We start from the raw sequence: 912,915 nt of genomic DNA, 5'->3' as shown, positions 1-912,915 counted from the left end.
GGTCAAGGACGGCCGACTCACCGCGCTGATGGCCATCCACGATAAAATGCCACGGCAGTGGACGGGCTACGAACAGGCGCTGATCGGGGAAGTGACAGAGCGTTGCTGGGCGCATATCCAGCGGGTCCAGTCCCACGCCGAAGTGCGGGAGGCGCTGGCTGCGCTCGAATCGCTCAACGCCACCCTGGAGCACCGCGTCGAAGAACGCACTACCCAACTGCTGCATACCGAGGCCGTGCTCCGCCAGGCCCAGAAGCTCGAAGCCATCGGCCAGTTGACCGGTGGCGTCGCCCATGACTTCAACAACCTGCTCACCATCATCCGCTCGTCGCTGCACTTTCTGCAGCGCCCCAACCTCGAGCAAAGCCGCCGCGAACGCTACCTCAAGACCATGGCCGACACTGTCGACCGCGGCGCCAAGCTGACAGGCCAGTTGCTGGCCTTTGCCCGCCGTCAGGCATTGAGCCCCCAGCTATTCGAAGCCGGGGCGCGCCTGCAGGCGATGGCCGACATGCTCGACACCGCCACGGGGGCGCGGATCCAGGTAGCACTGGAGTTGCCGCCGACGCCATGCCACATCCGCGCCGACCTCAGCCAACTGGAAACCGCGGTGATCAACCTGATGCTCAATGGCCGTGATGCCATGGCCGGCGAAGGCACCTTGCATTTGCGCCTGCTGCCCAACCAACGCATGCCTGGCCTGCGCGACCAGCAGGCACACGACGGGCCGTTCGCCGCCATCTCAGTGGTGGACAGCGGTGCTGGCATCCCGGATGAACTGCTCGAGCGCATCTTCGACCCGTTCTTCACCACCAAGGCACCCGGGGAAGGCACGGGGCTCGGGCTATCGCAGGTGTTCGGTTTTGCCAAGCAATCCGGGGGGGATGTGGAGGTTGCCAGCGTCCCGGGCCAGGGGACGACCTTTACCCTGTACCTGCCGCAAGAGGAACCGCCTGCCGAGCACGCCGATAGGGCCGCCGAGTTCAGCGCCCCTCAGGTGAACGGCGCGCGGCGGCGGATACTGGTGGTGGAAGACAACCCCGATCTGGGCAATTTCACCGCGCAGATCCTCGAAGACCACGGGTACCGAATCTGCTGGGTGAACTCAGCGGAACACGCCCTGGTGGAGCTGGCAGGGCCGGCAGGCGACTTCGATGCGGTATTTTCCGATGTGGTCATGCCCGGTATGGGCGGCCTGGCCCTGGCCCGCGAGCTACGCCGCCAGCGTCCGCAATTGCCGGTGATCCTCACCTCCGGCTACAGCGACGCGATTGCTGAAGGCGGCCACGAGGGGTTCACCTTTCTGGCAAAGCCGTACTCGGTCGAGCAAGTATGCCAGTTGCTTGGCAAGGTGCTGGCGCCTTGAAGGCCGTCAAGGCCTGCCGGTAAGCAGGCGCGCCACCCTCTGCGCCAGTTCTGCGCGCCGATACGGCTTGCGCAACACCTCGAAGCCCTTGAGTTCGCGCGGTGTCAGGTTGGCATAGCCGGTTATGATCAGCACGGGCAGGTCAGCCTGGCGCTCGCGCATCCGTTGAGCGAACCGCACCCCGGTCATATCCGCCATGACATGATCGGTCACCAGAACATCAGGCCACCAGCCCTTTTCTACCAACTGCCACGCTGCAGCGGCACTGGCCGCTTCGGTCACCTGATACCCCAGGTCGCGCAATTGCAAGGCTGTGGCATGGCGCACGATCTCTTCGTCGTCCACCAGCAGCACCCGACGCGTAGGGTCTGCCAGCGGCACCTCTGCCCGTTCACTGTCACGACACACCGCAACCCCATCGCTGCTCGGCAGCCACAACGTGGCAACCGTACCCTGCCCTTGCTGCGAGCGTATCTCGAAGCCGCCACCGGACTGTACGGCCAGCCCCTGAACCATCGGCAGGCCAAGGCCGGTGCCCTTGCCGACGCCTTTGGTGGAGTAGAACGGTTCGACGCAACGGCGCAACTGATCTTCATCCATGCCACTGCCACTGTCGCGAACCTGCAGCCACACCATCTGTCCCGCCGCCAGAGTCGCCGGCCTTTCGGGGCCCTCGCCCTCAAGCCCGGCGCAGATGCTCAGGGCGCCACCTTCGAGCATGGCGTCGCGTGCGTTGACCGCCAGGTTCAGCAGCGCCAGCTCAAGTTGATGAGGGTCTACGACCACCGCAGGCAAAGCCGGGTCAATCTGCACGCTCACCGCGATGGTCGGCCCCAGTGATCGGGCCAGCATCTCGTGCATGTCCTCTACCAGAGCGGCCAGCGAAACTGCCTGGGGCTTGAGGGTTTGCCGACGGGCGAAGCTGAGCAAGCGCGCGACCAGATTGCGTGCCCGTTCGGCAGCCTGCAGCCCCCCATCGATCAGGCGCGGGGCACGGTCGGACTGTGAGTGCCGGCGCAGCAGTTCGAAAGAGCCGATGATAGGCGTGAGCATGTTGTTCAAGTCATGGGCAATACCGCCCGTCAGTTGCCCGATCATTTCCAGCTTATGCGCTTCGTGCAACTGCAGCATCGCGGCCTCACGCTGGGCGAGTGCCGCCGTGACGCGCTCCTCCAGGCTGTCGTTGAGCAGGTGCAGGGCGCGTTCTGCGCGGGCATGGGTGATGGCCGCCCAGCCTTGCTTGGCCGTCTCCTCCACCAAGCGGCATTCCTCTTCAAGCCACTGGCGCGGGCCATGACAATGCACGCCGAGCATGGCTTCCAGGCGACCGCCACGCAGCACCGGCACATGCAACGTCGAGCAAAGGCCGCCCAGGGGTGACGTTGCACTGTCATACGCTTGCTGCACCACCTGCCCTGCCGCCAGTCGCTCATGCAGCGCAGCGCCGTAGCGCGCGTAGCGGTGTTGCCCGACCAGCGATGGCACGCCATCAGCCCAGTCGTGCGCAACCTTGAACCCTACGCCGTCGCCCTGATCCTCAGCGAAACAGACCTGCGTCGCACCCAGGTGCTCAGCCAGGCGGCTCACCACGTAGGCTTCGATGCGATCGGCTTCACCCAACCCAGGCAACGTGCGGCTCAACTCCAGCAAAAACGCCTGATTCTGCTGCAAGCGTACCCTCTCGGTGGTCTCGGTGACCAGGCACAGCACCCCGCCGACACTGCCATCGGCCTCACGCACTGCGGAATACGACACGTCGAAGTACACCGTTTCGCCCGATCCGTGGCGCTCTATATAAAAGGGGCGATCCTTGGCCGAAAAGGTCTGGCCAGTCTCTCGCACGCCACGCAGCAACGGTTCGAGGTCATGCCACAGTTCGCGCCAGTATTCCTGGGCTGGGCGCCCTAAAGCGTGGGGATGCTTGCTGCCAATGGTCGGCGCGTAGGCGTCGTTGTAAAGCGCTGCAAAAGCCTCCCCCCAGAACAGCACGAACTGGGCCTGGGCCGGCAGTAATGTGGCCATCACCGCCTGCAGGTGGGGCGACCAGGATTGCGGCGGGCCGAGCGGTGAATCGCTCCAGTCCATCGTCTGCAGCCGTGTGCCGATGGCACCGCCATTGAGCAGAAAGTGCGGTAGCGGCGTTGGGGTTTCGTGTCGTTGAAGCGGTTTCATCTCTGGGGAGTCCCGGGCACATTGCCATCCATCTGAGGATAAGAGATGTGCAATAAACAGTTCGTTCCCCGCTACTCGCCGTTAGTCACTGGCCCCTCAGCCGAATTGCCCCACCATCAACCCCAGCGCCACCAGGATCATCGCCGCTCCCGATAACCGCCCCACCCTCTTCGCCGCCTCCGGCCGGGTACTCAGGACGGCTTTGGCGCCATAACCTACCAGCAGATAGATCACCAGCGAGCTGCACAGGTGGACCAGCCCCAGCAGCAGGATCTGTACAGGTACCGGCCAACTCGACTGAGGGTCCGTGAATTGCGGCAGCAAGGCCAGGAACAACAGGAATACCTTGGGGTTGAGCCCGCTCACGCAAAAGCCTCTGAACGCCCAGCGCGAGCCGCTATCGCTTGAATCACTCGGCCCCCCTTGTGGCACCGCCGGGCTCAGCAACAGGTTGCCGCCCAGCCAGAGCAGGTAGGTGCAACCCGCCAAGGTCAGCAACAACAATGCCTGTGGGTGCCCGACAACCAGGCTCCCCACGCCAGCCGCAACGATCAGTGTTGCCAGAAAATGCCCGGACAGCATGCCGGCGACCGCTGGCATCACCCAGCGCCCGCGCATGCCGGCCGAGATAGCGTAAGCCCAGTCTGCACCGGGGGTGATCACGAACAGCAATGACACGGCCCAGAACGCCGCCAGCACATTGATTGACACGTCAGACTTCCTTCACTGAATTTGGAGTGAGGAAAGCGTACGGATTCCAGCGGGGCATTATCTTTCGTATATTCCCCCTCAACGCCTTATTAGTGGAAGAATTTTCCCCGTGGACAGGACAGACCGCAAGATACTTGCCGAGCTGCAAAAAGATGGTCGTTTGTCGGTTACCGAGTTGGCCGATCGCGTGGGGCTGAGCCTGTCACCTTGCCATCGGCGGCTAAAGGCGCTGGAGGAATCAGGGGCGATCCTCGGTTACCACGCACGCCTGGCACCCAGCGCGTTGGGGCTGAACTTCGCCGCGCTGGTGTTCGTCACGTTGCGCGAAGTCACCCGTCAGCCAGTGGCGGATTTTGAGGCGGCTCTGGGCGAAATACCGCAGATCGTCGAGGCGCAGCGGCTGTTCGGAGATCCGGACTACCTGCTGCATGTCGTGGCAAAAGACCTGCCGGCGTTTCAGAAACTGTATGACGAACAACTGACCAGCATCCCCAACGTCAAGCGCTTGAGTTCGACCCTGGTGATGAAAGAGGTGATTCAGGACCGGATACTGCCGATGTAACCGGGCGCACTGCAATCGGGCAGTTCGCACCAACACCGCCCACCCGTATGCACGCATGCCTGCCCGAACCGGCCAAGCCCGCGCCTTCCAGCCCGGTGGCGCGCTCTTTGCTACCACTGGCCTCTTAACCTTTTGTCAGCCTTAGGTTTTTTAAGGTTTATGGGCACATATTTACTAATTTCTCCTTCCCCCCGCTCCCCGCATCATCGCTCCAACAAGAACGCGTCGCCCTTCGCCGGCACGCACCCGGGCAGCACCCGATGCCCCACCTTGCCTTGGAGTCAGTCATGACCAGTGCAGCCAATTCGGCACCCCTCATAGAAAAACACACGATCGGCTACGTGCCGCCACAAGACCGCCATGGAAAGGTAAGGGATCTGTTCACGCTGTGGTTTGGCGGCAACATCGCGCCGCTGCCCATCGTCACCGGCGCGCTCGGCGTGCAGCTGTTTCACCTGAACCTGCTGTGGGGCATCGTCGCCATTCTGGTCGGCCACCTGGTCGGCGGCGTGTTGATGGCACTGCACTCGGCGCAGGGCCCGCAAATGGGCATCCCACAGATGATCCAGAGCCGCGCCCAGTTCGGCTCGCTCGGGGCACTGCTGGTGGTGGTGATCGCCGGGGTGATGTACATCGGCTTTTTCGCCTCCAACATCGTCCTGGCCGGCAAATCGCTGCATGGCGTGGTAGACAGCGTGCCGGTACCGGTGGGTATCGTCATCGGCGCGCTGGGCTCGGGAATCATCGGCATCATCGGCTATCGCTTCATCCACGTACTCAACCGCATCGGCACCTGGGTACTGGGCATCGGCATCGCGGTCGGCTTCGGCTACATCTTCAGCCACGTGCAGAGCGACGATTTCCTGACCCGCGGCGGCTTCAACCTGGCCGGCTGGCTGGCCACGGTGTCGCTGGCGGCGCTGTGGCAGATCGCCTTCGCCCCGTACGTGTCGGACTACTCGCGATACCTGCCGGCTGACGTGAAGGTATCTTCGACCTTCTGGACCACCTACCTGGGGTCGGCGCTGGGCTCGAGCCTATCGTTCATCTTCGGCGCCGTCGCGGTGCTGGCGATCCCCGCCGGCATGGACACCATGGATGCGGTCAAGCTCGCCACCGGCACCCTCGGCCCGATCATGCTGGTGCTGTTCCTGCTCAGCGTGATCAGCCACAACGCTCTCAACCTCTACGGCGCAGTGCTGTCGATCATCACCCTGATCCAGACCTTCGCCTACCGCTGGATCCCCACCGCCAAGAGCCGTGCGGTACTGTCGCTGATCGTGCTGGTGGCCTGCTGCGTAGTGGCAGTGTTTGCCTCAGCCGACTTCATCGGCCACTTCGTCGACATGGTGCTGGTGTTGCTGGTGGTGCTGGTGCCGTGGACTGCGATCAACCTGATCGACTTCTATGTGATTCACAAGGGCGACTACGACATCCAGTCGATCTTCAAGGTCGATGGCGGTATCTACGGGCGCTACAACCCGCAGGCGCTGGCCGCCTATGCCGTGGGTATCGTGGTGCAGATCCCGTTCATGAACACGCCGCTGTACGTGGGGCCGATCTCCGAGCACATCAACGGCGCCGACCTGTCCTGGCTGGTGGGCCTGCTGATCACTTCGCCGCTGTACTGGTGGCTGGCGAGCCGCGACAGTGCCTATCGCCGTCGCCAGACCAGCGCCAAGCTCGCCGCCGCTGTCTGACCTGGCAGAGGGCGCAACGATCACAATCGCCTGGAAACGGGCGGTTGTGGCAGCCTCAGGGCGCCGCCAGCCACTGCGCAGTGATGCTGTCGTAGCTGCCGTTGGCCACGCTCAGGTGCAACCACTGGTCGACGTAGCCTTTCCAGGCCACATCATCACGAGGCAGCAGGAAGGCTTTTTCGCTGTATTGCATGGCGCGCTCCGGGTTGACCGCGCACAACCCGGGTTTGAGCTTCTGCTGATAACGGGCTTCGCTGGCGTCAGTGATCATCACATCGGCCTTGCCCGACAGCAGCTCGTCGAAAATCGTCACGTTATCGTGCAGGCGTATGCTCGCCTGGCCCAGATGCGCCCGTGCGAACGCCTCGTTGGTGCCACCAGCGGGTTCGATCACGCTGACCTGGGGCTGGTTGATTTGCGCCACGGTCTGATAACGCTGCACATCGGCGCAGCGTACCAGCGGGATCTTGCCGTCGACGCCCAGTGACTCGCTGAAAAATGCCTTCCTCTGCCGCTCCAGTGACACCGAAATGCCCCCGACTGCAATGTCACAGCCTTGGCCCAGGAAGTCCGGCATCAGGGTTTTCCAGGTGGTGGGCACCCACTGAATGTTCACATCGAGGCTCTTGGCCAGGGACTGTGCCATGGCAATGTCGATGCCTTCATAGCTGCCGTCCGCACGCAGGGAAGAATAGGGCTTGTAGTCGCCCGTCGTGCAGACCTTGAGCGTACCGCGCTGAAGCACCTCATCGAGGCGCGAAACGGGGGGCGCGGCCAGGGCCGTGCCGGTCATGGCTGCCAGCAGGCAGAAGGTCAAGGGTGCTTTCATGCGGTCAGGTCCTTGTGAGCAGGGTTGATAAACGTCATCTGCGCCTCGCGCTCAAACCAGATACACCAGGTGCCTGGCTTTCGTGAAGATATCTTCACATTCCTTGTATCTGGCCTGCGCGGCCAATAGCATCAACGCAAATCCGAATCATTAACATCATGGGTAGTTCGATGTATCTGTGCGATTTGCCGCATCAGCAAAAAGCGTTCGTCACCGAGGTTCTGAAGGCGGACACCTCTGATTGCCTCAGCCAGCGCCTGCAGGATATCGGATTTGTCCCCGGTGAACCTGTAACGGTAGTGGCGCGCGCACCGTGGGGAGCAGACCCCATTCTGGTACAGGTTGCCGGCACCCGCTTCGCGCTGCGCCGTAATGAAGCCATGCGCATCGTGGTGGAGGTAGGCGTCTGATGTCCGGGACCCGCTTAGCCCTGGTCGGCAACCCGAATTGCGGAAAGACAGCCCTCTTCAACGTGCTCACCGGTGCGCGGCAAAAGGTGGCGAACTATGCTGGCGCGACGGTCGAGCGCAAAGAGGGCGTGCTTCGCACAGCGTCAGGCCGCGCATGCCGGGTTCTCGATTTGCCGGGCACCTACAGCCTGTCTGCCGTCAGCGACGATGAACGGGTGACACTGCGCGTGCTTCAGGGCGACTACCCCGGCGAGGCTCGCCCCGATTTGCTGCTGTGCGTCGTAGACGCCACCAACCTGCGTTTGCACCTGCGTTTCGTCCTTGAAGTCCAACGTTACGACATCCCCATCATCCTGGTCTTGAACATGGCCGATGCTGCGCGCAAGCGCGGTATATGCATCGACACCCGCAAGCTGTCAGCGGCGCTGAATGCGCCTGTCGTGCAAACCATCGCCGTTCGTCGCGACGGGGCTGACGAGCTGCTCAAGGCGCTCGATGCACCCTGCGAACACCAGGTTGCAGCGGTACCGATGGAAGAGGACCTGCACACCCGGGTTCGTCAGATTCTCGCCACCTGCGTGGTAACCCCGCAGGTGGGTGATACACGCGTAGATGCCATTGACCGATGGCTGATCCACCCCCTGGTGGGCCCTTTAGTGCTGTTGACGGTCATGCTGGTGGTTTTCCAAAGCGTCTACCTGGTGGGTAAACCCATCACTGACGCCATCGCTGACGGTTTCGACCTGCTGGCAACGCTGACCCGCACCCTTCTACCTGCCGGCCCGCTACAAGGGTTGCTGTGCGACGGGTTGATCGGTGGCCTGGGCACCGTGTTGGGTTTCATGCCGCAAATTCTGGTGCTGTTCTTCTGTATTTTCGTTCTGGAGGAATCCGGTTATCTGCCCCGCGCAGCGTTCATACTCGATCGACTGATGCGAGGGGTGGGCCTGTCGGGCCGCTCGTTCATCCCTTTGCTGTCGAGCTTTGCCTGCGCCATCCCGGGCATCATCGGGGCACGCAGCATCAGCGACCGCTACGACCGGCTCACAACCATACTGGTAGCGCCGCTGATGACGTGCTCGGCACGCTTGCCGGTGTATGCCCTTCTGATAGGCGCGGTGATACCCGACAAGACCATAGCAGGCGTGCTCGGCTTGCAGGGGCTGGTACTGCTTGCGCTGTATGTGCTGGGGATCGTCGGCGCCATGGCCGTAGGCTGGGTATGCAAGCGCCTGAGGCCCACGGCCATGGCGCAACCACTGCTACTGATGGAGCTGCCGGCCTACAGGATGCCCTGCGCAAGGGACCTGGCCCAGAGACTGTGGGAGCGTGGTTATCTGTTTCTGAAGAAACTCACCGGGGTGATCCTGGCCCTCACCGTCGTCATGTGGTTCATCTCGACATTCCCAGCGCCCCCCGCCGGTGCAGCCGGGGCCGCGATCGATTACAGCGTGGCGGGCTATCTGGGCAAAGCCCTGCAGCCGCTTTTTGCTCCGCTGGGTTTCAACTGGCAGATTACCCTGGCACTGATCCCGGCTTTCGCAGCCAGGGAAACGGCGGTGGCAACGCTGGCGACGGTGTATTCAGTGGCCAGCGCCGAGGATGTGTCGTCACTTGGCCACGTGTTGTCGGCGCAGATCTCGATGGCCAGCGCGCTGTCGCTGATGGTCTGGTTCGCATTCGCGCCTCAATGCATGTCGACCTTGGCGGTGATCCGCAAGGAGACTGCCAGCTGGCGGCAGGTGGGTTTGGCGTTTGGCTACATGTTCGTTGTGGCCTACGTCATGGCGTGGCTGACCTACAGCATCGTTCGGGCCGCCTCATGAGCCTCCTGGTGCAATACGCCATCGTAGCGCTCGTGCTGCTCGGCTGCGCGCGCAGCCTGTGGCGCCGTTTGAGATCGTCGGCAACTGGTGGTTGCGCAAGTGACGCGTGTGGCAGCTGCTCTGCAGGGTGTCAGCCAGCGCAAAGGATACCGGCTGAAAATCTGCCAACGCCGAGCAAGGGAAGCTCCGACCAAACGCCGTGACGGGCAGGCCTTCTACCACCCTGGGCGGCGCAGGCTGCTCAGGGTTTGTGTCGCTCTCCGCTGGCCATCGAGTGAAACGCGCGGGGGCTGAACACTATGAGCCCTCCGGCAGCAGGCTACGGTCGAACATGAACGGCCGGTCACCTTGTGGCGTATATTGATACAACTGCTGCGGCCGGCCGAGCCGTGGCTGATTCTTCTCCCCCGTATCGCGCACCCAACCCAGCTCGCGAAGTCGCTCCAGGCGCTTGCGCAGCGAGGTGTTGTTCACCGCCTGGCCCAGGCACGCCTGCATCGCGCCCAATGCATCGAGCACCGTGAACTTCTCGGCCAGCAGGTTCAGCGGCAGGCTGCTGTACACCGTCTTGCTCGCCAGCCGCTCGCGGGCACGTTCTACCAGCAGGTTGTGATCGAACGGCAGCAGCACCTTGCGGCCCAACACACTGTCCAGGTCAAAAAAGGCCAACTGGTCACCTTCGACCTGCTGCTGAGGCTCGAGCAAGGCCAGGTAATAGGTGCTCAACGACCAGCCACGCGGGTCCCGGAACGCGTTGCCTTCAGTACCGACCTGCTCCAGGTAGCGCGGCTGCACCCGGGCTTTTTCACCCAGTGCGCGCTCGGCAGCGGCCTGCAGGCTGGTGTCCGGGGTGCGGCCGTTGACCAGCACCCCGGGCAAAGCCCACTGAGCGGCATGGGGCTCGCGCTCGCGGCGATGCAACAACACTTGCAGATGCTGGGCTTCGTGGGCCAGACGCAGAGCGACGATATCGACGCTGGCCAGGACTTCGGCTGTACTCACCAAAAGACTCCACTGTTCAATGGTGCAATATTCCACCAGAGCACTTAACTAGAGCAAGCATCTTTCCAAGCAGGATATGCACTTGACATACTTACACCACCAGGTGGAATATATGACCAGCCCAGCGAGGAGAGCCCCATGAAAATCGCCAGTTTCGATGTCGACGCGCAAAACGGCTTCACCGCCAATGCCCCACAGGAATTGCCGGTGCCCGAAGGCAATGAAATTGCCGCCGACCTCAATGCAATGGCCCGACGCGCCGACCTGCGCCTGGGCAGCAAGGACGCGCACCCAGCCAATGCTGCGTGGGTGGTCACAGAACCTGGGCAAATGCTGCAACCCCTGGCGCTGGCCAATGCCGACCTGACCTGGGTCAGCCACTGCGTGCCAGGCACGCCGGGCTTCGAACTGTTGCCCGGCCTGCCCGCCCCCATCGATTACGACTACTTCGTGTGGAAAGGCGTCGAACCCGACCTGCATCCCTACGGTGCCTGCTACCACGACCTGGCCGAGCGGCGCTCCACAGGAGTCATCGAATACCTCAAAGTGCAGCAGGTTGGCGCGGTGATCGTCGGTGGCCTGGCCCTGGACTACTGCGTCAAGACCACCGCCCGGCAGCTACGCCAGGCAGGCTTTCAGGTGCTGCTGTACCTGCCGGCCTGCCGCGCCCTCACTCAGGAAGGCGCCATTACCGCCTGCGGCGCGCTGGCTGCAGAGGGCGTCATCCTCTGCGGCGACGAGGCCGCGCTCGACCATCAGCTCTCTCTGATCAAGGACGTCCACCCATGAGCGAAAGCGTTTTCGGCCCACGGATCATCCAGAACCTGCTGGATACCGACTTTTACAAGATCACCATGATGCAGGCGGTGCTGCACAACTACCCCAACGCCGAGGTGGAATGGGAGTTTCGCTGCCGTAACGGCGAGGACCTCGCCCCCTACCTGGCCGAGATTCGCTATCAGGTGGAGCAACTGGCCGACGTCACAGTCACCCACGACCAACTGGCCTATCTGGAGAAAATCCCGTTCATCAAGCCGGACTTCATCCGCTTCCTCAGCCTGTTCCGCTTCAACCTGCGCTATGTCCAGGTCGGCCTGGATGACGCTGGGCAACTGGCGATTCGCGTGCGCGGGCCCTGGTTGCACGTGATTCTCTACGAGATCCCGCTGCTGGCCATCATCAGCGAGGTGCGCAACCGCTACCGCTATCGCGAAGTGGTGATGGAACAGGTGGGCGAGCGGCTATACCAGAAACTGGACTGGCTCAAGGCGCAAGCCAGTGCCGACGAGTTGGCAGGCCTGCAGCTGGCCGATTTTGGTACGCGGCGGCGCTTTTCATACCGTGTGCAGGAAGCCGTGGTACATACACTCAAGCGCGATTTTCCGGGGCGTTTCGTTGGTACCAGTAATGTGCACCTGGCCCGCGAATATGAGCTCAAGCCCATCGGCACCATGGCCCACGAATGGTTCATGGCCCACCAGCAACTTGGCCCGCGCCTGGTCGACAGCCAGGCTGCCGCGCTCGAGTGCTGGGTGCGCGAATACCGTGGGCTGCTGGGCATCGCGCTGACCGATTGCATCACCATGGACGCGTTCCTGGGCGACTTCGACCTGTACTTCGCCAAGCTGTTCGATGGCCTGCGCCATGACTCGGGCGACCCACTGGCCTGGGCCGAAAAGGCCATCGCCCACTACGAGCAATTGGGCATCGACCCGCAAGGCAAGACGCTGATATTTTCCGATGGGCTCAACTTCGCCAAGACACTTGAGCTGTACCGGGCCTTGCACGGTCGCATCAATGTGAGCTTTGGCATTGGTACCAATCTGACCTGCGATATCCCCGGCGTCGAGCCAATGAACATGGTGATCAAGATGACGGCCTGCAACGGCGCGCCGGTGGCCAAGATCAGTGACAGCCCAGGCAAGACTCAATGCCGCGATGAGAACTTCGTGGCGTACCTGAGGCATGTCTTCAACGTCGCCTGAACACGCTCATGGCCACCGCCCGGCCTATTGGCCAAGCGGCTTTTACGGCGCAATACATCTAGCTTCACATTCATTCGCGCACCCCGTCGGTTAATACAAAAGTAGAGGGAGCGAGTGCCTTGCACCCAGCGTCGGAATTAAACACAGCCTTTTCTGTGTGAATTCACGAGGTGCAAGATCATGGCTAACGATCAAGGCAAAAGTGGACAACAAGGCGGCACTCCACAACACAACCCGGACCAGGTTTCCAACGACCCGAACAAAGCATGGGAAGAGGGACGTCAAGGCGGCCAGATGCCCGATGACAAGTGGGAAAACGATCCGCAGCGTTCAGGGGGTGGTGCACAGCAAGGAGCGACCGGCGGCCATGGCTCTGGTAGCCGCGCCGACACCGATGTTGAGAAAGGTATGGATTCCGACCCACAACTCGATGACGAAGAAGACAGCGGCATGAACAAGGACGATCGCTGATCCTCACAGGCCAGGGCGGAGGAAACGCCCTGGCCGTTAACCTGTACAGCGCGGTCGCATCCAGCCATTCAGCAATCCCGTATCGAAAACACCAGCTGACTGCCAACTCAGGCAACTTCAAGCAACCTTCACTACATGGGTGTCACGTACACAGCGACATGAACCGCGCCGCTGCCCGCGACGGCGTGGCCGCGTGTGGCAGCAGAATGGAAAAATGCCTGACCAACGGCTGTGGGCCAATGTGCAAGCGCTGCAAGGCGCCCCCCTCATGCCTGATCGACATCGCCGAAACGAAACCGATGCCCATCCCTGCCCGCACCGCCTCCTTCACCCCTTCGACGCCGGCGATTTCTAATGCTACGCGCATGGCCACGCCACTGCGCGCGAACGCCCGCTCGACAACCTGCCGGACCCCGGAGCCGCTTTCACGCAGCACCAACGGGAAGCTGCCCAGGGCCTCCAGTGTCTGGCGCGATTGTTTGGCCAACGGGTGACCGCTGGGCACGATGGCGACGATCTCGTCCTCGCGCCACGGCGTCACACTGGTGCCCAATGGCAACTCCTGCCCGGGCGGGCCTTCGATCAGGGCAATGTCCACACTGCCCAGCGCCGACACGATCTCTGCGGTGTTGCCGTGCAAGGTGCTTACCTGCACCTCGGGATACTGCGCGTGAAAGTCGGCGATCAAGTAAGGCAGCAGGTAGCTGGCGGGCGTAGTGCTGGCACCGATGCGCAAGGTGCCGCGCTCCAGCCCGCGCATGGCGTCGCGCAGTGCCTGGGCCTGGCGAAAGGTTTCGCGCAAGCGTTCGGCATGGGCCAGCAGCTGCTCGCCGGCCGCGGTAAGCCGCACACCGCGGCCGGCACGTTGGTATAAAGGCTCGCCGAATGCGTCCTGCAGCAGCTTGAGCTGGCCAGAGACAGCCGGCTGCGACAAGTGCAAAGCCAACGCCGCATGGCTGATATTGCCATGCTCGGCAACGGTGGCGAACGTTATCAGTTGTTCCGGGGTCATCCATGCAAAATATCAGCTATACGGATATTTGCCATCCTGAATTACGATTTTTTATAAGCTTATAACCAAATTAAAGTAGGCCTTGTCGATCCACTGTCCGGAGGACTCACATGGCCACGGTACCTTCCAACCCTGCCTTTGCCCCTACCCTCTCTACCCGAGGGCGGCTCAACGGCATCCTGTTCGTCGCATTGTTCGCATTCGCCGTCACCCAACTGGCGGCCCTGCCCTTCATCGCCAACCTGGGCATCAGCCCGCTCATCGTCGGCATCGTCGCCGGTGCCCTCTATGGCAACGCGCTGCGTGATGGCGTACCGGCCAGTTGGGCGGCGGGCATCAATTTTTCTGCCCGCGGGCTGCTGCGTATCGCGGTGGCGTTCTTTGGCCTGCGTGTCAGCCTGCAGGAAATCGCCGAAGTCGGCTGGGCAGGCCTCACAGTCTCGCTGCTGGTGGTGGTCAGCACCCTGCTGGTCGGCCTGTGGTGTGGCATGAAGCTGCTCAAACTGGACCGTGATACCGCCTTGTTGACCGCCGCCGGCAGCGCGATTTGCGGCGCCGCAGCAGTGCTGGCCTTCGAATCGGCGCTGCGCAGCGCGCCGCACAAGAGTGCCATGGCCGTGGGTAGCGTGGTGCTGTTCGGCACCCTGTCGATGTTCCTGTACCCACTACTGATCAACAGCGGCTGGTTGCACCTCGACACCCTGGGTGCCGGGCTGTTCCTGGGCGGCACCGTGCACGAGGTCGCCCAGGTGGTGGGCGCGGCAAGCAATATCAGCCCCGAGGCCACGCATGTCGCGACCATCGTCAAGATGACCCGGGTGATGCTGTTGGTGCCCGTGCTGCTGGTGGTGGGCGCCTGGATCAGCCGTACCCGCCTGCCGGGCCAGGCACAAGGCAACGGTCGCCTCGCCATGCCCTGGTTCGCCTTCGGCTTTCTCGCCCTGGTGCTGGTGAACTCGCTGCAGGTTTTGCCAGGCAGCGTTACGCAAGCGGTCAACAGCCTGGACACCTTCGCCCTGACCATGGCCATGACCGCATTGGGCATGGAGACACGCTTGAGCCAGATCCGCCAGGCCGGCCCTCGGGCGCTTGTGACCGGTGCGATTCTCAACCTGTGGCTGCTCGGTGGCGGGCTGGCGATTACGCTGGGTGTGCAAAAGCTCTTCGCATGACTTATGGTGTTGTCAAAGAAGGATGTTTTACCTGCACAGGAAAGACTTAGATGCCCCAACGCCATGTCATCAATGCATCCGTCAGCCCCAAAGGCAGCCTGGAGACGCTGTCGCAACGTGAAGTCCAGCAACTGAGTGAAGCCGGTACCGGAAGCCTCTACACCCTGTTTCGCCAGTGCGCCCTGGCCATCCTCAACACCGGCGCCCATGTCGACAATGCCAAGACCATCCTCGAGGCCTACAAGGACTTCGAGGTACGCATCCACCAGCAGGACCGCGGCGTGCGCCTGGAGCTGCTGAATGCGCCCGCCGATGCCTTCGTCGATGGCGAAATGATCGCCAGCACCCGCGAGATGCTGTTCAGCGCCCTGCGCGATATCGTCTACACCGAAAGCGAGCTGGCCAGCCAGCGCATCGACCTGGAAAGCTCCCAGGGCATCACCGACTACGTGTTCCACCTGCTGCGCAACGCCCGCACCCTGCGCCCGGGCGTCGAGCCGAAAATGGTGGTGTGCTGGGGCGGCCATTCGATCAGCAGCGAGGAGTACCAGTACACCAAGAAGGTCGGCCACGAACTGGGCCTGCGCAAGCTGGACATCTGCACCGGGTGCGGCCCGGGCGTGATGAAGGGGCCGATGAAAGGCGCCACCATCGCCCATGCCAAGCAACGCATGCACGGCAGCCGTTATCTGGGCCTGACCGAACCGGGCATCATCGCCGCCGAGGCGCCCAACCCGATCGTCAACGAACTGGTGATCCTGCCGGACATCGAGAAGCGCCTGGAAGCCTTCGTACGTGTCGGCCACGGCATCATCATCTTCCCCGGTGGCGCCGGTACTGCCGAGGAATTCCTCTACCTGCTCGGCATCCTGATGCACCCGGACAACCAAGACCTGCCGTTCCCGGTAGTGCTGACTGGGCCGCGCAGTGCCGAGGCGTTCCTGCTGCAACTGCATGCCTTCGTGGGGGCCACGCTGGGTGAGGCCGCCCAGCGCCACTATCAGATCATCATCGATGACCCGGCCGAGGTGGCGCGGCAGATGGTCGAGGGGCTGAAGGAGGTCAAGCAGTTCCGCCGAGAGCGCAACGACGCGTTCCACTTCAACTGGCTGCTGAAGATCGACGGCGGTTTCCAGCACCCGTTCGACCCGACCCACGCCAACATGGCCGAACTGGCCCTGCGCCGCGACCTGCCGCCGCATGAACTGGCCGCCAACCTGCGTCGGGCGTTTTCCGGCATCGTTGCCGGCAACGTCAAGGACAAGGGCATCCGCCTGATCGAGCAGCATGGGCCGTACCAGATCCGCGGCGACAGTGCGGTACTGGAGCCACTGGGGCACCTGTTGCAAGCGTTCGTCGACCAGCACCGGATGAAGCTGCCGGGTGGCGCGGAGTATGTGCCTTGCTATCAGGTGGTGACCTGAAGAAAAACGGGCCGCACTGCGGCCCATCGCCGGCAAGCCGGCTCCCACACTGATGTGGAATGCCTCCAGGAAGTTGGGCGCTAATCCAATGTATTGGGGCAGTCCAGTAAGTTGAAGCCCCCGCCGCACCGGTGGGAGCTGGCTTGCCAGCGATGGGCTGCGTAGCAGCCCTAATGAAGCTGACTCACTGGCATTGGGATGACTGCACTTGTAAGGGCCGGTTGACGCGCTAGCTGGCGGGGTTCATCTCGCTGCGGTCGAGCAGGCGAATACTGTTACGCCCGCCACGCTTGGACTGATACAGCGCCACATCACCCTGCTCGATCAACGCCGCCAGGCTCGCCGGTGGCTGGTCGAACAGGTTGGCGCCGATACTCAGGGTCACCGCCTGCGGGGTCGGCATTGCCTGCTCGGCAAATTGTTGGAACTGGCTACGCAAAACACCACCCAGCTCCACCACCCGCTCACTGCTGGTGTCGCTGAGCAGGATGACGAACTCATCCCCACCCAGCCGCGCCGCCAGTGACCGCTCTGGCAACACCGCACGGATCATCTCGCTGAGCGTGACCAGCAGCCGGTCGCCGGCCGCGTGGCCATGCAGGTCGTTGACCAGCTTGAAATTGTCGATATCGATCAGCAGCAGCGCCCCAGGCCGGGCTGGGCTCACGTCTTTGAACAGGGGCGTGGCACGTACCTCCAGCGCGCGGCGATTGTACAGCGCCGTCAACGGATCGCGGGCAGCAAGCCGGGCGATCCGCTCTTCACGTCGATAACGCACGGTACCGGTCATCGACAGAGCGATCAGCATGATTGCCATGGCCCCCTCGACCAGCGACACCTGGATGATCAGGCCGCCAAAGGTCGCCAGGTCGATCAGCGTGCCAGGCGTCACCGCGATCACAGCCTTGATCACATAGAACAGGCCATGGATGAGCAGCACATACCGCAACTGCACCGCCCCCACGCTCAGCGACTTGCCGTGCGGGCGCAACAGCAGGCTGGCCTTGAGTGTGAGCAGCGCCACCAACAGCGAGTTGACCATCAGCATGACCTTGGACCACTGAGGCCCTAGGGGCAGCAGCAGCAAGGCGAACCAGGCAACGACGATCAGTAGCCAGGCCCGCGACAGGCGGGTCTGGGTAAAGCGCAGCACCCCCAGCAGGAAGAACGCATGCGCTACCACCAGCAAACCGTTGGCGAACCAGATACCGATCAACAGCAGGCCGATCCCGCGCAGCAGGGCCAGGGTGGAGCCGACGGTGATGGTAGCGAAACCCGCGCTCCAGAACAGCAGCGAGGGTTCGCGGACGCTGCGCCACTCGATCGCCAGGTACAAGGCTGCAGCGGCAGCCAGGGCGATCGTGATGGTCAGCATCGTGGGTGGATCAAGCGCCATGAAAGTTTTGGCCTATCTGGTTAACGTGGAAAACGGCTGATTGTATTCGTTTGCCATGACTTTTCAGAGAGGTAAAAAACGCCTTACAACACCCGCTTGATCAACGGCTCCAGGCGGCTGTAACGCAAGCGGCGCAAGAACCTGCGCACCTCTTTGGGGTGTTCGGCCTTGACCCCCAATGCTTGCGCCGAGTCGATCTTCGGGGCATGCCGGCGAATACCCTCCAGCTCCACCTCCCGCGGCACCGTCCACTCGCCCAGCGGGTCGTCGATCAGCAGCCCGTTTTCCAGGTCCAGGTTGAACCCGCGTGGGTTGAGATTGTTGCCGGTCAGCAACGAGAAACGCTGATCGACCCAGACGCCTTTGGCATGAAAGGTGTGCCCAGGGTCGCTCCAGATCCGAACCACCAGTTGGCCGCTGACGATTCCGGCATGGCGCCGCCGGACGAACGCACGCAGGTTGTCCTCGTACAGGTAGGGCAAGGCGCCACTGGCGCTGAACGGCTCGCCCGGCGCGATATAAAAGTCATTAGCCGTCCGATGGCCGATGATCAGTTCCACCCGCACGCCACGCTCCAGGGCGTGGTCGATCTCACGCATCAATACTCGGGGCGGGTTGAAATAAGGCGTGCTGATGATGATCTGCGACCGCGCCGCGGCTAGCAGCGCGCACAGCGTGCGGTTGAGCGGGTTGCCGCGGCCAACCCCGAGCAACGGCATCACCCGCATGCCCTGCCCTGCAACGGCGGCCGGTGCGTCATACGCCATGCGCCGCAACCGTGCACGCAAGCGGCGAATATCGCCGCGCAGGCTGCGGTTGGTCGGTGGCGCCGGCAGGTCCAGGCGCGGCGTTGCAGTGTGGTGCAGCAGCCGGCGTACCAGGCCGACCATGGCATCGGCCAGCGCAGGCGACTGGAACAGGTGGTAACGGTCCAGCCGGTAGCGGTCGAAACGGTGCAGGTAGACGTTATTCAAGCTGGCGCCGGTATAGATCACGCAGTCATCGATGACGCTGCCCTTGAGGTGCAGTACGCCGAACAGCTCACGGGTTTGCACCGGCACGCCATGAATGACCACGTCCAGCCCACGCAACTGGCGCTGGGCCTGGTACCAGGCGGCATTGCCCGGCTGGCGCCCGGCGCCGAGCAGGCCACGGCGTGCGCGAAACCAGTCGACCACGATAAGGATCTCCAGGCTCGGCCGCGCCGCTTTGGCCTGGTACAGGGCATCCAGCACTTCCTGCCCTGCCTCGTCCTCCTGCAAGTACAAGGCGACGATGACGATGCGCCGGGTCGCGGCACCGATGCGCTCAAGCAAGCAGGTGCGATAGGCCGCGGCATCGGGCAACACCTGGATGGCCTGCGGCGCGATGGCGAAACCCGGCAGCGCCGCCAGCATGGATTCGGGGTTCAAATAGTTTCACCTTCTGTCTGCATTGAGGTCCATTCCTGGCTATCGCGCCGGGGTGTAAGATCGACCCGGCAACGATCCATAACAACAAGAAACATGCGAGGCCTGCTTTTCACTGCCCCCAACGAATCACGCCTCAGCTTGCACAGGAAGATCGCAATGGTCCACCCCGTATCTGCAATCGTATCGCCTTGCCCAGCCAAGACCTTCGGCTTTCTGGTGCTGCCCAACTTCACAACCATCGGCCTGGCGTCGGCAGTGGAAACTCTGCGCATGGCTAACCTGGCCGCCCGCCGGCCCCTCTACCGCACTGTATTGCTCGCTGCCAGCGAAGCGCCGGTGATGGCCAGTAACGGCATGCGCATCCTGCCTGACCATGCCATCGCGACCGCCCCGCCGCTGGATGCCCTGTTCGTGGTCGGGTCCAACCCGATCGACCGCAGCCGGGGTAACCGGCCCTTGATCGACTGGCTGCGCCAATTGGCCCGCCAGCACGTCCCGCTGGGGGGCATCTGTACGGGCAGCTACCTGCTGGCCAAATCCGATCTGCTCAAAGGCTATCGCTGCACTATCCACTGGGAGGACAGAGAGGCCCTGCAGGAACATTTCCCTGGGATCGTCATTTCCAGCCAGCTGTTCGAACTGGACCGCGACCGTTACACCTGCTCCGGTGGCATTGCGGCCATGGACATGATGTTGCAACTGGTCGCACGCGAAGTCGACGGCCCAGACATCGCTGCCAAGGCGGCCGAATTGCTGCTGTGCGACCGTGTGCGCGGCGAGCGCGAGCCCCAGCGCGTGCCGTTGCGCACCTTGCTGGGCAGCGCCCAGCCCAAGCTTAGCCAAGTGGTGGCGATCATGGAGGCCAACCTAGAGGAACCACTGGCACTGGAGGAACTGGCCAGCCTCAATGAGGTTACCGTGCGCCAGCTTGAACGGCTATTCCACAAGTATTTGCAGCGCACGCCCAGCCAGTATTACTTAGAGTTGCGGTTGTCACGGGCGCGGGAATTGCTGTTGCGCAGCGACGTGCAGGTGCGGGAGGTGGCGCTGGCATGCGGGTTCAGTTCGCCGGCGCATTTTTCCAAGAGCTACAGCCGTTTCTTTGGCCTATCGCCGCTGGGGGAGCGGCGACAGGCATCGTTGCACTGATACCTCAGTCCTTCAGTTCGCCATGGGCTGTTTCCCGGCACATCAACATGGCCACCAGCGCCACCAGAGCCGCCGCCAGCAGGTACCCGGCCGGCGCCAATTTGCTACCGGTCAGATGAATCAGCCAGGTAGCAATAAACGGTGCCGTCCCGCCAAACAAGGCGTTGGCCAGGTTGAAGCTCAAGGCAAAGCCACTGAAACGCACTCGGGTGGGGAATATTTCGGCCAGCAGGCACGGCAAGGTGCCGTCGTTCATCGCCAGCATCGCCCCGAAGGAAATCTGGATCGCCAGCACCACCAGCAGGGGCTGGCCATCGAGTAGCTTGAACAGCGGCACGGTCAACCCCAGGAACAGCAACGAAGCAACCACGAGCATGGTTTTGCGGCCAAAGTGGTCAGACAGGCGCCCCATCAGGAAAATCAGGCCAATGTATGTGGTCAGCGAAACCGTCGAGGCGATGAACGAGTCACGCTCGTTCATACCCATTTCGCTCGACAGGTAAGTGGGCATGTAACTGAGCAGCAGGTAGAACGCCACAGCGTTGAGGCAGGTAACTCCAATGCCGATCGCCAAACTACGGCGGTGATGGCTCAGCAGTTCCCGGATCGGCGCCGGGGTCATGCAGGCCTTACTTTCCAACCGCTGTTCCATTTCCAGGAACTTGGGTGTGTCCTGCAGGCTCATGCGGATATAACGCCCCACCAGTCCGAACGGTGCTGCTAGCAAAAACGGCAGACGCCAGCCCCAACTGTGCAAGTCTTCAGTACTGAGCAGTTCATGCAAGGCGGCGACGAATGCTGCACCGAACAACAGCCCGGCCGCGGTGCTGGCCGGCACGATGCTGGTGTACAGCCCCCGTCGGCCAGGCGGTGCATATTCGGCAAGAAAGGCCGCCGCCCCGGCATACTCGCCCGAAGCGGAAAAACCTTGCACCAGGCGGATCAACAACAACAGGCAAGGTGCCCACAGGCCGATTTGCGCATACCCCGGCAACAGGCCGATGCAGAAGGTGGAAATCGACATGATCAGTATCGACAGAGACAGGGCATTACGCCGGCCATAACGATCGCCAAAATGACCCCACACTATCCCGCCCAGCGGGCGTACGAGGAAGGACAGGGCGAATACCGCGAACGTCGCCAGCAGGCCGCTGGTCTTGTCCGTTTGCGCAAAGAAGGTGGCGGCGATGATGGTCGCCAGGTAGCCATAGGCGGCGTAATCGAACCATTCGACGAAGTTGCCCATGAAACTGGCACGGGCGGCCTTGCGCAGGGCCTGGCGTTCGGCGCCTTGGACGGCACCGGCGAGGGTGGGAGCATTCAGGGTGGTGCTGGACATGACGGATACCCTCTGATTCTTCTAATTGGAGGCAGGGTCTGAAGGTCATACAGTTGTTATTGTGTGGTTTGCGCCGGCCTGCGCACTCGCTGAGGCCGGCACATGCGGTCACTTGCGAATGATGTTGCGCTCCGGTCCATACGGGAACTTGGTGATGTTCTCGGCCCCCGTTTCATTGACGATCAGAATGTCATGCTCGCGGTAGCCCCCTGCCCCCGGTAGCCCTTCGGGCAGCATGATCATCGGCTCTATCGACACCACCATGCCGGGTTCCAGAACCGTATCGATATCCTCGCGCAGCTCCAGTCCTGCCTCGCGGCCGTAATAATGGCTGAGTGTGCCGAATGAGTGGCCATAACCGAAAGTGCGGTACTGCAGCAGGTCATGACGCAAGAAGATTTCGTTCAGCTCGCGGGCGATATCGCAGCAGCGCATGCCCGGGCGCACCAGCTTCAGCCCTGCCTCGTGCACCTCGACGTTGGCTTGCCAGAGGCGCAAGTGCTCGTCCGGGCAGTGGCCTAGGAACAACGTTCGCTCTAGCGCGGTGTAGTAGCCAGCGATCATGGGGAAACAGTTGAGGCTGAGGATGTCGCCCGGATTGACCTTGCGGCTGGTTACCGGGTTGTGCGCACCGTCAGTGTTGAGCCCGGACTGGAACCAGGTCCAGGTGTCCATCAACTCGCTGTCGGGGCAACTACGAGCGATCTCGCGGACCATCGCCTGGGTGGCATGCAGTGCCACTTCATATTCCGGCACCTGGTCCTGCAGCGCCTCGACCACCGCAGCACCGCCAATGTCGGCCACCCGGGCACCGTGGCGAATGAGCGCCTGTTCTTCGGCGGACTTGATCATGCGCATGCGCATGCAGGGGGCACCGATGTCCACCAGTTCGGCCCTTGGGTAACAGGCGGCGAGCTTGGCATGGTTCTGCAGGTTGAGGTGGTCGTACTCCACACCGACACGCGACGCCAGCGGCAGCGCCTGCTGGATCGCCACAAAATAGTTGTCGCGTTGCCAGTCGGTGTAGACGATATTGTCGGTGCCAACCGTACGACGCCAGGGTTGCCCACCGTCTATGTTGGCGCTGATCGACACCACCTTGTCGTGGGTCACCACCAGTGCATAGGGGCGGCCGAATGAGCAGTACAGGAAGTCGCTGTAGTAGTTGACGTTGTGGTACGAGGTGAAGATCGCCGCCTCGATATCCTGCTCGGCCATGTAGGCCCTCAGCCGGGCATGCCGGGCGGCGTACTCCTGTGCGGAAAATGTCGGCTTGACCTTGTTGCCGTTGTGGATTTTCAGGGTCTGGGGCATTTGCATAGTCGGTGTTCCTTGTCGTTGTGAGCACGCTGTTTCAGGCCGGCCGCCTGAGATGCATTGCAGCAGAACGAACGAGGACGCTTTTGTACCTACCCGACCTGGAATTGGCGCGATGGCCACTTCCCCATTTGCAAACAAGCCGGCCCCCACAAGCACTCCACCACCGTCAGGCTGGGTGGTGTACCTGTGGGGGCCGGCTTGCCGGCGCTTGGGCAGCAACGCAGCCCCAACCAGTACCTCTATTTCAAATCAAAACGGTCCAGCTCCATGACCTTCACCCAGGCCGCGACGAAGTCCTTGATGAACTTGTCCTTGCCGTCGCTGCTGCCATACACCTCGCTCAGCGCCCTTAGCTGCGCGTGCGAGCCGAACACCAGGTCCACACGGGTGCCGGTCCACTTCACCTGCCCGGTCTTGCGGTCGCGGGCTTCGAAGTTTTCGTTGTCGTCCGAGGTGGGCTTCCACTCTACCCCCATGTCCAGCAGGTTACGGAAGAAGTCGTTGCTCAGCGTGCCTGGCTGGTCGGTGAACACCCCGTCCTTGCTGCCGCCATGGTTGGCACCGAGCACCCGCAGGCCGCCGATCAGCACGGTCAGTTCCGGGGCGGTGAGGGTCAGCAACTGGGCTTTGTCCAGCAGCAACTTCTCGGCCTTGACGCTGTAGCGCGCCTTGCTGAAATTGCGGAAACCGTCAGCCAGTGGCTCCAGCACGGCAAAGGACTCGACATCGGTCTGTTCCTGAGAGGCGTCGACCCGGCCCGGGCGGAACGCCACGTTGCCCGTGTAGCCGGCATCCTTGGCGGCCTTTTCCACGGCGGCGGTACCGGCCAGAACGATCAGGTCAGCCAGCGAGATGTGCTTGCCAGCGTTATTGAACTCGCCCTGGATCTGCTCCAGTGCCGCCAGTACTTTGCCCGTGCCCTGGTTGGCCGGCCAATCCTTCTGCGGCGCCAGGCGCAGGCGGCCGCCATTGGCCCCACCCCGCTTGTCAGAGCCCCGGAATGTCGACGCGGCTGCCCAGGCGGTCGATACCAGCTCACCCACACTCAACCCTGATGCCAGGATTTTGCTCTTGAGCGCGGCAATGTCCTGCTCACTGGGTAACGGTTGAACGGCCTTGGGCAGCGGGTCTTGCCAGAGCAGTTCCTCATTGGGCATTTCCGGCCCGAGATAACGTGCCAGCGGCCCCATGTCACGGTGGATCAGCTTGTACCAGGCACGGGCGAAGGCGTCTGCCAGCTGGTCAGGGTTGTCCTTGAAACGCCGGGCTATCGGCTCGTAGATCGGGTCGAAGCGCAGGGCCAGGTCAGAGGTGAGCATGGACGGTGCGTGGCGTTTGCTCGGGTCATGGGCATCCGGCACGGTACCCGCGCCTTTGCCCTCCTTGGGCTGCCACTGGTGGGCACCGGCCGGGCTCTTGGTCAGCTCCCACTCGAAGTTGAACAGGTTGTTGAGGTACTCGTTGCTCCAACGCGTTGGCGTCGAGGTCCAGGTCACCTCCAAGCCGCTGGTGATGGTGTCGCCACCCTTGCCGGTGCCAAACGTGTTGGCCCAGCCCAGGCCTTGCAGTTCAAGGCCGGCAGCTTCCGGTTCGGCGCCGACGTTGTCGGCCGGCCCTGCGCCGTGGGTCTTGCCGAAAGCGTGGCCGCCGGCAATCAACGCCACGGTTTCTTCATCGTTCATGGCCATGCGGCCAAAGGTTTCGCGGATATCCTTGCCCGAAGCCACCGGGTCGGGGTTGCCTTCCGGGCCTTCCGGGTTGACATAGATCAGGCCCATCTGCACGGCGGCCAGCGGGTTTTCCAGGTTGCGTTCGGCGGCCAGGTCGCGGTTCTGTTCTTCACCGTGCTTGGCAGGTTCGGCCACCAGGTCACCCTGCCCCGGTGCCTGCGCCTTGACCTGGTCCTTGCCGTAACGGGTGTCGCCGCCCAGCCAGACCTTTTCCGAGCCCCAGTACACGTCTTCGTCCGGCTCCCACACATCTGCCCGGCCGCCGGAGAAGCCAAAGGTCTTGAAGCCCATCGATTCCAGGGCGACGTTGCCCGTGAGCACGATCAGGTCGGCCCAGGAAATCTTGTTGCCGTACTTCTGTTTTATCGGCCACAACAGGCGCCGGGCCTTGTCCAGGCTGACGTTGTCCGGCCAGCTGTTGAGCGGTGCGAAACGCTGCTGACCGGAGCCGGCACCGCCGCGCCCATCACCGATGCGGTAGGTGCCGGCGCTGTGCCAGGCCATGCGGATGAACAAGGGGCCATAGTGGCCGAAGTCGGCCGGCCACCAGTCCTGGGAGTCGGTCATCAAGGCGGTCAGGTCTTGCTTGAGCGCCTGGAAGTCGAGGCTCTTGAACGCCTTGGCGTAGTCAAAGTCCGGGTCCATCGGGTCGGACTTGGCGCCATGTTGGTGAAGAATTCTGAGGTTGAGCTGGTCAGGCCACCAGTCTCGGTTGGTGGTGCCGCCACCTGCGGTTTGATGGAACGGGCATTTCGATTCGTTCGACATCTGCTGTTACCTTTGGGTCGGTTATCCAGATTTCAGGTCTGTGCCAGTTGTTCTTCTGCGCTGAGCACATGGGCTCATGCCTACCCCTCATCAGGTCCGGTCGGTCACGTCCGACAGGGGCTTGCGAAACTGTCACGGCGTGGCGGCAAGGTCTTGCACCCAGGTGCTCTGACGCCGCCCGCAGGGGAATTCGCAGGGCCACGGACAAGACTAGTCGAGCTTGGGCAGACTTCTAATAGAGTGGCTATTGGGGGGTGATAGGTTGGCTCTGTCAGGTGCCCAGTACGGCCACCTGGCCGCACATCCCTACAAGGCGCGCGGGCCCGCGCCGTGCTTCAATACAGCGCTAACCAACCTTCTGCGTGAGCCAAGCCCCATGAACCGCAACGACCTGCGCCGCGTCGACATGAACCTGCTGGTGGTTTTCGAAGCGCTGATGATCGAGCGCAACCTGACCCGCGTCGGCGAAAAGCTGTTCATCACCCAGTCCACCGTCAGCGCCGGCCTGGCCCGCCTGCGCGAGCTGTTCGATGACCCGCTGCTGATTCGCAGCGGCCGGGCCATGGAACCAACCCCCCGGGCCATGCAGATCTTCGCCGAGCTGGGCCCGGCCATGGACGTCATCTCTTCAGCGATCAGCCGCGCCCGGGCGTTCGACCCAAGCAACAGCTGCAACGTCTTCCGCCTGGGGCTCTCGGATGACGCCGAATTCGGCCTGTTCCCCGCCCTGCTGCAAGCCCTGCGCGAAGAAGCACCCAACATCAGCGTAGTGGTGCGCCGGACCAACTTCCTGTTGATGCCTGGCCTGCTGGCCAGCGGCGAGATCTCGGTGGGCGTCAGCTATACCACCGACCTGCCAGCCACGGCCAAGCGCCGCAAGCTGCGTGACATCGGCGTGCGCGTATTGCGCGCTGACAGCCGCCCAGGCCCACTGAGCCTGGACGAATACTGCGCCAGGCCGCATGTGATGGTGTCGTTTTCAGGAGACATGAGTGGCAACATCGACCTTGATCTGGCGCGCATCGGCCGTTGCCGCAAGGTGGTGCTGGCCGTGCCACAGTTCGGCAGCCTGCGCGCGCTGCTGCGCAACACCGAGCTGATCGCTACCGTGCCGGACTACGCCGCCTGCGCCCTGGCTGACGACAGCAGCCTGCGCGCCGACCCGGCGCCGTTCGACATCACCGAGGCGGAACTGTCCATGGTATGGAGCGGCGCCCAGGACAATGACCCGGCCGAACGCTGGTTGCGCGAACGGATTCTGCAGTTCATGGCCAGGTAGTGCGGGCGTGGGCTCTGTTCACTTCCTGCGCTGCATCCAGGCAGCCCCAAGCCCACTCAGGCAGATGATGGCGATGCCCACAAGGGTGGTGCTATCGGGCACCTGCCCATAGATCAGCACCCCCAGCAAGCCGGCAAACACGATCTGGCAATAGCTGAACGGCGCCAGCAGAGCGGGCGCGGCATGGCGGAAGGCCTGGGTCAGCAGCAGGTGCGCACTCATGCCAAAACCACCCAATGCCAGCATCAGCAGCGCATGGTCCCAACGCGGCAGCTCCCAGAAGAACGGCACCAACGCACTCATCACCAGCGTGTTGCACAGCCCGGCGTAGAAGTTGCTGGTGGTGGGGCTGTCATAGGCGGCGAGTATGCGCGTGAGCAACTGGTAGAAGCAGAAGCCCAGCGCTGAGCCGAGGGGGAACAGGATCGCCGGGGTGAACATCGCGCCACCGGGGTGCACCACCACCAGCACGCCGACGAAGCCCAGCACCACTGCAACCCATTGCCCACGTGTGACCTGCTCCTTGAGCAGCGGCGCCGACAGCGCCGTGACCAGTACCGGGGCCAGGAAGTTGACGGAAGTCGCCTCGGCCAACGGCAGATACTGCAAGCCGGCAGTGAAGAACAGGCTGGTGCTGAGCAGGCTCAGCGCGCGCAAGGTCTGCAGCACCGGGCGCCGGGTGCGCAGCACATTGAGGCCGGACTTGGGCAGGAATATGCCGGCCATCAGCAGCGTGTGCACCACGTAGCGGGCCCACACCACCATGATGATCGGGTACAGGCCACCGAGGAATTTGGACAAGGCATCGTGGCTGGCGAACAGGAACGTGGCCACCACCACCAGGGCGATGCCGCGCAGGGGGTGGTTGACTCCGGACAACGGTGTGCTGGAACTCATGGCGTTCTCGATGGCGGCGTTGCGGCATGCAACGCCAGGTGAAGGCAGTGCGACTGCAAGGGATTCTAGAAGAGATACGACGACTTGAGGAAGGCCAATCGGCACGCGCGTGCAGAGCAATGTGTTTTTCGTTCGCTGATCGACCACTTTCTGGTGGCTACTCATGGTCCCTGACCGTCGAAACGCGCACCATCGCCGCTGGAACCTCAAACCCGGACAAGGAGTTTTCATGCATAGGCTCACCACCCGCAACGGCCTCGACCTGCCCAGCATTGGCCTGGGCACCTGGCCGATGACTGGCGCCGAGTGCACGCGTGCGGTGCACCAGGCACTGGAGCTGGGTTACCGGCACATCGATACCGCCACTGCCTACGACAACGAAGCCGCTGTCGGCCAGGCGCTGCGCGACAGCAGCGTGCCCCGCGAGCAGATTCACCTGACCACCAAGGTCTGGTGGGACAGCCTGGCGCCCGCGGCCATGCGCCAGTCCCTGGAAAACAGCCTGCGTGCCCTGGGCACCGAGCAGGTCGACCTGTTCCATATTCATTGGCCCGGCAAAGACTGGGACTTGGCCCGCAGCATCGAGACGCTGGTGGCCCTGCGCGACGAGGGCAAGGTACGCAGCATCGGCGTGGCCAACTTCCCACTCGGGCTGCTGCGCCAGGTGATCGAAGCGCTGGGCGCGCCACTGGCGGCGATCCAGGTGGAATACCACGTGCTGCTCAGCCAGCAACCGCTGCTCGACTACGCCCGTCAGCATGACCTGCTGCTCACGGCCTATACCCCGCTTGCCCGCGGGCGGGCGGCGGCGCAGCCGGTGATCCAGGACATCGCGCGCAAGCATGGCGTGTTGCCGAGCCAGGTGGCGCTCAAGTGGTTGCTGGACCAGGACGGCGTGGCGGTGATCCCCAAGGCCAGCAGCCGCGAGAACCAGCTGAGCAACCTGGCGGCGCTGGATGTGCACCTGGATGATCAGGACCGGGCACTGATTGCCGGTTTGCCGAAGGATCAGCGCGTGGTGAGCCCTGACTTCGCGCCAGACTGGAACAGCTGAATAGCGGGGCCGCTGTGCGGCCCTTTCACCCCACCGCCCCAGCTACCTGTTTCAACCGCTCCCCCGCCGGCACCGGCCGCCCGTACAGATACCCCTGAAAGTGCGAGCAGCCCTCTGCCGCCAAGCGCTGCATCTGCTCCTCGGACTCCACGCCTTCAGCCGTCGTCTTGATCATCAGGCTATTGGACAGCTCGGTGATCGCCCGGATGATCGACATCGCCTCGCGGCTGTCGCACATGTCATGCACGAACGACTTGTCGATCTTGATCCGGTCGAATGGGAACGAGCGCAGGTAACCCAACGACGAATAACCCGTGCCGAAGTCATCCAGCGATATCGACACCCCCAAGGCCTTCAGCGCGCGCAGGGTTCGCACGTTTTCCTCGCTGTTGCCCAGTAGTACCGATTCGGTGATTTCCAGCTCCAGGCGCTGGGGCGCCAGGCCTGAGTCGGCCAGGGCCAGCGCCACGGTATGCACCAGGTTGGCGTTCTTGAACTGCACCGGTGAAAGATTGACCGACACCGTCTGCTCACTGTCCCAGCTGGCCGCCTCCTGGCAAGCCAGGTTCAGTGCACGGGTGCCGAGTTCGTGGATCAGCCCGGTCTCTTCGGCAATGGGAATGAAGTCCATGGGCATCACCATGCCGCGGCTGGGGTGCTCCCAGCGCAACAGCGCCTCGTAGCCCGTCACGCTGCTGGTCTGCTGATCCACGATCGGCTGGTAGTGCAGGTGCAACTGCCCCAAGTGCAGCGCGGTACGCAAGTCGGTTTCGACCAGCCGGCGCTGGCGGGCGGCGACATCCAGTTCGACGTGGAAGCACTCGAAGCGGTTGCGGCCATTGCGTTTGGCTTCGTAGAGGGCCATGTCGGCGTAACCGAGCAGCTGTTCGGCCTGTTCATTGTCATCGGGGGCAATGGCAATGCCGATGCTCACCCCCACGGTGAACTGGTGCCCTTCGATCTGGAACGGCGGGCAAATCGCGTCAATCAGGCGCCGCGCCGTGTTGCAGGCAGCCTCGCGGCCATCCAGGCCAGCCAGCACCACGGCGAACTCGTCGCCGCCCAAACGGGCCAGGGTGTCTTGTTCTCGCAGTTCGCGGCGCAGGCGCTTGCCCAATGCACGCAGCAGCTTGTCGCCGAAGGCATGGCCGAGGGAATCGTTGATGTTCTTGAAGTTGTCCAGGTCCAGGCATAGCGCTGCGGTCAGCTTCTCGCTCTGGTGGCCGCGCACCAACGCCTGCTTGAGCCGCTCGTTGAACAGCGTGCGGTTGGGCAACCCGGTCAGCGCGTCGTGATGGGCCATGTGGTGGATCTGGGCGTGGGCGGCCAGTTCCTCGGTGGCGTCTTCAGCCACGAACAGCACATAGTCGGCCTGGCCCTCGCGGTTCTGGCTGAGCAAGGCGCGGCTGCGCAGGGTCCGCGGACCACAGGCGGTATCGACGCGGGTTTCAGCGGCATACCCTTTGGGGTTACGCGCGCCGCGGGCGAGCTGCTGTTCCAGGTAATCGGCTGCAGCCGGTGCCAGGCACTCACCTGGCAACTGGCCGATCATGCTGCGCCCGCCCCCACCGAACAGGCGTTCGGCCTGCTGGTTGGCCAACAGAATACGCTGGCTTTCCAGGTCCTGGACGATGACGCTGGCGGGAATGTTGGCGATCACCGAATCGAGGAACTGCGAAAGCTTGGTCATCTCCTGGCTGTACTGTTCAGCCAGCTCCTTGGCCTGCAGCAGCTCCAGCTCCTGCTGATGCCGCTCAGAAATGTCGCGAGTGACCTTGGCGAAGCCGACCACACGCCCGCTGTCATCGCGCACGGCCTCGATCACCACATGGGCATGAAAGGTCGTGCCGTCCTTGCGCAGGCGTGTGCCGATTTGTTCGAAGCGGCCAGTGTCACGCGCCTGTGCAAGGTTCTGCTCGGGCAGACCGGCGACGCGCTCGGCTTCGCTGTAGAACAGCGAGTAGTGCTTGCCGACGATCTCGTCGGCAAGGTAACCCTTGGCCCGCTGGGCGCCCGGGTTCCAGTTAGCGACGATACCGTCAGGGGTGAGCAGGTAGATGGCGTAGTCCACCACGCTCTGGATCAACAGCCGGTACATGACGTCGGGGCTTGCGACTAGCGACATGAAAATTTCCCTGAACCTGCAACGCGCACGAAAAGGACCCCCAGGCCAGAGCGACCGGGTCTTGAATACAAGGTAATGGCATTATGCCGCTTGGCGGGATTTTGTGAAGTAGATCACAATTTTTTGCCCACCCCGCTCAGTGGTAAGCGGACGTTACCTGATAGGTGAGCAGGTCCGGGTCATCACCCAGCATGATTGGCTGCACCGGCCGCGGCAGGTCGGCCACGACGGCTTTGCAGAAGGCGACAGCGATGGGGTCCGGCGCGTAGCAACGCAGCAGCCAGTCGCCGGCACCGCTCAGCAACTGCAGCGCGACCGCACGGCCAATACCCTGCCGGCGGTAGCGCTTGAGGATGAACAAGTCTGCCAGTTCACTGGCATCGATGCCCGGCAGCTCGCTGCGTTCGACCAGCACGAAGCCAGCAATGAAACCATCCACCAGCACCAGGTTGGCGCTCCAGCCGTCTGCAAGCCAATAGCGCTGCAGGTGCTCTTCGTGGATGTAGAAGCGCCCATCCACCTCAACGTCTTCCTGCTCCCAGTCGGAGGACTCGTAGGCATAGAACTGATAGAGATTGCGGATCAGGTCGGCCTGGTCGGGGGTAGTGGTCAGCAGTTCGATGGGCAGCATGGTGGGCTCGGGGCAAGAGAGTGTTCGAAGGCTTACATCAACAAAGTAGCGGCCCCCGAATTATGGCTCAACTCGCCACCACAAATGGCATCAGGCGCTGCGCACCTGACGCCGTGCCCCTCACTTTTCCTCCAGTACCGCCCTGCCCTTCACTGCCCGCGGCCCTCGCCAGGCCCAGAACAGTAACCCCGGGAACGGGGCGTAGACGACGAAGACGATCCATAACATCTTGCGCTCCGCGCGCCGTTCGCTGCCGATGATGTTCCAGATGGCGAAGATCTCCAGCAAGATGACCAAGGCCGCAACAATGATCCAGATCGTACCGATTTCCATGAGCACTCTCCCGTTGGCATGTAAAGGGTTGGGTTACTGCCAGCGGCAAGGGTTCATTCGGATTTGCTTGGCTGCGCCTTTTCCAGCGCAGCCTTCAGCGCTGGCGCATCCGCGAACTCCTGCTGGCTGACCAGCGCACCCTGCTCAAGCTGCAACCACAGCACCTTGCCTTCATGCCCAGGGTAACGGCTGGCGACCTGCCCTTCACGATCAAGCATAACCCGGTAGTTGTAATCACGCATGGCGGGGATGGCGAACAGCTTGCTGATCAGCGCAGGCATGCGCTGGATATCCGCCACGAACACCGCATGGCGCGACTCCAGGTAGCCCTTGGGCTGGTCGGCCAGAGCCGCCTTCACCAGCTTGGCGCCGTCCATATCGCGGGCCACCAGCAGCACCTGCGTGCCGGCCTCCAAGGTGTAGGGCTGGTCATGTTGATCGAGCAGCGTCCACGGGGCGAGCTTTTCCCCGGTTTGCAGGGCGTTCGCCACCAGCGGCAGCAGGCTGAACAACAGGGCGACGGCGTATTTCATCGAGGTTCTACAAGTGGGAGGCGCCAGCATAGCCCAGTTGCCTCAATACGACCTCCACTACCACAAGCCCACCCGGGCGATTGTCTTTCCACAGGCCACCGGCCACACTCTGCAGGCCAGTCAGGAAGCGGAGTCCAGAGTGCCCAGCCCACGCCAGTTCAGCAAGAAGACCAGCACCACCAACATGCTACGGCTCAAGTCCACCGCGGCCAGCCCCCAGGTGCCCTATCGCGTCGACTTCGTCCTGCTCAAGCACTTCTCCATGGCCAGTTTCACCGTGGCCATGGACGTGCTGGTCACCGCCAACCTGCTGCGCGCCGACAGCTTCAGCTTTACCCCGCTGTCGCTGGACGGTGACCGGGTGCTGAGCGACCTGGGCCTGGAACTGGTGGCCACTGACCTGGTTGCCAGCGAGCTGAAAGCACTCGACCTGCTTATCATCTGCGGCGGCTTGCGCACACCGCTCAAGTACCCCGAGCTGGACCGCCTGCTGGGTGACTGCGCCGCCCACGGCAAGGCCCTGGGCGGGCTGTGGAACGGCGCCTGGTTCCTTGGCCGCGCCGGGGTGCTGGATGACTACGGCTGCAGCATTCACCCCGAGCAGCGTGCCAGCCTGTCCGAGCGCAGCCCGCAGACACGCATCACCCCGGCCAGCTTTACACTGGACCGTGATCGGCTCAGCGCCGCCAGCCCCAACGGTGCCATGGAACTGATGCTCGGCCTGGTCCGCCGCCTGTACGGTGACGGCCTGGCAGAAGGCGTCGAGGAAATCCTCTCGTTCTCTGGTGCGCGCCACCGCCAGGTTGGGCCGGGGGCGAAAAAGTCGATGAGCCTGCACCTGCGTACCATCGTCGAGCTGATGGAGAACAACCTCGAGGAAACCCTCAGCCTCGACCAGTTGGCGGCCTACAGCGGCCGCTCCCGGCGGCAGATCGACCGCTTGTTCCAGGCCCAGCTGGGCACCTCGCCACGGCGCTATTACATGGAGCTGCGTATCACCAAGAGCCGCCGCTTGCTGCAGTACTCCGACCTGTCGGTGATGGAGGTTGCGGTGGCCTGCGGCTTTGTTTCGGTATCGCACTTCAGCAAGTGCTACGCGGCCTACTTCGGCTACCCGCCGTCACGTGAGCAACGGCTGGGCGAGTGAACGGCACTCAGGCCTGGATGTAACGCATCACCGCTTCGCAGATCATGGCCTTGTGACGCAGTTTTACCTGATCATCGAGCAGATCGATCTGGAAGATGTCGCCGAAGGTGTGGCGGTTCGATACCCGATAGAAGCAGAACGCGCTCATCAGCATGTGCAGGTCGATGACCTCGATGCCCGGGCGGAACACGCCCTCTTGCACGCCACGCTCCAGCGTGCGGCCCAGCGCCTGAAGGACCAGGCTGCTCATTTCGCGGATGGCCGGGGTTTTCTTCACGTACTCGCCGTAATGGATGTTTTCGGTGCAGACCATGCGCACGAAATCGACGTTGCGGTCGTGGTGATCGAAAGTGAACTCGGTCAGGCGCTGGATGGCCTGCTCGGCCGGCAGCGACTCCAGGTCCAGGCGGTGTTCGGTCTTGCGGATGTCACCGTACAGTTTGACCAGGCACTCGACGTACAGCTGCTCCTTGCTGCCGAAGTAGTAGTAGATCATGCGCTTGGAGGTAGCGGTGCGCTCGGCGATGGCATCCACCCGCGCGCCTGCCAGGCCTTGCTGGACGAACTCGTTGATGGCGGCCTGGAGGATGTCCTCGCGGGTTTTTTCAGGGTTGTTCTTGCGCGACTTGCGTGTCCCTTCGATCTCGGGCTGGCCGAGGGGGGCAACGGGATTGCTCATAGCTGCTCACGGGGTATTTATTGGGATTTGGACGGGATTATCCGTGAGTGGAGGGTTGGGGGGAAGCGCGCTGTTGATCGAGCGGGCAGGATTGGCGAGGGCCAGCCTGTGGCCAGGATCAGGCGCCGCGCGAGCAGCGCCCGATTTCACAGGCAGTGAACCCTGCGGGGGTTACAACACCGGCTTGCGCGCCGCCCCGCTGCGCCGCTTGGCCATCGCCGCCAAGCGCACAGGCACGTTGGCCGCGCCATAGCCGGCGTAGCCACCCTTGCGCTGGATGATTTCAAAGAAGAAGCGGTCTTCGAACGCCTCGGTGTACACGTGGAACAGCTCGCCACCCTGTGCGTCGCGGTCATACAGCACGTTGTAGTACGCCAGCTCGCTGAGAAACTCGTCGTCGAAATCGAAACGAGCCGCCAGATCGTCGTAGTAATTGAGCGGAATTTCCAGCAACGGCACACCGGCCTCCTTCGCCCGCGCCACTTCCTTGAAGATGTCGGCACAATCGAAGGCGATATGATGCACACCCGACCCGCGATAGCTCGACAGCGCGTGGGCGATAGCGGTGTTGCGGTTTTCCGAGATGTTCAGCGGCAGGCGCAGGCTGCCGCACTGGCTGCGCAGCGCACGGCTTTTGACCAGCCCGTATGGGTCGGGCAGCACCACTTCATCGTCTGCGGCAAAGTCGAACAGGCTCTTGTAGAACAGCACCCAGCTGTCCAGCGACTCGGCCGGCAAGGCCAGGGCCATGTGGTCGATGCGCTGCAGGCCACCGGTGCTGCTGGCACTGGGCTCCAGGCGGAAGTCGGTGTCGTACAGCGACGGGCCTTCCTTGCCCTGCTCCACCAGGTAGATCAGGCTGCCATCCGGGGCACGCACGGCAGGCACCTCACATTCGTTGGGGCCGACCAGCCCGCGGAACGGCTGGCCGCGGAAGTCGGTGGCGCGTTGCAGCGCCGCGTGCTCGTCCTTGACCCGCAGCGCGGTGGCGCACAGCGACGGGCCATGGGCTTCGAAGAAGTTGTGGCCAAAGGAATACGGCTCGGCATTGAGCACGATGTTGATGTCGTTCTGGCGCAGCAGGCGTACGTCCTTGCTGCGGTGCTTGCCCGCGTCGGCGAAGCCCAGGCGCTTGAGCCAGCTGCCCAGCCGCGCGCCGACCGCTTCGTCGACGGCAAATTCGAGGAACTCCACGCCGTTGTAGGCACTGGCGGCGGGCGGTGCGAACAGCACACCCGGCTCGATGGCGGTACCTTCCTGCTGCAGGCGCAGACGGGTCTGTTCCTCCAGGTACAACAAAGAACGCAGGCCATCGGCGGCGTTCTGGCGTGGCGGCGCCGCGCGGAAGCCGTCGTTGAAGATTTCCAGCGACAACGGGCCGCGATAACCGGTAGCCAGGATCGGCGCGAGGAAACCGGCCAGGTCCATTTCGCCCTGCCCCGGGAAGCAGCGGAAGTGGCGGCTCCACTCCAGTACATCCATGGCCAGGATCGGCGCATCGGCCATCTGCACAAAGAAGATCTTGTCGCCGGGGATATCGCGGATCGCAGCAGGGTCGCCCTTGAGCGACAGGGTGTGGAAGCTGTCGAGGATCACGCCCAGCGCCGGGTGGTCGGCCTGGCGCACCAGGTCCCACACTTGCTGGTAGGTGTTGACGTGACGGCCCCAGGCCAGGGCTTCGTAGCCGATGCGCATGCCGCGTTGGCCGGCATGCTCGGCGAGCAGGCGCAGGTCGTCCACCAGCAGTTGTTCGTCGCCCAGGGCGTCGGCCTGCACGTTGCTGCACACCAGCACCAGGTCGGTGCCCAGCTCTTGCATCAGGTCGAACTTGCGCTCGGCGCGGTCGATGTTCTTCTGCAGGCGGTCGCGGCGGCAGCCTTCAAAATCGCGGAACGGCTGGAACAGGGTGATGGCGATGCCGAGGTCGGCGCACATCTGCCGCACTTCGCGGGGGCTGCCGGCATAGTAGAGCAGATCATTTTCGAAGATCTCGACGCCGTCGAAACCGGCGGCGGCGATGGCTTCGAGCTTTTCCGGCAGTGTGCCGCTCAAGGACACGGTGGCTATCGAACGCTGCATGGTGGAATTCCTTGTTATGGGCTACAGGGCTGGAAGCGAGTGGTGCTGTGGGTACCGGCCGCTTGGGGCGAACCTGCGAAGGGCCGGGACCGGCAGCTCATCATCAGACTTCTTGGCATGATGAATTATTCGCAGGTAAAGTCATGGCAGCAATCACTTTGTACGGAATGGTTAGTTTTGCGTTCGATTATCGCACAAAACCCGTTTTGGCGAATTGATTCACTGCCACCCCTGCGCAACTATGAGACCAGACGCAGGCACACCGACCACCACTTTCTGCCCAGTGGCCGTTCGGCGCAACCTGCGCTCACAAGCCCAGCGCCACGACATAATAAGTTCAATAAAACGGGTACCGACCTATGCACATCTCCCTCGCCTTGCAACCCGCACCTGCTGGTTCGTCTTCACCTAGCAGACTTCGCCAGCGATCGCCGGCTTTATAAGCGCACCCCTTACTCCCGATAGCGATCGCACACCCACTGGCTGCCGCCTGACGGCGCCCGCTGTGCGGCGACAAACAAAAACAACGGAGACAACGATGGCTCACTCCAGCTCTCAAGCCAAGAAAGCGACCGCCAGCGGATGGATAGGCTCGGCACTCGAGTATTACGACTTTTTCATCTATGCCCAGGCTGCGGCACTGATCTTCCCGCAGATCTTCTTCCCCAACACCGACCCCAAGATGGCGATCATCGCCTCGCTGGCCACTTACGGCGTGGGTTATCTGGCCCGTCCGGTCGGCGCCTTCGTGCTCGGCCACTGGGGTGATACCCGCGGGCGCAAGAACGTACTGCTGCTGTGCATGTTCCTGATGGGCATTTCCACCATGGGCGTGGGCCTGCTGCCTACCTACCACGATATCGGCATGCTCGCCCCGGCCTTGCTGGTGCTGTTGCGCCTGGTCCAAGGCTTTGCGGTGGCCGGTGAAATCTCCGGCGCCAGTTCGATGATCATGGAACACGCGCCATTCGGGCGGCGCGGCTACTATGCCAGCTTCACCTTGCAGGGCGTGCAGGCCGGCCAGGTCATGGCGGCTGCCGTGTTCCTGCCACTGGCCTACTTCATGCCCAGCGAGGCGTTCAACGACTGGGGCTGGCGGATCCCGTTCCTGATGAGCGCCATCGTGCTGATCGCAGGCTTCATCATCCGTAAGGAAGTGCACGAAACCCCGGCCTTCGTGAAAGAAGAGAAACAGGCCAAGGTTGCCAAGTCGCCAATCAGCGAGGCCTTCCGCCACAGCTGGAAGCACATGGTGCTGGTGATGTTCATGGCGTTGATGAACGTGATCCCGGTGGTTGCCACCATCTTCGGCGCGGCTTACGCCGTACAGCCGGCCTACGGCATCGGCTTCGACAAGAGCGTGTACCTGTGGATCCCGGTAGTGGGCAACATCGTTGCAGTGCTGGTGATCCCGTTCGTGGGCAACCTTTCCGACAAGATCGGCCGTCGCCCGACCATGATCGCCGGCTGCCTGGGCTCTGGCCTGCTGGCCTTCGTGTACCTGTATGCAATCAGCATCCAGAACGTACCGCTGGCCTTCGCGACCTCGATCCTCATGTGGGGCATGGTTTACCAAGGCTACAACGCGGTGTTCCCAAGCTTCTTCCCTGAGCTTTTCAACACCCGCTACCGCGTCTCGGCCATGGCCATCGCCCAGAACATCGGCACCATGCTGACCGCCATGCTGCCGGCACTGTTCGCACTGGTGGCGCCACCAGGTTCGGACAACATCCCGCTGGTCGTTGGCGCCCTGGCGTTCTTCATCACCTGCATATGCGCCCTGGCAGCCTATATCGCACCGGAAACCCACCGCCTGGCGATGGAAGACCTGGGCAACCCGCAGGCCAAGCCGATGGACAAGCAAGCTTACGAGGCCAGCCGCAAGGACGGCCTGCAGACAGCAAGCCACTGACAGATGCACGGGGCCGCTCTGCGGCCCCACGCATTTCAGCCTTCAACCACCGCCTGCAAGCGCTGCCACAACTGCTCGACATGCTCACGCTCAGTGGGCAGCGCCCCCACCGAAACCCGCACCATCCAGCGCCCATTCAAGGTCGCCGGCGTAACATAAGCATCACCGCAGGCATTGAGCCGCTCAGCCCAGGCCTTGGTATGCGCATCCAGCGCTTGCCCCTCCAGCCCCGCAGGCCGGTGCACAATGCACAAGGTCTGCAACTGTACCGGCGCCAACAACGCCCACTCCCCTGCAGCCTCGATCTGCGCAGCCAGCCAGCGGGCATTGTCCATGTCGCGACGCAAGCGCTGCTGCAACGCCTCGACCCCTTCGCTACGCAACATGAACCATAGTTTCAGTGCCCGGAACCGGCGCCCCAGGGGGATGCCCCAGTCGCGCAGGTTCTTCACCTCGCCATCGACCGCTGACTGTAGGTAGCTGGGGTTGGTGCTCATCACCCGAATCAGGTGCTGCGGGTCACGCACGTAGTAGATCGAACAGTCGAACGCCACCCCTAACCATTTGTGCGCGTTGACCACCACGGAGTCGGCCAGCTCGATACCGTCCCACATCCAGCGGCATTCGGGCAGGATCATCGCCGAGCCGGCCATGGCAGAGTCGACGTGCAGCCACACCCCTTGGGCCTCGGCGATCTCGCCAATCTGGCGCAAGGGGTCCAGCGCCGTAGTGGTCGTTGTGCCGGTGGTGGCGACCACTGCGCAAGGCTGGTTGCCGTCGGCCAGGTCCTGTTCGATGGCCGCCAACAAGGCATCGGGGCGCATGGCGAACTGCTCGTCGGTGGCGATCAGGTGGATGTTGGCGCGGCCGAAGCCGGCCAGCAACGCGGCCTTGTCCACCGAACTGTGGGCGTGGGCACTGACGTAGACGATCAGCGGTTTGGCTTCGGCCTGCAGGCCGCCGCGCACCAGGGCGTAATCGGTGGCACGTTCACGGGCACAGATCAGCGCGACCAGCGTGCTGGTCGACGCGGTGTCCTGAATCACGCCGCTCCACTGCCCCGACAGGCCCAGCAACTGGCGCACCCAGTCCAGGGTGGTTTCCTCCAGCTCGCTCAGCGCCGGGCTCGATTGCCATGACAGGCCCAGTACCCCAAGGCCCGTGCTGAGAAAGTCGCCGAGCACCGAGGACAAGGTGCCATTGGACGGGAAGTAGCCATAGAAATCGGGGTGTTGCCAATGTGAAAGCCCAGGCATCACCAGGGTGTTGACGTCATCGAGGATCGCCTGGAACGGTTCGCCCTGCAGCGGGGCGCCGGCAGGCAAGGCAGATTTCAGGTAGCCGGGCTCGACCTGGGCCATCACCGGGCGTTCACCGACCGTCTGGCGGTAATCGGCAATCAGGTCGATCAATTGGTGGCCGTATTGACGGAATTGTTCTGGGGTCACGCGCGGTCTCCTGTGGGTTGTCCGCTGTCGGCGATGGGGCGTCACCAACAGCTCAAGGGCCCCAGTCTAGGCGCGTACCGCCACGCCTATAACCCCGCTTCGCGCATACCTGCTATGGCGAACCCGCATGCCCACCCTGCACGCCGAACTGTGATTGGCGCCACAGCTCGAACACCCGGTTGCGCAACCAGCGGTGCTCGGCCGACGCCTGCAGGCGCTGGTGCCACACCACCCAGTAGCGCTGGGTATGCTCCACAAACCCCAACGGGCGCCAGGCCAGGCCATGCAGCCGGCAGAGCTGGCGGGCAATGTGCTCGGGCAACGTCGCCAATGCCTGGCTGTTACCCACCACCTGCACGGTGGCCGAAAAGAACGGCACCTCCAGGCTGATGCGCCGTTGCAGCCCCTGGGCGCGCAGGTGGCGGTCGATGAAGCTGTCCTTGTCGCCACCGCCACAGATGCGCACGTGCTTGAAGGCCAGGTAGTCGTCCTGGCTCAGCACTTCGCAGGCCGCCAGCGGATGGTCGCGGCGCATCAGGCACACCGCACGGTCCTCGCCGAGCAGGCGGCCGTGCAGGTTGGCCGGCGACTCGTCGAACAGGGTGGTGGCAAGGTCGATCTCGCCGCTGGCCAGCAACGCGTATTGCCCGGCCTGCCAGGTGCGGTAGTCGATACTGACGCCGGGGGCTTCCTGCTCCAGCGCCGCCACCAGCAGCGGCAGCATGTGCTCGGCAACGTAATCGGACGCGGCCAGGCAGAAGCGCCGCTCGCAACGGGCCGGGTCGAACGCGGCGGGCTGGCGCAGGGCCTGGAGTTCTTCCAGCACCTGGCGCAGCGGTTCGACCAGGGCTTGGGCGTATTCGCTGAGCACGTAGCCGCGGCCCTGGCGCACCAGCAATGGGTCGTCGAAGGCTTCACGCAGGTGGGCCAGCTGGCGGCTCAACGCCGACTGGCTGACGCCCAGGCGCTCGGCGGCGTGGCTGAGGTTTTTCAGCTGCAGGAGGCAGTCAAGGGTACGCAGGTGGGCGAGGCTGAGGGAGGCGAAGGTTGGGTTCATACAGGCTTCCCTGTGCTGTATCACAGGCCCAATCGCCGGCAAGCCGGCCACAGGGACCACGCAGGCCCATGGCCCGCAGTGTGCCCGCAAGAACCCAGGGGGTGCGCTGCGCCCGCGGGAACCTGAGGCTTGCACCGTCCCTGTGGGAGCCGGCTTGCCGGCGATTGGGCCGCAAGGCGGCCCCGCTTTTTACTCGGTCAGGCCAACATAGACGTTCTGTACGTCATCGTTCTCGTCGATCGCTTCGAGGAACGCCTCGACTTCAGCCAGCGCCTCGGCACTGAGGCTGGCAGCGCTCACTGGGTTCTTCGGGGTATAGCCGATCTTGGCCGAGGAGACAGTGAAGCCATGCTCAGGCAGGGCTTTTTGCACTGCATCCAGGTCGGTGGTGTCGGTGATGAACAGGGTCGAGCCATCTTCCTCACCTTCTTCAAAGTCCTGGGCACCGGCCTCGATGGCGGCCATTTCCGGGTCGGCATCGCCGTCGGGCATGGCTTCGATCAGGCCCACATGGTTGAAGTCCCACGCCACCGAACCGCTGGCACCGAGTTGGCCCTTGCGGAACAGCACGCGAATCTGCGCGACGGTGCGGTTGACGTTGTCGGTCAGGCACTCGACGATCAGCGGCACCTGGTGCGGCGCAAAACCTTCGTACGTCACCGCCTGGTACTGCACGGCATCACCGTCCAGGCCCGCGCCCTTGCGGATCGCCCGGTCCAGGGTCTCGCGGGTCATGGAAGCCTTCTTGGCTTGCACGATGGCCAGGCGCAGGCGTGGGTTCATGTCGGGATCGGCGCCCGACCTGGCCGCGATCTGGATTTCCTTGGACAGCTTGCCCATGATCTTGCCCTTGGCATTGGCAGCTGTTTCTCTATGCTTGGCTTTCCACTGTGCGCCCATGTCGACTCTCTTGTTTCAGCGGCCGGTTCAGGAAGCGACCGGCCAAAAAGTGGGAGCAGTTTATACGCCCTCGGGCCAGTGTTCGACAAGAAATCTCATGCTTTGTCGGCCTTGCCCGCCGCCGCGGCGAAGCGGGCCAGCCGTACGTCCAGGTGGCGTGGCCGCAGCCCCCGGTCTTCGGCGCGCTCCTTGCGGCGAATGGCATTGCGCACCATCAGCGACCCCAGGTAGCGGATCGGCTCCGGCGGGAACAGCCCCAACGGGCCCTTGACCAGTGGCGAGCGGGTCCACGGGTTGTCCAGCCCCAGCGCCAGGGACGAGAGGATCTGCCCGCCCATGTGGCACGGCCCTACCCCGCTGCCAGAATAGCCGAAGCCATAGAACACGTTGCCCTGCCCGTCCAACCGCCCAAAGAACGGCAGCCCGGTCACCGAGCGGTCCGAGGGGCCGTTCCAGCTGGCCGCCAGCGGCACCTCGGCCAAGGCAGGGAAGAAATCGGCCAGGCTTTCACGCAGCAGCGGCCGGTACGGCGAGGGTTGATCGAACACCGGCAGCATGCGCCCGCCATAGGCGAAGGTGTTGCCACCCTTGCCGAGCATCAGCCGCCCATCAGAAGTGTTGTGGTAGTAATGCACGAAAATCCGTGAGTCCAGCACGCTGATGCCGTTGTTCAGGCCGATCTCGCGCAGCAGCTCGGGGCACGGCTCGGTGATCACCATGTCACTGGAAACGATCGCCACGCTGCGCTCGAACTGCGGGAAGGCTCGCGCCATCCAGGCATTGAGGCCGAGCACGACACGGTCGGCACGCACCGTGCCATGGGCCGTGCGCACCTGCACCGGAGCGCCGTGCTCCAGGCCGGTCATGGCTGTGCCTTCATGGATGCGCACGCCGCGCTGCAACGCCACCCGCCGCAGGCCGCGCACCAACCGGCCTGGCTGCACGGTGGCGGCGGCTGGCGAAAACCAGCCTTCCAGGTGCCGCGCTGAACCGGCCAAGCGCTGCACCTCGTCCAGTGGCAAACGCTCGAATGAATTGATCCCCTTGTGCTCCAGCGCAGCGATCACCGCATCGGTTGCGCCCACCTGGGCCTGGTTGGTGGCGGTGTACAGGGTGCCGTCCAGGCGGTAGTCGCAATCGATGCCATTGGCCGTGCAGAATGCGCCAATGGCACCGATGCTGCGCTCCGACTCGCTTACCAGGCGTACCGCTTCGGCCACCCCGAACAGACGTTCGAGGGTGAAGTACTTGGCCGACCACGACAACGCACACCCCCCATTGCGCCCACTGGCGCCCGCACCGCAGATGTCTGCCTCGATCAGCAGCACGTCCAGCGACGGTACTGCCTCCTTGAGCATCAGCGCGGTCCACAGGCCGGTGTAGCCGCCGCCTACGATGCACACGTCGCAGCGGGCATCGCCTTGCAGCGGCGGGCATACCGCGTCCTGCTCACAATCCAGGGCCTGTTGCAGCCAGAAGGGTCTCATTCGCTCGCTTTCCTTTAGGTACGCAGTGGCTTGATCGCCATGCTGGTGTTGGGAGCCACATCATTGGCCTGGGCTGCACTGGCCGGCCGGCTGTTCCAGTGCGGCAGCAGCACCAGGGCCGAGAACAGTGCGCAGCCAGCGAACACGATGAACACCGTGACGCTGTCGAAGTAACCGGGCAGCAGGCCGCCAAGCACCGCGCCCACCGAGCCGCAGCCGTTGACGAAACCGGCTGCCGTGGCACCGGCCTTGGCCGTGCCGAAGTCGATGGCCGCCGCGCCGCTGATCATCGAGTCCGGCCCATACAGGGTCAGGCCCATGAAAAACAGCAAACCCACCACCATGACGATGCTCCCGCTGTGCATGGCGGCCATGAACGCCGCCAGGGCCACGGTCAGCAGCACCAGGCTGATCACACAGGCCGGCATGCGCCGTGCGCCGAACAGCTTGTCCGAAGCCAGGCCAATGATGATCGGGCCCAGCAGCCCAGCCAGTTCAAAGGCCGTGGGGATGATCGCAGCGCCTACCTTGCCCACCGAGGGCATCTGCTCGAAGACGATCACCGGCCCCCAGAGCAGGATCGCGTAGCGCGCCGGTTTCAGAAGAAAGTACGCCAGGCCCAGGGTCAACACCGTGCGGTTGTGCAGGATCTCGCGCAGCGGCGCCCAGACACTGCACAGGCTACCGGCCGGCACCATGCTCTGCGGCTCAGGCTCGACCGCCGGCAAGCCTACATCTTCGGGTTTGTTGCGCTGCAGGAAGAAGAACAGCACCGCCACCGCAGCAACCACCGCGGCACTGGAGAAGAATGCCGCATGCCAGGTGCCGATCAGGGTGTAGGCCCACCAGCCGGCGAACGGCGAGGCGACCAGGCCGCCAAAGGCATAGCAGGAGCTCCACAACCCCAGTACCCGGCCGCGCTGCACGGCGGGGAAGAAGCTGCCGATGTTCTTGCACAGCCCGGCCCAGCCCGTGGACTGCGCCAGGCCTTGGATCAGCATGCAGGTGGCGAAGATCGGGAAGGTAGCGTAGCTGCCCATCACCACGGCTGCCGCCGCCGAAATCAACAGGCCCCCTAGCACCACCACGCGCGGGCCGAAACGGTCGGCCAGCATGCCCCAGGTGAACTGGCCGACCGCATAGGCGGCCAGGTAGATGGCGTCGAGGTTGGCCATCGATGCCTTGTCGAGCATGAATGTCGGGTCTTCACCAATGCCTAGCTTGGCCACCGAGAAGGCCTTGCGGGTGAAGTAGAAGGCGGCGTAGGCCAGCCAGGTGATCGCGAAAATCTGGATGCGCCAACGTTTCAACGCGGCTAGAGAGTGATTCATGTGCGTCTGACCTCTTGCTCAAGTGTGCCGGCAGAATGTGAATAAACGCCTGTCTTGTTTTTGTGTTGCGCACTGCATGACGTGGCTCGTCATCTGGTCAGAAGGCGCGGGGGTGCGCGCCATGTCCCACAGCTGCTCGTGGCAGCGCCGGGGTTGATGAATATGGAAACAGCTGGTGACTGATAAATAAAATCGATTTATCGTATTTCACACATAAGCTCAGCTTGTTACTGGAGTCGACATGTCGGTGTCCCACGCTCAACTCAAGGCCTTCCATGCAGTGGCCGTGCACGGCAGCTTCACCCGGGCGGCAGAAAAGCTGTTTCTGACCCAGCCGGCCGTCTCCGACCAGGTGCGCAAGCTCGAAGAGCGCTTCGGGGTGTTGCTGTTCCACCGCAACAAACGTTCGGTGCAGTTGACCGACCTGGGCGAGCGCCTGCTGGGCATCAGCAAGCGCCTGTTCGCCTGTGAGGCCGAAGCCCACGAACTGCTGCAAGACTCCCGTGCCCTGCACACCGGCAGCCTAGTGCTGGCGGTGGATGCGCCGGTGCACGTGCTGCCCCAGATCGCCCGCTTTTGTCAGCGCTACCCGGGCATTCAGGTCAAGGTCGAGACCGGCAACACCGATGAATCCCTGGCCCGGCTGTTCAGCTACCAGGCCGACCTGGCACTGTTGGGGCGCGATGTCGACGATGAGCGCCTGCACTGCGTGCCGCTGCGCCGCGACCCGATGGTGGCGTTCGTCTCGCACAACCACCCCTGGGCCAGCCGTGGCTCGATCAGCCTGGCAGACCTGGACGACACGCCGCTGGTACTACGCGAGCCTGGCTCGGTGACCAGGCAGACGCTTGAGGAAGAAATGCAGCGCGCTGGCTTGCGAATTCGCCCCGCCATTCAGGTCGAAGGCCGCGAGGCGGCGCGCGAGGCGGTGGTGGTCGGGATTGGCGTGGGGGTGGTGTCGGCCGCCGAGTTCGGCGCCGATGCGCGGGTGTGTGCACTGCCCATCGTCGATTGCCAGCGGCACCTCACCGAGACACTGGTGTGCTTGAGCGAGCAGCGTACCCGGCGGGTGGTGGCCACGTTCCTGCAGGTGGTACAGGAAAGCTTGTAGCGGCCTTGCGGGCGTCATCGCCGGCAAGCCGGCTCCCACTTGGATCGCACAGTGGTTGAGCTTGCGCTGTACCGGTAGGTCGGGGGGTTGCACAGTCCCTGTGGGAGCCGGCTTGCCGGCGATTGGGCCGGTAAATCCAATGCAAGACTCAAGAGAAAGCCCCGCAAAAGCCATCCTGGCTTGAAAACGCCCAGCACCTCCACTTTTGAGTGCCGTGTTCAATAGGCCAGTGAAGCCTTCATAACTATGCTGGGTATACATCCCTGTCAAAATGCATACCCCATGCTCTACCGTCTAGCCGCCGACACCCTGGTGCTGCTGCACCTGGCCTTCATCCTGCTGGTACTGTCAGGCGGCCTGCTGGTGCTCAAGTGGCGCCCCGCCCTGTTCATCCACCTGCCCGCCCTGGCCTGGGGCCTGGCGGTTGAGGGCCTGCACCTGGAATGCCCGCTGACCGACTGGGAAAACCGCATGCGCTTCGCCGCAGGCGGTGCCGGCTACCACGGCGGCTTCGTCGAGCACTACATCTGGCCGCTGATCTACCCTGCCGGGTTGACCCCGCAGATCCAATGGCTGCTGGGCGGCGTCGTGCTGCTGGTCAACCTCGTGATCTATGGCTGTGTGATCTGGCGCTGGCGCCGCTCACCTACCGGGTTGCGATGACGAACAGCCGCGGGAACGGCAGCAGCACCTTGCCGTCGGTGGCCGCCGGGTAGTCGTGCTGCATGGCCTGCAGGTACATCTGCAGGAAGTCCGCCTGCTCTTTCTCGTCCAGCCTGGCCAGATAAGGCCGCAGGGCCGACCCCTTGAACCACTCCACCACCGCCTCGGCGCCACCGGTCAACGGGTGATGGTAGGTCGTGCGCCATACGTCCACCCGCGTACACAGCGGGCTGAGCAGGTCGTAGTAGAACGCCGCGTTATGCCGGGGCGGCAAACTCAGGTCGGCGAATTTATCGGCCCAAGGGCCACGACCGGCAATCTCGCGCAACTGGCGGTGGGCCGGCTCGTCAAGGTTGTCCGGGGTTTGCACAGCCAGGCTTGCACCCTCACTGAGCTGGCGCACCAGGTGCGGGTAGAGCGAACCGTGGTCAGGCAGCCATTGCAGTGAAGCGTTGGCCAGGATCAGATCCTGCGGTTCGGGGGCGGCCCACTGGGCGATATCGGCGATTTCGCAACGCACCCTGGGGATGCGCAAGCGCTGGCGTGCACGGGCCTTGTCGATCATGTCCGGGTCGCTGTCCAGGGCCGTCACCTGGGCGTCGGGGTGGCGCTGCAACAGTATTTCGGTGGAATTGCCTGGGCCGCACCCCAGGTCGGTGGCATGGCGCACCGGGCGTGGCGGCACCGCGGCAAGCAGGTCGCGCACCGCACGGGTGCGTTCGTCTTCGAACAGGGAATACTGGGTGGCGGACCAAGCCATGAGGGGCTCCTTTTGGCGGGCAATGTGCTCAGCATAAGCCATCTGTCGCCTGTACGGGCCCTGTCGAGGGAACTGTTCGCGGATCCTTGAAGTCAGTCCTCTTATGCGTATGCCGATGAAACCCTTCCTGGCCCTGGCCCTTCTGGCCCTGATGGCTGCCGCCGCCCTGCTCGGCTCACCCTGGATGAACGGGCGCTTTCACATGCCGGATGAGAAAACCCCCGCCCATCAACGCGAAACGGCCGGGTCCACGAGGGAGCCGGCCGCTTCGGGCAAGCACTAGCGCTTAGTGCTTACGGGCGCTGCGCATCTGGTGCACCACACCCATGGCCACAACGACGGCCGCGGCAATACCGGTGGAGATCACCAGGATCTGGTAGTCAGGCATGAAAGCCATGGTCACCAGCGCGGCGACGATGAAGGCGATCACCAGGTAGGTCAGCCACGGGAACAGCCACATCTTCAAACGGACTTCCTTGCCCTCGGCAATCAGCTTGCGGCGCATGCGCAGCTGCGAGAAGGCAATGACCAGGTACACCAGCAAAGCGATCATGCCGGTGGTGTTCATCAGCGTATCGAGCACGTCTTTCGGGCGCAGGGTCTCGCTGAAGTTGATCAGCGCGCACACCACGGCCACGGCGCACGAACCGATGATCGCATTCACCGGTACGCCGGTACCGGGGCGGGTCGACTTGAAGAACGACGGCGCATCGCCACGCTGTGCCAGCGAGAACAGCATGCGTGAAGCGGTGTAGTGGCCCGAGATCAGGCAGCTGCTCACCGAGGTCAGCACCACGAAGTTCATCAACAGCTCGGCATACGGCACACCCAGCAGTTCCAGGGTGCGGCGATACGCGCCATAACCGGAAACGCCCAGGTGCGGATCGTTCCACGGCACGAGGCAGACGATCAGGAAGATCGAACCGACGTAGAACAGGCATACCCGCCACACCACAGAGTTGGTGGCCTTGACGATTTGAGTGGCCGGGTCCTTGGCTTCGGAGGCGGCGATGGTGACGATTTCGGCACCCAGGAAGGCGAACATCACGCCAAGCAACGCCCCGATCACCGTGGTGATGCCATTGGGCATGAAGCCTTCGGCGGTCAGGTGAGTGATGCCGCGCACTTCACCGAACTGCCAGATGTTCATCACCGCTGCGGTACACACGATCAGGAAGCAGACGATCGCGATCACCTTGATCAACGCGAACCAGAACTCGAACTCACCGTAGTGTTTGACGTTGAAGAAATTGACGGTGATCAGCACCAGGGTCGTGGCCAGCACGAACACGTTGACGCTCACATCAGGGAAGAAACCATGCAGGATCTTGCCCGCCACATAAGCTTCCCAAGCCATGAGGATGACCCAGTACCACCAGTACAGCCAGCCGATGGTGAAACCGGCCCAACGGCCGATGGCGCGGTCGGCGTAGGTGGAAAACGAACCGGTGTCGGGCGACGAAGTCGCCATTTCACCCAGCATGCGCATGATCAGTACCACCAGGATGCCGCCTGCCAGGTAGGCCAGGACAGCCGCCGGGCCGGCGCTGTGGATCACGCTGCCGGAGCCGACGAACAAGGCGCCGCCGATAACCCCGGCGATCGACATCATCGTCAGGTGGCGCGACTTGAGCGAGGCACTGAGTTTGCTCTCATGCCCGCTGTTCGCGGTGGTGGTTGTGGATGTTGCGTCCATCAGTTGTGTACCCCGTGCTTCTTTTTATCCAAGGAAAACTGTAAAGCCGCGATGGTCATCGGCCTCACCTGTACATCAGTGCTAATGCGGGCAGGAGGTGTGCGGTTACACACGCAGGCCTTCCATGGCGGCCTGCTGACGCGCCCCAGGGTTTGCCCCTTGGGCGAACTGAACATGCTTTATGTGGCGATATCTGACACCTAATGTAAAAATGTCCGACACATAGAGCCATGCACAGTGGCATGAAAGTCGCACTGCACTGTACAGGTCGCCGATGCAATACACCCTGCAGGCGCCTGCCGTTACGCACCCTCAAGGCCCCCGAATGCTTGAATTACACCCAGACTCCTCGACGCCGTTGGTCAACCAGATCATCGACGGGCTGCGTGAGCTGATCGACAACCAGACCCTCAAGCCCGGTGCCAAGGTCCCGTCGATCCGCGCGTTTGCCGCGACCTACTCGGTGAGCACCTTCACTGTGGTCGAGGCGTACGACCGCCTGGTTGCCCAGGGGCTGCTGGTGAGCAAGGGCAATGCCGGGTTCTTCGTCAACCGCGCGGCGGCGGAACTGCTGGAGAACCACGGCGCCGAGGCCGATGCCAGTCGGCCCTCGTTCAACTCCGAGTGGTACCTGCAGCAGATCTTCGAGACCCGCCAGTTGCCATTCAAGCCGGGCTGTGGCTGGCTGCCCAACGACTGGATGTACGAAGAAGGCCTGCGCCGCGGCCTGCGCCAGGTTGCCGGCAGCCCGCTGGAGCTGTCCGGCTATGGCGACCCGATGGGCCTGCCGGAACTGCGCGCGCTGACCGCGCAGAACCTGCAGCAGGAACTGTCGATCGTCGCCAACCCGGCGCAGCTGATGCTCACCCACGGTGCCAGCCAGGCCCTGGACCTTGCCGTGCGCACGCTGGTGCGCCCGGGCGACGTGGTGCTGGTGGACGATCCCGGCTACCCCAACCTGATGAGCATCCTGCGCACCCAGGGCGCCACCCTGATCGGAGTGCCACGCACCCCCAACGGCTACGACCTCAACCACCTCGAACAGCTGTTGGCGCACCATCGCCCGACGGCTTTCTTCACCCAGCCACACCTGCACAGCCCGACCTGCTCGCGCACCCCGCTGCCGCAGTTGCACCGCTTGCTGCAACTGGCCAGCCAGCATGGTTTTCGCCTGGTGGAAAACAACCTGTACGCCGACATGGTCGCCGAGCCACAGCCGTGCCTGGCAAGCCTCGACCACCTGCAACAGGTGGTGTACGTGGGCAGCTACTCCAAGAGCATTTCGCCCAACGTGCGGGTCGGCTACCTGTTGGCCAACCCGGAACTGGCGCAGAAGCTGCTGCACCTGAAGATGCGCTCGGGCCTGACCACCTCGCAGGTGATGGAGCGCGTGGTGTACGCCGCGATCATCGACGGCCGCTGGCGCAAGCACCTCAAGCGGCTGCGCCAGCGCCTGGCCGAGGCCCACCAGGACGTTGGCCGGCACCTGCACCGGCTGGGTTTCGAGCTGTTCATCGAGTCGGATGAAGGCATGTACATATGGACCCGTCACCCGGCGCTTCCCGACAGCGCTGCACTGCTCGATGATGCGCTGGAGAAAGGCATCATGCTCGGGCCCGGGCAGTTGTTCATGGTCGATGCCAAGCCGACCGGGTGGATGCGGTTCAATGTGGCGTTCAGTACCGACCCTGCGATGTGGGAGTTGTTGGAGAGGGTGCTGGTCAAGCACGTGCGCCGGGCGGGCATCTAGGGCTTACGGAGGGTGCTGCGGGCCTGCTGGCCGCGGCATTTTCAGCCTCTGCACCTCAAGCGCCGCGCGCGGCGCTCTATCCGATGGGTGCTATGAGCACGCAACCTCTATGCCGTAACCCCCGGCCCCGCTAACCACGGCACTGGCCATGCCACTGATCCTGCTGAACTTGGATCCGATCCAATGAACGGGTATGCTCGCGGCAATAGCCAATTGCCATCATTCAGGCACGCACCACGCCTGAACTTCAAGGACGAGCCCTTTGCCCAGCAACTCAACCCGCCATACGATCGCCCGCCAGTGGCAACTGCTCAAATTGCTGCCAGACCGCCATCCGGGCATGAGCTCCACACAGTTGCAGGCCGCATTGGCCAAGGTCGGCTTCAAGACCAGCAAACGGACAGTGGAAAGAGACCTCAACGAGCTTGCTTCGCTGTTCCATTTGCGCTGCAACAACAAGGGCATGCCCTACGGCTGGTACTGGCAGCCAGGCCGCAGCCCGGGTGCGGCTCAAGTGCTGCAGCCGGATGCGCTCTGCCCTGCCCGGCAGATCGAATTGCGCGCCTGGGTGGATGATGCCCTCGCACGGCGCCTGGAAGATGAGCCCTTGTCAGATGACATGCGCCTGGCCCCGCACGGCGACGGCGGCGCGACACTGGATGCCACCGTCGACGACAGCCGCGCGTTGATGGGCTGGCTGCTGTCCCAGGCGGGTTCGATACGTGTACAAGCGCCAGAGGCATTGCGCACAGCCGTGATCGAGCAGTTGCGCCAAAGCCTGGCCCTGCACGACACCGGCCACTAGGCGCCAGCTGGCACCCTCAGGAAGGCAATACGGGCTTGCGCGGCCGCGCCAGGCAGGCGTAGCCCAGGCCCAACACGCTGAGCACCAGCACACCAAGCAGCACCATCAACTCCCGGCTGTAGCGCGCCACCAGCGCCGGAAAACCGATGAACTCTCGGTACACCTGCACATCCGCCACACCCTCGGCATGGGTGATGCTGATACCACCCTGGCGGATCTGCGAGTAGTCGGCATCGAAGTAGACCCACACCTTGCACGCCCTGCCACGTTCGATTACAGGGATCTCGATCATGGCCGTGGGGGCCTCGTAGAGGGTGTCGTTCCCTGAGCCGTCGCGCACTTGCACCAGGCCCTTGGCCGGCAGCCGCACCTTCACCTCGCGCACCTCGGTGTCACCTGTGTTGCGCAGCTCGATGAGCAAGCCGGTACGGTGATCCACCAAGCCGGCCTCGAACGGTTTGGCGAACAGTTGCGCGTAGGGCGCCTGGGCAAGGTCGATCAGCCTGTCGACCTGATCCTGGCTCAACGCCCCCTGGCCGATGCTGGTGATGCGTGGCTGCAACCGCTCGTACTTGAGCTGGTCGTTGGTCTTGCTGATACGCTCGCTGAACTGGCTTGGGTAAGTGAGGTAGGCGTAGGTCAGGGAAGCTTCAAGGCGGGCGTCGCCCTTGAGCGCCACATAGGCCACCAGCCAGACCATCAGGCCAAGCAACAGGGCTACGAGAAGTTTCCCGATTTTGTCCCAACTCAAGGGTAAATTTCCTTCTGTCACGGCGTCGACGGTTCAGAGGCCACAAAGGGTGCCAAGTTCAACACCGCCAGGCAAGCACTCAGTGGCCCCTTAACCCTTCAGGCAAAGCGTTCGACCTGCGCCTGGGTGCGGCGCATCAGCACCTTGCCCTGCCGGATCGACACCAGCGCATGGCCCTGGCTGCGCACCATCTCATAGTCGTCCGGCGCCGACAGCAGCAACAAATTCGCCGGGCGCCCCACCTCGATGCCGTAGCGCTCGCCAAGGTTCAGGGTGCGCGCGCTGTTGTCGGTGATCAGGTCCAGGCAACGTTGCAAGTCCTCGTACCCCAGCATGTGACAGATGTGCAGCCCGGCCTCGAGGATGCGCAGGATGTTGCCATTGCCCAATGGGTACCAGGGGTCGACGATGGAATCCTGGCCGAAGCACACATTCATCCCTGCGCGGTCGATTTCGGCGACACGCGTCAGCCCGCGGCGTTTCGGGTAGCTGTCGAAGCGCCCTTGCAGGTGGATGCTTTCGGTCGGGCACGAAACGAAGTTGATGCCCGACATTTTCAACAGGCGGAACAGTTTGGAGCAGTAGGCATTGTCATACGAGCCCATGGCCGTGGTGTGGCTCGCGGTGACCCGTGCCCCCATCCCGCGTACCCGCGCCTCTTCGGCCAGCACTTCGAGGAAGCGCGACTGCGGGTCGTCGGTTTCGTCGCAATGCACGTCCACCAGGCAGCCCGTGCGCTCGGCCAGGTCCATGAGGAACTTGATCGACGACACGCCCTGATCGCGGGTGTTCTCGAAATGTGGAATGCCACCGACTACATCGGCGCCCATCGCCACCGCCTCGGTCATCAGCGCCCGCCCGTTGGCGTACGACTCGATGCCCTCCTGCGGAAACGCGACGATCTGCAGGTCGATCAGCTCGCGCACCTCTTCACGCACCTCGACCATCGCCTTGAGCGCGGTGAGCTTGGGGTCGGTCACATCCACATGGGTCCGCACATGCTGTATGCCATGGTCCACCAGCATGCCGATGGTCTTCTTGGCGCGGGCCTTGATGTCGTCGTGGGTGGTGATTGCCTTGCGCTCGGCCCAGCGCTCGATACCTTCGAACAGCGTGCCACTCATGTTCCAGTTCGGCTCGCCAGCGGTGAGGGTGGCATCGAGGTGAATGTGCGGCTCGACGAAAGGCGGCACCACCAGGTTCTGCTGGGCGTCCAGGTCATCGGGGCCGGCGGCCATGACGACATTGGCCTGGGGCACGATGGCGGCGATACGCTCGCCGTCCAGCTCGATGCGCACCAGGCCGGCCTTGCCGCGCAGACGTGCGTTGATGATGTTCATGGAGTTACTCCTTGCCTTGGGCTTCGGTCATGCGCCATATCAGCATAGCGACCGCAGCGTTCATACGGAAAAGCGGGTCGTCCAGCGACTGCCCGCTCAGTTGTTCGATGCGTTGCATTCTTTGATTGATGGTGTTGCGGTGCAAACCCAGGCGCTGACCAGCCTTGAGGCCATTGCCGTTTTCCTTGAGCAGCGCATCGAGGGTGTGCAGCAGTGCATTGGGTTGTTTACGGCCGGGGGCGCGCAGCGGGCCGAGCGTCTGGGCGACGAAGTCATCGAGCAGCGAACGGTCGCCAATGCCCTGCAACAGGCGCAATACCCCCAGCTCGCTGAAGTCGCACAGGCCGGTGGCTGGGCGCAGGTTTAGCGCCACCTCCAGGGCCTGGCGCGCCTGGTTGAGGGCCTGGCGGTATTGGCCGCAGTCCTCGGCAGGGCTCGACAGCCCCATGAACAGCCCCATCTCGCCTGCCTGCGCGGCCAGTTGCCGGTGCAGGGCAGCCAGGGCTGCACGCAAGTCCGGGGTATCGGGCAGCAGCAACACGAACAGGTCACCGGCCAGTTGCGCGGTGACCGCGCCGGCCCGGGCCCGGCACCAGGCTTCAAGCTGGTCTTCCAGGGTTTGGCGGGTGTCCTGCCACAGGCGTTCGCCTTTGGCCAGGCCATGCCGTTCGAACAGCCCATCGACCGCGGACAAGCGCAACGCCACCAGACGCCGTGGCCCGTCCAGGTCGAGCTGCAGGTGCGCGGCCCGCTGCCGGGCGATCGCCAGGCTTGGATAGTCACCGCTCAGCAGTTGCCCGAGGATGTCGTCGCGCGAGCGACGCACCTGGGCCATCTGTACCAGCGCGGTACCGATCAGGTGGGTGACCACCACCATTTTCAGGGCGTAGGGCTGTTCGATCAGTGGCAGCCCCAACTGCTCGGCGCGCTCGATTACCGCGGCCGGAATGCATTGGATGAAGGTGCCTCCCGTGAGGATCACCAGGCCGGCGATACCCACCGCATCGCCGTCTTCGACCAGGCTCAACAGGTTGCCCTCGCCGCGTGGGTGGTTGATGCCGGTGACGAACACCAGTTCGCCGCCCATCACCCATTCGGCGATGCCCTCGTTCTCCGCCACATAGGGCCAGCGCACCCGCCGCTGCAAATTGCGTGCGCCCGCCCGCACGCTCATCTCGTGCAGGCCGGGCAGGTGCAGGATCTCTTCCAGGGCCAGGCTCACGGCTCGACCCGCGCCTGGCCCAGGGCCCGGCGTCGGCCACCCAGCTCAAGCAGCACGATGTAGCACAGCGCCGACGTCCCGATGCCCACCAGTGGCGCCACCCAGGGCGAGGCATAGGCCGCCACCGCACCGACGCCATAGGCGCACAGCCCCAGCAGGTTGTAGCGCGGCAGGCTGACCGTGGCCAGGGCCGGATACTTGCCACGGTGGCGGTACCAGAAGTCGGCCATGATCACACCCCCCACCGGCGGGATGATCGAACCCAGCAGTACCAGGAAGGGAATCAGCAATTCGTACATGCCACCGATCGCCAGCACGATGCCCACCCCTGCCGCTACCAGCGTGGCCGTGCGCCGGCGTTCGCTGCGCACCAGGTGGCAAGCTGCGGCGGCAACGTTGTAGAGGGTCGGCCCCTGGATGGTCCACAGGTTGAGGCAGAGCATTACCACCGCTGCGAACGACAGCCCTTGCAGCATCATCACTTCGACGATGTCGGCCTGCTGATAGGCCATCGCGCACCAAGCGCCGGCCACGACCATCAGCCCATTGCCGAGCAAAAATGCCACCACGCTGGCCGTCACCGCCACCCGCCCACTGCGCGACAGGCGCGTCCAGTTGGTGGCCTGGGTGGCGCCGCTGGCAAAGGTGCCGAAGACCATGGTCACCGCCGCCGAGAAGGTCATGGTTTCATGCGGCACCAATGCCGCCAGTTGCTGCAGGCCACCCACGTCGCGGGTGGCGATTGCCATGGAGATGATCAGCAGGGCGAACATCAGCGGCACCGATACCCGCGACAACAGGTCCAGCCCCTTGAAGCCGACCATTGCCGTGATGCTGAAGCCCAACCCGAACAGCACCATCAACGGCACGGTGAACCCCTCGGCCAGCCCAAGCAGCTTGACCAGCACGATCGCCACAGTGGCCGTACCCCACGCATACCAGCCCAGTTCGGCGAAACCCAGCAGGAAGTCCGACAGCCGGCTGCCGGCCTCGCCGAAGCAGAAGCGCCCCATCAGTACAGTGTTCAGCCCGCTGCGCGAAGCGATGAACGCCAGCGCGGCGGCGTAAAGGGCCAGCAGGGTGTTGCCGAGGGTGGCGATCCAGAGCATGTCGACGAAGCCGAAGGCCATGCCCAGCTTGCCCCCGGCGAACATCGTGCCGGTGAAGAAGGTGAAACTGAACAGGACCATGGCGATTGGCAACAGGCCCTTGCGGGCATGCTGCGGCGCCTCGCAAAGCGGGAATTCTGAAGGGGAACTCATTGTCGGGTGCTCCGGGTTGAAGTTGGAGCAGGCAGAGCAATATGCGGGCCGCTTTCTGGCGGGCGGCTGTACCTCGAAATAGCGGGCGCACGGCATGGTAAATAGTGGGCAATGTGCACAGATGTGCACGTTCCTAATGGTTTTTTATGTGCCAGATGACTCAATTTGAGGCCGCCGCGCACCAAAGCGGGACGCGGCTGGGTAGTTTCCACCCGGCCGCCCCTGAAGGACGACGCGGCCGGTCAGGCCGAAGCGGTGCGTGGCATCAGTTCATAGGGATGCTTCCAGCCCGGCAGCGCCTGGATACGCGCTTTCCACGCCTCGATATGGGTGAACTGAGCCAACGGGATGCCGGTATCTTCCGGCATGAACACATAGCCGGCCAGCGACAGGTCGGCGATGGTCAGGCGCCCACCGACCATATAGGGCGTTTTCGCCAGGTGCGCATCGACTACTTGGTAAGCCGCCGTGGCGCGCTCTCGCAGAAACTGAGTCACCGGTGTTTCGCCAGCGTTCTTCAGGCAGAAGATGAAACGCAGCGCCGCGTAATAGGCAGTGAACTTGTGGTTGTCGAACAGCATCCAGCGCCAGATTTCGCGCTTTTCGTCGTCATCGCGCGGGCCGAACTGGCCGGTGCGTTCGGCGAGGTATTCGAGAATGAGCGCCGATTGGGTGATCGTCTTTCCCGCATGCTCCAGCACCGGCACTTCGCCCTGCTCGTTGACCTCATCCCGCCAGCGTTGGTCGCGGGTCTGGCCGTTGAAGAAATCGACGAACACCGGCTGCCAAGCCTGGCCGGTGAGCTCGAGCATGAGTGCGGCTTTATAGGCATTGCCGGATTCGGCGAAGCAATGGAGCGTGTAGTCGGGCATGGTGATCCTTCATTTTCCCAGGGGCGATAGCGCTGTTGGTCAGGGCCGTAAAGGGGCCGCCAGCCCGAGCAGACCACGCCGGCTCGACACGGTCAATGCAATACGCGCAAAGTAGAGCGCTACCCCCGCATGCCAGGACGGCCCCTATGCCCTACCCCACACTCCCTCGCACCCTGACCACCCCGCGCACCCGCCTGGTCCGCCCCGACCCTGCGCTTGCAGCGCAATTGCGCCAGGCCCTGCTCGATAGCTATACCCTGCACCAACCCTTCCTGGCCTGGGCCAAGCCAGACTGGACGCTGCCGGAAGTGCGCGAAAGCCTGCAGCTGAGTGCCCGTGAGTTTCTCGACCCCGCAGCCGAAAAGCGTTACTTCGTGCTGCACCTGGACAGTGACGCAGTCATTGGCTGCATCGGCCTGCGCCCGGGCAACGCTGAGTACGAGGTGGGTTACTGGGCCAGCCAGGCGTTCACTGGCAAGGGACTGATGCGCGAAGCATTGACTGGCTTGCTCGATGCCATCGCAACCCCGGTGTGGCTGACCACCGACATCGACAACCAGGCCAGCCAGCGGCTGGCGGAGCGTTCCGGCTTCGTCCGGGCCGGCGCCAAGCTCACCGAACTCGACCCGAGCACGCCGCGCCCGCTCTATCGACGCCCCTGAGCCCCGGTGCTGCTGGCTTTGCGAACGGTGCGCGACGGTATCGATGCATCAAGGGAACTACCGCCTCAGTTCTGCCATCTTACTCACTGAGTGGTATTTCCCTTGGGCTTCACGCTATTGGAGAACACGCTATGCGCCACCTATTGCTCGCCCCTGCGCTGCTGCTCCTGCTTCCAGCCGGTGCTGCCATGGCCCGCGTCGATGCGGGCGACGTCGCTACCTCGGCCGGTGTATCCGCCTCGCTGTATTCGACCTTCAAGGATGACAAACGGATCATCCCCGCCCGTGACGAGCTGTCTGCATTCGTCGCCAGCGGCGGTGCCATTCGCGGCGCCTATGTAGAGTCGGCGTTGGAACAGGCACGTAAGGACAATCCTGGCTTGCAGGCCAGCGATGAGGAGCTGGCTCGAGCCATCTTGTCCCAAGATGACCCAATGGCTCACCACTGAGGCCTGTATGGCCTCAGGGCCGCCCAGATACACGCGTGGGGGGGCTAGGTTCAGCGGTTCACCCTGCCCAGGTTGAACAGATGCCTATGCCCCGCCCTCTCTACGCCATTGCCTGACGTTCTCGATCGCCTGGGTCCAGGCAACCGCTGCCCAACCCCTTCCCTAAACTACAAGCGCCGTGTTCCGGTAGACACCTCAGGGCTACTTCACCCCCACCCGTCCATGCGCATCGTCGCCCGCACCAGCCGCTGCTCCTCCTGCTCGATCTCGCGCAAACTGTCACGAATTCCGTTGATGTGCTCACGCGCCGCCCGCTGCGCCTGCTCCGGCAACTGCTCCATCACGGCGTGATACAGCCGCGCATGCTGGCGGTCGATCTGGCGTTTCTGCGCGGGGCGGCAATACAGGTTGTTGACCGATGCGAACACCGTGCTCAAGGTCAGATCACTGAGCGACTGCAGGGTGTACACCAGCACCGGGTTGTGCGAGGCCTCGCTGATCGCCCGGTGGAAGGCGTGGTCGCGGAGGGCGTGCTCACGCGCATCCAGCCCTTCGGGCGCGGCGTGGGCGGCGAGCATGTCCTCATAGCGGCGGCGGATCAGCAGGCGGTCCACCTCGGTGGCCCGCAACGCCGCCAGGCGCGCCGACTCGGCCTCGAGCAGCGCGCGCACTTCCAGCAGGTCGAACAAGGTGCGCGGCTGCGAGCTGAACAGGTGCATCAGCGGCGTGATACCCACCTGCTGCCCGGTCAGGTCGGCGACGAACGAGCCGCGCCCCTGTTCGGTGTCGATGATGCCGCGCCCACGCAGGATGCGCAGGCCCTCACGCAGCGCAGAGCGCGAACAGCCAAGCTTTTCCACCAGACGCCGCTCCGAAGGCAGGGCCTGGCCCACCTTGAGCACACCCTCGACGATCAACCGTTCGACCCGCTCGGCAACCTGGTCGGCGACCTTGGCTTTGCCTTCAGCAACCATGCGCACCCCTCCACTGGTAGGACCACTTCCATAGCTTGCGCCAATCTATACGCCTGAACGGGTAAATAAACAGCAGCAGGCACAAAAACTGGTAGGACCAGTGTGCTTCGCACTCGACCTGGTGCGACCGGGCGCGCAGGCTGCGGGAGTAAGCGGTTTACCCACAACAACAAAAATTGCCGTTGAGTGAGCCTGATGAACATTCTCTACGACGAACGGGTCGATGGGGCGCTGCCTGCCGTTGACCAGCCTGCACTGCTGCAGGCCTTGCGCGAAGCGCTGCCCGACCTTGAGATCCTGCATCGCCGCGAAGACCTGGCACCTTACGAGTGCGACGGCCTCTCTGCATACCGCACCGTGCCCCTGCTGGTGGTGCTGCCCGAGCGTCTGGAGCAGGTGCAGACGTTGCTCAGGCTCTGCCACCTGCGCGGCGTCCCCGTCGTGGCTCGCGGGGCCGGCACGGGGCTGTCAGGCGGCGCATTGCCATTGGCCAAAGGCATCCTGCTGGTCATGGCACGCTTCAACCGCATTCTTGAAGTCAACCCGTTAGGCCGGTTCGCCAGGGTTCAGCCCGGGGTGCGCAACCTGGCCATTTCTCAGGCCGCGGCGCCACACGGCCTGTACTACGCGCCAGACCCTTCTTCGCAAATCGCCTGCTCCATCGGCGGCAACGTCGCGGAAAACGCCGGTGGCGTGCACTGCCTGAAGTACGGTTTGACCGTGCACAACCTGCTCAAAGTGGAGATCCTCACTGTCGAAGGCGAACGCCTGACCCTGGGCAGTGATGCCCTCGACAGCCCAGGTTTCGATATGCTGGCGCTGTTCACCGGTTCCGAAGGCATGCTCGGCATCGTCACTGAAGTGACCGTCAAGCTGCTGCCCAAGCCTCAGGTCGCCCGGGTCCTGCTGGCCAGTTTCGCCAGTGTGGAAGACGCCGGCCGCGCCGTGGCCGAAATCATCGCGGCCGGGATCATCCCCGGTGGCCTGGAAATGATGGACAACCTGGCGATCCGCGCCGCCGAAGACTTCATCCACGCCGGCTACCCGGTTGAGGCCGCGGCGATCCTGCTATGCGAACTCGATGGGGTGGAGGCCGACGTGCAGGACGACTGCGAACGCGTGGCAGCGGTACTGCAGCAGGCCGGTGCCGACGAGGTGCGCCTGGCCTGTGACGAGGCCGAGCGGGTGCGCTTCTGGGCAGGGCGCAAGAACGCATTCCCTGCCGTGGGGCGCCTCTCGCCAGATTATTACTGCATGGACGGCACCATCCCGCGTCGCGAACTGCCGCGCGTGCTCAAGGGCATCAGCGAACTGTCCGAACAGTATGGCCTGCGGGTGGCGAACGTGTTCCACGCCGGCGACGGCAACATGCACCCCCTGATCCTGTTCGATGCCAACCTGCCCGGGGAGCTGGAACGCGCCGAAGCCATCGGCGGGCGCATCCTGGAACTGTGCGTGGCAGTGGGCGGTAGCATCACCGGCGAACATGGCGTGGGCCGCGAGAAAATCAACCAGATGTGCGCGCAGTTCAACAGCGACGAAATCACCCTGTTCCATGCCGTGAAGGCAGCGTTCGATCCCCAAGGGCTGCTCAACCCAGGCAAGAACATCCCCACCCTGCACCGCTGCGCCGAGTTCGGCGCCATGCATGTGCATCACGGCCAACTGCCCTTTCCTGACCTGGAGCGCTTCTGATGAGCCTGGACCGTGACATGAGCCAGGACCTGCTCGAACAGGTCAACCAGGCCTTGAACCTGAACACCCCGCTGCGCATTCAGGGCAGCAACAGCAAAGCCATGCTGGGCCGCCCGGTGGCCGGGGAGATCGTCGATACCCGCCGCCACCGCGGCATCGTCAGTTACGACCCGACCGAGCTGGTGCTCACTGCTCGCGCCGGTACGCCCCTGCAGGAAATCGAAGCGACGCTGTTCGAGGCCGGGCAGATGCTGCCGTGCGAGCCGCCCCACTTCGGCGCCGGTGCGACCTTGGGTGGCGCGGTCGCGGCGGGGCTGTCCGGGCCGCGCCGGCCCTGGGCCGGTTCGGTACGCGACTATGTGCTCGGCACGCGGGTCATTACCGGCCACGGCAAACTGCTGCGCTTTGGCGGTGAGGTGATGAAAAATGTCGCAGGCTACGACGTGTCGCGGCTGATGGCCGGCAGCTTCGGCTGCCTGGGCCTGCTGACCGAGGTATCGCTGAAGGTGCTGCCACGGCCGCGCCAATGCCTGAGTCTGCGCCTGCCGATGGACCGCCATCAGGCCCTGGCCGAGCTGGTTGAATGGGGCCAGCAGCCATTGCCGATCAGCGCGGCCTGCCACGACGGCGAAGCGCTGTACCTGCGCCTGGAAGGCGGAGAGGGCTCGGTGCAATCGGCCCGTCAGCGCCTGGGCGGCGACGTGCTCGACAGCCGGTTCTGGAGCGAGCTGCGCGAGCAGCGCCTGGCCTTTTTCGACGGCGACGAACCGCTGTGGCGCCTGTCGGTACCGATCGATACCGCCGAACTGGACCTGCCGGGGCGCCAGTTGATCGATTGGGGCGGTGCGCAGCGCTGGCTGAAGTCCAGCGCGCCGGCATCGGTGATCCGCGAGCAGGTGGCCAAGGCCGGCGGCCACGCCACAGGCTTTACGCCAGGCGAGCACAGCAGCGCACCTCTGCCCGCCGCGTTGATGCGCTACCACCACGCCCTCAAGCGGCAACTCGACCCCCAGGGCCTGTTCAACCCTGGCCGCCTGTACCCGGACCTGTGAGGCCACAGCATGCAAACCAACCTGAGCGAAAGCGCCAAGCGCCTGGCCCGCGCTGAAGAGGCCCAAAGCATCCTGCGCGCGTGCGTGCACTGCGGCTTCTGCACGGCCACCTGCCCAACCTACCAGCTACTCGGCGATGAACTGGACGGACCGCGTGGGCGCATCTACCTGATCAAGCAAGTGCTCGAAGGTGCACCGGTCACCGCCAGCACCCAACTGCATCTGGACCGCTGCCTGAGCTGTCGCAACTGTGAGACCACCTGCCCGTCAGGGGTCAAATACCATGACCTGCTGGACATCGGCCGCGCCGTGGTCGAGCAGCAGGTGCCCCGCCCGCTCGGCGAGCGCCTGATGCGCCAGGGTTTGCGTGCAGTGGTGCCGCGCCCGGCGCTGTTCAAGGCGCTGACCCGCGCAGGCCAGGCCCTGCGCCCCGTCCTGCCGGCCACCCTCAAGAGCAAGTTGCCCGCCCAGGTGGCCGCCCCTGGCAAGCGCCCGGCGGTGCGCCACGCGCGCCGCGTGCTGCTGCTTGAAGGCTGCGTGCAGCCGGCCCTGTCGCCCAACACCAACGCCGCCACCGCGCGGTTGCTGGACCGCCTGGGCATCAGCGTCGAGCCAGCGTTCGAAGCCGGCTGCTGTGGCGCGGTGGATTACCACCTCAACGCCCAGGAGCAGGGCCTGCAGCGTGCCCGGCGCAACATCGATGCCTGGTGGCCCGCCATCGAAGCGGGCGCCGAAGCCATCGTGCAGACGGCCAGCGGCTGCGGCGCCTTCGTGCGTGACTACGGCCACCTGCTGGAAAAGGATCCGCTTTACGCGGCCAAGGCTGCACGGGTCAGCGCGCTGTCACGCGACCTGGTGGAAGTGCTGCGCGATGAACCGGTCGAGCAATTGGGCGTGTGCGCCGAACAACGCCTGGCGTTTCATTGCCCGTGCACCCTGCAGCACGCCCTCAAGCTCGGTGGCCAGGTGGAGCTCCTGCTGGCGCGGCTGGGCTTCACCCTCACCCCAGTGCCGGACAGCCATTTGTGCTGCGGCTCTGCCGGTACCTACTCGCTGACCCAGCCAGCGCTGTCGCGGCAACTGCGCGATAACCGGCTCAACGCGCTGGAAAGCGGCAAGCCGCAAGTCATCGCCACCGCCAACATTGGGTGCCAAACCCACCTCAATGGTGCCGGGCGCACACCGGTACGGCACTGGATCGAAATCGTCGAAGCAGCCCTGAACCCGGAGAACAGCCATGCATAGCAAGCCCGTGATAGGCCAGACCGAAGTTGCCCGCCTGCTCGCAGCCGCGCGCCAGGAGGCTCTGACGCATCAGTGGAATGTCACCATCGCGGTGGTCGACGACGGCGGCCATCCCCTTGGCCTGGAGCGCATGGATGGCTGCGCGGCGGCCAGCGCCTACATCGCCGTTGAAAAGGCCCGCAGCTCGGCCTTGGGGCGCAAGGAAACGCGTGATTACGAACAGATGGTCAACGGTGGGCGTACCGCGTTCGTCACAGCGCCGCTGCTGACCTGCCTGGAGGGCGGCGTGCCGTTGCGGGTGGATGGCCAGGTGGTTGGCGCCATCGGTGTGTCCGGGGTCAAGCCTGAGCAGGATGCCCAGGTGGCCAAGGCCGGGGCAGCGGCCATCACGTAACCCGCGCCTTGACGACTCACCACCACCAGAAGAGCCGGGCCGTGAATGGCTTTCGCAGGTCGACCGCTTGCAAACCACCCGGCCCTCCCTACATGTTCAGAAAATTCCTACCCAACCTCTCGGAAGCGTCCTACTTGCCGCCCACCACCATGGAAAACATGATCGGCTCTTGTGTCCCAGAGGAAGCAGCGCATGCATCCACACACCCGCACCACTGCCGAGCTGCGCAGTACCCTGCGCGAGCTGCTGGCTCATGATGTCAGCAACCCTGACGATGACCCGCACCTGTCGGGCGTACTGTTCTTCTGTGCCACCGACGAGCGCACGCGAGGGCTGATCGAACGCATCGAGTTGCTGGCCAGCGACTTGTTCTTCGACGCCTGCGGCCGCCTCATCGCCCACCGCATCCGCGCCATTGCCGTCGAGGGTGTGTCCATCAAGCAAAAACGCAAAGCCCCCGCCGACGAGACCGTGATCCGCATTTCGCTGCTAAACAAAGGGTACATCACGGTAAGTACCGCACGATTCTGAAGCCAACAGCCAACTGCGACACTGTCGCTCAATGCTTACTTTGCCTTTGCCTTTGCTTTTGCTTTTAAAGCGCGCGGTAGCTCAGTCACCGCAAATTGCGACTTCAGGAGGCCGAGCGCAGGTCTTGCGGAGGGAGGTGACGGGCATGGATGCCCGTCAAGCGCTTCGGCCCATGGATGGGCCGTGAGCGCGGTCCTCCCGGGAGCAAGGCCGGAGCGAGGGAACCCCGAAGCGAAGCGCAGGGGCCGGATGACGGGAGCCGGCGGTTTTTGGTCCCTTTTTGCCAAGACAAAAAGGGACCCGCCGTAAGGGCGGAAAGGTGAGTAAGCGCCACCATGGCAACCGGATATGCCCACCCGAATTAAAGCCCCCCCAACTTCTATCTTGCAGCTTGCAGCTTGCCGCTAACCTAGTGCCCAACCAACCTAGCCCGATACCGCCCCGGACTCTCCCCCGTCCACTTCTTGAACGCCCGATGAAACGCACTAGGTTCCTGAAACCCCGCCTGCTCGGCAATTTCAGCAATGCTCATCACCCCCTCGCGCAACCGCTCGAACGCCATGGCACGCCGCACCTCATCCTTGATCTGCTGGTACGAACGCCCTTCGCGCTCCAACTGCCGACGGAATGTACTGGCACTGATACCCTGCCACTGCGCCATGGCCGCCAGCGTCGGCCATTGCCCATAGCGCCGGGCACGCAGATGCCGGTACACCTGCGCCACCAACCCATTCTGATTGCGAAACCGGATGACCAACCCCTGCGGCGCACTCCGCAGGAAAGTTTTCAGACCCGCCAAGTCCTGGACCACCGGCAAACGCAAGTAGGCACTGTCGAACTCCACCTCGGTACGCCCGCTGCCCAGGCGCAAGTCCGGGCCCCACAGCAGCAAGTCGTCGTCCTGTGCCGGGCGCGCCACGGCAAGCTCAGTGCGGTCGATGGCCAGACGGCGCCCGGCCAACCAGCACAGCAGGCCCACCACCAGTACAAGATAGGTCTCCTCGGCATACACCCGGGTCAACGGGTCGGCAATGTCCGAATGCACACTGATCACCGCCCGCCCCGCGCGCACCGTCAGGTTGCCCCGCAGGTCACGCAGAAACAGGCTGAAATTGCCCAGGCATTGGCGCAGTGCCTTGTCCAGGTTCGGTTCCTGAATAAGGCCGCGGCAGATCAAGGCAAAGCTGCCCAGCGGCATGCCATGGCTGTCCAGGCGAAAGAACTCATCGTCCAGCAGCTGGATCTGCGTCAGCCATAACTGGGCGAACGCCTTGGCCGGTACCCGGGCCTGCGGCTGGTCGAGCACCGCCGGGTCGATGCCCACCGCACGCAAATGCGCATCACGCACCCCGGGCTGGTCGCGCAGGGCATGGAACATGGCATTGAGAAAGTACACCGCGACCGAATCGCTATCGCGCATGGCGTTATTCGCTGTCTATGCTGAGTGGCAAAAAGTGCCAGGTTGACTGAACAGATCCGGCATAGGCTGGCACAGGGCCTTTGCCTAGACTCGGACTCAACGAGGGAGCGCCAACCATTCTCGCAGAGCCTGGCCCGCTCCCGCCATGCCTTCGCAATCGGAGCCTCTATGAGCAGCGCAGAAATCTACGTCGTCAGTGCCGTCCGTTCCGCCATCGGTGGTTTTGGTGGCTCGCTCAAGGACCTGCCCCTGGCAGACCTCGCCACCGCCATCAGCCGCGCCGCCCTCGAGCGCTCGGGCGTAGCCCCTGAGCAGGTCGGCCATGTGGTGATGGGTAATGTCATCCCTACCGAACCACGCGATGCCTACCTGTCGCGGGTCGCCGCCATGAACGCGGGTATCCCCAAGGAAACCCCGGCGTTCAACGTCAACCGCCTGTGCGGTTCGGGCCTTCAGGCCATCGTTTCCGCCACCCAGTGCCTGCTGCTTGGTGATGCCGATGTGGCCATGGCCTGCGGTGCCGAGTCCATGAGCCGTGGCCCTTACCTGCTGCCGCAGGCCCGTTGGGGTGCGCGCATGGGCGACCTGCAAGGCATCGACTACACCGTCGGCGTGCTGCAGGACCCGTTCGAACACTTCCACATGGGCATCACCGCGGAAAATGTCGCCGCCAAGCATGGCATCACCCGCCAGATGCAGGATGAACTGGCCCTGACCAGCCAACGCCGCGCTGCCCGCGCCATTGCAGAAGGCCGCTTCGCCAGCCAGATCGTGCCGCTAGAGCTGAAAACCCGCAAAGGCAGCGTCGAATTTGCCATTGACGAACACGTGCGCGGCGATGTGACCGCCGAACAGCTGGCCGGCATGAAAACCGTGTTCAAGAAAGACGGTACCGTGACTGCCGGCAACGCCAGCGGCATCAACGACGGGGCTGCCGGCCTGGTGCTGGCCACCGGTGACGCCGTGCGCCGCCTGGGGCTCAAGCCGCTGGCGCGCCTGGTGGCCTATGCCCATGCCGGCGTCGAACCGGAGCTGATGGGCCTGGGCCCGATCCCGGCAACACGCAAGGCGCTGGAAAAGGCCGGCCTGAAGATCAGCGACCTGGACGTGATCGAGTCCAATGAAGCCTTCGCAGCCCAAGCCTGCGCCGTGGCCCAGGCGCTGGATTTCGACCCAGAGAAGGTCAACCCGAACGGGTCCGGCATTTCCCTCGGCCACCCCGTGGGTGCCACCGGGGCGATCATCGCCACCAAGGCCATCCATGAACTGCAACGCATCCAGGGCCGTTACGCGCTGGCCACCATGTGCATTGGCGGCGGCCAGGGCATCGCCGTCGTCTTCGAGCGCGTCTGAGGGACTTGCAACATGAGCATTGAACAGATCGCCGTGATCGGCGCCGGCACCATGGGCAACGGCATCGCGCAAGTCTGCGCGGTGGCCGGCTATCAGGTGCTGCTGGTGGATGTCGCTGAGGCCGCGCTGGCGCGCGGCGTAGCCACCCTGAGCAAAAACCTGGAGCGCCAGGTCAACAAGGGCACCCTCGATGCAGCGCGCGCCAGCGCAGCGCAAGCGCGCATCCACACAAGCACCGACTATGCCCGCTTGAGCACTGCGCAACTGGTGATCGAGGCGGCGACCGAAAACCTGCAGCTCAAGCAACGCATCCTCCAGCAAGTGGCTGCCAATGTGGCGCCCGATTGCCTGATCGCCACCAACACCTCGTCACTGTCGGTGACCGAACTGGCGGCCAGCATCGAGTACCCCGAACGGTTCATCGGCGTGCACTTCTTCAACCCGGTGCCGATGATGGCCCTGGTCGAGATCAGCCGTGGGCTGCAAACCAGCGATGGCACCTATGCCCAGGCGCTACTGGTCACCGAAAAGCTCGGCAAGACGCCGATCACTGCCGGTAACCGCCCGGGCTTCGTGGTCAACCGCATTCTGGTGCCGATGATCAACGAAGCGATCTTCGTGCGCCAGGAGGGCCTGGCCAGTGCCGAGGACATCGACACTGGCATGCGCCTGGGTTGCAACCAGCCTATCGGGCCCCTGGCACTGGCCGACCTGATTGGCCTGGACACCTTGCTGGCGATCATGGAAGCGTTCCATGAGGGCTTCAATGACAGCAAGTACCGCCCGGCACCGCTGCTCAAGGAAATGGTCGCGGCCGGCTGGCTGGGGCGCAAGAGCGGCCGCGGCTTCTTCACCTACTGAGGAGCGGACAGCATGCCCCCGGTCAACGCCGCGATGCGCTGTGCCAATTTTGAAGAGCGGCGTGACCGTGCCATGGCGCTGTTCGCCGAGAAAGGCTTCGGCCAGGTGAGCATGCGCGAACTGGCGGCACACATTGGCTTGACCGCAGGTTCGCTGTATCACCACTTCCCGAGCAAGCAGGACTTGCTGTACGACCTGATCGAAGAGTTGTACGAGGAGCTGCAGGCGACCCTGGAGCCTGGCCGCCGCGCCATGGCGAGCGGGCGGTCAGCGTTGGCCTGCCTGATTGCAGCGCACTGGCAACTGCATGCTGAACGCCCCCTGCAGTTTCGCCTGGCTGCCCGGGACTTCTGCTGCCTGAGCGAAGCGCAGCAAACACGCCTGGCGTTGTTGCGCAAGCGGTATGAGACCGGGTTGCTGCGGTTGATCGCACCACAGGCGAAACTCCCCGACGCGGCATTGGCGGCGACGGCGCAGGTGGTGGCGACCTTGCTCAACCAGCTGCCTGGGATGCTGAAGACGTTGCCTGAGGAACAGGGGTTGGGCTTGATGGAAAGCCTGCTGGTTGGGGGGATAGAGCGAGCATTGCGCTAGGCTTTGTACGAAAAGGGCCTGCGCGACGATCATGCTGCGTTGAAAGCAGGCTCGGAATGCTCATTTACACCCCGTAAACTCCGCTTCCTCGCCGGCTTTCGCCTTGCCGATCGCCTCTCGGCGACTTTTCGTACAAACCCAAGGCGCTACCTCTTCACCACCTCAGCACACGCGGACCAAGCACTGCTCCGATCAGGGTGGGCACCGACATCCCCAGCACGTACCAGGTCGCCCAGAACGGCACCTGCATTTCCGGGCAGTGCAGGCAGTAGACCACCGTTGCGGTCGAACCGGCGAGCAGGCCCGCTGCGGCGCCAGCCTGGCGCAACCGCGTCGGCGCCAGGCCACGCAATGCCCAGAACAGGGTGATGAACACCGGCACGCACAGCAGGGTGATATTCAGCGCACAGGTGCGCCAGGTACGCCCAAAAATCAAATCGGCACGGGCTTCGACCGGAGCCCCGAACAGGCTGATCGCCGCGCCCAGCCAGACCACCAGCAACGGCAGCCCGAGCAGCTGCCACGCTATCCCGCCGCGCACACCGGGCCTGGCCAGACGCTGGGTCAGCCACAGCCCGAGCAGCGCCAGGCTGGTGGGCAAGGCCAGCTTGGCCCAGTACAGCGGCGTACGCACCACTTCGCCAAGGTCGCTACGCACGCCATAGAGGGCGACCGTCATCAGCACCGCAGCCAGTGTGCCTGCAAGCAACGCCAGCGCCAGGCGCCGTGCCAGCGCGTGACGGTCCACCGGCCCTTCACCGGCGGCCAGCAGGGTAATCAGTTCTTCAGTCTTCATGCTCTTCACTGCCTCGAATCAGCCTGGCAAGCGCCTTGAGCCCCCGGTGTATCCCCACTTTGACCGCCGAACTGGACAGCCCGGTAATGCGCGCAGTCTCCTCCACCGACAACCCCTCTAACTTGACGTGGACGATCGGTAAACGCTGGCGCTCCGGCAACCGCCCCAGCAACTTGCCAAGGTCGCGACTGGCCTCGGCCGGCGCCTCCTCGCTGACGGCGAACAGGCCACTGTCGTCCTCCAGCAGGTCATGCAACGCGTCGTGGCGCGCATAACGGCGCAGGTAATCTGCCAGCTTGTAGCGGGCAATCGCCTGCACCCACGCCGTCAGCGGCTGTTGCGGCTGGTAGGTGTGACGTGCGTTATGCACGGCCAGCAACACTTCCTGCAGCACGTCTTCGATTTCGGCCGGGCGCTGGTACAGACGCCGCCGCAGAAACCCGCGCACATGCAGCGCCAATGCCGCAAGAAACTCGCGGTAAGCCTGCGCATCACCCGCCAGCCCGCGCAGCAGCAAAACCTGCAACTGCCTCTCGCGTGCGCCGAGCGTGTCTTGAGTGTTAGTTCGTTGCATGGGGCGCCAAGGTTACACCGTCTGAAGTTTTTTCTTTCATCGAACCTTAGCCGCTGCTGCGCTTTTCAGCGCCCCGCTCAGGTCAGATGCAGCACCCTGAAAATATTTTCGCGTGCCTGTAACCCAAGCAGCGGCCAGCGCGAACTAGTCCATGAGCCTGGTACATCACCACGGCCCCATCCTCTGGAGACACCCCCATGAATAGCCTCGCCCTCACCACTGCCGCCCTGGCCCTCGCTTCCATGGCCAGCGTCGCCACCGCTGCCGATACCACCAGCAATGGTGCGGCCATGGAGAAATGCTACGGCGTTGCCATGGCCGGCAAGAATGACTGTAAAGCCGGTGCCGGCACCAGTTGCGCAGGCAGCTCCAAAAAAGACTACGACGGCATGGCCTGGAAAAACGTGCCGGCAGGCACCTGCACCTCGATCAAGACGCCTAACGGCATGGGTTCACTGACCCCGATCAAGTCTTGAGCAGAGGCCGCCGACCATGAACTCGACTGCCTCTCTGGGCGCCGGGCTGGGGCTCAAGGCTGAACACTTTGCCCAAGCCCTGGCCTGCAACACCGATGGCCTGTGGTACGAGGTGCATCCAGAGAACTACATGGTCGGCGGGCCGCGCCTGGCGTGGCTGCAGCGCATGGCCGAACGCCATGCGCTGTCGCTGCACGGGGTGGCGCTGTCACTGGCAGCGGACGCCGAACCCGACCTGCCCCACCTGCGCCGGTTGCGCACGCTGATCGACCAGGTGAAACCGGTGCTGGTCTCGGAGCACCTGGCCTGGTCCACCTGGCGTGGTCAATATCACCCCGACCTGCTGCCGTTCCCCCGCAGCCACGAAGCCCTGGTACGCATCAGCGACAACATTCTGCGCACCCAGGATGCCTTGGGCCGTGGCATCGCCATCGAAAACCCCAGCCACTACCTGCACCTGCAGGGGCACGCGCTGGACGAAATCGACTTTCTCGGCGAACTGGTGCGCCGCACCGGTTGCACGCTGTTGCTGGACATCAACAATGTTCATGTCAGCGCCCACAATCTGGGCTTCGACGCCCAGGACTACCTCGACCGCTTCCCGGCCCATGCCATCAGCGAAGTGCACCTGGCCGGCCACAGTCACGACGACCAAGGCGCACTGCTCATCGACTCGCATGATGCAGCCATCGCCGAACCGGTCTGGGCGTTGTACCGCCGGCTGATCGCGCGCATCGGCGCGCGCCCGACATTGATCGAGCGCGACGGCAACCTGCCGGCCTTCGACGAACTGCTTGCCGAACGGGCCATTGCCCAGGCGGCACTTGACCACGCAGGGGCCTTGCCATGAACCTGCCCCTTGGCCAGTTCCAGGACGCCTTCATCGACGCCCTCTGCCAGCGCCCTGCCCCGCTGCTGCAGAGCCTGACCTGCCAGCCGGCGTTCGCGGTCTACCGCAATACCGTGATGGCCGGTTGCGTGGACGCATTGCGAGCCAACTTTCCCAGTGTCGAAACCTTGGTCGGTACCGACTGGATGCAGCAAGCGGCGGCGGCCTACGCCCAGCACACGCCACCCGACGACCCGCGGCTGATTCACTACGGCGCCACGTTCGCAGCCTTTTTGCAAGACAGGCAAGCCAGCCACGGGCTGCCGTACCTGGCTGACGTCGCGCGCCTGGACTGGCATTGGTGTGAAGTGTTCTGCGCCATCGAGCAACCTTGCCTGGCCCTGGCCGACCTGGCAGGCATGACGGCCAGTGACCTGGGCCGTAGCCACCTGCGGCCGCGCCAGAGCGTGCGCTGGCAATGGTTCGACGCGCACCCGGCACTGAGCCTGTGGCGCTGCAGCCGCGAAGGCCTGCCATGGCCCCAGTCACAACCCTGGGTGGCAGAAGGCGCACTGTTTAGCGCCGAACAGGATGGCGTGAACCATCAGCCTCTCGAAGCCGGTGGCTGTGCCTTCCTCGATGCCTGCGCGGCCGGTCACTCACTGGAAGGCGCCTCGCAGCTCGCCTTGCAACGCCAGCCTGACCTTGATTTCACCAGCCTGCTCGGTCGCCTGATGCAGGCCCGGGTCTTTCTCCCGCTTTCATTCGAATGAAGGAACGGCCATGGATACCCTACGCCCACCTGCTCCCCCCCTTGGCCTGCGCCAACGCTGGAACACCCTTGCCGACGGCCTGCAACGGCTGCTCAGCGACAGTGCTGTGTGCCTGATAGCGCGGCTGGGTATCGCCGCGATCTTCTTCCTGTCAGGCCGTACCAAGGTCGAAGGCTTGCTCAGCATCACCCCCAGTACGTACGACTTGTTCCACACCGAGTATGCCCTGCCGCTGCTTTCGCCCTGGCTCGCAGCCCACCTGGCGACCTACGCCGAACACGTGTTCCCACTGCTGTTGGTGCTGGGCCTGTTCACCCGGCTTTCGGCCCTTGCCCTGCTAGGCATGACGGCAGTCATCCAGGTATTCGTCTACCCGGATGCCTGGCCTACCCACCTGTCCTGGGCCGGCCTGCTGCTGTTGCTGGTAGCCCGGGGCGCCGGCGCTTTGTCACTGGACCGCTTGCTAAGGCTGCATTGAACCAGCCGGCCAGCTACCGTTGGGCGGCGGCAGGGTGTTGTGAGAAGCACACTCGCGTGGATTGCCCGTTAAACTCTTCGCAACCCACGTTGTCTTGGTACCGCACTATCGCACCGACCCTAGCGGTACATTCCCGATGAAGCCCCCCGCCACATTCACCCAAGGTTCATTGACCCACCACGTCCGGGTAATGGCGTTTACCAGCGGGCTGAGCCTGCTGGCGATTTTCCTGACCGACATCCTCACGCTCACATATGTCGCCATGCTGCATGACGAAGTGCTCATTGCCGCGGTCGGCATCGCCAAAATCCTGGCCTTCTTCAATTCAAGCCTGGTGGCAGGCATTGTCGTCGCTGCAGGCACCATGATCTCCCGCAGGGTCGGCCAGGGTTCGAGCGCGTCGGTGCCGGCACTGACCCGCCACATGCTGATCCTCGCCGCCATGGTCTCGGCCAGTGTGTCTGCGCTGCAATGGTACTTTCTGGACTTCTTCGCCAGCCTGGTGGGGGCCGGTGCGCCCGCCTCACCGCTGGCCCGCCAATTCATCGCCATGACGTTGGTGGCGTCGGTGCTGATGGCGCTCACGCAGGCCGCAGCCCAGGTGCTCCGTGCGCACGGTTTGAGCGGGCGCGCGCTCGCAGTGGTGTTGGCCGGTGCCGCTTGCCTGGCCATCGTCGACCCGATACTGATCTTTGGTCTGGACCTGAAACTGTCGGGCGCCGGCCTGTCTTGCCTGGTGGCAGCCATAACAGGCAGCCTGACGGGCCTGTACCAAGTCAGGGCCCATGTCGGCCTTGGCACACGTATACGCCTGCGCCTGCTGCGGCTGTACGGCGCACGCATCATGCGCATCGCCTTGCCTTACACCCTCGCGAACCTGGCGATGCCCGTTGCCCTGACCTACACCATGGCGCAACTGGCGCTGTTCGGGGTCTCGGTCATGGCCGGCATGGCGGTGATGGACAGGGTGCTGCAGATCACCTACTGCCTGTACTTCGCCTTGCCAGGCGCGCTGGTGCCGATCCTGGCACAGAACCTCGGCGCGCACCGCCACGCCCGTTCACAGGCAGCCTTGCACAGCGCCGCCAGGCTGGTGGTGGTCTACGGCCTGGTCGCCTGGGCAGTGCTGGCAAGCGCAGCGCCGTGGCTTGGCCACGCCTTCGCACTGTCCGGCCCAGGGCAAGTGCTGATCGAGGACCTGTGCCGGTACGGGCCGGGGCTGTGGGTCATCATAGGCCTGGACTTCATCGCCATTTCGGTGTTCATCTGCCGTGGCCAGGCGGGTTGGGTGGCCTTCTACGCCTGGCTTCGCGCCACCTTGGGCACCCTGCCCTTCGTCACCGCAGGTGCAGCCCTGCAGGGTGCCAGCGGCGTCATGCTGGGGCTGTGGGTCGGCAATGCACTGGTCGCATTGGCCAGCGTCGCCACCGCCATTCTGATCAACCGCCGTGGCGCATACTGGGCGCACGAGCCGTAGGCACGAATACGACCGAGCGCTGCACGTGGCAGGTTCATACTCATATGCGAAAAATGGGTGGGTACACCTATTATTTTTACCAGTTGTGATTTTTATTGAATACCCCAAATATGGGTCGCGTATGGGCTGGGAGAGTGAGCCGAACGACGAAAGCTTAAAAAGAGGTCTTTACTGATGGTGCGTTCCGTTCGGATTCGTTTGCGATAGCGTTCGTGACACTAGGAGTGTATCGAGGTAGCGCCAGCCAATACTCGGCCGCAGCGTGTTATTCATACGTGCAGCTTGCTGTTCGTGATGAAGTGTACCCTATGTAAAATTAACCGTATGAGTTGGCCAAATTTTCCATTCCGACTCATGCCCGTTTATTTAACCTCTGCTTGATAAGGTGCAATTATGAGTTGGCAAGCTTATGTTGACAACAACCTGGTAGGAACTGGTTTTGTGTCTCAAGGAGCAATCCTAGGTTTGGATGGAAGTACGTGGGCATCCTCGCCCGGACTATGTATCGCCCCCGACCAAATAAAGCCAGTAGCAGACGGACTCGCAGGGATTTTGGATTTGGGGGAGCTTTTGAAAAAAGGTCTTACTGTGAATTTCAAGAAATATCTTGTGGTATCGCCACCCGATTCAAAAATAATAACGGGACGAGGGTACGGCGACGGAATTGTTATTACAAAAACTAAACATTCGATTATTGTAGGTTTCCATTATGACTCGATGGCGCCAGGTAAGTGTGCATCTGCTGTCGAGAAACTAGCTGACGAGTTGATTGAGCTTGGTTATTGATTATGTTTCTTAAGTGAGGGGGTTGCTTTCGGTGAGTGATCGCAACCTTTTTTTCTGTTAATAGTATTGCCGAATGATGACACCCTGTACTACCAATCAAATCATCGCACATCTTGCACTTTGCTTGGCTTCACGCACAAAAATTGATGCGCTTTTTAATTTTTTACTGCTACACGTGCCGGCGCGTCATAACTGCTTTAAGCTCTGTCAGTACCACATCCCCATCAATCACACTCAACTGCTTTTCAGGCGCTCCTGCTGTTTGTGCTGATCCGGGCGGTCTCGACAAAGGAAGTCGGGAAAATTACTGTCCAACCATTCTTCGTCGGACGTAGAGGCCTTAGGCACTATACGAAATCAATGTCGTAAACACCGCCGCCAGCAAGCCAGCGCGACCATCGCAGCGAAGCTGTTGCCGGCGTGCAATGGCGTGTACCCAGGCGGTGCTCCTTAAACTAACCAAACAGCCGTTCGATAGAGTTCCGCTGCCGATAATTGGGCTCGGCGAAAAGGCGTAGAATCCCAGCTTCGGTTTGCGCTTCACGTCACGCAGCACCATGCCCCGCTGCCTCCGATAGCGGTCGCAGTGGTGTCGCAAGGATTCTGCGCCATAACCTTTGCCGGCCAGGCGTCAGCGGCAGCGCTTGCGTGGCCTACCTCGATCCGGAGTGATGTGGACACGGTCAAGGCAGATGTCGCTGGCATTACCACCAAGAGGGTGAAGTGGAGTTGGATGCCACAGGCGTCACTGACCATGTGAATTTCGTCGTCAAACCGAGTACGACCGAGCGTTGCACGTGGCGGGCTCAAACACCTATTCAGAAAAATCGGTGGTACACCTATTATTTTTACCAGTTGTGGTTTTTATTGAATACCCCAAATATGGGTCGCGTATGGGCTGGGAGAGTGAGCCGAACGATGAAAACTTACAAAGAGGTCTTTACTGATGGTGCGTTCCGTTCGGATTCGTTTTCGATAACGTTCGTGAAACTAGGAGTGCATCGAGGCAGCGCCAGCCAATACTCGGCCGCAGCGCGTTATTCATACGTGCAGCTTGCTGTTCGTAATGAAGCGAACCCTATGTAAAATTGACCGTATGAGTTGGCCACATCTTCCATTCCGACTCATGCCCGTTTATTAAACCACTGCTCGAAAGGTAAAATTATGAGTTTGCAACCTTATATTGACGACTACCTGGTGGGAACTGGCTTTGTGTCTCAAGGAGCAATCCTAGATTTGAATGGAAAGGCGTGGGTATCCTCGCCCGGACTAAGTATCGCCCCCGACCAAATAAAGCCAGCAGCCGACGTACTCGCAGGGATTTTGGATTCGGGGGAGCTTTTGAAAACAGGCATTACCGTGGATGGCAAGAAATATGTTGTGTTATCGATATCCGATAAAAAAATACTGGGACGACGGGGCGGTCACGGAATTGTTATTGCAAAAACTAAACAGTCGATTGTTGTTGGTTTTCATAATGACTCGATGTCCCTAGTTGAGTGTGCGTCTGCTGTCGAGAAATTAGCTGACGAGTTGATTGAGCTGGGTTATTGATTGTTTGCTTAAAGTGAGGTGGGTGCTTTCGGTAAATGATCGCACCTTTATCTATTAATGGTATTGCCGAATGATAGCACCCTGTGCCACCAATCAAATCATCGCACATCTTGCGTTTTGCTTGGCTTCACGCACTAAAATTGATGCGGTTTTTTAATTTTTTACTGCTACACGTGCCGGCGCGAAATAACTGCTTTAACCTCTGTCAGTACCACATCCCCATCAATCACACTCAACTGCTCTTCAGGCGCTCCTGCTGCTTGTGCTGATCCGGGCGGTCTCGACAAAGGAAGGCGGGAAAATTACTGTCCAACCATTCTTCGTCGAACGTAGAGGCTTTAGGCACTATACGAAATCAATGTCGTAAATACCGCCGCCAGCAAGCCAGCGCGACCATCGCAGCGAAGCGCTTGCCAGCGTGCAATGGCGTGTACCCTGGCGGTGCTCCTTACACCAACCAAACAGCCGTTCGATCGCGTTCCGCTGCCGATAATTGGGCTTGGCAAAAGACGCGGTAATCCCGGCTTCGGTTTGCGCTTCATGTCACGCAGTGCAATCACCGGCTGCATCCGCTAGCGATAGGGGTATTGCCGCAAGGATTCTGCGTCACAGCCTCTGTCGGCCAGGAACCAGCGGCAACGCTTGGGGTTCTTGTACATCGATGGGCGGTGAAGAGGTCTGCGGCTGTTTCCCATTCTGTGCCGGAAAATTCGTACCACTTGGACATGGCAGAATCCTTCGCCAAAAAAAGCGAAAACTCTAGGGAAAATCAGGCTTCCACAGGCTCTGAGTTCCAAAGGTTTTCAACAGAGCCTAGAACTTTTGCCATAATCGCCCTCGCCGCTTCAGCGGAACCGGCACACCACCCACCACAGCTTGAAGTTGGTTTATGTCAGGTCAGGATCACGAAACCGAGCCATCCAGCACACCGGTCACCAAACGCCGCCGTGCCCCCAAAGGTGAGATGCGCCGCACCGCGCTGCTGGATGCGGCCACTGCGGTGTTCGCCAAAGACGGTTATGCGGCGGCCTCCATGCGCGACGTGGCCGAGATCGCCGGCATCACCACGGTGGGGCTGCTGCACCACTTCCCCAACAAGGTGTCGTTGCTGCAGGCCTTGCTCGATCGGCGCGATCGGCGGGTAACGGAGAAGTTTGCCGAGCTGGAGATGGCGCCGACGCTGGAGAACTTTCTGGCGTTCCTGCGCATGAGCATGAGTTTCAGCGTGCAGAACCTGCTTGAATGCCAGGCTTCGATGATGATCAACGTCGAGAGCCTGGCCGAGCACCACCCGGCCTGGCCCTGGTACAAGGAAAAATTCGCGCTGATCCACGCCCACGCCCAGGCGCACATGGCGGCGTTGGTCGAGCATGGTGAGGTGCGCAAGGACATTGATGCGACGCTGTTGGCGACCGAGATCTTCGCCGTGATGGATGGCCTGCAGATCCAGTGGCTGCGCGCCCCGGACCAGGTCGACGTCGAAGCGGTCTTCGACGCCTACCTGCTACGCCTTGCCTCTCTCATCAAGGCCTAGCGCGACGGTCAGTAAGCCTGGCTGTCGCTGACCTGCACCGCCGCTTGCAGCGGTGCAGGTAGAGGGTTGCTGTCACGGGTGGTCAGGTGTTGCGGCATCAGCGTGACCAGGGTGCGCTGCAGCGTGAGGTGTTCCGAGTCGGGGCCGACCCACACCTTGAACTTGCCGGCATCGACGTCCCAACTGTCGGTACTCTGCACGAAGTACGCCAGCGAGCGCGAGTCGATCGGCAGGCTCACGGTCTTGCTCTGGCCCGGCTCCAGGTACACCTTGGTAAAGCCCTTGAGCTCCTTCTTCGGGCGGTCGACTTTGGGGGCGATCGGCTGAATGTACAGCTGCGCGACCTCAAAGCCCGCCTTGTCACCGGTGTTGGTCAAGGTGAACGTGACGTTCACGGTGTTGCCCGGGGTCATGACATTGGTCGAGAGCTTCAAGTCCGAATAGCCGAACGTGGTGTACGACAAGCCGAAGCCGAACGGATACAGCGGTTTGGCGTGCTTCTTGTCATAGCCGCGGTAACCCAGGTAAAGCCCCTCGCTGTATTCGATCTCGGTCAGCGGGTTGTCGCCACGGTAGGCTGCCGGGTCCGGGTAGGACGCGTAGCTTGGGTTGTCTTCGATCTTCTTGTCGATGGTCACCGGCAGCTTGCCCGACGGGTTCACCTTGCCATAGAGGATTTCAGCCAGTGCCTGGCCGCCCTGTTGCCCCGGGAACCAGGCGTGCAGCGCCGCGCCCACCTTCCTGGCCCACGGCTGCATGTCGGCCACGCCGCCGCCATGGGTGACCACGATGGTGTTCGGGTTGGCTTTGGTGACGAAGTTGATCAGCTCGGCCTGCTGGTCCGGCAGCGCGTAATCGTGGTCGGAGCCTTCGCCCTCGTTTTCGTAGTGGGTGCCCGCAGCGATCACCACGGCATCATAGCTGGCGATATCCTTCGGCGGTCGCAGGGACGCCCAGCTCATCTGAACGCCTGCCAGGCCGCCCAGCACCGGTGTGAAGTTGCCCTGCACCCGGCGGTACTCAAGCTTGACGGTGTAGGACTTGCCCGCCACCAGGGCAGCGCTCTTGCCCGAGGTGGTCAGCGCGTTGACCACGTCAGAGGAGTACGGCACGCCGTCGCTCTGCACCACCAGCTTGCCATCGACCCAAAGCTTGTAAGGGCCGTCGGCACGCACCTTGAACACATGCGCACCGGAGACGGTGGGCTTGATCGTGGCACTGAAGCGCGCGGAGAACGCACCCGCAGTCGGGCTGAAGCCTGACACGGCCGTGGTGCCGGTGTTGGTTTCATTGGTGCTGGTGGTCCAGTTCAGGTTCACCCCCGGCTCGATGCGGGTCAGTACAGGGTCGCCGCTGAGGGTGGTGTTGCTGAAGTACTCGGCCTTCACCCCGGCATTGCTGACACCACTGCCGGACGAAGTCGGCTGGTACCAGACGGCCGCCTTGGGGTTGAGGCTCAACGCCGACAGGTAAGTGACGTTGGCGCTGTTCGAAGCCAGCTGCTGCAGCCCGCTGAGTTCGGTGACGTAGCTGTTGGGTGGCGCGTTGGCGGTGCCGAATGGCGAGGCAGGCGCCTGCGCGGCCCAGTCGCCGATCACTGCGATCCTGGCGGTGCGCGCCAGAGGCAACAGCGGCTTGCCAGCAGCGGTATCGGCATTGCGCAGCAGCACGATGCCTTCACGTGCGGCGTTGAGCGCGGCACGCTGGCCGTACTCGGTGTGCTCCAGGGTTTTCGCCGTATTGAGGTTTTCCTGGAAGTCATAGCTGACCACGGCCCGCAGGTTGCGCTTGACCTTGTCATCGATGACGTTCTGAGTCAGCTGGCCGCTCCACAGGTAGGGCAGCAGGTTGGCCTCGGTGAACTGCAGGCCCGAGGGCATGTCCAGGTCGGTGCCGGCCCATGCGCCCTTGAACGGGTCGTGAATGGCATTGAAATCACTGATAACGGTGCCCTGGTAGCCCCACTCGCCTTTGAGCACCTCGGTGATCAGGTGATGGTTTTCGCAGGCATAGTCGCCGTTGACCTTGTTGAACCCGCACATGATCGACGCCACGTTGGCGTTCTTGACCATCGACTCGAAACCGGGCAAGTACAGCTCACGCAGCGTGCGCTCATCAGCCACGACATTGACCGCCTGGCGATTGGCTTCCTGCTCGTTGGCGAGGTAGTGCTTGCCACTGGCCTGGATGCCCTGGGCCTGGATGCCGTTGACGATGGCCGGTGCCAGCACCGCGCCCAGGAACGGGTCCTCGCCACTGACGTACTCGGCGGAACGCCCGTTGTACGGCGTGCGGTACAGGTTCACGCCGGGGGAGAGCATCTGCTGGCCGCCGGAAATACGCGTTTCATAGGCGATGGCCAGGCCGAACTCTTTGGCCCGATTGATGCTCCAGGTGGCGGCCAGGGCCGACTGCGACGGGTATTGCGCGCCAAAGGTGGCGTTATTGACGTGCACGCCCATGGACGAGTCGTAGGCCACCGTGCCCTGGATGCCCCACTTGAGCAGCGGCGGGATCATGTGGCCGTCATTGACCCGGGTGAAATTGATCTTCTCGGCCTGGTTCATGTTGTCCAGGATGGAGCTGACCCGGGCCTCCACCTCGTTGCCGGTGGCCGGCCCGGCCGCCATCGCGCCTGAGGCCTGCATGACGCCGAGCGCCATCAGGCTCAGGGCCTGTCTGAAATGTTTCACGGGTTGAATCCTCAAGAACGGAATGGGAGCAGGCAAACCTGCGGCCTCACGGCTGGCTGACCAACGCCGGCGCATCGGCGGTGTCTACCGGCGCGTCGACGAAGGCATTGGCGTCAGTGGCGCCTTTTGCAACATCGCTGACGCCGGACAGTTGTTCACGCTGGTTGTCCAGTTGCTCTCGTGCTTCATAGGCCGCTGAATCGGAAGTGGCGCTTTGGGTATCTGCAAAGGCACTTGGCGCCGTGGCCAGCAGCGCCGAACAGACGAACGGCAGCAATAGTCTATTCATCGAATAGTTCTCGAAAAAAGAATGCAGGAATTAGCGGACCGCAAAACAGGGCCCGGCCGGCGCGTAAGTCTGGGCAGTTCATTGAAAAGTTCAAGTGCTCGTGAAGTGCACGATCGGCAACGTATCAAAAACCAGAAAAAACCACGCCAAATAACAGGGCGGCACAAATCGCAAAATTACATTAAGCACATGACTACAGCATATATTCGACTTTTAAATCCAACTAAAGCCTTTAGTTTGGTTTTTTCATGCTTTTTTTAACCATTTATAGCAATTCCAAACCTCTCACTAAACCTAGTTGCAATTAGGTTTAGTGGAATGATATGCTTGCGAGCCCACTGAAAAAAGCCAGCTAATTCCCATTTAAAAACCCAAGAACATAGGCTGTTGCAGCGATTAAATTTCCAAAGTATTCTCCGGGCCACCTAAGGCCTGACAACTAGTAAAGTGCCGCTATATAGCCAGCACTTGCACTAAGCCATCATGATGAAATCAACTATCCCTTCTGCTGACGATATATGTGAGTGGCTGCTCGATGCTGGCGCATTGCAACCGGCTGATATGAATCGTGCTGCACGCCTGGGCGTGGCGCAGGCAATTGGCGAACATGAAAAGCTGCGCACTTTGCTGCGCCTGGGTGCTGTAAGAGAGCAACAGATGGCCGCGGCCTATGCCCAGTTGCTGGGCGTGCCCAGGCTTGAAGGGCAGCGTGTCGACACCCCGCCTGTGGCGACCGAACGCTTCGCCCGCCACTATGGCGTGGTCACCCTCAGCGAAAGCGCCAGCCACTTGCAGGTCGCCGCCGCCGTGCCGCTTTCGGACTATGCGCTGAAGGCACTCGGTTACCAGGCGGCAAAACAGGTAGAGCTGGTGGTGGGGACCCGCGATGAGATCACCGCGTTGATCGAACAGGCCTACGGCGAAGGCCGCTCGGCCATGGGCGCGCTGATCCAGACCCTGGACGACGACAGCATCGACGAAGGCGATATCGAACAGCTCAAGGACATGGCCTCCGAGGCGCCAGTGATCCGCCTGGTCAACCTGATGCTGCAACACGCCGTCGACCGCCGCGCTTCGGATATCCATGTAGAACCGTTCGAAACCCAGCTGAAAGTGCGCTACCGGGTCGACGGCGTGCTGGTCGAAGGCGAAGCCCCCCCGGCAGGCTACGCCGCAGCGGTCATCTCGCGGCTGAAGATCATGGCCCGGTTGGATATCGCCGAGCGCCGGCTGCCCCAGGATGGGCGGATCATGCTGCGCATTCAGGGCCGCGAACTGGACCTGCGGGTCTCCACCGTGCCGACCAGTTTCGGCGAGTCGGTGGTGATGCGCCTGCTGGACCGGCAGACCGTGCGTTTCGACTTCGCCAGCCTGGGTATCCATGGCCCCACCCTGCACAACATCGAGCAGCTGCTGGCGCGTCCCCACGGCATCTTCCTGGTCACCGGGCCCACCGGCTCGGGCAAGACCACTACCCTCTACACCGCGTTGTCGGGCCTGAACACCGCCGAGCGCAAGATCATCACCGTGGAAGACCCGGTCGAATACCAGCTCACCGGCATCAACCAGATCCAGGTCAAGCCTGCCATCGGCCTGGGGTTTGCCACGGCATTGCGCTCGATCGTGCGCCAGGACCCGGACGTGATCATGATCGGTGAAATGCGCGACCTCGAAACCTGCCGCATCGCCATCCAGTCATCGCTGACCGGGCACCTGGTGCTGTCGACGCTGCACACCAACAGCGCCGCCGCCAGCATCACCCGCTTGCTGGACATGGGCGTCGAAGGTTACCTGCTGGCCTCCACCTTGCAGGGCATCCTGGCCCAGCGCCTGGTGCGCCGTCTCGACCCAGCCACCCGTATCGCTTTCCAGGCACCCGCCGAGCTGGTCGAGCGCCACCAGTTGGCCCGCTTTACGCAGCAGCGGCCGATCATGCTGTACCGCCCCAACGAGCAGGCGCCTGGCGGCGGCTACCATGGGCGCAGCGCGATCACTGAACTGCTGGTCATGGACGAAGACCTGCGCGGCATGCTCATGCGCCAGACCGATGCGGCCACACTCGAGGCCCACGCCCGGCGCAACGGGCTGGTGACCCTGTACGAGGACGGCCTGCGCCAGGCCTTGGCCGGCGTCACTTCGCTTGAAGAAGTGCTGCGCGTCACAGGTGGTGATTGAGGTGCCGAGCTTTTCCTATACCACGCTCGACAGCGAAGGCCGCAAACAGCAAGGCGAACTGGACGCCAGTGACCGTGACCACGCCGCTCGCCAGTTGCAACGGCGCGGCCTGCTGATCCTCCAACTCAGGCAAGGCAGCCGTCTGCTGCGCTCGCGCAAGGCGCGTAGCGTGTTCCAGCCAGTGGAGCTGGTCACCATCACCCAGCAGCTCACGACCCTGCTCAGCGCCGGCCAACCGCTGGACCGGGCGCTGGGCACCGTGCTGAAAAACGTGCGCAGGCCCGCCGCCCAGGCCGTGCTGGAGCGGGTGCGCGAGCAGGTAAAGGCCGGCTTGCCGCTGTCCCAGGCGCTTGAAGAACACCCCGGCAGTTTCTCGCCGTTCTACACCAGCCTGGTGCGCGCCGGCGAGGCCGGTGGTGTGCTGGAAGTGACCCTGGCGCAGCTTGGCGGCTATCTGGAACAAAGCCACAAACTGCGTGGCGAAGTGATCAACGCGCTGATCTACCCGGCCTTCTTGGTGATCGGTGTGATCGGCTCACTGGCGCTGTTGCTGGCTTATGTGGTGCCGCAATTCGTACCGATCTTCCAGGACCTGGGCGTGCCCATCCCGCTGGTGACCCGCGGCGTGCTGGCCCTGGGCGAGTTCGTCAATGCCTGGGGGCTGGCCTGCCTGCTGATGCTGCTCGGCGCCAGCTGGCTTGGCCTGGCTGCACGGCGAGACCCGCGCCGGCGCGTGGCCCAGGACCTGCGCCTGTGGCGCAACCGCCTGTGCGGCCCGCTGCTGCAGCGCCTGGAAACCGCACGCCTGGCTCGCACGTTGGGCACGCTGTTGAGCAACAGCGTCACCCTGCTCGGTTCATTGGCGATCGGCCGTGAGGTCAGTGCCAACCATGCATTGCGCGAGCATGTGGGGCACGCCACCGAGCAGGTCAGGCAAGGCAGCAGCCTGAGCCTTGCGCTGTCGGCAGAGGCCCTGCTGCCAGAGCTCGCCCTGCAGATGATCGAAGTCGGCGAGCAGTCGGGCACCCTCGGCGCGATGCTGCTCAAAGTCGCCGATGTCTATGACCTTGAAGCCAAACGCACCATCGAACGCCTGCTCGCGGCGCTGGTGCCCACCCTGACCATCGTCATGGCAGTGATGGTGGCGGCGATCATGCTCGCCATCATGCTGCCGCTGATGAGCCTTACCAGCAATATCTAGGAAACCACCCATGCCCTCCAAGCAACGCTTCAACGCCCGCCAAGCGGGTTTCACCCTGCTCGAAATGCTCGCCGTGATCGTGCTGCTGGGCATTGTCGCCACCATCGTGGTGCGCCAGGTCGGCGGCAACGTGGACAAGGGCAAGTACGGTGCCGGCAAGGCGCAGTTGGCCAGCCTGAGCATGAAAGTCGAAAGCTATGCCCTGGACGTCGGCGCCCCGCCGGCCAACCTTGAACAGCTGCTTGAGAAACCGGCCAACGCCAGCCGCTGGGCCGGGCCCTATGCCAAGCCCTCGGACCTGGTCGACCCCTTTGGTCATGGCTTCGCGTACCACTTCCCGGGTAGCCACGCCAGCTTCGACCTGATCTTCCTCGGCCAGGATGGCGCGGTCGGCGGCGAAGGCTACAAGGCCGACGTGGGCAACTGGGAGTAACCATGGCAGCCCGCCCGCCTCGCGAACGCGGCTTTACCCTGTTCGAACTGCTGATCGTCATCGTGCTGGTCGGCGTTGCTACGTCGATCCTGGCCGTTGGCATTGGCCGAGGCATGCTGGTCGCCCATGAGCGCAGTGCCTTGGCGAACATGGTGTCGGCGCTGCGTGGTGCGCGCGTGCAAGCCATCGCCAGCGGGCAGCCCGTGCGAGCGAGCTTCGACCTGCAACGCCGGCAGGTGCACGCGCCCGGGCGCACGCCCCAGGGCTGGCCCAAGGACTTCACCGTGCGCCTGCAAACGGCCCGCGGCCTGGGTGCGGGTTTTGAGTTCTACCCCGACGGAGCGGCCAGCGGCGGCAACATCCTGATCAGCCGCGGCCAGGCGCGCTGGCGCATCGACGTCAGCTGGCTCACCGGCCGAGTGCAACTGCGGGAGTTGCCATGAGCGGTCAGCGTGGTTTCACCCTATTGGAGATGCTCGCAGCGATCGCCGTGCTGGTGGTGGCTTCGAGCATCCTGCTGGGCGCGTTCGCCCAGAGCAGCCGGTCACTGGCACAGGTGGCGCGCAGTGACCGCCACAATGCGGCGGCGCGTTCGCTGCTGGACGATTTCGACCTGAGCCCACTGGCCCCAGGCCAGCGACGGGGTAGCTGGCAGGGCATCGACTGGGTGCTGGACGTCACCCTCGAACAGTCATTGCCCGCACGCCTGGCACTGTACCGGCTGGACCTGACCCTGGTCGACGGCGTGCACACCTGGCGCTACAGCACGCTGCGCGCTCGCGCGCCAGGCAGTGGAACATGAAGCGCCAGGCAGGCTTCACCCTGCTGGAGATCCTGGTGGTCATCAGCCTGCTGGGACTGCTGCTGGGCCTGGTCGGCAGCGCCCTGGTGGCGGCCAACCGCGCTGTGGCCAAGGCCGAGCGCTACAGCGCCCGGCTCGATGAACTGCGTACGACCCAGCGGTTCCTGCGCCAGGCGCTGGGCCAGGTGCTGCCCTTGACCGCCGCGACCGGCCAGGGCGCCCACACTGCGACGTTCGAGGGACAAAGCGACGCGGTGGTGTTTTTCGCCCCGCTGCCAAGTTCTGTCGGGGGCGGTATCTACCGCCAGCGCCTGCAGCTGCGCCAAGGGCGCCTTCAGATCCAGTTGGCCAGGCTGCAAGGCCAACGCCTGCAGGCCTGGGGCGAGCCGCAGCGTTTGCTGGAGGGGGTGAAAAAGCTGCACCTGACTTACCGCGGCTACTCCCCGCTGGGCAAAGCCACCGGCTGGATGCCCCAGTGGCCGTGGCCGGAGCGCCTGCCCCAGGCCGCGCGCGTGGCGGTGCAACTGCAGGGCACTCAGGCCTGGCCGCTGCTGCAGGTCAACCTGCTGCTTGACCTGTCCGGCGACGGTGGCCGGCCATGAGCCGCCAGCGCGGCGCGGCCCTGTTGCTGGTGCTCTGGGTCGTCGGTTTGCTGAGCGTGCTGCTTGGCGGCTTGGCGCTGTCGGTGCAGCTGCAGCAGCGTCAGGCCCGCTGGCAAGGCAACCAGACCCAAGCCGGGCTCGCCGCCCAGGCAGGTTTCAACCTGGCCGTGGCCAACCTGCTGCGCGACGGCCAGGCGCGCTGGCTCGCCGATGGCCAGGTACACGAGGCTGACTTTGCAGGCAGTACGCTGCACATCAGCGTGGTCAGCGAGCGAGGCAAGCTGGACCTCAATGCAACACCGTCAACGAGCCTGGCAAAACTGCTGCGTGCCAGCGGCGCCACTGCCGAACGCTCGAAAATCATCACTCAAGCTTTAAGGACGAGGCGCAACCAGGTACCCCTGCGAATGCTCGAAGAATTTCGCGAACTGCCCGGCATGAGCTACGCCATCTATGACCGGGCCTTGCCTTTCATCACCGTCTGGTCGGGCAATGCCCAGCCCGACCCCAGCCTGGCATCAGCCACGCTGGCCAGTGTACTGGGCCTGCCCCGCTATCACGGGCCAGCAGCCGATGGCGGGCCGATTCTCACCGTCACCAGCCAGGCCACGTTGCCCGGCGGCTTTGCGTCACGCCTGACGGCCACCTTCGTACTGCTGCCGGCCTACGCCGGTGGCAAGCCTTACCGAGTACTGAGGTGGCAGGATTGATCCGCCTGGCAAAACACGCTGCGGCACGCTGGGGCAGCCTGCGCCAGCTTTACCAGGCGCGCTGGAGGGGCAGCCGTGCCCGGCGCTGGCTCAGCGCATGGCGGGCCGAGCTGCTGGGCATGCTCCCGCAGGCGATCGCCGCGCGCCTGGCCAATGGTAATACGCCACAGTTGCTGCCATGGCCTTTGCCTGCCGATTGCAAGCACGGCCAGCCTGCCGTTGTGCTGCTGCCTGCCTCGCACGTGCTGGCACAGCACATCGAGCTGCCCGTTGCGGCCACGCGCAACCTGATGCAGGTGCTGGCCTTCGAGATCGATCGATACACGCCGTATACCGCCGACCAGGTGCATTTTGTCGCCCGCGTGGCGCAACGCCGCGCACCCCAGGCCCAGGTTGAACTGGTGGCCATCGCACGTAGCGCCCTGGACACCCTGCTGGCTGCCTGTGGCGAACACGGGGTACACCTGGTCGGCATCGATGCACTGGACGCCCGCGGCGAGCGCCTGATGATCGACTTGCTACCGGCCGAAAGCGCTCGCACGCGTGCTCGCCCGGGCCAGCAGGCCCGCTGGCTGTGGCTTGGCTGCGTGGCCTGCTGCGTAATGCTCGCCGCAGCCTGGCTGCAGCGCCGCGAGGGCGAGGTCCAGGCCATGCAGCGTGAAGTGGCGGCACAACGCGTGGCAGCCCAGCAGGTGCAGCACGTGCGCCAGGCCCTGGACACCACACTGGGCGCCTCGACCTACCTGGCCAGCCTCAAGGCACAACGCCCCACCGTCACCGCCCTGCTGGCCGACCTCACCACCTGCGTGGGCGACGACACCTGGATAGAACAGCTGGAGGTGAGCGATGCCACGCAGGTGACATTCACCGGCCAAAGCGAACGCACCAGTGCCTTGCTGGCGCAGGTAAAGACCTGCACCACGCTTGAGCACGCGCAGTTCAAGGGCATCATCCAGGCCGACAAAAACACGGGCCGCGAGCGCTTCTCCATCACCGCGCAGCTCAGCCAGGAGGTGCCGCATGCGCCCACTCACTAGCAGGGAACGCAAGCTCTGCGCCCTGAGCGTGCTCGCGCTGTTGCTTTGGCTGGCCTGGTACCTGGTGTTCGAATGCCTGCTGCTCGCCCCCCTGCGCAGCCTGGACGCGCAAGCCCAGGCGCTGCGCGAGCAGCAACGGCGCTATGCCAGCCTCATGCTCCAGCAACCTGCACTGCAGGCCCAATTGCAGCGCAGCCGCAACGACGCTGCCCAGCGCAACAGCCTGCTGCCGGGCGAAGACCCCAACGCCGTTGCCGCCGACCTGATGCAGCATGCCGTCGATCAGGTCAAAGCGCAGGCACATCTGGGCCCCGGCTGCGACATCACCCAGCGCATGCCGATCGCCCCCGCCGATCAGCACCAGGCCGAGCCTTATCGCCCGGTCAAGGTCAGCCTGACGCTGGCCTGCGCCATCGAGCCGCTGGCGGCCCTGTTGCATGCGCTGGAGTACGGCCAGCCCAGCCTGTTCATCGACCAGCTGAGCATACGCCGCCGTTCTGCGGCGCCAGCCCAGGGGCCTGCCGGACGCCTGGACGTTCACCTGCTGATACGCGGTTACCTGCACGCTCAGCCAGCAGCAGGAAGCGACTCATGATGCGTGCCGCTAACCTGGTGCTGCTGGCTGCCAATGCCAGTGCCCTCGCCGTGGTCGCCTGGATGCTCGTCGCGCCAAACCCACCGCGGTGGCTGCCCGCGCCAAAGCCGTCAGCGACGCCCACCTACCAGCCACCTGCGCCACTGGCCGAGCTTGCCCAGCCAGTGCGAGCCGCCACCTGGACGCACCCGATCTTCAGCGTTGACCGTCAGCCCGACCCACCCGCGCAAGGCCAGCACAGCCCTGCATTGGCCAACCTGACGCTGAGCGGCGTGGTGCTTGACGGGCAGGCGCGCTGGGCCTACCTGCGCGAAGGCCGCAAACCGGCCAGCAAGGTGGCGCTGGGCAGCACCCTGGCAAGCGGCTGGACCCTCACCCGCCTGACCGCGCTGAGCGCTACCTTCACCCGTGCCGGGCAACAGCACACCCTGAGCATGCCACTGCTGCGCCTGCCGCCGCCGTCCAAGGCCTCCGCCATCACTCTTCCGCGTATTGAAACCCCATGACCATGCAAGCTTCTTCACGCCTCCCGTTCCCCACTCTGCGCGCGCCCCTGCTCGGCCTGAGTGTCGCCATCGCCCTGGCCGGTTGCGCCACGACGCAAGGTGACCTGCACACCGACCCGGCGCTGCTGCAGCAAGCCTTCAACGGCGCCGACGCCCCTGCACCTGCCCCCACCAGCCTGGAACCCGCCGCGCCCATGGCAACGGCACCTCGCACGGCGCCTGGCCGGCAGATCATTACCGGCAACCAGCGTTTCATCCGCAAAGCCCCGGCAACGCCACCGGCCCAGCAGGATGCGCAAGGCGACATCGTGTTCAACTTCACCGACCAGCCCATCGAGGCGGTGATCAACAGCGTCATGGGTGACCTGCTGCATGAAAACTACAGCATCAGCCAAGGCGTCAAAGGCAACGTCAGTTTTTCCACCTCAAAGCCGGTCACCAAGCAGCAGGCGCTGTCGATTCTGGAAACGCTGTTGTCGTGGACCGACAACGCCATGATCCGCCAGGGCGAGCGCTACGTGATCCTGCCCGCCGACAAGGCCATCGCCGGCAAACTGGTGCCACAGGTGCCGGTCGCCCAGCCGGCCACGGGCCTCGCAGCCCGGCTCTACCCGCTGCGCTATATCGGTGCGAGCGAAATGCAGAAGCTGCTCAAGCCCTTCGTGCGTGAAAACGCCTTCCTGCTGGTCGACCCGGCCCGCAACGTGATCAGCCTGGCGGGCACCCCCGATGAACTGGCCAACTACCAGGACACCATCGACACCTTCGATGTCGACTGGCTCAAGGGCATGTCGATCGGCGTCTACGGCCTGCAACGCGCTTCGGTGGCCGAACTCATGCCGCAGTTGCAGAAACTGTTCGGGCCCGACAGCGGCATGCCATTGTCGGACATGGTCAGGTTCATGCCCAACGAACGCACCAACTCGATCGTCGCCATCTCTGCGCAACCGGAGTATCTGCAGGAAGTCGGCGACTGGATCCGCACCATCGATGAAGGCGGTGGCAACGAACCGCAGCTGTTCGTGTACGACGTGCGCAACATGAAAGCGGCGGACCTTGCCCGTTATCTGCGCCAGATCTACGGCTCGGGGCAAATCGCCGACGACAAGGCAGCCAGCGTCGCGCCAGGGCTCAAGACCACCAACCTGACCTCGCTCAACGGCACCGGTAGCCAGTCGGGCCAAGGCCTGGGCAGTACGGGCATGAGCACCCAGGCCAGTATCCGCGAAGTGCCGTCGGAGGATGGCGACGAGGACACCGAGCAAGCCCTGGCCAGCAGCGCCGAGCCGGGCGACGGCTCGGCCAAAAGCCTTGAAGAGACGGTACGCATCACCGCGCAGAAAAGCAGCAACCAGTTGCTGGTACGCACGCGGCCTGCCCAGTGGAAAGAGATCGAATCGGCCATCAAGCGCCTCGACAGCCCGCCGCTGCAAGTGCAGATCGAAACCCGCATCCTTGAAGTCAAGCTCACCGGCGATCTGGACCTGGGCGTGCAGTGGTACCTGGGCCGCCTGGCCGGCAATTCGTCCAGCACCACCGTCGCCAACGAAAGCGGCAGCCAGGGCGCGCTCGGTGCCGGTGGCGTCGCACTGGGCAGCGCCTCGATGTTCTACTCCTTCGTCAGCAGCAACCTGCAGGTTGCCCTGCGCGCGCTGGAGACACGCGGCCTGACGCAGGTGCTTTCGGCCCCTTCGCTGGTGGTACTGAACAACCAGCAGGCGCAGATCCAGGTCGGCGACAACATTCCGATCAGCCAGACCACGGTCAATACCAGCAACTCCGATACCACCCTGAGCAGCGTCGAATACGTGCAGACCGGTGTCATTCTCGATGTCGTGCCACGGATCAACCCCGGTGGCCTGGTGTACATGGATATTCAGCAGCAAGTGAGCGACGCCGACGACAGCGCCGTCACCACCACGCAGCCCAATCCGCGGATTTCCAGCCGTGCGGTGTCGACCCAAGTGGCGGTGCAGAGCGGCCAGACCGTGCTGCTGGGGGGCCTGATCAAGCAAGACAACGGCCAATCCGATACCCGCGTACCGGCCCTGTCGAGCATACCCGGGCTGGGCTGGCTGTTCGGCAGCACCTCCAAGAGCCGTGACCGTACCGAGTTGATCGTGCTGATTACACCCAAGGTCGTGAACAACCCTGAACAGGCGCGCCAAGTGACCGCAGACTATCGCCAGCAGATGCAGATCCTCAGGGAGCAGGCAGCGCTGAACAGGTAAGGCACGAACCGCGCATGGCACGCTACGGCGCCCTTGCCGGTTGCATGTGACCGGGCATACGTGCAAGGGTAAAAAAGGAATACCCGTCAAAACAAAGGAAGCGAAGCCCCCCCATGCCAGGAATCACACGTATCCATCGCTATTTGCGCTCACTGTCTGCAAACCGATCTGCAGTCAGTGGGCGTGAAGTCAAACAAGGCGCCCGAGCTGCCTCGAAGCTCGCAGACATCCTCTGCACTCCCCGCTCTGTCCCCCCTTACTTCTACGTCGCGCCGGTGCGTGGCCCTGTCGATCGCCTGCCCCCTACCTGACAACTCAAGCCGCGTTTTTTCGCAGCGCTCGCTTGTACCCGTGTGCAAGCCGAGATGAATCACGACTCAACAAGGGGCAATAGCCAATGATCTTTTTTCAAGGCAAACGCATTTTCAGCGCCATCTTCGATATGGATGGCACCATGTTCGACACCGAGCGCCTGCGCTTCAAGACGCTCAAACAAGCGTCTCTGGAAATTTCCGGCAAGGCGCTGAGCGAGCAGACACTGATCGGTTCGCTGGGCCTGAGCGCGAAGAAGGCCGAGGCCCTGGCCAAGGCGCACAACGGTGACGACTTCCCGTACGCGCAGATCCGCCAGCGCGCCGATGAGCTTGAACTGGAGTACGTGCGCAACCACGGCGTGCCGATCAAAGCCGGCTTGCTGGAAGTGCTGGAGCGGCTGCGCAAGTCTGGCTTGACCATGGCGGTCGCCACCTCCAGCCGCCGGGCCATTGCCGAGGAGTACTTGATCAACGCCAATGTGCTCAAGTATTTCGACATCACCGTGTGTGGCGACGAAGTCAGCCAAGGCAAACCCCACCCCGAAATCTTCCTGCGCGCCGCCACCGCCCTCAACTGCGAGCCGAGCCAGTGCTTCATGGTCGAAGACTCGGAAAACGGCATGCTTTCGGCCATCCGTGCCGAAGGCCAGGCGATCCTGATCGAAGACATCAAGCCGCCGGCTCCTGAAGTCAAAGCCGGCGCGCTGAAAGCCTACCGCAGCATGACCGAATTCCTCGCCGACTTGAGCGAATGCGTGCCTGACTTGGGCATGCCGCAGCTTGAGGAGCCCTTTCCAGCGTCACTGAACCAGTTCCGTGTCGGTATTCACGGGTTCGGCGCCATCGGCGGCGGCTACCTGACGCAGGTGTTTTCCCATTGGGACGGCTACACCCGGCCGTGTGAAATCATCGCCGCCACCCGCTCGCGCATGCTCCGCGAAACCGTCTCTGCGTTTGGCCGCTACAGCGTGCGCTACGGCGCCACCTCGTTCGACCAGACCATCGAGAATGTACGCATGATCGACATGGACGATGCCGAGGCGGTGATCGACATGTACAACGCGGCAGAAATCATCGGCCTGAGCCTGCCGGAGCAGGCCATCCGCAAACAGGCCAAGGTGATTGCCCAAGGCCTGCTGCGCCGCTTCGAGCGCCGGGGCCGTGACCTCACCATCCTGATCGTGCTGAACAAGATCGGTGGCGCCGCGTTCGTACGCTTGCACGTACAGGCGGAGCTGGAATTGCTGTGCGCGCCAGACATCACCCAACAGATCCTGCAAAAAACCCATTTCGCGGAGACGGTGGTCAGCCGCATCGTGTCCAAACTCAGCAACGAGGCCCTGGTCCGTCAGTTGCGCATCAAGTCGCAGATGTTCCAGAACAGCCTTGACGACGAGCCTGCACCGGCCAGCAAACCCTCCGCACCCGTACCTGAATACGAGCGGCTGATCTGCCGCTTCCGGCCGTTCGCGCAGTCCAGCAACGCGATGAGCCAGTTGCACCTGATCCTGTTCAACAGCGAGCCAGACATGCCGTTGTACGTGGAGCGCGGCAGTGACCTGCTGGAACGTCTGCGCCAAGTGAAAACGGTCGCTGACATCGCCCAGATCCAGGTCATCAAGAACCGCCTGTGGAACGGCCCTCACGCCATCATTGCCTGGTATGCAAGCGTGCTGGGCTATGACTGGGTTGGCCAGGCCATGGGCGATGAGCGGGTCAGTGAACTGGCCGAGCGCTTGATCAGCCAGGAGGTCGCACCGGCACTGGTGGCTGAGAATGCCGACATGGCAGAGGCGGTTCGCGATTTTGCCAGCACCTTTCTGGAACGCTGCAAAACGTCGTTCAAAGACCCCTGCTCGCGTGTCGGGCGCGACCCACTGCGCAAACTTCAGCGCAACGAGCGCATCCTCAGCAGCATCGACCTTGCCCACAAGCACGGCATCGAAACCCCTGGCCTGGCGTTCGGGGCTGCGCTTGGCATTCACTATGCGTTGCGTTGCAGCGACAGCAAGGACCTCGAAGCGCAGACCATCAAACGCATCTACCAGCAGAACGGTGAACGCGTCGAGGCTGTGCTGACCCACAAGGGTGATTACAACGGCAAGCCTTACCCAGGGATGGATCCCGTTGCCGACGCGGTGCTGATCGAGGCCATTGCAGGGCATTTCAGGCAATTGCAGCAGGAAGAGAATGCGGTGCTGTCCGCGGTGAAGTAAGCCCAGGCTTGTGACGCCTGTGAGATCAGCGGTGCTTGATCTGACAGGCGTCCAGGCGCCCGGGGGCTGCAAACGCCGACAAAAAACCAAAATCCGATCGACCTCTCGCGCCCCCTGGGCGTCCGATGAACTGCACGTGCGAATTCACTCAAGGGCAACCAGGAGGCCAATCGCTCATGAACGATCGCATCATCGAGTTTTTCACCGACACCACTGTGTTCGGTATTTCCATCCTCAACCTGCTGCTGGCGGTCGCGGTCGCCGCACTGACCTTTGTGGCCGCACGGGCGGCCATCAGTTTTCTGCTCAGGCGGGTGCAACGCTGGTCCGAGCATGACGGTGCGCTGAGCCATGTCATGGCCAAAGTACTGTCCGGCACCAGCAACTCCCTGCTGTTCCTCGCTTCTGTGCTGGTGGGCCTGAGCATGCTCGACCTGCCCGAGCGCTGGCTGAGCCGGGTGGGCAGCCTCTGGTTCGTGGTGGCAGCCCTGCAGATCGGCCTGTGGGCCAACCGCGCCATCGGGCTGGGCCTGGGCCGCTACTTCGCCCGGCACGGCACCCCCGGCCTGAACCAGGGCAGCGCCCTGGCTACCCTGGCGGGCTGGGGCGCGCGCGTGCTGTTGTGGTCGGTGGTACTGCTGGCCATGCTATCGAACCTGGGCGTGAACATCACCGCCTTCGTCGCCAGCCTGGGCGTGGGCGGCATTGCCGTTGCGCTCGCTGTGCAGAACATCCTCGGCGACCTGTTCGCCTCGCTGGCGATTGCCGTGGACAAGCCATTCGAGGTGGGCGACTTCATCGTGATCGGCTCACTGTCCGGCACCGTCGAGCAAGTCGGGCTGAAGACGACGCGCATCCGCAGCCTGGGCGGTGAGCAGATCGTCATGGCCAACGCCAGCATGATCAGCAGTACCATCCAGAACTACAAACGCTTGCAGGAGCGGCGCATCGTCTTTGAGTTCGGGCTGTCTTACGACACCCCGACCGAGGCCGTGAAAAAAGCCCCGGCCATCGTCGAGGAGGCGATCAAGGCGCAGGACCAGGCGCGCTTCGACCGCGCCCACTTGCGCGGTTTCGGCAAGGAGGCATTGGAGTTCGAGTGCGTCTACATCGTCAAGGACCCAGGCTACAACCTCTACATGGACATTCAGCAGGCCATCAATTTCCGCTTGCTCGAACGGTTCTCCAGGATCGGCGCCAAGTTCGCCGTACCCGTGCGGGCCATCAAGGTCACAGCGCTGCCGCAAGGGGCCGAGACCTTTGGCCACAGTACCGAAGAGCGGGGTTTCAGAGAGGCCTGAGCTCCAGCCCCTATCGACCCAGCCCGCGCAGCGCTTCGACCAATTGTGCCTTGGTCATGCTGGAGCGCCCCTTGATGTCCTTGCTGCGGGCCTCTTTCATCAGGCTTTCCTTGGTCTGGGTCTCCAGGGAAGCGCCTGATGTGCGGGCATGGCCCTGACGGGTTTTGGCGGCACGCCTGGCAGAGTCGGAACGCGCGGTGCTTTTTTCGCCGGGCGTGGTCTTCTTGCCTGAGCCGCCAGCTTTCTCGCCACCCCCAGACTGCTTGTTGACGGTAGCCCAAGCACGCGCCTCGGCCTCATCCTTGGAGACCCCCTTATGCTCGTAGCTTTCTTCTATATGCTCAGCCTTGCGTTTCTGCTTTTCGGTGTATTTGGCTTTGTCTCCACGTGGCATGGCATTCACTCCTGCGGCAGTTTGCTAGGTGGGGTTGGGCGGGGAAGGCCCGTCATCCGTTTGGACGAGGCTTGCTGGCGGATGTTCAGCCTGATACGCCGCAGTGCCTCGGTTGCCTGCACAAAGCGAAGCCAATCAAACTTTTTCGTGCCCATGGGCTCTTTTGAAAGACATACCTTCACGCGGGAGCAAGCCATGAAGCACACCGATCGCAACAACGGCGACAGCGCGGATAAAGTCCCTCGCCCGATATCCTCGGAGCACGCCCAACAAGGCGAGCCATCGCCCGACCCTGTGCTGGAGCGGCCGGACCCCGACACCGAAGCCGTGGACAAAGTGATCACGCCGACGTCGATCAAGGAACAACAGGCGCAGACCGAGGCCATCAAGCGGCGCCTGGCTGAGGTCGAAGCCAAAAACCGGCGATAACGGAGCTGCCCACCCGCCAGCCGACAGGACGCGCCATGACGACCCACGCCCTGCAACCACCCGCCGGCGCCTGTGCGCAGGAGCGCTTCTACAGCACCGACATACCGGCCCGGCTCGACCGGCTGCCGTGGACGCGCTTTCATACCCTGCTGGTCATGGCGCTGGGCATCACCTGGCTGCTCGATGGCCTTGAAGTGACCTTGGCCGGTTCGGTGGCGGGCGCGCTCAAGGCCAGCCCGGCCCTGGCAATGACCAATACCCAGATCGGCCTGGCAGGGGCGGCCTACATCGCCGGTGCCGTATTGGGTGCATTGCTGTTCGGCTGGCTCACCGACCGCCTGGGGCGGCGCAAGCTGTTTTTCATTACGCTGTTGCTGTACATCGGCGCAACAGCGGCCACGGCCTTCGCCTGGGACCTGTGGAGTTTTCTGCTGTTTCGCTTTCTCACCGGGGCCGGCATCGGCGGTGAGTACACCGCCATCAATTCGACCATCCAGGAATTCACCCCGGCGCGCTATCGCGGCTGGGTCGACCTGACCATCAATGGTACGTTCTGGCTCGGTGCCGCACTGGGCGCGGTGGGCGCAGTGATCCTGCTCGACCCGGCGGTGCTTGGCGGCGAACTGGGCTGGCGCCTGTGTTTCGGCATCGGCGCCGCGCTGGGTTTGCTGATCCTGCTGATGCGCCTGTGGATACCCGAAAGCCCACGCTGGTTGATGATTCACAACCAGCCTGAAGAGGCCGAACGCATCGTCGCCAGCATCGAACGCCATTACCACCAGCGCGGCATCGCCATTCCCCCGCTGCAAACCCCTGCCCTGCGGCTGCGCGCGCGCGACCATACGCCACTGCGCGAGGTGTTCCACAGCCTGTTCAGGGTGCACCGGCGGCGGGCACTGGTGGGGCTGACGCTGCTGACCGCCCAGGCCTTTTTCTACAACGCGATCTTCTTCACCTATGCCTTGGTGCTGACCGACTTCTACGACGTGCCGTCTGCCCAGGTGGGCTGGTACATACTGCCGTTCGCCCTGGGCAATTTCTGCGGGCCGTTGCTGCTGGGCCGGCTGTTCGACGTGGTCGGGCGGCGCATCATGATCAGCTCCACGTACCTGCTTTCCGGCCTGTTGCTGGCGGTCAGCGGTTACCTGTTCCAGCAGCAACTGATCGATGTGACCGAGCAGACCATCGCCTGGATGGTGATTTTCTTTTTTGCCTCGGCAGCCGCCAGTTCGGCCTACCTGACCGTGGCTGAAACCTTCCCGCTGGAGATCCGTGCGCTGGCGATTGCCGTATTCTATGCCTTTGGCACGGGGCTTGGTGGCTTGATCGGCCCGACCTTGTTCGGCGCGCTGATCGAGACCGGCGAGCGCCTGAATGTCCTGTACGGCTACCTGATCGGCGCGGCGTTGATGATCGTCGCGGCACTGGCCCAGGCGCTGTGGGGTGTGGCGGCAGAGCGACAGCCACTTGAACACGTAGCCAGGCCCCTGTCGCAAGTGAGCGACACCTGACCATCCGGAGACTTTATGCTGCGCGCGTTTGAACAACGGCTCGACCCCTTCCCACCCGACGAGGCGCCCCCACCCCCGGTTGGCCTGCTGCGCTTCCTGTGGGCCTGCACGCGGGGCGCGCGCGGCTATGTGCTGGCCCTGGCGCTGCTCAGCGCCGGTGTGTCGATCTACGAAGCCTGGCTGTTTTCCTTTCTGGGGCAGGTCGTCGACCTGCTCTCGGCCTGGCAGGCGGGCGGCGCGGCCGAAGGGCAGGAAACCCGGGTGTTGTGGGGTATCGCCATCGTCTTGCTGACCAGCATCGGCCTGGTGGCGCTGCGCACGATGGTTCAGCATCAGGTACTGGCGATCAACCTGCCACTGCGACTGCGGTGGGACTTCCACCGGCTGATGCTGCGCCAGAGCCTGTCGTTCTTCTCTGACGAGTTTTCCGGCCGGGTCACCACCAAAGTGATGCAGACGGCGCTGGCGGTGCGCGAAGTGCTGTTCACCGTCATCGAGATCGCCCCGGGCATCGGCGTGTATTTCATCGCGATCATCGCCCTGGCCGGCGGCTTCGACCTGAAACTGATGCTGCCTTTCATTGCCTGGGTCGCGTTGTTCGGGCTGGCCCTGCTGTACTTCGTGCCGCGCCTGGGCCAAGTGGGGCAGGAGCAGGCCCACGCGCGTTCCTCGATGACCGGGCGAGTGTCGGACGCCTACACCAACATCACCACGGTCAAACTGTTTTCGCACTCCAAGCGTGAAGCGCATTTCGCGCGGGCCGCAATGGAAGACTTCAAGCTCACTGGCTTTCGCCAGATGCGCCTGGTCAGCCAGTTCGAGATCGTCAACCAGGCGCTGGTGGTCGGCCTGATCGCTGGCGCAGGTGGCTACGCCCTGTGGCTCTGGCACCAGGGCGAAGTCGGCACTGGCGCGGTTGCCGCGATCACCGCCATGGCACTGCGGGTCAACGGCATGTCGCACTGGATCATGTGGCAGATGACCTCGCTGTTCGAGAACATCGGCACCGTGCAGGATGGCATGGAGACCCTCACGCGCGGCCCGAAAGTGCAGGATGCGCCGAACGCCGGGGTGCTCAAGACCACGGGTGGTGCGGTGGACTTCGACAACGTCAGCTTCAACTACAACGGCGAACGCCAGGTGCTCGATGGCCTGACGCTGCACATTCGCCCAGGCGAAAAAGTCGGCCTGGTGGGGCGCTCCGGTGCGGGTAAATCCACGCTGATCAACTTGCTGCTGCGCTTCTACGACGTGGACAGCGGCGAAATTCGCATCGATGGACAGAACATTGCCAAGGTTACCCAGGACAGCCTGCGCAGCGCCATCGGCATGGTCACCCAGGACACCTCCCTGCTGCACCGCTCCATCCGCGACAACATCGCCTACGGTCGCCCCGATGCGACCGAGCAACAGATCCGCCACGCCGCGGCCAACGCCCAGGCCGATGCATTCATCGAGCAGCTCAGCGACCGGCAAGGCCACAGCGGCTACGACACCTTGGTGGGTGAACGCGGCATCAAGCTCTCGGGTGGCCAGCGTCAACGCATCGCCATCGCCCGGGTCATGCTCAAGAACGCCCCGATCCTGCTGCTCGATGAAGCCACCAGCGCGCTGGATTCGGAAGTCGAGGTCGCCATCCAGGAAAGCCTCAATGAAATGATGCAGGGCAAGACGGTCATCGCCATCGCCCACCGACTGTCGACGATCGCCGCCATGGACCGGCTCATCGTCATGGACCAGGGGCGCATCATCGAACAGGGAACCCACAGCGAACTGCTCGCCAGGAACGGCACCTATGCCCGGCTGTGGCAGCACCAGAGCGGTGGCTTCCTGGGTGAGGATCAGGGTGTGGCCGAGGCCATGGAGTAAGCCATGGGCCATTCACGCATTGCCCTTGCCCTGGCGCTGACGCTGGCGGCCAGTACCACTGCGCTCGCCGAGCAGCCGTTACGCCTGCAACAGCTCAAACGCTGCGGCGACTTGATGGACAGCCAGCAGCAAACCTGGTGCCTGCGCGTGCAGGGGCTTGGCCAGGCCACGCCGCAGCTGCTGCTCAACGGCAACGCAGTGGCTCCGGCGCGTATCCAGCGCCAGGGTGACACCCTGCGCCTGCAACTGGACAGCACGGCGGTGCGAAGCGGCCCGCTGTGGTTGCAGGACGGCCCGCGTGCCAGCAACGCCGCCTGGCTTACCCTGCGCAACAACCATGTGCTGGCCGCAGGGCCCAAGGAGGTGGCCAAGAACATGGATGGCCTGACCACCTATGTCGACCTGGTCAGCGTGTTGATCGAAGAGGACCACGACGGCCGCCAGGAGGCCGAACGCTTGGCGCGCAAATACGGGGCCACGGTGGTTGGCAGCATCGCTGCGCTGAACCTTTATCAGCTGCGCCTGCCCGCCCGGGACCTGGTGCAGCGCGACGCGCTGGTATTGCGCCTGGGTGGTGAAACCAGCGTGGATGCGGTGGTGGTGGAGGAATCAGCGGCTGAAGAGGCAGAGCACGCCGCCCGCGAGGCGCCGGGTACCCGCAAGCCTGCGCAAGACTCGGACGAGTGGGCTGCCAACCGCTTTCTCGATGCGGTGCACTACTACCAGCGGCGCATCCCGGGGCGCCAGGCACCGGTGCTGCCCACCCCCATCCGGGTCGGCGTGATCGAACGCAACGTCGACTTCGACAGCGCAGACTTCGCCGACTACCTGGGCGCCTGCGAGGGGCGCCGCACCTGCGTCTATGCCCAGGATGCCAGCAAGCCGGACAACCACGGCACGACCGTGGCCGGCATTCTCGCCGCCGCCTGGGATGACGGGGGCAATACCGGCTTCCTGAAGGGGCTGGACAAGGCGGCAGGTGGCTTCGAGGTGATCGTCGAGCGCAACTCCGATGCCGGCATCACCGCCAACATTGCCGCATCGGTGAACCTGGTCGAGGACGGCGTGCGCGTACTCAACTGGAGCTGGGGCATTCACCGCGTCGGCGCGCGCAATGTGCAAGGCGATGAGGTGGATTCCCTGCTGCGCTCCGGGATTGCCATGAGCGGCTATGAAGAGCTGCTCGAAGAGTTCTTTCTCTGGCTGCGCAAGGCCCATCCGGACGTGGTCGTGGTCAACTCGGCCGGCAACGGCGCCTCGTTCTCGGGCACCGACGAATACCGCCTGCCCTCCTCCTTCATCACCGAACAACTGCTGGTGGTGGGTGGCCATCAACGTAGCGGGCAGGCGTCAGTCCCCGTCGAGTCGCCAAACTATGCCGTCAAGCGCAGCACCTCGAACGTAGACATGCGCGTCGACATCACCGCCGCAGCCTGCACCCACGCCTCCACCCCACAGGCAGGCCAACCCGGCGCGGTGCATTGCGGCACGTCCTATGCAACCCCAATGGTCACAGGCCTGGTGGCGGCAATGCTGTCGATCAACCCGCAGTTGCAGCCCGAGCAGCTCCGCATGCTGCTGCGCCGCAGCGCCATGACCATCGGCGGCAACAACGACTTCGAACGAGAGGACGCCGAAGACCTCACCGCGCCAATCCTGCCTTCGGAGCGCAACTTTCAATTGCACGACAAGGACGTGGGGCGTTCGGCGCGGCTGGACATGCAAAAAGCCCTGCAGCTTTCGGTGCAAAGCCTTGAGCGGGTGCGCTGAACAGCGTCCAGAACCTCCGCGCTCACGGCCTCGATCAGCGTGCCTTTTTCTCCACATCCCTGGGGGGCTTGGCCGGCCCTTGGGGATCGACCTGCGGGTCGTCCAGGTCCGGTGAGTCCGGGTCGAAGCCCAGGTCATCCTGGCTGTCGGCGTGGTCGGACGAGTGCGGCCCCTTGTCTCGCGCGGTTCGTTGCGCGGTGGAATCATGCGCCGTACCGTTCGAGCCGTCTGGCCGATGGGCATCATTGTCCCGCTCGACTTCCCCTTGGCCCTTGGCCTGGCCTGCTTTCTCAGGCGCTTGCGTGGTGTGCGTCTTCATTGCCCCTCCTGAACCTTTGGCGTGATACAGCACTGGCTGCCCCACGGGGGCAGCTGCTGTAACAGAGGAAGCCTGGAGGCCTGATAAAGTTCACCTGGCCATCGCTGCGCCGGGATGGGCGGCCAGCACGGCGGCTGACAACCCGCCGGGCTAATCGAAGATGGCCACTGCCCGGACGAACCCCGCGGACGCCTGGCGGATCTTGTAGGGGAAACAACTGACCATGAAACCGTAGGCCGGGAGCTGATCCAGGTTGGCCAGTTTCTCCATCTGCCCATAGCCGATGTCACGGCCGGCCTTGTGGCCTTCCCAGATAATCGATGCATCGCCCGTGGCACTGAAACGTTCACGGGTGTACTTGAACGGCGCATCCCAGCTCCAGGCATCGGTGCCGACCACCCTTACCCCCCGCTCCAACAGGTAAAGCGTCGCTTCGCGGCCCATGCCCACCCCGGCTTCCAGGTAGCCCGGCTGGCCAAACAGGCTGCCTGCGCGGGTATTGACCAGCACGATGTCCAGCGGCTGCAGTTGATAGCCGATGCGGGCAAGTTCGGCTTCCACCTGCGTCGCCGTCACCACGTGCCCATCCGGCAGGTGGCGAAAATCCAGCTTCACACCCGGCTGCAAGCACCACTCCAACGGCAGCTCATCGATGCCGAAAGCCCGCTCACCGCCATTGGTGGTGGACGCATAATGCCAGGGCGCGTCCATGTGCGTGCCGCTGTGGGTCGTGATCTGCAGCCGTTCAGCTGCCCACGACTCATCACCGGGCAGGTCCTCCTTGCGCAGGCCCGGGAACATCGCGGCCATTTCCGGCCAGCCCTGCTGGTGGTCCATGTAGTCGATCTTTGGCAGCAAAGGCGGTGGGTCGGTGTAGGGGTTGTTGTCCAGGGTGACGGAAAGGTCCAGCAGGCGACGCTTGTTCACATTCATGCACAAATTCCTTTACGGGTTGCCGCGGTGCCGCGGCGCGGTGGCAGATCAAGGGCGTTGCGCAGCAGGCCAAGCACTGAGCCGTCATGGCAGAAACCCAGCTTGCGAGCTTGGGTTGTACGCAAGGCCGGATAACGGCCGAACAGCGCTTCGAGCTGTGGCTCGGGCTCGAAGCTGATGCAGGCGCGGTTCTCTTCGCCCAGGCTGGCCTGCAGCCCGGCAAGCACCTGGGCGATCGTCAGCTGCAGCACCGGTAGCTGCCAGACACGACGGTCACCCGGGGCTTGCAGTTCGGCGGCATGCAGCAGGTTGTCCACGCAGCAGCGGGCCGACATCCACCAGGCGCTGGCTTGAGGGGAAACCGGGCATGTGTAGGCCTCACCGGCTGCATAGGCGTGCAGCAAGTCACTCATGAACGCCGAGCGAAGGCCGTTCGGCTCGCGCGGCCGGGCGACGATGCCGGGCAGGCGCAGCGCGCGGCCATCCACCTCGCCGCGACGCGCGAGGTCCTGCAGTGCGATTTCCACCATGCGTTTGTGGGCCGCGTAGGACAGTTGCGGCGAACAGGGCTGGTCTTCATCCATGCGCAAGGGCAGATCGCCGCCGTACACCGCGACACTGCTGGCGTACACCAGCACGGGCGGTCGCCTTGGGTTGCGCAACTGGTCGAGCAGCTCCAGGCTGCCCTGCAGGTTGACCTGGTAACCCAGCTCGTACTGCGCCTCGGCGGCGCCCCCGGGCAGGCTGGCCAGGTGGAACACCACATCCACACCATCGGCCAGCGCCCGGCGCAACAAGGCAGGGTCGGTGACACTGCCGTAATGGCGGCGTAACCGCGCATCGTCGGGCAGCCCCTCCAGTTGCCGGTCCAGTATCAGTAACGCCTCGATGGGCCGCCCACGTATCTCGCCGGCCTCCAGCAGGCGCATTACCAGTTGGCGCCCGACAAAGCCGTTGGCCCCGGTGACCATTACGCGCATTGCCAACCTCCCGGCACCACACGCTGGTCGATGGCACCGAACAGCACCTCGCCTGCACGACTCCGGGCTTCCATGCGCACGCGGTCGCCAAAGCGCATGAAGGCCGTGCGCGGTGCACCGTGGGCGATGGTTTCAATGGCACGGCGCTCCGCGATGCACGCCGACCCTACAGAACGGTCCGCGTTGGACACGGTACCCGAGCCGATCAAGCTACCCGCGCTAAGGCGCCGGGTCAGCGCCGCATGAGCGATCAGTTGGTGGAAGCCGAAATGCATGGCCCCGCCATGTGGGTGGCCGAACCATTCGCCGTTCCACGCCACGTGCAGCGGCAGGTGCACGCGGCCGTCGCACCAGGCGCCGCCGAGTTCGTCCGGGGTCACCGCCACCGGAGCGAAGCTGGTGGCGGGCTTGGCCTGGACAAAGCCGAAGCCGGTCTTCATCTCCCTGGGCGCCAGGGCGCGCAAGCTGACGTCATTCAGTTGCAGTACCAGCCGCACATGCTGCAAGGCGCGTTCCGGCGGGCAGCCCATGGGCACGTCATCGACCAGCACCGCGAACTCGCCCTCGAAATCGATGCCGTGGGCCTCGCTGGGCAAGGGAATGTCCGCCCGCGGCCCCAAAAAGTCGTCGCTGGCCCCTTGGTAGATCAGCGGAATGTGCTCCACACCCTCGATGGGGTCCAGGTTGAAGGCTTTCTGCATCAGCTCGCCGTGGCTGAGGAACGATGAAGCGTCCAGCCACTGCCTGGCCTGGGGCAGCGGCGCGGCGAGCTGTGCCAGGTCAAGGTCGAACGCACCCGCGGCCTGGTCGGCGTTGAGCTGCGCATACAACTGCTGCAGGCCGCCCTCGACCTGCGCCCAGTTGTCCAGGGCAGCCTGCAACGTAGCGGCGATGGGGCTGGCCTGGACCGCCCGCTGCAGGTCGCGGGCAACCACCAGCAGGCGGCCATCGCGGCTACCGTCATTGAGTGTGGCCAGCTTCATGGCAGCACCTCCTTGAGCTGCTCGGCGTAACGGCCGTCGAGCAGGATGAATACCATGCGCGCCATCTGCTCGGTGCGGTTGCTCCAGGCGTGGTTGGTGCCGCGCTGCACGACGATGTCACCGCGCTTGAGGTGTACCTCGTCGCCGTCCAGCACCAGCCACACCTCACCTTCAGTGACGATCCCGTAATCCAGGGTCTCTGTGCGGTGCATCAGCTTGTGCTTTGAATCGGCGTTACCCGTGCCGGCATGCGCTTCGCCGATCTCGGCGAAGGCAGCCGCTGCCTGCTCAGCGCTGACCTGGTTCTGCAGGCTGTCCGGCGGGATATCCACCACGCGGATCACACTGCCCGATGGGGCGGGGCTCAATTGCAGGGGCCGGGCGGTCGGGTCGTCGCCATTGTCCAGCAGCGCGGGGCTGCCGGCACTGTTCCACACTTCATAGAACACCGTGCCTGGCACCGCTTTGAGCGCGAAGTCATGTGCCGTGGGGCCACAACTGGCCACCACCGCCTGGCCCTGAGGATCGTGGCCGGTGACGACGCGTTTGAAGGTTGGAAGTGACTGCATGTTGTCTCCTGTCAATTACAGTGGCCAGTGCCAGGGCCGGCACCTGGGCCTGTGTTGCAAAGCTGATCGTTCACAGTGCACCCACTGCGCCCGCGCCACGGGCGCGCCGCAACAACAGCAGGCACAGCGGCGCCAGGACCAGTTGGCTGAGCGCAACCAGCAGCAACGCCTGCGGCAGCTGCGGCGCCGCGCCGCCAGTCAGCGCGAGTACCAGCAGCGGGCTGATGAATTCACCGGCGAAGATCGCGGCGGTGAACCCGCCCGTGGCCCGGCCGCGCTGGTCGAAACCGACGTGCTGCATGACCTGGCTGATGAGGCAGGGCAGCAGCAGGCCAACGCCCAGGCCATTGATCAGCACGGCCACCACCACCACTGCGTGGCTGGTGGAAAGCGCCATCAGGCCACCGCCAAGCCCCGCCGTGGCAAACCCCAGCGCCAGCAGACGCCCCGCTGGCTGGCTGGCCAGCAAGCGGAAGGCCAGTGCCCCGGCCAGCACGCCGAGTTGGTTGGCGCCCATGGTCAGGCCCACCTGCTGCGGTGCATCCACATGCAGCAGTTGCAGCAGGTAGCCGACTTGCACCGGAACGATGAACAGGCTCACACCCGCCAGGCCTGTCAGCAGGTAGATCGGCGCCAGGGCGGCCCAGGGGAAGCGTGAAGCCCCGCCATGTCGAGGCTCGACACGGCGGGCCTGCGGTTCCCATAACAGCCAGGCCATCAGCGGCAGGCACAGCACGCCTACGGCATACAGCGCGAACGGCGTACGCCAACCGTTTTCACCCAGTGCTCCGCCCAGGCCCATGAACAAGGCGGCTGACAGCGACGTGGCCACCATTTGCAGGGCAAACAGCCGCTCCCGGCGTTGGCCCTCGAAGTAGTCCCCCATCAGTGTGGTGCAGCAGGTCATGATGCCGGCTTCGGCCAGGCCGATGCCGGCGCGGCTGGCGATAATCAGGCCAAGGGAGTCCAGCCACAGCGGCAGCACCCCGCAGACGCTGTAAAGCAGCATGCTGGCCAGCAGCAAGGCCCGCCGGCCGACACGGTCCGCCAGCATGCCGGCCCAAGGTGCCGCCAGGGCAATCACCAGTGCGGGCAAGGTCAGCACAATCGGTACCAGCACCGCCACGCCGGGCGCTGCGCTGAAATGCAGCTGCATGCGTGGCAGCACAGGGGCGATCAGCACGGCCCCCAGCACCGGCAGGCAGCTGCCGAACAGCAATAACAGCGCCTGCGCACTGCCGGGCGTACGTTCAGCGGCCATGGCTCACCTCCTCCAGCGAATGCAGTCGCGCGCCGCGCGGGGTCAATTCAGCACCTGATCGGCGCTGTTGCGACAAAGGCTCATGAGCGGGCAACACCGGCTCCACCGGCGAACGCACCTGGCCTTGCGGCAGCAGGAAGTAGGCCAGTGCCGGCAGCAGGACCAGCGCCCCGACCATGTTCCACACAAACATGAAGGCCAGCAGCACGCCCATGTCCGCCTGGAACTTGATCGGCGAGAAGATCCAGGTACCCACCGCGATGGCCAGGGTCACGCCCGTCAGCATCACCACCTTGCCGGTGAACAGCAGCGCGCGGTAATACGCCTGGGAAAGGCTCGCCCCTTGTCGCAGCTGCGCCAGCACGATGCTCATCACATACAGCGCGTAGTCCACACCGATGCCGACGCCGAGCGCGATCACCGGCAACGTCGCCACCTTCACGCCGATGCCCAACGCCACCATCAACGCCTCACACAGGATGGAGGTGAGCACCAGCGGCAACACCGCACAAAGCACCGCACGCCAGGAGCGGAAGGTCACCAGGCAAAGCAGGGTGACGGCCCCGTACACCCACCAGAGCATGTCGCGGTTGGCCTGTTTCACCACCTGGTTGGTGGCAGCCTCGATGCCGGCGCTCCCGGCAGCGAGCAGGAAGGTAGCCCGCTCGCTGTCGTTGCCCTGGGCAAAGGCCTGGACGCTGTCCACCACCCGCGCCAGGGTGTCGGCCTTGTGGTCGGTGAGGTAGGCGTAGAGTGTGAGCAGGCTGCAGTCATCGTTGTACAGGCCGCGCGGGGCGTTGGCGGTGACCATGTTCAGGGTCGCCTGGTTGTTCACCAGCTCGTACCATTTCGGGCTGCCCTCAGAGAGGCCAACCAGTACCCGGCGGTTGAGCAGCGCCAATGAGTTGGTCGAGTCGACGCTCGGCAGGCCACGCAACTGCCAGTCGAGGTCGTCCACGCGCTTGAGGGTATCGTAGGCCGAACAACCGCCAGCGGGCGTGCGCACCATCACCGCAAACACGTCACTGCTGGCACCGTAGTGCTCAGTGATGAACGCGTTGTCGCGGTTGTAACGCGAATCGGCACGCAACTCGGGGGCGCCAGCATCCAGGTCACCCACTTTCAGGTGCAGGCTCACGGCGAAACCGCCCGCGGCCATCAGTAGCGCCAGTGCAATGCACCACGCAGCCCAGCGGCGGCGGGTGAAGTGGTCCAGCAGGCGCCACATCGCGTGCTTCTGCGCCCCGCTCGCCTGCGCCTGTTCGGCGCGCAGGCTACGGCGCGCACCTCGGGCGCTGACCCCGACATAGGAAAGCAGCACCGGCAGCAGGATCAGGTTGGTGAAGATCAGCACCGCCACGCCGAGGCTGGCGATGACGGCAAGGTCCTGGATCACCTGGATACGGATGATCATCAGCACCGCGAAGCCCACCGCATCGCACAGCAGTGCAGTGAGCCCGGCCAGGAACAGCCGGCGGAAGGTGAAGCGCGCCGCCACCAAGCGGTGCATGCCGCGGCCGATGTCCTGCATGATGCCGTTCATCTTCTGTGCGCCATGGCTCATGCCGATGGCGAACACCAGAAACGGCACCAGCACCGAGTACGGGTCCAGTTCGTACCCCAGCAGCGGCAGCAGGCCCATTTGCCAGACCACTGCCACCAGTGAGCAGGTCACCACCAGCGCCGTGCTGCGCGCACACCGGGTGTACCAGTAGAGCACCACAGCGGTGATGGCGATGGCTGCGGCGAAGAACAGCAGGATCTGCCTCAAGCCATCGATCAGGTCGCCGACGACCTTGGCGAAGCCGGTGATGTGAATCTGCACGCCCTGCTGCTGGAAGCGTTCACGCAGGCTTTCCAGTTCGCTGGCGAAGGCGTTGTAGTCGAGCGCCTTGCCGTCCGGTGTCGTTTCCAGCAGCGGCACGTAGACGATGCTCGAACGCTGGTCGAAGGCCACCAACTGGCCGATCTCGTTGGAACGTTCGACGTTGCGCTTGAGCGCCTCGAGGCTCGCGGGGCCGCCGTCGTAGCCGTCGGGGATCACAGGGCCGCCTTCCAGGCCCTCCTCGGTCACCCCGGCCCAGCGGGTGGAGGGGGTCCAAAGCGACTTCATCGCCGCACGGTCGACGCCCGGCAGCAGGTACACCGCGTCGTTGAGTTGCTGCAGGCTGTGCAGGTAATCCTTGTCGTAGATGCTGCCACTGGGGTTGGCCACGGCGATGCGCACTGCGTTGCCCAGCCCGGCAAGTTCCTGGCGGTGTTCCAGGTAGTTGTGGACGAATGGATGGTCGCGGGCAATCGTCTTCTCGAAGCTGGCGTTGAGCGTCAGGCGCGTGGCCTGCCAGCCAAGCAGCAAGGTAGCGGCCAGGCACAGCAGCAGGACCAACGCACGATGGTTGAACAGTGCACGTTCCAGCAGCGACCCGGACATGTTGTCGAAGTCATCGAGACGGCCGCTGCAAGGCGCCGGCGGATTCATGGCATGCATGGCTCAGTCCTTCGTGAAAGAGGAAGAAGAAGGCGCCAGGCGGCGTGCACCGGCCATGCCGACGGCGACGATGGCACCGTCGGCGGCAGTGGTGGCGGCAGTCAGTGGCAGGCCATCGGAGACCGGCACAGGGTGCGCGGCAAAGTCGCTCAGGCTGCTGTGCAGCAACATCCCGGCCTGGTTGGCCAGCAATACCTGATCACCGGCGACGCGGATGGCGTTGAGCGAAGCAGCAATCGGGTTGACCAGCGCCTGGAAACTTGCACCGCCGTCATCGGAGGCGAACAACGAACCGCGCAACCCGCCGACCAGCAGCCGTCCGTTGGGCAGCACGCTGGCAGCGAAGTAGCTGCCCTCATAAGGGCCTTGCAAAGCCTCGAAGTGAGCGCCGCCATCACGCGAACGCAGCAACAGGCCCTGCTCGCCGGCGACGTACAGGTCAGCGCCCTGGCGGGCCAGGGCATACAGGTGCAGGCCGCGGCGGTTGGGCAGCAGGCCCATGGCGGACTGCCAACTACGCCCGCCGTCGGCCGTGATCATGGCCAGCCCGTAGGCACCCACCACCAGGCCGTGCTGCGCATCGGCGAAGCTCAGCGCCAGCAGGGGCTTGTCGGCGCCGTCGGCCAGCAGCCGCTGTGCGGCGGCCAGGCGGCGCTGATCCGCAGAGGCCTCGGCTGCCTGTAACTCCAGGGCCGCGGCGCGCTTGCCATCGAGCTGCAAGGCCCAGTGCTCGCCACCGTCCTCGCTGCGCAGCACGACGCCAGCGTGGCCAACCGCCCAGCCGTTGCGCGCATCGACGAACTGCACCGCGGTCAGGCTGACGCTCACTGGCACGGTCGTGGCCTGGCGCCAGGCCTTGCCATTGTCGTCCGAAAGCAGCACCACGCCACGTTCGCCCACCGCCACCAGGCGCGCGCCGGCACGGGCCACATCCTGCAGCACCGCTCGCAAGGCCTGGGGGCCATGCACTGCGGGCTGCGAGAGCACATCCACACTGCCGCCGGCGTAGGCCGGAGGCAGCGTGCAACAGGCGGCCAGCAGCCAGCCCTGGAGCATCTTGTTCATCGCACGCAACCTTTTGTTCTTGTAGTCGATACGGCCCAGGGGCAATGCGCCTGCTCAGCGCACGCCCTCACCCGCCATGGCATCGGCGGTGAACACCGAGTCCTTGTAGGGCGGCACGATGCGGTACTGCTCCTGCTTGCCGGCAAACAGGTCGCCAGCGAACCATGCGCCGGACAACAGGTCGTAGAAGCCGTTGGTCAGGGTCACCACGCCTGGCAGGTCAGGCAGTACCACCGGGGAGGTCCAGACCACCTTGGCCAACTGGTTGCGCGCGTCGTATCGCTCGCCCAGCACGGCTGCCCAGGTGTCTTCGTCCAGGTAGTAGGTGCTCTTGGGCATCACGTGGCGCTGGCCCTGCTTGAGCGTCGCCTCCACCACCCACACCCGGTGCAGTTCCCAGCGGATGGCTTGTGGTTTGAGGTGGTGCGGGTCGAGCAGCGCTTCAGCGTTGGCGGCGGTGAACACCTTGTTGGCGTTGTAGGGGATGTACATCTCTTTCTTGCCCACCAGCTTCCAGTCAAAGCGGTCCAGGCGGCCGTTGAACACGTACAGCTCATCGAAACTCATCACCCCTGCGGTGGCTGGGGTCGGTGTGTCGCAGCAGGCATTGGGCAGACGGCGGACCCGGCGCTGCCCGGGCAGGTAGGTCCACACCGCGGCTTTGTCGGCATTGAGGTTTTCAAGGCCGGTGATGGCCTCGCCCGCCCGCAGCGGCGGCCCATCGTTGGTCATGCGGATCGAGAAGAACACACCCTTGTCACCACTGCCCCCAGGCAGATACCAGGGCATCTGCAGATCGGCGCGCGAATCGTTGGTCAGCACGTGCTTGCCGTCGGCAGTGGTCAGGTACTGGTTGAAACTGGCGTGCCATGAAGCCCCGCGCCAGCGCAGCAAGTGGTTCCACATGGCTTCCACGCCATTGGCCGGGATCGGGAACGGAATACCCCCGGAGGCGCCTTCGGGCATGGCGCCGGCAGGGCCGTCCACCAGCTTGCCGCTGGTGGCATTGGCGAAGGTTGCGTCGTACACCGATTGCGGTGCGGCGGCGCTGCGGTGGGTCGGGTAGACCTCCAGCCGGTAGCTGTCGGGGTACTTCTTCAGCATCGCCTGGATGCCTGGGGTCAGCTTGTCAGCGTACTGCGTCATGTTCTGCGCCGTGATGGTCAGCAGCGGCTTTTCAGCGGCGAACGGGTCACTCCGCTTGCCGCCGTCCTGGTAAGCGCTGTCGACTTGGGTGTAGCCGCCGGTCCAGGCCGGGATGCTGCCGTCGGCGTTGCCGGCACGCTCCCCGCCCAGTGGCGTCAGGGTGGTCTTGAGCGTTGCCGCCTGCTCGGGGGGCACCGCGGCAAAAGCGCCGTGGGCGAGCAGCAGCGAGGCACTCAGGGCAGTGAACAGGGAAACGACGTTATTGTTGTGTTTCATCGGGTAGTCCTCGGTCAGAAGGTACGGCTGACGGTGAAGGCGATGAAGTCGCGGTCTTTGAGCGACTGTTCGAAGGTGTAGTTGTTGGCGGCATCGAGGAAGGTGTTTTCCGGGCCGTAGTAGTGCGTGTAGGTCAGGCCCAGGCTCCAGGTGTTGAGATAGTTGCCTTTCAGGCCGATGTTCAGGTCGCCGCCATGGTCGCTGCCAAAACCGGTACCCAAGGCCATCGAGGCACCGTTGGTGTAGCTCGCACCGATCGGCACGGAGAGGTCCAGGCCAGGGTAGATCTGCCGGTACATCGGCTCGAACACCAGGCGCAGGCTGGTGGCATCGCGGTCGGCGTTGGGGTCGACGGCGTCGGCGTTCTTGCTCACGCTCATCACCCGGTTCCAGGCTATCTCGCCCAGGAAACTCGACTCGGCGGCAATGAAGTTGGGCTCCAGGCTGGCCAGCCAGGAGACGTTGGCATGCAGGGTGCGGCCGGTGGCGTAAACCGGGTTGTCATCGTTGTCGATCGGCTCGTCCGTCGCCAGTGCATGCTGGTTCGTCGAGGCCAATGGCTGGTTCCAACGGGTGGACAGCTCGCCAGCGACGTTGAAGTTGCCCAGGGTGGTGGAAAAACTGCCGCCCAGTGCCTCGATGCCCTCCGGATAAACCCAGTAGAACTCGCCGGCCTTGCCACTGACCGGGTCGAGGTTGGCGAAGTCGGGGCGTACGTTGAGCTGCGGCGACTTGTCGTGGAAGCGAATGGCGTAGAGCCCCCAGTCCACGGTTTCGCTGCGCCAGCGCAACTGCACACCGCCCTGCCCCGAGTCTTTGGCTTCCTTGTCGTTGCCGTGGTAGAAGGCCAGCGGCTGGCCGCCCGGGAACACCGGCGCGCCAACGAACATGCGCTCTGCGCCGTCGCCAAAGAAGTCGTCGGTGGAGAAATAGCTGCCAGCTGCCGGCAGGCGGTTGGCCTCCCACTCGAACTGGTAGTAGGCGCCAAGGGAGACATCCGGCGTCAGCTGCAACTGCCCGGAAATCTGCTGCACCGGGCGGATCAGCTCCTTGAACTGGGTGTTGGGCACCGACAGGCCCTTGACCACATCCACCGGCGCCATGCCCCCGGCGATACCGTTCATGCCATAGAACAGGCTCTCGCCCCACTGCATGGCGTAACGGCCCAAACGGCCAGACACCGGCAGCCCACCGATCTCGGTCTTGCCAAAGATGAACGCGTCGAGCAACTCGCCTTTGCGCCCGTGCAAGGTGCGGGTGTCATCGGTGAACTCATCGTAATCGACCGAATAGCTGTTGGCGCGGCTGGGGTCGCCGTTGTCGGAACCCTGGTTGTAGACATCGTCATACCAGGCCGCACCACTGACCCGGGCGCCGACGTTGCCGTAGGTCACATCCAGCTCTGACAGCAGGTCCAGGCGGTTTGAAATCAGGCCTTTGTCGAAATTGCGGTCACCATCATCCAGGTTCAGGGCCGTCTGCCCTTCGGTGAGTTTGCTGCTGGCATCCTGGGTGCGCCAGGCGGCGCTGTACTTCAGGGTATTGTCCCAGCGCACCCGCAGGTCGGGGATGCCAGTGTCGAATTGCATGGCCTGGGCCTGGCTGGCCGCCAGGGCGAAAATCGCCAGGGTGATGGGTTTGAGCGGCGGCAACGGCCGGGCGGTTGCACCTTTGCGAGTCAACATCGGGGTTTCCTCTTTCTTGTTCTTGTGTCGGTGTTGGCATGCACCGCGGCGCGCCGGCAAGGCAGGGTGCGCCGGGCACAGGGATCAGATCGGCCGAGCGGTGACCTCGAGCATCTGCTTGACCAGGCCGATGCGGTCGAAGGACGGGTCCCGCTGGACCTCTTTCTCGCCCGCCAGCAGCGACATGTCGCTGATGTACTTGCAGCGCTCGAACCGGCGCCCCATGAAGCACTGCAACTGCTCCTCCAGGCTGCCGCCGGCGGTCAGCGCCTCGGCCAGCACCACGGCGTCTTCGATGGCCATGCCCGCGCCCTGCCCCAGGTGCGGCGTGGTGGCATGGGCCGCATCCCCGATCAGCAGCACGCGGCCGCGATACCAGGGCTCGTCGACGAACACCGCTTCCAGTGGCTTGTAGACGACCTCTGCGCTGTCACAGACCTGTTCGCGCAGCTCACCGATCAACCCGCCAAACCCCGCCAGGCGCTGGCGCAGGCCCGCGGCAAGCCCGGCCGGGTCCATCCACGGGTTGCCCGGTTCGTGGGAGGTGGTGAACAGGTACATCAGGTTGTCGGCCAGCGGTACCAGCCCAGCATTACCCGAGGGGCCCTGGAAGTTGGCCAGGTGGTCGATACCGGCTGCGCGCGGGAAGTTGTGGCGCCACACCGACTGGCCGGTGAATCGCGGCTGGTAGGCATCACCGAACAGCAAACCACGGATCTTCGAGTACAGCCCATCGGCGCCGACCATCAGCGCATAGCGCCCCTGGCGGCCATCGCTGAACAGCACGTCCACGCCAGTGGCATCCTGCTCGAAGCTCTCCACAGAGGTGCCCAGGCGTACCTGGGTACCGAGTTCGATGGCGGTTTCGCTCAGCACCTTGTGCAAGGCGCGGCGGGAGATGCCGACGTTGGCCGGGTACTGCGGGCCGGCCAGGCGCTGCCCCGGGATCCGCGCCAATGGGTGGCCTTCAGTGGTGTAGATGGCCACGTCTTCGAAGGCGTAGGCCGCGTTCAGGTAGGCGTCGAGCACCCCCAGGCGGTGCATCTCGCGCACCACGTTGCTCTGCTGGATGATGCCGACGCCGTAGACGGTCCACTCGGTCTTGAGTTCGACCAGGTCGACCGCTATCCCCTTGCGCCGCAGCGCGATGGCAGCGCACAGCCCGCCAATCCCGCCGCCCACGATCAGTACGTTGCTCACAGTATTCATGGCATCCCTCACGTCTTGTTCTTGTTGTTCGCCGCAGCGTGGGCGGCGGGCATGTCCTGTGCCTTGGGCACAGCTTCCCGGCAGCGCCGGGCTTTGACCAATCGAGTCCTGGGATGCGACCTATCACGCGGCGCGATACCTCAGGGGTGCAACTGTTCCAGCGGCACTACCAGCCAGCCGTCCACCTCACGGTGATCGAGCGCCTGCAGTGCATCGCCACGGCACGGGCCGTGCACGCAGGTGCCATCGTCAGGCCGAAAGCGCGCGCCATGGGCGTAGCAGACCACCCACTGGCCATCGGCACTGAGAAAGCGGTCCTTGCGGTACTCCAGCGGTACCCGCAGGTGCGGGCAAAGGTTGCGGTACACCCGCACGACCCCGCCGTGCCGGAGGGCGAACAGGCTGTCTGCCCCCCTGCTCTGCGGGTCGAAGCCGCGGGCCTTGCCCTCGACCAGCTCCGCGAGCGGGCACAGCGCCACACCCGCCATTGCTCAGGCCTGCTTTGGCGGTGGGCCACCGGGCGCCCACTTCTCCCGCGCAGCGAAGAGGAACAGCTGCGAGTTGTCGGCCGACATCGGCGCCTGGCGCGCCGCCCACTGGTCGTCATGCTTGTCCATGTCGGCGTCGTACTCGATGTGGCAGCCCAGCGGGCTGTTGAAGTACCAGAACCAGTTCGAGCCCAGCAGGTGACGGCCTGGGCCCCAGAAACTGGTCCAGCCTTTTTGCTGGAAGCGATTGCCGGCCAGCAGCACTTCCGTGCCACTGCCCATATGGAAGGTGAAATGCTCGCAGCCCTGCATGTGGGGCGGCGTCTGGATCATGAACAGGCAGTGGTGATCGTCCATGCCCGCGGTCCGCATGAACGGGCCGACGCCGATGAAGCTGTCGGTGGTGACGAAGCCCAGGCGGTCGCGATAAAAGGCTTCGCCTTTGGCCGCGTCCGGCACGAAGTACACCACATGGGACAGGGTGCGCGGCTGCGCTGGCATGTCCAGGGTGATGCCCAATTGGTTGAGTGGCCGCTGCGGCGTGCTGCCGGGCGCGTTGGTGAGGTCGGCCGGCGCCTGGAAGCTGCGCCTGCAGGTGACCTGGAAGGCGATGGCAAAGCCCAGGTCGTCGACACTGTGCAGCACGCCCTGCGCGTCGCTGCGCACCTCGCGGTCGCGCCCCAGCTCGTCGGCGATGGCCTCGAGGTCCTGCGCCGCGGCGACGCCATACACGGTTTCACGCAGCGATGGGGTCGGGCCCAGGGCCGGCGGCAGGTGGGGGTCATCGCCGCGACGGATGATGATCGCCGTGCCGTCGAGCGCTTCGAAACGGCCACCGTCGCCATCCAGTTGTACGGCTGACAGGCCGTAATCACGCAGGCAATCGGCGCAGGCCTGGATATCGTCGACGCCAAACACCAGTGCGTCGAGTCCAAGAATGTTCATGGCTACCACTCCATTGAAATTATTGTTCGGTGCCAGCCAGGGTCACCGGTAGCAGGTCGTGGCGGCGGGCTGGCCGCTCGACTGGAGGGCAGATTGCTGGCTGATCGGCCAGGCTGACCAATCGTGAGTCAGGATGCGAGGCATCGGTAAACGCGATACCTGTGCGCCAGCCCATGACGCCTGGCGTTGGCTCGGTTCAACGGCAGATTGGCCTTGACGTATCGGCGATGCGGCGGGAAGGTATCGCGAAAATAACTACAAGAACCGTGAGCTATCACCATGCGCTTTCACCACCTGGATCTGAACCTGTTGGTGGCACTGGATGTCCTGCTCGATGAGCAGAACATCACCCGTGCCGCTGAACGCCTGCACATGACGCAATCGGCCACCAGTGGCGTGCTGGGCCGCTTGCGAACGTTTTTCGAGGACGAACTGCTGGTGCAGGTTGGCCGCAAGATGCAGCCCACGCCCTATGCGCTGGAGCTGGCGCAGCCGGTGCGCGAGGTGCTGCTGACCATCCGCTCCTCGATTACCGCCAAGCCGGTGTTCGACCCGTCGAGCAGCAAACGGCACCTGCGCCTGGTGACCTCGGACTACCTGATCAGCGTGCTGTTCGCCCAGGTCATCCAGAAAATCCACCTTCAGGCGCCGCACATCACCTTCGAGATGATCAGCCCTGGGGACAACAGCGCCGAGCTTCTGATGCGCGGCGAAGTCGACATGATGATCGTGCCCGAGCGGTACCTCATCGAAGGCCACCCCTCCCAGCTGTTGTTCGAGGAAGATCACGTGTGCGTGGTCTGGCGCGACAACCCGCAGGTCGGCGACAGCCTGACGCTGGAGCAGTACATGCAGATGGGGCATATCTCGGTGGGCTTTGGCCGTAACCGGCACCTGAGCATCGAGGACTGGTTCATGAACCAGTACGGTTTCAATCGCCGCCTGGAAGTGATCACCAACGACTTCAACACCCTGCCGCAACTGCTGGTAGGCACCCCTCGTGTGGCCACCATGCACCGGCGCCTGGCGCAGCTGTATGCCCGCTATCTGCCCCTGCGGATCCTGCCACCACCGGTGAAGATCCCGGTGATGCGCGAGTTCATGCTCTGGCACCGCAGCATGGACGGTGACCCCATGCACCGCTGGCTGCGTGAGCGCATCAGCGATTTCATCCAGCACCTGGACCAGCGACCTGAAGCCCTGCGGGCCAGCGCCTGACCGGCAGCCATCGCCCCGGCCGGCGCCATGTCGCCGGGGCATCGCGTTTGGCGATACCTCGCATCCCTGTTCACGATTGGCCCCTCCTCGCCCTGTCTGCGTAACTTGCCTTCGGACATCGCCTTGTGTGCCTGGCGCGATGCTCAGGCACCGGACCCAACGACCGCAGAAGGACAACAACAATGTTCCGCTACTTCCCCACCAACTACGTCTGGAACCTCTCGGTGGACCTGGCCATCGAAATGGGCGCCCGCCTGGGCGAGATCGAAGCCATGTGCGCGCCGCTGCAAGAGGCGGCGCGGCAACCTGACGCCGCCGGCACCCAGGCCTTTCGCGAAACCTGGTCGAAGATGGCCGACAAGCTCTGCGCCTTGGCCGAGGAAGACGAGGCCGCTGGCCGATGCCTGTCCGCTGGCGAAAAATACAACCGCGCCGCCACCTACTACCTGACCTGCGAACGCCTGCAGGCCCATGGTGCGCCGGGGCGCGAGGCGCTGTACCAGCGTTTCCTGCAGACCTTCGCCCGCGGCATCGAGCTGTCGCGGGAAAACTGCGAGCGGGTGCAAATCCCCTACAAAGGCCAGTATCTGAGTGGCCTGCTGGTGCGCGCCGAAGGCACCACCGGCCCGGCGCCACTGCTGGTGCAGGTCAATGGGCTGGATTCGACCAAAGAAATGAAATATCGCGTCGGCCTGCCGGCGTGGCTGGCCAAACGCGGCGTTTCCTCGCTGATCATCGACCAACCCGGCACGGGCGAGGCGCTGCGCCTTCAAGGCCTGACCGCCCGTTACGACAGCGAACATTGGGCCAGCCGCGTGGTGGACTGGCTGGAAACCCGCCCGGAAGTCGACCCCAAGCGCATCGGTATGGAGGGGGTTTCGCTGGGGGGGTACTACTGCCCGCGAGCGGTGGCCTTCGAGCCGCGCTTTGCCTGCGGCGTGGTGTGGGGCGCCAACCACGACTGGCGCGACGTGCAGAAGCGGCGCCTGGAGAAGGAAGGCGACTTCCCGGTGCCGCATTACTGGGCGCACGTGTGCTGGGTCTGGGGCGCGAAGGACATGGACGAATTCATGACCATTGCCGAAAACGTGCACCTCGATGGCGTGCTCGACCGCATTCGCGTGCCCTTCCTGGTGACCCACGGTGAAAAGGACTCGCAGATTCCGCTCAAGTGGGCCCACCGCACCTACGAGCAACTGGTCAACAGCCCCAAGCGCGAACTGAAGATCTTCACTGAGCGCGAAGGCGGCGTGCAGCATTCAAGCTTCGACAACAGCATCAATGCCGGCCAGTACATCGCCGACTGGGTTGCCGAAACCCTTGGCGGGCATACCGCCTGAACCCTTGCGGGCGCGGGCGCCGGCGCAGGTATCGATGCCATCGATGGGTGGCCAACGACAGGATCTGATGGTGCCAGGCGCCGCAGGCACATAGCCTGCCGGAAACAACACGAGGAGTAGCATCCGACCATGAGCGCCTTGCACCTTCACTGCGCCACCCTGTTCGACGGCGCCAGCCTTCAGGCACGCCAGCAACAGACGCTGATCATCGAAAACGGCGTGATACGCCATGTTGGCGCGACCGCCCAGGCACCGCGCCCAGTGCCCGGTGACCGCGAAGTACGCGGCGACTTCGTCATGCCGGGGCTGGTCGATGTGCACACTCACCTGGCGTTCGGCAACGCCCAGAGCGAAGAAGACATCGACATCTGGACCAGTGATGAATTCCGCGCCTTGCGCGGTATGTTCTTTGCTCAGCACGTACTGGCTGCCGGGGTCACCTCGATGGTCTGCCCGGGTGACAGCGGCCAGCTCAGCATCGCCGTGCGCAATACGGTCAACGCCGGGCTCTTCGAAGGCCCGCGCATTGCCGCAAGCAGCCGTGTGATCACCAACCGGCAAAGCCTCAACGACTGGTTTCCCAGCCGCGTCGGCGCCCCTGAATACTTCACCGCTGCGCTGGTTACCAGCCGTACCGAAGCCATCGCGCAGATCCGCAAGCAGGCCAAGGATGGCGTCGACCTGATCAAGATCGCCATGGACGGCACACACCGCCGCCCCAACGGGGAGATCATCGCGGCCTTCACCGCCGATGAAACCCGCGAAATGGTCGACGAGGCGCATCGCCTCGGCTGCCGGGTAGCCACTCACGCCTACGGCCGCGAAGCCGTGATGTACGCGGCCAAGGCAGGCGTGGATCTGGTGTTCCATGCCTTCTACATGGACGACGCCTGCATCGAAGCGCTGCTGGAGGCAGGCAGTGTACTGGCGCCCACCATGACCTTCCCGCAGAACACCGTAGATTTCTGCCAGCCCCACGACCCGGCAGTGACCACAGGCTACGCCGGCTACTGCGCCCGTACCCTGGAACTGGGCACGCCGGTGCTCAAGCGCGCCAAGGCCGCCGGTGTGCCGTTCGCCTGCGGCAGCGACAGCGGTTTTGCCGTTACCCCTTACGGTGAGTGGCATGCGCGTGAACTGGAGTTGCTGGTCACGCGCCTGGGTTTCACCCCGGCCCAAGCGCTGCACGCGGCAACCAACGTCGGCGCACGCCTGATGCCGCGCGGTGAAACGCTCGGCACCCTGGAGCCAGGCAAGCTGGCCGACCTGTTGATCCTCGACGGCTCGCCGCTCGATGACATCCGCATCCTGCAAGACCGCAACCGCCTGCGAGCGGTGTACAAGGCAGGCCAACCGGTACGCCTGCAACGCACCCCTTACAACCCCAAACAGGTCTCGGACTTCAACTCCCTGAAATGGACCGACCTCTACACCCGCGACCGTGTCGCCGAGCTTGGCAAATGGAGCCAGTGATCATGCAGGTGCTCGATTTCGAAACCGCCACGCGGCTTGCCGCGTCCACGCTGCGACATGCCCGGGCCTTGGGCATGCGGCCCCTGGCCGCCGCCGTGCTCGATGCGGCAGGCCACCCACTGGCGCTGTTGCGCGATGAGCAGGCCAGCGCCTTGCGCCCGCAAATCGCCACCGCGAAAGCCAGCGGCTGCCTGGGCATGGGCTTCGGTGGCCGGGAGCTGGCACGCCGCGCTCAGGTGATGCCAGCGTTCTTCGACGCGATCAACAGCCTGACCCATGGCCACGTGATCCCGGTGCCCGGCGGTGTTCTGCTGCGCAATGCCGAAGGCGCCCTGCTGGGGGCCATCGGCGTCAGCGGTGACACCTCTGACAATGATGAACGCTGCGCCTTGCTGGCCATCGCAGAACTGGGCCTGGCCGCTGATACGGGCGACCCTCAGGCGTGATCGACCCCCGCCGCCTGCTCGGTGAGCACCTGCCGGAGCCAGCCCAGGGCCGGGTCGGATGCTTGCTGCGGGTGCCACTGCAGCACTTGCGCAACCATCGGGAAGGCGATGGGCGAAGGCAGTACCCGAAGCGCATGATGACGCGCCAGCGCTTGGGCCTGGCGCCGGAACAACGTCGCGATGCGCGGCGTACCGCTGACGAAGTCGCCCATCAGCGCGAAGCTTGGCACCGCCACGGCCACACGCCGCTCGATGCCGATATCGCGCAGGTGCTGGGTGTCGACCGAGAGGTTTTGGCCATCGGTGAACTCGCGCACGACATGCGCGGCCGCACAGAACTGAGCCAGGCCAAGGCCCGACTGGTAAGCCGCTTCGTGCGCACACACAACGCAGCACAGCTCATCTTCGAGCAACACTGAGTGGGGATAGCGCAGGTTGATGCGCCGCTGAGGCACGATCACCAGATCGCTACGGCGGTAGTCCAGGGCCTCGGCCACCACGTCACCGTCACGCGACACCGGCAGGTCGCGAACCACCAGCGAGATACCGGGGGCCACGCGGTCCAGCACACGGCTGAGGGCAGGCATGACAGTGGCCGCCACATAGTCCGATGCCACCAGGGTGAAGCGCCGCTCACAGCGGCCGGGATCGAAGCCCAGGGACGTCTCGACCACCTCCCCGACCAAGCTCAGCGCCTCGCGCACCTTGGGTGCCAACTGCCGCGCCAGGGCACTGGGCTCAAGGCCGCGCCCGAGGGGGATCAGCAGGGGGTCCTGAAAGTGCTCGCGCAGGCGCCCCAGCGCAGCGCTGGTGGCAGACTGGCCAAGGTTGAGGCGCTGCGCCGCCCGGCTGACGCTGCACTCATCGAGCAGCACATCCAGGGCGACCAGCAGGTTCAAATCGAGACGTCGGTAGCGCATGGGCAACTTATACCCGACAGCGGTGCGCTCACGGTGCGGGTTTCGCGCTACCAGGTATCGCCAACGGCGATACCTCAGGCCACACCGCAACTGACCCGCTCAGGCCTTGCCGATCTCCGGCGCCAGCATCCATTCGGCGCTGTCGTTCCACACATCCATGCGCACGATCTTGCCCGCCTTCACTTCGAAACGGTCCAGGTAACGGTTGCCGGAAAAGCTGCGGCCATCCGGCCACTGCCCGTACAGGGTGCCATTGGAATACACCACGGTGTGGTCCTCGCGCTCACACCAGTCGAACTGCCCCAGCTGCTTCTTCACCCAGGTGTAACGCGCGCCATTGAACGCGGTGATATCGGCCGGGGTGGGCATCGCGCGGCCGCCGGTAAAGGTAATGCGCACGTCGTCGCTCATGAACGTGGCAGCGCGCACCGGGTCGGGGGCCATGGAAGCAGCGAGGAAGTCGCGAACGATCTGTACGGCGCTGTTGCTTTCGGTCATTGCAAGTCTCCGAGGGTGTCCAGAACGGGGCGCAGGCCCCGAGCGATGCCTTGATCCAGTGCACGCGAGGGCGCTGAAGCCGAAGGCGCAAGCCCCAAAACACGGGGTGCCCGAAGTATTTTCCAAATGGCACCTGTTTTGCTAGCACATTTTTATAAATTGCTAGCAATCAGGAGTTCGAACCATGTTCAGCCGTTCCTTGCTACGTCGCTGGCTGCCCTGCGCAGCCTTTTCCCTGGCCTGCTGCACGGGCTGGGTACAGGCTGCAGAGCCGATCAAGGTGGGCCTGGTGGCCGCGTTGTCGGGGCAGTCCGCCAAGTCCGGCGAGGCCCTGACCCGGGGCCTGACCCTGGCCATCGATGAGATCAATGCCCAAGGCGGGCTGCTGGGCCGCCCGGTGGAACTGGTGCGCCGCGATGACGAGAGCAACCCGGCCAAGGGCATGCTGGCGGCGCGCGAGTTGATCCAGCGGGAAAAGGTCAGCGTGCTGTTCGGCGGCCTCGACACCCCGGTGTCGCTGGCCATCGTGCCGTTGGCCAACCAACTGAAAACGCCGTTCATGGGGATCTGGGCGGCAGGCACCAAAATCACCGAGAACGGCGCAAAGGACAACTACGTGTTCCGCGTGTCGGCGGTGGATGAACAGGTGGACGAAGCACTGGTCGCCTATGGCCTGCGCCAGGGCATGAAGCGCCCGGGCCTGATCCTGGCCAATAACCCTTGGGGCGAGTCGAACCTGGCAGGGCTAAACGCCGCTATGGCCCGCCGCGACATGGCCCAGGCGCCGGCCGAGCGCTTTGAGGACAGTGACCTGGACATGGTGCCGCAACTCACCCGCCTGAAAAACGCAGGCGTCGACACCCTGCTGCTGGTGGGCAACGTCGGGCCTTCGGCGCAGGTGGTCAAATCGCTCCAGCAGATGGGCTGGAACGTGCCGGTGGTGTCGCACTGGGGCCCGGCCGGCGGCCGCTTCGGCGAGCTGGCCGGGCCTGACGCCGGGCGCGTGCACTTCATCCAGACGTTTGTCTTCAGCGCCCACAACAGCGCCCGCGGCGATGCCTTGCTGGCCGCTCTCAAGCAGCGTTACCCGCAGGTCAAGACCCTGGCCGACGTGACCCCCGCCGTGGGCATCGCCAACGCCTACGACGCCATGCACCTGGTGGCCCTGGCGATCGACAAGGCCCAGGATACCCAAGGCACGAAGGTGCGTGACGGGTTCTATGCCATCAGCGACTACGAGGGGCTGATCAAACACTACCAGCAGCCGTTCAGTGTTGACCGCCACGACGCCCTGGGCCCTGAGGACTATGTCTTCAGCCGCTTCGATGGCGACACCATCGTACCCGTGACGCCCTGAGCGGAGGCCCTCGACATGATCACCACCGCACTGGTCAGCGGCCTGGGCCTGGGCAGCATGTATGCGCTGCTGGCGCTGGGCTTTCACCTCACCTATGCCGTGTCGCGCACGGTCAACTTCGCCCAGGGCAGCGCGATGATGGTCGGCGCCGTGCTTGGCTACAGCCTGGCCGTGACCTGGGGCTGGCCGTTGTGGCTGGCACTGCCCACTACCCTGCTGCTGTGCGCGGTGCTGGGCCTGGCCATCGAGCGCTTTCTGGTGCGCCCCTTCCATGCCCGTGGCTCGGACGCCTGGCTGATGGCGACCGTGGCGGGCGGGCTGCTGCTGGACAACCTGGCGATGTTCACCTTCGGCAAGGAGCCACGGCAGTTCGGCAGTGCCCTGACCAGCCTGCGCCTGGACCTGGGCGACAGCAGCCTGAATGCCGTGCAGTTGGCCATTCCGCTGGCCGGTGCGGCGGTGGCGGCCGCGCTTTACTGGGTGCGCCGACGCACACAGCTGGGCCTGCGCCTGGAAGCCTGCGTGCAGAACCCACGGGCAGCCCGGCTGATGGGCATCGACGTGAACCGCGTGGTGGCGGCGGCCTTCGCCCTGTCGACCGTGTTCGCGGCGCTGGCGGGCCTGCTGATCGCACCGCTGTACAACGTGCACGCCGACATGGGCACGTTGTTCGGCCTGAAGGCGTTCGCCGTGGCCATCCTCGGCGGCATCGCCAGTGCGGGTGGGGTGTTCGCGGCAGGCCTGCTGTTTGGCCTGCTCGAGGCGGTGGTCACGCTGTATTTCGGCTCTGCGTTCACGCAATTGCTGTGCTTTGCACTGGTGATCGTGGTACTCGCGGCACGTCCTGACGGCCTGTTCGGCCGCAAACTCTGGGTAAAGGTATGACCATGCGCGAGCGACTCGCCCCCCTCGGCCTGGCCCTGTTCGGGGTCGCCAGCCTTGGCCTGGCATTGGGCCTGGACAGCTACTGGCTGTTGATCCTGACCTTGTACGCGCTGGCGGTCACCGTCGGCGTGGGCCTGAACATCCTGATCGGTTTGTCCGGGCAGATGTCCTTCGGGCACATCGCGTTCTATGCCATCGGCGCCTACCTGTCGGCACTGCTGACACTTGCCGGCCTGCCGCTGTCGGGCGCCCTGCCCCTGGCCGGCCTTGGCTGCGCGCTGTTGGGCGGCTTGCTGGCGATCCCGGCGCTACGGGTCAGCGGGCCTTACCTGGCAATGATCACCATTGCCTTTGCCCTGGTGGTGCACAACGGCCTGATCGAGTGGCGCAGCATCACTGGCGGTGCCAACGGCCTGATGGGCATTCCACTGCCTGAAGTCGGCACGCTGGACCCGGCCCTGCTGCTGGCACTGGCTGCGGTGCTGCTGATGCTGGCGGCGCTGGCCTTCTACTGGAGCCTGCAGCGCAGCGGCTGGGGCCTGGCAATGCGGGCGGTGAAGGCGTCGGAGATCGCCGCCCGCTCATTGGGGGTCAACCCGGTGCAGACGCGGACCTTGGCCTTTGCCCTGTCGGCAGGCCTGGCGGGGGCGGCAGGGGCGCTGGTAGCGCCGGTGCTGATGTTCATCAACCCGGCAGCGTTCCCGTTCTCGCAGTCGATCCTGTTCGTCCTGGCGGTGATCGTCGGTGGCGCCGGCATGCTGTTCGGGCCGGTGCTCGGTGCACTGGTGATCGTGCTGCTGCCTGAACTGCTGGCCGACTTTGCCGAGTACCGGCTGCTGGCGTTCTCGGTTTTGCTGCTGGCGGTACTGTGGGCGGCACCACGCGGTGTGCTGGGCAGCCTCGCCAAGCGGTTTTGGCGGCCGCGGCACGAGCCGGTCACCGCACAGCCGGATGCGGCGGTGCTGCGGGCGTTCTTCACCGGTGGTGCGCGGCATGGGCTGAAGGTCGAGGGCATCGGCATCCGTTTCGGGGGTGTGCAGGCCGCGCAGCACGTCAGCCTGCAGGCCTTGCCAGGCAGCATCACCAGCCTGATCGGGCCCAATGGTGCGGGCAAATCCACGGTGCTCAACCTGATCAGTGGTTTCTACCGCCCCGACACCGGCTCGATACAGCTGGGCGCGGAGCTGGCCGGGCAGCCGGCCTGGCGCATCGCGCGCGCCGGTATCGCCCGTACGTACCAGACCACCCAGCTGTTCGGTGAGCTGAGCGTGCTCGAGAACCTGCTGCTGGCCTTTCAGCAAGGCGCCATCGAACGGCCCTGGCCGTGCCAGCAGGCCACACGCAAGGCCTTGGCCATCGCGTTGCTGGCGCTGGTCGGCTACCGCGGCAACCTGCACGTCGCCGCCGATGACCTGCCCCACGTCGACCGCCGCTTGGTCGAGATCGCCCGGGCCCTGGCCAGCCGCCCGCAGGTGTTGCTGCTCGACGAGCCGGCTGCGGGCCTTGGCCGGCAGGACACCGACCGCCTGGCCACGCTGCTGCAACGCCTGGCCACCTTCAACCTGGCGATCATCCTGGTCGAGCACGACATGCCGCTGGTGATGGCCGTGTCGCACAGGCTACTGGTGCTCGACGCCGGCAAACCGATCGCCTGGGGCACCCCTGAACAGGTGCGCTCGGACCCGCGGGTGATTGCGGCGTACCTGGGGGGCACCGAGTACCAGGCCCAGCCGCGCGCGCAGGCCTGGGCGGGCTCGCGTGACGCCGTGCTGCACGTGCGCGACCTGTGCATCGACTATGGCGCGGCGCCAGTGGTCGAAGCTGTCGACCTGGTGGTCAACCCGGGTGAGCTGATCGCCATCCTGGGCGCCAATGGCGCCGGCAAATCGAGCATCCTGCAGGCCCTTGCCGGCCTGCACCGGCCACGTGGCGGCAGCATCGTGCTGGACAACCGCAGCATCGAAAGCCTCGATGCAAGCCAGATCGCCCGCCTTGGCCTGGCCCTGGTCCCTGAAGGCCGGCAGCTGTTCGGCCAGTTGAGCGTGCGCGAGAACCTGCTGCTGGGGGCCAACGTGCGCCAGGATGCCGTCGATGCCGACGGCGAAATCGCCGCGATCCTCACGCGCTTCCCCCGCCTGCGCGAACGCATCCACAGCCCGGCCGGGCTGCTCTCGGGCGGTGAACAGCAGATGGTCGCGATTGGCCGCGCGCTGATGGCCAAGCCACGCATCCTGCTGCTGGACGAGCCGTCCCTGGGCCTCTCCCCGGCGATGATCGGCGAGCTGTACGACGCCCTTGCCGCCCTGCGCGACGAAGGCGTGACGTTACTGCTGGTCGATCAGATGGCTAACCTGGCACTGCAGGTGGCCGACCGCGCCTACGTGCTGGAAACCGGCCGCATCGTCAAACAGGGCAGCGCCGAGCAACTTCGCGGTGACCCACAACTGGAAGCCGCCTACCTGGGGGCAGGAGCCGCCGCATGAGCCATCTGGAACTGATCAATGTGCGCCTGGGCGACGGCCCGGCACTGAGCCGCCTGCTGATCGAAGACGGCCGCTTCGTGGCCCGGCTGAGCCGGCCGGCGCCCAAGCTCGACCTCGGCGGCCGGCTGGTGCTGCCGGGCCTGATCGAAACCCATATCCATCTGGACAAGGCCTGCATCCTTTCGCGCTGCCACCTGCGCGAAGGCACGCTGGCCGAAGCCATCGCCCAGACCCGCCTGGCCAAAGCCGCGTTCACCGAGGCCGATGTTTACGCCCGCGGCGCGGCTGTGCTGGAGCAAGCCATCGTACAAGGCACCACGCACATGCGTACCCATGTCGAGATCGACCCGGGTATCGGCCTGACCGGCCTGCGCGCCATCCGCAGGCTACAGGCGGATTACGCCTGGGCCGTGACCCTGGAGATCTGCGTGTTCCCGCAGGAAGGCATGCTCGACAACCCCGGGACCGAAGCGCTGTTGTGCCAGGCCCTGGACGAAGGCGCCGAAGTGCTGGGCGGCTGCCCTTACACCGACGCCGACCCTAAAGCGCAGATCCGCCGGCTGTTCGAACTGGCGGTGGCCTACGATCGCGACCTGGACCTGCACCTGGACTTCGACCTGCAAATCGCCGGCATGACCTTGGGCGAGGTGATTCGCTGCACCCACCAGCATGGCTGGCAAGGCCGGGTCACCGTCGGCCATGTGACCAAGCTCTCGGCGCTGCCGCAGGCCGAACTGCTGCGCATGGGCCAGGCGTTGGCCGAAGCCGGTGTGCACGTCACCTGCCTGCCGGCCACCGACCTGTTTCTCACCGGCCGTGACCGCTTCCATGACAAGCCCAGGGGGCTGGCACCGCTGGCACAACTGCATCAGTGCGGGGTGACCTGTTCGTTGTCCAGCAACAACATCGGTAACCCTTTCACGCCCTATGGCGATGCCTCCCTGGTGCGTCAGGCCAACCTGTACGCCAACGTCGCCCAACTGGGCACGCCGCAGGAACTGCTGCTGTGCCTGGGCTGGATCTCACGGCAGTCGGCGCGCCTGCTGCGCCTTGCCGACTATGGCCTGGAACCGGGTTGCCGGGCCGACTTCGTGGTGTTCGACGCGCCCTCGCCCGCCGAGGTGATCGGCCGTATCGCCGCGCCGCTGATGGGGTTCAAACAGGGCCGGCAGACCTTCAGCCGGCCACCGGCCGAGCTGTTCCCAGCACCGCTCACAGCCCTGACAGTGCCTGGCGCAGGTTGACCTCAGGCGCAGCCACATCCTCGAGGGCCAACTGGCCTTCGAGTTCGTCCAGGTGCGCGATCATTTCGTCCACCGCCGCCTGGGTATCGCCAGCGCGCAAGGCATCGATGATCGCCTGGTGCTCGTCCGAGGCACAGGGCGGGCTGTCACCGCGCTGATACAGGGCGACGATCAGCGAACTGCGCACCATCAGGTTGCCGAGGATGTCGGCCAGCACCTGGTTACCGCTCACCTCACCCAACAACAGGTGAAACTCACTGAGTTCGCGAACGATGGCGCGGCGATCGGTGCTGGCAGTGGCTGCACGCTCGTCGTGCATGTGCTGTTCGATGCGTACCTGATGCTCGGCGACATGCGCCGGGGTGATGGCCTCGACGATCGCCCGCTCCACGGCGCGGCGTGCGGCGAAGATTTCCCGTGCTTCGCGGGCACTTGGCTGGGCCACGGTGGCACCGCGGTTGGGCTCGATGTCGACGATGCGTTGCATGGCCAGGCGTTGCAGCGCAGCCTGCACGTGGTTGCGGTTGGCTTGCAGGGTCTCGACGATGTGCGCCTCGACCAGGCGCACGCCGGGGCGCAGGCGATGCTGGGCGATGGCCTTGGCGAGCATCTCGGCGATGCGCTGGACTTCCTGTTGCTTGCTGCTGACCGTCTTGCCTTTCATCGCGACCTCGAAACCCTCAAACGCTTTGGGCCGGCATTATCCGCCGGGCCACGCATTGCGGCAATCGGCGTGGTTCAGTCCTGCTGGCCAAGGGCGCTGCCCTGGCTGCGCGGGTCATAGGCAGCGGTGCGCTGACCGTCCAGGCCGATGGCAATCACGCCGGCCAGGCCCATCAACGGGCTCAACGCAGGCGTGGTCTCGACCTGGTGGCCACGGTCGGCCAGCCCCTGCACCACCGTTGCGCCGATATCGGCCTCCAGCTTGAGGTTGTCGGTGCTGTCGAAGAAGCTGCGCCCAAGCAGAAAGCGCGGTGCACGCAACGCCGCCTCGGCAGGCTGCTGGTAGTCGATCAACTGGGTGGCAAGCACCATCTGCGTCTGGGGCTGGCCGTCGCCCCCTTGGGTACCGAAAAACCAGCGGCGCCCATCATCGGCCAGGTAGGCCGACGGGTTGAGTGTATGCGCCGGCCGCTTGCCGGGCGCCCAGGCATTGCAGTGCCCCGGCTGGGGGCTGAAACCTGCCGCACGGTTGTGCCAAAGGATGCCGGTATCGCCCAGGATGCACCCGGAGCCGAAGTCATGGAACAGGCTTTGAATCAGGCAGGCACTGCGCCCGGCGCGGTCGGTGGCGGCCATCCATACCGTGTCGGCCGGTTGCCCGGGCTCTCGCCAGGGCGTCGCACGTTGCTCGTTGAGGGTTGCGGAAGGCAGAGCAAGCGCGTGCTCGAAGTCCCAACCCGTGGCGCGTGGATCATGGAGTTGAGTGTTGCGCTGCAGCAGGCCCTGCTTGATGGCTTCGACCAGCAGGTGGTAATAGCCCGGCGTGCCGTTCTCGCCCAGGTTCAGGGCCTGCAGCGCAGCCATGGCACGCAGCGTGTACAGGCCTTGGCTGGGAGGCGCGACATTGTACAGCCGGCCGTTGCGATAACGTACGCAGAGCGGCGCCGCCAGGTCTGCACGGGTGGCGCGCAGGTCTTCGACGGTCAGGCCGCAACCCAGGGCGTCGAACGCCACACCGAAGGCCTCCGCCAGTTCACCGTGGTAGAAGTCGCTTGGCCCACGCCGCGCCAGGTGCTCCAGGCTGTTGGCCAGCGCGGGTTGGCGCAGACGGCCACCTTGGGGCGTACACAATGCCTGCAGGTTGGGCAGTGTCTGGATGAGGCTGGCGCGCTGCCCTTGCCAGAACAGTTGCGAGGCGGATACCTCTACCCCGTCCCGGGCCAGCCCGGCGGCGCCTGTCAGCAGGTCGGCCCAGCCCAGCCGCGACCCCCACTGCTCGCTGATGGCCTTGGCCTGCGCCCAACTGGCCATGGCCCCGGCCGTGGTCGCGACCGAGGCAGGCCCACGCAGGCTGATCGCGCCCGCCGCAGGCAAGCGCCTGCCGGCCTGGCCGATCCCGATGATGGTGCGTACCTGGTCATCGTGGAGCAACCACAGTGCATCACCGCCCAGGCCCGTCATGTGTGGGTACACCGCTGCCAGCACGGCACTGGCGGTGAGCATGGCATCGATTGCGCTACCCCCGCCGTCGAGCACCTCCAGGCCCGCAGCGCTCGCCAAGGGGTGCGGGGTGCATAGCACGCCACCGCGGGAATGGGCGACCAGGGACTCGTTCATTGCTAGCTCCTTTATGGATATTGCTAGCAATCAGCAAGGATCGTTCCCAATCGCGTAAACCGCTTTGAACTAATCCACCCGCCCCGCTCCCTAACCTTGTGCGTTCCCATTGCCACTCACTAGGAAGGTTTGATCACTATGAAAAGCGAACAAGTTGAAGGTGTTGCACAGAAAGTCGCAGGCAAGGCGCAGAGCGCTGTGGGTCGGCTTTTCGAGGACCCGGCCCTGGAGGCAGAGGGCGATGGCCGCCAGGTCGCTGGCCAGCTGACCAAAACCTACGGTGACGCACTGAACAACGTCTCTGCCTTCGTGAAAGAGAAGCCCATCACCGCACTGGCAATCGGCGCCGCCCTCACCCTGGTGGTGAGCCGCCTACTGCGTCGCTGATAAGCAAAAGGTCGGTCCGAGGGCTTCAAAGACCATGAAGCCCTTTGGCGTCCAGCAGAGGCCTCGGCGAAGCAATAACGCCTACCTCCGATCACCCACTGGCGATAGCCCAGGCCCCTCCCCGGAACCTGTGCCTGAGCCAATCAATGCGTGAACAGGCGTCGCTCACGCGCCCAGACAATGGCCTCACTGCGGCTGTGAACATCGAGCTTGGAGTACACCGTTGCCACATGGTTGCGCACGGTATTGAGGGCCAGGTTCAACCGCGTGGCGATTTCCTTGTCGGCAAGGCCTTCGCAGATCAGCGCCAGCACATCGCGCTCGCGGCGGGTCAGGTCGGTCAATGAGGCGTCAGGCAAGCGGCCGGTGTTCAGGCGCTTGGCATTGGCCAGCTTCTCGATCAAGGTCTGGCTGAACCACGACGCATCCTGCATCACCGTTTCTATCGCCTCGACCAACTCCAGCTCGGAACGCTTGCGTTCGGTGATGTCCATCAGCACCAACAGGTAACACGGGGTGTCCTGCAAGCTCACGGTGTCCGCCTGCAGCACACAGTCGAGACGGTCATTGCCTTTTTTTCGCAGCTTGAGGTCCAGCCCCTCGATACGCCCGGTTTTTTCCAGCGCATCGAACACTTGAGCGACACGCCGATCATCCATGAAGTCGATTTCGGCCACGGTCTTGCCGATCAGCTCCTGGGCGGCGTAACCCAGGGTGTCGAGAAAGGCTTCGTTGGCATCGATCAACTGCTGCCTGTCGGCGCTGCACACCACGGTGGGCACTGGGCTGAGGCGAAAGGCCTTGGCAAAGCGTTCCTCACTCTGGCGCAGGGCATTTTCCGCCTTGCGCCGGGGCTCCAGGTCGGTGAAAGAAAACAGCATGCAATCTTCTTCGTGCATGTCCAGGGGTTGCCCGGCCACGATGACCAGCTTGGTGCCGCCATCGGGCAAGCGCAGTTCAGCCTGCATCTGCGGGATGGTGGCCCCTTCCATGAGCCGCTCGATAGCCAATTCCTTGCGTTCGGCGTTTTCCAGCACATCCACTTCATAGACAGAACGGCCGATGACGTTCTCCCGCACATGGCCGGTCATCTCCAGAAAGCCCTGGTTGACCTTGATGAAGCGCAAGTCGCTGAGCCTGCAGATGACCGCAGGGGCCGGGTTGGCATTGAAGGTCTTTTCGAAGCGCTGCTCGGCACTGGCCCATTCGGTGGCATCGGCCAGGATCAGCACCAGCGATTCGGCCTCACCCTTGCTGTCTTCCAGCACCATGCTGCGCACCCGGTGCACACGGCTGCGCGCTTCATCGTCGCCAACAGCTAGCACCTCCACCATCACGTCGCTGAACACCTCTCCTGCGGCCACCCGCGCGATCGGGTACTGCTCGGCTTCAAGGGGGTGATTGTTGCGGTAGCGCAGGGCAAAGCGTGCGCGATAGCCCTCAGCGTCGCTGCCCAGTTGTTCCAGGCTGTCGACCCCGTGCATGCGCAACGCCGCTTCGTTGGCCCAGATGATGGACTGGTCGACCTCCAGCAGGATCACGCCATCGGACAACCCGGCGATGATTTGCTGAAGTTGGCGGCGGTTGGTCTCGCGGGCAAGCACGGCGTCGCTCATAGAGGTTCTCCAATCGGCAGGTCTGCATGGCCTGGAGCTTAATCGCTGCAGGCTGGCCAGGGTTGGTGCGAATGCACTAATCGATCAGGTGCGGATGCGCCATCACAGCCCTGCATGTGACCTGCAAACTGGCCCTGACGTTGCACCAGGCCTGTGCCGGTGCTGCCGGATCTTACCCACGAGGATGCATAGATGACTGAATCGTACGTGACCACCCCAACGAACGCTGTCAGCCCGCTACGGGTATCGTGGAGCGCCGTGTTCGCAGGCGGCGCCATCGCCCTGGTCAGCTACCTGGTACTCAGCGTGCTGGGCACGGCCATTGGCGCCGGCGCCATGAACCCTATGGCTGACGGCAATCCGCTGCAGGGCTTCGGCACCGGTGCGGGGGTATGGCTGTTCATCAGCACCCTGCTCTCGGTCGCGGCAGGTGCCTGGGTCGCCGGGCGGACCGCGCCCACCCGGGGCGGCCTGCATGGTCTGCTGAGCTGGACAGTGACTACCCTGCTGGCTACCTGGTTGCTGGCGTCGTTGGCCGGCACCGTGGTTGGCACTGCCGGCAACATCGCTGGCAAGGGCCTGTCGCTGGCGGCCGACGGCGTCGCTGCCGCCGCGCCCAGTGTGAGCCAAGGCATCAAGGAGCAACTGAACAAGAAGGGTATTTCGCTGGACTGGGACAGCCTGGAAGCCGAGTTGAACAAGACCTTGGTGCAGTCTGGCAAGGCTGAACTGGCCCCCTCGACCCTGGAGCAGAAGGCCGAGCAGGCGCAGGCTCAGGGAGAGTCGGCAGGACGCATCGCGGCCGAGAACCCGACCCAGGCCATCGACCAGCTCAAAGCATGGTTCGAGCGCGTGCGCAAGGCCGGTGAACCTGCCCTGAGCGCGGCAGACAAGCAAGCGTTGGTCAACATCGTCGCTGCGCGCACCGGCAAGAGCCAGCAGGAGGCCCAGCAGGTGGTCGATAACTACGCCCGTGCCTATGAACAGGCTGCCGAGCAGGTGAAGGTGCTTAAAGAGCAGGCCGAGCAACAGGCTCGCGAGGCTGCCCAGGTCGCCGCCAGCAACGTCTCGAAAGCCGCCTGGGGCACCTTGGTAACCCTGCTGATCGGTGCCGCCTTGAGTTTTGGCGTAGGCCGCTTCGCGCTGTCGTCACGCAAGACGCGCGTTGCCACGGTGTGAGTCGCAACGCCAACGCTGCAGGTACGCTTCACCCAACCCACGTTTCACGGATGTCTGTCGAAGGAGAAAAACCATGAGCAGCACTTCGGACAAAGTAAAAGGCTTGGCCAACGAAGCCATCGGCAAGGTCAAGCAAGCCGTAGGCAGGGCCACTGGCAACACGGAACTGGAGGTCAAAGGCAAGGTGCAGGAGAAAAAAGGCGAAGCGCAGCAGGTAGTCGGTGACGTCAAGGACGCCGTCAGCAAGGATTGACCCTTGCGCATGAGCCATAACAAACGGCTGCCTGAGGGCGGCCGTTTGCCGTTTCTGGGGGTGTACGGTTCTCGGCTTGCGGCCCGGCCATGCCACACACCGCAGTCGGTAGGCATCGACCGGCCAGATACTGGCCGGGCAAGTATCCACGGTGGCTTGCCTGCCTGTATAACGATCAGGATGCACTCTCGCCCAAGGAGCAATGATGAACCGCTTCAACCCGGACAAATTGAAACTCTCGAAATGGACAGCGCGACACCCCACGAACCGTGAAAAACACTTCCTGGTGACCGACCTGGAACGGGATGAAGAGGGGCATGTACTGCGTGTGGAACTGGAAGCGGTGCACAGCAAGCGCAGCCAGTGGCTGGACTGGCAGGTGCTGCGTGACCCTGAGGTATGGCTGATGGGCTGGCAATGAAAACGGCCTGAGCTACCGCCCTCGTACCCACCCACGCTGCCCGGTCAGCCAAACACCGGTTTGAGCAGCGCCTGCGCCTCATACAGCGGTGGCAGGTAACGCAGGCGGATCTCATCCATGCTCAGCCGCGATGCATGGGTAGTGATGGTCAGCGTCGCCTTCAACTGCCCCGCCCGGTCCAATAACGGCACGCCGATTACGCGCATGCCGACTTCGAACTCTTGATCGACGATGCAGTAGCCCTGCTCGCGCACCTGCTGCAACGTCGCGTCCAGCAGCGCCCTGTCGGTCTGGGTGTAGGGCGTCAGCGGGTGTAGCGGATTGCGGGCGAAATAATCATCGCGCTGCGCCTGGCTCAGTGCCGCCAGCCAGACTCGCCCGCCGGCGGTGCAATACATCGGCACCCGCGAGCCGGGCCGTATCGACAACGAGGCGATGTGGCTGTAGCGGCTACGCACCAGGTGGATGATTTCGTCGTCGTCGCGTGTCCCCACCGAGACATGTTCCTGGGTCTGCCGGGCCACTTGCTCGACGACCGGGCGCAGCATGCGTGGCAACTGCGCCGAGTCCACATAGGCCTGGCCGATACGCAGGGCCTTGGGGGTCAGCCAGTAGTGGCGGTTGTCGGTTTCAGCGAAGCCTTCATGCACCAGGGTCAGCAGAAAACGCCGCGCCGCACTGGGCGTAAGGCCCGCTTGCCTGGCGGCCTGGGGCACCGTGAGGCGCGGCTGCTCGGCGTTGAACAGCTGCATGAGCGCCAGGCCTTTCTGTAAACCGGCAATCAGGTCGCGGGGGTGAATCAGGGGTTTGTCCATGTCTTGCACCCTCGAGTGGGGAATCGTGGCCGCCAGGCAAGCCGAATTGTGCAGTTGCCGCGATAAACGCGTTATGAGTGCGATTATCGCATCAAACCCCTGGCAAGCGTATTGTGACAACGCCGCCACCGCCTCACCCTGACTTCCACAACAACACCCATAACGGAAGTCACCATGATCAAAGGTTCGACAGCGCTGGTCGCCATCGTCGGTACGCCCATCGCCCAGGTGAAATCGCCTGAAAACTTCAATACCTGGTTCAGCAACAATGGCCATGACCTGGCCATGCTGCCCATCGACTTGCAGCATGCCGCGCTGGACGCGTTTATCGACACCTTGCGCGGCTGGCGCAACCTGCGCGGTTGCGTGGTGACCGTGCCTTACAAGCAGGCATTTGCCACCCGCCTGGACGGCCTGAGCGAACGCGCAGCGGCCCTGGGCTCGGTGAACGTGGTACGGCGTGAAAACGACGGCCGCCTGTATGGTGACAACGTGGACGGCGCGGGCTTTCTGGGCGCAGCACGCAAGCACGGCTTCGCCCCTGCGGGCAAGCGAGTGCTGATCGTCGGTTGCGGTGGCGTCGGCAGTGCCATCGCCTACGCACTGGGTGAGGCCGGGGTTGCCCAGATCACCCTCGCCGACCCCGAAACGCCTCGCGCCACAGCGCTTGCCGGCCTGCTGGGCAAGGCCTTCCCTGGCGTCGGCAGCACCACCGCATACAGCACGCTGGACGCCTTCGACCTGGTGGTCAACGCCTCGCCCGTGGGCATGGGCGGCACGGGCGAACTGCCGCTGCCCGCTGCACTGCTGGGCACGCTCAAAAGCACCACGCTGGTAGCCGACGTTGTCACTTCGCCCGAAATCACCCCGCTGCTGCAACACGCGCGTGAACGCGGCTGCGCGGTGCAGACGGGCGCGCAAATGGCCTTTGCGCAACTTGGCCACCTGGGCGCCTTCATGGGCGTAACGCCACTGGAGATCTGAGGCCATGCCCCCTATCGAAAACGCGCAAGCGGTGTACGACCTGGTGGTGCTTGGCAGTGGCGCCGGTGGCCTGGCTGCCGCCGCCACGGCATCGCGCCTGGGCCTGAAGGTGCTGGTGGTGGAAAAGGCCGAACACTTTGGCGGTACCTCGGCGATCTCCGGGGGTGCTGCGTGGTTGTATGGCTCGGATCAGGCGCGCACCGCCGGTGCGCAGGACTCACCCGAGGCCGTCACGACCTACCTGAAAAGCATCATCGGTGCCGGCTACAACGGCGAACTGGTGGACGCCTTCATCGCGCGCGGGCACCAGGCGCTGCGCTGGCTGGAACACAACACCGAACTGCGCTACGCCCTGCGCCCGCACTCGCCGGACTATTACCCGGACGCACCCGGCGCCACCGCGTTTGGCCGTGCGCTGGAAATGGTCGAGTACGACGGCCGCCGGCTCGGCCCACGCTTCAAGGACCTGAAAATGCCACCGCCGGGCATGCTGTTGTTCGGCGCGATGATGGTCAACCGCGAGGACATTCAGCACTTTTTGAGCCTGCGTCGCTCCCCGCGGTCACTGTGGCATTGCCTGAAACTGATGGCGCGCTACGCACTGGACCGGGTTCGCCATCACCGTGGCACGCGCCTGACCACGGGGAACGCACTGGTGGCGCGCCTGGCCAGCACCGCCTTCGCCCACGGCGCACAGCTGTGGTTGCGCAGCGAAGCGCAGGCACTGATCGTCGAACACGGCACGGTCACCGGCGTGGTGGTGCAGCATGAGGGCCGCCGCACGCAAGTCCATGCCCGCGGTGGGGTGGTCTGCGCCATGGGCGGGTTTGCTGCGGGTGCACTGGCGGCGGCCCACCGCCCGGACCCTGACGCGCCACACCTGACCATGTCCCCCGCTGGCAACGACGGTGCTGCGCTGCGCCTTGCCCAGGCGGTGGATGCCGCCCAGGGCGAGGGCTTGGCGGCCAATTTCTTCTGGGCGCCGGTTTCCGAGCGGCGCCATGCCAGTGGAGAGCGCGAGCGCTTCCCGCACCTGGTCACCGACCGCGCCAAGCCCGGCGTCATTGCGCTCGACCCGGCCGGGCGGCGCTTCGTCAACGAATCCAACTCCTATCACCACTTCGTACAGGCCATGTTCGCCAATGGCATCAGCAGCTGCTGGCTGGTCTGTGACGCCGAGGCCATGAACCGCTACGGCCTGGGCCTGGCACGGCCCAAGCCGGTGGACAACACGGCCCTGATCGAAGCCGGCTACCTGCACCGCGCCGGTTCAGTGCAAGGGCTGGCACAGGCCATCGGCGTGCCGGCGCAGGTGCTGCAGGAAACACTGGAGCGCTTCAACGCCGACGCCCGCAGCGGCATCGACCGGCAATTCGACAAGGGCGGCAACAGCTACAACCGTTACATGGGCGACCCGCAACACAAGCCCAACCCGTGCCTGGCGCCACTGGCCAAGGCCCCGTTCTACGCCATCCGCCTGCACACCGGCGACCTTGGCTCGGCGCGCGGCCTGGTGACCGATGCCAACGCCAATGCACTCAACCGCGCCGGTGCGCCGATCGTTGGCTTGTATGCCGTCGGCAACGACATGAACTCATTGATGAATGGCACCTATCCGGGCCCCGGGATCACTTTGGGCCCTGCCCTCACCTTCGGCTGGATCGCTGCCAGCCATATCGCTGAACGCCTGCAAGCCCACAGCCCTGAAACGGAGACGCGCCCATGTACTACGAAATGAGAACCTACACCCTCGACCCACTGAAAATGGCTGACTGGCTGGCCCTCTACCAAAGCCACGCCCTGGCGGTGCAACGCGAACACCTGGGCAACCTGGTCGGTTTCTTCACCAGCGAATTCGGTGAGGTGAACCAGGTGGTGCACATCTGGGGTTATGCCAGCCTGGACGAGCGCAGCGAACGGCGCGCGGCGATGGCAGCGGACCCACGCTGGGCCCAGTTCTCGCGGCTCAACCGTGAACTGGGCGCTGTACTGCGCCTGCAATCACGCCTGCTGCGGCCTACCGGCTTCTCGCCGCTGCAGTGACAACCGAACCGGAGTGCGCCCATGCAACCCCTTGAGTGTGACGTACTTGTCATCGGCTCCGGTGCCAGCGGCCTGGCTGCGGCGGTTACCGCCGCGCACCACGGCCTCAAGGTGATCGTGGCAGAAAAAGCCCCCCGGCTCGGCGGCACCAGCGCCTGGTCGGGCGGTTGGCTATGGATACCGAGCAACCCCCTGGCCGTGGCCGAAGGCCTGGTCGAAACCGCTGATGCAGCGCAGCGCTACCTGCGCGCCCAAACCCGCGTAGCGGAACTGGACGCACGTCAACTGGCGTTCCTGCGCCATGGCCCGGCGATGGTGGCGTTCTTCCAGCAGCACACATGCGTGCAATTTCAGTGCGGTGCGAAGCTGCCCGACATGCATGAAGGGGACGGCAGCGCGCGCGGTGGGCGTGCCCTGTGTGCACTGCCCTATGACGGCCACCTGCTCGGGCCCTGGATACACCGGCTGCGGCCACCGCTGGACATCGTCAGCCTGGGCGGCATGGGCATTGCCGGTGGCATGGACATGGCCGCTTTCTTCAATGCCCGGCAATCGCCCAGGGCGGCTTGGCATGTGGCCAAACGCCTGTTGCGTCACGGGCGCGATCTGTTGCTGCACCGGCGCGGTCTGCAACTGGTCAACGGCAACGCGCTGGTGGCCCGCCTGCTGCGCAGTGCCCTGGACCTGGGCGTCACGCTGCTGACCGACAAAGCGGCCATTGCCTTGCTGGGCGATGCACGCATCACCGGCGCGCACTGTGCCGATGGCCAGCGGATCCATGCGCGGCGTGGCGTGGTGCTGGCCTGTGGCGGTTTTGCCCATGACCGCCAGCGCATCGCGCAGCTGATACCGCACGCGCCCGACGGCGTTGGCCATTACTCTGCCGCGCCGCCGGAAAACAGCGGCGATGGCCTGCGCCTGGGCGAGCAGGCCGGCGCCCAGGTCGGCACCAACCTGGCCCTTGCCGGTGCCTGGGCGCCGGTCTCGCAAGTGCCGCGTAACGATGGCAGCGTTGGGCATTTCCCGCACCTGATAGACCGCGCCAAGCCTGGTTTCATCGCAGTGCGCAGTGACGGTCGACGCTTTGTCAACGAGGCGGACTGCTACCACGACTTCATGAATGCCCTGTTCGCCGCTACGCCAGAGGGCGAACCCTATGAGGCCTGGTTGATCTGCGACCATGCCGCGCAGCGTCGTTATGGCATCGGCTGGGCCAAGCCGTTTCCCTTTCCTGCCCGCTTCTATGAACGGCGTGGCTACCTGTTGCGTGGCAACGACCTGGCGCAACTGGCCGCGCGCTGTGGCATCGATGGCCAGCAGTTGCAGCGCACGGTGGCGCGCTTCAACCAGCAGGCGGCGCAGGGTGTGGACCCTGACTTTGGGCGCGGCGCCTCGGCATACAACCGGGCGCAGGGTGAGCCGCAGCAGGCCCCGAACCCTTCGCTGCGGCCCCTGCTGCACGGCCCTTTCTACGCAGTGAAGTTGCTGCCGGGCAGCCTCGGGACCTTTGCCGGGCTGGGCACCGATGCTTCGGCCAGGGTGCTCGATGATGCAGGGCAGGCCATACCGGGGTTGTTTGCGGTGGGTAATGACATGCACAGCATCATGGGCGGGCATTACCCCAGTGGCGGTATCACGCTGGGGCCAGGGATGACTTTCGGATACCTCGCAGGCCTGGCGCTATGCGGGTTGCCGCAGCCGGAGCGGGACTGTTCCGGGGTTGGTGCGGCTGCCTCAACCAGTCTCTAGAATTGAAGGCATTTGAGTGGGATCCGGCTTGCCGGCGATGCAGGTGCTGCGGTGCATGGCACCGGCTTCGCCGGTGATCGCCGGCAAGCCGGCTCCCACCGCGACCGCGCAGTTCTTTAGGTTTGCGTTTTACCTATGAGAGCAACCGCCTGACCCAATTTCTACAAGTCGACACAAGTCATGGGCAGCTGGCTTGCCGGCGATGCAGATGCTGCGGTGCATGGCACCGGCTTCGCCGGTGATCGCCGGCAAGCCGGCTCCCACCGCGACCGCGCAGTTCTTCAGGTCTGCGCTTTACCTTTGCGAGCAACCGCCTTACTCAATTTCTAGAAGTCGACACAAGTCAGGTGGGAGCTGGCTTGCCGGCGATGGGCCGCGAAGCGGCCCCTTGGCTCACATCGATGCCAGCACCGCCCGGGCCTTCTCCAGCGCCATCCGCGCACGCTGCTCGCCACTGACACCCTGCACCAGCAGTTGCCGCGTGGGAATCTCCAGGCTTAGCGGAACGCTCGCTGGCAACCCACGCAACAGGCCGGCCAGGTCGGCATCACCCTCCCCTGGGAAACGCCGCTCGTTACGGGCCTGGCGCAGGATTTCATCCATATCGGCCGGAACCGGCCCAGCCACGTCGCACAACTGGGCGTAGCGCATGCGCTGCGGGGCCAGCCGCGCCAGGTCGTCGAGCGACGACCCGGAGCGGTTGAAGTGAAAGGCATCCACCAGCACGCAACCGTTCGGGCGGTCTGCCTTGGCAACGATGCGCATGGCCTGTTGCAGGTCGCGGACGTCGGTCCAGGGCATGAACTCCAGATGCGGATGAATACCATAGCCGGCCGCCAGGTCGCACAGTTCAGCGAAGCGCTCGGTGAGGCGCGCCTCATTCGAGTCGTTACCGGCAACCAGCAGTTCGCTGCCGCCCAACTCGGCACCGACCGCCAGCATCGGCTCGAAATCGGCCACGCAGGTGTCGGGTTCAAGACGCAGGATTTCCAGATCCAGGACTCTGATGCCGGTGTCACGCAAGCGCGCCTGGGTCTGGCGGCGCAGCTCGGCGTCGCTCACCAACGGGAAGTGCTGCTCTTCGCGGGTCGCTGGCACCAGGCGCAGGCCAACGTGGCTGTAACCGGCACGGGCGGCGGCTTCGACCATCGCCGGGGGTGACAGCTCCAGTACGGTGAGCGCGGCCAGGGAAAAGATTCGATCAGTCATGGGGGTTACCTGCAGGCAAAGGGGTACGGGGAGGAAGAACGCACGCGCGGCTCACACGATGATCTCTGGCGTGCAAGCCCGGCCGCTGGCGGCTGCCTGGCGGATCGCCTCGATCAACGCCAGGGTGCGGCCACCGTCAGCGGCATCGGTCAGCGGCGCTTCCTGCCCACGGGCAACACGGACAAAGTGCTGCAACTGCAGGGTCAGTGCCGCACCCGCCGGGATACCCACATCACGCTGCAGCAGCGGTGTATGCCAGCCCGAGTTTGCCTCGGCGTATTGCCAGTGCTTGAGCTGGGGGATGCTCAGCGCCCCCCGGGTGCCGGCCAGCAAGTAACAGGGTTGGTCCGCCTGGCGCGGATAGACAGGGCTTTCACCCGAGCTCAGCTCCCAGCTCCACGGCGCTGCCACCGCGTCGGAGCCGGTCAAGCTGCCCAGGGCACCGTTGGCGAACTCCAGCAGCACTGCCGCGCTGTCCTCGTTGGCAAACCCGCGCACCTGGTTACGGGTGAACGCCTGCACCTTTACCACCTCACCGCACAGGTAGCGCAGCAGGTCCAGGTCGTGGATCAGGTTGGTCAGCAGAAAGCCGGCGCCGGGCTCGCGGCGCCACGGTGTGTCGAAATAGCTGTCGGGTTTTTGCAACTGCCACAGCGCGGTGACGTTGACCAACCGGCCCAAGGCCCCTTCGGCGATCACGCTGCGCGCGCTGGCAATCAGCGGGTTATGCCGCCGATGGTGGCCAACCAGCACCGGCACGCCGCAGCGGCGCGACGCCTCCACCAGCGCACGCACCTCATCCAGGTGCACCCCTACCGGCTTTTCCAGCAGCACCGGCACGCCGGCTTCAACACAATCGAGGGCAGTGGCCACGTGCAGGTTGTTCGGATTGGCCACGATCACGGCCTCGGGCCGCACAGCCTGCAGCATCTGCCGGTGATCGGCGAAATACGCCACCCCGCACTCGGCGGCAAAGGCTTCAGCCTGGGGGCCGGGGTCGGCCACCGCGCACAACTGGGCTTGCGGTACCTGGCTCAGGTGCTGGTAATGCTGGCGTCCCATGATACCGGCGCCAATCAGGGCGATGCGAAGGGGTGCGTTCAACGGGCAGTCCTCTAGCGGTTATCGTTGTTGTTGTGAATATTCCAGAACAGGGTTCCAGAATCATCTTTGGCTAATTTAGAACTGCGGTCCGTTTTGCAAAAGGACGCCCTGCATAGAGTGTGCGGTAATCGACCAGAGATTTAGACGCATCCCCCCGTTGCAGCCCATTCAAGCGAACAACTCGCTCGCCTGGCTGGCCACCGACAATTCCTCCACCGCCGCCAACAACAGCGGCGCCAGCTCCGGCAATCGCGCCTCGGATAGGCGCGCACTGGGGCCGGCAATGCTCAGCACACCAATGACGTCGTTGCCATGCGGCCGGCGCACCACTGCGGCCAGGGCCGAAGTGCCGACTGCCGAGGTTTGCTCGACCCAGGCATACCCGCGCTCACGGGCGCCAGCCAGGTAGCCCAGCAGCTGTTCAGTGGAGCGCGGGGCGTTGGGGCCGAACTGCTCGGGGTCGGCAATGCCCTGGCGCAGGACCATCTGCAGCGCCTCGTCATCACTGAGGCTGGCCAGCCAGGCATGCCCCGAGGCGGTGTAGAACAAGGGCGCATCGCGGCCCATGTCCGGGTCGTAACGCAACCCGGAACGGGCGCCCTGGGATTTGGCGATCCAGGTCTGGCGGGCGCCGTCGATAACGCCCAGGCGCACCAACTCTCCGCTGTCCTGAGCCAGGCGGTCGAGGATCGGCTGGATGATGTCAGCGCCGCTGCTGGACAGGTAGCGAAAGCCCAACGCCACCAGCTTGGCCGACAGTTGGTAGCGGTTGTTGTCACGGTTCTGGCGGACGTAGCCCAGGCGCGTAAGGTCGGCGAGCATGCGGTGGGCGGCGCTCTTGGGGATCTCCAGCCGGTCAGCGAGGGTTTGCAGGGCCAGCCCCTGGGGCTCGGCGGCAAGGCTTTCTACAAGACTGAAGGCGCGTTCGATCTGACTACCAGCCATGACAGGGTTTCCTGATGAAAAAGGCGAATTCTGGAAGATGATTCCATATCCTCGCCGGCCTCCGCAGGTCAGCACGCCTTAAGTGTCCGATTATCGACCATTACTTACCGGCATCACTTGCATACCGCTAGGTCAGGCAAGAAGAATATGGAACCTAGTTCCAATAATAATACCGGAGACCCGCGATGCCCACCGACAACTTGCAAGCCGAATGCGATGTACTGGTCATTGGCTCTGGCGCCGCCGGGCTGGCCGCGGCCGTCACGGCAGCCTGGCATGGGCAACGGGTTACCCTCGTGGAAAAAGACGCGGTGTTTGGCGGCGCCACTGCCTGGTCCGGCGGATGGGCCTGGGTGCCGCGCAACCCGCTGGCGCGTCGTGCCGGTATCGAGGAAGACATCGAGCAACCTCGCACGTACCTGCGCAACGAACTGGGCGCCCATTACGACGCGCAGCGCATCGACGCCTTCCTTGAAGCCTGTCCGCACATGGTCGCCTTTTTCGAGCAACATACGGCCCTGCAGTTCGCCGATGGCAACGCCATCCCCGACATGCACGGCGATACCCCTGGCGCCGCCATCGGTGGGCACCAGGTCATCGCCGCCCCCTACGACGCCCGCCAGCTGGGTGCGCTGTTGCCCCGCTTGCGCCGGACCCTGCGCGAAACCTCGTTCATGGGCATGCCGATCATGGCCGGCGCCGACCTCGCCGCCTTTTTGAACATGACCCGCTCCCCCCGCGCCTTCTGGCATGTGTGCAAACGCTTCGCTCGCCACCTGTACCACCTCGCCCGCCATGGCCGGGCCATGCACCTGGTCAACGGTGTGGCACTGGTGGCGCGCCTGGCCAAGTCGGCTGAAGACCTGGGCGTGCGCCTGCTCGAGTCTGCGCCGGCCAAACGCCTGCTGATGGAGGACGGTCATGTGCGTGGCGCGGTGATCGCCACCGCGCAGGGCGACCTCACCCTGCGCGCCAACGCCGTGGTGCTGGCGGCCGGTGGCTTCGCCCATGACCCCGAGCGGCGCCGGCAATTGTTCCCGCGCGATGCCAGTGGCCACGACAACCTCGCCCTGCCGCCGCGGTCGTGCTCCGGCGACGGCCTGCGCCTTGGTGAATCCGCCGGCGGCGTGGTGGCCACCGACCTGAAGTCGGCGGTCGCCTGGGCCCCGGTGTCCAAGGTCGCGCACCGTGATGGCAGCGTCGGCCACTTCCCGCACATCATCGAACGGGGCAAGCCCGGCATCATCGGTGTGCTGGCCAACGGCAAGCGCTTCGTCAACGAGGCGCACGGCTATTACGACTATGTCGCAGCCATGCTCGACGCCCTGCCGCAGGACGAGGAAGCCTGTTCGTGGCTGATCTGCGACCATCGCTTCCTGCGCCGCTACGGCCTTGGCCATGCCCGCCCCGCCCCGCTGCCAGTGGGGCCGCACCTGCGCAGCGGCTATCTCAAGCGCGGCGCCAGCCTGGAAATGCTGGCCCGCGCCTGCGGCATCGACCCTGCGGGGTTGAGCGCCACGGTCGCCGAGTACAACCGCCACGCACGCCAAGGCCAGGACCCTGAATTCGGGCGCGGCAGCACCCCGTTCAACCGCAAACAGGGCGACCCGCACCACAAGGGGCCCAACCCCTGCGTCGCGCCGATCGAGCACGGCCCGTTCTACGCGGTAAAGGTGCAGCCCGGCTGCTTTGGCACCTTCGCCGGCCTGCGCACCGACGGCCACGCACGTGTGCTGGATGAACAGGGTCAGCCCATCGGCGGCCTGTATGCCGCGGGCACCGACATGGCCAGCGTATTCGGCGGCTGGTACCCGTCCGGGGGTATCAACCTGGGGCCGGCGCTGACGTTCGGTTATGTGGCCGGCCGGCATATCGCCGGGGCCCAGGCGTATGAGTAAGCCAGCCCGGCGGTACTTCGCCGCCGCCGCCCTGCGCCGTTCAGCGCCCGGAGCAGGCGCCCCCGGGAAAACCGGCTAAGCTCGGGGCTGCGAGCCACAGCAGTGCTCGGCATAGCTTTGCAGGTCCATCGTCGCTCGGGCGATCCACACCGACGGGCCGTTACCGGCTCAAAGAGGGTGCAGCAATGGCGACAATCGAGACAACAGCGCTCGCTCAGGGGCTGCAGCAGGTGGAAAACAGCTGGCAGGCATATCTCGCTTCACAAAAGCGCACACAGGGGCTGACGGGCAAACAGCTCAGCTCAGCGCTCAAGGCCTGTACCCGCGATTACATCAGGTTCCAGAACCAGAGCCAGCAGTTCTACGCCGAAGTGCGCAAGCGCGTGGGGGATGCTGAAAAGCTGGAGCTGGACCGGGTGCTTTACCCTCACTACTTCACCGACAAACACTGAGCCGTCTACAGCCCAGGCACCTGGTTGCGCGAACCGGCGCAGCAGGTGCCGAGGCGGCGACGTTAATAAGACCCGCTAACGTAGCGCAGCAATTGATCGTGCAGCACCCAGGCAAAAACAACGGCGCCTGTAATGGCACCGACATCCAGCGCCCGGCTCGCTCCCCATTGCGGGGTGCGCAGGCGCAGCCTGATATACCAGGGGCCTGTGCAAGAAGCGACACCGACGCTCAGCAGGAGGATGGCACCGACAAAGTCCCAGGTACTGGCCACTTCAGCGCCACGGCCCGCCCATACGGCACGCAAGGGAACAACGATCAAGTAATAAAGCCATGCCAAGGCCAGCGCGACCAGCGACAAGCCGATCGGCCATAATGGCAACCCTTTGCTGGCGACCGGCTCGCCGCCCTGAGCCATATCGCATTGCAACAACTCGGCAATCCGTGGCCAGCCTGCTTCAGCTGCCAATGCCTGCGCACTCTGGCCTTGGCTGTTCGCTGCCCGAGGGTCAGCCCCGTGGCGCAGCAATGCATGTACCACCGGGTAGTTGCCAGCCAGCACCTCCCGGTGCAGCAGCAACCAGCCTCGGTCGTCGTAGTCGCTGATCATCTCGGGGTATTGCCGCAGGCCTTCTTCGACCTTTTCGCGCATGTTCACTGCCATCGGGTGGTCTGTACATTCCAGCGCTGCCAACATCTGCAGGTCTGCCGTGGTGCTCAGCGCGCGAGTGAGCAGCCAAGGCGCCTGGCCGTCCGCGGCAGGTGCCAGTTCGATGCTGCCAGGCTCACCAAAGTCCAGCCCCCAGGCGGCGTCATGCTCGGCACGTTCATCAGCCGCCATGCTGCTACGCAAGGCATCGACGGTGAAACCGCCGTAGACACGACCATCGCGGACGAACATCCAGTCATTGAGTGCGGCAAAAGGCAATGACACCGGGTCAGAGGCCTTGAACTCAGTTGCCCAGCGGGGCTCGTTCAGCAACACCCCGGTGATCGTCTGCCCATCGAAGTCAATGTCCGTCACCCACATGTTCTCGACTGCAGGTATGTCAGGGTTATCCGGATCAAGCACGAAGGACATTTTGACGGCGGCCATATCGAGGCACTTCACGATCCTGCGCGCCTCCCATGACAACTCCCGCCAGAAGAACTTGAAGGTTGCCTGGGCGCTGGCCACGGCTTCCTTGAGTGCCTGGCTTTCACCTTCAACGCTGTAGATAACGTGTTCCGTCATGACTTGCTCGTCCTTGTTGAAACTGCGTGGCTGGCGCCCCGCTGCTGATGAGATGCAGATCATAGCGCACAGGGACCTGTCGTTCCGTGCGCAGCGCACGCTGCATTGCATCAGAGGCGGCTGCCCGGCAAGGGCGCCTCATCAATCGCACTGATGATGACTATCGAAAGGCCCGCCTGTCGGCCCGGCAGACGGGCCCCGTATACTGCCCGCCGGATTCTCCCCCGCTCCACGCGCCTGCTCAAGGCGACACTCCCCCTCTGGAACCCCGCACCATGTCAAATACCAGCCCGGCCCCTGGTGGCCTGCCCGAACACAGTCAGCAAAGCGTCAAACAGCAGTGGCTGGCGATTCTATCGGTCGCCGTGGGCGCCTTCGCCCTGGTGACCAGCGAGTTTTTGCCGGTAGGCGTATTGAACGATGTCGCCAGTGACCTGGGCATCAGTGCTGGCCACGCCGGCCTGATGGTCACCCTGCCCGGCATCATGGCCGCCCTCGCCGCCCCCTTGCTGTCGGTGGGCATCGGCGCCCTGGACCGGCGCTATCTGTTGATCGGCCTGACTCTGATCATGATCATCGCCAACGCGGTGGTGGCCTATGCCAGCGACTTCAACCTGCTGCTGTTCGGCCGCGTGCTGCTGGGCATCAGCATCGGCGGTTTCTGGGCTACCGCCATTGCCCTGAGCGGCCGCCTGGCACCCAAGGGGGTGGGCGTTGCCCAGGCCACCTCGATCATCATGGTCGGTGTGACCCTGGCCACCGTGCTGGGCGTGCCGGTAGGCACCTGGCTCAGTGGCCTGCTGGGCTGGCGCATGACCTTCCTGGTCACGGCCCTGGTCGGCGTCCCGGTACTGCTGGCGCAGATCCTGCTGCTGCCGCGCCTGAACCCGGACAAGGCCATCCGCATCAGTGACCTGCCAGCGCTGTTCATCAACCCACAAGCCCGGGTTGGCCTGATTGCGGTGTTGCTGATTGGCCTGGCGCACTTTGCCGCCTACACCTACGTCGCGCCCTTCTTCAAGCAGCATTCCGGTTTCGATGGGCCGACCATCGGCTCGCTGTTGCTGCTGTATGGCGTAGCCGGGGTGATGGGCAATATCTTCGCCGGTTTCGCCGCCAACCAAAGCGTGCGTCACACCCTGTTGCTGGTCGCGTTGATGATCGGCGTCAGCACCGCCCTGTTCCCCCACTTCGCCACCGGCATGACCGGGGCGGCGATGCTGATCGCGCTCTGGGGCTTCGCCTTCGGTGCCTTCCCGGCCTGCGCCAGTATCTGGATGTTTGTCGTCGCGCCCAAGGACGTCGAACGAGGCATGCCACTGTTCGTTGCCATGTTCCAGGTGATCATCGCGCTGGGCTCGTTCTTCGGCGGGCAAATCGTCGACCAGCTGGGCAGCTCGGTGCTGCTGGGCCTGGCCACGGCATTGGTGGGCTGCGGTTTTGTCACGGTGCTGGTGCTGGGGCGCAGCGTCAGCAATAGCGCTGCGGTGCAGGCGTGCTGACAGGCAGGGTGTAATCACCGCACATTCAATGACCTGCAACTGGCCTGCCGCGTTACCATTGGCCCCTACCTGAAGCATGGAGCTACGCGATGACCCTGCATATCCACACCCCGCTGATCGAATCCCGCCCGCTGTCGCTGGCCGCTGGCCGCTCGATCTGGCTGAAGCTCGACGCACTTCAGCCCTGCGGCTCATTCAAGCTGCGTGGGGTGGGCCATGCCTGCGAAGTGCACCATGCCCGGGGCGCCCGCCATTTCGTGTCCTCATCCGGTGGCAATGCCGGCCTGGCCGTCGCCTACGCCGGGCGCCAGCTGGGTGTGCCGGTCACGGTGGTGGTGCCTGAGACCACCACCGAACGCGCCAAGGAACTGTTGCACCTGGAGGGTGCCAAGGTGGTGGTGCATGGCAGCTCGTGGCAGGAGGCCAACGCGTTGGCGCAAACCCTGGTCGGGCCGCACGATGCCTTCATTCACCCCTTCGATGACCCGCTGCTGTGGGCCGGCCATGCCAGCCTTGTGGATGAAGTGGCGGCAACCGGCTACAAGCCCGATGCGGTGGTGCTGTCGGTGGGCGGCGGCGGCCTGCTCAGTGGCGTGGTCGAAGGGCTCAAGCGCAACGGCTGGCACGATGTCCCTGTGCTGGCGGTGGAAACCGAGGGCGCGGCCTCGCTGCACGCGGCAGTGCAGGCAGGTCACCCGGTAGAGCTGCAGCGCCTCACATCGGTGGCGACTTCGCTGGGCGCCAAGCGTGTCGCCGACCAGGCCCTGGCGTGCGTGCAGGAACATCCGGTGCACAGCGTTCTGGTCAGCGATCGCGCGGCGCTTCAAGCCTGCGAGCGGTTTCTGGCGGACCACCGGGTGCTGGTGGAGCCTGCCTGCGGGGCGGCGTTGGCGTTGGCGTACGAGGCCGCGAAGCTGGACGGTTACCAGAACGTGCTGGTGGTCGTTTGTGGCGGGGCTACGGCTACGCTGCAACAGATTCAGGACTGGTTGAAGCAGGTCGCCTGAGGTAGCCCTCACGGCCCAGGTCGCCGGCAAGCCAGCGATCAGGCCGCAGGGTCACTCAAGCAACTGAATGATGCGCGGCTGCACGTGGCTGCGCTCGACTTCGATGACCGCCACCGTCACCGGCAACTTGAACCGCCGTGGCCCGGCACTGCCGGGGTTCAGGTACAACCGCCCTTCACGCCAGTCGATCAATGGCTTGTGCGAATGCCCAGTGATCACCACGCGCACCGCCTCATCCAGTTCGGCTGGCACATCGGCAATGTCGTGCACCAGCAGTGTCTGCCAGCCGTGCATGTCGAAACATCGCTGGTCGGCCAGGCCAGCTGCCCAGGGCAACTTCAGGTCGTTGTTGCCGCGCACCACCTCTAACGGCGCCAACGCCTGGAGTTCGTCAAGGATCTCTGGCTTGCCGATATCACCGGCGTGCACGATCAGATCGCAACCGGTCAGCGCCCTCACCGCCTCGGGCCGCAGCAAACCGTGGGTGTCGGAGATGATGCCAGCTTTCATTCATGGCTCCTGTGCGGCTCTGTCGCATTGCAGCACTTCATCGGATTCTCCTTGTACCGCGCAACCGGTGATTAGGATGGTCATACGGGCCTGTTCCAATGAGCTCGCTGCAGTCGGAAAAATTCCGGTCTATCGGCAACGACCTCGACGAAATGCATATCTCGCCCTTTCGGTATGCAGCAAGTGAAGGCACAATGCGTGTCCTTTTTTTGGCCGGCCTGGCCGGGGGCCTTTAAATGATCAAGACGCCGTATTACCTCATCGATAAAACCAAGCTGCTGAGCAACATGGAGAAGATCGCCTACGTGCGCGAACACTCCGGTGCCAAGGCGCTGCTCGCCCTCAAGTGCTTCGCCACCTGGTCGGTGTTCGACCTGATGCAGCAGTACATGGACGGCACTACATCCTCGTCGCTGTACGAGCTCAAGCTCGGCCGCCAGAAGTTCGCCGGCGAGACCCACGCCTACAGCGTGGCCTGGGCCGACGACGAGGTCGAGGAAATGCTCGAGAACTGCGACAAGATCATCTTCAACTCCATCGGCCAGCTGCAGCGCTTCGCCGAGCAGTCCGAAGGCAAGGTCCGCGGCCTGCGCGTCAACCCGCAGGTCAGCAGCTCCGACTACCTGCTGGCCGACCCGGCCCGCCCGTTCAGCCGCCTCGGTGAATGGGACCCGGAGAAGATCGAGAAGGTCATCTCGCAGATTTCCGGCTTCATGTTCCACAACAACTGCGAGAACGGTGACTTCGGCCTGTTCGACAAGATGCTGACGCACATCGAAGAGCGCTTCGGGCACCTGCTGCACAAGGTCGAGTGGGTCAGCCTGGGTGGCGGCATTCACTTCACCGGTGAAGACTATGCCGTCGATGCGTTCTGCGCGCGCCTGAAAGCCTTCTCGCAGACGTACGGCGTGCAGGTCTACCTGGAGCCGGGCGAAGCGGCCATCACCAACAGCGCCTCGCTGGAAGTGACCGTGCTCGACACCCTGTACAACGGCAAAAACCTGGCCGTGGTCGACAGTTCGATCGAGGCACACCTGCTCGACCTGCTGATCTACCGGCTGAACGCCAAGATGGCCCCCAACGACGGCGAGCACACCTACATGGTGTGCGGTAAATCGTGCCTGGCCGGCGACATCTTCGGCGAGTACCAATTCGATCGTCCGTTGGCCATCGGCGATCGCCTGTCGTTCATCGACACGGCGGGTTACACCATGGTCAAGAAAAACTGGTTCAACGGTTTGAAGATGCCATCCATCGCGGTCAAGCAGCTCGACGGCAGCGTCGAAGTGGTGCGCGAGTTCGGTTTCGACGACTACGTTTCCAGCCTGTCGTAAGACCGGCTATCAAGTAAGGAGCAAGGGATAAATTGAAGAAGAACGTTCTTATCATTGGTGCAGGAGGTGTCGCCAAGGTGGTGGCCCACAAGTGCGCGCAGCATAACGACGAACTCGGTCGTATTGCCATTGCGTCGCGGAACATCTCCAAATGCCAGGCCATCATCGACAGCGTCAAGGCCAAGGGTAGCCTCAAGGTACCCGCCGACATCCAGGCCTTCTCGCTCAACGCCCTCGATGTCGAGGCAACCAAGGCACTGATCCGCGAGACTGAATCGCAGATCGTGATCAACGTGGGCTCTGCCTTCCTCAACATGTCGGTGCTGCGTGCCTGCATCGATACCGGTGTCGCCTACCTGGACACCGCGATCCACGAAGAACCGGGCAAGATCTGCGAGACGCCGCCCTGGTACGGCAACTACGAGTGGAAACACCTCGAAGAATGCCAAGAGAAGAACATCACCGCCATTCTCGGCGTCGGTTTCGACCCGGGTGTGGTGAACAGCTACGCCAAACTGGCGCAGCAACAGTATTTCGACAGCATTGATTCGATCGACATTCTCGACGTCAATGCTGGGTCCCACGGCAAGTATTTCGCCACCAACTTCGACCCGGAAATCAACTTCCGCGAGTTCACCGGGCAAGTATGGAGCTGGCAGAACAGCCAGTGGACCAGCAACACCATGTTCGAGGTGAAACGTACCGACGACCTGCCGGTCGTGGGTTCGCAGAACCTGTACCTGACCGGTCATGACGAGGTCCACTCGATCTCGAAGAACCTCAACGTACCGAACGTGCGCTTCTGGATGAGCTTCGGCGAGCACTACATCAATGTGTTCACCGTGCTGAAGAACCTGGGCCTGCTTTCCGAGCAGCCGGTCAAGACCGCTGAAGGCCTGGAAGTGGTACCACTGAAAGTGGTCAAGGCCGTGCTGCCTGACCCCGCTTCGCTGGCGCCTGGCTATACCGGCAAGACCTGCATCGGTGACCTGGTCAAGGGCACCAAGGATGGTCAGCCGCGTGAGGTGTTCATCTACAACGTGGCTGATCACGAAGAGGCCTACGCCGAGACCGACAGCCAGGGTATCTCCTACACCGCCGGTGTACCGCCAGTGGCTGCCGCCCTGCTGGTTGCCCGTGGCGAATGGGATGCCAAGCGCATGGTCAACGTCGAGGAGCTGCCAGCCGAGCCGTTCCTCAAGGCGCTGGATGTGATGGGCCTGCCGACCCGTGTCAAAGATGAAAAAGGCGATCGTCCCTGGGACGCTGAAGCCTAAGCAGCAAGAGCAAGGGGCGCCAATCTGGCGCCCCTTCTTTTTGCCTGCACCGGCCTCATCGCCGGCAAGCCGGCTCCCACCGGGACCGCGCAGTTCTTCAAGCCTGCGCTTTACCTGCGCAAGCAACTGTCTTGCCCAATTTTTAAAAGCCGGCGCAATCCATGTGGGAGCCGGCTTGCCGGCGATGAGGCCGGCATTGGTGTGCACCTACTTCCTGGCTTCCAGTATCAGGTTGAACGGCGTCTGTGTCGCCCGCCGGAACTCGGTGAACCCCGCCTCTTCGAACACCGCCCGCAAGCGCGCCTCGCCCGCCTGTGCGCCCAGCCCCAAGCCCACCTCCTGGGACAGTGAATTCGGTGTACAGATGAACGTCGACGCGGCATAGAACAAGCGCCCGACCGGCGTCAGGTTGCCATCGAGCGTATCCTCGGCATAGGGTTCCACCAGCATCACCGTACCGTCGGGCTTCAACGCCTGATAGGCGTGCCGTGCAGCGCCGACCGGGTCGCCCATGTCGTGCAGGCAATCGAAGAAGCACACCAGGTCATGATCGTTGCCCGGGTAATCCTTGGCCGACGCCTGCTGGAAACTCACCTGCGGGGTCAACCCGGCCTCACCGGCGCGTTCGCGGGCCGTGGCGATGGAGGGCGCATGGTAGTCATAGCCGATGAAGGTCGATGCTGGAAACGCCTGGGCCATGACCAGCGTCGAAGCGCCATGCCCACACCCCACATCCGCGACCTTGGCGCCGGCCTGCAGCTTGGCCACCACACCGTCGAGCGCCGGCAGCCAGTCGGCCACCAGGAAGGTGCGATAGCCGGGCCGGAAGAAACGCTCGGTACCGCTGAACATGCAGGGGTGATGGTCGCCCCACGCCAACCCCCCGTCACCGCGCATCGCAGCCACCAGCTTGTCCTTGTCGTGAAACAGCGCGGCCACTACCGCCGCGCCGCCCGCCATATAGGCCGGTGAATCCTCCAGGGCCAGTGCCATGGCCTGTTCCTCGGGCAGCACGAAACTGCCCTGCTCATGGACCATATAGCCAGCCGCCGCCTGGGCGTTGAGCCATTCACGCACCAGCCGTGGATGGCAGCCGGTCCGTGCCGCCAGCACCTGGGGGGTGACCGGCTGGCTATCGGCCATGGCCCGGTACAACCCCAGTTCGTCGCCGAGTATCACATTGGCCAGGGTCGCCGCAGCGCCCATGTCACCCACCAGCTTGCCCATGAAATCGTGGAGCCTTGCCTCGTCCATGACCTGCCCTCCTCTGCAAGAAGGCCACCGTCAGCGAGGGATGTCCGGTCCGGGGTCGCGGTGGTCGGGTTAGGTGTTGAGGCTCGCCGTGGTGGGAGCCGCGGCGGGCTGTTTGTAAGTTTAGATGCCATGCCTGAACGGCACGACCGTCTGACACCACTTGCATTCCATCAATTCTCAAAATACTGTATGAATATTCAGTATCAAGAGACACCCTCATGCAGCTCATTGCCAAGCTTGGCATCCTTGCCGATGCCGCCAAGTACGATGCGTCCTGTGCCAGCAGTGGCGCGCCCAAACGCAGCTCGCGCGGCAGCAACGGCCTGGGCGCGACCAACGGCATGGGGATCTGCCACAGCTATACACCGGACGGGCGCTGCGTTTCGCTGCTAAAAGTGCTGTTGACCAACTTCTGCCTGTACGACTGCCAATACTGCGTCAATCGCCGATCCAGCAACGTGCCGCGGGCGCGTTTCACCCCCGAGGAAGTGGTGCGCCTGACCCTGGACTTCTACCGGCGCAACTGCATCAGCGGCCTGTTCCTCAGCTCCGGCATCATTCGTTCGGCCGACTACACCATGGAACAGTTAATCCGCGTGGCGCTCCTGCTGCGTGAGGAGCACAACTTCCGGGGTTACATCCACCTCAAGACCATTCCCGACGCCGACCCACTGCTGATCGAGGAAGCCGGGCGCCTGGCCGACCGCCTCAGCGTCAATATCGAACTGCCCACCGATGCCAGCCTCAAGCGCCTGGCCCCGGAAAAGCACGCCCATACCATTCGCCAGGCCATGGGCGTCATCCACCAGGGCCAGCAAGCCGTGGCGGGCGAACCCAAAGCACCGCGCTTCGCCCCGGCCGGGCAAAGCACCCAGGTCATCGTCGGCGCCGATGCCACTGACGACAGCACGCTGCTGCGCAACGCCGAGTCGCTGTACCAGGGTTACGGCCTCAAGCGCGTGTATTACTCAGCCTTCAGCCCGATACCCGACAGCCCCGGCAGCGTGCCGCTGGCAGCCCCACCGCTGCTGCGCGAGCACCGCCTGTACCAGGCAGATTTCCTGTTGCGCGGCTATGGCTACAAAGCGGGTGAGTTGCTCGGCCAGGCGGGTAACCTGGCCCTGGACATCGACCCCAAGCTTGCCTGGGCACTGGCCAACCGTGAGGTGTTCCCGCTGGATGTGAACCGTGCCGAGCCGGCGCTGCTGGCACGCATCCCCGGCATTGGCCTGCGCAGTGTGCAGCGGCTGGTGGCGCTGCGCCGTGAACGGCGGGTGCGCTATGACGACCTGATCCAGCTGCGCTGCGTGCTCGACAAGGCCCGGCCATTCATCATCACCAGCGACTACCGCCCAGGCCAGGCCGAGCTGCGCAGCGGCCTGCTGCGCGAGCGCCTGCGTGAGCCACAGGCACCCGTGCAGATGGGGTTGTGGGGGTGATCGCGCTCGATTGTGACGACTGCTTCAGCACCTGGCGCGCTCAGGCGCGCACGCTGCTCGGGCACGGTGTCGACCCGGCGCAAGTGACCTGGTCGCAAGGGCCGATCGATGACCTGCTGGCGGTGCCTGCTGCGCTGCCAGACGGGCCCGGCCCCTTTCACGCCAAGGTACCGGCGGCGCTGTTGGGCCTCCTGGAACAGGCATCGCGATACCGGGGCGAGCAACGCTGGGCGCTGCTGTACGAAGTGCTCTGGCGCGTGGCCCACGGTGACCGCACGGCAATGCTCGCCGGCGACCGCCTGGGCAGTGAACTGCACCGGCGTATCAAGCAAGTCAGCCGTGAAGCACATCACTTGCATGCATTCGTGCGTTTCGTGCCCTTGCCGCCAGTACTTGCCGAGCAACTGCAACTGGATCTGGTGGCCTATCACGAGCCGGCCCATGACATTCTGCACAGTGCCAGCGCGCACTTCGCCGACCGCCTGGGGCGCCAGCGCTGGTTGATCGCCACGCCGGCGGACGGTATCCGCTTCGACGGCCAGGGGTTCGATTATCAGCGGCACTGCCCGGACGCTTGGCGGCAGTGGGCGCGCAATGCCGATGACCCGGGTGCCGAGCTGTGGCGCACCTACTACCGCCACACCTTCAACCCCGCCCGCCTCAACCCGGATGCCTTGCGCCTGCACATGCCGGGGCGTTTCTGGCGGCATTTGCCCGAAGGCATGCTGATCCCGCAACTCGAAGGGCTGGCGCGCCAAGGCAAGCAACGTGATGGCCAGGCTGCGGAAGTGGCCGAGCAGCGGGGCAAGGCGATAAACCGCGCTGAACCCTGATCGCTCTGCACGGCGCCGTCTAGACAGCGCTACAAATGTGAAAAAAAGGTAAAAAATCCTACATCCCAATCTTTCACGGGCGGACAAATCCTGACAAACTTATTGTTAATCGTTCTCATACACGCTTTCAATAACGTTTAACAATGCACAGGAACCCACCCCACATGCCGTCGCCACTCGCGCCCACGCGCAATCTCCCTGCCCGCAACCTGCTCGCCATGGCCATCTGCATGGCCATCGTCACACCGGCCCTGGCCGAAGGCGATCAGCCCACTGCGCTGGTGCTGGGCGCCACCGAGATCAGCTCCGACAGGCTGGGCAGCACCACGGAGGGTTCGCAGTCCTACACCACAGGTTCCATGTCCACCGCCACCAAGCTGCCATTGAGCCTGCGTGAAACGCCGCAAGCGGTCACCGTGATCACCCGCCAGCGCATGGACGACCAGGCGATGACCAGCATCAACGACGTGGTCAAGGCCACGCCAGGGCTGTTCCTCGACTACTCCGGCGGGCCAGGTCGGCAAAGCTACACGTCACGGGGCTTTGACATCGACAACCTGATGTACGACGGCATTCCGAGCGGTTACAAGCCGTATACCGTGGGTTCCCAGCCTAACCTGGCCATGTTCGACCGCGTCGAGGTCGTGCGCGGCGCGACCGGCCTGATCACCGGCTCCGGCAACCCTTCGGCGGCCATCAACCTGGTGCGCAAGCGTCCGCTGGCCGAACAGAAGGTCACCCTGACCGGCGCCGCTGGCAGCTGGGACGACTACCGCGGCGAAGTCGATGCCTCCAGCCCGCTCAACGACAGCGGCACACTGCGCGGCCGCGTGGTGACGTCCTACCGGGGTGCCAACAGCTACATCGACGACGTCGAAGAAGACCACGGCCTGTTCTATGCGATCACCGAGGCGGACCTGTCCGAAGACACCACCCTGACCCTCGGTTTCTCTCACCAGAAAGACCAGACCAACAACTTCTGGGGCGCCATGCCAACCGCCCTGAACGGCCACCACGTGGGTTACTCGCGCTCCTACAACCCAGGCAGTGACTGGGAAAACAAGGACCAGGAGATCAACACCGTATTCGCCGAAGTGCAGCAGCGCCTGGCCAATGACTGGAAGCTGCAGGTCAACGCCAACTATTCCCAACAGGACGGCACCTTCACCGGCTCCTACCAGTCGCGTTGGGCAGGGCTCGACAAGCCGCTGTCCCGTACGGCCTACCAGTCCAAGCACCAGGAAAACCAGGCTGGCGTGGACGGCTTCGTCAGCGGCCCGTTCCAGGCGTTTGGCCGCACCCACGAGCTGGTGGTGGGCGCCAGCAAGCGCATCTATGACATGGACACGCGCAACTACAGCCCGTATGACACCAACTGGCCGCTCAATGGCGGCAAGCCGAGTTTCGTGCACACCAACAATGTACGCGAAGTCGCTACCCAGGAAGGTGTGTACATGACCACGCGCCTGAGCCTGGCCGACCCGCTGAAGCTGATCCTGGGCGGCCGCCTGGACTGGTACGACTACGACAACAAGGAAAGCTCCAGCGCCGATTACAAGGTCACGCGCAATGTCACCCGCTATGCCGGCCTGATCTACGACCTGGACGATCATCACTCGGTGTATGTCAGCTACAGCGACATCTTCAACCCACAGGATTACAAGGACGCTTCCGGCAGCCCGCTCAAGCCGGTGGACGGCAAGAACTATGAAATCGGCCTCAAGGGCGAGTACTTCGATGGCGCCCTCAATGCCAGCGTGGCGCTGTTCCGTATCGACCAGGAAAACCGTGCCGTTTCGCAGACCAACCTGACTGGCTGCAACGACCCTACCAACTGCTACGTCGCCTCTGGCGAGGTACGCAGCCAAGGTATCGACATGGAGCTGCAGGGTGCGCTGACCCGCAACTGGCAGGTCGGTGCAGGCTACACCTATGCCCGCGTCCACACCCTCAAAGACGCCGCCAACCCGGGCAACGTCAACCAGCGCTTCGACACCGATACCCCGGAGCACCTGTTCAAGCTGACCACCACCTACCGCTTCGAAGGCCCGCTGGAGAAGCTGCGCATCGGTGGCAACATCTCCTGGCAGAGCCGCATCTACAACGACTTCACCGTTGCCGATGGCAGCGAGTACCGTCTGGTCCAGGGTTCGTACGCGGTCACCGACCTGATGGCTGGCTACCAGGTCAACAAGCACCTCGACCTGCAGCTCAACGCCAACAACGTCTTCGACCGCAAGTACTACTCGGCCGTGGCCACCTCGGTCAACTATGCCGGCGACACCTGGGGCGCACCGCGCAACATGATGCTGACCGCCAAGTACAGCTTCTGACCTGAGGCTAGCCCGCCTGTACCGGACGCTTCGCAGCAACCCGCGAAGACGCCGGTACAGGCTGCGCACCGATCAGCTGAACAGCTTGCTCAGATACGCCAGCCTTTTCTTGTAGGACCGCCGCGCTTCAAGCGCCGCTTCCATGCTCACCGGCAAGAACCGCGCCTGCTGGTTCGGCTGCATCTGCCCGATCAGGTCCAGGTCGGCGCTGATCACCGTGCCGATCATGGCGTACCCACCACCCGACACCGCATCGCGGTGCAGAATGATCGGCTCCAGCCCGGCGGGTACTTGTATCGAGCCGATCGGGTAGCAACTATCGACGATATTGGAAGGATCCGAGCCAGCGCCGAATGGCTGCTCACGCGGCTGGAAACTCAGTGCGTTGCCGCCCTTGTAGCGGTAGCCGATACGGTCGGCCTCGGAGCCCACCGTCCAGGCATCGGTGAAGAAGCTTTTCGCGGCGGCTTCAGACAGGCGGTGGAAGTACAACCCCGGCACCACGCGCAACACCACTTCGCCACCCAGCGCCTGGCGCAGTGCCATTGGCAAACTGGCACCGGCACGGGCCTTGGCACTGGGAACACCGACCGGCAGTAAATCACCTGCCTGCAGCTTGCGACCCTGAAAACCGCCCAGCGCGCCCAGTGCGTAGGTGGACCGGCTGCCCAGCACTTCGGGTACATCAATGCCGCCCGCGACCGCCAAATAGGCACGCGCCCCGGCTGTGGGGAAGGCAAAGCGCAGCACCTGGCCTGCCCTGACTGCAAACGAAGTGTCCGGGCGCTGTTCACGGCCATCGAGCAGCACCGGCATCTGTGCGCCGCACACCGCCACCAGGGCATCCTGCAGAAACTCCAGCTCCGGCCCCACCAGTGCACATTCAAGGCCGGCAGTGCCCGCCGGGTTGCCGACCAGCTGGTTGGCGGCGCGCAACGCATATTGATCAAGCGCCCCTGACGGCGGGATGCCCAAGTGGTAATAGCCTTCACGGCCCAAGTCCTGCACCGAGGTAGCCAGGCCAGGTTTGAGTACCTTGATCATGCCAGCACCTCCTGCAACGACTTGGGATAGCCGACCGGGTCGGCCAGGAAAGCATCCAGCGAGAACTCAACAGGGCGAATGCGTAGGTCGAAACGGCCGTCCTCGACATCCGCCACCGCCTGGTCATAGGCCTGACGGTCGATGGGTTTGAACTGCACGATGTCCCCCGGGCGGAAGAACACCATGTGCTCCTTCAGATAGTTCAGGCCCTGCTGCGGGTCGTAGATCGGCGCCGGGGTAACGCCGAACATCTGGTAGCCCCCTGCCCCGCGCACCGAGTAGATGCACCCGAAACAGCCGCCGTGGCCCAGGGTCAGCTTCGGCGTGTCGGTGCGCGGGCGCAGGTACTTGGGCACCTGCAACTGGCGCTCGCGCTCGACCATCTGGAACATGAACGGCAGGCCTGCGACAAAGCCGACCATCGACACGAACCAAGGCGCGCCACTGTGCGCGGCGATGAACGCATCGACATCGGCCAGGCCATTGATACGCGCCGCGTATTCCAGGTCGGTGCTGCCCGGGTCCTGGTGGCGGTCGCGAAAGCGCATGAGGGTTTCATGGGTCCAGGGGTCGTTGTACAGCACTGGGATCTCGATGATCCGGGTGTGCAATGCGCGCTCGGCAACCGCCTCGGCCTCTGCACCGCGCACTGCTGCAAGCAGCACGTCGGGGGCGATGCGGTCGGGGTCGAAGCGGATCTGGAACGAGGCGTTGGCCAGGCAAATGTCCAGCACGCCCTCCAGCGCCAGGCGCTCCACCGCCCGGGTAACGGCCATGCCCTTGAAGAATGCCTCCAGCGACATGCTCTCGCTGACTTCGGCAAACAGGTGCTCGTCGGCACCAAAGCTGTAGCGGATCGGGGTACTGGCAAGCGGCTCGGCCATGTCTGCTCCTTTTTTGGAATCTTTATCGTAAGGCAGGCAAAAACAATGCTGTGCAGCGCACCGGTGTCTGAGCACCGTGTGCTTTGAACCTCAACGGGGCGTGCGCACTTCGATGCCGGCGGCGTCCAGCGCTGCACGGGTGGCTTCGACCAGGTCGAGCGCGCCGGGGGTATCGCTGTGCAGGCAGATCGAGTCGAATTCGATGGCCAGATCCTGGCCTTCGACCGTGCGTACAACGCCCTCGCGGCAGGCCCGCAGCACGCGCGCGGCGACCGCCTGCGGCTGATGGCCACGCACCGTGCGGGTGAACACGATGGAACCGCTCTGGTCGTACTCGCGGTCAGCGTAGAACTCACGCACCACCGGCTGGCCGAGTGCCTGGGCAACCCGGCAGATCACCGAGCCAGGCATGCAGTACAACAACAGTTGCGGCTCGATCACCTGCAGATTCTGCACCAGCAACCGGGCGGCTTCTTCATCACGGGCCAGGTGCATGTACAGCGCACCATGGGGCTTGATGTGTTGCAGCTTCACGCCCTGCGCCCGGGCGATTTCACGCAGCGCACCCAACTGGTACAGCATGTCGTCGACCAGCTCCTGAGCCGGCGCGTTGATGTGCCGGCGGCCGAACCCGACCAGGTCCCGAAAACCCGGGTGAGCGCCTACGGCCACGCCCAGCGCCTTGGCCCGCTCGACGGTGCGCCGCATGGTGCCTGGGTCACCGGCATGAAAGCCGGTGGCGATGTTGGCCGAACTGATGAAGGCCATCAGCTCGTTGTCGACACCATCGCCGATGGTCCAGGGGCCGAAGCCCTCACCCATGTCCGAATTGAAGTCTACTGCCTGCATGCCTACGCTCCCGGTGCTTGTGAGGGTGTGAAGGTCACGTTAGATTCTCTACCGCCCCCTTGGGAAGATCTATAAACAGATAGGGTGTCTTCGGAAAAACAGATACCCAGGAGCCTCCCGTGTCACTGACCTTGCGCCAGGTTCGCTACTTCGTCGCCACCGCCGAGATCGGCCAGATCTCCCAGGCCGCCCTCCACCTCAACATTTCCCAATCGGCGGTGACCACCGCGATCAAGGAGCTGGAGGCGATGCTCGGGGTGTTGCTGTTCCAGCGCTCCGCGCAAGGCATGAGCCTGACCGATGCGGGCCGGCATTTTCTCAACCGCGCCTATGTGATCCTGCGCAGTGTCGATGACGCACTCAACAGCCCGCTGCCGGACGTGCGCGCCAGTGGCCTGCTGCGCCTGGCGGCGAGCTACACGGTGATCGGCTATTTCCTGCCGCACCACTTGCAACGCCTGGAACACTGGCACCCGGGCGTAAACCTGCAGGTCCACGAGCAGGAGCGCAGTGCCATCGAGCAAGGGCTGCTGGAAGGCCACTTCGACATGGCCGTGGTGCTCACCGCCAACCTCACCCACCCCGATATCGTCTCTGAAACGTTGTTCAACTCCGAGCGCCGGCTGTGGCTGCCCAGCCACCATCCACTGTGCGAGCGCTCTACGGTAAGCCTGGCCGATGTTGCCCGTGAGCCGTTCATCCTGCTGACCGTGGACGAAGCCGAGCAGAGCGCCATGCGTTACTGGGAGCTGGCTGGGCAACGGCCCAGCGTGCGGGTGCGCACCAGCTCGGTGGAGGCGGTGCGCAGCATGGTGGCCAATGGCAGCGGTGTGGCTATCCTGTCTGACTTGGTGCACCGGCCCTGGTCGCTCGAAGGCAAGCGCATCGAGACCGTCACCATCAGCGACCCGGTCACGCCCATGAGCGTGGGCCTGGCCTGGCACCGCGAGCGGGCATTCAGCCCGGCGATGCAGGCCTTGCGCGACTACTTCCATGGTGCGTTCCTGGCGCCGCAGCAATTATCGGCGCGGCGCTGAATGGCCAGGGCGTGATACCTCAGCCGAACGTTCCGGCGCCGCCGCCGTCATAACTTGGCCGGTGCCGCCACGCAGAGAGGACGCGAAATGACCCAACCCGACCCGTCATACGTCAAATGGCTCGAAGAGCGCTCCATGCTCAAGGCCTCCCAGGAGCGGGCCCGGCTGTATTCCGGCCAGTCCCGCCTGTGGATGAACCCCTACGCCGAAACGCAGCCACGCCGCGCCACCGACATCGCATCGGTTTGGCTGACCGTCTACCCCGATGCGATCATCGCCCCTGAAGGCTGCTCGGTGCTTGGCGCGCTGGGCCACGAAGCCTTGTGGAAGCGCCTGTCGGAAATTGGCGTACAGGGCATTCACACCGGCCCCATCAAGCAGTCCGGGGGTGTCAGGGGGCGCGACTTCACCCCCAGCGTGGACGGCAACTTCGACCGCATCAGTTTCGATATCGACCCGCTCTACGGCACCGAGCAGGAGCTGGTGCAGATGAGCCGCATGGCGGCGGCGCACAACGCCGTGACCATCGATGACCTGATCCCCTCGCACACGGGCAAGGGCGCCGATTTCCGCCTGGCCGAGCTGGGGCACGGCGCCTATCCAGGGCTGTACCACATGGTCGAGGTGCGCGAGGAAGACTGGCCGCTGCTGCCAGACGTGCCCCCTGGCCGCGATTCGGTCAACCTGCTGCCTGCGCAGTGCGATGAGCTCAAGGCACACCACTACATCGTCGGCCAACTGCAACGGGTGATCTTCTTCGAGCCCGGCGTGAAGGAGACCGACTGGAGCGCAACACCACCGATCACCGGTGTCGATGGCAAGACGCGGCGCTGGGTCTACCTGCATTACTTCAAGGATGGCCAACCGTCGCTCAATTGGCTGGACCCAAGCTTTGCCGCGCAGCAGATGATCATCGGCGACGCCCTGCATGCGCTGGACTGCCTGGGCGCGCGTGGCCTGCGCCTGGATGCCAACGGTTTTCTCGGGGTCGAGACCTGCGCCAGTGGCACCGCCTGGTCGGAAAGCCACCCGCTGTCGATCGTCGGTAACCAACTGATCGGCGGCATGATCCGCAAGGCCGGCGGGTTCAGCTTCCAGGAGCTTAACCTGACGCTCGACGACATCGCGCAGATGTCCAAGGGCGGCGCCGACCTGTCGTATGACTTCATCACCCGCCCGGCGTACCAGCATGCACTGCTGACCGGCGATACCGAGTTCCTGCGCCTGATGCTCAAGGAAATGCACAGCTTCGGCATCGACCCGGCGTCGTTGATCCACGCCCTGCAGAACCACGACGAGCTCACCGTCGAGCTGGTGCACTTCTGGACCCTGCACGCCCATGACATGTACCTGTACCGGGGCCAGACCCTGCCCGGCAACATCCTGCGCGAACACATCCGCGAGGAAATCTACGAACGCCTCTCGGGCGAACATGCGCCCTACAACTTGCGCTTTGTCACCAACGGCATCTCCTGCACCACCGCCAGCCTGATCACTGCAGCGCTGGGCATTCGTGACCTGGACCAGATTGGCCCGGCTGATATCGAGCTGATCCAGAAGGTGCACCTGTTGCTGGTGATGTACAACGCCATGCAGCCCGGCGTGGTCGCACTGTCGGGCTGGGACCTGGTCGGCGCCCTGCCGTTGCCGGCCGAAGCGGTGGCGCAGAAGATGGCCGATGGCGATACCCGCTGGATACACCGTGGCGGCTACGACCTGGCCGGGCTCGATGAAGAGGCGCAAACGTCGGTGCGTGGCATGCCGCGCGCACGCGCACTGTACGGCAGCCTCGACCAGCAGCTGGAAAGCAGCGATTCGTTTGCCAGCAAGGTCAAGAAACTGCTCGCCGTGCGCCAGGCCTATGGTATTGCCAGCAGCCGCCAGGTACTGGTGCCCGAGGTGAGCAGCCCGGGGTTGCTGGTGATGGTGCACGAACTGCCCGCCGGGCGTGGCATCCAGATCAGCGCACTGAACTTCGGCCACGAGGTGATTGCCGAGGAGCTGCTTCTGGACGGCTTCACGCCCGGAACGGTCGTGGACATGATCAATGAGACGGTCGAGGGTGACCTGACCGAGGATGGGCGGTTGATGATCAACCTGGACCCCTATGAAGCCTTGTGCCTGAGAATAGTGAACAGCAGCGGGCATCTGTGAGACCCTAGCGGACTGCGCGGGCCAACGTGTGAACGTGCCCGCTCAGTCCGCTTGCCTTTACAGCGCCAAGGAGCACCTTCATGTACACCGGCATCGTCCAGGCCGTCCGCCCCCTGCTTGCGGTGACTAACTACCCGGGCCACAACCAGTTCACCATCGACCTCACCCCCGAACTGCTCGAGGACCTGAAGATCGGCGCCAGCGTCAGTGTCGAGGGCACTTGCCTGTCGGTCACCGAAATTGACGGCACCCAGGTGAAGTTCGACGCCATGACTGCCACCCTCGAGCGCACCAACCTGCGCTGCTTCAAGGCAGGCCAGGGCGTGAACATCGAGCGCTCGGCAAAAATGAACGCCGAAGTCGGCGGCCACCTGATGGCCGGCCACGTCGCTACCACCGCCGAGATCGTCGAGCTGTCGATCGAGGAAACCGGCGCCTTCATCACCTTCCGCATGCCGCCGCAGTGGGCCAAATACGTGTTCCCACGCGGGTTTCTCGGCGTCAACGGCTGCAGCCTGACCGTGGCCGACGTGGACGACACCTTGGTCACCATCAACCTGATCCCGGAAACCCTGCGCCAGACCACCTTCGCCCACTACAAGGCCGGTGAGCTGATCAACATCGAAGTGGACCACCAGACCATGGTCCTGGTCGATGTGGTGGAGCGCACACTCAAAGCCACCCTGGCCCGCGCCTGATCAGATGCTGCGGGTAATGCCGCCATCGACCCTGATGTTCTGCCCGGTGATGTACGCCGCGCCATCGCTGGCCAGGAAGGACACGGTGGCGGCGATTTCCTCGCTGCTGCCATAGCGCTTGAGCGGCACGCTGTCACGGCGCTGCTCAGTGGCCGGCAGGCTGTCGATCCAGCCCGGCAGGATGTTGTTGATGCGGATGTTGTCCGCAGCATAGGTGTCGGCGAAGATTTTGCTGAACGCCGCCAGGCCCGCCCGGAACACTGCCGAGGTGGGGAACAGGTCACTCGGCTCGAAGGCCCAGGCGGTGGAAATGTTGATCACCACCCCGCCCTGCTGGCGCTGCATGATTGGCGTGACCAGCCGCGTTGGGCGGATGACATTGAGCAGGTAGGTCTCCATGCCCTGGTGCCAGTCTTCGTCGCTGATTTCAAGGATCGGCGCACGCGGGCCGTGGCCGGCACTGTTGACCAGCACATCGATACGGCCCCATTCGGCGAGTACGGCATCGACCAGGCGCTGGATGTCGCCGTTGCACTGGTTGCTGCCGGTCACGCCAATCCCGCCCAGCGTCTCGGCCAGTGCCTGGCCTTTGCCAGAGGACGACAGGATACCGACCTTGAAGCCGTCGGCGGCCAGGCGCCTGGCTGCTGCGGCGCCCATACCGCTGCCGCCGGCGATCACGATTGCTACTTTTTGGTTGGACATGAAGCCTCCGGGTCAACCCTGCGATGTGCATGAGGGAGCGGCCCAGACTAGCACCCGACCTGCACAGCCAGAGAGCCAGCAACGCTTCGTTCAGACGATAGATTTTCTACTGCGTTAGCGCCCTCGCCTGCGCTAACAGCCAGGCCCGCACCATTGCCAGCGCCGGGGGTTGGTGGGCATTGCGCGGCCACACCAGGTAAAACGCCTGCCGCAACTCCAGCACCTGGTCGAAGGCAAGGGCCAGGCGCCCGGCGTGCAGGTCGCTGTGCACGAAAAACTCGCTGGCCAGCGCCAGGCCCTGCCCTGCAACCGCGGCATCGATGGCAAGTGACGTCTGGTTGAAGCGCATATGCTTGGCCCCGGGCGGTAACGGCCGTTGGAATACCTCGTTGATGAAGTCCGGCCAGACGTTGTGGGCATCGTGCAGCAACGGGTAACGCTGCAAATGCTCCAGATCCACGGGCTTACCCAGTTGCGCGAGCAGCGCCGGGCTGGCGACGGCCACCACGCGTTGCGCGAGCAACGGTTCGGTGTGCAGGCCCGGGCCGAACGGTGGCACGCCGTAACGCACGGCAATATCTACGCCCTCTGGGCGGAACTGGGAAAGCCGGTCGGTGGCCAGCACCTGCAGGTCGATGTCCGGGTGCGCCTGCGCGAAGGACGACAACCTGGGGATCAGCCATTTCGCCGCGAAGGTCGGTGTAACGCTCACCGTCAGGTGCGATGCATCCGGGCGCAGCGCCTGGGTGGCGCTGCCGATCAGGGCAAAGGCGCTGCGGATATCGACACTGTAGCGCTGGCCGGCGCCTGTCAGGCTCAGGCCCCTGGGCAAGCGCTCGAACAGCTTGATCCCCAGGTTCGCTTCAAGCCCGCGTATCTGCTGCGCCACGGCAGCCTGGGTTACCCCGAGTTCGTCTGCGGCCAGGCGAAAGTTGAGGTGGCGCGCCACCACCTCGAAAACACGTAGGCCATTTAGCGGCGGCAGCGCGCAGAACCCTTCGGCCATACACTTTATCTACTGAGTGAACAGGCCTGTAGCTTAATCGATACGCGGGTGTTGCTGTACCAGCAACTTGCGTTTGGCCTCAAGCTCGGCAATCTGCGCATCGATGTCTTCGATCTTGTGCTCGATATTGTCGTGGTGCTCCTGCAGCAGCTCTCGCGCCTCATCGATATCCGAGGCCGCCGGGGCAGCGCCACGCAGTGGCTTGTTGGCGGTTTCTTTCATGGTCAGGCCGGTGATCAGGCCAATGGCGGCAATCACCATCAGGTAGTACGCCGGCATGTACAGGTCGCCGGTGGTCTCTACCAGCCAGGCCGCCAGGGTCGGGGTCAGGCCGGCGATCAGCACCGAAATGTTGAAGGCACTGGCCAGGGCGCTGTAGCGAATATGGGTGGGGAACATCGCCGGCAGGGTCGAAGCCATCACGCCGATGAAGAAGTTGAGCAACACGGCAATGATCAGCAAGCCGGCGAAGATCACCCCGAGCACACCACTGTTGATGAGCATGAAGGCCGGGATGGCCAGGGCCAACAGGCCGACACTGCCGACGATGATGAATGGGCGGCGGCCCCACTTGTCGCTGAGCAGGCCGATGACCGGCTGCACGAACAGCATGCCGACCATGATCGCGATGATGATCAGTACACCGTGGTCTTCGCTGTAGTGCAGGTTGTGCGACAGGTAGCTGGGCATGTAGGTGAGCAGCATGTAGTAGGTCACGTTGGTGGCGATCACCACGCCAATGCACGTCACCAGGCTGCGCCAGTGCTTTGTGGCAACTTCCTTGAACGACACCTTGGGCCCCGAAGCCAGGCCCTCGCGGTCGCCCTGTTCAAGCTTATCGACATGCTGCTGGAACGCCGGGGTCTCCTCCAGCGCATGGCGCAGGTAGAGGCCGATGATGCCCAACGGCAAGGCAAGGAAGAACGGCAGGCGCCAGCCCCATTCGAGAAACTTTTCCTCGCCCAGGTAGGTGGAGATCAGCACCACGACCCCGGCGCCGAGGACAAAGCCGGCGATCGAGCCAAAATCCAGCCAGCTGCCGAGGAAGCCGCGCTTGCGGTCGGGTGCGTATTCGGCGACGAAGATCGAGGCGCCGGTGTATTCACCACCCACCGAGAAGCCTTGGGCCATTTTTGCCAGCAACAGCAAGATCGGCGCCCAGATGCCGATGGTGTCATAGGACGGTATCAGGCCGATGGCGAAGGTGCTGAGCGACATGATCACGATGGTCGCGGCAAGAATTTTCTGCCGGCCGAACTTGTCGCCCAGGGCACCGAAGAACAGCCCGCCCAGCGGGCGGATCAGGAACGGGACCGAGAAGGTGGCCAAGGCCGCGATCATCTGCACGCTGGGGTCGGCGTTGGGGAAGAACACCTTGCCCAGGGCATAGGCGACAAAGCCGTAAACGCCGAAGTCGAACCACTCCATGGCGTTGCCCAGCGCAGCGGCAGTGATCGCCTTGCGCATTTTCGCGTCGTCGACGATGGTGATGTCTTTCAAGCCGATCGGCTTGACAGCTTTTTTGCGTGATTTCATCCATGTGTCCCTGTTACTGAGGCTCTTTGGCATCAGATACACCGGGACACAAAATAATTCCACGCTCAGCGATTTCTCGCGTGCAGTGGCCTCAGATGCCTTCGCGGGCCAGGTCCATGGCGAAATAGGTCAGGATCAGGTCAGCACCGGCACGCTTGATCGCACCGATACTCTCACGCACCACTCGCCCCTCGTCGATGGCACCGGCCTGGCCGCCGAACTTGATCATCGCGTACTCACCACTGACCTGGTAAGCCGCCAGCGGCAGGCGCGATGCGGCGCGAATGTCGGCGATCACGTCCAGGTAGGCCCCGGCCGGTTTGACCATCAGTACATCGGCACCTTCCTGCTCGTCGAGCAGCGACTCGCGCACCGCTTCGCGGCGGTTCATCGGGTTCATCTGGTAGCTCTTGCGGTCGCCCTTGAGCGCTGTGCCGCCCGCTTCACGGAATGGACCATAGAGCGACGAGGCGAACTTGGTGGAGTAGGCCATGATCGCGGTGTCGTGGAAGCCCGCGGCATCCAGCGCACCACGGATCGCCTGGACCTGCCCGTCCATCGCCGCCGACGGCGCGATGAAGTCGGCCCCAGCCGCTGCAGCCACCACGGCCTGCCTGCCCAGGTTGGCCAGGGTGGCGTCGTTGTCCACGCCATGGTCGTGCAGCACGCCGCAATGGCCGTGGCTGGTGTACTCACAGAAGCAGGTGTCGGACATCACCACCATTTCCGGCACGCTGTCCTTGCAGATGCGGGCCATGCGCGCCACCAGGCCGTTCTCGTTCCAGGTATCGCTACCGGTGGCATCGAGGTTGTGCGAAACGCCGAAGGTCATCACCGACTTGATGCCGGCGCGGGCGTAGCGTTCGATTTCCTCGGCCAGCCGTTTTTCGGGAATACGGTTGACCCCCGGCATGCTGGTGATCGGCACGAAGTCGTCGATGCCCTCCTCGACGAAGATCGGCAGGATCAGGTCTTCAAGGCGGAATTCCGTCTCCTGGAAGAGCGTGCGCAGCGACTCGTTCTGACGCAGGCGACGGGGGCGGACGGAAGGGAAATGGTTGGCCATGACAGCTCCAGGGAATATGGACGGCGTACACCATATGCCTGTTGAGCTTCAGTGAAAAGGCTCAATGGCGAGATTGTGCCTTGCATCAGAGGCAATAACCGGGGCGACCAGCCCCGGCACAGCGGCTCAACGCAACAGGTCCTGGATCTGCTGGTGCAACGTGTCCAGGTCAAACGGTTTGGCCAGGATCGGCGCCTTGCGGGCGATGGGGCTGCCCGACTCGAGAATCTCCGCCGGGTAGCCACTGATGAAGATCACCTTGAGGTCCGGTCGCAGCTTCACCGCAGGCTCGGCGATCTCGACCCCGGAAATGCCGCCGGGCAAGCGAAAGTCGGTGACCATCAGGTCCAGGTGCGGCTTGCTCGCCAGGATCGCGAACGCCTGTTCACCGTCCTCGGCCACCAATACGTGGTAGCCCTCACCTGCCAGGTAGTCACGCAGGATCATCCGGATTGCCGGTTCATCCTCGACCACCAACACCACATCTTGTGCATCTTCACTCATGACAACAACGCCTTGAAATTACAGTTGGCCATCTGACCCCAGGCTCAGGCAGAGGTTGCCCGCACCTGATCGTTTTGTTCGGTCTGCCGCGTCAGCGGCAATTGCAGGGTGAACGTGGCGCCCTTGCCTTCCTCACTCTGCACCTGGATCTGCCCGCCATGGGCGCTGACGATCTGCTCCGAGATATACAGCCCCAGCCCCAGCCCGGCACTGGCCTGCTGAGTGGCAACGCGCTCGAACTGCTGGAAAATCCGTTGCTGGTTGACGCCACTGATGCCGATGCCGTGATCCTGCACCTGCACCCAGGCCATGCCCGCCTGCTCGAATACCCGCACCTCGACCGGCTGGCGTTCGCCATAACGCAACGCATTGGACAACAGGTTGGCCAGTACTTGTTCAATCCGGAATTCATCCCACTCACCCTGCAGGCGATCGCAGCGCTGCAGATCGATGTGCGTGCCCAGCGCGGTGGCCTGTGCAGTGAAGTTTTCCACCAGGCCACGCACCAGCTGGCCCAGGTCGAACAGCTTGGGCCGTAGCGACAGCTTGCCGGTGCGGATGCGCGACACATCGAGCATGTCTTCGATCAGGCGGATCAGGCTATTGATCTGCCGTTCGTCGCGCTCGACCATGGCTTGCAGCTTGTCAGGGCTGAACGCCTCGAGGCTGCCGCGGGCCAAGTGCATCTTGCGCAGCTGGGTCTCGAGGATAAGGCCGTTGAGCGGTGTACGCACCTCGTGGGCCACGATCGACATGAAGTCGTCGCGCATGCGTACGGCATGCTCCAGCTCACTGCGCGCCACCTGCAACTGCGTGAGCAGCAGTTCCTGCTCCTGGCGGCTGCGCTCAAGCGCCTGCAACTGGCTGTCGAGCCCCTTGCGCTGGCGGTACAGGTCGACGAACACCGTGACCTTGTTCTTCACCGCCAGGGTATCGAGCGGCTTATAGAGGAAGTCTACCGCGCCGCTTTCGTAGCCCTTGAAGGCGTAGTTCATCTCGCGCCCGGCAGCGGTGACGAAGACGATCGGGATATTGCGAGTCTTTTCCGTGCCGCGCATCAGTTCGGCCAGTTCAAAGCCATTCATGCCCGGCATCTGCACGTCGAGAATGGCCAGGGCGAATTCGTGCTCCAGCAACAACGACAATGCGGCTTCCGCAGATTGGGCCTGGTGCACCTCGCGGTCTTGGCCCTGAATCAGGGCGTCGAGGGCCAGGAGGTTTTCCGGCAGATCATCGACGATCAGCAGTTTGGCGGTGATGTGGCTTAGCATGCACTGGATTCCAGGTTGGCGAGCAATTGCCCGATACCGCTCAAAGAAAGAATCAGGTCGGGCTGGTGGAGCGCCAAAGCGGCCTCCGGCATCAGCGCTACCTGGGCGTCGCGGGGGTCCTGGACCACAGTCCGGCCGCCGCTGTTCTTGATGTAGGCAAGGCCTTTGGCGCCGTCCTCGTTGGCGCCGGTGAGCAATACACCCAGCAGGCCCGCGCCATAGGCATCGGCTGCCGAGATGAACAGGAAGTCGATGGCCGGGCGCGAGAAATGCACCGGCTCCTCCTGGCTCAGCGACAGGCTCAGATCCTGCTCGACCGACAGGTGATAACCGGGCGTCGCCACGTAGATCTGGCCAGGGGCGATGACCTCTTTGTCCCGCGCCTCGTGCACCGGCCTGTGCAGGCGCCGCTGCAGCACGTCGGCCAGATGGCTGTGACGGTCATCGGGCAGGTGCAGCACACACAGCACCGGCGTCGCGAATGCCGGCGGCAAGCCGCCGAGCACCTGAAACAGCGCCTGCACGCCGCCCGCCGAAGCACCGATCACCACCGCGCTTATGCCCTTCATGATTTGCGGTAGATCCGTTCGGGCTTGACCAGCGGCTCGAAACGGTCGCTATAAGCGGAAAAATCCACCGATTCCTTGCTGCCCAGCACCAGAAAGCCACGGTGACACAAGGACTCATGGAACAGCCCCAGGGCGCGGTCCTGCAGCTCTTTGTTGAAGTAGATCAGCACGTTGCGGCACGACACCAGCTGGGTTTCGGAGAACACGCTGTCGGTGGCCAGGCTGTGGTCGGCGAAGGTCACGTTGTCGCGCAGGCTGCTGTCCATAATGGCGTTGCCATAGGCGCTGGTGTAGTACTCGGCAAAGTCGCGCCGCCCGCCGGCCAGGCGGTAGTTTTCTTCGTACTCGCGCATGCTCTGCATCGAGTAGATACCCTGCTTGGCCCTGTCCAGGGAGCGCGGATTGATATCGGTGGCATACAGGATGGTGCGCTCCAGCAGGCCTTCCTCGCGCAAAAGGATGGCCATCGAATACACCTCTTCGCCGGTGCTGCAGCCCGCGATCCAGATCTTTATCGACGGCCAGGTGCGCAACAGCGGCACCACCTCGGTGCGCAGGGCAAGAAAGTGGCTCGGGTCGCGGAACATCTCGCTGACCGGGATCGTCAGGAACTGCAGCAACTGCATGAACATGCCCGGGTCGTGCAGCACCCGTTCCTGCAGGGACGACACCGTAGCGCAATCGAACTGGCGCAGGGCATGGAGTATCCGGCGCTTGATCGAAGCGCCGGAGTAGTTGCGAAAATCGTAGCTGTACTTGAGGTAGATCGCCTCGATCAGCAGCCTGATCTCGATGTCGGTGTTGCGCTCGCTAATCAAATTCGCTCCAGTTGCGGCAGCCACACACGGATCAACGAGAACAGGCGGTCCAGGTCGATCGGTTTGGCCAGGTAATCATTGGCGCCGGCCTGCAGGCAGCGGTGCTGGTCATCCTTCATCGCCTTGGCGGTCACGGCGATGATCGGCAACTTGCGCCAGCGCGGCTGCTGGCGGATCAGGCGGGTAGCCTCGAAGCCATCCATTTCCGGCATCATCACATCCATCAGCACCAGGTCGATGTCATCATGCTGCTCCAGCCGCTCGATGGCCTCACGCCCGTTGCGGCCGATCTCGACGATGGCGCCCTTGTGCTCCAGGGCACTGGTGAGGGCGAAGATATTACGCACATCGTCGTCCACCAGCAGCACCTTGCGCCCTTCGAAGACCTTGTCACGGCTGCGCGCGGTCTTGAGCATGCGCTGGCGCTCATGGGACAGCTGCGATTCGACTTTGTGCAGGAACAACGTCACCTCGTCGAGCAGACGCTCTGGCGAGCGTGCGCCCTTGATGATGATCGAACGCGAATACTTGAGCAGTTCGGCCTCTTCCTCACGGGTGAGGTTGCGCCCGGTATAGACGATCACCGGTGGGAATGACCGGATATCTTCTGCAGTCATGCGCTTGAGCAGCTCGTTGCCGAGCATGTCGGGCAGCTTGAGGTCGATGATCATACAGTCGTAGATGTTCTCGCGCAGCAACGCCAGGGCGTCCTGTGCCAGGGCGACGGCGGTGATCTCGACATCGTCGTCGCCGATCAGGCGAGCGATGCTCTCGCGCTGCAGGTCGTCATCCTCCACCAGCAGGATGTGCTTGAGCTTCTGCGTGAGCTTGGCTTCCAGGCGCGCGAACACTTCCTTGAGCTCTTCGCGGCTGGTCGGCTTGACCGCGTAGCCCACCGCCCCCATGTGCATGGCCGCCTCGACGCGGTCTTCCACGGAGATGATGTGCACCGGGATATGGCGGGTGCCAGCCAACTCTTTGAGGCGCTGCAACACGGTGAGGCCGGAGTGGTCGGGCAGGCGCATGTCCAGCAGGATCGCATCGGGAATGTACTGGGCGGCCAGTGCGAAGCCCTCATCGGCGGCCTGGGCCACCAGGCAGCTGTAGCCCAGTTCGTGCGCCAGGTCGAAGAGGATACGGGCGAAGTTCGGCTCGTCCTCGATCACCAGGATGCAGCGGTTGCCGAACGGGGCGTGCTCGCGGTCATCGGCGAAGGTCGGTGCGGGCAGTTTCGGCAACGCTGGCGTGGCGACCTGGGGTGCCGGCGGCAAGGTGTCGACTGCCGGACGCAGGCTGTGGGCCTCGACTTCCTCGGCCTCGGCTTCGTAGCGTTCGGGCATCGTCAGGCTGAACACACTGCCCTGGCCAGGGCTGCTGTCGACGCTGATCCGCCCACCGAGCAAATGCGCCAGGTCGCGGGAGATCGACAGGCCCAGCCCGGTGCCGCCATAGCGGCGGTTGCTGCTGCCATCCACCTGGTGGAAGGCGCCGAAGATCGCCTGCTGCTGGTCGGGAGCGATACCGATGCCCGAGTCGCGCACGGCAAAGACGATGCCCGCGTCTGCCTGATGGCTGATGGTCAGGCTGACCTGGCCGTGGTCGGTGAATTTGATGGCATTGGACAGCAGGTTCTTGAGAATCTGCTCCAGGCGCTGGCGGTCGGTGAACAGTGTCGCCGGTACAGGGGGCTCTACCTTGACCTGGAAAGCCAGGCCCTTGTGCTCGGCCAGCGGCAGGAACATGCCGCGCAGGCCTTCGACGAGGCGCTCCAGCTGAGTGGTCTCGGGGCGCACTTCAAGCTTGCCAGCCTCGACTTTGGCGATGTCGAGAATGTCGTTGATCAGGTTGAGCAGGTCATTGCCGGCCGAATAGATGGACTCGGCGAACTTGACCTGCTCTGCGCTGAGGTTGCCCTCGCCGTTCTCCGCCAGCAGCTTGGCCAGGATCAGCGAGCTGTTGAGCGGCGTGCGCAGCTCGTGGGACATGTTGGCGAGGAACTCGGACTTGTACTTGCTCGAACGCTGCAGGTCGTCGGCGCGGGCCTGCAGTTCTTGCTGGGCCTGAAGCAGCTCGTCGTTCTTGCGATCCAGGGCATCGGTGCGCTCGGACAGTTGCTCGTTGGTCTGCTCCAGCTCGGCCTGCTGGGTCTCAAGGTGAGCCTGGGACTCCTTGAGCACGCGGGACTGCTCTTCCAGCTCCTCGTTCGCAGTCTTGAGTTCTTCCTGCTGCACCTGCAGCTCTTCGTTGAGCTGCTGAGTCTCGGCCAGCACTTCCTGGAGGCGCTGGCGGTAGCGGGCGCTTTCTATGGACATGCCGAGGTTGCCAGCCACACGCTCCATCAGCTCGTCGTCACGCTCCTGCAAAGGCCGCAGGAAGCCCAGCTCGATCACGCCGTTGATCTGGCCATCGTCGATGGCCGGCATCAGCAAGGCACTGCGCGGCAAGCCGCTACCCAGGCCGGAGCTGAGACGGTAGTAGTCTTCGGGCAGGTCATCCAGGCGCAGCAGGCGGCCTTCGCGTACTGCCTGCGACAACAGGCCATCGTGGGCCGCCAGCACCTGTTCGCGGCCCTGCTCCTCAGCGTCCAGGCCATAGCTGGCCACGCGCACCAGGCGGCCGTGGCCGTCACGCACGTACAGCGCGCCGACCACGCTACCCAGGTAGCTGGCGAAGAAGCGCAGGATGTTTTCGCCGAGCATCGGCAGGGTCAGCTGCCCCAGCACCTGTTCGGCCAGCTGGGTCTGACCGTTGCGCAACCAGGCCTGCTGTTCCAGGCGCTCGGCCGAGCGCTGCTGAGCCTTGAGGTTGTCATCGTAGCTGGTAGACAGCGCCATCAGGTCGCGGCGGCCCAGGTAGGCCAGCAAGGCGCTCAGGCCAACGATCAACAGCACGAACGCCGAGATGGCGGTCACCGTAACGTTGCTGACCTTCTCGTTGCGGGCCATGCGCAGCTGCTGCTCAGTGTCGACCAGGTCATCGAATTCCTTGCGGATCTCGTCGGTGATGCGTTTACCGCGGCCGTTGGCGACCGACTGGCGATAATCTCCGCCATCGCGGCGCTGGGCGATCATCTCGCCACCGAAGTCATTCCAGGCGTCCTGCAGGGCGATCAGGCGGTCGATGCGGTCGACCTGCTGAGGGTTGTCCTCGACCATGCCGCGCAGGCTGGTGAGGCTGCCCTTGATCTTGGGTTTGGCAACCTCGTAGGGGTCCAGGAAGCGCTCGTCACCGGTGATGAGAAACCCGCGCATGCCGGTTTCCATGTCGATCGACAACTTGATCGCTTCATTGGCATTGCCGATCACCCGATCGGTATGCTCGACCCACTGCATGGCCGACAACAGGTAGTTGATGACCGCAACGAAAGCTACGGCACCGAGCAGGCCCACCCCAAGGGGCAGGCCGATGTTGCGGCTCAACAGCTTGCGGAAGCTTTGCTGGTCCATCGAGGCTGCTTGAATCATTTGAAGACGCCCGAGCGAAAAAGTCCATTGAACGGTGTGGCGGATAAAGCCTGTTCTTAGTATGCCGCCGCGCTCACCGGTTTATAGCGAGTCTAACCAGCTTTGCTGGCCGTGGCAGGGCATTTAGCCAGTATTTGAAGGTTACCTTCAGCAATCGTTCCATCCAATCGTAACGATCGGTATCCTCATGGAACTTCTGACGCTGGCCGGCGCACAGAATAAAGACATTCTTCTGGTACAGGATCACAAAATGCACCTCTTGGTAGTCGAAGATGACGACATCGTCCGGATGTTGATGGTCGATGTGCTCGACGAACTGGGCTCCGAACTGGGCTTCGAAACCCTCGAGGCGAGTTGCGCCCACGCCGCGCTGGCGATCCTTGAAAACCCAGACCAGTCGCTGGCCCTGCTGATGACCGATGTTGGCCTGCCGGACATGCGCGGTGAGGAACTGGCAGCAAGGGCCCGTGCTCTGCGGCCCACCCTGCCTGTGCTGTTTGCCAGCGGCTACGCCGAAAGCCTCGATGTCCCCGAGGGCATGCACATGATTGGCAAGCCGTTCAGCATCGATCAGTTGCGCGATAAAGTGTTCGGAATTTTGGGTCAGCGTTGACCTCGGTAGCGCCTCTTCGCGGTTTACCGTGAAGAGGCCGCCTCAAGCCATGCCTCGCGCCGCAACAAATACGTGTCCATGATCCACCCCTTGCGCGCCCTCGCCTCTTCGCGCACCTGCAAAATCTGCGCTTTCACCGCCTGCAAAGGCCCGGCGATCAACACTTCGTCCTCCGTACCCAGGTAAGCCCCCCAATAGATCACCAGCCCAGGGTCGTCGATGTGGGTAAAAGCGCATTGCCCGTCGAGCATCACCACCACATTGTCGATCTGCCCCTGTCGCGCCAGGCGCCGCCCCGGTAAAACCACCACGGGTTCGCCTATACGGTTGAGCGCAATCTGATGGCGCGCCGCCAGCGCCTGCACACTGCTGATGCCTGGAATGACCTGCAGGCGCAAAGCCACGCCACGTTCGCGAACCAACTGCAGAACGCGCAGGGTGCTGTCATACAAGCCCGGCTCGCCCCACAGCAAAAAGGCGCCGACATCCTCACTGCGCATTTCATCGGCTATCAGCCGGGCGTACAGGGCTGCGCGCTGGTGGTGCCAGTCCTGGACCGCAGTCACATAATCGTGCGCTTGAGCATCCCGCTGTGGGTCCGCTACCTGTACCCAGCGGTAGCCGCCCTGCGGCCTGTAACGATCGACAATGGCTTTGCGCAGGCTGACCAGCTCGTCTTTGTCCGAACCCTTGTCGAGCACGAAGAAGACGGTAGCGCGACGCAACGCCTCGACGGCCTCGAAGGTCACCTGGCGTGGGTCGCCCGGGCCGATACCGATCAACAACAGGTCTTTCATGGCATAGCCCTGAACATGCACCAGCAGTCATTGTCGGCCGGTAGCGAGTGTTTGGCAAAGTGCACTCAAAAGATCGAGAAGCTATAGCTGACGATGACCCGTGTTTCGTCCATGTCACGCGCCCACTTTTCGTAGTTGCTGCGGTAAGTGGAATTGCGCAGGCGCACGCTGACGTCTTTGAAAGTACCGCTCTGTACCTGGTACTTGAACTCGGTGTCGCGCTCCCACTCTTTGCCCTGGACATTACTGCCCGGGACCTTGATGTGGTCGCCATTGATGTAACGGGTGAAAAACGTCAGCCCCGGCACCCCCAGGGCCTTGAAGTCATAGTCGTAACGCAACTGCCATGAGCGCTCCTGCGCGGCGGCGAAGTCGTTGACCTGTGCATAGTTGACCAAGTACGGGTTGCTGCCATCGAGGTACGGCATGGCGTTTTCGCCATACATGCGCTGCCAGCCCGCACTGACCTTGTGGCCGCCCAGGCTGTACCCGAGCATCCCGCTGAAGGCGCGGTGATCGATCTGGCCTGCCCGGGCGTTACCGATGTCATCGCTCTTGATCAGGCGCAGGTCGGCCGACAGGCTGCCCACCGTAAGCGGCTGGCTGGCGACCAGGCCAAGAAAGTGCTGGCGGTAGATGTTTTCCAGCTTGGCTACTTGGTAGTGAGCACTGACCCGCTCATTGAGGCGGTAATCCAGCCCTGCCAGGTCGAAGTGGTCGGCTTCGATATCACAGGCATAGCGCTTGTTCTTGCAATGCACGCGAATGTCCTGGCGGTCGGTTGAATCGCGGGCGGTGTACTGGTTCAGGCGGGCCAGCGTGAACTTCATGTCGCGCACTTCTTCGGAAGTGAGCATGGCGCCGTGGAACATCGTCGGCAACAGGCGGCCATCGTTGTATTTCAACAGGGGAACATCGGGCATCAGCGAACCGTATTTGAGCACGGTAGCGGACACCTTGACCTTGGCGGCCAGGCCGATCTTCGCGTATTGATCAGCCGCGTGCCTTGGGTTATGACCCGAAGAAGGCAACAAACCGCTGTTACTGTCCGCCGGGCTGGAATCGAGCTTGATACCCAACAGGCCCACTGCATCCACACCGACGCCTACCGGGCCTTGGGTATAACCCGACTGCACATTGAGCATGAAGCCTTGCGCTGACTCTTCCCGCTTGGACGCGCCCTGGCTGGAAGTACTGTGGCCGTCACGAAAATCCCGGTTGAAATAAAGGGTGCGGGCTTCGACCTTGGCACGGGTGTCTTCAACAAATCCGGCGGCCTGGGCGTGCGCACCGGCACACATCAGCAACAGGCCGGCAACTCGGCGCCCAGGGGCGGGAGAAAAAGGGGCAAACATGCGAGGGAACATCCAGAGAAAGGCAGAAATCAATGCACGGCGAAGGCGCGCGGCGCAGACAAGACCCGGTCGAACAATGCCCGACCATCATGGCAAATGATTGCGTGAAGGCGCTGGCCCGCACCATTGGACCATGGTCTAGAAACGCTGCACTGGCAGCCTGTCGCACATCGCAATTACCGCACGAAACACTTGTAAAGTTCCCTGGTTAATTGGAAAAGTTTGCGGTTTACCCAATTGCCACAAGTGTCTACACTCGTTATCAGCGAACAGTTAAAACCCACCGCGTGGCCGGCGTTATTTCTCTTCAATGTTCGTCACGCCCTGCCACAGATGCCGTACAGGAGTGATTACAGTGTCCAGACTTGCAGAGTTTCGTGCTGCCGAAAAAGCGCTCCAGGAACAGATGGCTCAACTGGAGGCGCTGAAAAAGGATGCCGGCCTAAAACGTGAAATCGAATTCGAGCAGAAACTAGTCGGCCTGATGAAAAGCTACGACAAAAGTCTGCGCGACATCATCGCCATCCTCGATCCCAAGGCCGTCACCCGAGGCGCCGCACCCAGTGCGCCAAAGCAACAACGCCGCCCGCGCGTGGTGAAAGTGTATGAAAACCCGCACACCGGCGAGCTGATCGAAACCAAAGGTGGTAACCACCGCGGGTTGAAGGCGTGGAAAGAACAGTACGGGGCCGGCACGGTGGAAAGTTGGCTGCGCTGATGAAACGTCAACGCGTGCTTCACACTTTTTTCACAAGGGCAGGCTCAATATCGAGACAGCTAAAGGACTAGCGACCCCATCACGCGCCCGCACACGCGGGCCTCTAATTCCAGCGCCCTGCACTCGTGCAGGGCGCTTTCATTTGCGCAATCGGTTCACTGCCGTATCATGGCTCTCCTGTCTGTTCCGCTGGCCCCGCTGCCAGCCCCGTTCCTGGAGTACCCATGAGCCTGCACGATCTGCAAAACCTGCCTGGCGTCACCGCACAGCCCGACAACGCCACTGCTCAATTCGTCTTCAACCACACCATGCTGCGGGTCAAGGACATCGAGAAGTCGCTGGACTTCTACACCCGTGTCCTGGGCTTCCGCCTGGTGGACAAACGCGACTTCCCGGAAGCGGCTTTCAGCCTGTATTTCCTGGCCCTGGTCGACCCAGCGCAGATTCCGGCCGACGACGCCGAGCGTCATCAGTGGATGAAGTCGATCCCCGGCGTGCTCGAACTGACCCACAACCACGGTACTGAAAACGACCCGGCGTTCGCCTATCACAACGGCAACACCGACCCACGTGGCTTCGGCCATATCTGCATTTCGGTACCGGACGTTCGCACGGCCTGCGCCCGCTTCGAAGCGCTGAACGTACCGTTCCAGAAACGCCTGGAAGACGGCCGCATGAACCACCTGGCCTTCGTCAAGGACCCGGACGGTTACTGGGTCGAGGTGATTCAGCCCTCTGAACTCAAAGGCTGATCCAAACCGCGGAGCCTCGTCGGCGCGCGCTCGTCAGGCCGGGAACTCCCGGCCCCTCGCTGTGGTATATGAAGGTAACAGCTTCACTAGCCACAGCGAGGTAAGGACGATGCAATCTCTTCACTGTGAATACCGCGACCACACCATCACCGCCAGTGTGATGCCTCATCCCGACTCCCCTCTGCCCTACTCTGCGGGCTGCCTGATCACCGATCCGCAAGGCCACACCAGCAAGCGCCTGTCCATGCCGATGAAATTCTTCTCAGACCTTGAGAATGCTCAGCATGTGTCGCTGGCCCACGGCCGAGCCCTGGTGGACCAGCAGTTGGACAAGGGCCACAAGGCGTTCTGAATGTGGGCATGGACGGCCTCCTCGCCGGTATGCCCGCGAGGAGGCCGCAAAAGCGGCGCTAGGCGCCCCGGGCGTAGGCCACTGCAGCCTCGACCTGCTCCCGTGTAGGTCGCACGCCGGTATACAGCACAAATTGCTCCAGGGCCTGCAACGCGATCACTTCCAAACCGGTGATCACCGGCTTGCCCAGGGCCTGGGCGTGCTGGATCAAGGGCGTTTGCGCCGGCATCGCCACCACATCGAAGACCCGCTGCGCGGCGGCGATGGCGTTCTCGCTGAACGCCAACTGGTGGGCCTCTTGCCCGCCTGCCATGCCGATCGGCGTCACATTCACCAGCATCGGCGGGCACCGGTCACCCAGCTCGGCGACCCAACGGTAGCCACATACATCAGCCAGCTGCCGCCCCGCCTGCTCATTGCGGGCGACGATGATGCCCTCTTTGAACCCCGCATCGCGCAGCGCACTGGCCACCGCCTTGGCCATGCCACCACTGCCGCGCAGGGCAAAGGCTGTGGACGGGTCGACACGATGCTGTTCGAGCAACTGCCGCACTGCCAGGTAGTCGGTGTTGTAGGCTTTCAGATGACCTGCCGTGTTGACCACCGTGTTCACCGACTCGATGGCTGCCGCCGACGGGTCAACCTCATCGACCAAGGCCATGCAGGCCTCCTTGTACGGCATGGAAACACCACAGCCGCGGATGCCCAGCGCGCGGATACCGGCCACAGCGGCCGGCAAGTCATGGGTGCTCATCGCCTTGTAGTAGTAATCCAGGCCCAGTTGCTGGTACAGATGGTTATGAAAGCGAACGCCAAAGTGGCCTGGCCGGCCCGCCAGGGAAATGCACAGCACAGTGTCTCTGCTGGGAGTTGACGTCATCAATCGCTCCTTGTGCGTAGCTGAAACGTTTGTTCAGCGTAACAGACCTGCCCGTTGATCGTCCTTACACAACCTTTACCGTTTCCCTGCGCTCAGCTGACAGTGCTACGGGCGATAGTACGGCAGCGTCGAGAACAGTTGATAAAGCTGATGAACACTATTGAGCGAGTCGATTTCAAACCTCGCTGGCCACTGCGTAAGGTAGGCACATGTTTACAGGAGGTCCCTATGGCCACTATTCAGATCATGTCCGTCGTCGGCAGTGCCGTCCCCTCGACTCTGCGTGAGCAGGGGCTGCTGGCATGCTGGTACCTGGTGCGCAACGGTGAAGCGGTCAGCGGACCGTTGGCAACCCGTGCATCCGCCCAGGCCCTTGCCGATCGACTGAAGGACGACTGCCTGCTCGCTTGAAACGAATGTGTTGTGCGTTGCTCTCTGCCCTGTTCTGGCCCGCCTTCGGCGGGTCTTTTTTTACCGGCGTGAAACGGGATCGTGCCGGGCCAATGGCGCCCCAGCACGCTCGATGCGCATAAAGAAAGCGCAAAAAACACAAACCCTTTACCGCCCCCGCAACAGCACAGCGGCCCTGACCCGCTGCCTGCCGAAACTGCTCATGCGCTGGAATTCGGCATGGCTGACGGGCAGATGCTGGCAATCCATAACGCTTTTTTGGCTGCTGTGATCCACATCAGGATCATGCAGGTACACGAACTCGTCATCGCAGCCTGTTACCAGGATCCAGTGCGGGGCCTTCAGGCGGGTGAAACGGTAGCTGCTGATCAGCACCACCGGCCTGAACCCGGCTTGCAACGCCGAGCGTACATCGAGGCCGGGCGCCAGTACTTGATGCACATCGGTTTCGGCCAGCGCCTGGGCAAAGCCGTCCTCGACCAGTTGCATCACGTCTTTTTTCTGCGCGCTGCGCACGCCATCGAGAAACAGCGACCCAGGCTGGCTGACCACCATGCGCACCTCGAACCCCCGCCGCCAGGCCGCCAGGGCAAGCCCCTGCGGGCTGCAACCGCCGTGGCCTGCTGTCATGAAGATGGTGGTCGCTTCTCGCCACAGCTGAATTTCCTCGCTGCGGTGCATGGCACGCCCCGGTTCGACTGCAGCCATGGCCATCAACAGGCAGGCGGCGCCACAGGTGAACTCGGTGGTTTGCGCGTAGTACGGCACTTGCTGTGCAGGGGCCGGAGCACTGCGCAGGATGCGCTTCTCGAAGCGCAGCGCCTGGCTGTGGTCCTCATAGTAGTCCTCGACCCTCGCGAAGCGTTGGAAGCCATTGCTTTCGTACAGGCTGATAGCCGACACATTGTCCGTGCGTACCTCCAGGCGCAGCCAGGCGCAATTACGCTCAAGCGCGCTTGCCTCGGCCTGCTCCAGCAGCCGCTGGCCCAGCCCATGGCCGCGCCAGGTCGGGCTGACGGCAATGGAATACAGGCGGGCAAGTGATGTGCCGCGATGAAACAGCAACAACGCGTACCCCGCCAGCTGCCCCTGATGCTCAGCGACGATAAGGCGGGCATTGGCGCGTCGCACCATCCAACTGAAATTGCGTGGGTTGAGGCGGTCGAGGGTGAAGCAGTCCTGCTCCAGGGCAACCAGCGCATCGATATCGGCTACCGATGCAAAGCGAAAATCAAAAGCCATGGCAACACCGTAATGTTTGAGTAACGAACCGGGACAGGTCGCAAAACCCGTGATTTATTGAAGGGGCGTCTTCTTCAACAGGGATCGAATACTCATGTCAGCGGTGCAAGCCAACGTGGCCGAAGTATTGGCCAAAACCGAAGGTTCTACAATCACCCTTTCCGAGGAACCACCAAGCAAGCGGCGCGCCGGCAACCGCTTGTTGATCCTGGTCGAGCGCAAGGAAGATTGGGCCAGCTACCTGCCCAGCGAAAGCCTGATGCTCGCCCAGGATTACCTTGAACACAGCGACGACGTCGCCGGGCGTACGCAGGTGATCAACCTGTGCCGCAACTATAAATACCTGGGCCAAGGCTACTACTGCTCGCTGCTCGCCGAGGCACGGGGCCACAAGGTGTTCCCGTCGGTACGAACCATCAGCGAGCTTTCCCGCAAGGCGCTGTATGGCGTGGGGCTGGATGACCTGGAACGTACCCTGGAGCGAGCCCTGGCCAATCACCCCTATGGCAGCACCGAAGCCTTCACCCTCACCTTGTACTTCGGCCGCACCGCCATCGAACCGCTCCAGGATATCGGCCGACAGCTGTTCGAGTCGTTCCCCTGCCCGGTCTTGCTGGTGGAGTTTCGCCGACGTGATGCTTGGCAAATCGACGGGATCAAGGCCGGCGCGCTGCACAAACTGCGGGATGAACAGCAGCACTTGTTCGCCGACGCGCTGGACGCTTTCAACCGCCGGACGTGGCGTCAGCCGGCGTCTAAACGCCTGGCCCGCTTCGACATGGCGATTCTGCATGACCCCGCCGAGGCCCTGCCGCCATCCAATCCCAAGGCGCTGGAGCAGTTCATCGAGAACGGTAAACAGCTGGGCATCGATGTGGAACTGATCGAGAAGAAGGACTACGCGCGCCTGGCCGAGTTTGACGCGCTGTTCATTCGAGAGACCACGCGGGTGGACGACCATACGTATCGGTTTGCCAAAAAGGCCGAAAGCGAAGGCCTGGTGGTGATCGACGACCCCTCTTCCATCCTGCGCTGCACCAACAAGGTCTATCTCGCCGACCTGCTCAAGCGCCACAACCTCGGCGCACCGAACACAGAGATCCTGTACAAGGATCGCCCGCAGGAACTCGAACTCGTGGGCCGGCGCCTCGGTTTTCCGCTGGTATTGAAGATTCCCGACGGCTGCTTCTCGAAAGGCGTGATCAAGGTCGCCGACGCCCAGGCACTGGCCTCGGCGGCGCAGGAGCTGTTCGAACACTCGGTACTGCTGCTGGCCCAGGAATATTGCTACACCGAGTACGACTGGCGTATCGGTGTACTCAACGGCGAGGCGCTTTACGCCTGCCAATACTTCATGTCCAAGGGCCACTGGCAAATCTATAACCACAAGGCCCAGGCCGGCGAAGTCAACGGCCAGTGCCGGGCGGTCCCGGTGGAACAGGCACCGCCCGAAGTGGTGAAGCTGGCCGTCGACACTGCCAGGCTCATCGGGCAAGGGCTATACGGGGTGGACCTGAAGCAGACCGGCGACCGCGTACTGGTGATCGAAGTCAACGACAACCCCAACCTCGACGCCGGCATCGAAGACGCCGTGCTGGGTAACGCGCTTTACCAGCGGGTGCTGCAAGCGTTCGTGCAGCGCCTGGAATGCAAACACCTCGGCCAGGCATGGTGAACGATGATCAAAGCCTATCGCGCCGTTGAGGGCGCTCTGCTTGAAGCACCCGAAGAACAGGCGAGCGTCTGGTTGTGTGTGGCGCCAGACGCAGGGGAGCAATCCCGCTTGCGCGAGGGCCTGGGGGTCAGTGCCCAGTCGCTGGAGTCCTCCTTGGACCCGGATGAAGTGGCGCGTATCGAGATCAAGCCTGACCACCTGTTCCTGATCTGGAAGCGCCCGGAAAGCTTCGATGGCCGGGTGTTCAATGTGTCGTCGTTTGGCGTTGTGCTCAGCGAAAGGCGCTTGGTGGTGATCTGCGCCAGCAACTCGCTATTGGCCGGAGTAGACCGGCAAGCCGGCATGAGCACCCCACTGGATGTACTGATGGCGATGCTGGCTGAGAGCGTGCATCACTACCTGGGGCATCTGCGGGTGGTGAAGCAGGTGGCCCGCGAGATCCAGCTGCAATTCGATCGGACCATGGATAACCAGCACCTGGTGCAGATGTACAGCCTCAGCGAAAGCCTGGTGTATTACGTCAACGCCATCCAGAGCAATGGTGCGGTGCTCGCCCTGCTGCGCAGCCACGGCCAGAAGCATGGCTTCGGGCCCGAGCAACTGGAGGCGCTGAATGACCTGATCATCGAAAACGAGCAAAGCTACCAGCAGGCGAAGATCCATGCTCAGGTCTTCACCAATTTGATCGAGGCCCGCGGCAACCTGGCCAACAACGGCATGAACCACGCGCTGCGCAACCTGACCATGATCAATGTGGTGTTCCTGCCCTTGAACCTGCTCGCCAGCATCGGCGGTATGTCGGAGTTCAGCATGATGACCTCCGGTACCCCCTGGTGGTTGGCGTTTCCCGCACTGCTGCTTGCCATGGCGTTACTTGGCGGGGCCATGGCCGTCGCGCTACGGCGTATGGCATGACCCGCTGCCCCAGAACACCATCCTCAACACATGCCCGTCGACCATCAGGACGGCATCATGGAAAAGTCATACATCGGGTTATGCGTGCTGGTGCTGATTGCAATGGCAGGCACGTTGATAGGCCTATTGGAACGCCGGGCCGACCGATCGGCAGAGCCCGGGCTCAAGCGCCAGGCAACCAACGTTCAGCGGCGGCGTCGAAACTGAAGTGGCGGCCCCACCCCGGCGTGCACGTAACCGGGCCAGGGGCTGACGACAGGCCAAGTTGGCCAAGCGGGAACAGCAGGCAATGGGTACAGAATAGGTACAGGATTAAATTTCGTTCACCTTGCGCCCTTTAGTCATAAGGCATTCGACAGGGTTTGGGCCATACTCCACAATGCAGCGGTTTTTTGGGGAAAAACCCTTGCACAGCCAACGACATACCAACTTTTAGTGAGCCTGAACGTGAAAACATCCCTGTCCATCCTCAGCCTGCTGCTGTTGCTCACAGGTACCGCGACCCTACCGTCGACCGCTGCTGCACAACCCCCAGCCCAGATTCAACGCGACCCCTCAAAGCTGCATCTGGCTTCCGGCAGCGCCCTGCTGATCGACCTCAATACCAACAAAGAACTGTATTCGAGCCACGCCGACCGCGTGGTACCGATTGCCTCGGTGACCAAACTGATGACCGCGATGGTGGTGCTGGACGCCAAGCTGCCCATGGATGAGATGCTCACCATGACCATCGCCAACAACCCGGACATGAAAGGCGTGTACTCGCGCGTGCGCCTGGGCAGCCAGCTCAACCGCCGCGAAACCCTGCTCATCACCCTGATGTCGTCGGAAAACCGCGCCGCCACGTCCCTGGCCAACCACTACCCAGGGGGCTACCCGGCTTTCATCAAGGCCATGAACGCCAAAGCCCGCAGCCTGGGCATGGCCCACACCCGCTATGTCGAGCCAACCGGCCTGTCGACACAAAACGTCTCCAGCGCCCGCGACCTGGCCAAACTGCTGATGGCGTCACGCAAATACCCGATGCTCAGCGAGCTGTCGACCACCCGCGAAAAAACCGTGGCCTTCCGCAAGCCCAACTACACACTGGGCTTTCGCAACACCGACCACCTGGTCAACAAGAGCAACTGGGACATCAAGCTGACCAAGACTGGCTTCACCAATGAGGCCGGGCATTGCCTGGTGCTGCTCACGCGCATGGACAACCGCCCGGTGGCCATGGTGATCCTCGATGCCTTCGGCAAGTACACCCACTTTGCCGATGCCAGCCGCATGCGCCAGTGGCTTGAGACCGGCACCGCCAAACCCGCACCGGCCGTCGCGATGCAGTACAAGTCGGACCGCCAGAACAAGAGCCGGCTGGCTTCAGAGTAAGGTTTCGGCTCGGCTGGCCCGTTTGCGGCGCTGTCCGCAGGCGGGCCGGCTTGCCTGCACTCAGGCCTGAGTGTTGACGACCGTACCCGCCGTGCTGCCACCGGTCTGCTGCAACGCTTCGAGCAGTTGCGCCGTGGCCGTCATGATCTGGCCGGTGATCGTGGCAATGCTCGACTGCCTGGCACTCACGGCAGCGGTTTTGGCCGTCTCTTCCATGTTCTGCGCCATCAGGCTGGCCAGTTGCTTCTGCTCTTCGGCCAACTGCTTCTGCAGCTGCTTGATCATCTCGCGCAATTGCTTGATGTGCGCAGGCTCCGAGCTCTCATCGCTTTGCTGCGCACCTTGCGCACCGCCGCCACCCTGAGCCTTGGGCGTTTCTGCCGACGCGGCGGGCGCTGCACTTTTCTGTGCGTCTTCGCTTTTTACCGTTTCAGTGCTGCTGGTGGCCTGCGCCGAGACGTTGTTGAGGGTGATTGCCGCGATACCTGTCATGTTCCGGTCCCTGCCTTGAAATAGGTCCTTGCGTTGACCTGCCTATCGGCCGCACAGCGCAGTTCTTTAGCCCGGCAGCAGGCCGTGGACGATGCGTTCAGTAAATTCCCCGGTGCATGGCTCGTTCCAACCAATGTACTCACGCAGGCGCCGGAGCCCCGGCGGGCGCACACATTCGACCATTATGGGATCGCAGCCATGAGCCAGTCTTCAAACCCAGAAACCATCAAGGATCTGATCGGCGTGGGCTTTGGCCCTTCCAACCTGGCCTTGGCCATCGCCCTGGAGGAACTCGCCCAGACCCAGGGCCGTGCCCTCGACGCGCTGTTCATCGACAAGCAGGAGCAATACCGCTGGCATGGTGAAACGCTGGCGACCCAGAGCGAGTTGCAGATATCCTTCCTCAAGGACCTGGTGTCGCTGCGCAACCCCACCAGCCCCTACAGTTTCGTCAACTACTTGCACCAGAAGCAGCGCCTGGCCGACTTCATCAACCTGGGCACCTTCTACCCCTGCCGCCTGGAGTACAACGACTATCTGCGCTGGGCCGCCGAACATTTCGCCACTCAAGCCGTCTATGGCGAGCACGTGCTGCGCATCGAGCCAGAGGTGAAGGCTGGCCGTGTCGAGCATTTGCGCCTGGTTTCGCAAGATGCGCAGGGGCGTGAATACACCCGCCGTACCCGTTCGGTCGTGGTCGGCACCGGCGGCACGCCGAAAATCCCGGAAAAATTCGGCGCTTTCAAGGACGACCCGCGGGTCTTCCACCACTCCCAGTACCTGAGCAGCCTGAACAAGTTGCCCTGCGCCGAAGGCAAACCGATGCGCATCGCGGTAATCGGCTCTGGCCAGAGCGCCGCCGAAGCCTTCATCGACCTCAACGACAGCTACCCGTCGGTCAAGGTCGACATGATCCTGCGCGGTTCGGCGCTCAAGCCTGCGGACGACAGCCCATTCGTCAACGAAATCTTCTCGCCCGACTACACCGACCTTGTGTACAACGAGCCGGCCGAGCAGCGCGCCAAGCTGCTGGGTGAATACCACAACACCAACTACTCCGTGGTCGATCTGGACCTGATCGAGCGCATCTACGGCATCCTCTACCGCCAGAAGGTTTCGCACAAGGTGCGCCACAACGTGCTGTGCCGCCGCCAGGTGGAAGCGGTTGTCGCCACCCGCCACGGCATCGAACTCACCCTGCGCGACCTGGCCACCGACCAGCATCAGACCCACCGTTACGATGCGGTCATTCTGGCAACCGGCTACGAGCGCCGCTCGCATCGCGACCTGCTGGCGCCGCTGGCCGGTTACCTCGAGGACTTCAACGTCGATCGCAACTACCGGGTACTGTCCAGCCCGGACCTTGAAGCTTCGGTGTACCTGCAAGGTTTCTGCGAGGGCAGCCATGGCCTGAGCGACACCCTGCTGTCGGTACTGCCGTCGCGCGCCGCCGAAATCGGCCAGGCGCTGTACCAGGACCTCGCGCACCGACATGACAGAGCGCAACCGTCGGTCGCCCTCACCAGCGCCTGATCCTTCAAGGCCTGCAAGCCGACACGGCGCCCCGCGCCCTGTCGGCTTTTGCTTTTCTGAAACATTTGCTTGCATTTAAATAGGCAGGATTTCCATTCTCATTCGTCTTTATAGATGCAGCCCTTGTGGTTGGGCTTATGCTCGACCCTCATTTTCAGAAGACCGACCCATGGCCAAATCAAGCAAAAAATCCAAGTCCAAGCTGTGGTTCCTGGTCCACAGCTGGCTCGCCCTACCGATCTGGTTCTTCGTGCTGATCGTCTGCTTCACCGGCATGCTTGCCGTGGTCAGCCAGGAAATCGTCTGGCTGGCCAACCCCGATGTACGCGCCAGCAAGCCTGACGACAGCGCCGAACGCCTGAGCTTCCAGCAGGTGCTGGACGCCCTGCACAAGGCCGAACCGGATATGGTGGTGCGCACACTGAGGCAACCAGACGGTTCGCACTTTGCCCTCAACGCCGGGGTGACCCTGCCCGACGGCAGCAGCCCGACGCTGTACGTCAACCCCTACACCGGGGCCATCCAGGGCAAGGTCCCTGACTTCAACTTCGAAGCGTTCACCCGTGCCCTGCACGGCTGGTGGCTGGTGCCCTTCACCAATGGTTTCAGCTGGGGCTGGTACCTGGTTTCGCTGCTGGGCCTGCCGATGCTCGCTTCGCTGGTGACTGGCCTGGTGGTGTACAAGAAATTCTGGAAGGGCTTCTTCAAGCCCGTGCGCACCGGCCATGGCTCGCGCATCTTCTGGGGCGACCTGCATCGCCTGGCCGGGGTCTGGTCGATCTGGTTCATCGCGGTCATTGCCATCACCGGCACCTGGTTCCTGATCCAGGCGATCCTGTTCGACAACCACATCACAATCTCCAGCCAACCGATCACCCCGGTGATCGCCCGGGAAGATGTACCGCAAACCGCCGATGGCAGCCCTGCCCCGCGGATCGACCTGGACGAAGCGGCACGCATCGCCGGCCTGGCCATCCCTGGCCTGGAAATCAACGCCATCTCGCTGCCCGCCACGGCCTACAGCCATATCACCCTCAATGGCCCGGGCTGGTACCCGCTGATGTTCCAGACTGCCAACGTCAACCCCTACACACGCAAGGTCGACAGCCAGTTCCTGATCAGCGACCGCTCCGCCCTGGAGTTCGTCACCGAATCCATGCGCCCACTGCACACCGGCGACTTCGGCGGCCTGCCGGTCAAGCTGATCTGGTTCTTCTTCGGCCTGCTGCTGACCCTGATGGTATTCAGCGGCCTGCTGATCTGGACCAAGCGTACCGCCCAGGCGACCGCCGCCGCCCTCAAGCGCAGCGAGCGTGCGCCCCGGCCCCGCGCCACCGCCAGCGACACCCCCGTGGAGATCCGCCCATGAGCCAGGCCCAGGCCCTGCCCACCCGCCCATTCAAGCAATGGTGGCTGAAGTGGCGCTTTCACTTGAACATTCTGCTGATCCTCATCCCGCTGGGCTTCATGCCCAAGTATTTCGCCGACGCCAAGCTGTTTCGGGGTGATGCCGGGCTGGGCGTGAACCAGGTCAGCGACATCCAGGTCGGCCCCTACACGCTGGACCTGGCCGAGCTGCGCAGCGAAGCCCCCCGCGCCGACGGCCCGGCGGGCTACTTCAAGAGCTTCAACGCCGCCCTTTGCAAAGCCTGCATCGACGACGTCAAAGCCGTGTACCTGCGCGTCGGCAAACCTCGCAGCCTGCGCGCCGCCGGCAGCATCTTCTTCGGCGCGCCCTACCGCATGGTGACCAACCTGCCGATCCCTGAGCGTACCAAGCCAGACGCGCAGATCTGGATCACCGTCGAAGGCTGGGACGGCAGCATGCACCAGGCATCGGTACCGCTGAGCAAGGCTTCGCCAGCCACCGTGGCCTGGCTCGAAAAACAAGGAGGCAAGAAATGAAGCGCATGATCCGCAGGCTCGCCCTGCCCCTGCTGGTGCTGGCCGCCGGCCCGGCCCTGGCACACAACCCGATGTGCGAATGCGAAGAGATCAATGGCGGCCAGGTCAAGTGCACCGGTGGCTTCTCGGACGGCAGCGGCGCGCCGGGCGTGACCCTGGACGTGATCGGCTACGACGAGCAAGTACTGGTCGGCGGCAAGCTCGGCGATGACTCGACGCTGACCTTCAAGCGCCCCGACGGCGAGTTCTACGTGCTGTTCGATGCCGGCCCCGGCCACGTGGTGGAAGTCGACCACGCCGACATCGCGCAACCATGAGCGGCCCAACCCTGAGCCGCACCCACGTGGTGCGCCCTGCCGGCGCCGGGCACGAAACCCTCTACGTGCTGCTGGTCAGCCTGCTGATCGTCATTGTCGCGGCCGGCGTGGTGCTGCTGCGCGGTGAACGCGAAGACGAGCAGGCCATCGCCAGCCACCAGATCGACGCCCGCCGCGACCTGACGCCCGCCGAGCAAGGCATCTACACCGACCTTCGCGTGGCCTACGACGAGATCCAGTTGCTGCGCGAAGAAACCGCCGCCCAACCGAGTGTGGCGTCGTTGGCCGAGGAAGGCTTGCCACCCTTCGTGGTAGATGCCGGCAGCCAGAGCCGTGGCGGCCACCAATGGCAGTGGCTGGAGGCTGGCGCCTACCTCGGTCGCAGCCAGGCCCCTGAGGTCGCCGGCAGTTTTTTGCTGATCGTGGCGCACGAGCACAGCGGCCAGCCTGACGTCTGGCTGCACCGCGACAGCGCCACCGTGGTGCCGCAAGACCTTGGCCAGGCAACCCTGACCGCCGCGGGCTGGCAGCAAGTGGTCAGCCATTACGACGCCGGGGTCACCCGCGAACACCGTCACTGAACCCAAGGAATTCCCCCATGTTGCGCTCCGCCCTCACCCTGCTCCTGGCCCTCGCGTTACCGGCCCTGGCCCTGGCCGACGCCGGCAAACCGCTGCGCATTGGCATTACCCTGCACCCTTACTACAGCTATGTGAGCAATATCGTCGGCGACAAGGCCGAAGTGGTACCGCTGATTCCCGCAGGCTTCAACCCACATGCCTACGAGCCGCGTGCCGAGGACATCAAGCGGATCGGCACGCTGGACGTGGTGGTGCTCAACGGCGTCGGCCATGACGATTTCGCCGACCGCATGATCGCCGCCAGTGAAAAGCCCGACATCAAGACCATCGAAGCCAACCAGAACGTGCCGCTGCTGGCGGCCACCGGCATCGCCGCCCGCGGCGCCGGCAAGGTGGTCAACCCGCACACCTTCCTCTCCATCAGCACCACCATTGCCCAGGTCAACAACATCGCCCGTGAACTGGGCAAGCTCGACCCGGACAACGCCAGGTTCTACACCCAGAACGCCCGCGCCTACGCCAAACGCCTGCGCGGTTTGCGCGCCGAAGCGCTGGCCAAGATCACCGAGGCGCCTGGCGCCAACTTCCGTGTGGCCACCATCCATGCCGCCTACGACTACCTGGTGCGCGACTTCGGCCTGGAGGTCACGGCAGTGGTCGAGCCAGCCCACGGCATCGAGCCGAGCCCGGCACAGCTGAAGAAAACCATCGATCAGCTCAAGGCACTGGACGTCAAGGTGATCTTCTCGGAGATGGACTTCCCGTCGGCTTATGTCGAGACCATCCAGCGTGAGTCCGGGGTGCGCCTGTATCCGCTGACGCACATTTCCTATGGCGAATACACCAAGGACAAGTACGAAGTGGAAATGAAGCGCAACCTCGACACCGTGGTCCGCGCCATCGAGGAGAACCGCGCATGACTGCGGCCGCCAACCTGATGGTGCGTGGCGGGCCGGGCATCGAGTTTGCAGGCATCGACCTGACGCTCGGGCGCACGCGCATCCTTGAGCAGGTCGAGTTCAGCGTCGCCGCTGGCAGCGTGCATGCCATCGTCGGGCCCAACGGCGGTGGTAAAAGCTCGCTGATCAAGACACTGCTCGGACAGATGCCACACCAGGGCCAGCTGACCCTGCACTGGCCGGGCGAGCGGCAGGTGATCGGGTACGTACCCCAGGCGCTGGAGTTCGACCGCGGCCTGCCGATGACCGTGGACGACTTCATGGCCGCGATGTGCCAACGCCGCCCGGCCTTTCTCGGCCTTTCGCGCCGCGTGCAACCGGCCATCGACACAGCGCTGGCGCAGGTCGGCATGCTCGACAAACGCAAGCGGCGCATGGGCGCCTTGTCGGGTGGCGAACGCCAGCGCGTGCTGCTGGCCCAGGGCCTGATCCCCGAGCCCCAGTTGCTGGTGCTCGACGAACCCATGTCAGCGCTCGATGAAGCCGGCATCCAGGTGTTCGAGCAGTTGCTGCAGAGCTGGCGCCAGGCCGGCACCACCGTGCTGTGGATCGAACACGACCTGCAAGCGGTGCTGCGCCTGGCCGACCGGGTCACCGGGCTGAGCCGCCAGGTGCTGTTCGACGCTCCACCTGCTCAAGCCCTCACCCCGGAACGCCTGCTGAGCCTGTTCTCCGTCCACCCGCGCAGCGAGAGCCGCACCTGATGAGCTATGAAGCATTCCGCCAACTGGTCCAGGAATGGGCCGGCGCTGGCTACCTGCCCGAGGCACTGGCCTACGGTTTCGTGATCAACGCACTGCTCGCCGGCCTGATGATCGGCCCGGTACTGGGCGGCCTGGGCACCCTGGTGGTGGTCAAGCGCTTTGCCTTCTTCTCCGAAGCCGTCGGGCATGCGGCCCTGACCGGGGTGGCCATCGGCATCCTGCTCGGCGAACCCTACACCGGGCCTTACGGCAGCCTGTTCGGCTACTGCCTGCTGTTCGGCATCCTGCTCAACTTCCTGCGTAACCGCACCGGGCTGTCGCCGGACACGCTGATCGGCGTGTTCCTTTCGGTGTCGCTGGCACTGGGGGCAAGCCTGCTGCTGATGCTGGCCGGCAAGATCAACGTGCACATCCTCGAAAACGTGCTGTTCGGCTCGGTGCTGACGGTCAGCGCGCAGGACCTGGTGGTACTGGGCGTCGTCGCTGCCCTGGTGCTGGCGCTGGCCCTGCCACTGTACAACCGCATCATGCTGGTCAGCTTCAACCCGCAGCTGGCCGCCGTACGCGGGGTGGCCGTGAAGACCCTGGACTACCTGTTCGTGGTGTTGGTGACGCTGGTAACGGTGGCGTCGGTGAAGGTGATCGGGGCGATCCTGGTCGGAGCCCTGCTGGTGATCCCCGCCGCTGCCGCACGCCTGGTCAGCCAGTCGCTCAAAGGCTTTTTCTTCATCTCGGTACTGATCGCCACCCTGAGCACCCTGCTGGGCATCCTGTTGCCGATCGTCTTCGACCTGCCGGTACCATCGGGTGCCGCGATCATTCTGGTTGCCGGCATCTGCTTCGCCCTCGCGGCCCTGGCCCGCGCCCTCGTCCCACGCCTGCAAGGAAACCCGGCATGAACCTGAAACACCTCACCCTGGCGCTGGCCCTCACCGGCCTGCCCTCGCTCGCCCTCGCCACCGAGGTGCTGACCACCCTGCCGGTGACCCATAGCCTGGCTGCTGCCTTGCTCGACGGCACTGCGGTGCAGCTCAAGCGCGCCGCGCCGGCCAACCTGCCAGCCAGCCGCCAACCCTCGTACTTCAGCAGCCGTGGCGGCGCCAGCCTTGCCAAAGCCGCGCAACAGGCCGATGCGGTGATCGGCGTGCGCTCGATCTGGCGCGACGACCCGCTGTATCCAATGGCCCGGCGGAGCAATATCCGCATCGTCGAAATCGATGCTGCGCGGCCGGTGGACGGCGCCCTGCCTGGCATCGCGGTCACTGGCGACAACGCCTACGACGCCTACCCCTGGCTCAACCCGACCAACCTGGGGCGCATGGCCGATGTACTGGCCAACGACCTGGAGCGCCTGGCGCCCGCCGACAAAGCGAAGATCCAGGGCAACCTGGCAGCGCTCAAGCGCCAGTTGCTGGAATTGACCGCCAGCAGCCAGACCAAGCTTGCCGAGCTCGACAACCTCAGCGTGGTCAGCCTGTCCGAGCGTTTGGGGTATCTGGCCAGCGGCTTGAACCTGGATGTGGTGGAACAGCCACTGCCGGCCGACGGCAAGTGGGATGAAGCCGCGCTCAAGGCACTGGGCGAGAACCTCAAGGGCCAGGACGTGGCACTGGTGCTCGATCATCGGCAGCCGGATGCGGCGGTGGCCGAGGTGATCAAGGCCTCGGGGGCCACCCTGCTGGTGGTCGAAAGTGACCCGCAAGACGCCGTGACCGGGCTCAAGACCAGCATCGATCAGGTGGTCGGAGCGCTGAGCAAAGGGTGATACAGCCTGCGCCGTGGCCCAATCCCCGGCTTGCCGGCGATTGGGCCATGGCAGGCCGCCCTAGCGTTTCATGCACCGCTGGTAACGCTCATCCACCCTCCCCGCAAACCACGCCGTGGTCAGCTTGCGGGTGATCTTCGGGCTTTTCAGCTGGATCCCCGGCAACCTGGCGCGCGGCACCGGCTTGCCGGCGGCCGCGTCAGCCAGGGCGAACACCCCGCTGTACAGTTTGCTGTCTTCGAAGGCCAGGCTGTCGCCCAGCTCCAGCTGGCTGCGGATCTGCGGGTGACGCAGCCCCAGTTTCACACTCAGCTTGCGCGCTGCCTGCTCGGTATTGCCTGGCATGATCGCGCCGGGGGCGATCAGGTCGCCATCCAGGGCCAAGGGCACACCGGTCACCTTGCTCAGGGCTCCCTGAAACGCGGCATTGCGGCTGGCGTACCAGCCGGCGTTGAAGTCGGCGAAGCGATAGAGCTGGCGCTCGTAGTGCGCGGGGTAACCCAGCAGATGCCCGATACCGAAATACATGCCGCCACGACGGCTGAAGACTTCTTGGCGAATGGTGCCGTCGTAGGTGTAGGGGTAGTCCTTGGCGTGCTGCTCGGCAAACTCGACGCTGACCTGCATCGGCCCGCCGGTGTGCACCGGGTTCAGCCCACCCAGCAAGGTCCGGCCCAGCGGTAAACCGGTGATGAACTCGTCGTACAGCGCACTCAGTTGTTTCTCACTGCGCACGGCGAGCAGCCGCTGCTGATAAGTCTGGCCATTGCCCGAAGCCGTATTCAGTGCACCGTCCACCAGCAACCGCGGGATATGCAGGCTGGCGGCGCGTCGGTCGACCTCGGCACGCGCAATGCGCCCAAGGTTGGGGACCTGCGGGTCGGCGTTGAACGTCGATTCCTGTTCGGTCACCGCCAGCACCGCACACAGGTTGCTCTTGCTCGGCGCGATGCGCTGGGCTTCGAACGCGACCTGGATATCCTTGGCCCAACCCTCGCGGTCCTTGGCCTGGGCCGGCAACAAGCGCAGCAGCTGTGCACGCACCTTGGCGGGGTCGGCCTCGGGCTCCTCCTCGCGACGCCCGGCGCAGCCCTGCAGCAGCGCCAGGGCCATCAACCCGGCCGCCAACAGCCGGCCGTTCAGGGTTGCTCCCCGACCAGGTAGGTCTTGCTGATGTGGCGAAACTGCGGGTGGCTGGCGTTGCCCATGAGTTCGAACAGCACCATTTCGCGGGTCACTACCTGCGCACCGGCCTGGCGCATCCGCGCCAGCCCTGCAGCCTTGTTGGCCAGGGTACGGCTGTCGCAGGCATCTTCGACCAGGAACACCTGCTTGCCCAAGGCCAACAGGCCAAGCACGCTCTGCAGCACGCAGACGTGGGTTTCCATGCCGCACACGATCACTTGCTCTCGCGCCAACAGGCTGGCTGGCAGGCATTGGGCGGCAACGCAGGAAAAATGGGTCTTTTCCACGACTTCCGCCGCAGGGGCGGCTGCAAGAAGTTCGGGCAGGGTATGCCCCAGGCCTTTGGGGTACTGTTCGCTGATGACGATCGGCAGCGCAAGATCGGTGCAGGCTGCCAGCAGCCAGCGGGCCCGGGCGCGGGTGCCCTCGGCATCGCTCATGGCGCCGATGAGCTTTTCCTGGATGTCGACGACCAGCAGCGTGGCCTTGTGGGGATCGATCAGCATTGTCTGCCTCTTGCCTGGGAAAACACCTAGCCTCCCCCAGGCAAGCGGCAACGTCAATCAGGCGCAGAGCCGATGCGGCGCCAGCGCTGCAGTCAGCACCGTGAGCACGCGGTCCTCCTGCTCATGGATGAAGAAGTGGCTGCCCGCAAACATCTGCAAGGTGAACGCACCCTGGGTTTCCTGGCCCCAGGCGCGCAGCTGCGCTTCACTGGCGCGGTCGTCTTGCCCACCCAGCACATGCAGCGGACACGCCAGCAGAGGCCTCGGGCGGTAACGGTAACGGCCGCAGAGCAGAAAATCGGCACGCAGGATCGGTAACGTCAGGCTCATCAGCTCAGCGTTGGCCAGCACCTCCTCCGGCGTGCCATTGAGCGCCCGCAGTTCGTTGCGCAGCTCGTCATCGCTCTTTGGGTCGCGCCAGTTCTTGCCGTCGTAGTCTTCACGCCGGGTCGGCGCCGCTGTACCGCAGGCGAACAGCGCCACCGGTGACGGGCAGCCCAGTGCCTGCAGCTCGTGGGCCAGCTCGAAGGCCAGCAGCGCCCCCAGGCTATGGCCGAGCAACGCATAAGGTGCGGCAGCGGCCAGGCGCTGTTCGGCCGCCAACTGCCGGGCCAAGGCCTGCATGTCGGTGTGCAACGGCTCGCCCATACGTGCGCCGCGCCCAGGCAATTCGACCGGGCGTACCTGCAGCCAGGCGGGCAACTTGCGCCGCCAACGGCTGAAGACCATGGCACTGGCCCCGGAATAAGGCAGGCACAGCAGGTTGAGCGCGGTCACTGTGCGGCAGCGTCAGCCATCTTCTGACGCAGGCTCAGCGGGCGCATATCGGTCCAGACTTCATCGATGTAGGCCAGGCAGTCCTTTTTCAGCCCGCTCTTGCCCACAGCGCGCCAGCCGTTGGGGATCGCCTTGTAATCGGGCCAGATGGAATACTGCTCTTCGTGGTTGACCACTACCTGGAACTGGATATCGTCGCGGTCGAAAACGGAAGTCATTGCCTGTCTCCTTGAGTGATGGATGCCGCTACGCACCTGGCGTAGGGCGGCTCTCTGGTAGACGTAGGAAGCTTCCCGAAAATTAGCGATTGGGCATGACAACGTCTGGGCCTCAGGCATCCCTGAGCAAGTCATGGGTGTCCAGCAAGCGGTAAGCCACCTGCGGGTTGCGCTCCAACCCTCGCCGGATAGCCGCCGGAATCGACTGGCGGGTCTTGCGGCACAAGCCAGGCTGGTCATCGAGTTCGATGACGATTCCGCGCATGGTCCGCACCTCGTTGTAACCCGGAGCGATGTGAACCCGGATGCCCAGGTTCTCGTACATCCTGGCCTGCAAGCGCTGCAGGTCATCGAGGTCCTTGAGGTTTTCCAGCCGCTCGATCAGGCGCTTCTCCTCCTGGCGGGTGAGCAAGAGGATGCGCTGGGCCGCAGGCGGCTGCGCGGCCAAGTGCTCGCGGCCGCAGTCACAGGCGCCAGGTGGGCAAGGTTGGCGTAAGGCAGGTGCTGTGCTCATGGGCCAAGCATAGCGCGTCGCGGCGAGCGCATGAGCAGCAAAATTGGCGGCTGATCCCACAACGGCTAAAGCTGCGCCAGCCGCTCGCGCAAGAACTCGACAAACCCCTGCACCGGCCTGGCCACCTGCCGATGCTGCGGATACACCGCCGACAATTGCAACGCCGGCGGCGTCCAGTCTTCCAGCACCCTCACCAGGCGCCCGTCCGCCAACGCCTGCCCGACGATGAAGGTCGGCAGGTAAGTCACCCCCATCGCGGCGATCGCCGCGTCCCTGAGCAACTCACCGTTATTGGCGCGCATGCGGCCGGCCACTGCGATTGCCTGAGCCCTGCCCCCTTGGGTGAACTGCCATTGCACTTGCCGTGAATGGCCATAGGGCAGGCAGTCATGCTCGGCCAGCAGCTCGGGCCGCTGCGGCGCGCCCCGCGCCTGAAGATACGCAGGGCTGGCGCAATACACCCGCTCGACATCGGCAATGCGCCGCGCGATCAGGCTGGAATCCTCCAGCGCACCGATACGCAAGGCCAAATCATAACCCTCGCCGATCAGGTCCACCGGCCGATCGCTCAGGTCCACCTCCACATTCACCTGTGGGTGCAAGCGCAGGAACTCGGTCAACAGGCACCCCAGGTGCGCCATGGCGAACGACAACGGCGCGCTCAAGCGCAGGGTGCCGCGCAAGGCCTGGGCCTGGCCGCTGATGTCGTGCTCCACCTGCTGCACCTCACCCAGCAAGCGCAAGGCCGACTGGTAGTAGTGCTGGCCCAGCGGGGTGGCATCCAGGCGCCGGGTGGAGCGGTTGAGCAGGCGTACGCCCAGGCGCTCTTCGAGCTGCATCAGGCGCCGGCTGACCGACTGCTTGGACATGCCCAGGCGGTCGGCGGCGGCGGTAAAACTGCCGGCCTCCATGACCTGGGCAAAAATGCGCATGTCTTCGTACGGGTTCATTGTCTCGCTCTTGGTGACAGTCAAACGCTTTATAGCGGCTTTTTCCCATCATTGCATCTGCCTACTCTACGCACAGGTCGCAGCGATGGCCGCCAAGGCCAGGCAATACGCCCACCCACAACCCGTGCCCAGAAAAGGATTCGCCCATGAACATTGTCCACAAAACCCTTAGTGCCGGCCTTTTGGCCTTGTCTGCAACCAGTGCACTGGCAGCAGGTAGCCCAGGTGTCGAGCAGCACACCCAGGCTTTCCTCGAAGCCTTGGAAAAAGGCGGTGGCAAGCCGCTCGAACAACTCAGCCCTAAAGATGCCCGCGCCGTGCTGACCGATGCCCAGGCGTCGGTAAAGGTGGACCTGTCTGGCATCGAAGTGACAGCACGTACCATCAAGGTCAACGGTGAGGCGATCAAGCTGCAGATCGTGCGCCCGGCCAACGTCAAAGGCGAGTTGCCGGTGTTCATGTTCTTCCATGGCGGCGGCTGGGTGCTGGGCGACTTCCCGACCCACCAGCGGCTGATTCGCGATCTGGTGGTGGGTTCTGGCGCAGTGGCCGTCTATGTGGATTACACCCCCTCCCCAGAGGCGCACTACCCCACTGCAATCAACCAGGCCTACGCCGCGACCCGCTGGGTGGCCGAGCATGGCAAAGCGCTGGGTGTGGACGGCAAGCGCCTGGCCGTGGCCGGCAACAGTGTCGGTGGCAACATGGCGGCGGTGGTCGCGCTCAAGGCCAAAGAGGCCGGTACGCCCCAGTTGCGCTTCCAGTTGCTGTTGTGGCCAGTGACCGATGCCAGCTTCGAGACGGCTTCGTACAAACAGTTTGCCGAGGGCCACTTCCTCACCACAGGGATGATGAAGTGGTTCTGGGACAGCTACACCACCGACCCCAAGGCCCGCGAACAGATCTACGCCTCGCCGCTAAGGGCCAGCAGCGAGCAGCTCAAAGGGTTGCCGCCAGCGCTGGTGCAGACGGCGCAGTTCGATGTGCTGCGTGATGAAGGTGAGACGTATGCACGCAAACTGGATGCGGCCGGGGTGACGGTAACATCGGTGCGCTACAACGGCATGATTCACGACTACGGGTTGCTGAACCCGCTGAGCGAGGTGCCTGCGGTGAAGGCAGCGATGCGCCAAGCGGCTGGGGAATTGAAGGTGCACTTGCAGTAAACCAAAGGCATGCCTTGATCGCTCTGCCACCCTCCAGATCGAGCACTGCCCAGGCAGCGCTCGATCTCAGGCGCACGTGGCGTACAGCGCTTGATTGTTCGCCATACGCCGGGGCCGTGTCCGGGCCTCAATGCCCTGCCGACGCCGGCCCGGCCTTGGCAGCGAACGGTGGCTTGGCGAACCACACCAACAGGATCAGGCCGGCGAATATCCAGCCCATCAAGGTGAAGTAATCCACCGTCGACATCATGTAGGCCTGCCCGTTGAGTATCTGCTCCAGCTGCGCATAGCTTTGCGGGCTGGCCCCGCCCAGCTGCTCCAGCGTGTGCCGCGTCGCCGGGTCGAACTGGCTGATGTTCTCGCTCAGGTAGGCATGATGCTGGTCCGCCCGGCGGATCCAGATCCAGGTGGTCAACGACGCCGCAAAGCTGCCGCCCAATGTACGCAGGAACGTCGCCAGGCCAGACCCGTCGGCGATCTGGTGCGGCGGCAGGTCCGACAGCAGGATGCTCAAGGTCGGCATGAAGAACAGCGCTACACCGATCCCCATGAACAGTTGCACCAGGGCAATGTGCTGGAAATCCACCTCATTGGTGAAGCCTGCACGCATGAAACAGCTGGCGCCGATGGCCAAGAACGCCAACCCCGCCAGCACCCGCAAGTCGAACCGCTGCGCGTACTTGCCCACGAACGGCGACATGATCACCGGCAGCAGGCCGATCGGTGCCACCGCAAGGCCTGCCCAGGTGGCGGTGTAGCCCATCTGCGTCTGCAACCATTGCGGCAGGATCAGGTTGATGCCGAAAAAGCCTGCGTAGCCTCCCACCAGCACAATGGTACCGATACGGAAATTACGGTGCGCGAACAGCCGCAAGTTGACCACAGGATGGCGGTCGGTCAGCTCCCAGATGATGAAGATCGCCAGGAACACGACCGAGATCAGGCTGCCGATGATGATGAACGACGACTCGAACCAGTCCAGGTCATTGCCCTTGTCGAGCACCACCTGCAATGCGCCCACCCCCACGATCAAGGTCAGCAGGCCGATGTAGTCCATCGGCTGGCGGCTGGTGACCACCGGCCGTGCGCGCATCTGCTGACGCACCACTGCGGCCGCGAACAGGCCGATGGGCACGTTGATGAAGAAGATCCACGGCCAGCTGTAACTGTCGGTAATCCAGCCGCCCAGGATCGGCCCGGCAATCGGCGCCACCACCGTGACCATCGCCAGCAACGCCAGCGCCATCCCCCGCTTGGCCGGCGGGTAGACAGCGATCAGCAAGGTTTGGGTCATCGGGTAAAGCGGCCCGGCCACCACACCTTGCAGCACTCGAAAGCCCACCAGCTCCGGCATCGACTGCGAGATACCGCACAGAAAAGACGCCAGTACGAACAGCAGCGTGGCCCAGATGAACAGTTTGACCTCACCGAAACGCCGGCTGAGCCAGCCGGTCAACGGCAACGCGATGGCATTGCTCACCGCGAACGAGGTGATCACCCAGGTGCCCTGCTCGGAACTCACCCCCAGGTTGCCGGAAATGGTCGGCAAGGCGACGTTGGCGATGGTGGTGTCGAGCACCTGCATGAACGTCGCCAGCGACAGGCCTATGGTGGTCAGCAGCAGGCTCGGCGGGGTGAACTGCGCCGCAGCGTTGTTGCTCATCGTTGCGCCGTCTTGCCAGGGGCACTGTTGTCGTGGATCAGCCGAGCGATCAGACGGTCAGCTTCGACCAACTGACGGTCGTACACCTGGGTGGTGTAGCTGGCCTGCTGCGGCGGCTGCTGGGCCAGGGCCGGGCCACTCTGGTCGTGCAGGTCGACCTCGACCACGGTGGACAGGCCGATGCGCAGCGGGTGGTCCTTGAGCTGATCCGGGCTGAGGTGGATGCGCACCGGCACGCGCTGGACGATCTTGATCCAGTTGCCGGTGGCGTTCTGTGCCGGCAGCAAGGCGAACGCGCTGCCGGTACCGGCGCCCAGGCTGTCGACCGTGCCGCTGTACTTGACGTCGCTGCCGTACAGGTCAGCGCTGATTTCCACGGGTTGGCCGATACGCATGTCGCGCAGCTGGGTTTCCTTGAAGTTGGCGTCGATCCACACCTCGTCCAGGGGGATGACTGCCATGGTCGCGGTGCCCGGCTGCAAACGCTGGCCGAGCTGCACGGTACGTTTGGCAACGTAACCGGTGACTGGCGCCACCAGCGTGGTGCGTGCGTGGTCCAGGTATGCCTGGCGCAGATCGGCGGCGGCGGCCATGACCTCGGGGTGCGAAGACACCACCGTGTCGTCCACCAGCGCCGTACTGGTATTGAGTTGCTGACGGGCGCTGTTGACGGCGGCCTGGGCCACGGTCAGGTCGTCCCGGGCGTGGGAAATTTCTTCTGCGGCAATCGCGCCGCTGTCGGCCAGCACCTTGCGTCGGTTGTAGTTCTGCTGGGCCTTCTGCAGCTCGGCCTGGCGGGTCTGCAGCTGGGCCTTGAGGGAATCGACGTTGCTGTACAGGCCACGGACCTCTCGCACCGTGCGGGCCAGCTTGGCTTCGGCAGACTGCAGGGCCACCTCGCTGTCGGCGGGATCGAACTGCAGCAGCACCTGGCCGGCGTGCACCAGGTCGCCGTCATCGGCGCCAATGCTGGTAACGGTGCCGGTGACCAGCGGGGTGATTTCCACGACGTTGCCGTTGACGTAGGCGTCGTCGGTGCTTTCGTGCCAGCGCCCGATCAGGCTGTACCAGGCCCAGGCGCCAGCGCCGGCGAGCAGCACCACCAGCAACAGGCCAAGCAGCCAGACCTTGCGCTTGCGCGACGGTTCGGGTGCGGCGGAGGGAGTTGAGTTGTCTGCGTTATTGGCCATGACAATACCTTGGAATATGTAACAGGGATCAACGATCGCCGAAGCGGCGGATCGTCAGAGGGTCGCCGGCACCGAGCAGGACCTTGGCCAGCAGGCCTTCAAGGGTCTTGAGTTCGTCAGGCTGCAGTACGCCGACCAGTTCGTTCATCGCCGCCGCGCCGATCTCTGGCAAGCGGTCGGCCAGGCGTTGGCCTTCGGCGGTCAGGGCCAGGCGTACCTGGCGACGGTCGTCAGCGCAGCGGTTGCGCAAGATCAGGCCCTTGTGCTCGAGGCGGTCGAGCATGCGGGTCATCGAGCCGCTGTCCAGGCCCAGATAGCGGCAGACCTCGGCCGGCGTATCCACCTGGTACTGGGTGACGATGATCAACACCTTGAACTGCGCGGCGGTGACGCCTTCTGATTCGAGGTGCCAGTCGAGAATGCGGTCCTTCAGGATGGCCGCACGGCCCAGGAGCATGCCGATGGCGCAGGACTGGAAGTTTTGCGGGGTGAAATGGGACATCGACAGCAGCTCGGACAATTGTGTAAAAATATTACTGCCTAGGCAGCAAATGTCAAAGCTTTCATTAGGGGGCTATGGAAATAGCCTGGTTAACCCGCAAGTGCCCGGGAAAGGTTCTCAAACGCTGAAAAACACGGGCGAACCCGATGAAAAACACACACAACTGATAGTCATTCGCCATTACCTCGGTTCTCGGGAGCCCCCTGGCAGGAGTAGAATGCGCAAAACCCGGAGCCGCAATGAACCAAGACCGCCTCAATCCCAGCCCTGACGATGCCATCACCGACGCCGCCGCGCAGTGGTGCATGCGCCTGCACGCCGACGATTGCACCCCGGCCGAGCGCGAGGCCTTCGCCCGCTGGTTGGCAGCGGACCCGCGCCACCACGACGAATACCAGGCGATGCTGGAGATCTGGTTCACCGCCGACCTTCTGCCGCGCAACGCCACGGTCGTCGACTTCAACCCGCCGCCGCGTCAGGTGGCGAGGCGGCGCCATCATTGGCGGCCAATGGCCTCGGCGGCAGCCGTCGCCCTGCTGGTTTTGCCCCTGGCGGGCTGGATCGGCTGGATGCAAGGCTGGCTACCCAACCACTACCAGCACATTGAAGCAGGCAACCAGGCACGGACGGTCCAGCTGAGCGACGGCAGCACGGTGGAGCTCAACCTCAATACCGAACTGACCTACTTCAACTTCAGGGACCAGCGCCAGGTCACGCTCACGCGAGGCGAAGCGTTCTTCAAGGTGCAGCATGACAGCAGCCACCCGTTCATCGTCCGTGCCGGCCAAGGCCAGACCCGGGTCACCGGCACCCAATTCAACGTGTGGAAGTATCAGGACCAGGTCAAGGTCACCCTGGTGCAGGGGTCGGTGCTGGTCAGCAGCGACGGCAGCACCGGCGGCTACCGCCTGGGCCCCGGCATGCAGGCCAGCTACCGTACCGGCGACTTCGAACCGCAGCTGGCCCAGAGCGAAGACCACGGCAACAGCCTGGCCTGGCGCCGCGGCCAGCTGGTGCTCGACAACCTCAGCCTCGAACAGGCACTGCCGGTGATCAACCGCTACCTCGATGCGCCCCTGCTGCTGGCCGATGCCAGCACCGGCCGCATCCGCATCAGCGGCATCTACAACACCCGTGAAGTCGGGCGCCTGGTGGACAACCTGCCCAAGGTGCTGCCGGTGTACCTGACCCGCAGCAAGGACGGCAGCACCGTCCTCAACAGCATTTCCCCACCGCCCGACAAGGGCTGATGGCCTAGAGCGTCATCGCCGCCAACCAGCCAAACGCCAGCAGTGGCAGGTTGTAGTGCAGGAAGGTCGGTACCACGGTGTCCCAGATGTGGTGATGCTGGCCATCGACGTTGAGCCCCGAGGTTGGCCCCAGGGTCGAGTCCGATGCCGGCGAGCCTGCATCGCCCAGGGCACCGGCGGTGCCGACGATGCACACGGTGGCCAAGGGGTCGAAGCCCAGCTGCACGCACAGCGGCACGAAGATCGCCGCCAGAATCGGCACCGTCGAGAACGACGAACCGATGCCCATGGTCACCAGCAACCCCACCAGCAGCATCAGCAAGGCACCAACGCCCTTGCTGTGGTCGATCCATTGCGCCGAGGTTTCCACCAGCCCTTTGACTTCGCCAGTGGCTTTGAGTACCTCGGCGAACCCCGAAGCGGCGATCATGATGAACCCGATCATGGCCATCATCTTCATGCCTTCGGTGAACAGGCTGTCGGTGTCTTTCCAGCGCACGATGCCCGACAGTGAGAAGATCAGGAAGCCGACCATGGCACCGATGATCATCGAGTCCAGCCACAGCTGAACGATGAACGCCGCAGCGATCGCCAGCCCCGCCACCAGCAGGGTCAGCGGGTTGTACTGCACGCTGACCTGCTCGACCTGCTCGATGCGCGCCAGGTCATAATCACGCTTTTTGCGGTAGCTGAAGCACACCGCCAGCAGCAAGCCGGCCAGCATGCCCGCTGCCGGAATGGCCATGGCATGGGTGACGTTGACACCGCTCACATCGACGCCGGCGCGGGCAACGTTGGCCAGCAGGATCTCGTTGAGGAAGATATTGCCAAACCCCACCGGCAGGAACATGTAGGGCGTGATCAAGCCAAAAGTGATCACGCAGGCGATCAGCCGGCGGTCGATGCGCAGGCGGGTCAGTACATACAGCAGCGGCGGCACCAGCAGCGGGATGAAGGCGATGTGAATCGGCAGGATATTCTGCGACGACACCGCCACCACCAGCATCAGGCCGATCAGCAGCCACTTGACCTTGCCGCCGGTGGCCTGCCCCTGGCGGTCGATCATCGCCAGCGCACGGTCGGCCAGGGCGTGGGCCAGGCCGGACTTGGCGATGGCCACGGCAAAGGCGCCGAGCAAGGCATAGGACAACGCCACCGTGGCGCCGCCGCCCAGGCCGCCGTTGAAGGCCTTGAGCGTTCCCTCCATGCCCAGGCCGCCGACCAGGCCGCCGGCCAAGGCGCCGATGATCAAGGCGATGACCACGTGCACCCGTGACAGGCTGAGTATCAGCATGATGCCTACCGCGGCAATCACTGCATTCATGGTTTGGCTTTCCTCGTAGCTGCAGACAAAAAGCGCGCACTCTGCAGCACTGGGGCACAGATGTCAAAAGCGCCAGAGGGCGGCGTATTACGCGGGCCGGCAAATTTAAATTGAATGTTTGAATAAAGAAAAACCACAGAGCGCCGATATAACGCAGGGGCTGAGCCCCGACCGAGATCCAAAGCCAAACCCTTACCCTCAAAAAAGGGGCGCCCCATGCCTTTGCGACAACTTTCCATCCAGTGGAAGATCACCCTGCTTGCCGGCCTGTGCCTGGCCAGCATCGTCACACTGCTCGTTGGCCTTTCGCTCTACCGCATGGACCACAGCTCGGACCTGGTCAAAGCCAGCAGCGAGAAGATGCTCAGTGAAGCGGCGCAGGCGCGCATCGAGTCGCAAGGTGAAGTTCAGGCCCTGAACATTCGTCGCCAGTTCATGGATGCCTACCAGTACGGTGCCGGGTTCGCCCGCCAGGTGCTGTTCCTGCGTGAGCAGGCCGAAAAGCGTTTCCTCGATGCCTACGACCTGCGTGAAGACATGACCCGCCAGGTTCGTGCAGCCTTGCAGGCCAACCCCGAGCTGCTGGGCCTGTCACTGGTATTCGAACCCAATGCGCTGGACGGCAAGGACAGCCTGTTCACCGGCCAGCCCGAGCTTGGCAGCAACGAGACCGGGCGTTTCGCCCTGTACTGGTCGCAACCGCGGGCCGGCCACCTGACCGCCATGGCCCTGCCCGAACACGACATGAGCAACACCGAGATCGGCCCCAGTGGCCAGCCCGCCAACACCTGGTGGGTGTGCCCGCGCAGCAGCGGCCAGGTGTGCGTGGTGGAACCCTATTTCTACGACATCGACGGCCAGCGCGTGCTGATGACCAGCATCGTCTTCCCGCTGGCGGTCAACGGCAAGGTGATCGCCACCCTGTCCATCGACATCAACCTCAACAGCCTGCAGGCCCTGAGCCAGGAAGCCAGCCGCAGCCTGTACGAAGGCCGCACCACGGTCGGCATCCTCAGCCCCGTGGGCCTGCTGGCCGGCTACAGCGCCGACGCCAGCAAGCTGGCGCAGCGTTTCGACCAGGTCGACACCGGCAAAGGCGCCGAACTGGTACGTAAGCTGGCCGAGGGTAAATTGAGCGTCCACCACGACCAGCAACGCCTCAAGGTACTCGCGGCGTTCCAGCCGATCCCTGGCGCCCAGCCATGGGGTGTGCTGCTGGATGTGCCGGAAATCGCCCTGACCGGCCCGGCCGAAGCGCTGAAACAAGAGCTCGACGCCCTGAACACCAGCGGCACCCTGCTGGAACTGGGCCTCGGCCTGGGCGCTGCGATTGCCGGCCTGTTGCTGGTGTGGCTGATGGCCCGTGGCGTGACCCGGCCGATCCTCGGGGTGGCGGCCATGCTCAAGGACATCGCCAGTGGCGAAGGCGACCTCACCCGCCGCCTGACCTACGACAAGCACGACGAGCTCGGCGAACTGGCCGGTTGGTTCAACCGCTTCCTGGACAAACTGCAGCCGACCATCGCCGAGGTCAAACGCTCGGTGCAGGCAGCCCGCGGCACCGCCGATCAGTCCTCGGCAATTGCCACGCAAACCAGCGCCGGCATGGAGCAGCAATACCGCCAGGTCGACCAGGTGGCCACCGCCTCGCACGAAATGAGCGCCACGGCCCAGGACGTCGCCCGCAGCGCCGCCCAGGCTGCCCAGGCGGCGCGCGATGCCGACCAGGCCACCCGCGAAGGCCTGGCGGTGATCGACCGCACCACCCACAGCATCGACACACTGGCCGCCAACATGAGCCAGGCCATGAGCGAAGTCGAAGGGCTGGCGCAGAACAGTGAGAAAATCGGCTCGGTGCTGGAGGTGATCCGTTCGATCGCCGAACAGACCAACCTGCTAGCGCTCAACGCCGCCATCGAAGCCGCCCGTGCCGGCGAGGCCGGGCGTGGTTTCGCGGTGGTGGCCGATGAAGTGCGTAACCTGGCGCAGCGCACCCAGGAATCGGTGGAAGAAACCCGCCAGGTCATCGAGGCACTGCAAACCGGCACCCGCGAGGTGGTCGGCGCCATGGACAACAGCCACCGCCAGGCCCAGGGCGGTGTCGAGCAGGTCGGCCAGGCGGTTACCGCGCTGCAACGTATCGGCCAGGCCGTGACCGTGATCACCGACATGAACCTGCAGATCGCCTCGGCCGCCGAAGAACAAAGCGCGGTGGCCGAAGAGATCAACAGCAATGTCGCGACCATACGTGATGTCACCGAATCGCTGTCGGGCCAGGCCAACGAATCGGCGCGGGTCAGCCAGTCGCTCAACAGCCTGGCCAATCAACAGCAGGCGTTGATGGATCAGTTCCGCGTCTGAGCCCTAAGACGCACATTCATCGCCGCACACACCATCGTCCGGCAGGTAAAACCTGCCGGCCTGCAAGATCCGGTCGAGCAGCATCAAGGCGCCCAGTACATTGGGTCGGGCGCCCATGGGCAACCTGCCGGTATCGGCTGACGTGGCGTCCTTGTAGCCCGACTGCATCACCAGCAGGTGCATCTGCCGGGCGTTCAGGTAAAGGTGATGCTGTTCGATGGCGTAGGACTGGATCAAGGCCAGGGCGCCGGTGACCAGGGGTGTGGCGCTCGAGGTGCCGCCATAGTTGCTGGTGTAGTCGCGGTCGTGTTCGTTCTTGTCCTGCAGTGCGCCGTAACCCAGCGTCGCGACACTGTCGCCCCAGGCATTGAGCATGCTGTAGCGGTAGTTGTAGTTGGAGTACTGGTGCGCCTTGCCATCCCAGGAATGGCAAGCCCCCACCAGAATCGCGTCGGCGTCACCATGGTCGTTGAAATAGCGCCACTCCCCAAGGTCGACACCATAGCCCTGTGTGGTGCCGGCCTTGTCATCACTCTTGTAGGTGCCGTTGCACGCAGCATTGAGCACTACCGCACCGCGCTCGGTCAGCGCCTGGGTGACATCCCACCAGGTCTTTTCATGCAACGCAGGCAAGAACGTACCCAGCGCATTGGGGTTGGCCGTCTGCCGGTTGATAGCGACGATGTCTCCAGCGCTGGTGTAAGCCAGCAGGTTTTTCAGCGTTTGTGAGTAACTGCGCGCATCGATGGCCAGGTTGTCATACAGGTACAGCTCTGCCGCATGGCAAATACCGGTCATGCCGAGGCCGTTGTCACGCGCCGACAGCACACCGACCGATGCGGTGCCATGGTCTGCATCCCTGTTGATCGATGGCGGAATCACGTTCAACTTCGGGTTGCCCCGCAAGTCTTCATGGTTGGCATGCAGGCCACCATCGGAAAAGTGCACCCGTGCACCTCTGCCCTTCACGCCAGCCGCCCAGACTTTGCGAATGTTCAGGCCGCGGTACCTGGCATCGGGTGCATCCAGGTAACGCTGCAGGGCTTCGAAGTCCGGGGTGGGCTGGGCTTCATCGTGGGCATTGGTGCCGGCGACATACGCCCCGCCAGTGAGCAGTGTGGCAATCACAGCGGCCCCACCGAGCAACAGCAAGTTGCCGTGCTCGAGCTGAGGCGGCACGAATGCCGTGGCGTCGACGTAATCAAGGGCCTCCAGGGTCTGGATCAACGCGACGAACGTGTCGTTGAGCATGCTCTGGGGCTGCTCGATCCAGTAGTGATTGGCGAGCACTTTGAACCGCGCGTCCTCCCGCTCTTGATGGTCAAGAAACGGATGCACCTGGATCACTTGCTGCAGCCCCGGCCAGTACCTTGCCAGTACCGACCTGGCATCGGGCTGCAGGTCAGCCATGAGCCGCGCGTAGCCTCCTTCGGCGAACACCAGCACCAGCGCGGGGTAACGCTGGCCTTCGGGGCGATACGGGAATGCGCTCGCGGCCCGCACCGATCGCTTGCGCCGCGTGGAGGTGGACGATAACGCCACGCTGTCCAGAATGCCCCGGGTCAGTTCACCCTCGCTGATGTCGATGGCCAGCGGTGCTGGGCGCCAGGTGGCGTCCGCTTCGGCGGGCAGGTTCAGCGCGAGGATTTCGCTGTCCATCAGCGTCACCTGCGGCCTGATCCTGTAGCTGCCCGCCAGCGCCTCGCAGCTCAACATGGCCGGGCAACCATGGTGGGCGACCTGCCCGCTACTGACCTGTGAAGCCACCGTAGCGCCATCCAGGTGGACCACATCCTCGCCTGCAATGCGCTCCAGCAGGTAATGAATCGACTTGACCTTGTGCAGGTCGTCGCCGCTGCAACGCACATGGAAATGCCCATCGAAGGTAAAGTTGCGGTAATACACGAAATCCAGATTCAAACGCATCTCGTCTTCCTTTCGTCTCGACTGGCCCGGCGATCGCGGGCGGGGGCGAAGCCTTGCAAGTGGTACCGTTCGAGCACAGACAGAAGCCGTTCCGGTGGTGCTGCCAAAGCGTGCGAAACGGTGGACTACACTTGCCCGGCACACGCAGTGACAACCGTCGAGGTACTGATGAGGAAAATCCCAACGCTGCTGGCCGCCCTGCTGCTTACCGCGGGGCTGGCCAGTACCGACAGCGCGGCATCAGCTGAACAACGCCCGCCTATCCGCTTTGGCGCCATCAACTGGGAAAGCGGCGCCCTGACCACCGCGATCCTGCGCCGGATCGTCGAGGACGGGTATGGCTACCCCACCGACACCCTCCCCGGCAGCACCGTCGGCATGGAAATCTCATTGGCGCGCAATGACCTGCAGGTCATCGCCGAGGAATGGGCCGGCCGCAGCCCGGCGTGGGTCAAGGCCGAGCAGGCCGGCCAGGTGTTCGCCTTGGGCGACACGGTGAAAAACGCTGTAGAAGGCTGGTGGGTACCGGCCTACGTGATCAAAGGCGACCCGGATCGTGGCCTGGAGGCGCTGGCGCCAGACCTGCGCACGGTCGATGACCTCAAGCGCTACCCGCAGGTGTTCAGCGACCCCGAAGCGCCAGGCAAGGGCCGCTTCCTCAACAGCCCCAGCGGCTGGACGTCCGAGATCGTCAATAGCCAGAAGCTCAAGGCCTATGGCCTCGACAGCCTGTACAACAACTTTCGCAGTGGCACGGGGGCCGCACTGGATGCGGAAGTCGACTCGGCCATCCGCCGCGGCAAACCGGTACTGTTCTACTACTGGAGCCCAACACCGCTGATCGGCCGTCACGACCTGGTGCGCCTGCAGGAGCCGCCCTTCGACGCCCAAGCCTGGGCAACCCTCACCGACCCGAACAACCCGAACCCACGGGGCAGCGAGTCGCTGCCGGCGAAACTGTCGATCGGTGTGTCCAAAGCGTTCAGGGAGAGCTACCCGGAACTGGTTGCCGTGTTCGAAAAGGTCGAGCTGCCGATCGATCGCCTGAACAAGGCACTTGCTGAAATGAGCAAAAAACGCCTGGCGCCGGAAGCGGCGGCGAAGGCGTTCATGCACAACAACCCAGACGTATGGAAGGCCTGGTTGCCCGCCGATGTGGCGGCCAAAGTCCAGGCGCAGTTGTGACCAGCGCGGTACATTGTCGGCTCTTACCGGAAATGGACGCACAGCATGCTACGGATATTGGGCAGGGATTCTTCCATCAACGTGCGCAAGGTCCTCTGGGCCTGCATCGAGTTCGATGTTCCCTTCGAACGCGAAGACTGGGGCGCAGGCTTTCAGCCCACGGACACGCCCGCGTTCCTGGCCCTGAACCCCAACGCCATGGTCCCGGTGATTCAGGACGGCGACTTCACGCTGTGGGAATCCAACACCATCATCCGCTACCTGGCCACGCGCTATGGCGATGCGCCGGTGTACCCCACCGAAGCCACGGCCAGGGCCAGGGTCGATCAATGGATCGACTGGCAGGCTTCGGACCTGAACCGCTCGTGGAGCTACGCCTTCATGTCGCTGGTACGCCACTCACCGGCGCACCAGGACGCCCAGGCGCTGGCCGCCGGCTGCGCAGACTGGTCGCGCCATATGCGAATCCTCGAGCAGCAGTTGGCCACGACCGGGGCTTATGTGGCCGGTGACCGCTTTACGTTGGCCGATATCCCCATCGGGCTTTCGGTCAATCGCTGGTTCGAAACGCCCTTGGAGCACCCGCACCTGCCGGCGGTGCGTGATTACTATCAACGGCTGAGCGAGCATCCAGGCTTCCTGGCCCATGGCCGCAACGGAATGGCCTAGCGGGGCCGTCGCCTGCAGGCGGGGTTGGCTGCAGCCCCTGCCCTAGAACCCAACGGTCGCCGACAGCAGCCAGGTACGCGGCGTAGACAGCGTCAGCCCTGGCTCGCTGTCATCCGACGCCCCGGCAGAGGCCCAGTAGCGCTCGTTCAGCACGTTCTCCACATTGGCGCGCAAGGTGACCTGGGTTGCGTCGACCCTGAAGGCATACCGCGCGCCGAGGTCCAAGCGCTCCCAGCCATCGATCTGCTTGCTGTTGTTCTGGTCCAGGTACTGGGAGCTGGAGTGGATGCCCCGTGCGGTGAAGGTCAGCCCGGCCAGCCCGGGCACATCCCATTCGGCGCCGAGGTTGACGTTGTACGCCGGGGTTGCCGGTGCGCGGTTGCCGTCGTAGGCGCCGCCAATAGTGTCAGTCAGCTCGCTGTCGATATACATCACTCCGCCCAGCAGGCGAACGCCCGTCAGCGGCTCGCCGAATACGCTGAGCTCGATGCCACGGTTGTCGCGCTTGCCATTGGGGCCGAACACGCGTGAACCGGCATTGGTCTCGTAGGCGGGCTGGCGAATGCGGAAGGCGCTGGCGGTAAAGGCGACATGGCCCAGGTCGTACTTGGCGCCGACCTCCACCTGGCGGCTGGTGAACGGCGGGAAGATCTGGTCCTCGTTGACCGCAGTCGACGGTGCGATCTTGCCTTGGCTCAATCCCTCCATGTAGTTGGCGTAGAGCGAGAGCTGGTCGGTGACCTTGAGCAGCACACCGCCCGAGGGCGAGACCTTTTCCTCGTCGTAGGCGGTGTCGCCCTTGACGCCATCGCTCCAGTCATCGACCTGAACACGCTGCCAGCGGGCCCCCAGCGTCAGCAGCAGCCGGTCGTCGAAAAAGCCGAGCGTATCGGCCAGCGCCAAGCCGGTGAAGCGGTTTTCGGTGTAGACCTTGGCATCGATCCGCGTCGGCGTGGTTGGGCTGGGTGTCGCGACCGGGTCATAGAGGTTGCTGGGCGCCGAGGCATAGCGCGCACCACCGTTTTCGAAGTCCATATAGAAGTAGGTGGCAGCCAGGTTCAGCTCATGGCTGACCGGCCCGGTATGGAACCAGTTGCGCAGGCCGGCCATGGCGGTGCGCACGGTTTCATCACGGGAGAAATCCCGTGGCTGGACGTTGAAATCACCCGCATCGTTGATGATCGAAACGTTGTGCCGCAGAAAGTCATGGTTGCTCTTGCGGGCACCGACCGCGCCGTAGGCCAACAACGCATCGCTGATATCGTACTCGGCATTGAGCGCACCAAAGGTATCGTTGGTGCGCGCCTGACTCCAGGCCTGAGCGTAGTTCTGGCGCACCTGGTCGGCGTTCGGCACCTTGGCATTGGCGCCGATCAGTACCCGTTCCTGGGGGGCGTCGGTGTCACGCTCGGTGTGGCCGAGGTCAGCAGAGAGGCGCAAGCGCTCCCCCCGAAAGTCCAGGCCCAGCACGGCCATCTCGCGTTCCACACGCTGGTGGTCCCATTCGGTGTCGCCGGACTGCTTCACCCCGTTGAAGCGCAGGCCGAACCGGTCGCCCTCGCCAAAGCGCCGCCCGATATCCACCGCACCACCCACCTGGCTATCGGAGGCGTAGCTGCCGGTGAACTCGGTGAGCGGTGTATCCCCCGCGCGCTTGGGCACCACATTGATACCGCCGCCCACGCTGCCCCGGGGCGATATGCCATTGATCAGCTGGCTGGGGCCTTTGATGATGTCGACCCGGTCGGCCATCTCCATGTCGATCGAGTAGGTCGGCAGGATGCCATACAGGCCGTTATAGGCGACATCGCTGTTGAACAGGCTGAAACCGCGGATGGTGAATTGCTCGAAACGCCCACCCGCCGGGTTGGTTGCCCGCACCGACGGGTCGCTGGCGACCAGGTCGCCCAACGTCCGGGCCTGTTGGTTCTTGACCAGGTCGCTGGTGTAGGTGGTCATGCTGAACGGCGTGTCCATGAAGTCGCGCGCGCCGAGCATGCCTTGCGCGCCCTGTCGGGCGACCTGGCCGCCGGCGTAAGGCTGGGCTTGGCTACCCGCTGCAGGGCCGCCAACGATGTTGGTCGGGGCGATCTCCATTGCCTCGGCGCTTTGCGCTGCAGGCACCAGGGTGAAGGCCCCCTCGCCCACTTGCTGCCATTGCAGGCCGCTGCCCTGGAGCAGTTGCATGAAACCTTCGGCTACGCTGTAGCGGCCGGACAACCCGGCACTTTGCCGGCCCTGGAGCAGTGCCGGGTCGAGCGAAAGGCTGACCCCAGCCTGCTCGGCGAAGCGCGTCAGCGCCGCGCCCAGGCTGCCGGCAGGCACCTGATAGGCACGCCTGGCAACATCATCAGCAAAGGTGGGTGAACTCAACAACAGGCTCAGGGTGAAACCCAGGTGCATCCAGGGACGTGGGCGGCAAGGCTGTACTGCAGGCATTGAATGAAGCTCCCGTTATTTTTTCTACTGCTAATGACCGGCGAGTGGAAAAAAGGGGACAGCCTTACGCGCGTTTTTCTCGCGCCGTCAGCGTGACCCAATAACGGGTGCGCGCATGTACCTCCAGCGGCAGGCTGGCCGCTAGCAGTGACAGCGCGCGGTCCGTGTCGTCGAGGCGGAAGGTGCCGGTGACACGCAGCGTGTCCAGCGCCGGTGCCCAGCGCAAAACACCGGGGCGGTACCTGCGCAATTCACGCAACAAGTCGCCCAATGGCCGATCGTCCAGCCTCAGCACCCCGTCGCGCCAGCCCAGCAGCCAATCATCCAGCCCGCTTACCGCGCCCACGCTGGCGGCCTGCAGGCTGGCCTGCTGCCCCGCCTGCAACGCCACGGCCGTGCCGCGCAGTGGTTGCAGCGTGGCGGTGCCATTGAGTACAGAAACCCGACACGACTGATCGAACAGACGAACACAGGCCTCGCCTGCGTTGACCGCTACCTGGCCAAACGGTACCTGCACCGCCATGCTCACGCCTTGGGGGGCTTTGATAGCCACCTCACCGCGGACCAGGGTCAGGCGTCGCGCTGCCAGGTCAATGTTGACGGCACTGTCGGTGTTCAGCTGCAAGACCGTGCCATCGCCCAGCAACCGTCGACTGCGCGCCCCCACAGCGGTATGCACATCGGCGGTCCACGCATCCAGTGGTACCTGCCGACCAAGCAGCCAGGCGGCGGGAACCAGCGCGGCCACCCCCAACGCTTGCTTGAGCAGGGCACGACGCTCGGCGTCCGGGCGGTCGAGCGTGGCCAGCGCAAGCTCTCCGGGCAGTTGGGCGAAGCGTTGGCGCAGCAGCTGCGCCTTCTGCCAGGCCTGCTCATGCAGGGTGTTGCTGGCGCGCCACTGCGCCAGGCGCTGCAGCTCACCTTCACTGGCCTTGCCTGACTCCAGCAGTGCCAGCCAGCGCGCCGCCGTGCGTACGACTTCGCGGGCTTGAGTAGAAGGTTCGGCCATTACAGGTCCACCAGCAGGCAGTGCTCATAGGCCTGCGCCATGTAGCGTTTGACCGTGCGCTCGGATACCCCAAGGCGTTGCGCAATTTCGCTGTAGCCCAGGCCTTCCAGCTGGCTCCAGAGAAAGGCCTTGCGCACCTGCGCGTTGAGGCCGTCGAGCAGCTCATCCAGCGCTTGCAGGGTTTCGAGCAAGATCCAGCGTTGTTCCGGCGATGGCAGGCACTGCTCGGGCAATCGTGCCAGCGCGTCCAGGTAGGCTTGCTCCAGGCTGCGGCGCTTGTGGAAATTGCTCAACAGGCGCCTGCCGACGGTCAACAGGTAGGCGCGCGGTTCGCGGATTTCGGCCAGTGGCTGGGCACTGGCCAGCACTTTCAGAAAAGTGTCCTGGCTCAGATCGGCCGCATCCCAGGCGTTGCTCAGGCGCCGGCGCAGCCAGGCTTCAAGCCAGCCACGGTGCTCACGGTACAGGGCAGGCAAGCTGTGCTCCGGGGGCGTCGCGGCGTCAGTCATGGGGAAGGCCCTGCAGTGGCGTAAATAGAAGTGATTCTATTTTACGTTGCGGTGCAGATCCAAGGGGTTTGTGTTCACGGGACCGTCAGGACGCCTGTGAATCTCCTCCCACAGGAGGTCTGCGCAGTATCTGTAGGGGGTAGGCTTGCTGAGGATGTTCTGGCGTGCTGGCCAGAGCGGTGGCTTGCGAATAGTGCTGCAAGTACCGGCCCCATCGCCGGCAAGCCGGCCCACTGGGATCGCGCCGGCTTTTAGAAATTGGGCAAGACGGTTGCTTGCCAGGTAAAACACAGGCCTGATGAACTGCGCGGTCGCGGTGGGAGCCGGCTTGCCGGCGATGGGCTGCGCAGCAGCCCCATAGCGGTGCGGTAATAGCCCGAGCGCCCTCGACGGGACCAGTTCAAGCCTGGCTAAGATCAACAAGGCTCGCCGGTTGCTGTGGAATGACGCTCAGCGAAACGGCATGATCGGTGCCCCCCTGAAAGGAACTCGACATGCAAGCATCCCCTCCCAATGACCTCCCCCGCTACCGGCTGATCACCGGCAAGGACGATGCTGCGTTCTGTCGCAGAATATCGGACATACTTGCCTTGGGGTATGAGCTGCATGGTTCGCCAAGCCTCACCTATGACCCCCAGCAACAGTGCGTCATCGCAGGCCAGGCGGTGGTGTGGCCGAGCGCCAAGGGCCAGCCTCAGCAGGGCTGACTACACCAGGCTGATGCCGGGCAGGGAACGTCTGCCCCGCTACGCCCTCCCACAGTAATGCAGGGCGAACGGCGCGCTGCCCATTCATGCTTGGAGAACTGGCTCAGATGAAAAAAATCCTGATGGTGCTGACATCCCACGATCAGTTGGGCGACACCGGCAAGAAAACCGGCTTCTGGCTGGAGGAGTTTGCCGCACCTTACTACGTGTTCATCGACGCCAACGCCGACGTCACCCTTGCCTCGCCCAAAGGCGGGCAGCCACCGCTGGACCCCAAAAGTGACGAGGACGATGCGCAAACCGACGCGACCCGGCGTTTTCGCAGTGACACCGAGGGGCAGATGGCATTGGCCGACACAGTACCGCTGAGCGAAATCGACCCTTATGACTTCGACGCCGTATTCTACCCCGGTGGCCATGGGCCGCTGTGGGACCTGGCCGAGGACACCGACTCCAAGACGCTGCTCGAAGCCTTCTATGCATCCAACAAGCCGATTGCCGCCGTGTGTCATGCACCGGGGGTGTTCAAGAACGTCAACGCGCCAGACGGCCACCCTGTGGTCAAGGGCAAGAAAGTGACCGGGTTCGCCAACAGCGAGGAAGATGCGGTCGGGCTGACTGATGTGGTGCCCTTTCTGGTCGAGGACATGCTCAAGCACAACGGCGGCGAGTACTTCAAAGGCCCGGACTGGGCAAGCCATGTGGTCGAGGACGGGCATCTGATCACTGGGCAGAACCCGGCATCGTCGGAAGCGGTGGCCAAGGCGCTGCTCAAGCGCCTGGCAGCCGAGTAGGCCCGCTGCGCCATGACGCTGAACGCACTCATCTGCGGCGCCAGCCAGGGCATCGGCCTGGCGCTTTGCGAACAGCTGCTGGCACGCGACGACGTGGCGCGGGTGTGGGCGGTGTCACGCCAGGCCAGGGGCAGCCAAGCCCTGGCCGCGCTCGCCGCTGCACATGGCGAGCGCCTGGTGCGTATCGATTGCGACGCCCGCAATGAACAGGCCCTTGAAGCATTGGCCAGCGAGGTCAGCCGCATCTGCACGCACCTTGATCTGGTCATAAGTACCTTGGGCATTCTGCAGCGCGACGGGGCCAAGGCGGAAAAGGCCCTGGCCCAACTCGACCTGGCGGGCCTGCAGGCCAGCTTCGCTACCAATGCGTTCGCGCCGGTGCTGCTGCTCAAACACCTGCTGCCGCTGCTGCGCAAGCAGCCCTGCACTTTTGCCGCGCTTTCGGCCAGGGTCGGTTCCATCGGCGACAACCGCCTGGGCGGCTGGTACAGCTACCGCGCCAGCAAGGCCGCGTTGAACCAGCTGCTGCATACGGCCAGCATCGAACTCAAACGGCTCAACCCGGCCTCTACGGTGCTGGTGCTGCACCCCGGCACCACCGATACCCAGCTTTCCCAACCGTTCCAGGCGAATGTGCCCGCCGAACAATTGTTTGCACCTGCATTCGCTGCGCAGTGCATCCTGGAGCAGATTGGCCGGCTTGGGCCGGCGGACAGTGGCACCTTCTGGGCGTGGGATGGTCAGCCGATCACCTGGTGACTTTGCCAAGGTGAACCCGGGTGCATGGCGCAAGTGCCCTGGCACTCGATCCAAGCAGTGCCGAAGACCCGCCCCATGCACCTGACAGCGCACTGCTCAATCCGCGAAGTTGATCACCATGCGGCCCTTGATCTTGCCTTCCAGCATCTCTTCGAAAATAGCGTTGATGTCTTCGATCGGCCGCAACGTCACCTTCGGCACCACCTTGCCTTGCGCGGCAAACTCGAAGGCTTCAGCCAGGTCCTGGCGGGTACCGACCAATGAGCCGACCACTTCGATGCCATCGAGCACCAAGCGCGGAATGTCCAGGCTCATGGCCTCTGGCGGCAGCCCGACCGCCACCAGCCGGCCCCCGGCACGCAGCGCATCGACTGCAGAATTGAACGCGCTTTTCGACACCGCCGTCACCACGGCCGCCTGCGCGCCGCCGGTTTTCGCCTGGATGACTTTGGCTACATCCTCACTGCGCGCATTGACCACCAGGTCAGCGCCCATCTCACGGGCGAATGCCAGCTGTTCATCGTTCACGTCAATCGCGATGACCCGGGCGTTGAAGACATTCTTCGCATACTGCAGGGCCAGATTGCCCAGCCCGCCGAGGCCATAGACCGCAAGCCACTGCCCGGGGCGGATGTTGGACGATTTCACCGCCTTGTACGTGGTCACACCGGCGCAGGTGATGCTGCTGGCGGCAGCCGAGTCGAGCCCGTCAGGCACCTTCACCGCGTAGTCGGCCACCACGATGCACGCCTCGGCCATGCCGCCGTCGACGGTATAGCCCGAGTTTTTCACCTCACGGCACAGCGTTTCGTTACCGCTGTTGCAGTACTCGCAGTGCCCACACCCTTGGAAGAACCACGCCACGCTGGCGCGGTCGCCCGGCTTGAGCGAAGTGACGCCCGGGCCTACCTCCACCACCACGCCAATCCCTTCGTGGCCGAGGGTCACACCCGTCTTGTCACCGAAATCGCCATTCTTGACGTGCAGGTCGGTGTGGCACACGCCACAGCACTGCATCTTCAGCAACGCTTCACCGTGGGCAAGCGGGCGCAGGTTTTTTTCCACCACGTCCACGCGTTGCCCTTTGGCCACAACTGCAGCTTTCATGAATGCCTCCTTGATTACCTGAGTGAGCTTGAGTCGAAGCGTTCAGCATAGTGGTGGTTTGGCCGCAAAACTTGCTGCAGGTCAGGGTCTGTGACGATAGGTGGCCGGGTTTGCTAGGATTCGGCCTAGCCTACTGACAAGGCGCCCCAGCTCCATCACCAGGAAGCCCGCCATGCCCTACCCCATCGAACAGAAACTCGTCGTCGGCGTCGCTTCCAGTGCACTGTTCGACCTGACCGTCTCGGACGATATCTACCAGGCAGATGGCGTGGAAGCCTACCGCCTGCACCAGGAGGCCAACCTTGACGTGCCCTTCCCCAAAGGTGTGGCGTTCCCCTTCATCCGCCGCTTCCTGAGCATCAACAAAGCGTTCCCCGAGCAGTTGCCCGTAGAAGTGGTGCTGCTCTCGCGCAACTCACCCGAAACCGGCCTGCGGGTGTTCCGCTCCATCGCCCATTACGGCCTGGACATCACCCGCGCCGCGTTTATGTCCGGCCGCTCGCCCTACGAATACATCCCCGCCTTCAACGCCTCGCTGTTTCTAAGCGCCCACGAAGGGGACGTGCAGCGCGCCATCGACGCCGACTACCCCGCCGGCCTGGTGTTGCCGAGCAAGATCTATGATGACGAGATAGACACCGAATTACGGGTGGCTTTCGACTTCGACGGGGTGATCGCCGATGACGAAGCCGAAAGCGTGTACAAGCAGCGCCAGGACCTGACTGAGTTTCAGGCCCACGAGCATGCGCACAAGGCCATACCGCACCAACCGGGGCCTCTGGCGGATCTGTACCGCAAGCTTTCGCTGATTCGCACGCTTGAAGACCAGAAACTGGCGCTCGACCCGGCGTACAAGCGCATCCTGCGCATCGCCATCGTCACTGCGCGCAATGCCCCGTCGCATGAACGCGTGGTGACGACCTTGAAAAACTGGGGCGTTTCGCCGGATGAATCGTTCTTTCTCGGAGGGATGGAGAAAGAACGGGTGCTGTCGATTCTCAAGCCACACATGTTCTTCGATGATCAGCGCAGCCACCTGATGTCGGCGGCAGGGGATTTGCCGATGGTGCATGTGCCATTCGGAGTGGCGAACAAGGCGGTGGGTGTCGAGGTTGCCGAGCACCCAGTGAACCTTGCCGAACTCGACAGCACCGCAGAGTAAAGGCCAGATCTACTTGCCTTCAGGAACCAGCGCTTGCAGCAGGGTCACCTTGCGCTGCAATTGGTCGACATGCGCCTGGTGCGCGCGCAGTGCAGAACGCAGCTCCTTGTTTTCCGATTGCTGAATCCGCGCCCAACGCAGGGTGGTACGGCAATTGACATGGGTTTCCCACACTTCCTGCAGTTTCAGGTATTGGGCCAACAGCAGCACCGAAATCACCAGCATCATCAAAAGCGCCGCTGCCCAAATCATATCCGTCGTAGCCATTGTTCAATCCTTTTACCAAGTCAGTTTGTTTCGAAGACAGCCAAAGGATATGTAGTGATTTCTTACACGTATAGATTGTAGACTTATACAGGTAAACAATTCGCACACATGGATGGGCCATGAAACGCACTCAGCAAATAAACCAGGTCCGCTGGGACCTGGCACTTCGCTATCGCCTGATCGAAACCGTAGCCTGGTGGGAGGGCCGGCTGACCACGGGGCACTTGATGCAGAGCTTCGGCATAAGCCGCCAACAGGCCTCCAAGGACATCAATACCTACATCAGTGAGCATGCGCCTAAAAACCTTACATATGACAAGCAACTGAAGGGTTATGTACCCGGCAGGCAGTTCAAGCCGCTGTTCATCGATGACAGTGCCAATGCCTATCTGCAATTACTCAATCAGACCCACTCGCGGGCGCCGCATGTGGAGGGATTGGCGTTGGCGTATGCCCACACCAAGGTGCTGGAAGTACCCGACAGGACGATTCGCCCGGACGTGCTGCGCCCTCTGCTCAAGGCCTGCCGTAACAATGAAGTGCTCTCTATCGAATACGTGTCGCTGGCCAACCCGGTACCGGAAATACGCCTGATTTCGCCCCACACCCTGGTCTACACCGGCATGCGCTGGCACGTACGCGCGTATTGCGAGAAGAATCGCAAGTACCGGGATTTTGTGCTGAGCAGGTTCAGGGGCGTACCAGAGTTCGAGCGCATGAGCGAGCACCTGATCGATGACGATGAGGAATGGAACACCATGATCGATGTGATCATCGAGCCAGACTCCCGTCTCAACCCCGAACAGAAGGCCATTATCGAAATTGACCTGGGTATGCAGGCCGGTGAGCTGGTGATCCCGACCCGCTGCGCACTGGTGGGCTATGTACTGCAGCGCTATCAGATCGACCCGAAAAAGCTTGAGCCCAAGGCATCGGCGCAGCAGATCGTGGTGAAAAACCTGGAGGCGTTGAGGCCTTGGCTGTACCTGTGAATGAGCAACGGGTTAGTTAGCCATTCTTCTGAACTGGCCACGGCGGTGCCAGCGGGGTAGCCACCGCCTGAGGTCACGTGACTTCAACCACGATATCGTAGTAGTTGCTCCGCGCCTTGAACCAAAGATGGCACTTCGCTATATTCCGTTCCGATTCAGGTACATCTGCCAATCGCCGCAAGACGCCCTATTCGTGCAAGGAGCATGTTTGATGACCCAACTCGCCGTGGATCCCTTGGCCCAAGCCGTCCACCAGGCCACCCCCGATGTAGGCGCAACGCTTGTGCACCAGTACGAGCAAGTCGTCATCAAAAGCCTGCTCACTTCATTCGGCCTGGACTTCCTGTTGGCCAACGATCGACGTGGTGGCCATGTAGATACCCTGCATACCGTGCGCGACGAGACCGTTGGCTATGCATCCGCAGCGAACGAGGCGGCTTATGCGGCGCGCGGCGATTATGACAGCGCGGCTTACCACTCCACCGACACTTACATACAGGTAGGCCGAGAGTACAAAGCTGGCAAGCAATCCGGCACGCTGCAGGATGCCTATACGGGCAAGACGTTCGCGCCGAACGCCGATGTACATCGCGACCACACTATCTCGGCGAAAGAGATCCACGACGACCGTGCGCGGGTTCTGGCAAACCGTGATGGTGTAGAACTGGCCAATCAGCGCAGTAACCTCAACGCCACCGATGGGTCTGTCAATACATCGAAAAAGGACAAGAGCGCTGACGAGTTCATTCGCTACCTCGACCAGAACGAAGCGCAACGCAAGGCTGAAATCAGCGATCTTCAATCGAAGCAGCGCAGTGTGGGCCTGACCGATAAAGAACGCAAAACGTTGAACAAGCTTGAGAAACTCGACGCCGTCGACCCGGGCAAACTGCGTGAAAGAGACCGGATCGCCCGTGAAGCCTATGAGCGCGAACTGGCCAACAGTTATTACACCAGCACTGCATTCCTGGCCGACACTGCCAGTGCCAGCCTCAACCAAGGGGTCCGCATGGGCGCCCGGGAAACGCTCGGCCTGGTGCTGATCGAAGCGTGGAATGCGCTACGCCAGGAACTGCCGCACATTCTGCAGAGCATGAAAGGCAACTTTGACCTCGGCCTCTTCCTGCAGCACTTGGGTAATGCCTGCAAGGCCGCGTTTGAAGGGGTACAGGCCCGGCGCGGTGAACTGCTGACACGTTTCAAGGATGGGCTGCTGGCTGGCGTGCTGTCGTCAGTGATGACCACCTTGATCAATATCTTCTTCACCACGGCTAAGAACGTCGCCAAGATCCTGCGTGAATCCTGGGCAACCATCCTTGAAGCGGTTCGCACGCTGGTATTCAACCCCCAGCGGCTGCCATTCGGTGAGTTGCTGCGCGCAGTCGCGAAGATCGTAGCAACCGGCGTGTCGGTGTGTACCGGAGTGCTGGTGCAAGAAGCCATCGCCAAAGTGCCTGGCATGCAGGTGCCAGTGCTGGGAGAAATACTTTCCACCTTCGTCGGCGCGCTGGCCAGCGGCTTGCTGAACATCTCCTTACTGTACTTCATCGACCACTCGCCGCTGGTGAACCGGATTGTCGAGTTCGCCAACGGCCTCAAGTCGACACTGGATCACACGCTGGACTACTACAAGCTGGTCAATCAGCGCCTGGAAGCCTATACCGCCGAACTCGCGGGCATTGACTTCCAGCAGTTGCAAGACCAGCTGGCCACGTTGCAGAAGGTTAATGCCAGCCTGGTGCTGGCACAAACCCATGCCGACCTGAATGACGCACTGTTCAGTGCCATGGCGACTTGCGAAATCGACATGCCTTACCAAGATCGCAAAGGCTTGGACGACTTCATGAACGACAAAGACGCTGTGCTGGTGTTTTGAGCGCCAATGTCGCGGTTCAACTGCGATGCCTGTGGGCTGTGCTGCCAGAACCTGGCAGGGCAGCCGCTGTACAGCGACCTGGACGACGGCACAGGGGTTTGCCGCCACTACGACAAGGGCAGCAGCCGCTGCGGCATTTATGAGCAACGACCGCTCAAGTGCCGGATCGACGACAGCTACGACCACATTTACGCAAGCCACATGAGCCGAGCGCAGTTCCATGTGCTCAATCAGGCTGCCTGTGAAACTCTCAAAAGCAAAAGGACACGTTAGAGATGCCATTACCGTTTCTGTTGATCGGTGCAGCTGTAGTCGCGGGTGGAGCCGGGATCGCCGGCGGCGTGAAAGGCGCCAAGAAAATTTCCGAAGCCAAAGGCATCGTCGCCGACGCGCAGGAGCGCTATGACCGCGCCCGCGAACAACTTGACGGTGACCAGAAGAACACTGAGCAATCGCTTGAGGCGCTGGGTGCACTCAAGCTCGATATCAGCCGTAGCTTCGGACGTTTTGCATCCGCCTACGAGAAAATCAAGAACAAGCCCCAATTCAAAGAGTTTCACGGCGAGGACATCCGCTTCGACAAGCACGATCTGGATCAGATCAAGGAAATCTCCATTTCCGCAATCGACCTTCTCGGCAGCTCGGCACTGACTGCAAGCGCTGGCGCACTTGCAGGCTTTGCCGCCTACGGTGGCACCATGGCTCTGGGGGTGGCGTCGACCGGCACGGCAATCAGCTCGCTGTCTGGCGTTGCTGCCTACAACGCCACGCTCGCGGCCCTGGGCGGCGGCGCGCTTTCTGCAGGTGGCGGCGGCATGGCACTGGGCTCGATGGTACTGGGCGGTGCAGTGGCGGGCCCGGTGATTGCCGTAGGTGGTTTGCTGCTCAATGCCAAGGGCAACTCAAGCCTCGAAAAGGCCGAAGAGATCCGCCAGGAAGTGAACAAGACTGTCGACCTGATCAAGGAATCGACTGTTTACCTGAAAAAGCTCAAGCTCATCAGCGACAAAGTCATTGGTGAACTGACCATCACATTCAGCCTGTACGTGAAACACGTTACCAGCCTGGAGCAGTTGGTTCAGCGCACCACTGATTACAACGCATTCAGCCAGGATGAAAAAGATCTGCTGTCCAACAACATCATGCTAGTAAAACTGCTGACCCAGCTGGTACAGAGCGCCCTGGCCGGCAAGAAGAACGGTAAGGACGTGGTCCTGCAGGACAGCGTCCACAAAGAGCTGGAGCATGCTCAGGAGGTTCGCGGCAAGCTTGCCGCTTGATCTCCCAAAGATGCGGGCATTGATCAGGCGGCGTATCCGCGCCTGGTCAGCATTTGAAATCGACGTCCTTGCCGCCAGCCCGGTGCTCGAAGCTGGCGGGAAAACCAATTGCAATCAGCTGCCCCGTGGCTTGCCTCAGGCACACGAACGCAGCGGCACTAGCGCGGGCCACCAAGGTCGCGAACACGCAACGGCCTCAATCGAACGCCCCGTTCACCACTTCGTAGATGATCCCCGTCGCGACAGCCACCAGGATCAGATCAACACCTGCCTGCATCCACTCGTAACCGTCGTAATGAGGCAACTGCCCAAGCAGCCGGCCATCGAGCTTCTTGGCGATCCCTGGCGGCAGGGGCTTGCCCCGCGCCAGGTTCTTCTGGATGCCCGATGGCAATGCAGGGCCCGGGCTCCAATAGCTGCGGTGGCCACCCAGAATGCCCAGCACATCGCCCCGGTCGATCGACGGCCCGCCATGCCAGTCGTTGCCACCCGCCCCCCTTATTGCCGCCAGCGTTGCCTTGGCCTTGGGCATGGCCAGACTGTCCCTTGCCTTGCCCATACCCCTTATCGTTGCCATTACCCTTGCCTTTGCCGTTACCCGGGTCGGCGAGCGCAGCGCCCGACGACGCTAGCACTGCCACAGACGTTACAGCGGCAATCAACGATTTCAACTTGGCCATGAGGGCATTCCTTGCGGTGAAGAGATTGGTTGTAATCTAGACGACATCGCAATCAGCAGCAGGCCAGCGCACCTGGCAGGCTCAGCACATGCCGCCTACAACGTGGTAGGCATGCCGCGCCGGTCCAGCTCGAACACCTTGGTACGCTGCAGGCAATCGCGCAACCACAGGGCAGCCTTGCCCGGCCGGTGCTGCTGATGCCACAGCAGGTCCACGCCGACCAGCCAGTCGGTGTGCGGATAGGCCTGCAGTTGCAGCTCGATCAACTCCCCGGCGTCCAGCTCCCGCTGCACCAGCTGCCGTGGCAGGGTCGCCCACCCCAGGCCACCGCGCACCATCTCCACCAACGCCAGGTAGCTCTCAGCCTGCCAGAGCTGCGCAGTACGCAGGTATTCGCTGCTGGGCAGCTTTTGTGCGTGGGCGAAGAAGGCCAGCCGGCGGTGGGCGTGCAAGTCGGCGAAGGTGCAGGTTTGCAGTTGCGCCAGCGGGTGGGTGGCGTGGCAGACATGCGCCATGATCAATTTGCCCAGCTGCTGGAAGGCCAACGCAGGCGGGTAGCCCGGCTGGGAAAAGGCGATGCCCAGGTCTGCCTCACCTTTATGCACCATCTCGCTGACATCGCCGTGCACCGGGTGACGAATCAGCAAGTCGACAAAGGGAAAGGCCTGGTCGAACGCTTTGAACACCGGGATCAGTGAACCATACGGCACCTCGATGGCGAGCGTGAGCGCAGGCTCGGCCTGCTGGGCCAGGTTGTCGGCGCTGCCCTCCAGAGCGTAGCAACGCTCAAGGATGCCCTCGGCCCGCAGCAGCAGTTTATGCCCGGCGGCGGTCAGTGCCGGTATGCGGCTGCTACGGTCGAACAGCGCCACGCCCAGGTCGGTTTCCAGGTTGGCGATTGCAGCGCTGACGGTGGACTGCGTACGCCCCAGGCGCCGCGCCGCTGCCGAAAACGAGCCCGCTTGTACCGCGGCGACGAACACCTGCAATTGCTCCAGCGAAAAACGCATCCCTACCCCCTGCCTACCCCGTGATCCATCGATGCTAACGATGGCTACTCATTTGTTCCATCGTTTGTTTCGCCGGATCATCGGCCTCGACCACGCTTGCAGCTGCCCTGTTCAAACCCTGCGCTGCGTGTCACTCCAGGCGCCGATAACAACGAAAAGAGCCGCACCTTCAGGAGATTCACGCCATGAGCCCATGCAAGGTCCACGCCGTAGACGAAGTATTACCGCTGCGCCAACTGTTCACCTTTGGCCTGCAGCACGTACTGGTGATGTATGCCGGCGCAGTCGCCGTGCCGCTCATCCTCGGCAGCGCACTGGGCCTGACCCAGGCGCAGGTGGTGACGCTGATCAACGCCAACCTGTTCACCTCGGGTATCGCCACCCTCATCCAGACCCTCGGTTTCTGGCGCTTCGGGGCGCGCCTGCCGTTGATCCAGGGCTGCTCGTTCATCGCGCTGGCACCGATGATCATGATCGGCAAGCAGTTCGGCCTGCAGGAGGTGTTCGGTGCGGTGATTGCTGCCGGCGCTATCACCATCGCCCTCGCGCCGCTGTTCAGCCGGCTGCTGCGCTTCTTCCCGCCGGTGGTGATCGGCAGCCTGATCACCATCATCGGTATTTCGCTGATGCCTGCAGCGGCCATCTGGCTGGGGGGCGGCGACCCGGGCGCGGCGGACTTCGGCGCCCCCGCCAACCTGTTGCTGGGCATCGCGACGGTGGCCATCACGCTGCTGATTCATGCACGCTTTTCAGGCTTTATCGGCAACCTCAGCGTGCTGCTCGGCCTGTTGGGCGGCAGCCTGTTGGCCGCAGCCTTCGGCATGACGCACTTCGGCAAAGTCAGCCAAGCCGCCTGGTTCGAGCTGAGCCCGCCCATGGCCTTCGGTGCGCCACAGTTCTCTACCACGCCAATCCTCATCATGGTGCTGGCCATGCTGGTGATCATGGCCGAAACCACCGGCAACTGCCTGGCCATCGGCAAACTGGTCGGCAAGCCCACAGACGCCACCACACTGGGCGACGCTTTCCGCGCAGACGGGCTATCGACGATGCTCGGCGGGCTGTTCAACAGTTTCCCGTACAACGCCTTCACCCAGAACACCGGGTTGATCGCGCTTTCCAACGTCAAGAGCCGCTTTGTGGTGGCCGCCGCCGGCGCAATCATGGTGCTGATGGGGCTGTTTCCGAAACTGGGCGCGCTGATCGCTGCCGTGCCCACGCCGGTGCTGGGCGGCTGCGCCATCGTCATGTTCGGCATGACCACGGTGGCCGGGATCCAGGCGCTCTCCCGCGTACCGTTCGAAGGCACCCGCAACGGCATCATCGTTGCCGTTTCGATCAGCATCGGCGTATTGCCAATGTCCTTCCCCGGGCTGTTCCAGCACCTGAGCGGCCCGCTCAAGCTGGTGCTGGAGAGCGGTATTTTCCTCGGCGCGATCACGGCGATCACGCTCAATCTGCTGCTCAACAACACCAAGACCACTGACCCGGACCGCGCCGATGCCAGCGTGGCCAAGTGAGCCCTTTTTCCCCTGCCGATCCCAGGAGCAACCATGACCACTCTCCACACACCTGCCGCCGCCGACCTGTCCGCCCTGGACCTGGACCTGCTACGCCAGTCGATGCGCCTGGCAGAGCAGGCCAAAGCACGCGGTCGTCACCCCTTTGCGGCCATTGTCGCCGATGCCCAAGGCCGGGTGATCGCCAGCGCTGGCAACAACTCCATGCCGCCCGAAGGCGACCCCACCCAACACGCCGAACTGGTCGCCGCAGCCCTGGCTGCCAAAGCCCTGCCAGCCGAAGCACTGGCCAACTGCACGCTCTACACCAGCGCTGAACCCTGCTGCATGTGCGCCGGTGCCGTGTACTGGACCGGCATCGGCCGGGTGGTGTATGCGCTGTCGGAACATACGCTGCTCGAACTGACCGGGGACCACCCGGAAAACCCGACGTTTTCCTTGCCATGCCGCGAGGTGTTCGCCCGCGGCCAGCGTGAGATCGTCGTGCACGGCCCGCTGTTGGAGGACGAAGCCGCTGCGGCGCACAAAGGGTTCTGGAAATGAGCATGGGCACTGACTGAGCCCAAGAAGCGCCAGGCAGGCTCACCGAGCTGCCTGGCAGCTTGAACCGGCCGCGGCCCGGCTCACTGCGGTTGGCGGTTACGCCTGGCCAGCAATGCGCGTGCCGCCACAGCAGCCACCACCAGCCCCGGTGAGGCTGCCAGCAGCAGCCCACCCACCCCCGTCCCGGCGGCCAGAATCTGCCCCGCCGCCAACGGCCCGGCCATCGAACCCAAGCGCCCGATGGCTACCGAAGCCCCCACCCCCGTGGCCCGAACCTGCGTCGAATACAGGGTCGGCGCCAGTGCGTACAGCACCAGTTGGCCGCCGATGGCGCAATAGCCGGCAACGAAGCCGGCCACCAGCATGAACGCAAAGCTCGTCGACAGGCCAAGCCCCGCCAACGCTGCCAGCATGCCGATGTACGCGATGAACACTGCGCGCCGGGCATGGCCCTTGTCCATCATCCGCCCGGTGAGGAACGAGCCCGCCGCACCGCCGAGGTTGAACAGGATCTGTACCATGCCAGCCTGCGGGCGGCTGAAACCTTGCCCGATCAGCAACGACGGCAACCAGTTGAGCAGCATGTACAACACGGTAAGGGTAAAGAAGCACGCCACCCACAGCAGCAAGGTGCGGCTTGCATGCCCAGGCCCGAACAGCTGGGCCAGCATGCCTTGGCCGGCAATCTTTTCACCGGTTTGCGCCCGAAACGCCTGGGACTCTTTCAGCCATACCACCAGCACCAGGGCGATGACGATCGGCGCGATACCGCCCACATAGAACACTACCCGCCAGTCTTCGCCCAACGGCGCCATGCCGATGATCGAAGCGATGGCGCCGCCCAGGGGCACGCCACAATACGTGATGCTCACCGCGGTGCTGCGCAATTGCTCGGGCGCTGCCTCACTGGCCAGGGCAATGAGGATGGGCAACGCGGCCCCCAGCCCCAGCCCCGTCATCAGCCGTGCGACCAGCAGCGTGGCGTAGCTGTCGGCCAAGGCAGTACCGAGCGAAAAACCACCGAAGAGCAGCACCGCCACGATCAGGATGTTCTTGCGGCCCAACCGGTCGGCGAGCCAACCACCGATGAAGGCGCCGGGCAACAATCCCAGCAGCCCTGCGCTGAACACCCAGCCAAGCATCGCCGGTGTCAGCGCGAACGCCTTGGCCATGTGCGGTGCGGCGATGCCGGTCGCCTGAAGGTCGAGGCCTTCGAGCAGTGCCACGAGAAAACACAGGCCGATGGTAAGCACCGGCTTGCTTGAGGACGAGGATGAATCACGCATGGGTAGGCCCTTTTGTTGTTATGCGTTGGGTTAGGATCAAAGCCTGAACGAGGCACGTAATGAGATGAACGAAGAATCTTCCCCACCGGCGTCCTTGATGGCGGAACTGACGTCGTAGTACTTCAGATCGACGTCCAGGGTCAGATTGGGTGTCGCCAGCCAACGGGTGTTGGCGCGGTAGATGGTGCCCACATGGCGCCCGGTGCCCCGGGTGTTGGCCAGCATGCTCATGCCGGGCATGTACACACCGTCTTCTGCACGCTGCTTCCACACTTCGAAGACGCCCGGCTCGAAGCGCAAGGTACGCCAGGGTGAAAAGCCCAACGTCGGCCCGACCACGATGAGGTTGCTCAAGGTGGTCAGGCTGGCCTCGCCATAAACGCCGTTGCGCGGGAACAGCGGGTCGAAGGTGTTGACCTTGCCATCGCCCAGTTCGCGGTCACCGCTGGCGGCGTCGATGCGCATGCCCAACCGCGGCTGCCACGGGTGCGCGAAGGTGTAGCCGGTGTCGCTGGACAGTGCCCAGGCCCGGATCGAGGCATTGCCCAGGTGGCCGGTCTGCCCGGCCAGGTTCCAGCTCCAGTCCAGGGCCTGCTGGCGGCCGAACAGCCGCGTGCCGAAGGTATAGCGTTGTTCATCGCCTGCTTCACCCGCCAGGCTGCGGTCATCGGTTTCCAGGCCGAAGGCGAACAGGTCGATGTTCCAGGCTGCCGTAAGCGGCAAGGTACCGTACAGGCCATAGAACTTCACCGCATTGTTGCTGCCGTCGTCCCAGCTGTCCTCGCCGGTCTTGAGCGGCCGAAACGCGAAGGCATCGAGCTTGCGGCCGTCCTTGAGGTTGAGGCTGGCGCGCACGCCATCGAAGCTCAGGCGGATGTTGGGTGAGTCCCGGTAGGTGACCCACGCCTGGTCGCCAAGCCCCATCTCCTGGCGGCCTATGCGGGTGGTGTAGCGCCCTTGGGCAACGTCATGATTGAAGTCGACGAAGGCCTGGCGCACTTCATTGCGGCTTTCATCGTTGGGGGAGTACAGGTCCTTGCCGAAAGCCCGGGTGTTCTCCACCTGGACGAACGTGCGCACAGCATCATCGAACAGATGCAGGTCGGCGTGCGCCTGCAAGCGCTGCATCAGATAGGAGTCGTCGTTCAACCCGCGCAAGCCGAAAAATGGCTTGTTGAATACATCGGCCCGGTAACGGGCTTCGGCCCCCAGCTGCAGCCAGGCCGACTCGGACAAGCGATGGTAGCGCACCCCATCGAATGGGTCGCTGGCCTTGGCCGGGGCATCCAGGAAGCGATAGTCCTCGACCCAGCGAGGCGCACCGGGCCGGCCTGGCCGGCTCTGTTCAAGCGGACTGGCCGCCTGCACGCATTGGCCTATGGAAAGCAGTACAACGGGCACCCACCACCGGTTCAACGGCCTGGTCATCAGAATTTCCCTTTACTTGTTTTTATGAAATTGGATAACTCTGTTAACGATTATTTTTGTTAACCATCTTGCCGTCAATAGGGGGATGCAAACTACCTGACATTGGCCCAAATCCACCGTTCGTTTATCGAACGCTTTTTCCCAGGGCGCCTGCGCAGTCGCCGTTATGGCCGTTAACATGAGTGCTGCGGGCTCTCTACCTTGCGGGCACGCCGCCACGACCCCCAACAAAAAACAAAAAGAGCACTCTGATGAACTGCCTCAAATCCCTTGCCGCTCTCGGCCTGCTCATGCTTGGCACCAGCCAGGCCATGGCCACGCCAACCGTTAAACAACCAAACATTCTGCTGATTGTTGCCGATGACCTCGGCTTCTCTGACCTGTCGGCCCTGGGCAGCGAAATCCAGACGCCCAACCTGGACAAGTTGCTGACCGACGGCCGCCTGATGCTGGACTTCCACGCGGCGCCAAGCTGCTCCCCTACCCGCGCCATGCTGATGTCTGGCAACGACCCGCACCTGGCAGGGCTGGGCATGATGGCCGAAGCACGCAAGCGCTTGCCGGCCGGCGTTGCGGTGCGCGCCGGTTACGAAGGGGTACTGGGCAGCAACGTCGCGACCCTGGCAGAACTGCTGCACGATGCTGGCTACCGCACCTACATCTCCGGCAAATGGCACCTGGGCATGCAGCCTGCGCAGCAGCCCCAGAACCGCGGCTTCGACCAGGCCTACGTGCTGCTCGAAGGCGGCGCCGCGCATTTCAAGCAGGCCAACATGGCGCTGCAGCCCAACTACAGTTCCACCTTCCGCCACAATGGCGACCCCATCGAACTGCCTGACGACTTCTACTCCACCACCTGGTTCACCGACCGCCTCATCGCCGCCATCGACGATGGCAAGGCCAGCAACAAACCCTTCTTTGCCTTTGCCGCCTACACCGCGCCGCACTGGCCCTTGCAGGCACCGGATAAATACCTGGCGCAATACCGCGGCCGCTACGACCAGGGCTATGAGGTGATTGCCCGCGAGCGCCTGGCGCGCCAGCGCAAGGCCGGGCTGGTGCCCGCAGACTTCCCCCTCGAGCCGCAACTGGAAGGTGTACCGGGCTGGGCCACGCTGAGCGAACAGCAACAACGGCAATCGGCGCGCACCATGGAGGTGTACGCGGCCATGGTGTCGGCCCTGGATGCCGAGGTCGGGCGCCTGGTCGATCACCTGCGCCAAACCGGCGAGCTGGACAACACACTGGTACTGTTCATGTCCGACAACGGGCCGGAAAATGCCACCCGCGTCGACCCCAACTGGATCAAGGAACACTTCGACAACCGCCTGGCCAACTACGGCCGGCGTGATTCGTTCCTGATGATCGGCTCGGCCTGGGCGCAAGTCAGCGCCCTGCCCAGCCGCCGCTACAAGATGACCACCTACCAGGGCGGCATCCGCGTGCCTGCCTTCGTTTACCACCCGGCCAGCATCAAGGCCGGACGCAGCGATGAGATGGCCAGTGTCAGGGACATCATGCCGACCCTGCTGCAACTGGCCGGCGCGCCGATGCCCGGCATCAGCTACCGCGACCGGGCCATCGTGCCGCCGCAGGGCACCTCGGCGCTGGACTACCTGCAAGGCAAGGACACGCGGATCCACGCCCATGACGAAGCGCTGGGCTGGGAAATCAACGGCAGCGCCTCGCTGCGCAAGGGGCCGATGAAACTGCTGTGGGACGCCACCGACAGCACCCCGGCCTGGCACCTGTACGACCTGAGCAAAGACCCCGGCGAGCACCATGACATCGCTGCAGCACACCCCCGGCAGGTGAGCGACCTGTTGCGCGACTGGAAGGCCTATGCCCAGCGCAGCAACATCGCCATCGACGCTGACGGGCGCCCCGCCAGCCCCGCCATGCCCCTGGCCAGCAAACCATGATGGCCCGGGTAGCCGGCTGCGCGCTGCTCGCCGCTGGCTTGCTCGCCGTGGCCTACGGCGCCTGGCCACACGCCCCGGCGCCGGTACTGCTGTGCGAGGGCTACAGCGGCTTACCCGGCAGGCAAGATGGCATGGTGCACTTGCCGGGGGGCGCCTTCACCTTCGGCTCCGACCGCTTCTACGATGAAGAAGGCCCGCCACATGCGGCAAAGGTGTCGGGCTTCTGGGTCGACAGGCACCCGGTCACCAACGCCCAGTTCGCCCGGTTCGTGGCCGTTACCGGCTACCGTACCCAGGCCGAACGGGGCATCAGCGCCGAGGCGGACCCCACCCTGCCCGACACGCTGCGCGTGCCGGGCGCTATGGTGTTCCAGCAAGGGCCGAAGGTGCTCGCTCCCGGCTGGCAGTTCGTGCCGGGGGCCAGCTGGCGACACCCGCAAGGCCCTGGCAGTGACCTGGCAGGGCTGGAAAACCACCCGGTGGTGCAAGTGACACTGGAAGATGCCCAGGCCTACGCGCGCTGGGCGGGCCGTGCACTGCCCAGCGAAGCGCAACTGGAATACGCCATGCGTGGTGGGCTGGACGACGCCGACTTCAGTTGGGGGAAAACTGAACTGCCCAAGGGCAAGCTGATGGCCAACACCTGGCAGGGCCAGTTCCCCTACAACAACACGGCCGCCGACGGCTTCAGCGGTACTTCACCGGTGGGCTGCTTCCCGGCCAACCGGTTTGGTGTGTTCGATGCAGGGGGCAATGTCTGGGAGCTGACCCGCACCGGTTACCGCCCGGGCCACGATGCGCGACGCGACGCGGCCCTCGACCCGCCCGGCCCCGCCTTGAGCGAAAGCTACGACCCGACAGAACCCGGCGTACCGGTGGTGGTGATCAAAGGCGGATCGCACCTGTGCTCAGCGGACCTGTGCATGCGTTACCGGCCCTCGGCGCGCCAGCCCCAGCCGGTCTTTATCGCGACTTCGCACGTGGGGTTCAGAACGGTTCGGCAATGAAAGGCAATGGGCAGGCGGCCGCCTCGACAGCGGCCACTTGCCGGTCGAAGTCAGGCAGCAGGTAGCTGCAAAAGAAGGTGGCGCTTTCATGTTTCTCACGCCGTAGCGGCGCCTCGGCCGGCAACGCGTCGAGGCAGCGAACGGTGCGGGCCCAGGCAAAGGCCTGCAGCGCCGTGGCGCACACCTGCAGGAAGGCCCCCGCCGCGCGATAGGGGTATTCCACGCTGTGCGCCGCACTGCGCTCAAGCGTGGCAACCAGCCCTTGCAACCGGTCGCAGATCACGCCGAGTGCCTCGGCCGCTGCGCCCGGGGCAGCAACAGCCTCCGCGCGCAGCTCGCCCAGCAGCAGCGCGAAACCTTCACCGCCATCGCCCAGCACTTTGCGCAACAACAGATCGTTGGCCTGAATTTCGTTGGTGCCTTCGTAGATCATCGCAATCCGGCTGTCGCGCAGCACCTGCTCGATGGCGAACTCGCAGGTGTAGCCGTAACCGCCAAACACCTGCAGCGCTTTGCTCGACAGGCTGAAACCGTAATCAGTGAACGCTGCCTTGACGATGGGCGTCAGCAACGCCGCCAGCGTCGCCGCTTTGGCGCGCAGCGCAGGGTCGGCAGAGGCGTCGGCCACCTCCAGCCAGTGCGCCGTCCAGTAGCCCAAGGCGCGCATGCCTTCGCTACGCACCCGCAACTCCAGCAGCGCAAGGCGCATGGCAGGGTGCAGGTGAATGGGGTCGGCAGCAGCCCCCGGCCAATGCCCGGGGGCGCGCATCTGGCGACGCTCCCGGGCGTAGTCACGGGCCAGTTGCCAGGCCGCTTCGGCGTGCCCCAACCCTTGCAGGCCAACATGCAGCCTGGCCGAATTCATCATCACGAACATGGCCGCCAGGCCACCGTGGGCCTGCCCGACCAGCCAGCCTCTGGCCCCCTCGAAGCGCAGTGCACAGGTGGCGCTACCGCGAATGCCCAGCTTGTGCTCCAGGCCATCGCACTGCACCCCATTGCCCACACCACCTTCCAGGCCGTTGGGTACCAGCAGCAATGACAGCCCGCGGCTGCCTGCCGGGGCGTCGGGCAAACGCGCCAGCACCAGGTGCAGGATGTCGCGGGTCAGGTCGTGGTCGCCGCCGGAAATGAACAGCTTGTTGCCGGTAACGGCGTAGCTGCCATCGCCCAGCGGTTCGGCACGGCAGCGCAGCAAGGCAAGGTCACTGCCTGCCTGTGGCTCGGTCAGGCACATGGTCGGCAGGCTAGCGCCGCTGACGATGCCGGGCAGGTAACGCGCCTGCAATTGGGCGCTACCATGGGCCTTCAGGCACCGGTAGGCGCCATGGGCGATGCCGGTGTACATGGCCCAGCCATGGTTGCTGGCAAAGAGCATTTCCTGAACGGCCGCCTCCAGTACCAATGGCAAGCCCTGGCCGCCGAACCGGGGCTCGCAGGCCAGCGCCGGCCAGCCGCCGTCCACGTAGGCCCGATAGGCTGCGGCAAAGCCGTCCGGCGTGCGCACCCTGCCCTGCTCCAGGCGGCAGCCCTGGCGGTCGCCGGAAGCATTCAGCGGCGCCAGAACCTGTTCGCTGAAACGGGCGGCCTCCTGCAGCACCTGCAGGGCCAGTTCCAGGTCGACGTCGGCGTAGGCCGGCAGGTGCTGCCAGGCCTGGTCGGCCCTGAGCCAATGCTCAAGCACGAATTGCATGTCTTGCAGGGGAGCCTTCCAGGCCATGGGCGTCCTCGGTTTCAAGCCGCGAAGTGGGGGTTTTCGATCAGCACCGCCATGCCCTGGCCGCCGCCGATGCAGGCCGCAGCGATGCCATAACGCAGGTTGCCCTGGCGCAGTTGGCGGGCCAGGGTATGCACCAGGCGCAAGCCGGTGGCGGCCAAGGGGTGGCCCAGGGCGATGGCCCCGCCATGGACGTTGAGTTTTGCCTCATCCAGTTGCAGGGCCTGGGCCACCGCCAGCACCTGGGCGGCTTGCGCTTCGTTGATTTCGAAGCGGTCGACCTGCTCTAGGCGCAGGCCACTGCGTTCGAGCAGCAGGGCAATCGCCGGGGCCGGCCCGATGCCCATGGTGCTGGGGGGCACACCCACGGCGGTGGCCATCAGCAGGCGGGCCAACGGTGGCTGGGAGCACGTGGAAAAACGCCTCACCAACGCTGCCGCCGCGCCATCGACCACCGCACAACTGTTGCCCGCGGTTTGCACGCCACCGGCGTGCACCGCACGCAAGCGGGCCAGCGCTGGGGCATCGGTAGGCCGCGGGTGGCTGTCGTGGCTGACATGGGCCACCCCGCGTGGCAGTTCGATGCCGCGCGGCAGGCAGCCGTCAGCGCTGAAAGCCTCTGCCGTGATCTGGACGATTTCCTCATCGAACCAGCCCTGCTGCTGAGCCTGCAGCGCACGCTGATGGCTGCGCAGCGCCCAGGCATCCACCGCCTCGCGGCCAAGGCCATGCGCGCGTGCCAGGTTTTCTGCGGTACCGATCATGTCCACTCCGGCAGCCGGGTCGTACAGCGCCTCCCAAAGAAAGTCCTTGAACCCTACCGGCGCGCCGAGGCGAAAGCCGCCACGGTGCTCATAAGCCGCGATCGGGTTGCGCGACATCGACTCGGCGCCCACGCACAGTACCTGCTGCACGCCACTGCGCAACTGTTCCCCGGCCTGGCGCAACAGCTCCAGGCCGGTGCCGCAGATACGCTGCACTGCCAGTGCGGGTACGGCTTGCGGCACCCCGCAGTACAGCCCGATATGGCGCGGCAGCAGATACGCATCGAAACTGGCCTGGGCCATGCTGCCGGCCAGCACGCTGTCCACCGCCTGTGGGGCGATACCGGCCCGTGCCAGCACCGCCCGCCCGGCCTTGATGCCCAGGTCGATCGGTGAAACCGCGGCGAGCGCACCGCCAAGGTCGACCCAGGGCGTCCGTACCATCTCCACGATGGCCACATCGTCGAACGCCGTGCACAGCCCGCCACTGCTCACGGGCGCACCTGCGCGGGCAGCACGGTCGGGTCTTCGCCACGGTACAGCGCCGCTACCTTGTCAGCCCGGCGCTGCAACACCGCGCGCTGGTTGATCGAACCTTTGTCAGTGATCTCCCCGGCGTCGATCGACGCCGGCTCCACCAGCAGTGACAACCATTCGATGCGGCTGGCGTTGCCCTGGGCGTCACGGTTCAGGCGCTGCAGCCAAGCGGCGAACCAGCTGCGCACCGCGTCGCTGCCGAGCACGTCGGCATCGCTGGCTTCGGCCGATAGCCCGGCCAGTTGGCGGCATTCGGGCAAACGCGGGAACACCAGGATGCCCAGGCATTCGCGGTCCGGCGCGGCCACCACGATGTCTTGCACATAGGGCGAGCCTTCGAGCACCGCACGGTTACGCAGCGGGCCGACGCTGACGAACACGCCGGACGACAACTTGAAGTCTTCGGCAATGCGCCCATCGAACATCAGGCCCTGCTCGGGCTGCTGCGCATCGGCGAGCTTCAAGGCATCGCCCGAGCAGTAAAAGCCTTCATCATCGAACGCCTCGGCCGTTTGCTGCGGCGAGCGCCAATAGCCGGGCATGATGTGCGGGCCGCGAAAGCGCGCCTCCAGCTTGCCATCCAGCGGCACCAGCTTCACTTCGCAACCTGGGGCAGGCAAGCCCACGTAGCCGGCCAGGGACAAAGGCCCGGTAGTGAAGGTGCAGGACGGCGCCGCCTCGGTCATGCCCAGGCCAGCCATCATGCGGATGCGCTCGCCACAGTGCTGCTCGGCGATGCGGTCCAGGCGGTCCCACACGCTTTGCGAAAGCCCGGCGGCAGCGAAGAAAAACAGCTTCATGCGGGCAAAGAACACCTCGCGCAACTGCGCGTCCTGCTCCAGCGCCTTGACCAGCTCTTCCCAGCCCTTGGGCACGGTCAGGTAGGCGGTGGGGGAAATTTCGCGCAGGTTGCGCAAGGTTTCGCCGAAGCCTTGCGGGGTGGGCTTGCCGGCATCCAGGTAGAAGCTGCCGCCGTTGTACAGCACGATGCCCAGGTTGTGGCTGCCGCCGAAGGTGTGGTTCCACGGCAGCCAGTCCACCAGCACCGGCGGCTCTTCGGCGAACACCGGGAAGGTCTGCAACAGCATCTGCTGGTTGGCGCACAGCATGCGTTGTGTGGTGACCACCGCCTTGGGCAGCTTGGTGGAGCCAGAGGTGAAGAGGAACTTGGCGATAGTGTCGGGCCCGGTGGCGGCAAACGCGGCGTCGGCGGGCGCAAGGTCGCACGGCTGCAGCAGGCTGTCGAAGCCCAGGTGCCGACGGCCCGGGGCCTGGCCATGCACGCTCACCACCGCCACCGAGGCATCCAGGACGGCATCGAAGGCCCGCTGGAACGGTTGGGTGTCGGTGGTGAACACCAGCCCTGGGGTCAGTACCTCACACACATGGCGCAGCTTGGCGAAGTCCTGGGACAACAGTGCGTAGGCCGGCGACACCGGGCAATACGGGATGCCGGCATACATGGCGCCCAAGGCGATCTGCAGGTGCTCGATATCGTTGCCGGAAAAAAGCGCCAGCGGCCGCTCGGCGCTCAGGCCAAAGCCGAGCAGGTTGGCGGCGATGGTACGGACCTGCACGAGCATTTGCGCGTAGGTGATCGCGCTCCAGGCCCCATCGGACTGCCGCGCGGCAATGAAGGTAGTGTCCGGGCGCTGTGCGGCCCAGTGCAGCAGCCGGTCGAGCAGGCGCGCCGGCAGCGGCGCCAGGGGCTCGACGGCTTGCATGCGCAATATGCCATCGGCCTCGCTGAACTGCACCTGGGGATGCCCGATGGACACCTGCCGGTAGCGCGGGCTTTGGCCAGGGTCGCGCGACCCTGTGCGGGCTTGGTTATTCACGCAGGTTGCTCCTTGTTATTGTTGTACAGCCTGCCGCCGCCCGACAGTAGGGACGACGGCCAATGATGCGCGTTGCCTAGATGGGGTAATGCCTGGGTCCGTGCTGGAGGGTGACCCAGCGCAGTTGGGTGAATTGATCGATGGCGGTGCGGCTGCCGAAGCTGCCGTAGCCGCTGGCCTTGACCCCACCGAAGGGCATCTGCGCTTCGTCATGCACGGTCGGGCCGTTGATATGGCAGATACCCGACTCCACACGCTGGGCCAAGACCAACGCACGGCTGGTGTCGCGGCTGAAGATGGCTGACGACAGGCCGAATTCCGAGTCGTTGGCCAGCGTCAACAAGGCTTCATCGCCCTGCGCGCGCAGCACCACCGCGACCGGCCCGAAGGACTCTTCGTGGTACAGGCGCATGCTTGCGTCGACGTTGTCCAACAAGGTGGGTTGCAGGATGCTGCCGTCCAGCTGGCCGCCGCATACCAGGCGTGCGCCCTTGGCCACGGCATCGTCGATCAGCGCCTTGATGCGCTCGCCGGCCGCACCACTGACCAGCGAACCGAGCACCGAGGTGCTGGCCTGCGGGTCGCCAGCGCGCAGCCCGGCGACCTTGGCCGCCAGCTTGTCGACGAACGTGTCGGCGATGCGGTCGTCGACCACCAGGCGCTCGGTGGACATGCAGATCTGGCCCTGGTTGAAGTACGCCCCGAACGCTGCGGCGGCTACGGCGGCGTCCAGGTCGGCGTCGTCGAGCACCAGCAGCGGCGCCTTGCCGCCCAGTTCGAGCAAAGCAGGTTTCAGGTGCCGGGCAGCCAGCTCGCCGACGATACGCCCCACCTGGGTGGACCCGGTGAAATTGACGCGGCGCACCGCTGGGTTGGCGATCAGCCGCTCGACGATGGCAGGCGCATCGGCCGGGTCATTGCTGATCACATTGACCACACCCTCGCCCAAGCCGGCATCGTGGAGCACCTGGCCGATCAACCGGTGCACCGCCGGGCTGACCTCGGAGGCCTTGAGCACCACGGTGTTGCCACAGGCAAGCGGCATGGCGATGGCCCGCGTGGCGAGGATCACCGGGGCATTCCACGGCGCAATGCCCAGCACCACACCGCACGGTGCGCGCAAGGCCATGGCGAAGCTGCCGGGCACGTCCGAGGGGATGACCTCACCGGTAATCTGTGTGGTCATGGCCGCGGCTTCGCGCAGCATGTTGGCGGCCAGCTTCACGTTGAAGCCATACCAGTTGGCCATGGCCCCGGTTTCGCCGGCGGCGGCGATGAACTCGGCAGCCCGCGCCTGCAACAGGTCGGCGCCGGCCAGCAAGCGGCTGCGCCGTTCACCGGGCGCCAGCGCGGCCCAGGCCGGGAACGCTGCGCTGGCCGCGGCCACCGCCGCATCGGCATCGGCCAGGGTGGCGGCAGCGGCTTGCGACACCACCTCACCGGTAACCGGGTTGCAGCGCTGAAAGGTTCGTCCATCACTGGCGGGGCGCGACTGCCCGCCAATCAGCAAAGGCACCTGCAACATGCTCATTCCTCTTGTTGTGGTTATAGAGAAATATCCGCAGGCTGTGGCCAGGGGCGGCACAGCCCGCGCTGGCCCTCAGCGTTTGTAAGCCTGCAGGCCCGGCTTGATGGACTTGTCATCGAGGAACTGCTTCATGCCCTGCTCGCGACCGCCCTCGGTGTCCAGCAGCCGGGACTGGTCGAGCTTGGCGTAGAGGTAGTCTTCGTTCTGCTCCCAGGTCAGTTCGCGGCAGCGCTTGAAGCCATTCTTGGCGGCACGCAGCACCACTGGGTTTTTCTCCAGCAGGTTCAGCGCCAGCTCGCGGGTCGTCTCGCGCAGCTGGGCCAACGGCACGCTCTCGTTGACCAGGCCCATCTCGGCGGCTTTGGCACCGCCGAAGGTCTTGCCGGTCATGATGTAGTACAGCGACTGACGATGGCCAACGGTATCGGCCATCGCCTTGCTCACCAGGTTGCCAGGTGGGATGCCCCAGTTGATTTCCGACAAGCCGAAGGTGGCCTCGTTGGCGCAGATCGCCAGATCGCACGCCACCAGTGGGCTGAAACCGCCACCGAAGCACCAGCCGTTGACCATGGCGATGGTCGGCTTGGCGTACATGCGCAGCAGCTTCCACTGCCATTGCGAGGCTTCACGGCGGATTTTTTCCTGAAGGATTTCAGGGCCGGCGTCGACTTCGCGGAAGTATTCCTTGAGGTCCATGCCCGCCGTCCACGACTCACCTGCCCCGGTCAGCACCAGCACGCCGGCCTCGGCGTCCTGCTCCAAGGTTTCCAGCACGTCGACCATTTCCCGGTTCAGGGTGGGGCTCATGGCATTGCGCTTTTCCGGGCGGTTGAGGGTTACCCAGGCGATGCCCGACTCCAGTTCGACCTTCACGGTGGTCCAGCGGCCTTCGTATTTGCTCATGGTTCTGCACTCTTGTTGTTCGGGGTGGTGACCATCAAGCTAATCCGGCCAATTAGTTATGTCAATTAACTATTATGAAAATTATCTTTGCCTTCCAGCCGGTTGAGAGGCTTTTTGGCCTGAGCTCCCCTAGCCGGATCGTGCCGGCGCAGGCAAACTGGGTAACTTTCTTACTCATGAACCAGGAGCATGCAACCCGATGGCAAGGTCTGCCCGAACCGAAGACACCGCTTCCCTGCCCACGCCGCCTGACGATACGGTCCTCGAAGACCTGCTCGGCTATGCGTTGCGCCGCGCCCAACTGAAGCTGTTCCAGCACCTGATCGGCCGGTTGTCGGCCTACGACCTGCGCCCGGCGCAGTTCTCTGCGCTGGCGATCATCGAGCAGAACCCAGGCCTGATGCAGGCGGACCTGGCGCGTGCCCTGGCGATCGAGCCGCCGCAAGTGGTGCCGCTGCTGAACAAACTGGAAGAGCGCGCGCTGGCCGTGCGAGTACGCTGCAAGCCAGACAAGCGCTCCTACGGGATCTTCTTGAGCAAGTCGGGTGAAGCGATGCTCAAGCAGCTCAAGCAGATCGCCAGCGACAGCGACCGGGAGGCTACTGCCAGCCTTGACGAGGATGAGCGCGCACAACTGCTGCGGCTGCTGACGAAAATCTACAAGGACTAGGTTGGTTAATCCAAGAACGGCCTAATGGATCCATTAACCGTACGATAATCGCACAACCTCCAATTTTTGTTGGGATTTACCATTGACCAGCTTTCCAGCTCGGGTATTAATGGATCCATTAAATAACAACAATCGGAGGTCCTTCATGTACCCGAAAAACGCCTGGTATGTCGCCTGCACCCCTGACGAAATCGCCGAGAAGCCCTTGGGCCGGCAGATTTGCGGGGAAAAGATCGTGTTCTACCGCCCCAGCGAAAACCGCGTAGCGGCCGTCGAAGACTTTTGCCCCCACCGCGGCGCGCCGTTGTCGCTGGGTTTTGTCGAAAACGGCAACCTGGTGTGCGGCTATCACGGGCTGGTGATGGGCGGTGATGGCAAGACCGTCGACATGCCGGGCCAACGGGTGCGGGGCTTCCCCTGCAACAAGGCTTTTGCCGTGGTCGAGCGCCATGGCTTCATCTGGGTCTGGCCGGGTGACCAGGCCCAGGCTGACCCCGCCCTGATTCCGCAGCTGCCCTGGGCGGCCAGCGATGAGTGGGCCTATGGCGGCGGGTTGTTCCACATCGGCTGCGATTACCGCCTGATGATCGACAACCTGATGGACCTCACCCACGAAACCTATGTGCACGCCTCCAGCATCGGCCAGAAGGAAATCGACGAGGCGCCGCCGGTCACCACGGTGAGCGGCGACGAAGTGGTCACCGCCCGGCACATGGAAAACATCATGCCCCCGCCCTTCTGGCGCATGGCCCTGCGCGGCAATGGCCTGGCCGACGACGTGCCGGTGGACCGCTGGCAGATCTGCCGCTTCACACCGCCCAGCCATGTACTGATCGAAGTGGGTGTGGCGCATGCCGGCCACGGCGGCTACCACGCCCCGGTCGAGCACAAGGCCTCGAGCATCGTGGTCGATTTCATCACCCCCGAGAGCGACACGTCGATCTGGTACTTCTGGGGCATGGCGCGCAATTTTGCCGCCCACGATCAGGCCCTGACCGAGAGCATCCGTGAAGGCCAGGGCAAGATCTTCAGCGAAGACCTGGACATGCTCGAACGCCAGCAGCAGAACCTGCTCGCCTACCCCGAGCGCAACCTGCTCAAACTCAACATCGACGCCGGCGGCGTACAGGCACGCAAGGTGCTGGAGCGGCTGATCGCCAAAGAGCACGCGCCGCAACCGCACGTGATCGCCACCCACGCCTGAGGAGCCCGCGCCATGATCGATGCCGTAGTGGTATCCCGCAACAACGAAGCCCAAGGCATCTGCAGCTTCGAGCTGGCAGCCGCCGATGGCAGCCCATTGCCGCCCTTCAGCGCCGGCGCGCACATCGATGTGCACCTGCCGGATGGGCTGGTGCGCCAGTATTCGCTGTGCAACCACCCCGCCGAACGCCACCGCTACCTGATCGGTGTGCTCAACGACCCCGCTTCACGCGGCGGTTCACGCAGCCTTCACGAGCAGGTGCAGGCCGGCCACCGCCTGCGCATCAGCGCCCCGCGCAACCTGTTCCCGCTGGCCCAGGGCGCCCGGCGCAGCGTGCTGTTCGCCGGCGGCATCGGCATCACGCCGCTGCTGTGCATGGCTGAGCAGCTGGCCTGCAACGGCGACGATTTCGAGCTGCACTACTGCGCCCGCTCCAGCGAACGCGCGGCCTTCGTCGAGCGCCTGCGCGCCGCACCGTTCGCTGACCGCCTGTTCGTGCATTTTGACGAGCAGCCGGAGACCGCCCTGGACATCGCCCAGGTGCTAGGCACCGCGCAGGATGATGTGCACCTTTACGTGTGCGGCCCGGGCGGCTTCATGCAGCACGTGCTGGACACCGCCCGGCAGCTGGGCTGGCAGCAGGCCAACCTGCACCGCGAATACTTCGCCGCAGCACCGGTTGAAAACAGCGACGACGGCAGCTTCTCGGTGCAGCTAGGCAGCACCGGCCAGGTGTTCGAGGTGCCGGCCGACCAGAGCGTGGTGCAGGTGCTGGAACGCCACGGCATCGAGATCGCCGTTTCCTGTGAACAAGGCATTTGCGGCACCTGCCTGACCCGTGTGCTGCAGGGCACGCCAGAGCACCGCGACCTGTTCCTCACGGAACAGGAACAGGCGCTGAACGATCAGTTCACACCGTGCTGTTCGCGGGCGAAGACGCCCCTGCTGGTACTGGACCTGTAAACGGCTCAGGACGAGGGCAGGATCACTTTCATGCCCTCGTCCGTCGTGGCCCCGCCAAAGGTTTCGGCATAGCGCAGCGTGGCATTGGCATGCTCGCGCATGATCGCCTCGGCGCGGGCACCCTGGCCGTGGATGAGCGCGTCGAACACCGCATGGTGCTGCATGTGCGCGAAGTTGAAGCGCCGGTATTCACGGGCAAGGTCGTGACGGTCCACCGCCAGCGCGGTGACCGAAGCGAACGGCAGGTGATCGTTGCGCGCCAGGGCATCGGCGATGGCCGGGTTGTGGCTGGCCTCGACGATCACCTGGTGAAAGCGCATGTTCAGGTCGTGATAGGCGTGCAAGTCCTCTTCGCTTACATACCCCTTGTCGAACAACAGGTCGCCTTCGACCAGGCAGCGCTGCAACGCCTCGCGCGCCGCTGGCAGCAGGCCACGCTCAGCCGCCTGGCGGGCCGCCAGGCCTTCGAGTACACCGCGCACCTCCACGGCACCGGCGATGTCCTCGGCGCTGACCGAACGCACCTGGAAGCCCCGGCCGCCGCAACGCACCAGCAGGCCCTCCTGCTCCAGGATTCGGAATGCCATGCGTACGGGCATGCGTGAGACGCCGAACCGTTCGGCAGTGGGCACTTCCATCAGCCGCGCGCCAGCCGCCAGTTCGCCCGAAGCGATCATCTTGCGCAACGCGATCAGCACCATTTGACCGGGCTTGCTCATCCAGGGAGGTTCCAGAGACAGAAGCGCGCATCTTACCGCAAGCGCGGGCGCGCTTGGCGGCCTGTAACACCTGCCCTGTTCAGGCTACGATGCCCCTTCGTCCTCCGGAGCCCATCAGCGCCATGCCCAGAACGAGCAAAGTCACCGACCCGTCCTACGAGTTGATGGACGACCACGAGGGCGACTCACTGATCTACCGCCAGCATGGCTTCCCCAGCCCGCTGGTGCGCTGGCATTTCCACAAGGAATACGAACTGCACCTGATCGTGGCCAGCGCCGGCAAAGTGTTCATCGGCGACTACATCGGCAGCTTCGGGCCGAACACGCTGTTCCTCACAGGCCCCAACCTGCCGCACAACTGGATCAGCCAGGCCGGCCCCGACGAGGTGTTCAGCCAGCGCGACATGCTGGTCAATTTCACCGACGAGGTTCTGCACAGCGGCAGCCGGGTGTTTTCTGAACTGCACCAACTCAGCCCGTTGCTGGCCCGCGCGCACTACGGCATCGAGTTCCGTGACCCGGCGCTGATCGCCGAGAGCCGCAAGCTGTTGCAACGCATCGCGGACAGCCGGGGCATGACCCGCCTTGGATACTTTTTTATCCTCATGGAACAGCTCGCCGGCTGCGAGGACTACCAGCTATTGTCCACGGTCACCTCCTCGCACCTGGCTGACGAGCACAACGTCGAGCGCATCAACCGGGCGGTGGACTACATCTTCCAGCACTACGCCCAGGACTTGACCCAGAACGAAGTGGCCGAGCATCTGGGCATGACCCCCACCTACTTCTCACGCTTTTTCAAACAGGCGGCCGGGCGCGGTTTTGTCGAGTTCGTCAACCGCCTGCGAGTCAGCAAGGCCTGCGAATTGCTGGCCAAAAGCGGCCTGCCGGTGACCGAGGTGTGCTTCGAATCAGGCTTCAGCAACCTGTCCAATTTCAACCGGCGCTTTCAACAGCTCAAAGGCATGACCCCCTCCGACTACCGCAGCCTGGTGACCCAGCGGCTGACCGAGCAGAACCGTCACTGAGCGAACCACTGCAAAAAAGTATCAGCCGGCGTGCAGTCCACGCTTTGTCGCCAACGCCACGCGGGGGTGTAATCAGCGCCAGCGACACAAAAATAATAATGTCTTCCGTGCCGTCAACCGGCCCGGTAAGGGAGTTCATAGATGAACGACGCGATCAAGGCCTGCCTGGCCGCTGCCTGCCTCAGCCTGCCGCTATTGGCCCAGGGCGCCGAAACACTGACCATCGCCACGGTCAACAACAACGACATGATCCGCATGCAGCGCCTGGCCAAGGTGTTCGAAGAACAGCACCCGGACATCAGGCTCAAGTGGGTCGTGCTTGAAGAAAACGTGCTGCGCCAGCGCCTGACTACCGACATCGCCACCCAGGGCGGGCAGTTCGACGTACTGACCATCGGCATGTATGAAGCGGCGCTGTGGGGCGCCAAAGGCTGGCTGGAGCCGATGCAGGACCTGCCGGCCGATTACAACCTCGACGACGTGTTCCCGTCCGTGCGCAATGGCTTGTCGGCCAACGGTACGCTGTATGCCCTGCCCTTCTACGCCGAAGCCTCGATCACCTACTACCGCAAGGACCTGTTCCAGAACGCAGGGCTGAGCATGCCCGAGCAACCGACCTGGACCCAGCTGGGTGAGTTCGCCGCCAAACTCCACCACCCCGACCAGGGCCAGTACGGCATCTGCCTGCGCGGCAAGGCCGGCTGGGGCGAGAACATGGCGCTGATCGGCACCGTGGCCAATGCCTTTGGCGCACGTTGGTTCAACGAACAGTGGCAGCCGGAATTCACCGGCAGCGCGTGGAAGAACGCGCTGAACTTCTACGTCGATACCTTGAAGCAGTACGGCCCGCCTGGCGCGTCGAGCAACGGTTTCAACGAAAACCTGGCGCTGTTCAACAGCGGCAAGTGCGCGATGTGGGTCGATGCCAGCGTTGCCGGCTCGTTCGTCACCGACAAGACCCAGAGCAAGGTCGCCGACCAGGTCGGCTTCACCTTTGCGCCAAAGGAGGTCACCGACAAGGGCGCCTCGTGGCTGTATGCCTGGGCGCTGGCCATCCCAAGCAGCTCCAAGGCCAAGGACGCGGCGAAGGCCTTCAGCACCTGGGCCACGTCCGAAGCCTACGGCAAGCTGGTGGCCGACAAGGAAGGCGTGGCCAACGTGCCACCAGGCACCCGCGCCTCGACCTACAGCGACGCCTACCTGGCCGCTGCGCCGTTCGCCAAGGTGACGCTGGAGTCGCTCAAACGCGTCGACCCCAACCACCCCACGCTCAAGCCCGTGCCGTACGTGGGTATTCAGTTGGTGACCATCCCTGAGTTCCAGGCCATTGGTACGCAGGTCGGCAAGCTGTTCTCCGCCGCCCTGACCGGGCAGATGAAGGTCGACCAGGTGCTTGCCGCCGCACAGCAGTCCACCGAACGCGAGATGAAGCGCGCCGGTTATCCCAAGTAGCCCAGCCGTGGCCATCTGTGCGCCAACGCCTGGCGCGCGGAGGGCTGCCGTCCGCCCTTGTCGCTGCACACGGAGTCGCCATGGACACTTCGGCCCTCGATACCCCGACCCTCGCCACCCCACGCCCCGGCAAACGCCGCGTCGGGCCGGGTTGGTTCCTGGTCAGCCCTTCAGTGGCGCTGCTGCTGTTGTGGATGGTCGTGCCCTTGGGCATGACCCTGTATTTTTCCCTGATCCGCTACAACCTGCTGTACCCGGGCGAAAATGCGTACGTCGGCCTGGAGAACTTCGCGTACTTCGTCACCGACCCAGGCTTCATGCCCGGCGCCCTCAACACCCTGACCCTGGTCGGCAGTGTGCTGGCGATCAGCGTGGTGTTTGGCGTGCTCATCGCGGCGCTGCTGGAGGCCGGCGAGTTCTGGGGCCGCGGCGTGGTGCGGGTGCTGCTGATTTCACCGTTCTTCATCATGCCCACCGTCAGCGCGCTGCTGTGGAAGAACCTGATATTCCACCCGGTGTCGGGCATCCTCGCCGCCGTGTGGCGGCTGTTCGGCGCACAGCCGGTGGACTGGCTGGCGCACTACCCGCTGCTGTCGATCATCCTGATCGTCTCCTGGCAGTGGCTGCCGTTCGCCATCTTGATCCTGATGACCGCCATGCAGTCGCAGGACCAGGAACAGAAAGAAGCCGCACGCCTGGACGGCGCCGGGCCGCTGGCGATCTTCTGGCACCTGACCCTGCCGCATCTGGCCCGCCCGATTGCCGTGGTGGTGATGATCGAGACCATCTTCCTGCTGTCGGTGTTCGCCGAAATCTTCACCACCACCAGCGGCGGCCCGGGCTATGAGTCGACCAACCTCGCCTACCTGATCTACAACCAGGCGCTGCTGCAGTTCGACGTGGGCATGGCCTCGGCGGGCGGGCTGATCGCCGTGTTGATCGCCAACATCGCCGCCATCGTGCTGGTACGGATGATCGGCAAGAACCTGACCGAGCGCCGCTGAGGAGCCCGCCATGCTGTCACTCAAGCAAACCCGCCGCCTGCGCGACGCATTGATTGGCCTGCTGTGCTGGGGCATCGCCCTGACGATCTTCTTCCCGATCTTCTGGATGCTGCTGACCAGCTTCAAGACTGAGCTCGATGCCTTCGCCACACCGCCGCAGTTCATCTTCGCGCCAACGCTGGAAAACTACCTGCACATCAACGACCGCAGCGATTATTTCGCCTATGCCTGGAATTCGGTGCTGATCGCTTTCTCGGCCACCGCGCTGTGCATGCTTATCGCAGTGCCGGCGGCCTACTCCATGGCCTTTTTCGAAACCCGCCACACCAAGCGCACGCTGCTGTGGATGCTGTCGACCAAGATGCTGCCGCCGGTGGGCGTGCTGATGCCCATCTACCTGCTGGCCAAGCAGTTCGGCCTGCTCGACTCGCGCCTGGCGCTGATCATCGTCTACACCCTGATCAACCTGCCGATCGTGGTGTGGATGGTGTACACCTACTTCAAGGACATCCCGGTGGACATCCTTGAAGCCGCGCGCCTGGACGGTGCCGGCACCTGGCAGGAAATCGTCCGCGTGCTGCTGCCGATCGCCCGCGGCGGGCTTGCCTCGACCGTGCTGCTGTCGTTGATCCTGTGCTGGAACGAGGCGTTCTGGTCGCTCAACCTGACCTCTTCGGCCGCCGCGCCACTGACCGCGCTGGTGGCCTCCTACTCAAGCCCCGAGGGGCTGTTCTGGGCCAAGCTTTCGGCCGTCTCGACCCTGGCCTGCGCGCCCATCCTGATTTTCGGCTGGATCAGCCAAAAGCAGCTGGTGCGTGGCCTCTCGTTCGGGGCCGTCAAATGACCCAGCTCCCACGCGACACCTGCTCGATCAACCCCATTGCCGGCCGCCGCAGAGGACATTCGCCATGGCTGACCTGAAGATCCGCAACCTGCACAAAGGCTTCGATGGCCACGCCATCATCAAGGGCATCGACCTGGAGGTGCGCGACCGTGAGTTCGTGGTCTTCGTCGGCCCGTCCGGGTGTGGCAAGTCGACCCTGCTGCGGCTGATCGCCGGGCTTGAGGAGGTCAGCGGCGGCCATATCACCCTGGACGGCGTCGACATCACCGACACCGCCCCGGCCAAACGGGACCTGGCCATGGTGTTCCAGACCTACGCGCTTTACCCGCACATGACCGTTCGCAAGAACCTGTCGTTCGCCTTGGACCTGGCCGGCGTGGACAAGCGTGACGTGCAGGCCAAAGTCGACGACGCCGCGCGCATCCTCGAACTGCAACCGTTGCTCGAACGCAAGCCGCGGCAACTGTCGGGCGGCCAGCGCCAGCGGGTGGCGATCGGCCGGGCGATCGTGCGCAACCCGAAGATTTTCCTGTTCGACGAGCCGCTGTCGAACCTCGACGCCGCCCTGCGCGTGCAGATGCGGCTGGAGCTTGCGCGCCTGCATCAGGAGCTGGCCGCGACCATGATCTACGTGACCCACGACCAGGTCGAGGCTATGACCCTGGCCGACAAGGTGGTGGTGCTCAACGGCGGGCGCATCGAGCAGGTCGGTTCGCCGCTGGAGCTGTACCACCACCCGGCCAACCTGTTCGTCGCAGGTTTTCTCGGCACCCCGAAAATGGGCTTTTTGCGCGGCCACCTGAGCCACAGCCAGGGCACGCAGTGCGAGGTCACCCTTGAGTGCGGCGCCCGTGTCAGCCTGGCACTGAGCGCAGACGCCCTGCCCGCTGGCAGCCCCGTGACGCTGGGCATCCGCCCCGAGCACCTGAACATCGCCAGCACTGGGCACGGCACACCCGGCTCACTGCAGGTGACCGCCGACGTCAGTGAACGCCTGGGCAGCGACAGCTACTGCCATGTACGTGCCGGCTCCGGGGAAATGCTCACCGTGCGGGTGCGCGGCGACTTTGCGCCGGCCTTCGGCGAGCCCCTGGGCCTGACCTTCGACCCGGGCCACTGCCACCTGTTCGACAGCAACGGCCAAGCCCTGGACAAACGCCTGCAGCAAGCGGCCTGAGGACACACGCGATGAAACTCGACCCGCACCACCTCGACCTGCTGGCGCCTACGGTCGCCCGCCCTTCCTACGCGCCCTCGCAACTGCGCCAGGGCATCGTGCACATTGGCGTAGGTGGGTTCCACCGCGCCCACCAGGCGGCCTACACCGACGCCCTGATGAACCGCGGCGAAGGGCTGGACTGGGCCATCTGCGGCGCCGGCCTGCGCAGCGAAGACCGCGCCATGCGCGACGCTCTGGCGGCGCAGGGCTACCTGTACACCCTGTTCGTGCTGGACGACCAGCCCGACACCGAAGTGCGGGTGATCGGTGCCCTCAATGACATGCTTCTGGCCGAGGACGACGCCCAGGCGCTGCTGGCCAAACTGGCCGAGCCCGGCATCCGCATCGTCTCGCTGACCATCACCGAAGGCGGCTACTGCATCGACGACAGCACCGGCGAGTTTCGCGCCGAGCTGGCGCAGGTCCAGCACGACCTGGCCAACCCGCAGGCGCCGCAAGGCGTCTTCGGCTTCCTCTGCGAAGCCTTGCGGCGCCGCCGCGAGGCCGGCGTGGGGCCGTTCACGGTGATGTCCTGCGACAACCTTCCACACAATGGCGCGGTCGCGCGCAAGGCGCTGCTGGCCTTTGCCCAGTTGCTCGACCCGGACCTGGCCCGCTGGATAGGCGAGAACGTGAGCTTCCCCAATGCCATGGTCGACCGCATCACGCCAATGACCAGCGGCGACCACCGCCAACAACTGTTCGAGCGCCACGGCGTCGAGGATGCCTGGCCGGTGGTGTGCGAGCCGTTCCTGCAGTGGGTGGTGGAAGACACATTCGTCGCCGGGCGCCCGGCCTGGGAAAAGGTCGGCGTGCAGTTCACCGACGACGTCACCCCCTATGAAGAAATGAAGATCAAGCTGCTCAACGGCAGCCACCTGGCATTGACCTACCTGGGCTTCCTGCAGGGCTATCGCTTGGTCCATGAAACCCTTGCCGACCCACTGCTGCGCCGCTACATGCGCACGTTCATGGACCTGGACGTGACCCCGCAGCTTGCCCCGGCGCCCGGCATCGACCTGGAACGCTACAAGGACAGCCTCACCGAGCGTTTCGCCAACCGCGCCATCGCCGACCAGTTGGAGCGGGTGTGCTCGGACGGCTCATCGAAGTTTCCCAAGTACATCGTCCCCACCGCCAACCAACTGATTGCCCAGGGCCAGCCGCTGGACCGCGTGGCCCTGGTGGTGGCGGCCTGGGCCTTGTACCTGCGCGGGGTAGACGAACAGGGCAGCACCTATGCCATCCCCGACCCGCGCGCGGCCCAGTGCCAGGTACGGGTGGTGCAGCGTGACGGGCTGGCTGCCCGAGTGCTGGGCGACGAGACCATATTCGGCACGGTCATCCCCGCCTCCGGTGCCTTCGTCAGCGCTTTCGAGCGCCTGTATGACAGCCTGTGTGAGGTTGGCGTGAGCGAAACGCTGCGCCAAGTGCTTGGCGACTGATCCGGAGCGCGCGATGGACGGACTGTTTCTCGGCATCGATTGCGGCACCCAGGGCACCAAGGCGCTGGTGTTGGACGCCGGCAGCGGCCAGGTGCTGGGCCTTGGTAGTGCCGCGCACGCGCTTGCCCGGGGCCTAAACGGGCGCCGCGAGCAGGACCCGGCCGACTGGCTGGCCGCCCTGCACACGGCAGTCGCTGGCGCACTGCATGAGGCCGGCGTCGACGGCCAGGCCATCCGTGCGCTGGCGGTATCTGGCCAGCAGCATGGCCTGGTGATGCTGGACGCCCAAGGCCACGTGCTGCGCCCGGCCAAGCTCTGGTGCGACACCGAAACCACGGCAGAAAACCAGGCCCTGCTGAACGCGCTCGGCGGTCCGCAGGGCTCGCTCGACCGGCTGGGGCTGGTGATCGCCCCGGGCTATACCCTGTCTAAGCTGCTGTGGAGCAAACGGCACTTCCCCGACCTGTTCGCCCGCCTGGCCCATGTGCTGCTGCCCCACGACTACCTCAATTACTGGCTGACAGGCCGCGCCTGCAGCGAGCCGGGCGATGCGTCGGGTACCGGTTACTACAACGTGCACCGCAACAGCTGGGCAAACGATGTGCTGCAACTCATAGAGCCGGGCGAGCGCCTGTTGGCGGCACTGCCCGAGCTGCTCGCCCCTGGCGCCTGCGTCGGCCCGCTACGCGAGCAGGCTGCTGCTGGCCTGGGGCTGAACCCTCACGCCTGGGTGGCCACCGGCGGCGGCGACAACATGCTCAGCGCCATCGGTACCGGCAATATCAGCCCCGGCATGATCACCCTCAGCCTGGGCACCTCGGGTACCCTGGCAGCTTACACCGAGCATGCCCAGCTCAACCCCAAGGGCGAGGTGGCGAACTTCTGCGCCTCCAGCGGTGGCTGGCTGCCCTTGATCTGCACGATGAACCTGACCAGCGCTTGTGCGCTGGTGCGTGACCTGCTGGAGCTTGACCTCACCCGCTTCACGGCCCTCGCCGCACACGCGCCGGTTGGCGCCGACGGCCTGTTGATGCTGCCGTTTTTCGATGGCGAACGCGTACCCGCGCTGCCCACTGCCAGCGCCAGCCTGCATGGCATGACCAGCGCCAACCTGACCCGTGCCAACCTGTGCCGGGCCGTGCTCGAAGGCACCTGCTTCAGCCTGCGCTATGGCCTGGACCTGCTGCGCGCCAATGGCCTGCAGGGCAGCGAAATCCGCCTGGTAGGTGGGGCGGCAAAAAGCGAGTTGTGGCGCCAGGTCCTGGCCAATCTGCTGGGCCTGCCAGTAGTGTGCCCGCGCCAGACCGAAGCCGCCGCACTGGGCGCGGCCATCCAGGCCGCCTGGAGCCTTGGCCGCCAACTGGGCGACGGCGACAGCCTCCAGGCCCTGTGCGAGCGCTGCGTCGAGCTGGACGAAAGCACCCGCACGCTGCCCAACCTGGCGCAACAGGCCGCCTACGGCGTGGCCTACAGACGCTACCTGGATCACCTGCCTGTGCGCTGATCGCGGTACTGTCCTTACTTTTTTCTGTTTGGGAGAACTTCATGTATCTGGTATGTGGCGAGGCGTTGTTCGATGTCTTCAGCGTGGAAAACAGCCCGCGCAGCGCAGAACTGGGCTTTACCGCAATCGCTGGTGGCTCGCCGTTCAACGTCGCCGTCGGCCTGCGCAGGCTTGGCGTTGCTGCTGGGTTGTTCGGCGGATTGTCCAGCGACCACCTCGGCGCGCGCCTGCGCCGGGTACTGGAGGAAGAAGGCGTAGATTGCCAGCACCTGGTCACCAGCGATGCCCCCACCACCCTGGCCATGGTCGGCCTGGATGCCAACGGCTCGGCGCAGTACCAGTTCCGCGGCGAAGGCTGCGCCGACCGGCAGGTGCGGCTTGAGCATCTGCCGATACTGGATGAGCACGTGCACGGGCTGCACGTGGGGTCGTACACACTGGTGGTGACACCCGTGGCCGACTCGCTGCTGGCATTGGTGGAACGCGAACGCGACCAGCGGCTGATCAGCCTGGACCCGAACGTGCGCCTGAACCCACAGCCGGATGTGGCGCTGTGGCGCACACGCGTCGAAGCATTTGCCGCGCACGCACATTTGATCAAGGCCAGCGAGGAAGACCTGCAGGTGCTGTACCCGGGGCGCGACGTTGGCGAGGTAGCCCGTGGCTGGTTGAACGAGCGCTGCCGGCTGGTGTTCGTGACCCACGGGGCTGAGGGGGCCAGCGTGCATTGTGCGCACGGGTCATGGCACAGGCCCGCGGACAGCTCACTGCCGGTTCGCGATACCGTGGGGGCTGGGGACACGTTCCAGGCAGCCGTGCTGGCCTGCCTGGCTCGACTGGGTGTGGACAGCCCGAAGGGTGTGGCGATGCTGGAGCGCGATACGGTCGATGCGATACTGACCTATGCCATTGCGGCGGCCGCGGTGACCTGTTCCAGGGTCGGGCCGGACCTGCCGTTTGAACGTGAGGTTTCCCGCATGCCTCAGGCTGTCGATACCTCGGGCTGATTACCGATCAGGCGTTGTGCTGCTTCATCGTTTGCCGATGCAGGGCAATGAACGGTGCCTCCGCCGGGTCGATGCGGTCCATTTTCGCCGCGATGCGGTGCCAGTACGGATACTGCGGCGCGATCTGCGTCACCCGCTCGATCTGCTCCAGGTCTTGGCTTGTCAGCACCAGTTCCACCGCCTGCAGGTTGTCGTGCAACTGCTCGGCCGTGCGCCCCGCGGTGATGACACTGGTGATCCCTGCCCGGTCCTTGAGCCAGGCCAGGCACACCCGTGCCGGGGAGCAGCCATGGCGCCGCCCCACCTCGATCAGCGCCTCGATGATGTCGTAGGCCCGCTCCTTGTCATGCACGTAGGGTTCCGGCCAATCATTGCCCTGGCGCGTGCCGGCGGGGGTCTGTTGCCCGCGGCGCACCTTGCCGGTCAACAAGCCCTCCCCCAGCGGCCCCCATACCAGCGTGGCAAGGCCCTGGTCGAGCGCCATCGGCAGCAGCTCGTACTCCGCTTCACGGGCTTCGGGGGTGTAGTAGATCTGCTGGGAAACCGGCTGCTGCCAGCCGTTGAGCCGGGCACTGCCGAGGGTTTTCATCATCTGCCAGGCGGTGTAGTTTGACGTGCCGAAGTAACGCACCTTGCCGCTTTGCACCAGGTGCTCCAGCGCGGCCAGGGTCTCTTCTACAGGGGTGATGCCGTCCCAGTTGTGGATCTGGTAGAGATCGATGTGGTCGGTGCCCAAGCGCTTGAGGCTGGCTTCGCAGGCACGGATCAGGTGATAGCGCGAGGCGCCGCTGTCGTTGGGGTTGTCGCCCATCGGGCTGCGCGCCTTGGTGGCGAGGATGATCGACTGGCGCCGTTCACCCAGCGCCTGGCCGACGATTTCTTCGGCCAGGCCGTGGGAGTATAGGTCTGCCGTGTCGACCAGGTTGACCCCGGCATCGAAGGCCATGTCGAACATGCGCCGGGCCAGTGCCACGTCCACGCTGCCGGTTTTCTCGAATGCCCCACGCCCACCGAACGGGACCGTGCCGACTACCAGTTCAGAGACCAGCAGGCCAGTGTTGCCGAGTGTGCGGTACTTCATGGGTAGTGCCTCCAAATGCGAACGACTTGGAAGTACCGACGGGGTGAATTGCTGAAACGTTCAATCTGATTGGTTATGCCTAAGCGCTTTGGGGCTGCTGCGCAGCCCATCGCCGGCAAGCCGGCTCCCACCCGGACGGCGCGGTTCTTGAGCTGCGCGCTCGACCTGTGTCAGCCGGCTTGCCGGCTCTTGCATGGACAGCGCAGTTCTTGAGCTGCGCGCTGGACATGTGGGAGCCGGGCTTGCCGGCGATGGGCCGCATAGCGGCCCCAACTTCAAGGCCTCACTCAGCGCCAGGCGGGATACCGTCCTTGTTCTTGTCCTTGAGCCTGGCCTTTTCCTCTTCCGTGGAATGAGCCGGAACCTGGCTTTGTTTCGGGTCTTCGTTGTGCTCAGTCATGGTGCTTGCCCTCAGGGTGATGTTCGTTGGGCTTCCTCCTGACGAGGCAGTTCAAGTGGGATTTACCAACATACCCATCAACACTCGCCCGAGACCCTGCGTGACCCACGCGGCTTCGCCACCAAGTTCTACACCGCAGACGGCAACTGGGACCTGGTAGGCAACAACTTCCCGACCTTCTTCATCCGAGACGGCCGCCATGTATGCGGCGATGTTTCAGCGCAAAGCATTGCTCGACGCGCTGACCGCCCGGGGCGCCGATATCGAAGCAACAGATGCATTGGGCAACAGCGTGCAAAGCCTCGAACAGGGTGCGCTCAACGGCGTATCGGCGCACCGCTGAGGGCTGTGCAGTGTGTAACGCCACTCGCCAGCACACGGCCAGAGGGCTGCGATAAGAAAATTGGATATCTCGTTAAGATAATCCCGCAGGCGCTGCCTGAACCGTGGGATTACAGTCGCCGTCACGCCGTAGTCCGGCGGGGTGATTTCTGCTGGGCCGTAGCGCTTTCGAAGCCTTACTGGAACCAGACGGAACTCATACCAATACAAGAACAAAGGTGACCACCCATGCTCAAGCCTTCTGTCGATGCCCCTGTCGATGTCAAAGACTGGATCGATAACCGCCCCATCGCTGCCTACCAGTGGCTGATCCTGTCACTGTGTTTCCTGATCGTGCTGTTCGACGGCTTCGATGTTGCCGTCATGGGTTTCATCGCCCCTTCGCTGATGCAGGACTGGGGGCTGTCGCGTACCGCCTTTGGCCCGGTGATGAGTGCCGGCATGGTGGGCCTGGCCATCGGTGCACTTACCGCGGGCCCGTATGCCGACAGGCTGGGGCGCAAGAAAGTGCTGCTGATCGCGGTCAGCGGTTTCAGCCTGCTGAGCCTGGCCTGCGCCTTCGCTCGCAACCCCTATGAGCTGGCAGTGCTACGGCTGCTGACCGGCATCGCCTTGGGCGCAGCCATGCCCAACTGCACCACACTGCTCGCCGAATACCTGCCCACGCGCAACCGCTCGCTGATGATCACCATCATGTTCACCGGCTTCAACATGGGCTCGGGCCTGGGCGGCTTTCTGTCCGCCTGGCTGATCCCTCATCACGGCTGGAAATCGGTACTGCTTGCCGGGGGGCTTCTGCCACTGGCATTGCTGCCACTGTTGTTGTGGCTGCTGCCAGAGTCAGCTCGCTTCCTCGCAGCCCGCCAGGCGCCGGCCAGCCAGATTGCGGCAGCCTTGGCCAAGCTCGGCGGCCGCTTCGCGGCCGGCACCCGTTTTATCGTCAATGAGCCGACCACCCAGCACAAGGCACCGGCCCGGCAGCTGTTCAGCGAGCGCTACCGGTTCGGCACCCTGGCTCTGTGGCTGACCTATTTCATGGGCCTGCTGGTGATCTACCTGACCATGGGCTGGTTGCCGACCCTGCTGCGTGACGGCGGGCTGTCCATCGAGCGCGCCGCCACCATCACCGGCCTGTTCCAGATCGGCGGCGCAGTGGGCGCAATCGTGGTCGGCTGGATCATGGACCGACGCAACCCCAACCGGGTCATCGCCATCGCCTACGCCGTCGGCGGCCTGTGCATCGTCTCACTGGGCGCCCTGAGCCTGGAGTCGAGCCTGCTGGTGGTGGGCGTGGCGGCTGCCGGGTTCTGCATGAGCGGCGCGCAGACCGGCCTGAACGCCTTCGCCCCTGGCTACTACCCGACCGAGTTCCGCGCCACAGGTGTAAGCTGGATGCTCGGTATCGGGCGCTTCGGGGCCATTTTCGGCTCCCTCATCGGTGGTGCCGTGCTCAGCCTGGGGCTGGGCCTGCCGCTGCTGTTCACCCTCCTCGGCCTGCCGGCATTCGTCGCTGCCCTGGCGATCCTGGCCAACGGCCACGCCCGGCTGCGCACGACCCCCGCAGTAACCGCGCCGTAACTTGTAACAGAGGACTTTCGCATGGCTCGTATCATTGGTGGCCTGGCCGTCTCCCACACCCCAACTATCGGCTTCGCAGTCGACCACGACAAACAGGAAGAAGCCGCCTGGGCGCCGATCTTCGAAAGCTTCGAGCCGATCCGCACCTGGCTGCAGCAGCGCCAGCCGGACGTGCTGTTCTACATCTTCAACGACCACGTCACCTCGTTCTTCTTCGACCATTACAGTGCCTTCACCCTGGGCGTGGACGAGCAATACGGCGTGGCCGATGAAGGCGGCAACCCACGGGACCTACCGCCAGTAGGCGGCCACGCCGCGCTGTCGCGGCACATCGGCCAGAGCCTGATGGCCGATGAGTTCGACATGAGTTTCTTCCGCGACAAGCCGCTGGACCACGGCTTCTTCTCGCCCATGTCGGCCCTGCTGCCCTGCGATGAAAGCTGGCCCGTACAGATCGTGCCGCTGCAGGTCGGCGTACTGCAGCTGCCGATCCCCACGGCGCGGCGCTGCTACAAACTGGGCCAGGCGCTGCGCCGCGCCATCGAGAGCTACCCCGAAGACCTCAAGGTCGCGATCGTCGCTACCGGCGGGGTGTCGCACCAGGTGCATGGCGAGCGTTGCGGTTTCAACAATCCGGAGTGGGACGCGCAGTTCCTTGACCTGCTGGTGAACGACCCGCAGCGCCTGACCGAGATGACACTGGCCGAGTACGCCACGCTCGGCGGCATGGAAGGTGCCGAGGTGATCACCTGGCTGATCATGCGTGGCGCGTTGTCTGCCAACGTTGAGCGCAAGCACCAAAGCTACTACCTGCCGTCGATGACCGGCATCGCCACCCTGCTGCTGGAAAACCGCGACCAGGCACTGCCGGCGCCGGTCAACGAACGTTACCGCCAGCACATGCAGCATCAGCTGGCAGGGGCTGAGCAGCTTGAGGGCACCTACCCCTACACCCTGGAGCGCAGTGCCAAAGGCTACCGTCTGAACAAGTTCTTGCACCGCATGATCGAGCCGCAGTGGCGCCAGCGCTTCCTCAGCGAGCCCGAAGCGCTGTACCGCGAAGCGGGCCTGAGCGAAGAAGAAAGCGACTTGCTGCGCCGCCGCGACTGGCGTGGGCTGATCCACTACGGGGTGATCTTCTTCGTGCTGGAGAAGCTGGGCGCCGTGCTGGGTGTGTCCAACCTGGATATTTACGCCGCCATGCGCGGGCAGAGCATCGATGACTTCATGAAGACCCGCAACCAGCAGGTTCGCTACTCGGTGGCTGGCAAAGCGTCCAGCTGAGCGGCGCAGCCCGCTTGATCCTGTGGCGGCGCGAGCCGCGCTGCCACACCGCTCCCTGATTCAACCTGCCCAGCGCCGAAACGACGCTGGCGGGCAGCGCTGTGCCCATCCCTGGAGAATAAAAATAATGAAATGCCGCACCCTGTACCCGCTCGTCCCCACATTCGCCCTGGCAGCCAGCCTGCCACTGCAAGCTGTGGCCGAAGGCTTCGTCGACGACGCCAAGGCAACCCTGACGCTGCGTAACTTCTACATGAACCGCGACTACACGGGCACGGCAAGCCAAGGCAAAGCCGAGGAATGGACGCAAAGTTTCATCCTCGACTTCAAGTCCGGCTTCACCCCCGGCGTGGTCGGGTTTGGCGTTGACGTGCTGGGCCTTTACAGCATCAAACTCGATGGCGGCAAGGGCACCGCCGGCAGCCAATTGCTGCCTGTTCACGACGACGGGCGCCCGGCGGACGACTTTGGCCGCACGGCGCTGGCGGCCAAGATGCGGGTCTCCAAGACCGAACTCAAGGTCGGTGAGTGGTCGCCCACCCTACCCATCCTGCGCGCCGACGACGGCCGCTCGCTGCCGCAAACCTTACAGGGCGCCCAGGTCACCTCCAACGAGCTGGCCGGCCTGACCCTGTATGGCGGCCAGTTCCGCCAGAACAGCCCGCGCAACGACACCAGCATGCAGGACATGAGCCTGTTCACGCGTACAGCGTTCACCTCGGACCGCTTCAACTTCGCCGGCGGCGACTACCGCTTCAACCAGGAGCGCACCTTGGTCGGCGCCTGGTACGCCCAGCTGCAGGACATCTACCAGCAGCGCTTCTTGCAGGTGCAGCATCAACAGCCGGTCGGCAACTGGGTGCTGGGCGCCAACCTGGGCTACTTCTGGGGCAAGGACGACGGCGGCGCCAAGGCAGGCGAACTGGACAACCGCACCGCATCGGGCCTGTTCTCGGCGAAGCTGGGTGGCAACACGTTCTACGTCGGCTTGCAGAAGGTCATGGGCGATGATGAATGGTTCCGGCTCAACGGTGCCAGCGGCGGCACGCTGGCCAACGACGCCTTCGGCTCAAGCTACGAAAGCGCCCAGGAACGCTCCTGGCAGGTGCGCCACGACTTCAACTTCGTGGTGCTCGGCATACCCGGCCTGACTTTGATGAACCGCTATATCCACGGCGATAACGTGCACAACGCCAGCACCCAGGACGGCACCGAGTGGGGCCGCGAAAGCGAGCTGGCCTATGTGATCCAGTCCGGGCCGTTCAAGGCCCTGAACCTCAAATGGCGCAACTCCAGCCAGCGCCGGGATTGGGGCAGCACCAACAGTTTCGATGAGAACAGGCTGATCGTGAGCTACCCGCTGAGCCTGCTTTAAGGCACCCTGCCGGGCTCATACCTGCTCAGTGATGACCTGGCGGATACAGGCCATCAGCGCGACTGCCGCCGGTGACTGCAGGCAGCCACTGCGCTGCATGAGGCCAATGGCGCGAGCAGTACCCGGCAGTGCCAGCGGCAGGCGTTGCAGTTCGCCGCTGGCAATCTCGTAAGCCAACTGGTGCGCCGATACTGCCGCCAGCATGTCCGAACGCACCAGCAGGCCTCGGATAACCGCCAGATCAGCGCTTTCCACCACTGGCCACGGCGCTGCCAGGCCGGCGGCGGCAAAGCAGTTGTCGAGCAGCCCGCGCGCTGGCGAACCGGCGCGCGGCAACACCCAGCGCGCCTGGTGCACGCCCTCGAGCGTGAGGTGTGTGTGCAAAAGCGGGTGCCCACGGCGGGCCAGCAGCACCATTTCCTCGTTGATGAGCGGCTCGCCCACCAGGTCGCTGGCGTAGTCGTGAGGCCGCAAGGCGCCCAGCACGAAGTCCACATCCCCTACCCGCAGCTCGGTTGCCAGCAGGTCGAACGGGCTTTCGTTGGTCACCACCCGGACCTGTGGATGCTCGGCCGTGAAGCGTAAAATGGCATCCGGCAGAATGCGCGAGCGGCCCAGCGGCAACGCGCCGACATGCACCACCCCGCGCAGGGTGCCTTGCATCGCGCTCAGGTCGCTGTCCAGGTGGCGCAACTCGTTCAGCGCCCGGCGGACGGGGAAGAGGATATCCCGGCTGGCCACGGTGGGCTGCAGGCCTCGCGAGGTACGCACGAACAAGGGCTGCCCGCATCCGCCTTCGAGTACTTTCAAAGCAGCACTGACGGCCGGTTGGCTAAGGCCGAAGTGCCGCGCCACGGTCTGCATGTGCCGGGTCTCACAGAGTTTCACGAACACCTGCAGGCGCCGCGCCTGGAACAGGTAAAGGGGCTCGCCCTGGGCGGTGCCCAGCAACCCCGGCACGCTGTCCAGCTCCGCCAGTACGCGCTGGGCACGCGGCAGCAGGCACTCGCCATAGTCGGTCAGGCGCATGCCATTGGCATGGCGCTCGAACAACGGGACAGCGAACCGCGCCTCCAGCTCGGCGATGGCGCGGGTGACCACCGACTGAGCACGGAACAACACCTCCGTCGCCCGCGAAACGCTGCCCAACTCGGCTACCCGGATGAACGCGCGTACTTGCATCAGGTTGGGCAGTTCGACGTTGATCATAAGGCTCCCCCTGCGCTGGGCACGTGACTGGGGCGACTATGCCTCTACCCCGCTTGTCAGGCAATAAATAAAACGCATAGCCGTTGCAAGTGAACGCATTAGTGCCTCGCACAGGCCGATGACATCCTGCGTCAACCCCCACTGCAGGAGCCATCACATAATGAATACCCCACAAAAAGCCGCCTTGGTGGTCAGCGCACATTCCGCCGACTTCGTCTGGCGGGCCGGTGGCGCCATTGCGCTGCACGCAGAGCAAGGCTATGCCATGCACGTGGTTTGCCTGTCGTTCGGTGAGCGCGGTGAGTCTGCGAAACTGTGGCGCAAGGGTGAAATGACCGAAGCCAAGGTCAAGGACGCACGCCGTGAGGAAGCCATGGCAGCGGCCGAAATCCTGGGTGCCAGTGTGGAATTCTTCGACATCGGCGACTACCCGATGCGCGCCGACAAGGACACCCTGCTGCGCCTGGCCGATGTGTATCGCCGGGTGCAACCGGAGTTCGTGCTCAGCCATTCGTTGAAAGACCCCTACAACTACGACCACCCGCTGGCCATGCACCTGGCCCAGGAGGCCCGCATCATCGCCCAGGCCGAAGGCTACAAACCAGGCGAGAAGATCGTTGGCGCACCGCCGGTGTACGCCTTTGAGCCGCACCAGCCCGAACAGTGCGAATGGCGCCCGGATACCTTCCTGGACATCACCCCGGTGTGGGACAAAAAGTATGCGGCCATCCAGTGCATGGCCGGCCAGGAACACCTCTGGGAGTACTACACCCGCGTAGCCCTGCAGCGCGGTGTGCAGGCCAAGCGTAACGTCGGCATCACCAGCGCACGCAACATCGTCTACGCCGAAGGGCTGCAGAGTGTGTTCCCACGCGTGACGGAGAACCTGGCATGAGTGGGCTGATCGGCAAGACCGGTATCGTGGTTCGTAATATCCCGCGCGCTGAGCCGCACATGATTGATGCCCTGGGCCGGCTGGGTGTAGCCACGGTGCATGAGGCGCAAGGCCGCAAGGGGCTGCTCAATACTGCCGTGCGCCCCATCCAGCAGGGTGTGGCCGTGGCCGGCAGCGCGGTAACCGTGCTGGTGGCCCCAGGCGACAACTGGATGTTCCATGTGGCCGTTGAGCAGTGCCGCCCAGGCGACGTACTGGTGGTGGCGCCCAGCTCGCCGTGCAGCGATGGCTACTTCGGCGACCTGCTGGCGACCTCGCTGCAGGCCCGCGGTGTGCGCGGCCTGGTGATCGACGCGGGCGTGCGCGACAGCCAGACACTGCGCGACATGGGCTTTGCCGTGTGGTCCCGCGCCATCAACGCCCAAGGCACGGTGAAGGAAGTGCTGGGTTCAGTGAACCTGCCGCTGCTGTGTGCCGGGCAGTTGATCAATGCCGGTGACATCGTAGTGGCCGATGACGACGGCATCGTGGTGGTCCGCCATGGCGAAGCCCAGGCAGTACTCGAAGCCGCCACCCAGCGCGCCGACCTGGAAGAACGCAAACGCCTGCGCCTGGCCGCCGGCGAGCTTGGCCTGGACATCTACGAGATGCGCCCGCGCCTGGCGGCCAAGGGCCTGCGTTATGTCGACCACCTCACCGACCTGGAAGGCTGAACATGGGGCAGACCCGCATACCCTGCCTGCTGATGCGCGGCGGTACCTCCAAGGGCGCCTATTTTCTGCATGACGACCTGCCCGCCCCCGGCCCGCTGCGTGACCAGGTGCTGTTGGCGGTGATGGGCTCACCCGATGCGCGGCAGATTGACGGCATCGGCGGCGCCGACTCGCTCACCAGCAAAGTCGCCATCATCCGCGCCTCGCAGCGCGAGGACGCCGACGTCGACTACCTGTTCGCTCAGGTGGTGGTGGACGAGGCGCGGGTGGACTATGGCCAGAACTGCGGCAACATTCTGGCCGGCGTAGGGCCGTTCGCCCTCGAGCGCGGCCTGGTAGCCGCCAGCGGCGCGAGCACGCCGGTACGCATCTTCATGGAAAACACCGGGCAGATCGCCATCGCCCAGGTCCCGACCACCGATGGCCAGGTGGAGTACGCCGGCGATACCCGTATCGATGGGGTGCCGGGCCGTGCGGCGGGGCTGGTGGTCACGTTTGCCGACGTGGCCGGCGCCAGCTGTGGAGCCCTGCTGCCCACCGGCAACAGCCGCGACCGGGTCGATGGCGTGGACGTCACCTGCATCGACAACGGTATGCCGGTGGTACTGCTGCGTGCCGAGGATTTTGGCGTGACCGGTTATGAGACGTGCGAAGCGCTGGAGGCCGACAGCTCCCTGAAAACGCGCCTGGAAGCCATCCGCCTGCAACTGGGCCCCCGCATGAACCTGGGTGATGTCAGCCAGCGCAATGTGCCGAAGATGTGCCTGCTGTCGGCACCGCGCAACGGCGGCACGGTCAATACGCGCTCGTTCATTCCGCACCGTTGTCATGCATCCATTGGGGTGTTTGGCGCGGTGAGTGTTGCTACGGCCTGCTTGATTGAAGGGTCGGTTGCACAGGGCCTTGCCAGCACGTGCGGCGGTGATCGTCAGCGTTTGGCGGTGGAGCATCCGAGTGGGGAATTTACCGTGGAAATCAGCTTGGACCATGGGGTGATCACGGGGTGCGGGTTGGTGAGGACGGCGCGGTTGTTGTTTGATGGGGTTGTGTGTGTTGCTCGGAATGTATGGGATGGGCGGCAGTAGTGCTTGCCAAAGCCTCTTCGCCGTTGAGGTCGAGCCCCCCCGCGCGGCGCATCAAAACTCATGAAACAAGCTGCCCTGGTGGCAGAACTGAAGATTTTGGCATCCACACGCCCTGTGGAAAGTGAACAAAAAAACGGCATAATCGCGAAATCTGAAGATTGTGTGAGCTGAATTAAAAAAACACAGCGCTCACGCCCAAACTGAAGGAAAAGGTACATGCGGGCAGCGGGAGATACTCCGGGCCCGCGAACAATCGCCGTTAGCAGTACCTGTACAGGGTCCCCAAGGCGGTGTTCGACTCTATCGAGTTGACGGCGCAACAGGTGCTTGCCGGCCAGCGCTCAGAGACTCAAGCGCAACAGGCAGCAGAGCGACAGTCGGATGCATAGCGTTGAGTCGAAGAGCGTTTATTCATGGCACGAAAAGCACGCCACGCAGCCAGCCCCGACTGGGTGATCCGCAGCGCTCACCCTGGCAGCGTAGAGCGGATAGAAGCGTGGTTCGGTAGCCATGGCTACGATCCTCACCGTCACGACACCTACTCGATCGGCCGCACCCTCGCCGGGGTGCAGAGCTTTCACTACAAAGGGGCGCTGTGCCACGGCCTACCGGGTAACACGTTGGTCCTGCACCCTGACGAAGTGCACGACGGCATGGCTGGGACTGAAGCGGGCTTTCGCTACCGCATGGCCTATATCGACCCAGCACTGATCCAGAATGCGCTCGGCGGTGAACCTTTGCCCTTCATCGCGGGTGGGCTGTCCAGCGACCCGCGCCTGTACCGCGCCAGTGAAGCCTTCGTGCAGGCACTGGAGCACCCGCTGGAAACGCTGGAGGAACAGGACGCCGTGTATGACCTGGCGATGGCGTTGCGTGCGGTGGGCGGTAAGCCACGCGGCCGCAAACGCCTGGATCACCGGGCGGCCGAGCGCGCCAGGGCGTTCATCCTGGAGCACCTTCACCTGGGCATCACCCTGGAGATGCTGGAACAGGCCAGCGGCCGCGAACAATGGAGCCTGTCCCGCGACTTTCGCGCCCTCTACGGCACCAGCCCCTACCGCTTCGTGACCCTGCGGCGCCTGGACACTGTGCGCAGGCTGATGCTCGATGGTTTCACCTTGGTCGATGCGGCCCTGGCGGCAGGCTTTCACGATCAGAGCCACATGACACGGCACTTCACACGCAGCTATGGGGTGCCACCGCTGCGCTGGCTAGAGCGCTTGCGACCTGCGCGCTGACCTGCAGGATCGTACAAGAACGCCTTGTGGGGGTTCGATAGGCTGGCCACTTCAACCCATGAGGAGCCGTCATGTCCAACCCCATCCCGCAACGCCCGGCATCCCCCGTAAACCTGGCCCAGAAAGCTGCACTGATCGAACAGCAGTGGAGCCCGAGAGTGGTCGCCGAGATGAACGACTACCAGTTCAAGGTTGTGCGAATAGAAGGTGAATTCATCTGGCATTCGCACCCGGAAACCGACGAAGCGTTTCTTGTGCTCGAAGGCACCTTGCGCATCGATTTACCGCAGGGCTGCGTTCATGTGAACCCAGGCGAGTTGTACGTGGTACCGCGTGGGGTGGAGCACAGGACAGCGGCGCAGGGCGAAGCGAAACTAATGATGATCGAGCCCAGAGGCGTGTTGAATACCGGCCATGAAGGTGGAGCGCGCACTGCCATGAACGACGTGTGGATAGGAGGGGTAAACATCACTCATAGCGGACTGTTTGTGGTTTCAAAAGTCCATTGCAACCGCAAGTGCACTGAGCAGCAAACAGAGGCTTGCCACAGCTGTTAAATGGACCCGCATCGGCAGATACCACCCAGGCACAGCTTGCACCAGTTTGCGATCCTGCCAAAGGTGGCCGATAAAACCACAGGTCAGCACCAGACAACCCAATGGCACGGGTAGCAACGTGCCAACCCAACCGATCAGGGCCGGGATAACGCTCCACACGAGCCGCTCGCGACGCTGCTTCGCGAGCAAACCCTGTAACGTCATGGCGAAGCCCCAGTGCAGGGCGCCGACGAAGCTCAGTATCACAGCGCCATAGCTGACCAACATGAACGAGGTGAAAGCTCGATACTCAGCGAAAAAGACGATGAGGAGGGTCAAACCAACGAAGGGCAGCAAGCCACCGTAACCCAGCATCGTGTAGCGGCTTGCAGGTAAAGCAGCAGTGACTGCACTCATTTGGACGCCCCTTCGCGACGGTTCAGCATCGCCTGTCAATTGTGCCGCCCAATGAGGTTAAGGAATTCGTGCCGAGTCGAAGCGGAGTCGCGAAACTCCCCTAACATCACGGAGGAAATCATCACGGAGTTCTGCTTCTCGACTCCGCGCATCATCATGCACATATGCTTCGCTTCAATCACGACCGCAACCCCTGCGGCATCCGTGACTTGCCCAATTGCATGCGCAATCTGCCGCGTCAGGTTTTCCTGTATCTGTAAGCGACGGGCATACATGTCCACCACGCGCGCGACCTTGGAAAGCCCCAATACCCGCCCTGTTGGCAAGTACGCGACATGCGCCTTGCCAATGAACGGCAACATGTGGTGTTCGCACAATGAGTAGAGCTCAATGTCACGCACGACAATCATCTCGTCGTTCTGACTTTCGAACAGAGCACCGTTCACGACCTCGTCAAGACTCTGGGCATATCCGTTGCACAAGTACTGCATCGCTTTGGCCGCACGCTGGGGCGTGTCCACCAGCCCTTCGCGCTGCGGGTTTTCACCAACGCCAACCAGGATCTGATGGTAGTGCTCGGCTAACGAATGTGACATTTGGACTCCTCACCGCTACAGCGGTGCCCGACATCGGGATGTGGTAGCCAGGCCAAGTGTGGCCGTAAACGACAGAACAACCGGTAAAAGACCGAAAACAGGGGGCGTAGCGGGCGCCAGGACAGTGGCACGACCCACATACCCTCATCGGCAGCACGCCAGGCCCACAAGGTAGCGTCCAAGCCCTTGACCCATTGCCCGTTCGCGAACCGTCCATGCAGGCATGACCTCAGTTGCTCAACCGTCACGCTCAATGCCTCTGCATCGAAATCATCATCACTGATATCAACCAGAATGAGCTTCGCCTGGGTCGATTTCCGGCGCAGAAAGGCTATCTCTCTAGCGCACAGGGGGCAGGCGCCATCGAAGTACAGCGTTAGGGGCCACTGACAATACATGTACAACCTCAAATATTTGTACAGGTTTTTGTATAAGTTAGCGGAAACCAGGAAATTCGCAATGGGCATGTGAGCGCCGGTTACCGACCAGCCGGCTTAGGCAGGCGGCCCTGAGATCGAGCTTTTTACTCAGCTGATCACTTCAGCTTCACAATGACCTTACCTTTGGCTCTCCCTTGGGCCACGTATGCCAGGGCATCACCCGTCGAGCCCAGCGCGAAGACGCGATCCACCACGGGCTTGATGACCCCGGTTTCAACCAGCCCGGCCAGCTCAGCCAGTTGCGCACCACTCTCCCTCATGAACAGAAATTTGTAGTTCACGCCCATGTGCTGCGCCTTTTTCCTGATCCCTCGGCTGATCAATCGAACGACCTGCCGCAACAGCCAGGAAAGGCGAAGCTGCTCGGCGACCTCCGGAGTGGGTGGGCCTGATATGGAAATCAACTGACCGCCCGGCTTCAACACCTGAAGCGACTTTTCGAGAACGTCACTGCCCTGCCCGCTGAGCACGACATCGTAATCACTCAGTTGCGACTCGAATTGCTGCGTCTTGTAATCGATCACCAGGTCAGCGCCCAGTGCATTGACCCACGCCACGTTGCCGCTACTCGTGGTTGTGGCGACGAACGCCCCCAGGTGCTTGGCGACCTGAATGGCGATACTACCGACGCCACCGGAGCCGGCATGGATCAGAACCTTCTGGCCCGGTTGAACCTTGGCCATTTCCGCCAAAGCCTGCCAGGCCGTGAGGGCCACCAACGGCAGCGAGGCCGCCTCCTCCATGTTCAGGTTGGCTGGCTTGAGGGAAACAGCAGATTCGCTGACTGCCACGAACTCAGCGAAGCCGCCCATACGCGGCTGGTCCAGCCGTGCATAGACTTCATCGCCGACCCGGAAACGACTGACGTTCCCACCGACACGCTTCACAGTACCCGCAACATCGTTACCCAGGATCAGCGGCATCCTGAACGGTAGGACCTGCTTGAACTCGCCCTTCCTGATCTTGATATCCAGGACGTTCACGCTTGCAGCATGAACCTCGATCAGAACATCGAAATCATCCACCTGGGGCTCTGGAACTTCAGTGATATCGCCAACGACGTCTTTGCCGTAGCGATCGATCAGAAAGGCTTTCATATTCTTGAATTGTCCAAAATGTAGACGTGCACGGTGGGCTGGGTGATCGGGCAAGGCGCGGCCTTACTCTTGCAAAAATTGGAGGGCGTGTTTCAGGAAGCGCTCAGGGAACTGGAAGTGAGCTGCGTGACCGGAGTCGGGGTAGATCAGCAACTGCGCATCTGGAATGTTCTGTACCAGGCTCCACGAGTTGATCGAAGGGATCATGACGTCGTCAACGCCATTGACCACCAAGGTTGGCTGCTTGATTTCGTTGAGGTACGAGAAGCGGTTCTCACCCTGCGCCGACTGGACATAGGTTGCAAAGGCAGCGCCCTGAGCCATTGCGACCTCCACGGAGCTTGGCGTGTCCTGGTCGGGCCGCTGGTTGCGTCGTTCCCAGAACGCCAGGCCCGCTTTCTTGGCAGCTTCCGAGCGCCCAAAAAACAGGAAAAGGAAATTCTCGAGGGTGGGGACGGGGTTCGAAGCGGCTTCTCTCACACCCTCGGCCATGCTTGGATCACCGCCACGCAGGCCGGTGCCGACCAGCACAAGCTTGCGCACCAGCGCAGGGTGACGCAGTGCCACTTCCTGAACCTGCAAACCACCGATGGAGAAGCCGAGCAAGTCGACCTGGCTCAGCCCCAGGGCTTTGATGGCTGCTGCAATGTCATCCGCCATTTGCTCAATGGTGGTGGCCGGAGTGCCCGACGACGAAGCCACCCCCCTACCGTTCAGCAAGATCACTTCCCGGCCGGCAGCAAGACCATCGGTGATGATTGGATCCCAGTGATCGAGCCCACCACGGAAATGGGCGATGAAGACCAGCGGCACTCCAGAGGGGTTGCCCCAGCGGCGATAGGTGAATGTGTCGCCGTCTACTTCAACTGTGCGGGTCGGAACGGTGAGATGGGTATGGCTCATGGCGGTTCGCTCTGTGAGTGGAAGACACGACATAATGATGATGATCGTAATCGTAACCGTCAACACCTTTGATGATGACCGTAATCAATGTATGCTATCGCTTGGCGTGATGGCAGAGAGAGCAGAGAAATGAAGGTCACAAAGGCCCAGGCACTAGCTAATCGAGCCCACATCGTGGAAACGTCCTCCATGCTGTTTCGCGAGCGCGGCTATGACGGTGTCGGTGTTGCAGACCTTATGGCTGCCGCCGGCTTCACCCACGGCGGGTTTTACAAGCACTTCAAGTCCAAAGCGGATTTGATGGGCGAAGCAGCCACGTGCGGGATCAACAGGACGGTGGAGCAGATGCAGGGCATCCGGCTGGCCGACTTCGTCAATTTCTATCTGTCCCGCGAGCACCGCGATGAGAAAGGCAAAGGTTGCACGCTAGCGGCGCTGGGCGCAGATGCTGCGCGCCAGTCCGATGAGATCAAAGCTGCTTATGAAGCCGGGATCCACAGATTGCTGGAGGTTTTGCATGGCAAGGATGGGGAGCCCGGGGCAAGCCGTGCTGAAATCATCGATACCTTCGCCCACGCCCTCGGCGCGTTGGTTCTATCTCGAGCCTGCCCGGACGACTCTCCACTTGCTGACGAAGTGCTCAGCGTTTGCCGTGAGAAAATCCAGGAAAAGCTGGTGCCCTGAGGGCCGTCGCCACAGGGCATTCGTTACCCATGAGGGTCATGGCTCACAGCCAATGGGTTCATGAGGGCTTTGAGAGGCGGGCGCATGCCTTTATGCTCCCGCTCGGTGTGGCTGCCCGGACGCAGCTGCCGTTTATCAAACAAGGACTGGCATGACCAAGCTCACCAAACTTCGAATTGTGCTGACACTCGGCGCGCTCATTGGCATGGCCCCGCTCACCTACTCCTTCATCGGGGCCACGCTGTTTTTGGCTGTCATGCTCTTCAAGGTGCCGGAGTTCGTGGTACCCGTCTTTCTGATTTCCACGGTTGGCCTGTGGGGTTGCTGGAAGGCCTATGCGGCAGCCATGGCTCGCGAGCCGAAATTACCCCTGGACAGGCGAGTCATCGCTGCAGTCATCATTGCGCTTGTGTGGGGGCTGATCTTGGCAGGGGGATTGGGCTGGGCCAGCGATTCGAGTGGACTGGAGTGGTATTCGGTTTTTGTGGTGTTCTACCCAATACCTGGACTGACCGCAGTGATCATGCTGCTCGTCACTCGCCGAAGGGCGAGCCAGGCTTCAGCCGAGGGTGTTGCAGCAAACGTTGAATGACCCTCTTCAGTTTTCTCGGGCAGGTTTGCATAAAAGGGAATGAGGATGAGCTTTGACTGGCATGCCGGGCCGATCACCCGCGCGACCCCGATAGACGACGGCTACCGGAACACGCAGAAGGTTCGGCAGTTCCTGCTCAGGGAATGCGGGGAGGCTTTCAAGTTCGACCGTACCTTCATGGCCTGGATAAAGAGCGGGGCTCCAGCCAACATGGGCGACGTCGCTGATGAATGGCTGCGCACCCACAGTCGTTAGAGCTCTATTGTTCGCGCGCCTCTATGCCAAGGCGAACAGAACAGCCAGGAACAGGTGCCAGCTCTGCTTGGCATTAGCCGGCCGGTAGCGCTAACTAGTTTCATGGAACCCAGCCCATGGTTTGTATCCCGCTGTTCGCCACACTGGTCATTTTTTGCTATGTGGATTTTGACTGCCCGCGGGATACAAGCTGTTACATCGAACGGCTGAAAAAATCAGATTTAACCCCTTTCCTGTAGGGCATTTCCCAAAGATACTGCCGCCGCCTGTTTTTCGTTGCACATGCCCAACGTGGATTCTAGTCTCGGCCGGTCGCTGCCAATTCAGCGATCGGTTTTGACAGGCCGTCTTCGTTGTCCACATGTGCACACTTTTATGGTGGCTGTACGTGCGGGCACCTCTGGTGCGCCGAGTGCCAACGTCTCGGTCTGTCAACCCGCGTACAGCTGCCACCTTATTGTTTGACAGCAAGACCGTGGTAGCTCCACCCTTCGACGTTGGAGTTTCATCATGCTCAAGATCGTCCCCGATCCGCCTCACAATCCCCATTCCCTCGAAGACACGCTGATGATGGCTGCCGACTACGCGCTCTGCGCCGAGATCGTGGCCCAGCAAGCGATGTTGATGCAGCCGAAAGCCCCCGTCTCCGTGATGATCATGACCTCGATGCACGAACTTGATGCCCTGCGCAAATTGCTCGAGTCAGCACTGGCACAAATACAAAAGCCAGCCGATCCACAAACGCTGCATTAATCCTCATCATGATCGGCCTGGCCTGGCTTCTTCACGGGCTAGCTTCCTTGCACAGCACCGCCGCTGAGTCGTAGACGCCACTCAGGCGCACGGTGAAACCTGTGGGGTTCGGCTGGGCTGCAACGCGGACCCAAGGGCTGCTGCGCAGCCCATCGCCGGCAAGCCGGCTCCCACCACGATCGCGCAGTTCTTCAGGCTTGCGCTTTGCCTGTGGAAGCACAGGTCTTGCCCAATTTCTAAAAGTTGGCGCAAGTCCAGGTGGGAGCCGGCTTGCCGGCGATAGGGCCAGCCCAGGCAGTTACAACTTCAGGGAGATCACACCATGGCCACCGAACACACCGCATTCACCGTGGGCAAAACCGTCTTCTACCAAGGCGAAAACCAGACCCACCCCCTCTTTCGCATCGAGCCCGGCATCCCCTGCCAAAGCGCCCGCGAACAAGCCTCGGAACTGATGGGCTACGCCCGCGACCTGACCCTCGACGGCCTGATGGAAGATAAACCTCAGCTGCTGTGGGCCTCGCACTACCTCTGCGCCCTGGCCAAAGCCCTGCTCGACGATGCCGAACTGGGCACGATGAAAACCCCGTGACCCTACCCCTACCTGCAGACCTACGCCGCCCCTCGCCGGAGCGGCCTTGTGTCGCGAAAGGACCTCGCCCAAGAGGTAGTAAGCCAGGTGCAGTTCAACCACAATCAGGCCTTGAGTCAAACCTGGGACGCACCGCATGCTCACCACCCTCGCCATCGGCAACTACCGCTCCATCAACCACCTTGTGTTGCCCTTGAGCCAACTCAACCTGGTGACCGGCGCAAACGGCAGCGGCAAATCCAATCTGTACAAAGCCCTGCGCCTGCTCGCAGAGACCGCTCAGGGTGGCGTGATCGAAGCGCTTGCCCGCGAAGGCGGGTTGGATTCGACCTGGTGGGCGGGGCCAGAGATGAGTGCACGCATGAAACGCGGTGAAGTGCCCATCCAAGGCCAGCACCCGAGCGAAGCCAAACGTCTGCGCCTGGGGTTCGCCACCGAAGATTTCGGCTTTGCCATCTCGCTGGGCTTGCCGATACCCCTGCCCTATCCCACCGCCTTCATGCTCGACCCTGAGATCAAGACCGAAGCCATCTGGGGCGCTGGGGCTTATCGCCCATCGTCCTTGCTGGTGGAGCGCAAGAACGCCATGGTTCGTGCGCGGGAGGGCAATGGTTGGACGGTACTCGATCAACATGCCGACAGCTGCGAGAGCTTCTTCAACATCGTGGGCCGGCCACGGCAGGCGCCGGAGATTGGTGAGCTGCGGGCGTTCATCAACAGCTGGCGCTTTTACGATCATTTCCGTATCGACCGCGACGCCCCTTGCCGCCAACCCCAGCTGGGGACCCGCTCGCCGGTGCTGCACCATGACGGCCGCAACCTTGCCTCGGCGTTGCAGACCATTATCGAGATTGGTGAGGTGGAGGACCTGGTAGGGGCATTGGATGACGCGTTTCCCGGTAGCCGCTTGGAGATTGATGCACCGCCGGGCGGGCTGTTCAGCGTGCGGCTGCACCAGCATGGGCTGTTGCGCCCACTGGGCGGTAGCGAATTGTCGGATGGTACGTTGCGGTATCTGCTGTTGATGGCTGCGCTGCTGACGCCACGGCCGCCGTCGCTGATGGTGCTGAACGAGCCGGAAACCAGCCTCCATGCCGACCTGCTGCCCGCGCTGGCGCGGTTGATCGTTCGTGCTTCGCGGCGGAGCCAGGTTTGGGTGGTGTCGCACAGTGCGCCGCTGATTGAGGCGCTGTCAGCCTGTGACGGGTGCAACTTACTGGAGCTGGAGAAGGTTCAGGGGCAGACACAGCTGCGCGGGGTTGGGTTGCTGGATGAACCGCTGTGGCGGTGGGTTGACTGACTGCGATGCACCAAAAGCGCCAACTGCCGAGGCGTGCAACGTAGGAGCTGATCGCTCCTACGCGCACCCTGACGCATTGGAGGCCTTGCACGCCCCAGCCCTCGAGCCATAGCCAGCCCCGGCGTCAGCTCAGCGGGTCACGGCTGTGCTGGCCGTCGACCAGGCGCTGCACGCCCAACGGGTTGGCGTTTTTCAGGGCGTCGGGTAACAGCGCGTCTGGGTAGTCCTGGTAGCACACCGGGCGCAGAAAGCGGTCGATGGCCAGGGTGCCGACGGAGGTACCCCGGGCATCGGAGGTGGCCGGGTAAGGGCCGCCATGCACCATTGCATCACACACCTCGACGCCAGTCGGGTAGCCGTTGACCAACAGGCGGCCGGCCTTGCGCTGCAGCAGCGGCACCAGCGCGGCAAAGCGCTGGAAGTCTTCCGGCTCGGCAATCAGGGTGGCGGTCAGTTGCCCGTGCAGGGCTTGCAGCGCGCGGCGCAGTTCGGCTTCGTCGGCCACCTCGACCACCACCGTGGCAGGCCCGAAAACCTCTTCCTGCAACAGCTCGTCGCCGCTTAGCAGCACGCTCACATCAGCCTGGAACAGCTGTGCCCGGGCCTGGTCGCCGACCTGCTCGGCACCGGCCAGATGGCGCACGCCCGGGTGGCGCTGCAGGCGCTGTACGCCGCTGGTGTAGCTGCGCAAGGTACCGGCATTGAGCATGGTCTGCGCGGGCTGATCGGCCATTTGCGCAGCCAGTGCCGTGACGAAGGTGTCGAACGCTTCGCCAGCGATGCCGATGACCAACCCGGGGTTGGTGCAGAACTGCCCGCAGCCCAGCACCACCGAGGCGGCCAGTTCCTTGGCCACCTGCTCGCCGCGGGCCTGCAGCGCCGCGGGCAACACCAGCACCGGGTTGATGCTGCTCATTTCGGCAAACACCGGGATAGGCTGCGGGCGCGCCGCCGCCAGATCGCACAGGGCACGGCCGCCCTTGAGCGAACCGGTGAAGCCGACCGCCTGGATCGCCGGGTGGCGCACCAGCGCTTCACCGACACCGGCGCCGTAGATCATGTTGAACACCCCGGCAGGCATGCCGGTGGCCACTGCCGCACGCTCGATAGCTTCTGCTACCTGCTCTGCAGTGGCCATATGGCCGCTGTGTGCCTTAACCACCACCGGGCAGCCGGCAGCCAGCGCCGCAGCGGTGTCGCCGCCTGCCGTGGAGAAGGCCAATGGGAAGTTGCTGGCGCCGAACACCGCCACCGGGCCAAGGCCGGTACGGTACTGGCGCAGGTCAGGGCGTGGCAGTGGCTGGCGCTGTGGCTGCGCACGGTCGATACGCGCCCCCAGGTAGTCGCCACGGCGCAGCACCTTGGCGAACAGGCGCATCTGGTTGCTGGTACGGCCACGCTCGCCCTGGATGCGCGCAGCCGGCAGCGCAGTCTCGCGGCACACTGTGGCGACGAAGGTATCGTCCAGCGCGTCCAGCTGGTCGGCGATGGCATCCAGAAACTGCGCGCGGCGCTCTGGTGCCAGCGCATTGTATTCGGCAAATGCCGCTTCGGCGGCCTGGGCGGCGGCGGCCACTTCCTCAGGGGTGGCCTGGGTGAAGACCACCGGCAATGCTTCGCCGGTGCGTGCATCGAAGCTTTGCAGGCGGACGCTGCCGGCAGCGCTGCGCTGGCCGCCAATGAAGTTGCTTGCAGACATGGTTGACTCCTGTAACAAAGAAAGAGGGCTCGGTGGCACATGGCGCCCAGCCCCTTGAGGTTTGCGCGGGCCCTGTGGGCGCTGGCTTGCCGGCGATGGACCGCACAGCGGTCCCGACTTCGTCGACTGGCCGGCAACACACTCAAAGGCTTTTCACTACCCCGGGGCGAACCTGCCCGGACGCTGCGCCAATACCATTGCGCAGCGGCTGGCCAAAGGCGTCGAGGCTGACCTCGAAGGTATCGCCCGGGCGAGCCTGAACGCCGTCGGCAAACGACAGCGTGGCGGTGCCGAAATAGTGCACATGGATATCGCCAGCACGCAGGAACTGGTCGTACTTGAAGTGGTGGAACTCAAGGTTCTCGAAGCTGTGGCACATGTTCTGCTCACCCGACAGGAACGGCTTGCTCCACAGCACCTGGCCATCGCGCAGGATGCGGCTGGTGCCTTCAAGGTGAGCCGGCAATGCCCCCAGGCGCAGCTCCGGGCCGAAGCTGCAGGCGCGCAGCTTGGAATGCGCCAGGTACAGGTAGTTGCGCCGCTCCATCACATGGTCGGAAAACTCGTTGCCCAAGGCGTAGCCGAGGCGGTATGGCGTGCCGTCGGGTCCGATCAGGTATAGCCCGACCAGCTCCGGCTCTTCGCCAGCATCTTCGGCAAAAGCCGGCAGCGGCAGGTCGGCACCGGGGCGCACGACGATGCCGCCGTCGCCCTTGTAGAACCACTCAGGCTGCGCGCCCTCCTCGCCCGCTGCCGGCCGACCGCCCTCCAGGCCCCACTGGAACATGCGCATGCTGTCGGTGACGGCGCCTTCGGCTTGCTGCTGGTGCATCTTGTCGCGGGTGGCGGCGCTTCCCAGGTGGGTCAGGCCGGTGCCGGTCACCAGGCAGTGGGCCGGGTCCGGGTGGTCCAGCGGTGGCAGTACGCGGCCTTCGGCCAGCAGTGCCAGGTAGTCATGGCGCTCACCGAGCCCGGCGGCCCGCACTTCGCTGGCCAGGTCACGGCCCGCGGCGATGGCCTGCAGAGCCAGTTCACGGGTGCTGCTGGCGCCCAGTACTTCAAGGGCGTACTCGCCTTCCACCACGCCCACGTGGCGCGCGCCGGCGGCGGTTTCGAATTGGATCAGTCGCATGCTTGTGCTCGCTTGTCGGTTGCAAAGGTTAGCGGGAGGCTTCGGCCGCCCGTGAGGAAGCCAGGCGCTGGCGGCGCTCCAGGCGGTTGTAGACCACGCCCGTGAGCAGCACCCCGCACAGCATGACCAGCGCCAGGAAGTACAGGCCCGACGACAGCTGCCCGGTGTACTCCTTCAGCGCGCCGATGCCGAACGGGCCCAGGTAACCGCCGAGGTTGCCGATCGAGTTGATCAAGGCGATGCCCGCAGCCGCGCTGGCACCGGAGAAGAACCGCCCCGGCAGCGTCCAGAAGATGGCCGTGCAGGAGAACAACGCGAACGCCACCAGGCACAGCGCGGCCAACTGCAGCACCGGCACCGTCAGCCAGGCGCTGAAGAACAGGCCGATTGCACCCAAGGCGTACAGCAGGCCCAGATGGCCATAGCGGTCGTTCAGGCGGTCGGAGCTACGCGGCACGATCAACAGCCCGATGATGCCGAACAGGTAAGGCACCGCCGAGACGAAACCGGTGACCAGGTCACTGCCGCCAAACTGATGGATCAGCGTTGGCAGCCAAAGGCCCAGGCCATAGATGCTCAGGGTCATCGGCAGGTAGAACAGCGCCAGCAACAGCACCCGGCTGTCTTTCAGGGCATGCAGCGGGTTGCCATGGCGGGTCTGGCCGAACTCGCGCAGGTCGTTGGCCAACTGCTCCTGCAACCAGTTGCGCTGCTCGTCGCTGAGCCAGCGCACCTTGGCAGGGCCGTCCGGCAGCAGGCGTAAGGTGGGCCAGGCCAGCAGCATTGCCGGGGTACCGATACAGATGAACAACCACTGCCAGCCATGCAGGCCATAACTGCCCTCAAGCCCCAGCAGCGCGCCCGAAAGCGGCCCGGTGATCAGCATGGCAAGCGGCTGCGAGAGAATGAAGAAACCGAGGATCTTGCCGCGATGGCGCACCGGGTACCACTGGGTGATGTAGTACAGCACCCCCGGGAAGAAGCCCGCCTCGGCGGCCCCCAGCAAGAAGCGCATCACGTAGAAACCGTTGGGCCCGGTGACAAACGCCATGCCTACGGTAATCGCGCCCCAGGTCACCAGGATGCGGGCGAACCAGCGACGCGCGCCGAAGCGGTCGAGCAACAGGTTGCTCGGCACTTCGAAAAGAAAATAACCGATGAAAAATAGCCCGGCGCCAAGGCCATAGGCCGCGTCACCCAGGCCAATGTCGGCGCCCATGTGCAGCTTGGCAAAGCCTACTGCCGAGCGATCGACATAGGCCACCAGGTAAAGCAGAACCAGAAAAGGGATGAGTTTCAGTGTGATCAGGCGGACGAGCCGCTGCTCCTGAATCATGGCGATGTCTCCAATTGTTCTTGTAATGGGCACAGCACCTGGCCGGGGCTTTTTGGCAGACCGCTAACCTGGCAAATCGATAATATAGTATTACTATTTAAAACAACAACCCTTCACAGATGCCTTTTCAGGCGGTAGAGTCAGCATCACAACGACAAATAGTAATACTAATTAGGTGTTCCGCTTATGTCTGACAACAACCGCCCCCTGCGCTCCGCCCAATGGTTTGGTACCGCCGACAAAAACGGCTTCATGTACCGCAGCTGGATGAAGAACCAAGGCATCCCGGACCACGAATTCCAGGGCAAGCCGATCATCGGCATCTGCAACACCTGGTCGGAGCTGACCCCGTGCAACGCCCACTTCCGCAAGATTGCCGAGCACGTCAAAAAAGGCGTGCTGGAGGCGGGTGGCTTCCCGGTGGAGTTCCCGGTGTTTTCCAGCGGCGAGTCCAACCTGCGCCCCACCGCCATGCTGACGCGCAACCTGGCGAGCATGGATGTGGAAGAAGCGATCCGTGGCAACCCGGTGGACGCCGTGGTGCTGCTGACGGGCTGCGACAAGACCACCCCGGCACTGCTGATGGGCGCCGCCAGCTGCGATGTGCCAGCGATCGTGGTCACCGGTGGGCCGATGCTCAACGGCAAGCACAAAGGCAAGGACATTGGCGCCGGCACAATCGTCTGGCAGATGCACGAGGCCTATAAGGCCGGCCAGATCGACCTCAACGAATTCCTCTCCGCCGAAGCCGGCATGTCGCGCTCGGCAGGTACCTGCAACACCATGGGCACCGCGTCGACCATGGCCTGCATGGCCGAAGCGCTGGGCACCTCGCTGCCGCACAACGCCGCCATCCCCGCGGTGGATGCCCGCCGCTACGTACTGGCCCACCTGTCGGGCATGCGCATTGTCGACATGGTCCGCGAAGACCTGCGTCTGTCGAAGATCCTTACCCGCGAAGCCTTCGAGAACGCCATCCGCGTCAACGCCGCCATCGGTGGTTCGACCAACGCCGTGATCCACCTCAAGGCCATTGCCGGGCGCATTGGCGTAGACCTGCAACTGGAAGACTGGACCCGCGTCGGCCGCGGCACACCGACCTTGGTCGACTTGCAGCCCTCGGGCCGCTTCCTGATGGAAGAGTTCTACTACGCCGGCGGCCTGCCCGCTGTCATCCGCCGCCTGGGCGAGCATGGCCTGCTGCCCAACCCCACCGCATTGACCGCCAACGGCAAAAGCCTGTGGGACAACTGCCTGGCCGCGCCGCTGTATGACGAAGAAGTCATCCGCCCGCTCGATAAACCACTGGTAGCCGATGGCGGCATCTGCATCCTGCGCGGCAACCTGGCGCCCAAGGGCGCGGTACTCAAGCCCTCAGCGGCCACCCCAGCGCTGATGCAGCACCGCGGCCGCGCCGTGGTGTTCGAGAACTTCGAGGACTACAAAGCACGCATCAACGACCCCGAGTTGGATGTGGACGCCAATTCGGTGCTGGTGATGAAGTACTGCGGGCCCAAGGGTTACCCGGGCATGGCCGAGGTGGGCAACATGGGCCTGCCGGCCAAGCTGCTGGCCCAGGGCGTGACCGACATGGTGCGCATTTCCGACGCCCGCATGAGTGGTACTGCCTACGGCACCGTGGTGCTGCACGTGGCACCCGAGGCTGCTGCGGGCGGGCCATTGGCAGCCGTGCGCGAAGGTGACTGGATCGAGCTGGACTGCAAGGAAGGCCGGCTGCACCTGGACATCAGCGCCGAAGAACTGGCTGGCCGCCTGGCCGACCTGCAAGCGCCACCCCAGTTGATCAGTGGCGGTTATGCGAAGCTGTATCTGGACCATGTGATGCAGGCTGACGAAGGTTGCGATTTCGACTTCCTGGTTGGCTGCCGTGGCGCTGCGGTGCCCAAGCATTCGCACTGACCAACCCGCAACACCGCCGCGCAGCAGCGGCGGTGTACCGCTTATGGGCGAAGCCCACGCCCTCCACTGCAACACTTCCCACTGACAAATCACCCCGCCCAGCCCCGCCCCACAGGCCGCCCCTCGACCACTAATGCTATGATGCCCACCCCGCTCGAAGGACCTCCCGCGCCCCCCATGAACTACCGCCAGCCCACCACGCGCAAAAGCATGCACGCCACCCTGGTCCAGGACCTCGGCCTGCAAATCGTATCCGGCCAACTCGCACCCGGGCAAAAGCTGCCCTCCGAGGCCAGCCTGTGCGAAAGCTACGCGATCAGCCGGCCGGTGTTCCGCGAAGCGATGCGCGCCCTGACCGCCAAGGGCCTGGTCGAAGCGCGGCCGCGGGTCGGCACGCTGGTGCGGCCCCGCCATGACTGGCACATGCTCGACCCCGACGTGCTGCACTGGCTGATGCAGGCCACCCCACAAAAGGACTTTTTCAATACCCTGTCCAGCGTGCGCTGGGTCATCGAACCGGCCGCCGCCGCGCTGGCCGCCACCAACGCCACCCCTGAGGATGTCGCGTCGATCGGCGAGGCCTACCAGCGCATGGAAGCGGCGCGCACCCATGAAGAGCGCCTGCAACCCGACCTGGACTTCCACGCCCGCATCGCCGACGCCACCCACAACGACCTGCTGGCCTACCTGTGCAACATGTTGTCGATGGCCCTGCGCGAATCGGTGCGCTATTCCAACCAGCGGCCAAACTTCGACCAACTCGCCCTGCCCCGGCACAAAGCGATTCTCACGGCTATCCAGAACGGCGACGCACTGGGTGCAAGGCATGCTTCGCTGGTGCAGCTTGAAGATGCGCGTGTGGCGTTGAGCAAGGTGTTGGGGCAAGACCCGACTAGCTGAGGCAACGTTTTCGGCTGCCTGCGCGTTATTTTTTTGAGCAGAACGAACTCGTAACGCAGCTCTCGCGTTACGTCATCAAGCTGACGCGGAAACGGGGCGCCGAATCTAGATCACGCGCCCGTGCAGCTCTGAAGCAGTCAAAAAATTGAATCTCCTAGTTGCCTGCTGGGTCAGGAATTATGAACGCAGTAAATCTGACGAGGTAACAGCAATGACTATCGAAGCAGAGACACTCGCTCAACTTGCCGAAGCCCTTCAAGAGCGCGGCATGACTCTAGTAACAGACGTTCCATTTACCAGAGCGCCATACCGACAAAACCACCGCTGGATTTGCACCGTAGAGTAGTAATCTTTTTGCCGGCGGCTCGGACTAAGACTCCACCGCCGGCCCCCTTTTGTAGCCCTTCTGCAACACCACACCTCCCTTCCCTTCACATCGACCGCACTGGTAGGCGCCAGGCCACCTTTCACGGTGGGTTTGGTCATCCGCGGCTGGCTCCTGGCCGATGCGGTCCTGAGGATCACCAAATGCATAACTGCACTGATACCCAGGCCGTGTGCCGGGGCTGCGGTCTCAAGCTGCGTGGTTCACCTTCTTGGAAAGGTGGTCTGGCCTATCACCCTGATCCGAAAGGCGAGGTGAATCGCTGCCGTTACGGGGGTTGGGTCTGCTCGCGGCGCTGTGACATCAAGGCCTGCGTCGAGCTGGAAGGAACCATGCCCGGCTGTGGCGGCGTGAACAGCTGCGAGCGCCTTACGCACTACGCCAAAGAGCATCACCCGCCATTGGCCGGAGGCAGCATGAGCGGCTGGATCAAATGCAGCGACAGGCTGCCAGAGGAGATCAAGGCAGACTATTTGATCGTCTGCGAGTCCGGCGAAGTCGCGCTTTCCGAGTACGTCTACGACGACACCGAAGGCTGGGGGTTCTGGTACGACCCGTACGCGACTCATTGGATGCCCCTACCTTCCCCACCAAGTAGCCCACCACCTGGAGGCGACCATGGCCACCCAGCACGACCTCTATGCCGACAGCGCCCAGGCCCAGGCCTTGGATCGTCGTCTCTCTGGTGAGCAGGAAGTTCACTGGGCGGAAGGCATTACGCCACAGCAGGCTGCGGCTAAAAACCGGGCTTGGCTCGCCATGATCCGCAAACAAGACAAGAACCAGAAGGCAAGCAGCCGGACGGCGATCGCGTCAGCACTCGACAAGATGGAAGCCATGAGTGGCACAGGCGCCGCCCGGAGGACAGCATGATCAAAGGCACACGCGACAAGGTGTTCGCCATTATCAACTCGCGCTTCGATGCTATCAACGCTTCGTTCAGCGATAGCTTGCGCGGCGAGCTGGCTATGGCCATCGATCTGGCCGGCCTTACAGGCGCCATCGGAATCGACACGCAGCGGGCCTACACAGAGCGGCTGAATCGGATCATTGAACGCGTTCACCAGCAGTGGATGGAAACGAACGGGAGAGTGGCATGAGCACCGCACCGGCCAAATCGCTGATAGACGAGCAGATCGAGGAAATCAGCGCGCACAACGTGCGCGAAGCCTATCGCCTGGCTGAGCAGCGCGGCTACTTCGGCGCCCCTATGGGGAATGCTTCGACCTGACCATCAACGAGTTTGACCCGAAGAAGAGCCTCTTCCTTGGCGCCACTTACGGTATCGAGGCTTTGCTGCTGAACCTATACACCGGAGGGGTGAAGCTCGACTTCGAGGAGATCGCTACCTACGAAGTGCGTTACAGCCAATCCGACTACTGACACCCCTGCGCTACCCGCCAGCGCCTCTCCCTCGAACGAAAACGCCGCCTGAGAAGGCGGCGCTGACTGACGAAGATCGGACGTTACCAGGTCTTCGGCTCTGACTTCTTGTAAGAGCCTCCCGTCATGCACTTCTCGACCAGGTCTTCGCGAGCCTTGTTGTCTGGAAGTGTTTTCAGGTAGTCGGGCTGGCAGTGCTCGGTCGTTGGCTCGTAGGCAGCAGTGTCGAGGGCGTCTTCTTTGCAGCCGGCCAAGCTCATAGCGAGTGCCGCAGCAAGGATTGGGGCAAAGCATGACTTCACGGCTTGAACCCCTCGTCCTGGCTTTCATCAGGCGGAGTGATGTTCCAGAGATTCTCGCTGGCTTCCTGCTGTGCCTGAGCCTTCTTCTCTTCCTCAGACTCCCAGCATCCGCTGAGGGAAATTGCAGCAATGGCAACGATGGCTGCGCCTACGATGGTGCGTTTCATGAGGTTCCTTCCTGTGAAATGGCCGGCTTTTATACCAAAGATCGCAACCCTTCGCAAAAACTGACACCGAGCGCTGCCCGCCAGCGCCTTCCCCTATTCAACGAAGGCCTTAGTTCATTGCGCGCGATTTCTCTGCTCACTTCGCTTGCGGATATACGAACGCATCATCCGGCGCTGAATCCAGCCGATAATAATGACCTGCAGTACAATGCAGAGCACCACGAATGCGGTCCTGGCATATTGGCTCAATGTAAGCTCAAAGGCCAAAACGCCCCATATGAGCATCAAGCTTCCTTGGAAGAACAGCCCCGTCATAGCAGACAGAAAGGAGTCAACCCAGAACCATCTGTCTGGGAGGAATTCCAAGGGGCCCATAGCAAAGAGGGCGATGCCGAAAGGCATACTAAAAACTGTGGGTAGCATGCCCAGGTCACCGTAGCGCAGCAGACTGCACCAAGCCACGAACCCTAATAAAGATCCGGTACGCCAGCGATTCGTCGTCAGACGTGCAAAAAGAGCCTTCAATCTGTTCCGTCGCACCATTACCACTGTCCCTGTTAGGTAAGCGGCGAAGCATACCAGCAAGAATCACTGCGCGGCGCTGCCCGCCAGAGCCTTCCCCTATTCAACGATAACGCCTCCCCGGCGAGGGCGGTGCCTGCAATGGGCACACTACCTCTTCATCCGGATCCGCTTCCGCTCAGCGCGCTCTTGAAATTGATCCCAGTCGAAGTTGATCATCGATGACAGCAGCTTCAGATCATCGTAAACCTTGAATGTCGCCTCCGTAGTTGGCGTCGTGGCCATGTATTTCTCAACTTCATAGTGCATTTTATAAAGTGAGCCCATCAAGCCGCTGTAGTACACGACAAGCTTATAGTCGGAGAGCTCGTACACCACAATCGCTTTCGCTGCCTCCAAAGAGGCCCTAAACGACTCACCCAAATACTTTTCCCAAACCGAGCGAAACTCGAAATCAGCAGCCTCACCGTCTGCAAAACTCGAAACCGACTGTGCGTTTTCGACCGCATTTTTATGACGGCACAGTAGGCGTCGAAACGATCTATAGAGCTCCGTTTTGCATGTTAATTTGACGCCTGTTTTGCCCACTGCTTCGGCGCACCGACCAGCCGGGAACGCCTGTTCATGATCGCCCGCTGCGACGGGGAGCCCATCGTGTGGCCGGATCCGACCCACGCCAAACACCCAGCCAAGGGCCAGCAGAAGTGGCGCACCGCTGCCGAGTGCATTGATTGGAGCGTGCCAAGCAAGAGTATCTTCGGTCGGAAGAAAGACTTGGCTGCCGCAACGCTCCGCCGTGTGGCCAAGGGCATGAAGAAGTTCGTGCTGGACAACCCGCAGCCCTTCATCGTGCCGATTGCGAACTGGTCGGGCGAATTGGCCCAGTCAGCCCACGAACCGCTCAAGGCCTGGTCACCGTCTTCGTGAAGGGCACCCCGTACGTCATCGTCGACATCTGTCTGCGCATGCTGCAGCCACACGAGCTCTACCGGGCCCAAGGCTTCCCGCCTAGCTACATCATCGACAGGGGCGCCGACGGCAAGCCGTTCACCAAGACCGAGCAGGTGCACATGTGCGGTAACAGCGTGAGCCCGCCACCGATGGCTGCACTTGCTCGTGCTAACGATCCTTGGAGAGTGCACGTCACGAAATCTGTTGCTGCCTGACCCTACGGCCTATGCGAGTGCCTACCTTATGCCCACCTGACAACCGACGGACTCGGAGGTTGCGCAGGTGCGATACTGCCATCCGCGGCAACAACGCGGGCACATCCCTGGCATCTGCCGGATGCCGACACGGCGGCTCTCTGTCCAACCTACGACCGCATAGTTGCCACCGAGAAAATGACAGCACTCATCAAGTTCAACAAAAAAGCTATCAGGCAGACTCGATGCATGCGGCCAAATCTCGCAGTCAGCAAAATGGAACTGGGAGTTAAGCCTCTGTCAGCGACCGATTTGAACGCGAGCTGGAATGAGCCAGGGCCTTTCCAGCGTTTAGAGCAATCATGTAACGAGGCGCGATCGGTTGTTAAATGAGGAAAGGCAATTTTCCGATGTAGTCCATCTTTCCGATCCGAACGCCTTCGTGTCGGAGGATTGCGTAGGCCGTCACCATGTGAAAGTAAAAGTTAGGGACTGCGTGCTGGTGGAAATAGTCCTTGCCAAGAAAAGCGCCGGACCAACCGGGAGGAGCGACAATGCGATCTTCCCAACCCAAAAAGTCGCTTTCTTTCATCGAACTGACATAGGTGATCGTTTTTTCAATCAGCGCTTTGAGTTCTGGGACAGTGTGCTCAGCGTTATCGGAGACCGGAGCCGATTTGCCAGTCAGAACTGAGCTGGCGAGCATGGCCGTACCGCACACCATCTGGACTTGGCTCGAGAGTGGCAGCATATCTGGCGCGAGACGGGCGTTCAAAAGAACTTCCGCCTCAAAGCCATTTTCCTCAGCGTGTCGTTGTGCCTTGTCCAAGAGACGGGAAAGGGTGTCTAGCATTTTGATGAATTGCGTAATTTCCGCGTACATTGTGTATTCCCTATATCAGGTTACTGCTTGGGCTGAATTTCAACTGAGCGCACGCGCTCGCTGAGGGCATCTCCGCGTTGCCGGGATCGCGCCGGAGTGCCCGCGAGGTCTGCGATAACGTAAGGGCCGTGGTTGGGAAGCATCACGCCGCCAGCACCAACGCGGATCGTCGTCGTAGCAGCCGCGATGTGAGACACAACGACCGAGGTCGCAGCCGTGCTGACTGCTGGCGAGTTGTGATGCTCGGCCACCCAGATGCGGCGCAAACCCAAGCGCTCTGCATGCTGGCCAAGTGTGCGGGCGCTATCGAGCGCTGTGCGGCGGTCGGATCCTTGCCGAAGGGGTCCGAGTTCCAGAATCGACGATGGGATCATCGTACGAGGCTCCTGCCAGCCGAAGCGCTGCTGTGTGCGGCGCTTCGGCGAATGCCAGCGGTCATATCATCGCGCAACATCGATCACGACCTTGCCAACGTGATTGCCGCTTTTGAGGCGCCGATAAGCGGCCTCGTAATCCGCGAATGAAAAAACCTGGTCCACAACCGGGTGCATCTCGTGCAAGGCCATGGCTCGCAACAGCGCCTCGAAGGTTGCCCGCGACCCGATAGACGTGCCGGCGACGCGAAGCGACTTGCCGAGAATATCGATTGGCGGCAGCCCGCCACCGAAACCGCTGGTGAAACCGACGAGCGAGATGTCGCCGCCGTTCCGGGTAGCGGCCGCCGACTGCACGATCGTCTTCTCGCCCGCGATATCGATGGTCTTGTCGACCCCACGCCCGTCTGTGAGAGCCAGAATTTTCTTGTCCCAGTCGGGATGGGACCGGTAATTGACGACTGCAGCGGCGCCCAGCGCCCGAAGCCGTTCCGCCTTTTCCTCCGATGAGGTGATGGCGAGCACCTTCGCGCCGAACATCTTCGCCACCTGCAGCGAGAACAGCGCTACCCCGCCAGTGCCCTGAATCAGCACTGTCTCGCCAGGCTGGAGCGGCGATGATAGGTTCAGCGCCGACCAAGCCGTAACGGCAGCGCAAGGGAGAGAGGCGGCCTCAATATAGGTCATGTAGTCCGGCAGATGAACGACGGCGTTCTCGTGCAGCAGAATAGTTTCGGCCAGCCATCCGTCAGTCGTCATGCCCAGGCTGTCCGCATGGTACTCCGGACGCGTGGGTCCGCCGATCCAGTGCTGGCAGCATGATGCTGACACACGGTCGCCGACCTTTGTGCGTTTGACGTCGCGACCGACCGCGATCACTTCACCGGCTCCGTCCGAAAGGGGGACGCCATTAGGCTTTGTCGGACCGCCATATGCACCATCGAGAATCGCTTGGTCGCGGAAGTTCAAGGATGCTGCATGAACCCTGACCACAACCTCGTGCGGACCGGGATTTGGCATGGCTTCATCGTGCAGCTTAAGGCCCGGCCTCTCGTCGGAGGTCCATCGAACAGTTTTCATCGTCTCTATCCTTCTTTGATCAGCATGGCGGGGCCGACTCATAGAACCAGCGGAATCGTCGGTTCACCCCCCTTTTCCAGCAAATGTTTGCGTAAAAAAGAGAGTATCCACTACCATTCTTAACAGCAAGTACACACTATTTTGTGCGTTACTAACCAAAAGGTAAGTTAGATGAAGCGAGATTGGCGAAGCGGAGATCCTAATCAGCAACTCTTCTGGGCGGCCGCGACGAGCGAAACCCTGCGAGTGCTTGAAGGAAAGTGGAAGATTGTGATCATTGTCCAGCTCTTCGCAGCCAAGGAGCCGATTCGCTTTTCAGAGCTTGAGAAGCGGGTTGTGGGGGTGAACCAGAAGATGCTGATTCAGCAGCTCAAGGAACTGGAAAAGGACGGAATCGTCACCCGCAAGGTCTTTGCGCAGGTCCCACCGAAGGTGGAGTATGCCTTGACCGAGCTTGGTCTCGCGCTCGGCCCATCGATTGAGACGCTGATCGATTGGGCATTTCTCAAATGCGAAACTCGGGGCGGAACTCCGCAGGACATTTGATGGCGTATCTCAAGCGGCTGTCCGACTTCCTAGGTGTTTAGGCGCTCGATTCAGCCTTTGGATCAGCGCTCCAACAGATGGTAATGGGCGTAACCCCTTAATTGATTAAACGTAGTATCCGCGCCCGCTGAGCAAGGTTCCCCACCTACATGCTCAGGCGAAGCCAACCCCAAACCTTGACAACTTCAGCGGTTTACAGCGCAGAGGAACCCACTGGGCGCGGTCCACCTGTAACTCGCTCGGGCGTGGATTCACAATGTATCGCTGCACGTTTAAAGATGAATTAACCGCTCGCGATACTAATTACTTAGCCAAGCTTCACATTCATGGTGATGCGAGCCGTGAAGACTTTCACCCCAGCTTCGTCGAAAATTTCGACCGGGACGATTTTGTCACCCGAAGATTCCCAATCAATTTCGCTACCATCGGCGACCGCGTGAACGGCGGTCTTGGCTTTAGCTAGATACTCGACAGTCATGCCTTTCGGAATCCAACGAGCGCCGCTAGGAATAGATACCTCGGTCATCATCCCGCCGGCAAGCTCAGCAGCGTTGCATAGTGCGATGGCATGAACAGAGGCGAGGTGGTTGGTGATTTCTTTGCGGAAAGGGACGTTCACTTCAGCGCGACCGGGAGTCAGCAAAGAGATTTCCGGGGTAATGGTGCTGAAGTAGGGGGCCATTTGGCAGGCGATATTGCTGAAAGCGGAAGCGCCAACGTTTTGGTACATGCTGAGTGTCTGGCTCATTTACGGGGACCTCTGATTTAGCGAATGACAGATTAGAATCATGTTCTAGAACAATATTCTGTTTAATCCAACCCGTCAACAGCTCGTATGCGCTGCCGGTTTCACTTACCATCGCGCTTTTGGGCCGGAATCAAGAATGGAACCTGCTGATCTCCTCGAGCGCTGTTACCCCGGGCGACGTGCCGAGTCCAAACGGCAAATTCTTCGCTGTGCACTACGGCTGTTCAATGAGCACGGAATCGACGCGACCACCATCGACATCATCCGAGCCGATAGCGAGACGAGTGTGGGGTCGATCTATCACCATTTTGGCAACAAGGAAGGCGTGATCGCAGCCCTCTACATGGCGGCGCTGGACGACCAGGCGCACCTGCGAGACAGCTACATGAAAGGTGCGGTTTCAACCCGGGAATGGGTGTTCGCGCTGGTCTTCAGCTATGTAGATTGGGTAGTCGGCCAGCCAGACTGGGCGCGTTTTCAATACCAAGCGCGCTACGCCGTCGCGCAAAGTGCCTTCGGTGATCAGCTCAAAGAAGCCAATCGCATCAGGAACGCGCAGATCAAAGATTGGTTTAGCGACCCAGTTCATCGACGTGAGTTGAGGGATCTGCCGCGCGAGCTCATACCCTCGCTAATTATAGGATCGGCGGATAGTTACTGCCGGGCTTGGCTCTCCGGCCGAGTCAAGCAAAGCCCAGACCTCTACAAACAGCTGCTTGCTGAGTCAGCCTGGTTGAATGTGGGGAATGCCGGTTGAGAGAACTGCCCGCTCAAAACCCATGGGCCTAATATGAACGTCCGCTTTTCGCCGATCTCACCGATGACGACGGTCGTTAGGGTCGATGCTCCCTGTCGTCGCCCCTAACACCATGAGTTTGAGGCCGCTGAATTCGGTGGGGAGAAAAGTGGGGGTAAAAATGCGCTCCGAAAAAATCGTGACCCATAAAAAAATCCAGTCACCGCTAAGTGACTGGATTTTTTGGAGTTTTTTGGTCGGGACGGAGTGATTCGAACACTCGACCCCTTGCACCCCATGCAAGTGCGCTACCGGGCTGCGCTACGCCCCGACTACATTCTCATAACCTCTGAGAACGATGAAGAATCTACCCTAACCTTTTGATAAATGGAAGCTTTTTTTCAAAAATTTCCATTCATCGGCCAAACTCACTTCTTCAACACCACCAGCACATCCTCCAACTCGACAATCATCTGCCGAATCAGCTGCTTGTACTGGCTTGACTCATCCTTCACCTCATCACTGGAGAGCCGCAACCGCGCCCCGCCAATGGTGAACCCCTGGTCATACAGCAGCGCGCGAATCTGGCGGATCATCAGCACGTCTTGGCGCTGGTAATACCGCCGGTTGCCCCGCCGCTTCACAGGGTTGAGCTGAGGGAACTCCTGCTCCCAATACCGCAGCACGTGTGGCTTTACGGCACACAACTCGCTGACTTCACCAATGGTGAAGTAGCGTTTGCCGGGTATGGGGGGCAGTTCGTCGTTATGGCTTGGTTCCAGCATAGGCCTCAACCCGGGCCTTCAACTTCTGCCCTGGACGAAAGGTGACGACGCGCCGTGCAGTGATCGGGATCTCTTCCCCTGTTTTGGGGTTGCGGCCCGGCCGCTGGCGTTTGTCGCGAAGGTCGAAGTTGCCGAAACCGGACAACTTGACCTGCTCGTTCTCTTCAAGTGCGTGCCGAATTTCTTCAAAAAACAGCTCGACCAACTCCTTGGCCTCACGCTTGTTAAGCCCCAGCTCCTCGTACAGCCTTTCGGCCATCTCAGCTTTCGTCAGAGCACCCATGCCGTTATTTCCTTAACGTGGTGTTCAACCTTTGTTCAAGCGAGGTGAGGATATTGTGCAGGGTAGTGTTCACCTCATCGTCGTTAAGAGTGCGCGATGGATGCTGCCAGGTCAAGCCGACGGCCAGGCTTTTTCTATCAGGATCAATACCTTTACCCTGGTAGACGTCAAACAGCCTGAGGTCTGTAAGCCATTCGCCTGCATTGTCACGAATTACTTCAAGCACGGCGCTGGCGGCGACGTCACGGCCGGCGATCAGGGCCAGGTCGCGACGGGTTTCCGGGAACTTGGAGAGCTCGCTGAATTTCGGCAGGCGGCCTTCCACCACATCACCCAACACCAGCTCGAAGACGAACACCGGGCGGTCCAGGCCCAGGGCCTTGGCGACTTCCGGGTGCAGGGCGCCGAGGTAGCCGACTTCCTTGCCGTCGCGCTGGATGACAGCGGTCTGGCCTGGGTGCAGGGCGGGGTGTTTGCCGGCGGCGAAGGTGAAGTCGCTCAGGGCGCCCGAGTAGCCCAGCAAGGCTTCGACGTCTGCTTTTACATCGAAGAAGTCGATGCTGTCACGGCCGTTGGCCCAGCCTTCTGGCAGACGGCTGCCGGTGACGACGCCGGCGATCATCGGCTGCTGCTTCAGGTCACCCAGCTGGCCGACGAAGCGCAGGCCGCTTTCGAACAGGCGCACGCGGTCTTGCTGGCGGTTGAGGTTGTGCTGCATGGCTTTGACCAGGCCTGGCCACAGCGAGGCGCGCATGGCGGCCATGTCGCTGGAGATAGGGTTGGCCAGCAGCAGCGGCTCTACACCAGGGGTGAACAGCTCGAACAGCTTTGGGTCGATGAAGCTGTAGGTGATGGCTTCCTGGTAGCCGCGGGCGACCAGCAGGCGGCGCAGGTTGGGCAACTCACCGCGGGTTTCCGGGTTGGCCTTGGGCGCCAGGCGCGCTTGCGGGTAACGCACTGGCAGGCTGTTGTAGCCGTACAGGCGGGCCAGCTCTTCGATCAGGTCAACTTCCAGGCTGATGTCGAAGCGGTGGCTTGGCACCTTGACGGTCCACTCCCCTGCCCCGCTGGCCGTGGTGGTCAGCTCCAGGGCGTTGAGCATCTGCTCGACCTGGGCGGCCTGCAACTCCATGCCGAGCATCTGGGTGATGCGTTCGGCGCGCAGGGTCACCGGGGCGACCTGAGGCAGGTGCTGTTCACTGACGGCTTCGATGATGGGGCCGGCTTCGCCGCCGACAATCTCCAGCACCAGCGCGGTAGCGCGCTCCATGGCTTCGCGGGCCAGTTGCGAGTCGACGCCGCGCTCGTAGCGGTGCGAGGCGTCGGTGTGCAGGCCGTATGAACGGGCCTTGCCAGCAACGGCGATCGGCTCGAAGAAGGCGCTTTCGAGGAACAGGTCGCGGGTTTTTTCGGTGTTGACGCCGCTGTGCTCGCCACCCATCACGCCGGCAATGGCCAGGGCACGGGTATGGTCGGCGATGACCAGGGTGTCGGCGCGCAGGGCGACTTCCTGGCCGTCGAGCAGCACGAGCTTCTCGCCCTCTTCGGCCATGCGTACGCGGATGCCGCCATTGATTTCGGCGAGGTCGAAGGCGTGCATCGGCTGGCCGAGTTCGAGCATCACGTAGTTGGTGATGTCGACAGCTGCGTCGATACTGCGCACGTCGCTACGGCGCAGGCGTTCAACCATCCACAGCGGCGTGGGCTTGCTGAGGTCGACGTTGCGGATGACGCGGCCCAGGTAGCGTGGGCACACGGCTGGGGCACTGACCTCGACCGGGCGCACTTCGTCGTGGGCAGCCGGTACGGCCGGCACCACAGGGCGGGTAACCGGTACGTTGTACAGGGCGCTGACGTCGCGGGCCAGGCCGGCCAGCGACAGGCAGTCACCGCGGTTGGGGGTCAGGCCGATCTCGATGCTGGCGTCGTCCAGGTTCAGGTACTGGCGAATGTCTTCGCCTACCGGTGCGTCGCCAGCCAGTTCGAGCAGGCCGTCGTTTTCTTCGCTGATCTGCAGCTCTGCTGCCGAGCACAGCATGCCGAAGGATTCGACGCCGCGCAGCTTGGCCTTCTTGATCTTGAAGTCGCCCGGCAGTTCGGCACCGATCATGGCGAACGGGATCTTGATGCCGGCGCGCGCGTTAGGGGCGCCGCAGACGACCTGGAAGGTTTCCTGGCCGTTGCTGACCTGGCAGACGCGCAGTTTGTCGGCGTCGGGGTGTTGTTCGGTGGCGAGGATTTCGCCCACGACGATACCGCTGAACTGGCCGGCAGCGGGGGTTACGCTGTCGACTTCAAGGCCGGCCATGGACAGGCGGGCGACCAGTTCATCACGGGAGACTTGCGGGTTTACCCAACCGCGCAGCCACTGTTCACTGAATTTCATGCTGTTCTCCTGAAAGTTGCGTCGATTGGGCCTAGCGGAATTGGGCTAAGAACCGCAGGTCGTTGTCGAAGAACAGACGCAAATCGTTGACGCCGTAGCGCAGCATGGCCAGGCGCTCGGCACCCATGCCGAAAGCGAAGCCCTGGAATTCTTCAGGGTCGATGCCGGACATGCGCAGCACGTTCGGGTGCACCATGCCGCAGCCCAGCACTTCCAGCCAGCCGGTTTGCTTGCACACGCGGCAGCCTTTGCCGGAACACATCACGCACTGGATGTCGACTTCGGCGGACGGCTCGGTGAAGGGGAAGAACGACGGGCGGAAGCGCACGGCCAGTTCTTTTTCGAAGAACACGCGCAGGAACTCTTCGATGGTGCCCTTGAGGTCGGCAAAGTTGATGTCGCGATCGATCAGCAGGCCTTCGACCTGGTGGAACATCGGCGAGTGGGTGATATCCGAGTCGCAGCGGTAAACGCGGCCCGGGCACACAATGCGGATGGGCGGCTGAGTGGACTCCATGGTCCGCACCTGCACCGGCGAGGTGTGGGTGCGCAGCAGCATGTTGGCATTGAAGTAGAAGGTGTCGTGCATCGCCCGGGCCGGGTGGTGGCCAGGGATGTTGAGCGCTTCGAAGTTGTGGTAGTCGTCTTCGACCTCGGGCCCTTCGGCGATGCCGTAGCCGATGTGGGTGAAGAACTGCTCGATGCGTTCGAGGGTACGGGTGATCGGGTGCAGGCCACCGGTGGCCTGGCCACGGCCTGGCAGGGTCACATCAATGCATTCGGCGGCCAGGCGAGCGCTGAGCTCGGCTTCTTCAAAGGCTGCCTTGCGTGCGTTGAGCACTTCGGTGACGCGCTCTTTGGCGTCATTGATCAGCGCGCCGACTTTCGGGCGCTCTTCGGCTGGCAGGTTGCCCAGGGTCTTCATCACCTGGGTCAGTTCGCCTTTCTTGCCCAGATACTGAACCCGGATCTGTTCCAGGGCATTGATGTCTTCAGCGCGCTCCACGGCCTCAAGGGCTTGGGAGACCAGCGCGTCCAGGTTTTCCATGTACAGACTCCAGATACGAAAATAGGGGAAGAGCTTTGAAGGCTCTTCCCCTATCGATGACGTTTTACACCCGACAGCGCAGAGCGCTGCCGGATGATTGTCGTGGGTACTTAAGCCAGAACGGCTTTAGCTTTCTCGACAATTGCAGCAAACGCCGCTTTTTCGTTCACTGCCAGGTCAGCCAGAACCTTACGGTCGATTTCGATCGACGCCTTTTTCAGGCCAGCAATCAGACGGCTGTAAGACAGACCGTTGGTGCGGGCACCGGCGTTGATACGAGCGATCCACAGTGCGCGGAACTGACGCTTCTTCTGGCGACGGTCGCGGTAGGCGTATTGGCCTGCCTTGATGACTGCCTGCTTGGCTACGCGGAATACGCGCGAGCGTGCACCGTAGTAACCTTTAGCCAGTTTCAGAATTTTTTTGTGACGCTTACGAGCGATAACGCCGCGCTTTACACGAGCCATGAGTAACTTCCTCTATCTTTGACCAGAATTAACGAACGCGCAGCATGCGCGCGACTTTCGCGACGTCAGACGGGTGCAGCAAGCTGCTACCACGCAGTTGACGCTTACGCTTGGTCGACATTTTGGTCAGGATGTGGCTCTTGAAAGCGTGCTTGTGCTTGAAGCCGGTAGCGGTCTTCAGGAAGCGCTTTGCAGCACCGCTCTTGGTTTTCATTTTTGGCATGTTGGAACTCCGCATTCGATAAAATTACACATAATCATCAGGCCTGCCGTGCCCGGGAGATTACTTCTTTTTCTTGGGGGCGATGACCATCATAAGTTGGCGTCCTTCCATCTTCGGATGCTGTTCGACGGTGCCGTATTCGGCGAGGTCAGCTTCAACCCGCTTCAACAGCTCCATACCCAGCTCCTGGTGGGCCATCTCACGACCACGGAATCTCAGAGAGATCTTGGCCTTGTCCCCATCGGTAAGGAAACGTACCAGGTTGCGTAGTTTTACCTGGTAATCCCCATCCTCCGTCCCTGGACGAAACTTGATTTCTTTGATCTGGATCTGCTTCTGGTTTTTCTTGGCTTCGTTAGCCTGCTTCTTCTTTTCGAAGAGGTGCTTGCCGTAGTCCATGACCTTGCAGACAGGCGGTACCGCGTCTGCAGAGATTTCAACCAGGTCCAGCTTCGCTTCATCAGCGATACGCAGCGCTTCATCAATCGAGACGATGCCAACCTGCTCGCCGTCTGCGCCAATTAACCGAACCTCGCGGGCCGAGATATTCTCGTTGATCGGGGCCTTCGGTGCAGCACGTTTATCGTTTCTCATTTCACGCTTAATAGTCATTACTCCGATTCTTGGCGACCACGCCGGGAAACCGCATGTGTCAGAAGCTCAACGAACTGGGCGACGGGCATTGAGCCCAGGTCTGCACCTTCGCGAGTACGCACAGCGACGGTTTGCGTTTCGACTTCGCGGTCCCCTATAACCAAAAGGTACGGGACCTTGAGCAAAGTATGCTCGCGGATTTTAAAGCCGATCTTCTCATTTCTCAAGTCCGACTTGGCACGGAAACCGCTACCGTTCAGAGATTTCTCAACCTGAAGGGCGAAATCTGCCTGTTTGTCGGTGATGTTCATGATCACGGCCTGGGTCGGTGCCAGCCACGCCGGGAACACGCCGGCATAATGCTCGATGAGCATGCCGATGAAGCGCTCGAACGAGCCGAGGATGGCGCGGTGCAGCATCACCGGGCGCTTGCGCGCGTTATCTTCGGCGATGTAGCTGGCATCCAGGCGCTCTGGCAGGTTCGGGTCGTACTGCAGGGTACCACACTGCCAGTTACGGCCCAGGCAGTCGCGCAGGGTGAATTCGATTTTCGGGCCGTAGAAGGCACCTTCACCTGGCTGGTATTCCCATTCCAGGCCGGATTCGTTCAGGGCGTCGGCCAGTGCACCTTCGGCACGGTCCCAAAGCTCTTCGGAGCCCACGCGCTTGGCGGGACGGGTGGAGAGCTTCATGGCGACGTCGGTGAAACCGAAGTCCTTGTACACGTCCAGGGTCAGCTTGATGAAGTCGGCGGCTTCTTTCTTCACCTGGTCTTCGGTGCAGAAGATGTGCGCGTCATCCTGCACGAAGCCACGCACGCGCATGATGCCATGCAGCGCGCCGGACGGCTCGTTCCGGTGGCAGGCACCGAACTCGGCCAGGCGCAGCGGCAGGTCGCGGTACGACTTCAGGCCCTGGTTGAACACCTGCACGTGGCACGGGCAGTTCATCGGCTTGACCGCGTAATCACGGCTTTCCGACGACGTGGTGAACATGTTCTCGGCGTAGTTGGACCAGTGGCCGGAACGCTCCCAGAGGATGCGGTCGACAACCTGCGGGGTCTTGATTTCCGAGTAGCCGTTTTCGCGCTGGACCTGGCGCATGTACTGCTCGAGCACCTGGTAGACGGTCCAGCCGTTGGCGTGCCAGAACACCATGCCCGGCGCTTCTTCCTGCAGGTGGAACAGGTCCAGCTGCTTGCCGATCTTGCGGTGGTCGCGTTTTTCCGCTTCTTCGATGCGCTGGATGTAGGCAGCCAACTGCTTCTTGTCAGCCCAGGCGGTACCGTACACACGCTGCAGTTGCTCGTTCCTGGCATCGCCACGCCAGTAGGCGCCAGACAGCTTGGTCAGCTTGAATGCCTTGAGGAAGCGGGTATTGGGCACGTGCGGGCCGCGGCACATGTCGACGTATTCTTCGTGGTAGTACAGGCCCATGGCCTGCTCGTCTGGCATGTCTTCGACCAGGCGCAGCTTGTAGTCTTCGCCACGGGCTTTGAACACGTCGATGACTTCGGCACGCGGGGTCATCTTCTTGATGACGTCGTAATCTTTTTCGATCAGCTGCTGCATGCGCTTTTCGATGGCGGCCAGGTCTTCAGGGGTGAAGGGGCGCTCGTAGGCGATGTCGTAATAGAAGCCTTCGTCGATGACCGGGCCGATGACCATCTTGGCGGTCGGGTACAGCTGTTTCACCGCGTGGCCGACCAGGTGGGCGCACGAGTGACGGATGATCTCCAGTCCCTCTTCATCTTTAGGGGTGATGATCTGCAGGGTGGCGTCGTGGGTGATCAGTTCGCAGGCATCGACCAGCTTGCCGTCGACTTTGCCGGCAACGGTGGCCTTGGCCAGGCCGGCACCGATCGAAGCGGCGACATCGGCTACGGATACCGCGTGATCAAACGCGCGTTGACTGCCATCGGGAAGAGTAATAGTGGGCATGGCGCCTCCTCTCCTAGTGGTGACCCCTACCAAAGGTCACGTGGGTTGGGATGAGCCAGTACAAGATCCGACCTGCCTTCCTTGAAGGAAGCCTGCCTCACAGTGGCAGAAGCCTTTCGGCTTGCCAGGGGGACCTGAGTGACTGGAAAGTAAAAGATAGTTGCACGCTGCACGTGTGTAGCTGCAAGCCGGGCATGCTAGCACGGGGGTTGCATGGCAGCGCAGAAATATTTGGAATTTACGCGGTAGCGGTGAACTTACACGGAAAATTTCCAATCAGACTTTGGGAAGCAACCTACTCTTGATGAGACCTTAACCCAAGGAGTGTCTGGTTATGCGAGTTCCGTCTCTTCTGGCCCTGGCGGCCGCTGGCGCCCTGCTGCTGCCCATGGCAGCCAACGCTGGCAACTTCCCTGCCGGCAAGGAGGGTGCCTACATGACGCAATGCAAGCAGGTGGCGCAAAGCCAAGGTGTCGACGCCGCAACTGCAGACAAGCATTGCTCGTGCGGCGCGCAAGCCATCAAAGAAAATTTCACCGATAAGGAGATCGAAGACCTGGACAGTAAGGACGGCGTTGACGCCAAGCTGATGCAGAAGGCACAGACCATCGTGCAAGCGGCCTGCAAGCCGAAATGAGCCATGCGCGGAGGGCTTTCCGGGCTTTATTTGCCCTGGATCAGCATCCTGCGAAGGTAAAAGACGCTACAGGCGCAGAATTAGACTATTATGGTGTCCGTGCTCCGTAGCCTCGGCCACATTGCACCACTGAAAATTAAATGTTCTGGAGATTCACCCATGTCCAATCGCCAACAAGGCACCGTCAAATGGTTCAATGATGAGAAAGGCTACGGCTTCATCACCCCAGCAGGCGGCGGCGACGACCTGTTCGTTCACTTCAAAGCCATCGAATCCGACGGCTTCAAGAGCCTGAAAGAAGGCCAGACTGTTTCCTTCGTTGCCGAAAAAGGCCAGAAGGGTATGCAGGCTGCGCAGGTTCGTCCGGAGTAATTCGGATAGCTGTAAAAAAACCCGCCCTTGTGGCGGGTTTTTTTATGGGCTTTACCAAGGCAACGCACACCTGCCTGCGCAGGGGCGGCATTGGGGTTGCATCAACCGCAGTTGACGCGGGTCACTTTGCCCTGCTCGTCCACATTCAGGTTCAGACGCTCGGAGCGGTACTCCAAGGTCACCACGTCATGCGGCTTGAGGATACGCGCCATCTGCGAACCACTGGCCTTGCGCGCCTGCTCAAGCAGGTCGGCACTGCCTTGCTTGCCAATGGCGAAATCGGCGCCGCTGGCCTCGCAGCGCCCGTCGTTGTCTGCAGGTGCAGCCGGGGCGCTGCCGCCGTCAGAGTTGCCACCAGTGCTGCAACCAGCCAGCACCGCAGCGACCAGCAAGGTTGCCAGGGAAGCACGGGTACGGAACATGAATCCTCCTAAATAGATATGGGAACTGTCTGTTCCGACAGTTCCACCCTGAATTCGTTGCAAAACCGCCCAAGTCTGCCTGAACTCACCGCGCGTGGCGAAAGGCAATCGTGACCGGATTTTGCACCACGCAGTTGGTTTGCTTGAGCAGGCTTTTTATTCTTAAGTCGAAGAGCCATTGACGCAAAGTGATGATTTACTTTAAGAAGTGCAGGCACAGTGCCTGCTGCGAACGCCAGGGTCAGGTGTTCGCCCCTCCGCTACGGGCCCAAACGAGAGCCTTTCATGAGCCACCACAGCATCGACGCCGACATCAAGGTCAAATGGGCGGAGGGCCAGAGCGCCTACAGCCCCAGCACGCCAGAAGAGCTGGTATTGATCGCCCTGGACCTGCTGGTGCGCGACCTGGGCAGTGAGGCGGCGCGCAGCTTCATCGACCAGGTGTTCGAGCGCTATGCACCGCACGCCGCTATGGCAATCGAGCCAGGCGCGCGCTGAGCAGGTCGAAAAAGCCCTGGGCATCGCCCTCGCCCACCCACATTACATTGGCCGGCTGCTTGAGCACGCCGTACCAGTCGGCGACGGTCTGGCCGAAGCTCGGGCCCTCGCGGCTGTCGACACTCATGTGGATGCGCCGTCCGCTGAACAGCTCAGGCTTGAGCAGATAAGCAATGACGCTGGCGTCATGCACCGGGCCGCCGGGCATGCCGTACAGGTCCATGTCGTGCTTGATGTACGCATTGAGAATGTCTACCACACGCTTGCTGGCCTGGTTGTTCATGGCTGCCAGCTGCTTGAGTCGGGCGTCGCTGGTGAGCAGCTTGTGGGTGACGTCCAGCGGCAGGTAGGTCAGTGGCACGCCGCTGGCCAGCACCACCTCGGCGGCGTGCGGGTCGGCGTAGAGGTTGAATTCTGCCACCGGGGTGATGTTGCCGCCGTTGAAATGGGCGCCGCCCATTACCACCACTTCCTTGATGCCTTTGGCGATGTCCGGGCGCTGGATCAGTGCCAGGGCCAGATTGGTCTGCGGGCCGAGCATGGCCACGGTGATGCTGTGGGGTTCGGCAGCGCCGAGGGTGTCGACCAGGTACTGCACGGCATTGCCTGGGGCCTGGGGCTGTTTCGGTTCATGCACCGGGACACCGGTCAGGCCCTCTTCGCCATGCACCTGGGCAGCGTAGATCGGCGCGCGCAGCAACGGGCGCCCTGCCCCGGCATACACTGGGATGTCTTCACGGCCGGCCCACTCGCGGGCCAGGCGTGCGTTGCGCGACGTTTTGTCGAGCCGCACGTTGCCAGCGACAGTGGTGATAGCGCGAATGTTGAGCTCGTCCGGCGAAGCCATGGCTAGGAACAGCGCGACCACATCATCGGCGCCCGGGTCGGTGTCGATGATCAGGTCGCGAGGTGCGGCCTGGAGCGTGGTGGTGGCAGCTGCGGCCATGAGGGCGAGTCCTTGTAGCAGGGGTTTGAGCATGGGGCACTCCTGTTGCCTTGTGGTGAAACGGTTGGGGCCGCTTTGCGGCCCATCGCCGGCAAGCCGGCTTCCACCTGGAATTGCGCGGTCGCGGTGGGAGCTAGAAGGTAACCCCGGCGATAAGGGCGATGTTGCTGTAGGGCTGGCACTCGCCGGTACGCACCACGGCGCGGGCGCTGCGCGACAACCCTTTGAATTGCTCATGGCTCAGCCACTCACGCTTGCCGAGCTTGCCGCGCAGGCGCTCGATCTCGACCAGGCCGGGCGGCACGACCTTCTGCATCTCTTCGGCCAGCACATGGCGCTCCACCTGCATCTCGCTGAGCACGGCGCGCAGCACGCTGGCGAAATCGGGAATGCCCGGTGTCAAGGCCAGGTCGATCAGCTCGACCCCAGGCGGCACGGGCAACCCGGCATCGCCGATCACCAGGATGTCGCCATGGCCCAGCCCGGCAATGGTGCGTGACAGGGCAATATTGAGCAGCGCGGTCTTTTTCATGGGGCCAGCTCCGCCAGGGTCGGGATCGAGGGCTGTGCCCCGGCGCGAGTGACGGACAGCGCCGCAGCGCGCTGGCCAAGGGTGATCGCATCGTCCTCCCCCAGGCCACGCACCAGCGCGGCTGCAAAACCGCCGACAAAGGTGTCGCCCGCTGCCGTGGTATCCAGCGCTTTGACCTGCGGCGCAGGGAAGTGCCGGCTGCCGTCACGGCTGACGAACAACGCGCCCTGCGCGCCGAGAGTGACGATGACCTTGCCGGCCCCCATCTGCAGCAGGCGTTCGCCGGCACGGCGGGCGCTGGCTAGGTCGTCCACTGGCGCGCCGGTCAGTGCCTCGGCCTCGCTTTCGTTGGGGATGAGGTAATCGATATGGGCCAGCCACTGGGCGGGCAACGGGCCGGTCGCCGGGGCGGGGTTGAGCATCACCGTCTTACCCAGCTCACGCCCCCTGGCCAGGGCCCAGGCCACCGTGTCGGCAGGCACTTCGAGCTGGCAGATGATCACCTCGGCAGCCTGCAGCAGTGCGTCGAACCGCTGCACGCTTGCCGGCGTCAGTTGGCCGTTGCCGCCGGGGATGATGACAATGCTGTTCTGGCTGGCGGCATCCACGGTAATCAGCGCAACGCCACTGGAGACGCCCGGGCACGCGCTGACTGCCTGGCAGTCGATGCCTTCCACTTCCAGGGCCTGGCGCAACTGCTGGCCGTAGGCGTCATCGCCGACGTTACCGACCATCGCCACGCTCGCGCCCAGGCGGGCTGCGGCCACCGCCTGATTGGCGCCCTTGCCGCCCGGTACGGTGAAAAAGCTTTCGCCGGCCACTGTTTCACCTGCACGTGGCAGCCGCTCGGTGCGGGCTACCAGGTCCATGTTGAGGCTACCGACCACCACTACCTTGGCACTCATGAACATTCCTTAGCGGTAATCATTGAACAGGTCCGGGCGCGGCCCGGTGGACTCACGCAGCACGATGCGCGGGGCGACGATGCGTTGCTCTGCGCCTTCGCGCCGCGGTGCGGCGATACGCGACAGCAGCAGCGCCGCTGCACTTTCACCGAGCTCACGGATCGACTGGCCGACGGTGGTCAGCGGCGGGTACACATAGCGACTGAGCTCGATGTCGTCGAAGCCGATTACCGACAGCTCGCCCGGCACGCTGATATTGCGCTCGGCAGCCGCACGCAGCACGCCAAAGCCGATCATGTCGTTGCCGGCGAAAATGGCTGTGGGCCGCTGGCCATCGAGCAGTTGCGCGGCCGCCGCATGGCCACCGGGGCTGGTGAAGTCGCACTGCAGGATGTGCGCACCGTGCACGGCCACCTGCGCCTCGGCCATGGCACGGTGAAAGCCGGCCAGGCGCAGTTGGCTGACGCCGGTCGCGGCCGGCCCGCCGATATAGGCGATGTCGCGGTGGCCAAGCTCCAGCAGGTGCTGGGTGGCCAGGTACGCGCCCTGCTCGTGGTCGATGCGCACCAGGTCGGCGTCGACGCCTTCCAGCGCGCGGTCGACGATGACCATCGGGGTACGCACGCAGGCCAGGCTCTGCAGCAGGTCACTGTCCTCGCCCACCGAAGCCACTACCAGGCCATCAATGCGCTTTTCCAGCAGCACGCGCAGGTAGCTGCGCTGCTTCTGTGGGTTGTCATCGGAGTTGCAAAGGATCACGCAATAGCCGTTGCGCTCGCAGGCATCTTCAATGCCGCGCGCCAGCTCGGCGAAATATGGGTTGACGCTGTTGGGCACCAGCAGCCCGATGGTGGCCGTGGTGCGCGCCTTGAGCGAGCGCGCCACGGCGCTGGGCACGTAGTCGAGCTCGACGATGGCCGCTTCGACCTTCAGCCGCACCTGTTCGCTGACCGGGCGGGTCTTGTTCAGTACATGGGACACCGTGGTGTAGGAAATACCCGCGAGTGCCGCGACGTCTTTGATGGTTGCCATGTTTTCAGTTCCGCCGGCCTGCACGCCGGCTACGGTAGGTGTCGAGCACCACGGCGATGACGATGACCGCCCCGGTGATGATGCGTTTGGTGGGTTCTGAAGCGCCGATCTGTGCAAGGCCTGCGGCCAGCACCGAGATGATCAGCACGCCGAAGAACGTGCTGATCACCGAGCCGCGCCCGCCCATCAGGCTGGTGCCGCCGATCACGACAGCGGCGATCACCTGCAGCTCCAGGCCGGCGCCGGCATTGGGGTCGGCGGCCTCCAGGCGGGAAATCTGGAACAGCGCGGCCAGCCCGGCCAGCAGGCCCATCAGGGCGAACACCAGCACCTTGTAGGGGCGCGGGTCGATGCCGGCCAGGCGCACGGCCTCTTCGTTGGTGCCGATGCCGATCAGGTGGCGGCCGAACACGGTCCGGGTCAGCACCAGCTGGGCCAGGATGATCACCAGCAAGGCAATGATGAAGGCCGGCGAGATACCGTAGGCGATGGGGTTGGAGAACCAGGCGTAGGCATCGCCGATGTAGGCGGTGCGTGAGTCGGTGAACTGGTAGGCCAGGCCGCGGGCCATTTCCAGCACGCCGAGCGAGACGATGAACGAGGGTATGCGCCAGGCCACTGTGACCGCGCCGGTGACGCTGCCGGCCAGCGCGGCGACGGCCATGCCGAGCAAGGCGGCCGACAGCACGCTCCAACCCCAGCCGAGGATGGCCACGCTGACGGCCGATGCCGCCAGCGCCAACACCGAGCCCACAGACAGGTCGATACCGCCGATGATCAGCACGAAGGTCATGCCCACCGCCAGCACCATCAGGTCAGGGATCTGGTTGGCCAGGGTGCTGAAGGTGGCGTATGACCAGAAGTGGCTGCTGAGCAACGAGAACAGCACGATCATCGCCAGCAAGGCGCCCGCCAGGCCCAGGTAGGTGCCGAGGCCGAAGTAGGTGCCGCTGCGGCGCACGGGGGCGCCGGCCTGTGTGTCGAGAGGTGTGGTTTTCATACATCCATCCTGGGCGCTGCGTCGTGCAGCAGGGCGTCACGTTTCTGGTAGCCGGCGAAAGCGGCGGCAAGGAGCTGGTCCTGGCTCCAGTGGTCGCGCTCGAAGGTGTCGATCAGGCGGCCGGCCGACAGCACTGCGATGCGGTCGCAGATCAGCATCAGCTCGCGCAGGTCGCTGGACACCACCACCAGGGCCTTGCCCTGGCGCGCCAGCTCGGCCAGCAAGCCATAGATATCGAACTTGGCCCCCACATCGATGCCGCGGGTGGGTTCATCGAACAGCAGCACCTGGCAGTCACGCTCCAGCCAGCGGCCGATCACCACCTTTTGCTGGTTGCCGCCGGACAGCTCGCCGACCACCTGGGCGGCATTGGCGCTGCGGATGCGCATGGCGGTGATCTGGCGTTCGGCCAGGGCCTTTTCGGCGTCGCCGTCGACCACCCCGGCGCGGGACAGCGCAGCGAGGTTGCCCAAAGCGATGTTGGCGCTGATCGATTGCGTCAGCAGCAGGCCTTCGCCTTTGCGGTCTTCAGTGATCAGGGCGATACCGGCCTCGACCGCTGCCTTGGGCGAGTCGATGGTCACCGCCTTGAGTGGCTGGCCGATTTCGATGCTGCCGCTGTCGGCGCGGTCGGCGCCGAAGATCAGCCGCAGCAACTCGGTGCGGCCGGCACCTATCAGCCCGGAGATGCCGAAGATCTCCCCTGCCCTGACCTGCAGCGACACGTCTCGCACCTTGTCGCCGCGGCACAGCCGGTCGACCTTGAGCAACGGCGCGCCGACCTGGCGGCGGCCCAGGTCGATGTGTTCGCCCAGCTCGCGGCCGACCATCAGGTTGACCAGCTCGGCACTGCTGTAGCGCTGGATCGGCTCGTCGCACACGAGTTTGCCGTCGCGCAGCACCACGATGCGCTGGGCCACGCGCTGGAGCTCCTCCAGGCGGTGCGAGATATAGACGATGGCCACGCCGCGCTGGCGCAGGCGCTCGATCTGGGTGAACAGCAGTTCCACCTCGCGGGCGGTGAGCATGGCGGTGGGTTCGTCGAAGATCAGCACATGGCAGTCGCCGATCAGGTTGCGTGCGATCTCCACCATCTGCTGGTGGCCGATGCCCAATTCGCCCACCGGGGTGTCCGGGTCGATGGCGTCCAGGCCGACCTGGGCCATGGCGGCCGTGGCCAACTGGCGCAGGCGCTTCTGGCTGATCCAGCCGAAGCGGCTGGGCAGGTTGTCGAGGAACAGGTTTTCGGCCACGGTCAGGGTCGGCAGCAGGTTGAGCTCCTGCATGACCATGCGCACGCCAAGACGCTCGGCGGCGCTGCGGCTGCCAGGTGCATAGGGCTGACCGCGGAAGGTCATGTGCCCGGTGGTGGGTGTTTCCAGCCCGCTGATGAGCTTGGACAGGGTGCTCTTGCCCGCGCCGTTCTCGCCGGTAAGGGCCAGCACCTCGCCGGCGCGCAGGGCCAGGCTGACGTCGCCCAGCACCGGTTGCGTGTAGCGCTTGCCCAGGCCGCTGGCAGCGAGCAGCACTTCATTGGCCGTTACAGGCATGGCCATGTCTCCTGGCCGTCAAGGCTTGGTGATGAGTTCGACCGGGGTCTGGATGACGTTGTCGGCGTCCACGTTCGGCTTCTGGCCTTTGAGCATCTGCAATGCCGCCTGGATGCCGTACACCGCCTGCTGGCTGGCCGCCTGATCGAGAGTGGCGAGTACGCGGCCGTCCTCGAGCATGGGCTTGATGGCGTTGATGTTGTCGTAGCCCACCACTTGCACCTTGCCGGTCTTGCCGGCCGCGCGCACGGCCGATACGGCGCCCAGGGCCATGCTGTCGTTACCGGCCAGCAGTGCTTTTAGGTCGGGATATTCATTGAGCATCGCGGCGGCGACGTTGTTGCCTTTGTCGATTTCCCAGTTGCCCGATTGCACCGAGACGATCTTCATCTGAGCTGCTTCCATGGCGTCCTTGAAGCCGGCGGTGCGCTGCTGGGCATTGGTGGTGGTCGCCACGCCTTCGATGATGCCGACCTGGTCACCGGCCTTGAGCTTCTCTTTGGCCAGGTAATCACCTACCAGGCGTGCGCCCTTGCGGTTGTCGGGGCCAACGAAGGGTACGCTGAGGTTCTTGCTCTTGAGTACGTCAGGGTCCAGGCGGTTGTCGATGTTGACCACGGTGATGCCGGCGTCCATGGCTTTCTTGATCACAGGCACCAAGGCTTTGGAGTCGGCCGGTGCGATTACCAGGGCGTTGGCGCCGGTGGCGATCATTTGCTCGACGATGCGGATCTGGTTGCTGGTGTCGGTCTCGTCCTTGATGCCATTGGCCACCAGGTCGAATTCGTTGGCGTGGTCTTTCTGGTAGGCCTTGGCGCCATCTTCCATGGTGCGGAAGAATTCGTTGGCCAGGGACTTCATCACCAGAGCGACCTTGGGTTTGTCTTCCGCATGGGCAGCGCCGAGCGGCAGGGCAAGCGACAGCGAGGAAATGACGGCGAGCGCCAGCAGACGACCGGGGAACGGCAGTTTCATGGGAGATGACTCCGAATCTTGTGGTTTTTATCGGATCGCAAACGTTTGCGTTGGCTAACTATGGAAACAGGACGAGGTTTTGTCAAATCCGTTTCGCTGGCGATGGCTGCGTTACTTATGCCGCAGATTATCTGGGATTTTTCCGATAAACCGAACAGCTTTTCCTATTTTTGTTCGGATTTCCGAACCAAGCGGCCCGCCTGCGGCGCCTGGGAGGGTAATCCCGGCCCACAGCCACCGCGGCGCGCAGCGAATTAAAGCGCCCAGACAAGGATGGTACGAAAACTGCCTTGCACCCTGTGCGACACAGCAAAATCTCACTTAGGAAGAGAGAACAATAATTATGAATGCTGCACTGAAGTCCTTCGCACCCAGCGCCCTGGCGCTGCTGCTGATTCTGCCAACCACCGCTTCGGCCAAAGAAGCCCAAACCCAGCAGCAGCTGGCCAACGTGGTCATCCTGGCCACCGGCGGCACCATTGCCGGCGCCGGCGCCAGCGCTGCCAACAGCGCCACGTACCAGGCGGCCAAGCTGGGCATCGACAAGTTGATCGCCGGCGTGCCAGAGCTTGCCGACATTGCCAACGTGCGCGGCGAGCAAGTGATGCAGATCGCCTCCGAAAGCATCAGCAATGACGACCTGCTCAAGTTGGGCAAACGCGTCGCCGAACTTGCCGAAAGCAAGGACGTGGACGGCATCGTCATCACCCACGGCACCGACACCCTGGAAGAGACCGCCTACTTCCTCAACCTGGTAGAAAAGACCGACAAGCCGATCGTGGTGGTGGGCTCCATGCGCCCGGGCACGGCCATGTCGGCCGATGGCATGCTCAACCTGTACAACGCCGTAGCCGTGGCCAGCGACAAGCAGTCCCGGGGCAAGGGTGTACTGGTGACCATGAACGACGAGATCCAGTCCGGCCGCGATGTGAGCAAGGCGGTCAACATCAAGACCGAAGCCTTCAAGAGCGCCTGGGGCCCGATGGGCATGGTGGTGGAAGGCAAATCGTACTGGTTCCGCCTGCCGGCCAAGCGTCACACCGTCAACTCGGAATTCGACATCAAGCAGATCAGCAGCCTGCCGCAGGTCGACATCGCCTACGGCTACGGCAACGTGACCGACACGGCCTACAAGGCATTGGCACAGAACGGCGCAAAAGCCCTGATTCATGCCGGAACCGGCAACGGGTCGGTGTCCTCGCGCGTGGTGCCGGCACTGCAGGAGCTACGCAAGGAGGGTGTGCAGATCATCCGCTCGTCGCACGTCAACCAGGGCGGTTTCGTGCTGCGCAACGCCGAGCAGCCGGATGACAAGAACGATTGGGTTGTAGCGCACGACCTTAACCCGCAGAAGGCGCGGATCCTGGCGATGGTGGCAATGACCAAGACCCAGGACAGCAAAGAGCTGCAGCGGATTTTCTGGGAATACTGATCGCGGTGTGACAGGGGCCGGCGGGGCTGGCTTAGCCAGCCCTTCAACCGGCTTCATTCCCCATGTATCGGCCACCCGCGGTCCTCCGCTTTTTACCTTACACGCAGTTGCGAAATACCCTACAGTGAAATACTGTATGCGCATACAGCAAAACAAGGAAAAGCCCCGTGGCCAGTACCGCCCCTGCAACGCCGAGCAGTTATGAACTGATGGGTACGCGCATCCAGAAGATCATCAACAGCCCCATCGCTCAACGTAGCCGCGCCGCCCTGATCTTCCGCCTGGAGCAGGAGTCGCCCGACGATTGGGAAACCCTGCTTGAGGAGATCGCCGAGAACGACAACGTCACCCTCGCCCACCGCGATGATGGCGGCGTGCAGATTTTCTGGACGGTGCCCAAGGACGACTGACTCGCACGGGCTTGGGCAATGCGAATCTGGGCCTAGGCCAGCGCCTGCAGGTAAGCGCTGGCCTGCTGATAACGGGCCAGCCGTCTCAGGTCGGCCGGGCCTGGGCGGGCGATGCGTGAAAGGTCGCTATTGTCGGCCAGGTCGGCCATTTTGACGGTACGCGCCAATGGGTCGCAGCCCAGGCGCACCACGAAGTCCTCGTAGCTTTCGCCATCACGCCGGCTCAAGGCCAGCAACGCGGCCAGGATCTTGAGCGTGAAACCCTCGCGGGCCAGGTCGGAAAGCGTAAGCGGCGTGTCTTCGATCACATCGTGAAGCACAGCGACGATGCGCTGCTCGGGCGTGGACACCCGCATCATCACCCGCAACGGGTGCAGGATATACGCCGCACCGCCTTTGTCGTATTGCCCTTCATGCGCCCTGGTGGCCACCAGGATGGCCCGCTCCAGTGTAGACATGAGGCCCTCCCCGCTTCAGCCGTCTCCCAGAACAAGCATAGACCGGTCGGGTTACAGATGACAGGCGTCTGTTCCGGCGCTTTCACAGGCGCAGACAAGGGGCTAATCGCCCCGGTACAGGCCAGGCAACTCGATGCATGGCAGCGGCTGGGCCAGTGCTCGCCGGCAAGCCGGCAGCCACCGAGGCCATGCTACGAAGGGCGCGGTACGCTGCTATCAGCGCTGCGCGCAGCGCTGCGCGCAGCGCTGCGCGCCGTGCTGGATGACAACCGAGTCCGTACCCAGCTTGGCCATGACCTCTGCCTTGCGTGCCTCGGCTTCCTCTTTGGTGGGGAACGGCCCCAGCAGCACCACCGGCTTGCCATTGCGGTATTCGACCGAGGATGGGATGCCCTTCTCGATCAGGCGGGCGGTCATGTCGCTCAATGCACCCATGTTGGCGCCCTGGATCACCTCGACATCCCAGCCTTGAGGCGCAGGCTGATCGGCAAGGGCCTCGGCGCGGCGCTGCAACTCAGCGCCCCCGCAGATTTCGCGAATACGCAGGTTGTTGCCATTGTCGTCGACGATGATGTCGTACTGGCCATCGTCACCCTTGATGGCGACGTAGCTGCGGTAAGCTTCGTACTGCCCGGCATCGTCCTTGCCACGCACCTGGCCGCAAATGGTGCCCTTGGTGTCGATCCGCACGTTGCCGAACTTGGCAGTGCTGGGGTTGTGCAGGTGCTCGGCCACCTGTTTGTGCACACCTTCAACCTCATTCTCACAGCCCACCAGGGCCAACACTGCCATTACCACTGCCAGTTTGCGCACGCGTGTATCTCCCGTTTCGAAGCGGCGAATTCTAGCATGGCGACCCCTGACCCGGACCGCGACCATACGTTACACCTTGCTACATACCGGCCATCTGCCAGAAACGCACAATGCAAAAAGGGCGATCCTTTCGGATCGCCCTTTCTGATGTTTGGTAGGCACAATTGGACTCGAACCAACGACCCCCACCATGTCAAGGTGGTGCTCTAACCAACTGAGCTATGTGCCTGTCGTGTGGTGCGCATATTAGTCACCGAATGCGTACCTGTAAAGCGTTTTTTTCAAAAAAATCAAAAACTTTCAGCAGCCTGCCGGCCTGGGTGACGCGGCCGCCTATAAAAGCGAGACACAAAAAAGGCGACCCTTTCGGATCGCCTTTTCTGATGTTTGGTAGGCACAATTGGACTCGAACCAACGACCCCCACCATGTCAAGGTGGTGCTCTAACCAACTGAGCTATGTGCCTGTCGTGTGGTGCGCATTCTACGCATTCCAAAACCGCTGTCAACACTTTTTTTTGCGCTAACCTACTGAATCTTAACCTCTTTATAGAGAAGCGCCGGCCATGGAGCAGTTAAGGATTTTCAACGGACGACTAGCGGGTGTTTATTATTATTGATAGCATCGGTACATTCGTTAAAAATATAAAACACGAGGTTTCTCGAGCATGGCCAATACCCCCTACCCCCAGTCCTACTACGCCGCCTCGGCCAACCCGGTGCCGCCACGTCCGCCGCTGCAGGGTGAGGTGGAAACCGATGTGTGCATCATCGGTGCAGGCTATACCGGCCTGTCCAGCGCCCTGTTCCTGCTGGAGAACGGCTTCAAGGTGAGCATCGTCGAAGCGGCGAAGGTCGGCTTCGGTGCGTCGGGCCGTAACGGCGGCCAGATCGTCAACAGCTACAGCCGTGACATTGACGTCATCGAGCGCACGGTCGGCCCCAAGCAGGCGCAACTGCTGGGCCACATGGCCTTCGAAGGCGCGCGCATCATCCGTGAACGCGTAGCCAAGTACAACATCCAGTGCGACCTGAAGGACGGTGGCGTGTTCGCTGCGCTGACGTCCAAACAGATGGGCCACCTGGAATCGCAAAAGCGCCTGTGGGAACGCTTTGGCCATAATCAGCTGGAGCTGATGGACCAGAAGCGCATCCGTGAAGTGGTCGCCTGCGACAGCTATATCGGCGGCATGCTGGACATGAGCGGCGGCCACATCCACCCGCTGAACCTGGCCTTGGGCGAAGCGGCCGCAGTGGAGTCACTGGGCGGCATCATTTATGAGCAGACCCCGGCCATCCGTATCGAGCGTGGCGCCAACCCGGTCGTGCACACCCCACAGGGCAAAGTGCGCGCCAAGTTCATCATCGTCGCCGGCAACGCCTACCTGGGCAACCTGGTGCCAGAACTGGCGGCCAAATCAATGCCTTGCGGTACTCAGGTGATCACCACCGAGCCCTTGGGCGAGGAACTGGCCCGCACCCTGCTGCCGCAGGACTACTGCGTCGAGGACTGCAACTACCTGCTCGACTACTACCGCCTGACCAGCGACAAGCGCCTGATCTTCGGCGGTGGCGTGGTCTACGGTGCACGCGACCCGGCCAACATCGAGGCGATCATCCGCCCGAAGATGCTCAAGGCCTTCCCGCAGCTCAAGAACGTCAAGATCGACTACGCCTGGACCGGCAACTTCCTGCTGACCCTGTCGCGTCTGCCACAGGTTGGCCGTATCGGCGACAACATCTATTACTCGCAGGGTTGCTCGGGCCACGGCGTCACCTACACCCACCTGGCGGGCAAGGTGCTGGCCGAGGCACTGCGTGGCCAGGCCGAGCGCTTCGACGCGTTCGCCGGCCTGCCGCACTACCCGTTCCCGGGCGGCCAGATGCTGCGGGTACCGTTCAGCGCCCTGGGAGCCTGGTACTACAGCCTGCGCGACCGCCTGGGCTTCTGATGCTGCTGCCATCACTGGCCTGATCGCCGGTTTAGCGAGGTCAGGCCAGGGTTGGTGGCTTACCTTTGCAGGCTGTCCACGGCTTGCTTGGCCGCCAGTTCCTGGCCCGCGCGGGCCAGTTCATCGGCAGCCTGCAGCCAGCGCTGCCGATCCACCTGAGCCGGCAGTTGCCGCGGCGGCTGAACCAGTATCGCCCAGCTCCCCTCTTGCGCCCACGCCGACTTGAAATCGTCGAAGGCCATCATCTGCCGCCGGTGCATCCCCGCACGCAGCAGCACCCGCTGCTTGTAACGATCAAAGCCAATCAGCACCGCATAGCGCGGCTCGCTCCACCACGCCGAACCTTCCTGAAAACGCACCAGCACCGGGTTGCCTGCAGCCACTTGGGTCAACAGAGCGTCCAGCTGTTTGTCCAGCGGGTACACGACCCTGCCGTAATCGCGCGCCACGCGGGGGATGCCGGTGCCCAGCGACTCGGCGCCCTGGGGCAGGTTCAGCGGCTTGTCCAGCAGCCCCGGGGTGATCGGCGCGCCCTGCTGCGAGAGCAACGCCGCCAGCGCCATGGCCCCACTGTGGTTGGCGTTGCCTCGGTAGAACGGCACGCTGCTGATCTCGACCCGCTGCGCAACGCCCTTGACGGCGGCCGGTTGCGTGCCGGCACAACCTGAGAGGCTGGCGGCCAGCAGGCAGGCCACCATTAGGCGGCGCGGCTCGAAAAACCGGGACTTGAAGGAAATTTGCACCATGGACACTCGCTTGTTCTGACGCCAGGCTGCCAACGCCCGGCCTTGGCCGACGATCATAGGATGCCCGTCGACGCGGGTATAGCCCGCTGTGGGCTTGGAACCAAACGAACCAAGCAATAGACCTTCGATAGATGGAACGTCACGCGGCGAGAGCTAGACTAATGCAGTATCTGGAGGGTGAGCCGAAAGCTGACCCAAGAGAAGGAGGTAGACATGAGCCTGACCATGGCAATCCTCATGCTGGTAGGTATGTGGCTTAGCGTCGCTGCCGCCATGCTCTGGGGTGTACTACGCATCGTGCGCCGTCATGCACAGCACCACCACCTGCCACCGCAGGTTCCGGCCAAGCAGCGGCAGATCAATCGGGCGCGCCGTCACGCACAGGCGCATTGATCTTTGCAATTACCCAGGCCCATCGCCGGCAAGCCAGCTTGTATGGACTGCCCTGCAAGCTGGATACTGATCCAGCCTTGGGGGGCAGCCCAGGCTTTGCACTGGCTCCAACCGCAGCGCAGTACCTGTAGGAGCCGGCTTGCCGGCGATGGGCTGCGCAGCAGCCCTGATCACGCTGACTGACGGCCATTGGTCTGCAGCCCTCTTATTTGCACGCAAGCCCCGCGGGGCCCTCAAGTCATGCCCCGCCCCTACACCACCTCTTCGAACGGCAACCCCACGTAGTTCTCGGCAATGTTCACCAGCCCAGCAGGCGAAGACAGGAAGTACTCACGGTCCGCCTCCTGCATCTTCTGCTCCCACGCATCCTTGTGTTCACCAAAGTCATGCAGCAACTGGGTCATGAACCAGCTGAAGCGCTCGCCTTTCCACACGCGGCGCAGGGCCAAGGGCGAGTACTGCTGCAGCAGGTCGGTACGCCCTTCGCGATAGACCTTGACCAGGATACGGTACAGATAATTCACGTCCGAAGCCGCCAGGTTGAGGCCCTTGGCCCCAGTGGGCGGGACGATATGGGCCGCGTCACCGACCAGGAACAGGTGCCCGTACTGCATCGGCTCGACCACCAGGCTGCGCAAGGGCGCAATGCTCTTTTCCAGCGCCGGGCCGGTAACCAGGCGCTCTGCCACGTCCTCGGGCAAGCGGGCCTTGAGTTCGGTCCAGAAACGCTCGTCGGACCAGTCCTCCACGCGTTCATCCAGCGGCACTTGCAGGTAGTAGCGGCTGCGGGTCTGCGAACGCTGACTGCACAGCGAAAAACCACGCGCGTGATGGGCGTAGATCAATTCGTGGTTCACGGGCGGCGTATCGGACAGCATCCCCAGCCAACCGAACGGATACACGCACTCATAGTGCTTGAGCACACCTTCGGGGATGCTTTGGCGCGACACACCGTGGAAGCCGTCGCAGCCGGCGATGTAATCGCAGTCCAGGCGGTGGGTCTGGCCGTCCTTCTCGTAGGTTACGTAGGGCCGTTCGCCCTTGAGTTCGTGGGGCCGCACATTGCTGGCCGAATAGATGATTGGCGCACCACTCGCCTCGCGCGCTTGCATCAAGTCCCGCGTCACCTCGGTCTGGCCATAGACCATGACCGTCTTGCCTCCGGTCAGGCCCTTGAGGTCCAGCCGTTGCCGGCGGCCCCCGACAAGCAACTCGACACCCTCGTGCACCAAGCCTTCACGGTCCATGCGCTCGGCAACACCTGCCTCACGCAGCAGGTCGACAGTCCCTTGCTCGAGCACGCCGGCACGGATGCGGCCAAGTACATAGTCAGGTGTCTGCCGCTCAAGAATGACCGTGTCGATCCCAGCCTTGTACAGCAGTTGACCCAGCAGTAGGCCAGACGGACCTGCACCGATGATTGCAACCTGAGTTTTCATTGTTGTTCTCTCGTGTTATTAGATTTCTACTTGCATTTTTACGGGCTGCACAGGTGGATTAGCTGTGCTATCCGATGGGAAAACTGCACTTTTTTAAAAAGCGTTCGATTAACGGACAGGTCAGTTCTTGATGAAATCGTCACTCCCCGGCGTCCCGCTGTTTCAGCTGTATGGCGAAAACCAGGCATGGCCAGGCACGGACCTGCTGCATTGCGAGTCGATCCCGGCCCGCAGCCGCCTGCACCATTGGGAAATCAAACCGCACCAGCACGCCGAGCTGTTTCAGTTGCTGTATGTGCAACGTGGCCAGGCGCAGGTAGAGATCGAGGGCGTGCGCAGTGCCATTGGCGAAGCGGCAATCCAGGTGGTACCACCGCTGACCGTGCACGGGTTTCGCTTCAGTGCCGATATCCAGGGGCATGTGCTGACCTTCGGCACCGCGCTGGTAGCAAACCTCGAGCAGCGCCTGGGTGCACCGCTGGGGGTGCTGGCCAAGCCTGCCTGTTACCCACTGGGCAAGGATCGCGTGCGCCTGCGCAGCCTGATCGACACACTGCAGCAGGAGTACCAGGGGCATGCCCCGGCACGCGCGCCCCTGCTCGAAGCCCTGGTGACCGCGCTGATGGTGTGGATCAGCCGTCGCCAGCAATTGGGCCAGGCGCCCCGCAACCGAGACGAACGTGACCGTCAGTTGCTGGGGCAATATCTGCGCCTGGTCGAAGCGCACTACCGTGAGCACCTTTCGGTGGAGGACTTCGCCGCGCGGTTGAAGATCCCGAGCCTGCAGCTCAACCAACTGTGCCGGGCCTTGAGCGGGCAGACCGCACTGCAACTGGTGCACCAGCGGCTGCTGCTGGAGGCACAGCGCAACCTGATCTACACGCGGATGAGCATCGGGCAGTTGTCGGACAGCCTCGGGTTCAGTGACCCGACCTACTTTGCGCGGTTCTTCAAGCGCTTGAGTGGGCAGACACCCAATGGTTACCGTCGCTCGGTCCAGCCCGATTGACTGCAAATGCCTTTACTGGAAGGCCAAGAGCGACGCATGCGCAACAGCCTGCTTGACGTTTACGTCAACCTGCATTCAGGATACCGTCATACTCCACGCCGAGCCCACGCATGAGCACCCAGACCTACAGCATCTCCGACCTGTCCCGCGAGCTGGACATCACTACCCGCGCCATCCGCTTCTATGAGGAACAGGGCCTGCTCAGCCCGGAGCGCCGTGGCCTGGAGCGCATCTATTCGGCACGCGACAAAGTCAGCCTGAAGCTGATCCTGCGTGGCAAGCGTATCGGTTTTTCGCTGGCCGAATGCCGTGAACTGATCGAGCTCTACGACCCCAGCAGCGGCAACCTCAAGCAACTCAACAGCATGCTGGCCAAGATCACCGAGCGCCGCGCCCAGCTTGAACAACAGATGCTGGATATTCACCAGATGCAACTGGAGCTGGACACTGCCCAGGAACGTTGCGAACAGGCCCTGGCCGCAACCCTGAACAATAACGATAACCGTTGACCCGCCACAGGAACCCCACCATGCCTTTGCCCGAAAAAGTCCGCCTGGTCGAAGTCGGCCCCCGCGACGGCCTGCAGAACGAAGCCCAGCCCATCAGCGTTGCTGACAAGGTGCGCCTGGTCGACGATCTTACCGACGCCGGGCTGGCCTACATTGAGGTCGGCAGTTTCGTCTCGCCCAAGTGGGTGCCGCAGATGGCCGGCTCCGCCGATGTGTTCGCCGCTATCAAGCAACGCGAGGGGGTTACCTATGCGGCGCTGGCGCCCAACTTGCGGGGTTTCGAGGACGCCCTGGCGGCCGGGGTGAAGGAAGTGGCGGTGTTCGCCGCTGCCTCCGAGGCGTTTTCCCAGCGCAACATCAATTGCTCGATCAGCGAAAGCCTCAAACGTTTCGAGCCGATCATGCTGGCAGCGCGCAGCCACGGTGTGCGGGTGCGCGGTTACGTTTCCTGCGTGCTCGGCTGCCCGTATGAAGGCAAAGTCAGTGCCGAACAGGTCGCCCCCGTGGCCAAGGCCCTGCATGAGATGGGCTGCTACGAAGTGTCCCTGGGTGACACCCTCGGCACTGGCACCGCAGGTGATACCCGCAAACTGTTCGAAGTCGTCTCGGCGCACGTGCCGCGTGAGCAACTGGCCGGCCACTTCCACGATACCTACGGCCAGGCCCTGGCCAACGTGTATGCCAGCCTGCTCGAAGGTATCAGTGTGTTCGACAGCTCGGTGGCGGGCCTTGGGGGTTGCCCCTATGCCAAAGGTGCCACGGGCAATATCGCCAGCGAGGACGTGGTTTACCTGCTAGAGGGGCTGGGGATTGAAACCGGCATTGACCTGGACCGCTTGATCGCGGCGGGGCAGCGGATCAGCGAGGTGCTGGGCCGGGCCAACGGCTCACGTGTGGCGCGAGCACGCAGCGCACAGTGATTCACACGGTCGTCACAAATGTGTGGGTGAGTGTTACCGCCCCCACAGGCCTCAGCAAAAAATCGGGTAACAGGGAAACAATTCGACAGAATTTCACGCCACCCGAATTGGTCGATTCAGCTCAAGCCATTGATTTACAACAGTTTTCAAAAGTTGGCACGGCGCCTGCTATATCTTTCGTACAACAACAACAAAAAATGCGACACCCAATAAAAACAACATGTACCGGCTCTGACATAACAAGAACAACACGGCAGAGGCGCAGCAAGCAGATTTTTTTGGAGTAGACACGCTTTTCAGGGGTTTGCCCCGCGGTCTGGCACAGAACAATAAAACTACCTCAAGGTAGCGGCAGCCAGCATCGGATCCTTAGGATGAAAGCAGGTCAGCGCTCAAAAAAATACGTTTGCTCTTGACCCCGGTTGGGGGTCACTCGCAGCACCAAGGCAAGCCTACAAAAACAATAAAAGGTCGGCCTTCAATAATAAGAAAAGAGCAGGCAACAACGCTTTGAGGGGAGCTTCGGCTCCCCTCAGTGCTTCCTGACATCCTCCTCCTCCTCCTCCTGCTTCTTCTCGTCGTGCCCCTCGACCTTTTCCACCATCATCGGCATCGTGGCCAGCACCAGCAGCGAAAGCACTGTGCTGATCAGCGCCGTCGCTTCACGCCCCATGCCTGCAGCGGTACCGATGGCGGCCGTCATCCACAGGCCAGCGGCCGTGGTCAGGCCTTTGACGTGGCTGGTGTCGCGACCATTACCTTTGAGGATGGTGCCCGCACCGAGAAAACCGATACCGGCGACGATACCCTGGATCACCCGGCTCAAGGCCTGCTCGTCGGCCCCGGCCATGCTTGGCGCCAGCACGAATAACGCGGCGCCCATCGACACCAGCATATGGGTACGCACGCCAGCGGACTTGCCTTTGTGCTCACGCTCGAAGCCCAGAATGGCCCCCAGAATGGCGGCCATCAACAGGCGCAGGATGATGCGGGTGACTTCACGCACTTGCGTGATATCGGCGAATTCGGCTTGTATCGTCTGCCAGACAACGTCCATGGAAAATTTCTCGCGGTCAAACTGGTGGCCGGCCCTGGCGCCGTTTCGCGGCTGAATCCGCGCTCACAGCGCAGTGCTTCTGAGCCGCGTACGGCAGGGCTCCTTGAGGGTGGACCGCCGTCGCCCCCACAAAGTGCCCCGCCCGGCGGGTGGATGCAGCAACCGGTGAGTGCCTGCGGTCACAGCTGTAACTGCAACCCGGAGGACCAGCCCATGCCCGTCGAAATCGAAGAAAGCACCCGCCGCTGCACCCTCATAGGCGAAGACCTGCGCATCGAAGGTGATGGCCCGGACATTGAGATCATCACCGATGAACAGTTGCGCATGTCCGTGGCGCTGTTGGCAGGCCAGCGCGTGCCGATCACCGAAGCCGAAGCCGACGCGCTGACCGTAGCCGGCGCCGTGGACAGCCGAAAGCATTTGAAGGCGAGCGTTCCTGGCTCGGTAATCTAGAGCGGCTGAAGCACTGACCAGCAACTGATCCGGTTTTTGGTGCATGGCCTGAGCCTGTACTGAAAACCGCTTCGGGCCCATAGTGGGGGTGACTTGCCTGTTCACCCTGCTGCCGAGCCTTCATGAAACGCTACGAACGATTCGCCGATGACATTGCCGAACTGATCCGCTCTGGCGTGCTCGGCCCCGGTCAGCGCGTGCCATCGGTGCGCTACGCCAGCCAGACACACGGCGTCAGCCCGTCGACCGTGTTCCAGGCCTACTACCTGCTCGAACGCCGCGGGCTGATCCGCGCACGGCCGCGTTCAGGCTATTTCGTCACTGCCCATGCACCGCGTCACTTCTGCGAGCCACAGCCACTGGAGCCGCTGAGCGAATCGACTGACGTGGATGTCAGCGCCCTGGTGTTCTCGATACTCGAATCGATCAAGGACCCGAACACCGTGCCGTTCGGCTCAGCGTTCCCCAGCCCGGAACTGTTCCCGCTGCAGCGCCTGTCGCGCTCGCTGGCCAGCGCCAGCCGGGCCATGGACCCACGCATGGTGGTCACCGACCTGTCACCGGGCAACCCGCAACTGCGCCGGCAGATCGCCCTGCGCTACATGGTTGGCGGGATGATGTTGCCCATGGAGGAGTTGCTGATCACCAACGGCGCGCTGGAAGCACTGAACCTGTGCCTGCAGGCGGTCACCGAGCCGGGCGACCTGGTGGCGGTCGAGGCACCGGCCTTCTACGCCTGCCTACAGGTGCTGGAACGGCTCAAACTCAAGGCGGTGGAAATACCCGTGCAGCCACGCGAGGGCATGGACCTGGCCGCCCTCGCCCAGACCTTGGAAAAGCACCCGGTCAAAGCCGTGTGGTGCATGACCAACTTCCAGAACCCAGTGGGCGCGAGCATGCCCGAGGCGAAGAAACAGGCATTGGTAACATTGCTGCAGCGCCATCAGGTGCCGCTGATCGAGGACGATGTCTACGCCGAGCTGTATTACTCGCAACAGGCGCCCAAGCCTGCCAAGGCCTTCGACACTCAAGGCCTGGTCATGCACTGCGGCTCATTCGCCAAGAGCCTGGCGCCCGGTTACCGGATCGGCTGGGTAGCCGCAGGGCGCTTTGCCCAGAAGATCGAACGGCTCAAGCTGATGACCTCACTGTGCGCCTCGATGCCGGCCCAGGCGGCCATTGCCGACTACCTGGAACACGGTGGGTATGATCGCCACTTGCGCAAACTGCGCTATGCCCTGGAAGGCCAGCAAGCCAACATGCTCGCCGCCATCTCGCGCTATTTTCCGGCGCAGACGCGAGTCAGCCAGCCTTCTGGCGGCTACTTTCTGTGGCTGGAACTGCCCGAACGGATAGACGCGCTGAAGCTGTTCCACATGGCCCTGGCCCAAGGCATCAGCATCGCGCCGGGGCCTATATTTTCGCCCACCCGCCGCTTTGGCAACTGCATCCGCCTGAACTACGGCACCCCGTGGAGCGACACCGCCGAGCGAGCCATGGCAACCCTAGGCCGCATCATCCGCTCGTTCTGACAGCAAAATGGGCATTCGGGCGCAATCTGGCAAAATTCCGAGTAGGCGTAGCACAGCCGCAGCGTTAAAGTCTTAGCCACGCACTGCTGCCGGACGCTGCCATGCCTGTGAACGAGATGCTTGCCCTGCGCGAAGAAATCGCCACCTTGCGCCAACGTATCACACAGCTGGAAGCCGAACTGCAGCAGCATTCGCCGCTAGGCCTGGATGTTTACCGCTTTATGTTCAATACCATGGACGAAGGCTTCTGCATCATCGAATTCATTGACGGCCCCCATGGCCCGCTGAGTGATTTCGTGCACGTGCTCGTCAACCCCGCCTATACCAAGCACGCAGGCATCGCGGACGCGACCGGCCAGAAAATGCGCGACATATTGCCTGATGAAGCCGACGCGTGGGTTGCCCGTTACGGTCCCGTGCTGCACACCGGTGCCCCCCAGCAATTCGAACAGGAACTACGAGCCAGCGGCCGCGTTCTGTCAGTGAGCTCTTTTCGTATCGAGCCGCCGGAGCGCCGGCAGGTTGCGGTGCTGTTCAAGGATGTGACCGAGCGATGCAATACCGAGCAGGCCCTTGCGCAGCTCAATGCTCGCCTGGAGCAACGGGCAAGCGAAGCCATGGCACAGCGCAGCCTGTTCGCAGAGCTTATCGACCAGAGCGCAGCCAACGTGCACGTGCTCGACAACGGCATGCACTGGCTGGCCGTCAATCGCAAGGCCAGGGAGGACTTTCGGTTGCTGTATGGCCATACACCGGTAGTCGGCGCCTACATGCCGTCGCTGATGGGTGACAATGCCGCAGATCGCGAGACGATCCTGCCCTTATGGCGACGGGCACTGCAGGGCGAGCAGTTCACCGAGATCGGTGCATTCGGCCAGCAACCAGACCAGCGCCATTATGAACTGCGCTTCAATGCCCTGCGTGACGCTGCTGGGGCCCCGGTGGGCGCTTACCTGTTCGCCTACGACATCAGCGACCGCGTGCAGGCGCAACAACGCCTTGCCAACGCAGAGCAGGCCTTGCGCCAGGCGCAAAAGATGGAGGCCGTCGGGCAACTCAGCGGCGGCATCGCACATGACTTCAACAATTTGCTCGGCAGCATCCTCAATACCCAGGAACTGATCCAGCTGCGCCTGCAGCAACAGCGCTATACCGAGCTGGAAAATTTACTCGACATGTCCAACAGCACGGCCAAACGCGCCTCATCCCTGGTGCAACGGCTGCTGGCATTCTCGCGCCAACAAACCCTGCAACCACGCGCCACGGAGGTGGCAGAGCTGCTGGGCGGCATGCAGGAGCTGCTACGCCGAACGATCGGCCCCTCCATTTCCCTGCACAGCCGGTTCGCTCCTGAACTATGGCCCACCTTCATCGACCCGCCACAGTTGGAAAGCGCCCTGCTCAACTTGTGCATCAATGCACGTGACGCGCTGCCTGACGGGGGTGTCATCAGCATCCATGGTGACAACGTGGCGCTGGACAATGATCAGGCACGCCCTTTGGGGTTGCCCAGCGGCGACTACGTGCGCCTTAGCGTTGTCGACAACGGCTGCGGGATGAGCGAGGAAGTGATTGCACGTGCCTTCGACCCTTTTTTCTCCACCAAACCCATCGGCAAGGGCAGCGGCCTGGGGCTGTCGATGACCTATGGTTTCGTGCGCCAGTCCGGTGGGCAGTCACGCGTGCTTTCGCAACCCGGCATGGGTACACGTGTTGAATTGTACCTGCCGCGCCATCACCAACAGCCCACGGCGCAGCCCCAGGCGCCCAAGGCCAGCGCTCTGGATCAACACCGTGCCAACGGGCAGCGCATCGTGCTGGTGGAAGACCAGCTAGCCCTGCGCGTGGTGATCAGCGAGGTCCTGCAAGAGCAGGGTTACCGGGTCAGCGCCTTCGAGAATGGGCGGGGCGCCTTGGCACACTTGGAACACAGCGAACGGCCGGACCTGCTGATAAGCGACATCGGCCTGCCCGACGGCCCCAACGGTCGCCATGTGGCGGAGCACTACCGGCGGCAGCACCCCGACCTCAAAGTGTTGTTCATTACCGGCTATGACAACAGTGCGGCGCTGGGAGGCGGCCCGCTACTCCAAGGCGCTCATGTGCTGGGCAAGCCGTTCGAGCTGGACGTGCTGGCCGAGTGCGTGCAGCAACTGCTGAGCGGTGGCGATTAGCGCCCGCCGCCAAGGTCGAGAAAGCTGCCAGTGGAATAGGACGCCTTGTCCGACAGCAACCAGAGAATGGCCTCGGCCACTTCTGCCGGGCGACCGCCACGCCCCATGGGCAAGCCAGGTTCCAGCTTGGCGACACGGTCGGGGTCGCCGGACAGGGCGTGGAAGTCAGTATGAATGTAGCCTGGGCGCACGCCATTGACCCGCACACCCTCACCTGCCACTTCCTTGGCCAAGCCAAGGGTGAAGGTGTCGAGGGCGCCTTTGGACGCGGCGTAGTCCACATACTCGTTGGGTGAGCCCAGGCGTGCAGCCCTTGATGACACATTGACGATGGCCCCACCTTGGCCACCGTGGCGGCGGGCCATGCGCAGCAAGGCGTGCTTGGCACAAAGCATCGGCCCGACGACATTGGTTTTCATCACCTTGAGCAGGCGGAACTCCGACATGTCTTCCACGCGGCTCTGCTGGCCGATGGTGCCCGCGTTGTTCACCAGTGCGGTGACGGGGCCGAGCGCTTCATCGACGCGGTGGAACAGCTGGATCACCTCGTCCTCGACACTGGCGTCTGCACGCACACAAATGGCCTGGGCGCCGAGTGCGCGGACCTGGGCAAGAATGGCGTGCGCGGCCTGGTCATCGGCGTGGTAGTTGATGCAGATGCGGTAACCCTCACGGGCAGCCTGCAGCGCGGTGGCGGCGCCGATGCCACGGCTGGCGCCGGTGATGACAATGACTTTCTCCATGGGCCTGCCAAATCACGTGGGAACATAGGTTCGACAATAGGGGAAAAGCCAGCCTCTTGGAATGACCCAGCACAACAGCTCAGGCAATTTCGCCCCGCGCTCAGGGCTCGAACCCTTCGACGATGATCACCTCAGCCTTGGCCACGCCGTGACGATGGCTGCACGCTTGTTGGTACAGCTCGGATCGATAGCAGGCCAGCGCCTGTTCGTAGGTCTGGAACTCGATCACCACGGTCCGCTGGGGCGTCGACCGCCCTTCCATCGCCTCGCTGCGCCCGCCCCGGGCCAGGAACCGCCCGCCGAATGCGGCAAAGGCGGCGGGCGCCCGTTGGGTGTACTGCTGATACTGCTCGGGGTCGGTCACGTCCACGTGGGCAATCCAATACGCTTTCATCCGCTACTCTCCTGATGCAAAACTATTTGTGTATGATGGTATACCATAATAATCACCCATTCACAGTGAGCGTTCAGCATGGCTTTCAACACGATCGAAGCACTCCTCGAGGACTACCGCCAAGGCAAGATGGTGCTGCTGGTGGACGACGAGGATCGGGAGAACGAGGGCGACCTGCTGATCGCCGCCGAGCGCTGTGACGCGCAGGCCATCAATTTCATGGCCCGCGAAGCGCGGGGCCTGATCTGCCTGACCTTGACCGACGAGCATTGTCAGCGCTTGGGGCTGGAGCAGATGGTACCGGCCAACGGCAGCGCGTTCAGCACCGCCTTCACCGTATCCATCGAGGCGGCCACGGGGGTGACCACTGGCATTTCTGCGGCTGACAGGGCGCGCACCGTGGCCGCAGCCATGGCCGCCGATGCCCGCCCGGCGGATCTGGTGCAGCCCGGCCACATCTTCCCACTGCGTGCCCGCGAAGGCGGTGTGCTGAACCGCGCCGGCCATACCGAAGCGGGTTGCGACCTGGCACGCCTGGCCGGTTTTGCCCCGGCTTCGGTGATCGTCGAGGTGCTCAACGATGACGGCACCATGGCTCGCCGACCGGACCTGGAAGTGTTCGCCGCCCGGCACGGCATCAAGATCGGCACCATCGCCGACCTGATCCATTACCGCCTGAGCACCGAGCAGACCATAAAGCGCATCGGTGAGCGCGAGTTGCCGACCGTGCACGGCACCTTCCGCCTGGTGACCTACGAAGACCGTATCGAAGGCGGTGTGCACATGGCCATGGTGATGGGCGATATCCGCCGCGAGCAGCCGACGTTGGTGCGCGTGCACGTCATCGACCCGTTGCGCGACCTGGTCGGTGCCGAGTATGCCGGACCGGCGAACTGGACCTTGTGGGCTGCGCTGCAGAAGGTCGCGGAGGAAGGTGCCGGAGTGGTGGTGATCCTGGCCAACCACGAATCATCCCAGGCGCTACTCGAACGCATCCCGCAACTGACTCAGCCGCTGCGTCCGTACCAGCGGGGCCAGTCGAAGGTGTACTCAGAAGTCGGCACTGGCGCGCAGATTCTCCAGGACCTGGGCGTCGGCAAGCTCTGCCACCTGGGCCCCCCGCTCAAATACGCGGGCCTGGCGGGCTATGAGCTGGAAGTGGTCCAGAGCATCCCCTTCCAAGCCCAGAGCTGAAAGCTCCAAGCTGAAAGCTGCAAGCTGCAAGCTGCAAGCTGCAAGCTGCAAGCTGCAAGCAAAAGCAAAAGCAAAAGCAGATCTTCGGCACGACGCGATCCGCTTCTACTTGCAGCTTGCAGCTTGAAGCTTGGAGCTCAAAGAAGAGTGATGGCCGGTAGCCTCCCCCTCTTGCCAAAATCTTGGAATACCATAATATGATATCCCGTAGACCTTGGAATCGCAGGCCGCTACCTACACTTACCCAACGGCCACCGACACTTTGTTTTAGCTGCTCCCCGAATACTGTTGGCGGGCGCACTACCAGCCCCGCCTCGAATAACAAAAAGCAACGAGGGCGTAACCATGCTGTTGAGCAAACGTGTAACCGCAGTGCTGTCCGCCAGCCTGCTGACCCTGGCATGTCAGGCGACCCAGGCCGCTGACAGCCTCAACTTCGTCAGCTGGGGCGGTACCACCCAGGACGCCCAGAAAGAAGCATGGGCCGTACCTTTCAGCAAATCGACCAACATCAAAGTGGTACAGGACGGCCCGACCGACTACGGCAAGCTCAAAGCCATGGTCGAGAGCGGCAACGTGCAGTGGGACGTGGTCGACGTGGAAGCCGACTTCGCCCTGCGTGCCGCCAGTGAGGGCCTGCTCGAACCCCTCGATTTCAACACCATCGCGCGCGACAAGATCGACCCACGCTTCGTCTCCGACCATGGCGTCGGTTCGTTCTTCTTCTCGTTCGTGCTCGGCTACAACGAAGGCAAGCTCGGCGCCAACAAACCGGTGGACTGGACCGCGCTGTTCGACACCAAGACCTACCCCGGCAAACGCGCCCTGTACAAGTGGCCGAGCCCCGGCGTACTGGAACTGGCCCTGCTGGCTGACGGCGTGCCGGCTGACAAGCTCTACCCGCTGGACCTGGACCGCGCCTTCAAGAAGCTCGACACCATCAAGAAAGACATCGTCTGGTGGGGCGGTGGTGCCCAGTCGCAGCAATTGCTGGCCTCCGGTGAAGCCTCGCTTGGCCAGTTCTGGAACGGCCGCGTCTACGCCCTGCAGCAAGATGGAGCGCCAGTGGGCGTGAGCTGGAAGCAGAACCTGGTCATGGCCGATTTCCTGGTCATCCCCAAGGGCGCCAAGAACAAGGACGCGGCCATGAAGTTCCTGGCCCAGGCCAGCAGCGCCGAAGGCCAGGCCGATTTCGCCAACAAGACCGCCTACGCGCCGGTGAACCTGGACAGCGTGGCCAAGCTCGACAAAGACCTCGCGCAGAACCTGCCAACCGCCTACGCCCAGGACCAGGTAACCCTGGACTTCGCCTACTGGGCCAAGAACGGCCAGGCCATCGCCGCGCGCTGGAATGAGTGGTTGGTGAAATGAAAGTCGCCATCAACGCCCTGCAAAACGCGCAAGGTGCCCCCACGGGCGCTGGCGCCCCCGGGACGGCCCCGCGCCGCATGAGCCTCGGCCAGCGCTGGAAAGGCAGCCGCAACCTGTTGCCTGCCCTGCTGTTCCTTGGCCTGTTCTTCTTCGCCCCGCTGATCGGCCTGTTGCTGCGTGGGGTGCTGGAGCCCGTGCCGGGGCTGGGCAACTACGAGCAGCTGTTCGCCAACTCGGCGTATGCGCGGGTCTTGTTCAACACCTTTTCGGTTGCCGGCGTCGTCACCCTGATCAGCGTGTTGCTGGGCTTCCCGCTGGCCTGGGCAATTACCCTGGTGCCCAACGGCTGGGGCCGCTGGTTGCTGAACATCGTGCTGTTGTCGATGTGGACCAGCCTGTTGGCGCGCACTTACTCGTGGCTGGTGCTGCTGCAGGGTTCGGGGGTGATCAACAAGGCGTTGATGGCGCTGGGCATCATCGATGCCCCGCTGGAAATGGTGCACAACCTGACCGGCGTGGTGATCGGCATGAGCTACATCATGATCCCGTTCATCGTGCTGCCACTGCAGGCGACCATGCACGCCATCGACCCGATGGTGCTGCAGGCTGGCTCCATCTGCGGCGCAAGCCCCTGGACCAACTTCTGGAAGGTGTTCCTGCCGCTGTGCCGCTCGGGGCTGTTCTCCGGTGCGCTGATGGTGTTCGTCATGTCGCTGGGCTACTACGTCACCCCAGCCCTGCTGGGTGGCGCGCAGAACATGATGCTGCCCGAATTCATCATCCAGCAGGTGCAATCGTTCCTCAATTGGGGCCTGGCCAGCGCCGCCGCCGCACTGCTGGTGGTCATCACCCTGGTGCTCTTCTACCTGTACCTGAAGCTGCAACCGGAGTCCCCGGTCGGCAACGCGAGGTAAACCGCCATGCTTCTGTCTCCCAATGCCATGGGGCGCCCGCTGCGCACGGGCTTGTACCTGACCACCGGCGTGATTGCGGCCTTCCTGCTGCTGCCGGTCGTTTTCATCATCCTCCTGTCGTTCGGCTCCTCGCAATGGCTGGTATTCCCGCCACCAGGCTGGACCTTCAAATGGTATGCCCAGTTCTTCGCCAACCCTGAGTGGATGGACGCCGCCCTGGCCAGCTTCAAGGTCGCCGTGCTGACCACCATCGCCGCCGTGCTGCTGGGCCTGCCTACCGCATTCGCCCTGGTGCGCGGCCGCTTCCCTGGCCGCGAAATGCTCTACGGGCTGTTCACCATGCCGATGATCGTGCCGCTGGTGATCATTGCCGTGGCGGTGTATGCACTGTTTCTGAAGCTCGGCTACACCGGCACGCTGTTCGCCTTCGTGGTCAGCCATGTGATCGTCGCCCTGCCCTTCACCATCATTTCGATCATCAACTCGCTCAAGCTGTTCGACCAATCGATCGAGGACGCCGCGGTGATCTGCGGCGCCTCGCGCCTGCAGGCGATCTTCAAGGTGACCTTCCCGGCCATTCGCCCCGGGATGATCGCCGGCGGGCTGTTCGCTTTCCTGGTCTCGTGGGACGAGGTGGTACTGAGCGTGATGATGGCCAGCCCCGACCTGCAAACCTTGCCCGTCAAGATGTGGACCACCCTGCGCCAGGACCTGAGCCCGGTGATCGCCGTCGCCTCGACGCTGCTGATCGGCCTGTCGCTGTTGGTCATGGTCATTGCCGCCGCCTTGCGCCGGCGCACCGAAACGAACGCCTGAGCGCCCGGAGAAAACAACAATGAGTGCAGTGATCAAAGACAACGCGCACAACAAGACCCTGGTCAGCCTGCGCGGCCTGAACAAGCATTACGGTGACTTCACCGCAGTGGATAATCTGGACCTGGAAATCCAGGACGGCGAGTTCCTCACCTTCCTCGGCTCCAGCGGCTCGGGCAAGTCCACCACGCTGTCGATGCTGGCCGGGTTCGAGACGCCCAGCAGCGGCGAGATTCTGGTCGAGGGGCAGTCGCTGGTGAATGTGCCACCACACAAGCGCGACATCGGCATGGTGTTCCAGCGCTACTCGCTGTTCCCGCACCTGAATGTGCGTGACAACATCGCTTTCCCCTTGGCCATCCGCAAGCTCAGCGCTGCCGAAACCAAGAAGCGGGTCGATGCCATGCTCAAGCTGGTGCAACTGGAGGCGTTCGCCCATCGCAAGCCTTCGCAGATGTCGGGCGGCCAGCAACAGCGGGTGGCGATTGCCCGCGCCTTGGTATACGAACCTCGTATCCTGCTGATGGACGAGCCCCTTGGCGCACTGGACAAGAAACTGCGCGAAGACCTGCAGGATGAGCTGCGCCAGCTGCATCGCAGGCTGGGCATCACCATCGTCTACGTCACCCACGACCAGGAAGAAGCCATGCGTCTGTCCCAGCGCATCGCCATCTTCAGCCACGGCAAGATCGTCGGCCTGGGCACCGGTTATGACCTCTACCAGAATCCACCCAACGCCTTTGTCGCGTCGTTCCTGGGCAATTCCAACTTCCTGCGCATCACGGCCACCAGCAACGGCGCTGGCAGCTTCGAAGGCCAGCCGGTGGCGATCCGCCTGACGCCTGGCCTGGCGGCGGGGCAAGATGCATTGATCATGGTACGCCCGGAAAAGGCCCTGGCACTCACCGCCGAGCAAGCGGCACGCCAACCGTTGCCAGCGGGCTGGAACGAAGTGATTGCCAAGGTCGGCGAAGTGCTGTTCCTCGGCGAAAGCCAGACCTGCCATGTGATGACCCCAGGCGGTACCGAACTGACCGTGAAAGCTCTCTCGGCTGCGGGGATGTCCATGCAGCCTGGCGATACCGTGAAGGTCCGCTGGGCGGTTGCAGATGCCTGCATCTACACCCAATGGGCGCAAAGCGACCTGAGCAAGTCGGCCGGCGCGCACTGAGGACAGCGGTAGATGGATGATTGACGCGCATCGTGACCAATCCTCGCATGCGCGTTACAGGTGCCAGGCGCTGACCCGCAGCGTCTTTAGCGGAGCTGTAATAGCCCCAGCGCGCTCGACGGGAGCAGCGAGCATCTGGGGCCGCTGTGCGGCCCATCGCCGGCAAGCCCGGCTCCCACCTGGATTGCGCCGGCTTTTGGAAATTGGGCAAGACCGTTGCTTGCACAGGTAAGCGCAGGCTTGAAGAACTGCGCGGTCGCGGTGGGAGCCGCTTACCGGCGATGAGGGCTGCACAGCCACCGCAAAAAAGCACTACCTTGCGCAGGTAAAAATGTTAGAAAATAACATTTCATTTGACATACAACCTGCCTGCGACACCTCCATGACAAGCTCCGCCGCCACCCCAACCCTGCTCACCCAGCGCCTGCAGAGCATCGATGCCCTGCGCGGTCTGGTGATCCTGTTCATGCTGCTCGACCACGTTCGCGAAACCTTCTTCCTGCACCACCAGGTCAGCGACCCGATGAGCATCGACACCACCGACCCGTCGCTGTTCTTCAGCCGCACCCTGGCCCACCTGTGCGCCCCGGTGTTCGTACTGCTGACCGGCCTGTCGGCCTGGCTGTACGGCGAGAAGTATCAGGGCCGCAGCGATGTCTCGGCGTTCCTGTTCAAGCGCGGCCTGTTCCTGGTGGTGCTGGAGTTCACCCTGGTGAACTTCGCCTGGACCTTCCAGTTGCCCCCCAGCGTCATCTACCTGCAGGTGATCTGGGCCATCGGGGTAAGCATGATCGCCCTGTCGCTGCTGGTGTGGCTGCCGCGCCCGGCGCTGATTGTGCTGGGCGCAGTGATCATTGCCGGCCACAACCTGCTCGACGGCCTGCACTTTGCCACCGAGTCGGCGCTGCATGTGCCGTGGGCGATCCTGCATGACCGTGGCTGGCTGGAACTCTCTGACAGCCTGCGCCTGCGTACCTCCTACCCGGTACTGCCGTGGATCGGCGTGATTGCCTTGGGCTATGGCCTGGGCCCATGGTTCGCCCGTGGCAGCGATGCCGGCCAGCGTCAGTACCGCCTGCTGCTGGCAGGGGTCATCGCCCTGCTCGGCTTCATGGTGCTGCGCATGCTCAATGGCTACGGCGAGGCGCCGTGGAGCGGCTACCCGACGCTTACCCAGACCGTGATGAGTTTCTTCAACATCACCAAATACCCGCCCTCGTTGCTGTTCCTGGCGCTGACCCTGGGCTGCGGCCTGCTGCTGCTGCGCGCCTTTGAACGTGCAGGGCAAACACGCTGGATCGGTGCCCTGGCGGTGTTCGGCGCGGCGCCGATGTTCTTCTACCTGCTGCACCTGTACGTGCTGAAACTGCTGTACCTGGCCAGCGTCGCCCTGTTCGGCCGCAATCACGGCGATTACTTCGGGCTCGACGGCATGGGCGCTGTGTGGCTGGGCGCTGTACTGCTGGCCGTGGCGCTGTACCTGCCGGTGCACTGGTTTGCCAGGCTCAAGGCGCGCCGCCGCGACATCACCTGGCTCAAGTACTTCTGATTCAGCGTTTTCACCGGCTGCCTGATGGTCTACCATGCGGGCCGCCGGTTTCCACCACGGAAACAATAGGGAATCCCAAGCCGCCCAGGCGCGCCAACCGGAACTGCCCCCGCAACTGTAGGTGCCGAGCCCGCTCCATCGATGTCACTGGATCCGCTGATCCGGGAAGGCCGGAGCCGGGTGATGACGCACCAGTCAGGAGACCTGCCGGCTTACATCTACCAACCGGCGGGGTGTCCGGGATTGGCCATCAGAGTTGCCCCTGTCGCATGAGGGGCTCGGCGATGCCTGTCCGCGCGTTCCTTCCGTGAACTGTCCGATAGGAGATCGCCCCGCATGCTGTCCCGTTTCGCCACCCTGCTTGTCGGCCTGAGCCTCACGGGCGCGGCACAGGCCGCCGCCACGCACTATCCGCTGACCGTGGACAACTGCGGCATGCCGCAAACCTTCGCCCACGCCCCCGCACGCGCTGTGACCATCGGCCAAGCCGGCACCGAAATCCTCTACGCGCTGGGGTTGGGCGACAAGCTGGCCGGCACATCGCTGTGGTTCAACAACGTCTTGCCCGAGTACAAGGCGCTGAATGACAAGGTGCCACGCCTGGCCGACAACGACCCAAGCTTCGAAGCGGTGGTGGGCAAGCGCCCCGAACTTGTGGCCGTACAGTTCGAATGGATGGTTGGCGCCCAAGGCGTGGTCGCGACCCGTGAGCAGTTCAACGAACTGAAGATTCCCACCTACCTGCTGCCCTCGGACTGCGAAGGCAAGGACAACCTGGTGGGGGCCGATGGCACGCGACTGCAGGCGTTTCAGGTCCAGAGCATCTACAAGAGCGTCAGCCAGCTGGCAGAAATCTTCGACGTCCAGGACCGTGGCGCGGCACTGAACAGCGACCTCCAGGCACGCCTGAACGGCGCCAGGCAACAACTGGCCGGCAAAGACCTGAGCCAGACCTCTGCGCTGTTCTGGTTCTCCAGCGCCGACCTCGACATCGACCCCTACGTCGCGGGCCGCCAGGGCGTGGCAGACTTCATGCTGCGCACCCTGGGTGTGCGCAACGTGGTCGAGTCCACCGAAGAATGGCCCACGGTGGGTTGGGAAACCCTCGCCAAGGCCAACCCGACGTGGCTGATCATCGCCCGCATGGATCGCCGCCGCTTTCCGGCCGACGACTACCAGAAGAAGCTCGACTTCCTGCACAGCGACCCGGTAACCAAGCACATGGATGCCGTGAAAAACAACCGCATCATCATCCTCGACGCCGATGCCATGCAGGCCGGTATCCGCCTGTTCCGGGGCCTGCAGACCCTGTCGGCAGCCTTCGCCAGCGGTAAAGCGGCGCCGTGATGAAGCGTCTGTTGCCCTGCTCTGCACTGGCCCTGATTGCCCTGCTCGGCGCACTGCTCGCCGGCACTGCCATCGGCGAGACCAGCGTGTCACCCAGCGTGGTGTACCAGGTATTGGCCAACCAGCTGTGGCAGGCCGGTTACCCGGTCGACCCGATCGACGCCGGTATCGTCTGGAACTACCGCCTGACGCGCACGCTGGTCGCCGCCGCCTGCGGCGCAGGGCTGGCGACCTGTGGGGTGATCCTGCAGGCACTGCTGCGCAACCCGCTGGCCGAACCCTACCTGCTGGGCCTGTCAGCCGGGGCATCGACCGGCGCCGTGCTGGTGGGCCTGCTGGGCCTGGGCAGCATTGCCCTGAGCATGTCCGGCGGCGCCTTCGTCGGCGCCGTCGCGGCCTTCGCGCTGGTCCTGGTGCTGGCCCGCGCAGCTGGCCCGAGCAGCAACAACGCCCAAGTGATCCTGGCAGGGATTGCCGGCTCGCAACTGTTCAACGCCCTGACGGCGTTTCTGATCACCAAATCAGCCACCGCCGAGCAGGCTCGCGGCATCCTGTTCTGGCTGCTGGGCAACCTCAGTGGCGTGCGCTGGCCATCGGTATGGCTGGCCATGCCGGTGGCACTGTTCGGGCTGGTGGTGTGCCTGTGGCACCGGCGCACACTGGACGCCTTCACCTTCGGCGCTGATTCGGCGGCGTCGATGGGCATCGCTGTGCGGCGCAGCCAATTGCTGCTGATCAGCTGCGCGGCGCTGGTGACGGCGGTGATGGTGTCCATCGTCGGCGCCATCGGTTTTGTCGGGCTGGTCATCCCGCATGCCCTGCGCCTGTTGCTCGGCCCAGGCCACAGCCGCCTGCTGCCGGCCAGCGCCTTGGGCGGTGCGCTGTTCCTGATCGCCGCAGACATGCTTTCGCGCACGCTGATCCCGGGCCAGGTGATCCCGGTAGGGGTGGTCACCGCGCTGATCGGCGCACCGGTGTTTGCGCTGATCCTGGTCAGCCGCAGGGGGCGCGCATGACGGCCATGACACCGCCGAAAGTCGCTCCGCTCGCCTGCCAAGGCTTGGGTTTGCAACTGGCGGGCAACCCCGTGCTACGCGACATCAACCTGACGGTCGTCGCCGGTGAAACCCTTGGCATCGTCGGCCCGAATGGCTCCGGTAAATCATCCCTGCTCAAACTGCTGGCCGGGCTGCGCACGCCGCATAGCGGCGGCGTGCAATTGCTCGGCGAGCCGCTTGCACGCCTGCCGCGTCGGCGCATCGCCCAGGCCTTGGCGCTGGTCGAGCAACAGGCCGACACCCTCGACGCCATCAGCGTGTTCGACGCCGTGGCGCTAGGGCGTACCCCATGGTTGTCCGCCCTGGCGCCGTTTTCCCAGGAGGATCGTACGATCGTCGAGCAGGCCCTGGCCGACCTCGATGCCTCGCACCTGCGTAGCCGTATCTGGGGTTCGCTGTCCGGTGGCGAACGCCAGCGGGTACACATTGCCCGTGCCCTGGCCCAGCGCCCGCAGGTGCTGCTGCTCGACGAGCCGACCAACCACCTCGACATCCAGCATCAGCTGAGCCTGCTGCAACAGGTACAGGCGTTACCGGTAACCACCCTGGTGGCCCTGCACGACCTGAACCAGGCACTGACCTGCGACCGCGTGGCGGTGCTCGAACACGGCCGCCTGGTCGCCCTCGGCGATCCGCTTGAGGTGCTGTCCCCCGAGCGTTTGCTGGGCACCTTCGGCGTACACGCCCGCTACCTCACCGACCCCTTCGACGGCGCGCGCATCCTGCGCTTTCGCGCCCCCTGAACCAGGAAGCTCCGGCATGCTGTTGCGCACTACCGTCCTGCTGCTCGCCAGCGCTGTGCTACCTCTCGCCGCGCTGGCCGATGTGCACGAAGTGAAGATGCTCAACCGCGGGGCGGCAGGCTCGATGATCTACGAGCCCGACCACCTGCGTATCGCTCCGGGTGATACGGTACGTTTCGTGCCGACCCAGAGCGGCCACAACGCAGCCAGCCTGCCCGGGTTGCTACCGGAGGGCGCCGTGGCCTTCAAGAGCAAGCTGAACCAGCCCTTCGAGCAGACCTTCACGGTGCCAGGGGTGTACGGCATCCAGTGCATCCCGCACCTGGCGATGGGCATGGTGATGCTGATTCAGGTAGGCGATGCCCGCTTGACCGAATTGCCAGCGGCGTTGCCTGCCCGGGCACGCACGCGCCTGGCAGCTCAACTGCAGCAGTTGGAGGCCGGCCAATGACCGGTTCCTAAAGCGCCTGCCACTGCTCCATGTGCGTAGTCAGCCACACCGGGTCATCCTCTACGTCGACCACCACAAAGCCCTGGCGCTCCCAGAACCGGATCGCACCCGGCAGAAACGGATGGGTGTGCAGGTACAGGCAGTCGACACCTGCCTCGACGGCGTGCTCACGCAAGGCCTGGAACAACGCCGCGGCCAAGCCGTTGCGCCGGTAGCCGGGCAGCACGAACAGGCGCACGATTTCAACGACGCGTTTGCCGTGATAATCGAGCTGATGAAAGCGATGGTCGTAGGGCTGGTAGCCGATGGTTGCGATCAAGGTGCCGTTATCCCGGGCTTCCAGAAAATGCCCGTCGCCATCGAGGTAGGTCGCCTCGAAATCGGCCAGGTCTTTGGGCAGAGGTGAATGGGCGAGCATGGGGAAGAGCTCCCGGCGGGCCTTGTCGACGAAGGCTACGACTTCATCGATGGCGTCACGGCCGGGTGTTTGGAAAGTCCAGTCGGGCATGGGATTGAAGCGATGGCCTGAAAAAAGGTTCCCTACCCTACCGCATCGGACGGCCCAATGCATGGCCGGCCCGATCTCGCTATAATCCTCGCCCTAGAACGCGCCCAAGGCCAGCCCATGCCCCGCCTCTGCAAGTTGTTGCTGCCGCTGTTGTTTGCCGCTGCCCTCACCGCCTGCGACCAGAAACCGACCCGCGAAGAGCAGATCGTGGCCATGCTGCCGCTGCAGGAAGCCTACGAGCACAACATAGACCGCATGGCGTCGCTGCTCACCCGCACTCACCCGCAACTCGACGAAGAGACAATCCGCAGCGTGCTGCGCAAGCACCTCACGGTCGAGGACCAGCGCCAGGACCTGTTCAAGCTCTACAGCGAAAAGAACTTCAGCGACGCCGAGTTCGCCACCATCGTCCAGGTCACCCGCGACCCCGCCAAGGCCCAGGCCCTGGAGCAGACCGAGGACGGCCAGCGGCTGAGCGCCAAGCTTACCCGGCTGATGCGCGAGACCGCACGCGACGAGAAGGCCCAGGCGCTGGCACAGAAGCGCTTGCAGCAGGTGGAGGACGAGCTGAATGGGTTGTAACCGCGCAGTACTGTAGGCGCTGCGACCCTCTCACTGGGAGTGGCGCAGGTGCACAGCGAAGCTGACAGGCGTTCAATGGCGGCCACCCGTCGGTTGCACGGCACCTCCCACCCCGCCGGCCAGCCGAAGATTGGGTAATCACTCCACTGGAGATCACCATGAAACGGTTGACCCATCATGCGCTGCTGCTCGCCCTTTGCCTGGGCGCCGGCACATCCGCCGCCTTGGCGGCGACCGACATTAACGACAACGGTAACTCGCCCCCAGGCCCTGGCACGATGGCAGTCGACAAGGGAGGGGCGACGGGCGCGGGTGTGCCTGCCGATGCCACCGGTAGCGGAACGGGCAGCAACGACACCGACAACACTGGCGGAGATGGCACGACCAAAGGCGCGGAGAGCAGTGGATCCCAGGGCTCCGGTGGGGCTTCAGGCTCTGGCAGTGGTAGCGGCGGTAGTGGTAGCGGCAGCAGTGGAAGCGGGTCAGGGAGCGGCGGCTGAGCAGGTCCCGCGCAGGCCGGGTTTATCGTGACCAGATGTCACGGTCGTTGTCATAAAACTGTCGTGTATTGGTCATAGGATTGACCCCAACCTGACATTTCTCTCTTCATGGATGAGCGTCCAATGCGTCGTGTGGTTTTCAATCAGAAAGGTGGCGTGGGCAAATCAAGCATCGCCTGCAACCTTGCCGCCGCCAGTGCAGCCGAAGGTTACCGCACGTTGCTGGTGGACCTCGACGCACAGGCCAACGCCACCTACTACCTCACTGGCCTGGCCAACGACGCCATACCCGCCGGCATCGCCGATTTCTTTCGCCAGACGCTGTCGCCCGTCACCGCTGCGGGCAAGAAGCACCGCGTGGCAATCACCGAAACCCGTTACCGTAACCTGCACCTGGTGACCGCCAGCCCCGACCTCAGCGACTTGCAGAGCAAACTGCAGAGCAAGTTCAAGATCAACAAGCTGCGCAAGCTGCTGCTGGCGCTGAGCGAGGATTACGAACGGATCTATATCGACACCCCGCCTGCGCTCAACTTCTATACCCTCAGCGCCTTGGTGGCGGCTGAGCGCCTGTTGATCCCGTTCGACTGCGACAGCTTCTCGCGCCAGGCGCTGCACAGTGTCATGGCCCAGGTCGAGGAACTGCGCCTGGACCACAACCCCGCGCTGCACGTGGAAGGCGTGGTGGTCAACCAGTTCGCCGGCCGCACAGCACTGCATCAGACCTTGGTTGACCAACTGCGCAGCGAGGGCATGCCAGTGCTGCCGGTGTATCTGAGCAGCTCGATCAAGATGCGAGAGTCGCACCTGGCGTCGGTGCCGCTGGTACACCTGGCACCGCGGCACAAACTGGCGATGGAGTTCGTCGACCTGCTGGACGTGCTGGAGCGGGCGGCCTGAGCTGCAGCCGCCGAGGCAGTCTCAGGCCGATACCACCGAGCCGATGAAATTGGCCAGCTCGGCCGTTTGCGGTGCAGCGAACACTTCACGCGGGTTACCCACTTCATGCACCTTGCCATGGTGCATGAACACCAGCTTGTCGCCCACTTCGCGGGCAAAGCGCATCTCATGGGTGACCATGATCAAGGTCATGCCTTCGCTGGCCAGCTGGCGCACCACGCCCAACACTTCGTTGACCAGCTCGGGGTCGAGCGCCGAGGTGATTTCGTCGCACAGCAGCACCCTGGGCGACATGGCCAGCGCCCTCGCGATCGCCACCCGCTGTTGCTGGCCACCGGAAAGCCGGTCAGGGTAGGCATCGAACTTCTCCGCCAGGCCCACCCGCGCCAGCATCTGTTCAGCCAGTTGGCGCGCTTGAGCCCTGTTGGCCTTCTTCACCACCTGGGGCGCGAGCATCACGTTCTCGCCCACGCTCAGGTGCGGGAACAGGTTGAACTGCTGGAACACCATGCCCACCTTCTGCCGCAGGGAGCGCAGGTCGGCGCGGCCGGCATCGAGGTACTCGCCGTCCACTTCGATCACGCCATCACTGATCGACTCCAGGCCATTGAGGGTGCGCAACAAGGTACTTTTGCCCGAGCCGCTGCGGCCGATGATCGCGACCACCTCGCCCTCTTCGATGCTCAGGTCGACGCCCTTGAGCACATGGTTGTCGCCGTAGTATTTGTGCAGCGCGGACACTCTAAGCAGGGGCATGCAGCCTCCTTTCCAGATAACGGGCGCTCAGCGAGAGCGGGTAACAGAGGATGAAGTAACCCAGCGCAACCAGGCCATAGACCATGAACGGCTCGAAGGTGGCGTTGGCCAGCATGCCGCCGGTCTTGGTCAACTCGGTGAAACCGATGATCGAGGTGACGGCAGTGCCTTTGACCACCTGCACCGAAAAGCCCACGGTCGGCGCGACGGCGATGCGCAACGCCTGTGGCAGGATCACATGGCGCAGTTGCTCCATGCGGCTCATTGCCAGGCTACCGGACGCCTCCCACTGGCCGTTTGGAATGGACTCGACACAACCACGCCAGATCTCGGCAAGAAACGCACTGGTGAACAGGGTCAGGGCAATGGCTGCCGCCATCCAGGCAGACACATCCAGGCCGAACAAGGCAATGCCGAAAAACACCATGAACAGTTGCATCAGCAATGGTGTGCCTTGAAACAGCTCGATGTAACCGCGCGCCAGGCCACGCAGCCACGGCGATTGAGAAATGCGGGCGACCAGCACCAGCAGCCCGGCCAAGCCACCGCACAAGAACGCCACCAGCGACAGCAGCAAGGTCCATTGCAGGCCGATCAGCAGGTTGCGCAGGATGTCCCAGAAGGTGAAGTCCATTAGCGTCTCCCCATCAGCAGACGTTGCCCCAGCCACGCCAGCAATTGGCGCAGAGCGATGGCCATGACCAGGTAGAGCACGGTGGTCAGCAGGTAGGTTTCGAATGCGCGGAAGTTGCGCGACTGGATGAAGTTGGCGGCGAACGACAGCTCCTCGGTGGCGATTTGCGAGCACACCGCCGAGCCGAGCATGACGATCACGATCTGGCTGGTCAGTGCCGGCCATACCTTGGCCAGGGCCGGCTGCAGCACCACATGCCGAAAGGCCTCGAAGCGGCTCATGGCCAAGGCCGCGGCAGCTTCCAGCTGGCCTTTGGGAATGGCCTGAATGCCCGCCCTGATGATCTCGGTGGAGTAGGCCCCCAGGTTGATCACCATGGCCAGCACCGCCGCCTGCCACTCGGTCAGGCGAATGCCCAGTGCCGGCAGGCCGAAGAAGATGAAGAACAGCTGGACGATGAAGGGTGTGTTGCGGATCAGCTCCACGTACAAGCCAAACAGCGTGTCGAAGGGGCGCACACGCCAGGCGCGTACACCCGCGCCGAGCACGCCGATGGCCACGCCCAGCAAGGTGCCGACCGCCGTAAGCTGCAGGGTGAACCAGGCGCCCTTGAGCAACAAGGGGGCCTGGGCCAGCACAGGGGCGAAGTCGAATTCATAGGCCATGGTGGCAGGCTCCGGGTACAGCTCAGAGGTCGGCCGGCAGCGGCTGCTTCAGCCATTTTTCGGCATTGCGGTTGAGGCTGCCGTCAGCCTTGGCGGCTTCGAGCGTGGCGTTCACTTTGTCCAGCAGCGCCGGCTCGTTCTTGGCCAGCCCCACATAGACAGGCGAGTCCTTGAGCTTGACCTTGACCACAGGCACCTTGGCCGGGTTCTTCTGGGCAATGGCAGCCATTACCACGCTGCCGCTGGCGATCAGTTCGACCTGGCCGGAGAGGTAGGCGGCGATGGTCGAGTTGTTGTCTTCAAAACGCTTGATCACCGCGCCCTTGGGCGCTACGGCGCTCAGTTCCATGTCCTCGATCGAGCCGCGGGTAACGCTGATGGTCTTGCCAGCGACAGCGTCGATACCGGCGATGTCCACCTCGGCCGGGCCGAATACCGCCAGGTAGAACGGCGCATAGGGCCGGGAGAAATCGATCACCGCCGCACGTTCCGGGTTCTTGCCGAGGCTGGAAATCACCAGGTCGACCTTGCCGGTGGTGAGGAACGGGATGCGGTTGGTGCTGTTTACCGGGGTCAGGGCCAGCTTCACACCCAGCTTGTCTGCCAGCAGTTGTGCCGTGTCGATGTCCAGGCCACGGGGTTTGAGGTCTGGCCCTACCGAGCCGAAGGGGGGGAAGTCCTGGGGCACTGCCACCTTGAGCACGCCACGGGCGCTGATGTCGGCCAGGGCATCAGCCTGGGCGGCTGGCAGCACGAGGGCGCTGCTACAGAACAGGCTGGCCAGGAACAAGGTGCGGAATGTCTTCATGGTGTGGCCTCGCAGATAACCAGGGAAAAGTGTGCTGGCTGGCCAGTGCACGGGCCATGCCAACAACCCTGCGGGCCCTGGTTCAACATGCTCAAGCCCTGAGCTGAACGGTCTTACTGGTCTGAACAGTTGCCTGACCGTGCGCCTGCCCTGCCGTCGTCACGCCCCGCTTTTGTGCAAGGCCGCATTCGCCTGCTTCAGGGCGGAGCAATGCTTGCAAGCGCCTGTCAATGGCCGTAAAAAGCCAAGGTCATCGCCCTCCGACCGGTCTGAACAGTATGCTCGACACCCTACCCCGCGCCGTCCCCGAACAGGCCCTGCAAGGCATCCGCAAATTGATCGAAGACGGCGGCTATCAGCCCGGCGATGCGCTGCCCTCGCAGCGCGACCTTGCCGAGCAGTTGGGGGTCAGCAGGGCCTCTCTGCGAGAAGCGCTGTCCTCGCTCAGCGCGCTGGGCTTGGTGAGCGTGCAGCCGGGTAAAGGTGTGTTCGTGCAAGCGCCAACGCCTTCGGCATTTGCCTGGCCTTATGCCGAACAGGTTTCGGCGAGCGACACCTTCCAACTGCGCTATGCCTTGGAGGGTTTTGCCGCTGGGCAGGCGGCGCTGGCGCTCACCGCTGACGATATCGATCGCCTGGAGCTGAACGTGGAGGCGATGCGTCAGGAGTTGCGCGCGGGCCGCTTCGAAGCCGCCGCACGGCTGGATTTCGCCTTCCACCAACAGTTGCTGCAAGCCTGCGGTAACCACGCCATGCTGCAGGTGATCACCGCCAGCCAGGAGATCTTCCTGGAAAGCCAGAAGCTGCCCTTCATCCGTCCGGAACGGGCGATGGAAACCTGGCAGGAACATCGCAAGATCCTGCGCGCCCTGGCCCGCCGCTCACAGGCGGCGGCGCAAAAAGCGATGCAGGAGCATATTCGCAACGCGGCTTCGCGCACCGGGGTGGTGTTCTCGGTTTAACCCCCGCTGACTGCCGAGGCTTGGCCACCCAAGGGTCTCACGCGGTCAAAACAGATATCTGGGCGTCGTCCTCGAAAAAGCGCCCCTTCGCTCACACCGGTTTACTGCCTGCAACAACAACGACGACGCGGCCAGACCGCCTCGCTAATCCGCCAGGCTGCCTTTGAAACCGGAGCGTATCCACATGTCCGCATCTCACGAGGTATCCCCCGCCACCCTGCGCCGGGTCATCGCCGCCTCGGCCATCGGCAACTTCGTCGAATGGTTCGACTTTGCCGTCTACGGCTTTCTCGCAACGATCATCGCCAGCCAGTTTTTCGCCAGTGGCGATGCCAGCGTGGCCTTGCTCAAGACCTTCGCCGTTTTCGCCGTGGCCTTCGCCTTGCGGCCACTGGGCGGGATCGTGTTCGGCGCACTGGGTGACCGACTGGGACGCAAACGTATCTTGTCACTGACCATCCTGCTGATGGCCGGCTCCACCACACTGATCGGCCTGCTGCCGACCTACGCCAGCATCGGCCTTGCCGCGCCCGCGCTATTGACCCTTGCGCGCTGCCTGCAGGGGTTCTCCGCAGGCGGTGAGTATGCAGGGGCCTGTGCCTACCTGATGGAACATGCACCGCAAAACAAGCGGGCCTTTTATGGCAGCTTCGTGCCCGTGTCGACCTTCTCGGCCTTCGCCTGCGCGGCGGTGATCGCCTTCGGCCTTGAGGCGAGCCTGTCGGCCGAAGCGATGGCGGCCTGGGGCTGGCGCATACCGTTCCTGGTGGCTGCGCCGCTGGGCCTGGTGGGCCTGTACCTGCGCTGGCGCATGGAGGAAACCCCGGCGTTTCGCGAGGCCATCGCCCAAGGCAAGACCCATGAGCATTCGCCACTCAAGGACACGTTGCGTAACCATGGCCGGGCCATCCGCAACCTGGGTGCCTTCATCTCGCTCACTGCGTTGTCCTTCTACATGTTCACCACCTACTTCGCCACCTACCTGCAGATGGTCGGCAACCTGACACGCGCCCAGTCGCTGCTGGTGACCACGGTAGCGCTGGTGTTCGCCGCCATCGGTTGTCCGCTGGCCGGCGCGTTCTCCGACCGCGTCGGGCGGCGCAAGACCATTGGTTTCACCTGCCTGTGGGTGATGGTGTGTGTATTCCCGGCCTATTGGCTGGCCAGTTCCGGGTCAGTGCCCGCCGCGCTGCTGGGGGTCATCCTGTTGGCGGTAGGCGCACTGTCCAGTGGTGTGGTGACCGCCGCATTGCTGTCGGAGAGTTTCCCGACACACACGCGCTACACCGCTTCGGCGATCACCTACAACGTGGCCTATACGTTGTTTGGCGGCACCGCACCGTTGGTGGCGACCTGGCTTATCGGGCAGACCGGCAGCAGCCTGGCACCGGCGTTCTATCTGGTGGCCATCGCGCTGGTGGCGCTGGTGGGCGGGTTGGCGTTGCCGGAAACATCGCGAATATCGTTGCATGAAGAGACCCCTGACGGTGAGGTGGGTCGCGGGGTTGCCAACAGCATCTAAGATGTGGGGCTGCACTGCAGCCCCATAGCAGCGACAAGCGTCGCTTTCGAGGGGCGCACCCGCGCTGGAAACGCCGTGTTCGGGGTTCGATAATCGCCCACTTTCCACGCTGCGACACTCAACCCAATTGACGAAACTAACCAGGTGGTACAAACATACGGGCATTCAACAACAACAAAGTGATGCCCGCCATGAAGCCCCTTATCCTCGTGCTCAACGGCCCCAACTTGAACATGCTGGGTACTCGCGAGCCTGCGCAGTACGGCCGTGAAACCCTTGCTGACCTGGCCCAGAGCTGCGCAGACACCGCGCAGGCCCACGGCCTGGAAATCGAATTCCGCCAGACCAACCACGAAGGCGATCTGATCGACTGGATCCACGCTGCCCGTGGTCGCTGCGCCGGTATCGTGATCAACCCCGGTGCCTGGACCCACACTTCGGTGGCCATCCGCGACGCGCTGGTCGCCAGCGAGGTGCCCGTGATCGAAGTGCACCTTTCCAACGTGCACAAGCGCGAGCCGTTCCGCCACCTGTCGTTCGTCTCCTCGATCGCGGTGGGTGTGATCTGCGGTTTGGGCAGCCACGGCTACCGCATGGCTCTGGCGCACTTCGCCGAAATGTTCCAGGAGCAGCCAGCATGACTCAGCCGGCCATCCTCGCCGGCCTGATCGGCCGTGGCATTCAGCTGTCGCGCACCCCTGCCCTGCATGAACATGAAGGCGATGCGCAGGACTTGCGCTACCTCTATCGCTTGATCGACGCAGACCAGCTGCAACTGCAAGACAGCGCCTTGGCGCAATTGCTCGAAGCGGCCCAGCACACCGGCTTCACTGGGCTCAATATCACCTACCCGTTCAAGCAGGCGATCCTGCCGCTGCTCGACGAGCTGTCCGATGAGGCCAGGGGTATCGGTGCGGTCAATACCGTGGTGCTCAAGGACGGCAAGCGTGTGGGCCATAACACCGACTGCCTGGGCTTCGCCGAAGGCTTGCGCCGCGGCTTGCCCGACGTCGCGCGCCGGCAGGTGGTGCAGATGGGCGCAGGCGGTGCTGGCTCGGCTGTGGCCCATGCGTTGCTGGGCGAAGGTGTCGAGCGGCTGGTGCTGTTCGAAGTGGATGCAGCGCGCGCCCAGGCGCTGGTCGACAACCTCAACGGCCATTTCGGCGCAGGCCGGGCCGTTGTGGGCACGGACTTGGCGGCCGAGATTGCCGAGGCGGACGGGCTGGTCAACACCACGCCGGTCGGCATGGCCAAACTGCCGGGCACACCGCTGCCGGTCGAGCTGCTGCATGCCCGGCTGTGGGTGGCGGAGATCATCTATTTCCCACTGGAAACCGAGCTGCTGCGTGCGGCACGGGCACTGGGCTGCCGCACCCTCGATGGCAGCAACATGGCCGTGTTCCAGGCGGTGAAAGCGTTCGAACTGTTCAGTGGCCGTCAGGCCAATGCCGAGCGCATGCAGGCGCATTTCGCCAGCTTCAGTTGAGCCCGTTACCGTCCCTTTCGCGGGTTTTAACCGCGAAAGGGACGGTAAACACTTCAGCCTTTCTCATCCAGCAACGCCTTTATCAACGTCTCCTGCCCGTCGTAGTCACCTTCGCCAACGTGCACATGCCGCACCTGGCCCTGGCGATCGACGAAGTAGTGCGCCGGCCAGAACTGATTACCCCAGGCATTCCACACCCGATGATCGTTGTCCACCGCCACCGGGTAGGCGATCTGAAGGCTGGCCACCTTGTTTTTCAACTGACCGACGTCATGCTCGTAGTCATACTCCGGCGTATGTACGCCCACCACGACCAGCCCCTGATCGGCGTAGCGCCGCGCCCAGTCGTTGACATGTGGCAGGCTACGCTGGCAGTTGATGCAGTCCCACGTCCAGAAGTCCACCAGCACTACCTTGCCCTTGAGTTGCGCGGCATCCAGCGCTGGCGAGTTGAGCCACTCACTGGCCCCCGACAGCGACGGCATGGCCCCGTAACTGTCGCGCGCCGCCAAGTGGCCGGCCAGCCCCAAGCCAAGGAGCGCCAAGGCCACACCGCCCACTTTCAGCAGCATGCGGCGCTCAGTTGTCATGGCAGCCACTCGTGGCATAGGTACGGTATTGCAGGCTTTGGCGCTGGCCTTGGGAGTCGAGGTAGTCCATACGGGTATTGACCAGGCCACAGGCATCGCTTTGGTCATCCTTCACCGACAGCACTTTGTGTATGTCCAGCCGGTCGCCATAGCGGTACTGCATGACGCTGGCATCCTCCATCGGCTGTGTGGTTGCCTGGGCAACCAGGGCGCCGAGGCTGAGCACAGCGAACAGGCTGGCGCTGGCGAGGGTTTTCACGTTCATGGCATCTCTCCTGACAGCTTCTGAGGGTGGGGAGTGGTGCTCCCCGGTCAGAGCCATTTCACGCGTGCCAGGTATCAGGCATGTGTCGCCTGACCCTGCGCCCTGCCTCCTGCTGTATCTGTCGCACGGCCAGATACACTGCAATACAAACCTCTGCAGGCAAGCTCATACCTGCTCGGTACACTGCGCTCATTCCCCTTGCACAGGACCCCACCGATGGAACATGTCGATCACATCCTGATCGTCGACGACGACCGTGAAATCCGCGAACTGGTCGGCAATTACCTGAAGAAGAACGGCCTGCGCAGCAGCATCGTCGCCGACGGCCGGCAGATGCGAGCTTTCCTGGAAGCCAACAGTGTCGACCTGATCGTGCTCGACATCATGATGCCGGGCGATGACGGCCTGCTGCTGTGCCGTGAGCTGCGCGCCGGCAAGCACCGCACTACGCCAGTGCTGATGCTGACCGCGCGCAACGACGAGACCGACCGCATCATCGGCCTGGAGATGGGCGCTGACGACTACCTGACCAAGCCATTCTCAGCCCGCGAATTACTGGCCCGCATCAACGCGGTGCTGCGCCGCACCCGCATGTTGCCGCCCAACCTGACCATCAGCGAAAGCGGCCGCCTGATCGGTTTCGGCCAGTGGCGCCTGGACACCACCGCGCGCCACCTGCTTGATAGCGCAGGCACGCTGGTGGCTCTCAGTGGCGCCGAATACCGCCTGTTGCGCGTGTTCCTCGACCATCCACAACGGGTGCTCAGCCGCGAACAGTTGCTCAACCTGACCCAAGGCCGCGAGGCCGATATCTTCGATCGCTCCATCGACCTGCTGGTCAGCCGCCTGCGCCAACGCCTGGGCGACGACGCGCGCGAACCCAGCTGCATCAAGACGGTGCGCAGTGAAGGTTATGTGTTCTCGCTGCCCGTGCAACTGCTCGAGTCGCCATCATGAAGTGGCCGCGCACCCTCGCCTCGCGCCTGGCGCTGATCTTCATCACCGGGCTGGTGCTGGCCTATGGGCTGTCGTTCAGCCTGCAGGCCTATGAGCGCTATATCAGCAGCCGCTCGATGATGCTCAGCAACCTGGAGCAGGACGTCGCCACGTCAGTGGCCATCCTTGACCGCCTTCCCGCTGCTGAACGCCCCGCCTGGCTGCCCCGCCTGGAGCGGCGCACCTACCGCTATCGGCTGGACACTGGCGTGACCGGCGCGGCGATGCCAAGCGATGACCCACCCATGGCTGCCGATTCGATCGTCAAGGCCATCGGCAGCCAGTATCGCCTGACCTTCCAGGAGATACCCGGCCCGAACGCCCACTTCCAGGCGCACCTGCGTCTGGCCGACGGCGCGCCGCTGACCATCGATGTCACCCCGGCAGCCGTGCCGATTGCCACATGGCTGCCGCTGGTGTTGCTCATTCAGCTTGCCGTGCTGCTGTTCTGTACCTGGCTGGCCGTGCGCCTGGCCATCGGCCCGCTGACCCGCCTGGTCAAGGCGCTTGACGACCTCGACCCCGACAAGCCCGGCATGTTGCTGGACGAAAGCGGCCCGCGCGAAGTGAAATATGCCGCCGTCGCCTTCAACGCCTTGCAGGCGCGCATCGCTGCCTATCTCAAGGAGCGCATGCAGTTGCTGGCAGCGATTTCCCATGACCTGCAAACCCCGATCACCCGCATGAAACTGCGGGTCGAGGTAATGGACGAGGGTGTGGAGAAGGACAAGTTATGGCATGACCTGGATGCCATGGAGCATTTGGTCCGCGAAGGCGTAGCCTACGCCCGCAGCATGGATATCAACACCGAGCCGCCCTGCCGCATCGACCTCGACGCGTTCCTCGACAGCGTGGTGTTCGATTACCAGGACAGCGGCGCGCAGGTCGAGCGCCATGGCACTACCGGCCGTTTGCTGGAAACGCGCCCGCATGCGCTGCGCCGGGTGTTGATCAACCTGCTGGACAATGCCCTGAAGTTCGCCGGCAAGGCGCAATTGGAGGTCAGCCATGAGCAGGGACGTATCCTCATCCGCGTGCTGGATGAAGGGCCTGGCATCCCCCAGCAAGCGCTCAGCGAAGTGCTCAAACCATTCTACCGGGTGGAAAGCTCGCGCAACCGCAGCACCGGCGGCACCGGCCTGGGCCTGGCAATCGCCCACCAACTGATCCAGGCCATGGGCGGGCAATTGGTCCTCAGCAACCGCCAGGGCGGAGGCCTGTGCGCACAGATCGAGCTGAAGTGAAACCCTGCAGGCCTTGACGCGGCGCTGCGCGCCGGACTGCAGGGGTGACATTGCCCTACACCACATGTCACTCCTTTCTGATACACAACACAGCCTGCACCGACACACTGCCGGTACGTCGTACCGCCACACTCCCGGTCACACTTTGACACACCGGGAGATTTTTTCGATGAGAGCCATCGCCCTTTCCTCTGGCTGGGGGCTGTTCGCCGCCCAGGCCGGCCTGCTCATGACCGCCATCGCCCTCAGGCTCACCGCCAAACTGGCGCTTTACCAGCGCCGCAACGCCACCGCTCTTTCCTGACGGAGTAGCACAGCCCATGACCACGCTAAAACGCACCTCGAGCCCCTTGGACTGCCTCGCAGGCTGGGGAGCGGATTTGCCATTACGGCTGTTTCTGGCCTGGGAATTCTTCGAATCCGGCCTGGAAAAATTCAACGGCAGCAACTGGTTCGGCGATATACAGGGGCGCTTCCCACTGCCCTTCAGCCTGCTGCCAGCGGAGTTGAACTGGCACCTGTCGATGTGGGCCGAACTGGTGCTGCCGCTGCTCCTGCTGCTAGGCCTTGGTACACGGCTGGCGGCGGCGGGGCTGGCATTGGTAACCGTGGTAGCGATCGTAGCGCTGCACTGGCCTGCACACTGGTCGGACCTGGCCGAACTGGCCAAGGGTTACGCCATGACCGATCTAGGCTTCGGGGCCTACAAGCTGCCTCTGATCTACCTGGTTGCATTGCTGCCCTTGCTGCTCAAAGGTGCCGGTAGGCTAAGCGTTGATCACTGGATCAAACGGCACATCGCGGCGCAGGCCACAACAACATGAAATGCAAAGGGCCTGGAGCGTACGGCTCACGAGCCCTTTGTGTTTCGCCAAGCGTGATACGCGTGGCGGGTGTCAGTCTTCCAATGGCTTGGGCGGCGCAGCCGGCTTGGCTGGTTTGGCGGGTTTGCTGTCCTTGGCCTTGGGCTCCGCTGCCGCAGCGACAGGCTCCGGTGCAGTCATGGCCTTTTCGCTGGCTGGCAACTCATCGACTGCTTTGATGATGGCCTTGACGTCGATCTTTTCATTTGTTTCGTCATCCTTGAGCATGTGGCGCTCACCATCCTTGCCAATCAGGATGACCTTGGTGCCCTTGCTGGCACCAAGCTTGAGCTCACGTATCAGCGCCATGGTGGTCTGCTGCTCAAGGTTCTTGTCCTCACGCTTGCCCATCATTCTGGCGACGCTGTAAACCACCAGGCCACGCTCCTTGAACGCGGCCTGAGTGGCAGGGTCTTTCAAGTCCTCGTTCAGCCCCCGCAAGGTCGGGTCGGCGGTACTGGGGGCAATGATCACCAATGGCCGTGCCTTGCCCAGTTCCTTGGCCAGCGGAGCGTCGCTGTCGGCGGCGAACAGGGGGCCGGTGACGGCGAGCAGGGTGGCGAGGGTCAGTGACCGGACGAGCATACGCATCTCCTTATTGTCTCGATAAACCAATGACTACAGATCACGGAGAAAAATCCGACCCGGAGCCTAAACCACTTCGAACATCAGAGGGCCAGGGAAAAGTAACTGGCGGTTTCCGATGAGGCGCGATGCCAGGATGGCAGAATTTTCGGAAACAGCCGATGCCCAGATTCAGCATAGCCCAAAGCCACTAACGGCAACCTGCGCGCACTGTTCCGCTCACCTGAGGGGACGCTCGAGCCGGCACTTAGAACAGCAACAGTTGGCGGTCGGTCAACGCTGCAAAGTCATCACCGACAAAGGGCAGGATGGCATCGGCCACAGGCTGTAACTGGCGGCTGAGGTAGTGGTCGTAATCGATCGGCGACTGCAGGTTTTCCATGGGCTCTGGGCCGGCCGTGGTGATCACGTAACTGATCCAGCCGCCATTCTGGTATTGCCGGGCACGCCCAAGCCGGCTGTTGTACTCATCAGCCAGGCGTGCGGCGCGCACATGCGGCGGGACATTGCGCAGGTAGTCGGCCAACGGGCGACGCAGGCGTTTGCGGTAGATCAGCAGCTCATCCAGCTCTCCTGCCAGGGTCTGCTGTACGAACCCGCGCACATAGTCACGATAGGGCTGGCCCCGGAAAATCCGCCCGTACAAGGCCTGCTGGAACTGCCGGGCCAAGGGCGACCAATCGGTGCGTACCGATTCCAGGCCTTTGTACACCATGTCTTCGCTGCCGTCGGCACGCTGAACCAGGCCGGCGTAGCGCTTCTTGCTGCCCTCGTCGGCGCCGCGGATGGTCGGCATCAGAAAGCGCCGATAATGGGTCTCGAACTGCAACTCCAGCGCGCTTTCCAGGCCCATGGTTTCACGCAGGTGCTGGCGCCACCACTGGTTGACCTCGGCCACCAGCGCGCGGCCGGTGCGCGCCGCAGCCTCTTCATCATGTGCACCCTTGAGCCAGACGAAGGTAGAGTCGGTGTCGCCGTAGATAACGTCGTAGCCGCGTGCCTCGATCAGCGCGCGTGTCTGGCGCATGATCTGGTGCCCGCGCATGGTGATCGAGGACGCCAGGCGCGGGTCGAAGAAGCGGCAACCGCTTGACCCAAGCACCCCGTAAAACGCATTCATGATGATCTTGAGTGCCTGCGATAGCGGTGCGTTGCCTTCACGCTTGGCCTCCTCCCTGCCCTGCCACACCCGCTCGACGATGGCGGGCAGGCAATGCCGGGTGCGCGAGAAACGCCCGCCGCGAAAGCCTTCGACGGAGTGCCCGTCATCCGGCTGACGCAGGCCTTCGACCAGGCCCACCGGGTCGATCAGGAACGTCCGGATGATCGAGGGGTACAGGCTCTTGTAGTCGAGCACCAGCACCGAGTCATACAGCCCTGGGCGCGAGTCCATGACAAAACCGCCCGGGCTGGCCTCATCCGGGCGACTGCCCAGGTTGGGCGCGACGAAGCCCAGCCGATGCATGTGCGGGATGTACAGATGACAGAACGCGGCCACCGAGCCACCGCTGCGGTCCACCGCCAGCCCGGTCACCGACGAGCGCTCCAGCAGAAACTCCAACAGCCGGGTATGCGCAAAAATCCGCGTCACCAGCTCGCAATCCTTGAGGTTGTAACGCGCCAACGACGGCTTGTCCTCAGCAAACATGCGGTTGATCTCGTCCATGCGCTGGTAAGGCGTATCAATCGCCTTGCCTTCCCCCAGCAAGGTCTGCGCGACGTTTTCCAGGCTGAACGAAGGGAAGCTCCAGGTGGCCGAGCGCAGCGCTTCGATGCCATCGATCAGCAAGCGGCCGGGCGCATCTGCAAACACGTGGCCCCGGTTGGCGTGGGCGCGCACCGTCATGGGCGCACCGTTACGCCCCAGGTTCAACGGCACCTGCAGCAGCTTGGCGTGCTCATGCAACAGGCGCAGGTCGAACTGGACCAGGTTCCAGCCAATGATCGCATCCGGATCGTGCCTGGCCATCCACTGGTTCAGGCAGTCGAGCATGGCCGCCCGGTCGTTGCAGTAATGCAGGTCGAAATCCACGGCGTCGGGCTGGCCATTGGCAGGCCCAAGCATGAATACCTGCCGCTGCCCGCAGCCTTCCAGCGCGATGCTGTACAACTCACCGCGCTCGCTGGTCTCGATGTCCAGTGACACCAGGCGTAGCGGCGGGCGAAAGTGCGCCAAGGGTTTGAGCTGGGCCTCGCAGATGACACCATGGGCATCAGGCTGACCGGTGAATTGCACGGCGGCGGTGATGAAGCGCTCCATCAGGTAGCGCTCGGGCGGGCGGATGTCCGCTTCGAACACCTCGACACCGGCACCGCGCAAGCGCTGCTCCAGTTGCATGAGTTGCCGGTGCTGACGGCAATACACGCCCAGCACCGGACGATGTTGGAAGTCTTGCAGGCGCAGGGGCCTGATTTCCACGCCGGCCTCGCCCGCCAGCAACAGCCGCGCGTGTTCGACCTGCGATTGCAGGATGAACGCCACCGACTCCTGCGGGGCAAGACGCAACAGCCGCGGCCCCTGGTCGGTGGCCAGCCAGAACTCCACGCAGGTGCCTTGGGGCGTGTCATGCCAATGCCGGGTCAGGACAAAGCCCTGCTGCAACTCCACTGCGTTGTCCTCGGTGCTACGGATAGGTCGAATGAGATGATTCTACCCGTGCGCGGGGTGGCTGTGCGGGCAATCAGCCGTACAGGTAGTTGATATCCTTGTACGCCAACGGCGGCACCTGCCCCAGCAGAAAGTCACGCAGCTTGTGCATTTGCCGCGCCTTGGGGCTGGATTTGAGCCAAGTCATGTAATACCCGTCCCCGGTCGCCACGGCATGCTTGAACGGGGTGACCAGCCGCCCTGCGGTAAGGTCGGCACTGGCCAGCACCAGGTCGACCACGGAAATGCCCAGCCCCTGCTGGGCCGCAGAAATGCCCTGGTCGAGGGTGTCGAACACCTGGCCCTGATCGATGCTTATGTCCAGGGCGTCCATGCGCGCCAGCCAGCGCCGCCAGTCGCGTCGGTCCGATGAAGGGTGCAGCAGTTCACATTGGCGCAGGTCACCCAGTGCCGGCTGCTCATGCGCCATATAGTCTGGGTGGCACACAGGGATCAGCCATTCGTCGAACAGCTTGAAACTCTCGATGTCGGCGGCGAACCGGCCGTTGGACAGGAGAAAGGCGCAGTCGTAGGGCTCGGAGTAGAAGTCCACCGTGTCGATGTCCATCCACACGCTCGACAATTGGACGCTGCAGCTGTCATCGACTTTCTTGAAGGCATCCAGGGCCCTCAGCAACCAGCGCACCGTCAGCGTCGAGGGCGCCTTCAAGCGCAGGCCGTAGCGGTCTTGGCGCAGCAGTGCACAGGCGTTCTCGATGATCTTGAAGCCGACTTTGAGCTCCTGGGACAGCAGGCGCCCATGCTCGGTGAGGCTCAACTTGGGCCCACGTCGCTCGAACAGGTCGCAGCCGAACAGGCTTTCGAGGGTCTTTATGTGGTGGCTGACGGCGCCTTGGGTCAGGGCCAGCTCTTCGGCCGCGCGGGTGAACGACCCGTACCGTGAGGCCACCTCGAAGGCACGCAGCGCGTGCAAGGCCTGGATCCGTTCCGACATGATGCCCCCGAAGCATGAGTGAGACTAATGGCAGGTCATAGTACCACGCGTTTTACAACGCCAGGTACGCCCCAGAAAATGCAGGTAAACAACAAAGATAAGCCAATAACCTGCCTGCATGTGTCTTGAACGTTCTACTCATTAAACGCCTGGGGAAATCATGTTTACGGGTTATGGAAACTGCTATCGCCTGGACGCGCTAGAGCTGGCCACTGAACATGTCCGGAACACGCAGCACTGGACGCACGAAACGATACAACATTTTCGCACCATCCTCGCCAACCCCGACTTTCCATGCCTGTTCGGGCGCAAGGCGGTGGCCGGTGAATCCTGCCACATCCTCTTCGCCCGCGCTGAACAGCTCGCCGATGACATCGCTCAAGGGCTGGCCGAATACGTGCGCACCATAGCACCGGTGCCGGTCAAGCAACGCATCGGCAGCCCGCTGGTGGTGTTTCTCGAAACGGCCGCCGACAGCAACCTGGCCGAACAGCAGGCGCTGGCCTGGAAGGTGCTGCGCGGGGTTCATGCCCGTGACCCGCACCCGTGGCCGCAAGCGATCCCAGCCGACCCCCACGACAGTGGCTGGTCGTTCTGCTACGCCGGCATGGCGCTGTTCATCAACATGAATTTTCCCGGCCACCATCAGATGAAAAGCCGCAACCTGGGCAATCACATCACCTTCGTCATCAACCCGCGAGAAAACTTCGACGAAGTGGCCAATGCCGCCACTGAGAGCGGCAAGCGCATCCGTGCACGCATCCGCGAACGCGTGCAGCGCTACAACGACGGCGTGATGCCCGACAGCCTGGGCTTCTTTGGCCAGGCCGACAACTTCGAATGGAAGCAATACCAACTGCAGGAAGCAGGCTCGCTCAACCCATCGCGCTGCCCCTTTCATGCCCACGTCCACGCAACACCAGACACCCAGATCGAGAACTGACCGTGAATACCGCACTGACCGCTACCTACGCCCTGACCGTACTGCTGCTGATCGCCACACCCGGCCCGGTCGTGGCATTGATCGTCAACACCGCCGCGGCCTCTGGCTCACGCAAGGCCATGTTCACCGCTGTCGGCACCAACTGGGCTTCCCTGGTGCTGATCGGCGCCGCGGCCTGGGTCATCCTCACCAGTGCAGCGATCGACAAGGCCTGGCTCAGTGGCATGAGCCTGCTCGGCTGCCTGTTCATTGGCTACATCGCCGTAGGCACCTTGCGCGAATGCCTGCAGGCGCCTGCCTGCGAGGCGCTTGAGCAACCGGCAAGAGCCGGGCGGGGCGGTTTGTGGCAAGGGTTCATGGTCGGTATTTCCAACCCCAAGGACATCATTTTCTTCATCGCCTTCTTCCCACAGTTCATCCAGATCACCGAATCGTTCGGCAAAAGCATGATGGTGCTGTCCCTGCTGTGGGTGACCATCGACTTCGCCGTGCTCAGCCTTTACATCTTTGCCATCGGCAAGATCGCCTCGCAGCGTAGCAACCGGGTGATTTCGCTGGCCTCGGGGGTTGCCCTGTTGCTCATCGCAGTCGGTGGCCTGGCCTACAACATCAAGGAGCTGGCGGGCTGACGCCTCGGTGCGACGCCACGCCGGACAACAAGGAGCGCCCATGAACCCGTCCAGTAGCGCAACATTCGGCACGGGCCTGCCTGCGCCACTGTCGCTCGACTACCAGCGTTTCCTGCAACTGGGCAGCCGCCGTGCCCCGCACACCCTGCATGTGCACGAAAGCGGCTACCGTTCCGGCACCATCAACACCGATGCGCTGGGTTTGCGCTACAGCCATTGCGCCGGCAAGCGATTTTCGGCCGGCGAATATGGCGGCACCGGCCGTGTCAATTTGCTCGTCGGCGGTTCGACCGCCTTGGGGATCGGTGCCAGTTCCGATGAGCATACGGTGGCCTCGCACCTGTCGATGCTCACCGGGGAGGTGTGGTTGAGCCTCGCTGGCTGTGGGCTCAATGCCAGCCAGGAACTGCTGCTGTTTCTCACCCATCAGCATCGCTTCAGCGAAATCGGCCACGTGGTGGTGCTCAGCGGCCTCAACACCTTGGCCCACGAGGGCCTGGGCGAAATGCTAGGCGGCCCGCACGCTGCGCTGCATGCCAAGGCCTATCAGAACTACCTGAACAGTTTCAACGAAGGCGCGCTACCTGCCAGCCCGGCACGCCGGGACTCGCTGTGGCAACGCCTTGGCCAGGCCCTGGCCCCGCGTCGGCAGGTGCCGCCCCCTGCCTGGCCATTATCCGCCCCACAGAAACGCCTGGCACACGCTGCCGACTGCATCGGGCGTACCTTGAGTCAATGGGAACGCTTGCTTGCCGACAGCCACGCCACCCTCACCTTCATTCTCCAACCGCTGCTGCCGTGGTGCCGTGAAACGCTGCCTGCCGGAGAGCGAGCCATGCTATCGGCACTGGAACAGCAACCGACCAACTTCGACCGGCTGCTCGAAGGCGCCTTCGACAGTCAGCTGCACATGGCCTTCTTCAGGCGCATCAAGAGCCAGGCGGATCCGGTGCCGTGTTACGACATGAACAGCATGCTGAGCAGCTCCCCTGCCTTCGGGGCCGAGCTGTTCATCGATCGCTTGCACCTGAACGATCTGGGCAACGATGCACTGGCCAAGGTCATCACCGCCAAACTGGGCCTGGCCCAGGAAAAACATGCCCAACGCAAGGTCGCCCCGGTCAAGCTCGTCTGACAAATGTGCGTTGCCCTTTCGGTAGCGCCATCCGGTTGGCTAGAATAGGCCATCGTTCCGATACGCCTGAGGCGCACGTGTACTTGTGATGAACACCCGAGCCGACTACCAGTATCTTTCTGCTTATCCGGGCTGTGGTGCCAGTGGGGCCTGCCTGTGAGTGGTTTCGCCCGCGTGCCCGCACTGCTCATCTCGCTGATGCCGTTTGCCGCACAAGCGCTCGACGTGCGTATCGATCCGCATGCCGACTTGCTGTATCGCCAGGCCCTGCCATTGCTGGAGCAGGCCGACACTCCAGAGGATGACGGCAACACGCTGCGCACTGCCATTGGCGGCGACCCGGAACTCAAACGCCAGGGCCAGGCCATGGCCCGCACGCTGCCAACTGCGGTAGCCCTGCTTGAAAAGTCAGTGGAGCTCGGCCATCCCGTGGCCCAATACCGCCTGGCCCTGTACTACACGACCTACCTGCCTGCGGCGCAAATCCCTGATGCTGCCTGCCCGCTGCTCAAGGCCAGCCTGCAGCAGGGCTTTGCCCCGCCCGCTACGGCGATCGCCACCTGGTGCCCACCGTATAACGCCAGCCCCCGTTACCGCGAGGCGCTCGAAGCGATACCAGGCATGGCCACGCTGTATGCGCCCTACTACCCGCAACCGGCCACACGCCTGGCTTGCAGCCGCAGCCAGCCACAAGGGCTGGAAATGCAGTGGGGCCGCCAACGCGACTATCAGGCTGAGGTGTATCGGTTGCTGGGCGACCTGGACCCACAGCATCGCCGGGACTTGCTGCAAAAGGCGGTGGAAATCAATGGTTGCGCAGCAGCACAACGGCGGTTGACCAGCCAGCGTTGATCATTGCTACGGCAGTGGCAAACCAGCAAGATCGTTCAAGCCACCTGGCCCACCCTCTGGCATGCTGCGCTGCCGAACAACAGTGTTGCAGCCATCATGCAAAGCAGTCCGCCCATCGCTCGCCAAGCTTTTCTGCACGGCGCCATCGCCATTCTTCCGTTATCACTGGCCGTCGCGCCTTGGGGCCTGCTGGCTGGCTCGATGGCCATCGAGGCCAACCTCAGTGCCTGGGAGGGTCAGGGGCTGTCGGCGATCGTGTTCGCGGGCGCCGCGCAACTGGTGGCCATCGGCATGCTCAAGGGTGGCGCCAACCTGCTGTCGATCTTGCTGACCACCCTGCTGCTGACCTCGCAACATCTGCTTTACGGCTTATCGATGCGCCCGGTGCTGTCGAACCAGCCGCTGCGCTGGCGCCTGGGGTTGGGTTTCCTGCTGACCGATGAGTTCTTCGCCTTGACCAGCCACTATGACCAACAGCAATTCAACCGCTGGTACGCGCTGGGAGTCGGCCTGACCTTCTATGTGGCCTGGAACCTGTTCACCCTGGCCGGGATCGTGCTGGGCCAGAACATCCCGCACCTGGACCAGCTGGGCCTGGATTTTTCCATTGTCGCCACCTTTGTCGCCCTGATCGCCCCACTGGTGCGCAACCTCGCCACGCTAGTGTGCGTGGCGGTGTCGCTGTTCTGTTCAGTGCTTTTCAGCTACTGGCATTGGGAAACCGCGCTGGTGGCCGCCGGCCTGCTGGGCATGGCTGCCGGTTTCGTCTGCCAGAAATTTTCCGGAGGTCGCGTATGATCTGGCTACTGATCTTCGCCATGGGCGCCGTCGTCTTCCTCAATCGCTACGCGTTCCTGGAGCCGCGCCTACCGCTGCGCCTGAGCTCCAATGCCCGGCAGTTTCTAGGCTTTGCCGTGCCGGGCATGCTCACCGCGATTTGCGGGCCAATCGTCTTCCTGCCCGGCCATCAGCTGGACTTGAGCCCGCTCAATCCCTACCTGCTGGGGGCTGTAGTGGCCATCGTGCTGGTGCTGTTGACCCGCAGTGTATTGCTGAGCATGCTGGTGAGCATGTTGATCTTCTTCCTGCTGCGCAGCTGGCTGACATGAGCACGCCCCTGCGCGAACAGACCCACCTTTGGCAGGCGCCCGCCCTGGGCGATGTCGAGATGTTGCATGCGCGCTACATTCAGCAACGCTTCGCCCCGCATGTTCACGAAGGTTATGTGTTCACTGTGATCGAGTCGGGTGCCCAGCGCTTCTGGCACCGCGGCAGCGAGCACCTGGCGCCGGTGGGCAGCATGGTGCTGATCAACCCGGACGAACTGCATACCGGCGCTACCGCCCATGAGGCTGGCTGGCGCTACCGCGGGTTCTATCCGGACCATGAACGGGTGACCGGGGTGCTCGACGAGCTGGAACTGGGCCGCCACGGCATGCCCAGCTTCAAGGACAGCGTGATCCAGGACCCGGCCCTGGCCATCGCCTTCAGCAAGCTGCATCAGCTGTCCGAAGCCAGCGCCAGTGCCCTGCAGCAACAGACGGCCTGGCGCCAGGCGGTTCTGGCCCTGGTTCAACGACACGGGCAATGCGCTGAACCCGCGCCCCCTGGCCACGAACCACTGGCCGTAGCCCGCGCCCGCGAGCTGCTGGAGAGCCAACTGGCAGAGCCGCCATCGCTCGAAGCGCTGGCGGGCGCGGTCAATCTATCGCCGTTCCATTTCGCCCGGGTGTTCCGCCAAGCCACCGGCCTGCCGCCGCATGCCTGGCTCAAGCAACGGCGCCTGGCCCGCGCCCGGGAAATGCTCAAGCGCGGCCTGGCTGCGACCGACGTGGCTTTCAACCTGGGCTTCGCGGACCAGAGCCACCTCAGCCGGCAATTCAAGCAAGCCTTTGGCGTCACCCCAGGCGCCTATCGCACCGCCTGCCTGCACGGGTAACTGCTGCTACACTGACTAGGCTGAATTGGAGGTTCCTGCCATGTCCGAAAGAGAGCTCACCACCCTCATATCGTTGATGAACCAGCGCCAGGCCTGCCTGAGCAGTGCCTGCAAAGAGATCGCCGACTGGATCGACCGGCAGGGTGATGTGCCTGCCGCTGGCAAGATCCGCGCGAGTCTCAAGGCCCTGGAGGCCGACGAAGCCCAGGTCCGCAAGACCTTGACCTCGCTGACCCTGGAACGGCCTTTGCCACGTTTTCGCAGCTGAATGAAGTGGGGCCGCTTAGCGGCCCCGGGTCAATCAGTGCTTCATGTGCATGTGGTCGTGCCCGCCGCCCATCTCGGCGTTGAGCGCCCGTACCTCTGCCTGCACTTCCAAGGTTTCCTTGCCACCCTTGGCATCTTCCACGGTCAAGGTCAGCGGGACTTTGTCGCCTTCCTTCACCTGCTTCGTCAAACCCATCAACATCACGTGATAGCCATTGGGGTCCAGGCTCACCGGCTTGCCGGCGGGCAACTGCACGGCTTCGACCTGCTTCATGCCCATCACATCACCGTTCATGGTCATCTCGTGCACTTGCACAGTCTTGGCCACTGGCGATGCCACCCCTGTCAGCTTGCTGTCGCTGCTGGCAGTCAGGGTCATGAACGCACCGGTGGACTGCTGGTGCGGTACGCTGGCACGTACCCAGGCATCACTTACGGTGGTCTCGGCCAAAGCCGGCAGCGCCAGCCCCAGCAAGGCGATAGCGGCCAGGCCGCGCTTGAACGGGTGCAGTGAAACAGCCATTAGCAGATCTCCATCAGGGTGACCAGGTCTTCGGCGCATTCCTTGGCGTTCAGGGAATGGCCCAGGCTCAGGCGCAGGGTGCCACGCGTATCGTAGACGTAGCTGGTGGACGAATGAGAGATGGTGTACGTGTCACCGGCCGGGACCTTCTCGTAGAACACCTTGAATTCCTTGGCCACCTCGGCGATTTCCTCCGGCGTACCGGTAAGGGCCATGAACGAGGGGTCGAAAGCCTTGACGTAGGCGTCGAGCACCTCGGGGGTGTCGCGCTCAGGGTCCAGGGTGATGAACACCACCTGGAACAGCTCGCGGTCGCGGCCACGGAGCAGCTTGCGGATTTGCGCCGCGCGCGCCAGGGTGGTCGGGCAGACTGCCGGGCACTGGGTGAACCCGAAGAAGATCATCGGCATGCTGCCGTAGAAGCTCGACAGGGTGACGACGTTGCCCTTGGTATCCTTGAGGCGGAACTTGCGCCCCAGGATTTCGTTGCTCATGTTCTTGCCGTACTCGAACTCGAGCCCTCGGGCCGGGTTGCAGCCTGCCAGCAGGCCGAGCCCGAGAACGCCCATCCCGGCGACAACTGCGCGCCGGGTCAACAGATCATTCATGGAACCATCCTTTAAAGGGAAGGTGCCGACCCTCGGGACGGGCCGGCCGAAAAACCGGGGCATTCTGGCATGACACCCCAAGCGGTTCTACCCGACCAAGGCGGTGGTGGCTTGCAGCCCTTTAAACACGGGCTGCGGCCTGTTGTCGCAGGGGTTGAATCCGTAACAGTTTGTTGCTAGCAGGGTGTTGCCAACGCCGAACTACCGATCAGTAGTAGGCGTTTTCCTTCTGGGTGTGGTCAGTCACATCCCGCACGCCCTTGAGCTCTGGAATACGTTCGAGCAGGGTCCGCTCGATGCCGTCCTTGAGGGTTACGTCAGCCTGACCGCAGCCTTGGCAACCACCACCGAACTGCAGCACTGCAATGCCGTCGTCGACCACATCCACCAGGCTGACCTGGCCACCGTGGCTGGCCAGGCCCGGGTTGATCTCGGTCTGCAGGTAATAGTTGATACGCTCGTTGATCGGGCTGTCTTCGTTGACCATTGGCACTTTGGCGTTCGGCGCCTTGATGGTCAGCTGGCCGCCCATGCGGTCGGTGGCATAGTCGACCAGCGCGTCTTCCAGGAACGGCACGCTGACGGCATCCAGGTAGGCCGTGAAGCTCTTCAGGCCCACGGCGGTGTCGTCAGGCTTTTCTTCGCCTGGCTTGCAGTAGGCAATGCAGGTTTCGGCGTACTGGGTGCCCGGCTGGGTGATGAATACGCGGATGCCGATGCCAGGCGTGTTCTGCTTGGAAAGCAGATCGGCCAGGTAATCATGGGCGGCGTCGGTAATGGTTATAGCGCTCATGTAAGTTCCTCACAGACTTGCGGCCAAGTGTACGCCAACCTGGCCTTCGAACAAAGTCCTAGCATTTGACTCGGGAAAGAGCAAATGCCGGCGTTTGCTCCCGCGGCGCCGCCAGCCACGCCTGCATCCGCCGGTAAAGGCCCCGCTCCAGCCACTGGTAGCTGAACCACGACATTAGTCCAATGGACGGCACGCACAGGGCAAAGACCAGGTAGGGATTGAGGTGCAGGCGCTGGCTGGCGAACCAGCCCGCGTACAGTACCAGCACGTGGATCAGATACACCGAGTACGAGCAGTCGCCTAATGCCTTGAGTACCCGATTGCCCTGGAAGTACGGCTCAAGCGCTACGAATGCCAGCACGATCAGTGCGCTGGGAAGGCCCCAATGCAAAAGGCGCTGGGAGGCGTCCAGGTGGTAGATCGCATAGACGGCCACCCCCAGCAATGCCAGCGGCAACCACAGCGCTTCACGCACCAGGCCGCGGCGGTACAGCACACCGATGCCGATACCGAGCAGAAATTCGTAGATGATGCCGTTGTTGTAGAAGCGGCTGAGCACGCCAACGCGGCCCAGCACTTCACTGACCAGCAGCAGCGCAGCGGTCACCAGCAGCAATTGGTGGCGCTTGCGGACCAGGAATGCCAGGCCAAACAGAAGGTAGAAGAACATCTCGAAGTTCAGCGTCCAGCCCACGTTCAACGTCGGGTACAGGCCGTAGCCACCTGGGTTCTCCGCCGGAATGAACAGCAACGACAGCAACAGGTGATGCCAGGTGAATGCCTGGTGCGGCATCCATTGGCTGAAGGCCAGCAGCACGAGCGCCATCAGCAGGGTGTAGAACCAATAGGCAGGGACGATTCGCAACGCGCGGTTGAGCAGAAACTGACGCGGCTCCACGGGTTTGTCCCGGGTCGAAAGGTAGATCACCAGCCCGCTGATGACGAAGAAGATGTCGACACCCACAGCGCCGCGGGCAGTGAGCAATTGGCCAACGGGGCCAGTGGCATGGAAGTCGAAAAAGATCTGCATGAAATGGTGGCAGACCACCACCCAGGCGGCGAACGCCCGCAGTGCCTGAAGCGAATACAGCATGGATCACCCTGCGATTGCCTTGGTGCATTGAGGCCACGTTGGGCTGCCTGGCAGCCCCGGACCCTCCAACCTTTCCGACCGCAGGTGTGCCGGAAAGGTCAGCTCAACCGATCAGAGGTTCTCGTAGCGGTTCATGTCCAGCACCCCGGCCTCCAACGGTTGGGTTTCCTTGATATAGGCGCTCAGGTCGTGGAAGTAACGCCAGAACTGCGGGTGGCTGCGGCGCACGCCCCAGCGCATGACGATACGTTCGAACCTGGCCGGATCATCGCGCGCATATTCCATGTCTTCGACGAACTCTGGCACATCTGCCGCCGGGATGTTGAAGATGAAGTTCGGGTAACTGCTGAGCACCCCGGGGTACAGGGTCAGGGTATCGAGCCCCGGCTGGTAGCGCGCGGCCTCGCCCAGCAGGAACGCGACATTGCTGTGGGCACGGTTGCGCAGCAGGCTGTAGACCTGGCGCTGACCGCCCTGCCCTTCGATGCGCAACATCGTGGCTTCCGGTAACTGATCGATCACCTTCAGGCCCGCGGCCGGGCGAGATACCAGGCGGCTGAGCGACTGCTCGACGTTACGGAATTCTTCGTTCATCTGCGGCCGCGAACAATAGGCACCCTGGCACCGGTTGATCGGGTCAGGTGCGGCATTCAGGCTGCCGGTGCGTTGCAGCAGCTTGAGGCCGAAGTCACGCTTGGGGTCGCGCGGGTCGAGCCTGATGCCGCTTGGCGTGTCGGTGTCGATGTCTTCATAGTCGAGCCACATCTTCACCTTGCCACCGTTCTGGTACCAGTCGCTGAGAATGGCACCACGCTCATCCGCCGGCATCAGGCGCAGGAAATTGACCTCGGCACCGTTGCGGATCAAGTCGAAATACAGCCGCGTCTGCAACTGGTGCGAGACATTGCCGAAGACATCGAAATTGACCGCCAACTGGTAATAGGTACGTTCGAACAGCGGGTAGTCGAACAGCCACATGGTCAGCGGCACATCGCCGACCAGGCCCTTGGTCACTGACGCGCTGTCGAAGTGGCGGAAGATGCTGAGCAGCGCATTGTCGTTGCCGGCCCACAGGGTCGACCAGCCAGGCGCTGGCATTTCGGCGTAGGCCTGGCGACGCAGCTTTTCATACTCGTTGCGCTTGTCACGATAGGCATGCCACAGGTTGAGCACACTGCCCACGTCGTCGATCTGGCCTGGCATGGCGAGCAACGGTGTGGCCTGGCCACGGTACGCAGCATCGGTAATGTAGCGGTCGTGCGCCGGCTCCTGGAACAGCGCCCAGAAGTTATCGCGAATCACATCGGTAGCGATCTGCCCACGGCACACCGGCCCGCGAATGAAGGTGCGGACGAAGTATTCGGCGTTATCCAGCATGAACTGGTAGCGCGCCACCGCCGGGATCGCCTCGAAGGTCTCGAACGGGTTGGCGCGGTGGCGCGGCCCATAGCCTGGCAGCGCACTGGCGTGCCAGTCACCGGCATAGAACAGCTGCTTCACGCGCTTGAGCTTTTGCGGCCCCATCGGGTAAGTGATGTGGGTCTTGTGCACGATCACGCCCTGCACTGGAATCAACCGGTAATAGAAGTCGGTACCCGGCGGATCGTTGGGGCGGCGCGTGGCAATCACGTCGACCGGCTGGCCGCTGGGCGTGCGCGAACGCACCCACTGGAAGAAGTGGCCCTGCTCGCCACCGACGAAATGGATGTGCGCCAGGAACAGGTGCTCGTACAGCCAGCGCCCCACCAAGGCCTCGGTAGAGCCTGGTCGATTGAGCAGTTCTTCCCAGTCGGCGATCTGTTTTGCCTCGGCCGCGCTGGGTTGAATGGGCTGATACTCGACCGGCGCACCTGCCGCCAGCCACGCCTGCAGGGTCTGGTATTGCTTGTCGGTCAGGCCGGTGACAGCCAGTGGCATACCCTCTTTGGGGTGGGCGCCGGCGTAGGCATCGAACTCATGGGGCAATGGGCACATGTTGTTGCGCTCAAGCCCCAGGACGATGTCGTCGGGCAGCTTGGCGTTGGGGGTAAGCGGGGCCTTGTGCCCCAGCTCCAGCATGCGGGCCATCAACGCAGCCTGGCTACCCTGGCTGTCGAGCACCGAATAGAAGCCCTTCTTGCGCCACTGCTCTTCGCTGTGCGCGTCGTAGAAAAGCCGCGTGGTCGGGACTGCCTTGCTCCTTTCACCCTGGTACACCGGTACCTTGGTTGCACCGCGCACAGCCCCTTCCGGGCTCTCCAGCTTCAACTGGCAAGCAGCGTCGTTACAGGCATGGCAGGCCACGCACTTCTCGGTGAAAATCGGTTGAATATCCCGGGTGTAGGAAATTACCGCGCTCGATTGGGGGGCTTGTGCGAGCGCGACACTGCTGAGCAGCAGCGCGAGAGCGCCGACAAGAAAACGATGCACCATGTGCCGAAAGTCCTGGGTTCTAGAAAAGCCATCACGTTTTTGCCTGGTCGAGCGTGGGTGCTTCATGGCGCAACATGAACGAAATTCATGCGAATGGCCGGTGCGCCTAAAAACCGCGCAGCTTTGTTATGATTCCGCACCTTCTGATATTTGCCCGACCAGGTAGTTCCTATGTCCGACCGCAGCGCTCGTCTCCAAGCACTCCAGCACGCACTCAATGAGCGCATCCTGATCCTCGACGGCGGCATGGGTACTATGATCCAGAGTTACCGCCTCGAGGAACACGACTATCGTGGCACGCGCTTCGCCGATTGGCCAAGCGATGTAAAAGGTAACAACGACCTGCTGCTGCTCAGCCGCCCCGATGTCATCGCTGCCATCGAGAAGGCGTACCTGGACGCCGGCGCCGATATTCTGGAAACCAACACCTTCAACGCCACGCAGATTTCCCAGGCCGACTACGGCATGGAGTCGCTGGTCTACGAGCTGAACGTCGAGGGCGCGCGCATCGCCCGCCAGGTGGCGGATGCCAAGACCCTGGAAACGCCCGACAAACCGCGTTTCGTTGCCGGCGTGCTCGGCCCCACCAGCCGCACCTGCTCGATTTCCCCAGACGTCAACGACCCCGGCTACCGCAACGTCACCTTCGACGAACTGGTGGAAAACTACATCGAGGCCACCCGCGGCCTGATCGAGGGTGGCGCCGACCTGATCCTCATCGAGACCATCTTCGACACGCTCAACGCCAAGGCGGCGATCTTCGCCGTGCAGCAGGTGTTCGAAGATGACGGCATCGAACTGCCGATCATGATCTCCGGCACCATCACCGATGCCTCGGGCCGCACCCTGTCCGGCCAGACCACCGAAGCGTTCTGGAACTCGGTACGCCATGCCAAGCCGATTTCCGTTGGCCTGAACTGCGCACTGGGGGCGAAGGACCTGCGCCCTTACCTCGAAGAGCTGTCGACCAAAGCCGACACCCACGTGTCTGCCCACCCCAATGCCGGCCTGCCGAATGCCTTCGGCGAGTACGACGAAACCCCGGCCGAGATGGCTGCGGTAGTCGAGGAGTTCGCAGCCAGCGGGTTCCTCAACATCATCGGCGGTTGCTGCGGTACCACCCCCGGGCACATCCAGGCCATCGCCGAGGCCGTGGGCAAATACAAACCACGCCAGATTCCGCAGATCGCCAAGGCCTGCCGGCTGTCGGGCCTGGAGCCGTTCACCATCGATCGCCAGTCGCTGTTCGTCAACGTCGGTGAGCGCACCAACATCACCGGCTCCGCCAAGTTTGCCCGGCTGATCCGCGAAGAGAATTACACCGAAGCGCTGGAAGTCGCCCTGCAGCAGGTAGAGGCCGGTGCTCAGGTGATCGACATCAACATGGACGAAGGGATGCTCGACTCCCAGGCTGCCATGGTCCGTTTCCTCAACATGATTGCAGGCGAGCCAGACATCTCTCGCGTGCCGATCATGATCGACTCGTCCAAATGGGAGGTGATCGAAGCGGGCCTCAAATGCATTCAGGGCAAAGGCATCGTCAACTCGATCTCCATGAAAGAGGGCGTCGAGCAGTTCAAGCATCACGCTCGCCTGTGCAAACGCTACGGCGCGGCCGTGGTGGTGATGGCCTTCGACGAGGTCGGCCAGGCCGACACCGCCGCCCGCAAGAAGGAAATCTGCCAGCGCAGCTACGACATCCTGGTCAATGAAGTCGGCTTCCCGCCGGAAGACATCATTTTCGACCCCAATATCTTCGCCGTCGCTACCGGCATCGAAGAGCACAACAACTATGCCGTGGATTTCATCGAGGCCTGCGCCTACATTCGTGACCACCTGCCCTATGCGTTGAGCTCGGGCGGCGTGTCCAACGTGTCGTTCTCGTTCCGCGGCAACAACCCGGTGCGCGAGGCGATCCACTCGGTGTTCCTGTTCCACGCCATCCGCAACGGCCTGACGATGGGTATCGTCAACGCTGGCCAGCTGGAGATCTATGACGAGATCCCGGCCGAGCTGCGCGAGCGGGTCGAGGACGTGGTGCTCAACCGCACGCCTGAAGGTACCGATGCGCTGCTGGCCATCGCCGATGATTACAAAGGCGGGGGTGCCACCAAGGAAGTCGAAAACGAGGCCTGGCGCTCACTGCCGGTAGGCAAGCGCCTGGAACATGCGCTGGTCAAAGGCATCACCGCACACATCGTCGAAGACACCGAGGAGTGCCGCCAGCAATGTGCGCGCCCGATCGAAGTCATCGAAGGGCCGCTGATGAGCGGCATGAACGTGGTTGGCGACCTGTTCGGCGCAGGCAAGATGTTCCTGCCGCAGGTGGTCAAGTCGGCGCGGGTGATGAAGCAGGCCGTGGCCCACCTGATCCCGTTCATCGAGGCCGAAAAAGGTGACAAGCCCGAAGCCAAGGGCAAGATTCTCATGGCGACGGTCAAGGGCGACGTGCACGACATCGGCAAGAACATCGTCGGCGTGGTCCTGGGCTGCAACGGCTATGACATCGTCGACCTCGGCGTGATGGTACCGGCAGAGAAGATCCTGCAGACCGCCCGCGACGAGAAGTGCGACATCATCGGATTGTCCGGCCTGATCACGCCGTCACTGGACGAGATGGTTCACGTTGCCCGCGAAATGCAGCGCCAGGGCTTCGCGCTGCCGTTGATGATCGGCGGCGCCACCACGTCCAAGGCCCACACGGCGGTCAAGATCGAGCCTAAGTACAGCAACGATGCAGTGATCTATGTGACCGACGCCTCCCGCGCGGTAGGTGTGGCCACCCAGTTGCTGTCCAAGGAGCTCAAGCCTGACTTCGTTGAAAAAACCCGCCTGGACTATGTCGACGTGCGTGAGCGCACTGCCAACCGCAGTGCCCGCACCGAGCGCCTGAGCTATGCGCAGGCAGTGGCGGCCAAGCCGAAGTACGACTGGGCCGCTTATCAGCCGGCCGCCCCTGCCTTCACAGGCGTCAAGGTGCTGGACAACATCGACCTGCGCACCCTGGCCGAGTACATCGACTGGACGCCGTTCTTCATTTCCTGGGACCTGGCCGGCAAGTTCCCACGCATCCTCACCGATGAAGTGGTGGGTGAAGCGGCGACCTCGCTGTACAACGATGCTCGCGAGATGCTCGACAAACTGATCGACGAAAAGCTGATCAGCGCGCGCGCCGTGTTCGGTTTCTGGCCTGCCAACCAGGTTGCCGATGACGATATTCAGGTCTACGGCGACAATGGTCAGACCCTCGCTACGTTGCACCACCTGCGCCAGCAGACCATCAAGCCCGATGGCAAGCCGAATTTCTCCCTGGCCGACTTCGTCGCGCCAAAGGACAGCGGCGTCACCGACTACATGGGGGGCTTCATCACGACCGCCGGCATTGGTGCCGAGGAAGTGGCAAAGGCTTACCAGGACAAGGGCGACGACTACAGCTCGATCATGGTCAAGGCCCTTGCCGACCGCCTGGCCGAGGCGTGCGCCGAGTGGCTGCACGAGCAGGTGCGTAAAGAGCACTGGGGTTATGCGCGTGACGAACACCTGGACAACGAAGCACTGATCAAGGAACAGTACCGCGGCATCCGTCCTGCCCCAGGCTACCCGGCCTGCCCGGACCATACCGAAAAAGCCACGCTGTTCCGCCTGCTCGATGGCACGGCCATCGGTGAAACCGGCCCCAGCGGTGTGTTCCTTACCGAGCACTTCGCCATGTTCCCGGCCGCCGCGGTCAGCGGTTGGTACTTCGCTCACCCACAGGCGCAGTACTTTGCCGTGGGCAAGGTCGACAAAGACCAGATCGACAGCTACAGCGCACGCAAGGGCCAGGATGTCAGCGTCAGCGAGCGCTGGCTGGCACCGAACCTGGGCTACGACAACTGACCTGTGCGGGGCCGCTTAGCGGCCCCATCTTCCATCTACACTGTCCCTGATTGCCTCTTGAATAGCGGAGCCAACATGGACGATTCCAGCCAAGGCAAACCCCCTACCTTCTGGCAGATGCTGCACAGCATCCTCGCCGCCGCACTGGGCGTACAGAGCGGTAAAAACCGCGCGCGCGACTTCACCCATGGCAAGGCCAGCCATTTCATCGCGCTCGGCGCACTGTTCACCTTGGTGTTCATCCTGGTCCTGATCGGCCTGGTACAACTGGCGCTGCACCTGACCGCCCGCTGAAACGCAACCCGCCCGCGCAATTCCCTTGCGCGGGCGGCTCAGGTTGCATCATGGTCTGGAGCCAGGGCTATTGGTGGCTGACCCAGTACACGGCAGTGACCACCACCAGGACGATCAGGCAGAGGATCGCCCAGGCATCGACGCTGCTGTCAGCTTTGCGGGCCTTGGTTGTATTTCCCATTGCATTGCCTCTTGTAGTGGTTATGGGAATGCACTTCACAACCAGCAGTTAAGACGAGCAATGCCCTTCTCTCAAGCAGGGTTTTTCAGTAGTCGACAGGTGACGTGAGGAAGGGGTAACGGTAAGCAGGCGGGCGCCCTTCGGCGCTGAAGCGCTTGAAGTCCACACCAAAGTCGTCCTGCTCCGCCAGTTTGAGCCAGCGCTTGGCCTTGAGCGGATCGACCGACTGCAACACAGGCAGCACATGGTCGCGCTTTGCGTCCCGAGCGATATCCACACCATGGGCATCGTCATGCAGCATGACCATGGCCCAACCGCCGAGACTGAAATGCCCACCCATCAACACCCCCAGGCGCCCATCGATGCGCGCGCGCAAGGCCTCGGGGGAACTGTTGATGGCGCTGAACACCACATCTCGTCCAGGCTTGCGCCCCGCAGCTTCGAACGCGCGCATGGCGCCGAACGCCATTTCGTCGTTGGCCGACCACACCAGTTGGGTACCCGGGTAGCGCTGCAACAACTGCTGCGCCTGTTCAAAGGCGCGCTGCCGGTCCCAGCCGCCGTAAACCACCTGCCGCAGTCGCACCTGAGGGAAGTCGGCCAGGGCGCGGCGCATGCCTTGTTCACGCAACTGCGAGGCGGGCGTGGTCTTTATCCCGGCGAAAGCTACCAGGTCCACAGGCGCGTTACTGCGCGGCAGCAAGGCGACCATCTGGTGCAGCATCTGGTAGCCGGCCTGCTCGTCATTGGCCGTCAGGGTCCCTAATAAAGCGCCGTATTTTGCGGGCTGAGCCTCAATACCGCTCGCCTGGCTGGCAGTCAGCCCGTTGCTGACCAGCAACAGCTTGACCTCGCTACCTTGCGCCAAGCGGAGGATTTGCGGCGCAACGTATTGCTCGTTGACCAGCACCAGGTAGTCCGGGCGCTGCGGTCCCTTGAGCACAGCCCGCGCCTGACCAAGTGCACGCTCGGCGTTGCGTGCGCCGTATTGCACCTGCAGCGTCATGCCCAAGTCGTCAGCGGCCGCCTGCATGAAGCGCGAGTAGCTGGCCCAGAACGTCTCACCGGGCAGCCCCGGGTTGAGGAACACCACCGAAGCGGCCTGAGCGCTGGCTGCCAGCGGCAGGCTCAGGCACAAGCTGTAGCACAATGCCTTGAGCATGCGGTTACATCCTTACCAACAAACCCACGAGTATAAACCTGCGGCACTGAGTGACGGACAAATGCCAGTCAATCTCACTTAGTTCGTTTGGTTCTTTTCATATGCAAAAACATCACTTTAGCGCATAAACGCAACCTGATATCGTTTCCCCGCTCCGAACCGGAGTGCGCGGCCGTGCGCGCGAATAGCTGCATGCAGCCTGAGACAGGACTTTTATGTACGTATACGACGAGTACGATCAGCGGATCATCGAGGACCGCGTCAAGCAGTTCCGTGATCAGACCCGCCGCTACCTGGCCGGTGAGCTGAGCGAAGAAGAATTCCGCCCTCTGCGCCTGCAGAACGGCCTCTATATCCAGCGTTTCGCCCCGATGCTGCGCGTCGCCGTGCCCTACGGCCAGCTGAACGCCCGTCAGGTCCGCACCCTGGCCAAGATCGCCCGCGATTACGACAAGGGCTACGCCCATATCTCCACCCGCCAGAACGTGCAGTTCAACTGGCCGGCACTTGAAGATATTCCAGACATCCTTGCCGAACTGGCCACCGTGCAGATGCACGCGATCCAGACCAGCGGCAACTGCCTGCGCAACACCACCACCGACCAATTCGCCGGTGTGGCCGCAGACGAAGTCATCGACCCGCGCCCCTGGTGTGAAATCGTTCGCCAGTGGACCACCTTCCACCCAGAGTTCGCCTACCTGCCGCGCAAGTTCAAGATCGCGATCAACGGCTCGAAGGAAGACCGCGCTGCCATCGAAGTGCACGACATCGGCCTGGAACCGGTGCGCAACGCTGCCGGTGAGCTGGGCTTCCGTGTGCTGGTCGGTGGTGGCCTGGGCCGCACCCCGGTGGTCGGTTCGTTCATCAATGAATTCCTGCCGTGGCAGGACCTGATCAGCTACCTGGACGCCATCCTGCGCGTGTACAACCGTTACGGCCGCCGTGACAACAAGTACAAGGCGCGGATCAAGATCCTGGTCAAGGCCCTGACCCCAGAGGTGTTTGCCGAGAAGGTCGAGGCCGAAATGGCCCACCTGCGTGGCGGCAGCACGACCCTGACCGAAGAAGAAGTGCAGCGTGTTTCGCGCCACTTCATCGACCCGGACTACCTGGCCCTGGACAACGTCGACTACAGCGCCCAGGACGCCGAGAACCCAGGCTTCGCCCGCTGGCGCTCGCGCAACACCCGTGCCCACAAGCGCCCTGGCTACGTGGCCGTGACCCTGTCGCTCAAGCCCACCGGCGTTGCCCCGGGAGACCTCACCGACAAGCAGCTGGACGCCGTGGCGGACCTGGCAGAGCGCTACAGCTTCGGCTTCCTGCGCACCTCGCACGAGCAGAACATCATTCTTGCCGACGTCGAGCAGCGTCAGCTGCATGCCCTGTGGCTGGAGCTGCGCGAAGGTGGTTTCGCCACGCCGAACATCGGCCTGCTGACCGACATCATCTGCTGCCCGGGCGGGGACTACTGCTCGCTGGCCAACGCCAAGTCGATCCCGATCGCCGAATCCATCCAGCGCCGCTTCGACGACCTGGACTACCTGTTCGACATCGGCGAGATCGATCTGAATATCTCCGGTTGCATGAACGCCTGCGGCCACCACCACGTCGGGCACATCGGTATCCTTGGCGTGGATAAGAAGGGCGAGGAGTTCTACCAGGTGTCCCTGGGTGGCAACGCCGCACGTGACGCGAGCCTGGGCAAGATCCTCGGCCCGTCCTTCGCCCAGGATGACATGGCCGACGTGATCGAGAAGCTGATCGCCGTGTACGTTGAACAACGTACCGAGGAAGAGCGTTTCATCGACACCTACCAGCGTATCGGCATCGACCCCTTCAAGGAACGCGTCTATGCAGCGAATCATTAAGAACAACCAGATCGTCGACGAAACCTGGCACCTGCTGCCCAAGGAAACCACGATCGACGAGCTGACCAACTGCGACGACTACATCGTCCCCCTGCAACTGTGGCGTGACCATGCCCACCTGCTCAAGGCCCGCGACGGTGGCCTGGGCGTGTGGCTGGACAGCGATGAACAAGCGGAAGAGATCGGCGACGACGTGCAGCACTTTCAGGTCATCGCCCTGAACTTCCCGGCCTTCACCGACGGGCGCAACTATTCCAATGCGCGCCTGCTGCGTGACCGCTACCAGTTCAAGGGCGAGCTGCGCGCCATCGGCGACGTGCTCCGTGACCAACTGTTCTACATGGCCCGCTGCGGTTTCGATGCCTTCGCCATCCGTGCCGACAAGGACCCGGAAGATGCCCTGCAGGGGCTGAAGGACTTCTCGGTGACCTACCAGGCCGCCACCGACGAGCCGCTGCCGCTGTTCCGCCGCCGTTGATCGTCACTCGGCATGGCCACCGCAGGGTGGCCGTGCCTGCCTGCCCCAGCAAAGGTGTTTACCGCACCTGATTCACGAGCCAGCGGATGATTCGTGACTTCAGCGCAAAAGACCTTGGCATTGCCCCGTCTTAATCAACGCCTGCAAACCCCCCACACTGCTCCCCATTCGAACGACTTGGGCACCCGGGCACCTAAGCTCTGGCTCAACCCCAATCACTCAGCAGGAGCAGCCCCATGAGCATTCCATCCTTCGGCCTTGGCACCTACCGCCTCACCGGCCAGGCCGTCATCGATTCGGTCAAGTCGGCCCTGGCGCTGGGCTATCGGGCCATCGACACAGCACAGATCTACAAGAACGAAGCCGACGTCGGCCAGGCCATTGCCGAAAGCGGCGTAGCGCGCAGCGAGCTGTTCATCACCACCAAGATCTGGGTCGACAACTATGCTGCAGACCGGTTGGTCCCCAGCTTGCGCGAAAGCCTGGCCAAACTGCGCACCGACTACGTCGACCTGCTGCTGATCCACTGGCCAGCCCCAGGGAATGGCATCGAACTGGCCGAATACATGAGCGCCTTGGCCGACGCCAAGAAACTCGGCCTGACCCGCCAGATCGGCGTGTCCAACTTCAACATCGAACTCACCCGCCAAGCCATCGACGTGGTCGGCCAAGGTGAAATCGCCACCAACCAGGTGGAGCTCAGCCCCTACCTGCAAAACGCCAAGCTGGCTGCCTACCTCAAGGACCAGGGCATCACCGTCACCTCGTACATGACCCTGGCCTACGGCAAAGTGCTCAAGGATCCGGTACTGGCCGAGATCGCCAGCAAGCACAAGGCCACCGTCGCCCAGGTGGCCCTGGCCTGGGCCATGCAGCTGGGTTACGCAGTGATCCCCTCCTCCACCAAGCGCGAGAACCTGGCCAGCAACCTGCTCGCCTGCAGCCTGAAACTGGATGCCGAGGACATGGCGCGCATCGCCTCGCTCGAGCGCAATGGCCGTGAAGTCAGCCCGGATAGCCTGGCGCCCGCCTGGGACTGATGAACCCTGCAGGTCGGCACCGGCCCGTTCCCGGCCGGTGCGACTGCTCATTGACCTTTCAATCGGAGCTCCTGATGAGCACGCTTTCCCCAAAACGGGTTCTGTTTGCCCTGGCGATTGGCGCCTTCGGCATCGGCACTACCGAATTCACCCCGATGGGCCTGCTGCCGGTGATCGCCCAAGGCGTCGAAGTCAGTATCCCCAGCGCGGGCATGCTGATCACCGCCTATGCCATCGGCGTAATGGTCGGCGCACCGATCATGACCCTGCTGTTCAGCCGCTTTGGCAAACGCGCCGCACTGATGGCGCTGATGGCCATCTTCACCCTCGGCAACCTGCTCTCGGCACTCTCGCCGGACTACTACACCCTGCTCGCGTCGCGGCTGGTCACCAGCCTCAACCATGGTGCTTTCTTCGGCCTGGGCGCGGTCGTGGCCGCCAGCGTGGTTCCCAAGGACAAACAGGCCAGTGCCGTGGCGACCATGTTCATGGGCCTGACCATCGCCAATATCGGCGGTGTGCCTGCGGCGACCTGGGTCGGCCAGCAAGTCGGCTGGCGCATGGCCTTTGCCGGTACTGCAGTGCTCGGCCTGCTGGCCATGGCCGCCCTGTGGTACGCGCTGCCCAAAGGTGAGCGTGGCAGCGTGCCCCACGTGCGCAAAGAGCTGGCGGTCATCGCCCGCCCCAGCGTGCTGCTGGCGATGGCGACCACGGTGCTTGGCGCCGGCGCCATGTTCACCCTGTACACCTACGTAGCACCGGTACTGGCGGCGCTGACGGGCGCTTCAGACAGCTTCATCACGCTGGGCCTGGTGCTGATCGGTGTCGGCTTCACCTTGGGCAACAGCCTGGGTGGGCGCCTGGCCGACTGGTCGCTGGACGGCGCTGCGCGCATCTTCCTCGCCACCCTGGCGCTGATCATGTTGCTGATGCCGCTGGTACTGGGCAGCCACATCGGCGCCGCCATCGCGCTGCTGGTCTGGGGCGTGTTCACCTTCGCCGTGGTGCCGCCCTTGCAGATGCGCGTCATGACTGCCGCCATAGAGGCACCAGGGCTGGCATCATCGATAAACGTCGGCGCCTTCAACCTTGGCAATGCCGTTGGCGCGGCCCTGGGTGGTGCGGTGATCAGCCTGGACCTGGGTTATGCAGCAGTGCCCATGGCGGGCGGCGTGCTGGCGGCGGTGGCCCTGGTACTGGTATGGCTGGGCGGGCGCGGCAAGGCTGCCGACAAGGCCCTGGGCGCTGCGGTCTAGGCACTGGCGGGGCGCTGCATTGTTCCACCGGGCGCAATTATGAAGTGCCCGTCGCAGCCATTCCCCACCCTGCAGCGGGGGCAGTACTCTCCTCTACGCCAACCACCGCCAAGGAGTTACCCATGTCCCGCCCTCCGTTGCCGCCATTTACCCGCGAAAGCGCCATCGAAAAGGTCCGCCTGGCCGAGGATGGCTGGAACAGCCGTGACGCCGCCAAGGTATCGTTGGCCTACACCCCCGATACCGTGTGGCGTAACCGCGTCGAGTTCCCTCGCGGGCGTGCCGAGGTTCAGGCCCTTCTGACCCGCAAGTGGAACCATGAACTGGAGTACCGGCTGATCAAGGAGCTGTGGGCATTCACCGACAACCGCATTGCCGTGCGCTATGCCTACGAGTACCGCGACGACAGCGGCCAGTGGTTCCGCGCCTATGGCAACGAAAACTGGGAGTTCGCCGCCGATGGCCTGATGCACAACCGCCATTCGAGCATCAACGAGCAGCCCATTGCCGAAGCGGACCGCAAGTTCCACTGGCCCCTGGGGCGCCGCCCGGACGACCATCCGGGGCTCAGCGAACTAGGGCTCTGACCACCCGGCCGGGTGCCTGACTGCGGCCGCAAGGCCAGACAGAACACGCAGGCCCCGGCCAGATCGCGCAGGCTTTTGCGTGCAGCCTTGATATGTAACATTCAGTTTCATATTGCCCACGGAGAGTGGCCACACCACATACCCCTCCGAGGCCTCTGCCGTGCTGCAACGTCTGTTCTGCTCCCTGCCCATGCTCACACTCGCAATCTCCGCCGCTCATGCCGCCGATGCGCTCGATACGCCGCGCCTGGCTGGCATTGACAACTTCCGCGACATCGCCGGCACCACATCGGCGTACGGCACAAGCCATGATGGGGTGATGCGCAGCGGCGTGTTCTATCGCAGCAATGCCCTGACCCCCACTGCCGCTGACCTTGCCGTGCTCAACGGCCTTGGTATCAGCGATGTATACGACTTGCGCACCCCAAGCGAAATCGCCGCCACGCCCGACACCCTGCCCGCTGGCGCCAGCTATACCAACATCGACATCATCGGCAGCACCACCTCGGGCGCGGACATCACCAACATGTCGTTCACCAGCGCTGCCCAGGCACGCGCCATGATGCAAGAGACCAACCGCGCCTTCGTCAGCGATGCCGGCATGCGCGGGCAATTCTCGGTGCTGTTCAATGAACTGGCCAACGCCGACGGCGCCGCCTTGTTCCACTGTACCGCGGGCAAGGACCGTACAGGCTGGACCGCCGCCGTGCTGCTGAGCATCGCCGGCGTGGACGACGCGACGATCATGGACAACTACCTCGCCACCAATGACTACACCGCCGCCCGCGTGGCGGCCACACTGGCATCCATGCCGGCCAGCATGGCCGAAGTCTACGCCCCGCTGCTGGGCGTCGAGGCCAGCTACCTGCAGGCCGGCCTGGATGAAGTGACTGCCGCATACGGCAGCATGGACAACTACCTCAAGCAAGGCCTGGGGCTTACCCAGGAAACGATCTATGTGCTGCGCGGCAAAATGGTGCGCTATGGCACGTTACCCGGTGAAGCTGGCCTGCTCGGTAACGCCGCGGCGGGCGCGCAACTGCTGCGCCAACTGCAGGACACGTCGCTGTCAGGCACCTACAGCGCCTACAACTATTACCTGCAGTCGGCCATCGATGCCGGCACGCTGGGCGGCGTGGCGTCCACCGTGGGTGGACAGGTGCATGCCGATGCGGCCAGCTACCTGCTGCGCCTGGGCGCCCTGATCGACCGCGCCGCCGCGCCCTTCGCCGACGGTACCGACCTGAAGGTTGGCCAGTCGCGCCTGTGGAGCAGCGCCTTGGCCGGTTACCTGGGCACCGACGGCTCCTCCAGTGCCGCCAGCAGCAACGAACACAGCCAAGGCCTGATGATCGGCATGACCCAGCGCTTCTCCGAGCAGCTCAGCGGCCACGCAGGTTTCGGCTACAGCAGCGGTAACGTTGGCGGCGCAGGTGGCGAGGTTGATACGGACCTGACTTTCCTGAGCCTGGGCGCCCGCTTCGCGCCGGGCGGCCTGGAACAAGGCCTGTTCATCGACACCGATGCCAGCGCCGGCTACCTCGACTATTCCAGCAAGCGCGACCTCACAGGCGGCTTGGGCACGGCCAAAGGCGACAGCCACGGTACCCTGGCCGGTGCCAGCCTGGCCGTGGGCTATCGCCTGAACACCAACCGCGTGGTGCTGGAGCCGAGCCTGGGTGTACGCATCAGTCACGTCGACGTGGCCGGGTTTAGCGAAAAAGGCAGCGAACTGGCGCTAGAGGTGGACGACCTGCAGCAGACCCGCCGTAGCGCGATGGCCAGACTCGAGGCGTCCTTCGTGCCGTTCAGCATGGGCCGTTGGCAGTTGGTGCCCGGCGTGCAAGTGGGCTATGAGCATGCGCTGGGCGACCACGAGGTCGAAAGCGAGGGCCACTTGCTGGGGCTGGATATCGAGCAGCGCGCCGCCTTCGACAATCGTGACCAGTTCAACGCTGGCGTGAGCCTGATGGCCAACCTTGGCGCGCTGAGTATTGGCGCCGATCTAGCGGCGTTGGGCGGCGGTGACAGCCATGGGGCCAGTGGCAGCCTGAAAGCCAGCTACGCGTTCTGACAGTTGCCGGGGCTGCCGCGTGGCCCCCACGGCTGCACCGCCCCGATTCTTGAGGGTGTGCCTACTGGCCAAGATGCCAGCCCCTTCAATGGCGGTCATGTCGAACAGCTACTGCCAAAAATGCCAGTTTCCGGTCTCGCTTGCCGCGATTACGCTTTGCTGCGCAACCTTCCCATTCCCACAAGGACAGTGCCCATGGAAAAGCGAGCAATCATCACGCTGGTAGTCGGCTTGGCCAGTGCAGCGCCTCACGCACCGGCAGCTGAGCTGCCAGGACGCATCGCGGCCATCGAACATCACACGGCGGCGTGTTTTGCCCCTGGAACCCCCGTCAACTGTGAAGTGTCGGCAGTGGTTGAAAGCAATGAAAAACTGCTCTTGGCCAACGACAAACGCTTGCCCGCCCCAGGCGGGCCAGCCCTGTTCACGCTTGACATCGAGCAGGGCAAAATCAGTGGTGAGCCTACCGTGCTGCCTGGGAAGGCATTAAGAGAAGCCGATAAATACGAGGCACTGACCAAGACGCTGGATGGCCGCTACATGATCGCCAGCACCGCCTTCAACAAAGCCAGCACCGACGAAGATCCGAGCAGCGACATTCTCAACACGCTCCTGTACTGGCCCGTGGACGACCCTGAGGCGGCAAAGCCCCTGTCGCCCACATCGCGCAGCGGGGTCACAAGCTCGATCTCACTGCGCAAGCAGATCAAGGATGCGATTGGTGCGTCTTACTATCAAATCGAAGCAATCACCATGGCGCCGAGCGAGCCGGTGAAGGCAAAAACAGCAGACGGCCAACTGATCATCGGCATTCGCAGGCACGGAAACGACAAAACTGACGCGCATTTCGGCTTCACACTCATCTCAGCGCATGTGAAGTTCAAAGATGGAACCCTAGCGCTTGTGGAGGCGTTCAAATCCGTCCAGAACTTCAACGTCCAAGCCCAAGGCCACACAGTCGGGCTGTCCGGCATCGAGTATGACCGGTTCAACAAAGACAGGCTTTATGCGGTTACCAGCTACGAGGAAAAATCCGTTGATGCTGCGAACAAGCCAATTACCAACATAGGCGGGTTTCTATGGATCGTACCGTTTGCAGCGGGTAAGCCAGGCACGCCGCAACTGGTGACCCGCGAAGACGGCTCCACACTGAGGTTCAGCAACAAGCCCGAAGGTGTCGAGGTACTGGATGCACACCAGATAATCGTTGTCCACGACGATGACCGGGTTGAGGTGCAAACCTCCGAGGCGGGCATCGAACGGGGCGCCAATGAGTTTGCCTACAGCAAGATCAGGTTCCCTTGAGCGCATCCAGTGCAAGCAGCGCGTTATCTGATTCGCAGCACGGCCCACTGCCGCAGGTCATGGGCCATGCCTGCGCCTGACCTGTGCCGGGGGCAAACCAAACGCCGCTTTGAAATACTGGGCAAACCGCCCCGCATTGGTGAAGCCGAAGCGTAACGCCACCTGCTCCACCGACGTACCCTGCTCGCTTGCCAGCACCTGACGCGCCTGCTCCAGCCGCACCTGCCGCTGATACCCGACTATCGAAGTGCCCGCAAACCGTCGAAAGCCCTCCTGTAACGCCCGCACGCTGACATTGGCCAAGCCAGCCAACTCGCTGCTACTGCTCAGCCTCGCGGGATGTTCACGGATATAGGCCATGGCCAGTTTCACATGGCGCGGCGCTGGCAATGGAGCCGGCCTGTGCAGCGCTTCGCGGTAATTGTGCGGCCAGGCTTGCAGCAGTGCGTCGACCAGCATTTCCTGCAACCGCAGCGGCATCAGCAGGCCGGTATTGATCAATTGATCGAACTCAGTGCCCGTGGCCAGTTCGAGCAAGGCACGGATGCCCTGGAAGCCTGGCGCGGCCAGGTCCACTACCGGCGCGAAACGTATCGGGGCCGCCAAAGGCCGCTCCAGCAGTGCCGACAGCCGCTCGGCAAATACGCCCCGGCGAATCGACATGCCACACTGGGCATGATCATCGGCGATGCGTACCGAGCGTATCTCAAGCTTGTCGACAGCGAGCCCGACCTGCGCGCCGCCGATTGATTCGCCGCGATGGTCGAAGATGATCTTGCCTGCAGTAGGCAGTACGAAGGTGATTTCGTCCTGCGGGCTGGGCAGGACAATGCGAAAGTCACCCTGGTAATGCAGGCGCCTCACGCTCATGCCCTCGAAGCAGCCATACACACCGCCGATGGAAATACCCTCGCCCAGTGGCGGTACGTCGGCATACAGGTTGCCGTAGAGCTGTGTGAACAAGGCGCCGAAATCATCGCTGTGCATGTCGGCGCAACGGAGCAGGAAGGGCTTGCGAGGCGTGGCGGGGTGCACCGGATGGCTTTCCTTTTGCCGCGGGACGGGACCGGCACGCTAGCAGGCATTCGTGACACAGGCATGACACCCCAAGCCCCGGCAATCCGCAGAATCCGGACTATGCTTGAACCAGCCCGGTAGCAGGAGCAACCCGGCCAGCAGCTATGGACGATTGCATCGGTGTCGGCGCTTTTCATTCATGTGCACGGGCGAGCCACCGCCCGACTTGTCCACTGGCCACCGCACCCTGCACATCTCTACCCACTCGAAAAACATTGACCCAGAGCGGTGCAGCGAGTGTCCGACACTGATAGAACGATAGCGGCGCGCAATTGCAAGAGGGGGGCAACGGCCTATGAACTTAACAAGGCTCAATCGCATTAACTCCAATCGGCCGCCGCAAACGATATTAATTATCATTACTAAAACTACAATCTGTTACCACGCACAAGAAACATAATTGACAAAACCAGGCCGAATCCCCGAATTTCAAGGCTTTCAGCCAGTTACGAGCATGTTTTGTTCTTAATCCTACGAATAAATTTGCGACAGAAATTTTACTTGCAACAGGTTTACCCATAAAATCAGCGCGATTGATTCAGCTGCGACATTTGGTCACTGCACCTGCGACACCACGTCGCCGCTCTACTTATTTCAGACTGCAGAGCTGGGTCTCTGTATAAGGATTTCTAGCATGTCCGATTCGGCAGGACTCATCGCCCACAACTGGGGCTTTGCCATCTTCCTCCTGGGTGTCGTCGGCCTGTGCGCCTTCATGCTCGGCCTGTCCAGCCTGCTCGGTAGCAAGGCCTGGGGCCGCGCCAAGAACGAACCCTTCGAATCCGGCATGCTGCCCGTGGGCAGCGCCCGCCTGCGTCTTTCCGCCAAATTCTATCTGGTCGCGATGCTGTTCGTGATCTTCGATATCGAAGCCCTCTTCCTCTTTGCATGGTCTGTGTCCGTCCGCGAAAGCGGCTGGACCGGATTCGTCGAAGCGCTCGTTTTCATAGCAATTCTGTTGGCAGGTCTTGTCTACCTTTGGCGCGTCGGGGCACTTGATTGGGCTCCCGAAGGTCGCCGCAAGCGGCAAGCGAAGCTGAAACAATGAGGCTTTGGCAATGCAATACAATCTCACCAGAATCGATCCGGATGCGCCCAATGAGCAGTACCCGGTCGGCGAGCGGGAAACCGTTACCGACCAACTGCTAGAGGACCAGGTCCACAAGAACATCTATATGGGGAAACTCGAAGATGTGCTGCGTGGCGCGGTCAACTGGGGTCGCAAGAACTCCCTCTGGCCGTACAACTTCGGCCTGTCCTGCTGCTACGTGGAAATGACCACGGCCTTCACGGCGCCCCACGACATCGCCCGCTTCGGCGCCGAAGTCATCCGGGCCTCGCCGCGTCAGGCCGACTTCATGGTCATCGCCGGTACCTGCTTCATCAAGATGGCGCCGATTATTCAGCGCCTGTATGAGCAGATGCTCGAACCCAAATGGGTCATTTCCATGGGGTCGTGCGCCAACTCCGGTGGCATGTACGACATCTACTCGGTCGTTCAGGGGGTCGACAAGTTCCTCCCCGTGGACGTCTACGTGCCTGGCTGCCCGCCACGCCCTGAGGCTTTCCTGCAAGGCTTGATGCTGTTGCAGGAGTCGATCGGCCAAGAACGACGCCCGCTTTCCTGGGTTGTTGGTGATCAAGGTATTTACCGTGCCGAGATGCCAGCCCAGAAAGACCTGCGTCGTGAGCAGCGCATTGCAGTAACCAACCTGCGCAGCCCCGACGAAGTCTGATCCAGCGACCTGCCGCCCGCTCCTGAAGGAGCCGGCGGCCTGGCTTCATTCTTAACGTTGACCCAAAGCGACCGAGACCATGACAGCGGACAACGCTATTTATATTCCGCCCTACAAGGCAGACGACCAGGATGTGGTCGTCGAACTGCACAACCGTTTTGGCGCCGAAGCATTCGTCGCCCAGGAAACCCGCACCGGCATGCCCGTGCTGTGGGTCAAGCGCGCCCAGCTCAAGGAGGTGCTCAGCTTCCTGCGCGGCGTTTCCAAGCCTTACAGCATGCTGTACGACCTGCACGGCGTGGACGAACGCCTGCGCACCCAGCGCCGTGGCCTGCCTGCCGCCGATTTCAGCGTGTTCTACCACCTGTTGTCGGTCGAGCGTAACAGCGACGTGATGATCAAGGTGTCGCTCAGCGAAGGCGACCTGAACCTGCCGACCGTGACCGGCATCTGGCCGAACGCCAACTGGTACGAGCGCGAAGTCTGGGACATGTTCGGCATCGACTTTGCCGGCCACCCGCACCTGAGCCGCATCATGATGCCGCCGACCTGGGAAGGCCACCCGCTGCGCAAGGACTACCCGGCCCGCGCCACCGAGTTCGACCCCTACAGCCTGACCCTGGCCAAGCAGCAGCTTGAAGAGGAATCGGCGCGTTTCAACCCGGAAGCCTGGGGCATGAAGCGTCAGGGCGCCAACGAGGACTACATGTTCCTCAACCTTGGCCCCAACCACCCTTCGGCGCACGGTGCGTTCCGTATCGTGCTGCAGCTGGACGGCGAAGAGATCGTCGACTGCGTACCGGACATCGGCTACCACCACCGTGGTGCCGAGAAAATGGCCGAGCGCCAGTCCTGGCACAGCTTCATCCCCTACACCGACCGCATCGACTACCTTGGCGGGGTGATGAACAACCTGCCGTACGTATTGGCGGTAGAAAAGCTGGCCGGTATCCAGGTGCCGCAGAAGGTCGACGTGATTCGCATCATGCTCGCCGAGTTCTTCCGCATCACCAGCCACCTGCTGTTCCTGGGTACTTACATCCAGGACGTCGGCGCCATGACGCCGGTGTTCTTCACCTTCACCGACCGCCAGCGCGCCTACACCGTGATCGAAGCCATCACCGGTTTCCGCCTGCACCCGGCCTGGTACCGCATCGGCGGCGTCGCCCACGACCTGCCACGTGGCTGGGACAAGCTGGTCAAGGACTTCGTCGAGTGGCTGCCCAAGCGCCTGGACGAATACACCAAGGCCGCGCTGCAAAACAGCATCCTCAAGGGCCGCACCATCGGCGTTGCTGCCTACAACACCAAAGAGGCGCTGGAATGGGGCACCACCGGTGCCGGCCTGCGCGCCACCGGCTGCGACTTCGACCTGCGCAAAGCGCGCCCCTACTCCGGCTACGAGAACTTCGAGTTCGAAGTGCCGCTGGCCCACAACGGCGATGCCTACGATCGCTGCATGGTCCGTGTCGAGGAGATGCGCCAGAGTATCCGCATCATCGACCAGTGCCTGCGCAACATGCCGGAAGGCCCGTACAAGGCGGATCACCCGCTGACCACGCCGCCGCCGAAAGAGCGCACCCTGCAGCACATCGAAACCTTGATCACGCACTTCCTGCAAGTCTCGTGGGGCCCGGTCATGCCGGCCAACGAGTCGTTCCAGATGATCGAAGCGACCAAGGGCATCAACAGTTACTACCTGACGAGCGATGGCGGCACCATGAGCTACCGCACCCGGATCCGTACCCCGAGCTACCCGCACCTGCAGCAGATCCCTTCGGTGATCAAAGGCAGCATGGTCGCCGACCTCATTGCGTACCTGGGCAGTATCGACTTCGTTATGGCTGACGTGGACCGCTAAGCATGAACAGCACGCTTATCCAGACAGACCGTTTCGCCCTGAGCGAAACCGAGCGCTCGGCCATCGAGCACGAAATGCACCACTACGAGGACCCGCGTGCGGCGTCCATCGAAGCCTTGAAGATCGTCCAGAAGGCGCGCGGCTGGGTGCCGGACGGCGCCATCTACGCCATCGGTGAGGTGCTGGGCATCCCTGCCAGCGACGTCGAGGGTGTGGCCACTTTCTACAGCCAGATTTTCCGCCAGCCTGTCGGCCGCCACATCATTCGTGTGTGCGACAGCATGGTCTGCTATATCGGCGGCCACGAGTCGGTGGTCAGCCAGATCCAGAGCGAACTGGGCATCGGCCTTGGCCAGACCACTGCGGACGGGCGTTTCACCCTGCTGCCGGTCTGCTGCCTGGGCAACTGCGACAAGGCCCCGGCGCTGATGATCGATGACGATACCTTTGGCGACGTGCAGCCTGCTGGCGTTTCCAAGCTGCTGGAGGGTTACGTATGACCATCACTTCCTTCGGCCCGGCCAACCGCATCGCGCGTTCGGCCGAAACTCACCCGCTGACCTGGCGCCTGCGTGACGACGGCGAGCCGGTGTGGCTCGACGAGTACCAGGCCAAGAACGGCTACGCTGCCGCCCGCAAAGCGCTGGCAGAAATGTCCGCCGACGACATCGTGCAGAGCGTCAAGGACTCCGGCCTCAAGGGCCGCGGCGGCGCGGGCTTCCCGACTGGCGTTAAGTGGGGCCTGATGCCCAAAGACGAATCCATGAACATCCGCTACCTGCTGTGCAACGCGGATGAAATGGAGCCCAACACCTGGAAGGACCGCATGCTGATGGAGCAACAGCCCCATCTGCTGGTCGAGGGCATGCTGATCAGCGCCCGCGCCCTGAAGGCCTACCGCGGCTACATCTTCTTGCGTGGCGAGTACACCACCGCGGCGAAGAACCTCAACCGCGCCATCGATGAAGCCAAGGCTGCCGGCCTGCTGGGCAAGAACATCCTCGGCTCGGGCTTCGACTTCGAGCTGTTCGTGCACACCGGTGCCGGGCGCTACATCTGCGGTGAAGAAACCGCACTGATCAACTCGCTGGAAGGCCGCCGCGCCAACCCGCGCTCCAAGCCGCCCTTCCCTGCCGCCGTAGGCGTGTGGGGCAAGCCGACGTGCGTGAACAACGTCGAGACCCTGTGCAACGTGCCGGCCATCGTCGCCAATGGCAACGATTGGTACAAGTCGCTGGCCCGCGAAGGCAGCGAGGACCACGGCACCAAGCTGATGGGCTTCTCCGGCAAGGTGAAGAACCCGGGGCTTTGGGAGTTGCCGTTCGGCGTCACCGCCCGCGAGCTGTTCGAAGACTACGCCGGCGGTATGCGCGACGGCTTCAAGCTCAAGTGCTGGCAGCCAGGCGGCGCCGGTACCGGTTTCCTGCTGCCCGAGCACCTCGACGCGCAGATGTACGCCGGCGGCATCGCCAAGGTTGGCACCCGCATGGGTACGGGCCTGGCCATGGCGGTCGACGACAGCGTCAACATGGTTTCGCTGCTGCGCAACATGGAAGAGTTCTTCGCCCGCGAATCGTGCGGCTGGTGCACCCCTTGCCGGGACGGCCTGCCGTGGAGCGTGAAGATGCTGCGTTCCCTGGAAAACGGCCAGGGCCGCGCCGAAGACATCGAGACCCTGCTGGGTCTGGTCAACTTCCTCGGCCCAGGCCGCACCTTCTGCGCTCACGCACCCGGTGCCGTCGAGCCGCTGGGCAGTGCCATCAAATACTTCCGCTCGGAGTTCGAGGCCGGTGTGGCGCCTGAAAGCGCTGGCACCCTGCGCCCGAACCTGGCCAAGCCTATTCAGGCCGGGCCGATTGTAGTCGGCGCATAAAAAGATAGAACGCGGGTGGTCCGTGCCACCCGCCAGCCTGCAGGCCGGCCCGAACGATTCGCGGCGGGCCGCAGGCTCACAGATTTCCATTAGCCACGCCCGCTCACGCGGGCCAACGAAGAACTTTGAACAATGGCCACTATCCACGTAGACGGCAAAGCGCTCGAAGTCAACGGTGCAGACAACCTGTTACAGGCGTGTCTGTCGCTCGGCCTCGACATCCCCTATTTCTGCTGGCACCCGGCGCTTGGAAGCGTTGGTGCCTGTCGGCAGTGTGCGGTCAAGCAGTACACCGACGAGAACGACACCCGTGGTCGTATCGTCATGTCCTGCATGACCCCTGCCTCCGACGGCACCTGGATTTCCATCGACGATGACGAATCCAAGGCGTTTCGCGCCAGCGTCGTCGAATGGCTGATGACCAACCACCCGCACGACTGCCCAGTGTGCGAGGAAGGCGGCCACTGCCACCTGCAGGACATGACGGTAATGACCGGCCACAACGAGCGCCGCTACCGTTTCACCAAGCGAACCCACCAGAACCAGGACCTCGGCCCGTTCATCGCTCACGAGATGAACCGCTGCATCGCCTGCTACCGCTGCGTGCGCTACTACAAGGACTACGCCGGCGGCACCGACCTGGGTGTCTATGGCGCCCACGACAACGTGTACTTCGGCCGCGTCGAAGACGGCGTACTGGAAAGCGAGTTCTCCGGCAACCTGACCGAGGTCTGCCCGACCGGTGTGTTCACCGACAAGACGCACTCCGAGCGCTACAACCGCAAGTGGGACATGCAGTTCGCCCCAAGCATCTGCCACGGCTGCTCCAGCGGCTGCAACATCAGCCCGGGCGAGCGTTACGGCGAACTGCGCCGGATCGAAAACCGTTTCAACGGCTCGGTCAACCAGTACTTCCTGTGCGACCGCGGCCGCTTCGGTTATGGCTACGTCAACCGCACCGACCGCCCACGCCAGCCACGCCTGGCCGATGGCACCAAGCTGGGCCTGGACGCTGCGCTGGACAAGGCAGCCGACCTGCTGCGCGGCCGGACCATCGTGGGTATCGGCTCGCCCCGCGCCAGCCTGGAAAGCAACTACGGCCTGCGTGAGCTGGTCGGTGCCGATTACTTCTATTCGGGTATGGAAGCCGGTGAGCTGGCTCGCGTACGCCTGGCCCTGAACGTGCTCAATAGCAGCCCGCTGCCAGTGCCGACCCTGCGCGACATCGAAGACCACGACGCTGTGTTCGTGCTCGGCGAAGACCTGACCCAGACCGCTGCCCGTGTCGCCCTGGCCGTACGTCAAGCCACCAAAGGCAAGGCCGAAGCCATGGCCGAGGCCATGAAAGTGCAGCCCTGGCTCGACGCTGCGGTGAAGAACATCGGCCAGCACGCGCTGTATCCGCTGTTCATCGCCAGCCTGGCCGAAACCAAGCTGGACGACGTTGCCGAAGAATGCGTGCACGCCGCCCCTGCCGACCTTGCGCGTATCGGCTTCGCCGTGGCCCACGCCATCGATCCGAGCGCCCCGGCCGTTGCAGGCCTGGACGACGAAGCCAGGGCCCTGGCCGAGCGCATCGCCGGCGCCCTGGTAGCGGCCAAACGCCCGCTGGTGGTTGCCGGTACTTCGCTGGCCGACCCTGCACTGATCGAGGCAGCTGCGAACATCGCCAAAGCCCTGAAGCTGCGCGAGAAAAACGGCTCGCTGAGCCTGGTCGTACCTGAGGCCAACAGCCTTGGCCTGGCCATGCTCGGCGGCGAGTCCGTCGATGCCGCGCTGGATGCGGTCATCAGTGGCAAGGCCGACGCCATCGTGGTGCTGGAAAACGACCTGTACACCCGCGTACCGGCCGCCAAGGTCGATGCTGCCCTGGCAGCGGCAAAGGTCGTGATCGTCGCCGACCACTCCCACACCGCCACCCTGGAGCGCGCCCACCTGGTGCTACCGGCGGCCTCGTTCGCCGAAGGCGACGGTACCCTGGTCAGCCAGGAAGGCCGTGCACAGCGCTTCTTCCAGGTGTTCGACCCGCAGTATTTGGACAGCAGCATCCTGGTGCACGAAGGCTGGCGCTGGATGCACGCCCTGCGTGCCACGCTGCTGAACAAGCCGGTCGACTGGACCCAGCTGGACCACGTCACCAGCGCCTGCGCCGAAGCCGCCCCGCAACTGGCCGGCATCGTCAACGCAGCACCTTCTGCGGCATTCCGCATCAAGGGCATGAAGCTGGCCCGTGAGCCGCTGCGCTACTCCGGCCGCACCGCGATGCGCGCCAACATCAGCGTGCACGAACCTCGTACCCCGCAGGACAAGGACACCGCGTTCGCCTACTCCATGGAAGGCTACTCGGGCTCTGCCGAACCGCGCCAGCAGGTGCCGTTCGCCTGGTCGCCGGGCTGGAACTCGCCGCAAGCCTGGAACAAGTTCCAGGACGAGGTAGGTGGCCACCTGCGTGCCGGTGACCCGGGCGTGCGCCTGATCGAATCGCAAGGTGATCGCCTGTCCTGGTTCGATACCGTCCCGGGCGCCTTCAACCCGGCCCGTGGCACCTGGACTGCAGTACCGTTCTTCCACCTGTTCGGCAGCGAAGAAAGCTCTTCCCGCGCTGCGCCGGTTCAGGAGCGCATCCCTGCCGCTTACGTGGCGCTGGCCAAGTCCGAGGCCGACCGCCTGGGCGTCAACGAAGGCGCGCTGCTGAGCCTGAACGTGGCCGGTGTGGCACTGCGCCTGCCGCTGCGCATCAATGAAGAACTGGGCGCTGGCCTGGTCGCGCTGCCCAAAGGCCTGGCCGGCATCCCGCCGGCCATCTTCGGTGCACCCGTCGAAGGTCTGCAGGAGGCAGCACAATGAGCTGGTTCACCCCCGAAGTGATCGATGTGATCATCCAGGTCGTCAAGGCTATCGTGGTGCTGCTGGCCGTCGTGGTCTGCGGCGCCCTGCTCAGCTTCGTCGAGCGCCGCCTGCTGGGCTGGTGGCAGGACCGCTACGGTCCTAACCGTGTCGGCCCGTTCGGCATGTTCCAGATCGCCGCCGACATGCTGAAGATGTTCTTCAAGGAAGACTGGAACCCGCCCTTCGTCGACAAGATGATCTTCACCCTGGCGCCGGTCGTGGCCATGAGCGCGCTGCTGATCGGCTTCTCGATCATCCCGATCACCCCAGGTTGGGGCGTTGCCGACCTGAACATCGGCCTGCTGTTCTTCTTCGCCATGGCCGGCCTGTCGGTGTACGCGGTGCTGTTCGCCGGCTGGTCGTCGAACAACAAGTACGCCCTGCTGGGCAGCTTGCGTGCCTCGGCCCAGACCGTGTCGTACGAAGTGTTCCTGGGCTTGGCGCTGATGGGCGTGGTGGTGCAGGTCGGCTCGTTCAACATGCGTGACATCGTTGAATACCAGGCCCAGAACCTGTGGTTCATCATTCCGCAGTTCTTCGGCTTCTGCACGTTCTTCATCGCCGGCGTCGCCGTGACCCACCGTCACCCGTTCGACCAGCCAGAAGCCGAGCAGGAACTGGCCGACGGCTACCACATCGAGTATGCCGGCATGAAATGGGGCATGTTCTTCGTCGGTGAGTACATCGGCATCATCCTCATCTCGGCGCTGCTGGTGACCCTGTTCTTCGGTGGCTGGCACGGCCCGTTCGGCATCCTGCCGCAAGTGCCGTTCCTGTGGTTCGCGCTGAAAACCGCGTTCTTCATCATGCTGTTCATCCTGCTGCGCGCTTCGATCCCGCGCCCACGCTATGACCAGGTGATGGACTTCAGCTGGAAGTTCTGCCTGCCGCTGACCCTGATCAATTTGCTGGTGACCGCTGCGATCGTGCTTTACAACACGCCAGCCGTCGCGGCCCAGTGAGGATTTGACCCATGTTCAAGTATATCGGCGACATCGTTAAGGGCACCGGCACTCAGCTGCGCAGCCTGGCCATGGTGTTCTCCCACGGGTTCCGCAAGCGCGACACCCTGCAGTACCCAGAAGAACCCGTGTACCTGCCACCACGCTATCGTGGCCGCATCGTCCTGACCCGCGACCCCGACGGCGAGGAGCGCTGCGTGGCGTGCAACCTCTGCGCGGTGGCCTGCCCGGTCGGCTGCATCTCGCTGCAGAAGGCCGAGACCGAGGACGGCCGCTGGTACCCGGAGTTCTTCCGCATCAACTTCTCGCGCTGCATTTTCTGCGGCCTGTGCGAGGAAGCGTGCCCGACCACCGCGATCCAGCTGACTCCGGATTTCGAAATGGCCGAGTTCAAGCGTCAGGACCTGGTGTACGAGAAAGAAGATCTTCTGATCTCCGGCCCCGGCAAGAACCCTGACTACAACTTCTACCGTGTTGCGGGTATGGCGATCGCTGGCAAGCCGAAAGGCTCTGCACAGAACGAAGCCGAGCCGATCAACGTGAAGAGCTTGCTCCCATAAGGACAGAAAGATGGAATTCGCTTTCTACTTCGCATCCGGGATCGCCGTGGTCTCCACCCTTCGGGTGGTGACCGGTACCAACCCCGTGCACGCCCTGCTCTACCTGATCATTTCGCTGATTTCCGTGGCAATGATCTTCTTCTCTCTGGGTGCGCCGTTCGCCGGCGCCCTGGAAGTGATCGCCTACGCCGGCGCCATCATGGTGCTGTTCGTCTTCGTGGTGATGATGCTCAACCTCGGGCCGGCCTCGGTCGCCCAGGAGCGCGGCTGGCTCAAGCCCGGTATCTGGGCAGGGCCGGTGATACTTGGCACCCTGCTGCTGCTGGAACTGCTGTACGTGCTGTTCGTCACCCCGAGCGGCGCCGGCATCAGCGGCACCACCGTGGGCCCGAAAGAAGTGGGCATCAGCCTGTTCGGCCCGTACCTGCTGGTGGTCGAACTGGCCTCGATGCTGCTGCTCGCGGCAGCCGTCACCGCCTTCCACCTGGGCCGCAACGAGGCGAAGGAGTAAATCATGGGTGCTATCCCTCTCGAGCATGGGCTGGCGGTCGCCGGCATCCTGTTCTGCTTAGGTCTGGTTGGCCTGATGGTCCGCCGCAACATCCTCTTCGTGCTCATGAGCCTGGAAGTCATGATGAACGCCTCTGCCCTGGCGTTCGTCGTCGCCGGTGCCCGTTGGGTCCAGCCCGACGGCCAGGTGATGTTCATTCTGGTGATCAGCCTGGCAGCCGCCGAGGCCAGTATCGGCCTGGCGATCCTGCTGCAGCTGTATCGCCGCTTCCACACTCTCGACATCGATGCTGCCAGTGAGATGCGCGGATGAACCTTCTCTTCCTGACTTTCGTCTTCCCCCTGATCGGCTTCTTGCTGCTGTCGTTCTCGCGCGGGCGGTTCTCGGAGAACCTGTCTGCCCTGATCGGCGTCGGCTCGGTCGGCCTCTCGGCCGCCGTGGCGGCCTACGTCATCTGGCAATTCAATGTCGCCCCGCCTGAAGGCGGCGCGTACAGCCAGCTGCTGTGGCAGTGGATGTCGGTGGACGGCTTCGCGCCGAACTTCACCCTGTACCTGGACGGCCTGTCGGTCACCATGCTCGGCGTGGTCACTGGTGTCGGCTTCCTGATTCACCTGTTCGCGTCCTGGTACATGCGTGGCGAAGCCGGTTACTCGCGCTTCTTCTCCTACACCAACCTGTTCATCGCCAGCATGCTGTTCCTGATCCTGGGCGATAACCTGCTGTTCATCTACTTCGGCTGGGAAGGCGTGGGCCTGTGCTCGTACCTGTTGATCGGTTTCTACTACAGCAACCGCAACAACGGTAACGCGGCACTCAAGGCCTTCATCGTCACCCGTATCGGCGACGTGTTCATGGCCATCGGCCTGTTCATCCTGTTCGCCCAGCTGGGCACCCTGAACGTGCAGGAACTGCTGGTGCTGGCACCACAGAAATTCCAGGCTGGCGACACCTGGATGGTGCTGGCCACGCTGATGCTGCTCGGTGGTGCGGTGGGTAAATCGGCACAGCTGCCCCTGCAGACCTGGCTGGCCGACGCGATGGCAGGCCCTACCCCGGTTTCGGCACTGATCCACGCCGCCACCATGGTGACCGCAGGCGTGTACCTGATCGCCCGCACCAACGGCCTGTTCCTGCTGGCGCCGGACATCCTGCACCTTGTAGGTGTGGTCGGTGGCGTGACCCTGGTACTGGCAGGCTTCGCTGCGCTGGTGCAGACCGACATCAAGCGTATCCTCGCCTACTCGACCATGAGCCAGATCGGCTACATGTTCCTGGCGCTGGGCGTGGGTGCCTGGGACGCGGCAATCTTCCACCTGATGACCCACGCCTTCTTCAAGGCCCTGCTGTTCCTTGCCTCGGGTGCGGTGATCGTTGCCTGCCACCACGAGCAGAACATCTTCAAGATGGGCGGCCTGTGGAAGAAACTGCCGCTGGCCTACGCCAGCTTCGTGGTCGGTGGTGCCGCCCTGGCCGCCCTGCCGGTCCTGACCGTCGGCTTCTACTCCAAGGACGAGATCCTCTGGGAAGCCTTCGCCAGCGGCAATACCGGCCTGCTGTACGCCGGCCTGGTCGGTGCGTTCATGACCTCGCTGTACACCTTCCGTCTGATCTTCATCGCCTTCCATGGCGAAGCCAAGACCGAGGCCCACGCCGGCCACGGCATCAGCCACTGGCTGCCGCTGGGCGTGCTGATCGTGCTGTCGACCTTCGTTGGCGCCTGGATCCACCCGCCGCTGGCAGGCGTGCTGCCTGAAAGCGCAGGCCATGCCGGCGGTGAAGCCAAGCACTCGCTGGAGATCGCCTCGGGCGCCATCGCCATCGCTGGTATCCTGCTGTCGGCCCTGCTGTTCCTGGGCAAGCGCCGCTTCGTCAGCGCCGTCGCCAACAGCAGCATCGGCCGTGTCCTGTCGGCCTGGTGGTTCGCTGCCTGGGGCTTCGACTGGATCTACGACAAGCTCTTCGTCAAACCTTATCTGCTGATCAGCCACATCCTGCGCAAGGACCCGGTTGACCGCAGCATCGGCCTGATCCCCCGCATGGCGCGTGGCGGCCACGTCGCCATGAGCAAGACCGAGACCGGTCAGCTGCGCTGGTACACCGCCTCGATCGCCGTCGGCGCCGTGCTGGTACTCGGTGCGGTGGTAGTGGCTGCGGTATGACTATGAATCTTGCGACTTTGCCAAAGGAAACCAACCCGTCATGATTTTGCCTTGGCTGATCCTGATCCCTTTCATCGGCGGCTTCCTGTGCTGGCTGGGTGAGCGCTTCGGCTCCACCCTGCCGCGCTGGATCGCGCTGCTGACCATGTCCCTGCTGCTCGGCATCGGCCTGTGGCTGTGGGGCACCGGCGACTACACCCTGGCGCCTGCACCGGGCGCCGAACCTGCCTGGGCACTCGAATACAAGCTCGAGTGGATCAAGCGCTTCGGCATCAGCATCCACCTGGCCCTCGATGGCCTGTCGCTGCTGATGATCCTGCTCACCGGCCTGCTCGGTGTGCTTTCGGTACTGTGCTCCTGGAAAGAGATCCAGCGCCACGTCGGCTTCTTCCACCTCAACCTGATGTGGATCCTCGGCGGCGTGGTCGGTGTGTTCCTGGCACTGGACCTGTTCCTGTTCTTCTTCTTCTGGGAAATGATGCTGGTGCCGATGTATTTCCTCATCGCGCTCTGGGGTCACAGCTCGGCAGACGGCAAGAAGACCCGAATCTACGCCGCCACCAAGTTCTTCATCTTCACCCAGGCCAGCGGCCTGATCATGCTGGTGGCGATCCTTGGCCTGGTGCTTGTCAACTACAACACCACCGGCGTGCTGACCTTCAACTACAGCGACTTGCTCAAGGCCGAACTGCCGGCGGGCGTCGAGTACCTGCTGATGTTGGGCTTCTTCATCGCCTTCGCGGTAAAGCTGCCGGTGGTGCCGTTCCACTCCTGGCTGCCTGATGCACACGCCCAGGCACCGACCGCAGGCTCCGTGGACCTGGCGGGCATCTTGCTGAAGACAGCCGCCTACGGCCTGCTGCGCTTCGCCCTGCCGCTGTTCCCCAACGCTTCGGCCGAGTTTGCACCGATCGCCATGACCCTGGGCCTGATCGGCATCTTCTACGGTGCCTTCCTGGCCTTCGCGCAGACCGACATCAAGCGCCTGATCGCCTTCTCCAGCGTCTCGCACATGGGCTTCGTGCTGATCGGTATCTACTCCGGCAGCCAGCAGGCCCTGCAAGGCGCGGTGATCCAGATGCTGGCCCACGGCCTGTCGGCTGCCGCGCTGTTCATCCTGTCCGGCCAGCTGTACGAGCGCCTGCATACCCGTGACATGCGCCAGATGGGTGGCCTGTGGCACCGCATCGCCTACCTGCCCGCTATCAGCCTGTTCTTCGCCGCTGCATCGCTGGGCCTGCCAGGCACCGGCAACTTCGTTGGCGAGTTCCTGATCCTGATCGGCAGCTTCGCCAGCGTGCCGTGGATCACCGTGATCGCCACCACCGGCCTGGTCTTCGGCTCGGTCTACTCGCTGATCATGATCCACCGTGCCTACTTCGGCCCAAGCAAGAGCGACACCGTGCTGGCCGGCATGGACGGCCGCGAGCTGATCATGGTGCTGGGCCTGGCAGTGCTGCTGATCGTGCTTGGTGTGTACCCGCAGCCGTTCCTCGACACTTCTGCCGCCACCATGAGCGGTGTGCAGCAGTGGCTTGGCTCCGCTTTCACTCAACTCGCTTCGGCCCGGTAAGAGCGCTATGGAATTCACCACTCAACACTTCATCGCATTGGCGCCGATGCTGATCACCACCATCACCACGGTGGTGGTGATGCTGGCGATCGCCTGGAAGCGCAACCACTCGCAGACCTTCCTGCTGTCCACCGTGGGCCTGAACCTGGCCCTGCTGTCGATCCTGCCGGCGCTGAAGGTCGCGCCGCTGGCCGTGACCTCGCTGGTCACCATCGACAAGTTCGCCTGCCTGTACATGGCGATCGTTCTGGTGGCCACGCTGGCCTGCGTCACACTGGCTCACGCCTATCTGGGTGAAGGCGCCAAGGGTTTCCCGGGCAACCGTGAAGAACTCTACCTGCTGCTGTTGATGTCGGCCCTCGGTGGCCTGGTGCTGGTCAGCGCCAACCACCTGGCCGGCCTGTTCATCGGCCTGGAGCTGCTGTCGGTGCCGGTCTACGGCCTGGTGGCGTATGCCTTCTTCAACAAGCGTTCGCTGGAAGCCGGTATCAAGTACATGGTGCTGTCGGCCGCAGGCTCGGCCTTCCTGCTGTTCGGCATGGCCCTGCTGTATGCCGATGCCGGCAGCCTGAGCTTCGACCAGATCGGCAAAGCCCTGGCCGCCACCAGCATGCCAAGCCTGCTGGCGCAACTGGGCCTGGGCATGATGCTGGTCGGCCTGGCCTTCAAGCTGTCGCTGGTACCCTTCCACCTGTGGACCCCGGACGTGTACGAAGGCGCCCCGGCACCGGTCGCCGCGTTCCTGGCTACCGCGAGCAAGGTCGCGGTGTTCGCCGTGGTGGTACGCCTGTTCATGCTCTCCCCTGCTGCCAGCAGTGGCGTGCTGAGCACCGTGCTGGCGGTGATTGCGGTCGCCTCGATCCTGGTCGGTAACCTGCTGGCGCTGACCCAGAGCAACCTCAAGCGTCTGCTCGGTTACTCGTCCATCGCCCACTTCGGCTACCTGCTCATCGCCCTGATCGCCAGCAAGGGCCTGGCCATGGAAGCGATGGGCGTGTACCTGGTCACCTACGTGATCACCAGCCTGGGGGCCTTCGGTGTCATTACCCTGATGTCCTCGCCTTACGGCGGCCGTGATGCCGATGCGCTGTACGAGTACCGCGGCCTGTTCTGGCGCCGCCCGTACCTGACCGCAGTGCTGACCGTGATGATGCTGTCGCTGGCCGGTATCCCGCTGACCGCGGGCTTCATCGGCAAGTTCTACATCATCGCCACTGGCGTCGAGTCGCACCTGTGGTGGCTGGTCGGTGCCCTGGTAGTCGGTAGCGCCATCGGCGTTTACTACTACCTGCGCGTGATGGTCACCCTGTACCTGGTCGAGCCGAACCTGCGCCGCCACGATGCGCCGCTGAAGTGGGAACAGCGCACTGGTGGCGTGATGCTGCTGGCGATCGCCATTCTCGCCTTCGTCCTGGGCGTATACCCGCAGCCATTGCTGGACATGGTCCAGCAGGCTGGCCTGCAACTGATCGGCTGATCAACCCGGCAATACCAAACACCCCGCTTATGCGGGGTGTTTTTTTATCTGCGCTGCATGCAGTGCCGGCTACGCTAACCTTCCGTTTGCCTGCCTGGCGCAACATCTTCACTGCGGCGCAGTGCCGTCCTGCGTACATCACTGCTGGCCGATGGCAAGTACACATCCGGATTAGGCATCCCACTGGGTGACAGTTCATGGGTCATTTCGAACTCGGCCCTCACCGACCAGCCACAGGCCTCTGTGGTGCATTGCAAATAGGCCACTCTGAGGAAAATGTGGCGCCCTTCGCTGGTGCGTATGCGCATCCGGCTATGGCAATGGGGGCAAACCAGCTTGTAAGTACTCACGGTAGATACCTGTAAAGGCCGAGCGATGGCATAGGCTGTAAGGTTGATCGTCCATTTGTGTCAGTATTGCCTACGGTATAAGAAGGGATTTTCATCAAACTGCTGTTCATGCCGATAATGTTCCTCATTTTGCAGGGTTATTATTCATAACGAGTAGTTTAAGCCTAGGGAATGTCATTAAACCAGCTATGGATATCTGTTATGAGTAGCCGCTTTTTCGCCTCGGTGCTGACTCGCCTCAAGCAAATTACCCAGTCCGAAAGCGACGCCCAACTGGCCCGAGCGCTGGGTGTAAGCCCGCAGACGCTGAGCAGCTGGAAGGTACGGGACAGCATCCCATACTCATTATGCGTAGATATTGCCCGCCAGCACGCTTGCTCGCTGGACTGGCTGCTAATGGGTGAGCGCGGGCGTACCTTGCACACCGCTGAAGGCTGGGAAGATGACATGCTCGAACGCTTGCGCAGCCTGTCACGCACCGACCGCGAGGCCACGCTGCTGTACATCAAGGACAAGCAGCGCATCCAGGAGTTAGAGAAGAAACTGGATGCACTCGCCTACCGTCTGCCGGATACCTCCAAGGGTTAACCGCGACGGCGCCAACGCTGGACGATTTCTCGAAGGTCCACCGATTCGAGCCATACCATGACTTTGAGGCTGATCGGCACCACCACGACCGCCGCCACGAAAGCAGCCATGCCCCGGGAAAGCATGGGGGCCAAGCCTTGCAACAGCGGCTCGAACAGGTAACCCACGCCAACGCTGAGCAGGGCCAGCAAGGCTTGCTTGCCCATCGTAAGCCGCTTGCGCGAAACGATGACCAGCCGATCCCGCACCGCGCTGACCAGCAAAGCGCCCAACACTGCACCGAAAAGCACCCGCCCGTCGCGCTCGAGCCACGGTACGACGCTGGACAAAGCGCCATGAATCAATGCGACTTCATTCATGAGTGCCTCACTGCTCTGCGAGCATGCCGTAGCGAATGGCCTTGATCACGGCGGCGACGCGAGTGGTTACATCGAATTTGCGCAGGATATTGCCCACATGGAAATTCACCGTCGATTCCTGGCACTGCAGGATCTGACCGATTTCCCACGAACTCTTGCCATAGGCACACCACAGCAATACCTGCTGCTCTCGCGGGGTCAGGCGAATAGGCGTATCCACTTGGCTGCCTTCGCTCTGTCGCGTATTGGCTTTCATCACCGAACTCCAAACAATCATGGCCAGTTCACGTCAGCTATGGGACTGACGCGGTAGGACTCCACCATACGAATCGCAAAACACCCGTGCCATTCATACGCTTTGTAAACCGCCGTCCTACACACTCGTCCTCAATGGCTGCTTTCAATTAACTGAAACTCTCCGTGCTCTGCGCGGCGTTTCGCTCGTCACAACGCCGTTGCCTACCCTTTTCACCTGGAGTTGTACGATGCGCCCCGTGTTGCCCCCCTCCCCCTGCATTGGCCTTGCGGCCCTTTTCGCTGTCGCCCAGCACGTGTCTGCCGCACCTGCGGTCGAACTGGGTGAGGTGCTGATCAGTGACGAAGCCCACAGCGAACTGGAAGACGCCCGCGAGCGTCTGCACGCAGTGCCTGGCGCCAGCAACCTGGTGGACATGCAGCGCGTGGGGCAAGGACGGGTGGCCAGCAACCAGGACGTACTGGCTTACCAGCCGGGGGTGTTCGCCCAGTCGGCCGGTAACGATGGCATCAAGCTGTCCATCCGCGGCTCAGGCATCAACCGTGCACCCGGGGCACACGGTTCAGGGGTGTACACGCTGTTCGACGGCCTGCCGCTGACTGGCCCGGGCGGCACCCCTTACGAGCTGTTCGAGCCGCTATGGCTGAGCCGCGCCGAAGTGTTGCGAGGGGCAAACGGCTTCGATCAGGGCGCGCTGGCGCTGGGCGGTGCAATCAACTACGTGACGCATACCGGCTACGATGCCGCGCCGTTGCAGGTGCGCTACGAGGCCGGCAGCCGCGGCTATCAGCACAGGCACATCAGCTCTGGTCAGGTTTTGGGCAACCTCGACTATTACGTAGCACTCACCGACTCGGAATACGACGGCTACCAGGCGCACAGCAGCGGCAGTGCCAAAGGCATCGCAGCCAACGTTGGTTATCGGTTCAACCCCAATCTGGAGACGCGCTTCTACCTGCGCTACCGGGAAACCGAGAACGAGCTGGCCGGGCGCCTGACCAAGGACCAGATCAAGCACCACCCTCGTGCCGCCAACGCCGCCTACCTGGCGCGTGACGACAGCCGGCCGCAACCGGGCAGCACCTGGGTGGCCAACAAGACCACCTTCTACCTCGAGGACGATGCCCGTGTGGAAGCCGGGCTGGTGTACCACGACTTCCCCATGGACCTGCGTGAAGGCCCGATGCGCCTGAAGGTCGCCTACACCGATGTCAGCGGCACGCTGAACTACATACGCCGCGACACCCTGCTGGGCCACCAGAGCAACACCACCGTGGGCTGGCGAACCACCAAGCACCTGCCCAACAGCGGCGCCTCGCAGTTCGCCCGCAGCACGGGCGACAACTTCGGCGCACGCAGCCGCGATTTCAGCTACCAGGGGTCGGATACCGTCCTGCACGTCGGCAACGATCTGGAGCTGATCCCTGACCTGTGGCTGACCACTGGCCTGGCGATGATCTACACACGCCGTGAAAGTGCGGTCACCTATCCGCAGGATGGCGGCAAGGTGAGCCAACATGACTGGGACTATGCACCGCGCTTGGGCTTGCGCTATGACATCGACCCGCTGTTGCAGGTGTACGGCAACCTGAGCCGGTCCGTGGAGCCACCCCACCCATGGTCACTGATCTGGAGCTCCACGGTCGCCACGCAGCCGATCGAACTGCAGAACCAGACCGCCACCACGCTGGAACTGGGCGCGCGCGGCGATTCGGCGCTGGGCCGCTGGGACCTGGCCTGGTACTACTCGCAAGTGCGCCATGAACTGTTGGCCGTCGAAATCGAGGCGGGGCTCCCGGCCAAGGAGGTCAATGCCAGCGCCACGGTGCACCAAGGCGTGGAGGCCGGCTTGGACAGCACCCTCTGGGAGCACCCTGGCACGGGTAAGCTCAGTTTGCGCCAGGCCTACACGTTCAGCGATTTCCACTACCGGGACGACGATACCTTCGGCGACAACCGCCTGCCTGGCATTCCCATGCATTACTACCAGGCCGAACTGCGCTACGACTGGCCAAGCGGCTTCTATGCCGGGGTCAACACGCAGATGGCGTCCAAGGTGCAAGTCGATTACGCCAACAGTTACCACGCCGATGCCTATGCACTGCTCGGTGCGCGGCTGGGCTGGGACTCGCCGAAACAGGACTGGCAGACCTGGCTTGACCTGCGCAACCTGACTAACGAACGCTATGCGGCGACAGTCACGCCGGGGTACGACGATGCCGGGCAGGACATCGCCCGGTCGACGCCTGGGGAAGGGTTTGGCGTCTATGCCGGGGTTTCATACAGTTTCCGTTGAGGCCGGCATGGGCTGCGCGGCAGCCCCCTATTGAGGCAACTGCACCTGCGGTTTGGTCGCGGCGAAAATCCCCCAACTGGAAATGAAGAGCGCCGCGATCAGCGGCCCGATCACGAACCCGTTGAGGCCGAATACGGCCAGCCCACCCAAGGTGGACACCAGAATCAGGTAGTCGGGCATCCGCGTATCCTTGCCCACCAGGATCGGCCGCAACAGGTTGTCCACCAGGCCAATCACCAGCACGCCGAAGGCGGTCAGGATCACCCCCTGCAAGATCGCCCCGGTCAACAGGAAATACGCCGCCACCGGTGCCCAGATGATCCCCGCGCCCACTGCCGGCAGCAGTGACAGAAACGCCATCAGCACCGCCCAGACCAGTGCGCTGGGGATATCCAGTACCCAGAAGATGAAACCGCCCAGGGCGCCCTGGGTGATCGCCACCAGCACATTGCCCTTGACCGTGGCGCGCACCACACGGTTGAACTTCAACTGCAGGCGGCGCTTCTGGTGCTCTGGCAGCGGTACGGCCAGGCGTACCCGCCGCGCCACCTCTGCGCCCTCACGCAGAAAGAAGAACAGCAGGTAGAGCATGATGCCGAAGCTGATCAGAAACTCGAAAGTGCCCTGGCCAAAACTGAAGGCCTGAGTGGCCAGTATCTGGCTGCCCTGGGTGGCCCATTTGGTGATCTTGTCGCGCAGCCCTTCCAGGTTGCCCATGCCCATGCTGTCCAGGCTGTGCTGCAAGAAAGGCGGCAGCATGTTCATGCCGCGCTCGACATAGCCGGCGATATCCAACTCCCCGCTCTCGATACGCTGGTAAAGGGTGGCGCCCTCCTGCACCAGCAAGGCGCTGGTGACGATCACTGGCAAGATGGCCACCAACAGGCAAATCAGCAAGGTGGTCGCCGCCGTCAGGTTACGCCGCCTGCCGAAGCGGATCAGCAGGTTGCGCTGCAGTGGCGCGAACAGGATGCCGAGGATCACCGCCCAGAAGATGGCGCCATAGTACGGCAGCAGGATCCAGCCGAAGGCAATGGTCACCAGCGCCAGCAATACTGCCAGGGCCTTGTTCTGCAAAGCGGTTTGGTTCATGGCGGTTCCTCGTGAGTGCTGGACATTAGTGCACACTACCCGGGCAAAAGTGCCACCCCGGCGTTGATTCAAATCAATTCATCCGCCGCATGCGGGCCTTACCATCCGTGCCTTTTGTCCCGGTGCTCACATGAACGCTCCTGCCAAGCCTGAATTGCTGGCCCCTGCCGGCACCCTCAAGACCATGCGCTATGCATTCGCCTACGGCGCCGACGCGGTCTACGCCGGCCAGCCACGCTACAGCCTGCGGGTGCGCAACAACGAATTCGACCATGCCAACCTGGCGCTGGGCATCCAGGAAGCCCATGCACAGGGCAAGCGCTTTTACGTGGTGGTCAACATCGCGCCGCACAACGCCAAGCTCAAGACCTTTCTCAAGGACCTGGCACCCGTGATCGACATGGCGCCCGATGCACTGATCATGTCCGATCCCGGCCTGATCATGCTGGTGCGCCAGCACTTCCCGCAGATGGCTGTGCACCTCTCAGTACAGGCCAATACGGTCAACTGGGCCAGCGTGCAGTTCTGGCAGCGCCTGGGCTTGAGCCGGGTGATCCTGTCGCGGGAACTGTCACTCGAAGAAATCGGCGAAATCCGCCAGCACGTGCCGGACATGGAACTGGAAGTGTTCGTCCACGGCGCCCTGTGCATGGCCTACTCTGGCCGCTGCCTGCTGTCGGGCTACCTCAACAAGCGCGATGCCAACCAGGGCACATGCACCAACGCCTGCCGCTGGAAGTACAACGCCACCCCAGCTACTGAAAACGCGGCCGGCGATATCGTGCGCGAGGTCGAGCCGACATTGGGCCTGGGCGCACCGACCGATCAGGTGTTCCTGCTGCACGAAAGCAACCGCCCCGGTACCCAGCTGCCGGCCTTCGAAGATGAACATGGCACGTACATCATGAATGCCAAGGACCTGCGCGCCATCCAGCATGTCGAGCGGCTGGCGGCCATGGGCGTGCACTCCCTGAAGATCGAAGGCCGCACCAAGTCGCACTTCTACTGCGCCCGTACCGTGCAGTCGTACCGCCAGGCCATAGACGATGCCGCCGCCGGGCGCCCGTTCGACAGGGCCCTGATGGATAACCTCGAATCGCTGGCCCAACGGGGCTACACCGAAGGTTTCCTGCGTCGCCATGTGCATGACGAATACCAGAACTACCAGCGGGGCAATTCGCTGTCCGAGCGCCAGCAGTTCGTCGGCGAACTGACCGGTGCCCGGGTGGACGGCCGTGCCGAAGTCAAGGTGAAGAACCGCTTCGCAGTAGGCGATCACCTGGAGCTGATGACCCCGCGCGGCAATTATCATTTCGACCTGCACAACCTGTACGGCCGCCAGCAGCAGGCCCTCGACGTGGCGCCCGGGGATGGCCATGTGGTCTACCTGCCGATCCCGGAGCAGGTAGCGCTGGAATACGGCTTGCTGATGCGCGACCTGTGCCAGGACGAACTGGCTGACAAAAATGTAATGTCCGGTTCAGCCAGCTGACAGCTGCGGGTGAGGATCATGCCAGCGCACATCGCGCCTGAAAGCCGCCTGCGCTATCCTGCAGCTCATTTGCATGGCGGGCCGGCGCCTGCCTGACCACAGGAGTCGTTTGACCATGCTGCATAAACACCTGATCGCGCTCGGCCTGCTGGCCATCACCGGGCTGGCCCAGGCTGGCGAAACCATCGACGTCTACCGCGACCCCAACTGCGGTTGCTGCAAGGCCTGGATCAGCCACCTCCGTGACAACGGCTTTACCGTCAACGACCATGTCGAGCCCAACATGAGTGCCGTGAAGCAGCGGCTGGGTGTGGCACCGCGGCTGGCTTCGTGCCACACCGCGGTGATCGACGGCAAGTTCGTCGAAGGCCATGTCCCGGCCGAGCAGGTGCGCCTGCTGGCCAAGCGCAACGACCTCATAGGCCTGGCCGTGCCCGGCATGCCGGTGGGCTCGCCAGGCATGGAAATGGGGGATCGCAAGGACGCCTATCAGGTCATCGGGGTAACCCGCGATGGCCAGGACAGCGTTGTCGCCAACTACTGATGCTGAGCCTCTGGGCGCTGTTTCTCAGCGCTTTTGGCGCCGCCACCCTGCTGCCGCTGCAGTCGGAGGCGGTGCTGGTGGGCCTGCTGCTGCGCCAACCCGACGCCTGGCTGACCCTGTTGCTGGTCGCCACCCTGGGCAACGTGCTGGGCTCGGTGGTCAACTGGCTGCTGGGGCGGGCCATCGAACACCTGCGCGACAAGCGCTGGTTCCCGTTCAGCGCCCGCCAGCTGGAACGTGCCCAGCAGCGCTATCAGCGCTGGGGGCAATGGTCATTGCTGCTGAGCTGGATGCCGGTGATCGGCGACCCGTTGACGCTGATTGCCGGGATCATGCGTGAGCCGTTCTGGCGTTTCCTACTCCTGGTAACCCTGGCCAAGGGCGGGCGTTACCTGGTCGTAGCGGTGATTACCCTGGGTTGGTTTCATGCCTGGTAACACCTTTAACGTTTAAGGTGCCTTTACGGCTGTTACAGTCGCCAATTCCTACATGGTCCTACACGGAGTGCCCCCATGCTACGCGCAACCGCCCTGGCCCTGGCCTGCCTCATCGGCGCCCCCGCCATCGCCGCCGAATCCCCCACTTACGGCAAGCAGCTCGAAGGCTTCAGCTACCCCCACCCCCTCAAGCATTTCGACTTCCAGTCCCAGGGGCAGAGCCTGCAGATGGGCTACATGGACGTGCCTGCCAAAGGCCAGGCCAACGGCCGCAGCGTGGTGCTGATGCATGGCAAGAATTTCTGCGCCGCCACCTGGGAAACCACCATCGATGCGTTGAGCCAGGCGGGTTACCGGGTCATCGCGCCCGACCAGGTCGGCTTCTGCACTTCAAGCAAGCCAGGCTATTACCAATACAGCTTCCAGCAGCTGGCCAGCAACACCCATGCCCTGCTGGAGCACCTGGGCGTCAAGCAAGCGATCATCCTCGGCCATTCCACCGGCGGCATGCTCGCCACCCGTTACGCGTTGATGTACCCGCAACAGGTCGAGCGCCTGGCCATGGTCAACCCGATCGGCCTGGAAGACTGGAAAGCCCTCGGCGTGCCCTACCGCACGGTGGACCAGTGGTATGCCCGCGAGCTCAAGCTCGATGCCGACGGCGTGCGTGAATACGAGCGCAAGACCTATTACGCCGGGCGCTGGAAACCTGAGTACGAGCGCTGGGTGCAGATGCTGGCGGGGCTGAACAAGGGCCCAGGGCATGAAGCCGTGGCGTGGAACTCGGCGCTGATCTACGACATGATCTTCACTCAACCGGTGTACCACGAGTTCAAAGACTTGAAGATGCCGACCCTGCTGCTGATCGGCGACCAGGACACCACGGCCATTGGCAGCGACATCGCACCGCCCGAGGTCAAGGCGCGGCTCGGCAAGTACAAAGAGCTGGGGCCGCACGTGGCCAAGCTGATTCCCCAAGGCGAGCTGGTGACCTTCGAGGGCATGGGGCACGCACCTCAGATCGAGGAGCCACGGCGCTTCAACACCACCCTGATCGACTGGCTTGGGCGCTGAAGCGTTAGCAGGGGCGCTATGCGCCCCTGTGGGCCGGCGAGCGGTGCCGGTCAACCCCTGCCGCTTTTCAGCCGGCTGAACGCTCGCGTCAGTTCACGGTTGAACGCCTTGCCGTTGTCGTTCTTGCCATACAACCGTGCCCTCACCTGCGCCGGCGGATAAGTGCCAGGCGCGTTGCGGATCTGCGGGTCCACCAACCCGTCCGCCGCCGTGATCGCGTTGGCGTAATGGATGGTATCGGTAATCGGCGCAATCACCTCCGGCCGCATCAGGTAGTCCAGCAGCTTCCAGGCTGCCTGGGGATGCGGGGCATCCTTGGGCACCACCAATGCATCCAGCCAGATCAGCGTGCCCTCCTGCGGGATGCTGTACGCCAGGTTGAACGCCTTGCCCGCCTGCTGCGCCTGGGCCTGGGCGATCGCCACGTTGCCGTTCCACGACATCGCCACGCAGGTTTCGCCGTTGGCCAGGTCATTGATATTGCGGTCGTTGTCGAAGTAGCGGATATACGGCCGAATCTTTCGCAGTTGCAGTTCTGCAGCTTTCAGGTCCTCCAGGCGCTGCTGGTTGATGTCCAGGCCCATGTAGCGCATCACCGCGGCGAACACCTCGTTGGGGTCGTTGAGCAGGCTGACCCCACAGTCGGCGAATTTGGCCACCACGTGCGGGTCGAACAGCATCGCCCAGCTGCCTACCGGCGCGTCAGCCATGCGCGCCGTCACAGCCTGCTGCTGGTAACCGACGCCCGTGGTACCCCAGGCGTAGGTCCCGGCATAACGGTTGCCAGGGTCGTACATCGCCATGTGCTGGCGAAACTCCTCACCGATACCTGCCAGGTGCGGTAGCTGCGCCTTGTCCAAAGGCTGTAGCGCACCGCTGGCTATCGCCCGGCTCAGGTGCTGGCCGGCACTGAGCACCACGTCGTAGCCACTGCCGCCGGTAAGCAACTTGGTCTCTGCGGTTTCCAGCGAGTCGAAGTGGTCGGCAACCACACGGATGCCGGTTTCTTTCTCGAAGTTGGTCAGCGTGTCCGGGGCAAGGTATTCGCCCCAGATATACAGGTTGACGGTTGGCTGCTCTGCGTCGGCCGCCTGGGCCGCCGACACCGCGCAGCCCAGCGCGAGCGCAGCCGCCAGCAGGGTCGGTTTCATCAGCGACGGCCTCCGGCATATTGCGGCATGGTGATGCAGGCGACATTGCCGCCACCTAGCAGGATTTCCCGCGAGTTCTCGATGCCAATGATGCGGTGGCCAGGGAACAGCTCGGCCAGGGTGGCTTGGGCAACACTGTCATTGCGGTCACCGAACAGCGGCACGACGATGGCCGTGTTGCCGGCGTAGTAGTTGATGTACGACGCACAGATCTGCGTGCCGGCCTCCCGCACGTGAGTGCCTTCGACCTGGTCCAGGCCGGCAGCTTCCTCGGCCGTCCACTGCAGCACCTCGGGCTGGGGCAGTTTGTGAACCTTCAACTCCCGCCCGCGGGCATCGCGGGTACTGCGCAGTATGTCGTACGCCTCCTGGTAGATCTCCCACTGCGGGTCGTCCCGGTTGTCGGTCCACTGCAGCACCACTTCACCCGGCCGCACGAAACACGCCAGGTCGTCGACATGGCCATCTGTTTCGTCGAACTTGCAACCGCGTGGCAACCAGATCACCTGGTCGGCGCCCAGGTAGTCCTCAAGCCGGCGCGTGACCTCCTCCTTGCCCAGGTGGGCATTGCGGTTACGGTTGAGCAGGCACTGCTCAGTGGTCAGCAGGCTGCCCTGGCCGTCGCTCTGAATTCCGCCAAGTTCGGCAATCAACGGCGCGCGATAGCGGTCCAAACCTTCGATTTCGAGCATTTTCTGGGCGATCTGGTCGTCCTTGTCCCACGGGTAATAAAGGCCGCCGTCCAAGCCACCGTACGCATTGAATTCAAAGTCCACGCCGCGCACTTGGCCGCTGTCGTCGTTGACCACGAAGCACGCGCCGCTGTCTCGGAACCAGGTGTCGTTGCAGGTCATCTCCACCACCCGCACCTGCGCCGGCAGCAGGCGCCGCGCATTGGCGTACTGGGCAGCGGACGCGCAAACCGTGACCGGTTCACTGGACGCAATGGCGCTGACGATTTCGACCCAAACCTTCTGTGCCGGCTTGGCGCCATTGCGCCACACATCTGGCCGCTCGGGCCAACCGAGCCAGCAGCCTGCCTTGGGCTCGAATTCGCCAGGCAAGCGGAAACCATCGGCCTTGGGCGTGGTGGTGAGCGAACGTGCCATGGGTCAACCTCGTGTCGGTGAGTGATGACTGCACGCTACGCTGGCTGGCCTGACGCTTCCAACGATGAAAACTCAGCGATAGCTGAATTCAATTCAGCTATCACCCAACTGTTCGATGAACCATTCGATGAAGTGCGCCACCGCAGCCCGTTCCAGGCGCAAGCGCTCGCACACCAGTGCGTATTGCCCCTGCGCGGTGACGCTGGCACTGAAAGGCCGCACCAACCTGCCGCTCTGCAGGTCGGCCTGGCAGGTCAGGTTGTCCCCCATGGCCACGCCCTGCCCCAGCAGCGCCGCCTCCAGTGCCAGCGCCGCATGCGGGAAGTAGAGCTGGCGCGTTGGCAGGGCATCGTCGGCATGGGTAGCCAGCCAGGTGGTCCAGGTCCGGCCGTCCTGGTCGTCGTGCAACAGGCAATGGCGCACCAAGTCGCGTGGGCGTTTGAGGCCGCCCTGGTTGAACAGGCCAGGGCTGCACACCGGAAAGAACTGCAGCAGCGGCAAGGGCCTGACGAAGTGTGTACTGGCGTCGAGTGTGCTGGTGCCATAGGTGATGGCCAGGTCGACATCCAAGGCCGGGGCCCCGGCGGCGATCGGCTGCTCGAGCAGATGCAGGGTGATGTGCGGGTAACGGCCGCTGAAGTCGGCGAGCCGCGCCACCAGCCATTTCTGTGCAAGCTCGGCAGTCACCGCCACCCGTAGCACCGCCTGCGATGCCGGGTCGCGCAGCTCGTCACAGGCCTTGCCGATCAGTTCGAAGGCCTGCTGCAGGTGATGCAACAGCCGCTCGGCCTCGGCGCTGGGCCGCACCTGGCGGCCAACGCGTTCGAACAAAGTGACTCCAAGCTGTTCCTCGAGCTGGCGGATCTGGTGGCTGACCGCACTGTCAGTCACACACAGTTCGGCGGCGGCGCGGCCGAAGTGGCCGTGGCGGGCAGCGCACTCGAAGGTACGCAGGGCAGTCAGGGAAGGCAGGCGGCGCATAGGTAGTCCTGGCAGGTGCGTGGGGCCTCTGTAGGGCCACCCGATCATAGCGCCAACGTGACTCGACTGGCGCGATGAAAATCAGCTGCTAAATTTTCATGAAAATAATCATAAAAAATTTCACAAGGCCAAGGCATGTTCAAGCAATCCGCCCAGCACGTCGCCAGTTACTACGCACGCACCTTCCCCGCCAGCATCCCCTTGCGCCCTACCTTGCAAGGCCGGCACGACACCGATGTGATCCTCATCGGTGCCGGCTTCAGCGGCCTGCACACGGCCCTGCGCCTGGCTTTGGCCGGCAAGCGTGTGACGCTGCTGGAAGCCAGCAGGGTGGCCTGGGCCGCCTCCGGGCGCAACGGTGGCCAGGCGCTGCTGGGCTGGTCATGCGACATGCCGCCCCTGGAGAAAGCCTTGGGTGTGGAACGCAGCCAACGCCTGTGGGCCAGCATGTGCTGGGCTGCCGACGAACTGCGTGAACTGCCGCAGCGTCACGGCTTCGATATCGATTACCGGGCCGGCAGCCTCTGGACATCGGTGCTGCCACGCCGGGTGAAACGGCTGGAACAGGCCCTGCTCGATGCCGAACAGAAATGGGGCTACGACGCCCTGCGCCTGATCGGCCGTGACGAGTTGCCCCAGTGGATCGATAGCCCACGCTACCAGGCTGCGCTGTATGACGCCCGGGGCGCGCACCTCAACCCGCTGAAACTGGCCCAAGGCCTGGCCAGCGCGATCGAGGCTGCCGGCGGGCAGATTTTCGAGCAAAGCCAGGTACTCGACTACCAGCGCAACGCCAATGGCTATATCGCCCGCACCGGCCACGGCCACGTGCACGGCGATGTGCTGGTGCTGGCCTGCAACGCCTACATCGACCGCCTTGACCGCAACCTGTCGCGCCGGCTTCTACCGGTCGGCTCCTATCAAGTGGCCACCGCGCCACTGGAGGCGGATTTCGCCCGGTCGCTGTTGCCACGCAACAGTTGCGTGATCGACAACCAGTTCGTACCCGACTACTTCCGGCTCACGCCTGACCACCGCCTGCTGTTCGGCGGCGGCTGCACCTACCTGGGCGGTATTCCGAAGGATGTCGCCAGCGCCACCCGCCCCTACCTTGAGCGTGTGTTCCCACAACTGGCGGGCGTTGCCATCGATTATGCCTGGGGCGGGCATATCGACTGCAGCATCCAGCGCACCCCGGACATTGGCCGTGACGGCCAGCGCTACTGGCTGCAGGGCTTTTCCGGCCACGGCGTGCTGCCGACCCTGGCCGCGGCGCGCGCGGTCAGCGACGCGATCCTGGGCGACGACGACCTGCTGGCGTTATACCAAGGCATCGCCAATGGCCGCTTCCCGGGCGGCGACCTGTTGGCTGCCCCACTGGAGGCTGCAGCCAAGGCCTGGTACCGGATGCGCGATCATGTCTGAAGACGCCCAGGGCCTGGCCCTGCTGATTCGTGGCCTGCGCAAGCACCGCGGGCTGACCCTTGGCGAGCTGGCGATCAAGGTCAAGCGCTCGCTGGGCTTTCTGTCCCAGGTCGAGCGCGGCCTGTCGCAGCCGACCGTGGCCGACCTCACGGCGATCAGCGAAGCGCTGCACGTACCCACCACCTATTTCTACCAGGCCAGCCAGCCGCGCGAACTCGACTGGGTCACCCGCCCCGGCGAACGGCGCACGATCTACTACGCCGAGGGCATCAGCGACGTGCTGGTCTCGCCAACCCTCAACGGCCGCTTTGCCATGCTTGAAAGCCACCTGGCGCCCGGTGCCAGCAGTGGTGAGGGGCACCTGGACGACAGCGCCGAGCAAGGCGGTTTCGTTCTCGAAGGCGCGCTGACCCTGTGGCTGGATGGCCACCCGGACGCCGTCACACTCGGCCCCAACGACAGCTTTCAGCTCCCCCCGCACAGCCACTTCCGCTACGCCAACCTGACCGACCAGACGACCCGTGTCCTCTGGGTATTCCGATGAGAGCACAGCATGACAACGACAACGACAGGCTTTGCCGATCTGCTCAGTGAAGTACGTGCCTTCCGCACCCGTTACCCCGAGGTGCGCCATGTCGACCTGCTGAGCCTGGACATCCCCGGGCATTTCTACGGCAAGCGCTACCCCATCGACATGCTCGAAAAGGTTGCCGCTGGCAGCCCACTGAAACTGCCGCAGAACTGCGTGCTGTTGGGCGTGCAGGGCGGGCTGTTCCCCATTGGCGACTATTGCTTCAACGACGGCGACCCGGACGCCCTGCGGCGCCTGGTGCCCGGCACACTCAAACCGGTGAGCTGGGAGCGCGAACCGCTGGGCCAGATGCTGATCAGCTCCGACGGCACCGCCGCGCCAATCGAGTTCGAGCCCAGGGAGGTGCTCGCCCAGGTGCTGCAGCGCCTGGAGCGGCGCGGCATTCGCCCGGTGGTGGCATTCGAGCTGGAGTTCTACCTGTTCGACCGGGCACTCAAGCAGGGGTTGCCGCAGTTCCCGCGGGACCCGTTCAGCGATGACGCGGACGACCAGCCCAACATGCACATCGAAAGGCTGTCGCGGTTCAGCGACGTGCTGCGCGACATGGTCGCAACCGCCAACGCGCAAGGGATCGACGCCAACGTCATCACCGCCGAACTCGGCCCCGGCCAGTTCGAAATCAACTTCGGCCATTGCGATGACGGCCTGCGTGCCGCCGACTGGGCCGCCTTGTTCTGCCGCAGTACCCGTGGCGTGGCGCTCAAGCACGGGCTGCGTGCCTCGTTCATGAGCAAGCCCTACCTCCAAGCGCCCGGCAGCGGCATGCACGTGCATGTCAGCCTGTACGACACGGCCGGCAACAACCTGCTGGCGGCTGACCAGCAGCGCCCGCTACGCCATGCAGTGGCCGGTTGCCTGGCCTTGCTGCCGCACTGCATGCCGATATTCGCCGCCAACCACAATGCGTTTCGCCGTTATGGGGCCATGGTCAATGCCGCCAGCCGGGCCAGCTGGGGCTTTGAAGACCGTGACGCATGCATCCGCATCCCCGAGTCGGATGCGTGCAATGTGCGTATCGAGCACCGCCTGGCGGGGGCGGATGCCAACCCGTACCTGGTGCTGGCGGCCATCTTGTGCGGCATGGAGCATGGGCTGAATGCCGCGCAGGAGCCGATTGCGCCGCTCAATGACGATCGCGCCAGCGGGGTCGACTTCCCCAAGGACATGCTCGGCGCCGTCGCAGCCATGCGTGGGCACCCGGCTGTGAATGAAGGCTTGGGGGAAGCGTTCGTGATGGTGTATTGCGAGAACAAGCGCCAGGACCACCTGGCGTTCATGCAGGAGGTGACTGCCCGGGAGTACCGGTGGTTTCTTTGAGGCAGATACTGGTCACATCGTCGGCAAGCCGGCTCACGTAGGTGAGCCCGCTGAATTCGCGGTGCCTGGCACCGGCTGCGCCGGTGATCGCCGGCAAGCCGGCTCCCACCTGGATCGCGCCGGCTTCAGAAGTTGAGCAAGACGGTTGCTTTCACAGGTAAAACGCAGGCCGCAAGAGCTGCGCGGTCGTGGTGGGAGCCGGCTTGCAGGCCCACCTGGATCGCGCCAGCTTTCAGAAATTGGGCCAGACGGTTGCTTTCACAGGTAAAACGCAGGCCGCAAGAGCTGCGCGGTCGTGGTGGGAGCCGGCTTGCCGGCGATGAGGCCGGTACTGACAAGACAGAAAACTCTCCTATTCTGAATAGCTCACTTGGCAATCCCCCTGCACTGAGGAGACTCGACCTTGAGCTACGTGACCACGAAGGATGGCGTTCAGATCTTCTACAAGGACTGGGGCCCGCGCGATGCGCAGGTCATCCACTTCCACCACGGCTGGCCGCTCAGTGCGGACGACTGGGACGCGCAGCTGTTGTTCTTCCTTGGCCAAGGCTTCCGTGTCGTCGCCCACGACCGCCGCGGCCACGGCCGCTCCAGCCAGGTATGGGACGGCCATGACATGGACCACTACGCCGATGACGTGGCTGCCGTGGTCGAGCATCTGGGGATCCAGGGTGCGGTGCATGTCGGCCACTCCACCGGAGGCGGCGAAGTGGTGCGGTACATGGCCCGCCACCCAGGCGACAAAGTGGCCAAAGCGGTGCTGATCGCCGCCGTGCCGCCGTTGATGGTGCAAACCCCGGACAACCCTGGAGGCTTGCCCAAATCAGTGTTCGACGGGTTCCAGGCACAGGTGGCAGGTAACCGAGCCCAGTTCTACCGCGATGTGCCGAGCGGACCGTTCTACGGTTACAACCGGCCAGGCGCCGAGCCTGCCGAAGGGGTCATTGCCAATTGGTGGCGCCAAGGCATGATCGGCAGCGCCAAAGCGCACTACGACGGGATCGTAGCGTTTTCCCAGACTGACTTCACCGAAGACCTGAAGAAGATCCAGCAGCCAGTGCTGGTGATGCACGGTGACGATGACCAGATCGTTCCCTATGAAAACTCAGGCCCACTGTCGGCCAAGCTGCTGCCCAATGGCACGTTGAAAACCTACAAGGGCTTCCCGCATGGCATGCCGACGACCCACGCCGATGTGATCAATGCGGATTTGCTGGCCTTCATCCGAAGCTGACGCCATCGTCCGCGCTGGCCTCATCGCTGGCAAGGCGGTTTTCACAGGACCATCACCGGCCTTGGCCACTGTGCAGAACCTGTGAGGGCGGGCTTGCAAGTGAATGAGGCCGGCACTGGCAACCCACCCCGCCCGGGATTACCATGTTGCCCTTCTAGCGCGGCATTTTGCCGCCCCCTGCCTGCCAGACAGCCATGCCCTTCGAACTCACCGTAGAACCGCTCACCTTACTGATCCTCGCCCTGGTCGCCTTCGTCGCCGGTTTCATCGACGCCATCGCCGGCGGAGGTGGCCTGCTCACCACCCCGGCACTGCTCACCGCTGGCATGCCGCCGCACCTGGTGCTGGGCACCAACAAGCTGAGCTCGACGTTCGGCTCGGCTACCGCGGGGTTCACCTACTACAAACGCAAGCTCTTCCACCCGGCGCAATGGCGCCCGGCCTTGCTCGCCACCCTGGTCGGCGCGCTGATCGGCGCGGTCATTGCCCACTACATGCCCGCCGAATGGCTGAACAAGATGCTGCCGGTGATCGTCTTCGCCTGCGGCATCTACCTGCTGTTCGGGGGTACGCCCAAAGCGCCGCTGGATGCCGATGCGCCGATCAAGAAGAAGTGGCAGTTCCCGCAGGGCTTCACCCTGGGCTTCTACGATGGCGTGGCCGGGCCCGGCACCGGTGCTTTCTGGACCGTGAGCACCCTGCTGCTCTACCCCATCGATTTGGTCCGTGCCAGCGGCGTGGCGCGCAGCATGAACTTCGTCAGCAACATCGCGGCGTTGACGGTGTTCGTCATTTCCGGGCAGGTGGATTACATCGTCGGCCTGTGCATGGGCCTGTCGGTGATGGTCGGCGCCTTCTTCGGCGCACGCACGGCGATCAGCGGCGGCAGCAAGTTCATCCGCCCGGTATTCATCACCGTGGTCCTGGCGCTGACCGCACGCCTGGCCTGGCAGCACTGGTTCGGCCAGGCCTGACGCAGGGCCTGGGTCGGCGCCTTGCTGGCCCCATTCGAGGGCAGCGACAGCGCTTGCATAGCGGGCCAGCCCCTGCAGCAACTGCGCGAACCGGTGAGCCATCATGCCCCCCTCCGAGGGCCGCAACCAGGTGCTGCTGATTTCCAGCTGAATGGTGGGCACACCCCGGGTGCAAGCAAATCGGGTAATGGTCTGATGCGTCTGGGCGCTGAAGTAGTTATCCGAAAAGTTGCCGATGCCTTCCTGCTGAAGGCTGTCGAGCAGGGCCGGCAACAATGAAGCATCACCCAGCAGGGACCTGCCATTGAGCGTGCCAATGTCGATATCGTAGGGCCTGAAGTCATGACTGCCATGAATATCCAGGACCAACATCGGCCTTTGCCGGTCAATCAGTTCAGCCAGCGTTTCCTTGAATTCATTGTCATCGTAATAGTTCGGGTCGGACGGTGAGCGGTACTGGGTGTAAAGCACCGTTGCCGAAGCGAGCCTGTTGAGCATGTGTGCCAGGGCAGCCGTCCCACCACCGTCGGAAATGCGAAACCGGCCTTCACGAAAGGACTCGGTGGCATGGGGGGCTGTCACGATGACCTGCCCGCTGCCTTCGAGCGTGACGATGGGCGACTCACCCTGAGGCGCCTCGACACTTGCCTGTGCGCTGATGCGCTTTTCGATACCGATAGCCTCATGGACCATCGCCGTATCTACCAGGGCGCGCCCGATCGAACTATTACGCAACGTCTCCTGTTCATGCTCGCGGACGGTGGGTTTCATAAGGCTTCCTGCGCCAACAGTGGCATCGATCCGTCAAATACCACTGAATGCTAAGCGGGGGCAGCGAAGTCTGAAACTGACAAAAATACCAGGTCAGGCATGCCCCCAGGCACTACCCCAAGCGCCCTCAACGAGGCAGGACAGGCTCAGGCAAGCCCAATCGCCGGGCCACATACAGATCGATCAGGTACCGGGCGATGGAACGCCCGGCCGGCAGTGGTGGCAGGTCGTGAACGTTGAACCACCTGGCGTCTTCGATCTCGTCCGGCTGCATGACGATCTCGCCACCGGCATACTCGGCGTGGAAGCCCAGCATCATCGAGTGCGGAAACGGCCAGCACTGGCTGCCGACGTACTGGATGTTGCTGACCTCGACCGCCACCTCTTCACGCACTTCCCGCACCAGGCAATCCTCGGCCGCTTCGCCCGGTTCGGCAAAGCCTGCGAGGGTGCTGTAAACGCCGGTGACGAAGCGCGGCGACCGGGCCAGCAGGATCTCGTCGCCACGGGTCACCAGCACGATCATGCTCGGCGAGATGCGTGGGTAGCTGCGCAGGTCGCAAGGCTGGCAGTACATCGCCCGCTCCCAGCGGATCTGCGTCATCGGTTGGCCGCAACTGCCACAGAACCGGTGTTCGCGCGCCCAGGTGCCGATCTGCGCGGCGTAGCCAAGCACCTTGTAAAGATCGAAATCGCCTTCGAGCATGAACGCCCGCAGGCCGCGCCAGCCGCAACCGGGCACCTCGGCAGCGCTGCGCAGTTCCAGCAAGAATACCGGCTCGCCGTCGAAATGGCCGATACCGTGCTCGGCCAGCACATCCAGGTCCTGCCGCTTGAGCCAGTCGCGGGGGAACAGCGCGCCATTGGCGTCCACCAGAAACCCTTCCGGGCTGCGGGCGACAGCCCAGCCACCGGTGATCTGCGGGTCGAGTACTGCGCTAGTCCAGCGTGCTGACATGTCGGGGTTCCTTTACTGCGTCCCCCGACCCGGTCAGTCGGCGAACGTCGGTTTCTGTTTGCTCATATGGGCCGCCACAGCCACGCGCAAGTCTTCGGACTGCAGCATGGCAGCGTTCCAGGTGGCGATGTACTCCAGGCCATCGTCGATGCGATGGTCACGCATGTAGCTGAGCATCTCCTTGGTGCCCGCCACAGCGATCGGTGATTTTGCGGCAATCTCGCGGGCAATGGCAAAGACCCCGTCGAGCAACGCAGCCTGATCATCATAGACGCGGTTGACCAGGCCGATGCGCAGCGCCTCGTCGGCCGCAACATGACGCCCGGTGAAGGCCAGTTCACGCATGATGCCGTCGCCGATGATGCGTGGCAAACGTTGCAGGGTGCCCACATCTGCGGCCATGCCCATGTCGATCTCCTTGATCGAAAACTGCGCGTCCGCGCTGCAATAGCGCATGTCGCAGGCCGACACCAGGTCGATGGCACCGCCAATGCAGTAGCCCTGGATGGCCGCCAGCACCGGCTTGCGGCAGTTGTCCACGGCATTGAAGGAGGCCTGCAGGCGCAGGATGGTACGGCGCAGCAGGCGCGCGTTACGGCCAACGTCCTTGCCCATCTGGCCGGCCAGCGAGGCCAGCATCATCAAGTCGATACCCGAAGAAAAATGCTTGCCCGCGCCGCTGATGACCACGGCGCGCACTGCATCGGTGTCGTCGATCCACTGGAAGATATCGACGATCTCTTCCCAGAAGGCAGCATTCATGGCGTTGATCTTTTCAGGGCGATTGATCTGCACATGGGCGATGTTGTCGGTCAGTTCGACCTTGAATGCGCTGTACTCGGTCACGGGCTGCACTCCTGCGGGGGAAAGGTTAACTGCACGGATGTTAACCCAGCCTGGTTGCCGTACTTGTGCCAAAACCGGGACTTGCCGAGGGGTTGCCAGGGCCACGCCGTCATAGCTTTGCCCGGCATGAAAAAAGCGTACAACTTTTGCGCCTCACACGTATCGAAACACAGGTAAGCTCTTCATCCCTTCCCAAGAGGTTTGCCATGGCGATGCGTACAGCCCTGATTGTTTCCTGCATGACACTGGCCCTGGTTGGCTGCGCCGGTTCGAGCGATGAGCATCGCGCGCTACCGACCACCCAGCAGGTCGACCTGCAGCGCTACCAAGGCACCTGGTACGAGCAAGCGCGCTTGCCGATGTTCTTTCAACGCAACTGTGTGCAGTCCGAAGCCATCTATGGCTTGCGCGAAGACGGTCGTATCGATGTGACCAACCGCTGCAAGGAAAAGGACGGCCAGTGGAACGAGGCCAAAGGCATCGCCGAAGCCCAGCAGCCGGGCAAGACCGACAAGCTGTGGGTCACCTTCGACAACTGGTTCAGCCGCCTGGCGCCAGGTTTGACCAAGGGCGAATACTGGGTGCTGTACCACGACAAGGACTACCGCGTAGCACTGGTCGGGCACCCCAACCGCGAGTACCTGTGGCTGCTGTCGCGCACCCCGGTGATCAACGACCAGACCCGTGAGCAGATGCTGGCCATTGCCAAGAAACAGGGCTATGACACCCGCGAGCTGATCTGGCGGCAGGGCGATGATGCAGTAACCCCCTGATTCATCGATGCCCCGATTCAATCGGGCTTTGGTGAGTGCCCACTCAGACTTGGAGTCAGTCATTGGACCTGCTGTTTCTGGGCACCTCGGCCGGGGTGCCCACCAAAGCGCGCAACGTCAGCGCCACTGCCGTGATCGAAGCCAGCGGCAGCCACTGGTACCTGGTCGATTGCGGCGAAGGTACACAGCATCAACTGCTGCACACGCCGTTGTCGGTCCGCGACCTGCGCGCCATCTTCATCACCCATGTGCACGGCGACCATTGCTTCGGCCTGCCAGGCCTGCTGGCCAGCGCGGGCATGAGCGGGCGCACGGCACCGCTGGACCTGGTGCTGCCGGCCGCCTTGCACGACTGGGTGCGCCTGAGCCTGGCCGCCAGCGATACCTTCCTGCCGTTCGAACTGCGTTTGCTCGCGGTCGAGCAACGGGATCAATGGCGCAGCGATACCCTGGCGGTCAGCAGCGTACAGCTGTCGCACCGGGTGCCCAGCGTGGCTTTCGTGTTCACCGAGCTGAACCCCGAACCGCGCCTTGACGTGCAGCGCCTGGATGCCGAGGGTATCCCCCGCGGCCCGCTGTGGGGCGAGCTTGCCAAGGGCCAGACGGTCGAGCACGCGGGCCGAGTGCTGCATGGCCGCGACTACCTGCGCGCCTCGCGTCCGGCACGGCGGGTGATCGTCTGCGGCGACAACGACACTCCCGACCTGTTGGCCGAAGCGGCGAAAGACGTAGACGTGCTGGTGCACGAAGCGACATTCACCCAACCGGTCATTGAGCGCACAGGGGTCAGCTTCGGCCACAGCAGCGCGGCCGCCGTGGCGCGCTTTGCCGAAACGGCCGGCGTGCGCAACCTGGTGCTCACACATTTCAGTGCCCGCTATCAGGCAGACCCGCGGCGCAGCCCGTGCATCGACCAGGTCAGGGAAGAGGCGCAGGCCCATTACAGCGGCAACCTGACTCTGGCCCAGGACCTGCAGCGTTACCACATCGGGCGCGATGGGTGCCTGGGCCGCGTCACGGGCGTTTAGCAAATCACACCGGCACCACGCTTCACTAACCAACAATTCCAGCGAGTGAAAGCGTTTTTTTTCCTTAACGAAAATGTAATGTTCGCTTTCGCCGACGCTGCGCCACACCAAGGTTGCCAGCAGCAGCCGAGAGGCGTTGGCCTGATGGCCGCGGAGTGACCCTCCAGCGGCCGGCTAGCCGGCGAGGCGGCCCGTCAAGGCATCACGCCGCCAGCCGCCCGCTGGCGATCGCCTCCGACGCCGCCAGCATGGCCCGCAGCAATACCGCGCAGCCCGCTGCCAGGTCTTGCGGGGTGGCATTCTCGATTTCGTTATGGCTGATGCCGTTCTCACACGGCACGAAGATCATCCCCGCCGGCCCCAACTCGGCCAGGAAGATCGCGTCATGCCCCGCCCCACTGACGATGTCCATGTGCGGCAAGCCCAGTGTCCGCGCCGAATCACGCACGGCATCGACGCAACTGCGGTCGAAGTACAGGGCCGGAAAGTCGGCCGTGGGGGTCAATTCATGGCTCAGCCCATGCTTGGCACAGGTGGTCTCAATCACAGCGCGCACGTCAGCGATCATCGAGTCCAGCCGCTGGGCTTCGAGGTGACGAAAGTCCAGGGTCATGCGCACTTCGCCCGGGATCACGTTGCGAGAACCGGGGTAGGCCTGCAGGCAACCGACCGTGCCACAGGCATGCGGCTGATGGCCCAGCGCGGCCCGGTTGACCGCTTCTACCACCGCCGCAGCGCCGACCAGTGCATCCTTGCGCAGGTGCATCGGCGTAGGGCCGGCGTGGGCTTCAACGCCACGCAAGGTCAGGTCGAACCACTTCTGCCCCAGGGCGCCAAGCACCACACCGATGGTCTTGGCCTGGTCCTCGAGGATCGGCCCCTGCTCGATATGGGCTTCGAAATACGCGCCTACCGGGTGGCCAAGCACTGCACGCTGGCCGGCGTAGCCGATGGCAGTCAACGCTTCGCCCATGCTCACGCCCTGGGCATCACGCTTGGCCAAGGTTTCCTCCAGGGTGAATTTGCCGGCAAACACCCCCGAACCCATCATGCAGGGCGCAAAGCGCGAGCCTTCCTCGTTGGTCCAGACCACCACCTCCATCGGGGCTTCGGTCTCGATGCCCAGGTCATTGAGGGTGCGGATCACCTCAAGGCCCGCCATCACGCCAAAGCAGCCATCGAACTTGCCACCGGTGGGCTGAGTGTCGATATGGCTGCCGGTCATCACCGGTGGCAGCTTGGGATTGCGCCCTGGCCGACGGGCAAAGATATTGCCGACGGCATCGACACTGACGCTGCAACCGGCAGCCTCGCACCACTCGACGAACAGGTCGCGGGCCTGGCGGTCGAGGTCGGTCAGCGCCAGGCGGCAGACACCGCCCTTGGGTGTGGCACCGAGGCGGGCGAGATCCATCAGCGATTGCCACAGGCGCTCACTGTTCACATGCTGTTCAGTCGATTGCAGGGCTTGTTGGGCTGGGGTCATGGGTTAGGTCTCCTCAGGCGTTTTTGTTGTCTGCATTGATCACAGGCTGCACTGGCCCACGCACCGCCAGGCCGCCCAGGGCGTAGTACAGCACCCCGCCAAGCAGCGACCCGGTGAACCAGCCATAGTCGTAGAACCAACTGAAACTGCTGTTACCAATGGCCATCACGGTCAGTGCTACAGGCAATGCAAAGGCGGCGAAGCCTGCCCAGTTCCAGGCCGGGTAGATGTCATCACGGTACAGGCCGGCCAGATCCAGCTTCTGCCGACGGATCAGGAAGTAGTCCACCACCATGATCCCGGCAATCGGCCCCAGCAGGCTGGAGTACCCCAGCAGCCAGTTGGAATAGACGCTCTCCAGGCTGATGTCGGAAACGATCCAGCCAAGTTTTTTCAGCAACTCGTGGCTCATCAGTGCCAGGCCGATGAAGCCTGTCAGCCACACGGCGCGGCTGCGCCCGATCAGGCGCGGGGCAATGTTCTGGAAGTCGTTGGTCGGTGAGACGATGTTGGCCGCGGTGTTGGTCGACAGCGTCGCGATCACGATCAGCGCCATGGCCAGTGCCACCCAGCCCGGGCTCTGGATCTTGCCGATCAGGCTGACCGGGTCGGAGACCGTTTCACCTACCAGCGACGCCGAGGCGGCGGTCATCACCACGCCCAGGGAAGCGAACAGGAACATGGTCAACGGCAGGCCAAAGATCTGCCCGAGAATCTGGTCTTTCTGGCTTTTGGCGTAGCGGCTGAAATCCGGAATGTTCAGCGACAACGTGGCCCAGAAGCCGACCATCGCGGTAAGCCCGGCACAGAAATAACTCACCACGCTCGCCCCTTCCGGACGCTTGGGCGGCTGGGCCAGCAGCTCGGCCATCGACATGTGCGGCAATGCCCAGAACAGCAGGCCAAAGCCGACTGCCACCAACAAGGGCGCGGACAGGGTTTCGAGCCATTTGATCGATTCTGCACCGCGCAACACCACCCACAGGTTGAGGGCCCAGAACACCATGAAGCCGATCACTTCACCGGTGCCGCCCAACGCTTTCCAGTCATCGAAGATCGAGCCCAGGAACAGGTGAATGGCCAAGCCGCCGAACATCGTCTGGATGCCGAACCAGCCACAGGCAACCACCGCGCGTATCAGGCAGGGTACGTTGGAGCCGAAGATACCGAACGATGAACGCAGCAACACAGGAAAGGGAATGCCGTACTGGGTGCCGGGGAAGGCGTTGAGGGTGAGCGGGATCAGCACGATGAGGTTGGCCAGCAGGATCGCCAGCAACGCCTCGCCCACGCTGAGGCCAAAGTAGGCCGTGAGCACGCCGCCCAGGGTATAGGTGGGCACGCAGATGGACATGCCCACCCACAGTGCGGTGATGTGCCATTTGTTCCAGGTGCGTTGGTGCACCTTTGTGGGCGCGATGTCGTGGTTGTAGCGCGGGCTGTCGAGCACGTCACTGCCTGCGGACAGCTCGAACAGGCCATCCTGCTCGATCACTTGCGATCTGCTCTGTTGCATGGGGCCTTCTCCAGATTTTTCTAATTGTCTGCTCATCGGGCTAACGCGATGGCCGGAGGACATACACCACCAGTACTGCTCCTGCGGTCCGGCCTGGCGGTTGTGGCCGTACTCAAAATACGTGCCGGGCCGGCCTTCGCCAGCCCGGCCGGCCGCCGCCGAGCGCAGGTAATCAACTGATCTGCAAGGCATTGATCTACGTCAGGCGACGGCGCGGTCATGTCATCGCCTTTCACGTTCAGCGCCTGGGACCGGCCCTGGCCCCTGCAACAGGTTTCAAACTGGTGCAGCCTGGTTTTTCAGTGGCGCGCCCTGCGCCTCCCAGCCAGGTTTCAAGCAGCTGATTTTGCATGGAAAATCTTGACCAATTTGGCTTGTTGTCAAGTGCGTCAAAATGGTGAAAGGCCTCACCATTTTGGTGATCTTTTTAATTAATCCTTTAAAATCAGTCACTTATGTAAGTAAAAAACCCATTAAATATTTTCTTGAACAATCCACAATCAGCATCTAAATTCCATTCTTGTCAGGTCTGACAGGATTGAAATTCATCCTCCAGCCACTGGCGCATAACAATCGAAGAACCGGCAAAGACCGGTCAGCCTGCGAGGAAGACGGCATGTCCCTGTTGATCCGTGGCGCCACCGTGGTCACCCACGAAGAGAGCTACCCCGCTGATGTCCTGTGTGTCGATGGCCAGATCTGCGCCATTGGCAAAGACCTACAAGCGCCTACCGACTGCGAGATCCTCGACGGCAGCGGCCGGTACCTGATGCCCGGCGGCATCGACCCGCACACCCACATGCAGTTGCCCTTCATGGGCACAGTGGCCAGCGAGGACTTTTTCAGCGGGACTGCCGCAGGGCTGGCCGGCGGCACCACCTCGATCATCGACTTCGTCATCCCCAACCCGCAGCAATCGCTGCTGGAGGCCTTCCACACCTGGCGCGGCTGGGCGCAAAAGAGCGCGTCCGATTACGGCTTCCACGTTGCCATCACCTGGTGGAGCGAGCAGGTCGCCGAAGAAATGGGCGAGCTGGTCACCCAACATGGCGTGAACAGCTTCAAGCACTTCATGGCCTACAAGAATGCGATCATGGCCGCCGACGACACCCTGGTCGCCAGCTTCGAGCGTTGCCTGCAACTGGGCGCGGTACCCACCGTGCACGCCGAGAACGGCGAGCTGGTCTACCACCTGCAGCAAAAGCTCCTTGCCCAAGGGCTGACCGGCCCCGAGGCGCACCCGCTGTCGCGCCCTTCGCAAGTCGAAGGCGAGGCTGCCAGCCGCGCCATCCGCATCGCCGAAACCATTGGTACGCCGTTGTACGTGGTACACATCTCCAGCCGTGAAGCGCTGGACGAAATCACCTATGCCCGGGCCAAGGGCCAGCCGGTCTACGGTGAAGTACTGCCCGGGCACCTGCTGATCGACGACAGCGTCTACCGTGACCCGGACTGGGCCACCGCCGCTGGGTATGTGATGAGCCCGCCCTTCCGCCCACGCGAGCATCAGGACGCCCTGTGGCGCGGCCTGCAGTCAGGCAACCTGCACACCACCGCCACCGACCATTGCTGCTTCTGCGCCGAGCAGAAAGCCATGGGGCGCAACGACTTCAGCCGCATCCCCAACGGCACGGCCGGCATCGAAGACCGTATGGCGGTGTTGTGGGACGCGGGCGTCAACAGTGGGCGGCTGTCGATGCATGAATTCGTCGCGCTGACCTCCACCAACACCGCGAAGATCTTCAACCTGTTCCCGCGCAAGGGCGCCATCCGCGTCGGCGCCGATGCCGACCTGGTGCTGTGGGACCCACAGGGCACGCGCACCATCTCCGCCCAGACCCACCACCAGCGTGTCGACTTCAACATCTTCGAAGGCCGCACCGTGCGCGGTATCCCCAGCCACACCATCAGCCAGGGCCGCGTGGTCTGGGCCGATGGCGACCTGCGCGCCGAACCTGGCGCGGGTCGTTACGTGCAGCGCCCGGCGTACCCCTCGGTCTACGAGGTGCTGGGCCGCCGCGCCGAGCAGCAGCGCCCGATACCTGTGCAGCGCTGAAACTGTCGGGGCTGCTGCGCAGCCCCTGGCCAGCAAGCCAGCCCCCCACGCTCCCAGGTACCTCACCGTACCTGTGGGAGCCGGCTTGCCGGCGATTGGGGCGCATGGCGCCCCACCCCAAGCCCTATAAAAAAAGAGAGGCTACAACCGTGATCGACGCCCTGAACCACTTGCCGCGCCCCCGCGCCGGTGCCGACCAACTGGCCGAGCAATTCAGCGACCTCGCGCCGCCCCTCACCGCCCGCCAGGCCGCAGTGGAAAGCGCCCGCTGCCTGTATTGCTACGACGCGCCCTGTGTCAACGCATGCCCGAGCGAAATCGACATTCCCTCGTTCATCCACCGCATCAGCGACGAGAACCTGCAAGGTGCCGCCGAGCGCATCCTGTCGGCCAACATCCTGGGCGGCAGCTGCGCCCGCGTGTGCCCCACCGAGATTCTTTGCCAGCAGGCATGCGTGCGCAACAATGCCCAGGAATGTGCACCGGTACTGATCGGCCAGCTGCAGCGTTATGCCTTGGACAACGCCGGCTTCACCGAGCACCCGTTCAAACGTTCGCCAGCCACCGGCAAGCGCATCGCTGTGGTCGGTGCAGGCCCCGCCGGGCTGTCGTGTGCACATCGCCTGGCCATGCATGGCCATGAGGTGGTGGTGTTCGAGGCCAGCGACAAGGCGGGCGGCCTGAACGAGTACGGCATCGCCCGCTACAAGCTGGTGGACGATTATGCCCAGCGCGAAGTGGAATTCCTGCTCGGCATCGGCGGCATCGAAATGCGCCACGGCCAACGCCTGGGCGGCAACCTGAGCCTGGCAGAGCTGCGTGAGCAATACGATGCAGTATTCCTTGGGCTTGGTCTGGCCGCCGTACGCCAGCTCGGCCTGCCTGGTGAAGAGGCGCCCGGCATGCTCGCGGCCACCGACTACATCCGTGAGCTGCGCCAGGCGGATGATCTTTCGCAACTGCCCTTGGCAGAGCGTTGCCTGGTGATCGGCGCAGGCAACACCGCCATTGACATGGCCGTGCAAATGAGCCGCCTGGGTGCTCGCGACGTCAACCTGGTCTACCGGCGCGGTTACGCCGACATGGGCGCCACCGGCCACGAGCAGGACATCGCCAAGGCCAATCAGGTGCGCCTGCACACCTGGGCCCGCCCCGACGCCGTACTGCTGGACGACGATAAGCGCGTGCGGGGCATGCGCTTCGCCCGCACCGAACTGGCCAAGGGCCGCCTGCGCGACACCGGTGAAACCTTCGAGCTGGCCGCCGACGCCATCTTCAAAGCCATCGGCCAAGGTTTCGACGAACACAGCCTCAACGACCCGCTGGCCGCGCAGCTGGCCCGCGACGGCGAGCGCATTCGCGTCGACGAGGGTATGCGCACCAGCCTGCCGGGCGTCTACGCCGGTGGCGACTGCACCGCTCTGGGCCAGGACCTCACCGTCCAGGCCGTGCAACACGGCAAGCTGGCCGCCGAAGCCATCCATGCCCAACTCATGCTCAATGTGGAGGCTGCATAAATGGCCGACTTGTCTATCGTATTCGCCGGCATCAAGGCGCCCAACCCCTTCTGGCTGGCCTCCGCGCCGCCGACCGACAAAGCCTACAACGTGGTTCGCGCCTTCGAGGCCGGCTGGGGTGGCGTGGTCTGGAAGACCCTGGGCGAGGACCCGGCAGCGGTCAACGTGTCGTCGCGCTACTCGGCGCATTACGGTGCCAACCGACTGGTGCAGGGCATCAACAACATCGAGCTGATCACCGACCGTTCCCTGGAAATCAACCTGCGCGAAATCACCCAGGTCAAGAAGGACTGGCCCGACCGGGCGCTGATCGTCTCGCTGATGGTGCCGTGCGTCGAAGAATCCTGGAAGTTCATCCTGCCGCTGGTGGAAGCCACCGGTGCCGACGGTATCGAACTGAACTTCGGCTGCCCGCATGGCATGCCCGAACGCGGCATGGGCGCGGCGGTCGGCCAGGTGCCGGAGTATGTGGAGATGGTCACCCGCTGGTGCAAGACGCATTGCACATTGCCGGTGATCGTCAAGCTCACGCCCAACATCACCGATATCCGCCAGTCGGCGCGGGCAGCGCATCGCGGTGGCGCCGATGCGGTGTCACTGATCAACACCATCAACTCCATCACCAGCGTCGACCTGGACCGCATGGTCGCCCACCCGATCGTTGGGGACCAGAGCACCCACGGTGGCTACTGCGGCTCGGCGGTCAAACCCATCGCCCTGAACATGGTCGCCGAGATCGCCCGCGACCCGCAAACCCGCGGGCTACCGATCTGTGGCATCGGCGGTATCGGCAACTGGCGGGATGCGGCCGAGTTCATTGCACTGGGCAGCGGCGCGGTGCAGGTGTGCACGGCGGCGATGCTGCACGGCTTTCGTATCGTCGAAGACATGAAGGACGGTTTGGCACGCTGGATGGACCAGCACGGGCACCAGAGCCTGGAAGCTTTCCGCGGCCAGGCCGTGGCGCACACCACCGACTGGAAGTACCTGGACATCAACTACAAATCGGTGGCGCACATCGACCAGGATGCCTGCATCGGCTGCGGGCGCTGCCATATCGCCTGCGAGGACACCTCGCACCAGGCCATCGCCAGTACGCTCAAAGCTGACGGGACCCACGCCTACAGCGTGATCGAAGACGAATGCGTGGGCTGCAACCTGTGCCAGATCACCTGCCCGGTGGAAAACTGTATCGATATGGTCGCGCAGGACACCGGCAAGCCGTACCTGAACTGGACCCAGGACCCGCGCAACCCCTACCGTGAAGCGAGCTGACGCGTGAAAATTGCTGGGGCCGCCTTGCTAGCCTTTCGCGACGCAAGGCCGCCCCTGCAATGAACCGCGATGCACCGTGGGCGCGGCCGAAACTCAACGGCCGCCGCCATCAAGGCTCCAGCCCGATACCCCGCAGGATCACACCCGTCACCGTCTGGATCGCACTCTCGAACGCCAGGTCCGACAACGGTTCACCGCCATTGAGTACCGCCACCTGGTAACCGAAGTCGGCGTAGTGCTGGGTCGACGCCCAGATCATGTACAGCAGCGCCGAAGGCTCCACCGGCAGGATGCGCCCCTCCTCCACCCAGCGGCGAATCTTGTCGACCTTCAGCTTGGCCCACGGCACCAGGCTGTCATCCAGGCTCACCCCCAGCAGCGGCGCGCCATGCAGCATCTCTTCGGCCCAGATCTTCGAACCCAGCGGCCGTGAGCGAGAATGGCCCATCTTGGCGCGAATGTAGCTGGTCAACACCACCCGTGGGTCGTCGAAGTTTTCGAAACACAGTGCGTCCTGCTTCCACACATCCAGCAGGTCCTGCAGCACTGCGCGGAACAGTTCGTCCTTGGTGCTGAAGTAGTAATGCAGGTTGGAGCGCGGCAGCTCGGCCTGTTCGGCGATATCACCCATGGACGTTGCGCCGTAGCCTTTCTCGGCGAACACCTTTTCTGCGGCCACGAGGATTTTATCGATGTTGCGACGACGAATTTCGATCTTGTGGTTGGCCATCAGAATCGCGATGCCCTCAGTGCCAGCTCATGGCGACGAACGCTCATCTGTATTCCTTGTCGTTTGCTCTAGGCCCTAGTCTACTCCGGTCATTTCGCCGAATACGAGCAACTTGCCCAGACCCGCAGCATGCCGTCAACCGCACCGGGCCCGATCCCTTGCCGGGCACTGCGCCCGATACAGGTTCAACGCCGTGTTGATGATGCCGATATGGCTGAACGCCTGGGGGAAATTGCCCAGCATGCGCTCGCCTGCCGGGTCGTACTGCTCAGCCAGCAAGCCCACGTCATTGCACAGCCCGGTCAGCTTCTCGTACAGCGCCTGCGCCTCGCTCTGGCGCCCCAGCAGCACGTACACATCGGCCAACCAGAATGAACAGACCAGGAATGTCCCTTCCCCCGGCGTCAGGCCGTCACTGCTGCGGTCACTGTCATAGCGCATCAGCAAACCGTTTTTCAGCAGGCGCTGCTCGATCTGTTCGAGCGTGCGCAGAAAGCGCTCATCCTGCGCCGGCAGGAACCCGGTCAGGGCGATCTGCAGCAGGCTGGCGTCCATCTCGCTGGAGCCATAGGCCTGGACGAAATACTGGCCTTTGGCATCGAGCCCCTGCTCACACACCTCACGGCGGATGTCATCGGCCACCTGGCGGTAATACTGCCCGCGCTCACTGCCCTCCTCGGTGGTCTCAGCCAGCCCCGCGGCGCGGTCGAACGCGACCCAGGCCATGACCTTGGAATGCACGAAGTGCTGCCTGCCACCACGCACCTCCCAGATGCCTTCGTCCGGCTCACGCCAGATGCGCTCCAGGTAAGGCATGATCAGGCGGGAAATCGCTGCACTGCGTGGGTGCCGGGGCAAACCACCCTGGATCGCCTGGGCCATGGCGTCGGCGACCTCGCCGTAGATATCCAACTGCCGCTGCTGAGCGGCCGCGTTGCCCACCCGCACCGGCTGTGAGTGCTCATACCCGGCCAGCCACGGCAAGGTGTATTCCTGCAGGTCTCGCTCGCCCGCCAGGCCGTACATGATCTGCATCTGCTCCGGGTTGCCGGCCACCGAACGCAGCAACCACTCACGCCAAGCCTGCGCTTCGTCGAAGTAGCCCAGGTTCATGAACGCCAGCAGCGTCATGGTGGCGTCGCGCAGCCAGCAGAAGCGATAGTCCCAGTTGCGTTCACGGCCAATGCTTTCAGGCAGCGACGTGGTGACGGCTGCGACGATGCCGCCGGTAGGGGCGTAAGTCATGGCCTTGAGGGTGAGCAGTGAACGGCGCACGCTCGCGCTGTAAGCGCCAACCTCGGGGCAGCGGGCGGCAAAGGCCTGCCACTGGCTGACGGTGTGTTCCAGGGCGTGCTCGAGGTCGCAGTCAGGTTGCACCGGCAGGTGCGAAGGTTGATGGCGCAGGCTGAACACCTGACGCTCGCCAGCGCTCACCCGAAAGCGCGCGACCGTGTGGTGGTCACGGGCATGCGAGGGCACCGTGCTGCACAGGATCAGCCGGTCGGGGCCGGCGACGGCGCTCAGGGTCAACGGGTCGAGCTTTTCCACCCAGGGTACGCTGCGTCCGTAGTCGAAGCGCAGCACCAGGTCCATCTCAAAGTTGATCTCGCCGGCAATGCCCTCGACGATGCGTACCACCGAGTTGACGTCCTCCAGCGGCATGAATTCGAGCACGCGGGCGCGGCCATTGGCCGTGACCCAGGTGGTTTCCAGCACCAGGGTGTCTTCCTGGTATGCCCGGCTGGTACGTTCGACCGGATCGCTGGGCGCCAGGCGCCAGCGACCGTTCTCTTCGTTGCCCAGCAGCGCGGCGAACACCGCGGGGGCATCGAAGCGCGGCAGGCACAGCCAGTCGATGGAGCCGTCACGGCTGACCAGGGCGGCGCTGCGGCAGTTGCCGAGCAGCGCATAGTCTTCGATGTGGGCGGGCATTGAATCTCCTCTATGAGCTGTCTGGCACGCCAGGCGGGCCGCGTGTCACCCCAACCGGTGCCACTCACGCTTGTCACGGGCCAGCAACTCGTTGCCAGCCTCTGGTCCATCCTCACCCGCCGGGTACTCATGCACCTCGCCGTCCTGCGCCCAGGCATCGAGAAACGGCTGCACCGCGCGCCAGCCGTTCTCGATGTTGTCGGCACGCTGGAACAAGGTCTGGTCACCGGTCAGGCAGTCGTAGATCAAGGTCTCGTACCCCGTGGCCGGGGTCATCTTGAAGAAGTCCTTGTAGGCAAACCCCAGCTCGACGTTTTCCATGACCAGTTCCGGCCCTGGGCGCTTGGCCTGCAGGTCGAACCACATGCCTTCATTGGGCTGGATCTGGATCTTCAGGTAGTTAGGCTTGGGCCGCTCCAGCTCCGATTCCCGAAACTGCGCATAGGGCGCTGGTTTGAAGCAGATGGCGATTTCGGTGTCGCGCACGCTCATCCGTTTGCCGGTACGCAGGTAGAACGGCACGCCGGCCCAACGCCAGTTGTCGATCATCACCTTCAGGGCCACGTAGGTCTCGGTCTGGCTGTCGGCCGCCACCCGGTGTTCCTGGCGATACCCGGCCAGGCGCTTGCGGCCCTGCTTGCCGGCGGTGTACTGGCCGCGCACGGAGTTCTTCAGCGCCATCTTCGCCGACCAGGGACGGATAGCGCCGATCACCTTGGCTTTTTCGCCGCGCACGGCATCGGCACCGAAGGCTGCAGGCGGCTCCATGGCAACCATCGCCAGCAACTGGAACAGGTGGTTGGGGACCATGTCGCGCAAAGCGCCGGTCTGGTCATAGAACGCACCGCGCGTCTCGACCCCCACCGTTTCGGCGGCGGTGATCTGCACATGGTCGATGTAGTGGTTGTTCCAGAACGACTCGAACAGGCCATTGGAAAAACGGCTGACCAGGATGTTCTGCACCGTCTCCTTGCCCAGATAATGGTCGATGCGGTAGATCTGCCGCTCGCTCATCACCTTGAGCAGGCATGCGTTGAGCGCCTCGGCACTGGCCAGGTCGGTGCCGAAGGGCTTCTCCACCACGACCCGGCGATAGCCCCCGGCAGACTCGTCAAGCAAGCCGGCCTCACCCAGGCGCTGGGCAACCTCGGGGAAAAAGCGTGGCGAGGTGGCCAGGTAGAAGATGGCGTTGCCATGGCTGGTCTTGTCGATGCGCTTGGCCAGCGCGGTATAGGTGGCAGGGTCCAGAAAATCGCCAGTCTGGTAGTCCAGGCGCTTGGCCAGGCGTGCCCAAAGCTTTTCGTCCAGGCCCTTGCCCGCGCCCTCGCCGCCTTTGTCGGCGCGCTCACGCATGAACGCGTGCAGCCGCTCGGCAAACTCATCGGCGGTGGCTGGGTTGTGGTCCACACCCACGATGCGCAGGTTGCGGTCAAGCAGGCCGTCCCGGCCCAGGTTGTACAGCGCCGGCATCAGCAGGCGCTTGACCAGGTCACCGTTGGCACCGAACAGGAACAGGGTACAAGGGCCAGCTGCAGGAATGGTCTGTCGGGTCATTGGCCTTTCTTCTCGACGTGGCCACCGAAGCCCAGGCGCATGGCCGAGAGGACCTTGTCACCGTAGGTGCCTTGCTGCTGGCGTGAGCGGAACCGGGCGAACAAGGCACTGGACAGGACCGGCACCGGCACGGCCTGCTCCACGGCTGCATCGATCGTCCAGCGGCCCTCGCCACTGTCCGATACCGAGCCGCTGAACTGCGTCAGCTGCGGGTCGGCCACCAGGGCGTCGGCGGTGAGGTCCAGCAGCCAGGAGGTGACCACGCTGCCACGGCGCCATACCTCGGCGATTTCGGCGACGTTCAAGTCGAAGCGTTGTTCTGGCGGCAGTTCATCGCCGCCTTTGCTGCGCAGCAGGTCAAAGCCCTCAGCGTAGGCCTGCATCAACCCGTATTCGATGCCGTTGTGCACCATTTTCACATAGTGGCCAGCGCCGGGCGGGCCTGCATGGATGTAGCCATGTTCGGCGCGGCCGTGCTCCCCTTCGCGGCCCTGGGTGCGCGGAATGTCGCCAACGCCCGGCGCCAGCGCCTTGAACAGAGGCTCCAGGCGCTCGAACACGTCCTTCTCACCGCCGATCATCATGCAATAGCCACGGTCCAGGCCCCAGACACCGCCGGAGGTGCCGACGTCCAGGTAATGCAGCCCACGCTTGGCCAGCTCGGCGGCGCGGCGCATGTCGTCCTTGTAGAAGGTATTGCCGCCGTCGATGATCGCATCGCCCGGCTCCAGCAGCTCGGCCAGTTGTGCAATGGTCTGCTCGGTCGGTTCGCCCGCCGGCAGCATCACCCATACCGCCCGTGGCGCCTTCAGCTTCTGCACCAGCGCGCCAAGGTCGTGGGCACCTTGGGCGCCCTCGCCTTCCAGCCCGGTTACCGCCTGACGGTTACGGTCGTGCACGACCGTGCGGTGTCCGGCGCGCATCAGCCGCCTTGCAATATTGCCGCCCATGCGGCCCAGCCCGACGATTCCCAGTTGCATGAGCCGATGCTCCCCTTGAAAAAATGAATGACAACACAGTCCAGCGTTTCAGATTAGTCCAGCACACCGCCCGAGGGTTCAGCGACGAACGGCGAGACAACGTTAAACAAAAAAGTTCCAATGAGCAGTGAAAGAATTCAGAATGCCCGCCGCGTGAAGCGACTACGCTTTTATTGTCACCAGCCAAAACCGCGAGGTGTTTACATGGGTACCTTGATGCCTGCCACTCCAACCCAGACCCTCTATGTATCTGTGCGCCGTGATGAACTGCGTAAATTGAAGGACGAACGCGACCAGCTCCGCCAGCAGGTCGCCCGCTTGCACATGCAATTGGAGCAGGCCCGCTCCGGCGACGACAAGGCCATCGGCCTCTGATCGAACATCCCTCCAGTGGGGGCCAAAGCGCTCCCACCGCCTCACCCCGCACGCCCGAAGTACAGAAACTTCCTAACACCGGCCCTGACCGCGCCTGACATCCAGCCGGGTACTGCAGCAAGCATGATGCGCCTCGAGCGCCCCATTCCGGGGCCTGCTATGCACGAGGACTGATTGTATGCGCGGTTTTCCCATCTGGCTGCCGCTCGCTACGCTGAGCTTCATCGGCGCGTCGGCATTCGCCAATGCCCAAGGCGAATGTCATGTTGCCCGGCATGACGAGATACTTGGGCTGTTCGAGCAATGGAACGCGCGCCTGCAAAGTGGCGATCCGGGCCAGGTTGCAGCGCTTTACATGGACGGTGCCCTGCTTTTACCGACACTCTCGGCCAGCCCACGGCTGACTCGGCAGGCCCACATGGACTACTTCCGTGGCTTCCTTGCCGACCGCCCCGTCGGCACCTTGGATGAAACCCATGTGTTCGCCGGTTGCGGCGAAGCAACCCTGGCCGGCCTCTACACCTTCCGCTTCGCCGGCACGGGCAAGGCGGTACCGGCACGCTTCACCTTCAATTACCGGCGCATCGACGGCGAGTGGCTGATTACCCATCACCACTCCTCTGTGCTACCCACTCAATGAGCCAAGTCTCCCGCCGGAACTCACCCACGGCTTGATCCATTCATAACGGCCTCTCTCGCGATTAAATCCGCTGCACGCAGACATCGTGGCAGCGCCACGCACGGATACACTCGCTAAGGGGCCATTTTTCGCACCAGAATGGTGCGCTTAGAGCATTGCGCTACAAAATGGCGCCCCTCGAAAACACCCCCGCCCAACCTTGGAACGCCCTCGTTCGATGGCAGTATCACTCGCCAACGTTTGCGTCTATCTCGCGTCATAACGAAAGTGACCAGTGGGTCACCCTTTTTACTTCCGGTCTCCTACACTCAGCTTTCGGCCCGCGATTTGCTCAAGGAAGAGGCGACATCAAAAAAGTCGAACTTTTACAAAAGGCGGCGGGTCAGGAACTTTAAGCAGGCCAAAGCATGGGGACCCCCTTCGCTGCAGCCCGCTCACTCCTTCCAGACCAGACGCCGTCGGCCGGAATGCCGATCGCGACGTGCGTGCGCGCACGAACCATGGGGCAAGGATGCAGTACCTGGATACGAAGCAGAGATAACCAGCACGAAATAAAGCAAACGGGTGCCAGCACCCGGCCACACCATAGGGACGGAGAGAAGTATGATCAGTGCCGCTGTCGAACCTCGCGTAGAGTCATTCAAACCGGAAAACCGCGAACCGATCACCCCGGATTTCGCAACGACAGTCAAGGCACCCGGCGCTCAGCGCCAGCACAACCCCAACAAACGCAAGATCCTGTTCGTCACCTCCGAAATTGCCGACCTGATCAAGACCGGCGGTTTGGGCGACGTTTCGGCGGCACTGCCGCGAGCATTGGCCCATCTGCACGATGTTCGTGTGCTGATCCCTGGCTACACCCAGGTGGTCGAGAGCGACAACCCCATTCATATCGTCGGCGAACTGGGCGGCCATGCTGCCCTGCCGCCGTGCAAGATCGGCCGTATGGACATGGCTGACGGCCTGGTCATCTACGTGCTGATCTGCCCCGAGCTGTACCAGCGCGACGGCACACCCTATGGTGCCAACAATGGTCGCGACTGGCCCGACAACCACATCCGCTTCGCCCGCCTTGGCCTTGCCGCGGCCGAGATCGCCGCCGGTGAAGGCAAGATCCACTGGACGCCCGAAGTGGTGCACGCCCATGACTGGCCTGCAGGGCTGGCCCCGGCCTACATGCACTGGCGCGGCCTGAGCACCCCGACCCTGTTCACCATCCACAACCTGGCTTACCAGGGCGTGTACAGCCGCGCCTGCAGCCCGGAACTGGCGATCCCCGACCATGCCATGCAGCAGGAAGGCATGGAGTTCTACGGCAAGCTGTCCTTCCTCAAGGCCGGCCTGGCCTACTCCAGCCATATCACCACTGTCAGTGCCACCTACGCCCGCGAGATCACCACCCCAGAATTCGGCTGCGGCTTGCACGGGTTCCTTGCCAGCAAGGCTCAACAAGGCCTGCTCGGCGGCATCCCCAATGGCATCGACGAAAGCTGGGACTCGGCCACCGACAAGCACTTGCAGCACAACTTCAGCATCAACGACTGGGATGGCAAGGCGCGCAATGCCGAGGAAGTCCGCCGCCTGTTCGAACTCGACCCAAGCGAAGGGCCGCTGTTCGCCGTGGTCTCGCGGCTGGTGTTCCAGAAAGGCCTGGACCTGACCCTGGGCGTGGCCGACTACATCGTCGAACAGGGCGGGCAGATTGCAATCATCGGCCGTGGCGAGCCTGAAGAAGAGCAAGCCATGCGTGAACTGGCCCTGCGTCACCCCGGCCGCATCGGTGTGCGCATCGGCTTCAACGAAACCGATGCGCGGCGCATGTTCGCCGGCAGCGACTTCCTGTTGATGCCGTCACGCTACGAGCCCTGCGGCTTGAGCCAGATGTATGCGCAGCGTTTCGGCTCATTGCCCGTGGCGCGCAACACCGGAGGGCTGGCCGACACCATCGAGAATGGCGTGACCGGTTTCCTGTTCGATGAGTCGACCGTGGACAGTTACCGCGAAGCGCTAAGCCGCGCCTTCTATGTGTTCGACAAGAAGAACCTGCTCAACGCCATGCGCTGCCTGTCGATGACTCAGCCGTTCAACTGGTGCCAGGCGGTCGAACCCTACGCCCGTCTCTACGAGGACTTGGTCAAACAGGCACAGCTGAGCCACTACTGAGCGGGGAGTCGAAGATGCACAGGCATGGCGCACAAATGCTGGACGCCACGTCGGCGCGCTTCGCCCTATGGGCGCCGGATGCGCGCAGCGTGAGCTTGGAACTGGAGCAGCAGCCGCCGATCGAGCTGCTGCCCGACGCAAACGGCTGGTTTACGGGGGTTGCCCCGTGCCAGCCCGGTGACCGTTACCATTACCGCATCGACGGCGAGCTGCAGGTGGCCGATCCGGCCTCGCGCTACCAGCCCGAAGGCGTACAGGGTCCAAGCCAATTGGTGGATACCCAGGCCTATGCCTGGCAGCATCCCTGGCAAGGGCGCCCTTGGCACGAAGCGGTCATTCAGGAATTGCATGTGGGGGTGCTCGAAGGGTTCTCGGGTGTCAGCCGTTACCTGCCTCGCCTGGCCGAGCTGGGCATCACTGCCGTTGAGCTGATGCCACTCGGGCAGTTCCCTGGCGAGCGCAACTGGGGCTACGACGGCGTGCTGCCATACGCGCCGCAGCACAGCTACGGCAGCCCTGAGCAATTGTGCGCGCTGGTCGATGACGCCCACGGCCAGGGCCTGATGGTGGTGGTGGATGTGGTCTATAACCACTTCGGCCCGGACGGCAACTACCTGCACCAGTACGCTAGCCCGTTCTTCCGTGAAGACCGGCAGACGCCCTGGGGCGCAGCCATCGACTTCCGCCGGCCAGAGGTGCGTGAGTTCTTCATCCAGAACGCCCTGATGTGGCTGTGCGACTACCGCTGCGACGGCCTGCGCCTGGATGCCGTGCATGCCATCGACCAGCCCGACTTCCTCATCGAACTGGCGCAACGGGTACGCGCGGCGGTGGAGCCTGGCCGGCAGGTGTGGCTGATGCTGGAGAATGAGCATAACCAGGCGTTCTTGCTGGAACAGGGCTTCGACGCCCAATGGAACGACGATGGCCACAATGCCCTGCATGTGTTGCTCACGGGTGAAACCGAAGGGTACTACGCCGACTACCAGCAACAACCGATCGAGAAGCTGGCCCGCTGCCTGTCCGAAGGCTTCGTGTTCCAGGGCCAGGCCAACCGCCATGGCCAACCGCGCGGCGAACCCAGTGGCCACCTTGAGCCCAGTTCGTTCGTCCTGTTCCTACAAAACCACGACCAGATTGGCAACCGCGCCTTGGGCGAACGCCTGACCCGCCTGTGCCCGGCCCCTGCCCTGCGCGCCGCGACCGGCCTGCTGCTGCTGGCGCCGATGATCCCGCTGCTGTTCATGGGTGACGAAGATGGCAGTTGCCGGCCATTTCTGTTCTTCACCGACTTCCATGACGAGCTGGCGGATGCCGTGCGCGAAGGGCGGCGTGGCGAATTCGCCCACTTCACCGCCTTTGCCGACCCCGCGCAACGCGAGCGCATCCCGGACCCCAATGCCGAGCAGACATTCCAGGCCTCAAGGCCACAGCGTCAGGAAGTCATCGCCGGCTGGCACGGCCTTTATCAGCAACTGCTGGAACTGCGCCGGCGCCACGTCATACCGCACCTGCCTGGCAGCCGTGCGCTGGGCGCCGAGGTACTGGGCGAGAAGGCACTTACCGCACGCTGGCGCCTTGGCAATGGCGACACCCTGCGCATCGACCTGAACCTGGCCTCCACGCCACAACCGGTCGACCTGCCTCCTGCCGAGCACCGCCTGTTCGACAGTAGCGACACCACGCACCCTGACACCGCACTGTCTGCGTACAGCTGCGTGGTCAGCCTGCTTGCACCTGGCCAGGAGCGCCCATGAGTGACACTGCATTACACCGCCTGGCCGCCCGCGTAGGGCTGGCCCGCGACTGGATCGACGCCAACGACAGGCCACAACAGGTTAGCGACGACGTGCTGCGCAAGGTCCTCGAGGCGCTTGGGCACCCCGCCAGTGACGAAAGCGCCATCCAGGACAGCCTGCACGCTGTGGGCGTCGCCCAAGACAGCGAACACTTACCGCCGCTGTTGACCGCCGACCTGGGCCGGCCACTGGAATTGGCACGTTACTTCAGCGCAGGCAGCGCCGCCCGCTGCACCCTGGAAGACCACAGCCAGCTCGCGCTTACCCTCGACAGCCAGGCACAACTGCCTGGCGAACTGCCCTTGGGCTATCACCAAGTGGACATCGATGGCCGCACGTTCACAGTGGCGGTGGCACCGCTGCGTTGTCACAGCCTGGAGGACGCTGTCGACCAACCGCCACCGCGCTGCTGGGGCATTGCGGCGCAGCTCTACAGCCTGCGCCGCCCTGGTGATGGCGGCTACGGCGACTGCCTGGCCTTGGAGCAACTGGCGCGCAGCGCCGCGGAACGGGGTGCCGATGCCCTCGCCATCAGCCCCATCCACGCCCTGTCAGCGCACGACCAGCAGCACTACAGCCCCTACTCCCCCTCCAGCCGCCTGCTGCTCAACCCCCTGTATGCCAGCCCCGCTGCCGTGCTCGGTGAACGTGCCGTGCGCATGGCTGTGGAGGCCTGCGGCCTGGAGCAAACCCTGGAAGACCTCGAGCAGAGCCCGCTGGTCGACTGGCCACGCGCTGCCGGCGCCCGCCTGCGCCTGCTCGACGCCCTGTACCAGAATTTCAGCCAGGCCGAGCACCCGCTGCGCAAGGACTTCGAGAGCTTCCGCGAGGCCGCTGGCCAGGCGCTGGAGCACCACTGCCGCTTCGAAGTGCTGCAGGCACGAGCCGTGGACGACGGCCTGGGCGCCGATTGGCGCAACTGGCCGAGCGCCTGGCACGACCCCTATCACCCGGAAGTGGAGGCCTTCGCCAGCGCCTATCCAGCCAAGGTCGAGTTCCATGCCTTCTGCCAGTGGCTGACCGAGCGCAGCCTGCAGCGTGCCCAGGAGGCCGCCCGAAGCAACGGCATGGCGGTCGGCCTGATCGCCGACCTGGCGGTGGGCGCCGACGGTGCCGGCAGCCAGGCCTGGAGCCGCCAGGACGAGCTGCTGGCCGACCTGAATGTGGGTGCTCCTCCGGACATCCTCAACCGCAGCGGCCAGGACTGGGGCATCTGCGCCTTCTCGCCCGAAGGCCTCAAACGCAATGGCTACCGCGCCTTCATCGAAATGTTGCGGGCCAACCTGGCCCACGCCGGCGGCTTGCGCATCGACCATGTGATGGGGCTGCGCCGCCTGTGGCTGATCCCCCGTGGCTGCAAGCCCAACGAAGGGGCCTACCTGCATTATCCGCTGCAGGACCTGCTGCGCCTGTTGGCCCTTGAGTCGGTGCGGCACCAGGCAGTCGTCCTGGGTGAAGACCTGGGCACGGTACCTGAAGGCCTGCGCGAACAGCTGGCGGACAAGGCCGTGCTGGGCATGCGCGTGCTGCCTTTCGAGCAGGCCCAGCCGGGCCACTTCACGCCGATCCTCGACTGGCCAGACAAAGCCCTGGCCACCACCGGCACCCACGACCTGGCGCCGCTGGCCGGCTGGCTGCAAAACCGCGACATCGACTGGAGCCAGCGCCTGCAACTGATCGATGACGCCACCGAGCTGCACTGGCGTCAGGCGCGACAGAAAGAGCGTGACGGCCTGCGCCGCACGCTTGAAGCCAATTACGGCCCACTAAAGGATAACGACCACTTGATCGATGCTGCCATCCGTTACGTTGGTCACACCCGCGCACCGCTGGTGCTGATCCCGCTCGAAGACCTGCTCGGCAGTGAAGAGCAACCCAACTTCCCCGGCACGACCGAAGGCCACCCCAACTGGCGCCGACGATTCGCGCTGCCGGTGCGCGAACTGCTCGACCATGAAGATGCCGCACGCCGCCTGGAGCTGTTGGCCCAGGCCCGCGAGCAAGCCTGGGAGCGTGATCAATGAAGCCGTTGTCCGCCACCCTGCGCCTGCAGTTTCACAGCGATTTCACCCTCGACCACGCACTGCCGCTGGTGCCCTACTTTGCCCAATTGGGCATCACCCACCTGTACGCCTCGCCCATCCTCAAGGCGCGCGCCGGTTCACGTCACGGCTACGATGTGGTCGACCCGACCCAAGTCAACCCAGAGCTCGGCGGCGAGGCTGCGCTGCAGCGGCTGGTGGCCGCCTTGCGCCAGCACGGCATGGGGCTGATCCTGGATACCGTGTCCAATCACATGGCCGTCGGCGGCGCGGACAACCCGTGGTGGCAGAGCCTGCTGGCGTGGGGCCGGCGTAGCCCCTACGCCGAATTCTTCGATATCCAGTGGCACTCCAGCGACCCACTGCTGGCCGGCCAGCTGTTGTTGCCCTTTTTGGGCTGCGACTATGGCGCCGCGCTGAAAAATGGCGAAATACCGCTGGAATTCGACGCGCGCACTGGCGTGCTGCAGGTGGCCCATTACGAGCACCGCTTCCCGATCTGCCCGGTCGACTATGGCTGGATTCTTTCGCTGAGCCCCGAGCCTGCCCTGCAGCGGCTGGCCGAACACTTCACCGCACTGAACGATGCCGCCGACCCGCTGGCAGCCGCGGTGCCGGTGCAGGCCGAACTGGCCCGTCTGGTGCGCGACGGCGCTGACCTGCAGTCTGCACTGCTGGCCTTCGACAGCCGCACCGAGAGCGGCCTGCAGCGCCTGCACCTGCTCCTTGAACGGCAAACCTACCGGCTGGCCAGCTGGCGCACTGCCGCCGACGACATCAACTGGCGACGGTTCTTCGACATCAACGAGCTGGGCGGTTTGCGCGTAGAGCGCTCGGTAGTGTTCGAGGCGACCCATGCCAAGCTGTTCGAGCTGATCGAGCGCGGCCTGGTCGACGGCCTGCGTATCGATCATATCGACGGCCTGGCCGACCCTCGCGGCTATTGCCGCAAGCTGCGCCGGCGGGTCGACGGCCTGCTGGCCAAGCGCCCCCTCGATGCAGCGCTCGAGCATTTCCCGATCTACGTCGAGAAGATCCTTGGCAGCGAAGAACACCTGCACCGTGATTGGCTCACCGACGGCACCACCGGCTACGAGTTCATGAACCAGGTCTCGCTGCTGCAGCACGACCCCGCAGGCGAAGCCCCGTTGACCGAACTGTGGGCCACTGTCAGCGAGCGGCCGGACTTCGAGGAGGAAGTACGCCAGGCTCGGCATCTGGTGCTCAATGCCAGCCTGGCCGGCGACTGTGAGTCGGTGGCCCAGGCGCTGCTGCAAGTCGCGCGCGATGACCTGATGACCCGCGACCTGACCCTTGGGGCGATACGCCGCGCCTTGCAAGCTCTGGTCGCCCACTATCCGGTGTACCGCACGTACTTCAATGCCTGCGGCCGCCCGGCCGAAGACGAGAAATTCTTCCAGCAGGCCCTGGCCAATGCCCGCCAGGACCTCAGCGACGCGGACTGGCCATTGCTCGAGCAGCTTGAGCAGTGGCTTGGCGGCCAGGGGTGGCGCAGGCTGCCTCCTGGCCGACAGCGCAAACACCTGCGCCATGCCTGCGTGCGCTTTCAGCAGCTCACCGCGCCCAGCGCCGCCAAGGCCGTGGAAGACACCACCTTCTACCGCTCGGCGCGCCTGCTGTCGCGCAACGACGTAGGCTTCGAGGCCGAGCGTTTCAGTGCCGGCCCCGAACACTTCCACAACGAGGCCCAGCGCCGCCTGCGCGACTTCCCCGACAACCTGCTGGCCACCGCCACCCATGACCACAAACGCGGCGAAGACACCCGCGCGCGGCTGGCGGTGCTCAGTGAGCGCGGCCCTTGGTTCGCCAGCCGCGTGGAGCATTGGCGCGAGCTGGCTGCACCGCTGCGTGAACAGCTGGAAGACGGCATTGCGCCAAGCCCGGGCGACGAGCTACTGCTGTTGCAGACGCTGCTGGGCAGTTGGCCCCTGGACCTTGACCTGCACGACGATAACGCCCTGCAGCACTATGCCGGGCGCATCCGCCAATGGCAGCAGAAAGCGCTGCGTGAAGCCAAGCTGCGCAGCAGCTGGAACGCCCCTAACGAGGCGTATGAGGGCGCCTGCGCGGCCTACGTCGATGGCCTGCTGCTCGGCCGCGAGAACCAGCAGTTGCGCCAGTCCCTGGCCGACGCCGCACACTTGATCGCCACCCCCGGCGCTCTGAATGGCCTGGTCCAGGCGCTGCTGCGCAGCACCGTACCCGGCGTGCCGGACCTTTATCAGGGCAATGAGTACTGGGATTTCAGCCTGGTAGACCCCGACAACCGCCGCCCGGTGGACTACGCTCAAAGGCGCTGCACGCTTGATGACGCCCTGCCGGTGACCGAGCTGCTGGCGCACTGGCGCGACGGCCGCATCAAGCAGGCGCTGCTGGCACGGCTGCTGGATTGTCGGCAGGCCCATGCCGAACTGTTCCGCCGTGGTGCCTACCTGCCGCTGACCGTGCAGGGGCGCCATGCCGACAAGGTGCTGGCCTTCGCCCGGCTGGGTGAGGACCACCGCGCCATCGTCATTGCCCCGCGCTTGGCCAGCGGCCTGTTGGGCGGCGCTTCGACACCGTTGATCCCGGCACAGAACTGGGACGACACCCGGGTGATATTGCCGTTTGCCTTGTCGCCTGCCAACTCGATGGGACTTTTCCCTAGCGCGGTGGTCAGCCCTTCAAAGGAGCTGATGTTGAGCGCCGTACTATCGGAATTTCCGGTCAATGTGTTGATACAACAATCTTGAGCATCAGGAGCGTCATGATGAGTGTCGATGAAAAACGTATTCGCGAATTTGCCTACCAGATCTGGGAGTCTGAGGGTAAGCCTGTAGGCGAGGAACAACGCCACTGGGACATGGCCCGCAAGCTGGCCGAAGCCGAGGCGTTGGCGCCCAAGGCTGCGCCGCGCAAGAAGGCTGCCGCCAAGCCCAAGGTTGCAGCGCAGCCCAAAGCGCCTGCCGAACCCAAGGCAGCTGCACTGCCCGGGGTGAAACCGGCCGCTGCGAAAAAACCCAAGACAGCGAAGAAGCCGGCTGCTGGCTAAGCCAGCCCCCGGCCCTATCGCCGGCAAGCCGGCTCCCACAGAATTCTGCAACACCCTGGGATTGCTGCGGGCGCCGGCAAGCCGGCGATAGGGCCGCACCTCAAGCACCATCCGCCCCTCCCCTACGGCTATTCGAGAACTGCCATGAGCCCCCGTATTCCCAAGAAAACCCGTTCCATAGCACCGTCCCGCCTGCGCGAAGGCATGCCGTTCCCGCTCGGCGCCACCTGGGATGGGCTGGGCGTCAACTTCGCCCTGTTCTCAGCCAACGCCACCAAGGTCGAACTGTGCCTGTTCGATTCCACGGGGGAGCAGGAGCTCGAGCGCATCGAGCTGCCGGAGTACACCGATGAGATCTACCACGGCTATCTGCCTGACGCCCACCCCGGCCTGGTGTACGGCTACCGAGTCTATGGCCCCTACGAGCCGGAGAACGGCCACCGTTTCAACCCCAATAAACTGCTGATCGACCCGTACGCCAAGCAACTGGTCGGCAGCCTGAAATGGTCCGAGGCGCTGTTCGGCTACACCATCGGCCACCCCGACGGTGACCTGTCGTTCGACGAGCGCGACAGCGCGCCCTTCGTGCCCAAATGCAAAGTCATCGACCCGGCCTTCACTTGGGGCCGCGATGAGCGCGTACAAATTCCCTGGGAGCGCACCATCATCTACGAAGCGCATGCCCGCGGTATCAGCATGCGCCACCCGGCCGTGCCGGAAAAACTGCGCGGCACCTTCGCCGGCCTTGCCAATGACGAGTTGCTCAAGCACATCAAGGACCTAGGCGTTTCAAGCATCGAGCTGTTGCCGATCCACGCCTTCGTCAATGACCAGCATCTGCTGGACAAAGGCCTGAACAACTACTGGGGCTACAACAGCATCGCCTTCTTCGCACCGCACCCGCGCTACCTGGCCAGTGGCAAGATCGCCGAGTTCAAGGAAATGGTCGCGCACCTGCACGACGCCGGCCTCGAAGTGATCCTCGATGTGGTCTACAACCACACCGCCGAGGGCAACGAGCGCGGCCCGACCCTGTCCATGCGCGGCATCGACAACGCCTCGTACTACCGGCTGATGCCCGATGACAAACGCTACTACATCAACGATTCGGGCACCGGCAACACCCTGGACCTCAGCCACCCCTGCGTGCTGCAACTGGTGACCGACTCGCTGCGCTACTGGGCTGGCGAAATGCACGTGGACGGTTTCCGCTTTGACCTGGCCACCATCCTGGGCCGCTACCACGACGGCTACAGCGAACGCCACGGCTTCCTCGTCGCCTGCCGCCAGGACCCGATGCTCAGCCAGGTGAAGCTGATCGCCGAGCCATGGGACTGTGGCCCAGGGGGCTATCAGGTGGGCAACTTCGCACCGGGCTGGGCGGAGTGGAACGACCGCTTCCGTGACACCGTACGCGCCTTCTGGAAAGGCGACGAAGGCCAACTGGCCGACTTTGCTTCGCGCATGACCGCCTCTGGCGACATGTTCAACAACCGCGGCCGGCGCCCTTATGCCTCGGTCAACTTCATCACCGCCCACGACGGTTTCACCCTGCGCGACCTGGTGTCGTACAACGGCAAGCACAACGAAGACAACGACGAGAACAACCAGGACGGCACCGACAACAACCTGTCGTGGAACTGCGGCGCGGAAGGCCCCACCGACGACCCTGAAATCAATGCCCTGCGCATGCGCCAGATGCGCAACTTCTTCGCCACCCTCCTGCTGGCCCAGGGCACCCCGATGATCGTCGCTGGCGACGAGTTCAGCCGCACCCAGCACGGCAACAACAATGCCTACTGCCAGGACAGCGAGATCGGTTGGGTCAACTGGGACCTGGACGAAGAAGGCAAAAGCCTGCTGGCTTTCGTCAAACGCCTGACTCGCCTGCGCCTGGCCTACCCGGTGCTGCGCCGCTCACGTTTTCTGGTCGGCGACTACAACGAGGCGATCGGGGTCAAGGACGTGACCTGGCTGGCGCCTGACGGCAACGAGATGACCGTGGAGCAGTGGGAAGACCCCCATGGCCGCTGCCTGGGCATGCTGATCGACGGCCGTGCCCAGGTCAGTGGCATCGCCCGCCCGGGTTCGGAGGCCACGGTACTGCTGATCGTCAACAGTCACCACGATGTGGTGCCTTTCTTGCTGCCGACGGTACCGGACGGTGACTACTGGAGCTGCCTGGTGGACACCGACCGGCCGGACTTGCGCAAGGGCCAGCATTTGCCGTTCGAGAGCACGTTCCAGGTCCAGGGGCGCTCGATGCTGCTGATGGTGCTGCAGCGCGAGGAGGACTGACCCGGCGTTGGCTAACCGGCCCTGAACCGAACGGATCTCAGGGCCGGCTGTGCCACCTTGGACGCACTGCCCAGACCGGGCGTAACAGCGGCGTTTGCAATGATTCGGCATAGCCAGGGTGGATGAAATAGCGAACGCCGCTATGCCAGTGATGTTTTCGCTAGAAATCATGACGTTAACGCCACGCACCCGCCCTTCCCGCCCTTTTAACACTTTCTTGACGCAACCCCTCACCTCTCCTTAGCTAAAGATTATCTAGTCGTAAAAAAATTGCGCCGGGCCGTGAGCTCGCGCCTTCGTGCGTGCTTGAGAAAGCTGGCGTACTGGTTTGGGTCGCCCTGTGTTTTGCCGTACAGCTCGTGACAACAGGCCAGGTCCTTGGGCTGTACAACAAAAAAACACAGGAGATCCGCCATGAAATACACCTCGAACCCGTTGCGCTTCGACCGTATTTTCTACGCGGTTTCCACGTCGATGCTTCTGGCAACCCCGGTGGAAACCTTCGCCTTCGAAGTGCTGGACGATCCCGGTTCACCTTCGTTCCTGCAGCAGCCAGCACTGGCGCAACTGTCGCTGGACCCGGTCAGCGCCAGCGGCCTGAGCCTGGGCACGCTGACGGCCTTCAGCAACAAGATGGCTGAACGCCATGGCCCGCTGGCGCCCGACCTGATTGCCAGCCAATGGGCGCAGTTCTTCCCGGGCACTCCCCGCCCGGGCGCCCAGGCCCCGGAACAGCTGGAAGCACCCAGCCAGCAACTGACCATTGGCCCGGACCTGTTCGTGCGTGAAACCAGCGGCGGCAACGTGCACCGCGCGGGGATATTCGTGGGGCACAACAACCTGCAGAGCAGCATGAAGGGCAGCCGGGTACTGCTCGGTGACAAGCAGCGCAACGCCGTCAACCTCAGCGGCGAAAGCCTGGGGGTGTACTGGAGCATGACTCATGACCAGGGCTGGCACGTGGACGCTGTCGCCATGGGCTCGCGCATCGATGTGCTGGGCCGGGGCGAAACTGGGCAGCGGGTAAACGACAGCGGCCATGCGATGACCTTTTCCGTGGAGGGTGGTTACCCGATCCGCCTCAGTGGCAGTTGGGTGATCGAGCCACAGGCACAGTTGATCAACCAGCAGTTCTTCCCGGGCAACCAGGTGCAGGAAGAGACGCTGCAGGCGTTTGATAGCCAACCCACCTGGAGTGGCCGCGTCGGTGCCAAGTTGTCCGGGCGCTACGAAGTGCGGGGCATGCCGGTCGAGCCCTATGTGCGCACCAACGTCTGGTATGACTTCAGCAATGCCGACGAGGTCAAGCTGGACCAGGTCGACAAGATATCCGGCTCGCGCTATTCGACGACCGTGGAACTGGGGTTGGGCCTGGTGGCGCGCGTGACGCCTTCCATGGCGCTGTTCGTCAGTGCCGATTACAGCAGTGATGTGGATGACAATGATCTGAATGGTTTGATCGGCAGCCTGGGGGTCAGGATGCGCTGGTGATCAGTGTGGCCTTTTCGCGGGGCAAGCCCGCGAAAAGGCCGACTCTAGCCCGCTATCAAACAGGCTTGAGCACCAGTACCCCCAGCGGCGGCAGGTTCAGTGCCAGCGACAGCGGTTGCCCGTGGCTGGCGACCTCGTCACTCTCCACCGCGCCCAAGTTGCCCACATTCGACCCGGCATACAACTCGGCATCGCTGTTGAGCAGCTCCTGCCAACGCTCCCCGAACGGCACCCCAATCCGATACCCCTCGCGCGGTACCGGGGTGAAGTTGGCCACCACCAGCAGCGGCTCGCCATTGCTGCTCCAGCGCAGCCAGGCATACACACAATTTTGCGCGTCATCACCGATGAGCCACTGGAACCCCTGCGGCTGGCAATCCTGCTCGTGCAATGCCGGCAGTTCACGGTACAGCCGGTTCAGGTCACCCACCAGGCGTTGCACGCCCTGGTGCTCTGGGTACTGCAGCAGGTACCAGTCCAACTGGTGGTCATGGTTCCACTCGCGCCATTGGCCGAACTCACAGCCCATGAACAACAGCTTCTTGCCCGGGTGAGTCCACATGAAGGCCAGGTAGGCGCGCAGGTTGGCGAACTTCTGCCAACGATCGCCGGGCATCTTGTCGATCAGCGAATGCTTGCCGTGCACCACTTCGTCGTGGGAGATCGGCAGGATGAAATGCTCGGAATAGGCGTAGATCAGGCCGAAGCTCATCTCATTGTGGTGATAGCTGCGGTGCACCGGGTCGTTCTGGATGTAGTGCAGGGTGTCGTGCATCCAGCCCATGTTCCACTTGTAGGCGAAGCCCAGGCCGCCTTGCTGGGTGGGCTGGCTGACACCCGGCCAGGCGGTGGACTCCTCGGCGATGATCAGCGCACCCGGGGCTTCATGGGCGGCTACACCGTTGAGGTGGCGGATGAAGTCGATGGCCTCCAGGTTCTCGCGCCCGCCATGGCGGTTGGGCACCCATTCGCCAGCCTTGCGCGAATAGTCGCGGTAAAGCATCGAGGCTACCGCATCGACCCGCAGGCCATCGATGTGGAAGTGCTTGAGCCAGTGCAGTGCCGAAGCCAGCATGAAACCGCGCACTTCATTGCGGCCCAGGTTGTAGATCAAGGTGTTCCAGTCCTGGTGGAAGCCCTCCAGAGGGTTGTCGTACTCGTAAAGGGCCGTGCCGTCGAAGCGCGCCAGGCCATGCTCGTCCGTGGGGAAATGCGCCGGCACCCAGTCGAGGATCACACCGATGCCACCTTGGTGGCAGGCGTCGATGAATGCCGCAAAATCTTCTGGCGTGCCGTAGCGCGAAGTCGGTGCGAACATCGACAAGGGCTGGTAGCCCCAGGAGCCACCGAACGGGTGCTCCATGATGGGCAGCAGCTCGATGTGGGTGAAGTTGAGCTTCTGCACGTAGGGCACAAGGCGCTCGGCCAGTTCGCGCCAATTGTAGAAGCGCGACACCTCACCCAGGTCGTCGAGCTCGCACTGCCAGGAGCCTGGGTGCAGTTCGTAGATCGACAGCGGGGCACTGTAGGCATGGCGCTGGGCGCGGTGCTCCATCCACTCGTGGTCTTGCCAGTCATGGCTGAGTTCGCCGGCCACCTTCGAGGCAGTGCTGGGCGGCAGCTCAGTGGCGCGGGCAAGCGGGTCGGCCTTCAGCGGCAGCACGCCCTCCTTGCCCAGCACCTCGAATTTGTAGGTTTCGCCGACGCCCAGGCGCGGCACGAACAGCTCCCACACCCCGGCGCCGTGCCGCAGGCGCATCGGGTGGCGACGGCCGTCCCAATTGTTGAAATCGCCCACCACCGACACGCGCCGGGCGTTGGGCGCCCAGACCGAAAAGCACACGCCAGCGACGCCGTCGACCTGCGTCGGCTGTGCGCCAAAGCGCCCCGACAGGTCGCGGTGGTTGCCCTCGGCAAACAGGTGCAGGTCCATGTCTCCCAGCTGCGGGCCAAAGCTGTACGGGTCTTCGGTCACCTGCTCGCCACCGGCCCAGCCGATCTGCAGCAGGTAGGGCTGTGCATCATCCAGGTGCGCGGTGAACAGCCCGGGCAGGCTGCCCTGCTGCATTTCGCCCAGCACCCGCCCGTCATCACGGCTCAACACCCGGGCGCTCAGCGCAGTTGGCAGATAGGCGCGGACCCACAGCCCGCCCGCGCCATCGCCATGGGGGCCAAGTACTGCAAAAGGATCGGCGTGCTCGGCGCGGGCAAGGGCATCGAGCTCCCGCTGCCGAAGGCCACCGTTATCACGCGTGGTTGCATTCATCTATGACTCTCCCCAGGTACTGATCAATCCATGCAAGCCATGCAAAGGCACGGCCAGCCAACTTGGCCGGTTCTCGGCTTCATAAGTAATCTCGTAGGCGGCCTTTTCCAGGCAGAACAGTTCCAGTGCGGCGCGCTCGCCCTCGGCGTGCTGCCAGGCGTGAGGCATGGCGGCGGTGGCCAGGCCGTAGGCTTCGACGAAGGCGTGGCGCGACTGGTGCAGGTACTGCCGGGCGACCCGCTGACGAGCCTGCCGTGCTGCCTCGGACACGTCTACCGCCGAGGCGCTGCGCAGGATCATCGCAGCAGCATAGTCGAAGGATCGCAAAACGCCGCTGACATCCTTGTAAGGGCTGTGTTTGGCCCGGCGCTCGTCCAACGGGCGCGACGGCTCACCTTCGAAATCGATGAGGTAGGCATCCCCTTGCACCACCAGTATCTGGCCCAGGTGCAGGTCACCGTGAACACGCATCAGCAGGCCGCCTTCGGCCTGCCTTGCCAAGGTAGCGATGTGCTGGGCAAGGCCTTCACGGCGCTGTTGCAGGTCGTCGACCAACGCCTGGCTATCGCCGTCCAGGCTGTCGCGGTGCTGAGCCAGCAAGTCCAAGGCATGGCACAGCTCGCGGCTGATCTGTTGGGCCCAGCGCTCGCTGTCTTCGCCATCGCTGCTGCGCGGCCGGAAGGCGGGGTCATCGCTCGGGGCGGCCAGCAGCAGGTGCATCTCGCCCAGGCGCTGGCCAAGCAAGGCAGCAAAACCGTTGAGCTCGGCCAGTGCGTCGGTATGCGCGTCGCCCTCTTTACTGGACGGTTCCATCTCGTCGCGGATGGCCCGCTCCAGGGTGTTCTGGGTCCAGGCCCAGGCGTCGCCCTGGTTGCTCAGGTAACCCTGGGCGATCATCAGCAGGTGCGGTGCCTGGCGCTCGTCCACGCGGCTGACCCAGGCCAGCAGCGGCGAGATGTTGGTGAACCCGGCGGCGGTGAGGTAAGCGCTCATTTCCAGCTCCGGGTGAACCCCCGGATTGACCCGGCGGATCAGCTTGAGCACCACACGGTCGCCCACCACCACAGAGCTGTTGGACTGCTCGGCGCTCAGGTAGCGCACCGCGCTGTCTTCATCGAGGCCCAGGCCGGCCAACGCTTCGGTACAGTGGAAGCCCAACTCGCCCTGGCCATTGCCACAGGGCAGGCGCAGGCCGTCCTGGCAGGCGCGCAGCACCGCACGGATGAAGGGCTCGAGCACGAAGGCATCGGTGATCAGGCCCACCTGACGGCCACGGCGTACCCGCGACAGCGCCAGTTGCTGGGGCAACGCGCTGTTGATCTGGTCTTCAGGCAGCAGCCCGAACGGCAACTGGTAACGGTTACGCTGCCCATCGCCCAACACTTCGATTTCGCTCAGCAGCACCGGCGTGGTGGCGGTGCCCAAACGCACGCCGTAACACAGGCGCACCTGATCGACAGGCCCTTCCTTGCCGGCAAACCAACGCCGTTTGGGCAGGTATTGCGGCAGGATCGCGTCTTGCAATGTGTCGCTCGAAGGCGCTTCGAGCAGCTCTTCCATACGTTTGCGCAGCACTAGCGTAGTCAATTCTGGCAACCCCTCGGTAGCTTGCACATGCCAGCTGGGCATGCGGTCGTGCGATGCCAGCAAGAACCAGTAGAAGGCATAAGGTGGCAACGTCAGCAGGAACGGCAGCTGGCCGATCGGCGGGAAGGCGCTGCCGCCGAGCATCTCTACAGGCACCTTGTCGGCGTACTGGGACAATTCAAGTTCTGCGGCCTGGGCCGCACGCGACACATTGGCAACACACAGAATGACTTCGCTGTTGCCCTCGGCATCGGTGTACTCGCGGATGTACGCCAGAATGCGGCGGTTGCTCGGGGTGAGCGTACGCAAGGTGCCGCGGCCGAAGGCTTTCTGCTGGTTGCGCACCGCCAGCAGGCGGCGGTTCCAGTTGAGCAGCGAATGCGGGTCGTGGGACTGTGCCTCGACGTTGACTGTCTGGTAGCCGTACAGCGGGTCCATGATCGGCGGCAGTACCAGGCGCTGCGGGTCGGCCTTGGAAAAACCGCCATTACGGTCCGGCGACCACTGCATGGGGGTACGCACACCATCGCGGTCGCCCAGGTAGATGTTGTCACCCATGCCCAGTTCGTCGCCGTAGTACAGGGTCGGCGTGCCGGGCATCGACAGCAGCAGGCTGGTGAGCAGTTCGATGCGCCGCCGGTCACGTTGCAGCAACGGCGCCAGGCGACGGCGGATACCCAGGTTGATGCGCGCGCGGCGGTCTTGCGCGTAGTAGTTCCACAGGTAGTCGCGCTCACGATCGGTGACCATCTCCAGGGTCAGCTCATCGTGGTTGCGCAGGAAGATCGCCCATTGGCAATTGGCCGGGATTTCTGGCGTCTGGCGCAGGATGTCGGTGATTGGGAAGCGGTCTTCCATGGCCAGGGCCATGTACATGCGCGGCATCAGTGGGAAGTGAAACGCCATGTGGCACTCGTCGCCGTCACCTTCGCCAAAGTACGGGCGCGTGTCCTCGGGCCACTGGTTGGCCTCGGCAAGCAGCATGCGGTCGGGGTAATTGGCATCGATTTCGGCACGAATCGCCTTGAGCACCTTGTGGGTCTCGGGCAGGTTCTCGTTGTTGGTGCCATCGCGCTCGATGAGGTAGGGAATCGCGTCCAGGCGCAGCCCGTCGACACCCAGGTCGAGCCAGAAGCGCATCACCCCGATCACCGCCTTGAGCACTTGCGGGTTGTCGAAATTCAGGTCCGGCTGGTGCGAGTAGAAGCGGTGCCAGAAGTACTGGCCGGCCACAGGGTCCCACGTCCAGTTGGACTTCTCGGTGTCGAGGAAGATGATCCGCGTACCGTCGTATTTCTGGTCGTCGTCCGACCACACGTAGAAGTCGCGGGCCTTGCTGCCACGCTTGGCATGGCGTGCGCGCTGGAACCACGGGTGCTGGTCGCTGGTGTGATTGATGACCAGCTCGGTAATCACCCGTAGCCCGCGCTTGTGCGCCTCGGCGATGAACCGCCTGGCATCGGCCATGCTGCCGTAGTCGGGGTGCACGGCTTTGTATTCAGCGATGTCATAGCCGTCGTCGCGCCGTGGCGAGGGGTAGAACGGCAACAACCAGAGCGTATTGACGCCCAGTTCGGCGATGTAATCGAGCTTGCTGATCAGGCCGGCGAAGTCACCGATGCCGTCGTTGTTGGCATCGAAGAACGACTTGATATGCAACTGGTAGATCACGGCGTCCTTGTACCACAACGGGTCGTCGAGGAAGGCTGCCGGGCGGGAACGCTTGGCCATGTGCGACTCCTTTCAATTGCAGGTTCAGCGCCGCCCAAGCGGCTTAGCGGGCCTTCTCGATGCGCCAGATACCGAATGGCTGATGCCATGGCTCGATGCGCATCCATTGGGTCTTGCCATGCCAGGTCCAGCGGTGGCCGTTCATCAGGTCTTCGCCCAAGGTGTCGGCGTCATCGTCCAGCCCCAGTTCCCACAGCGGCAATTCGAAGCTGGCCTCCTGGGCGTTGTGCGGGTCGAGGCTGACCGCTATCAGGATGTAGTTATCGCGCTCCGGCGTACGCTTGGCGAAGTACAGGATGTTGTCGTTCCAACAGTTGAAGAACGCCACACCCAGGTGCGTCTGCAGGGCACGGTTCTGCCGGCGGATGCGATTGAGTTGAGCAACTTCGGCAATGATGTTGCCGGGCTGGGTGAAGTCGCGGGGGCGGATCTCGTACTTCTCCGAGTCCAGGTATTCTTCCTTGCCCGGCAGAGGGGTGCCTTCGCACAGCTCGAAGCCCGAGTACATACCCCACAGCCCCGAGCCCATGGTCGCCAGGGCGGCGCGGATCAAAAAGCCGGCACGCCCGCTGGTGTGCAGGAAGAACGGGTTGATGTCCGGTGTGTTGACGAAGAAGTTGGGCCGGTAGCACAGGCTCCAGGGCGGCTGATTGAGCTGCTCGAAATACTCGCGCAGCTCCTGCTTGGTGTTGCGCCAGGTGAAATAGGTGTAACTCTGGGCATACCCGACCTTGCCCAGGCGCGCCATCATCGCAGGCTTGGTGAACGCCTCGGCGAGGAAGATCACGTCCGGATACTGGCTGCGCACATTGGCGATCAACCATTGCCAGAACGGCAGCGGTTTGGTGTGTGGGTTGTCGACGCGGAAGGTTCTCACCCCCTCCTCCACCCAGCCCACCACCACATCACGCAGGGCAAGCCACAGCGACGGCACGGCGTCAGCGGCGTAGAAGTCCACGTTGACGATGTCCTGGTACTTCTTCGGCGGGTTCTCGGCATACCGGATGGTGCCGTCGGGGCGCCAGCTGAACCAGCCGGGATGTTCCTTGAGCCACGGGTGGTCCTGAGAGCACTGGATGGCGAAGTCCAGGGCGATCTCCAGCCCGTGCTCGGCGGCGGCAGCCACCAGGCGGCGGAAGTCTTCTCGGGTGCCCAGCTGCGGGTGAATGGCATCGTGCCCGCCTTCGGGGCTGCCGATGGCGTAGGGGCTGCCCGGGTCGTTGGGCTCAGCCTTCAAGGCGTTATTGCGGCCCTTGCGGTGCTGCTTGCCGATCGGATGGATGGGCGGGAAATACAGCACGTCAAAGCCCATGTCGCGAATCATCGGCAAACGCGCGTGCACATCGTTGAAGGTGCCGTGGCGCTCGGGGCTGTCGGTGATCGAACGGGGGAACAACTCGTACCAGCTGGCGAACTGCGCAGCCGGGCGGTCGACATCCACCGGGAACTCACGGCTGCAGGTGAGGTAGCTGCGGTGCTCGGCCTCGCTCATCAGGCGCGACGCCTGCTCCCCCAGCAGCAGCGCCACCTGGTCGGCCTGTGCCAGCGTGGGCAGTTGCGCCTGCAGCGCCTCGATCTGCTCACGCAACTCGCCCTCACTGCGCTCTGCGCCTTTGCCAAGCAGCAAGCGACCTTCCTCCAGCTCCAGCTTGACCTCGACCCCTGCGTGGAACTTCTTCTCAAGGTCGTGGCAATAGGTGGCGAACGGGTCGATCCAGGCCTCGATGCTGAAAAGGTGCGGGCCCAGGTCAGTGGGTGTGAACTCGGCCAACCAGAGGTCGTTGCCTGGCGAATGCATCGGCACGCAGTGCCATCGCCGGCTATTGGCCTGCCGCCAGTTGAGCATCACGGCCAGGCGATCGTGGCCGTCGCTGTACACCTTGCTGCTGACCGCCACCGGCTGGCCGCTGATGGCCTTGGTGGCAAACGCGCCACCGTCGAGTGCGGGCTGGGTATCCTCGATCACGATGCGCGGCGCCAGCAGCGCCTGGGACAGGCTGATGGCCTGGTCGGGGTGATCGTTCGCCATCGGTACGCTTGCGAAGGGCTCGTTGCGCGACATCGGTCCTGGCTCCCTGTTGGCATTGGCGGTAAGGGTTCAGAGCCATCGTCCACGCAGGGGGTTCAAAAAAATTGAGCAAAACGGCGCAGCCACGCATCAAAGCCTGCACCACCCTCTCATTCACCCTGCGAGGTCAGGCCATGAACATTCCCATTCCACCAGAGACACCCGACCCCAATATCGACGACCCGAGCCTGCCGCCGCCCGTGCCGGAAGAGGCCCCGGACGAGACGCCGGTCAAGCCGACCGAACCGCCGACTGTCGGCGACCCGCCGAGCCAGGAGCCACCGGTGAAGGCTTAAAGGATAGACGAGGGAAAGCGATGCACGTGCATGGGTGCTGCCCGCCCTATCACGGGCGCGGCCAGCACCCATGCTCCATCACTGCGCCTTTTCGGCTGAAAGCGTGGCCGCGCTGATTTCGCGCATCCTGAACTTCTGCACCTTGCCGGTCACCGTCATTGGAAACTCGTCGACGAAGCAAAAGTGCCGCGGCACCTTGTAGTGGGCGATGCGTGCCTTGCACCAGCCCTGCAGTTGTTCCGCCGTTGCGCTATGGCCGGGATGCAACTTGATCCAGGCCACCACTTCTTCGCCATACCTATCGCACGGGATGCCGATCACCTGGGCGTCTGCCACTGCGGGGTGGGTATAGAGGAACTCCTCAAGCTCGCGCGGATAAATATTTTCGCCACCGCGAATGATCATGTCCTTGTTGCGCCCGACGATGCGCACATGGCCGTCTTGGTCCATGACTGCCAGATCGCCCGAGTGCATCCACCCTTCGGGATCTATGGCATCTGCCGTGGCCTGCGGGTTGCCCCAGTAACCCAGCATCACGCTGTAACCCCGTGTGCACAATTCGCCGATTTCACCCCTGGGCACGGTGCAGCCATCGGCATCCACCAGTTTGGTTTCCAGGTGAGGCTGGGTGCGGCCAACGGTGGTCACGCGCAATTCCAGGTCATCGTCGGGGCCGGTCTGCAGAGACACCGGGCTGGTTTCGGTCATGCCATAGGCAATCTGCACCTGGGCCATGTGCAGCTGCTCGATGACCCGGCGCATGACCTCGATCGGGCAGGTGGCCCCAGCCATGATGCCGCTGCGCAGGGTCGAAAGGTCCAGCTGCTGGCGCGACGGGTGGTCGAGCATGGCGATGAACATGGTCGGCACGCCATAGAGGATGCTGGCGCGCTCCTCGGCCACCGCACGCAAGGTGAGCTCGGCATCGAAGGCGTCGCTGGGGTAGATCATCGTGCTGCCATGGGTGATGCAACCGAGGTTGGCCATGACCATGCCGAAGCAGTGGTACAGCGGCACCGGGATCACCATACGGTCGGCATGGGTCAAGCCCAGGCTTTCCCCGACCATGAAGCCGTTGTTCAGGATGTTGTAATGGCTGAGCGTGGCCCCTTTGGGGGCGCCGGTGGTGCCGGAGGTGTACTGGATGTTCACCGCCTGGTCGAACTGCAGCCCGCGCTGGCGCGCCTGATAAGCCTCAGGGGCCGTCTGCGCTGCCCGCCCTGGCAGCGCAGGCCATGGCAGAAAGCCCGGTGGCGGGTTGCCGGCCAGGCTTATCACCCCGCGCAGCTCGGGCAGGCGCTCGCTGGCCAGGTCACCGGGCGCCACCAGCGCCAGTTCCGGCAGCAGCTGCCGAACCATGGCGTGATAGTCAGAGGTCTTGAAGGCGTCGGCGCACACCAGCCAGCGGCAGCCAGACTGACGCAGCACATACTCCAGCTCGCCCACCCGGTAGGCCGGGTTGATGTTGACCAGAATCGCGCCGACCTTGGCGCTGGCCAGTTGCAAGATGCACCACTGGGCGCAGTTGGGAGACCAGATGCCGATCCGGTCGCCCCGGTCCAGCCCCAGGGCCATCAACGCCCGGGCATGGACATCGACCTGCTCGGCCAACTGCTGCCAGGTGAAACGCAGGCCTTGGTGGCGCACCACCAAGGCTTCGCCATCGGCGTAACGGGCCACGGTCGCATCGAAGGCCTGGCCAATGGTCTGGGTCAGCAAGGCTGGGTTCTGACGACCTTGGGTGTAGCTGGTTTGACTCATGGGTGTCCCTTCTTGTGGTTGTTCTGGGCACGGCTCAAGCAGCGACAATTACTGTGGCGCAGATTTACGTTTACGTAAAGGTGACGAACGGATTGACAGTGTCGAGGGGCAGGTTTACGTTAACGTAAAGGTGAAAACGACACAGCGCTGATTGCCAATGGCTGACGCTTGGTGAGCTACGGTGTTTCCTAATTTCAAGAACAAGAAGGTGCCCCATGCATTACCCCTCCCTGAACTTCGCCCTGGGCGAAACCATTGACATGCTCCGTGACCAGGTGCGTACCTTCGTTGCCGCCGAGCTGGCGCCACGCGCCGCACAGATCGACCAAGACAACCTGTTCCCCGCCGACATGTGGCGCAAGTTTGGCGACATGGGCCTGCTTGGCATCACAGTGCCGGAAGAATACGGCGGCGCCGGCCTGGGCTACCTGGCCCACGTGGTGTCGATGGAAGAAATCAGCCGTGGCTCGGCTTCTGTAGCGCTGTCCTACGGCGCCCACTCCAACCTCTGTGTCAACCAGATCAACCGCAACGGCAGCCATGCGCAGAAGCAGAAGTACCTGCCCAAACTGATCAGCGGGGAACACATCGGCGCGCTGGCCATGAGCGAGCCGAATGCCGGTTCCGACGTGGTGTCGATGAAACTGCGCGCCGAGAAGCGCGGCGACCGCTACGTGCTCAACGGCAGCAAGACCTGGATCACCAACGGCCCGGATGCCAACACCTATGTGATCTACGCCAAGACCGACCTGGACAAGGGCGCACACGGCATCACGGCTTTCATCGTCGAGCGCGACTGGCAAGGCTTCAGTCGCAGCAACAAGTTCGACAAGCTGGGCATGCGTGGCTCCAACACCTGCGAGCTGTTCTTCGATGACGTCGAGGTACCGGAAGAAAACATCCTCGGCCAGCTCAACGGCGGCGTGCGCGTGCTGATGAGCGGCCTGGACTACGAGCGCGTGGTGCTCTCCGGCGGCCCCACCGGCATCATGCAAAGCTGCATGGACCTGGTGGTGCCCTACATTCACGACCGCAAGCAGTTCGGCCAGAGCATCGGCGAGTTCCAGTTGATCCAGGGCAAGATCGCCGACATGTACACCCAGCTCAACGCCAGCCGCGCCTACCTGTACGCCGTGGCCCAGGCCTGCGACCGTGGCGAGACCACCCGCAAAGACGCCGCCGGGGTCATCCTCTACACCGCGGAGCGCGCCACGCAGATGGCCTTGGAAGCGATCCAGATTCTCGGTGGCAATGGCTACATCAATGAATTCCCGGCGGGCCGCTTGCTGCGTGATGCCAAGCTGTACGAAATCGGCGCCGGCACCAGTGAAATCCGCCGGATGCTGATCGGCCGCGAACTGTTCAACGAAACCCGCTGAACACGAGGGACGGGCACACATGGCTACCTTGCACACCCAGATCAACCCGCGTTCGGCGCAATTCGCCGACAACAGCGCGGCCATGCTCGAACAGGTCCAGGCCCTGCGCGGCCTGCTCACCCACATTGCACAAGGCGGCGGGCCTAAGGCCCAGGAGCGGCATACCTCCCGTGGCAAGCTGCTGCCGCGCGAGCGCATCGACCGCCTGCTGGACCCCGGCTCGCCCTTCCTTGAAATCGGCCAGTTGGCCGCCTACGAGGTGTACGGCGAAGATGTGCCGGCAGCCGGCGTCATCGCGGGCATCGGCCGCGTCGAGGGCGTGGAATGCATGATCGTGGCCAACGATGCCACGGTGAAAGGCGGCTCGTATTACCCGCTGACGGTGAAGAAACACCTGCGCGCGCAGACCATCGCCTTGCAGAACCGCCTGCCCTGCATCTACCTGGTGGATTCCGGCGGCGCCAACCTGCCGCGGCAGGATGAGGTGTTCCCAGACCGCGAACATTTCGGGCGGATCTTCTTCAACCAGGCCAACATGAGCGCCCAGGGCATCCCGCAGATCGCCGTGGTCATGGGGTCGTGCACGGCAGGTGGGGCCTATGTGCCGGCCATGGCCGACGAGGCGATCATGGTCCGCCAGCAGGCGACCATCTTCCTGGCAGGCCCGCCCCTGGTGAAAGCCGCTACGGGCGAGGTGGTCAGCGCCGAAGACCTCGGCGGTGCCGATGTGCACTGCCGCACCAGTGGCGTGGCCGACCACTATGCCGACAATGATGAACACGCCTTGGCGCTGGCTCGGCGCAGCGTGGCCAACCTCAACTGGCACAAGCTCGGCAAACTGCAACGCCAGGCGCCGGCTGCGCCGCTGTATGCCGCCCAGGAGCTGTACGGCGTGGTGCCGGCCGACGCCAAGCAACCGTTCGATGTGCGCGAGGTGATCGCGCGGCTGGTCGACGGGTCGGTTTTCGATGAGTTCAAAGCGCTGTTCGGCACCACGCTGGTGTGCGGCTTCGCCCACCTGCACGGCTACCCGGTGGCGATCCTGGCCAACAACGGCATCCTGTTCGCCGAAGCCGCGCAAAAGGGCGCGCACTTCATCGAACTGGCCTGCCAACGCGGCATCCCACTGCTCTTTTTGCAGAACATCACCGGCTTCATGGTCGGCAAGAAGTACGAAGAAGGCGGCATCGCCAAGCACGGCGCCAAGCTGGTCACTGCGGTGGCCTGCGCCCAGGTGCCGAAGTTCACGGTGATCATCGGTGGCAGCTTTGGCGCTGGCAACTACGGCATGTGTGGCCGCGCCTACGATCCGCGCTTTTTGTGGATGTGGCCCAACGCGCGGATTGGCGTGATGGGGGCCGAACAAGCCGCCGGGGTGCTGGCCCAGGTCAAGCGCGAGCAAAGCGAACGCAGCGGCCAGGCCTTCAGCGCCGAGGATGAGGCCAGGCTCAAGCAGCCGATTCTCGACCAGTACGAACACCAGGGTCACCCCTACTACTCCAGCGCCCGGCTTTGGGACGACGGCGTCATCGACCCGGCGCAGACCCGCGACGTGCTTGGCCTGGCGTTGTCCGCCGCGCTGAACGCACCGATCGAACAGAGCCGCTTCGGCATTTTCCGGATGTGACCCATGAGCGATTTCAGCACCCTCGAAGTGATCCGCGACCCGCGCGGCTTCGCCACCCTGTGGCTAAACCGGGCGGACAAGAACAACGCCTTCAATGCACAGATGATTCGCGAACTGATCGTCGCCCTTGGCCAACTGGCCGACGATGCCAGCCTGCGCTTCATGCTGCTGCGCGGCCGTGGCCGGCATTTCAGCGCCGGCGCAGACCTGGCGTGGATGCAGCAATCGGCACAGCTGGACTTCAACACCAACCTGGATGACGCCCGTGAACTGGGCGAACTGATGTACGCCCTGCATCGCCTGAAGGTACCCACCCTGGCCGTGGTGCAGGGCGCGGCCTTTGGCGGCGCCTTGGGGTTGATCAGTTGCTGCGACATGGCCATCGGCGCCGAGGATGCCCAGCTGTGCTTGTCGGAAGTGCGTATCGGCCTGGCCCCGGCGGTGATCAGCCCGTTCGTGGTCAAGGCCATCGGTGAGCGCAGCGCCCGCCGTTATGCCCTGACCGCCGAACGTTTCAGCGGCGTACGGGCCCGGGAGTTGGGCCTGCTGGCAGAGGTGTACCCGGCCGATGAGCTGGAAGTGCAGGTCAAGGCCTGGGTGGACAACCTCCTGCAAAACAGCCCGCAAGCGCTGCGCGCCACCAAGGACCTGCTGCGCGAAGTCGACGACGGTGAGCTCAGCCCTGCCCTGCGCCGCTACTGCGAAAACGCCATTGCCCGGATCCGGGTCAGCGCCGAAGGCCAGGAGGGCCTGCGCGCCTTCCTGGAAAAGCGTCGCCCCGCCTGGCAAACCGAGCCCAACAAGGAGCTGCGCCCATGAGCCGCACGCCATTGACTACCCTGCTGGTCGCCAACCGTGGCGAAATCGCCTGCCGGGTAATGCGTACCGCCAAGGCCATGGGCCTGACAACCGTGGCGGTGCACAGTGCCACCGACCGCGACGCCCGCCACAGCCGCGAAGCGGATATCCGTGTCGAGCTGGGGGGCAGCAAGGCCGCTGACAGCTACCTGGTGATCGACAAACTGCTCGCTGCGGCCAAAGCCAGTGGCGCTCAGGCCATTCACCCGGGGTATGGTTTTCTGTCCGAAAACGCAGGGTTTGCTCGTGCCATCGAGGACGCCGGGCTGATCTTCCTTGGCCCGCCGGCCAGCGCCATCGATGCCATGGGCAGCAAATCAGCGGCCAAGGCACTGATGGAAGCGGCCGGCGTACCGCTGGTGCCGGGTTATCACGGCGACGCCCAGGACCTGGAAACCTTCCGCGCCGCTGCCGAGCGCATCGGCTACCCGGTGCTGCTCAAGGCCAGCGCCGGGGGGGGCGGCAAGGGCATGAAAGTGGTCGAGGACGAAAGCCAGCTGGCCGACGCCCTCGCCTCGGCCCAGCGTGAAGCGCAGTCGTCGTTCGGCGACGCGCGCATGCTGGTGGAAAAGTACGTGCTCAAGCCCCGCCACGTGGAGATCCAGGTGTTCGCCGATCAGCACGGCAACTGCCTGTACCTGAATGAGCGCGACTGCTCGATCCAGCGCCGCCATCAGAAGGTGGTCGAGGAAGCACCGGCGCCGGGGCTTTCCCCTCAGTTGCGGCAAGCCATGGGCGAAGCGGCGGTGCGCGCCGCCCAGGCCATCGGTTATGTCGGTGCCGGCACCGTTGAGTTTCTGCTCGATGCCCGTGGCGAATTCTTCTTCATGGAGATGAATACCCGCCTGCAGGTCGAGCACCCGGTGACCGAAGCCATCACCGGCCTGGACCTGGTGGCCTGGCAGATCCGCGTCGCCTGTGGCGAGCCACTGCCGATTACCCAGGCCCAGGTGCCGCTGATCGGCCATGCCATCGAAGTGCGCCTCTACGCCGAAGACCCGGCCAACGACTTCCTGCCGGCCACCGGCACCCTGACGCTGTACCGCGAGTCGGCACCTGGCGAAGGTCGCCGGGTGGACAGCGGGGTAAGCGAGGGGGACGAGGTCTCATCTTTCTATGACCCTATGCTGGGCAAGCTGATCGCCTGGGGCGAAAACCGCGAACAGGCCCGCCTGCGCTTGCTGGCGATGCTGGACGAGTTCGCCATCGGTGGGATGAAGACCAACATCGCCTTCCTGCGTCGTATCCTCGCCCACCCCGCATTCGCGGCGGCCGAGCTGGATACAGGCTTCATTCCACGCCATCAGGACGTACTGCTGCCGGCGCCGCAGCCTCTGCCCGCAGGCTTCTGGCAAGCCGCAGGTGAAGCCTGGCTGCGGGGCCAGGCGCCCCGTGAGCGTGACGACGACAGCGGCTCGCCGTGGGCTGAGCGCTCAGGGTTGCGCCTTGGCCTGCCGGCGCATAGCAGCTTGCACCTGCGCAGTGGCGGTGAGCGCCAGGCGATTGCGCTCGAGCACGGTGCCGTCTCGGCCTGGCGGCTGGACGACGAACAGCTCGGGCATGATGAAGGCGGCGTGCGCCGGCGATATCTGGCGGTGCGCCGAGGTGGCACGCTGTACCTGCGCTGGGAGGGTGAAATGCATGCTATCGAGGCCTTCGACCCGATCGCCGAGGCCGAAGCCAGCCACAGCCATCAGGGCGGCCTGGGTGCGCCCATGAATGGCAGCATCGTGCGGGTGCTGGTGGAGCCTGGCCAGGCGGTGGAAGCAGGCACTGCGCTGGTGGTGCTGGAGGCGATGAAAATGGAGCACAGCATTCGCGCTGCGCATGGCGGGACGGTAAAGGCGTTGTTCTGCCAGGAAGGGGATATGGTCAGCGAAGGGACGGTGCTGGTCGAACTGGTGGAGTGATGCAAGCAAGGGCCGCTTCGCGGCCCCACTACCTAGTAAGTACCGTGCACCCGCACGACTACCCCAAGAAACTCACATCCATCCTCACACACCAACGCCGGGTAGCTGCTGTTCAGCGCCCGCAGATACCGCTGCCCACCCTCTTCGGCCAGTTCGCGGAGAATCGCCGATTTGCCAGGTTGGCGCGCAATCACCAACCGCCCAGGCTCAGCCTCCAGCCCCGGGTCCACCAGAATGCGCATGCCTTGCGGCACGCTACGGCCACTGGCCGTACTCATGGCATCGTTCTCCACCGTCAGCCAGAACGCTTTGCCTTGCGCCATGTACTCGGTCTGCTCGTACACCATGGCCTGCTCGGGCGCTGATTCACCCAACGCATCCCAGCCTCGCACCGGGTAACGAAAACACACGATGTAGTGCATCAGGTCTACATCGTCATCCTCTTCATCCAGCACATAGCGGCCAGCGTCCTCACCCACCTGGCCCAGTACCCGCAGCTGCATGCTCACGTGGTAGTGGGGCATGCCCAGCTCGACGAAGACGCGGTTCATCGACTCGACCTTGGGCTGGCGTCGCTTGTTCACCCAATGCCCCACACTGCCCTGGGAAACCCCAACGCGTTCGGCGAGCTGCTCTTGGGAGATATCGAGCTCCTCCATCCGGTCACGGACGAGGGCAATCCATTTATCCATATTCATCGCTGGCACGATACGGACTGCCTTCTAGCGCTCAATAAACATTCAGTATTATTTCTCATAAAGCACACAAATACTTTAGGTATTAAGATCAGTGCGGACCTTTTCCCTCTTGGCTTATGCAGGTATCAGGATGAAACCACCGAAAAACGACGAAACAGAACTCGACAGCGAAGCCGCACGCCGCGCCCTCGACTACTACCTCAACCCCAACCCACCGCGCCCCAGCATCGACAACAAGATCTGGACACTCCACGAAGGCGTCACCGCAGACCAGGCCCAGGAGCACGCCATCGCCCTGCTGCGCTGCGCTGCCGCCACCGCCCACGAAACCGCCACCCATCAGGAAGGCAGCCACCGCGAATTGACCTTCGCACTGATGCATATGATGGACATGGCCAGGGCACTGCTGGAGCACAAGCGAGCCGTACAGAGCGGTCGGTAGGCTGGAACTGGAATAGGGAGAGACGTGATGGCCAGGTGACGGCAAAGGCCCCGATTGCCGGGACAGGGAAGTGCTTCAGCCGTTTTTTTTTCACCGGATAGGCGAAAAAACATTTGACTGGCAAATGATAACGATTATTATTGCACTCAGCTGATCGCGAGATCTGCTGGATAACCTGGAGCTTAGGTCGCTCTCAGATTATCTCCTCATCAGGCTAATCACGGTTTTTGACCCGGCTTTTTGCCGGGTCTTTTTTTTGGCTCTTCAGGCTAATGAAGATCGTTGATGGCGGCGATGATAGCAAAAATGTTTCAGGGCATGAAAGCTCATTACAAAACTTTGCGGAATCAGCACTTGAGAATCAATCTCGTTTCCCCTACTCTGTTTCCGCATCACGGAAGATGCCCCCCACCCCTGCCCTCTTGAGCAAGGAGCTGACCATGAGCCGCCTGCTGCTGCCCGTTGAGCATCCAACACCCACCGCTGGCCACGACGCCGAAGCTGCCCTGCTGCATGGGCTCAAGCGCTTGCCACGCCGGGTTCAGCAAGTGTTCCTGCTCAACCGCCTGGACCAGCTGGACTACGCCAGCATCGCCACGCGCCTCGATTTGCCCTTGCTGAGCATCGAACGGCACATGAACCAGGCCCTGCAAACGGCACGGCCCCACGGTGATGCCGTGGCGAGCGTTGCCGGCCAATGGTACGTACGGCTGCAGAGCCCCGAGGTCACTACCTGCGAGCGCATTGATTTTCGACGCTGGCTGGACGCCGATCCAACGCACCTGCAAGCCTTCCACGACACCGAACTGCGCTGGCGCAGCCTGCTCGCCCCAGCACGGGAGCTGGGCCACGATGGCTGGTATCGGCAAGGCCGAGCGGCGATTTCGTTGGGTGGCTGCTCGATTGCAGTAGGGCTGAGCGTGGCGGCGCTGGTGCTGTTTGGTTACTGGGCATAAGCCGTCAGGGACGGCAGAGGCAAAGCCAGCCCACCTGCAGATCAAGGCTCGTGCCTGAATCGCCCGGCCACGTAAGCGAGAAGCAGCCAGCCTGACAGGCAAGAGGCTATAAAGCTCGCCGCCAGATTCGTTGCCAAACTCACCTCGCCTGAGGACGCCACCAGCAGGCTCACGCCCCCGCCACACGCAAAAAGCAATGTGTTGCTGACCGAGGCAGCAGTCCCTGCGCGATCGGGGTGCCGACTGAGCGCATAGGTGGTTGCAGCCGGGCGAACGATGGTCGTGCCGATGGTGCAGATCGTTAAGGGCAACACTAGTTTGATCAGCACCCGTTCATCGCCTGACAAAGCAAAGTGCAGAGCAACGCCCGCAGCGCCTATCAGGGCAAACCCACAACCAATCTGCGCCTGTGTACTCAGCCTTCGATTCAGCTTATTGGCAATGACACCGCCGACCATGTAGGCCAACCCATAGAGCAGAAACACCACGGAGAAGGCGAACTCCGTCAACCCTAGCCGCCCCATCAATAACAAGGGAGATACGACGACAAATGAAAAATGACAGGCAAATGCCAAACAGGAAAACAGCGAATACACAAGGAACGTTCTGTCTTTCAGCACCTGGCAATAGCCCTGCAATAAACCGCCTCGATAACGAGAGGCTCCAGTGTCCTCCAACAAGATAAAACAAAGTAACAGCACCCCTGTTGCCAGCATGACAAACACCTGAAAACTTGCCTTCCACCCGCCATAGTGCTGAAGCACACTGCCTGCCAACGGCGACAACGCAATAAAGACACCGCTTGCACTGGTCAGAAGGATTCGCATCGCATCGCGCTGTTGGCCACTGTAACTGTCCTGCACCAGCGCTTGGCTTAGTACGAAACAGCCACAGCCCATGGCCTGCAACAGGCGGAACACCATGAAGGTCTCATAGTGTACGGCGCGCAGGCACCCGATTGCCCCCCCGATGCCCAGCAGGAGCCCCGCGATCAGCAAGCGCTTTCTTCCCACGCAATCGGAAAGCGGGCCGATCACCGCTTGGGATAACGCCACACCCAGTGCAAATAAACTCACCGAATAGGCAATGCGTTTTGTATCGACTGCAAAATACTCAGCCATGTGCGCAACAGAAGGCAAAATCACATCGAGCGGGAATACACCCAGCAGACTAATAAGAACCAGCAAAATCGATAGGGCAGTAGTTTTAGCAGGCACGCCACAAACTCCGGTTTCTGACCACAGGGCGCTGAGCAGTACGCCGAAGCGTTGCATCACTTTTTCAGGCCATATACGAAACCACACCGGCAAGATACACAAGCGGAGTTGCTCAATGAAATATCCCAAAAACGTGTAGGACTTTTGAGCCCGACATCGTGCCGTTACGCCATTAGCCCCCGTCAGACCGCGTTCAAGTACTTGCGTACTCAAGCCAGCCATTAACTTTTCAACAACAGGAAATCATCGTGGGTGCTGTTTTTGTACACAGCCTCCCTCACGAGGGGTGTACAGTACCCCCACAACAAAGCCCAAGGAGCCACGCCAATGACCGTGACGCTGTCCCCTCTGCAAATCGACTGCGCTTTCGATTCCGGCAACATCCAGGTACTGGATGCCAGCAACCCTGCCCGGGTCCACCTGGCCATTCGCCCGGACACCCACAGCGGCCACTTCCAGTGGTTCCACTTTAAGGTCAGCGGCCTCACGCCCGGCCAGGTTCATCGCTTCAGCTTGGACAACGCCAGCGAGTCTTCCTACAAGAACGCCTGGGACGGCTACAACGCCGTGGCTTCCTACGACCAGCAAACCTGGTTCCGTGTGCCCAGCCAGTTCGATGGCAAGGCGCTGGCCTTTGAAGTGGAAGCCGCGCAAGAGCAGATCTGGTTCGCCTACTTCGAGCCCTACCCGCGTGCCCGCCACAACCAGTTGATCGAACGTGCCCAGCAGATTCCCGGTGTCGAGTTACTGGCCCATGGCCGTAGCGTGCAAGGCCGCGACATACCACTGTTGCGCGCAGGCGACGGGGCCGCAGGCAAGCGCAAGCTCTGGCTGATCGCCCAGCAGCACCCGGGCGAGCACATGGCCGAGTGGTTCATGGAGGGGGTGATCGACCGGCTGCAAAGCAATGACGCCATCGTCCAGCAATTGCTGGCCAAGGCTGACCTGTACCTGATTCCCAACATGAACCCCGATGGCGCCTTTCTCGGCCACCTGCGCACCAACTTCAAGGGCCAGGACCTCAACCGGGCCTGGCAGGACGCCAGCGTCGAAGCGAGCCCGGAGGTGTTCTTTGCCCAGGCGCAGATGAAGCAGTACGGGGTGGATGCGTTCATCGATGTGCATGGGGATGAAGAAATCCCGCATGTGTTCACGGCAGCCTGCGAGGGCAACCCCGGCTATACGACGCGCCTGGCCAGGCTGGAGGAGCAGTTCCGTAGCACCTTGTGCAGCATCACGCCTGACTTCCAGACCGTGCATGGCTATACCCGCGATGAGCCGGGGAAGGCCAATACGACACTGGCGTGCAATGCGGTGGGCATGGCGTACGACTGCCTGTCGCTGACCCTGGAGATGCCGTTCAAAGACCATGACGATGCCCCCAACCCGAAGACCGGCTGGTCGGGAGCGCGGTCCAAGGCATTGGCAGGGGCGGTGCTGGAAACCTTGCTGAAGATGGCTGACGACTTGCGCTGATCAGTGCAGGCCTTTTCTCGGGGCAAGCCCGCGGAAAGGCCTGCACAGTCAAAACTGCACATCGAGTATCACATTGTCGGTATAGGTCGCCGCCGGCGGTGTCGCCTGGTCGGTGTAGACCTTGGCGTTGTAGTTGAACACCTGGCTACCCGTGCCAGTCCCCGCCCCGGGGTTGACATTGGCATCGCTGCTCGAGCGCCGCGCGCTGCCCACGGCTCCCCACCGTACGGCGCCCGCGCTTTTGAAGATGTCGTAGGCCAGGTAGTTGTTGGCAGCAGACTTCATCCTCCGACGCCCGCCTGCTGCATTCTGTCCGTCATCCAGCCCGACCGTGTAGCTGCTGCCCTTGGTACAGGACAGGTTCACGCTCTGGTTCACCGTGCCGAACCCCGCCACTACCGGCGCACTGCCAAAGCTGATGGTGGGCGTCGATATCTGGCAGTCATTACTCACCGTCAGGCTCACCGTGAGGGTCTGGTTACCCGAACCCGTGTCGCGCCCCAGGCACAGATTGCCCAGGCCAATGCCTGAGCAGTAGTTCCAGACCCAGGCAAGGTTCAGCGTCTCGGTATAGACGCCAGCCGCCACGTTGGCGCCAACCGAAGTCTTCAGGTACACCGGCACAGACTTCGGGGAGTTGCCATTGAGCAGGCCCAGGGCGTCGATCAGGCCGTTGCGCGCGAAATCGAACTGGGCGCCGCGAGTGATGGGGTAGCTGGTCGTATTATTGGCATAGATCGTATAGGGGATGACATCCCCGGTCGGCCCCACCAGCCCGCTGGTAGCGGAGGTGATGGTGAGGTAGAAGTGGTCACTGCTCACTAGCAGGGACAACAACGACCCGGTGCACTGCAAACCCGCATTGGTGGTGGAGGCACTCTGGATGGCGGTGCGCACCAGGGTCGAGTTGACGGTGCCGAACGCCGCTGGTGCAGTGGCCACGGACGAACATAACGCCCAGGCCGACCCCGCCGGCAGCGCCAGCATGCCGATCAGCAGGCCGCGCAACCCCTTGCTCATCGGCACACCAGAGGGCCGATCAACGGGATCGAGCCTTCTGCCTGCGGCAAGTCGAATTCGACCTGACACTGCCCTCCTCCCTCCAACCTGACCTGCAGCTGGTTATGCGCCGAGAGGTTTTCCAGATAGACCAGCCCGTCCCAACCCACCACCGCCTGGCTGCCACTTTCACGGTGGCTGACCGTACTGCCCAGCTTGAGCGGCTGCTGGTTGCCATCGACCAGCTCGATGCTCGCCGCCAGCACGCGCTTGAGCGGGAATTCCAGCAAGTAGCCGCTGCCACGGCGCACCGCGACCCGCTGCTCCACCTGTGACGCGAGCACATCGGGCGGCAGATCCATGGGATCGATCTCGTACTTGCCGCGGTAGTAGCCGCTGCTGTACGGCACCAGCAGGTGGCCGTTGCGGTCGGTGCGGCCGATCTCCTGATTTTCGTAACGCACGGGCACATCGGCATAGCCGCCGGTGCTGACCACCACAAAGGCATCGTCGATACGATTGGCGGCAAACACCCCGGCGTCCATCCACACCAGCGAGCCGCTGGCGTCGGCCCAGCGGGTCATCTCACCGCTGCTGCCATACACGCCGGCCTGCAATTGCACCGACTGCAGGCGCCAGGTGGCGTCCGCCTGGCGGTAGGCATCACGATCACCTCCGGTGGCGTAGCCAAGGTTGTAGCCGACACCGCCCCCCACCGGCACCGCGCGGCTGAAGTTGACCCGCTGCAGGTCCTCGCCGTCCTTGCTGCGCTCCATGCTCACCGCCAGGGTGCCGCTGAAGTCGATCGGGATCACCCATTGCGCCTGCACCGCCCACTGGCTGTCGCCGACCTCGCGGTTGGCCGACAGGTAGACACTGCTGTTGCCCCACAGCGGCTTGCTCCAACTGAGGTTGATCAGGCGGGTGCGTGAGCCGTCACCGGCGCGCACATCGAAGTAGCCCGCGCCAAGGCTGCCGAAGCGTTCCAGGTTGAGGCTGAGGGTGACCTGTTCGCTGCGCTGGCTCAATTGCAGGTCCGGGCTGTCGACCCGGCTCAGGTCGGCGTACGCATCATGGCGCTGCAAACGCTGATAGCTGAAACCGAAGCGCTGGCTGTTGTACTGATAGCCGAGGGCGACCTGGTGGCCCTTTTCACCGTCGTACTGGCTCTGGGCTACGGCAGCGTTCAGTACGCCGAAAGTGCCCAGGCGCACATTCGCGCCCAAACCGCCAAGCAGCAACGATTCCGCGGTTTCGACATGGCTTTCGAGGGTGAAAGCATCGCTGACGCCATGGCGCAGGCTGGCCGAGGCGACGCCAGGCCCGTAGCTGAAGTCGCGCACGGCATAGTCACGGCGCAGGCTGCCGGCGGCCATGGAGAAATCCGACAGGCCTTTTTGCAGCAGGCTGCTGGTGACGTAGAACGGCAACGTGGTGGACACCTGGCGCCCCAGGGCATCGGTGGTGACCACCACCGCCTCGCCGGCACCGTTGATGAACGGCACGTTGGTCAGGGTGTAAGGGCCAGGCTGCAACTCCGTGGTGCTGGACTTGTAGCCGTTGATGAACAAGTCCAGCGAGGTTGGCACTGCCGCCTCCCCCGCGAAGGCAGGCAACGGATACGTGACCAGGTCCGGGCGGGCGGCAAAGTCACGCGACAGTTGCAGGCCGCCCACCCGCACCGAACTGGTCCAGGGCAACGCACCGGTGACGAAGTCGCCCGCTTCGTAAGTCAGCAGGCGCTGCTCGTCGGTGAAGCGCCAGGTGGTGTCGTAGCGCAAAAAGCCCTGACGGCTGTCGTCGGCCGCAGCACCGTTGAACGACTGCCGCCACTGGCCGGTGGTGGCAAATGTGCCCCAACTGTCGAACAGGCGCAGCTCATTCCAGGCTGCCAGGTAAGTACCCCCCTCGTCGGTGTCGTTCAGGTACAGGTCATAGTTGAACAGCGCGCCGAAACTGCTGCGTGCATCGCTGGCCGGATACAGGTTACGGTCGCCGACCTGCTGGTCCGGGAGCCAGGCCGGTGGCACTTGCAGCAGCAGGCGCTGGTTCTGGCTGTCGTAGTCGCTGTGCAGGCCCGCGATGGCATCCAGGGCCACCTCGCCTTGCGGGTTGCCCGGCAGGGCGATGCCGGCAGCGCGCAACACCTGGCTGTCGAGGAACAGCCCTCCGGCGCGCTGCTGCACCGGCACCAGCTCAGCCCTGGGCACCTGGTTCACCAGCAGGTCCAGATACAGTGTGGCGTCGGCAATGGCGGCGGCCTCGGTGGGCGGCGGCGGCAGCTCGTCGGCCACCGCCAGGCCGGGGCCGATGAGCGCCAGCCCCAGGTACCAGCGGCGTGTCGCCCGCGCCAGCCATTTCACACACGCATTCCAACCATTGCCGGGTCCTCCCTGGCCCCTGACATTCATTCAATAGTGGCTTCATTGCCCTTGGCGGATCGCCTCGGCCACCTCCTGGCCGTTCACCCTGCCCTTGAGTACGCCGCTGGCGTTCGGTGCAACCGGTGCCGGCCAGCGCATGCTGGCCCCGGGCAGTACATACCCCAGCAGGCCCTCGGCCAGTGGCCTTGCCTGGCCGCCCTGCTGTACCACCACATCGGTCAGCCGGGCATGCACCGGGCCGGTGTTGCGCAGTTCCACATAGGGTTTGCCCTGCACCGTCACCGGCCGCCAGCTCAGTTGCGGCTTGCCCACGCTGCTGGCGCTGCGCTTGCCTTGCGGATCCGGCTTGCCCCACAAACCTTCGCCATAGACGAACAACGGCACCGAATAGCGCATCTGCAGGCGGATGGCCGCAGTGGCGCCCTGGTTGGCGTTGTCCGTGGGCAGTGGCGAGGGAATTTCGTCGATGATGATGCGGTAGGCCTGTTCCTGGCCGGCCGGTGAACTGCCGGTGCGGGTGAGGCGGATCAGTTGTTTCTGGCCGGGGGCGATGGTCGCTACCGGCGGGCTGCCGATGATTTCCCGCTGGGCCTGGAACTGCTCCTGGTTATCGCCCTGTCGCCAGGCAAATACGCGTACCTGGAGGCTCGCCGGGGCGCTGCCGCGGTTCTCCAGCCACAGCGCACCGGCCTTCTGGTCAGCCTCCAGCACCGGGTCGATCGGCCAGATCAGCACTGAGGTGGCAGCCCCCGCCGGCAAGCTCGCCAGCAGCAATGCCCCGATCAAAACCCGCGCCCACTTCGCGCCTGCCTGCATACCGCTCTCCTTGATTGATTGTCAGGGGCCCGGTCGTTTCACCAGGTCACCGCCACTTGCACGACGTCGGTGTAAGTGCCGGCCGGCACAAGGCCGGTGAGCTGCGTGCGGCCATACACCGACAGCTTGATCGCCGTCGGGTCGCTGTTGTTCAGTGCCACGCTCTGGCCCACGGCGATGCTCTGGCTGTAGGCCGCGTCCTGGTACAGTTGGTAGGCCAGTAGCTGCGTGCCGCCGCCGCGCTTGAGGTAGCGCGTGCCGCTCACCGCGTTCTGCCCACCGTTCAGGCTCATGCTCAGGCTAACGCCGGGCGTGCACTGGAAAGTCACCGTAGTCCCGCCCAGGGACGTGCTGAGGGTCCCGGTCGCCAAGGCCGACTGGGTGCCGTAATCGAGCACGCCATACTGGCTGACGCCGCCCACCACCAGGCAGCCCGCGGTGATCGTCGCGGTGACCTGGAAGCTGCTGCTGGTCGCCGCATCCAGTGGCGTCGCCAACAGGATGCCCAGGCCTGCAAGGGGGCCACCCAGCCAATAGCGCATGGCTGCGGCTCAGAACGACAGCTCGACGGCCACCGTATCGGTGTATACCCCGGCGGGCAGGCCGGCCTTGCCGCGCGCCTGACCATAGAGGTTGACGGTCTGAGCAACCCCGGTGCTGGTCGGCAGCGTGATGGTGCCGTCGATGGCCAGCAGTTGGGTACGCCCAGTGTCGGTATAGAAGTCGTAGGGCACGAAGTTGCCGTTGCCGTCTGCCAGCGCCCGGGTACCGCCAGTCGAGGCACCGTCGTTGGCCCCCGCACGCACGCGGATGGCTGGCACCGTACCTGCGGAGCAGAGGATGCTCATCGCACCGCCGCCGCCACCGAGCACCTCACCGTTGGCGGTGGTGAACAACGCTTCCTGAGTGCCGAAGCTGAGGGTACCGAAATTCAACCCCGAGGTGCCTGTGGTGCCATTGACCTGGCACGCCGAAGTCAATGTCAGGGTGGAGTTGATGGTCCCGGTCACCGTGGCGGCCTGGGCGTGGCATGCCATCGCCAGGCCAAGGCCGGCGAGCATGCAGTGGGTGAGGTTCGTTCGCATCGGGGTCTCCTTGCGGGAATTACCAGTCCAAAGTCACTCTGAGCGTGTCGCGGTACAACCCGGCCGGCAGCGCACGCGGTTGCGCCACCACTACGCCGAAGATGGGGATGGGAATCTGTTCGGTGCTGCTGATGGTGAAGGCACGCGCCTGGCCGATGCCATAACGGCTATTGCCGCCCGGGTCGAGCGCCAGTTGATAGGGGATCATTTCGCGGCCATTGCTGAGGCGCCGGACGCCATCGCTACCGTTGAGGCCGCCGTTGATGCGCACGTTGAAGGCCCTGACCTGGGGCGTGCAGCTGATTTGCAGGCTGCCCTCGCCGTTCGCTTCGTCGACCCGGCTGCGCAGCGGCTGGTCCCAGTTCGGGCCACGCTCGCCGAAGTCCATCAGCCCAGGGTTGCCGAGCGTGGCCGGGGGCTGGTCGCCACTGCTGATCTGGCACGCGGCGCTGATCACCAGACGGGCCTGGATGAAGCCGGTGGTCGTGCCATGTGCTGCGCCGCTGGGCAATAGCAGCGGGCCCAGGCTGAGCAGCAGGATGGATGTACGGTTCATGGCATGACGTCCTTGTGCATGTTGGCTCGCTACCAGGTGACCGTGACTTTCAGCAGGTCGGCATACACACCGGCGTGCGGCACCCAGGCCAGCTTGTCGATACGGGCGTACAGCGGCAGTTCGACCGTCCCGCTGTCCGGCACGCGCGCGGCGTGGGGCTGGCCCACGATCACAGGCTCGCGCCAGGCCGCGTCGCGGTACAGGCGGTAGGGGATCGGCCGCGCCCTGGCGTCGCTGCTGGCCAAGAAACGCAGTTCACCGGCACCACCGTGCTGGCCACCGTCGACACGCACCTGGTAGGGCGTATCGGGATTGCATTCCAGGCGCGGTGGCCGCTGGTTGAGAAGCTCCGCGCTCAAGGGCGCACCCGGCCCATCCAGGCGTGCGGCAGTGCCCAGGTCGAGCCGACCGAGGTCCTGCGCCCCCGCCTCGCGCTGCTGGTTGACCAGCATGCAGCCTCGTTGCACCTGCACGCGCACCTCCACGAGGAAGTCCGCTGCTACGGCACTGCCAGCCAACAGCAGGCCCCACAGCGTCACCACACAGCGTCCCGTCACTGACACGCCCCTTGTTTCAAGGTCCTGAGTCTGAGCGTAGCAGCCGGTGGCTTGACCGTGGCCGCTGCCCGCCATTCTTTGGTAGTAACAACAAAGGGTTAGATGGCTGCCCTGTCACGGCCAAGAAATTTCCGAGCGGCATCGAACCCATGCCCGTCCAGCGCCTCCAATGGCCATAGGCCGGCAAACCTTTGCGCATTCTGTTACGGTGCGCAGCAGCCACCAAGCCCGCATCAGACGCATGCGCGCCATGCATGGACGAACATGACAGGAGCGTATCCATTGACGACCACAGACATCGCACTCGCCGAAGCCGTGGAACGCTGTGCCCAGGAGCCCATTCAGGTTCCCGGCAGCATCCAACCCCACGGTTTTCTGCTGGTGCTGGACGAACAGGACCTGCGTATCCTCCAGGCCAGCGACAATGTCGCCCGCTGGCTAGGCGTGCCCGCCCAAGAACTGCTGGGGTGCACCTTCGCCGACGTGGTCAGCGACAGTTTCGACCTGCGCGCCCATCTTGAGCGCTTGCCCGGGGATGATGTTTTCCCGTTCTACATCGGCGATGTGTACCTGCGCCAGGGCGCGCCCTTCAGCGACCGCCTGCGCCTGCTCACGCATCGCCATGACCAGGTGCTGATCGCCGAGTTCGAACCCGCTCGCCAGCCCGCGGGCCAGGCCCTTGAAGGCGACTATTACCCACTGGTGCGTAGTTTTGTCAGCAGCCTGAACAACGCCGCCAGCCTGGAAGAGTTGCTGCAGCAGACCGTGCTGCAAATAAAGCAGATCACAGGTTTTGGCCGAGTCAAAGCCTACAGCTTCGATTCGGAAGGTAATGGCCAAGTGCTGGCTGAAGTGGCCGATGCCGGCTATCCCCGCTACCTGGGCCTATGCTTCCCGGCCTCGGACATCCCCCGCCAGGCCCGGGAGCTTTATCGGGTCAACCGCATCCGCGTGATCGAAGATGCCAACTACCAGGCCGTGCCTTTGGTACCGGCGGCCAACCCGCGCACCGGCCAATCGCTGGACATGAGTTTTGCCGCGTTGCGCAGCGTGTCGCCGGTGCACCTGCAATACATGCGCAACATGGGCACCCTGGCGTCGATGTCACTGTCGATCGTGGTCGATGGGCAACTGTGGGGGCTGGTGTCGTGCCATCACGAGCAACCCCGCCCGGTCGATCTGCGCACCCGCACCGCCTGCGAGCTGTTGGCCAGCGTGCTGTCGCTGCAGATCGAATCGCGTGAATCCCACGCCGATACGCGCAAGCTGCTCGACCTGCGCCAGCACATCGTCCGGATGATCTCCTCGATGGCCGACCATGACAGCGTCAGCGAGGGCCTGCGCGCCCTGCCCGAGGTGCTGCTGGCGTTCGCCGGGGCGAGCGGCGCGGCGGTCATTTCCGCCGAGCGCTGCGACCTGATTGGCCAGACGCCACCGGCGGCGCAGGTCACTGCGCTGGTGCACTGGTTGGCCCAGCGCAATGACGAGACGGTGTTCCAAAGTGACAACGTGCGCCGCGACATCGACGAACTGCCCGAGCTGGCCGAGCATGCCGGTGGCGTGCTGGCGGTGGCCATTTCCCAGATTCATTCGCACTACCTGCTGTGGTTCCGCCCCGAGCAGGTACGCACGGTCAACTGGGCCGGGCGGCCCGATAAACAGATTGGCCCGCAGGGGGCGCTGAACCCGCGGCACAGCTTCGAACACTGGCAGGAACAGTTGAGCGGCTACTGCGAGCCGTGGGACCCGCTGACGATCGAAGGCGTGGTCGAACTGCGCACTGCAGTGCTCGGCATCGTTTTGCGCAAGGCAGAAGAACTGGCGCAGCTGGCAAATGAACTACGCCGCTCGAACAAAGAGCTCGAAGCCTTCAGCTACAGCGTGTCCCACGACCTGCGCGCACCGTTGCGCCATATCGCCGGCTACACCGAACTGCTCGGCGAAATCGAAGGCCAGGGCCTGAGTGAGCGCGGCCGGCGCTTTCTCAAACACATCGAGGAGGCCGCGCAGTTCGCCGGCAGCCTGGTGGACAACCTGCTGAATTTCTCGCAGATGGGCCGCTCGGCGCTGCGCCTGTCCGATGTCGACCTCAATGCCTTGGTCGAAGCCATTCGCCAGGAACTGGCGCCCGATTACGAAGGGCGTGAGATCATCTGGAACGTGGCGCCGCTGCCCAAGGTGATCGGTGACCCGGCCTTCATCAACCTGGCGCTGCACAACCTGATCGCCAACGCCATCAAATACACCCGTGGCCGCGAGCCTGCACGCATCGACATCGGCGCCCACCTGCACGAAGAGGAAATCGAAGTCTATATTCGCGATAATGGCGTGGGCTTCGATATGGCCTATGCGAACAAACTCTTCGGTGTGTTCCAGCGGCTACACCGCATGGAGGACTTCGAGGGCACCGGGATCGGCCTGGCCAGCGTGCGGCGGATCATCGAGCGTCACGATGGCCGAGTCTGGGCCCAAGGTCAGGTCGACCAGGGCGCCAGCTTCCATTTCACCCTTCCCCGTCATCCAGAAACAAACTGAGGCACCCGTACAATCATGCTCAAGCCTATCCTGCTGGTAGAAGACAACCCCAGGGACCTGGAACTCACGCTCCTGGCCCTGGAGCGTAGCCAGTTGGCCAACGAGGTCATCGTGCTGCGCGACGGCGCAGATGCCCTTGACTACCTGCTGCGCCGCAACACCTATGCCGAGCGCGCCGACGGCAACCCTGCGGTGTTGCTGCTGGACCTGAAACTGCCCAAGGTCGATGGCCTGGAAGTGCTCAGGGAAGTGCGCGCCACCCCCGAACTGCGCAGTATCCCGACGGTGATGCTGACGTCCTCGCGGGAGGAGCCGGACCTGCTGCGTGCCTATGAGCTGGGGGTGAACGCCTACGTGGTCAAACCTGTGGAGTTCAAGGAGTTCGTTGCGGCGATTTCCGACCTTGGGGTGTTCTGGGCCGTACTCAATGAACCACCACCCGGCTCGCTGCGCCTTAACCGGCGTGGCAGCAACTGAGGCCAACCGCAAAGATGCTGCCAACGCCGCTCAAATTACTGATGGTTGAAGACAGCTCGCTGGATGCCGAGCTGACCCTGCTGAGCCTCGAGCGCAGCGGCTTGCAGCTGCAATCGCAGCTGGTGTTCGACCATGTCGCCGCCGAGCACGCCCTGGGCGAAGCCAGCTATGACCTGATCCTGTGTGACTGCGTGCTGCCGGGCTCGTCCGGCACCGATGTACTGGCCATCGCTCAGCGACTGGCGCCGGACACGCCGTTCATCTTCCTTTCGGGCATTTACGGTGAAGAGCACGCGGTGGAGATGATCCGCCTGGGTGCCACCGATTATGTCCTGAAAAAGAACCTGCCGATGCTGCCCAAGGCAGTGCGCAGGGCGCTTACCGAAGTGCAGGAGCGCCAACGGCGGCGCCGCGCCGAGGAAGCCTTGGCGGATGTGGAGGCACGTGCACGGATCGCCATCGATGCCGCCGGCATGGGCACCTGGGATTTCCGTCCGCAGGAAGGACTTTTGGTGTGGGATGCCCGCTGCAAGACGCTGTTCGGTCTGCCGGTGGACACCGAGATGAACCTCGATGTTTTCTATGCAGGCATCTACCCCGAAGACGTACCCCGCGTACGTGAAGCGGTGGAATACGCCATGCGCGCGGACAGCGACGGGCTTTACCGGGTCGAATTCCGCATTGCCCAACCCAACGGCCTGGAACCGCGCTGGCTGCTCAGCAGTGGCCAGAGCCAGTTCGTCGATGGCCGCTGCACGCGCTTTTCGGGCGTGCTGCAGGACATCCACGCACAGCGCCTGGCCACCCAGGCGCTCAAGCAACTCAACGAAATGCTCGGCGAACGTGTGGAGCGGCGCACCCGCGAGCGCGACCGGGCCTGGGAACTGTCCCAGGACCTGCTCGCGGTGCTCAACAAAGACCTCACGCCGGTCGCCCTGAACCCTGCCTGGGAGGCCAGCCTGGGCTTCTCCCGCGAGCGCCTGAGCCAGACCTCGTTATTGCATCTGCTGCCTGAACCGGACCAGGAAGCGCTGCTGACCGAACTGGCCGCCCTCTCCCATGGCCGTACCAGCGCCCGCTTCGTCGGCCGCATCCAGCATGCAGGCGGTCAGTTGCGCTGGCTGTCCTGGGTGGTGGTGCCGGAGGACACCCTGCTCTATGTGGTGGCCCGCGACATCACCAGCGAGCGCGAAGCAGCCGTAGGCCTGGCGGACGCCAACGAGCGCCTGCGCGAACAGATCGCCGAGCGCGAGCGCATCGAAGCGGCGCTGCAGCAGATGCAACGGCTGGAGGCGGTTGGCCAGCTCACTGCCGGTGTTGCCCACGACTTCAATAATCTGCTGACCGTCATCCTTACCGGCTCAAGCTTCCTCGAGCGTGACCTGGACAAAGGTGACCTGGAGAAAGCCCGCAAGCGCCTGACCCATATCCGCGAGGCCGGTGAACGCGGCGCCAAGCTGACCTCACAGTTGCTCGCCTTCTCCCGTCGCCAGCGTCTGGAACCGGTGCCTCTGAACCTCAACCGCACGTTGAGCGGCCTGGAGGAATTACTGCGCCGCACCTTGGGCGGGAGCATTTCTGTGCGCCTGGACCTGGACCACAGCCTGTGGCAAGCGCTGACCGACCCGACCCAGACCGAAATGATCATCCTCAACCTGGCGATCAACGCCCGCGACGCCATGCCCGACGGCGGCCAGCTGACGCTGTCCACCCGTAATACGCGGATCAAGGCCCGCCCGCAGCGGCCGGAAGACCCGGAGCCCGGTGAGTACGTGATGCTGAGCATTCGCGACACCGGCTGCGGCATGAGCGAAGAGGTGGTGGCCAAGGTGTTCGAACCGTTCTTCACCACCAAGGACATCGGCAAGGGCTCGGGCCTGGGGCTTGCACAGGTGTTCGGCTTTGCCAAGCAGTCGGGTGGCGGTGTGCGCATCGACACCGCGCCCGGGCATGGCACTCAGGTTGCCGTCTACCTGCCTGCAGTGAAGCATGAACGGGCGGTGGACCCGGTGGTCCCGGCTGCATCGCAGTCGGTCAGTGACACGGGCCGCGACCGCACGGTGCTGCTGGTGGATGACGACCACCTGGTGCGCGACATGCTTGGCGATGTGCTGCGCCAATACGGCTATCAGGTACGCCAGGCGCACAGCGGCGAACAGGCATTGGCCCAGCTGGACGACGAGATCGACCTGTTGCTGACCGACTTTGCCATGCCTGAATTCAACGGTGCCCAGTTGGCGTTGGCCGCACGGGAACGGCATCCGCGCTTGCCGGTGGTGTTCCTGACCGGGTATGCCGAGCTGGAGGGCCTGGAGTTGCCGGACAGCCTGGTGATGCAGAAGCCGGTGCAGGCTGAGGAGCTGGCCCGCGTGCTGGATGAACTGCTGCGGGTGAACAGGCAGTAGGGCTTGAGCGCAGAGGCCATCGCCAGTACGCTGGCGACCGGCTTCTACGCACGCCAGACACGACGAAACCCAGCGCTGATGGTCATCTGCACTGAATCAAGAAGGTGTATTGCAAAGAGAAAATGGCAGGGGCGGCTGGATTCGAACCAACGCATGGCAGGATCAAAACCTGCTGCCTTACCGCTTGGCGACGCCCCTGTATCGGATGCAGCGTTAACTGCTCTGACTTTTCCAACTGAGTGACAACTGGGTTGTTGTCTTGGAATGCGCGGCACTTTAACAACATTCTCTGGACGTGGGAAGCCCCTTTCGCAAAAAAAATGCTTTAAAACAGCAGGTTAGTGTTTTGCAGGCCTTTCACACGTACCAAAGTGACCATCCGTCGCATTTATACCGCCTCGCTTCAACACAATCGCATTCCGCCCTTCCAATCAGATAAGCAATTTGCATTGACCAAGGAGGATGCCATGCCTGTTTCCCACGACCTGTATCAAGACCTGCACTACCCCCGCGAAATCGTTCAGCAACGCCGTCAGCAAGACAAGACCCTCGACCGTCTGCTCGACGAATACATCGACATCGACAATCAGGTCCTTGCAGCTGAGGCGATCTCGGCCGGCAACTTTCAGGACGACGACCTGCGCCTGCTCAAGGAGCGCCGGCTGACCATCAAATACATGATCGAGCGCCAGTTGGAGCGCAAGGTTTGAGTCATCCGGCCAACTGATAGAAGCACCGCACTTTTTCTATTGGTTTAAAGGGCCGACCTGAGGCAAGCTGCGCGCTGACCTTCCTTTGCCCAAGGAGCTTAGCTTTTGTCTGCCTGGATCCCCTCCCCCCTGCGCCAACTGGGCCAACGCCTGCGCACCGCCACCTCCAACCAGAGCGAACTGCTCGCATGGTTCGAAGACAAGGCGCGTAGCCGTGGCTATCAGCTCAGCGACGGCCAGCGCCGGGTCATCCATGCCATGGCCGCGCAGCTTGCCCGCTTGCCAGGGGGCGAACCCCGCAGCCTGTACTTGTACGGCTCGGTGGGCCGCGGCAAGAGCTGGCTGCTGGACGGCTTCTTCCAGGCAGTGCCGGTCGAGGCAAAAAAACGCCTGCACTTTCATGATTTCTTTGCCCGCCTGCATCAGGGCATGCACCGTCACAGGCTGCTCGACGATGCCTTGGGCGCGACGCTGGACGAATTACTGGGCGACTGCCAGGTACTGTGTTTCGACGAATTCCATGTGCATGACATCGGTGATGCCATGCTGCTCACCCGCCTGTTCAATGCCTTGTTCGCACGTGGCATCTTCCTGCTGGTGACCTCGAACTACGCACCCGAGGGGCTGCTGCCCAATCCGCTGTACCACGAGCGATTCCTGCCGGTGATCCGCCTGATCAATGGCCGTATGGAGGTGCTTGAAGTCGGCGGTGACACCGACTTTCGCAGCCTGCCGGCCAACCGTGAACACCAGCGCTTTACCCAAGGCCACTATGTATGGCCTGGCGATGCGGCCCAGCGCCAGGCGCTGAAAGTGCCGGCCGCGCAACCGCTCACGCTGGAGGTGAACAAACGCAACCTTCGTGCACTCGTCAGTGACGGCAGGACGGTGATGTTCGCCTTTGACGACCTGTGCGAGCAGCCCACAGCGGTGATCGATTATCTGCAGCTTGCCCAGCAGTTCGATACCTGGGTCATCGACGGGCTGGATGACCTCTCGGAGTGCTCATTGGCAGCGCAGCAGCGCTTCGTCAACCTGGTGGACGTACTGTACGATCAGGACTGCCAGGTGACGGTGATCGGGCAGCGGCCGCTGGAAGAGAGCCTGGGCGGCCACGTTGCCGACCTGATGCGCACCCGCAGCCGGCTGGGGCAGTTGCATCAGGTCGGCCCGCAGACGCTCCCCGGCTGAACACGCGCATTCGCCCGTTGGCCAGGCCTGCGGTCAGCCTGCCCTGGGCAGATCCGCCAGCACCGCTTCGATCTCTCTGAGCACCGCCGGATCATCCAGTGTCGAGGGCGGCACATACGCCTGGCCATCGGCAATCTTGCGCAACACCGCCCGCAGGATCTTGCCCGAGCGGGTCTTGGGCAGCCGCTTCACCAATCGCACCTGATTGAAGCACGCCAACGCGCCGATCTGCTCACGCACCTTGCCCACCAACTCCACCGACAGTTGCGCCTCGCCAATACCCTCACCGTCCTTGAGCACCACCAGCGCCAAGGGCACTTGGCCCTTGATCTGGTCATGCACACCGATCACCGCGCATTCGGCCACCGCAGGGTGGCACGCCACCAAGTCCTCCATCTCGCCGGTCGAGAGGCGATGGCCAGAGACGTTGATCACATCATCGGTTCGCCCCATGATGTAGACGAACCCGTCGTCATCCAGGTAGCCACCATCACCGGTGTGGTAGTAACCCGGGTAGGTCTGCAGGTAAGCCTGCAGGTAGCGCTCATGATCGCCCCACAAGGTCTGGCTGCAACCGGGTGGCAGCGGCAGCGCGATGACGATGGCGCCCTGATGGTTCGGGCCCAGCAGGTGCCCAGCGTCATCCAGCACACGAACGTGATAGCCCGGCACTGCGCGGTTGCTCGAACCCGGCCGCGCCGCGCTGCCCTCAAGCCCCACGCACGGCGCGGTGACTGGCCAGCCCGTCTCGGTCTGCCACCAATGGTCGTGCACCGGCTTGCCGGACACCCGCTCCAGCCAATGGTGGGTACTTGAATCCAGTTTTTCCCCGGCCAGGAACAATTGGCGCAGCGAGCTCAGGTCATGTCGGCGGATCAACTCGCCATCCGGGTCCTCCTTGCGGATCGCCCGCATGGCGGTGGGCGCACAGAACAGGGCATTGACCCGATACTGCTCGACCACACGCCAATAGGCCGAAGCATCCGGGGTGCGGATCGGCTTGCCTTCATAGAACACCGTGGTGCAGCCGCTCATCAGTGGGCCATAGACGATCAGCGAGTGCCCGACCACCCAGCCCACATCGGAAATGCCCCACCACACGTCGCCCGCCTGCATGCCGTAGATGTGGCGCATGGCATAACACAGGGCTACCGCGTTGCCACCGTTCTCACGCACGATGCCCTTGGGTTTGCCCGTGGTACCCGAGGTGTAGATGATGTACAGCGGGTCTGCCGCGGCCAGCTCGACCGCAGGCACAGGCTCGGCATTCATCAGCGCTCGCTGCCAATCAAGGTCGCGCCCTGGCTGCAACTGGGCGCGAACCTGGGGCCGCTGCAGCACCAGCACCTGGCGCGGCTGGTGGTGAGCCAGTTGCAGCGCGCGGTCGACCAGCGGCTTGTACTCGATCACCCGGTCGAACTCCAGCCCGCAGGACGCCGTCAGCAGCACGCTTGGCCGCGCATCATCGATACGCAGGGCCAGCTCATTGGCTGCAAAGCCACCGAACACCACCGAGTGCACTGCACCGATACGCGCGCAGGCGAGCATGGCCATGGCCGCCTGCGGCACCATCGGCATGTAGATGATCACCCCATCGCCTTTGCCAACCCCTAACTGGCGCAGCAACCCGGCCAGGCGCGCTACTTCGTCACGCAGCTGGTTGTAGCTGAACACCTGCTGCACGCCGGTCACGGGGGAATCGTAGATCAGCGCCGCCTGCTCGCCACGGCCCAGCTCGATTTGCCGATCGAGGGCCAGGTAGCAGCTGTTCAGGCGACCGTCGGCGAACCAGCGATGGGTGCCGTCGGGGTTTTCCTGCAGGGTCAGGGTGGGCTGGCGATACCAGGCCAGCTGTTTGGCCTGTTCGGCCCAGAAGGCAGCAGGGTCGGCAATGGAATGGGCGTAGTCGTGCTGGTAGGTCATGTCGATGGCAACCCGGTACTTGTTGTTATTGAAGGGCGAGCCTTGAGTATGGACCGCCACGCCCCGGCTGCCATGGGACTAAAGTCACAACGCATATGCAGATTTGCAGCGCTGGCGAAAGCGCCCCACAACGGTGCAAAGCCTCTAGAATAAGCCACCCTCCCCGCCACAGAGCAGCCCATGGATATCGAGCAGGCCCGAACCTTTCTGGAAGTCGTCCGGTGCGGCAGCCTCGTCGCCGCCGCCGAGCGCCTGTTCGTGTCACAGACCGCGATCACCGCCCGGGTGCAGCGCCTTGAGCAGCAACTGGGCTGCCAGCTGTTCGTGCGCAACCGCAACGGCGCCAGCCTGACCAGCGATGGCGAAGCCTTCGTCAGCTATGCCAACCAGCTGGTGCAGACGTGGGAAGCGGCGCGCCGTGATCTGCCACTGCCCGAAGGCTGCCAGCAAGTGCTGCACGTAGGGGCAGAAGTGAGCCTGGGCAACCCGATGCTGCTCGACTGGGTCAGCGCCTTGCACTGCGCGTTACCCAGCCACGCCATCCGCAGCGAGGTCAGCGACGGTGAGTCCTTGCTGCGCAAGGTGGAGATGGGCCTGCTGGACGCCGCGCTGGTCTATCAGCCCACCTACGGTCCGGGCCTGCAGGTGGAACAGTTGATGGAAGAAAAGCTGATCCGCATACGCCGTGTCGCGCAACCCGACCCGTATATCTACATCGACTGGGGCGAGGCATTCCGCCGCCAGCACGACGCCGCCCTGCCCGACTGCGCGCGAGCGGCGCTGAGCTTCAACCTCGGGCCGCTGGCCCTGCAGTTCATTCTCGACAAAGGCGGCAGCGGCTATTTCCGTACCCGCGTGGTGCAGGCGTATCTGGACAGCGGGGTATTCGAACGGGTACCTCAAGCCCCGGAGTTCACCTACCCAACCTTCCTGGTATACCCACGCAAGTGCGACAGCGAGGCACTGCAGCAGGCCTTCACGCTGCTGCGCCGGCTGGTAGCCTCCGGCACCAGCGATTGGTCACAACGCTGGGACCCGCTGATCTGAAACGCCGCCAGCGGCGCTGAGCAACTGGCGCTTGAGGCCCGCAATCAGGTCGGTCTGGGTGATCACACCGACCATCTGGTCGCCATCGATCACCGGCAGACAGTGCAGCCCTTGTTCGCACAGCAGGGGTAACAGGCGTTCCAAGGGGTCCTGGCTGCTGACACTGATGACCTGCCGGCTCATCACCTGCTCCATGCGCACGGCCTTGCGCCCGAAAAGCCCCCGCCAGCTGAACCGGCCACGTTGCATGGCCGGGCCGAGCAGATCGCTGAGGCTCACGATACCCACCAGCTTGCCCTGCTGCAGCACCGGCAGGGTTTTCAGGTGATGACTGGCGAGCATCTTCCAGGCCTGCTCCAGGGTGGTATCGGGTGCGGCGAACTGCACGTCGCGGGACATCACCGACGCTGCAGTGATCCCGCCCAGGCTGCGCTGCAGGGCATGCTGCTCGGTGGCCAGGATGATGCGTTCCAGTTCATCGCGGGTGACGTCGACGAACGCCCCCAACTCGTCCAGGGCCTGATCCAGGTCCGCACCCGTGACCCCAACCCGCTCGCTGGGCAACGGGTCGTGGGTGTGGTGCTGGTCCTTGCGTGGCGCAGCGCCCTTGGGGTAATGCACCCCGGTCAGACGGTTGTACACCACGGCCACCAGCACCAGAATCAGCGCGTTGAGCAGCACGGGCTCCAACAGGTGGTCGCCCAGCGCCGTCAGCCCTGAATCGGCCAGGACTGCGCTCACCGCAACAGCGCCCCCGGGTGCAGGCAGCGCAACAGGCACATCAGCACAAGCGAGATGCCCAAGGCCGTCGCCGCGACCCACAGGTGGGGGCCGAACGCCTCGCGCATGAAAAGGCCTACTGCGCCGGCCAGCGCGTAGCTGCCCAGCACCGGCCAAGGCTGTGCCAAGGGCCCGGAATGCACGGCGAACACCAGCACTGCCGAAGCCGCCAGTGGCCCCAGAAGGTGCAAGGCGATGCCGGGCCCATAGGCCATACCGGTCAACCAGCCGGCGAGGAACAAACCGAGCAGCGCGCCGATGCCGGCACGCAGCCATTGTTTTGGAGGGATATTCAGGGGCGGCGGCAACAACCGCTGCAGACGACTTTCGGAACGCAAGGCAGTCATTCAAGTAATCGTGTTCGTGGTGCTGATCAAAAGAAAGCCCAGCCGAACTGGCCTGGGCCCTAGGGGGCTCCGTCCGTGGAGAGATGGAAACCGCAGGGTTTCTTCAGGCGATTGTGCCGCGCAGCTCCGGGCTTGGGCCAATTCAAAAAAATGCGCCTGCACTGCAGTTTTTTTGCAGTGCCGCTGCCGCGACAGGGCCAAAGCGTTTCAGCGGACCTTGCGCGGCAGATCGATACTCACCCGCAGACCGCCCAAAGGGCTCTGGTTCAGGGCCAAAGACCCACCCCAGGCATCGACGATATCCCGCACGATCCCCAGCCCAAGGCCATGGCCATCCACTTGCTCATCCAGCCGCGAACCGCGCTCCAGCACCTGCAGGCGCTGGCTTTCAGGTATGCCCGGGCCGTCGTCGTCGACCCACACCTGGTAGCCTTCGCCCGTCGGGGCAATGCCCAGGCGCACTTCGCTGTCTGCCCATTTGCAGGCGTTATCCAAGAGGTTGCCCAGCAGTTCAAGGAAGTCCTCCCGGTCCCAAGGCAGCAGCAACCCGGGTGGTACATCGCGTTCGAGCAGCAAGCCTTCGCCATGGATCATGCCCAAGGTGGCGAGCAACCCCGGAAGCTCGGTATCGCAGTCGAATTGAGCGCCTGGCAGCGCATCCCCAGCCAGGCGCGCCCGGTTCAGCTCGCGTGCCAGGCGCTGCTGGATCTGCTCCAGTTGCTCGCGCAGTTGCGCACGCACCTCGGGCAAGTCATTCAGGCGCTCGCTGGACGCCAGGCTCAGCAGCACCGCCAATGGCGTCTTCAAGGCATGGCCCAGGTTACCCAAGGCGTTGCGCGAACGGCGCAGGCTGTCTTCGGTATGGCTGAGCAAATGGTTGATCTGGCCCACCAGCGGGGCCAGTTCGCTGGGTACCTGGGCGTCGAGTTGCGAGCGCTGGCCTTGCTGCAATTGGGCAATCTGCTGACGCGCGCGCTCCAGCGGGCGCAACGAGCGGGTGACAGTGATGCGCTGCAGCACCAGCACCAGGATCAGCGCCACCAGGCCCATGCCCAGGCCAATCTGCTGCAGGCGCCGGAAGCCTTCGCGCACAGGCGAATAATCCTGAGCGACGCTGATCGAGATGTCCTGGCCTAGCCGCCGGTAGTCGGCACGCAGTGCAAGCAACTGCTGGCCTTCCGGGCCCAGTTCGTGGCTGTCGGAGAGGCCGGGCGCGGCTGGTTTGGGCATGTCCAGGTCCCACAGCGAGCGCGAGCGCCAGGTGCCCTTGTCGAAATCGATGCGAAAGTAGTAACCGGAAAACGGCCGTTGATAGGCGGCGGAAATGCGCCGCTCATCCAGCTGCAACCCCGAAGGCCCACGCACCAGCGCCACCAGCAGGTTCTCGCTTTCCTTGCGCAGGCCGTTTTCCAGGTAGCGCTGCAAACCCGCCTCGAACAGCCACAAGGTAAGCTGCGCAAGCACCACCCCGACCACTACCAATACGGCCACCAGGCCCAGGCTCAAGCGTGCCTGGATCGATTTCACCCGGCGCTCCCGGCATAGATGTAGCCTTGCCCGCGGCGGGTTTCGATGACGCTGCGGCCCAGCTTGCGGCGCAGATGATTGACGTGCACTTCGAGCACGTTGGAGTCACGCTCGGTCTCGCCGTCGTACAGGTGCTCGGCCAGGTGGCTCTTGGAGAGGATCTGCTGCGGGTGCAGCATGAAGTAACGCAACAGGCGAAATTCAGCAGCGGTGAGCTGGATATCAACCCCTTCGCGGCTCACGCACTGGCGGCTTTCGTCCAGGTGCAGCCCGGCAGCTTCGAGCCGGGGCTGGTTGGCAAGCCCCCGCGCCCGGCGCACCAGCGCCTGAATGCGCAGTTGCAGCTCCTCCGGGTGGAAGGGCTTGCTCAGGTAGTCGTCCGCCCCCGCCTTCAAGCCCTCGATGCGCTCGGCCCATGACCCCCGTGCGGTCAGGATCAGCACCGGCGTGGCCAGGCCTGCGGCACGCCACTGCGAAAGCACGTCCAGGCCCGGCAACCCCGGCAGGCCAAGGTCCAGGATGATCAGGTCGTAAGGCTCGCTCTGGCCTTGGTACACGGCGTCGCGGCCGTCGGCCAGCCAGTCCACGGCATAGCCTTGGCGCTGCAGGCCAGCGGTCAGCTCATCCGCCAAGGGGACATTGTCCTCGACAAGCAACAGGCGCATTCAGTCATCTTCCTCGTCTTTGAGCAGGGCACCGGTGCTGGCATCGAGCTTGATCTCACGCACCACACCCTCGGTGGTCAGCAGCTCGACTTCATATTCGTAGCGATCATCGTCTTCCTCCAGCTCCGCCTCCAGCAACCGCGCCCCGGGGTGACGTCCCAGGGCGGTCTCGAGCAGTTGCTCGAGCGGAAGGATCACGCCGTTGCGACGCAGCTGCAGGGCCTCATCCTGGTCCAGGTCGCGCGCAACGGCCAAGGAACAGACCGCCAGCAGCGAGAGAGCCAGGTAGCGCGCCGAGCGGGTCACGTGGGTCATCAGCGGTCCTGTTCGTCCTTCAGCACTTCACCGGTCTTGGCGTCCAGGTCGACGTCCCATTCGACGTTCTGGGTGTCACGCATTTCGACCTTGTAGATGTAGCGACCGTATTCGTTTTCCAGCTCCGAATCGGTGACGGTGGCGCCGGGGTGCTTGGCAACCGCAGCGGCCTTGAGCTCATCCAGCGATTTGATGGTCTTGGCATTCACCAGCTTGACCACTTCGTCAGGTTGGACGTCCTTGGCCAGGGCGACGTTGGCACCGAAAGCAAGCGCAGCGGCAGTGAACAAGGCAGTCAGAGTTTTCATCAGATTCTCTCCATCAGGGTGTGCAATTTGTCTACGGGGTTAAGATTATCCACCGGTCCTTAACTCAACCTGAAAAAAGCTGGCGTCATGATAGCGCAGCGCATCGACCATGCGTTTCCTATAATGCCCGCCTGTACATTGCGAGGCAGTCTATGAGCGCCATCCATATCAAGTACCCGGCTCTGACCTTCAAGGCCGGCAAACGTGCCCTGCAGCGCATCCGCGAGCGCGGGCTGCAGGCAGCGGATGTCGGTGTGGTGCCGGGTGCCGCTGGCGGGCCCAAGCCACTGGGGATTCAAGGCTTGGACCTGGCGCTGTTCGGCGAGTGGCTGCCATCGGCCCCTCGCCAACGGGCCTTGATTGGCGCATCGATCGGCTCCTGGCGTTTCGCCAGCGCCTGCCTTGACGACCCGGTCGCAGGCATCCGCCGCCTCGGCGAGCTGTATACCGAGCAGGACTTTGCCAAAGGTGTGACCGCAGCCCAGATCAGCCGCAGCTGCCAGCAGATGCTCGACGACCTGCTGCAAGGGCGTGATGGGCAGATCCTGGCATCACCGCACTACCGCCTGAACATCCTGGTGGTGAAGAGCCACGGCCATCTTGCCCATGACCATCGCGGCCGGTTGGGGATGGGGCTGGGCTCGGTGGTCGCCAGCAACCTGCTGGGGCGCTCCCGCCTGGCGCGGCATTTCGAACGGGTCATCCTGCACGATGAGCGCGCCACCCCGCCGCTGGATCCGCTCACAGACTTTCCCTCACGCTACCTGCCGCTGGGCCTGGGCAACCTGCGCCATGCCCTGCTCGCGTCCGGCTCGATTCCAATGGTCATGGAAGGTGTGCGCGACATCCCCGGCGCCGGTGCGGGCACCTATCGCGACGGCGGCTTGCTCGACTATCACCTCGACCTGCCTTACCGCGGCGACGACCTGGTGCTTTACCCGCATTTCACCGACAAGGTCGTGCCGGGCTGGTTCGACAAAGCCCTGCCATGGCGCAAGGGCGATGCCACACGCCTGCGCAATGTGCTGTTGGTGACGCCGTCACCGCAGTATCTGGCCGCACTGCCCTTCGGCAAGTTGCCCGACCGCAACGACTTCAAGCGCTTCATGGGCGATGCCCCCAGCCGCAAACGCTACTGGTACCAGGCCATTGCCGAAAGCCAACGGCTGGGAGACGAGCTGCTGGAACTGATTGCCACCGGGCGGCTGCACGAACGCCTGCAAGCCTTGTAGCGACCATGCTGGTAGACTGCGCGCATCTTCGATACACACAGAGTTCTGACCGTGGAAATCTTCAAGGAATTTACTTTCGAATCGGCCCACCGCCTGCCCAACGTCCCTGCCGGGCACAAATGCGGCCGCCTGCATGGCCACTCGTTCAAGGTCGGCCTGCACCTGACCGGCCCGCTGGACCCGCACACCGGCTGGATCCGCGACTTCTCCGAGATCAAGGCGATCTTCAAGCCGATCTACGAGCAGCTGGACCACAACTACCTCAACGACATTCCAGGCCTGGAAAACCCCACCAGCGAAGTCATCGCCAAGTGGATCTGGGAGCAGATCAAGCCGCTGCTGCCGGAGCTGTCCAAGGTGCGGATTCATGAAACCTGCACCAGCGGCTGCGAATACAGCGGCGATTGATGGGCGCCGCGCTACAGGGGCACGGGGTCAATCCTTGGCATCGAGCGGGCGGGGGTGAGGCGGCACGCAAGGGTTCGACACCTGCAAGCTGAACCGGCCACGCTCGCCTTGGCGGTTGTTAAGGTATGCAACCCGCTCGACCCGCCGCCTCACTTGCCGACCGTCCGCGCTGTAAAGCTTCAGGTTCAAGAACAACTGCCCTTCCTGCAACCGCTGCGGGTCCAGGCCAGGGATGTGCCATAGCGGCGTTCGCCGCCCGGCGGTCAACTTGTACAGTGCCGTATCCAGATCCACAGGCGGGTCGACGGGAAGCACCACGGAGGTCCCGAAGGGGTCTCGTAACGCCAGGTTGGCTGGCTCGTCCGTGCTCACCCCGGCAGCCGAGCGGGCCGGGTAAAAGCCAAGATAACCGTTGCGACTGACGTCGAGCCAGCAGTCCAGTGACGGCCAGAGGTCGGCGTTTCTGCCCTCATACGCCAGGCGGATCTCATAGACGAAGCCTGTTGCAAGCCGGTAGACACCGAACCAGAACCTGTCACAAAACACGCGCGGACGAGCCTCGGGCCCCCATAACGAGTCAATCAGGAACGATTGCAGAATTTCTTCGCCATAGTCCAGGCTGGTGATCAGCCAGCCATCGTCACCGTTCCAGTCATCGAATTCGGCCCAGAACGGCCGGGTGATGCCATCATCGTCAAACTGGGCGGCCCGCAACGGTTCATCCAGCAATTGCCAGCGGCATGCCGCGGTAAAACACAGCAGCGGTTCAAAACACAGCTCAGCCATCATCCGTACTCCGTACGCTCGTCAAAAACGCACAATGGCGCCCTTTCAAGGCATGGGGCAGGTAGAAGGCTTACCTCAGTTCGGCACGCAGGAACCCAGGCGCGATGTAGCGCTGGTAATGCGCCTCGGACAGCAAAAAGAATTCCCGATCGATGGCATCGCGCAACTGCGGCAGCTCCCAGTCACGAAACTCGGGCAGCAACGCCATCCCGTACGCTTCCAGGTCGCGAATCAGGCGGGCACCGCGGGCAATCAGCTGATACGCCCAGCAGTACTCGGACTGCTGCTCGACGAAGCGTATGGCGCGCTGCTGCAGCTGCTGGCGCAGCAGGTTGGCATCGAACACCTCCAGCTTGGCCATCATCACCTGTACCAGCAACTGCTCCAGGCGCAGCAAAACGGCGCGCTTCTGGTCGTCGTCGTACGCGTTCCAGTGGATGACTTCGTGATGGAAACGCTTGCAGCCACGGCACACCGTGTCTCCATACACCGTGGAGCAAAGGCCGACGCAAGGGGTCTTGATGGACTGGTTGGGCATGGAAAAACAACGGCTTGGCGGTGGAACACAGGCCCATGTTAGCCCTTTGTCTAACCAGGGTCACTCGTTAAAGTCACGTTCGCCGCCTTACCTTCTGCGACAATTTGCCGTAGAATCATCCCGCCTTTTCAAGGCAACAATGTCCGTTGGAAGCTGTTTTCAAAGCGTCACGAGCACAGTTGATCCGGTAGAACGGCGTTGGCCCGGGCCATGCACCCCCCGCATGCCCGTGCCAGCCCTCATCAGCCCCCGTTCTGCAGGCGTAAAACTTTGAAAGCAGCTTCTGTAAGGATTCTCTGCGACCCTGGCTATGCGGCCCAAGAAGCCGTGATGGCGCATGGGTGCAGAGAATGCTGGATGAGCGTCCCGGACTCCCTTTAGGGACCACTGATGAGGGTAATAACTGTGCTTGAAGCCTACCGCAAACACATCGAAGAGCGTGCCGCCCTGGGTATCGTGCCCCAGCCGCTGAACGCCGAACAAACTGCAGGCCTGGTCGAGCTGCTGAAAAACCCGCCGGCCGGCGAAGAAGCCTTCCTCGTAGACCTGATCACCCACCGCGTTCCACCAGGAGTCGACGAGGCTGCCTACGTCAAGGCTGCCTTCCTGTCTGCCGTGGCCAAGGGTGAAGCCACCTCGCCACTGATCGACCGCAAGCACGCCACCGAGCTGCTGGGCACCATGCAAGGTGGCTACAACATCGAAACGCTGGTCGCGCTGCTGGATGACGCCGAACTGGGCGCCGTCGCGGCCGAAAAGCTCAAGCACACCCTGCTGATGTTCGATGCCTTCCACGACGTGGCCGAAAAAGCCAAGGCGGGCAATGCGCACGCCAAGGCCGTGCTGGAATCCTGGGCTGCCGGCGAGTGGTTCACCTCGCGTCCGGCCATCGCCGACAAGTACACCCTGACCGTGTTCAAGGTGCCCGGCGAAACCAACACCGACGACCTGTCCCCTGCCCCGGACGCCTGGTCGCGCCCTGACATCCCGCTGCACGCCCTGGCCATGCTGAAAATGGCCCGCGACGGCATCGAGCCGCAGCAGCCTGGCTCGGTCGGCCCCCTGGCACAGATCGAAGCCGTCAAGGCCAAGGGTTTCCCGGTTGCCTACGTCGGTGACGTGGTCGGTACCGGCTCTTCGCGTAAATCCGCCACCAACTCGGTGCTGTGGTTCTTCGGCGACGACATCCCGTACGTACCGAACAAGCGCGCCGGTGGCTTCTGCTTCGGCACCAAGATCGCCCCGATCTTCTACAACACCATGGAAGACGCCGGCGCCCTGCCGATCGAATTCGACTGCACCAACCTGGCCATGGGCGACGTCATCGACGTTTACCCCTACAAAGGTGAAGTACGCCGTCACGACAGCGATGAGCTGGTCACCAGCTTCGAGCTGAAAACCGAAGTACTGCTGGATGAAGTCCGCGCTGGCGGCCGCATCCCGCTGATCGTCGGCCGTGGCCTGACCGAAAAAGCCCGTGCCGAGCTGGGCCTGGGTGCATCCGACCTGTTCAAGAAGCCAGAGCAGCCTGCCGATTCCGGCAAGGGCTTCACCCTGGCCCAGAAAATGGTCGGCCGTGCGTGCGGCCTGCCGGAAGGCCAGGGCGTGCGCCCAGGTGCTTACTGCGAGCCGAAGATGACCACCGTCGGCTCCCAGGACACCACTGGCCCGATGACCCGCGACGAGCTGAAAGACCTGGCGTGCCTGGGCTTCTCCGCTGACCTGGTGATGCAGTCGTTCTGCCACACCGCGGCCTATCCGAAGCCGATCGACGTCACCACCCACCACACCCTGCCAGACTTCATCCGCACCCGTGGCGGCGTGTCGCTGCGCCCAGGCGACGGCATCATCCATAGCTGGCTGAACCGCATGCTGATGCCTGACACCGTCGGTACCGGTGGCGACTCGCACACCCGCTTCCCGATCGGCATCTCGTTCCCGGCCGGTTCCGGCCTGGTAGCCTTCGCCGCCGCTACCGGCGTCATGCCGCTGGACATGCCAGAGTCGATCCTGGTGCGCTTCAAGGGCAAACTGCAACCAGGCATCACCCTGCGTGACCTGGTACACGCCATCCCTTACTACGCCATCCAGCAGGGCCTGCTGACCGTCGAGAAGAAAGGCAAGAAAAACGCCTTCTCCGGCCGCATCCTGGAAATCGAAGGCCTGGACGAACTGACCGTCGAGCAAGCGTTCGAGCTGTCCGACGCCTCGGCCGAGCGCTCCGCTGCCGGCTGCACCATCAAGCTGCCAGAGAAGGCCATCGCCGAGTACCTGCAGTCGAACATCACCCTGCTGCGCTGGATGATCGGCGAAGGCTACGGCGATGCCCGCACCCTGGAGCGTCGCGCCCAGGCGATGGAAGCCTGGCTGGCCAAGCCTGAGCTGCTGTCGGCTGACGCCGATGCCGAATACGCCGAAATCATCGAAATCGACCTGGCCGACGTCAAGGAGCCTGTGCTCTGCGCGCCGAACGACCCGGACGACGCCCGCCTGCTGTCGTCGGTACAGGGCGAGAAGATCGACGAAGTGTTCATCGGTTCGTGCATGACCAACATTGGCCACTTCCGCGCTGCCGGTAAGCTGCTGGAGAAGGTCAAGGGCGGTATTCCGACCCGTCTGTGGTTGGCTCCGCCAACCAAGATGGACGCTCACCAGCTGACCGAAGAAGGCTACTACGGCATCTACGGCAAGGCCGGTGCGCGCATGGAAATGCCAGGCTGCTCGCTGTGCATGGGCAACCAGGCACGTGTGCAGACCGGCTCGACCGTGGTCTCCACTTCGACCCGTAACTTCCCGAACCGCCTGGGCGACGCCACCAACGTCTACCTGGCATCGGCCGAGCTGGCTGCAGTCGCATCGATCATCGGCAAACTGCCGACCGTCGAGGAGTACATGCAGTACGCGAAAGACATCGACAGCATGGCTGCCGACGTTTACCGCTACCTGAGCTTCGACCAGATCGCAGAGTTCCGCGAAGCTGCGGCCAACGCCAAGATCCCGGTTGTTCAAGCCTAATCAGCTGTAAGCCACAAAAAACCCGGCATTCATGCCGGGTTTTTTATTGCCCGTGCTCGCCTCAGATCACGAACAAATCCACAAAGCGGTGGACCGCCGTGCCCTCCAGCCGCTGTTGATCGCCACACAGCGCGAAAATCTCCAGGCAACGCTGACGCGAAAAGCGCGTCGCCAAGTTGTCCCTGAACTTGGCCTCCAGCAAGGGGATGCCCTCCCCGCGTCGGCGCCGGTGCCCGACCGGGTACTCCACCACTACCTGTTCGGTACTGCTGCCATCCTTGAAGAACACCTGCAAGCCATTGGCGATCGAACGCTTGTCCGGCTCCAGGTATTCGCGGCTGAAACGAGGGTCCTCGACCACTTCCATCTTTTCGCGCAGACGGTCGATGCTCGGATGAGCAGCGTGGAAAGCATCCTCGTAATGCTCGGCCACCAGATGACCGAAGATGAGCGGCACCGCCACCATGTACTGCAGGCAGTGGTCGCGATCGGCAGCATTGGCCAGCGGGCCGACCTTGGAGATGATGCGAATGGCCGATTCCTGGGTGGTGATGACGATACGGTCGACTTCGTGCAGGCGGTTACGCACTTGCGGATGCAGGCTGACTGCCGCTTCACAGGCGGTCTGGGCGTGGAACTCGGCCGGGAAACTGACCTTGAACAACACGTTTTCCATCACGTAACTGGCCAACGCCTGCGGTACGCGGAGCGCCTGCTGGGCAGAAGGCTTGAGCGCCAGGTCCTTGTTGGTGTGGCTGAACGACACGTCGTAAAAACCCCACTGCGGCGCAGTCAGCACACCAGGCACACCCATCTCGCCACGCAGCGCGATATCGGCCAGGCGCACGCCCCGGCTGGACGCATCGCCGGCAGCCCACGACTTGCGCGAGCCGGCATTGGGTGCATGGCGGTAGGTGCGCAGCGCCTGGCCATCGACGAAGGCATGAGACAGGGCCGAGAGCAGTTGTTCACGGTTGGCACCCATCAGCTTGGCGCACACGGCCGTGGACGCCACCTTGACCAGCAGCACGTGGTCCAGCCCGACGCGATTGAAGGCGTTCTCCAGGGCCAGCACACCTTGAATCTCATGGGCCATGACCATGGCCTCAAGCACTTCGCGCATCAGCAGCGGGCCTTCACCCCTGGCCACCTGCTTTTGCGACAGGTGATCAGCTACCGCAAGGATCCCCCCGAGGTTATCGGAAGGGTGGGCCCACTCGGCGGCAAGCCAGGTATCGTTGTAGTCCAGCCAGCGCACGGTGCAGCCGATATCCCAGGCGGCCTTGACCGGGTCGAGCCGGTAACTGGTGCCGGGCACCCGGGCGCCATTGGGTACCACCGTACCCTCCACCAGCGGGCCGAGGTGCTTGGTGCACTCTGGAAAGCGCAGGGCCAACAGGCCACAGCCCAGGGTATCCATCAGGCAGTTGCGTGCGGTGTCCAGCGCTTCGGAGGACTCGACGCGGTAGGTCAGAACGTAATCGGCAAGGGTTTGCAGCACCCCGTCGTAGTCAGGGCGCTCGTTCAGGTCTACGTTGGCGCTCATTTGCAGCTCCTTTGATTGGGGCTGCTACGCCACCCGGCGCCGGCAATGCGGCTCCCACAAGGTCGATGCAGGAACCGGCTTGCCGGCGCTGGACCGCGTAGCGGCCTTGCTGATTCAAAGCCAAGCGCCAAGTGCGTCAGAAGCTGTCGCCAGGCACCCTCACCCAGCCTTCCATCAATACACGGGCACTACGACTCATGATTGCCTTGGTCACCGTCCACTCGCCCTCCACCTGGCTGGCCTGAGCCCCGACCCGCAAGGTGCCGGAGGGATGGCCGAAGCGCACAGCACTGCGCTCGCCCCCGCCAGCAGCGAGGTTGACCAGCGTACCTGGAATGGCAGCAGCGGTACCGATGGCCACCGCAGCAGTACCCATCATCGCGTGGTGCAACTTGCCCATGGAGAGTGCACGCACCAGCAGGTCGATGTCAGCCGCCTCGACAGCCTTGCCACTGGAGGCAGTGTAGGTGCTTGGCGGTGCAACGAAAGCCACCTTCGGTGTGTGCTGACGCCCGGCCGCCTGGTCGACATGCTCGATCAGCCCCATGCGCACGGCGCCATGGGCACGGATCGCCTCGAAACGCGCCAACGCCTGCGCATCACCGTTGATCGCATCCTGCAGTTCGGTGCCGGCATAACCGATGTCGGCGGCATTGAGGAAAATGGTCGGGATACCGGCGTTGATCAAGGTGGCTTTGAAGGTACCGATACCGGGCACCTCCAGTTCATCCACCAAGTTGCCGGTAGGGAACATCGCACCGCCGCCCTCGCCCTCATCGGCCGCCGGATCAAGGAATTCCAGTTGCACCTCGGCGGCCGGGAACGTCACGCCGTCGAGTTCGAAGTCGCCCGTTTCCTGCACCTCGCCTTCGGTGATCGGCACATGAGCGATGATGGTCTTGCCGATATTGGCCTGCCAGATACGCACGGTGGCCACGCCATTGCGCGGGATGCGCGACGGCTCGACCAAGCCGCTGCTGATGGCGAACGATCCGACAGCAGCAGACAGGTTGCCGCAGTTGCCGCTCCAGTCGACGAAGGCCTTGTCGATGGCGACCTGGCCGAACAGGTAGTCGACGTCATGGTCGGGCTGGGTGCTTTGCGACAGGATCACGGTTTTGCTGGTGCTTGAGGTAGCACCGCCCATGCCATCGATCTGCTTGGCGTAAGGGTCAGGGCTGCCGATGACCCGCAGCAGCAGTGCGTCACGGGCCGGCCCTGGGACTTGCGCTCGCTCAGGGAGGTCCTGCAGGCGGAAGAACACGCCTTTGCTGGTGCCGCCGCGGATGTAGGTGGCGGGGATCTTGATTTGCGGTGCGTGTGCCATGGCTGTGCTGTCCTGTCTGAATATGCAATAACCCTTGGCGCCTGTTCTGCAGCCCATCACCGGCTTGCCGGCGACGGGCTGCAGAACAGGCGCCAACTACTCAGGCCGATGCCTCGAGGAAGTCCTGGGCGAAGCGCTGCAGTACCCCGCCCGCCTCGTAGATCGACACCTCTTCGGCGGTATCGAGCCGGCAGGTCACCGGCACCTCGAGCCGTTCGCCATTGCTGCGCGTTATCACCAGCGTCAAGGTTGCACGCGGCTTGCGCTCACCTGCCACGTCATAGGTCTCGCTGCCATCCAGGCCCAGGGTCTTGCGGTCGGTGCCCGGCAGGAACTCGAGCGGCAACACGCCCATGCCCACCAGGTTGGTGCGGTGGATGCGCTCGAAGCCCTCGGCAACGATCGCCTCGACTCCGGCGAGCCGCACACCCTTGGCCGCCCAGTCGCGGGACGAGCCTTGGCCGTAGTCGGCACCGGCGACGATGATCAGCGGCTGCTTGCGCTGCATGTAGGTTTCGATGGCTTCCCACATGCGAATCACCTTGCCCTCCGGCTCCAGGCGCGCCAGCGAACCCTGCTGCACGCTGCCATCGGCCTTGCGCACCATCTCGTTGAACAGCTTGGGGTTGGCGAAGGTGGCACGCTGCGCCGTCAGGTGGTCGCCGCGGTGGGTGGCGTAGGAGTTGAAGTCCTCCTCCGGCAGGCCCATTTTGGCCAGGTATTCACCCGCCGCGCTGTCGAGCAGGATGGCATTGGACGGTGACAGGTGATCGGTGGTGATGTTGTCCGGCAGCACCGCCAACGCACGCATGCCGCGCAACGTGCGCTCACCGGCCAAGGCGCCTTCCCAATAGGGCGGGCGGCGGATATAGGTGCTCGTCGGACGCCACTGGTAAAGCGGCGCCACTTTCGGCCCTCGGTCTTGCTCGATAGCGAACATCGGGATGTACACCTTGCGGAACTGCTCCGGCTTGACCGCAGCGCGCACCACCGCGTCGATCTCTTCGTCGCTCGGCCAGATGTCCTTGAGGCGGATTTCCTGACCATCGACCACGCCCAACACGTCTTTCTCGATGTCGAAGCGAATGGTGCCGGCAATGGCATAGGCCACCACCAGCGGCGGCGAGGCCAGAAATGCCTGCTTGGCGTACGGGTGGATGCGTCCATCGAAGTTGCGGTTGCCCGAGAGCACCGCCGTCGCGTAAAGGTCACGGTCGATGATTTCCTGCTGGATCACCGGGTCCAACGCCCCGGACATGCCGTTGCAGGTGGTACAGGCGAAGGCGACGATACCGAAGCCCAATTGCTCCAGCTCCTTCTCCAGCCCCGCTTCTTCCAGGTACAGCTGCACGGCCTTGGAGCCTGGGGCGAGCGACGACTTGACCCACGGCTTGCGCGCCAGGCCGAGCTTGTTGGCATTGCGCGCCAGCAGGCCGGCGGCGATCACGTTGCGCGGGTTGCTGGTGTTGGTGCAGCTGGTGATCGCAGCGATGATCACTGCGCCGTCAGGCATCTGCCCCGGCACCTCGTCCCAGGCACCGGCGATACCCTTGGCCGCCAGGTCGCTGGTGGCAACCCGGGCATGCGGGTTGGACGGCCCGGCCATGTTGCGCACCACGCTCGACAGGTCGAAGCTCAGCACGCGTTCGTATTCGGCGTTGGCCAGGGCGTCAGCCCACAAGCCCGTGGCTTTGGCGTAGGTCTCCACCAACTTGACCTGCTGATCTTCACGGCCGGTCAGTTTCAGGTAGTCGATGGTCTGCTGGTCGATGGCGAACATTGCAGCGGTTGCACCGTATTCCGGCGCCATGTTGGAGATGGTCGCACGGTCGCCGAGCGTCAGGGCGCGTGCACCTTCGCCGTAGAACTCGAGGTAGGCGCCAACCACCCTCTGCTTGCGCAGGAACTCGGTCAAGGCCAGCACCAGGTCGGTCGCGGTGATAGTGGCTGCCAGCTTGCCGGTGAGCTCCACGCCGACGATTTCCGGCAGGCGCATCCACGAGGCGCGGCCCAGCATGACGTTTTCGGCTTCAAGGCCGCCGACGCCGATGGCGATCACGCCCAGGGCGTCGACATGCGGGGTATGGCTGTCGGTGCCCACGCAAGTGTCCGGGTAGGCCACACCGCCATCGCTGTGGACAACCGGCGACATTTTCTCCAGGTTGATCTGGTGCATGATGCCGTTACCGGGCTGGATGACATCGACGTTCTTGAACGCTTTCTTGGTCCAGTTGATGAAATGGAAGCGGTCTTCGTTGCGACGGTCTTCGATGGCGCGGTTCTTGTCAAAGGCCTGCGGGTCGAAGCCACCGCACTCGACGGCCAGCGAGTGGTCGACGATCAGTTGCACCGGCACGACCGGGTTGACCGCCGCCGGGTCGCCCCCCTTCTCGGCGATGGCGTCGCGCAGGCCGGCGAGGTCGACCAGCGCGGTCTGGCCGAGGATGTCGTGGCACACCACGCGGGCCGGGAACCACGGGAAGTCGAGATCGCGCTTGCGTTCGATCAGCTGGCCGAGCGAGGCATTCAGGCTTGCAGGGTCGCAGCGGCGCACCAGGTTTTCGGCGAGCACCCGCGAGGTGTAAGGCAGGTTGTCGTAGGCACCCGGCTTGATGGCCTCGACCGCGGCACGGGCGTCGAAATAGTCCAGGTCCGTGCCTGGCAGGTTTTTGCGGTATGCGGTGTTCATAGAATTATCAGGCTCGGTCACGTTACGGTCGTGGATACACGCACAGGCGCTGCAGTCATCATGGGAGCAGGGTTGCCGGCGATCGGGCCGGATCAGGCGGCGCCTTCATCGCCGGCAAGCCGGCTCCCACAGGTTCGCTACAGGGCCTGCTGTTTCAGCGCTGCTCGATCGGCACGAACGGGCGCTGCTCGACACCGACATACTCGGCACTCGGGCGGATGATGCGGTTGTTGGCGCGCTGTTCGAACACGTGCGCCGCCCAGCCGGTCAGGCGCGAGCAGACAAAGATCGGGGTGAACAGCTTGGTCGGGATGCCCATGAAGTGGTACGCCGATGCATGGTAGAAATCGGCGTTGGGGAACAGACGTTTCTGCTCCCACATGGTCTTGTCGATGGCTTCGGAGACCGGGAACAGCACCTTGTCACCGACGGCATCGGCCAGTTGCTTCGACCACCCCTTGATCACCTCGTTGCGCGGGTCGGACTCTTTGTAGATGGCATGGCCGAAGCCCATGATCTTGTCCTTGCGCTCGAGCATGCGCAGCAACTCTGCGGTAGCTTCCTGGGGATTCTGGAAGCGCTCGATCAGCTCCATCGCCGCCTCGTTGGCGCCGCCGTGCAGTGGGCCGCGCAGTGAGCCGATGGCTGCCGTGACGCAGGAGTACAGGTCCGACAGGGTCGAGGCGCAGACCCGGGCGGTGAAGGTCGATGCGTTGAACTCGTGCTCTGCATACAGGATCAGCGAAACGTTCATTACCTTGACGTGCAACTCGCTCGGCTTCTTGCCGTGCAACAGGTGCAGGAAATGGCCGCCAAGGGTGTCCTCATCGCTGGTGCAATCGATACGCACGCCATGGTGGGTGAAGCGGTACCAGTAGCACATCACCGCCGGGAACAGTGCCAGCAGGCGATCGGTCTTGTCCTGCTGGGCGTCGAAGGTCAACTCTGGTTCCAGCGTACCCAGCACCGAACAGCCGGTGCGCATGACGTCCATCGGGTGGGCGTCGCGCGGGATGCGCTCGAGCACTTCTTTGAGTGCCTGCGGCAGGTCGCGCAGGCCCTTGAGCTTGTGTTTGTAATCGGCAAGTTCTGCTTCGCTGGGCAACTCGCCGTATAGCAGCAGGTACGCCACTTCTTCGAATTCGGCGCCTGCTGCCAGGTCGCGCACATCATAGCCCCGGTAAGTCAGGCCGGCTCCGGCCTGGCCTACGGTCGACAGTGCGGTCTGACCGGCCACCTGGCCACGCAGGCCTGCGCCGCTGAGTACTTTTGCTTCGGCCATGGTGTTTCTCCTTTCTTGAACTTGTTATGGATATCGTTCTGGCTGATTCAGGCTGCCTGTACCGGCCTCATCGCCGGCAAGCCGGCTCCCACAGTCAACTGTGCAAGCCTCTGTATTGGTGCTGTACCTGTGTGCAAGCCTCTATCTTGGTGCTGTATCTGTGTGCAAGCTCCTGGCAGGCGCTGTACCTGTGGGAGCCGGCTTGCCGGCGATGAGGCCAGCATGGGCTCAACCTTTCTTCTGGGCAAACAGCGCATCGAGGCTTTGCTCGAACGCGTGGTAGCCAATGGCATCGTAGAGCTCCATGCGGGTCTGCATGGTGTCGATCACATTCTTCTGCGTGCCGTCGCGACGCAGTGCGGTGTAGACATTCTCGGCGGCCTTGTTCATGGCGCGGAACGCCGACAACGGGTACAGCACCAACGACACGTCCACCCCCGCCAGCTCCTCGGTGGTGAACAATGGCGTAGCACCGAACTCGGTGATATTGGCCAGGATCGGCGCCTTCACCCGGTCGGCAAAGGTCTTGTACATCTGCAGTTCGGTAATGGCCTCAGGGAAAATCATGTCGGCTCCAGCCTCGATGCAGGCGGCAGCACGGTCCAGCGCTGCGTTCAGGCCTTCCACGGCCAGGGCATCGGTACGGGCCATGATCACGAAGCTGTCATCGGTACGGGCATCGACCGCAGCCTTGATGCGGTCGACCATCTCCTGCTGGGAGACGATCTCTTTGTTCGGCCGGTGGCCGCAGCGCTTGGCGCCTACCTGATCTTCGATATGAATGGCGGCAGCACCGAACTTGCTCATCGAACGCACGGTGCGCGCAACGTTGAAGGCCGAGGCGCCGAAGCCGGTGTCGACATCTACCAGCAATGGCAGGTCGCACACGTCGGTGATGCGCCGCACATCGGTCAGCACGTCATCCAGACCGGTAATGCCCAGGTCCGGCAAGCCCAGCGAACCCGCGGCGACACCCCCACCGGACAGGTAGATGGCCTTGAAGCCGGCGCGCTTGGCCAGCAGCGCATGGTTGGCGTTGATGGCACCGACCACCTGCAGGGGATGTTCGGCGGCAACGGCATCGCGAAAACGCTGACCAGGGGTGCTCTTCACAGTCATTTCTCACCTCAAAGGCTGTTGTTGTTGGCGTCCAGGTAGTGACGCTCGATGTTGCGTTTGGACGCGCCGATGTGGCGGCGCATCAGGAGTTCGGCAAGCTCGCCGTCACGGTCGGCGATGGCATCGAGAATGCGGTGGTGTTCGGCAAAAGCCTGGCGCGGGCGGTTGGGCGTGGCGGAAAACTGGATGCGGTACATGCGCACCAACTGATACAGCTCGCCGCAGAGCATCTTGACCAGGGTCTGGTTGCCACTGCCTTGGATGATCCGGTAATGGAAGTCGTAATCGCCTTCCTGCTGGTAGTAGCCCAGCCCCGCCTGGAACGCTGCGTCGCGCTCGTGGGTGTCCAGCACCCGGCGCAGCTCATCGATTTCGCCCTGGCTCATGCGCTCGGCGGCCAGGCGGCATGCCATGCCCTCGAGCGACTCACGGATTTCGTACAACTCGATCAGTTCGGCATGGCTGAGCGACACCACACGCGCCCCCACATGCGGCACCCGCACCAACAGGCGCTGGCCCTCCAGGCGATGGATGGCCTCACGCAGCGGGCCCCGGCTGATGCCATAGGTTCGCGCGAGCTCCGGCTCGGAGATCTTGCTGCCTGGGGCAATTTCCCCGCTGACGATCGCAGCCTGGATGCGCCGGAAAACATTCTCGGACAAGGTTTCCGTTTCATCCGACATCGAGGGGCTGGGGGTGATGACGTCCAGCATATTGTTGACACCTTGATAAGCTCTTGAACAGAAACTAACGAAACAAGCGCATGCAGTCAAAGCAAAAATGAACATTGTCGACAATCTTTCAGGCGCGAACTTAGTGAGTGATGGCGTTGTCAGATCGCGACGCGCTGGCGCCAAGGCCTCGGCGTGATAGAATGCCGCGCCTCCAACGGAGTATGGATAGCGTTTCTGTCATCCATTCATGTTGTTGACAGATCAACCGAGGAAGCTTGTGCAGTACCTGCCAGTCGCCTTGCCCCGAACCCAGCACAGCACCGCGCCAGGACTATGAGACTTACACCCGTTTTATTGCTGTTATGCCTCACCCTGCTGCCGGCCCTTGGCCAGGCGGCGGGCAAGACCGTGTACGGTCTTAATGAATACGCCCGCCTTGGCGAACTCGACCTGGAAGTGGCCGCCAAACTCGACACCGGCGCCAAGACCGCGTCCCTGAGTGCCCGCGACATCAAGCGTTTCAAGCGCAACGGCGAAAGCTGGGTGCGTTTCTACCTGGCCATTGACGCCGCCCATTCGCACCCCATCGAACGCCCATTGGCGCGCGTCAGCAAGATCAAGCGCCGCGCAGGCGACTATGATGCCGAATCGGGCAAGGCCTATACCGCCCGCCCGGTCATCGAACTCGAAATCTGCATGGGCCAGGCCCTTCGCACCATCGAAGTCAACCTCACCGACCGTAGCGCGTTCCAGTTCCCGCTGCTGATCGGTTCCGAGGCGCTCAAGCACTTCGACGCGCTGGTCGACCCAAGCCTTAAATACGCGGCCGGCAAACCTGCCTGTGCCACCGACGCTCCCAAAGCAGAGTAATCCCGATGCGCTCTCTTACCCTCCATCTGAAAGTCCTGATCACCGTACTGGTGCTGCTGGGCGTGGCGGTCACGGCTTATCAGATCTTCTTCCTCGGCATCCCGGTGACCGAAGACGAAACCGACGACCTCTGGAACATCGACGCCAAGGTCGAGTTCGTCGCCAACAGCAAGGACCCGGTCAAGGTACAAATGTTCGTACCGCCGCTGAATCGCGACTACGTCAGCCTCAACGAGAGCTTCATCTCCAACAACTACGGGGTCAGCGTCAACCGCGCCGATGGCAACCGCAAGGTAACCTGGTCGGCCCGCCGCGCCAGCGGCAACCAGACCCTCTACTACCGCCTGGTGCTGACCAAGCGCTACAGCAGCGAAAAGTCCGCCATCAAAGGCCCGACCTTCCGCGACAGCCTGGCGGTAGAAGGCCCTGAGAAGATCGCCGCTGAAGCGCTGATGGCGCCGATCCGCCAGCATTCCGCCGACGTCGAGACCTTCGTCAGCGAAACCATCAAGCGGGTCAACAACCTCAACGACGACAACGTCAAGCTGCTGCTGGCCGGCGATACCTCGCCCATGAAGAAGGCCCAGGTCATCGACCTGCTGCTGTCGATCGCGCATGTGCCGATGGAGAAGGTCCATACCATCCGCCTGGTGGCCGATACGCCGCAGTCCCCCGAGCTCTGGCTGCGCAGCTTCAACGGCAACGACTGGCTGTACTTCAATCCGGACACCGGTGAGCAGGGCCTGCCCAGCGACCGCCTGTTGTGGTGGACCGGTGATGACAACCTGGTCACCGTCGATGGCGGCAAGAAAGCCAACGTCACGTTCAGCATGAACAACAGCGAGATGAATGCCATCCGCCTGGCCAAGCTGACCGACGAGAATACCGACGCCGACTTCCTCGAATACTCGCTGTACGGCCTGCCGCTGCAGACCCAGCAGACCTTCATGATCATGGTGATGATCCCGATCGGCGTGCTGGTGATCCTGGTCCTGCGCAACCTGATCGGCATTCAGACCCTGGGCACGTTCACACCGGTCCTGATCGCCCTGGCGTTCCGCGAGACCCAACTGGGCTTCGGCATCGTGCTGTTCACCGTCATCACGGCATTGGGCTTGTCGCTGCGCTCCTACCTGGAGCACCTCAAGCTGCAGATGCTGCCGCGCCTCTCGGTGGTACTGACCTTCGTCGTGGTATTGATTGCCGCCATCAGCCTGTTCAGCCACAAGCTGGGGCTGGAGCGCGGCCTGTCGGTGGCGCTGTTCCCGATGGTGATCCTGACCATGACCATCGAGCGCCTGTCGATAACCTGGGAAGAACGTGGCGGCGGCCATGCCATGAAAGTGGCGATCGGCACCCTGTTCGCAGCGTCGCTTGCCCACCTGCTGATGATGGTGCCGGAGCTGGTGTACTTCGTCTTCACCTTCCCGGCGGTACTGCTGATCCTGGTGGGCTTCATGCTGGCGATGGGTCGCTACCGCGGCTACCGCCTGACCGAGCTGGTGCGCTTCAAGGCATTCCTGAAGAAGGCTGACGCCTGATGTTTGGCCTGATCAAGACGTGGAAAGCCCTGGAGGCCCGGGGCATCATGGGTATCAACCGCCGCAATGCGGACTATGTGCTCAAGTACAACAAGCGCAACCTGTACCCGATCGTCGACGACAAGATCATCACCAAGGAGCGTGCGCTGGCAGCAGGCATTCACGTGCCTGAAATGTACGGCATCATCGAGACCGAGAAGCAGATCGACAAGCTTCACGAGATCATCGGCGGGCGCAACGATTTCGTCATCAAGCCGGCCCAGGGCGCCGGCGGTGACGGCATCCTGGTGATTGCCGACCGCTTCGAGGACCGCTACCGCACCGTTTCCGGCAAGATCATCAGCCATGAAGAGATCGAGCATCAGGTCTCCAGCATCCTCACCGGCCTGTACTCGCTCGGCGGGCACCGCGACCGCGCGCTGATCGAGTACCGGGTAACCCCCGACCAGATCTTCAAGAGCATCAGCTACGAAGGCGTGCCAGACATCCGCATCATCGTGCTGATGGGCTACCCGGTGATGGCCATGCTGCGCCTGCCAACCCGCCAGTCCGGCGGCAAGGCCAACCTGCACCAGGGCGCCATCGGTGTAGGCGTGGACCTGGCCACCGGAGTGACCCTGCGCGGCACCTGGCTGAACAACATCATCAGCAAGCACCCGGACACCACAAATGCGGTAGATGGCGTACAGCTGCCGAACTGGGACGGCTTCATGAAGCTGGCCGCCGGCTGTTATGAGCTGTGCGGCCTGGGCTACATCGGTGTGGACATGGTGCTGGACCAGGACAAGGGGCCATTGATTCTCGAACTCAATGCTCGCCCAGGGCTGAACATCCAGATCGCCAACGACACCGGGCTGACCCAGCGTACCCATGCCATCGAGGCGCACATCGAGGCGCTGGCCAAAGACGGTGTGACCGAGGATGCCGAACAGCGTGTGCGGGTGGCGCAGAGCCTGTTCGGGCACGTGCATCCGCACGGATAGCCTTGCCCCATCGCCGGCAAGCCGGCCCCCGCAGCATGGGCTACGCAGCCCCTGGGGGCCGGTTTGCCGGCGACGGCTGCAATACACTGCTGGAAAATCACACTGGCGCTAGGCGCATTTCCAGCACAGGTCTACAATCGCCCTCCTCGCTTTTACATCGCCGTCCACTCTGATGCCGACCTGTACGCTCTACCCCCTGCCCTACCAGCCCGACCCCGCCGTGTACTTCGCCCGCCTGCGCCAGGCGCCCGGAGCGATCCTGCTCGACAGCGCCCGGCCAGGCGCCGAGCGCGGCCGCTTCGACCTGCTCAGCGCCTGGCCGCTGCAACACTTGCGGGTACTGCCCGATGAAGATGGCCGCGCCTTCCTGCAACGGCTGCGCGCCAGCCTGAAACAACTTGGCCCTGCCCATTTGCCCGAGGGTGTCGAGCTGCCATTTGCCGGCGGCCTGATCGGCTACCTCAGCTACGACTTCGGCCGACGCCTGGAGCACCTGCCATGCCTGGCCAAGGATGACCTCGGCCTGCCTGACGCCCAGCTTGGGTTGTATGGCTGGGCGCTGGTGACCGATCACCAGCATGGCACCAGCCAACTGGTGTTCCACCCCCAGCTGGCTGATGACGAGCGTGAGCGGCTGATCGCCTTGTTTGAACAACCCGATGACACTGCCAGCGGCGATTTCCACCTGCTCGCCGCCATGACAGGCGACTTGCAGCCTGGGCAATACAAGGCGGCATTCGACCAGGTTCAGCGCTACATACAGGCCGGTGATTGCTACCAGATCAACCTGACCCAACGCTTTCGTGCACCGTGCCAGGGCGACCCCTGGGGCGCCTACCAGGCAGTGCGCAAGGCCTGCCCGACGCCGTTCTCTGCTTACCAGCAACTGGCCGACGGCAGCGCTCTGTTGAGTTTTTCTCCAGAACGCTTCATCCGCGTCAGCCAGGGGCAGGTGGAGACCCGGCCGATCAAGGGCACCCGCCCGCGCTCGGCCGACCCGGCTGAAGACGCCCGCAATGCCGAGGCGCTGCGCCACAGCCCCAAGGACCGCTCGGAAAACCTGATGATCGTCGACCTGCTGCGTAACGACCTGGGCCGCACTTGCCAGATCGGTTCGGTGAAGGTGCCGGAGCTGTTCAGCCTGGAAAGCTACCCCAACGTGCACCATCTGGTCAGCAGCATCACCGGGCAACTGGCCATCGACAAGGACGCACTGGACCTGATCGGCGACAGCTTCCCTGGCGGCTCGATCACCGGCGCCCCCAAGATCCGCGCCATGCAGATCATCGACGAGCTGGAGCCCAGCCGGCGCGCGCTGTATTGCGGGTCCTTGCTGTACGTGGATGTGCGCGGCGAGATGGACAGCTCCATCGCCATTCGCAGCCTACTGATCAAGGACGGCCAGGTCAGCTGCTGGGGCGGTGGCGCGGTGGTGGCGGACTCCGACTGGCAATCGGAATACGAAGAATCGATCGCCAAGGTGCGGGTATTGATGGAAACCTTGCAGAGCCTGTAACCCAGCGCTGGCTGCCCCAGCCGAGGGCCGGCACAGGCACAGCGTCTAGCCTGCCATTTTTTGTTACCATCACTTCATTACGAGCGCACAGCGCCACAGCCAAGATGGAAACCGCCTGATGAGCCAACCCTTCGACGTCGCCGCCCTGGCCGCGACCTACGCCAGCAAATCCCCGCAGGACATCCTCAAGCTCGCCTTCGAGCACTTCGGCGACGATCTCTGGATCTCTTTCAGCGGCGCCGAGGACGTGGTGCTGGTCGACATGGCCTGGAAACTGAACAAGCAGGTCAAGGTGTTCAGCCTCGACACAGGCCGCCTGCACCCTGAGACTTACCGGTTCATCGACCAGGTGCGCGAGCAGTACAACCTGCCGATCGAGATCCTCAGCCCGGATCGCGCCAAACTCGACCCGTTCGTCCATGAAAAGGGCCTGTTCAGTTTCTACAAGGATGGCCATGGCGAGTGCTGCGGCATCCGCAAGATCGAGCCGCTGCGGCGCAAGCTAGCCACTGTGAGCGCCTGGGCCACCGGCCAGCGCCGTGACCAGAGCCCGGGCACCCGCAGCCAGGTGGCAGCACTGGAACTCGACAGTGCCTTCTCCACAGGAGAACGCCCCTTGTACAAATTCAACCCGCTGGCGCAGATGACCAGCGCGGAAGTCTGGGGCTACATCCGGATGCTCGAACTGCCGTACAACAGCCTGCACGAACGCGGCTTCATCAGCATTGGTTGCGAGCCATGCACCCGCCCGGTGCTGCCGAACCAGCACGAACGTGAAGGCCGCTGGTGGTGGGAAGAGTCGACCCAAAAGGAATGCGGCCTGCACGCCGGCAACCTCATCAGCAAGGCCTGAAGCAGCTGCAAGCTGCAAGCTGCAAGCTGCAAGCTGCAAGCCTCAAGCTGCAACTCTCCAGCCTCAAGAAGAAAGAGCAGCCCACGCGGACTGCTCTTTCTTGAAGCTTGCAGCTTGAAGCTTGCAGCTGCTGTCAATGCACAGGCAACTCAACCCCGGCAAACAGCTCTTCGAGCTCTTGCTTGTTGTGGCACTGGATGGCCTTGGCCATGACTTCACGGGTCAGGTGCGGTGCGAATTTTTCGATGAAATCGCACATGAAACCGCGCAGGAAGGTGCCGCGGCGGAAGCCGATCTTGGTGATACTGGCCTCGAACAGCTCACTGGCATCGAGCGCCACCAAGTCGCTGTCCAGCTTGCTGTCCACCGCCATCTTCGCCACGATGCCCACGCCCAGCCCCAGACGCACGTAAGTCTTGATCACGTCGGCGTCGGCAGCAGTGAATACCACCTTAGGTGTCAGGCCGCGGTGATTGAAGGCCTCATCCAGCTTGGAGCGGCCAGTGAAACCGAACACATAGGTGACGATCGGGTATTCGGCGACCGCTTCCAGCGTCAGCTTCGGCAATTTGGTCAGCGGGTGGCCCTGCGGCACCACCACGCAGCGGTTCCATTTGTAGCACGGCATCATGATCAGATCGCCAAACAGCTCCAGCGCCTCGGTGGCAATGGCGAAGTCGACGGTACCGTCCGCAGCCATCTCGGCAATCTGCATGGGCGAGCCCTGATGCATGTGCAGGGCCACTTCCGGGTACTGCTTGATGAAGCTGCTGATGATCGGCGGCAGCGCATAGCGCGCCTGAGTATGGGTGGTAGCGATGGACAACGTGCCCTTCTTCTCGTTGGAGAATTCCTGGGCAATCTGCTTGATGCTTTCGACCTTGCGCAGGATTTCGCCAGCGGTATTGATGATGCGCTCCCCCGCGGGAGTGACACGGGTCAGATGCTTGCCGCTGCGGGCAAACACTTCAACACCCAGCTCATCCTCGAGCAGGCGGATTTGCTTGCTGATCCCCGGCTGTGAGGTATACAGACTTTGCGCCGTCGCGGAGACGTTGAGGTCGTGGTGCGCCACTTCCCAGATGTAGCGCAATTGTTGAAGCTTCATAGGTTCCCCTCGAATCAGCGGTAAGTCAGCGGCAGCAGGCAGCGACGATATATAACTATATTAGTGGCTACCGAAATAAAAATAGAACTATTTTGTTACATGCCGCTCCGAAATTGCCCACCACCAGCTTCACGTTTTCCTACGGCCGAGATGCTGCGAAAGTGGCACCATGTACACCGGCACCGTGGCTAACTGCAGCAAGCGCACAGCGGTTCGACCAATCGGCACATCCACCCCGGCCCCGGCGCTGTGGCTGCCAAAAATCAGCAGGTCGACACTCAAACGCTGCGCCTGCTCCAGGATGACCTGGGCCGGATCACCCTGGCGCACCCGAACCGCCTTGATCACCGCCAGGTCCGCGTCCTCGCCCAGCTCCTCACGGAAGTTCTCCAGCACACGCTGTTCGATGTTAGCCATCACCGTATTGACGCCCTCACTGTGCAACGCGTCGAGCGTCTGCTCATCGAGGTAGCTTTGCAAAAGGGATTCGGCGAACTGCCCCATGGGCTCTACGGCATGAATCACATACAGTTCCGCGCCGAACGTGCGGGCCAAGGCCAATGCGTGCTGCATGACAAAAGGGGCGTAGACACCGAGGTCGGTGGCGTACAGCATGGAGCGGATCATTCGACCTCCTCGACTGCCGTGGCGGCAGAGCAAGCTTCAGCTTAGCAGCGCACCGGGCGCTCGCTCGGCCGCCCGGCGCACTGCCAATGCGGGCTGTAGAGGTTCAGCCGGCACGATTGGCGCGGTCGACGAAAGCCAGTGCCTGGTAGAGCATCTGCATGCGCGGCAGGCTGCAGCCTGCCGCTTGCGCCCGGGCCAGAGGCTCGGCATAGATAGCCTGGAGTTCCAGCGGCCGCTGCTGGACGTGATCGTGGTACATGCTCGGCCAGTAGTCGGGCATCTGCTCGGTGATCCGGAACAAGTGCTCGGCATAACCGGCGGGCAGCTCATGACCGCAGGCAGCAGCGCCCTGAACCACCTCGGCCATCAGTGCCCGAACAAGCTCACGGCTGTCAGCATCGGCCATCAGCGGCGAAGTACTGGCACCGAGCAACACCGAAAGGCCGTTGTAGGGGACGTTCCACACCAGCTTCTGCCAGCGCGCCTGGCCGAGGTCGTCCATGGCCTGGGAGTCGACACCCGCAGCGCGGAACAGCCTGGCGCCCTGCTCTACGATGCTTACCCCCCCATCGCTGGCGGGGCCGCTGTGATAACCCAGGTTGACTGCACCCAGTGCCTGATGGCGTATCACACCAGGGCTCACACGGTTGACACAGATGAAGCATAAGCCACCGAGCAAGTGCAGATTGCCGGGCAACGCTGACCGCAGCTGTTCCTCGACACCCAAACCGTTCTGCAGCAGCACCACCTTGGCATCGGGTGCCGAAGCCTGCGCAATCAGTGGCGCCAATTCGCCATTGCTGGTGGCCTTTGTGCCTACCAGCAACCAGTCGCACGGCGGCATGTCGGCAACGTTGGAATACGCCTGAACCGGCATCCGCCAGTCGCCGTGCACAGCGCTTTCCAGCCTCAGGCCATGCGCTCGAACCTCCGCAAATTCGCTGCGCAGCAGAAAATGCACGTCAAACCCGGCCCGCGCCAGCATCAGGCCATAAAAGCCGCCGATGGCACCACTGCCAATAATGCCGATGCGTGGTTTGCGAGGGTCCATGCTGATCTCCTGATCAATGTCGGTGTGCTTTTCTACACCGATTGAGGTGTTTTGCGCACCTAAATAGCAGTACAAGCTTATTGCACCAGGGAAAAACCCTGCACAGGCGCACTGCAGCCCATTGTCGCGCCCCCTGTAACGCGCTAAGGTTCGGCTCCCCGCTGCGAACATTCTTGCTGCTGGGCCGCACGGGGATTGCTGGCGGCCGGCACCGTGACCTGACGAGTAACACGATGGCTGATTTACCGATCGACGACCTTAACGTTGCCTCCAACGAGACCTTGATCACCCCCGATCAGCTCAAGAAGGAAATCCCCCTCAGCGCCAAAGCCTTGCAGACCGTTACTGCCGGCCGCGAAGTGGTGCGCAATATCCTCGACGGCAAAGACCATCGCCTGTTCGTAGTGGTCGGCCCCTGCTCGATCCACGACATCAAGGCCGCTCACGAATACGCCGAGCGTCTCAAGGTGCTGGCAGAGGAAGTTTCCGACACGCTGTACCTGGTAATGCGTGTTTACTTCGAGAAGCCGCGCACCACGGTGGGCTGGAAAGGCCTGATCAACGATCCTTATCTGGATGACTCGTTCAAGATCCAGGACGGCCTGCACATTGGCCGCCAACTGCTGCTGGACCTGGCCGAGATGGGCTTGCCGACCGCCACTGAAGCGCTCGACCCGATCTCACCGCAGTACCTGCAGGACCTGATCAGCTGGTCGGCCATTGGCGCGCGCACCACCGAATCCCAGACTCACCGTGAGATGGCCTCGGGCCTCTCCTCGGCGGTTGGCTTCAAGAACGGCACCGATGGCGGCCTGACCGTGGCCATCAATGCCCTTCAGTCGGTATCCAAGCCACATCGCTTCCTGGGCATTAACCAGGAAGGTGGCGTATCCATCGTTACCACCAAGGGCAACCCGTACGGCCACGTAGTGCTGCGTGGCGGCAATGGCAAGCCGAACTACGATTCGGTGAGCGTTGCGCTGTGCGAGCAGGACCTGGCCAAAGCCAAGATCAAGGCCAACATCATGGTCGACTGCAGCCACGCCAACTCCAACAAGGACCCGGCCTTGCAGCCGCTGGTCATGGAGAATGTCGCCAACCAGATCCTCGAAGGCAACCAGTCGATCATTGGCCTGATGGTCGAAAGCCACCTGAACTGGGGCGCCCAGTCGATCCCGAAGAATCTGGAAGATCTGCAGTACGGCGTATCGGTCACCGACGCCTGCATCGACTGGCCTGCCACCGAGAAAACCCTGCGTAGCATGCACGCCAAGCTCAAGGATGTACTGCCCCAGCGCAAGCGCGGCTGAGCGTTGCCAGAAAACGAAACGCCGGGCATTGCCCGGCGTTTTTGCATGTAGAGACCAGCCCGGTCAGGCCTTGCTCGGATGACGCTGCTTGCGCTCCATGTAGCGCTCAACGTACGAGCAGGACGGAATCACCGTGTAGCCCATCTGGTCGGCGTACTCCAGGGCCTTTTCGGTCAGCGCTGCAGCGATCCCTCGGCCGCGCAGGGCGTTTGGAACGAAGGTGCGATAGATATCCAGCGTCTGCTTGCCCAGATCCATGTACGTCAGGTAGGCACGATGACCGTCCACGTTGGTCTCGAACTGATGACCGGCCTGGTCATGGTGGATGGTCAGCGCTTCACTCATCACTACTCCTCGCAGGTCTTTTGGGCAGACCTTTACCTTAACCGATGGTGGTGTATCCGGCGGAGGAACCCATTCGTGCAGAGCCTGCGCCACCTCTTGCCCCTTCGACCGCAGCCCGATTGCAATGGTTCTTCCGGGCCGGGCCATCAAATAGTAGGCACGGGACCCCGGATTGCTCAAGGTGGCATCGGTTAAAAGTCGCGGCCATGAGCAGCAAACCCTGCACGAACTGACCAGCAACATCGGCCGGACACTCTTGGGCGTTAGACGCACAGTGACCTTTGAAGTCACCGTTAGTTCAACAAAAAAGTTCCCTTACAACAATCGCTTGCGCCGCCTGCAGTGGCTGTTCGGAAAAAGCCTGGAAACCTTGTCAACCACCCCCTTCAGCAACATTTTTTTTACCATTCTTGCGTTCAGTCAGTTTACTTACTACAAGTAATGGGTACTATGTACGCCGGCCAGTTTCTCTTTCCTGAGAGATGGCTATTTAATAGAAAGTCCTTGAAGGGGAACACGATGAACAACGTTCTGAAATTCTCTGCTCTGGCTCTGGCCGCAGTTCTGGCTACCGGTTGCAGCAGCGTATCCAAAGAAACCGAAGCTCGTCTGACTGCGACTGAAGACGCAGCAGCTCGCGCTCAAGCCCGCGCTGACGAAGCCTACCGTAAGGCTGACGATGCAATGGCAGCCGCTCAGAAGGCTCAGCAGACCGCTGACGAAGCCAACGAGCGCGCCCTGCGTATGCTGGACAAAGCCAGCCGCAAGTAATAGTCCTCACGGATTGTTAAGAAGCCGACCCACTTGTGGGGTCGGCTTTTTTATTGCCGCTACAAAAGCAAACAGCACAAATGAAAAAGCCTGCACCAGGCGTTTAGACCTGAGCAGGCTTGAGTCCTGTCGCCCTAAGGCTTACTGCAGTTCTGGAGGAATGCTCGACACCATCGGAGCCGCACTCTGGTTGTCGACGGGCACGGCAATTTCTACCGGCATGCCATCTTCTGCAGCGACCACGTCGCGGACCATGTCCCAGTTCATGCGCACGTTGTTGGCGAGGTCTTCACGCTTGAGTAGCGCATTGATGACCGCAGTGTGCTTGTCGACCACCGAAGGATCGCCGTGGTCGTCCAGCGGCGTATGCGCTTCGAGGTATACCTTGCCACCACTGATGCCGAACTTGTACGGCTCGTTGATGATGCGCACCGGGGTACCGACGGGGACCATCTTCGACAGTTCCAGCACATTGTTGTTGAACATGCGGAAGCAGCCGTGGCTGGTGCGCATGCCAATGCCGAACTTCTTGTTGGAGCCGTGAATCAGATAACCCGGCACGCCCAGGGTGAACTTGTAAGGCCCCAGCGGGTTGTCTGGCCCGGCCGGCACCACGGTCGGCAGGATGTCACCATCGGCGGCGTGTTCGGCACGGATCGAAGCCGGTGGCGTCCAGGTCGGGTTCGGGGTCTTGGCAATGATCTTGGTGTTGGCGATGGGGGAACCCCAGCCTTCACGACCGATGCCCAGCGGGAAGGTGTACACCACGCTCTGCCCTTTCGGGAAGTAGTACAGCCGGTATTCGGCAAGGTTGATGACCACGCCCTCGCGAGGCCCCGGCGGGAGCACATAACGGGTCGGCAGGATGATCTCGGTACCGGCGCCCGGCAGCCATGGGTCCACCCCCGGGTTGGCGGCGATCATCTCCAGGTAGCCGAGGTCGTTGGCAGTGCCGATGTCGGCAAAGGTGTCCTCGTACTTGGCCTTGATCACCTGCACCTGGCCAACGACGTCTTCACCGGGAGGCGGCAACGGCAACTCCAGGGCAACGGCGGGGCCTGCTACCAGCAGGCCGGCCAGGGTCAGGCAGCGGGTGACGGCGGGAAAGCGCGGCAACATCCGGTAAATCCTTCGAAAGGTGGGTCAAGAGAATCGATTGTACACCCCCACCGGACCAAGCGGGAGCCACAGGGGGTTTCCATGCGTTTCAGATGATGAAAGGCGCTCGCAGTTTCAGGCCAAGGGCCGCATCAGAGTTGCGGCCATACCGGGCGCATGCCGCGGCGCTGCGCGTCGAGAATCGCCCGGCACAGGTCGCACAGACGGCCGTCACGGTAGATCGAGCGCGGCACGCCGGACCAGCGGGGCTGTGCCGGTAGCAAGCCACCACACAGGGTGCGATCGACCGGCACACCCAGTTCGAGCTGCCGGGCGACAAGGTGAACGCGGATTTCCTGGCAGGCGAACAGATCGAGCTGCTCATCGGGCTCGATCAGTTGGTAGGCGTACAAGGACCAGGCAGGGCGCGGCATTGGGGGCTCTCGAAACGGGGGGCGCAACATTAGCCGAAAGCCGGCCCCGTTTAAAGCGTCAGAGCAAGGGTTTTATCGCTGGCCAGGCATTTTCCAGCAAGCGCTGCTGGGCCCCCTGCGCCGGATGGATGCCATCGGCCTGCATCATCTCTGGCACACCCCCTACGCCCTCGAGGAAAAACGGCACCAGCGCCACCTGTTTCTCCGCTGCCAGCTGTTCATACACCTTGGCGAACGCCGTGGTGTAGCGCACTCCGTAATTGGGCGGCAGACGCATGCCCAGGAGCACGACCTTGGCCCCGGACTCGCGTGACCGCTCGATCATCGAGGCAAGATTTTGTTGCAATTGCTCTGGCGGCTGCCCGCGCAGGCCATCGTTGCCGCCCAATTCCAGCACCACCAAGCTAGGCTTGTGCGCTGCAAGCAGCGCCGGCAGCCGCGCCTGGCCCCCTGCACTGGTGTCGCCGCTGATCGAGGCATTGACCACGCGATCATCGAAACCTTCGTCCTTGAGCCGGGTCTGCAACAAAGAGACCCACCCTTGGCGGGTATCCAGGCCAAAACCGGCACTGATACTATCGCCGACAACCAGCAATGTTCCCGCCGCGGCGCTCTGGGCCAGGCAATACAGGGCCAGACCGGCACTCAACCACCATACTCGCATTGGATTCTCCATGGGCCCTAGCATTCTCGTTGCGCAGAACCTTAGCAAAGTGGTCCCCAGTGCGGAAGGTGACCTGACCATCCTGCACGCACTCTCCCTCGACCTCGCCCAAGGTGACAGCCTGGCCATCGTCGGCGCCTCCGGTTCGGGCAAGTCGACCCTGCTCGGGCTGCTCGCCGGCCTCGATCGCCCCAGCGCCGGCAAGGTCATCCTCGCCGGGCACGACCTCGGGCCGCTGGACGAAGACCAGCGCGCCCGGGTACGCGCCGAGCACGTCGGTTTCGTCTTCCAGTCGTTCCAGCTGCTCGACAGCCTCAATGCCCTGGAGAACGTCATGCTGCCACTGGAACTGGACGGCCGCCGAGATGCTCGCGAACAGGCCCGCACCCTGCTCGAACGTGTCGGCCTGGGCAAGCGCCTGACCCACACGCCACGCCAGTTGTCCGGTGGCGAACAGCAGCGGGTGGCCATTGCCCGGGCCTTCGCCGCCCAGCCTGCGGTGCTGTTCGCCGACGAACCCACCGGCAACCTCGACAGCCACACTGGCGAGCGTATCAGCGACCTGCTGTTCGACCTGAACAAGGAACGCGGCACCACTCTGGTTCTGGTTACCCATGACGAACGCCTGGCCAGCCGCTGCCGGCGCCTGATACGACTGGAAGCAGGCCGCCTGGTGGCGCCGGTGGAGGCCTGATGAAGCACATGCCGCTTTCCCGCTTGTGCGGCCTGGCGCTGCGCCAGTTGTTGCGCGACATCCGCGCCAGCGAAGTGCGCGTGCTGTTCTTCGCCCTGCTCGTGGCTGTAGCCGCCAGCACCGCCATCGGCTATTTCGGTGCTCGCCTCAATGGCGCCATGCAGTTGCGCGCCAGCGAGTTCCTGGGCGCCGACCTGGTATTGCAAGGCAGTGCGCCAGCGCGTCAGGAGCAAATCGACGCCGGTACCGCCCTGGGGCTGCGCCACGCGCGGGTCGTGGAGTTCACCAGCGTGGTCGGTGGTGACGCCGGCATTCAGCTGTCGAGCATCAAAGCCGCCGATGGCGCCTACCCCCTGCGCGGCCAGGTACGCAGTGCACCGGCGCCGTATGCCACGGAAACACCTGGTGGCGGCCCGCCGCCGGGCGAGGTCTGGGTCGAGCCGCGCTTGCTCGCTGCCCTTGGCCTGAGCATTGGCGACAGCATCGATGTCGGCATGAAGACCCTGCGCATGAGCCGCGTACTGACCTACGAGCCGGACCGCGCCAACAATTTCTACAGCCTCACCCCGCGGGTGATGATGAACCTCGCCGACCTGGAGGCCACCGGGGTCATTCAGCCCGGCAGCCGGGTCAGCTACCGTGAGCTGTGGCGCGGGGATGCGCAGGCCCTGGCACAGTACCGCCAGGGGCTGGAGAAGACGCTCGCGGCCAACCAGCGCCTGCTCGACACCCGCGATGGTAACCGGCAGATCGGCGGCGCCCTGGGCAAGGCCGAGCGCTACCTGAACATGGCTAGCCTGGTGGCGGTGCTGCTGGCAGGGGTCGCCGTGGCACTGTCGGCCAGCCGCTACGCGGCCCGGCGCCTGGACGCCAGCGCACTGCTGCGCTGCCTGGGGCTGTCCCGCCATCAGGCATTGGGCCTGTACTGCCTGCAACTGGCCATGCTGGGCCTGCTGGCGGCGCTGGTGGGCGCCCTGCTCGGCTGGCTGGCGCAACTGGGCCTGTTCCGCCTGTTGCACGGCCTGCTGCCGAGCGTGGTGCCGCCTGGCGGCATCGTCCCGGCCCTGGCTGGCATCGCTACCGGGCTGGTCGCCCTGGCCGGTTTCGCCCTGCCCCCGCTCGCGGCACTGGGCAAGGTGCCACCGCTGCGTGTACTGCGCCGCGATCTGCTGCCCGTACCGCCCAGCAGCTGGCTGGTCTATGGCGCCGCCCTGTTCGCGCTGGGCCTGATCATGTGGCGCCTGAGCCTCGACCTGCTGCTGACCTTCGCCCTGCTGGCAGGCGGGTTGCTTGCCGCGCTGGTACTGGGCGGCCTGCTGCTGGTTGGGCTGCGCAGCCTGCGGCAACTGCTGGCAGGCGCCCCACTCCCCTGGCGCCTGGGCTTGGGCCAGTTGCTCCGCCACCCCATGGCTGCCGCAGGCCAGGCACTGGCGTTTGGCCTGATCCTGCTGGCCATGGCCCTGGTCGCCTTGCTGCGCGCCGAGCTGCTCGACACCTGGCAGGCTCAACTGCCCAAGGACGCCCCCAACTATTTCGCCCTGAACATCCTGCCCGACGACCGTGAGCCCTTTGCCCAGCGCCTGCACGAGGTGAACGCAGCCTCCGCGCCGCTCTATCCGGTGACGCCTGGCCGGCTGATCCAGATCAACGAGCAGCCCGTGCAACAGATCGTCAGCAAGGATTCGGCCGGCGAGCGTGCAGTTCAGCGCGACCTCAGCCTGACCTGGGCCGCCGACCTGCCGGCAGGCAATGCCTTGACCGCCGGCAATTGGTGGCGGGCGCTACCGGCTGGCGATGAAATCCCTGGCGTTTCGGTCGAGGCGGAACTTGCCGCCAGCCTGAAGGTGCAACTGGGCGACCTGTTGACCTTCGACATTGGCGGCGAACAACGCCAGGCACGGGTCAGCAGCCTGCGCAGTGTGCACTGGGACAGCTTCCAGCCGAACTTCTACATGATCTTCCAGCCGGGTACCCTCCAGGGGCTGCCGACCACCTACCTGACCAGCTTTTACCTCGCGCCGGGTCATGACCTGGATGTAGTGGCCCTGTCACGGGCCTTCCCGGCCGTGACCATCCTGCAAGTCGATGCCTTGCTGGAGCAGCTACGCAGCATCCTCGCCCAGGTTACCCTGGCGGTGGAATATGTATTGCTGTTCGTCCTGGCGGCGGGGTTGGCCGTGCTGTTCGCAGGCTTGCAGGCAACGCTGGATGAACGCATTCGCCAAGGCGCGCTGCTGCGCGCGCTGGGCGCCGCCCGGCCGTTGCTGGTGAAAGCGCGGCGTATCGAGTTCGGGCTGTTGGGTGCGGCCAGTGGTGCGTTGGCAGCGCTAGGCTGTGAGTTGATTACCTTGGTGCTGTACCGCTATGCGTTCGACCTGCAGTGGGCTCCCCATCCGTGGCTGCTGGTACTGCCACTGGCGGGGGCGCTATTGGTAGGCGGGGCTGGCGTGCTGGGGACACGGCGAGCGCTTAATGCCAGCCCGTTGGCCGTGCTTCGGGAGGGGTAGTATCTGAAGAGCTTGCTGCAAGCAGCGGCCATATCGAGATGCGGGCGTCATTTATTGAGAGTGGAGACAGAAATATCGGCCAGGCATTTAGGATAGAGAACAACGATGATTGACGCGACCAATATAAAAAAGGTCAGCTGGGGTCTACTGGGTGTATTTGTATTTTTTCTCGCCTTGGGACCTTCAAAGCTAAAGTTTTTCTGGCCTGCTTTTTTCATGATTTCCCTCGCTGCACTCGGGTGGACGCTACACCTGATTTACACGTGCGAGAAATTCACGACCTATATTCTGTCACTCGTACTCACTACGACCGGGATATTCTCATTGTTATCCTGCAACTTGGCCTATCATGCTGCCACAAGGTTCTGGATCGGGGCCGATGGCGCTGCCTTCCAGATCGCACTGGCCCCAATGGCAATCACAGCATTGACATACCTAGTCTTGGTTAACGGAAAACCGTCATTTCACCCTTTCGAGCATGACGGGATCAAAGTCCAGCCTCGCCCACAAAGAAAGCAGAAACCGTCGACAGTATACAGTCCTCTGTTCGTGGCTGGGGTGACCACCTTGGCGGCAAGTGCTTTTACCAAAGAAATCGGGATTCTTACCTCCGAACTGGTCGCCTCATTCGGACTGCTGGCTTGCTCCATGACTCTATTATTTTATGCACGCCACATAATCAGGGGAGTACGCAGCCTTCGCAACCAAGAGAAAACCATGCCCAAACCGTACACATTCATGCACATCGAAGGAATTCGTAAAGCCCGAAGCCATTGGTGGATGAGCAGGTTGTTTAAGTGGATTGCTTCATGGCGCGCATCCCCAGGCGCATGATTTCTCGTGATTACTGCGAGCAGGCAATTCAAGGCTGATACAGAAAAGCGATGGCTTCGGATAAATTACCCACCTTGGACCAGGTACCTGGCACTGACTAGATAACAGGCGAAATATGGCAACTAATCTTATCACCGAAGCTGGCTATCAATCCTTGAAGGATGAATTGGATTGGCTTTGGCGCGAAGAGCGACCTGAGATTACTAGAAAGGTAACCTGGGCGGCATCTTTGGGCGACCGAAGTGAAAATGCGGACTACCAGTACAATAAGAAACGACTGAGGGAAATAGATCGCCGGGTAAGATACCTCCGAAAACGGATCGAAGATCTTCGCGTTGTTCCTTACTCACCTACCCAAGAAGGCAAGATATTTTTTGGGGCTTGGATAACCATTATCAACGAAAATGACGAGACTAAAATATTTCGCATTGTCGGCGGCGATGAGATTTATGACAGAAAGGATTTCATCTCCATCGATTCACCGATGGCTCGAGCATGCATTGGCAAAAGTGTAGGGGATGAGATTTTGGTACACACTCCCACGGGCGTTGCTTACTGGGAGGTTACCCATATTGAGTACAAAGAGGCGGAGGCTAGTCCCCGGTTTATCAAGCCCTGACGACGCCGCCAAGATCAGCCAACCCTGCGTGAAGAGCCAGGATGCAGTGTTGGCTGTGCCACAGAAGGACTCGCTGACTAAGCACAGATGCTCAAAGGCTAGATGCAGCACGTACCTCAGCGTCGGGTAATCAGGCCCTGGCGTGCGATGCGGGTGAGATGGCCAATCACTTCGGCAGCGTGCTGTGCGGCAGGTGCCTGGATCACCGCCAGATCGAAGCGGTCGTTGCCGAACTGCTCCAGCCGGCACGCGGTTTCGGCAAACTGGATGAGGAAGGCGCGGGCCTGGCCTTTGCGACGGGACAAGCCTTCAAGATGACGCAAAAGCGTAGGCTGATGCTGGCCACCGAGCAGGATGCGCGGTGTGCGGGTAGCCTGGCTGGCAGGCAGTGGGCTCAAGCAGACACTGGTACGTGGGCAACTCATGGAGTATTTCTCCGCCTCGCAAATCCCGCTGGGCAGCGGTGGGAGGCGTCACCGAACCAGCGCTTTAGCGGTATTTCGGATGACCCGGGGCTGGGCTTTCCTGCGCCCCGCAAGTAGCTGTTTAAATCGGCGCAGGCGGTATGCTAGAGCTACAAGCGGCAAGCTGCAAGCCCCAAGCTGAAAGTCATCAACTCAAGGCCTGCAGCATGAGGCTTCAGCGGGCGATCAAGCGGTCCAGAGAGAAACGACCAGCGCCTTCGATCAGTACCGCGACGGTACCCGCCAGCAACGCCAGGGCGAACTCATAGCCATTGTTGGACATGAACAGGCCGTTGCCGATGTGTACCGAAAAGATTGCCACCACCAGCGTCACTGTCAGTGCCAGCGCCGCCGGGCGAGCCAGCAGGCCGATCACCAGGGCCAGGCCGCCGAAGAACTCGGCGCTGCCGGACAGCAGGGCCATCAGGTAGCCGGGGGCCAGGCCGATGCTCTCCATCCACTGGCCAGTGCCCTCCAACCCGTAGCCACCGAACAGGCCGAAGAGTTTCTGTGCGCCGTGCGCCATGAAGATGATGCCGACCAGGATGCGAACCACGCTCAAGCCCAGGCCAGCGCGAGTGGAAAGCAGTTTGATGATTGCGTTGTTCATTGGGTGACTTCCTTGAAAGCTGCGATGTTGTGTTGGGATGGGCGCCATAATAATCGACCCAACAGATATTAAAATCGCAAAAAACCCAACATATAAATCGAATGGATCGATAGCTCAGCGTTTGCCGCTTCGCTCCAACGCTGCACGGTCACGGTTGAACGCCAGGAAGTACTTGTTCACGCTATTGACGAAGTTGACTGGCCCCATGCCCACCTGCTCCATCGCAACCCGTTCGGTCTGGAAGAACCATTGATTGCCATTGAGCCCACGCTTGCGGGCCTCGACACGCATGGCCTGGACCCGCTCGGGCCCAAGGTTGTAGGCGGCCAGCACGAAGGCCATGCGCTCACGCTCGTTGATCTTCGGGCTGGCGAAGAACTTGCGGCGAATCAACGCCAGGTAACGGGCACTGGCCTGGACATTGCCATCAACCGTTGCGGTATTGCTGACCCCGACCCGTTGCGCTGCGGCAGGGGTGATCTGCATCAGGCCATGCGCCCCGCCACTGCCGCGCGCCGCCGGGTTGAGGGTCGATTCCTTGAAGGCCAACGCAGCCAGGTTCAGCCAGTCGATCTGTTGCGCCTGGCCATGCTTCTGCAGCACCGCCCGGACTGACGCAAGGCGTTGACGGTCCTTGCGTGCGAGCGGGTTGTGCACGCGGTACTGGCGTCGATAGATGCGTTCGAAGGCCGCATCCTGGTTCTCGGGCGCCCGGTAGCCCTGCAGGAAGCGATCGACCGTAGCCTGCAGCAGCGTCGCATCGCGCCGCACATACCAGCGCATGGCTTGTGGCGGGCCCAGTTGCAGCCGGCTATGCAGGCGCAGGCGCGGCATTACCCGGGCCCAGCGCAGCGCGATCGGCCGCTCGACCACGGTCAGGTGATAGATGCCGGCCTGGACCATCTCCAGCACGTCCTCCACCGCCAGTGTCGAGTCGACCCATTCGATCTTGACCGGTGGGCGCTTGCGCAGCGCCAGGCGCTGGTTGATCTGCTGGATCAGCGCACCGGCGGCGCTGGCACTGGTCAACGCCACAGTGCGCCCGGACAACTGCTCGACACGGGTGAAACTGCGCTCGCCCTTGCGCCCTACCAACCACAACGGCACCTGGTCCAGGACCGGGGCGCTGCTGTTCACGCCGCCAACCAGGCTCGGGTCGAGCAACTCGCCCGGGGCGGCCAGGTCGCCTTCGCCGCGCTGCAGCGCCCCGAGCAGTTGCTCTTTGGCTCTGGGGATGAGTTTGAGCCGTACCTGTTGTCCGTCGCTGGCCCGGGCGTTGAGGTAATGCTCAAGCGCCCGCAAGCGGTAGTACTCGATACCGACGGGCTCGCCCTTGACCTCACCGGAGCTGTTGCGGCTTTGGTTGACCAGTACCCGCAGCACCTTGCTAGCGCGGATCTGTTCAAGGTCACGGGCCTTGTTCACCGGCACGGTGTGCTGCGGCCCCGGCAGGCGTGCGTAAGCCGGACCGACGAGCATCAGGCCAAGCGTCAGCAGCAGGGTGAGCAGGGATCGCAGCATGCGAAAACGTGTCCGAAGTCGGTGGGCAGCATCCATGTGTACGAGCCGCTCGTGATAAATGACGGTAAAAGACCCTGGCAAACGCCTGAAGTTCTTGGTTTTTCCGAAAATCACGCATTTTGCTATGCTGGCCGTCCCGCGGCACGAGGTAGCACCATGCAACTGATCGATATCGGCGTCAACCTGACCAATAGCAGTTTCCACGACCAGCAGGCCGCCATCGTCGAGCGCGCCATCGAAGCCGGCGTTGGGCAGATGATCCTTACCGGCACCAGCCTTGCGGTCAGCGAGCAGGCGCTTGAACTGTGCCAGCAACTGGACCCCGCCAGCGAGCACCTGTTCGCCACCGCCGGCGTACACCCGCACGACGCCAAAGCGTGGGATGCCAACAGCGAGCCGCGACTGCGCCAGTTGTTGCGTGAGGCGCGTGTGCGCGCCGTTGGCGAGTGCGGGCTGGATTTCAACCGCGACTTCTCCCCTCGCCCACTTCAGGAAAAAGCCCTGGAAGCTCAGTTGGCGCTGGCCGCCGAGTTGCGCTTGCCGGTGTTCCTGCATGAGCGTGATGCGAGTGAGCGTTTGCTGGCGATTGTGAAGAACTACCGTGACCACCTGCCTGCCGTCGTAGTGCATTGTTTCACCGGCGAGCGCGACGCGCTGTTCGCCTACCTGGACATGGACCTGCACATCGGCATCACCGGCTGGATCTGTGACGAACGCCGCGGTACGCACTTGCACCCGCTGGTGGGCAACATTCCCCGGGGGCGCCTGATGCTGGAAAGTGATGCCCCGTATCTGCTGCCGCGCAGCCTGCGACCGAAACCCAAGAGCGGGCGCAACGAGCCGGCGTTTTTGCCAGAAGTGCTGCGGGAGGTGGCGTTACACCGGGGCGAACCTGTCGAAGAGACCGCAGCGCACACCACTGCAACGGCTCGGGCATTTTTCCAGCTGGCCTGATCGGGCATAAACGGTTTGTTGATACACGTCAAAACCTCCCAGGCGTGAGCGGGCACAATGATGGCACCTTGCCAATAATGTTTCCGCTCAACTCAGAGAAGACCTACCCATGGGTGCCTGGCTTAGCAATATTTCCCTGAAGTACAAATTCTGGGCCGTCAACGCAGTGGCCTTTGTCACCACCTTGATGCTGGTGCTGTTTGCCGTGTATCTGGAGCAGCGAGCCCGCGCTGAAGCGGTGCAGGCCCAGACGCAGTCCCAGGCAGAGCTGCTCGCCGCATGGCCGGCAGAGCGTGCCCTGCCCCGCCAGGCCAACGTGATCACCTGGCAACCCGGCCAGACCCCGACCTTTGCCGGCCAAAGCCTGGAGCCCCTGCGCCATGCACAAGGCTGGGTAGCCCTCCCGGGCGACTGGATCCTGGGCGATAACCCACTACGCGGCGCCCAGGTACTGCGCCATGGCGACCAGCAGGTAGCGGTACTGGCCCAGGCACCGAGCGTGCGCCAGGTGTTCCTTGACCGTTTTGCCAACTACGCGGTTTGTGTGCTGATCCTGATGCTGGCAATGCTCTGCGCCTCGCAACTGTTGATTCGCTTCCTGCTGAGCCAGCTCAACACCCTCAAGGACGTCATGCTCCACGTGGAAAAAACGGGTGACCTGTCGGCCCGCGTGCCTCTGTCTTGTGGCGACGAAGTGGGCCAGATGGCCGGCGCGTTCAACGCCATGCAGTCGACCTACCACCGTGTGGTCAGCACCGTGGCACGCACCGCCGCGCAACTCGATTCGGGCGCCGCACGCCTGGCCTCGAGCATGAACGAGGTGCGCCACGGCATGCTCGGCCAGCAGAGCGAGACCGACCAGGCAGCTACCGCGATCAACGAGATGTCAGCCACCGTGCATCATATCGCCCAACATGCCGGCGCCACGCGCGACCTGTCGCAGACCGCCGACGTCCTTGCCGGCAGCGGCAAGCATGTCGTCGACCGCGTGCAGGACTCGATTGCAGGGCTGTCCAGCGGCGTGCAGCAGACCGCCGAGATGATCCGCCAACTGGCCGAGGACAGCCAAAAGATCAATGGCGTGGTCAACGTCATCCACAGCATCGCCGAACAGACCAACCTGCTGGCGCTGAACGCCGCCATCGAAGCAGCGCGTGCCGGCGACCTGGGCCGTGGCTTTGCGGTGGTCGCCGATGAAGTGCGCAGCCTGGCCAAACGCGTGCAAACCTCCACCGACGAAATCACCGGCATGGTTGCCGACCTGCAAGCCGGTACCCGGGATGCGGTGGAGTTCATGCAGGAAAGCTCTTACAAAGCTGACGACTGCGTGCGCCAGGCCCAGGAAGCCGGCGCAGCGCTGGCCGAAATCACCGGCGCGGTGGCGCAGATGCGCGAGAGCAACACCCAGATCGCCGTCGCCGCCGAACAGCAAAGCCAGGTGGCCGAAGAAATGAACCGGGCGGTAGTCAGCATCCGCGACGTTACCGAGGAAACCGTACAGCAGACTGTCGATTCGGCCACCACCAGCAGCGAGCTGGCGACCCTGGCCGGCGAGCTGAACAAGGCCATCGGCCAACTCAAACTATAATCACCATAGCCAGCCTCGATTGGCTGTGACCACTGGGCCGCACTAAGCTTTGGGCATGACCGTGAGGACCTGCCCATGAGCAAACGACTGCCCAACTTGCCCGCCTGGCAATGGCGCGGCTATCACCACAACCACCGCCACCCGACCAACCTGGTGCTGCACCTGATTGCCGTGCCGCTGTTCATCCTCGGTGCTTTGCTCGTGCTGTCCGGCTTGTTCGCTCTGGACCTTGGCCAGATCGCTGTCGGCATCATCGCCCTGATCGCCGGCCTGGGCCTGCAGCGCCACGGCCACCGCCTGGAGGCCGAGCAGCCAGAACCCTTCGCCAACCGCAAGGACGCCCTGCAGCGCCTGCTGACCGAGCAATTCATCACCTTCCCGCGCTTTGTGCTCAGCGGTGCCTGGTGGCGGGCCTGGCGCGAACGGCACAGACATCGGCGTTGACGCTCAGGCGAACACCGTGACCGTCTGGCGGCTCAAGGCCAGCAACTCGCCTTCAGCCGTCCACAGGGCAGCTGCGGCATGCCCGTATCCATCGCGGGCGTGTTCGGTCTCGACGCAGTAGCGGCACCAGTCCAACGTCGACAGGCTGGCAACCGGCTGGATGAATTCGATGGTCCAGGTCAGCGTGCTGCCTGCTGCGGGCTGCTTCAGGTATGGCATGAGGCTTGGTGGCCAGGCATCGACAAGCGCCAACAGGTGGGCCTCGTTGACCTGCTCCTGGGCAACATCCCGCAAGCGCACCCAACCGCCCATGTGGCGTGACTGATTACCGCTGAACGGCAGTCCGCCAATTGCCCAGCGCAGGGCAACATGGCGCATGAACTCTGGTGTGACACCTTTGATGTAAGGAAGCTCCGGAGCGGCTTGCTCGAGTGCCTTCATCTCCATGGCCGGCTCGGCAGGCACCTTCACCACCGATGGCCGCGCGGCGCCGAAGTTGCCCTGGACCAAGGTCACCACCTGGCCATCCTGAATGGCTCGACCCAGCACGGTGCTGACCGCTTTGCCCTCGCGCAGCACTTCGACTTCGAAACGGGTCGCAACGTCGGGCGCGGCGGGGGCGACGAAACTGACGGCCAGCGACCGCACCGGGCGGCTATCGGCGAGCTTCAGGCGCATGGCCTCATACACCATGGCAGCCATCAGGCCACCGAATACGGCACGCCCTTGGGCCCAGTCGGGCGGGACACTGACGCTATCGGGATGCGCTCGCACGGCGTCGAGCAGTTGGTTGAAATTCATGGGCCGGCTCCTGCAGCAGCGAAAGGTGTCAGCCAATACTAGCGAGCAACCTTGCGTCGAACAGCCCGCATATCGGTCATTTGCCGGGCTTGCGCCGCTCCAGTGCTGCCTGCAAGGCAGCCAGTGTCACATCGGACTGGCGCTCGGCGGTATCCAGCTCCCGCTCCCAATCGACCTTGCAGGGCGCGAGATCCTCATGCGATTGAGCCTGCAACAGCCATTGCAGGCGGTCATGCCAGTTACCCAAATCGCCCTGGGCTTGTTTGAGCAGGCGCTGCAACTGCTTCCCGGCATGATCGAGTTGTGGGTAGGCCTGGTCCCCATAGCGCACCCGCTTGATCAACAAGCGCAGGCGATGACGGTCGTGGGCCGGGTCCTGCAAGGCTTCGTGCAGCTTGCGCCATTGCTTGACCAGGCGTTTGTCGACGCGTTTACGCAGGCACTTGGCCAACCCTTCACGGCCCGCGGCGCGCAGAAACAGCGGAAAGGCATCGAGGATGGCCAGCACCCGGCTCAGTTGCGGGCTGGCGGCCACGCCGGCAAAGGTGGCAGCGCGCCCTTGCAGACGCCGCTGCCCCGCTTGGACAACGCCGCGCTGGATCAACTCGCCCGCCAGTACCTCGCGGTCACGTAGCGGCGTAGTCAAGGTGCCAAGGGCTCCCGCAGCGTCCTCCAGCTGCTCGACCCCCGGCAAGCCCCTCAGCGGCCGCAACAGGCTGCGCAAGCGCCTCAGGCCTATGCGCAGATCGTGCAAGGCTTCGCTGTCGGTATCGGCAGCAAGGCGCTCGCGACAAGCCAGCAGGCGCACCTGCAAGGCCACTACCTGGGCAACCACATGGTCGAGCATGCTGGACATACAGCACTCCTCGGTCAGCGCCCGGCGCGCGACTCACGAATGTAGAAACGCGCCTTTTCGGCTTTCTTGGTGCAACCCTCGAACCCTTCGAACTGCTGCTGGGTCTTGGCCCCGGTCAACAGCGACAACGCCTTGGAATAGCTGACGGTACCGGCAAAGCCTTCAGCCTTGGCCAGGTCGAGCTCCTTCCAAGCGGCATCGAGCTGCGACGCGCAGCTGTCACGGTAAGCCGTCTTGCCCGCGCAGCCGGCAAGGGCCAGGGCAATCAGAGGAAGGCAGATCCAGGCTTTCATCGGTAATACCTCGGAGGTTGAATACGGTGGCTGTTCGACGCTTGGGCACCTGAAAAGTGCCGCGCTCGGCAGGTTTTGCCTAGAGTCTACATTGAAGCACAGGCAACGCTCGGTGCATTGTAGGGCCATGGATGCAAAAGCCGGGGAAGATCATGAGCAAACGTGTAGCACTGGTGTTGGGGTCGGGGGGCGCGCGGGGTTATGCCCATATCGGCGTGATCGAAGAAATCGAACGGCGCGGCTACGAAATCGCCTGCATTGCCGGTTGCTCGATGGGCGCGGTGGTCGGGGGGATTTACGCGGCGGGCAAGCTCGATGAATACCGCAACTGGATCGAAAGCCTGGATTACCTGGACGTACTGCGTCTGGTCGATGTCAGCTTCCGCCTTGGCGCCATTCGCGGCGACAAGGTGTTTGGGCAGATCCGCAAGATCGTCGGCGAAATCAATATCGAACAATTGCGCATCCCCTACACGGCAGTGGCCACCGACCTCACCCACCAGCAGGAGATCTGGTTCCAGGAGGGCTGCCTGCACCAGGCAATGCGCGCCTCGGCGGCAATTCCAAGCCTGTTCACGCCGGTCATGCAAGGCAACCGCATGCTGGTCGACGGCGGCATCCTCAATCCGCTGCCGATCGTGCCGGTCGTGTCCAGCCACTGCGACATGATCATCGCGGTAAACCTCAACTCCACCAACCAGAAGCAGTACCAGTTGCCTGTCATCGAGCGGCCGGCAGCGTTCAGGATGCGCTTTGACGCGCTGATCAGTTCGCTGGGGGCGCGCATGCCGTTCCGACGCAAGCCCGCCGAGGAACTGATGCGCATCGAGCAGGAGATCACGGGCGAGGGTCTGGTGCCACCCAACCCCTGGCTGAGCGATACGGCCGACCCAGAAGCCCAGCAACCGGCGGCGGCGCCGCAAAGCGAGGGTGCGCCAAAATCGGCCACGGGGTCGATCATCGTCGACAACGTGGGGCCAGCGTCGCTGCTGGACCTGATCAACCAGAGCTTCGAGGTCATGCAGACGTCGTTGGCGCAATACAAGATCGCGGGGTATCCACCGGACGTGCTGATCAACGTACCCAAGCGGGTATGCCGGTTCTTCGAGTTCTACAAGGCGCCGGAACTGATTGCCTTGGGCCGGGAGATAGCGCGGGATACGCTGGATAACTACGAGGGCGAGAAGCGCTGAAGCGCCCCCGGCGCTCGCCCCGTGCCCCAGAAACGAAACAGGCCGCATCATGCGGCCTGTTTCGTTACCAGAGTGTCACTCAGTAGCGAGTGATGTCCGCACTGCCTTCCAGCTGCTTGCGGTATGCCGCAAAGTCCTGCTGGCCCGCACGCGAAGCGAGATAGCGGCGGATCTGCTGCTTCTCTTCATCGCTGGCGGCGGCACCGTCGTTGACGCCTTTGAGCTGCAACACAACCAGGCTGCCATCGGCCAGTACCACGCTGCCATAGACCGGCTTGCCCTTGGCTTGCGGCTTGGGCAGGCGGAACAGCGCCTGCAACTCGGCCGGGTCGATACCGTCCTGGCTGCGGGTGACTGCTTCGTAGGCCTTCCAGCTCTGGCCTTGCTGGGCAGCATCTGCAGCGACCGAGCCGTCACGCAGGCCGGCGATCAGTTTGTCCGCCTTGACCTTGAGCTCGGCGGTCGCCTTCTCCTTGGCCAGGTGTTCGCTGATGTTCTTGGCCACGGCTTCGAGCGGCATCTGCTCCGGCTTGCGGTGCTCCTTGACGCGCAATACCACGGTGGTTTCAGGGTCCAGCTCGATGGCGGTGCTGTTGGCAGCCTCCTCCAGCACTTCCTCGGAGAACGCGGCCTGGACCACGGCACGGTTGGCCGTGATGCCCTCACCGCCTTCACGGCCGAATGGCGCCGAAGTATGCACCTTGAGGTTCAGGTCCTGGGCGGGCTGGGCCAGGTCGGCAGCCTCGTAGGCAGCATCCTGCAGCTGCTTGCTGGCATCGACATAACGCTGCTCGACCAGCGGAGTCTTCAGGTCTCGCGTGAGCTTGTCCTTCAGGCTGGCGAAAGTCGGGACTTCCGGCGCCTGTTTACCCAGCAGCTTGATCAAGTGATAACCGAACTGGGTACGTACTGGTGCTGACACCTGGCCATCGTCGAGCTTGTACAGAGCGTCCTCGAAGGCCGGGTCATACACACCTGGGCCGGCGAAACCTAGGTCGCCACCGCTGTTGGCCGAACCCGGGTCCTGGGAGAACTCCTTGGCCAGCTTGGCGAAGTCTTCACCTTTGGCCAAGCGTTGCTCGATCTCTTCGATGCGGGCCTTGGCCTGGGCATCGGTGACCTTGTCATTGACCTCGATCAGGATGTGCGCAGCATGGCGCTGCTCGGCCAGGTTGGCGATTTCCTTCTCGTACTGGGCCTTGAGCTCGTCGTCGGTAACCTTCACCTGATCGAAGAATGCCGACTTCTTCAGCTCGACATAGTCGATGACCACTTGATCCGGCGTCATGAACTCCTTGGCATGCTGTTCATAATGAGCCTTGACCTCGTCATCGCTGACCTTGACCGCAGCCGGGTTGGCCTTGAAGGTCAACGAAGCGAAGTCGCGGGTCTGGCTTTCCAGGCGAGCGAAGGCGTCGACCTGCTGGCCGGTAACGAAGCTGCTGCCGGCAATACCCGTGCGGATCTGGCCGATCAGCATTTCTTCGGCAAGCATCTCGCGGAACTGCAGACGGCCATAGCCCATCTGGCGGATGACCTGGTCGAAACGGTCGGCGTTGAACTTGCCATCGACCTGGAATTCCGGCGTCTGCAGGATCACTTGATCCAGCGCGGCCTCACTGAAGGCGAACTTGGCATCTTCGGCACCCTGCAACAGCAGCTTGCGTTCGATCAGCCCTTTGAGCGCAGCATCGCGCAGCAATTTCTCATCCAGCAGAGCCGGGTCGAAATCCTTGCCCAGCTGTTGCATCAGCTGGCGGCGCTGCATGTCGGCCGCTTGGCTCAGCTCGTTCTGGCTGATGGTCTGGCCGTTCACCTTGGCGGCGTCCTGGCTATGGCTGGCGGCCTGGAAAATGGCTTCGAAGCCCGTCAACGCCATCAACACAACGATGAGGCCGATGATGGTCTTGGCAATCCAACCTTGTGAATTGTCCCTGATATTTTGCAGCATGCGTCCCCCAGAAACGGCTGTACCACTGCGTCGACAACCGCGGAGCGTGGGTAGAATCCTGATAAAAGAAAGGCGCATCCGAGGATGCGCCTTTTCTTAGCAAACGTGTCAGGCGGGAACGTTTGCGACCCGCCTTCAGCGTGCTCGAACCTGGCAAGGCCCGGTCCGGCTGAAAGAGACGACTTAGTTGACGGCGTCTTTCAGGCCTTTGCCAGCCTTGAAGCCTGGAACCTTGGCAGCAGCGATCTTGATGGTCTTGCCAGTTTGCGGGTTACGGCCATCGCGCTCAGCGCGCTCTTTGACCGAGAAGGTACCGAAGCCAACCAGAACGACGTCGTCGCCTGCTTTCAGGGCACCAGTCACGGAGTCAATTACTGCATCCAGCGCGCGGCCGGCTACAGCTTTCGGGATGTCAGCAGATGCGGCGATAGCGTCAATCAGTTCCGACTTGTTCACTCTAAGTCCCCTTATTTCTCTATTGAGTTTGTTTCTAAGTATGTAATGAAAAGCTTCTGAAACGAATGCTGGGTGGCCTGGTGACAATAGCGTGCCGCTTTATAGCAAGGCCCCGAAAATACTGTCAAGGAAAGCCCCCCAGCCAAAAACTACTAATGCGTGCTGATACGTTCCTTAGCATCGCCGTCGCGCTTTTCATCTTTCGCGACAATCTCAGGAGCCACATCTGGCAAGGGCTCCGGGGCGTATTGCAGCGCAATTTGCAGGACTTCGTCAATCCATTTGACCGGTTTGATCTGCAGATCCTGTTTGATATTTTCCGGGATCTCCTTCAGATCGCGAACATTCTCCTCTGGAATGATCACCGTCTTGATCCCGCCACGGTGCGCCGCCAGGAGTTTTTCCTTCAGCCCGCCAATGGCCAATACCTGCCCACGCAAGGTGATTTCGCCGGTCATGGCAACATCTGCACGCACCGGAATCTGCGTCAACGCCGACACCAGCGCGGTGCACATGCCGATACCGGCGCTCGGGCCATCCTTGGGCGTAGCACCCTCGGGCATGTGGATGTGCACGTCGTGCTTCTCATGGAAGTCGGCGGCAATCCCCAGGCTGCGGGCGCGGCTACGGACAACGGTTTGCGCGGCGGTGATCGACTCGACCATGACGTCGCCCAGCGAACCGGTCTTGATCAATTGCCCTTTTCCAGGGATGACCACCGACTCGATGGTCAGCAATTCGCCACCCACCTGGGTCCAGGCAAGGCCGGTAACCTGGCCTATCTGGTCCTGCTGCTCGGCCAGGCCGTAGCGGAACTTGCGCACGCCCAGCAGGTGCTCGAGCTGCTCATTGGTGACCTTGACCTTGACCTGCTTCTGGCCGGTGTGCTCCTTGACGACCTTGCGGCAGACCTTCGCAATCTGCCGCTCCAGGCCACGTACACCGGCTTCACGGGTGTAGTAACGGATGATGTCACGGATCGCCGAGGTGTCGATCTCGAGCTCTTCCTTCTTCAAACCGTTGGCCTTGACCTGCTTGGGCGTCAGGTATTTGACCGCGATGTTGATCTTTTCGTCCTCGGTGTAACCCGGCAGGCGAATGACTTCCATGCGGTCCAGCAGCGCCGGCGGGATGTTCATCGAGTTCGAGGTGCAGAGGAACATCACATCCGAGAGGTCGTAATCCACCTCCAGGTAGTGGTCGTTGAAGTTGTGGTTCTGCTCGGGGTCGAGCACTTCCAGCAGCGCCGAGGCCGGGTCGCCACGCATGTCGCTGCCCATCTTGTCGATCTCGTCGAGCAGGAACAGCGGGTTGCGCACCCCCACCTTGGTCATTTTCTGGATCAGGCGGCCGGGCATCGAACCGATGTATGTCCGACGGTGACCGCGGATCTCGGCCTCGTCACGCACGCCGCCCAGGGCCATGCGCACGAACTTGCGGTTGGTGGCGGCGGCGATCGACTCGGCCAGCGAGGTCTTGCCCACGCCTGGTGGGCCGACCAGGCACAGTACCGGGCCGCGAATTTTCTTCACGCGCTTCTGCACGGCGAGGTATTCGAGGATGCGTTCCTTGACCTCTTCAAGGCCATAGTGGTCCGCGTCGAGAATTTCCTCGGCCTTGGACAGATCCAGGCGCACCTTGCTCTGGGCCTTCCACGGCACCTGCACGAGCCAGTCGAGGTAGGTGCGCACCACGGTGGCTTCGGCAGACATCGGCGACATCTGCTTGAGCTTGTTCAGCTCGGCCTGGGCCTTGGCCAGGGCGTCTTTGGGCAGGCCGGCAGCTTCAATGCGTTTTTTCAGCTCTTCGACTTCGTTGTGGCCTTCGTCGCCATCGCCGAGCTCCTTCTGAATGGCCTTCATCTGCTCATTCAGGTAGTACTCGCGCTGGCTGCGCTCCATCTGCTTCTTGACCCGGCCACGGATACGCTTTTCGACCTGCAGCAGGTCGATTTCAGCATCCAGCATCGCCAGTACATGCTCGACACGGGTGGACAGGTCGACGATTTCGAGAATTTCCTGCTTCTGCTCGATCTTCAGCGCCATGTGCGCTGCCATGGTATCGACCAGGCGGCCAGGCTCCTCGATGCTGTTGAGCGACGACAGCACTTCGGCCGGGACTTTCTTGCCCAACTGTACGTACTGCTCGAACTGCGACAGCAGCGTGCGCACGAAGACTTCCGACTCGCGCTCGGCGGCGTCGGTTTCGTCGATCAGGGAAACTTCGGCACGGATGTGCCCTTCGACTTCGGTAAAACGCTCGACTGCACCACGCTGCTCGCCCTCGACCAGCACCTTGACGGTGCCATCAGGCAGCTTCAGCAGTTGCAGCACGGTAGCGACAGTACCGACGCGATACAGGGCGTCTTCGCCCGGATCGTCGTCAGCGGGGTTCTTCTGGGCCAGCAGAAGGATCTGCTTCTCGCCAGTCATCGCAGCCTCAAGGGCCTCGATGGACTTCTCACGCCCCACGAACAGTGGGATGACCATGTGCGGGTAAACAACGACATCGCGCAATGGCAAAAGAGGCAAGTCGAGGGTGGTCTTCATGATTTCGCCTCTACAGCGGCCTTATGGCCGGAAACCGGTGGAAATGATGCTTGGACCTAATGTGGGGGCACGCCTGGGAAATTACAAGCGCTTGCACAGGAAAAGCAGAAAGGGGCCCGCATGGGCCCCTTTCTTGCTTGCTGCCACGGCACCGACTCAGGCGTCGGGCGCGACCTTGGCTGGCGGCTCGCTGTTCTCGTAGATCAGCAGCGGCTGCGACGTGCCTTCGATGACGCTCTCGTCGATCACCACCTTGCTGACTTCCTTCTGCGAAGGAATTTCATACATGGTGTCGAGCAGCACGCCTTCGAGGATCGAACGCAGGCCGCGGGCGCCAGTCTTGCGCTCCAGGGCTTTGCGTGCGACGGCCTTGAGCGCATCACTGCGGAACTCGAGGTCAACGCTCTCCATCTCGAACAGCCTGGCGTACTGCTTGGTCAGGGCGTTCTTCGGCTCAGTGAGGATCTGCATCAGTGCAGCCTCGTCCAGCTCGTCGAGGGTTGCCAGAACCGGCAGACGGCCGACGAACTCGGGGATCAGGCCAAACTTGACCAGATCATCCGGCTCGACTTCCCGCAGCGACTCGCCAACCTTCTTGCCCTCTTCCTTGCTGCGTACTTCAGCGCCAAAACCGATGCCACCTTTGGTGGAGCGGTTCTGGATGACCTTTTCCAGGCCCGAGAAGGCGCCACCGCAGATGAACAGGATGTTGCGGGTGTCTACCTGCAGGAATTCCTGTTGCGGGTGCTTGCGCCCCCCTTGCGGCGGAACGGAGGCAACGGTGCCCTCGATCAGCTTGAGCAGTGCCTGCTGCACGCCCTCACCCGAAACGTCACGGGTGATCGACGGGTTGTCCGACTTGCGCGAAATCTTGTCGATCTCGTCGATGTAGACAATGCCCATCTGGGCCTTTTCCACGTCGTAGTCGCACTTCTGCAGCAGCTTCTGGATGATGTTCTCGACGTCCTCACCCACATAACCGGCTTCGGTCAGGGTGGTGGCGTCGGCAATGGTGAACGGTACGTTCAACAGGCGAGCCAGGGTTTCGGCGAGCAGGGTCTTGCCCGAGCCAGTAGGCCCGATCAGCAGGATGTTGCTCTTGCCGAGTTCAACCTCGTCACCTTTCTTGTCACGCTGGTTCAGGCGCTTGTAGTGGTTGTACACCGCTACCGAAAGCACCTTCTTGGCACGTTCCTGACCAATCACATACTGGTCCAGAATGCCGCTGATTTCTTTCGGCGAAGGCAATTTGTGCGCGCTGCTTTCGGCCTGGGCTTCCTGCACCTCCTCTCGGATGATGTCGTTGCACAGGTCGACGCACTCGTCGCAGATAAATACCGAGGGCCCGGCAATCAGTTTGCGCACTTCGTGCTGGCTTTTGCCGCAGAAGGAGCAATAAAGCAATTTGCCGCTGTCCTCGCCGTTACGGGTGTCAGTCATTCGATCGATCCAATCCGGTAGGCTTGCAACACAAGATGAAGGCAATTGCGGGCTTTTTCAAGTCCGCAGGTAGGCGCTTGGGGCACCTACCTGCTCTGGCACCTGGGTTCAGGAGGCCAGTTGCCGCTTGTCGTATACCGAGTCGATCAGGCCGTACTCGGCCGCGCGCGAGGCGCTCATGAAATTGTCACGCTCGGTGTCGCGCTTGATGGTCTCCAGGTCCTGGCCAGTGTGGTAGGCCAGCAGCTCGTTCAGACGCGCCTTGATGTTGAGGATTTCCTGGGCGTGGATCTCGATATCGGTCGCCTGGCCCTGGAAGCCGCCGAGCGGCTGGTGAATCATCACACGCGAGTTAGGCAGGCAGTGACGCTTGCCCTTGGCACCGGCGGCCAACAGGAAGGCCCCCATGCTGCAGGCCTGGCCGATGCAGATGGTCGAGACGTCCGGCTTGATGAACTGCATGGTGTCGTAGATCGACATGCCAGCCGTTACCGAGCCGCCTGGGGAGTTGATGTAAAGATGGATATCCTTGTCCGGGTTTTCCGCCTCAAGGAACAGCATCTGTGCCACTACCAGGTTGGCCATGTAGTCTTCTACCGGGCCGACCAGGAAGATCACTCGCTCCTTCAACAGGCGCGAGTAGATGTCATAGGCACGTTCGCCACGGGCGGACTGCTCGATAACCATCGGGACCAGGCCGCCTGCGGCTTGGATGTCAGAGCTCTGCTGAATATAAGAATTGCGGGACATGTCCTGCGCTCACTCCCAAATAGTCATGGCTTGAATACGCACAAGCCAGCGCGAAGGCTGGCTTGTGGGGGTTTCCTACGAGAGGGCCGCCTTACTCAGCTTCGGCAGGCGCCTGAGCTGGTTTTACGGCTTCTTCGTACGAGACCGATTTGTCGGTCACAGTCGCTTTCTGCAGAACAGTATCTACAACTTGCTCTTCCAGCACAACCGAACGCACCTCGTTCATCTGCTGGTCGTTTTTGTAGTACCAAGCGATGACCTGCTCAGGCTCCTGGTAAGCCGAAGCCATTTCTTCGATCATCTCGCGAACCTTGCCTTCGTCCGGCTTCAGTTCGAACTGCTTGACCACTTCAGCGACGATCAGGCCCAGCACCACACGGCGTTTGGCTTGCTCTTCGAACAGCTCGGCCGGCAGTTGTTCAGGCTTGATGTTGCCACCGAACTGCTGAACAGCCTGGACGCGCAGGCGGTTGACTTCGTTTTCCAGCAGCGCTTTCGGCACTTCGATCGGGTTGGCGGCCAGCAGACCGTCCATGACCTGGTTCTTCACCTTGGTCTTGATCGCCTGGCGCAGTTCACGCTCCATGTTCTTGCGAACTTCGGCGCGGAAGCCTTCCAGGGTCGATTCCTTGATACCGAACTGGGCGAAGAACGCTTCGTTCAGTTCTGGCAGCTGAGGTGCCGAAACGCTGTTGACGGTGATGGTGAACTCGGCAGCTTTGCCTGCCAGGTCCAGGTTCTGGTAATCCTCAGGGAAGGTCACGTTGACAACGCGCTCTTCGCCGGCCTTGGCGCCAACCAGGCCGTCTTCGAAGCCTGGGATCATGCGGCCGGAGCCCAGTACCAGCTGGGTGCCCTTGGCCGAACCACCGGCGAAGGCTTCACCGTCGATCTTGCCGACGAAGTCGATGTTGACCTGGTCGTCCTTCTCGGCAGCGCGCTCGACGGCCTCGAAACGTACGTTCTGCTTGCGCAGCACTTCCAGCATGTTGTCCAGGTCGGCGTCAGCCACTTCGGCGTTCAGACGCTCGACGCTGATCGACTCCAGGCCGGCAACGGCGAACTCTGGGAACACTTCGAAGATGGCGACGAACTCCAGGTCCTTGCCCTTTTCGAACGACTTCGGCTCTACGGCAGGCGCGCCAGCCGGGTTCAGCTTCTGCTCGACGATGGCTTCGTAGAAGGAAGCCTGGACCAGGTCACCGAAGGCCTCTTGACGGGCATCGGCTTCGAAACGCTGGCGGATCACGCTCATCGGCACTTTGCCTGGGCGGAAGCCCGCGACCTTGGCGCGCTTGGCAGTCTGCTGCAGACGCTTGTTGACTTCGTTCTCGACGCGCTCGGCCGGAACGGCGATGGTCATGCGGCGCTCGAGAGCGGAAGTGTTTTCAACAGAAACTTGCATGGATATTCCTCGTTGCACAGACGTTAGCCGGCGTTAGCCCGACTCCAGAATCAAGGGCAAGCATTCTAGTGAGTCACGCACCAGAAGTCACCCCACTCGGGACGACGGGAAACCACGCCGGTCGATTAGCTTGCAAGGCCCGCACGGCGTATCGCCGGGCCTCTATATATAAGCAGGCTGCGCAACGCCAGTGGCGGTACGCAACCGTAATACCTTGTCAAACAACTACAACCCAAAAAACGCGTTCATTCAGGGTCGAGTTCATTGAACTGGCAGTACTCTTCCCAGGCCATACCCAGCGCTTCGGCCACTTCGCGATGGGTTTCCAGGCGCATGGCCTGCAACTGTTCAGGGCTTTCGGCGATCAACTGCAGCGCCAGCTCCCAAGGCTGGATGCCCTGCTCGTCGGCGGCATCGTCGAACGCCCATTCGATCTGCTGGGCCTGCTCGCGCGCATCCAGCCCTCGGATTTCCTCGAGCAGTTGCGGATTGGCCTCGGCGAAACGCTGAAGCGCCAGCGCCTGACGGGCTTCTTTTGCAATCATGGATAGATCCTTTGCCGGCCTAATCCAGCCGGAGTTTCAACCGACTGAAATCTATCAGCTTTTATTGGGGTGTCACCAGAGGATTGCAAGGGCTGGCAGAGCAAGTCACAAAGTTGTAGCACGTAAAGGCACCACACCTCAGGCATTCACCAGCCAGCCAGGCAATGAGGGGCCGCTTTGCGACCCATCGCCGGCAACCCAGCCCCCAACGGGACCGCGCAGTTCTTGAGGGCTATGCGATACCTGCCGGAGCCGGTTTGCCGGCGATGGCTGCATGGGTACGCGCTCTTGCGCATAACGCAGAAACAACAAAGGCGCCTGATCATACGATCAAGGCGCCTTCGAAAAGATGGGGTGGACGATGGGAATCGAACCCACGACAACCGGAATCACAATCCGGCGCTCTACCAACTGAGCTACGCCCACCATAGTGCGGTGCAACGGTACAACTTTACAAAAACATGCTTACAAAAACATGGTGCGGACGAAGAGACTCGAACTCTTACAGCTTGCGCCGCTGGAACCTAAATCCAGTGTGTCTACCAATTTCACCACGTCCGCATAACGCTTAAAACAAAGGCGCCAGATCTACAATCAAGGCGCCTCTGAAGAATATGGGGTGGACGATGGGAATCGAACCCACGACAACCGGAATCACAATCCGGCGCTCTACCAACTGAGCTACGCCCACCATATCGCTTTACTGCCTTACTTGCTTGCCCAAGCTGCCTAATGGCGCACCCGGCAGGACTCGAACCTGCGACCATCCGCTTAGAAGGCGGATGCTCTATCCAGCTGAGCTACGGGCGCATAAGCGTAAAGCCTAACCGAATGAGCAATATGAAAACCACCCATTCTGCCCGACTTCGCCAACCAGTGCTAGGCTGTGCCCGACAAGTGCGGCGAATCTTATAGGCGACCCGTATAAGCGTCAACACCTTTCTATAAAAAATTTAAATTATTTAAGGGGTTAGGGGATTTGCCCGACCACCCGCCTTTGCCCTCGGGCCGTGTCGTGCGAGAATGCGCCCTCTTTATTGTTCCTTTCTCGATGGTTAATCACGCGTCTATGACTGCACACCTAATCGATGGCAAGGCGATCGCCGCCAACCTGCGCAAGCAGATCGCTCAACGTGTCGTGGAGCGTCGCCAGCAAGGCCTGCGCACGCCGGGCCTGGCGGTGATCCTGGTCGGTACCGACCCCGCCTCCCAAGTCTATGTCTCGCACAAGCGCAAGGACTGCGAAGAGGTCGGCTTCATTTCGCAGGCCTTCGACCTGCCCAGCGAAACCACGCAGCAAGCCCTGACCGAGCTGATCGACCGCCTCAACGACGACCCGGCAGTGGACGGCATCCTGCTGCAATTGCCGCTGCCGGCGCACCTGGATGCATCGCTGTTGCTCGAGCGTATCCGCCCGGACAAAGACGTCGATGGCTTCCACCCGTACAACATCGGCCGCCTGGCCCAGCGTATTCCGCTGCTGCGCCCGTGCACCCCCAAAGGCATCATGACCCTGCTCGAAAGCACAGGTCAGGACCTGTACGGCATGGACGCCGTAATCGTCGGCGCGTCCAACATCGTGGGCCGCCCGATGGCCATGGAGTTGCTGCTGGCCGGCTGCACCGTGACCGTCTGCCACCGCTTCACCAAGGACCTGGCCGGGCATGTCGGCCGCGCCGACCTGGTGGTCGTGGCTGCCGGCAAGCCGGGGCTGGTCAAGGGTGAGTGGGTGAAAGAAGGCGCCATCGTCATCGACGTGGGCATCAACCGCCAGGAAGACGGCAAGCTGGTCGGCGATGTGGTCTACGAGACCGCCCTGCCCCGCGCCGGCTGGATCACGCCGGTGCCGGGCGGCGTCGGCCCGATGACCCGGGCCTGCCTGCTGGAAAACACGCTGTATGCGGCAGAAGAACTGCATAAGTAAGTTGGCCTGACCTGAAAACGGCACCTCTGGCAGGTGCCGTTTTTTTTGCCTTGGATGTCTCACGTTGCCGGCGGTGTATCGGCTTCGGCCTCTAGCCGGTCACTTGCGCGCCGCCTCCCACGATTTCAGCAGCTCGTCATAGCTGACCGTCTCGCCCTTGGGCTTCTCGTTGGCCAGTTTCGGTTTTGGCGCCCCTGGCTGGTCGAACCAGTACTGTGCGTCTTTTTCAGGGTTCAGCTTAGGCGCGCAGGTGGCCTGGGCATTGGACCGCTGCAACCGCTCCATCATGCGATCCTGATCCCGGGCCAAGCCATCCAGCGCCTCTTGCGGCGTTTTCTCGCCACTGGCCACTTCGGCGATATGGCTCCACCACAGTTGAGCCAGGCGAGGATAGTCCGGCACATTGGTACCGGTCGGGGTCCACTGCACCCGCGCCGGGCTGCGATAGAACTCCACCAGCCCGCCAAGCTTGGGCGCAAGGTCGGTCATGGCCTGGGAGTTGATATCCGATTCGCGGATAGGCGTCAGGCCAACGATGGTCTTTTTCAACGACACCGTCTTGGAGGTGACGAACTGGGCGTACAGCCAAGCGGCCAGGCGCTGCTTCTCGGGGGTGGACTTGAAGAAGGTCCAGGAGCCGGTGTCCTGATAGCCCAGCTTCATCCCCTCCTCCCAGTAAGGCCCCTTGGGCGAGGGCGCCATGCGCCACTTCGGGGTGCCGTCGGCATTGACCACCGGCAGCCCCGGCTTGGTCATGTCGGCGGTAAAGGCGGTGTACCAGAAAATCTGCTGAGCGATGTTGCCTTGCGCCGGCACCGGGCCGGCCTCGGAGAAGGTCATGCCTTGCGCCTCCTTGGGCGCGTAGGCGCGCATCCAGTCGACATACTTCTGCGTGGCATAGACGGCCGCCGGCCCGTTGGTGTCGCCGCCGCGGGTCACACTGGAGCCCACCGGGTGGCAATCCTCCACGCGGATGCCCCACTCGTCCACGGGCAAGCCATTGGGCAGGCCTTTGTCGCCACCGCCAGCCATGGAGAACCAGGCATCGGTGAAGCGCCACCCGAGTGAAGGGTCCTTCTTGCCGTAATCCATGTGACCATAAACGCGCTTGCCGTCGATTTCCTTGACGTCCTCGGTGAAGAACTTGGCGATGTCTTCATAGGCCGACCAGTTCACCGGCACGCCCAGTTCATAACCATACTTTTCCTTGAACCTGGCCTTGAGCTCGGGCCGCTCGAACCAGTCAGCGCGGAACCAGTACAGGTTGGCGAACTGCTGGTCGGGCAACTGATAAACCTTGCCATCCGGCGCGGTGGTGAACGAAATGCCGATGAAGTCCTTGAGGTCCAGGGTCGGCGAGGTGTAGGCCTTGCCTTCGTTGGCCATCAGGTCAGTGATCGACTCCACCTTGCCGTAGCGAAAATGCGTACCAATCAGGTCAGAGTCGTTGACCCAGCCGTCGTAGATGTTCTTGTCCGACTGCATCTGCGTCTGCAGCTTCTCCACCACGTCGCCTTCCTGCAGCAGGTCGTGGGTCAGCTGGATCCCGGTGATCTCGCTGAAGGCCTTGGCCAGCACCTTGGACTCGTACTCATGGGTGGTGATGGTTTCCGACACGACATTGATCTTCATCCCCCGAAACGGCTCGGCGGCCTTGATGAACCACTTGAGCTCTGCCAACTGCTGCTCCGGCGTCAGGGTCGACGGTTTGAACTCGCTGGCAATCCACTTCGATGCCGCATCCTCATACTGATCGGCCCACGCCGCACTGTGTACGCCGGCCAGTACCAGCAACGCGGCCAGGGTCAAATGTCGCCGGTTATGTTTGTCATGGAACATTGTCATCTCCCGATTGAGTTATTCCCCGGAGCCGTCGCTCAGCCCCAGCGCAGCACCACCACGAGCCAGCCCAGCGACAGCAGCGAGGCCACCCACAAAGGCCAGTCGCTGACCCCGACTACCAATAAGTGCAGGTAGGCGCTGACCAACAGGCCGATGAACAACCGGTCGCCACGGCTGGTGACGATCGGCAGGAAGCCACGCCGTTCTACACAAGGGCGGCGCAGCTCGAACAGGGTCATGCACACCAGCAGAACGCCCACAGCGGCGAAGAACAGCGCGGTGGGCAAGGTCCAGGCCATCCACTCCATGCGTCGCCCTCCTCACACCCGGCCCAGGGCAAAGCCCTTGGCCACATGGTTGCGAACGAACCAGATCACCAGCATGCCCGGCAGGATGGTCAGCACCCCTGCCGCCGCCAGCACGCCCCAGTCGATGCCCGAAGCAGACACCGTGCGGGTCATCACGGCGGCGATCGGCTTGGCGTTCACCGACGTCAGGGTGCGCGCCAGCAACAGTTCGACCCAGGAAAACATGAAGCAGAAAAACGCCGTCACGCCGATGCCGGAACCGATCAGCGGGATGAAGATCTTCAAGAAGAAACGCGGGAAGCTGTAGCCATCGATGTAGGCGGTTTCATCGATCTCCTTCGGCACGCCCGACATGAACCCCTCGAGAATCCACACCGCCAGCGGTACGTTGAACAGGCAGTGGGCCAGGGCCACGGCAATGTGGGTGTCGAACAGACCGATGGACGAATAAAGCTGAAAGAACGGCAGCAGAAACACCGCAGGCGGCGCCATGCGGTTGGTCAGCAACCAGAAGAACAGGTGGCGGTCACCGAGAAAACGGTAGCGTGAGAACGCATAAGCCGCCGGCAACGCCACCAGCAGCGAAATCAGTGTGTTGAGGCACACGTAGTACAGCGAATTGATATAGCCGCTGTACCAGCTGGCATCGGTGAAGATCACCCGGTAGTTGTCGAGGGTGAACGCCTGCGGCCATAGGGTGAGGCCACCGAGAATCTCGGTGTTGCTCTTGAACGACATGTTCAGCAGCCAGTAGATCGGCACCAGCAGGAAGAAGAAGTACAGCAGCAGGGCCAGCGTCTTGCGTGTGCTCATGGCCTAGTCCTTGTCGGCGTGGGTCATGGCGGTATAGAACAGCCATGACACCAGCAGGATGATCAGGAAATACACCAGCGAAAACGCGGCCGCCGGGCCCAGGTCGAATTGCCCGACCGCCATGCGTGTGAGGGTCTGACTCAGGAAGGTCGTGGCGTTACCCGGCCCGCCACCGGTCAGCACGAACGGCTCGGTGTAGATCATGAAGCTGTCCATGAAGCGCAGCATCACCGCGATCAGCAGCACGTTCTTGAGCTTGGGCAACTGGATGTGCCGGAACACGGCCCAGCCCGAAGCCCGGTCGATGCGCGCGGCCTGGTAATACACGTCGGGTATGGCCCGCAGCCCCGAGTAGCACAGCAATGCCACCAGCGATGTCCAGTGCCAGACATCCATCACCAGCACGGTGAGCCAGGCGTCGAACGGGTCGCCGGCATAGTTGTAGCTGACGCCAAGCTTGGCCAGCGTGGCGCCGAGCAGGCCGATATCGGCGCGGCCAAAGATCTGCCAGATGGTGCCGACCACGTTCCACGGGATCAGCAGCGGGATGGCCATGACGATCAGGCACACCGACGCCAGGCGCCCCTTGGTCGGCATGGTCAGGGCAATGGCGATGCCCAGCGGGATTTCGATCAGCAGCACACAGGCGGAATAGATGAACTGGCGCAGCAAGGCATCGTGCAATGCCGGGTCGCGCAACACCTGGCGGTACCAGTCGGCGCCGACGAAGTAGCGGCTTGACTGGTCGAAAATGTCCTGCACCGAATAGTTGACGACCGTCATCATCGGCATTACGGCACTGAAAGCCACCAGCAGGAACACCGGCAGCACCAGCCACCAGGCCTTATTGTTCGGCACCTTGTTCATGGCACGGCCTCCAGCAGCACATCGTCGACGTACAGCAGCAGCCACTGCATCGGCAGGCCGACCCAGGCGTGCGCCGCCGGCACCGGGCGGTCTTCTGCCAGGCGCGCCTTGAGCGACACGCCGCCGAGCACGAGAGTGACGATGCGATAGGTGCCCAGGTCCTCGACATCCAGCACGCTGGCAGGCAGGGCCCCATCGAATGGGGCGTCCCACAGTTGCACGAACTCCGGGCGTATACCCACTTGCAGGCGCCCGGCGTTCGTCGCAGCAAGGCGTTCGCGCAGCCCGTCGGGCAGTGCCAGGTGCACATCGCCGAACGCGACCCCGCCCGCGTCGGCGCGCACGTCGATCAGGTTCATCCCCGGGCTGCCGATGAAGTAGCCGACAAAGGTATGCCGTGGCCGCTCGAACAGCTCACGCGGGGTACCGAACTGGACAATGCGCCCGCCATGCATCACCGCGATCTTGTCGGCGAAGGTCGAAGCCTCCAGTTGATCGTGGGTCACGTAGATCATGGTGATGTTGAACTGCTCATGGATCTGCTTGAGCTTGCGCCGCAACTTCCATTTCAGGTGCGGGTCGATCACCGTCAACGGCTCGTCGAAAAGAATCGCCGAGACGTCATCGCGCACCAGGCCACGGCCCATGGAGACTTTCTGCTTCTCGTCGGCGCTGAGGTTGCGCGCCTTTTTCTTCAGCAGCGCGCCCAGGTCGAGCACTTCGGCGATCTCTTCGACTCGCGTGCGCACCCTGCCCTCGTCCAAGCCCTGGTTGCGCAGCGGGAACGCCAGGTTGTCGAACACCGTCATGGTGTCGTACACCACCGGGAACTGAAACACCTGGGCAATGTTGCGCTGCTGCGGTGAAAGGTCATTGACCGGCTTGCCGTCGAACAGCACCTGGCCATGGGAGGGCGTGAGCAGCCCCGAGATGATGTTCAGCAACGTCGACTTGCCACACCCGGAAGGCCCGAGCAACGCATAGGCACCGCCCTGCTCCCACACATGCTCCAGTTGATGCAGCGCGTAATCGCCCTCGCCGGCGGGTTGTCGGCTGTAGCTGTGCGCCAGTTGGTGCAGGCGGATTTCGGCCATCAGGCGCTCCTTGCCTGGCGCAGGCCCGGTGCCTGTACCAGTGCTCCGGCGCTGTTGAAGACGAACAGCTTGTGGGTGGGTATGAAGATCCGGATCGGCGTATCCACCTGATACTCGTGCACCCCCGGCAGATGCAGGACCATCCGCCAATGCTCGTTGCGCACGTGCAGGAATGTCTCGGAACCGCTGATCTCGGCCAGTTCCACCCGCACCGCCAGTTCCAGGTCATCGTCATGGGCCGGCACCAGGGTGATGTGGCTGGGGCGCACCCCAAAGCGGTAGTCGCCGTCGCCCAGGCTGCGCAGGTCGACATTGCGGGCGAAGTGCACGGCCTGGGCCAGGCTCACCTCGTTGCCGCTGATCCGCCCCGGCACCAGGTTGATCGGCGGTTCGCTGAACAGCTCGGCGGCCAGCACGCTGCCGGGCCGCTGGTAGACCTCGGCCGTGGGCCCGCTCTGCACGATCCGCCCCTCGTGCACCAAGGTAGTGGTGCCCCCCAGCGCCAGCGCTTCGTTAGGCTCGGTGGTGGCATACACGGCAATGCAGTTGCGCGCGGCGAACAGCTCGCGCAGCTCTTGTCGCAGCCCTTCGCGCAGCTTGTAGTCGAGGTTGACCAGCGGCTCATCGAACAGAATCAGCCCGGCATCCTTGACCAGCGCCCTGGCCATCGCCGTGCGTTGCTGCTGGCCACCAGAAAGCTCCAGCGGCAAGCGTTGCAGGTAGGTCTCGATGCGTAGCATCTCGGCTGTTTCCTGCACCCGCCTACGGATCTGGGGCTCGGGCATGCGCGCCTGACGCAGGGGCGAGGCGATGTTTTCGTAGACACTCAAGGTCGGGTAATTGATGAACTGTTGATACACCATCGACACGTTGCGCTGGCGCACCGGCACACCCGTGACATCTTCACCGGCCATAAGCACGCGGCCTTGGTCGGGGCGGTCCAGCCCGGCCATCAGGCGCATCAGGCTGGTCTTGCCGGCCAAGGTCCGGCCGAGCAGCACGTTGAACGAGCCAGGCTCGAAATGCACAGACGCATCGATGATCCAGGGCTGGTTATCGACGCTGCGGCTGACCTGTTCCAGCACCAGGGACATGGCAGGACCTTGTTATTGTGGTTGTCCGGCACAAATAGCCAGTTCCGTGCCAGTTCCCTCGCGCCGCTCTGGCCTGGGCCCCAGGCGGTGGCGGCAGGCCAGCCGCGATTCACAACTGAACACTTTCGCTGAACACCTGAACAGTGGCGGGTTTGACAATGAACAACGGTGGACGACACTCAACAGCGGTCGGCTGATAACAACAATCACACAGGACAGGCCCATGGCCACCGCCCCTTCGCCCCATGCCCAACTTATCCAGGCCTCCTGGGCGCGCTGCCGTGATCACGGCCTGCAGCCACAGAGCGCACCCGACTTCGATTGCCTGACCCGGGCCGAACTCAGCGCCCTGCTGGAGCGGCGCCAGGCCCTGTTGCACCACACCCGCGATGCCGTGCTGCCGCAGTACACGCACCTGCTGGGCAATGCCAGCTACCTGGTGATGCTCGCCGACGCCAGCGGCTGCCTGCTCCAGACCTGGGGCTCGCGCCGCTTCGTCTGCCCCCAGCACCAGCACGGCTTCAGTGCCGGCGCCCACTGGCACGAACGGGGCGTGGGCACCAATGCACTGGGCACCGCGCTGGTCTGCGCCGAGCCCGTCCATGTCGGCCAGGACGAACACTACCTGCGCCAGAACCGCTACATGTCCAGCGCCGCCACCCCGCTGTACGATGCCCAGCGGCAACTGGTCGGGGTGCTCGACGTGGCCAGCGACGGCTACCTGCCCGCCTCCCAGCCCCTCGGCCTGGTGCGCATGATGGGCCAGAGCCTGGAGAACCGCCTGATCCTTGCGCAGCATGCCGAACAGCACGCCCAATTGCTGTTCAACAGCGCTTGCGACAACCTCGACAGCCCTTGGGCCGGGCTGCTGGTGTTCGATGAACGTGGCCAGGTGCTCGCCGCCAATCATCGAGCCGATAGCCTGCTGGGCGGCAACCCGCTGCAGCAGAACGTCGAGCAACTGTTCCAGATCCCCTTGTGCCAGTTGCTTGCCCACCCCCAGCAGCAGCCATTCGCCTTGCAGGCAGCCGGGCGCAACCGCCTTCACTGCCAGTGGCAGGCACCGCGGCAAAGCACCCCAGGCTCAGCGCTTGGCAATGGCGACCCACGCATGGAAAAGGCCCTGGCCCAGGCCAGGCTGATGCTGGAAAAAGACATCCCGTTGCTGGTTCAGGGTGAAACCGGCGTCGGCAAGGAAGTCTTCGTCCAGACCCTGCACCGCGCCAGCAGCCGTGCCCGCCAGCCGTTGATCGCGGTCAACTGTGCGGCGATCCCGGCAGACCTGGTGGAATCGGAGCTGTTCGGTTACGACAAAGGCGCCTTCACCGGCGCTCATCACAAGGGCAACCCCGGGCTGATCCGCAAGGCCAACCAGGGCATCCTGTTCCTCGACGAAATCGGCGACATGCCGCTGCCGACCCAAGCCCGCCTGCTGCGCGTGCTGCAGTCGCGCAGCATTCAACCCCTGGGCAGCGGCGAACCGGTAGCGGTGGATATCCGCGTCGTCTCTGCAAGCAATCGGGACCTGGCCGAAGAGGTGCGTGCAGGGCGCTTTCGGCAAGACCTCTACTACCGCATCGCGGCAATGGCAGTCGTGTTGCCGGCGCTGCGCGAGCGCACTGACCGGCGAGCGTTGATCGAACACATCCACGCACGTTATCGCGACCCTCAGCAACCCCAGTACCTGGGGCTGCCCATCCTCGATCTGCTCGACCGGCACCCTTGGCCAGGCAATGTGCGCGAGCTGGTGAGTGTGATGCAGGTTGCGCTGGCGTTGGCAGGGGATGGGCCGGTCAGTGTCGAGCATCTGCCTGGCGGCTTTCTGGCTGAAGCACATGAGCGCCCGGTGTCGAGCGGCGGCAGTGAGCATGAAGCAGACCTGCACAGCCTGCTGAAACGTGCCAATGGCAATCTCTCGGCCGTGGCGCGGGGCCTTGGGATCAGCCGGACGACACTGTACAAGCGCCTGCGCGAGCAATGACCGGTGGCCGGCAGCCGATTCGGCTGCCCGCGCCCCGAAGTCAGCCGCACCCGCTGCCCGAAACGCCTCATTCAGCCGGCATTTCCCCCCTGCGCGCCCGACAATATCCCTACAGCCCAACCCGCACGTTGCAGGGAGATGCCATGACCCGCTTCATCGATGTGCAAGACCTCGCCCGCCTGGTCAACCGCAAAGGCCTGGCCACCTGCCTGGTGGAGATGGCCGAGTACATCCGTCAGGACTACCTGCGCTGGCACGATTTCGAGAAGTGCCCGCGCCTGGCCAACCCTTCCACGGACGGCGTGATCGAACTGATGCCCGTTTCCGACGCTGGCCGGTATGCCTTCAAGTATGTCAACGGTCACCCAAAGAACACCCGCCTCGGCCTGCCCACGGTGATGGCCTTCGGCGCCCTGAGCGACGTCGGCTCCGGCGCGCCGCTGCTGCTCAGCGAGATGACCCTGACCACAGCGATGCGTACTGCCGCCACCTCGGCCCTGGCCGCCCGCTACCTGGCGCGTGAAGACAGCCGCAGCATGGCGCTGATCGGCAACGGCTCGCAAAGCGAATTCCAGGCCATCGCCTTCAAGATGCTGCTGGGCATCGACGAGATCCGCCTGTACGACATCGACCCTGCAGCCACCGCGAAGCTGGTGGCCAATCTGGCAGGCCGCCCCGGGCTCAAGGTGATCGTCGCCCATAGCGTCGCTGAAGCCGTGCGCGGCGCCGATATCGTCACCACGGTCACGGCGGACAAGACGTACGCGACCATCCTCACACCGGACATGATCGAACCGGGCATGCACCTGAATGCCGTGGGCGGCGACTGCCCGGGCAAGACCGAGCTGCACCGGCACATCGTCGAACGGGCCCGGGTGATCGTTGAGTACGAGCCGCAAACCCGGGTCGAAGGCGAAATCCAGCAGATGCCGGCCGATTCGCCGGTCTTCGCATTCTGGCAGGTGGTCGCAGGCCTTGTGCCGGGCCGTGAAAACGCCGGCCAGGTGACCCTGTTCGATTCGGTAGGTTTCGCACTGGAAGATTATTCGGCGCTGCGCTATGTGCTCGATACCGCGCTCGCGTTGGGGATTGGCCAGGAGATCGGGCTGGTGCCGATGCTGGAAAACCCCAAGGACTTGTATGCACTGCTGCAGCCTCGCGTAGTGGCGGCCCGCTCAGTGCACCGGGCCGACAGCGCCTGCGCCTGACGGAGCTTGGGCTGCTGGGCAGCCCACTCGCCAGCGCGTGAGGACGATCCCCCGATAAACGCCTAACCTGTTCATGCCCCCGCTTTCAACAAAGAAGCACCGCGCATGGACACCAAGGACGCCACCTCTGCCCCGCTGGACCGCATCGACCAAGCCATCATCGACATACTGCGCGTCGACGGTCGCATCACCTTCGAAAAACTCTCCACCCTGGTCCACCTTACGCCGCGCCCGTGCCTGGAACGGGTGCGCAAGCTGGAACGGCGTGGCGTGATCCGCGGTTACGGCGCAATCATCGACCTGCAGAAAGTCGCACCAGGGCTGTCGCTGCTGGTGCTCGTCGCCCTGTCCAACCTGAGCGGGCGGTCCTCGCAAAAGGCGTTCGAGGCCACCATGCTGGCCTGCCCTGACGTTCATGAATGCCAGCTGATCAGCGGCCATTTCGACTACAGCCTGCGCGTGCGCTGTCGGGACATGGAGCACTACCGGGTGCTGAGCGAAAGCTGGATGAACGACGGCGCCCTGCACATCGATAAGCTCGTGGCACACCCTGAACTGGCGTCGGTCAAAAGCAGCGCCCCGCAGCCCTGAACGGGCAGAAGTTGGCAGGCAGCTTGCTAACACCCCCTCAGGTATTGGCAATTGCCGGCCACGGCGCATCCTCTCAATCGGCAGCACGCACCGAACTAGAGCCTGGCAAGTCGAAATGCCCCACAACTGGTCAGACCGGTAAGGCCAAAAACCCTTGCATATTCGGATTTTTCGCGCTTTTATGACCTCGCGCTGAACAAACCGGTAAGACCACAAAAATAAATAAGTCCTGCGCTCTTTCGCCCCGTGCGGCACCGAAGCAAGGACACCGATCAGAGATCACTCCCATGCTCAAATGGTGCTCGCGTTCGATCTTCCTGCAAGTTGTGCTCGGCCTTGCCCTTGGCATCGCCTGCGGCCTCAGCTTCCCCGACCTTTCCCTGCAGCTCAAGCCTCTAGGCGATGGCTTCATCAAGCTGATCAAGATGCTTATCGGCCTGATCGTCTTCTGCGTGGTGGTCAGCGGCATTTCCGGTGCCGGCGACCTGAAGAAAGTCGGGCGCATCGGCCTCAAATCGGTGATCTACTTCGAAGTGCTGACCACCATCGCCCTGGTGATCGGCCTGGTGTTCGCCTTCAGCAGCGGTATTGGCAGCGGCGCCAATATCCACCTCGATCAGCTCTCTGCTGCCGACGCCAACGGCCTGGCCGAACGCGGCCAGCATATCCATGGCGCCACCGCGTTCTTCATGGACCTGATCCCCACGTCGGTGGTAGGCGCCTTCGCCGACAACAACATCCTTCAAGTCTTGCTGTTCTCGGTACTGTTCGGCAGTGCTTTGAACCTGGTGGGTGACTCGGCCGCCGGCATTTCGCGGTTGATCAACGAACTCAGCCACGTGATTTTCCGCATCATGGGCATGATCGTGCGCCTGGCGCCGATCGGTGTCTTTGGCGCCATCGCCTTCACGACCAGCAAATATGGTCTGGAGTCGCTGCAGCACCTGGGTGGCCTGGTGGCGTTGTTCTACCTGACCTGCGCGGGCTTCGTACTGATTATCCTGGGCACCGTGATGCGCCTTTCGGGCCTGAAACTGCTGCCGTTCATCAAATACCTGCGTGAAGAGCTGACCATCGTGCTTGGCACCGCCTCCTCCGATGCAGTCCTGCCGCAGATCATGCGCAAGCTCGAGCACCTGGGCATAGGCAGCTCCACCGTTGGCCTGGTGATCCCGACCGGCTATTCGTTCAACCTCGACGGCTTCTCCATCTACCTGACCCTGGCCATCGTGTTCATCGCCAACGCAACCGGCACCCCCTTGGAGATGACGGACCTGCTGACCATCCTGCTGGTGTCGCTGGTGACGTCCAAAGGCGCTCACGGCATCCCAGGCTCGGCGCTGGTGATCCTTGCCGCCACCCTCACCGCCGTGCCGGCGATCCCGGTGGTCGGCCTGGTGCTGGTGCTGGCAGTGGACTGGTTCATGGGCATTGGCCGGGCGCTGACCAACCTGATCGGCAACTGCGTGGCCACCGTGGCCATCGCCCGCTGGGAAAAAGACATCGATCTGGAACGTGCGCAGAATGTGCTCGATGGCAAACCCGGCTTTGCCCATGCCCCACGCAAGCAGCCCAACGCCCATCAACAGGAATTCTGAGCCCACGTGGCCGGCGTTGACGCCGGCCCTCAGGAGAAAATCGTGATCAGCTCATCGACCGTCGTCAACTCAGTGGTGGAAAAACTGCGCCAAGCACTGGCCCGCGGCCAGTGGCGCTCCGGCGACATGCTGCCCGGCCAGCGCGAACTGGCCGAACAACTGGGCATCAGCCGCCCCAGCCTGCGCGAAGCGGTGACCGTGCTGGAGACCCTCGGCCTGGTGCGCTCCATGCCGGGCAAGGGCGTGCTGGTGCTCGATGCAGAGCCTGCCGTGCTGGAACCAGGCGTCGACAGCAGCGCCGCGGCCAGCCTGGCCGATGTCCTGGAGCTGCGCTACACCCTCGAACCCTTCATCGTCGGCCTGGTGGCGCAATCGGCCAACAGTCAGGACATCGGCCAGCTACGCCTGATCCTGATGGACATGCGCGAAGCGCTGGATGCCGATGACAGCGATGCCGGGGCCAAGGCCTACATCGCCTTCCACGAGGCCCTGTTCGCGCTGACCACCAACCCGATTTTCCAGAGCGTGGTACAGCAGACCGGCAATGCCCTCAAGCAAAGCGCCAACATGCTGCGCAACTCACCCGAACACCTTGCTGCGCGGCTCAAGGAAAACGAAGCCGTGGTACGCGCCATTCGCGAGCGCAACAGCGCCCAGGCCAGCGCCCAGATGCGCCAGCACATCCTCGCCGAAGGGCAGCGCATGGGCATCGAACTGAACATCCCGGATGAGCATCCGCGCCAATGACCCCAGGAGAGCGACCATGACCGCCTGCGCCCAAGCCGCCCGCCACCTGCCTGCCCTGCTCGCCGCCGGCGAAACCCGGCTGTCGGCCGAGCAGATCTACCCCCGCCTGTTCGACGCGATTCTCGAGCAGCGCCTGCCGCCCGGCAGCCTGCTGCCCGAGCAGGCACTGGGCAACGCCTTCGGCGTCAGCCGCACGGTAATTCGCCGGGTGCTGGGGCGCCTCTCGGACCAGCAGGTGGTGGTGCAGCGCCCCAGCCACACCGCGCACCTGGCCGCCCCCGACCCGCACCAGGCGCGCCAGGTACTGAGCGCCCGCCGCTTGGCCGAAACCACCCTGATCAGCCTGGCGGCGCAACGCGCGCGGCCGGCGCAGATCCGCCAATTGCGTTCGCTGGTGGAGCGTGAGCGCCAGCACCACGAACGTGGCGAACGTTGTGCAGCGATCCGCCTGGGCGGCGAGTTCCACCTCAAGCTTGCCCAGGTGGCCGCCAACGCACCGCTGGCACGCTTTCTCAACGGCCTGGTGCCGATGACGTCACTGATCATCGCCCACTACGAATCACCCTGCTGCGAGCACTGTGCCTGGCAAGAGCACGCAGCGATCATCGATGCCGTGGAGGCCGGTAACGCTGCAGCGGCGCTCGCGCTGATGGGCGAGCACCTGGACCGCCTGGAAGAAAAACTAGACCTGGCCTGACAGGACGCAGGCGCAGCCGATCGCCGGCCCTATACTCGGTTAACCACCTAGCCTCGAAACCCGGGAGGCGGTCGTGTGAACCCACGTATCCTCGTGCTGCTCTGCCTTCTGCTCGCCCTCGGCGGCTGCGCCGGCAAGCGTCCGCCTGCCCCGCCGCCCGCCGTGCTCACACCCGCCGCCTGGCAACGGATTGACCAGGAACTGATCGATGCCTCGGTAGGCGCTGCTGGCTCGGCCAACGACTATGCACGGCGCTCGATGCGAGTGTGGAAAGAACAGGTACAGCAACGTACCGAAAGCGACTTCATTCCCTGGTTCACCGGTTACTGGACCCAGCAATGGCTGACCCTCAAGGTCGCCTGGTACAAGCTCAACAGTGGCGAGGGCCGCGAGCCTGCGGAAAAACGCCTGGCCCTGTACCTGCAGGAGCAGTACCAGAAGCGGGTGATCGAGCCGGTGGCCGAGCAGATCAACCCCGAAGTCATCCGCGACCGCGCCTGCGAATTGTACGTGCAGCTGTTCGGCCAGCAACTGCCAGCCATCATCCAGCGCTACAACGCCCCGCCCGACCAGCTCAGCCAGCGCCTGAACCGAATCCCGGCCATTGCCCTGGGGCCGCCGCCGGCGCGCAATGCCAGCCTTTATCAATTGCTCAAGGCCAAGCCGCTCGATCAGCAACCCGCCTGGCTCGCCCTGCGCGACCACCTGCACCAGCAAGCGGCCAAAGGCCCGGGGCAGACCGACATCGGCCTGTCGTCGGTGGCGACCCGCGCCAGCGAGAAGCTTGGCGCCACCCTGGCCCCACGCGGCATTGCCAGCGCAGTGGCCAGTGCGGTGGGCAAGGTGGCCGGGGCGATGATCTCGGTGGCGGCCGCCGGCTACGGCATGATCACTCACGACCGCGATCACCCGGAGATGGTCGAGCAATTGCGGGTGATCCTCAACGTGGCGCTCAATCAGGAATGGCAAGAGCTGATGGAGAACCGCCAGAGCGGCGCCATGGCGGGGGTGTACTACCTGTCAGGGCAGGTCGAGGACAGCTTGCTGGCCAGTGCGCCGCGGCCCGTGCAGCAGGCAGTGCAACCGCAACCCCCTGCGCGCCAGGAACCCTTGTTGATTCGCCTGCCGCCATAGCGGCACCGACACCCTCAGGCGGTGGCCATGGTCGATGCCGGCAAACCGAAGATCCGGTCAAACCCCCAGTTGTAGGCAAAGGTGTAGCAGGGCACCAGGATGATGAACGCAAGGTCCACCAGGAACGCCTGGACCAGACTCATGCCCAGCCACCAGGCGATCAGCGGGATCAGGTACACCACCAGGGTCAGCTGGAAGCCGACAGCATGCACCACCCGCCGCGCCACGCTGCGGCCGCGCTTGGCCTGGCGGCTCTCCCAATACTCGAACAGGCTGTTGTAAATCAGGTTCCAGAGCATGGCGATGGTGGTGATCATCACCGCCAGCGGCCCAGTATGCGAAGCCTGGGTATCGGACAAGTAAGCCAGCCCCAACGTCGACATGCACAAGCCAATCAGCTCGTAGAACGTCACGTAGACCAGTTTGCGTTTCAATCCCTGCACCGGGGTTTACCTCATTGGGTATCAAGCGAAGGACGCAAGAATGCTTCAAATATATTGACAGACAAAGTCGGGAGCTTTCAGATTCACTGATAGGAGGCCGACATGAATTTTTCCAGTGACAATATCCAGCTGTTCCTCGCCGTGCTCGATCGGGGTTCGTTTTCCGCAGCGGCGCGCACCCTTGGCCGGGTACCCTCTGCCGTCAGCATGGCCATCGGTAACCTTGAAGCCGAACTGGGCTACTCGCTGTTCGAGCGCGGCCCGCGCGAGGTTCGTCCTACCGCTCAGGCTGTGGCGCTAGAGCCACACGCCAGGCTGATCGCCGAGCAACTGGGGCTATTGCAGGTGCACGCACTGGAGTTGTCGCAAGGGCTGGAGAGCAGCCTGACCCTCGCCGTGGTCCCGGACATAGATCAACGGCCGCTGTTTGCCGCCATCGCGAGGCTTGGCGAGCGCTACCCGCTGCTGGACATCCGGCTGCTCAGTGCCCCACAGGAAGACGCACTGCAGTTGCTCGACAGCGGCCGTGCCGACCTATGCCTGGCCTTCGCTGGCCTGCACGTCGATGCCAGCCGGGGGTTCCAGCACATTGGTACGGAGTCGCTGGTTGCCACCCTGTCACCCGCGCACCCGGCACTGCGCGACGGGCGCATCCGCTACCTGGAAGACCTGATCAACGTGCGCCAGATCCTGGTGCGCAGCCGCGACCTGCCGCTGGCCGACCCGCGCGCGCTGATCGGTGCCACGCACTGGTCCACCGACAGTTTCGACTTCGCCGTACAAATGGTCGAAGCAGGCCTGGGCTGGGGCGATTTGCCATTGGCCAGGGTGGCGCCGCTGATCGCTGACGGGCGCCTGGTACGTCTGCGATTTGCAAATACCCGCAACGAACTACAGTTGCCGATTCATGCCTTCTGGCGCAGGCAGCAACCGCTGCGCCAGGCGGCGCGTTTGCTGATCGAACAGCTAGCCAAATGCTAGCGCACCGTCCGTCGAAATCGCCTCAGCCTAGTGACGTAAGTGCTTCAATTTTTGTGGGATTTGCCGATAGCAGAGTGGACAGGCCCATCGCGCCAAAAGCGTGCAGTGCCCTTCCCTCCATGGCTCAAGGTCTCGAAACATGAACCTGAAATTTCGCCACAAGATCCTCCTCAGCGCATGCGGCATCGTGGTGCTGGCTTTTGCCCTGTTCACGCTTTACAACGACTACCTGCAACGCAAGACCATCACCCAGAACATCGAGTCGTCGATGCAGCAGTCCGGTGCGCTGACTGCCAGCAGCGTGCAGAACTGGATGAGCGGGCGCATCCTGGTGCTGGAGAACCTGGCCCAGGACATCGCTGAACAAGGGGCGGGCGATACCCTGGCTGGGCTGATCGAGCAGCCGTCGTACACGAAAAATTTCCTGTTCACCTACCTGGGCCAGGCCAATGGTGTGTTCACCCAGCGCCCCGACGCCCAAATGCCGGCCGGCTACGACCCACGCCAGCGCCCATGGTACGGCGCCGCGGCCAGCGCCGGGCAGACCGTGCTCACCGCCCCTTACCAGGGCGCGGTCGGTGGCCTGATGGTGACCATCGCCACGCCGGTGAAGCGTAACGGCGAAATGCTCGGGGTGGTCGGCGGCGACCTGACCCTCGATACCTTGGTGCAGATCATCAACTCGGTCGACTTCGGCGGCATCGGCCACGCCTTCCTCGCCGACAGCAGCGGCCAGGTGATCGTCAGCCCCGACAAAGACCAGGTGATGAAGAACCTCAACGACATCTACCCAGGCTCGGGCCTGCGCGTGGCGGCCGGCCTGCAGGATGTCACCCTCGATGGCCAGCAGCGGTTGATCTCCTTTGCCCCGGTGGCGGGCTTGCCGTCTGCCCAGTGGTATATCGGCCTGTCGATCGACAAGGACAAGGCCTACGCCGCCTTAAGCCATTTCCGCACCTCAGCGATCATCGCCATGGTCATTGCCGTGGCGGCCATCGCCGGGCTGCTGGGCTTGCTGATCCCGGTGCTGATGCGCCCACTGACCACCATGGGCCGCGCCATGCGCGACATCGCCGAAGGTGAAGGCGACCTGACCCGCCGCCTTGAGGTACCGCGCAAGGACGAGTTCGGCGAACTGGCCACCTCGTTCAACCGCTTCGTAGAACGCATTCACGCCTCGATCAGCGAAGTGTCGTCGGCTACGCGGCTGGTGCACGACCTGTCGGAAAAGGTGGTCAACGCCTCCAATGCATCGATCATCGGTTCCGAAGAACAGAGCATGCGCACCAACAGTGTCGCTGCGGCCATCAACCAGCTGGGTGCCGCCACTCAGGAAATCGCACGCAATGCTGCGCACGCCTCGCAACACGCCAGTGGTGCCAGCGAACAGGCCAATGGCGGGCGCGAAGTGGTGGAAGAAGCGATCAACGCCATGACCGCCCTGTCGCAGCGCATCAGCGAGTCGTGCGAGCAGATCGAAACGCTCAATGCCAGCACCGACGAAATCGGCAAGATCCTCGACGTGATCAAGGGCATTTCCCAGCAGACCAACCTGCTGGCGCTCAACGCCGCGATCGAAGCGGCCCGTGCAGGAGAAGCCGGGCGTGGGTTTGCCGTGGTCGCCGATGAGGTGCGCAACCTGGCGCACCGCACCCAGGAATCGGCAGAAGAGATCCACCGCATGATCACCAGCCTGCAGGTCGGCTCCCGCGAGGCGGTGCACACCATGAACACCAGCCAGGTGTCCAGCGAACAGACCGTGCAGGTCGCCAACCAGGCCGGTGTACGCCTGACCAGCGTGACCCAGCGCATCGGCGAAATCGATGGTATGAACCAGTCGGTGGCCACTGCGACCGAAGAGCAGACCGCCGTGGTCGAGAGCCTGAACCTGGACATCACCCAGATCAATGCGCTGAACCAGCAAGGGGTGGAGAACCTCAACCAGACGTTGCAGCATTGCGATGCGCTGGCGCAGCAGGCTGGGCGTTTGAAGCAACTGGTGGGCAGCTTCCGCATCTGAGGTGACACGCCGGCAGGCTCGTCTCATGCAGGGGGCGAGCGGGCCGGCGTAGAAGGCCAGCGGTTATAACCTAATAACGAACAAGTCTATTTGGCTATATAAACTACCTATATGCTGGCACCCATCCGATCACGGGCAAAGCTGGGCAGTCGAGTAGCGTATGGATGTAGGTTCTTTCGGTTTCACCATAGCCGGGCTGGTTGTGGGGTTCATCGTCGGCATGACCGGCGTCGGTGGCGGTTCGCTGATGACGCCTATCCTGCTGTGGTTTGGCATCAGCCCGGCCACTGCCGTGGGCACTGACCTGCTGTACGCCGCCATCACCAAGGCCAGTGGCGTCTGGGTGCACAGCCGCAACAAGAACATCGACTGGAAAATCACCGGCCTGCTCAGCATGGGCAGCGTCCCGGCCGCAGCGCTGACCCTGTGGTTCCTGAGCACCCTGCACACCGACACTTCGGCGCTCAATGCCATCATCAAGCAGGGCCTGGCGGTGGTGTTGATCCTCACTGCACTGGCGATCCTGTTCAAATCGCGCCTGCAAGCGTTCGCCAACCGCCATGCCGGTGACCATTACCAACTCAGCGACCGCAGCCTCAACATCCTTACCGTACTCACCGGCGTGGTGCTGGGTGTCATGGTCACCCTGACCTCGATCGGTGCGGGTGCCTTGGGCACCGTGGCGCTGTTCCTGCTCTACCCGTTCCTGGTCACCCGGCGCCTGGTGGGCACCGAGATCGCCCACGCGGTGCCGTTGACCCTGGTCGCAGGCCTGGGCCACGCGGGCATGGGCAACATGGACTGGTCGCTGCTGGGCTACCTGCTGCTGGGCTCGTTGCCTGGCATCTACCTGGGCAGCCACCTCACCGGGAAGATCTCCGACCGCGTGCTGCGGCCCTGCCTGGCGGGCATGCTGTTGCTGATCGGGTACAAGCTGGCGTTCTGAGGCAAGGTTTTGCGGTGAGCTGGGTTGGCCGTTGTGCAGGCCATTGCAAGCCGGAATCACCCCAGCCGCAAGCGCCAGCTTCCGGTAAAGCTCAGCTGCACACGTGACAAAGGCAGCACATCCATCTGCCGATGGGCCGCCAAGGGGCAACCCAGCACCTGCACCAGTACCGCGCGAATGACCATGGGATGCGTCACCGCCACCCACTCGCCCGGCTCATCGAAGGCCGCCAGCCACCCCGCCATGCGCTGGCACAACTCGCCGAACGACTCACCACCATGTGGCGCACTGTGCGGGTCGTCCAGCCACAACGCCAGCGCCTGCGGGTGCTCAACCTGCAACCGCTTCAATGCCAGCCCCTGCCAGCGTCCCAGGTCGCAATCGGCCAATGCCGGCTCGACCTGCGCCAGTGCCGAAAACCCGTCCGCCGTTTCCCTCGCACGCCGCTCCGGCGCGGTGAGGATGCGCGTTTCAGGCGCCACGGCGAACGGTTGGGCGAGCATCGGCAGAATGCCGTCGTCGGGGCCGTGCAGGTGCCCGGTCTTCTGCGCCGTTGTCAGGGCATGACAGATCAAGGTCAGGTGTACGGCTTTCACCAGTTGGCTTCTTCTTGGAGGACGGCCGAATGGTTTAGCACGCCGAGGTTATTTTTTCCGCAACAATGTCGCGGCTGGGGAGGAACACTGCGTTACGATGGTCAGTCCAAATTAGGCGAAATGCCACTAGAGTCGAGCCGAATGCCAGCCAGTCCCTCCTCACCCAGCCCGTTGCTGCTAGCCCTGCGCGAGGGCACCCGCGATTGCCACAAGTCGCTCGAAGCACGCCTGCCATTCTTTGCAGCGAGCTTCGATGCCGCGGCCTACAGCCGGCTCCTGCAAGCCTACTATGGGTTCCACGCGCCCCTCGAAGCTCGCCTGGGCGACTACCAGGAACCGGTGAGGGCCAAGACACCCGCGCTCACGCTGGACCTGCAAGCCCTGCATCTGAGCGCCGCTGACATCGACGCCCTGCCCCTGTGTAAGGCGTTGCCGGGTATCAAAGATGAGGCCGGTGCGCTGGGTGTGATGTACGTTCTGGAGGGCTCCACCCTGGGCGGCCAGGTACTGAAAAGGGCGATGGCGGAACGCCTGGGGCTCGGCCCGGCCAACGGCACAGCCTTTTTCGATGTATACGGTGCGCGGACCGGCGACTACTGGCGCCGCTTCCTCGACCGCCTTGGCCAGGCGTCGAGCGCACCTGCAGCGCAGGCCGCCACCGTGCAGGCGGCCATCGAAACATTCCAGAGCTTCGAGCGCTGGCTTGAGCAACGCAACGTGCTTGGCCAGATACCTGGCTGAAGCATGGGCCCGGTTTCACCGGTGATCGCTGGTCCCGTCGAGCGCTCGGGCTATTACAGCTCTGCTATGGGGGCTGCTGCGCAGCCCAATCGCCGGCAAGCCGGCTCCCACCACGACCGCGCCGTTCTTCAGGCCTGCGCTTTACCTGTGCAAGCAACGGTCCTGCCCAATTGCTAAAAGCCGGCGCAAATCCATGTGGAAGCCGGCTTGCCGGCGATAGGGCCTGCTCAGGTAAACAGGTGCAGCAGCCCCCACACTGGCACCAGCCCTGCAAGCCCAACCGCCAGCCGCGGCCAATACGGCAACTGCACGACCAGCAGCATTGCACCGAGCGACATCATCGCCAACCAGGCTACCGGCGCCATGGCCCAGCCCCAGACCTGGGCGCACAGCAGCAGGCTGATCATCAGTGCCAGCCAGCCAGCGCCACGCAGCACCCTGCGCAGTGGCCGCGGGCAAGGCCGCTGCCATACCTGTTTATAGTGCCGTTCCAGGCCTTGGCAAAGGCCAAGCATACCGGCATAGGCGAACAGCGCGCCGCCCGCGATCAACATCATCATGCGCCTGCCTCCACGCTGCGCCCTGCCCTGGCCCTGGGTGCATGCAGCATTCGCCCGCCTTGCTGCACGCGCCACGCCACCACACCGAGCAACACCCCCAGCACCATTGCGCAAGCCACCACGCCCAAGCGCAAGGCATCCCCCAGCCCACCGAACAGCCCAAGGCCCATGCACAGCAGTGCCGTCAGCCCCAGTTGCTCCACCCACGCCCGGCGCGCAGGCCTGATACCCGCATGCAGCAGCGCCAGCAGCCATGTACCAAAGAATGCCCGCACCTCCCAGGCCTCGCGCTGTACCAGCTCGACCGGCAGCAGGCGGCTGGCCCACAGCAAGCCGACACAGGCCAGCAGCAAACCGGTGACGAAACCGACATTGCACACCTCGGCAACCCGGTACCAACGCCGCGCCGACAACTGCGCGCTGGTGCTGGCGTACTTACGCCCACGCTTCACGCAAAACAGCACCAGGCCACTGGCGATCATCACGCAGCTGATGACCCCACACACGAAGTACAACCAACGCATCGGGTATCCGCCAAACTGGGCAAAATGCAGGCCGACCATGACCCGCTGGGTCAGGGGAGCCGCGCGCCACTCAGTCACATCGCTGAGCAGCTGACCGCTGACACCATCGAATACCATGGCCTGCCCCTTCGACAGCGCGATGCGATTACCCAGCTCAGGGCGAATCTCGATACGCGCCCCAGCGGTATTGGGGTTGCGGATATTGAAACCGGCTATGGGCCCCAACCGTGCCTGCGCCTGGGCCAGCAGCGGCACCACATCGACCAGCGCCGCGGGCTGCCTGGCCAAGGCCCTCGGCTGCTCCAGGCGGGCGTTGCCCTGGGCCTTGAAGTAGGCCCGGTTGTCCCCGGCGAACAGCGCATCGACACCTGCAGGAATGTAGATGAGCATGAAGATCACCAGCCCGGTGTAGGTGATCATCAGGTGGAATGGCAGCAACAGCACGGCACTGGCGTTGTGAAAGTCCAGCCAGGAGCGCTGGCCCTTGTTCGGCCGGAACGTGAAGAACTCCTTGAAGATCTTCTTGTGGATGACAATGCCGGTGACCAGCGCCGCCAACATCACCAGCGCCAATGCACCGACCACGAAAATGCCCCAGTTGCGCGGCAGGTCGAGGGTGAAGTGGAAGCGGAAAAAGAAGTTGCCGCCAACGCTGTCGCGTACCGCGATGGCCTCGCCGGTCTGCGGGTCGAGCTGTACGCCACCGCCATGGCGCCGCTCCCCGGTAGACACACGCAGCCCGGGCGAGCGATCGGTGGGCAGGCTGATGCCCCAGTTGCCGGCCTGCGGTTCATGGGCCTGCAGGTAGGCAATGGCGCGCTGCGCGGCATCGGCCTGGGTCACTGCATTGGCCGGGATTTCCGGCTGCATCCAGTGGTTGAGCTCTTTGTCGAACACCGCCAGGGTGCCGGTGACGAAGATGGCGAACAATAGCCAGCCGACAACCAGCCCACCCCAGGTGTGCAGCCAGGCCATCGATTGGGTGAACGTGTTCTTCATGCCAGCCACTCCAGTACCTGGGGCCAGAAGCCGATCAACGCCAAGGGTGCAGCCAAGGCCAGCGGTAGCCAGGCACGCACCGCGTCACGGCTGGCGAAGGCCCAAAGGATGACTGCGGTGTAGAAGACGAAGGCCGGCAGGGTCGCGACGATGACCGCATCGGCGGGGGACAGGGGCAACAGCCGGGCCAGGCAGGCGCTGGCGGCATAGGTGAGTGCGTAGCCGCCGACCAGCGCGGCGCTGCTGCGCGAGAGGATCAGCAGCCAGGCGGGTTTATTGTTCATTGGCACATTTCCTGGTAGTCGCATCGAGGCAAGCCCGCCCCCCCATTCAATCCACTTGCGTTGTGCCAGTGGGGTATCTGGAGAAGCGGGCTTGCGCCGAGAATGGGCCGCAGTGCGGCCTCAGCATCAGAACGAGATATTCAGGGAAGCGAACAGCGCACGCCCCGGCTGGTTATAGGTGTTGGCGCCCGAGCTGCTGGCATTGCCACCGCGATAGATCTGCTTGTCGAACACGTTGTTCACGCCCACCCGCACGTCATAGTTGGCGTTGAACTTGTACCCGGCGCTGACATCCACCAGCCCGTAGGCCTCGACATCCTGCTGCGCCTCGGCGTCGTAGTCTTCCTCGGTGCGGTAGTTGTAGGTCGGCGACTTCTGCTTGCCGTAGTAGGTGCCGGCCAGCTGGAACGAAAGCTTGTCGGTGGCGCGCCAGTCCAGGGTGCTGTTGAGCGTGTACTCGGGGATCACCGACAGCGGCTCGCCCGTCTCACGGTTGTCGTTGTCGAGCATCCAGGTCAGGTTGGTGTTCCAGTCGAGCACCGGCGTCAGTTCGACGAACAGGTTGCCCTCGATGCCTTCCACCCGCGCCTCGCCAGCATTCTCCCACTGAGTCACACGGCGGCCGCTGTTGATGGTGTAGAGCACATCGGTATCACCGATGATCTTGTTCTTGTAATCGTTGCGGAAATACGTCGCGCTGGTACGCCAGGTGCCGCGGTCATACAACAGGCCGATTTCCTTGTTGACGCTGATTTCCGGCTTGAGGTCGGCATTGCCCTGCAGGTAGCAGCCCCCGGAGTTGCTCTGCTGAATGCTGCAGCCGTTGCCGCGGCTGTAGAGCAGGTAATTGGGGTTGGACTGATACAGGTTCGGCACCTTGTAGGCCCGTGCGATACCGCCCTTGACCGACAGCGCATCGGTCAGCTTGTGCGACAGGTTGAGGCTGGGGCTGAAGTTGTCGCCAAAGGTTTCGTGGTGGTCGAAGCGCAAGCCCGGGGTGACGGTGGTGTCGCCCAGCACGATGTTGTCCTCGACGAACAGCGCGTAGCTCTTGGCGGTCATCTTCGAGTCGCTGCGGTCGAAGCCACTGATGACGTCACTGCCACCGCCGCTGGGGTCGAAGCTCTGCGGGCGGAACGAGCCCTGGTCGTTGAGCGATTCATAAAGATATTCGCCGCCCAGGGTCAGCACATGTTCGGTATTGCCCAAGGCCAACGGCAGGTTCACCTCGCTGCTCAGGCGAGTGTTGCGCAGCCGCGACATGGCTGCACCGCTGTCGTTGATCGCACCCTCAGGGCCACCGGCCAGCCCTTCGTTCAGGCGCCAGTTGCGCACGTACTCGTAAGCCAGGCTAGTCTTGCTGGTGCCCCAGCTGAAATCGCCCAGGTGGGTCAAGTCATAGGTGTTGCGCTGCATGACGTTGGTCTCGTGGCCATACAGGCTGGAGATCAGGTCGACATTGCTGCCGCCGTTGCTGTTCATGGTGTCGCCGGCATAGAGGTTGCCCTGGCGGCTGTAACCGGCGCTGGCTTCCAGGCGGTGCTCGTCGTTGAGCCTCCAGCTCAGCAGGCCGTTGATGTCCTTGTTGCGCACGCCCTCACGGCCGGCGACCAACGCGCTGTTGGCGTGGTCGGCGTTGATGTCCAGGTCATCGGCGTCGGTCTTGGCCAGGCCACCGTACAAACGGAAACCGAGGTTGTCGGTAAGCCCGCCGCTGAGGTTGAAGTTGGCACGACGGCTGGCACCCTCGGCGCTGTCCTCGGGCATTTGCGTGAACAGGTTGAGGCTGCCCTTGAACGCCTCGGTGGGCCGCTTGGTGATGATGTTGACCACCCCGCCCATCGCACCCGAGCCGTAGCGCGCCGCCGCCGGGCCGCGCAGGATTTCGATGCGCTCGACCGCCTCGGCCGGCACCCAGTTGGTTTCGCCGCGGGTGTCGCGGTCGCCGTTCCAGCCGTAGCGCACCGCGTTGCGTGCGCTGGACGGCTTGCCATCGATGAGGATCAGGGTGTTTTCCGGGCCCATGCCGCGCAGGTCGATCTGCCTGTTGTTGCCACGCGCACCACTGGCGCTGTTGCCAGTCAAGTTGACCCCCGGCTCACGACGGATGATGTCGGACAAGTCATTGGCCGGCGGGCGACGCTTGATGTCTTCTTCAGTGATGATCGACGAACCCAGCGCCTGACGCGCTTCGCGTTCTGCAGTGACCAGGGTGTCCTGGATCACCAATGCGTCGTCCGCCACCGGCATCTCCACTACCTCACCAGGTCTGCGCTCCACTGTCTCGGCGGCGCTCGCCATCATGGCCGGTGACGCCAACGCGACGAACGCCAGGGCCAGGCTGTTGGGTGAAGTTCTGCACTGCATTGACACATCTCCTGCGATGGGTAAGCGAAGGGCACATCCCTGCCAGGAAGCCGGAGGGCCCACGCCCACCGGCCTCGCAAACACTGTTCGGGGGCCAACAGGGTTGGTAAATATAGTGATTCTCAAATGGGTTTAAATCTTATTTACGAAACTTACATGTTTGCACCGGAACTTTTCCTACGCGTCATCAGCCCGTGTACAGTCACTTCTGCCCCGCCATGAGACGAGACAGCGTTTCCATGCTCCCAGCCGCTTTGATCTTCCTGCTCACCCTCACCCTGGTCATCTGGCAGCCCAAAGGCCTGGGGGTTGGCTGGAGCGCCACGCTCGGCGCCGTGCTGGTCCTGGTGTTCGGCGTGGTATCGCTGCATGACATCCCCACGGTCTGGGCCATCATCTGGAACGCCACCGCCACCTTCATCGCCCTCATCGTCATCAGCCTGCTGCTGGACGAAGCGGGCTTTTTCGAATGGGCGGCGTTGCATGTGGCGCGCTGGGCCCGCGGGGACGGGCGCCGGCTGTTTGCCTTCATGGTGCTGCTGGGCGCGGCGGTATCGGCGCTGTTCGCCAACGACGGCGCGGCGCTGATCCTTACCCCGATCGTCATGTCGATGTTGCTGGCGCTGCGCTTCTCCCCAGCGGCGACCCTGGCCTTCGTCATGGGTGCAGGCTTCATCGCCGACACCGCCAGCCTGCCGCTGGTGGTGTCCAACCTGGTGAACATCGTCTCGGCGGACTACTTCGACCTGGGGTTCAACGCCTATGCCTCGGTGATGGTGCCGGTGAACCTGGTGGCCGTGGCAGCCACGCTGCTGGTGCTGTGGCTGTATTTTCGCCGCGACATTCCGCTGCGCTACGCCACCGAAGACCTCAAGGTGCCGGCCATGGCCGTGCGCGACCGGGCAACGTTCCGTGTCGGCTGGGCGGTGCTGCTGGCATTGCTGGCCAGCCTGTTCGTGCTCGAGCCCATGGGGATCCCGGTCAGTGCCGTGGCCGCAGCCTGCGCAGCGGTACTGTTCGCCGTCGCCGCCCGCGGCCATGTGATCTCCACCCGCCGCGTGCTGCGCGAGGCACCGTGGCAGATCGTGGTGTTTTCGTTGGGGATGTACCTGGTGGTCTACGGCTTGCGCAATGCTGGCCTCACCGACTCGCTCGGCAACCTGTTGAGCTGGCTGGCGGGGCAAGGGCTGTGGGCAGCCTCGCTGGGGACCGGCCTGATTGCGGCGCTGCTGTCGTCGGTCATGAACAACCTGCCCAGCGTGTTGATCGGCGCGCTGTCGATCGAGGCCAGCGAGGCGCAGGGTGTGGTGCGCGAGGCGATGATCTATGCCAACGTGATCGGCTGCGACCTGGGGCCGAAGATCACCCCGATCGGCAGCCTGGCTACGCTGTTGTGGCTGCATGTGCTGGCGCGCAAGGGCGTGAGCATCGGCTGGGGGTATTACTTCAAGGTAGGGGTGCTGTTGACGGTGCCGGTGCTACTGGTGACCTTGGCAGCGTTGGCGTTGCGCCTGAGCCTGTGAAAACGCTGTCGCCGTCTATCCTGACCAGGTGACTGTGCGGCGCACGCAGGTTGCACAACGCCCCCGCGGGATGGGGGTGTTGGGACCCCGATTGCGTCGGTCGCGTGCACGCCATTTCGACCAATGGGGGGACATGCCATGTGCGGACGCTTCGCCCAGTATCAGGGCCAGGCCGATTACCTGCGTGAACTGGCGGCCGGGCAGGAGGTGATAAGCGGTTACGACAACGTGCCCATTGGCCGTTACAACGTGGCCCCTGGCAGCCGCGTACTGGTTATGTACAACCCGGGCAATGGCCTGCGTATCGACCCCTGCCATTGGGGTTGGGCACCGTTCTGGGCCAAGGGCTCGCAAGCTGCACCAATCACCGCACCGGTTGAAGCCGTGCCCACCGGCACGTTTCTCAAGGCGTTCTGGCCTCAAGGGCGGGCACTGGTCATGGCCGACGGCTGGTATGAATGGGTGAGCGACCCGCACGACCCCGAGCGCAAGCAGCCCTATTTCATCCGCCTGAAAAGCCAGGCACCGATGTTCATGGCTGCGCTGGCTCAGGTACGTGCAGGATCGGAGCCGAACGAAGGGGATGGCTTCGTCATCGTGACCGCAGCGAGTGAAGCGGTAATGGTCGATAGCCACGACCGCCGGCCACTGGTACTGGCGCCGGCGGATGCATGGACGTGGATCGACTTGCAAGTGCCTGCCGAGGAGGCCGAGCGGCTGGCACGGGAGCGGTGCCTGCCGGTGGAGGCCTTTGAATCGTTTGCGGTGGGCAAGGACGTGTCGGATGAGCGTGATGAAGGGCCGCAGTTGATCGTGATGCAGCCCTGAACACGATGCGGGTCGCCTAGACCTGCAATTCCACCTCCGGTTTCTGCTCCAGCAGCGACCAACCGCCCTGCCCGTCCACTTCCAGCCTGTGGGTATGGAACCCGGCCAACGTGCTGCGGTGGCCGACACTCACCAGCAAGGTCTGCGGCATCTCATTGCGCAGCAGCGAATACAACGCATGTTCCAGGCCTTCATCCATCGCCGAGGTGGATTCGTCGAGGAACACCACCTGCGGCCGGTTGAACAGCACCCGCGCAAACGCCAGCCGCTGCTGCTCACCCACCGAGAGGATATGCGACCAGTCGCAACTGACCGCCAGCCGCTCAGCCAGGTGGGCCAGATTGACCTGGCGCAGCGCCTGCTGCATGCGCACTTCGTCCTCAGGCTTGCTGTCGGTTGGGTAGGCAATGGCGGTCCGCAGGTCGCCCAAGGGCAGGTACGGGCGCTGCGAGAGGAACAGCGCCTCGGTAGCGGTGGGCCGCCTGACCTCACCCTCGGCGTACGGCCAAAGCCCGGCCAAGGCGCGCAGCAAGGTGGTTTTGCCACTGCCCGAAGGGCCTTTGATCAGCAGCGCCTGGCCGGCCTGCAGGCGCAAGTCGAGGTCGGCGATCAGCGCGTAGCCATCGGGGCGCATCACCTGCAACCCCGAGATATCCAGGGCATACGCCTGCTGCTGGGTGCTGACCCGCGGCAACGTGCTGGCCTGCTGATTGGCATCGAGAAAACCGGTCAGACGGTCGAGCGTGGCGCGGTACTGGGCAAAGGTGTCGTAGGACTCACGGAAGAACGACAGCGCATCCTGCACCTGGCCAAACGCTTGGGAGGTTTGCATGACATCCCCCAGCTTGATCGCGCCACTGAAGAAGCGCGGTGCCTGGAGGATGAACGGGAACACCACTGCCACCTGGCTGACGCCCAGGTTGAAACCGCTGAACTTCAGGTTCCGGAACACCAGTGCCCAGACATTGACGATCAATGCCCCGAAGCGACCTAGCAAGGTCCCCCGCTCCACGTGGGCACCCTGGTAGAACGCGATGTTCTCAGCGTTTTCCCGCACGCGCATCAGCGCATAACGGAAGTTGGCGGTGAGTTTTTCGTTGAGAAAATTCAGGCGGATCAACGGCTGTCCGAGGCGAAAGGCAATCCAGGTGGCGATCAGCACGTATACATAGACGGCGAACACCATGGCCCGGGGGATTTCCACACCCGCTACCGCCAGCGGCGCCGACAGGCCCCAGAGGATGGCGGTGAAGGCCACCAGCGAGACCAGCGCGCTGACCGCGCCTAGCGCCAAGGTTACCGAGTTAGTGACGAAGGCGGTGACGTCCAGTTCGATGCGCTGGTCGGGGTTGTCTACAGGCTCGGCGAGAAACTGGCCGCGGTAATAGGCGTCACCGTGCAGCCAGTCATTGGTCAGGCGCTCGGTCAGCCAGACCCGCCAGCGGATGCTGAACGCCTCCGTCACGTAGAAGGTGAACAGTGAACGAAGCACGTGAAGGGTGGCCAACACCGCGAACACGCCCAGCAAGTACCAGAAGGCGGTCCGGTCGAGGGCCTGCAGGGCACTGTAGAAGCCGTTGTACCAGAACGAGAACAGTACGTTCATGCGTACCGAAAACAGCGTCAGCACCAGCAGTGCGGCAAACACCAGCAACGGCCGCCAGCTGCGCCTGAAGCTGAAATAGGGCCCGGCAAGCTGCCAGAACTGGCTGCCCCAGCGCGTGTAGCGCACAGCCAAGGCAGCGGCGGCAGTGAAGCCGATCAGGGTGATGAGTGAAGCGATTGCAAGCCAGCTCAGGCTCTCTTGCAGGGCCTGGTGCCAGTTCATGTCCATGGTGCGTACCCGTGACGAGTGTTTCCGCGAGCGTAGCATTGCGCAGGCAGTCGTCAGGCATTCATGACGGACATTTCATGTTGTCGGCACTGCCCCTATCACCGGCAAGCCGGCGCCCCAGGGGTGCAAGCGCTTGCTAGCGACGGGGCAGCGCAGACGAACGCTAAGCCAAGGCTTCCATCACCTTGGGGTCCAAGCCCTCCCCGGCATGGGCCTGGGCCCACTCCCCCAACTGCCTGCGCATCGCTGGGGTCCAGAAGTTCTGCAAGTGCTGCTGCACCCCTTTCACCGCCAACGCATGATCAGGCTCGCTGTCGAAGTAATGGGCAATCTGGTTGGCCATCTTGACCAGTTTTTCGCTGCTCATCGGCGCACCTCGGCCTGTTCAGGCTTGCCGGCCGTGCGCCGCTCCTTGAGCAGGCGCCGCTGTTCATCGCTGAAGTCCTGGTAGCGCTTTTGCCACTGCGACGGGTGGAACACCTTGACCACCTCCACCGCCGTTACCTTGTATTCCGGGCAGTTGGTGGCCCAGTCGGAGTTGTCGGTGGTGATCACGTTGGCGCCGGACTCGGGGAAGTGGAAGGTGGTGTACACCACCCCCGGTGCCACACGCTCACTGATTTTGGCGCGCAGTACCGTCTGCCCTGCACGGCTGCCGATGCCGACCCAGTCGCCGTCATGGATGCCGCGGCTTTCGGCGTCAGTGGGGTGCAGTTCCAGGCAGTCGGCAGCATGCCAGGCTACGTTGGCGGTGCGCCGGGTCTGGGCACCGACATTGTACTGGCTGAGAATGCGCCCAGTGGTCAGCAGCAGGGGGTAGCGGCTGTTGACCTTCTCGTCGGTGGGCACATAGCCGGTGAGCATGAAGCGCCCCTTGCCCCGCACGAACTGATCGATGTGCATGGTCGGCGTGCCGTCGGGCGCGGCTTCGTTGCAGGGCCACTGCAGGCTGCCATGGCGGTCGATCTCGGCGTAGCTGACGCGGTGGAAGGACGGCGTCAGGCGGGCGATTTCGTCCATGATCTCGGACGGGTGGCGGTAGCTCATCGGGTAGCCCAGGGCATTGGCCAAGGCCACGGTGGCCTCCCAGTCCGCCTTGCCGGCCAGCGGCTGCATCACTTTGCGAACCCGCGAAATGCGGCGCTCGGCATTGGTGAAGGTGCCGTCCTTTTCCAGGAACGAGCTGCCCGGCAAGAACACGTGGGCGAACTTGGCCGTCTCGTTGAGGAAGATGTCCTGCACCACCACGCACTCCATGGCCCGCAGCGCAGCCGTGACGTGCTGGGTGTTGGGGTCGCTCTGGGCGATGTCCTCACCCTGGCAGTACAGCGCCTTGAAGCTGCCGTCCAGCGCCGCTTCGAACATGTTGGGGATGCGCAGGCCCGGGTCGGGCTGCAGGGTGACGCCCCAGGCCTGCTCGAACTCGGCACGCACGGCCTCGTTGGAGATATGCCGGTAGCCTGGCAGCTCATGGGGGAACGACCCCATGTCGCACGAGCCCTGCACGTTGTTCTGCCCCCGCAGCGGGTTTACGCCCACCCCTTCACGGCCGATATTGCCGGTGGCCATGGCCAGGTTGGCGATGCCCATCACCGCGGTGCTGCCCTGGCTGTGTTCAGTCACGCCCAGGCCGTAGTAGATCGCTGCGTTGCCGCCTGTGGCATACAGCCGGGCGGCGGCGCGGATCTGCTCGGCGGGCACGCCGCACACGGGGCCCTGCACTTCAGGGGCGTTTTCCGGGAGGCTGACGAAGTCGCGCCAGCGGGCGAAGGCCTCACTCTCGCAGCGCTCGTCGATGAAGCGCTGGGCCAGCAGCCCCTCGCTAACGATCACATGGGCCAAGGCGTTGAGCATGGCCACGTTGGTGCCCGGGCGCAGTTGCAGGTGCAGCTCGGCACGGGCGTGGGGCGAATCCACCAGGTCGATGCGCCGCGGGTCGATCACGATCAGTCGCGCGCCTTGGCGCAGGCGGCGCTTGAGCTGCGAGCCGAACACCGGGTGGGCGTCGGTGGGGTTGGCACCGATCACCAGGATCACGTCGGCCTGCATGACCGAATCGAAACTCTGGGTGCCCGCCGACTCACCGAGGGTCTGCTTGAGGCCGTAGCCGGTGGGCGAATGGCACACCCGCGCGCAGGTGTCGACGTTATTGTTGCCAAACGCCGTGCGCACCAGTTTCTGCACCAGGTAGGCTTCTTCGTTGGTGCAACGGCTGGAGGTGATGCCACCGATGGAATCGCGCCCGTACTTGAGCTGGATGCGGCGGAACTCGCTGGCCGCGTAGGTGACGGCCTCATCCCAGCTGACTTCCTGCCACGGGTCATCCAGGTGCTTGCGGATCATCGGTTTGCTGATTCGGTCAGGGTGGGTGGCATAACCCCAGGCGAAGCGGCCCTTGACGCAGGCGTGGCCGTGGTTGGCGCCGCCGTTCTTGTCCGGGACCATGCGGACCAGTTGGTCACCCTTCATTTCGGCACGGAACGAGCAGCCCACGCCGCAGTAAGCGCAGGTGGTGATCACCGCGCGTTCCGGCTGGCCGATCTGCACCAGGCTTTTTTCGGTCAGTGTGGCCGTCGGGCAGGCTTGCACGCAGGCACCGCACGACACGCATTCGGAGGTGAGGAAGTTGTCACCACCGGCTGCCGCCACCCGCGACACGAAGCCGCGCCCGGTGATGGTCAGGGCGAAGGTGCCTTGGATATCCTCGCAGGCACGCACGCAGCGGCTGCAGACGATGCACTTGCTGGGCTCGTAATCGAAGTACGGGTTGGACTCGTCCTTCTGCTCGGCCAGGTGGTTGGCGCCGTCATAGCCGTAGCGCACCTCCCGCAGGCCGACTTGGCCGGCGACCGTCTGCAGTTCGCAGTTGCCGTTGGCCGAGCAGGTCAGGCAGTCGAGCGGGTGGTCGGAAATGTACAGCTCCATGACGTTGCGGCGCAGGTCGGCCAGGCGTGGCGTTTGGGTGCGCACCACCATGCCTTCGCTGACAGGCGTGGTGCAGGACGCCGGGTACCCGCGCATGCCATCGATCTCGACCATGCACATGCGGCAGGAGCCGAAGGCCTCCAGGCTGTCGGTGGCACACAGTTTGGGGATGCTGGTACCCAGCAGGGCTGCGGCGCGCATCACTGAGGTGCCCGCCGGTACGCTGACACTGCGCCCGTCGATGTTCAGGCTGATCTGCACATCACTGTGGCGTTCAGGGGTACCCAGATCGGTCTCGGGGTCGAAGTAATTGATCACTGCGCGGCCTCCGTGGTGGTCAGCCCGAAATCGGCCGGGAAGTACTTGAGGGCGCTGGCCACCGGGTAGGCGGTCATACCGCCCATGGCGCACAGCGAGCCGTACTGCAGGGTGTCGCACAGGTCGCGCAGCAGCAGCGCCTGGTCATGGCGCTCGGTGAGGTCGCTGCTGGCAATCAGGCGGTCGACCACATCCATCCCGCGGGTAGAACCGATGCGGCAGGGCGTGCACTTGCCGCAGGACTCTTCGGCGCAGAACTGCAGGGCAAAGCGCGCCATGCTGGCCATGTTCAAGGTGTCGTCGGCCACCACCACGCCGCCGTGGCCCAACATCGCCCCCATGGCGGCGAAGGCCTCGTAGTCCAGTGGGGTGTCAAAGTGACTGGGCGGCACCCAGGCACACAAAGGCCCCCCGACCTGGGCGGCCTTCAGCGGCCGGCCACTGGCGGTGCCACCACCGTAGCCTTCCACCAGGTCCCGCAGGGTCAGGCCGAAGGCGCGCTCTACCAGGCCGCCATGGCGGATGTTGCCGGCCAGCTGAAACGGCATAGTGCCAAGCGAACGCCCCATACCGAAATCGCGGTAGAACGCCGCACCCTTGGCCAGAATGATGGGCACCGAAGCCAGGGTGAGCACGTTGTGCACCAGCGTCGGCAGGCCGAACAGGCCCTGCAGGGCCGGTAGTGGCGGCTTGGCGCGGACGATGCCGCGCTTGCCCTCGATAGATTCGAGCAGCGCGGTTTCCTCACCGCAGATATAGGCACCGGCACCCACCCGTACTTCCAGGTCGAAGGCCTGACCGCTACCGGCCACATCGGCACCGAGATAACCGGCGTCGCGGGCGATGACCAAGGCCTGATCGAGCACGCGGATCGCGTCGGGGTATTCCGAGCGCACGTAGATATAGCCCTTGTCGGCACCCACCGCGAGGCCGGCGATGACCATGCCTTCGATCAGCAGGAAGGGGTCACCTTCCATCAGCATGCGGTCGGCAAAGGTACCGGAGTCGCCTTCGTCGGCGTTGCACACCACGTACTTCTGCCCTGCCCCGGCGTCACGCACGGTGCGCCATTTGATACCCGCCGGGAACGCTGCACCGCCACGGCCGCGCAGGCCGGAATCGAGCACGGCGGCCACCACGTCGGCGCCGCCCAGCGCAACGGCTTGCTCAAGGCCGGCAAAGCCGCCGTGGGCGCGGTAGTCATCCAGCGACAATGGCCGGGTGATGCCGGCGCGGGCGAACAGCAGACGTTGCTGGGTCTTGAGGTAAGGGAGCGCTTCCACGGGCCCGAGCGCCAGCGAATGGCTGCCGGGGTCGGCCGCCAATGCATCGAGCAGCGTAGGCACATCCTCAGGGGTGACCGGGCCGAAACCCTGCCGCCCATCAGCGCGCTCGCACTCTACCAGTGGTTCGAGCCAATACAGGCCACGCGAACTGGTGCGCTGAATGTCCAGCGCCACCTGCCGTTGCTCAGCCTCGCGCAGCAACGCCTCGACAACCTGGTCGGCACCCACGGCGCGGGCCACCGAGTCGCAGGGGATAAACAGCTTCAGCATGCTGTTTCCTCCAGGCAACCGTTGACCAGCGCGCGCAGGCGCTCAGGGGTCAGGCGCGCATGCACCTGGCCATCGAGTTCAAGGGCCGGCGAGCAGGCGCACGCGCCCAGGCAGTACACCGGGCGCAGGCTGATGGCGCCGTCGGCGCTGGTGCCATGGTCGTCCAGTGCCAGCTGTTCACGCAGCTGTGCGGCCAGTGCCTCGCTGCCACGGCTCTGGCATGATTCGGCTCGGCACAAGCGCAGGGTATGGCGTGCCGGCGGCGCGGTACGGAAATCGTGGTAGAAGCTGATCACCCCGCGCACCTCGGCCAGGCTGAGGTTGAGGGCATGGGCAATGTCGGCGACGGCGGCATCAGGGATGAAACCGATGCTTTCCTGCACGGCATGCAGGATCGGCAAGAGTGCACCAGGGGTGTCCTGGTGGCGGCTCAGGATATCGTGGATAACGGGCAGGTGAAGCAATTGATCAGGCATACAGCGGACCTCGGCATCACGGCCCCCGCCAGATTGTTGTGGTGGGCAGGTGACCGGCGTGTTCTGCTGCGGCACACCGCCCCACGTCACGGTCGCGTGGTTGTCGGTGGCCTCCTTGCCGCTGGCCGTGCGTCTGCGCGCACTGGGCTCAAGGGCATTTCACAAGCATGGCACTTGTGGCGCCGGACGGATGCACGCGAGCGACCAAGCGCATCCTGAAACCGACCAGAGGGGCGGTCAGCCCAAAACCACATGCGGCAAGAAGCGTGAACTGTCCTTGGTGATAAGCGAATCATCTTCACGAATGCCAAGCCCTGAAGCCTTGTCGCCGATCACCCACGAACCAATCAGCGTGTAACTGTCAGCGAACTTCGGCAAAGGTGCAAAAGCCTGCAGAATATAGGGCGCATCGTCATAGGGCCCGTCTGCAAAGACCCGCCGCCCATCCTCGGTGTGGATATCCACGTTGGCGCCCTCACGGGAGAAGTACGGCTTGCGCACCCAGCCTTTGGGCACAGGGGCCTGTGGATTGTCGTCGACAAAGGCCGGCAGCAGGTTCGGATGGCCTTCGAACCACTCCCACAATAACGGCAGGATGCCTTTGTTGGAGATGAGTGCCTTCCAGGGCGGCTCGACAAACTGCGTGTCGCAGCCGGTAATCGCCTGGCCGAAATCCTCATGGAAGATATGCTCCCACGCATGCAGCTTGAACAGGCGCTGGATGGGCTGGCTTTGGAGGTCGACGAACCGGCCATTGTCGTGCAGGCCGATGTCTTCCAGGTCGATATGCCGTGTGCGGACACCCGCATGCTCAGCCATCCTGCGCAGGAAATCAGTGGTGCCACGGTCCTCCAGCGAGCCTGAGATGGTCGAGAAATAGAACGTCCCCTGCCCCGGCATCGCGGCAAACGCCTGCACCAGGTCTTCGGCCAGGGTATTGAACTGGCTGGCGTGCGCAGGCAACAGCCCGCGCGCTATCTGCTCCTCCAGCCAGATCAGCTGGAAGGCGGCCGCCTCGTACAGTGAGGTTGGCGTATCGTAATTGGCTTCGATGAGTTTCGCCGGGCCATTGCCGTCGTAACTGAAGTCAAAGCGCCCGTACAGGTGCGGCTGTGCCTGCTTCCAGGACCTACGCACCAGGTCGAAGAAGGCCGGTGGAATGGCCAGGCGGGCCATGAGCGCTTCGCTGTCGACGATGCGCCCGACCGCCTCCAGACACAGGGCGTGCAGCGCTTCGGTCGGCGCTTGCAGGTCTCGAACCACCTGAGCTTCGCTGAATTGGTAGTAGCCGCTCTCGTCCCAGTAACGCTGGCCTTCGATGGTGTGGAAGGCGAAACCCTCACGCTCGGCAGTCGCGCGCCAGTCGGGGCGCTCTGCCAGCTCTACCTTGCGCATGCTCACCCCCCGAAAAAGCTACCGGACTTGCCACTCCAGCCGCTACGGGCTGTGGCCTGGCTGCCAAAGCCACCCCGGGTGATCGACCCTGATGAGGCTGCGTGAGGATCCTTGCGACTCCACCTGCCGCCACCGCCGGACGAACCTGCGCTGCTGCTTTGTTCATCCTCCCTGGCACGCTGGATTTCACCCAAGGCCCCATTATGCAGCCCAGGGCGCGTTGCACTGCCGTTGGCGTACACAGGCTGTGCGCGGAAACGGCGGTCGCGGCTCCGGGCCTGCCCGAGCAGCATCCCGGCCACCGCGGCGCTGGCAATATGCCCATAGCCCCCACCCTGAGCGTAGCCAGCATCCAGTTGTGACTGGGTCACCTCAACGGCACTTTCCAGCTCGAACCCGTTCATGCGGGGCATGTAGCGCCCATCGACGGTGGTCAGGCAATTGTCTGCACCGAACTGCGCCTCACACGCGCTCTGGAACGCGAACGTTGGCGCCTGGCGAAGATAGTCGCTGTGCGCCTGCTGGTAGGCATCGGTGCAGACAGCGATCGGCATATAGTCATTTACGCAGGCAGCAACGGTGTCGTAATTGGTCTTTTGGCTGACCGTATACAATTCTTCCTGCGGACCACAGGCCGTCAGCGCCAGTGGTAACGAACCGGCCAGTACCAGCTTGAAGGAACTGCGTTTCATCGGCGATTTCATTGGCACCCTCCTGCTCAGGCCGAAGGCGTCATGCAGGCCGAGTTCAGAAAGCCGACGCTGATGGCCACGCTTGCGGCGTAGATGGCAGCTGCCAGCTCGCCCTGGGCGATGCGCTGGGACAGGCCACGCAGCACCAGGCTGGTCAGGCCGAAGGCGATCAACTGCACCACCGCTGCGATCACCACCCAGGCGACGAAGTCGAGAATGCTGACGCTGTAGGCGATGATGTTGCTGGCCGGCAGCGAAAAACCGATCAGCGAACCACCTAGAGCAATAGCGGCTGCAGGGTTGTTCTGGCGGATCAGGGCGAACTCGCGGTGCGGCGTGAGGCGGGTGTAGATGAACTGGAACAGCCAGAACATCAGCAGGGCCACACTGATATAGAGGATGAAGCCCGTCACCGCCGAGGCGTTGAGGGACAGGCGCAAAGCGTCGAGCATGGGGAAATCCTTGTCAGGTTACGTGAAAGTCCGTGGGGAATAGGGTCACACCCAGCGAGGTGGTGTAGGTGAGCGCACCGTACTCATCTTCTTCGACCGACAGCAGCAGAAATTCGCGCCGGTACGGCAAACCGGTGTCTCGGGCATAGAGCATGCACAGGTGCTGGATGCGGTACCGTGCTTCGGGGCTGGTAACCGCCTCGCACAGCGCAACCCATTCGGCGAGCCCCGCTTCGCGACCCCATTGCCGGGAATACAAATTACCTTCGTGTTCGAAGATCGGCATGCCGGCCTTCGGTGCGCTACCGGTCAGGCTTTGCAGGTGCTCCTGGTCATTGACGGCGACTGCGCTGTGGTAGCCGAACAGCACGATATCGCCCGGTTCGGCCCCGTTCATCAGCACCTGTAACCAGTAGTCTTGATTGTCCAGGTAAAAACGCACCAGGCGCACCGATTGGCCGAGGTCGACCTCGCCAACGGCCCAGACTGTTTCCGGGCCAGGTACCTGAAGCGCTGAGATGCCGTCCAGCAACGGTTTCAGTGAAGGGGCAGGCGTGAAGGTGCTGCCACTGCGCAGGCCAAATGGCAGGCTGGCCTGGTGTAAAAGCGACATAGAAAGCTCCCTGGGGTCGCGGCTATCCTTGCTGAGGGCGGCACATTACCGGGTTTCATTGCCAAGACCAAGGCTGACCCTGCGTGGAGGTTTGACGCTCGTGATGCGTGGGGCCTACTGGCCTCATCGCTGGGTAGCGGCCAAATCCAAGTTCGGGCTTGCAGGCCCGGCCACAGTTTTTGCAGCGGCCCAGCGAGACTAGGGAGCTCGGATTTCCATTGCAATGGCTCAAGGGTGCTGAAAGGGTGATTCAGAAACGGACTACAAGCCAGCATCCCGTATCTGTAGGAAACCGTTAAAAACCATACTGCGGGAAGATGGGCAGAGACCTTTCACATCGTTCACTCACGTTTTCCGCGGCCCTCACTTGCCTATGAACAGGCGAACATCCAGCGCTCTTGGTAAACTAGGACATCCTTTTTATGAGGCTGGTATTGACGGGGTAGCTCACCGCCACATCCGCCTTGTTACTTGCTTGTATTCCTTGCCATTTTTTCGGTGTTACCCAGGTGAATGAGGCTGATTCACAGCAAAAGCCCGAATAAGTTGGTACCCAAATGCGTAGACCTGAATGCTCCTAGATACTGCAACCCCACAAAACTCGCGCCCTGAGCCGTCACGCCGCTTCAGCGTTGCGCCGATGATGGACTGGACCGACCGCCACTGCCGGTTCTTCCTGCGCCTGCTATCCCGGCACACCTTGCTCTACACCGAAATGGTCACCACCGGTGCCCTGCTGCACAACGACGCGCACCGTTTCCTGCGCCACGATGTGTCCGAACATCCGCTTGCCCTGCAGCTGGGCGGCAGTGTGCCGGCCGACTTGGCGGCCTGCGCGCGCCTGGCCGAACAAGCGGGCTATGACGAGGTGAACCTCAACGTCGGCTGCCCCAGCGATCGGGTGCAGAACAACATGATCGGCGCTTGCCTCATGGCCCACCCGGCGCTGGTGGCCGATTGCGTCAAGGCCATGCGTGATGCGGTGTCGACGCCGGTGACGGTGAAGCACCGCATTGGTATCAATGGCCGTGACAGCTATGCAGAACTGTGCGACTTCGTCGGGCAGGTACGGGACGCCGGGTGTCGCAGTTTCACCGTGCATGCGCGCATCGCGATTCTCGAAGGGCTTTCGCCCAAGGAGAACCGTGAGATCCCGCCGCTGCGCTACGACGTGGCTGCGCAGCTGAAAGCGGACTTTCCGGACCTTGAGATCGTGCTCAACGGTGGCATCAAGACCTTGGCCGAGTGCCAGATGCACCTGGAGACGTTCGATGGGGTGATGATGGGGCGCGAGGCGTACCACAACTCGTATGTGCTGGCTGAAGTGGATCAGCTGCTGTTTGGCAGTGCTGCGCCGGTGGTCAGCCGTAGCGAGGCAATGGCGCAGTTGCGGCCCTATATCGTGGCGCATATGGAAAGTGGCGGTGCGATGCATCACGTCACCCGGCATATTCTGGGGTTGGGCCAGGGCTTCAAAGGGGCGCGGCGGTTCCGGCAGTTGCTGTCGGCGGATATTCACAAGGCGCCGGAGCCGCTGGCGGTGTTCGACCAAGCGGCGGAGTTGCTGCAGGGGCGGTAAGGGGGGCTGGCGGGCCCCATCGCCGGCAAGCCGGCTACCACAGATCGCGGGTGAAGCTTTCAAGGTGGTGGGGAACCTCGTGCTGGCGGGTGACTCAAATCATCACCCCAGACAATTCGCCACCGCCCCGCTGGCCCCTTGAGCGGCCGTCGGGGCTCGGGTAATGTCGAGACATCGCACAGGACAGAGCACGCCATGACTTCCAAGCTGGAACAACTCAAGCAGTTCACCACCGTGGTCGCCGACACCGGGGACCTGGACGCCATCACCCGCCTCAAGCCGGTCGATGCCACCACCAACCCGTCGTTGCTGCTCAAGGCTGCCGCCATCCCGGGCTATGCCGACCTGCTCAAGCAGGTCAAAAGCGATGCCAAGGGCAATGTCGACCTGGCGTGCGACAAGTTCGCCGTGGCGGTGGGCGCGGGCATTCTGAAAGTGATCCCTGGGCGCATCTCCACCGAAGTGGATGCACGCCTGTCGTTCGACGAACCGGCACTGCTGAGCAAGGCCCGCCAACTGATCGAGCTTTACCAGGCCGCCGGCATCTCCAAAGACCGCGTACTGATCAAGCTGGCCTCCACCTGGGAAGGCATCCGCGCCGCCGAGCAGCTGGAGAAGGAAGGCATCCAGACCAACCTGACCCTGCTGTTCTCCTTCGCCCAGGCACAGGCTTGCGCCGATGCCGGGGTGTTCCTGATTTCCCCGTTCGTGGGCCGTATCTATGACTGGTACAAGAAGAGCACCGGCCAGGAATACGTGGGCGCCGATGACCCGGGCGTCCAGTCGGTCACGCGCATCTACAACTACTACAAGGCCAACGGCTACGACACCGTGGTCATGGGCGCCAGCTTCCGCAACATCGGCCAGATCGAGCAACTGGCTGGCTGCGATCGCCTGACCATCAGCCCGGAGCTGCTGCAGCAACTGAGCGATGACCAGGGCGAGCTGCCGCAGGTGCTCAAGCCGGGCAATGCCGGCGAGGCCAAGCAGGTGCTCAGCGAAAGCCAGTTCCGCTGGGCGATGAACGAAGACGCCATGGGTACCGAGAAACTGGCGGAGGGCATTCGCCAGTTCGCCCGTGACCAGGAGAAGCTGGAAAAGCTGATGGCTGACAAAGCCTGATACATTTTAGGTTTGCCAGGCGGGCGGTGAATGTTCAGCATTTTCCGCCCGCTTTGCTTTAGCCTTGCAACAAGCGTTCTGAATTCAAAGGCCTGTTCGCGACGGTTCGCCGTGACCCGGCCGATTAGCCACCAGAGCTGTCCATGACTTCCTCCCCTTTGCCCCTTGTTCTCGCCGGCCCTGTACTGCGCCGCCTGGAGCCTCAGCGCCTGGCCATCTGGCTGGTCGGCAGCCAACCCTTGCAGCTCGCGTTCAGCTTGGACGGCGCGGCCAAGGTGGATTGCCAGGTCGTACCGATCGGTGAGCACGCCTTCATCCACCTGCTGGACATCGACTTTGCCCAACCGCTGCCCTGCAACGTCGAACTCGAATACGACCTGCTGATCGACGGCCAAGGTATCGCTGACTGGGCGCCGCACCTGCTCTACCCAGGCCGCCAGCGGCCAAGCCTGGTGCTGCGCGACCGCTTGGATCAGCTGCTGCACGGTTCTTGCCGCAAACCGCACCACCCCGCTGCCGATGGCCTGCTCTGCGCAGACAGGCTGCTACAGGCCTGTACGCGCCCCGAAGAGCGCCCGGCCGTGCTGTTGATGACCGGGGACCAAGTCTACGCCGATGATGTAGCAGGGCCGATGCTACGGGCCATTCATGCGCTGATCGAGCGCCTAGGCCTGTTCGATGAACACCTGGACGGCGCAGTCGTGGCCGACAGCAAGTCGCTGTATGACCACCCGGCCAGCTATTACCATCGTGCCGACCTGCTGCCGGCCCAGGAACGTAACGAAACCCTGCGCGAGCGATTCTTCGGCGGCAAGCGCAAACCCATCTTCTCCTCAAGCAATGCCGACAACCATCTGGTGACGTTCGCCGAAGTCATGGCCATGTACCTGCTGGTCTGGTCACCCACCCCTTGGCAACTGGTAGCGCTCGACATGCCTGCGGGCCTTGCCGACCCGCACCAGGCGCGCTACCGCAAGGAACTGCCGCTGATCCAGGCGTTCGCCGACAACCTGGGCCAGGTGGCGCGGGTGATGGCGCACTTACCTTGCCTGATGATCTTCGACGATCACGACATCACCGATGACTGGAACTTATCGGCGCAGTGGGAAGAAACAGCCTACGGCCACCCATTCTCGCGACGCATCATCGGCAATGCCCTGCTCGGCTACCTGCTGTGCCAGGCCTGGGGCAACGACCCGCAAGGCTGCAAGGCGATGGTCGGGCAGTGCCAGGCGCTGGCCAGCCCACAACTGGACAGCCAGCAACACGACGACCTGATCGGTGAACTGCTGCGTTTTCAGGGCTGGCAGTTCAGCCTGCCGAGCAACCCGCCCCTGCTGGTGCTGGACACCCGCACCCGGCGCTGGCGCAGCGAAAGCGACCTGGCCAAGCCTTCCGGCTTACTGGACTGGGAGGCGTTGTGCGAACTGCAGCAAGCGTTGCTCGACCACCCTTCGGCGATCATCGTGTCACCGGCGCCGATCTTCGGGGTAAAGCTGATCGAGACGGTGCAGAAAGTGTTCAGCTGGCTGGGCCACCCGCTGCTGGTAGATGCCGAGAACTGGATGGCCCACCGCGGTGCCGCCCAGGTGATCCTGAATATCTTCCGCCACTCGCGCACACCGGGGCACTACGTGATCCTGTCAGGGGACGTGCATTATTCGTTCGTGTACGAGGTGCTGATTCGCCAACGCCAGCGCAGCCCGCACTTGTGGCAGGTCACCAGCAGCGGGATCAAGAATGAATTCCCCCGCCGCTTGCTGGACGTGCTGGACCGGCTCAACCGCTGGCTTTACTCGCCGCGCTCGCCGCTGAACTGGTTTACCCGGCGGCGCGAGATGGAGGTGGTGCCGCGCACGCCCAGCCAGAGCAAGGCTGGGGAGCGCCTGTGGAATGGGGCGGGGCTGGGGCAGGTGTTCTTCGATGAGCAGGGACGCCCGGCACGGGTGTTTCAGCTGGATGCCAAGGGGGGTGAGGCTACGGAGTTTGCGCGGCCGGACTAGCTGATGCGGCCCTTTGGCGGGTTACCCGCCAAGGGCCCAGGCAGCCGCCAGGTCAGGAGCGCTCCAGCGCATTCACCAAGTCATGGAAGGCTTCACGGTTGGAGTCATTCAGGCCCATCAGAATCTTGTGCGCCTCCAGCACCTTGGAGCGCACCACCTCTTCGTTCTGGTCCTGGGATGGGAGGTCGGTCAGGCATTCCGGGCAAGGCACCGGGCGATCGACAATGTTGAACACCTGATCGAAGCCCATCGATTGCAGCAGGCGCGAAATATCCGGGTTGGTGGTGACCACGGTCGGCAGCAGGCCGACCTTCTGCCGCGACAGGATCGACAGCTTGGCCAGCAGCCCCAGGGTGGTGCTGTCGATGCTCTCGGTTTCGGTGAGGTCGATGACGATGGCCGAGAAATTCAGCGCGGTGAAGATTTTCTCGATCGTCGCATCCAGTGCCGAACACAAGGTCAGGCGCACTTCACCGACGAATTTCAGCACGAAGGTACCGCTTTGCTCGGCGAACTGGATTCTACCGGTACTCATTGAAGGTTCCTGCTTAACACCAATAGGGCGATATCATCCGGCATCTCCCCAAGCGTAGCCAATCCAAATCGTTGGCGCAGCCCATCCAGGCTACCACCCGCTGCCTTGACGATCTCCGGCAAGGCGGCTTCTTTATCTTTGAGCGTGTCCCCTGGCAAAAGGTCCAGGATGCCGTCTGACATCAGTGTCAGGCTGAACTGCGGTGGCAGTTCCATCACCAGGTCCTGGTAGGTGGCCTCATCGAACAGGCCCACCGGCAGGCCACGGCCTTCCAGGTAGCGGGCCTGGCCTGGGGTATACAGCACCGGCAGCGGCAAGTGGCCGCCCACAGCATAGGTCAGCAGGCCGGTTTCTTCATCGATCACACCACCCACCATGGTCACGTGCTTGCCCAGCTTGCAGTTGATCAGGCCACGGTTGATGTGGCTTAGCACTTGCGAAGGCTTGAATTCACGCAGCTTGCTGCTGCGCTTGAATTCGAACATCAGCCGGGTGGTCATGAACTTCAGCAGCACGGTGACGAACGCCGACGACGCGCCATGCCCGGAGACATCGGCAAGGTAGAAGGCAATACGCCGTTCATCCACGCGGAAATAGTCGGCGAAGTCGCCAGACAGGTACAGCGACGGGATGATCTGGTGCTCGAAGGCGAACTCCCCGGCAACCCAGGGGCTCTCTGGCAGCATGTTCATCTGCACCTGACGACCGGCAGTCTGGTCCTCCTGCAACAGGTGCAGGCTGGCCTCCAGTTCCCGGTTGGCTGCCTCGAGCTTGTCGCGGTAACGCTGGTTTTCCACTACCAGACGCGAACGATCCAGCGCACGGCGCACCGAATGCTCGAGCACGGCAAGGTCTTCCAGCGGCTTGATCAGGTAATCGGCAGCGCCCAGGCGCAAGGCCTCGACTGCGTCGCTCATCACGCCAGCACCCGATACCACGATCACCGGCAACTGCGGCGCCCGCTCACTGACCTGGCGGATCAGCTCAAGGCCGCCCATCTGCGGCATGCGCAGATCGCAGATCACGAGGTCGGGCTGGTGTTCTTCAAAGACCTGGAGCCCCTGCTGGCCATTACCGGCCTGGAGGACGCTGAAGCCACTGTCTTCCAGATAGGCGGCGAGGCTCGCACGGACCACGTCGTCATCATCGATGATCAGCAGCGTTGCACTGATTTTCTGCATGTGGGCGAACGGCGCCGATTTAGGTTGGTGCAGGGGCGTCTGCAAGGCTGACATCCGACTGCTGGAATACTCTGCGGTGACACTCTACTTGAGTTGTAGGCCAAGAAGACGGCCCAGGCAACCGGCAGAGGTACTGTCTAAGGCGCAGACGGTACTCCCATCCGCCAGGCGTTTCAAGCATGCGTGGGTCGAGTTCGGTGCTCTTTACAGGCGAAATCACCGAGAGTTATAAGAAAGCGACCTGTGCAACCCGATGAGAAGGATGCAGCATGCCTACCACGCCCTCCAATCACAGCGAGAAACGCGACTTCATTCGCATGCGCATCGACACCGAAGTCAGCCTGCTGTATGCCGGCCAGGTGATCGCAGCGGTATGCCTGGACCTGTCCAGCAGCGGCATGCAGGTGCAGGCGCCGCAGCGTTTTCAAGTAGGCGACACCCTGGAGGTACGGATCGATTCCGACCACCCTGCCCTCAAGGGCCTGCATGCCAGCGCCGAAGTGGTGTGGATCGCCGACCAACCCGGCGGGCAGCAGAAATTTGGCCTGCGCATCTTGGCCATGCATTGATCTGTTACGAAAAAGGCGAGCCGGAGGTTGGTGCCGATACTCGCTGCCCGGGCTATTGCAGCGCTGCTGTGGGGCTGCTGCGCAGCCCAATCGCCGGCAAGCCGGCTCCCACCACGACCGTGCAGTGCTTCAGGCCTGCGCTTTAGCTGTGGGAGCAATTGTCTTGCTCAACTTGTAAAGCTGCCGCGATTCCTGTGTGAGCCGGCTCGCCGGCGATTGGGCCGCACCGCGGCCCCAGGTCCCTCGGCTGACAGCCATCACCCGATGGTCGCCAACCTCGTGTCCCTCAATCAAAAATCGTCTTCGACCTCGCCATCCTTGACCTTGAACTCGCGGTTCTGCAGGTAGGCATTGCGAATGAAGATGTACTTGTCACCCTGAATCAGCTTTTCAGCCGACAAAAGGCTGGCCCGGGTATCGACCACATCCAGGGCAAAGATTGAGTTGCGGGTCGGCACATGGTCGATGTAGCGGTACGGCTTGGTGTAGCCGTCCGGGTATTTCGCCAGGCCATCGCGAACGGTGCTCGGGCCCAGCAGCGGAATGACGACGTACGGACCGCTGGGCAAACCCCAGTAACCGAGCGTCTGGCCGAAGTCTTCGTCGCTGCGCTGCAGGCCCATCTTGGTGCCCACATCGAAGAAGCCGCCCAGGCCGAAGGTGGTATTGACTATCAGCCGCGCTGTATCAACGCCGGCCGCATGCGGCTTGAGCTGCAGCACATTGTTGGCCAGGTTGGTGACATCGCCCAGGTTGCGGAAGATATTGTGGATGCCATCTTCGAGGAACTGGGGGGTGACAGCCTGGTAGCCCTGGGCCAATGGCTTGAGGGCATAGGTGTCGAGGACATCGTTGAAGCGGAAGATCGGCCGGTTGACCGCCTCCCAGGGATCGTCCTCGGTGGCCGCCTGGGTAGCCGCCACAGGCGCCAGCAGCAAGCTGGCACAGACACAGGCCTGGGTGACTCGCTCGATCACACCGGCACCGATCCTACGCATAGATGTTTCTCCATCGAATTTCTCGGCCGCTGGCGCAACGCATGCGCCGCAGGTAAGGCGGCAGTATAGAGGCTTGCGCGCTGATAAACACCCTTACACAGTTTTCCTAAATAATTGTGAGCAGTTACTACAAGTCACAGAGACGTAACAATCGCTGGCTAGCCTGCGGCATATTTGGGGAGGTTTACATGCATGATGCACCTGCCTTCACCGCTGTGCTGTTCGGCCTGCGTGGTTGCCTGGTCCAGGCTGCCAATGGCGACCCCTCACCCGCACCCGGCGCCCTCGACACCCTGGCCGGCCTGCGCCGCAAGCAGGTGCCATGCATCTGGCTCGATGACCTGAGTAGCCCACAGGGCAAACGCTTGGCCAGCGTGCTGCCGGACTGGTTACCGGGGCACACGGCCAATGGTGTGCGATGGCCGGCGCCCAATGCCTGCTGGCAGGCGCTGATGGCGCTGGACAGCCAACGCCTGGACGGCTGCGTATTGGTCAGCGGCGAGCCGCGGCTGTTGCAATCGGGCCTCAACGCCGGGCTGTGGACAGTCGGCCTGGCCGCCTGCAGCCCATCCTGCGACCTCGGCTCGCAGCAATGGCAAGCCATGACCCCGCAGCAGCAGGAGCTGGCACGGGGCAAGGCCACGCTGGACCTGTTCCGTCTGGGCGTGCACTCGGTGATCGATCACCTCGAAGCGCTAGACACCTGCCTGACCGACATCGCCCAGCGCCGCGGCAAGGGTGAAAAACCCTGACACAGCAGCGTTGACACGGATCATGCAAAGCAACAGCGGGTGGATTACGCTAGAAGACAGGTGCGAACCTTTGCCGCTTCGCTGAGGTCCATGCCTTGCCAAGCCATTGATGGAGAACAGCCAATGCCTGCCCGCGAATTGCAAGAGCGCTTGAACAGCTTGCGCGAGCAACTGGATCGAAACGTACCGCTTACCGATGAGGAGCTGGCCGCGCTGCATGAGGAAGCCAGACAGATCGAGGCGCAACTGAAGCTTGAAGAAGCCACACCAGACAACAACCTGGTCGATGGTGTGAACCTGGCCATAGAGCGTTTCGAGGCCGAGCATCCCGACCTCACCGCCACCCTGCGCAGCATTGCCAACTCGCTGCACAGTATGGGGATCTGAAACGGCAAGGGGCCGCTTCGCACCCCATGCCGGCAAGCCGGCTGCCACAGATGCTGCGCCACCGTTAAGAGCGGCGCTGGTGCCTGTGGCAGCTGGCTTGCCGGCGATGGGGCGCGAAGCGGCCCCAATCACTCGAACCTTACTGGCGCACCAGGCGCACGTTCTCAGGGCTGATCGCCCCGGTGCTGCGGTAGGGGTTGATATCCAGCCCGCCACGCCGCACATAGCGTGCATAAACCGTCAAATGCTCCGGCTCAAGCAGGTTCTTGAGGTCCAGGTAGATCCGCTCTACACACTGCTCATGAAAATCGGCATGCTGGCGGAAGCTGATCAGGTAGGTCAGCAGGCTCGCAGGGTCCAGCGCCCTGCCCTTGTACTCGACCACCGCACTGCCCCAATCCGGCTGGCCGGTTACCGGGCAGTTCGACTTGAGCAAGTGACTGTGCAAGGTTTCTTCCACCACCCGCTCGGGGTTGCAGCGCAGCAACTCTGGTTGCGGCTGCTCGTAGTTATCGATGGTCACATCCAATGCATCGATGCACTGGCCCGGCAGCGCCACCACGCCTTGCGCCTCCACTTCTGCCAAGGTGCGCACCTGCACGCTAACAGGCTTGCCGGCGGCGGCCGACAGGTCTTTCGCTAGGCATGCCTGCAACTCGCCGAGGGTGGCGAACACCGTCTGGTTCAGTGAGTTCAGGTAGAGCTTGAACGACTTCGATTCGATGATGTTCGGCGAATCGGCAGGGATGGCGAACTCCCCTATCGCCACCACAGGCTTGCCGGACGGCAACAGCCAGGACAGCTCGAAGCAGTTCCAGTAATCCACCCCGTGCCACGGCAGGGTCTGGGCGGTCACACCCAGCTCGGCCCACTTGGCCGTGCGCGGGATAGGGAAGAGCAACGAAGGCGTGTAGGTGGCAATGTATTCGCTGGATTTGCCCAGCGGGGAATGTTCGGCGGCGGGATGCATGGAAACTGACCTGAAGGTTCGGAAATGCCCTTAGTCTACCGGTTTTACAGCCCGCCTTGGAGCGCCAGTCACTCGATGGTCAGTGGCCCGACCATGCCGGCCTGGTAATGCCCAGGTACGTTGCAGGCGAATTCGATGGGCGCCGACTGGCGGAAGGTCCAGGTCAACTCGGCGCGCTGGCCGGGCTGCACCAGGACTGTGTTGCCAGCATCATGGCCGTGGGCACCATGGTCCACCTGGCCATGGCCCGTCCCTTCGTGATTCATGCCAGCGATGAACAGCTTGCCTTGCATGGCGATCATTTCTTTCTGGTGCTGGGCGTGCATGGCCTTGTCGCCCAGGTTGAACTCATGGGGCAGCTTGCCCTCGTTGATCAGGACGAACCGTACCGTCTCACCCGCCTTGACGTGCAGGTTGGCGGGCTCGAAGGCGATGTCCTTGAGCACAACTTCAACCGTGCGTGTGGCCTTGGCCGCCGGGGCCGGCTCGCCGAAAGCGAAGCTTTTGCCAGTGTCGGCGAGGGTGGGCAGGCTTACCAGGGCAAGCGCAGCGGCGATGAACAGGCGTTTCATGATGACTCCAGACTTGCAGCGGATATGCGGCCAATTTAGAAGGGGCTGACTGGCAGCGACCTGACGGCAAGATTACAACTTTGTCAGCTTGGGCGGCGGCCGACAGAGTCACGTATCATTTCAGCCCTTACACCGCCCATCTGGACGCCGCATGAAACTGCTGATTGTCGAAGACCAGGCCCGCACCGGCCAGTACCTGAGCCAAGGCCTCAGCGAAGCCGGCTTCGCCACCGAGCTGGTCGCAGACGGCGAAACCGGGCAGCACCTGGCGCTTACCGGCGATCACGACCTGCTGATCCTCGATGTGATGCTCCCGGGTCGCGACGGCTGGCAAATCCTCCAGGCGGTGCGCCAGGCGGGCCTGGACACGCCGGTGCTGTTCCTCACTGCCCGCGACGCAGTGGAGGACCGTGTGCACGGCCTGGAGCTGGGTGCCGACGATTACCTGGTCAAGCCTTTCGCCTTTTCCGAACTGCTGGCCCGGGTTCGCAGCCTGCTACGCCGCGGTGCCAGCCCCAGTCAAGAGACGCAGCTGGCCTTGGCCGACCTGCGCCTGGACGTGTTGCGCCGCCGGGCAGAGCGCGCCGGCCAACGCATCGACCTGACCGCCAAGGAGTTCGCCCTGCTTGAATTGCTGCTGCGTCGGCAAGGCGAAGTGTTGCCCAAATCGTTGATCGCCTCGCAAGTGTGGGACATGAATTTCGACAGCGACACTAACGTCATCGAGGTCGCCATCCGCCGCCTGCGCCTGAAAATCGACGACCAGCACCGCAACAAGCTGATTCACACCGTACGCGGCATGGGTTATGTGCTCGAAGAGCGCCACGACTGATGCGCAGGCTTTCCCTTGGCAGCCGCCTGGCCCTGTTGTTCGCCGCGTGTACCGCTGCCGTTTCGCTGGGCGCGGGGCTGCTGTTCAACCGTGCCAGCGAGCAACATTTCGTCGAGCTGGACCAGCAACTGCTCGAATCACGCCTGTCGCTGTTACGCACCCGGCTTTCCGGCCTGCAACGCCCTGCCGACCTGCACCCGCAGCTGGCAGCCCTGCGCCACGAGCTCAGCCACCAGGCCGACCTGGCCTTGCGTATCAATGGCAGCGATGGCAGCCCTTGGTACGCCAGCCGCCGCGCGCTGCCAGACGCGCCGGCCAACCCAGGGCTGGCAACGCTCCATGCCGACGGTATCGACTACCGCAGCCTGGCCGTGCCGCTCAACGACAGCGCCCGCCTTACGCTGTTTCTCGACATCACCCATCACCAGCATTTTCTGCAGGGCATGCAACGCCTGATCTGGTTCACCGTCGGCCTGTCCGCGCTGGCCACGGCACTGCTTGGCGCCTGGGCCGCGCGCCGCGGACTGAAGCCATTACGGCAGATGGGCCAGGTGGCCGCCAGCGTGTCAGCACGCTCGCTGACCACCCGCCTGCCGGTGGCGCAGCTGCCCGAAGAACTGGCAGAACTGGGCACTACCGTGAACGCCATGCTGCAGCGCCTGGATGACGCCTTCCAGCGCCTGTCGGCGTTCTCGGCCGATATCGCTCACGAGCTGCGCACGCCGCTGTCAAACCTGCTGACCCACACCCAAGTCACCCTCACCCGCCCACGCAGCCTTGAGCAGTACCGCGAAGCACTGCACGGCAACCTCGAGGAGCTGCAGTGGATGGCGCAGATGATCAACGACATGCTTTTCCTGGCCAAGGCCGACCATGGCTTGCTGGCACCAGGCCAGGCAATGCTGATGCTGCATGACGAAGTGGACGCGCTGCTGGAGTACTACACGCCCCTCGCCGAGGACAACGCAGTGCAGCTGCTGCGTGAGGGTGAGGCGACGCTGAAGGGCGACCGGCATATGCTGCGCCGGGCACTGTCCAACCTGCTCGATAACGCGCTGCGATTTACCCCGGCAGGCGGGCAGATATGCGTGACGCTGGGGCCTGGTGGACAGGTGTGCGTGGCCAATACCGGCAAGGCGATCGAGGCGGCTTCATTGCCCAGGCTGTTTGACCGGTTTTATCGGGTGGACCCGGCGCGCCGCGAGGGCAGTAGCGAACATGCCGGGCTGGGCCTGGCAATCACCCGGTCGATCATCCAGGCCCATGGCGGGAGCATCCGGGCACAGTGCGAGAACGGTTGGACGCGGTTTTTGATCGAGTTCAGCGAGCCGCTATAGAGACCGGGGGCGCTTTGCACCCCCCATGATCTCAGTGACCGATCAGCCCGCCAGGCCGATCGCCGGCTGCACCTGCGAAGCGCGGTATGCCGGATAGATGGTCGCCAGGAAGCTCATCACCAGCCCGGCGGTGCAGATGATCGCCACATCCCCCCACTGCAACTCGGAAGGCAGACTGCTGATGAAGTACACATCCGAGGTGAAGATGTGCTGCCCGCTCACCCGCTCCAGCCAGCCGACGATCTGGCTGACATTGAACGCAGCGATCACCCCGAGCACGCCGCCGATCACTGTGCCGACAATACCGATCAGGCTGCCCTGAACCATGAAGGTGCCCATGATCTGCGCCGGGGTAGCGCCCAGGGTGCGCAGGATGGCGATGTCCGGCCCCTTGTCGTTCACCACCATCACCAGGGTGGCGATGATGTTGAACGCCGCCACGGCGATGATCATCAGGAGCAGCAGGCCGATCATGGTCTTTTCCATCTTCATGGCACTGAACAGGCTGCCCTGGGTGTGCGACCAGTCATCGGCGCGGTAGGCATCGCCCAGGCTGGCAGCAATGGCCTTGGACACCTGCGGCGCGGCATACAGGTCGTGCAGCTTGAGGCGCACGCCCTGTACCTGGCCGGGCGCCCAGCGCTGCATCTCGCCGGCATCGGCCACATGCATGTAAGCCTGCGAACCGTCCAGCTCGGCCCCCACCTTGAAGATACCGACCACGGTCAGGCGCTGCATGCGCGGGGTGATGCCGCCCGGCTCCTTGCTGATTTCCGGCACGATCAGGGTCAGTTTGTCGCCGGTATTGAGACGGAACCGGCGCGCAGTCAGCTCGCCGATCACCACCCCGTACTCACCCGGCTGCAGGGCCTGCAGGCGCCCCTGCACGATGTGCTGGCCGACGATCGAGACCTTGCCTTCTTCGGCCGGGTCTATGCCGCTGACCTGGATAGGCTGCATTGCACCTTTGTAGGAGAGCATGCCCTCCATCTCGGTGATCGGCGCAACCGCCATCACGGCCGGGTTTTGCAGCGCTGCATCGGCAGCCTTGCGCCAGTCGTCCAGCGGCTGCACGCCGAGGATGCTGGCGTGTGGCACCAGGCCGAGGATGCGCGAGCTCATCTCGCGCTGGAAGCCATTCATCACCGACAGCACCACGATCATCGCCAGCACGCCCAGGGACAGGCCGATCATCGAGGTCATCGAGATGAACGAGATGAAATGGTTGCGGCGCTTGGCACGGGTGTAGCGCGCACCGATGAACAAGGGCAAGGGTCTGAACATGTAAAACACCCACTGAAAAAGTTGCGGGGCGGCTCAGGCCACCCCGTGCGCGCGGCTCAGATCGCCACCAGATGACCGTCGTCGAGTTTCAGCACACGGTCCATCTGCCGTGCCAGGTTGAGGTCGTGGGTCACCACCAAAAATGCCGTGCGCGAGGCGCTGGACAGTTCCTGCATCAACTCCTGGATGCCTTGGGCGGTGTGGTGGTCGAGGTTGCCGGTCGGCTCATCGAGCATGACCAAGCCCGGCCGGTTGACCAGCGCGCGGGCAATGGCCACCCGTTGCCGCTCACCCCCCGACAGCTCGGCCGGCTTGTGGTGCAGGCGGTGGCCCAGACCGACACGCTTGAGCAGTGCCTCGGCGCGCTCACGGGCCTCGGGGATCGCGGTGCACCCGATCAGCAGCGGCATGCACACGTTCTCCATGGCGGTGAACTCGGGCAGCAGGTGGTGGAACTGGTAGACAAAGCCCAGCTCGCGGTTGCGCAGCAGGCCGCGGGCCCGCTCGCCAAGCGCCGACAGCTCTTCGCCGGCCAGCCAGACGCTGCCTTGGGTCGGCCGATCGAGGCCGCCCAGCAGGTTGAGCAAGGTGCTCTTGCCCGAACCGGAACTGCCGACGATGGCCACCCGCTCCCCGGCGTGCAGCTCGAGGTTGAGCCCGGCCAGCACTTGCACCGACTCCGGGCCCTCGTCGTAGGACTTGCCCAAATTGCGGCAACTCAGAACGGCTTTATCACTCATGCGCGACTCACTCATAACGTAGCGCCTCTGCAGGCTGGGTGCGGGCCGCACGCCAGGCCGGATACAGGGTGGCGAAGAAACTCAGGACCAGCGCCGCACCGCAGACCATGTACACGTCCTGGGCCTGGATCTGCGAGGGCAGGTAATCGATGAAATACACATCAGCGTTGAGGAACTTGTGCCCGATCAATTTCTCGATGCCGGCAATCGCCGCGCTGACGTTGAGCGCAGCGAGGATACCGACCACGGCTCCGATCAGGGTGCCGATCACGCCGATCACCGTGCCCTGAACCATGAAGATGGCCATGATCTGCCCGGGGGTGGCGCCCAGGGTACGGAGAATGGCGATGTCACCGCGCTTGTCGTTGACCACCATGACCAGGGTGGAAATGATGTTGAACGCCGCCACCGCGACGATCAGCAGCAACAGCAGGCCGATCATGGCTTTTTCCATGCGGATCGCCTGGTACAGGTTGCCGTGGGTACGGGTCCAGTCGCGGCTGTAGTACTCCTGCTCACCCAACTGCTGGGCAATGCTCCAGGCCACACGCGGGGCCTGGAACAGGTCGTCGAATTTCAGGCGCAGGCCCTGTACCTGGTCCGGCTTCCAGCGGTGCAGGCGGGACAGGTCGGCAATATTGGTCAGGCCCAGGTAACCGTCGATCTCGCCAGCACCGACGTGGAAGGTGCCGACCACGGTGAAGCGCTTCATGCGTGGGAACATGCCGGCGGGGGTCACGCTGACCTCCGGGGCGACGAAGGTCAGCTTGTCGCCGATGGCCACCCCCAGCTTGGCGGCCGCCTTGTCGCCGATCATGATGCCCCACTCGCCCGGCGCCAGCTGGTCCAGGCGGCCTTGCTGAATGAAGTTGTCGATGATCGACACCTCACGCTCGCGGGCTGGGTCGATACCGTTGAGCAGCACCTTCTGCACCTTGCCATCGTGGGTCAGCAGGCCCTGCATCTGGGTATAGGGCGCAACCGCCAGCACCTGCGGATTCTGCTTTACTTGTTGGGCAAGGGCAGGCCAGTCGTTGATCGGCTGGCCGCTCTCAAGCGTGGCGTGAGGGACCATGCCCAGCACGCGGGTACGCATCTCGTGGTCGAAACCGTTCATGACCGAGAGCACCACGATCATCACCACCACGCCCAGGGCGAGGCCGATCATCGAGGTCAGGGAAATGAACGAGACGAAGTGATTACGGCGCTTGGCACGGGTGTAGCGCGTACCAATGAATGCGAAAAGAGGTCTGAACATGTCGGGGCTTGTTCGGATGAAAGGGAACGTCCTTGTGGCGAGGCGCCTGCGGCGGCTTTACACTCGGACCACCGCCGCTACCATGGGTTCGCCATGACGACATTAGACGAAGAAGATCGCCGCGAATACTACCGCATCGAAGATCGGATCGCACTGGAAATCAGCCCCCTGAGCGCGGCCGAAGCCCTTGAGCCAGAACTGTTGCAGGATGATTCACCACTGTTCAACCTGCTCAGCGAGCTGCACCTGTCCGACTTCGAGTCCCAGCACCTGCTGCGTCAGTTGAGCGAAAAGGACCGCACCCTGGCGGCGTTCCTGCGGGCGCAGAACAAGCGCCTGGACTTGCTCAGCGCGGTGGTCGCGCAAACCCTGATCGGCGAGATCGGCCAGCCCCAGCGGGTGATCATCTCCGAAGGTGGCATCGAGTTCGCCCAAGCCCAGCAGATCGCCCCTGGCACCCGGGTCAAAGTGAAGATGGTGTTGATGCCCCGCGCCCACGGCCTGCTGCTGCGCGGCAAGGTCACCCACTGCGACCCGCGCGCCGATGGCAGCTTCGAACTGGGTACCGAATTCACCGACATGACAGATGCCCAGCGTCAGTTGCTGGCACGCTACATCCTGCAGCGCCAACAGCAACAACGGCGCCAGCAGCTGGAACAGGGCGACCCTGCCTCCTGAGCCTTTTCATTTTTGACCTGAAGGAACGAACGTGACCCTCATTTATGGCCACCGCGGCGCCAAGGGCGAAGCGCCCGAGAACACCCTGCACAGTTTCCGTCAGTGCCTGTCCCACGGCGTGACCCGCTGCGAACTTGACCTGCACCTGTCGGCCGACAATGAGCTGATGGTCATCCACGACCCTACCCTCAAGCGCACCACTGGGCGGCGCGGCAAGGTCGTCGAACACCCGGCAGCCGATCTGGTCACCTACGATGCGCGCAGGGGCGGCCCAGGCCATGTGCAGCCCTGCCCTATCCCACGGCTGGAAGAACTGTTCGAAAAATGCCCCTTCGAGCACTGGCAACTGGAGGTCAAGAGCGCCTCACGGACCCGGGCCGCCACCACGGTGCTGGCGATTCGGGAACTGGCACAGCAGTACGGCCTGCTGGACAAGGTGACCATCACCTCGAGCTCGCGGGAAGTACTGGGCGCTGCGCTGGAACTGGTGCCTGACGTGAAGCGCGGCCTGGTCGCCGAGTACGCCTGGCTCGACCCACTGAAGGTCGCGCAGAACTATGGCTGCGATCTGCTGGCATTGAACTGGACACTGTGCACGCCCGAGCGCCTGCTCAAAGCACAGGGCCAGGGTTTGCATGTATCGGTGTGGACGGTCAACGAGCCGGCACTGATGCGCCGGCTCGCTGATTTTGGCGTGGACAGCCTGATTACAGACTTTCCCGGTTTGGCCAAGACCACCCTCGGGTAGGGCTGAAATCGGTCTCCCCGACCGGCTCAGGCCACCGGCCGGAGCCGCTCAAAAAAGCCGGTTCAGGCCGTCATAGGCAGCTACCCGATAGGCTTCGGCCATGGTCGGGTAGTTGAACGTGGTGTTGACGAAGTACTTCAGGTTGTTCAGCTCGCCCGGCTGGTTCATCACCGCCTGGCCGATGTGGACGATTTCCGAAGCCTGGTAGCCGAAGCAGTGCACGCCGAGGATTTCCAGGGTCTCGCGGTGGAACAGGATTTTCAGCATGCCTTGCGGCTCGCCGGCGATCTGTGCACGCGCCATGCTCTTGAAGAAAGCCTTGCCCACTTCGTATGGCACTTTGGCCTGGGTCAGCTCCTGCTCGTTCTTGCCAATCGAGCTGATCTCGGGAATGGTGTAGATGCCCGTCGGCACGTCGTTGACGAAACGCCAGCTGCCGTTGTCGACGATGCTACCTGCTGCCGAGCGGCCCTGGTCATGGGCGGCACTGGCCAGGCTCGGCCAGCCGATCACGTCACCGGCACCGTAAATGTTCGGCACGCTGGTGCGGTAGGCCTCGTCGACTTCGATCTGGCCACGGCTGTTGACCTTGATGCCGATGTTCTCGAGGCCCAGCTTGTCGGTGTTGCCGGTACGGCCGTTGCACCACAGCAAGGCGTCGGCCTTGATCTTCTTGCCAGACTTCAGGTGCAGGATGACACCGTTGTCCAGGCCCTCGACCCGCTCGTAGTCTTCGTTGTGGCGCACGGTGATGTTGTTGTTGCTGAAGTGGTAGCTCAGCGCCTGGGAAATTTCCGAATCCAGGAAGCTCAGCAGTTGGCCGCGGTTGTCGACCAGCTCGACCAGTACCCCCAGGCCACTGAAGATCGAGGCGTATTCGCAGCCAATCACACCGGCGCCGTAAACGATCAGTTTGCGCGGGGTGTGGCTGAGGCTCAGGATGGTGTCGCTGTCATAGACACGCGGGTGGTGGAAGTCGATGTCGGCCGGGCGGTACGGACGCGAGCCGGTGGCGATGATGATGTGCTTGGCGTTGAGCTTTTCCACCACGCCATTGGGGCAGACCACTTCGACGGTCTGCTCGTCGGCGAAGCTGCCGGTGCCGAAGAACAGGTCGACGCGGTTACGGGCGTAGTAGCCGGTACGCGAAGCGACCTGCTTGGCGATCACTTTCTCGGCGCTTTTGAGCACGTCCGGGAAAGAGAACCAACGTGGCTCGCCGATGGCACGGAACATCGGGTTGGTGTTGAACTGCATGATCTGCCGCACCGAGTGACGCAGTGCCTTGGACGGGATGGTGCCCAGGTGGGTGCAGTTGCCACCGACCAGGCGACGGCTGTCGACCATCGCCACCTTGCGCCCTGCTTTGGCGGCGTTCATTGCCGCACCTTCTCCGGCCGGGCCGGAACCCAACACCACTACGTCGTAGTTGTAGACAGCCATGCGTACTCCTTCAGAACTGGCCCGCTGGCCATGGTCGCCGCGGGACTCGATCATGCCGCCAGGGCGCCATGAGAAAATTCGGGTGCAGTCTAATCAAGCGTGAACGCCGCGCACATTAACCCTTGGTCGCGTCGTAGGCCAATTTTGCCTGCACTACATGTGCATACACCGATTCCCTGGCAGCTACCTTCCCTGCTTGCGCTTTCACCTGCCTTTGAGCGCACGCTGGTAAGCGGGCGTAGCTCGGGAGACGAAGCCACCCTCTGCCCGAGTCACCAATACCGCCGCCAGGTCATGAGCGATGGCGAAATCCCAGCCGCGCTCCGGCCCGAGGATCAGCAACAGGGTCGAATAGCCGTCGGCCTGCAGCGCCGAGGCATCGAGCACGGTGACGGCAGCCAGGTCATGAGCGACCGGGCGCCCGAGACGGGCATCGAAGGTGTGCGAATAGCGCCGGCCATTCTGCTCGAAATAGTGCCGATAGTCACCCGAGGTCGATACACCCAGGCCATCGACCGGTATCACCTGGCGGGCGATCTGGCGGTCCTCGCGGGGCAATTCCAGGGCGATGCGCCAGAGGCTGCCGTCTGGCTTGCGGCCCACCGCCTTGAGCTCGCCGGTCACTTCGGCGATGAAGCTGGCGATACCCATGGCACGCAGGCGCGCGGCAATCAGGTCCACGGCGTGGCCAGCAGCGATGCTGTTGAAGTCCAGTTGCACCGGAGCATCCTTGCACAACACCTGGCCTTCGACGCGCAAGTGCTGGTAGCCCACACGCAGGCGGGCAGCGGCCAATGCCTGCGCTTCTGGCACCTGTTCATGGCGGGCCTGAGGGCCGAAACCCCAGAGGTCGAGCAGCGGTTCGACAGTGAGGTCGAAAGCGCCATCGGTTTGTTCGGCCAGGTGCTGGCCGAAGGCGACCAGCTCGAGCATGTCTGAGGGCAAGGCCAGGCACCGGTTGGCGGGGAGCTGATTGAACTGGCTCACCGCAGAGTCGCCGCGGTAGGTCGAGTAGTGTTGATCTATGTCCTGAAGGATCGTTTCCACCGCCGCCTGTACCTGGACAGGTGCAGGCCCGCCTGCCTCGCGGACGTACTGGATGCTGTAGCTGCTGCCCATGGCAGGGCCGCCGAGGCGCTCCAGGGTGGGGCCTTGGTTGCAGGCGGTCAGCAGCATCAGGATGAACAGCAGGGCTATGCGCAAAAGTCGGGCTCTCGGTTACCTGCACCGGCTTCAGGGCCCGTAACAGGCTTACCAATGGATTGGGCGCCAGTGCTCCAGCCATGGAGCTGGCCGGGGATGAGGCCATTACAGACACAGTAGAGGCCGGTTCGGTTCAGCAGGCCAAAAAAAACGGGAACCCGAAGGTTCCCGTTTTTTCATTGCCTTACAAGCGAATTAGCGTGGAAACGCAGGCGGGTTCACACCAGCCATGTCTTCCATCACGCGAACCACCTGGCAGCTGTAACCGAATTCGTTGTCGTACCAGACGTACAGGACAACGCGGTTATCGTTGGCGATGGTCGCTTCAGCGTCAACCACACCCGCGTGGCGCGAGCCTACGAAGTCGGTGGAAACCACTTCCTGCGAGCTGACGTAATCGATCTGCTTGTGCAGCTCCGAGTGCATGGCGGTCTGGCGCAGGTACTCGTTGATTTCTTCGCGGTTGGTGGCCTTTTCCAGGTTCAGATTCAGGATGGCCATCGACACGTTCGGTGTCGGGACGCGAATGGCGTTGCCGGTCAGCTTGCCCTTGAGCACTGGCAGCGCCTTGGCGGCAGCGGTGGCAGCACCGGTTTCGGTGATGACCATGTTCAGCGGCGCGGCGCGGCCACGACGGCTGCCCTTGTGGAAGTTGTCGATCAGGTTCTGGTCGTTGGTGAACGAGTGAACGGTTTCGACGTGACCATTGACGATGCCGTACTGGTCGTTGATGGCCTTGAGCACCGGCACGATGGCGTTGGTGGTGCACGAAGCTGCCGAGATGATCTTGTCCTCGGCGGTGATGTCACCGTGGTTGATGCCGTGCACGATGTTCTTCAGCGCGCCCTTGCCAGGTGCAGTGAGGATCACGCGGGCAGCGCCTGGGCAGGCCAGGTGCTGACCGAGGCCGTCGGCATCACGCCATACGCCGGTGTTGTCGACGATCAGGGCGTTTTCGATGCCGTACTGGGTGTAATCGACTTCGCTCGGGTTCTTGGCGTAGATGATCTGGATCAGGTTGCCGTTGGCAGTGATGGTGTTGTTGGCTTCGTCGATGGTGATGGTGCCATCGAACGGGCCGTGCACCGAGTCACGGCGCAGCAGGCTGGCGCGCTTGACCAGGTCGTTTTCGGCACCCTTGCGCACAACGATGGCACGCAGGCGCAGGCCGTCGCCACCACCGGTCTTCTCGATCAGGATGCGCGCCAGCAGGCGGCCGATGCGGCCGAAACCGTACAGGACAACGTCGGTGCCCTTGCGCGCGGATGCGTTCTGCTGGCCCACGACCTCGGCCAGTTCTTCACGCACGAACTGCTCGGCGGTCTTGCCATTGCCTTGCTGTTTGAACTTGTTGGCCAGCTTGCCCAGGTCGACCGAAGCGGCGCCCAGTTTCAGCTCGCTCATGGCTTTGAGCAGGGGGAATGTCTCGTGGACGGACAGTTCGGTTTCGTCGGTCTGACGGTGACGCGCAAAGCGGTGGGCCTTGAGGATCGAGATAACCGAACGGTTGATCAGGCTGCGGCCATAGATCGAGCTCACCACGTTGTTGTTGCGGTAGAGCTGACCGATAAGCGGGATCATCGCTTCAGCCAGAGCTTCACGATCGATCCACTCACCAAGACACTGGTCGGGCTTCTGAGTCACGGGAACCTTCCACATGTAGGGGGAGAAAAAAGGGGCTACATTATGACGCCCCAACGCGTAACCGGCAATGAGCGCCTGTCGTGGCAGCCAAAGCCCGTGCTCATGCCCTTTCCGAGCCTGACAGCACGCACCGGCACCGGTACAATCGGTCTCTTTGCCGCAACGCTTGGAGTGCAATCTCCCGTGTCAGTTCTGCGCCTACCGCAAATGTCGGCTACGGCCGGCAAACAAACCTGGGGCAACCTGCCCGGTGCCGCCCTCAGCCTTGCCATCGCCGAAGCCGCCAGCAGCGCTGGCCGCTTCACCCTGCTGCTGACGGCCGACAGCCAGGCTGCCGACCGTCTGGAGCAGGAGCTGCGCTTCTTCGCCCCCGGCCTTCCGGTACTGCCGTTCCCGGATTGGGAAACCCTGCCCTACGACCTGTTCTCACCGCACCAGGACATCATTTCCCAACGCATCTCCAGCCTCTACCGGTTGCCGGAGCTGAGCCACGGCATCCTCGTGGTGCCGATCACCACGGCCCTGCACCGCCTGGCCCCAACGCGCTTTTTGCTCGGCAGCAGCCTGGTGCTGGACGTCGGCCAGACCATCGACGTAGAGCAGATGCGCTCGCGCCTGGAGGCCACGGGCTATCGCTGCGTCGACACGGTCTACGAGCATGGCGAGTTCGCCGTGCGCGGCGCGCTGATCGACCTGTTCCCGATGGGCAGCAAGCTGCCCTATCGCATCGACCTGTTCGACGATGAGATCGAGACCCTGCGCACTTTCGACCCGGAGACCCAGCGCTCGATCGACAAGGTCGACTCGATCCGCCTGCTGCCAGCACGCGAATTCCCCATGCAGAAAGAGGAAGTGACACGCTTCAAGGCGCGCTTCCGTGAGCGTTTCGATGTCGACTTCCGCCGCAGCGCGATCTTCCAGGACCTGGCCAGCGGCATCATTCCCGCCGGCATCGAGTACTACCTGCCGCTGTTCTTCGAAGAAACCTCGACCCTGTTCGACTACCTGCCAAGCGACACCCAGGTGTTCTCGCTGCCGGGCGTGGAGCAGGCTGCCGAGCACTTCTGGAACGACGTGCGCGGCCGTTACGAAGACCGCCGCGGCGACCTGAGCCGTCCACTGCTGCCGCCTTCTGAGCTGTTCCTGCCGGTGGAGGACTGCTTCGCCCAGCTCAAGCAATGGCCGCGCGTGGTGGTCAGTGCCGAGGATCTCGAGCCTGGCGTCGGCCGCGAGCGCTTCCCCGCTCGCACCCTGCCCAACCTGGCCATCGAAGCCAAAGCCAACCAGCCGCTGGCGGCGTTGTCCGACTTCCTCGACCAGTTCAACGGCCGGGTGCTGTTCACCGCCGAATCGGCGGGCCGTCGCGAGGTGTTGCTGGAGCTGCTCGAGCGCCTCAAGCTGAGGCCGCAGACAGTCGAGGGCTGGGCCGACTTCATCACCGGCAGCCAGCGCCTGGCGATCACCATTGCGCCACTGGATGACGGCCTGCTGCTCGAAGACCCGGCCGTCGCCCTGGTGGCCGAAAGCCCGCTGTTCGGCCAACGCGTGATGCAGCGCCGGCGCCGCGACAAGCGCGGCGAGGCCGCCAATGATGCGGTGATCAAAAACCTGACCGAGCTGCGCGAAGGCGCGCCGGTGGTGCACATCGACCATGGCGTGGGCCGCTACCTGGGCCTGGCCACCCTGGAAATCGACGGCCAGGCCGCGGAGTTCCTGACCCTGGAATACGCCGAGGGCGCCAAGCTCTATGTCCCGGTGGCCAACCTGCACCTGATCGCCCGCTACACCGGCAGCGATGATGCCCTGGCACCGCTGCACCGGCTGGGCTCTGAAGCCTGGCAAAAAGCCAAGCGCAAAGCCGCCGAACAGGTCCGCGACGTGGCCGCCGAGCTGCTCGACATCTACGCCCGCCGCGCCGCTCGCAAGGGCTACGCCTTCGCCGACCCGGCGGCCGACTATGCCACTTTCAGCGCCGGCTTCCCCTTCGAGGAAACCCCCGACCAACAGAACGCCATCGAAGCCGTGCGCGCCGACATGCTTGCCGCCAAGCCGATGGACCGCCTGGTGTGCGGCGACGTCGGCTTCGGCAAGACCGAGGTGGCGATGCGCGCGGCCTTCATCGCCGTGCACAGCGGCCGTCAGGTCGCGGTGCTGGTGCCTACCACCCTGCTTGCCCAGCAGCACTACAACAGCTTCCGCGACCGCTTCGCCGACTGGCCGGTGACGGTCGAGGTGATGAGCCGCTTCAAGTCGGCCAAGGAAGTGGCCAGTGCTGCAGCGGACCTGGCCGAAGGCAAGATCGACATCCTGATCGGCACGCACAAGCTGCTGCAGGACGACGTGCGCTTCAAGGACCTTGGCCTGGTGGTGATCGACGAAGAGCACCGCTTTGGCGTACGCCAGAAGGAGCAGCTCAAGGCCCTGCGCAGCGAGGTGGACATCCTCACCCTGACCGCCACACCGATCCCGCGAACGCTGAACATGGCCGTGGCCGGCATGCGCGACCTGTCCATCATCGCCACGCCGCCGGCACGGCGCCTGTCGGTGCGCACCTTCGTCATGGAGCAGAACAACAGCACGGTCAAAGAAGCCCTGCTGCGTGAACTGCTGCGCGGCGGCCAGGTGTACTACCTGCACAACGATGTGAAAACCATCGAAAAATGCGCCGCCGACCTTGCCGAACTGGTACCCGAAGCGCGCATCGGCATCGGCCACGGGCAGATGCGCGAGCGCGAGCTGGAACAGGTGATGAGCGACTTCTATCACAAGCGCTTCAACGTGCTGATCGCCTCGACCATCATCGAGACCGGCATCGACGTGCCCAGCGCCAACACCATCGTCATCGAGCGTGCCGACAAGTTCGGCCTGGCCCAGCTTCACCAGTTGCGTGGCCGGGTCGGCCGCAGCCACCACCAGGCCTACGCCTACCTGCTGACACCAGCGCGCCAGAAAGTGAGCGCCGACGCCGAGAAACGCCTGGAAGCCATTGCCAACACCCAGGACCTGGGCGCCGGTTTCGTGCTGGCCACCAACGACCTGGAAATCCGCGGCGCCGGCGAGCTGCTGGGCGAAGGCCAGAGCGGGCAGATCCAGGCGGTGGGCTTTACCCTTTACATGGAAATGCTCGAACGAGCGGTCAAGGCCATTCGCAAGGGCACTCAGCCGAACCTGGAGCAGCCGCTGGGCGGCGGCCCGGAAATCAACCTGCGCCTGCCGGCACTGATCCCCGAGGACTACCTGCCCGACGTGCATGCGCGGCTGATCCTCTACAAGCGCATCGCCTCGGCGGCTGACGAAGAGGGCCTCAAGGACCTGCAAGTGGAGATGATCGACCGCTTCGGCCTGCTGCCCGAGCCGACCAAGAACCTGATGCGCCTGACCCAGCTCAAGCTGCAGGCGGAAAAGCTCGGCATCAAGAAAGTCGATGCCGGCCCGAACGGCGGCAAGCTCGAGTTCGAGGCCGAAACCCCGGTCGACCCGCTGACCCTGATCAAGCTGATCCAGGGCCAGCCCAAACGCTACAAGTTCGAAGGTGCAACCCAGTTCCGCTTCCTGGTACCGATGGAGCGGCCCGACGAACGTTTCAACACTCTGGAGGCGCTGTTCGAGCGCCTGACACCACAGACAGCCTAAGGAAGATCCATGCGTGCCATCCGTTGCCTGACCTTGTTGCTTGCGCTGTTCGCGCCGGCTGCCTTCGCTGAAGGCCTTTATCAGGTGGAAATGATGCTTGTGCGGCAGAACAGCGTGCCGGCCTTCACCAGCCCTTACGCGCCCGAGGACTGGAGCGCCGGCGCTCAGCCCCTGGAAAAGAGCGCCGAACGCCCACTGGCGCTGGAAGATGAAGCCACCCGCCTGCAAGCCACGGCCGACTACACCGTGCTGCTGCACAAGGCCTGGCAGCAGCAGGTCGGCAACGCGCCAAGCCGCATCGCCCTGGCTGATGGCCAGGAGCAGTTCGGCCATTTCCCGATCGAAGGCAACCTGAGCATCACCGAAGGGCGCTTCATCGCCGTGGAGGCCAACTTCTGGGTCAACCAGCTCGACAGCAATGGCAATGTGCTCAAGAGCGAGCAGTTCAAACAGAGCAACAGCACCATCAAGGGTGGCCAGCTGACCTTCCTCGATGGCGGCCACCTGGCGGTGCTGCTGAAGATCACCCCGCCAGGCACTCGGAAGATGCCGGTGATGGACCCGGAGCTGATGGAGCAGTGATGTGAGTGATGGCGACGCACGGCAACTGCTCAGAGACCACCCGGACTGGGTCGATTGCTTCGACGCTGGCGCATTGTCCCGAGGCCGTAAATATGCAGCGCAGGAACGCACGCGCATCCTTTCGGTGAAGGGCCATAGCATCGAGGCAATGTGCAAAGGCTCGGCAGGCCAGGTTTACCATCAGGACATCAAGCTGGCGTTGAGTCGCGGTGAGCTGCGCGTCTTCGGGGGCTGCTCCTGCCCGGTAGGGTCAGATTGCAAGCACTGCGTCGCCGCGTTGCTGCAACTGGAGCTCGAAGGCAGAGCGCTCGACGGAGCCGCCAGCGCAGAACACGCTGCGCTGTCGCTGCCGCCCGACCTGAACCTGTGGGTGCAAGGGCTCGAATCGCCTTCTCAGGCTGCAGCCGCCAGCGAGCCTGCACGCAAAGGCCCGGCGATCTACTACCGCATTCACAGGGACCGCGAACATTTTCAGCTCGAGCCAATAAAGGGCACGCCGCAAAGCGACGGTACGCTGAAAGTCGGCCGCATCACCTCGATGCCAGAGATGATCTACTACACCCCCCGGTACGTCACCCAGGACGACGCCCGGCTGTTACGCCTGATCGATGCCCGCAGCAAAACGATCACGCCCGTGGCGCAACTGGAAGGCAAGCAAGGTGCGGAGCTTTTCAGCTACGCCTTGGCCACCGGGCGCCTGTTGTTTGAAGACGACCCCACGCCGTTGCATGCCGGGCCACAACGGCGTGCCGAGTTCCGCTGGGTCAGATTGGACAACGGCAGCTACAGGGGCGCCTGGCACCATGACCAGCAGCTGCCGCTGCAGGTACTGCCCATCGAGCCATTGCACTACATCGACCCCCATTCGCATCAGGCCGGCGAACTGCAGCATGACCTGGACCCTTTCATCGCCAGCCAGCTCGCACGCGCACCGACCGTACCTGAACACCTGGTAGTACCTTTGAGTCATCGATTGAACGCCTTGAACCGGCAGGTCCCCACCCCCACCGCCGTGACCACCGAACAGATCGACAACATTCAGCCCAAGGGCCGGCTGACCCTGGGCAGCCTTGAATTCAGCGCCTACATGCCCAAGACCGGGCGCATGCAGCGCCAGATGCAACACCGCGCCGCCCTCGCGTTCGACTACGATGGGCTGCGCGCCAGTGGCAGCGACGACAAGCCATTGACCCGACTGGTGGATGCCACCAGCCAGCGCATCCGCCGCCAGCCCGCGGCCGAGCAGGCGCTGCGCAAGGTGCTGCGCGAGCTGGGCTTCAAGCCCGCCACCCGGCAGAGCAAAGCGCTGCCCGACAGCGCGGGCGAAATGCTGCAGTTGCCCGACGACGAAGCCTGGCTGCGCTTCGCCCGCGACGGCCTGCCGCGCCTGCGCGAGGCGGGCTGGGAGGTCGATATCCACCGCGACTTCGCCTTCAACCTGCATGAAGTGGATGACTGGTACGCCAGCATCGACGAAGCGCCCGGCCACGAATGGTTCGACCTGGAGCTGGGCATCGTCGTCGAAGGCGAGCGCCACAGCCTGCTGCCAATCGTGCTGCAGCTGCTGCGCAGCAACCCCGAGCTGCTACGGCCCAGCGAGCTGGCCCGACGCAGCGACGACGAGCACCTGCTGATCGACCTCAATCGCGGCCGGCTGGACGCCCCAGCGCTGCGCGTCGCCCTGCCCTACGGGCGAATCAAGTCGGTCATGGGCACCCTCGGTGAACTGTACCTGCACGAGGACAACGTCGGCACCACCCTGCGCCTGGACCGCGCCGACGCGGCACGCCTGAACGACATCGACCACTTGCCCCTGCACTGGGAAGGTGGCGCCCATGTGCGCGACCTGGGCCGGCGCCTGCGCGATGCCCGCGACCTGCAGATCACGCCGCCCGCAGCGCTCAACGCCACCTTGCGCCCCTATCAGCAACAGGGCCTGAACTGGTTGCAGGCCCTGCGCGAAATGGGCACCGGCGGCATCCTTGGCGACGACATGGGCCTGGGCAAGACCTTGCAGGCCCTCGCCCACCTGCTGCTGGAAAAGCAGAACGGGCGTCTCGCCGACCCTGCCCTGGCAGTGATGCCGACCAGCCTGGTGCCCAACTGGCTCGACGAAGCCCAACGCTTCGCGCCCGGCCTGCGCGTCCTGGCCTTGCACGGCCCCGGGCGCAGCAAACATTTCGCCAAGCTGCACGAATACGACCTGGTACTGACCACCTACGCCCTGGTGCCGCGCGACCTGGAGCACCTGCGCGCGCAGCAGTGGAGCGTGCTGGTGCTGGACGAGGCGCAGAACATCAAGAGCAGCACCAGCAAGGCCGCCCAGGCCGTCTGCGAGCTGCAGGCCAACCAACGCGTGTGCCTGACCGGCACGCCAATGGAAAACAACCTGGGCGAGCTGTGGTCGATCTTCCACTTCCTCATGCCCGGCTGGCTGGGTGAGCTCAAGCGCTTCAATCAGGATTACCGAACGCCTATCGAACGCCACGGCGATACCGAACGGCTGGCGCATCTGGTCACCCGCATCCGCCCGTTCCTGCTGCGCCGCACCAAGGAGCAGGTAGCGACCGAATTGCCTCCCAAGACCGAAGTGGTCCATTGGGTCGAACTCAGCGACGCCCAGCGTGATACCTACGAGGCCGTGCGCGTGGCGATGGACAAGAAAGTGCGCGACGAAATCGCCCGCAATGGCGCGGCACGCAGCCAGATCGTGATCCTCGATGCCCTGCTCAAGCTACGCCAGGTGTGTTGCGATTTGCGCCTGGTCAAAGGGGTCGAGACCAAGGGCAATCAGGCTGACAAGGGCAAGCTCGGCGCGCTGCTGGACATGCTCGAAGAACTGCTCAGCGAAGGCCGCCGGGTGCTGCTGTTCTCTCAGTTCACCTCGATGCTGGCATTGATCGAACAAGAGCTGCACAAGCGCAAGATCCGCTACAGCCTGCTCACCGGCGACACCCGTGACCGGCGCACACCGGTGCAGCAGTTCCAGCAGGGCGACAGCGAAGTGTTCCTGATCAGCCTCAAGGCCGGCGGCGTGGGGCTGAATCTGACCGCTGCCGACACCGTGATTCACTTCGACCCGTGGTGGAACCCGGCCAGCGAGAACCAGGCGACCGACCGCGCCTACCGCATCGGCCAGGACAAGCCGGTGTTCGTGTTCAAGCTGATCACGCGCGGCACGGTTGAAGAGAAGATACAGCACCTGCAGCAGGAAAAAGCAGCCCTGGCGACAAGCTTGCTTGATGGTGCAGAGGCTGGGCAGTGGCGCCTGGGGGATGAAGAAATCGAGGCGCTGTTTGCCCCGCTGCCTGCAAAGCGCGGGCGCTAGCAGCCAGCCCTGGCGGCTGCGCGGACAAGCCCCACAGGACTTTCACTGCTGTGAACAGCAGCGGGATACCTGTGGGGCCGGCACAGTCAATCGACCAATTGCGCCTCGCGCAACGCCCCCAGCGCCTCCAGCCAACGCGGCTGCTGGCGGTAGTCGGTGCGCGCGAAGCCCTGCCCGCGCATCCGTGCAATGCGCGGCGACGGCTTGACCTTGAGCCGCTGCGCCGCGCTCAACGCCAGCTCTGCCGCCGCCCGGTCGTTGCACACCAGGCCCATGTCACAACCGGCACTCAGCGCCGCCTCGATCCGGTTAGCCGCATCGCCGACCACATGCGCACCCGCCATCGACAGGTCGTCACTGAAGATCACCCCGTCAAAGCCCAGTTCGCCGCGCAGAACCTCCTGCAACCAACGACGCGAGAACCCGGCCGGCTGGTTGTCTACCTGCGGATAGATGACATGCGCCGGCATCACTGCTGCCAGCTGCCCGCTGAGGCGGCTGAACGGCACCAGATCGGCCTGGCGCAGTTGCTCAAGGCTGCGCTCGTCCGTAGGAATGGCCACGTGGGAGTCCGCCTCCGCCCAGCCATGCCCCGGGAAATGCTTGCCACAGGCAGCCATACCCGCTGCATTCATCCCACGGATGAAGGCGCCAGCCAACTGCGTGGCACGTTGCGGGTCGCCCTCGAACGCGCGGCTTCCGACCACGGCGCTGCGCTGGTGGTCCAGGTCGAGCACGGGAGCGAAGCTCAGGTCCAGGCCAACCGCCAGCACTTCAGTGGCCATCAACCAACCGCACTGCTCGGCGAGGTATTCGGCGTTGGCGTTATCGGCGATCGCGCGCATGGCTGGCAGGCGCACGAAGCCCTGACGCAAACGCTGCACACGGCCGCCCTCCTGGTCGACGGCCAGAATCAGATCGGGGCGAATGGCGCGGATGGACGCGCACAGCTCACGCACCTGGCGCGGGCTGTCGATGTTGCGGGCAAAGATGATCAGGCCAGCCACTTCCGGCTGGCGCAGGAGTTGGCGGTCTTCGGCGGTCAGCCATTTACCGGCGATATCCACCATCAGGGAGCCTTGCAGGCTGACGGTCATAGGAAATCCTTCATTACAGACTTAAAGAAGCCCACTGGGGGCATGCGGCCTCATCGATACGCACCGGGCAATGCACCGGTACGCGTTCGAACAGGCCAAGCAGATCGGTGTTGCGCAGCCGAATGCAGCCATGGGACAGCGGTATGCCCAAGGGTTCCGTGTCGGGCGTGCCATGCAGATAGATAGAGCGGCGGAACGTGTCCACCGCGCCCAGACGATTGACGCCGGCCTCGCAACCGCTGAGCCAGAGAATGCGGGTAAGGACCCAGTCACGCCCGGGGTACTGTGCGTGCAACGCCGGCGACCAGACCTCACCGGTCCAGCGCCGCCCGCGCAGCACGGCATTGAGCGGCAAGCCCGCGCCGATCTTCGCGCGCACCTGGTGCAGGCCACGCGGCGTGCAGCCCGAGCCATTACCCTCACCGGCCCCATTGCGTGCGGTCGACACTGCCAGGCGCAGGCACAACTGCCCCTTGGCAAAGCCATAGAGGCACTGGTCAGCGAGGGAGATGTGCAGCAGATCGAGGTCAGGCATGGGCGCTAGCTTAGCCCAAGCGCCCTGCCCCGCCCAGCCTTCAGGCCTTGGCGGTGGTGCTGCCGGTTTTGCTGCGCGGGCGCAGCTGCGCGGTGGCCATCGCCTCGTCGGTGACACCGCTGTCGGCGCGCATGCCCGCGGCCAGGAACGGTACCATCAGGCGCATGACCTGCTCTATGGAGGTGTTGATACCAAAGTCGGTTTCGGCAATGGCGCGCAATGCCTTGATGCCGGACATGCTGAACGCCGCAGCACCGAGCATGAAGTGCACCCGCCAGAACAGCTCGAGCGGCGGAATGCGCGGCGCGGCTTCATTGACCAGCAACATGTAGCGGCGGAACACCTTGCCATACATGTCTTCCAGGTAGCGCCGCAGGTGCCCCTGGCTCTGGCTGAACGCAAGGCCCAGCAGGCGCATGAAGATCGACAGGTCGTTGTTGCTGCGCGGCTGCACCACCAGCGCCTGCTCCACGAGCATTTCCAGCAGTTCCTCAAGGCTGGGCTTTTGCTCAGGCTTGCCTTGACGACGCTCGAGTTCACGTTCGAGGCTGGCGCAGAAAGGCCCGAGGAAACGGGAGAAGACCGCCTGGATCAGCGCCTTCTTGGAACCGAAATGGTAATTGACCGCCGCCAGGTTGACCCCGGCCTTGCTGGTAATCAGCCGCAACGAGGTTTCCGCGAACCCCCTTTCCGCGAACAGCTGCTCGGCAGCATCGAGAATGCGTTCAACGGTTTCCGATTGGGCCATGACTACTCCGCCAGACAGACAAACAGGTGTTTGAAACATACGTTTCAGGCCTGCTGATGTCAAGGCTCGGTGACTGTGCGGTCGCCATTAGAAAGCGCCGGGCTGCTAGCTGCAAGCGCTAAGAGGGATGGCGCACGGCTTTTTCTTATCGCATTGCGCTTGCAGCGTATCCAGTACTGTATATAATCCCAGTCACTGTATAAAAAGACAGAGCGCCCGCCATGTTGAAACTGACGCCCCGCCAAGCCGAAATCCTGGCCTTCATCAAACGTTGCCTCGAAGACAACGGCTTTCCGCCGACGCGCGCAGAGATCGCTCAGGAGCTGGGCTTCAAGTCGCCCAATGCCGCCGAGGAGCACCTCAAGGCCCTCGCGCGCAAAGGCGCGATCGAGATGACCCCAGGCGCATCCCGCGGCATCCGCATCCCCGGCTTTGAGGCCAAGGCCGAAGAAAACGGCCTACCGATCATCGGCCGGGTCGCAGCCGGTGCACCTATCCTTGCCGAGCAGCACATCGAACAATCTTGCAACATCAATCCATCCTTCTTCCACCCGCGCGCCGACTACCTGCTGCGCGTACACGGCATGAGCATGAAGGACGTCGGCATCTTCGACGGCGACCTGCTGGCTGTGCACACCTGCCGTGAGGCCCGTAACGGGCAGATCGTCGTCGCCCGCATCGGCGATGAAGTGACCGTCAAGCGTTTCAAACGCGAAGGCAGCAAGGTCTGGCTGATCGCCGAAAACCCCGATTTCGCCCCTATCGAAGTCGACCTGAAAGAGCAGGAAATGGTGATCGAAGGCTTGAGTGTCGGCGTTATTCGCCGCTGAACCAGGAGGCGTCATGCAACAGTTCGTCCAAGCACAACAACAGGTACAGCTTCCACTGTTCGAAGCCTTCCTCGCCCAACCGGTCCTGCCAGGCCTGAAGGCCAGCGAACAGGCGCGCAAGAACAGCGAACCGGGCCTGTTCAGTGAACTGTCCCTGCGTGGCGCCCCCGACCATTGCCACACCTTGCTGGCACCGGTGCTGCGCGAACTGAGCGAAGAGCAGGAGGCCCGCTGGCTGACGCTTATTGCACCACCGGGCAGCCTGACCCAGGCCTGGTTGCGTGATGCCGGGCTCAACCGCGAGCGCATTCTGCTGCTGCAACCGCGTGGCAACCAGAGCCCACTGCAATTGGCCTGTGACGCCCTGCGCCTTGGCCGCAGCCATACCGTGGTCAGCTGGCTTGGCAGCGTCAATGCCACTGCGCGGCAGCAGCTGGTGCGTGCAGCCAGTGCCGGAAACGCACAAAGCCTGAACATCCGCCTCGGCTGATGTTCAGGCTTTGCCTGTAACCCGAAACAACCGGGGTATCAGTGAAGTACGCGCGGCCCTTCGTCACGGTCGAGTTCGCCATCCATGAGGCGCCCCGCCATCTGCACGCCCACACTCAGCATGGCCTTGGCAACTTCAACGTGTTGCCCCTGCAGGAATACCTTGGCGTCTTCCGAGAAATCCAGGGTTACCAGGGAGCCTTCGTCCTCGGCACGACGCAGTTCGATTCGGCCATCAGGCAACTCGACAATTTCCAGAAAAGACGTAGACATAAAGGGCTGTTCTCCGCGAAAGGCGAGCATTGTACCAGCCAGGGCGAAGATCAGCACTCACTCAACGCGTCACGGAATCGTCTCACCAAGCCTTTCAGGTTGTTGCGCCAGCTTTCCAGATCGTCACGCGACAGCGCAGCCTGCTCGGGTTCGTCGAGATTGACGGCCAGAATGAGTGGCTGGGTGACATCGGTTTTTGCGGTTTTCTTCGCGACCGGTGGTCGGAACAAATCGGCATAAGCAGTGAGCAGTTGCGCCAGCCAGGTCTCCCGCTGCCTGGACAGCTCCAGCAACTCAGCCACTTCGGGGATGGCAATGTCATTCAGGGCATCATCGGCGAGCAGTTGCTCGACGCTGGACGCCGCTGGCAGGCGGTAGAAGCCACCAATCTCGTGACACAAGCCCAATAACGCACCATACAGGTGGAATAGAGCAGCCTCACGCTCGGCCTGCACAAGGCCTTGTGCATTCATGGCCTGGCTGTCGGCAGCCTTGGCCATGGACTCGAGGGCGAGGCCGGCGAAGAAAAGCTTCTGGTTGGTGCGGGTGTAGAGTTCCTGGGCCATCTCGAGTGACCTCCCTAAGGCTGCAAGGCGAATACCTGCAGTTTCAGGGATCGAGATGTACTTGTCACCCATGAAATGGGGCCGCTAAGCGGCCCCAATCTCGTCGCTGAAACAATCAGCGCTTGTCTTCGACCTTCCAGGCATTGCCGTCGTAGAACGCCTTCCAGCCGGTAGGCTTGCCATCGACCTCGGACTGCACGTATTGCTCCTTGGTCTTGCGGCTGTAGCGGATCACTGCCGGGCGACCTTCCGGATCCTTCTGCGGCGCATCGCACAGGAAGTGGTACTTGGGGTCAATCTCGTGCTTGTGCGGCACGATCTCCATGACCAGCGGTGCACGGGTCTCGCGGTTCTTGGGGAACTGGCTGGCTGCCAGGAACAACCCAGAAGCACCATCACGCAGCACATAGGTGTCGTCGACCTTCTCGCACTTGAGCTCTGGCATGTCCACCTTGTCCATCTTGGGTGGAGCCGCCTCGCCGCTCTTGAGCAGCTTGCGGGTGTTCTTGCACGCCGGGTTGGTGCAACCGAAGAACTTGCCGAAGCGGCCGGTCTTGAGCTGCATCTCGCTGCCGCACTTGTCACACTCCAGGCTCGGCCCTTCGTAACCCTTGATGCGGTAACTGCCCTCTTCGATCTCGTAGCCGACGCAATCAGGGTTGTTACCGCAGATATGCAGCTTGTGCTTCTCGTCGAGCAGGTAAGCATCCATGGCCGTGGAGCAGATCGGGCAGCGGTGCTTGCCCAACAGCACGCGCGACTCCGACTCACCTTCGTCATCCGCAGCGATTTCATCGCCCGGCACCAGGTTGACGGTGGCCTTGCAGCGCTCTTTGGGCGGCAGGCTGTAACCCGAGCAACCCAGGAACACGCCGGTGGAGGCAGTGCGGATCATCATCGGACGCCCACATTCCTTGCACGGAATGTTGGTCATGGTCGGCTGGTTGGCACGCATGCCGTGCTCGGCGGACTCGGCCGTCAGCAGCTTCTTGCTGAAGTCGCCGTAGAACTCGTCCAGCACGTTTTTCCAGTCGCGCTCGCCCTGGGCCACGTCATCGAGGTTCTCCTCCATGTCCGCGGTGAAGCCGTAGTCCATCAGGTTGGCGAAGCTTTCCGACAGGCGCTCGGTAACGATGTCGCCCATTTTCTCGGAGTAGAAGCGGCGGTTGTGCAGCGTGACGTAGCCGCGGTCCTGGATGGTGGAAATGATCGCCGCATACGTCGAAGGGCGACCGATGCCGCGCTTTTCCATTTCCTTGACCAGGCTGGCTTCGGTGAAGCGCGCAGGTGGCTTGGTGAAGTGCTGGCTGGGGTCGATCTGGATCAGCTTGAGCGCCTCACCCTGGACCATTTCCGGCAACACGTCATCTTCGCCTGGCTTGCTCTGCTGCGGCAACACACGGGTGTAACCGTCGAACTTGAGGATGCGACCTTTGGCACGCAGCTCGAAATCACCGGCAGCCACGGTCACGCTGGTGGACAGGTACTGGGCAGGCGGCATCTGGCAGGCGAGGAATTGGCGCCAGATCAGTTCGTAGAGGCGCTCGGCGTCACGTTCCATGCCGCTGAGCTTGGTTGGGTGCGTGTTGACGTCGGAAGGACGAATCGCTTCGTGGGCCTCCTGAGCGCCTTCCTTGCTGCCGTACACCAGCGGTGCCTCGGGCAGGTACTGCTTGCCGAACTCGCGCTCGATGTAACTGCGCGCCATGTCCAGCGCGTCGACCGACAGGTTGGTCGAGTCGGTACGCATGTAGGTGATGTAGCCTGCTTCGTAAAGCCGCTGAGCCATCATCATGGTCTTCTTCACACCGAAGCCCAGGCGGTTGCTCGCAGCCTGTTGCAGGGTGGAGGTGATGAACGGTGCCGACGGCTTGCTGCTGGTCGGGCGGTCTTCACGCTTGACCACGCTGTAGCTGGACGCCTTGAGCTTGCTCAGCGCAGCCATGGCCTGGGCTTCGTTCAGCGGCTTGAATGCCTCGCCCTTCTCGCGGGTCACCTCGAAACGCACCTTGGCTTGCTTGGCGGTGCCAAGGTCGGCGTGCACTTCCCAGTACTCTTCCGGAATGAAGGCGCGGATCTCGCGCTCACGCTCGACCACCAGCTTCACAGCCACCGACTGGACACGCCCGGCCGAGAGGCCACGGGCGATCTTGGCCCACAGCAGCGGCGAGACCATGTAGCCCACCACGCGGTCCAGGAAGCGGCGCGCCTGCTGGGCATTGACACGATCGATATCGAGCTCGCCGGGCTGCGAGAACGCATCCTGGATGGCCTTTTTGGTGATTTCGTTGAACACCACACGCTTGTAGCGGGTGTCGTCTCCACCGATGGCCTCGCGCAGGTGCCAGGCGATGGCCTCCCCTTCGCGGTCCAAGTCGGTTGCGAGATAGATGGTGTCAGCATCCTTGGCCAGCCGGCGCAACTCGTCGATCACCTTTTCCTTGCCAGGCAGGATCTCGTACTTGGCCTTCCAGCCGTGCTCGGGGTCGACGCCCATGCGCGCCACCAGCTGGCGACGGGCCTTTTCTTTGGGCGACAGGGCCGGAGCCTCACCCGCAGCCTTACCACGCTTGGCGGCCGGCTCTTTGCTGGCGCTGGCCGAACCGCTGGTGGGGAGGTCACGGATGTGGCCGATACTCGACTTCACCACGTACTGGTTGCCCAGGTACTTGTTGATGGTCTTGGCCTTGGCCGGGGATTCCACAATGACCAGCGATTTGCCCATGGATCGGAGTATTCCTGAATCTGAAGATGAAGAACGCGTCAGGTGCCGGACGCGGCACCGCTATATATAGTGGCAATAGAGTGAGGTCAAGCGCGGTCGTTCACTCGCGCGCCTTGCCAAGCAGCTCAGGCAACCCTTCTTCGGCCTTGACCAAAGCAAAGCGTGGCACCTGCTCGCCGTCAACCTCGACTGACTCCTGGAACATCGAAAGTGGTCGTACCCAGAAGCTGTAGTCACCATACAGGCATTGGTAGAAAACCATCCACTCTTCGCTTTCGGAGTGCCGTGCGACACTGAAGACACGGTACTCAGGCCCTTTGTAATGCCGGTATACGCCTGGTTGTATCTGCATGTCGCCTTCCCTCTTGAAACAAATTCTGTAAAAAACAAAAGCCGGGGCACAAGGCCCCGGCTGCTGTCCCGCTACGCGATCAGACGCGTTCGAAGACAGTGGTGATGCCCTGACCGAGGCCGACGCACATGGTGGCCACGCCCAACGTACCGCCATTTTGCTTCATGACGTTGAGCAGGGTGCCGGAAATGCGTGCCCCGGAGCAACCGAACGGGTGACCCAAGGCAATTGCGCCGCCGTGCAGGTTAACCTTCTCATCCATCTTGTCGAGCACTTTCAAATCTTTGAGCACGGGCAGGGCCTGTGCAGCAAAGGCTTCATTGAGCTCGATGAAGTCGATATCAGCCATGGTCAGCCCTGCGCGCTTGAGGGCTTTCTGGGTCGACGGCACAGGGCCGTAGCCCATGATCGCCGGGTCAACGCCAGCGACCGCCATGGAGCGGATCACCGCCAATGGCTGGATACCGAGGTCCATCGCGCGCTGGCCGGACATGACGATCATGCACGAAGCGCCATCGGTGATCTGCGACGAAGTACCGGCTGTGACCGTACCACCTTTGGGGTTGAACGCAGGCTTGAGCGATGCCAGGCCTTCAAGGGTGGTTTCCGGGCGAATGGTCTCGTCGAAGTCGAAGACTTTCAGGAAACCGTTCTCGTCATAGCCCTGCATCGGGATGATCTCGTCCTTGAACTTGCCTTCCACAGTCGCTTTGTGGGCGAGCTGGTGCGAGCGCAGGCCGAACAGGTCCTGCTGTTCACGGGTGATGCCGTGCATCTTGCCGAGCATCTCGGCAGTCAGGCCCATCATCCCGGAAGCCTTGGCAGCGTGCAAGGACAGGTGCGGGTTGGGGTCCACGCCATGCATCATGCTGACGTGCCCCATGTGCTCGACACCACCGACCACGAACACGTCGCCGTTGCCGGTCATGATCGCCTGGGCGGCGGTGTGCAGCGCGCTCATCGACGAGCCGCACAGGCGGCTGACGGTCTGGGCGGCCGAGGTGTGCGGGATCTGGGTCATCAACGACGCCATGCGGGCGATGTTCCAGCCCTGTTCCAGGGTCTGGTTGACGCAACCCCAGATCACGTCCTCGACTTCTTTCGGGTCGACCTTGCCGTTGCGCTCCAGCAGCTTGCTGATCAGGTGCGCAGACATGTCTTCAGCACGGGTGTTGCGATGCATGCCACCCTTGGAGCGGCCCATCGGGGTGCGACCGAAGTCGACAATCACCACGTCTCTTGGATTGAGGCTCATATCAATAATCTCGCTCTACTCTCTCAAAGGCGTTGGCTGCTCAGCTGAAGAAGCGCTGGCCATTCTTGGCCATTTCGCGCAGCTTCGCGGTCGGGTGGTACAGCGGCCCCAGATCGGCGTACTGGTCGGCCAGGGCAACGAATTCGGCCACACCGATCGAATCGATGTAACGCAGCGCACCACCACGGAACGGAGGGAAACCAATGCCGTATACCAGGCCCATGTCCGCTTCGGCAGCGGTTTCGACGATGCCGTCTTCCAGGCAGCGCACGGTCTCCAGGCACAGCGGGACCATCATCCAGTTGATGATGTCTTCGTCAGTGACTTCACGCTGCTCGAAGACGATCGGCTTGAGCACATCGAGCACGGTGGCGTCGAACACCTTCTTCGGCTTGCCACGCTTGTCGGTTTCGTAGGCGTAGAAACCCTTGCCGTTCTTCTGGCCCAGACGATTGGCCTCATACAGGGCGTCGACAGCCGAGCGGCGCTCGTCCTTCATGCGGTCCGGGAAGCCTTCGGCCATCACATCGCGGCCGTGGTGGCCGGTGTCGATGCCGACCACGTCCATCAGGTAGGCCGGGCCCATCGGCCAGCCGAACTTCTCCATGACCTTGTCGATGCGCACGAAGTCGACACCGGCGCTGACCAGCTTGGCAAAGCCGCCGAAGTACGGGAACAGCACGCGGTTGACCAAAAAGCCCGGGCAATCGTTGACCACGATCGGGTTCTTGCCCATCTTCTTGGCGTAGGCCACGGTGGTCGCAACCGCCACTTCACTGGACTTTTCGCCACGGATGACTTCGACCAGCGGCATCATGTGCACCGGGTTGAAGAAGTGCATGCCGACGAAGTTCTCGGGGCGCTTGAGCGCCTTGGCCAGCAGGTTGATGGAGATGGTCGAGGTGTTGGACGCAAGGATCGCATCCTCTTTCACCTGGCCTTCCACTTCAGCGAGCACTGCCTGCTTGACCTTGGGGTTCTCGACCACGGCCTCGACGACGATGTCGACGTTGGCGAAATCACCGTAGGATAGTGTCGGGCGAATGGCGTTGAGTGCCTCGGCCATTTTCGCCGGGGTCAGGCGGCCTTTTTCGACGCGGTTGCCGAGCAGCTTGGACGCCTCGTTGAGGCCCAGCTGGATGGCTTCCTCGCGGATGTCCTTCATCAGGATCGGGGTACCCTTGACCGCCGACTGGTAAGCAATGCCGCCACCCATGATGCCAGCGCCGAGCACGGCAGCCTGTTTGACATCGTGAGCGATTTCGTCGTGGGCCTTGGCTTTGCGCTTGAGCTCCTGATCGTTCAGGAACAGGCCGACCAGGCTTTGGGCAACCGAAGTCTTGGCCAGCTTGGCAAAGCCTGCTGCCTCGACCTCCAGCGCCTTGTCGCGACCGAAGTTGGCAGCCTTCTGGATCGACTTGATGGCTTCGACAGGCGCCGGGTAGTTCGGGCCGGCCTGGCCAGCCACGAAGCCCTTGGCAGTCTCGAAGGCCATCATCTGCTCGATGGCATTGAGCTTGAGCTTTTCCAGCTTGGGCTGGCGCTTGGCCTTGTAATCCAACTCGCCACTGATTGCGCGCTTGACCAGGTCCAGGGCACCCGCCTGCAGCAGTTCAGGGGCAACCACAGCATCGACGGCACCGACCTTCAGGGCGTCTTCAGCACGGTTTTCCTTGCCGGCGGCAATCCACTCGATGGCGTTGTCCGAACCGATCAGGCGCGGCAGGCGCACGGTACCGCCGAAGCCTGGGTAGATGCCCAGCTTGACTTCCGGCAGGCCGATCTTCGCGGAGGTGGACATGACCCGATAGTCGGCCGCCAGGCACATTTCCAGGCCACCGCCCAGGGCGATGCCGTTGATGGCGGCAACGGTCGGCACTTCGAGGTCTTCGAACGCGTTGAAGATGCGGTTGGCTTCCAGATTGCCGGCAACCAGTTCGGCCTCGGGCAGCTTGAAGTTGTCGACGAACTCGGTGATGTCGGCGCCGACGATGAACACGTCCTTGCCGCTGCTGACGATCACGCCCTTCACCGAGGCGTCGGCCTTTATGGCTTCGACGGCTTGGCGCAGCTCGTCCAGGGTCAGGCGATTGAACTTGTTGACGGACTCACCCTTGAGGTCGAACTTCAGTTCGACGATGCCGCTTTCAAGAGCCTTAACCGTGATGGCTTTACCTTCGTAAATCATCAACTGATCTCCACGATATGGAAGCTGAACTGTACACGCCGATCGCTGGTGGAAAAGCAGCGCTTCGCTGCTTCTGCCCAGGCACACCCGTCAGCGCGCTAGTCGGGATTCTGGATGAGCGATGTGACATACAAACGCTCAATTCATACGCCCGTTTGATTTGGGTATGCACACATTCTCCGAAAAGGTCGGCGTTGTCAAATGCTTACAGACACCGTGAAAATGCGACTTTCCGGTCATTTTGTAGGGTATGGGTGTTAATCATGGTGACAGTGATCACTGATCATTCATGTCAGCGATTGACCACAAAAAGGAGGCCATTGCATTTTTTCGCTACGCAGCGCTCCAGGATGGCTACACTGCCACCTGCTTGAAGAAATTCCCGGCCTGCCTGGCCTTTTCTGCGCAGCAGAAACGACAAAGCGGCAACCTGGCATTCACCCCTTGCGGGCGGGTGCCAGGTTGCCGCTTTGTCGTTCAAGGGATGTCAGGCGAGGGTTTCAAACGCGTAGGCAATATCCTGCAACACAGATTTGTCACCTCGCTCGCTCCAATAAAGCGCGAGCATGCGCTTGTCGGCCTCGACCTTGTAGACGGTGCCCGGCAGCCGCGAGAAAACCTCATTCAGGCGCGCGACCTCACACACTTCACGCCACTGGTTGCACCACACACCCGGGCTGACTTGCCAGTAGCACCAGCTGTCTTCATGCCCACGCCTGCGCGCCCGATGGTACTGCGGGCAAGGGCTGGGCGGCTCTTTTTCCAGCCAGTGCGGCCACTGCTGCGGCGCCAGTTGCATGGCCAGCCCCATGCGCCGCGCCTCCAGGCGCAGGCTCATCTGCTCACCTTGCTTGCGCGACTGACGCAGCCAGGCGAACGGGCTGAGAATCAGCGCAAGGATTGACACCACCAGCAATACCGTCATATCTGTAGATCCCATAAAGCGTTGCAAATGAGCGGGTTACTCAGTTTCACGCAAGACCCGCCCGAAGCGACCATACTTCTAGTATCGCGATTGTCAGGAGTACAGCTCATGCCCTACGAACATCTTCTGGTCGCCGTCGACCTCACCGAAGAGTGCGACCCGGTGATCAAACGTGCCATGAAGCTCGCCGAGCCCACAGGCGCCAAGGTCTCGCTGGTACATATCGTCGAACCCATGGCCATGGCCTTTGGCGGTGACGTGCCAATGGACCTGTCGCAGTTGCAGCAGCAACAGTTCGATCAGGCCAAGGAGCGTATGGACCGCCTGTTCAACAAGTACCCCGAGATCAATCGCGGTGATTCTCACCTGACCTATGGCCAACCGCGCCAAGAGATCCACCAGCTCGCCAAGGAACAGAACTGCGACCTGATCGTGGTGGGCAGCCACGGCCGCCATGGCCTGGCGTTGCTGCTGGGCTCAACGGCCAATGACGTACTGCATGGAGCGCCGTGCGATGTACTGGCGGTGCGGTTGCAGAAGAAGGAATGATCCAGCCTGGCTGGCCTCATCGCCGGCAAGCCGGCTCCCACGGGATCTCCACCGTTCGCAAGAACAGTGGCTACCCTGTGGAAGCCGGCTTGCCGGCGATGAGGCCGGGACTGGCTTAACCTTCCAGCTCGGCCCAGCGCTCTACCAAGGCATCCAGTTCGCCCTGCATCTGCTCCAGCTTGGCCAGCACCGCTGAGGTTTCCTCGATCGGCCGCTGATAGAAGCCTGGGGCGTTCACTTCTTCCTGAGCCACTGCCATTCGCTGCTCGATCGCATCAATTTGCCCAGGCAGCATCTCCAGTTCCCGCTGCAGCTTGTAGCTGAGCTTCTTCTTCGAAGCATCCGCGGCCACCGGGGCAGGCGCCGGCGCCACCTGCTCGTCCTGCTTCTGGACCACAGCACTGTTGAGCTCGGACTTGCCACCCTTGCTCTCGGTCACGCCCAACAGCTTCGGCGAACCGCCCTGGCGGATCCAGTCCTCGTAACCACCCACATATTCACGCACCTTGCCCTCGCCTTCGAACACCAGCGTGCTGGTGACGACGTTGTCGAGGAAGGCCCGGTCGTGGCTGACCATCAGCACGGTGCCCTTGTAATTGCACAGCACCTCTTCAAGAAGCTCGAGGGTTTCCACGTCCAGGTCGTTGGTCGGTTCGTCCAGTACCAGCAGGTTGGCCGGCTTGCTGAACAGTTTGGCCAGCAGCAGACGCGCCCGCTCACCGCCCGACAACGCCTTGACCGGTGTGCGAGCACGCTGGGGGCTGAACAGGAAATCGCCCAGGTAGCTGAGCACATGCCGGTTCTGGCCGTCGATTTCAATGAAATCGCGGCCCTCGGCCAGGTTATCGATCACGGTTTTTTCCAGGTCGAGCTGGTGGCGCATCTGATCGAAGTAGGCGACTTCCAGTTTGGTGCCGCGCTCCACCTTCCCCGAGGTAGGCTCCAGGCCACCGAGCATCAGCTTGAGCAGCGTGGTCTTGCCGGTACCGTTGGCGCCCAGCAGACCAATGCGGTCCTGACGCTGCAGGACCATGGAGAAGTCCTTGACCAGCATTGGCCCCCCAGCGTGGTGGAAGCTGACATTCTCCAGCACCATCACCTGCTTGCCGGATTTCTCTGCGGCCTCGATCTGGATGTTCGCCTTGCCCTGACGGTCACGCCGCTCGCTGCGCTCGACACGCAAGGCCTTGAGTGCGCGCACCCGGCCTTCGTTGCGGGTACGGCGGGCCTTGATGCCCTGGCGGATCCACACCTCCTCCTGGGCAAGACGCTTGTCAAACAGTGCGTTGGCGGTCTCTTCGGCGGCCAGCGCAGCTTCCTTGTGCACCAGGAAGCTGGCGTAGTCACCGTTCCAGTCGATCAGCCCACCACGATCCAGTTCGAGGATGCGGGTTGCCAGGTTCTGCAGGAATGAACGGTCGTGAGTAATGAACAGCACCGCCCCATTGAAACCACGCAGGGCCTCTTCGAGCCAGGCGATAGCGCCGATGTCCAGGTGGTTGGTCGGTTCGTCGAGCAGCAGCAGGTCAGGTTCGGACACCAGCGCCTGCGCCAGCAGCACGCGTCGACGCCAGCCACCGGACAGCTCGGCCAGGGTTTTGTCGGCAGGCAGCTGCAGGCGGCTCAGGGTGCTTTCCACCACCTGCTGCAGGCGCCAGCCGTCACGGGCTTCGAGCTCGTGCTGAACATGCATGAGTTTTTCCAGGTCATCGTCACCCTGGATGTTCTGGCTGAGGTGGTGGAATTGGGCAAGCAGTTCACCAACGCCGTCCAGGCCAGCGGCCACCACGTCGAACACAGTCCGCTCGTCAGCCACTGGCAGTTCTTGCGGCAGTTCGCCGATTTTCAGGCCAGGGGCGCGCCAGATTTCACCGTCGTCGCCCTTCTGCTCGCCCTTGACCAGGCGCAGCATGCTCGACTTGCCGGTGCCGTTGCGGCCGATGATGCACACCCGCTCGCCACGGGCGATCTGCCAGGACACTTTGTCCAGCAGCGGCATCGCGCCGAATGCGAGGGACACATCGCTGAATTTGAGCAGGGTCATGTTCGTCTCCAGAAAGCGGGCGCGCATTCTACCTGAGTTGGCCCGTTCCAGCATTAAGTTGCCCGCGCTGCCAGGGCATTGCGACATCCGGTCGGTCTTAACGCCTTGATACAAGCACAGTGCTTTCACCCGCTGCCGGCAAACAGCTAAGCTAGAACAATAGCTTCCAACAGTGTTGGCTCCGCCGTCACTTTCCCATGGTTCAACTGCCCGGACGTATCATGCGCAGCCGCCTGTTACAGATTGCTTCCTGCCTGCTGCTTACCGCCGCCACTGCCAGCGCGGCGCAGGCCATCGACCTCTCTCAGCAACGTCAGTACTACGACGAGGCCAAGCGTGCCTTGGCCAAGGGCGACAAAGGCCCGTACCTGCGCTATGCCCAAGCCCTGCGCGACTACCCGCTGACGCCCTACCTGGCCTACGACGAACTGACCGCTCGGCTGAAAAGCGCCAGCAACCAGGAAATCGAAGCGTTCCTGGCCAAACATGGCGACCTTCCCCAGGCCAACTGGATGAAACTGCGCTGGTTGCGCTGGCTGGCCGAACGCGGCGAGTGGGACACCTTCGTCAAATACTATGACCCCAAGCTCAACTTCACCGAACTGGACTGCCTCAACGGCCAGTACCAACTCAGCCACGGCCTGCGCGCCGAGGGTTATGCCAGCGCCGAGAAACTGTGGAACGTAGGCAAGTCGCAACCGGCCGCCTGCGACACGCTGTTCGGCATGTGGGCCGCCGAAGGTCAGCTGACCGAGGCCAAGCGCTGGAACCGCGCCAAACTGGCCGCCCAGGCGCGCAACTATGCCCTGGCCAACAGCCTGGTCAAATCCCTGACCACGCTCGGCCCGCAAGGCCGCCTGCTGGTCGATGTCGCGCAAAAACCCGAACTGCTCAACCAGCCATCGCGCTTCACACCGGTCAACGATGCGATGTCCGATGTAGTAAGCCTGGGCCTGCGCCGCCTGGCTCGCCAGGACCCTGAGCGGGCCATGGCCCTGCTCGACGACTATGCCCAGCGCATGCATTTCTCCAGCGACGAAAAAGTGGCCATTGCCCGTGAAATCGGCCTGACCCTGGCACGCCGCTATGACCCGCGCGCCCTTGACCTGATGACCCGCTACGACCCAGAGCTGCGGGACAACACCGTCACCGAGTGGCGCCTGCGCCTGCTGTTGCGCCTGGGCCGCTGGGAAGACGCCTACGAACTGACCAAGCGCCTGCCGCAAGACCTGGCCAGCAGCAGCCGCTGGCAGTACTGGCAAGCGCGCAGCCTGGAACTGGCCCAGCCCAACAACCCGCAAAGCCTGCTGCTGTACAAGAACGTGGCGCGCGAACGGGACTTCTACGGATTCCTCGCGGCCGACCGGGCGCAAACCCCTTACCAGCTCAACAACAAGCCACTGGTGCTGAGCCCGCAACTGGTGCGTAAGGTACGCAATACGCCGGGCATCCAGCGCGCCTTGGAATTCCACGCCCGTGGCCAGATCGTCGACGGCCGCCGCGAGTGGTATCACGTCAGCCGCCACTTCAGCCGCGACGAAATGGTTGCCCAGGCGCGCCTGGCCTATGACCTGCGCTGGTACTTCCCGGCCATTCGCACCATCAGCCAGGCCAAGTACTGGGATGACCTGGACATCCGCTTCCCGATGGCCCACCGCGACACGCTGGTACGCGAAGCCAAGGTGCGTGGGTTGCACTCAAGCTGGGTGTTCGCAATCACCCGCCAGGAAAGTGCCTTCATGGAGGATGCGCGCTCCAGTGTAGGTGCCAGTGGCCTCATGCAGTTGATGCCGGCCACAGCCAAGGAAACCGCGCGCAAGTTCAGCATTCCGCTGGCGTCGCCGCGCCAGGTGCTCAACCCGGACACGAACATTCAGCTGGGCGCAGCTTATCTGAGCCAGGTGCACGGCCAGTTCAACGGCAACCGGGTGCTGGCGTCCGCCGCCTACAACGCCGGCCCCGGGCGCGTGCGCCAATGGCTCAAGGGCGCCAAGCACCTGAGCTTCGATGTGTGGGTGGAATCGATTCCGTTCGACGAGACGCGTCAGTATGTGCAGAACGTGCTGTCTTACTCGGTGATCTACGGACAGAAGCTCAACGCACCACAGCCATTGGTGGACTGGCACGAGCGGTATTTCGACGACATGTGAAGCAACGCCGCCTCTTCGCGGGCCAACTCGCGAAGAGGCACTTGCTCGCTACCGCTACTCCAGCACTTCGACCTTCATCCCTACCTCAAGCCGCCCACAGCCATCCACCGCCAGGTTCTGCCCGAACAGGATGTCACCCTCGCGCTCGCGAAAGGTCTTGAGGGTGGTCAACGGCTCCCGGTCCGGGCTGCGCGCTCCGGTTTCAGGGTCCAGCGTGGTGAAGATGCACCGCACGCTCGGCTTGAGCAGGCGAAACTCCAGCCCGCCAATGCGAATGCGCTTCCAGCCATCTTCGGCAAACGGCTCTGCGCCCTGCACCACCAGGTTGGGTCGAAAACGCAGCATCTCCATGGGCCGGCCAATGCGCCGGTTCAGCTCTTGCAGCGACCCCTCGCCAATCAGCAATAACGGGAAACCATCGGGGAAGGCCGCCCTGTCGCTGTTCAAGCCATAACCGCTGGGCAGGTAGCGCGCTCGGTGCGCCGGGCAGTGGACCAACCGCACTGGCTTGCCGAGCAATTGCGATAACCAGGCCGCCGCCTCATCGCCGGCATCCGGTACGCGCAAGGTGTCACGCCAGATGGTCACGCCGCGCAGGCCATCATCTGCAGGCGGCACCTTCACATGCAGAGCGGGCAGCCCCGGGGCCTCCAGCAGCAGCGTACCCGCCTCCCCTTCGCCAGCCTTGAGCTGGCTGAGCTGCGGCCAGGCGCGTTGGGTGAGAAAGCGCCCGTTGTCTTGCTCGACCACGAGCCAGCGCCGGTCACCCGCCAAACCCAGATTGTCGACCAGTGAAGCCTGCAGGCGCTGTGCCTGCGCCGACTTCACCGGATACCGATACAGCTCACTCAGAAACATCCCTGCCTGCCTCGTGCCGTGCCAAATGCCAGATTATACCCGGCTACCGCACGGATCACGCAGTGGTCGAATCCAGCAGCAACCGCTGCTTGACCACGTCGACCAGGCGATCAGGCTGGAACTTGGAAAGGAAATTGTCGCAGCCGACTTTCTTGACCATGGACTCGTTGAAACTGCCTGAAAGCGAGGTGTGCAACACCACGTACAGCTTGCGCAGGCGGGCATCGCTGCGGATTTCCGTGGTCAGCCGATAACCGTCCATTTCCGGCATTTCTGCGTCAGTGAACACCATCAGCAGTTTTTCGCTCATGTCTTCGCCGGCATCTGCCCAGCCCTTGAGCATGCGCAAGGCCTTCAGGCCATCACTGGCAACATGCAGTTTCATCCCCAGTTGCGACAGGGTGTCACGCAGCTGCGCCAGCGCCACGCTGGAGTCGTCCACCAGCAGCACTTCACGGCCACGGGCGCGCGCCAGTATCGGGTCAGCGAGCTTGTCGTTGGAGACCTTCGCGTTGTAAGGCACGATCTCGGCCAGCACTTTCTCGACGTCGATGACCTCCACCAGGTTTTCGTCCACCTTGGTGATCGCCGTCAGGTAATGCTGGCGGCCCGCGCTGGAAGGCGGAGGCATGATGGCTTCCCAGTTCATGTTGACGATGCGATCGACCCCACCCACCAGAAACGCCTGCACCGAGCGGTTGTACTCGGTAACGATGATGGTGCTGTCCGGCCCCGGCTGCAGCGGGCGCATGCCAATTGCCTGGGACAGGTCGATCACCGGCAAGGTCTGCCCTCGCAGGTTGACCACGCCACAGACGAACGCGTGGCGCTGTGGCATCAATGTCAACTTGGGCAGCTGCAGCACTTCTTGCACCTTGAACACATTGATGGCGAACAACTGGCGCCCGGCCAGGCGGAACATCAGGATTTCCAGGCGGTTCTCACCCACCAGTTGCGTTCGTTGGTCTACCGTGTCGAGAATGCCAGCCATTGGAAAACCCCCAGGCTCAATTCGGAATAAAGTGAGTTCATCCACCCTGTATCGGCTGCTGCACGCGCAGCTTGACCCATGAACGAAAATGCTTCGCGGGCCAATTGATATCACATTAACATCATGCTTTACTGCAGCTGCCTGGCTGGGAACCCATAGGCCTTGAGAAGCTCTCCACCCCTAGATCACCATCAGGGAAACCCCTAGCGTCAACCGGGTGCAACCTGATGTTCGCGCTATCCTTTAGCCATTAATGTGACGCCATTCTCACTGCATGAATGGAGTCAGGCTTTTGCTAGCGAACGACACGGCTTGGCCGTCCCCCGCTCCCTCGTTACGGGCCGGGACCACATGATGGGCAGTTCAGCTTTCGACAGCAGCGCTCTGCAGGACTTTCTGCTGGATGCGCAAGTGTTGCTGACTCAGTCCCAGGAGTGCCTGCACCACCTGGAACTGATCGCCAATGACCCTGACGCCTGCCATTGCCTGATCAACACCCTCGATACACTTGCCCGGCGCGCCAGCGGCCTGGGCCTGCTTGAAGTCGCCCACTACGCCTGCGCCTTGCAGCAACTGCTCGCCCCGGCCTGCAGCCAGTTGCACCTGCACAATCAAGCCTTGCCTGCACTGGCGGAATGCCTGACCCTCCTGGCCTGGCAACTTGAGCTTGTGGATACGCACACCGGCCGGCTTGCCCTCGATACCAGCGAACAGACCGCCTTGCTGGCTGAGCTGGCAAACGCATTGGACCAACCATTGCCGCAAACGTGTGCGCCTTGCCAGGAAACGCACAGCGAACGTGCTGACACGCCCCTGGCTGGCCCCATGGACAGCCGCCCAACTTGCGCAGAAAAACGCACTAGCAGTCATTGACGACCTGCAACTAAGGCGGCGCTGAAAGACCGAATCCGGGTCCAACTAGTGAAGGGCCGAAAGTTCCTACAGCCTGTTTACCTGTATTCGCGCAAGTTGAACTGGGCGGGCCATTCTGGGCAATCGATGATGGCTATCTGCTGCTCGAATCAGTCCTTCGCAGCCCCCTGATGACCCCGCAAACCTTGAGGTTTCAAAGCAATACCCCACTCGCGACCAAACAGTCCTGAAGTGATACCATGCCCACTAACAAGTATCGGTCACCCGTATATGGATCGCCTCAACGCGCACTTGGCATTTATTGAAAGCAGCACGCCAAAGCCTCCGGCAAGACATGCGCAAGGCCTCCATCAGCAAGGTTTGAGTGGCTTCCCATCTATGCTCCCACGCTTGAAAAATGCCCTGCGTTGCCGCTCCCTCTCCGCTGCATTGCGCTGGGCGACCGCGGTGCTGTGCGTGGCGTCACTATTTGCCAACCTGCTGCTGTTCACCGCCGGGCATGCCATACCGGCGAGCCTGATGTTGTTACAGCTGATAGCAATGTGCGGGGTCGGCTGGCACCTGAGCCTAGGGGCCAGGTCTATCAGCTTGCGCCCGGCAGAGCTGGCCGATCGTATGCTCAAAGTCCAGGAAAGCGAACGCCAGCACCTGAGCCGGGAACTGCATGACGACATTGGCCAACTGCTGACCGCCGCCAAATTGCAGCTGGAGTGGTTGCAGCGGCGGCTGCCAAGCGATCTGCAGGCCCAATGCGGCACCCTGCGCAGCACACTCGATGACACGCTGAGCAAAGTGCGCGACGTCTCTGCAATCCTCAACCCACGGCAGCTGGCAAGCCTTGGCCTGGAAGCCAGCCTGCGTGCACATCTGGTGCGCACGCTCGCAAGCACAGACATGCATTGGAGCCTGGAGTGCCATCAAAGGCTGGGTGGCATTGGCGAGGAGGTGAGCATGGCTGCTTTTCGCATCACCCAAGAGGCGGTCACCAACATATTGCGCCATGCCAAGGCGCGCAACCTGATCATCCGCCTGCAGCGCAGCCCCGCCGGCCTGAGCTTGTCGATAGAGGACGATGGCCAGGGCTTCATCCCCGCCGCCAATCCCGCCGAGGCAGGCCAGCGCGGCATGGCGGGCATGCAGGAGCGTGCCACAGCACTGCAGGGCACGCTGAAAATCACCAGCCAGCTGGGCCTGGGCACCCGCATCGAGGTCTTGTTCCCATGGACACCCCGCACCGATGAACGCGCCAGGACACCTGCTATCCAATGACCTGTAGACTGCTGCTGGTCGATGACCATTCGCTGATCCGAGCCGGGGTACGTGCCTTGGTGTCTGATATCCCCGGCTACACCGTGGTCGGCGAAGCCGACGATGGCGGCCAACTGCTCGAGCAAGCTCAGCAACTGGCGCCCGACATCGTATTGCTCGACATCTCCATGCGCATGACCAGCGGCCTCGATGCGCTCACCTTGCTGCGCGCCTCAGGCAACCCTTGCAAAGTGCTGATCCTGTCCATGCACACCGACCCGGACCTGATCATGCGCGCCCTGGAAAGCGGCGCCCACGGCTACCTGCTCAAAGATGCCACCGCAATGGAGCTGGAGCAGGCACTGGCAGCGCTGCGCAGTGGCGAGCGCTACCTCAGCCCGGCCATCGCCCACACGGTGATCAACCAGGCACTCATGCGTGCCCAGCAGGGCAAGCAGCCGAACATCGACCGCCATAACCTCACTGCGCGGCAGCTGGAAATCCTGCGCCTGATCGTACGGGGCAAATCCACCCGCGAGATCGCTGCCGGCCTTGCCCTGTCGATCAAAACGGTGGAAACCCATCGCTCGCAGATCATGAAACGCCTGCAGATCTACGACGTTGCGGGGCTGGTACTGTTCGCCGTGCGCGAGAAAATCATCAGCCTGGATGACTGAGCAGCGGCGAATTTGGCGGCAGGTGCAAACGCAGCGCCGCAGGCAGGGCCTCGAAGCGCAGGCTGTCAGCCTTTAGCGGCTCACCGTCGAGGTTGATGTCCAGGCCTTGGGAACTCTTGATCTCGACCCAAGGCAAGCGAGCCCGAACGAACAGCCCTTCACCCGCCAGCAGCTCACGCAGTGCCCCTACCACTTCTTGCGGTGCCGGCAGGATAGCGATGTCGAGCAGGCCGTCATCCACCAAGGCATCGCCACACAAAACCTGGCCACCACCTGCCTGGCGACCATTGCCGATGCCCAGCGCCAGCAAGTCACCCTGCCAGTGGAAGTCCGGGCCTGTCAGCTCCACAGACGCGGCCTGCAACTCACTGAAGCGCGACAGCCCGGTAAACAAGTAAGCCGCTGCGCCCAGTACCTTCTTCAGGTCCTCGGAGGTGTTGGCAGTGACCTGACTGCCGAACCCGCCGGTGGCCATGTTCAGAAACATCTGGTCGCCAACCTTGCCCAAATCGATTGGCCGAGCCGGCATGTCCAGCAGCGCCAGGGCCTCAGCCGGCTGCAATGACACGCCCGCGGCCTTGGCGAAATCGTTGGCGGTACCCAACGGCAGCAGTGCCAGGCTGGCCTGCGTGTTCGCCTGCCCCATGGCTTCGGCAACATCACGCAAAGTACCGTCGCCCCCCCCTGCCACCACATGGGTGTAGCCGGCGGCCAGCGCCTCGGCCACCAGCCGCTGGGCATCACCCGCCTCCCAGGTCACCCGCACATCCAGCGTCCAGCCCCGCTCACGCTGGGCGAGAACGGCCGTGCGCACATCTTCGTTCATCGCCTGCTTGCCGTGCAGGATCAACATTGCCTTACCCATTACGCTTCTCCCAAGGGACAGCCCATTGCAGATCTCGACCACAGGCGGCGGCAGATTGCTGCATGCACGCGCTGACCTAGCACTACTATCAGCAGGTATTTGCACAAAAACCGTCCGCAACGCATCAACAGATTGAAAGCTTCGGCCATCAGGCGCATGATCGACAAATATTTGGCCAATGCCGGTATTTAGCGAAAAAAGAGTCGTTTTTTTGACTTTTTTAACGCCAGAACCCTGGCAGAGCGACCCATCAGCCCTAGGTGCAGCGCCGAGTCGAGCGTGTGAAATGAGCGTTCTGACCCCCTGCAGGATCGACCACAGCGAATACCTCGGCGAAGACGATAGCGTGGGCTTTACTGAAATGTATGGACGCGTCCCGGTTGCAGCCATCCGCTGACTGCCAATGGACGCGTTTTTTGTCTGCAGCCTTTAGCGAGGATTGTGGTTCATGCGCATACTCTGGACGCTGCCCTACCTGCCTTGGCCAACCACCAGTGGCAGCAAGACCCGGCAATACCACCTGCTACGCGCCCTGGCGCAGCACGGGCATCGGATCACCTTGCTGGTGCAGTCGAAAATCCCGCTGAACGATGCCACCCGCGAAGCGCTGGAGCCCCTGGTCGAACGGCTGATCGTACTCCCCCGCCGAGCCTTGCACAGCCCGCTCAACCTGCTGGCCTCACCGATCATCGACTACCCCATGCGGGCAATCATCAATGGCTTGGCGCCTTGCCTGCGCCACCGCTTCGAGCAATTGCTGGACGAGCCCTGGGACGTGATCCAGATCGAACACAGCTACGCCTTCCAACCCTTCGAAAAAGCCCTGCAGGCCCGCGGCCTGCCCTACATGCTCAGCGAGCACACACTCGAATCGGTGATGGGCGCCGCCTGCCATGACCGCTTGCCACTTTGGCTACGCCCGCTCAACGCGTTCGACCGCTGGCGCTATCGTCGCTGGGAGCAACGCGTACTCTGCCAACCCACCGAAGTGGTGGCGGTGAGCGCCCATGACGCTGACCTCATCAGCCAGATCAGCGGGCGCCCAGTGAACGTTGTGGTCAACGGTGTAGATTGCGCGTATTACGAACAGGTATGCCCGGCGTTGCACAGCCAGCGCCTGCTGTTCGTTGGCAACTTCGAATACGGCGCGAACCTTGAGGCCATCGAATGGGCGCTGGAAGAAATCCTGCCTCAGGTATGGATGAGCAACCCTGCTGTGCGCCTGGCCATCGCCGGGCATGCCATGCCGGCCTCATGGAAGTTGCACTGGAACGATCCCCGCATCGAGTGGTTAGGTTATCGCCCTGACCTTCGCGAACTGCAGCGGCGCTCGGCGCTGTTCTTCGCCCCCCTGCGCTACGCCGGCGGCTCCAAGGTGAAGATTCTCGAAGCCATGGCTGCCGGGCTGCCGGTGATCACCACCAGCAAGGGCGTTTCAGGCCTTGCCGTGAACAGCGGCGAGCATTACCTGGGCAGCGATGACGGTGACCAGTTGGCACTGCTGATTACCCAGTTGCTCAACCAACCCTGGCGCATGAGCCAACTGAGCCAGGCCGGCCGCCAGTTCGCCCGGCAGCGCCATGACTGGAGCGTGGCGGCGCAGCAACTGGAGACCGTGCACATGCGCCTGACCCAGTCAGCGCCTGCCACCGCCCCGCAACCTGCAGACCCGTGGCTTGGGCGTTCAGCCAAGTAGCTCGCTCAGTGGGATGAACGTGACGCTGTCACCCTGCTGCGGCGTGCTGCCTTCGCGCACCTCCACCAAGCCGTCAGCCCAGGCGGCGCTGCGCAGCACACCAGAGCTCTGGTTCTTGTAGATGTGCACCCGGCCGTTATCGATCCGCGCCCGCAGGTATTCGCGCCGGGTTCCGGCCTTGGGCCAGTCGAAACCTGCAGGGACGTCGAAACGTAGCGGAGTGACCTGCGCCACCCCTTGGCGGCGAAGCAAGTACGGGCGTGTAAGCAGGCCGAAGGTCACCAGTGTCGACGCAGGGTTGCCGGGCAGGCCGATCACCGGCACGCCTTGATAGTGCCCGAATGTCAGCGGCTTGCCGGGTTTGATCGCCAGCTTCCACAAGGCCAGCTCACCCGCCTCACGCAGCGCCGCGCCCAGGTAATCGGCCTCGCCCACCGAGACACCCCCAGTGGACAGGATCAGGTCGACATCACCCAAGCTGGCCAGGCATTGGCGAGTGAGCACCAGGTCATCAGGGAGAATGCCCATGTCCTGCACTTCACAGCCCAGGCGTTGCAACCAGCTAACCAGCAGGCGCCGGTTACTGTTGTAGATCTGCCCTGGGCCCAGTGGCAACCCTGGCTCGACCAACTCGTCACCGGTGGACAACACGGCCACCCGTACCCGGCGCACCACCTGCAGCCGAGCATGCCCCAACGTTGCGGCCAACCCCAGTTCGATCGGGCCCAGGCGCGTACCTGCGACCATCACCTGTTCACCCTGGCGGGTTTCCTGGCCCTGGGGGCGGACATTCTGCTCAAGCCTCATCCGCTCGAGAAAACGTACCCGGCCATCCTCCAGCACCTCGGTGTTTTCCTGCATCTCGACGCAGTCGGCACCGGCCGGCAGCGGGGCACCGGTGAAGATCCGTGCGCACGTGCCGGGCTGCAAAGGCTCGGGCGCGTGCCCGGCAAAAATGCGCTGGCTGACGGGCAACGGCAGGCCGTGGTAATCGGCCAGACGCAGTGCGTAGCCATCCATGGCACTGTTGGGCCAGGGCGGCAGGTCGAGCGAGGCCACCAGGTCGGTCGCCAGCACCCGGCCCTCGGCCTCTGCCAGCGAGACGGTTTCGATGTCCCTGATCGGCGCGGCCTCGGCCAAGGCCAGCAGGCGCTCCAGCGCCTCCTCCACCGCCATCAATGGCCGGGCCGGAGATGCCTCAGCCACGGCTTTCACAGGCCGCAACCTGCTTCAGGTGCGCAACGAAATTGCACGGACGATGGCGGGCATCGAGCTGCTCGGCAAGGATGCCGTCCCAACCGGTGCGCACAGCATTGGTCGAGCCCGGCAGGCAGCATATCAGCGTGCCGTTGGCCAGGCCGGCCAAGGCGCGCGACTGAACAGTGGACGTGCCGATGTCGGCGACGGAGATCTGCCGGAACAGTTCGCCGAAGCCTTCTACCTGCTTGTCCAGCAGGCAGGCCACAGCCTCAGGCGTACTGTCGCGCCCCGTGAAGCCGGTGCCGCCGGTAATCAGCACCACCTGCACGCCGTCATCGGCGATCCAGGTGGCGACCTGGGCGCGGATCTTGTAGAGGTCGTCCTTGAGCAGCTTGCGCTCAGCCAACTGGTGGCCCGCCGCAGTCAGGCGGTCGACGAAGGTCTGCCCGGAGGTGTCGGTTTCAAAGGTCCGGGTGTCGCTGACGGTCAGCACGGCAATGTTCAGGGCCACGAAGGGGGTATCTGCCTTGGCTTTCATGAGTGTCCATCGCAGGGGAAAGGGATGGCGCATTTATATCACAGCCTGCCCTGCGACAACTCCGACAGACCCAGGTCAATACCCTGGGTTTGGCGCTATGCTGCACTGTGCAAGGAACTTGCGCAGACGCCTTGCGTCTTAACGTCATCTAGCACCATCGCACTGGAGAAACACGATGATTAAACGGACCCTTCCCGCCTTCATGCTCGCCCTGGGCCTGGGCGCCCTCGCTGGCTGCGCCTCGCCGACCGTTATCACCCTGAACGACGGCCGCGAGATCCAGGCTGTGGACACTCCGTCCTTCGACGAGGACTCTGGCTTCTATGAGTTCGAGCAACTCGATGGCAAGCGTACACGGCTGAACAAAGACCAGGTTCGTACCGTCAAAGAGCTCTGATCGAACGCCCTGTTTCGGGCCTAAGGCCTTTTAACAACAAGGGCTTGCGTTCGAAAAAACCATGCAGTAGGATTTTGTTCATCGGAGTGTAGCGCAGCCAGGTAGCGCGTCTCGTTCGGGACGAGAAGGCCGCAGGTTCGAATCCTGTCTCTCCGACCAGATCCTTCAAAAAGCCCGCCATCGTGCGGGCTTTTTGCTGTGCGCGATCAGTACTACGCGGTAAGACGCGACGTGACTTCACCCAACTGCCCCGACAGCCCATGCAGGCGCTGGCCAGCCTGCTCGGTGTGCTGCACTGCCTCCTGGTTGGCAGTTGCGATGCGGGTAATCTCGATCAGGTTACGCGAAATATCCTCGGCCACACTGGTCTGTTCCTCAGCTGCCGTGGCGATCTGCCGGTTCATGTCACGGATGGCTTCGACCGCGACGGTGATGCGCTGCAGCATCTGCCCTGCCTGCTGCACCTGCTCGGCACCCTCCTCGCTGCGCTGCTGCCCGCTTTCGATGGCCTTGACCGCCTCCACGGCACCAGACTGAACCGCCTCGATGATCTGATGGATTTCGGCGATCGACGCCGCCGTGCGCTGAGCCAGGCTACGCACCTCGTCGGCGACCACCGCAAAGCCGCGCCCGGCCTCACCCGCACGGGCCGCTTCGATGGCCGCATTGAGCGCCAGCAGGTTGGTCTGCTCGGCGATCCCACGGATCACTTCCAGCACCTTGCCGATGCGCGAACTGTCATTCTCAAGATCGCGGATTACCGCCGCAGTCCCTGCGATCTCCTGGTTGACCACGCCAATGATGTCGATGGTCTGCTGCATGACCTGCTCGCCGGCCTGGGCACTGTGGTCGGCTTCATCGGCCGCCCGCGCGGCTTCGGCGGCGTGACGGGCAACCTCTTGGGCAGTGGCGGACATCTCGTGCATCGCCGTCGCCACCTGATCGGTACGCTGGAACTGGTCATGGGTACCGCGCGCCATGTCGCCGGCGATGCGGCGCAGCTGGCCACTGGCGCCTTCGAGCTCTTGAGCATTGTCCTTGAGGCGGCCAACGGTGTCGGCAAGGAAATCACGCAAGGTATTGGCGGCACGCGCAAGGCGCCCCAGCTCATCCTCCCGACGGCTGTCGACCCGCGCCGCAAAATGGCCTTGGCTCAGTTGGGCAACGTATTCGATCAACTGACTGATGGGCTCGATCAGGCTGCGGTTGACCCGCCACAGGCTGAGCAAACCCACCAACAGCGCCGAACCGAGCATCACCAGCATACCCAGCCATACCGTACGCTCGGCACTGGCATTGATGCTGACGGCCCGCTCACGGGCGTCGGCGCGCAACTGCTCGACCAACGCGCTCATCTGCTCGCTGGCAGCACGGTCGACACCTTTGACCGCCAGATCGCCAGCGGCCGGGTCACCCCCTGCCGCCAGAAACGCCTGGCGCCCCTGCGCGTAGGCCGCGCCTAGTTGCCGATGGCTGTCACGCAACTGCTGCAAAGGCTCCTTGAGCTTCTGATCACTGCTGTCGATCAGTTGCCCAAGCAATTGCTGGACCTGCTGCTCACGGGCCTGGAACTGCTGCCAGTACTTCTCCAGTTCGGCCGGCTGACGGCCGCGCAGCAGCACGTTCTTCCACTCCTGCACCTGGATCTTGAACTGCAGGTTGGCTTCGTCGATCGATTGCGAGGCCTGCAGTGGTCCATCGACCAGCGTGGCATAGCTGCGCACACTGGAGGACAGAAACTGGAAACACACCAAGGCAATCAGCAGCATCGCCACCAAGCTGCCGCCGAGCAGGGCAAGAATTTGTACTCTGAGGGATTTTCGCAGCATCGCAGATCTCGGGAACAAGGATTGAGGAAACAGCGTGCCGCTGGCAGCGCCGCCACAGACGTCCATGTCCTCGTTCGCAGGCCAAAAAAAAGCTGCCATCGATCGATAGCAGCCAGGTCGAGCACTTACGCAACAGTTGAAGGGATACTCTCAAGCAATTGCTACAAAAATGTTACAAGCCTTGGGCGCGTCAAGCGTTGTTGAACTGCAGTGAGGCGAGCCTGGCGTACAGAGGGCTTTTTTCGAGCAGTTCACGGTGAGTACCCACTGCCACCAGGTGCCCCTTGTCGATGACTGCGATGCGGTCAGCATGCTGCACCGTGGCCAGGCGGTGGGCGATGACCAGCGTGGTGCGGCCCGCCATCAGGCTCGGCAGGGCCTGCTGGATCAAGTGTTCGCTCTGCGCATCGAGGGCGCTGGTGGCTTCGTCGAGCAGCAGGATCGGCGCATCCACCAGCAACGCCCGGGCAATCGCCAGGCGTTGCCGCTGCCCGCCCGACAGGCCGATACCGCCCTCGCCCAGTGGTGTCTGGTAACCCTGCGGCAATTGCCGGATGAACGCGTCGGCATGCGCGCCACGCGCCGCTGCCTCTACTTCGGCCAGGCTGGCCTCGGGGCGCCCATAGCGGATATTGGCCTCGACCGTAGCGCGAAACAGTGAAGGGTTCTGCGCTACCAGCGCGAACTGGCGGCGTAGATCGCCCAGCGCCAGGCTGGTGATTGGCTGGCCATCCACAACGATGGCGCCCTGCTGAGGGTCGTAAAAACGCAGCAGCAAGTCGAACAGGGTCGATTTGCCGGCGCCGGATGGCCCCACCAGCGCCACGGTCTGGCCTGGCTCGATGACCAGGCTCAGGTTGTCGATGGCGGCGACCGATGGCCTGGAAGGGTAAGCGAATACCAGGTTCTTCAGCTCGATATGCCCGCCAGTGCCCTGCCGACGCAGCGCCAACGGCTGCTCGGGCTCGATGATGCTGCTGCGCGCCGCCAGCAGTTCGGCGATACGCTCGGCCGCACCGGCAGCGCGCTGCAGTTCGCCGATGACTTCGCTCAGCGTTCCGAAGGCACTGCCGACGATCAGGCTGTAAAACACGAAGGCTGCCAGTTCGCCTGCGGAGATGCGCCCGGCGATCACATCCGTGCCGCCGACCCATAACATCACCCCCACCGCGCCCAGCACCAGCACGATCACCAGGGTGATCAACCAGGCCCGCTGCGCGATGCGCTGACGCGCCACGGCGAAAGCCGCCTCAACCGTATCGGCGAACAGCTGGCGATCGAGCGCCTGGTGGTTGTACGCCTGCACGGTCTTGATCTGCCCCAGCGTCTCGGCCACATAGCTGCCCACATCCGCCACCCGGTCCTGGCTCTGCCGCGACAGGCTGCGCACGCGCCTGCCAAACAGCAGGATCGGTGCCAGTACCAACGGCAGGGCCACCACGACGATGCCGGTGAGCTTGGGGTTGGTGATGAAAAGCAGCACGACACCGCCGATCACCATGAGGGCGTTGCGCAGGAACATCGACAGCGATGAGCCGATGACCGCCTGCAGCAAGGTGGTATCTGCGGTCAGCCGGGACTGGATCTCCGAGCTGCGGTTGTCTTCGAAAAAGCCAGGGTGCAGGCCTATCAGGTGATCGAAGACGGCGCGGCGAATATCGGCCACGCACCGCTCACCGATCCAGGAAACCAGGTAGAAGCGGCTGAATGTACCGACCGCCAGCGCCAACACCAATAACAGGAACAAGCCGATGGTCTGATTGAGCTGGTGCGCCGAACGGGTCATGAATCCTTGGTCCACCAATAGGCGGATGCCCTGCCCCATGGACAGCGTTATGCCGGCGGTCACTACCAGAGCCAGCAGCGCCAACAGCGCTTGGCCTCGGTATGGGCGCATGAATTGCCAGCAGAGAAACAAAGCGCGACGCTGACGTGAAGATACCGGTTCGGGCATGGCGATGGACCACAATGACAGTGAAACAGCAGCCTACCATTCATCCCGCCTGGCAGTGGCTATAGCCCATCGTTCTAAGCCATCGCTGGAGGTTTATCGCTCTTTCTGGTGGACTGTAACTGCCGTGGCCTCCAAGCGCCGCTGTCACAGGCCAGTCACGGCACAGGTTTACCTTGATATTGGACCTGATGAGGAGACGTTAAATGAGCTTGCAGCATGGCAGCGACACCCAGAAGCCCCAGAACACCCCGCAACAGAAGGTCTGTGGCTCGATCATCGATGCCCAGGGGCGTGAAGTACCGATTACCGAGCAAATGATCCAGCAGGCCTGCAAGGACCTGGAAGCCAGCCGGGTGAAAAAGGTACAAAAGGGCTGAGTGAAGAATTGATTTAAACCCGGCGCTGGCGCCGGGTTTTTATTTGCCCGTGATGTTCTGCCTGCTCATCAAACGACCACTGCACCCAAGGCGTTGGCCATCTGCACCAACTGCGCAGCCTCGCCTGGCAACCGCACCGCCAACCCTTCGATTTCACGGCGTGGCGGGTACTGTTTGCGCAAGAGGTCGAAGGCCGCGCGTTGCTCGGCTGCGTCGTCGCTCAGGCTGCGACGGAAATCGGCATCGTCGCGGCGCGGGTCGTACACCGCCCGGCACAAGGTCGCCAAGGCCCAGCCCAGGTCCGCTTCGCCATCGAACTCGATCTGCGCCAGCGGCGGTTTGGGCAGCAGATCCTGCAACTGCACGCGCTCGTCTTCACCCAGGAAGCGGCACAATGCCTGGTAGATCTGCGCCGTGCCGCGCTGGCGGCCATCGAGGCTGTAGCCGGCGATGTGCGGCGTGGCCAGGGTGCAGAGGTCGGCCAGTTGCAGGTCGACCTGGGGTTCGCCTTCCCATACATCGAGCACGGCGTGCACGTCTTCGCGGTCCAACAGCAGCTCTCGCAGGGCAAGGTTGTCGACCACCGGCCCACGGCTGGCGTTGATCAGCCATGCGCCAGGGCGCAGTTGCGCGAGCTGCGCTTGGCCCAGCAGGTGCCAGGTGGGGTGCTCGCCGTCACGCTGCAAGGGGGTATGCAGGCTGATCACATCGCATTGTTCAAGCACTGTTTGCAGGCTGACGAAATCGCCGCCCTCAGCCGCCTGGCGCAGCGGGTCGCAGACCAGCACCTTCCAGCCCATGCCGTGCAACACGCGCACCAGCCGGCCACCGACCTCCCCTGCGCCAACCACGCCATAGGTGCGCTGGGGCAGCGCCGCGCCGTCCAGGTCGGCGAGGGTCAGCAGGCTGCCGAGCACGTAGTCGACCACACCGCGGGCATTGCAGCCCGGGGCGCTGCTCCAGTGGATGCCCGCTTCGGCGAAGTAGTCCAGGTCCAGGTGGTCGGTGCCGATGGTGCAGGTGCCGACGAAGCGCACCTTGCTGCCTTCGAGCAGTTGCCGGTCGACTTTGGTCACCGAGCGCACCAGCAGCACGTCGGCTTCTTTGACGCTGGCGGCGTCCATGCTTCTGCCGGGGAAACGGCGGATCTCGCCGAAACCTTGGAAAAATGCATCGAGCAGCGGGATATTCTCGTCGGCAACTATCAGCATGGCGCTCTCCTGTCTGGGGAACGCAGTGTAGGTGCTATGCCCGGCACGATCCAGCGTGGATCAGTCGGCTTTCTTGCGAATCCAGTACAGGTAGGTACCGGCTTCTTCCTGCTGCTGGAGCAGTTCGTGGCCAAGGAAGTTGCAGAACTTGGGAATGTCGCGGCGGGTGGAGGGATCGGTGGCGATGACCTTGAGCAGGCCGCCGGCGGCCAGATTGCGTACGTGGGTGTGCAGCATCATCACCGGTTCTGGGCAGTTCAGGCCAGTGGCATCGAGGATGGCGTCGGGGGTGAAGTCTGTCATGGGTGGCTCCGCAAATGATCGCTATTGTGGCGCATAGCGCGGCACGCACCAATACCCACCCGCCCCTGCGCTGCAAGCGCAATGTCCCTCGCCTTCGCCGCGACCTCGCCTGTGCCTGTGCCTTTGCCTTTGCCTTTGCCTGTGCCTGTGCCTGTGCCTGTGCCTGTGCCTGTGCCTGTGCTTTTGCTTTTGCTTTTGCTTTTCAGCGCGCGGTAGTTCAGGCACCGCAGATTGCGACTTCAGGAGGCCGAGCGCAGGTCTTGCGGAGGGAGGTGACGGGCATGGATGCCCGTCAAGCGCTTCGGCCCATGGATGGGCCGTGAGCGCGGTCCTCCCGGGAGCAAGGCCGGAGCGAGGGAACCCCGAAGCGCAGCGTAGGGGCCGGATGATAGGAGCCAGCCTTTTTTGGTTACTTTTTGGGGCGTTTGCCAAAAAGTGACCCGCCGTAAGGGCGGAAAGGTGAGTGAGCGTCGCCACAGCAAATGGATATGCCCAGATGAATAAAAACCCCAGCATAAGCTTTGGCTTCTGGCTTCTGGCTTCTGGCTTCTGGCTTGTGGCTTGTGGCTTGTGGCTTGTGGCTTGTGGCTTGTGGCTTTCAGCTAGCGTGAAGATCCATTTGCCGGGGAGGCGCTGAATCACGGGGCAGGCCCACAAAAACCGCCCGCTCCCATCATCCGGCCCCTACGCTTCGCTCCGGGGTTCCCTCACTCCGGCCTTGCTCCCGGGAGGACCGCGCTCACGGCCCATCCATGGGCCGAAGCGCTTGACGGGCATCCATGCCCGTCACCTCCCTCCGCAAGACCTCCGTTCGGCCTCCTGAAGTCGCAATCTGCAGCGTCTGATCTACCGCGCACTGAAAAGCAAGAGCAAGACAGCGGCAGCGGCAGCGGCAGCGGCTTATTTTCGCGGCTTCAGGTCCAGCCTGCGCAGATGGCAGGTCACTTCCTCACGGTCGTGATACAGCTGCTTGCAGGCAATCGAAACCTTGACCTTGCCCGCCTTGAAGGTCGCCTCCATGCGGTCCAGCAGCCGACGCACTTCGGCATATCGCTGCTTCATCGGCAATTTCAGATTGACCACCGCCTCCCGGCACAAGCCCTCCCCCAACCAAGTCTCGATCAACGCAGTAGTACGCGCAGGCTTCTCGACGATATCGCAGACCATCCAGTCCACCGGTTGCTTGGGCTGCCAGGTGAAGCCATCGGCCATCAAGTGTTGCACCAGACCAGTGTCCATCAAACTCTCGGCCATCGGCCCGTTGTCGATCGCAGTGACCAGCATGCCCCGGCGTACCAGTTGGTAAGTCCAGCCACCCGGCGATGCCCCAAGATCAACACCGGTCATGTCATCGCCCAACCGCTGCTCCCACTGCTCGCGCGGAATGAACTGGTGCCACGCCTCTTCAAGCTTCAACGTCGAGCGGCTCGGCGCCTCCCGCGGGAATTTCAAGCGAGGAATGCCCATCGGCCACAGCGCACTGTTGTTCGCATCGGCAACGCCAACGAATACCCGACGACCACTGATGAACGTCAGCAACAGCCGAGGCAGGCTGGCGTTATCGACCAAGCGCCCGGCTTTTTCCAACGCCTTGCGCAGCGGCACCTCGAACTTGCGGCAAAACGTCGACAGCTCCTTGCCATCGTTGCTGTCGAGCACCTCCAGCCACAGGCTGCCAAACACCGGCAATGCCCGCAGATGCTCAAGCAACACGCTGACCCGATCGGTCTCAGGCAGTTCGATGTAGCTCCCCCGCGCCCACTGGCGCGGGAAGATCAGTTGAGCAAAGCGCAACTGCGCCATCAACCGCTCGGCACCGTCGGCTTCGGCGCAGACAAACTCGGCGCAGGCGCTCTGCGGCTTGCCTTTGGCATAACCGGCAACCCCCAGGCGGGCAGCGTGTTCGCTGATCTCCGCGCAGACCTCGCCCTCGAACCCGGGCCGGCTATGCATGAACAGGGTATTCATCTCTCACTCCACTACGGCTGACGCACCAAAGGCGCCGGCAGGGCGGCGATGATAAAGGAAGATCGGAACCTGCGACATGCCCCGCCGGTCCAGAATAGGGTCAGGGCAGACAAACCGGTCTAACCTGACTCTTCAGCCAGGTCCGTACCGTGCGGGCCGAAACACCGCGGTGACACCGGCATCAACCAGCCAATGCCGGGCACCGGTGCATAAGGAGTTGGCAATGCCCTCGCTCGATAGCCTGAACACCCTCAAAACCCTCGAAGTGGCCGATCAGACCTACCACTACTACAGCCTTGCCGAAGCGGCACGACAGCTCGGAGACCTGCAGCGCCTGCCCATGTCGCTCAAGGTGCTGCTGGAAAACCTGCTGCGCTGGGAAGACGGCAAGACGGTCAGCAGCGACGACCTGCGCTCGCTCGCCGACTGGCTGCAAGACCGTCGTTCCGATCGCGAAATCCAATACCGCCCGGCGCGGGTACTGATGCAGGATTTCACCGGCGTGCCAGCGGTCGTCGACCTGGCGGCCATGCGCGCTGCCATGGCCAAGGCCGGGGGCGACCCACAGCGAATCAACCCGCTGTCGCCTGTGGACTTGGTGATCGACCACTCGGTGATGGTCGACCGCTACGCCACCCCCAAGGCGTTCAGTGAAAACGTCGACATCGAGATGCAACGCAACGGTGAACGGTACGCCTTTCTGCGCTGGGGCCAGAGCGCGTTCGACAATTTCCGCGTAGTGCCGCCGGGCACCGGCATCTGCCACCAGGTCAACCTGGAGTACCTGGGCCGTACGGTATGGACCCGTGAGGCCGACGGGCGCACCTACGCGTTCCCGGACACCTTGGTCGGCACCGACTCGCACACCACCATGATCAACGGCTTGGGCGTGCTCGGCTGGGGTGTGGGCGGGATCGAAGCGGAGGCTGCCATGCTCGGCCAGCCAGTGTCGATGCTGATCCCGGAAGTGATCGGTTTCAAGCTTACCGGCAAGCTGCGCGAAGGCATCACCGCCACCGACCTGGTGCTGACCGTGACCCAGATGCTGCGCAAGAAAGGCGTGGTCGGCAAGTTCGTCGAATTCTACGGTGACGGCCTGGCCGACCTGCCCTTGGCCGACCGTGCCACCATTGCCAACATGGCGCCGGAATACGGCGCGACCTGTGGCTTCTTCCCGGTCGATGAAGTCACCTTGGACTACCTGCGCCTTTCGGGTAGGCCGCAGCAAACGGTGCAACTGGTCGAACAGTACTGCAAGACACAAGGCCTGTGGCGCCTGCCAGGCCAGGAACCGCTGTTCACCGATACCCTGGCCTTGGACATGGGTGACGTCGAAGCAAGCCTAGCCGGGCCCAAGCGCCCGCAGGACCGCGTTGCGCTCGGCCAGGTCAGCCAAGCGTTCGACCACTTCATCGAACTGCAACCCAAACCGCTGGCCAAAGAGGTCGGCCGCCTGGAAAGCGAAGGCGGTGGAGGTGTAGCGGTGGGCAATGCCGACCAGGCCCGGGAAATCGACTACAGCCACCAGGGCCAGACCTATACCCTGCGCGACGGCGCTGTGGTGATTGCCGCCATTACCTCCTGCACCAACACCTCCAACCCCAGCGTGATGATGGCGGCTGGCCTGGTGGCGAAAAAGGCGCTGGAGAAAGGGCTACAGCGCAAACCCTGGGTGAAGAGCTCGCTGGCACCTGGTTCCAAGGTGGTCACCGACTATTACAACGCCGCCGGGCTCACCCCTTACCTGGACCAACTGGGTTTCGACCTGGTCGGCTACGGTTGTACCACCTGTATCGGCAACTCCGGCCCACTGGACGAGGCCATCGAGAACGCCATCGGTAGCGCCGACCTGACCGTGGCCTCGGTACTGTCGGGCAACCGCAACTTCGAAGGCCGGGTGCACCCGCTGGTCAAGACCAACTGGCTGGCCTCGCCACCCTTGGTGGTGGCCTACGCGCTGGCCGGCAGCGTGCGCCTGGACCTTATCCGTGACCCACTGGGCACAGGCAAGGACGGGCAGCCCGTGTACCTGCGCGACATCTGGCCCAGCCAGCAGGAAATCGCCGACGCCGTGGCCAAGGTCGATACGGCGATGTTCCACAAGGAGTACGCCGAAGTATTCGCAGGTGACGCCCAATGGCAGGCGATCGAGGTACCGCAGGCGGCCACTTACGTGTGGCAGGACGACTCCACCTATATCCAGCACCCTCCGTTCTTCGACGGCATTGGCGGGCCACTGCCAGTGATCGAGAACATCCAGGGCGCGCGCATTCTCGCCCTGCTTGGCGATTCGGTGACGACCGACCACATCTCCCCCGCCGGCAACATCAAGGTCGACAGCCCGGCCGGGCGCTACCTGCGCGAAAAAGGCGTGGAACCTCATGACTTCAACTCGTACGGGTCACGGCGGGGCAACCATGAGGTGATGATGCGTGGCACCTTCGCCAACATCCGTATCCGCAACGAAATGCTCGCCGGTGAAGAAGGCGGCAACACGTTGTACGTACCCACCGGGGAAAAACTCTCGATCTACGACGCGGCCATGCGCTACCAGGCTCAAGGCACACCACTGGTGGTGATCGCCGGCCAGGAATACGGCACCGGCTCCAGCCGCGACTGGGCAGCCAAGGGCACCAACCTGCTGGGGGTCAAGGCGGTACTGGCGGAGAGTTTCGAGCGCATCCACCGCTCCAACCTGGTCGGCATGGGCGTGCTGCCGTTGCAGTTCAAAGCCGGCCACGATCGCAAGCAACTCGGGCTCACCGGCAAAGAGCAAATCGACATCCTGGGCTTGACCGGGGCTCAGGTAAAACCCGGCATGACCCTGCAACTGCGCATCACCCGTGAGGACGGGCAGCAGCAAGACATCGAGGTGCTGTGCCGGATCGATACCGTCAATGAAGTGGAGTACTTCAAAGCCGGCGGCATCTTGCACTATGTATTGCGGCAACTGATCGCCAGCTGAAACTCAGTGACCGGGGCGCACATGCGCCCCTTTTTGTTTCGACGCCTGGCGCTTGGCCTACCAATCAGTCATGATTTGACCCGCACGTCATCATCTGCAATACATCGCCAATAGTGGCGCCTTCTTTCGCGAACGTGCCAGGCTGCTAACGCAATCAAAGCCGCCTGTTCCTGCGCCAGATCAACGAAGTTAAATCTCCATTCAATAAAAACGCTGGCTTGCCGATATCTGTCGAAAGCCTTGCGGATTACTCAGCCCATGCGTAACAACCAGCCGATCACTCAACGGGAAAGGACTTTCCCTGCCCAACAACGCCTGATCTCGACCACCAATGCCAAAGGTGTGATCACCTATTGCAACGATGCGTTCGTCGAGATCAGCGGCTTCACGCGCGAGGAACTGGTCGGCGCACCGCACAACCTGGTACGCCACCCGGATGTGCCCCCTGCGGTGTTCGCCCACATGTGGCAGACCCTCAAGCAAGGCCAGCCCTGGATGGGTATCGTCAAGAACCGCTGCAAGTCGGGTGACCATTACTGGGTCAACGCCTATGTCACGCCGATCTTCGACAACAACCAGGTGACCGGTTTCGAGTCGGTGCGGGTCAAGCCCACCGCCGAGCAGATCCGCCGCGCCGAAGCCCTGTACCAGCGCATCAACCAGGGCAAACCGGCCGTTCCGCGGCGTGACAAGTGGCTGCCAGTGCTGCAGGACTGGCTGCCCTTCATCCTGGTCAGCCAGGTCGGTTTCCTGATCGGTAACTGGCTCGGGCATTCCTGGGGCTTCGCCCTGGCCGCCGCCCTGTCGGTGCCGCTCGGCCTGCTGGGCCTGGGCTGGCAACAACGCGGCCTCAAACGCCTGCTGCGCCTGGCCGAACAGACCACCTCCGACCCTTTGATCGCGCAGATGTTCACCGACAGCCGTGGCGTGCAGGCGCGCCTGGAAATGGCCCTGCTCAGCCAGGACGCGCGTATGAAAACCTGCCTGACCCGCCTGCAGGACAGCGCCGAACACCTCAGCGATCAGGCACGCCAGTCCGATGTCCTGGCCCATAAGAGCTCCTCGGGGCTGGAGCGCCAGCGGGTCGAGACCGAGCAGGTTGCCGCTGCCGTCAACCAGATGGCCGCCACGACCCAGGAGGTGGCCAACCATGTACAGCGCACTGCCGATGCCACGCAGGAAGCCAACCGCCTGACCAGCCAGGGCCGGCAGATCGCCGGTGAAACCCGCGACGCCATCGAGCGCCTGTCGGCGGCCGTGGGTGAAACCGGCGAAACCGTGACACAACTGGCCAAGGACAGCGACGAAATCGGTGGCGTGGTCGATGTGATCAAGGGCATCGCCGACCAGACCAACCTGCTGGCACTGAACGCCGCCATCGAAGCGGCCCGCGCTGGCGAGATGGGCCGTGGCTTCGCCGTGGTAGCCGATGAAGTGCGCCAGCTGGCCCAGCGCACCGCTGAGTCCACAGGGCAGATCCATGGCCTGATTGCCAAGCTGCAACAGACGGCCAACAACGCCGTGCTCACCATGGAGTCTGGCCATCGCCAGGCTCAGGAGGGCGTAGAACGTGTGATGCAGGCGGACCAGGCGTTGGTGGGGATCAGCGAGGCGGTGGCCAACATTACCGACATGGCGACCCAGATCGCAGCCGCCACTGAAGAGCAGACTGCCGTGGCCGACGAGATCAGCCGCAACATCAGCACGATCGCCGAACTGGCCGACCAGACAGCCGAACAGGCGCAGCACTCTGCACAGCTCAGCGAAGCATTGACCACTACCGCCGGTGGCCAATACTCACTGGTGGAGCGCTTCAACCGCTGACAACACAGCGCCCCTTCGCGGCACTAACCTTGAAGGGGCACTACCAACCGAGGGTCAGGCGGCTCTCGAAAAACCGCTCGTCCCCCGTCAACGGGTCGGCAAAGCGCAAGCTGTGTGCCAGCAGCTTCAATGGCCGCTGGTAATCATCTTCCACCTCGAGAAGCGCTGGATAGAACGGGTCGTTACAAATCCCCGCCCCCAGTGCCGCCATGTGCACCCGCAGTTGATGGGTCTTGCCAGTCACCGGCGAAAGGCCGTAGCGCCACAACTCCCCCCGCTTCTCCAGCACCTCGGCCAGGGTTTCGCTGTTATCGTCGCCCTGTACCTCATGCATACGGAAAAACGGCTCGCCATGCACCAGGCGGCTTTTATGCACCCGCGGAAAATCATGCTGGGGCAAGGCCGGGGCGATGGCCTGATAGCGCTTGTCGATACGACGCTCGGGAAACAGACGCTGGTACGCGCTGCGGGTTTGCGGGTTGGCCGAAAACAACACCAGCCCTGCGGTATGCCGATCGATGCGGTGCAACGGCACCAGGTGAGGGTTGTCCAGACGCCGGATCAGACGGCGCAGCAAAGTCTGTTCGACATATTCACCGGTCGGCGTAACCGGCAGAAAATGCGGTTTGTCGGCCACCACCAGATGCTCATCCACATGCAGGATGGTTTCCTGAACCGGGATCGGCCGCTCGTTGGGCACCTCGCGAAAATAGTGCAGACGCATGCCGCGGCGGTAAGGCAGGTCGGCTGCGACCGCCCGGCCTTCGGCGTCGAGCACCCGGCCACGAGCAAAACGGTCAAGCCACTGGGCACGCTCGATCGCCTTGAAATGGTCGCACAGGCAATCAAGTACCGTCGCCCAGTTGCCAGGTGGCAGGCAGACCGTGCTGGCTTGCTGGCGGGCGGGGTCGAATGGCGTGGTCATGGCGAGACTCGGGGCAGGCAGGGCCGGGCATTATCCCCCAACCCCGCCAGCTCAACCAGCCTGGACCACGGCCTCGCTGCGTGCCTTCAGCCAGCGCAGAACCTGCACGGGCTCCCAGCGGCCTGGATCATAGAGCGCATACAGCAAGCCTTGGTAACCCACCACATCCAACCCTCGATGGTACCCGGCCCGCTGAAACAGGGCCTCGATCTCGGCGAAGCAGGTGTTGAAATGGACCTTGCCGAACGGCGTACGGTCATCGGTGACCAGGCCTTCGAGGCGCAGTTCCAGCACGGCGTCACATACCCGCTCCACCGGCATGCGGTTGACGCTGTACTTGAGTTGCTCGACATTGAGCATGGGCTTACCTCGATACTGTATTTATATACAGCATACGAACTTGCACACCCCGCCGTCAATTGATCCACGCCTCACCGCAAACCTGGCAGGTAGCCTGTGCCCCTGCGGATGGTCAGCACTTCACGACGCGGCACGTCCGGGGTTACCGACAGGTGGACCCAACTGTCGAACTCGAGGATCATCTGGTCGAAATTCACTGCGCTTGCGCTCACCCGGCGGACCACCTCCCGATGACTGATGCTGAATATCTTGAAATCTGCAGCCAGCCCGTGCAGGTGCTGGCTACGCGAAGAGCCGCCTATCCGTTTGTTCAGCGCGGGTGAGCGGTAACCACTGCTGACGATCACCGGCAGACCGAACAATGCTCGCACCTGCTCAAGGGCGTGACAGAGTAGATGAAGGTTACTGATGACTTGCTGCGGTGGCGTATTGTCCAGCCCTTCGCGAGAGGCGACCTGCGAGGCAACCATCTCTTCCAGGGTAAAGTTTGGTGTGATGAACATGACTGCATTCTCGACGATGATGAAGTACCGGCGTCTGTCGCCGGTACGGCATCTTCGAGCAACAGCTCAGCGCATGCAGGCAGGCGATGCTTCCCCTGCCGCCATCATTGCGCGAGGAAGGCCACGACCTGTTCAGGATCGAACGGCCAGTGCAGCTCCGCCGACGTATCGCAACGACGCAATACGGGAATGATCAGCCCGTAGCGCTCGAACAGCGCCTCGCTGTCGGCGATATCGACCAGCTCGACCAGCAGACCATGATCGACGAACGGCATGAGCACCGATTCGGCCACTTCGCACAAGTGGCACCCGACGGTGCCGAAGAGTTGGCATTCAGGCAGCATGGGGCGGGACCCGGTTTGGCGTGGATGAGAAGCCTATTCTAGGTCGCTACCGCCCCATGTGCACCTGGCTCGCTCAATCCTGGCTGGTGGCACCGATGCGGTGCAGCGACAGGTCGGCGCCCTGGAACTCCTGCTCATGGCTCAGGCGCAGGCCGAGGACCGCACGGATCAGCCCGTACACCACAAAGCCGCCAAGCAGCGCGATCAGCACCCCTGACAGGCTCCCGATCAACTGGCTGATCAGGCTGACGCCGCCCATACCGCCTACGCTCGCCTGCCCGAAGATGCCACAGGCGATCCCGCCCCATACGCCGCACAGCCCGTGCAAAGGCCATACGCCCAGTACGTCGTCGATCTTCCAGCGGTTTTGCGCGGCAGTGAAGCTCCACACGAACAACACGCCCGCCACTAGGCCAGTAGCCAGCGCACCGAGCGGATGCATCAGGTCCGAACCTGCACAGATCGCCACCAGCCCAGCCAGCGGCCCGTTGTGCAGGAAACCCGGGTCGTTGCGCCCGGCCAACAAGGCTGCCAGGGTGCCGCCGACCATGGCCATCAGCGAATTGATCGCCACCAGGCCACTGACGCCTTGCAAGGTCTGCGCGCTCATGACATTGAAGCCGAACCAGCCGATGATCAGGATCCACGAGCCCAGTGCCAGGAACGGAATGCTCGATGGCGCGAAGGCCACCAGCCGACCCTCACGGTACCGCCCCCGCCGAGCCCCAAGCAGCAGCACTGCCACCAGTGCCAGCCAGCCGCCCATCGCATGCACCACCACCGACCCTGCGAAATCATGGAACGGCGCACCGAAGCGCGCCTGCAGCCATGCCTGAGCACCGAAGTTGCCATTCCATACCACGCCCTCGAAGAACGGGTAAATGAAGGCTACGATCAACGCTGTGGCACACAGCTGAGGCACGAACCGCGCACGCTCGGCGATGCCCCCGGAGATGATCGCCGGTATGGCTGCTGCGAACGTCAGCAGGAAAAAGCACTTGACCAGCGCATAGCCGTGGTCGGCGGCCAGTTGGGATGCCGGGGCCAGAAAACTCGCACCATAGGCAACCCAGTAACCGATGAAGAAGTACACCAGCGCCGAGATGGCGAAATCGCTGAGTATCTTCGACAAGGCATTGACCTGGTTCTTGTGGCGCACGGTGCCCACTTCGAGAAACGCGAAGCCCGCGTGCATGGCAAGCACCAGAATGGCGCCCATGAGGATGAAAAGTGTATTGGAACCGTGGACCAGGGTGTCCATGGCGCTGTGCATGTTGTCCATGAAAAGGCAGACCTGACTGAAAAAAGGCACCAGGACAGTTCAAGAACCTGCATCCATGCACCGGATCGGTGCCAGCCCACTGCCCGGGTACGGTGAACCGAGCGAAGCCTGCGTGGTTTTTCTTGGGTTTGTCGTGGATTGGGTTAAGGTTTATCGGTATATGCCGGGGTCGTTGCCCTTTATCGGCGCACCGCTGCGGTTTACGCCCCGCGTTGTGGCAATCTTCTTTAGCAAGGCCCATACCAGCAACGGAAGTGAACCTTCAGCGCTCAGCGAAACTCGAATGACCTACATATCGACACAGGGAGAGCACCATGGCCAGCAAATCGGCAAAGACTGCACAAGAGATATTGATGGCGGACTTTCAGGCTTTGGTCCGTGACACAGAGAAGCTCCTGGCCGACACCGCCAATCTGGCGGGCGACCAGGCCGATGAGCTGCGTGAGCAGATTCACGAGCGCCTTACCCAGGCCCGAGAAACCTTGCAACTGACCCAGGAGTCGGTACGTGAGCGGGGCCAGGCGGCCTTGGGCAGTGCCGAGCACTACGTACAGGAAAACCCTTGGCAGGCCATCGGCATTGCCGCAGGTGTCGGCCTGCTGATTGGCCTGTTGGCCAATCGGCGTTAAGGAGCTTCCATGGACAATGACGCCATTGGCACCGGCGCTTCGGGCAGGCGCCTGGGCGCCGCGATACTGGGGCTGCTGCATAGCCATATCGAACTGTTCGGTATCGAACTGCAGGAGCAGAAAGGACGCACCCTGAGCCTGTTGCTGTTCGCCGGCCTGGCGCTGGTGTTCGCCCTGCTGCTGCTGACAGCCCTGTCAGGCCTGCTGCTGGTGTTGCTGTGGGACAGCTACCGCCTGGCCGGGATAATCGGCCTGTGTGTGTTTTATGGTGTGGCTGCGCTGTATTGCGGCCTCCGCTTGAAAGCCGCGGTGTTCGACGAGTCTTCGCCGTTTGGCGCCACCCTCGAAGAACTTGCCAAGGATCGGGAGCGTCTGCTGCCATGAGCCTGCCTGAACTACCCAATACACGTAACCCACGAGAGCTGCGCAAAGCCCTGCTGCGCCTGCGCATGGAGATGCACCGCCAGCAAATCCGCCAGGAGTCCGGGCAAATGCTGCAGCCACTGCACCGCCTGCGCGGCATGGGCGGCTCACTGCATGATGGCCTGGGCATCAAGCACGCCCCTCTATGGGGCATTGGTGCGGTGGTGGCGCTGGGCTTTCTGACCGGTAAAGGGGTGCGCAGCGGCAACCTATCGCGGCTGGTGCGCCTGGGCACTACCCTGCTGCCGCTGGTGAAGCTGTATCTGCAAGGCCCACGGCGCTCCTGAGCCACCACCAGAGCCGTCAATCACAGGTGACCCACGCGTTTGCAGCGTGGCTCGCACCTGTGAGCGACGACTTGCCGACGATAAGGCCGGTAGCGATTTTCCGCTTGCACAGCCCCGCGCGACACCGGAAGCTACGCCATTCGACCTACAGGAGAGCGAGCCTTGGACTGGCATACCCTGCTCACCCGCGAGCGCCTGGGCAAAGCCCTGTACAGCCCTGAGGAACTGGGGCGTAGCCCCTTCCACAAGGACCACGACCGGATCATCTTCTCAGGCGCGTTTCGCCGCCTGGGGCGCAAGACCCAGGTTCACCCGGTTTCCAGCAACGACCACATTCACACACGCCTGACCCATTCCCTCGAGGTTAGCTGTGTAGGGCGCTCACTGGGCATGCGCGTCGGCGAAACGTTACGGGGCAGCCTGCCAGACTGGTGCGAACCCAGTGATCTGGGCATGATCGTGCAGTCCGCCTGCCTGGCCCACGACATCGGCAACCCACCGTTCGGCCATTCAGGCGAAGATGCCATCCGCCATTGGTTCCAGCAGGCTGCAGGGCGCGGCTGGCTGGATGACATGACGGATGACGAGCGCGGCGACTTCCTCAACTTCGAAGGCAATGCCCAAGGCTTTCGCGTGCTCACCCAGCTTGAGTATCACCAGTTCGACGGCGGTACCCGCCTGACCTACGCCACCCTGGGTACTTATCTGAAATACCCCTGGACCGCCCGGCATGCCGATGCCCTGGGGTACAAGAAGCACAAGTTCGGCTGCTACCAAAGCGAACTGCCGCTGCTAGAACAGATCGCCCAGAAGCTCGGCCTGCCCTTACTGGAGGAGCAACGCTGGGCGCGCCATCCGCTGGTCTATCTCATGGAGGCAGCCGATGACATCTGCTACGGCCTGATCGACCTGGAAGATGGCCTGGAGATGGAGCTGCTGCAGTACGCCGAAGTGGAAGCACTGTTGCTGGACCTGGTCGGCGATGACTTGCCAGAAACCTATCGCCAGCTTGGCCCTGCAGATTCGCGGCGACGCAAGCTGGCGATCTTGCGTGGCAAGGCCATCGAGCACCTGACCAACGCCGCTGCGAGCGCTTTCGTCGAGCAACAGCAGGCCTTGCTTGCCGGGCAATTGAGCGGCGACCTGGTCGAGCACATGCATGGCCCGGCCAAGCGCTGCGTGCTTCAGGCCAAGGACATGGCACGCAACAAGATATTCCAGGACAAGCGTAAAACGCTGCACGAAATCGGTGCCTACACCACCCTGGAAATCCTCCTCAACACCTTCTGTGCTGCCGCCCTGGAGCAGCATGGCGGGCGCACGCCGTCCTTCAAGAGCCGCCGCGTACTGGATCTGATTGGTAACAATGCCCCCCACCCGCATGATTCTCTGCACAAAGCCTACCTGCGCATGATCGATTTCATCGCCGGCATGACCGACAGCTATGCCAGCGAGATGGCCCGCGAGATGACCGGCCGCTCCAGCCCGACCTGAACCTGGGTGCTGCCGCATGCCTTTACGCATGCGGCCCCTTTTATTGAAGGATATTTCCTACAAATATCGTCAACTGTTAAACAGAAAGAGTATCTCCAAATAAAAAGTTACCAATGGACCTTTGACACTGAATCAAACTCTTACGCTTCGTAGCTCAAATTGCTTTCCACTGTAAGCCATTTCCCATATACGTTTAATCGCCCCACTTCACACCCCATGTCAGATGCAACTGGGTTAAGGTGCCCCCTGCCCCGTCATCCGCCGTAGGGAAGTTGAACATGCACTCCGTATTTATTGTCGATGACCACCCCGTCATCCGCCTGGCTGTCCGTATGCTGCTTGAAAACCAGAACTACAAAGTCGTCGGCGAGTCGGACAATGGCGTGGACGCCATGCAGATGATCCGCGAAACGCTGCCCGACCTGGTGATTCTGGATATCAGCATCCCCAAGCTAGACGGCCTGGAGGTCCTTTCGCGCTTTCAGGCCATGGCGTTGCCGCTGAAGGTGCTGGTCCTCACCGCGCAATCGCCCGCGCTGTTCGCCATACGCTGCATGCACTCGGGTGCAGCAGGCTATGTGTGCAAGCAGGAAGACCTGAGCGAGTTGCTCAGCGCTATCAAGGCGGTACTTGCCGGATACAACTATTTCCCCAGCCAGGCCATCCACATCGACCACGAAACAGCGGATACCGATTTGCGGCTTTTCCGCCAGGTCAATGATCGTGAACTTATGGTGCTGCAACTTTTCGCCCAAGGGCGCAGCAACAAGGAAATTGCCAAAGGCATGTTTCTGAGCAACAAGACCGTCAGCACCTACAAGAAGCGCCTGATGCAGAAACTCCAGGTCGACACCTTGGTCGACCTTATTGAAATGGCCAAACGCAACGCGCTGGTCTGAGGTGTCACATGGCGCGACTTCTTGCCTGGCTGGCCCTTGCACTGCCATTGGCCTGCTGCGCAGCGCAGGCTTCTCAGCTTGAGGCGGTGCCGTATTCCCTGCTTTCCCGCTCCTCGGCCCCACCGGTCACCCCACAACTGACCGCGCAACAGCGGGAATGGCTGATGGCCCGCCAATACCTGAAGCTGGGCACGTCTGCACCCGACTATCCGCCGTTCGACATAACCAGTGGCGGCCGCGACTATCAAGGCCTTACCGCCGAATATGCCAGCCTGATCGGCAAGGTCCTGCAAGTGCCGATTCGAGTGCTGCGCTACCCCAACCGGCAAGCTGCGGTAGAGGCGCTCAAGAAAGGTGAGATCGACCTGCTCGGCAGCGCCAATGGCTATGAAGCAGCGAGCGATGGCCTGGCGCTTTCGGACCCTTATGCCGTGGACCAGCCAGTGCTGGTGACCCGCGAAGACGAACGCCGCACACTCAACCCGGGCATGGCGGGGATGCGCCTGGGCATGCTGTATCACTATCTGCCCCGAGAAGAAGTCAGCACTGTCTATCCCAAAGCAGAACTGCTGGCCTTCGGTTCATCTTCCCAAGCCCTCAATGCCGTAGCGTTCGGGCAGGCTGACGTGTTCATCGGCGATACCATCTCCACGCACTATCAGCTCAACCGCGGCCACCTGCCGCGCCTGCGCATGGCCAGCTTCGGCAAACATGAAAGCGTCGGCTTCAGTTTTGCGATGCGTGCGCAAGATACCATTCTCAAGGATCTGGTGAACCTGGCCCTGGATCGCCAGCCAGCTGCCGTGCGCGCCAGCATCTTCAAACGCTGGAGTGCCGGCAGCGACCTGCTGCTGAGCGAGCGCAAACTGCAGCTCACGGCCGAAGAAGAGCAGTGGTTGCGCCGCCACCCTGTGATGCAGGTGGCTATCGACGAAACGGCTGCACCGCTGTCGTATTTCGACGGCAATGGCCATTTCCGCGGGATCACCGCCGACCTGCTGGACCTGATCCGCCTGCGTACAGGCCTGCGCTTCGAAGTGCAACGCGCCAACGGCATCGCTGAGATGATCGCCCGACTCGAGGACGGGCGCGTGAACATGATCGCAGCGCTTGCCGTGGATGACATGAGCGAGGAGCACTTGCAGCTCAGCCGGCCGTACCTGGAAAGCACCTATGTGCTGGTGACGCGCACCGAAACGCCCCAGTACACCTCACTGGAACACTTGCAGGGTCGGCGCATCGCCATCACCCGCTACAGCGAAATGTCCGAACTGCTGACAACCCGATACCCGCAGACCGGCTGGATCGAGACCGAGAGCCCCTACTATTCCATGGCACTGCTGAGCAGTGGTGCAGTCGATGCCGTCATCACGACCTTGATCGATGCCAATCATGCCGTGGCAGGTAACGCCAAACTGGTGATCCGCAGCACGGTCGGTACCGAGCCTGCGAGCTTCGCCATGGCCACCTCCGCACAGGAAACAGAATTGGCATCGATCCTGGACAAGGCGCTGCTGAGTATTTCGCCGGAAGAGCTGGGGGTGATCAACAACCGCTGGAGTGGCTACAGCCAGCATGACGACAGCAACTGGCTGGGTTTCAAGCGCCTTGCCATGCAAGTGTTGCTGGGGACCGCTGTGCTGCTGTTGGCCGCGCTGCTGTGGAACGCCCGGTTGCGCCGCCAGATCAAACAGCGCCAGCACGCCGAACGCGCCCTGAGCGATCAACTGGAGTTCATGGGCGCACTGCTCAACGGCACCCCGCACCCCATGTACGTAAGGGACAGAGCGGGCTGTTTGCAAAGCTGCAATGCCAGTTACCTGGAAGCGGTGCAGGCGACCCACGAAGAGGTCATCGGCAAGCGCCTGGAGGACAGCCTGTTCGCAGGGTCGGACAGCACTCGCCAGATCCATGCCGACTATCTGCAGGTGATGGCCGCCGGCGTTCCGTTGATCATCGACCGCCCCTTGCGGCTCAAGGATCGCGAAATCACCATCTACCACTGGATCCTGCCGTACCGTGATTCACTCGGTGAGGTCCAGGGTATCATCGGTGGCTGGATCGACATCAGCGAGCGGCGCAAGCTGGTGCAGGAGCTGCGCGAGGCCAAGCAATTGGCTGATGATGCCAACCGCGCCAAAAGTACCTTCCTGGCTACCATCAGCCATGAGATCCGCACCCCGATGAACGCGGTCATCGGCATGCTCGAACTGGCGGTCAAGCGTGCTCATCAAGGGCAGATCGATCGCACCTCCCTGGAAGTCGCCCACCATTCGGCCAAGGACCTGCTGGGCCTGATCGGTGACATCCTGGATATCGTGCGTATCGAGTCTGGCCACCTGTCCCTTGCACCCGAGCCGGTCGACCTTGCGGCGCTGGTCGAATCGGTGAGCCGCGTGTTCGATGGCCAGGCACGGCAAAAAGGCCTGGCCTTCGACGTCGAGATCGACCCCAGCGCCCGCTGCCACGTCCTGCTCGACCCCTTACGCTTCAAGCAGATCCTGTCCAACCTGATCAGCAATGCCATCAAGTTCACCGGGCAGGGTCAGGTGCGCATCAGCCTCAGCCTGCATGAAGAAGCCCCCTCAGTGCCTCCGAGCCTGGAGCTGGAAGTGCGTGACACCGGCATCGGCATTCACGACGATGACTTGCAACGGCTGTTCAATCCCTTCGTTCAGGCCAACCCACACAGCCAGGGCGCTCGCGCCGGCACCGGCCTGGGCCTGGCCATCTGCCGTAGCCTGTGCGAAATGATGGGCGCGAGCCTGAGCATCAAGAGCGTGCCGGATTTCGGCACGCAGGTTCGCTTCAGCGTCCCGCTGCAACGTGTAGACGCTCTGCCGCCGCAGGTGCTGGAAGCCGATGACATGGACGTCCCCGATGCCCGGCTGAAGGTGCTGGTGATCGACGACCACCCGGCCAACCTGATGCTGATGGCGCAACAGCTGGGCTACCTTGGCCTGAGCCAGGCCACTGCCAGCGATGGCAGCGAAGGCCTGGAAAAATGGCGCGAAGGGCAATTCGACGTGATCGTCCTCGATTGCAACATGCCGCACATGAACGGTTATCAGCTTGCCGCTGCTGTGCGCGCCGAAGAACGCCAGAACGGGCGCACTCCCTGCGTTATCCTGGGCTATACCGCCAACGCCCAGCCCGAAGTCAGGCAGAAATGCCTCAGTGTCGGGATGGACGACTGCCTGCTCAAACCCATCAGCCTGCGCACCTTGAGCCAACGCCTGGCCAATATCGCCCCCCGGCGGGAGCGGCCCGCAAAGGAGGCACCGTTCGATCTCAAAGGTCTGCGCAATATCGTTGGCGATAACCCCAACGACCGTGAGCGGTTTCTCAAGGCGTTGCTGATGAGCCTGCAGCAGGACTTGGCAACGCTCATGGGCCTGAACCCTGAAGCCCAGCCCGAGGCCATCGCCGAGCAGGCACACAAGATCCTCAGCGCGGCGCGGATGCTGGAAGCGCAGCACTTGATGGCGGCCTGTGAGGCCTTGGAACAGAACGGGTTGCCCGCAGCGCAGCTGAAACAGCGGCGACAGGCTTTGGCACGGCACATGCGCCGCGTAGAGAAAGCCTTGGCCAGAGAACTGACCAAGCCTTGATGAAGCGGCCGCCCGAACGGGCGCCGCTTCAGCCGAGCATCAGGAAGCCGGGTTGATCGGCTTTTCCGGGTACCAGGCGTCCAGCAGCGGGCTGACTTCGATGGAGGTCAGTTCGCTACGGCCTTTGAGCCAGGCTTCGACAGCGGCACGTTGCTCTTCGCTGACCGAGCCACGTTCTGCCAGGCAAACCAGGCCGAAATCATCACCACCGACATAGTCCAGGCCGTTGGCGTCCATGGCTTCTGCCAGGAAGGCGTCGAGGAAGGCATCGATGGCTTCGTCGGACAGGTCTTCCTTGAAACCCAGGTTCAATTCGAAACCCAGCTCCTGGAATTCATCAACGCACAGCTTCTTGCGCAGACGACGGGAACGGTTGGTAGCCATGAAACAATCCTCTTGAGTAATAACGCGCGGCACTTTAACAGTTTCCGCAGTACAACGGCGCTTTTCCGTCGAACGTGGCGCATCAGTGCTGCGCTTGGGGCATAATGCGCACTATATTTCGTAGAGGGGCCATCATCTCTTACAGCCCCTATGTCTTTTTCCCTCGTCCGCAGGGTATGAATCTCATATGATCAAATCGCTCCGCCCCCTCGTTCTCGCCGGCATGCTCCTGCCGTTCGCCCTGCCCAGCCAGGCTGCGGCTGTAAACACCACGCTGCCACCCAAGGTTCAGCAAGCGCTCAAAGCCAGCAAACTGCAGGACAGCGCACTGTCACTGGTGATGCTGCCGCTCAATGGCCCTGGCACGCCGACCGTGTTCAACGCCGATGTGTCGGTCAACCCGGCCTCGACCATGAAGCTGGTCACCACCTATGCAGCCCTCGAACTGCTCGGCCCGACCTTCCAGTGGAAGACCGAGTTCTACACCGATGGCACCCTGAGCAACGGCGTGCTCAACGGCAACCTGTACCTCAAGGGCGGCGGTGACCCCAAGCTGAACATGGAGAAACTGTGGCTGCTGATGCGTGACCTGCGCGCCAACGGCGTGCGCACCATTACCGGCGACCTGGTGCTGGACCGCAGCCACTTCGTACAGCCCAACCTGCCGCATTTCAATGATGACGGCGGCGACATGAACAAGCCCTTCCTGGTCAAGCCCGACTCCTTGCTGGTCAACCTCAAGGCCCTGCGCTTCGTCGCCCGCAACGATGGCGGCAAAGTGACTGTCGCCGTTGAGCCACCCATTGCGAGCATTCGCATCGACAACCAGGTCAAGGCAGTTGCCTCCAGAAAGTGCACTGGCGATGTACGCTACAACCCGGTGCCTCAAGCCGATGGCATGAGTGTGGTGGTCAGCGGCCAGTTGGGCGATGGCTGCAACTCGCAGACCTACCTCGCGCTGCTCGATCACCCGACCTACGCCGCCGGTGCCGTGCGCGCGATCTGGAACGAGCTGGGTGGCAGCATCCAGGGCCGTGACCGCATCGAGAACGTGCCCAAGGGCGCTCGCCTGCTGGCACGGGCCTTCTCGCCCGACCTGGTGGAGGTGATCCGCGACATCAACAAGTACAGCAACAACACCATGGCCCAACAGCTGTTTCTGAGCCTTGGCGCACAGTTCCGTACCGACGCCGATGGCGACGATGCCCGCGCCGCCCAACGCGTGATTCGCCAGTGGTTGGCCAAGAAAGGTATCACCGCGCCGCACCTGGTGATGGAAAACGGCTCGGGCCTGTCGCGTGCTGAACGGGTAAGCACCCGGGAAATGGCTGCATTGCTGCAAGCGGCGTGGAATAGCCCCTACTCCGCCGAGTTCATCAGTTCGATGCCATTGGTGGGGATGGACGGCACCATGCGCAAGCGCCTCAAGCGCACCGCCATGGCCGGCGAAGGCCACATCAAGACGGGCACCCTGAATACCGTACGCGCCATCGCGGGTTTCAGCCGTGACAGCAACGGCAATACCTGGGCAGTGGCGGCGATCCTTAACGACCCGAAACCCTGGGGTGCATCGCAGGTACTCGACCAGGTACTGCTGGACCTGTATCGCCAACCCAAGGCCGGTAACCGGACGGCAGGCGTCAACCCATGATCTGACTCCAACAGATCCGGCCTCATCGCCGGCAAGCCGGCTCCCACACGGACTTGCGCAGGCTTCAGAAATTGGGCAGGACCGCTGCCTCCACAGGTACAGCGCAGGCCTTAAGTTCTGCGCGGTTGGGGGTGGGGGCCGGCAAGCTGGCTGCCACTTGGATTTGCGCCGGCTTTTAGAAATTGGGCAAGGCGGGGGCTGTCACAGGCAAAGCGCAGGCCTTGAGAACTGCGCGGTTGGGGTGGGAGCCGGCTTGCCGGCGATGAGGCCGGTACGCACGCCTCAGCTCAATTCTGCCTCGACACGATCCCTGCCTGCCTGCTTGGCTGCATAGACGCCAGCATCAGCCCGCAGCAACAGGGCATCGGCACCCTCCCCCGGCCGCCATCCAGCCACGCCAAAACTGGCGGTCACTTTGCCAACGCCTTCGACAGGCACGTTGCGCACGCCGTGCCACAGTTCCATCGCCAACAGCCGCGCCTGTTCGGCGCTGCTGCCTGGGCACAGCACCATGAACTCTTCCCCGCCAAGCCGGCAGAAAACGTCGGTACGCCGCAAGCGCTGACCGATGCGCTGGCACAAGCTGCGCAGCACATGATCCCCCACGGCATGACCGTACTGGTCGTTGATCCTCTTGAAGTGGTCGATGTCGAGCATGATCACTGCCAGTTCCTGATCATCACGCTGGGCTCGGTCCAGTTCGGCCTTCAGCCGCTCCTGGAAGTAGCGGCGGTTGTGGATACCGGTCAGGGCATCGGTCACCGACAGCTTACGCAAATCCTCCTCCACACCCTTGAGGTCGGAAATGTCGGTCAGGTAACCATGCCAGAGCGTGCAACCGTCTTCACCGACCTCGGGCGTGGCCTCGCCGCGCACCCAGCGCAAACCGGCTTTGGGCAGGCACACCCGGTACTCTTCACGCCAAGGGGAGAGGTGTTCGGCCGAGTCGCGCACAGAGCGTCGCACGCGCTCAAGGTCATCGGCATGAATGCGCTCGAACACAACCGTGGCGTCCTTCTGCAGCAACTGCAAGTCGATCTCGTAGATATCGAACAGCCCTTGGCTGGCGTAGGGGAAACATGAGTGGCCGTTGGCGTCCAGGCGATACTGATAAATGCCGCCCGGCACCTCGGCACTGAGCTTCTCCAGCAGCCGATCACGCATCGCCAGCGCCTCATGCACACGACGCTGCTCGGTGACATCGATGCAAATTGCCAGGTAACCCACCCAAAGCCCTTGCTCGTCGAGCACTGCGGTGACCAGCATGTTGGCCAACAGCTGGCTGCCGTCCTTGCGCACCAAGGTCCACTCGCCTGGCTGCGCGCCACCGCCCTGCAAGGTCTCGGCGAACATCGCCTGGCCACCGTCAATCTGACGCCCGTAGCGCAGGCTCAGGGCATGGGCGCGCTGGCTGAGTTCCTCAGGCAGGACCAGGTGTTCCAGATGAAGGTGCCCGACCGCTTCGCTGGCCGCGTAACCCAGCATGCGTTCGGCACCGGCATTGAAAGTACTGACCACGCCCTTGAGGCTGGTCGCGATGATCGCGACCTGGGTAGCGGCATCAAGCACACTGCGCAGCTGATTATGCGTCTCGCGCAACGACTGCTCGCTGACCCGCAACTGCGCGGTACGCTGCTCCACCAGCTTGAGCGCCCGTTGCCTCTGGCTGAACAGGCTGTACAGCAACGCACTGAGCAACAGGCTCAGCAGGCCACCGAGCAAGCCCACAGCCAGTGCTGCCGAGGAGCGGTTGCCCTGCATGAATACCTGGCTGGGGCGGATATCAAGCTGGTAATGATGGTCGGCCAGGTGCAGCAGCTGCGTGCTGACCAACGCCAACGGCGCGGCCGGGTTCTGCGAGTCGAACAACAGCTCATGGCCATCGCGCCCACTGGGGTCGACGATGCGTACCACCAGGTTGTCCTCGGCAATGGCCGGCAGGCCGTCCGTGATCAGTTGCCGCAGGTTCAGCAGCGCCATGACATACCCTGCAGGCCCGTCAGCCTGCGCGGTGTAGAACACCGGCGCGACCATCAACAGCCCACGGGCGTAGCCCGGCGCGACACTGATCATGTCCAGCGGCGCCGACACTGCCATGCTGCCGGGCTCCACGGCACGCATCAAGGTCTGGTCACGTACCGCCTGGCCGCGCAGGTCCATACCGTAAGGTTGCCCCTGCATCTGGGTTGCCTGGGTGTAAAGCACCGGGTAGTAGTGATCACGCGGCGGCGCCGGGTGCCAATCGCCCCGCTCGTCCAGGTCACGGATCAGGTAGGCCTGACCCAACGCAGCACTGGCCTGGCGCTCGAACGCCCGCCGCTGCGCGCCTTCGACCCGCGGCGCCCACGAGTAAGCCTGGGTACGACGCAGCAAGGGGCGGGCGTAGCCGTTGAATTCGCCTGGGGTGACGTCGTTGGAGAAGCTGAAAAAACGGCGCAAGCTGTCCAGGCGCTGCTCCTGGTCATCGAAGCGCTCGGCGATGCGGCTATAACGCTCGCTGGCCAGCAGCTCGAAGCGCTGGCGCAGTTGCTGCTTGTAAAACGCATGCGTGGCCAGCGCCAGGGCAATCGACAGCAAGCTGCCGGCCACCAGCGCCACCAACGCCACTGCCCAGGCAGCCATCGCCTGGCTGCACAGGCCCAACACCTTCGCACGCACGCCATACTTCGACATAGATCGGTCTCGTCACGTCAGCGTCCTGCGAAAATCATGGCCCTGTGCTGAGTTATAGCTATTGGCCATTAGCGATGCAACGTTGCCTGTCGCATTAGCGCAGTTGCAGGCGCCAGGCGCGGTGGATGCGATTGTTGCGGGCAAAGTCCGGGTCCAGTGTCTGCGCCGTGATTTCCTCCACCACGTACCGCGCAGCCAGGTGCTCGTCGAGCTGGAACTTGCGGAAGTTGTTGGAGAAATACAGCACACCGCCGGGGGCCAGGCGCGCCATGGCCAGGTCGAGCAGTTGCACGTGGTCACGCTGCACGTCGAACACACCTTCCATGCGTTTGGAGTTGGAGAAGGTTGGCGGGTCGATGAAGACCAGGTCGTAGGTGTCGCGATTGGCTTCCAGCCAGGCCATGACATCACCCTGCTCCAGGCGGTTGCGCTCGGAGAAACCGTTCAGCGACAGGTTGCGCCGCGCCCAGTCCAGGTAGGTCTTGGACAGGTCGACGCTGGTGGTACTGCGCGCACCGCCCTTGGCGGCATGTACGCTGGCCGTCGCGGTGTAGCAGAACAGGTTCAGGAAGCGCTTGCCGGCGGCCTCACGCTGGATGCGCATGCGCATCGGGCGGTGGTCGAGGAACAGGCCAGTGTCGAGGTAGTCGGTGAGGTTGACCAGCAGCTTGACACCACCTTCACTGACCTCATGGAAGCGCCCTTCGGTGGCCTGGCGCTCATACTGGCGGGTGCCGCTCTGCCGCTCACGGCGCTTGAGCACCACATGCTGCGGGTCGACGCCCAGCGCCTGGGGGATCGCCGACAAGGCATCGAGCAGGCGCGCCTGGGCCTTTTCCGGGTCGATCGAGCGTGGCGCGGCGTACTCCTGCACGTGGACCCAATCCTGATAGAGGTCGACCGCCAAGGCATATTCAGGCATATCGGCATCGTACACGCGGTAGCAGTCGATCTGCTCCTTGCGCGCCCACTTGCCCAGTTGCTTGAGGTTCTTCTGCAGGCGGTTGGCGAACATCTGAGCGCCTTCGGACAGGCGTGCAGGCTCATTGGCTACCGGCAGCGGTCGGCGGGTATCGCCGCTCTCGGCCTGGGCCTCGCGACGCTCGCCGGTGACGAACTGGTCAGGCTGCACCTTGAAAAGCAGCAGTTTGCACGGCAGTGCGCCGTTCCAGAACGCATATTGCTTGTGGCTGCGGATGCCCATGCGCTTGCCCAGCTCTGGCGCACCGGTGAACACCGCCGCTTCCCAGCCCATGCACGCCTGGCGCAAGCGCTCGCCGAGGTTCTGGTAGAGATACAGCAAGCTGGCCTCGTCACCCAGACGCTCGCCATAGGGCGGGTTACTGATGACCAGGCCCTTCTGGTTCTGATCAGGGCGCGGCTCGAAGCTGGCAACTTCCCCTTGGTAGATCTTGACCCAGTCGCTCAGGCCTGCGCGTTCGACGTTGTTGCGCCCCGGCTGGATCAGCCGTGGGTCTGCCTCGTAGCCGCGAATCCACAGCGGCGGCTTGGCCAGACCAGCCTGTGCACGGGCCTGCGCCTCTTCGTGAACCTTGCGCCAGGTCGCCGGTACATGGCCAAGCCAGGCGCTGAAGCCCCAGCGCTCGCGCTTGAGGTTGGGTGCCATATCGGCGGCGATCATGGCCGCCTCGACCAGGAAGGTACCTACACCGCACATCGGGTCGGCCAGAGCGCCACCCTCGGCGGCGATACGGGGCCACCCGGCACGGATGAGCACTGCCGCTGCCAGGTTTTCCTTGAGTGGCGCAGCACCCTGCTGCAGACGATATCCGCGCTGGTGCAGGCTGTGGCCGGAGAGGTCGAGCGAAAGAATTGCCTCGCCACGGTCCAGGCGCAGGTGTACACGCACGTCCGGATCGACCTTCTCCACCGACGGGCGCAAGCCTTCACGGTTGCGCAGCTTGTCGACGATGGCGTCCTTGACCTTCAGAGCGCCGAAGTGGGTGTTGTCGATGCCCGAGCCATGGCCACTGAATTCGACCGCCAGAGTACCGTCGGCCGCCAGGTGATCGGCCCAGTCGACAGCGTTCACACCGTCGTAGAGGTCGTCGGCGTTTTTCATGTTGAAGCGCTTGAGCACCAACAGCACGCGGTTGGCAAGGCGCGACCAGAGGCACAGGCGGTAGGCGGTTTCCATGTCGGCCGCGCCGCGGATGGCCGAGGTGTGCTCGCGCACATCGTCAAGGCCCAGGGCCTTGGCCTCTTCGGCAAGCAGGCCTTCCAGGCCTTTGGGGCAGGTGAGATAAAGTTCGAAACGGTCCGACATGTGTATTCCAGAGCCTTGGGCTATTTGATTGACGAGGTGACGCATCGCCCCGCCGATGTTTGCCCGAACGCCCTTCCAGCAAGCGTCCGAGTGGCCTTTGGCTGCGCGACATGCAGCAGCTGATGGGCCGGGCCGCCTGATCGATCCACTCTCGCCAGTGGCAGAGAGAGCTTAGATCATCAGGCAGTGCATAAAATTTCTACCGATTTCAGGGTTGATGTGACCCTTCGTCGCATTACCAGATATTTCTTTCATCGCAGCGCAACGCTGGCGAAATGACGTCAAGGTTCAGCAAACCCCGATCATAGCGGGCTCAACGTCAAACAAGGTTGAGTCGCATTTATTTACTTATCCCCTCACCCTTGGAAACGTTACGTCCTTATGACAAATCGATCATTCCCTCGGTGACTCGCATTCGTTAGAACTGGTCTCAGGCCGCTTCGCAACGAGGCGGCACTTTCAGCCCGCCACGCCGGCAGCGGGCGCAAACCGGCAGAAAGACTCTGCCCGGCCTCGGAGAGGCCGACGGGACATTACAGTCAACAAGTGAGGGCAGCACCCTATGAGAAGACTTAAGCGTGATCCGTTGGAAAGAGCATATTCACGTGGCTACCAATACGGGGTCACCGGCAAATCCCGCGAACTTTGCCCCTTCAATCTTCCTTCTGTTCGCCAAGCCTGGATCAACGGCTGGCGTGAAGGTCGCGGTGATAACTGGGACGGAATGACTGGCACCGCTGGCATCCATAGACTCAACGAAAATCACGCCGTTGGCTGAACGAGGATACTGAATTCGAGTCACCATGCACGCCCCATCCGGGCGGCGGGCTAAGGCCCAGGGGCCCCTTGATGGGGCCCTTTTTTATGCCTGCGTGATCATGCCCGCGGCATGGCAGCGATCGCATCCACCGCTTCACGGATCAGCGCCGGCCCTTTATAGATGAAGCCTGAGTAGATCTGCACCAGGCTCGCGCCAGCGGCGATCTTCTCTGCGGCGTGACGGCCTTCGGTGATACCACCGGCAGCGATGATCGGCATCTTGCCGTTGAGCTCGGCCGACAAGACCTTGACGATATGGGTGCTCTTTTCCAGCACCGGTGCACCGGAAAGGCCGCCCGCCTCCCCGCCATACGGCAGGTTTTCAACGCCTTCACGGCCCATGGTGGTGTTGGTGGCGATCACCGCATCCATGCCCGATTCCATCAGCGTTGCTGCCACCAGCGCAGTTTCTTCATCACTCATGTCCGGCGCGATCTTTATCGCCAGCGGTACACGCTTGCCATGCTCGCCAGCCAGCTGTTCGCGGCGCTCGGCCAGGGCATCGAGCAGTTGCTTGAGCGAATCACCGAACTGCAGGCTGCGAAGGCCCGGGGTATTGGGCGAGCTGATGTTCACCGTTATGTAGCTGGCGTGGCCATAGACCTTGTTCAGGCAGATCAGGTAATCGTCGACCGCGCGCTCAACCGGGGTGTCGAAGTTCTTGCCGATGTTGATGCCCAGCACGCCGCTGTAACGCGCGGCGCGCACCCGCTCGAGCAGGTGATCGACGCCCAGGTTGTTGAAGCCCATGCGGTTGATGATTGCCGTTGCCTCTGGCAGGCGGAACAAACGCGGCTTCGGGTTGCCCGGCTGCGCTCGCGGGGTCACGGTGCCGATCTCGACAAAACCGAAGCCCAGCTGGGCAAAGCCATCGATGGCCGCGCCATTCTTGTCCAGGCCTGCCGCCAGCCCAACCGGGTTGGCGAAGTTCAAGCCCATCACCGACACCGGCAATGCCGCCGGCTGCTTGCACAGCACGCCGTTGAGCCCGAGGCGGCCACCGGCGCCGATCAGGTCCAGGGACAGGTCATGGGAGGTTTCCGGGGAAAGCTTGAACAACAGCTGGCGGGCCAGGGTATACATGGGCGGGCAAGGCTCGGGGTGAGTGAGGGTGCGATTATAGCCAGCGTGCGGCCGGCATGACAGCGCCTTGGCACATGCGTTGCTACATCGCCTGTACACAGCCTATTCAGTACAGGCGAGGATCTACGTGAATACATCACCCCTGGCATGGGTCAACGGCAGCGACGCACCCGAAAAAACCAGCCTCGACATCGGTTTCATGGCATTGACCGATTGTGCGTCGGTGGTGGTCGCAGCCACCCAGGGCTTCGCCCAGCAACACGGCCTGACCCTGAACCTCAAACGCCAGGGCTCATGGGCAGGCCTGCGCGACAAACTGGCCAGCGGTGAACTGGATGCCGCGCATTGCCTCTATGGCCTGGTCTATGCCGTGCACCTGGGCATCGGCGGGGTACCGGCCAGGGACATGGCGGTGCTCATGGGGCTGAACCAGAATGCCCAGGCCATCAACCTGTCCCCCGCACTTCAACGCAAGGGCGTGACCACACCTGAAGCACTGGCACGCCAAGTGCACCAGCAGGGTGCAAAACTGACCTTCGCCCAGACCTTCCCCACTGGCACCCATGCCATGTGGCTGTATTACTGGCTGGCAAGCCAAGGTATTCACCCCCTGCACGACGTCAACAGCGTGGTGGTGCCACCGGCGCAGATGATGGCGCACATCCAGGCTGGCCGTATCGATGGCTTCTGCGTCGGTGAACCCTGGGCCGCCGCCGCCGTGGCGCAGGGCCAGGGTTTTACCTTGGCCACCAGCCAGTCGATCTGGGCCGACCACCCGGAAAAGGTCCTGGCCTGCGCCCGCACCTTCGCCGAGCAATACCCCAACAGCGCCCGGGCGCTGATCAAAGCGATCCTCGCCGCCAGCCGCTTCATTGAACAAAGCCAGGAAAATCGCCACGGCACCGCGCAGCTGCTCAGTAGCAGCGCCTACCTGGATACGCCCCTTGAAAACGTCGAACCGCGCCTGCTCGGGGTGTATCAGGACGGCCTTGGCAACCACTGGCAGGACCCGCATGCCCTGCGCCTGTTCGATCAGGGGCGGGCCAATGTGCCTTACCTGTCCGATGGCATGTGGTTCATGACCCAGTTCCGTCGCTGGGGGCTGCTGCGCGATGATCCCGACTACCTCGGCGTCGCGCGCCAGGTCCAGCAGCTGGCGCTTTACCAGCAAGCCGCCGATGCACTCGGCGTGGCTTGCCCTGGCACGCCGATGCGCAGCAGCGTGCTGATCGACGGTATCGGTTGGGATGGCAGCGACCCCTACGCTTATGCCCGCAGCTTCAGCCTGCACGCCTTGGGCGATACGCCCGATGCCCGTATCGGCCTGTGAGGGGCACCGCCATGCTGCGCATCCTGCTGATCGACGATACCCAGAACAAACTCGGCCGCCTCAAGGCTGCACTGCGCGAGGCCGGCTTCGAGGTGATCGAGGCGCCAGACTTAACCATCGACCTGCCGGCCTGCGTCGAAATGGTGCACCCGGACGTGGTATTGATCGATACCGATTCACCCGACCGCGACGTGATGGAACAGGTGGTGATGGTCAGCCGCGACCAGCCACGGCCAATTGTGCTGTTCACCGACGAGCATGACCCCGGGGTGATGCGCCAGGCGATCCAGGCCGGGGTCAGCGCGTACATCGTCGAGGGTATTCACGCCGCCCGCTTGCAGCCCATCCTGGATGTAGCCATGGCCCGCTTCGAGAGCGACCAGGCGCTCAAGGCCCAGCTGCAGGCCCGCGACCAGCAACTGGCCGAGCGCAAGCGTATCGAGCAGGCCAAGGGCCTGTTGATGAAAATGAAAGACTGTAATGAAGAACAGGCGTACACCCTGATGCGCCGTCAGGCCATGAGCCGCCAGCAGAAGCTGATCCAGGTGGCTGAGCAGATCATCGCCATGCACGAGATGCTGGGCTAGGCAGCGGCCGTACAATGTTGGCCCAGCTCTTGCTGAAGATATCGCACCGGTAGCCAACGGCGGTTGCCCACAAACCCCGACAAAGACGTCGCTCACCCCTCCACGCCAGTGGACCGGGTAGCGGCGTCTTTTCGTTTCCGTTGCATTGCCGAGTGAGGTGTTCGATGAGTACCAGCTTCTGGAAATCCGGGCATGTGCCCACGCTGTTCGCTGCGTTCCTGTATTTCGACCTGAGCTTCATGGTGTGGTACCTGCTCGGCCCGCTGGCCGTCCAGATCGCCGCCGACCTGCAACTGAGTGCACAACAGCGGGGCCTGATGGTCGCGACACCCATCCTCGCCGGTGCCGTGCTGCGCTTCGTCATGGGGCTGCTGGTCGACCGCCTCTCACCGAAAACCGCCGGGCTGATCGGCCAGGTCATCGTCATTGTCGCCCTGGCCTGCGCCTGGTACCTGGGCGTGCACAGCTTCGAACAAGCCCTGCTGCTCGGCGTGTTCCTCGGCGTTGCCGGCGCCTCGTTCGCCGTGTCGCTGCCGCTGGCCTCGCAATGGTATCCGCCGCAGCATCAGGGCAAGGCGATGGGCATCGCTGGCGCAGGCAACTCCGGCACCGTCTTCGCCGCGTTGCTGGCCCCGGTGCTGGCTGCAGGCTTTGGCTGGAACAATGTGTTCGGTTTCGCCGTGATCCCGCTGCTGCTAACGGTGGTCGTGTTCGCCCTGCTCGCGCGTAATGCACCACAACGGCCCAAGCCAAAGGCCATGGCCGACTACCTCAAGGCGCTGGGTGATCGCGACAGCTGGTGGTTCATGTTCTTCTACAGCGTCACCTTCGGCGGCTTCATCGGCCTGGCCAGCGCCCTGCCCGGCTATTTCAGCGACCAGTATGGCCTCAGCCCGATCACCGCAGGCTACTACACCGCCGCCTGCGTGTTCGCCGGTAGCCTGATGCGCCCGCTGGGCGGCGCCCTGGCTGACCGTTTCGGGGGCATCCGCACCCTGCTTGGCATGTACAGCGTGGCCGCCATCTGCATCGCTGCCGTGGGCTTCAACCTGCCCAGCGCCACCGCGGCCCTGGCGTTGTTCGTCAGTGCCATGCTTGGCTTGGGCGCGGGCAACGGCGCGGTGTTCCAGTTGGTCCCGCAACGCTTCCGCCAGGAGATCGGTGTGATGACCGGGCTGATCGGCATGGCTGGCGGCATCGGCGGCTTCCTGCTGGCGGCCGGGCTCGGCACCATCAAGCAGCACACCGGTGACTACCAGATGGGCCTGTGGCTGTTCGCTAGCCTGGGCCTGCTGGCCTGGTTCGGGCTGCACGGGGTCAAGCAGCGCTGGCGCACCACCTGGGGCTCTGCCGCGGTCACTGCGGCGCGGGTCTGAGGCGAACCGATGAGCCTGCAACTGAGTTTCGCCCAGGCCAGCGCCACCGGCCCGCGCGAGGAAAACCAGGACGCCTTGCGCCTGGTAACCCCGGCGCCCGAGCTTGCCGCCAGCAAGGGCTACCTGTTCGCCCTTGCCGACGGCGTCAGCCACTGTGCTGACGGAGGCCTTGCGGCCCGGGCCAGCCTGCAGGCCCTGGCCATGGATTACTACGCCACCCCCGCAACCTGGAGCGTGGCGCAGGCACTGGACCGCCTGCTGTCGGCGCAGAACCGCTGGCTGCGCGCTCAGGGCAGCCAGCCGCTACTGACCACGCTCAGTGCGCTGGTGCTGCGCGGGCGCCGCTTCACCTTGGCACACGTCGGCGATTGCCGCGCCTATCGCTGGCACCACGGCCACCTGCAGTGCCTGAGTGAAGACCATGTGTGGGACCAACCCGGCATGCAGCATGTGCTCAAACGGGCGCTGGGCCTGGACCAACACCTGCTGGTGGACTACCTGGACGGTGAACTGCAGCCAGGCGAATGCTACCTGTTGCTCAGTGACGGCGTGTGGGCCAGCCTGGGTGACCAGCACATCAAGGCCGTGCTGCGTGAGCAACCCGACTTGCAACTGGCTGCAGATACACTGGTCGCCAGCGCCCATCACCATGGCAGCCAGGACAATGCCAGTGCCCTGCTGGTACGGATCGAACAAGTGGGTACGGCCAACCTTGGCGACACCTTGGTCCAACTGCAGCAATGGCCGTTGCCCCGCGAACTGCGCGACGGCCAGGTAATCGATGGCTGGCAGGTCGAGGCGCGGCTGGCGCACAGTCGCCAATCGCTGTTGTACCGCGTGCGCGACGGCCAAGGCCAGCCGTGGCTACTGAAAACCCTGCCTGCCGAACGCGAACAGGAGCCGGGTGCTGCACAGGCGCTGTTGCTCGAGGAATGGTTCCTGCGCCGCGTAGCCGGCCGCCATTTCCCCGAACTGCACGCCGCCAGCCAGCGCCAGCACCTGTACTACGTGATGCGCGAGCACAGCGGTCGAACCCTCGCCGCACAACTGGCCGAGCAGGGCCCGTTGCCGCTGGCCCAGTGGCTGGAAGTGGCGCGCCAGTTACTGCAGGCCGTCGGCGTGCTGCACCGGCGCAACCTGCTGCACCGTGACATCAAGCCCGACAACCTGCACCTGGGCACAGACGGCCAACTGCGCCTGCTGGACTTCGGCCTGGCGTACTGCCCGGGGCTGTCCGAAGACCCATGCCACGAACTACCCGGCACGCCCTCCTACATCGCCCCGGAAGCCTTCGAAGGCCAGCCGCCGAGCCCGCGCCAAGACCTGTATGCCGCGGGAGTGACGCTCTACCACCTGCTGACCGGGCATTACCCCTATGGGGAGGTCGAAGCCTTCCAGCGCCCACGCTTTGGCCAACCGGTCAATGCGGCGCGCTATCGCCCCGACTTGCCAGAGTGGCTGCAGCACAACCTGCAACAAGCCGTGGCCACGGACCCGGCGCAACGCTTCGAAACCGCCGAACAGTGGTTACTGCTGCTCGAACGTGGTGACCGCCAGACGCTGCACAGCCATCCACGCCCATTGCTGGAACGCGAGCCGCTGAAGGTCTGGCGCACCCTGGCCCTACTGTCGCTGTTGCTCAACCTGATATTGCTGTTCAGCCTGTTCAAGGGCTGAGCACGCCTTGCCCATGAGGAAACCCTGATGAATGCAAAAGTCTGGCTGGTCGGTGCCGGCCCCGGTGACCCCGAACTGCTCACCCTCAAAGCGGTGCGTGCACTGCAACAGGCGCATGTGGTGATGATCGACGACCTGGTCAACCCGGCCGTGCTGGACCACTGCCCACAGGCACGGGTGATTGCCGTGGGCAAACGGGGGGGCTGCCGCTCCACACCCCAGGCGTTCATTCAGCGCCTGATGCTGCGCCATGCGCGGCAAGGCCGCTGCGTCGTGCGGCTCAAAGGCGGCGACCCGTGCATTTTTGGCCGTGGCGGCGAGGAGGCTTCGTGGCTGCAAGGGCATGGCATCGAGGTCGAAGTGGTCAATGGCATCACTGCTGGCCTGGCCGGCGCGACCCAGTGTGGCATCTCGCTAACCGCTCGCGGGATTAGCCGTGGGGTAACGCTGGTGACCGCACACACACTGGATGACAGCGCGCTGAACTGGGCCGCGCTGGCACAGGGTGGCACGACCCTGGTGGTGTACATGGGCGTTGCGCGGCTGGAGCAGATCCGCCAGGGCTTGCTGGACGGCGGCATGGCACCGGGGATGCCGGTGGCGATGATCGAGAACGCGTCACTGCCCGAGCAGCGCGAGTGGCGCAGCGACCTGCGGGGTATGCTGGAGGATGCACGAGCATTCAACTTGCGCAGCCCGGCGATACTGGTGATTGGCGAGGTGGCAGGGAACGTGATGGCTCATCCGTGGATCGCGGCAGCCGGGTGATGCGGTGTTTTTAGGCCTGAAGGCTTGCCTGGAAACTACACATTGCAGATAAAGAAAAACCCGGCCGAGGCCGGGTTTTTCATTGAAGCTTCAACCAATTACTTGGCTTGGGCTTCTACCTGAGCTTCAACGCGACGGTTGACAGCACGGCCTTCTTCGGTGGCGTTGTCGGCAACCGGACGGGTTTCGCCGTAGCCAACCGAGTCAACGCGAGTCGACTCAACACCGTACTGCTGGGTCAGCACTTCTTTAACAGCGTTGGCGCGACGCTCGGACAGCTTCTGGTTGTAAGCGTCTGGGCCCACGGAGTCAGTGTGACCTTCAACCACGGTGGTGGTTTGTGGGTACTGCTTCATGAAGTCAGCCAGGTTCTTGATGTCGCCGTAGCTGTTAGGCTTGACGACCGACTTGTCGAAGTCGAACTTGACGTCCAGCTCAACGCGAACGACTTCGGCAACAGCCGGGCAGCCATCAGCGTCAACGGTAACGTTGGCTGGGGTGTCTGGGCACTTGTCGACGTTGTCGCAAACGCCGTCGTTGTCGCTGTCGGAGCAGACTTCAGCAACTGGGGCTGGAGCCGGAGCAACTTTGCCACCGCTGCCACCGAAGTTCAGACCCACACCAACGGTTGGGCCCCACTCGGTGTTGCCGTTGTCGATGTTGTACATGGCTTCAACGCCAGCACGGGCGAAGAACATGTCGGTGATGTACCACTTGGCGCCAGCGCCAACGTTGGCGAAGGTGGAGTGGTCACGGCCGCTACGAGTGGCCTGGCCCAGGCTCTCGTGAGCGAAACCAGCGGAAACGTACGGACGCAGAGCGTCGCCAACGGTACCGAAGTGGTAGGTAGCGTCGAGCTTGGCTTTGGAACCTTTGATGTCTTTGTTGAAGACTTCGCCACGAGCGTTGTGAGTCTCGTTGTAGCCCAGGTCCAGGGAGACGTCGTCGGTCAGGAAGTAACCGAGGCGAACACCAGGATTGGTGCCGTCGTTCTTGAAGTTACGCTCGCTGTCGTAGTACTGCTTGGTGACGTTGCCTTCGATCTCGACAGCGCCTTGGCCTTGAGCCAGAACGCCGAACGAAGTAGCTGCTACGAGCGAGCCAATGGCCAAGCCCAAGGTGTTTTTCAATTTCATCCGTTAAATCCCCATCTGGTGATAGTTAAGCAGTCCCACCAAAATCCGGCGGACAACTCGACGGCAAGTCTAGCAGAACTCGCCGATTCGTTAGAGATATTCGCAAGGGGCTAAGTTTCATCCAAACCTGCAAATTTCTCTCGAAGCTTGTCCAGCGCGCGCTTGTAGCGCATTTTCGTCGCGCTCAGGCCCATGTGCATGATATCCGCGATCTCCTGAAACTCCAGTTCCGCGACAAAGCGCAGCACCAGAATTTCCCGATCGATCGGGTTCACATACACCAGCCACTTGTCCAGACCGCCCTTTTCTTCGGGTTTCGGTGCCTTGTCTTCAGACGCCTCTTCAACAGGGTCAAGACTCAAGGCATCCATCAACCGACGTTTGCGGCGCTCCTTGCGGTACTGGGTGATGCATTCGTTATAGGTAATGCTGTAGAGCCAGGTCTTGAACTTGGATTTACCCTCGAAGTTCTTCAGACCGTAAAGCACCTTGAGCATCACCTCCTGACAGACATCGTCAGCATCCCGGTCGTTCCCCAGATAACGCGCGCACACGTTGAACAGGGTCCGCTGGTAGCGCCGCATGAGCTCTTCATAGGCGCGGGTAACGTGGTACAGCTCCTCATGCGAACGCGCCACCAACTCCTCGTCGGTGAGCTCGCGCGGGTCGTAACGCATGGGCGGCGAATGAACTTTATTCAAAACGGATCTGGCCGACAGTCAGGTCAATGTCACCGCTCGGCCACGTGGGCGGATTTCAGCGGCGGCATACATTAACAGCTTTTGGGCAATTAGCGGCTATTGACGCGCTGCTCGAGCAACACTCGATTAGCCAGCGACACTAATTCGCCATCATCGGTCAGCAACGTCGTCTTGACCGTGCCGATCTCCTCGATCTGCCCCTCGACCTCTCCAATTCGCACCTGCTGGCCGACCTGGTAAAGCTCACGCACATAGATACCGGCCAGAATCTGCCCAGCGATTTCACGACTGCCGAGCCCCATCGCAAGCGCAACGGCCAGACCAACGGTAATCAGCCCGATCACGATCACGTGGTTGAGCAGGTCGGTCTTGACCTCAAGCTGGCTGATCGCCACCGAGATGCTGATGATGATCACCAGGCCTTGGGTGATGCGCCCAAGCCCTGCGGAATACTCGAGGCCGATGCCTTCGGCGGCACCACGCACCAGGCCATTGGCCACTTGCGCCAGCAGCACGCCCACCAACAGCACCAACGCCGCGCCAAACACCTTGGGCAGGTACAGGGCGAGCATGTCGAGGGTGGCAGACACCCGCTCAAGGCCAAGGGATTCGGCGGCAGAAACCAGGAAAATCAGCAAGACGAACCAGTAGACGATCTTGCCGATCAAGGTCGAGATCGGCACCTGAATGCCGCCACGGCTGAGCATTTTGGTCAGGCCGGTACCAGCCATCAGGCGGTCCAGGCCGAACTTGGCCAGCAGCTTGGACAGCAGCGTATCGAGCAGCTTGGCCACCACGAAACCGAGCAGCACCACGACCAGCGCGCCGAACAGGTTGGGGATGAAGTTCGCCACCTTGGTCCATAGGGCGGTCATGGCAGTGACCAGGCTCTGGGTCCAGAGATCGAGTTCCATATTCAATCGGCCTTATCAGCTTTGCTACCAGCGGCAGCGTTACGGGCAGAAGTGCGGCGCACCGGCGCGACATGCGCCGAGCCATTGTTCACGGCGATCAGCAGCGCCTGGCTCCAACGGCCAAGCAGGCTGAACAGGTCACCGGCGCCGACCTGGCGGTTGGCGGTTTTCAGCACGCGACCCAGGCACGCAGCGTCGTCCCGGTCTTCACCGGATGGCGACGCGTTGAGCAGGTCACGCAGGGATTGTTCAAACGGATCGTGCATGTGCACCTCGCGCAATGTCAGTCAGAGACGAGGGCGGCGGGCGATGGGTCACACATCGGCCGATGCAGGGGGCGGTTTGCCGGCGATAAGCCCGGTACATTCCAATTAGCATTCAAACCCACCGCAGCCGTCTGAACAGCCACCACTGCCCCACCGCAAGGCCGAGCACGACGATGCAGGCAAGCAGGAAACCATAGGGGTTTTCCGCCCCCGGAATGCCGCCGACATTGATCCCCAGCAACCCGGTGACGAAGCTCATGGGCAGGAAAATGCAGGTGATGATGCCAAAGCGGTACATGGTCCGGTTCATCCGCTCGCTGCGCCGCCGGTCCTCACTTTCCAGGACCAGCGCGGCGCGCTCACGGGCCAGCTCCAGCTCCTCGAGGTAGCGGATCAGGCTGTTGTTCAGCTCGTTCCAGTAGTCAGCGTCCGCATCGGCGAACCAACTCCACCGGCTGCGCGACAGCTGGGCATAGATTTCCCGCTGTGGGGCGAGAAAACGCCGCAGGCCAGCGGCCCGACGACGAATCTGTTGCAAGCTGCCATGCTCAGGACTATACCGTTCGTCGGATTCGACTTTCTCTTCCTCCAGATCGACCAGTTCCGACAGATCGTTGACTAGACCCTGGACTTTCTCGGTGAGCAATTCGCCCATCAACAGCAGCAGCTCGGAGGCCGACGTTGGCCCCCTCCCCTCGTCCAGCAGACGCAGAATTTCGTCACTGGCGCGCAAAGGCCGCAAGCGCAACGAAATCACCCGCCGCGCCTGAGCAAAAATACGTACCGACACCATGTCTTCAGGCTCGGCGCCCGGGTTGAGATTCACCCCTCGCAAAAACAGCAGCAGCTGTTCATCGGCCAGCGGCAGCAGGCGCGGCCGGGTGTTTTCCTCCAGCAGCAGCTCGCAGGCGAACTCACTCAGCCCGCTCTCTTGCAGCAGCCAGGTACGGGTTTGGGGATGACTGCGGTCCCAGTGCAGCCACAGGCTCTCCTGTGGCTGCAATTGCAGGTCGTCCAGCTCGGTCCGGGGGATCGAGCGCGCGCCGCCTTTGCCATCGAGCACCAGGGCGTGCACCAAGCCCCACTGCGCGTTGTCTTCCTCGAACATCAAAGCTCCATCAGCGCGTGCGGCGCATCACTGCGGCATTTCCAGCGGGCTTGGCGAGACGATCACACCATTGTTGTCGGCATACACATACTCGCCAGGGCGGAACGTCACGCCGGCGAAGGTCACGGCCACATTGAGGTCGCCTATGCCGCGCTTGTCGGTCTTCATCGGATGGCTGGCCAACGCCTGCACACCGACGCTGGTCTGGATCAGCACATCGACGTCACGCACGCAGCCATAGATCACCAGGCCTTCCCAGCCGTTTTTGGCAGCCTTTTCGGCAAGCATGTCACCGAGCAACGCGCAGCGCAGCGAACCGCCGCCATCGACCACCAGAACCTTGCCCTTGCCGTCGAGCTCGACCTGCTCCTTGACCCGCGAGTTGTCCTCGAAGCACTTGATGGTAACGATCTGGCCACCGAATGAATCGCGGCCACCGAAGTTGCTGAACATCGGTTCCAGCACCTGGACCAGGTCGGGGTAGGCGTCGCACAGGTCGGGCGTTACGTAATGCTGCATGGGAAGCTCCTGTCAGTCACAACGAAAGCGGGTGTCTGCCAAGGCTACACCGGGGAGGCTGTCGCAGTCATCCGGGACTGCTCGGTCATCTGTATTTCGCCTGCCGTGGCCCGCACGGGCCACCACAACCAGCAGAAAATCAGCTTACCGGCACAGGCTCGGCAACCACGGTCGCCTCGTGCACCGGCAGCAACGGCTGGCGCAACCAGCGCTCCACCAATGGCCACACCTGCGCCTGCGCCGCCTTGCTCACCAGCATGTCGACATGCCCGAACGCCTCGAAGCCTTCCTCGCGGCCCAGCCTGAGGAACTGCTTGCGCTCACCCCCCAACTGATCGAACAGCTTGCGACAAGCCCACACCGGGTCTTGGAAGTCTCCCGCGCCAGCCACTGCCAGCACCGGCACATCCACCTCCGCGAGCCCCGCCCACCAGTCACTGTCCTTGTCACCGAAGCGGCCAAACAGGCCATGCCAACGCATGCTTTCCAGCGCCAGACCAATCGGTTCGTCCTCAGGCCCACGCTTGAACCGCGGCCCGGAAATCTGCCCCCAACGCTTGAGCAGCAGCTTGGCGCCCCAAGCCACGGGCGGCACCTTCAACGGCCAGTACACCCGGCTGATCTGCGTGCCGAAAAACGCGGCACTGGCGACCTGCCTGGCATCCAGGAAACCACCGCCAAGCGCTGCCGCCAAGGTGGTACCGCCAAGCGAATGGCCAATCCAGTGAGGTGCGGTGCCGGACTGCTCCTCAACGAAGGCCGCGATCAGCGGCAAATCATAGCGGGCATAGTCAGCGACCCGGTTGTGCCGCCAATCGTGGTTGCGCGGCGACAGCCCGTGACCGCGCATCTCAGGGATCCACACATCGAAACCCGCACGCACCAGGTAAGCCCCCAGGCCAATGCCCTTGGGCGAATACCAGAAGCGCCGATTGGAAAAACTGCCGTGCAGGAGGATCACCGGCACGCCTTGGGCGCCCGCCCGGTCCGCCAGGCCCAGGCGGGTCAAGGCCAGCTCCACGCTCGGATCAGGGCTGTTGCCGGCCTTGATCCGGTAGACGTCTTCACTGAGGTCGCCGCGGCGCTCGGCACTGAGCAAGGCCACGGGAAATAGAACACTGCTGCTTTGCATAAGGTTTGCTTGGTGCACAAAAAAGGGCGGGGTCCATCGCTGGAACTCGCCCTGGAAAAAACCAGGCGGGGGCACACCAGAGGTGCCCCCGCATTTACTGCATCAGGCCGCGCCCTGGCCTTCGGCCAGGAAGAACCAGGTCTCGAGTACCGAGTCCGGGTTCAGCGATACGCTTTCGATGCCTTGTTCCATCAGCCACTTGGCGAGGTCCGGGTGGTCCGACGGGCCCTGCCCACAAATACCGATGTACTTGCCGGCCTTGTTGCACGCCTGGATGGCATTGGCCAACAGCTTCTTCACCGCAGGATTTCGCTCGTCGAACAGGTGGGCGATGATCCCCGAGTCGCGGTCCAGGCCCAAGGTCAACTGGGTCAGGTCGTTGGAGCCGATCGAGAAGCCGTCGAAGTACTCCAGGAACTCTTCGGCGAGGATGGCGTTGGACGGCAGTTCGCACATCATGATCACGCGCAGGCCGTTGTCGCCGCGGGCCAGGCCGTTTTCGGCCAACAGGTCGACCACCTGGCTGGCTTCGCCCAGGGTCCGCACGAACGGCACCATGATCTCGACATTGGTCAGGCCCATCTCGTTACGCACGCGCTTCAGTGCACGGCATTCGAGTTCGAAGCAGTCACGGAACGACTCGCTGATGTAGCGCGACGCTCCGCGGAAGCCCAGCATCGGGTTTTCTTCTTCCGGCTCGTACAGTTTGCCGCCGATCAGGTTGGCATACTCGTTGGACTTGAAGTCCGACAGGCGCACGATGACCTTTTTCGGGTAGAAGGCGGCCGCCAGGGTGCTGATGCCCTCGACCAGCTTCTCGACGTAGAAGCCGACAGGGTCGTTGTAGCCGGCGATGCGTTTGTCGACGCTCTCTTTGAGTTCCGGCGGCAGGCCCGCGTAATTCAGCAGCGCCTTGGGGTGCACGCCAATCATGCGGTTGATGATGAACTCCAGGCGCGCCAGGCCGACACCGGCGTTGGGCAGCTGGGCGAAATCGAAGGCGCGGTCGGGGTTACCGACGTTCATCATGATCTTGAATGGCAGGTCGGGCATGGCATCGACCGAGTTCTGCTTGACGTCGAAGCCCAGCTCACCTTCAAAGATGAAGCCGGTATCGCCTTCGGCGCAGGACACGGTCACGCCCTGGCCATCCTTGAGCAGCTGGGTGGCGTTGCCACACCCTACCACTGCCGGAATGCCCAGCTCACGGGCGATGATCGCCGCGTGGCAGGTACGCCCACCGCGGTTGGTGACGATGGCGCTGGCGCGTTTCATCACCGGTTCCCAGTCCGGGTCGGTCATGTCCGAGACCAGCACGTCGCCCGGCTGCACCTTGTCCATCTCGGACACATCCTTGATCACGCGGACCTTGCCGGCGCCGATGCGCTGGCCGATGGCGCGACCTTCGACCAATACGGTGCCCTTTTCCTTGAGCAGGTAACGTTCCATGACGTTGGCGCTGGCGCGGCTCTTCACGGTTTCAGGGCGGGCCTGCACGATGTACAGCTTGCCGTCGTCACCGTCCTTGGCCCATTCGATATCCATCGGGCGCTGGTAGTGCTGTTCGATGATCATGGCCTGCTTGGCCAGCTCACTGACCTCGGCGTCGGTCAGGCAGAAGCGCGCACGCTCGGCGCGGTCGACTTCGACGGTCTTGACCGAACGACCGGCCTTGGCCTCGTCGCCGTAGATCATCTTGATCGCCTTGCTGCCCAGGTTGCGGCGCAGGATGGCCGGGCGGCCGGCCTGCAGGGTGTTCTTGTGTACGTAGAACTCGTCCGGGTTGACCGCACCCTGCACCACGGTTTCGCCCAGGCCGTAGGCACCGGTGATGAACACCACATCGCGGAAGCCCGACTCGGTGTCGAGGGTGAACATCACGCCGGCGGTGCCGGTTTCGGAGCGGACCATACGCTGCACGCCGGCCGACAGTGCCACCAGCTTGTGATCGAAGCCCTGGTGCACGCGGTAGGCGATGGCGCGGTCGTTGAACAGCGAGGCGAACACTTCCTTGGCCGCGCGGATCACGTTATCGACGCCACGGATATTGAGGAAGGTTTCCTGCTGGCCGGCGAACGAGGCGTCCGGCAGGTCTTCGGCGGTGGCCGAGGAACGCACGGCGACGGCCATGTTGTCGTTGCCGGCGGCCATTTCGGCGAAGGCCGTACGGATTTCCGAATCCAGGCGTGGCGGGAATTCGGCTTCCATGACCCACTGGCGAATCTGCGCGCCGGTCTTGGTCAGGGCATTGATGTCATCGACATCCAGCGCGTCGAGCGCGGCGTGAATGCGGTCGTTCAGCCCGCTTTGCTCGAGAAAATCACGGTACGCCTGAGCCGTAGTGGCAAAGCCGCCCGGCACCGACACGCCGGCACCGGCAAGGTTACTGATCATCTCGCCCAGGGATGCGTTCTTGCCCCCCACATGCTCCACATCATGGACGCCGAGCTTATCGAGGGAAACTACGTACTCTACCAAGGTGATCTCTCCACTAACTGTGTTGGAAAAGCTCAAGGGCGCCCGCCTGCCTTTTGACTGGGCCGGACGCTTGTGGCCTGTACCTGGAAAATAAGTGAGAATGCCGACAGCCGCATTCGGCAAACCGAACTTATCATATCCAAGAAACGTCATCAGCTTAAGGCCCAGATCGCAAATGAAACGAACCGCGTTCTTCATCTCCGATGGCACCGGCATCACTGCCGAAACCCTGGGCCAAAGCCTGCTCGCGCAATTCGATAGCATTCCGTTCAACAAATTCACGCGTCCGTACATCGATACGCCCGACAAGGCACGTACGATGGTGCAGCAAATCAATACCGCCGCCGAGCGCGACGGCATGCGCCCGATCATCTTCGACACCATCGTCAATCAGGACATCCGTGAGATCCTGGCGACGTCGAACGGCTTCATGATCGACATTTTTTCGACGTTTTTATCCCCGCTTGAGCAGGAATTGACTGCCCATTCGTCGTATTCCGTCGGCAAGTCCCACTCCATTGGCGGCAATTCCAACTATATGGAGCGCATCGAGGCGGTGAATTTTGCCCTCGATAACGACGACGGCGCGCGCACCCATTACTACGACAAGGCCGACCTGATCCTGGTCGGCGTGTCGCGTTGCGGCAAGACCCCGACCTGCCTGTACATGGCGATGCAGTTCGGCATTCGTGCCGGCAACTATCCGCTCACCGAAGACGACATGGAGCGCCTGCAATTGCCGGCGGTGCTCAAGAAGCATCACAACAAGCTGTTCGGCCTGACCATCGACCCCGACCGCCTCACCGCCATCCGCCATGAGCGCAAGCCCAACAGCCGTTATTCGAGCTTTGCCCAGTGCGAGTTCGAGGTCCGCGAGGTCGAGAGCCTGTTCCGGCGGGAGAACATCCCCAACATCAACTCCACGCATTTTTCGGTAGAGGAGATTTCGGCGAAGATCCTGGTGGAAAAAGGCGTGGAGCGCCGCTTCAAATGACGCCCGGCCCTACCGGGGCCGCGCTCATCCCTCAGGTGGAACGCAGACAAAAAAAGCCCCGGCATCACTGCCGGGGCTTTTTCATTTCAGCTGACCAGCTGACCGATCAGGACGGCACCGCCACCGCCTGCCCGCTCATTGCCAGGTCGACCAGCTCGCGGTTGGCCACCGCATACATCGCATAGTCGGTTCCCGTCGCATTGCGCAGGTCATCGAGCATGGCGCGCCAGCGCTCGACCATGACCCGATGCTGCTCGGCCCACAGCGCCACCCGCGCATCCATGTCTTGCGGGGCATCGGCCATCTGCAGCACCGAGATGGTGATGGCCCGTTGCTGCAGGTCGATATCGTCGCGGAACGCCTCGCGGGCCAGGGCCTGCCAGTTGTTCTCGACCGGCAGGTTGCTGATTTCCTGCAAGTACCAGGTCAAGTCCAGCGCACTGCCCACGGCGAAGAACGCCTTGGCCACCTGGGCCGGCTCGTGGCCGGTCACGTCTGCCGCCTCGATGATCGGCAGCAACGTGTACAGGTGGCTGGTACCCGCCACCATGCGTGCGAGCAACTCCGGGACGCCGGCATCGACGAAGCTCTGGTAGCGGACCATCCAGCGTTCGCGGGTCGGCCCCTCCAGCAGCTCGTCGAGCTTGAGCCCCAGCTGGGCGATTTTGGGCCCGAAGTGCGCGGTGTCGCGCCCGGCATCCTGCTCGTTGCGCCGGCTGCGCAGGAACCAGCGGGTCGCGCGGCGGCCCAGGCGCATCAGCTCGTCCATCAGGGTAAGCTGGATTTCTGCCGGCACCTGGTAGTCCAGCGCCTCGATCTGGCGGAACCAGTGCGGCAAATGGAAGATGTCACGCACGATCACATAGGCCCCGGCGACATTGGCCGGGCTCATGCCGGTCGACTCTTTCAGCCGCTGGACGAAGGTGATGCCCATGTTGTTGACCAGGTCGTTGGCGATCTGGGTGCTGACGATCTCGCGCTTCAGGCGATGGCGGCGCATGGCTTCGGCGAACTTGCTGACCAGCGACGGCGGGAAAGCGGTTTCCATGTCGCGGGTCAGGTAGTCGTCGTCAGGCACCAGCGACTTGAGCAACTGTTCCTTGAGGTCGATCTTGCTGTAGGAAATCAGCACCGAAAGTTCGGCACGGGTCAGGCCCTGGCCTGCCGCCAGGCGCTCGGCCAACTGCTCCTCGGTTGGCAGGAACTCGATCGCACGGTCCAGCTTGCCACGGCTCTCGAGGTCGGCCATCAAGCGCTTGTACTCGGCGATCCGCTCGCGGGCGCGACGCGCCGCCAACGAAAGCGCCTGGGTCTGCTTGTAGTTGTTGCCCAGCACCAGCGCGCCCACTTCATCGGTCATGCTGCCCAGCAGCTGGTTGCGCTGTTTCTCGGTCATGTCGCCACCCTGCACCACTTCGTTGAGCAGGATCTTGATGTTGACCTCGTGGTCGGAGCAGTCCACGCCACCGGCGTTGTCGATGAAGTCGGTATTGGTGGCACCGCCGTTGAGGCCGAACTCGACACGGCCAAGCTGGGTCATGCCGAGGTTGCCGCCCTCGCCCACCACCTTGCAGCGCAGTTCATTGCCGTTGACCCGCAACGCGTCATTGGCCTTGTCGCCAACATCGGCGTGGCTTTCGCTGCTGGCCTTGACGTAGGTGCCGATACCCCCGTTCCACAGCAGATCCACCGGCGCCTTGAGCAATGCATGCAGTAGCTCGGTCGGCGTCAGGCGGTCGGCCTCGATGGCGAAGCGTTCCTTCATCTGCGCGGTGATGGCGATGCTCTTGGCACTGCGCGGGAAGATCCCGCCGCCTTCGGACATGATGCTGGTGTCGTAATCGGTCCAGGCCGAACGCGGCAGGTCGAACAGGCGCTGACGCTCGGCGAAGCTGCTGGCCGGGTCCGGGTTCGGGTCGATGAAGATGTGCAGGTGGTTGAACGCCGCGACCAGTTTCAACTTGTCGGACATCAGCAGGCCGTTGCCGAACACGTCACCGGCCATGTCACCGACGCCGATCACCGTGATCGGGTCCTGCTGCACATTGATGCCGCGCTCGCGGAAGTGGCGCTGCACGCCCACCCAGGCACCACGGGCGGTAATGCCCATCTTCTTGTGGTCGTAGCCGGCAGAGCCACCCGAGGCGAAGGCGTCGCCCAGCCAGAAGCCGTAATCGATGGCGATGCCGTTGGCGATGTCGGAGAAGGTTGCGGTGCCCTTGTCGGCCGCCACCACCAGGTACGGGTCATCGTCATCGTGACGCACCACGTTAGCCGGCGGCACCACGCCGCCGTCCTTGAGGTTGTCGGTGATGTCGAGCAGGCCCGAGATGAAAATGCGGTAGCAGGCCACGCCTTCGGCGGCGATTTCGTCACGCGTGCCGCCCAGCGGCAAACGCCGTGGCAGGAAGCCGCCCTTGGCACCGACCGGCACGATCACCGAGTTCTTGACCTGCTGGGCCTTGACCAGCCCAAGCACCTCGGTACGGAAGTCCTCTTCACGGTCCGACCAGCGCAGGCCACCGCGTGCCACGTTGCCGAAGCGCAGGTGCACACCCTCGACCCGCGGCGAGTAGACGAATATCTCGAACTTGGGTACCGGCTTGGGCAGTTCGGGGATCAGTTTAGGGTTGAACTTGAAGCTGAAGTACGACTTGCTCTGGCCGTTGGCATCCGGCTGGTAGAAGTTGGTGCGCAGAGTGGCCTTGATCAGGTCCAGGTAGCGGCGCAGGATGCGGTCCTCGTTGAGCACCTGGACATCGTCCAGGGCGCTGAGGATGGCTTGCTCCAGGCGTTGCTGCTTGTCGTCCAGGTCATCGGCCGTGAGCTTGCGCGCCAGGTAGAAGCGGGTCTTGAACAGCCGGGTCAGCTCACGGGCGATGTCGGTGTGGTTGTTCAGGGTACTGGCGATGTAGCCGAGGTCGAAGCCCAGGCGGATCTGCTTGAGGTAGCGGGCATAGGCGCGCAGCAGCGCCACATCGCGCCATGGCAGGCCAGCGGTGAGCACCAGGCGGTTGAACGCGTCATTCTCGGCATCGCCCTGGACGATATGGATGAACGCATCCTGCAGGACGTCGTTGAGTTGCTGGATGTCCAGGCTCAAGCCTTCGCTGTACGTGAAGGCGAAGTCGTGGATCCAGTACTCACGACCACTGGCGTGACGCAAGCGGTAGGGGAACTCGCCCAGCACGCGCAGGCCGAGGTTTTCAAGAATCGGCAGCACGTCCGACAACGCCAAGGGCGTGTCCGCGTGGTACAGCTTGCAATGCAGCAAGCGTTCGCCCAGACGCGTCAGCGGCTGGTAAAAGCTCATCGCCAGCGGCTTGCTTTCGGACAGTGCCAGCACATGTTGCAGGTCGACCACCGCCGAATGGGCGGCGAAGCGCTCACGGTAGCCGGCCGGGAAGCCTTTGGGGAAATCGGCGAGGATGTTGGTGCCCTGGGCTTCACCGAAGTTTTCCACCACCAGCGCGGCGTAGTCGTCATGCCACGAGCGGCAGGCCTGGATCACTTCGTTTTCCAGTTGCTGCGGGTCGATGGCGATGCGGTTCTTCGGGTCGACGCGCAAAATCAGCTGCACGCGCGCCAGCACCGATTCGGAGAAGAACGTCCAGAACTCGCAGTCGCTGGCCTTCAGGCGCTCCATCAGCACCTGCTGGATCTTCTGCCGCACTTCGGTGGAATAGATTTCCCGTGGCACGTAGGCCAGGCAATAGCAGAAGCGCCCGTACGGGTCCTTGCGCAGGAACACACGGATCTTGTTGCGCTCCTGGATCTGCACGATCGACATGACCGTGCTGAACAGCTCGTCGATCGGGGTCTGGAACAGGTCATCGCGTGGCAGCACTTCGAGCACCTGCGCCAGTTCCTTGCCAAGGTGGGCCTTGGCGTCGAAGCCGGAGCGGCGCTCGACCTCGGCGACCTTGACCCGGATGTAAGGAATGGCGTGCACGCTCTCGCCGTACACCGAGGAGGTGTAAAGGCCCATGAAGCGGTGTTCCTTGACCACCTTGCCATCGGCGTCCAGCTGGCGGATCGAGACGTAATCCGGGTAGGCCGGGCGGTGGACCCGGCTGGGCAGTGCGGCCTTGGCGAACGACAACAGCAGCGGTTCGGCCAGGTACGCCACCGCGTAGTCTTCGATACGCAGCTCTTCTGGCGTCAGGCCCACACGCAGGCGGCGCGGCAAGCCAAGGAACGACTGCTCGTCGTAGACCATCTGGCCGCCGGCGCTGTCGGCCTGCACGGTGAATTCTTCATAACCGAGGAAGGTGAAGTGGTTGTCCAACAGCCACTCGAGGAAGGCCTTGACCTCATCCTTTTCATGGTGAACCGGCGCGAAAGCGGTTCGCTCCACCAGCTCCATGACTTCTTGCAGCTTGGCTTTCATCGGTTCGAAATCGGCCACCGCCACCCGCACCTCGGCCAGCACCTGCTCGATTTCGCGGGTGAGCACCGTCAATTCGGCAGCGTTGGCGCAGCGGTCGATCTCCAGGTACATCAGCGACTCATGGCACACACCCTCGCCCTGGGTGCCCTTGGGCAGCAGTTCGAGCAGGTTGCCCTTGGCATCACGACGCACGCTCAGCACGGTGGTCTGCAGGGTATGGATGCTGTAGCCGCGGCGGTTGAGCTCGGTACGCACCGAATCCACCAAGAACGGCAGGTCATGGTGCAGCACCTCGACCACGGTGTGGGTCGACTGCCAGCCATTGCGCTCGTAATCGGGGTTGTACACCCGCACCAGTGGATGCTCGGGGTCGAAGCGCTCGATGATGCGCCAGGCGGAAAGGGTACAGCCGGCGAGGTCCGAAAGCCTGCGCTGGGTGAGTTCGTCCATGGAAATGATGCCGAAGAACTGCTCGGCGAACAGCGCCACTTGTGGCAGGGACTGCTCGCTGATGTGCTGCGCCAGGGCCGCTTGCAGTTGGTGCTGGAAGTCGGCTTTGCTGGCTGCGGTGAAGAACGCCATCTGTGGTACTCCGCTTGGGCTTTGTAATAGTTGAAGCGTCGCGTACGTCCGACGATCACGGATCAACGATAGCCAACCCATGGCAAGCCGGACGGTAATGTTCAGGGCTCGCGGAAGCTTAACGACTGATCGGTCATCACCGCTTGCAGCGCTGCGACAATTTCGGTCAAGGGGGGGAAACTTTACGTTTATCGATCCCCCCAAGGCTGTCAGAATTCACTTTCGTTTCCATTGACCCGAGCCGCCCTCATGCAAATCCACACCGCCCTGCTGTTCGCCACCCCTTGCGATGACGAGGAAGACAACATGGCGACCTTGTGCTGCCATAGCGACAAAGGGCAGATGTTCCTGCTCACCCGCTACCCGGACGAGGACACCGTGGACCTGACCTTGGACGATGAACCGTCGACCCTCGATGGCCTGAAAGTGACCTTGAGCGCCCAGCGCCTGCTGATCGAAGTGGCAGCCGGGGATCGGGATGCGTTGAAGGGTGACGAAACCCTGGAGATCGTGCTGACGTCGGCGGGGACGGACCTGGAAGAGGTCGAGCTGACCTTGCGCACTATTCTGGATGGCACAGGGACCTTCGTCAGCGAGCTTCGATAGACGACGGGCGCGTCGACCGCCCGGTGGACGTGTCGGCGCATTCAAGCCTGCTTGAGACCTGCCCTTGAAATGGCGGCAGGTACGTCAACCCACCGGGTTCCTGTGCAGCACCCTGCCCGCCTTGCCCGGCCGGTCGATGAACAATGCGTCCAGCGAACTGTTATCCAGCCCTTTCACGGCGTTCCAGTGCGCCGATGTGTGCACGTATTTCGCCTGCAACAACGCTCGCTCCTGGGGCGTCAGGTGCAATTGCGCACATTGACCGAGGGCAAACTCATGCAGCTTGCGGCTGACAGGCAGCAATTCTGCCGGCAGGCGATGCGCATCGTCACCGCCCAGAGGGGCGAACGCTACCCCACCGCGCACGGCCAGTTCACGCATGATGCTGAGGTACACACGTGAAAGATGGCCACTGACTTCACGTTCTCGGTACACAGCGGCGTACACCTGCTTTTCCGGGGTATCGCGCCTGGCTCGGCTGCCTTCGATCGGCACCTCCCAGCTGAGCAGCCGGGGCCGCGGATCGACCACGCTTGCAAAGGTCGAGCTCAGCAGCCCAGTGACTGCCGCATGGGCGCGCGTGCAGTGGGCCGGTGTCGTGTGCGCGACCCGGCTCGAATGCGGTTTGCACAACAGTACCTGCTCACGCATGCGCTCCACATAGCCGCCACCGATATTCGAGTGCACACCCGGCACGACAATGTCGTTGTCGCTACGCACCAGCGGGAAGTTGTGGCGCTGCTCATCACCTGCCACCAGTTGCACGACCTGCCGGGCGACACGCGTGTCCAGCCCGAGGCGCAAGCCACCGTGGCGATCGCTGGCTGGGCCGAAGCTGCCTCGCAAGGGTGCAACGATTGCCGCCACGGTATCGAACAGGCCAATGAAGTTGATCGCCCTCGGCCCGTGCAGCTCAGCCGGCAGGCCCGTCTCATTCGTGCCCAGGCGATTGGCCAGGTGCCTGGCCGCCGCCGCACCGCGGCTGAAACCGAACAGGTCGAATTCGATGCAGTTGGGTACAACCTGGGGATGCTCAGCCCGATAATCGCGCAGCTGCCTGCCAACCTCTGCCAGCGCCTGCTCTACTCGCGCCGCCACCCCCGCGCTTCCGCGCCCCGTCGCCTGGGCGAAGGGCGAGTCAGGGCCACCGTGGGTTGTACCGATCCCTTCCACATACACGTTGAAATGGACCTGCCCGTGCACGGGCCCGCAGGGATAAAGCGCGTGCAGCAAGGCAATGTTACTGCGCGCATTGGCGTAACTGCCCCCTGCGCAGCCGTGGCCGGTGGCGGCCAAGGGTGCAGCATTGCCCTGATTGTTGCCGGTGCCGTCGAAAAAAACGCCCACCCGCACGGTAACCGGGGCAGGCACAGCGGACTGCTTGCTCATCATCACGCGCCTTCATGATTCGAAGGGCACAAGCAAGCGCCAGATCACCGCCAGCGCAAATCAGAGAACACCGCAATGGCATGCGGATAGTGCGACCTTTCGATGCGCATAAAAAACCGGGGCGTAATTGGTCGCCACCCCCCGGATAGATTAAAGTATCCACCCCTGCCAGGTCCGTCGCGCTACGCGCCCGCCCTGGCCCAATCCCAGGAACCGCCGCCGATGGAACACCGTGAAGCGCTGATCGCGCTACGCACCTTTCTTTCCTCCCAGATCCTAGGCCAGGAAAAACTGGTCGAGCGGCTGTTGATCGTGCTGCTGGCCGACGGCCACATGCTGGTTGAGGGCGCCCCGGGCCTGGCCAAGACCAAGGCCATCAAAGAGCTGGCCGAAGGTGTCGAAGCGCAGTTCCATCGCATCCAGTTCACGCCCGACCTGCTCCCGGCCGACATCACGGGCACTGAAATCTATCGCCCGGAAACCGGCAGTTTCGTCTTCCAGCAGGGGCCGATCTTCCACAACCTGGTGCTGGCCGACGAAATCAACCGGGCACCCGCCAAGGTGCAGTCGGCGTTACTCGAGGCAATGGCCGAACGCCAGGTCAGTGTCGGGCGCAGTACGTACGACCTGTCGCCGCTGTTTCTGGTCATGGCCACGCAGAACCCGATCGAGCAGGAAGGCACCTACCCGCTGCCGGAGGCCCAGCTCGACCGTTTTCTGATGCACGTGAAGATCGGTTTCCCCGATGCGGCAGTGGAGCGACGCATTCTTGCCCAGGCCCGCGGTGAAGCGCTGGGAGGCGAAGTCAAACCTGAACGGCGTGTCAGCCAGCAGGCCATCTTTGCCGCACGCAAGGAAATCCTCGGCCTGTACATGGCCGACGCGGTAGAGGAATACCTGGTGCAACTGGTGATGGCCACGCGCACACCGGCCAAGTTCGATACCGAGCTGGCCGACTGGATCGCCTATGGCGCCAGCCCGCGCGGCTCCATCGCCCTGGATCGTTGTGCACGGGCGCATGCCTGGCTGGCCGGGCGCGACTTCGTCAGCCCCGAGGATATCCAGGCCGTACTGTTCGACGTGCTGCGCCATCGCATCATCCTGTCCTTTGAAGCCGAAGCGGCCGGGGTCGACCAGGATCGCGTGGTCCAGCGCATCCTTGACGTCGTCGCCGTTGCCTGACCCCATGCCCACCGCTCAGCAGGCCGAACCCGGCATCCGCATCGGCCTCGCCGAGCTGATCGACATGCGCCACCGCGTGCGCGAAATCCAGTTGTTCTCCCGGCCTGGCCAGCGCAGCCCGCTGGTCGGCCTGCACCACTCCAAGCTGCGCGGGCGCGGCGTGGACTTCGACCAGGTGCGCGTCTATCAGGCCGGTGACGACGTACGCAACATCGACTGGCGGGTCACCGCACGCACCCAAGAGCCGCATACCAAGCTGTTCCATGAAGAGCGCGAGCGGCCGATCTTCATCCTCGTCGAGCAAAGCCAGCGCCTGTTCTTCGGCTCGGGGCTGATGTTCAAGTCAGTGCTTGCGGCCCAGGCCGCGGCGCTGTTCGGTTGGGCGGCGCTGGGCCACAACGACCGCATCGGCGGGTTGGTGTTCGGCGATGATGAGCACCACGAAATCAAGCCGCGGCGCAGCAAGCAGAGCCTGCTGCAGCTGCTCAACCGTATGGCGAAGGTCAATCAGGCGCTGCACACCGAAGCCGCGCCCCACGCCGACAGCCTGGGCCTGGCGCTACGCCGCGCGCGTGAAGTACTGCGCCCAGGCAGCCTGGCCATCGTCATTTGCGACGAGCGCTCACTCAGCCCCCAGGCTGAACAGCACCTGGCGATGCTCTCGCGCCATTGTGACCTGCTGCTGATGCCAGTGTCCGACCCCCTCGACCATGCCTTGCCTGCAGCAGGCCTGCTGCGTTTCTCCCAGCGCGGCGCGCACCTGGAGCTCGACACCCTGGACACCAACCTGCGCCAGGCCTACCGTCAGCAGGCCGAAGCACGCATAGAACGCTGGGAGCTGATGGCCCAGAAGCTGCGCGTGCTGCTGATGCCCCTGAGCACCCAGAGCGAAATGATCGAGCAACTGCGCGAATACCTGAATGCACAGCGCCCACGGAGCGGTTCATGAAGAGCAGCGCCCAATGAACCCTCTGGACCAGTTGCAACCGCTGATACCTCCTTCAGCGATCGGCCTGTGGCCACCGGCACCTGGCTGGTGGCTGCTGCTTGGCGTCCTCCCCTTCCTGGCCTGGGGCCTGTGGCGGCTGCGCCGCTGGCGCCCCGGCAAGCGCAGGATAGTGCGTGCCGAGCAACCGCTGGACCCGGTACGCCTGGAAGCCCTGGCCGAGCTGGCCCTGCTGCCGCGCCCCTACGACGGCGCACCGGCCGGGGCCTGGCTGCAACAGATCAACGCCTTGCTCAAGCGCCTGTGCCGCAACCACTACCCTGGCGCCAACAGCCATACCCTCAATGGCCGCCAGTGGCTGGCGTTCCTCGACAACCGCTGCCCCGCTGCCGGCCTGACCCGCTGGATGGTGCTGGTAGAAGGCGCGTACAAGCCGGAATGCAAGCTTGACGACAAGGCCATTGCCGGGCTCAGTCAGGCCGTCGAAACCTGGATCCGCAAACATGTTTGAACTGGCCTGGCCGTGGATTTTCCTGCTGCTGCCGCTGCCGTGGCTGGCGCGCCTGCTGCTGCCTGCCGCCGACAGCGGCGAACCGGTGCTCAAGGTAGGCTTTCTCAACGAACTCGAAAGCCTGGCCGGGCGTCGGGCACGGCTGAACCTGCCGACCTTGCGCCAGCAGGCACCGTTCGCGCTGATCTGGCTGTTGCTGCTGCTCGCCGCTGCCCGTCCGCAGTGGCTGGGCGAACCGCTACCGGTGGCCGCCAGCGGCCGGGACCTGCTGGTGGCGGTGGATGTGTCCGGCTCCATGGATTTCCCCGATATGCAGTGGCAGGGCGAAGAGGTCAGCCGCCTCGACTTGGTCAAGGCGCTGATGGGCGATTTCCTGCAAAACCGCGAAGGCGACCGCGTCGGCCTGATCCTGTTCGGCAGCCAGGCGTACCTGCAGGCCCCCCTGACCTTTGACCGGCGTACCGTACGCACCTTCCTCGACGAAGCGCAGATTGGCATCGCCGGCAAGAACACCGCCATCGGCGACGCCATCGGCCTGGCGGTCAAGCGCTTGCGCGAGCGGCCGGCGCAGAGCCGGGTGCTGGTACTGATCACCGACGGTGCCAACAACGGCGGGCGGATCCATCCATTGACCGCTGCCCGCCTGGCCGCCCAGGAAGACGTGCGCATCTACACCATCGGCATCGGCGCCAACCCCGAGGCCAGCGGTACGCCGGGCCTGCTCGGCCTCAACCCCAGCCTGGACCTGGACGAAGCCTCACTGAAGGAAATCGCCGACCTGACCCATGGCGCCTACTTCCGTGCCCACGACGGCGCCGAACTGGATGCGATCGGCGATACCCTCGACCAGCTCGAACCGGTCGCCCAGCAGCCAACCCAGGCCCGCACGGCAACTGCTTTGTACGCCTGGCCACTGGCCCTGGCCTTGCTGCTCAGCGTGCTGCTGGTGGTGGCGGTGCAATGGCCAGACAACCTGCTGCAGCGTGCGCTGCGCCGGCCACGCTTCCTGCAGCCCCACCCGCAATGGCGTGAGCGCCTCAAAAGGCTGCGCCTGAGGAGGCGGCGATGATCGACCTCTGGCCGCACTGGTTGCGCCCACTCTGGCTGCTGGTGGTACCGCTGCTCGCCTGGCTGGTGTTCAAGCTCTGGCACCGGCGCAGGCGCGCCGGGCGCTGGCAGATGATCCTGCCGCCGGCCTTCCACCCGGTGCTGCTCGGTGGCGGCAGCGGCAGCCACAGCAAAATGCCCTGGGTCGCACTGGGCCTTGCCTGGTTACTGACGGTGCTGGCGCTGCTCGGGCCGAGCTGGCAGCGCCTGGAAGAAACCCGCCAACGCCCGGCCGACCCGCTGGTGATCCTGCTGGAGCTGACCCCGCAGATGCTTGCCCAGGACACGCCGCCCAACCGGCTGCAGCAGGCGCGGCGCAAGGTCCTTGACCTGCTCGAACACCGTCGCGACAGCCAGACGGCCTTGATCGTCTACGCCGGCAGCGCACACACCTTGGTGCCGCTGTCCGACGACCTGAGCACCACGCGCAACCTGCTCGAGGCCATCGACCCGTCGATCATGCCGCAGCCCGGCCAGCGCGCCGACCTGGCCGTGCAGAAGGGCCTGGCCCTGCTGGCGCAAAGCGGCCTGGGCGAAGGCCGCCTGTTGCTGATCGGTTCGGCATTGAGCGACCCGGAACGCCAGGGCATTGTCCAGGCCCTTGGCCGCCAGGGCCCGAGCCTGTTGATGCTCGGCATCGGTACCCGCGAAGGGGCGCCGGTCCGCCAGGCCAACGGCGAGTTTCTCAAGGACGAGCAAGGCGGCATTCTGGTACCGCGCCTGGACAGCGGCGGGCTCAGGGCGTTCATCAACGGCACCGGAGGACGCTACCGTCATGCCCGGATCGACGACCTCGACCTGCGTGGCCTCGGCCTGTACGACAACCCGCGCATCCTGCGCAATGACGGCCAGAACCTGCAGCTCGACAGCTGGGCCGACCAAGGCTACTGGCTGTTGATACCCCTGTTGCTGCTGGCCGCCTGCGCGGGTCGGCGCGGCTGGCTGTTCTGCCTGCCGCTGCTGCTGGCCCTGCCGCAGCCGAGCCAGGCGTTCGAGTTCAATGACCTGTGGTTGCGCCCCGATCAGCAAGGGAAGCGCCTGCTTGAACAAAACCGCCCGGTGGAAGCCGCGCGGCACTTCCAAGACCCGCAATGGCGCGGCATGGCGCTGTACCAGGCCGGTGACTATGCCGCTGCCGCCACCGCCTTCGGCCAAGCCAATACCGCCGCTGCCCACTACAATCGAGGCAACGCCCTGGCTCGCAGCGGTGAGCTGGAGGCCGCCCTGGATGCTTACGAGCAGGCCCTGGAGCATCAACCCGACCTGAAGCCGGCGCTGGACAACCAGGCCCTGGTCCAGCAACTGTTACAGCAGCGTCAAGGCCAGGCCGAGGAACAACCGGCCCAAGACGATGCCCAAGGCACGCCGGGCAGCGAGACCGAGGGCAACAGCAGCTCGGCGAGCAGCCCCGCCCAGGGCACACCGGGCAGCGAACAACAGGCGAACACCGATCAACCCGTTGAAGGCAGTAACAACAGCCAGGCCGCACCCGGCAACCAGGTGGGCGACGATGACAGCATCACCCAGCCGCCCAAGCGGCCGGTATCGACCAGCCTCGATGCCGAACAACGCCAAGCCCTGGAACAATGGCTGCGGGAGATCCCCGACAACCCGGCGCAGCTGCTGCGACGAAAATTCTGGTACGAACAGCAATTGCATCAGGAATCCCAACGATGAGTCGCCTTGGCGTCTTTCTCCTCAGCCTGATATGGGCCGTGCTCGCCCAGGCCGAACCGACCCTGCAGGCCAGTGTCGACCGCACCCGCCTGGAGGCCGGTGAAACCTTGGAGCTGACCCTCGAAAGCCAGGACGTGACCCAGTTCGGCAAGCCCGACCTGCGCGCCCTGGACGGCGACTTCGAAGTACGCGGCACGCGTCAACTGAACAGCCTGCACACCCTCGATGGCGAGACCCGGGCCAGCACTCGCTGGATCATTACCCTGCTGCCGCGGCGCAGCGGCAGCTTGCGTATCCCTGAGCTGCAACTGGGGCAATCGCGCAGCCAGGCCATCGACCTGCAGGTGGTGCAAGCGGATGCCGACCGCCCGGACAGCGCGTCCCAGGTGTTCATCGAGGCTACCCTGGACACCAGTGATGTCTATGTCCAGGCGCAGGCCGTGCTGACCTTGCGCATCTACCATTCGGTGTCGCTGTACGACGACAGCAGCCTTAGCCCGCTGCGCCTGGAAAACGCCAAAGTCGAACCGCTGGGGGACTCGCGTACCTATGAGAAGGACATCAACGGCGTACGCCACGGGGTGATCGAGACACGCTACGCACTCTATCCGCAGCAGAGCGGCAGCCTGGACATCGCGCCCCTCACGTTCACCGCCACTGCCGCCGATAATGCGCAGCAGCCTGCGGGCAGCGCACGTACAGGCCGCCAGGTACAGGTCAGTTCGCTGCCGCTGCGCCTGAACGTTCGCCCTATCCCCGCCGCCTGGCCCGCAGCCGAACCGTGGTTGCCAGCCCGTAGCCTGGCCCTCGAAGAACACTGGAACCCCGACCCCGGCACACAGCCAACCCAGATAGGCGACTCCCTGACCCGCAGCATCACCCTGCGCGCCGAGGGGCTGTCCAGCACCCAACTGCCGCAATTGCCGGCCACCGAAATCGTCGGCCTGCGCCGCTACCCGGACCAACCGCTGCTGCGCAACGAAATCAGCGAGCGCGGCATGACCGCCAACCGCGAGGAGCGCGAAGCACTGGTGCCGACCCACAGTGGCGAGCTGGCGCTGCCGGCACTGGAAGTCACCTGGTGGAACACCCGCGAAGACCACCTGGAGCATTCCAGCTTGCCTGCGCGCACCCTTAACGTGCAGGACAACCCGGCCCTGAGCGCCGAGAGCCCGGTCGGTGATGCCAGCACGGGCAGCAGCCGGCTGTGGCCCTGGCAGCTCGCCACCCTGGTGTTCGCCCTGACCACGCTACTGGGCTTCACCCTGTGGTGGCGCGCCCGCTCGCAACCGGCCGTGCTGCGGGCCGCCCAGACTGGCCCCAGCCCACGCACCCTGCTGGACGACCTCAAGCGCGCCTGCCAGGCCAACGACCCACAGGCCACCCGCCAGGCGCTCGATGCCTGGGCGCGGCAACAGCCAGAGACCCTGGCGGAGATGGCGGCGCGGTTCGTGCCGCTGTCGGATGCTTTGGATGGTTTGAACGGGGCGTTGTATAGCGAGAGCGGCCAATATTGGCAGGGAGAGGATCTGTGGCGGGCGATAGGGACGATTCCACCGGCAGAACACGTGTTACTGCCGTCTGGGGAGCCAGGGGGCTTGCCACCGCTTTATCCGAAGTGATTGGGAGAGGGGCGCGGGCCCGTCTAGCGTGCTGTAGCGCACGTCAGACAAGCCCGTCCAAACCAGGATGCGATCCTGACTGCTCCCGCTCTGCGACAACCCTGAGCGATCAGATGAAGCGGTGACCCTGAAACGGGTTCCAGCCCTGCTCGCCTTTGGTCTGTTTCAGGTAATAAGCGTAATTGGTCAACATGCCGTACAACACGGCAAAGGCCACACTGAAGCCTTGATCCAGCGCCCGAGGCACTGCATTACCCGTGGCAGCCTCGTAAACACCTTCAAGCAGCCCGACGCCAATGATGATGGCCAGCATGACCAGGTTCTTCTTCCACATGCCCAGGACGAACCAGTAGATCGGGCCAAAGAAGAATCCGAGGAAATTGTTGTTGATCAACAGTTTCTTGCGAAACGGCAAAGCGCGGAACGCCGCTTTGTAGGTCGCTTCACGTGGGCCGCCGTGCTGATCGAAGAAGGCGAACCGCTCCTGCCATTTAGGCTTGAGGTTGGCGTAGTCGGCCTGGATTTGTGGCGTGCTTTGCATAAAAATTCCTTTTCAGATGGGATCCGGTAGCCCACACCCGCAGCACTGCACGCGCCGCGGCCGGGGTAAGGGATTAGAGCATCGGCGATGGCTGGCATCAAGCAAGCAGATGGCCACTATGTCGACCCGTTCGCATAATGGATTGCCCTTGTAGCGCACTGCCCCGCCCTTTGAATGCACCGAACACGGCCAGGCTCCAGACAATCGCCAAGCCACTTGAGTTACCATACCGCCCTCCTTCGAAGGCCACCTTGGCGCTGTCATGACGCCAAGCACCGAAGCCTTCATGTCCCAATCCAACAGGTCATCCATGCGTCTGTTTCACACCTCCGACTGGCACCTGGGCCAAAGCCTGCACGGCCAGGAACGCGACTTCGAACACGCCTGCTTCCTCGACTGGCTGCTCGGCCAGCTGCGCTTGCGCCAGCCCGACGCGCTGCTGATCGCCGGCGACATCTTCGACACGGTCAACCCGCCGGTCAAAGCTCAGGAGCGGCTATACGACTTCATCGTCCAAGCCCACGAGCAACAGCCGAAGCTGGACATCGTGATGATCGCCGGCAACCATGACTCCGGCTCGCGCATCGAGCTACCCGCCGCGCTCATGCGGCGTCTGCGCACCCACGCGCTAGGGCGCGTGCACTGGCTGGATGAGGGCCAGCTGGACGCCGAACGCCTGCTGATCCCGCTGACCAACGGCCGCGGCAAGGTCGCAGCCTGGTGCCTGGCGCTGCCTTTTTTGCGTCCAGCCGAAGTCACCGGCCCGCAGTTGGGTGACGACTACCTGCAGGGCATCAACCAGGTGCACCAGCAATTGATCGCGGCCGCGCAGAAAAAACGCAAGAAGGACCAGGCGCTGATCGCCATCAGCCACGCGCACATGGCCGGTGGCGCGGTGTCCGAAGACTCCGAGCGCAGCCTGATCATCGGTAACGCCGAAGCCCTTCCGGCCAAACTGTTCGACAAGGCCATCAGCTACGTTGCCCTGGGCCACCTGCACAAGCCGCAGAAGGTCAACCGCGAAACCCGCATCCGCTACAGCGGCTCGCCGATCCCACTGTCGTTCGCCGAAATCAACTACCCGCACCAGGTGCTGGAAGTCGAGCTCGACGGCGCCGAGCTGGTCAGCGTCGAGCCGCGCCCGGTGCCGCGCGCCGTGGCCCTGCAGCGCATCGGCCCTGCGCCCTTGGGCGAACTGCTGGAGCAGCTTGCCGAACTGCCGGTGATCGACCTGCTCGACGACCCCAACCGCCAGCCGTGGCTCGAAGTGCGCGTGCTGCTGGACGAGCCGCAGCCAGACCTGCGCCAGCAGATCGAAAGCGCCCTGCACGGCAAGGCGGTGCGGCTGATCCGCATCAGCGCCGAATATGCCGGCCGTGGTAACGACGAAGAAAGCGAGCTTGAGTTCGTCGAACTGTCGCAGATGACCCCGCAGGACTTGTTCAGCCGCGCCTGGGAACAGGCTTACGGCAACCCGGCCGACGAGCAGGCCCTGGCCGACTTCGCCCTGCTGCTGCAGGACGTCCAGCTGGAAGAGGAACAGCCATGAAGATTCTCGCCATCCGCCTGAAGAACCTGGCATCCCTGGCCGGCCCGGTCGACATCGACTTCACCGCCGAACCCCTGGCCAGCGCAGGCCTGTTCGCCATCACCGGGCCTACCGGTGCCGGCAAGAGCACCTTGCTCGACGCTCTGTGCCTGGCGCTGTTCGGCACTGTGCCGCGGCTCAATGACATTGGCCGCGAAGCCAAGGTGCCAGATGCCGATGGCGAAATCCCTACCTCGGACCCGCGCAACCTGCTGCGCCGCGGCACCGGCAGCGGCTTTGCCGAGGTCGATTTCGTCGGCATCGACGGCCACCGTTACCGCGCGCGCTGGGAAGCCAACCGTGCCCGTGACAAGGCCAATGGCAAGCTGCAGTCCAGCCGTCAGAGCCTCTATGACCTGGACAGTGAGCAGGTGCTGGGCAGTGGCAAGAACGAATACAAGCAACTGATCGAAACCCGTCTGGGGCTCAACTTCGAGCAGTTCACCCGTGCCGTGATGCTGGCCCAGAGTGAATTCGGCGCCTTTCTCAAGGCCGACGACAAAGAACGCAGCGAGCTGCTGGAAAAACTCACCAACACCGCGATCTACACGCGCCTGGGCCAGCGTGCCTTCAGCAAGGCCCGCGAAGCCGGCGAGGCGCACAACGCGCTGAAAGACCGTGCCAGCCACCTGCTGCCGATGGCCGCCGAAGCCCGAATCGAGCTGGACACGCGTCTGGAGCAGGCGCAGCAACACTTCAAGGCCGAGCAAGCCCGCCAGCGCCAACTGGAGCAACAACGTACCTGGCTCAACGAGCAACGCCTGTTGCAGACGCAACTCAGCGAAGCCGGCGCCGCCCTGCACGCTGCCGAGCAGAATTGGCAAGCCATGGCCGAGCAACGCCTCGACCTGCAGCGCCTGGAACGCCTGGCACCGCAACGGCACCAGTTCCATCGCCAGCAAGTACTGACCGCACAACTGACGCCGTTGGCGGCGCAGATTGCCGAGCAACAACAGCTGCAAGCTGAGCTGCAGGGGCACACCCAGGCGCTGGAGCAGGCGCTGGTAGCCACGCGCCAGGCACTGGCCGACAGCCAGGCGAAGCACAGCGAAAGTGCCCCGCGCCTGCGCCAGGCATTTGCCGGCCAGGACAGCCTGGCGCGCCTCGACACTGAGCTGGAGGCGCAACGCACCGCCAGGGAACAGGCCGACCTGCACGTCGCCGAAGGCCAGCAACAGTTGCAGCAACTGGATGAACACCAGCAGCGCAGCCTGCAACAGCTGGCGCAGATCGACGCGGCCTTGGCAGACAGCCAGCACCTGGCCGGCCTGGCCAATGCCTGGCAGGCCTACCTGCCACAACTCAAGCAAGTCATGGTGATTGGCGGGCGCCTGAGCAAGGGCCGTGAGGAGCTGCCTGGCCTGCAGGCGCGCGCCAGCGAGGCCAACGCGCAGTGGCAGGCCCAGCATGACGCGTTCGAGCTGTTGTTCCGCGAAGCCAAAGCCGAGCCGCAGGCGCTGGCTGAGCAGATCGACCTGCTCGGCAACATGCTGCAGGACAATCGCAAACAGCAGCGGGCGGTCGAAGAACTGTCGCGCCTGCATGGCCGCGAGCAGGAGCTGCGCAGTCAACTGGAGGGGCTGCGTGAACGTCACCAGCAGGCCATGCTGCAACGCCAACAGCTGATCGGTGAAGGCACCGCAGCCAAGGCGGAGCTGGAAGCGGCCGAGCAGGCGCTCAACCTCACACGCCAGTTGCTGGAGCGTCAGCGCCTGGCACGCAATACCAGCGTCGAAGAACTGCGCGGCCAACTGCGCGACGGCGAACCGTGCCCGGTCTGTGGCAGCGCTGAACACCCGTTCCACCAGCCTGAGGCTCTGCTGCAGAGCCTGGGCCGACATGACCAGGCCGAAGTGGATGCTGCGCAAAAGCACGTCGAAACGCTCAACGGCAAACTGGTGGAGCTGCGCACGCAGCTTGGCGTGGTCAACGCCCAGCTCAAGGACCATCAACAGCAACAGGCGCAGCTGGGCGAACAGTTGCAGCCGCTGGTTGCACAGGTACAGTCGCACCCCCTCTGGCCTGCCCTGGCGCCACAGGACGACAAGGCCCGTACCGCGTGGCTGGACAGCCAGCTGCAGCGCCTGGACGATGAGATCAAAAAGGACGAGAAGCGTCAAAGCGCCCTGCTCGCCCTGCAAAAAGACGCCGCCCGCCTCACCCAGCAATTGCAGGCCGCGCAGCAGGCGCAGCAAGAGGCCCAGCGCCACCTGGAGCAACAGCACCAAGCCCTGGCCAACGATGAACAGCATCTGCAACAAGGCCTCGATGACTTGGCCAATGTGCTGCCGGCTGATGTGCTGAAGGCCTTGAGTGATGATCCGGCCAATGCCTTCCTCAGCCTCGACCAGCAGATCGCGCAGCGCCTGCAACAGCTGGAGCAGCGCAAGGACGAGCAGGACGAGCAGCACGCGCGTCAACTGCAACTGGACAAGCTACGCGACCAGCAGCAGACGCGCCTGCAGGCTCAGCAACACCTGCAGCACACCCTCGACGCCCTCCAAGCGCAGCGCCTGCAGGCCCAGGCGGAGCTGGCCACGCTGCTCGGCGACCATAGCAGCGCCGAAGCTTGGCAACACCACCTCGAAGCGCAGCTGGAACAGGCCCGCGCCCTCGATGCCGAAACCGCAGAGCGCCTGCAGGCGCTGCGCAACCAGGGCGTGCAACTGGCCGCGGAGTTGAAGGCCAATACCCAGCGCCAGCAGGCGCTGGAGCAGGAGTGCCAGCAGCTTCAGCACGCAATCGCGCAATGGCGCAGCGACCATCCCGAACTGGATGACAGCGGGCTGGACCGCCTGCTGGCCATGGACGATAACCAGCTCAGCACCCTGCGCCAACAGCTACAGGCAGCAGAAAACGCCATCGAGCAAGGCCGCGTGCTGCTCCAGGAGCGTGAACAGCGCCTGCAGCAGCACGCCGCTCAGGCACAGGGTGGCCTGCATGGCGAAGACCTCGAGCAAGCACTGGCCGGCCTTGCCGAGCAACTGGCCGCTCAGGAACAGCAATGCGCCGAGTTGCGCGCGCAGCAGGCTGACGACCAGCGTCGCCAGCAGGCGTACCAGGCCCTTGCCTGCGAAATCGAACAGGCCCACCAACAGTGGCAACGCTGGGCACGCCTGAATGCGCTGATCGGCTCGGCCTCTGGCGATGTGTTCCGCAAGATCGCCCAGGGCTACAACCTCGACCTGCTGCTGCACCATGCCAACGCCCAGTTGCGCCAACTGGCGCGGCGCTACCGCCTGAAACGTGGCGGCAGCGCCCTGGGGTTGCTGGTGCTGGACACCGAAATGGGCGACGAACTGCGCTCCGTGCACTCCTTGTCTGGCGGTGAAACCTTCCTGGTCTCGCTGGCGCTTGCCCTGGGCCTGGCGTCAATGGCCTCGAGCACCCTGCGTATCGAGTCGCTGTTCATCGACGAGGGGTTCGGCAGCCTCGACCCGGAGTCGCTGCAGTTGGCCATGGACGCCCTCGACGGTCTGCAGGCGCAGGGGCGCAAGGTCGCGGTCATTTCCCACGTACAAGAGATGCACGAGCGTATTCCGGTGCAGATCCAGGTGCGTCGCCAGGGCAATGGCCTGAGTGATGTCGAGGTGTGCGGGTGATTCTTTTCTCCTTCCGCCGCTGCCCTTGGGCCATGCGAGCGCGCCTGGCCCTGCACTATGCCGGGTGCGAGGTGCACATCCACGAAGTGGCGATGAAGAACAAGCCGGCCGCGTTGCTGGCTCTGTCACCCAAGGGGACGGTACCGGTGCTCGATACCGGTGAAGGCGTGCTGGAGGAAAGCCTGGACATCATGCGCTGGGCGCTCGAGCGCAATGACCCGCAGGACTGGCGGTTGCAAGCCGACCCTGCCGCCGCGCGACAGGCTGAACGGCTTATTGCCCGCAACGACAGCGAGTTCAAAGCGCAGGTCAACCTGTACAAATATGCCGAGCGATACCCCGAGCACACGCGCGAACACTACCGCCAGCAGGCCGAGGCCTGGCTGGCCGAGCTTGAACAGTTGCTAGAGGGCCGGCCCTACCTGCTGGCCAGCCATGCAAGCCTGGTCGACGCCGCGCTGTTGCCCCTGATGCGCCAGTTTGCCGGGGTCGAACCGCAGTGGTTCGCCGAGGCGGCTTATCCGCGTGTGCGGAGCTGGCTGGAGAGGTGGCTGGCGTCTGAACTGTTCAAGGCGGTGATGGCCAAGTGAGTTGGCCGGCGCCTGTCGCGGTTCGCGCAGGGCTCAATGGTTGGGTTTAGCGCTCAAGGCCGCATGAAAATGGGCGCTCTGGCGCAGGTACTGCTCGGTATAGCTGTGGGTGGCGGTTACCTTGTTGCGGGTATCAGCCTGGGCATGCGCCGGCAGCACGACTGAGGCGGAACGGGCGGATGCGGCGATGACCGGGAAAAGATTGAAGTTCATCTGGGCTGACCTCGACTTCGGTGGTTTGACGTTGGCCCGTCTGGGCCTTGGGTCAAACTTACGCCGCTGAGGTCTGCCACAGAAATTCATTGCGGTGGTAGGGATTATCACGTCCATCGATAGTCAATCGATAAACTTCAGGTCCGAAGGCGCGTCCTGTGGCAAGGTCTGCACGGTTTCACCGAGCTTGCCAGTACGCGGGTCGCGGCGGATGACCACGATCTGGTTGCTCTTCTGGTTGGCCACCAGCAGGAAGTTTTCGCTTGGGTCCAGCGCGAACTCCCGTGGGTGGTCGCCCTCTACCGAACGGCGCTGCAAAAAGGCCAATTGGCCGTCCTCTTTGCCCACGCTGAAAACCACGATCTCGTTGGCTGTGCCACGGTTGCTGACATACAGGAAGCGCCCGTCTGCCGACAGGTGCAGTCCGCCCGCCGCCTTGGCCGCAGCGTCTTTCTGCTCGGTCAGCGGCAGGCGCTGGCGTTCGTGCAGCGCAGCGTCGTCGACATCGAACACGACCACTTCGGCGCTCATTTCCAGTGTCAGGTAGGCATGCCGCCCCTTGGCATCGAACAACAGATGACGCGGGCCGCTGCCGGGCGGCAACTCGACGGACGCCGGTATCGCAGCGCTCAGGGGCCGGTCGACGCTGGCGCCGTCGTAGCGGTAGATGAACACCTTGTCCGCGCCCAGGTCGCTGGCATACAGGTGGCTGCCATCGGGCGACAGCACCACGGCGTGCACATGGGCACCGGCCTGGCGCTCGGGGTTGACGCCGCTGGCCTTGTGCCGGGCTTGTTGCACCACCTCCTTGAGCTTGCCGTCCTTGGCCACCGGGATCACCACCAGGCTGCCGCCCGGGTCGGGGGCGACAGCATAGTTGGCAACGAACAGGTAACGCTGGTCGCGGCTCAGGCTGGCGTGAGTCGGTTCATCGCCACCGCTGGCCACCTGGTTGAGCGGCTTGATCTCGCCGTTGCCGTTCACACTGAAACTGCTGGCATGGCCCTGCGGCGTTTCGTTGACCGTGAACAGTTGCCGCTGGTCGGCCGAGAGTACCAGCCACGACGGGCTGACGCTCTTGACCACCTGCTGCGGCGTGGGGTCGATACGGCCAGTCTTGCTGTCGAACAGGTAGCGGTAGATACCTTGGCTGGCGCCATCGGTGTAACTGCCCACCAGCAGCGTGGCAGCCTGGGTAGTGAAAGTCAGGGTCATGAGGCTAGCGGTCAGCAGGCTCGTCCAAGTCCGGTTCATGGTGTTCTTCTTCATCCGGGGCGCGAAAGGCACTCATACAGACTAGACGATGCTCACCCTGGGCATCGTGCAGTTGCCACTCGTCACCGGCACCGATGGCGGCGGCGACCTGTTCGGCAGTGAAGGTCCAGCGACGGTGTTGGCGGCCGTCCATGCATTCGACCGTCAGGCCTGTTGCATCGAGGGTGAAGTCGAAGGCGTGGAGGCCGTCGATCAGTAGCATGTCGCAGGATGCGAGGGCGGTGGTGAGGGAGGACATGGGGGTACCCATTGCAAGTGAGCCGGCATTATAACCTTGACCCTGCGTTGCATGGCACCGGCTTCACAGGTGATCGCCGGCAAGCCAGCTTCCACAGGCCTTGTGGGGATGGCTTGCCAGCGATGGGCCGCAAAGCGGCCCCTGCACTCAATGGGCGAAGATCGAACCGCCCTGCTTGCCTGCCATCTTCTCGGGCTTGATCAGGAACCGCGCCAGCGCCGGCAGCAGCCACAGCGCACCGAACATGTTCCACAGCAGCATGAAGGTCAGCATCAGCCCCATGTCGGCCTGGAACTTGATGGCCGAGAAGATCCAGGTGCACACGCCGATGGCCAGGCACAGGCCGGTGAACAGCACCGCCTTGCCGGTCGAGCGCAGGGTCTGGTAATAGGCCTCCTGCAGCGGTAGGCCGGCACGCAGGAAGCTTTCCAGACGGCTGTAGATGTAGATGCCGTAGTCGACACCGATACCCACGCCCAGCGCCACCACGGGCAAGGTGGCGACCTTCACGCCGATCCCCATGAATGCCATCAGCGCATTGCCCAGCACCGAGGTCAGCACCAGCGGCAGGACGATGCACAAAGTGGCAGCAAAGGAGCGGAAGGTGATCAGGCACATCACCGCCACGCAGATGTACACCAGGATCAGGATGGTCAGCTCGGCCGACTTGATCACCTCGTTGGTCGCGGCCTCGATCCCGGCGTTGCCCGCCGCCAGCAGGAACTGCAAGCCGTTCTTGTCGTGGCTTTCGGCAAACGCCTTGGCAGCGCTGGTGACCCGCTCGAGGGTTTCGGCCTTGTGGTCGTTGAGGAACACCAGCACCGGTGCCAGCGAGCAGTCGGCGTTGTACAGGCCGTCGGCGCGGGCGATGGAATTGTTGAGGATGTCAGGGTTGCGCGACAAGGTTTCCCATTTCAGGCTGCCCTCGTTCATGCCCTTGATCACCTGCTTGGACACCGTCACCAGGGAGATCGCCGACTGCACGCCGGGGGTGTTTTCCATGGTCCACATCAGCTCGTCGATCGGTGCCATGGTCGAGTGGATCGAGCAGCTTTCGGCGGGCGTCTTGACCATCACCACCAACACATCGGAGCTGGTGGAGTAGTTGCTGATGATGAAGTTGTTGTCCTGGTTGTAGCGCGAGTCCGGGCGCAGCTCCGGCGCGCCCTGGTCGAGATCGCCGATTTTCAGGTTCTGGCTGTACCACAAGCCGCCAGCGAAGGCGACCAGGGCCAGGGCAATGGACACCGGCGCCACCTTGGCACTGGCGAAATTCGACAGCAGGCGCCAGAACGGGTGCTCACGGGTGGCGTCCTTCTTGCTGCGCTCGATGGCCTTTTTGCTGATGCCGATATAGGAAATCGCGACCGGCAGCAGGATCAGGTTGGTGAAGACGATGACCGCCACGCCGATCGACGCACCGATGGCAAGTTCGCGGATCACGCCGATGTCGATGATCAGCAGGGTAATGAAGCCCACGGCGTCGGCGAGAATGGCGATCATCCCGGGCAGGAACAGCTGGCGGAAGGTGCGCCGGGCGGCGGTCAGGGCATTCTCGGCGTCACTGGACTGCAGGGCGATGCCGTTGATCTTCTGCACCCCATGGGAAATGCCGATGGCGAAGATCAGGAATGGCACCAGCATCGAGTAAGGGTCCAGGCCAAAGCCCACCACATGCATCAGGCCCAATTGCCAGACCACTGCCACCAAGGTGGTGATCAGCACGGCGATGGTGCTGCGGATGCACCAGGTGAACCAGTAGAGCAAGACCCAGGTGATGACCAGGGCGACACCAAAGAACATCGCCACCATTACCAGGCCGTCGATCAGGTCACCGACCTTTTTGGCGAAGCCGACGATGTGCACCTTCACATTGGGGTTCTGTGCCTGGAACTTGTCGCGGATTTTCTCCTCGAGCAGATGCGAGAACTGCTGGTAGTCCAGCTTGACCTGCTTACCGGGGTCTTGCGGATCGGGGTAGCTTTCCAGCAAAGGTACATCGACGATGCTGGACTTGAAGTTGTTGCCCACCAGGCGCCCGACCTGGCCGGACTTGAGCACGTTGTCGCGCAGTGAGTCGAGGCTGTCCTGCGAACCGTCGTAGGTATTGGGGATGACTTCACCGCCGGAGAACCCCTCCTCGGTGACTTCACTCCAGCGCACGCTGGGGCTCCACAACGACTTGAGGCCCGCACGGTCGACGCCGGGGATGTAGAACACCTCGTCATGGATCTGGCGCAGGGTCTCCATGTAGTCCTTGTCGAAAATGTCGCCGTTGACCGCCTCGACCGAAATGCGCACGGTGTTGCCGAGGTTGGCCAGGTCGTTGCGGTGCGCCATCATCTGCTCGATGAACGGGTGTTCGAGCGGGATCATCTTCTCGAAGCTGGTCGAGGGGCGGATCTGCGAGGCCTGCCAGAACAGGAAGATGCTCACCAGCACGCACAGGGCGATGACCACCGGGCGGTTGTTGAAAATCAGGCGTTCCAGCAGCGTGGGCTTGTCCTGGTGGTGGGGGTGCATGATGCTCTCTCGACTGGTCATGGGCGAGGCTCCTGGGCTGCCTGGTCGGCTCCTTCAGCGGTGGCCAGGTGGACACCACCCTGCCCTACCAGCAGCAAGCCACCATTGGCCAGGCCGCTGACGCCGGCCAAAGCGATACGGTCGGCGCGGTTGTAGACCGTGAAGCGCTTCCCGTCATCGATACTGCGCAGCACGCTGCCGCCATTACCGACCAATACCAGGCTGCCATCATCCAGAAGCGTAGCGCTGGCCAGGCCGAATTCGAGGTTGCCGCGTGCAGCCTTGAGTTCGATCGGCTGCCAGCTGTCGCCGAAGTCCGTGGAGCGGAACAGGTTGCCGCGCAGGCCATAGGCCAACAACGTCTGCGGCTGGGCGGTGCCGATCACGCCGAACAGCGAGCCCTCGTAGGGCCCGTCGACCTTGCTCCAGCTCTGCCCGCTGTCACTGGAGCGGAACATGCTGCCCTGCTCGCCGACGATGAACAGGCCGGCATCCCTGATCTGGGCAATACCGTTGAGGTGCATCTGGTCGGGGTTGTCCAGGCGCTCGGCGACGTCCTGCCAGTGCTGGCCGCCGTCGCGGGTTTCCAGCAATGCACCGTAGGCGCCTACGGCAAAGCCGTGCTGGGCATCGAGGAAAGTGGCATCGAGCAGCGGGGCTTCACGGGCAAGGTCTTCGAACTGCTTGCTCCAGGTCGCACCGCCGTCGTTGCTGGCGAGAATCTGCGCGTCGTGCCCGACTGCCCAGCCACGCTTGTCGTCGATGAAGAACACTGCGGTGAGCAATTGCCGCGTAGGCACCCGCGCTTGGGTCCAGGTCTTGCCCTGGTCATCGGAGAACAGAATGTGGCCGCGATCGCCCACCACCACCAGGCGCTTGCCAGCATGAGCGGCGTCGATCAGCAGGCTCTGGCTGGCCTTTGCCGATTCGGTGGAATACTCCTGGGCAGCGGCGGCCTGCGTGCTCCCCGCCCACATCGCCAGTGCCAGCGCCAGCATTGCGCTGGCCGCCAACGGCCAGGCACTGCGCCTGGCATGCGTCATCACCCGCTCCCTCATGACCATCCCCTGTTTGTTGTTCTTGGTGGGTCTGTGCCTTGCAGGTACTGCGAAAACCCTGTAGTAGAGGCCTGCAATAGCTTCGGGCCATCGTAGCGGGGATGATTGCGGGAACACAACGAGCGGGACGTTATGTTTTGTTAACCAGAAAGGGGGCTGTTGCACAGCCCAATCGCCGGCAAGCCGGCTCCCACCACGATCGCGCAGTTCTTCAGGCTGCGCTTTGCCTGTGGAAGCAACCTTCTTGCCCAATTTCTAAAAGCCGGTCCAACTCCCTGTGGGAACCGGCTTGCCGGCGATCACCGGTGAAGCCGGTGCCATTCACCGCTGCACTGGATCGCTGGCAAGACAGTCGCACGCCCAAGTGATGCACCGCACTGAAGCCATGTGCATCACTTGTGGGGCAGCCAAGGCTTCACGCCAAGCTTTTGCTCACCACCTCATACACATCACTGGACAGCGCCCCGGAAGCGAGAATCCGCTCCAGTTCAACCTTCATCAACGCCTGACGCGCGTCGTCATACTTGCGCCAGCGGGTCAGCGGCGCCAGTTGACGCGAAGCGATCTGCGGGTTCAGCGCATTGAGCTCGATCACCAGGTCCGCCAGGAAGCGATAGCCCGAGCCATCGGCGGCATGGAAGTTGACCAGGTTCTGCCCGGCAAAGGCACCGATCAGCGCCCGTACCTTGTTCGGGTTCTTCAAGGTGAACGCCGGGTGCTGCATGAGCGCTTTGACCCGCGCCAGCCCGCCGGGCAGCGTGCTGGCTGCCTGCACACTGAACCACTGGTCCATGACCAGCGGGTTGTCCTTGAAGTGCTCGGCAAAGGTTTCCAGCGCCTTGGCGCGCTCCGCCTCGAACGGCGAGTTGACCAGCACGGCCAGCGCGGTCAGGCGCTCGGTCATGTTGTCGCAGTGCTCGAACTGCTCCAGGGTCGCTTCCAGCACCTGCGCCTTACCGCTGAGCATCAGGTACGACAGGGCGATGTTCTGCAGGCTGCGACGGGCGAAGTGCTCGGCCGCGGCGACGTAGGCGGTGGTGCGCGACACCTCGCGGTGCGCCTGGTAGCGCGCCCACAGGCCATCGAACAGCTGCTCGGCGATCTGCCGGCGGGCGAACTCGCGTGCCGCGTGGATCGCGTCGACATCGGCCACCTGGCTGATCTCGGTCAGGTAGGCTTCGCCCGGCAGCGACAGCATCTCGGAAACCATCGCGGCGTCCAGGGATTCGTTGCCCAGCACTGTGCCCAGTGCCGTGATCAGGCGTTGGTCAAGCTGCAGCGCTTCACCACGCTGATGCTGGCCGATCAGTTCCTGCAGCACCTGTACAGCCAACTGCTGGCCCGCTTCCCAGCGGTTGAAGCCATCGCTGTCGTGCTGCATCAGGAACATCAGCTGGTCCCGGTCGTACGGGAAGCTCAGCTTCACCGGCGCACTGAAGCCGCGCAGCAGCGATGGCAGCGGCTTGGCCTGGATACCTTCGAACGTGAAGGTCTGCTCAGCCTCGGTCACCGACAGCACGCGGGCAGTGCCCACCGCGGCGGCCTCACCGGCCAGGCGCAGAGGCAGGTCGTTGCCCTCGGCATCGAGCAGGCCCAGCTCGACCGGGATCACGAACGGCAGCTTCTCGGCCTTGTCCGGCGTCTGCGGGCAGCTCTGGCGGAAGGTCAGGCTGTAGGTGTGTGCCGTGGCGTCGTAGACCTCGCTGACCTCCAGGCGCGGGGTGCCCGCCTGGCTGTACCAGCGCTTGAACTGGGTGAAGTCGACGCCGTTGGCGTCTTCCATGGCCTTGATGAAATCGTCGGTGGTGACCGCCTGGCCATCATGGCGTTCGAAGTACAGGTCGCTGCCCTTGCGGAAACCCTCGGCGCCCAGCAGGGTACGGACCATGCGCACCACTTCGGCGCCCTTCTCGTACACGGTCAGGGTGTAGAAGTTGGAAATCTCGATGAAGCTGTCCGGGCGCACCGGGTGGGCCATGGGCCCTGCGTCTTCGGCGAACTGGTGGGTCCGCAGGTAGGCGACGTCCTCGATGCGCTTGACCGTGCGCGAGTTCATGTCAGCGCTGAATTCGGCATCGCGGAACACCGTGAAGCCTTCCTTGAGCGACAGCTGGAACCAGTCGCGGCAGGTCACGCGGTTGCCCGACCAGTTGTGGAAATACTCGTGGGCAACCACGCCTTCGACCCGCTGGTGGGCAGCATCGGTGGCGGTTTCGGCGCGGGCCAGCACGCAGCTGGAGTTGAAGATGTTCAGGCCCTTGTTTTCCATGGCGCCCATGTTGAAGTCGTTGACCGCGACGATCATGAAGATGTCCAGGTCGTATTCACGGCCATAGACTTCCTCATCCCAGCGCATGGACTTCTTCAGGCTGACCATGGCGTGGTCGCACTTGTCGATGTTCTCGGGCTCGACATAGATGCGCAGGGTCACATCGCGCCCGGACTGGCGCACGAAGGTGTCCTCGACGCACCACAGGTCACCGGCCACCAGCGCGAACAGGTAGGCCGGTTTCATGAACGGGTCTTCCCAGGTCGCCCAGTGACGGCCATCTTCAGCCGGGCCACTGCCGATCGGGTTGCCGTTGGACAGCAGCACCGGGTAGCGATGCTGCTCGGCGATCACCGTGGTGGTGAAGGTGCTCATCACGTCCGGGCGGTCGAGGTAGTAGGTGATCTTGCGGAAACCCTCGGCCTCACACTGTGTGCAGAACATCTTGCCGGACTTGTACAGGCCTTCCAGCGCGGTGTTGCTCTCGGGGTGGATCTTGACGCTGGTGTCCAGGGTGAAACGCTCGGCCTTGGGGTGCAGCGTCAGGCTGTCGGCTTCGAGCTGGTAGTCGCTGGCCTGCAGTTGCTGATCGTCCAGCGAGGCGCGCAGCAGTTCGAGCTGCTGGCCGTCGAGCACCAGTGGCGGCAGGCCGGCACCGCGTGCCGGGTTGCGGCGCATGACCAGTTGCGCATGGACCAGCGTGTGGTCCTCGAACAGCTCGAAGGTCAGGTGCGTCTCGTCGATCAGGTAATCGGGCGCCTGGTAGTCCTTGAGGTAGATCACTTGCGGTTGTTCGGTACGCATGTGCAGGTCCTTTTTACTGGAGCACGGCCAACTGGTAGGCCGTGTACTTGCGAATATTGATCACGCCGGTATCGAAGATCAGGTACTGCCCCTTGATGCCCAGCAGCGTGCCTTCCACCACCGGGTCCTTGTCGAGGTTGAAACTGACGATCTTTTTCGGGTAGGCATGGACCGGGTATTTCATGTGCACCACTTCGGCATCGGGCAGCGGCTGGATCGCCTGCAGGCCGAAGCGCGCCTGCAGGTCGCGCAGGCCATCGGCGCAGGCATCGAAGAGCTGCTCGCGAATGGCCACCAGGTCGAGCACTTCGGCATCGCCCTTGAGCAGCGCGCGCCAGTTGGTGCGGTCCGGCACCTGGCTGCGCAATACGTCTTCGACCAGGCCCGATTGCTGGCGGGTCGCCACACGCATGATCGGCAGCGCCTGGCTCGCCCCCTGGTCAAGCCAGCGGGTGGGCAACTGCGTAGCGCGGGTGATGCCAACCTTGACCCCGGACGAGTTGGCCAGGTAGACCACGTGATCGGTCATGCAGAACTGCTCGCCCCAGGACGGCTCGCGGCAGGTGCCGGCGTCGTAGTGGCAGCGTTCCGGCGCCATGATGCACATGTCGCACTGGGCCAGCTTGGTCATGCAGGGGTAGCAGTAACCCTGGCTGAAGCTGGTCTTGGTGCGTTTGCCGCAATGGCTGCAGTGAATGGCGCCGAGGTAGTGCAGGCGCAGGGTCTGGCCGATCAGCGGGTTGACCGGCACCTGGGTGTCATCCAGGCGAAAACTGTACTGCACCACGGGTGCTTCCAGGCTTACCGCCATCTTGCTCAATGAGCCACGAGCGAGTTCGATCAATGTACCGAGTCCGACTTGAACAGAATGTTAGGGATCGGCGCAGACTTCGATGCGCACTCCTGAGGCCCCATGTAGCCGGTACGCTGGTCTTCTGGCAGGTTCTTCATCTCCCAGGCGATCACCGCCTGCAGCGACAGCTCCTTCTGCTCGGCGGTGAGCTTGCGGCCATCGGACCATTTGCCGATCTCCACGGCCGTTTTCAGGCTTTCGTAGATTTCCGGCGTGATGTTTTCGATCATTTGCGCGAACGTGGACATAGCGTCTCCTAAATCAAGCGGACAGTTTACGCCGCGCCAGCGCACCACCCAAGAGGCCCGTCAGGCATCCGATGAGCAGCCCGCCGACGTGCGCGGCGTTGGCGATCTGGCCAAAACCGAGTTGGCCGACCACACCGGTCAGGCAAATGACCAGCCAGATGAGCATCATCACCAGCACGCCCTTGGGCAGGCTGAAGTGTGGGTTGGGCGCCAGCCACTGGTACAGCCAGACATGCCCGAGCAAGCCGTACAGCACCCCGGACAGGCCGCCGAACAGGCTCGGGCCACTGGTGTAGTGCTGGGCAAGGTTGGATACCAGGCTGAACAGCAAGGTCAGGCCAGCCAGCGCCCAAGGGCCCTGGCGCAGTTCGATGCGTTTGCCCAGTTCCCAGTACCACATGCCGTTCATGGCCAGGTGCAGGACGCCGAAATGCAGCAGCATCGGCGACACCAGGCGCCACCATTGGCCTTCGGCGAGGCCCTGGGCCAGCGGGGTGAAGTGCAGGTATTCACCCTGGACGCGGTAGTCGAGGAAGGTGAACCAGCTGATGGTGGTGAGGTTATCGCCCAGGCCGGTCAGGCCGGCGACGATCAGGCACAGGAAAAGGACGGCGGCGGTTACCTTGCAGGCTTTCGCCTGCTCGGCCAGGGTCGGCCCTTTCGCCGGCGAGCCAGCGCCCACAGGCGGCTGCGCAAGCTCGACATCAGCATTGCCGTCAGGGTAGCGCTGGTACAGCTGAAGAACATCTTCAGCCATGGTTTCCGGGGCCCAGAGCACCTGCACCTCGCCTTCTTCGCTGACCCGGTGCGGCACCTGCAGGCGCTGCAACAGGTGGACGAAGCCGCTGAGGTCGACCGACAGCGGCAGGCGTATCACTTCGACGATATTCATTGATTGGCCTGCGGTCGATCGACGTCGACCCAGACGAACTTGTGCGGGTCGATCCGGGTTTCATCATCCAGCCGATAGGCCGCCAGCTTGCCGTACAGCACCGCACTGTAGTCCAGGCAGGCCAGGTTGGGGCGTATCGGTGCCGGGCGGCCGCTGCGCCAGTAATGGCCGACGAACAGCAGCGGCTCCTCTTCGCCATAGCGTAGCAAGGCATTCTTCTCGGTGTGGCTGAGCGGCGTGCGGGCGACCTCATCGGGCAGCGCGTCCGGTTGGAAGACGATATCGCCGTAGGTCTTCGGGTCTTCTTCCCAGAACTTGGTCCGGAAGAAGGCGCGGGTCAGGCCATCGCCGCCGGTCAGTGTCAGGCCGTCCGGCAGGCGCATGTCGGTGCCGCGCAACAGACGGTTGCAGACCGTGGAGGCGAAGCTGCCGGGCACGGCCGAGGCCTGGATGAAGTGCTCGTCGATGCGCCCGTCCGGGTATTGCTGGCGCAACGGGTCGATCAGCCGCGGGTCCCAGCAGGCATGCACCAAGCGGAACCGCCCGGCGTCGAGGAACAGCGGCATGTCGTAGAACCACTGCAGAAAATCGTGCCAGTCACCGGGGTGGTGGGCGAACTGGGTCAGGGTCTCGTCGATCAGGCGGGCGTGGCGTGGGGTGTGCTCACGCACATAGGCCTTGCCGCTGCCGGGCAGCGCCGGGGTTACCCAGCCCAGGGCGTTGTACTCATGGTTGCCCATGATGCAGAAGGCCTGGCCGGCCTCGACCATGTCGTGGACGATGTGCAGCGCCTCCCGGATACGCGGGCCGCGGTCGACGATGTCGCCAAGGAACAGCGCCTGACGCCGCGGGTGGCACCAGACGCCGCCGACACGCTTGTAGCCGAGGGTGTCGAGCAGGCGTTCGAGGGTCAGCGCACAGCCATGCACGTCACCGATGATGTCGAAACTTCGCGCCGGATCGAACATCAGTCGTCCCTGCCCCCCAAGCGACTGCCCCAACCGAGCTTGGTGCGGCAGACCTCGTAGTAGTTGTGGCCCAGCGGGTGGATCAGGCGCAGTTTCTGCGGTTTCTTGCTCACGGTGATGGTATCGCCGGGGGCACAGGTGAAGTGGTTCTGGCCGTCGCAGGATACCTGCGGGTAGATCTGCAGGTCCTTGGACACCACGATCTTCAGCTCGCTGTTGCCGTCGACCACGATCGGGCGGCCGGACAGGGTGTGCGGGTACATGGGCACGATGACGATGGCGTCGAGCTTGGGGTGCATGATCGGGCCGCCAGCCGACAGCGCGTAGGCGGTCGAGCCGGTCGGGGTGGCGACGATCAGGCCGTCGGCCTTCTGGCTGCAGACGAACTGGCCGTCGATGTAGATCTCGAACTCGATCATCCGCGTCGACTTGCCCGGATGCAGCACCACATCATTGAGCGCATCGCCCTGGCCGATGGCCTCGTGGTGGCGACGCACCTCGGCTTGAAGCAGGAAGCGGTTTTCCACCAGGTAGTGGCCGTCGAGCACTGCAGCGACCTTTTCTTCCAGCTCGTCCGGGCGGATATCGGTGAGAAAGCCCAGGTTGCCGCGGTTGATCCCCAGGACCGGGATGTTGTGCCGGGCCAAAGCACGGGCGGCGCCGAGCAGGCTACCGTCACCGCCGACGACGATGACCAGGTCACAGACTTCGCCCAACAGCTTGCGCGTGGAGGTCTGCAGGCCGTGGCCAGGCAGCACTTCGGCAATGGTGTCCTCGAGGATCACGTGCAGGTGGCGCTCGAGGAGGAATTTTTTCAGTCGGCGAATGGTGTCGAGCACCTGCGAGCTGCCAAGGCGGCCGATGATACCGATATTGCGAAATTGCTCCATGGGGCTCCTGCAAGGCTCTGCGGCGGGTGACTATGCCGCGATTATGGGCGAAACGACCGGGCAGCGGCAAACCGGCTATGCTCGCAGCATGATGCCTTTCGCTGAACTCCATGACCTGCCTCGCCAATTGCGCCGCCCCGCCGTGCGCGACCTGGCCTGGACGCTGCTGTCGCCACCGCTGCTGAGCACACCGCCCTGCCCTCAGCGCCATCCGCTGGCAGGCAGCGCCTGGGCGGCAGACCCGCAGCGCCTCAAAGACTGGCTACAGGCGCTGGATGCCGACGACCAGCCCCTGCGTGAGTGGCTGGCAAACAGCACCAGCCGGCGCCTGGGCCTTTATTACGAAGGCCTGTGGCAGTTCGCCCTGGGCCAGGCGCCCGGTGTCGAGCTGCTGGCCGCCAACCTGGCGATCCGCAGCAGTGGGCGCACGCTGGGCGAGTTGGACATTGTGCTGCGCGACGCCGACGGTACCCACCACCTGGAGCTGGCCATAAAGCTTTACCTGGGGCCCACGGACGGCCCAGGCCATGACCCGGCGCAGTGGCTCGGCCCGGGTTGCCATGACCGGCTGGGCACCAAGCTGGCGCACCTGGCCGGGCACCAGTTGCCCATGTCGGGCGACGCGCAAAGCCGTGCGGCGCTGGCAGGGCTGGGCATTGGCCAAGTCCAGGCTCACCTGTGGCTGGCAGGGTATCTATTCTATCCGTGGCCCGGGCACGCCGAATCGCCTGAGGGGGCCAACCCGCAGCACCTGCGTGGGCGGTGGTTGCGCCGGCGGGATTGGGCAATGGCCGAGGCGCAGCGCTGGCAGCCCCTGCCCCGCCATGCCTGGCTGGCGCCGGCAAGGTTCGAGGCCGATCAAGTCTGGACCCTGCCACAGGTCGCGCAATGGCTTGAGCTGCTTGACCCGCAGGCACCGGCACAGATGCTGGTCAGGCTCGAACCCGGCCCGCATGGCGATTGGCAGGAAGTGGCTCGGGTGTTTCTGGTGGCAGACAGCTGGCCGCACCTAGCCCTGCGCGGGTAACTCGCTGGCCCAGGCCGCAAACACGATTTCATCGACCCAGCGCAACGATTTTATTCCAGCAACGATTACAGTTACCTCTGAGCGCCGCCAAGAGCGCCACTTTCGACCTGATGACGAGGACCACCCATGGCTTCATCCAGCCCCGCGCCCCACTACGCACGCCTGTCCATCGCCCTGCACTGGCTGATGCTGGTGCTGCTGGCTGCTGTCTACGCCTGCATCGAGTTGCGTGGCCTGTTCCCCAAGCACAGCGCCGAGCGCAACCTGATGAAGGACCTGCACTTCATGCTCGGCCTGACGGTGTTCATGCTGGTCTGGCTGCGCCTGGCCGTGCGCCTGGTGCGCCCTGCGCCGCCCATCGTGCCCAAGCCTCCCGCCTGGCAGACCGGGCTTGCCCACCTGATGCACCTGGCGCTGTACCTGTTGATGATCGGCTTGCCGCTGGCCGGCTGGCTGATCCTCAGCGCCGCCGACAAGCCGGTGCCCTTCTATGGCCTGGAGCTGCCACATCTGATCGGCGCGAACCCGGACCTGGCCAAGTTCATCAAGGGCTGGCATGAACGCGTAGGCAGCTGGGGGTATTGGCTGATCGGCCTGCACGCGCTGGCCGGGCTTTATCACCACTACGTCGTGCGCGATAACACGCTGCTGCGCATGCTGCCCTACAAGTAACCGCGTCGGCCCTGCAGGCCACCGGTGTGCACGAAGATCAGGCGAGTGCCAGGCTCGAACAGCCCGGCCTCGGCCTGCGCACGCAGGGCCATCAATGCCTTGCCGGTGTAGAGCGCCTCGAAAGGTATCCCCGTGCTGTTTTCGGTGCTCTCGACGAATGCCAGCAGCTCATCATCGAGCCTGGCAAACCCCTTTCGGCAAGCATCGTGCAACTGGTAGCCGCGCGTACCGGCGAGCGCCGTTATGGTCTGGGGCACGCCATGGTCCAGGGGCACTGCCAGGGCGCCATGCACCCTGTGTGCGCCGCCTTCGGCCAGCACCAGGCCGGCCAGGGTGGTTCCGGTGCCAGCGGCCAGCCACCAGGCGTCATAGTCCGACCACCCCACTGTGCCCAACTGGGCCTTAGCCTGCTCGACGATCAACGCACACCCCTGCGCACCGGCCTGCCCGCCACCGCCTTCGGGGATGCAGTGCCAGCCGGGGTACCGCGCTTGCCAGGGTGCCCAGAAGCCGGCGTCATGCCGGGCACGGTAGCCTGCGTAGCCAAGCCAGTGCAATTGCATCCCCAACGCCTGCAGATCAAGCACCGTGGGCGTGTCCTGTGGATGGCCGCGCAACAGGCCGACGGTGGCGAAACCGAAGCGCTTGCCGGCAGCGGCCAGGGCATGGAGGTGGTTGGAATGGCTGCCGCCCAGGCTGATCAGCCCGGCGGCGCCCGACGCGTGAGCGTGCAGCAGGTGGTGGCGCAGCTTGAACCACTTGTTGCCGCTGACCAAAGGGTCGATCAGATCCAGGCGCAGGATGGCGGCATCAATGCCGGCGCTTTTCAGCCAAGCAAGCTCAAGGGGCTGTAATGGCGCCTGGGGAAGGTCATGAAAGCGGGTAGACATGTTTCAGTGCCTGGTGCGAGGCCGCCAGTCTACCAGTGAAAACCTGGGGCCGCTTTGCGGCCCCGGCTGGCTTACAGCTCTGCCGCCAAACGCGAGCCCTGGTTGATCGCCCGTTTGGCATCCAGCTCCGCCGCCACATCCGCGCCACCGATCAGGTGCACCGACTGCCCCGCAGCCAGCAGCCCATCGTGCAGCTCCCGCAGCGGCTCCTGCCCGGCGCAGATCACTACGTTGTCCACCGCCAGAACCTGCGGCTCCCCTTCAGCGACACGAATGTGCAGGCCCGCATCGTCGATCTTCAGGTACTCAACGCCGTTGAGCATCTGTACCTGCTTGTTTTTCAGGCCGGTGCGGTGGATCCAGCCGGTGGTCTTGCCCAGGCCATCGCCCACCTTGGACGTCTTGCGCTGCAGCAGGTACACCTGCCGTGCCGGTGCATGCGGCTCGGGCTTGATGCATGCCACGCCGCCGCGCGCCTGCAGGTCGCGGTCGATGCCCCACTCCTTCCAGAACGCCTCCCGGTCCTGGCTGCTGGCCACGCCCTGGTGCACCAGGTATTCGCTGACGTCAAAACCGATGCCGCCAGCGCCGATCACTGCAACCGACTCACCCACTGGCTTGCGCTGGAGCAGTACGTCCAGGTAGCTGAGCACCTTGGCATGCTCGACACCGGGAATGGCCGGTGTACGCGGCGCGATGCCGGTGGCCAGGATGATCTCGTCGAATTTGCCCTCGAGCAGGGCCGGCACATCGACCCGGGTGTTCAAACGCAGCTCGACCCCGGTGCTCTTCACCTTGTTGCCGAAATAGCGCAGGGTCTCGAAGAACTCCTCCTTGCCCGGCACTCGCTTGGCCACGTTGAACTGCCCGCCAATTTCGCTGGCGGCATCGAACAGCGTCACCTGGTGGCCACGCTCTGCAGCCACGGTGGCAGCCGCAAGGCCAGCCGGGCCGGCACCCACTACGGCAATGCGCTTGACCGTGTTCACTGGCAGGTAATTGAGTTCGGTTTCGTGACAGGCCCGCGGGTTGACCAGGCAACTGGTCAGCTTGCCGCCGAAGGTATGATCCAGGCACGCCTGATTGCAGCCGATACAGGTGTTGATTTCATCGCCGCGCCCCTGCGCCGCCTTGTTGACGAACTCCGGGTCGGCCAGGAACGGCCGCGCCATCGAGACCATGTCGGCATCGCCCTCGGCCAGCACGGCTTCAGCCACTTCGGGGGTATTGATGCGGTTGGTGGTGATCAACGGAATGTTCACCGCCCCGCGCAGCTTGGCGGTGACTTTGCTGAACGCGGCGCGCGGCACCTTGGTGGCGATGGTCGGGATGCGCGCCTCGTGCCAGCCGATACCCGTGTTGATCAGGGTCGCGCCAGCCCGCTCGATGGCTTTGGCCAGCAACTCGATCTCGTCCCAGGTGCTGCCACCTTCTACCAGATCGAGCATCGACAGGCGGAAGATGATGATGAAATTAGGGCCCACGGCGTCGCGCACCCGGCTGACGATCTCGACCGCCAGACGCATACGGTTTTCATAGCTGCCACCCCAGCGGTCAGTACGGTGGTTGGTATGGGCAGCCAGGAACTGATTGATGAAGTAGCCTTCAGAGCCCATGATTTCGACGCCGTCGTAACCGGCGCGCTTTGCCAGCACGGCGCAATTGACGAAATCAGCGATCTGCTTCTCGATCCCGGCCTCATCCAGCGCTTTAGGCTTGAACGGGTTGATCGGCGCCTGGATAGCACTCGGCGCCACCTGCCGAGGGCTGTAGGCATAGCGCCCGGCATGCAGGATCTGCAGGCAGATCTTGCCGCCAGCGGCATGCACGGCCTCGGTGACGATGCGGTGCTTGTCAGCCTCCTCCTCGGTGCTCAGCTTGGCTGCGCCGGAATACACGCCACCTTCATCGTTGGGCGCGATACCGCCGGTGACCATCAGCCCAACGCCGCCACGGGCTCGCTCTGCAAAATACGCAGCCATGCGCTCGAAGCCACCGGGGCGCTCCTCAAGGCCTGTGTGCATCGACCCCATCAGGGTGCGGTTGGCCAAGGTGGTGAAGCCCAGGTCGAGCGGGGCCAGCAAGTGCGGATAGCGGTCGGCAGCCATGGAACGGTTCCCCATGTGGCGTGATCACGGAATGCGGGTGCCTCGGCGGGCCCCGTCGTTTATCTGCCCACGACATTAAACAGCCGTTTGAATGCGCTCAATGATCGAAACTTACAAATTACTGATCATAGTGCACAGCCAAGGCTGCGACGTGACTCGCGTTGCCTGCTGTAACATGGCTCAGCTTTTTTACGTCATTTTTACTCGACATCCTGCCCTTACAGACGATACTGCCCGTCATTGCCCCTATGAGCTTGCTCGATGCCTCTCCCCGCTTTGCGCTTCATCGCCTTCATCATCGGCGTGTTCCTGATTACCCTTGCGGTCAGCATGGTCATCCCCATGGCCACGCTGCTGTGGTATGGCCTTAGCGAGGACCTTGGTGCCTTCCTGTGGTCAAGCCTGATCGCCCTGTGCGCAGGCCTTGCCCTGGTGGCTCGTGGCATACCCGATGCGCCACAACTCAGGGCCCGAGACATGTACCTGCTGACCACCGCCAGCTGGGTCATCGTCTGTGCGTTCGCAGCCCTGCCCATGGTGTTCATCCGGCATATCAGCTACACGGATGCGTTCTTCGAGACCATGTCGGGCATCACCACCACAGGCTCGACGGTGCTAACCGGCCTGGACAGCGCATCGCCCGGCCTGCTGATGTGGCGATCGCTGTTGCACTGGCTGGGGGGCATCGGCTTCATCGGCATGGCCGTCGCAATCCTGCCGTTACTGCGTGTCGGTGGCATGCGCCTGTTCCAGACCGAGTCGTCGGACTGGTCGGACAAAGTGACACCGCGCTCGCACGTCGCGGCAAAGATGATTCTGGCGATCTACCTGGGGCTGACCGCGCTCGGCACCTTGGCCCTGTGGGCCGCCGGCATGACCCCTTTCGACGCCATCAATCATTCGATGTCGCTGATCTCCACGGGTGGGTTCTCGACGTCCGATGCATCGCTTGGCCACTGGACTCAGCCAGCGGTGCATTGGGTGGCGGTGGTGATCATGATCCTGGGAAGCCTGCCCTTCGCCTTGTATGTGGCGACCTTGCGTGGCCACCGGCGCGTGCTGTTCAAGGACCATCAGGTGCGCGGCTTTCTCGGCTTTCTTCTGCTGGTCTGGGTCACCGTAGGCACCTGGCTCTGCTTGCACAGTGACTTTTCGTGGTGGGATGCGCTGCGCATCGTGGCGGTCAATGTGACTTCGGTTGTGACGACCACCGGCATTGCGGTAGGGGACTACACGCTCTGGGGCAGCTTCGCCATGCTGTTGTTCTTCTATCTGACTTTTGTCGGTGGATGTTCGGGCTCCACAGCCGGCGGACTGAAAATATTCCGCTTTCAAGTCGCCGCGTCGCTGCTGGTCAGCAGTTTGAAACAGCTGATTCATCCGCGGGCGATGATCTCGAAAAAATACAATGGTCACCCCATCGATGAAGAAATCGTACGCTCACTGCTGACGTTCTCCTTCTTCTTTTCCGTGACCATTGCGGTGATCGCATTGGCCCTGACCCTCATAGGCCTTGACTGGACCACTGCCCTGAGTGGCGCGGCGACAGCTGTGTGCAACGTTGGGCCAGGCCTGGGCAGCGTAATCGGGCCTGCTGGCAACTTCAGCACGCTACCGGACGCTGCGAAGTGGCTGCTGACCATCGGCATGCTGCTGGGCCGGCTCGAGATTCTCACCGTGCTGGTGCTCGTCGCGCCTGCCTTCTGGCGGTTCTGATTGCAGGCCTGCCAATCTGGGCGCCAATAAATCCGGGCAGGATCCGTTTATTCGTTCTAGGTTTACTGACGCAGGGAACTAGAACAATAAGCGGAGAATGTCATGAACCGAGCCCTTCGCCTGGCAGTGGCCAGCACCGTATTGGCAGCTTGTGCAACAGCCCAGGCCGCGCCAACCTTCATCAACATCCTCACAGGCGGCACCAGCGGCGTCTACTACCCCATCGGCGTGGGGATATCCCAGCTCTACAGCCATGGCATCGAGGGCAGCAAGACCTCAGTGCAAGCCACCAAGGCCTCGGTGGAAAACCTTAATCTACTGCAAGCCGGCCGGGGCGAGCTGGCGTTCGCGCTGGGAGATTCGGTGGCCGACGCCTGGAAGGGGGACGCCGAAGCCGGCTTCAAAGCACCGCTGAAGAAACTGCGCGCCATCGCCGGCACTTACCCTAACTACATCCAGATCGTCGCCAGCAAGGAGTCGGGCATCACCTCGCTGGAAGACCTCAAAGGCAAACGTATCTCGGTCGGTGCGCCGAAGTCCGGCACCGAGCTCAACGCCCGCGCCATCTTCAAGGCCGCGGGGCTCAGCTATCAAGACCTGGGCAAGGTCGAGTACCTGCCGTATGCCGAATCCGTAGAGCTGATCAAGAACCGTCAGCTGGACGCCACGCTGCAATCTTCCGGGCTCGGCCAGGCGGCCATCCGTGACCTGGCCGCTACCCTGCCGGTAGTGTTCGTACCTGTGCCAGCCGCCATCGTGAGTAAAATCGGCAACAGTGCCTATCAACCCGCGAGCATTCCCGCCAAGACATACGATGGCCAGGACGCTGAAGTGCCAACCGTAGCCATCACCAATATTCTGGTCACACGCGCCGATATCAGCGATGACCTGGCCTATGACATGACCCGGCTGATCTTCGACAACCTGCCGCGCCTGGTCACTGCCCATTCGGCAGCAAGCGATATCCAGCCGCAGAATGCGGCCAAGAACCTGCCCATTCCCCTGCACCCTGGCGCAGAACGGTACTTCAAGGAGAAAAACCTGCTCCCCTGACTATTGACTCGACCCCTGGGGGAGCGGCACATGAGTGATACCGGGCAAGGTCTGCAAGCCAGTACCGACCGTTGGCCTGCCACGCTTTTTGCCGTGGCCTTGGCATTTTCGACCTTTCAGATTGCCACGGCGGCCTTCCCGCTGGTTTCCAGTCAGGTACTGCGGGCAGTACACGTAGGGTTCTTGCTGCTGGTGGTGTACCTGAGCTACCCGTGGGCAGGTCATCGCAGGCCGTGGCAACCGCTTGGCTGGCTGCTGGGCCTGGCAGGCATGGCCACTGCTGCCTACCAGTGGCATTTCGAGGGCGAGCTGATTCAACGCTCCGGGGAACTGACCACCAGTGACCTGGTGTTCGGCCTGCTGCTGATCGGCCTGGTTTTCGAGGCAGCGCGACGGGTGATGGGTATCGCCCTGCCCATCATTTGCGCTCTTTTTCTGGCCTACGGGCTGCTCGGCCAGTACCTGCCCGGTGACCTTGCGCATCGCGGCTACGGCCTCGATCAGATCGTCAACCAACTGGCCTTCGGCACCGAGGGGCTGTATGGCACGCCCACCTATGTCTCGGCGACCTATATCTACCTGTTCATCCTGTTCGGCGCGTTCCTTGAACAGGCCGGCATGATACGGCTGTTCACTGACTTTGCCATGGGCCTGTTCGGCCATCGCAGCGGGGGGCCGGCAAAAGTCTCGGTATTCTCCTCGGCGCTGATGGGGACCATCACCGGTTCAGGGGTGGCAAACGTGGTCACCACCGGGCAGTTCACGATCCCGCTGATGAAGCGCTTCGGCTACAAGCCGGCATTTGCCGGGGGCGTTGAGTCGACCGCAAGCATGGGCAGCCAACTGATGCCACCGGTCATGGGCGCGGTGGCGTTCATCATGGCCGAAACGATCAACGTTCCCTATGCCGAAGTGGCGAAGGCCGCGCTCATTCCGGCCTTGCTGTATTTCGGCTCGGTGTACTGGATGGTGCACCTGGAAGCCCGGCGCAGCCAGCTGCATGGTTTACCCCGCGAGCAATGCCCGAGTGCCTGGGAGGCAGTGCGTCAACGCTGGTTCCTGCTGATACCCCTGGTGGTACTGGTCGGCCTTTTGTTCTCCGGCCGCACACCCCTGTATTCGGGGATGGTCGGCCTGGCCCTGACAGCCATCGTCATCCTTGGTTCGGCAATCATCCTGCGGGCGCAAAAGACATGGTTGCGGGCGGCCTTCTGGGTGGCGCTGGGGATCCTCTGCTCAGGGTTCTTCCGCATGGGCATTGGTGTCATCCTGCTGGTGATCGCCTCGCTCGCTATCGCCTGCGCGTTCATACAGGGTGGACGTGCCACCCTCCGTGCCTGCGTCATGGCCCTGGCCGAAGGTGCGCGCCATGCGGTGCCGGTAGGTATCGCGTGCGCCTTGGTCGGGGTAATCATCGGGGTGATCTCATTAACCGGCCTGGCGACGACATTCGCCGGGTACATTCTCGACCTGGGCCGGGAAAACCTTTTCCTGTCGCTGCTTTTGACCATGTTGACCTGCCTGGTCCTGGGCATGGGTATCCCGACCATTCCCAATTACATCATCACCAGCTCCATCGCCGCGCCGGCCTTGCTGGAGCTCGGGGTGCCGCTGATCGTCTCACACATGTTCGTGTTTTATTTCGGCATCCTTGCCGACCTGACGCCGCCGGTAGCGTTGGCCTGCTTTGCCGCCGCCCCCATTGCCAAAGAGAAAGGGCTATTGATCAGCTTCTGGGCGGTACGCATTGCAATGGCCGGTTTCGTCGTGCCGTTCATGGCGGTGTATGACCCGGCGTTGATGATGCAGGGCGACAGCGTCGGCGCAACCCTGTACATCCTGATCAAGGCCATGTTTGCAGTGGCACTCTGGGGATGCGCGGCCACCGGTCACTGGCGCATGCCCATGCCATGGTGGGAACGGCTGTTGGCGTTCATGGCAGGTGTATCGCTGATTCTTGCCTTGCCCATCAGCGACGAGGTCGGCTTCGCCTTGGGCATTGCCGTCATGGGCTGGCATTACTGGCGCAGCCGGCCCGCGCCCGGGCAACCGGCATGACCAGCCTTTGCATCGGGCTTGCCGGTGTGGTCTGGGCCAGTCTGCCGTTGCAGGAGGTTACCCTGGCCTGGCAGCACAGTGTGGAGAAGGTCCGCTGGGAGGAGGATTATCAGGTGACACCGGCAGGCCTGGTGCTGCAGGAGGCTCGGGTGCGCGGCAGCGGCGCCGGCATGGAGATCCCGGATGACGCTCGCCTGCGTGATGGGGCATGGCACTACCACCGCCATCTGCCCCCGCTGCAACCTCTGCATGCCGGGCGCACGCCCGAGGCCGGCGACTATCAATTGTGCGTCGAGGGCAGGTGCCAGCCCCTCTCCTATTGGCTGGGACCGCCAACCCCTAGCATTGCTGCCGTGGATTTCTGGGCATGCGAAGGCAGTGCAGCCGCCGATCAGCGCAAAGCACTGCCCTGAGCGCGCATACAGGGCAGTGCGAGGGCTGATCAGCTGACGACGTGCAGGTAGTGCAGGTGGCGCTCGTACTGATCGAGAATGTCGCCGATCACATCGTCCCGGCTCCATCCCATGATGTCGTAATCCTGGCCCCCTTCACGCAGATGCACTTCAGCACGGAAGTACTTGCGGGTATCGGAACCCTCGTCGGTATCCCGCATGACGAAACTGGGGGTGTTGAATGCGCGCGGGCGTACTTCGTACAGGAAACGCCCTTCTCCAGCATGGGAAAGCTCAAGCGTCACGCGCCCATCATCGCGCTCGTTCACCGCAACGTCATAGCCCTGCTTGCGCAATTCCGAGGCGACTTCTTCACAGGCAGGCTTCACCACGTCGGCGATGAAGCGGGTCACATGGGCACGCCGCGGCATCATGGCGATATTGCGCAAGCGCCGCTGCCACCCCCCGTGGGGAACGCGCGTATGCCGTGGGCCGGGCAAGGCCTGATTGCGCAAACCGCGGCGGGTGGCATCGAGGCTCAGCGCCTTGAACAGGCCCCAGATGGCGAGGAGCAAAATGGCGGCGAAGGGCAAGGCACTGGCGATGGTCGCCGTCTGCAGAGCCTTGAGACCGTTGGCCAGCAACAGCGCAATGGCGACAGCGCCAATGCTGACCGACCAGAAGATGCGTTGCCACAAAGGCGAATGACCTTGCCCGGACGAGGCCAGCATATCGACCACCAGCGCACCGGAGTCCGCCGAGGTGACAAAGAACACCACCACCATGAGCACCGCTATCAGTGAGATGACACTGGAGAACGGGAAGTGCTCGAGAAAGGCGAACAAGGCCAGTGAACTGTCCTGATCGACCACCGCAGCCAGGTCCCTGACACCTTCGTTGAGGATCATGTGGATCGCTGAGTCCCCGAACACCGTCATCCAGAGCAAGGTGAAGCCTGCGGGTACGAACAGTACACCGCACACGAACTCACGAATGGTCCGCCCGCGGGAAATGCGTGCGATGAACAGGCCTACGAAAGGCGACCAGGACAACCACCAGCCCCAGTACAAAAGAGTCCAGCCGCCAATCCAGTCAGTGGGTTCATAGGCGTAGAGGTTGAAGGTCTTGTTGACGATATCGGACAGGTAGGCACCGGTATTCTGCACGTAGGCCTGCAGCAGAAACACGGTAGGCCCGAGCAACAGCACGAACAGCATCAGGATGACAGCCAGGCTCAGGTTGAGCTCGGAGAGGATGCGGATACCCTTGTCCAGGCCGCTGGCCACGGACAGTGTCGCCAACGCGCAGGTGGCAGCGATGAGAATGACTTGAACCGTGGGGTTTACCGGCAGACCGAACAAATGGTGGAAACCGCTGTTGATCTGCAATACCCCATAACCCAGCGAGGTGGCCACACCGAACACCGTGCCGAGGATGGCGAAGATATCCACGGCGTGCCCGATAGGCCCGTAAATCCGTTCACCGATCAGCGGATAGAGCGCTGAGCGCAACGTCAGTGGCAAACCATTGCGGAAGCTGAAGTAGGCCAGGATGAGCGCGACGATGGCATAGATCGCCCAGGCATGCAGGCCCCAATGGAAGAAGGTGATCTTCATGGCTTCGCGAGCCGCTGCGACTGTGCCAGGGTCGCCCACAGGCGGTGTGGTGAAATGCATCACCGGCTCGGCCACGCCGAAGAACATCAGGCCGATCCCCATGCCTGCGGAGAACAGCATGGCGAACCAGCTGCTTTTCCGGTAATCAGGCTCGCTGTGATCAGGCCCCAGCTTGATGTCGCCGTAGCGGCTCACGGCCAGAAACACCACGCTGATCAACACCAGCGCTACGGTGAGGATGTAGAACCAGCTGGCGTTGGTGATGATCCATTGCTGAACCTCTTCGAACAGCGCCTGGGCGTGCTCCTGAAAAGCCGTGGCGTACAAGACCAGCAGAAAGATGAGTATGGCGCTGGTGTAGAAGACGGGTGGGTTGAGTGTGCTCCTGGGTTTATCGGCTGCTGTCATTCCGGCAGTTCTCCTTGTAAAGCGATGAGCACAGGGTGCCCCGGCACCGCGACATCTGCCCAGATTAGCAGCCAGGAAGACCTCCGTTTGCCGAGCCTGTGCGCTTGAACAGCCATGAACCGTAACCTCCGAGGATAAAAATCACAAATCGATACGCAGTTCGAGCCAGCCTGGCGTCACGGCACTCGCCGATGCCACCAGGCGCCGCCCGCACTGCCTGAATACCACCTCTGTCGGGTTTGCCACCCCGCTCATACACGTCATACTCGTGGCTTTATTCGCCGATACTGCATAGACGATGCCCGACCGTACCAGCCTCCCTGCCCTCCCTCTCGCCCGTTCACGCTGGCGAGAATGGCGCCAGCGCCTGGCGTTCTGGATCGGGGCCCTGCTGGTGGGGCTTGTCGCATTGGCGTTCGCCTGGCTGGCCGAAGCCGCATTCGCTTCGTTCAAGCGCCTGCTGGACTGGCTGCCCTGGTCACCCCTGCTCATCACTCCCCTGGGCTTCGCCCTTCTGACCTATTTGACACAGCGCTGGTTCGAAAATGCCAAAGGTAGCGGCATACCTCAGGTGATCGCCGCCTTGGAAATGCCATCCCGGCGCCTGCGGGCCCGACTGCTTTCGATACCCGTCGCCGCCGCGCGCATGAGCCTGACGTTGGGCGCCCTGCTGGTAGGGGGGTCGGTCGGGCGCGAGGGGCCTACCGTTCACATCGGCGCTGCCGTGCTCTATTCCTTCGGCCGGCGATTGGGCCTGCACGGCCGTCGTACGATTGCCGGCCTGATCCTCGCAGGCGGCGCAGCCGGCATAGCCGCTGCGTTCAACACCCCGCTGGCCGGTGTCGTCTTTGCCATCGAAGAACTGAGCCGCACCTTTGAACAACCTTCAGCGGCCTGGTGCTGACGGCGGTGCTGATCGGCGGCGTGGTCACCCTGGGGCTGACGGGGCACAACGCCTACTTTGGCGAAATAAGCGGGCGGATGCCCGTAGGCTGGGGTTGGAGTGTGGTGCCTGCCTGCGCGCTGCTGGGTGGGGTGCTGGGTGGCTGTTACGCCAGGCTGGTGCTGCCTACCGACAAGGGCCTGCTTGGCCGTCTCTGCGCACTGCGCGGGCGCTATCCGGTGCGCTTCGCGGCGAGCTGCGGGCTGGTGCTGGCAGTGCTGGGGCTGGTGTCCGGCAACCATGTGTTCGGCACCGGCTACGAAGAGACCCGGGCCTTGCTGGAGGGCCGACCGATCACCGACGCCAGTTTCCTGCTCTGGAAGTTTCTGGCCAATGTCGTCTCTTACCTCTCGGGCATACCGGGGGGCCTGTTTTCACCTTCGCTGAGCATCGGTGCGGCATTCGAGCCGTTGTTGCGCGTGATACCCAATGTCGATCCCCAGGCATGCGCACTGCTGGGAATGGGCGCCTACCTGGCTGGGGTGACGCGTTCGCCGTTGACTGCATCGGTGATCGTTCTGGAGCTTACCCACAGCCCGGACCTGGCCATCCCGATGCTGGCAGTGACATTGATGGCGGCCGGCATCTCTGGTTGCATTTCGCCCGTTTCCCTCTACCACGCCTTGGCAAAACAGATCATCGACAACGTCGCACCTGCCAAACCCAGTTGAAATCGACGGCTGCGCGAGGCACGCTCAAGACCGCGACTGTGACACAATGCTTAGCGAATTCTTGGTTTACCGCCGCGTCACTGCGAGTATCAACGACATCAAAGGCATGCGAAAACTATTGGCAAGCGCCTTGGCGCTGGTGATGATCGCCGCCCTGTGCGGCTATGGCTTCTGGACCCAGCAGCGCCCGGAAGGCCACTACCTCTCCGACCTGCGCATCGAACTGGCGCTGGACCACGGCGTGCCCGGCGAGCAGGGCAACCTGCTGGGCGTCGAGCCCCTGCTTTATCCAAGCGACTATCAAAACCTGCAACGCCTGCACCGCAAGCTGTCGGCCTACTTGCAACAAGCCCGGGCCAAAGGCCTGATCGGCCCGCGCACCGTGGTGGTACTGCCAGAGCACATCGGTACCTGGCTGTGGGCTCGCGGTGAAAAGAACGAACTCTACCAGGTCACCCGTAGCCGCGAAGCGGAGCAATGGCTGGAGCTGAGCAACCCGCTGCGCTATGGCCTGGCGATATTGCGCGCCAGCGGCGACGACCGCCGGGCCGATGCGCACTTGCGCATGAAGGCTCAGCAGATGGCCAGCGACTACCAGCAACTGTTCGGCAGCCTGGCCAAGGAGTTTGGCGTGACCTTGGTGGCCGGCTCGATCGTGCTGCCGGACCCCTATGTGGAACAAGGCGTGCTGCATGCCGGCGGCGGCCCATTGTTCAACAGCAGCCTGGTGTTCGCCGGCGACGGTTCACCCTTGGGCCAGCCGCAACGCCAGCAATTCCCCGACAGCCAGGTACGGCGGTATATCCATGATGGCCGCAAACAACCACTGCAAGTCGTGCAAACCCCGGCCGGGCGTCTGGGCGTGCTGATCGGCAGCGACAGTTGGTACCCGGAGAACCACCAGCAGCTGCAGAGCCAGCAGGTACAACTGGTGGCCAATCCGGTTTTCCTGAGCGGCAAGGACAGCTGGCAAGCGCCATGGCGCGGCAACCGGCACCAGGATGCGGCGGCCGAGCTCGCCCTGCAGCGCGGTGAAGTGAGTGAGAAGACCGCCTGGCAACGCCTGACCGAGGCTGCCGGCCAGGGGGTCAGCAGCATGAGTGTATTCATGCGTGGGCAGTTCTGGGACCAGGGCAGCGACGGCCAAGGCTTCGCCCATCAAAGTGGCGAATTGCTCACAGGCCCTCCCAGCCAGGGCGCACGCCTGCTGAACGTGTGGCTGTAGGGGTATGCCCCGCCCCCGTGTTCGCCTGGGCGACCTCTCGGTAGGTTTCGTCCAACCGCTGGCTGAGGCTCTGCAAGGCCTCGGTCACGATCCTCAGCCGCTGCTGCGCCGTTACGGGCTGGATGAGACACGCTTGGCCGAAGCCGGTGCGCGGCTGTCGATCCCCCGCTACATGCACTTGGGGCATGCTGCGATCGCGCTGTGCGGGGAGCCTGCTCTGGGCCTGCACATGGGGCGCCTGAGCCGGCTGGCCCAGGCGGGTCTCGCGGGCGTGACAGCCGCGCAGGCGCCTACCTTGGGCGAAGCCGCCCGTACCCTGTTGCGTTTCGAGCCGCTGTATGCCGCCAACTACCGTGGGCATTCGAGTTATCAGGAAGATGCCCAGGGGGCATGGTTGAGCTTCTACTCGATCAGCCCTTATAACGCCTACAACCGTTTCGTGGTGGATTCCCTGCTGACCGGCTGGCTGGCCCAGCTTGCGGCACTGACCGAAACGCCTGTACTGGCCGAGCGCCTGGAAATCGAATTCGAAGCCCCCGGCTACGCCGCCCAGTATCAACCGTTATGCAGTACAGCCGTGCAGTTTGCCGCCAGCGGTAACCGATTGCGCCTGGGCCGAGCCACGCTGGAGCTGGCCAACCCCCAGCATTGCCCGAGCACCTGGCAGCACCTGCTGCAACTGTGTGAAACGCACATGCTGCAGCGCACCCGCGTACGCAGCCTGGGCGAGCGCATCACCCACCTGCTCGGCCCCCTGCTCAACGGGGGCCGTGAGCCCGGCCTGGAAGAAGTTGCACTGCGCCTGCAACTGCCCGCCTGGACCTTGCGGCGCAAACTGGCAGAGGAAGGCACGCGCTTTCGTGACTTGCTCAATGACACACGGCGTGACCTCGCCGAAGCCTATATCCGCGATACGGAATTGACCTTCGGTGAGATTGCCTATCTGTTGGGTTTTGCATCGGCTGAAGCCTTCCAGCGCGCGTTCAAGCGCTGGACGGGCCTCACACCGGGGGGGGTGCGCCGCAGTCAGCGGCAGGTGGGTCAAAGCTCGGTGGCGTCGTCGGCCGGTTCCGGGGTGTCCAGCTCGTAGGCTTGGTACTCGAGCAGCTCTTCCTGATATTCATCCATACCCTGCGTCCTCTTCACTCTTTTATCTTCGTTAGTCATGCCCTCCAGCCTAAGCAGGCTGGATGAAGAACTGATTACAAGCCTATGAGTGGTAAACGTAGCAGGTGTTCAGAAAGTTATCGTCTGAGTATCTGTAACAGCGCATGAAACGCCGTGCTTACGGCTTCTCAGGGCAGATCGTTCAGAGAGCGGGTGCTTGAGCCTCGGCAGGCTGTGCCTCCTGCTGCACCTCGATCGGCGCTGGCGCGGCCGGGGGTGCGACGGGTTGCGATCCCTGGCTGTCGTCAACTACCGGCGCAGCTGGCGCCTCGCTTGCAGGGAGCACCGCCTCAGCTGGAGCTGGAGCTGGGGTTGGCTCTGGTGCCGGTGCTGGTGCTGATGCCGAGGCTGACTCTGCTAAAGGAGCAGCGCTCACAGGCGCTGGTGAAACCTGCTCAGGCAGCCCCAACGCAGGCGCTGTGTTGTTCTCGACCTTGGGTGCCGGCGCTTCAACCTTGGCCTTGCTGACCTTCTTCGCTTTGGGTTTAGGCAAGTAGCTTTCGACCAGCGCAAAGTAACGCTCGTAGAACTGCGGCGCGGTCACGGTCTCGCTGGCGACCTTGACCATGGAATCGTCACTGGAGCCGATAGGCATCGACACCGAACCCAACACACCCACGCCGAGGCTGGCGGACGTATTGGACTTCTTGAGGGCGTAGCGGTCCTGCAGCGCGTTGGCGAACATGGTCGAACGCTGCTCGTCACCGCTGTCGGGCGCGCAGGTCACGCTGAAGCTAATCTGCAGGTGGTTTTCGCTGTTCTGCTGGAAGCTTTTGTTACCGGCTATCTGGTTGGCACCGCTGCTGGTGATGATGTAACCCTGGCTCAGCAGCGCACGCCGGGCAGCCTCGCACGAGCCGGCTTCACTGACCGGGAAGCTGCGCGAGAAGGTGCCTGAGTCATCGAAGTTCTCGTGCTCATAGATGGCGGTTTTTTTCGAGGAGCAACCGGTCACGCCCGCCAGCACCAGGGCCAGCCCGAGCGCACCAAAGACGGATGATCTGGTCATTGCGAATTCCGGGTAAGTCGAGAGGTGCCTATTGTGCATCACAGCGCCCTTGCACTGAAACCGTTCGACGGTGAAGAGTCTGTCAGCATCGTGTAAATGTTGACTTTGCGGCCGCATGAACGAAAAAAGCGACCCTAAGGTCGCTTTCTCGTTTTGCTTCGAAGCGTTCAAGGGGCTTCGAGGCGAAGATGGCGCAGCGGACGGGACTCGAACCCGCGACCCCCGGCGTGACAGGCCGGTATTCTAACCGACTGAACTACCGCTGCGTATCGCTTGGGCTTTCGCCCGGTTGAAACTGTGCTTCCCCTCGCGGTGAACACCACTCAGGTCAGGCACAAAAAAAGCGACACGTAGATCGCTCTTTTTGTTGCTTCGAAGCGTTCAAGGGGCTTCGAAACGAAGATGGCGCAGCGGACGGGACTCGAACCCGCGACCCCCGGCGTGACAGGCCGGTATTCTAACCGACTGAACTACCGCTGCGTATCGTTCAGGCTTGCGCCTGATTGAACTGGGATCAGCCTGAGGCAATTTTGCCTTTGGCTTCAGACCGGTGCCAGGCACCCATCTGTTACTGAAAAATGGCGCAGCGGACGGGACTCGAACCCGCGACCCCCGGCGTGACAGGCCGGTATTCTAACCGACTGAACTACCGCTGCGCATGGTGGCTTATCAGGCCTTGTTCCTCTCCAGCAAGTTGCTTCTGTCGAAGCACCCTGCATCAGGAACGCTCAGGAAGTGGTGGGTGATGACGGGATCGAACCGCCGACCCTCTGCTTGTAAGGCAGATGCTCTCCCGGCTGAGCTAATCACCCTCGCGATGTTGCTTGTTGCGTTTGCTTCGCTGAGGCCGCGAAATTTACGCAGGTGCCGACGCTAAGTCAATACCCCCGTTGGATTTTTTTTGGAGGCAGCGGTAAGCGGCAAGCTGCAAGCTGCAAGAAAAAGCCAGGTGTCGCCCATACGATTCCCGCTCCCCACAAATGACTGAGGGACCTTACGACCGCTCTCGCGACTTGCAGCTCCAAGCTCCAAGCTGCAAGCCGCAAGAAAAAGCCAGGTGTCGCCCATACGATTTCCGCTCCCCACAAATGACTAAGGGACCTTACGACCGCTCTCGCGACTTGCAGCTCCAAGCTCCAAGCTGCAAGCCGCAAGAAAAAGCCAGGTATCGCCCATACGATTTCCGCTCCCCACAAATGACTAAGGGACCTTACGACCGCTCTCGCGACTTGCAGCTCCAAGCTCCAAGCTCCAAGCCGCAAGAAAAAGCCAGGTGTCGCCCATACGATTCCCGCTCCCCACAAATGACTAAGGGACCTCACGGTCCCTCTTGCAGCTTGAAGCTTGAAGCTTGCCGCTCAGGTGTAGATCATCTTGCGGGTCATGCCGCCATCGACCACGAACTCCTGGCCAGTGACGAACGCTGCCTGGCGCGACAACAGCCAGGCCACCATGGCCGCGACGTCTTCCACCGTCCCTACCCTGCCCGTCGGGTGCTGGGCATGGTCGGCTTCGCTCAACGGTTCGGCACGGCGTTGCGCAGGGTCACGCGTATCGATCCAGCCCGGGCTCACTGCATTGACGCGGATTTCCGGGCCCAGGCTCATGGCCAAGGCATGGGTCAACGCCACCAGGCCGCCCTTGCTCGCAGCGTAAGCCTCGGTATCTGGCTCCGACTGCCGGGCACGGGTCGAGGTCAGGTTGACTATCGCACCATTGTGCGCACGCAGGTAAGGCGCGCAGTGCTTGGCCAGCAGCATCGGGCCGTTGAGGTTGACTGCCAGCACACGGTTCCATTGCGCCAGGCTCAAGCTCTCCAAGGTCTGGTTATGCGGGTTGGCGATGGCCGCGTTGCACACCAGCGCGTCCAGCCGCCCGAACTGCCCCAACACCTCGGAAACCCCGGCACTCACCTGGGCTTCATCGGCCACGTCCATGGTGATGAACCAGGCGTTTTCACCCAAGGCCTTGGCAACCTTGGCGCCGCGAGGGCGGTCCAGGTCGCTCAGCACCACCTGCCAGCCCTCGCAGATCAACCAGGCAGCAATGCCCAGGCCGATGCCGCGTGCGGCACCGGTTACCAGTGCTACCCGGCCGTTATGGCCCGGCGAGCCGCCCTTCCAGTCGATCACAGTGCTGCCAGCCCACGCGCAAGGTCGGCTTGCAGGTCGGCGACGTCCTCCAGGCCGACAGCCACGCGGATCAGGCTGTCGCGAATACCTGCAGCCTCACGCTCCTGCGGGGTCAGGCGGCCGTGAGAGGTGGTGGCCGGGTGGGCGATGGTGGTCTTGCTGTCACCCAGGTTGGTGGTGATCGAGATCACCCGCGTGGCATCGATGAAGCGCCAGGCGCCCTCCTTGCCCCCCTTGACCTCGAAACTCACCACCGCGCCGAAGCCAGTCATCTGGCGCTGGGCCAGTTCGTGCTGCGGATGGCTTGGCAAGCCGGCGTAATGCACCTTCTCGACACCCTCCTGCTGCTCAAGCCACTCGGCCAACTGCTGAGCGCTCTGGCAGTGCGCACGCATGCGCAGCTTGAGCGTTTCCAGGCCTTTGGTGAAGATCCAGGCATTGAACGGGCTGAGGGTCGGACCGGCAGTGCGCAAAAAGCCCACCACCTCTTTCATCTGCTCGCTGCGCCCGGCCACGACGCCACCCATGCAACGGCCCTGGCCGTCGATGAACTTGGTCGCGGAATGGAACACGATGTCAGCGCCAAGCTTGAGCGGCTGCTGCAGCGCCGGGGTGCTGAAGCAGTTGTCCACCACCAGCATGGCACCACGGGCATGGGCAATTTCGGCCAGCGCGGCAATGTCCACCAGTTCGGCCAACGGGTTGGAAGGCGACTCGAGGATCAGCAGCTTGGTATTGGCCTTGATGGCCTTGTCCCAACCCGCCAGATCGACCAGCGGCACGTAGTCCACCTGCACGCCGAAGCGCTTGAAGTACTTCTCGAACAGGCTGATCGTCGAGCCGAACACGCTCTGCGAAACCAGCACATGGTCGCCGGCGCTGCACAGGGACATCACCACAGCGAGGATCGCCGCCATACCGGTCGAGGTGGCCACGGCCTGCTCGGCACCTTCCATCGCCGCCAGGCGCTCTTCGAAGGCACGCACGGTGGGGTTGGTGTAGCGCGAATAGACGTTGCCAGGGGTTTCACCGGCAAAGCGCGCAGCCGCATCGGCGGCCGTGCGGAAGACATAGCTGGAGGTCAGGAACAGCGCTTCGCTGTGCTCCGCCTCCGGTGTACGGTTCTGACCGGCACGCACCGCCAGGGTGTCGAAGCCGACACCCTCGAGGTCACTGTCCAGTCGCCCGGCATCCCATTGATCCGTCATGCCGTCGCTCTCCAAATCAGTTGTTGTAGAGGTCGATGATCGCGCTGACCGCCTGGTTCTTCACCTTGGCCAGGTCATTGCGCGCCTGCTCGATGCGGTCGAGATAGGCTTCGTCGATGTCGCCGGTGACGTATTCACCGTTGAACACCGCGCAATCGAAGTGCTCGATCTTGATCTTGCCGCCACCGACCGATTCGATCAGGTCCGGCAGGTCCTGGTAGACCAGCCAGTCGGCGCCGATCAACTCGGCCACCTGGTCGGTGGTGCGGTTGTGGGCGATCAGTTCGTGAGCGCTCGGCATGTCGATGCCGTAGACGTTGGGGTAACGCACCGCAGGGGCCGCGGAACAGAAGTAGACGTTTTTAGCGCCGGCTTCGCGGGCCATCTGGATGATCTGCTTGCAAGTGGTGCCGCGCACGATGGAGTCGTCGACCAGCATCACGTTCTTGCCGCGGAACTCCAGCTCGATGGCATTGAGCTTCTGGCGCACCGACTTCTTGCGGGCAGCCTGGCCGGGCATGATGAAGGTACGGCCGATGTAACGGTTCTTGACGAAACCTTCGCGGAACTTGACGCCCAGGTGGTTGGCCAGCTCCAGGGCGGCGGTGCGGCTGGTGTCAGGGATCGGGATGACCACGTCGATGTCGTGGTCCGGGCGTTCGCGCTGGATCTTCTCGGCCAGCTTCTCGCCCATGCGCAGGCGCGCCTTGTACACCGAAACACCATCCATGATCGAGTCCGGACGGGCCAGGTAGACGTGCTCGAAGATGCACGGCTGCAGTTTCGGGCTTTCAGCGCACTGCTTGGTGTACAGCTGGCCTTCTTCGGTGATGTACACCGCCTCGCCCGGCGCCAGGTCGCGGATCAGGGTGAAGCCGAGCACGTCCAGGGCAACGCTTTCCGAGGCGATCATGTACTCGACGCCTTCGTCGGTATGGCGCTGACCGAACACCACCGGGCGAATGCCGTTGGGGTCACGGAAGCCGACGATGCCGTAGCCGGTCACCATCGCCACCACCGCGTAACCACCGACGCAGCGGCTGTGCACGTGGGAAACGGCGGCGAACACGTCTTCTTCGGTAGGCTGCAGCTTGCCACGCACCGCCAGTTCATGGGCGAACACGTTCAGCAGCACTTCCGAGTCGGAGTTGGTGTTGACGTGGCGCAGGTCGGACTCGTAGATCTCCTTGGCCAACTGCTCGACGTTGGTCAGGTTGCCGTTGTGCGCCAGGGTGATGCCATACGGCGAGTTGACATAGAACGGCTGGGCTTCGGCCGAGGTCGAGCTGCCCGCAGTCGGGTAACGGACGTGGCCGATACCCATATGGCCTACCAGGCGCTGCATGTGGCGCTGCTGGAAGACATCGCGCACCAGGCCATTATCCTTGCGCAGGAACAACCGGCCGTCGTGGCTGGTCACGATACCTGCAGCGTCCTGGCCGCGGTGCTGGAGGACCGTAAGCGCGTCATACAGCGCCTGATTGACGTTCGACTTACCGACGATACCGACGATGCCACACATGCGACGCAACCCCTACTTTGATGAAACTTGAGTGAATAGCGCTCAAGGCTTTGCAGGCCCGAGCAACTGTTCCTTGAACGGGAGATCAGCCGGAGTGCTGATCACCCCACTGGACATCCACTGGCTGGTGAAACCCAGAATCAGGTTCTTCGACCAGTCAGCGACCAATAGAAATTGTGGTATCAGGCGAGATTCCTGCCACCAGGTATCCTGTTGCACCGGCCCCAGGCTGAGCAGGCCGATGGCAACCACCACCAGCAAGGCCCCACGCGCCGCGCCGAAGGCCATGCCGAGAAAACGATCGGTACCGGACAGCCCGGTCACGCGGATCAGCTCACCGACCAGGAAATTGACCATCGCGCCCACCAGCAGGGTGGCGACGAAGAGAATGGCGCAGCCAGCGATGATGCGCATCGATGGGGTCTGGATGTAGCTTTCAAGATACACCGAGAGCGACCCACCGAACATCCAGGCGACTGCACCGGCAATGATCCAGATGAGCAGGGACAAGGCTTCCTTGACGAAGCCGCGCTTGAGACTGATCAGTGTGGAAACGGCGATGATCGCGATGATCGCCCAATCAACCCAGGTAAATGCCACGGTGCTGCCTGCAGACGTTTGAGGCGGCGCATTTTACCAGAGCAAAGGGCCGGGAGTAAGCGGAATGTCAGGCCGATTGGCTTGGCCACGGATGGGCTGCAGAGCAGCCCCTGGAATCAACCGCGTTCTGGCTGGAAACGAACCACGAAGCCCTTGAGCTTCTGCTGCCGATTGATCGCATCGCGCAGGCGCTCGGCCTCGGCACGTTCGATCAGCGGCCCCACATAGACCCGATTCATGCCACCGGCCGAACGGATGTAGGCGTTGTAACCCTGGCTGCGCAGGGTTTTCTGCAGGCTCTCGGCCCCGGCGCGATTGGACAGGCTGGCCAACTGGATAGACCAGCTCACCGGCAAGCCGTTGGCGTCGATTTTCGACGCTGGGCTGGCGCTTGCCGCCGGCGCAGGGGTAGCGGCCGCTTGCGCCTGGGGCTTGGCCGCCGGCTCCGGCGCCTGCGGCTTGGGCTGGACCTGCGCCTGGGTTTGCGGCGACGGCGTGATCGGCTGGCTCGGCGCGGCCACCGGGGCCGAGGACTCATTGACCACCACTGGCGCCTGCTGCGGCTCTTGCGGCAGCGGTTGCGGCTCGGGCACTGCAACCGGCTCTACCTTGACTTCAGGCAAGCTCGGCATCGCCGGTGCCTGCGGGGCCTCCACGCGCACCTGACGCATTTCGTCCTCGCGGGTGAACAGCATCGGCAGGAAAATAACCGCCAGCGCCACCAGCACCAACGCACCCACCATGCGCTGTTTCATCCCTTTATCCAGCACTGCCATCTACTCACCCCTCCAGGGCCTGCTGCCCAAGCCATTCCAGGGCCTCGGCAACACAGAAAAACGAACCGAACAGCAGGATCTGGTCACCCGCCATCGCCTGAGCGCATTGCCCATCAAGGGCGGCGCCGACGCTGGCATAAGACTTCACCGACGCACCGAGGTTCGTCAAGGCGCCGACAAGCTCGGCGGCCGGGCGGCTGCGCGGTGACTGCAAAGGCGCCACCGCCCAGTCGTCGACAAGGCCATGCAAAGGCGCCAACACGCCCGCCAGGTCTTTGTCCGCCAGCAGGCCGAAGACGGCCAAACGCCTGCCCCCGACCGGCCGCACTGACAAGCGACGCGCCAGATACGCTGCTGCATGGGGGTTATGCCCCACATCCAGCAACAGCTCTACGCGCTTGCCTTGCCAATTGAGCGTACGGCGGTCCAGCCGCCCGGTGATACGGGTATCGAGCAGCGCCTGACGGATCTGCCCGGCATCCCAAGCAAGCCCCATCAGCAGGTACGCCTGCAGCGCCAGGGTGGCGTTTTCCATCGGCAGGTCGAGCAGCGGCAGGCCTGACAGCTCCACCGCGGCGCCCTCTGCTGCCGTACCACGCCAGTGCCAGGTGGTATCGGCGCTGGTAAGGTCGAAGTCGCGCCCACGCAGGAACAACGGCGCCGCCAGTTCACGCGCCTTGTCCAACAGTGGCTGAGGGGGATCCAGGTCACCGCACAGCGCTGGCTTGCCCGGGCGGAAGATGCCAGCCTTCTCGAAGGCGACCAACTCGCGGGTATCGCCCAGGTAATCGACATGGTCGACGCCGATACTGGTCACCAGAGCCAGGTCGGCATCGATGACGTTCACGGTATCCAGACGACCACCCAACCCCACTTCAAGCACCACGGCATCCAGCCCGGACTGGTAGAACAACCAGAATGCCGCCAGGGTGCCCATCTCGAAATAGGTGAGGGAAATCTCGCCTCGGGCGGCCTCGACGGCAGCGAAGGCTTCGCACAGGCGCTCATCACTGGCCTCCTGGCCGTCGATCAGCACCCGTTCGTTGTAACGCAACAGGTGTGGCGAGCTGTACACGCCAACCTTCAACCCCTGGGCACGCAGCAACGACGCCAGGAAGGCACAGGTCGAGCCTTTGCCGTTGGTGCCGGTGACCGTCACCACACGAGGCGCCAGCTTGCCCAGGGCCAACCGTGCAAGCACCTTTTGCGAACGCTCCAGCCCCATGTCGATGGCCGAGGGGTGCAACTGCTCGAGGTAGGCGAGCCATTCGCCCAGGGTTCTGTCTTTCATCAGGCGACCGCAGCGGCCTCGCGTGCCTGCTCGGGTGTTTCCTGGCCGGTCATCTGCGCCAGCAGGCGAGCCAGGCGTGGACGCAGATCGCCACGCGAGATGATCAGGTCGATGGCACCGTGCTCCAGCAGGAACTCGCTGCGCTGGAAGCCTTCAGGCAGCTTTTCGCGCACGGTCTGCTCGATCACGCGCGGGCCGGCGAAGCCGATCAGCGCCTTTGGCTCACCGACAATGACATCGCCAAGCATCGCCAGACTGGCGGAAACACCGCCGTAGACCGGGTCGGTCAATACGGAGATGAACGGAATGCCCTCTTCGCGCAGGCGGGCCAGCACGGCCGAGGTCTTGGCCATCTGCATCAGCGAGATCAGCGCTTCCTGCATGCGCGCACCACCGGAGGCCGAGAAGCAGATCATCGGGCAGCGGTTTTCCAGGGCATAGTTGGCAGCGCGGACGAAACGCTCACCGACGATGGCGCCCATGGAGCCACCCATGAAGGAAAACTCGAAGGCACTGACCACGATCGGCATGCCCATCAGGGTGCCGCTCATGGAGATCAGCGCGTCCTTCTCGCCGGTCTGTTTCTGGGCACCGACCAGACGGTCCTTGTACTTCTTGCCATCGCGGAATTTCAGGCGGTCGACCGGCTCCAGCTCGGCGCCCAGCTCGGCACGGCCCTCAGCATCGAGGAAGATGTCGATGCGCTGACGTGCGCCGATGCGCATGTGGTGGTTGCACTTGGGGCAGACATCGAGGGTCTTTTCCAGCTCCGGACGATACAGCACGGCCTCACAGGCTGGGCATTTGTGCCACAGGCCTTCTGGCACCGAGCTCTTCTTCACCTCGGAACGCATGATCGAAGGGATCAGTTTGTCGACTAACCAGTTGCTCATGCTTTATTTCTCCAGTATTGGCGGGCGGGGACCAGTCTGGCCGGCCATGCCCTGCCCTTTGAGCTCAAATTCTTCTGTCAAACGATGACGGACCGGCCACAGGGGCTGCCTGTGTGCCGCACCGTCGTCAACGTATTCTTTGGCCAACCGGCATGCCGGCAGCCGCCCCGCAGGGCTGCGATAGTTATGGACGATGGCCCGCCGCCAGCCGTCACATCTGGCATCACGCCTGTTTCACCGCGCGCATGAACGCTTCGATCTTCGCCGCGTCCTTGATGCCCTTGGCCTGCTCCACACCACCACTCACATCCACCGCATACGGCCGCACCTGGGCGATGGCCTGGCCGACGTTGCTGGCAGACAAGCCCCCGGCGAGAATGATCGGCTTGCTCAGCCGTGCAGGCACCAGCGACCAGTCGAACGCCTCGCCGGTACCACCGGGCACCCCGGCGACATAGGTGTCGAGCAGGATGCCACGCGCACCGGCATAGTGCCGGCAGGCAGCCTCCAGATCGTCACCTGGGCGTACGCGCAGCGCCTTGATCCACGGGCGGTGATAGCCTTCGCAGTCAGCCGGGGTTTCGTCGCCGTGGAACTGTAGCAGGTCCAGCGGCACAGCCTCGAGGATCTCGTTGAGTTCGCAGCGCGAGGCGTTGACGAACAGGCCGACCGTGGTCACGAAGGGCGGCAGTTCGGCCATGATTGCCCGCGCCTGGCGCACATCGACGGCGCGCGGGCTTTTGCCATAGAAAACCAAACCAATGGCATCGGCCCCTGCCTCGACGGCGGCCAGCGCGTCCTCTATGCGGGTAATCCCGCAGATCTTGCTGCGAACATTGCTCATGGACTGCAAACCCTGAGAAACCACTGAAAGGCCCGATGGTAGCAAAAGCGTTTTCGGCCGTCAGTCGGCCAACGCCTCGTAGCCGGTCAGAAAGTGTGGGCCGATGTAACGCTGTGGCAGCTGGAATTCCTCCGGATACTCCACCTGAACCAGGTACAGGCCGTAGGGATGGGCCGTTACCCCGCCTTCGCGCCGGTTGCGCCCTTCCAGCACTTCCCGAGCCCAGCCCGCAGGGCGCTCGCCTGCACCGATGGTCATCAGTACACCGGCGATATTGCGCACCATGTGGTGCAGGAAAGCAGTGGCCCGCACATCCAGCACGATCATCTGCCCATGACGGGTGACCCGCAGGTGATGGATATGCTTGATCGGCGACTTGGCCTGGCACTGGCTGGCGCGAAAGGCACTGAAGTCGTGAGTACCCAGCAGGAACTGCGCAGCATCGGCCATGCGCTCCACATCGAGCGGGCGGTGATTCCACGTCACTTCCTCGGCCAGGTGTGCCGGGCGGATCGGGTCGTTGTAGATGACATAACGGTAGCGCCGGGCGGTGGCCTTGAAGCGCGCATGGAAATCCGCAGGCATCGGCCGCGACCAGACCACACTGATGTCGTGGGGCAGGTTGAAGTTGGTGCCCAGGGTCCAGGCGCGTTCGTCACGATTGGCGCGGGTATCGAAATGCACGATCTGCCCACAACCATGCACACCGGCGTCGGTACGCCCGGCGCAGACCACCGTGATGGGCTCGTTGGCCACTTTCGACAGTGCCTGCTCCAGCGCCTGCTGGACACTGGGCACACCGCTGGCCTGGCGTTGCCAGCCGCGGTAGCGCGAACCCTTGTATTCCACCCCCAGGGCGATGCGGGTGAAGCCTTCGGCGGCCGATTCGGTGGCAGCGGTGTCGATGATGTCCAAGAGCGTGAAACCTGTGGGGCAATACGAAGTGCCGGGGATTATAACGACAACGGCAGCCTTGTTGGGCTGCCGTTGGTTTCAAGCTGCGGGTGAGGCCTTCAGACCAGCCGGGACAGCATGTCTTCGGCTTCCAGGCGCTGTGTATCGTCGCCATCCTTGACCACTTCATCGAGGATGTCGCGCGCCCCCTGATGGTCGCCCATATCGATATAGGCACGCGCCAGGTCGAGCTTGGTAGCCACTTCGTCGCTGCCGGAGAAGAAGTCGAAGTCCAGATCGTCCAGGGGTTCCGGCTCCTGGGCAGCGTCCTCAGCGGTGAAGTGCGGTTCCAGCGACGGCGACTCGAGGTTCTGCGACAGCTTGTCCAGTTCGGCGTTGACGTCGCTCAGCTCGGAAGCGAAGCTCTTGGCGGCCGGCGACTGGTCATCCAGCGACAGCGACAGATCGAAGTCTTCTGGCAGCTCCAGCTCGGAAATCGGGTCGAACTCCGGGATGGAATCGAAAGCGGCCAGTTCGGCAGCGACGTCGACCGGCTCTTCCTCAACCGGCTCGGCAACGCTCGGCTCACCCACGTCCAGATCGAAGTCCGCCAGGTCGTCGACGCTCTGCGGTTCAGCCTGAGCCTGCGCCAGCAAGGCTTCGAAATCGGCGTCGGCGTCTGCTTCCTGTGCGGCAGGGTCAGCGACGGCGGGCGGCTCATCATTTGCCTGCACATCCGTCAACGCAGCTTCATCGAGCATCGGCGGTTCAAGGTCGCTCAGGGGCAGATCGTCACTCAGCTCAAGGTCGAAGGCACTGTCCGGGCCGTTGTCATCGAGGGCAGGCGTTTGAGCGTCGGCCTCGGTTTGCGGTTCTGCTTCAGGCTCGGCATCGACCTCTGCCGGCGATTGCGGCTGATCCTGCAACAGCTCCTGCACGTACTGCTCATCGAGCTCGGCAGCCAGCGCCGCAGCCCCCACCCCCGCCGCGGCAAGGCCGAGCATGGCTGGGTAATGCTCCTTGAGCTGACTGACCTGCGCGATATTCTCTTCGCTGGCCGGCAGCTTGCGTTCCTGCTCCACGAATGCGCTGTGGTCACCCTGGCGCGCATAAACCTCCATCAGCTTCAACCGCAGGCCATCATGCTCCGGTTGCGCAGCGACGGCTGTTTCCAACAGGTCGGCCGCATGATTCAGACGGCCGCGGGCCAGGCTCTGCTCGACCTCGGCCAATAGCTCGGCGTTCGGGTCCTGCTCCGGTAATGGCGCGGCGACGGGTGCCGGGGCAACCGGTTTTTCCGCGGCAACGGCTGCAGCAGCCGAGGCCGCCACCACCGCCGGCGACAGGGTTACGGCAGGCGCCGACACCTGCAGCTCATCGAAGCTGCTCGCAGGCAGGTCGAGGTCGGGGTTACGCTCGCCCTCCTCAGCCAGCGCCCGCGCCATACGCAGGTGCTTTTCGGCCTCCTGCTGGGCTTTACGTCGACGCGCCAGCAGCACCAGCAGCAACAGCACGAGGAATGCGGAGCCTGCGATCAGGGCCAGTAGCAGCGGGTTCCCCAGGATGTCATCCAGCGCACCCGGCTGCTGGCCGGCAGGGGCATCCTCGCCCGCCGTGGCAGCGCCAGGCGCGGTATCGACGGCAGCCGGCGCCGGTGCCACGACGGGCTCGGCAGGCGGTACCTGGGCGTTGTCGGCAGGCTGCACCGGGGCCGACTCACCCGGCAAGGTGGCGGCAGGTGCGGGCTGCCCGGCGGCACCCTGTGCCTCCAGGCGAGCGAGCTGGTCATTCTTGAGCTGAATCAGGCGCTGCAGCTTGTCCAACTGGCTCTGCAGGTCGCTCATCCGGCTTTTGAGTTCTTCGTTGTCACGACGGCTGGTGTCCAGGCTCTCCTGGGCCACGGCCAGCTTGTCGTTGAGCGCCTTGGCATCGCCAGCGCCAGGCTGGTTGCCAGGGCTGACCAGGCGCAGGTTGTCACCCTGGGCGATACGCTCGGGCGCCGCATCGGCAGCGCCGCGGCGGGTAGCGTCAAGCTGCCGGGCGCGCGGACCAAGGCGCCGGCCCTCACGCCATGCAGCATACTGTTCGGCCACTTCGCGATTGGCTTCGGCCTGGGGGATGCTCTGGACCTGCTGCTGATCAGGCAGGCGCAATACCTGGCCGACCTTCAGCTGGTTGATGTTGTTGCCGATGAAGGCATCCGGGTTCAGCGCCTGAATGGCGATCATGGTCTGCTGCACCGACCCACCGTTCTGGGTATTGCGTGCAGCAATCTGCCAAAGGGTATCGCGCCGCTTGGTGGTGTAGCTGCCGGCGCTGCTGGTTGCCGGGGTGACATTGGCCGCGGCAGGCTGCTCGCCCTGGGCCTTGGCCTGGTCGAGCAGCACACTGTAGTCACGCAGCAGACGGCCCTGGGGCCACATCACCTGCACCAGAAACTTGACCACCGAGCCCGGCAGCGGCTGGCTGGAGGTAACCCGCAGCACGCTCTTGCCATTGGGGTTGATCACCGGGGTGAAGGTCAGGTCCTCGAGGTAGCCCGGGTATTCCACCCCGGCCTTGCTGAACTCTTCCGGCGGCGCCAGGCTTGGTGCCACTTCGGCAGCGGTGAGGTCGCGCACATCGAGCAATTCGATCTCGGCGTCCAGCGGCTGGTTCTGCGCCGATTTGAGCGTCAGTTCACCCAACCCCAAGGCATTCGCCATGCCAGATGACAGCGCCGACGCTGCCGCCATGGCCAGAACCAGTTTGCGAATTCGAAGCATGACCTCATCCCTTGTATGAATCGTCCCAAAACCGCGTGCGGTGCGGGACAAAAGTGCTCGCCAGTATCTTTTACGCTATGTGTTTAATCAACAATTGCGCCACCTGCACGGCGTTGAGCGCAGCGCCCTTGCGCAGGTTGTCGGTGGTCAGCCACAGGTTGAGCTGCTGGTCTTGCTCAACACCATGGCGTACACGACCAACATAGACCACGTCTTGCCCTACTGCGTCCCCTACCGGGGTCGGATAATCATCTCGCTCGACCAGCTCGACACTGTCGGCACCCTCCAGGGCAGCATTGACTGCAACCAGGTCCACAGGTTTACGGCTCTGTACCGCCACACTGAAGCTATCGCCAAAAAACACCGGGACTTGAACGCAGGTCACGGAAATCTTCAGTTCAGGCTGCCCCAGCAACACCGGCAGCTCAGCGACCAGCCGGCGCTCGAGTGCCGTGTGGCCCAGCTCGTCTGCCGCACCGACCTGGGCCAGTACGTTGAACGCTACCTGGCGGTCGAAGAAGCGTGGCTCCAGTGGGCGGGCGTTGAGCAGTTCGGCGGTCTGCCGGGCCAGTTCATTGACAGCCTCCCGGCCCTGGGCAGACACCGCCAGCGCCGCCATGACCTGCACGCGCTCGATGTCCAGCAGCCCCTTGAGTGGCGCCAGCGCGACGGCCAAGGCAACGGCTGCGGCACTCGGGCTGGCGATGCACGCCGGCAGCGCCAGGCCGGCGATGCACTCGGCGTTTGCTTCAGGCACGACCGCAAGGGCGTCATCCAGGCCACCAGACAGGTCGATGACCGTGCAGCCGGCCCCATGGGCCTTGCGGGCAAAGCTACGGCTGACGGCTGGGCTGGCGGCGAAGAAGGCCAGTTTGACCTGGGTGAAATCGAAACTGTCGACTTCACGCACCTTGATCTTCTTGCCAGCGAACATCACGCTGCTGCCCGCCGACTCCATGCTGGCCAGCAGGTGCAGCGTGCCGACCGGGAAGTGCAGTTCTTCGAGAATCTGTACCAAGGTTTCACCGACGCTACCGGTGGCGCCGACGACGGCGATGTCCAGGGGTTGGGTCATGGAGAGGATCCTTTTGCTGTAACGGCGGGGGGCGGCACTTTACTCGGATTGTAACGTTTTGTCTGTGCTGGCCCTACCGGGGCCGGGGCAGGCACAAAAAAACCCGCGCTGTCACCAGGGCGGGTTTTCGGTGCAACGCAGAACGATCAACGCTCCAGCAGAATCCGCAGCATGCGGCGCAGCGGCTCGGCAGCGCCCCACAGCAACTGATCGCCAACGGTGAACGCGCCCAGGTACTGCGAGCCCATGTTCAGCTTACGCAAACGGCCCACCGGAATGTTCAGGGTACCGGTGACGTTGGTCGGGGTCAGTTCCTGCATGCTGATCTCGCGCTGGTTCGGCACCAGCTTCACCCATGGGTTGTGCTGGCTGATCATGCCTTCGATATCGGCCAGTGGCACGTCCTTGTTCAGCTTGATGGTCAGCGCCTGGCTGTGGCAGCGCATGGCGCCGATGCGCACGCAGATGCCATCGACCGGGATCGGGCTCTTGAAGCGGCCGAGGATCTTGTTGGTCTCGGCCTGGGCCTTCCACTCTTCACGGCTCTGGCCGTTGGGCAGCTCTTTGTCGATCCATGGGATCAGGCTGCCGGCCAGGGGCACGCCGAAGTTTTCGGCCGGGTAGGCGTCGCTGCGCATGGCCTCGGCCACCTTGCGGTCGATGTCGAGGATGGCGCTGGCCGGGTTGGCCAGGTCATCGGCCACCGCCGCGTGGGTAGCGCCCATCTGCTTGATCAGCTCGCGCATGTTCTGCGCACCGGCACCGGACGCCGCCTGGTAGGTCATGGCGCTCATCCACTCGACCAGGCCCGCTTCGAACAGGCCACCAAGGCCCATCAGCATCAGGCTGACGGTGCAGTTGCCGCCGATGTAGTTCTTGGTGCCAGCATCGAGCTGCTGGTCGATCACCTTGCGGTTGACCGGATCGAGCACGATGACGGCGTCGTCCTGCATGCGCAGCGACGAGGCAGCATCGATCCAGTAACCCTGCCAGCCAGCTTCACGCAGCTTGGGGAACACCTCGTTGGTGTAGTCGCCGCCCTGACAGGTCAGGATCACGTCGAGGGTCTTGAGTTCTTCAATCGAATAAGCGTCCTTGAGCGGAGCAATATCCTTGCCCACGCTCGGGCCCTGGCCACCGACATTGGAGGTAGTGAAGAACACCGGCTCGATAAGGTCGAAATCCTGCTCCTCCAGCATCCGCTGCATGAGCACGGAACCGACCATACCGCGCCAACCGATCAGACCTACACGTTTCATCGCAACTACACCTTTGCTAAAAGTGGGCCGCCACCGACCAAAAACGGTGGCGGGCCAGAGAGATTACAGATTCCGCAGCGCTGCGACTACTGCGTCGCCCATTTCCTGCGTACCTACCTTGCTGCAACCGGCCGACCAGATGTCGCCGGTACGCAGGCCCTGGTCCAGAACCTGGCTCACCGCCTGCTCGATGGCCTCGGCTGCGGCCTGCTGGTTGAAGCTGTAACGCAGCATCATCGACACCGACAGGATGGTCGCCAGCGGGTTGGCAATGCCCTGGCCGGCGATGTCCGGCGCCGAGCCGTGGCAAGGCTCGTACATGCCCTTGTTGTTGGCATCGAGCGACGCCGAAGGCAGCATGCCGATCGAACCGGTCAGCATGGAAGCTTCATCCGACAGGATGTCACCGAACATGTTGTCGGTCACCATCACGTCGAACTGCTTGGGCGCGCGCACCAGCTGCATGGCGGCGTTGTCGACATACATGTGGCTCAGTTCAACGTCCGGGTAGTCCTTGGCAACGTCCTCGACCACTTCACGCCACAGCTGGCTGGAGGCCAGGACGTTGGCCTTGTCCACCGAGCACAGCTTCTTGCCACGCACGCGGGCCATGTCGAAGCCGACGCGGGCGATACGGCGCACTTCGCTCTCGCTGTACGGGAGGGTGTCATAGGCCTGCCGTTCGCCGCCTTCGAGCTCACGCTGCCCACGCGGGGCACCGAAGTAGATGCCGCCAGTCAGCTCACGGACGATCAGGATGTCCAGACCCGAAACGATTTCCGGCTTGAGCGACGAGGCATCAGCCAGTTGCGGGTAGAGGATGGCCGGGCGCAGGTTGGCGAACAGGCCCAGCTGCGAGCGGATTTTCAGCAGGCCGCGCTCAGGGCGGATGTCACGCTCGATCTTGTCCCACTTCGGCCCGCCCACCGCGCCCAACAGCACGGCATCGGCCTGGCGCGCACGCTCCAGGGTCGAGTCGGCCAGCGGCACGCCATGTTGGTCGATGGCAGCACCGCCGATCACGTCATGCGCAAGGCTCAAGCCAAGCTGGAACTTGTCGTTGGCCAGCTCCAGCACCTTGACCGCCTCGGCCATGATTTCCGGACCGATGCCATCACCTGGGAGAATCAGAATCTGCTTGCTCATGCTTTCCTCTATCCATTCAAGCGGCGCGGCCAGCCCGGCCGCACCGTAAAAAACTCAGCGCTCGGCCCACAACACGATGACATCGGTGCTGAACGAGCCATCGGCTTCAATCTGGTAATACTGCCGCACTTCCTCGCCCATGGCTTGCTGCAACTGGCGTATGGCCACGCGCAGCGGTTCGGGCGTGCGCATGCGCTCAACCCACGAGCTCCATTCCAGGCGCAGGCGCTGGCGCGTGTGGCTGCGGGTATGCAGGCCGGCTTCGCTGACCTGGCGCTGCCACTCGGCGGCAGAATAATCGCGTACGTGGCTGGTGTCGCGCAGCACTTCAACCGTTTGCAAATAGGTATCGAGCAACGGGCTGCCCGGCGACATCACGTCGATGAACGCCGCCACCCCGCCCGGCTTCAGCACGCGGCGCACTTCACGCAGGGCCACGCCCACGTCGCTCCAGTGGTGCGCCGAATAGCGGCTGAAGACGTAATCGAACGAGGCATCGGCGAACGGCAGGCGTTCGGCGGCACCGCACTGGGTGCTGATATTGCCCAGGCCGCGCTCGGCAGCGGCACTGGCAACCACGTCGAGCATCGACTGCGACAGGTCGTAGGCGACCACCTCTGCCACCAAAGGCGCGATGTGGAAGCTGACATGGCCGGCACCACAGCCCAGGTCCAGCACGCGGGCCGCACCCTGCCCGGCCAGCTCGGCTTGCAGCAGGGCAAATTCACGGCCCTGGGCATGCACGGCGCTGCTGAGGTAGGCACTGGCCTGTTCGCCAAACTGGCGTTGGACCACATCGGTGTGGGTGGTGCTGGTCATGGGCGCGTTCCTTTTGATTTTGGGTTGTCTCGACGGCCGCAATCGCCGGCAAGCCGGCCCCCACACAGCCCCCACAAGCGTCAACACCTGTGCAGGACGTGTGGCAGCCGGCTTGCCGGCGCTGAGGCCAGCAAACCCGGTTACATCATTCAGGCATCACGGAACAGCCAAGGCTGTGCGGCGCGGTGTTTGCCTTCGAAGGCCTTGATCGCCTCGCCGTCCTGCAAGGTCAGGCCGATATCGTCCAGACCGTTGAGCAGGCAGTGCTTGCGGAACGCGTCGATCTCGAAGTGCAGCACCTTGCCGTCCGGGCGGGTCACCGCCTGTGCCTGCAGATCGATGGTCAGCTGGTAGCCGGGGTTGGCTTCGACTTGCTTGAACAGCTCATCGACTTCCTCATCGCTCAGAATGATCGGCAACAGGCCGTTCTTGAAGCTGTTGTTGAAGAAGATGTCGGCGAAGCTCGGCGCGATCACGCTACGGAAGCCGTATTCGTCCAGCGCCCAAGGCGCGTGCTCGCGGCTCGACCCGCAGCCGAAGTTTTCCCGTGCCAGCAACACGCTGGCGCCCTGGTAGCGTTCGTGATTGAGCACGAACTCTTTGTTCACCGGGCGCTTGCTGTTGTCCTGGTAAGGCTGGCCAACGTCCAGGTAACGCCACTCATCGAACAGGTTGGGGCCAAAGCCGGTACGCTTGATCGACTTGAGGAACTGCTTGGGAATGATCTGATCGGTGTCGACGTTGGCACGGTCCAACGGCGCGACGAGACCGGTGTGCTGGGTAAAGGCTTTCATGCTGCGCTCCCTTGGATCAACTCGCGAACATCGATGAAGTGACCAGTCACCGCCGCAGCGGCAGCCATGGCCGGGCTGACCAGGTGGGTACGGCCACCTGCACCCTGACGCCCTTCGAAGTTGCGGTTGGACGTGGACGCGCAGTGCTCGCCGCTTTCCAGGCGGTCCGGGTTCATGGCCAGGCACATCGAGCAGCCTGGCTCACGCCACTCGAAACCGGCCTCGAGGAAGATCTTGTCCAGGCCTTCACGCTCGGCCTGGGCCTTGACCAGGCCCGAACCCGGCACGACGATGGCTTGCTTGACGGTGGCAGCCACCTTGCGGCCTTTGGCGATTTCAGCCGCGGCGCGCAGGTCTTCGATCCGCGAGTTGGTGCACGAGCCTATGAATACACGGTCCAGCTGGATATCGGTGATCGCCTGGTTGGCGCTCAGGCCCATGTACTTGAGGGCGCGCTCGATCGAGCCACGCTTGACCAGGTCGGTTTCGGCGGCAGGGTCCGGCACACGCTGGTCGACGGCCAGGACCATCTCGGGCGAAGTGCCCCAGCTGACCTGCGGCTTGATTTGCGCTGCATCGAGCTCGACCACGGTGTCGAACACCGCATCGTCATCGGATACCAGGTCTTTCCACGCCTCGACTGCACGCTCCCACTGCTCGCCTACAGGCGCATAGGGACGGCCTTTGACGTAGGCAATGGTGGTGGCATCGGTGGCAACCAGGCCAACCCGCGCACCGGCCTCGATCGACATGTTGCAGATGGTCATGCGGCCTTCCATGGACAGGGCGCGGATGGCGCTGCCAGCGAATTCCATGGCGTGGCCGTTGCCACCAGCGGTGCCGATCTTGCCGATCACGGCAAGCACGATGTCCTTGGCCGTGACGCCGACAGGCAATGTGCCCTCGACGCGCACCAGCATGTTCTTCATTTTTTTGGCGACCAGGCACTGGGTGGCGAGCACGTGCTCGACCTCGGAGGTGCCGATACCATGGGCCAAGGCACCGAAGGCGCCGTGGGTGGAGGTGTGCGAGTCGCCGCAGACCACGGTCATGCCGGGCAAGGTGGCGCCCTGCTCGGGGCTGATGACGTGGACGATGCCCTGGCGAACGTCATTCATCTTGAATTCGACGATGCCGTATTCGTCACAGTTCTCATCGAGGGTCTGCACCTGCAGGCGCGACACCTGGTCGACGATGGCCTCGATCCCGCCCTTGCGTTCCGGGGTAGTCGGCACGTTGTGGTCAGGGGTAGCGATGTTGGCATCGATGCGCCACGGCTTGCGGTTGGCCAGGCGCAGGCCCTCAAAGGCCTGGGGCGAGGTCACTTCGTGAATGATATGGCGGTCGATGTAGATCAAGGACGAGCCGTCATCACGGCGCTTGACCTCATGGGCTTCCCAGAGTTTGTCGTAGAGCGTTTTGCCAGCCATCAGACTGTTCCTCATCAGCGTCTTTCTATGCCAAAGACCCCTTGGCTTGTACGGACGATGCTATGGCGATAGATTGAATAACTCAAATTCATAATTTTCATGCTTTGCATAACCATCAGGAATTCGAACAATGGACTTGGCCAACCTGAGCGCCTTCATTGCCATTGCCGAGACCGGCAGCTTCTCCGGGGCCGGCGAGCGCCTGCACCTGACCCAACCGGCCGTGAGCAAGCGCATTGCCGGGCTGGAGCAACAGCTGGACGTGCGCCTGTTCGATCGCCTGGGCCGTGAGGTGACCTTGACCGAAGCTGGCCGCGCCCTGCTGCCGCGCGCCTATCAGATCCTCAACGTCCTCGATGATACCCGACGTGCGCTGACCAACCTGACCGGGCAGGTGAGTGGTCGCCTGACCCTCGCCACCAGCCATCACATTGGCCTGCACCGCCTGCCCCCGCTATTACGGGCATTCACTCGTCAGCACCCGGCCGTGGCGTTGGATATTCAGTTCCTCGATTCGGAAGCGGCCTACGACGAGGTGCTGCACGGCCGCGCCGAGATAGCGGTCATCACCCTGGCACCCGAGCCCCATCACCTGATCAAGGCCATCCCGGTCTGGGACGACGCCCTGGACTTCGTCGCTGCCCCCGAGCACCCGCTGGCCAGCAATACCCGGGTCAGCCTGGCGGACGTTGCCCGCCACCCGGCGGTATTCCCAGGCGGCAATACCTTCACCCACCATATCGTCCAGCGCCTGTTCGAAAGCCAGGGGCTGACCCCGAACATCGCCATGAGCACCAACTACCTGGAAACCATCAAGATGATGGTCTCGATCGGCCTGGCCTGGAGCGTGCTACCACGCACCATGCTCGATGATCAGGTTGCACCCATCGCATTACCCGGCATACAGCTGTCACGCCAGCTAGGCTACATATTGCATACCGAGCGAACGCTATCGAACGCCGCCAGGGCCTTCATGGCCTTGCTCGACAGCCACGCAGGGCCCGCCTGACCGGTCGTCAGGCCTGCACTTCCAACCCAGGGACGCCTCAAACGCCAAAGGTCTGGTACCCATGCCCAAATCAGCAAACCGCTTTCCGCGCCTGCCGCGCATCCCTGCGGCCAATCCCAGGGAGTCGGAACAGGCCTGGCAGAATGCCCCGCAACTGCTGGCTGCGCTCAATGGTGCACGCCTGGGCGCCTGGCTGTGGGACATCGACAGTGGCCGGGTGAGCTGGTCGCGCGGCACCCAGGCACTGTTCGGCTTCGATCCGCAGCGCCCTCTGCCCAACGATATCGATTACCTCGACCTGCTGCCGGAAGAAGATCGCGCCCGCACGCGCCAACTGTTCCAGGCCGTGGTCAACGGTGAGCCGGCCGAGAAAGCCATGCGCCATCGCATCCGCTGGCCGGACGGGAGCCTGCATTGGCTGGAAATCAACGGCAGCCTGACCCACGACCCCCAAGGCCGGCCCCAGATGATCGGGGTGATCCGCGAAATAACCCGCCAGCGCGAGCGGGAAACCGCCCTGATCAACTCGGAGAAGCGTTTTGCCACCCTGTTTCACCTGAGCCCCAACGCGATTCTTCTCACCCGCCGCCACGACGGCATGATTTTCGAAGTCAATCAGCATTTCGAGGACATGTTCGGCTGGCCCGGTGACCAGGTGATCGGCAAGACCAGCCTGGAGCTCGGTATCTGGGTGAACCCGGAGCAGCGTCACCAGGTGCTGGAGGCGACCCGTGCCAGCGGCAGCCCGGCCATCATGGAGGTGCAGTTGCGCGCCAGCAGCGGCAAGATTCACGACGGCATTCTGTGCACCCAGGGCATCGAGCTGGAAGGGGTGACGTTCCTGCTCAGCACCTTCGTCGACACGTCCGAGCGCAAACGCGCCGAGCAAGCGCTCAAGGATAGCCAGGAACGCCTTGACCTGGCCCTGGACTCGGCGCAACTGGGCACCTGGGACTGGCACATCCCCAGCGGCATGCTCTATGGCTCGGCCCGTGCCGCGCAATTGCACGGGCTGGACCCGATACCCTTTCACGAATCGTTCGACGCGTTTTTCGAAGGCGTGCCCCAGGACGAGCGCGATGGCATGCGCCAGGCTTACCGCAGCCTGCGCGAAGGCCCGGCGGGCAACTACCAGATCACCTACCGTGTGCAACTGGAAGACGGCGCGTCACGCTACATCGAAAGCCGGGCACGGCTGTACCGCGACGAGCACGGTAACCCGTTGCGCATGGCTGGCACCCTGCTGGACATCACCGAGCAGGTCGAGCGCGAACTGCGCCTGAGCGCCTCGGAAGAGAAATTCGCCAGCCTGTTCCAGGTCAGCCCCGACCCGATCTGCGTAACCCGCCAGGACACCGGCCAGTTCATCGAGATCAACCCGGCCTTCACCCAGACCTTCGGCTGGGGCAGCGAGCAGGTAATCGGCCGTACCGCTGAACAGATCGGCCTCTGGGCCGAGTCGATCGAACGCGCGCAACGCATCGAACGGGTCATCCGCGAACAGGCCCTGAGCAACGTGGCAGTGGTGGTCAACCACCGCAACGGCGCACCCCTGACCTGTGTGATTTCCAGCCGGCTGATCAGCGTCGACAACCAGCCCTGCAGTGTCACCACCCTGCGCGACATCACCCAACAGCAACGGGCCGAAGCAGCGCTCAAGTCCAGCGAAGAGAAGTTCGCCAAGGCGTTTCATTCCAGCCCGGACGCCATCACCATCACCGAGCGCCACAGCGGCCGCTATGTGGAGGTCAACGATGGGTTCTGCCGGCTCACGGGCTACAGCACCGCCGAAGTGATCGGCCGCAGCGTCTACGAGCTGGGTATCTGGGCCGACGACAAGCAGCGTCGCGCTTTGCTGGTCGAGCTGAAGGAGCGTGGCCGGGTGCACCACCGGGAGATGCTCGGGCGCACCAAGCGTGGCGACATCCTCACCGTAGAGGTCTCGGTGGAGCCGATCAGCCTCAACGAGACCGATTGCCTGCTACTCACCGCCCGCGATGTCAGCCAGCTGAAGAATGCCCAGGCGCAGATCCGCCACCTGGCCTACCACGACCCGCTGACCAACCTGCCCAACCGCGCCTTGCTGATGGACCGCCTGAGCCAGCAGATCGCCCTGCTGCGCCGGCACAACCTGCGCGGCGCCTTGCTGTTTCTCGACCTCGACCATTTCAAGCACATCAACGACTCCCTCGGCCACCCGGTCGGCGACACGGTGCTGAAGATCATCACCGCCCGGCTGGAAGCCAGTGTGCGCCTGGAAGATACGGTGGCACGCCTGGGTGGCGACGAATTCGTGGTATTGCTCAGTGGCCTGGAAGGCAGCCGCGAGGCCGTGGAGGACAAGGTTCGCGAGCTGGCCGATACCCTGCGCGAACTGCTGGCCGAACCCATGTCGCTGGATGGCCAGCGCCTGCAGGTAACACCGAGCATCGGCGTAGCCTTGATCCCGGACCACGGCACCACCCCTGCCGACCTGCTCAAACGCGCCGACATCGCCCTGTACCGTGCCAAGGACTCAGGGCGCAACACGACCCAGTTGTTCCATACCACCATGCAAAAGGCGGCCAGCGAGCGCCTGCGCATGGAAAGCGACCTGCGCCTGGCCCTGGCACGGGGTGAGCTGGCCTTGCACTTTCAGCCCCAGGTGGACGCCCGCGACAACCGTATCGTCGGGGCCGAGGTACTGTTGCGCTGGCATCACCCGCAACTGGGCCAGCAACCGCCGGCTCAGTTCATCCAGGTGCTGGAGGAAAGCGGCCTGATCCTGGAAGTGGGCAGTTGGATACTCGACGAAGCCTGCGACGCTTGCTCGCGGATGCTGGCAGACGGGTTGATCGATGCCGATGATTTCAGCCTGTGCGTGAACATCAGCCCCAGGCAGTTCCGCCAGAACGACTTCGTCGAACGGGTGCTGCGCAGCCTGGACGACTACCGCCTGCCACGGCACATGCTCAAGCTTGAGATCACCGAAGGCATCGTGATCCAGAACCTGGAAGACACCATCAGCAAGATGCGCGAGCTCAAACGCCATGGGGTGAGCTTCGCCATGGACGATTTCGGCACGGGCTACTCCTCGCTGACGTACCTCAAGCGCTTGCCGGTGGACGCACTGAAGATCGACCAGACTTTCGTGCGCGACGCTCCACTGGACGCCAACGACGCCGAGATCGTCCGCGCCATCGTCGCCATGGCGCGCAGCCTGGACCTTGCGGTGATCGCCGAAGGCGTGGAACTGACCGAGCAACTGGAGTTTCTTGAACGGCTGGGGTGTCACCTGTACCAGGGTTACCTGCACAGCCGGCCGCTGCCGCTACCGGAGTTCCGGCAAATGCTGCTGGAAGCCCCCGCCGATTTCTAAACGACGAAAACCGATGGGGTGCCGGCCAAGCGCAAAAAAGCCGGCCCCCACAGGTACGGCGCGATCCTGTGGGGGCCGGCTTGCCGGCGATGGGCTGCTTAGCAGCCCTGATACAGCCGCCAGCCTCAGTTGAGTGCTGGTTTGTCACCATTGATCGGAATGCGCTTGGCCTTGGCTTCTTCCGGCACGAGGCGCAGCAGGTCAATGCTGAGCAGCCCATTGGCGAGGCCGGCTGATTTGACCTCGATATGGTCCGCCAGGCGGAACGACAGCTTGAATGCGCGCTGGGCGATGCCCTGGTGCAGATAGGTCACTTCATCAGCGCTGTTATCGCGTTTGCCACCGATCACGGTCAGGACGCCTTTCTCGACCTGAAGGTCGAGGTCCTGTTCCTGGAAACCGGCTGCGGCAACGACGATGCGATAGTGGTCATCGCCATGTTTTTCAACGTTGTAGGGAGGGTAGCTGCTACCCGCCTCGTTACGTGCCGCAGACTCGAACAGGTCGTTGAAACGGTCGAAGCCAACGGAATGGCGGAACAGGGGTGCAAGAGAGAAAGCGGTAGTCATGGTCATAAACTCCTGAGATTCAGCAAGTAAAGTCACTACGCGACCCGACTTCGGCATCGCGTACTGAATAAATAAGGCTCAGGAAATGGCTTTCAAGGGGTAAAAACAAAAAATTTTTCGGTGATTTTTACCGCCCCCCGGCACCACGGATCACGCGACACAGGCTTCGAATGCCTGCACCTCTGCGCCCAGCAGCCGAGTGATCCGCTGGCAATCATCTTCCCTGCGCAGCTCGGCAAACAGCAGCACCGCTTCGGGATAACTGCGCGTCAGCATCGCCAACCACTGCTTCATCCGCCCCGGCGCATAACGCGGCGACAACTTGGCCTGGGCCTGGCGCCAGAACTCGCGCAGCAAGGGCAACAACGCCTCCCAGCTCATCGGCTGGTACTCACGCCCGTCACGCGCCGCCGCAATCTGCAAGGCCAGGTCCGGCCGCGACACCAGGCCCCGGCCGAGCATGATGTCCTCGGCCCCGCTCACCTCGCGGCAACGCCGCCAGTCGTCCACGGTCCAGATCTCACCGTTGGCGAACACCGGCACCTTGACCACATCCTGCACCCGCGCCACCCACTCCCAGTGCGCGGGCGGTTTATAGCCCTCGACTTTGGTGCGCGCATGCACCACCAGGTGCGCCGAGCCGCCCTCGGCCAGGGCGCTGGCGCACTCGAGGGCGCCGTCCGGGCTGTCAAAGCCAAGGCGCATCTTGGAGGTGACCGGGATGTGCGCCGGCACTGCGCGCCGCACTTCCCGCACGATGGCGTGCAGCAGTTCGGGCTCCTTGAGCAGCACGGCGCCGCCGCGTGACTTGTTCACGGTCTTGGCCGGGCAACCGAAATTAAGGTCGATGACCGGCGCACCCAGATCACAGGCCAACGCCGCGTTTTCGGCCAGGCAGACGGGATCCGAGCCCAGCAACTGCACCCGCATGGGTACGCCGGCGGCCGTGCGCGCGCCCTGGCGTAGCTCAGGTGCAAGCTTGTCGAATGAAGAAGCAGGCAGCAGGCGGTCGCACACGCGGATGAACTCGGTGACGCACCAATCGATGCCGCCCACTCGGGTCAGGACGTCGCGCAGGATGTTGTCGACCAGCCCCTCCATAGGGGCCAGGGCAATTTGCATTTCGAGGTCTCGCCGGGAAAAGCCGGCAGTCTAACAAAAATGCCGGGGATTCAGGCGCCGGTCAGCGCCGGACCGTAGCCGTCGATGAACTCCGCCGGCATGCGCCTGGGCTTGCCGCTGGACAATTCGATACAGGCGAAGGTGGTCTGCGCGCGCAGCAGGGTCACACCGTCACGCGGGCGCTTGAGCTGGAAACGCCGGGTCATGCGCAGGCGCTGGTCCCAATCGATGATCCAGGTTGCCAGTTGCAACTCATCATCTTCGTAGGCGGCAGCGAGGTAGTCGATTTCATGGCGCACCACCGCCATGGCCCGGTCAAGGCGCCGGTACTCGGCCAGGTCCAGCCCCAGGCGCTGGGAGTGGCGCCAGGCGCAACGCTCCAGCCAGGTGACGTAGACCGCGTTGTTGGCGTGCCCGAGGCCGTCGATGTCCTCGCCGCCGACACGCAGGTCAATGATGAATGGCGTTGCCAGGTCCCAACTCATGCCCGCTCCCAATGTCAGTGAACGGGCAGAGTGTATCGGATGTTCAAGCGCTTTGCCGGGCCGGCGCACCTGCACGCGACAGTAGTTCGAGCACCGCCTCGCTCACGCGCGGGTCGGCGAGTACGCGCTGGTGGCCACCCTCTTCCAGCCGCAGCAGGCGGCTGTCGAACCAGGCCTTGTGGATGACCTCGGCCTCGCTGGCGGGCACCAGGGCATCATCGGCGGCATGCACGACCAGCCCTGGCAACTCCAGTTGGTAACCACTGACATCCAGGCGGTTGATCTGCATGCCGACGTCCTGTTCGACCTTGCGGATGAACGCCGCCCTGGCACGCGCCGGCAGGCCAAGGTGGCGGGCGAAGCCGCGCAGCACACCCAGCAGCTGGGCCGGCGCTGCAATACTCACCGCAGCCTCGGCCCGAAGCCCCATCTGCAGGGCCAGCAAGACACTGGCACCGCCCATGGAATGGCCGATCACGGCACGCAACGGCGGTAATTCGGCGGCAGCCTCCAGCAGCGCACGGGCAAACAGCACCACGTGCGCTTGCTGCCCAGGCGAACAGCCATGGGCCGGCCCCTCCAGAGAGACCACGGTATGCCCGGCCTTTACCAGGGTTTCGATCAAGGCGGCAAACTGGGTCGCACGCCCTTCCCATCCGTGCATCAGCAACACGGTCGGGCCTTGCCCCCAACGCAATGCCGACAGCCCGAAGCGCAGGGTGATACGCTCGGCGCTCGCCAGCAATGGCAGCTCCCACTGCCTTGGCGGCAGGTTGCGCGGGGTCATGAAGGCCCGGTGCATCTTGCCGGCTACATGTTCCGGGGCCAGACGCCCCAGGGTGCCATTCACACCGCGAATCCAGCTCAGGGTAGTCATCGCCTTGCTCCAGGGTCGGAAACTTAGATAACCGCCGATTTGGCGGCACGCAGGATGCGGTCAGACAGCTCACCGGTGCCCAGGGCGCGCGCCAGGGCCAGGCCACCTATCATCAGCGCCAGATCAGCCAGCGCCTTGTCGGCGTCTTCAGGGCGGTCAACCATGGCGGCCGTCATCAATTCGATGTGCTCGGCCAGCACCTCGCGAAACACGTCTGGCAGGCGCTGCATCTCGCCGATCGAATTGGGCAGAGGACAGGCATGCACCTCGGCATCGCGGTGCTTGCGCGACAGGTAAAAGGCACTCACCAGTGCCCGCCGCCCTTCCCCGTCCAGGCTTGGATCAACCTGAGCCAGCAGCTCCCTGCGCTCGCTGAGCAATTGGCGGAATGCTTCCAGCATGAGCTCGTCCTTGCTGTCGAAGTGCGCATAGAAGCCTCCTACGGTCAGCCCCGCAGCACCCATGACCTGGCTGACGCTGGGCTCGGCGGGACCGTGCTGAATCAACGCGCTTCGAGCAGCTTCGAGGATGCGCTCGCGGGTCTTGGTCTTCTTGTCGCTCATGGCCGGCTCACGATCAGAATATGATGATCGAAATATTATTCTCATAATATTTTTTGGCAAGCAGAATCGACCACCGCCTGTCGGCACACATTTTCAAGGAGGGAGAAAAACAAAAGGCCCATTCAATAATCGAATGAGCCTCTAAAGTCCCGCAAAACGCGGGTAAAAATGGCGTCCCCTAGGGGACTCGAACCCCTGTTACCGCCGTGAAAGGGCGGTGTCCTAGGCCACTAGACGAAGGGGACATAACCTTCGCGAAGGTCCGCAACTGCGAACCCTGGCTAAATTGGTGGAGCTAAGCGGGATCGAACCGCTGACCTCCTGCATGCCATGCAGGCGCTCTCCCAGCTGAGCTATAGCCCCGAAAACAAAAGGCTCATCCAATAGGCGAATGAGCCTCTTTAAGCCCCGCAAAACGCGGGTAAAGTGGCGTCCCCTAGGGGACTCGAACCCCTGTTACCGCCGTGAAAGGGCGGTGTCCTAGGCCACTAGACGAAGGGGACGTAACCTTCGCGAAGATCCGCACATGCGAACCCTGGCTAAATTGGTGGAGCTAAGCGGGATCGAACCGCTGACCTCCTGCATGCCATGCAGGCGCTCTCCCAGCTGAGCTATAGCCCCGGATTTATAGCCTCTCGGCCCAGCGACAGCGAACCATCGCCTGTGCAAAACTGGCGTCCCCTAGGGGACTCGAACCCCTGTTACCGCCGTGAAAGGGCGGTGTCCTAGGCCACTAGACGAAGGGGACGAACCTTCTTACCTTCAAGACCCGGTTGCTGGACCCGGTCTTGCTTACCAGCCAGAGCTGTTAAGCGGAATTTGGTGGAGCTAAGCGGGATCGAACCGCTGACCTCCTGCATGCCATGCAGGCGCTCTCCCAGCTGAGCTATAGCCCCACAATGTCGCGTTGAACTGAATCACCGGCTGGGTGCCTGGCGCTTCGTTTCGTTCATCGCTGTGGACGGGGCGCATATTAAGTTCGGATTGCAGGGCTGTCAAACTAAATTTTGAAAATATTCAAAAGTTTTTTCACAGATAACAACCACTTACCACCCTGCCCTGATTCAGGCGCCCGGCTTTTCGGCACCGGCACCAGTGCCAGCGGCATAACCCGCTGGCACTGGCACCGCGTCAATGCCACATCAGGCAATGTTGGCCAGCAGTTTTTCCCACTCTTTGTTTTCTTTCTTGGACACGCCACCGAGCAGGTCCAGGGCTTGGCGCAGGCGATAGCGGGTAAGGTCAGGGCCGAGGATTTCCATGGCATCGAGCACCGACACCGAGCTGGCCTGGCCGGTGATGGCGGCGAACATCAGCGGCATGGCGTCACGCAGCTTCAGCTCCAGCGCTTCGACCACGGCCTGAATGCAGCCGGTGATGCGCTCTTTTTCCCACTGACGAAGGCTTTCCAGTTTCCACAGGATCAACTGCATGACCTGGCGCACCTGGTCGGCGGAAAGTTTCTTGCTTTCGAACAGCCTGGCGTCGAGCTTGAGCGCGCCCTCGAAGAAGAAACCACCCAGCGGGGCAACCTGGCTGAAGGTTTCGACCCGCCCCTGTACGTGCGGGGCGATCTTCATCATGTAGTCGCTGTTGAACGCCCACTTCTGCAGACGCGCGGCGAATGCTTCCACCGGCAGTTCGCGCAGCCACTGGCCGTTGAGCCAGGACAGCTTCTCGATGTCGAAGATCGGCCCGCCCAGAGAGATACGCGACAGGTCGAAGTGCTCGACCATTTCGGCCAGGGAGAACTTCTCGCGCTCGTCCGGCATCGACCAGCCCATGCGGCCGAGGTAGTTGAGCATGGCCTCAGGCATGAAGCCCATGCGCTCGTAGAAGGTCACCGAGGTCGGGTTCTTGCGCTTGGAGAGCTTGCTCTTGTCCGGGTTGCGCAGCAGCGGCATGTAGCACAGCTTGGGCTGCTCCCAGCCGAAGTATTCGTACAGCTTGATCAGCTTGGGTGCCGACGGCAGCCACTCTTCACCGCGCAACACGTGGGTGATGCCCATCAGGTGGTCGTCGACCACGTTGGCCAGGAAGTAGGTCGGCAGGCCGTCGTTCTTCATCAGCACCTGCATGTCCATGCGGTCCCATGGGATCTCGACATCGCCACGGAGCATGTCCGGGACCACGCAGATACCTTCGCTCGGTACCTTCATGCGGATCACATGGGGCTCGCCAGCGGCCAGGCGGCGCTGCACTTCCTCATCGCTCAGCAGCAACGCGCGGCCGTCGTAGCGCGGGGTTTCGCCACGGGCCATCTGCTCGGCGCGCATCTGCTCCAGCTCTTCGGCGGTGCAGAAGCAGTAGAAGGCATGGCCGGCATCGACCAGCTCCTTGGCGTAGCGGGCGTAGATCTCGCCACGCTCGCTCTGCCGGTAAGGGCCGTGCGGGCCACCCACATCCGGGCCTTCGTTCCATTCGATGCCAAGCCAGCGCAGGGCATCGAAGATCTGCTGCTCCGACTCGCGGGTCGAGCGAAGCTGGTCGGTGTCTTCGATGCGCAGGATGAACTCACCGCCATGCTGCTTGGCGAAGCAGTAGTTGAACAGGGCGATGTAGGCAGTGCCGACATGGGGGTCGCCCGTGGGCGATGGCGCGATACGCGTGCGAACGGTGGTCATGGAGGGTCTCGAACGAAAGATGAAACAAAGGCACGATGTTAGCAGGGTGCGGGCACCGCGCTCCAGCGCGGGAGGTGGGTTATTGGGCGACGGCCGGCATGGACACCGCCCAAGGCCATGCCGCCGTCACAGGCCGAACCAGCCTTCAACTGGTGATCAACCGCTCGCGCAGCTTGGTAATCTCGTCGCGCAACTGCGCCGCTGCCTCGAATTCCAGGTCGCGGGCAAACTGCATCATTTTCTCTTCCAGTTGCTTGATGCGCTTGGTGATCTCGCCCGGCGTACGCAGTTCGGCTTCGTAACGGGCGCTCTCCTCTGCGGCCTTGGCCATGCCCTTGCGCTTCTTGCTGCGCGCCCCCGGCACGGTGGCGCCTTCCATGATATCGGCAATGTCCTTGACCACGCCCTTGGGCACGATGCCATTGGCCTGGTTGAAGGCGACCTGCTTCTCCCGGCGGCGCTCGGTTTCATCGATGGCACGCTGCATGGAGCCGGTTATCTGATCGGCATAGAGAATCGCGCGACCATTGAGGTTACGCGCCGCACGCCCGATGGTCTGGATGAGCGAGCGCTCCGAGCGCAGGAAGCCTTCCTTGTCGGCATCGAGGATCGCCACCAGCGACACCTCAGGCATGTCCAGGCCCTCGCGCAGCAGGTTGATGCCCACAAGGACGTCGAACGTGCCCAGGCGCAGGTCACGGATGATCTCTACCCGTTCCACGGTGTCGATGTCCGAGTGCAGGTAGCGCACCCGCACATCGTGATCGGCCAGATAATCGGAAAGGTCCTCTGCCATGCGCTTGGTCAACGTGGTGGCCAGCACCCGCTCGCCCTGCTCCACACGCTTGCGGATTTCCGATAGCAGGTCGTCGACCTGGGTCAGCGCCGGGCGCACCTCGACCTGCGGGTCGACCAGCCCGGTCGGGCGCACCACCTGCTCGACCACTCGCCCGGCGTGCTCGGCCTCATAAGGCCCGGGGGTTGCCGAAACGAAGATGGTCTGCGGGCTGACCGACTCCCACTCATCGAAGCGCATCGGCCGGTTGTCCAGCGCCGACGGCAGGCGAAAACCGTACTCGACCAGGGTTTCCTTACGCGAGCGGTCACCCTTGTACATCGCCCCGACCTGCGGAACGCTGACGTGGGATTCGTCGATCACCAGCAGCGCATCGGCCGGCAGATAGTCGTAGAGGGTGGGCGGCGGCGCACCCGCCGGGCGCCCGGACAGGTAGCGCGAGTAGTTCTCGATGCCATTGCAGTAACCCAGTTCGAGGATCATCTCCAGGTCGAACCGGGTACGCTGCTCCAGGCGCTGGGCCTCGACCAGCTTGTTGGCCTTGTGCAAGTACTCGAGGCGGTCCTTGAGCTCGTCCTTGATCCCTTCTACCGCCTCCAACAGGGTTTCCCGAGGGGTGACGTAGTGGCTCTTGGGGTAGAAGGTGAAGCGCGGCAGCTTGCGAAAGACTTCGCCGGTGAGCGGGTCGAACGCAGCGATGTTCTCTACCTCGTCGTCGAACAGCTCGATGCGGATGGCTTCAAGGTCCGATTCGGCCGGGAAGATATCGACGACATCGCCGCGCACACGGAAGGTGGCGCGGGCGAAATCCATCTCGTTGCGCGTGTACTGCAGATCGGCCAGGCGGCGCAGCAGCGCGCGCTGGTCAAGCTTGTCGCCGCGGTCGACGTGCAGGACCATCTTCAGGTAGGTCTCGGGGCTGCCCAGGCCGTAGATGCACGAAACCGTGGTGACGATGATCGCATCGCGGCGCTCCAGCAGCGCCTTGGTCGCAGACAGCCGCATCTGCTCGATGTGGTCGTTGATCGAAGCATCCTTCTCGATGAAGGTGTCCGACGACGGCACGTAGGCTTCGGGCTGGTAATAGTCGTAATAGGAAACGAAATACTCGACGGCGTTGTTCGGGAAGAACGCCTTGAACTCGCCATACAACTGCGCGGCCAGCGTCTTGTTGGGCGCCAGCACCAAGGTCGGGCGCTGCACCTGCGCGATGACGTTGGCAATGCTGAAGGTCTTGCCTGAGCCGGTTACACCGAGCAGGGTCTGGTGCGACAGGCCCGCCTCGATGCCCTCTACCATCTGGCGGATGGCCTCGGGCTGGTCGCCGGCCGGCTGAAAACGGGTGACGAGCTGGAACTCGGACATGTCGGACCTCGCGGTAACGCAGTAACTGTAAATTTAGCCAGTAGTCTATACCCAAATGCGCCCGCCAGGGGTCGCATTCAAGGCGTCGCAGTGCACGCTCCCTGCGGTGGACCCGGCAAATCGACCAATGGTTGAAAAAAATTTGCGCAAATCGCCGTAAAAGCTGCGCCGCACTGTCGCAGTGACCGGTCGGTATCACTATACTGACTCCCCGTTTGTGCACCGCTTCAGTGCATTCGGCTGGAGCGTGTACGCCCTATCACTCTCCATTCAGAGCCAAGGTAACAATGAGCCTGTTTTCCGCTGTCGAGCTGGCACCCCGCGACCCCATTCTGGGCCTCAACGAAGCATTCAACGCCGACCCCCGTACCGACAAGGTCAACCTGGGTGTGGGCGTGTATTGCAATGAGGAAGGCCGCATTCCGCTGCTGCGCGCCGTGATCGAAGCCGAAACCCAGCGTGCTGCCCAGCATGCTTCGCGCGGCTACCTGCCGATCGACGGCATCGCCACCTACGACCAGGCCGTGCAGAAGCTGATTTTCGGCGCCGAGTCGCCACTGCTGGCCGCCGGCCGCGTGGTGACCGTACAGGCCGTTGGCGGTACCGGTGCACTGAAGATCGGCGCCGACTTCCTCAAGCGCCTGTCGCCCAATGCCGTGGTCGCCATCAGCGACCCGAGCTGGGAAAACCACCGCGCCCTGTTTGAAACCGCCGGCTTCCCGGTACAGAACTACCGCTACTACGACGCCCCGAGCAACGACGTCAACCGCGCCGGCATGCTCGAAGACCTGAACAGCCTGCCGTCCGGCTCGATCATTGTCCTGCACGCCTGCTGCCACAACCCGACAGGCGTCGACCTGAGCCTGGACGACTGGAAAAACGTGCTGGAAGTGGTCAAGGCCAAGGGCCACGTGCCGTTCCTGGACATGGCCTACCAGGGCTTTGGCGAGGGCATCGGCGAAGACGCCTTTGCCGTGCGCCTGTTCGCCGAGTCGGGCCTGGACTTCTTCGTTTCCAGCTCGTTCTCCAAGTCGTTCTCGCTGTACGGCGAACGCGTTGGCGCACTGTCGATCGTTACCGGCAACAAAGACGAGAGCACCCGCGTGCTGTCGCAAGTCAAGCGCGTGATCCGTACCACCTACTCCAACCCGCCGACCCACGGTGCAACCATCGTCGCCACCGTGCTCAACAGTGCCGAACTGCGTCAAATGTGGGAGGCCGAACTGGGTGAAATGCGCCAGCGCATCCACGGCATGCGCAAGCAGATGGTCGAACTGCTGGCCCAATACGGCGCCAAGCGCGACTTCAGCTTCGTCGGCCGTCAAGCGGGCATGTTCTCCTACTCGGGCCTGACCGTAGAGCAAGTGGCACGCCTGAAGAACGAGTTCGGCATCTATGCACTGGACACCGGCCGTATCGCTGTGGCCGCACTCAACCAGAGCAATATCCACGTGGTGACCAAGGCCATCGTAGAAGTACTGTAACTGCTTGATTTGGCTGCCTGATTTGCTGGGGGCGGGTTGACTTGCCCCTGGCAATCAGTAAGATAGGCGCAGATTCCGCGATAGCTCAGTCGGTAGAGCAAATGACTGTTAATCATTGGGTCCCTGGTTCGAGTCCAGGTCGCGGAGCCAAATACCAAAAACCTCCAGATGCGCAAGCACTGGAGGTTTTTTCATGGCTACGCAAAAGTAATCAGCAGTCGCGCCCGATGGGGTAGAACTGCCCATGGCTCCAGACGCCCAGCCATGGCTCGCCATCGATCTCACCAGGCACCGCCAGCTCGACCAGCTGGTAGAACACATTGCGATGGATCAATGCCTCCAGGTTGCTGCGCATCAGCACATAGGGCGAAGGCTCCTGAGTGACAGGGTCGACCTCCACCCGCAGCGGATTGCCCGGCCCGGCCTCAACCTGGTCCTCGACGTTGCTGGTAAAACTCAGCACCTGCTGCTCACCCACACCCCGCACATCCAGCGTCACGGCAACGAACGGCGCATCGTCGACCCGAATACCGACTTTCTCCACCGGGGTGACCAGGAAGTAGTCGTCGCCATCGCGACGGATGATGGTGGAGAACAAGCGCACCATGGGCTTGCGCCCGATAGGCGTACCCAGGTAGTACCAGGTACCGTCACGCGCGATCCGCATATCGATGTCGCCACAGAAGTCCGGATTCCACAGATGCACCGGCGGCAGCCCCTTGTGTTTGGGTAACTGCGCCAGAAGATCGTTGGCCTTGCCGGAATCTGTCATCACCCTGCCCTCACTCACTCATACCCAGAAGGCTACGAGCGTACTCGCGCATCGGCGCTGCGAGCAAATCCTGCGGCGTATTGTCGTGGAACGTCAACAAACCGCCACGGCTTTTGATACGCGCAGTGTCTATGAGGTAGCGGGTATTGGTTTCGATCAGCATCATCTGTACCACACCGGTGTCCCAGCCCAAGCGGTCGACAGCCTGCTCGTCATACCACTCATCACCGTTGCCGATACGGTCGTCGGTGCGGGCAAAACGGGTGTACAGCACATAGTCGGCGCCGACCGAGCGGGCCTCAGCGATGGCCTCTTCGAGCCCCAGCGGGCCCTGGGCCCGCCGCACCAGCGGGAAATACTCGACGAAGCTCTTGAAGGCCTCCTCGGCGACCACGTTCTGCTTGGGTACTGGCCCCTTGCTTGGCGGCACGAAGGCGCCCTGGCCGATGAAGATGAACGAATCGGGCTGCAGGCGAATCGACAGCGTGCGGCGTGTGTCGCTGTGATCCAGCAGGCCGGCATCGCTCATGTGGTAACGGACGCCCTCGCCCATATCGCTGACATTCATGCAGCCGCCCAGCGCCATAAGCGCCAGCAGCAAGACCAGGCTACGCATCTTTCCTCCAGTGACCGGCGACGAAAAACCGGCGAATAGCCGGCGGATGCAGCTTTTGCGCCAGATCAGCCGCCGATCACCTTCATCACCATCACGTCACCCGAAAACGCCAGCGCCTGTTTGTCAGCCAACGCTTTGACCAGCAACCGCTGCAGGGCTGGCAGCGCCAGATGACGAGGCTGCTCCAATAGATCGCCGACAAAGTGACGGTTGCTCGACGACAGGCACCCATGCAGCCAGCCGGTCGATGACAGGCGCAGGCGCGAGCAGCTTCGGCAAAACGGTACGCTCTCGTTGGCAATCACGCCGAAATGGCCTTTGCCCGGTATCTGGTAACGCAGCGCAGTGGCATCCAGCGGCGCATCGGCCCTCTCGAAAGCATGTGCCTGGCCAATCAGGTCCAGCAGCTGGTCGAGGCTAACGAACTGCTGCAGGAATGCGTTGTGATCACGGGCCAGATGGCCCATGCGCATCAGTTCGATGAAACGCAACTCGAAGCCTCGGGCCAGGCAGTAGTCGAGCATGGGCACAACCTGGTCCAGGTTCTGCCCACGCATGGGCACCATGTTCACCTTGATCTGCATGCCCCTGGCACTGGCCTGCTGCATGCCCGCGAGCACGCTGGGCAGGTCGCCACCGCGGGCGATGCGTCGAAATGCCTGGGGGTCCAGCGTGTCGAGGGAGACATTCAGGCGACGGATGCCGGCCGCCTGCAACTGCGGCAATTTACGCCCGAGCAACTGACCATTGGTCGTCAGGGTGATGTCCTGGAGTTCGAGCTTGGCCACTGCCGCCAAAAAAGCATCCAGCCTGGGGCTGACCAGTGGCTCACCCCCGGTGATACGCAAGCGCTCGATACCGGCGGCTTCGATCAGATAGGCCACCCCGCGGGCCAGCGCCTCGGCGGACAGCTCATCCTGCGCCGCAACCAGGCGTTTGCCGTTGGGCACGCAGTAGCTGCAGGCATAGTTGCAGGCAGCCGTCAGGCTGACGCGCAGGTTGCGAAAACGCCTGCCTTGACGATCGACAATCATGAATGACTCCGGCATGGATGAAACGGGGCCGGCAAAACCTGACTCAAAATTCAGGTTTTTGCAAGCCCCCGTTCCACTCCGGGGTCAGTGGAGCGGGATGCAGTGGTTCAGCTCGCCGGTTCCGGATCACGCTTGCGCTTGTTGCCCATGCGCACGCCGATATCCATGAGGAACTGGAAGAAACCTTCCTGATCCTCGAGCACGTTGCTCCAGAATGGCGAGTGGTACAGCGCCACGGCACCGTGCACCAAGGCCCAGGCGGCGCAGTAATGGAAGTATGGCGGCACGTCTTCGAGCTTGCCTTCGCTGATGCGGCCCTTGATCAGCTGGGTCAGCCGATCGAAGTTGGAGGCACGTATGCTGTGCAGCTCCTCGACCATCTCCGGCACCTGGTTGCCCTTGACCACCTTTTCTTCCAGGCGATCGAACAACCGGTAACGCTGCGGGTCGCGCATGCGGAACTCGAAATAGGCGCGCGACAGCGCCTCCTTGTCGCGGTCGACATCGGCCGAATGCAACAGCGCATTCAGGTCGCGCTCGTAGTCGAGCATCAGGCGCAGGTAGATCTCCGCCTTGGACTTGAAGTGCTTGTAGATCGTACCTTTGCCGATACCGACGGCGTCAGCGATCATCTCGACGGTGACACTGTCTTCACCCTGTTCGAGAAACAGCTTGAGCGCAGTATCGAGGATTTCCTGTTCGCGACGGCGAAACTCACGGACCTTACGAGGTTCTTTCTGCATGGGAAGGACTGGATGACATTGAAGCGGTTTATTATGCCTAACTTGCAGCAAATTGCACGGATCATCCAACCATGTCTATGTTTCACGATGAGTTCGACCAGGCGCCGGGGCTGTGCTACCTGAACCACGCGGCCATCGCCCCCTGGCCACGCAGGGCCAGCGAAGCCGTGGCGCGCTTCGCGCAGGAAAACGTGAAACGGGGCGCCAGTGACTACCCGGCATGGCTGGCCACCGAGCGCCGCCTGCGTGAACGGCTGGCGCGCCTGCTCAACGCGCCCTCACGCGGCGATATCGCGTTGGTCAAGAACACATCCGAAGCGCTGTCGCTGGTGGCTTTCGGCCTGGACTGGCAGCATGGCGACCAGGTGGTGATCAGCGACGAGGAGTTCCCTTCCAACCGGGTGGTTTGGGAAGCGCTGACGGATCGCGGCGTCGAGGTGGTGCAGGCGAGCCTTGCCGGAGCCGATCCTGAGGCCTCGCTCCTAGCCGCCTGCACCGGGCGCACACGCCTGCTGGCGGTCAGCGCCGTGCAGTTCGGCAGCGGCCTGCGCCTGGACCTGGCGCGCCTGGGCCAGGGGTGCCGGGCACGCAATGTGCTGTTCTGCGTCGATGCCATTCAGCAGATTGGCGCCGTGCCTTTCGACGTGCAGCGCTATGACTGTGATTTCGCCATGGCTGACGGCCACAAGTGGATGCTGGGCCCTGAGGGCCTGGGGGTATTTTACTGCAGGGCCGCGCTGCGCCCGCAGCTTAGGCTCAACGCCTATGGCTGGCACATGCTGGATAACCTGGGGGACTTCGAACGCCGTCAATGGCAGCCGGCCCGCAGCGCCCGACGGTTCGAATGTGGTAGCCCGAACATGCTGGGCGCTTGCGCGCTGGAGGCCAGCCTGTCGCTGCTCGAGGACGTCGGCATGGACGAAGTTGCCCGGCAATTGCAGCGCCGCGTCGAGCAGTTGCACCAAGGGCTGGCGGGTATCGCCGGGATCCAACTGCACAGCCCGGACACCCCGCAGCGCCGGGGTGGGATTGTCACATTCAGTATTTGCGGCCAGAGCAACGCGGACATTTATCGCAGCCTGATGGCAGAGCGGACGATCTGTGCCCTGCGCGGCCCAGGTGTGCGCTTTTCCCCGCACTTCTATACCAGTGAGCAGCTTATCGACGAAGCTGTGCAGCAAGTTCGGCGCCTGGCCATGCGCTGAGGAAGGAAGCGAGCTCTGGCGTATTCCAAATCTGTTTAAAAAACGAACAATTGCCACTGGCACTGCGCCAAACCTGACCAATACTAGAAGTGTTGGCGCGGCGCATCCCCCCCAGTGGCGCGCCGATAAAGGTACTCACGGACCGCGTACCTTTGTTTTACTCCTAATGGTCTTAACCCGGATTCCTCCCCCAGAACCCGGGTTTTTTTTGCCTGGATGACGACAGTGAGCCCGCTGCGCCGCTCATCGTGAGCGCCCTGGTCAGGCCACCCGGGCCAAGGGGAACAGGCGCTTGAAGTTATCGGTGGTCTGCCCGGCCAACTGCTCGTAGCTGACGCCACGCAAGGACGCCACGTACTCGGCCACCTCTCGCACGTACTGCGGCAGGTTCGGCTTGCCACGGTAAGGAATCGGAGCCAGGTACGGCGAATCGGTCTCCACCAGCAATCGATCGACCGGCACCTGTCGCGCCACCTCGCGCAAGGCATCGGCATTGCGGAAGGTGACAATGCCGGACAGCGAAATGTAGTAACCCAGGTCCAGGGCCGCTCTGGCCATCTCCCAGTCCTCGGTGAAGCAATGCAACACGCCGGCTTGTGGCAGGCTGGCCTCACGCAGCAGCGCCAAGGTGTCGGCTTTGGCTGCTCGCGTGTGCACGATCACCGGTTTGCCGGTCTGGCGCGATGCCTCCAGGTGCAAGCGGAACGACGCCTGTTGCAGTTCGGCCGCTTCCGGCTCGTAGTGGTAGTCCAGCCCGGTTTCGCCAATCGCGACGACATGCGGGTGCGCCAGTTCGCGCAAGAGCCATTCCAACGCCGGGGTCTCGCCGGGTGCCAGGTCAAGCGGGTGCACGCCCACCGAGCAGTCGACATCGGCGTACTGCTCGGCCAGCGCCTTCACTGCACCGGCATTTTCGGCACTGACACCGATACACAGAAAATGCCCGACCCCGCGCTCGCGGGCCGCCTGCAGGGCGGCATCGAGAGAGCCCTGATGGGCACTGAGGTCAAGACGGTCGAGGTGACAATGAGAATCTACGAGCATGGGAGACGTCACACATGAAAAATTGAAGAATCAGCGGGAACCAGGCAACTGCACCCAGTGGGCCAGCAAGGCTTCCAGCAGCAGCACGCGGTTGAGGTTGGCCTTGCCCAGCACCTTCTGGCGCTGCTCGAGGATCCACGCCTGCACCTCGAGCACCTTGGCCTGCCGGCTCTTCTGCGCAAGGTATTGCACAACCTTGCGCATATCGGCCAAGCCTAGCCCCTCCTCGTCCTGGGTCAATTGATAACGCAAGACCAGGTGCGACCAGTCAAAGAACCAGTCGAACAGCAACAGCAGGGGCACACCACTCCAGGCCTCGGCCAGCTGAGTGGGTGATTGTTGCTGCTTGAGCAGCTTTTTCACGCCATCGGTCACCAGCGCACGCTGCTCGCGCACCCCTTGGGCCTGCAGGTTCACCGCCATCAACGGCGAGCCGGCAGCGAGGGTCAGCAGCTCGTCACGCTCGGCCTCGTCACTGTCGGCCAGCGCGGTGGCCAGCCAGGCCTGGCTCTGGGCAAGGCTCGGCTGTGGGCAGCTGACTTGCTGGCAGCGGCTCTTGATGGTCGGCAACAGGCGGCTGGGCTGGTGGCTGACCAGTAGCAGCACGGTGTCGCCGGAGGGCTCTTCCAGGCTTTTGAGCAGGGCGTTGGAAGCATTGACGTTCATCGCCTCGACCGGCTCGATCAGGATGACCTTGCGCCCACCCAGCTGCGCGGTCTGCACGACGAAGGACACCAGCTCGCGCACCTGATCGACCTTGATCGGCTTGTCAGCCTCTTCCGGCTCCAGCACAAAGTTGTCTGGATGGCTGCCCGCCTTGAGCAGCAAGCAGGACTTGCACTGCCCACAGGCATCGAGCCCCTGTGGCTGCTGGCACAACAAGCGGGCCATCAGGCGCTCGGCCAAGGCGCGCTTGCCGATACCTTGCGGCCCGTGCAGCAGGTAGGCGTGGGCGTGCAGCGCACGCCCGGCCAACTGCTGCCACAGCGCCTGCTGCCAAGGGTAGGCTTCAGCCACGGCAACGCTCCAGGATGCCCGGCAACAGCGCGTCTATGGCGCGCTGCACGGCTTCCAGCGGCTGCGCCGCGTCCAGCAGATCGTAGCGCTGCGGCTCGCGTTGCGCGCGCTGCAGGTAAGCCTGGCGCACGGCCTCGAAGAAGGCCTGCCCCTCCTGCTCGAAACGATCCAGCCGCCCACGGGCGGCGGCACGGGCCAACCCGACTTCCACCGGCAGGTCGAAAACCAGCGTCAGGTCGGGGCGCAACTGGCCTTGGACAAACTGCTCCAGCACGGCGATCCGCTCCACCGAAAGGCCGCGGCCACCGCCTTGGTAGGCGTAGGTAGCGTCGGTGAAACGATCACACAGCACCACGGCGCCGCGGTCCAGCGCCGGGCGGATCACCTGCGCCAGATGCTGGGCGCGCGCGGCGAACACCAACAGCAGCTCGGTATCGGCAGCCATCACCTCATCACTGGGTGCCAACAGCAGTTCGCGCACCTTTTCAGCCAGCGGCGTACCGCCAGGCTCGCGGGTCAGCACCACATCCAGCCCCTGCTCTCGCAGGCGTGCCGCCAGGTAATCACGGTTGGTACTTTTGCCCGCGCCTTCGGGGCCTTCCAGGGTAATAAACAAGCCGCTCACAGGCAGTCCTTAATGTTGTTCGTCAGCTGCAGGGGCGTCGGCCGGAGCGGGGTCGCTGGCCGGTGCCGGGTCCTGTGCAGAGGGCTCGTCCGACTCTGGCGATGCTTGGGCAGGTACACCCTGGGCATCCGGCTGAGCCTGGGGAGCAGGGCTTGACCGGTAATCCGCGCGCCGCTTGAGCTGATACTCGCGCACTGCCGAGTTATGATCGTCCAGATCGTCGGAGAACACATGGCTGCCATCACCCCGGGCGACGAAGTACAGGCTGGTGCCATCGGCTGGATGCAGCGCCGCGTGAATCGCCTCCCGCCCGACCATGGCGATCGGCGTGGGCGGCAGCCCAGCGATGGTGTAGGTGTTGTAAGGCGTGGGCTCACGCAAGTCGGCGCGGGTGATTCTGCCGTTGTAGCGTTCGCCCATGCCGTAAATGACAGTAGGGTCTGTCTGCAGCATCATGCCCAGCCGCAGGCGACGAACGAACACCCCGGCAATCTGCCCGCGCTCCTGGGGGATGCCGGTTTCCTTCTCCACCAGCGAAGCCATGATCAACGCCTGGTACGGGTCACGATAAGGCAGGTCGGTGGCGCGTTCGGCCCACTCCTGGGCCAGCACTTCATCCAGCCGCATATAGGCCTGCTGCAATAGCTCGACGTCACTCATGCCTCGCACGAAACGGTAGGTATCTGGGAAGAACCGGCCTTCCGGGAACACGCCGGTATGGCCAAGCTTGTCCATGACCTCGGCGTCGGAAAGCCCTTCCAGGGTGTGCTTGATTTTCTCATGCCTGGCGATCGCCGAACGCACCTGGCGGAACGTCCAACCCTCCACCAGCGTCAGGTTGTACTGCACCACATCGGCACGGCGCCAGGCATCGAACAAATCTTCGACGGTCATGCCCGGCGTGATGCGATACTCGCCGGTTTTCAGGGGCGTACCGGCCATGTTGAAGCGCCAGTACAGGCGCAACCAGAAGGCGTCATCGAGCAACCCCTCGCCTTCCATGCGGTAGAACATGCGATTGGGGTTGGTGCCACTGGGCACGTCGAGCAGTTGCTCCTGCGTCACGCGCAGGGGCTGCTCCAGCACCGAGTTGACCTTCCAGGCAGCCCAGCCCAATGCCAGGCCGGCCAGGATCAAGCCCATTTCCAGCAGCAGCAGGATTTTGCGTCTCACGAATTCAGGTATCCAGTAACGTACGGGCAAAGGCCTGCAGTTTACGGGTGAGTGGGCCCGGCGACCAGTTCAGTGCAGCAAAAGCCCGCACAGGCCAGACCCCATAAACGCTGTTGCAGATAAATACTTCATCGGCCAGCGCAAGCTCATCGAACGCCAGGTCCCGCACTTGCAGCGGGATGGCCTGCGCCTGCGCGTGCTCCAGCAATGCACCGCGCATCACGCCGGCCACGCCGCAACGGCTGAGTTCAGCGGTTAGCAACACGCCGCCGCGCACCAGGAAAAGATTGCTGTAAACACCTTCGACCAGCCTGCCTTGCCCATCACACATCAAGCCTTCGGCATGCTCGCTGTCCTGCCACTCGGCACGGGCCAGCACCTGCTCCAGACGGTTGAGATGTTTGAGGCCCGCCAGTAACGGTTGTTCCCCAAGCCGGGTCTGGCAAGGAAAAAGACGCACACCGTGCTCGGCATGTTCGCCAGGGTAGCTGGGCAAGGGGCCGCCCAGCAGGATGCGCCGCGGCGCAACACCTGCCATCGGCGCATAGCCACGCTGGCTGTCGCCCCGGGTGAGGATCAGCTTGGCGACACCATCGCCCAGTTGGGTGGCATAACGCAGGATTTCATCGCGCACCAGCGCCAGGTCGGCATCGATTGCCAAACGCTGGCAGCCCAGGGCCAGGCGTGCCAGGTGGCCGTCCAGCATGCTGGGACGGCCGCTGCGCACGGCGATGGTCTCGAACAGGCCATCGCCGTAGGCCAGGCCACGGTTCTGCAGGTTGACCGCAGTCGCAGGCTGGCCGTCGATCCAGCTGTGCATCAGCCGGCGAACCGGCGGAACACCAGCGAGCCGTTGGTGCCACCAAAGCCGAACGAGTTGGACAGCACGACGTCGATCGGCATGCTGCGCGCCTGATGAGGCACGAAGTCGAGGTCGCAGCCTTCGTCCGGCTCATCGAGGTTGATGGTCGGCGGTGCCATCTGGCTGTTGATTGCCAGCACGCTGAAGATCGCCTCTACAGCGCCCGCAGCCCCCAGCAGGTGGCCGGTCATCGACTTGGTCGAGCTCACAGCCAGCTTGTAGGCATGCTCGCCGAACACCCGCTTGATGGCCGCGACCTCAGCGACGTCGCCAGCCGGAGTCGAAGTGCCATGGGCGTTGATGTAGCTGACCTCAGACGGCTGGATGCCAGCATCGCGCAATGCGTTGGCCATGCAGCGCGCCGCGCCTTCGCCACTGTCGGGCGGCGACGTCATGTGGTAAGCGTCGCCGCTCATGCCGAAACCGACCAGCTCGGCATAAATGGTCGCACCACGGGCCTGGGCGTGCTCGAGCTCTTCGAGTACCAGTGCACCGGCGCCGTCGGAGAGCACGAAGCCGTCCCGCCCCTTGTCCCACGGACGGCTGGCACGGGCCGGCTCATCGTTGCGGGTCGACAGCGCGCGCGAGGCACCAAAGCCGCCCATGCCCAAGCCGCAAGCGGCCATTTCGGCGCCACCGGCGATCATCACGTCGGCTTCACCGTAGGCGATGTTGCGGGCAGCCATGCCGATGCAGTGGGTGCCCGTGGTACAGGCCGTGGCAATGGCATAATTCGGGCCCTGCAACCCCAGGTGGATCGACAGGAAGCCGGAGATCATGTTGATGATCGAGCCTGGCACGAAGAACGGCGAGATACGGCGCGGGCCTTGATCGTGCAAGGTCCGGCTGGTTTCTTCGATGTTGGTCAGGCCGCCGATCCCGGAGCCCATGGCCACGCCAATGCGCTCGCGGTTGGCGTCGGTGACTTCCAGACCGGCATTGCGTACCGCCTGGAAACCGGCCGCCAGGCCGTACTGGATGAACAAGTCAAGCTTGCGAGCTTCCTTGGCCGACAGGTACTGCTCGACCTCGAAGCCCTTCACCGAGCCGCCAAAACGGGTGGAGTAGGCAGAAAGGTCCGTATGCTCGATCGGACCGATGCCACTGCGGCCAGCCAGAATGCCCTGCCAGGTGCTCGGTACATCCGTACCCAGTGGCGACAGCATACCCATACCAGTGACCACGACGCGTCTACGCGACACAGTACTCTCCTTTTCTAATAACAGAGTCTCTTGCCATTGCATTCAAGGCAATGGAATGAAATGGCAACAGGCTCTCGAAGCCCGCGGATCATTGCAGGACCTTCGCAAAGAAAAAACCGCACGCCGGCAAAGGCAGTGCGGTTCTTCTCGACAAGAAGCGTCGACTACAGCGTCTTAACCCTGGTGGGCGTTGACGTAGTCGATGGCAGCTTGAACGGTAGTGATCTTCTCGGCTTCTTCGTCAGGGATTTCGGTCTCGAATTCCTCTTCCAGAGCCATCACCAGCTCAACGGTGTCAAGCGAATCGGCACCCAGGTCATCGACGAAGGACTTCTCGTTGGTCACTTCCTCTTCCTTGACGCCCAGTTGCTCGGCGACGATTTTCTTGACGCGTTCTTCGATGGTGCTCATACCTAGTTTTCACTCCTAGTGGATATATGTCAGGCAGCTGGCCGGTGACCAATTTTATAGAAAGGCGTTCGCTTTTCAAGCGCAACGCACTGTCGCTCAGTCACCGAACCCACTGCCTGGAATCTGGTTGCAGCTTTATAACGGATTTTAGGCTGGGAGTATGACTCTTTTTTTTAGCAATCCGTCACATTGAGTTGCAGTGTTACATGTACATCCCGCCATTCACCGGCACGGTAGCGCCGGTGACATAGGCTGCGCCGTCGGATGCCAGGAAGGAAACCACCTTGGCGATTTCCTCGGCCTGGCCCAGGCGGCCCAGCGGAATCTGGGTCTGCAGGGCTTCGCGCTGCGCTTCTGGCAGTTCGCGGGTCATGTCGGTATCGATGAAGCCTGGGGTCACCGAGTTGACGGTGATACCGCGCGAGCCGACTTCACGCGCCAGGGCGCGGCTGAAGCCTTCGAGGCCGGCCTTGGCGGCCGCATAGTTGGCCTGGCCAGCGTTACCCATGGCACCGACGACCGAGCCGATGCTGATGATACGACCCCAACGCGCCTTGGTCATGCCACGCAGCACGCCCTTGGACAAACGGTAGAGGCTGTTGAGGTTGGTGTCGATCACGTCGAACCACTCGTCGTCCTTCATGCGCAGCATGAGGTTGTCGCGGGTGATGCCCGCGTTGTTGACAAGAATGGCCGGGGCACCGAACTGCTCGCCGATGGCACCCAGCACCGCGTCCACGGACTCGGCGCTGGTGACGTTCAGCTCCATGCCGGTACCGGTGATACCGTGCTCTTTGAGGGTGGCAGCGATGCGCTCGGCACCGGAAGCCGAAGTGGCGGTACCGATCACGGTCGCGCCCTGGCGACCCAGCTCGAGGGCGATGGCCTGGCCGATACCCCGGCTGGCGCCGGTAACCAGTGCAACTTTACCTTGCAGGCTCATGCAAGCTTCTCCAAATTCAGGCCAATGCCGCACGGGTGGCGGCGACGGCGTCGGGGGTATTGAGGTTGTAGGTGGTCACACCATCGGCGCAACGCTTGTTCAGGCCAGCCAGCACCTTGCCAGGACCACACTCGACCAGGTTGACCGCACCGTTGGCGGCGAGGGTCTGCACGCATTCAACCCAGCGAACCGGCTGATACAGCTGCGCCAACAGGTCCTGCTTGAGGGTATCGAGGTTGGCGGCGACGGCGGCAGTCACGTTCTGCACTACCGGAATCTGCGGCGCCTTCCATTCGACGGCATTGACGTGCTCGGCGAAACGCTCGGCAGCCGGCTTCATCAGGGCGCAGTGCGATGGCACGCTCACCGGCAGCGGCAAGGCACGCTTGGCGCCCTTGGCTTTGCACAGCTCGATGGCGCGATTGACCGCGGCGACGTTACCGGCGATGACGACCTGGCCCGGCGAGTTGAAGTTGACTGCGCTGACCACTTCATCTTCGGCGGCTTCGGCGCAAATGGCCTTCACATCATCGTCGCCCAGGCCAAGGATGGCGGCCATGGCGCCATGACCGGCCGGCACGGCTTCTTGCATCAGTTCGCCGCGGCGCTTGACCAGCCTGACGGCATCTTTGAGCGACAGGCTTCCAGCAGCGACCAGAGCGCTGTATTCGCCCAGGCTATGGCCCGACACGAAGGCCGGCTGCGCGCCACCCTCCTCCAGCCACAGGCGCCACAGGGCGATAGAGGCCGTGAGGATGGCCGGCTGGGTCTTGTCGGTTTGGTTGAGTTGCTCTTCCGGGCCTTCCTGGACCAGTTCCCACAGGTCGTAACCCAGGGCCTCGGAGGCTTCCTTGAAGGTCTCAACGATCACCGGCTTTTCGGCGCCCAGTTCTTTGAGCATGCCCAGCGACTGGGAACCTTGACCGGGGAAGACGAATGCGAGGGATGCAGACATTGAACAAGCCCTTATGATCTTGTCGTCGGATAGGGTGCGCCGAGCCAAAGGCTAGACGCGGAAACTGAAAACTTGGATGGAAACGCGGACCAAGCGGTCACATTTAAGCACTTCATCGGCGAAATGCCTAAGGCAAGAGGTCTTCGAGGCGCCCGTGCAGGCGCTGCGGCAGGTTTTCCTGAATCTCGATCAAGGCACGCTGGATGGCGCTTTGAAAGCCCTGCACGCCAGCCGAGCCATGGCTCTTGATGACGATACCCTGCAGCCCCAGAAAACTTGCCCCATTGTGCCGCGCCGGCGCCAGGTCGGCCTGCAGGCGCTTGAGCAGCGGCATCGCGACGGCCCCGGCAACACGCGACAACGGGCCACCCTTGAACAGCTTTTCGATGCGCGCAGCGATCATCGTCGCCAGGCCCTCGCTGGATTTGAGCAGGATATTGCCGACAAAGCCGTCGCATACCACCACATCCGCCTCCCCACGATAAAGGCCATCACCCTCGACGAAGCCGACATAATTCAGGCCGCGTGCGTTCTGCAACAACGTGGCAGCCAGCTTGACCTGCTGATTGCCCTTGATGTCCTCGGTGCCGATGTTCAACAGTGCCACGCGCGGGCGCTGCACACCCAAGGCCTGCGCGGCCACCGAGCCCATTACGGCGAACTGGTAGAGGTTCTCGGCACTGCAGTCGACGTTGGCACCCAGATCGAGCAGCTGACAGTAACCGGCCTGGGTCGGGATAGCCGCAACCATGGCCGGCCGGTCGATACCCGGCAGCGTCTTGAGCACCATGCGCGACAGCGCCATCAGCGCGCCAGTATTGCCGGCACTGACGCAGGCCTGGGCCTTGCCATCACGCACCCGTTCGAGGGCGATGCGCATCGACGAATCCGGCTTGCCGCGCAACGCCTGGGATGGCCGCTCGTCCATACCGATCACCTCACTGGCAGCGACAATCTGCAGGCGCGCGCGATCCGCAGCCGCAAGGCCAGTGACAAGATCTTCTAGGAGGGAGGGTTGACCGACGAGGGTCAAGTGCAGCGAGGGGGTAGCCGAAAGGCAGGCAATGCTAGCCTGGACAATGCTGCGGGGACCGAAGTCCCCGCCCATTGCGTCGATCGCGATGACCTGAGCAGACAAGGATTACTCGTCAGCGCCCTTGTCGATCACTTTACGACCACGGTATACGCCTTCTGGCGATACGTGGTGACGCAGGTGTACTTCACCGGTGGTTTTCTCTACCGACAGCGCGTTTTCCGACAGAGCGTCGTGCGAACGGCGCATGTCACGGGCAGAGCGGGATTTTTTGTTCTGCTGAACAGCCATAATTGATTAACTCCTAAACGTTTGGGTCACGCTTTAACTGCGCCAAAACACTGAACGGGTTGGACCGCGATACCTCGTCCTTGCTCGATTCGGGCTCGTCTGCGCCCGCCGGCTGCTGGCATTCTTCCGGATGATGAGCAGGCACGATGGGCAAGGCGAGCAGAAGCTCCTCCTCGATCAAGGCCTGCAGATCCAAAGGATCTTCGCCCAGTTCCAGCACGTCATAGCCTTTCGGCAACGACTGGGTATTCGCACCCTCCTTCACCACAGCGTAAGTACATTCGCTGTGAATCGGCAGGGTGACCAGCTCAAGACAACGCTGGCAAACCATTTTGACTTCGACATTCAGCTCGCTGTGGATAACCACTACGTGCTGTTCATCTCGTTCAAAATCGAACTTCGCCTGCACCGTACCGACATTGTCGGAAAGCGGGTCGCAGAGTCTTTCCAAATCAGCGAGTTGCAGCGAACCGTTAAGGGTTACGCCACGATCGGCTAATTTGCGCGGGTCAACGTGAGGTGGAATCGGGTCATTCAACATAGGCGCAGCATTCTAGGGATGCCCCCTGCACCTGTCAAAGGAAATTCGGCGGCATGTTGCATGTTAGAATCGGGATCAACTGATCAGGAGTCTACCATGCTGCCTTTGTTACTGGCTTCCAGCTCCCCTTACCGGCGCGAACTGCTCGCGCGCCTGGGCCTGCCCTTCACGTGGGCCAGCCCCGACCTGGACGAGCGGCCGCTCGCCGACGAACCTGCCACGGACCTGGTGCGACGCCTGGCCAGGCAGAAGGCCGAGGCACTCGCCGGCAGCCACCAGCAACACCTGATCATCGGTTCTGACCAGGTTGCGGTACTCGGCGAGCAGATCCTGGGCAAGCCGCACAGCTTCGAGCGGGCCTGCGAACAGCTGCTTGCGGCCAGCGGGCAGCACGTCACCTTCCTGACCGGGGTGGCGCTGCTGAACACCGCCACAGGGCAATGCCAGGTCGATTGCGTACCGTTTACCGTGACCCTGCGGGAACTGGATCGGGCGCGCGTGGAGCGCTATGTGACGGCCGAGCAGCCCTTGGATTGCGCGGGCAGCTTCAAGGCAGAAGGGCTGGGCGTGAGCCTGTTCCAAAGCACCCACGGGAGCGACGCCACCAGCCTGATCGGCCTACCGTTGATTCGGCTGGTGGACATGCTGAGCAAAGAAGGCGTGGCAGTACCATGAGACCGCCAGGGGCCGGCCTGCCCTCAGCGCAGAGCAGGCCCCTGGAAGCCCATGTACAGGGCTAACTTCTCGGCCACGCTGGCACCGAGGCGCTTGGAGAAGCGATCGAACGGCGACTCCTCGACCGTGAAATCGACCAACTCTTTCTCACCCACGATCTCACGGGCCACATAGCTCGCACTGCCCAGACCGTCGACGAGCCCCAGCGCCTTGGCCTGCTCACCCGACCACACCAGGCCACTGAACAGCTCCGGGTGCTCCTTGTCTTTCAAGCGATCGCCGCGCCCCTGCTTGACCATGGCGATGAACTGCTGGTGAGTAGTGTTCAGCACACCCTGCCAGAACGCGCGCTCTTCAGGCTTTTCCGGCGAAAAGGGGTCCAGGAACGCCTTGTGCTCACCGGCCGTGTAGGTACGCCGCTCGACGCCCAGCTTCTCCATCGAACCTACAAACCCGTAACCGGCCGCCGTCACACCGATGGAACCCACCAGGCTGGCCTTGTCGGCATAGATCTCGTCCGCCGCACTGGCGATGTAGTAGGCACCGGACGCACCCAGGTCGGCGATCACAGCGTACAACTTGATATCCGGATACTCACCGCGCAGGCGACGGATCTCATCATAGACATAACCTGCCTGCACCGGACTGCCGCCCGGGCTGTTGATCCGCATGATCACGGCTTTGGTCTTTGGATCCTTGAAGGCTTCGCGCAGGCTCTTGACGAGGTTGTCGGCACTGGCCGCCTCTTGATCCGCAATCACGCCGCGCACCTCCACCAACGCGGTATGGTTGGTGCCGCGCGAGGCAGCCTTGTCCATATCCGTCCAAGGCAGGAACAGGGCCAATACACCGAAGAGGTACACGAACGTCAGCAGCTTGAAGAAGATCCCCCAGCGACGCGCCCTGCGCTGCTCCTGGACACTGGCCAGCACGGTCTTTTCCAGCAGCTTCCAGCTCTTGCGCTCTACGCGTTCATCCTCTTCACGGTCTTCGCGCGCAAGGCGCTCTTCTTCCGTCTCGGAACCCGGTGCTTTCCACTCGTCAACCATGCTCACCTACCTTGGAATTGGATTTGCGCAGAACCTGCCAACCACTCGCGCAACTGAGAAAAATGATCGATGCACACCTGCGGACCAAACTCGGCCAAAGCCTGCAGCGACATGGCACCATAGCCCACGGCCGCCGAATGCATACCCGCGTTTTTCGCCATCAGCAGATCGAATGCCGAATCTCCGACCATCAGCGCCTGCCCAGGTTGGACACCGCAATGGCCTAGAATTTCCTCGAGCATCAGCGGATGGGGCTTGCCGCGGGTCTCATCAGCAGCACGCGTGATGTCGAAAAACCGCTCCCAGCCATTGGCCCTGAGCACCCGGTCCAGACCACGGCGCGCCTTGCCAGTGGCCACCGCCAGGCGATAACCCTCGGCCCGGAAGGCCTCCAGCGACTCGACCACCCCCTCGAACAACGGCGAAGGCTGCTGATCAAGCGCCGTATAAATGTCGGCATAGTGCTGACGGAAGGATTCGACCTGCACAGGATCAAGGTGCGGGTAGAGGGTGGAAATGGCCTCACCAAGCGCCAGGCCGATGATGCCCTTGACAGCCTCCTCGGGGCTTGGCGCCTCACCGGCACGCTCGGCAGCGGCATCCATCGACTCAACGATCCGCCCGATCGAGTCGGCCAAGGTGCCGTCCCAGTCGAAGATCAGCAACTCGTAAGACTTCTTCATGAATCAGGACGCCCCCAGACGCTCCACGGTTTTCGCCCAGACTTCGTCCACCGGCGCCTCGAGCTTGAGCTCGCCACCATCAGGCAGCGGCACGGTGAGGGCATAGGCATGCAGGAACAGGCGCTTGCCGCCCAGGTCACGAATCTCGCGGCTGAAGTCCTCGTCGCCATACTTGCTGTCACCGGCGATCATGTGGCCGGCGTGCAGCGTATGCACGCGAATCTGATGGGTACGCCCGGTGATAGGGCGAGCCTCGACAATGGTGGCGAACTCGCCGAAACGGCGAAGCACACGGAACAGGGTGAGCGCCTCTTTGCCCTCATCGTTAACCTCGACCATACGCTCGCCCGAACGCAGGTTGCTCTTGAGCAACGGGGCATTGACCTGCTTCTTCGAGGTAGGCCAGTGGCCTCGCACCAGCGCCATGTAGCGCTTGTCGACCCCATCACCGCGCAATGCGGCATGCAGGTGGCGCAGCATGCTGCGCTTCTTGGCGATCATCAGCAGGCCAGAGGTGTCGCGGTCCAGGCGGTGCACAAGCTCCAGCTCCTTGGCATCCGGACGCAGCTGGCGCAGCGCCTCGATCACCCCAAAGCTCAGGCCACTGCCACCATGCACGGCGATACCGGCCGGCTTGTTCATCACGATCAGCGCCTTGTCTTCGTAGACGATGGCGGCTTCCAGGCGCTGCAGCAGGCCCTGGGCAACCGGGGCCGGCTCGTCACGCTCAGGCAGGCGCACGGGCGGTACACGGACGATGTCACCGGCCTGGATCTTGTACTCAGGCTTGACACGACCCTTGTTGACCCGGACCTCGCCTTTGCGCAGGATGCGGTAGACCAGCGTCCTGGGCACGCCCTTGAGCGCGGTGATGAGGAAATTGTCGATACGTTGGCCGGCAAGCTCCGGCGCGACTTCGATCAGCTGAACGCCGGAAGTCGGAGGGGTATTGGTCGTCATCGAAGGATCATAACAATTTTTTATGGAATTGAAGCACTTAATCATTACTGCTATAGTCGCGAACGCCGCCAAAAGCGGTAGGCCAGCGGCACCAGGCCCTTAGCCGGTCCCTGACCAACGCAATTCTGCAGGACGCGAGGCCGTCCTACGGGGTTTTCGCCAGTTTACCGAATTGCCTGGAATCGCCACCAGCGCTGTGTAGAGAAGACCGAAAAAAAACGACAAGTGCGGTGTTTCACCTGCTTACCCGCTTCTTTTCGCTGCACCTCTGCCCGCCCCGACGCTTGCACGCAACGCACGGCGAATGCTTCGGAAATACCTGCCTTGGACATGAATGGCGTCAGCGCGGAAATTGCGCTGGCGAAAAATGCAACCCGTTGCGGATTCAGCGCGCGGCAGCACCCGAATTATCAGGGATACGTGCAGGGTGGAGATGCACAGCCCTCGGACCGTGTAGCACCGCGTCCGGCCACCGGCCCAATGCATGGCCGGCGAGCGGATAAGGTCCTGAACAGATGCCCCATGGGCGTCCACGGCTGACGGTTGATTCCTCCTCCTGACTGAGTGCACGAGGCCTGCTGGGTTGATTCGGATATCGATTCGGATATCTCTGCAGATACCGCAGGGGCCTCTTGGCACCGCAGCAAACAGGACGCGTCGTCGCGACAACGGCAGGCTGGGAAACCGGCTGGTGCCGAACGTTGCTCGACACGGGGGTGGCCCGGCCACCCTTTGCGCACCTTGGCACCGACCATGAGAAGTCGTGTGTGCCGAACGCCGTTTCCGGCAGCCCGGAAACCGACGGTACAACATGAAAAGAATGCTGATTAACGCAACTCAACCCGAAGAGTTGCGTGTAGCCCTGGTGGACGGCCAACGTCTCTACGACCTGGACATCGAGTCCGGTGCGCGTGAGCAGAAAAAGGCCAACATCTACAAAGGCAAGATCACCCGGATCGAGCCCAGCCTCGAAGCCGCCTTCGTCGACTTCGGCTCCGAACGTCACGGCTTCCTGCCGCTGAAGGAAATCTCCCGCGAGTACTTCAAGAAAGCCCCTGAAGGCCGCGTCAACATCAAGGACGTCCTGAGCGAAGGCCAGGAAGTCATCGTCCAGGTCGAGAAGGAAGAGCGCGGCAACAAAGGCGCCGCCCTGACCACCTTCATCAGCCTGGCAGGCCGCTACCTGGTCCTGATGCCGAACAACCCCCGTGCCGGCGGCATCTCCCGCCGCATCGAAGGCGAAGAGCGCAACGAACTGCGTGAAGCCCTCAACGGCCTGACCGTGCCAGGCGACATGGGCCTGATCGTGCGCACCGCGGGCCTTGGCCGCAGCAGCGAAGAAATGCAGTGGGACCTCGACTACCTGCTGCAGCTGTGGACCGCCATCAAGGAAGCCTCCCTGGACCGCGCTGCACCGTTCCTGATCTACCAGGAAAGCAACGTCATCATCCGCGCCATCCGCGACTACCTGCGCCAGGACATCGGCGAGGTGCTGATCGACAGCATCGATGCCCAGGAAGAAGCCCTGACCTTCATCCGCCAGGTGATGCCGCAGTACGCCAGCAAGGTCAAGCTGTACGAAGACAGCGTGCCGCTGTTCAACCGCTTCCAGATCGAAAGCCAGATCGAGACCGCCTTCCAGCGCGTCGTCGACCTGCCCTCTGGCGGTTCGATCGTGATCGACCCGACCGAGGCCCTGGTTTCCATCGACATCAACTCGGCGCGCGCCACCAAGGGCAGCGACATCGAGGAAACCGCGCTGCAGACCAACCTGGAAGCGGCCGAAGAAATCGCCCGCCAGCTGCGCCTGCGCGACATCGGCGGCCTGATCGTGATCGACTTCATCGACATGACACCGGCGAAAAACCAGCGCGCCGTCGAAGAACGTGTACGCGAAGCCCTCGAGGCTGACCGCGCTCGCGTGCAGGTCGGCCGCATCTCGCGCTTCGGCCTGCTGGAAATGTCCCGTCAGCGCCTGCGTCCGTCGCTGGGCGAAAGCAGCGGCATCGTCTGCCCGCGCTGCTCCGGCACCGGCATCATCCGCGATGTCGAATCGCTGTCCCTGGCCATCCTGCGCCTGATCGAGGAAGAAGCACTGAAGGACCGTACTGCCGAAGTACGCGCCCAGGTACCGATCCCGGTCGCCGCGTTCCTGCTCAACGAGAAGCGCAACTCGATCACCAAGATCGAACTGCGCACCCGTGCCCGCATCATCATTCTGCCGAACGACCACCTGGAAACCCCGCACTTCGAAGTCCAGCGCCTGCGCGACGACAACCCGGAAGTGCTGAACAACCAGTCCAGCTACGAAATCGCGGCCTCCGAGACCGAAGAAGCACCGCAGCCGACCGCCACGCGCACCCTGGTGCGTCAGGAAGCGGCGGTCAAGACCGCACCGGCCCGCGCCAACGCGCCGGTACCGAGCACTGTCGAAGAGCAGCAGCCTGCCGCACCGGCCGCCGCGGCAGCCAGCGTACCGGAGCCAAGCCTGTTCAAAGGCCTGGTGAAGTCGCTGGTCAGCCTGTTCGCCGGCAAGGAAGAGCCTGCCGCCACCCCGGTGGTCACCACCGAGAAGCCTGCCCCCGAGCGCACTCAGCGTAACGAGGAGCGTCGCAACGGCCGCCAGCAGAGCCGCAACCGCAACGGCCGCCGTGACGAAGAGCGCAAACCGCGTGAAGAGCGCGCCGAGCGTGCCCCGCGTGAAGAGCGCCAACCACGTGAGGAGCGTGCACCGCGGGAAGAACGTGCACCGCGTGAAGAGCGTGCACCGCGCGAAGAACGCGCCCCTCGTCAGCCACGCGAAGACCGCCGCGGCAACCGCGAAGAGCGCGTACGCGAACTGCGTGAGCCGCTGGATGCAACACCGGCCGCTCGTGAAGAACGCCAGCCACGTGAAGAGCGTGCACCGCGCGAAGAGCGTGCGCCTCGCGAAGAACGTGCACCACGTGAAGATCGTGCGCCTCGCGAAGAACGTGCACCGCGTGAAGAGCGCGCTCCACGTGAAGAGCGTGCACCACGTGAAGAACGTGCACCGCGTGAAGAGCGCGCACCGCGTGAAGAGCGTCAGCCACGCCCTCCACGCGAAGAGCGTCAGCCACGTGAAGCCGAGCAGGCTGCCGAGAAGGCTGCAGAGCTCGCCGATGAGCAACTGCCGAACGAGGAGCTGCAACAGGACGAGCAGGAAGGCTCCGATGACGAGCGTCCGCGCCGCCGCTCCCGCGGCCAGCGTCGCCGCAGCAACCGTCGTGAACGTCAGCGCAACGCCAATGGCGAGCTGATCGAAGGCAGCGATGAAGAAGGCAGCGACGAGCAACCACAACAGCACCAGGCCACCGAGCTGGGTGCCGAACTGGCTGCCGGCCTGGCCGTCACCGCCGCTGTAGCCAGCAGCAACATCAGTGCTGGCGCCGAAGCGCAAGCCAACCAGCAGGCTGAACGCGCCAGTGCCGAAACTGCGGCCACCGACAACAGCGAAGCGGCTCAGCCGGCCGAGCAGGTCGAAGCCGTCGCCAAGGCCGAGGAAATCGCCATTGCACCGGTGGTCGAGCAGCCGCTCAGCGAGCCGGTCGTTGCAGTCGAAGCCAACGCCGCGCCTGTGGTTGAAGTTGCCCCTGAGCCGGTAGTCGAACAAGCGCCTGCGGTCGAACCGGTAGTGGTTGCCGAGGCGCCTGTAGAGGCACCTGTAGAGGCACCTGTCGAAGCTCCGGTGATCGAAGCGGGTGAAGCCGAGAAGGCCCAAGTCGCCGTTGAACAAGCGCCGGCTGCCGAGCTGCCTGCCGTTGTCGCCCAAACCCAGCCAGAAGTGGCTGTCGAGCCGGCAGCAACCGTAGTCGAAGCAGCGCCTGTGGTCGCCGAGCCTGCCCCGGTGGAAACCCAGGCAGTGCCCGAAGCGGCCACCGTGATGCTGCCTAACGGCCGCGCCCCTAACGACCCACGTGAAGTGCGTCGTCGCAAGCGCGAGGCCGAAGCGGCTGCCAAGGCTGCGCAGGAAGCGGCCACTGCAGGTACGCCAGCGCTGGAAACCGCCGATGAGCACAAACCTCATCACGGTTGATAGCCACGGCTGAATGAAAAAGCCCCGCCAGTGTGAACTGGCGGGGCTTTTTCTTGGCCGCTTGGGGTGCCTGCACCGGGCTCAGTACAGGTTGGGCTCCATCTCCAGCGCAACCCCGAACCGCGCCAGGATATCCGCCTGAATGCGTTGCGCCAGGCCATGCAACTGCGCTCCGCTTGCCTGGCCATAATTGACCAGCACCAGCGACTGCAAACGGTGCACACCGGCATCGCCATCTCGATACCCCTTCCAGCCGGCCTGCTCGATCAACCAGCCTGCCGCCAGCTTGACCTGCCCGTCAGCCTGGGGATAAGCCACCACACCTGGAAACTCAGCGCGGATCCGCGCCAGCTGTTCGACGGCAACCACCGGGTTCTTGAAAAAGCTGCCGGCATTGCCCAGCTCAGCCGGATCGGGCAGTTTCTCGCGGCGAATGCTGCAAATAGCGTCGCTGATGGCCTGCGCCGTCGGCGCCTGCACGCCCTGCTCGGCCAGGCGCTGACGTACCGGGCCGTAATCCAGATGGGCCTGCAGCCGATGGCTCAAGGCAAAGCGCACCCGCAGGATCAACCACCGCCCAGGGTTACGCTTGAACAGGCTGTCGCGGTAACCAAAAGCACATTCCTCAAGCCCGAAGTCACGCAGCTCGCCTGTGTGCCGGTCCAGCGCCGTCAACCCGGCGAACACATCCTTGATTTCCACGCCGTAGGCGCCCACATTCTGCATCGGCGCAGCCCCTACCGTGCCCGGGATGAGGCTGAGGTTTTCAAGGCCACAAAAGCCTTGCTGCAACGACCATTGCACGAAGGGGTGCCACGGCTCGCCCGCCTCGGCCTCGACCAGCACACGCCCCGCGTCATCACCGAGGACGTGGCGGCCACGGCTGGCCATGTGCAGTACCAGCGCGTCGACATCACGGGTCAGCAGCAGGTTGCTGCCGCCGCCGATGACCATCACCGCAAGCCCTCGCTGGCGCGCTTGCGCCAGGGCCTCGCGCACCTCGTCGTCGCTCTGTACCTGGGCGAAGTACCGGGCTTTCACATCGATGCCGAAGGTATTGTAAGGCTTGAGCGAAACCTGCTCCTGCCAGTGCGCCGTCATAACCGCCCCTTGATTTCGACAACCAGCTCATGGCAGGCCGCCTCGATCAGGTCCAGCACCTGCTCGAACCCCTCTGCGCCGCCGTAGTAAGGGTCCGGCACCTCATCCACAGGCGCCCCATAGCGGCGCAGGAACAGGTCAAGCTCGCCAGTCGCATTGGGGGCACGCATGGCGCGCAGGTGGCGCAGGTTGCTTTCGTCCATGGCCAGAATCAGGTCGTACTCGGCAAAGTGCTCAGCCTTGACCTGCTGGGCACGCTGTTGCGACAGGTCATAGCCCCGCGCCAGTGCGGCCTTGCAGGTGCGGCTGTCAGGCCCCTTGCCCACGTGCCAGTCACCGGTCCCGGCGGACGCCACCTGCACCTGCCCAGCCAGGCCAGCGGCCTGCAACTGATGGCGCAGCACACCTTCGGCGGTGGGCGACCGGCAGATATTGCCCAGGCAAACGAACAGGACGCGCATCAGGCCTCCAACAAGCGCCGTACGCGCTCGAGGTCGTGTGCAGTATCGACACCCACTGCTGGCGCCTCGATGGCATCGGCCACGTGGATACGCACCCCATGCCAGAGGGCACGCAGCTGCTCGAGCGCCTCGGTCTGCTCGAGCCAGCACGGCCCCCAGCTGACGAAGTCCTGAAGGAAACCGACGCGGTAGGCGTACATGCCGATATGGCGGCGGTAAGGCACACCTTGCGGCAGTTGGGTGCGGTCATTGGCGAAAACGTCACGTGCCCACGGCAGCGGCGCACGGCTGAAGCTCAAGGCCAGGCCGTTCTTGTCGCTGACCACCTTGACCGCATTGGGGTTGAACACGGTTTCGGGGTCGTGGATCGGCTCGGCCAGGGTGGCAATACCTGCCTCCGGATGCGCCGCCAGGTTGGCTGCGACCTGGTCGATGATCACCGGCGGGATGAGCGGCTCATCCCCCTGGACGTTGACCACGATGGCGTCGGCCGGCAGGCCAAGCTGCGCAGCCACTTCAGCCAGGCGGTCGGTACCCGACTCATGGTCGGCGCGGGTCATCAGTACTTCAGCGCCAAAGGCCTGGCAGGCCTCGACGATACTGGCGTCGTCGGTGGCGATGACCACACGGCCGGCACCGCTCTTGCGCGCCTGCTCCCAGACGTGCTGAACCATCGGCTTGCCGGCGATCAGCAACAACGGCTTGCCCGGCAGGCGCGTCGAGCGCAGCCGGGCGGGAATGACCACGGTGAAGTTCAGGCTCATTTGTCCAGACGCTCGTCGTCGGTCAGGGTGCGCGCCTCGCTTTCCAGCATCACCGGGATGCCATCGCGGATCGGGTAGGCCAGGCCAGCGCCCTTGCTGATCAGCTCGGTCTTGTCAGCGCTGAGCTTGAGCGGCCCCTTGGTGATCGGGCAGGCCAGGATGTCGAGCAATTTGGTGTCCATGGAAGCTTCCTTGAGGCCAGATGGCCGGAAATTGAAAAGGGGCTCAGGGCGTTCGCGGCCCTGGCAGCAAGCGTTGCAGCTGGCTGTCGAACCAGTCGCAGAAGGCCGGCGTAGGCAGCGCCTCCACGGCCAGGTACCACCAGTCATCGGCCGCGAAGGCCCGGCACTTCACCGCGTCCTTCTCGGTCATCACCAATGGCAGCGACGGGCTGAAAGCCAGGCTTTGCGCGCTGAACTGGGCGTGGTCGGCGAACGGATGCGGCACCGGCTCCCAGTTTAGCCCCAGCAGGGTGTTGAAGAAACGTTGCGGGTTGCCGATACCGGCCACCGCATGCAGGCGCTGGCCAGGAGGAAAGAAGTCGAGCGCGCGGCGCTCTCCACTGCGCAGGTTGACCAGCGCACTGGGTTGCAGACGAAAAGCGAAGCCCTCGGGGCGATCGACAGTGGCGCCATTGAACAGTACCGCATCGGCCTCTTGCAGGCGCTCGGCAGGCTCGCGCAGGGGGCCGGCCGGCAGGCAGCGGCCATTGCCCAGGCCACGGGCAGCATCGATCAGCACCAGCTCCAGGTCGCGCGCCAGGCGATAGTGCTGCATACCGTCGTCACACAGGATCAGGTCCAACGGCTCGCTGGCCAGCAATGCCTGCACGGCGCGGGAGCGGTCGGGGTCGATCATCAGCGGCACACCCGTGCGCTGAACGATCAACAAAGGCTCATCGCCGGCCTGCTCGGCACGCTGCGAGGCTTCGACACGCCAGGGCAACCGAGGCGGTTTTGCACCGTAGCCGCGGCTGACCACCCCCACCCTCAGCCCCTGGCGCCGGCAATGCTCGATCAACCAAAGGATCATCGGCGTCTTGCCGGTGCCACCAATAGTGATGTTGCCCACTACGATGACCGGTACCGGGGCACGGTAGCTGGCGCTTTCGCCACTGAGAAACCGCGCGCGCTTGCGCGTCACCACCCGCCGGTAAAGCGCTTCGAGCGGGCGCAGCAGGGCAAGGGCCGGATGCCCGGCGTACCAGGCGGCTAGCAGACGGTCGGCGAGCGCCATCAAGGTGTCCCCTGGGCAGCCTCGACGGTGGTCATGCGCAGGTGGCTGAAACCGAGCTTGCCGGCGGCATCCATCGCAGTGATCACGGCCTGGTGCGGGGTCTTGCCGTCGGCGCTGATGGCCAGCGGCAGCGTGTTGTCACCGCCCGACTCGCGCTGGATCGCCTCGGTCAGGGTGGCCAGGTCGCTCTTGGGCAACAGGTGGTTGTTCACCGAATACACGCCATCGGCACTGATGGTGACCTCCACCAGCTTTTCCGGGTCTGCGGCTGGCTGTTCGGCGCTGACGGCCTCAGGCAGCTCCACACGCAGCTGGGTCTCACGGGTGAAGGTGGTGGTGACCACGAAGAACAGCAGCAGGACGAACACCACGTCGATCAACGACGCCAGGTTGATGTCGACGTTCTCCCGCTGGCGATTGCGCCGGAACTTCACGCCTTGCCTCCGGCCACTTCGACTTCACGGTCGCCCTGGATGACCTCCACCAGCTTGATTGCCTCCTGCTCCATGCCCACCACCAGTTCGTCGATGCGGCGCAGCAGGAAACGGTGGAAGAACACGGCCGGGATGCCGACCATCAGGCCAGCCGCCGTAGTGACCAGCGCCTTGGAAATACCACTGGCCAGCACGGCCGCATTGGCGGTCATCTGCGTCCCCATGAAGGCGCTGAAGATATCGATCATGCCCAGTACGGTACCGAGCAGGCCAAGCAGCGGGGCCATCGCGGCGATGGTACCGAGCGTGCTGATGTAGCGCTCCAGTTCGTGGATGACCCGCGAGGCCGACTCCTCGATGCACTCTTTCATGATTTCACGGCCATGGCGCGAGTTGGCCAGGCCCGCAGCGAGGATCTCACCCAGCGGCGAATCGGCGCGCAGGGCCTTGAGCTTGTCACTGGTGAGTTGCTTGTCCTTGATCCACATCCATACCTGGCCCAGCAGGTGTGGCGGGGTAACGCGGCTGGCGCGCAGGGTCCACAGGCGCTCGACGACGATAGCCATGGCAGCGATGGAGCTCAGAATGATCGGCAGCATCATCCAACCACCGGACTTGACCAATTCCCACACAGTAAACGCCCCCTCGGAAAAAGGCCGCCACTCTAACATAGGCGCGCCGGGGGCTCATCTGCCGAAGGTCAGGGAATTGCGTGGGGGTATGCACCCCTACTGCGCCAAAAGCGTCGTTGCCCCCGTACGCCCTCCACTTCGCCACGGCTTCCCAACACCAACCGCAACGCCCCCTCCACCGCCGTATCGTGAATGGCCAGCCCATGCCGCCGATACCGCTCGAGCACCTGCACATGCGGATGCCCGAAACCGTTGTTACGCCCGCGCGAGATCAGCACCCCGCGCGGCGCCGTGGCGCGGATGAATGCCTCGGTCGAGGAACTGCGGCTGCCATGGTGCGGCGACTGCAGCCAATCGATACGTGGCGCGGCGTGGTCCGCCAACCATGCGCGCTCGGCCCCCGCCTCCATATCGCCTGCCAATAGCAGCCGCTCTCCCTGCGCCTCGACCAGCAGCACGCACGAGCGGTCGTTGCTGCTCTGCCCTTGGGCCCAATGCCACAGCGAAAAGCGCACCCCATCCCATTCCCACTGCTCACCACGGGTACACGGCTGCAGGGCAAGGCTCTCCAGCGCTTCGCCGCCCAGCGCACGCACCACCGGCAACCCTCGGTACACGGCCGGTGCGCCACCGGCATGATCGGCATGGGCATGGCTGACGAGCATGATGTCCAGGCGCTTGACGCCCAGCTTGTGCAAAGTCGGCAACACCACCCGCTCACCCAGATCACTATCACCCCGCGCAGGCCCGGCGTCGTAGAGCAGGCTGTGATGTTGCGTGCGCAGCAAGACCGCCAAGCCCTGCCCGACATCCAGCTGCCAGACTTCCACCTGCCCAGGGGGCACAGCTTCCCTGGGCACCCACAACGCCAGCAGCAGGGTCCCGCCCAGGCTGCGCAGGGGCACGCCGGACGGCAGCAGCACCAGCAACGCCCCCAGGCAGACCATCAGCCAGGCCCAGGTCGGCAACGCAGGCGGTAGCCATGCCGGGCGCCAGTCCGCTACCCACGCCAGCGACCGGAACAAGACGTCCAGCAGCCCACCTGCCAGCCACAACAGGCCTTCACCTACCCCTGCCAACGGCAGCAGCAAGGTCCCAAGCAGCGCCAAAGGCAATACCGCCAGGCTGATCCAGGGCACTGCCAGCAAGTTGGCCAACGGCGCACTCAGGCTGACCGGCAAACCGGTGGCGATCAATACCGGCAGCAGCCCGATGGCGATCACCCACTGGGCGCGGGTCCACCCTTGCCAGGGCCGCCACCTGCCAAGACGCGAACTGAAGCAGTAGACCAGGGTCGCCACTGCCGCGAACGACAGCCAGAACCCAGGCAACAGCGGGGCCAGGGGCTCGGCCAGCAGCACCCCGATGAGCGCCAGCAGCACAGGGAACAGCGCCCCAAGATGGCGAAAGCGCAGGCGCCAGAGCAAGACCACGGCCAGCATCAAGCAGGCGCGCTGCACCGGCACCCCCGCACCGGCCAGCCAGCCATAGGCCAGCGCCCCGCCCAGGGCCAGGCCACATGCACACGGCAACCAGGGTAGAGCCGCAGGCCACAGGCCACGGCGCGCAAGGCCGGCGACCAAGGCGTAAAGCAAGCCGGCGACCAGGCCGATGTGCTGCCCCGAAATCACCAACAGGTGGACCGTACCCGTGGCCTGCAGCGCTTGCCAGTCCTCGCGGGCCAAGCCGGCACCATCACCGAGCACCAGCGCGACGAGGGCAGCTTCCCGGCCATGGGCGGCGACACTCAACAAGCGCTGGCGCAGAGCGTCACGCCAGCCCGGCTGCGCGGCATCCAGCACCTGGCCGGCCTTGACCGTGCCAGTGGCGCCGATGCGCCTGGCCAACAACTGTGCCTCCCGGTCCGGACCGTGCGGGTTGAGCAGCCCGGCCGGGCGCTGCAGGGTAGCGGCCAGGCGCCAGCGCTCGCCAGCACGCAGCGGTGGGCCATCGAACCAATGCAATTGCAGGCGCTGGGGCAACGCAGCGCGGCGCGAGCGCGGTTGCTCCAGCTCAAAGCGCACCCCACGCGCCGTGTGCGTCGGCAAGCCGACCACCCGGCCCTCCAGCCACAGCGTACGGCCATCCAGGCCTGGGGCCAGGCGATCATCCAGCGCCTGCTGCGCCGACCAGCACGCCCAGCACAGCCCCAGCGCAAAGCAACCCAGCGGCCAAAGGCGTGTGCACAGGCAAAGCAGGCCGCCACCGAGCAGCAGCCACAGCCACCCGACCGATGGCAATTGGGGAACAATACCCAGGCACAACAGCCCGAGCGCCAGCGCAAACATCCCTGTGCGCATGAGTTAGAGCTCCGGAAACCGAATGACCCACTCAGGCATAGACGAAAAGACGCCGAGGCTCGCTCAACAATTGTCACAAACTCTGAACGAGGCTGAGATGGAATCAGGGCATACTTGCGTGATGACCGCTCGGGGAGCCTACATGCCGCGCCGCCTTTTCAAACGCTACATGCCGGATCCGACCAGCATTCGGGAACACAAGTCCTTACGCTTTTTCGGCAAGTTGCTGCATGACCCGAATCTTTGGCACCTGAACCGCCATTCGGTGGCCAGGGCCATGGGCGTGGGCCTGTTCGCGGCACTGATTCCCGTCCCCATGCAGATGCTGCTGGCCGCTGCGCTGGCGATCCCGGTGCGTGGCAACCTGCCGATCGCCGTCAGCCTGGTATGGCTGACCAACCCCCTGACCATGCCACCGGTATTTTTCGTCACCTACATGACCGGCGCCTGGTTGCTGGGCACACCACCGCGCAGCCTGCCCGACGACCTCACCTTCGAATGGATCACCGACCAGCTGGCAACGCTATGGCAGCCGTTCCTGCTGGGCTCGGTGGTGTGCGGTGTGGTGCTGGGCATCGTCGCCTGGTTCACCACCCTGTTGTACTGGCGCTGGTGGATTGGCCGGCAATGGCGCCGGCGCAAGCTCAGGGCCTCAGGCGCGCATGCCGCGGCCGCTGACCAGCAGGCGAACGCACAGTGCATAGAGCACCGCAGTGGCGACCAGCATGAAGGTGATCGCCGTACCAATGCTGATATCCGACACCCCTAGGATGCCGTAGCGGAACGAGTTGACCATGTGCAGCACCGGGTTGGCCAGCGACACGGTCTGCCAGAACGGCGGCAGCAGGTTGATCGAATAGAACACCCCGCCCAGGTAGGTCAGCGGCGTCAGCACGAAGGTCGGGATGATCGAGATGTCGTCGAAGTTGCGTGCGAACACGGCGTTGACGAAGCCCAGCAGCGAGAAGATGGTGGCCGTCAGCAACACCACGACCACGGTCACACCCAAGTGGTGCACCTGCAGGTCGGTAAAGAACATCGACAGGATGGTCACGATCACCCCGACCGCCAGCCCGCGCAGCACGCCACCCAGCACATAGCCGACGAGAATCGTGTGCGGCGACACCGGCGACACCATCAGCTCTTCGATCGAGCGCTGGAACTTGCTGCCGAAGAAGCTCGACACCACGTTGCCGTAGGAGTTGGTGATCACCGACATCATGATCAGCCCCGGCACGATGTACTGCATGTAGGTGAAACCACCCATGTCGCCGATCTGCCGGCCAATCAGGTTACCGAAGATGACGAAGTACAGCACCATGGTAATGGCCGGGGGCAGCAAGGTTTGCGGCCAGATACGCAGGAAGCGCCGCACTTCGCGGTAGACGATGGTGTTCAGGGCGACCCAGTTGGTGCGCAGTTCCACACTCATACGGCCACCTTCGACAGGTTCTTTTCCACCAGTGACACAAACAGCTCCTCGAGTCGGTTGGTCTTGTTGCGCAGGCTCTGCACCTCGATGTTCTGCAGCGCCAGCTGGGCGAACAGCGCGGTGATGCCAATGTCCTTGTCCACTTGCACCTCAAGGCTGTGCGGGGTCAGCAGCCGGCACGGGTAGCCTTGCAGCACTGGCGCACTGGCAAGGTCCTGCTTGATGTCGAGCACGAAGGTCTCCACATGCAGCTTGCCCAGCAACTGGCGCATGCTGGTGTTCTCGACGATGGTGCCGTGGTCGATGATGCCGATGTTACGGCACAGCTGTTCGGCTTCTTCCAGGTAGTGGGTGGTCAGGATGATGGTGATGCCCTTCTGGTTGAGCTCGGTGAGGAAGCTCCACATCGACCGGCGCAGCTCGATGTCCACCCCTGCGGTCGGTTCATCGAGGATCAGCAGGCGTGGCTCGTGGATCAACGCCCGGGCGATCATCAGCCGGCGCTTCATGCCGCCGGACAACGAGCGCGACTGGACATCGCGCTTGTCCCACAACCCCAACTGGGTCAGGTACTGTTCAGCGCGCTCTTTGGCCAGTTTTGGCGGGATACCGTAATAGCCGGCCTGGGTGACCACGATATCGAAGGTCTTCTCGAACTGGTTGAAGTTGAACTCCTGCGGCACCACCCCCAGGCAGCGCTTGAGCGCAGCAGGCTCACGGTCCAGGTCGTGGCCGAACACGTTCACCGTGCCAGTGGTCTTGTTGACCAGCGTCGAGAGGATGCCGATGGTGGTGGATTTACCGGCGCCGTTGGGGCCGAGCAAGGCGAAGAAGTCACCTTCGGCGACGTCCAGGTCGATCCCTTTAAGGGCCTGGAAGCCATTACCGTAGGTTTTGGTCAACTGTCGGATGGACAGGGCAGAACTCATAGCGGGTCACGTACCGAGTGAAAAGGTCAGGACACGCCAGGGCAATTCACTGGCGCAGTGAGTGCGGCCATGGTGCAAGGCCAGGCCGCACAAGTACAGTTACATGTATTGATAGTGACTATCGAAGCAGGTTCAGGTCAGTGCCGTCATTACCGCTGCCTGATAGGCCGGGCGCTGCTTTAGGCGCTCATACCAGGCTTGCAGATGGTGCATGGCCGGGCGCTCGATGGGCATTTCGAACCAGGCATAGACGAAACAACCCAGTGGGATGTCGCCCATGCCAATCTGGTCACCGGAGAGGTACGGCTGGTGCGCCAGGGTTTGATCGGCGATCGACAGCAATTGCGCGCACTGTTTTTGCGCGGCATTGATCGCCACCCAGTCGCGCTGGTCTTCCGGCGTGCGCAGCAGGCCCCAGAACAGCGGACGGAACGGGGTGGCCAACGACGACGTGGTCCAGTCCATCCATTTGTCGGCCAGGGCGCGCTGGCGCGGGTCGTTCAGGTACCAGCCTTGTTCGGCTCCATATTCGGCACACAGGTAACGGACGATGGTGTTGGATTCCCACAGCACCAGGTCGCCATCCTCGAGCATGGGCACCAGGCCATTGGGGTTGAGGGCGCGGTAGTGCGGCTCGTCGACCACACCGAATGCGCCGCCGGCGTCGATGGACTGGAAATCCAGGCCCAGCTCGTGGGCGATCCACAGCGCCTTGCGCACATTGCTCGAATTCTTGCGGCCCCAGATCTTCAGCATGGCAACGTCCTTATGAGATGCAAAGGTGGCACAGTCTACTCCAGACCTTCGCTACCTGTACCGGCGCAGGCACGCAATGAACTGAAACTCCCACCGCCACACCCTGTCACTGTTCTGACCCTGCCGTTCACAGCATTGCGTCTAAGCTGTCTGGGACGGCTCAAGCCCCTGGTTCCAAGGAGGACCGATTATGTTGCTGTTGTGGTTGGTAGTGCTGGTGATCGGCGCGGCATACCTCACGCACCGGCGCCTGGCGCCCTTGCAGATTCTTGGCATCATGGCGGCCTATGTGCTGCTGATGGGCATTTTCAGCAGTGCGCCCGGCTGGCTGCTGGCGCTGATCTGGGTGGTGCTCGCGCTCAAGGTCGCGCTGGTGGTGCTGCCCGAATGGCGGCGCAAGGTGTTCAGCGGCCCGGTGTTCCGTTGGTTCCAGCGCACCCTGCCGCCCATGTCGCAAACCGAGCGCGAAGCCATCGATGCCGGCACGGTCTGGTGGGACGGTGAACTGTTCAGCGGCCGCCCAGACTGGCGCACCCTGCTGGCCTACCCGGCGCCGAAGCTGACCGACGAAGAGCAGGCATTCATCGATGGGCCCACGGAAGAACTGTGCGCCATGGTCAGCGACTGGCAGATCGGCCAGGACCTGGACCTGCCGCCGGAGGCCTGGCAGCACATCAAGCAGAACGGCTTCTTCGCTTTGATCATCCCCAAGGAGTACGGCGGCAAGGGCTTCTCCGCCTACGCCCACTCCCAGGTGGCGATGAAACTGGCCACCCGCAGCGGCGACCTGGCCTCCACGGTAATGGTGCCCAATTCCCTCGGCCCAGCCGAACTGCTGCTGCACTACGGCACCGATGAACAACGCAACCACTACCTGCCACGGCTTGCGCGCGGCGACGAGATTCCCTGCTTCGCCCTGACCGGCCCGCTAGCCGGCTCCGACGCTGGCGCCATGCCCGACACCGGCATCATCTGCAAGGGCCAGTGGAACGGTGAAGAGGTGCTGGGCCTGCGCCTTAACTGGGAAAAGCGCTACATCACCCTGGGCCCTGTGGCGACCTTGCTGGGCCTGGCCTTCAAGGCCTACGACCCCGACCACCTGCTGGGCGACGAGGAAGAGCTGGGCATCAGCCTGGCCCTGATCCCCACCGACACACCCGGGGTGGAGATCGGCAAACGTCACCTGCCGCTAGGTGCAGCCTTCATGAATGGCCCCAACAGCGGCAAGGACGTGTTCGTGCCGCTGGACATGCTGATCGGCGGCCAGGCCATGCTCGGCAAGGGCTGGATGATGTTGATGAACTGCCTGTCGGTGGGGCGCTCCATTTCCCTGCCGGCAGTCGGTACGGGCGCCGCCAAGTACACCAGCCTGGTCACCGGCCAGTACGCGAACATTCGCGAGCAGTTCAACGTACCACTGGCAGCGTTCGAGGGTATTCAGGAGTCGCTGGCACGCATCGGCGGCAACGCCTGGCTGATGGACAGCGCGCGTCTGTTGACGGCCAAGGCCGTGGACCTGGGCGAGAAGCCGTCGGTGCTGTCGGCGATCCTCAAGTATCACCTGACTGAGCGCGGCCGCGAGTGCATCCAGCACGCCATGGACGTGCACGGCGGCAAGGGCATCATCATGGGCCCGAACAACTACCTGGGCCGTAACTGGCAAGGCGCGCCGATCTTCATCACGGTCGAAGGCGCCAATATCCTTTCGCGTAACCTGATGATCTTCGGCCAGGGCGCCATCCGCTGCCACCCCTTCGTGCTCAAGGAAATGGCCCTGGCCGGCCGCCAGGACCATGATCAGGCGCTGCGCGAGTTCGACGACTTGCTGATGAAGCACATCATGTTCGCCGCCGGCAACGCCGCCAGTACCCTGGTATACAACCTCGGGCTGGGGCGCCTGGAAAGCGTACCGGGCGATGCCCTGAGCCAGGGTTGCTTCCGCGCCCTCAACCGCCAGGCGGCAGCGTTCGCTTTGCTGGCAGACCTGTCAATGATGTTGCTCGGTGGTGCACTCAAACGCCGCGAGCGCCTGAGCGCAAGACTGGGTGATGTGCTCAGCTACCTGTACCTTTCCAGCGCAGCGCTCAAGCGCTACCACGATCTGGGCTCGCCCGAGCATATGCAGCCCTTGTTGCGCTGGGCCATGGAAGAAAGCCTGGGCCAGGCAGAGAAGGCACTGGACCGGCTGCTCGACAACTTCCCCAACCGCTTTGTCGGCTGCGCGTTGCGCGTGCTGGTGTTCCCGTTTGGCCGCCGCCATAACGGGCCGAGCGATGAACTGGATGCCGAGGTGGCGGCATTGATAGGCCGTAGAAAGGGTGACCCAGCCCTGGAAGAGCTGCTCGCCGGCTGCTTCCGGCCACACGCTGACGGTGATCCGGTAGCAGCGCTGCAACGGGCTTGCGAACTGCTGGATGAAGCGGCGCCGCTGCACAAGGCCCTGCACCAGGCAATCAAGGAGGGCAAGCTACAACCGGCACCGGGGGAGTCAGTGATCGATGCCGCCGTCCAGAGGGGGATATTGCAGCCTGGTGAAGGGCAACGGCTGCACGCGGCGGAACAGGCACGCCGGCACGTGATCGATGTGGATGCGTTCAGCAAGGAGCAGTTGCTACCGGAACACGGCAAGGTACGCTGACCTTAGATCGCGTGGTGGCTGGCTGGCCGGCGATAAGGCCAGCACAGCCACCACCATCCCCACCTCATCCCCAACCGGCGTATACTCCGCCCCCGTTTTTCACCACCCCGAGGACCGCCCCCATGGCCAACCCCCATCTGGAATATCACCTGCAACTGCTGAACCACCTGCGCACAATACTGGTAGCCCTGGGTGAGGCCGACCAGGTACCGGAGGAAAGCCACGTCCTGTTCCTTGAACGTTTCGACGAATTGCTGGCCCTGCTGCCGCAAGACCCGCTGGAGAGCCAGTACCTGGGCCAGGACCTGATCTGCCAGGTGATCCAGCGCTACCCGCAAATTGCCCACCTGGTTCCGCGTGACCTGCTCTGGTTCTTCGCTGGCAATTGCCTGCACTTCATGCCGGATGAAGAATTGGCCCTGTACCAGCAACTGGAAGAGCAGCGTTACGAAGCAGAGCGCGACGGCAGGCCGTTCGACTGGCACGCGCAAAAACAGGCACTGGCGCAGGCCGCCGCTGCGCAGTGAGCGGTGACGGCAGCGGTAACAAACAAGCTGTTCGCTTAGCCATTGCACCCCGGCATTGCGACTAAATCCTACAGATCCAGCTCGAGATCCCGCATAGCTTTATGCCTGTCGTGTTCATCTCCGCTCGCCGGGCGTTGTGCACGACTTACTAAAGCATATCCTAGGGAATACCAGATGAAACGTATCTATGCCGCACTGGCACTGGGTCTGATCGGCAATACAGCATTCGCCAGCAACATCATCAACTTCGAAGGCACTGTCTCAACAGGCGGCACGTGCCCTATCGACGTGGTCACGCCTGGCGGCCCGTCCTTGCCACAAATCCACCTGGGCGATTTCAGAACCGACGACTTCAAGGTCGTCGGCGACCAGACAGGACTGGTCAAGTTCGCGCTCCGGGTCGACCCAATGACCTGTACGATCGGCGCCGGCCAACAAGGTTACGTGACCTATAAGCCCAATTATGGGACCGACCCATCGGGCCAGATGTACGGCTTGCAAAGCGGCGTTGGCTACAGCAGTGGCCTGAGTCTCGTCATCTATGATGAAGACGGAGCTCCGGTAGAGCCGAACACCCAATCGAAGGGCTACCTCCTTAGCGATTCAGTACCCACCGACATGAACTTCATCACCCGCCTGCAAATGACCGAGCGCTCCGTGACCGAAGGCCACATCCGGACCAGTGTCAACTATCTGGTCGACATTCGCTGATCACACTCTACTTCGCAGGTGCGTATTCGCGCGCCTGCCCCCCGGAATCGCTCACAGTACCGCCATGCCCACACTCAAGCCCTGCCTCGCCGCTATCATCACACTCGCGCTGTACCTGTCGCCCGCTGCCGCGCAGGCAGCACTTACCATCAGTACCACTCGCATCGTTCTGCCCAGTAACAAACAGAGCAGCACGGTGGTGGTCGCCAACCCCAGCAAGTCCACCTACGCCGTTCAGGCCTGGGTCAACACCGAGCAGGACGACACCACCACCGCAGTACCCTTGGTCGCTTCGCCCGCCCTTTTCCGGCTCGACCCAGGCAGCCAGCAGACGGTTCAGATCAACAACCTCCCCAATCAGCTACCGGAGGATCGCGAGTCGCTGTTTTTCTTCAATGCCCAGGAAATCCCTCAACAAAGCGATGAGGATGCGGCTCAAAACAGCCTGACCATTGCCCTGCGCACCCGCATCAAGCTGTTCTATCGACCTGCAGCGCTCTCAGGCAAGCCCGAGCAGCAGCTGGCCGACCTCAAGTGGAGCCTGCAGACCGACCAGGGCACAACCTATGTTGTGGTCGATAACCCGACTGCGTTTCACTACACCTTTGGCCGCCTGGAACTGACGGTCGCAGGCCAGACCGAGCGCCTGGAAGCGCGTGAAATGGTGGCCCCCATGTCGCGCCAGCGTTACGCGGTGGCCTCTCACAAGGTCAACAGCCCGGCGAGCCTGCTTTTTACCACCATCAATGATTTCGGGGGCGCTACCCCTGAAATAACGCAGGCGTTAACGCCTGTCGACGCGCTGGAACGTTAAGCTCACTTGCGTGAAGGTGGGTGTTTGAGGCCAGCTTTGCCCTTGATCAAAACTGAGCCAAACCATCAGAATTATCGTAACACCCGATACCAGCTGGTCAAAAAACGCGCGCGGTACCTTGTATTCCCCGGCCATGCCAAGGCCCAGTTGCACCTCTTGCGACGTGATGGCATGGGCACTGAGAACCGCGCAGCTTTTATTCCCACCGTGCACCTCGATGGTCACCCGTTGGTCGGTATGCATCTTGGGCCAACTCACGATCCGGATGTCAGGTTCCGGTGTGTCTTCGCCGAACTTGAATATGCCGCCTGTCAAGTCAGCAAACGTGGGGGTGGGCAGATACGATGGCGGGAACGGGATGACATTCAGGTTGCGCGGGCTGGACTGCAGAAGCACATCCTCGCCGACCTCGACCTCGTAATACACCGGTATGACCTTACCGCTCATGTTGACGACCCGCCGTGCTGGAACCGTGAATGAGCGGATGCCCCGCTGGCCGGGAATACAGAGGCTGCCATTGAGCCCTGGCTCCCCCCACTGCAATGCGAATGGCTCATCTGGGCCAATCTGCGCGGATTCAGGCAACTGGACAGCGATAGAGGCACCAAGCTCGTCAAGCTTGAGCTCGACACGTTGCCCTGTCCCTCGCGCATCCGGGATCTCCGGCCATTCATACTCGCGCGGCAAAGGCTGAGCTTTGGCAGTCAAGGTGGCCCGGCGGGCCTCGCTGCTGGGGTTGCCTGCACGATCCAGCACCTGATACCAGGCATAACGCGCCCCGTCGCCTCTTTCGCGAATGAGCGCCCCGGAGAACTCGATGAGCAATGGCCCGCCGAGCTCATCGGCACGGACCTCGCGGCGATCCACCTCATCCGGCTCAAATGCCAGGGTGTCCCAGTACCAGATCAATGTATCGCCAGCGTATGGCTGATCGTACAAAGGAACATGGGCCACCAGCCGGTCATCATGGGCTTTCAGGTAGGCCTCTGTCACCTCAGAGCCGGCCAGGTCGGGGAACACCAGGGCATCCTGAGGTGCCAGCGCTGGTGGGGTTTTGTCGATGGTCAAGGCCAGGGGGGCAGAACTGTCTTCGTTCCGGTTGTAGAACACTACATGGTAGGTCACCGCCACATCACCTTCATGAAGATGCGCCACGGGCACCTCGAGAAACAGATCCTCCCCGTCCTCGAACGGTTTCTCGATGATTTTCTGATTCACTTCGACACCGTTCCACAGCAACGTCAGCGTCTCGGGATCGCGCGGCGACGGCACTGACCCTGGCCACTTGGGCACATCGATGCGCAACGGAGTGCGCAATGAGTCAACGCTCAGGAGGTTGGGCTGCCCCCCTGGCAGGTTCGGCAGCATATCAGGCGCGCTGGGCATCGGCAGGTTGCCTGACAGCTGATCGGAGTGCTTGGCTGGCATGGTTCGCCTCTCTGTTGTTCGCGGGTCAATCCTTGAAACGCAAAGGGGAGGGCTTTCGCCCTCCCCTTTGCACCTACCATGTGTAACGCACCCCGACATTCGCGCCCCATGGCTGCTCGATACGGTCGCCGTTGGCGTAGTCGAAATCGGCATGCAACTGCAATCGATCGTTCAGCGATACCGCCAAACCGGCCCCCAACTCACCCCGTGAACCGGAGAGGTCGTTGTCGAAGCGATGATCGTTGACCTTCACATCGTTGTTACTGATGAACTCATGGGCATAGGCCAGACGCAGATAGGGTTGGATGAAGCGCCCATCGTTCAGGTCGATAGTCTTGCCCAAGGTGGCACCGGCTTTGCCCACCAACGACCGAGTATCGTCGCCACGCGCCTGCAGGCCATTGTCCAGGTGGTAGTCCTTGCCCTCGATCGAGGCCAGCGACCACTGGGTGTAGGGCTCGATGAAGTACCCGTCGGCAATTTCGAAGTGGCGGCCAAACTCCGCCGAAGCCCCCACGCCAAAGTTGTCGTAGTCACCCTTGGTGCGCTGGCCGTCACTGAGCGTGACTTCGGAACTGTTGTCGAAACGGTTGGCCTTGAGGACGCCATCGAAGTAATAGCCAGTTTGCGCATCGAGCCAGGTGGTGTACAGGCCCAGGTAGTAACTCTTGACCTGCGCCGAGGCACCACGGGCCAGGTTCAGGTCGGAGTTGCTGTGGCCAGCGAGCACACCCACCTTCCACTGCCCATCGCCCCACGGCAATGGCGCATCGGCACCGACCGAGAAGCCCTGCTGCACCTGTTGGTAGGCACTGCCGGCGCTTGCCGAGACGTTGAACTTGTTACCGTAGGCGCGCACCCAGGCACCGGTGTTGCCCTCATCGCGGCGCAATTCGCCCATGCGACCGCGCAACGTGGTCAGCTCGCCATACCAAACGGTGGGCGCGGTATTGAACAGCGCCAGCACCGATGCAGTACCGGGGCTGATGATCTGCCGCGAGCCATCGAGGTACCAATCGTTGCCACGCTGCACCAGCTCATAGGAAAACGCACCGACATCGACCGACCCATTGAGCAGGGAAAACGTCGCATCGCCAGCGCCAGCGTGCACCAGGTGCAACTGGTTTTCCGCTGCAGGTTCCGCCCCGCTGCTGCCCACCAGCAAGGTGTGGCTGCCGGTGGCCGTTCCGGTTACATCGAGAAAGTCGGTTTCGCCAGTGCTGAAGTCGGCATCCATGACGAAGGTGCCCTGGCCACTCAGGGTGCCAAGGGTCAAACGCTGGTAATCGTTCGCCTGGCCGAAGTGGACCGCACCGCCATTCATCGCCATGGCGCCTACGCTGCTGTCCTCGACCATGGTCCAACTGGCCTGGTTGTTCAAGGTCAGGCCATCGACATTTTCCAGGCGCCCCGTCAGGCTGGCCTGATTGTCCAGGCGCAGGTTGGCACTGGAGCCCTCCTCCACCCGCACATCACCCTGCAAGGCGCTGCCGTCGACTTGCATGTCCACATGCGAGCCGCCTTGCACCTCGAGAATGGCACCGTTGCTGCCCTGCAGCGAAGAACCAGGGCCAACCACGATGTCGGCATCAACTGCCTCGTAGCCATCTCCACCGACCACGATCGCCGAGCCATCCAGCCCTTGCACCCGAGTGCCGGCGAGGGTGATCTGGGTAGCACCGGGGAAGGCCGAATCACCGTTCACCTGCAAGCCTGCGCGCGCGCCGATCAAGGTGCTCTGCTCGGCCACCAAGGTCGAGTTGCCGAACATCCTGACGGCGCTGGAAGCGCCAGTACCGACCACGGTACTGCGCTCCAGCCGCAAAGCCGAGCCAGCGCTAACGCTGGCCCCCCCACGGGCACCTTCGATGTGACTGTCGCTGACCACAGCACTGGAACCACCGCTGGCTGTGCGCAACAGGCGCAAGCCGATACGCTCACTCACCACCTTGGAGTTGTCGCTGATGATGGCGTGCCCGCCTCGCTCCACACCGATGCCATCGCTGGTCGCGGTCACGCTGCTGCGCTGCAGGTTCAACCGGCCGTTCTCCCCTATCGAGATGTCTTGGGTACTAGCACCGTTGGCGTCGAGTTGGGCATCAGGCGCGACGAAATAACTGTCAGGCGCAGTGTCGCCATCGATGCTCAGTTGATCGTCGACGATGGTAGCCGCGCCGGCCGGCGCCGACAGTAAGAGCAAGGCTGAAGCCTTGAGCAAGGCGCTCGTCAGCGGCGACAGCGCATGAGTGCGGACAATGGTCATTAGAAACACCTTTGAATGCCGAAGGGAAAAGTTGACCCGAAGGCCCAAGGCGCACAAAGCTATACCCGCACTTCAGATTTGTTTGTAGGAAAGGTCCTAAAAATCGGCGGGAATTTCTTAACAACGATCCACGGAGCACTGCCATTGGCAGCGCTCCGCTCCAACTCAAGGGCGTGGGATAGCGCACGTTAGGCCTGCCGCGTGGATCGAGACCACAGCATGGTCCTCTGCCGACTCGATCGGCGTTTGAGTCCCTACCGATTTGTAGCTGACATACCCATTGGCATCGGTGTGGATGCCGTCGTACAGGTAAATCGGCAATACATAATCCTCGTAGGGGATACGCCAGACAAAACCATTGATATTATTTATATCGAGATCGATCTCATCCGGAAAATCGACCGAAATGGGTTGGTCGGTGCCATAAACCGTGGCTCGCCAAATCATCTGGACCTTATCGCCAATTTCGAAGCCGACCTCAGCAAGGTCCGGCACAGTAACGCGCAAAGCGGGGTCGTCCGGGTGAGGAGTGTCGCTCCAGATTGAATCGCAGTTAAGGTAGCCAGTATCAGTCACGCCCTGGAAAGCAGGTGCATCAGTTCGGATCACCACGCCGGAAACATCCACGCTAGTCGGCTTGGGCTGCGTGCCATTAGGGTTGCCCGGGCGGTGAATGGCGTAATGCATCGAGATAGTGCCGTTGCCCCCTGCCGCGACGTCATCCCATTGGATGTCCATCTCTAGATCTTTACCCAGATTATCGCTGGTGATCTCATGCTCAACGCCAAGTACTTTCTCACCCCTCCAGAACAGCGTGACGACATCTCCCTCTTTGAACTCTGGGTCCACCGGCACAACCACCTTCACAGGCTTATCGGCGTCGCTTGCATCCAAGCTGTTCTTGGTATTGGAGACCGCGCCATAGACCTCGGCAGGGTCCAGCTTGCCATTGATAGGCCCGGGCCATTCGGGATCAAGGATCGGATCGACAGGGCCGATACGCTCGAGATTGACGTTGAACGTGAAGTCCTTTTCACCTTTGTTCAGCAACGGGACCGAACCTCGCTTGACCTCGTAGGTTACAGTTACAGCGACGTCACCTACTCCTGTATCGCCGCCGTATTCTTCCCAAATCAAACTCTGGTCGATCCTGAACGGCATTGGGAAGGTACCCTCGCCCACGGCACGCCAGGGGGTAGACTTGGATCCCCAATGAACCCTGACTTCATCGGTGTCTTTGGCATTATTGAATTCAGGAACATGCACCTGAACTTCCAATGCAACGTCGGCTTGGTCGATCAGGCCATCTTCGGCCAACTCCACTTCCGGCGCTTCAAAGGTGGTAGGCCACGGGCCAAGTGCAACGCCGACCTCGAGGGGCTGGGAGGCCGAACTGTAGTTCCTGGCTTTGTCAGCCAAGGCATAGACCACTTTGACACCACCGTCCTTCACCCTCTCGATAACCGCCAGCGGAACCGTCAGATCCTGGGGTAAATCGCCTACAGGCACTGACAAGTCTGGTGACGGTAACGGATCGGGCAGTTCCTTGAGCCACCATACATGGACGGTATCGCCAGGTTTAAAGTCGGAGTACTCAGCCAGCTTGAGTTTCACCTGCCCTTTGTTCGAATCATCGACATTGGGGATATCCGCAAACTTCGGCGGTAATAGATTTTGGTAGGGCGCCACTCTATCGAAAATTAGCGTCTGGTCTGCGGAGCTGGAAACGTTACCATTTACAGCAGTTACCGTATAATGAAAGGTTCTAACGCCGTCCCCTATCTCGTCCAGGAGGTCTTGTGGAATTCGGATTTGCAGCGGAAACGTAGGTTTATCCTGAGGATCATAGCTCTCAAGAAAAAAAGGCGCCGGACTATGATCGAGATATACCTTAAGCGTGTCATTCTGGACCGGATGGGAAAACGGCCACTCTGGAATTTTGAAATGAAACGCAGCAGGCAAATCGTCCTTCGCCCGAAGAGCGTCACCTACTACCGTCATGTCGTTGTCATCTGCAATAAAGTCGCGATCCACAGCGGGTGCCGGTAATGTACCCGGCTCCAGCAATCGAAGCATACGCTTTCTACGTACTTCCTGGCGCACCTGTTCGGCAGCAGACACTTCGCAATTTGAACGTTCCATATCGATTCTTCCCCTTCGTTATTCGGAGACCGTTTGGTACAACGCACCTGCAGTAACTATCTGCACACCCGCGAGTTGGCGCAACTGGCAGTTTTATCAGGTTGCGAAACACCACGGGCGTGCTACGGGGTTTCGACTGAACATCAAGAAGACTGGCTGACCAACCTGTCCAGCGGATCGTAGCCATACGCCGCTTCAACGCCGGCTGAGGGCATCACCACGCTTACCAGACGCCCCAATGGGTCGTAGGTCAGGTTGCGCCCCTCCTCGTCGCGCGTCATGTTGCCGTCGGCGTCGTACAGCAGTTCCACTTCTTCGGGATAATCGCCATGGTTATTACGCACCCAGTGCAATTGCACCGGATCAGGCAGGTCGAATACATAAGTTGCCATATTCTGGCCTTCGGGGAATATTGTGCGTACGCGGGTGATATTGTCCAAGTTGTCAAAGCCGAATACCTGCTCCCGTATGACTTTGCCGTAGGGGTCTACCGGGGCATAGCCGTCCTCTGCCGTGCACGTGTACTTGGTCAACCGGCCACGGGCATCGTATTCGTAATGTTCATGGCGCAGTTCAGTCTCCCCCGCCAGCAGGTATTTGTCGCGCAACTGGTCAGTGGGGTAGTACTCCTGGCTCAGCGTCTGCTCGTGCTCGCCCATGTCGAACGTGCGGTGTATTTCACGGCCGAACTCATCGTATTCGAGGGTCGTCTTCAAATACTGTTCGCCGTCACGGGTTTCATACACTTCAAGGCGCCCCAATGGGTCATATTCGAACGTTGAACTGAGTGTTCCCAAGGTGGTGGAAGCAAGGCGGCCGTGCTGATCGTACTGGTACGTCTGCACCTGCCCAAGCACATCCGTGTACTCAAGTTCCCGCCCCTGCAGGCTGGCGCGATAGTGCATCTCGAAGGGCGGCTGGTCGCCAACCTGGCGTTTTTCGTACTTCAACTGGCCGGTACTGAAATAATCGCGCTCGAGCCCCTCGCCCTGTTCGTTGCACTTGGTCAGCCTGGCATTTTGTCCATCGTAGTCATACTGGGCCCGCACTTCAGTGGTTTCCACATACCGCTCCAACGGCTCCTCGCCCAATTGCGGCGCATAGCGGTACTTGATCTGGGCGCCCGCTGCGGTCACTACCGCTTCGGGCTGGCGCTGGCCTGGGGCAAAGTGCTGAACACGGCGGCGTCCGCCGGTGGTGGACTCGATCATGCGGTCCAACCCGTCGAAACGTTGCGTCCCCAACACCACCCCATCGACGTCGATCGCTACCGGCAGGTCCTCGCCGCTGTGTGGCGCATAGTCGCGGCGTACCACGGCACCATTGGCGAGGGTTTCGTCGCGCAGGCGGTCGAACTCGTCGTAGGTGAAGCGTTTGCTGGCCTGCGCGGCATCGATCTCGCGGCACTTGCGCCTCAGGCCGTCGTAGAAGTGCTGTTCGACACTGTATGAATTGCCGCCGGCATCGAAGCGCTCGATCCGGGTCGGCTGCTGCGCCAGGTCGAGCCAGGTACGCGTCACGCCAGTCTTGAGCGTGCCATCGGCCGACTCGCTCCAGGCATCGCGCAGGGGGCCGTCGGCGCTAGCATCACCGATCGGGTCGAGTTGATCATAGTGTTTCGCGCCATCGGCGCCTATTTCGCAATACCGCTCACCCCATGCGTCATACAGGTAGTGCGAGGGTAACGGCAGTTCGGTTTTGCGGTCGCTGTAGTCCAGCCAGTCGTATTCGACTTCCTCTACCAGGTCGCCCAGGGCGTCGTACCTGGCCTGGTACTTGATGCGGTAGTCTTGAGCCTTCGCCGGGGTATCGGCATCGGCATCCTGGCGTTCTTCTTCGACCACACGGTTCAGGCCGTCCACCCAGCTGCGGGTGATAACGTGCTTCACATCGGCCATGGTCTGGCTGGCACGCCCACCCGTGGCGCCCACCAGGGTGTAGGTATAGGTGCGTGAAGCCGTGTACTGGGGGTCATTGGGCGACACGGTTTCCTGGATCACCCTCCTCAACGGGTCGTATTGGTAGGCAATCTCGACCTGGTTGTCGTCGAGGTTGAGCAGCGGCTCGTTGATCAGCACACAGTGCTGCAGGGTGACAGTCTTGCGGGCGTCGCGCCGGCTACCATCCTCCAACTCCTCATCATGATCGAACCCGGTATGGGTCTGCACAGTCTGCAACACGTTGCCAGCGTCCCCTGTGAGCTTTTCATAGGTGTAGGCAACCTGGGTGATGTAGCTGACCTCGCTAGGCAAGCCACTCTCGGCCCGGGTAGTCGTCTCGCACTCGAGACGGCCATGACGCAGGGCATCTGCGGCGTCATCGAAATACAGGCTCTCCTTGGCCTGAATCGTCAGCGTGGCGTTGCCTTCATGCACTTGCAATTGCGCCTGGCGCTCCAGCAGGTAGTGGTCGGCGCCCTGGCTGCCGCCAAGGGTGTCGAACGTCCTGTAGTAGTAGCGGTTAGACAAGGTTTGCGCCTGGCCCTCGGCGTCGGTGGCCGGGTACCGGGTCTCTTCCTTGGTCGTGCGCACGAAACCGTACGGGTCGGGCGGGCAATCGTCGCCTTCACCCAGGGCCGGGTAGTAACTGTGGCGGATGTATATCGTTCCGGCCAGGGTTGGCGCTTCCAGCAATTTGCCCTGGGCATCGTAACGGGGCACGGCCACCTCGGACTTGAGGGTCAGGTTGCCATGCTCGTCGTAGCGGGTGATCAGCACTTCTTCGCGAAGCTGGTTGCCGCGTTTCCAGCGCTGGGTCGTGCTGTAAGGGAGCTGGAAGTTGTTCGGTTGCCGGGCGAAGGTCAGCCCGGGAAGCTCATGGTAGGCGGTCTCGGCTTCCTGGATGTGTTCATCCTGGTTGGTGACCTGCTTGCTCAGCAGATGGAAGCGGTTGAATGTACGGGTGATGGTGCGCAGCGGCTGCTCCACGCCCTCAGCGTCGAGCACCCACTGTGTGGCGGTGGAGCCGTAGGTGAAATACTGGTCGGTGGAGTCGTAGAGATGATCCTCGCCATCGTCCTTCCACTGGATCCCGCTGCCATAGCCCAGGAAGTTGTTGCTGGTGTAGTCGTAGGTGGTGATCATCGGCGGCTGGTCGGCCCCGGGGTCGATCTGGTGGCGGGTCACCCGAGGCAGAGGGTCGGGCAGCTGGCCACCGCCGGGGAAGGTATGGCCGTCGTCATCGTAGGCGATGGTCTCCACGGCGCCGCTGGGGGTGGCTACCTCGCTCAGGAGGAACAGGCCACGCTGTTCACGGTAGTCGAAGCGCCAGCTGGCCTTGTCGTCGGTGGGCAGCACCACGGCGTCGATGCAGCGCCTGGCCGGCGAGCCCTGACTGCTGAGCTTGAGTTCGTAGCGCGCCAGGGGCGCTCCCCCCGGGCCGGCCCCCGGATGCAGATCGATCAGTACCCTGGCGCTCTCGTAGGTCAGCGTGAGCAGAGGCGGCCCGGCCTGCGTGATTTGGTTGAGGCAGGGGGCATTTTCGGCGTAGGGGTTTTGCGTGTGCTCAAGGGTGATGGCATGGCCGGAGGCGGCTTCGACCCGCACCGGCAGGGCCACGCGGTTGCTTTGCGGGCCGTGGAGCTCGAGGAATTCGACCAGGCCGGTCTTGTGCACCACGCGAAAGTGCTCGGCATCATCGACATGGAAATGGAAGCTTTCCAGCTTGCGCTCGGGAATGGCGTAGTCGTTGCTATCGCCGACAACCTTGTAGCGCTCGCCGGTGTGCAAGGTGAGCATGTTGCTCGCCGGCACGTATTCGGTAAGGTTCAACGTCCAGCCGACGCCGAAGCCCGAATCCTGGTTGTTGAGTGGGTTGTAGGCCAGGCGCAGCGGCAATGACGGGCCGCTGAGGTCGTTACCGACCAGTTCGGGCAGTTCGATGGCCAGGGTGTACTGGCCGGTGCGCGGGTCCACGCTGTTTTGCACGAAGCTCAAGAAATTGAAGGCGTTGGAATGCACCAGAGTCTTGGTAGTCATGACCTGTTCCTAAATAGCGGTTGGTTTTTTCGCAAGCGCCCTGCGCAGCCGCAGGGCGCTTGCCGGTTCACCAGAGGCGCAACTCAACGGTGTTACGGTGGCCCGTCACCGTCGGGCCAGGGTAATCGATCACGACCGGATGCAGGTTGCCGTACAGGTCCCGAAGCCTGAACTTCAAGCCCCCCTCCAGGTGCTCGCGGTAATTGCGGTATGCCTCGCCGTTACCCATCTTGTCATGCCAATAGACGAGGTCATCCATGCGGTGGAGGCTGACCATCAAGTCACCCGGCGCAGGCCCCTTGCCTGGCACCAAATCTTCCTCCAGGTCCTCGAAGCCGATTTTTTCTTCGGCAAACAAGGCGCGCAGCCAGGGGTCGATAATGAGCCCCGGAGGCGAGGATGGGTCTTCGCCCTCATAGGGGTTGAAGGCGTAGGCCAGGTAGCTGGCAAAGCTTTCATCCAACTGCTCGCTTTCCCAGCGCACTGCCGAAAGCGCAGCAACAGGCTCACAGAGCAGGAACTTTACGTTAGGCCCAGAGCCATGAAGCCTGTACGAGAGCGTCCAGTAGTCGAGCGATGCCGTCCAATAGCTGAACGGGTCGTCCAGTCCCCCTGCATTACTGCCACGGATCTCCTTGATCCGATCGCGTTGCAGGTTGTAATGGCTGGCGTCGAGCGTTGGCGGGGCTACGCTCTGAATGTCGGTCTTGCCGTTCTTATCACGAGAGTCATATTCGCCACCCCCATCTTTGGTGAACTTGGCATAGATCGTCCGGGTGTTGGTCGCCTGGCCACTCTGCAGATACAGATACCGTCGGCGGGTCGCCTCAGGGTCGCCAGTAATCGCCGGTGACGTAGTGGCGGTTTGAGGGTGGAAGCGGTTCGGCAGCACAGCCACTGCCCAGTCGATACCGCTGCCAGGTGGCAAACCTTCCTGCTCCGGCGCCAGGAACTCCAGTTGGGTACTGCCAGCGTCATAATACAGTTTGAGCGTGGAGAGCTCAGTGGGTGACAGCGGTTGCTTCGGTTGCCCGCTAGGCGTCGAGGTTTCGATCGTCACCAGGATTTCGACCTGTTGCATGCCGTTGGCGTAGCACGTGTTCGAACCCGTGATCGCCAGGCTGAACTCGGTGAGGGCGGTCCAGGTAGGCGGTTCCACCGCTTCGGCGGCCAGTTCGACGACCGCATAGCCGCTTTGGCGTGGCGGGAAATTCGCCATCACCACCGTGACCTTGCTGTCTGGCTTCGGTGGGGGGGTGAACTCCCCCGTCTCACTATCAATAAAGCCCTCTCCGAAAAGCGACCACTCAATGCCTTCGTTCCCTCCTTCCACCTGGAATGTGATCGGCTGCGTGGCATCCACTGCCGGCACATGCGCCGGAGTGACGGTCAATGTGGCGCTAAAGGCAATGATGACCACAGTGGCCTCAGCGAAATGGCCACTACTGGTATCGGTTGCGCGAATGCGCTGCAGCAGAATCTGCGGCACGTTCTGTTCCGGCGTATCGGGTAGGAATGTAGCGATATTCCCGCTTGGACTCAGCTCGCCATAGATCTCCCCCTCCAGGCTCCAGGACCAGGATGCGGCCCCCCCCGTCGTACTGGCTATCAAGCTGATAGGACCTTCCCCCCTGCGCCAGGTGACTGCGCTGGGTGAGATGGACACTCGCTCGGCGTGCTCGACGGCGATCGAGGTGCGCACCTGGTTCTGTCCGCCGTCTTGGAAGGCGTTGGACACCACGACCACTTGCTGATTCTGCCTGAAGGCAGGGCGCGCTGAGGCCTCGTAGGTGCCGTCTGGCCGCATCGTCCCCGTGCTTTGGCGTTGGAGGTTGGCGGCGGTCCACTGGGACGCCGTTGCGTTGGCCTGGGTGCCGCGGCCATTGACCAGTTTGAACGCCCTGACGCCGCCGGCCTCGATCTGCGCCTGCAAGGGCTCGACGAACCACGAGCGCTCTGTGGCGCTTACCCGCGTGAAAGTGACGCGGTCCAGCGGATCATGTGTCTCACCCTCGCCCAGCACATGCGCGTTAGGTAGCGCCAGGTGCCCTGCAACACCCGGGACCTGGAGCGGGAAGAACTTGTGTAACCGCTGATGCATCAACACCGTGGCATTGAATGCTGCACCACCTTGGATATCGACATCGTCGGGGATCAGATAGGGGAAACGCCCATCATTGGTCGGTAACCCGCCAGGCTCGTCATCCGCACGCAACTGGCAGAACAGCACAACGGCCCCTGCTCCTTCTTGCGCGGCCTTGGCAGCATCAGGATGCGGCTGGGTCAACACCTCGAAGCGCTGCACGCTCAACGGCCCTTTGTTCTGGAAGTCGAGCGTGGCCACCGTGAACATCTGCCGATAGGCGGGCAACGACTGGATGCGCGCACCCATGGCCTGGGCGATCTCCAGTTCCACCTCCCTGGCCAGGCCCAACTGGCAGTCGAAACCCTGTGCCTTGGTCATGTCGATCGCCAGCTTGCCGCTGCCATCGATAAGCCCCGTGACAACGGTCAGGCTCACTGTCATCTGCACGCGATGCCCCGACCCCGCGCCGAGGTTGGTGCTCTGCAGCATGACTGGCGGCTGCGCGGGGGTGTCGAACATCTGCGTCATGGTGCCCGCGAGAATATCCAAGGTAAGCGTGGCCTTGTTGTCGGCCAGTTGGGCTGCTTCGAACGACAGCCGCGGCACGCCGAACACCAGGTTGTTCAACACGATTTGTTCATCCGGCCTTTCGCCCGGTGACAGCTCCAGGGTGAATGGCAGCAGAAAGCTCAGGTCTCTGAAGGCCTCGAGATAGCGCTGTTCGAGCATCTTGTTGAGTTGCTCCCCCTCGAGCGCGATGATCGCGCCCCAGCCGTTCATGACTTGGCCTTGTTCCAGGCGTTGGAGAATCTGACCTTTGCTGTTTGAGATCATGAGCGTGCTCCGTTTTCAATAATGGGCGCCACGTCCAGATAGGGCATGGGCAGGATGGCGTAGGTCCACCAATAGCCACGAGGATTGCCAGGCTCGAAGGCCACCACTACGGCATAGCTGTCGCTACCATCGGCAGCGGGCGTGTACAGGCCCAGGTCTAACGTTCCGTTGCCCTTCGCCAGAAACCAATCGGCACATTCGGGTTCTATCCGCAGAGCGCCATCCATGCCATCGGTCCAGAGCTCCAGCTGCACGCTGCCGTCAGCCATTGGCTGGTACTGGAACCAGTGCGTTTCGGTCTGTAGCGGCAACAGCACGTCGATGGTTTGGCTGTCGTTTCCCCCTTCGACGATGATCTGCTCGACGGCCATGAGATCGGAAAGGTCTGAAAAGGGCAGGTAAAAGTCCCAAGTCGGATTGCTCAAGTCGATGACGACTTTCGCCTCCCCTTTGTATACCGGTTCTATATGGCCCGGCGTTTTCCCCAAGCGCAGACGCACATGCAGTACAGGCCCATTCAGGGCATCGGCCAGTTTAATGGAGTTGAACCGATAGCCACCGTTCAGGTCGAGACCCACGTGAAACTGGCCGCCGCCCACGATGCGCATCGACAAATCTGCTGTGCTGTCACCCAGATCGGCAGCCTCGAACTTCAGACGGGGCTTGTCCAGACGTTGCCCTTCGGAAATTTGCCAACCCTGGGTGATGGGTACCGCAAAGGTCAGCGTTTCAAAGTACGCATCACTTTTGAAACGCTCTATATATTCCTGCATCAGCAAGTCATTAGTCGTATTACGGTCATAAGCGACAATTGCGTCCCAGTCCCAAGTGCGGGGCTTTTCGCTCATGAAGCTCAGAAAATCCTCAAGCGATTCTCTAGCCATTTTTCTGTCCTCGATTGAATGATCAATCGTTATTGAGCCATTGTTAAATAAAGTGTGGAGAACGTCGTAGTCACATCCTCTTTATCGACGTTTTCGAAGTTCACCGTTACGTGGATTTCAAACACTTCACCGAGCGTCTGCGCCCTCACTACGTCTTCCGGGATTGGGAGCTCGATCACGCCTGCCGCCACTTCGTCTGGCGTGGTCGGCTCATTACGTAGAACTCTTGCGAACGGACCCGAGTTCCCCGTACCGAAAAACGCGATGTTCACATGCTGCTCCGCAGCCATGAACACCCACTGCGTGAGAGCAAGGTGTGCCCCCTCCGCCAAGGCTTTTTCACGCGACAACAACTGGCCTCGAGCCTGGGCACAGGTGATTTGTGGATAACGGCTGGTGACCAACGGCAATATCCGTAAATGGACCGGCGGCGAGACCTGGAGCGTTTTCCCGTCCTTGACAATGTGCCAGAGCACCTCGAAGCGCTTATTGGCGGATTGGGCATTGGCCTCCATGTTGGCCGCCACGGCGCTGGCAGGCACCCTGAAGCGCCAGGGCCAAGCGGGGCTTACCGGCTCGGTGGCGACATGGGTACCGGCGTCGGGGCGCCCAAGCCAATGCACCTGCACCGTTTCGCCCACGCGCAGGTCGACGGGCGGCACATTGATATAGGCCCCGCCTATAGCGCTATTGGCATCGAGCCACAAATGGCTGGGGTTTTCGCCACCTTCCCCCTGGGCTTGCTCGACCTCGACGACTGCCAAGTCTCGTGTGTCGACCAGCTCCACATCCAGGGTTTCCGAAGCCAGGCCCAGGCCCTCGCGAGCGCTTTGGTACGAGAGTTTCAGACGCTCACTGGTTTTGAGCACCTGCGCGCCTAGCTGGAAGGTAATCTCCCCACCATGCAGGGTACTCAGGTCTGCCCGTTCGAAGCCGACGGGCTGCCCGTTGACCTGCAACAAGATCCAGTCCGAAACATTGAGCTGAGGGTAGGCGTTGACCCGCAGCGTCAGCCCCTCGGGAAATTCGATGGGGTCCAGTTCGCCGCCCTCGTAGTCGTCGATGGTCAGCTGCGGCAGGCGGTCCTCGGGAAGCGGGCCAATGTTCAGCCTCTGCACCGGCCCCACCAGGGCCTCGCCGCCAGAAGCAAGCTTGACCTGATAGCAGACATCCGCGTAATCGCCGTGTTGTAGGAAATTGAACTGGTCCCTGGGAACTTGCCTAATCACCGGCAGGCCGACATCGGCCTCGGTCAGCACTGGCTCAAGGTCGGTCCAGGGGACCTCAGGGAAATCGTAGCTGTACCCCTGGAAGGTCAACTTGACGTCGTCGCCTTTTTGCATGGCTTGGTAGGGAGGGATGATGAACGTCGCCCCGGCGCTGCCAAGGTCATCGGGGTCGATGTACAACCCATGGGACTCCAAAGCCTGCGCGACCGGCAGATGTTCCATGCGATGTGCACGGACCCCCACAAAAGCGAAGCGACGCAGCGAATGCCCCAGTGCTGGGTTGGTTACTTCGCAGGAGACGAATGCGTAGCCTTGGTCTGCGGCAACGATGAATCCATTTAGGATGTTGATCGTGACGCGGTTTGTCTGGGAGTTGAAATTGCTCTCATCGACCTCATGATCGCTGTAGATATCAAAACCTTGGCCTGCGGCATCCGCCCCTCGCCAGTGAACGTGAAATGTATCGCCCAGTGCGATGCCTGGCCATTCCATCGAAACAGCCAGATCATCCTCGCCCAAGATTTCAAAATCGATTTCATCGTAGGTATTGAGTATTTCGATGATCGGGGCGGGTGGCGGCGTTAGCGGCTCGACCGCCTGTTCAAGTCGGCGTGACATTGGCATATTCCTCATGGGCTCAGAGCTCCTTTATAAGTGCGCTTGAGCCACCCGCCTACTAGCAAAATTAACAGGTCAACCGGATTAAGTGGCGCAACAAACATCGGCCTTCAACCGATCTCAGGCACGGTAGGCACCCCGCCTGGACAGCCCCTAGCGTGCTGATTATTGACGTTGCTGCACTTATTTTTAATTAAGCTGCGAGCGCAAAAAACATGCAGCACCCAACGGCCGGCACATAACCTGGCTCAACAAGTAATGTGCCGACATAGTTGATGAAGATCACAGTAAACTTCAGCGTGCTGGCCAGTTAGGCCAAGCGTGAAGCGTTTGGCTGTAGCGACTGGAGATCATGAGCTTTCTCCGTTTTCAATAATGCGCGCCACGTCCAGATAGGGCATAGGCAGGATGGCGTAGGTCCACCAATAGCCACGAGCGCCCTGCTCGTAGGCCGCCACTACGGCATAGCTGTCGCTACCATCGGCAGCAGGCGTGTACAGGCCCAGTTCTAACGTTCCGTTGCCAATGACCAGAAACCAATCGGCATCTTCGGGGGGGACCTGGTAATGGCCCTCTTGGGTATCGGTCCAGAACTCCAGCTGCACGGCGCCGTCAGCCATCGGCTGGTACGTGAACCAGTGCGTTTCGTTGCGCAGCGGCAACAGCACGTCGATGGTTTGGCTGTCGTTTCCCCCTTCGACGATGATCTGCTCGAAGGCCATGAGATCGGAAAGGTCGACTGCGGAAAATTTGCAGCCTGCCGCCCGCCTGGCCTGCCACTGCTCGGAGGGCACCGGCATGAGTTTGCCGTAACGCTCGTCGAACGCCATGGTCGCGGCGCTGCTTTTCTTGGGCACGACATACAGGCGACCATCCTGCACGTCCGGAAGAGGGTTCGGGTCGGTCTGGATCGACCCGATCGCACCCTCCGACATACGCCATTGGAGGTTACTGCCTTGTAGCGAAGCGCCCGAAACCTTGTAGACGTTCTCCTTGGTGGCGAGTTGCTCGGCGGTCATGATGACCGGGTCCAGGGCAATACTGCGCTTGATGACGGTGACCAGGGCCCGGCTGATATTCTCGCCGCTGGTGGCCGTGACGATGACCACCTTCTGCGCATGGGGGATTGTCGAGGCGGCCATGGGCGTGTACTTGCCGTTGGCATCGATGCTGCCGCAATCACCCTCTTCATCCGGCAAGTTGCTCACGGCCCAAGTGACCCCGCTGGATGGCTCGGCGGTGAATTGATAGAACGAGCCGGCGCCAATGGTCACTTCAGTGGCATTGAGTTTCAGGGCTGTTCTGGAGGGGGCCAGATACCCAGGAAGTACGACATCACCGGGGAGGTGGGCTTTATCAGGCTGTATGACCTCCGCTCCGCCCCTGAACAACAACCCATGAATCAGAAACAGATTGAGATCGTTAGTAGCACCATCGAAGCTGTGGATGGCCTCAGTGAGTGCTTCTTTGACCTTTTCGCCTCCTACTCTGTTCGTTTCGTCTATGACCTCATACATGGCTGGATAATCCTTGGCATGGTCATACCAGTCCGACCTAACTTCCAGCTCACCCACGGCTGTGAAGATTAAGAGCTGCATTCGACACTGATTTTGATAATCCAGTACCAACTTAAAAGTAGCAGTCCCGCCCCAAGTGAAATCAGACTCACCGGCATACCACCCCTGCCCTGTATTCGTGCTGGCCTCCACAAAAGTGTTACTAGACCCGGACCAATCGAGTTCTAGATCTTCTGAAAGCTGGTAATGCCGCGCAATGAAACTACCCGTCCCAAAAACCGGATCAGGTCCAAATGCAAGATTGAATCCATTTTGATAGTCCAGAAAAGGCCTGGCACTCCGATCGGTCGTATAGCGCGGTGCTTGAAAAACGCCTCGCGTAGCTTCAATCCCCTGAATGAACGTCTCTCTCCCGTCACCGTCGCCCGATATTTTGAACTCGAAAGGGCTATCAGCGTTGGCACTATTGAGTCCGGCAAACCATTTTGCCACCAACCGTGTCACGAAATATTTTTGAGAAAAAATCACATTGGTACTATAGGGCGTTTCACCATCGGGTAACAGGTAATGAAAATCTTCATCAGTCGCCGGCAAGCTGCCGTTTTCACCTCCCTGCATTGTCACGAACAACAGCACAGCACCTTCGCCACCCGTCGCATTGGGCTCGGCATGGGTCCTGATCAAAAAGCTGGCTGGCTGCACGAACTCGTCCGGGGCAACCTTGAGCGTATTCAGGGTTAACTTTTTCTTTTCGGCAGGCCAATTGGAAAAGATCTCTTTGTAGCGCGCACCGCCCAAATGGTTCTCTTCCGGGTAGTCTGAGAAGGTCAGGTAAAACTCCCAAGTCGGGTTGCTCAAGTCGATGACGACCTTTGCCTCCCCATTCTGTACTGGCTCGATAACACCCGGCGTATTGCCCAAGCGCACACGCACATGCAGTACAGGCCCATTCAGTGCATCGGCCAGTTTAATGGTGTTGAACCGATAACCACCGTTCAGGTCGAGACCCACGTGAAACTGGCGACCGCCCACGATGCGCATGGACAAATCTGCTGTGCTGTTACCCAGCTCGGCATCCTCGAACGTCAGGCGGGGCTTGTCTAGACGCTGCCCTTCAGAGACTTGCCAACCGCGGGTGAGGGGTACAGCAAAGGTCAGAGTTTCAAAGTATGCCGTACTTTCGAACCGATCTATGTATTCCTGTACCAGCAAATCATTGGCCTTGTTACGGTCATACGCGACAATCGCATCCCAGCCCAAAGTGCGAGGTTTTTCGCGCATGAAACTCAGGAAATTTTCAAGCGATTCTCTAGCCATTTTTCTGTCCTCAATTGATGCGTTGCGGGAGCCGAACTTCTTTATAACTGAGCCCCCGCCATCCGCCTACTAGCAAAATTATCAGGTCCTCGGTATTCACCTGGGCTACCTAGCCTGAAACGCTGCCAGATAATCTGGACCCCTCTATGCGCCCCGCCGGACCTGGCAGTTTTGCCAGGTGCCTCACCGCCCCCATTGGGTTAGCTTCTTTAACAGTAAAGAAAGCCGGGGCCTGTTAAGCACCGCTACAACCATCGGCCTATCAATCGATCTGACGCGAGGCAGCCACCATGGCTAAATATAAGCTACTGTGCAGTTTATTGACTCTACTGCTTCTTTCAGTGAACCACGCCGCAGTTGCGCAAGGCGGCGGTACTATCACACTGCTGGATCCGGATAACGAAAAATGCATTTTTGATATTCCCGGCCCCGGCACAGGCGTGACCCAGCAATTCAACCTGACCGCCTATGGCTCGTCCTTGCAATGCAAGGACTGGAAGGTCAGAAGCCTCGTGTTGACGGATCTTCCCGCGGCCGCGACTATCTACATGACTGATGACCCTTGGTGTACCCGCGATAAGGGCAAACACCAAATCACATTACGCATCTCAGAGGCCTCAACTTCTACAGACCCGCGGACCCCCTGGGAAATCGCCAACCTCTATACGTTTCTGCCTGGACAGATTATTACCCGCGGCGTACAGCTGATGGAGGTGACGCAGAAACCTGGGGCTGACCCACGGGATTCGGTCGAGTGCGTTGAAGTTAGAACCTCCGCAGATATCGATACACCGAAGCTGAAACCCACGAGCGTTTACGATTTTGAAGAATTGTCAAAAGGCGAACGTAATTCTGTGTTCGATTGCCCGCCAAACATGGTGATTACTGGTAGAGAACACGACCACGACGAGAACGGCCTTACCACTTATACGTGCGCACGCCTAAAGCAAGGCGACAGCCATGTCGTATTAAGTGAGCAAAGCCAATCCCGTCGCTTCAATGAGGACGGCGCGCATTACTTTACTTGCCCACCTAATCAGGTCATGACCGGCCGAGATCACTACAGCGACGAAAATGGCGACACAGTCTATCGGTGCAAGGCACCCAAGACAGAAAGCGGCCATAGACTTACCGTTACGCCTGGGCCATGGAGCAAAGAGCAAAGCGAGGATGGGAGTAACTTCCAATGCGAGCCTGGCGAGGTCATGATTGGTCGCTGGCATGATGACGACGAAAATGGCGATACCCGTGTGCGCTGCGCACTCGTGCAATGATTTTTATCCATTCGCGCTATAGGTCTCCCCGTCATGAGCAATTTATCCATTGTCAGCGCCGAAGCTTTCAATTTCCGCAGGCACACTCGCCAACTAGCGAGATTAACGGTATCCCATAGTCATCTTGGCAATAACTACATTTTATTAGCACTGCCAGTTAATCCTGGACCAGCCTGTGCGCCCTTGAAGGACCTATCATTTTTGCCAGGTGCCTCCCCGCCCCGATTGGATTAGTTTCTTTAAGAGTAATGACGGCTGGAGCACGTCAAGCACGGCTACAGACACCGGCCTATTAATCGACCCGACGCGAGGTAGCCACCATGGCTAAACATACCCTATTGTGCAGTTTACTAGCCTTACTGCTCATCTCATTCAATCACGCGGCAAATGCACAGGCCGGCGGTACTATTACGCTGCTGAACAAAGAAGGAGACAAATGTGCTCTCAGTGTGCCAGGCCCCGGTACAGGGGTCACTCAGCAATTCAACCTGACCGCCCATGGTTCAGCCACGAAATGCAAGGACTGGAAAGTCAGAAGCATCGTACTGACCGATCTCCCCTCAGCCGCGAGGATTTACATGACCGATGACCCTTGGTGCACCCCCGGTAAGGGCGAACACGCAATCACAGTACGCACTGCAATAAATCCAACAACTTCTACAGACCCGTCAACACCCTGGGAAATTATTGACCTTTACACGGTTGCGCCGGGACAAATGATTACGCCCGGCTTACAACTGCTCAACAAACGAATGGAACAAGGCGCCAACCCAAGAGACTCGGTCAAATGCATTGAAGTTACCACATCAGGAAAGATCGATACACCGGAGCTAACGCCCACAACACATGGCAGCATTAGCCAATATGAAGTAGCCACCGAATACGACTCGACGTTCAGTTGCCAGAAAGACGAAGTAATTATTGTAAGGATACGCAATGAACAGGATTACGGCCGTAAGACTTTTTATTGGTGCGCCCCTCTTATACAGGATGGCAATGCGGTCACGTTAAGCGACGAAATTGAATCGGCCTCACTCAGCGAATCGGGCGGGCACTACTTTTCTTGCCCACCTAATACGGTCATGACCGGTCGCGATCATGATGGCCGCGAAAGTGGCAACACACGCTATCGCTGTGCGACACCCAAGGTTAATGGCCATGCACTTACCGTAACGCCTTTGCCGTGGAGCGCCACACAACCAGAGAACCAAAGCGCGTTTACTTGCCAGCTTGCCGGTAGGGTCATGGTCGGTCGTTGGCACGAGGGCGGCACGACTGGCCCCTCTCGTGTGCGCTGCGCCATCGTGCAGTGATTTCTACCCATTCTCACTACAGGTTTTCCGTCATGAGCAACTCATCCATCGCCAGCTCCAACGCCTTCAATTTCATGAGCTTCGTGCAAAACAGCGTGGACCCGCGCACCGGCCAGTACACCCTGGCCATCGAACTGCCCGAACTGGTCGGTAACGACCTCAGCGGCCCGTCATTGCCGCTGCGCCTGGCCTACAACCCACTCAACAACCAGGATTCGGGCTTCGGCGTCGGCTGGACGTTGAACCTTACCGAATACGTGCCGGCGAGCAACATGCTCACCTTGCACACCGGCGAGCGCTACAAGGTCGTCGGCGACAGCGACGACTACGCCATTCCCGAGCGCAAGCTGGAAAGCTTCCACTTCCATGTCGATGATGCCGAGCACTTTCGCGTGGTGCACAAGACCGGCCTGGTCGAATTCCTCGAGCTCCACGGCCCGCAAAGCAACCGCGTGGCCCTGCCGGTGCGGGTCGAAGCCGCCTCCGGCCATGCCATCACCCTTGAGCACATGCAAAACCCCTATGCCGAAAATGCCCCCTGCCTCAACCAAATCACGCAGGCCGGGCCGCCTCTGCTCAAGCTGACCTACGAGAGCGCCAGGGTACTGATCGACCTGCATCCGGGGGCCGGCCCGGGGGGCGCGCCCCTGGCGCGCTACGAACTCAAGCTCAGCAGCCAAGGCTCGCCGGCCAGGCGCCGTATCGACGCCGTGGTGCTGCCCACCGACGACAAGGCCAGCTGGCGCTTCGACTACCGTGATCAGCGTGGCCTGTTCCTCCTGAGCGAGGTAACCACCCCCAGCGGCGCCGTCGAGACCATTGCCTACGATGACGACGGCCATACCTTCCCAGGCGCCGGCCAACTGCCCGCCCCCCTGCCTCGGGTGACCCGCCACCAGATCGACCCCGGGGCCGACCAGCCACCGATGATCACCACCTACGACTACACCAGCAACAACTTCCTGGGCTATGGCAGCGGGATCCAGTGGAAGGACGATGGCGAGGATCATCTCTACGACTCCACTGACCAGTATTTCACCTACGGCTCCACCGCCACACAGTGGGTGCTCGACGCTGAGGGCGTGGAGCAGCCCCTGCGCACCATCACCCGTACATTCAACCGCTTCCACCTGCTGAGCAAGCAGGTCACCAACCAGGATGAACACATTCAGGAAATCGAGACCGCCTACCATGAGCTCCCGGGGCTGACCTTCGCTCAGCAACCGAACAACTTCCAGCTCCCTTACAGCACGACCCGTCGCTGGAAACGCGGCAACCAGCTGCGCGAAGAAGTGCTGATCACCCGCTACGACGAGCATGGCAACCTGACCCTCAAGTCCGAGGTGGCCGTGCCCCGTTACGATGCCCAGGGCAAATTGCTGGAAGCGCCAACCCTGGCCGGAACGATATACACCCGCCACAGTTACTACCCGGCCCTGGGTGAAGGCGACGATTGCCCGCCCGACCCGTACGGTTTCGTGCGCACAACCAAGGAAGAGACCCGGTACCCGGCCACCGACGCCGAGGGCCAGGCGCAAACCTTGTCTAACCGCTACTACTACAGGAAGTTCGACACCCTTGGCGGCAGCCAGTCGGCCGGGTATTGGCTGCTGTCCAACCGCGAAGAACGCGTGCAACAGGGGGATGAGCCAATACGCCTGCAGCACAGCGAGCGTAAATACCTTCACCACCCCGACAACCCCTTGCTTCACGGGCGCCTCGACTACCAGGAGGACACACTCTACTGCGGCGAAACGCAAAAAACCTCGACCACCCGCTATTTCCATAGCCTGGTCAACGATGACCAAGGCGCCGCAAACCTGCTGCGCACCAAACGCACCTTCCAGGGGCATGACCGCCTCGAGCAAGTGACCGAAGTGGATGTATCCCGCCATACCGGCTCGGTCATGCGCCAGAAAAACCAACACAAGGTAGAAGTCCTTTTCCGCTACGATGCACTCGACCGTTTACTGAGCGAGACCCTCCCGGCCGATGGGACCACGCGCCAGTACAGCTATACCTCGCCGGGCGTCGCCGGGCAGGCCTGTAAATCTGTCACCGATGCACAGGGGGTGGTCACGCGAACCTGGTTCGATGGTGCTAACCGCACCTTGTGGGAAGAACTGGAAGTCGAGCATCCAACCCGTAACACCCGTGCCTGGCACAAGGTGTACGCATGCGACTATGACGGCGTAGGCAATCTACAGAAGGAAAGCCGCTTCGACCTGCTCGAAGACGACGAGCTTGGTGAGTTGCCACTCGCGCTGACCACGCATTTCGAGTATGACGCCTGGAATGACCGCAGCAAGACCATAGGCCCGGACGGTGTTGCATTTTGCCAGGAGCGCTCGCCGTTCGGCGCCACGGGTGACATCATCACCACCTGGCAAGAGCGCCAGAGCGCCCCGGGCGAGCGCCGTGGGGTGCAAGTCAGCGAGCTGAACGTGCACGGCAAGCCGATCAGCGACAGCCGCCTGGACAAGGACGGCAAAACGGTGGGCAAACAGACCTACCTGTATGACGGCCTGGCGCGAAGCGTGGAGCAGACCCAGACCCTGCGCGACCCCCTGGACGATGATAAGCAGCTTGCGCTTACCCAGCGTTATGAATACGACGCGTGGGATCGCATTTTCGCGACCGAGCGGCCCAACCGCTCGGTGCTGACGCGCACCTTCGCCAGCCACAGCCAGGCAGAGCTGACCGAAGCGTTGCATCTGCTGGAAAGACGCGACGCGCCGCCGCAGGCAATCTGCAAGCGTGTTTTCGATGGGCTGGAGCGCATGACGCAGTTCACCGTGGGCACCCGTGTCGAGAAATACCACTATCGCCCCGACCAAGTGCTGGTGCACAAGCACGAGCGCGCCAGCGGCAAGACCGCCACCTTCGCCTATCGCCCGGAGCTGACGCTTCAACCTACCGGCATCAGCGCCGGTGAGGAGGCCCAGCCGTCCTACAATTTCGCCTACGATCGCAAGGACGCCGCCATTACCAAGGCCAACGCACCTACCGGCGAACGGGCATACAGCTACACCGACCAGGGTTTTTTGCTCAAGGAGAGCTGGGCCGGGCAGAACGAGGGCGAAAACTACGCGCTCGAGTACACCACTTCGTTGCAAGGCCTGCCGCTGCTGCGCAGTGGCGGCGGCGAGTTGCCGACCCGCAGCCGCTACGATGACAAAGGCCGGCTGAGGGAAACCCATCAAGGCCAGCTCAAGGCCACGTTCGGCTACGATGAAGACGGCCGCCTGCAAAAGACCGTCACCATCCATGAAGGCAACCAGCGTAGCGTCACCTGCGACGTGCTCTACGACGAGCATGGCCGGGAAAAGACGCGCACACTGACACTGGACGACGGCACGGTCGATACCCTCGAGTTGGTGTGGCGCGACGACGACAGTTTGCACCAGCGCATCCGCAAGCGTGGCGATGCCCTGCTGCTGCAAGAGACATTCAGCTACGACGCGCTCAGCCGGTTGACCATGGTCGAATATGCCGGCAGCGATTTGCCTGCCAATAGCGCACGTCGGCGGATCAAGAAACAGGTGTTTCGTTTTGACCAGCTGGACAACCTCACCCGTTGCCAGACTACTTTCGCTGACAATAAAACCGACAATGCCACGTTCACCCTCGATGAGCTCAACCCCTTCCAGCTGAAGTCAGTGAATCACACGCTGCAACCTGACTATCCGCAAACCCAGGCATTCAGCTATGACGCCGACGGCAACCTGAACAACGACGAATGGGGCAACCTGCTCAGTTACGATGACCGCAGCCGCTTGTGCGAAGTGCGCAGCGCCGACGGTAAGCAGTCGCTTGCCAGCTACCGTTACGACGGCCACGACCACTTGGTGGGGGTACGCCATGGCAGCGCCAGCGAAGTGATACGGCGCTTCCAAGGCTACCGGCTCAGCGGCACCGTACAGGACGACGTGCTGGTGCAGTACCTGTGCAACGGCGAAACCTCACTGGGCTTGCAACACGTGCAAAGCGGCTCGGGACGCCTCTTGCTGAGCGACAACAGCGGCAGCGTGCTGGGCGAATACGCCGACGGCCAACTGCACGCTGCAAATCAAAGCGTCTACGGTGAGCGCGCCGAAGACGAGGAATTGCAAAGCCTACTGGCGTTCAACGGCGAAGTGCGTGAGCCAGGCTTTGGCTGGTACCTGCTCGGGCGGGGCTACCGTGCCTACAACCCAGGGCTGATGCGCTTCCATAGCCCGGACGCTCTGGCACCGGAGGAAGCGGGCATCAACCCTTACCTGTACGCGTTGGGCAACCCCATATCCTGGCGCGACCCCACCGGCCATCGCGGCCAATCCGCGCTCGGGCGTGGCCCCATGCCAGGTTACGAGGACCCTTACGAAGCACCGGAGCAACCGGGGTCAGGCGCGATGGGGTGGATCTTTTTCGGCATCGCGGCGCTGGCATTGGTGGCATCGGTAGTGGTCCCCGTTGCCGGAGCGCTGGCTGCCGGCACGGCGATTGCTGCCGCCTTTTCGGCCACCGCCATTGTCGGCATCGCCGTGCAGACGGCCGGGGTGATAATGATGGGGGTGTCACTGCTAGCGGATGTCGAAGACGGCGTAAGAGAGGGGTTGATGTGGGGCGGTTCTGCCGTCGCGGGCATTGGGTCGATGATGTCGATGTCGGCGTTGATGGGCGGCATTCAACAGATCGCCGAGAAGGTGTCATCGAGCCTGGCCGGATTATGGGGAAATATCAAAGGGTTTTTCGGTGCCTCGGCGCGCGCGGTACAGACCGTGGCTCCATTGACGACGGCAGATGGTGTCCCGCTGCGACCTACAGAACGCTATCAAATCCCTAGGGCAGGCCTCGACCGCCCTGATACGAGTGGTGTACGTACAACAACTTTGGCATCTCCATCAGCGGGCAATAACTTGGAACAACCGACGCCCGCGCGCCAACTACCTTCAGGAGAGCTGCCAGGTAACGGATCGTTGGCGCCCCCCGCCCCGCCTGTGCAACCTGTTTCGAGTACTTCTGCGAGGGGCGGTGCACCATGGATGAACATGAACGGCCTTGTTGGGGGCTACGCCGGAGATAACGCGCCTATATCTTAGACTACGCACAACCGCTACCCGAGAGCCGATGGGTAGCCTGACTAATCTAATTGGGTCCCGCCGCAATGCGGGACCCGTTTCGTCCAGATATCAACATTTCCTTGCAGAATCCCCTTACATCCCCCGTCGACCCCGCCTCATAACCTGTTGCGTCATATATCGGCTTGCTTGGCTTTCTGCCTGGTCGCAAGTCGGATACGACCACGCCGGGCACTTCCATGCTTCAGGGAAGCCTGGCCTCGCACCAGGACCACCCAATGCTCCTCTCGATATTTTATCGGCGGCGAACAGCTACGCCTTCAGCTAGCCGGTTACTTGCCATTACCTGTGGCACCCTGTTGCTTCCCACAGCGCGGGTGGCATGGTCAACCGCTGAGCCGCTGGGCTTCGACCCCGCCTTCATTCACCAAACCGACGGCCAGCTCGCCGGCACGGCTGCCCTGCACGGCCTGGCCAGCCAGACCCGCCTCGCCCCGGGGCGCTACCGCATCGACGTCAGCGTCAACTTCGACTACCTCGGCCCACGCGACCTGGAACTGCGCAATAGCGAAGACGGCAAGGGCCTGCAAGCCTGCATGACCGCCGCCCTGCTGCGCGAAGCAGGTTTGCGTGAAGAGGCACTGCCCACGCCGCTCCCCGAAGCCGAGCCTTGCCTGAACCTGGCGCACTGGGTGCCCGATGCCTCGGCCCAGCTCGACACGGCCAGCTTGAGCCTGGCCCTGACATTGCCGCAGTTGCTACTGCGCCGCGAGGTCACGGGGGCGATTGCCAGCGACCTCTGGGACGCCGGGATCCCGGCCGCATTCGCCAACTATCAGGTGGCCACCCAGGTGCGCAACCTGCGCAACGGGCGCAACGAAACCAACCACGACCTGCTGGTGCACAGCGGGCTCAACGTTGCCGGATGGCGCCTGCGCAGCAGCCAGTCGATGCGCGACGATGCACACGGCAGCCGGCAGTGGTCACACACCAACACCTATGCCCAGCACGACTTGCCAGATAGCCATGGCACCTTCACCCTGGGCCAGACCTTCAGCAACGGTGACATTTTCCGCGGCCTGCCGTTCAAGGGCATGCAGGTAGCATCAGACCCGGGCATGCTGCCGGATATCATGCAGCAGTATGCACCGGTCATCAGCGGCGTGGCGCAAACCCGCGCCAGGCTCGAAGTGCTGCAAAACGGTTACCCGATCTACACCACCTACGTTGCCCCTGGGCCTTACCTTATCGACGACCTGGGGGTGGGTGCCAGCAGTGGCGAGCTGGAGGTGGTCCTCACCGAAGCCGACGGCAGCGTACGGCGCTCCAGCGTGCCCTACTCCACCCTGAACAACCTGCTGCGCCAAGGGGTGTGGCGTTACAGCGCCACCCTTGGCCGGTATGCCGGCGCCGAGAAACTCGATAACCCGTTGCTCTGGCAAGCCACCCTGGCCAGGGGGGCCGCCTGGGGCACTACCGTTTACGGTGGCGTACAAGGTGGCGACTACTACCGCGCAGGCACCCTGGGCGTCGCACGGGACTGGGGGCAGTTCGGTGCAACGGCATTCGATGTCACCCAGGCGAACAGCGACCTGGGGAGCACCCTCGGCCAGGTCCAGGGCCACAGCTACGCCGCCCGGTATGGCAAGGCGTTCTCCAGCGGCACAAACCTGCGTTTTGCCGGCTACCGTTATTCCACCGAAGGCTATCGCGATTACGACGAAGCCGTGCGCGAACGCAACGCCTATTCCGCCTGGCTCGGCAACCGCCGCAGCCGCCTCGAAGCCTCCGCTTACCAGCGCCTGGGGCAGAGCAGCTCGCTGAACCTGTTGTTGACCCAGGATGATTACTGGAATACCGGCTTGCGGCGGCGCCAGTACGAAATCCAGTTCAATACCCTGCATCGCGGCATCAGCTACAACCTGTTCGTCTCGCAGGCCTTGAATGAACGAAGCCGCAACACGCGGCTATTCGGCTTGACCCTCTCCATGCCGCTGGACTTCATGGGCCGCTCCAGCGCCAGTTTCGATGTGCAAACGAGCGATGGCCGACATAGCCAGCGCGCGAGCTTCTCCGGGAGCGCACTCGACAACCGCGTCAACTATACGGTCTCAGGCAGCCGTGACGAACAGAGCAGGCATTCGGCAGCCCTGTCAGGCAATTATCAGGGCAACGTCGCCAGTTACGGTGCGGGCATCACCCAAAGCAGCGGCTATCAATCGCTGTCGCTCAATGCCACAGGCAGCATGCTGCTGCATCAAGACGGGCTGACGTTCGGCCCCTATCTTGGCGACACCAATGCGTTGGTACGGGTTGCGCAAACCCCAGGGGTTGGCGTGCGCAATGCCCCCAGAGCGAACACCGATTCCAATGGCTTTGCCTTGGTGCCAAACCTGCGGCCTTATCGGCGCAACCAGGTGATTCTCGAAACAGACATGCTGGGGCCCGAAACCGTCATCGACAACGGCAGCCTGCAGGTGGTGCCCAGGCGTGGCGCCATCGTCAGGGCCGACTTCGCCGCACGCAAGGTTGCTCGCCTGGTGCTCACGCTGCTCCAAGCCGAAGGCCAGCCGCTGCCCTTCGGTGCACAGGTCAGCACCCAGGATGGCCAACAGGTTGCGGTAGTAGGCCAGGCCGGCCAGGCCTTGGTCGCGGTCGATGCCAGCCCGCAAACCTTGCACGTGCATTGGGGTGAGCAGCCACAACGGCGTTGCGAGCTGCAGATAGACCCTGCACAGATGCCAGCCGAACAGGGATACCGAATAAAGACCCTGCACTGCCCTGACGTTAATTCTTGATGATACTTGGGAAAACTTGCATGAAATACGGGCTCATTTCTGGAGTCGGCACACTCTTGCTAGCGCTCTGCTACAGCAGCAGCGCCCATGCCGAGTGCTTCTTCAGAAGCGGTGGTACCGGCGTGTTGGAGTACTCGCTGGATGTAGGCACGTTGTGGATCCCCCGGGATGCCCCGATAGGCACGCCCATTGGCGCGGTTGATCGAAACGTCCAACTGCATAACGCAGCAAGGTTGGAGTTGGCTTGCTACAGCGACGGAACATCAACCTTGGAAGTATCATTGAGACCGAGCGTACCGATATTCCCAGGGGCGCTGCCACCGGTGAACGGCGAAGACCTCACGGGGCGTGTACTGCAAATCGGTGTGCCCGGCGTAGGTATTCACGTACGGCTGGACCGCCCCTACGCCAATTCCACTGCGCCGAATTTTTGGCGGCCCAGGACCTGGACATCAGTACCCTACGAGGGGTACTCCGACGGACACACCGGGGGGGCGGGCATCATCATGAATATGATGCGCACCCACACCACCCTGGTTAAAACAGGAACGATCCCGTCCACACCCACCCCGTTCAACGTACAGTTGTTCACCGGGCATTACAGCGATGTGGGCATGGCATTGCGCTTCAGCCTCAGCGGCACGGTGAGGCAGGAACAATGCACCCTCCTGCCCGACCCATTCATAGCCGACCCGGTTCAACTGGGCGAATATCCCGTGCAGGACTTCACCGGCGTAGGCTACACCACGCCTGCAAAGCCGTTCCAGATTACCCTGAGCGACTGCGAAATTGACCCTGCCGCAAGCACGGCCCAAGCCTACCTGCGGTTCGAGGGCGTACGCGGCTCGCTGCCGATCGATGCAGACCAGGGCTTGTTCAGCCTGACGACGGACTCAACCGCGAGCGGCCTCGGCATACAGTTGCTGCATGATGACGGGCGCCCAGTCGAGCTCAATGTGGATGTGCCAGTCAAACCCCTGCAGGTCGGCGTGACCCAGCTCGACTTCCGTGCACGCTACCTGCAAACCGATGCCGATGTGTCGCCTGGCCGAGCGGATGGCGCACTGAAGTTCACCGTCAGCTACCGGTAGCGGGCAGGCGCAAGGTTGAAACGAGTGGAAGGGTGGCCCTGTAGCCGCCTTTCCGGGCCCAGGGCGATGGGGAAACTGGAAGGCTGGTCAACTGTGCCATGGCCGAATCGCCGAGTTGCGCGGGACTGAGCCGGGGCCACAGCGCCTGAGTGCCCCATTGATAAACGTCGCGCCCCGGCGGCCAATGGCCCTGGTGGGCCCAAGGCCCAGCGCAGCCATCAATCCGCTACGCCAACTACCCGGAGTCGCTGTACTTAAAAATGTACTTAAATTTCGTGGCTGCTGGTGGATTCAGGGAAACTGCGCTGAAACGAAAAAAGACGCCGAAGCGTCTATTTTCAAGGACTTACAGATTTCAATGGAACTCTGTAAACCAATATTTGGAGCGGGAAACGAGACTCGAACTCGCGACCCCGACCTTGGCAAGGTCGTGCTCTACCAACTGAGCTATTCCCGCATTTTGAAGCTGTTACCGCTATCGGCGTGAAGCGCCACTAAGACCTTCACCACCACTGCACCGCATAGACGCCACAGTATTTAAACTGGAGCGGGAAACGAGACTCGAACTCGCGACCCCGACCTTGGCAAGGTCGTGCTCTACCAACTGAGCTATTCCCGCAAATGGCGTCCCCTAGGGGACTCGAACCCCTGTTACCGCCGTGAAAGGGCGGTGTCCTAGGCCACTAGACGAAGGGGACACACAACACTTTTCAGTGCACCAGGTTTGAACCTCACGATTCAGCCTGGGTTTTCTTTTCCTGCCCCGCCGTTAAGCAGTGCCGGAGAAACTGGAGCGGGAAACGAGACTCGAACTCGCGACCCCGACCTTGGCAAGGTCGTGCTCTACCAACTGAGCTATTCCCGCATTGGCGTCCCCTAGGGGACTCGAACCCCTGTTACCGCCGTGAAAGGGCGGTGTCCTAGGCCACTAGACGAAGGGGACACGCTACAAGCATTGCCGCTTGCTTTCACTCCCTGCCGCGTTTCGCTGTGAGCTTTACGCTGCAAGTGGCGCGCATTCTATGGATGCCTTGAAAGGTCGTCAACCCCTTTCTATAAATTTATTTAAATCAATGACTTCGCTCTCTATATAGGCTGCTTGTGCAGGGTGCCCGAGGATTGGCGTTGATTTTCTGGCGGGCTGAACGCAAAGTGCCATCACTGGAGAAATCCGGCGACGAGCCGACACAGAGTCACGTGGCGCCCTGGCTGGCCTGTTCGCTACACTCTCAATGTAAAACTTCCTGATGAGGCGTTAACGGTGACACCACTTCTGATCACACTGCTCATCGTTGCGGGTATCGCGTTGCTGATCGTGATCGGCTACCTCAACAACGTGGTCGAGAACAGCAAACTGGAGCGCGCGCGGCTGAAGATCGAACTCGCCGACCGCGTACGCCGCTGTGGCGAAATCACCGAGACCTTCCCCGGCCAGTTCATGACCCCGGCGCTCAAACTGTTGCTCACGCGCCTGGAGCTCAATCTCACGCAGCGGCAATTGGCGCTGGACAAGAACAATGCCGAACTCAAGGCACGCATCGCCGAACTGGACGGCCTGGTTGCCCAAGGCGAGCGAATCCCGGTGAACAACCCGCCCAGCCCGATCCATACCGAGGCCAAGGCCAAGGATGTGCGCTTCTTGCTCGAGGCTTTGCACACACAGATCGTCAAGGCTACTCAGGAAAATGTCCTGCAAACCACCGAGGGCAAGCACTGGGTAAAGGAAATTCGCCACCTGCTGGTATTGCTGCACATCGAGTTCTTCAACAATTTGGGCCAGCAAGCGCTGCAACAGGAACAACCGGGCCAGGCTCGCCTGGCGTTCGAGCGCGGCGTGCAGTACCTGCGCAAGCAGCCTGAACCGAAGGTGTATGAAGAGCAGCTGACCTACCTGGAGAAACTGCTGGCCCGGGCCAATGCCCAGGTGCTGGACCAGATGGAGCCGGCGGAGAATGACGAAAACGCGCTGACCCAGGGGCTCAAGACCGACCAGGAAGAAACCTGGAAAAAGCGGGTCATCTACGATTGATGTGAAAATCGAGCCCATCGCCGGCAAGCCGGCTCCCACCCGGATTTGCGCCGGCTTTTAGAGATGGGTAAGGCCGTTGCTTCCACAGGTACAGCACAGGCCTGAAGAGCTGCGCGGTCGTGGTGGGAGCCGGCTTGCCGGCGATGGGCTGCGCAGCAGCCCTGATAACGCTAATCAGCAGTCGGTCAACTCCAGAAAGACTGCCGCCAACCGCTCCAGCCCGCGCTGGTCCGCCTCACTGAAACGCGCCAGCTTCGGGCTGTCCAGGTCGAGCACACCAATCAGCCTGCCCTCCTTCACCAGCGGGATCACCAACTCGCTGTTGGAGGCGCTGTCGCAGGCAATATGCCCCGGGAAGGCGTGCACGTCTTCCACCCGCTGGGTCTGCCGGGTGGCCGCTGCTGCACCGCACACGCCGCGGCTGAACGGAATGCGCACACAGGCCACTTGCCCCTGGAAAGGGCCCAGTACCAGCTCTTCATTGCGGTTGAGGTAAAACCCGGCCCAGTTCAGGTCATCCACCTGGTGGTACAGGAACGCCGAAAACTGCGCGGCATTGGCGATGAAGTCACGCTCGTCAGCGAACAGTGCCTGCACTTGCGCAGCCAGCAGGTCGTAGCCGTCGAGGCCGGCGCCACTGGCATTGAGGTCGATCATTTATTTCTGCTCCAACAATTGCAGCCCCACCCAATAACGGGCGAACTGGTAGGCACAACGGCCATTACGGTTGCCGCGGCCGGTGGCCCAGCGCACGGCGAGTATGTCGAGCGCTTCGTCACGCTGCCAGGCCAAGCCGGCAGAGGCCGCCAGCTGGCCTATCCAGTGCTCGACCACATCGAGGAAATGCTCCTGGGTGAACGGGTAGAACGACAGCCACAGGCCAAAACGGTCGGACAAGGCGATCTTGTCTTCCACCGCCTCGCTGGGGTGCAGTTCGCCGTCGACGCGCTTCCAGTTTTCGTTGTCGCTCTCTTTCTCCGGCACCAGGTGACGACGGTTGGAGGTGGCGTACAACAGCACGTTGTCCGGCGCCTGCTCCAGCGAGCCGTCGAGCACGCTCTTGAGCACCCGGTAGTCGCCCTCCCCGGCTTCGAACGACAGGTCGTCGCAGAACAGGACGAAACGTTGCGGCAGTTTCTGCAGTTGCTCGACCACACGCGGCAAATCAGCCAGGTGGTCACGCTCGATCTCGATCAGGCGCAGGCCGGCAGCGGCGTGTTCGGCCAGCAGCGCGCGTACCAGCGACGACTTGCCGGTACCACGCGAGCCCCACAGCAGCGCGTGGTTGGCAGGCAGACCGTTGATGAACTGATGGGTGTTGCGGCCCAGTTGGTCGCGTTGCTTGTCCACGCCGATCAGGTCGGTCAGGCGGATGTCCAGGCTGACGTGCAACGGCATCAAGTAGCCGGTACGGCCATCGCGCTGCCAGCGCGCAGCCAACGTGGTGTTCCAGTCGATGTCCGGACGCGGTGCCGGCAGCAGCGGCTCAAGGCGCGCCAGCACGGACTCTGCGCGTTCCAGAAAAGCATTCAAGCGGGCGTCCATGACGACTCCTAGCAAGACAGGTGAAGTTTGAAGCTGAATGTGCGACAGGCCCACCAGCAGCCGTGGCTGATCGGCTATGCTTGCGCAGCGCAAGGGACGTGAAACCGGCTCGGGACTCATGGATATCAAGTTCACCAATCGCCTGTCATACAAGCAAGCCCGGTTGACAGTCCTGGTGGGCTTCATCCTGGGAACATTGCTCAGTCTCATCCAGATCGGCATCGATTATGCCAGCGAAGACGCATCCATCAACCGTGAAGTGGAAGCGTTGCTGCAAATCAGCCACAACCCGGCCTCGCGCATCGCCTACAACATCGACTCGGAACTGGCGCTCGAGCTGACCCGGGGTCTGCTGCAGTCACCGGCCGTGTTCCGCGCGCGCCTGATCGACAACAACGAAACCGTATTGGCTGATGTCGAACGCATCCGGCTGCAGGACAGCTACCGGCCGGTGAGCGATTTTCTGTTCGGTGAACAGCGCCAGTTCCAAGAGCGCCTGTTCCTCACCCATATGCCCGAAGAGTATCTCGGCACGTTGTACCTGGACGTCGACACCTTCGCCTTCGGCAGCCGTTTCTTGGACCGCGCCGGCGTCACCCTGCTCAATGGCTTCGCCCGCAGCCTGGTCCTCACCGGCATTCTCCTGGCCCTGTTCTACATGATGCTGACCAAACCGCTGGTCAAGGTGATCGGTGCACTCAGCGGCCGCGACCCCCGCCACCCCGGGCAAACCCGCCTCGATTGCCCTCCCGGGCATGAACTCGATGAGATCGGCGTGCTGGTGAAGGTCGCCAACCAGCAACTGGTCAGCATGGCCACCGAGATCCAGCAACGGCGCACTGCCGAAAACCGACTGACCCAGTACCTCAATGAGCTGGAAGACATCGTTTCGGCCCGCACCGAAGAGCTCAAGGCCAGCAACAGCCGCCTGAGCCAGTCCAACCAGGAGCTGGAGCATGCCCGCCAGCGCGCGCTGGACATGGCCCAGGCCCGTGCAGCGTTCCTGGCCAACATGAGCCACGAAATCCGCACCCCGCTCAATGGCATGCTCGGCATGATCGCCCTGGCCCTGGACAGCCCGCTGGAAAGTGAGCAGCGCCAGCAGCTGTCGATCGCCCACGACTCGGGCAAGGTGCTGGTGGAACTGCTCAACGATATCCTCGACCTGTCCAAGTTCGATGCAGGGCAGCTGGAACTCGAACGCATCCCCTTCGACCTGGGCGCGATGGTGGAGGACACGGCCAACCTTTTATCGCAGAACGTCGCGCAAAACGTCGAGCTGACCTGCCTGATCGCCAGTGACTTTCCAAGTTCGGTACTCGGCGATCCGACCCGGGTACGCCAGGTAGTGAGCAATTTGCTGTCCAATGCCCTCAAGTTCACACGCTTCGGCCGCGTCGACGTGTGCCTGAGCACCCTCGTCGGCGGCATACGCCTGGAGGTACGCGACACCGGCATCGGCATTCCCGAAGATGCGCAGGCACGCATCTTCCAGCCGTTCACCCAGGCCGGTGCCGGCATCACCCGGCAATATGGCGGCACGGGCCTGGGCCTGGCACTGACCCGCAACCTGTGCAAAGCCATGCACGGCCACCTGCACATACGCTCCGAGCCAGGGGTGGGCAGCTGCTTCAGCGCCGAATTACCCCTGCCCACCCACACCGAGGCCATCGCCCCTGCGCCGCTGCAGGGCCACGTCGTGGCGCTGAGCGATGCCGGCAGTGGCCTTGCCGAACTGCTGCAGGACGTGCTGCCGCGCTGGGGCCTGAGCTACGCGAGGCATGACAGCGCCCAGGCACTGGCGGGCGGTGCCATCGACCTGTTGATCACTGACGATTTGGACCACTTGTTCCAGCTACGCCCTGCGCTGAAAGCGCCGATCCTGCTGGTGACGGCCTACGGCAACTTCCTGTCGCCGGAACAGTCGGCGCAACTGGCCCCGCTGCACCAGCTGGCCCGCCCCCTGGCGCGCAATGCCTTGTATCAGACCCTGCGCCGCACCCTGCAGGGCCAGGCTCCGGAACACCCGCTGGCCATCCCGACGCTTACCGCTACCGACGGCCGGGCGCGCATTCTGCTGGTGGAGGACAACCCGGTGAACCAGCTGGTGGCCAAGGGCATGCTGGCCAAGCTCGGCTGCCGGATACAGGTGGCCACCCAGGGCGTCGAGGCGCTGGAGTGGCTCGAGCAGGAAGACTTCGACCTGGTGCTGATGGACTGCAACATGCCGGTGATGGACGGCTATGAGGCCAGCCGACGCATCCGCCAGAGTGGCCGCTGGCCTGAGCTGCCGATCGTCGCCCTGACCGCCAACGCCATGCCCGAGGAGCGCGAACGCTGCCGGGCGGCGGGCATGAACGACTACCTGGCCAAGCCGTTCCGGCGTGAAGAGCTACTGACGCTGATCGACCATTGGGTGCCCCTTAGCGGCTGAGCACGCGTTCGATATCAGCCTCCAGTGCCTGCGGCTTGGTGGTGGGCGCATAACGCGTGACCTTGCCGCTGGCCGGCTCCAGCAGAAACTTGGTGAAGTTCCACTTGATCTTCTGCGACCCGAGCAGGCCGGGCGCACGCTGCTTGAGCTCGACGAACAGCGGGTGAGCCCCTGGGCCGTTGACCTCCACCTTGCGAAACAGCGGGAAGCTCACGCCGAAATTACGCTCGCAGAACTGCGCGATTTCCCGCGCTTCCCCCGGCTCCTGCTTGCCGAACTGGTTACAGGGGAACCCCAGTACTACCAGGCCTCGCTCGCGGTAATGTTGCCAAAGTTGCTCCAGCCCCTTGTACTGCGGGGTGAAACCGCACTGGCTGGCGGTATTGACCACCAGCACCGCTTTGCCGGCAAAGTCGCCCAGCAGCTTGCGTTCACCGGCCAGGGTCACACAGGGGATGTCGAGTATCGATTCAGCCATGGTCAGGCTCCATCACGCGGTTTGAAGTCCAGGCACACCGAGTTGATGCAGTAACGCAGGCCGGTCGGTGGCGGCCCGTCGGGGAATACATGGCCCAGGTGAGCATCACATTGCGCGCAGGTCACCTCGGTGCGGATCATGCCGTGGGAGGTGTCGCGCGTCTCGATCATCGCGCTGTCTTCGATCGGCGCGTAAAAACTCGGCCAGCCACAGCCAGAGTCGAATTTGGTGGTCGAATCGAACAGCGCCAGGCCGCAGCAGATGCACTGGTAGGTACCCGCACGCTTTTCGCTGTTGTACTTGCCAGAGAACGGCCGTTCGGTGCCCTTCAGGCGGCACACCTGGTACTGCTCCGGGTCAAGCATCGCACGCCATTGTTCCAGGGTTTTGTCGATCTTTTGCATGTGTGGACCTCGGCAGGCTGAATTTCACCTCGCGCCGTCTTTTCCGTAGCGCGGGTGGCACGTATATTAGTTGGCTTCGTGTGCAAGGCCTCAAGTCTGGCACCCGCGCCCCGCCCTTTCAAACCTTTCGACGGCGGCGCACCGCGTATTCTCAATCGGGATCACATCATGCAGTTCAGCAAATCGAACAAGCTCGCCAATGTCTGCTACGACATTCGCGGCCCGGTGCTCAAGCACGCCAAACGTCTGGAAGAGGAAGGCCATCGCATCCTCAAGCTGAACATCGGCAACCCGGCGCCGTTTGGCTTCGAGGCGCCGGACGAAATTCTCCAGGATGTGATCCGCAACCTGCCCACTGCCCAGGGCTACAGCGACTCCAAAGGCCTGTTCAGCGCGCGCAAGGCGGTGATGCAGTACTGCCAGCAGAAGGAAATCGAAGGCGTCACCATCGAGGACATCTACCTGGGCAATGGTGTGTCCGAGCTGATCGTGATGTCGATGCAGGCGCTGCTCAACAACGGCGACGAAGTGCTGATCCCGGCGCCCGACTACCCGCTGTGGACTGCCGCAGTGAGCCTGGCTGGCGGCAAGCCGGTGCATTACCTGTGCGATGAGCAGGCCGACTGGTTCCCTGACCTTGAAGACATCAAGGCCAAGATCACCCCGAACACCAAGGCCCTGGTCATCATCAACCCGAACAACCCGACCGGCGCCGTCTATTCCAAAGAATTGCTGCTGGGCATGCTGGAGCTGGCCCGCCAGCACAACCTGGTGGTGTTCTCTGACGAGATCTACGACAAGATCCTCTATGACGAAGCCGTGCACATCAGCACCGCGTCACTGGCCCCGGACCTGCTGTGCCTGACCTTCAACGGCCTGTCCAAGTCGTACCGGGTGGCGGGCTTCCGCTCCGGCTGGCTGATCATCTCCGGGCCCAAGCATCACGCCCAGAGCTACATCGAAGGCATCGACATGCTGGCCAACATGCGCCTGTGCGCCAACGTGCCGGCTCAGCACGCCATCCAGACTGCGCTGGGCGGTTACCAAAGCATCAATGACCTGGTGCTGCCGCCGGGCCGGCTGCTGGAGCAGCGCAACCGCACCTATGAATTGCTCAATGAGATTCCCGGGGTCAGCTGCGTCAAGCCGATGGGTGCGCTGTATGCCTTCCCACGGATCGATCCGAAGGTTTGCCCGATCTTGAATGACGAGAAGTTCGCGCTGGACCTGCTGTTGTCGGAAAAGCTGCTGATCGTGCAGGGTACGGCGTTCAACTGGCCGTGGCCGGACCACTTCCGCGTGGTGACATTGCCGCGGGTGGATGATCTGGAAGCGGCGATTGGCCGGATTGGCAACTTCCTGCGCACTTATTCGCAGTAAGTACCGGCCTCATCGCCGGCAAGCCGGCTCCCACAAGTACAGCGCAAGCCTTAAGAACTGCGGGGTATCTGTGGCAGCCAGCTTGCTGGCCCTTACAGTCACAGCACAAGTCTTCAGCATTGCAGGGTATCCGTGGCAGCCAGCTTGCTGGCCCTTACAGGCACAGCACAACTCTTCAGCATTTGCAGGGTACTTGTGGGAGCCGGCTTGCCGGCGATTGGGCTGCAAAGCAGCCCCCTACAACCCCCAAATACCTTTCTTACATCCTGCAACGCTCTAGCTCACAGCCCCAACCAGATCCTCTGCCATACTCCGCCGTACACAGTTTGAAATAGTCCCCCGATTGAATCGGCGCGCCCGGCCCCTTATATACCCCGCATACGCAACACACTCATCCGTCAGGAGAACGTAACAACCATGATGCGCATTCTGTTGTTTGTAGCCACCAACCTTGCGGTGGTGCTGGTTGCAAGCATTACCCTGAGCCTGTTCGGCTTCAACGGGTTCATGGCCGCCAACGGGGTTGACCTCAACCTCAGCAGCCTGCTGGTCTTCTGCGCCGTGTTCGGCTTCGCCGGCTCCCTCGTTTCGCTGTTCATCTCCAAGTGGATGGCGAAGATGAGCACCGGCACCCAGATCATCTCCCAGCCGCGTACCCGCCACGAGCAGTGGCTGCTGCAGACGGTCGAAGAGCTGTCCCGCGAAGCCGGCATCAAGATGCCCGAGGTGGGTATCTTCCCCGCCTACGAGGCCAACGCCTTCGCCACCGGCTGGAACCGCAACGACGCGTTGGTAGCCGTATCCCAAGGCCTGCTGGAACGCTTCTCGCCTGATGAAGTACGCGCCGTGCTGGCCCACGAGATCGGCCACGTGGCCAACGGTGACATGGTCACCCTGGCGCTGGTACAAGGCGTGGTGAACACCTTCGTGATGTTCTTCGCCCGCATCATCGGCAACTTCGTCGACAAGGTGATCTTCAAGAACGAAGAGGGCCAAGGCATTGCCTACTACGTGGCGACCATCGTCGCCGAGTTGGTCCTGGGCATCCTCGCCAGCATGATCGTCATGTGGTTCTCGCGCCGCCGTGAATACCGCGCCGACGAAGCCGGCGCACAACTGGCCGGCACCGCCGCGATGATCGGCGCCCTGCAGCGCCTGCGCGTAGAGCAGGGCCTGCCAGTGCACATGCCCGACACCATGAAGGCATTCGGCATCAATGGCGGCCTCAAGCATGGCCTGGCCGGCCTGCTGATGAGCCACCCGCCGCTGGAAGAGCGCATCGAGGCGCTGCGCCGCCGGGGTTGATTGTTCAGGCACCAATCAAGGGCGACTACGGTCGCCCTTTTTTATGCAGCCGGCCTGCATATTTGAGACGGTAATCTTCAGAGCTGTGGGGGTGGTGGAAGCAACTGGCTTGCCGGCGATACAGACGCTGTGGTGAATGGCACCGGCTGCGCCGGTGATCGCCGGCAAGCCGGCTCCCACAGGGATCGCACCAGCTTTTCGAAGTTGAGCAAGACAGTTGCCCCCACAGGGATCGCGCCGGCTGTTAGAAATTGGGCAAGACAATTGCGCCGGCTATTAGAAATCGGGCAGAAGGTTGCTTCCACAGGTCCAGCGCAGGCCTGGAGAACTGCGCGGTCGGGGTGGGAGCCGGCTTGCCGGCGATAGGGCCAGCACAGGCAAACCCACATCAGAACCGTACGCGATAGGCCCGCTCAACAAGGCACTTCACCCCCGCCTGCAAGAACTTAGGGCTTTCCCCGATCACGTCTTGCGCCTCCAGCTCCTCCACCTGCCACCCGGCAAACCCACGCCGCACTTCCTCGTCGGCGACCGAAAACGGCGGCCCCGCCAGCAGACGCTGCTCGTAGCCCAAGGTCACCACAAGCCCACGGCCCGCAGGCAGCAGCCGCGAAAGCAAACCCATGTACCGCTCACGCATTGCCGGAGGCAGGGCAATCAACGCAGCTCGGTCATACAGCCCCACGCAATCGGCCACATCCTCGGCGCGCAAGGCGAAGAAATCACCACACCACAGCTCCACCTCACCACTGCTCCACACTTCGAACGCACCCTGTTGCCGAACCTGCGCCTGCAGCCCCTGCTCCTGGAAGAAGTCCTCCACGGCCCGGCGCGACAGCTCCACACCCCGCACGCGATAGCCCTGCCCCGCCAGCCAGGCCAGGTCCAGGCTCTTGCCGCACAACGGCACCAGCACCCGGCTGCCGGCAGCCAGGCCAAGCCCCGGCCAGTAGCGTTGCAGGTAGGGGTTTACCTGGGCCTGGTGAAAACCGATCTGGTTATCGGCCCACTTTTGGTGCCAGAACGCCTGCTCCATAGTTCCTCCAGGTTTTTAGATCATTTGGGCAAAAATCTTATATTGGAAATCGATCGGTGACTGATCGAAGATGACTGCATCTTACCCCTCAGGACCCTACCATGCTGCCCAGCCTGTTCATTTCCCACGGCTCTCCGATGCTCGCCCTGCAACCCGGCGCCAGCGGGCCAGCGCTGGCCCAGCTGGCCAATGCCCTGCCACGCCCGAAGGCGATCGTGGTGGTGTCGGCGCACTGGGAAAGCCACGAACTGCTGGTGACCGCCAACCCACAGCCGCAGACCTGGCATGACTTCTACGGCTTTCCCGCAGCGCTTTATGCCGTTCAGTACCCTGCGCCTGGCCAGCCGCAACTGGCGGCGAACGTCAGCGCGCGGCTCAACGCCGCTGGCCTGCCGGCTCGCCTGGATGCCCAGCGGCCCTTCGACCATGGGGCCTGGGTGCCGCTGTCACTGATGTATCCCGATGCAAGCATTGCGCTGATTCAGGTGTCGCTACCGAGCCACATGGGGCCGGCGCAGCAAATCAAGGTCGGCCGAGCGTTGGCCGGGCTGCGCAGCGAGGGTGTGTTGCTGGTCGGCTCTGGGAGCATAACCCATAACCTGGGCGAGCTGGACTGGCATGCAGGGCCGGACGTGATCGAGCCTTGGGCACTGGCATTTCGCGATTGGGTGGTGGAGAAGCTGGGCGAAGACGACCAGGCCGCGCTGCTGGACTTCAAGCAACAAGCGCCGTTTGCGTCGCGTAACCATCCCAGTGATGAGCATTTCTTGCCGTTGTTCTTCGCCCTTGGGGCCGGTGGCAGGTTTGGCATCGTGCACCAAGGGTTTACCCTCGGCGCGCTGGGGATGGACATTTACCGCTTCGACTGAAAAGCGGCAGCGTTGTGCCGCGCCAGGCCTGCATGCATGGCAGCCCCAAAGAACCACAAGCAAAAAAAATCCCCGACCTAAGCCGGGGATTTTTTCATTACGCCAGGATCAATCTTCGCGGTAGCGACGCAGCTTCAACTGCTTGCCAGCCACGCGGGTGTCCTTGAGCTTGGTCAGCAGGCGCTCGAGGCCGTCTTCCGGCAGCTCGATCAGGCTGAAGCTGTCACGCACCTGGATGCGACCGATCGCATCACGGGCCAGGCCACCTTCGTTGAGGATCGCACCCAGCAGGTTCTTGGCAGCGATACCATCACGGGCACCCAGCGCGGTACGGCAACGCACGCGACCTTCGGCCAGCGGCAGTGGCGCACGACGCTCGCGCTCACCACGGTCGCTACGCTCGGCACGGTCACCACGCTCCGGGCGCTCACCGCGCGGTGCGAAGCTTGGTACCAGCGGCTGTTCGCGCTCTACCGCTGCCAGGTCCAGCGCCTGGCCATTGGTGGCCTTGCGCAGCAGGGCTGCGGACAGGGCACGCGGGCTGCAACCCAGGGCTTCGGTCAGGCGGTCGAACAGCTCACCGTGGGTGGCTTCTGCTTCGGCCACCAGCGGCGCCAGGCTCGAGGTCAGCTTCTTGATACGCGCATCCAGCACGGCCTGAGCGTTCGGCAGGCGCGCCTCGGCAACCTTCTGCCCGGTAACGCGTTCGATGACCTGCAGCATGCGGCGCTCACGCGGGGTGACCAGCAGCAGTGCACGGCCTTCGCGACCGGCACGGCCGGTACGGCCGATACGGTGCACGTAGGACTCTGGGTCGTACGGCATGTCCACGTTGAACACGTGGGTGATGCGCGGTACGTCCAGACCACGGGCAGCGACGTCAGTGGCGACGACGATGTCCAGGCGGCCGTCCTTGAGCGAGTCGATGACGCGCTCACGCTGGTTCTGGGCGATGTCGCCGTTCAGCGCAGCAGCCTTGTAGCCTTTGGCTTCCAGCGCGGCGGCCAGGTCCAGGGTGGCTTGCTTGGTACGCACGAAGGCGATCAGCGCGTCGAACTCTTCCACTTCCAGCAAACGCAGAACAGCCGGGATCTTCTGGTCGGCGTGGACCATCAGGTGCGCCTGGTCGATCGCGGTGACGGTCTGGGTCTTGCTCTGGATCTTGACGTGCTTGGGCTCACGCAGGTGACGTTCGGCGATCGAGCGGATCGACGACGGCAGGGTCGCGGAGAACAAAACGGTCTGACGGCTGGCAGGGATGGCATCGAAGATCACTTCGAGGTCATCCATGAAGCCCAGCTTGAGCATTTCGTCGGCTTCGTCCAGTACCAAGTACTGCACGGTGGACAGGACTTTCTCGTCGCGACGCAGGTGGTCGCACAGACGGCCCGGGGTGGCCACGACGATTTGCGCGCCGTTGCGGATGGCACGCAGTTGTGGGCCCATCGGGGCACCACCGTATACAGCCACCACGTTAACGCCCGGCATCTGCTTGGCGTAGGTTTCGAAAGCGGTAGCTACTTGCAGCGCCAACTCACGGGTTGGCGCCAGGATCAGGGCTTGCGGTTCGCGCTTGCTCACGTCGATCTTGTTGAGGATCGGCAGGGCGAAGGCAGCGGTCTTGCCGGTGCCAGTCTGCGCCTGGCCGATCATGTCGTGACCGGCGAGGATGATCGGGATCGATTGATGCTGAATAGCCGAAGGCTCTTCGTAGCCAGTGGCTACAACAGCAGCGACGATATTCGGATTGAGATCGAGAGCGGCGAATCCGCCGGTTTCCTGGGTCATGGGTCTGCCTCTATGTGCATCCGCAAAGACCCATGCTCCAAAGCTGCACATGCCTTGAAAGACCAAATGGTCACCCAGGCAGCTCTGGCGGCGGGGATTTGCGAAAACGATTGAAAAAGAAATACTTGGGAAGGTCCGCCTAGCGGACGTGCAGCCGAAGCTGGACTCGGAGGATTTGCACCACCTGATTTTGAGGTCCGCTAAAAGACCGGCGCGTACTATACCCGAATTAATGGAGGGAAGTGTGGAAAATTTTCACGGGCAAGGGGCCAGTACCCGGCCATCAGCGACCAGCGGCTGAAACGTTTATCTCAACCCCCTGGCACGCCCTTCACGTGGCGGGGCGAATCTCCTTGATCAACCCCTCCAGGCTATACCCCAGCTGTGGCGCCAAGGCCGCAGCCCGGCCCCTGAGGCCGTCCAGGTCCAACGTTTGCTCCAGGTCTGCCGGCACCAGCAGGATCACATTGCCCTCCTTCACCGGCAGCTCCCAGTAATGCCGGTGGTACAAGCCGCGCAACAGCGCCGCGCCGAGCGGCCTGCCGTCATCACCGGCCCACTGGTTGATCACCAGCCAACCACCGGGGTTGAGCTGCTTCTGGCAATTTTCCAGAAAGGTCCAGGCCAGATGGCCGACACCCGGGCCGTGGTCGGTGTACAGGTCGACGAACAACAGGTCGGTTTTCTCTGCCGTGGGCAGCAGCTCCAGGGCATCGCCCACCCGCACATACAGGCGCGGGTCGTCGTCCAGGCCCAGGTACTCCATGGCCAGGCGCGGCACATCCGGGCGCAGCTCGATGGCCTCGATGTCTTCCAGCGGCAAGAATTTCATGCAGGCCTGGGTCAGGGTGCCGGCGCCCAGGCCAAGGAACAGCGCGCTTTCAGGCTGCTCGTGGCACAGCGCCCCCACCAGCATGGCGCGGGTGTAGTCGTACTCGAGCCAGCTGGGGTCAGCTGTGAACACGCAGCTTTGCTCGATGGCATCGCCAAATTCGAGGAAGCGGTAATCCTCCACCTCATACACACTGATGACCCCGAAGGCATCCTCGACCCGAGCCAACAGCCGCTCTTCCCGCTCCGTCGCCATGAACCTGCCACCCGCCCGCGCAAAAACGCGCATTGTCCGCCAACCTCCCCGATGCAACAAGCTCAGCGCCAACTGTTACCATGGCAGGCAGCCTATAACCGACAAGACCGAGCCTGTGATGAACCGACCGTGGAGACCTGACAGCTGGCGTGCCCTGCCGATCCAGCAGCAACCGACCTACCCCGATGCCGCGCATCTGCTCAAGGTCGAGCAGACCTTGGCCAGCTACCCGCCGCTGGTGTTCGCCGGTGAGGCGCGCGAGCTGCGCCGGCAGTTCGCCGAGGTCACCGAAGGCCGTGCCTTCCTGCTGCAGGGCGGCGACTGTGCCGAGAGCTTCGCCGAGTTCTCTGCCGCGAAGATCCGCGACACCTTCAAGGTGTTGCTGCAGATGGCCATCGTCATGACCTTCGCCGCTGGCTGCCCGGTGGTCAAAGTCGGGCGTATGGCCGGGCAGTTCGCCAAGCCACGTTCATCGGGCGACGAAACCATCGGCAACCTGACCTTGCCGGCCTACCGCGGCGACATCGTCAACGGCATCGGCTTCGACGAAAAAAGCCGTGTACCCGACCCAGACCGCCTGCTGCAGGCCTACCACCAGGCCACCGCCAGCCTCAACCTGCTGCGCGCCTTCGCCCAAGGCGGTTTCGCCGACTTGCACCAGGTGCACAAGTGGAACCTGGACTTCATCGCCAACTCGGCGCTGGCCGACAAATACCACCAGTTGGCCAACCGCATCGACGAGACCTTGGCCTTCATGCGCGCCTGCGGCCTGGACAGCGCCCCGCAATTGCGCGAAACCAGCTTTTTCACCGCCCACGAGGCACTGCTGCTGAACTACGAAGAAGCCTTCGTGCGCCAGGACAGCCTGACCGGCGACTACTACGATTGCTCGGCGCACATGCTGTGGATCGGCGACCGCACCCGCCAGCTGGACGGCGCACATGTGGAATTCCTGCGTGGGGTGCACAACCCTATCGGGGTCAAGGTTGGCCCCAGCATGAACCCTGAAGAGCTGATCCGCCTGATCGACACGCTCAACCCGGCCAACGACCCGGGCCGCCTCAACCTCATCGTGCGCATGGGCGCCGGCAAGGTCGGTGAGCACCTGCCCGGGCTGATCCGCACCGTCGAGCGCGAGGGGCGCAAGGTGCTGTGGAGTTCGGACCCGATGCACGGCAATACCATCAAGGCCAGCAGCGGCTACAAGACCCGTGACTTCGCGCAGATTCTCGATGAGGTGAAGCAGTTCTTCCAGGTGCACCAGGCCGAAGGCAGCCATGCCGGTGGCATCCACATCGAGATGACCGGGCAGAACGTCACCGAGTGCATCGGTGGCGCACGCCCGATCACCGAAGATGGGCTGTCGGATCGTTACCATACGCATTGCGACCCACGCATGAACGCCGACCAGTCGCTGGAGCTGGCGTTTCTGATTGCCGAAACCCTCAAGCAGGTGCGCCGTTGAGGTAGGTGCCGGCCACAGCCTCTTCAGCACCCGCAAGACCGAGCGCCGCATGCGCGGCGCATCGCCCCCTCACCTGCGCAGCGGATCATCCCAGAATGGCCGCTCTGCCTCCTGCTGGATATCGGCCCGGCTCAACCCCAGATCCTGCAACGTCGCATCGCTGAGGCTGGCCAGTTCCCGGCGCTGGCGGTACAGCTCCAGCCAGCGAGCCGGACGCTGCAAGGCAGCATGCCACAGGTGTTTGAAAGAGAAGGCAGGGTGTTGAATGCTGCTGACATGACCTTTCATCGTGAAGCCCTCCGTGTTGATGGCTTCAGTCTCGCGCCAGGCTTAAGATCAATCCAACGAATGTTTCTTATGCCATGCATCTAGGAGATTGATGCAATGTCCCACTACCAGAGCCTCGATGCTGACGTGCTACGCACCTTCGTCGCCATTGCCGAGCAAGGGGGGTTCACCCGTGCCGGCGAAGTGGTCAACCGCACCCAGTCGGCCGTCAGCATGCAGATGAAACGCCTGGAGGAAGACGTCCTGCAGCGCCAGTTGTTCGAGCGCGACGGCCGCCAGGTGCGCCTGACCGCCGAGGGCCAGGTATTGCTGGGCTACGCACGGCGCATCCTCAAGCTGCATGGCGAAGTGTTCAACACCCTCCGCATGCCGCACATGGTCGGGCTGGTGCGCATCGGTACACCGGACGACTACGCCATGCGGTTCTTGCCAACCATCCTGTCGAGTTTCGCCCAGGCCTACCCGCTGGTGCAGGTGGAGGTGCATTGTGATTCGTCGAAACACCTGATGCTGCGCCAGGACCTGGACCTGACCATCGTCACCCGGGAGCCCGGCAACGAGGTTGGCCAGTTGCTGCGCCAGGAACGCCTGGTGTGGGCCGCCGCCGACAGCTTCTGCCCACAGGAGCAACGGCCCATGCCGCTGGCGCTGTTCAACACCGACTGCTTCTGCCGCGCCTGGACCTGCAATGCCCTGGAGGCCCAGGGGATCGACTACCGCATTGCCTACACCAGCCCCAGCCTGGCGGCGATCTTCGCCATCGTCACGGCAGGGCTGGCAGTGACCGCGCAGTTGCAGAGCCTGATCGGCGGCAATATCCGCATCCTGGGCGAGCAGGACGGCTTGCCTGAGCTGCCCATGGCCAACGTGATGCTGCTGCGCAACCCACAAAACCAGTCACCGATCACCGATTGCATGGCTGACTACATCATCGAGGGTTTTCAGTGATGGCCAGTGCACACGCCAACCGCTAAAGCTCGAAGCCCAGCATCACCGCACACACCACCAAAAACACACAAAACATCGCCCGCAGCACCTTCTCCGGCAACGCATGGGCCAGCCGCACTCCCCAGCTGATACTGAGCAGGCCGCCTACCGCCAACGGTAGCCCCACGCCCCAGTCGACACTGTGATGCACGCCATAGGTAAGCAAGGTGACCATGGTGCTCGGCGCTGCGAGTGCCAGGGACAGCCCTTGCGCCACCACCTGTGTGGCGCCGAACACACTGGTCAGGATCGGCGTGGCCACCACCGCCCCGCCCACCCCGAACAAACCGCCCATGGTGCCGCTGAAGCAGCCCAGCACCCCCAGCCAGGGCCAGGGATGGCGCAGCTCGGCGCTTGCCGGAGCGGATTTGATGAACATGCGCACCACGTTCCACAGGGCCAGCGCCACCAGAAAGCCGACAAAGCCCAGGCGCATGGCCTGCGCATCGATACCCACGGCCCAGATCGAGCCCAACCAGGCGAACACCAAGCTGCACACCGACAACGGCACGGCATGGCGCAACTCGATGCGGTTACGCTGGTGATAGCGCCACAGCGCCAGCAGCACGTTCGGCACCACCATCACCAAGGCCGTGCCCTGGGCCAGTTGCTGATCGAGCCCGAACAGCACACCCAACGCCGGGATGGCGATCAACCCGCCGCCAATACCGAACAACCCACCCATGGTGCCCAAGGCTGCGCCCAGCACGATATACAACAACCACTCGATCATCAGGGCCTCATCCGCCTGCGTTGACAATACGGGCATGCTAACGATTGCGCTCTGGCGGGGAAACGCACAGCAACGCACAATGGCTGTGCGATTTATGCAAAAGCAAGGCAGCCATGAGCCCAGATACCCTTACCGACCAACTGAGCCTGTTTCTCGATGTGCTGGAGACCGGCAGCTTTTCCGCGGCCGCCCGGCGCCATCCACTCACCCCCTCCGCCGTCGCCCGGCGCATCGACAGCCTCGAGAGCGCGGTGGGCAGCCGCCTGTTCACCCGCAGCACCCATGCGGTGCGCGCCACGCCTGCTGGCAACGCCTTCGCCGAACGCGCCCGGCGCATCATCGAGGAGCTGCGCCTGGCGCGGGCCGAGGCCGTGTCACTGAGCAGCGCTCCGGAGGGGTTGATACGTATCGACGCCCCTGCAGCTTTCGGCCGCCGCCACCTGGCGCCGGCCATTGCCGACTTCCTGGTGGCCTACCCCGGCCTGGATGTTCACCTGCGCCTGATCGACAGCTTCGTCGACCTGCACGGCAGCCACCTGGGCGAAGTCGACCTGGTGCTGCGTGCAGGCCCCCTGGCCGATACCCGCCTGGTCGCCACACCGCTGGCCTACATGGTCCGCGTCGCCTGCGCCAGCCCCGCCTACCTGGCCAGCCGCGGCATACCCGCCTGCCCCAGCGCACTGCCCGATCACGACGGGCTGGACTGGGACGGCCTGGCCCCACCCTTCGCCTGGCGCTTCGAGGTCGATGGGCAATCACGGCTGTACCGGCCCTCACGGATGCGCATGGCCGCCAACAATGCCGAAACGCTGCTGTTCGGCGCGCTTGCCGGGCTGGGCATTGCGCACCTGCCTACCTGGCTCATCAGCGACTACCTGCTGCGTGGCGAACTGGTGCCCCTTTTTTGCGACAACGGCCTGCCTGCGGCAGAGACCAGCGGTATTTATGCGCTGCGCCTGGCACATGAAACGAACTCTCGCAGCCGCTTGCTGCTCGAATTCCTCAAGAGCCGCTTCAGCCCGATCCCCCCATGGGACCTTGCATTACGAAGTGAGCTGCGATGGCAATGAGCGCGCAAACCTTCAGCGTGCTAGATTTCTCCATTGATCATATTCAAGGACCTGCATGAACGCCGACACCCAAGCTTCTTGCGACGAGCTGCTGCTGGACAACCAGGTCTGCTTCGCCCTGCACTCCACCTCGTTGCTGATGACCAAAGTCTACAAGCCACTGCTGCAGGCCTTGGGCCTGACTTACCCGCAGTACCTGGCCATGCTCGTGCTGTGGGAACAGGACGGCCTGACCGTGGGCGAGATCAGCCAGCACCTGCTCACCGACCCCGGCTCGCTCACTCCATTGCTCAAGCGCCTGGAAAGCGAAGGCCTGCTCAAGCGGACCCGTAGCCGCGAGGATGAACGGGTGGTGCTGGTGCAACTGACCGACAAGGGGCGCGCGCTGCAGCAGCAGGCCAAAGAGGTGCCGCAATGCATTCTCAAGGCCAGCGGCCGCAGCCTGGAGCGTCTGCAACAACTGCAGGCCGACCTGCTGGAGTTGCGCGACAGCCTGCAAAAGAACCTCTGACGGCTATGCTGTGCAATGCCCGTTCGGACGAGCGGTGAAGATTTATCTTGCGCGCAAACTAATTGCGCGCTAATTTAAATCCCGTACCCACCCGATGCCCCCCCGCCTGATGCGGGGCGCACAGCACACTAGCGAGGCTCAAAATGCACAAGGTCACTCCGCTGTACATCGCAGAAGCCACCTCCACTGGCGGTCGCGACGGTAAATCCCGCTCCAGCGACGGCAAGCTGGAAGTCAAGCTGAGCACCCCCAAGGAACTGGGCGGCGCGGGCGGTGACGGCACCAACCCCGAGCAGATGTTCGCCGCCGGCTATTCGGCCTGCTTCATCGGCGCACTGAAGTTCGTCGCCGGCCAAGAGAAAAAGCAACTGCCTGGCGACGCTTCGATCACCGCCAAGGTGGGCATTGGCCAGATTCCTGGTGGCTTCGGCCTGGATATCGACCTGCACATCAACCTGCCAGGCCTGTCCCAGGCTGACGCAGAAGGCCTGGTGGAGAAGGCGCACCAGGTGTGCCCTTACTCCAATGCCACCCGCGGCAATGTGGATGTCAGGCTGCATGTAACGGTCTGAATACAGGTATAAAAAAACCCGGCCGAGGCCGGGTTTTTTGTGCACATCACAAGAAGGATTACTTCTTGGAACGGCCCTTGAAGCTGTTGTCGCGAGTGTCGATGTCGATCCACTCGTCGATCTGGATGAAGTCGGCAACCTGGATCTCGGTACCGTTCTTCAGCTTGGCAGGCTTCATCACCTTGCCCGAGGTGTCGCCACGCGCAGCGTTCTCGGTGTAGACAACCTGACGGCTGATGGTGGTCGGCAGCTCTACCGACACCAGACGGCCTTCGAAGAAGACGGCTTCGCAGATGTCTTCCATGCCTTCTTCGATGTACGGCAGAACGGCGTCGATGTCTTCGGCGTTCAGTTCGTACATGGTGTAGTCGGTGGTGTCCATGAAGGTGTACGAGTCACCGCTGATGAACGACAGGGTCGCTTCTTTGCGATCCAGGATCACGTCGTCCAGCTTGTCGTCCGCACCGTAAACGGTTTCGGTCTTGTAGCCGGTCAGCAGGTTTTTCAGTTTGGTCTTCATGATCGCGCTGTTGCGACCCGATTTGGTGAACTCGGCTTTCTGAACCAGCCACGGGTCGTTGTCGATCCGCAGTACGGTACCGGGTTTCAGTTCTTTACCAGTTTTCATTACGAAGTATCCGAATCTGGATGGATTTATAAAAATCGAGGCCGCATATCATAGCCAATTTCGGTAAAACTGTACCAGCGCCTTGGCGAGGTCCGGCCGAGCGGCTTGGCGCGCCGCCCATTCACGGGCATGCCGCTGCAGTTCCGGCCAGTGTTTACGGGCCCCTTGCCAGGCCTGGTGCATGTCGTGGTTCATGTTCCAGGCGCGCCACAAGGCCACCATCGCCTCGCCGGCAGCATCCGACAGGCCCTGTCGATAAAGCCCGAGGAACGCGTCGAGCTTTTCCCAGTGGGCGTTTTCCTCTTGCACGTAGATGTGCCACAGCATCGGCCGGCCGGCCCATTGCGCGCGCACGAACGAGTCCTCGCCACGCACGGCATTGAAGTCGCAGCTCCACAGCAGGCGGTCATAGTCGTCCTGGCTGACGAACGGCAGGATCTGCACCGTCAGCGCCCCCCGCTGAAACACATCACCGACCTTGAGCCCCGACTCGCCCAGCCAATTGGCCAGGTCCGGAAGAATCCGGCCTTGCGGTACCAACAGTTGGGTGGCACAGGTGTCCGTGGCCAATGCATCGAGCCAGCTGCCCAATTGTGGGTTTTCATAGGCGAACAACGAGGCCAGTTGCGCGCCGGCCTGCACGTCCACACCCAAGCCCTGCAGGAAGGCGGCTCGCGCCTGTGGCGATTGCTCGAAGGCCTGGCGCTGCGCCAGCAACGCAGCCTCGCGTAGCAGCCCGCCAGTTTTCTCGGTAAAGCCTGGGAAGAAAAACACCTTGCGCAGGCCATTGGGCTGCGGCGACGGCAAGCCGTGGCAACCCTCCACCCAGTCCTCGGCACTGAGGTAATCGAGGTTAAGCCATAGGATCGGCTTGGCACGGGCGCGCATCGCTTCGACGTACTGAACGGGCAGCTGGCAGGCAAAGGCACCGATTACCACATCGGCGGGCGCTACCGGCTGCCACTCGCCAGGCCAGGCGCGCACCTCCACACCCTGCTGCCATTGCTGTGCGGCGCTGGCGTCGGCACCTGGGCACAGGGGTACGAAAGCCCCCAGGTCGTCTACCCACAGCCGCACCGCCAGCCCATGCTCGGCCACCAGCTGCCGGGCCAGGCGCCAGGTCACGCCTATATCACCGTAGTTGTCCACGACACTGCAGAAAATGTCCCAGGTGACCTTCATGTGCCCTGCCCTCGCCCTGCGCAAAATCACGAATTCTGCGGTTAAATTGTCGCTGACAAAAGCACCAACGCTGAAAAAGCGCCCGACGCCATGCCACAATGGCTTCATAACGCCTGCCAGGAGGCCGCCATGCCCCGCCATCGTGAACTGCAAATAACCCTCAAGCCGGTGCAACTGACCCTGTGCGTGGCGCTGGGCCTATGGCTTGGGGCCGTGGCCATCGCGCTGAGCCTGTGGCTGGCCGTGCACCTGTGGCCCGAGCAGGTGCAGCCGGTGGCACAGGCCGTCGCCCCGGCCCTGGCCCGGCCAGCGGCCCCGCCGGCGCAACCGGCGGATGCGCAAAGCGAGATGTTCGAGCGTTACAAGGCCATCCTGCACAAGCAGGAACTGCAACAGGCGGCCGAGGCCGCACAAGGCAACCCGCGCAACCTAAACAGCCCCAAGTGCCAGTTCTGGCTGTCGCAAAACCGCACCGCGCCGACCGACAAGAGCCAGGCCAACGTGCTGGAGTTCTGTTACTGATCATGAACAAGGCCACCCTGCTCACGCGTATCGTTGCAGCCCTGGAAAGCGACATGGACGTATTGCGCCGCGCAGCGCAAACCGCCTACGAAACCGCCACCGCCGAAGAAAACATCGCTGAAAACAAATACGACACCCTTGGCCTGGAGGCGTCCTACCTGGCCACTGGCCAGGCGCGGCGCACGGCCGAGATTCGCCAGGCGCTGCTGATCTACCAGCAGTTAGTGCTGCGCGACTATGACCCGGCGCGGGGGGTACAGATCGGCAGCCTGGTGACCTTGGAAGATGAAGCGGGGGCTCAGCGGCAAGTGTTCCTGGGGCCGGAGGCGGCCGGGTTGAAGATTGGCGAGGGGAACGCCCTGGTGACGGTCATTACCCCGCGCTCACCGCTAGGCCAGCAGTTAATCGGTAAAAAGGTCGATGACGAGGTTGGCCTTGGGGCGCAACTGTTCTTCATCGTCGAGGTTGCCTGAACCGGCCCCATCGCCGGCAAGCCGGCTCCCACAATGACCGCGCAGCCCGCGAGTTCCGGCGCTGTATCTGTGAGAGCAACTGTCCTGCTCAACGTCCAAATGCTGGCACGCTCCAGGTGGGAGCCGGCTTGCCGGCGATGGGGCCGGCCCTGCCAACGGCCGCCTAACCGGCAAGGGCATCGAATGTGCGGGCCAACCCAGCATCAGCGAACTGCTCTTGCACAAACTCGATGAACGCCCGGGTCTTGCCGGGCAGTAGCTTGTGCTCGGCGTAATACAGGCTGATGTACCCATCATCCACATACCAATCCGGCAACACCCTCTGCAGCTGGCCCGCCTGCAGGTAAGGCACGGCGAACGGCAGGCTGACCAATGCAATGCCCAAGCCCTGCTGGGCTACGGCGCACGCTGCATCAGAGTCACTCATGGTCATCGCCTGGCGCAACAGCAGCGGCTGCTGCGCTTGCCAACGGCTGGTCAGCGGCCATGATCGCACGCGGCCGGTCTGCGGTGAACGAATCAAGATGCCGGCATGGCGCTCCAGCACCTGCGGGTCGTCAATGACCGGATGCTGGCTCAAGTACCCAGGGGCGGCCACCAACACACGATGGGCAGGGGTCAGCCGGCGCGCCACGACCCCCAGTGGTAACTCGAAACCGCCGCCAATCGCAGCGTCGAAACCTTGGCCGATCAGGTCTACCTGACGGTTGTCGAAATGCCAGTCCGGGGTGATCGCCGGGTAGCGCCGCAAGAATTCACCCAGCAGCGGCAATACATACAGCCTGCCGAATACCGTCCCCATGCTCACCCGCAACAGCCCCGCCGGCTGGCCTTCAGCGCTGGCCAGGTTGGCCACGGCGTACTGGATGGTACGAAAACTGTCACTGACCTCCCCTAAAAACCGCTGCCCGGCTTCAGTCAAGGTCAGCTTACGGGTACTACGCTGGAACAGCCGCACACCGAGGCGTGCTTCCAGTTGGGCGACATGCTTGCCCACCGCCGCGGGGGTGATGCTCAAACGGCGCGCCGCCTCGGCGAAGCTGCCCACCTCGGCGCTGCGGATGAAACACTCAAGGGCGTTGAACGACTCCAGTGCCATGATTACCAACCAAAGGTTTACTCTGATAATAGTGATTGCCATCTTATCAGCAGGTAATCATCGGTCGATACTGCACCCATCCAAGGCAATCGGCCTTGCTTCCAGCAGGAGATCAGCATGTCCAAGCAACTCACTCTCGAAGGCAAAGCAGCCCTGGTGCAGGGCGGCTCACGCGGTATCGGCGCTGCCATCGTCCGCCGCCTGGCCCGTGAAGGCGCGCAGGTCGCCTTCACATACGCAAGCTCCGAAGGCCCGGCCAACGACCTGGTAGCAGAAGTCATAGCAGCAGGCGGCCAGGCACTGGCACTGCGCGCAGACAGCGCAGACGCCGCCGCAGTGCAGCTGGCAGTGGACGACACGGTAAAAGCCTTCGGCCGCCTCGATATCCTGGTCAACAATGCAGGCGTACTGGCCGTGGCGCCGCTGACCGAATTCGACCTGGCAGACTTCGACCGCACGCTGGCCATCAACGTGCGCAGTGTGTTCGTCGCCAGCCAGGCCGCCGCCCGCTACATGGGCCAGGGCGGGCGCATCATCAACATCGGCAGCACCAATGCCGAACGGATGCCGTTCGCCGGCGGGGCACCCTATGCCATGAGCAAGTCGGCATTGGTCGGGCTTACCAAAGGCATGGCACGCGACCTGGGGCCACAGGGCATCACCGTGAACAACGTACAACCGGGGCCGGTGGATACCGACATGAATCCGGCCAGCGGCGAGTTTGCCGAAAGCCTGATCCCTCTGATGGCGATCGGCCGTTATGGGCAGGTGGATGAAATTGCCAGCTTCGTGGCCTACCTGGCGGGGCCTGAGGCGGGTTACATCACCGGAGCGAGCCTTACAGCCGACGGCGGCTTTGCGGCCTGATCGAATGCCTCGCCCGCTGGCGTCCAGCCTGAACCGCCCAGATACTGGACGCCACATACCCTTGCCCGCTCCGAGATTTTCATGCCCTCCCCAACCTTGAGCCGCGCCCTGATCCTGCTGATGGCCACCGCCACCGGCCTGGCCGTGGCCAGCAACTATTACGCGCAGCCGCTGCTGCACAGCATCGCCGAACAGTTCGGCCTGAGCACCGCCAGCGCCGGCAGCATCGTCATCGCCGCCCAACTCAGCTACGGTGCGGGCCTACTGCTGCTGGCGCCTTTGGGCGACCTATTCGAGCAGCGCCGCCTGATCGTGATCATGTCGGTGATTTCCACCCTGGGCCTGGTGATCAGCGCCTGCGCCCCCAACCTGCCCTGGCTGCTGCTGGGGACGGCGCTCACCGGGCTGTTCTCGGTGGTGGCGCAGATCCTCGTGCCCATGGCCGCAACCCTGAGCGAGCCGCATCAACGTGGGCGCGCGGTAGGCACGCTGATGAGCGGCCTGCTGCTGGGCATCCTGCTCGCGCGCACCGCTGCCGGCTTCATGGCCGAACTGGGTGGCTGGCGCAGCATCTATGTGCTGGCCGCAGTGCTGATGGCCGTCACTGCCATTGCCCTGTACCGCAGCCTGCCGCAACACCACAGCCATGCAGGGCTTAAGTACCCGGCACTGATCGGCTCGGTATTCCGCCTGTTCATCGAGGAGCCGTTACTGCGCCTGCGCTCGCTGTTGGGGTTGCTGGCCTTCAGCCTGTTCGGGCTGTTCTGGACGCCGCTGGCGTTTCTACTGGCGCGTGAGCCCTATCATTATTCCGATGCGATGATCGGCCTGTTTGGCCTTGCCGGCGCGGCGGGTGCCCTTTCGGCCAACTGGGCCGGCCGCCTGGCTGACCGCGGCAAAGGCTCGCTGGGCACCACCGTGGGCCTGGTAGCGCTGTTGTTGGCGTGGATACCGCTGGGCTTCGCGCAAAGCTCGCTACTGGCCTTGCTGCTCGGCGTACTGCTGCTGGACCTGGCCGTGCAACTGGTGCATGTGAGCAACCAGAATGCGGTCATCGCCTTGCGCCCCGAAGCACGCACCCGGCTCAATGCCGGTTACATCACCTGTTATTTCATCGGTGGCGCGCTAGGCTCCTTGCTGGGCACACAGCTGTTCCAGTACCAAGGCTGGATGGGCATCGTGACGGCGGGGCTTGCGATCGGGGCACTGGCACTGCTGGTGTGGGGGTGGGCCGAACGCACGCGCAAGCGCGCCGCGAACGCCGGTGCGGCATGACACCGCAACCCTCCGTCGCCTGCCCGTTGACTTGCCCGCCGCCCCGGCGCTTCAGTAGGTGTTGATCAAAACCCCTTTCACTGACAGGACGACTCAATGACAAGACTCACGGTGCAATCCGGCGATTTCTTGCAAGGTGAAGGCGAGTATCGCAATGGATCGCTCACACTCAAGACACCGCGCAGCCCCTCGCCTGGCGAGCGGATTTCCCTTACCCGCATCAGCGACCTGCGCCTGGCCAGCCTGGAATCCAATCGCAACCTGGGGACCGCCCTCGGCTGGGGCATGGCCGGCGCCCTGGTGGCTGGCCCAGTGGGCCTGCTGGCCGGGCTATGGCTGGGCGGCAAGGAGGAAGAAGCCACCTTCCTGGCGACCTTCAAGGACGGCCGCAAGCTGATGGCCAGTACCGATGGCAAGACCTGGTCCAAGATCGACGACAGCTGGCGCCAGCATCGGCACCCGCCCGCGGGGGATTGAACAACTTCAGGCGTACGGGGTGATACGCGCCTGATAACATGAGCGTTTTTTGACTGCACGGGCCCATTCGCGGGCTTACCCGCGAGTGGGCCCGTGCGTGCTCACCGCTCAAGGACCCCAGCATGCCCCTGCCCCACCCCCGCCTGCCCCTGAGCCTGCTCAGCCTGGGCCTGGCCCTGCACAGCCCCCAAGGCCTGGCCCAGGACAGTGTCACACTCGCCCCGGTGCAGGTATCCGACACCTACGGCAACGACGGCTATCAAGTAACCGACGCTGCGGTAGGCGGGTTTCAGGCAGCCCCCCTGCTCGACACCCCGGCATCGGTCAGTGTTTTCAGCCAGCAACTGATCGAAGACCGCCAGGTACGCACACTCAGCGAAGTGCTGCACAGCGATGCCTCGGTCGGCGAAAGCTACGCCCCGATCGGCTATTACGAAAACTTCAACGTGCGCGGCTTCGAGCTCAATGCCGCCAGCAGCTACCGCATCAATGGCCAGACCATCGCCGGCGAGCAGAACGTGGCGCTGGAGAACAAGCAGCAAGTCGAACTGCTCAAGGGCCTGTCGGGCCTGCACAGTGGCGTGTCGGCGCCCGGCGGGCTGATCAATTACGTGACCAAGCGCGCCGAGGATGTGCGCAGCGTAACGGTATCGACCAACGAACAGGGCGAGCGCTACCTGGCCACCGACCTGGGCGGCTGGTTTGGCAGTGAGCGGCAGTTCGGGCTGCGCGCCAACCTCGCCCACGAAGACATCCGCTCCTACGTCGACCATGCCGACGGCAAGCGCGACTTTGCCTCGCTGGCGTTCGATTGGCAGATCAACCCTGATGCCACCTTGCAGCTCGATGCCGAATACCAGCACCGCGAACAGCGCTCGGTACCGGGTTATCAACTGCTTGGCGGCAGCGAAGTACCCCATGGGATCGACCCGGACGACCGCCTGGCCTACCAGCACTGGGCCAAGCCGGTACAGAACGATTCACTGAACCTGGGCGGGCGTTTCCAGTACCGTTTCAACGATACCTGGAGCGGCACACTGAGCGCCTCGCGCAGCAAGGTCGTCATCGATGACTACAGCGCGTTCGCCTGGGGCAGCGAAGACGGCTGGCAGTCTCACTTCAGCCCAGAGGGCGACTACGACATCTACGACTTCCGCAGCCCTGACGACACCCGCCGCACCGACGAAGCGCAAGCGATGCTCGACGGCCGCTTCGACGCGCTCGGCGTGAGCCATGAACTGACGGTGGGCGCCAGCGCTCAACGCCGCACGCTGGATCAACGCCCCTACTACAACCAGCTGGTCGGCAGCGGCAACATCTACACCGGCGCGCCCGCCGTAGCGCCCTCGGACCTGCCGGTCGGTGCCAGCGAGCGGCGCCTGGACAGCCGCCAGTACGGCCTGTTCATCAACGACCGCATCACCTTCAGCGAACAGTGGCAGGCCGTGCTCGGCGCCCGTGAAGTGCGCCTGGACGAAAAAACCTGGGACGAAACGGGCCTGGCCGGGCGCCATACCCGGCAATACCAGTTGCTGCCCAATGCCGCGCTGATCTACAAGCCGCGCCAGGACACCACCGTGTATGCCAGCTACTCCAAGGGCCTGTCCGCAGGGGGCACCGCGCCTTGGTATGCCAGCAATGCGGCAGAAATCCTTGCCCCTACCCTCTCGCATCAGCTTGAGCTGGGCATCAAGCGCGACTGGCAGGGCATGAGTTTCAGCGCCGCGCTGTTCCAGATCCGCCAGGCCTATCAATACGCCCGCCCTGAAGACGACGGCAGCTTCACCTATGTACAGCAGGGCCAGCAGAAGAACATCGGCCTGGAGCTGGGCGCCAGCGGCTGGGTGACCTCGAACCTGCAGGTCCAGGCCAGCGCCGCAGCGATTCGCGCCCGGGTGAAAAACAGCGGTACCGATGCCTACGAAGACCACCAGGCGATCAACGTGCCGCGCCTGCGTGCCGCCCTGCAAGCCGACTACAGCCTGCCGGTCCCGGGCCTGGCGCTGCTGGGCGGGGCGCGATACAGCGCCAGCAAGTATGCGAGCCAGGCGGGGAATGTACAGGTCGGGGGCTATACCGTGTTCGACGTGGGGAGCCGCTATCGCACGCGTATCGGGGGCTATGACACCGTGCTGCGCCTGACCGTGGACAACGTGTTCGACAAGCGCTACTGGCGGGATGTGGGGGACTACCTGGGGGACAACTATCTTTTCCAGGGTGCGCCCAGGACCGCACGCGTGTCGGCCGTGGTGAGCTTCTAGGGCAGCTAGTAGCAATGGGGTGCTGGCAGGGGCGCACATGCCCCTGCGCGCCCCGCTGGGGCAAAAACCCCAGCAAACAAAAAGCCCCCAGGCTTTTCAGCGTGGGGGCTCTTCGTAGAATGTGGCGGTGAAGAAGGGATTTGAACCCTTGATACGATTTCTCGTATACACACTTTCCAGGCGTGCTCCTTCGACCACTCGGACACTTCACCGTTTCTCTTCAAGCCATTCAGCCTGTCGAGGCGCGCTAATTTAGTAGAAGACCTTTTCTTTGGCAAGCATTTTTTTCAGTTTTTTCATGCATTTAAGCCAAACCACGGAAAACCCCAGGCTGCCAGGGCAAAGCTGCCAATCTCGCCAGCGCTTTTACCGCAACCGCACGCCCTGCCCTGATTGCGCAAGGCATCAAGGCCGGTCGCTGACTGGCTGGTCAGCCTTGCTGCTTTACCTGGCCCGCAGCGCTGGGTAACGTCGTCGCCACGCCCCCTAAAGGACTCTAGCCATGAGCGAGCTGATTACCTACCACGCCGAAGACGGCATCGCCACCCTGACCCTCAACAACGGCAAGGTCAACGCTATCTCGCCGGATGTCATCACGGCCTTCAACGCGGCCCTGGACCGCGCCAAGGAAGATCGCGCCGTGGTCATCATCACCGGCCAGCCGGGCATTCTGTCTGGCGGCTACGACCTTAAAGTGATGACCGCAGGCCCCAAGGAAGCCATCAGCCTGGTCACCGCCGGCTCCACCCTGGCCCGTCGCCTGCTCTCTCACCCGTTCCCGGTGATCGTCGCCTGCCCCGGCAACGCCGTGGCCAAGGGCGCCTTCCTGTTGTTGTCCGCCGACTACCGCATCGGTGTCGAGGGGCCGTACAAGATCTGCCTGAACGAAGTGCAGATCGGCATGACCATGCACCACGCCGGCATCGAACTGGCCCGCGACCGCCTGAGCCGCGCAGCCTTCCAGCGCTCGGTGAACAATGCCGAAATCTTCGACCCGCATGGCGCGATGCAAGCGGGCTTTCTCGACAAGGTGGTGCCGGCCGAGCAGTTGCACGACACCGCACTGGCCGCTGCACGTGAATTGAAGAAGCTGAACATGCTGGCGCACAAGAACACCAAGCTGAAGGTGCGCAAGGGCCTCTTGGACGCCCTGGATGAGGCCATCCAGCTGGACCAGCACCCTGTGGGTTGAGCCTCAGGCCCTCTGGCCGATACGCGGCCCAGAGGGCCACTGGAGCGAACCCAAGGTTTGCCCAACCCAGTGCACAGCCGTACACTGCACCGCGACTGTCTGGTGTGAGCCAAACCATGCTTTATTGCCTTCGCATGCTCCTGCTGGCGCTGCACTTCCTGCTGGTCGGGGCCATTGGCCTGCTGATCGGCGTGCTGCGCCCCTTCAACCGCGACAACAGCCGCATTTTCGCCCGCCTTTACAGCCTGCCGGCCACCCGGCTGCTGGGCATCGAGGTCAAGGCCGAAGTCGGCCCGCTGGCTGACCAGCCACCCGGCTGTGTGATCATCGCCAACCACCAGTCCAACTTCGACCTGTTCATCCTCGGCCATGTGGTGCCCCGGCGCACGGTCGCCATCGGCAAGAAAAGCCTCGGCTGGATCCCACTGTTCGGGCAGTTGTTCTGGTTGGGCGGCAATGTGCTGGTGGACCGCAAGAATGCTTACCAGGCGCGCAAGGCCATGCAGGTGACCACGCGTATCCTGCGTGACGACACGTCGATCTGGATCTTCCCTGAGGGCACGCGCAACCCGTCAGACCAGTTGCTGGCGTTCAAGAAAGGCGCCTTCCACATGGCGCTCGAGGCGGGCGTACCGATCGTGCCGGTGTGCGTCAGCCGCTATGCGCGCCGTTTGGGGCTCAACAGCTGGCGACGCCGCACGGTGATCGTGCGCTCACTGCCGCCGATCGCTACTGAAGGGCTGACCCAGCAAGACCTCCCGGCCTTGATCGAGCAGTGCCGCGGGCAGATGCAGCAGTGCATCGACCACATGGAAGGCGAGTTGGCCAAGCGCTAGGTTGCCCTCAGCGCCCCTACGGCCCAAGCTGTACATCGTGTGCAACCAAACAAGTGGATAACCATGGGTCGAGTCGTGGCATCGGCGGTGTACAGCGCCGGCAGAAAAGTCACCAACATCAGCATCGACGAGGGCAGCGAGTGGGCACGCAAGCCCGGGCATTTCGTCTGGATCGGCCTGGAAGAGCCCAATGCCGAGGAACTGGCCAACCTGCAGTGCCAGTTCAACCTGCACGAACTGGCCATCGAGGACGCGCTGGAGAAACACAGCCGGCCCAAGCTCGAAACCTTCGGCGACGCGCTGTTCATCGTCACCTATTCGCCCGTGCGCCATGAGGGCAAGCTGGAGTTCATCGAAACCCACATCTTCGCCGGCAACGGCTACGTCATCACCTGCCGCAATGGCCACTCCAAATCCTATGCCCTGGTGCGCCAACGCTGCGAGGCGCGCCCCTTGCTGTTGGAGCACGGCGAAGATTTCGTGCTTTACGCACTGCTGGACTTCGTCACCGAAAACTACCAACCGGTCAGCGAAGCTATCCATGGCGAGATCGAAGAGCTGGAGCAGAGTGTGCTCACCGGCTCATTGCTCGAAGACGACATCCGCCGCCTGCACAGCCTGCGCCGCGACATCCTGCGCCTGCGCCGCTATGTGGCGCCCATGGTGGAGGTGAGCGAGGAACTGCAGCGCCTGAGCTTCCCGTTCATCGACAAGAACATGCGCCCCTACTTTCGCGACGTGCAGATCCACGTGACGCGGCAGATGGAAGACCTGGTCGGGATCCGCGACATCGCCAGCCAGACCATCGAGATCGGCATGCTGCTGGAGTCACGGCGGCAAAGCATCGTGCAGCGCAAGTTCGCAGCGTGGGCGGCGATCTTGGCGTTCCCCACGGCGATTGCTGGGATCTACGGGATGAACTTCCAGAACATGCCGGAGCTTGGCTGGCATTACGGGTATTTTGCGGTGCTGGGGGTGATCGGGCTGGGATGCGCCGGGCTGTTCGCCAGCTTCAAGCGCTCCGGCTGGCTGTAGCGTGTCGGGGCTGCGTTTGCAGCCCCTGTGCATCAGGCAGCGCTGTCGCTGGCCTTGGTTGGCTGCTGGATGAAGCGCATCATCCACTCACCGACCAGGTCGCCCTGGTGTTCAGTGGCCAGGCTAGCCACCGCCTTGTGGTAAACCTCATCCCCCAGGTATTCCTGACGCGCATCGAGCAAGGCCCGCGAATAGTCGTGGACGAACTCTGGGTGCCCCTGGAAACACAGCACCTGATCGCGGATGTGATACGCCGCGTTCGGGCAGAAATCGCTGGAGGCGATTACCGTAGCGCCTTCAGGCAGTTCGGTGACCTGGTCCTGGTGGCTGATCAGCAAGGTCAGCTCGGACACCTCAGGGTCCATCCACGGCGCATGTGCCGCCAGCGAATAGCGGTGGATGCCCACGCCCCAGCCCTTGTCAGCCCGCTCGGCCTTGCCACCCAGGGTCAACGCCAGCAGCTGATGGCCGAAGCACACACCCAGCAGCTTTTCGCCGCGCTGGTACAGCTTGAGCAGATACGCCTTGAGGGTCTGGATCCATGGATCTGAACCGAACGAGTCCGCCTTGCTGCCTGTCACAAGGTAGGCATCGAAACGTTCGTCGTCGGCGGGGTAGTCGCCGTTCATCACGTTGTACACACGAAACTCGGCTGCAATCGGCTGCCGCGAGAAGAGCTGCTCGAACATCCTGCCGTAGCCCTGGTACTGCGCGGTCAACTCCGGTCGCAGGACATCGGTCTCAAGGATGCAGATGCGTAACGACATAGGGATAGTCCTGAACGACATGGGTGGGAATCAGCTGTAGAGACTGCCGTGAAAGGCACGTACAAGCAAGTAGGCTGCACTGACGAACGGTCACATTTTGTCGGATGGGCGCCGGGTATTGCGCCCCTGTCTAGCCAGAGCGTGTCAGAGGGCTGGCTTTTTGCCTCATGCCATCGGGCAATCAGTATGCAAGGTCAATAGAACAAAGGGTTCTTAAACATGGATGACGTTCACCCTACTGTTGGTTGTATATCGATTCAAAGAGGTCAGTGGTAAAGCGTGCAGGCACGCTGCGGTGATCGACCCGAAACGCGACAGGGAAGCCAACGGGTATTCAGGAATAACAACAAGAAGGCGGTCCGCCATGTTCAGACAATCGAAAATTCGCCAAGCTGGGCTCATCTTATTCGCCACGACGTTGCTGTTGATCTTGCCGAACCTGACACGTTTGTTCGGATGACGATGGCTGTGGCCTCAAGGGGCAACGCAGAGGTAACCTGCCGGCCATGACGGTCGGAGCCTCCCTATGCGCCTGTTTTTTGCCCTGCTAGCCCTTTTCCTCAGCCTGCCCCTGCAGGCGGCGCAACTGCACCTGGAACTCGATGGCACATCGCGCACCCTGGACAGCGCCGAGTTGCTGCGCATGCCGCAAGCACGCGACATAAACATCGAACAGGACGTGTCCTACAAACGGCCCATGCGTTACCGCGCTGTGCCGCTGGCCACGCTGTTGCAAGGGATCCAGGCAGATGATCACCTGCAAGCCGTGGCGCTGGACGGTTTCGCGGCCGAAATGCCGGCCGCGCCGTTGCTGCAGAAGGGCCCGGCACGCGCCTGGCTGGCCATCGAGGACCCCGCCGCGCCGTGGCCGGCACTGGGCAAGGGCAAACCCAGCGCCGGGCCGTTCTACCTGGTGTGGACCGCACCGCAGGCAAGCGGCATTCGCCCTGAGCAATGGCCATTCCAGATTGCCACGATCCGCCGCCTGGCGACGGTGGAGCAACGCTTCCCGGCACTGCTGCCTGACCCCAAGCTGCCGGCCGAAGACCCGGTGCGCCAGGGCTTTGCCCTGTTTCAGCAAAACTGCCTGGCCTGCCATCGGCTCAATGGTGCGGGGGATGCCCAGTTCGGCCCGGACCTGAACGTGCCGCATAACCCGACCGAGTATTTCCAGCCGGGGTTCCTGCGCCAGTACATTCGCGACCCGCAAAGCCTGAGGCAGTGGCCCCAGGCGCGGATGCCGGGGTTTGCCGAAAGTGTATTGAGTGAAAAGGAATTGGATGCCCTGCTGGCTTACCTGGGGCATATGGCCAAGCGCAGGCCTTGAAGGCCAATCGCCGGCAGGCCGGCGACTGGGTCGGGCGGCAAACGCAGCCCGGTGGGTTTCAGGCTATTGGCCGTTCTTGCTTGACGCCCCACCCCTCGACCTCGCCGCCGTAGGGTGACACGACCTGCTCGAAGGCCTCTTCGAAGTCGCCGATACCGCCATAGGTGGCATACATGATCTTGCTCAATTCCAGGTGCCACACACCATCATCCCGTTCTCGCACCTGAGCATTGAGCGACTCACCACGAAACTGCCCGGCCGCGCGTCGCGCGCCGGCTTCATCTGGAAATACCGCGTAGAACTCGATGGGGTGGATACGGCTGAAGTCGAAACCGCCAGCTTTCATCTGACGCAGGACATTGCTGCTGATATCGTCGTTCTGGCTGCTCATGAATCGTCCTCCTGAATAAAGCAATGGATAGACTTTCCGTGCACTACGCACCTGCCGGCATTGCCGTGCAGTTCGAGCTGATGCAAGACGCGAATTGACAGGTGCAGCCCCGCAGAACAGGCCAACACCTCCCACTAGCGTAGTGCCTGGTGCGGCACCACGCCAACCGTGCGGGTCAGGAAGACTCCTGGATACGGGTGATGACCACGCCGTTCTGCTCCTTGAGCCAACGTGCGGTGGGGGATGGGGCACGGTCCTGGAAGTCGTTGAGGTCCAGCTCATCCATGACCGGGAAAAGATGCGAACGTATGGCACGGGCTGCCTCTTCCTCGCTGGGGCACTGTTCGCCGTGCATCAGCAATGTGGTTGGCTCGCCTTTCTGGTCGGCAAAGATGACTTCCCACTCTTTCATTGAATAGCCCTCTCAAGCAGAGAACATCGGGGGTGACGCCTGTTAATGCTTGACCATGGGCCGGGGGAATTGTTCAGTCATTTGCAGCCAGTGGTGGCCGCAGCCTGGCGAACCGGCAATGCAGATGCAGCGGTGCATGGCACCGGCTTCGCCGGTGATCGCCGGCAAGCCGGCTCCCACAGGGATCTGCGCCAGCTTTGGAAGTTGAGTAAGGCAGGTGCTTTCACGGGTAAAGCGCAGGCCTGAAGGACTGCGCGGTCGCGCCAGCTTTTGGAAGGTGAGCTAGACAGTTGCTTTCACAGGTGAAGCGCAGACCTGAAGGACTGCGCGGTCGTGGTGGGAGCCGGCTTGCCGGCGATGGGGCCGCAGAGCGGCCCCTTGGCAGGTTACTTCGGTGTGCCGTGCACCACACCGGCCGTGTTGTCGAGCAAGCTCTTGGTCGCGGTCTGGATATACGCTTCGAGCTGCTTGAGCATCTGCGGCTGGTCCGGGCTTTCGATCAGCTCGGCCTTGAACTCGCTGCCCAGCTGGTAGCGGTACAGGCGCGGTGTCATGTCCTTGGACTCGATCAGGATGCGGTCACCCTGCACCAGGCCAACGATCTGCTCACTGCCCGACGGCTTGATCATGCCAATGCCCTGGTCGCCCTCAGGCAGGTTGAGCAGGTCGCGGCCCCAGCACTGGTGCCGTGCCTTGCCACCCAGGCGGCCCATGATGGTCGGCACGATGTCGACCTGGGTGCCCACGGTGTGGTTGACCGCACCGAACTTCTCCTGGATACCCGGCGCGATCAGCAGCAGCGGCACGTTGAAGCGGCCCAGGTCCAGCTCGGTGACCTGCTGGTGGTTGCCGAAACCATGGTCGCCCACGATGACGAACAGGGTGTCCTTGAAGTACGGCTCTTTGCGCGCCTTCTCGAAGAACTGGCCCAGCGCCCAGTCGGAGTAGCGCATGGCAGTCAGGTGCTCGTCCAGGCGGCCCTGGCCTGTGACCTTCTCCACCGGCAAGTCCTTGGGCAAGGCATACGGCGTGTGGTTGGACAGCGTCTGCAGCAGCGCGTAGATCGGCTTGCTGCCATCACGCTTGGCCAGTTCTTCGTGGCCCCGGTCGAACATGTCCTGGTCGGAAACGCCCCAGGTCGGGTCGGAGAACACCGGGTCGACGAAGTCGTTGCGGCCGATGAAGGTGGTCATGCCCTGGTTGCCAAAGAAGCCGGACTGGTTGTCCCAGGCGAAGTCACCGTTGTAGACGTACACATCGTCGTAGTCACGAGCGCTCAGCAGCGCCGGCAGGCCCGACAGCTTGTGCCCGCCTTCCGGGGTCTGCATCAGGTATTCGAAGCCCGGCAGGTTGGGGAAGCAGGCCATGGTCGCGAACATGCCCTGGTGGGTATGGGTACCGTTGGAGAAGAAGCGGTCGAACAACACCCCCTCCTTGGCCAGCTTGTCGAAGTACGGGGTGATGTTGTTCGGGCTGCCCAGCGCGCCTACCGAATGGCCGGCGAAGCTCTCCATGAGGATCACCACCACGTTCTTGACCGGCAAGGTGCCTTCGGCCGGCGGCACGAAGTCCCGGCGCACGGGAGCCTCGTCGGTATCGACCAGCGTGTCGTAGGGGGTCAGCAGCTGTTCACGTACCGTCTGTGTAGCCAGGTCCTGCTCCAGTACCGGCTTCCAGATGTTGGCACGGTCTTCACCGAAACGGCTCTTGGCAGCGTCGATCAGGGTCAGGGTACCGTTGAGGCCCAGCTGGTTGACGAAGTTGGAGTCGGTAGTGAAGGCATCGCCCCAGCGCATCGGCGGCCCCTGGCGCAGGGTGCCACGGGCGGCAACCACTGCCACCAGCAGGATGACCATGAACACGGCCAGGCGGTGATACCACGGTGCAACACTGCGCTGCAGCGCAACACCATCACCACCGACACCACGGGTCAGGCGGTCGATACCCTTGAACACCAGGCTCAGCAGCCAGGTGCCGAACAGCCAGGCCAGCAGGTAGCGGACCACCGGGAAACCGTACCAGAGCATGCTCATGACGGTTTTCGGGTCTTCCTGGATGTACTGGAAGACCAGGCCGTTGAGGCGCTGGTGGAATTCGCGGTAGAAGTCCAGCTCCATCAGGCCGAGGAACATCACCACGCTCGCGGAGATGGTCAGCCAGAGGCGGAACAGGCCACGCCGGGCCATGGCCCATGGGCTCAGGGTTGCCAGCAGCAACGGGATGCTCAGGTACACCACCACGCGCAGGTCGAAGCGCAAACCGTTGAAGAAGCCTTCGGCAACGGTGGAGTAAGGGGTGTCGCCGATCATGTCACTGTTGTAGACCAGCAGCGCCAGGCGTACCAGGCTGAGCATCAGCATGATCACCAGGGCACACAACAGCGTATAGGCCAAGTGCGATTTCAAGGTCGGCGAAAAGGCTCGCGCGCCCTGTTGGTTCAAGGCATCCGTGTTAGCCATGAATGGAGAGATCCTAGGATTGCGTGTTTGCGGGATGGCGCCGGTGCTAGACCAACGCAGCATTGTGCGGGTGCGGATTCTCTTTAAACCAATGTGAAAATTTTGTCACGAGGCTGTTGCTGGTTTTGTCTGCGCCAGCAAAGTGCCCCTATCCAAGGCGGACACTGCCCCTGGGACCGGCAATGGCCCAGATCACCAGGCCGATCACCGGCAGCAAGGCGATCAGCAGGATCCACAGCAGTTTGACCCCCAGCTTGGTGCCGCTCTTGATCACATTGAGGATTGCCCAGATATCCAGCACCAGAATGATCAGGCCAACCAGCCCGTTGAACGTCGAACCCATGGCAAAAACTCCGTTGTAACGTCACTGTGGCCGAGCATAGTCAGCTATCAGGTCGATAGAAGGGAATCCTTGGCCTGCCATGCCTGTCACTGGATAGACTGCAAGCATTCACAGATTCGAGGTTCGCATGCCCCCAGCACAGACCCAAACCCCCGCCTCGCACTCCTTGCTGAGCGCCTGGCGCCAGCAAGCGGCCAACACGCCGTGGCTCAGCGCGGGCCTGGGCGTGAGCTTGCTGGCGATCATCGTGCTGCTGGCGGCGAGTTTCTGGAACGCCGTCAACGGCGAACATGCCGACAACCTGCACCTGGCGCTGCTCGGCGGGCTGTCCGGCTTCGGTGCCACGGCGTTGGGCGCTGTACTGGCCGTGGTGCTGCGCGATGTCAGCGCACGCAGTCAAGACGTGATGCTCGGCTTTGCGGCGGGCATGATGCTGGCCGCCAGTTCGTTTTCATTGATTTTGCCGGGGCTCGAGGCTGCCCGCGAAATTACCGGCAACGGCCCGGCCGCTGCCTTTACCGTGGTGCTGGGCATGGGCCTGGGTGTGCTGCTGATGCTCGGGCTCGACCGCTTCACCCCACACGAACACGAAAGCACAGGCCCCTGCGGGCCCCAGGCTGAGCGCGTCAGCCGGGTGTGGTTATTCGTGCTGGCGATCACCCTGCACAACCTGCCCGAGGGCATGGCCATTGGCGTGAGCTTCACCAATGGCGACATGACGGTCGGCCTGCCACTGACCAGCGCCATTGCCATTCAGGACATCCCCGAGGGCCTGGCCGTGGCGCTTGCCTTGCGCGCGACTGGGTTGTCCAACTTCAAGGCCGCGCTGGTGGCGATTGGCTCGGGCCTGATGGAGCCCTTGGGCGCGGTGATCGGGCTGGGGATCTCCACTGGTTTCGCCCTCGCCTACCCCATCAGCATGGGGCTGGCGGCAGGGGCGATGCTGTTCGTGGTGTCTCACGAGGTGATACCCGAGACTCACCGCAATGGGCATCAGACGGCGGCCACGCTGGGGGTGATGGGCGGGTTTGCGGTGATGATGTTTCTGGATACTGCGCTGGGTTGAACAGCGCTGGATGGCACCGGCTTCGCCGGTGATCGCCGGCAAGCCGGCTCCCACATGGATTTGCGCTGGTTTTCAGGAATTGGGCAAGACGGTTGCATCCACAGGTGAAGCGCAGGCCTTAAGAACTGCGCGGTCGTGGTGGGAGCCGGCTTGCCGGCGATAGGGCCGGTGGCCACAGCCCTGAATGTCAGACGTGAACAGCGACCTTCAACGCCTCCAAGGCAGGCTCTACCTTGATCCCCAGCTCAGCCCCCAGTTCCTGCACCCGCGCCAGGTCATTCTGGCCAACCATCACCACCTGCAGCTCATCATCGAGCAACTGGCTGAAGTTGAGCAGCACATAACCACCAGCCTCTTTGTTCAACGCGGCCATCTGCACCTGGATGCGATTGAGCGCCGTCAACGGCTCGGTACGCGCAAGCTGCTTGGGCTTGAGGGTGAACGGTACGCTCTTGTCGAACGAACCGCAGATGTGCTGGAACAGCTCCTGATAGCTGTCGGCCTGGAACACCACGGTGTCCGGCAGGCTGCCGAGCACTACCCACTCGCCCAGCGGGATCGGGAAGCTGTCGTCGTAGTTGATGTCCGGGTTGGCGGCGAGGAAGGCAGCGGGGTCGGCGTAGGCCTGCGCGGCCTCGTCGGCGATGCGCTCGATGTCTTCATCGCGCATGCAGCCGGCGCCGATCAGGCTGATGAATTCGAGCAACTGGTTTTTCATGAAGGGGGCCTGCGACGGGTGAAAGTCGCCAAGGATAGCCGCAAACGCCCCCAGGCCGTTAGCCGGCTAGCGCCTGCAAGCGCGCAGCGGTGTCGACTGCGCCCATGGTATTCGCCGCCATCAGCGCAGTGGCACCGCGCGCATCCTGGCGTGCCGGGTCGGCCCCCTGGGCCAGCAGGTGGTCAAGAATCTCTACACGGTTGAACATCGCCGCCAGCATCAGCGCGGTACGCCCATCCTGCGCAGCGGCGTCGACCGGCACGCCGTGGTCCAGCAAAAGCTGGATCATGGCCAGGTCACCCTTGAACGCAGCACCCGCGATCGGAAGCTGGCCGTTGTCGTTGGCAACCAGCGGGTCGGCGCCATGGCTCAGCAATACCCGAACCGCATCATGGTGGCCATGGTAGCTGGCCAACATCAGCAGCGTGTCGCCTTTATGGTTGCGCAGATTGACCGGCAAGCCACTGGCCAGAAGACGCTCGAGCATCTCGGCATCCCCCTGGCGGGCACGCTCGAAGACCTGCTCGGCGAACGCTGCGGTCTCGTCATCGGTCATGGCGGCGGGTGCTTGTTGTTCAGACATCTGGAACCTCCTGGCAGAAAAGATTGCCCAAGTGTTTGTCAGGCAAGCCAAGCAGGTCAAAGGTTCAGAATCTATAGCGTCGATAGGCATCGACCACCTCGTGCAAAATGCACTGTGCAAAATGCACGACCATGCAGCCTGCACGGAACCGCCTCTCGGTAGATTACCCTAAGCCGCTGAAAATAAAGGATTTTTACGAAGCACGAGGTTTGGCACGGTCACTGCAATTATCAACTCACGTCTGCCCACACATCAGTCAGGAGTTGATATGGACCTCATTCAGGAAAAGTTCGTCTCGGTGTTCTCGGCCTACCAGGTCACCACCCAGCCTCGCCCCGATGGCGGCATCCTGCTGACGCTGCGCGCCACTGATGGCCGGGTTACCCGTCGCGTGCTGACCTACGCCCAACTGCACAGCGCCGAACAGCTGTCCTGGGCGATCAGCGCCATCCGCCGCGACCTGGCCGAGCAAGCCAGTGAATTGCCGGTGATCTCGATGCTGCAAAGCCAGCAGCGTTTCGCGCTGCCGACCTATCGTTGAGTTTTGTCTGCACCGGCCGCTCGCGGGTAAACCTGCGCCCTCAGAAACTGCATTGCCCATAGGGATGGCGGGGTTTCTGTAGGCACAGGCTTGCCCACGAGGGGCCGGAGCGGACACTAGAACTCGTCGATGCCTGCGTAGGCCCGCGCTGTTTCATCCCCGGTAAAGCGTGGCTGCACGCCCTGCTCACTGGTGTACAAACGCAGTGCCAGGCAAAACGGATTGTCCCCCAGCTCCACCCAGCGCCGGCTCCCTGCCGGAATCACCAGCTGGTCGCCTTTCTCACACACCAGCGCATACACATAGTCACCCAGGCGCAGCCCGATTTGGGCGCGGCCTGTAATCACGGCAAACACTTCGTTCACGTCATGCACATGCTCATCGCGCAAGTCGACCTGCGCCGGGTCGGCACCGTCGCGGTTGAGCACACTGAAGGCTGTGCAGCCTTGGGCAGTCATCAGCCGGTCAAGGTGTTCGCGGCAGGTGCTCATCACCTCTTCCTCGCTGCTGCCTGGCCGAATGCGCAGCGCCAGCGCAGCGTGGTCAAAACGCACGCCCTGCTCTGCCAACGTTGCGGCAATGTCGTCGTGGTGGGTCAATACCTTGTTCGGCAAGGCCGGGCTGGACGGGTGGAATACACAGAGGATGCTCATCAGCGTCAGGTCCTGGTCGATTTCGAACGAGTGGCAATGATAACGGCTGCCGCAAGCGCTGCGGCGCTGGCCATACCAAAGGTGAACGTGGGGCCCAGCAGCTTCCAGCTGTAGCCCGAATACAATGCCCCCAGCGCACCGCCGGTGCCCGACAGCGCCGCATACAATGCCTGGCCCTGGCCTTGCTGACGGGCACCGAAGCTGGCCTGGACGAACGCGATGGAGGCGGCATGGAAGCAGCCGAACGTGGCCGCGTGCAGCACCTGGGCGAAAACCAACACACCCGGCTCGCCCGCCAGGTTACCCAGCAGCAGCCAGCGCAGGGCGGCCAACAGGAAGCTGGCCAGCAGCACTTGCTGCACACTGAAGCGCGTGAAGATGCGGCTCATGGCCATGAAGACAAGTACTTCAGCCACCACTCCCAGCGCCCAGAGCAGGCCGATGGCACTGCGGCTGTAGCCCAGGTGCTCCAGGTGCAACGTGAGGAAGGTGTAGTAAGGCCCATGGCTGAGCTGCATCAATGCCACGCAGAGGTAGAAGGCAACCACCCCAGGCGCCCGCAACTGGCGCAGAAAGCCGCCCGCGCCGCGCCGCTCGCCCTGCTCCACCGGCTGGGCATTGGGCACCCACAGGCTGGCCGCGACGATGCCCGCCATGATGGTCACCAGGGCGACCGGGTAGATATCGAGGCTCAGCCATTCGAACAACCGCCCAAGCCCGACCACGGTGAGGATGAAACCGATCGAACCCCACAGGCGCACCTGGCTGTAGCGCGCCGTCTGCCCGTGCAGATGGGCCAGGGTGATGACCTCGAACTGCGGCAGCACCGCATGCCAGAAGAACGCGTGCAGGGCCATGACCATCGCCAGCCAAGCGTAGCTTTTGCCGAAGAAGATCAGTGCAAAGGTGGCCAGGGTACACAGCGCGCCGAGGCGCACGATCAGCAGCCGCTGGCCGCTGCGATCACCCAACCAGCCCCACAGGTTGGGCGCGACGCAGCGCATCAGCATGGGGATGGCCACCAGCTCGCCGATACGCGCCGGGGGGAAGCCGAGGTGGTCGAAGTACAGGGCCAGGAATGGGGCTGTCGAACCCAGGAGAGCGAAGTAGAAGAGGTAGAAGCTGGACAGCCGCCAGTAAGGGATTGCAGTCATCAGGGCTCAGCCAGAAAGGGATATTGCCTGTACCGGCCCTATCGCCGGCAAGCCGGCTCCCACTGGGGCAGCAAGTGAAATCAGAGCTGGCCCCGCTGGACATTGCGGGGCAGCTGTCTTGCTCAACACCTAAAAGCTGGCGCGATCCCGGTGGGAGCCGGCTTGCCGGCGATGGGGCCGGTACTGTCGAATCAGAGCTGGCGCAGAACCGGAGTAGCGACCTTCACTTCGGCATTCTGCGCCCGGTGACGCAGCAGGTGATCCATCAGCACGATGGCCATCATCGCCTCGGCGATCGGCGTTGCGCGAATGCCAACGCACGGGTCATGACGGCCTTTGGTGACGACATCGACCGGGTTGCCATCCACGTCGATCGAGCGGCCCGGCACGGTGATGCTGGAGGTCGGCTTGAGCGCCAGGTGGGCGACGATCGGCTGCCCAGAGCTGATACCGCCCAGAATCCCCCCCGCATTATTGCTGAGGAAGCCTTCAGGGGTCAGCTCGTCGCGATGCTCGGTGCCGCGCTGGGCGATGCTGGCGAAGCCGGCACCGATTTCAACGCCCTTCACCGCGTTGATGCTCATCAGCGCATGGGCCAGCTCCGCGTCCAGGCGATCGAAAATCGGCTCACCCAAGCCCGGCATCACGCCTTCGGCCACCACGGTGATTTTCGCCCCGACCGAGTCCTGGTCGCGGCGCAGCTGGTCCATGTAAGCCTCCAGCTCTGGCACCTTGTCCGGGTCGGGGCTGAAGAAGGCGTTGTCCTGCACCGAATCCCAGGTCTTGAAGGGGATTTCGATCGGCCCCAACTGGCTCATGTAGCCGCGCACCTGAATGCCCTGGGTGGCCAGGTACTTCTTGGCAATGGCACCGGCCGCCACGCGCATGGCAGTTTCACGGGCCGAGCTGCGGCCACCGCCGCGGTAGTCGCGGATGCCATATTTGTGGTGGTAGGTGTAGTCGGCGTGGGCCGGGCGGAACAGGTCCTTGATCGTCGAGTAGTCCTTGGACTTCTGATCAGTGTTGCGGATCAGCAGGCCGATCGAGCAACCGGTGGTACGGCCCTCGAACACGCCGGAGAGTATCTCCACTTCGTCCGGTTCCTGGCGCTGGGTGGTGTGCCGGCTGGTACCGGGCTTACGCCGGTCTAGGTCGTGCTGCAGGTCGGCGAGGGAGAGTTCCAGGCCCGGAGGGCAGCCATCGACAATGGCGACCAACGCCGGGCCATGGCTTTCGCCAGCGGTGGTGACAGTGAACAGCTTGCCGTAGGTATTGCCGGACATGGACGCTCCGCGAGTCTGCCTGAAATTGACGAGAGCAGCAGTATACAGATGGAACGCCGCTCTGTGAGCGCCCTGTCACCGGCTGCCGGCGAGAAGCGATCATCGCCATGCCATCTGCCGAACCTTCCCACGAACATTGGGTCAAACGCCACATCTCCCCATGTAGTACCGCATGATGCCGCGCTTCGTCGCCCTGTTCCTCCTGCTGTGCACCGGCCTTGCCCAGGCAGCCTCACCCACTATCCTGCAACGCCCTATCGACCTGGACACAGGCCAGGGCGTGCTGCATGGCAGCCTGCTGTTGCCGCAGCAGGCCACCCCACCCCCTGTGGTACTGATCATCGCCGGCTCCGGCCCCACCGACCGCGACGGCAACAACCCGGCCTCGGGGCGTATCGACAACCTCAAGCGCCTGGCGCTGCTGCTGGCCAATGAGCACATTGCCAGCGTGCGTTACGACAAGCGCGGCGTCGCCGCCAGCCTGCCGGCCACCCCCGATGAGCGCAACCTCAGTGTCGAGCGCTACGTTGCCGATGTGGTGGCCTGGAGCCGCAAGCTCAAGGCCGACCCGCGCTTCGGCCCGCTGATACTGGTCGGCCACAGCGAAGGCGCACTGATCGCCACCCTGGCCGCCGAGCAGGCCGGCGCCAGCGCGGTAATCACCCTGGCCGGCAGCGGCCGGCCCATCGCCGATGTGCTGCGCGAGCAACTGGCGCAGCGCATGCCACCCGCGCAACTGGCCCGTACCAGCGCCCTGCTCGACCGCCTGCAGGCCGGGCAGACCAGCCTGGATGTCCCCGCGCCCCTGCGTCAGGTTTTCCGCCCCAGCGTGCAGCCCTACCTGATCTCACTGTTCCGGCAGGACCCGGCCAAGGCCTTCGCCCGCCTGCCGATGCCGGCGCTGATCATCCAGGGCCGCAACGACGTGCAAGTCGATGTGGCCGATGCCGAACGCCTGAAGGCGGCCAAACCCGATGCCCAGCTGGTACTGATCGACGGCATGAATCACATGCTGCGCATCAGCCCCAAAGCCATGAGCGAACAGCGCGACAGCTACCTGAACCCTGAACTGCCGCTGGCTCGTGAGCTGGGTGAGCGGGTGGTGACCTTCATTCATCAGTTGCCCTCAGCCTGAGGAGATCGCTGCACAATGGCCTCAGGTCCTGGGCGATACGGCCGATAAGCTCGGTATTGGCTTGCATGTGAGAACGCCCTGATGACCGACGCCCCCGCCGCCGTAGAGCCGGCCGAAGAGCCGCAAGCCCCGGACAGCCCCGTGCTGCCCTGGGCTGACCTGGCAGTAGAACACTTTCAGCTGCTGCGCCTGGCGCCGCTGCCCACCGACCGCAACAGCGGCGCTCGGCCGCTGCGTTTCGTCGAGTTCGGCCACGCCGAGCGCCACGACAAGGCGCACAGCCTGCTGCGCATGGAAATCCACCTGCCCGGGCAGAAGGTGCGCAAGGAGCAGAACCAACTGGATGTGCGGGTCGACCACCTCGAGCGGCGGGTGAGCATCGGCAGCGACAGCGGCCTGCAGCTGGAGCCACTGAACCGCGGCCTGGGGCGCTTCATGCTGGCCCAGGCGGTGCAGTGGTTGCAGCGCAAGTGGCCGCATTACCACATTGAAGGCGTGGCGCTGCCGAACAAGGACGCGCTGAACGAGGACACGCGCCTGCGCCGCGACCGCTTCCTGACCGCGACCGGCCTTGAGGTCGAGTACACCGACGGGCAGCACCTCAAAGGCCGCACGGTGGAGGCCACGGTCGGCCAGCTCAAGGGCGGCTGGAACAGTGAGAAAGTGCAACGGGTGACCATGCTCGAAGCGGCCGGGATGCTGCAGCAGGCCGAGCAGAACCTTTTGGAAAAGGAAGCGCAACTGCGCGAGCGCGATGAGCGGGTGGCCAAGTACCGCCGCGAGGATAGCGGGCTGCGCTTTACCATTACCTGCCTGGTGGCGTTCGCGGTGTTCCAGGCAGGGTTGCTGATCTGGATTGCCACCCGCTAGCGCGGGCGGGTGCATGCCACGGGTGCTGCAGCGGTCGAGACCGTGCAACCTGGGCATGCCCCTATCCCGTCAGGCCCCGATCAGAGGCGGGCCTTGAACAGTTCCTGATGCTGCCGGCACTGCTCTGCCGTCAGCATGAACACCCCATGCCCACCGCGCTCGAAGTCCAGCCAGGCGAAGTCGACCTCCGGGTACAGTTGCTCGACATGCACCTGGCTATTGCCCACCTCAACAATCAGCAGGCCCTTCTCAGTCAAGTGCTCGGCCGCCTCGGCCAACATGCGCCGCACCAGGTCCAGGCCATCGTTGCCGCAGGCCAGGCCCATCTTCGGCTCGTGGTGATACTCGGCCGGCATGTCGCCGAAGTCCTCGGCATCGACATACGGCGGGTTGGACAGGATCAGGTCGAAGCGCTGCCCAGGCAGGCCCGCAAAGCCGTCGCCCTGCACCGTGTACACACGCTCGTCCAGGCCGTGGCGCTCGATGTTCTGGTTGGCCACTTCAAGCGCTTCGAAGGACAGGTCGGCCAACACCACCTCGGCCTCGGGGAACACCTCGGCCGCCACGATACCGATGCAACCCGAGCCGGTGCACAGGTCGAGAATGCGCGCAGGCTCGCTGGCCAGCCACGGCTCGAAGCGATTTTCGATCAGCTCGCCGATCGGCGAACGCGGTACCAGCACACGCTCGTCCACGATGAATGACATACCGCAGAACCACGCCTCACCCAACAGGTATGCCGTGGGTACACGGTCTTCGATACGGCGCTTGAGCAGGTGCTGCAGGCGTACACGCTCGTCGTCCTCAAGCTGGCAATCCAGGTAGCTGTCGGCGATTTCCCACGGCAGGTGCACGGCGCCCAGCACCAGCAGGCGGGCTTCATCCCAGGCGTTGTCGGCACCATGGCCGAAAAACAGCTCGTGCTCGTGGAAGCGGCTGACTGCCCAGCGGATATGGTCGCGCAAGGTGCGCAGACGAGATGTGATCACGGGGTACTCCTATTGATATCTGGACAAAAGTCTAACAGCCCGCACCGCACAAATGTTCCTGCGGATCGCCCAGTGGGTAGCCACAGGCCAGTAACTGCGCAGGTTTGGTTGTCAACCATTCCCATTGGCGCCAAGGCAAGGGAGAATAGCGATACAAAAGCCCTTCCAAGGAGCCCTTGATGTCCGTTCCAACCACGATGTTCCGCCTCACTGGTCGCGATTACCCGCCGGCCAAGCTGAGCCAAGCCAGCCTGATCGTCATCGATGCGCAAAAAGAGTACCTCAGTGGTCCGCTCGCGCTGTCGGGCATGGACGAGGCCGTGGCCAACATCGCCAGGTTGCTCGACGCCGCCCGCAAGGCTGGCCGTCCGATCATCCACGTCCGCCACCTCGGTACCGTCGGCGGCCGCTTCGACCCACAAGGCCCTGCCGGTGAATTCATCCCGGGGCTGGAGCCACGCGACGGTGAAATAATCATCGAAAAGCGCATGCCAAATGCCTTCAAGAACACCAAGCTGCACGAAACCCTGCAGGAGCTGGGGCACCTGGACCTGATCGTCTGCGGCTTCATGAGCCATTCCAGCGTCAGCACCACCGTACGCCGGGCCAAGGACTATGGTTATCGTTGCACCCTGGTGCAAGACGCTTCGGCGACCCGCGACCTGGCCTTGAAAGACCGCGTGATTCCCGCTGCGCAGATTCACGAGTGCGAAATGGCCGTCATGGCCGACAACTTCGCCTGCGTCGCCCCCACCGCCAGCCTGATCTGAGCCTGGCGAGCTGACCACCGCCCGGCAGCCGGGCGGAACCAGGGGGCCGGTTGCGGGTCGAATTCCGGATATCCACAGAGGAAATCGGAATGAAACTCAAAGGCAGTTTCGACGCCAAACGCCTGCGCCAGCGCCAACCAAGCAACTGGGGCGCCCGCCTGGCCGCCGGCCTGTCGGCGCTGCTAGCCACCTTCGGTGTGCTGCTGGCCATGGCCGGCATCGCTGGGCTGCTGGGTAATTACCCAGCCTTTGCCGAGCTCAATGCCAACCGCCCGCTTTCGATTACCCTGAGCGTGGCCGGGCTGTTGCTGCTGTACCTGGGCGTGCGCTTCTGGCGGCGCAGCCGCATTCGCCTGCGCCGCGGGCGGGAGCTGAACATGTCGCCGCACCTGATGAAGAAGCACGACTGAACGCTTTGCCCAAGCGCCCCTGCCCTGCCGAGGGCAGGGGCATTGCTGACGCCACAGGGTTGATCGCGTAAACTACGCCGCCCACGTGGAGGCACCATGCAAGACGACGATTTTTCCCTGTTCAGCGCCGAGGTGCGCGGCGTCAAGCCGATCAAGCACGACCGTGCCGAGGTCGGCAAACCCAAGGCTGACCGCAAGCAGCTGGCTGGCCTGCGCCAGGCGGCGACCGTGCGCAGTGACCAGACGTTGGTGATCGACGGGCTGTCCGACCAGTTCGTGATCGACGTGGGTGCCGAAGACGAGTTGATGTGGCGCCGCGACGGCGTGCAGGAAACCCAGCTGCGCAAGCTCAAACTCGGCCAGATCGCCTTCGAGGGTAGCCTTGACCTGCACGGCATGACGGTGGAGAAGGCCCGCGAAACCCTGTGGGCCTTCATTGCCGAGGCTACCAAGCTGGAAGTGCGCTGCGTGCGCGTGACCCACGGCAAGGCCGCACGCCTGGATGGCAAGCGCCCAATGATCAAGAGCCACGTCAACACCTGGCTGCGCCAGCACCCGCAGGTGCTCGGTTTCACCTCCTGCCAGGCTCGCCATGGCGGCACCGGTGCCGTGTACGTAATGCTCAAACGAACCATGATGGAAGGCCGCGACGAGTAACGCCGCGCTTGCAGCGCAGGCTTTGCCGCCGTAACCTTCGTTTTTGCGATTTTTTCCCACAGGTAGATACATGTCCCTGGAACAGAACTACACCGAGATCCTCAGCCAGATCGGCGAGGACGTCTCCCGTGAGGGCCTGCTCGACACGCCCAAGCGGGCTGCAAAGGCCATGAAGTACCTTTGCCGCGGTTATGAGCAGACGCTGGAAGAAGTGACCAACGGCGCACTGTTCACCTCCGACAACAGCGAAATGGTGCTGGTCCGGGACATCGAGCTGTATTCGATGTGCGAACACCACATGCTGCCGTTCATTGGCAAGGCGCACGTGGCCTACCTGCCCAAGGGCAAGGTACTGGGCCTGTCCAAGGTCGCGCGGATCGTCGACATGTACGCCCGCCGCCTGCAGATCCAGGAAAACCTCAGCCGTCAGATCGCCGATGCCGTGCAGCAGGTGACCGGCGCTGCGGGTGTGGCGGTGGTTATCGAAGCCAAGCACATGTGCATGATGATGCGCGGTGTGGAGAAGCAGAACTCGACCATGCTCACTTCGGTGATGCTTGGCGAATTCCGCGACAACCCGGCCACGCGCATGGAGTTCCTCGGCCTGATCAAATGATCGGCGCGTGACCCGAGCCGGCCCTGTGGGTCGGCTTTTTCTTTTCAGGAGTTGCAGATGATCGTCAAAGCCTTGCGGGTCGGCCTCGGCCAGCTCATCGTGTTCGGCGACCTGATCAGCCGCCCGGCCAAGCGCAAGCGTGATGCCGCGGCCCAGGCGCAGGTCGAGCAGCAGGCCAAGGGCCTTGCGCTGTACCAGTTCCATGCGTGCCCGTTCTGCGTGAAAACCCGCCGCACCCTGCACCGCCTGAATGTGCCAGTGGCGTTGCGCGATGCGAAGAACGACCCGGCGCACCGCCAGGCGCTGCTCGAAGGTGGCGGCCGGGTGAAAGTGCCGTGCTTGCGCATTGAAGAGCAAGGCAATGTGACCTGGATGTATGAGTCCAAGGCAATCATTGCCTACCTGGACAAGCGCTTCGCGTCGGCCTGATACGCCTTATTTTTCCCGATCGCCGGCAAGCCGGCTCCCACAAGGATGGTGTTGGCTTCCAGGAATAAGGTAAGACGTTGCTCGCACCGCTACCGCGCAGGTCTTCAGGCCTGCGCTTTACCTGTGGAAGCAACCGTCTTGCTCAATTTCTAAAAGCCGGCGCAATCCATGTGGCCGGCTTGCCGGCGATAGGGCCGGTAATGCCTCAACCTACCATCGGCACATGCCGAGGATGCGCTGCCACCCGGTCCAACCAGGCCCGCACCCCCGGGTACTCAGCCAGGTCAAACCCACCCTGATGCGCCACATGGGTGTAGGCATACAACGCCACATCGGCAATCGAATACTGCTCGCCCACCAGATACGGCGTCATCTGCAACTGCCGCTCCATCACCTTCAATGCCTTGTAGCCGCCCTTGTGCAGCTTGCGGTATTCGTCCACGCGCTCATCAGGCAACCCCAGGTAGAACTGGATGAACCGCGCCACGGCTATGTAAGGCTCATGGCTGTACTGCTCGAAAAACTGCCACTGCAGTACCTGGGTACGCAAGCGCGGCTCGCTGGGCAGGTACTCGCTGCCATCTGCCAGGAAATTGAGAATGGCGTTGGACTCCCACAGGCAGGTGCCGTCCTCCAGCTGCAGCACCGGCACCTTGCCATTGGGGTTCATCGCCAGAAATTCAGGCGTTTGGGTCTCGCCCTTGAGGATATCCACCGGATGCCATTCATAAGGGCTGTCCAGCAGGCTGAGCATCAGCTTGACCTTGTAACAGTTGCCCGACTGGTAGTCGCCATAGACCTTGTACATCGCCCCTCCCTCCAATGCAGTTGCGCAATCGTGCCCAATAGTTGGCGACTGTACGGCTAAAAGCAATGCCCGCTGTATCGCAAGGATCAATCCAGCGCGCGTTAGTCTGCAAAAACTGCTTACACATGGACAAGGACTCACCCCATGACCGATGCCACCTCCGCACGCCTGCGGCCCCTGGCAGAGAGCTCACCGTCGGCCGTCGTCGCCGGCTTCATCGCCATGCTCACCGGCTACACCAGCTCGCTGGTGCTGATGTTCCAGGCTGGCCAGGCCGCGGGCCTTTCGACGGCGCAGATCTCGTCGTGGATCTGGGCCCTGTCCATCGGCATGGCGGTCTGCAGCATCGGCCTGTCACTGCGCTACCGCACCCCGATCACCGTAGCCTGGTCGACGCCCGGCGCTGCGCTGTTGATCACCAGCCTGGGCGGGGTCAGCTACGGCGAGGCCATCGGTGCCTACATCACCTGTGCCGTGCTGGTGCTCATCTGTGGCCTGACCGGCAGCTTCGAACGCCTGGTCAAACGTATCCCGGCATCACTGGCCTCGGCCTTGCTGGCCGGCATCCTGTTCAAGATCGGCAGTGAAATCTTCGTCGCGGCGCAGCACCGCACGCTGCTGGTGCTGGGCATGTTCTTCAGTTACCTGCTGGTCAAACGCCTGTCGCCCCGCTACTGCGTGCTGGCAGCGTTACTGGTGGGCACGGCGCTGTCCGGCGCATTGGGCTTGCTGGACTTCAGCGGCTTCCAGCTGGAAGTGGCCACCCCGGTGTGGACCACACCCAGCTTCTCGCTGGCCGCGACCATCAGTATCGGCATCCCACTGTTCGTGGTGGCCATGACCTCGCAAAACATGCCGGGCGTTGCCGTGTTGCGTGCCGATGGTTATCAGGTGCCGGCTTCGCCATTGATCTCAGCCACGGGCTTTGCCTCACTGCTGCTGGCGCCGTTCGGCTCGCACGGGGTCAACCTGGCGGCCATCAGCGCGGCGATCTGCACTGGGCCGCATGCTCATGAAGACCCTGCCAAGCGCTATACAGCGGCAGTGTGGTGCGGGATTTTCTATGGCATTGCCGGAGTGTTCGGCGCCACCTTGGCGGCGTTGTTCGCTGCATTGCCGAAGGAGCTGGTGCTGTCCATTGCGGCATTGGCGCTGTTCGGCTCGATCATGAACGGCCTGACGGTGGCGATGGGTGAGGCGCGCGAGCGAGAGGCCGCGCTGATCACCTTCATGGTCACGGCTTCGGGGTTGACCCTGTTTTCGATTGGCTCGGCATTCTGGGGGATTGTGGCAGGGGTGCTGACCCTGCTGATTCTCAGCCCGCGCAGGGGGTGATCGAAGGGGGCTGTGCCAGCCCCATCGCCGGCAAGCCGGCTCCCACAGGTACAACGCAAGCCTTGAAGGCTGTGGTGTACCTGGGCTGCCTCCAAGACATTTGCCCCTCATCCAATGTCTTGGAGGCAGTCCATTATTGAAGACAGTCCACTTTCGGGCCCAATCCACTTTCAGGAGGACTCCACCCAACCGGTGGGAGCCGGCTTGCCGGCGATAGGGCCGGTACAGACGATCACAAACGGAAATGCCCCACCATCCCCTTCAGGTCACTGCCCAACTGCGCCAACTCGATACTTGACCGGGCATTGCCCTGCATGGCCAACGCCGCCTGATCGGCACTCCCACGAATCTGGGTAACGCTGCGACTGATCTCCTCAGCCACCGAGCTCTGCTGCTCTGCCGCCGCAGCAATCTGCTGGTTCATCTGCTGAATCAACGACACCGCCGCCGCAATACTGCCCAAGGCGCTTTCGGTTTGCAGCGCATCGGCCACCGCCAGGCGTACCAGGTCGGTACTGCCACGGATCTGCGCCACCGACTGCTGGGCATTGCCGCGCAGGCTGGCAACCAACCGCTCGATCTCCTCGGTGGATTGCCGGGTACGCCGCGCCAGCGCCCGTACCTCATCGGCCACCACAGCAAAACCACGCCCCTGCTCGCCCGCCCGCGCCGCTTCGATGGCGGCATTGAGCGCCAGCAGGTTGGTCTGCTCGGCGACACTCTTGATCACTTCCAGCACATCGCCAATGGTGTGGATCTCGGCGCTCAGGCTGTCAATACCAGCGCTGGCCGCCTCCGCCGCCGCCGCCAGTTGCTCGATACGCTGCATGCTCTGGCGCACCACCACCTGGCCCGAATCAACCTTCTCGTCAGCAGCCTGCGCCGCCAACGCCGCCTCCTCGGCATTGCGCGCCACATCGTGCACGGTGGCGGTCATCTGCTGCATGGCGGTAGCCACTTGCTCGGTCTCTTCCTTCTGGCTGCCCACTTCGCGGTTGGTCTGCTCCGTCACCGCAGACAGCGCCTGGGCACTGCCAGCCAGTTGCTCGATGCCCTGCTGCAAGCCGCTGACGATGCCCGACAGGCCGGCAGCCATCTGCTGCATCGCCTGCATCAACTGCCCCACTTCATCGTTGCGCGCAGCTTCCGCGTCCAGGCTCAACTCCCCGGCAGCGATGCGCTGGGCCCGGCCAATCACCCGTTTCAGCGGGCCGACCACCGCCCGCGTGATCAACCACCCCGCCAGTACACCCACCAGCAGCGCCAGCCCGGTAGCCAAGGCAATGGCCACAGCATTGCGCGTCAGCTCACCCTGCATCGCTTGCTCGTCCGCCGCATAAGCCCGGTCGACCCGCTGCGTGGCCTGCTCTGCACGCGCCTGCAGTTGCGCCTTGATACCCTGCTCTTTAGCGAGCAGGTCAGTGTATTCATTGAGTTTGTCCGAGAAACCGGCGATATGCCCCTGCACCTCGCCCAGCACGCTCTGGTAGCCCGCATCGCCAACTGCCGCCTTGAGCTGCTCGACCAGCCCTGCCGCTTCAACGGTCTGGGCGATGCGCCCTTCGCCTGCACCTTCCTCGCCCTTGCGGCTCTGGTCCAGGCGTACACGGGCCTCGTCCATGGCCTGCAGCATCAAGCGAGATACCTGGGCCACCTGCGCGGCCTGCTCCAGAAACTCCCCGCCTTGCTGGCCTTGTGATTGTTTGAGCGTATAGGTGCCGTCATCGGCCAGGCCGGCCTGCAATACATCAAGGTTGTTGGCCACGCTGGAGACCGACCAACTGGCCGTGTCCAGCGCCAACTCCTTGGCCTGCACCGCTTCGACAAAGGCTTCGAAAGCCTGGCCATACGCCGCCAGGTCCGCTTCGGCCGCCGCCAGAGCCGGCAGGCTGCGGGCACGTTCGCTGAGGTTGTGCAGGCCGCTGCGCAAAGCCTCTGCCTCCTTGATATCGGAGCGCAGGGCAAAGGCCTGTTCATGCTGGCGCAACTTGAGCAGGTCGGTATTGAACTGGCCCAGCTGGCGCAGGCCGCCGAAATGCTGGCCGACGCTGTACAGCGCGGCAATGCCGATAGCCGCCACCGCCAACGTCAGCAGCAATACGAGGGCAAACCCTAGGCCCAGCTTGCGGGCCATACCCAGGTTGGCCAGAAAACCCCGCCTGCTCGTCTCCATACGCCGCCCCCTGCTCTGAGGATTTGCCAAAGGCCAAGCGTGGCAATGATTGCGCTGGACTCACAAGGGCTGAAGTGGCCAATAGTGTCAAATAGCTATGAGCGTGTCGCAATCAGCGTGCTGAGGGTCGCCACAGATGCGAAAACAAGGCCCCAGCGCGGGAACCCTGCCCATGAGCGACATCGATGCGCAGACCAGTTGCGCCCTGACAAATATGTTTGTAGACAGAACGCACTGCCGCACGATCAGCCTGGGGTGAGCACGACATCGTAAAGTGACTTAAAAGGGCATCATTTGCAGATGACAATCATGCTACGGCTGGTATAACCCGCAGGGTTGATGCCGAACAGGAAATCACCTTCCTCTTCGTCGTCACTGGTCGAGCGAGCGACAACTTTGTAACCCCGCGCCCCACAGGACTGCGCCGCCTTGCTATAGCACTTGTCCCACGATGACGATAAGCCTGAGCAATTGATATGCAAGCCCTTACGACCTTTTCTAACCTCGGTCTTAGCAGTTGCCACGCACCCTGCAATCGCGAGAATGGCCAAGAACAAAACTACGTGTTTCATTGCTGTCCTTAGATGATGTGACGTCATCGTAAGACCGATCACCTACGATCCAGTTCTTGCCTCTACCCTATCACAGAGAATCAAACTCAGTACCATCGCCCTGTCGGCGCAGCTGCCTTTTCAAATAGCCGTAGCCCCGCCATCCACCGTCAGGCTGTGCCCGGTCGTGAACGCCGCCGCATCACTGCACAGGTACAACACGGCACTGGCGATTTCCTCGACCTTGCCGATGCGCCCCACCGGGTGCATTGCGGCCGCGAACTCGGCCTTGCGCGGGTCCGCCTCGTAGGCGCGGCGGAACATGTCGGTATCGATCACCGCCGGGCACACCGCATTCACCCGGATGCCCTTCTTGGCATATTCGATGGCGGCCGATTTGGTCAGGCCGATCACCGCATGCTTGGACGCGCTATAGATACTCATCTTAGGCGCCGCACCCAAGCCTGCCACCGAGGCGGTGTTGACGATCGCCCCGCCACCCTGGGCCAGCAACAGCGGCAGCTGGTACTTCATGCACAGCCACACCCCCTTGACGTTGACGCCCATGATGGCATCGAACTCTGCCTCGCTGCCCTCGGCCAGGCGCCCCTGCTCGATCTCGATACCGGCATTGTTGTAGGCGTAGTCCAGCCGACCGTAGGCCTGAATGACCTGCTCATGCAGCCGGCGCACATCAGCGTCACGGGTCACGTCACAGGCCACGAACATGGCCTGCCCACCGGCCTCGTTGATCAACGCCACGGTGCCCTCACCACCGACCGGGTCGAGGTCGGCCACCACCACCTTGAGGCCCTCCCCTGCAAATGCCAGCGCCGTCGCCCGGCCGATACCCGCCGCACCGCCAGTGACCAGTGCTACCTGGCCGGAAAAGGTCATGCTCATCGAGTGCTCCAATAATGGGTGCGATTTTCAATGTGATGTGATGTGAAGTAGATGTGAGGTAGATGTGGGAGCCGCGCTTGCCGGCGATCGAGCGCGCAGCGCTCGCCAGCGCAGCCCCCACAAGGCCCTGCAACAGCCCCACACTTCTGCAGTCGAAGTCTAGTCAGCCTTCTCCCTCACTGGGCAGCATCATCAAGCCAGCGGTTGAGCTACCATGCTTACCAGTGATTTTGCAGACCTGTTGGCATCACCACGTTAAATTTACCCCTCTGCTTCCTGCCCACAAGGACCCCCGCCATGACCCAGACCAACCGCCGTTTCCTGCTGGCCAAACGCCCCACTGGCGCCGTGCGCCGTGACGATTTCACCTTCGAGACGGCCCCTGCCGATGCACCCGGCGAAGGTCAAATCCAGGTACGCAACCTGTACCTGTCGCTGGACCCGGCCATGCGCGGCTGGATGAATGAAGGTAAGTCGTACATCCCGCCCGTGGCACTCGGCCAGGTCATGCGCGCCCTGGGCGTAGGCGAAGTGGTGGCCTCCAACCACCCCGACTTCAAACCCGGCGACCATGTCAGCGGCGCCCTCGGCGTGCAGGACTACTTCACCGGCGAGCCCCAGGGCCTGCACAAGATCGACCCCAACCTTGCCCCCCTGCCCCGCTACCTCTCAGCCCTGGGCATGACCGGCATGACCGCCTACTTCGCCCTGCTCGACGTCGGCCAGCCCAAGGCAGGTGACACCGTGGTCATCTCCGGTGCCGCCGGCGCCGTAGGCAGCATCGTCGGCCAGATAGCCAAGATCAAAGGCTGCCGCGTGGTGGGCATTGCCGGCGGCGCGCAGAAATGTCAGTACCTCAAGGATGAACTGGGGTTCGACGGCGTCATCGACTACAAGGCCGAAGACGTGCTGGCCGGCCTGAAGCGCGAATGCCCCAAGGGCGTTGACGTGTATTTCGACAACGTCGGCGGCGAGATCCTCGACGCTGTGCTTACCCGCATCAACTTCAAGGCGCGCATCGTGATCTGCGGCGCGATCAGCCAATACAACAACAAAGAAGCCGTCAAAGGCCCGGCCAACTACCTGGCGCTGCTGGTGAACCGTGCACGCATGGAAGGGTTCGTGGTGATGGACCATGCCAAGGAGTACGGCAAGGCCGCGCAGGAAATCGCCGGCTGGCTGGCCACTGGCAAGGTCAAGAGCAAGGAGGACGTGGTCGAGGGGCTGGAGACGTTCCCAGAAACCCTGCTCAAGCTGTTCAGCGGAGAAAACTTCGGCAAGCTGGTGTTGAAGGTTTGAACTACAGGGGGCCGCTCATGCGGCCCCTAGCACATTTCAATGTCAGGTATTGTTAAGAACTTGTAGGAAAAATGTGAAAGATCTGTAGTATTAAACACTAAGTTATATGGCTCATTGATACTACAAGGGACGAGGGTGTGGTTGGCGATTCACAAATCTGGCAGAACGAATATCCCCATACCCTGCGCCATCGCAGCACCACCCTGCATCTTCAGGCCCCTATTGCCGTACATACACGGCTAGCCTTCGAACGGCTGATCGAGCAGACAGCCAGCTCCAAGCGGGTCAGCGCACCGCTTCAATGCACCCAAAGCCTGCTGTTCACCAAACGGGAAAAGCTCGATTCGCTGAAAAAGAAGCTGCGCATGCAGCGTGGCCAGCCCAAGCGCAACGGCATGTATGACTGGTCTCTCGAAGAACTGATCAACACCCGCGAAGCGGCCCGCCGGGGTGCGCGGGTGCCCAGGCTGGTCGGCTATGGCTACAGCCGCTCACGGTTCGGCCTGATGCAGGACTTTTTCCTCATCACAGAATTACTGAGCGGGCACGAGGATGGGTTGGCAACAGTGCGCCAAAACCCCGAGGCCGTGCACCGGGTGATCGCGGCAGCCTTCGAACTCCTGCACGCCCTGCACTGCCAGGGTGTCACGCACATGGACCTGTGGGCGGCGAACGTCATGCTTCCGGAACAAGGAAAAGCGCAGGCCATCGACCTGGAGAACAGCTTCTCCGGGCCCACCGCCTACAGGAGCGAAACCTTGGGCTTTCAGTTCGGCTTTTTCTACTACCGAGAAATTTACCGCTATATAACCGAAGCGGACTATGATGCTGCGGTAGAATGCGCACTGGCCGAGTACTTCCCTGATGTGCAACGCGCAGCCTTCAACCGGGTGTACGCGCTTGCCAAGCATGAGGAAATCGGGCGCCTGGAGCGCCGCGAAATCTTCACCAGCGGTGTACTCGAAAGTCGTTGGTAGAGCGCCATGGCTACCCCAGACTTCATAGAGTAGAAAATGATCAAGATCACCCAGAACATCGAATGTTCCAATACCGCCCCGTTCGTGCTGTTCGGCGGTATCAACGTCCTTGAGTCCGAGGACCTTGCCCTTACCGCCTGCGCCGAATACGTGCGGGTTACCGAGAAGCTGGGCATTCCTTATGTGTTCAAGGCCAGCTTCGACAAGGCCAACCGTTCCTCGATCCACTCCTACCGTGGCCCGGGCATGGAAGAAGGCCTGCGCATCTTCGAGAAGGTCAAGGCCGAGTTCGGCGTACCGATCATCACCGACGTGCATGAAATCTACCAGTGCGCGCCAGTGGCCGAAGTGGTCGACGTGCTGCAGCTGCCTGCCTTCCTGGCCCGCCAGACCGACCTGGTGGTGGCGCTGGCCAAGACCGGCAAGCCGGTGAACATCAAGAAACCACAGTTCCTGAGCCCTTCGCAGATGCAGAACATCGTGCAGAAGTTCAAGGAAGCGGGTAACGACCAGTTGATCCTGTGCGACCGCGGTACCTGCATGGGCTACGACAACCTGGTTGTGGACATGCTGGGCTTTGGTGTGATGAAGCGCACCTGCGATGACCTGCCGATCATTTTCGACGTAACCCACGCCCTGCAGAACCGCGACCCTTCGGGTGCTGCTTCGGGTGGCCGCCGCGAACAGGTGGTTGACCTGGCCCGTGCCGGCATGGGCGTTGGCCTGGCTGGCCTGTTCCTGGAAGCCCACCCGAACCCGGACCAAGCCAAGTGCGACGGCCCGAGCGCATTGCCGCTGGATAAACTGGAGCCGTTCCTGGCGCAGATCAAGGCGCTGGATGACCTGGTGAAGTCGTTCCCGCCGCTGGTTATTGGTTGAGTCGCTTTGGCGTGATGTGAAAGGGCCGGTACGCGCGCGTACCGGCCCTTTTTGTTTTTGGGCTTGGTGTGGGTATTGCGGCGTGACGGCAATCGAGTGCCCGAAGATCTGTGCCAGGCAGCCTCAGCCTTTCATCCCCAACTCGGCATCATCCATCAGCGCCTTGGCCATGGCGCTCAGGTAATGCGAAGCCCAGATCATCATCGGCTTTTCATCCATCAGCCCGATGATGGTCAACTCCCGCACATACCCCATCAGCTCCGAAGCCTGCTCACGGGCATCCTGGCAAGGTATCCCCGGCTCGATCCGGAACAAGGGATGAGTCTGGTGTTCACCCTGGAAAAACGTGGTCACACCCGCTGTGACATGGGTCACGTCTTTAGTCATCGCTCTACTCCCCCTCAATGCAGGCTGCTGGTACGTTCCAAGGCCAGCGAGAGCGCATCCGACTGACCCCAGGCAATCTGCATGGCCCGCAGGCCGTTTACCATCAACTCCCGGGTGGCTTCGTCTTCTACCGCGTAAAGGGCCATGTGGCAGTGGTTGTAGGCAAGCATCAGATAGTGGGTGACGTTCATGACTACGTGATCGATCGGCACGATGCGCTCGCTGATGGCGCTGGAGAGGGTCTTGTCGGAGGGAAGGTCGAAATGGTGGGGTGGATCGGGGACGATTTTTTTCATAGCAATTCCTTGAAGATTAAAGGAGTTGCCACCGCCGTTTCCACACGAAGGGCGACAACTGTACACGGGGTGGAAAACCGAGTCTTCAAGGAACCCCGGCAGGCCTGACGGCCTCCCGTATACAGCTGTCATTACGACAGGCACTTGAAGATTGTCCGGGTTTCCACGCCCGCATCGCTGAAAATCGGCGACCCAAGAAGCCTAAAGTGCAGTGTTTCCAGGAACAATCAGACGCGTGTCGACAGAACGTGTAGGGTATTTCTCCAGGCTAAGCATCACCAGTCCTGATACGTAGGAAATTTCTCAATCAACGAGTGGATAGATGCCTCACCGTCTCCATCGCGCCCCGCTCAAGCATGGCTGACGTATCCCTAGCATTCCCCATGCTTTAGAATGACGAAGACCTACATAAGATGCTGAATTGGCACCATTTTGGAAAACGAGCAGCTAGTCTGCATAGAAGCGTCACACGACATGGATCAAAGCTAGGGGTTTGCAATGGTTTCTCAGAATCACGACGTTACTGACACACCGTTGGTGACAGTGATCATCGCGTCCTATAACCACGCGCGTTACATCGAAGCCAGCATCAACAGCGTCGTCAACCAGACGTACAAGAACATCGAGCTTCTAGTGGTGGACGATGGCTCCAAGGACGACAGCCCTGAGGTACTCAAGCGGCTGCAGGCGCAACACGGCTTCGACCTGCGCTTCCAGGCCAACCAAGGCCTGGCGCGAACCCTCAACGACGCCATTGCGCGCGCCAAGGGCGACCTGATCGTGCCTTTCGGCTCCGACGACATCATGCTGCCGCACCGTATCGCCACCCAGGTGGAGTACATGCATGGCAAGCCTGAAGTGGGCATCTGCTCGGCCAACATCGAAACCATCGACCATAACGGCCAGGTGATGGGCGCGCGCGAACAGCGCAAACGCAACCTGCCCTTCCGCCGCCTGGACTTTGACGACCTGTGGCTGGACCGCAAGCCAGGCCCCATGGCTGCCACGTTGATGCTGCGCCGCGAAGCCCTGGAGAAGGTCGGCGGCTTCAGTGCCGATATCCGCCTGGAAGACGTATACATCGAACTGTCGATCGCGCGGGCCGGTTATTACATCGACGTGCTGGGCGAGGTGCTGGCGCAGTACCGCGACCACCCGACCAACACCTTCAAGAACGGCCGCTTCATGGTCGATAACGTGCTCAAGACATACGCACACTTCAAAGACCACCCGCAGTACGAGCAGGTGTGCATGAAGTTCCGCAACTCCATGGTGCTCAAGTACGCCAACCGCGACAAGCAACTGACGCGGGAAATCCTGGCTGATATCCCGCTCAAGTACTGGAACAGAAAGACTTTGCGTGGCCTGTGGCGCCTGCTCTGGTCTTAAGCGAGCTTTTTACCGCCCCGGTGTATCAGCCACTGGGCGTAGACCACAGCCATTGGCATCCAGATCAGAAACCAATGCTCTTTCGGGCGTGACATGAACGCACTGCCTTCTGTCAGCCCTGAAGCAAAGCCGAATATCAGCCAGGTCGCCGCAAGCGTAACCCCGGGGTGCTTGCGGTAAGCCCAGCAAAAGCGCATGGCCAGGCCGTAGAGCACCAACCAGAGCACCAAGCCCACGACCCCACCTGCATACAGCACGCCCAGCTCGATGTTGTGCGGGTCGGCGAGCGTCTGTTCAAGGCCTGGAATGATCACCGTCATCGGGGCATCGTAACCATGGCCAAGCCAGGGGTGCTCACCGATTTGGCGCAGCGATTCCATCCAGATTTCGGGGCGGTAGGACACGCCACGTTGAGTGATCGCTTCAGGGTAGAACACCGCAACCCCAACCAAAGCCAGGGCCACGGCCGCCATTGCGATCAAGCCGTGGCGCCGGTCACCCACGATCAGCAACCAACCCAGTGCAGCCGCCAACCCGATCAACGGCGTACGCGAGCCCGTGGCAAGAATGGCCATGCCCAGTACCGCCAGGCAGGCCAGAGCCAGAATGTTGAGCGCGCCGCGCGTCTGGAACCAGGTTGCCAACCAGATAGCAGCGAAAGCGCCGAACACATGGGCAGTCAGCAAGGGGTTGTAGAGCGCGCCGTAGCCGTCGAGGCGCCCGCCCTCACCCGCCGCCAGACCCAAGAAGTAGATCAGCGAAACACCAGCGGCGACTGCGGCAAACAGGGCAGCCAGGCGCACACACTGATGCAGCTGTGCCGGTGACTGCAAGCTGATGAGGCCGGCCGACAGCAACACCATGGCAATGTACAAGGGCCGCTTGAGCAAACTGCCTACCGAGTTCTCGGTATCGGACCAGGCAATGCTCAGCAGGGTGTAGGCAGAGAACACCAGGAAGGCAATGAACAGCGGGTTGCCAAACAACGCCTTGGCCTGCCGTGGCTGCAGGATCAAGACGATCAACGTGGGCGCGGCAAGCAGCAGGTAAAAGAGCTTGTGGTACAGCGAGCGGTCCCACGCCCAGAACATCCCCGTCAGCAGGGCCAGCCAGCCCAGCGGCAACACGTAGCGCGTCACCATGCCTGCCCAGCGTTGAGCCGGCGACTGTATCGACACATCAATTGACATCTAGCATCCTCTGGCAAACGGGAATGTTCAGTGTGAGCCCTGCATTCCAATGTAAGGATCGAAGGGCTCGCTGAACGCCACCCATGTTGAAAAGGTTGCTGTGAAACGCCTGCAGGTGTCAGCTACGGATCTCGGCGACCACCGCTGCCAAGGCCTGGGCCGGGTCTGCTGCCTGGCTGATCGGGCGGCCGATCACCAGGTAATCCGAGCCGGCATCCAGCGCCTGGCGCGGGGTCAGAATGCGGCGCTGATCATCTTGCGCGCTGCCGGCAGGGCGAATGCCCGGTGTTACCAACTGCAGGGACGGGTGCGCAGCCTTGAGCGCCGGCGCTTCAAGTGCCGAGCACACCAGCCCGTCCATGCCGGCTTTCTCGGCCAGTGCCGCCAGGCGCAGCACCTGCTCTTGCGGTTCGATGTCCAGACCGATGCCGGCCAGGTCTTCACGTTCCATGCTGGTCAGCACGGTCACGCCGATGAGCAGTGGCTGCGGGCCGCTGCGCTTGGCCAGCACTTCGCGGCAGGCCGACATCATGCGCAGGCCGCCGGAGCAGTGCACGTTTACCATCCACACGCCCATTTCGGCGGCAGCCTTCACGGCCATGGCGGTGGTGTTGGGGATGTCGTGAAACTTGAGGTCCAGGAACACCTCGAAGCCCTTCGCGCACAGCGACTCGACTATGCCGGACGCGCTGCTGGTGAACAGCTCCTTGCCAACTTTCACCCGGCACAGGGCAGGGTCGAGCTGGTCGGCCAGTTTCAGGGCGGCGTCACGGGTGGGGAAATCCAGGGCGACGATCAGGGGCGTCTGGCAGGCGGACATGGTCGGGGTCTCTTGGCAAGTCGTAAACGGCGCGCATTGTAAACGAAGTGGCCCAGGCTTTGGGGGCCGCGGATCAGCAGATTTGGCCAGGCCGTGCCCGGCTCCTATAATTGAACCAATGAATACGGCCATTGCTCAACATGCATACACGCCACGTTGTGTGCGATCACAGGAGATAACCCCATGCCTTGGTATGCCTGGCTGATACTGATCTTAGCCCTTGGCTCGATCGTGGGCGGGTTGATGATGTTGCGCGATACGGCGAAGAAACTGCCCTTGACCGACGAGCAGTTGAAGAAGGTACACGAGCGCAATGCCGAGGCGGATGCCAAGGATGCGCGGGATCGGTAGGCCTAGGGTACGGTGTTTTGAATGCCCTGCGTATTTGGGGTTGCGTAGCTCGAGTGCCGCGCGGGCGGCGCTCGAACTCAAGGGCGCTAGTACAAGCAAGACGGGCTAGCGGATGACAGTGCCCCCTACTCCACCGTCAACTTGTCACGATTGCGTTCGAGCAGCGCCTTGCCGATGCCCTTGATCTCCAGTAACTCGTCCACCGACGCAAATGGCCCGTGCGCATCCCGGTATGCGACGATCGCTTCAGCCTTGGCCTTGCCGATGCCGTTGAGGCCCTGCTGTAACGTGATTGCATCTGCACTGTTCAAGTTCAGCCGGCCAGCCGAGGCAGCCGCTTGAGCCACCACAGGTGCCGGCTCGGCCATCATTGCGCTGGCTGCCGGCGCGGCGCTGGTCGCCATGGACAGGCCCGCGAACAGTGGCAGGAACAGGTAGGAAAGAACGATATTACGCATTGTGGACACTCCTTCGAGAAAGTTTACGAGGCAGCGTTTCCTTGGCTGCCCGGTAAAACTAACGGCTCGAAGGCCCCTGAGAAAGCCCGCGGATCAAGGGATTGGTTACCAAATTCAACAGCTGACAGCACACAATGGCGTCAGCTGTAGGAAGGTGCCCAGCGCATTGAAAGAGCAAGGGCAGTGCTAACGGTCCCGGCGCTGCTGCTGGTAAACCCAGTCGACGATGTCACCCTCTGGCGAGTAGCCGCTGACCAGTTCGCGCAGCAGTTGCCGCACGCGGGTAAAGTCATCTTCGGCCACTGCCTTGAACAGCACGGCCAAGCGCTCGCGCAATACTTCCCAGGCGATGAAGTCTTCGTTGGCCGCCATGATCATCGGGTGGGCCGTAGGGGAAACGTCATCGCCAATCAGCAGCTCTTCATAAAGCTTCTCGCCGGGCCGTAGCCCACTGAACTCGATGGCGATGTCACCGTGCGGGTTATCCGGGCTGCGCACACTGAAGCCCGACAGGTGGACCATCTTTTCTGCCAGTTCGACGATTTTCACCGGCTCGCCCATGTCCAGCACGAACACATCGCCCCCCTGCCCCATCGCCCCCGCCTGCACCACCAGCTGCGCAGCCTCGGGAATGGTCATGAAATAGCGGGTTATCTTCGGGTGGGTCACCGTCAGCGGCCCCCCGGCTTTGATCTGCTGGTGGAACAACGGAATCACAGAACCGGAAGAGCCCAGCACATTGCCGAACCGCACCATGGTGAAGCGGGTTTTGTTCACCCGGGAAATCTTGCTGCTGTCGCCGTACATCACCGGCGCCGCTTCGCGGCTCAGCGCCTGCAGGATCAGCTCGGCCAGCCGCTTGGAGCTGCCCATCACGTTGGTCGGGCGCACGGCCTTGTCGGTGGAGATCAGCACAAAGTTGGCCACGCCCGTCTGCAGCGCGGCCTGCGCCGTGCACAGCGTGCCAAACACATTGTTGAGAATGCCTTCGGCCACGTTGTGCTCGACCATGGGTACGTGCTTGTAGGCCGCAGCGTGATACACGGTGTCCACCCGCCAGGTGCTCATCACATCGGCCAGGTGCTGCTGGTTACGCACCGAGCCCAGGATCGGCAGCAACTGCACCGCCAGAGACTCGCGCGTAATGCGCTGCTCAAGCTCGGTGAGGATGCTGTACAGGTTGAATTCGCTGTGGTCGAACAGCAGCAGGGTCTTGGGTTCCAGCCCGATGATCTGCCGGCACAGCTCGGAGCCGATCGAGCCGCCCGCGCCAGTCACCAGCACGGTACGCTTCTTGTTGCACCGCCAAAGCAGTTCATCCTGCGCCGGCACCGGGTCGCGCCCCAGCAGGTCGGCAATGTCGACGTCCTGGATGTCATCGACTTTTACCCGGCCACTGGCCAGGTCGGCAAACGCCGGCACACTGCGCACATGCAAGGGGTAAGGCTCGAGGAAGGCGAGAATCTCTTTACGCCGCGCGCGTGAAGCGGTTGGCAGCGCCAGGAGTATTTCCTGGGCGCCGGTTTCTTTGATCATCTGGTCAAGGTGCTTGGGCTTGTACACCTGCAGGCCGGAGATGACCCGGTTGGCCAGGTCGCCGTCATCGTCGATGAAGGCCACAGGACGCATCACACGCCCCATGCGCAATGCCGCCAGCAACTGGTTGCCGGCCGTGCCAGCGCCGTAAATGGCGACTTTGACCTGGCCATCGTCACGGTTGGTAAAAGGGATTTGATGAGCACCGCTGAACCAGTCGCCGAGGAAATACTGGCGCATGATCAAGCGCAAGCCGCCCATGATGACCAGGCTCAGCCACCAGTAATTGAAAATGATCGAACGCGGCACGATGACCTGATGGTTGCTGTACCAGTAGACCACCACAGCGAGTATCAAGGAGGACAAGGTGACCGCCTTGATGATGGCAACCAGCGCATCATTGCCAAAGTAGCGCATCACCGCGCGGTACATGCCAAAGCGGATGAACAGCGGAATAGCCACGATCGGCGCAGCCAGGAACAGCCAGGTGTGTTCGATGATGGGGTTGTACATTTCATCGATGCCCAGGCGCACGATGAACGACAGCCACAGGGCAAACCAGATAAGCACGACGTCGGTGCACACCTGTATCAGGCGCTTCTGACGCCGGGACAGGTTCACCAGGTACTGGCGCACCCTGTCTTTATTCGCGTCACTCATCCGGTTCTCCTAAGCCACATATGCCCCAGCCCACTCTGGCCATGTTATTCGCGTTCGCCTGCGCGATACTTGATCGCCAGCAGTGTAAGAGGCGCGTAGGCAATCAAGGTTCCCGCTGCGCCATCAAGCTTGAACAGCAGCACGGCTGCAGCCACGGGCAGCAACCAGCCGATATTGATGGCCGCCACCGCCAGGCTGACGGGTAGATGGCTGCCGTACTGCCGTGACGCATATTGGTAGGCATGGCTGCGATGGGCTTCATAGACTTTTTCGCCCCGCAACAGGCGCCGCCCCAATGTGAACGTGGCATCGACCACGAACACACCCATAAGTATTAACCACCCCCAGAATAATAGCGGGTTTATCCAGGCTGCCTGCAGTGCCAGAAGGCCCAGTACGATACCCAGGAAACCACTGCCGGCATCGCCCATGAAGATCCGCGCCGGGGGGAAGTTCCAGGCCAGGAAACCGGCCACCGTCGCCGCCAGCAGCAACGGCAACCCGATCGCCTGTGGGTTACCGGTAATCGCGTAGAGCAGGCAACCACCCAGGCACACGCAAATGGCCTCGATACTGGCGATACCGTCAATGCCATCCATGAAGTTATAGAGGTTCAACAGCCAGACCAGGTACAACGCGGCGAGGATAGCGCTCAGCCAGGCAATGTCCAGCGGTAGGCCGAACAGCGTAATCGCAGGCATGCCCCCCAACCAGTACAACCCCCAGGCGGCCGCTACAAAGTGGCCGAGCAAGCGCCAGCGTGCGGCGATATGCCCGTGGTCATCCATGAAGCCGATCAGCGCCACCAACCCCCCGGCCCCGAGCAGGCCGACCAGCAATCGGAACGGGACCACCCCGCTCCACCCCAGCACCAGCAGGGCGGCCAGGAATGTAATGACGAACGCCAGGCCGCCACCGCGTGGCGTGGGCAAGGAGTGCGAACTGCGCGCATTGGGGATGTCCAGCAAGCTGCGCGCCAGCGCGTAACGCCGAAGCCCAGCGGTCAGGGCAAGTGAAATGAGGCCAGCAGCGATAATCAGCCATATCATGGGCGGTGGCCTTCCAGAAAAGCGCGGGCGGTGGCGTCAAGCCCCTGCTGCAAGGTGAACGGGGGGCGCCAGCCCAGCAGCAGCTGATTCTTGGCAATATCTACCTGCAACGACCCTAGCAAACGCTGGGCCAGGTCGTGCCGGCCAACCAGATTGGCAGCGCTCTGGAGCAGGGCCGGGGGCACCGGCAACAGCCGCGCCGGGCGGCCGAGCGCACGCCCCAAGGCCCGCAAGAGCTCGCTCAAGGACACATCCTCGCCATCGCTGGCCATGAAAGTCTGGTTACGGGCCTGAGGGTGATCGATGCAGGTAACCACAAGATCTACGAGGTTTTGCACCGAGACCAGGCTGCGACGGTTATCGACAGCCCCCAATGGCAACGGCACCCCGCGCTGCACCCAGCGCATCATGCTGTGGAAGTTGGCTTTGACCCCTGGGCCATAGACCAATACCGGCCGAATAATCACGATCTCCATACCGGTGGCCACGGCGACCTGGCATAACCCCTGCTCCGCTTCATGTTTGGAAATGCCGTAGGCATCCAGCGGCATGGCTGCATCATCGGCACGCAAGGGCTGGCCCGGAATACTGGCCTCGCCGTTGACCTTGACCGAGCTGATGAACACGAAGCGCCGTACACCCGCCGCTGCTGCTTGCCGGGCGAGGTTGAGCGTGCCCTCGACATTGACCCGGCGGAACGCGGCCAGGCTATCGGCGGCGGTTTCTTTCATGACATGCACGCGCGCGGCGGCATGCACCACGGCGTCCACCCCGGCCAAGGCTTCAGCCCAATCCGTCGTGGCGGCCAGGTCGCCTACGTTGACCGCCGGTATGTCCGCCGGCCCCGTCCCAGCACGGCGCAAAGCCGCCCGAGGGGCGTACACGCCGATTGAAGCCAGCCTGTGGCAGAGCGCGCTGCCGACAAAACCGCTGGCGCCGGTGACGAGAATGGTTTGTCTATCCATGAGTGAACATCCAGCCCGCAGGCGTAACAATAGTGCAAGTGCAAACGGCCCCTGGGAATCAGGCGGGGCCTTGCCTGCCTTGTAACAGGCTACGGTAAAGCTCAGCGTATGAGGCGGCCATCAAAGGTGCGGTAAAGACCTCTTCATAGCGCTGCAACGCTTTGGCCCCCATGGCCTGGGCCATGGCTGGGGTGTCCCACAGGCGCTGCATGGCCTGTGCCAACGCCGTGGCATCCCGTGGCGGCACTACCAGCCCGGTCTGATCGGCCAGGTTGATGAACGTGGTACCCGAACCCATTTCACAAGAAATCAGCGGCTTGCCATACATGGCCGCCTCCAGCAGCGAAATGCCGAACGACTCGGAGCGCAGGTGCGACGGGAACACGAAGCCGTAGCACAGCTCCAGCAGCGCGGCTTTGTCTTCATCGGGCAGGCCGCCGAGAAAGTGCACATTGTCCAACCCCAGTTCGGCGGCCTGCTGCTTGAGCTGCCCTTCGAGGAAGCCGCCGCCCATGATCGCCACTGGCAAGCCATTGAGTTGCGCGGCCTGCAGCAAGTGGTCCAGGCCCTTGTAGTAGCGCAACGCGCCGACGAACAGGAAAAACCGCTCACCCAACCGCGCGCGCCAGTACGCCAGCTTTTGCGCGGATGCCTTGGGGTAGGTCGACCGGTCCAGGCCATAGGGGATGATCGAGACCTTGTCTTTGAAGCGCGTCAGCACCGGGCTATGCGCGGCATAGTTGGGCGACGATGCGACAACCCGGTCCACGCTCTGGAAAAAACGGTGCATCAAAGGCTGATAGAGTTTGAGCAACCACTTCTGCTTGACGATATCCGAGTGGTAGCTCACCACGGACGGCTTGTTCACCCGTGCCATGAAATGCACAAGGTCCATGTAGGGCCAGGGGAAATGGTAATGGACGATATCCGCCTCCCTGGCCAGCTCGGTGAAGTCCTTGAGGGCCGACAGCGAGAAGCCGGTAGAGGCCACGTGCAGGTCAAGCTTGGCGCGGTGGGCCAGGTGGTTGGCCACCGGCTGGTTGCGCGCCGCCCCACGGTTGCTGAGGTAGAGCACTTGCGAATCGATACCCTCGGCTCGGCAACCTTCGGCGATCTGGAAAATGACCTGCTCGATACCGCCCATGGAGTCGGGGTAGTAGGTCTTGAAAAAATGCAGAACCTTGATCATTGCCCTTCCCTGACTTTGCGGTAAACCTCGAGGGTGGCTTGTGTGCAGCGCTCCCAAGAAAACCCGCCGGCATGGCGCAGCCCCTGCTCTACCGCGGCCGCGCGCCAGGCTTGATCCTCAAGCCCGCGCTGCAACAACGCCGTGAGCCCGTCCACGTCGTCGGGCGCGCACATCAAGGCGGCCTGGCCTGCCACTTCAGGCAGTGAAGAGCTGTTGGAACACACCACCGGCACCCCGGAGCTCATGGCTTCGAGCACGGGCAAGCCGAACCCTTCGTAATGCGACGGGAAGGTGAACAACCGGGCCCCGGCAAACAGCAAGGGCAGGTCTTGGGCGGCAGCGAACCCCAGGTAACGGGCCCAGCCCTGCTGTTGCGCCTGAGCGATACGGGCGTGGATCGCTTCGCTGCGCCAGCCGTGGTAGCCGGTAAGCATCAGCGGCCAGCGCTGGCGTAGCGCCAGCGGCAACCTGCCGTAAGCGTCCAGCAAGGTTTCGATATTCTTGCGCGGCTCGATGGTGCCCACGAACAGGCTGTAACCGCCCGGTTCCAGGCCGTGCCGGGCAAGGGTTTCGCGCAGCATGTCGGGGCTACGCGGGTAGAACTCTGGCGAACTGGCCAGCGGCACCGCGTGGATCCGCTCAATGGGCCAGGCAAAGTAATCGGCCAGCTCCTGACGGGTGTAGTGCGAATCGGTGATCAACGCATCGGCGCGTTCCAGGGTAAGCGTGAGCTCTTTTTGCAGGTAACGCGCTATCTGCGGCGCATGGCAGTGCGCCCAGGTGAATGGCGACAAGTCGTGGAAGGTCGCCACACTGCGGCCGGCGAAGGGCGGCAGGTAGTAGTTGGGGCTGTGGTAGATGAATTGCTCATAGCCCTGCAAGGCCCGCTTGCGCAAAAAGGGCATCAGCCGGCGATACGCTTCGACCGCCAAGGCGTTCTTCTGCACGAAACGCTTGAGGCCATGCACGGCATCGGACTGGTCCGACGGCTGGGGCAAGCCTGGCAGGAAGCGCCGACCGGCAAACAGCTGCAGGTCGGTGATCTCGCTACTGTTCTGCAGCCGCGACGCCAGTTCGTAGGTATAGCGTCCAATGCCGGTCAGCGGGAAGCGGATCGGCTCGACGGAAAGGATGAGCTTCATTTACCCGCAAGCATCCAACCCAGGGTTTCATCCAGTGTCGGGGTTTGCCAGCCGGGTACCAGGCTGCGCAGCAGGCTGTTGTCGCCGCACAAGGTCTTGACCTCGTTGGCGCGGACAAAAGCCGGGTTCACCTGTACGTCGATCTGATGCCCGGTAATGGCCGAGCACTTGGCGATGACTTCGCGCAGCGAATGGGTTTGCCCGGAGCTGACGTTCACCGTCTGCCCCAGCGGGCGCGCTTCGATCAGCCCGCGGTAAGCCTGCACCACCGCACGCACGTCGCTGAAATCGCGCCATACGTCGAGGTTGCCCAGTTCGATGGTGCTTGCCTTGCGGCTGAAGTGCGAAACGATCTTGGGCAGCAGGAAGTTTTCTGCCTGCCCAACACCGGTGTAATTGAAGGGGCGCGTGATGACGATTGGCAGACGGTCGAACCACAACCGCGCCATGTATTCCATGGCCAGCTTGCTGACCGCGTAATCATTGGCGGGCGCCGGCGGCGTCTGCTCGCCCAGCATCCCTTCGGAAACATTGCCATATACGTTGGCACTGCTGGCAATCAGCACACAGTCGGGTGCTTTGCCGCAGGCTGCGATGGCTTCGAGCAGGTTGCGCGTGCCGACCAGGTTGACCTGGTAGAACGCATCGGCTGCGCCGTGCCCGACAAACGCAATGGCAGCCAGATGCACGATGACATCCGGCTGCACTTCGGCCAGCAACGCGCGCAAGGCCGGGCCGTCGGTGAGATCGACCTGGTGGTAGTCCGGGGCATCCAGCACCTGGCTGCCCGTACCGACTACTTCATAGCCACTGGCTCGCAACTCGGCCGCCATGTAGCGGCCCGTGAACCCCTGAACCCCTGTGATAAGCGCGCGTTTACTGGCCATTTGCATCAGAACGAGAACCCTTTTTCGTTACGACGCAGGTCGGCTTCGACCATCATGCGGCACAGCTCTTCCAGGCTGGTTTTTGGCTCCCAACCCAGCACTTCCTTGGCCTTGGCCGGGTTGCCGATCAGCAGCTCCACTTCGGCAGGGCGGTAGAATTTCGGGTTGATCACGACCAGTACCTTGCCGGAGGCGGCGCAGGTGCCCTGCTCTGCCTCGTCCTTGCCGCTCCAGTTGATTTCGATACCTGCTGCCTTGAAGGCCATGGTCACGAAGTCACGAACGGTTTCGGTACGGTTGGTGGCCAGCACGAAGGTGTCTGGCTCGTCAGCCTGCAGCATGCGCCACATGCCTTCGACGTATTCCTTGGCAAAGCCCCAGTCGCGCTTGGCGTCGAGGTTGCCCAGCTCCAACTTGTCGAGCAGGCCGAGTTTGATCTTGGCTACCGAGTCGGTGATCTTGCGGGTCACGAACTCACGGCCGCGCAGAGGCGACTCATGGTTGAACAGGATGCCGCTGGTGGCGAAGATGTTGTACGACTCACGGTAGTTGATGGTCATCCAGTGAGCGTACAGCTTGGCCACGCCATAGGGGCTGCGCGGGTAGAACGGGGTGGTTTCTACCTGCGGGATTTCCTGCACCTTGCCGAACATTTCGGAGGTGGAGGCCTGGTAGAAGCGCACTTTCGGGTTGACGATACGGATGGCTTCGAGCAGGTTGACCGCGCCCAGGCCGGTGATTTCGGCGGTGGTCAGCGGCTGTTCGAACGACACGCCAACGAAGCTCTGCGCGGCGAGGTTGTACACCTCGGTGGCTTCGGTGGTTTGCAGCAGGCGGATGCTGGCCGACAGGTCGGTGAGGTCGTACTCGACCAGGTGCAGGTTGGGGTTGGTGTGGATCCCCAGTTCCTCAATGCGCCAGAAGTTGACCGAGCTGGTGCGACGGTAGGTGCCGTAGACCGTGTAGCCCTTTTCCAGCAGCAGTTCCGCCAGGTAGGCGCCGTCTTGACCAGTGATCCCAGTGACGATTGCTTTCATGCGACTTAACCAACTCCGATAGTGCCGTGCGGGCATGTGTGATTATTAGACCGGCGCGGGCTGTTCCTGCCGCGCGCACGTTAAGGTTCGGTGACGGAGTATACATCTGTTGGGCGATGTGCTCGACTCAGAAAAAGCTTGTGTTGGGCAGCCGGTAGTTTTTTCCCGGCGATAGGCGTGGTGGGTGGGGCAGGTACCTGGCGAGGGATTTTGCAGGGCCTACGAGGTCGAGCGCCGCGCGGGCGGCGCTCACCCACTCCTGCGCTCAATTCAGCGCAGTTGCACCCTGCACCGCCTTACCAGCCACGGGCCGCGCAGCAGCCGCGCCATCAACACGGGCCACATCGCCACCAGGCAAGCTCGTCTCGGGCACCGGGCTCAACCACACGTTCACGTTGTCCACGCTTTCCTGATTCAACTCCCCTGCCCAGCGATTGAGCAGGAACAGGTTGGTAATGAAATCATATTGCGATCTCAACAGATCACGCCGCGCCTTGAACTCGTTCTGTACGGCCGTCAGCACATCCACGGCGTTGACCACGCCGTAGGTGAACGCCTTTTGCGCGGCAACGCTGGACTTCTGCGCTGAGGACAACGCATTACGGTTGGCGCGGATCTTCTCGACACTGGACTGGGCAGTGAGATACGCCGTGGTGGTTTCTTTGACCACTTGGCGGCGAATGCCTTCCATCTGCTCTTCGGCCGCCAGTTGCTCGTCATACAGCCCCCGCACCCGGGCAGAAGTGGAACCGCCGCTATAGATTGGGATTTTCACCCCGAGCGTGGCCACATAACTGTCGCTGCGCGGCGCCTGGGTGTTGTCGTACCCTTGGTCACTTTGCTGTGCACTCAAACTCAAAGACAGCTGAGGATAATGCTCGCCCTTGCCCTCACGCACCGCGGCATTGGCCGCCTCGGCGCCGCTTTGCGAGGCCTTGAGCATCGGGTTGGTTTCAACCGCCTGGGTAATCCAGCTTTGCAGCGGGCGCGTCGGCGCCTGCAGTGCCACATCATTTCGCACCCGGCTCAGCGGTTCATTGATTGGCCGCCCGACAATCTCGGCCAATGCCTCACGGCTGACCTGCACCTGGTTGCGTGCGTCGACCTCTTGCGCCGCCAGCGAATCGACACGCGCCTGCATGTCGAGCTTGTCGGTGATCTTAGCCATCTGCCGGTCGAACATCATGCTGACGCGGTCAAGGTTCTTTTGCGTGGCGCGGCGCTCGGCCTGCACCAGCGCCAGCTCATCGTCTGCCGCCAGGGCAACGAAGTAGCGCTTGGCCAGGTCGACGGTCGCTTCGGCCAAGGTATCCTCGGCCTGCTGGCCTTTTTGGGCCTTGACGCTCTTGGACTTCTGGTAACGCTCCCAGGCCGGCTTGTTGTACAGGTACTGGGTCAGGCTGAGCGAGTAGGTTTCGTTGTTATAAATGTCGCGCGACAGTTCGTTCTTGCGCAACACACGGCTGGAGTTGGCGTTGGCCGACACCTGCGGCAGCAAGCCACCCAAGGCTTCACGCTGCTGCTCGGCCGCCGAACGCGCCCGGGCGTAGGCAGCCAGCACGCGAGGGTCTTCCAGACGGGCTTCGCGGTAGAGCCCTGCGAGGTCCAGGGCGTAGGTCGATGCGGCAACACCTCTTGGCATTTCGCCCTGGGACTCCACCGCCATCGCCTGCCAAGCGGTCATGCAAATCAAAACACCCGGTAGCAAACGCAGCACAATCATTCCTCGATCAGCGATTCGGCGAACATGTTGCGCGCCGGTTTCAGCAAGTACTGCAGCATGGTGCGGTCGCCTGCGTTGATCAGGACATCAGCTGGCATGCCCGGTTGCAGCTTGCGGTTGCCGAGTTTTTTCATGCCGTCTTCAGTAACCTTCACCCGGACCAGGTAGTACGGGTCCCCGGTACGTTCCTCAGTCAGGCTATCGGCGGAGATACGGATCAGCGTGCCTTCGATAACCGGGGTGGTTGCCTGGTTGAAGGCACTGAAGCGGATATCCGCCGTCTTGCCCAGTTCGAGGCGGTCGATGTCTTTGGTCGCGACCTTGGCTTCGATCACCAGCTCCGAAGAGGCAGGGACAATATCGAGCAGTGGCGTAGCCGCACTGACCACGCCGCCGATGGTGTGCACCTTCATGTCCAGCACCATGCCGCTTTCCGGCGCGCGGATCACCACCCGCGACAGGCGGTCCCGCAGCGCAGCTTCTTTTTCCTGCAGGTCGAACACTTGGGCCTGCACTTCGGAAAGCTCGTCGGCCACATCCGAATCGAATTTCTTCTTCAACTGCACAATCTGCAGCTCGGTTTCGCCGATCTGCAGCTTGGTCTTGGTGATGGTCGACTCATGGTCGGCCACTTCGGTCTTGAGCATGTCGAGTTTGCGCTCCTGCTCAAGCAGGCGCTGGTTGTCGACGAAGCCTTCGGCCAGCAGCTCTTTGAGCTGCTTGATTTCACCGGTGTAGGACTTTTCCAGGTTGCGCTTGGTGCGAATCATGTCATTGAGGCCAGCGATCTGCTGCTTCATCTGCTCGATGCGCTCGCGGTTGACCGATATCTCGCCTTGCAACGCATCGTGCCGCGCCTTGAACACCTGCTGCTCACCTGCCAGGGCTTCCATGGCACGGTCCGAATCGGTGCCCTCCATAGTTACAGGCGGGATAGCCTGCAACCCATCGCGCTCGGCGCGCAGACGCGCTTCTTTATAGCGAGCCACGATCAGCTGGTTACGGGTGGACTCATACTCGGAACTTAGTTGAGCTTCATCCAGTACGATCAGCGGGTCGCCCTGTTTGACCAGGTCACCGTCACGGGCCAGCAGTTCCTTGACGATACCGCCTTCCAAGTGCTGAACGGTCTTGCGGTAGTTCTGCACGGTGACAACGCCAGAGCCGTGGACGGCATTGCTCAAAGGGGCGACCGCTGCCCAGGTGCCAAAAATGCCGAAGGTAACAAAAACGATGGTCAGGCCGATGCGGCGAATACCGCGATCGGAGGTGGGCATGTCATCGAAATTGTGGTCGAACGTGGTGATTGCTTTGCTGCTCATCAAAAAATCCTTTTATGCGCCAGTGCTGGTCGAGGTGACGGGCGCAGCGGCAGGAGCCGCAGGGGGAGCGGGGCGAGGCGCGGTGGGCGCGACTGCGGGAGGTTGCGGCGCAGCCGGTTGAGCAACGCGCTGCTGGCCCTTGGCCTGCTGCGCGGCCAGCTCGGCGATGACACGATCACGCTCGCCATACATCGAGATGGTGCCGCCGGCCATGACCAGGATGCGGTCCAGGCGCGTGAGGATGTTGGGGCGGTGCGACACGATGAACACCGTGGCGCCGGTTTCCTTGAGCTTTTGCAGGGCTACGCCGAGTGCGCGCTCGCCCACATCGTCCAGGTTGGAGTTGGGCTCGTCGAGCACGATCAGGCGCGGGTTGCCATAAATGGCACGGGCAAGGCCGATGCGCTGGCGCTGGCCGCCAGAAAGGTTGACACCGTCGCTTCCAATCACGGTGTCGTAGCCGTCCGGAAGCATCAGGATCATTTCGTGCACACCGGCCATCTGCGCCGCCTGCACCACCTTCTCCGGGTCGACTTTGTCGAAGCGGGCGATGTTTTCGCTGATGCTGCCTTCGAACAGCTCGATGTCCTGCGGCAGGTAGCCGACGTACGGGCCTAGGGCCTGCTTGTCCCAGGTCGAGATGTCGGCGCCATCCAGGCGCACCACGCCGTGCTGGGGCGGCCAAATGCCCATCAGCGCACGCACCAAGGTCGACTTGCCCGCAGCGCTCGGGCCAACGATGCCGACGACCGAGCCGGCTGGCGCCACGAAGCTGATGCTGCGCAGTACCGGAGCCTTGGCGCCTGGCGGCGCGACAATCAGGTTTTCCACCTGAATGTGGCCTTCCGGGGCAGGCAGTGGCATGCGCTCCGGCTCTTTGTTGAGGTCGTCCATAACTTTGTTCAGGCGGTCGTACTGAACCTTGGCGGCGACAAACCCTTTCCAGCTGCTAATCATCTGATCGATCGGGGCAAGCGCGCGCCCGAGTAGCAGGGAACCCGCCATAAGAAGGCCTGGGTTGATCTCGTGGGTGACCACAAGGTACGCGCCGATAGCCAGCATGATGGACTGCGACCACATACGGAACGTTTTAGATGTAGAGCTGATGGCCCCGCTTTTATCGCTCGCTTCAGACTGAAGCATCATGATACTCCGCTGGCGCTTGGCCCAGCGGTTCATGAGGGTATCCAGCATTCCCATAGATTCGATAACTTCGGCGTTGCGCAAGGTCTTAGTGGTAACCAGGTTGGAGGCAACGTTCTGTTTATTGGCACTGGCCAGCGCCTGCCCCGTTACTCGGTGGTTCACCACAGCCAGTACAGTGAGCACTAAGCCGCAGGCCATAGTCATCCAACCAAACCAGGGATGGAACAGAAACATGACAACGGTGTAGATCGGAAACCATGGGGCATCGAAAAATGCGAAGAGCCCGGGACCGGTAAAGAACTGACGAAGCGAAGTCAGGTCACTTAACGACTGAGCGGTTGCATCTCCGCCACCGCTGGTAAGTGCGCGCTTGAAGCTTGCTCGGTAAACATCTCGGCTCAGCATCACGTCCAACCGGTTGCTGATGCGCACCATGATCCGTGACCGGACCCACTCCAACGCACCCATGGTCACTATCAAGACCGTCATGATCAACGTCAGCATGAGCAAGGTAGACGTACTGCTGGACGGCACCACCCGTCCCGACACCTGGATCATGAAGAGGGTGGGAACCAGTGTGAGGGCATTGACGAAGAAGCTGAAGAAACCGACCGAAATGAAGCTGCTTTTACAGGCTTTGAGTGCGGTTTGCAGGTTATTTTCGGATTGTGAACTCATGGTATCCATACTGAGAATGACAAAAGCGGCGGGCAGTGTAACACCCACCGAGAAGAACGCAGCCTGCCCTATCAAGAGGCCAGGTGCAGACAAAGCCGACGAAACGCCATGTTTATGAAAAAACCCTGATGTAAGTCAACAAAAAGGCATAAAAAAGCTGCGTCACTGCTTACTTACGCGGCAGAAGGCCATGCCTTTCTTTAAAAACGACCAACGGCAACGCAGGCTGCGGCAGCCTGCCGCACCAAAGTCAGAGCAAATTAAAAATTGACTCCAGAAACAACAGAGCCATCAAGTCATTGATTTTAATGAAAAAAAACCGCATTGATCACAGACCCATCAGTCACTTCAGCCTGCGCCCTGCGTGGCCTGCGAGCGCTAACCCGAGGATTTAGTTCAGTTTTTCAGTGAAATTTTTTTTACCTTTGCGAGTTGACAACATTATCCCATCCCTTCATCTTCGGTCCTCGCAAGGAGCCTTTACCGGCCGTTTTGGTGTACGCACGGGTTTGAGCAAGTTAGCTACCGGTGTTTCGTTTAAAAGGAGCTTAACAACGCCATGTCTATGCCTTCCCAGCCTCTCGATGGCTTGAAGATCAGCTCCCGCGTAACGTTGCTGGAGCCGGGCATGTACATCTTCCGTTATGCCTCGCAGCCACCGGCCGATAAACCCGTGTGCATTGCGCTGCAACAGGCGCCGCTTGGCAAAGGCTCGGTCGATTTCTTCCCCGCCGAGGGCGTCAGCAAGAACATGCTGACCAAACTGGGCGACACCATCGTGGCCCGGGTCAAAGGTGGCGTGACCACCGTACTGATCACCGAATACCACATGTTCGACGACGTGATCGACCCGGTCGATCTGCGCATCGACCGCATCGACACCTCGCCCGCCATCATGCGCACTTTTGCCGTGGTGGCCAGCAGCGAGCCTGCCCCCAGCCTTACCGCAACCGCTAGCCCCACCGCCTTCGAGCTCACCGCGCACCTGCAAAAATCAGGCGAAGTGGTTTCGAGCGAAGGCCGCATCGGCACGCCCGGCAGCGACGAATTCATCGAGAGCTTCGCTATCAACTGGCCGAACAAGCCGGATGGCGTCGACCTGCTCTACACCTGCATGGTGGCCGGCTCCGGCCCCAGCCGTAATGTGTCCACCGGCACCTTCGTTGGCGCGCGAGGCGAAGGCCTGCCGCTGATCTGCGTGGGCTTCAGCCTGGTTGGGCCGCTGCGCAAACACTACGAATTGACAGGCCTTATCGTGTTCGGCAATGCCGAGCCACAACGCCTGCTCGCCAATCAGATGATGCATGGCCCCACCGGCAACGAGCCGTTGGTGGCGCTGCATATCGCCGTTACTCCCGTTACGAAGATGAACGCTGCCCGCTCTAAGTCTCCGTGGGAAAACTCTGCGCAACCGCAGAACCTCAGTGCAACAAGCCAATTGGCTTGAAGTAACAGGAATACACCATGCAATACGATAGCCCCGTCTCGTCCACCGAGTTCCAGACCTTCCTGGCCGCTACCACCCTGTCCGACAGCACTGTTGACGCGATCAGCTCCCTGCTGGGCCTGGAAGCCGAAGGCGCAACCGTTAACGTTGCAAGCTTCGACGGCGTGAACCTGGAGCTGCCAGCTGGCGGCGCCGTTGACGTTGTTACCGGCGAAATCGCCGGTGTTGCCACCGACCTGGTCACTCTGGACCTGTCCGCAGCTGAAGCTGCCGGCGCTCGCGCTTACATCCTGGAAAGCGATGCCAGCCTGAACGTCACCCTGCAAGGCCAGTCGGGCAACGTTGCCCCAGCCGCCTTCGCTGCCCTGGCAGCCGACGTAGCTGTAGCCGCTGACGCCAACGCCGAAATCGGCCTGGTTGTCACCACTGGCAACGGCAACGACGTAATCACCGTCAATGGCGACCAGAACACCTTCATCGACGGCGGTGACGGTAACGACACCATCGTGACCGGCAACGGCAACAACACCGTTATCGCTGGCGCTGGCAACAACAACGTCAAAACTGGCTCGGGCAACGACACTGTCGTGCTGAGCGGTGAAGACCACACCGACATCGTCGACACCGGCGCTGGCTACGACGTGGTTCAGCTGGACGGCTCGCGTGAAGACTACGCGTTCGCCACCAACGCCAACTTCAACGTTACCCTGACCGGCAACCAGACTGCCTCGATCTCGAACGCCGAGTTCCTGACCTTCGTCAACGGCGAAGAAGTCGAGACCGTTGCTCTGGCCTACAGCGATGCTGAAGCCGCTGCACTGCGCCTGTTCCAAGGCGTACTGGACCGTGACGCAGACCTGGAAGGCGCCAAGTCCTTCGTTGGCCAAGTCAACAACGGCACTTCGCTGACCGACATCGCCAACGAGTTCCTGAACTCGAACGAATACGCCGGCGCTAACAACGCTACCGACGTGAACGAGCTGTATCAGGCGCTGCTGGGCCGTGCTGCTGACGATTCGGGTGCAAGCACCTGGACCGACATGCTGGCCAACGGTGGTTCGCTGGCTGACGTGGCTGCTGCTATCGCTGTTTCCAGCGAAGCTCAGACCCTGGACGCTTCGAACGGCGACTTCATCCGTGACCTGTACACCAACGTACTGGGCCGCGAAGCTGAGCAACAGGACCTGGACTTCTGGGTATCCTCGCTGTTCAACGGCGCAAGCCGTGCCGATGTTGCCAAAGACATCGTCACCTCGGACGAAGCTGGCGTTAAAGCCAACAACGACTTCATCGAGTCGCTGTACCAGTCCGCTCTGGACCGTGCTTCGGAAGAAGGCGAGAAGGACTACTGGTCTGCCCAGATCGCCCAAGGCGCTTCGCACGCCGACGTGGCCATCGGCATCGTTGGTTCCAACGAAGCTGTTGCAAACATCGACAACGTCGTTGTACTGCACGGCCAGGTGTAACTAGCCCTGCTGTAGCCAGGCATTCACTCCGCCGCAGGGCGGGGTGCATGCAAAAGGGGGCGACTTTCGGGTCGCCCCTCTTTTTATTTTTTGTAGCCAAGCCAAGCTTATGTCCAGACACCTCGACCATGGGCGAGAAACGCTCATGGACATGTTCCACCGCCATCGCCAAGCCAACGAGCAGGGCCTAGCGGCTGCTGCACTCGAGCGTGCCATGCAAACCGCCGAGTACCGGCCGGAAGCATTGGTGTGGAAAGGCATCGCGGCATTGCCGCAAACGCCTGAGCTGGCCTTTTTATTCTTTGCCAATGCCGCCAAGGCACTACCCGACCGGGCGGACATCCACGCCCTGATCGGCCGCAGCCTGCTGGCGCAAAAGCACTTCAAACTCGCCACGCGCTACCTGACCACGGCCTGGAAAACCCAGCCCAATGACCTCGCCCTGCGCATGACGCTGTGGCAAGCACGCAGCCAATCGGAAACTCCCGCCGAACTGCGCCGCATGGTGCTTGCCCACCTGCCTGACATTCACACCGGCCAGGAACTGGCACAGGTGCTTAAGCTGCTGGCCGCGCAACCTGACGCGCCCGGCACGGTCGGCGTGGTGCGCTACCTGCCCGAACAGCGGGAGATACAAGGTTGGGCCATAGACCTGGCCAACCTGCAGGCACCGGCAGCACTGAAAATCGAAGCCAACGGCAAGCAGTTCGACACCCAGGCCACTGCCCAGCACCCATTGCTGAGCGCCGCCGGGCTGCCTGCCACCCATGGCGGCTTGCGGGTGAGCGTGCCGAACGTGACTGCGGCAGTACACCTGCGCTTCGCCAACGGCACTGCACTGCTCGGCAGCCCCGTCTTCGCGATGCCGGCATTCGTGCCGCCCGCCAGCGTGAACGGCGGCGGCGAACAGCAGCCAGTCGACGTGCTGATCCCCGTGTATGACGGCCTCAACGAAACCCTGGAATGCATCAACAGCGCACTGGAGGCGCGCAAGCTCAACCGCACCGCGCACCGGCTGGTGGTGATCGAAGACCAGACCCCCGTGCCCGCCCTGGCCAAGGCACTCAAAGTGCTGGCCGCCAAAGGTAAGATCACCCTGGTGCACAATGCCGTGAACCTTGGGTTCATCCGCAGCATGAACCGCGCCATGGCCCTGAGCCCGAACAAGGACGTGGTGTGGCTGAACGCCGATACCCGCGTGCATGGCGCCTGGCTCGACCGCCTGCGCCAGGTGGCCTACAGCGATGCCAGCATCGCCTCGGTCACCCCGTTCACCAACAATGGCGAGTTGATGAGCTTCCCGCAGAGCCGGGTGAGCCACGCCATGCCCTGCCCCAAAGCGCAAGCCGAACTGGATGACCTGGCCCGCCAAACCGACAGCCCGCCAATGGAAATAGAAACCGGCTGTGGCTTTTGCCTGTACATCAAGCGCGAGGCATTGGACCAGGTGGGCTACCTGGATGAAGTCCACCTTGCGCGTGGCTATGGCGAAGAAACCGACTGGTGCCTGCGCGCCCGCGAGCACGGCTGGCGGCACATGGGCGCGCCCAATGTGTTCGTGGCGCACCAGGGCGGCATCTCGTTCGGCGCCGAAAAGGCCCTGCGCGTGGCGCACAACAACGCCATTTTGCGCAAACGCTACCCAGACGCCTCCGCCCGCTACAACACCTTCTGCCTGCGCGACCCGATCAAACCGGCCCGCCAAGCATTACAAAAAGCGCGCCTGGCCAAGCTGGCCAGCCTGACCCCCGATGCCCGCCAAGCCCACTGGCCAACCCAACCCCGCCAGCCCACTATAGAAGCCGGCTTGCCGGCGATGAGGCCCTCAGCCGCCCCATCCCCCCTCAAGCAATGCGCAACATCCAGCCCCGGCGAAACGCTGCACATCCACAACGGCTCACACAGCGACGCGGCATTCAACCTCGCCTGGCGCCATGAGCACCATCGCACCTGGGCGACCCTGCAAGCCCCACTGCAGCCACTGCCCTTGACCCTCGACTTCGAACTGCCGGGCGAATACCCCCAGTTGGTCGAGGCACTGCGCCTGCTGCCGCTGAACGGTATCGCTTACCAGCAACTGGCGCGCTGCCCCGTCACCCTGTGCGAGCTACCTGCCCTTCTGGGCATGCCCTACAGCATCATTTGCCGCGATAGCCGGCTGCTGAGCCAGGATGAAGCGTTCGACTGGCAGCACTTCGCTCACAATGCCACAAGCGTACAGCTGCCATGGCAAGCCTTGCACCGCGACTACGCCAGGGCTCTACCCAAGGCGAACCTCGTATTGCCAGGCCCTACCGAACACCCACCAGTCTCGGCAGATACGCCACGCGTGCTGCTGATTGGTGACAGCCTGAGCAACCCGGCAATTGCCCAACGCTGGCTGGCCCTGGCACGACAGATCATCAGCGACCAGTTGCCGCTCGTACTACTGGCCAAAGACGACAGCCCTTGGCTTAAGGCACTCCAGGCTACGGGCGCCGTCTACCGGCTGCCGGCCCTGCACGGTTTCAGCCTGGCCGAACGCGCCGTAGCTGCAGGCTGTGGCGGCGTGCTAAGCCTGGATGACGCCCCCGGCGCCGACTGGCAGGCAGCGCTGCTGGCCGACGAACTGGCCGCCCCGCTGTTTGCGAGCCCAAGCCCGCTGGCCGCCGAAGCCGGCGCGAGCCCAACCACTTCCCTACCCTTTTCACTGAGCCAAGCCTGATGACTCAAGACCTCTTGGAAAAGCCCCAGGCGGGCCAGCAACCCGTCCAACTTAACGGTTACACCGGGGCCATCATTGGCCTGCAGGGGGATGTGCTGCAAGGCTGGGCAATCGATACCGCCCAGCCGGAACTGCGCCCGGTGGTGGAAGTATTCATCGACGGCGCGACCGTCGCCTTGGCGCGTGCAGACCAATACGAACCACTCGCCCCAGTGGGTGATCAGTTCCATGGGTTCACCGTTCAGCTGCGCAAAAGCTGGCTGGACGAAGCGCGAGTGATTACGGCACGCATCGCCAACCAGGCATTCGAGCTGGAAGGCCAGGTACATTTGCCTGCTGCTCCCAGCCAGGAAGCTTCGGCCATTACCTCGCAGGTGTGGCACACCGGTGGTCTACGCGTAGGTGGCTGGTCATGGGACCCGCAATCACCACGCCGTCATGTTGAAGTGACTGTGCGCGAAGGGAATCAGGTCATCTGCACTGCGACTTGCAATGTGCATAACCAGGCACTGGCGTATCGCGATACCAGTGATCACGGCTTTGCCATTGACCTGCCGTGGGAGTTGGCCGATGGCAAGGTGCATGTGCTGGATGTAGTCGATGATCGCGGGCAACCGCTTGCCGGCAGCCCGATTCGCCTGTGCTGCTGGCCGGAAGGGGTAGAGGGTTTGATTCGGCAGCTGGATGCGAAGCAGGATCCGGCAACCATCGCCCTGCTCACTGAAGTGGCCAAAGAGCAGTCAATGCGCTTGCCCAAAAGCGCAGGGTGGCATCTTTACCCGCAGTGGTTCGAGGCGTTCCAGCGCTTGGAAGGCCTGGAAAAGCCTGCCATGCAAGGCAAGGTCGGCTTGCTGATCATCAGCGCAGGTGATTGCGCGCAGGAAAAGGCCAGCCTTGAAAGCCTGGGTGCAGACCGTGCAGACGTACATCAAGTCGCCATCGCCTCCCCTACCGATTTGGCACCCGCCGTGCAGCAATTGTTGGCAGAGGGTTGTGATCGAATTCTACCTTTGGCGGCAGGTGATCGCTTGGCCCCGTTGGCCCTCGCGCACCTTTGTGCGTTGCTGGACGATGGCAGTGCCTGGGCATTTGCAGACTGCGATCGTGACGGCCCACAAGGTGAGCGCAGCCTCCCTTGGCTGAAGCCAGTGTGGGACATTGACCTCTTCATCGGTGCGGATATCTTCACTCCAGGAGCAATATTCGGCGCAGACATCATCAAGCAGGCATTGAATCTGTTGACAGCGCGTGCCGAACAATCTGCGGTAGGCTGGCATGACTTGGTTGCCGCGATTGCATTGGCCACCCTAGAGAGCAACGCGAGTGTGGTGCACTTGCCCCGAGTGCTTTACCACCGTACCAACAATGCGCCAGCCAGCCCCGAGCAGGCAGAGCCATCGTCCGAACGACTGCGTGCCATCGAGTGGCTCTGCCAAGAATTGGCCCCAGACACGACAGTGAGCCGTGTGGAGGACTACCCCGCACTGCTCAGGGCGCATTGGCCTCTGCCAGAGCAACTGCCGCGGGTGAGCTTGATCGTACCCACCCGGGACCAATTCAAGCTGTTGCACGCGTGTATTGAAGGGTTGTTAAACGACACAGATTATCCAAACCTCGAAATCATTGTTGTCGACAATGAGTCGAGCGACCCCGACACCTTGTCTTATTTCGAGGATATCAAGGCACGCGGTGTGACCGTACTGACACACCCCTACCCGTTTAACTACTCGACCATTAATAATCGTGCGGCGGGTATTGCCACGGGTGAAGTGATCGGCCTCGTCAACAATGACATCGAGGTTATTGACAGCGATTGGCTTAAGGAGATGCTTGCCCAACTGCTTCGGCCAAGAGTTGGCGCAGTAGGTGCGAAGCTGTTGTGGCCAAACCGCATGGTCCAACATGGCGGCGTGGTAGTAGGCGTAAATGGTCTCGCAGCGCATACGGGAAATAATCTCGAGCAGCGAGACTCGGGATATTTGGGGTTGAACCAAGTCACTCGCCGACAGAGCGCCGTGACCGCAGCGTGCCTGTTATTGCGTAAATCAACGTTTGAAGCGGTGGGTGGCTTGAACGAAATCGCTTACCCCGTGGCATTCAATGATGTCGATCTATGCTTACGGATCAACCAGCAAGATATGCATTTAGTTTGGAGTGCTAATGCAATATTAGTTCATGCTGAATCTGCCAGTCGCGGCAAAGATATCACCTCTGAGCGGCGCTCAAGGGGCCAGCGTGAACAAAATGAATTCATTGAACAGTGGTCCTCTGCTGCGCAGGTAGATAAACACTATCATCCGGCTCTCAGTCACGATTATCTCAGCACTCCCTACGGTGGTTTAGCACTCCCTCCGAAACCTCAAGCTAAACGAAGCGGTTGCATTTTTTTTGAGCGGACTCTAACACGCGAAAAGCAAAATCTAACTAAAATATATCTCTAGCCACCCCGGGGAGTTAGAGGAAGGTAAAAGTCGTTCGTCATAATAGCTGGGCATGGACTCTACGATTATGGCCTTGAAGGAAAGCAAAATGAATCCGATTCTAAACCCCTCTGAAAACCAGCCTATAATCGGCCATTTAGATTACGCAAAGGATGGCTACACTTATGGATGGGCTTTCGACGAAGCGGCGCCCAGCCAGAAGGTCATGATCGAGATAGTACGCAACGGAAGTGTTGTTGCTAGTGGATCAGCGGATCAATATCGCAGTGACCTAGACGAACTGGGAATCGGCGACGGCAACCATGGATTTAAGCTGCGGCTATCTAAAGAGTTGTTTGATGGAAATCAGCATCAACTTACAGCGAGAGATGCCCGCAACAGAGTACAGCTGCTGGGTGGGCCGATCACGTTCGGCCCGCAAAAAGCATTATCTCAATTTGATGAAATACCTCGCAGCGAAGGTTTTCAATCATTGCATAAAATGCTAAATAGTTCTCACAACCCTGCAGTGACCACCATCAGTGAAAGATTGATTGCCGCATATGACTTGGGATCTTTAGCACAAGAGACTGGAAAGATTCAGGACGCCAACTTTGCTTGGAATGCCTTAAACAAGGTCATTGGCCTTAATGCATTGTGCCAATGCAAGCTTGCCGAAAACAAAGTTGCAACTGGTGATATTGACGAGGCATTAAATCTCTACAAAAACGCAGCATCTCTTGACTTCAGCTTTCATTGGGCACATATAGGCATTAGTAACATTCTGGCCAAAAAGGGTAGCTTTGGCGATGCAATAAAGGCTTTGAAAATTGCTATTAGCCTTCAGCCTAGCACAGAGGATTTACGCGGCAAACTGAAGGAGCTGAAAGAAAAAGAGCTTTCTACTAAGGTCGACACCCTGCTCTCGAGCGGAATGAAGCACGAAGCAATATCAATGTTGCGTCATGCCGTTAAAAGCAATGCAGGGGGAACCCTTGCCAAAGAGCTACTGGACAGTCTATTAGTCGCTCAACAAGAATCACCAAAATTTATTCACGGAATGCCGAAACTGAAAGAATTCAAACATAAACTTGATGAGTTTGAAAAGCTATTAGCCAATCTTGAGCTGCACGACAAAGGCGTGAAGCATGAGCGATAAAAATTGTGGAACACTTAACGTAGATCTTGATAACTCGAAAGTGATCAGCGATGGTGAATCTAACCCTAATATAGACACTACACCACGGAAAAATAGCAAGATTCAGGATGGTGCTAGGGATGACTATATTAAGGAGATTTCTAGGCTAGAAATCCTTGTAGAAGAGCTAAAGCGCGACAACGCCAGAGTCAAAGCAGAATATCAAGAGTGCAGCGAGGAGAAACGACTCCTTTCAGTCGAGCTTGAATCTTCTAGAGCTACATCCATAGAACGAAAAGACAAAATAAGAGTTCTTCAAGTAGAAGTAAACTCGAAAAGCATGATCCTCGAATCGATGAAAAGCCAGGTAGAGGCCTACATTTTGAGCCAGCAACAGCAACAAGAGTCACTGATCAAGCTGGAAAGCCAACTCGAATTGCTTAAAGAGCTTTTTTTACGAGACTAATTGATGATGGATTCGAGCATCCTCAAGCGTCTAACAAAAGCTTGTTTGACTTTTCTCCCGAAAAAGCATCTGAGGATGTCGACAAAATCATGAACAACCAACGCGAATCAGATCAATACGACATAAAGAACATGGAACACCTGGTCAGCTGGTGGCAAAATGGCTCCTATGAACTTCTTGCAAATACAAAACTTTCCAGTATCGCGCTGCATCCAGAGCGATCAAAAATTGCGGTGCTTATAGCCTCGGGCCATTTGCAAATTGGAAACAGCAACGTCGCTAAAAGCCTAATCTATGCAGCTTGCGTGGATTCAAATGTGAGAAATTTTGCCAAAAGCTTACTAATAACAGATGCCCACTATGAGCTTGCACGTGCTTTTCACTTGAGTGGACAGACTGATAAGGCGTTGCACCACATTGATGCGGCACTAGCTTCAGCACCAGTGATCGGCAACACCCCAACCGTTAGCAATAAAATTAACGAATTGGCGCATCATCTTTCATCAGGTTGTCAGGATACCCCCAACTTTCAGCCCACAGTTCGGTGGCTTGAAAAAAACGCGAACAACAACTTGCTACTTGCAACTCAAATTCTTGATAAAATTGATAAGCAACCTCTAATGTTTGAGAAGCTTCGAGAGAGCTTCACTACCTTGCTGAAGAGTGAACTATTAAATCACGCAAGTCAGCTCGAAGCATTTATCGGGATTCAGAATTATATTAACCACGGTGAAATGCTGCCACAGATGCACGGATGGCCTATCAGTCCTGATTTGGCATTCTGGCTGATTAGTCTCATTCAGAAAAATCATTATGATGCGATTATTGAGTTCGGCTCGGGCACGTCGACGATTATAATCGCACAAGCGCTGCATTCAAAAAAAATCAATCAGAACACAAATCAAACCCTCGCGAAACACATCGCATTTGAGCATCTCGAAAAATTTCATACTAAAACCATTTATGAGTTAAACGGCAGCCAGCCCAAACACAATACTCAGGTAATCCTCGCCCCACTAACAAAGCAAACTTTCCCAAGTGGGAGTTACCAGTATTACAGTTGTAGCCAGCACCTTAAAGATTTCGCAGCAGATTTACCAGACGCTCCAACCAAAATATTAGTATTGGTAGATGGCCCTCCAGCGCGAACAGGAAAACATGCTAGATATCCGGCACTTCCAATTATTCTAGAGCATTTTAAAAATTCTGAATTTGATCTATTGCTAGATGATTATGCTCGACCGGATGAAAAAGAGATCGTAAAAATGTGGAGCGACATCTTGGAGCAAGACAACCGCTATTGTTATACGCTTGAAACAAGAAAAATGGAAAAGGACGCTTGTTTGATATCAATTCAAACCATCCTAGCAAACTAAATCAAGGCCGCCTTCGACTTCGCGAAGCGTCGCTACGGGCATAATATACGGCTTTAGCTGATTCGAGTCAGACAAAATGAAACACATCACAAGCGGTAACAAAGCATTTCTTCAAAAGCGCTACAACACGGCTCTAAACCATTATAAAGCCGCATCAAGAGTAATTGATGCCCAACTTTTATCTTACAATATATTTAAGTGCCAAGAGAGCTTGTCCAGCCATAAGGGAAGCATAACCCCTGCTTGGTCGCATGCCTACTTTGACAGCCGGGGCCTCGCAACTAAAAAGAGTGATAAGAAATATATTGCAGGCATAGCTTCGATGCCTAGCCGCATCCCGACCCTGGAAAAAGTTATCCAGGACATCTTGCCGCAAGTTGACGAAATTCATATTTTCCTTAATAACTACACTACAGTGCCTGCGTTTTTGTACAAGGATAAGATCCATATTTACAGAAGCCAGGAGCACGGAGACCAGCGTGATAACGGAAAATTTTTCGGTCTAAATCACGTAGATAATGACTCTTACTACTTCACACTTGATGATGATATCCGATATCCTCAAGGTTATTTTAATTTATTAGCTCAAAAGCTGAGCGACAATTCAAACAATGTTGCCGTGGGGATCCACGGAGTTATCTATGCTCCTATGCCAAAGTCGTTCTTTGAGCGCATTACATTTAACTTTGAGAGAGAGCTTGCCTGGGACACTCCCGTGTCAGTCTTAGGCACTGGAACAACAGGTTTTTATACTGGAAAAATAAAGCCGCCTTTTTCTCATTTCACTGCAACAGGAATGGCGGACCTATACTTCGGCTCTTACTTGAAGCAAAAAAATATCCCAGCATTGTGTATTCGCAGACCACAAGACTGGTTGAAAGAATATGAACGAGATGATCGCAGCGACACCATCTATCATGAGACTAAATCATCTTCGACCCCATATGATAATTATTTAGTCAAAAATAGTCCATGGGGCGTCAATCTCATTCAAGAAGCCGTTGAACATGCAAATATCGCGTTACAACCTCCCGCAAGTGATTTCCTGCACTTCATTAGCAAGCTTCCTCTAACACATGTCACAAACAAACACATTCACAATCCGCATAGCGACTTTTTTAAGTGCGCCGGTATATTTCCGCACAGCGATGAAGTATATCTGAAACATGCAGCCACACTCGCTAGGTGGGTTATTTCATCCGAACCTGAGCTACCTGAACCATCTTGGCTTATAGCAAATAGCTTGATCCGCGGAGATGGGTCCGAGATAGAGCACCCCACTTTCGACCGCGAAGTTGCAGCTTGGAACCTGTCAGCTTTGAAATCGTATACCCTAGAAAGTCAAAATCCCGAAATAGTTTTAACACTAGAGGTCGTGGAACTACTTCTTTCACAAGACGTCTACGGTAAAAATTTTGAAAGAGTGCTCCGGGCTTCCCTCAAAACTGGCCAGAGCAATCTGATAGTTCCATGCGTCTCTGACAAAATCCTTTACGATTTAGATCATGATTTAATTCATAATCTCCTCAAAGCCGCTATTGACGAAAACTCAGAGTCAAGACATAGGCTTCTGAAATGCTCTTTGGCAATAACCAGCCCTAGCCATACTACGGCGTTTCTGAAGGCGCTCTATGACTCTTTGGAAAATTCCGACGATAATGAACAATCCTTATTGCATGTTATCAATGGCAAATACAAGACAAAAAACAAAGTTAAACATCTAACTGAAGTATTACGAGTCGCTTTACAGCATGGAACTCGAATTCTACCGACCAAAAGATTCGCAGTCCTTCAGGATCCGTCTATTGAAATTGGCGTCAAACGCATTATTTTAGACGCGTTGATGACCGAAAATAGTCTTAATCAACAAAAGCCAGTAGAATTACTGATCAAATCTCTAGACATTTATCAGTTCAGCGAATCTGAGCATGCTCTTAGAATAGCTGAGCTTCGCCGACAGTCAAAACCTAACGGCCAACACTTGATTACCGCACTCAATGTATACTTTAAGAGTTGCGGCATGACGCAAATTACACGCCACGCGAAAAAAGGATCATTTTTTACAGGCATCAAATCAGCGTCAAAACACTACTACTCAGAAAATCACGGCCTCTGCAGTGTAGTTATTGCAGCGTATAATGCAGAAAAAACGTTGCAGTATGCCTACGATTCAATTTGCAACCAAACGTATCCCAATATTGAGATATTCATTATAGATGACTGCAGCGAAATACCCGTAGAAAACTACCTAGCACTTAACCCAACCATTAAAACAACTGTAATCCGTAATCTTAAAAATGAAGGTCCGTATGGGTGCAGAAATGTAGCTCTTAATCAGATCTCAGGCGCTTACTATGTAATTCAAGACGCCGATGATTGGGCTCATCCTCAAAAACTTGAACTACAGATTGATAGTATCCAATCTCCTGAGCTTGTTTGTTCTTATGCTCGCCACGTACGCATCACCTCCGAAGGTGCTTTGAAGCTAGAGAACCACGGAGAATTCATTGGGCATGGACCTATGACTAGTTTGTTTAAGTCAAGGATCTTCAAAGATATTGGAGAATTTGATGCAGTTGCAACGCGAGGTGACATGGAGTTTAAAGCTAGGATAAAGCGTTTTTATGGAACCGATGCAATCTTCGAAGACAAGCGGCTGATGCTGCTATCACTGGATTGGCATAGCAACTCAAAACAAAAAACCTCCTCACTAAATAAGGCTTATAAACTTAGCCACTATAAGGCTAGCTATTCACGATGGCATGCGCTTTTACCATTTACACGTACTGTGTAACGGCCACCAGATCTTGTCTGACGAAAATTAGCTAAACTGTTGATCTAGCTTATCAGCCTTGTTACGGACAAACAACTTAAGGACAATGTAATGAAAATTGGAATTGTGGGCACCGGGTATGTAGGTTTATCGAACGCGGTTTTGCTCGCACAGCATAACGAGGTTGTCGCGCTTGATATTATTCAACAAAAAGTTCAAATGTTGAATGATAAAATATCGCCAATAGCAGATGACGAGCTAAGCC

At 62.9% G+C, this 912,915-nt stretch carries 815 protein-coding genes, 26 tRNA genes, 15 pseudogenes and 1 riboswitch (2 of these 857 only partly in view); of the genes and pseudogenes, 411 read left to right on the top strand and 445 right to left on the bottom strand.

Annotated elements, in window-relative coordinates:
- A protein-coding gene (locus ABRP30_RS11250; RefSeq protein ID WP_349974261.1) for an ATP-binding protein crosses the window boundary here: on the top strand, window positions 1-1,366 show its 3' portion. 818 nt of this gene lie to the left of the window's left edge; only the last 1,366 of its 2,184 coding nucleotides appear in the window; its start codon lies off the left edge, out of view; it ends in the stop codon at window positions 1,364-1,366.
- Between the two features lie 6 nt (window positions 1,367-1,372).
- Here ABRP30_RS11250 and ABRP30_RS11245 read toward each other — a convergent pair whose 3' ends face one another.
- Together ABRP30_RS11245 and ABRP30_RS11240 are read right to left on the bottom strand one after the other, a co-directional pair.
- Window positions 1,373-3,538 (bottom strand): response regulator, encoded by a 2,166-nt coding sequence (locus ABRP30_RS11245; RefSeq protein ID WP_267823290.1) that lies wholly within the window; start codon window positions 3,536-3,538, stop codon window positions 1,373-1,375.
- Window positions 3,539-3,634: 96 nt separating this feature from the next.
- Window positions 3,635-4,249, bottom strand: a complete 615-nt coding sequence (locus ABRP30_RS11240) for a LysE family translocator (protein WP_267823288.1) — start codon at window positions 4,247-4,249, stop codon at window positions 3,635-3,637.
- 109 nt (window positions 4,250-4,358) lie between these two features.
- Here ABRP30_RS11240 and ABRP30_RS11235 point away from each other — a divergent pair, with 109 nt between their 5' ends.
- Both ABRP30_RS11235 and ABRP30_RS11230 read left to right on the top strand, forming a co-directional pair.
- Complete coding sequence (locus tag ABRP30_RS11235; RefSeq protein ID WP_267823286.1) at window positions 4,359-4,811, top strand: Lrp/AsnC family transcriptional regulator; 453 nt, start codon at window positions 4,359-4,361, stop codon at window positions 4,809-4,811.
- Between the two features lie 287 nt (window positions 4,812-5,098).
- Window positions 5,099-6,511: a cytosine permease gene (locus ABRP30_RS11230; RefSeq protein WP_349974263.1), complete on the top strand. Its 1,413-nt coding sequence runs from the start codon at window positions 5,099-5,101 to the stop codon at window positions 6,509-6,511.
- 55 nt (window positions 6,512-6,566) lie between these two features.
- Here ABRP30_RS11230 and ABRP30_RS11225 read toward each other — a convergent pair whose 3' ends face one another.
- Window positions 6,567-7,340, bottom strand: a complete 774-nt coding sequence (locus tag ABRP30_RS11225) for a transporter substrate-binding domain-containing protein (protein ID WP_267823282.1) — start codon at window positions 7,338-7,340, stop codon at window positions 6,567-6,569.
- Between the two features lie 158 nt (window positions 7,341-7,498).
- On the opposite strand from ABRP30_RS11225, the gene ABRP30_RS11220 reads away from it, so the two are divergent.
- Both ABRP30_RS11220 and ABRP30_RS11215 read left to right on the top strand, forming a co-directional pair.
- Complete coding sequence (locus ABRP30_RS11220; protein ID WP_267823280.1) at window positions 7,499-7,750, top strand: FeoA family protein; 252 nt, start codon at window positions 7,499-7,501, stop codon at window positions 7,748-7,750.
- Window positions 7,750-9,576 (top strand): ferrous iron transporter B, encoded by a 1,827-nt coding sequence (locus ABRP30_RS11215; protein ID WP_267823278.1) that lies wholly within the window; start codon window positions 7,750-7,752, stop codon window positions 9,574-9,576. Before ABRP30_RS11220 ends, ABRP30_RS11215 begins: the two co-directional genes overlap by 1 nt.
- A gap of 297 nt (window positions 9,577-9,873) precedes the next feature.
- Here ABRP30_RS11215 and ABRP30_RS11210 read toward each other — a convergent pair whose 3' ends face one another.
- Window positions 9,874-10,578, bottom strand: coding sequence for an NUDIX domain-containing protein (locus tag ABRP30_RS11210; protein ID WP_267823276.1), 705 nt, complete (start codon window positions 10,576-10,578; stop codon window positions 9,874-9,876).
- Between the two features lie 138 nt (window positions 10,579-10,716).
- Here ABRP30_RS11210 and ABRP30_RS11205 point away from each other — a divergent pair, with 138 nt between their 5' ends.
- The 3 genes from ABRP30_RS11205 (at window position 10,717) to ABRP30_RS11195 (ending at window position 13,034) form a co-directional block, all read left to right on the top strand.
- Window positions 10,717-11,367 carry a nicotinamidase gene (locus ABRP30_RS11205; RefSeq protein WP_267823274.1) on the top strand — a complete coding sequence of 217 codons (651 nt, stop codon included), beginning with the start codon at window positions 10,717-10,719 and terminating at the stop codon, window positions 11,365-11,367.
- On the top strand, window positions 11,364-12,563 hold the full coding sequence (gene pncB, locus ABRP30_RS11200) for a nicotinate phosphoribosyltransferase (protein ID WP_267823271.1): 1,200 nt from the start codon (window positions 11,364-11,366) through the stop codon (window positions 12,561-12,563). Before ABRP30_RS11205 ends, pncB begins: the two co-directional genes overlap by 4 nt.
- A gap of 180 nt (window positions 12,564-12,743) precedes the next feature.
- Window positions 12,744-13,034: a stress-induced protein gene (locus tag ABRP30_RS11195; RefSeq protein ID WP_267823269.1), complete on the top strand. Its 291-nt coding sequence runs from the start codon at window positions 12,744-12,746 to the stop codon at window positions 13,032-13,034.
- Window positions 13,035-13,176: 142 nt separating this feature from the next.
- Here the strand turns inward: ABRP30_RS11195 and ABRP30_RS11190 are convergent, their stop codons facing one another.
- Window positions 13,177-14,046: a LysR substrate-binding domain-containing protein gene (locus tag ABRP30_RS11190; protein ID WP_267823267.1), complete on the bottom strand. Its 870-nt coding sequence runs from the start codon at window positions 14,044-14,046 to the stop codon at window positions 13,177-13,179.
- A gap of 110 nt (window positions 14,047-14,156) precedes the next feature.
- Here ABRP30_RS11190 and ABRP30_RS11185 point away from each other — a divergent pair, with 110 nt between their 5' ends.
- Window positions 14,157-15,218: a YeiH family protein gene (locus ABRP30_RS11185; RefSeq protein WP_267823265.1), complete on the top strand. Its 1,062-nt coding sequence runs from the start codon at window positions 14,157-14,159 to the stop codon at window positions 15,216-15,218.
- Between the two features lie 50 nt (window positions 15,219-15,268).
- Entirely contained in the window at window positions 15,269-16,642 is a 1,374-nt protein-coding gene (ppnN, locus tag ABRP30_RS11180) for a nucleotide 5'-monophosphate nucleosidase PpnN (RefSeq protein WP_349974264.1), read from the top strand.
- 229 nt (window positions 16,643-16,871) lie between these two features.
- On the opposite strand, the gene ABRP30_RS11175 is transcribed toward ppnN, so the two are convergent.
- Window positions 16,872-18,038: a GGDEF domain-containing protein gene (locus tag ABRP30_RS11175; RefSeq protein ID WP_349974265.1), complete on the bottom strand. Its 1,167-nt coding sequence runs from the start codon at window positions 18,036-18,038 to the stop codon at window positions 16,872-16,874.
- Window positions 18,039-18,121: 83 nt separating this feature from the next.
- Window positions 18,122-19,450: a CDP-diacylglycerol--serine O-phosphatidyltransferase gene (gene pssA, locus ABRP30_RS11170; protein ID WP_349974266.1), complete on the bottom strand. Its 1,329-nt coding sequence runs from the start codon at window positions 19,448-19,450 to the stop codon at window positions 18,122-18,124.
- A gap of 156 nt (window positions 19,451-19,606) precedes the next feature.
- Between pssA and ABRP30_RS11165 the strand changes: the two genes are divergently transcribed.
- Window positions 19,607-20,599, top strand: coding sequence for a GlxA family transcriptional regulator (locus ABRP30_RS11165; protein WP_241805841.1), 993 nt, complete (start codon window positions 19,607-19,609; stop codon window positions 20,597-20,599).
- A 4-nt stretch (window positions 20,600-20,603) separates the two neighbouring features.
- Here the strand turns inward: ABRP30_RS11165 and ABRP30_RS11160 are convergent, their stop codons facing one another.
- The 3 genes from ABRP30_RS11160 to katG all read right to left on the bottom strand — a co-directional run bounded on the left by ABRP30_RS11160 (window position 20,604) and on the right by katG (window position 25,756).
- Complete coding sequence (locus ABRP30_RS11160) at window positions 20,604-21,938, bottom strand: MFS transporter (protein WP_349974267.1); 1,335 nt, start codon at window positions 21,936-21,938, stop codon at window positions 20,604-20,606.
- Between the two features lie 108 nt (window positions 21,939-22,046).
- Window positions 22,047-23,258 carry a M24 family metallopeptidase gene (locus ABRP30_RS11155; RefSeq protein ID WP_349974268.1) on the bottom strand — a complete coding sequence of 404 codons (1,212 nt, stop codon included), beginning with the start codon at window positions 23,256-23,258 and terminating at the stop codon, window positions 22,047-22,049.
- A 239-nt stretch (window positions 23,259-23,497) separates the two neighbouring features.
- Window positions 23,498-25,756 (bottom strand): catalase/peroxidase HPI, encoded by a 2,259-nt coding sequence (gene katG / locus ABRP30_RS11150; protein WP_267823253.1) that lies wholly within the window; start codon window positions 25,754-25,756, stop codon window positions 23,498-23,500.
- Window positions 25,757-26,132: 376 nt separating this feature from the next.
- Between katG and ABRP30_RS11145 the strand changes: the two genes are divergently transcribed.
- Window positions 26,133-27,035, top strand: a complete 903-nt coding sequence (locus ABRP30_RS11145) for a LysR family transcriptional regulator (protein ID WP_267823251.1) — start codon at window positions 26,133-26,135, stop codon at window positions 27,033-27,035.
- 18 nt (window positions 27,036-27,053) lie between these two features.
- Here ABRP30_RS11145 and ABRP30_RS11140 read toward each other — a convergent pair whose 3' ends face one another.
- Window positions 27,054-27,932 (bottom strand): DMT family transporter, encoded by an 879-nt coding sequence (locus ABRP30_RS11140; protein ID WP_267823249.1) that lies wholly within the window; start codon window positions 27,930-27,932, stop codon window positions 27,054-27,056.
- A 229-nt stretch (window positions 27,933-28,161) separates the two neighbouring features.
- Between ABRP30_RS11140 and ABRP30_RS11135 the strand changes: the two genes are divergently transcribed.
- Entirely contained in the window at window positions 28,162-28,986 is an 825-nt protein-coding gene (locus ABRP30_RS11135; protein ID WP_267823247.1) for an aldo/keto reductase, read from the top strand.
- A gap of 25 nt (window positions 28,987-29,011) precedes the next feature.
- Here the strand turns inward: ABRP30_RS11135 and ABRP30_RS11130 are convergent, their stop codons facing one another.
- The 4 genes from ABRP30_RS11130 to ABRP30_RS11115 form a co-directional block, all read right to left on the bottom strand.
- A complete protein-coding gene (locus ABRP30_RS11130; protein ID WP_349974269.1) occupies window positions 29,012-31,111 on the bottom strand; it encodes an EAL domain-containing protein in 2,100 nt (699 codons plus the stop codon).
- Between the two features lie 136 nt (window positions 31,112-31,247).
- Window positions 31,248-31,742, bottom strand: coding sequence for a GNAT family N-acetyltransferase (locus tag ABRP30_RS11125; protein WP_267823243.1), 495 nt, complete (start codon window positions 31,740-31,742; stop codon window positions 31,248-31,250).
- Window positions 31,743-31,862: 120 nt separating this feature from the next.
- A complete protein-coding gene (locus ABRP30_RS11120) occupies window positions 31,863-32,075 on the bottom strand; it encodes a PLDc N-terminal domain-containing protein (RefSeq protein WP_241805850.1) in 213 nt (70 codons plus the stop codon).
- Window positions 32,076-32,128: 53 nt separating this feature from the next.
- On the bottom strand, window positions 32,129-32,608 hold the full coding sequence (locus tag ABRP30_RS11115; protein WP_267823240.1) for an FAD/FMN-containing dehydrogenase: 480 nt from the start codon (window positions 32,606-32,608) through the stop codon (window positions 32,129-32,131).
- Between the two features lie 139 nt (window positions 32,609-32,747).
- Between ABRP30_RS11115 and ABRP30_RS11110 the strand changes: the two genes are divergently transcribed.
- Window positions 32,748-33,755 (top strand): GlxA family transcriptional regulator, encoded by a 1,008-nt coding sequence (locus ABRP30_RS11110; protein WP_267823239.1) that lies wholly within the window; start codon window positions 32,748-32,750, stop codon window positions 33,753-33,755.
- Between the two features lie 7 nt (window positions 33,756-33,762).
- Here ABRP30_RS11110 and ABRP30_RS11105 read toward each other — a convergent pair whose 3' ends face one another.
- A complete protein-coding gene (locus ABRP30_RS11105) occupies window positions 33,763-34,434 on the bottom strand; it encodes a TetR/AcrR family transcriptional regulator (RefSeq protein WP_241805852.1) in 672 nt (223 codons plus the stop codon).
- A 171-nt stretch (window positions 34,435-34,605) separates the two neighbouring features.
- The gene (quiC, locus tag ABRP30_RS11100; RefSeq protein WP_267823236.1) at window positions 34,606-36,513 is read right to left on the bottom strand and encodes a 3-dehydroshikimate dehydratase QuiC; all 1,908 of its coding nucleotides are present in this window, start codon (window positions 36,511-36,513) and stop codon (window positions 34,606-34,608) included.
- A gap of 538 nt (window positions 36,514-37,051) precedes the next feature.
- On the opposite strand from quiC, the gene ABRP30_RS11095 reads away from it, so the two are divergent.
- Window positions 37,052-38,425: an MFS transporter gene (locus tag ABRP30_RS11095; RefSeq protein WP_267823234.1), complete on the top strand. Its 1,374-nt coding sequence runs from the start codon at window positions 37,052-37,054 to the stop codon at window positions 38,423-38,425.
- Window positions 38,426-38,460: 35 nt separating this feature from the next.
- Here ABRP30_RS11095 and ABRP30_RS11090 read toward each other — a convergent pair whose 3' ends face one another.
- The 5 genes from ABRP30_RS11090 to ABRP30_RS11070 all read right to left on the bottom strand — a co-directional run bounded on the left by ABRP30_RS11090 (window position 38,461) and on the right by ABRP30_RS11070 (window position 44,648).
- Window positions 38,461-39,873 carry a DOPA decarboxylase gene (locus ABRP30_RS11090; protein ID WP_267823231.1) on the bottom strand — a complete coding sequence of 471 codons (1,413 nt, stop codon included), beginning with the start codon at window positions 39,871-39,873 and terminating at the stop codon, window positions 38,461-38,463.
- A 112-nt stretch (window positions 39,874-39,985) separates the two neighbouring features.
- Entirely contained in the window at window positions 39,986-40,930 is a 945-nt protein-coding gene (locus tag ABRP30_RS11085; protein ID WP_241805856.1) for a LysR family transcriptional regulator, read from the bottom strand.
- A gap of 189 nt (window positions 40,931-41,119) precedes the next feature.
- Complete coding sequence (locus ABRP30_RS11080) at window positions 41,120-41,830, bottom strand: YebC/PmpR family DNA-binding transcriptional regulator (RefSeq protein ID WP_267823229.1); 711 nt, start codon at window positions 41,828-41,830, stop codon at window positions 41,120-41,122.
- 95 nt (window positions 41,831-41,925) lie between these two features.
- The gene (locus tag ABRP30_RS11075; protein ID WP_267823227.1) at window positions 41,926-43,317 is read right to left on the bottom strand and encodes an FAD-dependent oxidoreductase; all 1,392 of its coding nucleotides are present in this window, start codon (window positions 43,315-43,317) and stop codon (window positions 41,926-41,928) included.
- Between the two features lie 14 nt (window positions 43,318-43,331).
- Window positions 43,332-44,648: an MFS transporter gene (locus tag ABRP30_RS11070; RefSeq protein WP_267823225.1), complete on the bottom strand. Its 1,317-nt coding sequence runs from the start codon at window positions 44,646-44,648 to the stop codon at window positions 43,332-43,334.
- Between the two features lie 241 nt (window positions 44,649-44,889).
- On the opposite strand from ABRP30_RS11070, the gene ABRP30_RS11065 reads away from it, so the two are divergent.
- Together ABRP30_RS11065 and ABRP30_RS11060 are read left to right on the top strand one after the other, a co-directional pair.
- Window positions 44,890-45,759: a LysR substrate-binding domain-containing protein gene (locus tag ABRP30_RS11065; RefSeq protein ID WP_241805859.1), complete on the top strand. Its 870-nt coding sequence runs from the start codon at window positions 44,890-44,892 to the stop codon at window positions 45,757-45,759.
- Between the two features lie 282 nt (window positions 45,760-46,041).
- On the top strand, window positions 46,042-46,422 hold the full coding sequence (locus ABRP30_RS11060) for a DUF2784 domain-containing protein (RefSeq protein WP_267823223.1): 381 nt from the start codon (window positions 46,042-46,044) through the stop codon (window positions 46,420-46,422).
- On the opposite strand, the gene tam is transcribed toward ABRP30_RS11060, so the two are convergent.
- Entirely contained in the window at window positions 46,406-47,182 is a 777-nt protein-coding gene (gene tam / locus ABRP30_RS11055; RefSeq protein WP_267823221.1) for a trans-aconitate 2-methyltransferase, read from the bottom strand. The two genes, ABRP30_RS11060 and tam, sit on opposite strands and share 17 nt — an antisense overlap.
- Before the next feature lie 103 nt (window positions 47,183-47,285).
- On the opposite strand from tam, the gene ABRP30_RS11050 reads away from it, so the two are divergent.
- A complete protein-coding gene (locus ABRP30_RS11050; RefSeq protein ID WP_267823218.1) occupies window positions 47,286-47,465 on the top strand; it encodes a hypothetical protein in 180 nt (59 codons plus the stop codon).
- A gap of 3 nt (window positions 47,466-47,468) precedes the next feature.
- Here the strand turns inward: ABRP30_RS11050 and ABRP30_RS11045 are convergent, their stop codons facing one another.
- Window positions 47,469-48,878, bottom strand: a complete 1,410-nt coding sequence (locus ABRP30_RS11045; protein ID WP_241805863.1) for an amino acid permease — start codon at window positions 48,876-48,878, stop codon at window positions 47,469-47,471.
- A gap of 325 nt (window positions 48,879-49,203) precedes the next feature.
- On the opposite strand from ABRP30_RS11045, the gene ABRP30_RS11040 reads away from it, so the two are divergent.
- On the top strand, window positions 49,204-50,628 hold the full coding sequence (locus ABRP30_RS11040) for a PLP-dependent aminotransferase family protein (protein ID WP_267823214.1): 1,425 nt from the start codon (window positions 49,204-49,206) through the stop codon (window positions 50,626-50,628).
- A gap of 262 nt (window positions 50,629-50,890) precedes the next feature.
- Window positions 50,891-51,433 carry a WYL domain-containing protein gene (locus ABRP30_RS11035; RefSeq protein ID WP_267823212.1) on the top strand — a complete coding sequence of 181 codons (543 nt, stop codon included), beginning with the start codon at window positions 50,891-50,893 and terminating at the stop codon, window positions 51,431-51,433.
- A gap of 16 nt (window positions 51,434-51,449) precedes the next feature.
- On the opposite strand, the gene ABRP30_RS11030 is transcribed toward ABRP30_RS11035, so the two are convergent.
- The 5 genes from ABRP30_RS11030 to ABRP30_RS11010 form a co-directional block, all read right to left on the bottom strand.
- Entirely contained in the window at window positions 51,450-52,184 is a 735-nt protein-coding gene (locus tag ABRP30_RS11030) for a hypothetical protein (RefSeq protein ID WP_267823210.1), read from the bottom strand.
- 98 nt (window positions 52,185-52,282) lie between these two features.
- Complete coding sequence (codA, locus tag ABRP30_RS11025; RefSeq protein WP_267823208.1) at window positions 52,283-53,524, bottom strand: cytosine deaminase; 1,242 nt, start codon at window positions 53,522-53,524, stop codon at window positions 52,283-52,285.
- Window positions 53,525-53,528: 4 nt separating this feature from the next.
- The gene (locus ABRP30_RS11020; protein ID WP_267823206.1) at window positions 53,529-54,746 is read right to left on the bottom strand and encodes a PucR family transcriptional regulator; all 1,218 of its coding nucleotides are present in this window, start codon (window positions 54,744-54,746) and stop codon (window positions 53,529-53,531) included.
- Entirely contained in the window at window positions 54,743-56,008 is a 1,266-nt protein-coding gene (gene codB, locus ABRP30_RS11015) for a cytosine permease (protein WP_267823203.1), read from the bottom strand. The genes ABRP30_RS11020 and codB overlap by 4 nt, the downstream gene beginning before the upstream one ends.
- A gap of 242 nt (window positions 56,009-56,250) precedes the next feature.
- Entirely contained in the window at window positions 56,251-56,880 is a 630-nt protein-coding gene (locus tag ABRP30_RS11010; RefSeq protein WP_241805869.1) for a glutathione S-transferase family protein, read from the bottom strand.
- A 146-nt stretch (window positions 56,881-57,026) separates the two neighbouring features.
- On the opposite strand from ABRP30_RS11010, the gene ABRP30_RS11005 reads away from it, so the two are divergent.
- Complete coding sequence (locus tag ABRP30_RS11005) at window positions 57,027-57,542, top strand: GNAT family N-acetyltransferase (RefSeq protein WP_267823201.1); 516 nt, start codon at window positions 57,027-57,029, stop codon at window positions 57,540-57,542.
- Window positions 57,543-57,673: 131 nt separating this feature from the next.
- Entirely contained in the window at window positions 57,674-57,991 is a 318-nt protein-coding gene (locus ABRP30_RS11000; protein ID WP_241805871.1) for a DUF2388 domain-containing protein, read from the top strand.
- A 206-nt stretch (window positions 57,992-58,197) separates the two neighbouring features.
- Here ABRP30_RS11000 and glcC read toward each other — a convergent pair whose 3' ends face one another.
- Window positions 58,198-58,965 carry a transcriptional regulator GlcC gene (glcC, locus tag ABRP30_RS10995; protein WP_267823198.1) on the bottom strand — a complete coding sequence of 256 codons (768 nt, stop codon included), beginning with the start codon at window positions 58,963-58,965 and terminating at the stop codon, window positions 58,198-58,200.
- A gap of 195 nt (window positions 58,966-59,160) precedes the next feature.
- Here glcC and glcD point away from each other — a divergent pair, with 195 nt between their 5' ends.
- The 5 genes from glcD to ABRP30_RS10970 all read left to right on the top strand — a co-directional run bounded on the left by glcD (window position 59,161) and on the right by ABRP30_RS10970 (window position 63,882).
- The gene (gene glcD, locus ABRP30_RS10990; protein ID WP_267823196.1) at window positions 59,161-60,660 is read left to right on the top strand and encodes a glycolate oxidase subunit GlcD; all 1,500 of its coding nucleotides are present in this window, start codon (window positions 59,161-59,163) and stop codon (window positions 60,658-60,660) included.
- Window positions 60,660-61,712 (top strand): glycolate oxidase subunit GlcE, encoded by a 1,053-nt coding sequence (glcE, locus tag ABRP30_RS10985; RefSeq protein ID WP_241805874.1) that lies wholly within the window; start codon window positions 60,660-60,662, stop codon window positions 61,710-61,712. The genes glcD and glcE overlap by 1 nt, the downstream gene beginning before the upstream one ends.
- 9 nt (window positions 61,713-61,721) lie before the next feature.
- Window positions 61,722-62,957 carry a glycolate oxidase subunit GlcF gene (gene glcF / locus ABRP30_RS10980; RefSeq protein WP_349974271.1) on the top strand — a complete coding sequence of 412 codons (1,236 nt, stop codon included), beginning with the start codon at window positions 61,722-61,724 and terminating at the stop codon, window positions 62,955-62,957.
- Entirely contained in the window at window positions 62,950-63,351 is a 402-nt protein-coding gene (locus ABRP30_RS10975) for a heme-binding protein (protein WP_349974272.1), read from the top strand. The genes glcF and ABRP30_RS10975 overlap by 8 nt, the downstream gene beginning before the upstream one ends.
- 192 nt (window positions 63,352-63,543) lie before the next feature.
- Window positions 63,544-63,882 (top strand): hypothetical protein, encoded by a 339-nt coding sequence (locus ABRP30_RS10970; RefSeq protein ID WP_267823187.1) that lies wholly within the window; start codon window positions 63,544-63,546, stop codon window positions 63,880-63,882.
- A gap of 409 nt (window positions 63,883-64,291) precedes the next feature.
- Here the strand turns inward: ABRP30_RS10970 and ABRP30_RS10965 are convergent, their stop codons facing one another.
- On the bottom strand, window positions 64,292-65,302 hold the full coding sequence (locus ABRP30_RS10965) for an AraC family transcriptional regulator (RefSeq protein ID WP_267823185.1): 1,011 nt from the start codon (window positions 65,300-65,302) through the stop codon (window positions 64,292-64,294).
- A 168-nt stretch (window positions 65,303-65,470) separates the two neighbouring features.
- On the opposite strand from ABRP30_RS10965, the gene ABRP30_RS10960 reads away from it, so the two are divergent.
- From ABRP30_RS10960 to ABRP30_RS10950, 3 genes are read left to right on the top strand one after another with little or no spacing between them, the layout of a single operon-like run.
- The gene (locus ABRP30_RS10960) at window positions 65,471-66,655 is read left to right on the top strand and encodes an acetyl-CoA C-acyltransferase family protein (protein WP_349974273.1); all 1,185 of its coding nucleotides are present in this window, start codon (window positions 65,471-65,473) and stop codon (window positions 66,653-66,655) included.
- A gap of 12 nt (window positions 66,656-66,667) precedes the next feature.
- Window positions 66,668-67,516, top strand: coding sequence for a 3-hydroxybutyryl-CoA dehydrogenase (locus tag ABRP30_RS10955; protein WP_349974274.1), 849 nt, complete (start codon window positions 66,668-66,670; stop codon window positions 67,514-67,516).
- 12 nt (window positions 67,517-67,528) lie between these two features.
- The gene (locus tag ABRP30_RS10950; protein ID WP_349974275.1) at window positions 67,529-68,110 is read left to right on the top strand and encodes a helix-turn-helix domain-containing protein; all 582 of its coding nucleotides are present in this window, start codon (window positions 67,529-67,531) and stop codon (window positions 68,108-68,110) included.
- Between the two features lie 154 nt (window positions 68,111-68,264).
- Here the strand turns inward: ABRP30_RS10950 and ABRP30_RS10945 are convergent, their stop codons facing one another.
- Together ABRP30_RS10945 and ABRP30_RS10940 are read right to left on the bottom strand one after the other, a co-directional pair.
- Window positions 68,265-68,906: a DUF1109 domain-containing protein gene (locus ABRP30_RS10945; RefSeq protein WP_349974276.1), complete on the bottom strand. Its 642-nt coding sequence runs from the start codon at window positions 68,904-68,906 to the stop codon at window positions 68,265-68,267.
- Complete coding sequence (locus ABRP30_RS10940; RefSeq protein WP_267823177.1) at window positions 68,896-69,480, bottom strand: sigma-70 family RNA polymerase sigma factor; 585 nt, start codon at window positions 69,478-69,480, stop codon at window positions 68,896-68,898. Before ABRP30_RS10940 ends, ABRP30_RS10945 begins: the two co-directional genes overlap by 11 nt.
- Window positions 69,481-69,677: 197 nt before the next feature.
- Here ABRP30_RS10940 and ABRP30_RS10935 point away from each other — a divergent pair, with 197 nt between their 5' ends.
- From ABRP30_RS10935 to ABRP30_RS10910, 6 genes are all read left to right on the top strand, one after another.
- Window positions 69,678-69,956, top strand: coding sequence for a DUF2282 domain-containing protein (locus ABRP30_RS10935; protein ID WP_267823175.1), 279 nt, complete (start codon window positions 69,678-69,680; stop codon window positions 69,954-69,956).
- Window positions 69,957-69,972: 16 nt separating this feature from the next.
- On the top strand, window positions 69,973-70,806 hold the full coding sequence (locus ABRP30_RS10930; RefSeq protein WP_349974277.1) for a DUF692 domain-containing protein: 834 nt from the start codon (window positions 69,973-69,975) through the stop codon (window positions 70,804-70,806).
- On the top strand, window positions 70,803-71,558 hold the full coding sequence (locus ABRP30_RS10925; protein ID WP_349974278.1) for a DNA-binding domain-containing protein: 756 nt from the start codon (window positions 70,803-70,805) through the stop codon (window positions 71,556-71,558). The genes ABRP30_RS10930 and ABRP30_RS10925 overlap by 4 nt, the downstream gene beginning before the upstream one ends.
- Before the next feature lie 10 nt (window positions 71,559-71,568).
- Window positions 71,569-72,036 (top strand): DoxX family protein, encoded by a 468-nt coding sequence (locus tag ABRP30_RS10920; RefSeq protein WP_349974279.1) that lies wholly within the window; start codon window positions 71,569-71,571, stop codon window positions 72,034-72,036.
- Window positions 72,037-72,172: 136 nt separating this feature from the next.
- Window positions 72,173-73,513, top strand: a complete 1,341-nt coding sequence (locus ABRP30_RS10915; RefSeq protein WP_267823168.1) for an MATE family efflux transporter — start codon at window positions 72,173-72,175, stop codon at window positions 73,511-73,513.
- Window positions 73,514-73,906: 393 nt separating this feature from the next.
- Window positions 73,907-74,299: a profilin gene (locus ABRP30_RS10910; protein ID WP_267823166.1), complete on the top strand. Its 393-nt coding sequence runs from the start codon at window positions 73,907-73,909 to the stop codon at window positions 74,297-74,299.
- 340 nt (window positions 74,300-74,639) lie between these two features.
- On the opposite strand, the pseudogene ABRP30_RS10905 reads toward ABRP30_RS10910, so the two are convergent.
- Window positions 74,640-75,103, bottom strand: a pseudogene (locus ABRP30_RS10905) (IS5/IS1182 family transposase); the annotation flags it as partial.
- Between the two features lie 360 nt (window positions 75,104-75,463).
- Here ABRP30_RS10905 and ABRP30_RS10900 point away from each other — a divergent pair.
- Window positions 75,464-75,853: a profilin gene (locus ABRP30_RS10900; protein ID WP_267823164.1), complete on the top strand. Its 390-nt coding sequence runs from the start codon at window positions 75,464-75,466 to the stop codon at window positions 75,851-75,853.
- Window positions 75,854-76,191: 338 nt separating this feature from the next.
- Here the strand turns inward: ABRP30_RS10900 and ABRP30_RS10895 are convergent.
- A pseudogene (locus tag ABRP30_RS10895) lies at window positions 76,192-76,497 on the bottom strand (IS5/IS1182 family transposase); the annotation flags it as partial.
- A gap of 245 nt (window positions 76,498-76,742) precedes the next feature.
- On the opposite strand from ABRP30_RS10895, the gene ABRP30_RS10890 reads away from it, so the two are divergent.
- Window positions 76,743-77,387, top strand: coding sequence for a TetR/AcrR family transcriptional regulator (locus ABRP30_RS10890; protein WP_349974281.1), 645 nt, complete (start codon window positions 76,743-76,745; stop codon window positions 77,385-77,387).
- An 8-nt stretch (window positions 77,388-77,395) separates the two neighbouring features.
- Here ABRP30_RS10890 and ABRP30_RS10885 read toward each other — a convergent pair whose 3' ends face one another.
- Both ABRP30_RS10885 and ABRP30_RS10880 read right to left on the bottom strand, forming a co-directional pair.
- Window positions 77,396-80,050 carry a glycoside hydrolase family 3 C-terminal domain-containing protein gene (locus tag ABRP30_RS10885; protein WP_349974602.1) on the bottom strand — a complete coding sequence of 885 codons (2,655 nt, stop codon included), beginning with the start codon at window positions 80,048-80,050 and terminating at the stop codon, window positions 77,396-77,398.
- A 76-nt stretch (window positions 80,051-80,126) separates the two neighbouring features.
- Window positions 80,127-80,369 carry a hypothetical protein gene (locus tag ABRP30_RS10880; RefSeq protein WP_267823160.1) on the bottom strand — a complete coding sequence of 81 codons (243 nt, stop codon included), beginning with the start codon at window positions 80,367-80,369 and terminating at the stop codon, window positions 80,127-80,129.
- A gap of 483 nt (window positions 80,370-80,852) precedes the next feature.
- On the opposite strand from ABRP30_RS10880, the gene gspE reads away from it, so the two are divergent.
- The 13 genes from gspE to ABRP30_RS10815 all read left to right on the top strand — a co-directional run bounded on the left by gspE (window position 80,853) and on the right by ABRP30_RS10815 (window position 94,492).
- On the top strand, window positions 80,853-82,544 hold the full coding sequence (gene gspE, locus ABRP30_RS10875; protein ID WP_267823158.1) for a type II secretion system ATPase GspE: 1,692 nt from the start codon (window positions 80,853-80,855) through the stop codon (window positions 82,542-82,544).
- 1 nt (window position 82,545) lies between these two features.
- The gene (locus tag ABRP30_RS10870; protein WP_349974282.1) at window positions 82,546-83,745 is read left to right on the top strand and encodes a type II secretion system F family protein; all 1,200 of its coding nucleotides are present in this window, start codon (window positions 82,546-82,548) and stop codon (window positions 83,743-83,745) included.
- A gap of 10 nt (window positions 83,746-83,755) precedes the next feature.
- Complete coding sequence (gene gspG, locus ABRP30_RS10865; protein WP_349974283.1) at window positions 83,756-84,178, top strand: type II secretion system major pseudopilin GspG; 423 nt, start codon at window positions 83,756-83,758, stop codon at window positions 84,176-84,178.
- A gap of 2 nt (window positions 84,179-84,180) precedes the next feature.
- The gene (locus ABRP30_RS10860; protein ID WP_349974284.1) at window positions 84,181-84,621 is read left to right on the top strand and encodes a GspH/FimT family pseudopilin; all 441 of its coding nucleotides are present in this window, start codon (window positions 84,181-84,183) and stop codon (window positions 84,619-84,621) included.
- Complete coding sequence (locus ABRP30_RS10855) at window positions 84,618-84,980, top strand: type II secretion system protein (protein WP_267823149.1); 363 nt, start codon at window positions 84,618-84,620, stop codon at window positions 84,978-84,980. The genes ABRP30_RS10860 and ABRP30_RS10855 overlap by 4 nt, the downstream gene beginning before the upstream one ends.
- Entirely contained in the window at window positions 84,977-85,582 is a 606-nt protein-coding gene (locus tag ABRP30_RS10850; RefSeq protein ID WP_349974286.1) for a prepilin-type N-terminal cleavage/methylation domain-containing protein, read from the top strand. Before ABRP30_RS10855 ends, ABRP30_RS10850 begins: the two co-directional genes overlap by 4 nt.
- Window positions 85,579-86,292, top strand: coding sequence for a type II secretion system minor pseudopilin GspK (locus ABRP30_RS10845; protein WP_349974287.1), 714 nt, complete (start codon window positions 85,579-85,581; stop codon window positions 86,290-86,292). The genes ABRP30_RS10850 and ABRP30_RS10845 overlap by 4 nt, the downstream gene beginning before the upstream one ends.
- Window positions 86,280-87,329, top strand: a complete 1,050-nt coding sequence (locus tag ABRP30_RS10840) for a type II secretion system protein GspL (protein WP_349974288.1) — start codon at window positions 86,280-86,282, stop codon at window positions 87,327-87,329. Before ABRP30_RS10845 ends, ABRP30_RS10840 begins: the two co-directional genes overlap by 13 nt.
- A complete protein-coding gene (gspM, locus tag ABRP30_RS10835) occupies window positions 87,313-87,924 on the top strand; it encodes a type II secretion system protein GspM (protein ID WP_349974289.1) in 612 nt (203 codons plus the stop codon). The genes ABRP30_RS10840 and gspM overlap by 17 nt, the downstream gene beginning before the upstream one ends.
- The gene (locus ABRP30_RS10830; RefSeq protein ID WP_267823138.1) at window positions 87,921-88,430 is read left to right on the top strand and encodes a general secretion pathway protein GspN; all 510 of its coding nucleotides are present in this window, start codon (window positions 87,921-87,923) and stop codon (window positions 88,428-88,430) included. The genes gspM and ABRP30_RS10830 overlap by 4 nt, the downstream gene beginning before the upstream one ends.
- 2 nt (window positions 88,431-88,432) lie before the next feature.
- On the top strand, window positions 88,433-90,661 hold the full coding sequence (gene gspD, locus ABRP30_RS10825; protein WP_372490483.1) for a type II secretion system secretin GspD: 2,229 nt from the start codon (window positions 88,433-88,435) through the stop codon (window positions 90,659-90,661).
- A gap of 397 nt (window positions 90,662-91,058) precedes the next feature.
- Window positions 91,059-93,191: a bifunctional mannitol-1-phosphate dehydrogenase/phosphatase gene (mtlD, locus tag ABRP30_RS10820; RefSeq protein WP_349974291.1), complete on the top strand. Its 2,133-nt coding sequence runs from the start codon at window positions 91,059-91,061 to the stop codon at window positions 93,189-93,191.
- 176 nt (window positions 93,192-93,367) lie between these two features.
- On the top strand, window positions 93,368-94,492 hold the full coding sequence (locus ABRP30_RS10815) for a mechanosensitive ion channel family protein (protein ID WP_349974292.1): 1,125 nt from the start codon (window positions 93,368-93,370) through the stop codon (window positions 94,490-94,492).
- A gap of 10 nt (window positions 94,493-94,502) precedes the next feature.
- On the opposite strand, the gene ABRP30_RS10810 is transcribed toward ABRP30_RS10815, so the two are convergent.
- Complete coding sequence (locus tag ABRP30_RS10810) at window positions 94,503-94,886, bottom strand: termination factor Rho (RefSeq protein ID WP_349974293.1); 384 nt, start codon at window positions 94,884-94,886, stop codon at window positions 94,503-94,505.
- Window positions 94,887-95,081: 195 nt separating this feature from the next.
- Between ABRP30_RS10810 and ABRP30_RS10805 the strand changes: the two genes are divergently transcribed.
- From ABRP30_RS10805 to ABRP30_RS10790, 4 genes are read left to right on the top strand one after another with little or no spacing between them, the layout of a single operon-like run.
- A complete protein-coding gene (locus ABRP30_RS10805; RefSeq protein ID WP_267823129.1) occupies window positions 95,082-95,315 on the top strand; it encodes a hypothetical protein in 234 nt (77 codons plus the stop codon).
- 35 nt (window positions 95,316-95,350) lie between these two features.
- On the top strand, window positions 95,351-96,826 hold the full coding sequence (locus tag ABRP30_RS10800; protein WP_349974294.1) for an MFS transporter: 1,476 nt from the start codon (window positions 95,351-95,353) through the stop codon (window positions 96,824-96,826).
- A 15-nt stretch (window positions 96,827-96,841) separates the two neighbouring features.
- A complete protein-coding gene (locus tag ABRP30_RS10795; RefSeq protein WP_349974295.1) occupies window positions 96,842-98,695 on the top strand; it encodes an ABC transporter ATP-binding protein in 1,854 nt (617 codons plus the stop codon).
- Between the two features lie 3 nt (window positions 98,696-98,698).
- Window positions 98,699-100,465, top strand: a complete 1,767-nt coding sequence (locus ABRP30_RS10790; RefSeq protein WP_372490436.1) for a S8/S53 family peptidase — start codon at window positions 98,699-98,701, stop codon at window positions 100,463-100,465.
- Between the two features lie 34 nt (window positions 100,466-100,499).
- Here the strand turns inward: ABRP30_RS10790 and ABRP30_RS10785 are convergent.
- From ABRP30_RS10785 to ABRP30_RS10725, 13 genes and pseudogenes are all read right to left on the bottom strand, one after another.
- A pseudogene (locus ABRP30_RS10785) lies at window positions 100,500-100,646 on the bottom strand (DUF6021 family protein); the annotation flags it as partial.
- A 288-nt stretch (window positions 100,647-100,934) separates the two neighbouring features.
- Window positions 100,935-101,717, bottom strand: coding sequence for a cyclase family protein (locus tag ABRP30_RS10780; protein WP_349974296.1), 783 nt, complete (start codon window positions 101,715-101,717; stop codon window positions 100,935-100,937).
- Window positions 101,714-102,697, bottom strand: coding sequence for an NAD-dependent epimerase/dehydratase family protein (locus tag ABRP30_RS10775; RefSeq protein WP_267823121.1), 984 nt, complete (start codon window positions 102,695-102,697; stop codon window positions 101,714-101,716). The genes ABRP30_RS10780 and ABRP30_RS10775 overlap by 4 nt, the downstream gene beginning before the upstream one ends.
- The gene (locus ABRP30_RS10770) at window positions 102,688-103,680 is read right to left on the bottom strand and encodes a fumarylacetoacetate hydrolase family protein (protein WP_267823119.1); all 993 of its coding nucleotides are present in this window, start codon (window positions 103,678-103,680) and stop codon (window positions 102,688-102,690) included. Before ABRP30_RS10770 ends, ABRP30_RS10775 begins: the two co-directional genes overlap by 10 nt.
- Window positions 103,677-104,249 (bottom strand): cupin domain-containing protein, encoded by a 573-nt coding sequence (locus ABRP30_RS10765; RefSeq protein ID WP_349974297.1) that lies wholly within the window; start codon window positions 104,247-104,249, stop codon window positions 103,677-103,679. Before ABRP30_RS10765 ends, ABRP30_RS10770 begins: the two co-directional genes overlap by 4 nt.
- A gap of 70 nt (window positions 104,250-104,319) precedes the next feature.
- Window positions 104,320-105,510: an MFS transporter gene (locus tag ABRP30_RS10760; protein ID WP_349974299.1), complete on the bottom strand. Its 1,191-nt coding sequence runs from the start codon at window positions 105,508-105,510 to the stop codon at window positions 104,320-104,322.
- A complete protein-coding gene (locus ABRP30_RS10755) occupies window positions 105,500-107,998 on the bottom strand; it encodes an MMPL family transporter (RefSeq protein ID WP_349974300.1) in 2,499 nt (832 codons plus the stop codon). The genes ABRP30_RS10760 and ABRP30_RS10755 overlap by 11 nt, the downstream gene beginning before the upstream one ends.
- A 3-nt stretch (window positions 107,999-108,001) precedes the next feature.
- Window positions 108,002-109,063: a YCF48-related protein gene (locus ABRP30_RS10750; protein ID WP_267823111.1), complete on the bottom strand. Its 1,062-nt coding sequence runs from the start codon at window positions 109,061-109,063 to the stop codon at window positions 108,002-108,004.
- 54 nt (window positions 109,064-109,117) lie between these two features.
- Window positions 109,118-110,485, bottom strand: coding sequence for a DUF1329 domain-containing protein (locus ABRP30_RS10745; RefSeq protein ID WP_267823109.1), 1,368 nt, complete (start codon window positions 110,483-110,485; stop codon window positions 109,118-109,120).
- A 14-nt stretch (window positions 110,486-110,499) separates the two neighbouring features.
- Complete coding sequence (locus ABRP30_RS10740) at window positions 110,500-112,170, bottom strand: DUF1302 domain-containing protein (RefSeq protein ID WP_267823107.1); 1,671 nt, start codon at window positions 112,168-112,170, stop codon at window positions 110,500-110,502.
- Window positions 112,171-112,254: 84 nt separating this feature from the next.
- The gene (locus ABRP30_RS10735; protein ID WP_349974303.1) at window positions 112,255-113,379 is read right to left on the bottom strand and encodes an FAD-dependent oxidoreductase; all 1,125 of its coding nucleotides are present in this window, start codon (window positions 113,377-113,379) and stop codon (window positions 112,255-112,257) included.
- Window positions 113,380-113,519: 140 nt separating this feature from the next.
- Window positions 113,520-113,867, bottom strand: a complete 348-nt coding sequence (locus tag ABRP30_RS10730) for a Rieske 2Fe-2S domain-containing protein (protein WP_349974305.1) — start codon at window positions 113,865-113,867, stop codon at window positions 113,520-113,522.
- Between the two features lie 3 nt (window positions 113,868-113,870).
- On the bottom strand, window positions 113,871-114,812 hold the full coding sequence (locus ABRP30_RS10725; protein WP_349974307.1) for a VOC family protein: 942 nt from the start codon (window positions 114,810-114,812) through the stop codon (window positions 113,871-113,873).
- Between the two features lie 279 nt (window positions 114,813-115,091).
- On the opposite strand from ABRP30_RS10725, the gene ABRP30_RS10720 reads away from it, so the two are divergent.
- The 4 genes from ABRP30_RS10720 (at window position 115,092) to ABRP30_RS10705 (ending at window position 119,289) form a co-directional block, all read left to right on the top strand.
- The gene (locus ABRP30_RS10720) at window positions 115,092-116,030 is read left to right on the top strand and encodes a LysR family transcriptional regulator (protein ID WP_267823098.1); all 939 of its coding nucleotides are present in this window, start codon (window positions 115,092-115,094) and stop codon (window positions 116,028-116,030) included.
- 182 nt (window positions 116,031-116,212) lie between these two features.
- Entirely contained in the window at window positions 116,213-117,370 is a 1,158-nt protein-coding gene (locus ABRP30_RS10715) for a prolyl oligopeptidase family serine peptidase (RefSeq protein ID WP_349974308.1), read from the top strand.
- Window positions 117,371-117,499: 129 nt separating this feature from the next.
- Entirely contained in the window at window positions 117,500-118,843 is a 1,344-nt protein-coding gene (locus ABRP30_RS10710) for an amidohydrolase family protein (protein WP_349974309.1), read from the top strand.
- Between the two features lie 2 nt (window positions 118,844-118,845).
- Window positions 118,846-119,289, top strand: coding sequence for a heme-binding protein (locus ABRP30_RS10705; RefSeq protein ID WP_267823938.1), 444 nt, complete (start codon window positions 118,846-118,848; stop codon window positions 119,287-119,289).
- On the opposite strand, the gene ABRP30_RS10700 is transcribed toward ABRP30_RS10705, so the two are convergent.
- Window positions 119,280-120,209 (bottom strand): LysR family transcriptional regulator, encoded by a 930-nt coding sequence (locus tag ABRP30_RS10700; protein WP_267823092.1) that lies wholly within the window; start codon window positions 120,207-120,209, stop codon window positions 119,280-119,282. The two genes, ABRP30_RS10705 and ABRP30_RS10700, sit on opposite strands and share 10 nt — an antisense overlap.
- Window positions 120,210-120,308: 99 nt before the next feature.
- Window positions 120,309-120,707 (bottom strand): nuclear transport factor 2 family protein, encoded by a 399-nt coding sequence (locus ABRP30_RS10695; RefSeq protein WP_241805894.1) that lies wholly within the window; start codon window positions 120,705-120,707, stop codon window positions 120,309-120,311.
- Window positions 120,708-120,891: 184 nt separating this feature from the next.
- On the opposite strand from ABRP30_RS10695, the gene ABRP30_RS10690 reads away from it, so the two are divergent.
- From ABRP30_RS10690 to ABRP30_RS10675, 4 genes are read left to right on the top strand one after another with little or no spacing between them, the layout of a single operon-like run.
- Window positions 120,892-122,064: an ABC transporter substrate-binding protein gene (locus ABRP30_RS10690; RefSeq protein ID WP_349974312.1), complete on the top strand. Its 1,173-nt coding sequence runs from the start codon at window positions 120,892-120,894 to the stop codon at window positions 122,062-122,064.
- A 15-nt stretch (window positions 122,065-122,079) separates the two neighbouring features.
- Window positions 122,080-122,949, top strand: coding sequence for a branched-chain amino acid ABC transporter permease (locus tag ABRP30_RS10685; RefSeq protein ID WP_349974314.1), 870 nt, complete (start codon window positions 122,080-122,082; stop codon window positions 122,947-122,949).
- Complete coding sequence (locus ABRP30_RS10680) at window positions 122,946-125,432, top strand: ATP-binding cassette domain-containing protein (RefSeq protein WP_372490435.1); 2,487 nt, start codon at window positions 122,946-122,948, stop codon at window positions 125,430-125,432. Before ABRP30_RS10685 ends, ABRP30_RS10680 begins: the two co-directional genes overlap by 4 nt.
- A complete protein-coding gene (locus ABRP30_RS10675) occupies window positions 125,429-126,676 on the top strand; it encodes an amidohydrolase family protein (protein WP_349974318.1) in 1,248 nt (415 codons plus the stop codon). The genes ABRP30_RS10680 and ABRP30_RS10675 overlap by 4 nt, the downstream gene beginning before the upstream one ends.
- Here the strand turns inward: ABRP30_RS10675 and ABRP30_RS10670 are convergent.
- Complete coding sequence (locus ABRP30_RS10670) at window positions 126,645-127,340, bottom strand: GntR family transcriptional regulator (protein ID WP_241805899.1); 696 nt, start codon at window positions 127,338-127,340, stop codon at window positions 126,645-126,647. The two genes, ABRP30_RS10675 and ABRP30_RS10670, sit on opposite strands and share 32 nt — an antisense overlap.
- 74 nt (window positions 127,341-127,414) lie before the next feature.
- Window positions 127,415-128,956 (bottom strand): gamma-glutamyltransferase, encoded by a 1,542-nt coding sequence (locus tag ABRP30_RS10665; protein WP_349974320.1) that lies wholly within the window; start codon window positions 128,954-128,956, stop codon window positions 127,415-127,417.
- A 138-nt stretch (window positions 128,957-129,094) separates the two neighbouring features.
- Here ABRP30_RS10665 and ABRP30_RS10660 point away from each other — a divergent pair, with 138 nt between their 5' ends.
- Window positions 129,095-129,343 (top strand): CsbD family protein, encoded by a 249-nt coding sequence (locus tag ABRP30_RS10660; RefSeq protein ID WP_241805901.1) that lies wholly within the window; start codon window positions 129,095-129,097, stop codon window positions 129,341-129,343.
- 143 nt (window positions 129,344-129,486) lie between these two features.
- On the opposite strand, the gene ABRP30_RS10655 is transcribed toward ABRP30_RS10660, so the two are convergent.
- Window positions 129,487-130,959, bottom strand: a complete 1,473-nt coding sequence (locus ABRP30_RS10655; RefSeq protein WP_349974323.1) for a PAS domain S-box protein — start codon at window positions 130,957-130,959, stop codon at window positions 129,487-129,489.
- A 192-nt stretch (window positions 130,960-131,151) separates the two neighbouring features.
- On the opposite strand from ABRP30_RS10655, the gene ABRP30_RS10650 reads away from it, so the two are divergent.
- From ABRP30_RS10650 to ABRP30_RS10640, 3 genes are all read left to right on the top strand, one after another.
- Entirely contained in the window at window positions 131,152-132,138 is a 987-nt protein-coding gene (locus ABRP30_RS10650; RefSeq protein WP_349974325.1) for a hypothetical protein, read from the top strand.
- Window positions 132,139-132,211: 73 nt separating this feature from the next.
- Window positions 132,212-132,391 (top strand): CsbD family protein, encoded by a 180-nt coding sequence (locus ABRP30_RS10645; RefSeq protein WP_267823074.1) that lies wholly within the window; start codon window positions 132,212-132,214, stop codon window positions 132,389-132,391.
- 205 nt (window positions 132,392-132,596) lie between these two features.
- Complete coding sequence (locus tag ABRP30_RS10640) at window positions 132,597-132,812, top strand: TIGR02450 family Trp-rich protein (RefSeq protein ID WP_241805905.1); 216 nt, start codon at window positions 132,597-132,599, stop codon at window positions 132,810-132,812.
- A 44-nt stretch (window positions 132,813-132,856) separates the two neighbouring features.
- Here ABRP30_RS10640 and ABRP30_RS10635 read toward each other — a convergent pair whose 3' ends face one another.
- Window positions 132,857-133,627 carry an IclR family transcriptional regulator C-terminal domain-containing protein gene (locus tag ABRP30_RS10635; RefSeq protein WP_241805906.1) on the bottom strand — a complete coding sequence of 257 codons (771 nt, stop codon included), beginning with the start codon at window positions 133,625-133,627 and terminating at the stop codon, window positions 132,857-132,859.
- Between the two features lie 174 nt (window positions 133,628-133,801).
- Here ABRP30_RS10635 and ABRP30_RS10630 point away from each other — a divergent pair, with 174 nt between their 5' ends.
- From ABRP30_RS10630 to ABRP30_RS10615, 4 genes are read left to right on the top strand one after another with little or no spacing between them, the layout of a single operon-like run.
- On the top strand, window positions 133,802-134,611 hold the full coding sequence (locus ABRP30_RS10630) for a shikimate dehydrogenase (RefSeq protein WP_267823072.1): 810 nt from the start codon (window positions 133,802-133,804) through the stop codon (window positions 134,609-134,611).
- A gap of 4 nt (window positions 134,612-134,615) precedes the next feature.
- Window positions 134,616-136,349, top strand: coding sequence for an FAD-dependent oxidoreductase (locus ABRP30_RS10625; RefSeq protein WP_349974328.1), 1,734 nt, complete (start codon window positions 134,616-134,618; stop codon window positions 136,347-136,349).
- Window positions 136,334-136,654 (top strand): NIPSNAP family protein, encoded by a 321-nt coding sequence (locus ABRP30_RS10620; protein ID WP_267823067.1) that lies wholly within the window; start codon window positions 136,334-136,336, stop codon window positions 136,652-136,654. The genes ABRP30_RS10625 and ABRP30_RS10620 overlap by 16 nt, the downstream gene beginning before the upstream one ends.
- 21 nt (window positions 136,655-136,675) lie before the next feature.
- Window positions 136,676-138,403, top strand: a complete 1,728-nt coding sequence (locus ABRP30_RS10615) for an FAD-dependent oxidoreductase (RefSeq protein WP_349974330.1) — start codon at window positions 136,676-136,678, stop codon at window positions 138,401-138,403.
- 393 nt (window positions 138,404-138,796) lie between these two features.
- Here ABRP30_RS10615 and ABRP30_RS10610 read toward each other — a convergent pair whose 3' ends face one another.
- From ABRP30_RS10610 to ABRP30_RS10600, 3 genes are all read right to left on the bottom strand, one after another.
- Window positions 138,797-139,612, bottom strand: a complete 816-nt coding sequence (locus tag ABRP30_RS10610) for a sugar phosphate isomerase/epimerase (protein ID WP_349974331.1) — start codon at window positions 139,610-139,612, stop codon at window positions 138,797-138,799.
- A 51-nt stretch (window positions 139,613-139,663) separates the two neighbouring features.
- The gene (locus ABRP30_RS10605) at window positions 139,664-140,716 is read right to left on the bottom strand and encodes a Gfo/Idh/MocA family oxidoreductase (protein ID WP_349974333.1); all 1,053 of its coding nucleotides are present in this window, start codon (window positions 140,714-140,716) and stop codon (window positions 139,664-139,666) included.
- Window positions 140,717-140,884: 168 nt separating this feature from the next.
- Window positions 140,885-141,661, bottom strand: a complete 777-nt coding sequence (locus ABRP30_RS10600) for an IclR family transcriptional regulator (RefSeq protein ID WP_349974334.1) — start codon at window positions 141,659-141,661, stop codon at window positions 140,885-140,887.
- Window positions 141,662-141,846: 185 nt separating this feature from the next.
- Here ABRP30_RS10600 and ABRP30_RS10595 point away from each other — a divergent pair, with 185 nt between their 5' ends.
- Both ABRP30_RS10595 and ABRP30_RS10590 read left to right on the top strand, forming a co-directional pair.
- Entirely contained in the window at window positions 141,847-143,559 is a 1,713-nt protein-coding gene (locus ABRP30_RS10595) for an FAD-dependent oxidoreductase (RefSeq protein WP_349974336.1), read from the top strand.
- A gap of 185 nt (window positions 143,560-143,744) precedes the next feature.
- Window positions 143,745-144,011: a hypothetical protein gene (locus ABRP30_RS10590; RefSeq protein WP_241805915.1), complete on the top strand. Its 267-nt coding sequence runs from the start codon at window positions 143,745-143,747 to the stop codon at window positions 144,009-144,011.
- Between the two features lie 62 nt (window positions 144,012-144,073).
- Here ABRP30_RS10590 and ABRP30_RS10585 read toward each other — a convergent pair whose 3' ends face one another.
- Window positions 144,074-145,243 carry a DUF2314 domain-containing protein gene (locus ABRP30_RS10585; protein WP_349974337.1) on the bottom strand — a complete coding sequence of 390 codons (1,170 nt, stop codon included), beginning with the start codon at window positions 145,241-145,243 and terminating at the stop codon, window positions 144,074-144,076.
- A 275-nt stretch (window positions 145,244-145,518) separates the two neighbouring features.
- On the opposite strand from ABRP30_RS10585, the gene ABRP30_RS10580 reads away from it, so the two are divergent.
- Window positions 145,519-146,745, top strand: a complete 1,227-nt coding sequence (locus ABRP30_RS10580; RefSeq protein WP_267823051.1) for an MFS transporter — start codon at window positions 145,519-145,521, stop codon at window positions 146,743-146,745.
- Window positions 146,746-146,834: 89 nt separating this feature from the next.
- On the top strand, window positions 146,835-147,752 hold the full coding sequence (locus ABRP30_RS10575) for a pyridoxal-phosphate dependent enzyme (protein ID WP_267823049.1): 918 nt from the start codon (window positions 146,835-146,837) through the stop codon (window positions 147,750-147,752).
- Window positions 147,753-147,803: 51 nt separating this feature from the next.
- Here the strand turns inward: ABRP30_RS10575 and ABRP30_RS10570 are convergent, their stop codons facing one another.
- Window positions 147,804-148,262, bottom strand: a complete 459-nt coding sequence (locus ABRP30_RS10570) for a metallophosphoesterase family protein (protein WP_349974338.1) — start codon at window positions 148,260-148,262, stop codon at window positions 147,804-147,806.
- 236 nt (window positions 148,263-148,498) lie between these two features.
- Here ABRP30_RS10570 and ABRP30_RS10565 point away from each other — a divergent pair, with 236 nt between their 5' ends.
- Both ABRP30_RS10565 and ABRP30_RS10560 read left to right on the top strand, forming a co-directional pair.
- Entirely contained in the window at window positions 148,499-149,596 is a 1,098-nt protein-coding gene (locus ABRP30_RS10565; RefSeq protein WP_267823045.1) for a carboxynorspermidine decarboxylase, read from the top strand.
- A 32-nt stretch (window positions 149,597-149,628) separates the two neighbouring features.
- A complete protein-coding gene (locus ABRP30_RS10560; RefSeq protein ID WP_039602482.1) occupies window positions 149,629-150,873 on the top strand; it encodes a saccharopine dehydrogenase family protein in 1,245 nt (414 codons plus the stop codon).
- Window positions 150,874-151,080: 207 nt separating this feature from the next.
- Here the strand turns inward: ABRP30_RS10560 and ABRP30_RS10555 are convergent, their stop codons facing one another.
- Window positions 151,081-152,127 (bottom strand): class I SAM-dependent methyltransferase, encoded by a 1,047-nt coding sequence (locus ABRP30_RS10555; protein ID WP_349974339.1) that lies wholly within the window; start codon window positions 152,125-152,127, stop codon window positions 151,081-151,083.
- Window positions 152,128-152,345: 218 nt separating this feature from the next.
- Here ABRP30_RS10555 and ABRP30_RS10550 point away from each other — a divergent pair, with 218 nt between their 5' ends.
- The 3 genes from ABRP30_RS10550 to ABRP30_RS10540 all read left to right on the top strand — a co-directional run bounded on the left by ABRP30_RS10550 (window position 152,346) and on the right by ABRP30_RS10540 (window position 156,732).
- Window positions 152,346-153,566: a putative DNA modification/repair radical SAM protein gene (locus ABRP30_RS10550; protein WP_349974340.1), complete on the top strand. Its 1,221-nt coding sequence runs from the start codon at window positions 152,346-152,348 to the stop codon at window positions 153,564-153,566.
- Window positions 153,557-154,399 carry a TIGR03915 family putative DNA repair protein gene (locus ABRP30_RS10545; RefSeq protein ID WP_267823039.1) on the top strand — a complete coding sequence of 281 codons (843 nt, stop codon included), beginning with the start codon at window positions 153,557-153,559 and terminating at the stop codon, window positions 154,397-154,399. Before ABRP30_RS10550 ends, ABRP30_RS10545 begins: the two co-directional genes overlap by 10 nt.
- Window positions 154,400-154,563: 164 nt before the next feature.
- Complete coding sequence (locus ABRP30_RS10540; RefSeq protein WP_349974341.1) at window positions 154,564-156,732, top strand: TonB-dependent siderophore receptor; 2,169 nt, start codon at window positions 154,564-154,566, stop codon at window positions 156,730-156,732.
- 72 nt (window positions 156,733-156,804) lie between these two features.
- Here ABRP30_RS10540 and ABRP30_RS10535 read toward each other — a convergent pair whose 3' ends face one another.
- From ABRP30_RS10535 to ABRP30_RS10525, 3 genes are all read right to left on the bottom strand, one after another.
- The gene (locus tag ABRP30_RS10535) at window positions 156,805-157,776 is read right to left on the bottom strand and encodes a biotin-dependent carboxyltransferase family protein (protein WP_349974342.1); all 972 of its coding nucleotides are present in this window, start codon (window positions 157,774-157,776) and stop codon (window positions 156,805-156,807) included.
- Entirely contained in the window at window positions 157,773-158,660 is an 888-nt protein-coding gene (locus ABRP30_RS10530; protein ID WP_349974343.1) for a carboxyltransferase domain-containing protein, read from the bottom strand. The genes ABRP30_RS10535 and ABRP30_RS10530 overlap by 4 nt, the downstream gene beginning before the upstream one ends.
- Window positions 158,661-158,750: 90 nt before the next feature.
- A complete protein-coding gene (locus ABRP30_RS10525) occupies window positions 158,751-159,509 on the bottom strand; it encodes a 5-oxoprolinase subunit PxpA (RefSeq protein WP_349974344.1) in 759 nt (252 codons plus the stop codon).
- Between the two features lie 119 nt (window positions 159,510-159,628).
- On the opposite strand from ABRP30_RS10525, the gene ABRP30_RS10520 reads away from it, so the two are divergent.
- The 3 genes from ABRP30_RS10520 to ABRP30_RS10510 all read left to right on the top strand — a co-directional run bounded on the left by ABRP30_RS10520 (window position 159,629) and on the right by ABRP30_RS10510 (window position 163,398).
- Complete coding sequence (locus ABRP30_RS10520) at window positions 159,629-160,546, top strand: LysR family transcriptional regulator (protein WP_349974345.1); 918 nt, start codon at window positions 159,629-159,631, stop codon at window positions 160,544-160,546.
- Window positions 160,547-160,633: 87 nt separating this feature from the next.
- Window positions 160,634-162,700: a maltose alpha-D-glucosyltransferase gene (gene treS, locus ABRP30_RS10515; protein WP_349974346.1), complete on the top strand. Its 2,067-nt coding sequence runs from the start codon at window positions 160,634-160,636 to the stop codon at window positions 162,698-162,700.
- An 80-nt stretch (window positions 162,701-162,780) separates the two neighbouring features.
- Window positions 162,781-163,398, top strand: coding sequence for a riboflavin synthase subunit alpha (locus tag ABRP30_RS10510; protein WP_267823027.1), 618 nt, complete (start codon window positions 162,781-162,783; stop codon window positions 163,396-163,398).
- Here the strand turns inward: ABRP30_RS10510 and ABRP30_RS10505 are convergent, their stop codons facing one another.
- From ABRP30_RS10505 to ABRP30_RS10465, 9 genes are all read right to left on the bottom strand, one after another.
- A complete protein-coding gene (locus ABRP30_RS10505; protein ID WP_349974347.1) occupies window positions 163,399-164,103 on the bottom strand; it encodes an SDR family oxidoreductase in 705 nt (234 codons plus the stop codon).
- Between the two features lie 106 nt (window positions 164,104-164,209).
- Window positions 164,210-165,109, bottom strand: coding sequence for a LysR substrate-binding domain-containing protein (locus tag ABRP30_RS10500; protein ID WP_349974348.1), 900 nt, complete (start codon window positions 165,107-165,109; stop codon window positions 164,210-164,212).
- 33 nt (window positions 165,110-165,142) lie between these two features.
- A complete protein-coding gene (gene proP / locus ABRP30_RS10495) occupies window positions 165,143-166,645 on the bottom strand; it encodes a glycine betaine/L-proline transporter ProP (RefSeq protein WP_349974349.1) in 1,503 nt (500 codons plus the stop codon).
- A 91-nt stretch (window positions 166,646-166,736) separates the two neighbouring features.
- Window positions 166,737-167,711: a porphobilinogen synthase gene (hemB, locus tag ABRP30_RS10490; RefSeq protein WP_267823020.1), complete on the bottom strand. Its 975-nt coding sequence runs from the start codon at window positions 167,709-167,711 to the stop codon at window positions 166,737-166,739.
- Between the two features lie 126 nt (window positions 167,712-167,837).
- Window positions 167,838-168,215, bottom strand: coding sequence for a response regulator (locus ABRP30_RS10485; RefSeq protein ID WP_241806393.1), 378 nt, complete (start codon window positions 168,213-168,215; stop codon window positions 167,838-167,840).
- 44 nt (window positions 168,216-168,259) lie between these two features.
- Entirely contained in the window at window positions 168,260-169,486 is a 1,227-nt protein-coding gene (locus ABRP30_RS10480) for a hybrid sensor histidine kinase/response regulator (RefSeq protein WP_349974350.1), read from the bottom strand.
- Window positions 169,480-170,055, bottom strand: a complete 576-nt coding sequence (locus tag ABRP30_RS10475) for a chemotaxis protein CheB (RefSeq protein WP_267823016.1) — start codon at window positions 170,053-170,055, stop codon at window positions 169,480-169,482. Before ABRP30_RS10475 ends, ABRP30_RS10480 begins: the two co-directional genes overlap by 7 nt.
- Window positions 170,052-170,873 (bottom strand): protein-glutamate O-methyltransferase CheR, encoded by an 822-nt coding sequence (locus ABRP30_RS10470; RefSeq protein ID WP_349974351.1) that lies wholly within the window; start codon window positions 170,871-170,873, stop codon window positions 170,052-170,054. The genes ABRP30_RS10475 and ABRP30_RS10470 overlap by 4 nt, the downstream gene beginning before the upstream one ends.
- The gene (locus ABRP30_RS10465) at window positions 170,870-174,337 is read right to left on the bottom strand and encodes a response regulator (RefSeq protein WP_349974352.1); all 3,468 of its coding nucleotides are present in this window, start codon (window positions 174,335-174,337) and stop codon (window positions 170,870-170,872) included. Before ABRP30_RS10465 ends, ABRP30_RS10470 begins: the two co-directional genes overlap by 4 nt.
- Before the next feature lie 250 nt (window positions 174,338-174,587).
- On the opposite strand from ABRP30_RS10465, the gene ABRP30_RS10460 reads away from it, so the two are divergent.
- The gene (locus tag ABRP30_RS10460) at window positions 174,588-174,950 is read left to right on the top strand and encodes a response regulator (protein WP_267823010.1); all 363 of its coding nucleotides are present in this window, start codon (window positions 174,588-174,590) and stop codon (window positions 174,948-174,950) included.
- Between the two features lie 23 nt (window positions 174,951-174,973).
- On the opposite strand, the gene cobF is transcribed toward ABRP30_RS10460, so the two are convergent.
- The gene (gene cobF, locus ABRP30_RS10455) at window positions 174,974-175,747 is read right to left on the bottom strand and encodes a precorrin-6A synthase (deacetylating) (protein WP_349974353.1); all 774 of its coding nucleotides are present in this window, start codon (window positions 175,745-175,747) and stop codon (window positions 174,974-174,976) included.
- A 65-nt stretch (window positions 175,748-175,812) separates the two neighbouring features.
- Complete coding sequence (locus ABRP30_RS10450; RefSeq protein ID WP_349974354.1) at window positions 175,813-177,102, bottom strand: OprD family porin; 1,290 nt, start codon at window positions 177,100-177,102, stop codon at window positions 175,813-175,815.
- A 355-nt stretch (window positions 177,103-177,457) separates the two neighbouring features.
- On the opposite strand from ABRP30_RS10450, the gene ABRP30_RS10445 reads away from it, so the two are divergent.
- The 3 genes from ABRP30_RS10445 (at window position 177,458) to ABRP30_RS10435 (ending at window position 178,924) form a co-directional block, all read left to right on the top strand.
- Window positions 177,458-177,820, top strand: a complete 363-nt coding sequence (locus ABRP30_RS10445) for a histone-like nucleoid-structuring protein, MvaT/MvaU family (protein ID WP_241806400.1) — start codon at window positions 177,458-177,460, stop codon at window positions 177,818-177,820.
- A 224-nt stretch (window positions 177,821-178,044) separates the two neighbouring features.
- A complete protein-coding gene (gene gloA / locus ABRP30_RS10440) occupies window positions 178,045-178,572 on the top strand; it encodes a lactoylglutathione lyase (protein WP_241806401.1) in 528 nt (175 codons plus the stop codon).
- 109 nt (window positions 178,573-178,681) lie between these two features.
- Window positions 178,682-178,924, top strand: coding sequence for a hypothetical protein (locus ABRP30_RS10435; RefSeq protein WP_267823002.1), 243 nt, complete (start codon window positions 178,682-178,684; stop codon window positions 178,922-178,924).
- A gap of 58 nt (window positions 178,925-178,982) precedes the next feature.
- Here the strand turns inward: ABRP30_RS10435 and ABRP30_RS10430 are convergent, their stop codons facing one another.
- A complete protein-coding gene (locus ABRP30_RS10430) occupies window positions 178,983-179,804 on the bottom strand; it encodes a shikimate 5-dehydrogenase (RefSeq protein ID WP_349974357.1) in 822 nt (273 codons plus the stop codon).
- A 228-nt stretch (window positions 179,805-180,032) separates the two neighbouring features.
- Between ABRP30_RS10430 and ABRP30_RS10425 the strand changes: the two genes are divergently transcribed.
- Complete coding sequence (locus ABRP30_RS10425; protein ID WP_012313987.1) at window positions 180,033-180,215, top strand: hypothetical protein; 183 nt, start codon at window positions 180,033-180,035, stop codon at window positions 180,213-180,215.
- Window positions 180,216-180,362: 147 nt separating this feature from the next.
- On the opposite strand, the gene ABRP30_RS10420 is transcribed toward ABRP30_RS10425, so the two are convergent.
- Window positions 180,363-181,457 carry a GNAT family N-acetyltransferase/peptidase C39 family protein gene (locus ABRP30_RS10420; RefSeq protein WP_349974358.1) on the bottom strand — a complete coding sequence of 365 codons (1,095 nt, stop codon included), beginning with the start codon at window positions 181,455-181,457 and terminating at the stop codon, window positions 180,363-180,365.
- 94 nt (window positions 181,458-181,551) lie between these two features.
- Between ABRP30_RS10420 and ABRP30_RS10415 the strand changes: the two genes are divergently transcribed.
- The 3 genes from ABRP30_RS10415 to pbpG all read left to right on the top strand — a co-directional run bounded on the left by ABRP30_RS10415 (window position 181,552) and on the right by pbpG (window position 185,421).
- Window positions 181,552-183,132: a RimK family protein gene (locus ABRP30_RS10415; RefSeq protein WP_267822995.1), complete on the top strand. Its 1,581-nt coding sequence runs from the start codon at window positions 181,552-181,554 to the stop codon at window positions 183,130-183,132.
- Window positions 183,133-183,135: 3 nt separating this feature from the next.
- On the top strand, window positions 183,136-184,047 hold the full coding sequence (locus tag ABRP30_RS10410) for a magnesium transporter CorA family protein (RefSeq protein WP_267822994.1): 912 nt from the start codon (window positions 183,136-183,138) through the stop codon (window positions 184,045-184,047).
- A gap of 447 nt (window positions 184,048-184,494) precedes the next feature.
- Entirely contained in the window at window positions 184,495-185,421 is a 927-nt protein-coding gene (pbpG, locus tag ABRP30_RS10405) for a D-alanyl-D-alanine endopeptidase (RefSeq protein WP_349974359.1), read from the top strand.
- A gap of 60 nt (window positions 185,422-185,481) precedes the next feature.
- Here pbpG and ABRP30_RS10400 read toward each other — a convergent pair whose 3' ends face one another.
- A complete protein-coding gene (locus ABRP30_RS10400) occupies window positions 185,482-185,913 on the bottom strand; it encodes a hypothetical protein (protein ID WP_349974360.1) in 432 nt (143 codons plus the stop codon).
- 198 nt (window positions 185,914-186,111) lie between these two features.
- On the opposite strand from ABRP30_RS10400, the gene ABRP30_RS10395 reads away from it, so the two are divergent.
- From ABRP30_RS10395 to ABRP30_RS10355, 9 genes are all read left to right on the top strand, one after another.
- Complete coding sequence (locus ABRP30_RS10395; protein ID WP_267822987.1) at window positions 186,112-187,446, top strand: lysine N(6)-hydroxylase/L-ornithine N(5)-oxygenase family protein; 1,335 nt, start codon at window positions 186,112-186,114, stop codon at window positions 187,444-187,446.
- Window positions 187,447-187,615: 169 nt separating this feature from the next.
- Window positions 187,616-188,815, top strand: a complete 1,200-nt coding sequence (locus tag ABRP30_RS10390) for a PepSY domain-containing protein (protein WP_349974361.1) — start codon at window positions 187,616-187,618, stop codon at window positions 188,813-188,815.
- On the top strand, window positions 188,812-189,351 hold the full coding sequence (locus tag ABRP30_RS10385; RefSeq protein WP_241806408.1) for a thiamine pyrophosphate-binding protein: 540 nt from the start codon (window positions 188,812-188,814) through the stop codon (window positions 189,349-189,351). The genes ABRP30_RS10390 and ABRP30_RS10385 overlap by 4 nt, the downstream gene beginning before the upstream one ends.
- Entirely contained in the window at window positions 189,348-189,668 is a 321-nt protein-coding gene (locus ABRP30_RS10380) for a hypothetical protein (protein WP_349974362.1), read from the top strand. Before ABRP30_RS10385 ends, ABRP30_RS10380 begins: the two co-directional genes overlap by 4 nt.
- Before the next feature lie 11 nt (window positions 189,669-189,679).
- The gene (locus ABRP30_RS10375) at window positions 189,680-190,249 is read left to right on the top strand and encodes a DUF6162 family protein (RefSeq protein ID WP_349974605.1); all 570 of its coding nucleotides are present in this window, start codon (window positions 189,680-189,682) and stop codon (window positions 190,247-190,249) included.
- A gap of 17 nt (window positions 190,250-190,266) precedes the next feature.
- Window positions 190,267-191,169, top strand: a complete 903-nt coding sequence (locus ABRP30_RS10370; RefSeq protein WP_241806410.1) for a metal ABC transporter substrate-binding protein — start codon at window positions 190,267-190,269, stop codon at window positions 191,167-191,169.
- Entirely contained in the window at window positions 191,166-191,912 is a 747-nt protein-coding gene (locus tag ABRP30_RS10365; RefSeq protein WP_349974363.1) for a metal ABC transporter ATP-binding protein, read from the top strand. Before ABRP30_RS10370 ends, ABRP30_RS10365 begins: the two co-directional genes overlap by 4 nt.
- Window positions 191,912-192,811 (top strand): metal ABC transporter permease, encoded by a 900-nt coding sequence (locus ABRP30_RS10360; protein WP_349974364.1) that lies wholly within the window; start codon window positions 191,912-191,914, stop codon window positions 192,809-192,811. The genes ABRP30_RS10365 and ABRP30_RS10360 overlap by 1 nt, the downstream gene beginning before the upstream one ends.
- The gene (locus ABRP30_RS10355) at window positions 192,808-193,677 is read left to right on the top strand and encodes a metal ABC transporter solute-binding protein, Zn/Mn family (protein ID WP_349974366.1); all 870 of its coding nucleotides are present in this window, start codon (window positions 192,808-192,810) and stop codon (window positions 193,675-193,677) included. The genes ABRP30_RS10360 and ABRP30_RS10355 overlap by 4 nt, the downstream gene beginning before the upstream one ends.
- A gap of 60 nt (window positions 193,678-193,737) precedes the next feature.
- Here the strand turns inward: ABRP30_RS10355 and ABRP30_RS10350 are convergent, their stop codons facing one another.
- The 6 genes from ABRP30_RS10350 to ABRP30_RS10325 form a co-directional block, all read right to left on the bottom strand.
- The gene (locus tag ABRP30_RS10350) at window positions 193,738-194,790 is read right to left on the bottom strand and encodes a DUF1615 domain-containing protein (protein WP_349974367.1); all 1,053 of its coding nucleotides are present in this window, start codon (window positions 194,788-194,790) and stop codon (window positions 193,738-193,740) included.
- Between the two features lie 26 nt (window positions 194,791-194,816).
- Complete coding sequence (locus ABRP30_RS10345) at window positions 194,817-195,368, bottom strand: hydrolase (RefSeq protein ID WP_267822975.1); 552 nt, start codon at window positions 195,366-195,368, stop codon at window positions 194,817-194,819.
- A 57-nt stretch (window positions 195,369-195,425) separates the two neighbouring features.
- Window positions 195,426-196,145, bottom strand: coding sequence for an alpha/beta fold hydrolase (locus tag ABRP30_RS10340; RefSeq protein ID WP_349974368.1), 720 nt, complete (start codon window positions 196,143-196,145; stop codon window positions 195,426-195,428).
- Window positions 196,142-196,363, bottom strand: a complete 222-nt coding sequence (locus ABRP30_RS10335) for an MbtH family protein (protein ID WP_012313972.1) — start codon at window positions 196,361-196,363, stop codon at window positions 196,142-196,144. Before ABRP30_RS10335 ends, ABRP30_RS10340 begins: the two co-directional genes overlap by 4 nt.
- A gap of 112 nt (window positions 196,364-196,475) precedes the next feature.
- Window positions 196,476-196,877, bottom strand: a complete 402-nt coding sequence (locus tag ABRP30_RS10330; RefSeq protein ID WP_241806417.1) for a hypothetical protein — start codon at window positions 196,875-196,877, stop codon at window positions 196,476-196,478.
- 65 nt (window positions 196,878-196,942) lie between these two features.
- Complete coding sequence (locus tag ABRP30_RS10325) at window positions 196,943-197,827, bottom strand: LysR family transcriptional regulator (RefSeq protein ID WP_241806418.1); 885 nt, start codon at window positions 197,825-197,827, stop codon at window positions 196,943-196,945.
- Window positions 197,828-197,973: 146 nt separating this feature from the next.
- Between ABRP30_RS10325 and ABRP30_RS10320 the strand changes: the two genes are divergently transcribed.
- Window positions 197,974-198,993 (top strand): alpha/beta hydrolase, encoded by a 1,020-nt coding sequence (locus ABRP30_RS10320; protein ID WP_349974369.1) that lies wholly within the window; start codon window positions 197,974-197,976, stop codon window positions 198,991-198,993.
- 127 nt (window positions 198,994-199,120) lie between these two features.
- On the opposite strand, the gene ABRP30_RS10315 is transcribed toward ABRP30_RS10320, so the two are convergent.
- The 3 genes from ABRP30_RS10315 to ABRP30_RS10305 are packed head-to-tail and all read right to left on the bottom strand — an operon-like array spanning window position 199,121 to window position 202,348.
- Window positions 199,121-200,656, bottom strand: a complete 1,536-nt coding sequence (locus ABRP30_RS10315; RefSeq protein WP_349974370.1) for a DHA2 family efflux MFS transporter permease subunit — start codon at window positions 200,654-200,656, stop codon at window positions 199,121-199,123.
- Entirely contained in the window at window positions 200,653-201,846 is a 1,194-nt protein-coding gene (locus ABRP30_RS10310; protein WP_267822960.1) for an HlyD family efflux transporter periplasmic adaptor subunit, read from the bottom strand. Before ABRP30_RS10310 ends, ABRP30_RS10315 begins: the two co-directional genes overlap by 4 nt.
- A gap of 28 nt (window positions 201,847-201,874) precedes the next feature.
- A complete protein-coding gene (locus ABRP30_RS10305; protein ID WP_349974372.1) occupies window positions 201,875-202,348 on the bottom strand; it encodes a MarR family transcriptional regulator in 474 nt (157 codons plus the stop codon).
- 239 nt (window positions 202,349-202,587) lie between these two features.
- On the opposite strand from ABRP30_RS10305, the gene ABRP30_RS10300 reads away from it, so the two are divergent.
- Window positions 202,588-203,598 (top strand): FecR family protein, encoded by a 1,011-nt coding sequence (locus ABRP30_RS10300; RefSeq protein ID WP_267822956.1) that lies wholly within the window; start codon window positions 202,588-202,590, stop codon window positions 203,596-203,598.
- 4 nt (window positions 203,599-203,602) lie between these two features.
- On the opposite strand, the gene ABRP30_RS10295 is transcribed toward ABRP30_RS10300, so the two are convergent.
- Window positions 203,603-204,922, bottom strand: a complete 1,320-nt coding sequence (locus tag ABRP30_RS10295; protein ID WP_267822954.1) for a Na+/H+ antiporter family protein — start codon at window positions 204,920-204,922, stop codon at window positions 203,603-203,605.
- A 216-nt stretch (window positions 204,923-205,138) separates the two neighbouring features.
- Here ABRP30_RS10295 and ABRP30_RS10290 point away from each other — a divergent pair.
- Both ABRP30_RS10290 and ABRP30_RS10285 read left to right on the top strand, forming a co-directional pair.
- Window positions 205,139-206,377 (top strand): annotated as a pseudogene (locus ABRP30_RS10290) (chemotaxis protein); the annotation flags it as partial.
- Between the two features lie 150 nt (window positions 206,378-206,527).
- Window positions 206,528-207,283 carry a methyl-accepting chemotaxis protein gene (locus ABRP30_RS10285; protein WP_372490482.1) on the top strand — a complete coding sequence of 252 codons (756 nt, stop codon included), beginning with the start codon at window positions 206,528-206,530 and terminating at the stop codon, window positions 207,281-207,283.
- Window positions 207,284-207,286: 3 nt separating this feature from the next.
- Here the strand turns inward: ABRP30_RS10285 and ABRP30_RS10280 are convergent, their stop codons facing one another.
- On the bottom strand, window positions 207,287-209,209 hold the full coding sequence (locus tag ABRP30_RS10280) for a S8 family serine peptidase (RefSeq protein WP_349974375.1): 1,923 nt from the start codon (window positions 209,207-209,209) through the stop codon (window positions 207,287-207,289).
- 168 nt (window positions 209,210-209,377) lie between these two features.
- On the opposite strand from ABRP30_RS10280, the gene ABRP30_RS10275 reads away from it, so the two are divergent.
- Both ABRP30_RS10275 and ABRP30_RS10270 read left to right on the top strand, forming a co-directional pair.
- On the top strand, window positions 209,378-210,394 hold the full coding sequence (locus tag ABRP30_RS10275; protein ID WP_349974376.1) for an ABC transporter substrate-binding protein: 1,017 nt from the start codon (window positions 209,378-209,380) through the stop codon (window positions 210,392-210,394).
- A gap of 45 nt (window positions 210,395-210,439) precedes the next feature.
- Window positions 210,440-211,063, top strand: a complete 624-nt coding sequence (locus ABRP30_RS10270; protein WP_241806428.1) for a glutathione S-transferase family protein — start codon at window positions 210,440-210,442, stop codon at window positions 211,061-211,063.
- Between the two features lie 42 nt (window positions 211,064-211,105).
- Here the strand turns inward: ABRP30_RS10270 and ABRP30_RS10265 are convergent, their stop codons facing one another.
- The 3 genes from ABRP30_RS10265 to ABRP30_RS10255 form a co-directional block, all read right to left on the bottom strand.
- Window positions 211,106-213,502, bottom strand: coding sequence for a TonB-dependent receptor (locus ABRP30_RS10265; protein WP_349974378.1), 2,397 nt, complete (start codon window positions 213,500-213,502; stop codon window positions 211,106-211,108).
- A 64-nt stretch (window positions 213,503-213,566) separates the two neighbouring features.
- Window positions 213,567-214,511 carry a FecR domain-containing protein gene (locus tag ABRP30_RS10260; RefSeq protein WP_349974380.1) on the bottom strand — a complete coding sequence of 315 codons (945 nt, stop codon included), beginning with the start codon at window positions 214,509-214,511 and terminating at the stop codon, window positions 213,567-213,569.
- Complete coding sequence (locus ABRP30_RS10255; RefSeq protein ID WP_349974382.1) at window positions 214,511-215,020, bottom strand: sigma-70 family RNA polymerase sigma factor; 510 nt, start codon at window positions 215,018-215,020, stop codon at window positions 214,511-214,513. Before ABRP30_RS10255 ends, ABRP30_RS10260 begins: the two co-directional genes overlap by 1 nt.
- A 494-nt stretch (window positions 215,021-215,514) precedes the next feature.
- On the opposite strand from ABRP30_RS10255, the gene ABRP30_RS10250 reads away from it, so the two are divergent.
- The 3 genes from ABRP30_RS10250 to ABRP30_RS10240 all read left to right on the top strand — a co-directional run bounded on the left by ABRP30_RS10250 (window position 215,515) and on the right by ABRP30_RS10240 (window position 217,280).
- Complete coding sequence (locus ABRP30_RS10250) at window positions 215,515-215,727, top strand: DUF1737 domain-containing protein (RefSeq protein ID WP_349974384.1); 213 nt, start codon at window positions 215,515-215,517, stop codon at window positions 215,725-215,727.
- Between the two features lie 107 nt (window positions 215,728-215,834).
- Window positions 215,835-216,521, top strand: coding sequence for a type 1 glutamine amidotransferase domain-containing protein (locus tag ABRP30_RS10245; protein WP_349974386.1), 687 nt, complete (start codon window positions 215,835-215,837; stop codon window positions 216,519-216,521).
- A 12-nt stretch (window positions 216,522-216,533) separates the two neighbouring features.
- Window positions 216,534-217,280 (top strand): SDR family NAD(P)-dependent oxidoreductase, encoded by a 747-nt coding sequence (locus tag ABRP30_RS10240; protein WP_349974387.1) that lies wholly within the window; start codon window positions 216,534-216,536, stop codon window positions 217,278-217,280.
- Window positions 217,281-217,376: 96 nt separating this feature from the next.
- Here ABRP30_RS10240 and adhP read toward each other — a convergent pair whose 3' ends face one another.
- Window positions 217,377-218,387, bottom strand: a complete 1,011-nt coding sequence (gene adhP / locus ABRP30_RS10235) for an alcohol dehydrogenase AdhP (RefSeq protein WP_349974389.1) — start codon at window positions 218,385-218,387, stop codon at window positions 217,377-217,379.
- A gap of 172 nt (window positions 218,388-218,559) precedes the next feature.
- Between adhP and ABRP30_RS10230 the strand changes: the two genes are divergently transcribed.
- Window positions 218,560-219,549, top strand: a complete 990-nt coding sequence (locus ABRP30_RS10230) for a 5'-nucleotidase (RefSeq protein ID WP_349974390.1) — start codon at window positions 218,560-218,562, stop codon at window positions 219,547-219,549.
- Between the two features lie 9 nt (window positions 219,550-219,558).
- Here ABRP30_RS10230 and ABRP30_RS10225 read toward each other — a convergent pair whose 3' ends face one another.
- A complete protein-coding gene (locus ABRP30_RS10225; RefSeq protein ID WP_349974392.1) occupies window positions 219,559-219,816 on the bottom strand; it encodes a hypothetical protein in 258 nt (85 codons plus the stop codon).
- Window positions 219,817-219,935: 119 nt separating this feature from the next.
- Between ABRP30_RS10225 and ABRP30_RS10220 the strand changes: the two genes are divergently transcribed.
- The 4 genes from ABRP30_RS10220 (at window position 219,936) to ABRP30_RS10205 (ending at window position 223,964) form a co-directional block, all read left to right on the top strand.
- Entirely contained in the window at window positions 219,936-220,808 is an 873-nt protein-coding gene (locus ABRP30_RS10220; protein WP_267822920.1) for a YafY family protein, read from the top strand.
- A gap of 211 nt (window positions 220,809-221,019) precedes the next feature.
- Window positions 221,020-222,684 (top strand): hypothetical protein, encoded by a 1,665-nt coding sequence (locus tag ABRP30_RS10215; RefSeq protein ID WP_349974395.1) that lies wholly within the window; start codon window positions 221,020-221,022, stop codon window positions 222,682-222,684.
- Window positions 222,685-222,690: 6 nt separating this feature from the next.
- Window positions 222,691-222,957, top strand: a complete 267-nt coding sequence (locus ABRP30_RS10210) for a YkgJ family cysteine cluster protein (protein WP_267822916.1) — start codon at window positions 222,691-222,693, stop codon at window positions 222,955-222,957.
- Window positions 222,958-222,959: 2 nt separating this feature from the next.
- On the top strand, window positions 222,960-223,964 hold the full coding sequence (locus ABRP30_RS10205) for a hypothetical protein (RefSeq protein ID WP_267822914.1): 1,005 nt from the start codon (window positions 222,960-222,962) through the stop codon (window positions 223,962-223,964).
- A gap of 196 nt (window positions 223,965-224,160) precedes the next feature.
- Here ABRP30_RS10205 and ABRP30_RS10200 read toward each other — a convergent pair.
- Both ABRP30_RS10200 and ABRP30_RS10195 read right to left on the bottom strand, forming a co-directional pair.
- A pseudogene (locus ABRP30_RS10200) lies at window positions 224,161-224,644 on the bottom strand (anti-virulence regulator CigR family protein).
- A 95-nt stretch (window positions 224,645-224,739) separates the two neighbouring features.
- Window positions 224,740-225,654 carry a LysR family transcriptional regulator gene (locus ABRP30_RS10195; RefSeq protein ID WP_241806439.1) on the bottom strand — a complete coding sequence of 305 codons (915 nt, stop codon included), beginning with the start codon at window positions 225,652-225,654 and terminating at the stop codon, window positions 224,740-224,742.
- A 185-nt stretch (window positions 225,655-225,839) separates the two neighbouring features.
- Here ABRP30_RS10195 and ABRP30_RS10190 point away from each other — a divergent pair, with 185 nt between their 5' ends.
- On the top strand, window positions 225,840-227,174 hold the full coding sequence (locus ABRP30_RS10190) for a nucleobase:cation symporter-2 family protein (protein WP_241806440.1): 1,335 nt from the start codon (window positions 225,840-225,842) through the stop codon (window positions 227,172-227,174).
- Window positions 227,175-227,207: 33 nt separating this feature from the next.
- Window positions 227,208-227,717: a nucleoside deaminase gene (locus ABRP30_RS10185; protein WP_241806441.1), complete on the top strand. Its 510-nt coding sequence runs from the start codon at window positions 227,208-227,210 to the stop codon at window positions 227,715-227,717.
- 80 nt (window positions 227,718-227,797) lie between these two features.
- On the opposite strand, the gene mhpT is transcribed toward ABRP30_RS10185, so the two are convergent.
- Window positions 227,798-229,003: a 3-(3-hydroxy-phenyl)propionate transporter MhpT gene (gene mhpT, locus ABRP30_RS10180; RefSeq protein WP_349974399.1), complete on the bottom strand. Its 1,206-nt coding sequence runs from the start codon at window positions 229,001-229,003 to the stop codon at window positions 227,798-227,800.
- A gap of 36 nt (window positions 229,004-229,039) precedes the next feature.
- Window positions 229,040-230,431 (bottom strand): alginate export family protein, encoded by a 1,392-nt coding sequence (locus ABRP30_RS10175; protein WP_349974401.1) that lies wholly within the window; start codon window positions 230,429-230,431, stop codon window positions 229,040-229,042.
- Between the two features lie 251 nt (window positions 230,432-230,682).
- Here ABRP30_RS10175 and ABRP30_RS10170 point away from each other — a divergent pair, with 251 nt between their 5' ends.
- On the top strand, window positions 230,683-232,353 hold the full coding sequence (locus tag ABRP30_RS10170; RefSeq protein WP_349974402.1) for an arylsulfatase: 1,671 nt from the start codon (window positions 230,683-230,685) through the stop codon (window positions 232,351-232,353).
- Window positions 232,350-233,360 (top strand): formylglycine-generating enzyme family protein, encoded by a 1,011-nt coding sequence (locus ABRP30_RS10165; RefSeq protein WP_267822902.1) that lies wholly within the window; start codon window positions 232,350-232,352, stop codon window positions 233,358-233,360. Before ABRP30_RS10170 ends, ABRP30_RS10165 begins: the two co-directional genes overlap by 4 nt.
- Here the strand turns inward: ABRP30_RS10165 and ABRP30_RS10160 are convergent.
- The 5 genes from ABRP30_RS10160 to ABRP30_RS10140 form a co-directional block, all read right to left on the bottom strand.
- Window positions 233,341-235,080, bottom strand: a complete 1,740-nt coding sequence (locus ABRP30_RS10160) for an acyl-CoA dehydrogenase family protein (RefSeq protein ID WP_349974404.1) — start codon at window positions 235,078-235,080, stop codon at window positions 233,341-233,343. The genes ABRP30_RS10165 and ABRP30_RS10160 overlap by 20 nt on opposite strands.
- A gap of 14 nt (window positions 235,081-235,094) precedes the next feature.
- Window positions 235,095-236,336: a thiolase family protein gene (locus ABRP30_RS10155; RefSeq protein ID WP_349974405.1), complete on the bottom strand. Its 1,242-nt coding sequence runs from the start codon at window positions 236,334-236,336 to the stop codon at window positions 235,095-235,097.
- Complete coding sequence (locus ABRP30_RS10150; RefSeq protein WP_349974406.1) at window positions 236,333-238,216, bottom strand: feruloyl-CoA synthase; 1,884 nt, start codon at window positions 238,214-238,216, stop codon at window positions 236,333-236,335. The genes ABRP30_RS10155 and ABRP30_RS10150 overlap by 4 nt, the downstream gene beginning before the upstream one ends.
- Window positions 238,217-238,292: 76 nt before the next feature.
- Window positions 238,293-239,741: an aldehyde dehydrogenase gene (locus ABRP30_RS10145; RefSeq protein WP_349974407.1), complete on the bottom strand. Its 1,449-nt coding sequence runs from the start codon at window positions 239,739-239,741 to the stop codon at window positions 238,293-238,295.
- A gap of 75 nt (window positions 239,742-239,816) precedes the next feature.
- Window positions 239,817-240,647 (bottom strand): p-hydroxycinnamoyl CoA hydratase/lyase, encoded by an 831-nt coding sequence (locus ABRP30_RS10140; protein ID WP_241806450.1) that lies wholly within the window; start codon window positions 240,645-240,647, stop codon window positions 239,817-239,819.
- Between the two features lie 199 nt (window positions 240,648-240,846).
- Here ABRP30_RS10140 and ABRP30_RS10135 point away from each other — a divergent pair, with 199 nt between their 5' ends.
- From ABRP30_RS10135 to ABRP30_RS10125, 3 genes are all read left to right on the top strand, one after another.
- Window positions 240,847-241,317: a MarR family transcriptional regulator gene (locus ABRP30_RS10135; protein WP_349974408.1), complete on the top strand. Its 471-nt coding sequence runs from the start codon at window positions 240,847-240,849 to the stop codon at window positions 241,315-241,317.
- 145 nt (window positions 241,318-241,462) lie between these two features.
- Window positions 241,463-242,521, top strand: coding sequence for an aromatic ring-hydroxylating dioxygenase subunit alpha (locus tag ABRP30_RS10130; protein WP_349974409.1), 1,059 nt, complete (start codon window positions 241,463-241,465; stop codon window positions 242,519-242,521).
- A gap of 12 nt (window positions 242,522-242,533) precedes the next feature.
- Window positions 242,534-243,484 carry a PDR/VanB family oxidoreductase gene (locus tag ABRP30_RS10125; protein WP_349974410.1) on the top strand — a complete coding sequence of 317 codons (951 nt, stop codon included), beginning with the start codon at window positions 242,534-242,536 and terminating at the stop codon, window positions 243,482-243,484.
- A gap of 5 nt (window positions 243,485-243,489) precedes the next feature.
- Here ABRP30_RS10125 and ABRP30_RS10120 read toward each other — a convergent pair whose 3' ends face one another.
- On the bottom strand, window positions 243,490-244,203 hold the full coding sequence (locus ABRP30_RS10120) for a GntR family transcriptional regulator (protein ID WP_349974411.1): 714 nt from the start codon (window positions 244,201-244,203) through the stop codon (window positions 243,490-243,492).
- A 122-nt stretch (window positions 244,204-244,325) separates the two neighbouring features.
- On the opposite strand from ABRP30_RS10120, the gene ABRP30_RS10115 reads away from it, so the two are divergent.
- The 8 genes from ABRP30_RS10115 to ABRP30_RS10080 all read left to right on the top strand — a co-directional run bounded on the left by ABRP30_RS10115 (window position 244,326) and on the right by ABRP30_RS10080 (window position 253,706).
- A complete protein-coding gene (locus ABRP30_RS10115; protein WP_349974412.1) occupies window positions 244,326-245,231 on the top strand; it encodes an AraC family transcriptional regulator in 906 nt (301 codons plus the stop codon).
- Between the two features lie 141 nt (window positions 245,232-245,372).
- Window positions 245,373-246,683: a sugar ABC transporter substrate-binding protein gene (locus tag ABRP30_RS10110; RefSeq protein ID WP_241806456.1), complete on the top strand. Its 1,311-nt coding sequence runs from the start codon at window positions 245,373-245,375 to the stop codon at window positions 246,681-246,683.
- Window positions 246,684-246,763: 80 nt separating this feature from the next.
- Window positions 246,764-247,687 carry a sugar ABC transporter permease gene (locus ABRP30_RS10105; protein ID WP_349974413.1) on the top strand — a complete coding sequence of 308 codons (924 nt, stop codon included), beginning with the start codon at window positions 246,764-246,766 and terminating at the stop codon, window positions 247,685-247,687.
- A 10-nt stretch (window positions 247,688-247,697) separates the two neighbouring features.
- Window positions 247,698-248,531, top strand: a complete 834-nt coding sequence (locus ABRP30_RS10100; protein WP_267822878.1) for a carbohydrate ABC transporter permease — start codon at window positions 247,698-247,700, stop codon at window positions 248,529-248,531.
- Between the two features lie 64 nt (window positions 248,532-248,595).
- Entirely contained in the window at window positions 248,596-249,708 is a 1,113-nt protein-coding gene (locus ABRP30_RS10095) for a sn-glycerol-3-phosphate ABC transporter ATP-binding protein UgpC (protein ID WP_349974414.1), read from the top strand.
- An 11-nt stretch (window positions 249,709-249,719) separates the two neighbouring features.
- Window positions 249,720-251,195 (top strand): mannitol dehydrogenase family protein, encoded by a 1,476-nt coding sequence (locus ABRP30_RS10090; protein ID WP_349974415.1) that lies wholly within the window; start codon window positions 249,720-249,722, stop codon window positions 251,193-251,195.
- Window positions 251,196-251,208: 13 nt separating this feature from the next.
- Window positions 251,209-252,699 (top strand): xylulokinase, encoded by a 1,491-nt coding sequence (gene xylB, locus ABRP30_RS10085; protein WP_349974416.1) that lies wholly within the window; start codon window positions 251,209-251,211, stop codon window positions 252,697-252,699.
- 41 nt (window positions 252,700-252,740) lie between these two features.
- Window positions 252,741-253,706 (top strand): carbohydrate kinase, encoded by a 966-nt coding sequence (locus tag ABRP30_RS10080; RefSeq protein ID WP_349974417.1) that lies wholly within the window; start codon window positions 252,741-252,743, stop codon window positions 253,704-253,706.
- A gap of 7 nt (window positions 253,707-253,713) precedes the next feature.
- On the opposite strand, the gene ABRP30_RS10075 is transcribed toward ABRP30_RS10080, so the two are convergent.
- On the bottom strand, window positions 253,714-254,787 hold the full coding sequence (locus ABRP30_RS10075; protein ID WP_349974418.1) for an aldo/keto reductase: 1,074 nt from the start codon (window positions 254,785-254,787) through the stop codon (window positions 253,714-253,716).
- Window positions 254,788-255,268: 481 nt separating this feature from the next.
- Between ABRP30_RS10075 and ABRP30_RS10070 the strand changes: the two are divergent.
- The 5 genes and pseudogenes from ABRP30_RS10070 to ABRP30_RS10050 form a co-directional block, all read left to right on the top strand.
- Window positions 255,269-255,379 (top strand): annotated as a pseudogene (locus tag ABRP30_RS10070) (catalase); the annotation flags it as partial.
- Window positions 255,375-255,530 (top strand): annotated as a pseudogene (locus ABRP30_RS10065) (ankyrin repeat domain-containing protein); the annotation flags it as partial. The pseudogenes ABRP30_RS10070 and ABRP30_RS10065, both read left to right, overlap by 5 nt.
- A gap of 227 nt (window positions 255,531-255,757) precedes the next feature.
- Window positions 255,758-257,107, top strand: coding sequence for an aromatic acid/H+ symport family MFS transporter (locus ABRP30_RS10060; RefSeq protein ID WP_349974420.1), 1,350 nt, complete (start codon window positions 255,758-255,760; stop codon window positions 257,105-257,107).
- A gap of 21 nt (window positions 257,108-257,128) precedes the next feature.
- A complete protein-coding gene (locus tag ABRP30_RS10055) occupies window positions 257,129-258,391 on the top strand; it encodes a gallate dioxygenase (RefSeq protein ID WP_349974421.1) in 1,263 nt (420 codons plus the stop codon).
- Window positions 258,392-258,518: 127 nt separating this feature from the next.
- Complete coding sequence (locus ABRP30_RS10050; RefSeq protein WP_349974422.1) at window positions 258,519-259,766, top strand: OprD family porin; 1,248 nt, start codon at window positions 258,519-258,521, stop codon at window positions 259,764-259,766.
- Window positions 259,767-259,781: 15 nt separating this feature from the next.
- Here ABRP30_RS10050 and ABRP30_RS10045 read toward each other — a convergent pair whose 3' ends face one another.
- Window positions 259,782-260,975: a LysR family transcriptional regulator gene (locus tag ABRP30_RS10045; protein WP_349974424.1), complete on the bottom strand. Its 1,194-nt coding sequence runs from the start codon at window positions 260,973-260,975 to the stop codon at window positions 259,782-259,784.
- A gap of 118 nt (window positions 260,976-261,093) precedes the next feature.
- Between ABRP30_RS10045 and galB the strand changes: the two genes are divergently transcribed.
- The 5 genes and pseudogenes from galB to ABRP30_RS10020 form a co-directional block, all read left to right on the top strand.
- Window positions 261,094-261,870, top strand: a complete 777-nt coding sequence (gene galB, locus ABRP30_RS10040; protein ID WP_267822861.1) for a 4-oxalmesaconate hydratase — start codon at window positions 261,094-261,096, stop codon at window positions 261,868-261,870.
- On the top strand, window positions 261,867-262,583 hold the full coding sequence (locus ABRP30_RS10035; RefSeq protein ID WP_267822859.1) for a 4-carboxy-4-hydroxy-2-oxoadipate aldolase/oxaloacetate decarboxylase: 717 nt from the start codon (window positions 261,867-261,869) through the stop codon (window positions 262,581-262,583). Before galB ends, ABRP30_RS10035 begins: the two co-directional genes overlap by 4 nt.
- A 2-nt stretch (window positions 262,584-262,585) precedes the next feature.
- Window positions 262,586-263,668, top strand: a complete 1,083-nt coding sequence (locus ABRP30_RS10030; protein ID WP_267822857.1) for a 4-oxalomesaconate tautomerase — start codon at window positions 262,586-262,588, stop codon at window positions 263,666-263,668.
- A gap of 413 nt (window positions 263,669-264,081) precedes the next feature.
- Entirely contained in the window at window positions 264,082-264,906 is an 825-nt protein-coding gene (locus tag ABRP30_RS10025; RefSeq protein WP_267822855.1) for an AraC family transcriptional regulator, read from the top strand.
- Between the two features lie 71 nt (window positions 264,907-264,977).
- A pseudogene (locus tag ABRP30_RS10020) lies at window positions 264,978-265,361 on the top strand (cupin domain-containing protein); the annotation flags it as partial.
- 39 nt (window positions 265,362-265,400) lie between these two features.
- Here the strand turns inward: ABRP30_RS10020 and ABRP30_RS10015 are convergent.
- The 5 genes from ABRP30_RS10015 to ABRP30_RS09995 form a co-directional block, all read right to left on the bottom strand.
- Window positions 265,401-265,859: a DUF3429 domain-containing protein gene (locus tag ABRP30_RS10015; RefSeq protein ID WP_349974426.1), complete on the bottom strand. Its 459-nt coding sequence runs from the start codon at window positions 265,857-265,859 to the stop codon at window positions 265,401-265,403.
- Window positions 265,860-265,894: 35 nt separating this feature from the next.
- Window positions 265,895-266,455: a GTP cyclohydrolase I FolE gene (folE, locus tag ABRP30_RS10010; protein WP_267822851.1), complete on the bottom strand. Its 561-nt coding sequence runs from the start codon at window positions 266,453-266,455 to the stop codon at window positions 265,895-265,897.
- A complete protein-coding gene (locus ABRP30_RS10005; protein WP_349974607.1) occupies window positions 266,440-266,853 on the bottom strand; it encodes a DUF393 domain-containing protein in 414 nt (137 codons plus the stop codon). Before ABRP30_RS10005 ends, folE (ABRP30_RS10010) begins: the two co-directional genes overlap by 16 nt.
- Before the next feature lie 137 nt (window positions 266,854-266,990).
- Entirely contained in the window at window positions 266,991-267,992 is a 1,002-nt protein-coding gene (locus ABRP30_RS10000) for an NADP-dependent oxidoreductase (protein WP_349974427.1), read from the bottom strand.
- A gap of 63 nt (window positions 267,993-268,055) precedes the next feature.
- Complete coding sequence (locus tag ABRP30_RS09995) at window positions 268,056-268,895, bottom strand: alpha/beta hydrolase (protein WP_349974428.1); 840 nt, start codon at window positions 268,893-268,895, stop codon at window positions 268,056-268,058.
- Window positions 268,896-269,024: 129 nt separating this feature from the next.
- On the opposite strand from ABRP30_RS09995, the gene ABRP30_RS09990 reads away from it, so the two are divergent.
- From ABRP30_RS09990 to ABRP30_RS09975, 4 genes are all read left to right on the top strand, one after another.
- The gene (locus tag ABRP30_RS09990; protein ID WP_349974429.1) at window positions 269,025-269,579 is read left to right on the top strand and encodes a TetR family transcriptional regulator; all 555 of its coding nucleotides are present in this window, start codon (window positions 269,025-269,027) and stop codon (window positions 269,577-269,579) included.
- Window positions 269,580-269,730: 151 nt separating this feature from the next.
- The gene (locus tag ABRP30_RS09985) at window positions 269,731-270,171 is read left to right on the top strand and encodes a hypothetical protein (RefSeq protein ID WP_349974430.1); all 441 of its coding nucleotides are present in this window, start codon (window positions 269,731-269,733) and stop codon (window positions 270,169-270,171) included.
- A gap of 45 nt (window positions 270,172-270,216) precedes the next feature.
- Window positions 270,217-270,426, top strand: coding sequence for a DUF6434 domain-containing protein (locus ABRP30_RS09980; protein WP_267822840.1), 210 nt, complete (start codon window positions 270,217-270,219; stop codon window positions 270,424-270,426).
- A 510-nt stretch (window positions 270,427-270,936) separates the two neighbouring features.
- Window positions 270,937-271,179: a hypothetical protein gene (locus tag ABRP30_RS09975; protein ID WP_241806468.1), complete on the top strand. Its 243-nt coding sequence runs from the start codon at window positions 270,937-270,939 to the stop codon at window positions 271,177-271,179.
- 31 nt (window positions 271,180-271,210) lie between these two features.
- On the opposite strand, the gene ABRP30_RS09970 is transcribed toward ABRP30_RS09975, so the two are convergent.
- The gene (locus ABRP30_RS09970) at window positions 271,211-271,399 is read right to left on the bottom strand and encodes a hypothetical protein (RefSeq protein WP_267822838.1); all 189 of its coding nucleotides are present in this window, start codon (window positions 271,397-271,399) and stop codon (window positions 271,211-271,213) included.
- Between the two features lie 102 nt (window positions 271,400-271,501).
- Between ABRP30_RS09970 and ABRP30_RS09965 the strand changes: the two genes are divergently transcribed.
- Together ABRP30_RS09965 and ABRP30_RS09960 are read left to right on the top strand one after the other, a co-directional pair.
- A complete protein-coding gene (locus ABRP30_RS09965) occupies window positions 271,502-271,771 on the top strand; it encodes a DUF3077 domain-containing protein (RefSeq protein ID WP_267822836.1) in 270 nt (89 codons plus the stop codon).
- A 136-nt stretch (window positions 271,772-271,907) separates the two neighbouring features.
- Complete coding sequence (locus ABRP30_RS09960) at window positions 271,908-273,071, top strand: AAA family ATPase (RefSeq protein WP_349974433.1); 1,164 nt, start codon at window positions 271,908-271,910, stop codon at window positions 273,069-273,071.
- A 124-nt stretch (window positions 273,072-273,195) separates the two neighbouring features.
- Here ABRP30_RS09960 and ABRP30_RS09955 read toward each other — a convergent pair whose 3' ends face one another.
- From ABRP30_RS09955 to ABRP30_RS09945, 3 genes are all read right to left on the bottom strand, one after another.
- Window positions 273,196-274,770 carry an aldehyde dehydrogenase (NADP(+)) gene (locus tag ABRP30_RS09955; RefSeq protein WP_349974434.1) on the bottom strand — a complete coding sequence of 525 codons (1,575 nt, stop codon included), beginning with the start codon at window positions 274,768-274,770 and terminating at the stop codon, window positions 273,196-273,198.
- Between the two features lie 142 nt (window positions 274,771-274,912).
- Window positions 274,913-275,902, bottom strand: coding sequence for an AraD1 family protein (gene araD1 / locus ABRP30_RS09950; protein WP_349974435.1), 990 nt, complete (start codon window positions 275,900-275,902; stop codon window positions 274,913-274,915).
- Window positions 275,903-275,930: 28 nt separating this feature from the next.
- The gene (locus tag ABRP30_RS09945) at window positions 275,931-277,238 is read right to left on the bottom strand and encodes an MFS transporter (RefSeq protein WP_241806473.1); all 1,308 of its coding nucleotides are present in this window, start codon (window positions 277,236-277,238) and stop codon (window positions 275,931-275,933) included.
- A 186-nt stretch (window positions 277,239-277,424) separates the two neighbouring features.
- Here ABRP30_RS09945 and ABRP30_RS09940 point away from each other — a divergent pair, with 186 nt between their 5' ends.
- The 6 genes from ABRP30_RS09940 (at window position 277,425) to ABRP30_RS09915 (ending at window position 281,674) form a co-directional block, all read left to right on the top strand.
- On the top strand, window positions 277,425-279,158 hold the full coding sequence (locus ABRP30_RS09940; RefSeq protein WP_241806474.1) for an IlvD/Edd family dehydratase: 1,734 nt from the start codon (window positions 277,425-277,427) through the stop codon (window positions 279,156-279,158).
- Between the two features lie 177 nt (window positions 279,159-279,335).
- Window positions 279,336-280,058 (top strand): FadR/GntR family transcriptional regulator, encoded by a 723-nt coding sequence (locus tag ABRP30_RS09935; protein WP_241806475.1) that lies wholly within the window; start codon window positions 279,336-279,338, stop codon window positions 280,056-280,058.
- A 528-nt stretch (window positions 280,059-280,586) separates the two neighbouring features.
- On the top strand, window positions 280,587-281,132 hold the full coding sequence (locus ABRP30_RS09930; protein ID WP_372490430.1) for a DUF551 domain-containing protein: 546 nt from the start codon (window positions 280,587-280,589) through the stop codon (window positions 281,130-281,132).
- Window positions 281,062-281,316 carry a hypothetical protein gene (locus ABRP30_RS09925; protein WP_267822820.1) on the top strand — a complete coding sequence of 85 codons (255 nt, stop codon included), beginning with the start codon at window positions 281,062-281,064 and terminating at the stop codon, window positions 281,314-281,316. Before ABRP30_RS09930 ends, ABRP30_RS09925 begins: the two co-directional genes overlap by 71 nt.
- On the top strand, window positions 281,313-281,543 hold the full coding sequence (locus tag ABRP30_RS09920) for a hypothetical protein (protein ID WP_349974437.1): 231 nt from the start codon (window positions 281,313-281,315) through the stop codon (window positions 281,541-281,543). Before ABRP30_RS09925 ends, ABRP30_RS09920 begins: the two co-directional genes overlap by 4 nt.
- Window positions 281,540-281,674: a hypothetical protein gene (locus ABRP30_RS09915; RefSeq protein ID WP_267822817.1), complete on the top strand. Its 135-nt coding sequence runs from the start codon at window positions 281,540-281,542 to the stop codon at window positions 281,672-281,674. Before ABRP30_RS09920 ends, ABRP30_RS09915 begins: the two co-directional genes overlap by 4 nt.
- A 235-nt stretch (window positions 281,675-281,909) precedes the next feature.
- Here the strand turns inward: ABRP30_RS09915 and trbK are convergent, their stop codons facing one another.
- The 4 genes from trbK to ABRP30_RS09895 form a co-directional block, all read right to left on the bottom strand.
- On the bottom strand, window positions 281,910-282,086 hold the full coding sequence (trbK, locus tag ABRP30_RS09910) for an entry exclusion lipoprotein TrbK (protein ID WP_241806478.1): 177 nt from the start codon (window positions 282,084-282,086) through the stop codon (window positions 281,910-281,912).
- 38 nt (window positions 282,087-282,124) lie between these two features.
- Window positions 282,125-282,295, bottom strand: coding sequence for a hypothetical protein (locus tag ABRP30_RS09905; RefSeq protein WP_241806479.1), 171 nt, complete (start codon window positions 282,293-282,295; stop codon window positions 282,125-282,127).
- Window positions 282,296-282,409: 114 nt separating this feature from the next.
- The gene (locus tag ABRP30_RS09900; protein WP_267822813.1) at window positions 282,410-282,838 is read right to left on the bottom strand and encodes a hypothetical protein; all 429 of its coding nucleotides are present in this window, start codon (window positions 282,836-282,838) and stop codon (window positions 282,410-282,412) included.
- A gap of 129 nt (window positions 282,839-282,967) precedes the next feature.
- Window positions 282,968-283,405 carry a hypothetical protein gene (locus ABRP30_RS09895; RefSeq protein WP_267822811.1) on the bottom strand — a complete coding sequence of 146 codons (438 nt, stop codon included), beginning with the start codon at window positions 283,403-283,405 and terminating at the stop codon, window positions 282,968-282,970.
- A 3-nt stretch (window positions 283,406-283,408) separates the two neighbouring features.
- On the opposite strand from ABRP30_RS09895, the pseudogene ABRP30_RS09890 reads away from it, so the two are divergent.
- A pseudogene (locus ABRP30_RS09890) lies at window positions 283,409-283,983 on the top strand (DNA cytosine methyltransferase); the annotation flags it as partial.
- A 364-nt stretch (window positions 283,984-284,347) separates the two neighbouring features.
- On the opposite strand, the gene ABRP30_RS09885 reads toward ABRP30_RS09890, so the two are convergent.
- The 3 genes from ABRP30_RS09885 to ABRP30_RS09875 all read right to left on the bottom strand — a co-directional run bounded on the left by ABRP30_RS09885 (window position 284,348) and on the right by ABRP30_RS09875 (window position 286,299).
- Entirely contained in the window at window positions 284,348-284,845 is a 498-nt protein-coding gene (locus ABRP30_RS09885) for a DUF1993 family protein (protein WP_267822809.1), read from the bottom strand.
- A 20-nt stretch (window positions 284,846-284,865) separates the two neighbouring features.
- A complete protein-coding gene (locus ABRP30_RS09880) occupies window positions 284,866-285,219 on the bottom strand; it encodes an LLM class flavin-dependent oxidoreductase (protein ID WP_349974438.1) in 354 nt (117 codons plus the stop codon).
- A gap of 66 nt (window positions 285,220-285,285) precedes the next feature.
- Window positions 285,286-286,299: an NAD(P)-dependent alcohol dehydrogenase gene (locus ABRP30_RS09875; RefSeq protein ID WP_267822807.1), complete on the bottom strand. Its 1,014-nt coding sequence runs from the start codon at window positions 286,297-286,299 to the stop codon at window positions 285,286-285,288.
- A gap of 171 nt (window positions 286,300-286,470) precedes the next feature.
- Between ABRP30_RS09875 and ABRP30_RS09870 the strand changes: the two genes are divergently transcribed.
- Window positions 286,471-286,845: a helix-turn-helix domain-containing protein gene (locus ABRP30_RS09870; RefSeq protein WP_267822805.1), complete on the top strand. Its 375-nt coding sequence runs from the start codon at window positions 286,471-286,473 to the stop codon at window positions 286,843-286,845.
- Between the two features lie 307 nt (window positions 286,846-287,152).
- Here the strand turns inward: ABRP30_RS09870 and ABRP30_RS09865 are convergent, their stop codons facing one another.
- Entirely contained in the window at window positions 287,153-287,593 is a 441-nt protein-coding gene (locus ABRP30_RS09865) for a hotdog fold domain-containing protein (protein WP_267822803.1), read from the bottom strand.
- Between the two features lie 136 nt (window positions 287,594-287,729).
- Here ABRP30_RS09865 and ABRP30_RS09860 point away from each other — a divergent pair, with 136 nt between their 5' ends.
- Window positions 287,730-288,350, top strand: a complete 621-nt coding sequence (locus tag ABRP30_RS09860) for a TetR/AcrR family transcriptional regulator (protein WP_267822801.1) — start codon at window positions 287,730-287,732, stop codon at window positions 288,348-288,350.
- 233 nt (window positions 288,351-288,583) lie between these two features.
- Here the strand turns inward: ABRP30_RS09860 and ABRP30_RS09855 are convergent.
- The 9 genes from ABRP30_RS09855 to thrS form a co-directional block, all read right to left on the bottom strand.
- Window positions 288,584-288,660 (bottom strand) — tRNA-Pro (locus ABRP30_RS09855).
- A gap of 97 nt (window positions 288,661-288,757) precedes the next feature.
- Window positions 288,758-289,114: a MerR family transcriptional regulator gene (locus ABRP30_RS09850; RefSeq protein ID WP_008100384.1), complete on the bottom strand. Its 357-nt coding sequence runs from the start codon at window positions 289,112-289,114 to the stop codon at window positions 288,758-288,760.
- On the bottom strand, window positions 289,095-289,397 hold the full coding sequence (gene ihfA / locus ABRP30_RS09845; RefSeq protein WP_003250679.1) for an integration host factor subunit alpha: 303 nt from the start codon (window positions 289,395-289,397) through the stop codon (window positions 289,095-289,097). The genes ABRP30_RS09850 and ihfA overlap by 20 nt, the downstream gene beginning before the upstream one ends.
- A 4-nt stretch (window positions 289,398-289,401) precedes the next feature.
- Window positions 289,402-291,783, bottom strand: coding sequence for a phenylalanine--tRNA ligase subunit beta (pheT, locus tag ABRP30_RS09840; RefSeq protein WP_349974440.1), 2,382 nt, complete (start codon window positions 291,781-291,783; stop codon window positions 289,402-289,404).
- A gap of 31 nt (window positions 291,784-291,814) precedes the next feature.
- Window positions 291,815-292,831, bottom strand: coding sequence for a phenylalanine--tRNA ligase subunit alpha (gene pheS / locus ABRP30_RS09835; RefSeq protein ID WP_012313866.1), 1,017 nt, complete (start codon window positions 292,829-292,831; stop codon window positions 291,815-291,817).
- A 110-nt stretch (window positions 292,832-292,941) separates the two neighbouring features.
- Window positions 292,942-293,298: a 50S ribosomal protein L20 gene (gene rplT, locus ABRP30_RS09830; protein ID WP_003250671.1), complete on the bottom strand. Its 357-nt coding sequence runs from the start codon at window positions 293,296-293,298 to the stop codon at window positions 292,942-292,944.
- Window positions 293,299-293,326: 28 nt separating this feature from the next.
- Window positions 293,327-293,521, bottom strand: coding sequence for a 50S ribosomal protein L35 (gene rpmI, locus ABRP30_RS09825; RefSeq protein WP_012313865.1), 195 nt, complete (start codon window positions 293,519-293,521; stop codon window positions 293,327-293,329).
- 60 nt (window positions 293,522-293,581) lie between these two features.
- The gene (gene infC, locus ABRP30_RS09820) at window positions 293,582-294,133 is read right to left on the bottom strand and encodes a translation initiation factor IF-3 (protein ID WP_012313864.1); all 552 of its coding nucleotides are present in this window, start codon (window positions 294,131-294,133) and stop codon (window positions 293,582-293,584) included.
- Complete coding sequence (thrS, locus tag ABRP30_RS09815; RefSeq protein ID WP_241806482.1) at window positions 294,133-296,055, bottom strand: threonine--tRNA ligase; 1,923 nt, start codon at window positions 296,053-296,055, stop codon at window positions 294,133-294,135. Before thrS ends, infC begins: the two co-directional genes overlap by 1 nt.
- Window positions 296,056-296,389: 334 nt before the next feature.
- Between thrS and ABRP30_RS09810 the strand changes: the two genes are divergently transcribed.
- Both ABRP30_RS09810 and ABRP30_RS09805 read left to right on the top strand, forming a co-directional pair.
- On the top strand, window positions 296,390-296,692 hold the full coding sequence (locus ABRP30_RS09810; protein WP_349974443.1) for a hypothetical protein: 303 nt from the start codon (window positions 296,390-296,392) through the stop codon (window positions 296,690-296,692).
- A gap of 159 nt (window positions 296,693-296,851) precedes the next feature.
- Window positions 296,852-297,064 carry a cold-shock protein gene (locus ABRP30_RS09805; RefSeq protein WP_012313861.1) on the top strand — a complete coding sequence of 71 codons (213 nt, stop codon included), beginning with the start codon at window positions 296,852-296,854 and terminating at the stop codon, window positions 297,062-297,064.
- 101 nt (window positions 297,065-297,165) lie between these two features.
- On the opposite strand, the gene ABRP30_RS09800 is transcribed toward ABRP30_RS09805, so the two are convergent.
- On the bottom strand, window positions 297,166-297,486 hold the full coding sequence (locus tag ABRP30_RS09800; RefSeq protein ID WP_349974444.1) for an I78 family peptidase inhibitor: 321 nt from the start codon (window positions 297,484-297,486) through the stop codon (window positions 297,166-297,168).
- A 285-nt stretch (window positions 297,487-297,771) separates the two neighbouring features.
- Between ABRP30_RS09800 and ABRP30_RS09795 the strand changes: the two genes are divergently transcribed.
- Window positions 297,772-297,984, top strand: a complete 213-nt coding sequence (locus ABRP30_RS09795) for a hypothetical protein (protein ID WP_241806485.1) — start codon at window positions 297,772-297,774, stop codon at window positions 297,982-297,984.
- Here ABRP30_RS09795 and ABRP30_RS09790 read toward each other — a convergent pair.
- The 7 genes from ABRP30_RS09790 to ABRP30_RS09760 form a co-directional block, all read right to left on the bottom strand.
- Window positions 297,956-298,963, bottom strand: a complete 1,008-nt coding sequence (locus ABRP30_RS09790) for a nucleoside hydrolase (protein WP_349974445.1) — start codon at window positions 298,961-298,963, stop codon at window positions 297,956-297,958. The genes ABRP30_RS09795 and ABRP30_RS09790 overlap by 29 nt on opposite strands.
- 100 nt (window positions 298,964-299,063) lie before the next feature.
- Window positions 299,064-299,462 (bottom strand): D-ribose pyranase, encoded by a 399-nt coding sequence (gene rbsD / locus ABRP30_RS09785; RefSeq protein ID WP_241806487.1) that lies wholly within the window; start codon window positions 299,460-299,462, stop codon window positions 299,064-299,066.
- Window positions 299,459-300,367: a ribokinase gene (gene rbsK, locus ABRP30_RS09780; protein WP_349974447.1), complete on the bottom strand. Its 909-nt coding sequence runs from the start codon at window positions 300,365-300,367 to the stop codon at window positions 299,459-299,461. The genes rbsD and rbsK overlap by 4 nt, the downstream gene beginning before the upstream one ends.
- Window positions 300,368-300,376: 9 nt before the next feature.
- A complete protein-coding gene (locus ABRP30_RS09775) occupies window positions 300,377-301,399 on the bottom strand; it encodes a LacI family DNA-binding transcriptional regulator (RefSeq protein WP_267822782.1) in 1,023 nt (340 codons plus the stop codon).
- A 4-nt stretch (window positions 301,400-301,403) separates the two neighbouring features.
- Window positions 301,404-302,399, bottom strand: coding sequence for an ABC transporter permease (locus ABRP30_RS09770; RefSeq protein WP_349974448.1), 996 nt, complete (start codon window positions 302,397-302,399; stop codon window positions 301,404-301,406).
- Window positions 302,396-303,949 (bottom strand): sugar ABC transporter ATP-binding protein, encoded by a 1,554-nt coding sequence (locus tag ABRP30_RS09765; RefSeq protein ID WP_349974449.1) that lies wholly within the window; start codon window positions 303,947-303,949, stop codon window positions 302,396-302,398. Before ABRP30_RS09765 ends, ABRP30_RS09770 begins: the two co-directional genes overlap by 4 nt.
- Window positions 303,950-303,967: 18 nt before the next feature.
- Complete coding sequence (locus ABRP30_RS09760; RefSeq protein WP_349974450.1) at window positions 303,968-304,924, bottom strand: sugar ABC transporter substrate-binding protein; 957 nt, start codon at window positions 304,922-304,924, stop codon at window positions 303,968-303,970.
- Between the two features lie 343 nt (window positions 304,925-305,267).
- On the opposite strand from ABRP30_RS09760, the gene ABRP30_RS09755 reads away from it, so the two are divergent.
- Window positions 305,268-306,356, top strand: a complete 1,089-nt coding sequence (locus tag ABRP30_RS09755; protein ID WP_241806493.1) for an asparaginase — start codon at window positions 305,268-305,270, stop codon at window positions 306,354-306,356.
- Between the two features lie 167 nt (window positions 306,357-306,523).
- A complete protein-coding gene (locus tag ABRP30_RS09750) occupies window positions 306,524-306,766 on the top strand; it encodes a DUF1654 domain-containing protein (protein ID WP_241806494.1) in 243 nt (80 codons plus the stop codon).
- 32 nt (window positions 306,767-306,798) lie between these two features.
- Here ABRP30_RS09750 and ABRP30_RS09745 read toward each other — a convergent pair whose 3' ends face one another.
- The 4 genes from ABRP30_RS09745 to ABRP30_RS09730 form a co-directional block, all read right to left on the bottom strand.
- Window positions 306,799-307,224: a GTP pyrophosphokinase gene (locus ABRP30_RS09745; protein WP_241806495.1), complete on the bottom strand. Its 426-nt coding sequence runs from the start codon at window positions 307,222-307,224 to the stop codon at window positions 306,799-306,801.
- A 216-nt stretch (window positions 307,225-307,440) separates the two neighbouring features.
- Window positions 307,441-308,037 (bottom strand): SPOR domain-containing protein, encoded by a 597-nt coding sequence (locus ABRP30_RS09740; protein WP_349974451.1) that lies wholly within the window; start codon window positions 308,035-308,037, stop codon window positions 307,441-307,443.
- Between the two features lie 152 nt (window positions 308,038-308,189).
- Window positions 308,190-308,266: transfer RNA gene (locus ABRP30_RS09735), tRNA-Val, on the bottom strand.
- Window positions 308,267-308,425: 159 nt separating this feature from the next.
- Window positions 308,426-308,502 (bottom strand) — tRNA-Val (locus tag ABRP30_RS09730).
- A 201-nt stretch (window positions 308,503-308,703) separates the two neighbouring features.
- Between ABRP30_RS09730 and ABRP30_RS09725 the strand changes: the two genes are divergently transcribed.
- Window positions 308,704-309,987 carry an FAD-binding oxidoreductase gene (locus ABRP30_RS09725; RefSeq protein WP_267822771.1) on the top strand — a complete coding sequence of 428 codons (1,284 nt, stop codon included), beginning with the start codon at window positions 308,704-308,706 and terminating at the stop codon, window positions 309,985-309,987.
- A 59-nt stretch (window positions 309,988-310,046) separates the two neighbouring features.
- On the opposite strand, the gene ABRP30_RS09720 is transcribed toward ABRP30_RS09725, so the two are convergent.
- Window positions 310,047-310,790, bottom strand: coding sequence for a peptidase C39 family protein (locus ABRP30_RS09720; RefSeq protein WP_349974452.1), 744 nt, complete (start codon window positions 310,788-310,790; stop codon window positions 310,047-310,049).
- Window positions 310,791-310,946: 156 nt separating this feature from the next.
- Between ABRP30_RS09720 and ABRP30_RS09715 the strand changes: the two genes are divergently transcribed.
- Window positions 310,947-311,126: a hypothetical protein gene (locus ABRP30_RS09715; protein ID WP_349974453.1), complete on the top strand. Its 180-nt coding sequence runs from the start codon at window positions 310,947-310,949 to the stop codon at window positions 311,124-311,126.
- A 251-nt stretch (window positions 311,127-311,377) separates the two neighbouring features.
- On the opposite strand, the gene pobA is transcribed toward ABRP30_RS09715, so the two are convergent.
- A complete protein-coding gene (gene pobA, locus ABRP30_RS09710; RefSeq protein ID WP_267822768.1) occupies window positions 311,378-312,565 on the bottom strand; it encodes a 4-hydroxybenzoate 3-monooxygenase in 1,188 nt (395 codons plus the stop codon).
- Between the two features lie 130 nt (window positions 312,566-312,695).
- On the opposite strand from pobA, the gene ABRP30_RS09705 reads away from it, so the two are divergent.
- From ABRP30_RS09705 to ABRP30_RS09695, 3 genes are all read left to right on the top strand, one after another.
- On the top strand, window positions 312,696-313,574 hold the full coding sequence (locus ABRP30_RS09705; protein WP_349974454.1) for a helix-turn-helix domain-containing protein: 879 nt from the start codon (window positions 312,696-312,698) through the stop codon (window positions 313,572-313,574).
- A gap of 110 nt (window positions 313,575-313,684) precedes the next feature.
- Window positions 313,685-314,083 carry a MerR family DNA-binding transcriptional regulator gene (locus tag ABRP30_RS09700; protein ID WP_012313840.1) on the top strand — a complete coding sequence of 133 codons (399 nt, stop codon included), beginning with the start codon at window positions 313,685-313,687 and terminating at the stop codon, window positions 314,081-314,083.
- Window positions 314,084-314,103: 20 nt separating this feature from the next.
- On the top strand, window positions 314,104-315,003 hold the full coding sequence (locus ABRP30_RS09695; protein ID WP_267822762.1) for a hydroxymethylglutaryl-CoA lyase: 900 nt from the start codon (window positions 314,104-314,106) through the stop codon (window positions 315,001-315,003).
- A 532-nt stretch (window positions 315,004-315,535) separates the two neighbouring features.
- Here ABRP30_RS09695 and ABRP30_RS09690 read toward each other — a convergent pair.
- On the bottom strand, window positions 315,536-316,060 hold the full coding sequence (locus ABRP30_RS09690) for an MgtC/SapB family protein (RefSeq protein WP_349974455.1): 525 nt from the start codon (window positions 316,058-316,060) through the stop codon (window positions 315,536-315,538).
- 213 nt (window positions 316,061-316,273) lie between these two features.
- On the opposite strand from ABRP30_RS09690, the gene ABRP30_RS09685 reads away from it, so the two are divergent.
- From ABRP30_RS09685 to ABRP30_RS09675, 3 genes are all read left to right on the top strand, one after another.
- Window positions 316,274-316,513: a DUF3203 family protein gene (locus tag ABRP30_RS09685; RefSeq protein WP_241806502.1), complete on the top strand. Its 240-nt coding sequence runs from the start codon at window positions 316,274-316,276 to the stop codon at window positions 316,511-316,513.
- Between the two features lie 122 nt (window positions 316,514-316,635).
- Complete coding sequence (gene mapR, locus ABRP30_RS09680; protein ID WP_349974456.1) at window positions 316,636-318,045, top strand: GntR family transcriptional regulator MpaR; 1,410 nt, start codon at window positions 316,636-316,638, stop codon at window positions 318,043-318,045.
- Window positions 318,046-318,146: 101 nt separating this feature from the next.
- Window positions 318,147-320,219: a PAS domain-containing protein gene (locus tag ABRP30_RS09675; RefSeq protein WP_349974457.1), complete on the top strand. Its 2,073-nt coding sequence runs from the start codon at window positions 318,147-318,149 to the stop codon at window positions 320,217-320,219.
- Here ABRP30_RS09675 and ABRP30_RS09670 read toward each other — a convergent pair.
- Together ABRP30_RS09670 and ABRP30_RS09665 are read right to left on the bottom strand one after the other, a co-directional pair.
- Window positions 320,216-320,962, bottom strand: coding sequence for an SDR family oxidoreductase (locus tag ABRP30_RS09670; protein WP_267822754.1), 747 nt, complete (start codon window positions 320,960-320,962; stop codon window positions 320,216-320,218). The two genes, ABRP30_RS09675 and ABRP30_RS09670, sit on opposite strands and share 4 nt — an antisense overlap.
- A gap of 100 nt (window positions 320,963-321,062) precedes the next feature.
- Window positions 321,063-321,356 carry a DUF1330 domain-containing protein gene (locus tag ABRP30_RS09665; RefSeq protein WP_241806506.1) on the bottom strand — a complete coding sequence of 98 codons (294 nt, stop codon included), beginning with the start codon at window positions 321,354-321,356 and terminating at the stop codon, window positions 321,063-321,065.
- Between the two features lie 78 nt (window positions 321,357-321,434).
- On the opposite strand from ABRP30_RS09665, the gene ribBA reads away from it, so the two are divergent.
- The 10 genes from ribBA (at window position 321,435) to ABRP30_RS09615 (ending at window position 331,967) form a co-directional block, all read left to right on the top strand.
- Window positions 321,435-322,550 (top strand): bifunctional 3,4-dihydroxy-2-butanone-4-phosphate synthase/GTP cyclohydrolase II, encoded by a 1,116-nt coding sequence (gene ribBA / locus ABRP30_RS09660; protein ID WP_349974458.1) that lies wholly within the window; start codon window positions 321,435-321,437, stop codon window positions 322,548-322,550.
- A gap of 345 nt (window positions 322,551-322,895) precedes the next feature.
- Window positions 322,896-323,921, top strand: a complete 1,026-nt coding sequence (locus ABRP30_RS09655; protein ID WP_267822750.1) for a polyamine ABC transporter substrate-binding protein — start codon at window positions 322,896-322,898, stop codon at window positions 323,919-323,921.
- The gene (locus ABRP30_RS09650) at window positions 323,918-324,835 is read left to right on the top strand and encodes an ABC transporter permease (RefSeq protein ID WP_267822748.1); all 918 of its coding nucleotides are present in this window, start codon (window positions 323,918-323,920) and stop codon (window positions 324,833-324,835) included. Before ABRP30_RS09655 ends, ABRP30_RS09650 begins: the two co-directional genes overlap by 4 nt.
- Before the next feature lie 6 nt (window positions 324,836-324,841).
- Window positions 324,842-325,651 (top strand): ABC transporter permease, encoded by an 810-nt coding sequence (locus ABRP30_RS09645; RefSeq protein ID WP_012313829.1) that lies wholly within the window; start codon window positions 324,842-324,844, stop codon window positions 325,649-325,651.
- Window positions 325,652-325,670: 19 nt separating this feature from the next.
- Complete coding sequence (locus ABRP30_RS09640) at window positions 325,671-326,819, top strand: ABC transporter ATP-binding protein (protein ID WP_267822745.1); 1,149 nt, start codon at window positions 325,671-325,673, stop codon at window positions 326,817-326,819.
- A 382-nt stretch (window positions 326,820-327,201) separates the two neighbouring features.
- The gene (locus ABRP30_RS09635; protein ID WP_349974459.1) at window positions 327,202-328,368 is read left to right on the top strand and encodes a DUF1624 domain-containing protein; all 1,167 of its coding nucleotides are present in this window, start codon (window positions 327,202-327,204) and stop codon (window positions 328,366-328,368) included.
- A gap of 28 nt (window positions 328,369-328,396) precedes the next feature.
- Window positions 328,397-328,595: riboswitch (cobalamin riboswitch) on the top strand.
- Window positions 328,596-328,704: 109 nt separating this feature from the next.
- On the top strand, window positions 328,705-329,715 hold the full coding sequence (locus tag ABRP30_RS09630) for an ABC transporter substrate-binding protein (protein ID WP_349974460.1): 1,011 nt from the start codon (window positions 328,705-328,707) through the stop codon (window positions 329,713-329,715).
- A complete protein-coding gene (locus ABRP30_RS09625) occupies window positions 329,715-330,731 on the top strand; it encodes an iron ABC transporter permease (RefSeq protein WP_349974461.1) in 1,017 nt (338 codons plus the stop codon). Before ABRP30_RS09630 ends, ABRP30_RS09625 begins: the two co-directional genes overlap by 1 nt.
- Window positions 330,728-331,516 (top strand): ABC transporter ATP-binding protein, encoded by a 789-nt coding sequence (locus ABRP30_RS09620; protein WP_349974462.1) that lies wholly within the window; start codon window positions 330,728-330,730, stop codon window positions 331,514-331,516. The genes ABRP30_RS09625 and ABRP30_RS09620 overlap by 4 nt, the downstream gene beginning before the upstream one ends.
- A 16-nt stretch (window positions 331,517-331,532) precedes the next feature.
- Window positions 331,533-331,967 carry a pseudoazurin gene (locus ABRP30_RS09615; protein WP_241803383.1) on the top strand — a complete coding sequence of 145 codons (435 nt, stop codon included), beginning with the start codon at window positions 331,533-331,535 and terminating at the stop codon, window positions 331,965-331,967.
- A gap of 7 nt (window positions 331,968-331,974) precedes the next feature.
- Here ABRP30_RS09615 and ABRP30_RS09610 read toward each other — a convergent pair whose 3' ends face one another.
- Window positions 331,975-332,475, bottom strand: coding sequence for a GNAT family N-acetyltransferase (locus ABRP30_RS09610; RefSeq protein ID WP_349974463.1), 501 nt, complete (start codon window positions 332,473-332,475; stop codon window positions 331,975-331,977).
- A 117-nt stretch (window positions 332,476-332,592) separates the two neighbouring features.
- Between ABRP30_RS09610 and ABRP30_RS09605 the strand changes: the two genes are divergently transcribed.
- The 3 genes from ABRP30_RS09605 to ABRP30_RS09595 all read left to right on the top strand — a co-directional run bounded on the left by ABRP30_RS09605 (window position 332,593) and on the right by ABRP30_RS09595 (window position 334,457).
- Window positions 332,593-333,057 carry a hypothetical protein gene (locus ABRP30_RS09605; RefSeq protein ID WP_241803381.1) on the top strand — a complete coding sequence of 155 codons (465 nt, stop codon included), beginning with the start codon at window positions 332,593-332,595 and terminating at the stop codon, window positions 333,055-333,057.
- A gap of 158 nt (window positions 333,058-333,215) precedes the next feature.
- Window positions 333,216-333,557 (top strand): hypothetical protein, encoded by a 342-nt coding sequence (locus ABRP30_RS09600; protein WP_349974464.1) that lies wholly within the window; start codon window positions 333,216-333,218, stop codon window positions 333,555-333,557.
- Window positions 333,558-333,680: 123 nt separating this feature from the next.
- On the top strand, window positions 333,681-334,457 hold the full coding sequence (locus tag ABRP30_RS09595) for a ParA family protein (RefSeq protein WP_267822727.1): 777 nt from the start codon (window positions 333,681-333,683) through the stop codon (window positions 334,455-334,457).
- A gap of 21 nt (window positions 334,458-334,478) precedes the next feature.
- Here ABRP30_RS09595 and ABRP30_RS09590 read toward each other — a convergent pair whose 3' ends face one another.
- Genes ABRP30_RS09590 through ABRP30_RS09575 form a run of 4 tightly spaced genes read right to left on the bottom strand, consistent with a single transcriptional unit; the run spans window position 334,479 to window position 337,320 of the window.
- The gene (locus tag ABRP30_RS09590; RefSeq protein ID WP_267822725.1) at window positions 334,479-335,213 is read right to left on the bottom strand and encodes an amino acid ABC transporter ATP-binding protein; all 735 of its coding nucleotides are present in this window, start codon (window positions 335,211-335,213) and stop codon (window positions 334,479-334,481) included.
- On the bottom strand, window positions 335,200-335,847 hold the full coding sequence (locus ABRP30_RS09585; RefSeq protein ID WP_267822723.1) for an amino acid ABC transporter permease: 648 nt from the start codon (window positions 335,845-335,847) through the stop codon (window positions 335,200-335,202). The genes ABRP30_RS09590 and ABRP30_RS09585 overlap by 14 nt, the downstream gene beginning before the upstream one ends.
- Window positions 335,847-336,512 (bottom strand): amino acid ABC transporter permease, encoded by a 666-nt coding sequence (locus ABRP30_RS09580; protein ID WP_349974465.1) that lies wholly within the window; start codon window positions 336,510-336,512, stop codon window positions 335,847-335,849. Before ABRP30_RS09580 ends, ABRP30_RS09585 begins: the two co-directional genes overlap by 1 nt.
- Window positions 336,513-336,534: 22 nt before the next feature.
- On the bottom strand, window positions 336,535-337,320 hold the full coding sequence (locus tag ABRP30_RS09575) for a transporter substrate-binding domain-containing protein (protein ID WP_267823931.1): 786 nt from the start codon (window positions 337,318-337,320) through the stop codon (window positions 336,535-336,537).
- A gap of 278 nt (window positions 337,321-337,598) precedes the next feature.
- Here ABRP30_RS09575 and ABRP30_RS09570 point away from each other — a divergent pair, with 278 nt between their 5' ends.
- From ABRP30_RS09570 to ABRP30_RS09555, 4 genes are all read left to right on the top strand, one after another.
- Entirely contained in the window at window positions 337,599-338,282 is a 684-nt protein-coding gene (locus ABRP30_RS09570; protein ID WP_241803374.1) for a FadR/GntR family transcriptional regulator, read from the top strand.
- A gap of 184 nt (window positions 338,283-338,466) precedes the next feature.
- A complete protein-coding gene (locus ABRP30_RS09565; protein WP_241803373.1) occupies window positions 338,467-339,804 on the top strand; it encodes an MFS transporter in 1,338 nt (445 codons plus the stop codon).
- A gap of 191 nt (window positions 339,805-339,995) precedes the next feature.
- A complete protein-coding gene (gene aroQ / locus ABRP30_RS09560) occupies window positions 339,996-340,445 on the top strand; it encodes a type II 3-dehydroquinate dehydratase (protein WP_241803372.1) in 450 nt (149 codons plus the stop codon).
- The gene (locus ABRP30_RS09555; RefSeq protein WP_349974466.1) at window positions 340,442-341,290 is read left to right on the top strand and encodes a shikimate dehydrogenase; all 849 of its coding nucleotides are present in this window, start codon (window positions 340,442-340,444) and stop codon (window positions 341,288-341,290) included. Before aroQ ends, ABRP30_RS09555 begins: the two co-directional genes overlap by 4 nt.
- Window positions 341,291-341,343: 53 nt before the next feature.
- Here the strand turns inward: ABRP30_RS09555 and ABRP30_RS09550 are convergent, their stop codons facing one another.
- Both ABRP30_RS09550 and ABRP30_RS09545 read right to left on the bottom strand, forming a co-directional pair.
- On the bottom strand, window positions 341,344-341,880 hold the full coding sequence (locus ABRP30_RS09550; protein ID WP_349974467.1) for a thioredoxin family protein: 537 nt from the start codon (window positions 341,878-341,880) through the stop codon (window positions 341,344-341,346).
- Window positions 341,870-342,145, bottom strand: a complete 276-nt coding sequence (locus tag ABRP30_RS09545; protein ID WP_241803369.1) for a DUF2790 domain-containing protein — start codon at window positions 342,143-342,145, stop codon at window positions 341,870-341,872. Before ABRP30_RS09545 ends, ABRP30_RS09550 begins: the two co-directional genes overlap by 11 nt.
- 216 nt (window positions 342,146-342,361) lie before the next feature.
- On the opposite strand from ABRP30_RS09545, the gene ABRP30_RS09540 reads away from it, so the two are divergent.
- From ABRP30_RS09540 to ABRP30_RS09525, 4 genes are all read left to right on the top strand, one after another.
- Window positions 342,362-343,102, top strand: a complete 741-nt coding sequence (locus ABRP30_RS09540; protein ID WP_349974468.1) for a response regulator — start codon at window positions 342,362-342,364, stop codon at window positions 343,100-343,102.
- On the top strand, window positions 343,099-344,385 hold the full coding sequence (locus ABRP30_RS09535) for a HAMP domain-containing sensor histidine kinase (RefSeq protein WP_349974469.1): 1,287 nt from the start codon (window positions 343,099-343,101) through the stop codon (window positions 344,383-344,385). The genes ABRP30_RS09540 and ABRP30_RS09535 overlap by 4 nt, the downstream gene beginning before the upstream one ends.
- A gap of 169 nt (window positions 344,386-344,554) precedes the next feature.
- The gene (locus ABRP30_RS09530) at window positions 344,555-344,689 is read left to right on the top strand and encodes a hypothetical protein (protein ID WP_349974470.1); all 135 of its coding nucleotides are present in this window, start codon (window positions 344,555-344,557) and stop codon (window positions 344,687-344,689) included.
- 16 nt (window positions 344,690-344,705) lie between these two features.
- A complete protein-coding gene (locus ABRP30_RS09525; protein WP_349974471.1) occupies window positions 344,706-345,209 on the top strand; it encodes a DoxX family protein in 504 nt (167 codons plus the stop codon).
- 72 nt (window positions 345,210-345,281) lie between these two features.
- Here the strand turns inward: ABRP30_RS09525 and ABRP30_RS09520 are convergent, their stop codons facing one another.
- From ABRP30_RS09520 to ABRP30_RS09510, 3 genes are all read right to left on the bottom strand, one after another.
- Entirely contained in the window at window positions 345,282-345,833 is a 552-nt protein-coding gene (locus ABRP30_RS09520; RefSeq protein ID WP_267822708.1) for a DUF4174 domain-containing protein, read from the bottom strand.
- Between the two features lie 247 nt (window positions 345,834-346,080).
- Window positions 346,081-348,441 carry a DNA polymerase II gene (locus ABRP30_RS09515; protein ID WP_349974472.1) on the bottom strand — a complete coding sequence of 787 codons (2,361 nt, stop codon included), beginning with the start codon at window positions 348,439-348,441 and terminating at the stop codon, window positions 346,081-346,083.
- 73 nt (window positions 348,442-348,514) lie between these two features.
- Window positions 348,515-349,435, bottom strand: coding sequence for a LysR substrate-binding domain-containing protein (locus tag ABRP30_RS09510; protein WP_349974473.1), 921 nt, complete (start codon window positions 349,433-349,435; stop codon window positions 348,515-348,517).
- Window positions 349,436-349,595: 160 nt separating this feature from the next.
- On the opposite strand from ABRP30_RS09510, the gene ABRP30_RS09505 reads away from it, so the two are divergent.
- The 8 genes from ABRP30_RS09505 to ABRP30_RS09470 all read left to right on the top strand — a co-directional run bounded on the left by ABRP30_RS09505 (window position 349,596) and on the right by ABRP30_RS09470 (window position 355,201).
- On the top strand, window positions 349,596-350,378 hold the full coding sequence (locus tag ABRP30_RS09505; protein ID WP_349974474.1) for a YqcI/YcgG family protein: 783 nt from the start codon (window positions 349,596-349,598) through the stop codon (window positions 350,376-350,378).
- A gap of 2 nt (window positions 350,379-350,380) precedes the next feature.
- Window positions 350,381-351,007 carry a LysE family translocator gene (locus ABRP30_RS09500; protein ID WP_349974476.1) on the top strand — a complete coding sequence of 209 codons (627 nt, stop codon included), beginning with the start codon at window positions 350,381-350,383 and terminating at the stop codon, window positions 351,005-351,007.
- A 40-nt stretch (window positions 351,008-351,047) separates the two neighbouring features.
- Entirely contained in the window at window positions 351,048-352,142 is a 1,095-nt protein-coding gene (locus ABRP30_RS09495) for a hypothetical protein (protein WP_349974477.1), read from the top strand.
- A 198-nt stretch (window positions 352,143-352,340) separates the two neighbouring features.
- Window positions 352,341-352,994 carry a sel1 repeat family protein gene (locus ABRP30_RS09490; protein ID WP_277818026.1) on the top strand — a complete coding sequence of 218 codons (654 nt, stop codon included), beginning with the start codon at window positions 352,341-352,343 and terminating at the stop codon, window positions 352,992-352,994.
- A 96-nt stretch (window positions 352,995-353,090) separates the two neighbouring features.
- Window positions 353,091-353,792 carry an AzlC family ABC transporter permease gene (locus ABRP30_RS09485; RefSeq protein WP_241803358.1) on the top strand — a complete coding sequence of 234 codons (702 nt, stop codon included), beginning with the start codon at window positions 353,091-353,093 and terminating at the stop codon, window positions 353,790-353,792.
- Window positions 353,789-354,103, top strand: a complete 315-nt coding sequence (locus ABRP30_RS09480; protein ID WP_349974478.1) for an AzlD domain-containing protein — start codon at window positions 353,789-353,791, stop codon at window positions 354,101-354,103. The genes ABRP30_RS09485 and ABRP30_RS09480 overlap by 4 nt, the downstream gene beginning before the upstream one ends.
- A complete protein-coding gene (locus ABRP30_RS09475) occupies window positions 354,100-354,933 on the top strand; it encodes an AraC family transcriptional regulator (RefSeq protein WP_241803357.1) in 834 nt (277 codons plus the stop codon). The genes ABRP30_RS09480 and ABRP30_RS09475 overlap by 4 nt, the downstream gene beginning before the upstream one ends.
- Before the next feature lie 40 nt (window positions 354,934-354,973).
- Window positions 354,974-355,201 (top strand): hypothetical protein, encoded by a 228-nt coding sequence (locus tag ABRP30_RS09470; protein ID WP_012313790.1) that lies wholly within the window; start codon window positions 354,974-354,976, stop codon window positions 355,199-355,201.
- Window positions 355,202-355,234: 33 nt separating this feature from the next.
- On the opposite strand, the gene ABRP30_RS09465 is transcribed toward ABRP30_RS09470, so the two are convergent.
- The 5 genes from ABRP30_RS09465 to ABRP30_RS09445 all read right to left on the bottom strand — a co-directional run bounded on the left by ABRP30_RS09465 (window position 355,235) and on the right by ABRP30_RS09445 (window position 360,629).
- A complete protein-coding gene (locus ABRP30_RS09465) occupies window positions 355,235-355,723 on the bottom strand; it encodes a copper chaperone PCu(A)C (RefSeq protein ID WP_349974479.1) in 489 nt (162 codons plus the stop codon).
- The gene (locus ABRP30_RS09460; protein ID WP_349974480.1) at window positions 355,723-356,331 is read right to left on the bottom strand and encodes an SCO family protein; all 609 of its coding nucleotides are present in this window, start codon (window positions 356,329-356,331) and stop codon (window positions 355,723-355,725) included. The genes ABRP30_RS09465 and ABRP30_RS09460 overlap by 1 nt, the downstream gene beginning before the upstream one ends.
- Window positions 356,332-356,539: 208 nt before the next feature.
- Window positions 356,540-357,124 carry a Fe-S biogenesis protein NfuA gene (gene nfuA / locus ABRP30_RS09455; protein ID WP_012313787.1) on the bottom strand — a complete coding sequence of 195 codons (585 nt, stop codon included), beginning with the start codon at window positions 357,122-357,124 and terminating at the stop codon, window positions 356,540-356,542.
- A 58-nt stretch (window positions 357,125-357,182) separates the two neighbouring features.
- Complete coding sequence (locus tag ABRP30_RS09450) at window positions 357,183-358,217, bottom strand: acyltransferase (RefSeq protein ID WP_349974481.1); 1,035 nt, start codon at window positions 358,215-358,217, stop codon at window positions 357,183-357,185.
- Between the two features lie 111 nt (window positions 358,218-358,328).
- Window positions 358,329-360,629 carry a fatty acid cis/trans isomerase gene (locus ABRP30_RS09445; RefSeq protein ID WP_349974482.1) on the bottom strand — a complete coding sequence of 767 codons (2,301 nt, stop codon included), beginning with the start codon at window positions 360,627-360,629 and terminating at the stop codon, window positions 358,329-358,331.
- Between the two features lie 171 nt (window positions 360,630-360,800).
- Between ABRP30_RS09445 and metH the strand changes: the two genes are divergently transcribed.
- Entirely contained in the window at window positions 360,801-364,508 is a 3,708-nt protein-coding gene (gene metH, locus ABRP30_RS09440) for a methionine synthase (protein ID WP_349974483.1), read from the top strand.
- Window positions 364,509-364,583: 75 nt separating this feature from the next.
- Complete coding sequence (locus ABRP30_RS09435; protein ID WP_241803351.1) at window positions 364,584-364,802, top strand: DUF2970 domain-containing protein; 219 nt, start codon at window positions 364,584-364,586, stop codon at window positions 364,800-364,802.
- Window positions 364,803-365,068: 266 nt separating this feature from the next.
- Here the strand turns inward: ABRP30_RS09435 and ABRP30_RS09430 are convergent, their stop codons facing one another.
- Window positions 365,069-366,145: an ABC transporter substrate-binding protein gene (locus ABRP30_RS09430; RefSeq protein ID WP_349974484.1), complete on the bottom strand. Its 1,077-nt coding sequence runs from the start codon at window positions 366,143-366,145 to the stop codon at window positions 365,069-365,071.
- A 215-nt stretch (window positions 366,146-366,360) separates the two neighbouring features.
- On the opposite strand from ABRP30_RS09430, the gene ABRP30_RS09425 reads away from it, so the two are divergent.
- From ABRP30_RS09425 to ABRP30_RS09395, 7 genes are all read left to right on the top strand, one after another.
- Entirely contained in the window at window positions 366,361-368,013 is a 1,653-nt protein-coding gene (locus ABRP30_RS09425) for a nitrite/sulfite reductase (RefSeq protein WP_241803349.1), read from the top strand.
- Window positions 367,997-368,491: a DUF934 domain-containing protein gene (locus tag ABRP30_RS09420; protein ID WP_241803348.1), complete on the top strand. Its 495-nt coding sequence runs from the start codon at window positions 367,997-367,999 to the stop codon at window positions 368,489-368,491. The genes ABRP30_RS09425 and ABRP30_RS09420 overlap by 17 nt, the downstream gene beginning before the upstream one ends.
- Window positions 368,492-368,727: 236 nt before the next feature.
- Window positions 368,728-369,531, top strand: coding sequence for a 2,5-didehydrogluconate reductase DkgB (gene dkgB / locus ABRP30_RS09415; RefSeq protein ID WP_349974485.1), 804 nt, complete (start codon window positions 368,728-368,730; stop codon window positions 369,529-369,531).
- A gap of 74 nt (window positions 369,532-369,605) precedes the next feature.
- Complete coding sequence (locus ABRP30_RS09410; protein ID WP_267822674.1) at window positions 369,606-370,787, top strand: MFS transporter; 1,182 nt, start codon at window positions 369,606-369,608, stop codon at window positions 370,785-370,787.
- Window positions 370,788-370,909: 122 nt separating this feature from the next.
- Window positions 370,910-371,374, top strand: coding sequence for a DUF1348 family protein (locus ABRP30_RS09405; protein ID WP_267822672.1), 465 nt, complete (start codon window positions 370,910-370,912; stop codon window positions 371,372-371,374).
- A gap of 160 nt (window positions 371,375-371,534) precedes the next feature.
- Window positions 371,535-373,448, top strand: a complete 1,914-nt coding sequence (locus ABRP30_RS09400) for a tyrosine-protein phosphatase (protein WP_349974487.1) — start codon at window positions 371,535-371,537, stop codon at window positions 373,446-373,448.
- A gap of 195 nt (window positions 373,449-373,643) precedes the next feature.
- Window positions 373,644-374,753: a hypothetical protein gene (locus ABRP30_RS09395; RefSeq protein ID WP_349974488.1), complete on the top strand. Its 1,110-nt coding sequence runs from the start codon at window positions 373,644-373,646 to the stop codon at window positions 374,751-374,753.
- 57 nt (window positions 374,754-374,810) lie between these two features.
- On the opposite strand, the gene ABRP30_RS09390 is transcribed toward ABRP30_RS09395, so the two are convergent.
- Window positions 374,811-375,788 (bottom strand): helix-turn-helix transcriptional regulator, encoded by a 978-nt coding sequence (locus ABRP30_RS09390; RefSeq protein ID WP_349974489.1) that lies wholly within the window; start codon window positions 375,786-375,788, stop codon window positions 374,811-374,813.
- A 676-nt stretch (window positions 375,789-376,464) separates the two neighbouring features.
- Here ABRP30_RS09390 and ABRP30_RS09385 point away from each other — a divergent pair.
- The 13 genes from ABRP30_RS09385 to nuoN all read left to right on the top strand — a co-directional run bounded on the left by ABRP30_RS09385 (window position 376,465) and on the right by nuoN (window position 391,434).
- Window positions 376,465-376,878, top strand: coding sequence for an NADH-quinone oxidoreductase subunit A (locus ABRP30_RS09385; protein WP_003251427.1), 414 nt, complete (start codon window positions 376,465-376,467; stop codon window positions 376,876-376,878).
- Window positions 376,879-376,888: 10 nt separating this feature from the next.
- Window positions 376,889-377,566, top strand: a complete 678-nt coding sequence (locus tag ABRP30_RS09380) for an NADH-quinone oxidoreductase subunit B family protein (RefSeq protein ID WP_012313769.1) — start codon at window positions 376,889-376,891, stop codon at window positions 377,564-377,566.
- A 79-nt stretch (window positions 377,567-377,645) separates the two neighbouring features.
- Entirely contained in the window at window positions 377,646-379,427 is a 1,782-nt protein-coding gene (gene nuoC, locus ABRP30_RS09375) for an NADH-quinone oxidoreductase subunit C/D (protein ID WP_241803340.1), read from the top strand.
- A gap of 2 nt (window positions 379,428-379,429) precedes the next feature.
- Window positions 379,430-379,927 carry an NADH-quinone oxidoreductase subunit NuoE gene (nuoE, locus tag ABRP30_RS09370; protein ID WP_241803339.1) on the top strand — a complete coding sequence of 166 codons (498 nt, stop codon included), beginning with the start codon at window positions 379,430-379,432 and terminating at the stop codon, window positions 379,925-379,927.
- Window positions 379,924-381,300 carry an NADH-quinone oxidoreductase subunit NuoF gene (gene nuoF / locus ABRP30_RS09365; protein WP_012313766.1) on the top strand — a complete coding sequence of 459 codons (1,377 nt, stop codon included), beginning with the start codon at window positions 379,924-379,926 and terminating at the stop codon, window positions 381,298-381,300. The genes nuoE and nuoF overlap by 4 nt, the downstream gene beginning before the upstream one ends.
- 132 nt (window positions 381,301-381,432) lie before the next feature.
- A complete protein-coding gene (nuoG, locus tag ABRP30_RS09360) occupies window positions 381,433-384,147 on the top strand; it encodes an NADH-quinone oxidoreductase subunit NuoG (RefSeq protein WP_349974490.1) in 2,715 nt (904 codons plus the stop codon).
- Window positions 384,144-385,151, top strand: a complete 1,008-nt coding sequence (gene nuoH, locus ABRP30_RS09355; protein WP_012273297.1) for an NADH-quinone oxidoreductase subunit NuoH — start codon at window positions 384,144-384,146, stop codon at window positions 385,149-385,151. Before nuoG ends, nuoH begins: the two co-directional genes overlap by 4 nt.
- 11 nt (window positions 385,152-385,162) lie before the next feature.
- Window positions 385,163-385,711: an NADH-quinone oxidoreductase subunit NuoI gene (gene nuoI, locus ABRP30_RS09350; protein WP_003251442.1), complete on the top strand. Its 549-nt coding sequence runs from the start codon at window positions 385,163-385,165 to the stop codon at window positions 385,709-385,711.
- 10 nt (window positions 385,712-385,721) lie between these two features.
- Complete coding sequence (gene nuoJ, locus ABRP30_RS09345) at window positions 385,722-386,222, top strand: NADH-quinone oxidoreductase subunit J (RefSeq protein ID WP_086978409.1); 501 nt, start codon at window positions 385,722-385,724, stop codon at window positions 386,220-386,222.
- Between the two features lie 3 nt (window positions 386,223-386,225).
- Window positions 386,226-386,534 (top strand): NADH-quinone oxidoreductase subunit NuoK, encoded by a 309-nt coding sequence (gene nuoK / locus ABRP30_RS09340; protein WP_003251446.1) that lies wholly within the window; start codon window positions 386,226-386,228, stop codon window positions 386,532-386,534.
- Entirely contained in the window at window positions 386,531-388,384 is a 1,854-nt protein-coding gene (gene nuoL / locus ABRP30_RS09335; RefSeq protein ID WP_349974491.1) for an NADH-quinone oxidoreductase subunit L, read from the top strand. The genes nuoK and nuoL overlap by 4 nt, the downstream gene beginning before the upstream one ends.
- Before the next feature lie 40 nt (window positions 388,385-388,424).
- A complete protein-coding gene (gene nuoM, locus ABRP30_RS09330; protein ID WP_012313762.1) occupies window positions 388,425-389,957 on the top strand; it encodes an NADH-quinone oxidoreductase subunit M in 1,533 nt (510 codons plus the stop codon).
- Between the two features lie 7 nt (window positions 389,958-389,964).
- Window positions 389,965-391,434, top strand: a complete 1,470-nt coding sequence (nuoN, locus tag ABRP30_RS09325; protein WP_241803336.1) for an NADH-quinone oxidoreductase subunit NuoN — start codon at window positions 389,965-389,967, stop codon at window positions 391,432-391,434.
- A 74-nt stretch (window positions 391,435-391,508) separates the two neighbouring features.
- Here nuoN and ABRP30_RS09320 read toward each other — a convergent pair whose 3' ends face one another.
- On the bottom strand, window positions 391,509-391,784 hold the full coding sequence (locus ABRP30_RS09320) for an ogr/Delta-like zinc finger family protein (protein WP_241803335.1): 276 nt from the start codon (window positions 391,782-391,784) through the stop codon (window positions 391,509-391,511).
- A gap of 201 nt (window positions 391,785-391,985) precedes the next feature.
- On the opposite strand from ABRP30_RS09320, the gene ABRP30_RS09315 reads away from it, so the two are divergent.
- Window positions 391,986-392,372, top strand: coding sequence for a helix-turn-helix domain-containing protein (locus ABRP30_RS09315; RefSeq protein WP_267822652.1), 387 nt, complete (start codon window positions 391,986-391,988; stop codon window positions 392,370-392,372).
- Here ABRP30_RS09315 and ABRP30_RS09310 read toward each other — a convergent pair.
- Window positions 392,369-392,731, bottom strand: coding sequence for a hypothetical protein (locus ABRP30_RS09310; RefSeq protein ID WP_349974492.1), 363 nt, complete (start codon window positions 392,729-392,731; stop codon window positions 392,369-392,371). The genes ABRP30_RS09315 and ABRP30_RS09310 overlap by 4 nt on opposite strands.
- A gap of 7 nt (window positions 392,732-392,738) precedes the next feature.
- Window positions 392,739-392,987: a response regulator transcription factor gene (locus tag ABRP30_RS09305; RefSeq protein WP_241803332.1), complete on the bottom strand. Its 249-nt coding sequence runs from the start codon at window positions 392,985-392,987 to the stop codon at window positions 392,739-392,741.
- Between the two features lie 229 nt (window positions 392,988-393,216).
- On the opposite strand from ABRP30_RS09305, the gene ABRP30_RS09300 reads away from it, so the two are divergent.
- The gene (locus ABRP30_RS09300) at window positions 393,217-395,283 is read left to right on the top strand and encodes a TonB-dependent receptor domain-containing protein (RefSeq protein ID WP_349974493.1); all 2,067 of its coding nucleotides are present in this window, start codon (window positions 393,217-393,219) and stop codon (window positions 395,281-395,283) included.
- A 27-nt stretch (window positions 395,284-395,310) separates the two neighbouring features.
- Here the strand turns inward: ABRP30_RS09300 and ABRP30_RS09295 are convergent, their stop codons facing one another.
- Window positions 395,311-396,375 carry an AI-2E family transporter gene (locus tag ABRP30_RS09295; RefSeq protein ID WP_349974494.1) on the bottom strand — a complete coding sequence of 355 codons (1,065 nt, stop codon included), beginning with the start codon at window positions 396,373-396,375 and terminating at the stop codon, window positions 395,311-395,313.
- Between the two features lie 130 nt (window positions 396,376-396,505).
- Between ABRP30_RS09295 and yegQ the strand changes: the two genes are divergently transcribed.
- The 4 genes from yegQ (at window position 396,506) to ABRP30_RS09275 (ending at window position 399,922) form a co-directional block, all read left to right on the top strand.
- Window positions 396,506-397,867: a tRNA 5-hydroxyuridine modification protein YegQ gene (yegQ, locus tag ABRP30_RS09290; protein WP_349974495.1), complete on the top strand. Its 1,362-nt coding sequence runs from the start codon at window positions 396,506-396,508 to the stop codon at window positions 397,865-397,867.
- Between the two features lie 115 nt (window positions 397,868-397,982).
- A complete protein-coding gene (locus ABRP30_RS09285; RefSeq protein ID WP_267822644.1) occupies window positions 397,983-398,411 on the top strand; it encodes a DUF411 domain-containing protein in 429 nt (142 codons plus the stop codon).
- The gene (locus tag ABRP30_RS09280) at window positions 398,411-398,848 is read left to right on the top strand and encodes a YqaA family protein (RefSeq protein WP_349974496.1); all 438 of its coding nucleotides are present in this window, start codon (window positions 398,411-398,413) and stop codon (window positions 398,846-398,848) included. Before ABRP30_RS09285 ends, ABRP30_RS09280 begins: the two co-directional genes overlap by 1 nt.
- Before the next feature lie 75 nt (window positions 398,849-398,923).
- Window positions 398,924-399,922, top strand: coding sequence for an alpha/beta fold hydrolase (locus ABRP30_RS09275; RefSeq protein ID WP_267822640.1), 999 nt, complete (start codon window positions 398,924-398,926; stop codon window positions 399,920-399,922).
- A 50-nt stretch (window positions 399,923-399,972) separates the two neighbouring features.
- Here the strand turns inward: ABRP30_RS09275 and ABRP30_RS09270 are convergent, their stop codons facing one another.
- The 3 genes from ABRP30_RS09270 to ABRP30_RS09260 all read right to left on the bottom strand — a co-directional run bounded on the left by ABRP30_RS09270 (window position 399,973) and on the right by ABRP30_RS09260 (window position 403,163).
- A complete protein-coding gene (locus tag ABRP30_RS09270) occupies window positions 399,973-401,073 on the bottom strand; it encodes an extracellular solute-binding protein (protein ID WP_349974497.1) in 1,101 nt (366 codons plus the stop codon).
- On the bottom strand, window positions 401,073-402,182 hold the full coding sequence (gene aguA, locus ABRP30_RS09265) for an agmatine deiminase (protein ID WP_349974498.1): 1,110 nt from the start codon (window positions 402,180-402,182) through the stop codon (window positions 401,073-401,075). The genes ABRP30_RS09270 and aguA overlap by 1 nt, the downstream gene beginning before the upstream one ends.
- Window positions 402,183-402,275: 93 nt before the next feature.
- Window positions 402,276-403,163, bottom strand: a complete 888-nt coding sequence (locus tag ABRP30_RS09260) for a LysR substrate-binding domain-containing protein (RefSeq protein ID WP_241803323.1) — start codon at window positions 403,161-403,163, stop codon at window positions 402,276-402,278.
- A 135-nt stretch (window positions 403,164-403,298) separates the two neighbouring features.
- On the opposite strand from ABRP30_RS09260, the gene ABRP30_RS09255 reads away from it, so the two are divergent.
- The 5 genes from ABRP30_RS09255 to ABRP30_RS09235 all read left to right on the top strand — a co-directional run bounded on the left by ABRP30_RS09255 (window position 403,299) and on the right by ABRP30_RS09235 (window position 408,705).
- Complete coding sequence (locus ABRP30_RS09255) at window positions 403,299-404,588, top strand: FAD-binding oxidoreductase (protein ID WP_267822633.1); 1,290 nt, start codon at window positions 403,299-403,301, stop codon at window positions 404,586-404,588.
- Window positions 404,581-405,132: a helix-turn-helix domain-containing protein gene (locus ABRP30_RS09250; protein WP_241803321.1), complete on the top strand. Its 552-nt coding sequence runs from the start codon at window positions 404,581-404,583 to the stop codon at window positions 405,130-405,132. Before ABRP30_RS09255 ends, ABRP30_RS09250 begins: the two co-directional genes overlap by 8 nt.
- Window positions 405,133-405,141: 9 nt before the next feature.
- Window positions 405,142-406,497 (top strand): glutamine synthetase family protein, encoded by a 1,356-nt coding sequence (locus ABRP30_RS09245; protein WP_349974499.1) that lies wholly within the window; start codon window positions 405,142-405,144, stop codon window positions 406,495-406,497.
- Between the two features lie 403 nt (window positions 406,498-406,900).
- The gene (locus ABRP30_RS09240) at window positions 406,901-407,731 is read left to right on the top strand and encodes an alpha/beta fold hydrolase (protein WP_241803319.1); all 831 of its coding nucleotides are present in this window, start codon (window positions 406,901-406,903) and stop codon (window positions 407,729-407,731) included.
- Window positions 407,732-407,925: 194 nt separating this feature from the next.
- Window positions 407,926-408,705, top strand: coding sequence for a TSUP family transporter (locus ABRP30_RS09235; protein WP_267822626.1), 780 nt, complete (start codon window positions 407,926-407,928; stop codon window positions 408,703-408,705).
- Between the two features lie 898 nt (window positions 408,706-409,603).
- On the opposite strand, the gene nudC is transcribed toward ABRP30_RS09235, so the two are convergent.
- The gene (gene nudC, locus ABRP30_RS09230) at window positions 409,604-410,434 is read right to left on the bottom strand and encodes an NAD(+) diphosphatase (RefSeq protein ID WP_267822624.1); all 831 of its coding nucleotides are present in this window, start codon (window positions 410,432-410,434) and stop codon (window positions 409,604-409,606) included.
- 33 nt (window positions 410,435-410,467) lie between these two features.
- Window positions 410,468-411,280, bottom strand: a complete 813-nt coding sequence (locus ABRP30_RS09225) for a crotonase/enoyl-CoA hydratase family protein (protein WP_267822622.1) — start codon at window positions 411,278-411,280, stop codon at window positions 410,468-410,470.
- A 206-nt stretch (window positions 411,281-411,486) separates the two neighbouring features.
- Between ABRP30_RS09225 and ABRP30_RS09220 the strand changes: the two genes are divergently transcribed.
- The gene (locus tag ABRP30_RS09220; RefSeq protein ID WP_349974500.1) at window positions 411,487-412,053 is read left to right on the top strand and encodes a lipocalin family protein; all 567 of its coding nucleotides are present in this window, start codon (window positions 411,487-411,489) and stop codon (window positions 412,051-412,053) included.
- Window positions 412,054-412,115: 62 nt separating this feature from the next.
- Entirely contained in the window at window positions 412,116-413,081 is a 966-nt protein-coding gene (locus ABRP30_RS09215) for an MBL fold metallo-hydrolase (protein WP_267822618.1), read from the top strand.
- A gap of 202 nt (window positions 413,082-413,283) precedes the next feature.
- Here the strand turns inward: ABRP30_RS09215 and ABRP30_RS09210 are convergent, their stop codons facing one another.
- Together ABRP30_RS09210 and ABRP30_RS09205 are read right to left on the bottom strand one after the other, a co-directional pair.
- Window positions 413,284-414,567, bottom strand: a complete 1,284-nt coding sequence (locus ABRP30_RS09210; protein WP_349974501.1) for a Zn-dependent hydrolase — start codon at window positions 414,565-414,567, stop codon at window positions 413,284-413,286.
- 13 nt (window positions 414,568-414,580) lie between these two features.
- Window positions 414,581-416,083 carry an NCS1 family nucleobase:cation symporter-1 gene (locus ABRP30_RS09205; RefSeq protein WP_241803312.1) on the bottom strand — a complete coding sequence of 501 codons (1,503 nt, stop codon included), beginning with the start codon at window positions 416,081-416,083 and terminating at the stop codon, window positions 414,581-414,583.
- Window positions 416,084-416,699: 616 nt separating this feature from the next.
- Here ABRP30_RS09205 and hydA point away from each other — a divergent pair.
- The 3 genes from hydA (at window position 416,700) to preA (ending at window position 420,931) form a co-directional block, all read left to right on the top strand.
- Window positions 416,700-418,139, top strand: coding sequence for a dihydropyrimidinase (gene hydA / locus ABRP30_RS09200; protein ID WP_267822614.1), 1,440 nt, complete (start codon window positions 416,700-416,702; stop codon window positions 418,137-418,139).
- 149 nt (window positions 418,140-418,288) lie between these two features.
- Window positions 418,289-419,656, top strand: a complete 1,368-nt coding sequence (locus ABRP30_RS09195) for an NAD(P)-dependent oxidoreductase (RefSeq protein WP_267822611.1) — start codon at window positions 418,289-418,291, stop codon at window positions 419,654-419,656.
- The gene (gene preA / locus ABRP30_RS09190; protein WP_349974502.1) at window positions 419,657-420,931 is read left to right on the top strand and encodes an NAD-dependent dihydropyrimidine dehydrogenase subunit PreA; all 1,275 of its coding nucleotides are present in this window, start codon (window positions 419,657-419,659) and stop codon (window positions 420,929-420,931) included.
- Between the two features lie 109 nt (window positions 420,932-421,040).
- Here preA and ABRP30_RS09185 read toward each other — a convergent pair whose 3' ends face one another.
- The 4 genes from ABRP30_RS09185 to gnd all read right to left on the bottom strand — a co-directional run bounded on the left by ABRP30_RS09185 (window position 421,041) and on the right by gnd (window position 426,127).
- Window positions 421,041-421,661 (bottom strand): TetR/AcrR family transcriptional regulator, encoded by a 621-nt coding sequence (locus tag ABRP30_RS09185; protein ID WP_267822607.1) that lies wholly within the window; start codon window positions 421,659-421,661, stop codon window positions 421,041-421,043.
- 135 nt (window positions 421,662-421,796) lie between these two features.
- A complete protein-coding gene (locus ABRP30_RS09180; RefSeq protein ID WP_267822605.1) occupies window positions 421,797-423,593 on the bottom strand; it encodes a glycoside hydrolase family 15 protein in 1,797 nt (598 codons plus the stop codon).
- A 45-nt stretch (window positions 423,594-423,638) separates the two neighbouring features.
- The gene (gene zwf, locus ABRP30_RS09175) at window positions 423,639-425,147 is read right to left on the bottom strand and encodes a glucose-6-phosphate dehydrogenase (protein ID WP_267822604.1); all 1,509 of its coding nucleotides are present in this window, start codon (window positions 425,145-425,147) and stop codon (window positions 423,639-423,641) included.
- Window positions 425,144-426,127, bottom strand: coding sequence for a phosphogluconate dehydrogenase (NAD(+)-dependent, decarboxylating) (gene gnd / locus ABRP30_RS09170; RefSeq protein WP_267822602.1), 984 nt, complete (start codon window positions 426,125-426,127; stop codon window positions 425,144-425,146). The genes zwf and gnd overlap by 4 nt, the downstream gene beginning before the upstream one ends.
- A gap of 204 nt (window positions 426,128-426,331) precedes the next feature.
- Here gnd and ABRP30_RS09165 point away from each other — a divergent pair, with 204 nt between their 5' ends.
- From ABRP30_RS09165 to ABRP30_RS09125, 9 genes are all read left to right on the top strand, one after another.
- Entirely contained in the window at window positions 426,332-426,502 is a 171-nt protein-coding gene (locus tag ABRP30_RS09165) for a DUF6026 family protein (protein WP_241803304.1), read from the top strand.
- Between the two features lie 178 nt (window positions 426,503-426,680).
- Window positions 426,681-427,142, top strand: a complete 462-nt coding sequence (locus tag ABRP30_RS09160) for a DUF4440 domain-containing protein (RefSeq protein ID WP_267822599.1) — start codon at window positions 426,681-426,683, stop codon at window positions 427,140-427,142.
- A 603-nt stretch (window positions 427,143-427,745) separates the two neighbouring features.
- The gene (gene glgA, locus ABRP30_RS09155) at window positions 427,746-429,305 is read left to right on the top strand and encodes a glycogen synthase GlgA (RefSeq protein ID WP_267822597.1); all 1,560 of its coding nucleotides are present in this window, start codon (window positions 427,746-427,748) and stop codon (window positions 429,303-429,305) included.
- A 14-nt stretch (window positions 429,306-429,319) separates the two neighbouring features.
- A complete protein-coding gene (gene treZ, locus ABRP30_RS09150) occupies window positions 429,320-431,062 on the top strand; it encodes a malto-oligosyltrehalose trehalohydrolase (RefSeq protein ID WP_267822594.1) in 1,743 nt (580 codons plus the stop codon).
- Window positions 431,059-433,128, top strand: coding sequence for a 4-alpha-glucanotransferase (gene malQ, locus ABRP30_RS09145; protein WP_267822592.1), 2,070 nt, complete (start codon window positions 431,059-431,061; stop codon window positions 433,126-433,128). The genes treZ and malQ overlap by 4 nt, the downstream gene beginning before the upstream one ends.
- The gene (locus tag ABRP30_RS09140) at window positions 433,125-435,899 is read left to right on the top strand and encodes a malto-oligosyltrehalose synthase (protein WP_349974503.1); all 2,775 of its coding nucleotides are present in this window, start codon (window positions 433,125-433,127) and stop codon (window positions 435,897-435,899) included. The genes malQ and ABRP30_RS09140 overlap by 4 nt, the downstream gene beginning before the upstream one ends.
- A 14-nt stretch (window positions 435,900-435,913) precedes the next feature.
- Window positions 435,914-436,198, top strand: a complete 285-nt coding sequence (locus ABRP30_RS09135; RefSeq protein ID WP_241803298.1) for a DUF2934 domain-containing protein — start codon at window positions 435,914-435,916, stop codon at window positions 436,196-436,198.
- Between the two features lie 144 nt (window positions 436,199-436,342).
- Window positions 436,343-438,496, top strand: a complete 2,154-nt coding sequence (glgX, locus tag ABRP30_RS09130; protein WP_267822588.1) for a glycogen debranching protein GlgX — start codon at window positions 436,343-436,345, stop codon at window positions 438,494-438,496.
- A 414-nt stretch (window positions 438,497-438,910) separates the two neighbouring features.
- Window positions 438,911-439,987: an autotransporter outer membrane beta-barrel domain-containing protein gene (locus ABRP30_RS09125; RefSeq protein ID WP_349974504.1), complete on the top strand. Its 1,077-nt coding sequence runs from the start codon at window positions 438,911-438,913 to the stop codon at window positions 439,985-439,987.
- A gap of 55 nt (window positions 439,988-440,042) precedes the next feature.
- On the opposite strand, the gene glgB is transcribed toward ABRP30_RS09125, so the two are convergent.
- From glgB to ABRP30_RS09110, 3 genes are read right to left on the bottom strand one after another with little or no spacing between them, the layout of a single operon-like run.
- Window positions 440,043-442,253, bottom strand: coding sequence for a 1,4-alpha-glucan branching protein GlgB (glgB, locus tag ABRP30_RS09120; RefSeq protein ID WP_267822583.1), 2,211 nt, complete (start codon window positions 442,251-442,253; stop codon window positions 440,043-440,045).
- Window positions 442,254-445,571 carry a maltose alpha-D-glucosyltransferase gene (treS, locus tag ABRP30_RS09115; RefSeq protein WP_349974505.1) on the bottom strand — a complete coding sequence of 1,106 codons (3,318 nt, stop codon included), beginning with the start codon at window positions 445,569-445,571 and terminating at the stop codon, window positions 442,254-442,256. It lies immediately after the preceding gene.
- A 43-nt stretch (window positions 445,572-445,614) separates the two neighbouring features.
- Window positions 445,615-447,633 carry an alpha-1,4-glucan--maltose-1-phosphate maltosyltransferase gene (locus tag ABRP30_RS09110; protein WP_349974506.1) on the bottom strand — a complete coding sequence of 673 codons (2,019 nt, stop codon included), beginning with the start codon at window positions 447,631-447,633 and terminating at the stop codon, window positions 445,615-445,617.
- 71 nt (window positions 447,634-447,704) lie between these two features.
- Here ABRP30_RS09110 and ABRP30_RS09105 point away from each other — a divergent pair, with 71 nt between their 5' ends.
- Window positions 447,705-447,935 (top strand): hypothetical protein, encoded by a 231-nt coding sequence (locus ABRP30_RS09105; protein WP_241803408.1) that lies wholly within the window; start codon window positions 447,705-447,707, stop codon window positions 447,933-447,935.
- Between the two features lie 78 nt (window positions 447,936-448,013).
- On the opposite strand, the gene ABRP30_RS09100 is transcribed toward ABRP30_RS09105, so the two are convergent.
- A complete protein-coding gene (locus ABRP30_RS09100; RefSeq protein ID WP_349974507.1) occupies window positions 448,014-449,696 on the bottom strand; it encodes an AMP-binding protein in 1,683 nt (560 codons plus the stop codon).
- Between the two features lie 215 nt (window positions 449,697-449,911).
- Here ABRP30_RS09100 and ABRP30_RS09095 point away from each other — a divergent pair, with 215 nt between their 5' ends.
- Genes ABRP30_RS09095 through ABRP30_RS09080 form a run of 4 tightly spaced genes read left to right on the top strand, consistent with a single transcriptional unit; the run spans window position 449,912 to window position 455,470 of the window.
- On the top strand, window positions 449,912-451,075 hold the full coding sequence (locus tag ABRP30_RS09095; RefSeq protein ID WP_267822576.1) for an isovaleryl-CoA dehydrogenase: 1,164 nt from the start codon (window positions 449,912-449,914) through the stop codon (window positions 451,073-451,075).
- 19 nt (window positions 451,076-451,094) lie between these two features.
- Entirely contained in the window at window positions 451,095-452,702 is a 1,608-nt protein-coding gene (locus ABRP30_RS09090; RefSeq protein ID WP_349974508.1) for a carboxyl transferase domain-containing protein, read from the top strand.
- Between the two features lie 3 nt (window positions 452,703-452,705).
- Window positions 452,706-453,521, top strand: a complete 816-nt coding sequence (locus ABRP30_RS09085; RefSeq protein ID WP_349974509.1) for a gamma-carboxygeranoyl-CoA hydratase — start codon at window positions 452,706-452,708, stop codon at window positions 453,519-453,521.
- Entirely contained in the window at window positions 453,518-455,470 is a 1,953-nt protein-coding gene (locus ABRP30_RS09080; protein ID WP_349974510.1) for an acetyl/propionyl/methylcrotonyl-CoA carboxylase subunit alpha, read from the top strand. Before ABRP30_RS09085 ends, ABRP30_RS09080 begins: the two co-directional genes overlap by 4 nt.
- 32 nt (window positions 455,471-455,502) lie before the next feature.
- On the opposite strand, the gene ABRP30_RS09075 is transcribed toward ABRP30_RS09080, so the two are convergent.
- Complete coding sequence (locus ABRP30_RS09075; protein WP_349974512.1) at window positions 455,503-456,168, bottom strand: LexA family transcriptional regulator; 666 nt, start codon at window positions 456,166-456,168, stop codon at window positions 455,503-455,505.
- Between the two features lie 130 nt (window positions 456,169-456,298).
- Between ABRP30_RS09075 and ABRP30_RS09070 the strand changes: the two genes are divergently transcribed.
- Together ABRP30_RS09070 and ABRP30_RS09065 are read left to right on the top strand one after the other, a co-directional pair.
- Window positions 456,299-456,610, top strand: coding sequence for a DUF6124 family protein (locus ABRP30_RS09070; RefSeq protein ID WP_241803286.1), 312 nt, complete (start codon window positions 456,299-456,301; stop codon window positions 456,608-456,610).
- A gap of 440 nt (window positions 456,611-457,050) precedes the next feature.
- Window positions 457,051-457,566 carry a DUF4880 domain-containing protein gene (locus ABRP30_RS09065; protein WP_349974513.1) on the top strand — a complete coding sequence of 172 codons (516 nt, stop codon included), beginning with the start codon at window positions 457,051-457,053 and terminating at the stop codon, window positions 457,564-457,566.
- A 41-nt stretch (window positions 457,567-457,607) separates the two neighbouring features.
- Here the strand turns inward: ABRP30_RS09065 and ABRP30_RS09060 are convergent, their stop codons facing one another.
- A complete protein-coding gene (locus ABRP30_RS09060) occupies window positions 457,608-458,840 on the bottom strand; it encodes an MFS transporter (RefSeq protein WP_267822566.1) in 1,233 nt (410 codons plus the stop codon).
- A 270-nt stretch (window positions 458,841-459,110) separates the two neighbouring features.
- Between ABRP30_RS09060 and ABRP30_RS09055 the strand changes: the two genes are divergently transcribed.
- Window positions 459,111-460,259, top strand: a complete 1,149-nt coding sequence (locus ABRP30_RS09055) for a M14-type cytosolic carboxypeptidase (protein ID WP_267822564.1) — start codon at window positions 459,111-459,113, stop codon at window positions 460,257-460,259.
- 48 nt (window positions 460,260-460,307) lie between these two features.
- Here the strand turns inward: ABRP30_RS09055 and ABRP30_RS09050 are convergent, their stop codons facing one another.
- Genes ABRP30_RS09050 through ABRP30_RS09020 form a run of 7 tightly spaced genes read right to left on the bottom strand, consistent with a single transcriptional unit; the run spans window position 460,308 to window position 466,656 of the window.
- On the bottom strand, window positions 460,308-461,279 hold the full coding sequence (locus ABRP30_RS09050; protein WP_241803282.1) for a spore coat U domain-containing protein: 972 nt from the start codon (window positions 461,277-461,279) through the stop codon (window positions 460,308-460,310).
- A complete protein-coding gene (locus ABRP30_RS09045; RefSeq protein ID WP_349974514.1) occupies window positions 461,276-463,621 on the bottom strand; it encodes a fimbria/pilus outer membrane usher protein in 2,346 nt (781 codons plus the stop codon). Before ABRP30_RS09045 ends, ABRP30_RS09050 begins: the two co-directional genes overlap by 4 nt.
- Window positions 463,622-463,681: 60 nt before the next feature.
- Window positions 463,682-464,458, bottom strand: coding sequence for a molecular chaperone (locus ABRP30_RS09040; RefSeq protein WP_267822559.1), 777 nt, complete (start codon window positions 464,456-464,458; stop codon window positions 463,682-463,684).
- 38 nt (window positions 464,459-464,496) lie between these two features.
- Window positions 464,497-465,000 (bottom strand): spore coat U domain-containing protein, encoded by a 504-nt coding sequence (locus ABRP30_RS09035; RefSeq protein ID WP_349974515.1) that lies wholly within the window; start codon window positions 464,998-465,000, stop codon window positions 464,497-464,499.
- Window positions 465,001-465,009: 9 nt separating this feature from the next.
- A complete protein-coding gene (locus ABRP30_RS09030) occupies window positions 465,010-465,543 on the bottom strand; it encodes a spore coat protein U domain-containing protein (protein WP_241803278.1) in 534 nt (177 codons plus the stop codon).
- A gap of 19 nt (window positions 465,544-465,562) precedes the next feature.
- Window positions 465,563-466,099, bottom strand: a complete 537-nt coding sequence (locus tag ABRP30_RS09025) for a spore coat U domain-containing protein (protein ID WP_267822554.1) — start codon at window positions 466,097-466,099, stop codon at window positions 465,563-465,565.
- A gap of 29 nt (window positions 466,100-466,128) precedes the next feature.
- On the bottom strand, window positions 466,129-466,656 hold the full coding sequence (locus tag ABRP30_RS09020; protein ID WP_349974516.1) for a spore coat U domain-containing protein: 528 nt from the start codon (window positions 466,654-466,656) through the stop codon (window positions 466,129-466,131).
- 264 nt (window positions 466,657-466,920) lie between these two features.
- On the opposite strand from ABRP30_RS09020, the gene ABRP30_RS09015 reads away from it, so the two are divergent.
- The 3 genes from ABRP30_RS09015 to ABRP30_RS09005 are packed head-to-tail and all read left to right on the top strand — an operon-like array spanning window position 466,921 to window position 472,073.
- The gene (locus ABRP30_RS09015) at window positions 466,921-469,191 is read left to right on the top strand and encodes an ATP-binding protein (RefSeq protein ID WP_349974517.1); all 2,271 of its coding nucleotides are present in this window, start codon (window positions 466,921-466,923) and stop codon (window positions 469,189-469,191) included.
- 15 nt (window positions 469,192-469,206) lie between these two features.
- Window positions 469,207-469,668: a response regulator gene (locus tag ABRP30_RS09010; RefSeq protein WP_012313696.1), complete on the top strand. Its 462-nt coding sequence runs from the start codon at window positions 469,207-469,209 to the stop codon at window positions 469,666-469,668.
- A 14-nt stretch (window positions 469,669-469,682) separates the two neighbouring features.
- The gene (locus ABRP30_RS09005; RefSeq protein WP_349974518.1) at window positions 469,683-472,073 is read left to right on the top strand and encodes a response regulator; all 2,391 of its coding nucleotides are present in this window, start codon (window positions 469,683-469,685) and stop codon (window positions 472,071-472,073) included.
- A 123-nt stretch (window positions 472,074-472,196) separates the two neighbouring features.
- Here ABRP30_RS09005 and ABRP30_RS09000 read toward each other — a convergent pair.
- Window positions 472,197-472,271 (bottom strand) — tRNA-Gln (locus ABRP30_RS09000).
- 269 nt (window positions 472,272-472,540) lie between these two features.
- On the opposite strand from ABRP30_RS09000, the gene ABRP30_RS08995 reads away from it, so the two are divergent.
- A complete protein-coding gene (locus ABRP30_RS08995) occupies window positions 472,541-472,783 on the top strand; it encodes a hypothetical protein (protein ID WP_267822545.1) in 243 nt (80 codons plus the stop codon).
- A 105-nt stretch (window positions 472,784-472,888) separates the two neighbouring features.
- Complete coding sequence (zapE, locus tag ABRP30_RS08990; RefSeq protein WP_349974519.1) at window positions 472,889-473,974, top strand: cell division protein ZapE; 1,086 nt, start codon at window positions 472,889-472,891, stop codon at window positions 473,972-473,974.
- Between the two features lie 33 nt (window positions 473,975-474,007).
- Here zapE and ABRP30_RS08985 read toward each other — a convergent pair whose 3' ends face one another.
- On the bottom strand, window positions 474,008-475,897 hold the full coding sequence (locus ABRP30_RS08985; RefSeq protein ID WP_349974609.1) for a propionyl-CoA synthetase: 1,890 nt from the start codon (window positions 475,895-475,897) through the stop codon (window positions 474,008-474,010).
- 180 nt (window positions 475,898-476,077) lie between these two features.
- Between ABRP30_RS08985 and ABRP30_RS08980 the strand changes: the two genes are divergently transcribed.
- Complete coding sequence (locus ABRP30_RS08980; protein WP_349974520.1) at window positions 476,078-476,944, top strand: LysR family transcriptional regulator; 867 nt, start codon at window positions 476,078-476,080, stop codon at window positions 476,942-476,944.
- Here the strand turns inward: ABRP30_RS08980 and ABRP30_RS08975 are convergent.
- The 5 genes and pseudogenes from ABRP30_RS08975 to ABRP30_RS08955 form a co-directional block, all read right to left on the bottom strand.
- Window positions 476,918-478,071 (bottom strand): annotated as a pseudogene (locus tag ABRP30_RS08975) (HPP family protein). The gene ABRP30_RS08980 and the pseudogene ABRP30_RS08975 sit on opposite strands and share 27 nt — an antisense overlap.
- 207 nt (window positions 478,072-478,278) lie before the next feature.
- The gene (locus tag ABRP30_RS08970) at window positions 478,279-479,598 is read right to left on the bottom strand and encodes a sensor histidine kinase (RefSeq protein WP_349974521.1); all 1,320 of its coding nucleotides are present in this window, start codon (window positions 479,596-479,598) and stop codon (window positions 478,279-478,281) included.
- Window positions 479,595-480,263, bottom strand: coding sequence for a response regulator transcription factor (locus ABRP30_RS08965; RefSeq protein WP_241803268.1), 669 nt, complete (start codon window positions 480,261-480,263; stop codon window positions 479,595-479,597). The genes ABRP30_RS08970 and ABRP30_RS08965 overlap by 4 nt, the downstream gene beginning before the upstream one ends.
- Entirely contained in the window at window positions 480,264-480,578 is a 315-nt protein-coding gene (locus ABRP30_RS08960) for a PepSY domain-containing protein (protein ID WP_267822535.1), read from the bottom strand.
- The gene (locus ABRP30_RS08955; RefSeq protein WP_349974522.1) at window positions 480,578-480,886 is read right to left on the bottom strand and encodes a PepSY domain-containing protein; all 309 of its coding nucleotides are present in this window, start codon (window positions 480,884-480,886) and stop codon (window positions 480,578-480,580) included. Before ABRP30_RS08955 ends, ABRP30_RS08960 begins: the two co-directional genes overlap by 1 nt.
- Before the next feature lie 152 nt (window positions 480,887-481,038).
- On the opposite strand from ABRP30_RS08955, the gene ABRP30_RS08950 reads away from it, so the two are divergent.
- Both ABRP30_RS08950 and queD read left to right on the top strand, forming a co-directional pair.
- The gene (locus ABRP30_RS08950; protein WP_241803265.1) at window positions 481,039-482,118 is read left to right on the top strand and encodes a patatin-like phospholipase family protein; all 1,080 of its coding nucleotides are present in this window, start codon (window positions 481,039-481,041) and stop codon (window positions 482,116-482,118) included.
- A 51-nt stretch (window positions 482,119-482,169) separates the two neighbouring features.
- Entirely contained in the window at window positions 482,170-482,526 is a 357-nt protein-coding gene (gene queD, locus ABRP30_RS08945; RefSeq protein ID WP_349974523.1) for a 6-carboxytetrahydropterin synthase QueD, read from the top strand.
- A gap of 27 nt (window positions 482,527-482,553) precedes the next feature.
- Here queD and ABRP30_RS08940 read toward each other — a convergent pair whose 3' ends face one another.
- Together ABRP30_RS08940 and ABRP30_RS08935 are read right to left on the bottom strand one after the other, a co-directional pair.
- Window positions 482,554-483,315, bottom strand: a complete 762-nt coding sequence (locus tag ABRP30_RS08940) for a hypothetical protein (RefSeq protein WP_372490427.1) — start codon at window positions 483,313-483,315, stop codon at window positions 482,554-482,556.
- A 67-nt stretch (window positions 483,316-483,382) separates the two neighbouring features.
- The gene (locus ABRP30_RS08935; RefSeq protein ID WP_241803263.1) at window positions 483,383-483,850 is read right to left on the bottom strand and encodes a DUF1289 domain-containing protein; all 468 of its coding nucleotides are present in this window, start codon (window positions 483,848-483,850) and stop codon (window positions 483,383-483,385) included.
- 405 nt (window positions 483,851-484,255) lie between these two features.
- Here ABRP30_RS08935 and acnB point away from each other — a divergent pair, with 405 nt between their 5' ends.
- Window positions 484,256-486,865, top strand: a complete 2,610-nt coding sequence (acnB, locus tag ABRP30_RS08930) for a bifunctional aconitate hydratase 2/2-methylisocitrate dehydratase (protein WP_241803405.1) — start codon at window positions 484,256-484,258, stop codon at window positions 486,863-486,865.
- Window positions 486,866-486,926: 61 nt separating this feature from the next.
- Here acnB and prpD read toward each other — a convergent pair whose 3' ends face one another.
- The 6 genes from prpD to ABRP30_RS08900 form a co-directional block, all read right to left on the bottom strand.
- Window positions 486,927-488,411 carry a 2-methylcitrate dehydratase gene (gene prpD, locus ABRP30_RS08925; RefSeq protein ID WP_349974525.1) on the bottom strand — a complete coding sequence of 495 codons (1,485 nt, stop codon included), beginning with the start codon at window positions 488,409-488,411 and terminating at the stop codon, window positions 486,927-486,929.
- 136 nt (window positions 488,412-488,547) lie between these two features.
- A complete protein-coding gene (gene prpF / locus ABRP30_RS08920; RefSeq protein ID WP_349974526.1) occupies window positions 488,548-489,738 on the bottom strand; it encodes a 2-methylaconitate cis-trans isomerase PrpF in 1,191 nt (396 codons plus the stop codon).
- A gap of 100 nt (window positions 489,739-489,838) precedes the next feature.
- A complete protein-coding gene (acnD, locus tag ABRP30_RS08915; protein ID WP_349974527.1) occupies window positions 489,839-492,427 on the bottom strand; it encodes a Fe/S-dependent 2-methylisocitrate dehydratase AcnD in 2,589 nt (862 codons plus the stop codon).
- Window positions 492,428-492,581: 154 nt separating this feature from the next.
- Window positions 492,582-493,709: a 2-methylcitrate synthase gene (prpC, locus tag ABRP30_RS08910; RefSeq protein WP_267822525.1), complete on the bottom strand. Its 1,128-nt coding sequence runs from the start codon at window positions 493,707-493,709 to the stop codon at window positions 492,582-492,584.
- 228 nt (window positions 493,710-493,937) lie between these two features.
- On the bottom strand, window positions 493,938-494,828 hold the full coding sequence (prpB, locus tag ABRP30_RS08905) for a methylisocitrate lyase (protein ID WP_241803258.1): 891 nt from the start codon (window positions 494,826-494,828) through the stop codon (window positions 493,938-493,940).
- Between the two features lie 8 nt (window positions 494,829-494,836).
- Window positions 494,837-495,541, bottom strand: a complete 705-nt coding sequence (locus tag ABRP30_RS08900) for a GntR family transcriptional regulator (protein ID WP_241803257.1) — start codon at window positions 495,539-495,541, stop codon at window positions 494,837-494,839.
- 294 nt (window positions 495,542-495,835) lie between these two features.
- Here ABRP30_RS08900 and ABRP30_RS08895 point away from each other — a divergent pair, with 294 nt between their 5' ends.
- The 5 genes from ABRP30_RS08895 to ABRP30_RS08875 all read left to right on the top strand — a co-directional run bounded on the left by ABRP30_RS08895 (window position 495,836) and on the right by ABRP30_RS08875 (window position 501,265).
- Entirely contained in the window at window positions 495,836-496,372 is a 537-nt protein-coding gene (locus tag ABRP30_RS08895) for an ATP-dependent zinc protease (RefSeq protein WP_241803256.1), read from the top strand.
- Between the two features lie 5 nt (window positions 496,373-496,377).
- Window positions 496,378-497,913, top strand: coding sequence for an inactive transglutaminase family protein (locus tag ABRP30_RS08890; RefSeq protein ID WP_267822523.1), 1,536 nt, complete (start codon window positions 496,378-496,380; stop codon window positions 497,911-497,913).
- Window positions 497,913-498,896 (top strand): alpha-L-glutamate ligase-like protein, encoded by a 984-nt coding sequence (locus ABRP30_RS08885; RefSeq protein ID WP_267822522.1) that lies wholly within the window; start codon window positions 497,913-497,915, stop codon window positions 498,894-498,896. The genes ABRP30_RS08890 and ABRP30_RS08885 overlap by 1 nt, the downstream gene beginning before the upstream one ends.
- Window positions 498,897-499,068: 172 nt before the next feature.
- Window positions 499,069-500,412 (top strand): aminodeoxychorismate synthase component I, encoded by a 1,344-nt coding sequence (gene pabB / locus ABRP30_RS08880; RefSeq protein ID WP_349974528.1) that lies wholly within the window; start codon window positions 499,069-499,071, stop codon window positions 500,410-500,412.
- Between the two features lie 118 nt (window positions 500,413-500,530).
- On the top strand, window positions 500,531-501,265 hold the full coding sequence (locus ABRP30_RS08875; RefSeq protein ID WP_349974529.1) for a phosphoadenylyl-sulfate reductase: 735 nt from the start codon (window positions 500,531-500,533) through the stop codon (window positions 501,263-501,265).
- A 133-nt stretch (window positions 501,266-501,398) separates the two neighbouring features.
- Here the strand turns inward: ABRP30_RS08875 and cysB are convergent, their stop codons facing one another.
- From cysB to ABRP30_RS08860, 3 genes are all read right to left on the bottom strand, one after another.
- Window positions 501,399-502,373: an HTH-type transcriptional regulator CysB gene (gene cysB, locus ABRP30_RS08870; protein ID WP_241803251.1), complete on the bottom strand. Its 975-nt coding sequence runs from the start codon at window positions 502,371-502,373 to the stop codon at window positions 501,399-501,401.
- 129 nt (window positions 502,374-502,502) lie between these two features.
- Complete coding sequence (locus ABRP30_RS08865) at window positions 502,503-503,000, bottom strand: universal stress protein (protein WP_267822519.1); 498 nt, start codon at window positions 502,998-503,000, stop codon at window positions 502,503-502,505.
- Window positions 503,001-503,103: 103 nt separating this feature from the next.
- On the bottom strand, window positions 503,104-504,051 hold the full coding sequence (locus ABRP30_RS08860) for a putative 2-dehydropantoate 2-reductase (protein WP_349974530.1): 948 nt from the start codon (window positions 504,049-504,051) through the stop codon (window positions 503,104-503,106).
- Window positions 504,052-504,284: 233 nt separating this feature from the next.
- Between ABRP30_RS08860 and ABRP30_RS08855 the strand changes: the two genes are divergently transcribed.
- Window positions 504,285-505,361: a 3-deoxy-7-phosphoheptulonate synthase gene (locus ABRP30_RS08855; protein ID WP_241803248.1), complete on the top strand. Its 1,077-nt coding sequence runs from the start codon at window positions 504,285-504,287 to the stop codon at window positions 505,359-505,361.
- Window positions 505,362-505,424: 63 nt separating this feature from the next.
- Here ABRP30_RS08855 and ABRP30_RS08850 read toward each other — a convergent pair whose 3' ends face one another.
- On the bottom strand, window positions 505,425-505,706 hold the full coding sequence (locus tag ABRP30_RS08850; RefSeq protein WP_267822517.1) for a GNAT family N-acetyltransferase: 282 nt from the start codon (window positions 505,704-505,706) through the stop codon (window positions 505,425-505,427).
- A gap of 172 nt (window positions 505,707-505,878) precedes the next feature.
- On the opposite strand from ABRP30_RS08850, the gene ABRP30_RS08845 reads away from it, so the two are divergent.
- On the top strand, window positions 505,879-506,148 hold the full coding sequence (locus ABRP30_RS08845) for a hypothetical protein (RefSeq protein WP_349974531.1): 270 nt from the start codon (window positions 505,879-505,881) through the stop codon (window positions 506,146-506,148).
- 77 nt (window positions 506,149-506,225) lie between these two features.
- Complete coding sequence (locus ABRP30_RS08840) at window positions 506,226-506,477, top strand: Lpp/OprI family alanine-zipper lipoprotein (RefSeq protein WP_003250288.1); 252 nt, start codon at window positions 506,226-506,228, stop codon at window positions 506,475-506,477.
- Between the two features lie 141 nt (window positions 506,478-506,618).
- Here ABRP30_RS08840 and ABRP30_RS08835 read toward each other — a convergent pair whose 3' ends face one another.
- The 3 genes from ABRP30_RS08835 to ABRP30_RS08825 form a co-directional block, all read right to left on the bottom strand.
- Entirely contained in the window at window positions 506,619-507,596 is a 978-nt protein-coding gene (locus tag ABRP30_RS08835) for a L,D-transpeptidase family protein (protein WP_349974532.1), read from the bottom strand.
- Window positions 507,597-507,727: 131 nt separating this feature from the next.
- Window positions 507,728-508,009 (bottom strand): hypothetical protein, encoded by a 282-nt coding sequence (locus ABRP30_RS08830; protein WP_039601335.1) that lies wholly within the window; start codon window positions 508,007-508,009, stop codon window positions 507,728-507,730.
- Window positions 508,010-508,067: 58 nt separating this feature from the next.
- Window positions 508,068-508,673, bottom strand: a complete 606-nt coding sequence (locus ABRP30_RS08825) for an arylesterase (protein ID WP_241803243.1) — start codon at window positions 508,671-508,673, stop codon at window positions 508,068-508,070.
- Window positions 508,674-508,683: 10 nt separating this feature from the next.
- Here ABRP30_RS08825 and ABRP30_RS08820 point away from each other — a divergent pair, with 10 nt between their 5' ends.
- The 4 genes from ABRP30_RS08820 (at window position 508,684) to greB (ending at window position 513,327) form a co-directional block, all read left to right on the top strand.
- Window positions 508,684-509,367 (top strand): ABC transporter ATP-binding protein, encoded by a 684-nt coding sequence (locus ABRP30_RS08820; protein ID WP_012313661.1) that lies wholly within the window; start codon window positions 508,684-508,686, stop codon window positions 509,365-509,367.
- Entirely contained in the window at window positions 509,367-511,874 is a 2,508-nt protein-coding gene (locus ABRP30_RS08815; RefSeq protein WP_349974533.1) for an FtsX-like permease family protein, read from the top strand. Before ABRP30_RS08820 ends, ABRP30_RS08815 begins: the two co-directional genes overlap by 1 nt.
- Before the next feature lie 105 nt (window positions 511,875-511,979).
- A complete protein-coding gene (locus ABRP30_RS08810; protein WP_349974534.1) occupies window positions 511,980-512,708 on the top strand; it encodes a hypothetical protein in 729 nt (242 codons plus the stop codon).
- Between the two features lie 115 nt (window positions 512,709-512,823).
- Window positions 512,824-513,327 carry a transcription elongation factor GreB gene (greB, locus tag ABRP30_RS08805; protein WP_349974535.1) on the top strand — a complete coding sequence of 168 codons (504 nt, stop codon included), beginning with the start codon at window positions 512,824-512,826 and terminating at the stop codon, window positions 513,325-513,327.
- A gap of 116 nt (window positions 513,328-513,443) precedes the next feature.
- Here the strand turns inward: greB and ABRP30_RS08800 are convergent, their stop codons facing one another.
- The 3 genes from ABRP30_RS08800 to ABRP30_RS08790 all read right to left on the bottom strand — a co-directional run bounded on the left by ABRP30_RS08800 (window position 513,444) and on the right by ABRP30_RS08790 (window position 515,922).
- Window positions 513,444-513,752, bottom strand: a complete 309-nt coding sequence (locus ABRP30_RS08800; protein ID WP_241803239.1) for a hypothetical protein — start codon at window positions 513,750-513,752, stop codon at window positions 513,444-513,446.
- Between the two features lie 214 nt (window positions 513,753-513,966).
- Window positions 513,967-514,401, bottom strand: a complete 435-nt coding sequence (locus ABRP30_RS08795; RefSeq protein WP_241803238.1) for a DoxX family protein — start codon at window positions 514,399-514,401, stop codon at window positions 513,967-513,969.
- Window positions 514,402-514,515: 114 nt separating this feature from the next.
- Window positions 514,516-515,922 (bottom strand): transglycosylase SLT domain-containing protein, encoded by a 1,407-nt coding sequence (locus ABRP30_RS08790; RefSeq protein ID WP_349974537.1) that lies wholly within the window; start codon window positions 515,920-515,922, stop codon window positions 514,516-514,518.
- A gap of 156 nt (window positions 515,923-516,078) precedes the next feature.
- Between ABRP30_RS08790 and ABRP30_RS08785 the strand changes: the two genes are divergently transcribed.
- The 3 genes from ABRP30_RS08785 to ABRP30_RS08775 all read left to right on the top strand — a co-directional run bounded on the left by ABRP30_RS08785 (window position 516,079) and on the right by ABRP30_RS08775 (window position 518,908).
- Complete coding sequence (locus ABRP30_RS08785; protein ID WP_349974538.1) at window positions 516,079-516,876, top strand: TatD family hydrolase; 798 nt, start codon at window positions 516,079-516,081, stop codon at window positions 516,874-516,876.
- Between the two features lie 109 nt (window positions 516,877-516,985).
- Window positions 516,986-518,464 (top strand): methyl-accepting chemotaxis protein, encoded by a 1,479-nt coding sequence (locus ABRP30_RS08780; RefSeq protein WP_267822508.1) that lies wholly within the window; start codon window positions 516,986-516,988, stop codon window positions 518,462-518,464.
- 75 nt (window positions 518,465-518,539) lie between these two features.
- Window positions 518,540-518,908 (top strand): Mpo1-like protein, encoded by a 369-nt coding sequence (locus ABRP30_RS08775; protein ID WP_241803234.1) that lies wholly within the window; start codon window positions 518,540-518,542, stop codon window positions 518,906-518,908.
- A 3-nt stretch (window positions 518,909-518,911) separates the two neighbouring features.
- On the opposite strand, the gene ABRP30_RS08770 is transcribed toward ABRP30_RS08775, so the two are convergent.
- The 3 genes from ABRP30_RS08770 to ABRP30_RS08760 form a co-directional block, all read right to left on the bottom strand.
- On the bottom strand, window positions 518,912-519,709 hold the full coding sequence (locus tag ABRP30_RS08770; RefSeq protein WP_349974539.1) for a thioesterase family protein: 798 nt from the start codon (window positions 519,707-519,709) through the stop codon (window positions 518,912-518,914).
- 76 nt (window positions 519,710-519,785) lie between these two features.
- Window positions 519,786-520,565: a CHAD domain-containing protein gene (locus tag ABRP30_RS08765; RefSeq protein WP_349974540.1), complete on the bottom strand. Its 780-nt coding sequence runs from the start codon at window positions 520,563-520,565 to the stop codon at window positions 519,786-519,788.
- Between the two features lie 14 nt (window positions 520,566-520,579).
- The gene (locus ABRP30_RS08760; RefSeq protein ID WP_039602373.1) at window positions 520,580-520,858 is read right to left on the bottom strand and encodes a hypothetical protein; all 279 of its coding nucleotides are present in this window, start codon (window positions 520,856-520,858) and stop codon (window positions 520,580-520,582) included.
- A gap of 152 nt (window positions 520,859-521,010) precedes the next feature.
- Between ABRP30_RS08760 and ABRP30_RS08755 the strand changes: the two genes are divergently transcribed.
- Window positions 521,011-522,051, top strand: a complete 1,041-nt coding sequence (locus ABRP30_RS08755; protein ID WP_267822503.1) for a patatin-like phospholipase family protein — start codon at window positions 521,011-521,013, stop codon at window positions 522,049-522,051.
- A gap of 79 nt (window positions 522,052-522,130) precedes the next feature.
- Here ABRP30_RS08755 and ABRP30_RS08750 read toward each other — a convergent pair whose 3' ends face one another.
- From ABRP30_RS08750 to ABRP30_RS08700, 11 genes are all read right to left on the bottom strand, one after another.
- The gene (locus ABRP30_RS08750) at window positions 522,131-524,002 is read right to left on the bottom strand and encodes a SurA N-terminal domain-containing protein (RefSeq protein ID WP_349974541.1); all 1,872 of its coding nucleotides are present in this window, start codon (window positions 524,000-524,002) and stop codon (window positions 522,131-522,133) included.
- A 183-nt stretch (window positions 524,003-524,185) separates the two neighbouring features.
- Window positions 524,186-524,458 carry an HU family DNA-binding protein gene (locus tag ABRP30_RS08745; RefSeq protein ID WP_012313647.1) on the bottom strand — a complete coding sequence of 91 codons (273 nt, stop codon included), beginning with the start codon at window positions 524,456-524,458 and terminating at the stop codon, window positions 524,186-524,188.
- A 152-nt stretch (window positions 524,459-524,610) separates the two neighbouring features.
- On the bottom strand, window positions 524,611-527,007 hold the full coding sequence (gene lon, locus ABRP30_RS08740; RefSeq protein ID WP_267822499.1) for an endopeptidase La: 2,397 nt from the start codon (window positions 527,005-527,007) through the stop codon (window positions 524,611-524,613).
- A 156-nt stretch (window positions 527,008-527,163) separates the two neighbouring features.
- The gene (gene clpX / locus ABRP30_RS08735) at window positions 527,164-528,447 is read right to left on the bottom strand and encodes an ATP-dependent Clp protease ATP-binding subunit ClpX (protein ID WP_241803227.1); all 1,284 of its coding nucleotides are present in this window, start codon (window positions 528,445-528,447) and stop codon (window positions 527,164-527,166) included.
- Window positions 528,448-528,555: 108 nt separating this feature from the next.
- Window positions 528,556-529,197: an ATP-dependent Clp endopeptidase proteolytic subunit ClpP gene (clpP, locus tag ABRP30_RS08730; RefSeq protein WP_009683825.1), complete on the bottom strand. Its 642-nt coding sequence runs from the start codon at window positions 529,195-529,197 to the stop codon at window positions 528,556-528,558.
- 91 nt (window positions 529,198-529,288) lie between these two features.
- Window positions 529,289-530,602: a trigger factor gene (gene tig, locus ABRP30_RS08725; protein WP_349974543.1), complete on the bottom strand. Its 1,314-nt coding sequence runs from the start codon at window positions 530,600-530,602 to the stop codon at window positions 529,289-529,291.
- A 245-nt stretch (window positions 530,603-530,847) separates the two neighbouring features.
- A complete protein-coding gene (locus ABRP30_RS08720) occupies window positions 530,848-531,147 on the bottom strand; it encodes a DUF6388 family protein (RefSeq protein ID WP_267822493.1) in 300 nt (99 codons plus the stop codon).
- 350 nt (window positions 531,148-531,497) lie between these two features.
- A tRNA-His gene (locus ABRP30_RS08715) sits at window positions 531,498-531,573 on the bottom strand.
- Between the two features lie 50 nt (window positions 531,574-531,623).
- A tRNA-Leu gene (locus ABRP30_RS08710) sits at window positions 531,624-531,708 on the bottom strand.
- A 54-nt stretch (window positions 531,709-531,762) separates the two neighbouring features.
- A tRNA-His gene (locus tag ABRP30_RS08705) sits at window positions 531,763-531,838 on the bottom strand.
- Window positions 531,839-531,880: 42 nt separating this feature from the next.
- Window positions 531,881-531,957, bottom strand: a tRNA-Arg gene (locus ABRP30_RS08700).
- A gap of 259 nt (window positions 531,958-532,216) precedes the next feature.
- Between ABRP30_RS08700 and folD the strand changes: the two genes are divergently transcribed.
- Window positions 532,217-533,071, top strand: a complete 855-nt coding sequence (folD, locus tag ABRP30_RS08695) for a bifunctional methylenetetrahydrofolate dehydrogenase/methenyltetrahydrofolate cyclohydrolase FolD (RefSeq protein ID WP_241803223.1) — start codon at window positions 532,217-532,219, stop codon at window positions 533,069-533,071.
- A gap of 99 nt (window positions 533,072-533,170) precedes the next feature.
- On the opposite strand, the gene ABRP30_RS08690 is transcribed toward folD, so the two are convergent.
- From ABRP30_RS08690 to ABRP30_RS08665, 6 genes are read right to left on the bottom strand one after another with little or no spacing between them, the layout of a single operon-like run.
- Window positions 533,171-534,910: an ABC transporter substrate-binding protein gene (locus ABRP30_RS08690; RefSeq protein ID WP_349974544.1), complete on the bottom strand. Its 1,740-nt coding sequence runs from the start codon at window positions 534,908-534,910 to the stop codon at window positions 533,171-533,173.
- Window positions 534,911-534,948: 38 nt separating this feature from the next.
- Window positions 534,949-535,221 carry a DUF2160 domain-containing protein gene (locus ABRP30_RS08685; protein ID WP_241803221.1) on the bottom strand — a complete coding sequence of 91 codons (273 nt, stop codon included), beginning with the start codon at window positions 535,219-535,221 and terminating at the stop codon, window positions 534,949-534,951.
- 12 nt (window positions 535,222-535,233) lie between these two features.
- Entirely contained in the window at window positions 535,234-536,034 is an 801-nt protein-coding gene (locus ABRP30_RS08680; RefSeq protein ID WP_241803220.1) for a carbohydrate ABC transporter permease, read from the bottom strand.
- Between the two features lie 3 nt (window positions 536,035-536,037).
- Window positions 536,038-536,901, bottom strand: a complete 864-nt coding sequence (locus ABRP30_RS08675; RefSeq protein WP_349974545.1) for a sugar ABC transporter permease — start codon at window positions 536,899-536,901, stop codon at window positions 536,038-536,040.
- The gene (locus tag ABRP30_RS08670) at window positions 536,898-537,995 is read right to left on the bottom strand and encodes an ABC transporter ATP-binding protein (RefSeq protein ID WP_267822486.1); all 1,098 of its coding nucleotides are present in this window, start codon (window positions 537,993-537,995) and stop codon (window positions 536,898-536,900) included. The genes ABRP30_RS08675 and ABRP30_RS08670 overlap by 4 nt, the downstream gene beginning before the upstream one ends.
- A complete protein-coding gene (locus tag ABRP30_RS08665; RefSeq protein ID WP_349974546.1) occupies window positions 537,995-539,089 on the bottom strand; it encodes an ABC transporter ATP-binding protein in 1,095 nt (364 codons plus the stop codon). The genes ABRP30_RS08670 and ABRP30_RS08665 overlap by 1 nt, the downstream gene beginning before the upstream one ends.
- 223 nt (window positions 539,090-539,312) lie before the next feature.
- On the opposite strand from ABRP30_RS08665, the gene ABRP30_RS08660 reads away from it, so the two are divergent.
- The 7 genes from ABRP30_RS08660 to ABRP30_RS08630 all read left to right on the top strand — a co-directional run bounded on the left by ABRP30_RS08660 (window position 539,313) and on the right by ABRP30_RS08630 (window position 547,045).
- Window positions 539,313-541,070, top strand: a complete 1,758-nt coding sequence (locus ABRP30_RS08660; RefSeq protein WP_349974547.1) for a sigma-54-dependent Fis family transcriptional regulator — start codon at window positions 539,313-539,315, stop codon at window positions 541,068-541,070.
- Between the two features lie 143 nt (window positions 541,071-541,213).
- Entirely contained in the window at window positions 541,214-542,278 is a 1,065-nt protein-coding gene (locus ABRP30_RS08655) for an ornithine cyclodeaminase (RefSeq protein ID WP_241803215.1), read from the top strand.
- A gap of 105 nt (window positions 542,279-542,383) precedes the next feature.
- Window positions 542,384-542,869 (top strand): Lrp/AsnC family transcriptional regulator, encoded by a 486-nt coding sequence (locus ABRP30_RS08650; protein ID WP_241803214.1) that lies wholly within the window; start codon window positions 542,384-542,386, stop codon window positions 542,867-542,869.
- Between the two features lie 287 nt (window positions 542,870-543,156).
- Window positions 543,157-544,467, top strand: coding sequence for a C4-dicarboxylate transporter DctA (locus tag ABRP30_RS08645; protein WP_241803213.1), 1,311 nt, complete (start codon window positions 543,157-543,159; stop codon window positions 544,465-544,467).
- A 42-nt stretch (window positions 544,468-544,509) separates the two neighbouring features.
- Entirely contained in the window at window positions 544,510-545,214 is a 705-nt protein-coding gene (locus ABRP30_RS08640) for a FadR/GntR family transcriptional regulator (protein WP_267822366.1), read from the top strand.
- A gap of 16 nt (window positions 545,215-545,230) precedes the next feature.
- Window positions 545,231-545,911, top strand: coding sequence for a GntR family transcriptional regulator (locus ABRP30_RS08635; protein ID WP_349974548.1), 681 nt, complete (start codon window positions 545,231-545,233; stop codon window positions 545,909-545,911).
- Between the two features lie 75 nt (window positions 545,912-545,986).
- Window positions 545,987-547,045, top strand: a complete 1,059-nt coding sequence (locus ABRP30_RS08630) for a hypothetical protein (RefSeq protein ID WP_267822362.1) — start codon at window positions 545,987-545,989, stop codon at window positions 547,043-547,045.
- A gap of 14 nt (window positions 547,046-547,059) precedes the next feature.
- Here ABRP30_RS08630 and ABRP30_RS08625 read toward each other — a convergent pair whose 3' ends face one another.
- Entirely contained in the window at window positions 547,060-547,488 is a 429-nt protein-coding gene (locus ABRP30_RS08625; RefSeq protein WP_349974550.1) for a PACE efflux transporter, read from the bottom strand.
- 102 nt (window positions 547,489-547,590) lie between these two features.
- Between ABRP30_RS08625 and ABRP30_RS08620 the strand changes: the two genes are divergently transcribed.
- The 4 genes and pseudogenes from ABRP30_RS08620 to ABRP30_RS08605 all read left to right on the top strand — a co-directional run bounded on the left by ABRP30_RS08620 (window position 547,591) and on the right by ABRP30_RS08605 (window position 551,435).
- Entirely contained in the window at window positions 547,591-548,469 is an 879-nt protein-coding gene (locus ABRP30_RS08620; protein WP_349974552.1) for a LysR family transcriptional regulator, read from the top strand.
- Window positions 548,470-548,608: 139 nt separating this feature from the next.
- A pseudogene (gene mcpA, locus ABRP30_RS08615) lies at window positions 548,609-549,586 on the top strand (methyl-accepting chemotaxis protein McpA); the annotation flags it as partial.
- A 162-nt stretch (window positions 549,587-549,748) separates the two neighbouring features.
- Complete coding sequence (locus tag ABRP30_RS08610; RefSeq protein WP_372490481.1) at window positions 549,749-550,489, top strand: methyl-accepting chemotaxis protein; 741 nt, start codon at window positions 549,749-549,751, stop codon at window positions 550,487-550,489.
- A 160-nt stretch (window positions 550,490-550,649) separates the two neighbouring features.
- Window positions 550,650-551,435 carry a sulfite exporter TauE/SafE family protein gene (locus ABRP30_RS08605; protein ID WP_241803206.1) on the top strand — a complete coding sequence of 262 codons (786 nt, stop codon included), beginning with the start codon at window positions 550,650-550,652 and terminating at the stop codon, window positions 551,433-551,435.
- A 56-nt stretch (window positions 551,436-551,491) separates the two neighbouring features.
- Here ABRP30_RS08605 and ABRP30_RS08600 read toward each other — a convergent pair whose 3' ends face one another.
- Entirely contained in the window at window positions 551,492-552,031 is a 540-nt protein-coding gene (locus ABRP30_RS08600) for a histidine phosphatase family protein (RefSeq protein ID WP_349974555.1), read from the bottom strand.
- A 141-nt stretch (window positions 552,032-552,172) separates the two neighbouring features.
- Here ABRP30_RS08600 and ABRP30_RS08595 point away from each other — a divergent pair, with 141 nt between their 5' ends.
- The gene (locus ABRP30_RS08595; protein ID WP_349974557.1) at window positions 552,173-552,772 is read left to right on the top strand and encodes a biliverdin-producing heme oxygenase; all 600 of its coding nucleotides are present in this window, start codon (window positions 552,173-552,175) and stop codon (window positions 552,770-552,772) included.
- Window positions 552,773-552,999: 227 nt separating this feature from the next.
- Here the strand turns inward: ABRP30_RS08595 and ABRP30_RS08590 are convergent, their stop codons facing one another.
- The 4 genes from ABRP30_RS08590 to ABRP30_RS08575 all read right to left on the bottom strand — a co-directional run bounded on the left by ABRP30_RS08590 (window position 553,000) and on the right by ABRP30_RS08575 (window position 557,506).
- Entirely contained in the window at window positions 553,000-553,332 is a 333-nt protein-coding gene (locus tag ABRP30_RS08590) for a DUF3325 domain-containing protein (RefSeq protein ID WP_241803203.1), read from the bottom strand.
- Window positions 553,329-554,855, bottom strand: coding sequence for a PepSY-associated TM helix domain-containing protein (locus ABRP30_RS08585; protein ID WP_349974558.1), 1,527 nt, complete (start codon window positions 554,853-554,855; stop codon window positions 553,329-553,331). Before ABRP30_RS08585 ends, ABRP30_RS08590 begins: the two co-directional genes overlap by 4 nt.
- Entirely contained in the window at window positions 554,852-555,139 is a 288-nt protein-coding gene (locus ABRP30_RS08580; protein ID WP_267822347.1) for an iron transporter, read from the bottom strand. The genes ABRP30_RS08585 and ABRP30_RS08580 overlap by 4 nt, the downstream gene beginning before the upstream one ends.
- Window positions 555,140-555,265: 126 nt before the next feature.
- Window positions 555,266-557,506 (bottom strand): TonB-dependent siderophore receptor, encoded by a 2,241-nt coding sequence (locus tag ABRP30_RS08575; RefSeq protein WP_267822345.1) that lies wholly within the window; start codon window positions 557,504-557,506, stop codon window positions 555,266-555,268.
- Window positions 557,507-557,745: 239 nt separating this feature from the next.
- Here ABRP30_RS08575 and ABRP30_RS08570 point away from each other — a divergent pair, with 239 nt between their 5' ends.
- Both ABRP30_RS08570 and ABRP30_RS08565 read left to right on the top strand, forming a co-directional pair.
- Window positions 557,746-559,029, top strand: coding sequence for an arsenic transporter (locus tag ABRP30_RS08570; protein ID WP_349974559.1), 1,284 nt, complete (start codon window positions 557,746-557,748; stop codon window positions 559,027-559,029).
- Between the two features lie 138 nt (window positions 559,030-559,167).
- The gene (locus ABRP30_RS08565) at window positions 559,168-559,857 is read left to right on the top strand and encodes an SOS response-associated peptidase family protein (RefSeq protein ID WP_349974560.1); all 690 of its coding nucleotides are present in this window, start codon (window positions 559,168-559,170) and stop codon (window positions 559,855-559,857) included.
- A 16-nt stretch (window positions 559,858-559,873) separates the two neighbouring features.
- Here ABRP30_RS08565 and ABRP30_RS08560 read toward each other — a convergent pair whose 3' ends face one another.
- The 9 genes from ABRP30_RS08560 to ABRP30_RS08520 all read right to left on the bottom strand — a co-directional run bounded on the left by ABRP30_RS08560 (window position 559,874) and on the right by ABRP30_RS08520 (window position 570,118).
- On the bottom strand, window positions 559,874-561,691 hold the full coding sequence (locus ABRP30_RS08560) for an ABC transporter ATP-binding protein/permease (protein ID WP_349974561.1): 1,818 nt from the start codon (window positions 561,689-561,691) through the stop codon (window positions 559,874-559,876).
- A 163-nt stretch (window positions 561,692-561,854) separates the two neighbouring features.
- Complete coding sequence (locus ABRP30_RS08555; RefSeq protein WP_349974562.1) at window positions 561,855-562,058, bottom strand: formate dehydrogenase subunit delta; 204 nt, start codon at window positions 562,056-562,058, stop codon at window positions 561,855-561,857.
- Window positions 562,055-564,934, bottom strand: coding sequence for a formate dehydrogenase subunit alpha (gene fdhF / locus ABRP30_RS08550; RefSeq protein ID WP_349974563.1), 2,880 nt, complete (start codon window positions 564,932-564,934; stop codon window positions 562,055-562,057). The genes ABRP30_RS08555 and fdhF overlap by 4 nt, the downstream gene beginning before the upstream one ends.
- Window positions 564,931-566,490, bottom strand: coding sequence for an NADH-ubiquinone oxidoreductase-F iron-sulfur binding region domain-containing protein (locus tag ABRP30_RS08545; protein ID WP_349974564.1), 1,560 nt, complete (start codon window positions 566,488-566,490; stop codon window positions 564,931-564,933). Before ABRP30_RS08545 ends, fdhF begins: the two co-directional genes overlap by 4 nt.
- Window positions 566,484-566,966, bottom strand: coding sequence for a formate dehydrogenase subunit gamma (locus ABRP30_RS08540; RefSeq protein WP_349974565.1), 483 nt, complete (start codon window positions 566,964-566,966; stop codon window positions 566,484-566,486). The genes ABRP30_RS08545 and ABRP30_RS08540 overlap by 7 nt, the downstream gene beginning before the upstream one ends.
- A 237-nt stretch (window positions 566,967-567,203) precedes the next feature.
- Window positions 567,204-568,361, bottom strand: coding sequence for a glutathionylspermidine synthase family protein (locus tag ABRP30_RS08535; protein WP_349974566.1), 1,158 nt, complete (start codon window positions 568,359-568,361; stop codon window positions 567,204-567,206).
- Window positions 568,362-568,363: 2 nt separating this feature from the next.
- Complete coding sequence (locus ABRP30_RS08530) at window positions 568,364-569,053, bottom strand: DUF1190 domain-containing protein (protein ID WP_267822327.1); 690 nt, start codon at window positions 569,051-569,053, stop codon at window positions 568,364-568,366.
- 26 nt (window positions 569,054-569,079) lie between these two features.
- The gene (locus ABRP30_RS08525; RefSeq protein WP_267822325.1) at window positions 569,080-569,505 is read right to left on the bottom strand and encodes a DUF350 domain-containing protein; all 426 of its coding nucleotides are present in this window, start codon (window positions 569,503-569,505) and stop codon (window positions 569,080-569,082) included.
- Between the two features lie 13 nt (window positions 569,506-569,518).
- Window positions 569,519-570,118: a DUF2491 family protein gene (locus ABRP30_RS08520; protein WP_349974567.1), complete on the bottom strand. Its 600-nt coding sequence runs from the start codon at window positions 570,116-570,118 to the stop codon at window positions 569,519-569,521.
- A gap of 571 nt (window positions 570,119-570,689) precedes the next feature.
- Here ABRP30_RS08520 and dusA point away from each other — a divergent pair.
- The 3 genes from dusA (at window position 570,690) to ABRP30_RS08505 (ending at window position 574,822) form a co-directional block, all read left to right on the top strand.
- Complete coding sequence (gene dusA / locus ABRP30_RS08515) at window positions 570,690-571,697, top strand: tRNA dihydrouridine(20/20a) synthase DusA (protein WP_267822321.1); 1,008 nt, start codon at window positions 570,690-570,692, stop codon at window positions 571,695-571,697.
- 195 nt (window positions 571,698-571,892) lie between these two features.
- The gene (gene tal, locus ABRP30_RS08510; RefSeq protein ID WP_241803187.1) at window positions 571,893-572,819 is read left to right on the top strand and encodes a transaldolase; all 927 of its coding nucleotides are present in this window, start codon (window positions 571,893-571,895) and stop codon (window positions 572,817-572,819) included.
- Between the two features lie 143 nt (window positions 572,820-572,962).
- Window positions 572,963-574,822, top strand: coding sequence for an alkaline phosphatase D family protein (locus ABRP30_RS08505; protein ID WP_349974568.1), 1,860 nt, complete (start codon window positions 572,963-572,965; stop codon window positions 574,820-574,822).
- Window positions 574,823-574,874: 52 nt separating this feature from the next.
- On the opposite strand, the gene rssC is transcribed toward ABRP30_RS08505, so the two are convergent.
- Complete coding sequence (gene rssC / locus ABRP30_RS08500; RefSeq protein WP_039602918.1) at window positions 574,875-575,357, bottom strand: anti-sigma factor antagonist RssC; 483 nt, start codon at window positions 575,355-575,357, stop codon at window positions 574,875-574,877.
- Window positions 575,354-576,538, bottom strand: a complete 1,185-nt coding sequence (rssB, locus tag ABRP30_RS08495; protein WP_241803404.1) for a two-component system response regulator RssB — start codon at window positions 576,536-576,538, stop codon at window positions 575,354-575,356. Before rssB ends, rssC begins: the two co-directional genes overlap by 4 nt.
- 269 nt (window positions 576,539-576,807) lie before the next feature.
- Here rssB and ABRP30_RS08490 point away from each other — a divergent pair, with 269 nt between their 5' ends.
- The gene (locus ABRP30_RS08490; protein ID WP_349974569.1) at window positions 576,808-577,107 is read left to right on the top strand and encodes a PilZ domain-containing protein; all 300 of its coding nucleotides are present in this window, start codon (window positions 576,808-576,810) and stop codon (window positions 577,105-577,107) included.
- A gap of 290 nt (window positions 577,108-577,397) precedes the next feature.
- On the opposite strand, the gene ABRP30_RS08485 is transcribed toward ABRP30_RS08490, so the two are convergent.
- Window positions 577,398-578,105 (bottom strand): VacJ family lipoprotein, encoded by a 708-nt coding sequence (locus ABRP30_RS08485; protein WP_012313585.1) that lies wholly within the window; start codon window positions 578,103-578,105, stop codon window positions 577,398-577,400.
- A 188-nt stretch (window positions 578,106-578,293) separates the two neighbouring features.
- On the opposite strand from ABRP30_RS08485, the gene ABRP30_RS08480 reads away from it, so the two are divergent.
- Complete coding sequence (locus tag ABRP30_RS08480; protein WP_349974570.1) at window positions 578,294-578,857, top strand: phosphonoacetaldehyde phosphonohydrolase-related protein; 564 nt, start codon at window positions 578,294-578,296, stop codon at window positions 578,855-578,857.
- 123 nt (window positions 578,858-578,980) lie between these two features.
- A complete protein-coding gene (locus tag ABRP30_RS08475) occupies window positions 578,981-579,244 on the top strand; it encodes a DUF4404 family protein (protein WP_241803182.1) in 264 nt (87 codons plus the stop codon).
- Between the two features lie 139 nt (window positions 579,245-579,383).
- Here the strand turns inward: ABRP30_RS08475 and queF are convergent, their stop codons facing one another.
- Both queF and ABRP30_RS08465 read right to left on the bottom strand, forming a co-directional pair.
- A complete protein-coding gene (queF, locus tag ABRP30_RS08470) occupies window positions 579,384-580,214 on the bottom strand; it encodes an NADPH-dependent 7-cyano-7-deazaguanine reductase QueF (protein WP_349974571.1) in 831 nt (276 codons plus the stop codon).
- 68 nt (window positions 580,215-580,282) lie between these two features.
- Window positions 580,283-580,786, bottom strand: a complete 504-nt coding sequence (locus ABRP30_RS08465) for a cupredoxin family protein (protein WP_349974573.1) — start codon at window positions 580,784-580,786, stop codon at window positions 580,283-580,285.
- 151 nt (window positions 580,787-580,937) lie between these two features.
- Here ABRP30_RS08465 and cinR point away from each other — a divergent pair, with 151 nt between their 5' ends.
- Both cinR and ABRP30_RS08455 read left to right on the top strand, forming a co-directional pair.
- The gene (gene cinR, locus ABRP30_RS08460; protein WP_267822305.1) at window positions 580,938-581,618 is read left to right on the top strand and encodes a two-component system response regulator CinR; all 681 of its coding nucleotides are present in this window, start codon (window positions 580,938-580,940) and stop codon (window positions 581,616-581,618) included.
- A complete protein-coding gene (locus tag ABRP30_RS08455) occupies window positions 581,618-582,955 on the top strand; it encodes a heavy metal sensor histidine kinase (RefSeq protein ID WP_349974574.1) in 1,338 nt (445 codons plus the stop codon). Before cinR ends, ABRP30_RS08455 begins: the two co-directional genes overlap by 1 nt.
- A 42-nt stretch (window positions 582,956-582,997) precedes the next feature.
- Here ABRP30_RS08455 and ABRP30_RS08450 read toward each other — a convergent pair whose 3' ends face one another.
- Genes ABRP30_RS08450 through ABRP30_RS08440 form a run of 3 tightly spaced genes read right to left on the bottom strand, consistent with a single transcriptional unit; the run spans window position 582,998 to window position 586,237 of the window.
- Window positions 582,998-584,239: a lipoprotein-releasing ABC transporter permease subunit gene (locus tag ABRP30_RS08450; protein WP_241803178.1), complete on the bottom strand. Its 1,242-nt coding sequence runs from the start codon at window positions 584,237-584,239 to the stop codon at window positions 582,998-583,000.
- 56 nt (window positions 584,240-584,295) lie between these two features.
- On the bottom strand, window positions 584,296-584,979 hold the full coding sequence (gene lolD, locus ABRP30_RS08445; protein ID WP_349974575.1) for a lipoprotein-releasing ABC transporter ATP-binding protein LolD: 684 nt from the start codon (window positions 584,977-584,979) through the stop codon (window positions 584,296-584,298).
- Window positions 584,980-584,986: 7 nt separating this feature from the next.
- Window positions 584,987-586,237 (bottom strand): lipoprotein-releasing ABC transporter permease subunit, encoded by a 1,251-nt coding sequence (locus ABRP30_RS08440; protein WP_241803177.1) that lies wholly within the window; start codon window positions 586,235-586,237, stop codon window positions 584,987-584,989.
- A gap of 93 nt (window positions 586,238-586,330) precedes the next feature.
- Between ABRP30_RS08440 and ABRP30_RS08435 the strand changes: the two genes are divergently transcribed.
- A complete protein-coding gene (locus ABRP30_RS08435; protein ID WP_115275403.1) occupies window positions 586,331-586,915 on the top strand; it encodes a PilZ domain-containing protein in 585 nt (194 codons plus the stop codon).
- A 31-nt stretch (window positions 586,916-586,946) separates the two neighbouring features.
- The gene (locus tag ABRP30_RS08430) at window positions 586,947-587,663 is read left to right on the top strand and encodes a glycerophosphodiester phosphodiesterase (RefSeq protein ID WP_039602806.1); all 717 of its coding nucleotides are present in this window, start codon (window positions 586,947-586,949) and stop codon (window positions 587,661-587,663) included.
- Between the two features lie 48 nt (window positions 587,664-587,711).
- Here the strand turns inward: ABRP30_RS08430 and sthA are convergent, their stop codons facing one another.
- The 3 genes from sthA to ABRP30_RS08415 all read right to left on the bottom strand — a co-directional run bounded on the left by sthA (window position 587,712) and on the right by ABRP30_RS08415 (window position 591,968).
- Entirely contained in the window at window positions 587,712-589,106 is a 1,395-nt protein-coding gene (sthA, locus tag ABRP30_RS08425) for a Si-specific NAD(P)(+) transhydrogenase (RefSeq protein ID WP_241803175.1), read from the bottom strand.
- A 204-nt stretch (window positions 589,107-589,310) separates the two neighbouring features.
- Window positions 589,311-590,309 (bottom strand): FAD:protein FMN transferase, encoded by a 999-nt coding sequence (locus ABRP30_RS08420; protein WP_349974578.1) that lies wholly within the window; start codon window positions 590,307-590,309, stop codon window positions 589,311-589,313.
- A 195-nt stretch (window positions 590,310-590,504) separates the two neighbouring features.
- Window positions 590,505-591,968 (bottom strand): glyceraldehyde-3-phosphate dehydrogenase, encoded by a 1,464-nt coding sequence (locus ABRP30_RS08415; RefSeq protein ID WP_267823920.1) that lies wholly within the window; start codon window positions 591,966-591,968, stop codon window positions 590,505-590,507.
- A gap of 168 nt (window positions 591,969-592,136) precedes the next feature.
- On the opposite strand from ABRP30_RS08415, the gene mfd reads away from it, so the two are divergent.
- From mfd to ABRP30_RS08400, 3 genes are read left to right on the top strand one after another with little or no spacing between them, the layout of a single operon-like run.
- Entirely contained in the window at window positions 592,137-595,586 is a 3,450-nt protein-coding gene (gene mfd / locus ABRP30_RS08410) for a transcription-repair coupling factor (protein ID WP_267822292.1), read from the top strand.
- 9 nt (window positions 595,587-595,595) lie between these two features.
- A complete protein-coding gene (locus tag ABRP30_RS08405) occupies window positions 595,596-596,168 on the top strand; it encodes a CsiV family protein (RefSeq protein WP_241803171.1) in 573 nt (190 codons plus the stop codon).
- A 1-nt stretch (window position 596,169) separates the two neighbouring features.
- Window positions 596,170-599,496, top strand: coding sequence for a DEAD/DEAH box helicase (locus ABRP30_RS08400; protein WP_349974579.1), 3,327 nt, complete (start codon window positions 596,170-596,172; stop codon window positions 599,494-599,496).
- An 86-nt stretch (window positions 599,497-599,582) separates the two neighbouring features.
- Here the strand turns inward: ABRP30_RS08400 and nagZ are convergent, their stop codons facing one another.
- The 3 genes from nagZ to ABRP30_RS08385 are packed head-to-tail and all read right to left on the bottom strand — an operon-like array spanning window position 599,583 to window position 601,876.
- Window positions 599,583-600,581, bottom strand: coding sequence for a beta-N-acetylhexosaminidase (gene nagZ / locus ABRP30_RS08395; RefSeq protein ID WP_267823918.1), 999 nt, complete (start codon window positions 600,579-600,581; stop codon window positions 599,583-599,585).
- 25 nt (window positions 600,582-600,606) lie between these two features.
- Window positions 600,607-601,128 carry a L,D-transpeptidase gene (locus ABRP30_RS08390; RefSeq protein WP_349974580.1) on the bottom strand — a complete coding sequence of 174 codons (522 nt, stop codon included), beginning with the start codon at window positions 601,126-601,128 and terminating at the stop codon, window positions 600,607-600,609.
- A 40-nt stretch (window positions 601,129-601,168) separates the two neighbouring features.
- Window positions 601,169-601,876: a TetR/AcrR family transcriptional regulator gene (locus tag ABRP30_RS08385; RefSeq protein WP_039601793.1), complete on the bottom strand. Its 708-nt coding sequence runs from the start codon at window positions 601,874-601,876 to the stop codon at window positions 601,169-601,171.
- 221 nt (window positions 601,877-602,097) lie between these two features.
- On the opposite strand from ABRP30_RS08385, the gene lexA reads away from it, so the two are divergent.
- Complete coding sequence (lexA, locus tag ABRP30_RS08380) at window positions 602,098-602,706, top strand: transcriptional repressor LexA (protein ID WP_012313564.1); 609 nt, start codon at window positions 602,098-602,100, stop codon at window positions 602,704-602,706.
- 13 nt (window positions 602,707-602,719) lie between these two features.
- The gene (gene sulA, locus ABRP30_RS08375; RefSeq protein WP_267822284.1) at window positions 602,720-603,196 is read left to right on the top strand and encodes an SOS-induced cell division inhibitor SulA; all 477 of its coding nucleotides are present in this window, start codon (window positions 602,720-602,722) and stop codon (window positions 603,194-603,196) included.
- 38 nt (window positions 603,197-603,234) lie between these two features.
- On the opposite strand, the gene ABRP30_RS08370 is transcribed toward sulA, so the two are convergent.
- The 7 genes from ABRP30_RS08370 to ABRP30_RS08340 all read right to left on the bottom strand — a co-directional run bounded on the left by ABRP30_RS08370 (window position 603,235) and on the right by ABRP30_RS08340 (window position 611,479).
- On the bottom strand, window positions 603,235-603,468 hold the full coding sequence (locus tag ABRP30_RS08370) for a hypothetical protein (protein WP_267822281.1): 234 nt from the start codon (window positions 603,466-603,468) through the stop codon (window positions 603,235-603,237).
- Window positions 603,469-603,518: 50 nt separating this feature from the next.
- Window positions 603,519-604,034, bottom strand: coding sequence for a DUF6586 family protein (locus ABRP30_RS08365; protein WP_267822279.1), 516 nt, complete (start codon window positions 604,032-604,034; stop codon window positions 603,519-603,521).
- A gap of 115 nt (window positions 604,035-604,149) precedes the next feature.
- The gene (gene topA / locus ABRP30_RS08360; protein WP_241803165.1) at window positions 604,150-606,759 is read right to left on the bottom strand and encodes a type I DNA topoisomerase; all 2,610 of its coding nucleotides are present in this window, start codon (window positions 606,757-606,759) and stop codon (window positions 604,150-604,152) included.
- Window positions 606,760-606,859: 100 nt separating this feature from the next.
- Window positions 606,860-607,111, bottom strand: a complete 252-nt coding sequence (locus ABRP30_RS08355) for a DUF1653 domain-containing protein (RefSeq protein WP_241803164.1) — start codon at window positions 607,109-607,111, stop codon at window positions 606,860-606,862.
- Between the two features lie 79 nt (window positions 607,112-607,190).
- Window positions 607,191-608,366, bottom strand: a complete 1,176-nt coding sequence (gene fadA / locus ABRP30_RS08350; protein ID WP_003248768.1) for an acetyl-CoA C-acyltransferase FadA — start codon at window positions 608,364-608,366, stop codon at window positions 607,191-607,193.
- Between the two features lie 40 nt (window positions 608,367-608,406).
- Complete coding sequence (gene fadB, locus ABRP30_RS08345) at window positions 608,407-610,554, bottom strand: fatty acid oxidation complex subunit alpha FadB (RefSeq protein WP_267822276.1); 2,148 nt, start codon at window positions 610,552-610,554, stop codon at window positions 608,407-608,409.
- A 487-nt stretch (window positions 610,555-611,041) separates the two neighbouring features.
- Window positions 611,042-611,479: a hypothetical protein gene (locus ABRP30_RS08340; RefSeq protein ID WP_267822274.1), complete on the bottom strand. Its 438-nt coding sequence runs from the start codon at window positions 611,477-611,479 to the stop codon at window positions 611,042-611,044.
- Between the two features lie 108 nt (window positions 611,480-611,587).
- Between ABRP30_RS08340 and ABRP30_RS08335 the strand changes: the two genes are divergently transcribed.
- Window positions 611,588-612,028 (top strand): universal stress protein, encoded by a 441-nt coding sequence (locus tag ABRP30_RS08335; protein WP_267822272.1) that lies wholly within the window; start codon window positions 611,588-611,590, stop codon window positions 612,026-612,028.
- Window positions 612,029-612,143: 115 nt separating this feature from the next.
- Here ABRP30_RS08335 and ABRP30_RS08330 read toward each other — a convergent pair whose 3' ends face one another.
- Entirely contained in the window at window positions 612,144-614,072 is a 1,929-nt protein-coding gene (locus ABRP30_RS08330) for an ATP-binding cassette domain-containing protein (protein WP_349974581.1), read from the bottom strand.
- Between the two features lie 221 nt (window positions 614,073-614,293).
- Here ABRP30_RS08330 and ABRP30_RS08325 point away from each other — a divergent pair, with 221 nt between their 5' ends.
- A complete protein-coding gene (locus ABRP30_RS08325; RefSeq protein ID WP_349974582.1) occupies window positions 614,294-616,222 on the top strand; it encodes a transglycosylase SLT domain-containing protein in 1,929 nt (642 codons plus the stop codon).
- Between the two features lie 54 nt (window positions 616,223-616,276).
- Here ABRP30_RS08325 and ABRP30_RS08320 read toward each other — a convergent pair whose 3' ends face one another.
- Window positions 616,277-617,080 (bottom strand): MOSC domain-containing protein, encoded by an 804-nt coding sequence (locus ABRP30_RS08320; RefSeq protein ID WP_349974583.1) that lies wholly within the window; start codon window positions 617,078-617,080, stop codon window positions 616,277-616,279.
- Window positions 617,081-617,135: 55 nt separating this feature from the next.
- Window positions 617,136-618,071 (bottom strand): chemotaxis protein CheV, encoded by a 936-nt coding sequence (locus ABRP30_RS08315; protein WP_241803157.1) that lies wholly within the window; start codon window positions 618,069-618,071, stop codon window positions 617,136-617,138.
- A gap of 351 nt (window positions 618,072-618,422) precedes the next feature.
- On the opposite strand from ABRP30_RS08315, the gene ABRP30_RS08310 reads away from it, so the two are divergent.
- The 3 genes from ABRP30_RS08310 to ABRP30_RS08300 all read left to right on the top strand — a co-directional run bounded on the left by ABRP30_RS08310 (window position 618,423) and on the right by ABRP30_RS08300 (window position 620,869).
- A complete protein-coding gene (locus ABRP30_RS08310) occupies window positions 618,423-618,944 on the top strand; it encodes a histidine kinase (RefSeq protein WP_267822262.1) in 522 nt (173 codons plus the stop codon).
- Window positions 618,945-619,322: 378 nt separating this feature from the next.
- Window positions 619,323-620,213 (top strand): sensor histidine kinase, encoded by an 891-nt coding sequence (locus tag ABRP30_RS08305; protein WP_267822260.1) that lies wholly within the window; start codon window positions 619,323-619,325, stop codon window positions 620,211-620,213.
- Window positions 620,210-620,869, top strand: coding sequence for a response regulator transcription factor (locus ABRP30_RS08300; protein ID WP_241803154.1), 660 nt, complete (start codon window positions 620,210-620,212; stop codon window positions 620,867-620,869). The genes ABRP30_RS08305 and ABRP30_RS08300 overlap by 4 nt, the downstream gene beginning before the upstream one ends.
- Here the strand turns inward: ABRP30_RS08300 and yegS are convergent.
- Window positions 620,853-621,734, bottom strand: a complete 882-nt coding sequence (yegS, locus tag ABRP30_RS08295) for a lipid kinase YegS (protein WP_267822257.1) — start codon at window positions 621,732-621,734, stop codon at window positions 620,853-620,855. The two genes, ABRP30_RS08300 and yegS, sit on opposite strands and share 17 nt — an antisense overlap.
- A 448-nt stretch (window positions 621,735-622,182) precedes the next feature.
- Between yegS and ABRP30_RS08290 the strand changes: the two genes are divergently transcribed.
- Window positions 622,183-623,430 (top strand): glycosyltransferase family 4 protein, encoded by a 1,248-nt coding sequence (locus ABRP30_RS08290; RefSeq protein WP_267822255.1) that lies wholly within the window; start codon window positions 622,183-622,185, stop codon window positions 623,428-623,430.
- Here the strand turns inward: ABRP30_RS08290 and glp are convergent.
- The gene (gene glp / locus ABRP30_RS08285; protein WP_267822253.1) at window positions 623,419-624,645 is read right to left on the bottom strand and encodes a gephyrin-like molybdotransferase Glp; all 1,227 of its coding nucleotides are present in this window, start codon (window positions 624,643-624,645) and stop codon (window positions 623,419-623,421) included. The genes ABRP30_RS08290 and glp overlap by 12 nt on opposite strands.
- Window positions 624,629-625,168: a molybdenum cofactor biosynthesis protein B gene (moaB, locus tag ABRP30_RS08280; RefSeq protein WP_267822251.1), complete on the bottom strand. Its 540-nt coding sequence runs from the start codon at window positions 625,166-625,168 to the stop codon at window positions 624,629-624,631. Before moaB ends, glp begins: the two co-directional genes overlap by 17 nt.
- A gap of 175 nt (window positions 625,169-625,343) precedes the next feature.
- Between moaB and ABRP30_RS08275 the strand changes: the two genes are divergently transcribed.
- Together ABRP30_RS08275 and ABRP30_RS08270 are read left to right on the top strand one after the other, a co-directional pair.
- Window positions 625,344-625,565 carry a YgdI/YgdR family lipoprotein gene (locus ABRP30_RS08275; RefSeq protein WP_012313545.1) on the top strand — a complete coding sequence of 74 codons (222 nt, stop codon included), beginning with the start codon at window positions 625,344-625,346 and terminating at the stop codon, window positions 625,563-625,565.
- A gap of 82 nt (window positions 625,566-625,647) precedes the next feature.
- Window positions 625,648-625,724 (top strand) — tRNA-Pro (locus tag ABRP30_RS08270).
- Window positions 625,725-625,777: 53 nt separating this feature from the next.
- Here ABRP30_RS08270 and ABRP30_RS08265 read toward each other — a convergent pair.
- From ABRP30_RS08265 to ABRP30_RS08255, 3 genes and pseudogenes are all read right to left on the bottom strand, one after another.
- Window positions 625,778-626,482, bottom strand: a complete 705-nt coding sequence (locus tag ABRP30_RS08265) for a methyl-accepting chemotaxis protein (RefSeq protein WP_372490479.1) — start codon at window positions 626,480-626,482, stop codon at window positions 625,778-625,780.
- Between the two features lie 228 nt (window positions 626,483-626,710).
- Window positions 626,711-626,821: pseudogene (locus tag ABRP30_RS08260) on the bottom strand (hypothetical protein); the annotation flags it as partial.
- Window positions 626,822-627,584: 763 nt separating this feature from the next.
- On the bottom strand, window positions 627,585-629,348 hold the full coding sequence (locus tag ABRP30_RS08255) for an ABC transporter transmembrane domain-containing protein (protein WP_267822246.1): 1,764 nt from the start codon (window positions 629,346-629,348) through the stop codon (window positions 627,585-627,587).
- A 203-nt stretch (window positions 629,349-629,551) separates the two neighbouring features.
- Here ABRP30_RS08255 and ABRP30_RS08250 point away from each other — a divergent pair, with 203 nt between their 5' ends.
- Window positions 629,552-629,725 (top strand): PA1571 family protein, encoded by a 174-nt coding sequence (locus ABRP30_RS08250; RefSeq protein WP_241803147.1) that lies wholly within the window; start codon window positions 629,552-629,554, stop codon window positions 629,723-629,725.
- A gap of 68 nt (window positions 629,726-629,793) precedes the next feature.
- Here ABRP30_RS08250 and pdxB read toward each other — a convergent pair whose 3' ends face one another.
- From pdxB to rlmM, 3 genes are all read right to left on the bottom strand, one after another.
- Window positions 629,794-630,936, bottom strand: coding sequence for a 4-phosphoerythronate dehydrogenase PdxB (pdxB, locus tag ABRP30_RS08245; RefSeq protein ID WP_241803146.1), 1,143 nt, complete (start codon window positions 630,934-630,936; stop codon window positions 629,794-629,796).
- Window positions 630,937-630,996: 60 nt separating this feature from the next.
- The gene (tusA, locus tag ABRP30_RS08240) at window positions 630,997-631,239 is read right to left on the bottom strand and encodes a sulfurtransferase TusA (protein WP_012313540.1); all 243 of its coding nucleotides are present in this window, start codon (window positions 631,237-631,239) and stop codon (window positions 630,997-630,999) included.
- Between the two features lie 900 nt (window positions 631,240-632,139).
- Window positions 632,140-633,207, bottom strand: a complete 1,068-nt coding sequence (gene rlmM / locus ABRP30_RS08235; protein WP_267822243.1) for a 23S rRNA (cytidine(2498)-2'-O)-methyltransferase RlmM — start codon at window positions 633,205-633,207, stop codon at window positions 632,140-632,142.
- 223 nt (window positions 633,208-633,430) lie between these two features.
- Between rlmM and acnA the strand changes: the two genes are divergently transcribed.
- Both acnA and ABRP30_RS08225 read left to right on the top strand, forming a co-directional pair.
- A complete protein-coding gene (acnA, locus tag ABRP30_RS08230) occupies window positions 633,431-636,172 on the top strand; it encodes an aconitate hydratase AcnA (RefSeq protein WP_267822241.1) in 2,742 nt (913 codons plus the stop codon).
- 258 nt (window positions 636,173-636,430) lie between these two features.
- Window positions 636,431-637,996, top strand: coding sequence for a PAS domain-containing methyl-accepting chemotaxis protein (locus tag ABRP30_RS08225; RefSeq protein WP_267822239.1), 1,566 nt, complete (start codon window positions 636,431-636,433; stop codon window positions 637,994-637,996).
- 40 nt (window positions 637,997-638,036) lie between these two features.
- Here ABRP30_RS08225 and ABRP30_RS08220 read toward each other — a convergent pair whose 3' ends face one another.
- The 5 genes from ABRP30_RS08220 to ABRP30_RS08200 all read right to left on the bottom strand — a co-directional run bounded on the left by ABRP30_RS08220 (window position 638,037) and on the right by ABRP30_RS08200 (window position 641,410).
- Window positions 638,037-638,921, bottom strand: coding sequence for a pseudouridine synthase (locus ABRP30_RS08220; protein WP_267822237.1), 885 nt, complete (start codon window positions 638,919-638,921; stop codon window positions 638,037-638,039).
- Between the two features lie 51 nt (window positions 638,922-638,972).
- Entirely contained in the window at window positions 638,973-639,281 is a 309-nt protein-coding gene (locus ABRP30_RS08215) for a transcriptional regulator (RefSeq protein WP_267822235.1), read from the bottom strand.
- Between the two features lie 71 nt (window positions 639,282-639,352).
- On the bottom strand, window positions 639,353-639,784 hold the full coding sequence (locus ABRP30_RS08210; protein WP_267822233.1) for a D-Ala-D-Ala carboxypeptidase family metallohydrolase: 432 nt from the start codon (window positions 639,782-639,784) through the stop codon (window positions 639,353-639,355).
- 104 nt (window positions 639,785-639,888) lie between these two features.
- On the bottom strand, window positions 639,889-640,128 hold the full coding sequence (locus tag ABRP30_RS08205) for a glutaredoxin family protein (protein WP_267822231.1): 240 nt from the start codon (window positions 640,126-640,128) through the stop codon (window positions 639,889-639,891).
- A 73-nt stretch (window positions 640,129-640,201) separates the two neighbouring features.
- The gene (locus ABRP30_RS08200) at window positions 640,202-641,410 is read right to left on the bottom strand and encodes an ammonium transporter (protein WP_267822229.1); all 1,209 of its coding nucleotides are present in this window, start codon (window positions 641,408-641,410) and stop codon (window positions 640,202-640,204) included.
- A gap of 314 nt (window positions 641,411-641,724) precedes the next feature.
- Here ABRP30_RS08200 and ABRP30_RS08195 point away from each other — a divergent pair, with 314 nt between their 5' ends.
- The 6 genes from ABRP30_RS08195 to ABRP30_RS08170 all read left to right on the top strand — a co-directional run bounded on the left by ABRP30_RS08195 (window position 641,725) and on the right by ABRP30_RS08170 (window position 648,753).
- A complete protein-coding gene (locus ABRP30_RS08195) occupies window positions 641,725-642,039 on the top strand; it encodes a YqjD family protein (protein ID WP_012313531.1) in 315 nt (104 codons plus the stop codon).
- A gap of 9 nt (window positions 642,040-642,048) precedes the next feature.
- Complete coding sequence (locus tag ABRP30_RS08190) at window positions 642,049-642,423, top strand: phage holin family protein (RefSeq protein WP_241803136.1); 375 nt, start codon at window positions 642,049-642,051, stop codon at window positions 642,421-642,423.
- A complete protein-coding gene (locus ABRP30_RS08185; protein ID WP_241803135.1) occupies window positions 642,420-642,749 on the top strand; it encodes a hypothetical protein in 330 nt (109 codons plus the stop codon). Before ABRP30_RS08190 ends, ABRP30_RS08185 begins: the two co-directional genes overlap by 4 nt.
- A 162-nt stretch (window positions 642,750-642,911) precedes the next feature.
- Entirely contained in the window at window positions 642,912-644,243 is a 1,332-nt protein-coding gene (locus ABRP30_RS08180; RefSeq protein WP_241803134.1) for a deoxyguanosinetriphosphate triphosphohydrolase, read from the top strand.
- Between the two features lie 278 nt (window positions 644,244-644,521).
- Entirely contained in the window at window positions 644,522-645,142 is a 621-nt protein-coding gene (locus tag ABRP30_RS08175; RefSeq protein ID WP_267822226.1) for a response regulator transcription factor, read from the top strand.
- Between the two features lie 8 nt (window positions 645,143-645,150).
- Complete coding sequence (locus tag ABRP30_RS08170) at window positions 645,151-648,753, top strand: transporter substrate-binding domain-containing protein (RefSeq protein WP_267822224.1); 3,603 nt, start codon at window positions 645,151-645,153, stop codon at window positions 648,751-648,753.
- Between the two features lie 39 nt (window positions 648,754-648,792).
- On the opposite strand, the gene ABRP30_RS08165 is transcribed toward ABRP30_RS08170, so the two are convergent.
- Window positions 648,793-649,137, bottom strand: coding sequence for a YggL family protein (locus ABRP30_RS08165; RefSeq protein WP_267822222.1), 345 nt, complete (start codon window positions 649,135-649,137; stop codon window positions 648,793-648,795).
- A gap of 187 nt (window positions 649,138-649,324) precedes the next feature.
- On the opposite strand from ABRP30_RS08165, the gene dacB reads away from it, so the two are divergent.
- Entirely contained in the window at window positions 649,325-650,788 is a 1,464-nt protein-coding gene (gene dacB / locus ABRP30_RS08160) for a D-alanyl-D-alanine carboxypeptidase/D-alanyl-D-alanine-endopeptidase (protein WP_267822220.1), read from the top strand.
- Between the two features lie 282 nt (window positions 650,789-651,070).
- Here dacB and ABRP30_RS08155 read toward each other — a convergent pair whose 3' ends face one another.
- Together ABRP30_RS08155 and rlmKL are read right to left on the bottom strand one after the other, a co-directional pair.
- The gene (locus tag ABRP30_RS08155) at window positions 651,071-653,461 is read right to left on the bottom strand and encodes a diguanylate cyclase (RefSeq protein ID WP_349974586.1); all 2,391 of its coding nucleotides are present in this window, start codon (window positions 653,459-653,461) and stop codon (window positions 651,071-651,073) included.
- Between the two features lie 94 nt (window positions 653,462-653,555).
- On the bottom strand, window positions 653,556-655,748 hold the full coding sequence (gene rlmKL / locus ABRP30_RS08150; protein ID WP_241803114.1) for a bifunctional 23S rRNA (guanine(2069)-N(7))-methyltransferase RlmK/23S rRNA (guanine(2445)-N(2))-methyltransferase RlmL: 2,193 nt from the start codon (window positions 655,746-655,748) through the stop codon (window positions 653,556-653,558).
- Window positions 655,749-656,310: 562 nt separating this feature from the next.
- On the opposite strand from rlmKL, the gene rmf reads away from it, so the two are divergent.
- Window positions 656,311-656,526, top strand: a complete 216-nt coding sequence (rmf, locus tag ABRP30_RS08145; protein WP_003248687.1) for a ribosome modulation factor — start codon at window positions 656,311-656,313, stop codon at window positions 656,524-656,526.
- A gap of 98 nt (window positions 656,527-656,624) precedes the next feature.
- On the opposite strand, the gene ABRP30_RS08140 is transcribed toward rmf, so the two are convergent.
- The gene (locus ABRP30_RS08140) at window positions 656,625-657,650 is read right to left on the bottom strand and encodes a quinone-dependent dihydroorotate dehydrogenase (RefSeq protein ID WP_267822216.1); all 1,026 of its coding nucleotides are present in this window, start codon (window positions 657,648-657,650) and stop codon (window positions 656,625-656,627) included.
- A 127-nt stretch (window positions 657,651-657,777) separates the two neighbouring features.
- Between ABRP30_RS08140 and ABRP30_RS08135 the strand changes: the two genes are divergently transcribed.
- The 5 genes from ABRP30_RS08135 to cobA all read left to right on the top strand — a co-directional run bounded on the left by ABRP30_RS08135 (window position 657,778) and on the right by cobA (window position 663,388).
- On the top strand, window positions 657,778-658,980 hold the full coding sequence (locus tag ABRP30_RS08135) for a CmpA/NrtA family ABC transporter substrate-binding protein (RefSeq protein ID WP_267822214.1): 1,203 nt from the start codon (window positions 657,778-657,780) through the stop codon (window positions 658,978-658,980).
- 11 nt (window positions 658,981-658,991) lie between these two features.
- Entirely contained in the window at window positions 658,992-659,567 is a 576-nt protein-coding gene (locus ABRP30_RS08130) for an ANTAR domain-containing response regulator (protein ID WP_039602393.1), read from the top strand.
- Window positions 659,568-659,731: 164 nt separating this feature from the next.
- Complete coding sequence (locus tag ABRP30_RS08125; protein ID WP_241803111.1) at window positions 659,732-660,943, top strand: NarK/NasA family nitrate transporter; 1,212 nt, start codon at window positions 659,732-659,734, stop codon at window positions 660,941-660,943.
- A gap of 9 nt (window positions 660,944-660,952) precedes the next feature.
- Entirely contained in the window at window positions 660,953-662,620 is a 1,668-nt protein-coding gene (locus ABRP30_RS08120; RefSeq protein ID WP_267822210.1) for a bifunctional protein-serine/threonine kinase/phosphatase, read from the top strand.
- 27 nt (window positions 662,621-662,647) lie between these two features.
- Window positions 662,648-663,388, top strand: coding sequence for a uroporphyrinogen-III C-methyltransferase (gene cobA / locus ABRP30_RS08115; RefSeq protein ID WP_267822208.1), 741 nt, complete (start codon window positions 662,648-662,650; stop codon window positions 663,386-663,388).
- Between the two features lie 98 nt (window positions 663,389-663,486).
- Here cobA and ABRP30_RS08110 read toward each other — a convergent pair whose 3' ends face one another.
- From ABRP30_RS08110 to ppsA, 8 genes are all read right to left on the bottom strand, one after another.
- Window positions 663,487-664,524: an OmpA family protein gene (locus ABRP30_RS08110; protein ID WP_267822206.1), complete on the bottom strand. Its 1,038-nt coding sequence runs from the start codon at window positions 664,522-664,524 to the stop codon at window positions 663,487-663,489.
- A 110-nt stretch (window positions 664,525-664,634) separates the two neighbouring features.
- Window positions 664,635-665,201: an RNA polymerase sigma factor SigX gene (sigX, locus tag ABRP30_RS08105; protein WP_012313514.1), complete on the bottom strand. Its 567-nt coding sequence runs from the start codon at window positions 665,199-665,201 to the stop codon at window positions 664,635-664,637.
- A gap of 113 nt (window positions 665,202-665,314) precedes the next feature.
- A complete protein-coding gene (locus ABRP30_RS08100) occupies window positions 665,315-666,139 on the bottom strand; it encodes a mechanosensitive ion channel domain-containing protein (protein ID WP_241803107.1) in 825 nt (274 codons plus the stop codon).
- A gap of 2 nt (window positions 666,140-666,141) precedes the next feature.
- Window positions 666,142-666,405 carry a hypothetical protein gene (locus ABRP30_RS08095; protein ID WP_012313512.1) on the bottom strand — a complete coding sequence of 88 codons (264 nt, stop codon included), beginning with the start codon at window positions 666,403-666,405 and terminating at the stop codon, window positions 666,142-666,144.
- Window positions 666,406-666,517: 112 nt separating this feature from the next.
- Window positions 666,518-667,513 carry a zinc transporter ZntB gene (locus ABRP30_RS08090; RefSeq protein ID WP_267822200.1) on the bottom strand — a complete coding sequence of 332 codons (996 nt, stop codon included), beginning with the start codon at window positions 667,511-667,513 and terminating at the stop codon, window positions 666,518-666,520.
- A 27-nt stretch (window positions 667,514-667,540) separates the two neighbouring features.
- Window positions 667,541-668,032, bottom strand: coding sequence for a ribonuclease E activity regulator RraA (gene rraA, locus ABRP30_RS08085; RefSeq protein ID WP_012313510.1), 492 nt, complete (start codon window positions 668,030-668,032; stop codon window positions 667,541-667,543).
- A 139-nt stretch (window positions 668,033-668,171) separates the two neighbouring features.
- Window positions 668,172-669,164, bottom strand: a complete 993-nt coding sequence (locus ABRP30_RS08080) for an alpha/beta fold hydrolase (protein ID WP_349974588.1) — start codon at window positions 669,162-669,164, stop codon at window positions 668,172-668,174.
- Between the two features lie 102 nt (window positions 669,165-669,266).
- A complete protein-coding gene (gene ppsA / locus ABRP30_RS08075) occupies window positions 669,267-671,642 on the bottom strand; it encodes a phosphoenolpyruvate synthase (RefSeq protein ID WP_267822195.1) in 2,376 nt (791 codons plus the stop codon).
- A gap of 175 nt (window positions 671,643-671,817) precedes the next feature.
- Between ppsA and ABRP30_RS08070 the strand changes: the two genes are divergently transcribed.
- Window positions 671,818-672,636 (top strand): pyruvate, water dikinase regulatory protein, encoded by an 819-nt coding sequence (locus ABRP30_RS08070; protein ID WP_349974589.1) that lies wholly within the window; start codon window positions 671,818-671,820, stop codon window positions 672,634-672,636.
- A 106-nt stretch (window positions 672,637-672,742) separates the two neighbouring features.
- Here ABRP30_RS08070 and ABRP30_RS08065 read toward each other — a convergent pair whose 3' ends face one another.
- The gene (locus tag ABRP30_RS08065; protein WP_267822193.1) at window positions 672,743-677,608 is read right to left on the bottom strand and encodes an NAD-glutamate dehydrogenase; all 4,866 of its coding nucleotides are present in this window, start codon (window positions 677,606-677,608) and stop codon (window positions 672,743-672,745) included.
- Window positions 677,609-677,857: 249 nt separating this feature from the next.
- Between ABRP30_RS08065 and ABRP30_RS08060 the strand changes: the two genes are divergently transcribed.
- On the top strand, window positions 677,858-678,214 hold the full coding sequence (locus ABRP30_RS08060; RefSeq protein ID WP_241803101.1) for a hypothetical protein: 357 nt from the start codon (window positions 677,858-677,860) through the stop codon (window positions 678,212-678,214).
- 84 nt (window positions 678,215-678,298) lie between these two features.
- Here the strand turns inward: ABRP30_RS08060 and ABRP30_RS08055 are convergent, their stop codons facing one another.
- Window positions 678,299-679,606: a DUF2235 domain-containing protein gene (locus ABRP30_RS08055; protein ID WP_267822190.1), complete on the bottom strand. Its 1,308-nt coding sequence runs from the start codon at window positions 679,604-679,606 to the stop codon at window positions 678,299-678,301.
- 219 nt (window positions 679,607-679,825) lie between these two features.
- Between ABRP30_RS08055 and ABRP30_RS08050 the strand changes: the two genes are divergently transcribed.
- The 6 genes from ABRP30_RS08050 to ABRP30_RS08025 are packed head-to-tail and all read left to right on the top strand — an operon-like array spanning window position 679,826 to window position 686,648.
- Window positions 679,826-680,785, top strand: a complete 960-nt coding sequence (locus ABRP30_RS08050) for a MoxR family ATPase (protein ID WP_039601915.1) — start codon at window positions 679,826-679,828, stop codon at window positions 680,783-680,785.
- Between the two features lie 4 nt (window positions 680,786-680,789).
- Window positions 680,790-681,734: a DUF58 domain-containing protein gene (locus tag ABRP30_RS08045; RefSeq protein WP_241803100.1), complete on the top strand. Its 945-nt coding sequence runs from the start codon at window positions 680,790-680,792 to the stop codon at window positions 681,732-681,734.
- Window positions 681,735-681,747: 13 nt separating this feature from the next.
- Window positions 681,748-682,242 carry a DUF4381 domain-containing protein gene (locus tag ABRP30_RS08040; RefSeq protein ID WP_241803099.1) on the top strand — a complete coding sequence of 165 codons (495 nt, stop codon included), beginning with the start codon at window positions 681,748-681,750 and terminating at the stop codon, window positions 682,240-682,242.
- On the top strand, window positions 682,235-683,311 hold the full coding sequence (locus tag ABRP30_RS08035; protein ID WP_241803098.1) for a VWA domain-containing protein: 1,077 nt from the start codon (window positions 682,235-682,237) through the stop codon (window positions 683,309-683,311). The genes ABRP30_RS08040 and ABRP30_RS08035 overlap by 8 nt, the downstream gene beginning before the upstream one ends.
- Complete coding sequence (locus ABRP30_RS08030) at window positions 683,308-685,026, top strand: tetratricopeptide repeat protein (protein ID WP_349974590.1); 1,719 nt, start codon at window positions 683,308-683,310, stop codon at window positions 685,024-685,026. The genes ABRP30_RS08035 and ABRP30_RS08030 overlap by 4 nt, the downstream gene beginning before the upstream one ends.
- The gene (locus ABRP30_RS08025; RefSeq protein ID WP_267822183.1) at window positions 685,023-686,648 is read left to right on the top strand and encodes a BatD family protein; all 1,626 of its coding nucleotides are present in this window, start codon (window positions 685,023-685,025) and stop codon (window positions 686,646-686,648) included. Before ABRP30_RS08030 ends, ABRP30_RS08025 begins: the two co-directional genes overlap by 4 nt.
- 109 nt (window positions 686,649-686,757) lie before the next feature.
- Here ABRP30_RS08025 and ABRP30_RS08020 read toward each other — a convergent pair whose 3' ends face one another.
- On the bottom strand, window positions 686,758-687,189 hold the full coding sequence (locus ABRP30_RS08020) for a DUF2628 domain-containing protein (protein WP_241803095.1): 432 nt from the start codon (window positions 687,187-687,189) through the stop codon (window positions 686,758-686,760).
- Between the two features lie 310 nt (window positions 687,190-687,499).
- On the opposite strand from ABRP30_RS08020, the gene ABRP30_RS08015 reads away from it, so the two are divergent.
- Genes ABRP30_RS08015 through ABRP30_RS08005 form a run of 3 tightly spaced genes read left to right on the top strand, consistent with a single transcriptional unit; the run spans window position 687,500 to window position 692,969 of the window.
- The gene (locus ABRP30_RS08015) at window positions 687,500-688,738 is read left to right on the top strand and encodes an exonuclease SbcCD subunit D C-terminal domain-containing protein (protein ID WP_267822181.1); all 1,239 of its coding nucleotides are present in this window, start codon (window positions 687,500-687,502) and stop codon (window positions 688,736-688,738) included.
- Window positions 688,735-692,379 (top strand): AAA family ATPase, encoded by a 3,645-nt coding sequence (locus ABRP30_RS08010; protein WP_267822179.1) that lies wholly within the window; start codon window positions 688,735-688,737, stop codon window positions 692,377-692,379. The genes ABRP30_RS08015 and ABRP30_RS08010 overlap by 4 nt, the downstream gene beginning before the upstream one ends.
- Entirely contained in the window at window positions 692,376-692,969 is a 594-nt protein-coding gene (locus ABRP30_RS08005) for a glutathione S-transferase (RefSeq protein WP_267822177.1), read from the top strand. Before ABRP30_RS08010 ends, ABRP30_RS08005 begins: the two co-directional genes overlap by 4 nt.
- Window positions 692,970-693,002: 33 nt before the next feature.
- Here ABRP30_RS08005 and ABRP30_RS08000 read toward each other — a convergent pair whose 3' ends face one another.
- From ABRP30_RS08000 to ABRP30_RS07950, 11 genes are all read right to left on the bottom strand, one after another.
- Complete coding sequence (locus ABRP30_RS08000) at window positions 693,003-693,182, bottom strand: hypothetical protein (RefSeq protein ID WP_267822175.1); 180 nt, start codon at window positions 693,180-693,182, stop codon at window positions 693,003-693,005.
- Window positions 693,183-693,305: 123 nt separating this feature from the next.
- Window positions 693,306-694,436, bottom strand: a complete 1,131-nt coding sequence (locus ABRP30_RS07995; RefSeq protein ID WP_267822173.1) for a lactonase family protein — start codon at window positions 694,434-694,436, stop codon at window positions 693,306-693,308.
- Window positions 694,402-694,695 (bottom strand): DUF5629 family protein, encoded by a 294-nt coding sequence (locus tag ABRP30_RS07990; protein ID WP_267822171.1) that lies wholly within the window; start codon window positions 694,693-694,695, stop codon window positions 694,402-694,404. The genes ABRP30_RS07995 and ABRP30_RS07990 overlap by 35 nt, the downstream gene beginning before the upstream one ends.
- Before the next feature lie 147 nt (window positions 694,696-694,842).
- Window positions 694,843-697,239: an RND family transporter gene (locus ABRP30_RS07985; protein WP_372490418.1), complete on the bottom strand. Its 2,397-nt coding sequence runs from the start codon at window positions 697,237-697,239 to the stop codon at window positions 694,843-694,845.
- Window positions 697,236-698,276, bottom strand: coding sequence for a YCF48-related protein (locus ABRP30_RS07980; protein WP_267822169.1), 1,041 nt, complete (start codon window positions 698,274-698,276; stop codon window positions 697,236-697,238). The genes ABRP30_RS07985 and ABRP30_RS07980 overlap by 4 nt, the downstream gene beginning before the upstream one ends.
- Before the next feature lie 415 nt (window positions 698,277-698,691).
- The gene (pepN, locus tag ABRP30_RS07975) at window positions 698,692-701,349 is read right to left on the bottom strand and encodes an aminopeptidase N (protein ID WP_349974591.1); all 2,658 of its coding nucleotides are present in this window, start codon (window positions 701,347-701,349) and stop codon (window positions 698,692-698,694) included.
- Window positions 701,350-701,362: 13 nt separating this feature from the next.
- The gene (locus ABRP30_RS07970) at window positions 701,363-702,193 is read right to left on the bottom strand and encodes a DUF2797 domain-containing protein (RefSeq protein WP_349974593.1); all 831 of its coding nucleotides are present in this window, start codon (window positions 702,191-702,193) and stop codon (window positions 701,363-701,365) included.
- The gene (locus ABRP30_RS07965; RefSeq protein WP_027596707.1) at window positions 702,190-702,450 is read right to left on the bottom strand and encodes a YeaC family protein; all 261 of its coding nucleotides are present in this window, start codon (window positions 702,448-702,450) and stop codon (window positions 702,190-702,192) included. The genes ABRP30_RS07970 and ABRP30_RS07965 overlap by 4 nt, the downstream gene beginning before the upstream one ends.
- 13 nt (window positions 702,451-702,463) lie before the next feature.
- Complete coding sequence (locus tag ABRP30_RS07960) at window positions 702,464-703,342, bottom strand: rhomboid family intramembrane serine protease (protein ID WP_267822163.1); 879 nt, start codon at window positions 703,340-703,342, stop codon at window positions 702,464-702,466.
- Complete coding sequence (locus ABRP30_RS07955; protein ID WP_241803398.1) at window positions 703,339-704,313, bottom strand: metallophosphoesterase; 975 nt, start codon at window positions 704,311-704,313, stop codon at window positions 703,339-703,341. The genes ABRP30_RS07960 and ABRP30_RS07955 overlap by 4 nt, the downstream gene beginning before the upstream one ends.
- On the bottom strand, window positions 704,310-705,200 hold the full coding sequence (locus ABRP30_RS07950; protein WP_012313480.1) for an NAD(+) kinase: 891 nt from the start codon (window positions 705,198-705,200) through the stop codon (window positions 704,310-704,312). The genes ABRP30_RS07955 and ABRP30_RS07950 overlap by 4 nt, the downstream gene beginning before the upstream one ends.
- On the opposite strand from ABRP30_RS07950, the gene ABRP30_RS07945 reads away from it, so the two are divergent.
- Together ABRP30_RS07945 and ABRP30_RS07940 are read left to right on the top strand one after the other, a co-directional pair.
- On the top strand, window positions 705,199-706,227 hold the full coding sequence (locus ABRP30_RS07945; protein ID WP_267822159.1) for a DUF1853 family protein: 1,029 nt from the start codon (window positions 705,199-705,201) through the stop codon (window positions 706,225-706,227). The genes ABRP30_RS07950 and ABRP30_RS07945 overlap by 2 nt on opposite strands.
- A 126-nt stretch (window positions 706,228-706,353) precedes the next feature.
- Window positions 706,354-706,899 (top strand): cytochrome b, encoded by a 546-nt coding sequence (locus ABRP30_RS07940; protein ID WP_267822156.1) that lies wholly within the window; start codon window positions 706,354-706,356, stop codon window positions 706,897-706,899.
- Here ABRP30_RS07940 and ABRP30_RS07935 read toward each other — a convergent pair.
- Together ABRP30_RS07935 and ABRP30_RS07930 are read right to left on the bottom strand one after the other, a co-directional pair.
- Entirely contained in the window at window positions 706,890-707,789 is a 900-nt protein-coding gene (locus tag ABRP30_RS07935) for a 1-aminocyclopropane-1-carboxylate deaminase/D-cysteine desulfhydrase (protein WP_267822154.1), read from the bottom strand. The genes ABRP30_RS07940 and ABRP30_RS07935 overlap by 10 nt on opposite strands.
- A 71-nt stretch (window positions 707,790-707,860) precedes the next feature.
- On the bottom strand, window positions 707,861-709,897 hold the full coding sequence (locus tag ABRP30_RS07930) for an NADPH-dependent 2,4-dienoyl-CoA reductase (protein ID WP_267822152.1): 2,037 nt from the start codon (window positions 709,895-709,897) through the stop codon (window positions 707,861-707,863).
- A 261-nt stretch (window positions 709,898-710,158) separates the two neighbouring features.
- On the opposite strand from ABRP30_RS07930, the gene ABRP30_RS07925 reads away from it, so the two are divergent.
- The 4 genes from ABRP30_RS07925 to ABRP30_RS07910 all read left to right on the top strand — a co-directional run bounded on the left by ABRP30_RS07925 (window position 710,159) and on the right by ABRP30_RS07910 (window position 715,137).
- Window positions 710,159-711,613: a TrkH family potassium uptake protein gene (locus ABRP30_RS07925; RefSeq protein WP_267822150.1), complete on the top strand. Its 1,455-nt coding sequence runs from the start codon at window positions 710,159-710,161 to the stop codon at window positions 711,611-711,613.
- Between the two features lie 102 nt (window positions 711,614-711,715).
- On the top strand, window positions 711,716-712,666 hold the full coding sequence (locus ABRP30_RS07920; RefSeq protein WP_267822148.1) for a TAXI family TRAP transporter solute-binding subunit: 951 nt from the start codon (window positions 711,716-711,718) through the stop codon (window positions 712,664-712,666).
- A 30-nt stretch (window positions 712,667-712,696) separates the two neighbouring features.
- A complete protein-coding gene (locus ABRP30_RS07915; RefSeq protein ID WP_267822146.1) occupies window positions 712,697-714,724 on the top strand; it encodes a TRAP transporter permease in 2,028 nt (675 codons plus the stop codon).
- On the top strand, window positions 714,721-715,137 hold the full coding sequence (locus ABRP30_RS07910; protein ID WP_267822144.1) for a DUF1850 domain-containing protein: 417 nt from the start codon (window positions 714,721-714,723) through the stop codon (window positions 715,135-715,137). Before ABRP30_RS07915 ends, ABRP30_RS07910 begins: the two co-directional genes overlap by 4 nt.
- Window positions 715,138-715,166: 29 nt before the next feature.
- On the opposite strand, the gene ABRP30_RS07905 is transcribed toward ABRP30_RS07910, so the two are convergent.
- Window positions 715,167-717,140, bottom strand: a complete 1,974-nt coding sequence (locus tag ABRP30_RS07905) for a choline BCCT transporter BetT (protein WP_267822142.1) — start codon at window positions 717,138-717,140, stop codon at window positions 715,167-715,169.
- A 298-nt stretch (window positions 717,141-717,438) separates the two neighbouring features.
- Between ABRP30_RS07905 and ABRP30_RS07900 the strand changes: the two are divergent.
- The 3 genes and pseudogenes from ABRP30_RS07900 (at window position 717,439) to ABRP30_RS07890 (ending at window position 721,069) form a co-directional block, all read left to right on the top strand.
- Window positions 717,439-718,754: pseudogene (locus tag ABRP30_RS07900) on the top strand (chloride channel protein).
- A 106-nt stretch (window positions 718,755-718,860) separates the two neighbouring features.
- Window positions 718,861-719,979 carry a nitrilase-related carbon-nitrogen hydrolase gene (locus ABRP30_RS07895; protein ID WP_267822138.1) on the top strand — a complete coding sequence of 373 codons (1,119 nt, stop codon included), beginning with the start codon at window positions 718,861-718,863 and terminating at the stop codon, window positions 719,977-719,979.
- 4 nt (window positions 719,980-719,983) lie between these two features.
- Window positions 719,984-721,069: an AraC family transcriptional regulator gene (locus tag ABRP30_RS07890; protein ID WP_241803069.1), complete on the top strand. Its 1,086-nt coding sequence runs from the start codon at window positions 719,984-719,986 to the stop codon at window positions 721,067-721,069.
- Between the two features lie 219 nt (window positions 721,070-721,288).
- Here the strand turns inward: ABRP30_RS07890 and ABRP30_RS07885 are convergent, their stop codons facing one another.
- From ABRP30_RS07885 to leuC, 21 genes are all read right to left on the bottom strand, one after another.
- Entirely contained in the window at window positions 721,289-722,155 is an 867-nt protein-coding gene (locus ABRP30_RS07885; protein WP_267822135.1) for a DUF2242 domain-containing protein, read from the bottom strand.
- A gap of 189 nt (window positions 722,156-722,344) precedes the next feature.
- Window positions 722,345-722,421, bottom strand: a tRNA-Asp gene (locus ABRP30_RS07880).
- Window positions 722,422-722,558: 137 nt separating this feature from the next.
- Window positions 722,559-722,635: transfer RNA gene (locus tag ABRP30_RS07875), tRNA-Asp, on the bottom strand.
- A 99-nt stretch (window positions 722,636-722,734) separates the two neighbouring features.
- Window positions 722,735-722,811: transfer RNA gene (locus tag ABRP30_RS07870), tRNA-Asp, on the bottom strand.
- Window positions 722,812-722,891: 80 nt separating this feature from the next.
- A tRNA-Val gene (locus ABRP30_RS07865) sits at window positions 722,892-722,967 on the bottom strand.
- Between the two features lie 546 nt (window positions 722,968-723,513).
- Entirely contained in the window at window positions 723,514-724,287 is a 774-nt protein-coding gene (locus ABRP30_RS07860; protein ID WP_241803067.1) for an SDR family oxidoreductase, read from the bottom strand.
- Window positions 724,284-725,495 (bottom strand): O-succinylhomoserine sulfhydrylase, encoded by a 1,212-nt coding sequence (locus ABRP30_RS07855; protein ID WP_267822133.1) that lies wholly within the window; start codon window positions 725,493-725,495, stop codon window positions 724,284-724,286. Before ABRP30_RS07855 ends, ABRP30_RS07860 begins: the two co-directional genes overlap by 4 nt.
- Before the next feature lie 16 nt (window positions 725,496-725,511).
- Window positions 725,512-727,017, bottom strand: coding sequence for an amidophosphoribosyltransferase (gene purF / locus ABRP30_RS07850; protein WP_012313469.1), 1,506 nt, complete (start codon window positions 727,015-727,017; stop codon window positions 725,512-725,514).
- A 42-nt stretch (window positions 727,018-727,059) separates the two neighbouring features.
- The gene (locus ABRP30_RS07845; protein WP_012313468.1) at window positions 727,060-727,617 is read right to left on the bottom strand and encodes a CvpA family protein; all 558 of its coding nucleotides are present in this window, start codon (window positions 727,615-727,617) and stop codon (window positions 727,060-727,062) included.
- Between the two features lie 116 nt (window positions 727,618-727,733).
- Window positions 727,734-728,393, bottom strand: a complete 660-nt coding sequence (locus ABRP30_RS07840; RefSeq protein ID WP_267822131.1) for an SPOR domain-containing protein — start codon at window positions 728,391-728,393, stop codon at window positions 727,734-727,736.
- Window positions 728,394-728,397: 4 nt separating this feature from the next.
- On the bottom strand, window positions 728,398-729,684 hold the full coding sequence (gene folC, locus ABRP30_RS07835) for a bifunctional tetrahydrofolate synthase/dihydrofolate synthase (protein ID WP_349976625.1): 1,287 nt from the start codon (window positions 729,682-729,684) through the stop codon (window positions 728,398-728,400).
- Window positions 729,684-730,577 (bottom strand): acetyl-CoA carboxylase, carboxyltransferase subunit beta, encoded by an 894-nt coding sequence (gene accD / locus ABRP30_RS07830; RefSeq protein ID WP_267822127.1) that lies wholly within the window; start codon window positions 730,575-730,577, stop codon window positions 729,684-729,686. The genes folC and accD overlap by 1 nt, the downstream gene beginning before the upstream one ends.
- Before the next feature lie 223 nt (window positions 730,578-730,800).
- The gene (locus ABRP30_RS07825; RefSeq protein WP_349976626.1) at window positions 730,801-731,421 is read right to left on the bottom strand and encodes a phosphoribosylanthranilate isomerase; all 621 of its coding nucleotides are present in this window, start codon (window positions 731,419-731,421) and stop codon (window positions 730,801-730,803) included.
- A 60-nt stretch (window positions 731,422-731,481) separates the two neighbouring features.
- Window positions 731,482-732,336, bottom strand: a complete 855-nt coding sequence (gene truA, locus ABRP30_RS07820) for a tRNA pseudouridine(38-40) synthase TruA (RefSeq protein WP_012313463.1) — start codon at window positions 732,334-732,336, stop codon at window positions 731,482-731,484.
- A gap of 98 nt (window positions 732,337-732,434) precedes the next feature.
- A complete protein-coding gene (locus tag ABRP30_RS07815) occupies window positions 732,435-735,080 on the bottom strand; it encodes a FimV/HubP family polar landmark protein (protein ID WP_349976627.1) in 2,646 nt (881 codons plus the stop codon).
- A 70-nt stretch (window positions 735,081-735,150) separates the two neighbouring features.
- The gene (locus tag ABRP30_RS07810; protein WP_349976628.1) at window positions 735,151-736,155 is read right to left on the bottom strand and encodes an aspartate-semialdehyde dehydrogenase; all 1,005 of its coding nucleotides are present in this window, start codon (window positions 736,153-736,155) and stop codon (window positions 735,151-735,153) included.
- A 146-nt stretch (window positions 736,156-736,301) separates the two neighbouring features.
- On the bottom strand, window positions 736,302-737,414 hold the full coding sequence (gene asd / locus ABRP30_RS07805) for an aspartate-semialdehyde dehydrogenase (RefSeq protein WP_241803058.1): 1,113 nt from the start codon (window positions 737,412-737,414) through the stop codon (window positions 736,302-736,304).
- Window positions 737,415-737,477: 63 nt separating this feature from the next.
- Window positions 737,478-738,560 carry a 3-isopropylmalate dehydrogenase gene (gene leuB / locus ABRP30_RS07800; protein ID WP_241803057.1) on the bottom strand — a complete coding sequence of 361 codons (1,083 nt, stop codon included), beginning with the start codon at window positions 738,558-738,560 and terminating at the stop codon, window positions 737,478-737,480.
- 54 nt (window positions 738,561-738,614) lie between these two features.
- The gene (locus tag ABRP30_RS07795) at window positions 738,615-739,379 is read right to left on the bottom strand and encodes a class I SAM-dependent methyltransferase (protein WP_349976629.1); all 765 of its coding nucleotides are present in this window, start codon (window positions 739,377-739,379) and stop codon (window positions 738,615-738,617) included.
- 149 nt (window positions 739,380-739,528) lie between these two features.
- On the bottom strand, window positions 739,529-740,173 hold the full coding sequence (leuD, locus tag ABRP30_RS07790; protein WP_241803055.1) for a 3-isopropylmalate dehydratase small subunit: 645 nt from the start codon (window positions 740,171-740,173) through the stop codon (window positions 739,529-739,531).
- Window positions 740,170-741,603 carry a 3-isopropylmalate dehydratase large subunit gene (leuC, locus tag ABRP30_RS07785; RefSeq protein WP_267822115.1) on the bottom strand — a complete coding sequence of 478 codons (1,434 nt, stop codon included), beginning with the start codon at window positions 741,601-741,603 and terminating at the stop codon, window positions 740,170-740,172. Before leuC ends, leuD begins: the two co-directional genes overlap by 4 nt.
- Window positions 741,604-741,733: 130 nt before the next feature.
- On the opposite strand from leuC, the gene ABRP30_RS07780 reads away from it, so the two are divergent.
- Together ABRP30_RS07780 and ABRP30_RS07775 are read left to right on the top strand one after the other, a co-directional pair.
- Window positions 741,734-742,612 (top strand): LysR family transcriptional regulator, encoded by an 879-nt coding sequence (locus ABRP30_RS07780; protein WP_241803053.1) that lies wholly within the window; start codon window positions 741,734-741,736, stop codon window positions 742,610-742,612.
- Window positions 742,613-742,673: 61 nt separating this feature from the next.
- The gene (locus tag ABRP30_RS07775; RefSeq protein ID WP_349976630.1) at window positions 742,674-745,970 is read left to right on the top strand and encodes a PAS domain S-box protein; all 3,297 of its coding nucleotides are present in this window, start codon (window positions 742,674-742,676) and stop codon (window positions 745,968-745,970) included.
- Between the two features lie 125 nt (window positions 745,971-746,095).
- Here the strand turns inward: ABRP30_RS07775 and ABRP30_RS07770 are convergent, their stop codons facing one another.
- The 13 genes from ABRP30_RS07770 to uvrB form a co-directional block, all read right to left on the bottom strand.
- Complete coding sequence (locus tag ABRP30_RS07770; protein ID WP_241803051.1) at window positions 746,096-746,539, bottom strand: Hsp20 family protein; 444 nt, start codon at window positions 746,537-746,539, stop codon at window positions 746,096-746,098.
- Window positions 746,540-746,689: 150 nt separating this feature from the next.
- The gene (locus ABRP30_RS07765; protein WP_349976631.1) at window positions 746,690-747,661 is read right to left on the bottom strand and encodes a tRNA-dihydrouridine synthase; all 972 of its coding nucleotides are present in this window, start codon (window positions 747,659-747,661) and stop codon (window positions 746,690-746,692) included.
- Between the two features lie 50 nt (window positions 747,662-747,711).
- On the bottom strand, window positions 747,712-748,146 hold the full coding sequence (locus ABRP30_RS07760) for a thioesterase family protein (RefSeq protein ID WP_241803049.1): 435 nt from the start codon (window positions 748,144-748,146) through the stop codon (window positions 747,712-747,714).
- A 43-nt stretch (window positions 748,147-748,189) separates the two neighbouring features.
- A complete protein-coding gene (locus tag ABRP30_RS07755) occupies window positions 748,190-749,023 on the bottom strand; it encodes an alpha/beta fold hydrolase (protein WP_241803048.1) in 834 nt (277 codons plus the stop codon).
- A gap of 23 nt (window positions 749,024-749,046) precedes the next feature.
- Window positions 749,047-749,586, bottom strand: a complete 540-nt coding sequence (locus ABRP30_RS07750) for a TetR/AcrR family transcriptional regulator (protein WP_267822104.1) — start codon at window positions 749,584-749,586, stop codon at window positions 749,047-749,049.
- A gap of 169 nt (window positions 749,587-749,755) precedes the next feature.
- Window positions 749,756-749,831 (bottom strand) — tRNA-Glu (locus tag ABRP30_RS07745).
- A 42-nt stretch (window positions 749,832-749,873) separates the two neighbouring features.
- Window positions 749,874-749,949: transfer RNA gene (locus ABRP30_RS07740), tRNA-Ala, on the bottom strand.
- Between the two features lie 64 nt (window positions 749,950-750,013).
- A tRNA-Glu gene (locus tag ABRP30_RS07735) sits at window positions 750,014-750,089 on the bottom strand.
- Between the two features lie 42 nt (window positions 750,090-750,131).
- Window positions 750,132-750,207 (bottom strand) — tRNA-Ala (locus ABRP30_RS07730).
- Window positions 750,208-750,258: 51 nt separating this feature from the next.
- Window positions 750,259-750,334 (bottom strand) — tRNA-Glu (locus ABRP30_RS07725).
- A gap of 72 nt (window positions 750,335-750,406) precedes the next feature.
- Window positions 750,407-750,482, bottom strand: a tRNA-Ala gene (locus tag ABRP30_RS07720).
- Between the two features lie 246 nt (window positions 750,483-750,728).
- Complete coding sequence (gene gltX / locus ABRP30_RS07715) at window positions 750,729-752,210, bottom strand: glutamate--tRNA ligase (RefSeq protein WP_241803046.1); 1,482 nt, start codon at window positions 752,208-752,210, stop codon at window positions 750,729-750,731.
- Between the two features lie 145 nt (window positions 752,211-752,355).
- On the bottom strand, window positions 752,356-754,371 hold the full coding sequence (uvrB, locus tag ABRP30_RS07710; protein ID WP_241803045.1) for an excinuclease ABC subunit UvrB: 2,016 nt from the start codon (window positions 754,369-754,371) through the stop codon (window positions 752,356-752,358).
- A gap of 287 nt (window positions 754,372-754,658) precedes the next feature.
- Here uvrB and ABRP30_RS07705 point away from each other — a divergent pair, with 287 nt between their 5' ends.
- The gene (locus tag ABRP30_RS07705; protein ID WP_267822098.1) at window positions 754,659-755,855 is read left to right on the top strand and encodes an amino acid aminotransferase; all 1,197 of its coding nucleotides are present in this window, start codon (window positions 754,659-754,661) and stop codon (window positions 755,853-755,855) included.
- A 74-nt stretch (window positions 755,856-755,929) separates the two neighbouring features.
- Window positions 755,930-756,005, top strand: a tRNA-Asn gene (locus ABRP30_RS07700).
- A gap of 61 nt (window positions 756,006-756,066) precedes the next feature.
- Here the strand turns inward: ABRP30_RS07700 and ABRP30_RS07695 are convergent.
- From ABRP30_RS07695 to ABRP30_RS07680, 4 genes are all read right to left on the bottom strand, one after another.
- A complete protein-coding gene (locus ABRP30_RS07695) occupies window positions 756,067-756,627 on the bottom strand; it encodes a DUF1285 domain-containing protein (protein ID WP_267822096.1) in 561 nt (186 codons plus the stop codon).
- 10 nt (window positions 756,628-756,637) lie between these two features.
- Window positions 756,638-757,243: a DUF4823 domain-containing protein gene (locus ABRP30_RS07690; protein ID WP_267822094.1), complete on the bottom strand. Its 606-nt coding sequence runs from the start codon at window positions 757,241-757,243 to the stop codon at window positions 756,638-756,640.
- A gap of 65 nt (window positions 757,244-757,308) precedes the next feature.
- Window positions 757,309-758,277, bottom strand: a complete 969-nt coding sequence (locus tag ABRP30_RS07685; protein WP_349976539.1) for a radical SAM protein — start codon at window positions 758,275-758,277, stop codon at window positions 757,309-757,311.
- Between the two features lie 107 nt (window positions 758,278-758,384).
- The gene (locus ABRP30_RS07680; RefSeq protein WP_012313442.1) at window positions 758,385-759,020 is read right to left on the bottom strand and encodes a TetR/AcrR family transcriptional regulator; all 636 of its coding nucleotides are present in this window, start codon (window positions 759,018-759,020) and stop codon (window positions 758,385-758,387) included.
- Window positions 759,021-759,091: 71 nt separating this feature from the next.
- On the opposite strand from ABRP30_RS07680, the gene ABRP30_RS07675 reads away from it, so the two are divergent.
- A complete protein-coding gene (locus ABRP30_RS07675) occupies window positions 759,092-760,225 on the top strand; it encodes an aminotransferase class V-fold PLP-dependent enzyme (RefSeq protein WP_349976538.1) in 1,134 nt (377 codons plus the stop codon).
- A 261-nt stretch (window positions 760,226-760,486) separates the two neighbouring features.
- Here ABRP30_RS07675 and ABRP30_RS07670 read toward each other — a convergent pair whose 3' ends face one another.
- The 12 genes from ABRP30_RS07670 to ABRP30_RS07615 all read right to left on the bottom strand — a co-directional run bounded on the left by ABRP30_RS07670 (window position 760,487) and on the right by ABRP30_RS07615 (window position 770,322).
- Window positions 760,487-761,269, bottom strand: a complete 783-nt coding sequence (locus tag ABRP30_RS07670; RefSeq protein WP_241803039.1) for a TatD family hydrolase — start codon at window positions 761,267-761,269, stop codon at window positions 760,487-760,489.
- Between the two features lie 30 nt (window positions 761,270-761,299).
- Entirely contained in the window at window positions 761,300-762,286 is a 987-nt protein-coding gene (locus ABRP30_RS07665) for a DNA polymerase III subunit delta' (RefSeq protein ID WP_241803038.1), read from the bottom strand.
- Window positions 762,279-762,911: a dTMP kinase gene (gene tmk, locus ABRP30_RS07660; protein ID WP_241803037.1), complete on the bottom strand. Its 633-nt coding sequence runs from the start codon at window positions 762,909-762,911 to the stop codon at window positions 762,279-762,281. The genes ABRP30_RS07665 and tmk overlap by 8 nt, the downstream gene beginning before the upstream one ends.
- A 9-nt stretch (window positions 762,912-762,920) precedes the next feature.
- Window positions 762,921-764,084, bottom strand: a complete 1,164-nt coding sequence (gene mltG, locus ABRP30_RS07655) for an endolytic transglycosylase MltG (protein ID WP_349976537.1) — start codon at window positions 764,082-764,084, stop codon at window positions 762,921-762,923.
- A gap of 4 nt (window positions 764,085-764,088) precedes the next feature.
- Window positions 764,089-764,904, bottom strand: coding sequence for an aminodeoxychorismate lyase (gene pabC / locus ABRP30_RS07650; protein WP_267822083.1), 816 nt, complete (start codon window positions 764,902-764,904; stop codon window positions 764,089-764,091).
- The gene (gene fabF / locus ABRP30_RS07645) at window positions 764,904-766,148 is read right to left on the bottom strand and encodes a beta-ketoacyl-ACP synthase II (protein ID WP_349976536.1); all 1,245 of its coding nucleotides are present in this window, start codon (window positions 766,146-766,148) and stop codon (window positions 764,904-764,906) included. Before fabF ends, pabC begins: the two co-directional genes overlap by 1 nt.
- Before the next feature lie 174 nt (window positions 766,149-766,322).
- Window positions 766,323-766,559, bottom strand: coding sequence for an acyl carrier protein (gene acpP / locus ABRP30_RS07640; RefSeq protein WP_241803033.1), 237 nt, complete (start codon window positions 766,557-766,559; stop codon window positions 766,323-766,325).
- A gap of 202 nt (window positions 766,560-766,761) precedes the next feature.
- Entirely contained in the window at window positions 766,762-767,502 is a 741-nt protein-coding gene (gene fabG, locus ABRP30_RS07635) for a 3-oxoacyl-ACP reductase FabG (RefSeq protein WP_241803032.1), read from the bottom strand.
- 16 nt (window positions 767,503-767,518) lie between these two features.
- Complete coding sequence (fabD, locus tag ABRP30_RS07630) at window positions 767,519-768,457, bottom strand: ACP S-malonyltransferase (RefSeq protein WP_349976535.1); 939 nt, start codon at window positions 768,455-768,457, stop codon at window positions 767,519-767,521.
- A gap of 127 nt (window positions 768,458-768,584) precedes the next feature.
- Entirely contained in the window at window positions 768,585-769,595 is a 1,011-nt protein-coding gene (gene plsX / locus ABRP30_RS07625) for a phosphate acyltransferase PlsX (protein WP_267822074.1), read from the bottom strand.
- A gap of 3 nt (window positions 769,596-769,598) precedes the next feature.
- Entirely contained in the window at window positions 769,599-769,781 is a 183-nt protein-coding gene (gene rpmF, locus ABRP30_RS07620) for a 50S ribosomal protein L32 (protein ID WP_010223221.1), read from the bottom strand.
- Between the two features lie 13 nt (window positions 769,782-769,794).
- Window positions 769,795-770,322, bottom strand: a complete 528-nt coding sequence (locus tag ABRP30_RS07615; RefSeq protein ID WP_349976534.1) for a YceD family protein — start codon at window positions 770,320-770,322, stop codon at window positions 769,795-769,797.
- Window positions 770,323-770,418: 96 nt separating this feature from the next.
- Here ABRP30_RS07615 and ABRP30_RS07610 point away from each other — a divergent pair, with 96 nt between their 5' ends.
- Complete coding sequence (locus tag ABRP30_RS07610) at window positions 770,419-770,997, top strand: nucleoside triphosphate pyrophosphatase (protein WP_267822064.1); 579 nt, start codon at window positions 770,419-770,421, stop codon at window positions 770,995-770,997.
- A gap of 23 nt (window positions 770,998-771,020) precedes the next feature.
- On the opposite strand, the gene ABRP30_RS07605 is transcribed toward ABRP30_RS07610, so the two are convergent.
- From ABRP30_RS07605 to rluC, 3 genes are read right to left on the bottom strand one after another with little or no spacing between them, the layout of a single operon-like run.
- Window positions 771,021-772,046 carry a S49 family peptidase gene (locus ABRP30_RS07605; protein WP_349976533.1) on the bottom strand — a complete coding sequence of 342 codons (1,026 nt, stop codon included), beginning with the start codon at window positions 772,044-772,046 and terminating at the stop codon, window positions 771,021-771,023.
- 2 nt (window positions 772,047-772,048) lie between these two features.
- The gene (locus ABRP30_RS07600; protein WP_349976532.1) at window positions 772,049-772,729 is read right to left on the bottom strand and encodes an HAD family hydrolase; all 681 of its coding nucleotides are present in this window, start codon (window positions 772,727-772,729) and stop codon (window positions 772,049-772,051) included.
- Between the two features lie 3 nt (window positions 772,730-772,732).
- Window positions 772,733-773,689, bottom strand: coding sequence for a 23S rRNA pseudouridine(955/2504/2580) synthase RluC (gene rluC, locus ABRP30_RS07595; protein WP_042111265.1), 957 nt, complete (start codon window positions 773,687-773,689; stop codon window positions 772,733-772,735).
- 811 nt (window positions 773,690-774,500) lie between these two features.
- On the opposite strand from rluC, the gene rne reads away from it, so the two are divergent.
- Window positions 774,501-777,743, top strand: a complete 3,243-nt coding sequence (gene rne / locus ABRP30_RS07590) for a ribonuclease E (RefSeq protein ID WP_349976531.1) — start codon at window positions 774,501-774,503, stop codon at window positions 777,741-777,743.
- Between the two features lie 81 nt (window positions 777,744-777,824).
- On the opposite strand, the gene murB is transcribed toward rne, so the two are convergent.
- The 8 genes from murB to ABRP30_RS07550 all read right to left on the bottom strand — a co-directional run bounded on the left by murB (window position 777,825) and on the right by ABRP30_RS07550 (window position 784,671).
- Window positions 777,825-778,844 (bottom strand): UDP-N-acetylmuramate dehydrogenase, encoded by a 1,020-nt coding sequence (gene murB, locus ABRP30_RS07585; RefSeq protein ID WP_241803026.1) that lies wholly within the window; start codon window positions 778,842-778,844, stop codon window positions 777,825-777,827.
- Window positions 778,841-779,305 (bottom strand): low molecular weight protein-tyrosine-phosphatase, encoded by a 465-nt coding sequence (locus ABRP30_RS07580; protein ID WP_349976530.1) that lies wholly within the window; start codon window positions 779,303-779,305, stop codon window positions 778,841-778,843. Before ABRP30_RS07580 ends, murB begins: the two co-directional genes overlap by 4 nt.
- Complete coding sequence (gene kdsB, locus ABRP30_RS07575) at window positions 779,305-780,069, bottom strand: 3-deoxy-manno-octulosonate cytidylyltransferase (RefSeq protein WP_349976529.1); 765 nt, start codon at window positions 780,067-780,069, stop codon at window positions 779,305-779,307. The genes ABRP30_RS07580 and kdsB overlap by 1 nt, the downstream gene beginning before the upstream one ends.
- Window positions 780,066-780,251, bottom strand: coding sequence for a Trm112 family protein (locus ABRP30_RS07570; RefSeq protein ID WP_003247142.1), 186 nt, complete (start codon window positions 780,249-780,251; stop codon window positions 780,066-780,068). Before ABRP30_RS07570 ends, kdsB begins: the two co-directional genes overlap by 4 nt.
- Window positions 780,252-780,294: 43 nt before the next feature.
- Window positions 780,295-781,305, bottom strand: a complete 1,011-nt coding sequence (gene lpxK, locus ABRP30_RS07565; protein WP_349976528.1) for a tetraacyldisaccharide 4'-kinase — start codon at window positions 781,303-781,305, stop codon at window positions 780,295-780,297.
- Window positions 781,305-781,739: a biopolymer transporter ExbD gene (locus ABRP30_RS07560; RefSeq protein WP_241803022.1), complete on the bottom strand. Its 435-nt coding sequence runs from the start codon at window positions 781,737-781,739 to the stop codon at window positions 781,305-781,307. The genes lpxK and ABRP30_RS07560 overlap by 1 nt, the downstream gene beginning before the upstream one ends.
- Window positions 781,736-782,371, bottom strand: coding sequence for a MotA/TolQ/ExbB proton channel family protein (locus ABRP30_RS07555; RefSeq protein WP_241803021.1), 636 nt, complete (start codon window positions 782,369-782,371; stop codon window positions 781,736-781,738). Before ABRP30_RS07555 ends, ABRP30_RS07560 begins: the two co-directional genes overlap by 4 nt.
- 68 nt (window positions 782,372-782,439) lie before the next feature.
- A complete protein-coding gene (locus ABRP30_RS07550; RefSeq protein WP_349976527.1) occupies window positions 782,440-784,671 on the bottom strand; it encodes a DNA internalization-related competence protein ComEC/Rec2 in 2,232 nt (743 codons plus the stop codon).
- 142 nt (window positions 784,672-784,813) lie between these two features.
- Here ABRP30_RS07550 and ABRP30_RS07545 point away from each other — a divergent pair, with 142 nt between their 5' ends.
- Window positions 784,814-785,440: a DUF2062 domain-containing protein gene (locus tag ABRP30_RS07545; RefSeq protein ID WP_267822049.1), complete on the top strand. Its 627-nt coding sequence runs from the start codon at window positions 784,814-784,816 to the stop codon at window positions 785,438-785,440.
- Here the strand turns inward: ABRP30_RS07545 and ABRP30_RS07540 are convergent.
- The 3 genes from ABRP30_RS07540 to ABRP30_RS07530 all read right to left on the bottom strand — a co-directional run bounded on the left by ABRP30_RS07540 (window position 785,324) and on the right by ABRP30_RS07530 (window position 787,788).
- A complete protein-coding gene (locus tag ABRP30_RS07540) occupies window positions 785,324-786,103 on the bottom strand; it encodes an ABC transporter permease (RefSeq protein ID WP_267822047.1) in 780 nt (259 codons plus the stop codon). The genes ABRP30_RS07545 and ABRP30_RS07540 overlap by 117 nt on opposite strands.
- Window positions 786,100-787,032 (bottom strand): ABC transporter ATP-binding protein, encoded by a 933-nt coding sequence (locus ABRP30_RS07535; RefSeq protein WP_267822045.1) that lies wholly within the window; start codon window positions 787,030-787,032, stop codon window positions 786,100-786,102. Before ABRP30_RS07535 ends, ABRP30_RS07540 begins: the two co-directional genes overlap by 4 nt.
- A gap of 132 nt (window positions 787,033-787,164) precedes the next feature.
- A complete protein-coding gene (locus tag ABRP30_RS07530) occupies window positions 787,165-787,788 on the bottom strand; it encodes a glutathione S-transferase (protein ID WP_267822043.1) in 624 nt (207 codons plus the stop codon).
- A 190-nt stretch (window positions 787,789-787,978) separates the two neighbouring features.
- Between ABRP30_RS07530 and ABRP30_RS07525 the strand changes: the two genes are divergently transcribed.
- The 4 genes from ABRP30_RS07525 to ABRP30_RS07510 all read left to right on the top strand — a co-directional run bounded on the left by ABRP30_RS07525 (window position 787,979) and on the right by ABRP30_RS07510 (window position 792,478).
- A complete protein-coding gene (locus ABRP30_RS07525) occupies window positions 787,979-790,426 on the top strand; it encodes an acyl-CoA dehydrogenase (RefSeq protein WP_349976526.1) in 2,448 nt (815 codons plus the stop codon).
- Between the two features lie 122 nt (window positions 790,427-790,548).
- Window positions 790,549-790,953: a PA2817 family protein gene (locus ABRP30_RS07520; protein WP_349976525.1), complete on the top strand. Its 405-nt coding sequence runs from the start codon at window positions 790,549-790,551 to the stop codon at window positions 790,951-790,953.
- 174 nt (window positions 790,954-791,127) lie between these two features.
- Entirely contained in the window at window positions 791,128-791,664 is a 537-nt protein-coding gene (locus ABRP30_RS07515) for a fimbrial protein (protein WP_267822039.1), read from the top strand.
- Between the two features lie 64 nt (window positions 791,665-791,728).
- Window positions 791,729-792,478, top strand: a complete 750-nt coding sequence (locus ABRP30_RS07510; RefSeq protein ID WP_349976524.1) for a molecular chaperone — start codon at window positions 791,729-791,731, stop codon at window positions 792,476-792,478.
- Here ABRP30_RS07510 and ABRP30_RS07505 read toward each other — a convergent pair.
- From ABRP30_RS07505 to ABRP30_RS07470, 8 genes are all read right to left on the bottom strand, one after another.
- Entirely contained in the window at window positions 792,449-793,906 is a 1,458-nt protein-coding gene (locus tag ABRP30_RS07505; protein ID WP_349976523.1) for a hypothetical protein, read from the bottom strand. The two genes, ABRP30_RS07510 and ABRP30_RS07505, sit on opposite strands and share 30 nt — an antisense overlap.
- Before the next feature lie 73 nt (window positions 793,907-793,979).
- Window positions 793,980-796,169, bottom strand: coding sequence for an autotransporter outer membrane beta-barrel domain-containing protein (locus ABRP30_RS07500; protein ID WP_349976522.1), 2,190 nt, complete (start codon window positions 796,167-796,169; stop codon window positions 793,980-793,982).
- A gap of 165 nt (window positions 796,170-796,334) precedes the next feature.
- A complete protein-coding gene (locus ABRP30_RS07495) occupies window positions 796,335-798,311 on the bottom strand; it encodes a hypothetical protein (RefSeq protein WP_267822031.1) in 1,977 nt (658 codons plus the stop codon).
- 143 nt (window positions 798,312-798,454) lie between these two features.
- Window positions 798,455-802,288 carry a sugar-binding protein gene (locus ABRP30_RS07490; RefSeq protein ID WP_349976521.1) on the bottom strand — a complete coding sequence of 1,278 codons (3,834 nt, stop codon included), beginning with the start codon at window positions 802,286-802,288 and terminating at the stop codon, window positions 798,455-798,457.
- A 67-nt stretch (window positions 802,289-802,355) separates the two neighbouring features.
- Entirely contained in the window at window positions 802,356-805,208 is a 2,853-nt protein-coding gene (locus tag ABRP30_RS07485; RefSeq protein WP_349976520.1) for a hypothetical protein, read from the bottom strand.
- The gene (locus ABRP30_RS07480; protein ID WP_349976519.1) at window positions 805,205-806,092 is read right to left on the bottom strand and encodes a hypothetical protein; all 888 of its coding nucleotides are present in this window, start codon (window positions 806,090-806,092) and stop codon (window positions 805,205-805,207) included. The genes ABRP30_RS07485 and ABRP30_RS07480 overlap by 4 nt, the downstream gene beginning before the upstream one ends.
- Before the next feature lie 29 nt (window positions 806,093-806,121).
- Window positions 806,122-807,939 carry a hypothetical protein gene (locus tag ABRP30_RS07475; protein WP_349976518.1) on the bottom strand — a complete coding sequence of 606 codons (1,818 nt, stop codon included), beginning with the start codon at window positions 807,937-807,939 and terminating at the stop codon, window positions 806,122-806,124.
- Window positions 807,940-808,289: 350 nt separating this feature from the next.
- A complete protein-coding gene (locus tag ABRP30_RS07470) occupies window positions 808,290-810,773 on the bottom strand; it encodes a hypothetical protein (protein WP_349976517.1) in 2,484 nt (827 codons plus the stop codon).
- Window positions 810,774-811,063: 290 nt separating this feature from the next.
- Here ABRP30_RS07470 and ABRP30_RS07465 point away from each other — a divergent pair, with 290 nt between their 5' ends.
- The 4 genes from ABRP30_RS07465 to ABRP30_RS07450 all read left to right on the top strand — a co-directional run bounded on the left by ABRP30_RS07465 (window position 811,064) and on the right by ABRP30_RS07450 (window position 821,218).
- Window positions 811,064-812,047: a hypothetical protein gene (locus ABRP30_RS07465; protein ID WP_349976516.1), complete on the top strand. Its 984-nt coding sequence runs from the start codon at window positions 811,064-811,066 to the stop codon at window positions 812,045-812,047.
- A gap of 320 nt (window positions 812,048-812,367) precedes the next feature.
- Window positions 812,368-813,360: a hypothetical protein gene (locus ABRP30_RS07460; RefSeq protein ID WP_349976515.1), complete on the top strand. Its 993-nt coding sequence runs from the start codon at window positions 812,368-812,370 to the stop codon at window positions 813,358-813,360.
- Window positions 813,361-813,392: 32 nt separating this feature from the next.
- Window positions 813,393-818,441 (top strand): RHS repeat-associated core domain-containing protein, encoded by a 5,049-nt coding sequence (locus tag ABRP30_RS07455; protein ID WP_349976514.1) that lies wholly within the window; start codon window positions 813,393-813,395, stop codon window positions 818,439-818,441.
- 356 nt (window positions 818,442-818,797) lie between these two features.
- Window positions 818,798-821,218: a fimbria/pilus outer membrane usher protein gene (locus ABRP30_RS07450; protein WP_349976513.1), complete on the top strand. Its 2,421-nt coding sequence runs from the start codon at window positions 818,798-818,800 to the stop codon at window positions 821,216-821,218.
- A gap of 59 nt (window positions 821,219-821,277) precedes the next feature.
- Here ABRP30_RS07450 and ABRP30_RS07445 read toward each other — a convergent pair whose 3' ends face one another.
- On the bottom strand, window positions 821,278-821,439 hold the full coding sequence (locus ABRP30_RS07445) for a hypothetical protein (protein WP_349976512.1): 162 nt from the start codon (window positions 821,437-821,439) through the stop codon (window positions 821,278-821,280).
- Window positions 821,440-821,724: 285 nt separating this feature from the next.
- On the opposite strand from ABRP30_RS07445, the gene ABRP30_RS07440 reads away from it, so the two are divergent.
- On the top strand, window positions 821,725-822,309 hold the full coding sequence (locus tag ABRP30_RS07440) for a fimbrial protein (protein WP_267822007.1): 585 nt from the start codon (window positions 821,725-821,727) through the stop codon (window positions 822,307-822,309).
- A gap of 381 nt (window positions 822,310-822,690) precedes the next feature.
- Here the strand turns inward: ABRP30_RS07440 and ABRP30_RS07435 are convergent.
- The 5 genes from ABRP30_RS07435 to ABRP30_RS07415 form a co-directional block, all read right to left on the bottom strand.
- Window positions 822,691-822,766: transfer RNA gene (locus ABRP30_RS07435), tRNA-Gly, on the bottom strand.
- 86 nt (window positions 822,767-822,852) lie between these two features.
- Window positions 822,853-822,928: transfer RNA gene (locus ABRP30_RS07430), tRNA-Gly, on the bottom strand.
- A gap of 3 nt (window positions 822,929-822,931) precedes the next feature.
- Window positions 822,932-823,007, bottom strand: a tRNA-Glu gene (locus tag ABRP30_RS07425).
- Window positions 823,008-823,098: 91 nt separating this feature from the next.
- Window positions 823,099-823,174 (bottom strand) — tRNA-Gly (locus ABRP30_RS07420).
- A 2-nt stretch (window positions 823,175-823,176) separates the two neighbouring features.
- Window positions 823,177-823,252, bottom strand: a tRNA-Glu gene (locus ABRP30_RS07415).
- Between the two features lie 318 nt (window positions 823,253-823,570).
- Here ABRP30_RS07415 and ABRP30_RS07410 point away from each other — a divergent pair.
- Complete coding sequence (locus ABRP30_RS07410; RefSeq protein ID WP_241802996.1) at window positions 823,571-824,338, top strand: hypothetical protein; 768 nt, start codon at window positions 823,571-823,573, stop codon at window positions 824,336-824,338.
- A gap of 174 nt (window positions 824,339-824,512) precedes the next feature.
- Here ABRP30_RS07410 and ABRP30_RS07405 read toward each other — a convergent pair whose 3' ends face one another.
- Both ABRP30_RS07405 and ABRP30_RS07400 read right to left on the bottom strand, forming a co-directional pair.
- On the bottom strand, window positions 824,513-824,995 hold the full coding sequence (locus tag ABRP30_RS07405) for a GAF domain-containing protein (protein WP_267822004.1): 483 nt from the start codon (window positions 824,993-824,995) through the stop codon (window positions 824,513-824,515).
- Window positions 824,996-825,883: an ATP-binding protein gene (locus ABRP30_RS07400; RefSeq protein WP_241802994.1), complete on the bottom strand. Its 888-nt coding sequence runs from the start codon at window positions 825,881-825,883 to the stop codon at window positions 824,996-824,998.
- Between the two features lie 76 nt (window positions 825,884-825,959).
- On the opposite strand from ABRP30_RS07400, the gene ABRP30_RS07395 reads away from it, so the two are divergent.
- Window positions 825,960-828,317, top strand: coding sequence for a response regulator (locus tag ABRP30_RS07395; RefSeq protein ID WP_267822001.1), 2,358 nt, complete (start codon window positions 825,960-825,962; stop codon window positions 828,315-828,317).
- Here ABRP30_RS07395 and ABRP30_RS07390 read toward each other — a convergent pair.
- Both ABRP30_RS07390 and msrB read right to left on the bottom strand, forming a co-directional pair.
- The gene (locus tag ABRP30_RS07390; protein WP_241802992.1) at window positions 828,307-828,795 is read right to left on the bottom strand and encodes a glutathione peroxidase; all 489 of its coding nucleotides are present in this window, start codon (window positions 828,793-828,795) and stop codon (window positions 828,307-828,309) included. The two genes, ABRP30_RS07395 and ABRP30_RS07390, sit on opposite strands and share 11 nt — an antisense overlap.
- Before the next feature lie 2 nt (window positions 828,796-828,797).
- Entirely contained in the window at window positions 828,798-829,199 is a 402-nt protein-coding gene (gene msrB, locus ABRP30_RS07385) for a peptide-methionine (R)-S-oxide reductase MsrB (protein WP_267821998.1), read from the bottom strand.
- 168 nt (window positions 829,200-829,367) lie between these two features.
- Between msrB and ABRP30_RS07380 the strand changes: the two genes are divergently transcribed.
- The gene (locus tag ABRP30_RS07380; protein ID WP_085675507.1) at window positions 829,368-830,579 is read left to right on the top strand and encodes a pyridoxal phosphate-dependent aminotransferase; all 1,212 of its coding nucleotides are present in this window, start codon (window positions 829,368-829,370) and stop codon (window positions 830,577-830,579) included.
- Window positions 830,580-830,996: 417 nt separating this feature from the next.
- Window positions 830,997-831,884 carry a protease HtpX gene (gene htpX / locus ABRP30_RS07375; RefSeq protein ID WP_012313391.1) on the top strand — a complete coding sequence of 296 codons (888 nt, stop codon included), beginning with the start codon at window positions 830,997-830,999 and terminating at the stop codon, window positions 831,882-831,884.
- Between the two features lie 388 nt (window positions 831,885-832,272).
- On the opposite strand, the gene ABRP30_RS07370 is transcribed toward htpX, so the two are convergent.
- Complete coding sequence (locus ABRP30_RS07370; protein ID WP_349976106.1) at window positions 832,273-832,920, bottom strand: thiopurine S-methyltransferase; 648 nt, start codon at window positions 832,918-832,920, stop codon at window positions 832,273-832,275.
- Between the two features lie 101 nt (window positions 832,921-833,021).
- On the opposite strand from ABRP30_RS07370, the gene ABRP30_RS07365 reads away from it, so the two are divergent.
- A complete protein-coding gene (locus ABRP30_RS07365) occupies window positions 833,022-833,789 on the top strand; it encodes a class III extradiol ring-cleavage dioxygenase (RefSeq protein WP_241802989.1) in 768 nt (255 codons plus the stop codon).
- A 108-nt stretch (window positions 833,790-833,897) separates the two neighbouring features.
- On the opposite strand, the pseudogene ABRP30_RS07360 reads toward ABRP30_RS07365, so the two are convergent.
- Both ABRP30_RS07360 and ABRP30_RS07355 read right to left on the bottom strand, forming a co-directional pair.
- Window positions 833,898-835,611: pseudogene (locus tag ABRP30_RS07360) on the bottom strand (DEAD/DEAH box helicase).
- A 297-nt stretch (window positions 835,612-835,908) separates the two neighbouring features.
- Entirely contained in the window at window positions 835,909-836,664 is a 756-nt protein-coding gene (locus tag ABRP30_RS07355; RefSeq protein WP_267821989.1) for a spermidine synthase, read from the bottom strand.
- A 118-nt stretch (window positions 836,665-836,782) separates the two neighbouring features.
- On the opposite strand from ABRP30_RS07355, the gene ABRP30_RS07350 reads away from it, so the two are divergent.
- Window positions 836,783-838,129 (top strand): class II 3-deoxy-7-phosphoheptulonate synthase, encoded by a 1,347-nt coding sequence (locus ABRP30_RS07350; protein ID WP_349976105.1) that lies wholly within the window; start codon window positions 836,783-836,785, stop codon window positions 838,127-838,129.
- 69 nt (window positions 838,130-838,198) lie between these two features.
- Here the strand turns inward: ABRP30_RS07350 and ABRP30_RS07345 are convergent, their stop codons facing one another.
- Window positions 838,199-838,417, bottom strand: a complete 219-nt coding sequence (locus ABRP30_RS07345) for a DUF1127 domain-containing protein (RefSeq protein ID WP_241802986.1) — start codon at window positions 838,415-838,417, stop codon at window positions 838,199-838,201.
- A 96-nt stretch (window positions 838,418-838,513) separates the two neighbouring features.
- Here ABRP30_RS07345 and ABRP30_RS07340 point away from each other — a divergent pair, with 96 nt between their 5' ends.
- Entirely contained in the window at window positions 838,514-839,365 is an 852-nt protein-coding gene (locus tag ABRP30_RS07340) for a LysR substrate-binding domain-containing protein (protein ID WP_267821984.1), read from the top strand.
- Window positions 839,366-839,387: 22 nt separating this feature from the next.
- Here ABRP30_RS07340 and ABRP30_RS07335 read toward each other — a convergent pair whose 3' ends face one another.
- Complete coding sequence (locus ABRP30_RS07335; protein WP_267821983.1) at window positions 839,388-840,137, bottom strand: sulfite exporter TauE/SafE family protein; 750 nt, start codon at window positions 840,135-840,137, stop codon at window positions 839,388-839,390.
- 113 nt (window positions 840,138-840,250) lie between these two features.
- Between ABRP30_RS07335 and ABRP30_RS07330 the strand changes: the two genes are divergently transcribed.
- From ABRP30_RS07330 to ABRP30_RS07320, 3 genes are all read left to right on the top strand, one after another.
- Window positions 840,251-841,207 carry a LysR family transcriptional regulator gene (locus ABRP30_RS07330; RefSeq protein ID WP_267821981.1) on the top strand — a complete coding sequence of 319 codons (957 nt, stop codon included), beginning with the start codon at window positions 840,251-840,253 and terminating at the stop codon, window positions 841,205-841,207.
- 55 nt (window positions 841,208-841,262) lie between these two features.
- Entirely contained in the window at window positions 841,263-841,718 is a 456-nt protein-coding gene (locus tag ABRP30_RS07325) for a MarR family winged helix-turn-helix transcriptional regulator (protein WP_012313381.1), read from the top strand.
- Window positions 841,719-841,861: 143 nt separating this feature from the next.
- Window positions 841,862-842,290, top strand: coding sequence for an organic hydroperoxide resistance protein (locus ABRP30_RS07320; protein ID WP_349976104.1), 429 nt, complete (start codon window positions 841,862-841,864; stop codon window positions 842,288-842,290).
- Window positions 842,291-842,348: 58 nt separating this feature from the next.
- On the opposite strand, the gene efp is transcribed toward ABRP30_RS07320, so the two are convergent.
- Both efp and earP read right to left on the bottom strand, forming a co-directional pair.
- A complete protein-coding gene (gene efp / locus ABRP30_RS07315) occupies window positions 842,349-842,918 on the bottom strand; it encodes an elongation factor P (RefSeq protein WP_012271109.1) in 570 nt (189 codons plus the stop codon).
- Between the two features lie 48 nt (window positions 842,919-842,966).
- Entirely contained in the window at window positions 842,967-844,100 is a 1,134-nt protein-coding gene (gene earP, locus ABRP30_RS07310) for an elongation factor P maturation arginine rhamnosyltransferase EarP (protein ID WP_349976103.1), read from the bottom strand.
- Between the two features lie 129 nt (window positions 844,101-844,229).
- Here earP and ABRP30_RS07305 point away from each other — a divergent pair, with 129 nt between their 5' ends.
- Window positions 844,230-844,622 (top strand): hypothetical protein, encoded by a 393-nt coding sequence (locus ABRP30_RS07305; protein WP_241802979.1) that lies wholly within the window; start codon window positions 844,230-844,232, stop codon window positions 844,620-844,622.
- Window positions 844,623-844,624: 2 nt separating this feature from the next.
- Window positions 844,625-845,095 carry a GreA/GreB family elongation factor gene (locus tag ABRP30_RS07300; protein ID WP_349976102.1) on the top strand — a complete coding sequence of 157 codons (471 nt, stop codon included), beginning with the start codon at window positions 844,625-844,627 and terminating at the stop codon, window positions 845,093-845,095.
- 163 nt (window positions 845,096-845,258) lie between these two features.
- Here ABRP30_RS07300 and ABRP30_RS07295 read toward each other — a convergent pair whose 3' ends face one another.
- Window positions 845,259-846,194 (bottom strand): LysR family transcriptional regulator, encoded by a 936-nt coding sequence (locus ABRP30_RS07295; protein ID WP_267821970.1) that lies wholly within the window; start codon window positions 846,192-846,194, stop codon window positions 845,259-845,261.
- Window positions 846,195-846,311: 117 nt separating this feature from the next.
- On the opposite strand from ABRP30_RS07295, the gene ABRP30_RS07290 reads away from it, so the two are divergent.
- The 4 genes from ABRP30_RS07290 to ABRP30_RS07275 all read left to right on the top strand — a co-directional run bounded on the left by ABRP30_RS07290 (window position 846,312) and on the right by ABRP30_RS07275 (window position 851,074).
- Window positions 846,312-847,061, top strand: coding sequence for a 3-oxoacyl-ACP reductase family protein (locus ABRP30_RS07290; protein WP_241802976.1), 750 nt, complete (start codon window positions 846,312-846,314; stop codon window positions 847,059-847,061).
- A gap of 81 nt (window positions 847,062-847,142) precedes the next feature.
- Entirely contained in the window at window positions 847,143-848,336 is a 1,194-nt protein-coding gene (locus ABRP30_RS07285) for an MFS transporter (protein WP_349976100.1), read from the top strand.
- A 96-nt stretch (window positions 848,337-848,432) separates the two neighbouring features.
- On the top strand, window positions 848,433-848,813 hold the full coding sequence (locus ABRP30_RS07280; protein WP_267821965.1) for a hypothetical protein: 381 nt from the start codon (window positions 848,433-848,435) through the stop codon (window positions 848,811-848,813).
- A 122-nt stretch (window positions 848,814-848,935) separates the two neighbouring features.
- Entirely contained in the window at window positions 848,936-851,074 is a 2,139-nt protein-coding gene (locus tag ABRP30_RS07275; protein ID WP_349976098.1) for a TonB-dependent siderophore receptor, read from the top strand.
- 122 nt (window positions 851,075-851,196) lie between these two features.
- On the opposite strand, the gene ABRP30_RS07270 is transcribed toward ABRP30_RS07275, so the two are convergent.
- Window positions 851,197-851,286: transfer RNA gene (locus ABRP30_RS07270), tRNA-Ser, on the bottom strand.
- A gap of 290 nt (window positions 851,287-851,576) precedes the next feature.
- Here ABRP30_RS07270 and ABRP30_RS07265 point away from each other — a divergent pair.
- From ABRP30_RS07265 to ABRP30_RS07255, 3 genes are all read left to right on the top strand, one after another.
- On the top strand, window positions 851,577-852,266 hold the full coding sequence (locus ABRP30_RS07265; RefSeq protein WP_349976097.1) for a crotonase/enoyl-CoA hydratase family protein: 690 nt from the start codon (window positions 851,577-851,579) through the stop codon (window positions 852,264-852,266).
- 116 nt (window positions 852,267-852,382) lie between these two features.
- On the top strand, window positions 852,383-853,102 hold the full coding sequence (locus tag ABRP30_RS07260; protein ID WP_267821961.1) for a 1-acyl-sn-glycerol-3-phosphate acyltransferase: 720 nt from the start codon (window positions 852,383-852,385) through the stop codon (window positions 853,100-853,102).
- 63 nt (window positions 853,103-853,165) lie between these two features.
- Window positions 853,166-854,137 (top strand): magnesium and cobalt transport protein CorA, encoded by a 972-nt coding sequence (locus ABRP30_RS07255; RefSeq protein WP_267821958.1) that lies wholly within the window; start codon window positions 853,166-853,168, stop codon window positions 854,135-854,137.
- Window positions 854,138-854,169: 32 nt separating this feature from the next.
- On the opposite strand, the gene ABRP30_RS07250 is transcribed toward ABRP30_RS07255, so the two are convergent.
- Window positions 854,170-854,904: an amidotransferase gene (locus ABRP30_RS07250; protein WP_241802969.1), complete on the bottom strand. Its 735-nt coding sequence runs from the start codon at window positions 854,902-854,904 to the stop codon at window positions 854,170-854,172.
- A gap of 526 nt (window positions 854,905-855,430) precedes the next feature.
- Between ABRP30_RS07250 and ABRP30_RS07245 the strand changes: the two genes are divergently transcribed.
- Window positions 855,431-856,231, top strand: coding sequence for a cytochrome c (locus ABRP30_RS07245; RefSeq protein WP_349976096.1), 801 nt, complete (start codon window positions 855,431-855,433; stop codon window positions 856,229-856,231).
- 58 nt (window positions 856,232-856,289) lie between these two features.
- Here ABRP30_RS07245 and ABRP30_RS07240 read toward each other — a convergent pair whose 3' ends face one another.
- The 4 genes from ABRP30_RS07240 to ABRP30_RS07225 form a co-directional block, all read right to left on the bottom strand.
- Entirely contained in the window at window positions 856,290-856,622 is a 333-nt protein-coding gene (locus tag ABRP30_RS07240) for a ribonuclease E inhibitor RraB (protein WP_241802967.1), read from the bottom strand.
- Window positions 856,623-856,797: 175 nt separating this feature from the next.
- The gene (locus tag ABRP30_RS07235) at window positions 856,798-857,034 is read right to left on the bottom strand and encodes a hypothetical protein (protein ID WP_241802966.1); all 237 of its coding nucleotides are present in this window, start codon (window positions 857,032-857,034) and stop codon (window positions 856,798-856,800) included.
- A 386-nt stretch (window positions 857,035-857,420) separates the two neighbouring features.
- Window positions 857,421-859,493, bottom strand: coding sequence for an LTA synthase family protein (locus ABRP30_RS07230; RefSeq protein WP_267821953.1), 2,073 nt, complete (start codon window positions 859,491-859,493; stop codon window positions 857,421-857,423).
- 148 nt (window positions 859,494-859,641) lie between these two features.
- On the bottom strand, window positions 859,642-859,836 hold the full coding sequence (locus ABRP30_RS07225; RefSeq protein ID WP_349976095.1) for a PLDc N-terminal domain-containing protein: 195 nt from the start codon (window positions 859,834-859,836) through the stop codon (window positions 859,642-859,644).
- Between the two features lie 127 nt (window positions 859,837-859,963).
- Here ABRP30_RS07225 and ABRP30_RS07220 point away from each other — a divergent pair, with 127 nt between their 5' ends.
- On the top strand, window positions 859,964-860,902 hold the full coding sequence (locus tag ABRP30_RS07220; protein WP_267821950.1) for a ZIP family metal transporter: 939 nt from the start codon (window positions 859,964-859,966) through the stop codon (window positions 860,900-860,902).
- Window positions 860,903-861,089: 187 nt separating this feature from the next.
- On the opposite strand, the gene ABRP30_RS07215 is transcribed toward ABRP30_RS07220, so the two are convergent.
- Window positions 861,090-861,620, bottom strand: a complete 531-nt coding sequence (locus ABRP30_RS07215; protein WP_349976094.1) for a hypothetical protein — start codon at window positions 861,618-861,620, stop codon at window positions 861,090-861,092.
- 58 nt (window positions 861,621-861,678) lie between these two features.
- Window positions 861,679-862,203: an ankyrin repeat domain-containing protein gene (locus ABRP30_RS07210; protein ID WP_349976093.1), complete on the bottom strand. Its 525-nt coding sequence runs from the start codon at window positions 862,201-862,203 to the stop codon at window positions 861,679-861,681.
- A gap of 268 nt (window positions 862,204-862,471) precedes the next feature.
- Here ABRP30_RS07210 and ABRP30_RS07205 point away from each other — a divergent pair, with 268 nt between their 5' ends.
- Window positions 862,472-862,744, top strand: a complete 273-nt coding sequence (locus ABRP30_RS07205; RefSeq protein WP_349976092.1) for a DUF3509 domain-containing protein — start codon at window positions 862,472-862,474, stop codon at window positions 862,742-862,744.
- A gap of 116 nt (window positions 862,745-862,860) precedes the next feature.
- Here the strand turns inward: ABRP30_RS07205 and ABRP30_RS07200 are convergent, their stop codons facing one another.
- The 3 genes from ABRP30_RS07200 to aroC all read right to left on the bottom strand — a co-directional run bounded on the left by ABRP30_RS07200 (window position 862,861) and on the right by aroC (window position 865,834).
- Window positions 862,861-863,397, bottom strand: a complete 537-nt coding sequence (locus ABRP30_RS07200) for an oxidase (protein ID WP_349976091.1) — start codon at window positions 863,395-863,397, stop codon at window positions 862,861-862,863.
- A gap of 5 nt (window positions 863,398-863,402) precedes the next feature.
- Entirely contained in the window at window positions 863,403-864,554 is a 1,152-nt protein-coding gene (locus tag ABRP30_RS07195; protein ID WP_241803395.1) for an MFS transporter, read from the bottom strand.
- Window positions 864,555-864,742: 188 nt separating this feature from the next.
- Window positions 864,743-865,834 carry a chorismate synthase gene (gene aroC, locus ABRP30_RS07190; protein ID WP_349976090.1) on the bottom strand — a complete coding sequence of 364 codons (1,092 nt, stop codon included), beginning with the start codon at window positions 865,832-865,834 and terminating at the stop codon, window positions 864,743-864,745.
- Window positions 865,835-866,006: 172 nt separating this feature from the next.
- Here aroC and ABRP30_RS07185 point away from each other — a divergent pair, with 172 nt between their 5' ends.
- On the top strand, window positions 866,007-866,969 hold the full coding sequence (locus ABRP30_RS07185; RefSeq protein ID WP_349976089.1) for an alpha/beta fold hydrolase: 963 nt from the start codon (window positions 866,007-866,009) through the stop codon (window positions 866,967-866,969).
- Window positions 866,970-867,050: 81 nt separating this feature from the next.
- On the top strand, window positions 867,051-867,839 hold the full coding sequence (locus ABRP30_RS07180) for a hypothetical protein (RefSeq protein ID WP_349976088.1): 789 nt from the start codon (window positions 867,051-867,053) through the stop codon (window positions 867,837-867,839).
- Between the two features lie 80 nt (window positions 867,840-867,919).
- On the opposite strand, the gene prmB is transcribed toward ABRP30_RS07180, so the two are convergent.
- Entirely contained in the window at window positions 867,920-868,828 is a 909-nt protein-coding gene (gene prmB, locus ABRP30_RS07175; protein WP_241802956.1) for a 50S ribosomal protein L3 N(5)-glutamine methyltransferase, read from the bottom strand.
- Window positions 868,829-869,007: 179 nt separating this feature from the next.
- Between prmB and ABRP30_RS07170 the strand changes: the two genes are divergently transcribed.
- The 5 genes from ABRP30_RS07170 to ABRP30_RS07150 all read left to right on the top strand — a co-directional run bounded on the left by ABRP30_RS07170 (window position 869,008) and on the right by ABRP30_RS07150 (window position 871,710).
- Complete coding sequence (locus tag ABRP30_RS07170) at window positions 869,008-869,598, top strand: cysteine hydrolase family protein (protein WP_012313346.1); 591 nt, start codon at window positions 869,008-869,010, stop codon at window positions 869,596-869,598.
- Window positions 869,599-869,687: 89 nt separating this feature from the next.
- On the top strand, window positions 869,688-870,008 hold the full coding sequence (locus tag ABRP30_RS07165; RefSeq protein ID WP_241802955.1) for a hypothetical protein: 321 nt from the start codon (window positions 869,688-869,690) through the stop codon (window positions 870,006-870,008).
- 96 nt (window positions 870,009-870,104) lie between these two features.
- On the top strand, window positions 870,105-870,665 hold the full coding sequence (locus tag ABRP30_RS07160; protein WP_241802954.1) for a Smr/MutS family protein: 561 nt from the start codon (window positions 870,105-870,107) through the stop codon (window positions 870,663-870,665).
- Between the two features lie 70 nt (window positions 870,666-870,735).
- Window positions 870,736-871,281: a GTP cyclohydrolase I FolE gene (folE, locus tag ABRP30_RS07155; protein ID WP_241802953.1), complete on the top strand. Its 546-nt coding sequence runs from the start codon at window positions 870,736-870,738 to the stop codon at window positions 871,279-871,281.
- Between the two features lie 57 nt (window positions 871,282-871,338).
- Complete coding sequence (locus ABRP30_RS07150; protein WP_267821937.1) at window positions 871,339-871,710, top strand: glutaredoxin; 372 nt, start codon at window positions 871,339-871,341, stop codon at window positions 871,708-871,710.
- A 205-nt stretch (window positions 871,711-871,915) separates the two neighbouring features.
- Here ABRP30_RS07150 and ABRP30_RS07145 read toward each other — a convergent pair whose 3' ends face one another.
- Window positions 871,916-872,518 carry a glutathione S-transferase family protein gene (locus ABRP30_RS07145; protein WP_267821935.1) on the bottom strand — a complete coding sequence of 201 codons (603 nt, stop codon included), beginning with the start codon at window positions 872,516-872,518 and terminating at the stop codon, window positions 871,916-871,918.
- A gap of 144 nt (window positions 872,519-872,662) precedes the next feature.
- On the opposite strand from ABRP30_RS07145, the gene ABRP30_RS07140 reads away from it, so the two are divergent.
- Window positions 872,663-873,853 carry a benzoate/H(+) symporter BenE family transporter gene (locus ABRP30_RS07140; protein WP_349976087.1) on the top strand — a complete coding sequence of 397 codons (1,191 nt, stop codon included), beginning with the start codon at window positions 872,663-872,665 and terminating at the stop codon, window positions 873,851-873,853.
- 232 nt (window positions 873,854-874,085) lie between these two features.
- On the opposite strand, the gene ABRP30_RS07135 is transcribed toward ABRP30_RS07140, so the two are convergent.
- The 4 genes and pseudogenes from ABRP30_RS07135 to ABRP30_RS07120 form a co-directional block, all read right to left on the bottom strand.
- Window positions 874,086-874,790, bottom strand: coding sequence for a methyl-accepting chemotaxis protein (locus ABRP30_RS07135; protein WP_372490477.1), 705 nt, complete (start codon window positions 874,788-874,790; stop codon window positions 874,086-874,088).
- A 204-nt stretch (window positions 874,791-874,994) separates the two neighbouring features.
- A pseudogene (locus tag ABRP30_RS07130) lies at window positions 874,995-875,171 on the bottom strand (hypothetical protein); the annotation flags it as partial.
- A gap of 1,145 nt (window positions 875,172-876,316) precedes the next feature.
- Complete coding sequence (locus ABRP30_RS07125; RefSeq protein WP_241802948.1) at window positions 876,317-876,598, bottom strand: hypothetical protein; 282 nt, start codon at window positions 876,596-876,598, stop codon at window positions 876,317-876,319.
- A gap of 120 nt (window positions 876,599-876,718) precedes the next feature.
- Entirely contained in the window at window positions 876,719-877,480 is a 762-nt protein-coding gene (locus tag ABRP30_RS07120; protein ID WP_349976085.1) for an SDR family oxidoreductase, read from the bottom strand.
- A gap of 297 nt (window positions 877,481-877,777) precedes the next feature.
- On the opposite strand from ABRP30_RS07120, the gene ABRP30_RS07115 reads away from it, so the two are divergent.
- The 3 genes from ABRP30_RS07115 (at window position 877,778) to kdsA (ending at window position 880,635) form a co-directional block, all read left to right on the top strand.
- Window positions 877,778-878,779, top strand: a complete 1,002-nt coding sequence (locus ABRP30_RS07115; protein WP_267821928.1) for an NADP-dependent oxidoreductase — start codon at window positions 877,778-877,780, stop codon at window positions 878,777-878,779.
- 137 nt (window positions 878,780-878,916) lie between these two features.
- Entirely contained in the window at window positions 878,917-879,756 is an 840-nt protein-coding gene (locus ABRP30_RS07110) for a lipopolysaccharide kinase InaA family protein (protein ID WP_349976084.1), read from the top strand.
- Window positions 879,757-879,792: 36 nt separating this feature from the next.
- Window positions 879,793-880,635: a 3-deoxy-8-phosphooctulonate synthase gene (kdsA, locus tag ABRP30_RS07105; RefSeq protein ID WP_349976083.1), complete on the top strand. Its 843-nt coding sequence runs from the start codon at window positions 879,793-879,795 to the stop codon at window positions 880,633-880,635.
- Between the two features lie 123 nt (window positions 880,636-880,758).
- On the opposite strand, the gene ABRP30_RS07100 is transcribed toward kdsA, so the two are convergent.
- The gene (locus ABRP30_RS07100) at window positions 880,759-881,022 is read right to left on the bottom strand and encodes a DUF3077 domain-containing protein (protein WP_267821924.1); all 264 of its coding nucleotides are present in this window, start codon (window positions 881,020-881,022) and stop codon (window positions 880,759-880,761) included.
- Between the two features lie 14 nt (window positions 881,023-881,036).
- Entirely contained in the window at window positions 881,037-881,318 is a 282-nt protein-coding gene (locus tag ABRP30_RS07095; protein ID WP_267821922.1) for a hypothetical protein, read from the bottom strand.
- A gap of 498 nt (window positions 881,319-881,816) precedes the next feature.
- Between ABRP30_RS07095 and ABRP30_RS07090 the strand changes: the two genes are divergently transcribed.
- Window positions 881,817-882,707: a glycosyltransferase gene (locus ABRP30_RS07090; protein WP_241802941.1), complete on the top strand. Its 891-nt coding sequence runs from the start codon at window positions 881,817-881,819 to the stop codon at window positions 882,705-882,707.
- On the opposite strand, the gene ABRP30_RS07085 is transcribed toward ABRP30_RS07090, so the two are convergent.
- Both ABRP30_RS07085 and pyrF read right to left on the bottom strand, forming a co-directional pair.
- Complete coding sequence (locus ABRP30_RS07085; protein WP_267821919.1) at window positions 882,704-883,897, bottom strand: O-antigen ligase; 1,194 nt, start codon at window positions 883,895-883,897, stop codon at window positions 882,704-882,706. The genes ABRP30_RS07090 and ABRP30_RS07085 overlap by 4 nt on opposite strands.
- Before the next feature lie 118 nt (window positions 883,898-884,015).
- Complete coding sequence (gene pyrF, locus ABRP30_RS07080; protein WP_012313329.1) at window positions 884,016-884,717, bottom strand: orotidine-5'-phosphate decarboxylase; 702 nt, start codon at window positions 884,715-884,717, stop codon at window positions 884,016-884,018.
- Between the two features lie 183 nt (window positions 884,718-884,900).
- Here pyrF and ABRP30_RS07075 point away from each other — a divergent pair, with 183 nt between their 5' ends.
- The gene (locus ABRP30_RS07075; protein WP_241802938.1) at window positions 884,901-885,068 is read left to right on the top strand and encodes a DUF2897 family protein; all 168 of its coding nucleotides are present in this window, start codon (window positions 884,901-884,903) and stop codon (window positions 885,066-885,068) included.
- 125 nt (window positions 885,069-885,193) lie between these two features.
- Here ABRP30_RS07075 and ABRP30_RS07070 read toward each other — a convergent pair whose 3' ends face one another.
- The 11 genes from ABRP30_RS07070 to ABRP30_RS07020 all read right to left on the bottom strand — a co-directional run bounded on the left by ABRP30_RS07070 (window position 885,194) and on the right by ABRP30_RS07020 (window position 898,860).
- On the bottom strand, window positions 885,194-885,526 hold the full coding sequence (locus tag ABRP30_RS07070) for a ComEA family DNA-binding protein (RefSeq protein ID WP_241802937.1): 333 nt from the start codon (window positions 885,524-885,526) through the stop codon (window positions 885,194-885,196).
- A gap of 186 nt (window positions 885,527-885,712) precedes the next feature.
- Window positions 885,713-887,722, bottom strand: coding sequence for a nucleoside-diphosphate sugar epimerase/dehydratase (locus tag ABRP30_RS07065; RefSeq protein WP_241802936.1), 2,010 nt, complete (start codon window positions 887,720-887,722; stop codon window positions 885,713-885,715).
- A gap of 44 nt (window positions 887,723-887,766) precedes the next feature.
- Window positions 887,767-888,771: a glycosyltransferase family 4 protein gene (locus ABRP30_RS07060; protein WP_349976082.1), complete on the bottom strand. Its 1,005-nt coding sequence runs from the start codon at window positions 888,769-888,771 to the stop codon at window positions 887,767-887,769.
- Window positions 888,768-889,736 carry an SDR family oxidoreductase gene (locus ABRP30_RS07055; RefSeq protein ID WP_349976081.1) on the bottom strand — a complete coding sequence of 323 codons (969 nt, stop codon included), beginning with the start codon at window positions 889,734-889,736 and terminating at the stop codon, window positions 888,768-888,770. Before ABRP30_RS07055 ends, ABRP30_RS07060 begins: the two co-directional genes overlap by 4 nt.
- 58 nt (window positions 889,737-889,794) lie before the next feature.
- Window positions 889,795-890,925: a glycosyltransferase family 4 protein gene (locus ABRP30_RS07050; RefSeq protein ID WP_349976080.1), complete on the bottom strand. Its 1,131-nt coding sequence runs from the start codon at window positions 890,923-890,925 to the stop codon at window positions 889,795-889,797.
- Window positions 890,922-892,067 (bottom strand): glycosyltransferase family 1 protein, encoded by a 1,146-nt coding sequence (locus tag ABRP30_RS07045; protein WP_349976079.1) that lies wholly within the window; start codon window positions 892,065-892,067, stop codon window positions 890,922-890,924. The genes ABRP30_RS07050 and ABRP30_RS07045 overlap by 4 nt, the downstream gene beginning before the upstream one ends.
- Window positions 892,064-892,960: a GDP-mannose 4,6-dehydratase gene (locus tag ABRP30_RS07040; protein ID WP_267821909.1), complete on the bottom strand. Its 897-nt coding sequence runs from the start codon at window positions 892,958-892,960 to the stop codon at window positions 892,064-892,066. The genes ABRP30_RS07045 and ABRP30_RS07040 overlap by 4 nt, the downstream gene beginning before the upstream one ends.
- Window positions 892,960-893,991, bottom strand: a complete 1,032-nt coding sequence (gmd, locus tag ABRP30_RS07035) for a GDP-mannose 4,6-dehydratase (protein ID WP_241802931.1) — start codon at window positions 893,989-893,991, stop codon at window positions 892,960-892,962. The genes ABRP30_RS07040 and gmd overlap by 1 nt, the downstream gene beginning before the upstream one ends.
- Before the next feature lie 265 nt (window positions 893,992-894,256).
- Window positions 894,257-895,714 (bottom strand): TolC family outer membrane protein, encoded by a 1,458-nt coding sequence (locus tag ABRP30_RS07030; protein WP_349976078.1) that lies wholly within the window; start codon window positions 895,712-895,714, stop codon window positions 894,257-894,259.
- On the bottom strand, window positions 895,711-897,036 hold the full coding sequence (locus tag ABRP30_RS07025) for an HlyD family type I secretion periplasmic adaptor subunit (protein WP_267821906.1): 1,326 nt from the start codon (window positions 897,034-897,036) through the stop codon (window positions 895,711-895,713). Before ABRP30_RS07025 ends, ABRP30_RS07030 begins: the two co-directional genes overlap by 4 nt.
- 12 nt (window positions 897,037-897,048) lie before the next feature.
- Window positions 897,049-898,860 (bottom strand): type I secretion system permease/ATPase, encoded by a 1,812-nt coding sequence (locus tag ABRP30_RS07020; RefSeq protein WP_349976112.1) that lies wholly within the window; start codon window positions 898,858-898,860, stop codon window positions 897,049-897,051.
- A 565-nt stretch (window positions 898,861-899,425) separates the two neighbouring features.
- Between ABRP30_RS07020 and ABRP30_RS07015 the strand changes: the two genes are divergently transcribed.
- From ABRP30_RS07015 to ABRP30_RS06975, 9 genes are all read left to right on the top strand, one after another.
- Window positions 899,426-900,307, top strand: coding sequence for a hypothetical protein (locus ABRP30_RS07015; RefSeq protein WP_349976111.1), 882 nt, complete (start codon window positions 899,426-899,428; stop codon window positions 900,305-900,307).
- Between the two features lie 17 nt (window positions 900,308-900,324).
- Window positions 900,325-901,773 carry a DUF4214 domain-containing protein gene (locus ABRP30_RS07010; RefSeq protein WP_349976077.1) on the top strand — a complete coding sequence of 483 codons (1,449 nt, stop codon included), beginning with the start codon at window positions 900,325-900,327 and terminating at the stop codon, window positions 901,771-901,773.
- A gap of 145 nt (window positions 901,774-901,918) precedes the next feature.
- Window positions 901,919-904,477 (top strand): glycosyltransferase, encoded by a 2,559-nt coding sequence (locus ABRP30_RS07005; RefSeq protein WP_349976109.1) that lies wholly within the window; start codon window positions 901,919-901,921, stop codon window positions 904,475-904,477.
- Window positions 904,477-906,918 (top strand): glycosyltransferase, encoded by a 2,442-nt coding sequence (locus ABRP30_RS07000; RefSeq protein WP_349976076.1) that lies wholly within the window; start codon window positions 904,477-904,479, stop codon window positions 906,916-906,918. Before ABRP30_RS07005 ends, ABRP30_RS07000 begins: the two co-directional genes overlap by 1 nt.
- 88 nt (window positions 906,919-907,006) lie before the next feature.
- On the top strand, window positions 907,007-908,056 hold the full coding sequence (locus ABRP30_RS06995) for a hypothetical protein (RefSeq protein ID WP_349976075.1): 1,050 nt from the start codon (window positions 907,007-907,009) through the stop codon (window positions 908,054-908,056).
- Window positions 908,046-908,501 carry a hypothetical protein gene (locus ABRP30_RS06990; protein ID WP_349976074.1) on the top strand — a complete coding sequence of 152 codons (456 nt, stop codon included), beginning with the start codon at window positions 908,046-908,048 and terminating at the stop codon, window positions 908,499-908,501. The genes ABRP30_RS06995 and ABRP30_RS06990 overlap by 11 nt, the downstream gene beginning before the upstream one ends.
- Window positions 908,502-908,590: 89 nt before the next feature.
- Window positions 908,591-909,877, top strand: coding sequence for a methyltransferase FkbM (locus ABRP30_RS06985; RefSeq protein WP_349976073.1), 1,287 nt, complete (start codon window positions 908,591-908,593; stop codon window positions 909,875-909,877).
- Window positions 909,878-909,953: 76 nt separating this feature from the next.
- Window positions 909,954-912,671 (top strand): glycosyltransferase family A protein, encoded by a 2,718-nt coding sequence (locus ABRP30_RS06980; RefSeq protein ID WP_349976072.1) that lies wholly within the window; start codon window positions 909,954-909,956, stop codon window positions 912,669-912,671.
- 90 nt (window positions 912,672-912,761) lie between these two features.
- Window positions 912,762-912,915, top strand: the beginning of a protein-coding gene (locus ABRP30_RS06975; protein WP_349976071.1) for a nucleotide sugar dehydrogenase. It continues 1,010 nt past the right edge of the window; only the first 154 of its 1,164 coding nucleotides appear in the window; its start codon is at window positions 912,762-912,764; the stop codon falls past the right edge of the window.

The sequence above is a fragment of the Pseudomonas sp. WHRI 8519 genome (genome assembly GCF_040224055.2).
GTDB lineage: Bacteria > Pseudomonadota > Gammaproteobacteria > Pseudomonadales > Pseudomonadaceae > Aquipseudomonas > Aquipseudomonas putida_X.
Note: the sequence above shows the minus strand (reverse complement) of the source record. Positions and strands in the feature narration are given on the sequence as shown.

Coding starts and splice junctions, on each gene's coding strand:
- gltX (WP_241803046.1), bottom strand. CDS start 752,210: ATGACCACCGTTCGCACGCGTATCGCGCCATCGCCCACGGGCGACCCC.
- ABRP30_RS10565 (WP_267823045.1), top strand. CDS start 148,499: ATGATCAAGACGCCGTATTACCTCATCGATAAAACCAAGCTGCTGAGC.
- ABRP30_RS09140 (WP_349974503.1), top strand. CDS start 433,125: ATGAAGCCGTTGTCCGCCACCCTGCGCCTGCAGTTTCACAGCGATTTC.
- ABRP30_RS08440 (WP_241803177.1), bottom strand. CDS start 586,237: ATGTTCAGACCTCTTTTCGCATTCATTGGTACGCGCTACACCCGTGCC.
- ABRP30_RS08015 (WP_267822181.1), top strand. CDS start 687,500: ATGCGTCTGTTTCACACCTCCGACTGGCACCTGGGCCAAAGCCTGCAC.
- pepN (WP_349974591.1), bottom strand. CDS start 701,349: ATGCGTACCGAACAACCGCAAGTGATCTACCTCAAGGACTACCAGGCG.
- ABRP30_RS08010 (WP_267822179.1), top strand. CDS start 688,735: ATGAAGATTCTCGCCATCCGCCTGAAGAACCTGGCATCCCTGGCCGGC.
- ABRP30_RS10325 (WP_241806418.1), bottom strand. CDS start 197,827: ATGAACCCGTACGAAGACATGCGCATTTTTGCCCAGGTCATGGAGGCC.
- rplT (WP_003250671.1), bottom strand. CDS start 293,298: ATGGCTCGTGTAAAGCGCGGCGTTATCGCTCGTAAGCGTCACAAAAAA.
- ABRP30_RS07085 (WP_267821919.1), bottom strand. CDS start 883,897: ATGTCAATTGATGTGTCGATACAGTCGCCGGCTCAACGCTGGGCAGGC.
- ABRP30_RS07695 (WP_267822096.1), bottom strand. CDS start 756,627: ATGACAGATTCCGGCAAGGCCAACGATCTTCTGGCGCAGTTACCCAAA.
- araD1 (WP_349974435.1), bottom strand. CDS start 275,902: ATGCGACTGATCCAATTCGAAACCGCCGCCGGCGCGCGCCACGTGGGC.
- ppnN (WP_349974264.1), top strand. CDS start 15,269: ATGCCCCAACGCCATGTCATCAATGCATCCGTCAGCCCCAAAGGCAGC.
- ABRP30_RS10305 (WP_349974372.1), bottom strand. CDS start 202,348: ATGTCCCATTTCACCCCGCAAAACTTCCAGTCCTGCGCCATCGGCATG.
- ABRP30_RS08140 (WP_267822216.1), bottom strand. CDS start 657,650: ATGTATACCCTGGCCCGCCAGCTGTTGTTCAAGCTTTCCCCGGAAACC.
- ABRP30_RS07165 (WP_241802955.1), top strand. CDS start 869,688: ATGAAACTCAAAGGCAGTTTCGACGCCAAACGCCTGCGCCAGCGCCAA.
- ABRP30_RS07300 (WP_349976102.1), top strand. CDS start 844,625: ATGAACAAGGCCACCCTGCTCACGCGTATCGTTGCAGCCCTGGAAAGC.
- ABRP30_RS09605 (WP_241803381.1), top strand. CDS start 332,593: ATGCCCCGCCTCTGCAAGTTGTTGCTGCCGCTGTTGTTTGCCGCTGCC.
- ABRP30_RS09305 (WP_241803332.1), bottom strand. CDS start 392,987: ATGAAAGCCAATACGCGACAGAGCGAAGGCAGCCAAGTGGATACGCCT.
- ABRP30_RS09010 (WP_012313696.1), top strand. CDS start 469,207: ATGCTCAAGCCTATCCTGCTGGTAGAAGACAACCCCAGGGACCTGGAA.
- ABRP30_RS10945 (WP_349974276.1), bottom strand. CDS start 68,906: ATGAAGACTGAAGAACTGATTACCCTGCTGGCCGCCGGTGAAGGGCCG.
- ABRP30_RS10475 (WP_267823016.1), bottom strand. CDS start 170,055: ATGAAGGGCATAAGCGCGGTGGTGATCGGTGCTTCGGCGGGCGGCGTG.
- nuoH (WP_012273297.1), top strand. CDS start 384,144: ATGAGCTGGTTCACCCCCGAAGTGATCGATGTGATCATCCAGGTCGTC.
- ABRP30_RS10485 (WP_241806393.1), bottom strand. CDS start 168,215: ATGAGTGAAGATGCACAAGATGTGGTGTTGGTGGTCGAGGATGAACCG.
- ABRP30_RS07755 (WP_241803048.1), bottom strand. CDS start 749,023: ATGACTACCCTGAGCTGGATTCGCGGTGTGAATGGCACCCTGGGGCGT.
- gspD (WP_372490483.1), top strand. CDS start 88,433: ATGCAAGCTTCTTCACGCCTCCCGTTCCCCACTCTGCGCGCGCCCCTG.
- ABRP30_RS10850 (WP_349974286.1), top strand. CDS start 84,977: ATGAAGCGCCAGGCAGGCTTCACCCTGCTGGAGATCCTGGTGGTCATC.
- ABRP30_RS10675 (WP_349974318.1), top strand. CDS start 125,429: ATGAGCCATCTGGAACTGATCAATGTGCGCCTGGGCGACGGCCCGGCA.
- ABRP30_RS10760 (WP_349974299.1), bottom strand. CDS start 105,510: ATGGCCGCTGAACGTACGCCCGGCAGTGCGCAGGCGCTGTTATTGCTG.
- pyrF (WP_012313329.1), bottom strand. CDS start 884,717: ATGTCCGCCTGCCAGACGCCCCTGATCGTCGCCCTGGATTTCCCCACC.
- gspE (WP_267823158.1), top strand. CDS start 80,853: ATGATGAAATCAACTATCCCTTCTGCTGACGATATATGTGAGTGGCTG.
- aroQ (WP_241803372.1), top strand. CDS start 339,996: ATGAAGCCCCTTATCCTCGTGCTCAACGGCCCCAACTTGAACATGCTG.
- ABRP30_RS09315 (WP_267822652.1), top strand. CDS start 391,986: ATGAGTAGCCGCTTTTTCGCCTCGGTGCTGACTCGCCTCAAGCAAATT.
- ABRP30_RS08475 (WP_241803182.1), top strand. CDS start 578,981: ATGCCTGCCCGCGAATTGCAAGAGCGCTTGAACAGCTTGCGCGAGCAA.
- glcD (WP_267823196.1), top strand. CDS start 59,161: ATGAACATTCTCTACGACGAACGGGTCGATGGGGCGCTGCCTGCCGTT.
- ABRP30_RS10355 (WP_349974366.1), top strand. CDS start 192,808: ATGAACCTGAAACACCTCACCCTGGCGCTGGCCCTCACCGGCCTGCCC.
- ABRP30_RS08940 (WP_372490427.1), bottom strand. CDS start 483,315: ATGATGGCTGAGCTGTGTTTTGAACCGCTGCTGTGTTTTACCGCGGCA.
- treS (WP_349974346.1), top strand. CDS start 160,634: ATGACCCAACCCGACCCGTCATACGTCAAATGGCTCGAAGAGCGCTCC.
- ABRP30_RS09630 (WP_349974460.1), top strand. CDS start 328,705: ATGCTGTCCCGTTTCGCCACCCTGCTTGTCGGCCTGAGCCTCACGGGC.
- ABRP30_RS07525 (WP_349976526.1), top strand. CDS start 787,979: ATGTTGCTGTTGTGGTTGGTAGTGCTGGTGATCGGCGCGGCATACCTC.
- ABRP30_RS07935 (WP_267822154.1), bottom strand. CDS start 707,789: ATGTCTACCCGCTTTCATGACCTTCCCCAGGCGCCATTACAGCCCCTT.
- ABRP30_RS08155 (WP_349974586.1), bottom strand. CDS start 653,461: ATGTCGAAGTATGGCGTGCGTGCGAAGGTGTTGGGCCTGTGCAGCCAG.
- ABRP30_RS08790 (WP_349974537.1), bottom strand. CDS start 515,922: ATGCTGCGATCCCTGCTCACCCTGCTGCTGACGCTTGGCCTGATGCTC.
- ABRP30_RS09610 (WP_349974463.1), bottom strand. CDS start 332,475: ATGCCCGACTGGACTTTCCAAACACCCGGCCGTGACGCCATCGATGAA.
- ABRP30_RS09510 (WP_349974473.1), bottom strand. CDS start 349,435: ATGTCGGAACGGATCCAGGCCTTGCACGCGCTGCGTGCCTTCGAGGTG.
- ABRP30_RS08595 (WP_349974557.1), top strand. CDS start 552,173: ATGCCAGCCAGTCCCTCCTCACCCAGCCCGTTGCTGCTAGCCCTGCGC.
- ABRP30_RS07940 (WP_267822156.1), top strand. CDS start 706,354: ATGGCTTCATCCAGCCCCGCGCCCCACTACGCACGCCTGTCCATCGCC.
- ABRP30_RS10130 (WP_349974409.1), top strand. CDS start 241,463: ATGTACCCGAAAAACGCCTGGTATGTCGCCTGCACCCCTGACGAAATC.
- ABRP30_RS08535 (WP_349974566.1), bottom strand. CDS start 568,361: ATGCGCAAGGTAGAGCTGGCAGAGCGCCCCGACTGGCGCGCGACTGCC.
- ABRP30_RS09775 (WP_267822782.1), bottom strand. CDS start 301,399: ATGGCAACCATCAAAGACGTCGCGGCACTCGCGGGTATTTCCTACACC.
- ABRP30_RS08895 (WP_241803256.1), top strand. CDS start 495,836: ATGAGACTTACACCCGTTTTATTGCTGTTATGCCTCACCCTGCTGCCG.
- ABRP30_RS10530 (WP_349974343.1), bottom strand. CDS start 158,660: ATGGCCGAGCCGCTTGCCAGTACCCCGATCCGCTACAGCTTTGGTGCC.
- ABRP30_RS11185 (WP_267823265.1), top strand. CDS start 14,157: ATGGCCACGGTACCTTCCAACCCTGCCTTTGCCCCTACCCTCTCTACC.
- ABRP30_RS10915 (WP_267823168.1), top strand. CDS start 72,173: ATGAAGCCCCCCGCCACATTCACCCAAGGTTCATTGACCCACCACGTC.
- ABRP30_RS10710 (WP_349974309.1), top strand. CDS start 117,500: ATGAGCGCCTTGCACCTTCACTGCGCCACCCTGTTCGACGGCGCCAGC.
- ABRP30_RS10335 (WP_012313972.1), bottom strand. CDS start 196,363: ATGACTTCCGTTTTCGACCGCGACGATATCCAGTTCCAGGTAGTGGTC.
- ABRP30_RS09790 (WP_349974445.1), bottom strand. CDS start 298,963: ATGCTCAAACCCCTGCTACAAGGACTCGCCCTCATGGCCGCAGCTGCC.
- ABRP30_RS08760 (WP_039602373.1), bottom strand. CDS start 520,858: ATGAAAGCCTGGATCTGCCTTCCTCTGATTGCCCTGGCCCTTGCCGGC.
- ribBA (WP_349974458.1), top strand. CDS start 321,435: ATGGCTTTCAACACGATCGAAGCACTCCTCGAGGACTACCGCCAAGGC.
- ABRP30_RS10500 (WP_349974348.1), bottom strand. CDS start 165,109: ATGGCCGAAGGGTTCTGCGCGCTGCCGCCGCTAAATGGCCTACGTGTT.
- nuoM (WP_012313762.1), top strand. CDS start 388,425: ATGATTTTGCCTTGGCTGATCCTGATCCCTTTCATCGGCGGCTTCCTG.
- ABRP30_RS09935 (WP_241806475.1), top strand. CDS start 279,336: ATGAACTACCGCCAGCCCACCACGCGCAAAAGCATGCACGCCACCCTG.
- ABRP30_RS11115 (WP_267823240.1), bottom strand. CDS start 32,608: ATGAAATACGCCGTCGCCCTGTTGTTCAGCCTGCTGCCGCTGGTGGCG.
- folC (WP_349976625.1), bottom strand. CDS start 729,684: ATGAAAGACAGAACCCTGGGCGAATGGCTCGCCTACCTCGAGCAGTTG.
- ABRP30_RS08960 (WP_267822535.1), bottom strand. CDS start 480,578: ATGACCCACGTGACCCGCTCGGCGCGCTACCTGGCTCTCTCGCTGCTG.
- ABRP30_RS07160 (WP_241802954.1), top strand. CDS start 870,105: ATGCAAGACGACGATTTTTCCCTGTTCAGCGCCGAGGTGCGCGGCGTC.
- ABRP30_RS08455 (WP_349974574.1), top strand. CDS start 581,618: ATGCGCAGGCTTTCCCTTGGCAGCCGCCTGGCCCTGTTGTTCGCCGCG.
- cysB (WP_241803251.1), bottom strand. CDS start 502,373: ATGAAGCTTCAACAATTGCGCTACATCTGGGAAGTGGCGCACCACGAC.
- ABRP30_RS07920 (WP_267822148.1), top strand. CDS start 711,716: ATGAACCGAGCCCTTCGCCTGGCAGTGGCCAGCACCGTATTGGCAGCT.
- ABRP30_RS08590 (WP_241803203.1), bottom strand. CDS start 553,332: ATGATGATGTTGATCGCGGGCGGCGCGCTGTTCGCCTATGCCGGTATG.
- gnd (WP_267822602.1), bottom strand. CDS start 426,127: ATGCAACTGGGAATCGTCGGGCTGGGCCGCATGGGCGGCAATATTGCA.
- ABRP30_RS07775 (WP_349976630.1), top strand. CDS start 742,674: ATGCCCAAATCAGCAAACCGCTTTCCGCGCCTGCCGCGCATCCCTGCG.
- ABRP30_RS09080 (WP_349974510.1), top strand. CDS start 453,518: ATGAGCCGCACGCCATTGACTACCCTGCTGGTCGCCAACCGTGGCGAA.
- ABRP30_RS09530 (WP_349974470.1), top strand. CDS start 344,555: ATGAGAGCCATCGCCCTTTCCTCTGGCTGGGGGCTGTTCGCCGCCCAG.
- ABRP30_RS10815 (WP_349974292.1), top strand. CDS start 93,368: ATGAACGATCGCATCATCGAGTTTTTCACCGACACCACTGTGTTCGGT.
- sthA (WP_241803175.1), bottom strand. CDS start 589,106: ATGGCTGTCTACAACTACGACGTAGTGGTGTTGGGTTCCGGCCCGGCC.
- ABRP30_RS07685 (WP_349976539.1), bottom strand. CDS start 758,277: ATGATTGTCGATCGTCAAGGCAGGCGTTTTCGCAACCTGCGCGTCAGC.
- leuD (WP_241803055.1), bottom strand. CDS start 740,173: ATGAAAGCCTTTACCCAGCACACCGGTCTCGTCGCGCCGTTGGACCGT.
- ABRP30_RS09280 (WP_349974496.1), top strand. CDS start 398,411: ATGCTGAGCCTCTGGGCGCTGTTTCTCAGCGCTTTTGGCGCCGCCACC.
- ABRP30_RS10315 (WP_349974370.1), bottom strand. CDS start 200,656: ATGAGCAACAACGCTGCGGCGCAGTTCACCCCGCCGAGCCTGCTGCTG.
- nuoK (WP_003251446.1), top strand. CDS start 386,226: ATGGGTGCTATCCCTCTCGAGCATGGGCTGGCGGTCGCCGGCATCCTG.
- ABRP30_RS08570 (WP_349974559.1), top strand. CDS start 557,746: ATGCTCCCAGCCGCTTTGATCTTCCTGCTCACCCTCACCCTGGTCATC.
- ABRP30_RS08525 (WP_267822325.1), bottom strand. CDS start 569,505: ATGCTCGACGCTTTGCGCCTGTCCCTCAACGCCTCGGCGGTGACGGGC.
- ABRP30_RS10420 (WP_349974358.1), bottom strand. CDS start 181,457: ATGGCTTTTGATTTTCGCTTTGCATCGGTAGCCGATATCGATGCGCTG.
- ABRP30_RS07610 (WP_267822064.1), top strand. CDS start 770,419: ATGCTGCCTTTGTTACTGGCTTCCAGCTCCCCTTACCGGCGCGAACTG.
- ABRP30_RS10250 (WP_349974384.1), top strand. CDS start 215,515: ATGCAAGCATCCCCTCCCAATGACCTCCCCCGCTACCGGCTGATCACC.
- ABRP30_RS07915 (WP_267822146.1), top strand. CDS start 712,697: ATGAGTGATACCGGGCAAGGTCTGCAAGCCAGTACCGACCGTTGGCCT.
- ABRP30_RS08250 (WP_241803147.1), top strand. CDS start 629,552: ATGAGCTTGCAGCATGGCAGCGACACCCAGAAGCCCCAGAACACCCCG.
- ABRP30_RS09760 (WP_349974450.1), bottom strand. CDS start 304,924: ATGAAACTGCCGTTCCCCGGTCGTCTGCTGGCGCTCGCCGTCATTTCC.
- ABRP30_RS10705 (WP_267823938.1), top strand. CDS start 118,846: ATGCAGGTGCTCGATTTCGAAACCGCCACGCGGCTTGCCGCGTCCACG.
- ABRP30_RS06980 (WP_349976072.1), top strand. CDS start 909,954: ATGAAACACATCACAAGCGGTAACAAAGCATTTCTTCAAAAGCGCTAC.
- ABRP30_RS10465 (WP_349974352.1), bottom strand. CDS start 174,337: ATGATTCAAGCAGCCTCGATGGACCAGCAAAGCTTCCGCAAGCTGTTG.
- ABRP30_RS07945 (WP_267822159.1), top strand. CDS start 705,199: ATGGGGCTCCTGCAAGGCTCTGCGGCGGGTGACTATGCCGCGATTATG.
- ABRP30_RS10775 (WP_267823121.1), bottom strand. CDS start 102,697: ATGCGCGTAATGGTCACCGGGGCCAACGGCTTTGTCGGGCGCCAACTG.
- ABRP30_RS09900 (WP_267822813.1), bottom strand. CDS start 282,838: ATGGTGCGACGGAACAGATTGAAGGCTCTTTTTGCACGTCTGACGACG.
- ABRP30_RS10105 (WP_349974413.1), top strand. CDS start 246,764: ATGGACACTTCGGCCCTCGATACCCCGACCCTCGCCACCCCACGCCCC.
- ABRP30_RS11145 (WP_267823251.1), top strand. CDS start 26,133: ATGAACCGCAACGACCTGCGCCGCGTCGACATGAACCTGCTGGTGGTT.
- ABRP30_RS08685 (WP_241803221.1), bottom strand. CDS start 535,221: ATGGAGTGGATGGCCTGGACCTTGCCCACCGCGCTGTTCTTCGCCGCT.
- ABRP30_RS08305 (WP_267822260.1), top strand. CDS start 619,323: ATGCTCCCACGCTTGAAAAATGCCCTGCGTTGCCGCTCCCTCTCCGCT.
- ABRP30_RS09635 (WP_349974459.1), top strand. CDS start 327,202: ATGACAAGCTCCGCCGCCACCCCAACCCTGCTCACCCAGCGCCTGCAG.
- ABRP30_RS07095 (WP_267821922.1), bottom strand. CDS start 881,318: ATGAAAAAAATCGTCCCCGATCCACCCCACCATTTCGACCTTCCCTCC.
- prpD (WP_349974525.1), bottom strand. CDS start 488,411: ATGAGCGCCAACGTAGACCTGAACGAGCGCCCTGACTACGACGGGGTG.
- clpP (WP_009683825.1), bottom strand. CDS start 529,197: ATGTCCCGCAATTCTTATATTCAGCAGAGCTCTGACATCCAAGCCGCA.
- yegS (WP_267822257.1), bottom strand. CDS start 621,734: ATGGGTAAGGCAATGTTGATCCTGCACGGCAAGCAGGCGATGAACGAA.
- asd (WP_241803058.1), bottom strand. CDS start 737,414: ATGAAACGTGTAGGTCTGATCGGTTGGCGCGGTATGGTCGGTTCCGTG.
- ABRP30_RS09165 (WP_241803304.1), top strand. CDS start 426,332: ATGGGTACCTTGATGCCTGCCACTCCAACCCAGACCCTCTATGTATCT.
- ABRP30_RS10845 (WP_349974287.1), top strand. CDS start 85,579: ATGAGCCGCCAGCGCGGCGCGGCCCTGTTGCTGGTGCTCTGGGTCGTC.
- greB (WP_349974535.1), top strand. CDS start 512,824: ATGGCAACTAATCTTATCACCGAAGCTGGCTATCAATCCTTGAAGGAT.
- ABRP30_RS08265 (WP_372490479.1), bottom strand. CDS start 626,482: ATGTCCGCCACTGCCCAAGAGGTTGCCCGTCACGCCGCCGAAGCCGCG.
- ABRP30_RS11085 (WP_241805856.1), bottom strand. CDS start 40,930: ATGAACCCAACCTTCGCCTCCCTCAGCCTCGCCCACCTGCGTACCCTT.
- ABRP30_RS10345 (WP_267822975.1), bottom strand. CDS start 195,368: ATGCTGATCGATCCCCACAAGGCCACGCTGCTGGTCGTCGACATCCAG.
- ABRP30_RS10620 (WP_267823067.1), top strand. CDS start 136,334: ATGTACTACGAAATGAGAACCTACACCCTCGACCCACTGAAAATGGCT.
- ABRP30_RS08035 (WP_241803098.1), top strand. CDS start 682,235: ATGTTTGAACTGGCCTGGCCGTGGATTTTCCTGCTGCTGCCGCTGCCG.
- ABRP30_RS10650 (WP_349974325.1), top strand. CDS start 131,152: ATGACTGAATCGTACGTGACCACCCCAACGAACGCTGTCAGCCCGCTA.
- ABRP30_RS10580 (WP_267823051.1), top strand. CDS start 145,519: ATGTCAAATACCAGCCCGGCCCCTGGTGGCCTGCCCGAACACAGTCAG.
- acnD (WP_349974527.1), bottom strand. CDS start 492,427: ATGAACACCGCATACCGCAAAAACCTGCCAGGCACGGACCTGGACTAT.
- ABRP30_RS07985 (WP_372490418.1), bottom strand. CDS start 697,239: ATGACCAGTCGAGAGAGCATCATGCACCCCCACCACCAGGACAAGCCC.
- ABRP30_RS09925 (WP_267822820.1), top strand. CDS start 281,062: ATGGCCACCCAGCACGACCTCTATGCCGACAGCGCCCAGGCCCAGGCC.
- ABRP30_RS10630 (WP_267823072.1), top strand. CDS start 133,802: ATGATCAAAGGTTCGACAGCGCTGGTCGCCATCGTCGGTACGCCCATC.
- ABRP30_RS07950 (WP_012313480.1), bottom strand. CDS start 705,200: ATGGAGCAATTTCGCAATATCGGTATCATCGGCCGCCTTGGCAGCTCG.
- lpxK (WP_349976528.1), bottom strand. CDS start 781,305: ATGGCGCTCGCCGACCGTCTGCTAGCCGCCTGGTACGCCGGGCATCCG.
- ABRP30_RS10800 (WP_349974294.1), top strand. CDS start 95,351: ATGACGACCCACGCCCTGCAACCACCCGCCGGCGCCTGTGCGCAGGAG.
- ABRP30_RS09100 (WP_349974507.1), bottom strand. CDS start 449,696: ATGAGTCAAACCAGCTACACCCAAGGTCGTCAGAACCCAGCCTTGCTG.
- ABRP30_RS08040 (WP_241803099.1), top strand. CDS start 681,748: ATGAACCCTCTGGACCAGTTGCAACCGCTGATACCTCCTTCAGCGATC.
- ABRP30_RS08785 (WP_349974538.1), top strand. CDS start 516,079: ATGCAACTGATCGATATCGGCGTCAACCTGACCAATAGCAGTTTCCAC.
- ABRP30_RS11140 (WP_267823249.1), bottom strand. CDS start 27,932: ATGAGTTCCAGCACACCGTTGTCCGGAGTCAACCACCCCCTGCGCGGC.
- ABRP30_RS07550 (WP_349976527.1), bottom strand. CDS start 784,671: ATGCGCACAGGGATGTTTGCGCTGGCGCTCGGGCTGTTGTGCCTGGGT.
- ABRP30_RS10370 (WP_241806410.1), top strand. CDS start 190,267: ATGTTGCGCTCCGCCCTCACCCTGCTCCTGGCCCTCGCGTTACCGGCC.
- ABRP30_RS08045 (WP_241803100.1), top strand. CDS start 680,790: ATGCCCACCGCTCAGCAGGCCGAACCCGGCATCCGCATCGGCCTCGCC.
- ABRP30_RS08335 (WP_267822272.1), top strand. CDS start 611,588: ATGCCCTACGAACATCTTCTGGTCGCCGTCGACCTCACCGAAGAGTGC.
- ABRP30_RS10025 (WP_267822855.1), top strand. CDS start 264,082: ATGGCACGAAAAGCACGCCACGCAGCCAGCCCCGACTGGGTGATCCGC.
- ABRP30_RS07840 (WP_267822131.1), bottom strand. CDS start 728,393: ATGGCAGTGCTGGATAAAGGGATGAAACAGCGCATGGTGGGTGCGTTG.
- ABRP30_RS09135 (WP_241803298.1), top strand. CDS start 435,914: ATGATGAGTGTCGATGAAAAACGTATTCGCGAATTTGCCTACCAGATC.
- ABRP30_RS07065 (WP_241802936.1), bottom strand. CDS start 887,722: ATGAGTGACGCGAATAAAGACAGGGTGCGCCAGTACCTGGTGAACCTG.
- rssC (WP_039602918.1), bottom strand. CDS start 575,357: ATGAGTACCGGTAGAATCCAGTTCGCCGAGCAAAGCGGTACCTTCGTG.
- treS (WP_349974505.1), bottom strand. CDS start 445,571: ATGGCCAAGCGTTCCCGCCCGGCAGCCTTCCTCGACGACCCGTTGTGG.
- ABRP30_RS09435 (WP_241803351.1), top strand. CDS start 364,584: ATGGACGATTCCAGCCAAGGCAAACCCCCTACCTTCTGGCAGATGCTG.
- ABRP30_RS07325 (WP_012313381.1), top strand. CDS start 841,263: ATGAACGCCGACACCCAAGCTTCTTGCGACGAGCTGCTGCTGGACAAC.
- ABRP30_RS10300 (WP_267822956.1), top strand. CDS start 202,588: ATGAACCAAGACCGCCTCAATCCCAGCCCTGACGATGCCATCACCGAC.
- ABRP30_RS09295 (WP_349974494.1), bottom strand. CDS start 396,375: ATGAACCAAACCGCTTTGCAGAACAAGGCCCTGGCAGTATTGCTGGCG.
- preA (WP_349974502.1), top strand. CDS start 419,657: ATGGCCGACTTGTCTATCGTATTCGCCGGCATCAAGGCGCCCAACCCC.
- ABRP30_RS09765 (WP_349974449.1), bottom strand. CDS start 303,949: ATGCCTGTAACGGCCAATGAAGTGCTGCTCGCTGCCAGCGGCCTGGGC.
- fabD (WP_349976535.1), bottom strand. CDS start 768,457: ATGTCTGCATCCCTCGCATTCGTCTTCCCCGGTCAAGGTTCCCAGTCG.
- ABRP30_RS07770 (WP_241803051.1), bottom strand. CDS start 746,539: ATGACTACCGCTTTCTCTCTTGCACCCCTGTTCCGCCATTCCGTTGGC.
- ABRP30_RS09550 (WP_349974467.1), bottom strand. CDS start 341,880: ATGACAACTGAGCGCCGCATGCTGCTGAAAGTGGGCGGTGTGGCCTTG.
- gspG (WP_349974283.1), top strand. CDS start 83,756: ATGCCCTCCAAGCAACGCTTCAACGCCCGCCAAGCGGGTTTCACCCTG.
- ABRP30_RS10265 (WP_349974378.1), bottom strand. CDS start 213,502: ATGCCTGCAGTACAGCCTTGCCGCCCACGTCCCTGGATGCACCTGGGT.
- ABRP30_RS08830 (WP_039601335.1), bottom strand. CDS start 508,009: ATGCCGCGCCCTGCCTGGTCCTTGTACGCCTACCAACTGATCGAGCCC.
- ABRP30_RS08355 (WP_241803164.1), bottom strand. CDS start 607,111: ATGCAGATACAACCAGGCGTATACCGGCATTACAAAGGGCCTGAGTAC.
- ABRP30_RS08170 (WP_267822224.1), top strand. CDS start 645,151: ATGGCGCGACTTCTTGCCTGGCTGGCCCTTGCACTGCCATTGGCCTGC.
- ABRP30_RS07390 (WP_241802992.1), bottom strand. CDS start 828,795: ATGGCTGAATCGATACTCGACATCCCCTGTGTGACCCTGGCCGGTGAA.
- ABRP30_RS09275 (WP_267822640.1), top strand. CDS start 398,924: ATGCTACGCGCAACCGCCCTGGCCCTGGCCTGCCTCATCGGCGCCCCC.
- ABRP30_RS08415 (WP_267823920.1), bottom strand. CDS start 591,968: ATGTGGAAGGTTCCCGTGACTCAGAAGCCCGACCAGTGTCTTGGTGAG.
- ABRP30_RS10735 (WP_349974303.1), bottom strand. CDS start 113,379: ATGAATACTGTGAGCAACGTACTGATCGTGGGCGGCGGGATTGGCGGG.
- ABRP30_RS09065 (WP_349974513.1), top strand. CDS start 457,051: ATGAGCCGCCTGCTGCTGCCCGTTGAGCATCCAACACCCACCGCTGGC.
- ABRP30_RS09405 (WP_267822672.1), top strand. CDS start 370,910: ATGTCCCGCCCTCCGTTGCCGCCATTTACCCGCGAAAGCGCCATCGAA.
- ABRP30_RS10970 (WP_267823187.1), top strand. CDS start 63,544: ATGCATCCACACACCCGCACCACTGCCGAGCTGCGCAGTACCCTGCGC.
- ABRP30_RS10165 (WP_267822902.1), top strand. CDS start 232,350: ATGATGGCCCGGGTAGCCGGCTGCGCGCTGCTCGCCGCTGGCTTGCTC.
- ABRP30_RS07000 (WP_349976076.1), top strand. CDS start 904,477: ATGACTCAAGACCTCTTGGAAAAGCCCCAGGCGGGCCAGCAACCCGTC.
- ABRP30_RS09920 (WP_349974437.1), top strand. CDS start 281,313: ATGATCAAAGGCACACGCGACAAGGTGTTCGCCATTATCAACTCGCGC.
- ABRP30_RS09620 (WP_349974462.1), top strand. CDS start 330,728: ATGACGGCCATGACACCGCCGAAAGTCGCTCCGCTCGCCTGCCAAGGC.
- ABRP30_RS07180 (WP_349976088.1), top strand. CDS start 867,051: ATGACCGACGCCCCCGCCGCCGTAGAGCCGGCCGAAGAGCCGCAAGCC.
- ABRP30_RS09470 (WP_012313790.1), top strand. CDS start 354,974: ATGTCCGAAAGAGAGCTCACCACCCTCATATCGTTGATGAACCAGCGC.
- ABRP30_RS07040 (WP_267821909.1), bottom strand. CDS start 892,960: ATGCAAATGGCCAGTAAACGCGCGCTTATCACAGGGGTTCAGGGGTTC.
- ABRP30_RS08965 (WP_241803268.1), bottom strand. CDS start 480,263: ATGCGCCTGTTGCTTGTCGAGGACAATGTCCCCTTGGCGGATGAGCTG.
- ABRP30_RS08530 (WP_267822327.1), bottom strand. CDS start 569,053: ATGAAACGCAGTTCCTTCAAGCTGGTACTGGCCGGTTCGTTACCACTG.
- ABRP30_RS09310 (WP_349974492.1), bottom strand. CDS start 392,731: ATGAATGAAGTCGCATTGATTCATGGCGCTTTGTCCAGCGTCGTACCG.
- acpP (WP_241803033.1), bottom strand. CDS start 766,559: ATGAGCACCATCGAAGAACGCGTCAAGAAAATCGTCGCCGAGCAACTG.
- ABRP30_RS09505 (WP_349974474.1), top strand. CDS start 349,596: ATGTTTACGGGTTATGGAAACTGCTATCGCCTGGACGCGCTAGAGCTG.
- ABRP30_RS10170 (WP_349974402.1), top strand. CDS start 230,683: ATGAACTGCCTCAAATCCCTTGCCGCTCTCGGCCTGCTCATGCTTGGC.
- ABRP30_RS10275 (WP_349974376.1), top strand. CDS start 209,378: ATGAGGAAAATCCCAACGCTGCTGGCCGCCCTGCTGCTTACCGCGGGG.
- ABRP30_RS10460 (WP_267823010.1), top strand. CDS start 174,588: ATGCACCTCTTGGTAGTCGAAGATGACGACATCGTCCGGATGTTGATG.
- ABRP30_RS09745 (WP_241806495.1), bottom strand. CDS start 307,224: ATGTCTACACTGGAGCGGGCCATCCTGGTGGCCACCAGGGCGCATGAA.
- ABRP30_RS08815 (WP_349974533.1), top strand. CDS start 509,367: ATGAAGCACATGCCGCTTTCCCGCTTGTGCGGCCTGGCGCTGCGCCAG.
- ABRP30_RS09580 (WP_349974465.1), bottom strand. CDS start 336,512: ATGGCCTATGAATTCGACTTCGCCCCTGTGCTGGCCCAGGCCCCCTTG.
- ABRP30_RS09525 (WP_349974471.1), top strand. CDS start 344,706: ATGACCACGCTAAAACGCACCTCGAGCCCCTTGGACTGCCTCGCAGGC.
- ABRP30_RS11245 (WP_267823290.1), bottom strand. CDS start 3,538: ATGAAACCGCTTCAACGACACGAAACCCCAACGCCGCTACCGCACTTT.
- ABRP30_RS09640 (WP_267822745.1), top strand. CDS start 325,671: ATGAGTGCAGTGATCAAAGACAACGCGCACAACAAGACCCTGGTCAGC.
- ABRP30_RS08185 (WP_241803135.1), top strand. CDS start 642,420: ATGAGCCTGCCTGAACTACCCAATACACGTAACCCACGAGAGCTGCGC.
- ABRP30_RS08050 (WP_039601915.1), top strand. CDS start 679,826: ATGGAACACCGTGAAGCGCTGATCGCGCTACGCACCTTTCTTTCCTCC.
- ABRP30_RS09270 (WP_349974497.1), bottom strand. CDS start 401,073: ATGAAACCGACCCTGCTGGCGGCTGCGCTCGCGCTGGGCTGCGCGGTG.
- ABRP30_RS08480 (WP_349974570.1), top strand. CDS start 578,294: ATGCATGATGCACCTGCCTTCACCGCTGTGCTGTTCGGCCTGCGTGGT.
- leuB (WP_241803057.1), bottom strand. CDS start 738,560: ATGAGCAAGCAGATTCTGATTCTCCCAGGTGATGGCATCGGTCCGGAA.
- ABRP30_RS09410 (WP_267822674.1), top strand. CDS start 369,606: ATGAGCACGCTTTCCCCAAAACGGGTTCTGTTTGCCCTGGCGATTGGC.
- nuoL (WP_349974491.1), top strand. CDS start 386,531: ATGAACCTTCTCTTCCTGACTTTCGTCTTCCCCCTGATCGGCTTCTTG.
- ABRP30_RS07285 (WP_349976100.1), top strand. CDS start 847,143: ATGCCCTCCCCAACCTTGAGCCGCGCCCTGATCCTGCTGATGGCCACC.
- ABRP30_RS07230 (WP_267821953.1), bottom strand. CDS start 859,493: ATGGCTAACACGGATGCCTTGAACCAACAGGGCGCGCGAGCCTTTTCG.
- ABRP30_RS11175 (WP_349974265.1), bottom strand. CDS start 18,038: ATGGCGCTTGATCCACCCACGATGCTGACCATCACGATCGCCCTGGCT.
- ABRP30_RS08465 (WP_349974573.1), bottom strand. CDS start 580,786: ATGAAACGCCTGTTCATCGCCGCTGCGCTTGCCCTGGTAAGCCTGCCC.
- ABRP30_RS10365 (WP_349974363.1), top strand. CDS start 191,166: ATGACTGCGGCCGCCAACCTGATGGTGCGTGGCGGGCCGGGCATCGAG.
- ABRP30_RS09235 (WP_267822626.1), top strand. CDS start 407,926: ATGCCCTTCGAACTCACCGTAGAACCGCTCACCTTACTGATCCTCGCC.
- ABRP30_RS07500 (WP_349976522.1), bottom strand. CDS start 796,169: ATGACCATTGTCCGCACTCATGCGCTGTCGCCGCTGACGAGCGCCTTG.
- ABRP30_RS07380 (WP_085675507.1), top strand. CDS start 829,368: ATGCAGTTCAGCAAATCGAACAAGCTCGCCAATGTCTGCTACGACATT.
- ABRP30_RS11190 (WP_267823267.1), bottom strand. CDS start 14,046: ATGACCCCGGAACAACTGATAACGTTCGCCACCGTTGCCGAGCATGGC.
- ABRP30_RS07570 (WP_003247142.1), bottom strand. CDS start 780,251: ATGGACACCAAATTGCTCGACATCCTGGCCTGCCCGATCACCAAGGGG.
- ABRP30_RS09480 (WP_349974478.1), top strand. CDS start 353,789: ATGATCTGGCTACTGATCTTCGCCATGGGCGCCGTCGTCTTCCTCAAT.
- ABRP30_RS07275 (WP_349976098.1), top strand. CDS start 848,936: ATGCCCCTGCCCCACCCCCGCCTGCCCCTGAGCCTGCTCAGCCTGGGC.
- ABRP30_RS07140 (WP_349976087.1), top strand. CDS start 872,663: ATGACCGATGCCACCTCCGCACGCCTGCGGCCCCTGGCAGAGAGCTCA.
- fabG (WP_241803032.1), bottom strand. CDS start 767,502: ATGAGCCTGCAAGGTAAAGTTGCACTGGTTACCGGCGCCAGCCGGGGT.
- ABRP30_RS10570 (WP_349974338.1), bottom strand. CDS start 148,262: ATGAAAGCTGGCATCATCTCCGACACCCACGGTTTGCTGCGGCCCGAG.
- ABRP30_RS08025 (WP_267822183.1), top strand. CDS start 685,023: ATGAGTCGCCTTGGCGTCTTTCTCCTCAGCCTGATATGGGCCGTGCTC.
- ABRP30_RS07995 (WP_267822173.1), bottom strand. CDS start 694,436: ATGAACCGGACTTGGACGAGCCTGCTGACCGCTAGCCTCATGACCCTG.
- ABRP30_RS10215 (WP_349974395.1), top strand. CDS start 221,020: ATGACCCAACTCGCCGTGGATCCCTTGGCCCAAGCCGTCCACCAGGCC.
- ABRP30_RS07100 (WP_267821924.1), bottom strand. CDS start 881,022: ATGACTAAAGACGTGACCCATGTCACAGCGGGTGTGACCACGTTTTTC.
- htpX (WP_012313391.1), top strand. CDS start 830,997: ATGATGCGCATTCTGTTGTTTGTAGCCACCAACCTTGCGGTGGTGCTG.
- proP (WP_349974349.1), bottom strand. CDS start 166,645: ATGAAATCACGCAAAAAAGCTGTCAAGCCGATCGGCTTGAAAGACATC.
- ABRP30_RS10245 (WP_349974386.1), top strand. CDS start 215,835: ATGAAAAAAATCCTGATGGTGCTGACATCCCACGATCAGTTGGGCGAC.
- ABRP30_RS09185 (WP_267822607.1), bottom strand. CDS start 421,661: ATGGCCAACCACAAGATCGAAATTCGTCGTCGCAACATCGATAAAATC.
- ABRP30_RS08225 (WP_267822239.1), top strand. CDS start 636,431: ATGCGTAACAACCAGCCGATCACTCAACGGGAAAGGACTTTCCCTGCC.
- ABRP30_RS10795 (WP_349974295.1), top strand. CDS start 96,842: ATGCTGCGCGCGTTTGAACAACGGCTCGACCCCTTCCCACCCGACGAG.
- dacB (WP_267822220.1), top strand. CDS start 649,325: ATGATCAAATCGCTCCGCCCCCTCGTTCTCGCCGGCATGCTCCTGCCG.
- ABRP30_RS09930 (WP_372490430.1), top strand. CDS start 280,587: ATGCATAACTGCACTGATACCCAGGCCGTGTGCCGGGGCTGCGGTCTC.
- ABRP30_RS08540 (WP_349974565.1), bottom strand. CDS start 566,966: ATGCCTGATCAATTGCTTCACCTGCCCGTTATCCACGATATCCTGAGC.
- ABRP30_RS08080 (WP_349974588.1), bottom strand. CDS start 669,164: ATGCAAAGCAGCAGTGTTCTATTTCCCGTGGCCTTGCTCAGTGCCGAG.
- ABRP30_RS09035 (WP_349974515.1), bottom strand. CDS start 465,000: ATGCGCTATTGGCTGGGTGGCCCCCTTGCAGGCCTGGGCATCCTGTTG.
- ABRP30_RS07905 (WP_267822142.1), bottom strand. CDS start 717,140: ATGACAGCAGCCGATAAACCCAGGAGCACACTCAACCCACCCGTCTTC.
- ABRP30_RS11120 (WP_241805850.1), bottom strand. CDS start 32,075: ATGGAAATCGGTACGATCTGGATCATTGTTGCGGCCTTGGTCATCTTG.
- ABRP30_RS08200 (WP_267822229.1), bottom strand. CDS start 641,410: ATGGACAACATGCACAGCGCCATGGACACCCTGGTCCACGGTTCCAAT.
- ABRP30_RS10940 (WP_267823177.1), bottom strand. CDS start 69,480: ATGCAACGAACTAACACTCAAGACACGCTCGGCGCACGCGAGAGGCAG.
- ABRP30_RS07010 (WP_349976077.1), top strand. CDS start 900,325: ATGCAATACGATAGCCCCGTCTCGTCCACCGAGTTCCAGACCTTCCTG.
- mhpT (WP_349974399.1), bottom strand. CDS start 229,003: ATGCGTGATTCATCCTCGTCCTCAAGCAAGCCGGTGCTTACCATCGGC.
- ABRP30_RS10965 (WP_267823185.1), bottom strand. CDS start 65,302: ATGCGCGATAGCGATTCGGTCGCGGTGTACTTTCTCAATGCCATGTTC.
- ABRP30_RS08000 (WP_267822175.1), bottom strand. CDS start 693,182: ATGAACTTCAATCTTTTCCCGGTCATCGCCGCATCCGCCCGTTCCGCC.
- ABRP30_RS08835 (WP_349974532.1), bottom strand. CDS start 507,596: ATGTTGCCGCGCTTTCCCGCCGTCACCCGCTGCCTGACCCTGGCCGGC.
- clpX (WP_241803227.1), bottom strand. CDS start 528,447: ATGACTGACACCCGTAACGGCGAGGACAGCGGCAAATTGCTTTATTGC.
- ABRP30_RS07440 (WP_267822007.1), top strand. CDS start 821,725: ATGAATATGATGCGCACCCACACCACCCTGGTTAAAACAGGAACGATC.
- ABRP30_RS10035 (WP_267822859.1), top strand. CDS start 261,867: ATGAGTGGGCTGATCGGCAAGACCGGTATCGTGGTTCGTAATATCCCG.
- nuoE (WP_241803339.1), top strand. CDS start 379,430: ATGAACAGCACGCTTATCCAGACAGACCGTTTCGCCCTGAGCGAAACC.
- ABRP30_RS08120 (WP_267822210.1), top strand. CDS start 660,953: ATGAGCCTGCAACTGAGTTTCGCCCAGGCCAGCGCCACCGGCCCGCGC.
- ABRP30_RS07480 (WP_349976519.1), bottom strand. CDS start 806,092: ATGGCTAGAGAATCGCTTGAGGATTTTCTGAGCTTCATGAGCGAAAAG.
- ABRP30_RS11135 (WP_267823247.1), top strand. CDS start 28,162: ATGCATAGGCTCACCACCCGCAACGGCCTCGACCTGCCCAGCATTGGC.
- ABRP30_RS07135 (WP_372490477.1), bottom strand. CDS start 874,790: ATGACCGCCACCGTGCACGATGTGGCGCGCAATGCCGAGGAGGCGGCG.
- ABRP30_RS08610 (WP_372490481.1), top strand. CDS start 549,749: ATGCGCACCAACAGTGTCGCTGCGGCCATCAACCAGCTGGGTGCCGCC.
- ABRP30_RS07150 (WP_267821937.1), top strand. CDS start 871,339: ATGATCGTCAAAGCCTTGCGGGTCGGCCTCGGCCAGCTCATCGTGTTC.
- gmd (WP_241802931.1), bottom strand. CDS start 893,991: ATGAAAGCAATCGTCACTGGGATCACTGGTCAAGACGGCGCCTACCTG.
- ABRP30_RS09980 (WP_267822840.1), top strand. CDS start 270,217: ATGAGCTTTGACTGGCATGCCGGGCCGATCACCCGCGCGACCCCGATA.
- ABRP30_RS08390 (WP_349974580.1), bottom strand. CDS start 601,128: ATGCCTGACCTCGATCTGCTGCACATCTCCCTCGCTGACCAGTGCCTC.
- ABRP30_RS07020 (WP_349976112.1), bottom strand. CDS start 898,860: ATGAGTTCACAATCCGAAAATAACCTGCAAACCGCACTCAAAGCCTGT.
- ABRP30_RS08875 (WP_349974529.1), top strand. CDS start 500,531: ATGAGCCAACCCTTCGACGTCGCCGCCCTGGCCGCGACCTACGCCAGC.
- ABRP30_RS09445 (WP_349974482.1), bottom strand. CDS start 360,629: ATGGTGCATCGTTTTCTTGTCGGCGCTCTCGCGCTGCTGCTCAGCAGT.
- nuoF (WP_012313766.1), top strand. CDS start 379,924: ATGACCATCACTTCCTTCGGCCCGGCCAACCGCATCGCGCGTTCGGCC.
- ABRP30_RS09095 (WP_267822576.1), top strand. CDS start 449,912: ATGCATTACCCCTCCCTGAACTTCGCCCTGGGCGAAACCATTGACATG.
- ABRP30_RS09255 (WP_267822633.1), top strand. CDS start 403,299: ATGTTCAAGCAATCCGCCCAGCACGTCGCCAGTTACTACGCACGCACC.
- ABRP30_RS11010 (WP_241805869.1), bottom strand. CDS start 56,880: ATGCCCGACTACACGCTCCATTGCTTCGCCGAATCCGGCAATGCCTAT.
- glcC (WP_267823198.1), bottom strand. CDS start 58,965: ATGGTTGCTGAAGGCAAAGCCAAGGTCGCCGACCAGGTTGCCGAGCGG.
- ABRP30_RS08110 (WP_267822206.1), bottom strand. CDS start 664,524: ATGAAATTGAAAAACACCTTGGGCTTGGCCATTGGCTCGCTCGTAGCA.
- ABRP30_RS10075 (WP_349974418.1), bottom strand. CDS start 254,787: ATGAAGTACCGCACACTCGGCAACACTGGCCTGCTGGTCTCTGAACTG.
- ABRP30_RS07090 (WP_241802941.1), top strand. CDS start 881,817: ATGGTTTCTCAGAATCACGACGTTACTGACACACCGTTGGTGACAGTG.
- ABRP30_RS08505 (WP_349974568.1), top strand. CDS start 572,963: ATGACTTCCTCCCCTTTGCCCCTTGTTCTCGCCGGCCCTGTACTGCGC.
- ABRP30_RS08810 (WP_349974534.1), top strand. CDS start 511,980: ATGATTGACGCGACCAATATAAAAAAGGTCAGCTGGGGTCTACTGGGT.
- ABRP30_RS07225 (WP_349976095.1), bottom strand. CDS start 859,836: ATGGGTTCGACGTTCAACGGGCTGGTTGGCCTGATCATTCTGGTGCTG.
- ABRP30_RS08320 (WP_349974583.1), bottom strand. CDS start 617,080: ATGTTTCTGAGTGAGCTGTATCGGTATCCGGTGAAGTCGGCGCAGGCA.
- ABRP30_RS09625 (WP_349974461.1), top strand. CDS start 329,715: ATGAAGCGTCTGTTGCCCTGCTCTGCACTGGCCCTGATTGCCCTGCTC.
- rssB (WP_241803404.1), bottom strand. CDS start 576,538: ATGCAGAAAATCAGTGCAACGCTGCTGATCATCGATGATGACGACGTG.
- ABRP30_RS09885 (WP_267822809.1), bottom strand. CDS start 284,845: ATGTACGCGGAAATTACGCAATTCATCAAAATGCTAGACACCCTTTCC.
- ABRP30_RS07810 (WP_349976628.1), bottom strand. CDS start 736,155: ATGACCCAACCCCTGGACATCGCCGTCGTCGGCGCCACCGGTAGCGTC.
- ABRP30_RS08520 (WP_349974567.1), bottom strand. CDS start 570,118: ATGTCGCTTTTACACCAGGCCAGCCTGCCATTTGGCCTGCGCAGTGGC.
- ABRP30_RS10860 (WP_349974284.1), top strand. CDS start 84,181: ATGGCAGCCCGCCCGCCTCGCGAACGCGGCTTTACCCTGTTCGAACTG.
- ABRP30_RS09940 (WP_241806474.1), top strand. CDS start 277,425: ATGTCTGACAACAACCGCCCCCTGCGCTCCGCCCAATGGTTTGGTACC.
- ABRP30_RS10400 (WP_349974360.1), bottom strand. CDS start 185,913: ATGACAGGTATCGCGGCAATCACCCTCAACAACGTCTCGGCGCAGGCC.
- treZ (WP_267822594.1), top strand. CDS start 429,320: ATGCACAGGCATGGCGCACAAATGCTGGACGCCACGTCGGCGCGCTTC.
- ABRP30_RS10110 (WP_241806456.1), top strand. CDS start 245,373: ATGAACGACGCGATCAAGGCCTGCCTGGCCGCTGCCTGCCTCAGCCTG.
- ABRP30_RS08620 (WP_349974552.1), top strand. CDS start 547,591: ATGAATTTTTCCAGTGACAATATCCAGCTGTTCCTCGCCGTGCTCGAT.
- leuC (WP_267822115.1), bottom strand. CDS start 741,603: ATGGCTGGCAAAACGCTCTACGACAAACTCTGGGAAGCCCATGAGGTC.
- trbK (WP_241806478.1), bottom strand. CDS start 282,086: ATGAGCTTGGCCGGCTGCAAAGAAGACGCCCTCGACACTGCTGCCTAC.
- ABRP30_RS09570 (WP_241803374.1), top strand. CDS start 337,599: ATGCTCGACACCCTACCCCGCGCCGTCCCCGAACAGGCCCTGCAAGGC.
- ABRP30_RS07070 (WP_241802937.1), bottom strand. CDS start 885,526: ATGCGTAATATCGTTCTTTCCTACCTGTTCCTGCCACTGTTCGCGGGC.
- ABRP30_RS11070 (WP_267823225.1), bottom strand. CDS start 44,648: ATGAATCACTCTCTAGCCGCGTTGAAACGTTGGCGCATCCAGATTTTC.
- ABRP30_RS08780 (WP_267822508.1), top strand. CDS start 516,986: ATGGGTGCCTGGCTTAGCAATATTTCCCTGAAGTACAAATTCTGGGCC.
- ABRP30_RS10540 (WP_349974341.1), top strand. CDS start 154,564: ATGCCGTCGCCACTCGCGCCCACGCGCAATCTCCCTGCCCGCAACCTG.
- ABRP30_RS08665 (WP_349974546.1), bottom strand. CDS start 539,089: ATGTCCCTGGTGCTGGAACAGGTCAGCCGCAGCGTCGATAACCAGCCC.
- ABRP30_RS09385 (WP_003251427.1), top strand. CDS start 376,465: ATGTCCGATTCGGCAGGACTCATCGCCCACAACTGGGGCTTTGCCATC.
- ABRP30_RS11230 (WP_349974263.1), top strand. CDS start 5,099: ATGACCAGTGCAGCCAATTCGGCACCCCTCATAGAAAAACACACGATC.
- ABRP30_RS07615 (WP_349976534.1), bottom strand. CDS start 770,322: ATGTTGAATGACCCGATTCCACCTCACGTTGACCCGCGCAAATTAGCC.
- ABRP30_RS10350 (WP_349974367.1), bottom strand. CDS start 194,790: ATGGCCCTGGCGCTGCTGCAGGGCTGCGCCGGGCGTCGCGAGGAGGAG.
- prpB (WP_241803258.1), bottom strand. CDS start 494,828: ATGACTGTGAAGAGCACCCCTGGTCAGCGTTTTCGCGATGCCGTTGCC.
- ABRP30_RS07025 (WP_267821906.1), bottom strand. CDS start 897,036: ATGAGCAGCAAAGCAATCACCACGTTCGACCACAATTTCGATGACATG.
- ABRP30_RS09520 (WP_267822708.1), bottom strand. CDS start 345,833: ATGCTCGTCCGGTCACTGACCCTCGCCACCCTGCTCGCCGTCACCGGC.
- ABRP30_RS08680 (WP_241803220.1), bottom strand. CDS start 536,034: ATGAGCACACGCAAGACGCTGGCCCTGCTGCTGTACTTCTTCTTCCTG.
- cobA (WP_267822208.1), top strand. CDS start 662,648: ATGAATGCAAAAGTCTGGCTGGTCGGTGCCGGCCCCGGTGACCCCGAA.
- ABRP30_RS07350 (WP_349976105.1), top strand. CDS start 836,783: ATGAACCGACCGTGGAGACCTGACAGCTGGCGTGCCCTGCCGATCCAG.
- ABRP30_RS07925 (WP_267822150.1), top strand. CDS start 710,159: ATGCCTCTCCCCGCTTTGCGCTTCATCGCCTTCATCATCGGCGTGTTC.
- ABRP30_RS10285 (WP_372490482.1), top strand. CDS start 206,528: ATGGAGCAGCAATACCGCCAGGTCGACCAGGTGGCCACCGCCTCGCAC.
- ABRP30_RS10135 (WP_349974408.1), top strand. CDS start 240,847: ATGGCAAGGTCTGCCCGAACCGAAGACACCGCTTCCCTGCCCACGCCG.
- ABRP30_RS08750 (WP_349974541.1), bottom strand. CDS start 524,002: ATGCTGCAAAATATCAGGGACAATTCACAAGGTTGGATTGCCAAGACC.
- ABRP30_RS08950 (WP_241803265.1), top strand. CDS start 481,039: ATGAGCGCCATCCATATCAAGTACCCGGCTCTGACCTTCAAGGCCGGC.
- ABRP30_RS06995 (WP_349976075.1), top strand. CDS start 907,007: ATGAATCCGATTCTAAACCCCTCTGAAAACCAGCCTATAATCGGCCAT.
- ABRP30_RS09070 (WP_241803286.1), top strand. CDS start 456,299: ATGAAACCACCGAAAAACGACGAAACAGAACTCGACAGCGAAGCCGCA.
- ABRP30_RS10715 (WP_349974308.1), top strand. CDS start 116,213: ATGTTCCGCTACTTCCCCACCAACTACGTCTGGAACCTCTCGGTGGAC.
- ABRP30_RS10005 (WP_349974607.1), bottom strand. CDS start 266,853: ATGTATTGTCAGTGGCCCCTAACGCTGTACTTCGATGGCGCCTGCCCC.
- ABRP30_RS09800 (WP_349974444.1), bottom strand. CDS start 297,486: ATGTTCCGTACCCGTGCTTCCCTGGCAACCTTGCTGGTCGCTGCGGTG.
- ABRP30_RS10260 (WP_349974380.1), bottom strand. CDS start 214,511: ATGGCCGAACCTTCTACTCAAGCCCGCGAAGTCGTACGCACGGCGGCG.
- ABRP30_RS10330 (WP_241806417.1), bottom strand. CDS start 196,877: ATGAGCACAGCACCTGCCTTACGCCAACCTTGCCCACCTGGCGCCTGT.
- glgB (WP_267822583.1), bottom strand. CDS start 442,253: ATGAATGCAACCACGCGTGATAACGGTGGCCTTCGGCAGCGGGAGCTC.
- ABRP30_RS07765 (WP_349976631.1), bottom strand. CDS start 747,661: ATGCAAATTGCCCTGGCCCCTATGGAGGGGCTGGTCGACAACATCCTG.
- cobF (WP_349974353.1), bottom strand. CDS start 175,747: ATGAAAGACCTGTTGTTGATCGGTATCGGCCCGGGCGACCCACGCCAG.
- ABRP30_RS07235 (WP_241802966.1), bottom strand. CDS start 857,034: ATGAAAGAGTGGGAAGTCATCTTTGCCGACCAGAAAGGCGAGCCAACC.
- aguA (WP_349974498.1), bottom strand. CDS start 402,182: ATGGCACGTTCGCTCACCACCACGCCCAAGGCCGATGGTTTCCGCTTG.
- glcE (WP_241805874.1), top strand. CDS start 60,660: ATGAGCCTGGACCGTGACATGAGCCAGGACCTGCTCGAACAGGTCAAC.
- ABRP30_RS08655 (WP_241803215.1), top strand. CDS start 541,214: ATGACCCGCTTCATCGATGTGCAAGACCTCGCCCGCCTGGTCAACCGC.
- ABRP30_RS10625 (WP_349974328.1), top strand. CDS start 134,616: ATGCCCCCTATCGAAAACGCGCAAGCGGTGTACGACCTGGTGGTGCTT.
- ABRP30_RS08755 (WP_267822503.1), top strand. CDS start 521,011: ATGAGCAAACGTGTAGCACTGGTGTTGGGGTCGGGGGGCGCGCGGGGT.
- ABRP30_RS08450 (WP_241803178.1), bottom strand. CDS start 584,239: ATGTTCAGACCCTTGCCCTTGTTCATCGGTGCGCGCTACACCCGTGCC.
- ABRP30_RS09125 (WP_349974504.1), top strand. CDS start 438,911: ATGAAATACACCTCGAACCCGTTGCGCTTCGACCGTATTTTCTACGCG.
- prpC (WP_267822525.1), bottom strand. CDS start 493,709: ATGGCCGAAGCAAAAGTACTCAGCGGCGCAGGCCTGCGTGGCCAGGTG.
- ABRP30_RS08275 (WP_012313545.1), top strand. CDS start 625,344: ATGATTAAACGGACCCTTCCCGCCTTCATGCTCGCCCTGGGCCTGGGC.
- ABRP30_RS09050 (WP_241803282.1), bottom strand. CDS start 461,279: ATGAGCAAGGGGTTGCGCGGCCTGCTGATCGGCATGCTGGCGCTGCCG.
- ABRP30_RS10310 (WP_267822960.1), bottom strand. CDS start 201,846: ATGGCCAATAACGCAGACAACTCAACTCCCTCCGCCGCACCCGAACCG.
- ABRP30_RS10410 (WP_267822994.1), top strand. CDS start 183,136: ATGATCAAAGCCTATCGCGCCGTTGAGGGCGCTCTGCTTGAAGCACCC.
- ABRP30_RS07495 (WP_267822031.1), bottom strand. CDS start 798,311: ATGGAACGTTCAAATTGCGAAGTGTCTGCTGCCGAACAGGTGCGCCAG.
- ABRP30_RS08290 (WP_267822255.1), top strand. CDS start 622,183: ATGCGCATACTCTGGACGCTGCCCTACCTGCCTTGGCCAACCACCAGT.
- ABRP30_RS10205 (WP_267822914.1), top strand. CDS start 222,960: ATGCCATTACCGTTTCTGTTGATCGGTGCAGCTGTAGTCGCGGGTGGA.
- lexA (WP_012313564.1), top strand. CDS start 602,098: ATGTTGAAACTGACGCCCCGCCAAGCCGAAATCCTGGCCTTCATCAAA.
- ABRP30_RS09110 (WP_349974506.1), bottom strand. CDS start 447,633: ATGTCGCGCAACGAGCCCTTCGCAAGCGTACCGATGGCGAACGATCAC.
- ABRP30_RS10380 (WP_349974362.1), top strand. CDS start 189,348: ATGAAGCGCATGATCCGCAGGCTCGCCCTGCCCCTGCTGGTGCTGGCC.
- ABRP30_RS07530 (WP_267822043.1), bottom strand. CDS start 787,788: ATGCTGAAGATCTGGGGCCGCAAGAATTCGAGCAATGTGCGCAAGGCG.
- ABRP30_RS09055 (WP_267822564.1), top strand. CDS start 459,111: ATGACCGTGACGCTGTCCCCTCTGCAAATCGACTGCGCTTTCGATTCC.
- ABRP30_RS08560 (WP_349974561.1), bottom strand. CDS start 561,691: ATGGACATGAACTGGCACCAGGCCCTGCAAGAGAGCCTGAGCTGGCTT.
- ABRP30_RS09645 (WP_012313829.1), top strand. CDS start 324,842: ATGCTTCTGTCTCCCAATGCCATGGGGCGCCCGCTGCGCACGGGCTTG.
- folE (WP_267822851.1), bottom strand. CDS start 266,455: ATGTCACATTCGTTAGCCGAGCACTACCATCAGATCCTGGTTGGCGTT.
- glgX (WP_267822588.1), top strand. CDS start 436,343: ATGAGCCCCCGTATTCCCAAGAAAACCCGTTCCATAGCACCGTCCCGC.
- ABRP30_RS09535 (WP_349974469.1), top strand. CDS start 343,099: ATGAAGTGGCCGCGCACCCTCGCCTCGCGCCTGGCGCTGATCTTCATC.
- gspM (WP_349974289.1), top strand. CDS start 87,313: ATGCGCCCACTCACTAGCAGGGAACGCAAGCTCTGCGCCCTGAGCGTG.
- ABRP30_RS07200 (WP_349976091.1), bottom strand. CDS start 863,397: ATGAGCATCCTCTGTGTATTCCACCCGTCCAGCCCGGCCTTGCCGAAC.
- ABRP30_RS07540 (WP_267822047.1), bottom strand. CDS start 786,103: ATGAGTGTGGAACTGCGCACCAACTGGGTCGCCCTGAACACCATCGTC.
- ABRP30_RS09245 (WP_349974499.1), top strand. CDS start 405,142: ATGACAACGACAACGACAGGCTTTGCCGATCTGCTCAGTGAAGTACGT.
- ABRP30_RS07535 (WP_267822045.1), bottom strand. CDS start 787,032: ATGAGTTCTGCCCTGTCCATCCGACAGTTGACCAAAACCTACGGTAAT.
- moaB (WP_267822251.1), bottom strand. CDS start 625,168: ATGAAAGCCAAGGCAGATACCCCCTTCGTGGCCCTGAACATTGCCGTG.
- sulA (WP_267822284.1), top strand. CDS start 602,720: ATGCAACAGTTCGTCCAAGCACAACAACAGGTACAGCTTCCACTGTTC.
- rluC (WP_042111265.1), bottom strand. CDS start 773,689: ATGACGACCAATACCCCTCCGACTTCCGGCGTTCAGCTGATCGAAGTC.
- cinR (WP_267822305.1), top strand. CDS start 580,938: ATGAAACTGCTGATTGTCGAAGACCAGGCCCGCACCGGCCAGTACCTG.
- ABRP30_RS11105 (WP_241805852.1), bottom strand. CDS start 34,434: ATGAGCAATCCCGTTGCCCCCCTCGGCCAGCCCGAGATCGAAGGGACA.
- tig (WP_349974543.1), bottom strand. CDS start 530,602: ATGCAAGTTTCTGTTGAAAACACTTCCGCTCTCGAGCGCCGCATGACC.
- ABRP30_RS07370 (WP_349976106.1), bottom strand. CDS start 832,920: ATGGAGCAGGCGTTCTGGCACCAAAAGTGGGCCGATAACCAGATCGGT.
- ABRP30_RS07515 (WP_267822039.1), top strand. CDS start 791,128: ATGAAACGTATCTATGCCGCACTGGCACTGGGTCTGATCGGCAATACA.
- ihfA (WP_003250679.1), bottom strand. CDS start 289,397: ATGGGTGCTCTGACGAAAGCTGAGATGGCCGAAAGGCTGTACGAGGAG.
- ABRP30_RS07220 (WP_267821950.1), top strand. CDS start 859,964: ATGCCCCCAGCACAGACCCAAACCCCCGCCTCGCACTCCTTGCTGAGC.
- ABRP30_RS10635 (WP_241805906.1), bottom strand. CDS start 133,627: ATGGACAAACCCCTGATTCACCCCCGCGACCTGATTGCCGGTTTACAG.
- ABRP30_RS07475 (WP_349976518.1), bottom strand. CDS start 807,939: ATGTCACGCCGACTTGAACAGGCGGTCGAGCCGCTAACGCCGCCACCC.
- ABRP30_RS08435 (WP_115275403.1), top strand. CDS start 586,331: ATGACGACATTAGACGAAGAAGATCGCCGCGAATACTACCGCATCGAA.
- ABRP30_RS10510 (WP_267823027.1), top strand. CDS start 162,781: ATGTACACCGGCATCGTCCAGGCCGTCCGCCCCCTGCTTGCGGTGACT.
- ABRP30_RS10615 (WP_349974330.1), top strand. CDS start 136,676: ATGCAACCCCTTGAGTGTGACGTACTTGTCATCGGCTCCGGTGCCAGC.
- ABRP30_RS08190 (WP_241803136.1), top strand. CDS start 642,049: ATGGACAATGACGCCATTGGCACCGGCGCTTCGGGCAGGCGCCTGGGC.
- ABRP30_RS10645 (WP_267823074.1), top strand. CDS start 132,212: ATGAGCAGCACTTCGGACAAAGTAAAAGGCTTGGCCAACGAAGCCATC.
- ABRP30_RS07605 (WP_349976533.1), bottom strand. CDS start 772,046: ATGGTTGACGAGTGGAAAGCACCGGGTTCCGAGACGGAAGAAGAGCGC.
- fadA (WP_003248768.1), bottom strand. CDS start 608,366: ATGAGCCTCAATCCAAGAGACGTGGTGATTGTCGACTTCGGTCGCACC.
- ABRP30_RS08795 (WP_241803238.1), bottom strand. CDS start 514,401: ATGAACAACGCAATCATCAAACTGCTTTCCACTCGCGCTGGCCTGGGC.
- ABRP30_RS09665 (WP_241806506.1), bottom strand. CDS start 321,356: ATGAAAGCGTATTGGATTGCCCACGTGGACGTGACCGACCCCGAGCAG.
- ABRP30_RS07855 (WP_267822133.1), bottom strand. CDS start 725,495: ATGACGGATCAATGGGATGCCGGGCGACTGGACAGTGACCTCGAGGGT.
- ABRP30_RS10045 (WP_349974424.1), bottom strand. CDS start 260,975: ATGATCAACGTCGAACTGCCCAACCTGATGCAAGTACGCGCGTTCATC.
- efp (WP_012271109.1), bottom strand. CDS start 842,918: ATGAAAACTGGTAAAGAACTGAAACCCGGTACCGTACTGCGGATCGAC.
- ABRP30_RS07345 (WP_241802986.1), bottom strand. CDS start 838,417: ATGAAAGGTCATGTCAGCAGCATTCAACACCCTGCCTTCTCTTTCAAA.
- ABRP30_RS10255 (WP_349974382.1), bottom strand. CDS start 215,020: ATGACTGACGCCGCGACGCCCCCGGAGCACAGCTTGCCTGCCCTGTAC.
- ABRP30_RS09870 (WP_267822805.1), top strand. CDS start 286,471: ATGAAGCGAGATTGGCGAAGCGGAGATCCTAATCAGCAACTCTTCTGG.
- ABRP30_RS07170 (WP_012313346.1), top strand. CDS start 869,008: ATGTCCGTTCCAACCACGATGTTCCGCCTCACTGGTCGCGATTACCCG.
- ABRP30_RS11215 (WP_267823278.1), top strand. CDS start 7,750: ATGTCCGGGACCCGCTTAGCCCTGGTCGGCAACCCGAATTGCGGAAAG.
- queF (WP_349974571.1), bottom strand. CDS start 580,214: ATGCATCCCGCCGCCGAACATTCCCCGCTGGGCAAATCCAGCGAATAC.
- ABRP30_RS08545 (WP_349974564.1), bottom strand. CDS start 566,490: ATGCTGAAGCTGTTTATCCCCTGCGACTCGGTGGCCCGCGCCGTGGGT.
- ABRP30_RS09395 (WP_349974488.1), top strand. CDS start 373,644: ATGGAAAAGCGAGCAATCATCACGCTGGTAGTCGGCTTGGCCAGTGCA.
- ABRP30_RS07465 (WP_349976516.1), top strand. CDS start 811,064: ATGGCTAAATATAAGCTACTGTGCAGTTTATTGACTCTACTGCTTCTT.
- ABRP30_RS11000 (WP_241805871.1), top strand. CDS start 57,674: ATGCGCCACCTATTGCTCGCCCCTGCGCTGCTGCTCCTGCTTCCAGCC.
- dusA (WP_267822321.1), top strand. CDS start 570,690: ATGCTCCTAGATACTGCAACCCCACAAAACTCGCGCCCTGAGCCGTCA.
- ABRP30_RS08125 (WP_241803111.1), top strand. CDS start 659,732: ATGAGTACCAGCTTCTGGAAATCCGGGCATGTGCCCACGCTGTTCGCT.
- ABRP30_RS09705 (WP_349974454.1), top strand. CDS start 312,696: ATGAAATCGTCACTCCCCGGCGTCCCGCTGTTTCAGCTGTATGGCGAA.
- ABRP30_RS10655 (WP_349974323.1), bottom strand. CDS start 130,959: ATGAGCGACGCCGTGCTTGCCCGCGAGACCAACCGCCGCCAACTTCAG.
- ABRP30_RS08095 (WP_012313512.1), bottom strand. CDS start 666,405: ATGCACGATCCGTTTGAACAATCCCTGCGTGACCTGCTCAACGCGTCG.
- ABRP30_RS11095 (WP_267823234.1), top strand. CDS start 37,052: ATGGCTCACTCCAGCTCTCAAGCCAAGAAAGCGACCGCCAGCGGATGG.
- hemB (WP_267823020.1), bottom strand. CDS start 167,711: ATGGCCAACCATTTCCCTTCCGTCCGCCCCCGTCGCCTGCGTCAGAAC.
- ABRP30_RS08385 (WP_039601793.1), bottom strand. CDS start 601,876: ATGGCCCAATCGGAAACCGTTGAACGCATTCTCGATGCTGCCGAGCAG.
- ABRP30_RS07980 (WP_267822169.1), bottom strand. CDS start 698,276: ATGAGGGAGCGGGTGATGACGCATGCCAGGCGCAGTGCCTGGCCGTTG.
- ABRP30_RS07795 (WP_349976629.1), bottom strand. CDS start 739,379: ATGACCAGCACCACCCACACCGATGTGGTCCAACGCCAGTTTGGCGAA.
- folE (WP_241802953.1), top strand. CDS start 870,736: ATGTCCCTGGAACAGAACTACACCGAGATCCTCAGCCAGATCGGCGAG.
- ABRP30_RS08995 (WP_267822545.1), top strand. CDS start 472,541: ATGCCTGTTTCCCACGACCTGTATCAAGACCTGCACTACCCCCGCGAA.
- ABRP30_RS07355 (WP_267821989.1), bottom strand. CDS start 836,664: ATGGCGACGGAGCGGGAAGAGCGGCTGTTGGCTCGGGTCGAGGATGCC.
- ABRP30_RS07910 (WP_267822144.1), top strand. CDS start 714,721: ATGACCAGCCTTTGCATCGGGCTTGCCGGTGTGGTCTGGGCCAGTCTG.
- ABRP30_RS08660 (WP_349974547.1), top strand. CDS start 539,313: ATGGCCACCGCCCCTTCGCCCCATGCCCAACTTATCCAGGCCTCCTGG.
- ABRP30_RS08205 (WP_267822231.1), bottom strand. CDS start 640,128: ATGCTGCCTGAATGCCAACTCTTCGGCACCGTCGGGTGCCACTTGTGC.
- ABRP30_RS10535 (WP_349974342.1), bottom strand. CDS start 157,776: ATGATCAAGGTACTCAAACCTGGCCTGGCTACCTCGGTGCAGGACTTG.
- ABRP30_RS08175 (WP_267822226.1), top strand. CDS start 644,522: ATGCACTCCGTATTTATTGTCGATGACCACCCCGTCATCCGCCTGGCT.
- nudC (WP_267822624.1), bottom strand. CDS start 410,434: ATGTCAGCACGCTGGACTAGCGCAGTACTCGACCCGCAGATCACCGGT.
- ABRP30_RS08210 (WP_267822233.1), bottom strand. CDS start 639,784: ATGTTCATCACACCAAACTTTACCCTGGAAGAGATGGTTGCCTCGCAG.
- ABRP30_RS08030 (WP_349974590.1), top strand. CDS start 683,308: ATGATCGACCTCTGGCCGCACTGGTTGCGCCCACTCTGGCTGCTGGTG.
- pheT (WP_349974440.1), bottom strand. CDS start 291,783: ATGAAATTCAGTGAACAGTGGCTGCGCGGTTGGGTAAACCCGCAAGTC.
- ABRP30_RS10220 (WP_267822920.1), top strand. CDS start 219,936: ATGAAACGCACTCAGCAAATAAACCAGGTCCGCTGGGACCTGGCACTT.
- ABRP30_RS10600 (WP_349974334.1), bottom strand. CDS start 141,661: ATGGCTGGTAGTCAGATCGAACGCGCCTTCAGTCTTGTAGAAAGCCTT.
- ABRP30_RS10685 (WP_349974314.1), top strand. CDS start 122,080: ATGATCACCACCGCACTGGTCAGCGGCCTGGGCCTGGGCAGCATGTAT.
- ABRP30_RS09670 (WP_267822754.1), bottom strand. CDS start 320,962: ATGGAGAAAGTCATTGTCATCACCGGCGCCAGCCGTGGCATCGGCGCC.
- rmf (WP_003248687.1), top strand. CDS start 656,311: ATGAGAAGACTTAAGCGTGATCCGTTGGAAAGAGCATATTCACGTGGC.
- ABRP30_RS10175 (WP_349974401.1), bottom strand. CDS start 230,431: ATGACCAGGCCGTTGAACCGGTGGTGGGTGCCCGTTGTACTGCTTTCC.
- ABRP30_RS07015 (WP_349976111.1), top strand. CDS start 899,426: ATGCCTTCCCAGCCTCTCGATGGCTTGAAGATCAGCTCCCGCGTAACG.
- rlmM (WP_267822243.1), bottom strand. CDS start 633,207: ATGAATACCCTGTTCATGCATAGCCGGCCCGGGTTCGAGGGCGAGGTC.
- ABRP30_RS08770 (WP_349974539.1), bottom strand. CDS start 519,709: ATGAATTTCAACCAACTGCTCGACGCCGTGCGAGCGCATCCCGATAGC.
- ABRP30_RS10125 (WP_349974410.1), top strand. CDS start 242,534: ATGATCGATGCCGTAGTGGTATCCCGCAACAACGAAGCCCAAGGCATC.
- ABRP30_RS10640 (WP_241805905.1), top strand. CDS start 132,597: ATGAACCGCTTCAACCCGGACAAATTGAAACTCTCGAAATGGACAGCG.
- ABRP30_RS10525 (WP_349974344.1), bottom strand. CDS start 159,509: ATGCAGGCAGTAGACTTCAATTCGGACATGGGTGAGGGCTTCGGCCCC.
- ABRP30_RS10725 (WP_349974307.1), bottom strand. CDS start 114,812: ATGAACATTCTTGGACTCGACGCACTGGTGTTTGGCGTCGACGATATC.
- ABRP30_RS08055 (WP_267822190.1), bottom strand. CDS start 679,606: ATGATGAGCAAGCAGTCCGCTGTGCCTGCCCCGGTTACCGTGCGGGTG.
- ABRP30_RS10750 (WP_267823111.1), bottom strand. CDS start 109,063: ATGAACAAGATGCTCCAGGGCTGGCTGCTGGCCGCCTGTTGCACGCTG.
- ABRP30_RS09975 (WP_241806468.1), top strand. CDS start 270,937: ATGCTCAAGATCGTCCCCGATCCGCCTCACAATCCCCATTCCCTCGAA.
- ABRP30_RS10670 (WP_241805899.1), bottom strand. CDS start 127,340: ATGAAAGGCAAGACGGTCAGCAGCAAGCAACAGGAAGTCCAGCGCATC.
- ABRP30_RS10240 (WP_349974387.1), top strand. CDS start 216,534: ATGACGCTGAACGCACTCATCTGCGGCGCCAGCCAGGGCATCGGCCTG.
- ABRP30_RS09220 (WP_349974500.1), top strand. CDS start 411,487: ATGGCGATGCGTACAGCCCTGATTGTTTCCTGCATGACACTGGCCCTG.
- ABRP30_RS10730 (WP_349974305.1), bottom strand. CDS start 113,867: ATGGCGGGTGTGGCGCTGTGCCCGCTCGCGGAGCTGGTCGAGGGCAAG.
- ABRP30_RS09555 (WP_349974466.1), top strand. CDS start 340,442: ATGACTCAGCCGGCCATCCTCGCCGGCCTGATCGGCCGTGGCATTCAG.
- ABRP30_RS07045 (WP_349976079.1), bottom strand. CDS start 892,067: ATGAAGCTCATCCTTTCCGTCGAGCCGATCCGCTTCCCGCTGACCGGC.
- uvrB (WP_241803045.1), bottom strand. CDS start 754,371: ATGTCCGAGTTCCAGCTCGTCACCCGTTTTCAGCCGGCCGGCGACCAG.
- ABRP30_RS08850 (WP_267822517.1), bottom strand. CDS start 505,706: ATGAGTGAAGCGCTGACCATCCACCATGACCAGGCCGGTCATCAGTTC.
- ABRP30_RS10780 (WP_349974296.1), bottom strand. CDS start 101,717: ATGAATGTGAACAAGCGTCGCCTGCTGGACCTTTCCGTCACCCTGGAC.
- nuoI (WP_003251442.1), top strand. CDS start 385,163: ATGTTCAAGTATATCGGCGACATCGTTAAGGGCACCGGCACTCAGCTG.
- hydA (WP_267822614.1), top strand. CDS start 416,700: ATGTCCCTGTTGATCCGTGGCGCCACCGTGGTCACCCACGAAGAGAGC.
- ABRP30_RS11165 (WP_241805841.1), top strand. CDS start 19,607: ATGGTCCACCCCGTATCTGCAATCGTATCGCCTTGCCCAGCCAAGACC.
- ABRP30_RS07145 (WP_267821935.1), bottom strand. CDS start 872,518: ATGTACAAGGTCTATGGCGACTACCAGTCGGGCAACTGTTACAAGGTC.
- ABRP30_RS09600 (WP_349974464.1), top strand. CDS start 333,216: ATGAAACGGTTGACCCATCATGCGCTGCTGCTCGCCCTTTGCCTGGGC.
- ABRP30_RS10770 (WP_267823119.1), bottom strand. CDS start 103,680: ATGAAGCTGGCCACACTCAATGACGGTAGCCGCGATGGCCGCCTGCTG.
- ABRP30_RS10505 (WP_349974347.1), bottom strand. CDS start 164,103: ATGTCCAACCAAAAAGTAGCAATCGTGATCGCCGGCGGCAGCGGTATG.
- ABRP30_RS07205 (WP_349976092.1), top strand. CDS start 862,472: ATGGACCTCATTCAGGAAAAGTTCGTCTCGGTGTTCTCGGCCTACCAG.
- ABRP30_RS09615 (WP_241803383.1), top strand. CDS start 331,533: ATGCTGTTGCGCACTACCGTCCTGCTGCTCGCCAGCGCTGTGCTACCT.
- ABRP30_RS10680 (WP_372490435.1), top strand. CDS start 122,946: ATGACCATGCGCGAGCGACTCGCCCCCCTCGGCCTGGCCCTGTTCGGG.
- ABRP30_RS08195 (WP_012313531.1), top strand. CDS start 641,725: ATGGCCAGCAAATCGGCAAAGACTGCACAAGAGATATTGATGGCGGAC.
- rpmI (WP_012313865.1), bottom strand. CDS start 293,521: ATGCCAAAAATGAAAACCAAGAGCGGTGCTGCAAAGCGCTTCCTGAAG.
- ABRP30_RS08365 (WP_267822279.1), bottom strand. CDS start 604,034: ATGGCCCAGGAACTCTACACCCGCACCAACCAGAAGCTTTTCTTCGCC.
- ABRP30_RS10960 (WP_349974273.1), top strand. CDS start 65,471: ATGAGCAGCGCAGAAATCTACGTCGTCAGTGCCGTCCGTTCCGCCATC.
- nuoJ (WP_086978409.1), top strand. CDS start 385,722: ATGGAATTCGCTTTCTACTTCGCATCCGGGATCGCCGTGGTCTCCACC.
- ABRP30_RS10015 (WP_349974426.1), bottom strand. CDS start 265,859: ATGAGTGCAGTCACTGCTGCTTTACCTGCAAGCCGCTACACGATGCTG.
- ABRP30_RS10055 (WP_349974421.1), top strand. CDS start 257,129: ATGGCTCGTATCATTGGTGGCCTGGCCGTCTCCCACACCCCAACTATC.
- pobA (WP_267822768.1), bottom strand. CDS start 312,565: ATGAAAACTCAGGTTGCAATCATCGGTGCAGGTCCGTCTGGCCTACTG.
- ABRP30_RS11045 (WP_241805863.1), bottom strand. CDS start 48,878: ATGGACGCAACATCCACAACCACCACCGCGAACAGCGGGCATGAGAGC.
- ABRP30_RS08900 (WP_241803257.1), bottom strand. CDS start 495,541: ATGCTGGACGTCATCACCCCCAGCCCCTCGATGTCGGATGAAACGGAA.
- ABRP30_RS09060 (WP_267822566.1), bottom strand. CDS start 458,840: ATGCAACGCTTCGGCGTACTGCTCAGCGCCCTGTGGTCAGAAACCGGA.
- ABRP30_RS09025 (WP_267822554.1), bottom strand. CDS start 466,099: ATGAACCGTACATCCATCCTGCTGCTCAGCCTGGGCCCGCTGCTATTG.
- ABRP30_RS11060 (WP_267823223.1), top strand. CDS start 46,042: ATGCTCTACCGTCTAGCCGCCGACACCCTGGTGCTGCTGCACCTGGCC.
- mapR (WP_349974456.1), top strand. CDS start 316,636: ATGAAACGCTACGAACGATTCGCCGATGACATTGCCGAACTGATCCGC.
- ABRP30_RS07965 (WP_027596707.1), bottom strand. CDS start 702,450: ATGTCCACGTTCGCGCAAATGATCGAAAACATCACGCCGGAAATCTAC.
- ABRP30_RS07030 (WP_349976078.1), bottom strand. CDS start 895,714: ATGATTGTGCTGCGTTTGCTACCGGGTGTTTTGATTTGCATGACCGCT.
- pheS (WP_012313866.1), bottom strand. CDS start 292,831: ATGGAAAACCTGGACGCGCTGGTCTCCCAAGCCCTTGAGGCCGTGGAG.
- tusA (WP_012313540.1), bottom strand. CDS start 631,239: ATGACAGACTTCACCCCCGACGCCATCCTCGATGCCACTGGCCTGAAC.
- tal (WP_241803187.1), top strand. CDS start 571,893: ATGACTTCCAAGCTGGAACAACTCAAGCAGTTCACCACCGTGGTCGCC.
- ABRP30_RS08165 (WP_267822222.1), bottom strand. CDS start 649,137: ATGGCTACCAACCGTTCCCGTCGTCTGCGCAAGAAGCTGTGCGTTGAT.
- ABRP30_RS10595 (WP_349974336.1), top strand. CDS start 141,847: ATGCCCACCGACAACTTGCAAGCCGAATGCGATGTACTGGTCATTGGC.
- ABRP30_RS10270 (WP_241806428.1), top strand. CDS start 210,440: ATGCTACGGATATTGGGCAGGGATTCTTCCATCAACGTGCGCAAGGTC.
- ABRP30_RS08370 (WP_267822281.1), bottom strand. CDS start 603,468: ATGTCTACGTCTTTTCTGGAAATTGTCGAGTTGCCTGATGGCCGAATC.
- ABRP30_RS08220 (WP_267822237.1), bottom strand. CDS start 638,921: ATGACCACGCCATTCGACCCCGCCCGCCAGCAAGCCAGCACGGTCTGC.
- ABRP30_RS10930 (WP_349974277.1), top strand. CDS start 69,973: ATGAACTCGACTGCCTCTCTGGGCGCCGGGCTGGGGCTCAAGGCTGAA.
- ABRP30_RS10920 (WP_349974279.1), top strand. CDS start 71,569: ATGGATACCCTACGCCCACCTGCTCCCCCCCTTGGCCTGCGCCAACGC.
- ABRP30_RS07885 (WP_267822135.1), bottom strand. CDS start 722,155: ATGACCAGATCATCCGTCTTTGGTGCGCTCGGGCTGGCCCTGGTGCTG.
- ABRP30_RS08330 (WP_349974581.1), bottom strand. CDS start 614,072: ATGACCCTGCTCAAATTCAGCGATGTGTCCCTCGCATTCGGCGCGATG.
- ABRP30_RS10100 (WP_267822878.1), top strand. CDS start 247,698: ATGCTGTCACTCAAGCAAACCCGCCGCCTGCGCGACGCATTGATTGGC.
- ABRP30_RS08605 (WP_241803206.1), top strand. CDS start 550,650: ATGGATGTAGGTTCTTTCGGTTTCACCATAGCCGGGCTGGTTGTGGGG.
- murB (WP_241803026.1), bottom strand. CDS start 778,844: ATGACGGCGCACTGGCAGGAGCAGGTTTCGCTCAAGCCTTACAATACC.
- ABRP30_RS11220 (WP_267823280.1), top strand. CDS start 7,499: ATGGGTAGTTCGATGTATCTGTGCGATTTGCCGCATCAGCAAAAAGCG.
- pncB (WP_267823271.1), top strand. CDS start 11,364: ATGAGCGAAAGCGTTTTCGGCCCACGGATCATCCAGAACCTGCTGGAT.
- ABRP30_RS10745 (WP_267823109.1), bottom strand. CDS start 110,485: ATGAAACACAACAATAACGTCGTTTCCCTGTTCACTGCCCTGAGTGCC.
- sigX (WP_012313514.1), bottom strand. CDS start 665,201: ATGCGTTACGACCCGCGCGAGCTCACCGACGAGGAGTTGGTGGCGCGT.
- ABRP30_RS08255 (WP_267822246.1), bottom strand. CDS start 629,348: ATGCCCGAACCGGTATCTTCACGTCAGCGTCGCGCTTTGTTTCTCTGC.
- pabB (WP_349974528.1), top strand. CDS start 499,069: ATGCCGACCTGTACGCTCTACCCCCTGCCCTACCAGCCCGACCCCGCC.
- ABRP30_RS09675 (WP_349974457.1), top strand. CDS start 318,147: ATGCCTGTGAACGAGATGCTTGCCCTGCGCGAAGAAATCGCCACCTTG.
- ABRP30_RS06985 (WP_349976073.1), top strand. CDS start 908,591: ATGAACAACCAACGCGAATCAGATCAATACGACATAAAGAACATGGAA.
- ABRP30_RS09590 (WP_267822725.1), bottom strand. CDS start 335,213: ATGCCCCTGCTTAGAGTGTCCGCGCTGCACAAATACTACGGCGACAAC.
- ABRP30_RS09695 (WP_267822762.1), top strand. CDS start 314,104: ATGCCTTTGCCCGAAAAAGTCCGCCTGGTCGAAGTCGGCCCCCGCGAC.
- ABRP30_RS07780 (WP_241803053.1), top strand. CDS start 741,734: ATGGACTTGGCCAACCTGAGCGCCTTCATTGCCATTGCCGAGACCGGC.
- ABRP30_RS08885 (WP_267822522.1), top strand. CDS start 497,913: ATGTTTGGCCTGATCAAGACGTGGAAAGCCCTGGAGGCCCGGGGCATC.
- ABRP30_RS09875 (WP_267822807.1), bottom strand. CDS start 286,299: ATGAAAACTGTTCGATGGACCTCCGACGAGAGGCCGGGCCTTAAGCTG.
- ABRP30_RS10145 (WP_349974407.1), bottom strand. CDS start 239,741: ATGTTGCAGGTGCCTTTGCTGATTGGCGGGCAGTCGCGCCCCGCCAGT.
- galB (WP_267822861.1), top strand. CDS start 261,094: ATGACATCCTGCGTCAACCCCCACTGCAGGAGCCATCACATAATGAAT.
- metH (WP_349974483.1), top strand. CDS start 360,801: ATGTCCGACCGCAGCGCTCGTCTCCAAGCACTCCAGCACGCACTCAAT.
- topA (WP_241803165.1), bottom strand. CDS start 606,759: ATGGGCAAATCGCTGGTCATTGTGGAATCCCCGGCCAAGGCCAAGACC.
- ABRP30_RS07395 (WP_267822001.1), top strand. CDS start 825,960: ATGCTTGCGCAGCGCAAGGGACGTGAAACCGGCTCGGGACTCATGGAT.
- ABRP30_RS10160 (WP_349974404.1), bottom strand. CDS start 235,080: ATGGCCTGGAAGGCTCCCCTGCAAGACATGCAATTCGTGCTTGAGCAT.
- ABRP30_RS11160 (WP_349974267.1), bottom strand. CDS start 21,938: ATGTCCAGCACCACCCTGAATGCTCCCACCCTCGCCGGTGCCGTCCAA.
- ABRP30_RS08820 (WP_012313661.1), top strand. CDS start 508,684: ATGGGCCCTAGCATTCTCGTTGCGCAGAACCTTAGCAAAGTGGTCCCC.
- ABRP30_RS10810 (WP_349974293.1), bottom strand. CDS start 94,886: ATGCCACGTGGAGACAAAGCCAAATACACCGAAAAGCAGAAACGCAAG.
- ABRP30_RS07690 (WP_267822094.1), bottom strand. CDS start 757,243: ATGCGTAGCCTGGTCTTGCTGCTGGCGCTTATGGCGCTGGGCGGCTGC.
- ABRP30_RS08575 (WP_267822345.1), bottom strand. CDS start 557,506: ATGCAGTGCAGAACTTCACCCAACAGCCTGGCCCTGGCGTTCGTCGCG.
- ABRP30_RS10890 (WP_349974281.1), top strand. CDS start 76,743: ATGTCAGGTCAGGATCACGAAACCGAGCCATCCAGCACACCGGTCACC.
- ABRP30_RS07960 (WP_267822163.1), bottom strand. CDS start 703,342: ATGAATATCGTCGAAGTGATACGCCTGCCGCTGTCGGTCGACCTCAGC.
- ABRP30_RS10280 (WP_349974375.1), bottom strand. CDS start 209,209: ATGCGTTTGAATCTGGATTTCGTGTATTACCGCAACTTTACCTTCGAT.
- ABRP30_RS08070 (WP_349974589.1), top strand. CDS start 671,818: ATGAAACGAACCGCGTTCTTCATCTCCGATGGCACCGGCATCACTGCC.
- ABRP30_RS06990 (WP_349976074.1), top strand. CDS start 908,046: ATGAGCGATAAAAATTGTGGAACACTTAACGTAGATCTTGATAACTCG.
- ABRP30_RS10700 (WP_267823092.1), bottom strand. CDS start 120,209: ATGCGCTACCGACGTCTCGATTTGAACCTGCTGGTCGCCCTGGATGTG.
- ABRP30_RS10000 (WP_349974427.1), bottom strand. CDS start 267,992: ATGAAAGCCTTTCTGATCGATCGCTACGGCAAAGACGTCGTTGGCGAT.
- ABRP30_RS07680 (WP_012313442.1), bottom strand. CDS start 759,020: ATGCAGAAAGAACCTCGTAAGGTCCGTGAGTTTCGCCGTCGCGAACAG.
- ABRP30_RS09795 (WP_241806485.1), top strand. CDS start 297,772: ATGAGCCACCACAGCATCGACGCCGACATCAAGGTCAAATGGGCGGAG.
- mtlD (WP_349974291.1), top strand. CDS start 91,059: ATGATCTTTTTTCAAGGCAAACGCATTTTCAGCGCCATCTTCGATATG.
- ABRP30_RS07335 (WP_267821983.1), bottom strand. CDS start 840,137: ATGATCGAGTGGTTGTTGTATATCGTGCTGGGCGCAGCCTTGGGCACC.
- ABRP30_RS07210 (WP_349976093.1), bottom strand. CDS start 862,203: ATGTCTGAACAACAAGCACCCGCCGCCATGACCGATGACGAGACCGCA.
- ABRP30_RS10585 (WP_349974337.1), bottom strand. CDS start 145,243: ATGACGGAACACGTTATCTACAGCGTTGAAGGTGAAAGCCAGGCACTC.
- ABRP30_RS08300 (WP_241803154.1), top strand. CDS start 620,210: ATGACCTGTAGACTGCTGCTGGTCGATGACCATTCGCTGATCCGAGCC.
- ABRP30_RS11155 (WP_349974268.1), bottom strand. CDS start 23,258: ATGCAAATGCCCCAGACCCTGAAAATCCACAACGGCAACAAGGTCAAG.
- ABRP30_RS08800 (WP_241803239.1), bottom strand. CDS start 513,752: ATGAGTTGCCCACGTACCAGTGTCTGCTTGAGCCCACTGCCTGCCAGC.
- ABRP30_RS10030 (WP_267822857.1), top strand. CDS start 262,586: ATGGGGCAGACCCGCATACCCTGCCTGCTGATGCGCGGCGGTACCTCC.
- ABRP30_RS07890 (WP_241803069.1), top strand. CDS start 719,984: ATGCCCCGCCCCCGTGTTCGCCTGGGCGACCTCTCGGTAGGTTTCGTC.
- ABRP30_RS10790 (WP_372490436.1), top strand. CDS start 98,699: ATGGGCCATTCACGCATTGCCCTTGCCCTGGCGCTGACGCTGGCGGCC.
- ABRP30_RS09755 (WP_241806493.1), top strand. CDS start 305,268: ATGAATGCTGCACTGAAGTCCTTCGCACCCAGCGCCCTGGCGCTGCTG.
- ABRP30_RS07460 (WP_349976515.1), top strand. CDS start 812,368: ATGGCTAAACATACCCTATTGTGCAGTTTACTAGCCTTACTGCTCATC.
- ABRP30_RS09450 (WP_349974481.1), bottom strand. CDS start 358,217: ATGCTGTATTCGCTTCAGGCACTGCGGGCGTTCGCCGCCTGGGTGGTG.
- ABRP30_RS08100 (WP_241803107.1), bottom strand. CDS start 666,139: ATGGAACTCGATCTCTGGACCCAGAGCCTGGTCACTGCCATGACCGCC.
- ABRP30_RS07930 (WP_267822152.1), bottom strand. CDS start 709,897: ATGGCTGCCGACCGCTATCCGCACTTGCTGGCCCCGCTCGACCTGGGC.
- ABRP30_RS09650 (WP_267822748.1), top strand. CDS start 323,918: ATGAAAGTCGCCATCAACGCCCTGCAAAACGCGCAAGGTGCCCCCACG.
- thrS (WP_241806482.1), bottom strand. CDS start 296,055: ATGCCCACTATTACTCTTCCCGATGGCAGTCAACGCGCGTTTGATCAC.
- ABRP30_RS07505 (WP_349976523.1), bottom strand. CDS start 793,906: ATGCCAGCCAAGCACTCCGATCAGCTGTCAGGCAACCTGCCGATGCCC.
- ABRP30_RS09945 (WP_241806473.1), bottom strand. CDS start 277,238: ATGATTCAGGAGCAGCGGCTCGTCCGCCTGATCACACTGAAACTCATC.
- ABRP30_RS11195 (WP_267823269.1), top strand. CDS start 12,744: ATGGCTAACGATCAAGGCAAAAGTGGACAACAAGGCGGCACTCCACAA.
- dkgB (WP_349974485.1), top strand. CDS start 368,728: ATGAGCATTCCATCCTTCGGCCTTGGCACCTACCGCCTCACCGGCCAG.
- ABRP30_RS10060 (WP_349974420.1), top strand. CDS start 255,758: ATGCTCAAGCCTTCTGTCGATGCCCCTGTCGATGTCAAAGACTGGATC.
- ABRP30_RS10480 (WP_349974350.1), bottom strand. CDS start 169,486: ATGCTAAGCCACATCACCGCCAAACTGCTGATCGTCGATGATCTGCCG.
- rne (WP_349976531.1), top strand. CDS start 774,501: ATGAAAAGAATGCTGATTAACGCAACTCAACCCGAAGAGTTGCGTGTA.
- ABRP30_RS09545 (WP_241803369.1), bottom strand. CDS start 342,145: ATGAACGTGAAAACCCTCGCCAGCGCCAGCCTGTTCGCTGTGCTCAGC.
- ABRP30_RS07290 (WP_241802976.1), top strand. CDS start 846,312: ATGTCCAAGCAACTCACTCTCGAAGGCAAAGCAGCCCTGGTGCAGGGC.
- ABRP30_RS08315 (WP_241803157.1), bottom strand. CDS start 618,071: ATGGCTGGCATTCTCGACACGGTAGACCAACGAACGCAACTGGTGGGT.
- acnA (WP_267822241.1), top strand. CDS start 633,431: ATGCCCTCGCTCGATAGCCTGAACACCCTCAAAACCCTCGAAGTGGCC.
- ABRP30_RS08675 (WP_349974545.1), bottom strand. CDS start 536,901: ATGAACAAGGTGCCGAACAATAAGGCCTGGTGGCTGGTGCTGCCGGTG.
- ABRP30_RS09715 (WP_349974453.1), top strand. CDS start 310,947: ATGAGCCTGACCATGGCAATCCTCATGCTGGTAGGTATGTGGCTTAGC.
- ABRP30_RS09090 (WP_349974508.1), top strand. CDS start 451,095: ATGGCTACCTTGCACACCCAGATCAACCCGCGTTCGGCGCAATTCGCC.
- nuoC (WP_241803340.1), top strand. CDS start 377,646: ATGACAGCGGACAACGCTATTTATATTCCGCCCTACAAGGCAGACGAC.
- ABRP30_RS08090 (WP_267822200.1), bottom strand. CDS start 667,513: ATGTTCGAGGAAGACAACGCGCAGTGGGGCTTGGTGCACGCCCTGGTG.
- pabC (WP_267822083.1), bottom strand. CDS start 764,904: ATGCACAGCTGGATCGACGGCCAGCCTGCGACTGCGGTCAACCTGCAG.
- ABRP30_RS10590 (WP_241805915.1), top strand. CDS start 143,745: ATGGCGACAATCGAGACAACAGCGCTCGCTCAGGGGCTGCAGCAGGTG.
- ABRP30_RS09460 (WP_349974480.1), bottom strand. CDS start 356,331: ATGAATGATCTGTTGACCCGGCGCGCAGTTGTCGCCGGGATGGGCGTT.
- ABRP30_RS10390 (WP_349974361.1), top strand. CDS start 187,616: ATGGCCAAATCAAGCAAAAAATCCAAGTCCAAGCTGTGGTTCCTGGTC.
- ABRP30_RS08775 (WP_241803234.1), top strand. CDS start 518,540: ATGAGCAAACGACTGCCCAACTTGCCCGCCTGGCAATGGCGCGGCTAT.
- earP (WP_349976103.1), bottom strand. CDS start 844,100: ATGAAGGTCACCTGGGACATTTTCTGCAGTGTCGTGGACAACTACGGT.
- ABRP30_RS09160 (WP_267822599.1), top strand. CDS start 426,681: ATGCGCGGTTTTCCCATCTGGCTGCCGCTCGCTACGCTGAGCTTCATC.
- ABRP30_RS07125 (WP_241802948.1), bottom strand. CDS start 876,598: ATGAAACACGTAGTTTTGTTCTTGGCCATTCTCGCGATTGCAGGGTGC.
- gloA (WP_241806401.1), top strand. CDS start 178,045: ATGAGCCTGCACGATCTGCAAAACCTGCCTGGCGTCACCGCACAGCCC.
- zwf (WP_267822604.1), bottom strand. CDS start 425,147: ATGACCCGACAGACCATTCCTGCAGCTGGCCCTTGTACCCTGTTCCTG.
- ABRP30_RS10195 (WP_241806439.1), bottom strand. CDS start 225,654: ATGCGTTTTTCGCTGGAGCAATTGCAGGTGTTCGTCGCCGCGGTACAA.
- ABRP30_RS07250 (WP_241802969.1), bottom strand. CDS start 854,904: ATGTCGTTACGCATCTGCATCCTTGAGACCGATGTCCTGCGACCGGAG.
- ABRP30_RS09805 (WP_012313861.1), top strand. CDS start 296,852: ATGTCCAATCGCCAACAAGGCACCGTCAAATGGTTCAATGATGAGAAA.
- ABRP30_RS09300 (WP_349974493.1), top strand. CDS start 393,217: ATGCGCCCCGTGTTGCCCCCCTCCCCCTGCATTGGCCTTGCGGCCCTT.
- ABRP30_RS09655 (WP_267822750.1), top strand. CDS start 322,896: ATGCTGTTGAGCAAACGTGTAACCGCAGTGCTGTCCGCCAGCCTGCTG.
- ABRP30_RS09475 (WP_241803357.1), top strand. CDS start 354,100: ATGAGCACGCCCCTGCGCGAACAGACCCACCTTTGGCAGGCGCCCGCC.
- ABRP30_RS08985 (WP_349974609.1), bottom strand. CDS start 475,897: ATGACCTACCAGCACGACTACGCCCATTCCATTGCCGACCCTGCTGCC.
- ABRP30_RS09965 (WP_267822836.1), top strand. CDS start 271,502: ATGGCCACCGAACACACCGCATTCACCGTGGGCAAAACCGTCTTCTAC.
- ABRP30_RS11225 (WP_267823282.1), bottom strand. CDS start 7,340: ATGAAAGCACCCTTGACCTTCTGCCTGCTGGCAGCCATGACCGGCACG.
- ABRP30_RS10925 (WP_349974278.1), top strand. CDS start 70,803: ATGAACCTGCCCCTTGGCCAGTTCCAGGACGCCTTCATCGACGCCCTC.
- ABRP30_RS07600 (WP_349976532.1), bottom strand. CDS start 772,729: ATGAAGAAGTCTTACGAGTTGCTGATCTTCGACTGGGACGGCACCTTG.
- ABRP30_RS10435 (WP_267823002.1), top strand. CDS start 178,682: ATGCAATCTCTTCACTGTGAATACCGCGACCACACCATCACCGCCAGT.
- ABRP30_RS10935 (WP_267823175.1), top strand. CDS start 69,678: ATGAATAGCCTCGCCCTCACCACTGCCGCCCTGGCCCTCGCTTCCATG.
- ABRP30_RS09180 (WP_267822605.1), bottom strand. CDS start 423,593: ATGCCCGCCCACATCGAAGACTATGCGCTGCTCGGCAACTGCCGCAGC.
- ABRP30_RS09260 (WP_241803323.1), bottom strand. CDS start 403,163: ATGCGCCGCCTGCCTTCCCTGACTGCCCTGCGTACCTTCGAGTGCGCT.
- ABRP30_RS10210 (WP_267822916.1), top strand. CDS start 222,691: ATGTCGCGGTTCAACTGCGATGCCTGTGGGCTGTGCTGCCAGAACCTG.
- rlmKL (WP_241803114.1), bottom strand. CDS start 655,748: ATGTCGGACCGTTTCGAACTTTATCTCACCTGCCCCAAAGGCCTGGAA.
- ABRP30_RS10115 (WP_349974412.1), top strand. CDS start 244,326: ATGCCCAGAACGAGCAAAGTCACCGACCCGTCCTACGAGTTGATGGAC.
- pdxB (WP_241803146.1), bottom strand. CDS start 630,936: ATGCTGATAGTTGCCGACGAGAATATCCCGCTGCTCGATGCATTTTTC.
- ABRP30_RS09905 (WP_241806479.1), bottom strand. CDS start 282,295: ATGAAACGCACCATCGTAGGCGCAGCCATCGTTGCCATTGCTGCAATT.
- glgA (WP_267822597.1), top strand. CDS start 427,746: ATGATCAGTGCCGCTGTCGAACCTCGCGTAGAGTCATTCAAACCGGAA.
- ABRP30_RS10950 (WP_349974275.1), top strand. CDS start 67,529: ATGCCCCCGGTCAACGCCGCGATGCGCTGTGCCAATTTTGAAGAGCGG.
- ABRP30_RS10185 (WP_241806441.1), top strand. CDS start 227,208: ATGACCACTCTCCACACACCTGCCGCCGCCGACCTGTCCGCCCTGGAC.
- ABRP30_RS07405 (WP_267822004.1), bottom strand. CDS start 824,995: ATGATCGACCTCAATGCCAGTGGCGCCGGCCTCGACGGCTACGACCTG.
- ABRP30_RS08825 (WP_241803243.1), bottom strand. CDS start 508,673: ATGCGAGTATGGTGGTTGAGTGCCGGTCTGGCCCTGTATTGCCTGGCC.
- ABRP30_RS11080 (WP_267823229.1), bottom strand. CDS start 41,830: ATGGGCGCACAGTGGAAAGCCAAGCATAGAGAAACAGCTGCCAATGCC.
- ABRP30_RS09880 (WP_349974438.1), bottom strand. CDS start 285,219: ATGATCCCATCGTCGATTCTGGAACTCGGACCCCTTCGGCAAGGATCC.
- adhP (WP_349974389.1), bottom strand. CDS start 218,387: ATGAAAGCTGCAGTTGTGGCCAAAGGGCAACGCGTGGACGTGGTGGAA.
- lolD (WP_349974575.1), bottom strand. CDS start 584,979: ATGAGTGATAAAGCCGTTCTGAGTTGCCGCAATTTGGGCAAGTCCTAC.
- ABRP30_RS08215 (WP_267822235.1), bottom strand. CDS start 639,281: ATGCTCAATGTCGAGCAACTCAAGTACAGCGTCAACCGCATGCCGGTG.
- ABRP30_RS10910 (WP_267823166.1), top strand. CDS start 73,907: ATGAGTTGGCAAGCTTATGTTGACAACAACCTGGTAGGAACTGGTTTT.
- ABRP30_RS09465 (WP_349974479.1), bottom strand. CDS start 355,723: ATGGCTGTTTCACTGCACCCGTTCAAGCGCGGCCTGGCCGCTATCGCC.
- ABRP30_RS10885 (WP_349974602.1), bottom strand. CDS start 80,050: ATGGCGCTCGGCGTCATGCAGGCCTCAGGCGCGATGGCGGCCGGGCCG.
- ABRP30_RS10090 (WP_349974415.1), top strand. CDS start 249,720: ATGAAACTCGACCCGCACCACCTCGACCTGCTGGCGCCTACGGTCGCC.
- ABRP30_RS11205 (WP_267823274.1), top strand. CDS start 10,717: ATGAAAATCGCCAGTTTCGATGTCGACGCGCAAAACGGCTTCACCGCC.
- ABRP30_RS08405 (WP_241803171.1), top strand. CDS start 595,596: ATGCGTGCCATCCGTTGCCTGACCTTGTTGCTTGCGCTGTTCGCGCCG.
- ABRP30_RS07050 (WP_349976080.1), bottom strand. CDS start 890,925: ATGATCAAGGTTCTGCATTTTTTCAAGACCTACTACCCCGACTCCATG.
- ABRP30_RS08565 (WP_349974560.1), top strand. CDS start 559,168: ATGTGCGGACGCTTCGCCCAGTATCAGGGCCAGGCCGATTACCTGCGT.
- ABRP30_RS10690 (WP_349974312.1), top strand. CDS start 120,892: ATGTTCAGCCGTTCCTTGCTACGTCGCTGGCTGCCCTGCGCAGCCTTT.
- ABRP30_RS10555 (WP_349974339.1), bottom strand. CDS start 152,127: ATGGACGAGGCAAGGCTCCACGATTTCATGGGCAAGCTGGTGGGTGAC.
- ABRP30_RS07215 (WP_349976094.1), bottom strand. CDS start 861,620: ATGAAAAACCAGTTGCTCGAATTCATCAGCCTGATCGGCGCCGGCTGC.
- ABRP30_RS08130 (WP_039602393.1), top strand. CDS start 658,992: ATGCTGCGCATCCTGCTGATCGACGATACCCAGAACAAACTCGGCCGC.
- ABRP30_RS07705 (WP_267822098.1), top strand. CDS start 754,659: ATGAGCCTGTTTTCCGCTGTCGAGCTGGCACCCCGCGACCCCATTCTG.
- ABRP30_RS10120 (WP_349974411.1), bottom strand. CDS start 244,203: ATGAGCAAGCCCGGTCAAATGGTGCTGATCGCGTTGCGCAAGATGATC.
- ABRP30_RS09030 (WP_241803278.1), bottom strand. CDS start 465,543: ATGCGAACGAACCTCACCCACTGCATGCTCGCCGGCCTTGGCCTGGCG.
- ABRP30_RS09990 (WP_349974429.1), top strand. CDS start 269,025: ATGAAGGTCACAAAGGCCCAGGCACTAGCTAATCGAGCCCACATCGTG.
- infC (WP_012313864.1), bottom strand. CDS start 294,133: ATGACTATTAAGCGTGAAATGAGAAACGATAAACGTGCTGCACCGAAG.
- ABRP30_RS10695 (WP_241805894.1), bottom strand. CDS start 120,707: ATGACCGAAAGCAACAGCGCCGTACAGATCGTTCGCGACTTCCTCGCT.
- ABRP30_RS10450 (WP_349974354.1), bottom strand. CDS start 177,102: ATGTTTGCCCCTTTTTCTCCCGCCCCTGGGCGCCGAGTTGCCGGCCTG.
- ABRP30_RS10975 (WP_349974272.1), top strand. CDS start 62,950: ATGCATAGCAAGCCCGTGATAGGCCAGACCGAAGTTGCCCGCCTGCTC.
- ABRP30_RS09985 (WP_349974430.1), top strand. CDS start 269,731: ATGACCAAGCTCACCAAACTTCGAATTGTGCTGACACTCGGCGCGCTC.
- ABRP30_RS07455 (WP_349976514.1), top strand. CDS start 813,393: ATGAGCAACTCATCCATCGCCAGCTCCAACGCCTTCAATTTCATGAGC.
- ABRP30_RS07445 (WP_349976512.1), bottom strand. CDS start 821,439: ATGCAGTTGGACGTTTCGATCAACCGCGCCAATGGGCGTGCCTATCGG.
- kdsA (WP_349976083.1), top strand. CDS start 879,793: ATGATCAAGATCACCCAGAACATCGAATGTTCCAATACCGCCCCGTTC.
- ABRP30_RS09205 (WP_241803312.1), bottom strand. CDS start 416,083: ATGCAACAGAGCAGATCGCAAGTGATCGAGCAGGATGGCCTGTTCGAG.
- ABRP30_RS10740 (WP_267823107.1), bottom strand. CDS start 112,170: ATGTTGACTCGCAAAGGTGCAACCGCCCGGCCGTTGCCGCCGCTCAAA.
- ABRP30_RS10140 (WP_241806450.1), bottom strand. CDS start 240,647: ATGAGCAAATACGAAGGCCGCTGGACCACCGTGAAGGTCGAACTGGAG.
- ABRP30_RS09770 (WP_349974448.1), bottom strand. CDS start 302,399: ATGAAAACCACACCTCTCGACACACAGGCCGGCGCCCCCGTGCGCCGC.
- ABRP30_RS09700 (WP_012313840.1), top strand. CDS start 313,685: ATGAGCACCCAGACCTACAGCATCTCCGACCTGTCCCGCGAGCTGGAC.
- ABRP30_RS08580 (WP_267822347.1), bottom strand. CDS start 555,139: ATGAACAATAAACCCGCCTGGCTGCTGATCCTCTCGCGCAGCAGCGCC.
- ABRP30_RS07115 (WP_267821928.1), top strand. CDS start 877,778: ATGACCCAGACCAACCGCCGTTTCCTGCTGGCCAAACGCCCCACTGGC.
- ABRP30_RS07670 (WP_241803039.1), bottom strand. CDS start 761,269: ATGCTCGTAGATTCTCATTGTCACCTCGACCGTCTTGACCTCAGTGCC.
- ABRP30_RS11130 (WP_349974269.1), bottom strand. CDS start 31,111: ATGTCGCTAGTCGCAAGCCCCGACGTCATGTACCGGCTGTTGATCCAG.
- ABRP30_RS09425 (WP_241803349.1), top strand. CDS start 366,361: ATGTACGTATACGACGAGTACGATCAGCGGATCATCGAGGACCGCGTC.
- ABRP30_RS10900 (WP_267823164.1), top strand. CDS start 75,464: ATGAGTTTGCAACCTTATATTGACGACTACCTGGTGGGAACTGGCTTT.
- codA (WP_267823208.1), bottom strand. CDS start 53,524: ATGAACATCATCAACGCACGTCTGCGCGGCAAGGCCGGCCTGGTGCGC.
- ABRP30_RS09490 (WP_277818026.1), top strand. CDS start 352,341: ATGCCGTTTGCCGCACAAGCGCTCGACGTGCGTATCGATCCGCATGCC.
- ABRP30_RS09850 (WP_008100384.1), bottom strand. CDS start 289,114: ATGCTGGAACCAAGCCATAACGACGAACTGCCCCCCATACCCGGCAAA.
- yegQ (WP_349974495.1), top strand. CDS start 396,506: ATGAACGCTCCTGCCAAGCCTGAATTGCTGGCCCCTGCCGGCACCCTC.
- ABRP30_RS09865 (WP_267822803.1), bottom strand. CDS start 287,593: ATGAGCCAGACACTCAGCATGTACCAAAACGTTGGCGCTTCCGCTTTC.
- ABRP30_RS09075 (WP_349974512.1), bottom strand. CDS start 456,168: ATGAATATGGATAAATGGATTGCCCTCGTCCGTGACCGGATGGAGGAG.
- ABRP30_RS07260 (WP_267821961.1), top strand. CDS start 852,383: ATGCTTTATTGCCTTCGCATGCTCCTGCTGGCGCTGCACTTCCTGCTG.
- nfuA (WP_012313787.1), bottom strand. CDS start 357,124: ATGAGCGCTATAACCATTACCGACGCCGCCCATGATTACCTGGCCGAT.
- ABRP30_RS09595 (WP_267822727.1), top strand. CDS start 333,681: ATGCGTCGTGTGGTTTTCAATCAGAAAGGTGGCGTGGGCAAATCAAGC.
- ABRP30_RS07005 (WP_349976109.1), top strand. CDS start 901,919: ATGGACATGTTCCACCGCCATCGCCAAGCCAACGAGCAGGGCCTAGCG.
- xylB (WP_349974416.1), top strand. CDS start 251,209: ATGGACGGACTGTTTCTCGGCATCGATTGCGGCACCCAGGGCACCAAG.
- ABRP30_RS09015 (WP_349974517.1), top strand. CDS start 466,921: ATGACAGGAGCGTATCCATTGACGACCACAGACATCGCACTCGCCGAA.
- ABRP30_RS10720 (WP_267823098.1), top strand. CDS start 115,092: ATGCGCTTTCACCACCTGGATCTGAACCTGTTGGTGGCACTGGATGTC.
- ABRP30_RS09955 (WP_349974434.1), bottom strand. CDS start 274,770: ATGTCTGCAAGCAACTTCATTGGCGGCCAGCGCAGCGCTGCCGGCAGC.
- ABRP30_RS09720 (WP_349974452.1), bottom strand. CDS start 310,790: ATGATCGTCGGCCAAGGCCGGGCGTTGGCAGCCTGGCGTCAGAACAAG.
- ABRP30_RS07320 (WP_349976104.1), top strand. CDS start 841,862: ATGCACAAGGTCACTCCGCTGTACATCGCAGAAGCCACCTCCACTGGC.
- ABRP30_RS09690 (WP_349974455.1), bottom strand. CDS start 316,060: ATGGACGTTGTCTGGCAGACGATACAAGCCGAATTCGCCGATATCACG.
- aroC (WP_349976090.1), bottom strand. CDS start 865,834: ATGTCCGGCAATACCTACGGCAAGCTGTTCACTGTCACCACCGCTGGC.
- ABRP30_RS09485 (WP_241803358.1), top strand. CDS start 353,091: ATGCAAAGCAGTCCGCCCATCGCTCGCCAAGCTTTTCTGCACGGCGCC.
- ABRP30_RS09810 (WP_349974443.1), top strand. CDS start 296,390: ATGCGAGTTCCGTCTCTTCTGGCCCTGGCGGCCGCTGGCGCCCTGCTG.
- ABRP30_RS08765 (WP_349974540.1), bottom strand. CDS start 520,565: ATGTCCAGCATGCTCGACCATGTGGTTGCCCAGGTAGTGGCCTTGCAG.
- fadB (WP_267822276.1), bottom strand. CDS start 610,554: ATGATTTACGAAGGTAAAGCCATCACGGTTAAGGCTCTTGAAAGCGGC.
- ABRP30_RS07295 (WP_267821970.1), bottom strand. CDS start 846,194: ATGGCACTGGAGTCGTTCAACGCCCTTGAGTGTTTCATCCGCAGCGCC.
- ABRP30_RS10660 (WP_241805901.1), top strand. CDS start 129,095: ATGAAAAGCGAACAAGTTGAAGGTGTTGCACAGAAAGTCGCAGGCAAG.
- ABRP30_RS09380 (WP_012313769.1), top strand. CDS start 376,889: ATGCAATACAATCTCACCAGAATCGATCCGGATGCGCCCAATGAGCAG.
- ABRP30_RS10755 (WP_349974300.1), bottom strand. CDS start 107,998: ATGCATGCCATGAATCCGCCGGCGCCTTGCAGCGGCCGTCTCGATGAC.
- rbsD (WP_241806487.1), bottom strand. CDS start 299,462: ATGAAAAAGACCGCGCTGCTCAATATTGCCCTGTCACGCACCATTGCC.
- ABRP30_RS07340 (WP_267821984.1), top strand. CDS start 838,514: ATGTCCCACTACCAGAGCCTCGATGCTGACGTGCTACGCACCTTCGTC.
- ABRP30_RS10550 (WP_349974340.1), top strand. CDS start 152,346: ATGCAGCTCATTGCCAAGCTTGGCATCCTTGCCGATGCCGCCAAGTAC.
- ABRP30_RS10880 (WP_267823160.1), bottom strand. CDS start 80,369: ATGAATAGACTATTGCTGCCGTTCGTCTGTTCGGCGCTGCTGGCCACG.
- ABRP30_RS08635 (WP_349974548.1), top strand. CDS start 545,231: ATGACCGCCTGCGCCCAAGCCGCCCGCCACCTGCCTGCCCTGCTCGCC.
- ABRP30_RS08980 (WP_349974520.1), top strand. CDS start 476,078: ATGGATATCGAGCAGGCCCGAACCTTTCTGGAAGTCGTCCGGTGCGGC.
- ABRP30_RS09285 (WP_267822644.1), top strand. CDS start 397,983: ATGCTGCATAAACACCTGATCGCGCTCGGCCTGCTGGCCATCACCGGG.
- tam (WP_267823221.1), bottom strand. CDS start 47,182: ATGGCTTGGTCCGCCACCCAGTATTCCCTGTTCGAAGACGAACGCACC.
- ABRP30_RS08020 (WP_241803095.1), bottom strand. CDS start 687,189: ATGCAAAGCACGCCACAAATCCAGGCCGACTACGCCAACCTCAAGCCT.
- ABRP30_RS07825 (WP_349976626.1), bottom strand. CDS start 731,421: ATGAGCAATGTTCGCAGCAAGATCTGCGGGATTACCCGCATAGAGGAC.
- ABRP30_RS10385 (WP_241806408.1), top strand. CDS start 188,812: ATGAGCCAGGCCCAGGCCCTGCCCACCCGCCCATTCAAGCAATGGTGG.
- ABRP30_RS10295 (WP_267822954.1), bottom strand. CDS start 204,922: ATGAATGCAGTGATTGCCGCGGTAGGCATCATGCTGATACTCAGCCTG.
- ABRP30_RS07510 (WP_349976524.1), top strand. CDS start 791,729: ATGCCCACACTCAAGCCCTGCCTCGCCGCTATCATCACACTCGCGCTG.
- ABRP30_RS08490 (WP_349974569.1), top strand. CDS start 576,808: ATGCCTACCACGCCCTCCAATCACAGCGAGAAACGCGACTTCATTCGC.
- lon (WP_267822499.1), bottom strand. CDS start 527,007: ATGAAGACCACCCTCGACTTGCCTCTTTTGCCATTGCGCGATGTCGTT.
- rbsK (WP_349974447.1), bottom strand. CDS start 300,367: ATGAGTGCCAAGGTAGTGGTGGTCGGTAGCCTCAACATGGACCTGGTA.
- ABRP30_RS08325 (WP_349974582.1), top strand. CDS start 614,294: ATGCGCAGCCGCCTGTTACAGATTGCTTCCTGCCTGCTGCTTACCGCC.
- ABRP30_RS09210 (WP_349974501.1), bottom strand. CDS start 414,567: ATGACCCCAGCCCAACAAGCCCTGCAATCGACTGAACAGCATGTGAAC.
- ABRP30_RS09005 (WP_349974518.1), top strand. CDS start 469,683: ATGCTGCCAACGCCGCTCAAATTACTGATGGTTGAAGACAGCTCGCTG.
- ABRP30_RS07365 (WP_241802989.1), top strand. CDS start 833,022: ATGCTGCCCAGCCTGTTCATTTCCCACGGCTCTCCGATGCTCGCCCTG.
- ABRP30_RS09995 (WP_349974428.1), bottom strand. CDS start 268,895: ATGAGCCATACCCATCTCACCGTTCCGACCCGCACAGTTGAAGTAGAC.
- ABRP30_RS09575 (WP_267823931.1), bottom strand. CDS start 337,320: ATGAAGACATTCCGCACCTTGTTCCTGGCCAGCCTGTTCTGTAGCAGC.
- msrB (WP_267821998.1), bottom strand. CDS start 829,199: ATGCAAAAGATCGACAAAACCCTGGAACAATGGCGTGCGATGCTTGAC.
- ABRP30_RS10430 (WP_349974357.1), bottom strand. CDS start 179,804: ATGACGTCAACTCCCAGCAGAGACACTGTGCTGTGCATTTCCCTGGCG.
- rpmF (WP_010223221.1), bottom strand. CDS start 769,781: ATGGCTGTTCAGCAGAACAAAAAATCCCGCTCTGCCCGTGACATGCGC.
- ABRP30_RS09420 (WP_241803348.1), top strand. CDS start 367,997: ATGCAGCGAATCATTAAGAACAACCAGATCGTCGACGAAACCTGGCAC.
- ABRP30_RS07990 (WP_267822171.1), bottom strand. CDS start 694,695: ATGTCCTCCCTCACCACCGCCCTCGCATCCTGCGACATGCTACTGATC.
- ABRP30_RS08890 (WP_267822523.1), top strand. CDS start 496,378: ATGCGCTCTCTTACCCTCCATCTGAAAGTCCTGATCACCGTACTGGTG.
- ABRP30_RS07400 (WP_241802994.1), bottom strand. CDS start 825,883: ATGGACGCCCGCTTGAATGCTTTTCTGGAACGCGCAGAGTCCGTGCTG.
- katG (WP_267823253.1), bottom strand. CDS start 25,756: ATGTCGAACGAATCGAAATGCCCGTTCCATCAAACCGCAGGTGGCGGC.
- ABRP30_RS09725 (WP_267822771.1), top strand. CDS start 308,704: ATGGCCAATACCCCCTACCCCCAGTCCTACTACGCCGCCTCGGCCAAC.
- ABRP30_RS10230 (WP_349974390.1), top strand. CDS start 218,560: ATGCCCTACCCCATCGAACAGAAACTCGTCGTCGGCGTCGCTTCCAGT.
- ABRP30_RS07815 (WP_349976627.1), bottom strand. CDS start 735,080: ATGCTTCGAATTCGCAAACTGGTTCTGGCCATGGCGGCAGCGTCGGCG.
- ABRP30_RS11005 (WP_267823201.1), top strand. CDS start 57,027: ATGCCCTACCCCACACTCCCTCGCACCCTGACCACCCCGCGCACCCGC.
- ABRP30_RS10805 (WP_267823129.1), top strand. CDS start 95,082: ATGAAGCACACCGATCGCAACAACGGCGACAGCGCGGATAAAGTCCCT.
- ABRP30_RS08555 (WP_349974562.1), bottom strand. CDS start 562,058: ATGAGCAGCGAAAAACTGGTCAAGATGGCCAACCAGATTGCCCATTAC.
- ABRP30_RS10320 (WP_349974369.1), top strand. CDS start 197,974: ATGAACATTGTCCACAAAACCCTTAGTGCCGGCCTTTTGGCCTTGTCT.
- ABRP30_RS07060 (WP_349976082.1), bottom strand. CDS start 888,771: ATGATATGGCTGATTATCGCTGCTGGCCTCATTTCACTTGCCCTGACC.
- ABRP30_RS09860 (WP_267822801.1), top strand. CDS start 287,730: ATGGAACCTGCTGATCTCCTCGAGCGCTGTTACCCCGGGCGACGTGCC.
- ABRP30_RS07750 (WP_267822104.1), bottom strand. CDS start 749,586: ATGAGCGACAAGAAGACCAAGACCCGCGAGCGCATCCTCGAAGCTGCT.
- ABRP30_RS07245 (WP_349976096.1), top strand. CDS start 855,431: ATGCGCCTGTTTTTTGCCCTGCTAGCCCTTTTCCTCAGCCTGCCCCTG.
- codB (WP_267823203.1), bottom strand. CDS start 56,008: ATGAGTTCCCCTTCAGAATTCCCGCTTTGCGAGGCGCCGCAGCATGCC.
- ABRP30_RS08650 (WP_241803214.1), top strand. CDS start 542,384: ATGGACACCAAGGACGCCACCTCTGCCCCGCTGGACCGCATCGACCAA.
- purF (WP_012313469.1), bottom strand. CDS start 727,017: ATGTGTGGCATCGTCGGTATCGTCGGTAAGTCGAACGTCAATCAGGCG.
- ABRP30_RS10830 (WP_267823138.1), top strand. CDS start 87,921: ATGATGCGTGCCGCTAACCTGGTGCTGCTGGCTGCCAATGCCAGTGCC.
- kdsB (WP_349976529.1), bottom strand. CDS start 780,069: ATGAGCCTGAACTTCACCGTGGTCATTCCCGCCCGGCTGCGCTCGACG.
- malQ (WP_267822592.1), top strand. CDS start 431,059: ATGAGTGACACTGCATTACACCGCCTGGCCGCCCGCGTAGGGCTGGCC.
- ABRP30_RS07185 (WP_349976089.1), top strand. CDS start 866,007: ATGATGCCGCGCTTCGTCGCCCTGTTCCTCCTGCTGTGCACCGGCCTT.
- ABRP30_RS07330 (WP_267821981.1), top strand. CDS start 840,251: ATGAGCCCAGATACCCTTACCGACCAACTGAGCCTGTTTCTCGATGTG.
- ABRP30_RS07255 (WP_267821958.1), top strand. CDS start 853,166: ATGGGTCGAGTCGTGGCATCGGCGGTGTACAGCGCCGGCAGAAAAGTC.
- ABRP30_RS09250 (WP_241803321.1), top strand. CDS start 404,581: ATGTCTGAAGACGCCCAGGGCCTGGCCCTGCTGATTCGTGGCCTGCGC.
- ABRP30_RS10395 (WP_267822987.1), top strand. CDS start 186,112: ATGAGCCAGTCTTCAAACCCAGAAACCATCAAGGATCTGATCGGCGTG.
- ABRP30_RS10225 (WP_349974392.1), bottom strand. CDS start 219,816: ATGGCTACGACGGATATGATTTGGGCAGCGGCGCTTTTGATGATGCTG.
- ABRP30_RS09565 (WP_241803373.1), top strand. CDS start 338,467: ATGTCCGCATCTCACGAGGTATCCCCCGCCACCCTGCGCCGGGTCATC.
- ABRP30_RS09540 (WP_349974468.1), top strand. CDS start 342,362: ATGGAACATGTCGATCACATCCTGATCGTCGACGACGACCGTGAAATC.
- ABRP30_RS07485 (WP_349976520.1), bottom strand. CDS start 805,208: ATGATCTCAAACAGCAAAGGTCAGATTCTCCAACGCCTGGAACAAGGC.
- ABRP30_RS11050 (WP_267823218.1), top strand. CDS start 47,286: ATGCGTATGCCGATGAAACCCTTCCTGGCCCTGGCCCTTCTGGCCCTG.
- ABRP30_RS10190 (WP_241806440.1), top strand. CDS start 225,840: ATGAGCCCATGCAAGGTCCACGCCGTAGACGAAGTATTACCGCTGCGC.
- ABRP30_RS07075 (WP_241802938.1), top strand. CDS start 884,901: ATGCCTTGGTATGCCTGGCTGATACTGATCTTAGCCCTTGGCTCGATC.
- ABRP30_RS10955 (WP_349974274.1), top strand. CDS start 66,668: ATGAGCATTGAACAGATCGCCGTGATCGGCGCCGGCACCATGGGCAAC.
- rraA (WP_012313510.1), bottom strand. CDS start 668,032: ATGCAGCATTACGTAACGCCCGACCTGTGCGACGCCTACCCCGACCTG.
- ABRP30_RS07280 (WP_267821965.1), top strand. CDS start 848,433: ATGACAAGACTCACGGTGCAATCCGGCGATTTCTTGCAAGGTGAAGGC.
- ABRP30_RS08060 (WP_241803101.1), top strand. CDS start 677,858: ATGCAAATCCACACCGCCCTGCTGTTCGCCACCCCTTGCGATGACGAG.
- ABRP30_RS09915 (WP_267822817.1), top strand. CDS start 281,540: ATGAGCACCGCACCGGCCAAATCGCTGATAGACGAGCAGATCGAGGAA.
- ABRP30_RS08860 (WP_349974530.1), bottom strand. CDS start 504,051: ATGGACCCTCGCAAACCACGCATCGGCATTATTGGCAGTGGTGCCATC.
- ABRP30_RS07895 (WP_267822138.1), top strand. CDS start 718,861: ATGCGAAAACTATTGGCAAGCGCCTTGGCGCTGGTGATGATCGCCGCC.
- ABRP30_RS09430 (WP_349974484.1), bottom strand. CDS start 366,145: ATGCTCAAGGCATTGTGCTACAGCTTGTGCCTGAGCCTGCCGCTGGCA.
- ABRP30_RS07545 (WP_267822049.1), top strand. CDS start 784,814: ATGCCGCGCCGCCTTTTCAAACGCTACATGCCGGATCCGACCAGCATT.
- ABRP30_RS11125 (WP_267823243.1), bottom strand. CDS start 31,742: ATGCTGCCCATCGAACTGCTGACCACTACCCCCGACCAGGCCGACCTG.
- ABRP30_RS10765 (WP_349974297.1), bottom strand. CDS start 104,249: ATGCAGTCACTTCCAACCTTCAAACGCGTCGTCACCGGCCACGATCCT.
- glcF (WP_349974271.1), top strand. CDS start 61,722: ATGCAAACCAACCTGAGCGAAAGCGCCAAGCGCCTGGCCCGCGCTGAA.
- ABRP30_RS08585 (WP_349974558.1), bottom strand. CDS start 554,855: ATGAAGAACACGTTCACCCAATCGATGGCCTGGCTGCACACCTGGGGT.
- ABRP30_RS07520 (WP_349976525.1), top strand. CDS start 790,549: ATGGCCAACCCCCATCTGGAATATCACCTGCAACTGCTGAACCACCTG.
- ABRP30_RS07580 (WP_349976530.1), bottom strand. CDS start 779,305: ATGCGCGTCCTGTTCGTTTGCCTGGGCAATATCTGCCGGTCGCCCACC.
- ABRP30_RS07240 (WP_241802967.1), bottom strand. CDS start 856,622: ATGAGCAGCCAGAACGACGATATCAGCAGCAATGTCCTGCGTCAGATG.
- ABRP30_RS09085 (WP_349974509.1), top strand. CDS start 452,706: ATGAGCGATTTCAGCACCCTCGAAGTGATCCGCGACCCGCGCGGCTTC.
- nuoG (WP_349974490.1), top strand. CDS start 381,433: ATGGCCACTATCCACGTAGACGGCAAAGCGCTCGAAGTCAACGGTGCA.
- ABRP30_RS08485 (WP_012313585.1), bottom strand. CDS start 578,105: ATGCGTAGGATCGGTGCCGGTGTGATCGAGCGAGTCACCCAGGCCTGT.
- ABRP30_RS08955 (WP_349974522.1), bottom strand. CDS start 480,886: ATGAAAACTCTGACTGCCTTGTTCACTGCCGCTGCGCTTGCTTTCGGT.
- quiC (WP_267823236.1), bottom strand. CDS start 36,513: ATGCAGCGTTCGATAGCCACCGTGTCCTTGAGCGGCACACTGCCGGAA.
- ABRP30_RS09585 (WP_267822723.1), bottom strand. CDS start 335,847: ATGGACTTCACCTTCTGGGACATCCTGCGCAACCTGCTGATCGGCCTG.
- ABRP30_RS09495 (WP_349974477.1), top strand. CDS start 351,048: ATGAACCCGTCCAGTAGCGCAACATTCGGCACGGGCCTGCCTGCGCCA.
- ABRP30_RS10095 (WP_349974414.1), top strand. CDS start 248,596: ATGGCTGACCTGAAGATCCGCAACCTGCACAAAGGCTTCGATGGCCAC.
- ABRP30_RS07055 (WP_349976081.1), bottom strand. CDS start 889,736: ATGGATAGACAAACCATTCTCGTCACCGGCGCCAGCGGTTTTGTCGGC.
- ABRP30_RS08690 (WP_349974544.1), bottom strand. CDS start 534,910: ATGTTCCATGACAAACATAACCGGCGACATTTGACCCTGGCCGCGTTG.
- accD (WP_267822127.1), bottom strand. CDS start 730,577: ATGAGCAACTGGTTAGTCGACAAACTGATCCCTTCGATCATGCGTTCC.
- ABRP30_RS11065 (WP_241805859.1), top strand. CDS start 44,890: ATGTCGGTGTCCCACGCTCAACTCAAGGCCTTCCATGCAGTGGCCGTG.
- ABRP30_RS08670 (WP_267822486.1), bottom strand. CDS start 537,995: ATGGCCGAAATCCGCCTGCACCAACTGGCGCACAGCTACAGCCGACAA.
- ABRP30_RS07675 (WP_349976538.1), top strand. CDS start 759,092: ATGTCTATGTTTCACGATGAGTTCGACCAGGCGCCGGGGCTGTGCTAC.
- ABRP30_RS08645 (WP_241803213.1), top strand. CDS start 543,157: ATGCTCAAATGGTGCTCGCGTTCGATCTTCCTGCAAGTTGTGCTCGGC.
- ABRP30_RS08310 (WP_267822262.1), top strand. CDS start 618,423: ATGATGGGCAGTTCAGCTTTCGACAGCAGCGCTCTGCAGGACTTTCTG.
- ABRP30_RS10360 (WP_349974364.1), top strand. CDS start 191,912: ATGAGCTATGAAGCATTCCGCCAACTGGTCCAGGAATGGGCCGGCGCT.
- ABRP30_RS10415 (WP_267822995.1), top strand. CDS start 181,552: ATGTCAGCGGTGCAAGCCAACGTGGCCGAAGTATTGGCCAAAACCGAA.
- ABRP30_RS10425 (WP_012313987.1), top strand. CDS start 180,033: ATGGCCACTATTCAGATCATGTCCGTCGTCGGCAGTGCCGTCCCCTCG.
- ABRP30_RS09685 (WP_241806502.1), top strand. CDS start 316,274: ATGCCCGTCGAAATCGAAGAAAGCACCCGCCGCTGCACCCTCATAGGC.
- ABRP30_RS08340 (WP_267822274.1), bottom strand. CDS start 611,479: ATGACGGTATTGCTGGTGGTGTCAATCCTTGCGCTGATTCTCAGCCCG.
- ABRP30_RS08855 (WP_241803248.1), top strand. CDS start 504,285: ATGGCTGATTTACCGATCGACGACCTTAACGTTGCCTCCAACGAGACC.
- ABRP30_RS08935 (WP_241803263.1), bottom strand. CDS start 483,850: ATGCCCAACCAGTCCATCAAGACCCCTTGCGTCGGCCTTTGCTCCACG.
- ABRP30_RS08840 (WP_003250288.1), top strand. CDS start 506,226: ATGAACAACGTTCTGAAATTCTCTGCTCTGGCTCTGGCCGCAGTTCTG.
- ABRP30_RS10080 (WP_349974417.1), top strand. CDS start 252,741: ATGTATCTGGTATGTGGCGAGGCGTTGTTCGATGTCTTCAGCGTGGAA.
- ABRP30_RS07470 (WP_349976517.1), bottom strand. CDS start 810,773: ATGGCTAGAGAATCGCTTGAAAATTTCCTGAGTTTCATGCGCGAAAAA.
- ABRP30_RS07490 (WP_349976521.1), bottom strand. CDS start 802,288: ATGACTACCAAGACTCTGGTGCATTCCAACGCCTTCAATTTCTTGAGC.
- ABRP30_RS10575 (WP_267823049.1), top strand. CDS start 146,835: ATGACCCTGCATATCCACACCCCGCTGATCGAATCCCGCCCGCTGTCG.
- ABRP30_RS08065 (WP_267822193.1), bottom strand. CDS start 677,608: ATGGCGTTCTTCACCGCAGCCAGCAAAGCCGACTTCCAGCACCAACTG.
- ABRP30_RS07305 (WP_241802979.1), top strand. CDS start 844,230: ATGCCCCGCCATCGTGAACTGCAAATAACCCTCAAGCCGGTGCAACTG.
- ABRP30_RS07265 (WP_349976097.1), top strand. CDS start 851,577: ATGAGCGAGCTGATTACCTACCACGCCGAAGACGGCATCGCCACCCTG.
- prpF (WP_349974526.1), bottom strand. CDS start 489,738: ATGGCACACGCACCGCAAATCAAGATCCCCGCCACCTACATCCGCGGC.
- ABRP30_RS10050 (WP_349974422.1), top strand. CDS start 258,519: ATGAAATGCCGCACCCTGTACCCGCTCGTCCCCACATTCGCCCTGGCA.
- nuoN (WP_241803336.1), top strand. CDS start 389,965: ATGGAATTCACCACTCAACACTTCATCGCATTGGCGCCGATGCTGATC.
- ABRP30_RS10665 (WP_349974320.1), bottom strand. CDS start 128,956: ATGAACGAGTCCCTGGTCGCCCATTCCCGCGGTGGCGTGCTATGCACC.
- ABRP30_RS09040 (WP_267822559.1), bottom strand. CDS start 464,458: ATGCAGGCAGGCGCGAAGTGGGCGCGGGTTTTGATCGGGGCATTGCTG.
- ABRP30_RS11075 (WP_267823227.1), bottom strand. CDS start 43,317: ATGAGACCCTTCTGGCTGCAACAGGCCCTGGATTGTGAGCAGGACGCG.
- ABRP30_RS10855 (WP_267823149.1), top strand. CDS start 84,618: ATGAGCGGTCAGCGTGGTTTCACCCTATTGGAGATGCTCGCAGCGATC.
- ABRP30_RS07120 (WP_349976085.1), bottom strand. CDS start 877,480: ATGAGCATGACCTTTTCCGGCCAGGTAGCACTGGTCACTGGCGGTGCG.
- ABRP30_RS10610 (WP_349974331.1), bottom strand. CDS start 139,612: ATGACTGATCGAATCTTTTCCCTGGCCGCGCTCACCGTACTGGAGCTG.
- ABRP30_RS11040 (WP_267823214.1), top strand. CDS start 49,204: ATGCTTGAATTACACCCAGACTCCTCGACGCCGTTGGTCAACCAGATC.
- ABRP30_RS08720 (WP_267822493.1), bottom strand. CDS start 531,147: ATGATTGCAAAAGAAGCCCGTCAGGCGCTGGCGCTTCAGCGTTTCGCC.
- ABRP30_RS07760 (WP_241803049.1), bottom strand. CDS start 748,146: ATGAGTTGGGACCTGGCAACGCCATTCATCATTGACCTGCGTGTCGGC.
- ABRP30_RS09960 (WP_349974433.1), top strand. CDS start 271,908: ATGCTCACCACCCTCGCCATCGGCAACTACCGCTCCATCAACCACCTT.
- folD (WP_241803223.1), top strand. CDS start 532,217: ATGACTGCACACCTAATCGATGGCAAGGCGATCGCCGCCAACCTGCGC.
- ABRP30_RS08865 (WP_267822519.1), bottom strand. CDS start 503,000: ATGATCCGCTCCATGCTGTACGCCACCGACCTCGGTGTCTACGCCCCT.